This is a genomic window from Lutispora sp. QWL-02, from assembly GCF_058315355.1.
Genome location: NZ_CM177762.1, coordinates 865,073 through 1,787,818, shown reverse-complemented (window position 1 = coordinate 1,787,818; position 922,746 = coordinate 865,073). Strand labels below are relative to the sequence as shown.

At 40.2% G+C, this 922,746-nt stretch carries 824 protein-coding genes, 16 tRNA genes, 3 rRNA genes, 12 pseudogenes, 2 CRISPR repeat arrays, 6 riboswitches and 4 other annotated features (2 of these 867 only partly in view); of the genes and pseudogenes, 158 read left to right on the top strand and 697 right to left on the bottom strand.

The window, feature by feature from the left end; genetic code table 11:
- The 19 genes from AC4HCY_RS08185 to AC4HCY_RS08095 form a co-directional block, all read right to left on the bottom strand.
- Positions 1 to 733: the 5' portion of an HAAS signaling domain-containing protein gene (locus AC4HCY_RS08185; RefSeq protein WP_491095822.1), read on the bottom strand. Its footprint begins 284 nt before the window's first position; the window shows 733 of its 1,017 coding nt (coding positions 1–733); the start codon lies at positions 731 to 733; its stop codon lies off the left edge, out of view.
- A complete protein-coding gene (locus tag AC4HCY_RS08180) occupies positions 717 to 1,076 on the bottom strand; it encodes a PadR family transcriptional regulator (RefSeq protein WP_491096097.1) in 360 nt (119 codons plus the stop codon). Before AC4HCY_RS08180 ends, AC4HCY_RS08185 begins: the two co-directional genes overlap by 17 nt.
- Before the next feature lie 367 nt (positions 1,077 to 1,443).
- Positions 1,444 to 2,151, bottom strand: a complete 708-nt coding sequence (citX, locus tag AC4HCY_RS08175) for a citrate lyase holo-[acyl-carrier protein] synthase (RefSeq protein ID WP_491095821.1) — start codon at positions 2,149 to 2,151, stop codon at positions 1,444 to 1,446.
- A gap of 33 nt (positions 2,152 to 2,184) precedes the next feature.
- The gene (gene citG / locus AC4HCY_RS08170; RefSeq protein WP_491095820.1) at positions 2,185 to 3,066 is read right to left on the bottom strand and encodes a triphosphoribosyl-dephospho-CoA synthase CitG; all 882 of its coding nucleotides are present in this window, start codon (positions 3,064 to 3,066) and stop codon (positions 2,185 to 2,187) included.
- A 40-nt stretch (positions 3,067 to 3,106) separates the two neighbouring features.
- The gene (locus AC4HCY_RS08165) at positions 3,107 to 4,150 is read right to left on the bottom strand and encodes a methyl-accepting chemotaxis protein (RefSeq protein WP_491095819.1); all 1,044 of its coding nucleotides are present in this window, start codon (positions 4,148 to 4,150) and stop codon (positions 3,107 to 3,109) included.
- A gap of 179 nt (positions 4,151 to 4,329) precedes the next feature.
- Positions 4,330 to 5,829, bottom strand: coding sequence for a tripartite tricarboxylate transporter permease (locus AC4HCY_RS08160; RefSeq protein WP_491095818.1), 1,500 nt, complete (start codon positions 5,827 to 5,829; stop codon positions 4,330 to 4,332).
- Positions 5,830 to 5,847: 18 nt separating this feature from the next.
- Positions 5,848 to 6,351 carry a tripartite tricarboxylate transporter TctB family protein gene (locus AC4HCY_RS08155; RefSeq protein ID WP_323430891.1) on the bottom strand — a complete coding sequence of 168 codons (504 nt, stop codon included), beginning with the start codon at positions 6,349 to 6,351 and terminating at the stop codon, positions 5,848 to 5,850.
- 97 nt (positions 6,352 to 6,448) lie between these two features.
- Positions 6,449 to 7,444 (bottom strand): Bug family tripartite tricarboxylate transporter substrate binding protein, encoded by a 996-nt coding sequence (locus AC4HCY_RS08150; RefSeq protein ID WP_323430890.1) that lies wholly within the window; start codon positions 7,442 to 7,444, stop codon positions 6,449 to 6,451.
- 20 nt (positions 7,445 to 7,464) lie between these two features.
- Positions 7,465 to 8,730, bottom strand: a complete 1,266-nt coding sequence (locus AC4HCY_RS08145; RefSeq protein WP_323430889.1) for a lactate racemase domain-containing protein — start codon at positions 8,728 to 8,730, stop codon at positions 7,465 to 7,467.
- A 48-nt stretch (positions 8,731 to 8,778) separates the two neighbouring features.
- Positions 8,779 to 10,287: a citrate lyase subunit alpha gene (gene citF / locus AC4HCY_RS08140; RefSeq protein WP_323430888.1), complete on the bottom strand. Its 1,509-nt coding sequence runs from the start codon at positions 10,285 to 10,287 to the stop codon at positions 8,779 to 8,781.
- Positions 10,288 to 10,301: 14 nt separating this feature from the next.
- The gene (citE, locus tag AC4HCY_RS08135; RefSeq protein WP_491095817.1) at positions 10,302 to 11,198 is read right to left on the bottom strand and encodes a citrate (pro-3S)-lyase subunit beta; all 897 of its coding nucleotides are present in this window, start codon (positions 11,196 to 11,198) and stop codon (positions 10,302 to 10,304) included.
- 1 nt (position 11,199) lies between these two features.
- Positions 11,200 to 11,487 (bottom strand): citrate lyase acyl carrier protein, encoded by a 288-nt coding sequence (gene citD, locus AC4HCY_RS08130; protein ID WP_323430886.1) that lies wholly within the window; start codon positions 11,485 to 11,487, stop codon positions 11,200 to 11,202.
- 119 nt (positions 11,488 to 11,606) lie between these two features.
- The gene (locus tag AC4HCY_RS08125; protein WP_323430955.1) at positions 11,607 to 13,547 is read right to left on the bottom strand and encodes an aconitate hydratase; all 1,941 of its coding nucleotides are present in this window, start codon (positions 13,545 to 13,547) and stop codon (positions 11,607 to 11,609) included.
- A 60-nt stretch (positions 13,548 to 13,607) separates the two neighbouring features.
- Positions 13,608 to 15,908, bottom strand: a complete 2,301-nt coding sequence (locus AC4HCY_RS08120) for a hydratase (RefSeq protein ID WP_491095816.1) — start codon at positions 15,906 to 15,908, stop codon at positions 13,608 to 13,610.
- Between the two features lie 82 nt (positions 15,909 to 15,990).
- The gene (locus AC4HCY_RS08115) at positions 15,991 to 17,121 is read right to left on the bottom strand and encodes a 2-methylaconitate cis-trans isomerase PrpF family protein (RefSeq protein WP_491095815.1); all 1,131 of its coding nucleotides are present in this window, start codon (positions 17,119 to 17,121) and stop codon (positions 15,991 to 15,993) included.
- A gap of 31 nt (positions 17,122 to 17,152) precedes the next feature.
- Positions 17,153 to 18,295 (bottom strand): 2-methylaconitate cis-trans isomerase PrpF family protein, encoded by a 1,143-nt coding sequence (locus AC4HCY_RS08110; protein ID WP_491095814.1) that lies wholly within the window; start codon positions 18,293 to 18,295, stop codon positions 17,153 to 17,155.
- 10 nt (positions 18,296 to 18,305) lie between these two features.
- Positions 18,306 to 19,661 carry an MmgE/PrpD family protein gene (locus tag AC4HCY_RS08105; protein ID WP_323430882.1) on the bottom strand — a complete coding sequence of 452 codons (1,356 nt, stop codon included), beginning with the start codon at positions 19,659 to 19,661 and terminating at the stop codon, positions 18,306 to 18,308.
- A 177-nt stretch (positions 19,662 to 19,838) separates the two neighbouring features.
- Positions 19,839 to 20,765, bottom strand: a complete 927-nt coding sequence (locus AC4HCY_RS08100) for a LysR family transcriptional regulator (RefSeq protein WP_323430881.1) — start codon at positions 20,763 to 20,765, stop codon at positions 19,839 to 19,841.
- 373 nt (positions 20,766 to 21,138) lie between these two features.
- The gene (locus AC4HCY_RS08095) at positions 21,139 to 22,464 is read right to left on the bottom strand and encodes a transposase (RefSeq protein WP_491094266.1); all 1,326 of its coding nucleotides are present in this window, start codon (positions 22,462 to 22,464) and stop codon (positions 21,139 to 21,141) included.
- Positions 22,465 to 22,618: 154 nt separating this feature from the next.
- On the opposite strand from AC4HCY_RS08095, the gene AC4HCY_RS08090 reads away from it, so the two are divergent.
- From AC4HCY_RS08090 to AC4HCY_RS08055, 8 genes are all read left to right on the top strand, one after another.
- The gene (locus tag AC4HCY_RS08090) at positions 22,619 to 23,677 is read left to right on the top strand and encodes an AbrB family transcriptional regulator (RefSeq protein WP_323430880.1); all 1,059 of its coding nucleotides are present in this window, start codon (positions 22,619 to 22,621) and stop codon (positions 23,675 to 23,677) included.
- A 25-nt stretch (positions 23,678 to 23,702) separates the two neighbouring features.
- A complete protein-coding gene (gene citC / locus AC4HCY_RS08085; protein WP_491095813.1) occupies positions 23,703 to 24,710 on the top strand; it encodes a [citrate (pro-3S)-lyase] ligase in 1,008 nt (335 codons plus the stop codon).
- A gap of 132 nt (positions 24,711 to 24,842) precedes the next feature.
- Positions 24,843 to 26,240, top strand: a complete 1,398-nt coding sequence (locus AC4HCY_RS08080; protein WP_491094380.1) for an oxaloacetate decarboxylase subunit alpha — start codon at positions 24,843 to 24,845, stop codon at positions 26,238 to 26,240.
- A 178-nt stretch (positions 26,241 to 26,418) separates the two neighbouring features.
- Positions 26,419 to 26,520, top strand: a riboswitch (TPP riboswitch).
- 54 nt (positions 26,521 to 26,574) lie between these two features.
- Positions 26,575 to 27,345, top strand: a complete 771-nt coding sequence (locus tag AC4HCY_RS08075) for a TatD family hydrolase (RefSeq protein ID WP_323433694.1) — start codon at positions 26,575 to 26,577, stop codon at positions 27,343 to 27,345.
- Positions 27,326 to 27,613: a thiamine-binding protein gene (locus AC4HCY_RS08070; RefSeq protein WP_491095812.1), complete on the top strand. Its 288-nt coding sequence runs from the start codon at positions 27,326 to 27,328 to the stop codon at positions 27,611 to 27,613. Before AC4HCY_RS08075 ends, AC4HCY_RS08070 begins: the two co-directional genes overlap by 20 nt.
- Positions 27,588 to 28,340, top strand: a complete 753-nt coding sequence (locus tag AC4HCY_RS08065; RefSeq protein ID WP_323433692.1) for an ABC transporter permease — start codon at positions 27,588 to 27,590, stop codon at positions 28,338 to 28,340. The genes AC4HCY_RS08070 and AC4HCY_RS08065 overlap by 26 nt, the downstream gene beginning before the upstream one ends.
- A gap of 38 nt (positions 28,341 to 28,378) precedes the next feature.
- Positions 28,379 to 29,386 (top strand): ABC transporter substrate-binding protein, encoded by a 1,008-nt coding sequence (locus AC4HCY_RS08060; protein WP_491095811.1) that lies wholly within the window; start codon positions 28,379 to 28,381, stop codon positions 29,384 to 29,386.
- Positions 29,355 to 30,107 carry an ABC transporter ATP-binding protein gene (locus tag AC4HCY_RS08055; protein ID WP_323433697.1) on the top strand — a complete coding sequence of 251 codons (753 nt, stop codon included), beginning with the start codon at positions 29,355 to 29,357 and terminating at the stop codon, positions 30,105 to 30,107. Before AC4HCY_RS08060 ends, AC4HCY_RS08055 begins: the two co-directional genes overlap by 32 nt.
- Positions 30,108 to 30,166: 59 nt before the next feature.
- Here AC4HCY_RS08055 and AC4HCY_RS08050 read toward each other — a convergent pair whose 3' ends face one another.
- Genes AC4HCY_RS08050 through AC4HCY_RS08035 form a run of 4 tightly spaced genes read right to left on the bottom strand, consistent with a single transcriptional unit; the run spans position 30,167 to position 32,641 of the window.
- Positions 30,167 to 30,685: a nitroreductase family protein gene (locus AC4HCY_RS08050; protein WP_323433690.1), complete on the bottom strand. Its 519-nt coding sequence runs from the start codon at positions 30,683 to 30,685 to the stop codon at positions 30,167 to 30,169.
- Positions 30,686 to 30,744: 59 nt separating this feature from the next.
- Positions 30,745 to 31,404: an ABC-2 transporter permease gene (locus AC4HCY_RS08045; protein WP_491095810.1), complete on the bottom strand. Its 660-nt coding sequence runs from the start codon at positions 31,402 to 31,404 to the stop codon at positions 30,745 to 30,747.
- Positions 31,397 to 32,263 carry an ABC transporter ATP-binding protein gene (locus tag AC4HCY_RS08040; RefSeq protein WP_323433688.1) on the bottom strand — a complete coding sequence of 289 codons (867 nt, stop codon included), beginning with the start codon at positions 32,261 to 32,263 and terminating at the stop codon, positions 31,397 to 31,399. The genes AC4HCY_RS08045 and AC4HCY_RS08040 overlap by 8 nt, the downstream gene beginning before the upstream one ends.
- Positions 32,264 to 32,266: 3 nt before the next feature.
- Complete coding sequence (locus tag AC4HCY_RS08035) at positions 32,267 to 32,641, bottom strand: GntR family transcriptional regulator (RefSeq protein ID WP_323433696.1); 375 nt, start codon at positions 32,639 to 32,641, stop codon at positions 32,267 to 32,269.
- A 185-nt stretch (positions 32,642 to 32,826) separates the two neighbouring features.
- Here AC4HCY_RS08035 and AC4HCY_RS08030 point away from each other — a divergent pair, with 185 nt between their 5' ends.
- The gene (locus AC4HCY_RS08030) at positions 32,827 to 33,987 is read left to right on the top strand and encodes a PucR family transcriptional regulator (protein ID WP_491095809.1); all 1,161 of its coding nucleotides are present in this window, start codon (positions 32,827 to 32,829) and stop codon (positions 33,985 to 33,987) included.
- Here the strand turns inward: AC4HCY_RS08030 and AC4HCY_RS08025 are convergent.
- The 10 genes from AC4HCY_RS08025 to AC4HCY_RS07980 form a co-directional block, all read right to left on the bottom strand.
- Positions 33,974 to 34,813, bottom strand: coding sequence for a nitroreductase family protein (locus AC4HCY_RS08025; RefSeq protein ID WP_491095808.1), 840 nt, complete (start codon positions 34,811 to 34,813; stop codon positions 33,974 to 33,976). The two genes, AC4HCY_RS08030 and AC4HCY_RS08025, sit on opposite strands and share 14 nt — an antisense overlap.
- 72 nt (positions 34,814 to 34,885) lie before the next feature.
- Positions 34,886 to 35,611 (bottom strand): aspartate/glutamate racemase family protein, encoded by a 726-nt coding sequence (locus AC4HCY_RS08020; protein ID WP_323433685.1) that lies wholly within the window; start codon positions 35,609 to 35,611, stop codon positions 34,886 to 34,888.
- Positions 35,612 to 35,632: 21 nt separating this feature from the next.
- Entirely contained in the window at positions 35,633 to 36,730 is a 1,098-nt protein-coding gene (locus AC4HCY_RS08015; RefSeq protein WP_491095807.1) for an S-methyl thiohydantoin desulfurase family protein, read from the bottom strand.
- A gap of 16 nt (positions 36,731 to 36,746) precedes the next feature.
- The gene (locus AC4HCY_RS08010) at positions 36,747 to 37,406 is read right to left on the bottom strand and encodes an AroM family protein (RefSeq protein ID WP_491095806.1); all 660 of its coding nucleotides are present in this window, start codon (positions 37,404 to 37,406) and stop codon (positions 36,747 to 36,749) included.
- Between the two features lie 15 nt (positions 37,407 to 37,421).
- Entirely contained in the window at positions 37,422 to 39,221 is a 1,800-nt protein-coding gene (locus AC4HCY_RS08005; RefSeq protein WP_491095805.1) for a dipeptide ABC transporter ATP-binding protein, read from the bottom strand.
- A 15-nt stretch (positions 39,222 to 39,236) separates the two neighbouring features.
- A complete protein-coding gene (nikC, locus tag AC4HCY_RS08000; RefSeq protein WP_323434051.1) occupies positions 39,237 to 40,127 on the bottom strand; it encodes a nickel transporter permease in 891 nt (296 codons plus the stop codon).
- Positions 40,128 to 40,139: 12 nt separating this feature from the next.
- Positions 40,140 to 41,150, bottom strand: coding sequence for an ABC transporter permease (locus AC4HCY_RS07995; protein ID WP_323434052.1), 1,011 nt, complete (start codon positions 41,148 to 41,150; stop codon positions 40,140 to 40,142).
- A 29-nt stretch (positions 41,151 to 41,179) separates the two neighbouring features.
- A complete protein-coding gene (locus tag AC4HCY_RS07990) occupies positions 41,180 to 42,763 on the bottom strand; it encodes an ABC transporter substrate-binding protein (protein ID WP_323434053.1) in 1,584 nt (527 codons plus the stop codon).
- Between the two features lie 63 nt (positions 42,764 to 42,826).
- On the bottom strand, positions 42,827 to 44,257 hold the full coding sequence (locus tag AC4HCY_RS07985; RefSeq protein ID WP_491095804.1) for an aminoacyl-histidine dipeptidase: 1,431 nt from the start codon (positions 44,255 to 44,257) through the stop codon (positions 42,827 to 42,829).
- A 295-nt stretch (positions 44,258 to 44,552) separates the two neighbouring features.
- A complete protein-coding gene (locus AC4HCY_RS07980) occupies positions 44,553 to 46,610 on the bottom strand; it encodes a sigma-54 interaction domain-containing protein (protein ID WP_491095803.1) in 2,058 nt (685 codons plus the stop codon).
- A 215-nt stretch (positions 46,611 to 46,825) separates the two neighbouring features.
- Here AC4HCY_RS07980 and yfcC point away from each other — a divergent pair, with 215 nt between their 5' ends.
- Together yfcC and iadA are read left to right on the top strand one after the other, a co-directional pair.
- On the top strand, positions 46,826 to 48,511 hold the full coding sequence (gene yfcC / locus AC4HCY_RS07975; RefSeq protein WP_491095802.1) for a putative basic amino acid antiporter YfcC: 1,686 nt from the start codon (positions 46,826 to 46,828) through the stop codon (positions 48,509 to 48,511).
- Between the two features lie 36 nt (positions 48,512 to 48,547).
- A complete protein-coding gene (iadA, locus tag AC4HCY_RS07970; RefSeq protein ID WP_323434057.1) occupies positions 48,548 to 49,726 on the top strand; it encodes a beta-aspartyl-peptidase in 1,179 nt (392 codons plus the stop codon).
- Between the two features lie 72 nt (positions 49,727 to 49,798).
- Here iadA and AC4HCY_RS07965 read toward each other — a convergent pair whose 3' ends face one another.
- The gene (locus AC4HCY_RS07965) at positions 49,799 to 50,032 is read right to left on the bottom strand and encodes a glutaredoxin domain-containing protein (RefSeq protein ID WP_323434058.1); all 234 of its coding nucleotides are present in this window, start codon (positions 50,030 to 50,032) and stop codon (positions 49,799 to 49,801) included.
- A gap of 327 nt (positions 50,033 to 50,359) precedes the next feature.
- On the opposite strand from AC4HCY_RS07965, the gene AC4HCY_RS07960 reads away from it, so the two are divergent.
- The 3 genes from AC4HCY_RS07960 to AC4HCY_RS07950 are packed head-to-tail and all read left to right on the top strand — an operon-like array spanning position 50,360 to position 52,459.
- Positions 50,360 to 50,788 carry an ArsR/SmtB family transcription factor gene (locus tag AC4HCY_RS07960; protein WP_491095801.1) on the top strand — a complete coding sequence of 143 codons (429 nt, stop codon included), beginning with the start codon at positions 50,360 to 50,362 and terminating at the stop codon, positions 50,786 to 50,788.
- Positions 50,760 to 51,731, top strand: a complete 972-nt coding sequence (locus AC4HCY_RS07955; RefSeq protein ID WP_491095800.1) for an ABC transporter ATP-binding protein — start codon at positions 50,760 to 50,762, stop codon at positions 51,729 to 51,731. The genes AC4HCY_RS07960 and AC4HCY_RS07955 overlap by 29 nt, the downstream gene beginning before the upstream one ends.
- Positions 51,728 to 52,459 (top strand): ABC transporter permease, encoded by a 732-nt coding sequence (locus tag AC4HCY_RS07950; RefSeq protein ID WP_323434062.1) that lies wholly within the window; start codon positions 51,728 to 51,730, stop codon positions 52,457 to 52,459. The genes AC4HCY_RS07955 and AC4HCY_RS07950 overlap by 4 nt, the downstream gene beginning before the upstream one ends.
- Before the next feature lie 112 nt (positions 52,460 to 52,571).
- Here the strand turns inward: AC4HCY_RS07950 and namA are convergent, their stop codons facing one another.
- The 26 genes from namA to AC4HCY_RS07820 all read right to left on the bottom strand — a co-directional run bounded on the left by namA (position 52,572) and on the right by AC4HCY_RS07820 (position 78,780).
- The gene (gene namA / locus AC4HCY_RS07945) at positions 52,572 to 53,591 is read right to left on the bottom strand and encodes an NADPH dehydrogenase NamA (protein WP_491095799.1); all 1,020 of its coding nucleotides are present in this window, start codon (positions 53,589 to 53,591) and stop codon (positions 52,572 to 52,574) included.
- Between the two features lie 24 nt (positions 53,592 to 53,615).
- Positions 53,616 to 54,440 (bottom strand): carbon-nitrogen hydrolase family protein, encoded by an 825-nt coding sequence (locus tag AC4HCY_RS07940; RefSeq protein ID WP_323434064.1) that lies wholly within the window; start codon positions 54,438 to 54,440, stop codon positions 53,616 to 53,618.
- Positions 54,441 to 54,488: 48 nt separating this feature from the next.
- The gene (locus AC4HCY_RS07935; RefSeq protein WP_491095798.1) at positions 54,489 to 54,719 is read right to left on the bottom strand and encodes a DUF2164 domain-containing protein; all 231 of its coding nucleotides are present in this window, start codon (positions 54,717 to 54,719) and stop codon (positions 54,489 to 54,491) included.
- 104 nt (positions 54,720 to 54,823) lie between these two features.
- Positions 54,824 to 55,195, bottom strand: a complete 372-nt coding sequence (locus tag AC4HCY_RS07930; protein WP_323434066.1) for a NifB/NifX family molybdenum-iron cluster-binding protein — start codon at positions 55,193 to 55,195, stop codon at positions 54,824 to 54,826.
- 13 nt (positions 55,196 to 55,208) lie between these two features.
- Positions 55,209 to 55,574, bottom strand: coding sequence for an ArsR/SmtB family transcription factor (locus AC4HCY_RS07925; protein ID WP_491095797.1), 366 nt, complete (start codon positions 55,572 to 55,574; stop codon positions 55,209 to 55,211).
- 94 nt (positions 55,575 to 55,668) lie between these two features.
- The gene (locus AC4HCY_RS07920) at positions 55,669 to 56,715 is read right to left on the bottom strand and encodes a preprotein translocase subunit SecA (protein ID WP_491095796.1); all 1,047 of its coding nucleotides are present in this window, start codon (positions 56,713 to 56,715) and stop codon (positions 55,669 to 55,671) included.
- Complete coding sequence (locus AC4HCY_RS07915) at positions 56,669 to 57,193, bottom strand: hypothetical protein (RefSeq protein WP_491095795.1); 525 nt, start codon at positions 57,191 to 57,193, stop codon at positions 56,669 to 56,671. Before AC4HCY_RS07915 ends, AC4HCY_RS07920 begins: the two co-directional genes overlap by 47 nt.
- Before the next feature lie 413 nt (positions 57,194 to 57,606).
- Positions 57,607 to 58,131 carry an FmdE family protein gene (locus AC4HCY_RS07910; RefSeq protein WP_491095794.1) on the bottom strand — a complete coding sequence of 175 codons (525 nt, stop codon included), beginning with the start codon at positions 58,129 to 58,131 and terminating at the stop codon, positions 57,607 to 57,609.
- Positions 58,132 to 58,183: 52 nt separating this feature from the next.
- Positions 58,184 to 58,411 (bottom strand): nucleotidyltransferase domain-containing protein, encoded by a 228-nt coding sequence (locus AC4HCY_RS07905; protein ID WP_491095793.1) that lies wholly within the window; start codon positions 58,409 to 58,411, stop codon positions 58,184 to 58,186.
- Positions 58,412 to 58,496: 85 nt separating this feature from the next.
- A complete protein-coding gene (locus AC4HCY_RS07900; RefSeq protein ID WP_491095792.1) occupies positions 58,497 to 59,768 on the bottom strand; it encodes a TIGR02679 domain-containing protein in 1,272 nt (423 codons plus the stop codon).
- A gap of 39 nt (positions 59,769 to 59,807) precedes the next feature.
- Positions 59,808 to 63,869, bottom strand: a complete 4,062-nt coding sequence (locus AC4HCY_RS07895; RefSeq protein ID WP_491095791.1) for a TIGR02680 family protein — start codon at positions 63,867 to 63,869, stop codon at positions 59,808 to 59,810.
- Positions 63,862 to 64,992: a TIGR02678 family protein gene (locus tag AC4HCY_RS07890; RefSeq protein ID WP_491095790.1), complete on the bottom strand. Its 1,131-nt coding sequence runs from the start codon at positions 64,990 to 64,992 to the stop codon at positions 63,862 to 63,864. Before AC4HCY_RS07890 ends, AC4HCY_RS07895 begins: the two co-directional genes overlap by 8 nt.
- Positions 64,989 to 66,476, bottom strand: a complete 1,488-nt coding sequence (locus AC4HCY_RS07885) for a TIGR02677 family protein (RefSeq protein WP_491095789.1) — start codon at positions 66,474 to 66,476, stop codon at positions 64,989 to 64,991. The genes AC4HCY_RS07890 and AC4HCY_RS07885 overlap by 4 nt, the downstream gene beginning before the upstream one ends.
- Before the next feature lie 105 nt (positions 66,477 to 66,581).
- Entirely contained in the window at positions 66,582 to 67,562 is a 981-nt protein-coding gene (locus AC4HCY_RS07880; protein ID WP_323433887.1) for an ADP-ribosylglycohydrolase family protein, read from the bottom strand.
- A complete protein-coding gene (locus AC4HCY_RS07875; RefSeq protein WP_323433886.1) occupies positions 67,552 to 68,505 on the bottom strand; it encodes a carbohydrate kinase family protein in 954 nt (317 codons plus the stop codon). The genes AC4HCY_RS07880 and AC4HCY_RS07875 overlap by 11 nt, the downstream gene beginning before the upstream one ends.
- Positions 68,506 to 69,582 carry an ABC transporter ATP-binding protein gene (locus AC4HCY_RS07870; protein WP_491095788.1) on the bottom strand — a complete coding sequence of 359 codons (1,077 nt, stop codon included), beginning with the start codon at positions 69,580 to 69,582 and terminating at the stop codon, positions 68,506 to 68,508.
- 16 nt (positions 69,583 to 69,598) lie between these two features.
- Positions 69,599 to 70,384, bottom strand: a complete 786-nt coding sequence (locus AC4HCY_RS07865; RefSeq protein WP_491095787.1) for an ABC transporter permease — start codon at positions 70,382 to 70,384, stop codon at positions 69,599 to 69,601.
- Between the two features lies 1 nt (position 70,385).
- A complete protein-coding gene (locus tag AC4HCY_RS07860) occupies positions 70,386 to 71,207 on the bottom strand; it encodes an ABC transporter permease (RefSeq protein WP_323431547.1) in 822 nt (273 codons plus the stop codon).
- A 70-nt stretch (positions 71,208 to 71,277) separates the two neighbouring features.
- Positions 71,278 to 72,381, bottom strand: a complete 1,104-nt coding sequence (locus AC4HCY_RS07855; protein ID WP_323431548.1) for an ABC transporter substrate-binding protein — start codon at positions 72,379 to 72,381, stop codon at positions 71,278 to 71,280.
- Positions 72,382 to 72,443: 62 nt separating this feature from the next.
- Positions 72,444 to 73,163 (bottom strand): GntR family transcriptional regulator, encoded by a 720-nt coding sequence (locus AC4HCY_RS07850; RefSeq protein WP_323431549.1) that lies wholly within the window; start codon positions 73,161 to 73,163, stop codon positions 72,444 to 72,446.
- 191 nt (positions 73,164 to 73,354) lie between these two features.
- A complete protein-coding gene (locus AC4HCY_RS07845) occupies positions 73,355 to 73,690 on the bottom strand; it encodes a metal-sensitive transcriptional regulator (RefSeq protein WP_333783288.1) in 336 nt (111 codons plus the stop codon).
- A 32-nt stretch (positions 73,691 to 73,722) separates the two neighbouring features.
- Positions 73,723 to 73,935 (bottom strand): heavy-metal-associated domain-containing protein, encoded by a 213-nt coding sequence (locus AC4HCY_RS07840; protein ID WP_491095786.1) that lies wholly within the window; start codon positions 73,933 to 73,935, stop codon positions 73,723 to 73,725.
- A 209-nt stretch (positions 73,936 to 74,144) separates the two neighbouring features.
- Positions 74,145 to 76,607, bottom strand: a complete 2,463-nt coding sequence (locus AC4HCY_RS07835; protein WP_491095785.1) for a heavy metal translocating P-type ATPase — start codon at positions 76,605 to 76,607, stop codon at positions 74,145 to 74,147.
- 186 nt (positions 76,608 to 76,793) lie between these two features.
- Positions 76,794 to 77,723: a cysteine synthase A gene (gene cysK / locus AC4HCY_RS07830; RefSeq protein WP_491095784.1), complete on the bottom strand. Its 930-nt coding sequence runs from the start codon at positions 77,721 to 77,723 to the stop codon at positions 76,794 to 76,796.
- 72 nt (positions 77,724 to 77,795) lie between these two features.
- Positions 77,796 to 78,239, bottom strand: a complete 444-nt coding sequence (locus AC4HCY_RS07825) for an RrF2 family transcriptional regulator (RefSeq protein WP_491096096.1) — start codon at positions 78,237 to 78,239, stop codon at positions 77,796 to 77,798.
- Positions 78,240 to 78,306: 67 nt separating this feature from the next.
- On the bottom strand, positions 78,307 to 78,780 hold the full coding sequence (locus tag AC4HCY_RS07820) for an ECF transporter S component (RefSeq protein WP_323431552.1): 474 nt from the start codon (positions 78,778 to 78,780) through the stop codon (positions 78,307 to 78,309).
- 163 nt (positions 78,781 to 78,943) lie between these two features.
- On the opposite strand from AC4HCY_RS07820, the gene AC4HCY_RS07815 reads away from it, so the two are divergent.
- Complete coding sequence (locus AC4HCY_RS07815) at positions 78,944 to 79,096, top strand: hypothetical protein (RefSeq protein WP_323431553.1); 153 nt, start codon at positions 78,944 to 78,946, stop codon at positions 79,094 to 79,096.
- Positions 79,097 to 79,217: 121 nt separating this feature from the next.
- Here AC4HCY_RS07815 and AC4HCY_RS07810 read toward each other — a convergent pair whose 3' ends face one another.
- From AC4HCY_RS07810 to AC4HCY_RS07785, 6 genes are all read right to left on the bottom strand, one after another.
- Positions 79,218 to 80,285, bottom strand: a complete 1,068-nt coding sequence (locus AC4HCY_RS07810; protein WP_491095783.1) for an XdhC family protein — start codon at positions 80,283 to 80,285, stop codon at positions 79,218 to 79,220.
- 79 nt (positions 80,286 to 80,364) lie between these two features.
- Complete coding sequence (locus AC4HCY_RS07805) at positions 80,365 to 81,747, bottom strand: [Fe-Fe] hydrogenase large subunit C-terminal domain-containing protein (protein WP_491095782.1); 1,383 nt, start codon at positions 81,745 to 81,747, stop codon at positions 80,365 to 80,367.
- Positions 81,748 to 81,803: 56 nt separating this feature from the next.
- On the bottom strand, positions 81,804 to 82,979 hold the full coding sequence (locus AC4HCY_RS07800) for an endonuclease Q family protein (RefSeq protein WP_323431556.1): 1,176 nt from the start codon (positions 82,977 to 82,979) through the stop codon (positions 81,804 to 81,806).
- A 193-nt stretch (positions 82,980 to 83,172) separates the two neighbouring features.
- Positions 83,173 to 88,500 (bottom strand): S-layer homology domain-containing protein, encoded by a 5,328-nt coding sequence (locus AC4HCY_RS07795; RefSeq protein WP_491095781.1) that lies wholly within the window; start codon positions 88,498 to 88,500, stop codon positions 83,173 to 83,175.
- 310 nt (positions 88,501 to 88,810) lie between these two features.
- Positions 88,811 to 89,338 carry a phage tail protein gene (locus tag AC4HCY_RS07790; protein ID WP_491095780.1) on the bottom strand — a complete coding sequence of 176 codons (528 nt, stop codon included), beginning with the start codon at positions 89,336 to 89,338 and terminating at the stop codon, positions 88,811 to 88,813.
- Positions 89,339 to 89,545: 207 nt separating this feature from the next.
- Positions 89,546 to 90,724: a hypothetical protein gene (locus AC4HCY_RS07785; protein WP_491095779.1), complete on the bottom strand. Its 1,179-nt coding sequence runs from the start codon at positions 90,722 to 90,724 to the stop codon at positions 89,546 to 89,548.
- A 189-nt stretch (positions 90,725 to 90,913) separates the two neighbouring features.
- Between AC4HCY_RS07785 and AC4HCY_RS07780 the strand changes: the two genes are divergently transcribed.
- Positions 90,914 to 91,384, top strand: a complete 471-nt coding sequence (locus AC4HCY_RS07780; RefSeq protein WP_323431560.1) for a metal-dependent transcriptional regulator — start codon at positions 90,914 to 90,916, stop codon at positions 91,382 to 91,384.
- A gap of 143 nt (positions 91,385 to 91,527) precedes the next feature.
- On the opposite strand, the gene AC4HCY_RS07775 is transcribed toward AC4HCY_RS07780, so the two are convergent.
- The 5 genes from AC4HCY_RS07775 to AC4HCY_RS07755 form a co-directional block, all read right to left on the bottom strand.
- On the bottom strand, positions 91,528 to 92,451 hold the full coding sequence (locus AC4HCY_RS07775; RefSeq protein ID WP_323431561.1) for a DUF2935 domain-containing protein: 924 nt from the start codon (positions 92,449 to 92,451) through the stop codon (positions 91,528 to 91,530).
- Between the two features lie 151 nt (positions 92,452 to 92,602).
- Positions 92,603 to 93,346: an ABC transporter permease gene (locus AC4HCY_RS07770; protein ID WP_491095778.1), complete on the bottom strand. Its 744-nt coding sequence runs from the start codon at positions 93,344 to 93,346 to the stop codon at positions 92,603 to 92,605.
- On the bottom strand, positions 93,333 to 94,067 hold the full coding sequence (locus tag AC4HCY_RS07765; RefSeq protein WP_323431563.1) for an ABC transporter ATP-binding protein: 735 nt from the start codon (positions 94,065 to 94,067) through the stop codon (positions 93,333 to 93,335). Before AC4HCY_RS07765 ends, AC4HCY_RS07770 begins: the two co-directional genes overlap by 14 nt.
- Before the next feature lie 146 nt (positions 94,068 to 94,213).
- On the bottom strand, positions 94,214 to 94,975 hold the full coding sequence (locus AC4HCY_RS07760) for a MerR family transcriptional regulator (RefSeq protein WP_323431564.1): 762 nt from the start codon (positions 94,973 to 94,975) through the stop codon (positions 94,214 to 94,216).
- Between the two features lie 171 nt (positions 94,976 to 95,146).
- Entirely contained in the window at positions 95,147 to 96,718 is a 1,572-nt protein-coding gene (locus AC4HCY_RS07755; RefSeq protein WP_491095777.1) for a sigma-54 interaction domain-containing protein, read from the bottom strand.
- A gap of 313 nt (positions 96,719 to 97,031) precedes the next feature.
- On the opposite strand from AC4HCY_RS07755, the gene AC4HCY_RS07750 reads away from it, so the two are divergent.
- Both AC4HCY_RS07750 and AC4HCY_RS07745 read left to right on the top strand, forming a co-directional pair.
- A complete protein-coding gene (locus AC4HCY_RS07750) occupies positions 97,032 to 97,898 on the top strand; it encodes an isocitrate lyase/PEP mutase family protein (RefSeq protein WP_323431566.1) in 867 nt (288 codons plus the stop codon).
- Positions 97,899 to 98,091: 193 nt separating this feature from the next.
- Positions 98,092 to 99,378, top strand: a complete 1,287-nt coding sequence (locus AC4HCY_RS07745) for an SLC13 family permease (RefSeq protein WP_491095776.1) — start codon at positions 98,092 to 98,094, stop codon at positions 99,376 to 99,378.
- 176 nt (positions 99,379 to 99,554) lie between these two features.
- Here the strand turns inward: AC4HCY_RS07745 and abc-f are convergent, their stop codons facing one another.
- Entirely contained in the window at positions 99,555 to 101,177 is a 1,623-nt protein-coding gene (gene abc-f, locus AC4HCY_RS07740) for a ribosomal protection-like ABC-F family protein (RefSeq protein WP_491095775.1), read from the bottom strand.
- Positions 101,178 to 101,518: 341 nt separating this feature from the next.
- Here abc-f and AC4HCY_RS07735 point away from each other — a divergent pair, with 341 nt between their 5' ends.
- From AC4HCY_RS07735 to AC4HCY_RS07720, 4 genes are all read left to right on the top strand, one after another.
- Complete coding sequence (locus AC4HCY_RS07735) at positions 101,519 to 101,740, top strand: helix-turn-helix domain-containing protein (protein ID WP_491095774.1); 222 nt, start codon at positions 101,519 to 101,521, stop codon at positions 101,738 to 101,740.
- A 218-nt stretch (positions 101,741 to 101,958) separates the two neighbouring features.
- Positions 101,959 to 102,459, top strand: coding sequence for a GerMN domain-containing protein (locus AC4HCY_RS07730; protein ID WP_491095773.1), 501 nt, complete (start codon positions 101,959 to 101,961; stop codon positions 102,457 to 102,459).
- 120 nt (positions 102,460 to 102,579) lie between these two features.
- Positions 102,580 to 103,140: an N-acetylmuramoyl-L-alanine amidase gene (locus AC4HCY_RS07725; RefSeq protein ID WP_491095772.1), complete on the top strand. Its 561-nt coding sequence runs from the start codon at positions 102,580 to 102,582 to the stop codon at positions 103,138 to 103,140.
- Between the two features lie 152 nt (positions 103,141 to 103,292).
- The gene (locus AC4HCY_RS07720) at positions 103,293 to 103,793 is read left to right on the top strand and encodes a GerMN domain-containing protein (protein WP_491095771.1); all 501 of its coding nucleotides are present in this window, start codon (positions 103,293 to 103,295) and stop codon (positions 103,791 to 103,793) included.
- A gap of 131 nt (positions 103,794 to 103,924) precedes the next feature.
- Here the strand turns inward: AC4HCY_RS07720 and ybaK are convergent, their stop codons facing one another.
- From ybaK to AC4HCY_RS07685, 7 genes are all read right to left on the bottom strand, one after another.
- A complete protein-coding gene (gene ybaK, locus AC4HCY_RS07715) occupies positions 103,925 to 104,413 on the bottom strand; it encodes a Cys-tRNA(Pro) deacylase (RefSeq protein ID WP_491095770.1) in 489 nt (162 codons plus the stop codon).
- Positions 104,414 to 104,524: 111 nt separating this feature from the next.
- A complete protein-coding gene (locus AC4HCY_RS07710) occupies positions 104,525 to 105,190 on the bottom strand; it encodes a metal-dependent transcriptional regulator (RefSeq protein WP_491095769.1) in 666 nt (221 codons plus the stop codon).
- Between the two features lie 303 nt (positions 105,191 to 105,493).
- On the bottom strand, positions 105,494 to 105,847 hold the full coding sequence (locus AC4HCY_RS07705; protein WP_491095768.1) for an HD-GYP domain-containing protein: 354 nt from the start codon (positions 105,845 to 105,847) through the stop codon (positions 105,494 to 105,496).
- A gap of 117 nt (positions 105,848 to 105,964) precedes the next feature.
- Entirely contained in the window at positions 105,965 to 106,120 is a 156-nt protein-coding gene (locus AC4HCY_RS07700) for a FeoB-associated Cys-rich membrane protein (protein ID WP_323431577.1), read from the bottom strand.
- Between the two features lie 69 nt (positions 106,121 to 106,189).
- Positions 106,190 to 108,223, bottom strand: coding sequence for a ferrous iron transport protein B (gene feoB, locus AC4HCY_RS07695; RefSeq protein ID WP_491095767.1), 2,034 nt, complete (start codon positions 108,221 to 108,223; stop codon positions 106,190 to 106,192).
- Between the two features lie 74 nt (positions 108,224 to 108,297).
- Positions 108,298 to 108,522 carry a FeoA family protein gene (locus AC4HCY_RS07690; RefSeq protein ID WP_323431579.1) on the bottom strand — a complete coding sequence of 75 codons (225 nt, stop codon included), beginning with the start codon at positions 108,520 to 108,522 and terminating at the stop codon, positions 108,298 to 108,300.
- A gap of 26 nt (positions 108,523 to 108,548) precedes the next feature.
- Positions 108,549 to 108,770, bottom strand: a complete 222-nt coding sequence (locus AC4HCY_RS07685; RefSeq protein WP_323431580.1) for a FeoA family protein — start codon at positions 108,768 to 108,770, stop codon at positions 108,549 to 108,551.
- A 204-nt stretch (positions 108,771 to 108,974) separates the two neighbouring features.
- Here AC4HCY_RS07685 and AC4HCY_RS07680 point away from each other — a divergent pair, with 204 nt between their 5' ends.
- Together AC4HCY_RS07680 and AC4HCY_RS07675 are read left to right on the top strand one after the other, a co-directional pair.
- Positions 108,975 to 109,541 (top strand): serine/threonine-protein kinase, encoded by a 567-nt coding sequence (locus AC4HCY_RS07680; protein WP_323431581.1) that lies wholly within the window; start codon positions 108,975 to 108,977, stop codon positions 109,539 to 109,541.
- Positions 109,542 to 109,586: 45 nt separating this feature from the next.
- On the top strand, positions 109,587 to 110,285 hold the full coding sequence (locus tag AC4HCY_RS07675; RefSeq protein ID WP_323431582.1) for a PHP domain-containing protein: 699 nt from the start codon (positions 109,587 to 109,589) through the stop codon (positions 110,283 to 110,285).
- Positions 110,286 to 110,341: 56 nt separating this feature from the next.
- Here AC4HCY_RS07675 and AC4HCY_RS07670 read toward each other — a convergent pair whose 3' ends face one another.
- Both AC4HCY_RS07670 and AC4HCY_RS07665 read right to left on the bottom strand, forming a co-directional pair.
- Positions 110,342 to 111,706 carry a PhoH family protein gene (locus AC4HCY_RS07670; RefSeq protein ID WP_323431583.1) on the bottom strand — a complete coding sequence of 455 codons (1,365 nt, stop codon included), beginning with the start codon at positions 111,704 to 111,706 and terminating at the stop codon, positions 110,342 to 110,344.
- 109 nt (positions 111,707 to 111,815) lie between these two features.
- Complete coding sequence (locus AC4HCY_RS07665) at positions 111,816 to 112,394, bottom strand: 5' nucleotidase, NT5C type (protein ID WP_491095766.1); 579 nt, start codon at positions 112,392 to 112,394, stop codon at positions 111,816 to 111,818.
- Positions 112,395 to 112,544: 150 nt separating this feature from the next.
- Here AC4HCY_RS07665 and AC4HCY_RS07660 point away from each other — a divergent pair, with 150 nt between their 5' ends.
- Complete coding sequence (locus tag AC4HCY_RS07660) at positions 112,545 to 113,870, top strand: transposase (RefSeq protein ID WP_491094266.1); 1,326 nt, start codon at positions 112,545 to 112,547, stop codon at positions 113,868 to 113,870.
- Between the two features lie 256 nt (positions 113,871 to 114,126).
- Here the strand turns inward: AC4HCY_RS07660 and AC4HCY_RS07655 are convergent, their stop codons facing one another.
- The 4 genes from AC4HCY_RS07655 to AC4HCY_RS07640 form a co-directional block, all read right to left on the bottom strand.
- A complete protein-coding gene (locus AC4HCY_RS07655; protein ID WP_323431584.1) occupies positions 114,127 to 114,678 on the bottom strand; it encodes a phosphatase PAP2 family protein in 552 nt (183 codons plus the stop codon).
- A gap of 104 nt (positions 114,679 to 114,782) precedes the next feature.
- Complete coding sequence (locus AC4HCY_RS07650) at positions 114,783 to 115,922, bottom strand: glycosyltransferase family 4 protein (protein WP_491095765.1); 1,140 nt, start codon at positions 115,920 to 115,922, stop codon at positions 114,783 to 114,785.
- Between the two features lie 13 nt (positions 115,923 to 115,935).
- Entirely contained in the window at positions 115,936 to 116,598 is a 663-nt protein-coding gene (locus AC4HCY_RS07645; RefSeq protein WP_491095764.1) for a hypothetical protein, read from the bottom strand.
- Between the two features lie 11 nt (positions 116,599 to 116,609).
- A complete protein-coding gene (locus tag AC4HCY_RS07640) occupies positions 116,610 to 118,583 on the bottom strand; it encodes an SPOCS domain-containing protein (RefSeq protein ID WP_323431587.1) in 1,974 nt (657 codons plus the stop codon).
- A gap of 283 nt (positions 118,584 to 118,866) precedes the next feature.
- Between AC4HCY_RS07640 and AC4HCY_RS07635 the strand changes: the two genes are divergently transcribed.
- Both AC4HCY_RS07635 and AC4HCY_RS07630 read left to right on the top strand, forming a co-directional pair.
- Positions 118,867 to 119,337, top strand: a complete 471-nt coding sequence (locus AC4HCY_RS07635; protein WP_491095763.1) for a hypothetical protein — start codon at positions 118,867 to 118,869, stop codon at positions 119,335 to 119,337.
- A gap of 62 nt (positions 119,338 to 119,399) precedes the next feature.
- Positions 119,400 to 119,837 carry a hypothetical protein gene (locus AC4HCY_RS07630; protein ID WP_255228257.1) on the top strand — a complete coding sequence of 146 codons (438 nt, stop codon included), beginning with the start codon at positions 119,400 to 119,402 and terminating at the stop codon, positions 119,835 to 119,837.
- A 161-nt stretch (positions 119,838 to 119,998) separates the two neighbouring features.
- On the opposite strand, the gene AC4HCY_RS07625 is transcribed toward AC4HCY_RS07630, so the two are convergent.
- Positions 119,999 to 120,481, bottom strand: a complete 483-nt coding sequence (locus AC4HCY_RS07625; RefSeq protein ID WP_491095762.1) for a DUF3794 domain-containing protein — start codon at positions 120,479 to 120,481, stop codon at positions 119,999 to 120,001.
- A 245-nt stretch (positions 120,482 to 120,726) separates the two neighbouring features.
- On the opposite strand from AC4HCY_RS07625, the gene AC4HCY_RS07620 reads away from it, so the two are divergent.
- Positions 120,727 to 121,125 (top strand): carboxypeptidase regulatory-like domain-containing protein, encoded by a 399-nt coding sequence (locus AC4HCY_RS07620; protein ID WP_255228255.1) that lies wholly within the window; start codon positions 120,727 to 120,729, stop codon positions 121,123 to 121,125.
- A gap of 265 nt (positions 121,126 to 121,390) precedes the next feature.
- Positions 121,391 to 121,723, top strand: coding sequence for a hypothetical protein (locus AC4HCY_RS07615; protein WP_255228254.1), 333 nt, complete (start codon positions 121,391 to 121,393; stop codon positions 121,721 to 121,723).
- A gap of 56 nt (positions 121,724 to 121,779) precedes the next feature.
- On the opposite strand, the gene AC4HCY_RS07610 is transcribed toward AC4HCY_RS07615, so the two are convergent.
- The 6 genes from AC4HCY_RS07610 to AC4HCY_RS07585 all read right to left on the bottom strand — a co-directional run bounded on the left by AC4HCY_RS07610 (position 121,780) and on the right by AC4HCY_RS07585 (position 128,905).
- Complete coding sequence (locus AC4HCY_RS07610) at positions 121,780 to 122,742, bottom strand: ornithine cyclodeaminase family protein (RefSeq protein WP_491095761.1); 963 nt, start codon at positions 122,740 to 122,742, stop codon at positions 121,780 to 121,782.
- 296 nt (positions 122,743 to 123,038) lie between these two features.
- On the bottom strand, positions 123,039 to 124,637 hold the full coding sequence (locus AC4HCY_RS07605) for an N-acyl-D-amino-acid deacylase family protein (protein WP_491095760.1): 1,599 nt from the start codon (positions 124,635 to 124,637) through the stop codon (positions 123,039 to 123,041).
- 84 nt (positions 124,638 to 124,721) lie between these two features.
- A complete protein-coding gene (gene panF / locus AC4HCY_RS07600) occupies positions 124,722 to 126,224 on the bottom strand; it encodes a sodium/pantothenate symporter (RefSeq protein ID WP_491095759.1) in 1,503 nt (500 codons plus the stop codon).
- Positions 126,225 to 126,240: 16 nt separating this feature from the next.
- The gene (locus tag AC4HCY_RS07595) at positions 126,241 to 126,570 is read right to left on the bottom strand and encodes a YhdT family protein (RefSeq protein WP_491095758.1); all 330 of its coding nucleotides are present in this window, start codon (positions 126,568 to 126,570) and stop codon (positions 126,241 to 126,243) included.
- Between the two features lie 109 nt (positions 126,571 to 126,679).
- Entirely contained in the window at positions 126,680 to 126,856 is a 177-nt protein-coding gene (locus AC4HCY_RS07590; RefSeq protein ID WP_255228301.1) for a helix-turn-helix domain-containing protein, read from the bottom strand.
- A gap of 186 nt (positions 126,857 to 127,042) precedes the next feature.
- Positions 127,043 to 128,905 (bottom strand): IS1634 family transposase, encoded by a 1,863-nt coding sequence (locus AC4HCY_RS07585; RefSeq protein WP_491095757.1) that lies wholly within the window; start codon positions 128,903 to 128,905, stop codon positions 127,043 to 127,045.
- A gap of 315 nt (positions 128,906 to 129,220) precedes the next feature.
- On the opposite strand from AC4HCY_RS07585, the gene AC4HCY_RS07580 reads away from it, so the two are divergent.
- Positions 129,221 to 129,577, top strand: coding sequence for a helix-turn-helix domain-containing protein (locus AC4HCY_RS07580; RefSeq protein ID WP_255228249.1), 357 nt, complete (start codon positions 129,221 to 129,223; stop codon positions 129,575 to 129,577).
- A gap of 289 nt (positions 129,578 to 129,866) precedes the next feature.
- Here AC4HCY_RS07580 and AC4HCY_RS07575 read toward each other — a convergent pair whose 3' ends face one another.
- The 11 genes from AC4HCY_RS07575 to AC4HCY_RS07525 form a co-directional block, all read right to left on the bottom strand.
- Positions 129,867 to 130,340, bottom strand: a complete 474-nt coding sequence (locus AC4HCY_RS07575; RefSeq protein ID WP_491095756.1) for a (2Fe-2S)-binding protein — start codon at positions 130,338 to 130,340, stop codon at positions 129,867 to 129,869.
- The gene (locus AC4HCY_RS07570; RefSeq protein ID WP_491095755.1) at positions 130,333 to 131,175 is read right to left on the bottom strand and encodes an FAD binding domain-containing protein; all 843 of its coding nucleotides are present in this window, start codon (positions 131,173 to 131,175) and stop codon (positions 130,333 to 130,335) included. The genes AC4HCY_RS07575 and AC4HCY_RS07570 overlap by 8 nt, the downstream gene beginning before the upstream one ends.
- Entirely contained in the window at positions 131,172 to 133,508 is a 2,337-nt protein-coding gene (locus AC4HCY_RS07565; RefSeq protein WP_491095754.1) for a xanthine dehydrogenase family protein molybdopterin-binding subunit, read from the bottom strand. The genes AC4HCY_RS07570 and AC4HCY_RS07565 overlap by 4 nt, the downstream gene beginning before the upstream one ends.
- Before the next feature lie 264 nt (positions 133,509 to 133,772).
- Positions 133,773 to 134,342, bottom strand: a complete 570-nt coding sequence (locus AC4HCY_RS07560; RefSeq protein ID WP_323433574.1) for a DUF6199 family natural product biosynthesis protein — start codon at positions 134,340 to 134,342, stop codon at positions 133,773 to 133,775.
- 132 nt (positions 134,343 to 134,474) lie between these two features.
- Positions 134,475 to 134,618 (bottom strand): hypothetical protein, encoded by a 144-nt coding sequence (locus AC4HCY_RS07555; protein WP_491095753.1) that lies wholly within the window; start codon positions 134,616 to 134,618, stop codon positions 134,475 to 134,477.
- Positions 134,615 to 134,953, bottom strand: a complete 339-nt coding sequence (locus AC4HCY_RS07550; RefSeq protein WP_491095752.1) for a hypothetical protein — start codon at positions 134,951 to 134,953, stop codon at positions 134,615 to 134,617. The genes AC4HCY_RS07555 and AC4HCY_RS07550 overlap by 4 nt, the downstream gene beginning before the upstream one ends.
- Before the next feature lie 31 nt (positions 134,954 to 134,984).
- Complete coding sequence (locus AC4HCY_RS07545) at positions 134,985 to 135,515, bottom strand: hypothetical protein (protein WP_491095751.1); 531 nt, start codon at positions 135,513 to 135,515, stop codon at positions 134,985 to 134,987.
- A 548-nt stretch (positions 135,516 to 136,063) separates the two neighbouring features.
- Positions 136,064 to 136,426, bottom strand: coding sequence for a hypothetical protein (locus AC4HCY_RS07540; protein WP_323433570.1), 363 nt, complete (start codon positions 136,424 to 136,426; stop codon positions 136,064 to 136,066).
- 185 nt (positions 136,427 to 136,611) lie between these two features.
- Entirely contained in the window at positions 136,612 to 137,604 is a 993-nt protein-coding gene (gene trpS, locus AC4HCY_RS07535; protein ID WP_323433569.1) for a tryptophan--tRNA ligase, read from the bottom strand.
- Between the two features lie 1,345 nt (positions 137,605 to 138,949).
- Complete coding sequence (locus AC4HCY_RS07530) at positions 138,950 to 139,150, bottom strand: hypothetical protein (RefSeq protein WP_323431247.1); 201 nt, start codon at positions 139,148 to 139,150, stop codon at positions 138,950 to 138,952.
- A gap of 44 nt (positions 139,151 to 139,194) precedes the next feature.
- Complete coding sequence (locus AC4HCY_RS07525) at positions 139,195 to 139,920, bottom strand: LytR/AlgR family response regulator transcription factor (RefSeq protein WP_491095750.1); 726 nt, start codon at positions 139,918 to 139,920, stop codon at positions 139,195 to 139,197.
- Positions 139,921 to 140,099: 179 nt separating this feature from the next.
- Between AC4HCY_RS07525 and AC4HCY_RS07520 the strand changes: the two genes are divergently transcribed.
- The 8 genes from AC4HCY_RS07520 (at position 140,100) to AC4HCY_RS07485 (ending at position 154,432) form a co-directional block, all read left to right on the top strand.
- The gene (locus AC4HCY_RS07520; protein WP_491095749.1) at positions 140,100 to 143,042 is read left to right on the top strand and encodes a WG repeat-containing protein; all 2,943 of its coding nucleotides are present in this window, start codon (positions 140,100 to 140,102) and stop codon (positions 143,040 to 143,042) included.
- Between the two features lie 51 nt (positions 143,043 to 143,093).
- On the top strand, positions 143,094 to 144,758 hold the full coding sequence (locus tag AC4HCY_RS07515; protein WP_491095748.1) for a WG repeat-containing protein: 1,665 nt from the start codon (positions 143,094 to 143,096) through the stop codon (positions 144,756 to 144,758).
- Between the two features lie 26 nt (positions 144,759 to 144,784).
- Positions 144,785 to 145,030 (top strand): hypothetical protein, encoded by a 246-nt coding sequence (locus AC4HCY_RS07510; RefSeq protein WP_323431243.1) that lies wholly within the window; start codon positions 144,785 to 144,787, stop codon positions 145,028 to 145,030.
- Positions 145,031 to 145,140: 110 nt separating this feature from the next.
- On the top strand, positions 145,141 to 145,611 hold the full coding sequence (locus AC4HCY_RS07505) for a hypothetical protein (protein ID WP_323431242.1): 471 nt from the start codon (positions 145,141 to 145,143) through the stop codon (positions 145,609 to 145,611).
- 49 nt (positions 145,612 to 145,660) lie between these two features.
- Positions 145,661 to 145,981: a hypothetical protein gene (locus tag AC4HCY_RS07500; protein WP_323431241.1), complete on the top strand. Its 321-nt coding sequence runs from the start codon at positions 145,661 to 145,663 to the stop codon at positions 145,979 to 145,981.
- A 246-nt stretch (positions 145,982 to 146,227) separates the two neighbouring features.
- Positions 146,228 to 146,782 (top strand): LemA family protein, encoded by a 555-nt coding sequence (locus tag AC4HCY_RS07495; RefSeq protein WP_323431240.1) that lies wholly within the window; start codon positions 146,228 to 146,230, stop codon positions 146,780 to 146,782.
- A gap of 63 nt (positions 146,783 to 146,845) precedes the next feature.
- Positions 146,846 to 153,493: an S-layer homology domain-containing protein gene (locus AC4HCY_RS07490; protein WP_491095747.1), complete on the top strand. Its 6,648-nt coding sequence runs from the start codon at positions 146,846 to 146,848 to the stop codon at positions 153,491 to 153,493.
- Positions 153,494 to 153,562: 69 nt separating this feature from the next.
- Entirely contained in the window at positions 153,563 to 154,432 is an 870-nt protein-coding gene (locus AC4HCY_RS07485; protein ID WP_491095746.1) for a S8 family peptidase, read from the top strand.
- 730 nt (positions 154,433 to 155,162) lie between these two features.
- Here AC4HCY_RS07485 and AC4HCY_RS07480 read toward each other — a convergent pair.
- Positions 155,163 to 155,261, bottom strand: a pseudogene (locus AC4HCY_RS07480) (B3/B4 domain-containing protein); the annotation flags it as partial.
- 270 nt (positions 155,262 to 155,531) lie between these two features.
- On the opposite strand from AC4HCY_RS07480, the gene AC4HCY_RS07475 reads away from it, so the two are divergent.
- From AC4HCY_RS07475 to AC4HCY_RS07455, 5 genes are all read left to right on the top strand, one after another.
- A complete protein-coding gene (locus AC4HCY_RS07475; RefSeq protein ID WP_323431237.1) occupies positions 155,532 to 155,840 on the top strand; it encodes a hypothetical protein in 309 nt (102 codons plus the stop codon).
- 101 nt (positions 155,841 to 155,941) lie between these two features.
- Positions 155,942 to 156,913, top strand: a complete 972-nt coding sequence (locus AC4HCY_RS07470) for a metal ABC transporter substrate-binding protein (RefSeq protein ID WP_323431236.1) — start codon at positions 155,942 to 155,944, stop codon at positions 156,911 to 156,913.
- Position 156,914: 1 nt separating this feature from the next.
- The gene (locus tag AC4HCY_RS07465) at positions 156,915 to 157,625 is read left to right on the top strand and encodes a metal ABC transporter ATP-binding protein (protein WP_491095745.1); all 711 of its coding nucleotides are present in this window, start codon (positions 156,915 to 156,917) and stop codon (positions 157,623 to 157,625) included.
- On the top strand, positions 157,618 to 158,490 hold the full coding sequence (locus tag AC4HCY_RS07460) for a metal ABC transporter permease (protein ID WP_323431234.1): 873 nt from the start codon (positions 157,618 to 157,620) through the stop codon (positions 158,488 to 158,490). Before AC4HCY_RS07465 ends, AC4HCY_RS07460 begins: the two co-directional genes overlap by 8 nt.
- A gap of 3 nt (positions 158,491 to 158,493) precedes the next feature.
- Entirely contained in the window at positions 158,494 to 159,033 is a 540-nt protein-coding gene (locus tag AC4HCY_RS07455) for a TIGR03943 family putative permease subunit (RefSeq protein ID WP_323431233.1), read from the top strand.
- Here AC4HCY_RS07455 and AC4HCY_RS07450 read toward each other — a convergent pair.
- A complete protein-coding gene (locus AC4HCY_RS07450; RefSeq protein WP_491095744.1) occupies positions 159,027 to 159,215 on the bottom strand; it encodes a hypothetical protein in 189 nt (62 codons plus the stop codon). The two genes, AC4HCY_RS07455 and AC4HCY_RS07450, sit on opposite strands and share 7 nt — an antisense overlap.
- Before the next feature lie 570 nt (positions 159,216 to 159,785).
- On the opposite strand from AC4HCY_RS07450, the gene AC4HCY_RS07445 reads away from it, so the two are divergent.
- Positions 159,786 to 160,067, top strand: a complete 282-nt coding sequence (locus AC4HCY_RS07445) for a CD3324 family protein (RefSeq protein WP_323431231.1) — start codon at positions 159,786 to 159,788, stop codon at positions 160,065 to 160,067.
- A gap of 52 nt (positions 160,068 to 160,119) precedes the next feature.
- On the opposite strand, the gene AC4HCY_RS07440 is transcribed toward AC4HCY_RS07445, so the two are convergent.
- From AC4HCY_RS07440 to AC4HCY_RS07410, 7 genes are all read right to left on the bottom strand, one after another.
- Positions 160,120 to 163,398 carry a TIR domain-containing protein gene (locus AC4HCY_RS07440; protein ID WP_491095743.1) on the bottom strand — a complete coding sequence of 1,093 codons (3,279 nt, stop codon included), beginning with the start codon at positions 163,396 to 163,398 and terminating at the stop codon, positions 160,120 to 160,122.
- Positions 163,399 to 163,433: 35 nt separating this feature from the next.
- On the bottom strand, positions 163,434 to 163,610 hold the full coding sequence (locus tag AC4HCY_RS07435; protein WP_491095742.1) for a hypothetical protein: 177 nt from the start codon (positions 163,608 to 163,610) through the stop codon (positions 163,434 to 163,436).
- A gap of 13 nt (positions 163,611 to 163,623) precedes the next feature.
- Entirely contained in the window at positions 163,624 to 165,588 is a 1,965-nt protein-coding gene (locus tag AC4HCY_RS07430) for a potassium channel family protein (RefSeq protein ID WP_491095741.1), read from the bottom strand.
- Positions 165,589 to 165,844: 256 nt separating this feature from the next.
- On the bottom strand, positions 165,845 to 166,966 hold the full coding sequence (locus tag AC4HCY_RS07425; protein ID WP_491095740.1) for a M24 family metallopeptidase: 1,122 nt from the start codon (positions 166,964 to 166,966) through the stop codon (positions 165,845 to 165,847).
- Positions 166,967 to 167,002: 36 nt separating this feature from the next.
- Positions 167,003 to 168,277 carry a TRAP transporter large permease gene (locus AC4HCY_RS07420; protein WP_491095739.1) on the bottom strand — a complete coding sequence of 425 codons (1,275 nt, stop codon included), beginning with the start codon at positions 168,275 to 168,277 and terminating at the stop codon, positions 167,003 to 167,005.
- A gap of 7 nt (positions 168,278 to 168,284) precedes the next feature.
- Positions 168,285 to 168,761 carry a TRAP transporter small permease gene (locus AC4HCY_RS07415; protein ID WP_491095738.1) on the bottom strand — a complete coding sequence of 159 codons (477 nt, stop codon included), beginning with the start codon at positions 168,759 to 168,761 and terminating at the stop codon, positions 168,285 to 168,287.
- A gap of 23 nt (positions 168,762 to 168,784) precedes the next feature.
- Entirely contained in the window at positions 168,785 to 169,855 is a 1,071-nt protein-coding gene (locus AC4HCY_RS07410; protein WP_323431224.1) for a TRAP transporter substrate-binding protein, read from the bottom strand.
- Between the two features lie 299 nt (positions 169,856 to 170,154).
- Between AC4HCY_RS07410 and AC4HCY_RS07405 the strand changes: the two genes are divergently transcribed.
- Positions 170,155 to 170,388: a helix-turn-helix domain-containing protein gene (locus tag AC4HCY_RS07405; RefSeq protein ID WP_491095737.1), complete on the top strand. Its 234-nt coding sequence runs from the start codon at positions 170,155 to 170,157 to the stop codon at positions 170,386 to 170,388.
- A 4-nt stretch (positions 170,389 to 170,392) separates the two neighbouring features.
- Here AC4HCY_RS07405 and AC4HCY_RS07400 read toward each other — a convergent pair whose 3' ends face one another.
- The gene (locus AC4HCY_RS07400) at positions 170,393 to 170,557 is read right to left on the bottom strand and encodes a hypothetical protein (RefSeq protein WP_323431222.1); all 165 of its coding nucleotides are present in this window, start codon (positions 170,555 to 170,557) and stop codon (positions 170,393 to 170,395) included.
- A 223-nt stretch (positions 170,558 to 170,780) separates the two neighbouring features.
- Here AC4HCY_RS07400 and AC4HCY_RS07395 point away from each other — a divergent pair, with 223 nt between their 5' ends.
- Positions 170,781 to 171,620: a helix-turn-helix domain-containing protein gene (locus AC4HCY_RS07395; RefSeq protein WP_491095736.1), complete on the top strand. Its 840-nt coding sequence runs from the start codon at positions 170,781 to 170,783 to the stop codon at positions 171,618 to 171,620.
- A gap of 73 nt (positions 171,621 to 171,693) precedes the next feature.
- Positions 171,694 to 172,356 (top strand): flavin reductase family protein, encoded by a 663-nt coding sequence (locus tag AC4HCY_RS07390; RefSeq protein WP_491095735.1) that lies wholly within the window; start codon positions 171,694 to 171,696, stop codon positions 172,354 to 172,356.
- A 343-nt stretch (positions 172,357 to 172,699) separates the two neighbouring features.
- Here the strand turns inward: AC4HCY_RS07390 and AC4HCY_RS07385 are convergent, their stop codons facing one another.
- The 3 genes from AC4HCY_RS07385 to AC4HCY_RS07375 all read right to left on the bottom strand — a co-directional run bounded on the left by AC4HCY_RS07385 (position 172,700) and on the right by AC4HCY_RS07375 (position 176,417).
- Positions 172,700 to 173,683 carry a homocysteine S-methyltransferase family protein gene (locus AC4HCY_RS07385; RefSeq protein ID WP_491095734.1) on the bottom strand — a complete coding sequence of 328 codons (984 nt, stop codon included), beginning with the start codon at positions 173,681 to 173,683 and terminating at the stop codon, positions 172,700 to 172,702.
- 238 nt (positions 173,684 to 173,921) lie between these two features.
- Positions 173,922 to 175,277 (bottom strand): DHHW family protein, encoded by a 1,356-nt coding sequence (locus AC4HCY_RS07380; RefSeq protein ID WP_491095733.1) that lies wholly within the window; start codon positions 175,275 to 175,277, stop codon positions 173,922 to 173,924.
- A gap of 63 nt (positions 175,278 to 175,340) precedes the next feature.
- Positions 175,341 to 176,417: an MBOAT family O-acyltransferase gene (locus tag AC4HCY_RS07375; protein ID WP_491096095.1), complete on the bottom strand. Its 1,077-nt coding sequence runs from the start codon at positions 176,415 to 176,417 to the stop codon at positions 175,341 to 175,343.
- Here AC4HCY_RS07375 and AC4HCY_RS07370 point away from each other — a divergent pair.
- The gene (locus AC4HCY_RS07370; RefSeq protein WP_491095732.1) at positions 176,398 to 176,637 is read left to right on the top strand and encodes a hypothetical protein; all 240 of its coding nucleotides are present in this window, start codon (positions 176,398 to 176,400) and stop codon (positions 176,635 to 176,637) included. The genes AC4HCY_RS07375 and AC4HCY_RS07370 overlap by 20 nt on opposite strands.
- Positions 176,638 to 177,072: 435 nt before the next feature.
- On the opposite strand, the pseudogene AC4HCY_RS07365 reads toward AC4HCY_RS07370, so the two are convergent.
- From AC4HCY_RS07365 to AC4HCY_RS07330, 8 genes and pseudogenes are all read right to left on the bottom strand, one after another.
- Positions 177,073 to 177,174, bottom strand: a pseudogene (locus AC4HCY_RS07365) (sodium ion-translocating decarboxylase subunit beta); the annotation flags it as partial.
- Between the two features lie 1,211 nt (positions 177,175 to 178,385).
- Positions 178,386 to 179,330 carry an IS982 family transposase gene (locus AC4HCY_RS07360; protein WP_491095731.1) on the bottom strand — a complete coding sequence of 315 codons (945 nt, stop codon included), beginning with the start codon at positions 179,328 to 179,330 and terminating at the stop codon, positions 178,386 to 178,388.
- Positions 179,331 to 179,706: 376 nt separating this feature from the next.
- A complete protein-coding gene (locus AC4HCY_RS07355) occupies positions 179,707 to 180,747 on the bottom strand; it encodes a homoserine dehydrogenase (protein ID WP_323431696.1) in 1,041 nt (346 codons plus the stop codon).
- A gap of 11 nt (positions 180,748 to 180,758) precedes the next feature.
- Positions 180,759 to 181,640, bottom strand: a complete 882-nt coding sequence (gene dapA / locus AC4HCY_RS07350; protein WP_323431695.1) for a 4-hydroxy-tetrahydrodipicolinate synthase — start codon at positions 181,638 to 181,640, stop codon at positions 180,759 to 180,761.
- Positions 181,641 to 181,727: 87 nt separating this feature from the next.
- The gene (locus AC4HCY_RS07345) at positions 181,728 to 182,555 is read right to left on the bottom strand and encodes an aspartate dehydrogenase (RefSeq protein ID WP_491095730.1); all 828 of its coding nucleotides are present in this window, start codon (positions 182,553 to 182,555) and stop codon (positions 181,728 to 181,730) included.
- A 41-nt stretch (positions 182,556 to 182,596) separates the two neighbouring features.
- Entirely contained in the window at positions 182,597 to 183,592 is a 996-nt protein-coding gene (locus AC4HCY_RS07340) for a TAXI family TRAP transporter solute-binding subunit (RefSeq protein WP_491095729.1), read from the bottom strand.
- Positions 183,593 to 183,647: 55 nt separating this feature from the next.
- Positions 183,648 to 185,507 (bottom strand): TRAP transporter permease, encoded by a 1,860-nt coding sequence (locus tag AC4HCY_RS07335; protein ID WP_491095728.1) that lies wholly within the window; start codon positions 185,505 to 185,507, stop codon positions 183,648 to 183,650.
- A gap of 64 nt (positions 185,508 to 185,571) precedes the next feature.
- Positions 185,572 to 186,630, bottom strand: coding sequence for a pyridoxal-phosphate-dependent aminotransferase family protein (locus AC4HCY_RS07330; RefSeq protein ID WP_491095727.1), 1,059 nt, complete (start codon positions 186,628 to 186,630; stop codon positions 185,572 to 185,574).
- A 289-nt stretch (positions 186,631 to 186,919) separates the two neighbouring features.
- Here AC4HCY_RS07330 and AC4HCY_RS07325 point away from each other — a divergent pair, with 289 nt between their 5' ends.
- The gene (locus AC4HCY_RS07325) at positions 186,920 to 187,822 is read left to right on the top strand and encodes a LysR family transcriptional regulator (RefSeq protein WP_491095726.1); all 903 of its coding nucleotides are present in this window, start codon (positions 186,920 to 186,922) and stop codon (positions 187,820 to 187,822) included.
- 521 nt (positions 187,823 to 188,343) lie between these two features.
- Here the strand turns inward: AC4HCY_RS07325 and AC4HCY_RS07320 are convergent.
- Positions 188,344 to 188,610 (bottom strand): helix-turn-helix domain-containing protein, encoded by a 267-nt coding sequence (locus tag AC4HCY_RS07320; protein ID WP_491095725.1) that lies wholly within the window; start codon positions 188,608 to 188,610, stop codon positions 188,344 to 188,346.
- 307 nt (positions 188,611 to 188,917) lie between these two features.
- Here AC4HCY_RS07320 and AC4HCY_RS07315 point away from each other — a divergent pair, with 307 nt between their 5' ends.
- From AC4HCY_RS07315 to AC4HCY_RS07300, 4 genes and pseudogenes are all read left to right on the top strand, one after another.
- A complete protein-coding gene (locus AC4HCY_RS07315) occupies positions 188,918 to 189,157 on the top strand; it encodes a DNA-binding protein (RefSeq protein WP_491096164.1) in 240 nt (79 codons plus the stop codon).
- Positions 189,072 to 189,551, top strand: coding sequence for a sigma factor-like helix-turn-helix DNA-binding protein (locus AC4HCY_RS07310; RefSeq protein ID WP_491095724.1), 480 nt, complete (start codon positions 189,072 to 189,074; stop codon positions 189,549 to 189,551). Before AC4HCY_RS07315 ends, AC4HCY_RS07310 begins: the two co-directional genes overlap by 86 nt.
- Before the next feature lie 170 nt (positions 189,552 to 189,721).
- Positions 189,722 to 190,045, top strand: coding sequence for a hypothetical protein (locus AC4HCY_RS07305; RefSeq protein WP_491095723.1), 324 nt, complete (start codon positions 189,722 to 189,724; stop codon positions 190,043 to 190,045).
- Positions 190,021 to 190,407, top strand: a pseudogene (locus tag AC4HCY_RS07300) (amidase domain-containing protein); the annotation flags it as partial. The gene AC4HCY_RS07305 and the pseudogene AC4HCY_RS07300, both read left to right, overlap by 25 nt.
- A gap of 196 nt (positions 190,408 to 190,603) precedes the next feature.
- Here the strand turns inward: AC4HCY_RS07300 and AC4HCY_RS07295 are convergent.
- Positions 190,604 to 191,899: an IS110 family RNA-guided transposase gene (locus AC4HCY_RS07295; RefSeq protein ID WP_491094688.1), complete on the bottom strand. Its 1,296-nt coding sequence runs from the start codon at positions 191,897 to 191,899 to the stop codon at positions 190,604 to 190,606.
- 409 nt (positions 191,900 to 192,308) lie between these two features.
- Here AC4HCY_RS07295 and AC4HCY_RS07290 point away from each other — a divergent pair, with 409 nt between their 5' ends.
- Positions 192,309 to 193,202 carry an AMIN domain-containing protein gene (locus tag AC4HCY_RS07290; RefSeq protein WP_491095722.1) on the top strand — a complete coding sequence of 298 codons (894 nt, stop codon included), beginning with the start codon at positions 192,309 to 192,311 and terminating at the stop codon, positions 193,200 to 193,202.
- 538 nt (positions 193,203 to 193,740) lie between these two features.
- On the opposite strand, the gene AC4HCY_RS07285 is transcribed toward AC4HCY_RS07290, so the two are convergent.
- The 8 genes from AC4HCY_RS07285 to AC4HCY_RS07250 form a co-directional block, all read right to left on the bottom strand.
- Positions 193,741 to 193,959 carry a hypothetical protein gene (locus tag AC4HCY_RS07285; protein WP_491095721.1) on the bottom strand — a complete coding sequence of 73 codons (219 nt, stop codon included), beginning with the start codon at positions 193,957 to 193,959 and terminating at the stop codon, positions 193,741 to 193,743.
- A gap of 328 nt (positions 193,960 to 194,287) precedes the next feature.
- Complete coding sequence (locus tag AC4HCY_RS07280; protein ID WP_491095720.1) at positions 194,288 to 195,832, bottom strand: ThiF family adenylyltransferase; 1,545 nt, start codon at positions 195,830 to 195,832, stop codon at positions 194,288 to 194,290.
- A 13-nt stretch (positions 195,833 to 195,845) separates the two neighbouring features.
- Positions 195,846 to 196,325, bottom strand: coding sequence for a hypothetical protein (locus AC4HCY_RS07275; protein WP_491095719.1), 480 nt, complete (start codon positions 196,323 to 196,325; stop codon positions 195,846 to 195,848).
- Positions 196,312 to 196,767 (bottom strand): hypothetical protein, encoded by a 456-nt coding sequence (locus AC4HCY_RS07270; RefSeq protein WP_491095718.1) that lies wholly within the window; start codon positions 196,765 to 196,767, stop codon positions 196,312 to 196,314. The genes AC4HCY_RS07275 and AC4HCY_RS07270 overlap by 14 nt, the downstream gene beginning before the upstream one ends.
- A gap of 1 nt (position 196,768) precedes the next feature.
- Positions 196,769 to 197,074 carry a hypothetical protein gene (locus AC4HCY_RS07265; RefSeq protein ID WP_491095717.1) on the bottom strand — a complete coding sequence of 102 codons (306 nt, stop codon included), beginning with the start codon at positions 197,072 to 197,074 and terminating at the stop codon, positions 196,769 to 196,771.
- 119 nt (positions 197,075 to 197,193) lie between these two features.
- A complete protein-coding gene (locus AC4HCY_RS07260) occupies positions 197,194 to 198,027 on the bottom strand; it encodes an ImmA/IrrE family metallo-endopeptidase (protein ID WP_491096094.1) in 834 nt (277 codons plus the stop codon).
- Positions 198,017 to 198,376 (bottom strand): hypothetical protein, encoded by a 360-nt coding sequence (locus AC4HCY_RS07255; RefSeq protein ID WP_491095716.1) that lies wholly within the window; start codon positions 198,374 to 198,376, stop codon positions 198,017 to 198,019. The genes AC4HCY_RS07260 and AC4HCY_RS07255 overlap by 11 nt, the downstream gene beginning before the upstream one ends.
- A 56-nt stretch (positions 198,377 to 198,432) precedes the next feature.
- Complete coding sequence (locus tag AC4HCY_RS07250) at positions 198,433 to 199,035, bottom strand: RNA polymerase sigma factor (protein ID WP_491095715.1); 603 nt, start codon at positions 199,033 to 199,035, stop codon at positions 198,433 to 198,435.
- A gap of 448 nt (positions 199,036 to 199,483) precedes the next feature.
- On the opposite strand from AC4HCY_RS07250, the pseudogene AC4HCY_RS07245 reads away from it, so the two are divergent.
- The 5 genes and pseudogenes from AC4HCY_RS07245 to AC4HCY_RS07225 form a co-directional block, all read left to right on the top strand.
- A pseudogene (locus tag AC4HCY_RS07245) lies at positions 199,484 to 200,366 on the top strand (IS3 family transposase); the annotation flags it as partial.
- Positions 200,367 to 200,913: 547 nt separating this feature from the next.
- Positions 200,914 to 201,666, top strand: a complete 753-nt coding sequence (locus tag AC4HCY_RS07240) for a reverse transcriptase N-terminal domain-containing protein (protein ID WP_491095714.1) — start codon at positions 200,914 to 200,916, stop codon at positions 201,664 to 201,666.
- Entirely contained in the window at positions 201,570 to 202,100 is a 531-nt protein-coding gene (locus tag AC4HCY_RS07235) for a reverse transcriptase domain-containing protein (RefSeq protein WP_491096093.1), read from the top strand. Before AC4HCY_RS07240 ends, AC4HCY_RS07235 begins: the two co-directional genes overlap by 97 nt.
- Positions 202,054 to 202,452 (top strand): group II intron maturase-specific domain-containing protein, encoded by a 399-nt coding sequence (locus AC4HCY_RS07230; protein ID WP_491096092.1) that lies wholly within the window; start codon positions 202,054 to 202,056, stop codon positions 202,450 to 202,452. Before AC4HCY_RS07235 ends, AC4HCY_RS07230 begins: the two co-directional genes overlap by 47 nt.
- Positions 202,453 to 202,483: 31 nt before the next feature.
- Positions 202,484 to 202,777 (top strand): annotated as a pseudogene (locus tag AC4HCY_RS07225) (IS3 family transposase); the annotation flags it as partial.
- Between the two features lie 342 nt (positions 202,778 to 203,119).
- On the opposite strand, the gene AC4HCY_RS07220 reads toward AC4HCY_RS07225, so the two are convergent.
- From AC4HCY_RS07220 to AC4HCY_RS07180, 9 genes are all read right to left on the bottom strand, one after another.
- Entirely contained in the window at positions 203,120 to 203,950 is an 831-nt protein-coding gene (locus AC4HCY_RS07220; RefSeq protein ID WP_491095713.1) for an HNH endonuclease, read from the bottom strand.
- 691 nt (positions 203,951 to 204,641) lie between these two features.
- The gene (locus tag AC4HCY_RS07215; RefSeq protein WP_491095712.1) at positions 204,642 to 204,884 is read right to left on the bottom strand and encodes a hypothetical protein; all 243 of its coding nucleotides are present in this window, start codon (positions 204,882 to 204,884) and stop codon (positions 204,642 to 204,644) included.
- A 369-nt stretch (positions 204,885 to 205,253) separates the two neighbouring features.
- Positions 205,254 to 205,454, bottom strand: a complete 201-nt coding sequence (locus AC4HCY_RS07210) for a hypothetical protein (protein WP_491095711.1) — start codon at positions 205,452 to 205,454, stop codon at positions 205,254 to 205,256.
- A 4-nt stretch (positions 205,455 to 205,458) separates the two neighbouring features.
- Complete coding sequence (locus AC4HCY_RS07205) at positions 205,459 to 206,991, bottom strand: BREX system Lon protease-like protein BrxL (RefSeq protein WP_491095710.1); 1,533 nt, start codon at positions 206,989 to 206,991, stop codon at positions 205,459 to 205,461.
- A gap of 15 nt (positions 206,992 to 207,006) precedes the next feature.
- Positions 207,007 to 209,067, bottom strand: a complete 2,061-nt coding sequence (gene pglZ / locus AC4HCY_RS07200) for a BREX-4 system phosphatase PglZ (RefSeq protein WP_491095709.1) — start codon at positions 209,065 to 209,067, stop codon at positions 207,007 to 207,009.
- Complete coding sequence (locus tag AC4HCY_RS07195) at positions 209,067 to 213,239, bottom strand: hypothetical protein (RefSeq protein ID WP_491095708.1); 4,173 nt, start codon at positions 213,237 to 213,239, stop codon at positions 209,067 to 209,069. The genes pglZ and AC4HCY_RS07195 overlap by 1 nt, the downstream gene beginning before the upstream one ends.
- A gap of 3 nt (positions 213,240 to 213,242) precedes the next feature.
- Positions 213,243 to 215,627, bottom strand: coding sequence for a phosphoadenosine phosphosulfate reductase domain-containing protein (locus AC4HCY_RS07190; protein WP_491095707.1), 2,385 nt, complete (start codon positions 215,625 to 215,627; stop codon positions 213,243 to 213,245).
- A 1-nt stretch (position 215,628) separates the two neighbouring features.
- Positions 215,629 to 217,005, bottom strand: coding sequence for a hypothetical protein (locus AC4HCY_RS07185; RefSeq protein ID WP_491095706.1), 1,377 nt, complete (start codon positions 217,003 to 217,005; stop codon positions 215,629 to 215,631).
- The gene (locus AC4HCY_RS07180) at positions 216,980 to 217,204 is read right to left on the bottom strand and encodes a hypothetical protein (protein ID WP_491095705.1); all 225 of its coding nucleotides are present in this window, start codon (positions 217,202 to 217,204) and stop codon (positions 216,980 to 216,982) included. Before AC4HCY_RS07180 ends, AC4HCY_RS07185 begins: the two co-directional genes overlap by 26 nt.
- Before the next feature lie 628 nt (positions 217,205 to 217,832).
- Between AC4HCY_RS07180 and AC4HCY_RS07175 the strand changes: the two genes are divergently transcribed.
- The 7 genes from AC4HCY_RS07175 to AC4HCY_RS07145 all read left to right on the top strand — a co-directional run bounded on the left by AC4HCY_RS07175 (position 217,833) and on the right by AC4HCY_RS07145 (position 226,768).
- Positions 217,833 to 219,623, top strand: coding sequence for a TniQ family protein (locus AC4HCY_RS07175; protein WP_491095704.1), 1,791 nt, complete (start codon positions 217,833 to 217,835; stop codon positions 219,621 to 219,623).
- Between the two features lie 256 nt (positions 219,624 to 219,879).
- Positions 219,880 to 220,542, top strand: a complete 663-nt coding sequence (locus AC4HCY_RS07170; protein ID WP_491095703.1) for a TnsA endonuclease N-terminal domain-containing protein — start codon at positions 219,880 to 219,882, stop codon at positions 220,540 to 220,542.
- Between the two features lie 2 nt (positions 220,543 to 220,544).
- Positions 220,545 to 222,779, top strand: a complete 2,235-nt coding sequence (locus AC4HCY_RS07165; RefSeq protein WP_491095702.1) for a transposase — start codon at positions 220,545 to 220,547, stop codon at positions 222,777 to 222,779.
- On the top strand, positions 222,772 to 223,716 hold the full coding sequence (locus tag AC4HCY_RS07160) for a TniB family NTP-binding protein (protein ID WP_491095701.1): 945 nt from the start codon (positions 222,772 to 222,774) through the stop codon (positions 223,714 to 223,716). Before AC4HCY_RS07165 ends, AC4HCY_RS07160 begins: the two co-directional genes overlap by 8 nt.
- A 390-nt stretch (positions 223,717 to 224,106) precedes the next feature.
- Positions 224,107 to 224,577 carry a DUF6431 domain-containing protein gene (locus AC4HCY_RS07155; protein WP_352417795.1) on the top strand — a complete coding sequence of 157 codons (471 nt, stop codon included), beginning with the start codon at positions 224,107 to 224,109 and terminating at the stop codon, positions 224,575 to 224,577.
- A gap of 45 nt (positions 224,578 to 224,622) precedes the next feature.
- Positions 224,623 to 225,975 (top strand): DDE-type integrase/transposase/recombinase, encoded by a 1,353-nt coding sequence (locus AC4HCY_RS07150; protein WP_352417796.1) that lies wholly within the window; start codon positions 224,623 to 224,625, stop codon positions 225,973 to 225,975.
- On the top strand, positions 225,968 to 226,768 hold the full coding sequence (locus tag AC4HCY_RS07145; RefSeq protein WP_352417797.1) for an ExeA family protein: 801 nt from the start codon (positions 225,968 to 225,970) through the stop codon (positions 226,766 to 226,768). Before AC4HCY_RS07150 ends, AC4HCY_RS07145 begins: the two co-directional genes overlap by 8 nt.
- Positions 226,769 to 226,873: 105 nt before the next feature.
- On the opposite strand, the gene AC4HCY_RS07140 is transcribed toward AC4HCY_RS07145, so the two are convergent.
- From AC4HCY_RS07140 to AC4HCY_RS07115, 6 genes are all read right to left on the bottom strand, one after another.
- The gene (locus AC4HCY_RS07140; RefSeq protein WP_491095700.1) at positions 226,874 to 228,181 is read right to left on the bottom strand and encodes a TniQ family protein; all 1,308 of its coding nucleotides are present in this window, start codon (positions 228,179 to 228,181) and stop codon (positions 226,874 to 226,876) included.
- A 158-nt stretch (positions 228,182 to 228,339) separates the two neighbouring features.
- Positions 228,340 to 230,169 carry a glutamine--fructose-6-phosphate transaminase (isomerizing) gene (glmS, locus tag AC4HCY_RS07135; protein WP_491095699.1) on the bottom strand — a complete coding sequence of 610 codons (1,830 nt, stop codon included), beginning with the start codon at positions 230,167 to 230,169 and terminating at the stop codon, positions 228,340 to 228,342.
- A 516-nt stretch (positions 230,170 to 230,685) separates the two neighbouring features.
- On the bottom strand, positions 230,686 to 232,035 hold the full coding sequence (gene glmM, locus AC4HCY_RS07130; protein ID WP_491095698.1) for a phosphoglucosamine mutase: 1,350 nt from the start codon (positions 232,033 to 232,035) through the stop codon (positions 230,686 to 230,688).
- A 266-nt stretch (positions 232,036 to 232,301) separates the two neighbouring features.
- Positions 232,302 to 233,993, bottom strand: a complete 1,692-nt coding sequence (gene argS, locus AC4HCY_RS07125) for an arginine--tRNA ligase (RefSeq protein ID WP_491095697.1) — start codon at positions 233,991 to 233,993, stop codon at positions 232,302 to 232,304.
- 89 nt (positions 233,994 to 234,082) lie between these two features.
- Positions 234,083 to 234,265: a binding site (T-box leader), on the bottom strand.
- A 182-nt stretch (positions 234,266 to 234,447) separates the two neighbouring features.
- Positions 234,448 to 235,674: a C45 family autoproteolytic acyltransferase/hydrolase gene (locus tag AC4HCY_RS07120; protein ID WP_491095696.1), complete on the bottom strand. Its 1,227-nt coding sequence runs from the start codon at positions 235,672 to 235,674 to the stop codon at positions 234,448 to 234,450.
- A 68-nt stretch (positions 235,675 to 235,742) separates the two neighbouring features.
- The gene (locus tag AC4HCY_RS07115) at positions 235,743 to 243,971 is read right to left on the bottom strand and encodes an S-layer homology domain-containing protein (protein ID WP_491095695.1); all 8,229 of its coding nucleotides are present in this window, start codon (positions 243,969 to 243,971) and stop codon (positions 235,743 to 235,745) included.
- A gap of 515 nt (positions 243,972 to 244,486) precedes the next feature.
- On the opposite strand from AC4HCY_RS07115, the gene AC4HCY_RS07110 reads away from it, so the two are divergent.
- Positions 244,487 to 247,288 (top strand): ATP-binding protein, encoded by a 2,802-nt coding sequence (locus tag AC4HCY_RS07110; protein ID WP_323431661.1) that lies wholly within the window; start codon positions 244,487 to 244,489, stop codon positions 247,286 to 247,288.
- Positions 247,289 to 247,353: 65 nt separating this feature from the next.
- Here the strand turns inward: AC4HCY_RS07110 and AC4HCY_RS07105 are convergent, their stop codons facing one another.
- The 16 genes from AC4HCY_RS07105 to AC4HCY_RS07030 all read right to left on the bottom strand — a co-directional run bounded on the left by AC4HCY_RS07105 (position 247,354) and on the right by AC4HCY_RS07030 (position 264,734).
- Complete coding sequence (locus AC4HCY_RS07105; RefSeq protein WP_323431660.1) at positions 247,354 to 247,890, bottom strand: 2-oxoacid:ferredoxin oxidoreductase subunit gamma family protein; 537 nt, start codon at positions 247,888 to 247,890, stop codon at positions 247,354 to 247,356.
- Positions 247,891 to 248,637, bottom strand: a complete 747-nt coding sequence (locus AC4HCY_RS07100; RefSeq protein WP_323431659.1) for a thiamine pyrophosphate-dependent enzyme — start codon at positions 248,635 to 248,637, stop codon at positions 247,891 to 247,893.
- Complete coding sequence (locus tag AC4HCY_RS07095) at positions 248,637 to 249,704, bottom strand: 3-methyl-2-oxobutanoate dehydrogenase subunit VorB (protein WP_323431658.1); 1,068 nt, start codon at positions 249,702 to 249,704, stop codon at positions 248,637 to 248,639. The genes AC4HCY_RS07100 and AC4HCY_RS07095 overlap by 1 nt, the downstream gene beginning before the upstream one ends.
- Before the next feature lie 19 nt (positions 249,705 to 249,723).
- A complete protein-coding gene (locus AC4HCY_RS07090) occupies positions 249,724 to 249,936 on the bottom strand; it encodes a 4Fe-4S dicluster domain-containing protein (RefSeq protein ID WP_323431657.1) in 213 nt (70 codons plus the stop codon).
- A gap of 13 nt (positions 249,937 to 249,949) precedes the next feature.
- Complete coding sequence (locus tag AC4HCY_RS07085; RefSeq protein WP_323431656.1) at positions 249,950 to 250,627, bottom strand: ATP-binding protein; 678 nt, start codon at positions 250,625 to 250,627, stop codon at positions 249,950 to 249,952.
- A gap of 132 nt (positions 250,628 to 250,759) precedes the next feature.
- Positions 250,760 to 251,839: a butyrate kinase gene (buk, locus tag AC4HCY_RS07080; protein ID WP_323431655.1), complete on the bottom strand. Its 1,080-nt coding sequence runs from the start codon at positions 251,837 to 251,839 to the stop codon at positions 250,760 to 250,762.
- A gap of 50 nt (positions 251,840 to 251,889) precedes the next feature.
- Positions 251,890 to 252,786, bottom strand: a complete 897-nt coding sequence (ptb, locus tag AC4HCY_RS07075; protein ID WP_323431654.1) for a phosphate butyryltransferase — start codon at positions 252,784 to 252,786, stop codon at positions 251,890 to 251,892.
- A 5-nt stretch (positions 252,787 to 252,791) separates the two neighbouring features.
- Positions 252,792 to 253,874 carry a butyrate kinase gene (gene buk / locus AC4HCY_RS07070; protein ID WP_323431653.1) on the bottom strand — a complete coding sequence of 361 codons (1,083 nt, stop codon included), beginning with the start codon at positions 253,872 to 253,874 and terminating at the stop codon, positions 252,792 to 252,794.
- Positions 253,875 to 254,060: 186 nt separating this feature from the next.
- Positions 254,061 to 255,458, bottom strand: coding sequence for a sigma-54 interaction domain-containing protein (locus AC4HCY_RS07065; RefSeq protein WP_491095694.1), 1,398 nt, complete (start codon positions 255,456 to 255,458; stop codon positions 254,061 to 254,063).
- Positions 255,459 to 255,462: 4 nt separating this feature from the next.
- On the bottom strand, positions 255,463 to 257,073 hold the full coding sequence (locus AC4HCY_RS07060; protein WP_491095693.1) for an NAD(P)/FAD-dependent oxidoreductase: 1,611 nt from the start codon (positions 257,071 to 257,073) through the stop codon (positions 255,463 to 255,465).
- Between the two features lie 9 nt (positions 257,074 to 257,082).
- Complete coding sequence (locus AC4HCY_RS07055) at positions 257,083 to 258,288, bottom strand: CdaR family protein (RefSeq protein WP_323431650.1); 1,206 nt, start codon at positions 258,286 to 258,288, stop codon at positions 257,083 to 257,085.
- Positions 258,281 to 259,102 carry a diadenylate cyclase CdaA gene (cdaA, locus tag AC4HCY_RS07050; RefSeq protein ID WP_323431649.1) on the bottom strand — a complete coding sequence of 274 codons (822 nt, stop codon included), beginning with the start codon at positions 259,100 to 259,102 and terminating at the stop codon, positions 258,281 to 258,283. The genes AC4HCY_RS07055 and cdaA overlap by 8 nt, the downstream gene beginning before the upstream one ends.
- Positions 259,103 to 259,307: 205 nt before the next feature.
- The gene (locus AC4HCY_RS07045) at positions 259,308 to 259,640 is read right to left on the bottom strand and encodes a hypothetical protein (protein ID WP_323431648.1); all 333 of its coding nucleotides are present in this window, start codon (positions 259,638 to 259,640) and stop codon (positions 259,308 to 259,310) included.
- A 737-nt stretch (positions 259,641 to 260,377) separates the two neighbouring features.
- On the bottom strand, positions 260,378 to 262,468 hold the full coding sequence (locus AC4HCY_RS07040) for a CocE/NonD family hydrolase (protein ID WP_491095692.1): 2,091 nt from the start codon (positions 262,466 to 262,468) through the stop codon (positions 260,378 to 260,380).
- Between the two features lie 14 nt (positions 262,469 to 262,482).
- The gene (locus AC4HCY_RS07035) at positions 262,483 to 263,643 is read right to left on the bottom strand and encodes a DUF819 family protein (protein WP_255229065.1); all 1,161 of its coding nucleotides are present in this window, start codon (positions 263,641 to 263,643) and stop codon (positions 262,483 to 262,485) included.
- A 23-nt stretch (positions 263,644 to 263,666) separates the two neighbouring features.
- Entirely contained in the window at positions 263,667 to 264,734 is a 1,068-nt protein-coding gene (locus AC4HCY_RS07030; RefSeq protein WP_255229066.1) for a mandelate racemase/muconate lactonizing enzyme family protein, read from the bottom strand.
- Positions 264,735 to 264,942: 208 nt separating this feature from the next.
- On the opposite strand from AC4HCY_RS07030, the gene AC4HCY_RS07025 reads away from it, so the two are divergent.
- Entirely contained in the window at positions 264,943 to 265,503 is a 561-nt protein-coding gene (locus tag AC4HCY_RS07025) for a helix-turn-helix domain-containing protein (protein ID WP_255229067.1), read from the top strand.
- 171 nt (positions 265,504 to 265,674) lie between these two features.
- Here AC4HCY_RS07025 and AC4HCY_RS07020 read toward each other — a convergent pair whose 3' ends face one another.
- From AC4HCY_RS07020 to AC4HCY_RS07005, 4 genes are all read right to left on the bottom strand, one after another.
- Positions 265,675 to 266,304 carry a DUF1847 domain-containing protein gene (locus AC4HCY_RS07020; protein WP_491095691.1) on the bottom strand — a complete coding sequence of 210 codons (630 nt, stop codon included), beginning with the start codon at positions 266,302 to 266,304 and terminating at the stop codon, positions 265,675 to 265,677.
- Positions 266,305 to 266,329: 25 nt separating this feature from the next.
- Positions 266,330 to 267,133, bottom strand: coding sequence for an ABC transporter ATP-binding protein (locus AC4HCY_RS07015; RefSeq protein ID WP_323431644.1), 804 nt, complete (start codon positions 267,131 to 267,133; stop codon positions 266,330 to 266,332).
- Between the two features lie 56 nt (positions 267,134 to 267,189).
- Positions 267,190 to 268,035 carry an ABC transporter permease gene (locus AC4HCY_RS07010; RefSeq protein ID WP_323431643.1) on the bottom strand — a complete coding sequence of 282 codons (846 nt, stop codon included), beginning with the start codon at positions 268,033 to 268,035 and terminating at the stop codon, positions 267,190 to 267,192.
- Positions 268,036 to 268,124: 89 nt separating this feature from the next.
- A complete protein-coding gene (locus AC4HCY_RS07005) occupies positions 268,125 to 269,267 on the bottom strand; it encodes an ABC transporter substrate-binding protein (protein WP_491095690.1) in 1,143 nt (380 codons plus the stop codon).
- 319 nt (positions 269,268 to 269,586) lie between these two features.
- Between AC4HCY_RS07005 and AC4HCY_RS07000 the strand changes: the two genes are divergently transcribed.
- Entirely contained in the window at positions 269,587 to 270,000 is a 414-nt protein-coding gene (locus AC4HCY_RS07000; RefSeq protein WP_491095689.1) for a hypothetical protein, read from the top strand.
- Positions 270,001 to 270,002: 2 nt separating this feature from the next.
- Here AC4HCY_RS07000 and aroD read toward each other — a convergent pair whose 3' ends face one another.
- The 7 genes from aroD to AC4HCY_RS06965 form a co-directional block, all read right to left on the bottom strand.
- Positions 270,003 to 270,776, bottom strand: a complete 774-nt coding sequence (aroD, locus tag AC4HCY_RS06995) for a type I 3-dehydroquinate dehydratase (RefSeq protein ID WP_491095688.1) — start codon at positions 270,774 to 270,776, stop codon at positions 270,003 to 270,005.
- A 23-nt stretch (positions 270,777 to 270,799) separates the two neighbouring features.
- Positions 270,800 to 271,981: an NAD(P)-dependent malic enzyme gene (locus AC4HCY_RS06990; protein ID WP_491095687.1), complete on the bottom strand. Its 1,182-nt coding sequence runs from the start codon at positions 271,979 to 271,981 to the stop codon at positions 270,800 to 270,802.
- Between the two features lie 5 nt (positions 271,982 to 271,986).
- Complete coding sequence (locus AC4HCY_RS06985; RefSeq protein WP_491095686.1) at positions 271,987 to 272,544, bottom strand: Fe-S-containing hydro-lyase; 558 nt, start codon at positions 272,542 to 272,544, stop codon at positions 271,987 to 271,989.
- A gap of 22 nt (positions 272,545 to 272,566) precedes the next feature.
- Positions 272,567 to 273,412: a fumarate hydratase gene (locus AC4HCY_RS06980; RefSeq protein WP_491095685.1), complete on the bottom strand. Its 846-nt coding sequence runs from the start codon at positions 273,410 to 273,412 to the stop codon at positions 272,567 to 272,569.
- 117 nt (positions 273,413 to 273,529) lie between these two features.
- Entirely contained in the window at positions 273,530 to 274,801 is a 1,272-nt protein-coding gene (locus AC4HCY_RS06975; RefSeq protein ID WP_323431637.1) for a M14 family metallopeptidase, read from the bottom strand.
- 145 nt (positions 274,802 to 274,946) lie between these two features.
- Positions 274,947 to 276,422 (bottom strand): Na+/H+ antiporter NhaC family protein, encoded by a 1,476-nt coding sequence (locus tag AC4HCY_RS06970; RefSeq protein WP_323431636.1) that lies wholly within the window; start codon positions 276,420 to 276,422, stop codon positions 274,947 to 274,949.
- A 52-nt stretch (positions 276,423 to 276,474) separates the two neighbouring features.
- Positions 276,475 to 277,218 (bottom strand): SDR family NAD(P)-dependent oxidoreductase, encoded by a 744-nt coding sequence (locus AC4HCY_RS06965; protein WP_323431635.1) that lies wholly within the window; start codon positions 277,216 to 277,218, stop codon positions 276,475 to 276,477.
- 269 nt (positions 277,219 to 277,487) lie between these two features.
- On the opposite strand from AC4HCY_RS06965, the gene alr reads away from it, so the two are divergent.
- The 3 genes from alr (at position 277,488) to AC4HCY_RS06950 (ending at position 280,869) form a co-directional block, all read left to right on the top strand.
- Positions 277,488 to 278,567, top strand: a complete 1,080-nt coding sequence (alr, locus tag AC4HCY_RS06960; RefSeq protein ID WP_323431634.1) for an alanine racemase — start codon at positions 277,488 to 277,490, stop codon at positions 278,565 to 278,567.
- An 86-nt stretch (positions 278,568 to 278,653) separates the two neighbouring features.
- Positions 278,654 to 279,148, top strand: a complete 495-nt coding sequence (locus AC4HCY_RS06955; protein ID WP_323431633.1) for a DUF8052 family protein — start codon at positions 278,654 to 278,656, stop codon at positions 279,146 to 279,148.
- An 86-nt stretch (positions 279,149 to 279,234) separates the two neighbouring features.
- Positions 279,235 to 280,869: a carbon starvation CstA family protein gene (locus AC4HCY_RS06950; protein WP_323431632.1), complete on the top strand. Its 1,635-nt coding sequence runs from the start codon at positions 279,235 to 279,237 to the stop codon at positions 280,867 to 280,869.
- A 41-nt stretch (positions 280,870 to 280,910) separates the two neighbouring features.
- On the opposite strand, the gene AC4HCY_RS06945 is transcribed toward AC4HCY_RS06950, so the two are convergent.
- The 7 genes from AC4HCY_RS06945 to AC4HCY_RS06915 all read right to left on the bottom strand — a co-directional run bounded on the left by AC4HCY_RS06945 (position 280,911) and on the right by AC4HCY_RS06915 (position 289,120).
- The gene (locus AC4HCY_RS06945; RefSeq protein WP_491095684.1) at positions 280,911 to 282,518 is read right to left on the bottom strand and encodes a gamma-glutamyltransferase family protein; all 1,608 of its coding nucleotides are present in this window, start codon (positions 282,516 to 282,518) and stop codon (positions 280,911 to 280,913) included.
- An 80-nt stretch (positions 282,519 to 282,598) separates the two neighbouring features.
- Positions 282,599 to 283,384 (bottom strand): undecaprenyl-diphosphate phosphatase, encoded by a 786-nt coding sequence (locus AC4HCY_RS06940; protein WP_323431630.1) that lies wholly within the window; start codon positions 283,382 to 283,384, stop codon positions 282,599 to 282,601.
- Between the two features lie 158 nt (positions 283,385 to 283,542).
- The gene (locus AC4HCY_RS06935) at positions 283,543 to 285,081 is read right to left on the bottom strand and encodes an SH3 domain-containing protein (RefSeq protein WP_491095683.1); all 1,539 of its coding nucleotides are present in this window, start codon (positions 285,079 to 285,081) and stop codon (positions 283,543 to 283,545) included.
- A gap of 128 nt (positions 285,082 to 285,209) precedes the next feature.
- A complete protein-coding gene (locus tag AC4HCY_RS06930) occupies positions 285,210 to 286,160 on the bottom strand; it encodes a polyprenyl synthetase family protein (RefSeq protein WP_491095682.1) in 951 nt (316 codons plus the stop codon).
- A gap of 3 nt (positions 286,161 to 286,163) precedes the next feature.
- Positions 286,164 to 286,679, bottom strand: coding sequence for a Gx transporter family protein (locus AC4HCY_RS06925; protein ID WP_323431627.1), 516 nt, complete (start codon positions 286,677 to 286,679; stop codon positions 286,164 to 286,166).
- Positions 286,680 to 286,690: 11 nt separating this feature from the next.
- On the bottom strand, positions 286,691 to 287,080 hold the full coding sequence (locus AC4HCY_RS06920) for a NusG domain II-containing protein (protein WP_491096091.1): 390 nt from the start codon (positions 287,078 to 287,080) through the stop codon (positions 286,691 to 286,693).
- A 270-nt stretch (positions 287,081 to 287,350) separates the two neighbouring features.
- Positions 287,351 to 289,120, bottom strand: a complete 1,770-nt coding sequence (locus AC4HCY_RS06915) for an FAD-dependent oxidoreductase (protein ID WP_491095681.1) — start codon at positions 289,118 to 289,120, stop codon at positions 287,351 to 287,353.
- 417 nt (positions 289,121 to 289,537) lie between these two features.
- On the opposite strand from AC4HCY_RS06915, the gene AC4HCY_RS06910 reads away from it, so the two are divergent.
- Positions 289,538 to 290,587: an FAD:protein FMN transferase gene (locus AC4HCY_RS06910; RefSeq protein ID WP_323431624.1), complete on the top strand. Its 1,050-nt coding sequence runs from the start codon at positions 289,538 to 289,540 to the stop codon at positions 290,585 to 290,587.
- 88 nt (positions 290,588 to 290,675) lie between these two features.
- Here the strand turns inward: AC4HCY_RS06910 and spoVAE are convergent, their stop codons facing one another.
- The 10 genes from spoVAE to AC4HCY_RS06860 all read right to left on the bottom strand — a co-directional run bounded on the left by spoVAE (position 290,676) and on the right by AC4HCY_RS06860 (position 299,586).
- Complete coding sequence (gene spoVAE, locus AC4HCY_RS06905; protein WP_323431623.1) at positions 290,676 to 291,029, bottom strand: stage V sporulation protein AE; 354 nt, start codon at positions 291,027 to 291,029, stop codon at positions 290,676 to 290,678.
- 12 nt (positions 291,030 to 291,041) lie between these two features.
- Entirely contained in the window at positions 291,042 to 292,043 is a 1,002-nt protein-coding gene (spoVAD, locus tag AC4HCY_RS06900; RefSeq protein ID WP_323431622.1) for a stage V sporulation protein AD, read from the bottom strand.
- Entirely contained in the window at positions 292,044 to 292,523 is a 480-nt protein-coding gene (gene spoVAC / locus AC4HCY_RS06895; protein ID WP_323431621.1) for a stage V sporulation protein AC, read from the bottom strand.
- A 74-nt stretch (positions 292,524 to 292,597) separates the two neighbouring features.
- Entirely contained in the window at positions 292,598 to 293,746 is a 1,149-nt protein-coding gene (locus tag AC4HCY_RS06890) for an amidase domain-containing protein (protein ID WP_491095680.1), read from the bottom strand.
- A gap of 89 nt (positions 293,747 to 293,835) precedes the next feature.
- Positions 293,836 to 294,027, bottom strand: coding sequence for a hypothetical protein (locus AC4HCY_RS06885; RefSeq protein WP_323431619.1), 192 nt, complete (start codon positions 294,025 to 294,027; stop codon positions 293,836 to 293,838).
- 108 nt (positions 294,028 to 294,135) lie between these two features.
- On the bottom strand, positions 294,136 to 295,017 hold the full coding sequence (locus AC4HCY_RS06880; protein ID WP_491095679.1) for a type I phosphomannose isomerase catalytic subunit: 882 nt from the start codon (positions 295,015 to 295,017) through the stop codon (positions 294,136 to 294,138).
- A gap of 153 nt (positions 295,018 to 295,170) precedes the next feature.
- On the bottom strand, positions 295,171 to 296,187 hold the full coding sequence (gene splB, locus AC4HCY_RS06875; protein ID WP_491095678.1) for a spore photoproduct lyase: 1,017 nt from the start codon (positions 296,185 to 296,187) through the stop codon (positions 295,171 to 295,173).
- An 82-nt stretch (positions 296,188 to 296,269) separates the two neighbouring features.
- The gene (locus AC4HCY_RS06870; protein ID WP_491095677.1) at positions 296,270 to 297,139 is read right to left on the bottom strand and encodes a DegV family protein; all 870 of its coding nucleotides are present in this window, start codon (positions 297,137 to 297,139) and stop codon (positions 296,270 to 296,272) included.
- 99 nt (positions 297,140 to 297,238) lie between these two features.
- Positions 297,239 to 298,222 carry a lipoate--protein ligase gene (gene lplA, locus AC4HCY_RS06865; protein ID WP_491095676.1) on the bottom strand — a complete coding sequence of 328 codons (984 nt, stop codon included), beginning with the start codon at positions 298,220 to 298,222 and terminating at the stop codon, positions 297,239 to 297,241.
- Positions 298,223 to 298,293: 71 nt separating this feature from the next.
- Positions 298,294 to 299,586, bottom strand: coding sequence for an MFS transporter (locus AC4HCY_RS06860; protein WP_491095675.1), 1,293 nt, complete (start codon positions 299,584 to 299,586; stop codon positions 298,294 to 298,296).
- A gap of 184 nt (positions 299,587 to 299,770) precedes the next feature.
- Between AC4HCY_RS06860 and AC4HCY_RS06855 the strand changes: the two genes are divergently transcribed.
- Positions 299,771 to 301,087, top strand: a complete 1,317-nt coding sequence (locus tag AC4HCY_RS06855; RefSeq protein WP_323431614.1) for a helix-turn-helix domain-containing protein — start codon at positions 299,771 to 299,773, stop codon at positions 301,085 to 301,087.
- A gap of 21 nt (positions 301,088 to 301,108) precedes the next feature.
- Here the strand turns inward: AC4HCY_RS06855 and AC4HCY_RS06850 are convergent, their stop codons facing one another.
- Together AC4HCY_RS06850 and AC4HCY_RS06845 are read right to left on the bottom strand one after the other, a co-directional pair.
- Entirely contained in the window at positions 301,109 to 302,281 is a 1,173-nt protein-coding gene (locus tag AC4HCY_RS06850; protein WP_323431613.1) for an MFS transporter, read from the bottom strand.
- Between the two features lie 90 nt (positions 302,282 to 302,371).
- Complete coding sequence (locus AC4HCY_RS06845; RefSeq protein WP_323431612.1) at positions 302,372 to 302,854, bottom strand: hypothetical protein; 483 nt, start codon at positions 302,852 to 302,854, stop codon at positions 302,372 to 302,374.
- Positions 302,855 to 302,958: 104 nt separating this feature from the next.
- Between AC4HCY_RS06845 and AC4HCY_RS06840 the strand changes: the two genes are divergently transcribed.
- Positions 302,959 to 303,792, top strand: coding sequence for a divergent polysaccharide deacetylase family protein (locus tag AC4HCY_RS06840; protein WP_323431611.1), 834 nt, complete (start codon positions 302,959 to 302,961; stop codon positions 303,790 to 303,792).
- Positions 303,793 to 303,802: 10 nt separating this feature from the next.
- Here the strand turns inward: AC4HCY_RS06840 and AC4HCY_RS06835 are convergent, their stop codons facing one another.
- Positions 303,803 to 304,429, bottom strand: coding sequence for an HD domain-containing protein (locus AC4HCY_RS06835; RefSeq protein ID WP_323431610.1), 627 nt, complete (start codon positions 304,427 to 304,429; stop codon positions 303,803 to 303,805).
- 67 nt (positions 304,430 to 304,496) lie between these two features.
- Positions 304,497 to 306,374 carry a molecular chaperone HtpG gene (gene htpG, locus AC4HCY_RS06830; protein WP_491095674.1) on the bottom strand — a complete coding sequence of 626 codons (1,878 nt, stop codon included), beginning with the start codon at positions 306,372 to 306,374 and terminating at the stop codon, positions 304,497 to 304,499.
- A gap of 155 nt (positions 306,375 to 306,529) precedes the next feature.
- Between htpG and AC4HCY_RS06825 the strand changes: the two genes are divergently transcribed.
- Positions 306,530 to 306,676, top strand: a complete 147-nt coding sequence (locus AC4HCY_RS06825; RefSeq protein WP_323431608.1) for a hypothetical protein — start codon at positions 306,530 to 306,532, stop codon at positions 306,674 to 306,676.
- 12 nt (positions 306,677 to 306,688) lie between these two features.
- Positions 306,689 to 306,895, top strand: coding sequence for a hypothetical protein (locus AC4HCY_RS06820; RefSeq protein ID WP_323431607.1), 207 nt, complete (start codon positions 306,689 to 306,691; stop codon positions 306,893 to 306,895).
- An 83-nt stretch (positions 306,896 to 306,978) separates the two neighbouring features.
- On the opposite strand, the gene AC4HCY_RS06815 is transcribed toward AC4HCY_RS06820, so the two are convergent.
- Together AC4HCY_RS06815 and AC4HCY_RS06810 are read right to left on the bottom strand one after the other, a co-directional pair.
- The gene (locus AC4HCY_RS06815; protein WP_491095673.1) at positions 306,979 to 307,326 is read right to left on the bottom strand and encodes a hypothetical protein; all 348 of its coding nucleotides are present in this window, start codon (positions 307,324 to 307,326) and stop codon (positions 306,979 to 306,981) included.
- 123 nt (positions 307,327 to 307,449) lie between these two features.
- Positions 307,450 to 307,593 (bottom strand): hypothetical protein, encoded by a 144-nt coding sequence (locus AC4HCY_RS06810; RefSeq protein ID WP_491095672.1) that lies wholly within the window; start codon positions 307,591 to 307,593, stop codon positions 307,450 to 307,452.
- Between the two features lie 185 nt (positions 307,594 to 307,778).
- Between AC4HCY_RS06810 and AC4HCY_RS06805 the strand changes: the two genes are divergently transcribed.
- Positions 307,779 to 308,021: a hypothetical protein gene (locus tag AC4HCY_RS06805; RefSeq protein ID WP_491095671.1), complete on the top strand. Its 243-nt coding sequence runs from the start codon at positions 307,779 to 307,781 to the stop codon at positions 308,019 to 308,021.
- A gap of 420 nt (positions 308,022 to 308,441) precedes the next feature.
- Here the strand turns inward: AC4HCY_RS06805 and AC4HCY_RS06800 are convergent, their stop codons facing one another.
- The 3 genes from AC4HCY_RS06800 to AC4HCY_RS06790 all read right to left on the bottom strand — a co-directional run bounded on the left by AC4HCY_RS06800 (position 308,442) and on the right by AC4HCY_RS06790 (position 310,109).
- Positions 308,442 to 309,170: a hypothetical protein gene (locus AC4HCY_RS06800; RefSeq protein WP_491095670.1), complete on the bottom strand. Its 729-nt coding sequence runs from the start codon at positions 309,168 to 309,170 to the stop codon at positions 308,442 to 308,444.
- A gap of 108 nt (positions 309,171 to 309,278) precedes the next feature.
- Positions 309,279 to 309,704, bottom strand: coding sequence for an ankyrin repeat domain-containing protein (locus AC4HCY_RS06795; RefSeq protein ID WP_323432431.1), 426 nt, complete (start codon positions 309,702 to 309,704; stop codon positions 309,279 to 309,281).
- A gap of 81 nt (positions 309,705 to 309,785) precedes the next feature.
- Positions 309,786 to 310,109, bottom strand: a complete 324-nt coding sequence (locus tag AC4HCY_RS06790; RefSeq protein WP_491095669.1) for a S41 family peptidase — start codon at positions 310,107 to 310,109, stop codon at positions 309,786 to 309,788.
- 363 nt (positions 310,110 to 310,472) lie between these two features.
- Here AC4HCY_RS06790 and hepT point away from each other — a divergent pair, with 363 nt between their 5' ends.
- Positions 310,473 to 310,913 carry a type VII toxin-antitoxin system HepT family RNase toxin gene (hepT, locus tag AC4HCY_RS06785; protein WP_491095668.1) on the top strand — a complete coding sequence of 147 codons (441 nt, stop codon included), beginning with the start codon at positions 310,473 to 310,475 and terminating at the stop codon, positions 310,911 to 310,913.
- A 13-nt stretch (positions 310,914 to 310,926) separates the two neighbouring features.
- Entirely contained in the window at positions 310,927 to 311,394 is a 468-nt protein-coding gene (gene mntA, locus AC4HCY_RS06780; protein WP_491095667.1) for a type VII toxin-antitoxin system MntA family adenylyltransferase antitoxin, read from the top strand.
- 124 nt (positions 311,395 to 311,518) lie between these two features.
- Here the strand turns inward: mntA and AC4HCY_RS06775 are convergent, their stop codons facing one another.
- The 31 genes from AC4HCY_RS06775 to AC4HCY_RS06625 form a co-directional block, all read right to left on the bottom strand.
- A complete protein-coding gene (locus AC4HCY_RS06775; RefSeq protein WP_323432690.1) occupies positions 311,519 to 311,704 on the bottom strand; it encodes a hypothetical protein in 186 nt (61 codons plus the stop codon).
- Between the two features lie 129 nt (positions 311,705 to 311,833).
- Entirely contained in the window at positions 311,834 to 312,088 is a 255-nt protein-coding gene (locus AC4HCY_RS06770; protein ID WP_491095666.1) for a hypothetical protein, read from the bottom strand.
- A gap of 528 nt (positions 312,089 to 312,616) precedes the next feature.
- Positions 312,617 to 314,812: an ABC transporter substrate-binding protein gene (locus AC4HCY_RS06765; protein ID WP_491095665.1), complete on the bottom strand. Its 2,196-nt coding sequence runs from the start codon at positions 314,810 to 314,812 to the stop codon at positions 312,617 to 312,619.
- Between the two features lie 129 nt (positions 314,813 to 314,941).
- Positions 314,942 to 316,270 (bottom strand): lanthionine synthetase C family protein, encoded by a 1,329-nt coding sequence (locus tag AC4HCY_RS06760; protein ID WP_491095664.1) that lies wholly within the window; start codon positions 316,268 to 316,270, stop codon positions 314,942 to 314,944.
- 16 nt (positions 316,271 to 316,286) lie between these two features.
- Positions 316,287 to 317,606 (bottom strand): lanthionine synthetase C family protein, encoded by a 1,320-nt coding sequence (locus tag AC4HCY_RS06755; protein ID WP_491095663.1) that lies wholly within the window; start codon positions 317,604 to 317,606, stop codon positions 316,287 to 316,289.
- The gene (locus tag AC4HCY_RS06750) at positions 317,584 to 319,290 is read right to left on the bottom strand and encodes an ABC transporter ATP-binding protein (protein WP_491096089.1); all 1,707 of its coding nucleotides are present in this window, start codon (positions 319,288 to 319,290) and stop codon (positions 317,584 to 317,586) included. Before AC4HCY_RS06750 ends, AC4HCY_RS06755 begins: the two co-directional genes overlap by 23 nt.
- 279 nt (positions 319,291 to 319,569) lie before the next feature.
- The gene (locus AC4HCY_RS06745; RefSeq protein ID WP_491095662.1) at positions 319,570 to 320,886 is read right to left on the bottom strand and encodes a lanthionine synthetase LanC family protein; all 1,317 of its coding nucleotides are present in this window, start codon (positions 320,884 to 320,886) and stop codon (positions 319,570 to 319,572) included.
- Positions 320,887 to 320,903: 17 nt separating this feature from the next.
- Entirely contained in the window at positions 320,904 to 321,650 is a 747-nt protein-coding gene (locus AC4HCY_RS06740) for a flavodoxin family protein (protein ID WP_491095661.1), read from the bottom strand.
- Between the two features lie 72 nt (positions 321,651 to 321,722).
- Complete coding sequence (locus tag AC4HCY_RS06735) at positions 321,723 to 322,841, bottom strand: CPBP family intramembrane glutamic endopeptidase (protein WP_491095660.1); 1,119 nt, start codon at positions 322,839 to 322,841, stop codon at positions 321,723 to 321,725.
- 83 nt (positions 322,842 to 322,924) lie between these two features.
- Complete coding sequence (locus AC4HCY_RS06730; protein ID WP_491095659.1) at positions 322,925 to 323,161, bottom strand: hypothetical protein; 237 nt, start codon at positions 323,159 to 323,161, stop codon at positions 322,925 to 322,927.
- A gap of 120 nt (positions 323,162 to 323,281) precedes the next feature.
- A complete protein-coding gene (locus AC4HCY_RS06725; protein ID WP_491095658.1) occupies positions 323,282 to 326,359 on the bottom strand; it encodes a lantibiotic dehydratase in 3,078 nt (1,025 codons plus the stop codon).
- 147 nt (positions 326,360 to 326,506) lie between these two features.
- Complete coding sequence (locus AC4HCY_RS06720; protein ID WP_491095657.1) at positions 326,507 to 327,067, bottom strand: accessory gene regulator ArgB-like protein; 561 nt, start codon at positions 327,065 to 327,067, stop codon at positions 326,507 to 326,509.
- A 5-nt stretch (positions 327,068 to 327,072) separates the two neighbouring features.
- The gene (locus tag AC4HCY_RS06715) at positions 327,073 to 327,216 is read right to left on the bottom strand and encodes a cyclic lactone autoinducer peptide (RefSeq protein WP_491095656.1); all 144 of its coding nucleotides are present in this window, start codon (positions 327,214 to 327,216) and stop codon (positions 327,073 to 327,075) included.
- Positions 327,217 to 327,728: 512 nt separating this feature from the next.
- Positions 327,729 to 327,986, bottom strand: coding sequence for a hypothetical protein (locus tag AC4HCY_RS06710; RefSeq protein ID WP_323430534.1), 258 nt, complete (start codon positions 327,984 to 327,986; stop codon positions 327,729 to 327,731).
- 23 nt (positions 327,987 to 328,009) lie between these two features.
- A complete protein-coding gene (locus tag AC4HCY_RS06705) occupies positions 328,010 to 328,708 on the bottom strand; it encodes a hypothetical protein (RefSeq protein WP_323430535.1) in 699 nt (232 codons plus the stop codon).
- Between the two features lie 220 nt (positions 328,709 to 328,928).
- Complete coding sequence (locus tag AC4HCY_RS06700) at positions 328,929 to 329,075, bottom strand: cyclic lactone autoinducer peptide (RefSeq protein ID WP_323430536.1); 147 nt, start codon at positions 329,073 to 329,075, stop codon at positions 328,929 to 328,931.
- Between the two features lie 110 nt (positions 329,076 to 329,185).
- Positions 329,186 to 330,499 (bottom strand): sensor histidine kinase, encoded by a 1,314-nt coding sequence (locus AC4HCY_RS06695; RefSeq protein ID WP_491095655.1) that lies wholly within the window; start codon positions 330,497 to 330,499, stop codon positions 329,186 to 329,188.
- Positions 330,489 to 331,220 (bottom strand): LytR/AlgR family response regulator transcription factor, encoded by a 732-nt coding sequence (locus AC4HCY_RS06690; protein WP_323430538.1) that lies wholly within the window; start codon positions 331,218 to 331,220, stop codon positions 330,489 to 330,491. Before AC4HCY_RS06690 ends, AC4HCY_RS06695 begins: the two co-directional genes overlap by 11 nt.
- A 167-nt stretch (positions 331,221 to 331,387) precedes the next feature.
- Positions 331,388 to 332,488 (bottom strand): ABC transporter ATP-binding protein, encoded by a 1,101-nt coding sequence (locus AC4HCY_RS06685; RefSeq protein ID WP_491095654.1) that lies wholly within the window; start codon positions 332,486 to 332,488, stop codon positions 331,388 to 331,390.
- Positions 332,489 to 332,497: 9 nt separating this feature from the next.
- Positions 332,498 to 333,856, bottom strand: a complete 1,359-nt coding sequence (locus AC4HCY_RS06680; RefSeq protein WP_491095653.1) for an ABC transporter permease — start codon at positions 333,854 to 333,856, stop codon at positions 332,498 to 332,500.
- Positions 333,857 to 333,872: 16 nt separating this feature from the next.
- On the bottom strand, positions 333,873 to 335,147 hold the full coding sequence (locus tag AC4HCY_RS06675; protein WP_491095652.1) for an efflux RND transporter periplasmic adaptor subunit: 1,275 nt from the start codon (positions 335,145 to 335,147) through the stop codon (positions 333,873 to 333,875).
- Positions 335,134 to 336,009, bottom strand: a complete 876-nt coding sequence (locus AC4HCY_RS06670) for a carbohydrate ABC transporter permease (RefSeq protein ID WP_491095651.1) — start codon at positions 336,007 to 336,009, stop codon at positions 335,134 to 335,136. Before AC4HCY_RS06670 ends, AC4HCY_RS06675 begins: the two co-directional genes overlap by 14 nt.
- An 11-nt stretch (positions 336,010 to 336,020) precedes the next feature.
- Positions 336,021 to 336,893, bottom strand: a complete 873-nt coding sequence (locus AC4HCY_RS06665) for a carbohydrate ABC transporter permease (protein ID WP_491095650.1) — start codon at positions 336,891 to 336,893, stop codon at positions 336,021 to 336,023.
- Between the two features lie 312 nt (positions 336,894 to 337,205).
- Positions 337,206 to 339,407 carry an ABC transporter substrate-binding protein gene (locus AC4HCY_RS06660; RefSeq protein ID WP_491095649.1) on the bottom strand — a complete coding sequence of 734 codons (2,202 nt, stop codon included), beginning with the start codon at positions 339,405 to 339,407 and terminating at the stop codon, positions 337,206 to 337,208.
- Positions 339,408 to 339,611: 204 nt separating this feature from the next.
- Entirely contained in the window at positions 339,612 to 340,307 is a 696-nt protein-coding gene (locus AC4HCY_RS06655; protein ID WP_491095648.1) for a S8 family serine peptidase, read from the bottom strand.
- A 1-nt stretch (position 340,308) separates the two neighbouring features.
- Positions 340,309 to 340,572, bottom strand: coding sequence for a peptide maturation system acyl carrier-related protein (locus AC4HCY_RS06650; protein WP_491095647.1), 264 nt, complete (start codon positions 340,570 to 340,572; stop codon positions 340,309 to 340,311).
- Positions 340,573 to 340,590: 18 nt separating this feature from the next.
- On the bottom strand, positions 340,591 to 341,709 hold the full coding sequence (locus AC4HCY_RS06645) for a TIGR04066 family peptide maturation system protein (RefSeq protein ID WP_491095646.1): 1,119 nt from the start codon (positions 341,707 to 341,709) through the stop codon (positions 340,591 to 340,593).
- Complete coding sequence (gene ccpM / locus AC4HCY_RS06640; RefSeq protein WP_491095645.1) at positions 341,709 to 342,872, bottom strand: Cys-rich peptide radical SAM maturase CcpM; 1,164 nt, start codon at positions 342,870 to 342,872, stop codon at positions 341,709 to 341,711. The genes AC4HCY_RS06645 and ccpM overlap by 1 nt, the downstream gene beginning before the upstream one ends.
- Positions 342,873 to 343,157, bottom strand: coding sequence for a hypothetical protein (locus AC4HCY_RS06635; RefSeq protein ID WP_491095644.1), 285 nt, complete (start codon positions 343,155 to 343,157; stop codon positions 342,873 to 342,875). It lies immediately after the preceding gene.
- A 20-nt stretch (positions 343,158 to 343,177) separates the two neighbouring features.
- Positions 343,178 to 345,340 carry an ABC transporter substrate-binding protein gene (locus AC4HCY_RS06630; protein WP_491095643.1) on the bottom strand — a complete coding sequence of 721 codons (2,163 nt, stop codon included), beginning with the start codon at positions 345,338 to 345,340 and terminating at the stop codon, positions 343,178 to 343,180.
- Positions 345,341 to 345,407: 67 nt separating this feature from the next.
- Complete coding sequence (locus tag AC4HCY_RS06625; protein WP_491095642.1) at positions 345,408 to 347,591, bottom strand: extracellular solute-binding protein; 2,184 nt, start codon at positions 347,589 to 347,591, stop codon at positions 345,408 to 345,410.
- Positions 347,592 to 347,843: 252 nt separating this feature from the next.
- Between AC4HCY_RS06625 and AC4HCY_RS06620 the strand changes: the two genes are divergently transcribed.
- Positions 347,844 to 348,173 carry a DUF4351 domain-containing protein gene (locus tag AC4HCY_RS06620; protein ID WP_491095641.1) on the top strand — a complete coding sequence of 110 codons (330 nt, stop codon included), beginning with the start codon at positions 347,844 to 347,846 and terminating at the stop codon, positions 348,171 to 348,173.
- A gap of 28 nt (positions 348,174 to 348,201) precedes the next feature.
- On the opposite strand, the gene AC4HCY_RS06615 is transcribed toward AC4HCY_RS06620, so the two are convergent.
- The 5 genes from AC4HCY_RS06615 to AC4HCY_RS06595 form a co-directional block, all read right to left on the bottom strand.
- Positions 348,202 to 350,148: an ABC transporter substrate-binding protein gene (locus tag AC4HCY_RS06615; protein ID WP_491095640.1), complete on the bottom strand. Its 1,947-nt coding sequence runs from the start codon at positions 350,146 to 350,148 to the stop codon at positions 348,202 to 348,204.
- Complete coding sequence (locus tag AC4HCY_RS06610) at positions 350,123 to 350,347, bottom strand: hypothetical protein (RefSeq protein ID WP_491095639.1); 225 nt, start codon at positions 350,345 to 350,347, stop codon at positions 350,123 to 350,125. Before AC4HCY_RS06610 ends, AC4HCY_RS06615 begins: the two co-directional genes overlap by 26 nt.
- A 369-nt stretch (positions 350,348 to 350,716) precedes the next feature.
- Complete coding sequence (locus tag AC4HCY_RS06605; RefSeq protein WP_491095638.1) at positions 350,717 to 351,298, bottom strand: accessory gene regulator ArgB-like protein; 582 nt, start codon at positions 351,296 to 351,298, stop codon at positions 350,717 to 350,719.
- Positions 351,299 to 351,400: 102 nt separating this feature from the next.
- Positions 351,401 to 352,666 (bottom strand): sensor histidine kinase, encoded by a 1,266-nt coding sequence (locus AC4HCY_RS06600; protein WP_491095637.1) that lies wholly within the window; start codon positions 352,664 to 352,666, stop codon positions 351,401 to 351,403.
- Entirely contained in the window at positions 352,650 to 353,387 is a 738-nt protein-coding gene (locus AC4HCY_RS06595; RefSeq protein WP_491095636.1) for a LytR/AlgR family response regulator transcription factor, read from the bottom strand. The genes AC4HCY_RS06600 and AC4HCY_RS06595 overlap by 17 nt, the downstream gene beginning before the upstream one ends.
- A 225-nt stretch (positions 353,388 to 353,612) precedes the next feature.
- On the opposite strand from AC4HCY_RS06595, the gene AC4HCY_RS06590 reads away from it, so the two are divergent.
- Positions 353,613 to 354,233: a ribonuclease H1 domain-containing protein gene (locus tag AC4HCY_RS06590; protein WP_491095635.1), complete on the top strand. Its 621-nt coding sequence runs from the start codon at positions 353,613 to 353,615 to the stop codon at positions 354,231 to 354,233.
- 23 nt (positions 354,234 to 354,256) lie between these two features.
- Here AC4HCY_RS06590 and AC4HCY_RS06585 read toward each other — a convergent pair whose 3' ends face one another.
- From AC4HCY_RS06585 to AC4HCY_RS06565, 5 genes are all read right to left on the bottom strand, one after another.
- Entirely contained in the window at positions 354,257 to 354,916 is a 660-nt protein-coding gene (locus AC4HCY_RS06585; RefSeq protein WP_323430760.1) for a CoA transferase subunit B, read from the bottom strand.
- Positions 354,916 to 355,569 carry a CoA transferase subunit A gene (locus AC4HCY_RS06580; RefSeq protein WP_323430759.1) on the bottom strand — a complete coding sequence of 218 codons (654 nt, stop codon included), beginning with the start codon at positions 355,567 to 355,569 and terminating at the stop codon, positions 354,916 to 354,918. The genes AC4HCY_RS06585 and AC4HCY_RS06580 overlap by 1 nt, the downstream gene beginning before the upstream one ends.
- A 25-nt stretch (positions 355,570 to 355,594) precedes the next feature.
- Positions 355,595 to 356,773: an acetyl-CoA C-acetyltransferase gene (locus AC4HCY_RS06575; protein ID WP_491095634.1), complete on the bottom strand. Its 1,179-nt coding sequence runs from the start codon at positions 356,771 to 356,773 to the stop codon at positions 355,595 to 355,597.
- A gap of 319 nt (positions 356,774 to 357,092) precedes the next feature.
- Positions 357,093 to 358,820, bottom strand: a complete 1,728-nt coding sequence (locus AC4HCY_RS06570; RefSeq protein WP_491095633.1) for a sigma-54 interaction domain-containing protein — start codon at positions 358,818 to 358,820, stop codon at positions 357,093 to 357,095.
- Positions 358,821 to 358,948: 128 nt separating this feature from the next.
- Complete coding sequence (locus AC4HCY_RS06565; protein ID WP_323430756.1) at positions 358,949 to 359,401, bottom strand: Hsp20/alpha crystallin family protein; 453 nt, start codon at positions 359,399 to 359,401, stop codon at positions 358,949 to 358,951.
- Positions 359,402 to 359,702: 301 nt separating this feature from the next.
- Between AC4HCY_RS06565 and AC4HCY_RS06560 the strand changes: the two genes are divergently transcribed.
- Entirely contained in the window at positions 359,703 to 361,028 is a 1,326-nt protein-coding gene (locus AC4HCY_RS06560; protein WP_491095632.1) for an aminotransferase class V-fold PLP-dependent enzyme, read from the top strand.
- A 47-nt stretch (positions 361,029 to 361,075) separates the two neighbouring features.
- Entirely contained in the window at positions 361,076 to 361,552 is a 477-nt protein-coding gene (locus AC4HCY_RS06555; RefSeq protein ID WP_491095631.1) for a DsrE/DsrF/DrsH-like family protein, read from the top strand.
- 298 nt (positions 361,553 to 361,850) lie between these two features.
- Here the strand turns inward: AC4HCY_RS06555 and AC4HCY_RS06550 are convergent, their stop codons facing one another.
- From AC4HCY_RS06550 to AC4HCY_RS06530, 5 genes are all read right to left on the bottom strand, one after another.
- A complete protein-coding gene (locus AC4HCY_RS06550; RefSeq protein WP_323430753.1) occupies positions 361,851 to 362,807 on the bottom strand; it encodes an L-threonine 3-dehydrogenase in 957 nt (318 codons plus the stop codon).
- 242 nt (positions 362,808 to 363,049) lie between these two features.
- Positions 363,050 to 363,247 (bottom strand): helix-turn-helix domain-containing protein, encoded by a 198-nt coding sequence (locus AC4HCY_RS06545; protein WP_491095630.1) that lies wholly within the window; start codon positions 363,245 to 363,247, stop codon positions 363,050 to 363,052.
- Positions 363,248 to 363,454: 207 nt separating this feature from the next.
- A complete protein-coding gene (locus AC4HCY_RS06540) occupies positions 363,455 to 365,425 on the bottom strand; it encodes an oxidoreductase (protein WP_491095629.1) in 1,971 nt (656 codons plus the stop codon).
- A 30-nt stretch (positions 365,426 to 365,455) separates the two neighbouring features.
- Complete coding sequence (locus AC4HCY_RS06535; RefSeq protein WP_323430750.1) at positions 365,456 to 366,859, bottom strand: APC family permease; 1,404 nt, start codon at positions 366,857 to 366,859, stop codon at positions 365,456 to 365,458.
- A 363-nt stretch (positions 366,860 to 367,222) separates the two neighbouring features.
- Positions 367,223 to 368,668 carry a sigma-54 interaction domain-containing protein gene (locus tag AC4HCY_RS06530; RefSeq protein ID WP_323430749.1) on the bottom strand — a complete coding sequence of 482 codons (1,446 nt, stop codon included), beginning with the start codon at positions 368,666 to 368,668 and terminating at the stop codon, positions 367,223 to 367,225.
- Between the two features lie 206 nt (positions 368,669 to 368,874).
- Between AC4HCY_RS06530 and AC4HCY_RS06525 the strand changes: the two genes are divergently transcribed.
- The gene (locus tag AC4HCY_RS06525; RefSeq protein ID WP_323430748.1) at positions 368,875 to 370,119 is read left to right on the top strand and encodes an MFS transporter; all 1,245 of its coding nucleotides are present in this window, start codon (positions 368,875 to 368,877) and stop codon (positions 370,117 to 370,119) included.
- 406 nt (positions 370,120 to 370,525) lie between these two features.
- Here the strand turns inward: AC4HCY_RS06525 and AC4HCY_RS06520 are convergent.
- The 5 genes and pseudogenes from AC4HCY_RS06520 to AC4HCY_RS06500 form a co-directional block, all read right to left on the bottom strand.
- Positions 370,526 to 371,200: pseudogene (locus AC4HCY_RS06520) on the bottom strand (NAD-dependent epimerase/dehydratase family protein); the annotation flags it as partial.
- 101 nt (positions 371,201 to 371,301) lie between these two features.
- Positions 371,302 to 371,427, bottom strand: a complete 126-nt coding sequence (locus tag AC4HCY_RS06515; protein ID WP_491096088.1) for a helix-turn-helix domain-containing protein — start codon at positions 371,425 to 371,427, stop codon at positions 371,302 to 371,304.
- A gap of 52 nt (positions 371,428 to 371,479) precedes the next feature.
- Positions 371,480 to 371,833, bottom strand: a complete 354-nt coding sequence (locus AC4HCY_RS06510) for a helix-turn-helix transcriptional regulator (RefSeq protein WP_491095628.1) — start codon at positions 371,831 to 371,833, stop codon at positions 371,480 to 371,482.
- Positions 371,814 to 373,343, bottom strand: a complete 1,530-nt coding sequence (gene hutH / locus AC4HCY_RS06505; protein WP_323430745.1) for a histidine ammonia-lyase — start codon at positions 373,341 to 373,343, stop codon at positions 371,814 to 371,816. The genes AC4HCY_RS06510 and hutH overlap by 20 nt, the downstream gene beginning before the upstream one ends.
- Before the next feature lie 118 nt (positions 373,344 to 373,461).
- Entirely contained in the window at positions 373,462 to 375,543 is a 2,082-nt protein-coding gene (locus AC4HCY_RS06500) for a sigma-54 interaction domain-containing protein (protein ID WP_323430744.1), read from the bottom strand.
- Between the two features lie 295 nt (positions 375,544 to 375,838).
- Between AC4HCY_RS06500 and AC4HCY_RS06495 the strand changes: the two genes are divergently transcribed.
- Positions 375,839 to 376,639: a M55 family metallopeptidase gene (locus tag AC4HCY_RS06495; protein ID WP_491095627.1), complete on the top strand. Its 801-nt coding sequence runs from the start codon at positions 375,839 to 375,841 to the stop codon at positions 376,637 to 376,639.
- A gap of 91 nt (positions 376,640 to 376,730) precedes the next feature.
- Here AC4HCY_RS06495 and AC4HCY_RS06490 read toward each other — a convergent pair whose 3' ends face one another.
- The 13 genes from AC4HCY_RS06490 to AC4HCY_RS06430 form a co-directional block, all read right to left on the bottom strand.
- Positions 376,731 to 377,594 (bottom strand): DUF4438 domain-containing protein, encoded by an 864-nt coding sequence (locus AC4HCY_RS06490; protein WP_323430742.1) that lies wholly within the window; start codon positions 377,592 to 377,594, stop codon positions 376,731 to 376,733.
- A 53-nt stretch (positions 377,595 to 377,647) separates the two neighbouring features.
- Positions 377,648 to 378,658, bottom strand: coding sequence for a M42 family metallopeptidase (locus AC4HCY_RS06485; protein ID WP_491095626.1), 1,011 nt, complete (start codon positions 378,656 to 378,658; stop codon positions 377,648 to 377,650).
- A gap of 20 nt (positions 378,659 to 378,678) precedes the next feature.
- Positions 378,679 to 379,683, bottom strand: a complete 1,005-nt coding sequence (locus AC4HCY_RS06480) for a M42 family metallopeptidase (RefSeq protein WP_323430740.1) — start codon at positions 379,681 to 379,683, stop codon at positions 378,679 to 378,681.
- 175 nt (positions 379,684 to 379,858) lie between these two features.
- A complete protein-coding gene (locus AC4HCY_RS06475) occupies positions 379,859 to 381,667 on the bottom strand; it encodes an ABC transporter substrate-binding protein (RefSeq protein ID WP_491095625.1) in 1,809 nt (602 codons plus the stop codon).
- A gap of 94 nt (positions 381,668 to 381,761) precedes the next feature.
- Positions 381,762 to 382,727, bottom strand: a complete 966-nt coding sequence (locus tag AC4HCY_RS06470; RefSeq protein WP_323430738.1) for an ABC transporter ATP-binding protein — start codon at positions 382,725 to 382,727, stop codon at positions 381,762 to 381,764.
- 8 nt (positions 382,728 to 382,735) lie between these two features.
- Positions 382,736 to 383,695: an ABC transporter ATP-binding protein gene (locus tag AC4HCY_RS06465; RefSeq protein ID WP_323430737.1), complete on the bottom strand. Its 960-nt coding sequence runs from the start codon at positions 383,693 to 383,695 to the stop codon at positions 382,736 to 382,738.
- Between the two features lie 12 nt (positions 383,696 to 383,707).
- Positions 383,708 to 385,258: an ABC transporter permease gene (locus tag AC4HCY_RS06460; RefSeq protein WP_491095624.1), complete on the bottom strand. Its 1,551-nt coding sequence runs from the start codon at positions 385,256 to 385,258 to the stop codon at positions 383,708 to 383,710.
- Between the two features lie 15 nt (positions 385,259 to 385,273).
- On the bottom strand, positions 385,274 to 386,650 hold the full coding sequence (locus AC4HCY_RS06455; RefSeq protein ID WP_442916638.1) for an ABC transporter permease: 1,377 nt from the start codon (positions 386,648 to 386,650) through the stop codon (positions 385,274 to 385,276).
- A 219-nt stretch (positions 386,651 to 386,869) separates the two neighbouring features.
- Positions 386,870 to 387,856, bottom strand: a complete 987-nt coding sequence (locus AC4HCY_RS06450; protein WP_323430734.1) for a 1-aminocyclopropane-1-carboxylate deaminase/D-cysteine desulfhydrase — start codon at positions 387,854 to 387,856, stop codon at positions 386,870 to 386,872.
- Between the two features lie 302 nt (positions 387,857 to 388,158).
- Complete coding sequence (locus AC4HCY_RS06445) at positions 388,159 to 389,268, bottom strand: ATP-NAD kinase family protein (protein WP_491095623.1); 1,110 nt, start codon at positions 389,266 to 389,268, stop codon at positions 388,159 to 388,161.
- Positions 389,269 to 389,384: 116 nt separating this feature from the next.
- A complete protein-coding gene (gene gcvPB, locus AC4HCY_RS06440) occupies positions 389,385 to 390,950 on the bottom strand; it encodes an aminomethyl-transferring glycine dehydrogenase subunit GcvPB (protein WP_323431317.1) in 1,566 nt (521 codons plus the stop codon).
- A 27-nt stretch (positions 390,951 to 390,977) separates the two neighbouring features.
- Positions 390,978 to 392,381 carry an aminomethyl-transferring glycine dehydrogenase subunit GcvPA gene (gene gcvPA, locus AC4HCY_RS06435; RefSeq protein WP_323431316.1) on the bottom strand — a complete coding sequence of 468 codons (1,404 nt, stop codon included), beginning with the start codon at positions 392,379 to 392,381 and terminating at the stop codon, positions 390,978 to 390,980.
- A 28-nt stretch (positions 392,382 to 392,409) separates the two neighbouring features.
- The gene (locus tag AC4HCY_RS06430) at positions 392,410 to 393,189 is read right to left on the bottom strand and encodes an SDR family NAD(P)-dependent oxidoreductase (RefSeq protein WP_323431315.1); all 780 of its coding nucleotides are present in this window, start codon (positions 393,187 to 393,189) and stop codon (positions 392,410 to 392,412) included.
- Between the two features lie 243 nt (positions 393,190 to 393,432).
- Between AC4HCY_RS06430 and AC4HCY_RS06425 the strand changes: the two genes are divergently transcribed.
- Complete coding sequence (locus AC4HCY_RS06425; RefSeq protein ID WP_491095622.1) at positions 393,433 to 395,184, top strand: sigma-54 interaction domain-containing protein; 1,752 nt, start codon at positions 393,433 to 393,435, stop codon at positions 395,182 to 395,184.
- 108 nt (positions 395,185 to 395,292) lie between these two features.
- On the opposite strand, the gene AC4HCY_RS06420 is transcribed toward AC4HCY_RS06425, so the two are convergent.
- The 10 genes from AC4HCY_RS06420 to cooS all read right to left on the bottom strand — a co-directional run bounded on the left by AC4HCY_RS06420 (position 395,293) and on the right by cooS (position 406,215).
- The gene (locus AC4HCY_RS06420; RefSeq protein WP_323431313.1) at positions 395,293 to 395,820 is read right to left on the bottom strand and encodes a shikimate kinase; all 528 of its coding nucleotides are present in this window, start codon (positions 395,818 to 395,820) and stop codon (positions 395,293 to 395,295) included.
- 37 nt (positions 395,821 to 395,857) lie between these two features.
- Positions 395,858 to 397,003: a shikimate dehydrogenase gene (gene aroE / locus AC4HCY_RS06415; protein ID WP_491095621.1), complete on the bottom strand. Its 1,146-nt coding sequence runs from the start codon at positions 397,001 to 397,003 to the stop codon at positions 395,858 to 395,860.
- Positions 397,003 to 398,094, bottom strand: coding sequence for a chorismate synthase (gene aroC / locus AC4HCY_RS06410; RefSeq protein WP_491095620.1), 1,092 nt, complete (start codon positions 398,092 to 398,094; stop codon positions 397,003 to 397,005). The genes aroE and aroC overlap by 1 nt, the downstream gene beginning before the upstream one ends.
- Positions 398,075 to 399,364: a 3-phosphoshikimate 1-carboxyvinyltransferase gene (gene aroA, locus AC4HCY_RS06405; protein WP_491095619.1), complete on the bottom strand. Its 1,290-nt coding sequence runs from the start codon at positions 399,362 to 399,364 to the stop codon at positions 398,075 to 398,077. Before aroA ends, aroC begins: the two co-directional genes overlap by 20 nt.
- A gap of 31 nt (positions 399,365 to 399,395) precedes the next feature.
- Positions 399,396 to 400,484 carry a 3-dehydroquinate synthase gene (gene aroB, locus AC4HCY_RS06400; RefSeq protein WP_491095618.1) on the bottom strand — a complete coding sequence of 363 codons (1,089 nt, stop codon included), beginning with the start codon at positions 400,482 to 400,484 and terminating at the stop codon, positions 399,396 to 399,398.
- Positions 400,484 to 401,332 (bottom strand): prephenate dehydrogenase, encoded by an 849-nt coding sequence (locus AC4HCY_RS06395; protein ID WP_491095617.1) that lies wholly within the window; start codon positions 401,330 to 401,332, stop codon positions 400,484 to 400,486. Before AC4HCY_RS06395 ends, aroB begins: the two co-directional genes overlap by 1 nt.
- A 13-nt stretch (positions 401,333 to 401,345) precedes the next feature.
- Complete coding sequence (gene aroF, locus AC4HCY_RS06390) at positions 401,346 to 402,359, bottom strand: 3-deoxy-7-phosphoheptulonate synthase (RefSeq protein ID WP_491095616.1); 1,014 nt, start codon at positions 402,357 to 402,359, stop codon at positions 401,346 to 401,348.
- Positions 402,360 to 402,444: 85 nt separating this feature from the next.
- Positions 402,445 to 402,603, bottom strand: coding sequence for a hypothetical protein (locus tag AC4HCY_RS06385; protein WP_323431306.1), 159 nt, complete (start codon positions 402,601 to 402,603; stop codon positions 402,445 to 402,447).
- Positions 402,604 to 402,785: 182 nt separating this feature from the next.
- Positions 402,786 to 404,015 carry a DUF438 domain-containing protein gene (locus tag AC4HCY_RS06380; protein WP_491095615.1) on the bottom strand — a complete coding sequence of 410 codons (1,230 nt, stop codon included), beginning with the start codon at positions 404,013 to 404,015 and terminating at the stop codon, positions 402,786 to 402,788.
- Positions 404,016 to 404,301: 286 nt separating this feature from the next.
- Positions 404,302 to 406,215, bottom strand: a complete 1,914-nt coding sequence (cooS, locus tag AC4HCY_RS06375; RefSeq protein WP_323431304.1) for an anaerobic carbon-monoxide dehydrogenase catalytic subunit — start codon at positions 406,213 to 406,215, stop codon at positions 404,302 to 404,304.
- Between the two features lie 89 nt (positions 406,216 to 406,304).
- Here cooS and AC4HCY_RS06370 point away from each other — a divergent pair, with 89 nt between their 5' ends.
- The gene (locus AC4HCY_RS06370) at positions 406,305 to 406,475 is read left to right on the top strand and encodes an aspartyl-phosphate phosphatase Spo0E family protein (RefSeq protein ID WP_323431303.1); all 171 of its coding nucleotides are present in this window, start codon (positions 406,305 to 406,307) and stop codon (positions 406,473 to 406,475) included.
- 95 nt (positions 406,476 to 406,570) lie between these two features.
- Here AC4HCY_RS06370 and cheB read toward each other — a convergent pair whose 3' ends face one another.
- The 17 genes and pseudogenes from cheB to AC4HCY_RS06285 all read right to left on the bottom strand — a co-directional run bounded on the left by cheB (position 406,571) and on the right by AC4HCY_RS06285 (position 422,297).
- The gene (gene cheB / locus AC4HCY_RS06365; RefSeq protein WP_323431302.1) at positions 406,571 to 407,638 is read right to left on the bottom strand and encodes a chemotaxis-specific protein-glutamate methyltransferase CheB; all 1,068 of its coding nucleotides are present in this window, start codon (positions 407,636 to 407,638) and stop codon (positions 406,571 to 406,573) included.
- 262 nt (positions 407,639 to 407,900) lie between these two features.
- Positions 407,901 to 408,047, bottom strand: coding sequence for a hypothetical protein (locus AC4HCY_RS06360; protein ID WP_491095614.1), 147 nt, complete (start codon positions 408,045 to 408,047; stop codon positions 407,901 to 407,903).
- 121 nt (positions 408,048 to 408,168) lie between these two features.
- Positions 408,169 to 408,244 (bottom strand) — tRNA-Lys (locus AC4HCY_RS06355).
- A gap of 93 nt (positions 408,245 to 408,337) precedes the next feature.
- Entirely contained in the window at positions 408,338 to 408,964 is a 627-nt protein-coding gene (locus AC4HCY_RS06350; protein ID WP_323431301.1) for a DUF4230 domain-containing protein, read from the bottom strand.
- A 49-nt stretch (positions 408,965 to 409,013) separates the two neighbouring features.
- A complete protein-coding gene (locus tag AC4HCY_RS06345; RefSeq protein WP_323431300.1) occupies positions 409,014 to 410,639 on the bottom strand; it encodes an amidohydrolase in 1,626 nt (541 codons plus the stop codon).
- 31 nt (positions 410,640 to 410,670) lie between these two features.
- Complete coding sequence (locus AC4HCY_RS06340) at positions 410,671 to 413,355, bottom strand: bifunctional diguanylate cyclase/phosphodiesterase (protein ID WP_323431299.1); 2,685 nt, start codon at positions 413,353 to 413,355, stop codon at positions 410,671 to 410,673.
- Between the two features lie 316 nt (positions 413,356 to 413,671).
- Positions 413,672 to 414,025, bottom strand: a complete 354-nt coding sequence (locus AC4HCY_RS06335) for a hypothetical protein (protein WP_323431298.1) — start codon at positions 414,023 to 414,025, stop codon at positions 413,672 to 413,674.
- 24 nt (positions 414,026 to 414,049) lie between these two features.
- Positions 414,050 to 414,889: a pyrroline-5-carboxylate reductase gene (proC, locus tag AC4HCY_RS06330; RefSeq protein ID WP_323431297.1), complete on the bottom strand. Its 840-nt coding sequence runs from the start codon at positions 414,887 to 414,889 to the stop codon at positions 414,050 to 414,052.
- Between the two features lie 226 nt (positions 414,890 to 415,115).
- Positions 415,116 to 415,313: an asparagine synthase gene (locus AC4HCY_RS06325; RefSeq protein WP_323431296.1), complete on the bottom strand. Its 198-nt coding sequence runs from the start codon at positions 415,311 to 415,313 to the stop codon at positions 415,116 to 415,118.
- A 118-nt stretch (positions 415,314 to 415,431) separates the two neighbouring features.
- Positions 415,432 to 415,760, bottom strand: a pseudogene (locus AC4HCY_RS06320) (SPASM domain-containing protein); the annotation flags it as partial.
- 155 nt (positions 415,761 to 415,915) lie between these two features.
- Positions 415,916 to 417,142, bottom strand: a complete 1,227-nt coding sequence (gene gltS / locus AC4HCY_RS06315) for a sodium/glutamate symporter (protein WP_323431294.1) — start codon at positions 417,140 to 417,142, stop codon at positions 415,916 to 415,918.
- Between the two features lie 97 nt (positions 417,143 to 417,239).
- A complete protein-coding gene (locus AC4HCY_RS06310) occupies positions 417,240 to 418,208 on the bottom strand; it encodes an aminopeptidase (protein WP_323431293.1) in 969 nt (322 codons plus the stop codon).
- Positions 418,209 to 418,398: 190 nt separating this feature from the next.
- Positions 418,399 to 419,067 (bottom strand): GntR family transcriptional regulator, encoded by a 669-nt coding sequence (locus AC4HCY_RS06305; protein ID WP_323431292.1) that lies wholly within the window; start codon positions 419,065 to 419,067, stop codon positions 418,399 to 418,401.
- 279 nt (positions 419,068 to 419,346) lie between these two features.
- The gene (locus tag AC4HCY_RS06300; RefSeq protein ID WP_491095613.1) at positions 419,347 to 419,598 is read right to left on the bottom strand and encodes an ABC transporter substrate-binding protein; all 252 of its coding nucleotides are present in this window, start codon (positions 419,596 to 419,598) and stop codon (positions 419,347 to 419,349) included.
- 132 nt (positions 419,599 to 419,730) lie between these two features.
- Positions 419,731 to 419,958, bottom strand: coding sequence for an S-layer homology domain-containing protein (locus tag AC4HCY_RS06295; RefSeq protein WP_491095612.1), 228 nt, complete (start codon positions 419,956 to 419,958; stop codon positions 419,731 to 419,733).
- Positions 419,959 to 420,428: 470 nt separating this feature from the next.
- Positions 420,429 to 421,241 carry an alpha/beta fold hydrolase gene (locus AC4HCY_RS06290; RefSeq protein ID WP_491095611.1) on the bottom strand — a complete coding sequence of 271 codons (813 nt, stop codon included), beginning with the start codon at positions 421,239 to 421,241 and terminating at the stop codon, positions 420,429 to 420,431.
- A gap of 207 nt (positions 421,242 to 421,448) precedes the next feature.
- Positions 421,449 to 422,297, bottom strand: a complete 849-nt coding sequence (locus AC4HCY_RS06285; protein WP_491096086.1) for a prenyltransferase/squalene oxidase repeat-containing protein — start codon at positions 422,295 to 422,297, stop codon at positions 421,449 to 421,451.
- 109 nt (positions 422,298 to 422,406) lie between these two features.
- On the opposite strand from AC4HCY_RS06285, the gene AC4HCY_RS06280 reads away from it, so the two are divergent.
- Together AC4HCY_RS06280 and AC4HCY_RS06275 are read left to right on the top strand one after the other, a co-directional pair.
- Positions 422,407 to 422,592 (top strand): type II toxin-antitoxin system HicA family toxin, encoded by a 186-nt coding sequence (locus AC4HCY_RS06280; protein WP_323430576.1) that lies wholly within the window; start codon positions 422,407 to 422,409, stop codon positions 422,590 to 422,592.
- Between the two features lie 65 nt (positions 422,593 to 422,657).
- Positions 422,658 to 422,840: pseudogene (locus AC4HCY_RS06275) on the top strand (type II toxin-antitoxin system HicB family antitoxin); the annotation flags it as partial.
- Between the two features lie 115 nt (positions 422,841 to 422,955).
- Here AC4HCY_RS06275 and AC4HCY_RS06270 read toward each other — a convergent pair.
- Genes AC4HCY_RS06270 through AC4HCY_RS06260 form a run of 3 tightly spaced genes read right to left on the bottom strand, consistent with a single transcriptional unit; the run spans position 422,956 to position 425,617 of the window.
- Entirely contained in the window at positions 422,956 to 423,756 is an 801-nt protein-coding gene (locus AC4HCY_RS06270) for an ExeA family protein (protein ID WP_352417797.1), read from the bottom strand.
- Positions 423,749 to 425,101 (bottom strand): DDE-type integrase/transposase/recombinase, encoded by a 1,353-nt coding sequence (locus AC4HCY_RS06265; RefSeq protein WP_352417796.1) that lies wholly within the window; start codon positions 425,099 to 425,101, stop codon positions 423,749 to 423,751. The genes AC4HCY_RS06270 and AC4HCY_RS06265 overlap by 8 nt, the downstream gene beginning before the upstream one ends.
- Before the next feature lie 45 nt (positions 425,102 to 425,146).
- Positions 425,147 to 425,617: a DUF6431 domain-containing protein gene (locus tag AC4HCY_RS06260; RefSeq protein ID WP_352417795.1), complete on the bottom strand. Its 471-nt coding sequence runs from the start codon at positions 425,615 to 425,617 to the stop codon at positions 425,147 to 425,149.
- Positions 425,618 to 425,988: 371 nt separating this feature from the next.
- Here AC4HCY_RS06260 and AC4HCY_RS06255 point away from each other — a divergent pair, with 371 nt between their 5' ends.
- Positions 425,989 to 426,126: a hypothetical protein gene (locus tag AC4HCY_RS06255; protein WP_491095610.1), complete on the top strand. Its 138-nt coding sequence runs from the start codon at positions 425,989 to 425,991 to the stop codon at positions 426,124 to 426,126.
- Between the two features lie 537 nt (positions 426,127 to 426,663).
- Here the strand turns inward: AC4HCY_RS06255 and AC4HCY_RS06250 are convergent.
- The 32 genes from AC4HCY_RS06250 to AC4HCY_RS06095 form a co-directional block, all read right to left on the bottom strand.
- The gene (locus AC4HCY_RS06250) at positions 426,664 to 428,157 is read right to left on the bottom strand and encodes a hypothetical protein (RefSeq protein ID WP_491095609.1); all 1,494 of its coding nucleotides are present in this window, start codon (positions 428,155 to 428,157) and stop codon (positions 426,664 to 426,666) included.
- A gap of 38 nt (positions 428,158 to 428,195) precedes the next feature.
- Positions 428,196 to 429,269, bottom strand: coding sequence for a hypothetical protein (locus AC4HCY_RS06245; RefSeq protein WP_491095608.1), 1,074 nt, complete (start codon positions 429,267 to 429,269; stop codon positions 428,196 to 428,198).
- A 211-nt stretch (positions 429,270 to 429,480) separates the two neighbouring features.
- Positions 429,481 to 430,155, bottom strand: coding sequence for a hypothetical protein (locus AC4HCY_RS06240; RefSeq protein ID WP_491095607.1), 675 nt, complete (start codon positions 430,153 to 430,155; stop codon positions 429,481 to 429,483).
- 12 nt (positions 430,156 to 430,167) lie between these two features.
- Positions 430,168 to 430,497, bottom strand: a complete 330-nt coding sequence (locus tag AC4HCY_RS06235; protein WP_491095606.1) for a hypothetical protein — start codon at positions 430,495 to 430,497, stop codon at positions 430,168 to 430,170.
- Between the two features lie 28 nt (positions 430,498 to 430,525).
- Complete coding sequence (locus AC4HCY_RS06230; RefSeq protein ID WP_491095605.1) at positions 430,526 to 430,792, bottom strand: hemolysin XhlA family protein; 267 nt, start codon at positions 430,790 to 430,792, stop codon at positions 430,526 to 430,528.
- 83 nt (positions 430,793 to 430,875) lie between these two features.
- A complete protein-coding gene (locus AC4HCY_RS06225) occupies positions 430,876 to 432,855 on the bottom strand; it encodes a hypothetical protein (RefSeq protein ID WP_491095604.1) in 1,980 nt (659 codons plus the stop codon).
- Positions 432,856 to 433,025: 170 nt separating this feature from the next.
- Positions 433,026 to 433,163, bottom strand: a complete 138-nt coding sequence (locus tag AC4HCY_RS06220) for a hypothetical protein (RefSeq protein WP_491095603.1) — start codon at positions 433,161 to 433,163, stop codon at positions 433,026 to 433,028.
- An 11-nt stretch (positions 433,164 to 433,174) separates the two neighbouring features.
- Complete coding sequence (locus tag AC4HCY_RS06215) at positions 433,175 to 433,477, bottom strand: hypothetical protein (RefSeq protein ID WP_491095602.1); 303 nt, start codon at positions 433,475 to 433,477, stop codon at positions 433,175 to 433,177.
- A 19-nt stretch (positions 433,478 to 433,496) separates the two neighbouring features.
- Entirely contained in the window at positions 433,497 to 434,441 is a 945-nt protein-coding gene (locus AC4HCY_RS06210; RefSeq protein ID WP_491095601.1) for an NHL repeat-containing protein, read from the bottom strand.
- A 14-nt stretch (positions 434,442 to 434,455) separates the two neighbouring features.
- The gene (locus AC4HCY_RS06205) at positions 434,456 to 435,355 is read right to left on the bottom strand and encodes a tail fiber protein (RefSeq protein ID WP_491095600.1); all 900 of its coding nucleotides are present in this window, start codon (positions 435,353 to 435,355) and stop codon (positions 434,456 to 434,458) included.
- The gene (locus tag AC4HCY_RS06200) at positions 435,356 to 435,754 is read right to left on the bottom strand and encodes a hypothetical protein (RefSeq protein ID WP_491095599.1); all 399 of its coding nucleotides are present in this window, start codon (positions 435,752 to 435,754) and stop codon (positions 435,356 to 435,358) included.
- 1 nt (position 435,755) lies between these two features.
- Positions 435,756 to 437,384, bottom strand: a complete 1,629-nt coding sequence (locus tag AC4HCY_RS06195) for a hypothetical protein (protein WP_491095598.1) — start codon at positions 437,382 to 437,384, stop codon at positions 435,756 to 435,758.
- A gap of 8 nt (positions 437,385 to 437,392) precedes the next feature.
- Positions 437,393 to 437,740 (bottom strand): DUF6711 family protein, encoded by a 348-nt coding sequence (locus tag AC4HCY_RS06190; RefSeq protein WP_491095597.1) that lies wholly within the window; start codon positions 437,738 to 437,740, stop codon positions 437,393 to 437,395.
- A gap of 12 nt (positions 437,741 to 437,752) precedes the next feature.
- Positions 437,753 to 440,707 carry a phage tail protein gene (locus tag AC4HCY_RS06185; protein ID WP_491095596.1) on the bottom strand — a complete coding sequence of 985 codons (2,955 nt, stop codon included), beginning with the start codon at positions 440,705 to 440,707 and terminating at the stop codon, positions 437,753 to 437,755.
- Positions 440,708 to 440,819: 112 nt separating this feature from the next.
- Entirely contained in the window at positions 440,820 to 441,452 is a 633-nt protein-coding gene (locus AC4HCY_RS06180) for a stalk domain-containing protein (RefSeq protein WP_491095595.1), read from the bottom strand.
- 70 nt (positions 441,453 to 441,522) lie between these two features.
- Entirely contained in the window at positions 441,523 to 441,900 is a 378-nt protein-coding gene (locus tag AC4HCY_RS06175) for a Gp15 family bacteriophage protein (RefSeq protein ID WP_491095594.1), read from the bottom strand.
- Entirely contained in the window at positions 441,857 to 442,183 is a 327-nt protein-coding gene (locus AC4HCY_RS06170; RefSeq protein ID WP_491095593.1) for a hypothetical protein, read from the bottom strand. The genes AC4HCY_RS06175 and AC4HCY_RS06170 overlap by 44 nt, the downstream gene beginning before the upstream one ends.
- 3 nt (positions 442,184 to 442,186) lie before the next feature.
- Positions 442,187 to 442,639 carry a phage tail tube protein gene (locus AC4HCY_RS06165; RefSeq protein WP_491095592.1) on the bottom strand — a complete coding sequence of 151 codons (453 nt, stop codon included), beginning with the start codon at positions 442,637 to 442,639 and terminating at the stop codon, positions 442,187 to 442,189.
- Between the two features lie 8 nt (positions 442,640 to 442,647).
- A complete protein-coding gene (locus AC4HCY_RS06160) occupies positions 442,648 to 443,037 on the bottom strand; it encodes a phage tail terminator protein (protein ID WP_491095591.1) in 390 nt (129 codons plus the stop codon).
- The gene (locus AC4HCY_RS06155) at positions 443,034 to 443,411 is read right to left on the bottom strand and encodes a minor capsid protein (protein ID WP_491095590.1); all 378 of its coding nucleotides are present in this window, start codon (positions 443,409 to 443,411) and stop codon (positions 443,034 to 443,036) included. Before AC4HCY_RS06155 ends, AC4HCY_RS06160 begins: the two co-directional genes overlap by 4 nt.
- Positions 443,411 to 443,728: a hypothetical protein gene (locus AC4HCY_RS06150; RefSeq protein ID WP_491095589.1), complete on the bottom strand. Its 318-nt coding sequence runs from the start codon at positions 443,726 to 443,728 to the stop codon at positions 443,411 to 443,413. Before AC4HCY_RS06150 ends, AC4HCY_RS06155 begins: the two co-directional genes overlap by 1 nt.
- A 1-nt stretch (position 443,729) precedes the next feature.
- A complete protein-coding gene (locus AC4HCY_RS06145; protein ID WP_491095588.1) occupies positions 443,730 to 444,095 on the bottom strand; it encodes a head-tail connector protein in 366 nt (121 codons plus the stop codon).
- Positions 444,096 to 444,127: 32 nt separating this feature from the next.
- Positions 444,128 to 444,355 (bottom strand): hypothetical protein, encoded by a 228-nt coding sequence (locus AC4HCY_RS06140; protein ID WP_491095587.1) that lies wholly within the window; start codon positions 444,353 to 444,355, stop codon positions 444,128 to 444,130.
- Between the two features lie 11 nt (positions 444,356 to 444,366).
- Entirely contained in the window at positions 444,367 to 445,248 is an 882-nt protein-coding gene (locus tag AC4HCY_RS06135; RefSeq protein ID WP_491095586.1) for a capsid protein, read from the bottom strand.
- A gap of 20 nt (positions 445,249 to 445,268) precedes the next feature.
- The gene (locus tag AC4HCY_RS06130) at positions 445,269 to 445,859 is read right to left on the bottom strand and encodes a phage scaffolding protein (RefSeq protein ID WP_491095585.1); all 591 of its coding nucleotides are present in this window, start codon (positions 445,857 to 445,859) and stop codon (positions 445,269 to 445,271) included.
- A 130-nt stretch (positions 445,860 to 445,989) separates the two neighbouring features.
- Positions 445,990 to 446,310, bottom strand: a complete 321-nt coding sequence (locus AC4HCY_RS06125; protein WP_491095584.1) for a hypothetical protein — start codon at positions 446,308 to 446,310, stop codon at positions 445,990 to 445,992.
- A 5-nt stretch (positions 446,311 to 446,315) separates the two neighbouring features.
- Positions 446,316 to 447,935: a phage minor capsid protein gene (locus tag AC4HCY_RS06120; RefSeq protein ID WP_491095583.1), complete on the bottom strand. Its 1,620-nt coding sequence runs from the start codon at positions 447,933 to 447,935 to the stop codon at positions 446,316 to 446,318.
- Positions 447,925 to 449,406, bottom strand: coding sequence for a capsid protein (locus AC4HCY_RS06115; protein WP_491095582.1), 1,482 nt, complete (start codon positions 449,404 to 449,406; stop codon positions 447,925 to 447,927). Before AC4HCY_RS06115 ends, AC4HCY_RS06120 begins: the two co-directional genes overlap by 11 nt.
- Before the next feature lie 3 nt (positions 449,407 to 449,409).
- Entirely contained in the window at positions 449,410 to 450,786 is a 1,377-nt protein-coding gene (locus tag AC4HCY_RS06110; RefSeq protein WP_491095581.1) for a terminase, read from the bottom strand.
- Positions 450,787 to 450,790: 4 nt separating this feature from the next.
- Positions 450,791 to 451,303, bottom strand: coding sequence for a terminase small subunit (locus AC4HCY_RS06105; protein ID WP_491095580.1), 513 nt, complete (start codon positions 451,301 to 451,303; stop codon positions 450,791 to 450,793).
- Positions 451,304 to 451,418: 115 nt separating this feature from the next.
- On the bottom strand, positions 451,419 to 451,955 hold the full coding sequence (locus AC4HCY_RS06100; protein ID WP_491095579.1) for a hypothetical protein: 537 nt from the start codon (positions 451,953 to 451,955) through the stop codon (positions 451,419 to 451,421).
- Between the two features lie 203 nt (positions 451,956 to 452,158).
- Positions 452,159 to 452,581, bottom strand: a complete 423-nt coding sequence (locus AC4HCY_RS06095) for a DUF1492 domain-containing protein (RefSeq protein ID WP_491095578.1) — start codon at positions 452,579 to 452,581, stop codon at positions 452,159 to 452,161.
- Between the two features lie 268 nt (positions 452,582 to 452,849).
- Here AC4HCY_RS06095 and AC4HCY_RS06090 point away from each other — a divergent pair, with 268 nt between their 5' ends.
- Together AC4HCY_RS06090 and AC4HCY_RS06085 are read left to right on the top strand one after the other, a co-directional pair.
- Entirely contained in the window at positions 452,850 to 453,035 is a 186-nt protein-coding gene (locus AC4HCY_RS06090) for a type II toxin-antitoxin system HicA family toxin (protein ID WP_491095577.1), read from the top strand.
- Between the two features lie 57 nt (positions 453,036 to 453,092).
- Positions 453,093 to 453,509 carry a type II toxin-antitoxin system HicB family antitoxin gene (locus tag AC4HCY_RS06085; RefSeq protein WP_491095576.1) on the top strand — a complete coding sequence of 139 codons (417 nt, stop codon included), beginning with the start codon at positions 453,093 to 453,095 and terminating at the stop codon, positions 453,507 to 453,509.
- A 234-nt stretch (positions 453,510 to 453,743) separates the two neighbouring features.
- Here the strand turns inward: AC4HCY_RS06085 and AC4HCY_RS06080 are convergent, their stop codons facing one another.
- The 16 genes from AC4HCY_RS06080 to AC4HCY_RS06005 all read right to left on the bottom strand — a co-directional run bounded on the left by AC4HCY_RS06080 (position 453,744) and on the right by AC4HCY_RS06005 (position 461,894).
- On the bottom strand, positions 453,744 to 454,190 hold the full coding sequence (locus AC4HCY_RS06080; protein WP_491095575.1) for a DUF1492 domain-containing protein: 447 nt from the start codon (positions 454,188 to 454,190) through the stop codon (positions 453,744 to 453,746).
- 35 nt (positions 454,191 to 454,225) lie between these two features.
- On the bottom strand, positions 454,226 to 454,462 hold the full coding sequence (locus AC4HCY_RS06075; RefSeq protein ID WP_491095574.1) for a hypothetical protein: 237 nt from the start codon (positions 454,460 to 454,462) through the stop codon (positions 454,226 to 454,228).
- A 45-nt stretch (positions 454,463 to 454,507) separates the two neighbouring features.
- Positions 454,508 to 454,648 carry a hypothetical protein gene (locus AC4HCY_RS06070; RefSeq protein ID WP_491095573.1) on the bottom strand — a complete coding sequence of 47 codons (141 nt, stop codon included), beginning with the start codon at positions 454,646 to 454,648 and terminating at the stop codon, positions 454,508 to 454,510.
- A gap of 24 nt (positions 454,649 to 454,672) precedes the next feature.
- Positions 454,673 to 456,517 (bottom strand): DnaB-like helicase C-terminal domain-containing protein, encoded by a 1,845-nt coding sequence (locus AC4HCY_RS06065; RefSeq protein WP_491095572.1) that lies wholly within the window; start codon positions 456,515 to 456,517, stop codon positions 454,673 to 454,675.
- Entirely contained in the window at positions 456,504 to 457,304 is an 801-nt protein-coding gene (locus AC4HCY_RS06060; protein WP_491095571.1) for a replication protein, read from the bottom strand. The genes AC4HCY_RS06065 and AC4HCY_RS06060 overlap by 14 nt, the downstream gene beginning before the upstream one ends.
- A gap of 141 nt (positions 457,305 to 457,445) precedes the next feature.
- Positions 457,446 to 457,913 carry a hypothetical protein gene (locus AC4HCY_RS06055; protein WP_491095570.1) on the bottom strand — a complete coding sequence of 156 codons (468 nt, stop codon included), beginning with the start codon at positions 457,911 to 457,913 and terminating at the stop codon, positions 457,446 to 457,448.
- A 22-nt stretch (positions 457,914 to 457,935) separates the two neighbouring features.
- Positions 457,936 to 458,553, bottom strand: a complete 618-nt coding sequence (locus AC4HCY_RS06050) for a hypothetical protein (RefSeq protein ID WP_491095569.1) — start codon at positions 458,551 to 458,553, stop codon at positions 457,936 to 457,938.
- Between the two features lie 20 nt (positions 458,554 to 458,573).
- On the bottom strand, positions 458,574 to 458,792 hold the full coding sequence (locus AC4HCY_RS06045; protein WP_491095568.1) for a hypothetical protein: 219 nt from the start codon (positions 458,790 to 458,792) through the stop codon (positions 458,574 to 458,576).
- The gene (locus AC4HCY_RS06040) at positions 458,785 to 458,931 is read right to left on the bottom strand and encodes a hypothetical protein (RefSeq protein WP_491095567.1); all 147 of its coding nucleotides are present in this window, start codon (positions 458,929 to 458,931) and stop codon (positions 458,785 to 458,787) included. Before AC4HCY_RS06040 ends, AC4HCY_RS06045 begins: the two co-directional genes overlap by 8 nt.
- A gap of 16 nt (positions 458,932 to 458,947) precedes the next feature.
- Entirely contained in the window at positions 458,948 to 459,427 is a 480-nt protein-coding gene (locus AC4HCY_RS06035; protein WP_491095566.1) for a hypothetical protein, read from the bottom strand.
- A gap of 143 nt (positions 459,428 to 459,570) precedes the next feature.
- Entirely contained in the window at positions 459,571 to 459,948 is a 378-nt protein-coding gene (locus tag AC4HCY_RS06030) for a hypothetical protein (protein ID WP_491095565.1), read from the bottom strand.
- Between the two features lie 19 nt (positions 459,949 to 459,967).
- On the bottom strand, positions 459,968 to 460,708 hold the full coding sequence (locus tag AC4HCY_RS06025) for an ORF6C domain-containing protein (protein ID WP_491095564.1): 741 nt from the start codon (positions 460,706 to 460,708) through the stop codon (positions 459,968 to 459,970).
- A complete protein-coding gene (locus AC4HCY_RS06020) occupies positions 460,653 to 460,973 on the bottom strand; it encodes a Rha family transcriptional regulator (protein WP_491095563.1) in 321 nt (106 codons plus the stop codon). The genes AC4HCY_RS06025 and AC4HCY_RS06020 overlap by 56 nt, the downstream gene beginning before the upstream one ends.
- 105 nt (positions 460,974 to 461,078) lie before the next feature.
- Positions 461,079 to 461,258 carry a hypothetical protein gene (locus tag AC4HCY_RS06015; RefSeq protein ID WP_491096085.1) on the bottom strand — a complete coding sequence of 60 codons (180 nt, stop codon included), beginning with the start codon at positions 461,256 to 461,258 and terminating at the stop codon, positions 461,079 to 461,081.
- Between the two features lie 102 nt (positions 461,259 to 461,360).
- Entirely contained in the window at positions 461,361 to 461,645 is a 285-nt protein-coding gene (locus AC4HCY_RS06010) for an excisionase (RefSeq protein ID WP_491095562.1), read from the bottom strand.
- Between the two features lie 27 nt (positions 461,646 to 461,672).
- Positions 461,673 to 461,894 carry a helix-turn-helix transcriptional regulator gene (locus AC4HCY_RS06005; RefSeq protein ID WP_491095561.1) on the bottom strand — a complete coding sequence of 74 codons (222 nt, stop codon included), beginning with the start codon at positions 461,892 to 461,894 and terminating at the stop codon, positions 461,673 to 461,675.
- 187 nt (positions 461,895 to 462,081) lie between these two features.
- Between AC4HCY_RS06005 and AC4HCY_RS06000 the strand changes: the two genes are divergently transcribed.
- From AC4HCY_RS06000 to AC4HCY_RS05990, 3 genes are read left to right on the top strand one after another with little or no spacing between them, the layout of a single operon-like run.
- Positions 462,082 to 462,423 (top strand): helix-turn-helix domain-containing protein, encoded by a 342-nt coding sequence (locus AC4HCY_RS06000; RefSeq protein WP_491095560.1) that lies wholly within the window; start codon positions 462,082 to 462,084, stop codon positions 462,421 to 462,423.
- 11 nt (positions 462,424 to 462,434) lie between these two features.
- Positions 462,435 to 462,908, top strand: a complete 474-nt coding sequence (locus tag AC4HCY_RS05995; RefSeq protein ID WP_491095559.1) for an ImmA/IrrE family metallo-endopeptidase — start codon at positions 462,435 to 462,437, stop codon at positions 462,906 to 462,908.
- A 29-nt stretch (positions 462,909 to 462,937) separates the two neighbouring features.
- Positions 462,938 to 464,119, top strand: coding sequence for a tyrosine-type recombinase/integrase (locus AC4HCY_RS05990; RefSeq protein ID WP_491096084.1), 1,182 nt, complete (start codon positions 462,938 to 462,940; stop codon positions 464,117 to 464,119).
- 99 nt (positions 464,120 to 464,218) lie between these two features.
- Here AC4HCY_RS05990 and AC4HCY_RS05985 read toward each other — a convergent pair.
- The 13 genes from AC4HCY_RS05985 to AC4HCY_RS05925 form a co-directional block, all read right to left on the bottom strand.
- Positions 464,219 to 464,295: transfer RNA gene (locus AC4HCY_RS05985), tRNA-Arg, on the bottom strand.
- 45 nt (positions 464,296 to 464,340) lie between these two features.
- A tRNA-Gly gene (locus AC4HCY_RS05980) sits at positions 464,341 to 464,415 on the bottom strand.
- A 184-nt stretch (positions 464,416 to 464,599) separates the two neighbouring features.
- Positions 464,600 to 464,683 (bottom strand) — tRNA-Leu (locus AC4HCY_RS05975).
- Positions 464,684 to 464,745: 62 nt separating this feature from the next.
- A tRNA-Gln gene (locus AC4HCY_RS05970) sits at positions 464,746 to 464,821 on the bottom strand.
- An 11-nt stretch (positions 464,822 to 464,832) separates the two neighbouring features.
- Positions 464,833 to 464,909, bottom strand: a tRNA-His gene (locus tag AC4HCY_RS05965).
- An 11-nt stretch (positions 464,910 to 464,920) separates the two neighbouring features.
- Positions 464,921 to 464,997 (bottom strand) — tRNA-Arg (locus tag AC4HCY_RS05960).
- Between the two features lie 4 nt (positions 464,998 to 465,001).
- Positions 465,002 to 465,075: transfer RNA gene (locus tag AC4HCY_RS05955), tRNA-Gly, on the bottom strand.
- A gap of 217 nt (positions 465,076 to 465,292) precedes the next feature.
- The gene (locus AC4HCY_RS05950; protein ID WP_323432977.1) at positions 465,293 to 465,892 is read right to left on the bottom strand and encodes an XTP/dITP diphosphatase; all 600 of its coding nucleotides are present in this window, start codon (positions 465,890 to 465,892) and stop codon (positions 465,293 to 465,295) included.
- Positions 465,867 to 466,637 (bottom strand): ribonuclease PH, encoded by a 771-nt coding sequence (gene rph, locus AC4HCY_RS05945; protein WP_323432976.1) that lies wholly within the window; start codon positions 466,635 to 466,637, stop codon positions 465,867 to 465,869. Before rph ends, AC4HCY_RS05950 begins: the two co-directional genes overlap by 26 nt.
- Positions 466,638 to 466,719: 82 nt before the next feature.
- On the bottom strand, positions 466,720 to 467,766 hold the full coding sequence (locus AC4HCY_RS05940; RefSeq protein ID WP_491095558.1) for a GerMN domain-containing protein: 1,047 nt from the start codon (positions 467,764 to 467,766) through the stop codon (positions 466,720 to 466,722).
- Positions 467,767 to 467,836: 70 nt separating this feature from the next.
- Positions 467,837 to 468,325, bottom strand: coding sequence for a metallophosphoesterase family protein (locus AC4HCY_RS05935; protein ID WP_323433197.1), 489 nt, complete (start codon positions 468,323 to 468,325; stop codon positions 467,837 to 467,839).
- 82 nt (positions 468,326 to 468,407) lie between these two features.
- Complete coding sequence (locus tag AC4HCY_RS05930; RefSeq protein WP_491095557.1) at positions 468,408 to 469,373, bottom strand: metal ABC transporter solute-binding protein, Zn/Mn family; 966 nt, start codon at positions 469,371 to 469,373, stop codon at positions 468,408 to 468,410.
- A gap of 78 nt (positions 469,374 to 469,451) precedes the next feature.
- A complete protein-coding gene (locus AC4HCY_RS05925; RefSeq protein ID WP_491095556.1) occupies positions 469,452 to 470,627 on the bottom strand; it encodes a M20 metallopeptidase family protein in 1,176 nt (391 codons plus the stop codon).
- A 269-nt stretch (positions 470,628 to 470,896) separates the two neighbouring features.
- Here AC4HCY_RS05925 and AC4HCY_RS05920 point away from each other — a divergent pair, with 269 nt between their 5' ends.
- A complete protein-coding gene (locus AC4HCY_RS05920; protein WP_323433200.1) occupies positions 470,897 to 472,012 on the top strand; it encodes a DUF362 domain-containing protein in 1,116 nt (371 codons plus the stop codon).
- A gap of 4 nt (positions 472,013 to 472,016) precedes the next feature.
- On the opposite strand, the gene AC4HCY_RS05915 is transcribed toward AC4HCY_RS05920, so the two are convergent.
- The 7 genes from AC4HCY_RS05915 to cwlD all read right to left on the bottom strand — a co-directional run bounded on the left by AC4HCY_RS05915 (position 472,017) and on the right by cwlD (position 480,164).
- A complete protein-coding gene (locus AC4HCY_RS05915) occupies positions 472,017 to 472,181 on the bottom strand; it encodes a hypothetical protein (RefSeq protein WP_323433201.1) in 165 nt (54 codons plus the stop codon).
- Positions 472,178 to 473,443 (bottom strand): Ger(x)C family spore germination protein, encoded by a 1,266-nt coding sequence (locus AC4HCY_RS05910; RefSeq protein ID WP_323433202.1) that lies wholly within the window; start codon positions 473,441 to 473,443, stop codon positions 472,178 to 472,180. The genes AC4HCY_RS05915 and AC4HCY_RS05910 overlap by 4 nt, the downstream gene beginning before the upstream one ends.
- Positions 473,427 to 474,530 carry a GerAB/ArcD/ProY family transporter gene (locus tag AC4HCY_RS05905; protein ID WP_491095555.1) on the bottom strand — a complete coding sequence of 368 codons (1,104 nt, stop codon included), beginning with the start codon at positions 474,528 to 474,530 and terminating at the stop codon, positions 473,427 to 473,429. The genes AC4HCY_RS05910 and AC4HCY_RS05905 overlap by 17 nt, the downstream gene beginning before the upstream one ends.
- Positions 474,531 to 474,560: 30 nt before the next feature.
- A complete protein-coding gene (locus AC4HCY_RS05900) occupies positions 474,561 to 476,018 on the bottom strand; it encodes a spore germination protein (RefSeq protein ID WP_491095554.1) in 1,458 nt (485 codons plus the stop codon).
- 128 nt (positions 476,019 to 476,146) lie between these two features.
- Positions 476,147 to 477,598 carry a TrkH family potassium uptake protein gene (locus AC4HCY_RS05895; protein WP_491095553.1) on the bottom strand — a complete coding sequence of 484 codons (1,452 nt, stop codon included), beginning with the start codon at positions 477,596 to 477,598 and terminating at the stop codon, positions 476,147 to 476,149.
- A complete protein-coding gene (gene trkA, locus AC4HCY_RS05890; RefSeq protein ID WP_323433206.1) occupies positions 477,549 to 478,955 on the bottom strand; it encodes a Trk system potassium transporter TrkA in 1,407 nt (468 codons plus the stop codon). The genes AC4HCY_RS05895 and trkA overlap by 50 nt, the downstream gene beginning before the upstream one ends.
- A 486-nt stretch (positions 478,956 to 479,441) precedes the next feature.
- On the bottom strand, positions 479,442 to 480,164 hold the full coding sequence (gene cwlD, locus AC4HCY_RS05885) for an N-acetylmuramoyl-L-alanine amidase CwlD (RefSeq protein ID WP_491095552.1): 723 nt from the start codon (positions 480,162 to 480,164) through the stop codon (positions 479,442 to 479,444).
- A 115-nt stretch (positions 480,165 to 480,279) separates the two neighbouring features.
- On the opposite strand from cwlD, the gene AC4HCY_RS05880 reads away from it, so the two are divergent.
- Positions 480,280 to 481,383 (top strand): aminopeptidase, encoded by a 1,104-nt coding sequence (locus AC4HCY_RS05880; protein WP_323433208.1) that lies wholly within the window; start codon positions 480,280 to 480,282, stop codon positions 481,381 to 481,383.
- 325 nt (positions 481,384 to 481,708) lie between these two features.
- Here AC4HCY_RS05880 and AC4HCY_RS05875 read toward each other — a convergent pair whose 3' ends face one another.
- From AC4HCY_RS05875 to AC4HCY_RS05845, 7 genes are all read right to left on the bottom strand, one after another.
- The gene (locus AC4HCY_RS05875; RefSeq protein ID WP_491095551.1) at positions 481,709 to 483,235 is read right to left on the bottom strand and encodes a M56 family metallopeptidase; all 1,527 of its coding nucleotides are present in this window, start codon (positions 483,233 to 483,235) and stop codon (positions 481,709 to 481,711) included.
- Between the two features lies 1 nt (position 483,236).
- Complete coding sequence (locus tag AC4HCY_RS05870) at positions 483,237 to 483,605, bottom strand: BlaI/MecI/CopY family transcriptional regulator (RefSeq protein ID WP_491095550.1); 369 nt, start codon at positions 483,603 to 483,605, stop codon at positions 483,237 to 483,239.
- 230 nt (positions 483,606 to 483,835) lie between these two features.
- The gene (gene dpaL, locus AC4HCY_RS05865; protein ID WP_491095549.1) at positions 483,836 to 485,062 is read right to left on the bottom strand and encodes a diaminopropionate ammonia-lyase; all 1,227 of its coding nucleotides are present in this window, start codon (positions 485,060 to 485,062) and stop codon (positions 483,836 to 483,838) included.
- 46 nt (positions 485,063 to 485,108) lie between these two features.
- Entirely contained in the window at positions 485,109 to 485,684 is a 576-nt protein-coding gene (locus tag AC4HCY_RS05860; protein WP_323433210.1) for a flavodoxin family protein, read from the bottom strand.
- 79 nt (positions 485,685 to 485,763) lie between these two features.
- Positions 485,764 to 486,288, bottom strand: a complete 525-nt coding sequence (locus AC4HCY_RS05855; RefSeq protein WP_323433211.1) for a folate family ECF transporter S component — start codon at positions 486,286 to 486,288, stop codon at positions 485,764 to 485,766.
- A 62-nt stretch (positions 486,289 to 486,350) separates the two neighbouring features.
- Positions 486,351 to 486,444: riboswitch (THF riboswitch) on the bottom strand.
- A 61-nt stretch (positions 486,445 to 486,505) separates the two neighbouring features.
- Complete coding sequence (locus AC4HCY_RS05850; protein ID WP_323433212.1) at positions 486,506 to 486,823, bottom strand: MazG-like family protein; 318 nt, start codon at positions 486,821 to 486,823, stop codon at positions 486,506 to 486,508.
- Positions 486,824 to 486,851: 28 nt separating this feature from the next.
- The gene (locus AC4HCY_RS05845; protein WP_323433213.1) at positions 486,852 to 487,451 is read right to left on the bottom strand and encodes a nitroreductase family protein; all 600 of its coding nucleotides are present in this window, start codon (positions 487,449 to 487,451) and stop codon (positions 486,852 to 486,854) included.
- A gap of 435 nt (positions 487,452 to 487,886) precedes the next feature.
- Here AC4HCY_RS05845 and AC4HCY_RS05840 point away from each other — a divergent pair, with 435 nt between their 5' ends.
- The 3 genes from AC4HCY_RS05840 (at position 487,887) to AC4HCY_RS05830 (ending at position 494,932) form a co-directional block, all read left to right on the top strand.
- The gene (locus tag AC4HCY_RS05840) at positions 487,887 to 488,045 is read left to right on the top strand and encodes a CopG family transcriptional regulator (RefSeq protein ID WP_323433214.1); all 159 of its coding nucleotides are present in this window, start codon (positions 487,887 to 487,889) and stop codon (positions 488,043 to 488,045) included.
- 318 nt (positions 488,046 to 488,363) lie between these two features.
- Positions 488,364 to 489,545, top strand: coding sequence for a helix-turn-helix transcriptional regulator (locus AC4HCY_RS05835; RefSeq protein WP_323433215.1), 1,182 nt, complete (start codon positions 488,364 to 488,366; stop codon positions 489,543 to 489,545).
- A gap of 524 nt (positions 489,546 to 490,069) precedes the next feature.
- Entirely contained in the window at positions 490,070 to 494,932 is a 4,863-nt protein-coding gene (locus AC4HCY_RS05830) for an S-layer homology domain-containing protein (protein WP_491095548.1), read from the top strand.
- Positions 494,933 to 495,152: 220 nt separating this feature from the next.
- On the opposite strand, the gene rpsI is transcribed toward AC4HCY_RS05830, so the two are convergent.
- From rpsI to AC4HCY_RS05490, 68 genes are all read right to left on the bottom strand, one after another.
- A complete protein-coding gene (rpsI, locus tag AC4HCY_RS05825; protein ID WP_255228426.1) occupies positions 495,153 to 495,545 on the bottom strand; it encodes a 30S ribosomal protein S9 in 393 nt (130 codons plus the stop codon).
- A 21-nt stretch (positions 495,546 to 495,566) separates the two neighbouring features.
- Positions 495,567 to 496,001, bottom strand: coding sequence for a 50S ribosomal protein L13 (gene rplM, locus AC4HCY_RS05820; RefSeq protein ID WP_323433217.1), 435 nt, complete (start codon positions 495,999 to 496,001; stop codon positions 495,567 to 495,569).
- Between the two features lie 350 nt (positions 496,002 to 496,351).
- A complete protein-coding gene (gene truA / locus AC4HCY_RS05815; RefSeq protein ID WP_491095547.1) occupies positions 496,352 to 497,092 on the bottom strand; it encodes a tRNA pseudouridine(38-40) synthase TruA in 741 nt (246 codons plus the stop codon).
- Complete coding sequence (locus AC4HCY_RS05810; protein ID WP_323433219.1) at positions 497,089 to 497,892, bottom strand: energy-coupling factor transporter transmembrane component T family protein; 804 nt, start codon at positions 497,890 to 497,892, stop codon at positions 497,089 to 497,091. The genes truA and AC4HCY_RS05810 overlap by 4 nt, the downstream gene beginning before the upstream one ends.
- A complete protein-coding gene (locus tag AC4HCY_RS05805) occupies positions 497,885 to 498,745 on the bottom strand; it encodes an energy-coupling factor transporter ATPase (protein ID WP_323433220.1) in 861 nt (286 codons plus the stop codon). Before AC4HCY_RS05805 ends, AC4HCY_RS05810 begins: the two co-directional genes overlap by 8 nt.
- Positions 498,730 to 499,560: an energy-coupling factor transporter ATPase gene (locus AC4HCY_RS05800; protein ID WP_323433221.1), complete on the bottom strand. Its 831-nt coding sequence runs from the start codon at positions 499,558 to 499,560 to the stop codon at positions 498,730 to 498,732. The genes AC4HCY_RS05805 and AC4HCY_RS05800 overlap by 16 nt, the downstream gene beginning before the upstream one ends.
- A 343-nt stretch (positions 499,561 to 499,903) precedes the next feature.
- Positions 499,904 to 500,245: a 50S ribosomal protein L17 gene (gene rplQ, locus AC4HCY_RS05795; protein WP_323433222.1), complete on the bottom strand. Its 342-nt coding sequence runs from the start codon at positions 500,243 to 500,245 to the stop codon at positions 499,904 to 499,906.
- 19 nt (positions 500,246 to 500,264) lie between these two features.
- Positions 500,265 to 501,212 (bottom strand): DNA-directed RNA polymerase subunit alpha, encoded by a 948-nt coding sequence (locus tag AC4HCY_RS05790; protein WP_323433223.1) that lies wholly within the window; start codon positions 501,210 to 501,212, stop codon positions 500,265 to 500,267.
- A 66-nt stretch (positions 501,213 to 501,278) separates the two neighbouring features.
- Positions 501,279 to 501,905, bottom strand: coding sequence for a 30S ribosomal protein S4 (rpsD, locus tag AC4HCY_RS05785; protein ID WP_323433224.1), 627 nt, complete (start codon positions 501,903 to 501,905; stop codon positions 501,279 to 501,281).
- Positions 501,906 to 501,924: 19 nt separating this feature from the next.
- Positions 501,925 to 502,323 carry a 30S ribosomal protein S11 gene (gene rpsK, locus AC4HCY_RS05780; protein WP_255228435.1) on the bottom strand — a complete coding sequence of 133 codons (399 nt, stop codon included), beginning with the start codon at positions 502,321 to 502,323 and terminating at the stop codon, positions 501,925 to 501,927.
- Between the two features lie 32 nt (positions 502,324 to 502,355).
- The gene (gene rpsM, locus AC4HCY_RS05775; protein ID WP_323433225.1) at positions 502,356 to 502,727 is read right to left on the bottom strand and encodes a 30S ribosomal protein S13; all 372 of its coding nucleotides are present in this window, start codon (positions 502,725 to 502,727) and stop codon (positions 502,356 to 502,358) included.
- A 91-nt stretch (positions 502,728 to 502,818) separates the two neighbouring features.
- The gene (rpmJ, locus tag AC4HCY_RS05770; RefSeq protein WP_015617468.1) at positions 502,819 to 502,932 is read right to left on the bottom strand and encodes a 50S ribosomal protein L36; all 114 of its coding nucleotides are present in this window, start codon (positions 502,930 to 502,932) and stop codon (positions 502,819 to 502,821) included.
- A gap of 16 nt (positions 502,933 to 502,948) precedes the next feature.
- The gene (gene infA, locus AC4HCY_RS05765) at positions 502,949 to 503,167 is read right to left on the bottom strand and encodes a translation initiation factor IF-1 (RefSeq protein WP_323433226.1); all 219 of its coding nucleotides are present in this window, start codon (positions 503,165 to 503,167) and stop codon (positions 502,949 to 502,951) included.
- A gap of 7 nt (positions 503,168 to 503,174) precedes the next feature.
- Entirely contained in the window at positions 503,175 to 503,456 is a 282-nt protein-coding gene (locus AC4HCY_RS05760; RefSeq protein ID WP_255228438.1) for a KOW domain-containing RNA-binding protein, read from the bottom strand.
- A gap of 14 nt (positions 503,457 to 503,470) precedes the next feature.
- Entirely contained in the window at positions 503,471 to 504,214 is a 744-nt protein-coding gene (gene map / locus AC4HCY_RS05755) for a type I methionyl aminopeptidase (RefSeq protein ID WP_323433227.1), read from the bottom strand.
- 4 nt (positions 504,215 to 504,218) lie between these two features.
- Positions 504,219 to 504,860: an adenylate kinase gene (locus AC4HCY_RS05750; RefSeq protein ID WP_323433228.1), complete on the bottom strand. Its 642-nt coding sequence runs from the start codon at positions 504,858 to 504,860 to the stop codon at positions 504,219 to 504,221.
- A 24-nt stretch (positions 504,861 to 504,884) separates the two neighbouring features.
- On the bottom strand, positions 504,885 to 506,141 hold the full coding sequence (secY, locus tag AC4HCY_RS05745) for a preprotein translocase subunit SecY (protein ID WP_323433229.1): 1,257 nt from the start codon (positions 506,139 to 506,141) through the stop codon (positions 504,885 to 504,887).
- Between the two features lies 1 nt (position 506,142).
- Positions 506,143 to 506,583 (bottom strand): 50S ribosomal protein L15, encoded by a 441-nt coding sequence (rplO, locus tag AC4HCY_RS05740; RefSeq protein ID WP_323433230.1) that lies wholly within the window; start codon positions 506,581 to 506,583, stop codon positions 506,143 to 506,145.
- Positions 506,584 to 506,603: 20 nt separating this feature from the next.
- Positions 506,604 to 506,783, bottom strand: coding sequence for a 50S ribosomal protein L30 (rpmD, locus tag AC4HCY_RS05735; RefSeq protein ID WP_323433231.1), 180 nt, complete (start codon positions 506,781 to 506,783; stop codon positions 506,604 to 506,606).
- Positions 506,784 to 506,795: 12 nt separating this feature from the next.
- Positions 506,796 to 507,296, bottom strand: a complete 501-nt coding sequence (rpsE, locus tag AC4HCY_RS05730) for a 30S ribosomal protein S5 (protein ID WP_255228444.1) — start codon at positions 507,294 to 507,296, stop codon at positions 506,796 to 506,798.
- A gap of 18 nt (positions 507,297 to 507,314) precedes the next feature.
- Positions 507,315 to 507,683: a 50S ribosomal protein L18 gene (gene rplR / locus AC4HCY_RS05725; protein ID WP_323433232.1), complete on the bottom strand. Its 369-nt coding sequence runs from the start codon at positions 507,681 to 507,683 to the stop codon at positions 507,315 to 507,317.
- A 19-nt stretch (positions 507,684 to 507,702) separates the two neighbouring features.
- Entirely contained in the window at positions 507,703 to 508,245 is a 543-nt protein-coding gene (gene rplF / locus AC4HCY_RS05720; RefSeq protein ID WP_323433233.1) for a 50S ribosomal protein L6, read from the bottom strand.
- Positions 508,246 to 508,272: 27 nt separating this feature from the next.
- On the bottom strand, positions 508,273 to 508,671 hold the full coding sequence (gene rpsH / locus AC4HCY_RS05715) for a 30S ribosomal protein S8 (RefSeq protein WP_255228447.1): 399 nt from the start codon (positions 508,669 to 508,671) through the stop codon (positions 508,273 to 508,275).
- A gap of 26 nt (positions 508,672 to 508,697) precedes the next feature.
- Positions 508,698 to 508,883 (bottom strand): type Z 30S ribosomal protein S14, encoded by a 186-nt coding sequence (locus tag AC4HCY_RS05710; protein WP_323433234.1) that lies wholly within the window; start codon positions 508,881 to 508,883, stop codon positions 508,698 to 508,700.
- Positions 508,884 to 508,901: 18 nt separating this feature from the next.
- Positions 508,902 to 509,441, bottom strand: coding sequence for a 50S ribosomal protein L5 (rplE, locus tag AC4HCY_RS05705; protein WP_323433235.1), 540 nt, complete (start codon positions 509,439 to 509,441; stop codon positions 508,902 to 508,904).
- A 25-nt stretch (positions 509,442 to 509,466) separates the two neighbouring features.
- On the bottom strand, positions 509,467 to 509,796 hold the full coding sequence (gene rplX, locus AC4HCY_RS05700; protein WP_323433236.1) for a 50S ribosomal protein L24: 330 nt from the start codon (positions 509,794 to 509,796) through the stop codon (positions 509,467 to 509,469).
- A gap of 13 nt (positions 509,797 to 509,809) precedes the next feature.
- Positions 509,810 to 510,178 carry a 50S ribosomal protein L14 gene (rplN, locus tag AC4HCY_RS05695; protein ID WP_255228451.1) on the bottom strand — a complete coding sequence of 123 codons (369 nt, stop codon included), beginning with the start codon at positions 510,176 to 510,178 and terminating at the stop codon, positions 509,810 to 509,812.
- Positions 510,179 to 510,199: 21 nt separating this feature from the next.
- Entirely contained in the window at positions 510,200 to 510,454 is a 255-nt protein-coding gene (gene rpsQ, locus AC4HCY_RS05690; protein WP_255228452.1) for a 30S ribosomal protein S17, read from the bottom strand.
- 19 nt (positions 510,455 to 510,473) lie between these two features.
- The gene (rpmC, locus tag AC4HCY_RS05685; protein WP_323433237.1) at positions 510,474 to 510,680 is read right to left on the bottom strand and encodes a 50S ribosomal protein L29; all 207 of its coding nucleotides are present in this window, start codon (positions 510,678 to 510,680) and stop codon (positions 510,474 to 510,476) included.
- Positions 510,670 to 511,110, bottom strand: coding sequence for a 50S ribosomal protein L16 (rplP, locus tag AC4HCY_RS05680; protein ID WP_255228454.1), 441 nt, complete (start codon positions 511,108 to 511,110; stop codon positions 510,670 to 510,672). Before rplP ends, rpmC begins: the two co-directional genes overlap by 11 nt.
- 1 nt (position 511,111) lies before the next feature.
- Positions 511,112 to 511,780, bottom strand: coding sequence for a 30S ribosomal protein S3 (rpsC, locus tag AC4HCY_RS05675; RefSeq protein ID WP_323433238.1), 669 nt, complete (start codon positions 511,778 to 511,780; stop codon positions 511,112 to 511,114).
- A gap of 17 nt (positions 511,781 to 511,797) precedes the next feature.
- Positions 511,798 to 512,133, bottom strand: coding sequence for a 50S ribosomal protein L22 (gene rplV / locus AC4HCY_RS05670; RefSeq protein WP_255228456.1), 336 nt, complete (start codon positions 512,131 to 512,133; stop codon positions 511,798 to 511,800).
- A gap of 29 nt (positions 512,134 to 512,162) precedes the next feature.
- Complete coding sequence (gene rpsS / locus AC4HCY_RS05665; protein ID WP_255228457.1) at positions 512,163 to 512,447, bottom strand: 30S ribosomal protein S19; 285 nt, start codon at positions 512,445 to 512,447, stop codon at positions 512,163 to 512,165.
- Positions 512,448 to 512,534: 87 nt separating this feature from the next.
- A complete protein-coding gene (rplB, locus tag AC4HCY_RS05660; RefSeq protein ID WP_323433239.1) occupies positions 512,535 to 513,368 on the bottom strand; it encodes a 50S ribosomal protein L2 in 834 nt (277 codons plus the stop codon).
- Between the two features lie 122 nt (positions 513,369 to 513,490).
- Positions 513,491 to 513,778, bottom strand: a complete 288-nt coding sequence (gene rplW / locus AC4HCY_RS05655) for a 50S ribosomal protein L23 (protein ID WP_255228459.1) — start codon at positions 513,776 to 513,778, stop codon at positions 513,491 to 513,493.
- Complete coding sequence (gene rplD / locus AC4HCY_RS05650) at positions 513,778 to 514,401, bottom strand: 50S ribosomal protein L4 (RefSeq protein ID WP_323433240.1); 624 nt, start codon at positions 514,399 to 514,401, stop codon at positions 513,778 to 513,780. Before rplD ends, rplW begins: the two co-directional genes overlap by 1 nt.
- A 24-nt stretch (positions 514,402 to 514,425) precedes the next feature.
- On the bottom strand, positions 514,426 to 515,055 hold the full coding sequence (gene rplC / locus AC4HCY_RS05645) for a 50S ribosomal protein L3 (RefSeq protein WP_323433241.1): 630 nt from the start codon (positions 515,053 to 515,055) through the stop codon (positions 514,426 to 514,428).
- Between the two features lie 69 nt (positions 515,056 to 515,124).
- A complete protein-coding gene (gene rpsJ / locus AC4HCY_RS05640; RefSeq protein ID WP_323433242.1) occupies positions 515,125 to 515,433 on the bottom strand; it encodes a 30S ribosomal protein S10 in 309 nt (102 codons plus the stop codon).
- Positions 515,434 to 515,790: 357 nt separating this feature from the next.
- On the bottom strand, positions 515,791 to 516,993 hold the full coding sequence (gene tuf, locus AC4HCY_RS05635) for an elongation factor Tu (RefSeq protein WP_491095544.1): 1,203 nt from the start codon (positions 516,991 to 516,993) through the stop codon (positions 515,791 to 515,793).
- A 39-nt stretch (positions 516,994 to 517,032) separates the two neighbouring features.
- A complete protein-coding gene (gene fusA / locus AC4HCY_RS05630) occupies positions 517,033 to 519,099 on the bottom strand; it encodes an elongation factor G (protein WP_491095546.1) in 2,067 nt (688 codons plus the stop codon).
- An 81-nt stretch (positions 519,100 to 519,180) separates the two neighbouring features.
- Positions 519,181 to 519,651 (bottom strand): 30S ribosomal protein S7, encoded by a 471-nt coding sequence (gene rpsG / locus AC4HCY_RS05625; RefSeq protein ID WP_255228465.1) that lies wholly within the window; start codon positions 519,649 to 519,651, stop codon positions 519,181 to 519,183.
- Positions 519,652 to 519,772: 121 nt separating this feature from the next.
- Positions 519,773 to 520,147, bottom strand: coding sequence for a 30S ribosomal protein S12 (gene rpsL, locus AC4HCY_RS05620; protein WP_255228466.1), 375 nt, complete (start codon positions 520,145 to 520,147; stop codon positions 519,773 to 519,775).
- 160 nt (positions 520,148 to 520,307) lie between these two features.
- The gene (locus AC4HCY_RS05615) at positions 520,308 to 520,553 is read right to left on the bottom strand and encodes a ribosomal L7Ae/L30e/S12e/Gadd45 family protein (RefSeq protein WP_491095545.1); all 246 of its coding nucleotides are present in this window, start codon (positions 520,551 to 520,553) and stop codon (positions 520,308 to 520,310) included.
- Between the two features lie 88 nt (positions 520,554 to 520,641).
- Positions 520,642 to 524,202: a DNA-directed RNA polymerase subunit beta' gene (gene rpoC / locus AC4HCY_RS05610; RefSeq protein WP_323431207.1), complete on the bottom strand. Its 3,561-nt coding sequence runs from the start codon at positions 524,200 to 524,202 to the stop codon at positions 520,642 to 520,644.
- Positions 524,203 to 524,222: 20 nt separating this feature from the next.
- Positions 524,223 to 528,203: a DNA-directed RNA polymerase subunit beta gene (rpoB, locus tag AC4HCY_RS05605; protein ID WP_323431206.1), complete on the bottom strand. Its 3,981-nt coding sequence runs from the start codon at positions 528,201 to 528,203 to the stop codon at positions 524,223 to 524,225.
- A 409-nt stretch (positions 528,204 to 528,612) separates the two neighbouring features.
- Positions 528,613 to 528,993: a 50S ribosomal protein L7/L12 gene (gene rplL, locus AC4HCY_RS05600; RefSeq protein WP_323431205.1), complete on the bottom strand. Its 381-nt coding sequence runs from the start codon at positions 528,991 to 528,993 to the stop codon at positions 528,613 to 528,615.
- 20 nt (positions 528,994 to 529,013) lie between these two features.
- Positions 529,014 to 529,517 (bottom strand): 50S ribosomal protein L10, encoded by a 504-nt coding sequence (gene rplJ, locus AC4HCY_RS05595; protein WP_323431204.1) that lies wholly within the window; start codon positions 529,515 to 529,517, stop codon positions 529,014 to 529,016.
- Between the two features lie 37 nt (positions 529,518 to 529,554).
- Positions 529,555 to 529,674: a sequence feature (ribosomal protein L10 leader region), on the bottom strand.
- Between the two features lie 10 nt (positions 529,675 to 529,684).
- Positions 529,685 to 530,380, bottom strand: a complete 696-nt coding sequence (gene rplA, locus AC4HCY_RS05590; protein ID WP_323431203.1) for a 50S ribosomal protein L1 — start codon at positions 530,378 to 530,380, stop codon at positions 529,685 to 529,687.
- 50 nt (positions 530,381 to 530,430) lie between these two features.
- On the bottom strand, positions 530,431 to 530,856 hold the full coding sequence (gene rplK, locus AC4HCY_RS05585) for a 50S ribosomal protein L11 (RefSeq protein WP_255228473.1): 426 nt from the start codon (positions 530,854 to 530,856) through the stop codon (positions 530,431 to 530,433).
- A gap of 47 nt (positions 530,857 to 530,903) precedes the next feature.
- Entirely contained in the window at positions 530,904 to 531,425 is a 522-nt protein-coding gene (gene nusG / locus AC4HCY_RS05580; protein WP_255228474.1) for a transcription termination/antitermination protein NusG, read from the bottom strand.
- A gap of 46 nt (positions 531,426 to 531,471) precedes the next feature.
- Entirely contained in the window at positions 531,472 to 531,675 is a 204-nt protein-coding gene (gene secE, locus AC4HCY_RS05575) for a preprotein translocase subunit SecE (RefSeq protein ID WP_323431202.1), read from the bottom strand.
- A gap of 20 nt (positions 531,676 to 531,695) precedes the next feature.
- The gene (rpmG, locus tag AC4HCY_RS05570; protein WP_323431201.1) at positions 531,696 to 531,845 is read right to left on the bottom strand and encodes a 50S ribosomal protein L33; all 150 of its coding nucleotides are present in this window, start codon (positions 531,843 to 531,845) and stop codon (positions 531,696 to 531,698) included.
- A 247-nt stretch (positions 531,846 to 532,092) separates the two neighbouring features.
- The gene (gene tuf, locus AC4HCY_RS05565; protein ID WP_491095544.1) at positions 532,093 to 533,295 is read right to left on the bottom strand and encodes an elongation factor Tu; all 1,203 of its coding nucleotides are present in this window, start codon (positions 533,293 to 533,295) and stop codon (positions 532,093 to 532,095) included.
- Positions 533,296 to 533,379: 84 nt separating this feature from the next.
- Positions 533,380 to 533,456 (bottom strand) — tRNA-Thr (locus tag AC4HCY_RS05560).
- An 8-nt stretch (positions 533,457 to 533,464) separates the two neighbouring features.
- A tRNA-Gly gene (locus AC4HCY_RS05555) sits at positions 533,465 to 533,538 on the bottom strand.
- Between the two features lie 6 nt (positions 533,539 to 533,544).
- Positions 533,545 to 533,629, bottom strand: a tRNA-Tyr gene (locus tag AC4HCY_RS05550).
- Between the two features lie 167 nt (positions 533,630 to 533,796).
- A complete protein-coding gene (gene sigH / locus AC4HCY_RS05545) occupies positions 533,797 to 534,396 on the bottom strand; it encodes an RNA polymerase sporulation sigma factor SigH (protein ID WP_491096083.1) in 600 nt (199 codons plus the stop codon).
- Positions 534,397 to 534,534: 138 nt separating this feature from the next.
- On the bottom strand, positions 534,535 to 535,053 hold the full coding sequence (locus tag AC4HCY_RS05540; protein WP_323431768.1) for an NYN domain-containing protein: 519 nt from the start codon (positions 535,051 to 535,053) through the stop codon (positions 534,535 to 534,537).
- 179 nt (positions 535,054 to 535,232) lie between these two features.
- Complete coding sequence (gene rlmB, locus AC4HCY_RS05535; protein WP_333783297.1) at positions 535,233 to 536,162, bottom strand: 23S rRNA (guanosine(2251)-2'-O)-methyltransferase RlmB; 930 nt, start codon at positions 536,160 to 536,162, stop codon at positions 535,233 to 535,235.
- 105 nt (positions 536,163 to 536,267) lie between these two features.
- Complete coding sequence (thyX, locus tag AC4HCY_RS05530) at positions 536,268 to 537,023, bottom strand: FAD-dependent thymidylate synthase (protein ID WP_491096082.1); 756 nt, start codon at positions 537,021 to 537,023, stop codon at positions 536,268 to 536,270.
- Positions 537,024 to 537,240: 217 nt separating this feature from the next.
- On the bottom strand, positions 537,241 to 537,471 hold the full coding sequence (locus AC4HCY_RS05525) for a PF20097 family protein (RefSeq protein ID WP_491095543.1): 231 nt from the start codon (positions 537,469 to 537,471) through the stop codon (positions 537,241 to 537,243).
- 286 nt (positions 537,472 to 537,757) lie between these two features.
- Positions 537,758 to 538,243 carry a Mini-ribonuclease 3 gene (locus tag AC4HCY_RS05520; RefSeq protein ID WP_491095542.1) on the bottom strand — a complete coding sequence of 162 codons (486 nt, stop codon included), beginning with the start codon at positions 538,241 to 538,243 and terminating at the stop codon, positions 537,758 to 537,760.
- Positions 538,244 to 538,247: 4 nt separating this feature from the next.
- Positions 538,248 to 539,642 (bottom strand): cysteine--tRNA ligase, encoded by a 1,395-nt coding sequence (gene cysS / locus AC4HCY_RS05515; RefSeq protein WP_491095541.1) that lies wholly within the window; start codon positions 539,640 to 539,642, stop codon positions 538,248 to 538,250.
- Positions 539,643 to 540,125: 483 nt separating this feature from the next.
- On the bottom strand, positions 540,126 to 540,452 hold the full coding sequence (locus AC4HCY_RS05510; protein WP_323431772.1) for a hypothetical protein: 327 nt from the start codon (positions 540,450 to 540,452) through the stop codon (positions 540,126 to 540,128).
- A 6-nt stretch (positions 540,453 to 540,458) separates the two neighbouring features.
- Positions 540,459 to 540,944 (bottom strand): 2-C-methyl-D-erythritol 2,4-cyclodiphosphate synthase, encoded by a 486-nt coding sequence (gene ispF, locus AC4HCY_RS05505; RefSeq protein WP_491095540.1) that lies wholly within the window; start codon positions 540,942 to 540,944, stop codon positions 540,459 to 540,461.
- Positions 540,937 to 541,635 (bottom strand): 2-C-methyl-D-erythritol 4-phosphate cytidylyltransferase, encoded by a 699-nt coding sequence (ispD, locus tag AC4HCY_RS05500; RefSeq protein WP_323431774.1) that lies wholly within the window; start codon positions 541,633 to 541,635, stop codon positions 540,937 to 540,939. Before ispD ends, ispF begins: the two co-directional genes overlap by 8 nt.
- A 23-nt stretch (positions 541,636 to 541,658) precedes the next feature.
- On the bottom strand, positions 541,659 to 542,777 hold the full coding sequence (locus tag AC4HCY_RS05495) for a PIN/TRAM domain-containing protein (RefSeq protein WP_323431775.1): 1,119 nt from the start codon (positions 542,775 to 542,777) through the stop codon (positions 541,659 to 541,661).
- Between the two features lie 103 nt (positions 542,778 to 542,880).
- Positions 542,881 to 543,369, bottom strand: a complete 489-nt coding sequence (locus tag AC4HCY_RS05490) for a CarD family transcriptional regulator (protein WP_491095539.1) — start codon at positions 543,367 to 543,369, stop codon at positions 542,881 to 542,883.
- A gap of 179 nt (positions 543,370 to 543,548) precedes the next feature.
- Here AC4HCY_RS05490 and AC4HCY_RS05485 point away from each other — a divergent pair, with 179 nt between their 5' ends.
- A complete protein-coding gene (locus AC4HCY_RS05485) occupies positions 543,549 to 543,944 on the top strand; it encodes a nucleoside triphosphate pyrophosphohydrolase family protein (RefSeq protein ID WP_323431777.1) in 396 nt (131 codons plus the stop codon).
- Between the two features lie 30 nt (positions 543,945 to 543,974).
- Here the strand turns inward: AC4HCY_RS05485 and radA are convergent, their stop codons facing one another.
- Entirely contained in the window at positions 543,975 to 545,333 is a 1,359-nt protein-coding gene (radA, locus tag AC4HCY_RS05480; protein WP_491095538.1) for a DNA repair protein RadA, read from the bottom strand.
- A gap of 557 nt (positions 545,334 to 545,890) precedes the next feature.
- Between radA and AC4HCY_RS05475 the strand changes: the two genes are divergently transcribed.
- From AC4HCY_RS05475 to AC4HCY_RS05465, 3 genes are all read left to right on the top strand, one after another.
- Entirely contained in the window at positions 545,891 to 547,639 is a 1,749-nt protein-coding gene (locus tag AC4HCY_RS05475; protein ID WP_491095327.1) for an IS1634 family transposase, read from the top strand.
- Between the two features lie 293 nt (positions 547,640 to 547,932).
- Entirely contained in the window at positions 547,933 to 548,709 is a 777-nt protein-coding gene (locus tag AC4HCY_RS05470; protein ID WP_323431779.1) for a DeoR/GlpR family DNA-binding transcription regulator, read from the top strand.
- An 83-nt stretch (positions 548,710 to 548,792) separates the two neighbouring features.
- The gene (locus AC4HCY_RS05465) at positions 548,793 to 549,005 is read left to right on the top strand and encodes a C-GCAxxG-C-C family protein (RefSeq protein WP_323431780.1); all 213 of its coding nucleotides are present in this window, start codon (positions 548,793 to 548,795) and stop codon (positions 549,003 to 549,005) included.
- A 139-nt stretch (positions 549,006 to 549,144) separates the two neighbouring features.
- Here the strand turns inward: AC4HCY_RS05465 and AC4HCY_RS05460 are convergent, their stop codons facing one another.
- The 10 genes from AC4HCY_RS05460 to fusA (AC4HCY_RS05415) form a co-directional block, all read right to left on the bottom strand.
- On the bottom strand, positions 549,145 to 551,667 hold the full coding sequence (locus tag AC4HCY_RS05460; RefSeq protein ID WP_323431781.1) for a cation-translocating P-type ATPase: 2,523 nt from the start codon (positions 551,665 to 551,667) through the stop codon (positions 549,145 to 549,147).
- Positions 551,668 to 551,798: 131 nt separating this feature from the next.
- A riboswitch (NiCo riboswitch) is annotated at positions 551,799 to 551,899 on the bottom strand.
- A gap of 118 nt (positions 551,900 to 552,017) precedes the next feature.
- Positions 552,018 to 552,761 (bottom strand): cation transporting ATPase C-terminal domain-containing protein, encoded by a 744-nt coding sequence (locus AC4HCY_RS05455; RefSeq protein ID WP_491095537.1) that lies wholly within the window; start codon positions 552,759 to 552,761, stop codon positions 552,018 to 552,020.
- 343 nt (positions 552,762 to 553,104) lie between these two features.
- On the bottom strand, positions 553,105 to 553,263 hold the full coding sequence (locus AC4HCY_RS05450) for a hypothetical protein (RefSeq protein WP_323431782.1): 159 nt from the start codon (positions 553,261 to 553,263) through the stop codon (positions 553,105 to 553,107).
- 76 nt (positions 553,264 to 553,339) lie between these two features.
- A complete protein-coding gene (locus tag AC4HCY_RS05445; RefSeq protein WP_333783298.1) occupies positions 553,340 to 555,772 on the bottom strand; it encodes an ATP-dependent Clp protease ATP-binding subunit in 2,433 nt (810 codons plus the stop codon).
- A gap of 27 nt (positions 555,773 to 555,799) precedes the next feature.
- Positions 555,800 to 556,810 carry a protein arginine kinase gene (locus tag AC4HCY_RS05440; RefSeq protein WP_323431783.1) on the bottom strand — a complete coding sequence of 337 codons (1,011 nt, stop codon included), beginning with the start codon at positions 556,808 to 556,810 and terminating at the stop codon, positions 555,800 to 555,802.
- Complete coding sequence (locus AC4HCY_RS05435) at positions 556,810 to 557,322, bottom strand: UvrB/UvrC motif-containing protein (protein ID WP_323431784.1); 513 nt, start codon at positions 557,320 to 557,322, stop codon at positions 556,810 to 556,812. The genes AC4HCY_RS05440 and AC4HCY_RS05435 overlap by 1 nt, the downstream gene beginning before the upstream one ends.
- Positions 557,323 to 557,350: 28 nt before the next feature.
- A complete protein-coding gene (locus tag AC4HCY_RS05430; RefSeq protein ID WP_323431785.1) occupies positions 557,351 to 557,809 on the bottom strand; it encodes a CtsR family transcriptional regulator in 459 nt (152 codons plus the stop codon).
- A gap of 128 nt (positions 557,810 to 557,937) precedes the next feature.
- Positions 557,938 to 558,099 (bottom strand): hypothetical protein, encoded by a 162-nt coding sequence (locus AC4HCY_RS05425; RefSeq protein WP_323431786.1) that lies wholly within the window; start codon positions 558,097 to 558,099, stop codon positions 557,938 to 557,940.
- A 21-nt stretch (positions 558,100 to 558,120) separates the two neighbouring features.
- Complete coding sequence (locus tag AC4HCY_RS05420; RefSeq protein ID WP_323431787.1) at positions 558,121 to 558,354, bottom strand: hypothetical protein; 234 nt, start codon at positions 558,352 to 558,354, stop codon at positions 558,121 to 558,123.
- Between the two features lie 142 nt (positions 558,355 to 558,496).
- The gene (gene fusA / locus AC4HCY_RS05415; RefSeq protein WP_323431788.1) at positions 558,497 to 560,581 is read right to left on the bottom strand and encodes an elongation factor G; all 2,085 of its coding nucleotides are present in this window, start codon (positions 560,579 to 560,581) and stop codon (positions 558,497 to 558,499) included.
- A 268-nt stretch (positions 560,582 to 560,849) separates the two neighbouring features.
- Here fusA (AC4HCY_RS05415) and AC4HCY_RS05410 point away from each other — a divergent pair, with 268 nt between their 5' ends.
- The 5 genes from AC4HCY_RS05410 (at position 560,850) to AC4HCY_RS05390 (ending at position 564,364) form a co-directional block, all read left to right on the top strand.
- The gene (locus tag AC4HCY_RS05410; RefSeq protein ID WP_491095536.1) at positions 560,850 to 562,091 is read left to right on the top strand and encodes a pyridoxal phosphate-dependent aminotransferase; all 1,242 of its coding nucleotides are present in this window, start codon (positions 560,850 to 560,852) and stop codon (positions 562,089 to 562,091) included.
- 31 nt (positions 562,092 to 562,122) lie between these two features.
- A complete protein-coding gene (locus AC4HCY_RS05405; protein WP_323431790.1) occupies positions 562,123 to 562,977 on the top strand; it encodes a DegV family protein in 855 nt (284 codons plus the stop codon).
- 185 nt (positions 562,978 to 563,162) lie between these two features.
- Positions 563,163 to 563,738, top strand: a complete 576-nt coding sequence (locus tag AC4HCY_RS05400; protein WP_323431791.1) for a manganese efflux pump — start codon at positions 563,163 to 563,165, stop codon at positions 563,736 to 563,738.
- Between the two features lie 106 nt (positions 563,739 to 563,844).
- On the top strand, positions 563,845 to 564,183 hold the full coding sequence (locus tag AC4HCY_RS05395; RefSeq protein WP_491095535.1) for a 2-oxoacid:ferredoxin oxidoreductase subunit gamma family protein: 339 nt from the start codon (positions 563,845 to 563,847) through the stop codon (positions 564,181 to 564,183).
- A gap of 49 nt (positions 564,184 to 564,232) precedes the next feature.
- Positions 564,233 to 564,364: a hypothetical protein gene (locus AC4HCY_RS05390; RefSeq protein WP_491095534.1), complete on the top strand. Its 132-nt coding sequence runs from the start codon at positions 564,233 to 564,235 to the stop codon at positions 564,362 to 564,364.
- Positions 564,365 to 564,403: 39 nt separating this feature from the next.
- Here AC4HCY_RS05390 and nifJ read toward each other — a convergent pair whose 3' ends face one another.
- The 13 genes and pseudogenes from nifJ to AC4HCY_RS05325 form a co-directional block, all read right to left on the bottom strand.
- Complete coding sequence (gene nifJ, locus AC4HCY_RS05385) at positions 564,404 to 567,934, bottom strand: pyruvate:ferredoxin (flavodoxin) oxidoreductase (RefSeq protein ID WP_323431794.1); 3,531 nt, start codon at positions 567,932 to 567,934, stop codon at positions 564,404 to 564,406.
- 264 nt (positions 567,935 to 568,198) lie between these two features.
- A complete protein-coding gene (locus AC4HCY_RS05380) occupies positions 568,199 to 568,747 on the bottom strand; it encodes an NADH peroxidase (RefSeq protein WP_323431795.1) in 549 nt (182 codons plus the stop codon).
- 218 nt (positions 568,748 to 568,965) lie between these two features.
- Entirely contained in the window at positions 568,966 to 570,612 is a 1,647-nt protein-coding gene (locus AC4HCY_RS05375; RefSeq protein ID WP_323431796.1) for a DUF1266 domain-containing protein, read from the bottom strand.
- Between the two features lie 21 nt (positions 570,613 to 570,633).
- Positions 570,634 to 572,817: a right-handed parallel beta-helix repeat-containing protein gene (locus AC4HCY_RS05370; RefSeq protein ID WP_491095533.1), complete on the bottom strand. Its 2,184-nt coding sequence runs from the start codon at positions 572,815 to 572,817 to the stop codon at positions 570,634 to 570,636.
- 110 nt (positions 572,818 to 572,927) lie between these two features.
- Positions 572,928 to 573,010: riboswitch (cyclic di-GMP riboswitch) on the bottom strand.
- A gap of 234 nt (positions 573,011 to 573,244) precedes the next feature.
- Positions 573,245 to 573,397: pseudogene (locus tag AC4HCY_RS05365) on the bottom strand (DUF7737 domain-containing protein); the annotation flags it as partial.
- Positions 573,372 to 573,569, bottom strand: a complete 198-nt coding sequence (locus tag AC4HCY_RS05360; protein ID WP_491096081.1) for a DUF5724 domain-containing protein — start codon at positions 573,567 to 573,569, stop codon at positions 573,372 to 573,374. The gene AC4HCY_RS05360 and the pseudogene AC4HCY_RS05365, both read right to left, overlap by 26 nt.
- 56 nt (positions 573,570 to 573,625) lie before the next feature.
- Positions 573,626 to 573,874 (bottom strand): hypothetical protein, encoded by a 249-nt coding sequence (locus tag AC4HCY_RS05355; protein ID WP_491095532.1) that lies wholly within the window; start codon positions 573,872 to 573,874, stop codon positions 573,626 to 573,628.
- Positions 573,875 to 573,945: 71 nt separating this feature from the next.
- Positions 573,946 to 575,166, bottom strand: a complete 1,221-nt coding sequence (locus AC4HCY_RS05350; protein WP_491095531.1) for a GGDEF domain-containing protein — start codon at positions 575,164 to 575,166, stop codon at positions 573,946 to 573,948.
- Positions 575,167 to 575,350: 184 nt separating this feature from the next.
- Complete coding sequence (locus tag AC4HCY_RS05345) at positions 575,351 to 578,797, bottom strand: ribonucleotide reductase barrel domain-containing protein (RefSeq protein WP_491095530.1); 3,447 nt, start codon at positions 578,795 to 578,797, stop codon at positions 575,351 to 575,353.
- Between the two features lie 192 nt (positions 578,798 to 578,989).
- A complete protein-coding gene (locus AC4HCY_RS05340; protein ID WP_491095529.1) occupies positions 578,990 to 579,487 on the bottom strand; it encodes a thioredoxin family protein in 498 nt (165 codons plus the stop codon).
- Between the two features lie 130 nt (positions 579,488 to 579,617).
- Positions 579,618 to 579,734, bottom strand: a 5S ribosomal RNA gene (gene rrf, locus AC4HCY_RS05335).
- A 193-nt stretch (positions 579,735 to 579,927) separates the two neighbouring features.
- A 23S ribosomal RNA gene (locus tag AC4HCY_RS05330) occupies positions 579,928 to 583,256 on the bottom strand.
- A 389-nt stretch (positions 583,257 to 583,645) separates the two neighbouring features.
- Positions 583,646 to 585,168 (bottom strand): 16S ribosomal RNA (locus AC4HCY_RS05325).
- Together the 16S, 23S and 5S rRNA genes form the textbook arrangement of a ribosomal RNA operon.
- Before the next feature lie 484 nt (positions 585,169 to 585,652).
- Here AC4HCY_RS05325 and AC4HCY_RS05320 point away from each other — a divergent pair.
- Together AC4HCY_RS05320 and AC4HCY_RS05315 are read left to right on the top strand one after the other, a co-directional pair.
- Positions 585,653 to 586,273 (top strand): metallophosphoesterase, encoded by a 621-nt coding sequence (locus AC4HCY_RS05320; RefSeq protein ID WP_323433773.1) that lies wholly within the window; start codon positions 585,653 to 585,655, stop codon positions 586,271 to 586,273.
- Between the two features lie 19 nt (positions 586,274 to 586,292).
- A complete protein-coding gene (locus tag AC4HCY_RS05315) occupies positions 586,293 to 587,294 on the top strand; it encodes a hypothetical protein (protein ID WP_323433772.1) in 1,002 nt (333 codons plus the stop codon).
- A 93-nt stretch (positions 587,295 to 587,387) separates the two neighbouring features.
- Here the strand turns inward: AC4HCY_RS05315 and AC4HCY_RS05310 are convergent, their stop codons facing one another.
- Positions 587,388 to 587,561, bottom strand: a complete 174-nt coding sequence (locus AC4HCY_RS05310; RefSeq protein ID WP_491095528.1) for a DUF4368 domain-containing protein — start codon at positions 587,559 to 587,561, stop codon at positions 587,388 to 587,390.
- A 216-nt stretch (positions 587,562 to 587,777) separates the two neighbouring features.
- Here AC4HCY_RS05310 and AC4HCY_RS05305 point away from each other — a divergent pair, with 216 nt between their 5' ends.
- From AC4HCY_RS05305 to AC4HCY_RS05295, 3 genes are all read left to right on the top strand, one after another.
- Entirely contained in the window at positions 587,778 to 588,746 is a 969-nt protein-coding gene (locus AC4HCY_RS05305; protein WP_491095527.1) for a DUF4367 domain-containing protein, read from the top strand.
- 85 nt (positions 588,747 to 588,831) lie between these two features.
- Positions 588,832 to 589,260: a cell agglutination protein Mam3 gene (locus AC4HCY_RS05300; protein WP_323433769.1), complete on the top strand. Its 429-nt coding sequence runs from the start codon at positions 588,832 to 588,834 to the stop codon at positions 589,258 to 589,260.
- Between the two features lie 131 nt (positions 589,261 to 589,391).
- The gene (locus AC4HCY_RS05295) at positions 589,392 to 590,390 is read left to right on the top strand and encodes a hypothetical protein (protein ID WP_491095526.1); all 999 of its coding nucleotides are present in this window, start codon (positions 589,392 to 589,394) and stop codon (positions 590,388 to 590,390) included.
- A gap of 414 nt (positions 590,391 to 590,804) precedes the next feature.
- Here AC4HCY_RS05295 and lysS read toward each other — a convergent pair whose 3' ends face one another.
- The 50 genes from lysS to purR all read right to left on the bottom strand — a co-directional run bounded on the left by lysS (position 590,805) and on the right by purR (position 638,326).
- On the bottom strand, positions 590,805 to 592,298 hold the full coding sequence (gene lysS / locus AC4HCY_RS05290) for a lysine--tRNA ligase (protein ID WP_323433767.1): 1,494 nt from the start codon (positions 592,296 to 592,298) through the stop codon (positions 590,805 to 590,807).
- A gap of 11 nt (positions 592,299 to 592,309) precedes the next feature.
- On the bottom strand, positions 592,310 to 592,792 hold the full coding sequence (gene greA, locus AC4HCY_RS05285) for a transcription elongation factor GreA (protein ID WP_255228086.1): 483 nt from the start codon (positions 592,790 to 592,792) through the stop codon (positions 592,310 to 592,312).
- Between the two features lie 172 nt (positions 592,793 to 592,964).
- Complete coding sequence (locus AC4HCY_RS05280; protein WP_323433766.1) at positions 592,965 to 593,807, bottom strand: hypothetical protein; 843 nt, start codon at positions 593,805 to 593,807, stop codon at positions 592,965 to 592,967.
- A 172-nt stretch (positions 593,808 to 593,979) separates the two neighbouring features.
- Positions 593,980 to 594,924 (bottom strand): DUF8754 domain-containing protein, encoded by a 945-nt coding sequence (locus AC4HCY_RS05275; RefSeq protein WP_323433765.1) that lies wholly within the window; start codon positions 594,922 to 594,924, stop codon positions 593,980 to 593,982.
- 128 nt (positions 594,925 to 595,052) lie between these two features.
- Positions 595,053 to 596,018, bottom strand: coding sequence for a tRNA dihydrouridine synthase DusB (dusB, locus tag AC4HCY_RS05270; protein ID WP_491095525.1), 966 nt, complete (start codon positions 596,016 to 596,018; stop codon positions 595,053 to 595,055).
- Between the two features lie 11 nt (positions 596,019 to 596,029).
- Positions 596,030 to 596,800 carry a type III pantothenate kinase gene (locus AC4HCY_RS05265; RefSeq protein WP_323433763.1) on the bottom strand — a complete coding sequence of 257 codons (771 nt, stop codon included), beginning with the start codon at positions 596,798 to 596,800 and terminating at the stop codon, positions 596,030 to 596,032.
- A gap of 51 nt (positions 596,801 to 596,851) precedes the next feature.
- Positions 596,852 to 597,421, bottom strand: coding sequence for an ECF transporter S component (locus AC4HCY_RS05260; protein WP_323433762.1), 570 nt, complete (start codon positions 597,419 to 597,421; stop codon positions 596,852 to 596,854).
- 129 nt (positions 597,422 to 597,550) lie between these two features.
- On the bottom strand, positions 597,551 to 598,534 hold the full coding sequence (locus AC4HCY_RS05255) for a biotin--[acetyl-CoA-carboxylase] ligase (RefSeq protein ID WP_323433761.1): 984 nt from the start codon (positions 598,532 to 598,534) through the stop codon (positions 597,551 to 597,553).
- 189 nt (positions 598,535 to 598,723) lie between these two features.
- Positions 598,724 to 600,259, bottom strand: a complete 1,536-nt coding sequence (locus tag AC4HCY_RS05250) for an IS1182 family transposase (protein ID WP_491096071.1) — start codon at positions 600,257 to 600,259, stop codon at positions 598,724 to 598,726.
- Positions 600,260 to 600,455: 196 nt separating this feature from the next.
- Positions 600,456 to 601,670 carry a sodium ion-translocating decarboxylase subunit beta gene (locus AC4HCY_RS05245; protein ID WP_323433760.1) on the bottom strand — a complete coding sequence of 405 codons (1,215 nt, stop codon included), beginning with the start codon at positions 601,668 to 601,670 and terminating at the stop codon, positions 600,456 to 600,458.
- Between the two features lie 30 nt (positions 601,671 to 601,700).
- Positions 601,701 to 602,102, bottom strand: a complete 402-nt coding sequence (locus AC4HCY_RS05240) for a biotin/lipoyl-containing protein (protein WP_323433759.1) — start codon at positions 602,100 to 602,102, stop codon at positions 601,701 to 601,703.
- 13 nt (positions 602,103 to 602,115) lie between these two features.
- On the bottom strand, positions 602,116 to 602,478 hold the full coding sequence (locus tag AC4HCY_RS05235; RefSeq protein ID WP_491095524.1) for an OadG family protein: 363 nt from the start codon (positions 602,476 to 602,478) through the stop codon (positions 602,116 to 602,118).
- 12 nt (positions 602,479 to 602,490) lie between these two features.
- Complete coding sequence (locus AC4HCY_RS05230; protein WP_323433757.1) at positions 602,491 to 604,038, bottom strand: acyl-CoA carboxylase subunit beta; 1,548 nt, start codon at positions 604,036 to 604,038, stop codon at positions 602,491 to 602,493.
- 11 nt (positions 604,039 to 604,049) lie between these two features.
- Positions 604,050 to 604,454 carry a methylmalonyl-CoA epimerase gene (mce, locus tag AC4HCY_RS05225; protein ID WP_323433756.1) on the bottom strand — a complete coding sequence of 135 codons (405 nt, stop codon included), beginning with the start codon at positions 604,452 to 604,454 and terminating at the stop codon, positions 604,050 to 604,052.
- Positions 604,447 to 605,403, bottom strand: a complete 957-nt coding sequence (meaB, locus tag AC4HCY_RS05220; RefSeq protein ID WP_323433755.1) for a methylmalonyl Co-A mutase-associated GTPase MeaB — start codon at positions 605,401 to 605,403, stop codon at positions 604,447 to 604,449. The genes mce and meaB overlap by 8 nt, the downstream gene beginning before the upstream one ends.
- A gap of 11 nt (positions 605,404 to 605,414) precedes the next feature.
- Complete coding sequence (locus tag AC4HCY_RS05215; protein ID WP_323433754.1) at positions 605,415 to 605,813, bottom strand: cobalamin B12-binding domain-containing protein; 399 nt, start codon at positions 605,811 to 605,813, stop codon at positions 605,415 to 605,417.
- A 13-nt stretch (positions 605,814 to 605,826) separates the two neighbouring features.
- Positions 605,827 to 607,506 (bottom strand): acyl-CoA mutase large subunit family protein, encoded by a 1,680-nt coding sequence (locus AC4HCY_RS05210; RefSeq protein WP_323433753.1) that lies wholly within the window; start codon positions 607,504 to 607,506, stop codon positions 605,827 to 605,829.
- A gap of 385 nt (positions 607,507 to 607,891) precedes the next feature.
- On the bottom strand, positions 607,892 to 609,316 hold the full coding sequence (locus tag AC4HCY_RS05205) for an amidase family protein (protein ID WP_491096080.1): 1,425 nt from the start codon (positions 609,314 to 609,316) through the stop codon (positions 607,892 to 607,894).
- Positions 609,317 to 609,412: 96 nt separating this feature from the next.
- Complete coding sequence (locus AC4HCY_RS05200) at positions 609,413 to 611,080, bottom strand: formate--tetrahydrofolate ligase (protein WP_323433751.1); 1,668 nt, start codon at positions 611,078 to 611,080, stop codon at positions 609,413 to 609,415.
- A 54-nt stretch (positions 611,081 to 611,134) separates the two neighbouring features.
- Positions 611,135 to 612,943: an ATP-dependent zinc metalloprotease FtsH gene (gene ftsH, locus AC4HCY_RS05195; protein ID WP_491095523.1), complete on the bottom strand. Its 1,809-nt coding sequence runs from the start codon at positions 612,941 to 612,943 to the stop codon at positions 611,135 to 611,137.
- Between the two features lie 190 nt (positions 612,944 to 613,133).
- Positions 613,134 to 613,670: a hypoxanthine phosphoribosyltransferase gene (gene hpt / locus AC4HCY_RS05190; protein WP_323431396.1), complete on the bottom strand. Its 537-nt coding sequence runs from the start codon at positions 613,668 to 613,670 to the stop codon at positions 613,134 to 613,136.
- On the bottom strand, positions 613,663 to 615,066 hold the full coding sequence (gene tilS, locus AC4HCY_RS05185) for a tRNA lysidine(34) synthetase TilS (protein WP_491095522.1): 1,404 nt from the start codon (positions 615,064 to 615,066) through the stop codon (positions 613,663 to 613,665). The genes hpt and tilS overlap by 8 nt, the downstream gene beginning before the upstream one ends.
- Before the next feature lie 78 nt (positions 615,067 to 615,144).
- Positions 615,145 to 616,059 carry a protein kinase domain-containing protein gene (locus AC4HCY_RS05180; protein WP_323431394.1) on the bottom strand — a complete coding sequence of 305 codons (915 nt, stop codon included), beginning with the start codon at positions 616,057 to 616,059 and terminating at the stop codon, positions 615,145 to 615,147.
- Positions 616,028 to 616,738 carry a vWA domain-containing protein gene (locus AC4HCY_RS05175; RefSeq protein ID WP_323431393.1) on the bottom strand — a complete coding sequence of 237 codons (711 nt, stop codon included), beginning with the start codon at positions 616,736 to 616,738 and terminating at the stop codon, positions 616,028 to 616,030. Before AC4HCY_RS05175 ends, AC4HCY_RS05180 begins: the two co-directional genes overlap by 32 nt.
- Before the next feature lie 56 nt (positions 616,739 to 616,794).
- Positions 616,795 to 619,158, bottom strand: a complete 2,364-nt coding sequence (gene spoIIE / locus AC4HCY_RS05170; protein WP_323431392.1) for a stage II sporulation protein E — start codon at positions 619,156 to 619,158, stop codon at positions 616,795 to 616,797.
- A 342-nt stretch (positions 619,159 to 619,500) separates the two neighbouring features.
- Positions 619,501 to 619,725, bottom strand: a complete 225-nt coding sequence (locus AC4HCY_RS05165; RefSeq protein WP_323431391.1) for a DUF1657 domain-containing protein — start codon at positions 619,723 to 619,725, stop codon at positions 619,501 to 619,503.
- Between the two features lie 195 nt (positions 619,726 to 619,920).
- Complete coding sequence (gene bcp / locus AC4HCY_RS05160; protein ID WP_323431390.1) at positions 619,921 to 620,379, bottom strand: thioredoxin-dependent thiol peroxidase; 459 nt, start codon at positions 620,377 to 620,379, stop codon at positions 619,921 to 619,923.
- Between the two features lie 145 nt (positions 620,380 to 620,524).
- A tRNA-Thr gene (locus AC4HCY_RS05155) sits at positions 620,525 to 620,600 on the bottom strand.
- A gap of 24 nt (positions 620,601 to 620,624) precedes the next feature.
- Positions 620,625 to 620,699 (bottom strand) — tRNA-Glu (locus AC4HCY_RS05150).
- A gap of 23 nt (positions 620,700 to 620,722) precedes the next feature.
- Positions 620,723 to 620,799: transfer RNA gene (locus AC4HCY_RS05145), tRNA-Met, on the bottom strand.
- A 43-nt stretch (positions 620,800 to 620,842) separates the two neighbouring features.
- Positions 620,843 to 620,919: transfer RNA gene (locus AC4HCY_RS05140), tRNA-Met, on the bottom strand.
- A gap of 8 nt (positions 620,920 to 620,927) precedes the next feature.
- Positions 620,928 to 621,016, bottom strand: a tRNA-Leu gene (locus AC4HCY_RS05135).
- Positions 621,017 to 621,123: 107 nt separating this feature from the next.
- On the bottom strand, positions 621,124 to 622,044 hold the full coding sequence (locus AC4HCY_RS05130) for a Ppx/GppA phosphatase family protein (protein ID WP_323431389.1): 921 nt from the start codon (positions 622,042 to 622,044) through the stop codon (positions 621,124 to 621,126).
- Between the two features lie 73 nt (positions 622,045 to 622,117).
- Positions 622,118 to 622,543, bottom strand: a complete 426-nt coding sequence (locus tag AC4HCY_RS05125; protein ID WP_323431388.1) for a S1 domain-containing RNA-binding protein — start codon at positions 622,541 to 622,543, stop codon at positions 622,118 to 622,120.
- Positions 622,544 to 622,625: 82 nt separating this feature from the next.
- Positions 622,626 to 622,940, bottom strand: coding sequence for a cell division protein FtsL (gene ftsL / locus AC4HCY_RS05120; RefSeq protein WP_323431387.1), 315 nt, complete (start codon positions 622,938 to 622,940; stop codon positions 622,626 to 622,628).
- Positions 622,941 to 622,961: 21 nt separating this feature from the next.
- On the bottom strand, positions 622,962 to 623,495 hold the full coding sequence (yabQ, locus tag AC4HCY_RS05115) for a spore cortex biosynthesis protein YabQ (protein WP_323431386.1): 534 nt from the start codon (positions 623,493 to 623,495) through the stop codon (positions 622,962 to 622,964).
- A 30-nt stretch (positions 623,496 to 623,525) separates the two neighbouring features.
- Positions 623,526 to 623,813 carry a sporulation protein YabP gene (gene yabP / locus AC4HCY_RS05110; protein ID WP_255228115.1) on the bottom strand — a complete coding sequence of 96 codons (288 nt, stop codon included), beginning with the start codon at positions 623,811 to 623,813 and terminating at the stop codon, positions 623,526 to 623,528.
- 73 nt (positions 623,814 to 623,886) lie between these two features.
- Complete coding sequence (locus AC4HCY_RS05105) at positions 623,887 to 624,132, bottom strand: RNA-binding S4 domain-containing protein (RefSeq protein ID WP_255228116.1); 246 nt, start codon at positions 624,130 to 624,132, stop codon at positions 623,887 to 623,889.
- Positions 624,133 to 624,317: 185 nt separating this feature from the next.
- On the bottom strand, positions 624,318 to 624,593 hold the full coding sequence (locus tag AC4HCY_RS05100) for an HU family DNA-binding protein (RefSeq protein WP_255228117.1): 276 nt from the start codon (positions 624,591 to 624,593) through the stop codon (positions 624,318 to 624,320).
- A gap of 80 nt (positions 624,594 to 624,673) precedes the next feature.
- A complete protein-coding gene (gene yabN, locus AC4HCY_RS05095) occupies positions 624,674 to 626,152 on the bottom strand; it encodes a bifunctional methyltransferase/pyrophosphohydrolase YabN (RefSeq protein ID WP_491096079.1) in 1,479 nt (492 codons plus the stop codon).
- A 67-nt stretch (positions 626,153 to 626,219) separates the two neighbouring features.
- A complete protein-coding gene (locus AC4HCY_RS05090) occupies positions 626,220 to 627,821 on the bottom strand; it encodes a putative polysaccharide biosynthesis protein (protein ID WP_323431385.1) in 1,602 nt (533 codons plus the stop codon).
- 190 nt (positions 627,822 to 628,011) lie between these two features.
- Positions 628,012 to 628,569: a stage V sporulation protein T gene (gene spoVT, locus AC4HCY_RS05085; RefSeq protein WP_323431384.1), complete on the bottom strand. Its 558-nt coding sequence runs from the start codon at positions 628,567 to 628,569 to the stop codon at positions 628,012 to 628,014.
- A 104-nt stretch (positions 628,570 to 628,673) separates the two neighbouring features.
- Entirely contained in the window at positions 628,674 to 629,639 is a 966-nt protein-coding gene (locus AC4HCY_RS05080; RefSeq protein ID WP_491095521.1) for a peptidylprolyl isomerase, read from the bottom strand.
- A gap of 1 nt (position 629,640) precedes the next feature.
- Positions 629,641 to 633,174 (bottom strand): transcription-repair coupling factor, encoded by a 3,534-nt coding sequence (gene mfd, locus AC4HCY_RS05075; RefSeq protein WP_491095520.1) that lies wholly within the window; start codon positions 633,172 to 633,174, stop codon positions 629,641 to 629,643.
- Positions 633,167 to 633,727 (bottom strand): aminoacyl-tRNA hydrolase, encoded by a 561-nt coding sequence (pth, locus tag AC4HCY_RS05070; RefSeq protein ID WP_323431381.1) that lies wholly within the window; start codon positions 633,725 to 633,727, stop codon positions 633,167 to 633,169. The genes mfd and pth overlap by 8 nt, the downstream gene beginning before the upstream one ends.
- 198 nt (positions 633,728 to 633,925) lie before the next feature.
- On the bottom strand, positions 633,926 to 634,873 hold the full coding sequence (locus tag AC4HCY_RS05065) for a ribose-phosphate diphosphokinase (protein ID WP_323431380.1): 948 nt from the start codon (positions 634,871 to 634,873) through the stop codon (positions 633,926 to 633,928).
- Between the two features lie 20 nt (positions 634,874 to 634,893).
- Positions 634,894 to 636,258, bottom strand: coding sequence for a bifunctional UDP-N-acetylglucosamine diphosphorylase/glucosamine-1-phosphate N-acetyltransferase GlmU (gene glmU / locus AC4HCY_RS05060; protein ID WP_323431398.1), 1,365 nt, complete (start codon positions 636,256 to 636,258; stop codon positions 634,894 to 634,896).
- 364 nt (positions 636,259 to 636,622) lie between these two features.
- A complete protein-coding gene (locus tag AC4HCY_RS05055; protein WP_323431379.1) occupies positions 636,623 to 636,991 on the bottom strand; it encodes a hypothetical protein in 369 nt (122 codons plus the stop codon).
- Positions 636,992 to 637,130: 139 nt separating this feature from the next.
- On the bottom strand, positions 637,131 to 637,394 hold the full coding sequence (gene spoVG / locus AC4HCY_RS05050) for a septation regulator SpoVG (protein ID WP_255228125.1): 264 nt from the start codon (positions 637,392 to 637,394) through the stop codon (positions 637,131 to 637,133).
- A gap of 113 nt (positions 637,395 to 637,507) precedes the next feature.
- A complete protein-coding gene (gene purR / locus AC4HCY_RS05045; protein ID WP_323431378.1) occupies positions 637,508 to 638,326 on the bottom strand; it encodes a pur operon repressor in 819 nt (272 codons plus the stop codon).
- A 245-nt stretch (positions 638,327 to 638,571) separates the two neighbouring features.
- Between purR and murC the strand changes: the two genes are divergently transcribed.
- The gene (gene murC / locus AC4HCY_RS05040; RefSeq protein ID WP_323431377.1) at positions 638,572 to 639,957 is read left to right on the top strand and encodes a UDP-N-acetylmuramate--L-alanine ligase; all 1,386 of its coding nucleotides are present in this window, start codon (positions 638,572 to 638,574) and stop codon (positions 639,955 to 639,957) included.
- Positions 639,958 to 639,993: 36 nt separating this feature from the next.
- Here the strand turns inward: murC and AC4HCY_RS05035 are convergent, their stop codons facing one another.
- The 9 genes from AC4HCY_RS05035 to AC4HCY_RS04995 form a co-directional block, all read right to left on the bottom strand.
- Positions 639,994 to 640,830 carry a 4Fe-4S binding protein gene (locus AC4HCY_RS05035; RefSeq protein WP_323431376.1) on the bottom strand — a complete coding sequence of 279 codons (837 nt, stop codon included), beginning with the start codon at positions 640,828 to 640,830 and terminating at the stop codon, positions 639,994 to 639,996.
- A 24-nt stretch (positions 640,831 to 640,854) separates the two neighbouring features.
- A complete protein-coding gene (locus AC4HCY_RS05030; RefSeq protein WP_491095519.1) occupies positions 640,855 to 643,587 on the bottom strand; it encodes a VWA domain-containing protein in 2,733 nt (910 codons plus the stop codon).
- Positions 643,577 to 645,379 (bottom strand): BatA domain-containing protein, encoded by a 1,803-nt coding sequence (locus AC4HCY_RS05025; protein WP_491095518.1) that lies wholly within the window; start codon positions 645,377 to 645,379, stop codon positions 643,577 to 643,579. The genes AC4HCY_RS05030 and AC4HCY_RS05025 overlap by 11 nt, the downstream gene beginning before the upstream one ends.
- A gap of 12 nt (positions 645,380 to 645,391) precedes the next feature.
- On the bottom strand, positions 645,392 to 646,267 hold the full coding sequence (locus AC4HCY_RS05020) for a DUF58 domain-containing protein (protein WP_491095517.1): 876 nt from the start codon (positions 646,265 to 646,267) through the stop codon (positions 645,392 to 645,394).
- 2 nt (positions 646,268 to 646,269) lie between these two features.
- The gene (locus AC4HCY_RS05015; RefSeq protein ID WP_323433630.1) at positions 646,270 to 647,259 is read right to left on the bottom strand and encodes an AAA family ATPase; all 990 of its coding nucleotides are present in this window, start codon (positions 647,257 to 647,259) and stop codon (positions 646,270 to 646,272) included.
- Between the two features lie 32 nt (positions 647,260 to 647,291).
- The gene (locus AC4HCY_RS05010; RefSeq protein ID WP_323433629.1) at positions 647,292 to 648,836 is read right to left on the bottom strand and encodes a DUF8809 domain-containing protein; all 1,545 of its coding nucleotides are present in this window, start codon (positions 648,834 to 648,836) and stop codon (positions 647,292 to 647,294) included.
- A 97-nt stretch (positions 648,837 to 648,933) separates the two neighbouring features.
- Positions 648,934 to 649,824: an ABC transporter permease gene (locus tag AC4HCY_RS05005; RefSeq protein WP_323433628.1), complete on the bottom strand. Its 891-nt coding sequence runs from the start codon at positions 649,822 to 649,824 to the stop codon at positions 648,934 to 648,936.
- Positions 649,821 to 650,750 carry an ABC transporter ATP-binding protein gene (locus AC4HCY_RS05000; RefSeq protein ID WP_323433627.1) on the bottom strand — a complete coding sequence of 310 codons (930 nt, stop codon included), beginning with the start codon at positions 650,748 to 650,750 and terminating at the stop codon, positions 649,821 to 649,823. The genes AC4HCY_RS05005 and AC4HCY_RS05000 overlap by 4 nt, the downstream gene beginning before the upstream one ends.
- Positions 650,750 to 653,134, bottom strand: a complete 2,385-nt coding sequence (locus AC4HCY_RS04995) for a DUF8725 domain-containing protein (RefSeq protein ID WP_491095516.1) — start codon at positions 653,132 to 653,134, stop codon at positions 650,750 to 650,752. The genes AC4HCY_RS05000 and AC4HCY_RS04995 overlap by 1 nt, the downstream gene beginning before the upstream one ends.
- Positions 653,135 to 653,313: 179 nt before the next feature.
- Between AC4HCY_RS04995 and AC4HCY_RS04990 the strand changes: the two genes are divergently transcribed.
- The gene (locus AC4HCY_RS04990; RefSeq protein ID WP_323433625.1) at positions 653,314 to 654,483 is read left to right on the top strand and encodes a class I SAM-dependent rRNA methyltransferase; all 1,170 of its coding nucleotides are present in this window, start codon (positions 653,314 to 653,316) and stop codon (positions 654,481 to 654,483) included.
- Positions 654,484 to 654,487: 4 nt separating this feature from the next.
- Here AC4HCY_RS04990 and AC4HCY_RS04985 read toward each other — a convergent pair whose 3' ends face one another.
- Positions 654,488 to 655,039, bottom strand: coding sequence for a nuclear transport factor 2 family protein (locus tag AC4HCY_RS04985; protein WP_491095515.1), 552 nt, complete (start codon positions 655,037 to 655,039; stop codon positions 654,488 to 654,490).
- Positions 655,040 to 655,231: 192 nt separating this feature from the next.
- Here AC4HCY_RS04985 and AC4HCY_RS04980 point away from each other — a divergent pair, with 192 nt between their 5' ends.
- Entirely contained in the window at positions 655,232 to 657,808 is a 2,577-nt protein-coding gene (locus AC4HCY_RS04980) for a calcium-translocating P-type ATPase, PMCA-type (protein WP_491095514.1), read from the top strand.
- A gap of 40 nt (positions 657,809 to 657,848) precedes the next feature.
- On the opposite strand, the gene AC4HCY_RS04975 is transcribed toward AC4HCY_RS04980, so the two are convergent.
- The gene (locus tag AC4HCY_RS04975) at positions 657,849 to 658,853 is read right to left on the bottom strand and encodes a hypothetical protein (protein ID WP_323433622.1); all 1,005 of its coding nucleotides are present in this window, start codon (positions 658,851 to 658,853) and stop codon (positions 657,849 to 657,851) included.
- A 156-nt stretch (positions 658,854 to 659,009) separates the two neighbouring features.
- On the opposite strand from AC4HCY_RS04975, the gene AC4HCY_RS04970 reads away from it, so the two are divergent.
- Positions 659,010 to 659,660, top strand: coding sequence for a YigZ family protein (locus AC4HCY_RS04970; RefSeq protein ID WP_491095513.1), 651 nt, complete (start codon positions 659,010 to 659,012; stop codon positions 659,658 to 659,660).
- On the opposite strand, the gene AC4HCY_RS04965 is transcribed toward AC4HCY_RS04970, so the two are convergent.
- Complete coding sequence (locus tag AC4HCY_RS04965; RefSeq protein ID WP_323433620.1) at positions 659,657 to 660,115, bottom strand: hypothetical protein; 459 nt, start codon at positions 660,113 to 660,115, stop codon at positions 659,657 to 659,659. The two genes, AC4HCY_RS04970 and AC4HCY_RS04965, sit on opposite strands and share 4 nt — an antisense overlap.
- Positions 660,116 to 660,296: 181 nt before the next feature.
- Between AC4HCY_RS04965 and AC4HCY_RS04960 the strand changes: the two genes are divergently transcribed.
- The 8 genes from AC4HCY_RS04960 to AC4HCY_RS04925 all read left to right on the top strand — a co-directional run bounded on the left by AC4HCY_RS04960 (position 660,297) and on the right by AC4HCY_RS04925 (position 666,804).
- Positions 660,297 to 660,497 carry a hypothetical protein gene (locus tag AC4HCY_RS04960; protein WP_255228143.1) on the top strand — a complete coding sequence of 67 codons (201 nt, stop codon included), beginning with the start codon at positions 660,297 to 660,299 and terminating at the stop codon, positions 660,495 to 660,497.
- Between the two features lie 12 nt (positions 660,498 to 660,509).
- Positions 660,510 to 660,785, top strand: a complete 276-nt coding sequence (locus AC4HCY_RS04955) for a spore coat protein (RefSeq protein WP_323433619.1) — start codon at positions 660,510 to 660,512, stop codon at positions 660,783 to 660,785.
- A gap of 142 nt (positions 660,786 to 660,927) precedes the next feature.
- A complete protein-coding gene (locus AC4HCY_RS04950) occupies positions 660,928 to 661,716 on the top strand; it encodes an IclR family transcriptional regulator (protein ID WP_323433618.1) in 789 nt (262 codons plus the stop codon).
- A gap of 498 nt (positions 661,717 to 662,214) precedes the next feature.
- A complete protein-coding gene (locus AC4HCY_RS04945) occupies positions 662,215 to 662,985 on the top strand; it encodes a LamB/YcsF family protein (RefSeq protein ID WP_323433617.1) in 771 nt (256 codons plus the stop codon).
- Between the two features lie 64 nt (positions 662,986 to 663,049).
- Positions 663,050 to 664,237 (top strand): NRAMP family divalent metal transporter, encoded by a 1,188-nt coding sequence (locus AC4HCY_RS04940; protein ID WP_442916755.1) that lies wholly within the window; start codon positions 663,050 to 663,052, stop codon positions 664,235 to 664,237.
- Positions 664,238 to 664,256: 19 nt separating this feature from the next.
- The gene (gene pxpB / locus AC4HCY_RS04935) at positions 664,257 to 664,991 is read left to right on the top strand and encodes a 5-oxoprolinase subunit PxpB (protein WP_491095512.1); all 735 of its coding nucleotides are present in this window, start codon (positions 664,257 to 664,259) and stop codon (positions 664,989 to 664,991) included.
- Between the two features lie 4 nt (positions 664,992 to 664,995).
- Complete coding sequence (locus tag AC4HCY_RS04930; RefSeq protein WP_491095511.1) at positions 664,996 to 665,997, top strand: 5-oxoprolinase subunit C family protein; 1,002 nt, start codon at positions 664,996 to 664,998, stop codon at positions 665,995 to 665,997.
- A gap of 129 nt (positions 665,998 to 666,126) precedes the next feature.
- Complete coding sequence (locus AC4HCY_RS04925; RefSeq protein ID WP_323433613.1) at positions 666,127 to 666,804, top strand: HesA/MoeB/ThiF family protein; 678 nt, start codon at positions 666,127 to 666,129, stop codon at positions 666,802 to 666,804.
- Positions 666,805 to 666,956: 152 nt separating this feature from the next.
- Here AC4HCY_RS04925 and nagB read toward each other — a convergent pair whose 3' ends face one another.
- The 24 genes from nagB to AC4HCY_RS04805 form a co-directional block, all read right to left on the bottom strand.
- Positions 666,957 to 667,685 (bottom strand): glucosamine-6-phosphate deaminase, encoded by a 729-nt coding sequence (nagB, locus tag AC4HCY_RS04920; protein WP_491095510.1) that lies wholly within the window; start codon positions 667,683 to 667,685, stop codon positions 666,957 to 666,959.
- 75 nt (positions 667,686 to 667,760) lie between these two features.
- Complete coding sequence (locus tag AC4HCY_RS04915) at positions 667,761 to 668,726, bottom strand: ABC transporter ATP-binding protein (protein WP_323433611.1); 966 nt, start codon at positions 668,724 to 668,726, stop codon at positions 667,761 to 667,763.
- Entirely contained in the window at positions 668,719 to 669,705 is a 987-nt protein-coding gene (locus tag AC4HCY_RS04910) for an ABC transporter ATP-binding protein (RefSeq protein ID WP_491095509.1), read from the bottom strand. Before AC4HCY_RS04910 ends, AC4HCY_RS04915 begins: the two co-directional genes overlap by 8 nt.
- 2 nt (positions 669,706 to 669,707) lie before the next feature.
- Entirely contained in the window at positions 669,708 to 670,643 is a 936-nt protein-coding gene (gene murQ / locus AC4HCY_RS04905) for an N-acetylmuramic acid 6-phosphate etherase (RefSeq protein WP_491095508.1), read from the bottom strand.
- Between the two features lie 15 nt (positions 670,644 to 670,658).
- Entirely contained in the window at positions 670,659 to 671,498 is an 840-nt protein-coding gene (locus AC4HCY_RS04900) for an ABC transporter permease (RefSeq protein ID WP_442916752.1), read from the bottom strand.
- An 11-nt stretch (positions 671,499 to 671,509) separates the two neighbouring features.
- Positions 671,510 to 672,454: an ABC transporter permease gene (locus tag AC4HCY_RS04895; protein WP_255228156.1), complete on the bottom strand. Its 945-nt coding sequence runs from the start codon at positions 672,452 to 672,454 to the stop codon at positions 671,510 to 671,512.
- Positions 672,455 to 672,478: 24 nt separating this feature from the next.
- Positions 672,479 to 674,032, bottom strand: a complete 1,554-nt coding sequence (locus AC4HCY_RS04890; protein ID WP_323433607.1) for an ABC transporter substrate-binding protein — start codon at positions 674,030 to 674,032, stop codon at positions 672,479 to 672,481.
- A 16-nt stretch (positions 674,033 to 674,048) separates the two neighbouring features.
- Positions 674,049 to 675,116 carry a serine hydrolase domain-containing protein gene (locus tag AC4HCY_RS04885; RefSeq protein WP_491095507.1) on the bottom strand — a complete coding sequence of 356 codons (1,068 nt, stop codon included), beginning with the start codon at positions 675,114 to 675,116 and terminating at the stop codon, positions 674,049 to 674,051.
- A gap of 15 nt (positions 675,117 to 675,131) precedes the next feature.
- Positions 675,132 to 675,632 carry a GNAT family N-acetyltransferase gene (locus AC4HCY_RS04880; RefSeq protein ID WP_323433605.1) on the bottom strand — a complete coding sequence of 167 codons (501 nt, stop codon included), beginning with the start codon at positions 675,630 to 675,632 and terminating at the stop codon, positions 675,132 to 675,134.
- 25 nt (positions 675,633 to 675,657) lie between these two features.
- Positions 675,658 to 676,836: an anhydro-N-acetylmuramic acid kinase gene (locus tag AC4HCY_RS04875; protein ID WP_491095506.1), complete on the bottom strand. Its 1,179-nt coding sequence runs from the start codon at positions 676,834 to 676,836 to the stop codon at positions 675,658 to 675,660.
- 4 nt (positions 676,837 to 676,840) lie between these two features.
- Positions 676,841 to 677,701, bottom strand: coding sequence for a MurR/RpiR family transcriptional regulator (locus tag AC4HCY_RS04870; protein WP_323433603.1), 861 nt, complete (start codon positions 677,699 to 677,701; stop codon positions 676,841 to 676,843).
- Between the two features lie 96 nt (positions 677,702 to 677,797).
- Positions 677,798 to 678,928, bottom strand: coding sequence for an N-acetylglucosamine-6-phosphate deacetylase (gene nagA, locus AC4HCY_RS04865; RefSeq protein ID WP_323433602.1), 1,131 nt, complete (start codon positions 678,926 to 678,928; stop codon positions 677,798 to 677,800).
- Between the two features lie 15 nt (positions 678,929 to 678,943).
- Complete coding sequence (locus AC4HCY_RS04860) at positions 678,944 to 680,287, bottom strand: MATE family efflux transporter (RefSeq protein ID WP_323433601.1); 1,344 nt, start codon at positions 680,285 to 680,287, stop codon at positions 678,944 to 678,946.
- Between the two features lie 80 nt (positions 680,288 to 680,367).
- Entirely contained in the window at positions 680,368 to 681,456 is a 1,089-nt protein-coding gene (locus AC4HCY_RS04855; RefSeq protein ID WP_323433600.1) for a serine hydrolase, read from the bottom strand.
- Between the two features lie 105 nt (positions 681,457 to 681,561).
- Positions 681,562 to 682,029, bottom strand: coding sequence for a chemotaxis protein CheX (locus AC4HCY_RS04850; protein ID WP_323433599.1), 468 nt, complete (start codon positions 682,027 to 682,029; stop codon positions 681,562 to 681,564).
- Between the two features lie 120 nt (positions 682,030 to 682,149).
- Positions 682,150 to 682,233, bottom strand: a riboswitch (cyclic di-GMP riboswitch).
- 277 nt (positions 682,234 to 682,510) lie between these two features.
- A complete protein-coding gene (locus tag AC4HCY_RS04845; RefSeq protein ID WP_323433598.1) occupies positions 682,511 to 682,729 on the bottom strand; it encodes a hypothetical protein in 219 nt (72 codons plus the stop codon).
- A 366-nt stretch (positions 682,730 to 683,095) separates the two neighbouring features.
- Complete coding sequence (locus AC4HCY_RS04840; protein WP_323433597.1) at positions 683,096 to 684,247, bottom strand: amidohydrolase family protein; 1,152 nt, start codon at positions 684,245 to 684,247, stop codon at positions 683,096 to 683,098.
- Positions 684,238 to 685,389, bottom strand: coding sequence for an amidohydrolase family protein (locus AC4HCY_RS04835; RefSeq protein WP_491095505.1), 1,152 nt, complete (start codon positions 685,387 to 685,389; stop codon positions 684,238 to 684,240). The genes AC4HCY_RS04840 and AC4HCY_RS04835 overlap by 10 nt, the downstream gene beginning before the upstream one ends.
- A 12-nt stretch (positions 685,390 to 685,401) precedes the next feature.
- Entirely contained in the window at positions 685,402 to 686,790 is a 1,389-nt protein-coding gene (locus AC4HCY_RS04830; protein WP_491095504.1) for a M14 family zinc carboxypeptidase, read from the bottom strand.
- 77 nt (positions 686,791 to 686,867) lie between these two features.
- A complete protein-coding gene (locus AC4HCY_RS04825; RefSeq protein ID WP_491095503.1) occupies positions 686,868 to 688,457 on the bottom strand; it encodes an ABC transporter substrate-binding protein in 1,590 nt (529 codons plus the stop codon).
- Positions 688,458 to 688,472: 15 nt separating this feature from the next.
- Positions 688,473 to 689,468: an oligopeptide/dipeptide ABC transporter ATP-binding protein gene (locus tag AC4HCY_RS04820; protein WP_491095502.1), complete on the bottom strand. Its 996-nt coding sequence runs from the start codon at positions 689,466 to 689,468 to the stop codon at positions 688,473 to 688,475.
- Positions 689,469 to 690,437 (bottom strand): ABC transporter ATP-binding protein, encoded by a 969-nt coding sequence (locus AC4HCY_RS04815; protein WP_491095501.1) that lies wholly within the window; start codon positions 690,435 to 690,437, stop codon positions 689,469 to 689,471. It abuts the gene before it with no gap.
- 2 nt (positions 690,438 to 690,439) lie between these two features.
- Positions 690,440 to 691,303 carry an ABC transporter permease gene (locus tag AC4HCY_RS04810; RefSeq protein WP_323433591.1) on the bottom strand — a complete coding sequence of 288 codons (864 nt, stop codon included), beginning with the start codon at positions 691,301 to 691,303 and terminating at the stop codon, positions 690,440 to 690,442.
- A gap of 11 nt (positions 691,304 to 691,314) precedes the next feature.
- Positions 691,315 to 692,277, bottom strand: a complete 963-nt coding sequence (locus AC4HCY_RS04805; protein WP_491095500.1) for an ABC transporter permease — start codon at positions 692,275 to 692,277, stop codon at positions 691,315 to 691,317.
- A gap of 277 nt (positions 692,278 to 692,554) precedes the next feature.
- On the opposite strand from AC4HCY_RS04805, the gene AC4HCY_RS04800 reads away from it, so the two are divergent.
- The gene (locus AC4HCY_RS04800) at positions 692,555 to 693,151 is read left to right on the top strand and encodes a TetR/AcrR family transcriptional regulator (RefSeq protein ID WP_323433589.1); all 597 of its coding nucleotides are present in this window, start codon (positions 692,555 to 692,557) and stop codon (positions 693,149 to 693,151) included.
- Positions 693,152 to 693,196: 45 nt separating this feature from the next.
- Here the strand turns inward: AC4HCY_RS04800 and AC4HCY_RS04795 are convergent, their stop codons facing one another.
- The 3 genes from AC4HCY_RS04795 to AC4HCY_RS04785 are packed head-to-tail and all read right to left on the bottom strand — an operon-like array spanning position 693,197 to position 696,422.
- Complete coding sequence (locus AC4HCY_RS04795; RefSeq protein WP_323433588.1) at positions 693,197 to 694,195, bottom strand: M42 family metallopeptidase; 999 nt, start codon at positions 694,193 to 694,195, stop codon at positions 693,197 to 693,199.
- Positions 694,196 to 694,200: 5 nt separating this feature from the next.
- Positions 694,201 to 694,485 (bottom strand): 4Fe-4S dicluster domain-containing protein, encoded by a 285-nt coding sequence (locus tag AC4HCY_RS04790; protein WP_323433587.1) that lies wholly within the window; start codon positions 694,483 to 694,485, stop codon positions 694,201 to 694,203.
- Positions 694,482 to 696,422, bottom strand: a complete 1,941-nt coding sequence (locus tag AC4HCY_RS04785; protein ID WP_323433586.1) for an FAD-dependent oxidoreductase — start codon at positions 696,420 to 696,422, stop codon at positions 694,482 to 694,484. The genes AC4HCY_RS04790 and AC4HCY_RS04785 overlap by 4 nt, the downstream gene beginning before the upstream one ends.
- A 196-nt stretch (positions 696,423 to 696,618) precedes the next feature.
- On the opposite strand from AC4HCY_RS04785, the gene AC4HCY_RS04780 reads away from it, so the two are divergent.
- Positions 696,619 to 697,281: a GntR family transcriptional regulator gene (locus AC4HCY_RS04780; protein ID WP_323433585.1), complete on the top strand. Its 663-nt coding sequence runs from the start codon at positions 696,619 to 696,621 to the stop codon at positions 697,279 to 697,281.
- Positions 697,282 to 697,289: 8 nt separating this feature from the next.
- Here the strand turns inward: AC4HCY_RS04780 and AC4HCY_RS04775 are convergent, their stop codons facing one another.
- From AC4HCY_RS04775 to AC4HCY_RS04685, 19 genes are all read right to left on the bottom strand, one after another.
- Positions 697,290 to 698,381 carry a M42 family metallopeptidase gene (locus tag AC4HCY_RS04775; protein ID WP_323433584.1) on the bottom strand — a complete coding sequence of 364 codons (1,092 nt, stop codon included), beginning with the start codon at positions 698,379 to 698,381 and terminating at the stop codon, positions 697,290 to 697,292.
- A gap of 43 nt (positions 698,382 to 698,424) precedes the next feature.
- Positions 698,425 to 699,612 (bottom strand): M20 metallopeptidase family protein, encoded by a 1,188-nt coding sequence (locus AC4HCY_RS04770; RefSeq protein WP_442916753.1) that lies wholly within the window; start codon positions 699,610 to 699,612, stop codon positions 698,425 to 698,427.
- A gap of 24 nt (positions 699,613 to 699,636) precedes the next feature.
- Entirely contained in the window at positions 699,637 to 700,311 is a 675-nt protein-coding gene (locus AC4HCY_RS04765; protein ID WP_323433582.1) for a hypothetical protein, read from the bottom strand.
- 20 nt (positions 700,312 to 700,331) lie between these two features.
- On the bottom strand, positions 700,332 to 701,030 hold the full coding sequence (locus AC4HCY_RS04760) for a DUF5058 family protein (protein ID WP_491095499.1): 699 nt from the start codon (positions 701,028 to 701,030) through the stop codon (positions 700,332 to 700,334).
- A gap of 126 nt (positions 701,031 to 701,156) precedes the next feature.
- Complete coding sequence (locus AC4HCY_RS04755; RefSeq protein ID WP_323433580.1) at positions 701,157 to 702,740, bottom strand: PucR family transcriptional regulator; 1,584 nt, start codon at positions 702,738 to 702,740, stop codon at positions 701,157 to 701,159.
- Positions 702,741 to 702,790: 50 nt separating this feature from the next.
- Positions 702,791 to 703,672 carry an acetamidase/formamidase family protein gene (locus AC4HCY_RS04750; RefSeq protein ID WP_491095498.1) on the bottom strand — a complete coding sequence of 294 codons (882 nt, stop codon included), beginning with the start codon at positions 703,670 to 703,672 and terminating at the stop codon, positions 702,791 to 702,793.
- Positions 703,673 to 703,904: 232 nt separating this feature from the next.
- Positions 703,905 to 713,604: a CRISPR direct-repeat array (repeat unit 30 nt; unit sequence GTTTCAATTCCTTATAGGTACTCTAGCAAC).
- A 229-nt stretch (positions 713,605 to 713,833) separates the two neighbouring features.
- Positions 713,834 to 714,097: a CRISPR-associated endonuclease Cas2 gene (gene cas2 / locus AC4HCY_RS04745; protein WP_323434005.1), complete on the bottom strand. Its 264-nt coding sequence runs from the start codon at positions 714,095 to 714,097 to the stop codon at positions 713,834 to 713,836.
- 9 nt (positions 714,098 to 714,106) lie between these two features.
- Positions 714,107 to 715,099, bottom strand: coding sequence for a type I-B CRISPR-associated endonuclease Cas1b (gene cas1b / locus AC4HCY_RS04740; protein ID WP_323434004.1), 993 nt, complete (start codon positions 715,097 to 715,099; stop codon positions 714,107 to 714,109).
- Positions 715,100 to 715,110: 11 nt separating this feature from the next.
- A complete protein-coding gene (gene cas4 / locus AC4HCY_RS04735; protein ID WP_323434003.1) occupies positions 715,111 to 715,611 on the bottom strand; it encodes a CRISPR-associated protein Cas4 in 501 nt (166 codons plus the stop codon).
- A gap of 21 nt (positions 715,612 to 715,632) precedes the next feature.
- Positions 715,633 to 718,128 (bottom strand): CRISPR-associated helicase Cas3', encoded by a 2,496-nt coding sequence (gene cas3 / locus AC4HCY_RS04730; protein ID WP_491095497.1) that lies wholly within the window; start codon positions 718,126 to 718,128, stop codon positions 715,633 to 715,635.
- A 140-nt stretch (positions 718,129 to 718,268) separates the two neighbouring features.
- Positions 718,269 to 719,033, bottom strand: a complete 765-nt coding sequence (gene cas5 / locus AC4HCY_RS04725; protein WP_323434001.1) for a CRISPR-associated protein Cas5 — start codon at positions 719,031 to 719,033, stop codon at positions 718,269 to 718,271.
- 2 nt (positions 719,034 to 719,035) lie between these two features.
- A complete protein-coding gene (locus tag AC4HCY_RS04720) occupies positions 719,036 to 720,091 on the bottom strand; it encodes a type I CRISPR-associated protein Cas7 (RefSeq protein WP_323434000.1) in 1,056 nt (351 codons plus the stop codon).
- Positions 720,092 to 720,112: 21 nt separating this feature from the next.
- Positions 720,113 to 722,170: a TM1802 family CRISPR-associated protein gene (locus AC4HCY_RS04715; RefSeq protein WP_491095496.1), complete on the bottom strand. Its 2,058-nt coding sequence runs from the start codon at positions 722,168 to 722,170 to the stop codon at positions 720,113 to 720,115.
- Between the two features lie 254 nt (positions 722,171 to 722,424).
- A complete protein-coding gene (gene cas6, locus AC4HCY_RS04710) occupies positions 722,425 to 723,168 on the bottom strand; it encodes a CRISPR-associated endoribonuclease Cas6 (RefSeq protein WP_491095495.1) in 744 nt (247 codons plus the stop codon).
- Positions 723,169 to 723,575: 407 nt separating this feature from the next.
- Complete coding sequence (locus AC4HCY_RS04705) at positions 723,576 to 723,929, bottom strand: type II toxin-antitoxin system HicB family antitoxin (protein ID WP_442916764.1); 354 nt, start codon at positions 723,927 to 723,929, stop codon at positions 723,576 to 723,578.
- A 48-nt stretch (positions 723,930 to 723,977) separates the two neighbouring features.
- Positions 723,978 to 724,199, bottom strand: coding sequence for a type II toxin-antitoxin system HicA family toxin (locus AC4HCY_RS04700; protein ID WP_323433996.1), 222 nt, complete (start codon positions 724,197 to 724,199; stop codon positions 723,978 to 723,980).
- A gap of 549 nt (positions 724,200 to 724,748) precedes the next feature.
- On the bottom strand, positions 724,749 to 725,831 hold the full coding sequence (locus AC4HCY_RS04695) for an IS3 family transposase (RefSeq protein WP_491094696.1): 1,083 nt from the start codon (positions 725,829 to 725,831) through the stop codon (positions 724,749 to 724,751).
- The gene (locus AC4HCY_RS04690; RefSeq protein WP_491095494.1) at positions 725,828 to 726,082 is read right to left on the bottom strand and encodes a transposase; all 255 of its coding nucleotides are present in this window, start codon (positions 726,080 to 726,082) and stop codon (positions 725,828 to 725,830) included. Before AC4HCY_RS04690 ends, AC4HCY_RS04695 begins: the two co-directional genes overlap by 4 nt.
- A 201-nt stretch (positions 726,083 to 726,283) precedes the next feature.
- Positions 726,284 to 730,236: a CRISPR direct-repeat array (repeat unit 30 nt; unit sequence GTTTCAATTCCTTATAGGTACTCTAGCAAC).
- 303 nt (positions 730,237 to 730,539) lie between these two features.
- On the bottom strand, positions 730,540 to 731,532 hold the full coding sequence (locus AC4HCY_RS04685; RefSeq protein WP_491095493.1) for a helix-turn-helix transcriptional regulator: 993 nt from the start codon (positions 731,530 to 731,532) through the stop codon (positions 730,540 to 730,542).
- 270 nt (positions 731,533 to 731,802) lie between these two features.
- Here AC4HCY_RS04685 and AC4HCY_RS04680 point away from each other — a divergent pair, with 270 nt between their 5' ends.
- Positions 731,803 to 732,687 (top strand): helix-turn-helix domain-containing protein, encoded by an 885-nt coding sequence (locus tag AC4HCY_RS04680; protein ID WP_491095492.1) that lies wholly within the window; start codon positions 731,803 to 731,805, stop codon positions 732,685 to 732,687.
- A 78-nt stretch (positions 732,688 to 732,765) separates the two neighbouring features.
- Here the strand turns inward: AC4HCY_RS04680 and AC4HCY_RS04675 are convergent, their stop codons facing one another.
- Positions 732,766 to 735,999 (bottom strand): hypothetical protein, encoded by a 3,234-nt coding sequence (locus tag AC4HCY_RS04675; RefSeq protein ID WP_491095491.1) that lies wholly within the window; start codon positions 735,997 to 735,999, stop codon positions 732,766 to 732,768.
- A 199-nt stretch (positions 736,000 to 736,198) separates the two neighbouring features.
- Between AC4HCY_RS04675 and AC4HCY_RS04670 the strand changes: the two genes are divergently transcribed.
- Positions 736,199 to 737,086 (top strand): helix-turn-helix domain-containing protein, encoded by an 888-nt coding sequence (locus AC4HCY_RS04670; RefSeq protein WP_491095490.1) that lies wholly within the window; start codon positions 736,199 to 736,201, stop codon positions 737,084 to 737,086.
- 75 nt (positions 737,087 to 737,161) lie between these two features.
- Here AC4HCY_RS04670 and AC4HCY_RS04665 read toward each other — a convergent pair whose 3' ends face one another.
- Positions 737,162 to 740,530: a hypothetical protein gene (locus tag AC4HCY_RS04665; protein ID WP_491095489.1), complete on the bottom strand. Its 3,369-nt coding sequence runs from the start codon at positions 740,528 to 740,530 to the stop codon at positions 737,162 to 737,164.
- Between the two features lie 280 nt (positions 740,531 to 740,810).
- Positions 740,811 to 743,390: a winged helix-turn-helix domain-containing protein gene (locus AC4HCY_RS04660; RefSeq protein ID WP_491095488.1), complete on the bottom strand. Its 2,580-nt coding sequence runs from the start codon at positions 743,388 to 743,390 to the stop codon at positions 740,811 to 740,813.
- A gap of 214 nt (positions 743,391 to 743,604) precedes the next feature.
- Between AC4HCY_RS04660 and AC4HCY_RS04655 the strand changes: the two genes are divergently transcribed.
- Together AC4HCY_RS04655 and AC4HCY_RS04650 are read left to right on the top strand one after the other, a co-directional pair.
- A complete protein-coding gene (locus AC4HCY_RS04655; protein WP_491095487.1) occupies positions 743,605 to 744,489 on the top strand; it encodes a helix-turn-helix domain-containing protein in 885 nt (294 codons plus the stop codon).
- Positions 744,490 to 744,775: 286 nt separating this feature from the next.
- Positions 744,776 to 746,347: an S-layer homology domain-containing protein gene (locus AC4HCY_RS04650; RefSeq protein WP_323431005.1), complete on the top strand. Its 1,572-nt coding sequence runs from the start codon at positions 744,776 to 744,778 to the stop codon at positions 746,345 to 746,347.
- Between the two features lie 46 nt (positions 746,348 to 746,393).
- Here the strand turns inward: AC4HCY_RS04650 and AC4HCY_RS04645 are convergent, their stop codons facing one another.
- Positions 746,394 to 746,870 carry a hypothetical protein gene (locus AC4HCY_RS04645; protein ID WP_491095486.1) on the bottom strand — a complete coding sequence of 159 codons (477 nt, stop codon included), beginning with the start codon at positions 746,868 to 746,870 and terminating at the stop codon, positions 746,394 to 746,396.
- A 47-nt stretch (positions 746,871 to 746,917) separates the two neighbouring features.
- Entirely contained in the window at positions 746,918 to 748,405 is a 1,488-nt protein-coding gene (locus tag AC4HCY_RS04640; protein WP_491095485.1) for a putative glycoside hydrolase, read from the bottom strand.
- Between the two features lie 423 nt (positions 748,406 to 748,828).
- Here AC4HCY_RS04640 and AC4HCY_RS04635 point away from each other — a divergent pair, with 423 nt between their 5' ends.
- Complete coding sequence (locus AC4HCY_RS04635) at positions 748,829 to 749,515, top strand: DUF4397 domain-containing protein (RefSeq protein ID WP_323431008.1); 687 nt, start codon at positions 748,829 to 748,831, stop codon at positions 749,513 to 749,515.
- Positions 749,516 to 749,527: 12 nt separating this feature from the next.
- Here the strand turns inward: AC4HCY_RS04635 and AC4HCY_RS04630 are convergent, their stop codons facing one another.
- From AC4HCY_RS04630 to AC4HCY_RS04620, 3 genes are all read right to left on the bottom strand, one after another.
- Positions 749,528 to 750,187 (bottom strand): SdpI family protein, encoded by a 660-nt coding sequence (locus AC4HCY_RS04630; protein ID WP_491095484.1) that lies wholly within the window; start codon positions 750,185 to 750,187, stop codon positions 749,528 to 749,530.
- Positions 750,177 to 750,467, bottom strand: coding sequence for an autorepressor SdpR family transcription factor (locus AC4HCY_RS04625; RefSeq protein ID WP_323431010.1), 291 nt, complete (start codon positions 750,465 to 750,467; stop codon positions 750,177 to 750,179). Before AC4HCY_RS04625 ends, AC4HCY_RS04630 begins: the two co-directional genes overlap by 11 nt.
- 131 nt (positions 750,468 to 750,598) lie before the next feature.
- The gene (locus tag AC4HCY_RS04620) at positions 750,599 to 751,129 is read right to left on the bottom strand and encodes a hypothetical protein (RefSeq protein WP_323431011.1); all 531 of its coding nucleotides are present in this window, start codon (positions 751,127 to 751,129) and stop codon (positions 750,599 to 750,601) included.
- Between the two features lie 348 nt (positions 751,130 to 751,477).
- On the opposite strand from AC4HCY_RS04620, the gene AC4HCY_RS04615 reads away from it, so the two are divergent.
- From AC4HCY_RS04615 to AC4HCY_RS04600, 4 genes are all read left to right on the top strand, one after another.
- Complete coding sequence (locus AC4HCY_RS04615; RefSeq protein WP_323431012.1) at positions 751,478 to 751,807, top strand: winged helix-turn-helix domain-containing protein; 330 nt, start codon at positions 751,478 to 751,480, stop codon at positions 751,805 to 751,807.
- Between the two features lie 84 nt (positions 751,808 to 751,891).
- Positions 751,892 to 752,677, top strand: a complete 786-nt coding sequence (gene modA, locus AC4HCY_RS04610) for a molybdate ABC transporter substrate-binding protein (protein ID WP_323431013.1) — start codon at positions 751,892 to 751,894, stop codon at positions 752,675 to 752,677.
- A gap of 12 nt (positions 752,678 to 752,689) precedes the next feature.
- Entirely contained in the window at positions 752,690 to 753,358 is a 669-nt protein-coding gene (modB, locus tag AC4HCY_RS04605; protein WP_323431014.1) for a molybdate ABC transporter permease subunit, read from the top strand.
- A gap of 5 nt (positions 753,359 to 753,363) precedes the next feature.
- On the top strand, positions 753,364 to 753,999 hold the full coding sequence (locus AC4HCY_RS04600; protein ID WP_323431015.1) for an ATP-binding cassette domain-containing protein: 636 nt from the start codon (positions 753,364 to 753,366) through the stop codon (positions 753,997 to 753,999).
- Between the two features lie 119 nt (positions 754,000 to 754,118).
- On the opposite strand, the gene AC4HCY_RS04595 is transcribed toward AC4HCY_RS04600, so the two are convergent.
- The 68 genes and pseudogenes from AC4HCY_RS04595 to AC4HCY_RS04260 all read right to left on the bottom strand — a co-directional run bounded on the left by AC4HCY_RS04595 (position 754,119) and on the right by AC4HCY_RS04260 (position 831,645).
- Positions 754,119 to 755,327, bottom strand: coding sequence for an ABC transporter permease (locus AC4HCY_RS04595; RefSeq protein WP_491095483.1), 1,209 nt, complete (start codon positions 755,325 to 755,327; stop codon positions 754,119 to 754,121).
- A gap of 270 nt (positions 755,328 to 755,597) precedes the next feature.
- On the bottom strand, positions 755,598 to 756,218 hold the full coding sequence (locus AC4HCY_RS04590; protein WP_491095482.1) for a V-type ATP synthase subunit D: 621 nt from the start codon (positions 756,216 to 756,218) through the stop codon (positions 755,598 to 755,600).
- Positions 756,208 to 757,590: a V-type ATP synthase subunit B gene (locus AC4HCY_RS04585; RefSeq protein ID WP_323431018.1), complete on the bottom strand. Its 1,383-nt coding sequence runs from the start codon at positions 757,588 to 757,590 to the stop codon at positions 756,208 to 756,210. Before AC4HCY_RS04585 ends, AC4HCY_RS04590 begins: the two co-directional genes overlap by 11 nt.
- Entirely contained in the window at positions 757,571 to 759,367 is a 1,797-nt protein-coding gene (locus AC4HCY_RS04580) for a V-type ATP synthase subunit A (protein WP_491095481.1), read from the bottom strand. Before AC4HCY_RS04580 ends, AC4HCY_RS04585 begins: the two co-directional genes overlap by 20 nt.
- Positions 759,364 to 759,996, bottom strand: coding sequence for a V-type ATP synthase subunit E (locus AC4HCY_RS04575; protein WP_491095480.1), 633 nt, complete (start codon positions 759,994 to 759,996; stop codon positions 759,364 to 759,366). Before AC4HCY_RS04575 ends, AC4HCY_RS04580 begins: the two co-directional genes overlap by 4 nt.
- Before the next feature lie 13 nt (positions 759,997 to 760,009).
- Complete coding sequence (locus AC4HCY_RS04570; RefSeq protein ID WP_323431021.1) at positions 760,010 to 760,318, bottom strand: V-type ATP synthase subunit F; 309 nt, start codon at positions 760,316 to 760,318, stop codon at positions 760,010 to 760,012.
- Positions 760,319 to 760,329: 11 nt separating this feature from the next.
- On the bottom strand, positions 760,330 to 760,749 hold the full coding sequence (locus AC4HCY_RS04565; RefSeq protein ID WP_323431022.1) for an ATP synthase subunit C: 420 nt from the start codon (positions 760,747 to 760,749) through the stop codon (positions 760,330 to 760,332).
- Positions 760,750 to 760,938: 189 nt separating this feature from the next.
- Entirely contained in the window at positions 760,939 to 762,900 is a 1,962-nt protein-coding gene (locus AC4HCY_RS04560) for a V-type ATP synthase subunit I (RefSeq protein ID WP_491095479.1), read from the bottom strand.
- Position 762,901: 1 nt separating this feature from the next.
- Complete coding sequence (locus tag AC4HCY_RS04555) at positions 762,902 to 763,960, bottom strand: V-type ATPase subunit (protein WP_323431024.1); 1,059 nt, start codon at positions 763,958 to 763,960, stop codon at positions 762,902 to 762,904.
- Between the two features lie 2 nt (positions 763,961 to 763,962).
- The gene (locus tag AC4HCY_RS04550) at positions 763,963 to 764,292 is read right to left on the bottom strand and encodes a hypothetical protein (RefSeq protein ID WP_323431025.1); all 330 of its coding nucleotides are present in this window, start codon (positions 764,290 to 764,292) and stop codon (positions 763,963 to 763,965) included.
- Positions 764,293 to 764,530: 238 nt separating this feature from the next.
- Positions 764,531 to 765,034, bottom strand: a complete 504-nt coding sequence (locus AC4HCY_RS04545; RefSeq protein WP_255226743.1) for an SEC-C metal-binding domain-containing protein — start codon at positions 765,032 to 765,034, stop codon at positions 764,531 to 764,533.
- Between the two features lie 41 nt (positions 765,035 to 765,075).
- Complete coding sequence (locus AC4HCY_RS04540; protein ID WP_323431026.1) at positions 765,076 to 766,485, bottom strand: sodium:solute symporter family protein; 1,410 nt, start codon at positions 766,483 to 766,485, stop codon at positions 765,076 to 765,078.
- Positions 766,486 to 766,501: 16 nt separating this feature from the next.
- Positions 766,502 to 767,680, bottom strand: coding sequence for an aminotransferase-like domain-containing protein (locus tag AC4HCY_RS04535; RefSeq protein WP_255226745.1), 1,179 nt, complete (start codon positions 767,678 to 767,680; stop codon positions 766,502 to 766,504).
- 33 nt (positions 767,681 to 767,713) lie between these two features.
- Positions 767,714 to 768,253, bottom strand: coding sequence for a 2-oxoacid:acceptor oxidoreductase family protein (locus tag AC4HCY_RS04530; RefSeq protein WP_255226746.1), 540 nt, complete (start codon positions 768,251 to 768,253; stop codon positions 767,714 to 767,716).
- Positions 768,243 to 769,088 (bottom strand): thiamine pyrophosphate-dependent enzyme, encoded by an 846-nt coding sequence (locus tag AC4HCY_RS04525; protein ID WP_255226747.1) that lies wholly within the window; start codon positions 769,086 to 769,088, stop codon positions 768,243 to 768,245. The genes AC4HCY_RS04530 and AC4HCY_RS04525 overlap by 11 nt, the downstream gene beginning before the upstream one ends.
- Positions 769,076 to 770,227, bottom strand: coding sequence for a 2-oxoacid:acceptor oxidoreductase subunit alpha (locus AC4HCY_RS04520; RefSeq protein ID WP_255226748.1), 1,152 nt, complete (start codon positions 770,225 to 770,227; stop codon positions 769,076 to 769,078). Before AC4HCY_RS04520 ends, AC4HCY_RS04525 begins: the two co-directional genes overlap by 13 nt.
- Positions 770,214 to 770,417, bottom strand: coding sequence for a 4Fe-4S dicluster domain-containing protein (locus AC4HCY_RS04515; RefSeq protein ID WP_255226749.1), 204 nt, complete (start codon positions 770,415 to 770,417; stop codon positions 770,214 to 770,216). Before AC4HCY_RS04515 ends, AC4HCY_RS04520 begins: the two co-directional genes overlap by 14 nt.
- Positions 770,418 to 770,611: 194 nt before the next feature.
- Positions 770,612 to 772,540 (bottom strand): sigma 54-interacting transcriptional regulator, encoded by a 1,929-nt coding sequence (locus AC4HCY_RS04510; protein ID WP_255226750.1) that lies wholly within the window; start codon positions 772,538 to 772,540, stop codon positions 770,612 to 770,614.
- A 174-nt stretch (positions 772,541 to 772,714) separates the two neighbouring features.
- The gene (gene buk / locus AC4HCY_RS04505) at positions 772,715 to 773,791 is read right to left on the bottom strand and encodes a butyrate kinase (RefSeq protein WP_323431029.1); all 1,077 of its coding nucleotides are present in this window, start codon (positions 773,789 to 773,791) and stop codon (positions 772,715 to 772,717) included.
- A gap of 19 nt (positions 773,792 to 773,810) precedes the next feature.
- Positions 773,811 to 774,722, bottom strand: coding sequence for a phosphate butyryltransferase (locus AC4HCY_RS04500; protein WP_255226752.1), 912 nt, complete (start codon positions 774,720 to 774,722; stop codon positions 773,811 to 773,813).
- A 15-nt stretch (positions 774,723 to 774,737) separates the two neighbouring features.
- A complete protein-coding gene (locus AC4HCY_RS04495) occupies positions 774,738 to 775,910 on the bottom strand; it encodes a M24 family metallopeptidase (protein ID WP_255226753.1) in 1,173 nt (390 codons plus the stop codon).
- 2 nt (positions 775,911 to 775,912) lie between these two features.
- A complete protein-coding gene (locus AC4HCY_RS04490) occupies positions 775,913 to 776,899 on the bottom strand; it encodes an ABC transporter ATP-binding protein (protein ID WP_255226754.1) in 987 nt (328 codons plus the stop codon).
- 2 nt (positions 776,900 to 776,901) lie between these two features.
- Complete coding sequence (locus tag AC4HCY_RS04485) at positions 776,902 to 777,879, bottom strand: ABC transporter ATP-binding protein (RefSeq protein WP_255226755.1); 978 nt, start codon at positions 777,877 to 777,879, stop codon at positions 776,902 to 776,904.
- Between the two features lie 11 nt (positions 777,880 to 777,890).
- Positions 777,891 to 778,727, bottom strand: coding sequence for an ABC transporter permease (locus AC4HCY_RS04480; RefSeq protein WP_255226756.1), 837 nt, complete (start codon positions 778,725 to 778,727; stop codon positions 777,891 to 777,893).
- A gap of 15 nt (positions 778,728 to 778,742) precedes the next feature.
- The gene (locus tag AC4HCY_RS04475; RefSeq protein ID WP_255226757.1) at positions 778,743 to 779,663 is read right to left on the bottom strand and encodes an ABC transporter permease; all 921 of its coding nucleotides are present in this window, start codon (positions 779,661 to 779,663) and stop codon (positions 778,743 to 778,745) included.
- A 65-nt stretch (positions 779,664 to 779,728) separates the two neighbouring features.
- Positions 779,729 to 781,315, bottom strand: a complete 1,587-nt coding sequence (locus tag AC4HCY_RS04470) for an ABC transporter substrate-binding protein (RefSeq protein ID WP_323431030.1) — start codon at positions 781,313 to 781,315, stop codon at positions 779,729 to 779,731.
- Positions 781,316 to 781,420: 105 nt separating this feature from the next.
- The gene (locus AC4HCY_RS04465) at positions 781,421 to 782,449 is read right to left on the bottom strand and encodes a succinylglutamate desuccinylase/aspartoacylase family protein (protein WP_323431031.1); all 1,029 of its coding nucleotides are present in this window, start codon (positions 782,447 to 782,449) and stop codon (positions 781,421 to 781,423) included.
- Positions 782,450 to 783,265 carry a tetratricopeptide repeat protein gene (locus AC4HCY_RS04460; protein ID WP_323431032.1) on the bottom strand — a complete coding sequence of 272 codons (816 nt, stop codon included), beginning with the start codon at positions 783,263 to 783,265 and terminating at the stop codon, positions 782,450 to 782,452.
- A 19-nt stretch (positions 783,266 to 783,284) separates the two neighbouring features.
- Positions 783,285 to 784,283: a dipeptidase gene (locus tag AC4HCY_RS04455; protein ID WP_255226760.1), complete on the bottom strand. Its 999-nt coding sequence runs from the start codon at positions 784,281 to 784,283 to the stop codon at positions 783,285 to 783,287.
- 223 nt (positions 784,284 to 784,506) lie between these two features.
- Positions 784,507 to 784,704, bottom strand: coding sequence for a sulfur carrier protein ThiS (gene thiS / locus AC4HCY_RS04450; RefSeq protein WP_255226761.1), 198 nt, complete (start codon positions 784,702 to 784,704; stop codon positions 784,507 to 784,509).
- A 15-nt stretch (positions 784,705 to 784,719) separates the two neighbouring features.
- Positions 784,720 to 786,891 carry an aldehyde ferredoxin oxidoreductase family protein gene (locus AC4HCY_RS04445; protein ID WP_255226762.1) on the bottom strand — a complete coding sequence of 724 codons (2,172 nt, stop codon included), beginning with the start codon at positions 786,889 to 786,891 and terminating at the stop codon, positions 784,720 to 784,722.
- A gap of 42 nt (positions 786,892 to 786,933) precedes the next feature.
- A complete protein-coding gene (locus AC4HCY_RS04440) occupies positions 786,934 to 787,326 on the bottom strand; it encodes a 4Fe-4S binding protein (RefSeq protein ID WP_255226763.1) in 393 nt (130 codons plus the stop codon).
- A 65-nt stretch (positions 787,327 to 787,391) separates the two neighbouring features.
- Positions 787,392 to 789,230: an N-acyl-D-amino-acid deacylase family protein gene (locus AC4HCY_RS04435; protein ID WP_323431033.1), complete on the bottom strand. Its 1,839-nt coding sequence runs from the start codon at positions 789,228 to 789,230 to the stop codon at positions 787,392 to 787,394.
- A 104-nt stretch (positions 789,231 to 789,334) separates the two neighbouring features.
- On the bottom strand, positions 789,335 to 790,963 hold the full coding sequence (pruA, locus tag AC4HCY_RS04430; RefSeq protein WP_323431034.1) for an L-glutamate gamma-semialdehyde dehydrogenase: 1,629 nt from the start codon (positions 790,961 to 790,963) through the stop codon (positions 789,335 to 789,337).
- Between the two features lie 6 nt (positions 790,964 to 790,969).
- Positions 790,970 to 791,416: an Lrp/AsnC family transcriptional regulator gene (locus tag AC4HCY_RS04425; RefSeq protein WP_255226880.1), complete on the bottom strand. Its 447-nt coding sequence runs from the start codon at positions 791,414 to 791,416 to the stop codon at positions 790,970 to 790,972.
- 193 nt (positions 791,417 to 791,609) lie between these two features.
- Complete coding sequence (locus tag AC4HCY_RS04420; protein WP_491095477.1) at positions 791,610 to 793,949, bottom strand: beta-propeller domain-containing protein; 2,340 nt, start codon at positions 793,947 to 793,949, stop codon at positions 791,610 to 791,612.
- Between the two features lie 169 nt (positions 793,950 to 794,118).
- On the bottom strand, positions 794,119 to 795,492 hold the full coding sequence (locus AC4HCY_RS04415) for a tryptophanase (protein WP_491095476.1): 1,374 nt from the start codon (positions 795,490 to 795,492) through the stop codon (positions 794,119 to 794,121).
- 283 nt (positions 795,493 to 795,775) lie between these two features.
- Complete coding sequence (locus tag AC4HCY_RS04410) at positions 795,776 to 797,473, bottom strand: methyl-accepting chemotaxis protein (protein WP_491095475.1); 1,698 nt, start codon at positions 797,471 to 797,473, stop codon at positions 795,776 to 795,778.
- A 133-nt stretch (positions 797,474 to 797,606) separates the two neighbouring features.
- Positions 797,607 to 798,965, bottom strand: a complete 1,359-nt coding sequence (locus AC4HCY_RS04405) for a sigma-54 interaction domain-containing protein (protein ID WP_323431038.1) — start codon at positions 798,963 to 798,965, stop codon at positions 797,607 to 797,609.
- 174 nt (positions 798,966 to 799,139) lie between these two features.
- On the bottom strand, positions 799,140 to 800,837 hold the full coding sequence (locus AC4HCY_RS04400) for a methyl-accepting chemotaxis protein (protein ID WP_491095474.1): 1,698 nt from the start codon (positions 800,835 to 800,837) through the stop codon (positions 799,140 to 799,142).
- 11 nt (positions 800,838 to 800,848) lie between these two features.
- On the bottom strand, positions 800,849 to 801,028 hold the full coding sequence (locus tag AC4HCY_RS04395; RefSeq protein WP_491096078.1) for a hypothetical protein: 180 nt from the start codon (positions 801,026 to 801,028) through the stop codon (positions 800,849 to 800,851).
- Between the two features lie 62 nt (positions 801,029 to 801,090).
- Positions 801,091 to 801,207: pseudogene (locus AC4HCY_RS04390) on the bottom strand (sigma 54-interacting transcriptional regulator); the annotation flags it as partial.
- Between the two features lie 208 nt (positions 801,208 to 801,415).
- Positions 801,416 to 801,523, bottom strand: a pseudogene (locus AC4HCY_RS04385) (immune inhibitor A domain-containing protein); the annotation flags it as partial.
- A 58-nt stretch (positions 801,524 to 801,581) separates the two neighbouring features.
- Positions 801,582 to 803,276, bottom strand: a complete 1,695-nt coding sequence (locus AC4HCY_RS04380; RefSeq protein ID WP_323431041.1) for an amylo-alpha-1,6-glucosidase — start codon at positions 803,274 to 803,276, stop codon at positions 801,582 to 801,584.
- Between the two features lie 143 nt (positions 803,277 to 803,419).
- A complete protein-coding gene (galE, locus tag AC4HCY_RS04375) occupies positions 803,420 to 804,424 on the bottom strand; it encodes a UDP-glucose 4-epimerase GalE (protein ID WP_491095473.1) in 1,005 nt (334 codons plus the stop codon).
- An 18-nt stretch (positions 804,425 to 804,442) separates the two neighbouring features.
- Positions 804,443 to 805,606 carry a galactokinase gene (locus tag AC4HCY_RS04370; RefSeq protein WP_491095472.1) on the bottom strand — a complete coding sequence of 388 codons (1,164 nt, stop codon included), beginning with the start codon at positions 805,604 to 805,606 and terminating at the stop codon, positions 804,443 to 804,445.
- Positions 805,607 to 805,613: 7 nt separating this feature from the next.
- Entirely contained in the window at positions 805,614 to 806,600 is a 987-nt protein-coding gene (gene galT, locus AC4HCY_RS04365) for a galactose-1-phosphate uridylyltransferase (RefSeq protein ID WP_323431044.1), read from the bottom strand.
- A gap of 32 nt (positions 806,601 to 806,632) precedes the next feature.
- Positions 806,633 to 807,649, bottom strand: coding sequence for a LacI family DNA-binding transcriptional regulator (locus AC4HCY_RS04360; protein WP_323431045.1), 1,017 nt, complete (start codon positions 807,647 to 807,649; stop codon positions 806,633 to 806,635).
- 25 nt (positions 807,650 to 807,674) lie between these two features.
- On the bottom strand, positions 807,675 to 810,791 hold the full coding sequence (gene ebgA, locus AC4HCY_RS04355) for a beta-galactosidase subunit alpha (protein WP_491095471.1): 3,117 nt from the start codon (positions 810,789 to 810,791) through the stop codon (positions 807,675 to 807,677).
- 222 nt (positions 810,792 to 811,013) lie between these two features.
- Positions 811,014 to 812,741, bottom strand: a complete 1,728-nt coding sequence (locus AC4HCY_RS04350; RefSeq protein ID WP_323431047.1) for a peptide ABC transporter substrate-binding protein — start codon at positions 812,739 to 812,741, stop codon at positions 811,014 to 811,016.
- Positions 812,742 to 812,813: 72 nt separating this feature from the next.
- Positions 812,814 to 813,773, bottom strand: coding sequence for an ABC transporter ATP-binding protein (locus AC4HCY_RS04345; RefSeq protein ID WP_323431048.1), 960 nt, complete (start codon positions 813,771 to 813,773; stop codon positions 812,814 to 812,816).
- The gene (locus tag AC4HCY_RS04340; protein ID WP_323431049.1) at positions 813,760 to 814,794 is read right to left on the bottom strand and encodes an ABC transporter ATP-binding protein; all 1,035 of its coding nucleotides are present in this window, start codon (positions 814,792 to 814,794) and stop codon (positions 813,760 to 813,762) included. The genes AC4HCY_RS04345 and AC4HCY_RS04340 overlap by 14 nt, the downstream gene beginning before the upstream one ends.
- Positions 814,795 to 814,812: 18 nt before the next feature.
- On the bottom strand, positions 814,813 to 815,667 hold the full coding sequence (locus AC4HCY_RS04335) for an ABC transporter permease (RefSeq protein WP_323431198.1): 855 nt from the start codon (positions 815,665 to 815,667) through the stop codon (positions 814,813 to 814,815).
- 74 nt (positions 815,668 to 815,741) lie between these two features.
- Positions 815,742 to 816,680, bottom strand: a complete 939-nt coding sequence (locus AC4HCY_RS04330) for an ABC transporter permease (protein ID WP_323431050.1) — start codon at positions 816,678 to 816,680, stop codon at positions 815,742 to 815,744.
- Positions 816,681 to 816,882: 202 nt separating this feature from the next.
- Positions 816,883 to 817,107: an aminopeptidase P family N-terminal domain-containing protein gene (locus AC4HCY_RS04325; protein ID WP_323431051.1), complete on the bottom strand. Its 225-nt coding sequence runs from the start codon at positions 817,105 to 817,107 to the stop codon at positions 816,883 to 816,885.
- Between the two features lie 6 nt (positions 817,108 to 817,113).
- Entirely contained in the window at positions 817,114 to 817,674 is a 561-nt protein-coding gene (locus AC4HCY_RS04320) for a helix-turn-helix domain-containing protein (protein WP_323431052.1), read from the bottom strand.
- A 10-nt stretch (positions 817,675 to 817,684) separates the two neighbouring features.
- Entirely contained in the window at positions 817,685 to 818,782 is a 1,098-nt protein-coding gene (locus AC4HCY_RS04315; protein WP_323431053.1) for an aminopeptidase P family protein, read from the bottom strand.
- Between the two features lie 335 nt (positions 818,783 to 819,117).
- On the bottom strand, positions 819,118 to 821,478 hold the full coding sequence (hypD, locus tag AC4HCY_RS04310; protein ID WP_491095470.1) for a trans-4-hydroxy-L-proline dehydratase: 2,361 nt from the start codon (positions 821,476 to 821,478) through the stop codon (positions 819,118 to 819,120).
- Between the two features lie 5 nt (positions 821,479 to 821,483).
- Positions 821,484 to 822,386: a trans-4-hydroxy-L-proline dehydratase activase gene (locus AC4HCY_RS04305; RefSeq protein ID WP_323431055.1), complete on the bottom strand. Its 903-nt coding sequence runs from the start codon at positions 822,384 to 822,386 to the stop codon at positions 821,484 to 821,486.
- Positions 822,387 to 822,555: 169 nt separating this feature from the next.
- Positions 822,556 to 823,971 carry a sigma-54 interaction domain-containing protein gene (locus AC4HCY_RS04300; RefSeq protein WP_491095469.1) on the bottom strand — a complete coding sequence of 472 codons (1,416 nt, stop codon included), beginning with the start codon at positions 823,969 to 823,971 and terminating at the stop codon, positions 822,556 to 822,558.
- A gap of 212 nt (positions 823,972 to 824,183) precedes the next feature.
- Positions 824,184 to 824,927, bottom strand: a complete 744-nt coding sequence (locus AC4HCY_RS04295; RefSeq protein WP_323431057.1) for an SIMPL domain-containing protein — start codon at positions 824,925 to 824,927, stop codon at positions 824,184 to 824,186.
- A gap of 161 nt (positions 824,928 to 825,088) precedes the next feature.
- Entirely contained in the window at positions 825,089 to 825,388 is a 300-nt protein-coding gene (locus AC4HCY_RS04290) for a hypothetical protein (protein ID WP_323431058.1), read from the bottom strand.
- 98 nt (positions 825,389 to 825,486) lie between these two features.
- The gene (locus AC4HCY_RS04285) at positions 825,487 to 826,803 is read right to left on the bottom strand and encodes a histidine--tRNA ligase (RefSeq protein WP_491095468.1); all 1,317 of its coding nucleotides are present in this window, start codon (positions 826,801 to 826,803) and stop codon (positions 825,487 to 825,489) included.
- A 430-nt stretch (positions 826,804 to 827,233) separates the two neighbouring features.
- The gene (locus AC4HCY_RS04280; protein WP_491095467.1) at positions 827,234 to 828,535 is read right to left on the bottom strand and encodes a glycosyltransferase family 2 protein; all 1,302 of its coding nucleotides are present in this window, start codon (positions 828,533 to 828,535) and stop codon (positions 827,234 to 827,236) included.
- A 157-nt stretch (positions 828,536 to 828,692) separates the two neighbouring features.
- Positions 828,693 to 829,199 carry a gamma carbonic anhydrase family protein gene (locus AC4HCY_RS04275; RefSeq protein ID WP_491095466.1) on the bottom strand — a complete coding sequence of 169 codons (507 nt, stop codon included), beginning with the start codon at positions 829,197 to 829,199 and terminating at the stop codon, positions 828,693 to 828,695.
- A 131-nt stretch (positions 829,200 to 829,330) separates the two neighbouring features.
- Positions 829,331 to 830,092, bottom strand: a complete 762-nt coding sequence (locus AC4HCY_RS04270; protein WP_323431062.1) for an acyl-CoA dehydratase activase — start codon at positions 830,090 to 830,092, stop codon at positions 829,331 to 829,333.
- A 26-nt stretch (positions 830,093 to 830,118) separates the two neighbouring features.
- Positions 830,119 to 830,370, bottom strand: a complete 252-nt coding sequence (locus AC4HCY_RS04265; RefSeq protein ID WP_491095465.1) for a putative Se/S carrier protein — start codon at positions 830,368 to 830,370, stop codon at positions 830,119 to 830,121.
- A 3-nt stretch (positions 830,371 to 830,373) separates the two neighbouring features.
- Positions 830,374 to 831,645 (bottom strand): double-cubane-cluster-containing anaerobic reductase, encoded by a 1,272-nt coding sequence (locus AC4HCY_RS04260; RefSeq protein ID WP_323431064.1) that lies wholly within the window; start codon positions 831,643 to 831,645, stop codon positions 830,374 to 830,376.
- Positions 831,646 to 831,935: 290 nt separating this feature from the next.
- Here AC4HCY_RS04260 and AC4HCY_RS04255 point away from each other — a divergent pair, with 290 nt between their 5' ends.
- The 4 genes from AC4HCY_RS04255 to AC4HCY_RS04240 all read left to right on the top strand — a co-directional run bounded on the left by AC4HCY_RS04255 (position 831,936) and on the right by AC4HCY_RS04240 (position 836,883).
- On the top strand, positions 831,936 to 833,939 hold the full coding sequence (locus AC4HCY_RS04255) for a methyl-accepting chemotaxis protein (RefSeq protein ID WP_491095464.1): 2,004 nt from the start codon (positions 831,936 to 831,938) through the stop codon (positions 833,937 to 833,939).
- A gap of 140 nt (positions 833,940 to 834,079) precedes the next feature.
- On the top strand, positions 834,080 to 834,448 hold the full coding sequence (locus AC4HCY_RS04250) for a DUF2500 domain-containing protein (protein ID WP_323431066.1): 369 nt from the start codon (positions 834,080 to 834,082) through the stop codon (positions 834,446 to 834,448).
- 172 nt (positions 834,449 to 834,620) lie between these two features.
- Complete coding sequence (locus AC4HCY_RS04245) at positions 834,621 to 835,307, top strand: response regulator transcription factor (protein WP_491095463.1); 687 nt, start codon at positions 834,621 to 834,623, stop codon at positions 835,305 to 835,307.
- Positions 835,285 to 836,883, top strand: coding sequence for a sensor histidine kinase (locus AC4HCY_RS04240; protein WP_491095462.1), 1,599 nt, complete (start codon positions 835,285 to 835,287; stop codon positions 836,881 to 836,883). The genes AC4HCY_RS04245 and AC4HCY_RS04240 overlap by 23 nt, the downstream gene beginning before the upstream one ends.
- Before the next feature lie 43 nt (positions 836,884 to 836,926).
- Here the strand turns inward: AC4HCY_RS04240 and AC4HCY_RS04235 are convergent, their stop codons facing one another.
- The 30 genes and pseudogenes from AC4HCY_RS04235 to AC4HCY_RS04090 all read right to left on the bottom strand — a co-directional run bounded on the left by AC4HCY_RS04235 (position 836,927) and on the right by AC4HCY_RS04090 (position 876,800).
- Positions 836,927 to 838,402: a methyl-accepting chemotaxis protein gene (locus AC4HCY_RS04235; protein ID WP_323431069.1), complete on the bottom strand. Its 1,476-nt coding sequence runs from the start codon at positions 838,400 to 838,402 to the stop codon at positions 836,927 to 836,929.
- A 93-nt stretch (positions 838,403 to 838,495) separates the two neighbouring features.
- A complete protein-coding gene (locus AC4HCY_RS04230) occupies positions 838,496 to 839,332 on the bottom strand; it encodes a YjjW family glycine radical enzyme activase (protein WP_323431070.1) in 837 nt (278 codons plus the stop codon).
- A complete protein-coding gene (locus AC4HCY_RS04225; RefSeq protein ID WP_323431071.1) occupies positions 839,325 to 840,818 on the bottom strand; it encodes a YjjI family glycine radical enzyme in 1,494 nt (497 codons plus the stop codon). The genes AC4HCY_RS04230 and AC4HCY_RS04225 overlap by 8 nt, the downstream gene beginning before the upstream one ends.
- Positions 840,819 to 840,945: 127 nt before the next feature.
- Positions 840,946 to 841,143: a sulfur carrier protein ThiS gene (gene thiS, locus AC4HCY_RS04220; RefSeq protein ID WP_323431072.1), complete on the bottom strand. Its 198-nt coding sequence runs from the start codon at positions 841,141 to 841,143 to the stop codon at positions 840,946 to 840,948.
- Positions 841,144 to 841,155: 12 nt separating this feature from the next.
- Positions 841,156 to 843,279, bottom strand: coding sequence for an aldehyde ferredoxin oxidoreductase family protein (locus AC4HCY_RS04215; RefSeq protein ID WP_491095461.1), 2,124 nt, complete (start codon positions 843,277 to 843,279; stop codon positions 841,156 to 841,158).
- An 18-nt stretch (positions 843,280 to 843,297) separates the two neighbouring features.
- Positions 843,298 to 843,684 (bottom strand): 4Fe-4S binding protein, encoded by a 387-nt coding sequence (locus AC4HCY_RS04210; RefSeq protein ID WP_491095460.1) that lies wholly within the window; start codon positions 843,682 to 843,684, stop codon positions 843,298 to 843,300.
- Positions 843,685 to 843,978: 294 nt separating this feature from the next.
- On the bottom strand, positions 843,979 to 844,731 hold the full coding sequence (locus AC4HCY_RS04205) for a FadR/GntR family transcriptional regulator (RefSeq protein WP_491095459.1): 753 nt from the start codon (positions 844,729 to 844,731) through the stop codon (positions 843,979 to 843,981).
- Positions 844,732 to 844,862: 131 nt separating this feature from the next.
- Complete coding sequence (gene dapA, locus AC4HCY_RS04200; protein ID WP_491095458.1) at positions 844,863 to 845,747, bottom strand: 4-hydroxy-tetrahydrodipicolinate synthase; 885 nt, start codon at positions 845,745 to 845,747, stop codon at positions 844,863 to 844,865.
- 71 nt (positions 845,748 to 845,818) lie between these two features.
- A complete protein-coding gene (locus AC4HCY_RS04195) occupies positions 845,819 to 847,006 on the bottom strand; it encodes a nickel pincer cofactor-dependent isomerase, group 22 (protein WP_491095457.1) in 1,188 nt (395 codons plus the stop codon).
- Between the two features lie 41 nt (positions 847,007 to 847,047).
- A complete protein-coding gene (locus tag AC4HCY_RS04190) occupies positions 847,048 to 848,025 on the bottom strand; it encodes a hydroxyacid dehydrogenase (protein ID WP_491095456.1) in 978 nt (325 codons plus the stop codon).
- Positions 848,026 to 848,046: 21 nt separating this feature from the next.
- A complete protein-coding gene (locus tag AC4HCY_RS04185) occupies positions 848,047 to 849,339 on the bottom strand; it encodes a TRAP transporter large permease (protein ID WP_491095455.1) in 1,293 nt (430 codons plus the stop codon).
- Complete coding sequence (locus tag AC4HCY_RS04180) at positions 849,336 to 849,821, bottom strand: TRAP transporter small permease (RefSeq protein WP_491095454.1); 486 nt, start codon at positions 849,819 to 849,821, stop codon at positions 849,336 to 849,338. Before AC4HCY_RS04180 ends, AC4HCY_RS04185 begins: the two co-directional genes overlap by 4 nt.
- 85 nt (positions 849,822 to 849,906) lie before the next feature.
- Positions 849,907 to 851,043, bottom strand: a complete 1,137-nt coding sequence (locus AC4HCY_RS04175; protein ID WP_491095453.1) for a TRAP transporter substrate-binding protein — start codon at positions 851,041 to 851,043, stop codon at positions 849,907 to 849,909.
- A 407-nt stretch (positions 851,044 to 851,450) separates the two neighbouring features.
- Positions 851,451 to 852,599 carry an NAD(P)/FAD-dependent oxidoreductase gene (locus tag AC4HCY_RS04170; RefSeq protein WP_491095452.1) on the bottom strand — a complete coding sequence of 383 codons (1,149 nt, stop codon included), beginning with the start codon at positions 852,597 to 852,599 and terminating at the stop codon, positions 851,451 to 851,453.
- Positions 852,592 to 853,356 carry a (2Fe-2S)-binding protein gene (locus AC4HCY_RS04165; protein WP_491095451.1) on the bottom strand — a complete coding sequence of 255 codons (765 nt, stop codon included), beginning with the start codon at positions 853,354 to 853,356 and terminating at the stop codon, positions 852,592 to 852,594. The genes AC4HCY_RS04170 and AC4HCY_RS04165 overlap by 8 nt, the downstream gene beginning before the upstream one ends.
- Positions 853,357 to 853,368: 12 nt before the next feature.
- On the bottom strand, positions 853,369 to 854,448 hold the full coding sequence (locus AC4HCY_RS04160) for an NAD(P)/FAD-dependent oxidoreductase (RefSeq protein WP_491095450.1): 1,080 nt from the start codon (positions 854,446 to 854,448) through the stop codon (positions 853,369 to 853,371).
- On the bottom strand, positions 854,445 to 854,750 hold the full coding sequence (locus AC4HCY_RS04155) for a (2Fe-2S)-binding protein (protein ID WP_323431078.1): 306 nt from the start codon (positions 854,748 to 854,750) through the stop codon (positions 854,445 to 854,447). The genes AC4HCY_RS04160 and AC4HCY_RS04155 overlap by 4 nt, the downstream gene beginning before the upstream one ends.
- A 440-nt stretch (positions 854,751 to 855,190) precedes the next feature.
- Complete coding sequence (locus AC4HCY_RS04150) at positions 855,191 to 856,669, bottom strand: sigma-54 interaction domain-containing protein (protein ID WP_491095449.1); 1,479 nt, start codon at positions 856,667 to 856,669, stop codon at positions 855,191 to 855,193.
- Entirely contained in the window at positions 856,617 to 860,387 is a 3,771-nt protein-coding gene (addA, locus tag AC4HCY_RS04145; RefSeq protein ID WP_491095448.1) for a helicase-exonuclease AddAB subunit AddA, read from the bottom strand. The genes AC4HCY_RS04150 and addA overlap by 53 nt, the downstream gene beginning before the upstream one ends.
- On the bottom strand, positions 860,380 to 863,832 hold the full coding sequence (addB, locus tag AC4HCY_RS04140) for a helicase-exonuclease AddAB subunit AddB (RefSeq protein WP_491095447.1): 3,453 nt from the start codon (positions 863,830 to 863,832) through the stop codon (positions 860,380 to 860,382). The genes addA and addB overlap by 8 nt, the downstream gene beginning before the upstream one ends.
- A 21-nt stretch (positions 863,833 to 863,853) precedes the next feature.
- Positions 863,854 to 866,823, bottom strand: coding sequence for a type III restriction-modification system endonuclease (locus tag AC4HCY_RS04135; protein WP_323431082.1), 2,970 nt, complete (start codon positions 866,821 to 866,823; stop codon positions 863,854 to 863,856).
- A gap of 1 nt (position 866,824) precedes the next feature.
- Positions 866,825 to 868,360 carry a site-specific DNA-methyltransferase gene (locus AC4HCY_RS04130; RefSeq protein ID WP_491095446.1) on the bottom strand — a complete coding sequence of 512 codons (1,536 nt, stop codon included), beginning with the start codon at positions 868,358 to 868,360 and terminating at the stop codon, positions 866,825 to 866,827.
- A gap of 465 nt (positions 868,361 to 868,825) precedes the next feature.
- A pseudogene (locus AC4HCY_RS04125) lies at positions 868,826 to 869,511 on the bottom strand (PDDEXK nuclease domain-containing protein); the annotation flags it as partial.
- 280 nt (positions 869,512 to 869,791) lie between these two features.
- Positions 869,792 to 871,144 carry an RNA-binding domain-containing protein gene (locus AC4HCY_RS04120; RefSeq protein WP_323431084.1) on the bottom strand — a complete coding sequence of 451 codons (1,353 nt, stop codon included), beginning with the start codon at positions 871,142 to 871,144 and terminating at the stop codon, positions 869,792 to 869,794.
- A 226-nt stretch (positions 871,145 to 871,370) separates the two neighbouring features.
- On the bottom strand, positions 871,371 to 871,937 hold the full coding sequence (locus AC4HCY_RS04115; RefSeq protein ID WP_323431085.1) for a YdcF family protein: 567 nt from the start codon (positions 871,935 to 871,937) through the stop codon (positions 871,371 to 871,373).
- 8 nt (positions 871,938 to 871,945) lie between these two features.
- Positions 871,946 to 872,248 carry an LPS biosynthesis protein gene (locus AC4HCY_RS04110; RefSeq protein ID WP_323431086.1) on the bottom strand — a complete coding sequence of 101 codons (303 nt, stop codon included), beginning with the start codon at positions 872,246 to 872,248 and terminating at the stop codon, positions 871,946 to 871,948.
- A gap of 201 nt (positions 872,249 to 872,449) precedes the next feature.
- Entirely contained in the window at positions 872,450 to 872,686 is a 237-nt protein-coding gene (locus AC4HCY_RS04105; RefSeq protein WP_323431087.1) for an acyl carrier protein, read from the bottom strand.
- Positions 872,687 to 872,696: 10 nt separating this feature from the next.
- Entirely contained in the window at positions 872,697 to 875,069 is a 2,373-nt protein-coding gene (locus AC4HCY_RS04100) for a HelD family protein (RefSeq protein ID WP_323431088.1), read from the bottom strand.
- Positions 875,070 to 875,075: 6 nt separating this feature from the next.
- Positions 875,076 to 875,675 (bottom strand): TetR/AcrR family transcriptional regulator, encoded by a 600-nt coding sequence (locus AC4HCY_RS04095; protein ID WP_491095445.1) that lies wholly within the window; start codon positions 875,673 to 875,675, stop codon positions 875,076 to 875,078.
- Between the two features lie 285 nt (positions 875,676 to 875,960).
- Positions 875,961 to 876,800, bottom strand: coding sequence for an AraC family transcriptional regulator (locus AC4HCY_RS04090; RefSeq protein WP_323431090.1), 840 nt, complete (start codon positions 876,798 to 876,800; stop codon positions 875,961 to 875,963).
- Between the two features lie 311 nt (positions 876,801 to 877,111).
- On the opposite strand from AC4HCY_RS04090, the gene AC4HCY_RS04085 reads away from it, so the two are divergent.
- Together AC4HCY_RS04085 and AC4HCY_RS04080 are read left to right on the top strand one after the other, a co-directional pair.
- Positions 877,112 to 877,633, top strand: coding sequence for an ECF transporter S component (locus AC4HCY_RS04085; protein ID WP_323431091.1), 522 nt, complete (start codon positions 877,112 to 877,114; stop codon positions 877,631 to 877,633).
- 3 nt (positions 877,634 to 877,636) lie between these two features.
- The gene (locus AC4HCY_RS04080) at positions 877,637 to 878,218 is read left to right on the top strand and encodes a uridine kinase family protein (protein ID WP_323431092.1); all 582 of its coding nucleotides are present in this window, start codon (positions 877,637 to 877,639) and stop codon (positions 878,216 to 878,218) included.
- Here AC4HCY_RS04080 and AC4HCY_RS04075 read toward each other — a convergent pair.
- The 13 genes from AC4HCY_RS04075 to AC4HCY_RS04015 all read right to left on the bottom strand — a co-directional run bounded on the left by AC4HCY_RS04075 (position 878,202) and on the right by AC4HCY_RS04015 (position 894,840).
- Positions 878,202 to 878,615 (bottom strand): DUF3842 family protein, encoded by a 414-nt coding sequence (locus tag AC4HCY_RS04075; RefSeq protein WP_323431093.1) that lies wholly within the window; start codon positions 878,613 to 878,615, stop codon positions 878,202 to 878,204. The genes AC4HCY_RS04080 and AC4HCY_RS04075 overlap by 17 nt on opposite strands.
- A 105-nt stretch (positions 878,616 to 878,720) precedes the next feature.
- Entirely contained in the window at positions 878,721 to 879,536 is an 816-nt protein-coding gene (locus AC4HCY_RS04070; RefSeq protein WP_323431094.1) for a MerR family transcriptional regulator, read from the bottom strand.
- A gap of 144 nt (positions 879,537 to 879,680) precedes the next feature.
- Positions 879,681 to 880,817 carry an aldo/keto reductase gene (locus tag AC4HCY_RS04065; protein WP_491095444.1) on the bottom strand — a complete coding sequence of 379 codons (1,137 nt, stop codon included), beginning with the start codon at positions 880,815 to 880,817 and terminating at the stop codon, positions 879,681 to 879,683.
- 284 nt (positions 880,818 to 881,101) lie between these two features.
- Entirely contained in the window at positions 881,102 to 882,565 is a 1,464-nt protein-coding gene (locus AC4HCY_RS04060; protein ID WP_491096077.1) for a glycine betaine uptake BCCT transporter, read from the bottom strand.
- Between the two features lie 29 nt (positions 882,566 to 882,594).
- On the bottom strand, positions 882,595 to 883,917 hold the full coding sequence (gene grdH / locus AC4HCY_RS04055; protein ID WP_491095443.1) for a betaine reductase selenoprotein B: 1,323 nt from the start codon (positions 883,915 to 883,917) through the stop codon (positions 882,595 to 882,597).
- Positions 883,918 to 883,932: 15 nt separating this feature from the next.
- Positions 883,933 to 885,258 carry a glycine/sarcosine/betaine reductase component B subunit gene (locus tag AC4HCY_RS04050; protein WP_323431097.1) on the bottom strand — a complete coding sequence of 442 codons (1,326 nt, stop codon included), beginning with the start codon at positions 885,256 to 885,258 and terminating at the stop codon, positions 883,933 to 883,935.
- Between the two features lie 337 nt (positions 885,259 to 885,595).
- Positions 885,596 to 886,168 carry a DUF3841 domain-containing protein gene (locus tag AC4HCY_RS04045; RefSeq protein ID WP_323431098.1) on the bottom strand — a complete coding sequence of 191 codons (573 nt, stop codon included), beginning with the start codon at positions 886,166 to 886,168 and terminating at the stop codon, positions 885,596 to 885,598.
- Positions 886,169 to 886,366: 198 nt separating this feature from the next.
- Entirely contained in the window at positions 886,367 to 887,413 is a 1,047-nt protein-coding gene (locus AC4HCY_RS04040) for an SPM autocatalytic domain-containing protein (RefSeq protein WP_491095442.1), read from the bottom strand.
- Positions 887,414 to 887,534: 121 nt separating this feature from the next.
- Positions 887,535 to 888,470 (bottom strand): sensor domain-containing diguanylate cyclase, encoded by a 936-nt coding sequence (locus AC4HCY_RS04035; RefSeq protein ID WP_323431100.1) that lies wholly within the window; start codon positions 888,468 to 888,470, stop codon positions 887,535 to 887,537.
- The gene (locus AC4HCY_RS04030; RefSeq protein ID WP_323431101.1) at positions 888,463 to 889,116 is read right to left on the bottom strand and encodes a chemotaxis protein CheC; all 654 of its coding nucleotides are present in this window, start codon (positions 889,114 to 889,116) and stop codon (positions 888,463 to 888,465) included. The genes AC4HCY_RS04035 and AC4HCY_RS04030 overlap by 8 nt, the downstream gene beginning before the upstream one ends.
- Entirely contained in the window at positions 889,109 to 889,480 is a 372-nt protein-coding gene (locus AC4HCY_RS04025) for a response regulator transcription factor (protein WP_323431102.1), read from the bottom strand. The genes AC4HCY_RS04030 and AC4HCY_RS04025 overlap by 8 nt, the downstream gene beginning before the upstream one ends.
- Positions 889,481 to 889,676: 196 nt before the next feature.
- Positions 889,677 to 892,772 (bottom strand): isoleucine--tRNA ligase, encoded by a 3,096-nt coding sequence (gene ileS / locus AC4HCY_RS04020; RefSeq protein ID WP_323431103.1) that lies wholly within the window; start codon positions 892,770 to 892,772, stop codon positions 889,677 to 889,679.
- A 52-nt stretch (positions 892,773 to 892,824) separates the two neighbouring features.
- Positions 892,825 to 893,040, bottom strand: a binding site (T-box leader).
- 69 nt (positions 893,041 to 893,109) lie between these two features.
- Positions 893,110 to 894,840: a proline--tRNA ligase gene (locus AC4HCY_RS04015; protein ID WP_491095441.1), complete on the bottom strand. Its 1,731-nt coding sequence runs from the start codon at positions 894,838 to 894,840 to the stop codon at positions 893,110 to 893,112.
- 55 nt (positions 894,841 to 894,895) lie between these two features.
- Positions 894,896 to 895,145 (bottom strand) — a binding site (T-box leader).
- A gap of 292 nt (positions 895,146 to 895,437) precedes the next feature.
- Between AC4HCY_RS04015 and AC4HCY_RS04010 the strand changes: the two genes are divergently transcribed.
- The 14 genes from AC4HCY_RS04010 to AC4HCY_RS03945 all read left to right on the top strand — a co-directional run bounded on the left by AC4HCY_RS04010 (position 895,438) and on the right by AC4HCY_RS03945 (position 913,150).
- On the top strand, positions 895,438 to 896,412 hold the full coding sequence (locus tag AC4HCY_RS04010; protein WP_491095440.1) for an alkaline phosphatase family protein: 975 nt from the start codon (positions 895,438 to 895,440) through the stop codon (positions 896,410 to 896,412).
- Positions 896,409 to 896,960: an ECF transporter S component gene (locus AC4HCY_RS04005; RefSeq protein WP_491095439.1), complete on the top strand. Its 552-nt coding sequence runs from the start codon at positions 896,409 to 896,411 to the stop codon at positions 896,958 to 896,960. Before AC4HCY_RS04010 ends, AC4HCY_RS04005 begins: the two co-directional genes overlap by 4 nt.
- Positions 896,950 to 897,465, top strand: coding sequence for a molybdopterin-dependent oxidoreductase (locus tag AC4HCY_RS04000; protein ID WP_323431107.1), 516 nt, complete (start codon positions 896,950 to 896,952; stop codon positions 897,463 to 897,465). Before AC4HCY_RS04005 ends, AC4HCY_RS04000 begins: the two co-directional genes overlap by 11 nt.
- Positions 897,462 to 898,205 (top strand): energy-coupling factor ABC transporter ATP-binding protein, encoded by a 744-nt coding sequence (locus AC4HCY_RS03995; protein WP_491095438.1) that lies wholly within the window; start codon positions 897,462 to 897,464, stop codon positions 898,203 to 898,205. The genes AC4HCY_RS04000 and AC4HCY_RS03995 overlap by 4 nt, the downstream gene beginning before the upstream one ends.
- Positions 898,153 to 898,812 carry an energy-coupling factor ABC transporter ATP-binding protein gene (locus AC4HCY_RS03990; RefSeq protein ID WP_491095437.1) on the top strand — a complete coding sequence of 220 codons (660 nt, stop codon included), beginning with the start codon at positions 898,153 to 898,155 and terminating at the stop codon, positions 898,810 to 898,812. The genes AC4HCY_RS03995 and AC4HCY_RS03990 overlap by 53 nt, the downstream gene beginning before the upstream one ends.
- Complete coding sequence (locus tag AC4HCY_RS03985; protein WP_491095436.1) at positions 898,809 to 899,534, top strand: energy-coupling factor transporter transmembrane component T family protein; 726 nt, start codon at positions 898,809 to 898,811, stop codon at positions 899,532 to 899,534. Before AC4HCY_RS03990 ends, AC4HCY_RS03985 begins: the two co-directional genes overlap by 4 nt.
- Before the next feature lie 37 nt (positions 899,535 to 899,571).
- A complete protein-coding gene (gene mobB / locus AC4HCY_RS03980; protein WP_491095435.1) occupies positions 899,572 to 900,072 on the top strand; it encodes a molybdopterin-guanine dinucleotide biosynthesis protein B in 501 nt (166 codons plus the stop codon).
- Positions 900,072 to 900,725 (top strand): hypothetical protein, encoded by a 654-nt coding sequence (locus AC4HCY_RS03975; protein WP_491095434.1) that lies wholly within the window; start codon positions 900,072 to 900,074, stop codon positions 900,723 to 900,725. The genes mobB and AC4HCY_RS03975 overlap by 1 nt, the downstream gene beginning before the upstream one ends.
- Entirely contained in the window at positions 900,722 to 902,707 is a 1,986-nt protein-coding gene (locus tag AC4HCY_RS03970; RefSeq protein WP_491095433.1) for a helix-turn-helix domain-containing protein, read from the top strand. Before AC4HCY_RS03975 ends, AC4HCY_RS03970 begins: the two co-directional genes overlap by 4 nt.
- Positions 902,708 to 902,864: 157 nt before the next feature.
- Positions 902,865 to 904,208: an MATE family efflux transporter gene (locus tag AC4HCY_RS03965; RefSeq protein WP_491095432.1), complete on the top strand. Its 1,344-nt coding sequence runs from the start codon at positions 902,865 to 902,867 to the stop codon at positions 904,206 to 904,208.
- A gap of 68 nt (positions 904,209 to 904,276) precedes the next feature.
- A riboswitch (molybdenum cofactor riboswitch) is annotated at positions 904,277 to 904,400 on the top strand.
- 92 nt (positions 904,401 to 904,492) lie between these two features.
- Positions 904,493 to 909,565, top strand: a complete 5,073-nt coding sequence (locus tag AC4HCY_RS03960) for a ligand-binding sensor domain-containing protein (RefSeq protein ID WP_491095431.1) — start codon at positions 904,493 to 904,495, stop codon at positions 909,563 to 909,565.
- 56 nt (positions 909,566 to 909,621) lie between these two features.
- Positions 909,622 to 910,344 carry a molybdopterin-dependent oxidoreductase gene (locus AC4HCY_RS03955; RefSeq protein ID WP_491095429.1) on the top strand — a complete coding sequence of 241 codons (723 nt, stop codon included), beginning with the start codon at positions 909,622 to 909,624 and terminating at the stop codon, positions 910,342 to 910,344.
- A gap of 12 nt (positions 910,345 to 910,356) precedes the next feature.
- Positions 910,357 to 911,940, top strand: a complete 1,584-nt coding sequence (locus AC4HCY_RS03950) for an FMN-binding protein (protein WP_323431117.1) — start codon at positions 910,357 to 910,359, stop codon at positions 911,938 to 911,940.
- Between the two features lie 13 nt (positions 911,941 to 911,953).
- Positions 911,954 to 913,150, top strand: a complete 1,197-nt coding sequence (locus AC4HCY_RS03945) for a 4Fe-4S binding protein (protein ID WP_323431118.1) — start codon at positions 911,954 to 911,956, stop codon at positions 913,148 to 913,150.
- 139 nt (positions 913,151 to 913,289) lie between these two features.
- On the opposite strand, the gene AC4HCY_RS03940 is transcribed toward AC4HCY_RS03945, so the two are convergent.
- The 6 genes from AC4HCY_RS03940 to AC4HCY_RS03915 form a co-directional block, all read right to left on the bottom strand.
- Positions 913,290 to 914,333, bottom strand: a complete 1,044-nt coding sequence (locus AC4HCY_RS03940) for an efflux RND transporter periplasmic adaptor subunit (protein WP_491095428.1) — start codon at positions 914,331 to 914,333, stop codon at positions 913,290 to 913,292.
- Positions 914,334 to 914,383: 50 nt separating this feature from the next.
- Positions 914,384 to 914,815, bottom strand: coding sequence for a MarR family winged helix-turn-helix transcriptional regulator (locus tag AC4HCY_RS03935; RefSeq protein WP_323431120.1), 432 nt, complete (start codon positions 914,813 to 914,815; stop codon positions 914,384 to 914,386).
- Between the two features lie 141 nt (positions 914,816 to 914,956).
- Entirely contained in the window at positions 914,957 to 916,117 is a 1,161-nt protein-coding gene (locus AC4HCY_RS03930) for a MalY/PatB family protein (RefSeq protein WP_323431121.1), read from the bottom strand.
- On the bottom strand, positions 916,107 to 916,445 hold the full coding sequence (locus AC4HCY_RS03925) for a DbpA RNA binding domain-containing protein (protein ID WP_491095427.1): 339 nt from the start codon (positions 916,443 to 916,445) through the stop codon (positions 916,107 to 916,109). The genes AC4HCY_RS03930 and AC4HCY_RS03925 overlap by 11 nt, the downstream gene beginning before the upstream one ends.
- Positions 916,446 to 916,634: 189 nt before the next feature.
- Positions 916,635 to 917,537 (bottom strand): S8 family peptidase, encoded by a 903-nt coding sequence (locus AC4HCY_RS03920; protein ID WP_323431122.1) that lies wholly within the window; start codon positions 917,535 to 917,537, stop codon positions 916,635 to 916,637.
- Positions 917,538 to 917,577: 40 nt separating this feature from the next.
- Positions 917,578 to 922,746, bottom strand: partial view of an S-layer homology domain-containing protein gene (locus AC4HCY_RS03915; RefSeq protein ID WP_491095426.1) — the 3' portion only. 1,542 nt of this gene lie beyond the right edge of the window; 5,169 of the gene's 6,711 nt are visible here — the last part of the coding sequence; its start codon lies beyond the right edge, outside the window; its stop codon occupies positions 917,578 to 917,580.

Genomic DNA, 922,746 nt, shown 5'->3' with positions numbered 1-922,746 from the left:
CATTTCCTATCCAGAATATATTCAAATACGGCATATAGATCCTTAAGATATCAATGGAGAATAATGGGATAGAGACACTCTCTGCTCCTATTTTATAATATATGGCGATTATATGAGGAAATCTGTTGAAAATAATTATGCCCAATATCGTAAAGCATATAGCAGCGTATACCTCGGATACTTTTATCATCTCATAAGATACAGGCACAGGCTCCAGATCCTTAGGGCTCCATTTACTATTAGGATTCAGATCCTTTATATCTTCTTCCTTTGCAAAATACTGTATAATGGCAAATACAATGGTAACAGACCCTACAGCGCTGATACAGGCTGATATTATCTGCATCGGCAGATTATACATCAACTCTATGAAGGAGCCTTGTGTGCTCAATACGGAGACCAAAGCTGCAATACAAATTCCCAAAGCTACGGCCCCCAGTACAATGGTGAGAAGCAAGCGGTATAGATCATATAATTCAGGACCGATCAGATACCCGCTGTTAGCTTTGTACTTTGCCGCAACCTCTGCCGGAGAGCCGAATGACTCTAAAATCGATAGTACGTCCTCTTCTGTCTCTTTATAAGCTTCGCCCTTAGCCAATCTGCCACTTGCGGTTTTTTCATCCAGAGCATCCAATATCAGAGATCTCAGCTCTTTAGTTATATCTTCTCTGTGGGCTTTTGGCAGCTTTTGGCCCACCGCATATAGGTAACGATCAATCCAATTTTTCATTATTCCCATCTCCATTCTTAGTTTTGAGAAGCTTTGTAATGATATCATTCAGGTGAATCCACTCTGTCATAAGACGATTCAATACTCTTTTGCCTTTTGCATTCAACACATAGTATCTTCGTGGCCTTGCCTCATCTAAAGACCAGCTGCTATCCAACAGCTCCTGTTTTTCCAGTCTTCTCAGGAGCGGGTATAATGTGCTCTGATCAATCGCCAGTCCTCTTTCCGTCAAGCGCTGAACCAAAGAATATCCGTATTGCTCTTCTTCCAACTGACTCAAAACACTCAAAACCAGAATACCTCTTCTTAATTCCATAGCCAGACTAGATACAATTTCATCCACTTCAGACATTTTTAATCACTTCCTTGTGATTAAATTATACTGTATGGTGCATAGTATTGTCAATAATACAATACTATGCCTTTTAAATTATTAATAATATAAAAATATTGCAAAATAAAGACCTTTCTGAGATATATTGACATGTTCTGTGTCACGCCTGCATCGTCCAACTTCTTTTTAAATACCAATTCATCATTGTTTAAGTTTTCAAATACAAAAGATATGATACTTTTATGTCCAAGATCTAGGATTGCACTAAGATAAGCCTTACTATCAATTCCATATTTCATTTCTGTCACATCAGACAGACACTTCTTATCGAATCCATTTGCATGGTATTCTCTTATAGTTTACGTGAAAATCGGGCTCACATTTTAACCTGATTGTCATCTGAAATACCATCTTTCTCTTCATAGACATCCTTGATAAGTGGAAGTGGGCTCTTATTAAACTGTTCATTATTGCTTTCTATCAGCTTCTTTAATTGCATAACACACTTGGAGATTTCATTTGCCGAATGAAGTCTTCTTGATACGCAAATAGCTGCAGGGTTCTCGCAAATAAAGCATTTTCTCGGCGGCAGACCAATATCACCACGCCCAACAGGCGATCCGTCTCTGTCCATAACATCAATGTCCAATATGCGTCCTCCGATAATAGATTCTTCAGCTTCTACACATATTTTTTTAATTTCTTTGGCTTCAATTTCAGTAGATATAAAAACAGCAGGGCCATCATCTCCTTGTATGCAGTTCTCAAAACAAACTTGATGACCCTTGAAAACTAAAGTTTTATAAAAGTTATTGCATAGCTTAAGAAAAAGTATCCTAAACTCTTCATCAGTTCTATAAAGAAGCGGTACGCACAAGGTAATAGTAATCAGGCAGTTTTGCTGTTTTTCAACAATGCTTCTGCGCATTTCCCATCGTTGCTCTCTAGCCGCAAGAACTTTCAGCAACTCTTTATCCATATAGACCTCCATTCCGCCGCTGCCGCTGACGGCACAAATAGTAATGAAAAAATGGTGCGCGGTTTCCACCACTTGGTTATCATTAATTTGAAAGATGCCATCCATATTACTGCAGCCAATCCAAATGGTTGAAAGCTGTTAAAGGGAATAAGGATGATATAGAAGATTCTCTATTCTATATAGTGCAATTGTTACTGAGAGGAGGTCTGCACATCCACCAGGGCTTATGTTGCGTTTAATAAAATCTTCATCAAGCTTAAATAGTGCCCTAATACCATCCGGTGATAGGGCACCTCCCAAAGCAAGAATATTATCTGCAGAGCTTTTTACATATTCAATTGCATCAATGCCGCATCTGGCAATCACATTAGTATCCACAACTTGAGTCATCAGATGCAGCAGGACTTGTAAATATATATCATTATCACTATATTCGCCATGAAAAAATAACTCTTTCATAACTGGCAGCGCATATTTTCTCACAGAATAAAAGCCTGAAGCTGCTTCCCCTCGAATCCCCCGTATCCCGTAAGCCGTATAAATTTCCCTTCCTTTTGTCATAGGAAGACTAGCATAAGGTCTCAAAAAATCCTTTTCTGCTGCCTTGGCAATTGTACTAACTGCATGGCAAACTGTATCTGCAGAAAGATCCTGCAGCTCATTACAGCAGTAACCCGCTGCAACAGCGATTATACCTAGTGAGAAGATTGCACCTTTATGGGTATTGACTCCTTTTGTGGCATTGAACATGGCTTTCTCACATTCTAATCCCAGAGGGCGTATTTTATCTAAAGTAACTGCATCAATGCAGTCAAGATTTCTCCCTATTTCTGCAAAGTGATAAAAATAAGGAGCAATTGCATTAATACTATCTTTAAAAGTAGAAATATCCATATCTTTGTGTGCACCATTATTCAGACAATCAACTAATCCCGGTTTTGGCGTAGTATGAATCTCTGAAAGGAGGGCAGATATACAGCAGTATCCTATTTGCTCAATTGCCAGCATTATGTTCTTCATAGCTACTCCCCTTACTATTTGCAACTATAGGAAATCTATTTTAACGAATCGATTTTTTCCCTTCTTCTGAAAGCTTCTGACCAATCATTTGAATATTTTCAAGCATTTCTGCTATGCCTTGAGTAGCATTTGCCTGTTCTTGAGTAATTATGGCGCTTTGTTCAACATTCTTTCTTACGGATTCTATTGAAACTTGAAATTTATTAATAAATTCTTTTATTTTTTCTGTTGAATTCTTACTTTCTATAGCTAATTTACGAACCTCGCTGGCAACCACTGAAAATCCTCTGCCGTGTTCTCCAGCCCGAGCTGATTCAATAGCAGCATTTAAACCCAATAGATTAGTCTGTTGTGCGATATGATTGATTAGCTCTAATATTTGTGTTGTCTTGCTGACGTCTAAAAAAGCGGTCTTGGCAATATCAGCTGACTCCTTGCTTATTGCCGCAAGCTCTTGTGATGAAGCTCTCAATTCTTCTATTTCTGTAACAGCCTGTTTTATTGCAGCATAAATATCTGCAGCATATTTCTGAGTCTGAGCGGCATTCTCAGCAGCACGCAAACACTCGTTTTCCTTTGCTCGCGCAATTTTGACAGCTTCATTGATAGCTCGCTTAATGGAATTTTCACCCGAGTCCAAAAGTTCTGCAGATAACCCTCGGTTTCTAGCGATTTCACTCGGCTTCAAGCTTCCCACAATTCCTTTAATTCCCAATTCTATAAGATTGTCAATTATTTGTTCCGGTTTGACTTTTTCACGCCAAGGACACATAAAAACTTCAAAATCAGAAAAGCAAAAATGTTCCTCACTGATTAAACCTTCATGGGCAACTATACCTATTTTTTTAATTCCTTTATTATAAATTCTCTCAATTGGCTCTAGAAAGTCATTAATTGTTGAAGTAATTTCAACCACAGTCTTCCCGTACAATTTGCTGAAAGCTTCCGCAGCAGCGCCGCGACTAATAAAAACATCGATATCGGGATATTTTGAAACCAGATTTTGAGCCTCACTCATTTTACTCACTACTATCGGCAATTCAACCTTCATTTGTGCAGCGGCTTTTGCAGCAGTGTCTGCCATGGTCTGGGATACAGCGACAAAAAGTATTGATTCTATGGCAATCACCTCCTTAGAATGATCAAACTAGTCCTACGCAAGCATTTGAACACCTTTCGAAAAGCAAATTAAGTAAAGACTCCATTGTCACCTATCCAGTTATGTCACAAGTGAAGCCTTTACTAACTTAAATCAAATTATTCTTATGCTGCCACTTTTTCTTTCTTTTTTTGTATATAGGGCTTAACCATAGGATAAACGAGCATAGCTATACAAGCAATTATAAGAATAGCAGTTATTGGTTTAGTAAATACAGCCACTATACTTCCGTTTTCCAACATAACAGCTCTTCTCAAATTGGCTTCACACATCTCCCCAAGCACAAGTCCCAGTATCAGAGCAGCGGCATTAAAGCCAAATTTATTAAAAATATAACCTAATACGCCGGCAATAACCATTAACATGACATCACCTGTGCTATTTGAAAGGGCAAAGCTTCCTATTGCGGCAAGAAGAATGATGACAGTGCCAAGTACGCTGTAAGGTATGGCAAGTATTTTACTGAAGATTGTTGCAATGCCCATTGCAACAATTACCATTATAATGTTTGTAACTATCATTGAGGCAAATACGCTGGAAAGAAATTCAGGCTGACGCTTAAGGAGCATCGGACCCATCTGCACCCCCTTAAGTACCAATGCAGACATCATAATAGCCGCTGCATTGCCTCCGGGTATACCAAGAGCAAGCAAAGGGACCATAGAACCCCCCGTAGCTGCATTGTTAGCTGTTTCAGGAGCTGCTATACCTGCCGGTTCACCTTTACCATACTTTTCAGGATTCTTGGACATTTTAACTTCTGTTGTATAGGCCAGAAATGATGCTATAGTAGCGCCTGCTCCCGGGAGAATACCAATAATTGTTCCCAAAACCGCAGAACGGAAAATAGTCCATTTCATTACCCAAAGTTCTTTTATAGAAGTTAGCTTAGTTTTAACCTTAGCGGTAGTTTTGTCAAGGTTCTCCATCTTAGTGCGTTTGACAGTTTGTCTCAGTACCTCTGTTATAGCAAACATACCAATCATAACAGGGATCATTTCAATGCCTGATAAAAGTGTGGAGTTCCCCCAAGTAAACCTGGCAAATCCCATTATAGGATCCATTCCAATTGTTGCAAGCCATAAACCTATAAGACCGGATATTATGGTCTGTATAACGTTGCCGCTATCAAGGCAGGTTAAAACAGAAAGACCCAGAAAAGAAATTGCAAACAGTTCAGAGGGTCCAAATTTCAAAGCAACCTTAACTAGCTGCGGAGTCAGCAAAAACATAGCCAGGGCAGCAAATATACCACCTATAGCTGAAGACACCAGTGAAATACCCAAGGCCTTGCCGGATTCGCCTCTCATAGCCATAGGATAACCGTCGAAGGTTGTAGGTGCACTGGAAGGTGTTCCGGGAATCTTAAATAGGATAGCTGTAATACCACCACCAGTAATAGCAGCACAATATACAGCAACCAAAAATGCTATAGAAACCAGCGGAGACATTGTGTAGGTAAAGGTCATTCCAAGAACAACAGCCATTGAAGCACTAACACCCGGCATAGCTCCAAAAATTACGCCTAGAACTGTTCCTCCCACAATATATAAAAAAGTAACAGGATTCAAAACTAATTGAAAACCAGATATCAATAATTCCATTTTATTTTACCCCCCCTCTTAAATTGATTCAAGCATCAGCGCAAAATCGCGAAGCAAACCTACGCCTCTGGGCAGCATAATATTCAGACCTTTTGAGAAGAGGAAGTATAAAATTGCTACACTTAAAAAAGAGTACAGGAAAAGCTGTGAAACCCTTTTTTCGCCAAGCAGTCTTGAATAGGTCAAGCACAACAAGAATGATGATAATATAAAGCCAAGATATTCTAGTGCAAATGCATATATAAATAATATTACAATGCCAATAAATAGCTTGTTTTTGCATATATTTGCAAAATTGACTCCCGATATAGGGTTAAAATTTCTTTCTTCCTTGGGAGTTTTTTTATAGATTTTATACATATTAACAGCTAGGAAAAATACCAATAAAATAATAAGCATTTGCGGCCACTGAGCACCATCTATTGTTCCTGGCTCAGGTTCGGGAGCGATAGATCCGACATAAAAATAGCAGTAAACAAAGAATAACATCAAAGCGCCATTGAATAGTAATTGTAGAGCCACATTAATCCTCCTCGCTTTTAGATTACCATTGCTCCGGAATGGAAGATATCCCTTCCGGAGCAATGGCAGTGGTCTTTGATAAATAACTAAACCAATACTATTTCAATAATTTTTTCATAGTCTCATAATACTCTAACCAAATTTTTGTAAATTGTTCCCTATTTGCAAAACCTTCACGGTCATTCAAAGATACAGAGTTCTTCCAATCATCCCATTCTTTAGAAGCGCAAACCTTTACTGCTGCTGCTTCAAAAGCCTTTATAGCACCCTCAGGTGTACCTTTCATAGCAACTATGCCTCTCCATGGTCCGATATATGCATTATAGCCAAGCTCACCTGTACACTCGACGTCAGGAAGTGTAGAAGCTCTCTTTTCACTTAGTATAACTATAGCCTTCATATCTCCGGATTCCAGATAAGCATTAGCATCAAAGGGACTGGTCAGAACCATGTCGCAATGTCCACCGATTACGGCTGCATTTACTTCTGCACCGCTTGAGTATGGCACTAGCGGAACATCTATGTCTGCGGCATCAAACAGTTGCTTTACGGAGACAGCATCAATACCTGCTATTGACATAAGACCGATTTTAGCTTTACCGGGATTTGCTTTTGCATACTCTACGAGTTCTTTTAAATTATTGTATGGTACTTTTTTACCTGCCAGAACAATATTAGCATCCTGCACTAATCTGACTACAGGTATTGTATCATTCAAAATATCAAAGTTGCTCGTGCCATTAACAGCAGAGATTACATGGGAAGGTGTAAACATACCGAAGGTATAGCCATCAGCCGGCTGCTTTGCCAAATACTCAGCACCTTTAACTCCGGACGCACCTTCAACGTTGTTAATAACAATAGATACACCAAGCTCCTTTTCCATCATTGGAAGAAAAGCTCTTAAAGTTGTATCGGTGCCACTGCCCGGTCCGAAAGGACAAACCATTTCTATCTTTCTTTCGAACTTCCACTCTTTTTCTGCAGCAGGTTCAGCGGCTCCAGTTGGTTGCGGCGCCGGTTTTGAAGAGCATCCAGCAAACATTATTAATGATAAGATTACACATAAAGCCACCATTATTTTCTTTTTCATATTCATATCCCCCTTATTTTTTATACTACACGCGGTATTATATTTACCGCACGTGGCAACACAATAATTTTTTGCATTTTTTTGCCGCTGCAAGCTTTTTCTAATGCCCTTTGCAAATTAGGTGCCCATTCCAGCATCATCTCATTTAATTCTCTTTCCTCTACATTTTCGGTAACTATTATAACCCTTCCTTTTGTCATAGCCCTAGCATACATAAATGCCTTGTTGCTTCCCACATTGTAGCCTTCCCTTTTAAACCTTTCCACTACTTCTTCCGCTGTTTTTGCTTCAACCAGCCATTGGCGAAAAACACCTTCTCCAATGCCATCCTCGGCATTTGCAACTAAGATATAAGTACAACCTGGTTTCCCGAGGGGTTCCGCAACCGAAAGAGCTTTTTGAGCCTGATATAAATTTGAATCTCTTGGATATCCTCCAGGACTTGTGATTACTATGTCAGCCAAACCATGTATTTCAACTTCGCTGACACTCTTGCAGATTTCTACGCCCTTTGCATGAGCTTTCTCAATTTCACCTGCAACGAATGCAATATTTTGCTTATGTGGATCTTGAACCGCATTCACCATAAATCTTACATTGACTTTTTTCGCACCTTCTAATGCAGCCTCATGAAAAGGATTTCCGTATATGAAGCCCATAGCCGGTTCAAAAGGCCTTATTGGCAATGAATGATGAACTTTTAATGTTTCAAGGCCTGCTACTCCCGGTATAATACTCTTTCTGCCGCCACTATATCCGGCAGCATGATGGGGTGCTATCAATCCGGTGGTTATGACAAAGGTGTTCTCTACAACAGCTTTATTTACGTAAAGAGGAAAGCCGGATTTGGTTACGCCTAAATAAACAATGCTATTCTTGTCTGTGCAATCATGTATAATAACTTGATGCTTTTTTTTGTACTCATCGCCAATAATATTGGCAACTTCTTGATCCGTGCTTGCCCTATGGCTGCCGGAAGCGATAATAAACTTGATGTTATCATCAGAAACTCCTGCGCTTTTAAGCCTTGCCATCAATTCCTTTACAATAATTTGATTGGGACCGGGTCTTGTATGATCGTTTACTATTATGAGTACATGCTCATCTTTTCCCACCAAATTTTCTACCCTGTCGGTTCCAATAGGATTATCCATTGCCTCTTTAAGCAATTGCTCCGCCGATGTCTCCACTTTTGGGACATCTGCATCTATAACTTCCAGTTCTACATTTTCATTGATGACTGCATCTTGAGTAGTTCTTCCATAAGGAACGCTGATTTCGGACAATAGGCATCACTCCTTTTAATAGACCATCTTTTAAACGAGACTTCATTTTCAGATTTGCTTTATCACGTCTATAACAGTGCTGTCGCGATAATAAACAAGGCCTACAATCTTATCACCATATTTAATTGATTTTGGCTTTCCTACTATCTTCTCTGCAATATTTTGCAGTTCTTCAATGGTATTGAGCTTTATGCCTGCTCCCAAAAGTTTTTCTATTAAATCCTGACGGATTGGATTAACAGCTATGCCATATTCCGTAACAAGCACATCAACTGTGCTGCCTGGAGTTACAATGGTATTCACTCTATCCAGTATGGTAGGTATTCTTCCTCTCATAAGAGGAGCTGTAACAATAGTCATCTTTGCTCCCGAGGCAGTATCCGGATGGCCGCCAATGGCACCTCTTATAACACCATCTGAACCCGTTAAAACGTTCACATTAAAATTCTTGTCTATTTCTAACGCACTCAACACTACCATGTCCAAGTGATTAACAGCAGAACCCTCTGAGCCGGAACCGGCATAGTGATGGCCGCTGACAACACAATGAAAAGGATTTTCTTTAACGCTTCTTGCTGCTTCCAGGTCAAAATCCTGAACATCCAACAGCTTTTTCACAAGGCCTTCCTCATGAAGCTTTACTATTGCTCCGGTAATGCCTCCTAATGCGAAGTCTGCTTTGATATTCTTTTTTATCATCTTATCCCGAAGAAACCGTGTTACTGTTAATGATGCACCTCCAGTACCTGTTTGAAAGGAAAAACCATCTTCAAAATAACCGGAGTTTTCCATAACATCTGCCACAATCTGCGCGATCCTTAATTCCCTAGGATTTGTAGAAAACCTGGTTGCTCCACTTACAATGCCTTTTGGATCGCCTATTTCATCTACTTTAACTATGCAATCTACATCAATCTCCGGTATAGGACACGGAGTATTAGGATAAGGAACTATATTATTTGTGAGTATTATAGTTTTATCAGCATACTGAGCGTCCACCATTGCGTAGCCAAGGGAGCCGCAGTCATAGGAGCTGTCTCCGTCTCTGTTGAAGCCGTTGGCATTACCTGCACGATCACAGGTTGAAGCCCCAAGAAACGCAACATCAATTTTCAGTTCTCCGGAGGCTATAGCATAAGCCCTGCCGCCATGAGACCTAAAAATAACGGGAGTATCCATGAGCCCGGAAGATATTTCATTTGCCAGCTCTCCTCTAAGTCCACTAGTCTCAATGCGCTTTACAAGACCATTTTTTATATGTTCTATCATCGGAGCATGGCAATCTGTAAGGGAACTGGCTGCTACTACTAAATCCTTGAAGCCCATTTTTGCCAGAGTATCCAAAACCATGTTCACTATATAATCGCCATTACGAAAATGGTGATGGAAGGATATGGTCATGCCATCTTTAAGTCCTGATAACGCTATTGCCTTTTCCAGGGATTCTACTACCTTACAATCCTTTTCTGCTGAAGTCTTCAGCCCTTTGGCAAAGGCTTTCAAATCGCCTATTCCTCTTATGTACTGAGGAAACTCAACGCCTAATATATTTTCCATTAAGTATTCCCCCCTCACGCTCTTCTGTAAATGCCAGCTGCTTCTGCAAGCTCCAGTGTACGTTCAGCCCTTATTACTACAGGCTTGTCAATCATTTTGCCATTTAAGCTTACTACTCCGAGGCCTTTTGATTCTGCTTCCTTAAGAGCTGCAATTACTCTTTCTGCATACTCTATTTCTTTTTGCGTCGGAGTAAATATCTCAATAACAGGTCCAATTTGTCTTGGGTTGAGTACGGATTTTCCATCAAAACCTAAATCCTTGATTAATTGAACTTCTTTACGAAAATCCTCCTCATTATTTACATCTGAAAATACTGTGTCAATAGCTGCAATTCCTGCAGCTCTCGATGCTATGAGAAGCTGGGATCTTGCAGCAAAGAGCTCTACTCCGGAAATAGTTCTTGATGTTTTTAAATCTGCTACATAATCTTCAGCACCAAGAGCAATTCCAATAAGGCGTTTGCTTGCCGTTGCAATAGCATATGCATTTATTATGCCCAATGCGCTCTCAATAGCAGCCATCATGCCCGTGCTTCCTACCTCTATGCCATATTTCTTTTCACATTCGGTTATATAGTTATCTACTTCAATAACATCCTGCGGTGTTTCAGATTTTGGCAGCCTGATTATATTAACTCCTGCTTTTACCATAGCCTCAATATCAGCTTTGCCGAATTCAGTATTTAACGGGTTAACACGAACTACTTTCTCGACTTGGCCATAATCTATTGTAGTAAGAGCATTATAAACCAGGAATCTGGCAGAATCTTTTTCTGTTAGTTTTACAGAGTCCTCCAGATCAAACATCAAAGAATCTGCACCGTAAAGATGTGCATCTGTCATCATGCCCGGGTTATTCCCCGGAACAAACATCATGGTTCTTCTGAGCCTTGTCTTCTGATATGCCATATTACTCACCCCACTTATAGTCTGTAGACTCGGTTGCCCTGTAATAGGCAGCTAAGACTCTTGCTTTAATGGTGCAATCCAATGCACCTCTATCCATTGCAATTACCTTTATATTCTGTACCCCCAAATCTGTTAGGGTTTTTGAAATAATTTCTCTTATCTGTTGTCCAAACAGTTTGTCAACAGTACTGCTAAGGTGGATTTCTATGCCATTTTCGCCCTTTTCTAATGACACCAAAATGTCACTTGATTCTAATGTACCAGCCGAAGCAGCCTTTTTTATTTCCATGTAGCCACGACCTTTCAATCAGCTTGCTATGTTTTTATATAAATAGACTGAAAATTTATTCATTATAATAAGTATAAATAACTAATTAAAAAATGACCAATGCTTAAAAACTATAGCTCTTATGCATATTTGTTTTTATTCAGAACTAATCTTAGCTGCCCTCCTGCTATAACGAGTTCTGCTTCTCTGTCTGTAAGATCTGCTATGGTTCTGAAAGAAATGCCTTTAGTTTTGTTTATAACACTGATATCTTTGCCTGCAATCTGATTCTTTACATCCTCTATAAGCAGCTCATCACCTTCATCAATATTGTCATAATCATTGCTGTTTACAAAAAGCAGCGGCAACACACCGTGGTTTACCAGATTGCTTTTGTGAATCCTTGCCATGGACTTAACTATGACAGCTTTAACTCCCAAGTACATTGGTGCAATAGCTGCATGCTCTCTGCTTGATCCTTGTCCATAATTTTCGCCGCCTATAATAATACTTTTTCCATATTCCTTTGCACGTAAATGAAAGCCAGGATCCATACGCCCAAAGGTTATCTCACTGATTGCAGGTATATTGGAACGTAATGCGGAAAATTGTGCATTAGCGGGAATTATGTCATCAGTAGTTATATTATCTCCTCTCTTTGCCACTACTTTTGCTGCAAGCATCTCATCCATTGGTTCATTGATAGGCATCGGCTTGATATTAGGTCCTCTGATTATTTCAATATTATCAACAACCTCTTGTGGCTTAATAATCATATTATCTTCGATAATGTACTCTTTTGGATCTTCAATACCTTCAAGAAGGCTTGACTCAATGATTGTTCTTGGATCTGTTATATATCCTTTCAAGGCTGTAGCAGCTGCAACTTCTGGACTTGCAAGGTAAATATATGCATCCAAAGTGCCGCCTCTACCCTTGAAGTTCCTATTGGAGGTTCTAAGAGAGATTCCTCCTGTATTTGGTGCTTGTCCAATGCCTACACATGGCCCACAACCGCACTCCAGCACTCTTGCTCCCGAAGCAACCAGCTTGGAAATAATTCCATCCCTCAATAACATGCCGAACACTTGACGGCTCCCCGGAGCAATACAAAAACTTACATCATCATGCACAACTTTGTTTTCCATTATTTTTGCAGCTTTAGCAAAGTCTTTATATGAAGCATTGGTGCAGCTTCCGATAAAAACTTGGTTTACCTTAATATTATTTAGCTCCGAAGCCTTTACTACCTTGTCCGGCATGTCAGGCTGAGCTGCTAATGGTTCCAATGAACTTAAATCAATCTCTATTGTTTCATCATATAGAGCATTTTCATCCGGATACAGCTCCATCCAATCCTCTTCTCTTTTTTGTTTTATAAAAAACTTATGAACTTCCTCATCACTGGGAAATACTGATGTAGTAGCGCCTAATTCTGCACCCATATTGGCAATGGTGGATCTGTCAAAAACACTAAGATGCTTCAACCCTTCACCGGTATATTCAAATGCTTTACCTAGACCACCTTTTACAGTAAGTCTCCTCAGCATCTCCAAAATTACATCTTTTGGAGATACCCCTCCCTTTAATCTGCCTGTTAAATTTACGTTTACTACATATGGCATCTTTATATATATGGGCTCTCCTGCCATAGCCATAGCAACATCTAAGCCTCCCGCACCTATAGACAACATACCTATCGCCCCGCCTGTAGGAGTATGGCTGTCTGATCCAAGAAGAGTCTTTCCTGGTATGCCAAACCTTTCAAAATGGACAGTATGGCATATACCATTGCCTGCTCTCGAAAGGTATATCCCATATTTTTTTGCAATGGACTGCAAATACAAATGATCATCAGGATTTTTATTATCTATATATAAGAGATTATGATCAATATAACTTACGGATTTTTCCGTTTTTACCTTTGGAATTCCTAAGGTTTCAAAGGCGAGATAGGCTTGTGTACCTGTAACATCATGGGTAAGAGTCTGGTCAATCCTTATGGCGACCTCTTCACCCCCAATCATGCTGCCGGAAATATAATGACTTTCAATAATTTTTCTCGCAATGTTTTTTTTCATACTCTTATCCTTTCTTGGCAAGCAGCTTTTCCCCTCAAAGCTGCTTGCCATCGAAACAGACTAATTTTTTGTTTTATAGTAATTAATGAGACAACCTGCTGCAATTATTTTCTTTTCATCATCAGTCATATCTCCCACAGAAACATTAAACTCAATAATTCTATCATCACCTATTGCATAAGCTTTGATTTCCTTCTTCCCTTTAAGGATTGAATCTCTCAAATCAGGTATAAATACATATTGATCCTTTGTGAATACCGGTTCTCCATTGATGATTAACGGAACCATGCCCCAATTTATTAGGTTGGATCGATAACGTTTTGTAGCGTATTCCTTAGCTATATTTGCCCATGCACCCAAGACTCTCTGGCAGGAAGCAGCCTGTTCTCTGGCTGAGCCATCACCGGGCTTATTGGCGAATATTGTGCTGCCTATTCCTACATTTTTAGGAACAATATTCTCAAAACCCTTTATTTTTCGTATTTTATCGTAAACTCTTTTTATCTCATCTGATATCTCACTTGGATCCTTGCCCATTTTTCTTGCCAGTTCGTATTTTTGTATTTCTTTAGCCTTTCCCACATAAGCCGGATCCTTTCTGCCGAGGGTAAACTCTGCAAGCCTCAGTGGATTGGACCGGAAGGAGGAGGTTTCACCTGAAGGTATGAGCTCATCGGTAGTTGTAACAGGATCAGTAATATATGAAACAACTTTAAGAAGCAAATCTTGTGTCAAGCTAGGTATTGCTGGCCAATCTTTAATATTTGGACCAAACTTAAGTTCTTCATTTGGATTCGCTTTTCCCACTCCATTGTAAACACGTTTGTCATAAATGCTTTTATTGAAATAGTATTTCGGCTTTGTATAATCTGTCTCTATTTCAGCCGCAGCCGTAAGCTTTCCGCCATTTATTGCAGTAGCTGCAATAGAACGGGCGTCCATAAGCGCAACATAGGATATCTGACCTTCCGTTGGTTTAGAGCCTTCACGATTGGGAAAATTCCTGGTAGCATGACGAATAGAGAATTCCTGATTGGCAGGCGTGTCACCGGCACCAAAGCAAGGGCCGCAGAATGCTGATCTCACAATTACTCCTGCACCCATGAGCTTTTCGACACAACCATTCTTAACAAGCTCCATATAAATAGGCTGACTTCCCGGATAAACACTCATTTTGAAATTGCCATTGCCTATAGATTTGTTATTCATTATATCTGCTGCATCAACTATATTGTCATAGGTGCCTCCTGAACAACCTGCTACTATACCCTGTTCTACATATATTTCACCATCAATAACTTTGCTCATAAGATCAAGCTTTATATCAGGATTATCAAATTGTTTGATTCCTTCAGTCTGGACTTGATACATAATATCAAGGGCATTTGCTTTAAGCTCTTCTATAGTATATATATTGCTGGGATGGAACGGCATCGCAATTGTCGGCTTTATAGATGACAGGTCTATATAAACAAGGCCATCATAGTATGCTATGTCCTCGGGTTCAAGCTTTGCATAATCCCCTACCCTTCCATGGATTTCATAATATTCTTTGACCTTATCATCTGTACACCAGATAGATGACCAACATGTAGTCTCTGTAGTCATTACATCAATTCCATTTCTGTAGTCAACATCCAAATTGGCAATTCCATCGCCTATAAATTCCATCACCTTGTTCTTTACATAGCCATTTTTATACACATTTCCTATAATGGTAAGCGCAACATCCTGAGGCCCAACGCCCTTTTGCGGCTTTCCCGTTAAATATATACCTATTACACCAGGTCTGCTAAGGTCATAGGTTCTGCCTACCAACTGCTTTGCCAGTTCGCCGCCGCCTTCGCCTACCGCTATTGTCCCCAAAGCCCCATATCTTGTGTGGCTATCAGAACCAAGTATCATCCTGCCGCATTTGCTCATCATTTCTCTGTTATATGAGTGGATAACAGCTAAATTGGCAGGAACGTAGATGCCTCCATATTTTTGGGCAGCTGAAAGAGCAAACACATGATCGTCCTCGTTAATTGTTCCGCCTACTGCACATAGACTATTATGACAATTGGTCATAACAAGCGGAACAGGAAATTCTTCCATGCCGCTTGCTCTTGCTGTCTGAATAATGCCGACATAAGTGATATCATGAGCAGTAAGCACATCAAACTTAATTTTTAAATTGTCTTCATCACGGGAACTGTTATGGCTTTCAATTATAGAATAGGTTATTGTTCCTTTTCTTGCCTGCTCTTTAGTTACATCCTTACCGGTTTTGCTTTTAATTGCTGCTGCAGCATTTTTGTCATCAATTATAATTTCTTTTCCATGTACGAGATACACACCGGTATCATATAACTTAATCATTAACGCATCTTCCTTTCAAATTTTAATATTACATTTTTAGGGTTTTTATCTAATACACGGTAAACCATGATTAATACTTTAGTTAATCTGTTATATAAACATATCCTTCCATTATCTTCCTAGCTGTCCTTTGAGCAGCAATACCATTGAAATGAATTTCATCGTTGAGAATCTCATAATCCACAAATACATTCATAACCCCGCTTGGGTGTCCTATTCTTACAATACCCACTAAATCTTTACCTTGAAGATAGTTCTTCATTATAGAATCCTTTATAAATACAGCCCCGCCAATGGCAATTGCACCTGTCAACGGAGAAGCTTTGTGTACCGCTCCGACAGACACCACCCGGATGCATATGTCCATATCTTCTTTTTTTACAGTTTTACCTCCGATATCCGTATAATCCATAGGAGGTCCTATTATGACAAGCTTTGGCGAGCCCGGTGTGCTTGCTGCAGCATCCTGCCATTTATCCACGAGACCAATCTTTTCAGCAGCCTTACCTCTGATGCACTCTACAGTATCCAAAAAATTTTTATTACTATTGAGCTTCGCAGGCAGTTCATCACCCTTTATGCCTATATCAGTGCTGTCAACAAAGACGAAAACATTAGATATGTCTATTATTGATACTGATATATATCCCAAGCCTTCTACATGAATCTCATCCGTCACATTTCCTGTGGGAAACAGCTTGCCTGTTTTGGCTCCTGCAGGGTTTAGAAAGTTAACTTTAAGCTCTGCTCCTGTACCATCGATGCCTGCTATAACACAGTCTCCATTTTCTTCTACAATCCCGTTCCTCGCAGGAACAAACTCTTCGATTACCGTGTTAGTATTAAGATTCAACATTCGCACCCTGGTAACAGGATCCTGGGCCTGTACCAGTCCCTTGGATATTGCAAAAGGTCCCACCGCAGAAGTCATGTTGCCGCAGTTTGCAGAATAATCAACTATGGGCTTGCCTACTACTACCTGAGCAACAAGATATTCTACATCCACATCAGCCTTCTCGCTGGGAGAAACAACGAGAATTTTATTGTTTGAGGAAACAGTACCGCCCAATCCGTCAATCTGTTTTGGATCAGGTCCCCCCATAACTTTTAAAAAAATATTGTCCCATAGTTCTTTATTCACAGGCAAATCTTTTCTCTGAAATATGACACCTTTGCTTGTGCCGCCTCTCATATAGACACATGGAATTTTCACCCGTCCTCCCCCTTTCAGGATACTACTACAGCTAAACGGTTCTATAAAAAGCTGCTCCTCGCATAAGCATGCGTGCTGTCCTATATCCTATAGACCAGTTTATATTTACGTTTCCGTCCTGGCCGATTTCATATTCTACACCTGCCGGCATAATGCCGCCCGGATGCCCTATTAAAAGCTTCTCGGCATCAAAACTCTTCCTTACAAGTTGATTGACAATGGTTCCCTCAATTATTGCAGCAGATGCAGTACACATGGCACCTGTTAATGCATAATTTTTATGAGCTTTCTGCATAGACATCATCCTGCACAGGATATCATAGCTTTCAGTATCAATCTTTTTCCCATTCGCCGTCACATAGGATTTTGGAGCTGAAGCCATCGCCAGCTTTGGAACAGTAGGAGATTTTTCACTGGAATCCTTATAATCAGCAATGAAGCCTAAATTAACTGCTGCAACTCCTCTTATTTTTTCAAGCAAAGACATCAGTTTTGGATTCCTATCTATTTCATTCGGCAGTTCATCGCCCCTCATTCCAATATCTGCAGCTCTTATAAAAGCAAAAGGGTTTGAAGAATCCACATAAGAGACTTCTATTGAACCATAGTCAGGAATATCAATAATATCAACTGCATTACCAGTGGGTAAAAGCCGACCGGTTACAGAACCTGAAGGATTTTTAAAAGCCATCTTTATGCAGGCAGAATAACCGGGAACGCCTGCAATTTCAAAATCTCCTTCGTATAGTACTTTGTTGTCCTTAGTAGGGACATAGGCATGAATTATTTTATCGGTGTTTACATTATGTATCCTTACGAGTGTTAAGGGATCTGTCGCCTTTACCAATCCGGATTCAATGGCATAGGGTCCAACTGCTGAGCAAATGTTTCCGCAGTTGCCTTTAAAGGAAACAATAGGTTTATCCACAGAGACCTGAGCGAATAAATAGTCCACATCATGGCTGTCCATATCTGACTTAGAAACAATAGCTGCCTTGCTTGCTGTTGCAATGGTACCACCTAAGCCATCTACCTGCTGATTGTCCGGACTTCCCATGAGAGACAAAAGCATATGCGGCCATAAGCTCTTGTCTTCCGGAAGATCTGATTCCAGAAAGAACAATCCTTTGCTTGTGCCACCTCTGAATTGAATGCATTGTACTTCTTTAAACATCTTACACCTCTTATAGGGAAGGTATTTTTTCAGCTTTGTCAATTGCTAAAATTTCATCTGTAATGCGGCATGCGTCTTCGGGGTATAAATCCCGAATCAGGGCTATTGCCTTAGATTTTACTTGCTCATTGGTAAGGGGATTATTTACACTTCCTGATGCATCAATTACCTCTTTTATCAATACTCTTCCATCTTTGCATTTGACTCTTAGCCCACAACCCCAGTGTCCAGGGTATTGGCCGGTATATTTATCCTCAGGCACTACTTTTACTCTGCTCAGTAAATCCTTTACCTCAGGTTTACCAATGTTATCCTGCTTAAACTCATTTAGTGTCACCTCTCCAAATATAAAAGCACAGGCAACAGTAAATGGAGATGAAAATTTTGCATCAATGGGCTCCTTAGGATTTATACTGCCTTCGCTAACACCGCACTGCTTATAACCCACTAAATATGTAGCAACTTCTATGCTTTCAATATTGTCCTTGTCAACCTCGTACTCTTTTTTTATTGCTAAGGCGGCATCAATAGCACAATGGGTGCTTCTACAGCATGGATAAGGCTTATTATCCATATACATGAGTTCATACTTTTTACCCAAATCTTTAGAAACCATGCTTAAATCGTATTCTTCAGAAGTCGCGGGAAACAATCCTCCATCTTTTGCATCCAGTATATGCTCAGGTCCTGTCAGACCTGACTTTGCCAGCAATGCAGCTTCTGTACCGCTCACTGCGGCTCTTGCAGGATGCAGGATTTTGCAATTTGCACCATCAGCCAAAAATGCCCATAAACCAAAGGATTGTGTCCCTGCCATTCCTAAAGCAGAAATGGTTTTTTCCTCATCCAGCTTAAGAAGCTTTGCAGCAGCTGCTGCAGCTCCAAAGGTTCCTGCTGTAGCAGTAACATGCCATCCTTTGTTGCGATGACTGGAAACACCAAATCCCATGCCTATTCTTGACATGGTTTCATAACCGCAGATGACTGCTTCCAGAAGCTCTTTCCCACTGCATCCCAAGTATTCAGCAAGGGTCCAAGCAGCAGGCACTACTACAGTTCCTATATGTGTTTTTGAATTTGTATGTACATCATCCAATTCCAGTAAATGACCCATCATTGCATTAAGGAAAATTCCGGTAAGCAGACCTGCCTTTCTGTTTTGCCCCCAGCAGGTCACAGCCTGACTTTCTCCCCCAATATAATAATAAGTGTTTGCAATATTTTTTATGAGTTCATTATTAGCTGCTCCCAGAGCAGCTCCTATAGAGTCGAGTATACAAAGCTTAGCAGCCCCCGGTACCGTTTTGGGTATATTATCCAGGTCCAGATGATTAATAAACTTTGCCAGCTTTCTCAATTCGCTCATGTTTAACTCCCTCCAATATTACAAATTTTCTTACTTTTCACTGCTTTAATTATATAATCGTCAAACAATATATACCAATGCCTATATTTCTATATCCCATATAGCTTTTTTCTATATGCTATTCAAAAGAAAAAACCATGTTTTTGCAACATGGTTTTTTCTATGTATATGTATATGTTATTTGTATAAACCGGGTATTATTTCATTACATATTCTGATAAGCTCAACAGCTGCCTTAGAAAGCGGAATATCTTTTGAATAGCATACTACTAACTCCCAATATGGATCGAATTCATCTTCAATGAAATAGTATTTTGGTAAATAATCCTGACTGAAAACGGAGCAATAGCTATGAGGAACAAGAGTAAATCCTAAATTTTCACTTACAAGGCGTGTAGCAGTGTGTATGCTTTTTGTTATGTATTTGATTTTGGGTTTAATGTTTGCCTTTGAAAGTACGGCATTTGCTACCTGCCTTGTACGCTGCTCAGGATGTGTAAGAATATATTTTTTATTGCTTGTAAGACCTATATCCATATATCGATAACCGCTTTGATCTTTTACATAGCTTTTCTTATTAATTGGGTCATCCGGAGGCACTGCAAGGAGAAAGCGCTCTTTTGTAATTACCTTATAGTCAATAGCATTTGTAACCAATGGAGTATGAAGTATCGCCAAGTCTACTGAGCCTTTAATTATTTCATTCTCAATATCCAAAGATACGCCTTCCACAATTGAAATCTCAATATCAGGATATAAGGCAGAAAAAGCTGACAAAATTTTTGGAAGTGCAAAAGAGCCCAAATAAGTAGTTGTCCCTATAGTCAGTTTTCCAACCTTCATGTCATTGAGATAGGAAAATTTAGTGTCCAAATCCTTACAAATTCGAAGAATGCTATTAGCACTTTCCATGTAGTATTCGCCTGCTGTAGTAAGCTTTAAACCTTCTTGAGTCCGCTTAAACAACTCAACACCCAAATCTCTTTCTATTTTCTGAATACATCGGCTTAAAGAGGGTTGGGCAATAAAAAGCTTTTCTGCTGCTTTAGATATATTCCCCATTTCTGCTACTGTTTTTATATAAACCAGTTCTCTTATTGTCATAGCAAATCTCCCTCACACTTATTTATGCTCTGATATGTAATTGAAACATTTATCAAAATAGTGTAATATTATTGCATGATTTCAGATTTTTTCAATCTTCTACTATTAGTTTAAGATTTATTACGGTTTAAGTCAACACCAGAGGTTTATATCAGCAACATAGTTTAACGGCTATCGTTTTAAGTGTAGGTGTTCAGTAAAGTGAAATAAATTGGTTGCGGACACCAAAAAGTAACAGTAATTAACAGTAAAGCAATAACAAAAGGACTGATCATTGAAAATTAAAAAAGGTGCAGTTGATAGGAAGAGTTTACCATTGTAAAATGGCAGAGCTTAGCTAAACATAGGAGTAAAGGATTAAATTTCCTATGGATTAAGCGGCATTTTTCTGGTAATCTATACTCTCAAGGACTTCAGCTATGGCTTTTGCATGTTGGGTCATGCATACCAAGGCAGTCCTCACGAAGAAGTTTTTTGTACCCCGGAATAAAGGGGACTTTAATCCGTTATTGAGGACCGTATCGCCGATTACAGATTCGATGCGTGCTCTTCTTGAGTATAGGTCTTTCCAGAGTTGCGAGCCTCTAGGGACTTGTGTAAACCAGCGGATGTCATCTTCAATGTGAGTATAGACTGTCTTGCCATAGTTGGAATCACAACAAGGTTTATCACACTTAAGCTTCTTAGCTAATTTCTTTGATGCTTTCAAAGGGCATCGCCACTTGTATCTACGCTTCTTTCTATCAATTCCCCAGTAATAGTAAACATGACCGGCAGAACAAACAGGTAACCCGTATTTATTCTCTTGTGTAGGAGTTTGCGAGTTTCTTGGGTTGATCGCGATAATCGGCTTACCACCCAGCAAAGAGATCCACCAGTAAATGTAGTATGCATCATAGCCTGAATCCAGGATGACATGGTTAAAATCCACTTTCATATCGTGATAAAGGTACATTAAAAGATGTGAAGCTACTTTGGAATCATGGACATCGGCTCCTGCAACAAAAAAAGTAAGCGGTAAACATTTGGATTGATTATCAACTATAGGGGTTGCTGCAAAATGTAGTCCATAGCCTATTAAATATCGGTCAAGGTTATGGTCATATCCTTTGGTGGCTTCTGGGTCTTTACACATAGAACATTTAAAAGGCTTAATGCTATTGCTGGAGCACCTACAGTACTTTTCCGGAACATACTTCTGCTTACAGAAAGTCTTGACCTTGCAACCATCAAAAATCACTTTATCATGGGGATCAATAATACCAAGCGCAATGGATTTATTGACGAATACAAGTTCAAATATCTTCTTAAGCAACGTACCCTGAGTCATGATATCATTTATGTCAAAATCCTCTCCAAACAGGTTAGACATAAACCAAGAGAAATAGGCTTTTGAGGGCGTTTTCTCAGGGGTAAATCCGGATAGGTAAGCATACCGGGGTGTATCTTTTAGTTCTTTGACCCATTTGTTAATGGATGTAAAACCTGCAAGATACATCACTAATAGTGACCTTAAAGCATCTTGAGGAAGATAATTTGCGATACGTCCCCATGGATTGCTGGAGTAAAAACGTTTACAAAGGTCATAGACACAAGAAAGATCAATATGTGAAAGAATTTTTGCAATACTATCAGTTTGTTTAACGTTCTGATAGAGATTTAATCTATAAGCTAAATGGCTTTGATTTGGTGGTAACAAATGACCTCATCCCCCTTCCTAAACCCCTATTTTAGCAGGTTTGGAGCATGTGAGGTGAAGTTACTTGTTTCCAGTTACTATAAATCAAGTAAAATCAATGGGTTCAGCTTTGCTGAACACCGACTTTTAAGTCATAAAGAGGTGTATATAATAAATGTCAAATTTATTTCTGACCCTGCTAGTTGGACTTGCCTTTGGCTATGTTTTCATGAAGCTAAAGGTTCCTGGAGGCATGATGGTAGGAGCAATACTTGGCGTGGCAGCTTTAAATATTTCTTTTGGCATTTCATACATGCCGTCCTATGCCAAGTATGCAGCTCAAATTTTGGCAGGCGCATTCATCGGTTGCTCTATAGAAAAAAGTGACATAGAACGATTAAGGAATCTTGTAAAGCCTTCATTCGTCCTCCTTCTCGGAATGCTTACATTAAATATCACTCTGGGATTTTTGATTTATTTGGTCAGCCCTTTGGACCTGTTAACCTCTTTGATGAGCTGCATACCCGGAGGTATGAGCGATATCCCAATCATAAGCGCAGATATGGGCGCAGATGCTCCAAAGGTTGCCCTGCTGCAGTTTACCCGCATGGTAGCAGGAATAGGACTATTTCCTACCTTAATAACAATAATCGGTCATCGTAACGGCTTAAAAAATAATACTGATGAGCAGGACAAGCATGTTTCCCCTTTGAGGCCCGCAAAATCTAATAATCCGACTGCAATTGTATTTATACAAACTATAACAGTAGCTGCAGCAGGAGGAATTATTGGGAAGTTGCTGAAAATTCCCGCAGGGATATTGCTCTTTTCTATGATTGGAGTAATATGTCTAAAATTACTTTTCAATAAAGCCTATATGCCTTTTTGGGCAAAAAGGCTTGCACAAGCCCTGTCAGGATCTTATATTGGTTGCAGCATAGGCTTTAAAGACGTACTGGAAATGAGATATCTGATCCTCCCTGCAATTCTTGTAGTTTTGGGTTACTTTGCTGCTTGCTGTATTCTGGGTAAAATACTAAGCAAGCATTTCGGAATGTCACTGAAAGAAGCTATGCTTGTAGCAACACCGGCCGGCGCATCAGATATGGCACTGATATCCTCAGATTTGGGGGTGCAAAGCACAGACCTTATGGTTCTGCAGATTATACGCATGATAGTTGTTGTGTCATTATTTCCTCAGATTATCTACTTTATTGTTACATTTATCGCATAGATAATATTTTTTTGGAGGGAGTAAATTGCTTGAGGAACGTTCTTTGCCAAATATAAACCAAGTAGAAACATTGATTAAAAGCTGTGGTCTGTCCATAAATTACAGCGTTGATTATACTATGGGTATATTTTATGATGACGAACTTGTAGCAACCGGTTCTCTTTATGAAGATATGATACAGATGGTGGCAATATCTCCATATTACCAGAGAAATGACTTATCAGCTATTGTTATCACACATCTGGTGAATTATGCTTTTAATAAAGGAATAACAAATCTTCACCTTTTTACTAACCCCGATAAAGTAGGCATGTTTTTACCTATGGGCTTTAATACAGTTGCAATTGCAAAGCCCTATGCCGCCTTAATGGAATGGGGCAAACCGGGAATTGCTGAATACTGCAATATCCTCAAAGCTCAAGCAGGAGATATCAACGGAAGTGCTTCAGCAATAGTTATGAATTGCAATCCCTTTACCCTCGGCCACCGCTATTTAATTGAAACTGCAGCTTCAGAGAACTCTAAGGTATATGTTATGGTTGTACAGGAAAACCTTTCTGTATTCCCCTTCGATGTGCGTTACAAACTCATCCGTGAAGGAACATCTTATTTGCCAAATGTTACCGTAATACCTGGCGGAAGATATGTGGTTTCCTCTTTAACCTTTCCGTCTTATTTTACAAAGGATACGGAACTCGCCCATGCCCATTGTGCTGTTGATGTGGAAATATTCTTAAAGCATATTGCACCGGCGCTTGGTATTACAAGACGTTATGTAGGTACGGAACCTTATTCCCCTGTCACCGAAATATATAATGAAACAATGAAAAAACGCCTTATTCCTGCAGGAATAGAGTTAGTGGAACTGGCTAGAATAGAGAAATCAGGTGCTGCAATCAGTGCATCCCGAGTTCGACAGTTATTGGCACAGGGTAATTTGGAGGCGGTAAAAGAGTTGGTACCGGAAATCACTTTTAATTATCTCATTAGCGAGGCTGCAAAGCCGGTTTTAAGCAAAATAAGGAAGGGATAATTCATATATATTTATATGATGCCTTTCAATACCTTTTGCAGCGTTATAACATGTTTAATAATTAACTTGAAAAGTTTTACCATTTAACTAATAATATTGATAAGTATATACGTATAGGGGGAAATATTATTAATGGCAAAAATAAAAATTACTGAAACTGTATTAAGGGATGGACATCAATCGCTGATTGCTACAAGAATGAGAACTGATGAAATGCTGCCTATTTTAGAAGTAATGGATAATGTAGGTTACCATTCTCTGGAGATGTGGGGAGGCGCAACTTTTGATGCTTGTCTGAGGTTTTTGAATGAAGACCCCTGGGAAAGATTGAGGAAAATAAAAGCTAAATTAAGCAATACCAAACTTCAAATGCTTTTAAGAGGCCAAAACATTTTAGGATACAAAAACTATCCTGATGATGTTTTAGTTGAGTTTATAAAGCGATCTCTAGGAAACGGAATAGATATCATAAGAGTATTTGACGCATTGAATGATTTGCGGAATATTGAAAAGGCTATTGAGACAACCAAAAAATATGGTGGACATGCGCAAGGTACTGTGGTTTATACAATAAGTCCGGTGCATAACATTGATTTGTATATTTCACTTGCAAGAAAAATTCAGGATATGGGAGCGGATTCACTGTGCATTAAAGATATGTCAGGCATACTGACTCCATATGTTTCCTATGATTTGGTCAAGGAGCTCAAACGGCATATAGATATTCCTATCCAGCTGCATAGCCATTATACAAGCGGTATGGCTTCTATGGCATATATGAAGGCTATAGAGGCGGGCGCAGATATAATTGATACTGCTATCTCACCCTTTGGTTTAGGAACCTCTCAGCCTGCTACCGAGCCTATAGTGGCGGCATTGAAAAACACAGAATTTGATACAGGATTAGACCTTGGAAAGCTGAGTGAAATAGCAGAATATTTTAAGACGATCAAAGAAAAATATATAGCTGATGGGATCTTAAATCCTAATGTATTCAATGTAGATACAAGAGTGCTGTCTTATCAGATACCAGGTGGCATGATGAGCAATTTGCTGTCCCAGCTCGCATCTCAAAACGCAAGCAATAAATTTGAAGATGTATTGGTTGAATTGCCTCGTGTAAGAGAAGATTTGGGATATCCTCCGCTAGTAACACCTACCAGCCAAATGGTAGGAACCCAAGCTGTATTTAATGTGGTTCTTGGAGAAAGATATAAGATGATACCGTCAGAGATAAAGGCTTATGTAAAAGGCCAGTATGGCAAGCCTGTAGTTCCGATCTCCGAAGAAATCAAAAATAAAATCATAGGCGATGAGGAAGTAATCACGGTGAGGCCGGCTGACTTGCTGCCTCCTCAATTGGAGAATTATAAAGAAGAAATCAAAGAATTTTATGAGCAGGAAGAAGATGTCCTAACATATGCTCTATTCCCTCAAGTTGCATTAAAATTCTTCAGCCTAAGAAAAGCTGAGAAATACAGGATCGACGAAACCCTTGTCAACAAACAAGATATGACTCATCCCGTATAACAATAAGCCCCTGCCTGCAGGGGCTTAGCATTTGTCATGAAGAAATATCTTTATATTTTCTCCATTGCAAATTTTGACTACTTCATGTATTCATGCTTCATTCTTTTGCCATGGTATATATTCATATGATACTTGTCAATACCTTTTATCAGTGCTATAATCATAGTTGAAATTTAATACATAGTGCTGGGGGTGCCATACGGCTGAGAGAAGTTCTATACTTTAACCCTTTGAACCTGATGCGGGTAAAACCGACGGAGGAAAGCCATTAAAATATATGGATGGACGCCTTAAGCACTGTTGCAATACAGTGCTTTTTTATTTGGAGGTAATCATGTATGTCGATGCTCACAACCATATAGACTTCTATGGAGAAAAAATAGAGCAGGCTTTGAACATAATAAAGAAAGATGAGATATTAACCCTTGCCTGCTCTCAGGATGAAAAAAGCTATCTTTATGCCAAAGAAATTGCCCTCCAGACCCCCTTGATAGTGCCCTGCTTCGGGATTCATCCCTGGACAGCCCATGAAAATCATAGGGATCTGGATCTCTATGAAAGATATATCGAAGAAACTTCCATGATAGGCGAGATCGGCTTAGATTTCCACTGGGTACCGGAAAAAGAAAAATATCCTCATCAGGTAAAAGTCCTTAAATATTTTTTTCAGAAGGCAAAAACCTATGATAAAATTACCAATTTGCATACCAAAGGAGCGGAAGAAGAAATATTGAGCCTGATAAAAAAGTATAGCTTGAGGACTCCCCTAATACATTGGTATAGCGGACCTTTTCATGTGCTCAAAGAGCTTCTGGACTATGGCTGCTATTTTACTATAAGTGTAGACATAGGCTATTCTGAGACTGCAAGGAGAATTGTTGAGTACCTGCCTATGAATAGGATTCTGACAGAAACTGACGGTCCCACGGCTCTTCAATGGGTCAATGGAGATTATGGTTATCCCAACTATGTAATAGCTGTTTTAGAAGAAATATCAAAGATAAAAAAACTGCCAATAGAAGAGGCAAAAACGGCTATTTCTGATAATTTTAATAGCCTGTTAAAAATTGAAAGTAGGTGTTCTTGTGAAAAATATCAATCTTAGTCTTCAAATAATTCCCTGCGTTCCGGAAGAAAGGATATATCCGGTGGTGGACAAAGTCATAGCGTATATAGCTTCCACAGGGATTAAATACGAGGTGGAGCCTATGGAAACCACCATGGAAGGGGATTTGGATCATCTATTGGAAATCGTGAAAAAAGCTCAAGAGATTTGTGTAAAGGAAGGATGCAGCAGGGTTTTATCTCAAATAAAGATTGACTATAAAGCAGAAGGAGTAACCATGGATGAAAAAATCCACAAATATAGATAACAGGTTGTATCCAGTAGCAAGCATGATAATAATGACTCTGCTATGGCAAATAATAGTGGACTTTTATGATGTGCCGAATTATATACTGCCTTCTCCTGCAGATATTATGGCTGCTTTGGTAAGGGATCGCAGCCTCATACTTTCCCATACAAAGATCACCCTATACGAATCCTTCGTGGGATTTGGGTTTTCCATAGCATTATCCTTTATACTGGCTATTATCATGGACAGCTTTGAAGTAATAAAAAAGGCCTTATACCCTATATTGGTGATATCCCAGACCATACCGACAATAGCCATTGCACCGCTTTTCATAATATGGTTCGGCTTCGGGACATTACCGAAAATTGTTGTAGTGATCATGGTCTGCCTGTTTCCCATAGTGATAAGCCTGGTAGACGGCTTAGAGAAAATAGACAGGGACTTCCTCAGATTGTTTGAAGCTATGAAAGCCACAAAGCTCCAGACCTTTTTCCACCTCAAGCTGCCTTATGCATTGATAAACCTGTTTTCCGGCTTAAAAATTGCGGCCACCTATATGATAATGTCTGCAGTCGTGGGAGAATGGCTGGGCGGTGACAAGGGCATCGGGGTCTATATGGTAAGGGCAAAGAATGCATATGCCTTAGACAAAGTATTTGCCTCTATTTTAGTGATAGTGCTTTTGAGCATCATCACAATTTACATCATCGGCTTCATAGGCAGGAAGCTTATTCATTGGAAATAGAATAAAACGTAAAAACATGATAGGAGGAATATAAAGAAATGAAAAAAATACGAATTTTAGCATTGATAGTGATTTTAATATTCAGCATATCTTTGGTTTCAGGCTGTTCAACACAAAACACCGCTGAGAATACAAAGGAAAAGCCGGAGCCTATAAAGGTGATCCTGGACTGGACTCCTAATACAAATCACACCGGCCTTTATGCGGCATTAGAAAACGGATATTATGAGGAAGAAGGCCTGAAGGTAGAAATAATCCAGCCTACGGAAGGCACCTCTACGACTTTAGTAGCCGTAGGGCAAGGCGACTTTGCCGTAACATATCAGGAGGATGTGACCTATGCCCTGACAAGCAAGGATCCCCTGCCGGTCAAAGCCATTGCGGCCATCATCCAGAATAATACCTCCGGCTTTGCTTCACCTAAAAGCAAAAATATAGAGACTGTCAAAGACTTTGAGGGAAAGGCCTATGGAGGCTGGGGCTCCCCTTCCGAGGAAGCGGTCTTAAAAGCGGTGATGATGAAAAACAATGCGGATTATTCGAAGGTAAAAAATATAACTCTGGGCAATGATGATTTTTTTGCCGCTACCCAAAAGGAAATAGATTTTGTATGGATATTTGAAGCCTGGACGGGTATGGAAGCGAAAGTAAGAGGGGTTGAGCTCAACTATATCCCCGTCAAGGATTTAGACCCGGCATTGAATTACTATACTCCTATTTTGATCACAAATACCAAAACCATAAAGGAAAACCCGGATAAGGTGAGAAGGTTTTTAAAAGCCACGGAGAAGGGCTATAGATATGCTATAGAGAAGCCTGAAGAAAGCGGCAAGATATTATTGAAATATGCTCCGGAATTGGAAGAAGAATTAGTGATTGAAAGTCAAAAATTTTTAGCTGGTGAATATACCAAGGGCGCTCCGAAATGGGGTGTGATGAAGGAAGAGATCTGGAGGAATTATGCAGAATTCTTGTTCCAAAACGGGTTGATAGAAAAGGAGCTAAACGTTGAAGATGCATATACCAATGAATTCCTACCCGAATAATGAGGATCTTTCGCTTATCTCGGCTAAAAGCATAAAAAAAAGCTTTGGCGAGATAGAGGTTCTCAGAGACATTTCCATAAAAGTAAATACAGGTGAGCTCGTATCTCTGTTAGGGCCCAGCGGCTGCGGCAAAACCACCATATTCAATATCATCACAGGGCTTGTCCGTGAGGATGAGGGTAAAATAACCATCAGGGGAACCATAGGATATATGCAGCAAAAGGATCTGCTGCTGCCCTGGAAGACTATAATGGACAATGTAGCTCTGCCTCTGATATTAAAAGGGGTCGGCAAAAGCACATGGGAGGCTAAGGTAAAAAAATACCTCCCGGTTGTAGGCTTGGAAGGATATGAGAATAACTATCCTTCTCAGCTCTCAGGGGGCATGAGACAAAGGGCAAGCTTTTTGAGAACCTTCATGGCCTCTGAAGATATCATGCTTTTAGATGAGCCATTTGCATCTTTGGACTCCATTACAAAAGGAAATATGCAAAAATGGCTGCTGGAAATGAAAAATAAGCTGAATAATACCATACTCCTGATAACCCATGACATAGATGAGGCTATATTCCTTTCGGACAAAATATATGTATTGTCACAAAAGCCTTCTACAATAAAAAAAGAAATATCTGTGGATTTCTGCAAGGAAGATAAATTAAAAAGGCTTTTATCTCCCCAATCGCTTTTATTGAAGCAGGAAATACTGGGTTTGCTGGGATAAGCAATAGCATCCATGTATATACTATACGTGGCTATACATGGATGCTATTCCTATGATTATTAGAATTTTTCTTTATGCACTTTGTTATACAGCAAAGCATTTTCATCATGGGGTGCTTTCTCTTCATCCGGATATCCGATCGCAATCATGCATTCCACCTTGGCGCTTTCGGGCATACCCAATATATCCTTTATGTAGGACTCAGAAGTTGTGTCCTCATCGTATTGTCTTCCTCTCACCTGTACCCAGCAAGTTCCAAGTCCCAATGAATGAGCAGTGAGCTGCATGATAACGGCTGCTATGGAAGCATCCTCAATCCATACGTCATATGGCTCTCCGTCAATGGCTGCAACGATTGCCAGAGGAGCTTCCGCCAAAAGCTGAGAACCTCTATCCCTGCATTTTGACAGTTTCTCAAGCTTTTCCCCATCCTCTACGGCAATAAATTCCCATGATTTCCTGCCGTTGGACGAAGGTGACATCAGCGCGCCCTTCAATATGGCCTCAAGCTTTTCTTTTTCGACCTTTCTCTTCTGGTATTTTCTTATACTTCTCCTTGTTTTAAGCAAATCCAACATATGATATGATCACCTCTAATAGTTTTCTTTAAATATATTATATATCATTATCGAAGATTTTAAAATTCCCTATTCTTATAGAACCAGACCGACAGCATAAAGGATATGAGCAAAAATATCGATATTGAAGCTATGAAAATCGCGGCTATAGCGGCATCGCTCCTGGAACTGAAAAAGTTTACCATGCTTTGAAGCCATGCAGCATCTTGATTCTTCCGCAAGTAATCCGATATAAATGAAATACCGAAGAAGAACAAGAAAAATACTACAAAGTTGACCACCCTAAGCTTCATATACCCGTATTTAAAAAATATGGGAAACCATATTCCCGTCATCAAACTGACGCTGATCAAACCGCCTATAAAGATTTCCAATGATAAAGGATAAACCTTGAGAGGAATTTGTGCCATAATTATAATACTAGTCGACACCATATATATAATCGTGCCCATAGCAAGATAAACAATAACCGACAGGTACTTGGCGGCTACAATGCGGCTTCTTTTGACCGGCAGGCTGTTTAGCATAACATCCGATTTATTTTTATCTTCATAAGCGCAGGAAGTCATAGCAAGCATATAGGTAAAAGCCATTAATCCTGCCGAGAACATGGAAGACCCCATTCCCTGAAAGGCAACTAATACAAATGCCATATAGGCAAGGCTGAATATCATCTGCTTCTTTTGTATCAACATATCTTTTACTATAAGATTATACATTCTGACACCTCCTGGTATAATAAAGCATAATATCTTCAAGGTTAGGCTTTTCAATAATAAGCCTGTCACCATAGATTTTCTTCACATTCTTTTTATCGCTTACCAGGGCTTCAAAGCCAAACTGATTCTCCCTGATGCTTATAAAGTCCTTTCTGCTGTTATTATTCAACAATTCCTTGCTTCCTTTTACCAGCCCGTAATTATTCAATAGGTCATCCTTCTCCGTGCTCAATATGATTTCTCCCTTATCGATAAGCGTGACATAGTCTGCAATCTTATCAAGATCAGAAGTGATGTGAGTAGAGAAAAATACCGCCTTATTCTCATCTTGTATTGTTTCAGCAAGTATGTCCAAAAGCTCGCTTCTCACCAAAGGGTCCAACCCGGAGGTAGGTTCATCCATGACCAGCAAATCTGCTTTATGGGATAGGGCTATCGCCAGGGAAAACTTCATTTTCATGCCTTTGGACAGATCCTTTATTTTCTTTTTTGGCGGAAGTTCAAAATCTTTGATGTATTTTTGAAAGGCCTTTTCGTCCCAGGTTTCATAAAAAGGGGCCACTACCCATTTCATCTCTGAAATCGTCAATTCCTCATAAAAATGGTTTTCATCGAATACAAATCCGATCCTATTTTTTATTTCTTTCTCATGCTTTAGATGATCCATGCCGAAAATTTTAATTTCACCGGCATCCTTTTTGAGCAGGTTCATCATGAGTTTTATAGTAGTCGTTTTACCGGCCCCGTTTGGCCCGATAAATCCCATGATATATCCTTTTTCCATGATGATATCTATACCCTTGAGGCTGAAATCCTTAAAATCCTTTCTAAGTCCTCTTATTTCCAGAATAGGTGCCATAGTTCAATCCTCCTCATACAACAATTTTAGCATTTCCTGGAGCTCTCCATATGATATATCTATTGTCCTGGCAGCCGATACAGCCTCTGCCAGCTTTTCTTCCACAATCCGTATTCTTGCCTCTCTTAGAAGTTCTTTATTTTGCGCCCCTACAAAAGAACCTTTGCCAGGGACACTAACAATATAACCTTCTCTTTCTAATTCTTCATAGGCTCTTTTTGTAGTAATAACACTTATCTGAAGTTCCTTGGCCAAATTTCTTATAGATGGTAACAGCTCAGCTTCCGCTAATTCTCCATTTATAATAAAACTTTTTATTTGCTCGGCAATCTGATCATAAATAGGTTTATCTGACGAATTTGATATTATAATATTAATTATCCACACCTCCAATAAAGCCTATACTGTATATATAGTATATATACAGTATAGGCTTTATATTCTTTCTTGTCAATATGATTAAAACAAAAATATATACCAAACAATGTAGTTTCTTAATATTTATTGCATGCTTTAAACCAGTATTATATAATTAATAAAAATTCACATTAAGAGGTATTAATATGGCAATAAGAATATCTGATTTATTATGTATAGATTTGCTTAAGGGTGCAAAAATTGTCGCAGGCAAAAATGGACTGGATAACGAAATAAAGCGTGTAGCATTTAATGACTGCCCTTTGGACTTAGATGTAAACAGTAAAATAATAAGAAGCGGCGATTTATATATCAATAGCCTATATATTGTTAAAGACAATAAGGAGCAGCTGATTAATTTCTTCAAGTTTTACATTGAGAATAGAAGTGCAGGTATATTCATAATCGATGAATATTTCAAAGAATTTCCGCAAGAAGTCATTACAATGGCGAATACTCATAATTACCCAATAATCTTGATTGACAATAGCACACCCTATGCAGAAATAATTAATGCAGCAATTGGAATGATTCTATTCGATCAATATGATACCATAGCTGAAATGAAGATAAACAATATATTAGATCCTTATATAACCCCTGAAGAAATGGTAAAAGTTATTGAATATTTTAATATTGATTTTAAAAAACATTATTCCGCTGCTTTTATAAAAATTAACGATGGATTTTTAAAAAAAGATAGGCTTATACGAAATGAATTGGAAAACATCTATAATATTGACTCATATAAATATAGAAACGGGTTGCTTGCATTCTTCAGTTACGATGATTCAAAAAAGTATTCTGTCCTTATTTCTCAGATTTCTAGCCTGATAAACAAGCATAGTAATAGTTATAATATAGGTATAAGCAACTCTTTCAGTGATATTATGGATTTTAATCATTGTATAAATCAATGTATATGTGCATGCTATTTATGTGAAACAACTGATAAAAGCATTATATATTATAATACATTAAATATATATAAAATATTGTACCCTATTAAAGAAAAACTCTTTCTAAAAGAGTATATGGAAGAGATACTTAAACCTCTGGAAGAGTATGATAAAGTTCATAAATTAGACTTGATAAAAACAGTTGAAGCTTATATTAATAATGATGGCAATTACAAAAACACCGGTCTTGAAATTGCACAGCACGAAAATACAGTAAGATATAGAATATCAGCAGCAAAAAAAATACTTGATTTAGAAAATAATCACCTAAGCTTTATTGAACAAATTTCTATTGCGTTTAAAATCAAAAAAATATTAGACAAAAAAAGAGGGTTTAAAGCCATTTAAACCCTTGTCCTTTCATAAATTCTTTATATCCTTGCATGCTCAGGAATCCTTCTTCCTCAAGATAATAGCATCCAAACCAGTACTGATAAGTAGAAACAATCCCTTTTTCAAGTATATATTGCTTGCATTTTTCAGCATACTCTTCGCCATGATATGCCTTTGCAGTGTTATATATTTTTTCTACAAGCTTCTCAGCAGCCTTTATCTTTTGATTTCCGTCCTTTTTCTTATATGCTTCCATCAACACGTCTATATCGATATCCTTATATTCCTCTTCATGCACAAGTATGCTTTTATCATATTTCAGAGAAGTTTTTGGAATGCTTGTAGGGTATCCTATGGTAACCATTATCACAGGACAAACATATTGAGGAATATTCAAAAGCTTAGCTACTTCATCCACTGTATTTATTATATTGCCTATATATACCGTTTTTAATCCATAAGCTTCTGCAGCCAGGCATAAAGTTTGGGCACTGATCGCCGCATCAATAATCCCCATCCAAAAATTCATAAAGGTATCTGTTTCGATGCAAGGCGAAGGTTCTACTTCAATTATCCGCTTAACCCTTCTGAAATCTATACAAAACACCAGATTTACAGGTGCTTTCTCTATAACCCTTTGGTTTCTGGAAAGTTGAACTAATTGTTTCTTTTTTTCTTTTTCCGTAACTTTAATTATTGAATATGTTTGAAAACCTCCGCTTGAAGGGCTTTTGCATGCGGCATCCAAAAGCTTGTCCATTATTTCTTCCGGTATTTCTTTTTCTATAAAACTCCTGCATGTTGCCCTTTTGCTTATAATATCAAAAATATTATCGTTCATATTTTCTCCTCCTCTCCTATGGGCAAGTAAAATTAAAGCCTGTATGCCGAATAAAGCAACAGGCTCTCTATATTATATAATCCACTTAATGCCGCTAATATTTAAGTTATAGTTCAGCGAATTTGTAAAGCCAAGCTGAATTATTGTTTCCAAAAATTTTACACCCGTTGCCAAAGGTTCGATTACAGCCATATTACAGCCTTGTGCTTTAAGCTTTTCTCTTAGTTCATCCGCTATATAATACATACCAGTGCATCCAAAGCTTGCAGCTTGAATTCTATATTCCTTTTCATATCTCAAACAAATATCAATCAGCTTTTTTATAAGAATATCCCTATTTCCAAGCTCAAGCACCCCAAGCTCCACAGGTTCAATTGCAACTATTTTATCCTTTAGTCCTGCATGAGCAGCCTTTCTTTCTTCGCTTAAAATCCCATTTCTATCCGTTGTTATTATGCCGATTCTCTCCCCTAAAGATGCAGCTGTTAAAACAGATGGCAAGTATCCCCCATAAACAGGTATTTTAACCAATTCACGAATAGCAAGCACTCCAGGATCATCGAAGCAGTTTACAAATATTCCATCATATCCTTCTTGTTCAGCTTTGACAGCTTTTTTTATTATTTCTGTCGCATTAAAAATCCCGTGGGTTTCAGATTCAATTGATGGAAATCCATATTCTACATTAGAATAGTCTATTTGGGTTGTACCGCTTATATGTCTTTTCAAATATGCCTTTTGCAGCTCTTTCTTTTCATCCGAGATTCCAGTCACGGCAGTTATCAATTTTATCTTCAAATTTGTCACCTCTTATATTTTTTACACAAAAGGCTTCCAATCAATGTCATATCCGAAGCTCTTAGGTCCAAAAACTTCAAGACCTCTTTCTGTAGTCCATTCTTTTGGAGCCGGAAGTACTATTACTGAAACATTTTTCCCTTTTTCCCCATAAGGATTCAATAAGGGTTCTTTATTGTCATCATCAAATATGCATACTAAATCAGGAACTGTAGCAAAATATTCGCCATTTCTCCATGTAATAATGTTTTCATTTTTATACCATACCTTAAAGGTATCCCCGGAATAATCCTCCTTGCCCTCTACCATAAGCTCCCCAACAGTAAATCCTTTCACAGTGTCCCAAGCATTAGATTTTACTATACCTCTAAATACTACAGTACCATTGCCTGCATCTGCAACTTTTGATGCTATGTCTTTTCCGTTTTCCTTTGCAGTTCTAAAAGCCTTTCCTATTTCTAAAGCATGGGATATTGCACCTTTTATAACCGTATTCCTAAGTACTTTTACTGTTTCCACATGGTCTACAACGGCAATATTATTTTGGCTTACTACAGCCATAGCTCTTACCAAGGCTTCAGCCCTATAATCGTTTATTACTTTTGTAATAATCGCAGATTCTCCAAATTTATTTACTACGGAAATGGGATATATGCTTATTTCATTTAAAAAATATGTGGAATGCTGCAATTCAGGCACCGATCTTCCTGCCGGATCAGCATCAATTATATATTTATCTGCCATAGCCCCGCAGTATAATGCGGTAGCCGTATTCCCTCCGCCAAGTTCAGTAGAAATTACTGCTTTTATTTCTCTTCCCAAATATTTTTCCATTTCTCTTAAAGCAACAACCTGCGGTACTTCATCAAGAAGAGGCAACCCTTCGTATTTCTTTCTTTCTTCATCAGTTAAAGGTGAAATTGCTCCACAAGAATACGGTGTTGCAACAAGGTCTTCGTCTTCTAGTTCGTTAAAATCAACTAGTACAAATTCCTTATTTTGCTTCAATGCAGCATCTATTTTTTTTATTCCTTCAATTAGGCTTCCACCGCCGCCTGTACCTAGTATAGCGCAGCCTATTAATATATCAACCAAATCTTGTCTATCTAATTTCCTCATTTTTGTCCTCCTTATGTCATCGAATTAAACTTTTTATCATATTGGGTATAAATACCCTGGGTACAATAACATTTTTACCCGACGCTTTCTTAACAATTCTTCCCATTTTTTCAGTAAAACCCATACAATCTGTTAGAATTAACTCCACATCTTCTTCTTTGAATTTCTGTGCAACTGCTCTTAAATTCTCTATATCTTTATAGGGAGAGGCAGCTTTAATTACCGGATTAAAATCGCCATATTGACTCATAGAATCACATATTTGCTCTTCTTCAGGAACTATTATTCCCACCTTAGTTATGCCAAGACCACTAAGTATGCCGTAAATAATATTTTCAGGTATAACAATAAACCCTTTTGTTTTAACTCTTTCAAAATGCCCCGTGCAGAAGATAAGGAAATTTCTTACTCCGGAGTTTTCTAACTTCTCTATCTTCAGATTTACAAGATCCATAGCCTTATCTGCTGAAATCATAATATTCTTATTACCTTGCATTTTAGACACAATAAGAGATTCATCTTCTTTAGGCCATAAATTTTCCCTTATATATTCGTAGGTATACCCATCAACAATTCCACTTACATGTACTTTAATCCCATCTCCAAAAATTCTTATGACATCGCTTATTTTTTCAGCATCTCCCGAACCCATCATTATGATGCCAACTTCCTTCAACTTAAAACCCCCTTATTAGTTATGCTGTACCCCTAGATTTGAATAAAGCAAGCATGAAACATAATGGTTATCTGTCAAATAGGTAATACCAGGCTCAATATTTTTACATTCTTCCAGGCGGCATAAGCATCTTGTATGGAATCTGCACCCCGTAGGCGGATTAATAGGACTCGGGATATTCCCCTCCAATGTTGTCAAATGTTCAATGCCAACCTTTTTTATATCTGGGATTGAATTAAATAATGCTCTTGTATAAGGATGCTTAGGTTCTTTAAATACTTTTTCTGCAGGGCCGAATTCAACAACTTTACCAAGATACATTACCATTATTCTGCTTGCCATTCTATTTACAACCCCAAGGTCATGTGAAATGAGTATATTAGTAAGCTCAAATTTATTTTTCAATTGCTGAAGCAACTCCAATATCTGTGCCTGAGAAAAAACATCTATGGAAGAAGTGGGCTCATCCAAAACAACAAGCTTAGGTCTGGATGCCAAAGACCTTGCTATTGCTATCCTTTGTCTTTCACCTCCGCTGAACTCATGAGGATATTTAAATGCGGAGTTTTCATCCAATCCAACCATTTTAAGCAACTCACCGACTCTTTTCAGTTTTTCTATGCTGTTCAATTTTTCATGGACATCAATCGGCTCAGAAATTATTTCTTTAACAAGCAATCTTGGATTCAGCGACCAATAAGGGTCTTGAAATACTATTTGGATGTCTTTTCTTATCTTTCTTACATTTTCCTTGCTCTCTTTATATATATTTTTACCTTCAAAATATACATCGCCTTCTGTAGGATCAAAAAGTCTTAATATGGTGTTTACTAACGTTGATTTACCGCAGCCTGACTCGCCGACTATACCTAAGACTTCCCCCTTTTTTATATCAAAGCTCACACCGTCTACTGCTTTCAACGTGAGACCCCTTTGCTTTTTTAAGGGATCATTTATATCGAAATATTTCTTTAAGTTTTCAACTTTTAATATTATCTCTTCCTTGTTTTCTTCTTTCTTTACATCTTTTTTAACATCCGCAGCTTCTACCAGCAGCTTTGTATACTCTTGTTCTGGATTATTTATTAAACCTCCCGTGTCTCCCTGCTCAATTATTTTCCCGCCGCACAATATTCCAACTCTGTCACAAAAAGCAGATACAAGGCTCAAATTGTTTGCAATAAAGAGAACTGTCATATTGTATTTTTTCTGCAATTCTTTAAGAAGCTTAAGTATGCTTGCCTGAATAGTCACATCAAGATTTCGCGTAGGCTCGTCCGCTATTAAAAGCTCTGCACCGCATGACAATGCCAAGGCAATAATTACACGCTGTCTCTGCCCTCCGCTCAATTCATGAGGATATTTAGTCAGTACATTCTCAGGATCTGCTAATTTTACTGTTTCAAGGGTCTTTATAGCTTCTTTTATAGCGGCTTTTGCATCCATTTTTTTACTTTTCCTTATGACTTCCACCATCTGCTCGCCAACTGTAAATACCGGATTTAGTGTTGACATGGGATCCTGGAAAATCATAGCTATCTTTTTGCCTCTGACTTCATTTTGCAGGTAACTGACGCTCTTTTTTAATAGATCTACACCGTCTAAAATTATTTCCCCGCTTTCTATTTCACCGGGAGGACACTGCAAAAGCTTTAATATAGTCAGAGCAAGAACCGTTTTCCCTTGACCGCTTTCTCCTACAATTCCATAGGTAGTGCCTTTTTCTATGCTTATATCATCAATATCAAGCACACGTTTTTTTCCATCAAATGCATTATGGTTTACTTTAAGATTTTTAATTTCAAAAAAAGCCATTTCAGTCCCTCCTTTCTATTTCTTCCTTGTCTTAGGATCCAGTATCTCACGCACCCCATCGCCAAGCAAGTTAAAAGCCAATACCGTAACAAATATGGCTAAACCGGGGAATATGCTATACCACCATACATCTGGAAAATATTTTCGGCTTATGCTGATCATCAATCCCCATTCCGGCGTCGGCGGCTGTGCACCAAGCCCTAAAAAACTCAAGGAAGCAATAGTAAGAATAACGCCCCCCATATCCATAGAAGCTTGTACTATTACAGGAGATATTGTGTTGGGTATAATATGCTTGAGTATAATCTTATATTCAGGTGTCCCGATAGTCTCTGCTGCTTGAATAAATTTTCTCTCCTTAAGCGAAATAGCTTGTCCTCTTACAAGTCTTGTATACCATGGCCACCAGGATACCGCTATTGCCAAAATAGCATTGTTCAAGCTTGGCCCCAGCAATGATACAAGCACTATCGCCAAAAGAAGAGGAGGAAAGCTTAGAAATATATCGGTAATCCTCATTATCAATTCATCAATTGCTCCTCCGACAAATCCTGCTATTGCACCAAGGGGTACTCCAATTATGACTGCAAGGCCTACAGCAAGAATGCCTGTAGTTATAGACACTCTAGTTCCATAAAGGACTCGGCTGAATATATCTCTTCCAAGTTCATCTGTTCCAAAAAAATGCTCTCCGGATGGCGGCATAAATTTATTTGCAATATTAGCTTCATTTGATATATGTTCCGGATAGGGTATTATATAGGGTGAGAATATAGCAATCAGAACAATAGCTAAGATTACATATAATGCTATGGATGTAAGAGTATTTCTCCTTAATAGGTATATGGATTCTCTGAATTCTTTAATTTTCGGTTTGATTATCTCTTTCATTACACTGTAATTCATATGCTCACCTCTTTATAACCTTACTCTCGGATCTAATGCTATGATTAAATCTGCTATAAGGTTAAGTATTACGTAACATGTAGCAGAGAATATTGTTACTCCTATTATTGCAGGATAATCCAGAGTGGTTACGGATGTGGCAACATAATTTCCAAGTCCTGGCCAGCTAAAAATAGTCTCAACTAAAAATGTATTCACCAGAGTATATCCCAGTGACAATGTAAGAACAGTTGCCGTAGGTCCTAAAGTATTTTTAAGCGCATATTTCCATAATACTTTAGTTTCTGAAACTCCGTAGGATCTTATTGAGGTTATATAGTCTTCATTTAATACTTCAAGCAACGCAGATCTGGTCATTCTGGCAACAAGGCCTATAGGATATAAAGCTATAGTGATCCCCGGCAATATTATATGAACAAGAGCATCTTTAAATATCATAAAATTGCCGGTAATAAGGCTGTCAAATAAAAGCATTCCGGTAATATCAGGAACAGTATAAAATATTGTTGTTTCTACACTCAATCTTCCTCCCAAAGGAAGCAATTCTAGGTTCTTATAAAAAACGAGCTGAAAAAACAAAGCCACCCAGAATGCAGGCAGCGATACAGCGCCTATTGAAAAAAATCTGCTTACATGATCAAGCATTCTATCCTTTTTCTTAGCAGAATATATTCCCAAAGGAATACCGATGACCACCGCGAGTAAAAACCCGAACAAGACAATCTCCATTGTCGCCGGTATATATTCACCCAGTTCTTGAGTAATAGGCTGCTTAGTTCTTAAAGATCTTCCAAGATTCCCTTTTAGCAAATCTTTTATATAATTTGCATACTGCACCGGCATTGGTTTATCTAATCCAAGCTCCTTTTCCGCCAAAGCAATCTGCTCGGGGGTGGCCTTAGGGCCAACCCACTTCGCAGCTGGATCAGAGGGAATTACTCTTGCAGTTATGAAAGTAATTGTAATTACTCCCAAAAGCACAATAAGGCCGGTGAATATTCTTTTAAAAATATATTTTTTCATCGTAATTTCCCCTTAAAAGTAAATGCCATTTATTTATACAAATCAAAGTAGCGAACTACAGTAGGATATGCAGGATTTGTGCTAAATCCTTTGAGATCCTTGCTGATTGCATATGAGGCTGATTTATCATACATATGAATGAAATATGCTTGATCAACAACCTCTTTTTGCATCTCAACCATTATCTTCTCTGCTTTATCCCTATCAGTAACTGTAAGCATTGAAGCTTCCTGAATTTTTGCATCAAGGTTAGGATTTTTGATGTATGACAGGTTAAAGAATATTTTATCCTCGGAACGTACCAAACCTTCAAACCAGCTTATTGGGCTTGGATAATCCGGCCACCAAATGAATAAGAATATATCTTGTCTATCCTTGGGATTAAGATTTTTCCCTTTTTCCCACTGCGTATCCCATGCCATCTCTCTTATTTCAAGGTTGATTCCAAGCTTTTTAAGGTTTATCTGATAAAGTTGTGCAAAGTTTCTGTATTCATCATAGCCAGAGCTTATAGTCATTTCCAGAGTTAAACCATCTGTTTTAACTCCTGATTTATCTAGATATTCCTTAGCTTTATCCAAGTCACATTTATATTGCATCAAATCTTCACTATGTCCCCACAACCCTGAGGGAATAAGTCCATATGATTGTACACCTTGCCCTTCGAGTACCTTGCTGACTGTTTCTTCATAAGGGAATGCATAGCTTAATGCCCTTCTAAAATCAACATTATCCAACGGGTATTTTTCCGTATTTAGACAGCCAACTACCGTATCATATAAAGGCCTTTGAACAATCTGAACTTTATCAGATTTTTTCATTGCTTCTATATCAGTTGTGGAAAAGTTAACTGAAATTTGTGCTTCTCCTTTTTCCAGCAGTTGTCTTCTTGCACTGCTTTCCGGAACCTTTTTAATGACAACATTGGCAAACTGGTTGTCTTTCCACTCTTTCCAATAATCATCAAATTTTTCCAGCACAATTTCTTCTCCTGCAACAGCTTTCTTAATTTTATAAGGGCCTGTCCCTGCACAATTCCCTTGGTTAAACCAGTCGCTATCTTTCTCTACAGCATTAGGTGATATAATAAATGCGGCATAAGCTGCAGACGCTATCAAGTCTATAGGAGCAGGATACTTCAAATTGAACTTGACTTCGTCATTACCGATAAACTCTATATTATCAACACTATCCCAAATAAATGATGCGCCAAGACCTAATTTTATAGTTCTATCTATAGATTTTTTTACTGCTTCCGCATTTAAATCTGCACCATCATGAAATTTTACTCCTTGCTTAATCTTAAAGGCCCATGATTTTCCATCTTCACTTGTAGACCAGCTTTCTGCAAGCATAGGTTCAATTTTACCTGTTTCATAATTGTAGTAGGTTAATGTCTCATAGGTATTGTGCAATACCATTACACCGTTTGAGTTTTCTACACTTGGGTCTAAGTTAATATAGGGTGTATTTCCATTAGCTTGAAATAGTAGATTCTTTGTTTCTTTTCCTTCGCCTACACCCTGGTTTTGCGCTTTTCCTGAACAACCAGTCATCAATGAAGCTATCATAGTAATAACCAATAATAAGCTGATTAGTTTTTTGTTTTTCATTTTTCCTCCTCCTTTTATTCTTTATATTTAATTAAAACCGGAAACCGGTCTTAACTTGCTTTGTTATCTTATTTTCTTGAGCACTTCACAAAGAAGATTATAAGTTTTTTCTATAGAAGAAATAACGACATGTTCATTAGGAGTGTGTATATCATAAAGCTGAGGTCCAAAAGAAACTGCATCCAAATTACTTATCTTTTCCATTAAATATCCGCATTCAAGACCGGCGTGGATTGCTTCTGCATAAGCTTTTTCCCCTGTGACTTCCTCATAAGCTTTCATACAAAGCTCTCTGATATATGAATTTTGAGAATACTCCCATCCTGGATATGATGATCCTTCCTCATACTCAAAGCCTAAAATATCAGCTATCATTCTTATTCTTTCTGCCAGATCATCATAAATATTTGACTTTATAGAGCTTCGTATAGAGAATCTAATAACTGCTCTATCCGTTTCTGTATCTATCACTGCCATATTGCTTGATGAAATTACAAGATTGATTTTATGGTTTTTAGTGTTAACTCCATTAGGCAGCATATTAATTGCCTTTATTATTTTACACTTCGTATCTTCATTAAAAGCTTCATTTATGTTGCAACACTTCTCCAGCTTTATTACTGCATCCGGATCTGAAAACAAAAATTCTTTCTTCAGAATCTCATTCCACTTGTCTATCTTTTCCTTTAAAATATCCTCATTTTTAGAGGCTATAACTGCTTCAGCTTCCGATGGTATAACATTTTCTTTAGTTCCACCTTTTATGGAACATAGAGAAATATAGTCTTTTATATCAAGCAACAATCTTCCAAGAATCTTATTTGCATTGCCTCGTCCCTTGTCGATATCATCTCCTGAATGTCCTCCTTTAAGCCCGCAAACAATTATTCTATAACTCTGTTTATCATAGATTTTTTCCTTCCTTAAAGGTAAATGCAACGCTATCCTTAGTGCCCCTGCACACCCCGCAGTAAATACTCCTTCACCTTCACTGTCCAAATTTATGAGGATACTGCTTTTGAATTTATTTCCGTCTAGCGCTTGTACACCTTTCATGCCTTTTTCTTCTCCCGTTGTAAAAAGCACCTCAAGCGGAGGATGTTCTAATTCATCATCTTTTAGAACAGCTAAACACATAGCCATGCCTATACCGTTATCTGCGCCAAGTGTAGTGCCGTCTGCATATATAAAGTCATCTACTATATTAAGCTTTATGGGATCTTTTTGAAAATCATGCACTACCCCCGGACTTTTTTCACAAACCATATCCATATGCCCTTGTAACAAAACTACGGGTGCATTTTCATAACCTTCTGAAGCAGGCTTCTTAATCAAGACATTATAACTTTCATCCTGAAATACTTGCCAGCCTTCTGTTTTTGCCATATTTACAAGATAATTTGAAATACCTGCTTCGTTGCCCGACTCCCTAGGGATCTTTGAAATTTCTTTAAAATAATTTAAAACCTTACTGTATTTTAATACATCATCCATTTTTGCAGCTTCACTTCCCAATCATTGTTATATATAGGATTATGCATCTATTAGAATAATATTATCATAAATAATAATAAATAATAATAGCTGATTTTTGTATATTTAATAATATAAAAGCGCTGTTTTTGTAATAATTACAAAGCAATTATATTTTGTGTCTGCTCTTTTGCATTTTTCTTAATTTTTATAACTATAAATAGCTATAAAAACTTTTTTGAAGTCAACGCAAATAAAGACTGCTGACATTTATTCATGTCAACAGTCCGAATCCCCCTGCCCTTATAAAAGCTGACTAGCGTTGCAGAGCGTATATATTTTCTTCGCAAATGATCTTTCTTCCCTTATCAGTCAATACAGTTCCGTGCCTGCCTCTTTTTTTAACTATCAATCCATTTTGTTCAAGCTTATCGAGTCTGCCGCGCATTTGATATTTTGTCATCTCATATCTTGTACTTTCCGTTTCATGACTTAATATTTCCCTTCCCGCAATTCTACCCTCTCTGTTTAGCTCTTCAATTTTCTTTAGAATAAACAGTTCCTCTTCACTTATATAAATATTTGGCTTCTTCTGCTCAACTTCATGATAAAAATTATGCGTTCCATAGAAAAAACCTCTGTCCGGAATATCCTTTAGTGTCAGCATACTGCCGTCTTTAACCGCCAGCATATATACAATAATATTTTTCAATTCCCGTACATTACCAAACCAATTATATTTCAGCAATTCGTCAAGTACATCACGCGCTATTATTATATCTTCAGAGGTTGCTTCTTTAATAAAATGGTTAATGAGCTCATATATGTCCCTTTTTCTTTCTCTTAGAGGTGGTATGTGTATATATCCCATCTTCAATCTAAAATATAAATCCTCTCTGAATCTTTTCTCCCTTACCATTTGAGCCAGGTCCTTATTTGTTGCTGCTATTATTCGGACATCAACAGACCTTATCTCAGAACCGCTTATCCTCATAACTTCCTTTTCCTGCAAAACTCTCAGCAGCCTTGCCTGCACCTTAAGAGAAATATCGCCGATTTCATCTAAAAATATGGTTCCCCCGTCTGCCAGCTCAAATATTCCTGCTTTTCCTCCCTTTTTAGCCCCTGTAAAGGCTCCTTCTTCATAACCGAATAATTCACTTTCTATTAGCTCATCAGGAAGGGCACTGAAATTGACTGCTAAAAAGGGTCCTTTTTTTCTCTTAGATTCATTATGTATAGAGCTTGCAAAGAGCTCTTTCCCGGTACCGCTTTCGCCTTCAAGCAATATGGTTATATCACTATCAGCCAACTTGCATGATATCTTCTTGGCTTTTATTATGCTTTCACTGTTCCCTACAATATCTTCAAAAGTGTACTTGGCATAAAATCCTTTGTTGACTAGTTCTCTCCTTAATCTATCATTTGCTTCCATAGTCTCTTTAACATTTTTAAAAACAGCTATTATTAAGTTATCCTGATTGAGAGAAAATTTGCTTACCAATACTTCTATCCCGTCTATATTAAAAACCCTTTCCCCAAAAGCAGCTTCCATAGTTAAAAATTCTACAAGGCCGTTGTTATGGATAATTTTTTTCAAGCTTTTGGCTTTTATATTGACATTGCTTATGTTCAATATCCTCTTTAGATTTTCATTTAAAACACTTATTACCCCATGTGAATCATAAACCAACAATCCGTCGTTTAATCCATCAAGCACCAAGTTCAGATGTTTGTTGAGCTGTGAAATATCATTTGTGGATATTGCCAATCTTTTTGCTATGTTTATTATCTTTCTCAGATATTTTTCAGAAAATATACCTGCCTTTTCATCTAATAAGTCCAATTTATTCAATATCTCAGCTATGGTTTGAAAATCCATAATTCTAGCTTTAATATCAATTATTTTTTTGACAAAGGATGGCACTTTGTCAATCTCTCCAGGCGTGATGGCTATATCAGCTTTTTTAATTTTCCCCTTTATCCCAGGATAATAAGGTATATAGTTTAAATAGTTTATTCCAATCTTCTTCAACATTTTAATAGTAGAGTATGTGGGCTCTTCGGAATCATTTACCATAAGAACGTCCGTATTGGGTGGAAGAAGCACTATCTCATCGATATAATCATAGTTTATAGTACGTTTGGCCACTACTCTCTCACAGCTTGTATCCAGTAAATCCAGAGCTAGTAAATCTTGTTCAACAGATTCACTTGATAAAATGATCAAATCATCACTTATAACATGATTTATACCTCCATCCTCTGCATAGCTGGATATTAGTATATCATCAGTCAAATACTCCCTCAGCTGACTTAGAAGGGTAGCCCTTGTATGCTCTGAACCGGTTACGAGAGTAATGCTCTTCTTCATATCTTCATCACCTTATCATCAAATTTATACCGTATATTTCTATATAAAAACTATAAATCCTTTCAAATCTATTATTTTTATTGGCATTTGGCTTATAATGGCCGCCATTTAATTAAACCATTATAAACCAAATACATTAATAATCATAGTAAAAACCATGGCATGATATTTGCTCATGATATAGTGATAGATGAAAAAGAAAAGGAGGAAGGATTATGTCAACAAAGCCGGAAACAGACGCAAAACTTCAAAAGGCATGGAATATGCCGGATACTTACGTCATCATTTTTTGGGTAGTAGTTTTAGCTGCAATACTGACTTATATAGTTCCCTTAGGAAGATTTGAAATATTCTATAATGCTTATGATGCAAGCGGAAAAAAGATTGCGGCTATATCGGAGGGAGAAAAAACCGATTTCAATATTAATGGTAAAAGCTATACATTAGATGCATCAGGTGATAATACTCTCATATTGGAAGCAGGCAAAGAAGAACCCTTAGGCTCCATAAGAAAAAACAGAGCTAAATCCTTTGAGCTAAAAAATGAAAATGGTGAATTGAGCTTCAAGGTGCTGCAGGAATATGGCAAATATATCGGTACTGGTGAGAAAAAAGGAATCAAGCTTTTTGCTCCCTTTGGAGATATGGGCTTCTTGAATTTTGCTTTTGAGGGCCTTGTAAAAGGTGACAAATGGGGAACTTCCGTAGGCATAATAGCATTTATATTGGTGGTTGGCGGTGCCTTCGGCATAGTGCTTAAGACAGGTGCTGTGGAAGCAGGAATATTGAATATGATAAGTAAGACTAAAGGAACCGAAGCCTTGCTTATTCCCGTGCTTTTTGCACTCTTTGCACTTGGAGGGGCAGTATTCGGCATGGGCGAAGAAGCAATTCCCTTTACCATAATCATTGTACCTATTGTTATCGCCATGGGATATGATGCCATTGTAGGTATAATGATAACCTATGGTGCAACTCAGATAGGCTTTGCGACTTCTTGGATGAATCCCTTCAGCGTTTCCATAGCTCAGAGCATATCCGGACTTCCTATACAATCAGGCGCAGGATTCAGAATTGTAATGTATATTGTCTTTAATATTCTATGCATTGTTTTTATATGGTTTTATGCAAAAAAAATCAAAAAAGATCCTGCGATATCCGTTTCCTACGAATCCGACATTTATTTCAGAGAGGATTTCAAAGCAAACGGCTCATCAAATGTAGAATTCCAGCTTGGCCATGTATTGATACTGATCTATCTGGTACTCTCCATGGTTTGGATAATCTGGGGTGTAAAAGTACATGAATATTACTTGCCTGAAATTGCTACCATATTCTTTACTCTAGGCTTAGCTTCGGGTATCACCGCAGTGATATTCAATCTTAATAATATGACGGTCAATGATATAGCAGTATCTTTCAGAGAAGGTGCAAAGGATTTGGTTGGTGCAGCTATAGTAGTTGCCCTTGCACAAGGCATAGTATTGATATTAGGAGATACCAATCCAGGAAGCAATACGGTTCTAAATACAATACTTAGCGGTATGGCCAGAGCTTTAAGGGGACTGCCCATAGTTTTATCAGCGTGGTTCATGTATGTATTTCAATCTATCTTTAACTTCTTCGTAGTTTCGGGCTCCGGCCAGGCTGCCATAACCATGCCTTTGATGGCTCCTTTAGCCCAATTGATAGGCCTCAGCAAGCAGGTAGCAGTCCTTGCATTCCAATTGGGCGATGGCTTGACCAATCTTATTGTCCCAACTTCTGCTTGCTTGATGGGAGTATTAGGTGTTGCAAAACTTGACTGGATCAAATGGGCCAAATTTCAGATCAAATTCCAGGGAATCCTCTTTCTCACAGGCAGCATATTTGTTATATTAGGTGTATTGATAGGTTTCTAAAACTTACTAATTAATTTTGCTTTAGAGGTGAAGATTTTGATTAAAATAATTAAAAATGCTAAGGTATATACTCCAAATTATATTGGAATAAATGACGTTGCTTTAGTTGGAGATAAAATTAGTTCTATAGGAAATGACTTAACTATACCAGAAAACAATACTGTAAATATAAAGGTCATTGACGGAGAAGGAAAAATACTGGTGCCTGGATTTATTGATTCTCATGTCCATATATTGGGTGGAGGGGGAGAAGGCGGCTTCAAAACCAGGACTCCCGAAATAAAACTGACGGATATAACCACAGGTGGAGTGACAACGGTCATCGGATGCTTAGGTACAGACGGCATAACGAGGAATATGCTCTCCCTTCTGGCAAAGGCGAGAAGTCTGGAGGAGGAAGGCATAACTGCTTTTATATATTCCGGTTCCTATCGGGTGCCTGTAGTTACTATCACAGGTGATATCGCAAAGGACATTATGGCAATAGATAAGGTCATTGGCGCCGGCGAAATTGCCATTTCCGACCATCGCTCCTCTCAACCGACTGTAGATGAGATTAAAAAGCTTGCAGCAGATGCCAGGGTTTCAGGAATATTAGCTGGAAAAGCAGGAATAATAAACATTCATGTGGGTGATGGAAAAGGAATGATAAGTATTCTGAAAGATATTGTTGAGAGTACAGAAATACCTTATTCCCAATTCCTTCCAACCCATATGAATAGAAATTGCCGCCTGTTTGAAGAAGCGATTAAATACGCTAAATCAGGGGGCAATGTTGATTTTACAACCAGCTCGGATCCTTTATTTTGGGAAGGCGGAGAAATCAAAGCAAGCGAGGGCTTGAAGAAATGCTTTGAATCCGGTGTCCCCGAAGAAAGAATCACTTTATCCTCAGATGGTCAGGGAAGCCTTCCCATGTTTAATGAGAAAAAAGAATATATAGGACTTGGAGTCGGCAAGGTAACCTCCTTATACAGCGAAGTAAGAGACGCCGTAATGTTGGAAAACGTGCCGCTTGACAAGGCTTTGAAAACCATTACATCTAATCCGGCTTCAATTTTAAAGCTGAAAGGCAAGGGAAAAATACAAGCAGGCTATGATGCCGATTTAGTTTTGCTGGATGAGGGTAATTTGACTATTGATACGGTAATAGCAAAAGGCCAAATAATGATATCCGCCAAAGAAATCAAAGTATATGGAACTTTTGAAAAATAGATTAGCCGATAAATAAATGGTATGGCTTTTAGCCATACCATTTATTTAGGGTTGGAAGCTTACTTGTGTAATTTATGATCTTTTTAAAAGCATGTCTATTTTGGCTTGATCGAAGCCTATTACTATGTTTCCATCAATATCTATTACAGGCACTCCGCTTTGTCCTGATTTTCTGATCATTTCCATAGCACCCGATCTGTCGGCTGCCACATTGATGTCTTTGAATCTTACCTCTTTGAATTCTAAATAATCCTTAACTTTATGGCACCATGGACATGTGGGAGTTGAGTATACTGTAACGCTCATGAAATCACCTCCTCAAAATCTATCAATGCACCCGCAGGACATACCTTCACAGAAGGACAGGGATGATTTTGCGGGCACCTTGCTTCATTAATAGTAATAGTCATAGGAATATATACATTTTTGTCATTATACGTATACCCCCTACAGGTATATCATAGCACGGTTTATATCTCAAATCAATACCCCATGATATTATTTTATGAATTCTATATAAACCTTATTTCTTTTAGGCTGTCAATCATATTTTATTTAGTTATTTACCTAATCAAATGCCTGCGATATAATCCAATTAGGTAAACACCAAATTAGATTCCGGAGGTATCCTAAATGGATAGGACATCAGTATTAAAAGCCATTGCCGATGAAACGCGAATGAAGATTCTGACGCTGCTCTTGGAACATAATTGTTGCGTACGGGCATTGGCAAGGAACCTTGAGTTATCGGAAGCCACTATATCACAGCACTTGAAAATATTACGGGAAGCAGGATTGATTTCTGGCGAAAAGCACGGCTATTTTATGCACTATGATGTGAAACGCTCGGTATTGCGTGAGTTGGCCGAAGAGATTATAGCGTTGGCGTCTATAGAGCGCGAAACCTGCACTCCGGAAAAAGGCAGGTGCCTTTCATCTGAACAAGAAAAATGCCATGTCAAAGGTGAATGCATTGATGGCACCGAAAATCTTTGCCATGGCTCTATTCCTGATGATAAGGAGGACATGCATCATGGACATTGTAAATGTCACAAACCTTAAAAAGACTTATGGAGATTTTGCAGCAGTAAATGGAGTGGATTTTTCTATAGGCCAAGGCGAGATATTCGGATTTTTAGGCCCGAACGGTGCGGGCAAAACGTCAACCATCAATATGATGATCGGTCTGGCGAAGCCGACTGAGGGCACCATAATTATAAAAGGAATCGATGTAAGAAAGCAGGTGAAAAAAGCACAATCCATCATGGGAATTGTGCCGGATGAAAGCAATCTGTATGATGAACTGGACGGCTTTGAAAATCTTTGTTTTTGTGCTTCCCTATATGGTATGAGAAAAGAAGAGCGGGAGTCTAAAGCAAAACAACTTTTAGATGAGTTTCGTTTAACCGAAGCGGGCAAGCGCCCTTTTAAAGCATACTCAAAAGGTATGCGACGCAAGCTGGTCATTGCAGCAGGCATCATTCATTCGCCTCAAATCTTATTTCTTGATGAGCCGACAACTGGCATTGATATTGAAAGCGCACGACAAATACGTGAGTTGATCGTTGAATTGAAGAATCAAGGTACTACGGTTTTTATCACCACGCACTATATAGAAGACGCGGAGCGTATTTGTGACCGCATCGCATTTATAGTATCAGGCAAGATAATAGCTATAGGCAGCATACCCGAATTGATGGAAAGCATATCCCACGGTTATATGATACGGCTTTCGGCAGAAGAAAGCATCATGAAATATGCAGTTGATTTGCAAGCTCGTTTTGAAGGTTGCAACATCAAGGCAAGTCAAAATAATTCGCTCGTGTTGGCATCGCAAAATAGGATACCCTTGCTCCCCGTGATACAATATTTTGATGAAAAGGGAGTTTCAATTTACGAAGCAAGGCAATTGAGCCCTACGCTGGAAGATGTATTTGTAAAAGTCACTGGGATTGAGGCAGAGAAGTTGGAAAAGGAGAAGGAAAAAGGAGTTGCTGGCAAATGAAAAGCTGGATTGCATTTTGGAGCATCTTAAAAAAGGACATTCAAAATTACTATCTGAAACCGCCTAATATAAGCTGGGGCATTATTTTCCCTTTATCGTGGACCCTTATGCAATTTATCCGCTCAGGCAGCTTGAATATCATAGAGTTTTTGCCTGGCTTAATGTCCATGAGCATACTGTTCGGAACCACATCCATGCTTGCCGTGACCATCACCTTTGAACGCAAAGGACGCTCTTTCGAACGCCTTTTGTTGGCTCCCATCAGTCTGAATACGATGGTGCTGGCGAAAATTACAGGGGCTGTGCTTTTCGGAATTTTAAATGCTTTTATTCCCGCCGCGGTCGCAGCTTTTTTTGCTGATCTCACCGGAGTAAACTGGGGCGTCGTTCTTCTGGCTGTATGTTTAATCTCCATAACTTCAACGCTGCTCGGCTTGCTAATTGCAGTTTCTGCAAAAGAGGTATTCGAGGCACAGACCTTTTCAAACTTTTTCCGTTTTCCAATGCTTTTTCTTTGCGGTTTATTTATTCCAATTCATGAGTTGCCTGCATTTTTCAGGCTTCTTTCATACTGCTTGCCGCTCACCTATGGTACAGATATTCTAAACGGTGCAATCGCTCAAACAAATACCATGCCATCATTGTTATGTATTCCTGTTCTTTTAGCCTTTGCAGTATTCCTATTTGTAATTTGCCGGTACAATATTAACCGCAAATGGATTTTATAAAAAATATACGATATTTGCAAATCCAATTTATATGGGCTAAATTATTCTCTTGGTTTTTCATTAAAATTAACTTCTTTTTGTTGCTATAGCGACTTAAACAACTCCATTACTTCTAAAGTCCTCTCTCATATTGATATGGCCACGGAATTTCCTCTCTCAGCTCCTTGGCTGAGTTGAGCGGAAAATATGGATTTCTCAGCAGCTCCCGACCCATGAAGACCATATCCGCCCTTTCATTTTGCACTATCTCCTCTGCCATTGCAGCTTCAGTTATCAATCCGCCCGCTATAACACATAATCCGGTTATTCTCTTTATGGTTTCTGCGAATTTTATCTGATATCCCGGATAAACCTTCATCTTCACAGGCACCACTGCTCCGGAGCTTACATGAACAATATCAACGCCTTCCGACTTAACCATGTTAATTATTCCCGCCAGATCAGTGTCGTGATTTCCTCCTTCAGCATAATCCTCCGCAGACACCCTCACAGCCAGAGGCTTTGATGACGGCCATACCGTTCTTACTGCCTGTATGATTTCCTTAAGGAATCTTGCCCTGTTCTCAAGGCTTCCTCCATATTCGTCGGTTCTGCGATTCGATAAAGGTGACAGGAATTGGTTTATCAAATACCCATGGGCTCCATGAATTTCTATCAAATCAAACCATGCTTTATAAGCCCTGGATGCAGCTTCCTTGAACAAATCCACAGTCTCCCTTATATCTTCTTTGGTCATCTCAACAGGCGTCTTGTAGCTTTCATCAAAGGCTATGGAGCTTGGTGCTATGATCACATCCTCATCAGCTCCGCATTTTCTCCCTGCGTGATTTATCTGTATACCAATTTTAGCTCCATGCTTTTTTACTTCCTCCACTATTTTGCTCAAGCCTTCAATCTGGGAATCATTCCAAAGTCCAAGGTCCCTGTCTGATAATCTCCCTCTTGGCTCAACCGCTGTTGCTTCAATGATTACTAATCCTACGCCCCCTATGGACCTGGTGGAATAATGGATAAAATGCCATGAATTTGCCTTGCCCTCGCTATCTGAGCTATACATGCACATTGGGGGCATGACAATTCTGTTTCTCGACTCTAGATCCTTAATCTTTACGCTTGAAAAAAGCTTTGGCATAAGCAACAATCTCCTTTCATTTCTCTATTTTTTACATACCTCATATATGTCATTCCTGAGATGTTTTAACAAGGGCAGCTCTTTTCTAACCTTTTGAACCATATCCAAATCCAGCTCACCATAGAGGATGTATTCTTTTTCATCTGCTTCCTTTATTATAGCTCCCCATGGATTTGCAATACATGAATGTCCGTAAGCATGGTAAGTAAAATCTAAGTTTCTCGAGGAAGATGCTGCAATAAAATATACCTGGTTATCAAGTGCTCTGGTCCTGACTGTTATCTCCCAATGAGCAGGGCCTGTGGTCATGTTAAAGGCGGCAGGTATTACTATTATTTCGGCTCCTGCTTTGCACATAAGCCTTATCAGCTCCGGGAACCGCATATCATAGCATATGGCCACGCCTACTTTGCAATACTCGGTATCAAATACGGTTGCTTCCTGCCCGTACCCTAAAACATCTGATTCCTTGAATCTTACTCCGCCTTCAACATCAATATCAAACAGATGCATCTTCCGATGCTTTCCTATAAGCTTCCCTTCCTTGTCAAATGAATATGAAGTATTATATATGGCATCTCCATCCTTCTCCGGTATTGAGCCTCCAATTATGCATACTCCCAGTTCTTTTGCCAGATGGGACAGCATATCTGAAGTATCTCCCGGATAAGCTTCTGCAAATACAGGAAAATACTTAGTGTCATAAGGGCAGTTGAACATTTCAGGCAAAATCACAATATTGCTGCCACATCCTGCTGCTTCTCTTATCATATTTTCTGCCTTTTGAAGGTTTATATTCTTGTCTAATTCAACCTGCATCTGGCATATGCCTACTTTTACATTTCTCATAGAATACCTCCTTTATGCTGTGCTTGTAATAAAAAAAATTATAGATTGCTAGTACTTTTGAATTTCCAGTAAGTCTTCAATTCTTTCCGTAAAATATTTATATGAATCATAGACACCCTGATTATAAAATTCCGGGGCTAATTTATCTGTAAAGAAATCTAATATCAGAGTCGAAGCCAAATCGCCTAAATCCTCACCCCTCTCTTTCAGAAAGTAGTTCTTGATCAAGGATATCATGTGGTCCCTTTTCTCTTTGCTTAACTCTATTTTCTTACTCATGCTCCCCCTCCTTACATAACATTATACAATATATAAATTTATCAAAGTTTAATGAAGCCCATAGCATATACAAAACATATACGCTATGGGCTTCATTGGCTTTATTAATGCCCGCATCCTCCGTGATGGCTGCAGCAGCTGCTGACTGCAAATTCAGGCAATTGGTTTTTCTTGAAAAGATCAATATTTTCCGATACTGTTCCTTCCTTTACCTTATAGACTTTTACCCCCTGATTGTTCAGCTTTGTCAATGCCCCTGCTCCGATACCTGCTACCAGGATGGCATCTATCTTTTCTCCTCCAAGGGCCTTTAGCGGCTGGCACATCCCATGCTCATGATGCAAGTCTCCATTGTCGATCACCTTCATTTTCTGATCATTCAAATCATATACAAGGAAGAAAGGGGCTGAGCCGAAATGATTATAGGCGACACTTTCCAAGCCTTTATTTTCTTCCACAGGAATACATACCTTCATATTTATTCTCCTTTCAACGTTTATGGTTTTTACAGCATCTTGCTTTTCTTGATGAGCATAATACTTCACAGTCATCGGGAATATTCAAGTCATGATTAAAAGCTATGAATGAATTATCATCCCTCAATTGGTTTATAAATTCTATAATTTGTGATAAAACCTGCTTCTGAACATCATAATGAACAAAATATCCTGATTTTCTGCCTTCTATCAACCCTGCATCCCTAAGAATCTTCAAATGTTGAGAAACGGCTGCTTCGGAAAGATTCAAATGCCTTGCTACTCCTTTGGCACATATCCTCTTTCTTGAAAGAATTATAAGTATTTTTAGCCTGGTTTCATCCCCAAGGGCTTTAAATAACTGTAGAATAAAATCCATTGTTTCTCCTTTTGATTAAGCATTTACTTAATTAAATAATATATCCCTTAAGTGCTTTTGTCAATTCATGCAAATGATAAAATCAGAAAAATTTTTAAAAAATTGACCGCACCGAAAAAAGAGTGCCTTTGACGTAGGTAGAAGCAGCTTTGACCAAGAACGGAAGGCGGCTGAACTGATCCGGACTATCATTCATCAAATATGTCCAGGTAGATGATGGCCCTTTTAGGATTTCATCATCCAGTACAACTCCATTTTCATCCGCTTTAGCTCTGTTGAAAATATCCACTATCTCTGAATCTATCTCCATCAACATATTTTCATAGGTCTCAACAGCAATTCTCTGAAATTCATCCAAAGGATTTCTATTTCCTAAAGAAACTAAATGTATCCCTTCTTGCACATAGGATATATAGTCAAGATAATCAGCCCAGCATTTGTTTATGCAATATAGAGTTATCTGCTTTTCTGCTCTATGCAAAGCTGCTTCCCCTATATCCTCCACAAGTGAAAAGTATCTATCAGCAGCTTTAACAGACAGCAGCTCCAGGCGAACCCCATCATACAATATATCCTGCCGCCTGTTATGTATAATGCGGCGCTGCTGTTCAATTATATAAGAGTATTTCCACAGCTGCCTTCTCATATCCGAATTATAGCCCTCCACTATTCTTTGCCCTTTTTCTATGGCATGCTTTACTGAGGCATGTTCAGCAGAGTCTTTCAGCTTAACAGTATAATCATTTATATCTGTTGCCTTTATGATTCCATACTTTTTTATCAGATCATCCTCAAGGCTGATAAAGAATCTGCTTTCTCCCGGGTCACCCTGACGTCCTGCCCTGCCTCGGAGCTGATCATCAATTCTTCTGCTTTCGTGGCGATTTGTTCCAATCACATATAACCCGCCTAATACAGCGACTTCATCTCTTCGTTCTTCATTAACCCCGCCAAGCTTTATGTCTACACCCCGTCCCGCCATATTGGTAGAGACAGTTACCGCTCCAAGCTCCCCTGCTTTTGCTATTATTTTTGCTTCCATCGAGTCATTCTTTGCATTTAGTATCCGGCATATCACTCCAGCCTTGTTAAGATCATTTGCAAGGCTTTCTGATTCCTCTATGCTTGCCGTACCTATCAAAACAGGCTGCCTTTAATCCCAGAAATTCATAAACAGGTCCCATCCATTGTGCATCCCTGGATGCCAGATAATCATTAAAGGTCAATATATGAACTCCCTTGCTGCATAAGGCATTCAAATAGGCAGGTGCTACAGCCGCCAGGGTTTTGCCTTCTCCGGTCTGCATTTCTACGATCTTGCCTTTATGAAGAGCAATGCCTGCAACGATTTGGACGTCAAAAGGATATAGCCCTAGTATACGGTATGAAGCTTCCCGTACAAGGGCAAAGGCTTCTGCCAGAAGTTTATCTTCCGATTCTCCTCTTTCAGCCTGCTGCTTCAGCTTCCTTGATATACTCTTCAATTCATTGTCGCTTAAAGCATTTATTTTTATATCATTGATCTCGTTCAAAATCTTATAATAAGGCTTTAGATCATATTCAACAGGGTTATACCAATCCTTGACAAAATCATTAAAGTAGCCTAGTTTTTTGAACATTAAAAAATCCCTCCTGTAAATAACAAAATTAATCATATAGGCTATAAAACCGTACGAACTCAATATATGCTTGATTATTTTACAGAAAAGGAATCATCTAATTTTAAGGTATTATAATAGATAAGCATAAGGCTGCTGAAGAAAAAGATTATATCCAAAGAAAGCATGAAATGGTTTGAAGAGTTGAAAAAACGGCAAGCCCTTTCAATGAAAGAGTCCAGTCCTATTTTTATCAAAAAACACTGATATAAAACCTGTATATTTGCGACGAGTAAAAAAACGCATGATAATAAAGCTTCATTCCTGCATAAAGAAGCTATAAAAAATTGCTTGGCTATTAGAGCCAAGCCTGCTGCTATTACCGTCAGGAAGGCAATGGTATATATCATGCGCTTATTTCACCCCTGTTTCCATCAAAATCCTCTGCTGTATTCCTCAAAGCAATCCAGGCAAACCTTTTTTCCATCCATAAATCTTATTTTATGGTCTGATGCTCCTTCTCCGCAATTTTCGCAAATGATTGTCTGAAATATCTTTGCCTTCTGAGGCAAAGAGTAATGAGGCTTTTTATATTCAAATAAATCCTCTGCAGAAGAGTTCAGCAAGTATTCTTGCTTTTCCTTTCTGTCCATGTTTCGAACAAAGGGCTTTAAAACCAATCTTATACTTTTTCCTGTGCTTCTTTCAAAAAAGCTGTATGCGCTTTTCCCTCTGTCTCTGAATATAAGATTCCCCTTGCCGCAGGTGCAGCCTGTTATTACTTGTATTGCATCTACACCGCAGGCATCATTCTCAGTAACGCAAACTATTTCCTCATCCGGTGAAAATCCTATTCCTAATTTGGCTATTGCGGCTTCGGCGGCCTTAAATCCGATAGCTAATCCTGGGCATTCATGACCATGAAACTGCACACATTTATCCCATAATTCTTTATTCACTATAAAACCTCCATGTTATATAAGCTTAGTATATTACTTATTACCAATAATATCAATTTCCATAAAATACTATACCATAAGTATCAATGTGATCCTTTAGTTCTTCATTAACAATAGATCCATAGTGAATCACATCAAAATAATAAGGCAGCGGAAGCATCTCATCCAGTTCAATGCTTAATTTATTTACTACTTCTTCTGTAACCTTAGAACCAAAAATACACAGATCAACATCAGAGCCCCTTTTATAATTTCCCATGGCACGGCTTTCAAAGATCAATACCTTTTCTATTTCTCCCCATTTAGATAGAGCCTTTCTAATTAATTCTAAGCTTTTTTCTGGTATTCCATTTTGCTCAATCTAATCAAGCTCCCTTACATTTTAATAATATAAAATCCAATATCTCATCAATAATCTTTTCCTGATACCCTGCAAAGCCTTTTCCCTTAATCTCTTCAGCCAAAGCTTTTAGATCAGGGTGTTCTATATTGTCCAGCGCCTTTAGCCTTTTCTCATTAAGCTTTACATTTGAAAGAGATTTCTCATAATGTACAATATCCATGCAGCAAAGCTTGATATTATCAAACTTTCTCCACAGCTTATCTGCAATGAGCAGTCCCTCCGGATCCAAATCCCCCGAATAGAATATAGGGCAACCAGACTGATCCAACAGCCTTAGCACAATAAGCACCGCCAGCTTGGGTTGGCCGTTGACGCATATGCATGGTATTTTGGAATCATACTCTATAATTGCAGAAAAGACGGATGGATTCTCCACTGCTATGACATAGTTTCTTGGGCTGACGATGCTGCCAATCCTGTTAAGATTATACAAAGTCATTACCATAGGCTGTTCTTGTGCCAGGGCGGCACTCCATACTTTATCCTCCAACCCGTCTTGAAATGCTAATAGTCCATTTACTATGGCATGATTTGAAAGCTCGTCGATGAGTATGCCGCTGTCAAATAAAAGCTCCGCTCTTTCCTCTGAATTTGATGGATATGGGCATTTTTTAATAAAGGAAAGAGCCTTTATCAACAATCTGCCCGCATCATTGCTTAAATCAAAATAGTGAGGATCTGTAGTAATATTTGCTGCGAACACAGGGAGTCTTAATTTGTCTTCTTGAGGCATGTTTATTATGGCTTTGCATACACTAAGGAGTTCTTTTTTCAGTTTTTTCTTATCCTTCATTTTAGCATATATCATTTTATACTCTTGTGGCTTTTCTATAATATCCTCAATTAAATCTGTCACTATGATGCTGTTGAAAGAATCAACCAGGCCCTGAAACAGCTTTTTTCTTTCCTCTTTTTCACGATGCTCTGCTTCTTTTTGAGTCAGAGCTTTTTTATTTAATACTGCTTCAACAATATCCATGATCTCAAAATCTTCAAACTTGGTTTCCTTAAGCTTTTTCTCAAAATCCTTTATTTCAATTTTTATCCTGCCCTGCCCGGAAAAATCCTTACGAAAAAATCTTGATAACACTTCCTCCTCGTCAATTGAAGGATTATCTATATAAACATTTCCCCCCAATCGGCTTAAGGAGCAATACTTTTTATATACCTCTTCCAACACCCTCCTGAAGCCTCTTTGGCTGAAGTATTCCATGCATTCTGAATATATATCCAAGATGTGAAAAACCTCCTTCCCCCCACTGGCATTGCAATCTTAGCTTATACCTTCCATTATCCTCTGCTTGCCGTTCCATTTATATTTTACCTTAAGCACAGTCCCGCTGTTCCTGCTCCTTACCAATTCATATATTGAAAGGGCAGGGATAGTTGAATAGTCACCCCATAGAGCTTGAGAATTAATAATAAAATTAAAGTCAAGACTCTCAATTAATCTAAACATATTCTCTATGTTGTTTTCATCCACTCCTGCAAAGGCTTCATCCATAGCTATTATCTTCGGAGCATCAGGTCTTGCATTATCATACTTGGCATAAATAGCCGCAAAAAGAGGCACATACATGGACATGGCCTTCTCTCCGCCGCTGAATATGTCGTAGGCATGGTTGGATAGCTCCCTCCTGCTCTCCCCGGTCTTTTGATAGAAGAGCCTGAATTGATACCATTGTCTGTAATCCAGAATTTCCCTCATAATTACATGCAAAGCCGAATAGTTGCTGCCATCGTCTCTATACTTTCTCGCTCTGTCTATTCTGGCTTTGAAATGAAGGGTGATCTTCCGCCTTTCGTTGTCTTTTATAACCGCCGGATCTACGGATAAAAGCTTCACAAGCTCTGTGGTATTGAGCTCATCTTCGTCTTCGGCGGTTTTGGGTTCCCAGCTTATTTGGAAGGTAAGTCCGCTGGAGGTATCCATATCCTTCATTATTTTGTTCATGTTGTCTATCCATTTTCGTGCTTTTCTGATCCTGGCGATAATTTTGCTGCTGATGCTGTTGGCCAGTATATCTTCAAAAAGTCTTCTTTCTTCATCCAATATCAAAAATTCATATTCATCCATCCTTAGCTTTAGTATCTCCATCAATTGATACAAAGTCTTAATGCTTCCATCTGCCCTGAAGGATAAAACCAGCCTGGATCCAACTGTAGAGTATGGTCTAAGCTCCAGGTTAGGAAAATAATCCACCAATGCTGCCTGGTTGGCATTTAGTTGGGTGTGCAGCTTGCTGCTTATTTCTTCCTTTCTATCCAAATCTCCTTTAAAAATCTCATCATATTCTTTGACCTTTTCCTCCGAAAGACGGTCTAAATCCGCCTCCTGAAGATCTGCCAAAAACCCGAATTCCAGCTCTTCCTCCAATGCTGTGGAGGAGTCATTTGATTGAGCTATAAGGCTTTCTATATCCTGTTTTTTGTCCCACAGTTCTTTTCTGTCCCTTACATTATCACCATACTGCTTTTCTTTAGCGTCGTTCTTATCTTTCCTCTCCCTCGGGATTCTTTCCAGTCTTTCTACACACTCCGCTATTTCCTTGTCTATGCTGGCTATATCTTTATCCGTGAGCAATGCCTCTATCTGCTTGATTCGTTCTTCTTTATTTTTGATCCTATTGATTTCTTCCCTAATCTCGTAGAAAATCTCTTGTATTTCATATTCCATAGTTTCTCTGTAGTTTTCCTTATGCCGCAGAAGTTCAACTTTTCCGCTTCTTTGATGCAAATTCTTTTCCATATCATTTAAAGCATCTATATAGCTGCTGATATTATCCAGGGCTTCCAAATATATTTCTAACCTGAGGTTAAGCTCTATACCTGTAGTTAATCCGGAAATATCCTCTCGAATTTTCAACATATTTTTCCTTATCTCATTTATATCCTGCTCCAGATTGTTTATCTCCCTGATTATATCCTTCTCTTTATCTTCATATTCTTCCAAAAATTCATAGGCTGCATCCAAATCCTCAAAGTACGGAAAATTATCATATTCGGATTTCAGTGCTTTCATTTTCTCTGTGATCACTTGCTTATCATGTAAAAGAGATTCTTTTACGGCTTTCAGTTTTCCGATTTTTTCTTCGGTTTCCTTTATAAGCTGTTCTTTGTATCTCCTTCTGGACTCTATGCCGATATATCTGGGTATATAATTTACAGAAGTCCTCCCCCTTACTATGCCCATGCCATAGTTTCCATCTTCGCACAAATATGGGGTCATCTCGTCGGGATTAAGCATTATGCTGGCTATGGCATCTGCCACATCCTGAGGAGATATGCCTTCTGTATCATATCTGGCGGGCTGCAAATATGCATCCAGAGTCTGGGACATGAGCTGGGGCTTAGGCACAATAACACTATCTTTTACATCTTCCGTGAGATACTTGGTCACTTCATAATATTTCTTAGGAACTATCAGACTGTCCAATATGCCCATATCCATAAGTCCCTGCTCTATTATGGCTTTCATATAATCGTCTGCACCGTGGACAAAATCCACAGCCATATAAAAAGGAATATGAGGCACTCCCAATGCAGCAAGCCTTTCTCTGGCAAGAATACGAGAATCTTCTGTGGGATAAGGCTTTTCGCTTTGCTTTTTTATCCTTTCAATTTCTTCCTTATACTCATCTATGGAATTATTGATCTGTTCTATCTCATATTCAACCTTTTGTTCTTCTCCGGTATATTGAGACCAGATTTCATTATAACCTATATTTAAAACATCATATAAAGAATTGCGTTCATTCTTGCCCTTTATAGCATTTATTCTTTGAAAGAGGGATATGATTTTATCTCCTTCCAGCTTAAAATAATTATTTTTATTAAGATAGTCCTTTATCATTTCCTTGGCCAAGGTTTTATGTTCCTCTATCTGTAATTGAGTCTGCTCCAGTTGTCTATCATAAAAAGCTTTTTCCTTGAGCTGGTGGTCCTTGTCTTTCTCTTTTGCATCTCGCTTTTCTTCCAATTCCTCCAGCTTTGCAAGAAGATTTTTAATTTTTTCTATGGAATGCTTTAATTCTTTAGCCTCCTTCATCATGTGAGACAGACTTATAACCTCCATCCCCATGACTTTCTCCATCATCTCAACATGATGATAGAGCTTCAAATCCTTACATAATTCTGAAGCTTCCTCAATAATATCATCAATTTTCTTTTCTATTATATATATTTCATCCTTTAAGCTGCGGCTTTCATTTGTCAAATCCATGAGAGCCCTATCTTTGGCATCCTTTTTTTGTTCCAGCTTAGCTTTTTTCTGTTCTGATTCGGCCTTTTCCATTCTAATGTTTACCAAGTCTTTAGCAAGCTTATATTCTTCTTTTTCCCGAAGCTGCTCTTGTTTAATCTTCAAGGTCTCTTCTTCACTGTCCAAAGCTTCTGCTTCATTTTGAAGCTTTTCATAGACCTTTTCTCCCTCTTCCAGCTTCTTTTCAAGCTTTTTGACCTCTTTTTTCTTGTCTTCCAGAGCTCCTTTTATATCAAGATATTTCTTCATTTTTTCATAGAGCATGAACTTATTATATCTGTCATAGTCATTCTTGAGCCTGGAAGCACCTTGATAGCTCTCTTTTATCACATTGAGCTTTGTTTGCAATGAATCCAGGTTTTCTATGGTATCCGACAGCTGCCTGAGGTCATCCTCAGATAAGCCCGGCAATGAATTCTGCATTATGTCATATACAGTAGAGGGCTTCATATCCCTTGATAGCTTTGGTGTCCTGATATTTACAATCAGATCTACCATTTCCTCAAAATCCTCTATGCTGTCGTAGCCGAAGAGCAGTTTGTTAACCTCTACAGCATATTCCTTTTGACCTGTTAAAACCTTGCCCCCGCTGCCCAGCACATTTTCCAGTCTTTTTCTGGACAGGGCAATCTTCTCACCTTCTGCTTCATCATAAAGAAAAACATCTATGCCGATTCTTCTATTGTCATTTAGTATGAAGTACCAGCTGTCGGTTACGCCTACGCCTCTTTTGGCCTTGATGCCCATGCCTATAGAGGCATATATATCCTCATCTTTTTTCTTGAATTCCAAAAAGAGATATCCCAAACCGGCTTCCTTGCCGTTTATTTCGTATTCGCCAAGAAGATAATCTTCCAGCTTTCTGGCTCTTGAGTTAAAAGGGTCAAGTCTTTCTGGACTTTTCTTGCCGTCTAAGAGCAAGGGTATAAAGCTTTGCATGGTTACAGATTTGCCGGAACCATTTTGTCCTCTGATGAGCATCCTGCCATGGGAAAAATCGAAATATTCTTCGTCATAATACCAATAATCTAAAAGCCCGGCTCTATTCAGATGCCAACTATTATTACTATTCATCCTCTTTATCCTCCACAATTACATCCTGAGGGTATTCCCCTTTGAATTTCAAGGCCAAAGGGAATATCAATAATCCATCTTCTCTTGATTCTATCAATTTATTCAATGACATGTATTCTAAAACATCCTGTCTTAGGAGATTGAAGCTTTTCAATCTGTATTCCTTACTCCATAGCTCCCTATATTTTTCTATGCAAATTTGCAAAATCCCGTCAAAACAACTTCCATCTATCAATAGGGTATCATCTGCTTTTAAATCCAACTCGCCTTTTTGCACTTTCTCTGCTATGGTGCCGCATATTAAAAGGCAAATATCGGAAAGATTCTTGTCCTCCGGAAAAGCATTCCTGTATCTGTAATCATCGACAGCGACAAAAGCAGCGTTTTTATATATATGAAGGTTACCCTCCAGGTACTTTTCTATATCGCTTTGGAGTATATGCCTTTGCCTCTTGATGTATTCGAACATGCTGATATCATTGCCGTAAACCGCCACATCCAGAAACAAACTTCTATAAACCCTCATCCTTCTTATTATGCCTTTATCCTCATCGCCGAAAAGCCACTCACTGTTTAATATCTCATCATAAGTGCTGAAGTTGGTTATCTGACGGCTGAAGCTCCTTATAAAGTATCGGGATATACCTGTGTTTTCATACAATACTTCCGCATTATAATCTTCAGAAAACATGTCCAAATCGCCGTCATCTATTTTAATAAAGCTCATATTTAGGGCAAAATTAAGAACCCTTATCAAGGATTTTCTATTATGATAAACAGTCCAGTCCAGCTCACCGCTAGGATAATTTATCTGAATATGTTCCGTTATATGTGAAAGAAGAAACTGCTCATCATTGGTCTTATCCTCTAAAAAGCTTAAAAGCAAGCATAGTAAAACATAGTCCATAGGGTCGGTAAAGCTCTTTATCCCCATCCAGGCTGCCGGGTTCTCAGGCACTTTCTCCAGCTTCACAAGCTTTTGATTTGTTACAAGGTTAAAACCCAGCTTCTCCCTTATAAAATCCCTTGTGTCCCGTTCCAGATTCTTAAGCTCATAATACAGCTCCCGATCCTTGTCCTTCAATATCCAGAAATTTTCCATCAAATTAATAAAGGGTATCATAATGCTTCATTCTCCTTGAAAACTATCTCATAGGCAGGCATATCCATATCTCCATCATAGCTTGTGAGCAGGCATCTCTTGTCTTTATCGGGCAACGCGACATAGAAATCCAAACCCGTATCCGTCTTGGCATTTTTGCCTGTCAGACCTCTCTGAAGCCACATGAGGAGCCTTCTTCTCACGCGTTCATTGACCATCGGCAGTCTGTTAAAGCATATCCTTCCGTCCTTCGCCAATTCTCTTAACATTTGTTCCTCTTCTTGTTGAATTCTCTTGTATTCCTCATACTCCTTCATCTTTTGTGCAGTATTATCTTTTATAGGATTGGCTTTTGTCCTTTCCCTGTAGCTTTTTACTCTCGGCCTCATCTTTATAATAAATTGCTCATCATCCAGAATGCTAATATTGGGGTTTTCACTGGTCTTAATAAAATTACCTTTTATATGTTTTGAATTGAATACCCCGAAAACCACTGAAGAAAGCTTGGCGCAGCCATCCATATCCAGATTGTTGAATAAAGAAGCAAGGTGCTTGTATTCTTCTTTTCTATTATAGACTATATTCTTGCTCTCTATGATCCTCAAAGCATAAGAGGTAATTTTTCGTATTATTTCCGTAGTAGCATGGATCAGGGCGTCAGCCTCGCATTCTTCTTCTCCGTTTACAAACCAGTGATAAATGTTTTGCCATTTTATCCATATGTCCTCTTCAATGGTTTTTCTATCGTTTCCCAATAAATTTTTTGGGTCTTCTCCTTCAAAATCTGCAACTCTTCCCAATATTTCATCCATATAGACCTTGTCAACATTCAACAGCTGCTGTTCAATGGCGGGCTTATAGGAAAAAACCTGACTTATGAATTGATTCAAATAATTCATGAGTTTATCCTTATATATCAAAAACCCTTCCGTAGACATGAGGCTTTCCATGTTTGTTCCATATAGAGCCGAAATAAAGTCCGTGTACTCCTTGTTTACACTTTCAAAATCGCTGTTTAAATCTCTCCACCACTGTCCTAAGTCCCCTAAAGATTTAGATTTTAAAGTTTTTATCTTTTTTATGTGGCCTAAAACCTTTTCAAAAAGCTTGGGCTCCAAGGAACCCTTTATGCCGGTGGAGTTTTCCAAACGATATAAAAGCCTTTCCAGCTCTATGGAAATATCTGAAAGCTTGTATTTAAATCTTTTATTTTTAAACTCTGCTAAGGTCATAGCCTTGGAAGTATCCTGAACAGCTATTAAATTTTTCTTTTCTGTTAAAGATCTTAGATCATTTTCACAATCATCTATAGTATAGTCATCAAATATCTCATGGGCCTTCATCAGTGCAAATATATCTTCTTTCTTCATCCAATACTTCATACGTTGATGCTGAATATATAAAATACGCATTATGCCTCTATATCTTTCTACATTCTGTGCAGTCAAATAGCTTGTCTCGTCAACAGTCTTTAAAGATGCCGGGGCTAAAATATTTCTCATCATGTTTTCTCCTGTTATTTTCAAAAGATACTCATTTCAATTATAGCAAATAAAAGACAAGTATATACAAAAACATGGACCGTAATCCATGTTTTTAAAATAGTATTCCTAGTCCAGCAAAGCCCGGGCTATACCCATAAAGTCGATTTTATTTCTATGCTTGATCTCTTCTATCCACTTGCTGTTCAGGCTGCCGGCTCCGCTGAAGGCTCCGCAGATCCCGCCGGTTATAGATGCATTGGTATCTGCGTCGTTGCCTACGTTCACCGCTGCTATGATGCCTTTTTCCCCATCGCCTTCCGCAGCATAAAATATTCCCAGCGAAAGAGGTATGGATTCATAGCTTTTCATATCGGAGCCTATGTACCGGTACAGCTCATAGCAGATATGCTCGAGGCTCTTTGGCCTGTTGCTGTCGACTATATCTATAGCCAGCTGTATCCTGGCAGCTACGGAAGGAGCAGGTATATCAAAGCCTGCTTCTTCCCCTCTTTGGGCAGCATAGATCGCGGCCTCCATGATCTGCTTTGAAGTATAGCCTCCCTCTACGCCCAGGGCTACAGCCGCTGCCACAGCACAGGCGGATGCTACCCCCGGCTTGCTGCCGTGGGAAGGCAATGCAGATTGTATGGCATCCGCAACAGCATCCTCTATTCTGCCATGATTGAAGATCCCTATAGGCATTGCTCTCATGGCTCCGCCGTTGGTATCGCCTTTTTTCCCTACCTCCAAATAATCCTTGCCCTTTATTATCGCTTCCAAAAATCTGCGGGTGCTGGGCCCTATAACAGTAGAATCCAGCATTTTTTTATCTATGGCCCATCTTCTCATCTTCTCAACAAAGAGATCTGCGTCAAATCTTTTAGCCTCTATCAAGACAGAGGATATTATCAAAGATTCCTCCGTGTCATCTGTTATCTCGCCTTGCTGCAAAGAGCCGTGAGCAATCTGCTCTGCCGCAGGCTTCATAAAATCCGTAATTTTCCCGTATATTTTTTTTATCTGGTCCGGCGACATAAATGAAGCCGGCATTCCCATAGCGTCTCCAATGGCTGCCCCTATCAAGCTTCCATATGCTCTATCTATCATAAGCTTTATCCCTTCCCATATCTGTTAGATTTTTAATGTCTTCTATTCCAAATTCCCCGTGGGGTCCCTTAAAGGTTGTGGTGATTGCGCCGCAGCCGCAGGCAAAATTCACGGCTTCATAGAGAGACAGGCCCTGGGATAACCCATATATGAGGCCTGCTGCAAAGCTGTCACCTGCGCCTGCAGTATCTATGGCATCTACTTTAAAGGAAGGCATGGCAAAGCTCATATCTTTGCTCCACACCTTGACCCCTTTGCTTCCCTGTTTGAGCACCAACAGCTCTATTCCCATGTCTATAAACCAATTTTCGAGATCCATATCCAATGCAAGCATGCTTTTTATTATTTCTGCTTCAGTCTCATTGGGAGTTATTATATCGGCTTTGCACAAAATCCAAAGAAGAGTATCCTTTTTTATTAGCCGCACTAAGGGACCCGGATCAAATAAAATCTTGCTTCCTCTATCTTTCAACTTCCCAACAGTCTCTATGATATCGCCCGAATATCTTTCATCCAACAAGTAATATCCTGTTACATACACATAGGATGTTTTTCTGATCAATTCATCAGATATCATTTCCGAAGAAAAGTATGATTCGCAGCCCTTATAGGTCAGAAAGGTCCTTTCCCCGGCATCCTCCAGGATCGTGACACAGTACCCGGAGCTCTCGCCTTCAAGCCGCTTTATACAGCTTGCATCGAACCTGTTATCCTCAATATAGCTTTTTATCATATCGCCCCTGATATCTCCGCCCACTGCAGACACGATATAGGGCTTCATCCTGAGATTTTTCAAGGTTTTAGCCACATTTACGGCACAGCCTCCCACCCTTTCAAAGCTGTCATTTATAAGGACGTCCTGTCCTCTTACGGGATATTCCCTTACCATCATATAACTGTCTACAATTATGCCCCCAAATATCAAAACATTGCCTCTATCCAACTATTCCTCACCATCCCATTCTAGAACCAGGCTGTTTTCAGGCTTCCAGCTTAAATATACTTCATCTCCTATATCGTATTTTTCAGCGTTGCCTGTATTTTGGCGCTGCACAATTACCTCTTGGCCCATGGACTTGACCCTGTATATGGAGGTATCACCTACATAGGTAACAAATAGTACAGTCCCCTTAAGGCTCAGCTCCTTAGCCTGCCTGCTCACTTCTACCTTTTCCGGTCTTACTGTTATGGCAGCCAATTGGCCCGGCTCAATATTTTTCTCACACACAAAACTCATAACTCCATCGTTTTTCAGCCTTAATGCATAGCTATTGTCTTGTTTTTCTGCTATGCTGCCCTTAAAGAAGTTCGCCTGGCCCAGAAAGCTTGCTACGAAAGTATCCTTTGGCGTTTCATATATTTCTTCCGGTGTCCCTATCTGAATGATTTTTCCCGCTTTCATGACGGCGATTCTATCGGATAATGTTAGCGCTTCCTCCTGATCATGAGTAACAAATATGGTCGTTATCCCAATCTTTTTTTGTATTTGGCGGAGCTCCACCTGCATTTCGACTCTGAGCTTTTTGTCCAGCGCGCTGAGGCTCTCATCCAATAAAAGGAGATCAGGCTTTATTACCAGAGCCCTTGCCAATGCCACCCTCTGCTGCTGGCCTCCGGACAGCTGCTTGGGCCTTCTTTTTTCATAGCCGGCAAGCCTGACCATCTCAATGGCCTTGGCTACTTCTTCCTTTATATCCTTCTTGCTCATTTTCCTTTGCTCAAGACCATAGGCAATATTTTGCTCCACTGTCATGTGGGGAAAGAGAGCATAGCTTTGAAATACCATGCCGAAATTTCTGCTATAAACGGGTATATCGTTGATCATCTTGCCGTTTACCTCTATGATTCCCCCGTCACATTTTTCAAAGCCTGCCAACAGCCTTAAGGTGGTTGTCTTGCCACAGCCGGAAGGACCCAAAAGCGACAGAAAGCTTCCTTTTTCTATATCAAGGCTTATGCTGTCCAGAACAGTGTTTCCATCATATTTTTTTGTTAAATTTTTTATACTGAGAAAAGCCATTTCATCCCTCCTAAATCTATCGGAAAAAGTTCTTTAGGGAAGAACCCATTATAGCCGCAATTATGCTTATAACCAGCAATGATAAAACAAGAATTATAGTCGATATTGCATTTATCTCCGGAGTGAAGCCGAATTTAATAGATGAATATATCTCTATCGGCAAGGTAGTAGTGCCGGTAGGTATTAGAAAATACGACAATACAAAGTTATCAAAGGAAACCATAAAAGCCATAAAACCTCCTGCCAACATGGCAGGGGATATCATAGGGAAAATCACCCTTATAAAAGTTGTCCATTCATTTGCTCCAAGACTATAGGACGCCTCCTGGACAGATTTGTCCATATCCTGCATCCTGGCGCTTATCACAAGCACCGCATAGGGTAAGGAAATGATGACATGGCCTATGAGGAGCATTAAAAAATTTCTATCCAGTCCCAGGGATTTGAGAAGCAGCAGCAAGGACAGACCCATTATCAGCCACGGTATGGTAAGAGGCAGGACCACCGCAGAGTTTACAAGAGTCTTGATCTTAGCGCTGGCCTCCTGATTTCCAAGCATCAACGCCGTTGCCAATATGATGCATACAACCCCTGTGATGGCTGCCAGGTACAGGCTGTTCATGGTAGCATCAATAAGCTTTTCATTCTGCGCCAAAGCCTCAAACCATCTCATGCTGAATTTGAAGGGCAAAGCATTGTATTGGGACTCATTGAAGGACATGGCCATCAGGACTGCTATGGGAGCATACAAAAACACAAACACTGCTGCAGTATAAAACCAATTAAATATCTTCTTGCCCATATTACTTCTCCTTATTCAAAAGTATTGACATGCCTCCCATGGACAGTAATACCATGGACAGCAATATGAAAGCTATGGCCGCGCCAAAGTTCCAGCCGTATATCTCAAAAAATTGATCCTCTATAACGGTGCCTATGACCGATCCGTTGACACCGCCCAATATCCTCGGCTCCACGAAGCTGCCGAGGCAGGGGACGAAGACCAATATGGAGCCTGTTATTATGCCCGGCCTGCTCAGAGGCAGTATTATGCGCCTGAAGGTTTCTACAGGTCCGGCTCCCAAGCTTCTTGATGCATCTATTATTGAATTGTCCAGCTTCTCCAAAGCCATATAGATGGTTATGACCATATATGGGAAAAATATATGCACCAAGCCTATGATTGCAGCTTTGCTTGTAAAGAGTATGCCCAAATCCGTACTGCGTATCAGTCCCATGCTGTTCAGGAACTGTGCCAATACTCCCCCATCCCGCAAAAATACGAGCCATGAGTATGCACGCACCAGCTGACTGGTCCAGAAGGGTATTATGATGAGCAGCAGCAGCAGATTCTTGCCTTTATTTATGGCCTTGGCCATTATATAGGCCATCGGATAAGCCAGTATCATGCATATGAAGGTTACGATAAGGCTCATCTTGATGGTTTTCCAGGTAAGCTTCAGATAAAAGCCCTTGCTGAAAAACTTGGCATAGTTTTGCAGGGTCAATCGGGCCGTTTCCCCATCGCTCAAAAAGCTGTAATAAAGCATTATAAATAGTGGGACTATAGCAAAGGCAAATAATATAAACATTGCCGGGCTCATCAGGAGCACTTTCTTTTTCACCGACTTACCTCCTTGAAATATTATCCGTTTAAGCAGCAATGAGGCTGCTTAAAAGCAGCCTCCAAAATCATTACTGAGCTTTGACCTCCTGCCACAGCTCGTTCCATTCCCTTTTCACATCTTCGCCATGATATGATATGAAGAACAGCTTGTTCAAGCTTTCTTCGCTCAGGTTCATCTCTTGTATGGTTTTTTCATCAAGAGCCTTCACGGCTTCTGAGTTTACAGGAGCCGGGCCGCCCTTTTTGACCCAATCCTCTTGGAATTCCTTGCTTATCATATAATCAATAAATTTAAATGCCAAATCTTTATTGGGAGCATTTTTTACCACTCCCCAATAGTCCACCCATCCGATAGCGCCTTCATTGGGAACTACGTATTCAATAGGCTCTCCCTCCTGCTTCATGGCTGCGGCCTGGCCGCTCCACATCATTCCTACGGCTATCTGCTTGTTTGCAAAAAGCTTGGACCATTCATCCCCGGTTTTCCAATATGTCCTGTTCAGCGGCTTCTGCTCGATAAGCTTTTTCTTTATTGCTTCCAGGTCCGAAGGATTGCTGGGGTCCTGTCCCAAAGCGATAGCCGCCGTCATCACTGCGTCATTGAAGTCATCTCTGAAGGCTATCATGCCTTTGTATTTTTCATCCCACAGCACATTGACGGAATCAACCTTTTCCTTCACCAGCTCGCTGTTATAAGCAATGGCTGTAGAGCCCCAAACCCAGGGCACTGCATAGGTCTTCCCGTCCTGCTTGTTTTCCGGAAGAGTCGTAAACTTATCAAATATGTATTTATAGTTTTCCATACTGCTGCCGTCAACCTCTTCAAGAAGTCCTTCCTTTATTGCCACCGGCAATATTGATGCATTGGGCAAAATCACATCTATCTTGCCTACGCCGCCTGTTCTCAGCTTGGTCAGCAATTCTTCTTCGGAAGCCATATACTCATGGACAACCTTGCAATCATATTTTTGTTCAAAGTATTCGATGACTTTGCTGTCATCAGAGCCGTAGTCCTTCCAGTTGACCACCACGAGAGTAGGCTTGCCGCCCTCAGCAGCCTTATCTCCCTCATTGCCTCCTTCAGTCTTGCTTCCGCAGGCAGCAAGAGCCATTGCCATGCTCAATATGATGATCGCTGCTATGAAGCTTTTGATGATTCTCCTCTTTCTCATTCTTTATTCCTCCATTCATTTAAAAGATTCTCGGATACCTTTATCCTTATTTTTTTATTTGCCTAGGGTATATATGTATCCATATTGGCCACAATATTGAAATCCATCTTGGGACCATATATCACTTTTACCCTTTCAACCTCCACATTGTTCATATCATACACCTTCCCCTGGGCTGTCAGCAAAGGCATAGTTCTATCAAAGGAAAATATCTCCCTTGATAATTTATCGCTTTGTATGCAAGTCATCTTGAGTTCAGCCCTTTTAGGATATATGCCATATTTTGTGCGCATTATATTGTATAATGATTCTACGGCAAAATCGTAATTCTCGATTGCCGGAAATAAGTCCAATGGAATCATGGAAGCATCTATAGTGAGATATAAGGGTTTATCACCATCCTTCTTTACGCCTCTGGCTCTTTTGATCTCCAAATACTCCCTGTCATCCGCTGTTGTCTTGCGGATGCTTATAAGCTTCGATACCGGAGTCTCGTTCCTGCTCTTGAGATAATCGGTAAACCCTCCGAAATTCCAAACATTGTACTTCATTTGCTTAAAGCATACAAAAGTACCTTTGCCATGCACTTGATGCAGGTATCCCTCATTTACCAGAGTGGATATGCCCTTGCGTACGGTTGCCCTCGTTATCCCGAATCTTGAAGACAACTGGTTCTCGGAAGGTATCATATCGCCTTCCCCGTATTTGCCCTTCAGTATATCCTCCTTTAATATGCGCTGCAGTTGGACATATAAAGGTAAGGGATCGTTCTTATTCAGCAAGCTTTCACCCCCCTCTTGTATACATGTCTATACAAGTTTAGCTATAATATATATTAGACATAAATAAAAAAATCCCTTCTTAAAACCTCAGTAATTTTTCTTTGCTCAAAAAAAATTATAAATTGAGTCCTGTACAGAAAAACAGGCCCGGTGCTTATAATCATACCAGACCCGTTTTATTAAGTTGAACTTTATCTCATCATCTTTTCGATGGTCTTTAGAAGCTCATCGACCACTTCCATCTCTCCTGCCTGAATTCTATTTATCAGGCAGCTTTTCATATGGCTTTCCAGCAAGAGCTTGCTGACCGAATTCATTGCAGCCTGAGCTGAAGCTATCTGGTTCAGGACATCATCACAGTATGCATCCTTTTCTATCATGCCCTTTATGCCTCTTACCTGGCCTTCTATCCTGTTCAACCTTGATATCAGGGATGATTTCATCTTTTCAGGCCTGCTTGTGGTTCTGTGGCAGCATGCCTCATCCTTGCAGCTTCCGCAGTCGGCTGTTTTGCAATCATCATTCATATGCTATAACCTCCGGAATTTGATGGGGTACTCTACAGGCTCTTGATGCCGGTCACATCATATCCCGCTTCTTCGACCACTTCCTTGAGCTTGGAATCCTCAATCTCGCTGCTTGATTCTGCGATAGCATATTTCCCTTCCAGGCTTACCGTCACATTTGCTGCTCCGATTTCTTTCAGAGCCTCTTCCACATGCTTTGCGCAATGGCCGCAGCTCATACCTTCGATATTGATCTGTTTTTTCATTTTATTTTCCTCCATTCATTTTATATTAAAAATGCGAAGTATTTTTTATGGCTGCGAGGTGCGAGGTACGGGGCACGAGGATTAAGGTATTCCTTTTGGGTCAGACCCCAGAGTTCTGCTATAACACTTGAACCTCGTACCAAGACCACATAGAAGTAACCCCAGGCTACGCACCACGTACCCGATAAAAATTGTTACGCAATTTTTATTTAATGCGGTTTGAATCCTCTTAATCTAAGGGCATTGGTCAAAACTGAAACCGAGCTTAGGGACATGGCTGCTGCCGCAAATACCGGGTTTAGCAGCGGCCCGCCGAACAGGTGCAGGAGCCCGGCTGCAAGGGGTATTCCGGCTGTATTATAACCGAAAGCCCAAAACAAGTTTTGCTTTATGTTTCTTATGGTGCTCTTGCTTAACTGTATGGCAGCGGGCACATCCATAAGATCGCTTCTCATCAATACTATGTCTGCAGATTCCATTGCTACATCGGTGCCTGATCCGATGGCTATCCCGATATCTGCCTGAGCAAGGGCGGGAGCATCGTTTATGCCGTCTCCCACCATGGCAACCTTCTTATTTTCCGCCTGCAGCTTTTTGACCTCGTCAGCCTTATCCTGGGGCAGCACTTCGGCAAGGACCCTGTCAATCCCGACCTGCCTCGCTATTGCCTCGGCGGTCCTTCTGTTGTCGCCGGTTATCATAACAACTTCTATTCCCATGTCATGGAGCCTATCTATCGCCCTAGCGCTGCTGGCTTTGACTACATCGGCTACGGCAATTATGCCGGCAAGCTTATTATCCACGGCAATATACATGGGTGTTTTTCCCTCGGATGCAAGTCTGTCCGACTCGCCTTCCAGGTGCTTCAGCCCTATGTTCCTGTCGGCCATGAGCTTCCTGTTTCCAAGAAGTATATCTGAGCCTTCGATCTGAACCTCTATCCCATGACCGGGTATTGCAGCAAACTTATCAACCCTTAGCATTTCAAGTTTCTCTTTCTCTGCTCCTTTTACTATGGCTTCGCCCAGAGGATGCTCAGAGCCTTTTTCCGCTGATGCAGCTATTTGCAGCAGCTTATTTCTTCCAATCTCGCCGGACGCAATTACGTCCGTCACCTCAGGATTGCCTTCAGTTATGGTACCCGTCTTATCAAATACTATAATATTGATCTTGTGGGCAGCTTCTAAAGCTTCCCCTCCTTTTATCAGTATACCGTACTCTGCGCCTTTGCCTGTGCCTACCATAATAGCTGTGGGTGTCGCAAGCCCCAAAGCACAAGGACATGCAATGACCAATACGGATATGAATATGGTCAATGAAAAGACCGTCGATTCTCCGCTCAAGTACCAGGCTACAGACGCTATAATGGCGATGGCAAATACTATGGGCACGAAGTAGCCTGAAACTATATCGGCCATTTTGGCTATAGGAGCCTTAGAGCCTTGCGCATCTTCAACAAGCTTTATTATCTGGGCGAGAGCAGTATCACCGCCTACCTTTGTGGCTTTGAATTTGATCGAACCGTTCTTGTTGATGCTTGCGCCTATTACCTTATCCCCTACATGCTTTTCCACCGGAATGCTTTCGCCCGTAAGCATCGACTCATCTATGGAAGTATAGCCTTCCACCACTTCACCGTCCACAGGTATCTTTGCCCCCGGCTTAACCAAGATCACGTCTCCGACTTCCACCTCTTCTATGGGAAGCTCTATCTCCCTGCCATCCTGTAACACTATGGCCGTCTTTGGCGCCAGCCCCATCAGCTTCTTAATGGCTTCGGAGGTCTTGCCCTTTGACACGGCTTCAAGGGATTTGCCCAGCAAAATCAATGTTATAATAACGCCTGCCGATTCAAAATATAAATTCATTACGCTGTCATGATCACCCATGTAAATCCTGTAAGTGGAATACAGGCTGTAGATCACAGCCGCCGATGTGCCCATTGCGATCAATGAATCCATGTTTGGGCTTCTTCTTATTATGGCCCTGAAGCCTACGGTATAAAATCTATATCCCGCAATGATCACCGGAGTCACCAAAATTATCTGAACCAGTGCGAATGTCAGCGGGTCATGCATCGGATCTAAAAAAGACGGCAATGACTTATTTAAACCCGGTATCATATGCGCCATTGCATAAAATAATAATGGAGCGGTGAATATTGCCGATACAATGAATTTAGTCCATAATACTTTTATTTCTTTTTCTTTTCTTGCCTTGTCTTCGTCAACCTTATTGCTGCTTTCAATCTCCAATGCTTTATATCCGGCTTTTGAAATAGCCTGCTTTATTTCTGAAAGCCTCGTCGCTTTCGGATTATATTTTATATTTGCTTTTTCTGACGCAAAATTAACCGAAACGCTTTCTATGCCTTCAAGCTTGGACACTGCCCTTTCTATTGCTTTTGCACATGCTGCGCATGTCATCCCGGATATAGGTACGGCTATGATCTTTGTTTCCGCTTCTTCTACAGCCTCATATCCTGCTCTTTTTACCGCTTCTTTTATTTTATCTGCATCAAGCTTGCTTTCATCATATTGGACAACCATTTTTTCAGTTGCAAAATTCACATTTGCTTCAACTACGCCTTCAAGCCTCTTAACTGCTCTTTCCGAAGCTTTGGCACACGCTGCGCATGTCATTCCGATTATATTTAAAGATTCGGTCTTCATAGTATTCTCCTTTCATCGGTTCGCACTTCACTATAGGGTAGCCCCCTATCCTATATTTATATAATATATTATTCCTTAAATAGTGTCAATATATAGAATAAAAATTATACCGTTAAATGCAAAAGCTTCACCTCACCGGTGAAGCTTTTGCATGGAATGTTCAATAATGGGCCAAGCCTAATGCGATCAGACAAACAGCTCTGTTGACAAGTATCTCTCACCGGTATCCGGCAGGAGGACTACAATGGTCTTGCCTTTGTTTTCCGGCCTTTTTGACACTTCCGAGGCCGCATAAAGAGCAGCTCCTGAAGAAATGCCTGCAAGCAAGCCTTCACTCTTGGCAAGCTTTCGTGAAGCTTCAAAGGCGCTTTCATTCTCTACTCTGAAAATCTCATCAATTATTCTTAGATTAAGCACTTCAGGCACAAAACCGGCACCGATGCCCTGTATTTTGTGAGGGCCCTTCTGTCCGCCGGACAGTACCGGTGAATCATCAGGCTCAACTGCGATTATCTTTATCCCGGGATTCCTCTGCTTCAACACTTCCCCTACTCCCGTGATGGTGCCTCCGGTTCCTACGCCGGCCACGAATATATCCAACTTTCCGTCGGTATCTTTCCAAATTTCCTCTGCCGTAGTCTTTCTGTGATATTCAGGGTTGGCCGGGTTATTGAACTGCTGGGGCATAAAAGAATTTTTTATCTCGCTGACCAATGCTTCGGCTTTCTTGATGGCTCCGGGCATTCCATCCGGGCCCGGTGTAAGCACAAGCTCAGCTCCCAATGCTGCAAGAAGTTTCCTTCTCTCTATGCTGAAAGTCTCAGGCATGGTAAGTATAAGCCTGTAGCCCCTGGCTGCCGCTGTTAAGGCTAAGCCTACCCCTGTATTTCCGCTGGTTGGCTCGATTATTACGGTATCAGAGTTTATGATGCCTCTTTCTTCCGCATCCTTGATCATCGCATAGCCTATTCTATCTTTTACGCTGCCGCCCGGATTGAAATATTCGAGCTTAGCCAGCAAGGTCGCGTTAAGGCCATTTGCTTTGCCGTAGTTTACCAGTTCTAAAAGGGGCGTATTTCCGATCAGATCCGTAAGACTTTTTGCTATCTTTGACATATTCATTACCTCCATCTTATATTTTAATATTATTATATTTCCTATATGTTTAATAGGTATTTGATTAAAAAATTATATATAGTACATTTCTGCTCCTATATTTTCCATTCTCTTGTATTCGGAAACGAGATCTTCCAATGTTACCCCGTCTACTATCGAGTTTATGCTTTCGTCTATTTTTTTCCACACATGAAACTTGATACAGCTCTCAATCACATTATCCCCGTCCGGATTATTCCTATCATCAACTATTGACAAATCCCCCTCAAGCACTCTGAGTATAGCTCCTACGGTTATCTGCGAAGGTCTATCAACAAGTATATAGCCTCCCTGGGGGCCCTTGATGCTTTTTACCAATCCGGCCTTCTTGAGAGCCGAAAACACGTGCTCCAGGTATCCTTCGGATATATTTTGGCTTTCAGCTATGCTCTTCAAAGGAACATGATCCGTAACAGATTTCAGCGCCAGATCTACCATAGCTCTCAAGCCGTATCTACCCTTTGTCAACATATTTATATATTTGAGTCAAAAATAAAGGCTTCTCTTTTTCAGAAGCCTTTACTGTGATAAGAATCTTATCATTTTAAACAAGTATTTTCTTCAATCTTTTATAAAGCATTATTGCGATTATGCCTCCCATAGATGTCTGTACAAAGTCACCGGCCAATTCCAATGGTACAGCCCCTGAACCATACAGCAATCCTGCAGCCGCAGCATATCCTGCCATCATGAGCACAGCTCCCGCCGATACCGCAAAATATGGTTTATATCTTTTTGACAGCATACCCACAACAAATCCTTCTGCACCCTTGATCGCAAAAGTAATCGGCGCCCACACCGGATAGCCGCCCAGAACATCCGATAATGCAGAGCCCACGCCGCCTATAACAGCGCCTGCAGGTCCGCCGTATAAAAGAGCCACCAGGTATATAACCGCTTCACCCAGGTTGAAATAAAGATTAAATGTAGGCACAGGAAAACGAAACACCGAAGTGGCAATAACCAGCAAGGCCATAAACAGCCCCAAAAATGCAATTCTCTTTATTTTTCCGTCCATAAAAGCTTCCTCCAAATACAGCATATTTCATCATATAGCGTATTATTCATAATTTGCAGTCCTGTTGACACCGCAAACTTAATATATGATAATTGTTTAAATATACTATATATTATTGATTTTTCTCAGGAAAGTAAGTAATGCAAAATTTATTGAGAGGTGAATGATATTATGGAAAGTGTATCGCTACGCTGTACGAAATGCCATAAGCCATTCAGAGCGGATCAGGCAGTTTTTAGCTGTTCTGGAAATGCATGAGCTTGAATCGTCGGAATGCAAGCTAAAGGAGCTTGGCAATTTCATAAAAAATCTGTAGAATAATGAAGCATGAGTTATTTCTTGTTCAGGAACAGCTCATGCTTCATCTTTATTTATCACCGAACTAATATTCAGTGGGGGTTGAATCCCCCTCTGAATGAAGTCTCGTTCAAAAAAACCTAAAAAATTTCTATGAGGACATCCATCACTCCGCCGCATACCATGCCTTCAGATTCGGCAACCTCGCCCGTCATATCCACATGCTCGATCATAAAGCCCTTGTCAGGCATAATGCTCCTTGCGCTGGATATAACACCTGCCTCGCTGCAGCCTCCCCCTATGCTGCCGATGATTCTTCCATCCTGGTAAAGAACCATTTTGGCACCGGCCTTCCTGGGCGTAGAGCCTTTGGAGGATAATATGGTTATGAGGGCCCTGGGCACCGGCGATTCTTCGGATATTTTTTCTGCCACTTCCACATCGAATTCAGGAAATACGAAGTCTTTGCCAAATTTATTCAGAGCGCTTTTGTTCTTAAAGCTGATAAGCTGCGCCACTATGGAAACAGCTATTTCATCAGGGGTAACGGCACCTATGTCAATACCTATGGGGGAGTTTACCAAATTAAGCTTGTCCTTATCAAAGCCTTCGTTCAGCAGTTCCTCCATCATAGCACGGACCCTGCGTCTTGAGCCTATCATTCCTATATAGCTGAGATCATGCTTTAATACCTCACGCAGCACTATGCCGTCATGCCTGTGGCCTCTAGTCACTATTACCGCAAAATCGGTTTTTCTGAATTTTATCAATTCGAAGGATCTTTCAAAGCTTTCACAGATAACACTCTCTGCTTCGGGAAAACGGCCAATATTGGCAAAGGAAGGCCTATCATCTATAACAGTAACAGAAAAGCCTACTCTGGCTGCAAGCTCCGATACAGGCTTGGCTACATGCCCTCCCCCGTATATTATCAAACGCGGCTTGGGTATGAAGGGCTCGATCAAGACACCTTTATCCCCTTCCGTATTTATTATCTCAAGCTTTCCCATATCTAAAGAAAGCTTGAGTTTTTCATATAAATCATCGCTCAGAGGATATGATTTTCTTTCTATATCCTCATCGGTTAGGAGTATTTTTTCTTCGATAGAACCATTTTTTCCGTCAAGCATGCTCAGAAATGTTAATACAGCACATTTGCTTCCGCTATTTACTTTATCCAACAATTCTTTATACAATGCATTATACATCTTATCACCCTTTGCTTCTCATCATCCGCCCCAAACAGAAATACTGTTAATATTATACACTATTATCACGTGCAAATTATCATCTGGATAATATTTTTTTTATTTCTTCATTATTAATTATTTCCTCAATGGAATTGATACCTAAATGCTTTAATATTTTCATGACATTTAAATTATCAAAGGGTGTCATTATCAAGGAATCCTCACCAAATTCATTGACCATCATCGCAGCCTTATGTACATCAATGTTTGTCCTCGGCCCTCCTACACATCCTCCTGGGCATCCCATCCCCTCAATAAAGTTGGCATCCACTTTTTCCCCCTGATAGAGATCGTCCAATATCTCCTTGCAGTTTTTGACACCGTCTGCCTTTTTAGCTCTAAGCATGATGACCCTCCTTGGCTCCAGCCTGTTAACAACCGTTTTGACTGAAAAGCTTACCCCTCCTGTCCTCGCATATATCCTTCCCCCAAAGGAGGCCTGATCCTTATAATCCGGCTCAAGCTCGCTCAGGTTGATATTAAGAGCATTGAATATCTCCTTTAGCTCTCTGAAATTCAATACATAATCTATGGCCCCTTTGAGATCCTGCTCTATTGCCTCTGCCTTTTTCGCTATGCAGGGAGCAATAAAAACCACCCTGGCATCCTCATAGAGCTTTTTTAGTATCCTACCCGAGGCGATCATGGGCGATACAGAGGGAGACATATGCTCGAGAATGCCGGGATAATTTTTCTTTATCATATTGAACCACACCGGACAGCAGCAGCTTGTCAAAAAGAAATCTTCTTCGCTTTTTACCAGATTATCAAACTCAAAGGCTTCTTTTATGGTTAAAATATCGGCAAACAGCGCAACCTCAATCATATCCTTAAAGCCCAGCAGCTTAAAGGCGGTCCTGAGCTGACCCATACTGACATCATCCCCGAACTGTCCGGCTATAGCAGGTGCTGCAGCAGCATAGACAGGCACTTTGCTATCCTTCAGCAAATCGATGATCGGCATGAACTCTATCTTGTCGGCTATTGCTCCAAAATCACAGGAGGAAACGCAATGGCCGCAATTCAGACACTTGTCATTCACAATGACGGGGCCTTTTCTTCTATATATTGAGGTTTCGTACCTGCATATATCGCTGCATTCGCAATTTGGTTCTTCGCAATGCTCACAAGGCCCGTCAAGCTTCGCAACAATGGGATGGCTGATCTCTCCGGCATTTTTTATTATGGTCAGCTCATGGTCGAATGCCACGTTTCCCTTAGGGTCCAATCCCATTGCCAACCTTATATGGTCCTTAATAAAGGGTATTTCCGCATCACCAAAACCATATTTATCCATAATATCCCTGACCAGGTCATCTAAATCCTCTGCGCTTTTTAATCCTCCATTCCAATATCGCCTGACAAGCTCGCTAAAAATATACATCCTCTTCTCGTTAAAATTGATATACTCTTCTCTCATATACATCCTCCATGATAATCAACGATATGAAGTTGTATCGCTGCCGTACGTTGAAGCTACGCCTCTATCCTGCCGTATACTCCGCCGCCGCCTACACCGATGTCCAGTTTTCCCTCTCTGGCTAAAACTATATTCCTGGCCATATCTTCCTTGACGACCTTTGCGAGCTCCTCGAAGCTCGCCTCATGAACGACCTTCATCTCGCTGCCGAAATGATCTATCAGCTTTTCTATGGTTTTGGGCCCTACCTTGGGTAGAAACTCAAGAGGTATCTGGTAATTGTAGGTCGGCCTTCCGGTCATATCGGGCTCATCCCTGTCTTTGATGACCTCCAGCCTATCTCGGACCCCTACCACCACTCTGTGCTTATCCGATACAGGGCACTTTAATACCGGAGGCTCTCCCTCAATGACCCTATCGCATATCTCGCAATAGCTGCGATGATATTTGCCCAGTTTGGGATTCAGCCCGTAATTAGCAACGATCCTTCTTCCGTCTTTATTCCAGATAGACTTTAAAACTTCTGTATAGCTCGCATCCTCCATCTCAAATATATTGTACTCTCTTCCCATCTTGGGCAATGAGTGAGCATCAGAGTTGCTGATAAAGGTCTTGCCATCCAATTCGCTGAGCTGGCTTGCCATCATCGAATCTGCACTCAAGCCCAATTCTACCGCCGGTATCCTTCCAAAGGATCTGTCGTCAAATATTTCATGCAATGACTTGCAGCAGTTGCCGTAGAAGCTTTTGTGCGGAGTAAAGGCATGGGCCGGTATGTATACGCCCCCGAACTCATCGACGATATCGAATAGCTCCTGACCCGTCAACCGGCTCATCAGGCTGAAAGACCTGATATTCTTGATATGCTTGCTCATTTCATCCGAAAAGTCCGTGATGTGCTTCAATGTGGGGAAAAAGCATAACGAGTGGGAACTGCAGCCATGCTTCTCGTGGGTTTCGATCTCCGCTCCCAGTATAAGGTTCTGCCTTCCTCTGTACTCCATGCCTCCCTTGCTCTTTTCCACCAATTCTCCTCTTGAAACGAGGCTGTTGATATCCTCCAGTATATATGGGGATATACAGTCAACGACACCTATAACATCTATGCCTTTCCTGTAGGATTCATAAGCGATGTTCTCAAAGGTAAGGTTATTTGCCGTCGCTTTCTTTATTTCTTTCCCTCCGGACGAACGGCCTATATGTACATGCAAATCCACAAAGTATTTATTCATCCCTGCACCACCTAAAATATATAGTCATTGCCTGATAGATAATATCATAAAGCTTACCATCTATTATCCCCTATTATTGCTATTTTAAAAACAGCTTATTTATTGCTTTTGATCCTTGCCCAAATAAAGCAAGGGGTCTCCAATTTATGTATTTTAGGTCATAATCATGGATACCCCCGGATATGATATAGCTTCAGTGACTGCTATGATTGCGGGAAGATGTCATCTTGTAAGAATAAACATTGGGAAGTTCCACAAAGCGGCGCAATATGGCCGATGCTTCCCCACGGGTTGCGCTGCCGGTCGGGTCAAAGGCGTTGCTGCCCTTGCCCTGCATGATGCCTGCCTGCTGGATGGCTTTTACAGCATCCTTTGCATAAGCGGCAATCTTCACGCTATCCGAAAATGTGACTGCCGCAGCGGAAACAGGCAGCTTATAGCCGGCGGCTTTGGCGTAGTTCTGCATCATAACCGCTATGTCCTGACGGCTGATAGAAAGTGCCGGGCCAAACTTGCCGCTGCCGATACCCTGCACTATGCCATTCTTCATCGCCCACTCGATATAGTGCATAACGGGGTCGCTGCTCTTGACATCGGCAAAACTGCCGGTATTATAGCCGCTCACGTCTGCACCTGAAAGCTTGCCCAGCGCCATGAGGAAATCTCCACGGGTGATGACGGCATCGGGAGCAAAAGCAGTTGCGCTTGTGCCGGAGAGAAGTTCGTAGCTGGTGACAAAATCAATGTCGTCCTTCGCCCAGTGCTTCGCCGTGTCGGTAAAGTCCGGAGCAGGGGCTTTGTAGCCTATGCCGTAAATGGAAAGGCTGTTCCTGCCAAAAATCACCCTGCCATTATCGTAGCCGGAGTTGGCCAGCATCTGCGGCTTGCCGTCTTTTCCGACGTACACGCCGTAAAGGTTGCCGGTCTGTTCATTTCTTGCCGGTTTATATAGGATGCCCAGTGTGACCGTGCCTGTTTTGAAATCGGAAACATATTCTGTCTTGCCGTTTTTCTGATAGCTTACGGTCAGGTCGTATACAGGCCGGTTGCCGATCAGTGCCTTTGCCGCATTGGACAGCTTGGTAACAGGATCGGCCGCAATGGTGACGGTACCCGATGCCTGAGCCTTGGTTTCCTGAATGGCGATTTTGTCAAAGGAGAAGCTGACAAGCGGGGTATTCACGTCAAAGCGTTTCACGCCTTCCTTTTCCAGCAGGACCAGGGCTTTTTCATCCAGCTTCACGCTGACGCTTTTCCCATCTGCGTTAAACGCTATATTAAGTGAGACACCGATGCCATCCGCTGCTTTGCCCTTGCTCTTCGCGTCTTTTTTTCCCGCATCAATCAGCTCCTTGACCTGGGCTTCGGTTATGGTAACAATTGCAGCGCCGTTCTTATCCGCCGCAGCGGTCAAGTTCATAGATGCCATGGTTGGCTGATCGGGCTTTTTGTATATAGTGATGTTTGATACCGGAGGCGTAGAAGGTGTATCGTTGCCGCCACCATCGGAGTCGTCTTTATTGCCTCCAGTATCATCTCCGTTGCTGTCTTTCCTCCAATTAGCTCTAATCGTCAAATCGGAGGTCACATTGTTAAAGGCTTTGTCCCAGCCGGTGAAGGTGTAACCGCTGCGGCTTACTGTAGGTGCTTTGGCTGAGCCGCCGTGTATGACGGACTGTATCAGCTCGCCGCCGCCTGTGCGCGTACCGCCGTTTAAGTTGAAGGTAACGGTATAGGTTGCCGGTGCTTGTTCCAGCGTGAAGTTGATAGTATAAGTCTTTGTGTTTATCTTATCCTCGGCAATTACCTCCACGGTTGCACTGCCGGGCAGAGATGCCGCTTGTGCAATGCTTACAGCAGCTTTTGCATCATCTGCAGTTGCACCCACTGCCGCCGCCGTGCTGCCGGGATTGGTGCCGTAGGGCAGCTCCACATAATATGAGGCAACATCAGGATCAAAACCGCTTACTGTGCTGCCGCCCACTGTCAGTCCGCTCAGATTGGCGTTGCTGCTGGGGATGTAACTATCTGCAATGTCGACGGTAAGCGTGGAAGGAGCCCCTTTGTCAAAGGATATGGTAAATTCCAGCCTATCTCCTTCAGTGAAGCCCTGTGCTCCAAGATAGCTGTTCTTGATAATCAGCTCGCTTACGATAACGTAATAGTGGGCAGGCGTTGCCAAAGGCGTTGTGCCATATACCACATCCGTGACCGTACTGGCGCTGTTCCAGGTGATGGTGGTGCTTATGTCGCCGGGATTGCTAAGATCATAGCTCACGCCTGTGGGGCTGATCGTTGCATCAATCACAGGAGCCGCCCCTTCGATTATCGTCATGGTAAGGATCTTGCTGTCGTTTGCGCTGCCTTTACTAAGCTCAACGTTATACTGGCGGCCGCTGGTGTGACTGACAACCGCCGTTACACCTGATGCGTCACCGGTCAGTAGGGCGTTCACATAGCTTTGCACCGCCGCTGTTTTATCATCTTGGGTTGCGCCGTAAGCCACATTAACAGTGCCATCAGCAATAGCCGCTTTTGCAGCCGCTACCGCCTGCACATCCGTAATACCCGAAAAGGCTGTAGCCGTGATGGTTATGGTTTTCTGCACAGTGGTCTGGCTCTGTAAGCCCTTGGATACCCTGATGGTAAATACATAGCTCCCGTCTGTCCCGTTGGGGTTTGCGGAGGTTCCGGCAACCGGAACCGTATAACTGAGCTTGTTGATAGCAATCGTAACGCTGCCGTTTCCTATAGCTGTCTCTGCGGTGGATCTCAGCGCCGTTATAATGATGGATTCGCTGTTTGCCGATTCTTGGGTCATGTTGCTGTAGCTTGCACCCTCCGCCGCTGACTTTGCCGTATCCACAATGGCAATATCCGGGTCAGGTGCTTCAGTCACCGTCATGGTAAGACTCTTATTATCGGCTGCGCTGCCTTTGGAAAGTGCAACATCATACTTACCTGTGCCGCTGTTGTAAGTGACTACCGCCTGTACCCCTGCGGCATCGCCGGTCAGCAGAGCGTTCACATAGCTTTGCACTGCCGCTGTTTTATCATCCTGGGTTGCGCCGTAAGCCACATTAACAGTGCCGTCAGCAATAGCCGCTTTTGCAGCCGCTACCGCATCGGCGTTCGGAATGCCTGAAAAAGGTGCTGCGATAATTAAAATGGATTTCTGCCCGGTAATCCGGCTCTGTGCTCCCTTTGACACGGTGACGGTGAATTCATAGCTGCCGTTTGTTCCGGATGTATTATCGGCGTCCCCCGCTGTCGGTGCGTTATAGCTGACTTTGTTGATGGCGGCCGCAACGCTGGCATTGTTTACCGCTGTTTCGGCTATGCTCTTGACATAATCTCTTACGGCTTCCTCAGTGCCGCAAATTGCCTGGTTGACCGCAGGGTATGCGGCAATTTCCGCAGCCGTTTTTGCCAACTCTACTATAGCGATGTCCGGGTCGGGATTCACCGTGAGGGTAAAGGTGAGCGTACCTATCTGACTGAAGCTGTTTTCCGCTTTCAGTGTAACCGGATAGCTTCCCTGCGTGAGACCGGCGGCGACATCCAATCTTTTCGTACCGTTGTTCCATGTGATCTTTTCGTCGCCGGAAATTTTGGTTACTGTAATCGGTTCTGTGCCTGTAATAGTATATGTGCCGGTAGAGGTGGCGGCATAGCCTTCTGTCAGGGTCATGGTTTCCGGACCGGTAATGCTTGGAGCCACAGGCGAAGCACTGACCGTTACTTTGAATATGTTGGAATAAGCCCAAATGCTGCCGCCCTTGACGCTGGCTTTGCAAAAGTAATAATAACTTCCGCCTGCCGTAAGGTCTGCCGGAATGGTAAGGCTGGAGCTGGTCTGCCCGCTTAACGTATCCGGGCTTCCATAAGCAGCCGAATTCTTGAAATACCACTGATAGTCGATGGTTTCTGCTGGAGAAGCTGTTACCGCAACCGACAAGGCACCGCTGATATGTCCTTGTGTCACTGTAACCTCATCCGGTTGAACGGCAAAGGTAATGCCGTTTCTGACAACAGGCTGGTACGCAGCCTTATTGCCCGCCTCATCCTGGACCACCACATTGAAATAATAAGCGGTATCGGCTCCCGGCCACGCAGCGTTATAGCTGCCGATATCTGTCGTTCCGCCGGTATTCTGCAGCACTCCATATGCCTCGCAGCCCTCCGCCGTCAAAATGTTGTTGGAAGTGGAGCGGTAAATATAATATCTCAGATTGGAAGGGATTGATACATTATCAGTTGCCTTCGTCCAGCTTAGAGCGATTCTTGGCGTAGGAAAGAAAATGGACTCGATTTGAACCGCGCCCGCAGCCCCCGGTATGGGGTTCCCTGTATCTGTTACGGCGGATACGTTGATCCTCGCCACATTGGAGCGGACGGAGGCGGCCCCGGCGCTGACCTCGCAGAAATAGTAATAGGTTCCCTCTGTCAAGCCGGTGGGGATGATAAAGATTGCACTGGTCGCTCCTCCAATGGTTGTGCCGCCGGAATTGGATTCCGCCGTGTTTTGATACCACTGGTAGTTTAATGGACCGGATGGTGTTACGCTGGCCGTTACCGAAAGTGATCCTGAGATGCTGCCCACGATGACATTGGTAATAGGGGCTGGGTGCTGGGTGATGTTAATGATCGATGTGGGCGGTGCCGCGCCGAAAACTTTCAGTGAGGGCAGGCTTCCTACCGTAATATCCCATACACCGGTGTCCCAATTCAGGCCGGAGCTTCCCCATGTTGCGGCCGCAAGCCAATCTTCGGAGGCTTTGGGCGCCCCGTTCATATCATCTGCCGAGCCTCCCGCAACTGTGGAACCGTTCACCAGCATATTGCCGGAGGCATAATTGTTGACGATTTGTGCCGCCCCGATTTTATAGCCAAACACTCTGCCGGTTTCACCGGACAAACCGATAACCGAGCCGTTTAACGCCGCGCAGCCTGTTATCTGGGAGCTTGCTCCCGTGCCTCCCGCAATGCCGCCCGCACGGCAGTTTGTAGTTGTCTCAGCGGTAACATTGCCTGTGACATAACAGTTTTGGATTATGCCGTTTGATACTCCTGCAATCCCGCCGACATATCCTTTGCCGGAAGCAATTGCCGTGCTGATACAATTTCGGATGATTCCCGGTGAATTTCTACCTGCGATTCCTCCAACGTTGTTGTAGCCCGGCGCAGAAATTGTACCGCTGACGGAACAGTTTTCAATCGTGCCGTTTTCTCCTACACTTCCGGCAATTCCGCCTGCATATTGCCCCCTTGCAAAGACATTAATATCATCCAGCCTGAGGTTTTTGATCGTGCCTCCGTTAACATTGCCAAATAAGCCATGGATGTTTACATCCTGTACTCCTGAAATTATTAGACCCGTAATGGTTTTTCCGTTGCCGTCAAAGGTTCCCTTAAAAGCCCAATGTGTTCCGATAGGCGTCCAGCCGCTTCCGCTTTGATAGGCAGACAGATCGATGTCATGGGTCAGCTTGATGGTTTTGCCTGTAAAGCCGTCTGACACAGACGGGGCCGTATCTGTTAAAAGCAGCGCCAGCCCCGCAAGCTGGTCGGCGGTGCCGATTTCAAACGAGGAGGCGCTTGGATTCGCGGTGTACCAGCTTGTATCCGGTGTGCCTGCCGCCAGAATCCCGGGCGTCGGCAGCATTAGCGCTGTAATTTCGGCTTTCCCTTCCACCGCAAACACGGTGGAAGAGAGCAGCCCAAACGATAGTGCAATCGCCATAACAAGGGACACGGTTTTCTTGAATGCTCGTTTCATTCCTTTAATCCCTCCTGTCATATTCCTGCACAGCAGTAAGAAGTGTTTGTGTCTATGGGCGAGGCGGATAAATCCCATTGATGCAGATAATATAGTTCAGTGATAGATATGGCTGGACATTTGAATGCGGCGCATTCTGCCCGGTTGAACCTGTTGGTGACATGGCGGTATTGGCCCCTCCGGTCTTATAGATATTGTAGGCTGTCCCCATATCATCTTCTGCTTTTGCTAAAACGGCATTCCCGCCGGGTATGTTCGTCCCTGCTTGGTCTGTGCTGGCCGGAATGGAATGAGTATGGGAAGGTATCTGATTTACGGTAAGTGCAACTGTTTCCGCACCTCCGGTTTGTGCCAGCATATAGTTAGAGGTTCCGGCGCTCTCCCCGGCTCCCACAATGACTCTCCCCGAAAGATTGGGGAGCATAAATGTGGTTCTGCCGTCACCGCCGTATCTGTTTCCTATAAGGGAATAAAGAGCCTGATATTGAGCAATATTCAAAGTCTGCCCTTTGCAAAAAAGCCAGCCTTCCGGTGCAAAATCTATGGGCCATGCTATAATCGTTCCAATAAATGCTTCCATTCTTCATCTCTCCTTTATACTGATTAAAATTTACAACATAGTGAGCGCCAACGCTGCGCACAGAATCATGATGAAAATACGTTTCATTTTTTCCTCCTCTCGCCGGGACATAAAAATTCCCCATGATAATTTTTCCATTTTATCATAGAGGAAAATCCATGCTTTTGGTAGTGACTTTTTACCCTCAAAAAGTCACGTTTTTTCGGCTCACATGATGTATTTCGCAAGTTCGTTACGACCGGATATACAGAGCTTTTCATAAATCTCCAGCATGATGTTCTTGAGCCGCCCCACCGAAATATTGTACTGCTTGGCGATTTTGGCGTAAGGAACGCGGTGCGCCACAAGGATAGCGATATGGCATTCCCGCAAGGACAGGATGAATGTGATGTGGTCCTTCGTGAACTCGTTATGAAAGGCGACCCAGTTCTTAAAGGTGCGCTTCCATTGCCCGATTACGGCGTCATAATAATCAGGGAACTCCCGCTCCAGGCAACGCTCTACCAGCCCGCCCAGCAGGGCGGCGGCCTCCGCAAAAGGCGTGATAAATCCGTGAGGCAGACAGATACGCATAGCCTCAAGCAGCCAGCGTACGGCCGCATCCTCCCGCTCGAGATGATGACAGGCAATGGCGCATATCACCCTCAGATAAATACCGGTGAAGGTAATCCCTTGCTCCGGCGCGCTCAAAGTCAGAGCGGTTTGCGCCACAGCCAGCATGGCTTCATATCTGCCTACGCAAAGGAAATATTTGGATCGTAAATAGAGGGTATGCGGCTTTGCCAGTATAGGTATAGCGCTGAAATCTCCCTCCTTCAGCCAGTCGGGAACCATATTCGGGGCCGTTATGCTCACAGCGACGCTTGCAAGCGCCAGCTCCCCGATGGCGGACATATCGCTGCCTTGATTGGCTTCGATGCATCTCTTGAGATAACTGTCAATTTCTGTATAGGCGCGGTAATCCCCCAGACTGATGGCCGCCGCGACTGCCATCAAAGAGGCCCGGAGCCTGGCCGCTTCGTCCCCTTCGGTCCTATCAAAACAGCACATCGTCCGCTTAAAGTCGCCACGCAGATAGGCAAGCTCACTCTCGTATTGAAGGCGAAGCCTTTCTCCGCTCACGGTATCCAAAATCGCATCTGGGTTATCATGGGGCATTGGGATAGTGGTGAAAACCAATATATTGTGCAAATCGGAAGACAGCGATTTTTGAATCGTCCCTTCGTGGCGTCGGTTATCTGCAGGCCGCTGGGCGTCCGCTGGTATCAGCCACAGTTTCCCCTTTTTGACCGCATTGGGGATATGCCCAGCGGCCAAATGATAGTTGATCGACCGCCCGGAAATGCCCCATTTTTCTGCCGCTTCACTGGTTGTTATGTAATACATATCACCACTCCCTGTATGATTTCTATAATTCTATTATACTTCTTATATCGGAAAATTGTAAATAAAAGGGATACACAAAATTCTGCCGTAATCTATCTAAATTAGCGGCGAGCACACAAAAGTTATTTTCCCCTTGCTCCTGCATATACTGTATCAAGGCTCTATGAAACAATAAAGCGGGTGATATATATGTATAATAATAATTTTCGTACTTTCAGCGAATATATGAAAAAAGAAGACAATGCCCTTACAGCATCCATGGAGGATTACCTTGAAATGATATACAGGCTGTCCATGGATACCGGATTCACAAGAATCCATGAGTTGTCGTACGCCCTCAACGTACAGCCTCCGTCTGCAACAAAAATGGTGCAAAGGCTGGGTGAACTGGGCCTCTTAAAATATGAAAAGTATGGCGTAATAATCCTTGAGGAGGAAGGAAAAAAAGCAGGCGAGGCTTTAATCAGGCGTCACAACACCATCGAAGACCTTTTAAAGGTATTGGGCGTTGCTGAAAGGGCAATACTGGCAGAAACCGAAAAGGTTGAACATACGTTGAGCGATGAAACCATCAAATGCTTCGAGGAATATGTGGATTTCATCAAAAAAAACCCGGATGTGGCCACCAGGTTTAATGCTTTTAGAAATTCAGAAGGATGAATGATAAGTATTCTGGCATAAAAAATCCGTGAAATATTGCAGGATCTTTCCTGTATGCTTCACGGGTTTTATTTTGCCTCTCTTCCAGGTATGAGTATATACAAAGCTTTACGCCTGACTTCTCGCCATTCAGCGCCAGGCAGCTAACATCTGCTGAATATTTTCAGCAAACGCAGATAATGGTTTGCCTCTCTCAGTACATGATCTCCCAGCAGCGGCACAATAATTGACCTGATTCTGCACTCCAGCAATCCCTGTGTGCCTTGAGCCTTAAAATCACGAATAGCTAAGGTAGCTCTCAAGCTATCGCTTGTAACCTTGGATATAGGCACGGTTATGTCTATGGCTTGTTTTGCTTCGTTTGTCAGCACATCGAACTCGTTTCCGAAATTATTAGCTGTGTTGAACAATTCGTTCTCTGTCGGATCAAGCAGGCCGCGGATGAATTTTGAATGCTCTGCCATGATCCTGTTCCAAAAAGCTTCTTGTTCATATGCTTCTCTTTGTATATCAATTTCTTCTCTACTTTGAAGCCTTTGGAGCATCAGCACATAAAGCTTTGATTCCCGCATAATGTGATCGATCAAAAGTGGATAATTGAAGGTAAACATTTTGCAGGACAAGACATTTGATAGAACCAGGGTTTTAAACTCTATTAAGGACGTGGTTAATACTATTGCCCTTTGATTCAGATCACATACCTTTTGCTCGAGTATGGGACTGACCTCCACACATACTCCGCCCCTTAGCCCGGCTTCTTCCCGCGTTAGTTCGGTTGGTATATTTACTCCCGTATAAAATGTGGTAGCCCTTTCGGCGCTTAGTGTATATTGTGTGATCACTTCTCCGGATTGCAGTACTTCAGGGTCAACAACCCCATTTGATAATACAATCGCCTCTGCTAAAAGCCCATCGAATTCCATTCTCAGGGCATCTGCCCGTTGTGTAAAGCTTGCATCCCTCGGTGTGAATCCTACTTCAACGAAAAATGAATGCTCCTTCATAATCCTCAGGAAAAAAAGGTGCAAGCCCAGTGATTGACGGACAAAGTCCGCGTTTGATAACATTCTTGTTAACCTCCTATTATAAAATTATCATATTATGAAGGTATGTCCTTCCTGATACCAGTCTATTAGGCAGTTGTACAAACGTTACACTTATATAGGATTATGATATATTTTTTTTATCAAAGGCTATAGCAAGAACTATTCTGATAGGTTATTCCCATCTGAAGAAACTAATTGCTATGCTGATACAGATTACCGCCAATACAATCATCAGGACAACCGGAAGTAAAACACCATTGACAGGTAAGCCAAGGGATACTGCTTTAAGAAGTTTAATGCCCTGTGTCAAAGGCAGCAGATTTGCTGCTTTTTGAAGCGCTGAGGGCATAACCTCATAAGGCAAAGTGGCACCGGAGAAAATGAGCATTGGGAAATACAAGATACTTGCCAGAACGCTTGCTGTTCTAATATCCGGTGCTACCCCTCCTACCAGCAGCCCTATGCTGAACATGGAAAGCATGACCAGAAAGTATGCGCCTAAAAATTGAAGCCATGAGCCCCTCAATTGATAACCGAAAAAAACAGCTGCCGTTCCATAAACAAGAAGAAGTGAAAGAACGGAATAAAGGGCGTATATAGCAACATGCACTGCTAAAATGAGAGCGGGATTAATTGGCGTAACCTTGAACCGCTTTAATATTTTCTTATGCCGATAATCGGATACCACCAAAGGAAGTCCCATGACCCCGCCGGCGCATATGGCAATCGTAGCCACGGCTCCCAAGGATTGCTGCAGAAAAGTGTATCCAGCCCCTTCAAAGGCAAGCTTGTCTCCGTAAATGATGCCAAGGATAACCATGACAATGACCGGCATGCATATTGCAAAGATGAACATATCCATACCGCGCAGGGATAATTTTAATTCCGTTTTAAATAGAGTACTAAATGCTTTCATTCTCTTTTCCCTCCTCATCTGTATACCAAAGATATGTGTCCTCAAATTTTTTATAAGGGCTGGCCTCGATGGCTTCCCGCACAGTTCCGTAAAAAATGCTTTTTCCGCTTTTCAGAATCATGATTTTATCACACAGAGCTTCTACCTCATCCATAAAATGCGATGTCAGCAAAATAGTCAGGCCTTTTGCCTTTAAATCAGATAGGTATTTCCAGACATCCCGCCTTGCTCTGGCATCCAGCCCTGTGGTCAGCTCATCCAGGAACACTGCCTCGGGATTTGGGATGAGTGCGAGGACAATGAAAAGACTCTGCTTTTGCCCTCCCGAAAGCTCGCTCACCTGGCTTTTTGCTTTGTCCCAAAGCGCAAATTGTTTTAGCAAATCCTCATAATCCGAAGGGGTCTGATACAGGGATTGGGTAACCCGGCATAGCTCAGCTACAGTGATTTTGTCCTGATAATTTGCCTCCTGAAACTGTACACCCACCTTCTCAAACAGCTTTTTGCGGTCTCTTTGGGGATTAAATCCCAGAATAGAAACGGTTCCGCTATCCTGCTTTTTCGTGCCTAAAATACACTCGATGGCAGTGCTTTTCCCTGCACCGTTTGCTCCAAGCAAACCGAATACTTCACCACGGCAGACAGTAATATTGATGTTCTCAACTGCCTTGATAGTGCCATAGGACTTACACAATTGATTTACCTTAATTATTGTTTCCACGCTATAAAGTCCTCCTCTTCTTTTCTATATATAACGCATTAAATATTTTACAGCAGTAAGCTTATATTAAGTGATAAAAGCTATGTAACGTATTTATTGCAACTTATATATTTATCAAAAGAATAACACCAGAGTTAATTCTGGTGTTAAAGTGTAGGGTTTGTTTTAAATTGCTCTTTCATTTTTCTAAGGTGAATCAACATATCCCGAGCATTCATTTCGGCATATTTCAGGGATGTCAGCAGCTTATCACATACGGAAACGATGTCATCATTTTCCCTTGGTGTATCAATTGCATCCCGTATATTAGCCTCAGGGTCGTTGGACAATGCGCAGAGCATTCGCAAAATGGCTGCCAGGGAGTAATTAGCACATCTCAGAGACCGTATGATTTTCAGCCTGCGGATATCTTCATCCGTATAGACACGATAACCATTCTGCTTCCGTTTAACCATCAGCAGTCCGTTCATTTCCCAGTTTCTCAAAGCATCCATCGATATTTGCAGATGGCTTGCAGTTTCTTTTCTGGTGAAGCAGGCGCTGCTCGTTTCTGCCTGACTGCCTGACAATAGCCGCTCAGCAATTGCTATAGCTTCTTCGGCATTTTTATGTTCTTTTTTAATTTGGTACAAATAGCTCTTCGTGAGGAGAATCGCTTTATCAAAATCCCCGCCAGCAGAAGCCTTAATAATGTCAATTATCTTTTTCCGCAGACCGTTTTGCAAAACCTCAACCTGTAGAGCAGTTCTCGCAAGCTTGATTTGCTCCATATGGAAATCCGTAAAAATACGGTAACCGTTAGGTTCGCGTTCAGTCTTCGGTATCAGTCCGAGTTCCTCATAAAGCCGCACGGTATTAGGATGGATTCCGACACAGCGAGCAATTTCGGCTGTTTTATAGGTATTCATTCATCAGACCACCTCCATCTTTTACCTACTATAGCATCCGGTAAAAGTCTGGTGTTATAATGGAAGGTTTCAATTATAAATGGCTGCTGAGCTTAAAGCAGCTTTTGCAGAGAAGCTTTGCCTCCGCCACAATCCACCTCTTTTAGCTTTTATAAATGCGAATCGACAAAGTCACTCTATATTCAACATCTTCATTTTTCTCCATAGCGATGTAGTGCTTATTTTTAAATAGTCGGCCGTTTTCACTTTTGAACCATCATTGTGTTGTAAGGCAGTTATTATTATTTCTCTCTCATACTCTGCCAGCAGAGTATTTAATGACATATATGAATCACTACTGCTTAACTTCGCTTTAGAATAGCTTTTTTTAATATTTGCAGGAAGATATGCAGGTTTGATCACCCTGTCGTTGCCAATAACATTAAATATTTTTTCGATACAATTTGCAAGCTCTCTAACATTCCCAGGCCACGAATATTCCATTAAAATGCTTAGTGCTTCATCTTCAATGTATTCAACAAATTTTCCGAAATCTTTGTTCATATTAGCAATAAAATGATTTACAAGAAAAGGAATATCTTCTTTTATAAAACGCAAAGCAGGAAGCTGAATGTCCAGTATATTAAGCCTATAATAAAGGTCTTGGCGAAACTTGCTGCCCGCTATTAATTCCAGCAAATCCTTATTGGTTGCAGATATTATCCTAACATTAAGCTTAATGGTTGACTTGCTCCCAATACGCATCACTTCCTTTTCCTGCAAAATTCTAAGCAATTTAGATTGCAGATTCAAATCCATCTCCCCTATTTCGTCAAGGAAAACAGTACCTCCGTTTGCCTGTTCAAAAATGCCTAGATCGCCACCTTTCTTTGCTCCTGTAAATGTACCTTCAGCATATCCAAAAAAAATGCTCTCCGCTAGGCTTAGTGGAATAGCGGCACAGTTGATTGCAATGAAAGGTTTGTTTGCTCTGCTGCTAGCACTATGAATTGACTGGGCAAACACTTCCTTGCCTGTTCCAGATTCACCATATATCAATACATTTGAATCAGTCTTAGCCGCAATTGACGCTATATTCTTCGCTTGCATAATTGGCTCGCTATTTCCAACTATATCTTGAAATGTATACTTTGTATTGCTTCTCTTTTTTACTTCTTTAATCAATCTGGTATTTTTGCGTATGGAATCCTCATTATTAAACCCGAATAAAAAATATTTCCCAATAGGAATTCTTACTGCTGTAGCGCCTAAAACACGATTAGACTTACCTATAATAGGTTTTTGCAGCAACATTGCACTTTTGGAAGAGGCACTCACTTTACCAATCAATTTATCATTTAGCTCGCCCTTTGAGTTGACGGAAATTATTACATTTCCATCGCTGTCGCAAATAGCAGCATCCCCTCCAATTATTGAGGCTATTTGAGGGAGTATCTCTTCAATAGATTGTTCCAGTGAGTATGCAAAATTTATAGTCTCGATATTGTTGCAAGTTATCGTGTATGCATCAATCGGAAAAGACAATATAAAAGGATGTATGTTGAATTTTGACTTAAAATCATTTATTTGCTTTTTATTTAAAGCTTTCAATATTGCATCTAATTTCATTTGGCGATATTGTTCAAGTTCTACTCCTCTGCTATCAACAACACTGATGACTATACCCTTTTTATCAGAAAGAATTGCATATCCGTTAGATATTCGTGCCAAGCAAGGAAGCGCATTTAATAAAGCATTCAGCATGTCATCATCTCCGATCATTTAGTCAAATAAATTTTTTAGATATAAAAATTCAGAATTTACCCTTAATTTAGCATACCATTTATAATAAATCAATATAATCATTGCAGAATTGAAATTGCGTTTCACTTTTGCAATGTTATGTGATTATTGCTAATCGGCTATTAAAGAAGATTAGATTTAATCCATTTCAGTTTTGCAATATATACACCCTTGCATAGATAGATTTTCGGCAAAATACCTGCCTATTTAGGTTGGTATAGCTCTTGCTTATATAATAAAGTGTAATTTTTCTTTATTTGAAGGAGGCATCTATATGAAAAAAACTACTAGATTGAAAGAACTGCTGTATGCAAAAGAAATTGTTGCAGCACCAGGAGCTCATGATGTCATGACAGCAAAAATCATCGAAAAGGTCGGCTTTGACATGGCTTATATGACCGGCTATGGGACAGCGGCAAGTACATTGGGTAAGCCTGATATCGGCTTGCTATGCATGTCCGAGATGCTGGATAGGGCAAGAAAGCTTGCAACAGCAACAAATATTCCGATTGTTGCAGATGGAGATACCGGATTCGGAAATGCAGTTACCCTTATGAGAACTATAGAGGATTTTGAGGATGCAGGTGTTGCTGGAATCCAGCTGGAGGATCAAATAGCTCCAAAGCGATGTGGACATATGGCAGGTAGAAAAGTTGTAAGCATGGAAGAAATGATTGGAAAAATAGAAGCAGCTATTACAGCCAGGAAAGATCCCGACTTCGTCATAATTGCCAGAACAGATGCAAGAACCTCTCTCGGAATTGATGAAGCGATTAAAAGAGCTTTAGCATATGAAAAGGCTGGCGCAGACGCTATATTTGTTGAATCAATAGAAACCATAGAAGAAATGAAGTGGATAAACCAGGTAATTAAAGCTCCAACTATCGTAAATATTGTCGAAGGCGGCAGGACACCTCAGCTAACAGATAAAGAGCTGGAAGAGTTAGGATTTAATTTGGTCATTCATCCTGTTGCAAGCACTTATGTTATTGCAAAGGCCGTATTCGATCTTATGCATGCATTAAAAAGGGATGGGTCAACCAAAGCATTTGCTGATAAGATGATCACATTTAATGAATTTAATGAATTAATTGGCCTAGGTGAATATAGTAAGTACGAAGACCTATTCGTAAGAGATTGATCCATAAACCAAAGTTTGAAAAGCATTTTAAATAAGAAATGAAACTATAACATTGTATTCAAGTATTCAGCCTTATATTATAAGATTATAGCCGCAGCAAATGATAGTGCTAAACAAATTTTGGAGTATAAATCTATATTATTAGGTTGCATAAGCACGTTGAAAAATGTGAATAACTTAAGGAGGGAAATGCATGAATATAAGCATTTTCATTGTATTATTAATTGCAGTAGCAATTGGATTGGGCTTTTACTTTAAAATAAATATCGGTTTGTTTGGAATGTTCTTTGCTTATTTAGTAGGTGCTTTTGTGTTAGATATGAAGGTAAAGAGTATTATTAACTTGTGGCCAATAAATTTATTTTTTACGATTATGACTATTACATTTTTTTACGGATTTGCAGTGTCCAATGGGACTCTTGAGAAAGTTGCCACAAAAACAGTTTATGCAACCCGAAAAGCAACTTTTTTAATCCCGGTTGTATGTTACTTTTTAGCATTTATAATGACGGCAGTCGGACCAGGCCCCTATGCAGTCTATGTATTCTTGGCGCCAATCATAATGGCAATATCTGACGAGATAAAAATGAACAAAATACTTGCCGCTATTATTGTTGTAAGTGGTGTCGTGGCTGGCTGTTTCTCTAATTATGGCGTCGGCGGTGCTATTACGCGAGGGTATATCGAAGCTGCCGGTTATGCTGCTCTGGCAGAACAATATACTTCCAGAGTCTTCTGGAATACATTTCTAGCCGAAACAATCTTATTTATCGTCGCATACATTTTCTTTAAAGGATATAAAGTAGCAAGTACAGAAATAAAAAAACCGGAGCCTTTTACCTCAAAACAAAAAATTACATTAATTCTAATGTTCGGTGCAATAGGATTTGTTATAATACCTTCAACGCTAGCCAGCTTTATTCCCCATTCAACAATTTTGGCCTTATTGAAGGCAAAATTGGATATTTCTTTTGTTTCAATATTTGCAGCACTTTTAGCTATATTCTTTAAAGTAGGTTCGGAAAAAGAAGCACTAAAACAAGTTCCTTGGAATACAATAATACTTATCAGCGGCATCAGCATGTTGATTTCTGTTGCAGTTGAAGCAGGTTCCATCGATTTATTGGCACATTGGTTTAGCACCAGAACGTCAACCGCTTCAGCGCCTATCATACTTTCATTGGTAGCGGGAACTATGAGCTTCTTTGCCAGCACACTAGGTGTTGTTATGCCGACATTGTATCCGATTGTTGAAGGAGTTGCAAATGCGACAGGGCTTGCTCCAACAACTCTATTTTCAATTATAACAATATCAGGATCATTTGTAGGCATATCGCCTTTCTCATCAGGAGGAGCATTAACTCTTACGGGTGTGACTGATGAAGAAACAAGGGACAAGCTGTTTAAGCAGCTGTTGATCATTCCATTTGTCAGCTTAGCACTTGCCATTGTATTGCTGTTATGCGGGGTTATACGTTAACAATTATCTTTCGATAGACAAAGCTCGACATACAAAGCAAAAGTAATGAATTTGGATTTGAAAGAAGGAAAAGCAGGTATACATTTCTGATATATGTCTTTTCCTTCTTTAATTGGCACATTATAAACATTACACTAATATACAGAATCGTTTTAACGATTTCTCTGCTACTGCAATTACCTTAGCTTTTTAATGATTTCCTTGTACTCCCTGTCAAGAGCCTCAATATCGTCATTCTTAGACGGCATGCTCAATTTCCCCAGTATTTCTGCCATGCGGTGCTGAAGCACCATCTTGTCGGCTGATTTATCATTTTGCTGCATCGATTCTTCTTTTTTCCGGATGTAATCGCTGTATGTCCCGTCAAAGCATATGGTTTTCTGATTCTCAATGGCTATTATATGATCGGCGATATTGCTTACAAATCTTCTATCGTGAGAAACAAATACCACAGTTCCGTTATAGCTCAGTACCGCTTCCTCTATTGCTTCCATCGAATATATGTCCAGATAATTGGTGGGTTCATCTAAAACCAGTACATTAAAATCGCTCAGAATTATTTTTGCCAGGGCCGCTTTTACCCTTTCGCCTCCGCTCAGCAAAGAAACCTTTTTCATGACTTCTTCCTGCTTAAACAGGAGCCTGGCAAGCAGAATCCTTGCAAAGGTTTCATCATATATGCTGCTTTCCATAACATTCTCCAGCAATGTCCTGCTGCTATCTAAAATGCTCATATCCTGGCTGAAGTAGCCGATTTTGGCACCTATAGCTCTGTTTATTGCCGGATCGCCATTTATGATCATCTTGATAAGTGTGGTCTTGCCGCTCCCATTTGGACCTATTACAGCAGTTTTGCTATTGTTGAACACCTTGAATTGGGCCTCTTTGAAAACTACCTTATCCCCGAAGCTTTTATCAAGCCCGTCAGAGCTCAATATAACCTTGGAATAAAGCTGTCTGGTCTTTTGTATGTCTATATTGATTTCCTGCTGTTCCTTTGGTTTTTGCTTCACTTCAAGCTTTTCAAGCCTGGTCTTAATGGCATTAATCTGCCTGTCAAGGGTTGCTTTTGCAGCCTGATTGCCCATCTTATGAAGCCGAGCCTCTGAATTTCCCATCCTTTTAGGAGCTTTCCGCATTGTTTTTGATTCGTTCGTCTTTTGCTCTGCAGCTTCGTGCAGCCTGTTCTTTTCTGAAACATACTGATCATACTCAAATGCAGCCCGTTCTCTTTCTTTTTCTTTCAATTCCTTGTATTTAGAGTAATTGCCTTTATAAAACCGTACTTCTCCACTTTCGATCTCCAGTATCGTATTGCAAACCGTATCTAAAAACTCTCTATCGTGGGATACAATCAGTATTGCTCCGCTAAATTGCATCAGCTCCTTTTGCAGAAGCTCTATCCCTTGGTTGTCAAGATTGCTTGTGGGCTCGTCTCCAATGATCAAAGAATTCTCCTTACCTAAAGCCTTGGCTATCTTGAGCCTGGCTATTTCACCTCCGCTTAAACCTTCATTGTTCAAACCGCTTACACCAAATCTGCTGGCTGCATAATCATCTATGCCGGTTTTTTCTTCATCCCCAAGCTGGGTTATATAAGCGTAGGTTCCATAAATCGCCGATACTCCTTCATCGGGCATGACCCTATTGGTCAGAATGTTAAGGAATGTAGTCTTCCCTGAGCCATTTAAGCCTACTATACCGATCCTGTCATTTTTATATATCTTAAAATCGTCAACCTTCAGTATCAATCTATCGTTATAATACTTCTTGACTCCATTCATCTGAGCTATCAACATAAAAAATCCCCTCCATGATTGCCGGAGAGGATACACCATACTCTTGTACAAACTTTCATAATACCGCACTAGAGCCCTGCTTCAAAAAACAGGCAAACAAAAAGGCAGTATTCTTACGTCATTTCACTTTTAACGCTATTGAAAAGCAAGTATTTATTAAAGGGCATAACTATCCTATCCAGCTTAATAACAAAGTTACAAATTGTGATCATCTCTAAGCAAAGAATAGACTAGTTAATCATATCTCCTTTTATACCTTCCTTTCGAAATAATAGCAATTAGATTATATTATATCCAAAACTCTGTGTCAACGAGCTTTTCAAGATTAATCATTCGACGAAATGCGTTCTTTTCCATTAAAGGAAATACATACTAAATCATTAAAAGGAGATAAGGAAGCTCTTAAAGAGATAACGGATATATTTAGATGGCAATTGTATAAGAATAGCTATATCAACGGTCATTTTGATGAAGATTGCTTTCAGGAGCTTAATATAAAATTATTAGAAGGGATTAAGCGATTCAAGTTTGATAAAGAGTATGATATTTTCAAACATGCATAGTATTAATCTAAAGAACCAAGCAATAGAGGTTAATGCCTGTTGTAGCTTGGTTTTTTAGATGTAATAGCATTCCGAATAATTACAATATTAATTAAACTCATAGGTCTTTTAAAACCATATTCAGATTTTATCATAATAATACACATTTTTGGGCAGCATTTCTAACCATGTATTATTGTGCTATAATCGTTTTATAAACATTAAAAGGAAGTGAATTAATGTTAAAAAGAATAATCCCAATTTTATTGGTTTTGTGTTTTGTAATAAGCGGGTGCACAAATAGTAATAGCACAGCTAGTCAAAATCAAAATATTACCAATATCAAATTTATAATACCAAAGGGGCCCCTTGATGAGTGGTCTATAGATGAAAAGCCCATAAAAGACTGTACCCCTAGTATTGTGGTAAACGAACTGCTTAAATATCCTCATATATATCCCGAAGGAACTAAATTGCTTTCTTTAGAAGTCAAAGAAAAAATTGCATACGTTAATATGAGCCATGAATTTAATTCTTATAGCCTGGGCTCTACCGGTATAGAGCATATAATCTTTACCATCACTGATACCTTATGTTTAAACAAATCGCTGGGCATTGACGGAGTAAAATTTCTACTTGATGGCGAAGAAGTACCTATAATTGGAGAGGCTGAAACAGATAAAGTAATTGTTCCTAACGTTATATTAACAGGTGATAACGAGATTAAACGAATTGAGTAATAAATCTTAAAAAAACATTTTTCTGTGGTTGACTTTTAACTCTGTTTTTTCTTCTTATAAAAATGTAAGGTAAATGATTCTGCAGAACAAAAACCTAATAAATTATAAAGGAGAAAAAACATGAAAATATTTGTAAGATTTGGTCACGATATTCTTAGAAACGGAAGCTTTACTGGCGCTCCCGGTACTTTATTAAGTGAAAGAGATGTGATTGAAAGCTATGCCCCATGGGTAGCCCAAGAACTCTACTACGCAGGCCATGACGTAATGACATATTCAACGCTTAACCACCCTGACGATGCTTACGCAACTGCTAACGAAGCTTTGATAGCTGGTATACGAGAAGCAAAAAACTGGGAGGCTGAATTGTTTGTTAGCTGCCATGCTAACAGTGCTGATGATTCTTCTGCATCATATAGTTCATGCTGCCACAGAAATGACTCTTTGTCGAGAACACTCGCTACTGCAGTGAGCAAGGCAGCTGCGGACACTCTGGGAATCAGAAACACTGGGGCAGTGTTAAGAAGCGATTTAGCTGAAACAAGCAGCTCAATGAACATGAGCTCAATCATCATAGAGCCTATGTTTGTAAGTAACCCTGCTGATTGCAGAAAATTCTCAAGTGTTGGCGGCGAAGCAGTAGGGACTGCCATTGCAGAAGCCATACTCAGCAAAATTTAATCAAGTTTATAGAATCTATAAAAATAAGTCGGTGTGACAAACCGACTTATTTTTTACATAGGATATAACAAAATCTTAGCATATGATTTCTAACATTATCCTTTCATTATTGTGCTATAATCGTTTTATAAACATTAAAAGGAAGTGGATTAATGTTAAAAAGAATAATCCCAATTTTATTGGTTTTGTGTTTTGTAATAAGCGGGTGCACAAATAGTAATAGCACAGCTAGTCAAAATCAAAATATTACCAATATCAAATTTATAATACCAAAGGGTCCCCTTCTTGAGTGGTCTATAGATGAAAAGCCCATAAAAGACTGTACCCCTAGTATTGTGGTAAACGAACTGCTTAAATATCCTCATATATATCCCGAAGGAACTAAATTGCTTTCTTTAGAAGTCAAAGAAAAAATTGCATACGTTAATATGAGCCATGAATTTAATTCTTATAGCCTGGGCTCTACCGGTATAGAGCATATAATCTTTACCATCACTGATACCTTATGTTTGAATAAATCGCTGGGCATTGACGGAGTAAAATTTCTACTTGATGGCGAAGAAGTACCTATAATTGGAGATACTGAGACCGATAAAGCAATTGTTCCGGATATCACATTAACAGATGACGGCAAAATTAAATTGCTTGAATAATAAATCTTTCTAATTAAGGATAGCTTTCTATGAACGTTTATTTCTCATAGAAAGCTATCCTTTTTTAGAATACAAGTTGCATTTAATAATTTAAATTCAATTATTTGAAAAATATTTTTTCTTCTCATTCTTTATATATTTCTTGGTACAATGACACTATCCGTCTTGCAGTTGATCAGCTTTATTAGATCCTTAGGGGCTAGTTCAATTTGATGCCCTATCTTCCCTGCGCTCACGATAAAGGTATCCATGGCATCGCAGGAGCTGTCCAATACCGTCTTATATTCTTTCTTCATACCTATCGGCGAGCAACCTCCCCGGATATAGCCTGTAATCTTGTTAATATCCGCGACCTTGATCATCTCGACAGCTTTTTCATCTACCGCCCTTGCCGCCGCTTTCAGATCAAGTTCATCAGCAACGGGAATGACAAAAACATAGTACTCTCTGCTGGTCCCCTTTGTCACAAGGGTTTTATAGACCTTTTGAACAGGCTGGCCTATTTTGTCCGCAACCGTAATGCCGTCAACCAGGCCGTCGCTATGGTCATATTCATATGTGCTATATGGAATTCCTGCTTTATCAAGTATACGCATAGCATTTGTCTTTATATTTCCCAAAGCTTACCCTCCTATTATCCCATCAGGTATTATTCAGCAGCATTATACCACTTTATGCCATGTTTGTAAAACGGCTGTGATAAACAGGGTACATCAGGCATAGTCACAATTCTATAATATTAACTCGACAAGAACATTGCTTGCTTCGGCTTTCCTTATAGCGAGACTATATCCGCGGACTTTTATTTCAATGGGATCACCCATGGGAGCATATGCCTCAACCAGTATTTCCGTACCCGGCATTATGCCCATTTCCATCAACCTATGCCCCAATGCACCCTTTGAAGTAAGCTTAACCACCCTGGCCCTTGTTCCCGGCAATACGGCATCAAGCTTTTTTAATATTTTCATGCCCGATTTTGCCTTTTCTCCGCTTGGCTGCTCTTCTTCCAGAGGGTATCCCAGCTGCTGCTCTACATATGATGAAAGCTTCTCCATAGTGGCAGGGCTGATGGCATGCTCCATAAGGCAAGCATCATTTTCTGCAGTTGCAAGGTCTACTTTGAGCACATCCACCAAAAAACTCATCAGCACTTCATGCCTCTTTGATATTTCCCGGGCAAGGGCAGAGCCTCTTTCCGTAAGCTCCAATTGTCCATACTTTTCATGCTTTACAAGTCCTTGATCCTTAAGCAGCTTAACCGCCTGATTAGCACTGGATTTTGCAACGCTCAATCTCTCTGCCAAATCGGTAATCCTGGCAGCATTCCCATCCTCCTGCAGCTGCAGGATCACTTTCAGATAGTTCTCCAGCGATGGTGAAACAGATACTCTCATGCCCTTACCTTCCTTAACTTAGCCTGTTGTGCTAGTTGATAACAAGTATAAAGCTTCAAGGCTAAGACTTTGTAAGCTTGTATCGGGCTGCGTCAAAACTCGCATGCAGCGTTTGTCATTAGTGTTAAAATTCAAGCAAGTTATGAGGTTTTCCGATTTAACAGCATATAGGCTCAAACAGTTGACGCAGCTTTTCCTATACTTCGCTAACAAACTCTAAGCCTCTTCACAAAATACTCTTTTATCAGCTACCACAACAAGTTAACTTACTGTTATAATATATATTCATTATAACCATATAAGCTACAGATTTCCACTTTGCTCTCTAAGCTTATTCCAGATCTCATCTGATCTTTCCGCCGCTATAGGATCAAATTGCAGTCCTTTGTTAGTGCGGACTTCTTCCCTGCATTGTTCCCAGGTCATTGCAGACCTGTAGGGGCGGCGGGAAGTCATGGCATCTATGGAATCGGCAACTGCAATGATCCGCGAGCCAAGCGGTATCTGATCCCATTCACAAGGAAGAAGCTTTTCCTTCTTATTTAGTATATTCTCAGGAATGCTCAGCTTGCCTATATCATGCAAATGGGCCGCCATATGCACGTCCTCCAGAGCCACACCTTTAAGCCCCATGGCTTTGGCTAAATAATAGGCCATATCTGCCACCCTGGAGGAATGGCCGCTTATGTATTTTTTATTTGTGACGCTTTTATGACAATATTTCTATATAAGCACCATCCCTCTTTTGACTATTCTTCTTTAAATTCTTCTAATCTATGGATTGTCATCATGTCCGCATCCACATTTTGAATGGCATCCCGAGCAGCTTCCGCCGCATGCACAGGATTCTTTCTTAATCCTTTTAATGGTGTTGATCGATGCTAAAATCATCAAGCCAAATATGATCCCGCCTAAAATATAATTGATCATTATATACGCCACCTTTTAAATATTATTATTGAGTCATTCCTTTATATAATTTCTGCCAAAGCGGTTGACTTATCCGAGTCCAACCGCCCTGCCGATTTGAAACACCAATGTTCCCAATATCCATGCAAGCCCTGTTTGATATCCGAGGGTTATAAAGGTCCATTTCCATGAGTTGAATTCCCTTTTCATAGCACCGATGGCTGCAAAGCAAGGCGCTGCAACAAGAGTAAATATCATGAATGAAAATGCGCTCAATGCCGTAAAGCTCTGGGCAATTCCTGCAAGGAGAGTCGGGTCATCTTCTGCAACCTCGCCTATCCCATGAAGTATGCCCAAAGTAGCTACCACTACCTCTTTAGCAAGCAGCCCTGTCACTGTGGCAACAGCGGCCTTCCATTCTCCGAATCCGAGAGGAGAAAATATCGGGGCGATAGTTTTTCCTATGGAAGCCAGCATGCTGTTTTCTGCTTCCACCATTGCAAATGAAAAATCAAAGGATTGCAGCATCCAGATGATTCCGGAGGCAACAAATATTATTGTACCCGCTTTTATCATAAAGGCTTTGGCCCTGTTCCACATGTGGATGAGAACACTTTTGAGCCTTGGAATCCTATATTCGGGCAGCTCCATTACAAAGGGCGCCGCCTCTCCCTTTAGGATCGTATTTTTTAATATAATACCTGATAATATTGCTACTCCTATCCCAATTATATATAGCGAAGGGGCTATCCAGGCCTTATCGGAAAAGAAGGCTGCGATAAACATGGCAAACACCGGCCATTTTGCTCCGCAAGGTATGAAAGGGGTCAGCATGATGGTCATCTTTCTGTCCTTTTCATTTTCTATGGTTCTGGTAGCCATGATCCCCGGAACAGAGCATCCGGTTCCGATCAGCATGGGAATAAAGGATTTGCCTGAAAGGCCGAATCTCCTGAAAATCCTGTCCATGATGAAGGCAACTCTTGCCATATATCCGCTGTCTTCCAGCAGGGAGATGAAGAAGAATAAAATCATCAGCTGAGGGACAAAGGTCAATACCCCGCCGACTCCGCCTATGACGCCGTCTATGATTAGCCCGCGCAGCCACTCGGCAGCACCTGAAGCTTCAAGCCAGCCTTCCACTGTGCCGCCTATGACATCTCCCATGAGCCACTCCACTTTTCCGATGGTATAGTCCCCCAGAGTAGAAATGGAAATATGATAGACGAACCACATTATCACAAAGAATATCGGTATGGCCAGTATGCGGTTGGTGACTACTTTGTCAATTTTATCGGATAGAGTGAGGCCGCTGCCGGATTTCTTTTTTACCGTCTTGCCCACAATGCCGGAAATAAAATTATACCTGTTATCCGCAATTATGGTCTCCATGTCATTGTTATATTGCTTTTCAAGCTTTTCACGGCAATTTGCAACTATCGTCAGCAAAGATGCAGGAATATTCAGCTTCTCCTTCAGCCTTTCATCGTCCTCCAGAAGCTTCAAAGCAACCCAGCGAACATTATATTTGCTGTCCAGTTCTTTTGCTGCAATAGCCCCGATATCAGAAACGCATTTTTCTATATCGTCTTCATATATTTTTTGTGAGGATTGCCCCCCTCCGGATGCCGCTGTCTGAACCACGCTCAGCGCTTTTTCCATCAGTTCCTTGACACCCTGCCCTTTGCTGGCCGAAGTGGGAACGACGGGTATGCCCAGATGCTTTTCCAGCTTTCCAATGTCTATCTTGTCCCCTCTGGCCTCTACTGCATCCATCATGTTTAGGGCTGCAACGACAGGCACTCCCAATTCCATGAGCTGAGTGGTCAGATAGAGATTCCTTTCTATATTTGTTGCTTCGATAATATTTATGACCAGATCCGGCTTTTCATCGATTATATAATCCCTGGCTATTATTTCTTCCATTGTGTATGGAGACAGGGAATAGATTCCCGGCAAATCAACAATCCTTACATTTTCTTTGAGCTTCTTAGCCTTGCCTTCCTTCTTCTCTACAGTGACCCCCGGCCAGTTTCCGACATGCTGGGTGCTTCCTGTGATCTCATTGAACATGGTAGTCTTGCCGCAATTAGGGTTTCCCACCAATGCAAATGTATATGACATTTTATAACCCCCTTTTAATTGAAAATCATTCTCAATTGATGTTTTAAAAAAATGCTGCTTCTCCGCAGCCATAATCATTCCACAATAATATTTTCAGCTTCTTCTTTCCTGAAAGACAATTCATATCCCCTGATATTGACCTCGATGGGATCTCCGAGAGGAGCTACTTTGCGAATCATAACTTCCGCGCCTTTGGTGACGCCCATATCCATCAGCCTTCGGCTTGTTGCTCCTCCCCCCTTCACTTTGACAATGACAGCCCTTTCACCGGGCTTCAGATCCTTAAGCTTCCTTTCCATATGCTTTTCCTCCTTCCATTTATGCTTTAACTTTGAAATTCAACCGTCAGTTGTTGTGCAATGCCCCTATCAATAGCTATTCTCGTTCCTTTTATACAAATGATCAGATTCCCCTTTATCTCTGAAAGCACCGAAATAGGCGTTCCCGGTATAATTCCCAATCCCTCAAGAAACTTTTTGGTTTTACCTTTTGCCCTGCATGTGTTGACTACAGCTTTTTTGCCTACAGGAAGCATTGTTAAAGGCATAATGAACACTCCTTTTAAAGTTTACTGATAATGATAATTATTCTCATTGTTAGTTCTACCTAACATTTTAACAGTAAAATATTTCACTGTCAACAGTTTAACAACAAAATTTTCTTTGAAGCGGCGGTCAAGGGTTCCTCTGCCATGCAGTTCCCAAAATATGCTCTCTTGCATATACTTACATTGTAACGATATTTGAAATAGGTGATCGATATAAAGCTTAGTCCGGATATAGATGTGAAAAATTTGGAGCCTATCGGCAAAGGCACCCAGGGCAAGGTATACAGGATAGACTCCTACAGGTGCATAAAAATTTTTAAGAGTAAAAAAGAGTGCAAGGATGAATTAGAAACCCTGCTGATGGCCCAATCCGATGCACATTTCCCCAGGCTTTATGAATCCGGTGCGAACTACATCATAAGAGAGTACATCAAAGGCATCGAACTAGATGAATATTTGAAAAGGGGAAAAAGGCTAACGCCTCAGATCTCACGCAAGCTGATAGAGCTATATGAGACCATGGCGAAGGTCGGTTATCTGAGGCAGGACGCTGCAATATTTCATATATTCGTAACGCCTTCCGGAGAGCTTAAGCTTATCGATACTGCCAAGGCGATGAAGAAAAAATCGGCAGTTCCCAGCTTGCTCATCAGCGGCCTTGATCATCTTGGATATAAAGACATTTTTTTTGATTTTTTAAAGGTCAACAGGCCGGACCTGCATATCAAATGGATGAATTACTCAAGGAAGAAATATAGGAAAAAATACTGAAGTATTGATTTTATTGATTATTTAAGGGATAAAGGATAGTGTACTATGTTTATGAAAGCTGATCTTCACATTCATTCAACTGCATCTGACGGAGGATTTGATCCGGAGCAAGTGATAATGATAGCTAAAAGCAGGGGCATAGACACCATCGCCATTTCTGATCATAATTCAATAGATGGGCTGGATGAGGCCTTTGAAGCCGGCGAAAAATACGGCGTATCGGTGATTCCCGCTGTCGAATTATCCACAAGGTTTAACGATGAGAGCATTCATATCTTAGGGTATTTTAAAAATGATAAATTCAACAGCGCTGCTTTTAAGGATATTTTGAAGCAGGTAAAAAAGCACAGTCTCAGCAAGCTTAGAAAAGCGTCAGGGGTGTACGGCAAACATCCCCACTCCAATAAATACCTTTCCTGTTCTGAGGGTATTTACCTTCTGAAGGCCTTTGATGCAGCTGTAGTATTAGCTCACCCTGTTCGAATATCTGAGAAAAACCTTCTCAGCATACTGAGCATGCCCTTTGATGGCATAGAAGCAAAATACTGCCGCAATAGTCCTCAATATACAGATTTTTTTATTGATATAGCGATGAAGCGATTCTCTTTCTATACGGGAGGTTCAGATTTCCATAGGTGCAAACCGCGGGATTTAAAGCATTGCCTTATCGGGAATCCTTATCTTGATCCGGATGAAATAAAAAATTTTCTTGAAAGCTCCGGGGCATTGGTCAAATGCCGATGACAACAGATAGGCGCATCCGCGTTCTGTGTCAACGGCGTTTGAATCCTTATATACTCTTACATATACCTTTCCGCAATCTTGGCCAACGGGCTTCTTTCGACCTTGCTCAAGGTTACATGTCCGCTGATTTCAAACTGCTTCATCTTTTCTATGGTATAAACCAGCCCGTTTGAACGCTCGTCAACCAATACATTATCGATCTGGCTATCTGTCGGATCACCAAGAAAAACGAACTTGGAGCCGAAGCCCGCCCGTGTCAGCATCAGCTTTGCCAAGTGGGGTGTGATCTCCTGAGCTTCATCCACAATTACAAGGGAATCGCAGAGGGTCCTTCCTCTCATGTAGTTAAAGGTTTTCATATCTATTACGCCCTGCTCCCTGTATTGGTCTATAAAGCCTTCCACAGAAAAACCGGATTTAACGCTGTTATCTCCCTTTGATGATTTTTCTTTCTTCTTTGCCCTGGTGCCGAAAAGATTGTCTACCGCGTCATAGAAGGAGCCCATCCATGGCTTGAGCTTTTCCTGCTCGGTGCCCGGCAGAAAGCCTATATCATTGCCTGCAGCTACTACAGGCTTGACAAATATTATCTTTCTGAAAACGCCTTCCTCTATAACTTTCTGGAGAGCCACTGCCGTGGAAAGGATAGTTTTGCCCGAGCCTGCACCCCCCGCCAGGGATACAAAATGGATGTTATTGTCCATGAGGAGCTCAAAAGCCATCTTCTGCTCCATATTCAGCGGAGTAAGGCCCCATGCGCTGCTGTTGGCATATTTCAGCGGTACGATCTTCTTGCCGTCAAAAATTGCAAGGCCTTCATGGCTTGTATTATCAACGCTCTTGATCTGCAAAAATTGATTGGGATATAGGGGTTCTTTGATTTTTCTCGGGGGCTTCAGGCCATTGCCATAAATCTTTTCTATATCTGAACTGGAGAGCTTTACCTCCAGATATCCCTTATAAATTTCATCAACTGTCACCTTGTCGTTCTCATAATCTTCAACCCTGATGCCCAGGCTGTCGCCCTTGATGGACATATATACGTCTTTCGTGACCATGATGGTAGGTATATCCTTATCCTTCTGCTGAAGGTTCCACGTAATGGTCAGCAGCTTGTTGTCATTTTTGGAAAGATCAAGGCCGTCCGGCATTGAATCGGCATTCATATGATCCATCTCAATCCTGAGAGTTCCGCCTCCGGGAAGCTTTACTCCTTCCAGAAGGTTTCCGCTCTGGCGCAGCTTGTTGATTTCTCTTGCGGCGTTCCTGGCATGGAAGCCTAATATTCCATCCCGCTTCTTCAGGTTATCCAGTTCTTCGATGACCAATAGGGGAATGATTATATTGTTATCCGAGAAACTATATATACTCAACGGATCATGGACGAGTACATTGGTATCCAGCACATAATTCTTTAACATCCTACAGCCTCCACTTTCTGATCTGAAAATTCATAATATATTTCTTATGCTTTGGTAAAGCACGATTTTTTCTTGTTAAGCTTCTATATTTTTTAAAAACAAACTGTTATTACATTGCTTCGCTTTGTAATAACAGCCCGTCAATAATCCTATAAATCTCATTCCATTCTTTTACCCTTGTGGTATTGTCATTCAAAGGCCCCCTGTTGTAGTTGGCATCTATCAGCAGGACTTTGAAGCCTGAGGAAGATAATTGGATTGCATTTTCGTAGTTATCTTCAACAAATACGTCGCAGTCCAACTCCCTTGCTGTATCTACTTTATAGTGGCTGCCCAGAACGAATAAACCGTCATAGGGAATCCCGTTTTTTCTTAAATATTCGTGTGTGAGCATAGTAAGGCATTTATCCCTTGCTGTGACAAAGTAAATATTATGGAGCAAGCTCAGCCTTTTGATGAATGATTTGGCATCCTGTCTTATCTTTTGCTCCCAATGCAGCTTAAACTTATACCTTTCATAGAATTCAGCATAGTCCTCTTTAGAAACGCCCAGCACTTTGTGGACATAGTATTCGGTCACATCCTTTTCGCTGATGTTTTTATCGAAATATCTATTGCACATGTCGAGCCAATAGTATGCTTCAGTTATTGTGCCGTCGATATCGATGCATATGTTTAAGTCCTTCAATTTAGCACCTCCTTGTTTTTAAGCATGTCGGTGTTCAGCAAAGCTGAACCCATTGATTTTACTTGATTTATAGTAACTGGAAACAAGTAACTTCACCTCACATGCTCCAAACCTGCTAAAATAGGGGTTTAGGAAGGGGGATGAGGTCATTTGTTACCACCAAATCAAAGCCATTTAGCTTATAGATTAAATCTCTATCAGAACGTTAAACAAACTGATAGTATTGCAAAAATTCTTTCACATATTGATCTTTCTTGTGTCTATGACCTTTGTAAACGTTTTTACTCCAGCAATCCATGGGGACGTATCGCAAATTATCTTCCTCAAGATGCTTTAAGGTCACTATTAGTGATGTATCTTGCAGGTTTTACATCCATTAACAAATGGGTCAAAGAACTAAAAGATACACCCCGGTATGCTTACCTATCCGGATTTACCCCTGAGAAAACGCCCTCAAAAGCCTATTTCTCTTGGTTTATGTCTAACCTGTTTGGAGAGGATTTTGACATAAATGATATCATGACTCAGGGTACGTTGCTTAAGAAGATATTTGAACTTGTATTCGTCAATAAATCCATTGCGCTTGGTATTATTGATCCCCATGATAAAGTGATTTTTGATGGTTGCAAGGTCAAGACTTTCTGTAAGCAGAAGTATGTTCCGGAAAAGTACTGTAGGTGCTCCAGCAATAGCATTAAGCCTTTTAAATGTTCTATGTGTAAAGACCCAGAAGCCACCAAAGGATATGACCATAACCTTGACCGATATTTAATAGGCTATGGACTACATTTTGCAGCAACCCCTATAGTTGATAATCAATCCAAATGTTTACCGCTTACTTTTTTTGTTGCAGGAGCCGATGTCCATGATTCCAAAGTAGCTTCACATCTTTTAATGTACCTTTATCACGATATGAAAGTGGATTTTAACCATGTCATCCTGGATTCAGGCTATGATGCATACTACATTTACTGGTGGATCTCTTTGCTGGGTGGTAAGCCGATTATCGCGATCAACCCAAGAAACTCGCAAACTCCTACACAAGAGAATAAATACGGGTTACCTGTTTGTTCTGCCGGTCATGTTTACTATTACTGGGGAATTGATAGAAAGAAGCGTAGATACAAGTGGCGATGCCCTTTGAAAGCATCAAAGAAATTAGCTAAGAAGCTTAAGTGTGATAAACCTTGTTGTGATTCCAACTATGGCAAGACAGTCTATACTCACATTGAAGATGACATCCGCTGGTTTACACAAGTCCCTAGAGGCTCGCAACTCTGGAAAGACCTATACTCAAGAAGAGCACGCATCGAATCTGTGATCGGCGATACGGTCCTCAATAACGGATTAAAGTCCCCATTATTCCGGGGTACAAAAAACTTCTTCGTGAGGACTGCCTTGGTATGCATGACCCAACATGCAAAAGCCATAGCTGAAGTCCTTGAGAGTATAGATTACCAGAAAAATGCCGCTTAATCCATAGGAAATTTAATCCTTTACTCCTATGTTTAGCTAAGCTCTGCCATTTTACAATGGTAAACTCTTCCTATCAACTGCACCTTTTTTAATTTTCAATGATCAGTCCTTTTGTTATTGCTTTACTGTTAATTACTGTTACTTTTTGGTGTCCGCAACCAATTTATTTCACTTTACTGAACACCTACTTTAAGCATAACTGCATAAGGTTAAGAGCATATTAAATCCGTATTAAAATTATTTAAATTATTGCGTATTACAGGTAGATAATAGGCAGGAAATAATTGGTGTAAAATGCGGAGGCTGTTCCGATCAGCGCTCCTATCAAAACATCAGTAGGGTAATGAACCCCCAAGTATATCCTTGACATTCCTACCAATCCGGCCAGTACAAAGGGATATATCCCAAGCTGGGGAAAAATGAGCGAAATGGATGCCGCAATGGAAAAAGCAGCAGTGGTATGTCCGGATGGAAAAGAATAGTCGTATAATGAAATATCAAATGTATTGACCTTGGATAGAGAAATATTTGGCCGGGGCCTGTTGACAATCTTTTTGATGCAATGGATCAGCAGATGGCTAAATGCGAGCGATATGCTTATATTCCACCCGTAATTCCATCCATAATTCAATTCTCCGGTCCTGCCAAGCATCAGCGCCGCTGCCGCAAGACCTATGCTGACCACAGCACCGCCCAGATGCGTGACAGCAGGCATTATCAGATCCAAAGCCCTGCATTTTGCTCTATCATTGATCATATAAAATACAGCTATATCCCCTCTCTGGATATAACGAAATGCTTTGCCCATAGTCTCACCTCTTTCCTATCTCCGCCTTCATGCTAATTTTAGGATATCATGCTCATGTTAAATATGTATTAACATGATGTAAAACTTTATGCCTGTCACCGGAGTTAAGAAAGCAGCGATTCATATAATCTGATATGATCCTTTATCGCTCTGTTCCAATTGAATTCCTTTTTAACCCTATTGCTCTTATTTATTAAAGTTTCTGAATCGTCACCGCTGTTCAAAGCTTCCAAAATCGCGTACTTAACCTCTTTTTCCTGCTTTGCATTCACCAGCAAAGCCTTATCGCCCACCGTCTCAATAAAGGATGCCGTATTGCTGCATATGGCCGGCACTCCGCAGCTTATGGCTTCGATTGCAGTCATCGGGAATCCTTCATAGTCTGAAAGGTTCACAACGCATTTTGATGCATTATAAAAATACGGCATGTGTTTATATTCTACAGTTCCCGTAAAAATCAGCTCATTTTCTATCCCAAGGTCCTTTGCCAGGCCCTTTAATTCCAGATAATATTCCTGCCTCTTGCCGTCAACTTTGCCGGCAAGCACGAGCTTTAAACCTTTAAAGCTCATTTTTATTTCTCTGAATACCCTGAGCAAGGTTTCAAGATTTTTTCTAATATGTACGCTGCCCGCAAATAATATTATGTCACCTTGAATATGATAATTATCCTTTAAAAACTTCATGCAATGCTCTTTGTTCATAAGGCTGAACTGGCTTGAACAGCCGGGATATATGACATCTATCCTGTCATTGGGCAGAGCCAGGACATTGGCAAGCTGTTTCTTTATGGAATCTGAAACGGCAATTATTCTGTCCGCTTCTTCTGCAGCCTTTGGGAAAGTCTGCAAAAACCTGTTTAAATATTTCTCATCGACCATTTCGGGAATAGTAAATGCGATCAGATCATGGGCTGTTATAACATATTTGCACGCACTCTTTCCCTTTCCATCCGGCGGAATGCTCAAGCCATTGTTTGGGGAGTGAAACAAATTTATTTTATTGCCTGTGATATGATCCTTGATGGCTTTTAAACCATTTAACTCATCTCTCTTGCTTAGATTAAAGAAATTTATTTCCCCGGTGTTTTCCCATCCGTCTATATGGGAAGACTCGTCCCATATCAGATCATAGCTCGGCTGAGGATACATTTCAAACAGATTTTGGAGCAGCTCACATGTATAGGTGTATAAGCCTGTTCCATGCAATTTCGTTACGCCGATGCCGTCAATGCATATTCTCATCCCCTCATCCCTTTCATAGAAACTCAGAGTCTAAGCTCATATCGCAGCCGGTGATCATATCAGCCTTTGTATTTTTGCCGTATTCCTTTGCCAGGGATACCTCATCAGCGATGCTGTATTTATAATCTCCCTTATCGATTCCGTCACCTTTTATTTCGAACTCGAAAAACTCAGAATCTTTAGGAACATCCTTAGAAAAGCTTCTTATGCAGGCACCCTTTTTCCCTCTTCCGCCATCATTATATCGAGCATCGATCATATAAAGGCAATAGCTATATATATTTCTTTCATCCAGCAATTGAAAATAAGCATCGGCTATAAAAAGCTTTATATTCTCGATCCATGCGCCTTGCGGCAAATCCATAAATGTATTGAAGGGCCTTTCCAGGTTCAATATTTTGGCTTTACCTTCCCCATCCTTATCGGTATAAATTATCTTCAATTTCTTTACCCCGTCAAGAACATATATTTTACCCTGAGGGGCATTGATCAATCTTTCTGATTTCAATTCCAAATCTATCATTATCTGATATATGGATTCTATTTTTATCCTTTGTTCAGGTATAAAAATGGTTTCATGATCCGAATACTCTATTATCTCCCCGCGATTCACACCGGGCAGCTCACTCTCGGGTGTTATTCCGATGATATCAATAAAATTTCTAACTATCCCCATAAGACAATCCCTCACCTTATCCTCGGCCTGTAGCTTATTTGAATATCTGCTGCGGTGGTATTGGTCAGCTGTTTCTTGCAAAAGTCCCTTAATGATATCGAATAAATGTTGCAATACCCCAATTCATCCGAAACATAATATATTTTATTTGAATCTATTCCCCAGGCCAGGTCACTGATTTTGGTTGTGCAGAAGTTCTTTGTAATATTGATTGCACATTTGTTCTTAAATTCGTACAAGTAAACATCATCGACGTCATTTTTATTGCTCTTCGCTCCGATAAGAGCTGCATATTGATTATCCGGAGAAATCCTGATAAGCTTTTTAGCGAATATATCCAAGCCTGTAAAAATCCTTTCAGCCTCCAAGCTGTTTATATCTATCACAGACGCTTCATCCTGCTTATTCCCCTTACCCGATATGAAAACGAGCTTATCATCATCCATCCAATCAAAGTCCTTAATATAGCCGCAGGCCGTTATCTGACTGCTGTCAAGACCCTTTGCATCCGAAATCCAAATATTTAATATATTGCTTGTCGATCTGATATAAGCCATTCTCTTCCCGTCAGGCGAGCATTCGGGTCTAAAGCTTTTTATCAGTCCGTTTCCCCAGGTGATCTGCTCATATTCTGAGCCTCTGACGTCCATTGAATATATTTCCTTGCTGATGCCCTTAACGGCTGAGAATATGATCCTCCCTCCGTCAGGCGACCAGCAATAACTGCTTATTGCTTCAAAAATTCCGGCCTGGGTGAACACTCTTTTTGATGAGGTCTCGGGGTCTATAAGGCATAGCATGAATTTTCCCAAGCAATCCGACAGGCAGGCTATTTCCTGGCCTGAGGGCGACCATTTCGGCTTTATATTCTTATGATCGTCGTCATAGGTTATTTGATGAGCATGCCGGCCGTTTTCATAGGCAACAAACAAGTTGCTCCCAGAGGAGCTATGTTGATATGAGTAGCAGATCTCATAGCTTGGGATATATACAAACTCAAGGAACAGCACTATGCTCTTGAATATTTTGCGCTCATCCACCTTCCTGGCAAAGACATCTTCAACGGTTATCTTGGGCTGAAGGAGTTTATTCCTGAGCAAAGCTTCGATATCCGTCCCTTCGATCCGCTCCGGCACCACAACATAAACGCTTTGATAATGTTCCTTCTCAACTCCGTGGATGGACCGGCATATCAAGTCTGCTGCATACAGTATCTTCTGCTTTATCTTCAATTCAACAATTATCTTCTTTCCCGAAAGATTCTGCCCCTCCCGGGATCTGCCCTTTATCGTATTGATCACTTTCATCGAAAGGATCTCGGGGTCAATGATCGTAGTGACTATCTGTTCAATATCGGGTTTCGGCCTGGGTATTTCTATTTTCTCCTTTAAAACAAATTGGGTGAAACACCTTTCCTCTTTTACATTGCATTTATAGTACTTCGATATTTCATATCGGTTCGCCAAGCTTTTCTTTCTCTTTTCATCCGGTTTACCCGACCCCAAATTGAATGCAGATGAAGCTGCATTTATGAGAAGCACAATATTTTTAAATACTTTCCTTTTGCTGATGAGCTTTACATATATGTCTTCGATATAGGGAGTGACGATCACAGGGCTGCTGCAATCTATATCATCATCCAAAACGATATAATCCGAAAAAAGCTTTTCAAACTCTGCCGTATGTACAGGCTGGCCTTCCACATCAGCTGCATATTCAATTTTTTGGATAAGCTTTCCCTGCACAATTATTTTCTTCCCTAAGAGTACCTGCCCCTCATTGGACTGGGCTATGGGGGTCTCTATGATCTGTGTTCCGGTTATCTCCGCATTTACCCTTATGCTAAGTATATGCTCCGCCTCCGGCTTGTTCTCCGGAATGCTGAAGGTTTCTTGGATTTGAAGCTGCTTAAAGCTTCCGGACTGCTCGGGAATAACGTCATCTATTCCAATGATTTCAATCAAATCATCAAGAAGATTTTTCACGGCGTGCCCTCCTATAACAACTGCTAATACTCAAACAACCTATTTGACTACTAAGATTATATGATTTATTCTCGTCCATATATTCACATTCAAGCTTTATATTGCCAATAATTTATGCATTCTCTTTTACATGATGCTCCACATCACTTGGGATGTGAAGCAATTTCATGATTTTTATAATATGTCCCAATTTCAGTAACACATTTTTAGCTTTTATATATATTAGTAATGCAAAGGGACAATTATACAACCTATTAAATTTTATTAAAGAAAGGTGGACTTTATGTCAACTACTGTTTACACTCATGAATCCCGGAAAGATCCTGATTATGATTCCGTTCAGGATTGCCAGAAAGAACCATGTGAGAATGTCAAGGGAAATGCTATCGATGTCGAGCTCAGACCCAATGATTGTGAGGTAAGAGCCGATATCGTCGTCGACAGGGAAAGATGCATAAGATTATGGGGGCAAATAAAGGACTGTGAGGGAAAGCCTGTCAAAGATGCACTTGTAAAGCTTTTAAAGCCCATTTGGAAATACGGAAAGATTGAATACGTTGGAGTTGCACACACAACGACAGATTGCCTTGGTTTCTACCAGTTTAATATCTGTCCGGATGAAAACAACAACAAATTCAGAGTGATTGTAAGCAAAGCCGCCAAAGGCAATGAAAGAGTCATTTATACAGGCGGCGGCAAATGCAATCCATGCGCCGATCGTCAAGAAAAACCGGAGGAACCGTGCGGCTGCTAATCTTTGTTCTCTAAATTGTCCCAATGCCCTTCAATGTAATTTTGTTTATGGAGGAGGAGTGTATGCCCAATCTTGTAAAGGACCTTATCCAATATATCGGCATATCACTGAATACCTCTGAAAGTCTGAATTCACTCAAAAAATTGAATGTCAGAAAACGCAGACGTAAAAAAATGCGCAGGAGAAGATTAAACGAAAATGCAGCAGGACTGGAAGCAAATAAAGATAATTGGGAAAACCCCATAAAGCTTTGGGGGCAGGTAAAGGATTGTTACGGCCACGCTGTAGAGAACGCCCTTGTAAATCTTCTAAAACCTGTTCCTCAGGACGGCAGCATCGAGTATATCAGAGTTGCGCACACCACAACTGATCGCTTTGGCGTTTATGAGTTTGAGCTTAGTCCGGATAACGAAAACACCAGGCTTATAGTGATCGCAAGCAAAGCCGGCAGTGGAAACGAAAGAACTATCGAGGAAAATAGCGACTTATGCAATCCTTGATAATAATAACCTTATAGGAAAAAAGGCTCCAAGGAAATTGGGTAAGGTTCCATCTCGGCTATTCAGGATAAAATTGAATCAAGAAACCTTATCCAATTTTCAGGAGTATACCGAATAGCTAAGTGATTCAAGTCGTATGATGTAAAAGCAGCAGCCCCTTTTTATTCCGCTGTGACAAGGATCGTTATATTCTTGAAGATGCATCTCTTATTTATCTGCTTGGCAAATATGTCCTCAATATACCCTGTCACAATCAGAGGGCTTCCCGCCGCATAATCCCCCCCTAAAACAATAAAGGTGCAAAAAGGCATATTAAAATGTGCAGCATAAACAGGATGGGACGGCTCATCTGCAACATATTCTATCTTTTGCCTTACCTCTCCCTCAACGATCAGCTTCCAGCCTGTTAATCTTTGGCCCTCCAGCGATACTGCCGGGTTCTCTGCAGCACCAGGAGTCCTGATTACCCTTGTACTTGTAATTGCAAGCTCTGCCATGACCTTTATGATCTGCTCGATATTTGGTTTGGCTATCGGAAGGCACACGGTCTCCTGAACACTGAACTGTTTAAAGGCTGTCGGGTGATGCGGAAATACATCTGCTATTCCGGCATATTCAATAAGATCATTAACATGATTCACCATATAGGACTGCCCCCCATGTTTTATTATCTATAAACAATATGCTTATAAGCAATAATTTTTACCTGTTATTTATATCAATTTATTTATATTTATGGTGATATATTATCTGCCCCAAGAATATTTTATATTGATGCCGCATCTGATATGAAGCCTTGTATATGTTTTGACTTTGATTATAAATCATAAAAGATGAGCGGGCTTTCCTATATCATTTATGAGCAATAGAATTTATTAGGAGGTTAATCATGGGTTATCGTATTTCTAAGTATCAAATATGCCCCGGAGAAAATGAACAGCTCGAACTCACCGCTAAGCTTCAACGCGAGCCGAGAAGCGTAGTTCACGGTATTGTAAAGGATTGTGATGACAAGCCGGTAAAGGATGCAGTTGTCATGCTGTTTGAAATCTCAGATCCCTGCAATCCATGCTCACTAAAGCCATTAATATATACATTTTCCGATGAATGCGGCCAATTTATTTTTGGTTCCCTGATACCCCATAAAAGATATCTCATCAAGGTATGGTACGACAATGTCAAAATCGTACCTGTTATAATAAAACCCTCTGCCTATCAGGATGAACATTATGACAACCACCCTGAAGCTGTTCCAAAGGATAATTTTTTTGAAGCAGTGGAATCATGATATGCCTCAAAACTCTAAGCCTTTATGCACTCCTTTTGTTTAAGAATTTAATCACATACACTTTCTAATTTCATATTATATTGTAGGCCCATTTGTAAATTTCCTATTTACAACAGCAGCAAGGAGTGATTATTTTAAAAAGATTATTTAAAGGAACCCGCAATATAGAGCTGCCCTTTCTTTCACCTTTTATAAAAATATTTAAGTATTAAGAGTCCGCCAGTTGTAGCTTTATCCTTCGATACATAAGAAGGGTGGTGAAATTGTGGGCTGGAAACTGGAAGAATATAATTTTAAATTGACTGGAAACGAAGAAAAAGACATCTGCATTACTCTGGAGCCTGAAAAAAGGGCCGCTATCCATGGTGTTGTAAAATTCCCGAATGACACTCCGGTAAAGGGTGCTCTGGTCAAGCTGTTTATCAAAAAACCCAATAATCCCCTTGAGCTTATCCCTGTTACATTTACCTTTACCGATGAATGCGGTCAATTTTTATTCGGTGTTGAGTCAAAGGTTGACTATGTTGTCAAGGTATTCTATTACGAGCCTGAGCATCGTGTTCTTGATGAACCGGTCGCCCCTCTAGAGGAACTTTAGTTCTTGCATTGCCAAGGAAGCAGGGCTGATAGCCCTGCTCCATATCTGCCTGGTATTTATTTGATTTTCTGCCCTATCCCTTTCTCTTTCGCAGCTTCAAATATCCTCTGGGCTGCAAAGAGGTCAAACAAGGCCATGCCCACTGCTTTGAACAATACCGTATCCATGTTTTTGCCCTGCTTTGCATTTATCAGCTCTCCGAAATGAGATATCCTGTCTTTTTTGATCCATCCTTCATTGATGGGCGTGATCAGGTCTCCGGACTCATGCAAGGCATGGTATGTGTCTATATATACATGCCGGCAGATTCTAAAAAGGCTTTCCGGATATTCTCTCATACTCGGTTTGAAGGACCCTATGCCTATAAAGCATTTTCCTTTCAGCATCTCTTCATCATCGGGGATTACAGGCCTGCAGGAGTTAGTGGCAGTGATGACTGTCTCAGAATCCGCCAAGAGCTCCTCTGCACTTCCGCAGGCTTTTATGTCCACAGCATAAGGTATCTCTGTCCTAATTCTTTCTATAAAACTATCCAGGATCTCTGCCCTACTGTCGTATATGCGCAAGGCTTTTACCTTCCTTGCGCTGCAGGCAAAAACAGCCTGATAAAAGCCCTGGGTGCCTGCTCCAATGATCCCTACTGTGTTCGTTTTGCCATTTGCAAGGTATTTGACGGCAACTCCTCCCACCGCACCTGTGCGCAAAGCTGTCAAAGCTTTTGCGTCCATGATGGCTATGGGCTCTCCCGTTGCCATATCATTCAATATCATGACCCCGTCTATGGCAGGCTTGTCCGCTGCTCTATTATCCGGAAATACGGTGAGGACCTTTGTACCGAGGCCTTTGGCATTGATGCAGGGCATGAGCAGCAGCGCATTCTGCCCCATATCCTCACGAAGTCTGGAAGGCATTTTATAGTTCCCGATTTCATAGGCTTTGTAGGCATCCTCTACAGCTTTCATTATCTCTGCATATGATGCAAGGCTCTTTAGGATATCTTCTTTGTTTAGGTAAATCACATTATCCCTCCTTTCCTTATAGATTTATGGCTTCAGGCGGAAAATAAAGCATCTTACGCTTTGCTCTCCGCCGCAGCACCCTTTGGCTGAAGAAGCCGCCGTCATCCATGATCCGGCTGGCTTATCAGTAAAAAAATACATTTGAGTATTTCTCTTATATTCTCCAAAGCTTGTACAAATTCATCTTAAAATGTCATATTTTTCAATTATCCTGTCTCAAAACGGCAAAACAGATAATATAAAAGCGGGACAAAAAGGACTGCCTGTCCCCCTTGCCCCGCCTTATCGGTATCTTTTTATACTCTCCTTATTACTCTGCCTGCTGCATTGCCGCTATAAACTCCGTCGTTTATGGCTATCTTGCCGTTTACGATAACATAGTCAATTCCAACGGGATCTTTGAATGGATCTTCATAATGTGCACCATCAATTACTGTATCCGGATCAAAAACAACAATGTCAGCATCCATACCAACTTTTATAATACCCTTATTATAAATATTGAATCTGGCTGCGGGGAAGCAAGTCATCTTATTTACAGCTTCCTCTAAAGACAAAGTTTTTTCTTCTCTTACATACTTACCAAGGACCCTTGGGAAAGTCCCATTAGTGCGCGGATGACACTTCGCCCCGGGAGCTGCCGGAATAGAATCGGAAGCTATCATCGTAAATGGACTCTTCATTATATGCTTGATATCGTCCTCACATATCATATAATAGCAAGCAGTATCCGAACCTTTATTAGCAACAATAATATCACAAAGCACATCCAGAGGCTCCTTATGCATCATCCTGCTGACTTCCAGAAGCGTTTTCCCTTCATATTCGGGGGTCTCCGGTGTATATGAAATTAGCACTCCTCCCGCTCCGTTGCTATGCTGGTAGAAATTTTCCCAGTCATCGCCCGTATTGATTTCTTCAATTATTCGTGTCCTTATAGATGGTTCTTGAAGCCTTTCTATAATCTTCTCTATTCCGCCTTCATGCACCCATATGGGAAGACATGCTCTCAATGTGGTGCTGGATGCAGTATAAGGATATTGGTCAATGGTAACATCGACTCCTCTCTGCCTAGCCTCTTCGATTAATTTTACAGAATCTTTTACAATGCCCCAGTTCTTTATGCCCATGGCTTTATGATGGTGCACCTGAACAGCAATGCCGGCATTTTCTCCTACATTGATAGTCTCCTGAACAGATTTTAACAGATTGTTTGACTCGTTGCGCATATGAGAAAGGTAAACACCGTTAAATTCCTTTAAAGCTTTAGCAATCTCCTCAATCTCTTCGGGTTCTGAATACAATCCGGGAGGATAAATAAGCCCGGTGGTCAGCCCAAATGCGCCATCTATCATGGCCTGTTTTACCTGATTTCTCATCTCCTTGAGCTCTGCTCCGGTGGGCTTTCTTGAATCAAAACCCATTACATTGATCTTGACAGTACCATGACCAACATATGCCCCGATATTTGTTCCAAGCGGCAACCTATCGATCACATCTAAAAATTCGCCCAAGGACTCCCAGTTATACTTGGGCTCCACACCTGCCTTGGCAAAGCCTGTATACTTATCCAACAAGGCAGCCTTATCACTGCTTATTGGTGCTGCACTTATTCCGCAGGGGCCGATCATCTGTGTTGTTACTCCCTGTTTTAACTTAGTTGACATCTCCGGATCACGTAAAAGTACAAAATCAGAATGGGTATGGCAGTCAATAAACCCGGGAGAGATGACCTGCCCCTTTGCGTCTATAGTATCATCGGCAATATATTCTCCTGACAGCTTCCCTACAAAGGAAATTTTGCCGTCCTTTATCCCTATATCTCCCCGAAACCACGGATTCCCGGTTCCATCCACAATCTTTCCATTCATTACGAGCAAATCAAAATATAGCACAAAATCACTCCTCAATCATTTTTATCAAATGCCGGTATGTTATATACACACCAGCATTTGATAAAATCCATAATCCAATATGAATTAATCGGCAATGCTCTTTGGATATGCTTTGCCAAACCAAATCATGACCACTCCTTTAGGCGGTTTACGCGTCATCAAGCTTATAACAACTGTTAAAATACCCGATACTATTAAAGCCATAAAAATGGCATTCATGCCCATAGTTATCGGCAGGATATTGCTGGCACCAAGAATGTAGGTTATCATCCCTCCGGCCATCCCTGCCGCTGCACCATACTCATTTGTCCTTCTCCAATAAACACCCAGCAATAACGGCCAGAAAAATGATGAGCCAAGACCTCCTATTGCAAATGTTATAAAGTACTGCAAAGCGGCCGGCGGTTTAATGGCTGCCAGAAATATACCGACGCAGATTAATACTGTAGCAAAAACAGTTACCTTCTTTAATTTTTTATTATCTGCTTTTGGATTGATGAATGCTTGATAAGCATTTCTAATAAATGTTGAACTTATTACTATAACCATAGAGCCCACTGTCGACTGGATAGCCCCGGCAACACCCGCCAGAGTTAACCCTGCCAGCCATGGAGGCAAAACAGTCATAGCAATACTCGGAATTATTTGATCTGCAACCGGTATATCTGTAAATATACTGCGGCCTAAACTGCCTGTCCAAATTAACATTAAGGTCCATAATGTAACGAAAAAAACTCCGATAATAATTGCCTTATGCATTGCTTTTGTGTCTTTATAGGTTAAAGCTCCCATTGCTCCGTGAGGAAGGCCGATATATACAAGTCCGTAAACAATCCATAAGGAAAACTGATATGCAGGGCTCCAATTCCATGGAGTTACCAGCTTCGGGTCAATATTGATCAATCTCTCATAAACTATTTCCAACGGGCCTAAATGCACTAAAGTTGCTATAAATAATGTAACAACTGCTACTGTCATTACTATCCCTTGAAATGCTATGGCAATTGCCACACCTTTTACGCCGCCTAATGCTGCAGTTATAAGCACAACTACCGCAAATAGAATCAATCCGACTATATAAGGCAGCCCTGTCATAGATTCAAACAATCTTGCTCCCCCTATAAATTGGGCAACCACATAACTTCCTAAGAAAAGTATGATCGCTAAAACTCCAAAGAGAGCAATAAACTTGTTGCCGTTATAACGGGAAGAAAATAAGTCAAGATATGATTGAGCATTTATTCTGCGCGAAACTATTCCAACTTTCTTGCCGATCTCCCCCAAAACAGTGAAATTCATAAAGTTTTGAGAAAATCCAGCCATTACCCATGTCAAACCGACACTATACGCAAGCCCGGGGCCCCCAAGAAATGTGCCCGCACTGCATAAAGACGCTGCAACCATCAATGCAACAACCAATGCACCCATGCCGCGTCCTCCGGTATAGAACTCGTCAACATATTTGTCGAGGGATGTCTTATCCATTGACCGCTTAGAATATAAACCCATGCCAATCAAGACCATGGAATAAATTATAAAAGTGATGATTATAAACATACGAGCACTTGAACTGATTTCAACTGCCACTATATTCACTCCATTTCTAAATTTTAGTTTTTACCTTTTCTTCTATTGTTCCTTCATCTCCTAAGTCCATATCAACAAGTATGAACTTAGTAATATAAATTACTATCCCTAAGAAAATCAGGCTTATTGATATGACAGCAAACCACCATGCGGGCAGGCCCATGATATATGTATAATCCTCAGGATTTCCTCTGCCTAACAGGTATGCAGCCGCAACTGATAAAACTGTGAATAAAATTTGAATAATAAAAACCAGCTTCATTTCCTTTTCACAAATAATAAAGCGCTCATCCATCTCAATTTCCTTAAAATCATAATTGGTATCATAATATTCTTCCTTTTTCATTGACAAAACCCCCTTTCAAATATACAGATTAAAAAGGTAGTAAACAAAATGTCTCATGCCATGCAGTGATATGCCCTCAGATAATTCAGTTGTATTGAAGTGAAAAATTTTATGTTGATTTGCTTTGATTCATGATATCCAATGCTTGCAATATTTTGCTCTTATATTTCTTGCCTGACCTCCTTCCGTTTAAAATATCTGTCAAATAATTCTCATTAACACCTACTTTTTTAGCTAATCTTCTTTGTGTTAATTGCAATTCCACAAGCTTTTTCTTTACCTCTATTCCAAATTTTTTATTACATGTATTCCCATTAGTCTTCCCTCCTCTAAATCTGAAATAAAAACGAGAGTATAACAGTGGTACACAAAATCCGCTTTTCGACAGTTCAAAAGAAACTAAGAGGTGGTAAGCCGCATAAATGCTAGGTTTCCACCTCTTAATAGATTAAAAAAATGTTGTATGTAATTGTTAATTTAAAATTTTTCTAATTTTTTTATTCAGTTCCTTAGGCTGGTAATATTTTTTATCTAAACCTAAATCAAATACTGCATTAAGTGCAGTTAATACCTGCGAACCATTGTATGTGGAAAGATAGTACATGTCATGTACATTTGCCACTTCCATATTTTTTAATGTTTCAATTATATTCTCTGCTGTAAAGTGCGTGCCATAAGCATCCAGCTTTGCCTCAAGAAGACGATATATTAAAAGAGCCGTGTAACATATCATAAAATGTGCTATTATGCGTTCCTTGTTTTGATGATAGACTGGACGGGCTGAAAAATTTGTTTTCAATACCCTGAAGCAATCTTCAATCTTGTATCTATTTAAACTGATTTCAATAATTGACTTAGCATCATCCTCTAAATTTGTAGCTACGGCATAATAGCCATCATATTTTTCTTCATCATCAATTACACTTTGATCAAGGATATATGAATCCGTTACTTTACCACCTGATTTTGAAGACGATACCCTTTTAATAAAACGAGTTACATCATGGGGGCCTTTTCTATAGGAATCTGGATCTATGTTTTTCAGCAGATTCTTGGCTCTCTCAATCTGCCTGTTTCTAATATATCGTTGGTATTCCATCACTTTTCTTGAAAAGGTAATAATAATTTTTTGCGTGATAAGAGCCTTTGATTTCACTTTTTTTGTTTTGCCGTTCTTCAATACCTGCTCTTCATAAAGCCCAAGATCAATGGCTTTGCTCGCTTCAATAATTTTGTAAGCTTTATCCGTATATAGCGGCAGATTCACTTTATCTTTTTTATCAAAAGACTTTAACTTCTCGATTGTAACAGGTGCATCTGTAGATAGAAGACGATAATCGTAATCATTAAATACAGCTTCTTTAAGCGTATTTGAAAGCTTCTTAATAGATTGAGTCACGATAAATGATCTTCCTCCCATAGAATTAAACTTTCGGATGTTTAAAGAACCAAGTCCCGCGTCAGCACAATAGATAAATTTTTTACCATCCAACATCTGTATCATTTTTTGTTCAAGAGGTATTGCACAGGTCTGCTCATTATCTGAACCGGAATTTATACACATAGAAATTGGGATTCCATGTGCATCCATGAATAACCCCATTTCAACCAATGGATTAGGTTTATAATCTTTCGATGGCCCATATTTTCTGAGGCCTTTTATTACCTCACCGGTAACTTCATCTATATAGTCCTCGTCATCGTTTTCAATCTCAAAATAGTAATTGGTACAGTCAAAGTAACATACGGATGTATCCCTAGGTACGATGCGGTTACTGTAATTAAATAGATGGCTTATGTATTCATCATAGTTTTCTTCAAGAATATCCATGGTACGCAGTATGTGAACATAATTAAACTCAGGAAGCTCATAATATTTATGTAGATGATCATAGGTTCCAAGTTTAGAGTCAGGCTCAAGAATTCTCGCATATGTCAAAAAGCGATTTATCATATTTGGATCATAAGTTATTTTAGAATTATCGGTCACCTTTTTAAAAAATGAACCTATACCAATATCATGATAAATTTTTTGCAAAATAAAATATCCGATGTTAGGCCCATTGCTTGAAGATACTAGGTCATCACTTGATTTTATTTTCTCATTAAAATCAATTGTCACCTCCATTGTGACCTTGTTATTTTTCTTCATTTCATCGTTTAACTTTGCAATTCGCTCCCTAGCATAAGATAGTGGATCATCAGTAATTTTAAGAAGTTCTGAATGTTTCCCAATCCTTTCCACATTTTTAGTTGTAGTTTTTTTACCATTTCTAAATCCTTGCTGGGCATAGTAGATAGGGTCTTTTGCTCGTTTATCATAATATAACTTCATATAATTATTATACCATTTCATACAACGAAATACAACACATACAACAAGCTTTTTTCATTATTTGACATAAAAAAAGCCGCTATTAAGCGGTGTATAAGGTATTTATTGAGTTGGCAACTGTCGAAAACCCGTATTCCCATTAGTCTTCCCTCCTCTAAATCTGAAATAAAAACGAGAGTATAACAGTGGTACACAAAATCAAATATATGATAAAATTATAAAAAGTGGTTATATTAATATTCTAATGTCATATTGACATATTGTCAAGGTCATTTTGTCAAATTGACATATAATTTGTATTATGGGGGTATAGCAGTGGTACAGCTTGATTCTCTTGGAAAAAGAATCACTTATTTGAGAACAAAGAATAACTTGACTCAAAAAGATTTGATGGAACTTCTTAATTTTGATAACCTCAGCAGATATGAAAATGACGAACGCAAACCAAGCTTAAACATTATTATTGAATTAGCGAAACATTTTAACGTTTCTACAGACTGGTTGTTGCTAGGTGAAAGCCTTAATGAAAGTAAAAGTGATTTCTTTGATAGTAATATAAAACTTTCCGTAGAAGAACGTAATCTTCTTTGCTTATTTAACCAATTATCAGATTTGGAAAAAGGCATCATCATTGGCAGGATGGAGGAAATGATAAAAAATCATAGCAGATAACAAACAAAGTCATTTAGAAGGCTTTTATTTTTAACCCAATATGACACGATTTCTTATCTAAATTTTTTAAGCTGTTTCAAATGCTTTAAAACAGCTATGTTAGTAATCAACTTTGCAAATGAACGTTTATCTAAGCGGCATCTTTTAAAAATAGATTATTCATTTTGCATAAAGCCAAGGAGTTTTTGTTATGTCTTTAAAAGAGATTCTCAGTGAACACATCAGAACGTTACGCATAAAGAAAAATATTAAGCAGTCTGAACCGGGTAAATTTGGAAGCTTTGGCTGATTATTTTGACATTGATGATAAAACAGACTTTATTGCATTTCGAATTTCTTCATAACCAGTACATCTGCAGATATTCGACTGTAACCATTCTTCGATTACATATTCATCCGCATCCGGGTGTAGTTTTGCGAGGGAATGGCAAACCATTAAAAAGCCGGATGTACAATAACCGCACTGAAATCCCCAATTTTCAATGAAGGCTTTCTGAATAGGCTCATTGTTAAGCCCTTCAACTGTTGTTATTTTATGGCCGATAGCTTCAACAGCCAGCATAAGGCACGACTTGACGGGCCAGCCGTCAACCAACACTGTACATGCACCACAGTCACCGTTTTCACAGCTTGGCTTTGCTCCGGTTAACCCAAAATGTTCTCTGATAACATACAAAAGGATATCCGATGGTAAAACTGCAACATCCTTTTTTTGTCCGTTTATATCAAGTTCAATGATGCTCTTGCCTTCTATTTTAAGCATTGCGGCATCCCTCCAATGTTTCCAATGTACTGATCAATGTATTCATGAGCACGAATTTCCTGTAGCTGCTTGTGCCCGACAGATCATTCAAGATAGGTGAAGGAAGACACTTTATTGCATTAGCTGCTCTTACTTCCAGCGGGTCATCTTTTGCATTAAGGCATTCTTCCACCTGAGAGGATCTGAATGGGAAAGGGCAGACGCCGCTTGATGCAAATCTGATGCTATTATCTTTCTTTATTGCTGCAATAGATATTAACGGATAATCGATTTTCTCGTTTTTTGTCTTTTTTACATGAACAAAAGGTAATGTTGCATACTCTTTTCCTATTATAAATTGGACTATAAATTCACCTCTCGAGAGCAGGAGACGTTCATTGAAAACTTCGTGAATAGAAACTTGCTTTATCTTATTTCCTCCGGCTATAACAACATCACTGTCGGATAATAGCAAAGGCAATACAGACTCCCTATATATGATTGTCCCGCCAATATTGCCCCCGAGAGTTATCTTGCACTGCATAGTATGGTCAGCTATTCTCCCGCTTGACTTTCCCAGCAATGGATATAGCTTTGATTCCGATATTCTGGAAAGTGTAACGGAAGAGCCAATCACTAATTTGTCACCCTGGAATTCAAGAACATTATTCTCCGGAATCGCTTTCAGGTCAATAACGGCTCTGGTATGGATATTATGCACTCTCGCCATACTTATGATTTCTGAGCCGCCTCCATAGTAAAGAGGGTTTTTGTTTTCACGATCCAGCTGCTTAAAGATTTGAACGGCTTCATCTATTGTATCCGGTCTGTAGTAATCAAAATTATATGGGATCATACTATGCCTCCAGTCTTTGTCTTCCAGATATATTCCGGTGTGAGAGGTAATTGTTCCAGATCAACCTGTGCCGCTAAAGATAATGCATTTGCCAAAGCGGCTGGAATTCCGATAATTCCGTGTTCAGCTATTCCTCTTGCACCATAGGGAGAATCTATTTGAGGAGTTTCAATAAAATCAATTATATATTTAGGTTCTTCACCTATGTGCATCACTTTATAAGTACGCAGGCTGGTAGTTAGTACTTTCCCTTGCGCATCATAGGAAAAACTTTCACGGCTCCCAAGGCCGAGGCCCATGCACATTCCGCCGGTAACAAGGCCGCGGGCAGTTTTGGGATTCAGAACTCTTCCTGCATCGATTACTGTTGCTGCTTTCAGCAGTCTATATGTAAACTCCTTTGTATCAAACTCCACTTCTACGGCTTGAGCTCCTACAGCCCAAGCCGGTCCGGGTTTCCCCCTGCCGGTTTCCTTATCGAGCTGAGTTATGTGGCTCATAATAAAGCTGCCGCGGCCCAGAGTCTGCCCTTCTATAGCATTGCCATTCGGATATTTATATCCGTGAATTAAATCCTTAAATGCTATATATATGCCGGGGTCTTGTTTGAGAAACACTTTTTCCTCTGCGACAGCCAAATCTTCCGGAGGACACCTCATGGCTACGGCAGCTAAGCCTTTAAGCTGCCTGATCAGATCCTCTGCAGCCCTTAACGTTGCCCTTCCAGCCATAAATGTTGTCATACTGGCAACCGTCTTCCAATGCTCAGGGCTGATCTGTGTATCTACTTCCAGTTTCACATGGATCCTGCTTATATCCATTTTCATTTTTTCAGCAAGTATCTGGGCTAAAGTGGTTTTCATCCCAGGTCCGCATTCAACTACACCGCTGTTTATGTTAATACTGCCGTCGGTGTTGAATGTCAGAAACACCCCTGATACGGCATCAGTCGGAGAATCGGATGTCTTCCAGAAGCAGCTGATACCTTTTGCCCTAATTTTATTGTTTCCTAAGTCGATCCTTGCTCCTTCATTCCAATTTATTGATTCCTTTAACTTTTGAAGGCATGCTGTAAGGTTCCCGATATTGCTTAAGGTTGTTTTAACCTGAGTTGGAGTTGTCATTTGCGGAGCAATAGCATTTTTGATTCTCAATTCCAGCGGATCCATTGCAAGTTTATGTGCCAGCTTTTCTAATGACCTTTCTATACAAAATGTATAGGCGGCATGCCCGAAGCCCCTAAAAGAGGTTGAGTAAGGGTGGTTGGTATATACACAAAGTGAGTCGCACCATACGTTTTCAATATTATAAGGACCTGTACAGTCAACAGCGATAGCTTTTGCTAAACGAGGTCCTATATCGGTATAAGCACCGGTATCGACAATATATATCATTTCAGCAGCCTTTAGCAGCCCATTCTTTGATGCACCCAGCTTTATCTTTGCTTCTAGACCTAAACGGCAGGGAGAGGTGACGATATCTTCCTCCCTTGTATTAGCTACTTTAACAATTCTGCCGTCAACGGATTTTGAAGCCATATAAGCAAGCATCTCAAGCTGTACAGGAGCTTTCCCTCCAAACCCCCCGCCCACAAGAGGTGTTTTTACAGTAACTTTTCCTTCTTCTATTCCGAAATATTTGCTTATCATTTTCTTTACGGAATAAGGGGCTTGAGTTGAAGAACTGATCACAACCTGACCGTCGGCATGTATTTCTGCCCGGGCATTCCTGGTTTCCATAGCTATATGGTCTGACTTTGGAAGAGTATAACCGGCCTCAATAATGACTTCACTTTCAGCCCACCCTTTTGCCATATCGCCTTTTCTTATTTTTATACGTTGCGCAATGTTTGTATTTGGTTCTGGAGAAGCCTCAATAGCCACACGCTTATACTGATATAAGTTTTCATGAATAATGGGTGCACCAGCTTTTATTGCATCTCTAGGAGAATTTACCACCTGTAATGGTTCGTATTCCACTTTTACAAGCTTGACTGCATGCATTGCTTCGCGCTCACTGTTGGCTACTATTAGAGCAACGGGCTCACCGAAATACCGTATCTTTTCTGTTGCAAGAGGGGGGCGATCTTCAAGCTCTACTCCGCAAAGGATAGGAAAGCTGCTGCCTGTAATTACAGCTTGGACTCCAGAAGCTTTTACAGCTTCAGAAATATCAATTGATTTAATTTGGGCATGGGCAAAAGGACTTGTGACTAATTTAGCATATAAAATACCCGGCACAATGCAATCATCTGTGTATTTGGCAATTCCCGTCACCTTATCCCATGCTTCCTTCCGCTGTATGCTCTTACCGACGGCTGCAGTAGTATGCAAAGCGTCATCCTCCTTTATGTAAAGGGATTATTAGCTAAATATATAATCTCTTAATATATTTTCCGCTAATATGCAAACTTATGCTTACCATTTCCGATATGGCTATCCTAATAAAATAAGGCAATACCGCCTTCCAATAGTTAACTTACTATTTTTAAAGGTAACAGGTATTGCCCTATTTATATTTATTCTGTTTGAAGGAAATCTAAGTAAGCATTCCAGCCCATTTGGCGCAGATAATACCGCTCAATTATACATAATAGTTCAGGCAAAAAAAGATATTATCCCGCCAAACACCAGCACACATCCTCCCACGCGATATACAATCAAAGACAAATCAGAGGGTTCGGCATTCTTGAAATACCACCCTTTTGATATCCACCACGCACTTCTTGGCGCGCTGATAAACCAAATGCCAACGGCGAGAAGAAACAAAGAGAGGATAATAGGAGCGCCGTCTGTATCATTACGACCGCTGTCAGAAGCTGAGGAAATGGCCCGCGCAAGTGAAAAACCGTCTATATATCCCAATTTTTCTACGGCGCTTGCATCATAATCCGCTGGAACCGCAATTCCTCCGCCTACATCCTTTTGAGAATATATATATCCATTGGGATAGACGATAGAAAGGGTTCCATCCATGGAATAAGCGAATGTATATGTGCCATTATCAGCTTTTATTTTCCCTTCCGAGAGGCTTCCTTCGAGAAATGATATCACGGCAGCTTGACCGTCAATCGTAGTAGTATAATCAGTATTCGCAGCAGTTTCCCCGGAGCAGCCGAATAGCATAAGAACTGAGCAGGCCATGATCATTGCTATTATCCTTTTCACTTAGAACACCTCCAAAATAATCTTTTCAAAAGCTCAGATAGTCCTTTTAATACAATCTAACTATCCAATCATCACCTGATTTGCTGCGTTCATACATAAAACCGTTACTATCGCCTTTTCACACTTGCTCATTTATATATCCTCCGCATAATATCCAACCCAAGTAGGGAAAAAACCGGTTTTAAGAGCAACTGTTGTTGATGCAATATTGGGGCTCCATGTAGTGTAATACGGTAATGCGCCACGTTTTTCAATTTCATCAGCTAATGTTTTCACAAGATACGCTGCCAGTCCATTGTTTCTAAATGCAGATATCTAACATGCTCTCCGGCAAGCTTCTTACCAAATTCGCGAAGCTTTTTTTCAATGAGAAAGAGATTTTCTCCATCCATAATCTCACATGCCGGTATTGCTGAAAAATGTTTTACACACCAATCGTAAATATATATATCGGCTCTAATAACGGCATTCTTGCCAAATGTGATCATCTCAAAAAATGCACTTGTTGATTTAATAAATACATTTTTATCGTCTTTAAAAACTTTGGAATTGTATTCGCCAATAGCAGCGAGTCTTTCTTGTACTATGTTTATTTTACTTGCTTTATCCATAAATGTTCTCCTTTTGAATTATCACAATGCTCTACCATTGACCCTGGCAAAGAAGTCTTTCCAGAACCGCAACAGCTATTGTAGTAATTACATTTACAACTATAGTTATAAGCAATAGTTTTTTCTTATCATTGCTTTGATTTTTAAGCAGAAAATATACCAAAGGCACTTCAATACACAATGTTAGTATTAAATAAGCAAGTCTAATTATATAGTTAGGACCGTTGTTGAACGCTCTTTCCCATGCATAACCCCAGCCTGATCCATAAAATCTATTTAAAATACAAGTACTATAAATATATGGCGCAATAAACGAAACAATATTTGCAAAAGTAACAATAATAAAGACCTTTACTTTTTCCTTTACTTTTCCATACACGCTTACTCCCCAGGTCTCGATAGCAAGTGTTAGTATTATTGCAAGGGGTAAAACTCTCATAGGACTTACTGTTACCCAATGCCATGATGAGTTTGCCAAAACCTCTGCCGGATATATGTAAAATAACAAAACGCAGCATAGCAAAGTTCGTTTTACTAAGTTATATTTCTTGATATTTTTCATTTATACCGTCTCCTTTTTTATTGCTGCATCGCAATAAATAAAAATTGCGTAACAATTTTTATCGGGTACGTGGTGCGTAGCCTGGGGTTACTTCTATGTGGTCTTGGTACGAGGTTCAAGTGTTATAGCAGAACTCTGGGGTCTGACCTAAAAGGAATACCTTAATCCTCGTGCCCCGTACCTCGCACCTCGCAGCCATAAAAAATACTTCGCATTTTTAATATGATGCGTCTTAATTTTATTATATTCTTAACAAGTTTAAGATTTATAAGCTTTCTCCTGCAAATTTAATATTTGTCTAATCTTTTTATAGCAGATAAGATAAAGCACCCCATTGTTGCAACAGAAAAATAATGACCAATATATGGGAAATTCGAAGCTTCTCCAAACCAAAACCCTATAAACCCCATGAATACTGTTACTATAAAAGGAATAATTATATAAATGACGATTCACCCCACTTCTAATAAATTCTTCATAAGTTATAAGTAATCTTTACTTCGTATCATTCTACAGATGTGCATTATAAAGAGCATGCAAAATTATAACTATACTAAATTTCTATGTAAACGTGTTAATACTACTATGTTAAATGTTCCCATAATTATAGTAATCAAGTGAATTAAGGCAACTTTATAATATATACCAAGTATCAAAGCACCAATCATTGGAAACATTTGCATAGCACAAAGTATGCCATATAAGAATAAAAGTAGAGTATGGCTTATAGGGCATTTTTTAATTATTCTTACAGCAAAAATCAGCAGTGTAACTAATAGTATAATAATCTCGGTTATGCCGAACAATTGTACATATGCTTTCCATTGGCCGATCTCAATGTAAAAGAGTGATGTTGCAGCTATCAAAAACAAAAATAATATTTCAGTTACAATTGTTTTTTTATTAAACATCAAACCCGCACCTCCCCAATAATGTAATCACCTTACCCAGCATTTTTCTACTGAAGTGTCAATTAAAAAGTATGAAGATCAGCAATATATAATTATTGCTCATCTATTTTATTATACAGAATACTGTTACAGACTTCAAATATTTAACATATTCTTCCGTTTCTTATATCAACAAATGTCCTTATCTATTCCATATAGATATTCATAGCCTTTTTAACATTTTCAATGGTTTCATTGCCTATCCTATTTGCTTTTTTGCTGCCCTCAATTATAATATCACGTACCTTGCTTTTATGCCCTTCATAATAAACACGTTTTTCTCTAAATGGAGCAAGGAGTAAATTTATCTTTTTTGATAAAAGATCTTTACACGCTATACAGCCAATATTAGCATTTCTGCACATTTCACAAATGTTTTCATATTCGCTATGATTAATTGCCTCATGATATTTGCTTACTGTACATATATCCGGATTGCCTTTGTCTTTTATGCTTATCCTGCTTTTATCAGTAATTGCTGATTTTACTTTTTCATTGACCTCTTCAATAGTATCCGACAGATAGATTGCATTGCCAAGACTTTTACCCATTTTAGAATTTCCATCTAAGCCGATAAGCCGAGGGGTATTACTAATCAGAGCTTGCGGCTCTTTGATAATAATCTTGCCTTTGCCATATAGACTATTAAACCGCCTTACAATTTTTCTTCCCTGTTCTATGTGCGGAAGCTGGTCCCCTCCCACAGGGACTAGGTCTGCATCACAAAAAGTCATATCTGCGGCTTGACTTACAGGATAGCCCAAAAAGCCATAGCTCAAATCATCATAGCCATACTGACTGGCTTCCGTTTTTATAGTTGGATTATGTCTCAATGAATTCACCGAAACAAGCATTGAATAGAATACCGTCAGTTCTGCAATGGCACTTATTTTAGATTGTAAAAGCATAGTTATGTTATCAGGGTCTAATCCTACGGATAGATTGTCAATTGCAACATCATAGATGCTTTGGTTTATCAGTTCCGGCCGTTCAAAATGAGTTGTCAGTGCCTGGACGTCAGCTAATATAATGAAAGTATCATATTCCTTTTGCAGCTTGACCCTGTTCTGAAGGCTCCCTGCATAATGTCCTAAATGTAATTTGCCGGTTGTTCTGTCACCTGTTAAAATTCGTTTCATCTTAAAAATCTCCTTTACATTATTATTTTAGAATAAATACCACCAACCATCTTTCATAAAATCATCTCCTTAAAAATAAAAAAGCTCCTATCCCAAAAGGGACAGAAGCTTACAGCTCTGTTAAGCCACCCAAAAACAAATTATACGTACTAACATACGCTTCTATCATAACGGTTAGGATTTCCGTCAGCACCTACTTGCAAAGCTTTCGAGCTGCCCTCATAAGTCCATTCAACATAGAGCGAAATGCTATATTCTCACCATCAATAGCTCTCTGTATATTCAGATTCCCATGTTTACTACTCTTATTCAACGGTTTCATTTTTTATTTTATTATATATCTTTAAAAATTATTTTGTCAATTTAATAAAATAACCTTATTGATGCTGCACATTGTATAAAAAATACGCAGTATTTTTTATGCCTCTGGTCTTTGGCCGCTAGCCTCTAGTATTAGAGAACTCCTTTGGGGTCATAGGTTACAGGGAACACGGATTAACATGGAATCTTCCGCTGCAATAGCTATAAAATCCTGTTTTAATGTCATCCTGAAGGGGGAACGACTGAAGGATCTTTTCGTGCTGGTAAAGATTCTTCACTTACTCCCAGAATGACCGCAAGGCTAGGCTTTTACGGCATTTTATAAAAATCTCTCCGTGTTAATCCGTGAAAAATTCAGTGCCTTTTCGTGTTTGCCGTTCCCCATCACAATATTCTACTTATATGCTTCATATAGATCAGCAGATTTCTTTGCAGAATCGCCACCAAAGATTTCGATATTATTACTTCTCTCTAATGCATCCTCTGCAAAAGCCAAAAAATGATAACAATATTCCTCAGAATTCTGTCAGCGTTGCCGTGAAAATGCCCTTGCGGGATTATCTTTCTTTGCTACAACCAAGATTCCACTCTACTTATTAAAATATAAAATCAGCATGAATAGCTTCTTGATAAGATTCATTGTCATAATGCTTTAGAATAAGCAAACCTCTGTATGTATTAAATCTTCCTTTCGAGCCTGATTCAAGAGTAAAATGAATTTTGCCGAATAACTCTTTCCTCTGTTTATATAGCCTCTTTTCAAGGCAGTCTTCACTAAATTGATTGCATTCTGCATTCGATTGTCATAAGGGTATCCAATATGTACAAAATACTCTAATGCCCGAAAACAGTCATATTTCCAACGGCAGGGATAATGAAAGCTAATGATATCCGGGCGGTAATCATACCCGTTTTTTTCGTAATCTGCAAATGCCTCCAATACAGAAATGGTCGTATGTACGGAACCAACAGTGGAACGGTTATGAACCGAATCCCATGCACAATTCCAGCCGCCGTCGTCCATTTAGTGCTCTAAAATGTAATCAACAATTTCATTTGTCCTGAAATCATGGAGTCTCCCATAACAAACAAGGCTTAGTAACATTGCGGACATGCACATATCCTGATATTTGGCTTTAGAAACCTTACCGTGATTTTTCCAAAGATCATTCAGCACTTTTTTCGTACCGTCCTGATAGTAAGGATTATCAGGGTGAATCTCCATATACTTTAACTCCAATAATGTGTATGTGCTTGATATCCACTTGTTTATTCCTCCTCCATTTGATAGGCAAGATACTGCTCTTTAATCTCCTTCGCCTTGCCCTGTGCAACAGGGACAGAGGAAAGAGTCTGCAAGGTCACCTGATGATTTTCGATGGTATCCACATACTGCATATTCACAAGATAAGAGCGATGTGGTTTGATAAAACATCCATATTTCAGAAGTTTATCACAGATAGAGGAAAAAGGCTCCGTACACTCAATTACTTTGCCGGAGCGCAGGTGATACAACACATTTCTGCCTATGACCTCGGCAAAAACCAAATTGGAGATCAGTATTTTCTGTATTCCTTCATTACTCTTTACAATAATTGCATCCTCGTCTTTTTTCGCTTTGATCTGCTCCAGCATTTCGTCAAAAGTGAAGAACAGTTTTTCCTTTGATATTGGCTTTAGCACATAGTTAATTGCTTTCACCGAATAGCTTTCCAAAGCAAACTCGGGCGATGAGGTAAGGAATAAAATCGGCGCTGTTTTGTCAAACGTGCGGATTTCCTTTGCCGCATCAATGCCTGTAAAGCCCGGCATAATGATATCCAGACAGTATGTATCAAACCGCTTTCCTTTTTCTAATACTGAAACCAGCTCAAAGCCATTTGAAAATACGGCGTATTCGCAGTTTAGATTTTTTGATGTTCGGTACAGGTCTATAAGCTGTACCATATTGGACAGCTCGTCTATATTGTCGTCACAGATGGCAATCTGCAGCATAAGTACCCCTCTATTTCTCTCTTATTCTATTTCTCCAAGCTAAGTTTACCATAAAAATCGAATATTCGACACCATGTTTCATGTCGAAAAAATCATGTTTCATGCAGCGGACAGTTTTTTTAGGAAATCTTTGATAGATTTAAGGCATGAAACAAAAGTTGTGAAGGAGGAGCAATATTATGAAAAAACGCTTTATGAGCATACTGCTCATACTGTGCATGGCGCTGACCTTGCTACCAATGACTGTGGTAGCGCAGACGGCAGAAAAACCCTACAACGAAGACGATGTTACATGGATTGGCACAACGGACGAGTATAAAAAAACCCTGTCCGCGTTCTTTGACGAGAACGGTCTGCGCTTGATGCCCGTGGGAGACTTGACGGATGACGGAGACCTTATAAACATCAAATACGGACTTGTCAGGCGCGACGGCACTTGGGCGGCGCAGCCCGTTTATGAAAAGATAGAAGCGGATTATCTGGTTCCCTACAGAAGCGCATTTGATGCGTTTGAACAAAAATTTGTAGAAACAACGGACCCCGACCCCAAGCCGACGGAAAGAATTTTTCTTGACGGATATGTTCAGGCGACTCGGGGCGGAAAGATGGGACTGCTTGACACCACGGGAAAAGAAGTAATCCCCTGTAAATATGAAGCGGTAGGCTTGCCTGTGGATGGCGTGAGCCGCGTCATCGTGAAGTCGGGGGACAAATACCTCCTCGGCTACTGGGGCTTGGCGTCAGGAAAGGAAATTATCGCGCCGAAATATACTGTGAGCGGACAGGACAGTACTGCCCACGGCAGTCCTGCGGAATCTTGGGTAAAAACCGACAGGAGTGTTAAGCGGTTAAAAGCGTGGTTTGACTTTGAAGACGGATACGCGTTAGTAACTTCGGGAAAGGAAGAAACGGTAACGCATGAAGCCGGTAATAAGAGCGATAGCAGCCGAAGTACTTTTGTTTATTCTCAGATTATAGACAAGAACGGAAAGGAAGTCCTTCCCGGCGGACCTTACGCCTATGGCGGTTATCATTCAGGTCCCTATATGGTTTATAAGCAGGTGGCGAATAAAAAACTATCAGTAAGCGGTGCAAGCTTTTCCTCATACGATGTGTACGGCGTAGTCGGACCAAAGGGCATCGTGATACCCGCCCAATATCACGCCGGCATCAGAGGAAACAGCGCAACTGGCTGGTACCTCGCCGACCCGAGAATGATCGTTATTCCTGAATTTTCTTTGGTGATAACCGATAGGTGCGCTGACGGCGTTATTCCCGAAAGCGCGTCTCGCAGAGGCGCCGTTAATTTCAACAACAAAGAGATTGTTCCCTTTAAAGGGGCATACACTTCGGATAGTATTGATGTTTTTGAAACAGTATCCTATGACCCCTCGCTGAAATTAGTTTGGTCCGTCGCAGGTTGGTTCAGACCGGACGGGACAAAAGTTTCCGCGGGGAACTGGTTGTCTACTTATCAGAACGGATACTTCGTAACAGGCGAGCATGAATATCCTGACGCAAACGGAAGAGTCAATAAAATCAGCGTAAGCGGTGTTGTAAACCCAAATACAGGCACGGTGTATAGTCACAGCAATCTGCAAGGCTCCGGCTTCTCTCCTGTCAGCGCGGCCGGTACGCTTTGGATAAAAAAGGAGGGCCTTTGGGGACTTGTCAATCTGAAAGGAGAAATTCTGCTGCCCTTTGCATACGAAGATACAAGTGCGGGGGTAACCTTGAAAAGACCGGGGGAAGAAGTCGAACATTTCTTTGACAATAATTGGGTAAGAGCAAGCGGCGGATATGCTTTTGTAAAGAAAAACGGCAAATGGGGTGCGGTTGACTCAAAGGGCGCAGAGCTTTTGCCGTGTATCTACAACGATATTATCAACAATTACAAAGATAATTCTAAAGTACTGGACGGTTATCTGAATATTCAAGACAGCACAGGCAAGTGGGGCGTGTATAACTTAAATACGCGAAAAATAATAACCTCGTGCAAATTAGCAGAACAAGTAACTATGAATCAGTACCTTATCGGCAAAGGACTAGTCGCGGGTACTGCCTCTATAGGAGTCGGGGATTCACTGTATGCTCTGCTTGATGTGGATACCGGAAAAATATTAACCCCCACCTATTTTGGTATCAGCTCCGCAGGCAGTGTTAGTGGACATCCTCGCGGGTTGTTTCGTGCCGTACCATCCGACGACTATTATGGACCGGACGGAAGGATTGTGTTCCCGAGGGCAGAACTATTGACCGAAACCCGTTCCGGCTATACGGTTAACGGCAAGTATGAACAAACCAATAAGGGCGTAGGGGACGATCTTACGCTTGTGGTGAGAGACGGCAAGGTCGGATATGTTAACGCCTCCAGATTGGCGAGAGAAGGCAGGTCCCTGCCGACCAAGCCGCGCGTAATACCTAAGCCGCTGCCGTTAAAGCTCGGTATCTTTCTTGTGACAAACCCCGACAAAGATGTTTATGCCATAGGCGACGGCTTTGATACAAAAGGCATTGTTGTGCATTATCAAGATGAAAAGGGGATTCGCAGCGTTTTGGATAATTCAAAGGTCAAGTTTACTACCTCCGGGATTGAACTGACTGAAGGCCGTAAATGGACTTCCCTCGGCACTAAAGTGATTGAAGCTGAATATAACGGCATGAAATCCATATATACGTTTGCGGTCAAAGTTATTGAAGCCTTAGAGGGACAGGTTTTAGAGGAAGGCGATTACTATCTTCAAATCCTTGGCAAATACCTTTACCCTGTGAAGGCGTCGGGTTGTTATTGGATTGAGCTTTCGGACAAAAAGCCTGACAAGCCGTTTAACGTAAAGCTGATAAATGCCAGCACCAGACAGTATTCAATCGCTTATGACGGTGAATATATATATGCGCCGGCGTCTGCTCAAGGAGAGCAGCTGATATCGACGAAAAGCTCAGTGCCGCATTACTGGAGAATCATGAAATATACTGATTTCTGCACAATCAGGGATTTCAAGAACCAAGGGCAGATTGTCAACGCAAGCGGGCAAAAGAAAGCTAACGGCACAAAGGTTATTATTTGGAATCAGAAAGGCAGCACGCCTGAACACGCGAAAGTCAGCTTTATCAAGCCTTAGAACTTGGTGAAACAGAATGACACTACCCAATTTGGAAGGAGGAACAGCATTATGAAAAAGCGATTTATGAGCATACTGCTCACCCTGTGCATGGTATTGACCCTGATGCCTGCAACGGTGTTTGCCACAGAGTGGACAACAAGTAATACCATTATTGATGATTGGTATTATCTCCGCTGCATGAACAATTACCTCAATTTGACTGCCGACGGGGCCGCGGAGCTGCGCAAGCTTTCTGAAAATGAAGCCTTTTATGTGGAAAGCAAGGGCGGCAGCCAATATACCTTGAAAATGAAAGACGGCAGGTATCTGGGGCTTGATGATACCAGAAAAGACGGTGCGCGAGTAAAAGCGGTAAATAGCCCTTATATTTGGCTAATCCATTGGGAAGCCACTAATTTTAACAAAGAAAAGTCGGATATTTTCAGCTTGCGTCCCCCCGAAGCTATAAAAATGGTAGTGAATGCATCCGGTAAGAAAAATGCTGACGGAACTTCCATTATTATATGGACATATGAGAAGTTAGCTGCCCCCAATCATGCAGAATTTAGGTTTATCCCTGCAACCACGACCGCAGATCCTACCGGTAAAAGATGGATAACTTATAAAGAAAACGGTTTGGTTGGCTACAAGGACCAGAGCGGCAAAGTGGTGATCAAGGCGCAGTTTGATGACGCAGAAAAGTTTTCTCAAGGGATAGCCAGGGTTTACGACAAGGTCAAAGGTGCGGCCGCCTATATAGACACCACAGGCAAACTCATCACGCCGTTCAAATATTACTCTGCTGCAAGCGGACATATTGCTTACGATGGTTTGATGCGGGTCGCAATATACGGGGATGATGTAGTCAAGGCAATTATGAACGGAGATGGTGTCTACTCTACAGAGTCAGTAGGAAACAATACTGTTGTAGTGATGAAAAGCGGCAAGAAACTAAAATTTCACCCCAAATACGGCTTTATTGACAAAACAGGAAAAGAGGTAATACCGCTGCAATTCGATGAAGCCTACTCTTTTCAGGACGGCATGGCGACGGTGCTGAAGTTCCAAGGCCACCAATATGGCTTTTCTTATAGCAAGATTGGCTATATTAACACAACAGGAAAACTGGTAATCCCGTATAAGTACGGCGGCGACAACAACTATGACGGGAGTGCTCTCTCTTACAAAGACGGCTTGACGTGCTTCTTTGAGTACCTCGGCAAAGAGGGCTTAAGCTCCGACGGGTGGGTCAAAAATCCTCCGGGAGGTATCATGGATAAGACTGGCAAGGTTATCGTTCCGTCCAACCCTGATAGATGGTATTATTCCAACCCGTTCGGTCTCCAGTGGAAAGATGGCATCATAGTGAACTGCTACTCTACGAGAGTAAACGCAAAAGGTGTCCCCACAAAAGGCGGCGAAAAAGAGTGGACACTCACGGAGTTATACGACTATTCCGGTAAGTTAATCAAAAAACTTGATGAATATGTCTCCGCTATGCCTATGGGCGGCGGGTACACGCTGGCGCTTCACCAAGTACCCTATGGTCCAAAGGTGAAATACCTGGACACCGAAATGTATGAGGGCTATTGGACTGTCTTTGACCGCACAGGCAAGATTGTGGTTGACAATGTTCAAAAGAACAACTTCTACCTTCTTAACAGTGCTTATGGATACGCAAACGGCTACGTCTATTTTGGGGGCGAAAGCTATAAGGTCTCTGAATCGAAATAGGAAAAATAACCTAGGGAGGATTTACAATGAAACGATTGCTTTGTACATTGCTCGCGCTTTGTATGGCGCTGACGATGCTGCTGCCGACAGTGACGGCTTCAGCAGCCGCAAATTGGCCTTTTGTGCCAAGCGACAAAAATATGACCAATGGCAAAATCAAGTCTGGTTGGTATATTATCTATTCTTGGGATAACGGAACTCTCCGTGTCTCCTCCGGAGATGTAGTGCCTACGAGGCGGGCAAAAAACCCAAGCATCATGCAAAAATCGTAGCCAGCAAAACAGCTTGCAAGTGGATTGTGTATGCGAATAATGCTGGCGGATATATAGAATATGCATTTTCCCTCGATGCGAACCACGATTTTCATATTTCGACAGGAGTGGTGCGCTGCACGGATACAGAAGACAGCCAGCTATTTATATTCGAAAAAGCGAAAGTCACCCCAAGGTCAAAGTTTACAGTGCTCAGTGCCCCGGACGAACTAATTCCGCAGTGGTATAAGACGTATAAAAATGGCGGCAAAGCACCGACAGACGGTGAGATGTATGTCGTGTCATATCCCGTAATGACGAAGTACAAGGTAGGCGAGGGCTTTGATACCCACGGTATTCTCGTAAAGACTCGTATTGGCGGTAAAGAAATAGATATTTCAAACAAAGTTGCTTTTTATACATCCGGAACCGTACAGCTGCATCAGGGCCGTCCGTTTACCGCCGCAGGTACAAAGGTTGTTGAACTGCGATATGAGGAGAAAAATATAGGTAAGTTTACCATTGACGTAGCTGATGCGCCTGCAGCTTCCGCCTATTTCACAATTCATTGGCTCACAGGGACAATTCACGTTTGCTTATGACCATGGAGACGATGACGATTATTTCTACGTTGAAAATGCAAAGGGTAATATGTTAACCCTTCTTAAAGCCGCACCGTTGCTAGGCGCAGTGACACAGGATGCCGAGGGCTATTATTACGCCGTAACAGGCAAAAGGAACGGCGCGATAAATTCATCGAATGCCGATGTAAGCGGGAAATACGATACGAGTACCCAAACCGTATTTATATCTAAATACACAAGCCAAGGTATTCTGGTTAAAACAACAGGCTTTGACGGGAATTTAGGTGTTTCCAACACTCAAAATCCGTTCGCTGCCGGAAACTGCTCCGTGGCAATAAACGGAGGTGTACTGGATGTCGGAAGTGAATGGAGTGCTGCTCCGCTATGAACTGAGCTTTGACGCATTAGGTGTCGCTCCGACACCCTCACCTGCTGCTAGCATCATCGCCGCGTCGAACCCATTGGCAAACTAAGACCAAAAACCATGATTCATGTCGAAAAAGTTATGTTTCATGCAGCAAACGGATTTTTGAGAGAACTTTTGATAGATTGAATACAAGCTATAAGATTAGGCAGACTGACAAAACCGGGGTATGTCTGCCCATTAAAAAATAAACAAGGAGGACTTTATATTATGCTGCCATTTTTTATCACAATCATCGCAATTGTTGCGGTAATTGTTCTATGGGCAATCTCCACCCAACGCAAACTGGTGGTGCTGGATGAGAACATCAGCAATGCCATGAGCCAGATCGGAGTGCAGCTTTCCAGCCGCTTCGATGCGCTATCTGCCCTTTTGGACTTGACAAAGGGTTATGCCAAGCATGAAAGCGAAACGCTGATTGAAACGATCAAATCAAGAAGAAGCGTAATTACAGCAAAATCCACACCGGATGATGTGCTGCGCCAAGAAGGGGTTATTTCCGAGGCCTTGGGAAGGATCGCCATGGTGACAGAGCAATACCCTGAGTTAAAGGCAAACCAAAACTATATTAAAACCATGGACGCAGTGGAAACCTTTGAAAATATGGTGCGCACCAGCCGTCTGATTTACAACGACAGCGTGACAAAGCTGAACCGTGAAATCCGAATGTTTCCGGTCTCCATGATTGCCGGGATGTTAGGCTTCCAGCAAAAAAAATATCTGGAGGAACAGGCGGCCAAGGCTGATATGCCACAGAAGATTTAAAGTCTAGTATAGCACTATCGAAGAATAAAAAAATATCTACACAAAAAGGGAGGAGTCCATATTATGAAGCAAAGAACTAAAAGAATCATCAGCATGCTCTTGGTGTTTTGTATGGTAATGTCCATGCTTCCGCTGCAGGTACTTGCTGAAGATCTAGGAAAGCAGCCGCAAGCCGCTCAGGAAGCAGTGAATCCGTTTTCTGATGTGAGCAAAACGGATTGGTATTACGACAGCGTCATGTACGCTTATCAAAACAATCTTTTTAGCGGGACCAGCGAATCAACCTTTTCACCCAACGGCACGATGACCCGCGGGATGTTTGTCACTGTGATGGGGCGCATGGCGGAAATTGACTTAAATGCGTATAGCAAAGCGCCTGAATTTACCGACGTAGCAGCGGGCAGCTATTACGCGCCCTATGTTCAGTGGGCAATAGAAAAGGGCATCACATTCGGCATCGGAGGCGGTTTATTTGACCCTGATGGTTTTGTGACTCGTCAGCAAATGGCTGCCTTGATTGTGCGTTTTTTTAATGCTTACAAAATTCCTTATCCCAATACCATCAATACCACAACACCCAAAGATATAGACCTTGTTGACGATTGGGCAAAGGATGCCGTTTTGAAGCTTTGGTCCTGCGGATTGCTTGTCGGAGACGATAATGGGAATTTCAATCCCAAAAGCACTGCAAAACGATCTGAGGCAGCCATGCTTGCCTTCCGCACGGATCAAATCGTAGAACAATGGTTTATTGATACAGGAGTAAAGCCTGCCCCCGGCAAAGAGAAAGAAAAAAAACCTGACCCCGGAACCGGAAAGACTTCCAACAAAGGCGAGAGCGGAGATAGCGGAAACAGCGGAGGCGGCAGCGGCAGCAAAATCTACTCCGTCACTTTCCAAGATGGAGAGCGCTACATTGACAGGCTTTCTGCTGCCGAAGGCAAGGCATTGGGCGCTGTTCCTGCAGCAGGCAAAACAGCGAAGGAAAATGCAATCTTTGTGGGTTGGTTCACGGATAAAGCCTTAACAACCCCCTTTTATCAGGACAATCCCGTTACACAAAATATGACGGTTTATGCAAAATACGCCGATATGCCTGGTGAAACTTTAACACTTACCTCCTTTGCTCAACTTGACCAGGATACTGATTTAAGCTTCGAGGTGGTAAAAACAGATGCAGCAACAGCTTCCCCCGACGATGCCTTCACTCTTATTCCAAAGGACGGCTCCGACCTAATTCCGCTGAAGTGGACGACTAATGGCGATGTTTACACGATCACAGCCGAGGGAGGCTACAACAAAGGCTCATCCTATGAGCTGAACTTAGCTGACGGCTACAACTTTAAGGATAAGCCTGACAGTATCCGTACCGCTTCCTTTACCATCAAAATGGAGAAGGTTGATAATCTCCAAATGAATGATGACATTGTCTATATCAAAGATACAGCCGCTATAGACTATACCATTGCAGGTGAAACTTACGAAGTACTTACCCCAAGCCTTGTGCCTGAAAATGGCGGTAAATTTGACTATACAAATGCAGGCAACCTGCATATAAACGACATCCTCTGCTTCTACATAACAACAAGCCCTGAGAACAGAGATTATATCAATAAGAGCTATAACGACGACCCTGAGGTCTATGCCAAGGTCGAGAGTATTTCCGGCACAACCGTCACCTTCGGGGCCCTTGACGAAGATGATAGGCAAGCCCTTTATAAGGTGCCGGACAACTTTCCGATTATTGTTTCCCAGCTCCCGACAGAAGGGACAGGTACGGTCAATATCGATGCTTTAGACATTGACACGTATGCACTTATTATGGGTGCGGATGGAACACTTGATAAAGCAAAAGAAAGCGTCAATGTGGGTGACTTTATATCGCTCTATGTTTCTTCAGATAGCGTAACAGGCGAAGATGCGGTTTATTTCGGAGAAGTTACCGGCTACGACAAATTAAATGGCACGATTACCTATAAGAAGACTACGGCACAAGCAATTGAAAATTCCATGGATCTTTATATCAGCCCTGAGGTAGATGGTGATGATTTAATCACAGCTGAAGAAAAAGCCGCTATTGAATCACAGCTTCTCGCCCAAGTGCAGGCAAGCAACTTTGCTAATGATGCAGCATTTATGCTTGCAGATATGGCAACCAAAACCAATGGTTTTCGTAATATTGACAGCGTGCAGAGTGTATTTTTCAAGGATGAAAATGGAAAGCTCCTCTCCGAGGAAGAAATTGCACTGCTCAATTTAGGTGGTTCCTTTGAGCTTACCGACGATGTTAAGCTGACCGTTGAGCTTATAACTAACGGAGATCAGCTGCACTTCAAAAACGGTGTGCAGCTTGCCATTGGAATAGACGCTACCTTTGAGGTGGAAACTGTTGACGGGGGAAAGATCGTAATTGACCTCTCCGCTGTATTTGTGGAAGAAGTCGCTTTGGGCATCAATGTCAAGGGCGACCTTGTTTGGAAGAAGGTTCTAGGTTTTATTCCTATACCTATCGGCGTCACTGTAAGTGCTGCTGTGGACATCAAAAACTTCACAGCCGTGTCCTTCAATGTAAGCATCTATACCGTAGAGAAGGAAGATGAACCTTTTTGGGAAAGACTCAAAGGCTTGCTTGCTGATACCAAGGTCGGCAATATATTAGATCAAATTGAAGAGGTGCAGAACAAAATTGACCAAGCCAAGGGCACAGCCGAGCAAATCAAAGGCTATGCCAAGGATTTAGAAGCACTCTGGAAGGCTATGCCGCAAGATGGAGTCAGCAAGGAAGAGTGGGCACAGCTTGGAAAAACCTTAGGCAAAACTAGCATAACAAAAGACCTTATGGACATGATGAACCTTACCACCGAAACTAGCTTGGAGGCTGGAACCTATGCAAAGTCCATGCAGGACTTGATGGAGAAGTACAGCGAAATGCTACAAAAGGAAACTGACTGGGTCAAGCTTGTGGATAAGGAAATGTTTGGAAGGGAAATATGTTATTATGGCGTTGCCATTAAAGCCAATGTAAACTTTGTTGTCCGTACCGACATTAACATTGCGATGGGTACAAGCCTTGAATATGAAGTGGGCAAGCGCTATACCTTCTGGTTCAAGATTGGGCTGTTTAAGCCTAAGGCAGGCAGCGAAACCATGGATTTGATTGATGAACGCTTCGCTTTCCAGTTTTATGTAATGGGCAAGCTGGGCCTCAAAATGGGCGTTGCCGCAACAATTGAAGTGGGCATAGGGTCAACAGAATTTGCATCCATCGGCATTACTGCCGAGCTTGGGCCTTATGTCAAACTATATGGATTCTTCATCTATGAATATGAAAAAATGCGACCGGCAAATACCGGCAATTGGATTTACAAAGAGCGCATGGCAGGTGCACTATACCTGGAATTTGGACTTTACTTTATTCTAACCTTTGATGCACATGCAATCGGTAACCTATTTGAATACAGCCATGACTTTTTCAATATAGAAGTACCCCTGCTGAAAGCAGGTGAAAAGCGGTATAAGTATGCCTTTGCCTACAAGCCGCAGGAGGGCGAGCAGGTGCGTATTGCGGATGAAGACAGCAACAGCACCAATGGAATCACCATGAAGCTGCCCGACAGCCTTCGTGCCCTCTCTTATGTGGATTTGAATACAGGTATTTTAGGCAGCGAGCCGTATGATTACGAAAAATATAATATAACTTTTTCTAATCCTAATTTCTCTATTGACAAAAACGGCAAAGTATCAGTCAATGTACCACAGGGCGTGCAGTATATGGAGTGTGATGCTACCCTTACATGGCTATATGGCAAGCTTGCCTTTAGCAAATATGATATGACAGTTACCATTCCTCTCGTGTGGACGAATCTTAGCACAGCTGAGCTAAACGAATATTTCACAGCCAGCGTAAGAGTGGGTAATGCTAAGGACGGTTATCAAACCATTTGGAGTCAGCGCGTTAGGAAAAATCAAGAGTTTGACTTACCTACTGCAGAGGCGATTAAAAAGCTGATCAAATACGCAGATTATGATGATGGCAGCGGCAACAATATGAAGTACGCAAGCATCTCAGACTATGGAATACAAGATATGAAGAATCTTAAAATCTATGATGATACAGTATATGATATTGAAGCAACATACAAAGATTACAGTGTTACAGTCAAAGGCATAGAGCAGGCAGACGGCACAAAAATAAATAAAACCTATACCGCAAAATACGGTCAAGCCTTTAACTTCAAAGACCTTGCTAAAACAGGCACAAACAAGCCGTCTGACATGCCTGAAAACGCAGTCTTTACCAAGTTTGCAGCATTGACTGCTGAAAAAGCACAGGGAGATATAGGAAATGGTGAGCTTCCAACCTATGACCTGACAGCACCTATTGAGGGAAAATATGCCCTTGCCCTCACCGCAAACAAGGTAAATCCGACAGCAAGCTATGTGGATGATTCTGTTTTGGCAACCTTCCAATTTGACGGAATTGCCCATGCAGATGTGATACAGAAGCTGAAAAAGGGCACAGAGCCGAACCTTGCCGCAATAGAAGAAATCGTATCCGCACAAGGCTTGGCAATTAAGGACATCTCGCCTGCTTTTGGCAAGCTATTTACAAACACGATCTACAATGTTATTTGCGAAAACCTGACAGGCTCGGATGTGACAATATACTTTGATGAAAACGGCGGCAATGAGGTTTTAGATATAACAAAGATGGAGGGCAGCCTAATCGGCACACTTCCTTCACCGAATAGAAAGGGCTACAGCTTTGACGGCTGGTACTCGGATAAGGACCTTACCACAGCTTTTGCCGAAACAAAAATGCCTTCTGAAAGCATTACACTCTATGCAAAATGGACGGCTAATACCTACACCGTAACACTGGACGCAAAAGGCGGTACTTTCAGTGGAGATGTCAGCAAAAAGAACATAGATGTTACCTACGGCAGTCCTTATGGTGAGCTTGAAGCACCAACCTATAGCAGCAAGTACTTTGCTGGCTGGTTATTTGATGAAGATAAGGAAGATACAGCGGTTAAGTCTTATACAACAGTCGAAACGGCAAGTGATCACACCTTATTTGCAAATTGGAGTGATTTACAAACAGTCAGCGAAGCCGTTTACAGCTTTACACCCGTAACCACAATCTATGAAAAGGGCACTGTAGTATCTGCAGTCTACCAATCGAGCCCTGAGTATGCAGGAATCGGCGGATTCACCTTCGAATACCGCAAGCAAGGTGATCCAAATACCGTAATCACCGCACCTGTTGATGCGGGTACCTACGATGTGGTGGTTAGAAGAGAGAAAGACAGCACCTATGCAAAATTTGAGCATAGATACCTAGGCGTTGTCATAATTAACAAAGCGACCAGGACGCTGGACAGCGTACCCCTTGAAGTAAACAAAAAAGGCTACATCTTCTTGGATTTGAAGCCTGCAGAAAATGCAATTGATGATTTAAGCAACAAGGCAAAGTTTACCTTCAACGCTGTTAAGACAGTCGGAGGGTTGCTCCTTCCGGGTGAGAGCAGCAGCAGCAGCCCCGGAGAAAGCTATATTGGCGGACTCTTGCCTGCTACCGATTATTACATCACGGTAAAAGTCACAGATGATCCTAACTATGAGGATGCAGCCTCCAGTCGTGGTGTTGATATATCCACCTTGGCAGCTCCTACTTCCTCTTGGAGTGACAATACAGAGTCATTTACTGTGACGGATAATAAAGCAACCATCACTACCGCAGGCCAGCTTGCATACCTTGCGCAGCAGGTAAACAGCGGCGCAAACTATGTAGGTGTTACCATTACACTTGCAAATGACATTGATTTGACAGGACACAAATGGATACCGATTGGCAACAATCAGCAAAATTCTTTCCAAGGCACATTTGATGGCGGCAAGCATACCATCAGCGGACTTTATGCCAAGGGAGGAGATAGCAGCGGACTATTTGGCTTTGCAGTGAACGCAACCATAAAAAATGTAAGACTTGAAGAATCCTATGTTGAGGGAAATGATTTTGTAGGCGGTATTGCTGGATATTTCGTTGCTGTGACATTAGGTCAAACAAGTTTGCTTCAAAATTGTGTAAACAGTGCAACAGTTGTTGGCAATGGAGCATACATTGGAGGCATAGCAGGGTACATTGGCAGCGTTTTTGGAAGTACAAAGTTTGACAGCTGCGTAAACTACGGCAGAATCATTGGAAATGATAAAACCGGCGGAATTGCAGGTTATCAGTCAACGGGTTGGATTACGAATAGTGCAAACTTTGGCTCTGTCGTAGGTACTTCGTCAGTAGGCGGTGTGATTGGCCAAAATGAAAATAAAAATTCCCATGTTCTAAACTGCTACACCACGGGCACAGTCAAGGGTGACGGTAAATATGTGGGAGCAGTGGTCGGCAGAAATACAAAGGACGACGGTAAGATATTACAATGCTATTACCGACTCGGCTCTGCAACTTGTAACGGAGCAATACGCAATGCTACAGGAACTGAAAAAGGTTCGCTTGCTGATGGTGAGAAAGGTACACAAACTGCTTCCTTTGCCTCACAAGGATCCACTTTGAGCAGAGATTGCGGTTTCGGTACAGAAAATCTTATGAGTGCTCTTAGAAAATGGGTAAATGCAAACACCCAATACGGCTCAAGCAATTGGGTTGTCGGTACAGACGGATATCCTATACCACAGGGTTTACCGCAAAAATAAGTAAAATAATAAAAAATTAAAATAGGGTTTCCCAAAAGGGAAGCCCTAACCTTTATGTGGGAGGATCGTATGAAAAAGGTTATATTCGCCCTATTGCTGGCAATCGCAATTTTGAGTAGCTGTACTGCTGAAAAATCAAATACAAATACTTCTCCACAGGCAGACGGTATCGTCATCGCCATTTTGGATACAGGTATTTCTACTCTGGCCATTGACGAAGATCATCTTCTTGCAGGCTATAATTATGTGGATAGCTCAGACAACACCGAGGATAAGATAAATCACGGCACTGCGGCGGCAAGTGTGATTGTAGGCTCTGCGCCTGCCAAAATAGAGGGGCTTGCTAAGAATGTCTATTTGGTACCTCTCGTTGTCAGAAGCAAAACCGAAAGTGGTGAGCAAAAAGGCATTACTGTCAAAACCTTGTCACAGGTTATTATTGACTGCGTGGACAAATATGACGCAAAGATTATCAATATAAGCCTTGGTATAAAAAAGGATGCTGCAGAAGTAAAAAAAGCCATTGACTATGCTGAAAAGCATGGTGTTTTAGCGGTCGCTGCTGTGGGCAACGATGGAAAAGATAAGGACTTCTATTATCCCGCTGCTTATGAAACGGTGCTATCCGTGGGCTCTCACGATAAAGACGGCAAGCTCTCAGACTTTTCCCAAAGAAATGGTACGACGGATATTCTCGCCTCCGGTGAGGATATTTGGCTTGCTTCCAAAAACGGTAAGACTTATGGCGCTCGCGGGACCTCCTTTGCAGCTGCCTATGTCACTGCCGCAGCAGCAAATATACTTGCCAAAAATCCCGACCTTTCACCAAAAGAGGTAAGGGAAATTCTCTGCCAATCCGCCACCGATATCGGTGACGAAGGCTTCGACACAGACAGCGGCTGGGGCATCCTCAATTTGGAGGCAGCGCTTGCATATTAAGGATGATAACTCTCTTGTGGAACAGCTTGACTTGAAATATTTAGAGGTAGAGAAAGTAATTCAAACGGAAAATAAAGAAACCGTTATTGCGGCTTTGGAATAGGAGATTTTATATATATCCGAAGCCGCTTTTTGTTCGCATAAAGGAGCCGACCGTAACCTCCTTCGCGTCAATTGCATCTCTATAAGCATATTAAGATTATGCTCATTTTCTGAATCTGTTACCTGTATTTGCATATATAACCGCAAAAACAGCGACACAGAAAAACAGTACTAATCCTGTCCACAGAGGAGCCATACTGTTAAATAGGTCACTGGTTACCATAATTAAAAAACAGGCAACAAATGAAAACATTGACGCAACGACGATATGAACCACCCACATAGAACCTTCCTCCATTACTTAATCTTTGTTGCCCTTGATAATTTTCTTGTGATTAATATAAGCATTAATAAAAGAGAGAACACAACAATATTTATACTACCTGAGTCAGTATATTTAAATAGTCTGCCCCGTCTTTATAATCATAGTATATCACAAATTGAATTCATCGCTCGGCAAACCTGCAAGCTAAGCTCATAGAAAAATATAAAATTTGAACACATTAAAAGCTATGAGCTGCCATAGATCGGGGTCTGCCCATCACTTTATAGATACTTCTTTATTGTTAATATTAAGAATTGAAATAGTACATGCTCCGCCTAAATCCGCCTGTACTGTTTCTGCCAAATCTTTTAGAGCGTTATCTATCCCATGGCAGACGACAACACCAATCCTTGCATTAGGAAACAAGCTCCAAAAGTCATTTTCAATAACAAATTTTTTCATTAGAATATACCCCCTCAATAATGGATAATAAAAAAGTCATACGCCGAATGCCAGCGGGCTGCCGTTGATAAGCCGCTGCAGCATTGTGTATGTCGTTGATTTTTTCCAGGTCAGCTCCTTTTCGCAGAGCTTTCATTAGAATGCACTTCCCTTATATTGACTTTTGTAAAAGAAAGCGATAAACTAAAGACGATTTTTTAAGGGAAATGCGTGAATTGTCTTAATAAAGACGATAGCCGCATATAAATAATTTATGAGAGGAGAGAAATTATGAACAGAGAATCTAACAAGCGTTTTTTCGCCGCATTGTTCTGCATCTGTTTTGTTATATTTTCCCTCCTGACAACTGCTTTTATCATCACCCATGCCGATCATGACTGTGTCGGCCACGACTGTACCGTTTGTGCTCAAATTCATACATCGGCCAACCTGCTCAAGCAGCTTGGTACTGCCATCGCCTGCGCTGCATTTGCATTGGCATTCGCAGGCTTATTTGCCGCGTCAAATATCTTTCCGTCTGTCATTCTACATATAGCCTTTACTACTCCCGTCACGTTAAAAGTCAGAATGGATAATTGATGTACACCTCCGCAAGGGGATATCATGTCCTTTTTTAACAGGAATTTAATGTTCCCTTGTATTTTTGTACCCAAAATAAGGATAAACGGAGGTTATATCTTATGAAACGTTTCATTTCCATATTGCTCGTGCTCTTGCTTTCCGCATCTGTCTTAGCCGGCTGCGGGCAAAAAGAACAAGCAGTTTCCGGCAGCAAAATAAGCGTTGTTGCAACCATTTTTCCCCAATATGATTTTGTCAGAGAAATCGCAGGAGATCATGTTGAGCTGGCCATGCTCCTTCCTCCCGGCTCGGAAAGCCATTCCTTTGAACCTACGCCGCAGGATATTGCTAAAATCCAAAATTGCGATGTGTTCATCTATGTAGGAGGAGATTCCGACGAGTGGATCAAAGGGATTCTGGAATCCATGGATACAAGCAAAATGAAGATCATATCCCTTATGGATGCGGTAGATGTGGTTGAAGAAGAAATAGTGGAAGGCATGGAAGAAGATCATGGTCATGATGAGGACCATGAGCACGAGCATGACCATGAAGAGGAAGCTGAATATGACGAACACGTCTGGACTTCTCCTAAGAATGCAAAGCTCATAGTTCAAGCCATATCGGATGTGCTGTGCGAAGCGGATGCCGCAAACTCTTCTGCATACAAGCAGAATACGGCTTCCTATCTTGCAAAGCTGGATGGACTGGATGCGGCTTTTAAAGCGGCAGTAGATGCAGGAGCCAGAAAGACGCTGGTCTTTGGCGACCGTTTCCCCTTCCGCTATTTTGCGGACGCCTATGGTCTTGACTATTTCGCAGCTTTCCCGGGCTGCTCCACAGAAACTGAGCCCAGCGCCGCAACCGTAGCCTTCCTCATCGACAAGGTGAAAGCCGAGAATATACCGGTGGTATTCCATATTGAGCTCTCCAATGAAAAAATGGCGGATACGATCTGTGAAGCCACAAATGCAAAAAAGCTGCTGCTTCATGCCTGCCACAACATTTCAAAGAGCGATTTTGAAAAGGGCGTGAGCTATTTTGATTTGATGACGGCCAATGTGGAAGCGATAAAGGAGGCTCTTAAGTAATATGGCACTTCTCACTTGCAGGGATGCTTCCTTTGCTTACGATGGCCATACTGTGGTCAGCGGCCTGAATTTTTCCATCGACAACGGAGATTATTTATGCATTGTCGGAGAAAACGGCTCCGGTAAAAGCACTCTCATCAAGGGCTTACTGCGCCTTAAAATGCCGCAAAGCGGAAGCATTCTTATGGGTGACGGACTTAAAGCAAATGAGATAGGTTATCTGCCCCAGCAGACAGGAGTGCAGAAGGATTTCCCCGCGAGCGCATATGAGGTCGTCCTGTCGGGACGGCTGAGCAATCGAGGAATCCGACCCTTTTACTCAAAGGCAGATAAGGCGGCGGTTGAAGAGAACCTTGCCCGCCTTGGTATTGAAAAGCTCCGCAATAAATGTTACAGAGAGCTGTCCGGAGGCCAGCAGCAGCGTGTGCTGCTGGCCCGGGCGCTTTGTGCCACGCATAGGATGCTGCTCATGGATGAGCCGGCAGCCGGACTTGACCCCGTAGTGACCCAGGATTTATACCGGCAGATTTCTGAAATAAACCGTGGAATGGGCATCACCATCATTATGGTTTCTCATGACATACACAGCGCTGTAAAATACGCCGGCCTTATTCTCCATCTGAAGAATAAGCAAGTGTTTTTCGGAGCAACCGCGGACTACATCAAATCCAAAATCGGGGCCGAATTCTTGGGGGGTGATCAGCGTGATTAACATATTGACGGAAATGTTTTCATATCCATTCCTTGTTCGGGCAGTCATTGTAGGTCTGCTGGTTTCTCTCTGTGCGGCGCTGCTCGGCGTGAGCTTGGTATTGAAACGCTATTCGATGATCGGTGACGGCTTGTCCCATGTAGGATTCGGAACGCTGGCCATTGCCACAGCAATGAATGTATCGCCCTTGACCCTTTCCATACCTGTATGCGTTGCTGCCGCTTTCCTGCTGCTCCGCATCAGCGAAAACAGCAAGATCAAAGGTGACGCAGCCATAGCACTGATTTCTACAAGCTCGCTCGCCATCGGCGTTGTGTTTATATCTGTGACAACAGGCATGAATACGGATGTATGCAACTATTTGTTCGGCAGCATTTTAAGCATGAAGCATGCCGATGTCAAGCTGAGCATAGCACTTTCTGCCGTGGTGCTGACAATGTTTGCACTGCTTTATAACAAGATTTTCGCCGTGACCTTCGATGAGAATTTTGCTAAAGCCACCGGCATAAAAACCGGTATCTACAATATGCTGATTGCCTTTTTGACCGCAATTACCATTGTGCTCGGCATGCGGATGATGGGCGCGCTGCTAATTTCCAGCCTGATCATATTTCCCCCGCTCACATCCATGAGGCTTTGCAAAAGCTTCAAGACCGTGACAATATGTTCGGCCGTTATTTCGGTGACCTGCTTTTTCATAGGGATTGTCGGCTCATATGTCTACGCCACACCTACGGGAGCCAGTGTGGTTATGGTCAATATCGCGGTATTTCTGCTGTTCTGGGCCTTGAGCTTTATTAAGGCCCAGACTAATATGGTCTCCGGCGCCGGAGCCTCTAAGCCGGATAATTCAAGGAGGGACTAAACCATGAAAAAGGCTTTTATCATGATGCTTGTCTGTCTTGTACTGCTTGCCGGCTGCGGCAGGCAAAGTCCTGCCATTCCTGAAACAAATGACAAAGAAGCTCAGTCAATCGGCACTCCGGAGACTCCCGATGAGCCGGATGAAGCTCCGCCTGTGCATAATGCGCCGCCTGCCTCCGCGGATTCGGATGTGATCGAGATAAAGGAAAAAATGTTTATCGCTCAAACCAATGATATTTATATAAACGCCGAGGACTACCTGGGAAAAGCCATCAAGTACGAGGGTATTTTCAATTCATTTTATAATGATGCAAACAATACGACTTATTATTACGTCATCCGTTATGGTCCCGGCTGCTGCGGATTCGACGCCAACGCAGGCTTCGAGGTGGTCTGGTCCGGCGATTATCCGAATAACAATGATTGGGTGGAAGTCGTAGGCGTATTAGAGGAATTTGAGGAAGACGGGAATAAGTATCTCCGCCTCGACCTATCCTCATTGACCGTTTTGGATACACGGGGAGAAGAGTATGTATATCAATAATATGCTTCATCCGTATCCACGCGTTCAAATGAAATCTGCAGCTTTGCCAATGATTCATATACCATTTCTTGCAGCGAAGACTTATAACTATCCGGTGCCATTACTATGACATCGCTCACAAAAAGTATGAATAAATTATTATAATTATTCTTGATATTGATTATGAGCATAGCATAAGCCATAATATAATCAGCCGGCAATTCCGATGAAAGGAGATGGTCAATGTGATTGGAAAGTATAGGTGGTGCCTCGCTTAGCGCGAGGAACTATCAGTCGAAGGACTTAGCTTGGGGAGGCTCTACTGCCTCCCTTTATTCTATGCTTCCATGTGCCAGATTCCATACATTGACATCCAATTCAACGGGGCATATAATATTATTAATATAATTGTCAATTCCAGGTGAAAGGAGTGTTTTTTATATGAAAATTGATATAGCTTTAAGCGAGGTATTGCATCTATAACTGAATAAGGATTAGAAAAATTCTTTGATATGATCATCCGGATATTCGGATTTTTTGCATTGCATTTTTCTAGTCATAAAAAATAACCGTCACCTGAAATATCAATATAAAAGTCTTAGCTGACTTTAACAGGCATGCACGATAGGTTATCGTGTTTTTTATTGCTCATGATCCCGTGGTATGGTTATTCTTCCACGGGATTTTTATATCTTAAATTTGAGGAGGTGTAAGGATGAAAACATTATTAATAAAAGAAAGTGATATGTCATTAAAAGAGGAGGTTTTCATCATTGGTCTACAAAAATGGAAAGGATATTCTTCCCATTGAATTATTAGAAGAGGTGCAAAAATATATACAAGGAGAAATAATATATATCCCCAGGAAGAAAAATGAAAGAGCCCGCTGGGGAGAAGTCAACGGAACAAGGGAGCTTATTAAGGATAGAAATTTCGAAATTTATAGTTTATATAGAAAGGGATTCAAGATAAAAGATTTGGTAAAGCTTTATAATCTTTCTGAGGACAGCATAAGAAGGATTGTATATAGTGACAATGCAAAAACGGGAAAATAACAAAAAATCACACTACAATTTCGCTGTAGTGTGATTTATAAACACCTGAAGTTCATCGAAGCCAATATTTTTCCCGTTCCGAATCTGAAAGCCTGCGTCCGCCTAGTTTTGCAACCGCCTTTTTCATAATGGTTTCGAGGTCGTCTATATGTGTTATATAGGAAAGCTTACTGTTCATGGCCGTACCGCTCATATCCACCACAAAGCGGCTGTCCCTAGGGGACCATATAATATTATTTGCATAAGGTATTTTCTGTATCATCTCACCTGTGTCCGTAAGCCGCATGACCGCATAACGCTCGTTCATATCGCTGCTGATCATGGATATATATTTGCCGTCATATGAAGTCCTATACCATGAGCGAAGCATATGCCTTGGGCTTGCAGACTCTTCAAAAGTGGAAAGGGCTTCACCCTTTGAGACTTGCCGGACGGTGGTGAACTTTGCGGCCTCGTCAGTTGTGAGGAGCAAATCGCCATATCCAAAACACGCCCAGTCGCAATCTTTAATCGTATACAGCAGCTCCTCCGACAAAGCGCTATAGACCCTCAGTTTTCTTTCCTGAAGATTCAGTTTGAAAAAATATCTGTAATCCGGGCTCTGCTCGTAATGAATGTGACTTGGTATTTCTTCTGCCCTGCCGGTTTTCACATTTATGGTCATACCTCCCCGGTATTCATCTATATATGGTTTGTTGTATACTGCCGTTATCTTAGTGCCGTCAGGGCTCCAGTATATCGGGACATCGGCAAGCCCTATGCCCAGAGAATGGAAATACTTTGAAAACTTGCCTCCGTCCAGCAGGATCTCCGCACCGCCGGTTTTCACGTCGAAGAGGATAATTTTGCCCCAGATGTGATTTACTACGGCGAGCTTTTTCCCATCAGGCGAGAAGGACATGCCTCCCATAGGCGTGCTGTAGAAATAGTAATAGTCGTCCCGTCCTCCGTCGTAGTGGAGTGTTTTATAAGGCTTATCCCATTCTCCGACTTCATAGAGGTCTATGTGGTTCTCGGGCCGATAGACAGCCAAAGTTTTGCCATCCTGCGTTTCTTTAAACCATATTGCCTGACCGAAGTATTTGAGCTTTTCACCGGTCACAGTATCTACGGCGAATGCTGTATACGCAGGAAAATTGCGCAGATGATAAAGATACTTCCCGTTTTTAGAAAAAGTAAATTCCGTAGAATTTTGGTCTCCGAAATAGACGGATTCACCGGGTGAAGCTCCCCAGAAGCTGATTTTTCTGTGTGCTATGGCGCATATGGAGTCCGATTCATTTATAAAAAAGGCCATAGAAACGCTTTCCTCCGGGTCGAGGGTCTGCAGAAGCTGACCGCTCTTTACGGAAAAAATATAGGTTTTTCCCCTGCCCACTGCCAGTATCCTGTCACCGCTAAAGTTCCAGTCAGCCCAGGTAAGACTTACGGAGGGAACTGACAGGGTATGTATGATCTCTCCCGTTTCACAGGAATAGAGCCGCAGTCTTCCGTCCTTGGCAGGATATACTATAAGCGAACCATCCGGTGAAAAACGGCGAAGTATCTGCTGAAAATACAAGCTCTGGCTGCGGTCTATAAGTTTTTCATCCTTGCCGTAAAAGCTATGTACAAGCTGGTAGGTAGATCCATCATAGAGTTTAAGATATCCTTTATCAACGGCATAGATCATGCGCCCGTTGGCTGAAAAGCCTCCCTCCGTGCCGTTTATTTCGGCAAGCAGCGCTCCGTCGTCGGCACCATAGACATAAAGCGTCCCGTAAGCCCATAGGATGATACGGCCGCCATCGGGACACCAAGCGTAGCCGCTTATACCTTTCTTTGTCGTGATGCTGCACAGTTTAGTCATTATCTCACCATCTTTAAAACCGTCCCTGAACCGGTATATCTCCAGTGTCCTGTCGTTCTTTACAGCTACACGCAGAATGTCGCTGAACAGGTTGCCGATGCCGGAGGAGCAGATCTGGGGCGCATCCGGATATTTCACTTCGGCATAGGTTTCGTATCCATGATTGATATCGCGCACCACAAGACGCTCTGTGCCGTTGCCCATTTTCTTTATGTATGCCGCATAGTCTCCTGAGGTGGAAAAAGAATACTCCTTTCGGTCTGCCTTAGTAAGTACAGAGCTGAGCGCACCTGTTTCGATGGAATAGATCTCAATATCATCCGAATACCCACTGCTTAAAGCGATATAATTTCTCTGCATGTGATTTGTGTAGCTGTAAAACTCTATAGCCTTTCTGGTCTTTGTCTCCGACGATGAATACATAGTGTAAGTGTTGGAATCCAGCTGGGCTAAAGCTCCTCTCAATCCGATCTCCGCTTCTTTGGTGTAAGGCCGCTCCGGGTTATCCAGATTCTTCGGCAGCGCCTCCAGCGAGAGCAGCATGCCTAGCATCGGATTCCCGTTATCTGACGCGGTTTGAGCTGCATCTGCGAGGAAGCGCGACTGGGAAATAAGTGCCTCGTCGCGCTGGGCTGCAATCTGATGCTTCTTCATTTCGAGTATTTCGTTGGCTTCCACAAGATCCCTGTTTGCTTTTCCAAGAGCTGTATTGGTATCTGCAAGCTGAGTGTTTGCATTCTTCAGAGCATCGTTTGTATCCGCGAGAGCTTTGTTTTTTTCCTGAACCTCGAAATTAGCTGACAAAAGCGCGTCGTTGGTTTTTTGAAGCTCTTTGCCCTGCCGGGCAATAATCGCGGAATTGCTGTAAGCATAAGTTCCGAAAGCTACGCCGCCTATAGCCGCAAAAAGTGCTATGAGGATCAGCATTTTGAGGGAACGCTCGCGGTGACGGCGGCGCAGGTCGTCAAACCCTACACCCAGGATGGGAGCAAGCAGCCTGAGCTTTTCCACCTTTAGCTTTTTATTCCGTTCCCATGGGCTTTTTGCACGCACATCCGCTGCCAGCGGCTCTACCTCTGTTACTGTACCATCCGGATTAGGGACAAATCTTAGTTCGGGTGGAAAGCTATGGCTCGGATCGCCTTTTACAAGAATGGTCAGTATTTTCTCCCGCTTGCCCTGGGCTATAAAACTATCCACCTCCTTCATGCACCATTTAGATTGCAAGTATTCCGGCGACGATATGACAATGAGATAATCGGAGGCCTGAAGCGCTGCCTCAATACCGGAGCCTAGATCTGAGGATGTTGGCAGTTCATTATGATCGAGAAACACCTTGCCCATGCGCTTCTTTCCGCTCTGCTTTCGCAGCGAGAACGGAATGCGATAGTTTTCAAGACTGCGTGCAAGCATGGCAGCCACCTGGGCATCAGGATCAATATGGCGATAGCTGATAAAGGCATCATAATGAATTTTCTGCAAAAGATCCCCTCCTTTTTTATATCTTTGAGCCGCATTCAGGACGGAATTTCCAATCTAGGGATATATCTCCGCCGCAGCAAGCCTGAGGTTATAGTGAGGAAAACCTTGCTATCTCCATATGTATAGGCAGTGGCAAACATAGGAATATTCTTCAGATTCTCAAGGGCCGCATTATCTTCAGGGTGGATGTAATTATAAGCCGGAACCTTCATCAAAATCACCTCTTCATGTATTTTTAGTCGTTATAGCTTTGCCTCTGTCAATATATATTGTATATCCTGCCTCCCTAATGACATAAGGTATATGCAATATCTGATCCACATCGAGATACTGGTAATACTCTGGATCGTCTCTTCCAAAGGCATTGGCTACATCCCTAAGTGCATCCCAATCAACCAGGCAAGCGTGCCGCTTGTGGATGGCATCCTTAGGCTTGCTCTCCCCATCTATTTCAACAAGCTTCCATGTCCTCCAGCCCGATGCGAAGTGAAAGGCATTCCAGCGCAGATGCTCGCACATTGCAAGGTTTCTCAGACGTTTTTCCCCAAGATATTCCTTCAGCTTCTCCAGCGTCTCAATTACTTCATGACAGTCTGGAGTCATCTCCCTTTTACACATATTCAAGCCTGTGAGTTGAAGCTTCGTTCTTATATGCATGGCAGAAGCTCTGTTTGATTCTTTTGTGAAGGAGCTAAGCTTTCGCCATTCCGCAGCTTGCTGGGGATTTATATTGTTATAGTAGGTGTTTACTGCTTTTGCCATGATGTCCATGGATTCATTTATTATAATATCTTCTGTAAAAATCTTCTTTGATTGTCCAAATATCCGGATGTCCCCCCATCCCATTCCATTTTCTGCAGTATTGCAGCGCATAAGCTCCTTCTCATCCCATACATTGACCGCTATAACCGGTTGTTTGTTATGCTGCTTCGGACTTCTATCATATATGGCCTTTATACCCAATGCAGTATCAAGGTTCAGCCTGTCCTGCCCCAACGCAACAGCTATGTAATTCAATTCGCCCGCTTTTCCATTAAGCAAATCAAAAAAACGTTCCTCTCGTACGTCTGCATCAACCGTGCATATATCGTAATTGCAAATCAGCTCAGGATACCTGTTTTTGAAGGCTCCAAAAGTTTTTGAAATATTATTGTCCACTATTATAAATCTTGTCTTGTTCCCGACAAACTGACCGCAGCAGATGGCCTTTTGCAAAACCTGCCTGCCAATATCGCCAAAGCCTGCCAGCAATACAGTAAGGTCAGACTTTGCAGTTGAACTGCTATAATCAATATCAACAACCTCATGTAAGGGATGATTCTCCATCAGCTGCCTGGCTGCTATATCAGTTTCATTGAATATTCTTACATCAAAATTGGTTCTGTTTTTTTGATTCTCATCATCAAACACCCGGTCAATCTCATAGGCTTTTGTTCTTACATAGATATGAAGCTTATCCTGAACAGAAGAATCCTTTATCCCTCTCATCACTTCTAATGCAATGTTTATATTCAAAGTTTCATCCTCGGTAAAAGCGAAAAGATAAACCGGTCTTTTGTTTAACTTCCCATTGATTCCTGCATGTTTTAAGCATGAAAGCTCAAGTGGATCTGAATTTATGACAATTGCTCCTAAATCCTTGGCCTTATCCGGAAGATCCGATCCCATATCCTTTTCTATGAATACTACCCGTCTTTTTTCATCTGTTTTCAATAAGTCCTCCCCAAAGCTGCATGAATTTTCATTTAGACCGCAGATGATATAAGTTGTTTGCAAGGATGTGAATAAGAGCTTCAATCTTATCAGGATCTTTTCTCCAAACCAAGATATAGCCGCTATAGTTGTTATTAAAAGCGCTGTGACATGCACTGTACCGAAAGCCAGCAGGTACAGCTGATTGTTCTTTAATATTTCATTAATATCATTGAAGTCATTTTCAATGACAAACATACGTCCTGTACTGAAGACAGCCCTTAAAAGAGAGATTAAAGCATCTAGGAGCATTGCGTTTTGTGATTTGATTCCTGTGTCCGGCCAGTAGCCGATAAGATATACAAGCAGCCCACCGCATAGGGTGGGCACTAACAGCAATCGTGAAAGCTTTTTCATTTTATTTTCGTAGCGAGTAAAAAAGGCACTGCAAAATATTATCAGGAATAAAGCCAGCAAATATGTAGATAGCATGCTCATAGTTGATACGGACCTCCGTTTTCTTCATTTTGATTGAACAAATATATAAAGTATAGATTGCTAATAAGATAATACCATGGCATGAATATTCTACAATTTTAATCATATTCCTCCATATTTTTAAAATATTTAAACCTCCTATCGATATCTTTATAGTTTATTTAATTGGTCTGCATCTCACCGGCACAGCAGATCATATGAAAGCGGGACAAAAAGAACCATATGTCCCCTTTGTCCCGCCGTTACCGCTATCCTCCTATGAAATTACCGGTATCTCTTCGCTCATTTCCGACTCTGTAAGTATCTTAGGACCATTTTGAGTTATCTGTATCAAATCCTCTATATGATATGCATACCCGCCAAAGATGACAAGAGGCTCCACATTGAGGATCATATTCTCTTGAAGCTCTTCCTCATTTAGAGGATTTATGATTGGATGCTCGTGCAAATCCACCCCAAGTCCATGGCCTATATGAGGCATTGTAAAGGGAAGACTGTTTTTCTCAAACAGCTCCTTACATTTATTGTACACATCACAGAACCTCACACCTATCTTCATGCCCTCTATTACTTCTTTTTGAATATGGGCTAACTTCTTAAAGGTGTCAGCCTGTACCGGTGAAGGTTTCCCTATGACAGCCGTCCTAGCCAGGTCCGATTGATACCCGGAGAGTATGCCTCCAAAATCCACTCTGATAATATCTCCCGGCTCCATGGGTATATATGCGGGAGTAGGATGTGTAAGAACAGATCTTTGCCCTGTTCCCAGCACCATAAATGACCAGTCCAGTCCTTGCTTCATAATATTAGTCATAATCTCAGTGGAAAGATGCCTTTCCGTATCCCCAGGCTTAGCCGTTAGGAAAGCAGCATCAACAGCCTTCCTGCTGGCCTTTGCTGCCTGGGCAAGGAGCTCTATCTCCTGGGTTTCCTTTATCATGCGAACCTTGTCAAATATACCTCTGCACTCGTGAAATTTAGTATTTGGCAGATATCCTATCAATTCCTTATTAAATGTGCTGCTCAGATAATGAAGCTCAATGCCGACCTTCTTTCTGTCCAGGCCTTTTTCCGCCAGCACATCTGCCAGAAATTTTATCGGAGATTCCTTGAATTCCACATAGGGCCTGATATCCTCTATCCAGCTTTCATCCCTTGCCAGGCTTTCCTCAATGCCGCACACTACGAATACGGCATCTCCATCCCTGGGGATTATGCTTATTTCAAGCCTGTCCCTCAGGCTTTTCTGGGTTATAATGTATGCTCCCGTTGAATACAGCACGTTCTCGGGTGATATGGCTACCAGCACATCCATACCCTCCTGGATCATAAGATGTCTCAGACGCTCTGCTCTCTGTTTTAAAATTTTTTTATCCATTCTTCTCTCTCCTTATAATTTTTTATTTTAATAATCCTAACTTCCGAAAACAAGATGCGGAATGTACGTGACCAATGACGGAACATAGGTGATCAGGAACAAAACTGCTGCCATTACAGCCACAAAGGGCCATATGGTAACCTTGCTGATAGGCAGCTTGGCGATAGAGGATGCGATATACAACTGCAGGCCTACAGGCGGAGTGACGGTACCTATCAGTATGGTAATTATTATGACCAATGCAAAATGGATGGGGTCAAAGCCCATCTGATTCCCGATAGGGAATAGTATGGGGGAGAATACGATAATGGCTACACTGCCGTCCACAAACAATCCGATTATGAAGAGCATCAGGATTATCATGAAGTACACCACATGAGGGTTTGTCGATATGCTCATGAATATATCGATGACGGCAACGGCAAAGTTCTCACGTGCCAGTATCCATCCGAAAATGGCAGAGCAGCTTATAATGATCGACGGTACTGCGGTGCTCATGCCTGCTTTGGCCAGTATCCCGGGAATTTGCTTTATATTTATCTCTTTATATATGAAAAGCCCCACAAGCAATGCATATACAACAGCAATCACTCCCGCTTCCGTTGCGGTTATAACCCCTGATATTATCCCGAAAAGGATTATAACAGGAGCTATCAAAGCCCATATCGCATCTTTTAGTGACGATAATATTTCCGATAATGACGCCCTTTCGCTTCTTTTGAAATCATACCTTCTGGCGTAGAACCACACCAATGCCATCAAACCAAGCCCTATCAAAAGTCCGGGTATGAAGCCTCCGAGAAACATTGAGCCTATAGATACGCCTGTTATGGCGCCATACATCACCATGGTTATGCTCGGCGGTATGATGGGCCCTATACAGGATGCGGATGCGGTTAGTCCTGCCGAAAAGCCGGGAGGATATCCGTCATCCACCATGGCTGGGATCATTATGGAGCCTATGGCAACAGCATCAGCCGTTGCAGAGCCGGAAAAGCCCGCCATTATTATATTTGTCAGCACATTTACATAGGCTAATCCTCCGCGGAATTGGCGCAGCAGTGAGTCAGCAAATCTTACGATGCGCCGTGTAATGCCGCCTGTGTTCATAAGCTCCCCTGCCAGTATAAATAAAGGTATGGCCAGGAAAGGAAAGCTGTTCAATGCAAGAAACATCCTCTGGGGCACAAGCACCCAGGATACATTGCTGAGTCCAAACAGAGCCAAAGTACCTGATATAGCCATAGCAAAGGCTACAGGCATACCCAGTAAAAGCAAAAGGATAAAAGATATTATCATTAACCCTATCATTGTAATTTCACTCCTTTCCTTCCGTTTTCATATCTTCGGATATCGCACGCAGAATATTTATAATCATCAATAACGCTCCCACCGGGACGGAAGCATAGGCTATGCCCAGGCTGATGACGTTCGTGCTGTATGCCGGATTGCCCCTATTGTTCATGGTATATTGGAGACCATACTTAAACACTAGAAATAGAAATAGGACTATCACCGCATGGAAAAAAAGATTAAGGCGGAATTGTAATTTACGGGGCATCTTTTGAGTGAATACGTCTACAATCAAATGGCTTTTATTTTTAAATGCTGCAGCAGACCCCAGATAAACGATCCATATGAATGTATATCTCCCTATCTCATCGGTCCACATGATTGGGAAATTGAATAAATATCGTGATAATACCTGGGCAAAAAGGCTGATTATCAAGAAGCCCATCAGAACAGCAATTGCCTTTTCAATCCAGGAGTCATATAGTTTAAAAAACTTTTCCAAAATCATACCTCCTTTGAAAAGCTTTATTTTTTAACCTCTTCCCGCAGCATTTTGATCAATTCCACAGCCCCATGGTCTTTTCCCCATTTATCTATCACAGGCTCTATGGATGCTCTCATTATCGCCGCGTCTTCCTCGGGCAGCTCATGAAATACCATTCCCTTTTCTTTCAGGAAATCTATGGACTTCTTTTCTTCCTCCTGGGATACCTTATTGGCGTATATGCTCGCTTCTTTTCCCGAATCTATAATAATCTGCTGAATGTCTTGAGGCAGGCTTTGAAAGAATCCTTCATTGATGACAAGATTGAATGTGCCCCACATATGATTCGTCAAAAGGCAATACTTTGCCACTTCATAGAACTTCATATCCTTCATGCTCGTAGTAGGACTTTCCATACCGTCTACAACATTTGTCTGCAAGGCGGTATAGGTCTCTCCCCAGGTAATGGGTGTAGGACGGCATCCTAAGGCATTGAACATGCCGACAAATAGGTCGCTTTCCGGCGAGCGCATCTTCATTCCTTTCATCTTACTAACGGTTTTGATATCTTTGTCAGTAAAAATCATATGCCTGCCTCCTAAGGCTATCCATCCCAGTATTCTGCCGTTCTGCTTCAAGAAACGGCTTTCAAGCTCTTCTCCTACCGGGGATTCTGTAAAAACCTTCATAATGGACTCATAGCTGTCGAACATGAACGGGAGCATATCAAGACCAAAGCCCTTGATCAGGTTGTTATATGCGGTTGTACTGACGCCGCTCATCTGCTGCGTACCCATCAGTATCCCTTCTGCTGCTTCATTTTCTTGACCCAGCTGAGCTCCCGGATATACGTCCACTCTAATGCGTCCATTGCTCTTGGTGCCCGCCAACTCAGCAAACTTTTTGCAATAAAGATCAACAACCCCGTCCACATTGTGATGATGTCCCAGCTTGATAACTATCGTATCTTCTTTTTTACTCTCCTTATCAGCCGGCTCTGCTGAGTTGGCTGAATTTGCGGATTTACTGCTGCATCCTGTTGCTGCAGCACTTGTGATAAAAGCTAAAAGCAGTAAAAAACTAAGAAGTCTTTTCATACTGATTTTTTTCATATTCCAGACCCCCTTCTTTAATGACTCTCTCATTCTTTGATAATTAAGTTGTATTGAAGTGAAAAATTTGGTAAGATGTTATCATAAAGTTTGTTGGCGCAAACTTTATGATAACTTGTAAGACGATAACTGCTGATGAGTTTCCCTTGCTGTTTCATAATTTTTGAAACGGCTATGTTGTTTTTTATTTTTGTGTGCAATCGTTTATGAAAACACCACCTTTTAAAATAATTAACGCAAAACGCGTCCTTATGTAATATGATATAACGCGTTTTGCGTAAAGTCAAGGAGTTTTTTATATGTTTTCTAAAGAAACCTTTTCTGAACGTGTTAAAATGCTTCGTATATCTCGCAATCTTAGTCAAGTTGAACTTGCTAAAATCGTTGGATTTTCTTACAGCAGTGCCATTGGAGATATTGAAAGAGGTAGGAGAACAACTCCTATAGATAAGATTGTTGCACTAGCTGACTATTTTGGAGTATCCGTTGATTACCTAATAGGCAGAACTGATAATCCAAAGATTAATAAGTGATTTATTATTGTGGTAAGTAAACCCGTATCTCCCTGTTAAAGTAGGGAAATACGGGTTTCATCTTACTATTTTCAAGAGGTTTCATCCTAAACCTGGTGTTTGGCAATAGCAGCAGGGCTTTGGCTTCTTCATTTTCAAGGAATTCATCCGGAACCCGCCTAGTTGTCATATGCACCTCCTTGTTCCACTCCCGTAATTAAGTGTCGGGGAAAGCTCCCAAAAAGTAGAATGCGGCATACGAAGATGTGAACCAAGAACATTGTACAGATTAGAGTCTTTACCATCAATGGACATTAATGGTAATATGTATTTATATAAATTCGAAAAAATCTTGTTACCATGAAACTAAAAACAAGAATAATACTTGAAACGATGGAAGTATGGTGTAAAAGATGTATCTCGATAGATTCAGAATTGATGATTATGAGCAGTGGAGAAAAGTGGATTTCAAATATCCTATGATATTCAGGCCATGTCGTGCGCTTGAACCATATGTGAAATGCTACTGGCTTTCTGTTTTTACGGGTACGGAAAGCGAGGCACAGAAGCTGAGTCCAAAGCCCGTAACCTTGGTACCTGATGGTGGCTCCAGCATTATCTTTGACATCAATTACAAGCAGAACTGCCACCATGAGAGTGTCTGGGGGGTCATGGATAAACCAATGGTGGTATATAACCAGCATAGCATAAGCAAAGGAGAGATCATGACTTTTGGAGCGGATTTCAAGCCCGGAGGGCTGCGCCGCTTCCTTAATATGCCTATGTGGGAGTTCTCCAATGAATCTCCTGAGCTTGAATCTATCTCTTATTCCACTTTCCATGAGCTTGCAGAAAGAATGGTCAATGCTCGCTCCATAGGAGAACAGATTAGTATAGTCGAAGCATTCCTGCTCAACCAGCTTGATAAAGTAAATGCTATTCAGGCTACCGTTATGGAGGCTTTATATACTATAAATGAAACATCCGGTAGTATAAAGATAAGCGAACTTGCAGCCGGACTCTTTGTCAGTGAGCGAAATCTGCGCCGCCTATTTAATGAACATGTAGGGGTTTCCCCCAAGACTCTGTGCCGGATAACAAGGCTGCAAAATGTAATCAGACAATGCACGGAATATAAGCAGCTTGACTTTCTTATAGCAGCTTATGACAACGGATATTTTGATCAATCCCATTTTATAAAGGATTTTAAAGAGTTCTGCGGTTATACCCCAGGACAGTACCTGAAGCTTTAATGTCCGATTTTTACAATAAACTTGAGCTTTTAATGTATATAGTATAAATATATGATGATAAGGAGGGTTTCAGATGAAAATTGAACTGCCGGTACAAATACCCAGTTGGATTAAGGAGTCATGGGAAGGCCAGTTTGAAGTTTTCCCCTGGTATTATTTTGCTATTGACCTGCCTTCACCGATTTTTATTATTACCACATTAAAAGATAACGGACTGGCAAATGCACAGTTGAGTACATGGGGTATGATTGCTGGATCGGGAAACGAGCCTAAATTCATACTTATGGTGCATAACTATACTGAAACGAGAAAGTTGATCGAGAAAACCGGCGAATTTGTAATTAATTTTCCTGACATAAGCCTGAAGAACAAATTCAGAAACACTATCAACCCCTTTGATAGTAATACCGACGAAATCATCGCATCAGGGCTGCAGCATGATAAGCCGCTCAAAGTCAAGGCGCCCCGTGTCAAAGAGTGTTTTGCACATTTAGAATGCAAGCTGGATTGGATACGGGACATAGAAAAAGAAACGAAATCTACATCCCTCGTTCAGGGAAGCATAGTACACGCTGCCATAGATGAAAACGTACTGTCTGATGATTTGAAAACAACCTGCGAGAATCGAAAATGGGTGTTTAATGTCCATGAAATGGTCAACCCCAAAACAGGTAACCACGACACCGGGTTTCTAACCACACTGGATATGAACTCCAGGGTAAAAATTGAAGATTAAATGATAAATGCTTGATAAATATGCAATATAGGATATTTATAAGATCTGCGTAAACAAAAAGCACTAAATTCAATGCTAAATAACAGCCATGCCGGCAGTGAAGTCATAATCGGCATGGCTGTTTTGCCCTGTAACAAGTTGTTCTGTGGGGAACCGAACCTCTGTCTGAAAGCCCTCAAAGCTTTGGCAGTGACGTACCCCGCTAAATGACGCCCAATCCTATAGTGCGAGAACTATAGGTTGAACGGGCAGCACTAGGCTTCTAATGCATAATTATCGTTTGCGTTTAATTTTAGTTTTCCAGCTTTTATCGTGATTCCGAAGTCCACAGCTCACTGCTTAATTATTTTCCGAGTTTGTCATAAACAGCACGAACCCGCATGGCCAGCTGCTCCATATGGCTGTGATCCGTGCCGCAACAACCGCCCAGAACTTTTAGGCCGTAATCCCGATACAGCCGCATCATGTCGTCAGCCCAATCTTCGGCAGGGCTGGAATAAACCGCTGCGGCATTATCCAGTTCCTCCGGGCTCAGATCTGAGCCATTAGCTTCTAACCCGCGAAAACGAGTTCGGACGAGCTCGGTGCGGTTTGGGGTTTGATCCAAACATTCGATCATGTTGCGTGGATGAACGCAGTTGACCTGATAAAATAGAGGCGGCCGCTTCTCGGTCTTACTGTCGATGTATGCGATTGCATCATGCAACCAGGTGCCGTCCAAGAGCTTACCGTTTTTACGGACCAGAAAACTGACGAAATAGGGTATGGTTGTCTCGCTCAACGCGCGGGCGGCGCCGGCAGCTTCGGGCAGAGTGGGAGTAAGTCCGGTACGGGCGTGGTCGTGCTCCAACAAATCCAACACTTTTGCGGTTCGGGAGTGAAATGCGTACGCTTCCTCTTCCGGAAGCCCTGTTCCCGGCAGGTAAGGATCGCCTGAGAAGCCTAGAGTGGTGCCAATAAATATTTTTTCGCGGATGGAAGGATAACCGTCTACAATGGAACGGCAATGATTAAAGTTATCGGCCGTGATATTTCGGTCTTCATAATAGGCCCCTTTGATTATTTCACGGTCGATTATTTTGCAATAGGGATGCAGCATCATGGGCACATCATATTTCTGTGCAATTCCGGTATAATCGTTAAATGCGGCATCCAGTCCACGGTGTCCGTCTTCGGTATAATAAAGCCCGGACAGCCCCAGTGGCTTTGGAGGATTACGATGGGTGAAGTTGCGCTTAATGCGTTCTCCAACCGATCCCTGCACCATAAAAATGGGCACTTCCTCCAAGGTTTTAATAAAAAGCGCGCGCCGCTGCTGAGTTGTCATATCTTAATTCCTCCTGCGCATATGTTTTCTATCATTGTACTATAATCTTGCAAGCTTTTGCAATGCCGGCAATGTCAAAATTGGATTTAAACAAAGCAAGAACAGACCAGGAATCAAAATTCCCAGTCTGTTAATTTATATGTATATCTAGTAACTATAATTTTGATATAAATTAGCAGCTGCTTTCATTGCGTTTTCCATAAGAAACCCAATTCCTATTGTATTGAATTTAATGAATCTAACTGCCCAGAAGATTTTCTACACCTTGCATAAACTTATGCCAATTCACATCTTCCATATAAATAACGAACAATAACTCATTTATTCCTTTGTCCTCTATAAACTGCACTATATTTTTACCCGTTACGCTTTTACTATAAAACCTGGCATCTACAACATAAATTTCCTCATAGTGGGGAAGCAGGAACGGTATCAAGACATTGCCAAATGAATCCTTCACCACCATTATCTTTTTCCCGTTGTTGACATCAGTTTTAACTACGCTCCAGGTGGCTCCCCCGGTACTCATGAATGCTAAATATTTATTTTTTATATCATCGGCATATTTCATATCGATAATATCTGCTTTTTTCTCATCCGTTCCGTAATACATAAAGTACTCATTATCAGTGAAAGGCTTATAGGCTACAACATTATCCGGATTTTTTTCAAGACTCTTGTCCAATGTCTTTGTATATGAGCTTCCCAGATAGTCACCCAGATTTATTGATTCATACTGTTCCAAAGCTATAGGCTCTTCTCCCGTAGCTTTCATAAAGGAAGCATAAGCATAATATGCTCCAAGAGCTGTCCAGTGATGATCAGTCCTAAAGTATATATACTCTTCCTTATGCTCGTTAAGCGGATCATAAACATTTACAAAAGAAATATTCTTATCAAGCTTGCTTTTCAAAAAAGCAAGCGCATCATTTTGTGAATCAGTAATCCCCTTGTATCTTTTTAGTATCATAAAATTCGCCGCAGTCGGAGGTATCATTGAATATATCTTCACATCGCTTCCCAGCTTCTCACTGAATTTATTAAGAACCTGGGAATAGTATTCAAAATTTTCTTTATTGAACTTGAACAACTGAACAGCCTTACCGTCCACTACCAGCCAATAGCCGACATCCTTCCCGTCCCCGAAATCCTTATTTAATTCTTCCTCAGCTTTTGGTTCGGGAATTGATGATTCTGTTTGTGAAGGAGTGTTCTTACCATCGGATATAGATTGTGCAGTTTCGGGATGCAAGACTTCTGCTTTTTCTGCTGCACTCTTTTTATCAGGCATCTGAATATCCTCGTAGGCAGTTACCAGGGAAATATCCGAGCCTAAGAATTCTACGGCATATCGCAGGTCTCTGTTAATCTTTAACAAGTTGTCCCTTATGATAAAAGTATCGCTGTAATATTCCTCAAAATCCTTCAAATAGCTGCCTCTAAACAGTTCTGCCAATGAAAACTGGGGCTTACGCTTAAGAGCTCTGTTTTCCAGCTTGGAAATCGAAGGCTTATCAAAATTAAGCAGATTTGATATGCCCAAAATTGAAATTATTATTATAAACAGTATTGTGTCAATTTTGAACCTCTTCATATATTCTCCTCCACAAAATTATATCAATCATTCTCAAAACATCAAATAATCTAAATATATTCATTAAAACCTAAAATATAAAAATGGGTTGTATGACTGTCCCACCAAAAAAATAATAGACAGTATCAATACACATACATTAAAAATCGGCTTTATAAAGGATTCTAAAATTAGAGCACCTTTGACATTTTGGGCACATGATTTAATTCTTTGATAAAATAGCTTAAGTGCAGGTGTGCATCCAATAAAGGCAATAACAAGAAATACAGCATTGTTTCGTAAACAAATACTTACTTCCGGTGTGGTAATAGGTGCATTTTTCGCACCGAACATGATTCCAATAAAATGCACAGCCTGGCTTAAATCGGTATGATAAAAGAATACCCACCCCACCAGCACTGCGACCCAAAGATATATTGCTGAAAAAATTGCGGGTATTTTTTCAAGCAGCCTATTAAGAAATAATTTTTCGATAAATAGCAAAATAAAATAGTACAATCCCCAGATGATAAAATTCCAACTGGCTCCGTGCCATAATCCAGTTAACAGCCAAACAATAAATAGATTTCTAAGCTTATGCCTTCTATTCCCGCCTAAAGGTATGTAAAGATAATCCCTGAAAAAGCTGCTCAGTGAAATGTGCCATCTTCTCCAAAATTCAGTCACTGATCTTGATATGTAAGGATAGTTGAAATTCTCCTTATATGTAAATCCAAACATTTTGCCCAGCCCTATTGCCATATCCGAATAGCCGGAAAAATCAAAATAAATTTGAATAGCAAAAAGCAAAATGCTGAACCAAGCTCCCAATACGGAAAGTCTTGTATAGTCTGTTGCCATGAAGACTTCTGCAGTCTTTCCGGCAGTATTTGCTATGATTACCTTCTTCCCAAGACCCACTATGAAACGGCTTACACCATAATTAAACTCTGCTGCCGTCTCAACCCGATTATCAATATCTTCCGCAATGTCTTTATACCGCACAATGGGTCCCGCAATAAGCTGAGGAAACAATGAAACGTAAAGCAGCAGTTTAAAAGGAGATTTTTGTGCATCTACCTCTCCTTTATAAACATCAATTACATATGAAATAATTTGAAAGGTATAAAAGGATATCCCTATGGGAAGGCTAATTTTCATCATACGAAGGCTTGTACCCAAAATACCATTTACATTATCTATAATGAAATCTGAGTATTTGAAAAAGATCAAAATCAGGAGAGATGTGGTCACTGATATGGCAACCGATATCTTGCCCTTCCGGTTTTCCCTGTTTTTCTCTGCTGCCAGACCTATGAAACAATTCAGGAATGTCAAAAAAATCAGGATAGTGACCCATATAGGCTCACCCCATGCATAAAACAATAATGAAGTAAGAATTAATATACAATTTCGGTAGGTTCTGTTTTTTATAATATAATAAATACCCAAACAGATAGGTAAAAAAACGCAAAGAAAAAACAAGCTGGAAAATACCACCAACATTGCCCCCTGACATCCATTTTTCATCTGTTATATTTACCATTTAAGAAATTTTAAGATATAAATTTGCTTTTACTCACAAGAATATCTTCTTTAATTATACACCTTATATTACTAGACGCATAACCCTATTAATTGTTCCCTAAAAAGTATACTGCAGGATAAAACTTTCAATTCCCGTCATGGTTCAGCATGCCTTGATAATACAAAAAATCGTAATTTAAAAAAGTCCCATCCAAACATGTTATGGTTTTTATAGTTTCCTCCCTTTAACAATATATCCGACTGAAAAGCCAATCCCAAAGATTATAACCGAATACGCAATTATTGGAACTACAAGTGTTTTCAGGAGATTTCCGGCAATAAATATTGAGGTTGGTCCATCAGCACCGCCAATTATACCTATTGAAGAGCTGATTTCTTTCTCATCTACAGGTGGTTTGGATATATCTGCTCCGTCATCCGGAATAATGTCATCTGCATCCTCATCATTTCCGTCAAAAATAATACTTTCACCTGATCGTACAGTTTTGGTATCTCCATCGAATGAAAACTCGGTGATTTGTCCGTCGCTGTTCACAAAGGCTTTGATTGCTGCTGCATCCATTTGCTTCCATATGCTTGGGTTATCAGGTAAGGTTATCGATAAATTTTTATAGTCAAGGCTATCCACCTTATAAGCTCCCCAAGCATTCTTAAAACCCTTTCCGGACTTAATAACAGATATAAGCACATAATCTCCCAGTGAAGGGCTGGCTTTACTGCTATCATAATCATCATAGAACAATCCATACTTAAATGGCGATATTATTTCCGCTTCAGTCAGTTTCAACTGCTTTTTGGATTGGTTTACGTTAAGATCTTTGGCGCTTATGATATTTTTTTCTACCCGAACTTTTATACTATCTTCCTCTATACTTACTATCTCACCGATAATCAATGCATCATGATCATTGTGCATGAATCGGTATAAAGCATCAGCTGCATATACACCGGAAGCCAGCAATAAGAGCATGAGTATAATTAAGATAAACCAGCATCTTTTAGTTTTCATGAGCATCATACCTCCTGTAAATCTCCAAGTATGTCAAGATTAACTCTAATCATTTTGAAGTCCTCACTCCGATAATATTCTTTTCCCAGATATCACCTAATGTATATTCCTCCATCCACGTTTCAATGCAGCTTGGGCTGCTGCTGTAATGTGATAAGAGCTATCATACGGAGAGTCCCGTAAGATAGTTGATTTACATCACATATCATTCGAATAATTTCGTTATATCATAAAAGGTAGTGTTTATCATGCATGCTTCACGATAGATATTCTCTAATTTTCCCATAAATCCTCTATTAATTCCTAACAATATATCAAAATTGCTGATAATGTCTGTCCTCCGCTTCCCTCCGGTGTATCCCCATAATATATTAAAAAGCTCTTTCTTTTTTCTTTTCTTTCCATGCAATTAATGTACTATTTAATAAATCTATCCATGATATTATCCGCACATTGTAATGCTATTTACTAATTTAACCTCTTGTGCTAGGTAATTTGATTTCAACTAAAGGAATATTATACCAATGGATGAGGATATAAAATCCCTGATAGATAGTACCTATGTGGATTAATTATCCAAATACTAACTCTTTGATTCTTGAATATACCTCACGACCCATAAGCTTATTGATGTAGTAACAAAGATTATACGCCAACAACTTGGTTTTAATCCTTGCCTGTAACCCCCAGTATGACTTTGCAAGCACTCTTTCAATGTTGAGTTGGCAAGCAAGCTGGGATGCTGATGTTTCAATCCTTCTCCTTAGTCTAAAGATGGTTTGCCTCAATACTTTGGGGAATTGAATTTTACTGTTGCTCCTTTTTAAAGGTAAGATGTCAATGTCTCTTTCAGCCTTTAAAGCTTCTGCAAAATCATCACCCATATAGCCTTTGTCACCAAACATAGTAATTCGACTATAGCTACTCGTTAAATCCCAAGCTACTGTTCTGTCATCTATGTTTGCTGGAGTGATTACGGCATCAGTTATGAAACCATCTATAGTTGCAAGCATGTGCAGCTTATACCCCAAGTATGTTTCCTTTTTGGAGGCACATTTACCATAAGCAGCGCCAAATCCTTTAAATGTCTTATGAAAATGCGCTCTTCCAAACTTGCATACTGGGATAGGTATACTGTCGATAATTCTATATAGCTGGTAAATATGTTCTGTAAGTGAAGAAATCTCTTTTCGAATTTCTTCTATGACTGCATGAAGGTTTCTTCGGGTTCGATTGAATCTAGATCTACTGCAGAGCCTTGGAAACAAGTCTCGCATATTCTTCTGACAGAAACCAAACCAGGCATTTTCAGAATCAATAGTTAGTAACTCAGCAACAATACTTAAGGTAATTATTTCACTATCACTCATCTTAGAATTATTGATATTACAACGTTTTTTAATATGTGTTGGAGTAACACTTTGGTAAATATCGTCAATTATGACATAGGCGACAGTTACAAAGTCTTTTAAATCTCCAATTTTTTTGATAGAATAAGTTCTATCAAGCTCCAGCATATATGTGACCCCCTATCAATGGATTGGTGTTTTTTGATAGGTTAACATAATATGTTGAAGTTTTTCATTCGAAATTTTTGGTAAATTAAAACCTAGCACAACGAGTTAATTTAAATTTGACTTTCGTGCACACCATCATAAATTAAGTATGCATGAAAGCCAAATTATTCTACATCTCTAATGCCATATATTTTATTGATCCACTCAAAAAAACGCCTTCATTTTCTCATATATTTTATCATTCATATAAAATCATTCTTCCATTCCGTGAGAATAAAAAAACCCGTGAAGCTACACAAGATTTCTCTTATGTACACTCCACGGGTAAAACCAAACATTATTTTATTTGAATTAGTCCAAGCCTAATCCCCTAATCCTACACAAACTTGCATCCCATATATATGTTTATCAAATCCCTGAGTATAGAGGCTGCAGCGGGTGTTACTCCGGATGCTCCACCTATGATCGTCAGGTCGCCTAAGGTATCAGAGGTGTATCTTACTGCCTTATTCTTTCCATCCACTCCATACAAAGGATTATCAGGATTTATTTTTTCAAGCCTTACTGACATTTCCAGCTTATCTTCTTTTCTTATAGTTTTTCCCACCAGCTTATATTTTTGTCCCTTTTCAGCCGCTTCTCGAATATCGGAGACCTTTATGGAGGTGATGCCTTCCACTTCTATATCATCCAAGGTCTTCTCCTCATTCATAAGCACATTTGTCAGGATCAGAAGCTTTGTAGCAGTATCCCAGCCTTCCACATCCAGGGTGGGGTCTGTTTCAGCAATGCCTGCCTGTTGGGCCTTTTTCAAGGCTTCCTGGTATTCTGCTCCTGTGCTTTCCATCTCATTGAGGATAAAGTTAGTGGTCCCGTTTAATACACCTTCAATGGATAGGATATTTGAGCCCGCCATATCAATAATTCCGGCATTTATAGTTGGAAGTGCTCCGCCGGAGGTGCATCCTATGCCAAGCTGAACATTATTCTTTCTGGCGATTTCCTTCAGCTTTTTATACCCAAGCAAGATTGGACCCTTATTTGAGGTTACAACATGAAAGCCATTTTCCAGAGATTTTATTATATGAGTCATTCCTGGCTCTCCTGTTTCTTTATTCGTTGGGGTCATTTCGATTACAACATCTACATCCTTATTGGCAAGCATACTATCAAATGTTATTTCCGGAGAACCTCCGATAGGATATTTGGTTATATCTCTATTCTTTTCGGAAAAATCTGCGAGCTTTTCAATATCTATGCCCTCAGGATCATATATCCCTCCCATATAGTCAATGACATAGTTTACTTGAGGGTTTATTTCCTTCAGTTCATCCTTTTTATCTTTTAACAATCGGAGGAAAGCCCTTCCTACTCCTCCAAATCCAATAATAGCTATTCTCATCGCTTTTCTCCTCATATCCTATCTTCCTATAATGCGCCATAGGTCTTTAAGACTTCTTCTACAACCTTCTTGTTATCTTCAGATAGCGGCAATAGCGGTCTTCTTGGATATCCGCCTCCATAGCCAAGCAAGTCAAGAGCATATTTTAAAGCCGGTACTCCAAATCTTCCTGTTACAGTGAAATTGGGCTCAAGAAGTCTCTTTTGAAGCTCCCTGGCTTCATCCATCTTTCCTTCTTTAAACAAGGAAACCAATTTGCAGCATTCATCAGGCAAGATATTGGCCAATGCCAAAGTGGCTCCCCTGGCACCTACAGCCAATGCCGGTAATAAATATCCTGCATTTCCTGCAAAAACAGCAAAGTCATCATCAGTATCTCTTACGATTTCCGATAATTGAACTATATTGCCTGAAGTATCCTTTATGCCCACTATGTTAGGATGCTTTGACAATCTCGCTACCAGGCCGGAGCTTAGATTAATGCCGGTATTTCCCGGCATATTGTATATCATGACAGGAACTTTTACTTCATCGGCTACATTTGTATAATGCTTATATAAGACCTCTTCCTTCATGCCGCCTTTGAAATAATTCGGAGGCAGTATAAGCACTGCATCTGCTCCCAAATCCGCCATCTTATTGCTTAAGCTTATAGTTCCCCTGGTAGATTCGCAGGTGCTTCCTACAATTATTTTTTTCTCCTTAGTAAAATTCTCTATCGTAAACTTCACTAATTTTAATTTTTCATCCTCTGTCAAATAAACAAACTCACCATTGGAGCCTAATACTACTATACCGTCCAAATCAGTTTTGCCCCATTTATCCAAATTGAGTTTCATTTTGCCATAATCTATTTCTTCATTTTCATCAAAGGGTGTTACTACCGGTGTGTAGATTCCTTTAAACACTGTACATCCTCCTCTATTTTTTATTTTTAGCCAGAATTAAGAAGCTAATATTGTATAGCTTCTTAATCCTGAAGATTTGTGTTTCCTCTAAGTTCCCATATGGAATGGATTTCTTAGCTTCTGTAATGCAGCCAAAATACTTAAGCAAGCTTGATATGTTGTCTTGGGATTTGAAGCAACAGGAACATTTTCAAAGGTTATCCTATATTTCCCTGCTTTGCCCTCAACATAGATTTCATGTGTATTGTATTCTACATTGGAATCGGCAAAAATACGGATGATCGTCTTTTCAAATCCTATTCCTGCCATACTTAAGGCAGCAGCGATGTTTATATTCTGCGGGAATATCTTTACACAATCTCTTGCCGGCCCTTCATATAATAAGTATGGCTCTTTCATATTGTCTAAATCTAAGTTCATTGCATCTACATAGGGTATATTCTTCCAAGCCTCCGGAGGTTTGCGGGTTGTCATTGTAACCTTATCTACACCGAATATTACTGCAGCTTGAAGGGCGTCTAAAGAGCCGATTCCGCCTGAGGCTACATGAAGTATGCTTCCGCCTTCCGTAGCAGCGGCTATCAATCTTTCCAGCAAATCTCCGTCTACGAAGGCTCCAAGGCTAAGGGGCACCAGGTCTATGCCTGCCCTCAATATTTTCTCGCCGACGGCTTCCAAAGCCTCCTGGGAAGCCACTTCTACTACCGCATCCAGGTCATAGTTGAAAAGCTCTTCCGTATCTGTTATCCAGGGAAGTCCGTATTCAGCAACCTTATCTCTTCCCTTTGAATGCTCCGAACGGCCGCATACTACTACGATTTCGGCATTGCCAACCTTGCCTGCCATAACATTGTCCAGTACAAAGCCTCCTATAGTACCGGCGCCTATTAAGCCTACTCTTCTTTTCTTAGTCACTAGGCTTCCTCCTTTAAAATTATTCTTAGCTATATGAGAAATTAATTTGCAGGAACTTCAATTCCCTTTTCTTTATAATACTTAATTGCTCCCGGATGATAAGGAACTCCGCCTATGTTTTTAACATTGTCCAATGTAATATATTTTGCAACTGAGTGAACGTCTTTTAAGTTTTCTCCATTTTCAAATATTGCTTTGACTACATTATAAACTGCATCTTCAGAAAGATCCGGCTGGCATACCAAAGTGATCCAAACTGCAAATGTGGGTATATCTGCATCTAATGATTTATAGGCATCCTTTTCTATGACAGCTTCTACATAATATGGCTCGGCTGTAAATTTCCCGATTTCTTCAGAAGTCAATGGTATAAATTTAACCGGATGCGTTGTTTCCAGGTCTACTATCCAAGGTGCAGGTGCTGCTGTATTAACTATTGCCGCATCAATGGAACCATCTCTGAATGCATCTGTAGTCTCGCCAAATGACAGGTATTGAGGTAGTATGTCTTCCATAGATAATCCCAGAGTCTTTAATATCACTTCATTGGTTGCCAATATTCCGCTTCCCGGCGAGCCTACGGAAACCTTTTTGCCTTTCAAATCTTGAAAGCTGTTTATCGGCGAATCTTTTAATGTAACAATCTGAACAACATTGGGATACATGGGCAGAACAGCTGTTACACCAACAGGCTTATCAAATTGTTTTTGCCCGGCCAATGCATTTTGAGCTACATCAACCTGAGTTACTCCCATTTCTATTTTCTTATCACCAATCAGCTTAAGGTTTTCTACAGAGCCGCCTGTCACTTCTGCAACAGAGTTTATTCCTAATTTCTTATTGATGACATCAGAAAAACCTGCTGCCATTATATAAAATGTTCCGGATGTGCCGGCTCCTCCAATTGAAATCTGTTTAATTTCCAATTTCCCTGAATCCCCATTTGCAGGGGCTTCTGCTTTTTGAGCACAACCCATTAAACTTGCTGCTATTAAGACTAAAACCAAAGACATTAAAAGCTTCCGACGAATTTTCATAATACTCCTCCTCATAATACACTTTTGTTTGTGTGGATATTTTATTATATTTGCTTTACTGTGCCTTAAGTGTTTCCTGCGGCTTTTTCTTTCTCTGCATAATTAATACCACTGCCAGTCCGGCTAATCCCAAATAGTTTGTCAACGCAGCAGGATCGATTAACAGGAATCCCGAAGCTATCAGCAAAATTCTTTCAACTGCGTTTGCTTCTGCAAGGAACCAGCCTGATAAGCCTGAGCCCAATAAAATCGCTCCCAGCATTGCAGTAATACCTGTAACAGCTATAGTAAGCGGGCTTCCGATCCATAATAATGAAGGGTTGTATACGAACATAAAAGGCACTATGAAAGCAGATATCCCAAGAGTTAAAGCATGGAAGGCCGTCTTCCAGTAATCCGACTCCGCTATGCTTGTGGCGGCATAGACCGCCAGGGCCACAGGCGGCGTTATCATGGATATGCATCCAAAATAGAATACAAACATATGGGCCGCTAATGGTTCGACTCCGAGCCTGATCAATGCCGGTGCTCCCAATACGGCCAATATCAAATAGCATGGTGTAGTAGGCAGGCCCATTCCCATCAGTAAGCTGGCAAGCATCAACAGTAAGAGAATGAGCAAAACATTCTGTCCCGCCATGGAAAGCATCAAATTAGAGAATTTGAGACCAATACCTGTTAAATTAATCATGGCAACAATGATTCCTGCACAAGCTGTAGAAGAAATTACAACAACTGATGTTTTGGCAGCATCTTCAAAAGCAGCTATTAATTCTTTTATTCTCATGCCCGAAAACACAGCCGCTATTAATAGTGTGGCTATTACAGTATATATGGAAGCCTTCATGGCGGACATTTGTACAAAAACCAGCAGCACGATCAACAGCAGTATTGGTACCAGCAGGATTCCCTTTGATTTAATCATTTCCTTGATGCTGGGCAAATAGCTTGTATCTATACCAGTCAATCCGCTTCGCTTGGCCCTGAAATGAACCATTGCAAAGACCGAACCATAATATATCAGGGCAGGGATCAAAGCTCCAAGCGCCACTTTGTAATATGGGATTCCTAAAATTTCCGCCATTATAAAAGCAGCGGCTCCCATCATCGGCGGCATTATCTGCCCTCCGGTAGATGCTACGGCTTCTACGGCTCCTGCGAATTCCGGCTTGTAGCCGGTAGATTTCATTAATGGAATTGTTATGACTCCTGTGCCGACAACATTAGCTACGGCACTACCGGATATGCTTCCAAACAAGGAGCTTGAAACTACTGCGGCTTTGGCCGGCCCTCCCGTTCCTTTTCCAACTCCCTTAATTGCCAAATCGATATAAAACTTGCCTATATCAGTTACTGATAATATGGAGCCGAACAAAACAAATATAAATATATAGTTTGCCGATACTCCTAAGGAGACTCCAAATATTCCTTCAGTACTCAATGAAACTTGTGTGATTATACGCTCCAGGTCATATCCTCTATGCCAAAGCATTCCAGGCAAATAAGGACCAAGCATGGCATATAATAAGAATACTACTGCAATTCCCGGAAGAATACCTCCTACATTTCTCCTTGCAAACTCCAAGGTTAATAGCATCAATAGAACTCCGATGACCATATCACTGGTATTCGGCTGTGAAAATCTTTGAACAATGCCATTAAAATCCCAGATAAAAAATGCTACTGAAACTAAGCTCACTGCAGCCAGCAACATATTTATGGATTTCTTTACCTTGCCGGTAGCTTTTTCCGATTGCAGCATGAATGTAATCAACATTCCGAAGCAAAGATGTATGCTTCTTTGCCATAGTGCTGTAAGTACGCCGAACAGAGCAGTATAGATATGGAATGCAGACATCAGAATACTTACAATGATCAGTAAAGAATATTTGGACCCTTTTTGTTCTTTTTCCACTATTTTTACCTCCCTTCATCCCTTCCCTTTTTGTTCTTTTATGTCATCGTATATTGTCCTTTATTTATAGATTCAGGCTTTTAACCACATCTTTCAGCTCATGTAAAAATACCGTTACGTCATTTTTTGATACATAGCCCATGGTGCCCACCCTGAATACATCCTCTGTCAACGGAGGCATTCCTCCTCCTACAATGACATCTCTTTTTGCTAATTCACTGATAAAATATTTAGATTTTCCGGGCACATGCACTGCAGTTAAAGTGGGTGAAGCAAATTTCTCATCCTTAGCAAGTAAATTCAAGCCTGTTTCCTTTATGCCTTCCAATAGCAGTTCGGTGTTATTTTTATTCCTTATATAAATGTTTTCCAGACCCTCTTCAAAGATCATCTTTAAAGCTTCGTCAACTGCGAATAACGTATATACTCCAGGTGTTGTCAGAGTTTGGTGAATCTCATTGAATTTCCTGGCTATCTTAAAATCGAAATAGTACTTGGGAAAGCTTGAGCATTCTACTTTGCTCCAGGCCTTTTCACTAAGTGCAACAAATGCTAAGCCTGCCGGAGACATCAATGCTTTTTGAGAGCTTGTCAGCACCACATCTATATTCCATTCACCCATTCTGATTTCAAGTCCGCCCAGCCCGCTGACAGAATCTGCTACTAACAGCGCATTTGTATCCTTTAAAGCTTTTCCAAAGGCTTCTATATCATTATATATACCTGTAGAGCTTTCATTGTGAACTACAAATACGCCCTTGGTCGAGCTTGTTACTTCTTTCATCACTATTTCCACATCGGCAGTCCTGCCATATTCAAACATCACTCGTTTTACTTTCAGGCCATAAATTTCAGCCATCTGAGCATATTGCTCGCTGAACTTGCCTATGACCGGAACCACTATTTCATCTCCGGGAGAAAAACAGTTGAGAATGACTGCTTCCATCGCTCCGGTCCCGGATGAGGTCAATATCAATACTTCATTCTCTGTATTTAAAACTCTTTTTAAATTTGTTGTTACTCTTTCATGGACGGCAGAATATTCCTTGGATCGGTGAGATATGGATATATGATTCATAGCTCTCAGAACTCTGTCAGGTATAGCTGTCGGTCCAATCATCATTTGAATCGGCTTTTTAATTGATACCACTCCCTATCAATAAATTTCTTGAACATTTTATGATAATCATTTTACAAAACATAAAAACCCATTATTTATAATTAAATATTAACTTTTCTAATATATGGGTTTATTCATTACATGCTCCATCAATTTAGGCTAAATGTACATTTATAGCATGATTAAACATTGTTTGTTATTTATTTATCACTATATCATAATAGGAATTATTTGAAAAATGAATCATTTTGCTATATAATATCTATTGCATAGATATTTCCGGAGGTGGGTTATGGATATACTAAATATCAAAACATTTCTTACTATAGTTGAAACTCAGAGCTTGTCAAAGGCATCGGAAAAATTATTTGTATCACAATCCACAATAAGCGCTCGTTTAAACTCCCTGGAAAAAGAATTGAATACCACATTGTTAAAAAGGCAGCCAGGCAAGAAATTAGTGGAATTGACCCCAAAGGGGGAAGAATTCATAATGATCGCTAAGCGCTGGACGGCTTTAGAGAAGGATACTCACACATGGATAAGCAAAGAGCCTCCTCTTAGATTGAATATCGGAGCTGTAGACAGCATAAATATTTATGTATTATCAGCTCTGTTAAATCAAATGATGAGCAATGGGACGCCGCTTACAATGGATATAAGCTCTCATTCATCCATTCAGGTATTTGATTTGTTGGAATCATATGATATTGATATAGGCCTGACTTCACGCTTGATCAGAAGCAACAGCCTATTAGGCGAGCCGGTATTCAGCGAAGGAATGGTTTTAGTAAGCAGTTCTGCCAATTCACATTATAAGGATAAAGTTCACCCCCAGGATTTGGATGTAAAGAATGAAATTTTCTCAGACTGGGGGCCAAACTTTCAGGTATGGCATGATTATTGGTGGGACCCTGCAGAGCCCAAAAAAATTACTGTAGATACCGCCGGGCTTATACTTCAGTTTATAAACATACCCAACACTTGGGCAATAGTCCCGACAAACATAGCTCATGCTTTTAAGAACAGACAGCCTGTCAATATATCAGAGCTGCTGGTGCCTCCCGATGAACGCATCTATTATAAAGTAGTTCATAGGCATCCAAAGCCCAGCAGTATTAAAGCTTTAAAAATATTTCAGGAGCTTTTGGAGGAATTTATCAGAGATCATCCTTATCTAAAGGTAGCGAAATAGAACCAACCCTGCAAATGCCCTGCAGGGTTGGTGTAGAATAATTATTACCTTTCATGTATTTCTATAGCTCTTTTAAATATTTCTGTTTCTATTTTTATTTGAGTCATCTTACCTATATTTCTTTACTATATTTAATATATCTTTGCCATACTTTTGGCATTTGATCTCGCCAAAACTAATATAAGACAAGTAGCTTCATAGCACAAGCAATGTTTACTTAAAATGCAAATCACTATCTATCCAAGGTAAACATTCTCATTATACCATCCCAAATAATATGGGTCAGGAAGCTGGTCTTTCCTCTCCGGTAAAATGACCAATTTATGACCATGATAAGCATAATATTCTTTTCCATAGCGGTTTAAAGGTAAATCTTCATTGACAACTGACTGCTTAAAAGCTTGCAGTCGAAGCTTATCCTGGATCTTTTCATATAAAAATAAGCCATTGGATTCAGCAGTATCGTAAGTTTTGCCTTGTACGATATTATGGCTCCAATCTGGCTTAATCCCCTTGCTTCTCTAATAACCTTTATTTTTAATCCAATAGGAATATCTTTTGGATTGCTTCTTAGGTCGTTGCATGGAAAATCCGAGCCTGTGTACCAGATCGTATAAGCTTGCAACTGCATAGTTAACATGGAATTCACGGTTTATCCATTTTTTCAGAAGGGACATTGTCCAATTACTCTTATTAAATCCATAATCTCTCGGTGATTGTTTTAATGCCTCTGTTACCTCGAATAGTTGTTCATCGGTTAATTTACATTCAGCGCCTTTTGGACTCATTGATATTATGATAATACAGTTACGAGAATTACTCATTGGTAATAAAAAGTAATAAGCTAATTTTAATCATGTTTTATATAGTATTGAAGAATTTTTAGGAAGGTTTAGGAAAGTGCATGTGAGTATATATAAATTATGATGTCTATTTATTCGCGCATTCTACTTTTTCGGAGCTTTCCCTGGCACTTATTTTCAGATAATTCATTTTGAGTGGCTACAGCTGCTTAGAATTGTGATTATCCGTTATAACTTATATAATGATATCATAATTAATTTCTGCTTTTTAAATTGATATAGATGGGTTGTTATGGATTATATATCTGTCAAGGAAGCTGCACAAAAATGGGGTATCACTGAGCGCAGAATACAAAAGCTGTGTGTAGAAAACCTCATCAAGGGCGTAATCCGTTTAAACAAGGTATGGGCAATCCCTAAGGCAGATAAACCTAAAGCTGCCAGATTTGTATCGGGGCACACTGACTTTAAAATATGTTCAGGGATTTTCCAACAAAGAGATTGCCGGTATGCTGGGTATCAGCGAGGCTAATGTGCGAAAAAGACTGTTGGCCGGGATTGTCGCCGTTTTGATATTGCTATCTGCTACTGCTATGGCCGTACCGCCCGTACGGTCAAAAATCTTTGAATTTGTTCATGAAGTATATGAGCAATTCACTCATATTTTCTTTAACGGCTCGGAAAATACTGCAGATGATACGGCTTTTCGCCAATCCGTACCAACCTACATCCCGGAAGGATTTAAGCTCGTGGATGAGGACTTGGATGGTATTGTTTTACTTGTTTATGATAAAGGAACTGACAATATATCCTACGAGCAGATACGCATCAGGGATGTTTCCGCCCATATAAATACGGAAGGAGTAAAGCTGGAAGAACTGGAGTTTCAAGGGTTTCCTGCAAAATATTATTCCCTGTGCTGGTAGATTTTGAAAAAATTTTTTCATTTCACAAAAGTACTAGTTAATTTGTCTTAATATATAGAAAGGTAAATTATAGGGGGTGATTCCGATGACTTTTATCATTTCAAGGCAATGAAATTAATGCCAATAGTCATTATAACAAAACTAAAATTTATACCAAGGGAGGAAAAGCTATGTTAAAAAATTTATGGGTAAAGAGAGGGCTAAAAGTAATTTGCGTAATTATTGTATTAGTGGCAGTACTTCATAGTATTTCATTCGCAGGTAACGATGTTACAAATGTTAACACAGAGGATTCAATAAAACAAACTATAGAAAGCTATATAGCAGCTCAGCTTGAAAGTGTAAAATACCATGATGCTGACAAAATGAACATATTAAACGACCTTATTGATCATGAAACTGAGATGGGAAAAAAGACTGCCAGAGCTATGTTTCACAATGTTTATGGAGTGGTTTTGGAGGTACTGATACCAGTACAATCACATATCCAATGACTAATGATTGGTATTGCAATACATCGAAATCGTCTGCTAAATGGACAAGCGCAAGTGCCTTTAAATCCTATATAATAAGTAATGAAAAAAGTAGCAAATACGGAATACATGGCAAGTCGTACGCAGCACCAGACATAACCGCTATCGGAGATTATGTTTATATGCCAGGCCACGTAATGTTTATAACTAAAGTAGATGACACAAATGGAAATAATGCAACAGATTTCTCAGAAATATATATAAGTGCGCATACCAGCAACCGTTTAGACAAGAATCTAAAAGCCCTTTACTCTTGCTTTTGGAATGGCACTGATTGGAAATTATTTTTAGACTTTGACATAACCCTTCAACAAATTACATAATTATATGGAGCTATGAAGACTTATGATCAGTCTAATCCCATATGCTGAGAAACAGATCTACTTACTTCTGTGTGTTATAGACCAGCTAATTAAAGTCAACAATTATTTTTGAAAACTTTAATTCTATTTTTGGGTATGACAAAAAAATCATTAAAAAACACAAACAATGATAAGAAAGAAATACAGAAGGAGCCTGCTAAGCTACTTGCTTGTTGGCGTTCTTCAAGAACATTTCCTGGTGTATTTTAGGGTCTCTCACTTGATACTCTTGCTGGTCTCTTAAAATCGCAAATAGATATTTGATAAGCTTATGCATAATAGCAACTAAAGCAACCTTTGCTTTCTTTCCTTTGAGGTTTTCTTGGTAGTATTTAAGCAGGATTTGATTCATGGCTTCTCCATTACGTTTAGTTCTGATAGAGGCCAATGCGGCAGCGTAAAGAGCTCTTCTACCAAGCCTTGTACCACGTTTGGACATTTTGACGCTATCACCTTTAAAATTACCTGATTCATTAACAGCAGGATCAACTCCAAAGAAAGCTACAAGTTGCTTAGGAGAGACGAATTTATCGATGCTGCCAATCTCAGCTAATATCGTAATAGCTGTAATATATCCGATGCCTGGTATAGACATTAACAAGTATATATTCTTAGATAGGGCAGCAGGCATTTCGTCACTTTTGATGAAAGATTGTATCTCTATAAGAAGCTTTGCAGCTTCGGCATCAATGGCTTCAAAAAGTGATATACAAGTAGTAATGGATATTGATAACCTTGATGATGAAAGACTAACAAGCTGAGCGTTTTCAGCACAATCTATAAGCTTAGAATATCTCTTTTCAGCCCATTCAAGACCCTTTCTTGAATGAAGTAAAATATCTATGATATCTTGCTTTGGAGCTGAAAGAACTGCTTGTGGAGAAGGATACTTTTTCAATATGTTGATTGAGACATTCCCACAGATATCAGAAAATAGATTCTGGTATCCACTAAAAGATATGCACAAAGAACTATTAAGCTTTTTTTTAAAACTTGAGCGATCATCAACAAGCTTGTAGTAGTCACGTATTAATAATTTAAGAGTAAACATGTTGATATCTGAATCAGACGAAACCTTGATATCTTCATATTTGCCTAGCCTGGCGATAGATAATGCATCAAATCTATCATTTTTCACTTTCCTAATGCTCTTGTTTTTGCTAGAATTAGTAACAAGAGGATTAATAACGAGAACTTGAAACCCGTTATCCTTGAGAAAGTGGAAAAGAGTTAGATGGTACACGCCAGTGGACTCCATGAAGAATACAGGCTTCATGGCAAACTCTTCTTCCGCTTTTTTTATTTGCTCAATTAAGAAGTTGAAGCCTTCAGCAGTATGAACTATTTTAAAAGGCTTTCTATATTGACTACCATCAGGGCAAAGAACAGCGACAAAAGAGAATTCAGAAGCAACATCGATACCTACAACAAGACTATTTAAGTATTTTGGCATAACAAATATCTCCTTTTCTAAAAATTGAGATAGAGTAGAGATTCCACTTCTATCAATGAAGCTGCAACCTTGTTAGTGACACGGGTAATTCCTAAATAGGAAACCCAACCAGCTAAAACGCAGAACTCTCACTGATGGAATGATACGCTATTTAACGAGTATATGTAATTACTTACGACTCAGGAGGGAAACATCTATCTTCTCTATTCAGGAGATATTATACCATTGCGGATTAACTGGTTAACAGCTTCCGATAAACAAAATTGATAAAAACCAAATTAAGAAATGGGAAATTAAGAATTAGATTATGAGTTGTGAACATTAGATAATATATTTATTGAAATATTCGTAAATGGTTGACTGATTTATTATCAATGTTTATGACTACATTATACAAGGAGGGAACAATATGTACAAAAAAATAGTTATAGCAGCCCTATTAATCAGCTTGGCCTCGATCACACTATTTGCAGGATGCACAAATGTACCGGTACTTCCAGGTAAAAGTTCGCTTAGCCAGCAGAAAGCGGCAAATGTATCAAATACAGAAATGAAGCTGTCTGTTGAGGATATTAAGAAAAAATATGCGGGTAAGAACATTATAGCAATTACCAAATACAAGGATAACTATATTATTGTAGAAAGCAATGAGGGCATAGATGCCAGCACCTTTGAACTGTATAATCTGACCACAGGTGATAGGGATATACTTCCGACAGGTCCCAACTATGCAGAGCTTAAAGAAATTAGCAATGAAAACCATATTACTTTTATTGCAGATGGTAGGACCCATATTAATTCATTCAGGGACTTCCCCTTTGAAATCATCTGCAAAAGAGTACATGAGGTTTTGAACTATGATGGTGATTTTACTGCCGAGTACATTTCAAAATACTTCAGCTTAAGTGAAAAGACAGAGTTTGGAGATAGGGACGGAGAAATTTTATCCGATATTAGATCTACTTTAACGGGATTAGAAATTCTATTCAAACCCGCTAAAGGAAAAGAAGCTGAGTTTTTTGCCGGAGCAACTTCTGCTCCTAAAACCAGGACTTCATATAACAGCGATAATAACCAATTAGTTATAGAATTTCTTAATACAGGTTTAGAAAATATCAGTTTAGATTCAAGTAAAAATAACTATTATGTCAATTCTGTAGAGGCAAGAAAGGTTAACAGTGATACACAGGTGCTGGTTTCTCTAAAGGATACTGCCCGGTATTTTACGGCAAAATGCTGCAGAATACCGAACCCGAACAACGAACTGCCCTATATCAGATTTGAATTTTCATCAGAGAATTGAACCTCATAGGGTAGATGTCAGGTACGAGTATTTATCTGCAATCCACTCTCCAATGCTATAAAAACGGTTCATGGAAAGACATAGAAAGCTGGTCTGAATCCTCAACCTCATCGACAGCATCGATATCAGAAAAATATACAGTTTCAAAAGGAAAGTACAGAGTGGAAACATACTATTCAGTAAATGGAGCAGGCGGTACAGAATCAGGTACTATATACAGCAAAACAGTAACTTATTAAGACTACAAAGGAATCTTTCTTATGCAAATGTAAGGAAAGAGATAAACATATTATGGTACATATTAGATCACCTGATAGGTTTGTAGCAAAGTTTCAAGGATTACAAGTCCTTAAAAATAAATATTTATTGCAAGAAGCTTAAAATCATGAAAAGTACTAGTAAAAGCTTAACAGATAGATAAGCTGAGGCTATTTGGGGTGATATAAAAGAACAAATATTACATGAATATAGCGCCACTTATTCATTCGAGAATTTTCGGGGTAAGTTTGAAAATGAAAGGATAGAAGATGGCAAAACTCTAGTTGATATCAATATCTATCCCACAAGCTCTCGCTAATAAATCCATTCTTTTATCATTATACATAAAGTTAATAGAATTATCCATATAAGCTTTATCTAACTTATATTCCTTCAGAAGCCATTTTGGTAGACAATTATTATCTTTAGCCAGTCTATATATAAAACTTAACAAACTTTCGTCTTTATAAAGCAAACTCTTTCTTAATAACTTAATCATATCCTTACCCCCATTAAGTTTTGAGAGACTAACTACTATAGAGTCAGTCTCTCATTCTCAAACTTCATGAGTACTTTTTCAAACTATTTGAGAACTGACATCTGTACTGGGTTGTCAGTTCTCATAAAGTTTGAAAATATCTCCTCTCAAAATCCATTATTCCAGGGGGGTAATTCTCAAATAGTTTGAAATTAATTCTCAAAATGTATGAAAAAAACCGCCAAATTCTCAAATAGTTTGAAAATTTCTTCCATACTAAGTAATAGAACCTATTAATTACTCAACTCTCTATATTACAGTGAACTATAAAGAAATATGATATATATTCCTAGTTCACCCAAATCTCCTGAAATTTCTTTATTCTAAATGAGTTTTTACAAACGCATTTATTATCCATGTTTTTTCTCGCCCAGAATCTATAAGTATGGTTCAAAGGTACGTTTAGCATATCTACTCTATATTTATTCTCTTCCCAGCTATTCACTAATCCACACTGTTCTTTAATAAGTTCGCCCGCTAATAATGCCCCCGCCATAAGTGATACGAATGGAACAGTAATCGGCTTGTTATCACTTTTGTTCGCATTTCCATTAACTTCTACTTGTCCATAGAATCTACGCCTAACTATAGAAGATAAATCTGTCCCTATAAGCGCTTCGATACTCTCATGTGTTATTATTCCTTTTGATGCGAGGACGTCAAGGTCAGTTTTTTGTAGTAGAGACCTATTTTGTAGTAAAGTAGCTACTCTCTCTACATGTAACCCGGTAAATGCTGCTACTTGCTGATACCAATTTACGTTTGGAAGGCTTGAAATATATTCACAAGCAATACATGCCCGTCCATCTCCGAAACCATGCCTTGATATTGTTAAAGTAGTGTCACCTGTGCCAGCATTAATTGTCCTTTTAGCAAGACAATCAGCCACATCTATCCTTGCTTCTTCATTATCTAGAGCTGATATTGCCAATTTTATGCCTGCCATTGAATCCTTTCTATTTAGGTATGTTCTAACATCTCCAGATTTGCCAGAGTATGATGTAATCTGCAAGTTATTTATTCGTGTTTTGGTCTTTTCTTCTGCCCATTGTGCTTTAGAAACATTTCTAAATTTCTCAATATCAGACAATGTTAAGTACACATATCGCTGCATGTTTTCATGGTCTACTTTAACATCTCTATCGACCAAATCCAGATTACCAGATATATCTGGCATAAAACCTAAAGTATATAGCAACGCGCTACCTACTGAACCACAACCGAATAGGGTTACTTTGTCTAGTATTAAGTGGTTAACAGGAGTATTTACCCTGTTATTGTTATAAGTCAATGTATTAAACCATAAACATTCTTTTACCAAAGTAAACTCCTTTTTTATGAAGTCCTTATAAATATATTTGAAAACTTCACTAACACCCAGGCAAGCTGCAACTACAGCCCCTATTGGAGCATATGAATTTGACTTTTCTTGAATATTTGAAGGAGATGTTCCTATATAGGACAGCCAACCATCAGCATCAATATATATAGCTTTTCCATCGACCTTTTCATTCCCGAAAACAAGATATATTTCATTCTGCGGGCTTCCTTCAGTATACTCCCATTTGTAGCTTTCTTTTATAGTTTCTACTAGATAACTGCGTAAAGGTAAATTTGTTTTTAGATAGGTTGCAGGAATATCATCTACTTCAAGCCTTATATATGGAAACAATCTCGCTAACATGTTTACTGATGCTTCTAAAGATACTTGGCATGTATATTGTCTAGCATCTACCATATTTGATTTCACAACAACTGTAGTATCCCTATTAATACTATCAGCAAGACTTTCAGGTACTCCAATCTGTTCAAGAAATTTGATAACATCGTTCATAATAATTTCCTCCTCAAGAAATCTCAAAACGTACTTCAATTTCTTTTGCAGTTAATTCACGCCATCTGCCATTTTGATACTCTGATACTGAACAACTAGATAGATTATCGATACCATATCTAGCATAGTTTGGCACTACTATAGATATTGCACCCCCATGTTTCAAAGAAGGGTTTGCTTTGTCTGTATCTGACATATATGCCTTTCCTGGGTGTGAGTGCACTTTTATTGCTATATAATCACCATTTTTCAAACTTCTTGCCACTTCAAGATTAGCTGATTCAGGAACTGTTATGCTTACACCCAATATAGTTCTTCTAGGTATTTGCTTCGGTATTGCTGCTCTGTCAATCATAAGTATGTCTTTATTTTTATGCCCTATCCAGTATACCTTTCCTTCATAACACTTTAACCCTTGCTGCTGTAAAAAGCTTGTTGTTTGTGTAATAACATTTTTTGTGATTATTACTTTTTTAATATCATATCCTAACATTATAGATACCTCCTGTTGTACCCATATTAAGACTACCACTTTGTATTTTTCTCACCATTTCATCCAGGAAGTCTTTTATAGTAAAAGTATTCCTAAATTTGTCAAATACGTCTGTAAGATGTCCTAAATAAGTATGATAAGCAAGATTACCACTTCGGCATATAAACTTTGGTCCATACATTGTATGCCCGCTTACAATAGGTGAGTTGTCAGGCCACTTGGAATCTTCTAATCGCTCACCAGTTACAGGGTCAGCAAATTCAATTAATGGGGGCTCCAAATCAAAGTTATCCGCTTTTATAAGAAATACAGGCAAGTATGAACCTGCCTGTACACTTACAAGTGCCTTAAGATCGCTTAGTCTAATCACATTATACTTTGGGTCAGCCTCTAAAAATGCTATTTGGTTATGGAAGCATTTTTTTGAAAACTCCATATGCATATTAGCGACCTCCATCAGTATCCTGATTTTCTTTGGTTAACAAGTATAATTCATTCCTGTCGCTCCCAGTGTCCATAGGAGTATTCTCCAATATATCTGCATCGTTAAGGCTACAATCTATGTATTGAAGCCTTTGTGTATTAGGATTAGCATTTAGTTCAAAAAAGGATATTGCATCAAGCTTTATCTTAAGTACAGTATCCTCAGGTAAATAGTTGTGATTATATTTCTTGTCGCTACCCATATAGTTTACTTCCACTTTATAATGCTTGTTTCCATTGGGTTTTTCATTTTTCTCATTATTCATTGTTTTACCTCCATACTTTAATATTAGTTGCGTTATTGTTACTACCTTTCCTAGCTGGTATCATTTATCATAAAGCATTCCCCCTTAAATACAAAACACCTATTTTCATAGGTGTTTTGTTATTCTTCATATAAATCTTCTTCTTCCTCTGGAAGTACGATTTTGATCAATGTTAAGACTGCATTCATATTTTTAAAGTATATTGAATGTTCCTGCACATTAAGATCATCCGGAACACCCGGATCAATAATCCATGCGTAAGGATATATCTGTTCATACTTGTCAGGCAAAGGTATACCTGGATTGAATGCATCATATGCATACGAATGGCTGCTTAATTCTCTACTCCTTAGTTCATACTTAAAGCTTTTTGAGGCTTTTGTCCAAGCAATCTTATTGTTTATTGAGAATATTACTGCATATTTTTCAAGAGTAAATTCTATATATCTTATTGCAGCTGCTGATAATGATACATCAAACATCTCAGCAATTCTCTCAATAATCTCAAATGTATATGGCATATTATTAGTTGCTTTTCTAAATATCTGCTCTGGCATTAGTAATTCCGCAGCAAACAAATTTGCCTCAGTTTCAATTCTCTTATTTGCCAAGCTAAAACTCTCCATATCTGACTTACTACAATTGTACTCTTCACAATCGTGTCCCTTAATGCAGTAATGACCCAGCTCATGTGCCGCTGTAAAGTTCCTTCTACTCACATGAACAACCGAACTGTTTACTATAATTATTGCTTTATTACCATTACGCAACAAACTACCATCACAGTCAATAAGTCCTAACTCTTCTTCCCTATATCTTATTTTAAGATCAGCTATTATTTTTTTAACATCTATAGGAGGCTCAGTAATATTGAATTGATGTATTAGCTCTTGTGCATATAGTTTAGGATTTACCCTATCTTCTAAGGTACTCCGATTCATACTACACATCATCTCCAAATTCTTCATCCCATATTTTGTCAAATTTGTCTGAAAGCTTTTTCTGATCCTCTTGAGATAAACTCTTTTTTCTAAAGTTTGCAGCGTATCTCTCAGGTATCTCACTTTTTTGCATTTCTACTAGCATGTTTTCAAGTTTACTAAATAGAGAATCTGCCTTAGTTGTATTTACATAGATTGAATCTATACAAGCTTTATAAACTCCTACAGATGCAATAAGTTCTTGAAATTCAGTTAATTGGTCGATAGGACACTGTTTTAAGTATGAATCTATATCTGGTTTCTTATCTGAATTAAGCTCGTCAATATATATTGATAAAAGCTTTTCTATACTTTTCATCATATTAATTCTCCTTTCAATACCATATTGATTTTTGATACCTATTTCCGTTGCAGATATTAAAAAAAATTAATATTTTTTTTGAATTCTTCTTTAAATGCTTTTAGAGCCCTGTAAAATAATGATTCAATATTATCTTCATGCTTCCCTTGCATTGCTGCTATGTCTTTGTTTTTCATGCCCTTTATTATGCGTAAATCAAGGATTTCTCTATAATGTTCTGGCAAGGATAAAATTATTTTCTGTATCGTTTCATACTCTTCTTTTTTAATTAATATGTATTCCGGGTTAGCGAAATCCGGTAATTCACTTTCAAAATATGCCAGCTCGTTATCATAATAATCATCAATAGACTCATTATTATTCGCTTTAGTTAGTTCTCGGATTTTTTCTTTTATACAGTTACATGCAAACCCTCGAATCCATGTGTAGAAGGTTACTGAGCCATCATACTCTTTAATTTTTTTGATAGCTCTCGTAAATGCTTCTTCTACAATTTCTTCAATAACATCCTGCTTATTAGGTATTACATAACTGCATAAAGCATAATTAACGTATTTTAGTATACTTTCATATGTCTCAGAAAAAAGCTTATCTCCAGCAACTCTATTACCTTGTTTCCATGCAACAACTAATCCCATATCTCTCTTAGCATCACCCATTTATATCATCTCCCTAGCTTATGGTTAGATTATTATGAGACTCAGCATAAATGCACCGAAATACACAAAACAACTTACTTAGAAATACGTATTTTCATACTTTAATATTTCTTTTTTAACCTAACTTTTCCTCTCTCAATTATAAAAAAATCAACAAGTTTCGCACGCAAATTTCGACATTTTTAGCTAACTATGTCCGAAATAATAATAAAGACTACTTAAAGATGCAATCTACATCTTCAAATAGTCCTTTATCTAAAGATAACAAACATAGTTAAGCTATCAATTATAATGGTCCAGCTTTCTAAAAAGGTATTCAATAAACTCTAAACTCTTATTTTGCATACGAATTTATTACAATATATATACTTAAGTAGTGACCTATACCCAATTTGATAGACACACAGTTAAGTTGGTATAATAAAAGCTAAGAAAAGGGGTGTCTATCATGACTAAACCGAGGAAAAAATATACTGCAGAATTCAAGCAGGAAATAATAAAGCTAGTAACTGAGCAAGGAAAACCTGTAACAGAAGTAGCTCAATCAATTGATGTACACGAAGGTGTTATTCGCCGCTGGGTGAAGGAGTATAAAGCTGACAGCCAAAATGCCTTTCCCGGAAAAGGTAATCTAAAACCAGAAGACAAAGAACTCCGAGATTTAAAGAAGAGGCTCTATAATCTTGAAGAGGAGAATGCCATCTTAAAAAAAGCTGTAGCCATCTTCACAAAACCCACGAAGTAAAGTATCAATTCATTTATGATCACCGCTTCAAATTTCGTGTGGAGAAGATGTGCATTGTACTGGGAGTTAACCGCAGCGGTTACTACGCATGGCTTAACAGGCCAGAAAGTCAGCGTATAAAAGATAATAAGGTATTATTAAAACATATAAAGAGAATCCATAAAAAGTCCCGTGAGACTTATGGCATACTTCGCATCACTGCCCAGCTTCAGAAAGAAAATGTCACTTGTGGTAAAAACCGCGTAGCTAGAGTTATGAGGGAAAACAATATATACGCCAGGTCACGCCGAAAATATAAGGCAACAACAAATTCGAAGCATAATTACCCGGTCGCTTTAAACCTCTTAAATCAAGACTTTTCAGTGGATACGCCTAACAAGGTATGGACAGGCGATATAACCTACATTTCTACTGAGGAAGGCTGGCTGTACCTAGCCGGCGTTTTAGATCTTTTCAATCGTAAGATAGTTGGCTGTCAATGGATAAAAACATGACAACTCAGCTTTCTAAGGCTGCCTTGCAGCAAGCTATTGGTAGACGAAGACCCTCTGAAGGTCTGATATTTCATTCGGATCGTGGGGTTCAGGTGCGACAAGAAGTCGCATAATATATTGCCGAAAGGCTACCCCATCCATTCGGGGTAACTCTATTGTGACTAGCTTAGGTGGTAACGTTTGGGTTAGAAAGCTCACAAGACAATGTGGAAATCCGAGTAGCCTAAAACTGGGACAACTGCTAGGGTAAGAAAGCTATGGGGAACGTAAAGCGAATCATCGTAGGAATCGTTACGCTGGAGTAAGCGAAATAGGCTGATACGCTTCGACCAAAAGGTAAGGAGTCAAGCAAAGGGGAACTGTTAAACCAATGCGAATGGATGAAGTGCTCCCGGTTCAAAGATGGCTCCTAAGGCTTTCACAGTTATATATTGTGCGGACTTGGTAAACCCTATATACCCCTCAATAAAAGAGGTATCTGACCGCAAGGAAAAGAAACGGCATAGAGGGCAGAAGAAAAGGATAAAAAGCGAATGCTACTTTTGTAATGAAAGAAGATAGGGGTTCAAATTTTGCCCTAACCCGAAAGGGTGCTGACTTATCCTATGGTATTTCTTGGCGGAAAAGGATTGTAAACCTATGAATTTTAGTAATTCAACGACGGATAAAACCGAGAGACTAAAATACAACAATGTACTAGCTACTCAATGGGAATCCATTGACTGGATGCAAGTACAAAAGGATGTTAATAGGCTGCAAACCAGAATCGCTAAGGCAGCAGTTAAGGGAGATACGAACAAAACAAAGAGACTTCAATACTTATTAACACATTCACTAAGTGCCAAAGCTTATGCAGTAAAGAAAGTAACTTCGAATAAAGGTAAAAATACCTCAGGAGTAGACAAGAAATTGTGGTCAACATCAGCTTCAAAAATGAAAGCAGTATTGTCACTTTCAGATAGACACTATAGAGCAAAACCTTTAAGACGTGTATACATAGCGAAGAAAGGTAAAAACAAGAAACAATTAGGAATACCGACCATGTATGATAGGGTTATGCAAACACTATATGCACTAGCATTAGAACCAATAGCCGAAGTTACAGGAGATCACATATCTTTTGGCTTCCGAAAAGGAAGGAGCGCCAAAGATGCCTGCGAACAGATATTTAATATACTGGCAAGAAAGTGTTCCCCAACCTGGATATTAGAAGGAGATATCAAAGGCTACTTCAACAATATCAACCATGATTGGCTGCTACAAAACATTCCTATGGATAAAAGAGTAATGAAGCAATTCAAAAATCAGGGGTTATATATGAAGGAGAACTTTTTTCTACAGAAACAGGTTCACCACAGGGAGGAGCAATATCAAGCATATATGCAAACCTGACACTAGATGGGCTAGAAAAGCTGATTGAAAACAAATACCACAGGAATTCCAAAGGGAAAATCGAAAACCATTACAGAGCAAAGACGAAAGTCAATCTAGTGAGATATGCTGATGACTTTATCATCACCGCAAATACAAAAGAAATAGCGGAAGAACTAAAGGAAACTGTCAGTCAATTCCTAAAAGAGAGAGGATTAATTTTATCTGAGGAAAAGACAATGATTACACATATAGATGAAAGCTTTGATTTCCTAGGATGGACATTTCGAAAATACAAAGGAAAACTGATAGTACAACCCTCAAAGAGTTCAATCAAGACACTGATAAAAAAATGTTTGTTCAACCATTATTCTAAAAGAAATGAAAGCCTAAACACAATCGGAACTAATTCGGAGGCTAAACCAAATAGTCAGAGGATGGACAAACTATCATAAGCATGTTATCGCTAGCCATGCCTTCTCATATACTAACAATACACTTTACATTTTACTGCAACGTTGGGCAAAACACAGACACCCGAACAAGAATTCATGGTGGAGACTAAACAAATACTGGCACGAAAAGAATGGAAAGAGATGGTTGTTCATGACGGATGAGTATAGTCTTATTAACCTAAGGAGAATTCAAATCGTCCGACACCCCAAATTGCAGATTTCTAAGAATCCATTTATCCACAAAGAATATTATGAACATAGAAAACTGTTATTAAAGTTATTGTCTGCCGCCAGAAATGGTGAAGAAATGCTTGAGCCGTATGAGTTGGAAACTTTCACGTACGGTTCTTAGACGAAGGAAAGAGAGTAATCCATTTCATTTAGTCGATTATGCATCCTATGAGTATCAACACTGTCTAAGAGAAAATAGGATGGTGCAAAGCATGAGCTGAAAAGGAAATTGCTACGATAATTCCTGTGCAGAATCATTCTTCTCAACTTTAAAGAAGGACTTGATCCACGGTAAAAAGTTTAGAACCAGAGAAGAAGCTAAAAAGGCTATCATTGAATATATTGAAACCTTCTACAATAGCTATCGCCTCCATTCATCATTAGGGTATAAATCACCAAACGAATATGAATATGAGTACCTTAAAAATGCTGGGCGCACTGCCTAAGCGTTTATGCCGCGAAAGCCTATTGATAATGAGGCATGGGGTGTTAGGCTGGGTAGCCGGGCATCAAACTCCTTACAGAGCCCTTCTCCTTGTTCAGCAAGGGTGATGGCCGCTGATGCCAGACAACATTCCATGTAGAGGCTTGTTGTCAATAGGGCTGTGGGATAAATGCGACTATATTAACTATATTTTGGAATATACAAATTCCGGAGCTATGGTAAGAATGTAAGAGAAAACACGCTTAACTATGTGTCAATTTTACTGGGGAAAGATCAGAGTTGGACGGCATAATTATCTTGCAGAAGATACCTTAGAAGAAAGTACCAAAATAAAAGATGCTGGCTAATCATCTAATTCATTACCATAGTATTCGTATAATTTTTCTATAGATATGTTAATGCATTTTGATGCAAGCAATTCTTTTCTTAGAGTATATAATTTATTGATTAAGTCTTTCTTTTCTTCAAAAATCGCATGGTGCAGTTTTTTATGGCATACAACACATAGACTTACAATATTTTCTATTATGTCTAGTGAATAGTCAAAATCATAATAGAATTCTAGTGGCACTAGGTGATGAGCTTCTACATAGTTTTTCTTAGTTACACTAGATAAAAATAATTTGTGGCCACAATCAAACTCACACAAGTGCTGAGCATTTTTTATGGCACTTAAGCTTTTTTCATCATCTCTTGGATGCCTTTTTGTAGTAACCGTTTCCATTTGCTCAAGTCTTTTTTCTGGTTCACAGATTAATATTCCATTAGTGCCTGTTTTAATATCTTCTGTTCTTGAAGGCTCAGGTGTATGACTATCAATCATATTTATATAATTCTTTGCTATATCGTAGAGTAAGTCTATTAGGTTTTCTTCAGATGTTATATCTAAACTTTTAATGATGGCTTCAGCGCAGCCCAAATACCGAGCATACTCAATAATATCCTTCCGGGTTAGCGAATTGCAGTCATGTCTTTCAACTTTAAAGGGTGTAAAAATATTCCCCTCAAATTTGTCTCTATCTTTTTCTTTAATAAGATATCTGAGTTTTGCTTTACTAAAGGCGTTAACTATGACTTCTCCTTTTACTTTCAAATCCTCATTAGTTTTATCATCAAGGGTTGGTGAGGGTTTAAAGTAGTAATATCCTCTCCTGATATTTTTATTTCCACTCATTTTTATTCTCCTAAAAATATTATTTATATCTCATTATTATACAAAGAGCATATTCTCGTGTAGTACTACGACTTCAATTGCGTAACATTATCGTTTGAATAATATATTAACTCAAGCGGAATTCCTGTGTAATAAGCTGAAATTAGTTTTTCTATAATTTCAACTTATTACACAAGTTACTTTTATACATTTCTTTTTTTAAAGAACTTAACCATGATATTGAAATGGAATGACTAATATATATATAGTCACGTACTCTCCCAACTGAGCTACGGATACGTATTCAATTATTATCCATGTTTCCACAAAAACTTACTCCTCCGTAATCAGAAGTATTTTTTATGGTAACCTCTCATACTCCAACTAAATCCTTGCTATTACTCTATTTTTTAGTATTACCGTTCGTAATATAAATATGTCTTGGAGACTATTTGTAACTTTAGCCCCCACACAGTCTTCACTTGATTTCGAGTTATGCTAGGGCATTCTAAAGTAACTTCATTAATACTAGAATATAGCATTTGCAGCGGTTTAAGTCTTCTATTTATATCTAGCCCCTTTGAAAATAGATGAAATTACAGCATATGTCAGATAAATGTTAGAATAATTACAGATCTGATAATAAATTTATTATATATAAAAGCAAACCAGTAACTGAGAAGACTATTGAAACATATTAAGGTTATATGAATTAAAAATGCGTAATAAGTTTTGCAATCATAATTGAGCCTGTAAAATTTTTTGTGTAAAGTGAATTAAAAATATAAAGATGTGCATCTTTATCCCAGTTATTAAGTTCCTTTCTTATACGTTTTTTGCCGTCGAGTTTACTTATGTAGTAATCTTCGACTAATTCAAAAAGACATTCATATGCGCTACCAAATGGTTGTCCACTTTGCGATTTGATGTTTTCTAAATCTACGGTTGTTTTCATTTTAATTCTCCTTTACTTTCTTGATATTACATGGATAATGAGAAAATGATATGATAGAATCACAAAACAATCCTCACGAATAACATTAATTGAACCAATGTAAGTAATTTAAATATTCTATTTGCCGGTATATGGCTTGCCTATCTTTATTTATTTCAAATATATTCCCTCATTTTTGAAGATTTGGTGCCTGTCTGTCAGCTTGACAACCCGTTATTACTTGAATATATATTATATTCCACAAAAGTACAGGAGTAAACTAAAATAAAAGATAGGCAAATCCCTATCTTTTATTTATAACTTATTATTATAAGCTAAAAGCTTTGACATTATACATGAAATTTCATTAGCCATTTCCGTTATAGCCCCCTACTCAAATAGAGTACATCCCTGGATTTTGAATTCCTCTACTTTGGTAAGCAAATCCTCCACGGAAATATCAAGATGTTCTGACAGGCAGTTTAGACAAAAGAATTTTACAACCTGTCTGCCGTAGAATTTCTTATTAAGGCCAATGGTATTCTTGTCAATTTCAACCTCGCAAATATGGCATTTTATCTGCTTCTTCATACCGTCAATCACCAAACATTTCATTTTCCCGAATGATTTGCGGCTGCCTTACCTTGTATGTCGCAAAGCCTTTGTCACCAAACATACCGGGATTGATAATCTTCATTTGTTTCAGTACAGTTTCCTGCATCCGTTTTGCGGGTGTCAGACAATACCTGTCAAATTCCTGTCTGAAAGTGGAGTCCTTTATCAATGAAGAATCTGCATGAGGGAAAAACAGTTTTAGATATGCGGTGCAGAGCCGCATAATAGCATCTTGTTCTCTTCCAGAAGTATCCCCTGATTTTGCTGTTACCTCGACAAGCTCCTCTACAAGCCCACGATAGCGCATAGTTTCAGCCGGACTGCGAAGCAAGTGCATAATCTCGGTAAAATACTCAGTATTCAAAGCCCAACTGTTAATGAACATTCTGGGAGATAGCGGTGGTATGAACTGTCCCGGAATAAATCCGTGTATACGCTGTAGTAGTGCGCTGTCGCTGAAGATTTCAGGCAGGTCATGAAGCATATTCTTTGAAGAATCCATATCTTCTACGGCAATATTACCAAGAAAGATAATCCCGGCTTCTCCGTCAACCCTTGTTCCACCGACCGTGGTATAACCATCTTCCATGTATCCCTTGAGAATACCACCCATTTCTTTATCGTTAGTAAAACTGATGGATTTAACCTCATCAATTGCCACAAAATCATTAAAGGTAACGAGACCTTTCGCTCTTACACCAGAACGTCGGTCCAAGAACAACATAGTACGGCTCACGCTACCACCGCTTAAAAGCCAGCCGTATTTCCCGACTTTCCCGAAAATATATGATTTTCCGGTCTGCTGAGGTGCCAGTTCTATGAGATTAATACGTGGCTGTATGAATGGCAACAGGCGGGTTAGCATCGTGTGTTTGGCGTTCCAAATATCAGTCTCTATCCATCCCTTACGTGCAAAACCATCCGCGTCATAGTCAATAGCACCGAGAAGGATGTTAACCCACTCCTCTATTTCGAAGTGGCTTCTTGCCTCACGGAATGCGTCCAAACTTACTTCATAGGGGCAGAAGTTTTTATAATCAAGTAGAGTGAAACGACCGTTTCTCTTATTTCCTTCGGGTGGCATATAACCAAGTTTAATCAGCCCCCATCCGCCGGCTTCTCCAATTAGCTCATCCTTGATTCTGTCCCAAACGTAGTCCTCGATAATGGTATGGGCAAAAGTAAAGCCTAAACCTGGAATTTCAAAGCTGTAATAGTTGGCACTCGAATTAAAGGAAATATTCACCTTGGCCAAAAATGGCCTGGTTTCCCCGTTAGAGCGGGCTTCGTCTTCCAATCGCTCTTTTTCATTCCTTGGTGGGATGATTGAAGCAACATATTCGCTAAGAGCATCTACGTTTTCGATGCGCCCGTCAGATCCCGCCTTGCGCTTTAGTATCCAGTCGCGCAGAAAAGCTTCTATCTTTGCCGCCTTGAACATTGCCATAACGGACGGGTCTTTGTAGACCGTAGTGGAGGGGAAGTACTCCCGCAGTTTATTGACATCGTACATATTCTCTCACCATCCTTAAATATCGAATCCCATTTTGTCTACGAGTTGCTCTGTTATTCTTTTGCCAAGTTGAGCCGGTTTTTTTACTGACTTGACTCTGGAAAAAACTATAACCGGAACAAGCCGTTCTTCAAGCGAAGCGCCGCCATGCAGTTCATTAAGTTTTCCACCTTGCTTAGGCAGGCGATTGTATCCGCGAACCACCCAATAAGTTCTGCTGTCGACTTCACTATATCTTGACTCCAATTCTGGGGGTCGGCTTTCACCTTGTGGAGCACCGGTATATCGCCAATCAAGTGGAATACCATTACACGAGAGTGTCTTTCCAAAACCACTGTTGTGCGCGATAACTGCCAGACGTGACGAACCGTGATCGGAAGTTAAGACAACTCGTGAGAACTTTGTTAATCCTTCTGTTATGCGCGGTAGGATCTCAGATTGAAAAACCCGTAATGCAGCCGCTAAATTTCTTTCGGGTGGGCAATGCTCATGCTTAGCCGCACCGTTATGGGCAATGTTATCTATATCCTTAACTTCTTCAAGCGTTTTGTCGACAGCCCATTTTACCGGGTTAAATTCAGTTGAAGTTGGCAATTTCACAGAAACTACAGAGCATGAGTCGATATTCATACTGTATCTTTTTGCTATTGCGAGTAAGAGAGGATAATATTCTGCTCCCATACCATCAACAACAAGAAGTGCCATATCACTGTCTGTTGATAATTCCAATATAACCGCATCACGATTAGGAAATGCTGTAGGCAATACTATGTCAAACGCCTTTTTAACGAAATCCTCGTCGATAGCATTGCGAACCTTGAATCTGCGATATTCTTTGAAGTAAGTGGTTAAGTCTTTGCTACCGAAATCGCATTCGGTCAAATAATCACCCAATATTGGACATAACCTTTCAAAAACATCAGGTAATCCCGTAACCAAGTCGTGGGTGGCGGCTCGTCGGACAAGTTCCCGCATTTCAGCGTTTGTACCGCAATTAAGGAATTCAGCAACCGAGCTTAAATCCTGTGTTTGCTCTATGAACTCGACAATCAGAGATTCAGGAACGCTTGTTAACTGTTTAATAGCATAGGCGCGCTCTTCAGCGTAATTCTTTATATCAAGCTTATCAACTAGGGACAATGCCGCATCGACCACATACTTACGCAAAAGATCATCGCGACTTGGATTGGTATCAAGAACAATCCTCATATATGTATTGACCGGCAATTTCTTTTTGAGAAACCAGATATATGCTGGCCACGTTTTATCATCTGGCAACGCTAATAAGCGTGATAGTGCATAACGTATGTCAATGTTTTTCTTGCAAAATTCATTTTCAAGATAAGATTCCGGCGACTTGCTATTTTCAATAGCTTTCTCCAAAAGCAACTGAAGTGTATCAGGCGTCATTTCTGCAGGGATGTCATAGAAATATTCAGCGATTTGTCTGATATCAAGCATAAATAACAAGTTTTTCGTTAAGCCCGCCTGTCCTGCTTTAATATTATCCAGTCCAAGCTTATATTCACCTGTAGGAAGAAAATCCCCAAGTTGCTTAACTAACGCTTTGAAATCCTGTAGCGCAACAGAATTCGCCCATTTTTTTGGAATGACAACAACTTTTGGAGGTTCAATATCATCAGACAACCCTCCTATTCTGATAACATCCAAAGATTCCTCATATCGCGGAACCCCAAAGCACAAGTCTTTTTCTCGGCTTACCATATAAACGGCATTCAATTCACAATTATCTACTCGTCCACGTAAAGCGACAAAGAACGAAGCCACATTTTCCTCAGAAAGGAGAGATAGGTATGCGTCAATTCCAACAACCACAGAGCGCTTATTCTTTGCAACTATTTTCGAGTCAAGGATTTCCAGCAAATCATCAGGCATCGGCAGAGTTGTTATGCCGTCAGTAAGGCAATCGCTAATCGAAATAACAGCCTCACCGTTATCTTTGTGGAACTTAAGCAAATTTGCCGCCACTTGGTTGTTGGGATAAACCTCAACGCGAGTAGCCACAGGGTTGCTGAATTTCAACTGTACATACTCGTTAATTGTGTACTCCATCATCAACCCTCCCAAAAGAGTAGACCAAGTTCCTCATTTTCCTGAGCAAGTTGCAGAATTCTCTGTTTTAATTCCTCAGCTGATTTTCCACGGATCTTCTCTGCGATTTGAGGCGCAAAAGTATCCTTATACTGACGGCGAACGAATTTTGTTATGTCAGGTCGTCGCGGCCAGTAATTCGGTTGCGTTCCATGTTCTTCCCGCAAGAAATCAATAAGCGAGGAGAGGCTAATATTGAATTTTACGTATTTTTGCGGAACAGTTTCCGCAAGAAAGGCTTTTTGACAATTTTCCACATTTTGAGCGGTTACTTCTCTGAGGATATCTAGTAACTCAGAAAGTCTTTCTGATGCAAAGATTTCAGGTTGTGATATAGCTTTCAGAATGTCGTAAGTTTCAGTTAATCCACCCAAAATATACCGAGCCGGAATTTTATTATCTAACGCCCATTGGTCGGGAGTCTTTGCTCCTGATGCAATCCGTTCCCATTCTATCTTCAAATTAGAAAATACAGACTGTTTGGCGCAATCCTCTATTCGGGCGCGAATGCCGTTTAGGAATGTTGTTTCATCCAAATTAAAACCGCTTGGTATGCTATTTAGAATACTGAGCAGTTCGGGGTCGGATATTGTTGATCCGTTCAAGCGCATTTTCAATAATGCCACCGATTCTTTCTTCAAAAGATCAAAGAAAAGTTTGGTTATATTCTCCAAGTTCTGCGATAACGCTACTCTTATATCTTGTGCTGTGCCGTTATACAAAACTGCTGTAAGAAATGATGACAAAGACGGATATGCAGCTTCAATCATCACTTTTGGTAAATGATTAGTTTGTGTTACCGCATTTCGCAATGCATCAACCGCGCTCTTATAAACGACAAAATTCGGAAAACCGCACAAAGGTTTTAGCAGTTTAATAACCTCGTACTGGTGGAGCATTTCCTCTATTTCGCTGCTAATATCAGCTGGCCTCCATATCCATCCAGCAGCTTCAGCAGATTTGTCCAAAATAGCATAGCAATAGCTATGAGAATAATCTCCTATTTCAACTGCAAGATTTGCTAAATTGGGGTTTGTTCTGTCAATGTATATTTCAAATGCCTTCAAAAAGTTTTCAGATTTTATATATCCATCTATAACACTAACAATATCTGGATTGTTTAATATTTCTGTTCCTACATCCGTAACTGCATTTGAACGCTCCTCGATTTTCCCCTTGGAACTTGTCGTGAAAGCCGTGCAGACATTTCCAAGAATTGTTGATATGGTCTCAGTTTGTGCATCGTTGACCGAATTCACATATTCCGGCAAAATCCATAATGGAACACGACATGAAACAGCCTCGATACGGTTTTGAATCTGGTTTAAAACACTTTCGATAGTTGCATCGGGAAAAGGATTAATGCCGAACGCCAATGGTGCCTTTTCGATAAAGGCTTTATCTTCTTGGGAGAGTCGACAGATCAGCTTTTCTTTGCCTTTCTGATTCTCGCTTACAACATATTCAATTATTTCTGCGAGGATTTCATTTGTTAGTGGTTTTGTTTGCACAAAATCCGTCCACTGATAGTTCTTTTTCAGTATGTCACGGAGAACAAAACCCAAGACAAATGCAGAGAGAATATTGTTGCGCATTCCGTAAGGTGCCCGTTGAAGTTCAATATAAACTTTACGAATAGACAGGGGTGACCCTTTTCCTATGGTGTTGGTGATTTTCTTCTCAAACAGTGCGTGAATGTGGGCAAGCGGATGGTTCGGATTTTGCGTGAACCAATCATCCTCATCAGAGATGCCTTGCCCCTTGAAGCCTTTTACCAACTGCCCTTGTGGACCTGATACGGCATTAAATGAAATGCCGGCAAGTGCCCAACCTTTTAAACCGCTATTTCCGAATGCTGTGATTTGAGATGTAAGGTAATCAACGCAATCAAACAGCGATTTGCGGACATAATTAGATAATAGGTCTTTAAATGTGCCCCAGGTCGTGTCATTCACCTCAACGCGACTTGTAGTCGCTGAATATGCGTATACTTTAATGGTTGCACTCTGCTTTTTGATTTCATCAAACCATTCTTTTTCAATACGTTCAATCGATTTTCTGATTGGTGTCTTTGCGGCATCCGTATTTTCAAGCACAAGTTGCGCCTGCCCGCGAACATATTCATTCCATAGATTCTGATTGTTATGGCAAAACGAAAGGGCCGGGAAAGTGAACATCAAAATTCGGTGGTCACGCAATTGTGTAAGAAGGCTGCTTATCTTATCCGGGATACGCAACTGCTCGTCGCTGTTTTTGGCAATCACAAACCAAAGGCAGACCGAGCCGTCATCTTTGTTTTGGTCTTTTCCGAACTTGTCGCGTGTTGTTGTACTAATATTATTCAATGTAGTATGAACTACATCGGATGTGCGAATCTCAAAACGATTACCTGAATGCGACCCCCGGTGACTTTTTGTATGTGTTTCAAGCATTGATGTTACCTTTGACGACAAGAAGTCATGGAAACCGCCGTCAAAATCAGCGATTTTCTTTTGCAATTCCGCTCCGCCAACTGATGTGGTAAACAATTCAATATTTCCGTTGACCACAGAGAAACAATGCTTTTCTGCCAAATCTCGAACGATACCCGCCGGGTCAGCAATTGTTCCATCTCCTTTGAAAGACAATTCGATATTTTCAACGGTCGGTTTCAGCCGCTCATTACCATCAGACGCCAGCTGTTCAAGCAAGCAGAACAGAAGTACGGTTTTTAGTACCCTCAATTCAACGGCATCATCTGTTTGGTTGGAAAACTCACGGTCACGGATTTGCGTGTAGGTTAATCCGATGGATGTAATCTTGTCGTTTACACCCAAATCCTTACGCTCTATGAAATATTTCCAAAGATAATCTACGGTCAAAAACTGCTTGTTATCGACCTCTGGTCCTCCAGTAGCAATAAAGTCTTGGAATTCATGTCCATCTGCACTACCTTTCAGGTATTCAAAAAGACTGCGCTGGTTAGACTTTGCAAATTCCGATAGGAATTTCAAAAGAAAAGCGGCCATTGGATGTATGGGCAGGATGTTGTAAAACGACTCACGTTTTACATCGTCCTGGAATTTATCAACGACACCGGAAATACTCGTCCATAGATTATCCTTCTCGGTTTTCCATTCATCGGCAAGTTCTGGGTTCTCTTTCATTGCGTGTTTTGCAAGTCTGAATGCCGTATCATTTGGCATTTGAAGTTTTCTAAAGTAAAAGCGGTCGTTCGCTTTCGATGCATTTTCAGAACCCTCTGCCAAGTATGCGTTAATTTGCATATGGGTAACGGGAACAAGAAAAAACCTATTGACCCCAGGCGTTTCTGTCACATCCTCAAACGTCTTAAGCTGAGATTTGTTGGCATCGATAAACGGATGAAACTCATCGAAGATATAAACAATGCTCCTTAAATTGTTGGACTGCAGAATCGTTTGAATCCACTTCCGGAATGTCGGAACATCAATGTCAAGATAAATTTTATCCTCGTGGAAAACTTGCTGAACATCCTCAAGTAGTCGGGTGGGGGCATCGGTGTTCTTATGTTCCTTGTTAAGTTCGTCAACAAGCTGCTCGACAGTTTTAATGCCGGAATGCAGGTATGCCAACCTATTCTGAATTGTATCGCGGGTCGTAAAAAAATTAGAACCTTCACGCTTTAAGCGCTCAATAACACTGTCAAGGTTTGACTTTGCCGGGACTGTCAAGCCTCGCTCATTTTTCATAGCGGCAACGATGCTCTTTTCCAAGCGCACAAGAAAGTCCTCCGTTGGACCCACGCCAGACGCATTGTAGTCGTAAATAACCAAAGTTCTGTCGGCTCTGCGGGCAAAAAGCTTCTCTTCAAGTGACGCACTATCAGACAGTACCTTACTGTTTGCGGTAAACCAACTTCTTACACGCGGATCTTCATCCATAAAGAGTTTTTGCGCTACAAGAGCAGCATTGCTCTTGCCTGTTCCATAGTTCCCAGTAAGCCATACGGACTTATCGCCGCTCTCCAACACAGCCATGAGCGTCGAAATGAAATCCTCAAACTCAGGATGTGGATAAAAGTCAAGCCACCGATCCTGCGTTTCGTTTATCGCCTCACGGGTCATATTAGGACGGTAGTCCTGTGGTACTGTGAAATAATCCGAATAGTGTCTCATCTTTTATTCCCCCAATACAAGTTCAATAACATCATCAATGGTATGTTTTTGAGGATACACCTCAAGACCATCGTTACCATGCGTAAATGTCGTGGATAAATAATCAGGGTAGCGAGTACGCAGACCTTCACACTGCTTTTTAAAAGTATCCGGCGAAATGCTGAACGCAACAAGCGGCGAAACAAATGCAGATTCCTTATCTGCTGAAAGCAATTCACGCACTGTAAAACTACTGCGTTCGGATTTGGCAGCAATGAGATACAGCCCAAAAAGGATTGTAAACGGATGGATATTTTTAGCCTGGCGAGTTATGGTTTGTACTGTGCGTCCTTTTAGCACAGGCAACGTTACAGCGCCATCACCACCTAGTGGCGACTTGGTAATCATATCTTTCAAGGCGTTTAGCCCGCCGTCGACAGCGGATTTCCCAAGTGAGGGATTGCAACTGGATAGCAGTTCGGATAGTTGTTCGATGGTATAGGTTTTGTCAATCTCAGTTGAGGTTATAAACCACCTTATCAATGCGGCGTTGTTGCTAAGAGTTAACCAAATAATCTCCCATCCAAGTGCTGAGTCCCCTCCGAATTTTCGGAATACTTCAACAAAACGAGTCGGTTTTTTGTCATTAGCATTTATCAGCCCTGCCTGCGTAAACCAAATACGTGCAGCAGATTTAACCATGTTCTTGCCTAATGGATGGTTTTCATTCCACGGAAAGAACTTATCCCCTAATTCAACAAGTGTTGAAATCCAAAGGTTATTTCCCTTCTCACGCAATCCAAAATTTTCATAATTGGCAATACCGCGCATAACGTTGTTTTTTTCTGATTCAGGTTTGAACATAGATTTATACCTCCAACAATAATTGCTGTCCGAATTGTAACATTTTCGGCATCTCGTACACTTGGTTGAGTTTATTTTAATCCTATTATCCTTGAGGCTCATAGCACCAAATGGGCATTCAGCCTCACAACTTTGGCAAGCAACACACGATGATACTTTTTTAAAAAACTGACGCAAAACCGGAAGTAATGCAACTTGCTCATCAGCTGAACGGAAATCAAATGATACAGTGCCACCACCTGTATATGGTGCAATGTAATTAAACGGAATACCATCATCAAGAGTATCCGGCAGTTTCAACAACCGCTGTTCTGTGTCGGCTTCTTTCGAGACTGTCCCAAGTGTTTTTATCCACTCAAAAAATATATCCTTTGAGAAGTGTGGGCTTTTAAATGTCGTTCGTAAGCCCACAGTTTCCTCAAGTGGGTTGGTAATGCTCTCTTTTAAAACCAGCCCGTTCTTTCTTGCTTGCCAATATGAACTTCCGATAAATTCAATTTGTTCTTCTGCTGTTATAAAGTTCTTGTTGCTTGTTGTGATGATGATATCTCTATAGGGCTTTAATAACCGCGGATAAGCTTTTTCCACGTACCATTCATACTTTTCGGATGATTCAGGACACATAAGGCAGCCAACGCGAGTCAGACCTTTTTTATATGCGCAATTTATCAATAAGTTGTTTGCAAATATATACAGCCACAACTCATGCGCGCCCCAGTCCAATATGGGCATACGGTTGAGTTGGGATGCGTTTTTTGCACCATCTGTCGCATCCTCATAAAACGAGCGGCTGTAACTCTCATCGCCACGCACACCAACAAATGCCATAACTTTAACCGCTGACTTATGCAGTTTGCGCTTCAGTAACATAAGCGCAGGAGTGCTTTTATGAATAGAACAGCACCACCGAATCGTTCGCGACGGCGGTGCGAATATACGCCAGTTTTCAAGTGCCGATGTCTCTGCCTTGGCACACAAGAATTCACGATCAGCGTACTGGTTCTGTACCTCATCCCATATTTTATAGGTGTCAGGCAGTTCCATATCCGTGTCACTAAAGATGACAGGCACGGACAACGGTAACACACGGTGACAGATATCCAGTAAAGCAATAGAATCCTTGCCGCCGGAAAAGGCAATATACGCTATGTCACAGCGTTTGATACTTGCGTCGTATAACTCCTTTGTTCGCCGTTTCGCATCTGCGACTACAACATCCATTATTTCGGCATTAGCGGCTACCATTGCATCAATATCCACAGGTTCGAGAGGGAGTTTTCCTTCGAAAAACACTTGTATATCCAACGGCTTGCCGTATTGAGTATTATTTAGTTGTGCGACCTTTTCACCGTTTAGCAAATAGACATTTTTCTGCGCCCACAGTAGTGGGCGATTTTCACGGTGGTCATAGTCAAAGTAATTCTCCAAACCAGTAATGGATAGTTCAGGAGCAAACACCGGTCGTATTTCATTAGCGACATATTTGCCTGTCTGCGACGTCAGCAAATATCCATTAGTCTTTTTATCCCAAATATAAGAGTACATGTTAGGTCGATACCTCCAAAAATATGCCACCTTTCCATTTACGGGGAGGTTCGGCTTTATAGTAAGCGGCAATAAGCCGTTGATAAGTTGATTTGTCAGGAATATTGAATTCAGCGTTAAAATTGACACCCATTGCGAGCGAAAGCGCTGTATGTAAGGCTTCCGCCGAAGGTACGATGCCTAAGTCATCAAAACGCTCGAGCGTACTATGAAGCGTATCTGAAAAATCATCTGTCAGACCAAGTGCGTCAAACGTCTGATAAACAATTATCCCATTGATTTCTGTGCGGACTAATTCCTCGGTGGTGTTCTTTAAAATCTTAGCGAGCAAATCAACAGAAAAGGCACAAAAGCGCGAATGCAAATCATCCTCGCACACAGTACCACCGTATTCATCATGGGTCACGGCGACAATCTTAGCCGCAATTTCATTAAATATATTCCATACATTACCGTTGCTAAAGCGGGCAATTCTATTCCCGATGTAAGGGGCAGCGACACAGCGAATATTGCGAGTGTTTATGAATTCGTAGAATTTTTCGAAATCATCAGCACTACTGATAACCTTATTCTTTAGCTTGTCCTTAAAAAGCACGTAGAGTTCGGAAATTTCAAAACAACCGTATTCATCAAGTAACTGGTCGGCAATGTTAATAATCTCATTGAGTGTATCTTGGTCGGCGATTACATCAAGCAAAAAATAAATATCATCACCACGGCTAAACATTTTTTGTCTAAGTACGGCTTGGAGAGCATCATCCACTTCTATTCCGGATTTGTTTGATAACAAACGAAGTGCGGTCGTATCGAAGCGGAAACCATTTGTGTATTCGGTAGAAAGAACATCAAAAATCTCTTGTGGCACTGTAAAAACAGGGTTTCCGTTTTCATACAATAATTCCGAAAATTCTTCAGAAAGAAATTCCTTAAACAGTCTTAATGTATCCGTATATCCCTTAGCGGCAGTGGCTGCAGTACCTGTTTGGCGAGGAAATGCCGTGAAATGTTGTTCAAGCACATCGTATGCCTTTTCGAGTCCGTCAGCATCAGTCAATGCATCCTTGAGCGTTATGCCCCTTTCGTTGTTGTAAAGATACAAGGCATCTGAGCAAAGCATATTCAGAGTACTGTTTCCCCATGACGGATTCTTTTGCATCAGCCAATCCCTGAATTCATTGCGAATGAATTGTTGTGCGAAAATAGAAGATTTTCCATTTCTGTAATACACAGCTTCTGCACCTCTCTTGATAACTTCACCTTTTGATTTCTCGTGGTACTCCAAATGCCGTCTGTATGCGGAAAGCCCCACTGAAAATGCCCCGTGGGCAGAATTTCGATTAACCTCTTTAGAGTTAGGAGCAGCCAAAATATCGCTCAAAGGTAATCAAATTCAGCAATAGTCCTACTAAAAACACTTCATATTCATCATTTTGAGTAATAGGCACGTCCAGCTTTGGATGGACATCTTGTAAGTTGCTTTCGTATTGGCGGGCGATGTGAGGTAAATAAAGTGTACCATTCAAATTCATTTGCTTTGTCAGCCACTCTACAAAGCTTTCTTCTCCACCCAAAGACATATCGCATCCTCCCATCTTCAAGCAGCCTAAATATTCCGACTTATATTATGATACACCTAAACTCAAGTGAAGCCAATAGAAAATAAATTTTCACCGCATAGTTTTAGTAATAAATGATTGCTTGATTTTATTCGTTTAATCATCAAAGTCCGTCTAGTTGAGTCTCTTCCAACCTTCCGTAAAAACATACTATAACGACTCCAAGCTCCTATAGCCCTTACCTTTCATCAAGTAGAGTTTGTTGTCCAGTATCTCAGGTTCTACACCGAGTAAATAGGCAAACTGCTCGTAACTGTACTATCTATAATTTGTCAGAAAATGAATGTATGGGGTTGACTCTCGGCTTGAAATAACTTCTTTAAAATCAATACTTAACACTTTGACCTGTTTGTCATACCATTGCTCCAGAAGGGTGCTGGTGCTACTCTGTCAACTTGTCAACTTACTTTCGTTTCTTGTGCACTTTAAACTTCCCATTATAGACATAATATGACTTTATTTATTATAGATTCTATACATTTAAGTAAATACCCTCCATATTTTCTAACGTATTTCTATTTTATTATAAAAAGTTTAAAAGCATCAATAATGGCTATACTCATAAAAAAAGTATCTGGAGGGAAAGATCATGCTGTTGCTTGCTCGCTCTAATCCTATAGACGGAGAAAGCCTTTCTAGCTATATGCAAAGAATTTCAAGTTTAAACTATGTTGGCTCTCATGACCTATGGCGACTCCTAAAGCGAAATAATTCACATTACCCACAATCCTCTTTCTCAGCTGCCATAGATATTTGCCCCAATAACTTTATTTTAATGGATAAGTTGGCATCAATACTCCGTACTGATCAAAAAGTCTTAGAAAATATGACATTTTTGCCGGTATTTCAAAAACTAGGCATTAATAATAGTTCTGCTAATCATAGTAGAATTATGAGTAACATTATTGAAAAACAACGGAAATATTGCTCAAAGTGCCTTGAAGAGTTCCCTGCATATAATCTTATTTGGCAAGTTAAAGAAATCACTTTCTGTCCTGCACACAATATTAAACTCCATTCAAACTGTAATCGATGCAAAAGCAGTATTCCTATTCTGCCTAGCAACTCTAATATTGGTATATGCCCTAGCTGCGGTCTTGATTTCACTAAATCTAATATTGAAAATTTTACACCTAACTCTGAGGATTTAAGAATAATCGACGACTGGTTGTATCTTCTTAATGCTTCCACCTTAAAATTAAAACTTATAAAATCATTTTCAAACGAACAAAGCCTTGCATTGCGTCTATTATATATATCTCGGAATTTTATGAAGAAGTTGAGTAAAGAGGAGCAGTCAACATTATCTTCAGTTATGCAAATAGCAAGGAATACAAAGGCATCACAGACTTTTATACATTTGGATACTATTCTGCATTTCACACGCAAATATAATATCTCTTTGAAAGAATTCTTCACAGTAAAAGTTCCCGAAAGTCATATCAAATCAATATTCAACCCGAAACATAGAATGGTTGGTAATTACTCGTGCATTGCTCCTTGGTGTAACCATTATCATATACCTGGTTCACTTGAGAAAACTTCGACTTCAATTAAAGATTTAAAATCCGGTAAGAAAATGAAATATTACATGTTTTGCAATGATTGCGGAATTGAATATGGTATAAATGCAGAAAATAATAAATTTGTTGAAAGAAGAGACTATATTAGTTTAGCATGGAACCAGGTAAAAAATTATTTGACAAAAGACTATATTTTTACTGATTTATCAAGAAAACTTAATATTACACAAGATAGATTAAGAAGATCAATAATTTTTCTAGCAGCAAATGATTTAGTTGATCATAGTCATATTCCAATACAAGTTCCTTCTATTCATGACCCACAAGTAATATCATTTATAAAGCATTGTATAAATAAAGGAATTACTTCAAAGCAGATTAAAATAACTCTTGGCATGAAATATAATGAATTTTTATTTTATTGGCTTTCATCTGAAATTAGAAAATCATATTTGAAACATAGTAAACGAAGACCTGATAAGTGCTCCTCTCAAACAGAAAGAATTCAGAGGTTTGAAAGCGCAATAAATAATCTACTCCTAGAAAATATACCTATAACTATAGAACGAGTATGCAAAGAACTAAATATATGCCCTGAGACTCTACGTAATTGGGGCCTTTTACAAAAATGTAAAACATACAAATTAACTCAAATAAAAAAAATGGATGAAAAATATAAAGAAAATATTATTTATAAAGCAGAGCAGGAATTAGCTGCTGCAAGCTTAAACAATAAAGCTTTATCTAGTGATGAACTATATAAAGCTTTAGGAGTAAGAAGAACTGTTCTTGTTCGCAAATTCCCTGAGGTTACAAGGCATATACACTCAATGTTAATGTCTACCAATGAGAGATAAGTAAATACATATTTACTTCTTATACAATAATATAATCATTGTGAGTATATGTATTTAGATCAATCTTAGAAAAAACTAGCCATTTAATATCTACAGCAGAAAAATACAATGAATTTAACGTAAAATAATGTAAATAATATTTTTAGAGACAATTTAAACCTAATAAGGATAATTTACTACATTATTTTGTGTTTATTTAATTTTAAAATAAACTTTTAAGCCTATAATAAAATAACTTCCGTAGGATGATAACGATATGTATAAACCAGCTAGAAAAATAACAAATAGTGGTTCAAAAAAGAATACTGGTTACTTCCCCAGTATGAAAAATGAACGACCAGTAGCATTTGAATCGCTTATAGAAAGAGATTATATCTACTTAATGGAGTTTGATAGTGATGTTATTAGCTATCAAGAACAGCCAATTACAATTTCTTTTAAGATTTCTGATAGAACCTACCACTACACCCCTGACTTCTTAGTCCAACGAAAAAATAAAATACAACTCGTTGAAATAAAACCAAAGAGTAAACTAGAAAAACTATTAAATGATGAATTAACGGTTAAGCGGTATAAAGCTGCCGCACTTTACTGTAAATCAAATAATTATAATGAATTTAAGATTGTTACAGATGAAGAAATACGTTCAGGCTACATATTAGAAAATATAACAACTCTTTTCCATTACAGTAGATTACATGTTCCCGCCGTAGATAAAATGAAAATTCGAAATGAATTAATGCTCAATGGTCCACAGCAAATATCTGATATACTAGAAAAAATATATGAAAGTGAAGAATATCATATCAAATACTATTCATATATCTTTTCTCTGCTTTACCACAAAGAAATTGAAACTGATTTACACAGACCTATCAGTAAATCTAGTATAATTGATACTCAAAATCGAGGTGAATAATTATGTTTCCGGTGCATATAAAACCAGGAGTTCGATTTAAGCTTTATGATGAGATCTTTACAATTTTAAAGAGCCTACCTGGCCTAAAAATAGAAGCTGAGAATCAAAGATTTCATGAAATAAAAATATTCACTTTTATGGAGCTAATTAAGTATTTAAGTGAAGGGCAATTGAAATTTGAATGTGTTGGGAAGAACCTAGAAAATTGCCCTGCACCTGCAATAAATACATCATTCTTCATTGAAAATCTTAACGATTCAAAACATAAGGAATGTGCTGTTTTTAGATATGAAGTCATACGACCGATTATAGAAACTCCAGCGAGCCAAAGGAATTCAGCGATACATTCCAGAGTTGCGGAAGTAAATTCCTGGGCTGACACCCCCCTAAAATCAAAGGAAAATCTAAATGGCTGCATACACTACCAAACAATAAGTTACACGAGTGTATATAGATGGTTGAAAGATTACTTAGATTCGCAGAGAGATATTCGATCGCTTTTCCCATCCTATCATGCCTGTGGTGGAAAAAATAAAACAAGAATCGATCCCCTTGTGATGGGTTTTATTATGGATTCAATTAATGAAGCTTACAAAAGCAGCCAGCGGATTACTATAAAGGAGCTTTGGTATGTTATTATTAATAAAATTTCGGACTATAATAGGTTCTCTTCGAATTTATTGAAGTTTCCGCCATATTCATCAATTGCCAGATATATTTCAAAAATACCTGAATATGAACTTGTTGCAAAAAGAATTGGAAAAAGGACAGCTAATAATAGATTTGGAGAAGTGGGGGATGGTGTTAAGGCTAGTAGACCACTAGAAAGAGTGGAGATAGACCAAACCCCTATAGATGTAATCATTGTTGATGAAAATGGAACTCCATTAGGTAGACCATATCTAATCCTTGCAGTCGATAAATTTAGTAGACAGGCACTTGGTTTTAGTATTGGGATAAGCAATGGTGTTGGATGGCCTGAAGTAATGCAATGTATTAAACATATTATGAGTGATAAATCTTATGTTAAAGAAATATATCCATTCATAAAAAATGAATGGACTGGGTTTGGTTTACCCCAAAACATTGTAGTGGATAATGGATTAGAATTCAAGAACAATCCGATGAAGGATGCATCCTATCAACTAGGTTTTTTGGTTCAATTTTGCCCTCCACGCGTTCCTGAATGGAAAGGCTCAGTTGAGAGATTTTTTGGTACTACTAACACTGACCTATTCCATAATATACCTGGAACCACTCGTTCAGATCCAAAACGGCTTGGGGATGATGAGAACCCTTCAAAATCAGCTAAGTTGAACTTTTCTACCTTCATAGCTCTTATTCATAAGTGGATAATTGATGTATATTCTCAGGATGTTAATAAGGGTGCTGGTGGTATTCCCTCACTCATTTGGAAGAAGGCTATTGAAGAATATCCTATTCCATGGCCTAATAACATATCAGAGACAGCAATATTATTAGGACGGATTGCGCATAGGAGAATAACAAGACGAGGTATAGAACTATCGTCACTTCATTACAACAACAACGAGCTGAATAAAGTGCTGTTACAATTCACACGGGAAAACAAAGGTTTGGAAGAAGATTTTCTTGTGAAATATGATCCTCAAAATATAGGCGAAGTATATGTTTATGACCACTTAATAACAAAAAGATGGGTTAAAGTGCCTTGCACTAATCCAAGTTATGCTATGAACCTATCTGAATGGGAGCATAAAGAGATGAGAGCCTACGCAAGAAAGGAATTTTGTACTGTAGACGTTGAAGCATTGGCGAAAGCTAAGCATTTTATAAGGAAAATGATAGAAAATGGAATTGGATATACAGAAAAAGAAATAGCCCGGGCTAATAAAACAACTTCGGAGCAAGAAATATCAAATAGACTTGCAGAAAAAGATAAGCAGGAATCTTGCCAATCTACTTCAGCAGCTGGAAAGTTAAATATAACAAACCAAAACTCAGGTAACATCTCTGACATTGGGTTAAATATTGAAGCGCCTGAAACTATTATTCCAGAAACATTCACTCCCCAAGAAACTGCTGATGCTAATAATAAAATAATTGGTATACATTCAAACGATAGAAAAAAAGAAAGGAAAAAACAAAGTAAAAACACCATAGGAAGCGACTTAACTTCAGATAATGATTTTTCTTTTGATGATTTCACGGGTTTTGAAATAAGCTCTGGAACTGATGAGGTAATGAATAATGAATAATTCTATGGCTAGCAATAAATTGAATGAAAAGCAGCTAAATATTAAACTACCAGATAAGGAAAAGATTTGTTCTTTATCTTATAAAGCTAAGCTCAAATATACAGATGAGTTAAGAATATATTACCCAAGGCTAAACCAAATTCTTAATTTAGTTGAGGAATGTCACCAAAGTGCCTATTTATATGAAAGACCATTATGTATGAGAATTAGTGGCCCCTCAGGTTCTGGGAAAAGCGAAATAGTAAAAATCCACAGTAAAAAGTATCCTGATATAGACACCCTTGAAGGGATTGAAAAAACAGTGCTATATTCAATCATACCATGTCCCGCTTACATTGGTGGATTATCCTCGAAACTTCTGCATGATTTAGGTGACCCGTTTTATGCAAAATCAGGGAGAATAACATTACACACCCAAAGGTTATATAATCTTTTGAAAGCATGTAAAGTTAGAATAATCTTTTTAGATGAAGTACAACACCTAGTAGATAGAAACAGTCAAAAGCTTCTTAGAGACTCTTCTGACTGGTTTAAGGAATTAATTGATGAGACTAATATCCCTATCATATTTTTAGGTATGCCTGATTCTAACAAGATTTTTATTGAAAATGAACAATTATCAAATAGAGTTCGTATTGTGGAGAATATCGGCAATTTCAATTATGACGATACATTTAGGAAGTTTTTATATTTATATGATTTATATTTACCTCTGCCTGGATTATCAGGACTTGCTAATCCAGATGAAAGTAAAAGGGTTTTTTTAGCTACAAAAGGACTTATGAAGCATGTACATGATCTAATAGTTGAAAGTATAAAATATGCCCTTGATACTAGATCACAAAGAATAACTATGCCTATGTTAGCAAAAGCTTTCGATAAAATATTATCTAGTGAGGCAGATATAAACCCATTCTTACCAGGAAGTGAATTGTAGTTAATAAACTGGATCTTTCAAGATTAGTTCTACATATAGTTTTAATAACAAAAACACTACATCACTATTAATATATTTTAACTTACCTAAATCTAATTCTAAATCATAAGTTGTTTCTGCTAAGCTAAATTGGCTGCTAGTTGCTCAGTGACAATGTCCGGGAGCGGCGAGTTTTGCTCCCTTGTTTTGCCGCAGATAGTTCGTTAGAATACTAGTGAGGATAATTCCATCAACTGGTATTGAGGTGAAATAGAAAGCACCACATTGCGAACTCTCCCCAGCAAGGTAGTTGTCCGTAATGCGGTGCCCCATAAAACATGGTTATAGTAACACATTACGAAACATTTTTCAATGAGAAATTAAATATTTTTCATAAAGAGTAAAGAGCCATTGATCTGTCCTATATGCTCCGGTGAGCTAAAGGTCAGAGATACCAAGTATCGCAAGCTAATATGTACTACTGATGATATTGTTGTAAAGACATATCGATTACGACGATTGCATTGTAAAACCTGCGGCAAGCTTCATACCGAGTTGCCGGACTGCATGCAGCCGTACAAGCATTATGAAGCTGATGCTATTCAAGCTGAGATTGACAGATCTAAAGAAAATCCTAATGCCGATGAAAGTACACTGAAGCGATGGCGTGCTGAGTTTCAAAACCTTAAGGATCATATTGAGGGAACATTGCATGCCTTATGGTCCCGGCATTATGGCGTTAATTATCCTCTTTTCAAGCAGGATTCTTTACTCGATTTTATACGAAAACACGAACCCGGCTGGTTACGCTTTGTCAACAAGGCAATGATCAACAGGGAATTACCGATACACACCCAGTTTGCATTTTGTCCATGGCCATAAAGTATTATGCTCTTCATAGAAAGAAATGAAAGGAGCGGATACTTTATGAAAACACAAGATGCACAAGGTCAAGCGGCTGCCAGGATGATGATTATTATGCCGCTATTAGACGAAAATCTTGATCCCAAAAGTATTGTTGAGCTCAAGAAGAAGCTGGCGGCACAACACGAAATATCCTACCGAACCATCTCCAGATATTATGATGCATATTTAAAGGATGGTTTTGATGGACTTAAACCCAAGCAGATTGCCTCCAAGGAGCACAGCTTGCTTCCAGAGAATTTTCAAGAGATTGTCGATACTGCCATAGAGCTTAGGAGAGAATGCCCTAGCAGATCTGTCAATGATATCATCCGGATTATGGAACTTGAAAACATTGTGCCCCAAGGCAGTGTCAGCCGAAGCACACTTCAGCGGCACCTTCAAAAACGGGGCTTTGGTTCCCACCAGATGAAGATCTATACACAAAAAGGTGTATCAGCAAGACGGTTTCAAAAGTCACAGCGTTGCATGCTTTTCCAAGGAGATATCAAATATGGGCCATATCTATCCATTGGAAAGAATGGTGCAAAAAAGCAGGTGTATCTGTCCGCATTTATCGATGATGCCACCCGATTCATTGTGGCTGCAAAATTCTATGAGCATCAGCAGATTGCAATCATTGAAGATACTTTACGAACTGCCATTATGCAATATGGCAAGCCGGATGCCATCTATGTAGATAACGGCAAGCAATACCGATCAAGCTGGCTTGGGAAAGCTTGCACCCAGTTAGGGATAAAGCTTTTGTTTGCTAAGCCCTATCATCCTGAAGGAAAGGGTAAAATTGAGGCCTTTAACAGGAGAATCGATTCCTTTCTTTCAGAAGTAGCTTTAACGGATGTAAAAACACTGGATGAACTCAACAGATTATTAAAGCTCTGGATTGATGACCATTATCACAAAACACCCCATCATGGGCTTGGCGGCATAACTCCCGAGGTTGCGTTTAAGACAGATAAACGCTCTCTCAAGTTTATTGATATGCGGACTCTTACAGAAGCCTTCCTCCACAGCGAGGAACGTACTGTAGATAAAACCGGTTGCATCAGCTTTGAAGGTAAACGGTATGAAATCGGATTGCAGCTCATCGGCAGAAAAGTTGAAGCTCACTATGATCCGTCTTGGGCTAATGAAATCGAAATCCACCATCCGGATTTTGTCCCCTTCATGGCTAAGGAACAAGTGGTTGGGGAACACTGCGGTACCAGGTCAGGACTTCCTCAACGCATGACTCCGCTTAAGCCTGAGAGTTCGAGATTCCTTGACGGATTAAACAAAGCCAATATATCCGGCCGCACCCGCCAAGATGTTGCTGTTGTATTCAGAAAGAACCGTGAGGTGTCTGACCATGTATGAAGCATTTTTCGAGATGAAGCAGACACCCTTTATCAATAGTATTTCAGTGGATGGACTGTATCTGTCGCCTATGTTAGATGAAACCCTAAGCCGACTTGAGTTTGCAGCAGAAAAACGATTGTTTGCATTGGTCACAGCGGATGTTGGCTGCGGCAAATCCACCGCCATAAGGAAGTTTGCATCTATGTTGTCCAGCGATAAATACCAAGTACTCTATCTGTCTGATTCGAAATTGACACCCAGGTGGTTCTACAAAGGTTTGCTGGATCAACTGGGGGTAGAAGCAAAGTTTTACCGCGGCGATTCCAAACGCCAGCTGCACCAACAACTTGAAATCATACGAGGCGTTCAAGGGAAAAATGTCGTTACAATCGTTGATGAAGCTCATTTGCTGGACAAGGAGACTCTTGAGGAAATACGCTTCCTGATGAACTACAAAATGGACTCTCTAAATCCTATGGCGCTCATCCTTGTTGGCCAGAATGAATTATGGGATAAGCTGAAACTCCAGCGTTATGCCGCTATTCGTCAGCGCATTGATATCAAGTGCGAAATCCCTCAATACGACAGATCCCAGACAGAAGAATACATAGCCGCACATCTTAAATATGCGCAAGGTACATCGGAGATATTTACCGAAAAGGCCATTGATGAAATACATCGATATTCTGCCGGCTCAGCAAGAGCCATCAACAAGGTAGCAACCCATGCACTGATGTTTGCGGCACAGCGTGCCAAGAAGCTTATTGATGATTACATGGTTCGAACTGTTATTGCTGGAGAACTACCGTAGATCATGCCATGGCGGAAGCCATGGCATCCTTTCCGAGTTGCCGCAGCAAATTAAGAGAGCAATTTACGGCGAAAATGGGGAGCAGTTCGTGGGCAAAGGAAGAAATCAACTACAATAAGTATCAAGATATATTTCTACATATGGATTAGAATCAACTATTGTTTCATAAAGTTCTATAATACTTAAATTTCGAGCTTTATACAATTCTTCATAGAAACTAGAGTGTTTATATTCAGTAAAACATTCCTCAATAATTTCATCACAGCCATCAACTGGCATTAAGTTACTAAGCAAAACATCGTATCTATCCATTGCATAATCATATAGATAACCTTTTCTTATAATTGTTTTGCCAAAATAAACGCTTTGTATCATGTCATTGTTTTTCTTTCGCAACTTGAAGTAGATATTATTTTTGAAAATTAGTTCAATTAACCATCTTAGCATATATGGTCCGGTTTTAAACATTAAAAAATCAATGATTTCCTTATCAACTTCTTGCTTTGCAAGTCCTAAATTGCATCCATCGGCTTTAGAGTAAATAAAATATAAGCGCATAATCATACTATTCAATCGGGAAATGCCATCTTCACAGCTTAAATACAGGCTCATACAATAATAATCCAATATTATTCTTGAAAATTCATATGGCCAATATTCTATTATTTTGTTAATAATTTCATCTTTTCTTGCGCTTTCCGAGTCAAGATGTTTTACACGCTCTTCTATATCACAATTAGCCAACTCATCTACCAATTTTATTATAAACGTTATTAAACTAGTAAAATCAGATCCTCGGATGGCTATTCCACTTTTCATCTGAAGGATACTTGATTCATCAGTAAAAGCATAATGACAATATTTATGGTTATCAACTTTGGAATCATATTTTATTGCACTTATTATTTTTAATGCTAATGATTTACCACAAGAACAAACTGATGAAGCTATTATAAAGGGATTTAGTAGTTTTGAACAATAAGGGCATCTATCTGATAAATCAGTATCATGAATAACACATCTTTTAATAGGCTTTAAATACCAATAAATTCTACAATATTGTTTTTCATCTAAACAGTAGGGACAAAATACTGGTCTTTCTCTAATTAGTAATTCGATAGGTTTTCCTTTCCTCCTACCATTATATGCGTTAGGATTCCATAAGCTAGATGAATACCTATGAATTGTCATCCAATATATAACTTCGACGCTTATATTTAAAAATTTTGATAACCTACCTAACAAGTCTTCTGAATTTATATAATCAATTAAGTATAATTTGGCTTTGTTGCTATATCCTATTTCATCCAATATCCAGGTACCATTGCAAAAATTTGCTTGCCCTAATCTATATATATAACTTGAGATGCACTCATCTTGGAATGGTTGTATAAATCTTAATAATCGCATCATTTCCTCTACTCCCATTAATAAAAACAGAGACTATTTATAAATAGCCTCTGCTTTTATTAACCATTCTATTCATTTCCAAACTTTTTGAGAAGTTTTTCAGACTTTTTGAGAACATTTTCAAACTTTTTGAGAACTCACATGGGTTTCTAACTATTTTTCTACTCCACAGTTACGCTCTTAGCTAAATTCCTCGGCATATCCACATCGCAGCCCTTTTCTACTGCCATATAGTAGGCTAATAGCTGGAGGGGTATCACAGTTACAGTGGGTGAGAGCATATCTGATACTTGGGGTATATATAGGGTCTGGTCGGCAATGGTTTCTACTTCCCTGTTGCCTTCCTTGGCTATGGCGAATACATAGGCTCCTCTTGCCTTGACTTCCTTTACATTGCTGAGCATCTTCTCATACAGCTCATGCTGGGTCATGAGAGCTACTACTACGGTGCCCTCTTCTATCAAGGCTATGGGGCCGTGCTTCAGCTCTCCTGCCGCATAGGCGTCCGAGTGTATATAGGATATCTCCTTGAGCTTTAGGGAGCCTTCCAGAGCCACTGCATAGTCCAGGCCTCTTCCGATGAAAAATACGTCCTTTTCACCGGAGTTCTTGGAAGCAAACTTCTGCATTTCTTCCTTGTTTTCCAGGGCCTTCTCTATCTTTGCGGGGAGGTTCAGCATCTCATCCTTGATGGTCTTGATCTCTTCTTTTGACAAGGTTCCCTTGAGATCAGCCATATGAAGGGCTATCTCATACAGGGCAATTATCTGGGTTGTATAAGCCTTGGTGGATGCTACCGCTATCTCCGGGCCTGCCCAGGTGTACAGCACATCGTGGGATTCTCTTGCTATGGAGCTGCCCACCACGTTTACTACGCTGAGTATCCTTGCGCCCTTGTTCTTCGCTTCCTTGAGGGCTGCAAAGGTGTCCAGGGTTTCGCCGGATTGGCTTATTATTATCACCAAAGTCTTTCCGTCCACCAAAGGATTCCTATATCTGAATTCAGAGGCTATATCCACTTCCACGGGGATTTTGGCAAGATGCTCTATAAGGTATTTGCCCGCCAATCCTGCATGGTAGGCTGTGCCGCAGGCTACTATGAAAATCTTGCTGAATCTTTCCAGCTCCTCTGCAGTCAGCTTTATGTCATCCAGTCTGATGGTATCGGAGTCCTTTGCCATCCTTCCGGTCATCGTATCCTTTATTGCTTTTGGCTGCTCGTGGATCTCCTTCAGCATGAAATGCCTGTAGCCGCCTTTTTCTGCTGCGGATACGTCCCAATCCACATTGAAGACTTCTTTTTTTACCGGTTCGCCATTTTCCGAATAGAATCTGATGTCATCCTTGGTTATGACGGCCAGTTCGTTTTCTCCCATGAGGTATGTTTTCCTCGTATGCTTGAGTATGGCGGGGATGTCCGATGCGATGTAGTTTTCATCTTCGCCTATTCCCACTATCAGAGGGTTTTCCTTTCTTACGCATACTATTTTGTCCGGTTCCCTGTTTGTTATCACCGCAAAGGCATAGGAGCCCTTGATTTCCTTTATAACCTTCCTTACCGCTTCCGCCAGATCTCCTTCATAATAATAGTCGATGAAGTGAGCCAGCACCTCCGTGTCCACCTCTGATTTGAACACATAGCCCTTACTTATAAGAAAATCTTTTATCTTCAGATAGTTTTCTATTATCCCGTTATGAACTACGGCAATATCTCCTTTTTCATTTGTATGAGGGTGAGAGTTGGCATCCGAAGGCTCCCCGTGGGTAGCCCATCTGGTATGCCCTATGGCCAGATTGCCGCTCAGTTTTTCTTTATCCAAATGTTCTTCCAGAACGCTCAGTCTGCCCTTGTATTTCCTTATTTGAACTTTTCCTTCTGCATATACTGCCACACCGGCAGAGTCATATCCTCTATATTCAAGCTTTTTCAAGCCATCCATCAATACCGGAACTGCATTTTTATCTCCGATATATCCAACTATTCCACACATTAATTTTTCCCCTTTCACTAAGGAACGGGGTTACACGCCGTTGGAAATAATTTATGGGAACATGTTTCTTTCCCTAGAGTCTTTATCTCTGAGGAATGTTCCCGATAATAACCTTATGGAATGTTCCCCGACTCTACAATTTATTCAGCTCATTTCGGTTTATTTTGTACCTGCAATCGCTTGCGGTTTTGTAAAACCTCTATCGGCATTGAGCTATGCCGCAGGGCACCCGCCGAGTATTTCGATGAACCCTGTTCCTCGTCAACTTGCACAATGCAAGTCCAGGCGCTTATTTGATATCTTCAGGCTTACAGCTGCCGTTCACTTTTCCCCTCCTTTCCATATTACTTTTTCCATCACCTCCCTTCATAATACATCATACAGTTTAAACGTGAGTTTTTGCATTTTTACGGCAAAAATATTTTACATTGTTTATTATATTATCGCAAGGCCTTATTGTTGTATAGCATTGAAATATTGATGCATTTCATTGAAAAGGGCGCCCCTTGAGGCACCCTATGACAATTTCCTTTCTATCAATGCTGCCAAGTCTTCGGCCATTTTCTGTATGACGTTCTGATCCTCGCCCTCCAGCATGACCCTTACCAGGGGTTCTGTCCCCGAGGGCCTGATCACCACTCTGCCCGCATTCTTCATTTGGGCTTCGATGTTTTCTATGGCTGCTTTTATTTCCGCATCTTCCATATATTTAGTCTTATACTCATTTTTTATCCTGGCATTTACCAGTACCTGAGGCAGCTCGGTCATGATGCTTTTCAGCTCGGATAGCTTCTTCCCAGTCTCCTTTACTACGGATACCAGCTGCAGGGCCGTCAGAAGGCCGTCACCGGTGGTATTGTGATCAAGGAAGATTATGTGTCCCGATTGCTCACCGCCCAGGTTATAGCCGTTTTTCATCATTTCCTCCAGCACATACCTGTCTCCTACCTTTGTCCTGATTATATTGCATTGTTCATTCCTGCAGGCTATCTCCAGGCCCATATTGCTCATTATGGTAGCTACCACCGTATCCTTTTTGAGGTTGCCCTTTGACTTCAAGTGTTTCGCGATTATCGCCATGACATGGTCGCCGTTGACTATTTCGCCTTTATCGTCTACAGCGATGAGTCTGTCTGCATCTCCGTCGAAAGCCAGACCCAGATGGGCACCGGATTCTACAACCATCCTTTGAAGGCTTTCGGGATGGGTGGAGCCGCAGCTCTTGTTTATGTTTATTCCGTCAGGAGCGTTATTGATGACCAATATCTCGGCTCCCAGCTCTGCAAAGGCAGTGGGTGCTGTAATGTATGATGCACCATTAGCACAGTCCAGTACGATCTTCAGCCCTTTGAAATCTGCTTCTATGGTCTCTTTGAGAAAATCTACATATGTATAGACTGCATCATTTATTTCGGTTCTTTTGCCTATGCATTCACCCGTGGGGTTGGGCAAGGCTTTCATATTTTTCTCTATAATTTCTTGTATCTTGTCTTCCAATTCATCCGACAGCTTATATCCCTTGCCGTCAAAAAACTTGATCCCATTGTATTCAAAAGGATTGTGAGAAGCGGATATCACTATGCCTGCATCCAGACCCATCTGCCTGGTAAGGTAAGCTACGGCAGGGGTAGGCATCACATCCAATACCACAGCCTCTCCGCCCATGGAGCATATGCCTGCTACCAAAGCTGCTTCCAGCATGTCGCCGGAGATCCTCGTATCCTTTCCCACAGCTATCCTCGGCTTGTGCTTGTTTTCCTGGGTCAATACATAGGCCCCGGCTCTGCCAAGCTTATATGCCAGGCCGGAATCCAATTCACTGTTGGCTATTCCTCTTACGCCATCAGTTCCGAATAGTCGGCTCATATTTTGTCCCCCTTCTATTTTTAGGCTTACTTTACAATAATATCACAAAATTATATATAACGCATTAAAATATCCTACATAGCTGTTATGCTGACTGATAACGATTGCAGAGTTCCGAAGCTAAGACTTTGTAATACACTCTTATTCAGTCAGCATAACATTATTGCTGTAAAATCTTTTTTCACGCTATACATAGTAAAGTTCGCAATCAACAATTTTTCATAACCTTCATTCCTAATTCCTAACTCCTAACTCCTCATTCCCTTTTACATGCTTTCAGGTGTTTGTATCCCCAATAAGCCTAAGCCTGTGGTCAGTACGCTGCATACTGCCTTGGTCAAAGCCAGCCTGGCTTCCTTTACCTTTTCGTCGGCGGTCAATATGGGGTGGGTGTTGTAGAATTTATTGTAAGCCTTAGCAAGGTCGGTCACATACCTGGTTATTACAAAGGGCTCATACCTGTCTCCCGCTTGTTCTACGGTTTCCTTAAAGAAGCCCAGCAGCTTCACCATATTATATTCATCTTCGGTTTTCAGGTACGATAAATCCGGATTTTCTCCGATATTTCCCGCTTTTTTCAGTATGCTCTTCCCCCGGACATAGCTGTAGAGCACATAGGGCCCTGACTCGCCTTCGAAGCTGAGCATATCCTCCCAGGAGAATATTATATCCCTGTCCATATTGTTCTTCAGGAATGTATAGATTATTGCCCCCATACCTACTTTTTTGGCTACTTGTTCCTTGTCCTCCAGATTGGGATTCTTGCTGTTTATTATCTCCAGGGTCTTTTCCACAGCTTCATCCACCACTTCCTTGGCGTATATTATATTGCCCTTCCTTGTGGCAAGCTTGCTGTCTGCAAACTTTACCAGAGATGTTCCCACATGCACGCAGTCCTTTGCCCATTCAAAGCCCGCAAGCCGGAGCACGGAGAAAAACTGCTTGAAATGCAGCGCCTGGGTGTTTCCTACCACATAGAAGGATTTATAGAAATCATAGGTCCTCTTCCTGTAGATGGCCGCCGCCAGATCCCTTGTAGCATATATGGTAGCTCCGTCGGATTTCAGTATTATGCAAGGAGGCATATTGAATTGCTCCAAATCAACGATCTGAGCTCCGTTGCTTTCCTTGAGCAGATTCTTGTCCTTGAGTATCTGCACGACCTCGGGCATCTTGTCGCTGTAGAAGCTTTCCCCGGCATAGGAGTCAAATTCTATATTGAAGTCCTTATACAGCTTTCTGAATTCCGTGAGGCTCAGCTCCCTGAACTTTTCCCACAGCGCCACGGCTTCCGGTTCCCCGTCCTCAAGCTGCTTGAAATATGCCCTTGCCTCATCCTCCAGTGAAGGGTCTTTTTCGGCTTCTTCATGGAACTTTACATAAATCTTCACAAGCTCGGTTATAGGGTCCTTTTCTATCACTTCATCTACGCCCCATCGTTTATAGGCGGAGATGAGCTTGCCAAATTGGGTTCCGTAGTCCCCTAAGTGATTCAGCTTCACTGTGTTGTATCCCAAGTGCCTGAATATCTTTTCTATGGAGTTTCCCGTTATGGTGTTTACCAGATGTCCGATGTGGAAAGGCTTTGCAATGTTGGGGGATGAAAATTCCACCAGCACCGTCTTGCCTTCTCCTTCATCGGAGCTGCCGTATTTATCTCCCTGCTCTAGTATCTGGGCTATCGTATGCTTGATGAACCCTTCCTTATTTATGAAAAAGTTCAGATATCCTCCCGCAGCCTCGGCCTTCTCCAATGTATCGTCCTTTTCCACCTTTTCGGCCAGTTCCCTGGCTATCATATTGGGTGCTTTCCTCATGACCTTTGCCAGCTGAAAGCATGGAAAAGCATAGTCTCCCATGTTTGGCTGAGGCGGTATCTCCATCAGTTCCAATATTTTTTCTGTTTCCATTTCTGTCATGCTGCTGATTTTCTTTGCTATTTCTAATTTAAAATCCATATTGCTTCCTCCTTATTTTCTATGTTGTATTCCTTTGGGGTCAGTCTATGGCCGTAAAACCAATAAAAATTAAAAGTCCTCCGTCTCAATAAAGAGACGGAGGATCCGCGGTACCACTCTAATTGGCATAAATGCCCACCTTAATCCATAACGCCGGATTGCGCTTGAATCTCCTCGGCTCTTTTCTTTGACGTCTGACTGCCCGGCTTCCACTCTGTCCGAGCTCGCTTAAGTCCTTTACGTCAATTACTTTTCCGATTCATAGATGTTTTATATATTTTGATATATTATTTACTATTCTATTTAATTATATAGGAATAGTCAATATTTAATCCGCAATGTGGTGCATTTTTTCATTTCCACAGGCTGCCAACCCTATGAAAAATACCCTTTGGGTTACATATGAAACACCAACGTTTTTGAGTTTCATCTATTTATAACGAGGCTCGGATGTTTAAAACAGATTTTTTAAATCAATTTGCTGCCAGCCGGAATAATCCATGCCACGAATCCATAGAGTGAATTTCTCTGGCACAGCGATAACTTGATATACAGTGCCACCGTGAACAGCTCCTCCGTCTTTCACTTCAATATCCATGAGTTTTTTCATGCCGTTTACGTCCAGTTTACCAAAGAAATCTTTGGAGTTGGCAAGATTAATTAGGTTATTATAGCGCGGGTCAACTTCCGGTTTAAGAGGATCAACTATTTTATCTTCCCATTCTACTGGATATGGTGGAATGAAATTATTGTATGCAGCCAAAACGCCGTTTTGTCCGCTTTTTCTCACACGAGCTCCGAAGGTTGCTCTCTCCACGGATACACATTCTTTTACATCGGCAACCTGGAGAGCATATGCAAGATCAGCAGGGACATCCAGTAAATATTTTGATGCCTCATCAATAGTATTGCATTGGTTTAGAGCCGTTACTAAAACAGAAACACTATTTTCACGATCTTCTATGTATTCAGGATCAGAAAGCGACCCATTATTAAGTTCAATAAATATTCCTTTGTCATTCATGCCGGTTTCAAGATAAACATTGCCTAGCGGATGTACATTTGCAAAACTGTTTCCGGAATCAGGATTGAAAACAGCTACTGACAGGTACTTCATATATTTGACCATGGGCTCTCTTTCTATGTCCCAATTCCTGCCGAATATAAGAGTGCCGTCCGGTGTGTACTTGTCCCAAACCGCTAAACCGCTGCATGCACTAGTAAGTTCTCCGCCCATAACCAAATATGAGAGATTAAATATTCCGGCATTCAGAATCAGCACCTCATCATCGCTAAGTCCTGATGTTTCGGCAACTCCTTTTAACAGTTCATTAAGATTTGAGCTGAGAGTTGAGGCTAAACCTTTTGCATTTTCAAGCTGAGCATTATAATCCATTCCACGTGCTACAACATCTGCGGATATATCATCATAAAAACGGCGTAATTCATCCTTGACAAGCCCTCCATACTGACGTCCCATCTCTCGCCATGTGCCGTTTAAGGCGAGTACCCAATAAAAATCATCACTGGTTTTATATGCTGTACCACCTTCAAACTTTTTTATTTGTGTTAGAGAACTTTCATTTCCATGGCCGCTGCAACCGACAATAAAAACTGTTAAATAGACTAATAAAACGATAATGACAAAGATGTTTACATGATAAGACTTTTTAGGATTCATTATTGCGACCTCTCTTTCTTTTGATTATTCAAAATGCATAGGAAAGTATAAAATATAAATTTTTAATACTATTCTAAAATTATGGATAATAGAGCAGCTAGCATTTTTGCGCATTCAGCTCTGGCAGCATTTTCTTTGGGTGCGAAGATATTGTTTTCTTTACCGGATATGATACTTACACTGCTTAATTTTGCTGCTGCATCTTTTGCATAAGTGCTGATATCGGCTTCATCTGCAAATACCCTTGGTTCATTTTGACTCTCCAACTTATAATTTTTAGCTTTTATGAATCTTTCAATAATCACTGCTATCTGTTCTCTTGTAATTTTATCATTTGGTGCAAATGTAGTTTTAGATGTGCCAAGTACATATCCATTTTTTGCTGCCCATGCTACATATGGTGCATACCATACAGTTTTGTCAAAATCACTGAATTGAGTTTCAGCATCTTCTGGTATAATATCTCCTGACAAAACAGCAAGCATTTTTACAAATTCAGCTCTGGTAACGTTATTATTGGGAACAAATCTGCCATCACCAATTCCATTAATAACTCCTCTTGCGGCAAGATAGGTAATATAATCCTTGGCCCAGCCGCTTACATCCATAAACTGTACGTAGTTATAGCCAATGGCATATCTCGATAGATGATTAGTCTTAAAAGTTACAAAACCATCTTTGTATTCTCCGTTTGTGATCATATTGTATTTTCCATTTTCATCAACATGATAAACAACAATCGCGTTTTTATCCTCACCATCTTTGAGAGTATATGGTATTCTTATTGTAATACCATTGCCGCCAAAGCCGGTTATAGTATTGCTGCCTGATTTAATTTCAATATCTACAATTGGCCTGCCATCAGCACTTTCAGTTTTGTTGATACTTAAAACAATATTGCTGTCAGCTCTGGCTGCAATTTGCTCCAGCACTTCTTTAGGAAGGTATATCTCACCTTTGTTTAGTGAAATATGAATATTAATATCATTATCGATCAAAGCTTTAAGAGCATCCTTATCAATGTTTAATTTATCGCCTTCAATTACTATTTTAAGAGATTTTGGCTGCATTTCTTTATCGAGTTTGTTTAGTGCTGCAATTATATCACTTTGCCTAAGAGTAAAATTCTCTTTAATATAAATCGCAGCCTGATTACCCTCAATTATGGTTTTTATCACATTAGGTGTGTTTGTTGAAGCATTGGTTGTGGAACTATTAGGTTCCTCATCTTTGGATTTTTCACGCTCAGTATCTGCAACAGTAACAAATACAGTTTTCGATGCTGCTGCCTTATCACTGCCGATATCATCAGCAGGATTTTTTATTGAGCCATCGGCATTAAATTTTAACATGCCTCCTGCCGGATTATAAATTTTGTTGTTTTTATCTATCAGATATATATTGCCTATTGCTTCAACAAGAATTTTTGCAGTTCCTGCTTTCTTGGCTGTAATTATACCATCTGAATTAATTTCTGCAATTTCAGGATTCAAGCTCTTATACTGCAAGTCATAGCTTTCTGCTGCAGAAATAGGGAGAATACTAGCTGCCATGCTTTGGGAGGTTCCCCTTTCCATGGACATTGGTTGATTAACACTGATTGAAACCGCCATACCTGTATCTTTATAAACTATTACAGGTTTTGAACTAATTATCGTTTCTTCATCATTAATAGTTTTTTTGACCTTAATATAAAACTCAATACTATCGTCATCTCCAAAATCAGCGTCAGTTACTTTTACCATTTCATCAATTTTATATATATCTGAAGGTTTCACAGTATCAAATGAAAGCGTTTTTACAATGGCTGCCACTGCGTTATCATTAAATTTTTCAATTGAAAGCATAATATTTTCATCATCTTTATTTCCTAAGTTTAAGAGTGTTCCGGTAATTCTTATTTCGTCATTTGAGTAAAGATAGCCGCCTTGATTTTCTATAATAATATTCTCCTGAGGTGAGATTTCATATAGTTCCTCAGCAGCACTACTCTTCAGACCTTTCTCCCATGCTGTAATTTTTAGTTTTACCGGATTATCTGCGGAGAAATTATCCGGCATTGTGAAGCTTGTACTTGCAGTAACTTTACCACCTGATGACAGGTGCGAATCAAATACTATATCATCATAAATTTCAAATTTAAAGGTTACTTCTTTTGAGGGCATAAAGCCTGCATTAACAGCACTGACGGTAAGGGTTACGTTATCTCCGGCCTTGGGATATTCCGGATATATTTTTATATCAGATGGATAAATGTCCAGTGTAGATACAGGTTCAAACCGTCTTGCAACCAATGCGGATGTATCTGATTCTTTTTTATCCCATTCATCAGGGGTACTTGTATTATCCACAATTTCAAATCTGCGGTTTATAACAGTAACCGTACCATTTGAATCCACAGCGACTGTTTGCTCATTATTATACTCTCCGGGAGTTTCAGATAGCTGCTGCTTAGTGCCCCAGTTTCCCCTATAAACTGGTTCTCCGTATACACCTTCGTAAACTGTTTCGAATTTTGAATCATACATGGCTGCATATAATTGTCTTTCTTTAACAGCCACATTGTTAGTTATTGTTTGTCCTAGTTCATTCCATGCAACATAAAGGTTGCCGTCATCACCTATTGTTACAGTAAAGCTTTCTGCTGCCTCAGTATTTTTCTCATCCATTACTGTTAAAAAGCTTTCATATTCATCTTTTAATTTGGAATATGCCACACCGCCCATTGTTTCCTCCGAAAGGTTAAAATTCATAAGCGGATAAAGAGCTATATAAGATATATAGCCATTGTTATTCCAGAACAAATAGGAATCACCTTCATATTCTATTGTCTGCAGGTTTGAGTCCGGCGTTAAATCATCGGTAATCCTTATAGGTGATGTCAAGGTTCTGTTTTCAAAATCATAAACCATCATAAATAATTCTGAATCATCTCTTGTTTCAGGGTTTTGGTCGATATCAAGGATATAAATTATTTGTGCCTTGCCGTCTTGGCTTGCAGCGGCAAAATCAGTCACTTTCGGAGTATAAACATCTGCTAAATCAAAGTCCATAAACCTCTGTCCATAAAGCGAACCGGCTCCGTTCTTTTTCTCATATTCGAGATATGTTTTTTCATCTTCGTAATAGCTTGTCTGCCACTTACCATTGACATACATTCTGTAGGCAATTGTGCTGTAGGAATTATGCAAAAAATCTCCAATTTTTAATGCATTGCCATCAAATGCAACATCTTTGGTTTTATAATCTGTCTTATTATAAAGGAGCATGATATTTCCGGTTGTCTTGTCATAAGCCGCTTTTGGCGTCGCGTTCCCATAGGTTCCGTTATCAAAGGTCAATCGTTCTGTATTTCCTGCCTTATTGCCATCCAAATCAAAGAACTGTGCATAGATATCGGTACTGCTCAATAAATCAGCTATGGAAGGCTGTGTATCGCCAAAAGTTCTATTGGAGCCTGACCAGGTAACAAGAATTTTATCTCCTACAACTTTTGCATAGGGGTCGCAGTCAGCCATTCCATCGTCCTGGAGCTTAACAGGTTCACTCCATTCGCCGTCATAAATTGAATAATATAGGGCTGTACTGTCATAATCCGGTCTTTCCAGGTCGTCATTTATAAAGAATAATATTTTCTTATTGTTATTTAATGAAACTATCTTCGGTTGGGGATGTTTGTATATACCACTTTGCAGCGTTGTGACTTCAATACCTCGCAGACCTGCATTTGCACTGTCAGGTATATTATTCCAGTCCGACATATTATAAGCCCTGTCAAGCTCTGATATCCTTGATATTCCTTTCTTTTTGGCTATATTGTTTGCTGCTATCATGGCGTTCTTTTTGGTTATTTCCGGCAGCCAGTTGCTGTCTTTATAACCAGCAGTTCTGAATAATTGCAATGTGTACTTTGTAATATTGAACTTTATAGGTATTTTCCAAACATCAATATCCGCATTGAGGGCAAAGGTAAGGGTTCCGGCGCCGTTGTTCCACGGCTGATATACTATATCAATTATCATTTCTCCTTCTATTCCGCCAGATAATAATCCCCTGACACCAAGGCCTGCACCGATAGCAAATTTAGCATTAATATGGAAGAGCCCGTAAAATTCCATACCATCGTAATTGTCTGTTAAAGGGAACCAGCAAATAGTTGTCAAAATTCTTGTGTCATCACCGCCCTGTGCCATAAATAAACCTCTTACACTTGCACTTCCTTTTATCCTAAGATATACGGGGACACCGCAAATCGACGCGGTGATATCCTGCTGTGCTTTAGCTTCACAGCCCACATAAATCATCGCATAGTCAAAATAAAAATTGTTGATAGCGCCTTTCTTTTCCTTCGTCAACTGGATGTAGAATCCTATATCAAAGTCGATGGTAACGCCACCCTTGCCCGGGCCTGTTTTTGAAGAACCTTTGGAATTATTCCAGCTATCATTCAAAAGATTGCTGGAATACCTGCCATCGTTGAGATAATCAGCCAACAACTCTGTCTTTTGGGTAATATTTTTTTTGGCAAAATGATCTACGTTTTGGTCTATTATATTCTTTAAAGTTTTACCCACTCCTACTGCAACTGCATAGGTTTTGGCATTGTCACTTACCGGTTGGGGCTGCAGGCTGCGAGTTTTACCCAATTCAGTTTCAGGTTTTACCTGACCTATAGGATTTACTTCCGTACCATCACCAATGCCGGGTATATCCGGCAATATAACATCCCCGGCGGCAGGCGGTTCTTCTATGATGTATCCGGATTCTATCTCACCATGTCTTATATTTTTGTCATCGTACAATTCAACGGTTAACCTTCCGTTATTTTTGAAGCTTTCACGGAGGTTTGTACTCAAGGTCCACTCCCTGCCATCCGTTGAAGTGGCATCGAGGGTCTGCCATAAAGTTCCCAAAGCATCATAGCTTCTTAAGCGCACTTTGGTGATACTGCGGTTATCACTGGCATAAGCAATAAGGGATATCTTTGCAGTCCTGTCTTCAATTTTTAATTGTTCATTGCTTATACCGGTTATTTGCATACCCTCAACCTTGAAATTATCCATATAAGGGATTTCTAAGTACGTTGTTTTACTTCCTGTACGAATGGATTTTGTATAAATCTTGTTATCATATGCCAGCTTAATTGAATAGGGTGCACTATCTGTTCCATAAGGTGCATAAAGTTTGAAAATGCCATCTTTATCTGTGACAGTTGTTGTTTCGTATTTTTTGTTGCCTTTTATTATAGAAGTATTGCCGCTGTCCGCCACTGAAACCGATACCGAAACTCCGGGCAAACTATTGAAGGTTTTATCATTATACGGGTTAATAGGTAATGCTGTACTAACTTTGATTGTATTTTTAGATTGAACTACTCTGCCGCTAAATATAGGAGTACCGGGATTATTTACCTCGGTAAAATAATAATGCACTTTATCCAGCTCATCTGTTACCTCAAAGCTGAAGCTGCTGCCGATGTGTTTGCAGTATTTTATTGTTTCATCTTCAGTGGATATAGGTCCTTCGTCATCATCTTCTTCCTCTTCTTCGTCAATATCTTTAATCACCCAGCTTACTGTATAATCCTTATCAGGTTTGGCATAGAGGGTTACTATATCCCCAACGGATAACTTTTCAAGTGTAAAGGTACTGAAATTCTGCCTATATGCAGAGTAGTTTTCTGCAATTTTTGCTTCGTTCTGTGCAAGCTTGCTGCGGTACTCATCCAGAGCTTTTTGATATTCAGCGTCAGTTTGATAATCATCACGGTTTGGTGCTGTCACCGTGATTACATCTTTATAAAGAACACCTTTTTCTTTCAGCGGCATATTATCAGGATGATCGTGTAAAATCATACCTTTCAAATTATTTGTTTCCTTAGGCTCGCTTGTCCCTTCATCAGGCGCCCGCCATTCAATGGTTATGGTCTTACTGTTCAGATTAAAAACAGGCTCTATTTCCGTTCTCTTATTCAATACAATATTTGCATAGGGTCTTTCGTCTATATTTCCATTTGAATACTTTATTCCTTTAGCCGAATAATCCGCTTCGGGTATCAATTCTGCCTTGAGTTCATCACCGAAATAGCATCCCGATGTATCATATATTTGATTTTTATGTTTTCTTCCGTCAATTCGGAGCTCGCCTTTTTTATCATCATAATCCAGGATTTTTAAAGACCAGGCATTTATTCTTTTAAAAACAGGACGTATTGTCAATTTTTCTGACCATTTTGTAGTGCCTGCGACATAGATATTATCTGCAATGAATTCCGGTGTAATTGTTATTTTATCCGAAAATACAGTTGTTTTAAATTTATTGCCTATTTTGACTTGATATCCTATGTATTCAAGGCCTCGCTTTAACCCTTCCCGGCTCAATTTGGGGGTAAGGCTTATTGTTTCATCTCTATAGGGTTTTGAATCACTGGGTTCAACCGTACCGGGTTCAAATCTTATAGAATCTACGAGCTTGTTCCCGTTCCATACATTATAAGTAAAGTCAGTGCTTTCTGTTTCTTTTCCTTCTTTGTCGTAAGTAACCATCAAAGGTTCATCTATTACAACAGGAAACTGCTGTTTATGCAATTTAATGCTTCTTACTCCAAGACATCCGTAATGACTCCATTCCGTTTTATTTACAAAACGCATTTTTGTATTTTTTCTTGGATATTGATTGTCAGAACCTCCTATATAAGCTGTCTCGTCAAACTTACCTTTAGGATTGTAATACTCTTTATCATCTATATAGATGTATGATTTATTGGATTTTTTGTCATCATCGCCGGTATTCCGCCAATCCACAGTAATGCCGCTGATACCTAGTAAATCAACCCATTTATACATATAACCGGCTCGCCCCCAACCATCGTTAAGAGGCATTTCCATCCCACTGGGGGCAAAGAATGGAAAATTGCTTATATTCCACGTATGAAATGCATCGGAGCCGTAGGAACCCTCATAACCAAATGCGGTTCCCGGGTAGTATATATATTCTCTGCAATCATATATTGAAAGGGGATCAAAACTTTTATTGGCAGACATTAGTGTAAATCTTTTGTTTTCTTCCTCGGGCATTATGTTTACGGTTGTCCGGCTTATACCGTTTGTTGGTTTTTCATCCTCAGTAACCACTATTTCAAAGCTCAGCATTTCAGATACTTTATCAGCTAAAAGCGGTATCAGCACCTTTTTACTCGTTTCACCGGGTAAAAACATGGTATCGGTCATAACGGGAACATAATGCTCATCTGCCTTTGCGCTTCCCGATAATGTGGATATTTCTATTTTTGCATATGCATTAATATCTCCTCGGCGGGTAATAATGACCTCCGCTTTCTTTTCGGAAGGGTATGCGGAATAACATTCCTGTTCAAATCCAATGATTTGTCCTGCGCCTTCATCATTATCAATAATGTTGCAGGTTGCATTGAAAACATCTCCCAAAACAGCACCGCCGGTTGGATCAAAAAGTCCGATCATGAATTGCTTTGGTCCTTCAAATATGTTGTCATCTTTAATTCTCACCTTAAAAGCTTTATAGTTTTCGCCGTCTTCAAAAACCAAATGGCCGGCTGCCCCGGGCACAATAGTATTTAATGCATCACCGATTTTTATTTGCTCAGGATCTTCTATGTCAAAAATATTCATTTGCGAATTAACCGGCAGAGGAGCTGTACTTGTTTTTCCCATAGCCTCGTCACGCAGCTCATGAAGCGAGGATTTGTATGCAGGAGCTGCAGGTTCCATATAAACTGCTTCAGTTACCGAATAATCTTCTTTATTTGGCTCATTTGTTATAGCTATTATTGGCTGTTCTCTATATATTGCTTCTACAACTGATTCTTGATCGATTAAAGTCTTAATAAAATCCGGGTTCTCTGCAAGATATTTTGGCGAAGTAATAAAACCATTTTTGTTTTCTTCCAATGCTGATTCTAAAAGGGTGGGTGATTTTATTTCTTTTTTTAGAGTTTCGTATCCATACCACGCAGGCATAAGAATAGAAAAGTCATCACCGTACTTGGCTGTGATTTCAATAACCTTAAAATCAACCTCTACCTTGCCGGAAGTGCCGCCGCGCCTTACAACGATTACATCAAAATCATCGGCACCCTCCGTTGTATCAAATTCCACTGTTGAAAATTCTATTACTCCATTAGGATATTGTGCTGCATATTCTTCAGAAACCCGAAAAGCATCGCTTGAAATGCTTGTAATTTCACTGGCGTATACGAATGGAGCGGAAGAAAAAATTAGAGAAAACACCAAAATAATTGCAATTAATCTTCTAAACACATAAACACCCCCTAAAACATTTACAATTTTAATTTTTTATTCGCTTGACATACCCATGAAGCGAACACTCAAATATATGGGTTATTGCCAGGCTTGCCCCGTCGGGCATAGAAGTCCATATGCTGCAATGAAGACAGTTTTTCTTATAAGCATCACCTGTCAAAGAACTGCTTTTAGCGCAACATTTACATAGGCAAGGGAAAGCCTTCTCCGCTACTCCGCAGCTATCTTCGGGTTTCTTAATAATTTTATCGCCGGCCAATTGCTCTTCACCTCCAACAAAAGCCCAAGCAGTATTGTCGAGTTTACTATCGACATTATAAAACATCAATAACTAACAAAATAACTAACAAAAATACATTTTGGGATTATTCTTGACATTTTTATTCAATATTAGTTATGATTTGATATAATGTTGCTATCAGCATTATTATTAGGGGGTGTGAGGTACGGTCAATATATCAAGCGTAAGACTGGCAGCTCCCAAAGCATCTGCAGGAGAAATTTATCGTAAAATGCTTGTGGATGCTGTTATTTCCAGTTCAAAAAAATTTATTTATATAAATGCCGGAGCAGGTTATGGCAAAACAACGCTGCTTTCGCAGGCTGCCAATTTTGTGAACCATACCGTTTGGGTTACACTTGATGGCGAAAGCGATGTTTTTACCTTCCTGAATATTTTAAGCGAAGCACTCCGGCATACTTTTCCCGATTATGACTTTTCTATTTCTGAATACCTGCCCTTTGAGGAAAAAAGCAACTTTATAACGATCATCGCCAATGCATTTATCAACAGCATTGAAAAACTGGCTAAGGACTTTATGATTATCTTGGAAGATCTCCATACTATAGAAGAAAAGCAGATTAGAAAGCTTATCGCCTGTATCATTAAGTACAAGCCTGAGAATATCCGAGCCTGTCTTAGCAGTCGTGAAGCACCATGGCAGGAGCTTATATTTATGCAAGTAAGAGGCGATATTTTAGAGCTTACTCAAAAAGAGCTTGCCTTCACAAGAGACGAAGTTATTCAGGTTTTAGGTTTTGATGATGCGAATATTTATTGCATTACAGAAGGTTGGCCTTTAGCCATCGGTTCCTTTAAAGTACTTTTGGAAAACGGTGTAAGCCTTGCTGATCTCCCATCCCGGGGAAATAGGGCATTGTATTCCTACCTTTTTTTTGAATGCATCAGTCGCTTGTCTCAAGAAATAGTGGATTTTCTTAAAGCTTCTGCCTGTTTTGAGGAGTTGGATCCACAACTTTTGGATTCGGTTTTGAACATAAAAAATTCTAAGCTGCTCTTAGAAAGCCTTGTATTAAGGAATATATTTATAATTAAAACAGACAGCGTAAACTATCGTTATCACGCACTTTTCAGAGAGTATTTGTCAGAATGCACAGAAGCCTCCCAAGCTCTTTTATTGCAAAGCAAGGCCGCCGATTATTACTACGGCAAAAAGCAGTATTCCAAAGCTGCAGAATATGCAATGCGGTTAGAAAATAAAGAAATGATGGAACAAATCATTTTAATCAGCTATAAAGACTATATCAAAAACGGCCGTTTTAATGAACTTCGAATATGGTTCAGCGCACTTGAAGATATGGGTGCTGACATGAACCGTAAGCTTTTGGTTGCAAAGGGAGCCTTTTTATCCAGTATTGGGAATTTCACAGCTGCCGAAACATTCCTGGATATGGCAATACCATTATTAAAGGAAGATGAGGAAGAGCTTTATATTGAAGCAATGGTACATAAAGCCAGGGTTCTTAGAAACTTCATCTCCTTTGAAGAGTCAAACAAGCTGTTGGATGATCTCATAGCAAGACTTAAAAACCCTGCTTCCGAAATATCCTATACTGTTGTTATTGAAAAGATCTATAATTTATGCTGGAACTCACAAGTAAACGAAGCCTATGCCCTCTCTTACCATATGATAGATACTTGTGCCAAAGCCGGAAATGTTAAAGTCAAGGCCTGGTTCGAGAGATACTTAAGTGTAATACATTTCCTAGCAGGCAGGATGAGGGAGGCTGTTTACTATTATGAAAAATCTCTGGAGCTTACTGAAGATGAACTGCAGCACTTGGACATGCACAGTATTGAAATCTATATAGCCAAGGCTTATCAAATGATGGGGAAACGAGATAAAGCTGTCTCCATGATAACAGCTGAGCTTCAAAGGCTTAGGAGCACCGGAAGGTATGAAGAATTGTGGTTAGGCTACCTGTTTGCAGCAGAAATACACTACCAAAATACTTCCATTGATAGAATAAATGGGGGCAGTCAGACCTTTGAGTCCACTATGAAATACTTTACCCTTGCAGATGAGTATGCACCCCTTTATCGCAAAACCGAATTTCAACTGCAATGGGCAAAAATGCAGCGCAATATATATAGCCTCATGTTTACAAGCGATCCAAAAGAAGAAATTATTAATGAAATTTATGCAAACCTGAATCATGTTGGTGATTATTTTAAAACCATCGCTTTAGCCAGGCTTTTTAGCTATTTTGGAACTGTATCCGATTTTACCAGCGCTGTTAAATGTGCAAAGCTATCCATAGAAATCGGAGAGAGGGCCAATATGATGATGATTCCAACCATGGCCTATGGGATAATGGCCAGGGCTGTCATCGAAATAAAGGACCATGAGAAGTCCGTTAGCTCGACTAAACGTTTCTTGCAGCTTTGTTATGAAAACGGCATATATGAGTATTTCAGAATGCGAAAGGCCTATGACACTGTTCTTCAATTTGCCTATGATAATCATATAGAGCCTGATATTACAAGACAAATGATGGAATTTGCAGGCTGCAAACCAAAGAAAGCATATGTTCAAACTTTAGGTGGTTTTTCCGTTCTCTCATATGAAGACCGGCAGTTATCTTTAAAAATGCGAACAAAGAAAGAAAGGGAGCTTTTAGCCTTTCTTCTTAATGCAGGCAATGAGGGTGTTACAAAAGACCAGATAGGTAATGCCATATGGTCGGAGTCTGAATCTGAAGATGTGAAAAAGCTCATCGGCGTCAATCTCAGCCACTTAAAAAAAGACCTTGAAAGCTTTGGAGTTATAAATCCTATCATAAACCAAAATAATCGCTACAGCATTTGCAGGGATGAAATTGTTCTGGATATTGATCTTTTCGAAAAATATGCTGAGGAATTCAAGGGGCAAAACATCAGTGAAGCCGCACAAAATATATTATCTCTTTATAAGGGAGAGTATCTCACTGATTTTGAGTCTTTCTGGGCTGTCAGTAAAAGAATAAGATTTCACAGTATTTATGAAAATGCGTTGAATTTTTACAAAAAATAAAAAACCATCCCGGGACTGGAGGATGGATGACGGGAGTTTTGCCCCGGGACGGTTTATTGTTATTTTTACTTTATGCAGTCTGCGCCTCTCTTCAAGGCTTCCTTGTTCAGGGGTACTACAGAGGCTTTTTTGCCCGAGAATACCTCTGAAATATATTCCATTATCGTGTCTTCCTTGGCTGCATTAGCAACCTTAAGATAAGCGCCCAGCATCACCATGTTGGCGATCTTGCCGGAGCCCATATCATTGGCTATTTCATTTGCAGGCACATAGTATACGTTGATATCGGTTCTGGTGGCTTTCTTGTCTATCAGCGAGCTGTTGATGAACAGATTGCCTCCGGGTATTACATCCTTTTCAAATTTGTCCAAAGAGGGCCTGTTCATTACTATGGCTGCTGTGGCCTCCGTAACAGTAGGTGCCCCCACTGGCTCTTCCGAGATTATTACGCTGCAGTTGGCCGTACCTCCGCGCATTTCAGGTCCATAGGACGGCAGCCATGACACATTCTTGCCTTCCTTCAAGCCTGCCTCTGCCAGTATTTTGCCCATGGACATAACGCCTTGTCCTCCAAAGCCTGCCATTATGATCTGATGTGTCATTTATTTCACCTCCTCAGGAGTTCTGAAGTTTTGTACAGGATAATAAGGGACCATATTTTCCTTAAGCCATTTCAGTGCTTCGACAGGCGTCTTCCCCCAGTTGGTGGGGCATGTGGAAAGCACTTCTACGATGGTAAATCCCAGACCCTTCATCTGTATTTCAAAGGCCTTCTTTATGGCCTTTTTGGCTTTCAGTATATTGGGCACATCATGTACCGACACTCTCTCAACAAACACAGCCTTGGGTATGGTTGCCAGCATCTCGCTGATCCTTAAAGGCATGCCGCAATGGTTTTCATCCCTGCCCAAGGGAGCTGTTGTAGCCTTCTGGCCTACCAGAGTAGTTGGCGCCATTTGGCCGCCTGTCATGCCGTATATGGCGTTGTTGACAAATATTGTAGTGACCTTTTCGCCTCTCATGGCTGCATGTACTATTTCCGCAGCACCTATGGAAGCCAGATCGCCGTCACCTTGATAGGTGAATACTGCCGAGTCAGGATGTACTCTCTTTATTCCTGTTGCGCAAGCCGGTGCTCTGCCGTGAGCGGCTTCTTGCATATCGCAGGAGAAATAATCATAGGCGAATACAGCGCAGCCTACAGGAGCTACGCCTACCGCTTTGTCCAAAAGGCCCAATTCTTCCAGAGACTCTGCTACAAGCCTGTGGATTATTCCATGGGTGCAGCCCGGACAATAATGAGTAGGTTTTTCTGTTAAACCCTTGGTTTTTTCAAATACAACTGCCATTATTTTGCACCCCCTAATATCTTCTTGGCTTCTTCCACTATTGCTTTCGGAGTGGGAATCATGCCTCCGGTCCTGCCATAGAAGTAAACCGGCTTCTTTCCCTTTACCGACAATTCAACATCCTCTACCATCTGGCCCATGCTCATCTCTACGCTCATAAATGCTTTAACGCTTGGCATGTCGGCAGCTTTGAGGAAGTTAGCCTTCGGGAAAGGCCATAGAGTTATAGGTCTTATAAGGCCTGCTTTTATGCCTTCCTTTTCAAGGGCCTTTATAGCATTCTTGACTATCCTTGATACTGTGCCATAAGCTGCAAATACTATTTCTGCGCCTTCAAGATTGTATTCTTCCACTTTTATTTCATTCTTTTCTATCTCGGCATATTTCTTGAAAAGTCTTTGGTTATGGGTTTCACATACTGCCGGATCTATGAAAAGAGAATTTATTATATTGTGATTTTCTCTTCCTCTCAAGCCTGTTGTAGCCCATGTCTTTTCCGGAAGCTGTCTTTTGGGGACCCCCACGAATTCAACAGGCTCCATCATCTGGCCTATCATTCCGTCTCCCAGTATCATTACAGGGTTTCTGTATGCATCCGCTATGTCAAAGGCTTCCTGGACCAGGTTTACTGCCTCTTGTATAGAGTCCGGAGCCAGCACCACCAGATGATAGTCGCCGTGTCCGCCGCCCTTGGTAGCCTGGAAATAGTCTGATTGGGCAGGCTGGATTCCGCCAAGGCCCGGGCCTCCTCTGACTATGTTCACTACTACGCATGGAAGCTCTGCTCCTGCAATATAGCTGATGCCTTCCTGCTTCAAGCTTATTCCCGGGCTGGATGAGGATGTCATGACCCTGGCCCCTGCCCCTGCTGCTCCATATACCATGTTTATGGCTGCCACCTCGGATTCGGCCTGCAAAAAGCATCCGCCTTCCTGGGGAAGTCTCAAGGACATGTACTCCGGTATTTCGTTTTGCGGTGTAATGGGATAGCCGAAGAAGAATCTGCAGCCGGCCTTGATAGCGGCTTCAGCTATTGCTTCGTTTCCCTTCCATAGTTCTCTTGCCATAAATATCCCTCCTCACAAATTACAGTTTTTCAACTTTGATAACAACATCAGGGCACATTCTTGCGCATGAGCCGCAAGCTATGCATTTATCCATCTCTTTTACTGTTGCCGGATGGTATCCTTTGATATTGATCTTGTCTTTGTCCATCACCACTATCTTTACCGGACAAACTGTTGTGCAAAGTTCGCAGCCCTTGCATCTGTTTTCGTCAAACGTAACCTTTCCTGCCATTTTTAAACCTCCTTTATTCCATTTCCCAGGGTTTTTTCATAAAAATATCTATAGGAAATATTTCTCCACAGATGTCATCAGGTAGATCACCTATGAACTTTTTATGGACCACAGTATATTTTATCGGCAGGCCCAGCTCTTGCGACACTTGCAGGCAGAGCGCCTGGCCCTTCATTATATCGCCTATTTCAGTGTCTCCGCAGAGGTGAGTATTGTTCACCAGTGCCGTCACCTTCTGCCTGGAGCCTTGCTCTATGGATCTCAAGTATCTTATGGCGCTTTGCTTGTCAGCAGTCAATGGCCTGTTGGCATTGAGCACAAAGAACATATCGCATTCGTCTTTATCCAGACGGTCATGATAACGTCCTAGTGCTGTTGCTCCTGCTTTATCGCCTCCCATGTCTATAACTGCTTCGTAGCTTTTATCCTCCATCACCGTATATATTTCCGGCGACAGGGCAGGCAGGTCTCCTGCCAGCCCTTTTATTGAGGAGGATATCACCCTTATGCCTTTTTCTTCAAACAAGGGCTCTATTTGTCTGGATCTGAAATATGGATTCACTATGTCCAAATCCACTATGGCTGTCTTTTTGCCTGATTTTGCCAGGTTCAATGTATAATTGACCGCAAATTCAGTTTTGCCGCTACCGTAATGCCCTGTTATTATTCTTATCCTTCTATCTTCTATCATATAATCATCCTTATCACTGAACTAACCCATTTTTAGCAGAATGCGACAGGGAACGGAAACCACCGAAAGGCACTGAATTTTTCACGAAAAACACGGGAGGATTTTTCTGTGGAAATCCGTGTTCTCCGTCTCCTATGCTTTATACTCCCTGGCTTCTTCTTCTTTCCGGAGAATTCGGAGGCCGCCCTGGGCCAAAGCTATCATCTCATCTTCTCCGGGATATACCAATACCTTCGATATGAACTCCACCTTTTCCTTTATCCAACCGGTAAGAAGCTTATCGTACGCAAGACCTCCCGTTAGGCATATCGCATCGACCTTGCCTTCCAGAACTGCGGCACAGCTGCCTATTTCTTTGGCTACCTGATAGGCCATGGCGTAATATATAAGCTCTGCATGCTTGTCTCCCGCTTCTATTCTCTTTACTACCTCCCGGCCGTCATTGGTGCCGAGATGAGCCACCAAGCCGCCCTTGCCTACAATCTTCTTTTTCATTTCATCCAATGTATATTTGCCTGAGAAGCATAGCTTTACAAGGCTTCCCACAGGAAGGGTCCCCGCCCTCTCCGGCGACATGGGTCCCTCTCCGTCCAGAGCATTATTGACTTCAGCTATTCTTCCTTTTTTATGGGCGCCTACGGAAATCCCGCCCCCCATATGAGCCACTATGAGATTGACTTCGTCATATGCCTTGCCCAGATCCTTAGCGGCTCTTCTGGCCACTGCCTTCTGGTTTAAGGCATGGACTATGCTGACTCTGGGTATTTCGGGCATGCCGGATATCCTCGCCACATCCTCCAGCTCATCCACCACTACCGGATCTACTATATAAGCCGGGATATGAAGTGAAGATGCTATCTCATGGGCGATGATCCCTCCCAGATTGGAAGCGTGCTGCCCCATGACCCCCACCTTCAAGTCCTTGAGCATGGCTTCATTTACAACATAGGTGCCGCCCTCCATGGGCTTTAGAAGTCCGCCTCTGCCTACAACCGCACTCAGCTTGGTGATATTGATGCCTTTTGCATTCAGGGTGTCCAGTATCACATTTTTTCTGAATTCATACTGGTCATAGATTGCGGCATAGGGGGCCAGTTCATCATTAGAATGTCTCAGCGTTTCTTCGAAAACCGGCTTTTCATTATCATATATAGCTATTTTGGTAGAGGTTGAACCTGGGTTTATTATCAAAAGCCTGTATATTTCCTGCATACAAAATTCCTCCCTATAATTCTTTTTTGGGAACGGAGAACACGGAAAGACTAGGACATCAAAACGCCGATAGCTATGGAGTTCAGCTTGGCTATATCGCTGTCGGCTCTAGAGGTCAGAACTATAGGAACCTTTGCTCCCACAATTATGCCTGCATTCTGAGCCCTTGCGAAAAATACCATGGATTTGTACAGCATATTCCCTGCTTCTATCTGGGGAACCATCAGTATGTCCGCATGGCCTGCCACGGGATGGTCTATGCCCTTATGCTTTGCAGCCTCTATGGATACTGCATTATCCAATGCAAAAGGTCCTGCGATCTGGCAGCCTCGAATCTCTCCCTTTCTATTCATCTCTGTCAGCGCATCCGCATCCAGGGTTGCCTGCATCTTGGGATTAACCTTCTCCACTGCAGCCAGAACAGCTACCTTAGGCTCTTCATTGCCCATGGCATGGGCTACCTTGACCGCATTTTCTATTATCTGCTTTTTCTGCTCCAGGTTTGGAGCTATGTTCATGGCTGCATCGGTTACTATGAAAAGCCTGTCAAAGCCGTTTACCTCAAATACAGCTACGTGAGACAGCACATTGCCTGTTCTCAGACCTGCTTCTTCTGCCAGCACAGCCTTGAGTATTATAGCGGTATCGACCAGTCCCTTCATCACGATATGAGCCTTGCCTTCGGCTATCAGGCTTACAGCCTTCCTGCAGGCTTCCGTTTTATCCTTTTCATCTATTATTTCGAACTTTGCAAGCTCAACTCCGCAATTTCCTGCTGCCTTCAGGATCTCTTCCTTATCTCCTACCAGTATCGCTTCAGCAATGCCCAGATCCTTGGCCGTATTCACCGCAGTGAGCACCTCCGCATCTTGCGCTACTGCAACGGCAAGGGTTTTGGGCCCCTTCTTCTTAGCGGATTTTACGATTTCATCAAAGGCTTTTATCATAAGTTTTATTTCACCTCTTCTTCATAGATTTTTGGTTTTTCTTCTCCCGAGAGCGTCCTCGCTGCGCCTTCAGCCAGGGCCAGCATTTCATCCTCTCCGGGGTATACCATAAAGGGTGCAATGAATTTGACCCTTCTTTCTATTCTTTCGCACAGAAGTTTTGAATAGGCGAGACCTCCTGTTATCACCACGGCTTGGACATCACCGCTTAACACAGCTGCCATGGCTCCTATCTCTTTTGCTATTTGATATGTCATGGCATCATGCATCAGATCCGCTGTTTTGTCGCCATTGGCAATCATTTTTTCAACTTCTCTGCCGTCATTAGTGCCCAAATAAGCTATCAATCCGCCTTTTCCGGATATCTTTTTCTTCAATTCATCCAGCGTATACTTTCCCGAATAGCACATCCTTATGAGATCCCCCACAGGAAGGGTCCCCGTCCTGTCCGGCGACAACGGGCCTCCCTCGCTTGCATTGTTTACATCTATTATCCTGCCCTTCTTCATGGGTGCAACGGATATGCCTCCTCCCAGATGAGCTATGATCATATTTATTTCATCTATAGCTTTTCCCATGTCCTTGGCGGCCCTTCTTGCCACAGCCTTGATATTCAAAGCATGCACCAAAGACTTTCTCGGCAGCTCGGGCATGCCTGATATCCTTGCCACCGCTTCAAACTCATCTACTGCAACAGGGTCTACAATATAAGAGGGTATGCCCTGTGAGTCACCTATGCTTTTTGCAATGATGCCGCCGAGGTTGGAAGCGTGTTCGCCTTGAACACCTATCTTCAGATCCTCTATCATAGCATCTGTGACTATATATGTACCACCGGGTATGGATCTCAGAAGCCCTCCCCTGGCGACAACCGCAGCCAGGCTTTGGAGTTCAGCCCCCTCTTCTTTCAGCCAGTCCAGTATTATGTCTTTTCTGTAATCATATTGATCCGTAACTTTTGCGAATTTCTCCAGCTCTTTGTTTGGATGGGAAAGATTCTTCTGCTTTACCGGAAGGCCGTCTTTGAACAGCCCAACCTTAGTAGAAGTAGAGCCGGGATTAATGACCAGAATGTATTCCCTATTCAAGCTTGAACACCCCTTGCATATAGATTTGATAATATTCTCTCTTTATAATACATGCAATATGTATGCCAGTTTTTCATAGATAGAAAAAAACCGACATTCCAGTGTCAGTTTTTTCACAATCTTCCAGCATGCAAATTATTGCATGCAATTCTTTGCAATGCATTTTTGTGTGCAATTTCTTGCATATCACTCTATCATATATTTCTCCAGCTTATAGTAGAGATTCCTAAGGGAAATCTGCAGCAGCTTAGCTGCCTGAGTCTTGTTGTTGCCGCAAAGCCTCAGGACATGGATGATATATTCCTTCTCGATTTTTTCAGTCAATTGCTCCAAGGTCATGGCAGCTCCTTCAGAAAAATCAACCTCAGCAGGCACATTTATTTTTTCGTCGCCGAGCTCAAATTTAGGCAAATGCCTTTTTTGTATGGTTTTCTCCGTCATCTTCATATTGATTATGGCTCTGCCGATGATATTTTCCAACTCTCTCACATTGCCAGGCCATTGATATTCCGTGAGTTTTTGCAGCGCATCCTCATTTATGCCCTCTATATTTCTGCCGTATTCCTGATTGAATTTTTTTATAAAAAATCTTGCAAGACATCCTATATCTCCCTTTCTCTCCTTCAGGGGAGGTATCCTTATGGGGAACATATTGATCCTGTAATACAAGTCCTTTCTGAACTTGCCCTGCTTTACAGCATTTTCGATATCAATATTCGATGCGGCTATGACCCTGACATCAATACCTATGGGCTTTATGCCGCCTACCTTCATTATCTCCTTTTCCTGAAGGACCCGCAGCAGCTTTGCCTGGGTTTCCACATTTATCTCGCCTATTTCATCAAGAAAAATCGTGCCCCCGTTGGCTTCTTCAAAGAGTCCCTTCTTGCCGCCCTTTTTGGCTCCGGTAAAGGCCCCCTCCTCATAGCCGAAAAGTTCGGATTCCAGGAGGCTCTGGGGTATGGCCGCACAATTCACGCGGACAAATTGCCTGTATTTTCTCTCGCTGGAGTTGTGAATCGCATGGGCGAATATTTCCTTGCCCGTACCGCTCTCACCCACTAAGAGTACAGTCGCAGGCGTGTTTGCAGCTTTTTTGGCCTTCTCCACGGCATTTTGCAGCTCGGCATCATTGCCTTCTATATCATCAAAGGTATACTTGGCCTCCAGCTTCCTTATTATCTGCTTGGCTTGTCTCAGTTCTTCGGACAGCTTGTTCATCTCCGTAATATCATGAAGCACTCCTACGCTGCCGATAAGCTCTCCGTCCACGATTATCGGAGCCGCATTTACCAGCACTTCCTTCCTATTGGGGCCTACTCTGAGCAAGGCTCCCTTTACAGGCTTTTTCGTTGCCAGGACCTGCATGTGAACGCTTTCTCCTTCTGCAATATCCACTGTGGCCAGCTTGCCCAGCACATCCCCTTCAGACAGGCCGGTAATCTTTGTATAGGCAGGATTGATCATGATGCCTATGCCATCTTTGTCCACTACGGATATGGCATCTTGAGTGGCATTAAAGACCGCACCCAGCATGCTTTGGACCTCTTTGAGATTTTCAACGGTAATCACTGCATCCCGCATTTTATCACCTCATCCTTCCCGGGGGCCTGAAGCGTTTGATCACTGCCTCCGCAGCCTTTATGCCATCCACGGCCGAGCTCATTATGCCTCCGGCATAGCCGGCCCCTTCTCCTGCCGGATAGAAATTTTTCAGATTTTCACTCTCCATGCCGGGTTTCCTCACAAGGCGCACAGGTGAAGATGTTCTGGTCTCTATGGCTGTCAATACGCCCTCCGGGTTGGCAAAGCCCTTCAGCCTTTTATCAAATCCGGTGATGGCATCCTTTAATGCCGCAGCCACAAAATCCGGCAGGCAGTTCTTCAATTCTGCCATTTCCACTCCCGGTCTGTAGGTAGGCTTAACCGCACCAAAAGCCTTTGAAGATCTGTCCTGCAAAAAATCTCCTACCAGCTGAACAGGTGCTATGTATCCTCCTCCGCCCAGGTTGTACGCTTTTCCCTCCCAGCGTCTTTGAAAGCTTATTCCCGCCAGGGGATGGCAATCCCCGAAATCCTCCGGGTGAACGCTGACAACAATTGCACTGTTGGCATTATGCCCGGCTCTGTTATGATAGCTCATTCCGTTTGTAACAAGCCTTCCTTTTTCTGAAGCTGCAGGCACCACATAGCCGCCGGGGCACATGCAGAAGGTATATGCAGATCTGCCTGTGTGCTCGCTCCTGTGGGTCAGCATATAGTCCGCAGCGCCCAGTCTGGGATGGCCTGCAAGACTGCCGTATTGGGCTATGTCTATCATTTCCTGCAAATGCTCAATCCTGACTCCTATGGCGATAGGCTTGGATTCCATTGAAAGGCCTTTGCCGAACAGCATTTCATAGGTATCCCTGGCGCTGTGGCCGATGGCTCCTATTATTGCATTGGAGGCGATGCTCCCCGCACCGGCCCCATGGACACCTAAGGCCTCATCATCCTTTATCAGTATTTCATCCACAAGATGGTTGAATCTGAATTCTCCTCCCAATGACTCTATGTGCTTTCTCATATTCTTTATGACAGCTTTCAATATATCTGTGCCTATATGAGGCTTGTATTCATAAAGTATTTCTTTTGGCGCTCCAAAATCTACAAATTTTCCGAGCACCAGCTTTATTCTGGCATCCTTGATCCTGGTGGTGAGCTTTCCGTCAGAAAATGTACCGGCCCCGCCTTCTCCGAATTGAATATTTGAGCCCTCGCAAAATATTCCATGAGACATGAGGGCTTGGATATCCTTTGTACGGCTGTCCACATCCGCTCCCCTTTCCAGGATCAGGGGCATAAAGCCGCTCTCTGCCAGGATGAGGGCCGCAAAGAGGCCTGAAGGACCGGCGCCTATTATCACCGGCCTCCCCTCCAGCTTTTCTTCGCCAAAATCAGGCAGGGAATACCGGAATTCTTCATATTCCAGTATGTCCTTGTGATTTATCAATCTTTTGCAGCTTTTGCTGTCGGCAAGCTCAACAGCGGCATTGTATACAAAATATATATCCTTTTTCCTCGCATCTATGGATTTCTTCAATATCCTGTATCCTTCAATGCCCCGGGCATCTATCCTCAGTCTCTTGCTGACGGCTTTTATAAGCTCTTCTTCGTTTTCCTCTATATGGAGCTTCAAATCCTTTATTTCAAGAAGCATTAATATTATCTACTCCCTTTTCTTCAGCGTTACGCTTATCATGCTGGGGTTCAATCCCATCATTTCCACTTCGGATGGTTTGTCATAGAACACATGCATTTCATGAGTGCCCTCTCCCAGGCCCGATGCATCGATATAGAAAGCATTGTTTACATCCCAGGCATTCACTATGCTTTCGGGGCCCCTCACAAATGCCTGTATAGAGGCCTGAGGAAGTTCAGCCACAAGATCATCCGGCAGGTTCCTGACAGCAATATTATTGACCTCAATAGGAGTTTCTACTATCTTCTCAATGTTCACATTGAGCCTTACCACCTCTGATTTGTTTGCCAGTTCCACACCCGGCGGCAGCACCAATGACACTTCCTTATCTATAAAAGCCTTTACATCTGTGAGATCTATCCTCTGGGTCTTGATTGTGTCAAGGGCATCCAACAGTTCTTTTTTGCCCGCGATGTGTATTTCTTTAGGGCTGATGGAAATACCCGTCACTATATATCCGGTTGCAGGCTTAACCGCAATGTCCGGGTCCAGGAGCACAATCTTTGTATATTCTATGGGAATATCTATATCCACCGACCTTGGATTTACCTCCACATCTTCGACTGCCTTCCCGTCGGCATCAAGTATCTTTACTGCTATATTCTTCTTTATCTCGGCAGATGAGCTGCTTATATCCATCTCAACCAGAGCAGTTTTTACAAGGTTGACCAATGATTCGGCGCCTTTGATGGTGACCTCCGGCGGGGTCGCCACAGGGGTCATTGCGGCCATACCCTGCAGCGGATTGCCCGTAATCTTTATTTCTACTGGCATTGTAACTGCAATTACATTATCCAGCTTGACCCTGATTGAGACGGCGGACATGGACGTAATATCCACCCCGGCAGGGACTCCGCTTATCTGTATAGGTATCTGGAATTCGCCTTTGACTTTTTGGTCACGCAGGTCTGCCGATGCACTGATAGTAGAATTGCTGATCCTGTCCAGGGTATTCTTGTTTCCCTTCAGCTTCAAGGATACTTTATACCCGTTGTTATCTATGATGGTAATGTTATTGGCAGCTAGGCTTTCAACATTCATAAGCTTTACAGGCAGAGATATGTCTTTGTAAACTACCGGGTTCTGCTCCGTTATTACATAAAGCCACAGCATAGTAGCCAAAAGCACCGACAGTATTCTGGCTGTGATTTTTTTGTCTAAAAGGTTATTCATTTTTTGCACCCCATTTCGACCAGACGGGCTGTTTCTTGGTTTCAATTTTTATATAGTTATTTTTCAAAATTTCTTTAAGGGATTTGGTATCTAAATATCTGGAAAGCTTGCCTTCTCTGGCAAAGGATATGACTCCGGTTTCCTCGGATACTATTACTACCAAACTGTCAGATATCTCGGTGAGCCCCAGGGCAGCCCTGTGCCTGGTGCCCAGCTGCTTGCTGAGGTTTTGGCTCTCTGTGAGAGGCAGGAAACATCCTGCGGCGGCTATCCTGTTCTTCCTTATTATAACCGCACCATCATGAAGAGGTGTATTGGGTTCAAATATATTTATCAAAAGCCCGGCAGAAATCACCCCATCGATTCTCACGCCTGTCTCGATATATTCATTGAGTCCTGTGTCCTGCTCCATGGCAATTATGGCCCCGGTCCTATTTTTGGAAAGATCGCTGACCGCTACGATGATCTCTTCCAGCATGGTCTCCAATTCCTTTTCCTGAAGCTCATTCTTTGCAAAGAATTTGCCTCTTCCTATGTGTTCCAGTGCTCTCCTAAGCTCCGGCTGGAATATTATCAGTATAGCTATAGCTCCTACAGTCATGGCATTTTTAAGCAACCAGTACATGGTATGCAGCTGCATGACATCGCTCAATTTTGTAATAACGAGTAAAATTATAATTCCTTTTATCAGCTGTTCCGCTCTTGTTTCCTTTATAAGCTGCATAAGCTTATATATTATGAAAGCTACAATCCCTATATCCAGATAGGTACTCCAAAGCTTCAGATAAGGCAAAAGCTCTTTAAATTCATTCATGCCATCACTCTCCCGCCGTGCAATATTTTTCATATTAATTATACACCAAATTCAATGGTAATTTACATAGTTAATTATAAAAATATAATTTTTTTCCTATTTCTCTGGGTTTATTCCTTTATCAATGGTTTTATATAGCAAGGCTTTTTATTTGATTCGCTATATTCTCAGCTTCCCTCAGCATTTGACTCTTATACACCTATGTTTATTCATAGTCTATGTAATATATCTTTGCATCTTTATGACTGATATACACAATAACTTCATTATTGTTCTTATCTTTGCCTTTGATTACATAGAACATAGGATTCATAAACTCGCCATTTTTGTTGAAAGGAAATGTTTTCGTACTTATTTCCTTGAATTCCGTATTATCAACAGTAACAATAGGGGTATACTTTTTTGCTACTTTAATCGCATAGCTTGGACCCGGAAACCCAATTAAAATAGTTGCACTCATCATAGATAAGTATAATATGAGAAATAAGAGAGCAAATGGCCATATGGTTGAGCAAAGCCGTTTGATAATATTTTTCATAAATTATCATTCCTTTTTATTTCACTTCGCCCCAAGTTTTTTTGTCCATCAAATTCAAAGCAAAAATTACCGAAATTGATTGCATAAAGCGATATAAATAGGCATTACCTATTTTAAAAAAACCTGGCAGTATAATTAACAAAATAAAAATCAGTAAAGAAATTGGTTTCCCAAGCTTTCTAAATGAAGTTTTCTTCAAAAATTTATCATATATATAGAAAAATATAAGTAATAGGAAAGCACCCCAAATACTACTTAGATTGAAAGCATTCATCTTATTCACATCATAATAAGTTCAGAATCTAAATTACGCCTTCCCATATAGCATCAATTCATCCCTGCTATTTAATAATTACTTTCTACCTTCATTTTACAGTTTAAATCTTATTAATCAATAGCTTCGGTATGAACTTCATTATTTTAGGTATGAATTGCAACAAAAGCATGATTTATATGGAGAGGCGGTCTAGTGTATAGCTTGACCTTTTATTCACGGTCCTTTGACAGTTGTCCTTCACAAGAAATGAGTGCATGAAAAAAGCCGTAGAACCTATTGCAGAAAAACAAAAGAGACTATATAAAGCTTGTGTTTAATTTACACCAAACTTTGCATAGTCTCTAAAATATAATTTTTTCAATGAATATAAATTTATGGTAAGATCCTATTCAAATTATCAGAGATATTTTTCATCACTTTCCGGACGCTTCACTATTAATTTTATAACCAATAAGCCTTATTATCCTTCAATAGGAAGTATTATTTTAGAAGGATATTTTTCTCCATGATAGATGGTATTTTTAGCTATTACTATTTTTGTGCTATTGAAGGACTTTTTCGTGTTGCTATGAGGGAATATAAAGTTCTTAGCACTGGATGTTATAGTAAATCTGATTTTATGACCTTTTTTAAAGGTGTTTGATATCTTAGAAGTCCTTATTATAAAGTTATACACTTCATCAGCTTTCATAAACTCCGGCTTTGCAAAGCTGTTTCTATATTTTGCTGTTAGCAATCCGTCTGCTAATTTAATCGAATTGCCCTCTTCATCAACATCAAGGATTTTAACAACCCAGTCAGTATCAGGAGCAGTACTGGAAGCATAAAATTCGGCAATTATATCTCCTGTTATTGTCAAATCTGCTTCTAATTCTTCAGAAGTATAGCAAAGAATATCTTTTCTCTTTTCCTCATCCTTATAGTTGCCCGGTACTGCTACTTCGTTTTCAGAAACATCTATAAGCTGTACTGCCGGATCTTCTGGATTATAAATATAAGTATCCTTTTTATTATCTTTCGAAGCATTAAAGTTCAGTCTTCCATCACCGTAGGAGCTGTTTGCATTGCCAAAGCTTTGAAGATACATATCAACATATTTAGTATCAGGCAAAGGCCAGTTCGAAGAAGTTTTCCATTGATTGCTTCCTACTGTATAATATTCTACTGGGGCGCCTTCATTTATTCCGTTCTTTATTCCCTTCAGATGGCAATCAAACCACGCTAAATAAGAATAGTCAAGATCATAGCGCAAAGCATTATCACCAAAAGCTACACCATGCAAATCTCTTATTGAGTTGCCGCTGTGCATCCATGGACCTAATATTGCTTTTCTTTTTTCCTTGTCAAAGCTATTTATAACATCCAAGGCTTCTGTTGTTCCAGTTCCATTATCATCATACCAACCGGATAAAACCAAGATAGCTATATCCTTAATGTTGTTCTTCTTTGAATACCAATCTGTCTTTTCCCAGTACTCATCATAATCGTCTCTATTCAGCCATTGATCAATAAACTCAACAGGATATCCCAGAGCTTTTGGTACAACATCCTGTAAAGGTCTTATATTTAGAACCTCATCCCAATCATCCCTTGCCATAAGCTCCGGCATGAACTTTTTCCTTGATACAGAAAATGCCCAAGCCAGCATACCTGAAGTAAAGGCTCCTCCTTTTCTCGGCATGTCGGTAAATGGTCCTCCTGCAGTGACTATGCTGACCATAGCTTTAAGATGTGGATTCCCTGTGGATGCAAGTGCCCATTGCACATAGCCCCCATAGGAGCCTCCTATCATACCAATTTTCTGGTTTGACCAGGCTTGCTTCGCAATCCAGTTTGCCGTATCATTTCCATCATCCGCTTCATAATACATTGGCAGCCATTTGCCTTCCGATTCATTTCTGCCTCTTACATCCTGTATTACAACTGCATATCCTCTTTGTACATATTTATAATGATTTTGAGAAAAAATTTCCTTGCCATAAGGTGTTCTGACAAGAATAACAGGCAGCTTTTCATCTATTCCTTTTGGTAAAAAAACATTGGTTGAGAGCTTAACTCCATCTCTCATTTCTACCATGAATTCTCCCAGAAATTTTACAGGATGCAGCTTCTCTCCCTTTTTCTTTTCATTCCATACCTTTAGTGATGTTCTTAATTCATAGCCCTCCTCAACGAGGCAAGTACATATCTCTCTGGCAGGGCAATTAAAGCCAACTATTTTATTATCTGCAACTATGATATCCAAAGGAAATTTCTTGTTTCTTTGAACCCAAATATCATTATATTTTGAGTATATTTCCCCAAATGGCGTCTCTATTTTGTCTCCCTCTGCTTTGGTAAATATTTCCTCGTAGGCTGCTAATCTTTCATTCAACAGCATCAGATTTATTTTTGTAAAGTCATTGTAGAAAGCATGATCCTCTTTTGTAAGCTCCTTTCGCTCTTCTAATTCATTGCTGAATACATTAAGCTTTTCATGAAGCACATTATCACCATTAAAATATATAAAACCATAATTGATGCCGGATTGATATAATGCAAACTTTCTCAAATCTCCATCACTCCTTACATCCCCAATACTGCTTTAATTGCATAAGCAACAGTTATACCAACATAATTCCCCACAAGGCCTCCTATTACACCAAGTACAACTGATATGCTGACTAAGGATTTCCACTCCGCCGAAGCAGCTACCAATGCTGCTGTAGGTCCATCTGCTATAGCTGCTACAATTCCTAAAAGCACATATTGATATTTTATCTTGAATAGTCTTGTTAAGCTAAGGTGCAGAATCAAGCTTCCGCAAACAACAATAAAGCAGAACAAACTAATCATAAGAGTAGAACCGAAGAATTCCTTTAAATCTACTGCAAAGCCTATAATCGACAAGAATATTAATGCTACATACAAACCTAAATCAAGGTTTCCTTTAAGCTTTTGAACTTGTTTGAATTGAGCTACTATAACTGCTATTGTGGTTATAAGCAGTATTCTTACTGCACTCTTGTAGGCTGCAGGTGCAAAGCCTGCTAAAAATGTTGAGGCTGCAGTTATTGCAAAGCCTAGTGCAAACAACCAAGCTATGTCCTTTATGCTCCATTCCTTAGAACCCATAAGCTCTACATGATCATCTGTATCCAGTTCACTGTCAGGCACTGAATAAGGCCAAAACTTTTGAAAAGCCTTTGATTTTTTTATAATTGCCGGTGCTGCAAACAAGAATATAAGTGATGGCATTCCTATAACATAATCAGCCGCATTAGCTGCCGCTATAGTTTTACTGCTGGCTTCAAGTCCTGATGCAATGGCATTTAGATTACTGCTGCCCCCTGTATAGGTGCCAACAAACATTCCTGCTACCTTCCAGCCTTCATCAATTTTAGGTGCAAAGAAAAGTCCAGCCAAGAAAGCTACAAAGCTTACGCTGAATACTGCTATAGCGATTGATATCAACGGCTGTTTTGATATTTTCATCAATCCTCTTAAATCAACTCCGAGGATCATTATAGCAACAGAAACAGGTATAGCATAATACATAATAGTTCCATAAAGCTCTGTACTGACAGGTACTATTTTAAAGTTAGAAAGTATAATACCTAGAATGATTACTGTCAATGCAGGTCCAAGACTTTTAAAGAGCTTAACTTTCTGAAGATAAAATGCCGCTGCAACCATACAGGTTATTACTGCAAGCAAGGCGGGTGTACTTGAAAATAAAGTTGTCATAATAGATTCCTCCTTTAATATTATCACATATTTACTTCTATCCCTAATCCGGGTTTATCTAGTAATGTCAGTATATCGCAGTCCCTTTCAAATCCGCCTTTTATTAATTCTGATTCCTGACAATACATAAAAGTATCCAAATCTGCTTCTGTTATATTTCTTTTTGCTGCAACCAAGCTTGCTGCCGCTGTTATCGCAATTCTTGCTTCAAGCATGCAGCCTACCATGCAATTGATGCCTGCGGCTTCTGCAACAGCATTTATTTTTTCTGCTTTATAAAGCCCACAGCTTTTCATCAGTTTTATGTTCAGCAGATCCGCGGATTGGGTTTTAACGGCTTTCAATGCATCAACATGATCATGTATAGCTTCGTCAAGCATAACCTTTACAGAGGTTCTTTTCCTTATAATAGCTGCACCTTCTATATTCCAATAGGGCAAAGCCTGTTCTATAGCATCTACCTTGTATTCCTCAAGTGCCTGAGATACTCGTATAGCGTCATTAACATTCCAGCCTTGATTGGCATCCATTCTAAGTCTTATCTTGTATCCTACAGCTTCTCTTATAAGTCTTATAACTTCTATGTCATTTTCCGGTGATATTCCTGCCTTTATCTTTAGTATTCGAAAGCCTTCTGATACCCTTTGTTTTGCCTCTTCTGCCATTTCTTCCGGTGATGCTATTCCAATGGTCATATCTGTCTGAACCTTATTGTCAAAGCCTCCAAGTATTTTGTAAAGAGGGGCATTCATAACCTTACCTTTGATATCATGAAGAGCGATGTCTATGGCGGCTTTAGCAGCGGTATTTCCTATTATTGTCCTATCCATGATGTAATGTATTCTCTCAATAGCCAAGGGGTCTTGTCCAATCAAAAGACCTTTGAAAGTTTCCAGAGTAAATAAAACTGTATCAAGACTTTCTCCCGTAACCGGTGAAAACGGTGCCCCTTCTCCATATCCGCAATAGCCTTCGTCTGTTGAAATTTTTACTATTACTGTTTCACAATATTCTACAACTCCTAAGGCTACTACAAATGGTTTTTTCAGTTTGACTTTAATTTTTTCATACTTCAGGTCTATGATTTTCACGCTAATTCCTCCTTGTTTTTATGCACACTAAAATATATGCTAATAATTTTATTTTTAATAATATTTTAATATATACAAAATTATTAGTCAATACAATATATTTTTAGTATTTATTAAAAAATGCAAAAGAATCTGTACAATGCTATGGAAAAATTATATGATATAATGTAATCTATAAAATAAGATTTACTTTCAAAGGAGATTTTTCATGTTAGGCGAAAATATAAGAAATATAAGAAAATCAAATAATATGACAATAAGCGAACTGGCAGAATTGACCGGATTATCAGTAGGATATATCTCTCAACTGGAAAGAAATCTTATTGAACCGTCACTTTCTTCTCTAAGGAAGGTTGCAAAGGCTTTGGAGGTTCCTACTTATATTTTCATGGAAGATGACTGTAATGCTGATGTTCTAACAAAAATGAACAACAGACTTATAATGAGTTTTCCTAAAAGCCCTGTTATATACGAGCTGATTTCACCGCTTCCCACCAATACATTTAATCCTTCTATGCTGGGTATGTTTTTTGAAGTTAAACCACACAAGGCTGACACAGAAGATTTTATAACGCATACCTCTGAAGAACTAATAATAATCCTTGAAGGCGAAGCCGATATAATATTAGGCAGTGAAACCTTTAATCTGAGCCCCGGCGATTCATTATATATTCAAAAAAGCGTGCCCCATAAAATAATAAACAGCAAAAACGTACCGATAAAAGGTCTTTCCGTAGTATCTCCCCCAATGTATCCAAAGCAGAAGTAGAAATATAAATTCATATCTGATGCGGGAGATTCATCATTGATGGTAGATATAATACCACTGACATATTCCCCACTGCACTTGGCACGATATGCTTGTGCTGTGAGATTAGCGATTTCAGTCAGAGGAATCACATAGAGCAATAAAAGCTGAGAATTTCTTCTCAGCTTCATCTTATTTATCTCCATACAGCTTCTTCTTGTAATAGCCCTGAGCCATATAAATTGCTGCCAAAGGATTGTGTCCTGTTACTCTGTCTTTAACTCCAAGAGTGGTTATAGGGGCTTCAAGATATTTCATCACCAATGTATCATGACCTACACACAACCCTAATATAACATTGAGGTCTGTCTTTTGGTCATTGAGCAGAAGAGCTTGTCCGATGGGATTGCACATTATTTCGTCGCAATCTCCTTGTATTTTATCTTCATCCTTGATTCCAATGAAATCCTTTCTTAAGCCGCCATTTTTGCAAAGGACAGAAACCACTTCAAAATCATGATGCTCTAAAATGTTTTGAAATTCTCTGGTTTCCCTTGCCAAGCCTAAGCAAAAAGCCAAGCCTATCTTATGATATCCGCATTTTTTTGCAAAGAGAATGATTTCTTCTACCCTAGTCATATTCCCATATCCGTGAGCTTCTACCAAGGCAGCATTATATGCAATTTTATGATTTTCTTCCTCTAGATATAGCTTTTCAGCTTGCTCTTGAATTTGGCTGCTGTCATTAGGACAAACAGGCAGCGATTTTTCAAGCTCTCCTTTAGAACAGCCCTGCAAAACGCATTTTGCACAATTATACATAATATCACCCTTATCTTTTATAATTTTAAAAATCTTGCATCTCTATTTTATAATTGCTACCCTTATTGATCTCATCATCCAGCATATTTAATATTTCATTTGACATGGCTCCATATAGAACATTGCTGCGATCTCTTGGTCTCGGCATATCTACATCTATAACTTTTTTTATTGTCCCCGGTCTGCTGGACATAACGATGATTTTATCCGCCAAGTAAATAGCTTCATCAACACTATGGGTTACAAATAGTATAGTTTTGCGGTTATCCCTCCAAATCCGGAGCAGTTCTCTTTGCATAAGTATACGGGTGTGGGCATCCAGCGCACCAAAGGGTTCATCCATGAGCAGCACCTTCGGATCATTGGCTAAGGCTCTGGCTATTGCAACTCTTTGCTGCATGCCTCCGGATAATTCGAAAGGATAGGCATTGCGGAATTCTCCCATTCCTATGATGTTTAAAAATTTCTCTGCCGCTTCTTTTTTTATTGCATTTGATTCCTTTCTGAATTCCAATCCCAATACTATATTATCCTCCACGGTTCTCCAGGGCAATAACGAATACTGCTGGAATATCATACCAATGTCACGGGTAGGCTCCTTTAATTCCTTCCCATAAAAAAATACTTTACCGGTAGTCGCTGCTTCCAAGCCTGCAATTATCCGCAGAAGCGTAGATTTTCCGCAGCCTGATGGCCCTACGATACATACAAAATCATTTTCCTTTATATCAATTGTCGTGCTGCCCAGTGCGTGTACAACTTTGTCTTTTTCCGAAACATATTTCTTGCTCAGATTTTCTATTCTTAAACAATTGCTTGCAATATTCATATCATATTCTCCTTGAATCCCTCTATCATCCATATTTTAAAATCAACTGATATTATCTATCGGTCAATCTTTGTTTCTCTTTGCCAGATGAACCTCTTCTTCCCGGCGAGGCGGATGCTGAAATCAAGCAAAGAACCTATCAGCCCGATGCTGATCATACCGACCATAACTAAATCAATTTTGGCCAACTCATAGGCATGGGTTATGAGATAGCCTACTCCCGATATGCTTCCCGGCATCATTTCTGCGGATACAAGGCTAGTCCATGCACTGCCCAAGCCTATGCGCATCCCGTTCATAATGGTAGGTCCCGCTGCAGGTATCAAAATTTTAAAGAATATATTCGATTCTGTAGCTCCTAAAACACGAGCAGACTCTATCAATGTATTAGGCACCTGTGATATGCCGTGAATACAACTGGTTATAACCGGGAAGAAAGTACCGAGAAAAATAATAAACATCATCGACAGCTTGAAGTTGCTCAGATATATATACCAGGTCCCTTGATTTAGCCCTAAAATAGTCGCAAAGCTCGTTATCCCGAACCATGCCAATACCAGAGGTACCCATGCAATGGGCGGAATGGGCCTGAATAGTCCTATTACGGGATTTGCCAATTGGTATGCCGTCTTGCTGTATCCCATGATAATACCCAAGGGAAGAGCAATCAGCAAAGCTGCTATATATCCCAGCATGACCCGGATAAGACTGATTACGATGTTTACAGCAAGGGAGCCTAAACCTATCACGTTTTCCGTAGGTGCGAGAAAATGTTTGAGCACCGAACCAAGCTGCGGCAGGATTAAACGGTTATCTATAGCCTTTGCCCCAAACGTCCATAGCAGCAGAACTATAGCCGGACCTATAAGAGATTTCCCTGTTGATAATATAAATTTTTTCAATTATATCTCTCCATTTATAAGAAAAAATTCTGAATCAAAATATGCTCAGAACTTTTTCTGTTATTGTATAGATATTGCCTTTGATGCAGCTAATTATTTAAAAAGGTGAAATTATAAAACTCTTTTTTAACTTCTACAAAATCTCTTTCTTTTAAATCTCCGTCAAGTTTATCCAATTGCTTCAGCAAATCGTAATAAAGGTCGACTCCCTCCAGCCATTTATCAGAAACTTGAGTTGTAAAAACTATAGAGGCGGATTTGACCGCATCCTCAGATACTCCGATTATTTCTGAAAGCAAAGCCGATGTTTCTTCTTTGTTTTCTCCCATCCATTTTGCAGTGTTAGTGAACAAATCAACAAGAGCGTCAAAAACTTCAGGATGCTTGGATATCACTTCTCCCCGGGCAGCCAGCACACAGCAGGGAAAGTCATACCATTGTCCTTCGGGGGGAAATTCATTCAGCTTCAGAGCGATGGAGCCGATCCCTTCTGCTTCTGCAGCTTCCGGATAATGTGAGGGAGCCACCCATGCATCGACCAGATTGCCGGTGAAGGCGGAAAGCAGGTTTTTCGACCCTTTCAGGTCGACCAACAGCACATCGGCACTGTTATCATTGGGGTCTTCCGTGACTTTTAGATTTGCTTGTCTGAGGGATGTTTCTATTACGACTCTCGGCGCGCTTGTAGGAGAGTGGTAGCCGATTTTTACGGGATTCCCAGACTTTTTTATGTACTCAGCCACTTGATTCCAGCCCTTTATCTCACTTCCCGAAGGAAATACCAAACCTATTCCGTCTACGTGAATGGGGCATAAGACTTGGACATCCGTACCCTGATCCTTTGCCGACATCATACCTGTTACAGAGTTCACTGCACAGTCCAGCTGCTTTTGTCCCAGCATGACCGCGGATTCAGAGCTTCCTTTGGTTAATATGGTATTTATTACGGCAAGCTTTTTCCCATCTTTATAAAGCTCATATTGCTCCTTTTCAACGATAGGTTTTAACCATATTCCGGTATCTTTAAATCCCTCTCCCTTAGAAGCTGCTGTCAACATGATGCCCGCATGCAAATCAAAGCCCCAGGCCATATTTATAACCGTTGTCTCAGCTTCACCCGGTTTTTTTGTCCCTGAAGCGGCTGCTTCCTGTTTTGCATTGCTGTTGCATGCAGTAGTAAACACCAAAGATACGATTAAAACCAATAGAAACATACTCTTTCTTTTACTCATAATATTCTTCCTCCTTACTGCAGTAACTTCAACAAATGAAATTGAGCAAAAATGCTGTTTTAACATACTGCCATATACATTTAATACTATAGAAGCTGCCAAATTTAAGCAAATTGAATTTTTCTATGCTTTAAATCCTTAATATACAAATTATGAATAGCATTTTGAGTATTGTTTATCTATAAATATAAATATAAATTTCAATAATAGCTTGTTTTTTATGTAAAATTATTCCAGTATTGGATATAATGATAATATAAGGAGAAGGAATAATTATAGAGGCGTAATAATATAGAGGATTATAAGGGAGGTATTAAATATGCTCAAGCACATCCTCATTATAGTATTGAGCTTAACTTTTATTATTGCCAGCTTTGTATATATCATAAAAAATTACTTGATGGGCTTCAAAGGGAGTGACAGCGGCTTCAAAAACTTTATGGTCTATATTCCAATAGTTGCTGCTGAGATATGTTTTATCACGTCTGCGATCACCGGATACATTGCATTGAATTTATACAATCACATAAGACATGAGATCAATATTCCGGCTGAGGAATTGGAAATGCTGAAGCACTCATTGGCCCATAGAACAAATGAAGCTTCTATTATACTTATTGCAGGGTTCATATGTGTTTGCATATCAAGGTTTGCTTTTAAACACATACAAAAGGAGATTCAAAAAGAGCTGGAAAAGCCGAAGAAGCTTTGGAATTTGGATAAATATCAATGATGTTATAATCTTTTCATCAAAGCATCAATAAACTTCCTCATTTCTCCTATTGGCATTTGTCCCGGTGCTGATGCATTCACTCCCGAAGCAAAAGTCATATCGGAGCCGAACATCCATCCTGCCAATCGTGCAAGGGTGCCAGCAGGCCCCATGGATATAGCAATAACGGGGCTTGATATTTCTTTTCTTGCTTTATGGGTTGCATTGAAAAGCTGCAAAACATCTCCTTGCTCCTTAGCCATGACTGCTATTTTACCTATGTCTCCGCCTGAATCTATTTCTTCTTTTATCTTGTCTATCATAAATTCCTCGGAAGGGGTCTCTGCAAAATTATGATAGGACAGGATCAATTTTACTCCGGTCTTCACCGCCAAGGCTTTTATTGGTTCAATATTATCCTTCCCAAAAGAAAGCTCCACATCAATGACATCGATGCATCCCGATAATATTGCATTTTTATAAAGTTCCGCTCTTATTTCGTCTTCAATCCTTCTGAATCCGCCTTCGCTATGGCTTCTGCAAGTGAATATTGCAGGGATTTCTCCCGCTTTAGCCCGGAGGCACCTTAATATATTATAGACCTTAGAATGATCCATATATTTTTCGAAATAATCTGCGCGCCATTCAATCATATCGGGAGATAAGCTTATCACTTCATCGATTTCACTCATAAGGTCTGTTTCACCCACGGATGTCAAGGGTATGCAAATAAGAGGCTTATCGCCTCCCAGCACTTTATTCTTGAGCGCAATAGGCTTTAGAGCTTCTGTTCTCATGCTTATCCCTCCACTGTATAACTCTATTTGCTGGCTCTTGCAGTTCCTGTATCCCTGGCAGCCTGGGCCACTGCCTTTGCAACTGCCTGCACCACTCTCTCGTCAAAGGGCTTTGGTATTACATATTCTAAGCTAAGTTCTTCATCGGAGACAAGTCCTGCCACGGCATATGCAGCAGCCAGCTTCATCTCTTCATTTATCCCGGCTGCCCTTACATCAAAAGCACCCTTGAATATTCCGGGAAAAGCCAGGACATTATTTATCTGATTGGGATAATCCGATCTGCCGGTCCCCACTACAGTTGCACCCGCTTTTTTAGCAAGCTCCGGCTCAATTTCCGGTACCGGATTTGCCATCGCAAATATTATCGCATCCTTATTCATGGACCTTACCATCTCTTCTGTAACAATGTTTGCGGCTGATACTCCGATAAACACATCAGCTCCGGCAAGGGCATCGGCAAGGCTTCCCGATTTCCTTTCCTTATTGGTGACTTCTGCAATCTCTTCTTTTGCCCAGTTCATGCCGGTTTTTCTTCCTTTATATACTATACCGCTTCTATCACAGAGCAGCAAGTCCGCGACTCCCACATTCAGTATCATTTTAGCGATGGCAATGCCGGCAGCCCCCGTGCCGTTTATGACGACCACCAGATCCTTCATCCGCTTTTTGCTTATCCTCAGAGCGTTCATGAGGGCGGCTAATGTGACAACGGCGGTTCCATGCTGGTCATCATGGAAAACAGGGATCGACATTTTCTCCTTTAATATTCGTTCAATCTCAAAGCATCTCGGAGCTGAAATATCTTCAAGGTTTATTCCCCCGAAGGATGGTTCTATCAGCAGTATGGTGTTGACTATCTCATCAACGTCAGTAGTATTCAGGCATATGGGAAATGCATCCACACCGCCGAATTCTTTAAACAGCGCTGCTTTTCCCTCCATTACGGGGAGCGCCGCATAGGGGCCTATGTCTCCCAAGCCCAAAACAGCAGTGCCGTCGCACACTATCGCCACCATATTGCCCTTTGAGGTATATTCATAAACCTTATCCGCATCATTATTTATTTCCTTGCACGGTTCGGCCACTCCGGGAGTATACGCCAGGCTCAGAGATGACCTATCCTTTATGGGAACCTTGCTTTTTACTTCCAGCTTGCCCTTATTATCTCTATGGAGCTTCAATGCTTCTTCTCTTATCCACATATTATCTACCTGCCTTGCCTTTCATAGTTTTTTCTTCCCGATTTATATATATCTGTTCCCTCAGCATCTATTGCTACCGTAACGGGAAAGTTTTCAACCTTCAATCTATATACGGCTTCCGGCCCCAACTCGGGAAAGGCTATGACTTCGGCCTCCTTTACGGCCTCAGCCAAAAGCGCTCCGGCTCCGCCTACGGCTGCAAAATATACTGCCCTGTTACTGATAATCGAATCTATGACCTCCCGGTTCCTCTCGCCTTTCCCTATCATGCCCTTCAAGCCTCTTTCCAGCAGGGCATCGGTATGGACATCCATCCTTCCGCTTGTGGTAGGTCCGGCAGAGCCTATGACCTCATCAGGCCTGGCCGGGCACGGGCCTACGTAGTATATGACCTGGCCTTTAAGGTCCAGGGGAAGCTCTTCACCTCTATCCATCATATCGATCAATCTTTTGTGGGCCGCATCTCTGGCAGTATATATGATGCCGGTCAGCATAACCCTGTCGCCGGCCTTTAATCCATCAACCTCATCATCAGTCAAAGGGGTATTAATAAACTTGGTCATCCTTGTTACCTCCCGCATATCGCTATATCACTGCTTCTTTATGCCTTGCAGCATGGCACTGGATATTCACTGCCACAGGCAAGCTGGCTATATGGGCAGGAAAGGTTTCTATATGCACAGCCAAAGCGGTGATCCTTCCCCCAAAACCTTGAGGGCCGATCCCCAGATCGTTTATCTCCTCAAGCAGCTCCATTTCCAATTCTGCTGTCTGAGGGTGGGAGCTGTGTTCTCCTATCGTGCGCAAAAGCGCTTTCTTGGCTATCAAAGCAGCCTTTTCCATAGTTCCTCCTATGCCCACTCCCACTATTATCGGCGGGCAGGGGTTGGGACCTGCTTTATCCACCGTGTCCAGGACAAAACGCTTTATGCACCCGATTCCGTCAGAGGGCTTTAACATGGCCAGAGCGCTCATATTTTCACTGCCTCCGCCCTTTGGAGCCATTATGATCCTTACCCTATCCCCTTTTACAATGGAGGTATGGATTATTGCAGGTGTGTTGTCTCCCGTGTTTTTCCTTGATAAAAAGGGCTCATCGACACAGGATTTTCTCAGGTATCCTGCTTTGTATCCCCGCCTGACCCCCTCGTTTATGGCTTCGTTTATATCCCCGCCTGTAAGCCTCACATCCTGGCCTATTTCTATGAAAATTACCGCCAGCCCGGTATCCTGGCATATGGGAACCTGTTTGCTGCGTGCAATTTCCTGGTTTTTTAAAATGTCTTGGAGTGCTTCTCTGCCTAAAGGAGACTCCTCTTTTGCCACTGCATCCTGCAGTGCCTTCTTCACATCATCCGGAAGATAATAGTTGGAATCTATGCATAATCTTTCTACAGCATTCATAATTATTTCAACGCTTATTTCTCTCATTTGCATCTCTCACCTCAGCATATATAGCATTAACAGTTGATATCATATATCTATTATATATGATCAGAGATTTAAATTATATATAATTATACAAAAAACCGCTGGATGATCCAACGGTTATTGTATTACTGAGGCTAAAAGCAGCAAGCCTTCATTGTCGCGATAAATTGTCGGGAACTGGGAGATGGGCAGCGGGTTTATACCTCTACCTACCTCTATGGTGTATCCGGGTCTTCTATAATCCTGTATGAACCAATCCTTATAGCCTGCATAAGATGCTATGCCTGTGGTTTGATCCAGTGCATAGCCGCTGGCACTGGATAATGCCCGGCCGATCCTCAATGCTTCCGGCGGAGCCAAATTCATGAAATTCCAATAGATTACCTCACCTTGGCTATGGTATGCCAATACAAGTCTGGGGTCAATCGCTAATGTAAAGTCTCTTACCGCTCGCGTTTCCGGTTCCGAAAACGGTTCCGGGCCGGAATACCTGGTCGGTCCTGGCCCATATACCCCGTACAGTGGCTCAGCGTCCTTTGATTGCTGCCAGGCCGCATCATAGTTGTGATTCAGATCCACTCCCCTTATATTTGCCTGCCAAACCTGAGAAAAAGGCCTTCCTGTATTGTTCCATTGAAGCAATTGGTTATAATAGGGGTTATCTCTCTGCAATCCGTTCAGCACCAGATCTACTCCATCGGGATTGACCATTGGCAGGATGTATATGGTGCTCCTGTCAAACAGCCTCCTTATATCATAGCCTCTTATGGCACGGCCTTCCGCATAAGCTTTGCCATAGTTTTCAACAAACTTCATCAGCAGAGGAGTTGTGATCCATTCCAAAGCGTGGTGGGCCCCATTATAAAATACTTTATTGGGTCCGTTGCCAAGCTTTATATAGTACAGCTCCTTGCCAAGAACGCTTTGCCCTGCTGAGCCTGTCTCTATAAAGGGATATAACCGCTTTAGTCCTGTTATGTCCCTTTCAAGTATATCATAGGTATAGTCTATACGGGTGTCCACCACATCAAGCCATGGCACCAGAATTCTTCTTCCAATTTGGATGCTTTCCGGTATCAGCCCCGGATTTGCGGCCAGTATTCTGTCAACACTGGTTCCGTAGTTAAGTGCGATGCGGTATAAGGTATCGCCGGGCCTTATGGTATATACGGAATAGCCCATAAGCAAAGGCTCCATCACACGGAAGGTCATAGGGCCGACTATCCCGTCAGGTGTAAGACCGTAGGCTCTCTGGAAGGCCATTACGGCAGTTGCTGTTCCATAGCCGAATATGCCATCTATTGCGCCGGTATAGTATCCCAATCTTTGGAGCAAGGATTGAACTTCCTTCACATCTGTGCCGCGGGAACCTATTCTCAATGTTCTCAAAGTATCACCTCACAAAAACTGCATAACTATTATCAGTTTATGCAGCATGCAGCTTAATGTGATGTAATTTCTTCTCAATAAAATGCTGCATAAAATGTTATTGCCATTTTATGCAGCACGGGTAATTTATGAGATTTTATAGATATTATCCTTGAACATTCCTTGTTTTTGCAGGGGTTGATTTTCCCTTCAACCTTACCTGAGGTTCTGATGGCAGCTTGAACAAGGGTATAAACCTATCCCATCCGGTTATGGTCAATAGTAAAATAGAGAATACGGCTACAAATGCCATAAAATTATATTTCATAATATCAAAAGGAGTAAATGCATGAAGCGGATATACAGCCATACATACTGCTACATAGAATCCCATATAGCAGTGCCATGGAACCAGCTGAGAGCCGAAAACACCCATAGCATCCGAGAATGTTGAGTTTCTGAGCCTTAATTTATACATGTCCTCTTCACTTGCTTCTACATTTTCATCCGTCATTTCTTTTATTATCGGCCCTATGGTTACAATCTGTGCCATTTCGTCAGCCAGTGCAGCATTACCTATCAAGCACATGATTCCATTGTAGAACATCAGTTGCTTTACGTTTCTGGAGATTTTCAGCACGAAATTTGATATAGGTTCAAAAGCTTTAATGCTTCTCATTATACCTCCAAAAGCACCTATCCAAAGCATCATTACTACCGACCAGCTTCCTGCACTTTCAAAGCCTGCCTGCACCAATTCCAGGAAGCTGCTTATGGACTCCACAGTGCCTGCGAATAGACCAAATATCAGCGCTGATACAATACCTGTACCAAGACATATCATTGTAGGAACGCCTTTGAAGGCAACAGCAATTACAATTATCATGGGAATGACCATATAATACGGCACTCCTGATCTTACCTGCTCCAATAATGTTACAGCTGCAGGTCTTACTTCTGCCAATCTTTCAAATACATCCGGTGTTATTTGATTTATGGCTTCCGCTGCGCTGCCTACTTCCGAAGGCAGTCCCATGGTTAGGCCTACTACATAAAAGAGAATTCCGGCAATCACCAAACAAGCAGCAGACCATACTCCCTGATGTCTGACTCTGTCAGTAACATTAACTTTTTGCAATCCGGAGCTTACTACAGTTGTATCGGATATCAGTCCGATATTGTCTCCGAAGCATGAGCCGCCGGCGATTGCAGCAACTGTAAGCAATACATTGCCTCCCACTATATGATTCAGCCATAGAAATACAGGCGCACAGGATGCAAAGGTGCCCCAGGAAGTACCCGTCGCAATTGATAAGAAAGCAGTAACCATAAATCCGACAACAGCCACGGATTTAGCCGTTACTCCAAGCTTCAACGATATAATAATTATAGAGGCTCCTACTCCTGTAGCCATAAAGGTCTCTGCCACCGCATAAGCAAACATCAATATGAAAAATACCACAATCATTTCCTTTACGGCAGTAAAACCATTTTCCATTATTTCATCATATTTATGCTTTTCTGTTATAGCGGCTACAACTGCTGCATAAATTGTGGCCAATGGTGCCGCCATAACCAGGTCCATTCCTGAAATCATCAAACCTGCCAGTAGAAAAATAGGAGTAATCTTAAAAAATGCCATTTTATAACCTCCTCATTATTGATAATAATTTCGGTATCATTGCAATTACTTTTTAGGCAGTTTCTCCGCCATCAATAGGTATGTGTTGACCGGTAATATAGCTTGCTTCATCTGATGCCAGGAATACAAACAATGCCGCTACCTCTTCAGGAGTAGCATGCCTCTTCATAGGGATTCCCTGATTTACTTTCTCAAGCATTTCTTCCGTATATTCCGCCTTCTGCATAGGAGTCAGAACATATCCGGGGCATATGGAGTTTACTCTGATATAAGGCGCATATTCTAATGCCAGGGTCCTTCCCAGGAGTATGACACCTGCCTTTGAAGCATTATAATCTCCATAATAAGGATGAGCCTCCATGCCATTGGTCGATGCGGTAAACAAAACTACGCCGGATTTTTGCTTTTCCATCCTGCTGAGCGCTTCCTTGGAGCAAAGAAACATTCCGCCGAGATTGATGCCCATGACCTTTGACCACTGTTCAAAGTCTGTGTCTTTCACAAGATTTCTCACGCTTATTCCCGCATTGGATATCAGCACGTCTATGCCGCCGATGATTTCATCCACCTTTAAAAATCCTTCCTTTACGCTTGCAGGATCGCTTACATCGACTCTCACTCCTCCTGTTAAGTCCGGGTTGTCTTTCAAAACCTTTTTTAAAGCGTCTTCATTCCAATCGAATATGACAACTTTTGCTCCCTCTTTGGCAAAACGTTTGGCGGTCGCAAAGCCTATGCCGCTTGCTCCACCGGTGACTACAACCCTTTTCCCTTGAAATTCATCATACTTAGCCATTATTATCCCCCTTTCTTAACTTTATTTAGTTTAAGATGTTGCATAAAGTATGCCAAATCTATTGCATCATAATCATCAGCATTTTTAAGGCTTTGCAGGCTGTTCTTGTTGAATATTTCACAAATTCATGCCATATATGGCAAACTATTTGTCATACAATTCATAATTTATGCAATATTCCCGTCCAGTCCTTTGCTTAATGCATCTATATACGTTGGCATGATGATTGCAAAGATAATATATATTTATTGATACAGGAGGAAATAAACATGAATGATCATTCTCGCCCAACATGGATGGAAATAAATCTGGACAATCTTGCATATAACTGCAGAGAAATCAGGAAGCTGGTAAGACCCGAGACCATGATAATGGGGATAGTAAAAGGAAATGCCCAGGGACACGGAGCAGTAAAGGCAGGGGAAGCAATGCTGAAAAACGGCATTGACCGGTTTGGGGTAGCTATGTTATCGGAGGCTGTCGAGCTCAGAAAAGCATATAAGGGAGTCCCCATCCTGATACTTGGCTATACGCCGGCATACCAGGCCGGAGAAGTGATAGAAAATGAGATAGCTCAGACAATCTATTCCTACGAGTCGGCAGAAGCTTTTTCCAGGGCAGCAGCGAGTCTGGGGAAAACTGTGATATTCCACATCAAGCTTGACACCGGGATGAACAGGATCGGCATAAAGGCCGGCGAAGAAGCCATCGATGAAATAATCCGCATATCAAAGCTTCCCAATATATTCATAGAGGGCATATTTACACATTTCGCCGTTGCAGATGAAGACCGGGCCTTCACATATAAGCAGGCGGAAAGATTTGATCATGTGGTGGAAGGTTTAAAAGGAAGAGGCTTGGAAATCCCCATAAAGCATGTGTCAAATAGTGCTGCCATAATGGATATGCCTGAATTGAACTATGATATGGTAAGGGCGGGCAGAATCCTTTTAGGCTATTGCCTTGAGCATGAGGCCAAAAAAAATAATATACGATTAAAAAGGGTAATGTCTTTATATACTGAGATATGCCATGTCAAAGAAATAGAGGCAGGAGAAGGTATAAGCTACGGCTTAAAATATAAAGCCGGCGAGAGGACAAAAGTGGCTACTCTTCCCATAGGGTATGGAGACGGGTTCGCCGGAACAGGAAGGATATTGATTTTGGTAAAGGGTTATCCCGTAAAAGTGATAGGAAGGATAACCATGGATATGACTATGGTGGATGTATCGGGGATTGATGCTGCAGTCGGCGACAAGGTAGAAATATGTCCGGAGCAATGGGAGGATTTTATGACTTTGGATATATTGATGTGGATCAGCCCCAGGATACCCCGAGAATATATTTGATCATGATCATATCAATAAAAGGAGGAATTTCGAAAGAAATGGAGAAAATTTATGTAAGAGCATAATAATGTCTGGAGATGTATTAAATGGATATGATATCGTATATTGGAAATTTGTGCGAAAGGTATAGCATATATTATAATATCAGTAGAGATGTGATTGTTCTGAATGAATCTATCGATATTATGGCTAAATTCAAAGATGTGCACGGAAGGACCTTCCTTGGGGCGAAGGATGTGATAGATTCATATGAAATCAATGAAATATGCTATGTTAAGCATATAGAAAACATAGATGCCATATCCCTTTCAGATTTCACCGGCTTTCTGAAAAAAGCAGTTGAAAATTATGTTGAACCCAAAAGAGATCATATGTGTACATATATAACAGGCATTGCAGTAACACAAAGCGATATCAAGGATGAAAATATACGAGCTATTGAGAGATTTAAATACAGCAAATCTTATTTATTCTCCCTCCACGGCTGGAGTGAAATCAGACTTTTGGTTATTAACCCCGGCAAAGAGCAAATTATTACTAATAAACCTGGTAAGAAGGTAATCAAGTTCTATAGCTTTTGATTGAGGCTTGAATCAGTTTACCTGATAATATTCTCAACTCCCAATGGAGCTGGGTTTATTATAATAAAATCTTAGGGGGGTATTTTATGAACTCATTAGTACTTCTTTTATTAGGCTTGGCTTTGTTCTTCATCGCTTATGTCAGTTATGGCGCCTTCCTGGCAAAGTCCTGGGGTATCGATCCCTCCAGAAAGACACCTGCCAATGCTTTGAGGGACGATATTGACTACTGTCCTGCCAATCCTAATGTTCTTCTGGGACATCACTTTTCATCCATTGCAGGCGCAGGCCCTATAACCGGACCTATTCTTGCATCTGTATTCGGGTGGCTTCCGGTTTATCTTTGGATAGTGATCGGAAGCATATTCGTAGGCGGTGTCCATGACTGGGGTTCTCTATTTGCATCAATAAGGCACGAAGGGAAATCAATTGGTGAAATAATAAGAGTCAACCTCGGTCAAAAGGGAAAAATGCTTTTCAACATCTTTGCATGGCTGACACTCGTACTTGTAGTAGCAGCATTTACAGACATATGTGCAGGCACCTTTGCTTTCGACCCTGCCAAAGGGGATTTGACCGGAGCGAGGGCTGGTACTGCATCAGTTCTATTTATTTTTTTAGCAATGGGCTTTGGTTATTTTGTTTACAGGAAGGGTGCAAGGCTCAGTGTTTCTTCGGTTATCGGCGTAGCTCTTTTATTCTTCTGCATTTTCCTAGGCTATAGCTTCCCTGTTCTCAAGCTTTCCAAATTGGCTTGGGATGTAATCCTCATAATTTACATCTTTGCCGCATCGACATTGCCCGTATGGCTGCTCCTCCAGCCAAGAGATTATTTATGCTCCTTCTTGCTTTATGCAATGCTGATAGGGGGAGTAATAGGAGTATTTATCGTCAGACCGGAAATAGTCATAGCAGCTTCCAACGGTTTCACAATCGGCGAAGGCAGCAAGGCCCAGTATCTGTTCCCCATGCTGTTTGTAACGGTCGCTTGTGGTGCTATATCAGGCTTCCACTCCCTCGTAGGCTCGGGAACCACATCAAAACAGATAAACAATGAAAAGGATTCAAAGCTCATAGGCTATGGTGGCATGCTTATAGAAGGTCTGGTAGCCATATTGGCATTGATCTCTGTCGCTGCATTTAAGGACGTATCCGGAACACCGGCAATCATATTCTCTTCAGGGATTGCCACTTTTATGAACAGTTTCGGCCTTCCCATTGAAGTAGGAAAAGTATTTGTGATCCTTGCCTTCTCAGCCTTTGCTTTGACCAGTCTTGATACGGCAACCAGAATCGGAAGATATGTTTTCCAGGAATTCTTTGATAAGCCGGATGGAACCGCAGAGAAGGCTGCCGGCTCAAATATGTATGTTGCTACCGCCATCACAGTTGTTGCTTCATGTCTCCTTCTCCTTTACGGCTACTCCAAGATTTGGCCTATTTTCGGATCGGCAAACCAACTCCTGGCCGGGTTATCTTTGCTGGCGCTGACAGTCTGGTTTGCGAACACCGGAAAGAGTTACAAGATGACTATGATACCCATGATATTCATGTTTGCAGTCACATTGTCCGCCCTTGTAATACTCGTTAAAAACTTCTTTGCGGCAGGAAATATTATACTTGGCATCCTTGCCGTTGTCCTGTTCGTGCTGGCTGTATACTTGATCTATACTGCGGCACATACAATGAAAGAAAAAAAGTCCAAGAACTTAAGCGCATAATAAAAATCTGGGGGTTCTTCTATACCCCCAGATTTTTTATCTTACCAAGCTGCTATTGTTCCATCTGTTCTCGGCTCAGTTCCCCCGCAGAGAGTTCCGTTTTCATCTCTCCAGATGATCTGACCTCGTCCCATTAAGTGCGTATCCAGCTGCGGCACAATATCATGCCCCTTAGCTGCTAATTGTAACGCCAAGTGGTTAGGAAATCCGGGCTCAATCTCTATTTTCTTTCCTCCTACCCATTGCCAGCGATAAGCATCTAATGCATCCTGCGGATTCATATTAAAGTCTATTGTGTTCATTATTACTTGAACATGACCTTGTGGCTGCATAAACCCGCCCATTACTCCAAATGGTCCTACGGCCTTATTACCTTTTGTCAGAAACGCAGGAATTATTGTATGATACGGCTTTTTACCCGGCGCCAAAGCATTATCATGACCGGGATCTAATGTGAAGTTATGGCCTCTGTTATGCAAAGCTATTCCTGTGCCAGGTACCACAAGACCTGAGCCAAAGCCCATATAGTTGCTTTGAATCATAGAAACCATATTGCCTTCCTCATCGGCTGTTGCTAAATATACGGTTCCTCCCGATGCCGGCTCTCCCGGTACTGGCATTATTGCTTCTTCTCCGATAAGAGCCCTTCTCCCGTCTGCATATTTTTCGGACAGAAGTTGTTCTGCTGTCACAGACATCATTCTTGGATCCGCAACATATTTCTGACCGTCTACAAAAGCCAGCTTCATAGCTTCAATTTGCTTGTGCAGCGTGTCAGCATTATCCCTATCCTTAAATTCATAGCCTTTTAATATATTTAATGCCATTAAAGCTACAATTCCATGTCCATTCGGAGGTATTTCCCAAACGTTATACCCTCTGTAATTTATGCATATAGGCTCTACCCATTCCGGTTCAAATTCTTCCAAGTCTTCTTTTCTTAAATAACCATTATATTTCCGAGAGAATTCATCGATCTTGTCCGCCAATTCTCCTTTATAAAATGCTTCTGCATTAGTTTCGGCTATTAGCCCCAGTGTTTTGGCATGATCAGATGACCCCCAGGTCTCTCCAAGCTTTGGCGGCCTTCCATTTGGTACAAATGTATCAAACCAATCAGCAAACTCTCCTCCTTTTAATCCGGCTTTAAAGTTTTTATAAGCCTTATCCCACAATTTTGATACATTTGGTGTAAGGGCATATCCTTCCGATGCATATCTGATCGCCGGCGCCAAAACTCCAGCAAGAGGCAGCTTTCCAAACCGTTCTGATAATGCAGCCCACCCCGCCGGTGCTCCCGGTACTGTCACCGGGACCCAACCGTATTTCGGTATTTCCGTAATGCCTTTTTCCTTAAGCTTTTCGATGGATATAGATTTCGGTGCTTTACCGCTGGAGTTAAGTCCATATAATTTACCTTTTGTCCAAACTAAAGCAAAATTATCTCCGCCTATACCGTTGGATGTAGGCTCTACTACCGTCAGACAAGCCGCTGTTGCAATTGCTGCATCAATGGCATTGCCTCCGGCTCTCAGAATCTCCAACCCGGCTTGAGCAGCCATCGGCTGACCTGTAGCCACCATTCCTTTTTTGGCATATACAACATTCCTTCTTGACGGATAGCTATAAACTGAAGAATTAAATTTCATTAGTGTACCTCCCTGTAGTTCTTCAGATAACAAGGGTATAGCTTTAAGCCATACCCTTATTCTGCTTTACATAAAATATTTTAAAAGAATATATGTGTCAAATACTGATCTATCAATATCAATGCGCCTAATGCAAATACATAATAGGAAAAATATCTCATCTTGCCCTTCTTTAATATATTCAGCATATATCTGATGGATATGTATCCGAATATAGCTGCAAATATGAAGCCTGCACCCAGACTCATAGAATCCAGATTTCCTACACCCGCTTCCAGTACGTCCTTCATATCAAATACCGCTGCTCCAAGTATGGCAGGTATCGACAGCAGAAATGAAAATCTGGCTGCAAAATCCCTGTCCATATGCCGGAATAACGCTCCTGATATGGTAAGGCCCGATCTCGATACAGCCGGCAGTATTGCAGCTCCCTGCATAAGACCGACAAAGGCCGCATCCAGGCAGCTGGTTTCTTCCGCATCCTTATAACCGTTTCTCAAGCTATCCGCAAAATACAAGACCAATCCGGTTATAAAAAATTCAAAGCCTAATGTGCTGCCGCTGGCAAACACCTTCTCAAAAAAGTCCTTGAAGGCCACTCCAATAATAGCGGTAGGTACAGTCCCTGCAATCAGCAGCAGTGTAAGCCTTTGGAAGGGTCTTCTCAGTATTGAGACTATATCCTTCCAAAAAACTGCAAATACTGCCGCAAGAGTTCCCAGATGAACCACTATTCCGAAGGTCAGGGATGGCTCAGCCACTCCGAATATCTTTTGAAAAAGCACCAGATGGCCGGAGCTGCTGATAGGCAAAAACTCTGTAATACCTTGTATGATCCCGAGCAATATGGCTTGAATGAAAGTCATTTAGTCAACCCCTCTTCCCTATGATTTTTGTTGTGCTAACTGATAACGATTGCAGAGCTTCGAGACTAAGACTTTGTAAACTTGCATAGGGTGCGTCAAAACTAACAAACTCTAAGTCGCTTCACGATGCATTCTTATATCAGTTAAGACAACTATACCTAATTGAATTTATTGTACAAATCAATCTTTTTTAACAATACTCCTGCAATATAACCTTCTGTTTCTCCGTCCAAAAGTTTCACTTTATACCATCTGTATCCCGATGAAAGGCCTCCGTCGTCGAGTATACGGAGCCTTTCGCCCGCAGCCAGCCTGGTTATCACACCGTCGGAAGAAAGATTGGGGGAGTTCCTCAATTTGCTGCCTTCCACCTTTATAACAGCCTCATCACCTGCGCTCAACTCGTATCCGGTGGTTTGTCTGACAGAAAGCTTATCTCCTAATTCATATATCTTGCCTCTGGCGGGCAGGCCATCGCTGTCAAAGCCATGGGCTGAAATTTTATCCGCAGTAAAATATCCCTTGTTGAAGCCTTCAATATTGTTAAACACTCTTTCTTGATAAGCTCCCTTCCAGGAGGATCCGGGCATATTGACCTTGCTGTATCCGTTGTAAGCCATAACAGCAAAATACCAGTTTTCCAGCACATCCGGATTCATATCCGATACTTTGGGCAAGGCTCCGCCGAAGCTGGAAAGCCATTTATCATAAAGTATCTTAGCCCCGACACGGATATTAAATTCGGCGTCGGTTTTAATCCTTTCAATATCCTCCGGGCCGAAGGTTTCTCCCGTATATTGTATGGCTACAGAACCGTTTATAGGAGTTACCTGCATAATACCGATTCCGCCGTCAAAGGATACGACGGGTTCGCCCCAAACAAACTGCTGTCCCCGGCTTTCTATATATGCAATAGAGCTTATTATCTCATAGGGAATGCCTTCCTCTGCAGATATTTTTTTCAACAGCGTGTCGGTTTCTTCCTTGCTTATGCCATAGTATTTAAAAGGCCCCTCTGAGGCTTTATATGAGTATTTTCCGTCTTCTATAGCAAAGTAAGCCTTTGTGTAGCTTACAGCTTCTCCGGCCGCATCATATGAAACGGACTTTTTCATTATTCTTCCGTCCTCAGTTATTCTAAGCTCGCCTATGTTATAGCCTTGAAGGCCTTCACCCAATACTTCCTTAATTTTATTCTGGCTTACCTCCAATATATACCATCTGTTTATGAAGCCGCTTTCCTTTTCCTTGAAAATAGGTATCATTTCCATTATCCCGTTCTTGTTTATATCTGAATTCAATATGTAGGATATATCCAGCGATTCACCCTTCAGCGGCTTCTTCCAGGATGAAAATAAACGCATTTTTTCCTTCTCCATACCAAACAGCAGGAATTGAACCTCATCAGCATTTTTATCTAAATTTATGAGCAAAGCTTCCTTTTTCCCGTCTCCATTAAAATCCGAAATGGAGCATTGGAATAATCCTTCATATGCTTTGTCACCAATCTTTACATTGATTCCTTTTCCCTTTGCCACTTCTATCTTCAGGTCTGCCGCCCCATCATTATTTAAATCCCGTTCGGCATAAACCTCCGTCTCCTGATTCCATACCTCTGCAGTATTCTCACAAAACATGGGCGTATACAGCATTGCCGATAGTATTGCTGCAAAAGCTGCGAATTTAATTTTTTTCATTTTTACCTCCTCTATACTATCCTTTGATTCCTGCTAATGAGTATTATACCATTTTTAGACGTGTACGGCCTTATAAATGATTCAAAAATTTAAAAGGGGCAGGTGCGAGACCTGCCCATACATAAGTCCTAAAACTTTCTTTCAAGCTGCTTTACTATTATGTCCGTTATGGCATCCTTTCCAAAGCCCTCAGGCAAAGTATCCTTAAGCTTCAGCGCTCTGCTTATATACTTCATCGCAAGGCCTTTGGTCCTATCAAGGCCGCCGCTTACCTTTACACATTCCAGAAGGCTTTCGCCGCCATCTTCTTCTATGGCTTCGATGGCTTTGACGGTGGGTCCCTTATATGAGCTTTGCAAGGAGTATATTATCGGCAATGTGAATATCCCCTGCTTTGCATCGCTGAGCAATGGCTTGCCCACAGTTTTTTCATCACCCGTAAAGTCCAAAATATCATCTACGATTTGAAAGGCCATGCCGATATTGCTTCCGATTTTCGATAGCTTTGAGGTCATTTTTTTATCGCAGCCGGCCTTGTGAGCCCCTACACCGATGCTTAGCGAGAAAAGAGCTGCAGTCTTCCCGCCTATTCTCTTGAGATATTTTCTCACATCCACGGTTTGATCGAATTTTTGTTCATTTTGATCTATCTCGCTGTCGCATATAAAGGCAATCACTTTTGACAGATCCTTCATCATTTCCACCTCAGCCATATCCGCTACCAGCATAAAAGCTCTGGTAAACAGAAAATCTCCGCAATATACTGCGGTGTTTTTACCCAGAGCGGATTGCATGGTTTTAGTGCCTCTCCTTGTCTCTGCGTCATCTACTATGTCATCATGTATCAAGGTGGCCATATGCATTATTTCTATGGAGGTGGCAAGGGGTACGACCGTTTCGCTTTTATAATCGCCGAATGTAGAGCCTATTATAGTAAGAGAAGGCCTAAGCCTTTTGCCTCCGCTTTTTACAAAGTCCTTTAAGGATGCTTCCACCATCTTGCTTCTTGTCTTTAACGTTTTTAAAAGATGCTCCTCAACCTTATTGAGTTCCGTCGCCAAAAAGTCCTTGTTCCCCAAGGTCTATGCACCCCCTATCTTCAGAATCCTCTTTACAGGCTCCACGGTAAATTCAACAGTAAAGCCTATCAAAATTCCTGTTATAACTCCTGATATCAACAGCACCGGGAGATAATAAAAAAGATGAATATTTGATATAACCAGACTTGCAACTCCAATTTGACCTATATTATGAAATACTGCTCCAACGGTGCTTATAGTAGGTATGCTGAAAATATTCTTATGCTTCAGATACATATATGCCATCACAGAGCTGCTCAGAATACCGCCTGCCAAGCTGTAGAGAAAGCTTGAAAGCCCTCCTCCGAAAAGAGAGCTCAGCAATGTCCGCAATACAACTACTATAACAGCCTCCTTGAACCCAAAAAGCATTATGGTAATGAGGCTTATTATATTTGCAAGGCCAAGCTTAACACCCGGCACAGGGACAGGCACAGGTATAGCCCTCTCGATGACATGAAGAACCAAAGCCTGAGATATTAAAATGCTCAATAAAACCATTTTTCTTGTTCTGGTCAAAATAACACTTCCTATTGAGAAACACCATCTACATCGGCCTTTTCATTTCCTTCGATGAATACCTGAACTTTATTGGGCAAGCATACGATGCTCTGACCAACCCTATTGATGACACCGGTTTTCTGACATATTTTATCCGGGCATACTACATCAGATACATAGGCTCCTTTGCTGTCCGCCTTTATATCTATATATCTTCCCTCTTCCAGTTCAATGTGAATCAGCTTTTCACTGCTTAGGTTTCTCATGTCAAGCCTATCATATTCCTTGCCATTTACCGAAATCACTACTGTTTTGTTCCCGGTATCCTTATATAACAGATTCAGTCCAAAATATGATATACCTGCTATCAATACTATCAAAAGCAGCAGTATATCCCCTTTTTTCAACTTCACAATCATCACCGACCTATGTTTCTCTTTATTTAAAGCCTTATATAATTTTATTTTAATATAAGGAAAATTTCAACATTTTCTGTATATTATTCATATATTATCTGAAAAACCCCGTTACCCATTCAACACTAAACTAAACCGCCCTAAGCCCCCGCCCCTATAAGCGGCAGGTTTCAAAGGGCGGTTAAGTCCAGTATGGACTCGGCTAACATTTTGTGAGGGTTCCCATCCCCCACAAAATGAAGTCTCGTTCAAGGCAACGGGATAAAACCAATATCAGTCAAAGTACCAATAGCGTTCTCTTGCAAATTTTGTATTGATCCACCATTTCTTTATCCAGGGTATTACGTAATGATCCAGTCCGAAGGTCCTTCCGGCTCCGCCCATCAATGTTATGGCAGCAAATACATACCAAAGTATGTCATAGCCGGCCATAGCAGATAGCACAAAGTTTGCAGTCAGTCCTATGGATGCTATTGATGCAAGGAAAGTGAAAAGTCCTGCTATCAAAGCCAAACCAATCAGTATTTCCATGATCACTACGGAAGTCTGGAACAGCATTGCATTTGGCGCAACCACCGTGTCCATGAACCACTGATATATTGCCGGCGGAGCCGATAATATCGGTGACGGCCCCGCTGCTGCCTGGGAGGCCGCTGAATTCCCTGCCACTTGTATGATCTTAATATTTCCGGGCTGCAGCCATCCTTCATTGACCTTATTAATGCCTTCAATAAGCCATAGTATGCCTACATATAATCTCAGCGGGATAAGCCACAAGGATTGAGTCCTTTGTGCCAAGTGTCCGCCGACGAAGGATCTGCGGTCTTCCATATGGAAGAATTCATGTCTCAAATAATTCCAGATAAGTCTCAACCCGCCTACACCCCAGAGGTAGTGCATATTTACCAGATGCTTCATCATCATGGCGAAGAAACCGGACATCTGAACTCCCATAACCTCTGCGACACAATAATGGCTGCCTACGGAAACCATAAAGCCATGAGTATTCAGCTGGAATTTTTCTTTTTCCTTCTTTTCAATGTCTGCAATTATGTTCTTAGCTGCACATGCTCCTGTCTGAATTGCAGTCTCAACTATCTGAGGTATGGGTTTCCCGTTTATTTCGTAGTAAGCATTGTCGCCTACAGCATATACATTTTCTTTGTCGACAGTCTGCAGATAATCGTTTACTTGCACTCTGCATCTCTTGCCTTCAGTAAAGCCTGTATCTACGCAAAATGCATTGCCCTGAACACCGCAAGTCCAAATCAGCGTATCGGTTTCCATCCTGGTGCCGTCTTTAAGCTCGATGCCGTCTTCATCAGCTTTGACGATTGCCGCACCTGTAAGAACCTTAACACCCTTTTTCTCCATAAATCTCTTGGCTTTTGCCTGGAGATTCGGCTTTAAAATGGGAAGTATGTTGGGCATAGCTTCAACATTATATAAGGAAACTTCGGATTCGGGAATATCGTGCTGCGCACAGAGAAGCTTTTTCCACTCCATGAGCTCCCCTACGACTTCTACACCTGTAAATCCTGAGCCTGCAACGATTATAGTCAAAAGCTTCTTTCTCTTTTCAGGATCTTTTTCTTCCCTTGCTCTCCTGAATACCTCTTCAATATGCTGTCTGATTTTTAGCGCGTCCTTCAAAGACCAGATGGTAAAAGCATTTTCTTTTACTCCCGGAACACCGAAGAATGCAGGCTCACTGCCCACGCCCAAAACCAGGTAATCGTATTCGTAGCTTGTCCTTTCGGAAACCACCGACTGTTTTTCATGGTCAACCTTTATTACCTCTTCAGTAACCAGCTCGACCTTTGTAGCTTTAAAAACCTGATACAGGTCTACCATAACACTTTCTTTCTGTGTTCTATGTCCTGCAATCTCATGAAGCTCAGTAAGAAGAGTGTGATATGGGTTTCGATCGATCATTGTTATTTTTACGCTGCTATCATTCTTAAATCTTTTGTTTAAAACCTTAGCTGCTTCAACTCCGGCATAACCGGCGCCAAGAATAACAATTTTAGTTTTTGCTTCCATTTTACCCCTCCTAAGGTTAATTCAATAAGAGATGAGACAATCCAAACCCCAATAATTCTAAAGTTAGTATAATGTCCTGGTGCGGATATATGAGATTATAATTCCAAAATATTTTCTGTCCAAATTATATGCAGGAATTTACCATTTTCAGGTTTAAGTCTTTCTCTGTTCTCTTATTACCGGTTCTGCATGTTTGAGAATTATCTAACAACCAGAACCGCAATATCACTTGCCTACTCTACTATAGTATATAATTATTTCCGACATATTTCAATGTATATTTCTTTCAAAACAGAACTTTTTTCTATCCAAAATATATTCATAAGCAAACAAATAATATTCATTTGTCTATTAGCCCATACTATGATAAAATTCTATTGTGAAAATTTATTTTATCTCATACTTGGAGGTTTGCATATGAGACTCAAAAACCATAGCTTGGTTAAAATAATATTAATATTCTCTTTGGCAGCTTCTCTATTGGTCGGCTGCAGTCCTAAGGAGCAATCCAAAGCTCCCTTAACAAAAACTAATTACCTTTTGGGCACTTTGATCGAAATAACACTGTATGACCATCAGGATGAGAAAACTATTGATGCGGCTTTCGGTCGAATCAGGGAAATCGAAGCCAAAATGACAATAAACAGCGAAAATCCCAGCCAGATAACTAAGCTCAATGATGCTTCAGGCTCCCACGAGGTAGAACTTAGTGAAGATACTTTTTATGTGTTGGAAAAGGGCAAATATTATTCTGAAATTTCCGGAGGAAAATTCGATGTAACTATAGGCCCCATAGTCAAGCTTTGGAATATAGGTACAAAGTATGCGGCGGTGCCTGAACCTCAAATTTTGTCCGACAGCCTTAAGCTTGTAGATTACAATAAGCTTGCTCTTAATAAGGATAAGCTTACTGCAAAGCTTGAAGCAAAAGATATGAAGGTCGATCTTGGTGCCATAGCAAAGGGTTATGCAGCGGATGAGGCTGCATCAATACTCAGGGATCACGGTGTGAAGCATGCCATCATCAATTTGGGCGGAAACATCCTTACCCTGGGGAGCAATGTCAGCGGCAATCCTTGGAAAATAGGAATACAGGACCCATATCATCCCCGCAATGATTATATAGGCATAGTGAATGTGACAGATAAAACCGTTGTAACTTCGGGAATATATGAAAGGTATTTTGAACAGGACGGAAAGAGATATCATCATATACTTGAACCAAAAACAGGCTATCCTGCAGACAACGGCCTGGCAGGTGTTTCAATCATTGCTGATAAATCCATCGACGGCGACGGACTCTCCACCTCCGTATTCATACTTGGCCTGGAAAAAGGCATGGAGCTCATAGAAAGCCTGGATAATGCGGAAGCCTTGTTTATCACCACAGATAAAAAGATTTATATGACCAAAGGCTTTAAAGCAGTATTCACACAGACCAATAACGAGTATAAAGTAATGGAATAGGGAACGGAGAACACAGATTTACACTGATTTTTACACAGATTAACACGGCGCGGTTTAATCCGTGCCAATCCGTGTTCTCCTTCCCCCTTCAACCTTTTGGCTTGAATATCAGCGATGCTAAAAATCCAAATATTATTGCAGAGGATATTCCCGCGCTGGTAAGCTCAAATATGCCCGTGAGTACGCCTATAGGGCCGTTTTTTTCCAGTTCGACAAGCGCGCCCTTCAGCAAGGAGTTCCCAAAGCTGCATATAGGCACCGTAGCTCCCGCACCGGCAAATTTGATAAGAGGTTCGTACAGCCCCAGCCCGCCCAATATAGCTCCTGCAACCACAAGCGTACTCATGGTATGGGCCGGAGTCAGCTTAAACGCATCCATCATTATCTGGCCTATAACGCATATCAATCCGCCTACAATAAACGCCCAAAAAATTTTTTCCAAGTTCAAACCTCCTCACATTTCTATGGCAACCGCATGGGCAATACAGGGTATGCTTTCCTTTTGCTGATAAGATAAAGGAGAATGAAGAGCTCCTGTAGCAACCGCAAGCATTTTTCTTATTTCTCCGTTTCTCATCCTGTTGAGCAAATGTCCGTATACCACCACTGCAGAGCAAGCACAGCCGCTGCCGCCTGCAAATACCTGCTGGTCTTTGCCGTATATCATCATACCGCAATCTCCAAAGCTTTTTTCCGGAAGCCTGACACCGCTTTCAATAAGCTTATCCAGTGCTATCTTATGCCCTACAGCACCTAAATCGCCGGTGACTATAATGTCATAGTAATCCGGCTCTATGCCCATATCCCTGAAATGGGCCTCTATGGTATCCACCGCTGCCGGAGCCATGGCGGCACCCATATTAAAGGGATCGGAGATGCCCATATCAACTATCCTTCCAATGGTGGCCGCCGTAATTTTGGGGCCCTTGCCATGTGTTGACAGCAGGCATGCGCCTGCCCCGGTAACGGTCCATTGGGATGTGGGAGGCTTCTGCGCCCCATATTCGTTAGGATAGCGGAACTGCTTCTCCGCAGTCGAATTATGGCTGGAAGCCCCGGTGAGCACATATTTGACTTTCTGTCCGTCCACATAGCTTGCAGCTATGGCCAGACCTTCCATTGAGCTTGAACAAGCTCCGAATATGCCTAAGTACGGAATACCTATAGTCCGGGCTGCAAAGCTGCTGGATATGATCTGATTCATCAAATCGCCGCTTATAAACATGCCCACATCGTACTTGTTTATCCCTGCTTTCTCCAAAGCTTTTTCCGCCGCTTCCTCCAGCAGAAGTTTCTCTGCTTTTTCAAAACTGTTCTGCCCAAGCCATATATCATCATGTATTAAGTCTATATCCTTGGCCAATGGCCCCTGGCCCTCAAAGGGTCCTGCCGCTGCTGCAGAGGCCAGGATCACAGGTTTGGATTCAAAAATAAAGCTCTGATGACCTTTAAACATTTACATGCCTCCCAGATATTTAAGTAGCATTTTTATGATGGAGACCACGAAAGCCGAAAACACTCCGTATACAATGACAGGGCCCGCTATCTTGAACATATTGCCGCCTACGCCCAGCACATAGCCTTCACTCCTATGCTCTATGGCTGCAGAGGATATGGTGTTGGCAAAGCCTGTGATAGGCACTGCGGATCCTGCTCCTGCCCACTGGGCCACATCATCATAGACCCCAAAGCCTGTAAGGAGTATGGATATTATTATCAAGGTCGCAGCAGTAGGATCTCCTGCATTCTTTTCAGTAAAATGAAAGTGCTTGATATACATGAATTGCAAAATCTGCCCAAAAGCACATATACTGCCTCCCACAATAAATGCTTTCAGACAGTTCAGCAAAAGAGGCCTCTTAGGTTCTCTTTGCTGTGCAAAATCTTTATACTTTTGCTGCTCCAGATTTAATTTATCATCTTTATTGCTTGACAATCATATTACCTCCCCATCAATATCCATACTTATTGTTTGCAGCAATTCATAAAAATATTAACAGTTTAAAATAACTAGTAAGCGATATGGATCAGATGAAATTTAGTGAACTTTTCACTCCAGCCGAAGTCAAAGGGGACATGATATCGATCGCTGGTGTGGGAATTTATCATGGGATATCCTTTTGAATCCTTGGCGGTTATTATTGAAAAATGATCTATCTTGCCATTTTTTTCGTAGCACAGCAAATCTCCAACCTCGATTTTTTCCACAATTCCTATGGAATGATCTTCAATAGGCTTGGTCAATTCCTTATAGGTGCCCTTCTTTATCAATCTGCTTTTCCCGCTGTACAGGATATAATTCCAGAAAGCGTTGGCGTTTACGAAGGCCGCGCTGCCCTGCGCTTTTCCATATTTGGGATAGGTAGCAAACCAAGTCCCGTCAAAGGGTATGCCTCCTCCTTCTTCCTTATCTCCTATGCATTGTGATACATAATTGGTACAATCCCCTCCAATGCCGTTATAATCCTGATATTTAAGATTATATTTAAGATTATTGCCGCTTCCCCAGACAATGCCGCAATATTTATCGGCATACTGAATAGCTTTTTCTCTGTCATATTTGGGGCTTTGGGATTTTACCTTTGAAGCCGGAGAAGTTAACTCACAGCTTGCCCCTACGTACATCCCGCTATAGGGATGCAAGGCTTCCTGGAGAAAATCCGTATACCAATCCTTGCTCACCAGCCATTTGTCATCTTTATTGACTAATCCTACAGTATGCTTTATACCTGTACCAAAGCTATTTACCGTCTGGTTTATGTCGTCCTCGTATATATACTCAAATTTATAAGTCTCTGTGAGAAAAACAGAATACATGCCGTCTTTTTTTGTTATTTTTCCTAAATATATAGTTGATTTAATATCCGTAAACTTGATTCCCTTTGCCTCAGACCAATCCTGGATATACTTTATCCTTTTAGCTTCGTGCTCGAAGGACCACAGCGCATATTTCTTCGATGTATCATAATATTCTCTTAAATCCTTCCAATCACCGCTGATCATCGCTTTGCATCTCTCATCGTATAAGCTCTGAATGATGCTTGCGATCTGCTTTTCGTCCAATTCAGCAGTATCGCACCAGGCAGCCTTCAAAGCAACCGATGAGAATATTAATATAAAAAATATAGTTATTTTCCACTTTTCAAGTCTTGTATTCATTTTTATCAATCCCTTCAATGTAAAGTTAAATCAGATAAATATAGTCTACTCAAAAAAATAAAAAAAATAGGCTTCACAGCCTATTTTTATCAATGGTGGGTAAACCTTTTTTTTGCAATCAACTCAAAAGCTTTTTTATAAGCTCCTTTGTCGCTTAGGTATAATCTGAATTTACCTGACAGCCTTTTATTATAAACCAATCGCTTGCAATTCAATTTATTACAATCTATAAATCTTTCATTTTTTACTACCTCAGCATCATATCTGATGTCTCCAGACATACGCAACACCTCTTTCCGATACCATCTTACTCCTAAAATCAATTATGGTGATATTATTTTTAATGCTACCATAGTATAATATTACATGTCAAATTTAAGTAAGCTATGCTAAGCTTCCGGACGAAGTCTTCTAATATGCCTGCTTTCGATATATCTCAAGCCGCCGCTGCTTATTATGGAAACAAATCCGCTGGGATCTTCCGGCACAACTACTGTGTCGCCTTTTTCAATCACCGTTTTTATGTTTTTATAGCACAAAAATCCTTCTCCAAAGATTACACTGATTATTTTAGTTTCATCGCATCTTTGCATAATTGATTCTTCATTCTTCAAAGCCGCAAAAATGGCTCCGAAATACTCATATTCACCGAGGCAAACCAGTCTGCAATCCATGTAGGAATCAGCATAAACATTTAAGATTCTTCCGTCTGTTATGCATTTTTTTATGGAATACAAAGCTTTTTCAATATGAAGCTCTCTTTTTTCCCCATTTTCCGTCCTATCCCAGTCATATAATCTATAGGTCAGATCGGAAGCTTCCTGAAGCTCATATGCCAAAACTCCTTTGCCTAAAGCGTGTACGGTTCCCGATGGGATAAAGATGCAATCACCTTTTTTTACTTTTATCCTATTCAGCATATCGACTATGGAACCATTGATTGCAGCATCTTTTATTGCATTTTTTTCATAATATCCGTTAAAACCATAAAATATCTCGGAATCCTCCTCACAATCCAGTATAACCCACAGCTCATCCTTGCCCGTAAAGCCGTCGCCAAGAGCCGTAGCTGCTCTTTTGTCCGGGTGAACCTGTATGGACAAATCATCACTTGCATCTATAAGCTTTACGATCAGTGGAATGCCATCTTTCTCTCCATTATATTCTATACTCTCTCCAATTTTACCGGAGAAATCTTTATTATACTTTATTAATCTATTTCCACCCCATATTTTTTCGATCAATACCGGCTCCGTCTTATAAGGCGTCATAAAAAAACCCCCGATTCAATAGATTGAATTTCTCTACTACAATCTATTAAACGGGGCTTTTCCCTGCTACAAATCTATTTAATTTATTTTAGATTCATCTGTTTTGCTTATTGGTTGCCCTCCCGATACTGCAAACCTCAAGGCTTGCAAGGGCTAAATGATGTATAATATGTTGCTTCCGGGAAAGTATTTTTCTATGGTGCTTTGAAAGAAATCCTTCATAGCACTTATCCGCTCTTTGTCATATATATATTTGCCATAACCAAACTGGCCATATTTGAAGCTTCTTTCATCTTCACTCATAGGCAAAGCCGTCTCAGGAAAAACCTGAAGAATCCTATTTTTGGCTTTTGCTGTGAATCTGTGGGATATTATTTCAAAACTTATGTCTTGAAAATACGTATCTGGGATATTTTCTCTGAGCATCAAAAGTAAGGCACCGTATTCTTTTTCCCAGTCGCCATCCAGAAAAACAGGAGCAATGATGAAACCGGTCTGATACCCTTTCCCAATGACTTTTCTTGCTGCTTCTATCCTTTTTTGCGCCGAGGGAGTATGATGCTCGTAGGTTCTTATAACATGATCCGTATTAAGACTAAAGCGTACAGAAGTATGTCCGCCATGTTCAACATCAAGGAAATCCTCCACATTTATATATTTTGTTACAAAGCGAAAGCGTCCATTGTCCTGATGAGCAAAAAAATCAATGGACTGGGACAGCCCCTTTGTGTAGGGCTCCACCGGCAGCGGATCGGAGGTTGCAGCGCCTTCGAATATTGTTATTTCCTCTTTTCTCTCCTTTATATACTTTTCTGCTTGCCCCAGAATTTCATTTACATTCACATAGGTTCTCACATAGGGCTTATCGCCGAGCTGAGTATTCAGATAGCAATATTCACATTGTCCCATACAGCCCGTTACCAATGGGAGCTGATAGTGGGCAGAAGGCTTGCAGGTCTGGAACTTTAGGGTCTTCCTCACGCCTATAACCAGAGTTCTTTTCCCTTCTGCATATTTTTCCCCGGGATCTTTTCCGGGTATGCCTTGTACTCGGTCTGAATTAAGTTTTACGACCTCAATACCCTTGCTGCGGAAATAATCAAAAAGCTCAATTGCTTTTGCATATCTGAATGAGTCGTTTTCAAAAATTACTCTATTTGGAATAAACATAACAGCACCTCAAATAATATAGTTTAATATTATTTAAGATGCTGAATTCCTTTAATTAATATACATCTTTATAGTTAGTGCATCAATCCATATATGACTCAATTTTATCATTAAAGAAAAATACTCCTACACCGCCTATTCCCAGATGCGATCCCAATACGCTGCCTATTTTGTTGATCATGACTTTTACATCTCCCATTCTGGCTTGTATCATGGCCTGCAATTCCCGGGCCATATCAATATCGTCCGCATGGCTGATGCCCAGAACCTGATTTGGAAAGCTGCTGATTCTCTCTTCCACGATATCCAGAACCGTATTCAGCGCCTTTTTCTTGCCTCTTACCTTCTGTATCACTTCCATAATCCCATCGTTGACATCAAGTATGGGTTTGATGTTCAATATATTGCCGATCAGTCCTTCGCTTTTGTTTATCCTTCCCCCTTTTACCAGCCAATTCAAATCCGTTATAGTAAATATATGCTCTATATGTGCAATCATCTTCTTGATAGAATCCACTACGCTCTCAAAGCTTATGCCTGCGTCTAAAAGCTTGGCTGCCTGCATCGCAATCAAGCCTGTTGCCGTTGATCCGGATCTGGTATCGATCACTTCCATATTTACACCTGCACTTCGCATTTTTAGGTCCTCTACAATCCTATACATGGTTTGATATGTACCTGACAATTTTGAAGAAAATGATAAAAAAATGAAATCCTCGCCTTTGGAAATACATTCTTGAAATAGCTTATAAGCATATGCAGGACTCGGCTGAGAGGTTTTGGGACATATGCCCTTCCTCATGGCATCATAGACTTCATCAATCTTTATAGTAACCTTGTCCAGAAATTCATTCCCATTGATATCGATCTTAAGGGGTAAGAGTCCGATATTATATCTCTCCATCATCTCATCAGGCAGATCACAAGTACTATCAACTATTATCCTTGTCATGCACTTAATGCCCCCAATCTTTTTGTAGTATTTCTTCTATACATAGGATATCGCTATCTGCCAAAGATTTCAATGAAATGCTGAACAGGTTTTCAAATATTACAAAATACAGTTGACGATATCATCTATGGTTATATTTTTAAAATACTCCTCTATATTAAGTTTTGCAAGGGCTGATCTTATTTCCTCATTCTCATGGCGCTTGCCTATAAGTGCGGACTCAACTTCCTCCAGGCTTCCGCTCCCGAAGAAATCTCCATAAAACTTTATGCCCCGGATAATGCCGTCCTTTATATTCGCCAGAACTTCTATTTTTCCGCCTTCAAATCTATTTCCCTGCTTGATGTTGAACTCAGGCGACTCCCCGTAATTCCAATCCCAGCTCATATATTTTCTCTCCGTAAGCGAGTTTATTTCATTCATAGCTTCCTTTGAAAGCTCCCCTTCTCTTAATTCCGCATCCTCATCAAACATATATTTCAAAAGAAGCTCCTTAAACTCGGATACAGAGATGTCATCCTTCAAATAATCCTTTATGTTTGTGACCCTGGCTCTTACAGATTTTACACCCTTTGATCTGAATTTATCCTCAGATACCTTTAGTGCTTTTGCCAGCTCCTCCATTTGGGAATCAAAGAGCAAGGTCCCATGGTGCAAAAGCTTTCCATTCTTTACAGCCTGCGCATTTCCGGAAAATTTCCTGCCGTCTATGGTGATATCGTTCCTGCCCGAAAGCTCCGACTCCACCCCCAGCTTCTTCAGGGCCCTGATTATGGGCATTGTGAACTTTCTAAAATCAAACTCGCTCTTTTCCAGGCCTTTGATTATGAAGGTAAAATTCAGATTGCCCAAGTCATGGTAAACAGCACCTCCGCCAGTGATCCTTCTCACCACATTGATACCTTTTTCTTTAACATAATCCCTATTAATTTCTTCCGCTGTATTCTGATGCTTTCCTACAACTATGGTAGGTTCGTTTTGCCATAAAAGCACATAGCTTTGGCCGTCATTTAGATTGAACAGGTATTCCTCCATAGCCAGATTAAAGTAGGGGTTTGTGCTTTCATTTCTTATGTAGAGCATGCTTTCCACCTCCGAAAAAGTTATAACAGATATTTTTATAATTATAGCACAATCCGATTATTTGGTATACGTTACAGTTCGCTCATAGCTGTGCTTCTTTTCATCATTAATACTGTTAAAAACAATATGAATCCGGAAGCAAGTAAAGATACATAAACCGGCATCAAATCAACAATCATCCCCATTATTATCAGCCCTAAGGGCATTACTGCAGAGGCTATGGTTTGGGTCAAGGACATCATCCTTCCCATCATATGGTCCGGTGTAAGCCTTTGAATAAGTACCATAATGGGTATATTGACAATCATTAAGGATATGCTGAGTCCAAACATCATGAACATATAATAAGCCGCATAAACATTGTCCGAAAACAATTTCCCGGGGCTCAGTACAGGCAAAGCCATTAGCAGCTGTAAGGCACCGGCAAACCCCAGGCCCATCAGCAGGGCAGGAAGTTTTTTCTCCCGTTCAGGCAGTCTGGCTATTATAAGGGAAGAGATCAATGCACCCACCGAAAAGGAGCCTTCAATAATCCCGAAATAGATTTCGCTCAAGGAAAGAGTATTATTTATTATAAATGGCAATGTAACACTCATGCAGGGAGTGACAAAAAAATTGATGAGGATGGCAAACTTAAAAAGCGAAAATAATGGCTTCTGCTCTATCAGAAATGAAAAGCCTGTTTTCATATCATCGATAACACCTTTTATGTTCAGCTTGCCTGTATTTTTTTCTTCAGCCTCTTCCTTGGAAAAATTAAAATCAATAAACATTTCTGAGATAGCAGATAGTATGAAGGAAATGCCGTTCAGCGCAATAAAAAGCTTGATGGGGAGAATATGATAAAGCACTCCCCCCAGCACCGGTGAAACAATGGAGCTTACAGACTCTGCCGCCTGATTATAGGAGTTTATTTTCATTAAGCTTTCTTTTCTCACCAAGCTGGGCAAGGATGCGCTTATGGTAACGGCAAAGAATGTATTGATTATGGATAATAATAAGGTATTAGCATAAATGAACGGGATTCTCAAGCCGTATAGTGAGGACAACGGCAGAAGGGTCAATACGGTAATGCCGCTCAGCATATCCATGCCGACAACCATTTTCCTTCTATCCATCCTGTCCGCCAGAACACCCGCAATCGGCCCCAGAATGACTCGAGGCAGCGCACTCAAAAGAAGATTCAATGCAAAAGTGGTTCCCGAACCGGTTTGCTTCAGTATGTAAAGCGACATAGCAAAACTGTACATATAGGTGCCTACCAAGGATACAAATTTTCCCCATAGAAATAGATTGATGTTCTTCTTTTCATTCTTCTCTATAACCTGCTTGGCTATATTGGTCTGAGTATCCAAGGATTCCATTATCAAGCCCTCCAAAATCCAATAATATTTAACTTTAAATATATAATATGTTAATCATATTCAAAAGTCAATAAATATGTTTAATAATATTTAACTTTTGTTAGCTTTTTATAGGGTTTTATTTATTGCAGCCAGGGAAATAATATAATATAATTAAACTATAACATTTAAAGCGAGTGATATTATGGACTCCAGCTTAGGAAGTAAAATAAAAGCTTTGAGAAAAGAACTAAAAATGACGCAATCCCAGCTGGCTGAACCTGAAATGACAAAAAGCATGATCAGCCAGATAGAAAACGGACAGGCTATGCCTTCTATGAAAAATCTGCAGTTTATTGCAAAAAAATTAAATAAGTCCGCAGCCTATTTTTTAGAAGACGGCATAAGCGGCATATGTATGAATTGCAGTGACCATGCAGATGAAATAGTAACGGAGCTGAAAAATATCGATGGCCTTATAAAGGATGATAAATTCAGGGAGGCCTTAAGCCGTCTCGAAGCTCTTGAGGCTAAGAGCAATTTGAACAGCAAGCTGCTGGGTGATATAGCCTACCGCAAAGGACAATGCATGCAGAGAGTAGACCGCCTGGATGAAGGGGAAAGATTTCTAACAGAAGCCTATGAGATATATTTGGAAAGCAATAATTATACGGAAGCAGCAAAAGCTTATATTGATACTGCATTAAAATCATGGAGAAGCTTTGATTATGAGAATTGCATAGAGATATATGAAAAGGCAAAGGGCATCTATGATAAGTCTCCCAATAGAGATACCCATTTTGAAATAGAGTTGTCGAATGATCTGGCAGTATTCCACTCTGCAAAGGGGGATTTTGATAAATCCCTTGAATACTTAAAAAGCGCATTAGATATTTCAAAAACCACAGGTGTTTATTACAAGGCAGATGAAATACACAGGCTTACCGCCGCCTTATACTTTATCAAGGGTGATAATGAAAGCTATCAATTAAACATTGAAAAGGCGGAGCAGTTTGCAAGATTTTCGGATAACAAAAATATCAGCTACTATATATCAGCCATTAAGGCAGCCTTTGAAAACAGCAGAGGGGACTACAAAAAAGCCTTGAAATATCTGGAGGATATGAAAAATGCCAAGGATGAGGTTGATCATTTTTACTATAGAGAAAAGGCAAAGTCCTTATATTATATGGGAGAATACCAGGAGGCTCTGGAAAACATCAAGCTTGTTGATTATCCCGCATATTTAAAACATAGATTCGATTATTTGATGATGTGGAGCTCAAAGGTATATGAGGGCCTCATATATTCAGAACTGGGCGAGCCTGTCAAGGCCTTGGAATCCATTCTGGCAGGAATAGAAAATATGCGGAGATTTGAGAATTCAAAGCTGTTGGCCTTTGCTTTGGAATCCGCCTCCGAAATATATTATGAGACCGGCCAACCGGAGAAGGCTTATGAGTATCTTAAAGAAGCAAAGGATATGAAGGACACCATAGCAAGAAATAATATTTATTTTTAAAAAGCAGCCTATGCTGCTTTTTTATGCTGTCTTCCACTCCTTGGGTATCATGAATATTATGCAGATCATGATGATGACAGGAACTATCAAATATCTGGCAGTTGCAACCAGTCCCATAGAATCGGCGACCTTGCCGAATGCCGCTGCGCCCAGTCCTCCCAATCCCATTGGCAATCCGAATACGAGCCCTGTAGCCAGATTTGTGTTCCTGGGTATCAGGCTTTGAGTTATAAATACGGTGGGTGTATTTGAAAGACAGAATGCAAAACTCATTATCAGCCAGGGAATCAATGTGACGGGGCCTTCTGACCAAAAAGTAAGGGCAGCGGCTATACCGCCCGATATGCCCGATATCATCAGTATATTTTTATAACCGTATCTATCAGCCAGCACTCCTCCAAAAAATGTTCCTATAGGATCTACCAGTAAGAATAAGGTTATTGCCAGCCCTGCTAAATCGAGCCCTACAGATTTAAGCGTAAGATACTGTATGCCAAAAGTGATCATAGATCTAAAGACAAGGTTCCTTATGGTAGGTATCAGAACCAGCAGGGAAAGCCACTTAATTTTATATATTCCCAGCTTTGATTTCTCACCTTGTTCTTTTACAGCTTCCTGATCCACCGTAATCTTGTGAAGCCCCGAAAAAAACATGAATATTAAAGCTAAAATTCCAGGAATGAGCAAGTAAGGAAAAACATTCAACCCGAATTTTCTGGTCAAGGGCAAAACAACAGCAGGTGCTGCAGGCATTGCCAAACCGCCTATTACCAAAAATGTTGAAAGGCTTGTCCCTTTAGAACGGTTGGAAAACTTTATGGTGAGGGCTGAGCCCAAAGGGTGATAAACAGATGAACCAAATCCCCCTAAAGCTACTGCAGCCAGAAGCATATAGTAATTATTGATCATGTTTGTAAAACTCATGAACAATCCAATCCAGAGCACCGACGCCAATAACAGCCAAGCCCTGGTCCTCTTATCGGTAAAATATCCCACTATAGGCTGGAATACTGAAGCGCTGGCTATGATCAGAGCGGATACCATGCCTTGCTGTGCCAGAGTGAGAGAAAGCTTGCTGCTGAAAAGATACAAAACCGGAGGAACGATATTTGAATAAAAATCTATAAGAAAATGCCCTAAAAAAATCGACAAAAGAATCATACCGCTGCTTTTAATGCTATTGTTATTTTCCAATATATCAATCCTTTCCTAAAAGATACAACAAGCTAATTATAGCACGAAATAGCATTTGTGGAAAGTTAAGCGCGGTATAAACCGCGCTTTTTAATAACACACGAAGCTGTCTATTCTTCTCAGATCCATACCGAAATATACCCAGCGGCGTCCATTCCATCTCCAGCCCGCTATTGATCTCGGGCCTACAAATACCAGAAACGCCCAGAATCCTCGGCCTCTCTCCGGCCATATAAATACGAATCTGAAGGTACATCTCCTTATAGCGCCCGGGTCTACCGCCTTAACGCCGACTCCGCCGGGAGCCTTCTGAGGTGTGAATCCGGGAGGCGGACCTGATGGTGGTCCTGAAGCCGGTCCTTGGAAAGGAGCTCCTCCCGGTGCACTCGGTTGCGGCATCAGGAAAGGAGCACCTGACGGAGGCCCTTGAAAAGAAGGTCCAAAAGGAGGAGGAGTTATTTGATTAAAAGGAGCACCGGGGCCTTGCCTCCAAAATGGACATACAAAATCATCAAGTTCATCATCGAAATCTTCTTCAAATCTGTCCCAGTCATCATTATAATCTTCGTACATGCTATCCCACCTTACAATCATTTAGTACCATTTTATGCGGATTAACCAAAATGGTTCTTTCAGTATGCAGAAAAGAATATATATAAATAGCAGGAGGTAGAAAAATGAGTGCAAAATTTTATGTGATAAAGAAATCGAAACTATTCATAGGGCTTATGATACTGCTTATCGCTGCAACAACCATTTTGGGCAGCAGTATGATCCGTGTAAAATCCGCAGACATAGAAAAACCAAAAGGTTATATAGCCATAATAATCGATGATTTCGGCAATAACGGTAAAGGCACCAATACCATGATGAATCTCGGCATACCTATCACTGCAGCCATAATGCCCTTTCTCGACTCCAGCGTAAAAGATGCTGAAACAGCCAAAGAGAAAGGGTTGGAGATAATGCTCCATATGCCCATGGAGCCTATAAGCGGCAAGCCCAGCTGGTTAGGCCCCGGCGCGATCAAGTGTGCAATGACGGATCAGGAAATACAACTGAATATTAACGATGCTCTTGATCAGTTGAAATGGGCTGTCGGAATGAATAATCACATGGGCTCCAAGGTATGCCAGGATAGAAGGACCATGGAAGCCATACTGCTCACTGCAAAAAGCAGAGGAATTTATTTTGTAGACAGCAAAACCGCTGAAAAGTCAGTTATAGAAGAGGTTGCTAAGGAGTTAGATGTACCGTATTTTATAAGAGATGTTTTTCTGGACAGCACAAAAAATCAAAAAGAGGTCGAGGTCCAGCTTATGACACTGGCGAATATAGCCTTAAGAAAGGGATATGCCATAGGGATCGGCCATGTGGGCCCCGAAGGAGGAGAAATCACAGCGAAAGCAATAAAGAAGATGTATCCTAAGATATCGGAAAAGGGGGTCAAGTTTGTATTCGTTTCAGACATCTTCGACATAGTTGATCAAATGAAAAGTGATGGAAAATAAGCAAGGAAGGCTATGTTCGTAGCCTTCCTTCACATTTTTTGATAAACATTTCTACCGTGTCCTTTTCCTTTTGTATGCGCTCTTCCGTGAGTTCTCCCCTGCCTAGCCTGTCACAGATGCCAAGAAGCGCTATCTCCTTGTAGGAGACCTGCTTCATCATAGTTTTTAGATCGGCAAAGGGCAAATCCTTGACTGCGAAAAGGATCTGCATGTGCCAGCGCACCAGCTTTGAAACCGTGCTTATCAAGCCTCTGTCATCTGTCAAATGCTCCAAAAAATCTGCAGCCATTTTCTCTCCGATCTTATCGTGGTCATAGGCAACTATCCTTCCTTTTTTTATTCTGGTGACAGGTGCCTTTCCTATATCATGAAGCAGGGCAGCCCACATGAAAGCCCTTTTATCCTCACTCTCATCCTTCCGTTTGGCTGCCTCATCCACTACCAGCAAAGTATGGTTCCACACGTTGCCCTCGGGATGATGCTCCGGTGACTGGGGTATATCCTGCAGCTTCTTTAACATGGTAAAGGGATAGCTGAAACCTTCTCTGTCGATTTCAGCATTTAAATATTCGGATGGTTTTTCATCATTCAGCAGATGATGTTCGAAAATGTCGAATATTTCCCTGGAAATAGTCAAAAAATCAACTCCAAATATATAAAAATACGCAGTATTTTTTATGCCTCTGGCCTCTAGCCGCTAGCCTCTAATTATTTGCCAGCCGCTCCAATATCATACCACTTCTTTTTAAGAAGCCTTCCAGCTTATCTGCATCCAGGCCTCTGCTGCCCATGAGAGCCAGATCATATACATGGCTGCATATCAGTTTGAAATCATCGCTCTTGTCATCCCTTCCTTCCAAAGCCTCCAGAGCTTTGATGAGGCTGTTGGATTTATTGAGAATCAATGTTTCTTCCCCTTTGAACATTTTGCTCATATCCTCGCCGCCAAACATGGAGCTCATCTCCTGCAGCCTTCTCTCATGCTCGGGCATGAGGAGCACTGCTTGGGTCCCGTCGGTCTTCAGCCTCTCCAGCTTTATCTCCAGCTTTTCTATATTCAAAGCCTTCTTTACAGCCTCTATAAGCTTTTCTTCCTTGGCCTTATCCTCTTTCTCTCCCTCATCATCACCCTTCAGACTTTCGGCTAAGTCAGAGTCTATCCTGAAGAATTTGACATTCATCTCATACATTTCAATATAGCTGATGAAATGATTGTCAATGGCCATATCTAAAACTACAGCCTCCAGGCCTTGATCCTTGAACATCTTTATATATTGATGCTGCTGCTTTTCATCACTGGCGTAAAATACCTTGTTCTCAGCCTTTTCGTCTTCTTTTTTGCCGCCGCTTTTTTCAAAGTATTCATTTAGGGTGAGATAATTGCCATCTATAGATTTATATATCAGTATATCCTTTATCTTGTCATAGAAATTCTTATCCTTTATGGAGCCGTATTTGATAAATGGACTGATATCCTTCCAGAAGCCCTCATATTTTTCCCTTTCCTTTTCAAAAAGCTCTGTGAGCTTATCAGCAACCTTCTTGGTGATATGCTTGGAAAGCTTTATCACATTGCTGTCTCTTTGCAAAAAGCTTCTGGATACATTTAGCGGCAAATCTGCGCAATCAATGGTACCTTTGAGAAGCATAAGAAATTCGGGTATTATCTCCTTTATATTATCAGCTACAAAAACCTGATTGTTATACAGCTTTATCTGGCCTTCACTCATCTCGTATTCATGACGAAGCTTGGGAAAATACAATATTCCCTTCAGGTTAAAGGGATAATCAACGGACAGATGTATCCAAAACAGAGGGTCATTAAAATCATTGAACACCTTTTTATAAAATTCCTTGTACTCTTCATCGGTGCAATCCTTAGGATTTTTGAGCCATAGGGGCTTGGTATCGTTTAAAGGCTTCTTCTCTTCCCCTTCCTTTTTAAACTTTTCATCCTCAAGGTATATCTCGACGGGCAGGAATGAACAGTGCTTCTCAATGATTCCTCTTAACTTGTACTCATCCAAAAATTCTTCACTCTCATCGTCCATATAAAGGGTTATGGCAGTGCCTCTTGATGTTCTGTCCGACGATGCCAGTTCATATTCGGTGCCGCCCTCGCTGGCCCACTTCACAGCCTCGGCCCCCGGCTGATAAGATAATGTATCTATTTCAACCTTTTTTGATACCATGAAGGCGGAATAGAAGCCCAGGCCAAAATGACCGATTATATCTGCCTCTTCTCCTATCTTATCCTTGTACTTGGCTATAAACTCTTCTGCACCGGAAAAAGCCACCTGGTTAATATACTTTTTAACCTCCTCCGCTGTCATGCCAATGCCGTTATCAATGAATTTTATGGTTTTTTCATCCTTATTAAAGGATACCTTTACTTCATATTTCTCATCATCGGGAATCTGGGCTTCACCTATGGATGAAAGCCTTTTAAGCTTGCTTATGGCATCGGTGCCGTTGCTTATCAGCTCTCTGACAAATATATCCTTATCAGAGTATAGCCATTTCTTTATGATTGGAAAAATATTCTCCGCATGAATTGAGATGCTTCCACTTTCTTTGTTCATATGTAAATACCTCCTAAAAAAAAGTTCTCCGCATTCTTATTTTAGTATATTTTTTGATACTGTCAAGATATCCAAAAAAATGCTGCATATGGACAAGCAATCCTGCAAAAAATATATGATAGGATCTATGCATTTATTAGGAAAGAAGGGATGACATGAGCCGCAAGGATTTACCGAATGTTCTCCCTGATGGAGCTTTGAAGCCCATCAGCTATAATGATTTTGTGATTGCAAAGCTCAATAATGATGCTAAACCAAAGGTCGAAAGCTTAGATGAAAAAGCCGCTAAAAAAAATAGATAAAGAGGTGTTATCTTGAAAAATAACAATTTTGAAGATGAAATTTTAAATAAGGAGCATGACGGAGCCAAATATCCTCATTTAAAAAAATTATATAATGCAGATTTTTACACCCTGGATTTTGATCCTTATATCACAAGATACGATGATGATGTATTGGATGATGACTATGAGGATGCGAAATACAGCCCCAAGATGTGGAGAGATACACACCCCCAGTAGGATAAGATAGCTGCATCCATTTTACTCCGGCAGCCGCTGAAGCTGCTCTTCAATGACTGCCGGATTTTTAAAAGACACAGTCCTTACAACCAGTATTGTCTGCTCAACAGGAGGTTTATTAGCTTTAATTGCTCTCGGACGGTTTCCTTATCAAATTCTTCGCTTGGCATTGACTCATGACCATGTCCCCACAAGTCCCAGGAGAAGGTTTTGAAGCTGTGGAGCCTATCTTTATTTTTATCTATCTCATAAACTAAATTATTTACTTCATCATACTTGATCGGCTCATTTCTCTTCCAGTGAAAGTATAAGCTTTTATCGGCTAATGCTTTTATCGGCTGAGCTATTTTTAACCTATATTCATTTTTCTGTTCTCCCTCTTTATTAATAGCAAAAAAGGTTTTAACGCTTTCACAGAAAATCCTATACATAAAATTCACCTTTGAACCTTTTTACATTATCTGAGAATTTTTTTAAAAATATCTCACTCATATCCTGCCTCTTAAAAACGTTATCTATTAGTTCAAGAACCAGACTCTTGTCAGCAGATAACATTAACTTTTTGATGTCTTCAAAATCTTTTTCGGAATATCTACTCCAAGCAGATATATAGGCGGACATTTTTCATTTTTCATGCGAGCAAAATCTTCCATGTCTTGCAGTAGCTCTAATAAAATATCACGATTTTTAGTGTACACGGCTTTTATGCCCCCATTATGTATTTTTTCAATTAATTATAACATATAGAATATGCCTTCTCAAACTTTAAAAGCAATCATTTGTATCAATCAAGGCTCTTCATTTCTATATGATATTGACTTATATAAAACGTAAATATATAATTAAGGAAATAATTTAAAGATTTGTTAAGAGGTGGTCTTCAGTGGATAAAAAAATTAATCCCACACCGTCCATACGACCTTATATGAAATACTATATTTCTATGGCTTTTATTATACCTATCACTATTGTTCTAACTTTTATTCTTAATGCTGATATCATTTCTGTAAAAAACCAATATGCACCTCATATATTGCTGACAGCATCATCAATCATTAACATTATTCTTTATAAGAAAGGTCATGACTTGCAGCACAATAATACTAACACTAATGATAAAAACTGATACCAAATATTTGATAATGAAAATGACAGCGTGCTTTTTCCTATTATTTCTATAGCAAATTGAAAATAGAAATGGTCAAAGAAATTCATAAGCGCTAATAATGCACCAATTAAAACAGAAAGTAATACTATTGAAGCACTTACTTTCCTAAGATATAAAAAATCTCTGAGTTTTAAATCGTTATTGTTAATCCAAACTAAAATGACTATTACCATAAATGAGTGGCTATAAGGACTCACAATAAATGTCAGCGGAAGCACAATCATCAAAAGAAGATTTACATCTTTTATCTTTTATCTTTATTTTATCCATTACTATACCCCCTGAGCATATATTCGGCTTGAAAAGGTTATATGCCGAACAGCCTTTATCGGATTATTATATATTTGTCTCAATTATTAGGAATTAATGGTCGATATGCTATCTGTCAATTATTTGATTTGGAATATATTTATATAAATATTTATTAACATCTGCTTCCTGTTCAGGTTTTATCTCCAGGCAATACTCAATTTCTTTTTCTTCTTGCTCTTTATTCTTTTTCCTCAAAAGCAAATATAAAGGCTTAGAGGCCAAACGATAGTGAATTTTTAAAGTCCCGGGTTCTCTCCATTCAGCCAATGATATGTTTTCCCAGGAAAGCAACAGCAATCCGTGAATTATTCCTTTTTCTCTTATTTCCGGCTGCCGGAAAAGACGCAAACTCATCCAGAAAACAAAAAGTAACAAGACAAAAAAGAATAACGCTTTTTTTAAAATCATCAATAGAAGCATCACTTCCATCACCTCTTGAGGCAAAAGCGATTCGGTAAAAAAGCGCACATCACTATCGATTTGAATTACTGCAAGCCATATAAATCCTATCCACCCAATCTGCAAGAACCAGAAGGGATAGTTAAAGTTTTTGAGCTTCATCTTCATTATTTTTTTACCTGCCCATTGAGCAAGAAATATTTCTCTATAAGTGATGTATATTACTATAGGCAGATATAGGATAGATATGATTGTCGGATATTCAAAAAAATGTATTGGCCTTAGCTCTCCCCATGGAAGTTCAGACAGCTTAACACCAGCAATTGCATCATATCTGCATGAGGTTAAAACCAATGTCATGATTATTAAAAATACCAAATAAAATTTTTTGCGCATCAATTATCCCCCTTTATCAATCTCCAAGCCGGAAAGCTTCCTGCCCTCTTTCACAAATTCTTACAAAAGCCATGCTGTTGTGTCAGCCATAGGGGTTCTTTTCACTCTTTATTTAGCGTATTCCTTAAAAACATCCTTTAAGTGTTCGCTTCCCTCTTTCGTTGCAATATCATACACAGATTTGCCGCCGGATGTAATAACATAAGGGTCTGCTCCCGCTTCCAGCAAAATCTTCGCCATATCACAGTTATTCATCACTAATACCATCTCAATAGGATATTTCTCTTCTGAATCCTTACCGTTAATGTCAACTGACTTGCTCTCTATTATTTTGTTCACTAACTCAATATCATTTTCCAGCACAGCTTGTGTTAATTGATCGATTGTAGCCTCTATATCCTCATCATCTTGTTTTTCAAATTCATTTACTGCTTTTGGTTCTCCGGATGCAATTTTTCTCCCAAAGCCGAGAATCAAAGCAGCTGATACCAGTAAAATGCAAGCCGCAGCGATAACCAATCTTTTTTTTAACATAATGCTATCCTCCATTTCTATTATTAAGGAATTCTATGTGTCCATTAAACTGAAGCAAGGATAATGTATAGGAATCATTTTTTAGCTGCAATTATTTATCCAGTCAATAACCGGATCATTGTTCAAAATAATGTCTTGCCTGGTGTAAACTATATGTACATCGGGTTCTAAAGTATCCGAATCTAATTCCGTCTTAGGAATTTTAAAAGATTTAGTTGCAACATTAAATTTTATCTTTGAGTTAGGAAGTTCATGCTTTAATGTGTTACCGTAGCTTAATGTACCATTACCTGTAGGCTCACCAACTAATAAGCCTATGTGATTATTCTTAAAGATGCCTGCGAAGCCATGTGCTGAACTAAATGTTTCTTTTGAAGCTAATACATAAATTTCTCCGTAAAACAAATCAACTTGTTTATTCGATGAACTTCACTGATAGAAATGATATGCATATAAGAATAAAAATCACGATATACTTTCTCAATTAGCAGACTCCCTTCATGGACAAGCTCAATGCTGTTATAATATTTATTCCCTATTCATAAGCTGGCCTACCGAACATTTATATAATATTACATCCATAATCTCATTTTACAACAAAAAACCTCTTATGAGGTAAGATGGCAAAACTCATATATGTTTTTGGTAAAACTTACGGTTTTTCATTCTCTGAAAATATTTAGGTTCAACCTAAGATAATTACATTATGATTTGGAAACAATTTATGGTAAGCTATAAATAATAAAATAAGCATATGGGGGCTTGAACATGACTAAGGATGTTTATGATGTTATAATCAAAAAACTTAAAGAATTAGAAAACAATTTAATCTTTCTAAAACAAGCTTCATCTGCTATCAATAATGATAACCTTAAAAAAGACATGATTAAATATTGGGGAATTGAGAGAGGAATACAAATATGCATTGAATGTGTTATTGATATTGGAAACATTTTGATTTCTGTTTCAGACAATGATAAACCATCTACTTATAGAGAAACAATGATTGCTTTAACCCAGATAGATGTCATACCTGAAAATTTTTCAAAAAAGCTATCTAAAATGGTAGGTTTTAGAAACATACTTGTACATGATTATACAAAGATTGATGAGGATATAATTATACATATATTAAAGAATGAATTAGATGATTTTATTAAGTATATAGAATATGTAAATAAGTGGCTGAAAGATAACTATAAAATATAAGGATGCGTTATATATGCAAAAAAACATCAATGAAATAGAAAAAGCGATGAGTGAACATATGCATAATTTGATATCCCACTATGGAATAAAGCTTATCTATATATTTGGCTCTTATGCCAAAGGAGAGAACAGAGAAGATAGTGATTTGGATATAGCTATGTATTTTCATAATGAAATAGATGGATTTAGGAAATTAGATATACTAGATAAGCTGGTTGAGATATTTGATAGGGAAGATATAGATTTAGTTATTTTAAACAATGCAGATGAAGTATTGAAATTTCAGGTTATAAAATACGGAAATTTAATGTATATGGAAAATTTAGCAACCAAAGTCATATTTGAAGCCAGAGTTATGAGTGAATATATGGATATGGAGCATTTCAGAAAAGTCAGAAATGAATTTAGTCATAAAAGATTTTTAGAGGTTATGAAGGATTATAATGAACCTATAAAGCTGACACAGAAAGCCGAAGTTTAGGTTTAAACATCCGAAGCAATTGCTATAGCAATTGCAACACACCGTTGCAAGGTGAATTGCCCCACAGGGGCAAGAGAAGGTGCCCTGGGGCACAACGAGGCGGGCGATTAATACGCACCGCCTGTCAAAATAATCGGTACCCTCCACTTGCGGAGGTGGGGGACATCTTAGCCTCGTTCCCTGCTCCGTTAGGGCCGATCAAAGCTGTAACTCCTTCTTTTATATTTAGATCAAGTTTTTGTAGGGCAAATCCTTTTTCATCGCTTCCACTGCCATACTTTTTAGTCAAGTTTCTGCAGATCATATCCATCTTATTTACCCTCTTTCAAAAAAGTCTTTCGATGTTTTATCATGCTGCATTGCAGAAGTTCTTTAAATATAGCCATCAAGTTTTGTCCGGCATAGAATCTTCACTTTAATGTTATGCGTAAATGTATCCTTATTCTTTAAGCTCGCCATTCTTTGATGGTTTATAAGTTCCATTAATTGGTATAAGAACTGATTCTACATCTTCTTTGCTTGCGATTCTAAGCTTAATCCCATCTAAGGTAGCCCTTACAGGTTTAGGAGATATATAATGATAGCTAAATGCGGCATATATGAACAGTATAATTACAATCAAAATACTGATTAGCTTCCCTGCAGCTCTCAATATAGTGTACCCCCCCCCAATATTTCTTTTTACTCCATTCATCTTTTAACGCCACTCATAACCTTAAGCATTTTCCCTTGGTAATTAAGATTGTTTATTTTGAGAGCTCATGATTAATGATATTCCATATACAATGACCATAATTGTTATTAAAAAGCCCCATATAAGCGGTGTTTTTACTATACAGCCCCAGAGATCCCACGAATACCCTCGAGTTACACGCAAATTTAAATTAATCAAATATACTTGCGTTAAAATGAATATTTCCAACGAAAATGTTAAGCATCCCATTAAAGTTGCCATATAGCCTACTAACTTATTATTCATACAAATTCACCCATCATTCTAAATTTAACAATTTCACTGACCATAAAAAAGTCCCATAAGTTATTTCTGCCGAGATGACTTTATAAATAACATATTATTGAATCTCTAGTTTCATTTTACAACAAAAAACCCCTTATGTGGTAAGTTGGTGAAACTCATATATGTTTTTGGTAAAACTTACGGTTTTTCTTATCCATCTATTAAATCCAATAGCCCTTAAGAAGCAATATTCTATTACCAATATTACTCGTTCAAATACAATTCCACTTTATTTTGCAAGATTTCTGCCATCCTTTCTGCACTTATTTGCTTGTCAAAGAATGGCCTTAGTTCACTCCATAAGTATCTGTTAATGGCATCGCTGGTTCTGTTTTTGTTTAATACATTTTCGATAATGTAATCTAGCTGTTTTATATCCATTTCCGTTATTCTATGTTCGTTTTCTTTTTTACTCTGGTTTTGATATTCAATAATTTCATTTATCCCTGCTTCACTTGCTTTTTTGTTTATTACAAATGAGTTAACACTCCATTTTTTCTGCACATCTTCAGACAATAAATATTTTACAAATTGCCATGCTTCATCTTTATTTCTGGAATTGTTATTTATCGATATATTTTTCCCAGTGAACATTCTTGATGTCGTATAATTACCTTTCGGCTCAGGCATCATCTTTAAATTCCCATTAAAAATGTTTCCAAAAAACCTTATGTCAAAGTAACTGCAATATGATACAGGCATCAGTAGAATATGCTCATTACCGGCCCCTTTCGCAGATTGCCATATGGTTATCTCGTCTATATCCGGGTGCATGACCCCTTTGTCGTATATTGATTCATATGTATGCAATGCATCAATAAACTCATCTGTATCGAATCGTGCCGTTTTGCTCCCCTTATTTAAGTAATAATCCCAGTCATGGATTATCTGAGATTCTAAAAGTACCAGAGTACTTGTCAATTTAGGAAGCATATAGCACTGAATGTTTGAATCATTATTCGTAAATGTCTTAGCAATTTTATAGAAGTCTTTCCATGTCCAATTCTCATCTATAGTCAATCCTTTATCCTTTAAAAGCTTTTCATTTACAAGAAAGCCTTCAAAGGAATATGTGAGCGGAATTGCATATAAACCTTCTCCGTATTTTATACCATATAATATGGAACTGAAATAATCGTTTACGTCAAAGGTATCATCCTTTCCGATGAGCTCATTATAGTCAGCCAACAGCCCTTTTTTTGCACAATCACTCAGATCATAAAGATATGTGCAGAATATATCCGGCCCTTTACCGGCTAATAATTCTGTATTCAATTTTTTCACATAATCGGACATTGGGATGTCATTTTCGACTACTTTTATCTTTATGCTTGAGTTATCCTTCTCAAATTGTCTGGCAGCATTCGATATTATATTGCTCCTATCAAAAGTTATCTCAACTATCAGCTCTTTCTGCTCCTGCTTATTGACTGTATCTGCTTTCATCTCCTGCCGGACATATTTTTTTAGTGTTGAGGTTCCTCCGTTATGTATCAGCATATAGACATCTTCATTTTCATTCACCAAAAATAAACTAGCACCTTCAACAATCGAAATCTGTGAATAATCAAAAACCTTGCTGTTTTTATATATGTTGATTATGCTTTTACTGTTCAAACCATATAAATTTTTTGTATTCCTATTATAGTAAATATAATTAGGCGCTGCTGCTCCGTTATATTCCTCCTGCCAAATTGTCTTCCCGCTGTTTGAATCAATTTTTTCTATCCTATTCTTATTCCATTGTTTTCTGTATAGTACGATCAAATTATCATGCTCATCAATGTCAAAATCTGCATACCTGTTTTTATCATGCACATCAATGCTTTCCAATTCATTATTGAATACTTCAATATATCCGCTTAGTTTAAGAGCATATAGATTCCCTTTACTGTCTATCTTTATCTTTTCGATAATTTCATCCTTTAGCGGCATATAGCCTTCACCAATCTCTTTTGTTGTATTGTTCTGCTCTGTATACTCTCCTTGTGCTTTAAATATAATAAGCTGCCGTTTTATTTGGATTATTTTCTTATAGTCGTCGGCAATGATATCTTGACCTAAAACATATATATTCCCAGCGGTATCAAACTCAAGCTGCACATTTTCAAATGTATCCGTCCTAATATCTAAATCCGTACTGCTCACATGATTTTGACCTATAGAAACCAGTTTGTTTTCATCTTTTAAATAAGCGACCACTTCATTTTTGTTATTCATCCCTATGCATGAAACCGGGCTGCCACCAATATCGTTGCTAAGCTCTGCTTCCTTATAGAACACAGATCCCACTGTTTGCATTTCTTTCTGATTATTGCTGTCTTCAATGCTGCATCCATTGATTAATAACTGTAAAAGAAGCATCACAGTCAAAGCAAATATCCGCCTATTTATACTCATACACTTTTCTCCTTCTCATTATAGGTGTATTATATTAGCCTTACCTCTCCCCTTCCAAGGTCAGATACCTTAATAGGCATAAGCAAAAGGTCTTTTTATTTTACTGCATAGTTCCAATTGCTTGATCAGTCATTCCAATAATAAATGTTTTTGAAAATATGTATCTTTTTTAAATAAAGATATAAGTACTAGAATAATACCTGTAGTTCCTTCCAAAAAGCTGTTTTTATCAACATGTTTTGTTTTGAATGAGTTTTCTATATCTTCGTATATTATATCCCGGAATCCAAACTCTGAATTTGGAATATACATGGATAACAATACATCTGTCAGTTTAACTATTCTATTATATATAGTCGGATCATCGACATCTTTATATATATTTAAAAATATAGCTAAAGCTCCTGCATAGCCATGACATAAAATTGGCGAATTGAGTCGGTAGCTGCTTTCATCTAATCTTGCAATTCTCCGAATGTTATCTAATGCAAAGCTGCATATGTTATTATCATTTATCATCTTTGATATCGTATATAAAGCTCCGCTTATACCAATGGCCCCATAACACCAACTCTGCCTGTTGCTTTTATATACATGCACATTGTCGCTAATAAAATCTTCATATTTTAACTGCCCGGGCCATAGATATATCCCCTCTGCATTAGGAGTGCCGTATTTCGCATATATGTCTAATATTCCTTTTATGGCTTCAGCTTGTCCATCAACAATTATGTTTTTACTATAGGCTTTAGATAATGCAATTCCCATTCCGATTAATCCATGAGCAACTCCAAAATTAAAGTTTCCATTGGGAAATGTAGTTTTTTCATCTTCACGCACTAAATTTTTAGATTCAATATGCCAATTGGGTATTTGTCCGCCTTTATATTCGTGTTTCCCATTAAAAATCTGAACGATACATTCCAGCAATACTTTTAAAACCTCATCCCTTTCCTCGCTTGATTCACATTCCAATAAATACAGGACTATACCTGATAATCCGCTTATAACATCATAATATGAAGCTTTCATGCTGTTAATGTTTTCTCTGATAGAATCACAACAAATCCTTGTGTTATGATAAATCATTCTGTTTATGCTGCTCAAAAATCTGCTGTAACATCCGGTTTTTTTATTAAACAAGGTCAATGAAAATCCTATACCGCACAATCCCCCAAACAACCCCATCCCAATTATTGTCCTGCTTTGCTCCATATCTTCTTTTAAGCATTCCATTATTTTATAAGAGTTTTCCAGCCAATCATTTTTATTGTTAAAAAAATTATAGCCTTCGCCTATTGCCATTAGATACTCGGAATATAAGCTTCTATTTATCTCTTTTCTCTCAATGCAATCATTGAGATCATGAAAATATCTTGATAGAATAATATTGATTTTTTCAACAAGCTCATTATTGAGATTCAAATAATTATCGTTCATGTAAAGATCTATACTCATTGCTCATCGTCCCCTCTCAAATAATATATAACTGCCTTTCCCAAATTGTATCTCTTTTTATAGCTGATATTAAGGCCAGCACAACACCGGCCGCACCATTCAATATATCAAAGAATTCTATATATCCTGTGACTTTGATCCCGTCTTTCTCTACAGTGCCACAGTTCACAAACCCATAAGAATAATTTTCATCATAGGATTTTATTATTTCTGCTATCAACTCATGTATCTTGCTCTTTAAAATAGGATGTCCAATTTCTTTGCATAATAAATTTAAAACTACCAATATTCCAGAGTAGCCATGACATATTATTGATGATTCCAGAAGATATTTTCTATTATCCATTTTTGCTATACTCAACAAATTATTTATGGAAAATTGCAGCAGCTCATTATCCCCTATATTCTTTGATACCAAGTATAAAGCTCTTGAAATCCCAATATTCCCATAACACCAACTCGCTCGTGGTTCTCTGACCCTATCAATACATTTGTTATCAATAAAATCTTCAATTTTGAGCTGAGACGGCCAATTATAAACTCCATCTTTATCTAATATCCTGAATTTCATATATATCATGATTATTTTTTTAATAGCTTCTAATTGTCCCTCTACTATCATTCCTTTTTTATAAGCCTCAGATAAAACCAGCAGAGGGCCTAAAATACCATGAGCCAATCCAAAGTTTAGATTGCCTTGACTAAAATTCTGGCGGTCTTCTTCTCTTGTCTGGTTTTCATATTTGATATGCCATCCAGGTACAATATGACCTTGATATTGAGTATCTTGACATAAACAAACAAAATAATTGAGAATGGATTTTAACACTGCTTTTTTTCTGTCATTAACGTCTTCATCCCATAATAGGTACATGCCAACACCTGTTAACCCGCTCACCAAATCATAGTGGTAATCCTTTATATTGTTAATATTCCGTTGACATGCTTTAATATAACTTTCTGCTCTGTCAAGCATAAGATTTTCCGCTGTTTTCAAAAATCTTTCATAATATCCTGTTTTAGCGTTAAACAGTTTTACTGCAAACAAAATATCAGCAAGCCCTCCGAAAGCCCCTAAAGTCTTAACCTTCCCATATTGTATGTTTTCCTTCAATTCTTCCATTATTTTATATGAGTATTCCAGCCATTTGCTTTGTTCAGGCATTAATTCAAGCATTTCTCCAATTATGATCAGATATCCCGTGAGCCCTTCACCGGCAAGTTTATTATTTTTTATATCATCTTCCAATTTGGAAAAGAAATGTTCAATTATATTATTTAATTCAGCAGCTTCCCAATCATATAAAAAATTGCTATCCTGAAATAGACTCACCATAATTATCCCTCTCAATAATATTTCTACTGTTGGCATTATATAAGCTATATCCTTTTTGGATACTGAAAAGCTTATAGTATACTCCCTGTTCCTTCATCAGTTTTTCATGATTTCCTTCCTCGGCTATACATCCCTTATCCAATACAACAATTCTATCCGTTATTTGATTGACCTGACTGACTTTGTGGGAAACAAATATCCCAAGCCTCCCTTTAAAAACTCTTTTATATTCATTCAACAGTTTAAATTCCGCTTCTGCATCCAAAGAAGAATCCGGTTCGTCCAAAACATATAGTTCAGCATCTCTGATAAGGCCCCTGGCAATCGCAACTTTTTGCCACTCACCTATAGAAATCTGCTTATCTCCAAACCAGCTTCCTATAATAGTTTCTAAGCCTTCTTCGTTATAAATTTTTTTGTTTAGTTGGATAAAGTTGAGCATATCAATGATCTTATCGTCCTTATGGATATCGGTTATGCTTCCGAAAGATACATTCTCTCTTAACGAGGCTTCATATTTCATATAGTCCTGAAAGATGCAACCCACATATTTTTGATATTCCTTCTTATCAATTTTTTTTAAGTCAATTCCATTTATAAAAATATTTCCTTCATAATCATCATAAAATCCTAATATAATCTTTATTAATGTTGATTTTCCAGAACCATTTTTGCCAACAACAGCTAAGGTCTGGTTTTTGTCAATGGTTAATGATATATTCTTTAAAGCATAGTCTTTAGACCCTTTATATTTATAAGAAACATTATCTAGTTGAATTTTATTTATTCCATTGATTTTTACAGCATCTTCAATATTCTTATCTTCATCAGCCGCTAAATCAATGAATTTAAATAGTAATCCTATAAATAATGAGTTTTTTGCAATTGAACTGAATAAGGACAAAATAGTCTCTAAATCTCTTTTAATGGAAAAAATACATTTCGTATAAGTAATCACGTCACCGATTAATATTAGCTTCTTAACACCGCAATAAACCAGATAATAGAATATTGATCCCGAAACAATTTGATCTCCAAATGACAAAGTTGTCTGTACAATGGTTGACCTTCGTGCAATAGAAATATCTTGTTCTATTATTGTTTCCTTTAGAGCATTATATTTTTTTATAAGATATGCTTTTAATCCATATAATCTTATTTCTTTAAATGCAGTTCCCGTCATAAACAAATAATTTATATACCATATATTCCTTTCTTTATCTGTTCTTTTAACCTGGATATCGTATTGAATCTTTCCAATTTTTAGAGAATATATATATTTAAATAGAGGAATGATCAGTATGATTGCTATAAGTTTGATATTGAATCTGCTCAGAATAGCAGCAGATGATAAAATTGCAATAAATGTTCTTATAATAGATATAAAAGAATTGAAGAATGATAATATATTATCTCCGCCCTGGTTTTGCGCCCTGTTAATTATATTGTAGGTCTCGCTGTTTTCAAAATCTCTCAATGAAAGGCCTGCAGCTTTATGAAGCAATAGTGTTTTGATATGTTTATCAAAATTTGCACTGAATTTTGTATAATAAAAGCCATATAGTGCTGTCAACAGGGCAGATAACATATCAAGGAAAGTATACAACCCTATGAAAAATATGAATGTTTTAGTGCTCGAACTGCCAACTTGGAGCGTATTTATTATTGTTTGCATGGTTATCATCGATAATGCAGGAATAATTCCTTGCAGTATCGCAATAATAATAGTTATGAATATAAAAAATCTATTGTACCTGAAAATCAAAGAAATGCATTTTTTTAAGATTCCATAAATGCGGGCAATTATTTTTTCATCTTCCATAATTATTGCTTGCCTCCCTAACACAGTTCCTTTAATATATAATATATAGTGAAATTTGCTATCACATTTGGCGTATGGGTTTTAAGATTTAGACTATAAGCTTACTTTTACTGAAGTTCTTCAAATTCTTCACACGTTATTCTAGTCTATTAATAATAGTTTTCCGTACTGTATATCTTCTGACAAAATACTTAGCATAGCTAATGCAATACCCAAAGCGCCTTGTAGAAAAGATAAATCCTCAAAATACCCTTCGACAAAATTATTTTCATCCTCTAATGCTTCCTTGTGCTCATCTATATATTTATTATTATCTTCAAATACTTTAAGAATTTTTTCAATATTATCTTCAATATTATTTATATATCCATAGTCTCTATCTCTCATATAAGAAAATGTTCTTAAAGATAATATGCTTGAGTATCCATGACACACTGATGGACTGTATAAATTATATTTTTCTACTGGCTGATTTATTATATTTATTAAGTCTTTCTTATATATATCTTCTTTATCATTCCAACTCATGTTTTCAGCAACTTTCTGCAACCCTCTTGCTATACTTATATTCCCATAACACCAACTTGAGGCCAAATGATAATGTTCCTCTTTACATTTTCCTACTAAATATTCTTCAAGAGAAAGTTGACCAGGCCAAAATGGGATTTTATCTTTATAGGCCTTAAATTTTTCGTATAAAATAAATAATTCCCCTATTGATTCTTCTAATCCATCAATCACACATCCAAGTTTAAATGACTTAGATAGAGCAATAAGAGGACCCAACATTCCATGAGAAAGTCCAAAGTTCAGATTTCCATTGGTAAATCCCTCCTTTTCATCTTCTCTATACTGATTCTCTCTAGTTACATGAAAATTGATTACAGAATCACTTTTATAGTTATGATATTTTGTAAGATTAACCAAATAAAAGATCACTTCTTCTAGCTCTTTCTTTTCATTCTCTGTCCAGGGAAAATCTAACAGATAATAAAAGCTTCCTGAAAGGCCTACCATAATATCATATTGCATCATTACAGTTTCGGGATTGAGTTTGTTAAACAATTTTGCTTTATTTATCACAGATTCAAATAAATACTTATTTAAGCTATCAAAAAATCTTGTTAAATTTCCTGTTCTTTTACTGTATTGCGATACTGCAAAACATGTATATCCAAAGCCTGAAATCATTGCAGTATCATTTTCTCCAACTCCATAGCTTTCTAAATCTTGTTTAATTGCCTTACAGATATCATACCCAATCTTTTCCCATTTTTGTTTATTTTCCAACAAGCAGTACCCTTCTGAGATCAGCAATAGTATATCACTATAATAAATTGGGTTTAGAATTCCTTTATCATATTTTCTTTCAATATTACGATAAACATCATCAATAAAATTTTCCATTTTACCTTTTATATCACTATTCAAATTTATATATGATTTGTTATTTATCATGTTTCACTCAACCCTCCTTATAATATGAGTTTATCTCCATTGTTTTTAAATTTTACTGCAAACTCCTGAAAAGATTTACATTCCTTAACCCATTTTTGATTCCAATATTTCCATTCATAGGTATTAATCTCATCTATGTATAATGAATCCGCTTTTATCTGTATATATAAATTCTTCATCGAAGTAAATGCATGCTCTAAATATCTATTTGAATATCCAAAATTAAATTCCATGTCGCTTAGAAATTTCAGAGTATTTATTTCAACAAACTCCTCGATAGAATCGGCAATCTTAATATACTCGAAGTTATTTAAATTCTTTATTCCCATAGAACTTTGGAAATCTTTTAGATATAATTTTACTTTTTCTTGCCCATTACAACACGTTGTTGTTAATGTAAAACCTAGTTTCCCCGCAAAATCTAACAGATGACAAGAAACTGCTGTTCTGTCAAAAAAAGTCTTCATTATACCTGATATGTTGTGCCCGTATACTGGACTTGCAAAAAATAATATATCTGCTTTTTTTAACTCTCTTCTAATAATTCCGAAATCATCTTTTTGATCCATTGGACAAAATCCTTGTTTAAAACATGTATTGCAACCTATACAGTATTCTATATTAAAATCACTCATACAAAAAAGATCATAAAAGTAATCTTTATTTTTAGCAACAATATTTTCCAACATTCTATTCATTATAAATTTAGTAATAGAATTTTTGTTTTTACTTCCAATAATTGCGACTATCTTTTTCTCATGCATATAATCCCCCCAACATCCTACTTCATATTGTATCGACATACTTAAAATATTTATTATTCTATTCCATGCATCTTAATTCTTGCCATCAATTATATTTTTATTATAATCTGTATAAACCTTAGATAAAATAAATGGCATAAATATGACTGTACAGACAATTATATCTATAAGTACTATTTTTATATTAAGTACCCAATTATAAATTTTACCAATATATAGTACTGCGATACTATTATTCACATAATGTATAGCAGTAATGGACCATATATTTTTTGTTTTCATATATACGAATCCCAAAAACACACTGCTACAAATGCACGCAGGCAGTGAACTTATTACTGAAAGAATCGGAGTTTTCGGACTGTATAAGGTGAAATGTAATGGCAGATGCCATATTCCCCAAATCAGCCCCAAGGTAACAACACCTTTTCTTGCACCTAGCCTTTCCTGTAAAGCAGGCTGAAGAAAATATCTCCATCCATATTCTTCTCCTAAAAAAGGAACAAATGATATGATGAAAAGGAACGGTAGAGCTAAACCTCTTATTAAAGCATTGCCTTGAAATACATGTAAATCTGCTTTCAGAATAATACCAGATTTTATCTTTATTATGTCAGTAATTATTGTATTGAAAAAATATAGTAATACAAATAGCAATACATAAAGGATAGTTTTCTTCCAATTAGTTCCATATAAAAGTCCAGAATAGATTGTATTGTCTTTTCCTTTATTGACCAAACATATAGCACATAATATTATACTTGTTATCATAATCAAAATACCTAATTCTCCGTTAAAATCTTTCGCCTCTACAAATGAAAAATATAAAGCTGATAACAGAGATAAAAGAAAATTAACAAAATATACAATATAGAAGCTTTTTGCTATTTTATCTCTCTTTTCTTTATTTAGCCAAAATGCAAGCATAGCAGCAGTTGCTGGTATATACATCTGAATTACCGCATAACCCTCTATCTGCAATCCTTTTTTTCTACAATAAAACATCAAGCATCCAAGAACAAATATAAATCCAAAATTAAACAAGAAAAATATCATCAATTCGCGATTGCTGATATGTGAGTTGGCTTGTCCTTCTGTCAGGATGTCTTGGCAATTATTTTGGCTACTTTCTAAATTATTTCTCGCATTGATATATCTAGCTTTAGCACTACCTTTACTTAATTCCTTCATAATACTTACCTCTTACCTTCCTTCTTGTAATTAATTCTTGGGGCTCCATTTTACTTAATTATCCGTATATTTACATATTGCTACTAACACATAATCTGTATTGTTCCATCATTTAATGGACCATTACAAGAGTGATGTGGATAGTCTACTGAAGGAACTGGGCAGCCATTAGAACAATCTATTGTTTTACATTTATCTGAACATCCTTGGGCCCAAGATGTTATAATGGCTGTGCACACTGGTCCAAGGGTTACCGCTCTGGGTTCATTTCCATTTTTCACTTGCTTGAGATCCAGGTCAAAATCATCGTAATTTCCCATCTCAATACCTCCCTATAAAATGTTTAGAATTAAAAGGGTTAGTCTAAGCCCCAAGAACTAATTTGCAATAGTAATATCTTGTCATATTATTGAAATTAAACTGTGAACATTCGCCATATATTAAATTTTGTTTATATGCTTATTCCTCTCAATGAGTGAGTATAATGCATGTCTGATTAGTGCCATGTATTTCTCTTCATACTCTATTTTTCCGGTTAATCTGTTGCAATACATATGCATTAAAGATAAAATTATGTCCTCTCTAAAATTGGTATTTGCCTTATTATTCACAGCTTTTAATAGCTTCTCTTTGAACCTTATTAGTGCTTTTTCTCTAGACAGTATACTATTTCCCATGTTTATAAACACAGCATCAATAGGTGCAATTCCATTTACTAAAATTTTTTCTACTAAATTCATATATTTTTTCCTATTCTTATTAAACTCGCCTCTGTAAGCTTTATGGTAATTCTTCGCATCTAGCACTTCGAACGCATCTGTTTCATCTTCTGTTAAGAATTTTAGCATCATACACAATCCTGCAATATAAGATTTCTCCAACTCGCTTTCTTTTTCCATATCTATTAAGCTTAAAATGTCAACAGTAAAGGCACTATCTCTATAAAACAGATTTTCCGTTTCCTCTATTAAATCTATCCCTCCATATCTGTTTGTTTCTCTCTTATATGTGTCAAAAACCCATCTGGTAATTAGGGCTTTTTCTCGAAGTTTCTCCAACCAAACATTTAAGATTAAAACTTTTTCTACTGCTTCTTGTTGACCATTAAATTTAAACCTAATCCTCAAATGCTTTCCTTCATTATCAAAATACCTCAAATAGAAAAACATAGGATTCTCTAAGCTATCTAACACTTCATATATGTTTTTAAGCACATCATCTTCCCTATTCCCAATACCATACAGCTTTATATATACCCAGCCTTCTTTAAAAGGAGGAAACACTCGATTTTCATTTTGCAAAACTAAGTTATCTTTTACATAGCTTCCTTTATTTATATCAACTTTTTCTTTCTTATCACTATCTAATATAAGTGAGAATATCATCTCAGAAACATAACTTCTACCTTTTTTGTCCTTTACAATACTGCCACTGAACAGTCTATTCTCTAATTCACATAATTCTAACTTTCTGCTTTTTTTAACTGAAAAATATATTATCTCTATAGATTCCTCACTTTCCAAATCTAGAACTAGCCTATTATCGTAGTCACATAGGTAAACCAATTTATCTATACTATACTGATTTCTATAATTTTCAAAACCTTCCTTGAATTTTTCAAAGGTATGTAGCTCCAACATTTCTTGTGTAAATATCCATTTTCGGGGATGTATTATGACTCCTTCAAAGCTTATTCTTGGAATATAAACGTAGTTATTGCTATATAACATGTATAATCTATCAATAAACTTATCTTCATATCCGACTGAAACTTCTCTTAAAAAACTCAACATTTTACCATTTATAGCTGAATTTAGCATGTTATCTGCAACTATCTTACATATTTTATTTTTGCTCTTTGATTTAATATATAGCTTTCCATCTTGAGATAATCCGATTAGCAAATCATCTATTGTAATTTCATTTGAAGAGTATTCTTCTGTAAGCGCTATTGGAAGATAATAATTATGATTTTTAAATCTATTAGTAACATTATTAGACCTCCCTGTAACAGTCAATTCCCTTGCTTCAACTAAAAGATATCCTTCCTCTGAAAGATTTATTTCCTCTTTATAAATTTCATTATATTCTTGTAAAAGGCTTTGATTAAAAAGATTTGTGAATCTTTGAAACATACTCCCAGCCTTTGATGAGCCCATATTGGGCCCAACCACTATGTTATAATTATCCTCTAACTTGGTTATAAAGAAGTTTATATCAAAAGATTTGGAATACCTACTTTGAGGATATTCTTTTATAATATTTATAAAATCAGACTTTTTTAATACTACTTCCTCTTCATTATTCATCAATGCCGATAGAATTTTATTGTCTACAATCTTTCTAATGCTTGCCTCTTTTTTTGACATTGGTTTTGAACTGCTCTCTATCAAGGACAACCCATTAAATCCATTAGCATCAACTATTTTATTTAATGGAACTTCAATATTAAATCCGTAGTCTTCAGAAAATCTATTTATAAATTTGTCAAGCTTAGAAAATTCCTGTCTATCTACAGCAATTTCACTCATTGCGTTTACAAAGTTCTCAATCCTTACTTTTAAATCTCTTGGTAAACTATTTTCTTCTAAAACTAACCCTCTATTTATCTCTAAAAAATCTTTAGAATTATGTAATTTCTCCATAATCTCATATATATTTTCAATTATCTCTACATCGGCTACAAATTCTTTACTTCCAGTATACATATTTATTAGTCCCTTCAATTCCTTTAGATCACTTACTATATCTTTAATTCTCTCATTTGATTCCAGCATTTGAATAACATGTTTCAAGCCATCATCACAATAAGCAGGAACCCTTAAATCTGTTAATAGATATTCGTTTTCAACTAACATTCTAAGCGTTTTATCTATTACTTCTTCTGGTATTCCTTCATATTTCTCTAATATCTTAAGTTTCAAATCTCCATAACATATAAATGACTTCGAATTTTCTTTTATGAGCTCAAGTAAAAAAGAGTGCTTTATACTATTTTCTTCTACATAAATTTCATTACCATTAATATCTCCATGATTAGAAACATATGGATTTTTCATTCTGTCCCCATATTTATAGCAAATTGTGTTAAACTTCAGTCGTAATTTTGATAGAACTTCCTGATTTTTTTCTAATTCGTGTATTAGATGGCAAACCCAGTAAGTATCCACTTTTGCATCCCTGATACATTTGCTATCATCAATAATGATTTCATCTTTCTTCATTAGGTCCGAAAACTTTCCTAGTGCTACCCCTGCAAATAATCCATAAGGGGTTGGCCTTGTTGATGCTCTGGTTATATACTTTAACAAACTAAGCCTATATGCTTTTTCTTTTTTCTTGCTTTTTACATCTATATTGAGAGCTTTATGCAGAGATTTGCTTGAAACTAAAAAACTCTCATTAAGAAAATTGTGTATATCTTTGTCATTAACGAATTCTAATATATCTTTTTTTAAACTATTACATTTTGATAGCTCTAAAAACTTTTCTATTGGTAAGGTTGGTGTCCTTATCATAAAAACATTTTTACACCTGTATTGCAAAGATTTCACCTCTTAAATTTTCAATAGATTTTTTATTTAGCGATTGGAAGCTAATTCAGCTATGGTGTATTCTTATTTAAATATCAAGAATATACCTAACTTTGCAAGTTTTAAAACCACTTAACTGTTTTTTACCTTCCCTATAACCAGCATAATGCTCAGTGCAGACATTGATGCTGATATACATAACGAAACCCCATTCACTCCCAACGCCATCATCAAGAGCATAGTACATAATTCTACCGCAGAAATGACTCTTGTCCACTTTTTATATACTGCTGCTTCTGTTTCATCTAAGGGCTTGTTGGCATCCTCTACCGGTGCAAGGGCATAAATAATTATTCCTGCGGTCAATGCAAGCCCTATGACATTGAAATTCGTCCCTGGAATAAGCTTTATTGCTAAAAGCACTGATGCGGTCAGCACTATTGATAAAAAATAACATCTTGATTGTGTCTTTGCATGATAGCCTCCTGCAAATGACCGCAACGGAATATATACAACCATGAACAAAATGCTTTGCCAAACCATCTTGAATAAAAAGCCAATTGCTATTGTTGTAAGCATATTGACAATTATGAGCAAGCCTTGTTGTAAACCGTATTCATATAATTCTCTTTCTTCAGCTCTTATGGCTCCATTGACAATAAGCTTGTCTGTAATCTTATCAAGCAAGTTCATAGCAATTAAAATTTGCGAAGCTTTTCTGCACCTTTTGGCAGCTTGGGTTGATGAATCAGCCAGATACATGTTGTATTTACATTCATTGCTGTGACCATCAATGCAAGACTGGCAATCACACCGCTAAACTTTACTAATGTTTTTCTCATAACCATTACCTCCCATAAATTTTATTATTTCTTTAGCTTCATCTTATAATAAAAAATACCCCTCATGGGGTAAGTTGGTAAAACTCATATATGTTTTTGGTAAAACTTACAATTCTTCGTCCAAAAAAGTATTGACTGGGTTATACATAAGCACATCCGCATAGAACATTGTGTCCGTATGATGAATATTTATTGTTCCGTTATATTTACCAATTGCTTTTTTATAAGGATAAAAAAGTTGCAACTTACTTGAAAGCTGTATATGGCTTAGTAAATGAGGATACCATCTTAGAAAAGCTCCTTATGTCCAAGGAAAAGCAGGATAGTTATAACTTCTATGCTATATCTTTCTATCATCAAATTTACAGAGTTTACCGCCTTAAATCCCGCTCATAACAGGCGAAACGGGCAATCTAAGACTACCCGTTTCTATACAGAAATCCAATAATCGCCCGGATTGTTCCTTAGTGTTGCCCTATCTTACTCGCATCCGATATTCCTCCAATTACGCCTTATTTTTGAGATAGTTTTACATATTTATATAAAGCATATATCCAATGTCCTAAAACTGTTATACTGATTATTATAATATAATTTTTATCTTGCGGCTTTACAATTAGTAAAAATGATATGATAATCAGCATTAATAATGATGAAGCGATTAAATTGCTTTTGTATTTTTCATGTATCTTGCGAAGATATAAATCTCTTAAAACTGCAATTGCAGAAGCTATAAATGCGATTACTAATATATAATTTCTGTTTCCCATATAACCCTCCCTATAACAATAATTTATGCACCATCATACCAAGGATATATTTCAGTTATATCAGGATCAGCAGGTATATGATAAGTATAAAATGCTACTCCTTTATAATCACTTTCAACAAAAGCATCGTTTATCCAATCACTATAAAAAGTTAATGAAAGGGCAACTACAGAAGTTATAACTGAGATTGCTGTATAGCTAAATGAAGCTATAGATATTCCACTAAATATTTTGCTACCTTTATTAAGATTGTCTAACATTTTTTGTGTCTTCAATTTACCGAAATAGCTCACATATTCGAATTGATTTATTTGAACACTACCTTCTCTTCCATTATCACCTATTTGTCCCATTATAATAATATCATCATTTATATTTTTGTTGTAAACAATCACTCCTTGACTGTTTACCGTTAATCCATTACTCTTTAAATCTTGTAATAACTCTACCTTGCTTTCATATATTTTCTTTGCAAGCCCTTTTGATATATTAGCCTCTTTCGCCAATAAATCTATATTATTCAAGTCTAAATAGAGATACTTTTCTTCATCATATTTTAAATGTTTTTCTATAACCTTTTCAATAGCTATTATATTTTTAATGTAGCTTTCATAATAATTCTCATAATTTTCTTCCTTTTTTGCAGCGAATATAGGCGTGGAGACAATTGTGAAAGCAATGGTTAATATTAAAAAGCATGATAATACTTTTTTATTAGTCATTAATAATCCCTCCATTTTCACTTTCAAATTACTGTTTCTCGGCTTTAAGCATTTTATGAAATAATCCAATGCCTGTAAAAGGATCATCTCCTACTAGATGCGAATGTAGGATAGTACGTAATCTAAACCCATTTTTGCAATTCTGCTAATTCTCTTTCTTCGGCTCTTATAATTCCGTCAGCGATTAGATTATCTGTAATCTTATTAAGCAAATTTACAGTCATTTAAATTTACGAAGCTTTTCTGCGCCTTTTGGCAGCTTAGGTTGGTGGATCAACCATATACATGTTGTATTCACATTCATTGTTGTCACCATCAATGCAAGACTGGCAATCACGCCACCCAACTTTATTAATACCTTCTTCATGACCATCACCCCCTCTCCTTATATTTTATTAAATCGCTAGCTTCATCTTACAATAAAAAATACCCCTGATGGGGTAAGTTGGAAAAACTCATATATGTTTTTGGTAAAACTTACAATATTTCTTTTAAAAAAGTATTGACATGGTTATACATAAGCACATCCGCATAGAACATTGTGTCCGTATGATGAATATTTATTGTTCCGTTATATTTACCGATGGCTTTTTTCACGCTTCTCAGCCCAAATCCATGGTTTTCCTTCTCCTTATTGGTTGTTTTAAGCTTACCGGCTTTATAAAGAAGATTACCATCAAATGGGTTGGAAATGCTTATGTATAATATGTTTCTGTCTAATTCTAAAGAAGCTTTGATCACTTTTGCCTTTTCCAGCTTTGATGCTGCTTCTATAGCATTGTCAAGCAAATTGCCTAAGACAATGCTCAGATCAAAGGGATCAATATTCAGTTTTTCAGGAATGTTTAGGTTTATATCAACTTCTATACCTATTTTTTCGGCTTCATGAATTTTATAGTTCAATATGCTATCCACTTCCGTATTGCCGGATTTTATATATCCATTACCAAAATTTATAAAATCAAAAATACTTTTCATATACTTCAAAGCTTCTATACTATCATTTTTTTCTATCAGCACCTGCAATACCGACATATGATTTCTTAGGTCATGCCTGAGGATTTTAATATTCTCTTGGGATTGATTGATGATCTCCAATTGTTTGATATAAGCATTGTTCTGATGATACAGCAATTCTTTTTCCATTTTTTCATGGTAGGACTCCATCAAAGCATCATATAAGTAAAACACAAATATATTTATAATAAATAATATTAAAATTCCTACCAAAACTAATGATAAATCATATTCACTTTTTGCAACACCGAACATAATAGTAGAAAATAATGTTCCTATGGGTATTATAGCTATTGCTAACCAGTGCATAGGAGAAATTTTAACTTCATTTTTTATCATTTTAAAGTTTGAAAGAGCAAGCATCACGATATATGAAATCATTTTGCTGCTGAGCAAAGCGATGATCAATTCTATATCAGCACTATCTGTAAACCGATTTAGATTAAGGAATCTTAATCCAAATACCACTAAAGCTTCAAGGGATAAAAGTATTACATAGGTAAGAGCGGTGGCAATCAGCCTTAATTTCCATGTGGAAGAATAGTTGAAGGTCAGCAGGAAAAAAAAGATGAGATTTGCACATAGATTGACAGCAGGATTATCGAAGGTTATGTATATAGCCCCTATGACTATGTAGTACAACACATATGTAATGAATTCTACCTTCTTATTAGTCTCATGCCGTTCGAAAAAGATGCACATGAACTTAAAAATTGTGTAAGCGCCAAAAACATTGGATAGCAAATAAATGATATCATAGCTATCAAGCATCATTCTTTTCCTCCCTCTGCCTCATTTGCAGAAGCCTGTCACGAACCTGCTTTCTATTCGGCTGGCTTATAGGCAGGACAGCATGATTTGACATTCTAACCTGGTCATATTGTGACTCGATCACGTGAGCGTAGTTTATCAAATAGGATTTATGAATAGATATGAAGTCTAATTTATTAAGCTGCGTTTCAATCATTGACAGCTTTCCATAGAACTCTTGTATTCCATTTGTCAGATTGATTTCTATCTTCTTGCCATGGCTTTCAAAATACAGTATATCTTTTACCGGTATCCTATGATAAGAGCGCCCATTCTGATATTCAAAGACTTGATCATTATTCTGGATAAGCTTTAAGGCAGTCTTAAATACTTCCTCTATTTTTTCGTATTTAATAGGTTTGATCAAGAAATTCAGCGGCCTTATCTCAAAAAGCTCCATTGCATAGCTGTCTTTTCCTGATATGTAGACGATGTGGGTATCCTGGTTGTTCATTTCCTCACGGATTTTTCTTCCTACCTCTACGCCATTCATCACAATCAGTTCAATATCCAGGAAGATGATATCAAAGTATACGCCTTCATAGAGAAATTTGCACAATTCCTCCCCGGAATGGAATACCTCGATTTCCACTCTTTCCTGGATAGCTTGGCCAATTTGTTCCAATGCGTTTTTCATCTGTACACAAATTGCTCCTTCATCATCGCAAACAGCAATATGCAGCATGAAGATTCACCTTCCTATGGTTATAATATTAATCCGCACAACGATAAACAAAAATATTTCCTGTCATTTTAAAGGAGCAAAGCGACTGAAGAATCTAAAATAAGATCCTTCGGGCATAGCCCTCAGGATGACAACGAAGCTGAACTTTCATAACAATGAAGTCTCGTTCAACAGATGACCGAATCCTTTGTGTCCTTGTCAAAGACGTGGATTTTTTCAGCATCAAAGCACAGATCCATATAGCTGCCTATATAGGCTTTATGCCTTGAATCTGCCTTGACTACCAGGCTGCCGCCCATAAGCTCCAGATAAAAAAGATTCTCAGAGCCCAGTATTTCCATAAGCTCCAATCTCAATGACAGGGCTTCCCTGTTCTTTTCTTCTGCAACCCTGATATTTTCAGGCCTTATACCGATTATTACCTCTTTATCCTTATACCCGGATTTCAGCAATGCTTCTGAAGTATCAGCAGATGCTTTTACCTTAAAGTCTCCGAATTTAAAATAAGCATATCCATCTTCTGCCGACACACGAGCATCTATAAAATTCATCTGAGGGCTTCCTATGGTAGAAGCTACAAAGACATTGGCGGGCTTATCATAGATGGTCTGGGGATCGGCAACCTGCTGTATATAGCCTTCATTCATCACCACAATTTTGGTCCCCATTGTCATGGCTTCCGTCTGATCATGAGTCACATATATAAAGGTGGTGTTCAATCTATGATAGAGCTTCACGATCTCTGTCCTCATCTGGACCCTCAGCTTTGCATCAAGATTTGATAAGGGCTCATCCATGAGAAATATTTTGGGGCTCCTCACAATAGCCCTGCCCAACGCCACTCTCTGCTTCTGGCCTCCGGAGAGCTCATGGGGCTTCCTCGTGAGCATGCTGTCTATGCCAAGGGATTTGGCGGTTTCGGTTACCTTATCATATATAACCTTTTTATTTACCTTCCTCATCTTCAACCCGAAGGCCATATTGTCAAAAACGGACATGTGGGGATATAGGGCATGGTTCTGAAAGACCATGGCTATATCCCTATCCTTTGACTCCACATGGTTCATCAGCTTGTCATCCATATAGAGCTCTCCCTTTGTTATTTCCTCAAGCCCTGCTATCATTCTCAGGGTAGTGGTCTTACCGCATCCCGAAGGGCCTACCAAAACCACAAATTCCTGAGAGTCAATGGAAAGACTCAGATCCTTTACGGCATGAAAACCATTCTCATATATTTTATTAATATTTTTTAGCACAATCTTACTCATCTTTTACCCTCACAATCCCAGATTCGTATATTTATCACTGCCAACCACGGCTATAGCGAAAAAGCCTGCCCATAATAATATGATAGTTTTTACCGGCAATTCTGCGGTAAGTCCCATCATATGAATAATAAAAAAGGACAGCAAAATCGAAGCCCCGAAGCCGTAGCTCAAATACCTTACAGCTTCTGCATCGCTATGGAAATATCCGCTTATGTTCCTCATTATAAAAAGCAAAATATAGAGCTCGCAAAGCAAAGACAGCATAAAAATCAAGCTTCCCTGTTTGCTCAAAAAGCTGATGACCAGATTAGGATTGAGAATGTAGGAATTATCCGTCTTGATGAATTCCGACAGGGCATTCCTCACTGCCCCGAAAATTTCTTTCATGCTCATAGGGTCCTCCGGGAAGCTTTCCGGGGAAATATACAAATCAAAAGAGATTTCCTTCCAAATCAATATCACGGCAGTGAGAATTCCCGCTATCTTTCCGAGGGCAGTTAAAAGCTTTATGCCCATATCTTTGATCATGTTTGAAAAATAATTGTCTCTCAAATAGCTTTTCGAAAGCTCTATAAAATTTCTAAAGATTTTATAGGCAGCAATAAGCAAGCAGCATATGCAATATATTCCCATGACAAAAAACAATATATCAAACCTCTGTTTGGTCATTATTCCGAGCTCATTCCAGTCCTCTATGTAAAAATCATCAGGGTTTCTGCCTATCAAAGCTATTTTATCCTCTATCAAAGCCTTATCCAAAGAATCCTCCCAGGCCTTAAGCTCAATATTTGGAATTTTGCAGCCTTGATTCGCCTCTTCCATTATGCTCAGAGGTACATATGCATAAGGCAGATCCTTTTGTATAAGCCTCCCGGCTATAGATAAGTCATCCCCTGTAATTCCGATTATCTTAAATTTTTTATCAAACATATATATATCCAGACCTATTACATCCGCCGAACCAAAAAGTTTTTCTGCCAGCTTCTCATCTATGACCGTCACATAGTTTTCATCCGCATGATCCTTTTCATTTAAAAAGGAGCCTTTCCTTAATCTCATATTATAAAATTCGTTGTATTCTCCCTTTATACCGCAGATCAATGCTCCGGCTCTGGACCGCTCCGATGCTGCCTGCCCCTTATTGAAGGCATAATAAGTCATGAGCTCAGGAGCCAGTATCCTCTCCAATTCCTCCGCATCAGCCTTATCAAAGGCATCTTCGAGCAGCGAATCCCCCTTAAGCCTGACGGAGAAGCGCTCATACCCTACATTCCCGTATAATTCCTGAGTTTTGAAATATATTGATCTGGTAAGGAGCATTGTCAGAATAAAAATAAATATGGCTGCAAAAATACGTCCCTTTCTCATCCACCCCCACCTCACTTTATTTATCCAGTATTACGGAGCTTCCGTCATACAGGCTCTTATTGCTGTAGACTACAACCTTTTCGTTGCCCAGCAGTCCCGACAGTATGCCTATATAGCTGTTATCCGAATCGCCTACCGTCACCTTGCACCTTGAAACGCTATACTCCTTGCCAAGAGGCCCCTCTCTCTCATCCAGGACAAATACATATTCCCCGTCGCTGTCCTTTCCTATCGCTGATCTGGGCACTATTATGTCATAGGAACCTATCTTCTTTTTCAGATAGAGCTCTCCCGCTTCCCCTCCCAGCAAGTCTGCCTGTCCCAGGTCCACCGCAACAGTTTTCCTGTTGTGATCTCCCTTCTTGTCGCTTATGGCTTTTATCTCTCCGTCTATGGACATATTTCCCCTGTTCTTGATCCTTATTTGGACCTCGTCTCCCAAATTTATGTACTCGCACAATTGGCTGTTCAAATCCACCTCTATCTCAAAGCCGCCGGTCATATTATCCAGTATACATGCAGGGACAGAGTCATCAGGCATCATGCCTTTTTTGAAATTTATTTCCTTTATTATGCCGTCGGAAGGAGCAACAATGGTACAGTTGTCAATCTCTTCCCGTATATCCCTTATATCCAGCTCCTTCTTGGCTATTGCAAGCTTTGCAGACTCTACATCCCTGGAGCTGTTTTGCTGCTGCAGCTCGAAATCCTTCTGCAGGCTGTCGAGCTGAGACTTTGCCGAGTTGTATTCCCTCTCCTTGGCTTCATATGCACTTCTCGACTCGGCACCCTTCTCATACAATGCTTTATATACTAAATAATCCTGCTCCTTTAAGGCTAGATCCTCCTCCAATTCCTTGAGCTTCTTCTCATAGGAGTTCACACTGTTTATCTCTTTATCCGATATAATACCCTCATATTGGAGCTTCAGTTCTGAAAGCTCAATATCGCTTCTCTCCAGCTCCTTTTCCAATTCCCCTTTATCGATTATCATGATGACCTGGCCTTTTTTTACCTCATCCCCCGGGCTGACCTTTATATCCTTTATCCGGCCTCTCACGGATACATAATGCTCTACCCTGTCCTTTGCCTCTATTATCCCCTCACCCATTATTTCCTTGGTCAAGCTGCCGGAGCCGATGCTCTCAGCCCTGACCTTGGGCAGAGTCCAGCTATAAAAGCTCTTGGAGAAAAAGGTAAGGACTATGATGACACCAAAAAAAATTTTGGCCAGATTTGATATTTTCTTTTTTCTATCCCCTACCGGCTTTTTTACTTCAGATATATTCACCCTTTTCCACCCCTTCATCTATAACAGAATGTGAAATGCCTTCCACCAAATAGTTTTCTCCATACAAGAACATGAGCAGCATGGGAAGCATGTATATTATGCCGGCTGCAAATGCAATGCCAAGCTCCGCATTGTTTATCCTCGAAAGATATATGGACAAAGGATATTTATTGGCATCCTTCAGGAATATCAGGGGCTGCTCAACCATATTCCAATTGTCTATAAAGGATAATATGGCCAGAGACGCTATACCCCCTTTAGATAAGGGCAGTATTATTTTGAAAAATATTTGTATCAAAGAGCAGCCGTCAACCTTCGCTGCTTCTATGCATTCGTTGGGAATGGTCATCATGAACTGCCTCAGCAAAAACACTCCAAAAGCTCCAAAGACCCCGGGAAATATGATAGATGAGTATTTATCAATAAGCCCTAATTTGTCCAGGGTTATATAATTGGGCACCAGAGTGACCTGAAAGGGCATCATCATGATGATGATATATATGAAGAACAAGAAATCCCTGCCCCTAAAATTCAGCTTGGCAAAAACAAAGGCTGCCATGGAGGATATGATGACCTGCCCTGCAACAATGGGTAATACTACAAATACGGAGTTCCAGAACATCCTCAGGAATTTATGCTTGGCAATGAGAACATCATAGTACTGCCTTAGGGTTACGGAGTTTGGTATCAGCTTGATGGAGAAGAATTTTCCTTTATCCTCCTCGTCATAGCTGGTGTAATTATCGTTTATCTCCCGGCTGCTCATAAAGGAATTGGTCACGGTAAGCATCAGAGGAAACAGCATCAATAAAGCCAAAGCTATGAGAATCGCAGTGGTGATCTTTGCATTTATCCTGCCCATCCTTCTACCCCCTAATTTCCGATGGCATCATTAATTCTTTTTTGCACCTTGAACAGAATGAAAACGAATATGTAGATCACCAAGGTCATCAATATGGCCGAAGTGACCAGCTTATGATAATCCAGCTTTCTGAAGGCATTGTTCATATAGTGCTGAAGCATATATATGCTTTGATGCGGATAATCCCCTGCCAAAAGATATACCTCTCTGAATACCTTAAAGGAATTGATGATGGATATTATTATTACAAAAAATGTGGTAGGCATAAGATAGACAAGTGTGATGTGAAAGAATTTTGCTGCCGGTCCTGCTCCGTCTATGCTTGCGGCTTCGTAATATTCCTTGGGTATGCCTTGAAGCCCTGCAAGAAACAATATTATATTATAGCCTACGTTTTTCCAGATATATATTGTTATGACAGCTATCATGGCATAGGATGAATTCATCCAATCAATAGGCGCTATATTAAAAAAATCCAGTATCCGGTTTAAAAATCCCCTGTAGTCGAATAAGAGCTCGAAGAAGATTATGACAGATGCTACAGGCACTACCAGCGGCACTATAAAGGCAGTCCTGAATTCATGGGAAAAGCGTATCTTCTTATTCAAAAGCATGGATAGCAGCAATGAGAGGATGATTATAAGAGGAACGCTTATGCCCGTGAATATGGCCGTATTGGCAACAGCTTGCTTATAAGCGTTGTTGCCGAGAAGACCTATATAATTTTGGATGCCCACAAACTTCCCATTGATGGGACTGTCAAAGAAAGAATATATTATCATCCATATAAAGGGTATTATATAAAATATCAATAAGCCTATAACGCTTGGTGCAATGAGAATCAGAGCCATTATGGTTTCCTTTTTTTTAAATTTTGAAAACATAATCATCTTCCTTATTGCATTATTTTGATTATATACAGTATATTAAACACATTAAATCTCATCCGTGAGAGGAACGACCGAAGGATCTAGATTCTTCGCTTACGCTCAGAATTCTCATGCGGTATCCGCACAACGATAAACGAAAGCAGCCCCGGTCATTCTGAAGGAGCCTGCGACTGAAGAATCTCAAATTGGATCCTTCGGGCATAGCCCTCAGGATGACAACGAAGTTAGTTCTTTTATATATAGAACCATTATATCAAATTTTACCATATGGCACAACAAATGTGAGTATGTGCTCAATCTTCCATGCTACTCATTAAGATACAATTGCACCTTGTTTTGTATGCCCTTGGCTGTTTCTTCGGCACTCTTCTTATTGTCCATAAAAGATACCAGTTCTTTTTCTATGATGGAACCCAACTCATCATAGAATTGACTTCTATTAAGCGCATTATTGATAACATTCCTTATCTGCTCTATTTCACCATCTGTAATGGCATGTTTGAATTCACCGGGATGCTCCGATTGGTATTTCCTGAAGCTTTCTAGGGCAAAATCATCCGCCTTTTTATTTATTACATAATCATTTCGCTCCGCTAATTGCTTTTGCATCTCTTCAGACAGCAGATACTTTATGAACTCCCAGCATTCATCCTGGTATTTTGTGCTTTTATTTATATATATGTTTCGTCCTTGAAAAAACATCGTACCTGTATGTATGCCTTTTGGGGCGGGAATTATCTTAAAGCCATTTTTGAAAGCCTCTCCCAGCCAATCGGATGATTCATAATAAATGCCGGTCCCGCTATTTAAAAAGAATAAAATGCTGCTTGTATCTATTCTGTTTGACGACTCTATAAAGGAAACCTCATCTATATCCGGATGGAATAAACCTTGGCTTTCCATGAATCTATACATTTTCAAAATGTCCATAAATTCCTGAGTATCGAATCTTGCAATTTTTTTCTCCCGGTCTATATAATAGTCCATATCCTGAATTATCATCGTATACAGCGGCATCCAGCCATTTACGAGCTTAGGAAGCATGTAGCATTCTCTGTCAGAGGAGCTTTCCCTTATCTTCTCAGCTATATCGTAAAAATCCTTCCATGTCCAATTCTCAGGTATCTCTATCCCTTTTTCATTCAGGAGCCCTTCATTTACAACAAAGCATTCAAACATATAGGTGAGGGGGAGAGCATAGAGTCCGCCATTATGTCTTGAACCATCGATAAGGGATAAATAATAGTCATTGATATCGAATTTCTTATCCTTCTTTATCATTTCATCCATATTCACAAACAGTCCCTTATTCATGTAATCCTTGGTATAATAGCCAAAGCCGCATAGTATATCAGGGCCTTTCCCTGCCATCAGCTCTGTATTCAGCCTTTCCCTGTATTCTTCATAGGGAATACCCCTTGTATTTATCAGATTTATCTTTATATCGGAATGTTCTTTCTCAAATTCTCTAGCCGCATTTGAAAGAAAGCCCAGGTAATCCACCGCTTCAAAATTCAATTCTATCTTGTCTGCTTTTATATCGGGTTTTTCATCTGTTTTTATATATTGAAATAGCTTGCTCTCATCCTTAAAGCTCCCGCATATATAGATGACTTCATCCTTATCTACAGCTATGGCATCCACATATTCAACGGCAGAAAGCTTGCTGTAATCCAGAAGCTTGGATATATTATCCTTTTCCACATCATATTTTGAAATTATACTGCGATTTAAACCATAAAGGGTTTTTGTATCTTTGTTATAATATATCATGTAGGGCCCTTGTTCTTTTGGATATTCTTTTTGCCATATGATAGAGTATTTCTTCGTATCCATGCCTTCAAGGATTTTTTCATAGGTTTTGGTATATCTCAATGTGATCAAATTATCATTTTCATCCAGGTCCATATCCCAGTATGTATCTTTTTCAAGCTTATGCAGGTTATTCAGCTTTTCATCGAATATTTCTATAGAGCCGTTTAATTTCAAAGTGTACATATTCCCTGTGCTGTCTATTTTTATCTTCCTTATTATTTCATCTTTAATATTCTCACTGTTCCCTATTTCTTTTATTTCACTTTCATAAGCTACCTCTTTATTCTCTTGTGAGTATATATGAAGCTGTCTTTTTATTTTGATTATTTCATTATCACCATTTCTCTCATACTCTTGAGTCAACATATATATGTCATCGTTTTCAGAAAAAGCAAATAAATTTCTGCCGCCTCTGCCCAACTCTATTTTTTCTGCTTTTTCTTCATTTTTCCCCAGAATGGATAATTCCGCTTTATCATAATCATAGACGCCTATTTCATCCTTATGGCTCAAGTCTATCGAATCAAAGTTTTTGATCCCAAGCAAATCGCTCACTATTATTTCCTGGTACATAAAGGAATCTTCTGCATCTTTATCATTGCTCGCCTCTTTACCCCCTTTGCAGCCGGATAATAAGCAAATCAATACAATGACCAGGGCAATAAGCATCGCCCTGGATAGTGTTTTTTTCATGCTTTCGCCACCTCATTTCCACTTTTGTATATCCCTGCCATCATCAATTATACAGCTAATTCTTTAAGATAGAATCAATAGATGTTAAGAAAGTATTAAGATTATGAAAAGTATTTATAAAATTATCCATTTGCAGCTATTAATTATAAACATATACCTCATCATCGTACAAAACAAGCATAAGAAAAACAAATATGAGGCTGTCTATTTCACAGCCTTCTCCAAAAATATTTCTTTAATTTTTGTTAGCGGTAGATTGCCATTATGGCCTATTATGTCTGCTATAATGGCTGAAATCATGGGAACGGCATAGCTATTCCAATTTGATGTTGTTTTTTCCTCTCCCTGATAATTCACCAGCCTATGTCTGCCGCAAGCCGTTATCTCAATACCGTCGGCAGATTGAAAATTATAAGTAAACTGCCCTTCTTTCAATATATCGCTTTTATCCGACTTTATGCCTAATACATTATGGAAACAGGCGGGATAAGTTGCTATATCCTCGTTAGACTTGGCAGCGACAATGATCAGACCTTTATCAGAAGCTTTATCTGCAATTTTTTTCAATGGCTTCTTGTCTTTACTGTGTACTGTTCCTATACTCAAGTTTATTATATCTACTTCTTTATCTATGCACCATTTTATTCCATATATCAGCCTCTCTATATTCCCCTGCATATTATCATTGAGAACCTTAATGCTGCTTAATTTTGCATCGCTGCAATATTTCTTTATTATCCCTGCACATACTGTTCCGTGACTGTACTTGCATCTGTCATACCCATGCCTGTCCACTGCTTCAAGATTTTCGGTAATTATAATATTATGCTCTAAATATAAGGGACCATAGTAACCTTCGTTTACTCCATCATCAATTATTGCAACATGAATATCTCTCATTTCATATAACCTTATGGCCCTCTTGAGAAGTTATAATTGAATAGATATTATTAAAGCTTGAAAACTTGCCTTCAGCAATAGCTTCCTGGGGAATCGTTATCCCAAATTCTTTTTCAATTGCATAGAGCAAATATACCAAGTCCCTTGGCCTAAGGTCAAAGCATTGACTCAGAAGATGCTTGTCTAAATGCGATTCACTCATATTGTCAAAATCCAATTTTACAATATCTTTAAAAATTCTCTTCAGCTTCTGTATTTCTCCCATTTGAATCCCTCCTCTAGTTTATAGTACATCTTCAATTGCTTCTTCCCCGGAAAGTACATTAACAATATATCTGGCTATATTTCTTTGATCATTTTCGTTCAAAATGTTAAAAAAAGCTTTATTAGCACCCTCATATTTATTCTTTTTATTGTCTATAAAAGCTCTATCAACCATGAGATAGCTCATTTGCCTGGACTGTTCCACCTCTGCATAATCTATCTTTACATTGGATAGGTTGAAACAATCTATAGGAGTTCTAAATCTATACCTGGTCAATAATTCTATTTCCTTGAAAAAATCTGCATTATATTCTTCATAATATATGCTCAATATCGAAGCATCTGCATTTACAGCCTGGGAAACCATATAGGGAATTATACCGAAGCCCTGTGCAATATCTTTGTTTATTGCCATAATGCCTCCCGGTATCCCGATGATTATCACATCCGGCTTCTCGTTAATTTCTATTCTTTTTACCATCCTATTGAATAAAATTACTTTATCTTGTTCAGCTATGTTATTGTTAAGCATAGAATTCGGAAAAGAATGAAAGCCAAAAATATTACCGTAATTTTTACTCCCGATTTGGCTTACATTATAGCCTAGGCTTTTTAACCCTTCCCATAGCGAAAGCTGAATATTGAATTTTTGAGTTCTATCTCCAAGCCCTAAAACAAATATGACAGGCACATCTATATCCAAAATATTAGTAAACTGGGGCATGTCCGGCTTTTTCTCATCCACAAAGTGCCGAAATGAAACATTATTGTTACTGCATAACTCCTCCAAAAGTTTTAAGTGGGAAGATTCAATTCTCTTAAGGCTTATGATATCCTTACCTTTGGAAGCCAGAAGCTCTAGCTTTGGGTAAACTATTTTTTCGAAATCAAGCTCCTTAAATGAATCTACTAAAGCAACAGCATCATAATCCTTATCATTATATTCCTCAAAATCTTTGACTACTTTAAACCCAAGCTCGTCTCCCCCGTCAGCAGCTCCTGCATCCTTGCCTACCAATCCCCATCCTCTGGGGGAAACAGCTCCTATAGAGTCAAAAGCTTTGTTGAGATGATTGAATCTTATCAAAAAAGCAGATTCACTGTCATATGGATATACCAAAGCTCTTTTCCTATCCATCACAATACCTCCTCTTCCAAAGCATATGCTGCTTCATCACTGAAAGCATATCCCATTTCCCTCATCATGCAATAGTTTTTCATCCGCTCTTCAGTATTATGCCTAACTCCGGCACAATTGGAAAGCTTTTTCTCCCTAGATAGTCCCTCTATATTATCTGCAAAAGCAGCACATAAATCACAAAATCTATAGGCCCAGCAATTCCTACATATATCTTCTGTAAGCCTTCCTATATTAAGGATTTTATCCATTTTATCCAAATCAAAGCCATCATATATATTGCCGATTTTCATATGCTCCGATAATTCGCTGACTCTCTCGCAGGGATAGAATGTGCCGCTTGTATCCATGAAAAGGCGGTTCAACCCCGGAACACAAGGCCCTCCGTGATGTTCTTTATTGGATACGCTTTTATAATTCTTTCTTTCATTTATGCTTTCTATAGATCTTGCAAACTCAGTTTCATATAACTTGGAGGCATAGTTTTTATTCAGCTTTCCCAGCTTATAGAGCAGGAATTTGAATCTTTCATAATTGCTGTTAATATAAAAGCTTTCTTTCATCCTTATATCTTTATTTGAATATTGATTGCTTACTAAGGCGGTATTTATCCTAAAATCCTTGATGTCCTCATATTCACAAAAGAACTGGTTAGTACAGTTAAAGTCTGTGGTACCATCCAATACCGCATTGAAGCTTATGTTTTTCTTTACATATTCAGGATGCTTTTTCTTCAATTCGGCTATGTTTTCCATTATAACTTTAAATGTCCCTTTCCCGTTGGAAGCAAACTTACGATTTTTATCGTGTATCTCCTCGGGACCATCTAAACTTACCAATATATGAATATCATTCTCAGCCATATATTCAGCAGTCTTTCCATTAAGCAAGGTTCCGTTGGTAGTCATATTGAAAAATATATTTCGTCCCTCTGCCTGCTCCTTTGCATATTCCACGCATTGCATGATAAAATCCGGTCTCAGCAAAGGCTCGCCTCCATAAAAGCCTATGTTTATCATATTGGATTCAGATGAGTTTTCTATCAGAAAATCAATGCCCCTCTTTGCAATATCAAAACTCATACTCTTATCATCATGTATCCTATTCTTATACGAACCCGAATAAACGCAGTATTCACATCTCAAATTGCATTGCTGGGTCACCTACAATGTTATAGAACTAAGCCTATTTTTTATAAAATATGGAATCAATGGTGTAAAGGAATGCTCCATTTTTCTGACTCTCTTTGCTGATAGAAAACCTTGACTGATCATTTCCTTGATCTTCTCTTCCAGCTCTTCCTTGATTTCAGAAGATCCATTTCTTCTTTTGTTTATGTATTCATATAGATTTCTATTTATGCTTAGAATGGAATTGGTATTGACATCATATAGATAATACCCTTGCCTGGTATCAAAAGTATGTATAAAGGAATCCTTGATATCCAATTTCTCACCCTCCTTTACTATTACTCATTGAGATACAATTCCACCTTGTTTTGTATGGTCTTAGCCGTTTCTTCTGCGCTCTTGCTGCCGGAAAGGTATGCTTTGATTTCCTCCCATATGGTATTGAACAATTTATCAGGGGCTTGCAAAGCCGCATTTTTATTGAGGTTATTCTTAATTTTGTTTGTAGCCTCTATAATATTTTTGCTGTCTTTATTATAGTTTTTAAACTCTTCATATACAGCTTCCTGCCTTTTGTTATCGGCTTCTTTATTAATGACCATACTTTTTTCACTCAGATAAAACTGTATGTCCTCACTCAAAAGATATTTTATAAACAGCCAAGCTTCTTCTTTCTCGCTTGAGCCTTCCAATATGCTTGCGTTATAGCTTAAAAAAGGAATGCTATTGCTATACTCGCTTCTGGGTTCGGGTAAAACAACAATACCCTCAGGATATGAGCGGAATATAAGTATATTGTGGTATGTCACCGGCCACCCAGGATAGAACAGGGTCTCATTCTCAATAAGTTCCTTATTTCTTCCCCCACGCACGAGACTTTGCGCTTCAGGATGTATATATCTGTTACAGCTCTTTATCTCTTTCAGCAGCTTAATAGTATCCAAGAACTCTTTAGATTCAAATTTGGCCTCCTTTTTGTCCCAGTCAATAGTATAGTCGAGAATATCTCTAACTGTGTTTTGGAACCAATAGTCTTCATCTTCCATAATTTTAAGTAACCCATAGCATTTTTCTCCCTTTTCATTGGCTTTATTTATTGCTTTGTAAAAATCTATCCAGGTCCAATCAATGTCTAACTCTATATTATTTTTCCCCAATAAGGCTTTGTTGCCAACAAAGGGTTGTATTTCATATAATACGGGAATTATATATAGTTTCTCTTTATACCTCGAGGCTTCAATGATGTTGTCAATATAGTCATTTATATAAAAGTCTGCATCATTTTTCGCTGCTTCCTCCAAATCTGCCAGAAGGTTTTTTGAAATATAGTCTTTAACGTAATAATAGCCAAATAAAATATCTGCCTTGCCTGCCAATATTTCCGTATTTAGCTGGTTAATATCGTTTGTCTCTATGAGATTCACATGTATATTGGGATATGCGTTATGAAACTTATTTATTATACTCATAACCTCTTGCCTAACATGATGAGGATAAGGTGAATAAAAGTAAACATTTATTTCTTTTTTAGCCGTTGCAGTACCATCGCTCTCATCTACTTGAGTTTTGATATATTTAATAATCTTCATTGCGCTACCGCTTTTCCCCAGGGTATATATGTTTTCTTCTTCATCTATAATGAATCGGAATATATTATCCAACCCCTCTATCTTTTCTCTCTTAGCTATATTTGCTTTTATATTTCCTTTATCATCGCAGCTTGCAATGCCTTGAGAGTTCAATATAAACAGGTTCTTACTTTTTATGTTGTAATATATGGATTCCGGCACGTCGCTTTGGTTATAATTCTTCTTCCATATGGATTTATTATCCTTACCCGATACTTTCTCTATATAAGCTTCCGGACTGGTGTCATAGCATAATCCCATTATGTTGTCTTCTTCATCTATGTCTATGTCCAGAAACTTTTTCCCTTGAAGAGTGGTGACATTTTTAAGCTTTGTATCCAATACTTCTACTTCTTCGCTCACTTTCAAGCAATATATATTCCCTTTGCTGTCCGCTTCTATTCTTTCCACAAGCTCTCCCGTAAGGTATTTGCTATCCCCCTTGATTTCTACTATTCCGCTTTGGTTTTCAATAGCATCACTTTGAGCGTCGCATACCTGCAGCTTTCTTTTTAGTAATATATTCTCGTTTTTATCATTTTTCCCACGGTATTGCAGCAGCGCATAAAGCTTATTATCCTTGTCAAAGGCCAATAACCCGTCCCAGCTCTCTCCTGCTTCTATCTCTCCAGCTTTAGTGCCTTCCTTGTCAAATATGTATATCTTTTTTTCATAGTAGTTATATACAGCCAGTTCTCCGTTGCTTCCCATGGCAACAGATGAAATGCCCTTGCCTCCATTGGCTGAATATATTTCTTTGGCTTCATATATGAATTGCTCCTGCTCTTTATCGGTGCTGGTAGCAGGATTTGCCCCGCAGGCTGTAGTGAATATTATGCTTATGACCATGAAGAAGAGAGTTAATCGCTTCATTTTCACTTTCCCCCAAATCTTTTATAATCCTTTAAAGCATAAGTATAGTTTTGCGATGCTTCGCTTCCTACTCGTTTAAATATAGTTCCACCTTGTTTTGTATGACCTTGGCCGTTTCCTCTGCGCTCCCGCTGCCACAAAGGTATGCTTTGACTTCCTCCCAGATGGTATTGAACAATTCATCAGGCATTCCTAAAGCCGCATTCTTATTCAGACTATTTTTTATATCGTTTATAGCCTCGATATTATCATCACCCAGCAGATTATATTTTTCTAGTTCTTCAGCAAAAGCAGCAATCCTTCTTTCATCGGCTTTCCTATTTACAGCGAAATTGTTTTCACTTAAATAGAATTGAATATCTTCACTAAGAAGGTATTTCACAAATTCCCATGCTTCTTCTTTATTTTGAGATCTGCTGTTTATCGATACATTATAAGCATCAAAGGTTCTGGTATCTGTGTACTCTCCCCAGGGCCAGGGCAAAAGCCTCATGCCTTCGTCATAGGGATTGCTGATGTTTATCCAATGATAGCTTCCGGTTGATATGGCGGAAAATAGTATATTTTTTCTGGCGGTGTCAAGACCCTTTTCATCGCTGCCGGTATGTTCAGGATACATAAATTTATTTTTTATTGATTTTAAAAGCTTTAAAGCATCCATAAATTCTTTAGTATCAAAACTTGCCTTTTTGTCATCCCAGTCTATGTAATAATCAATATCGCATCTAATTATATTTTCAAACCAGAAGTATTCATCATAATCATATTTACGCAAAACATAATAATTCTTATTTCCGTTCTTTATCTTCTCTTTTATCTTATGTAAGTCGCCCCATCTCCAATGAATGGATGGGTTTGCTTCCAGTTCTTTCAGAAGCTTCTCATTTCCCATGTAGAAATTTACACTATAAAAAACCGGCAGAATGTAAAGATTATTCTTATATTTCGACCCTTCTATCGGAATCGCATAATAATCCTTTGTGTCAAATTTGCTGTCGTTCTCTAGCATTTCATCCAGTTCTTCCAGTATACCGCTGTCTATATACTCTCTAACAGGATAGTAACCGCATAATATATCAGGTCCTTTACCTGCCATAAGCTCAGTGTTCAAAAGTTTTATATAGGGCAAATTGCTAAGATTGTTAACATCATAAAGCTGTTCATGCGATACAAAACGGACACTAATATTGGAGCATTGTTTTTCAAATTTTTTTATTATATTTGCGATATATTTGCTGGCATTGCTGTCAAGAGGATAATAGGAATAAACCACTATTTCCTTTTTATCCTCAATGCTTTCTTCATTGTTTTCTGTTTTTATAAGCTTCAATACTTTTTGAGTGCTGCCGCTTTTCCCTCTGGCATATATATTTTCTTCTTCATCCACAATGAAACATAATATGCTATCCAGACCTTCAAGCTGCTCTCTCTTAGCTATATTTGTTTTTGCGTTTTCTTCACCATCGCAGCTTGCTATGCCTTGCGAAGTTAATTCATATAAGGTTTTATTTTTTATATTGTAGTATATGGATTCCGGTATATCACTTTGGCTATAGCTCTTCTTCCATATAGATTTATGCTCCCTGCCCGATACTTTCTCTATATAAGCTTCCGAACTGGCGTCATAACATAACCCTACTATGTTATCTTCTTCGTCTATGTCCGCATCCAGAAATTTTCTGCCTTGAATAGTGGCTACATTCTTAAGCTTTGTATCTAATACTTCTACTTCTTCACTTACCTTCAGGCAATATATATTTCCTTTGCTGTCTATAACAATCTTATCAATGGTTTCTCCTATAAGATATTTGCTGTCTCCCTTGATTTCTACTATTCCGCTTTGCTCTTTAAGTGTGTTGCTCTGAGGGTCGTATATCCTTAACTGTCTTTTAAGCAATATATTTTCTTTGTTTACGTTCTTTTCAAGGTATTGGAGAAGCACATAAAGCTTGTTGTCCTTGTCAAAAGACAATAGCCCGTCCCAGTTTTCCCCCACTTCAGTTTCTCCGGTTTTACTGCCGTCCTTGTCAAATATGTATAGCTTCTTTTCATAGTAGTTATATACAGCCAGTTCTCCGTTGCTTCCCATGGCAACGGATGATATTCCTTTGCTTCCATTGGCCGAATATATTTCTTTGGCTTCATAGGTGAATTGCTCCTGCTCCTTATTGGTGCTGGTAGCAGGATTTGTCCCGCAGGCTGTGGTGAATATTATGCTTATGACCATGAAGAAAAGAATTATACGCTTCACTTTAACTCTCTCCTTAAACTTGTAAATTGGTTTTGTTCAAGCATCATTATATGGCTTAATTAAAGTATAACTGAAAGAGGCAAAAGTTTACAGCTGCAAGAGACAAAAGGTAACTTTTTAAGGATAAAATGTATATGAAGCATGGAAATCATGATCCAGCGTTTTGTTCTACTGCTGATTTCATTTACACCTTTTGGAATTATTGATATAATATAATTAACAAACGAGAGGGGGGAGGAGCTGAGTATAGCTATGGAAATGCTGAAAAAAATAAGTGCAGATGAAGAATTGAGAGAAAAATATGCAGCCCGTGAAAAGGCCCGACTTGACGCCATATCAAGCCTTAAGTTTGCTGAGATGAAGGGCATGGAAAAAGGCAAGGCTGAAGGTAGAGCTGAAGGTAGAGCTGAAGGCAGAGCTGAATTATTGATAAGACTTCTCAGCAAAAAATTTGGCGTACTGCCTACGTCTTTACAAGATGATATACGAAATGCTGCTCTTTCTGTTTTGGATTTGCTGGCAGAAAATATATTTGAGCTCAATTCTATAGAAGAAGTCATAAATTTAATCGATAAAAAATAAGGAAGCCAAATAAAAGGCTTCCTTTTCCTTACTCATTAAGATACAACTCCACCTTGTTCTGTATGGTCTTAGCCGTTTCTTCGGCACTCTTGCCACCGGAGAGATATGTTTTGATTTCCTCCCATATGGTATTGAATAATTCATCAGGCACTCTTAATGCCTCATTTTTATTCAAGCTACCATTTATGTCCTTAAACGCCTGCAGGTTGGCATCTGCATCAAAACCGCTTTTCTTCATTGGCTCCAATTGGATTTCCAGCACTCTTTCGTTCGCTCTCTTATTCACCGGAATATCATTTTCGCCTATGTAGAATTGAATATCCTCGCTTAAAAGATACTTTATATATTTCCAGGCCTCGTCCTTATATTTTGAATTGCTGTTTATTCCCGCATTATATGCTAAAAATGATTTGCTGCCACCGTATTCAGGTTTAGGCCTTGGAAGAAGTAGAATATCTGAATATGGACTAAGAACATACGTGAATTCATAGCTTCCTGAACGAAAGTCAGGATAGAACAACGTGTTGTTCTGGATAAGCTCTAAGTTCCTTCCGTTTTTAGGGAATGGCTTAGCTTCAGGGTGTTCAAAGTTTCCGCTTCTTATGGCCATAAGAAGCTTCAAGGTTTCTATGAATTCCTTGGAGTCAAACCTGGCTTCCTTATTTTCCCAATCGATATAGTAGTCCATACCATCCTTAACCAGTCTTGATAATATAAATTCTTCCGGGTATGTGGGAGCAGCATATATGTCTCTTTGCTTAACTTTTCCCATGATTTCATATAAGTCTCTCCAGGTCCATTCCATATCTATTGTTATCTTTTTGTCCTCCAATAGCTTCTTATTGCCTATATAAAATTGCTTTGTATATATCAAAGGCATTATATATAAGCTATCCTTATATTTGGAGCCTTCTATAACCGCTTCATTATAGTCTTCTTTATTGAATTCGTTGTCTGCGTTTATCATTTGGTTTAAATCAAGAAATACACCTTTTGTGATATATCCCATGGATGGGTATATCCCGCATAGTATATCAGGCCCCTTCCCCGTCAGAATCTCTGTGTTGATTTGCTGCAGGTTGTCATGAATTTCAAATTTGATCTTTATATCCGGATGCTTCTCTTCAAATTTCCTTATCACATTTTTTATGTTTTGATGGATATGATCGTCTCCTGGATAATAGGAGTATAGCAATATTTCCTTCTTCTCCGTTTCTTCTTGTTCTTTCTTTTCGGTCTTAGCATATGCCAGCAGCTTGCTCTGACTGCTGGCCTTCCCAAAGGCATATATTTTTTCTTCTTCATCTATAATGAATCTATTTATGCTTTCCAGTCCTGATAATTGAGTGGTGTCTGCTATATACCCTTTTATATTCCCTTTGTCGTCATATTTAAATATGCCTTTTCCATTCAAACCATATAGGGCTTTGTCTGCCGCGTTGTAATATATTAATTCAGCAGCTTCATTGCTGTCATGTTCCTTCTTCCATATGGGCCTATGATCTTTGCTCGATATTTTCTCTATGTAGACTTCCGAACCGCTTTCATAACATAATCCTATTATATTGTCTTCTTCATCTATGCCTATATCCAGAAACTTTTTCCCTTGAAGAATGGTAATATTTTTGAGCTTTGTATCCAATACTTCCACTTCTCCATTTACTTTAAGGCAATATATATTTCCTTTGCTGTCTGCTTCTATTCTTTCCGCAATTTCTCCCGTAAGGTATTTGCTCTCCCCCTTGATTTCTGCTATTCCGCTTTGGTTTTCAATAGCACCACCTTGAGTGTCATATATCTGCAGCTGTCTCTTTAGCAATATATTCTCATTATTTTCATTTTTTTCACGGTATTGCAGCAGCGCATAAAGCTTGTTGTCCTTGCCAAAGGCCAATACCCCGTCCCAGTTTTCCCCCACTTCGGTTTCTCCGGTTTTACTGCCTTCCTTGTCAAATATGTATATCTTTTTTTTCATAGTAGTTGTATACCGCCAGTTCTCCGTTGCTTCCCATAGCAATGGATAAAATGCCTTTGCTTCCATTGGCTGAATATATTTCTTTGGCTTCATAGGTGAATTGCTCCTGCTCCTTATTGGTGCTGGTAGCAGGATTTGTCCCGCAGGCTGTAGTGAATATTATGCTTATGACCATGAAGAAAAGGATTATACGCTTCACTTTAAACCCTCCCCCAAACTTGCAAATTGGCTTTGTGCCTTAATCATTGTATGACTTAATTAAAGTATAACTGAAAGATACAAAAATTTACAGTCGCAACAGATAAGAAGTACACAACCTTGTATATCTTTGATTTACAATAATTGTGTACTTCTCTATACCATCGTTAACACACCCACAACAATTTAATTGAATAAAAAAATTAAAATAAAAGATCATGCTTGATGTACCTTATCTGCTTTGTCTAAACCTTATTTAATCAAAATTTCCGGCGTCTCTACCTCCTCCAATAATCCCCAAACGCATGCTAATGCAACACTCGTTTGTGCTGCCATAATAGCAAGCACTGTAAGCAACAACGCTAACATTTTACGCATATGAGCTCCGCTCCTTTCCAAATATTTTATATGTTATTGGTAATACCAACAGTGACTCAAAAAACATGCTTACCACCATAACGCCGGATATATCTTTTGGTAAAAGGCAGGATGCTGCAAAAATTATTACAACTATTAGAATTGAATCTGCTTTTAAATCTGCTTTGAGCTTATATGATTTGATCGGTTTTTTCCTTGTATCCGATGGAGAATATAATGCAATTATAATAAATGTGATTATAAACAAAACAATATTGTGGCTTCTATCCAGATAAGGAGAGAGATAAGCCGGGCTATATATTGCTAGCATAGATGATATTATACAAGCTATTCCCCGTTCTGCATGAATACCTCCGGCAAAAGTCCTCAAAGAGCCGAAGCATATATAGGCTATGACAGCATACTTGAGAATCCCCAGCATGTAACCAATAGTAAATATTATAGGAATTTTATATGCGTTTATCAAAAAAACTTTTATCCCATATCTGATGGTTTCTATTTTTATGCTGTCAATTTCTTCCATGTGAGCTACAATAAAATCTTCTATTCTTTTAGCTAAAGCATCAATTATCATACTCATCACCTGATTTAAATATAACAGAATAAAATAAAAAGTCCATAGGCATAGGACAAGAGGTAGCTTTTTAAGTACAAGATGCATTTTGTCGAAAAAGTATCAGTTGAATTTTTTAATTATCAGCTCCTGGATATAATATTTTTCCTCTATTATAGTGTTATTAAGCATCAAACCATACTTCCTTAATATGCTGTTTACTGTCCTTAATCCTATTCCGTTGCCTTTTTTGCTTTGATTGGCGTCATAGGAATTCTTGATGATGGTTATATAATATTGGTCATCTTCAAACATGCAAATCTCTATATATTTTTCCTTCGTTAATCCTGATGCTTCTATGGCATTATCTAAGAATACTCCCAGTATCTCACATAAATCCGATATATTTACTTTAACATCTTCCAAATCTGTAGTTATTTCTAGATTCAAATTCAACGATAATGCTTCTATCCTGCCTAATTTGGAGGATAAAAGGCTCTTTACCCCAGGGTGTGCTATCTTGTATAAAGATGCTATGTTGCTTTTCTCAATACCCTTTTGCCTTTCGATGATACTGCTGAAGTGCTCCTTTAATCCTTCCATATCATTTTCCTCGATAAAGGCTGATGCAGCCTGAATAATATTATATGTATTATGCCTGACCCTTCTATATTCATCAATAAGCTCATCCGCCATATTTATATATACCTTTAGCTGTTTATTCTCCTGCTCATTCACTACTAAATTGCTATAAATTCCATATACTGCCATAGTAAGTATGAAATAAGCTGAGGTTATGAATATGTTCATGAGCATCAATCTCTTACCTATCAACTCGATATATTGGTTGTAAACCAATATATTAAAAGCAGTTACTATGAAGGTCATCAACGCAAAGGCTATATAGGCTGCATTTTTATTTGTTTCATTGACTATTTTTTTCTTATATAATAGAGCTTTTATGAATATTATTTGGGCATAAGATAAGTAAGATATTACAAGATTTGTTAACAATACATATATAATATTTGTTTGAAGCATTTTCATTTCATAATCTAGCATCTTAATAAGGATAAAAGCAAGAAGCGAATCGTTTATCAAAGCAACCGTATATATTATGATTGTATAATAAGCAGATTTCAGTATGTCCTTAATCAGTATAAAATAAGTGGTCAATACGATAACAACTACCATCGCTATCATTTTTAATGGCAAGATTACATTATCATTATATCCATAGCTCTTTATCATGGCTGTTAGAAAAGCAGTACAGATGATATAAAAAACTGCTTTAATTCTATTAAATCTTATACCTGATAAACGTACTATTGATATATAAGACAAAACAGCCATTATAAAACACATAAGGAAGTTAACTGCCAAAAGCATCGATAATCTCCTTTCTATGGTTCCTGGAGAGAGGACAGCGGTCTCCATTAGACATTATGATATCCATATTATCTATGCCCTGCACTTTGTTGATGTTTATCATATAAGATTTATGGCAGTCCATTATGATATCATTCCCCATACGAGACAGCTTGTCCCGTACATCCTTCAAAGTGCAAATAAAGCTTATCTTTCCTGTTTCTGTATGGATAATTATTTTGTTCTTTATGACCTCCAAATATATTATGTCTTCTACATTTACCCTATACTGCCTGCAGCCGGATTTTATGCTTAAGGTATTATTCTTTTGATGATTGTCATCCTCAATAGCCTTCCTCTTTTTCTCAAGCTCGCAGATTGACTCCAGACATTGTCTTATATCTTCCGGTTTCAGGGGCTTCACTAAATAATCCATTACGCGCAGCTTATATTTATATGTCAAAAAAGCAAATTCCTGATGAGCTGTGATAAATACTATATAGGAGGAAGTATCTCTGTCCCTTATGAGTCTGGCTATGTCGATTCCATTTACAGATGTGTCTAATTCTATATCTATGAAATAAACTGAAGCGGTATCATTATATTTGATATAATCCAATACTCTATCGGGCTTTGTTTCTGAAAGAACAATCCTGCCTAAATTTAGCTCTTTTATCATGGGTTCAATTACAGTCCTTATGCTTTTGGCCTCCATATCATCACATATGACAAAGTTAAGCAATTATCGCACCCCACATCATTTGCCCTATAGAAATTTATTGCATATATTAGTAGATATTGGTCAAGAATAGTATACCAGAGCCAATAATACTTCTCAACTTTTTACTAATTACGACATAAAAATACATCGCCTCTAAATAGCTGAAATATATTTATACCAGTTTTTAATTGACAAACCCAGCAGCGTATAGTAGCATTTGACTGACATCATTATTGGAGGTAGTCTATGGCAAAGAAGAAGTATTATGGAGTGAGAAGTCAAGAGATCACAGGGGTATTTGAGACCTGGGAAGAATGCAAGAGCAGCATTGAAGGCGTCAAGGGTGTAAAATACAAGTCATTTCCCACCTTTGAGGAGGCTGATGCCTTTGCAAAAGGCATAGATATTTCAGAGATCCATATGAAGCTCGCTGCAGAATCAGGCTCGGTAATTGCATATGTAGACGGCAGCTATGATGACAGCTTAAAGAGATATTCCTTCGGTTGCGTCATAATAACACCTCAAGGAGATATCATTTGTGAGAGCGGCAGCAATGATGACCCGGAGGCAGTGGGGAGCAGAAATGTAGCGGGAGAGCTTATGGGCGTCATGTTCGTAATAAAATGGGCCTATGGCAAAGGCTTTGATAAGATAATAATAAGACATGATTATGAAGGAATAGCAAAATGGTTTACAGGCCAATGGAAGGCTAATTCCTATTGTGCAAAAAAATATATTGAATATATGAACAAATATAAAAGCGCTATCAATATCTCTTTTGAAAAGGTTGCAGCCCATTCCGGTGATAAGTATAATGAAATGGCTGATGAGTTGGCAAAGAAAGCATTAAAAAATGCCCCGACATAGCCGGGGCATTTTCTCGTCTAGGTCTATATTTCCATCTTTTTTAAATCCTCAGAAATAATTAATGTTGCCTCAGTTGCATTCTGAACTTCTTCAACAGTAAATTCAGGGTTTATCTCTTTTAGAACAAGCCCTTTGTCTGTAACCTCCATTACTCCCATCTCTGTTATGATAAGATCAACGCATTTCACCGCTGTCAGAGGCAATTTGCACCTTTTGAGTATCTTGTGGCTTCCCTTTGCCGTATGATTCATGGCAACGATTACTTTTTTTGCTCCCGTGACCAGATCCATGGCTCCGCCCATTCCCGGAACCATCTTGCCGGGCACCATCCAGTTTGCAAGGTTTCCCTTTTCGTCTACCTCAAGAGCTCCCAGTACCGTAACGTCTACATGTCCGCCTCTTATTATGAGGAAGGAATCCGCACTGTCAAAAAATGTTCCTCCGGGATTTATAGTTGCATATTGTGCTCCCGCATTTACCAGATCCGGATCTTCCTCTCCTTCTTTAGGTGCAGGCCCCATTCCGACAAATCCGTTTTCCGATTGAAGTGTTATTTCAATGCCTTCGGGAATAAAATTGGCAACAAGGGTGGGAAGCCCAATTCCAAGGTTTACTACATCGCCGTCCTTCAATTCTTTCGCTACTCTTTTTGCAATAAATTCCTTTTCCATGTTTTTATCCATCACTTATTACCCCCTACTACATAATCTACAAATAATCCCGGAGTCATAACATCATCCGGATCGATCCCGCCGACTTCAACTATCTCATCTGCTTCAACAATTACCAGTTCAGCGGCCGCAGCCATCAATGGATTAAAATTTCTTGTAGCTTTTCTATATCTTATATTGCCTTTTTTATCTACCTTTGCTCCAACTATAAGCGCTACATCAGCCTTAAGAGGTTTTTCCAATAAATATTCTTTTCCATCCACTTCAATTATTGTCTTTCCCTCTGCCACTACTGTCCCGAGCCCTGTCGGTGTTAATATCCCGCCCAGGCCTGCGCCGGCTGCCCTGATCCGCTCTGCTAAAGTCCCCTGGGGTACCAGTTCAACCTCCAGTTCACCTGCATTCATTTGATTTCCGGTTTCTTTATTGGTCCCGATGTGGGATGCTATCAATTTTTTGACCTGTTTATTTACAATAAGCTTTCCTATACCAATATCGGGAAAAGCAGTATCATTTGCAATCAGCGTTATATCTTTAACCCCTTTTTCAACTATCGCATCAACAATTCCAAAAGGATTTTTGCATCCTAAAAAACCGCCGACCATTATTGTCATGCCATCATGGATCATATTTACAGCATCATCTATAGAAATCAACTTATTCATTATATATACCTCCTCATATTGCTATTTATCTCTTAACTATTATTGATGTCCCTTGGCCGCCTCCAATGCATAAGGTTGCAAGGCCGGTTTTATTATCTCTCTTTATCATCTCATGGATCAATGTAACAAGTATTCTGGTTCCTGAGCATCCTATGGGATGGCCTAAAGCTATGGCTCCGCCATTCACGTTTGTTTTCTCAGGGTCTAATTCCAAATCCTTTACAACTGACAGGGATTGAGCTGCAAAAGCTTCATTAGCTTCAACCAGGTCTATATCTTTAATAGTCATTTTAGCTTTAGCCAAAGCTTTCTTTGATGCAGGTACGGGGCCATATCCCATGAGCTTGGGGTCTACGCCGGCCGAGGCAAAGGATACTATAGTTACCAATGGTTTTATACCTAATTCATCTGCCTTTTCCTTTGACATCAGCACCACTGCTGCAGCACCGTCGTTTATTCCTGATGCATTACCCGCAGTGACTGTTCCATCCTTTTTGAATGCTGGTTTAAGCTTTGATAAGCCTTCAATAGTAGAGCCAAAGCGTGGATGCTCATCTGTATCTACTACTACCGGATCGCCCTTTCGCTGGGGAATTGCTACCGGCACTATTTCATCCTTAAATCTTCCGCTCTTTATGGCTTTTTCTGTCCTTAACTGGCTCTCCAATGCAAATTTATCTTGCTCTTCTCTTGTAATATTCCATTGCTCTGCAATATTCTCTGCAGTAATTCCCATATGATAATTATTGAAAATATCCGTCAAGCCGTCATGAACCATATAGTCCACAATCGTGCCGTCACCCATTCTATGCCCCCATCTTGCTTTAGGCATGAGGTACGGCGCCATACTCATATTTTCGGTGCCGCCAGCAAGTACTACCTCTGCTTCTCCCAGCATTATTGCTTGAGCAGCTAAGCTCACTGTCTTTAAACCCGAGCCGCAGACCTTATTTATAGTCATGGATGGCACTTCTACGGGGATACCTGCCTCAATAGCTACCTGTCTTGCCACATTCTGGCCCAGACCGGCCTGAAGCACATTGCCGAATATTACCTCATCAATCATTTCAGGCTTTACATTTGCTCTGGACATAGCCTCTTTTGCAGCAACCACTCCAAGAAAAATTGGGGAAACATCCTTAAAGCTCCCGCCAAATGTTCCTATAGGCGTTCTTACAGCACTGACGATAACAACCTCTCTCATCGATTTTCCTCCTTTTATTTTATAGTGTTATTTCTTATCAGGACATTCATTTGAAACCAACAATTTCATAGAGTAAATGATGCAAATAACATACCAATTATCAGCTTATAATATGATTCTCAAACGCTTGTGTTCCCAATGGTTTGCCTATGTCATAAAAACTGGAGATAAATGAGCAGCAAAAAAAGTGTAGAAATATCTCTACACTTTTTTATTTGAACTTTATTTTTATCATACATGCTAGAGAAGCATCACGTTAAGATGGTGTAGCAAAATTTCTACACAAATACTTATTGTATATAATCAGCTACACTAATATTCAAAATCTATCGGATTTAAGAATGCTTTTAATGTTAATACCGTAATTATCCATCTTTTTATATAAGGCTGTTCTATGTATTCCCAGATACTTAGCCGCATCAGTTTTATTTCCATTTGTCAGCCTCAACGCTTCCATTATTGCATTTATCTCTGCTTCCGCTACTTTAGCCTTTAATAGACATGCCTTTTCGCTATAATCATTCTCGCTAAGTTTGTTATTTATATAGTCAGGCAAGTGTTCTGGCTTGATAACATTTCCGGAAGAAATATTTGTGGCCCGCTCTAATACATTTCTTAATTCACGCACATTTCCGGGCCAGTTATATAGCCTTAAGACCAGATTGGCTTTATCGGTAATCATTTTATAAGGGAAACCCATCTTTTGCATCAGTTCATTTAAAATATATTCGGACAATATGTATATATCATCCAATCTATTTCTTAAAGGAGGAATGTCTATTTCAACTACATTTAATCTATAAAATAGGTCCTGTCTAAATCGCCCTTCTCTTACTGCTCCCTCCAGGTTTTCATTGGTGGAGGCTATTATTCTTACATCGGCCTTTATTCTGGTGTTGCCTCCGATCCTTTCAAATTCTCGCTCTTCCAATACCCTCAACAGCTTTGACTGCATACTGTATGGCATTGAAGAAATCTCATCCAAAAGGATGGTGCCGCCATTGGCAAGCTCAAATTTGCCCAGCTTGCCTTCCTTTTTTGCCCCCGTAAAGGCACCGCCTTCATAGCCAAAAAGCTCTGATTCCAATAATTCATGTGGTATTGCGGCGCAATTTATTCTGATAAAGGGCTCGTATTTTCGCCGGCTTGCATTGTGTATAGCATGTGCAAAATATTCTTTGCCTGTCCCGCTCTCCCCTCGGATCATTATAGTAGAGTTCAACTCGGCGGCCTTTCTTGCGATCTCCTTTAGTTTAAGCATCTTCTCATTTTGTGTTATTATATCGTCAAAGGAATACCGGGCCCGGTACATCTTGCTTATTTCCCCTTTATATTTTCCCACAGTATTCTCAAGCACCTCCAGCTTTTTTGCCAAGGTCTTGACTTCTTCTATATCCCTGAACAATACAGTACCTAAGGCTCCGATGGTCTTTCCGTCCTTTACCACAGGAATCCTGCTGGCTATCATATTATGCCCTTGTATTCTTTGGACATCGCATAGTTCTTTCTTCCCGGTCTTTACAACGATATGAAGCCTTGTGTTTTCAATAACCGTCTCCACAGGCTTCCCCAATGCATCGCATTCTTTTATTCCCAGCAGTTTTTCATAATTCCATTTAAGTATGCGGCCATCTTCATCGACCAATACCATACCTTGATATGCATTATCCAGAATATCCTTCATGACATCCAGGCTATGCTTAAGTTCATTGATTTGAAAGCCGGAGCTTTCCATATTTTCTTCATCTTTAAAAATCAATATGGAGTAATCATATTGTTCAGATGCTTTCATTACCAGTTTTTCAATTTTTATTTTTCTATCTTTAATATATATGTCCTTTTTAAGATTACCACTGCTGCTTAATATTTCATCAATGCAATATCCGTCTAATTTCTGAAGAACATTGGGAACCTCTTCTTTCTTTATATTAAATATTTCCATGAATTTATTATTGGCAATTATTCTGCTTTCAGAATCAAGGATCAGGATTCCTTCAGATAAACGATCAATAAGAGTACAAATGTTGCTGTAATAATTTCTGCTCATTTGTAATCACCTGCCACTTATTTTTACATCTTTTACTTATTATTTTATCATAAAAAAATTTTTTATGTTTTATCTTTTAGCGTTAAAAATATACCGCAGTCCTTTTGACTGCGGTATATTTTTAAATGCTACTTGATCTCTATTTTGTTTTTCTTATTCACGCCGGGCTCCTTCTTGGGGAGTACCATTGACAAAACTCCATTTTCGAATTTTGCAGAGATTTGGCCTTCCAATACATTTTCAACATAAAAGCTTCTGCAGAAGCTGCCGCTTCTTCTTTCTCTTCTGATGTAATTCTCTTTTTCTTCATTGATTTCTTCATTTCTTTCCACAGATATGGTCAGCCTGTCATTATTGAGCTCCACATTGATCTCTTCCTTTTTGATCCCTGGCAAATCAGCCTCGACAATGTATTCCTTCTCATTCTCCTTCACATCTACTCTCATCTGGGTATCCCCTGTGAAAAATGCAGGCATAAAGGAATCATTGAAGAAGTTGTCAAACAAGCTGTCTATGTTGAAAACATCATTTGGCCTGTTAGCCAGACCTTTATTTCTTCTGCCATATGGAACTAAAAACATATACAACACCTCCGTGATTTATATAAATTTTGTTTTTAGTTTGACTTTGACTTTCTTTGACCTTTAATTATATTATACAATACTTTTTATATATTTCAATAGCTTAGAGCTATTTTTAGCTTCAATATATAATAATATCTACGCGATATTCAAATTTATACCTATTTTTCTCATTATTTCTCCCTATTAATAGCAATAGCTATTAATCATATCTTCTGGTTAACATTTCTTAATATTTGTAACCAAAGCACGGGATCTGAATAAAATGATTATGTATATATATTGCTTGAGGGTGATTTAGATGTTTGAAAATCGAGGAAGTCCGTTCAGAAAGCTGGTTGCCGGCGTAAATACTCAGGTGCCGATAAAAAATGGTGTCATGACTCCCTATATCAATTTTGATAATGCAGCTACCACCCCTCCCTTCATTTCTGTGGTGAACAGAATAGTTGATTTTTCACAATGGTACTCCTCAATACATAGAGGCACAGGCTATAAATCAAAAGCTTCCTCCGAGATATATGACAGTTCAAGAAATTCGGTTCTCGACTTTGTGGGAGGCTCCCCCGATAAGGATTGTGTTATCTATGTCAAAAACACTACCGAAGCCATAAACAAATTGTCTAATATGTATAAGGACATATACGGCGGAGGAGTCATATTATCAACCAGCATGGAGCACCATTCCAATGACCTGCCATGGAGGAATAAATTTCGTGTGGATTATATAGATATAAACAAAGCAGGAAGATTGAATATGGATGACCTGGAGAGAAAGTTGTCATACTATAGAAAGAATGTCCGCCTGGTAACAGTTACCGGAGCATCTAACGTGACAGGCTTTAAAAATCCCATTTACCATATCGCCCGGATGGCTCATAAATACGGGGCAAAAATCCTTGTAGACGGCGCTCAGTTAGTTCCCCACAGCTCCATAGATATGAAGCCCCATTGTTCTCCTGAGCATATCGATTATTTGGTTTTCTCAGCTCATAAGATGTATGCCCCTTTTGGTATAGGAGTTCTAATAGGGCCTAAGGAAACATTTGAAAAATGTCCTCCGGACTATAAGGGTGGAGGAACCGTAGATCTTGTTACTCATGATTATGTCAAATGGGCAAAGCTGCCGGACAAAGAAGAAGCGGGAACTCCCAATGTAATGGGAGTTGCAGCCTTGATGGAGTCTATAAATATATTGAGCTCCATCGGCATGGAGCATGTAGATGAATATGAAAGAAGGCTGACCGAATATGCAGTCAACAGCCTTTATAACATTCCTGATATTGACCTTTGCTGCACTGCTGAGAAAAGCCTGGATAAAGTATCTATCATACCCTTTAATATAAAAGGCTTGCATCATAGTCAAACGGCCCGCATCCTCTCTGATGAGGCAGGCATCGGGGTGAGAAGCGGATGCTTCTGTGCTCATCCCTATGTGCAGAGATTACTGAATGTGAGCCATAAGCAAATGGAAGAAAGAAAAAAGGGCAATTTAAAAAATTACCCCGGTTTTGTAAGGGTCAGCTTCGGCATGTATAACACTTTTGATGAGATCGATGTGCTGGCTCTGATGTTAAAAAATATTGTAAGCAACAAAGATAGGTATATTAAAGAATATCCTTTGTAATCATAGGTTAGAATAAACTAATGAAAAAGCTATAGGGAGGTATTATATTGCCTAAGAAACTTAATATCCTTATGTTCAGCGGAGAGTATGACAAGGCTTTAGCAGCATTGATATTGGCCAATACCGCAAGAGATATGGATGTAGATGTAACAATGTTTTTTGCTTTTTGGGGTCTTTGCCTATTGAGAAGCGATGAAAAGACTAATTCAGACGGCAAAAGCTTTTATGAAAAGCTTTTCTCCGTAATGACTCCAAAAGGGCCTGAAGAATTGCCCCTGTCAAAGATGAATTTCAGCGGTATCGGCAAGGCTATGATGCTGGAGATGATGGAGGATGGAGAAGCACCGAAGCTTATAGATTTTTTAAGCGGCGCCCGCAAAAATGGGGTAAAGTTTTACAGTTGCAAGCTTTCAATGGAGATTATGGGCATCGACAAGAATGAGCTGATACCTGAGGTAGAAGTTATGACTGCCCAACAGTATCTTGAGGATGGGCTGGGGGCAGATATGCAATTGTTTATATAGGTTGCGTTTTTCTTTGAACGAGACTTCATTCAGAGGGGGATTCAACCCCCACTGAATGTTAGTCGAGTCCATACAAGGTGAATTGCCCTGCAAGGGCAAGAGAAGGTGCCCTGGGGTACTGGACTTAGCCGCTCTTGGCACCCACCGCCTATAGAGGCGGGGGTCTTAGAGCGGGTTAGTTCAGTGATAAGCCCAAATAATCAGCTATATTGGCTTTGTCTGATATTACATCCCTCTCTTAAATAAACTTGCTCCACCTAATTCTATACTTTTCAGGTGGAGCAGTCAATCCGGCATACTATTTCAAGTTCAGCTTTTCTCTAAGCTTAGCCAGCATATCTACTGTCATCGAGTCCAAATCATATTCAGGCTTCCAGCTCCATTCTTCCCTGGCGGCGCTGTCATCCAGTGAATCAGGCCAGGAATCTGCAATAGCTTGCCTGGTCGGGTCCACATCATAGCTCATTTCAAATTCGGGTATATGCTTCTTGATCTCCTCAGCTATATGTTCGGGGGCAAAGCTCATAGATGCTATGTTAAAGGCATTTCTATGCTTCAGCTTTGAAGCATCAGCTTCCATAAGGGAAGCTATTGCGTGCAAAGCATCGGGCATATACATCATATCCATCAGTGTACCCTCTGCGATAAATGAGGCATACTTTTTTTTCTGCAATGCATCGTAATAAATATGGACTGCATAGTCGGTAGTGCCTCCACCCGGCAGTGTTTCATAGGATATCAAGCCCGGGAATCTCACGCCTCTGGTATCTACGCCGAATTTCTTATAGTAATAATCGCATAGAAGCTCTCCTGCTACCTTTGTAACGCCATACATGGTAGTTGGCCTTTGAAGGGTGTCTTGAGGAGTCCTTACCTTTGGTGTATCGGGGCCAAAAGCGGCTATGGAGCTGGGTGTAAATACCGAGCAACCTTTTTCTCTGGCTATTTCCAAAACGTTGAAAAGTCCGCCCATGTTTACATTCCATGCCATGGCCGGATTAGCCTCTCCTGTTGCTGAGAGCATTGCAGCTAAATGTATGATAGAATTTACACCATGTTTTGTTATTGCATCAACCATTTGTTGAGTGTTAAGCACATTCACGCTTTCAAAGGGTCCTCCCTCCAAAACCTTAGAGCCTTCGATTCTCCTTAGGTCTGAAGCGATTACATTTTCAGAGCCATAAATTTTTCTCAGATACATTGTCAGCTCAGAGCCTATCTGTCCCAATGCACCTGTAACCAGAATTTTTCTCATCCCGCACCTCCAAATATTTATAAGCTAAAAATTTATATATTTTTATTATCTTCGAGTCTTAATTTTATTATATATAAAAGAACTAAATCTATCATATTGATAAAAGTCTATTTTTTGAATATTTTGTTCAATTAGTCCGTGTATCGCTTACATTCTTCATATTTTGTAGTTTTTCGAAGGCTTGGGCATTAAAAAATCTCAGAGATAAATCTGAGATTTTTAAGCTTATTTTATCTATATTTCTACATGCTTTTACTCAAGTATCTGTATATGGTCGCTTCTGAAGCCTTCAGATGCTTGGCAACCTCTTGTACGGAGCCTTTTAGCAAAAATACTCCCTGACTTTCTAATTGCTTCACAATTTCCATTTTTTCTTCCGGTGACATTCTTTCAGGGGGTACATTTGAACTGATAACTGCCCTATTAATAATATTCATCATCTTTTGACCCGCTTCTCTAGCATAGCCTGGTTGACTTTATAACAGTTTATACAGCCCAGTCGATGTGTGGTTTACCTTTAAGAACGGGACGGAGATACGGAAATAATAGGCAAAAAAATACTCCTCGTCACTGGATTGAAATCAGTAATGGGGAGTATTTCTTTGCTATAGGGCTTATTGGACGTAAAAAACTTATGGTAGAATGCTTTATATCGTCACTGCAGCATCGTAGCCGGTGCGTATTGCTTCATAAATTCTTTTACACTCCTTACAATCACCTACTCGGACAAACTCACGAGCGGTAAAGCGCAGGGCTTCCGCTTCATCGCTTCGAGGCCGCAGCCCGGCTGCGATAACCACCGTATCAGCTTCAAAGAATACTTCTTTGCCATTAGCATCTACTGCAAATACGCCTTTATCGGTAATCTTGGTGCACTTTGTGTTAAGGCAGGATTTAACACCCAATTTCTCCATTTCCATCAGAGTAGCCCGCAGATGCAGGAACCATGCATCACGCGCCAGGGTGTCACTCATTTCCAGTATCGTCACGTCCCTGCCCTGCTCGCGGTAATGGATGCTCTCTTCGCATCCCACCAAGCCGCCGCCCACTACCACTACTTTTTGGCCGACTTCCTTACCTTTGCCAAAATCCCGGGCAGCCACGTACACACTGTCACCGTTGATGCCGGGAATATCCGGAATCAGTGCTTCGCCACCAATAGCAGCAATCAATGTGTCAGGAGCAATCTGCTCCACCAACTCCGGAGTGACAGTTGTATTCAGCAGCACCTTGATGCCAGCTTTTCCCACTTGAGTAGTGAGCGCATTCTTGTACTGCTTCATCAACTTTTTGAAAGAAATATCGTCGGCGGAATCTAGCATCCCCCCTAAACGCCCGCTTTTTTCACAGAGAATGACTTCATGTCCCCGCTGGGCAGCAGTAATAGCGGCCTGCATTCCGGCCGGACCTCCACCTGCCACCAAAACCTTTTGAGGATGCTCGGATTTTTTTGCCATAAAGCCCACTTCGTACTCGCGACCTGCCTCAGGATTCACCGTACAGCGGTGAACCCGCATGGCAAAAGGTACATGAGGTACAAAATCCATGCTCAGGCACATGTTGCACCGCAAGCAATTAATGACTTCGTCCTCTTCGCCCCGACGGATTTTGTTGACAAGGTCAAAATCCGTGATAGTACCTCTGGCAATATTTATAATATCTACCTTGCCGCTGGCTACCAACTCCTCCATATAAGCAGGATCATTACCTAGTGCGCCAACAGTAGCAACAGCAGTTTTGTGGACGTTTCGCTTTATCTGCTCCGCAAAAGTCACGTTAACGCCGTCTTTTAAGTACATGGATGGGAACATGCGGGTAGAAGTATCCGGAACATTAAACGATCCGGCAGACACATGGAATATGTCCACCATGCCATCCAGAATTTTGGCGTATTCAATCGATTCCTCTATAGTAACGCCGCCTTCATACAGGTCGGAACCGCTCATACGCCATTCAATGGGATAATTGAGACCGCAGTATTTACGTATCCGTTCAATTACCATGCGTGCAAAACGAGAGCGGTTTTCTACGCTGCCGCCGTATTTATCCTTTCTTTGGTTGGTGGCAGGAGCCATGAACTGGGAAAAAATCCAACCATGGCAGGCGTGGATGCAACAGATATCAATACCACAGAATTTTGCCATGTAGGCCGCTTTGCCAAAGCTTTCTACCGCTTCCTCAATCATGTCTTCATCCATTTCGGCGACCATTTCGCCGTAAATTCCCATATGGGCGCTAGGGCCCACCGGCCCTTTCTGGCAGTACTCCGGCCGAGCCCGACAACCGGCGTGAACCAACTCGATAGATGCCAATCCATCGTACTGGTGAATGGCATCGCTGCAATTAATCAGGGATGAAATCACTTCGATATCATCAAGAGCCAGCATACGTCCATGAGCCTTGGCTCGAACCCGATCAATAATCGCTTCACCCAGGCTAATCACTGCCAGGCCACCCTTGGCCTTGGTTTGGTAAAAAGCAATGTTCTGCGGGGTAAAGTAGCCATCCGGAGTCAGATCGCTCATTCCCTGAGGTGCAGACCAAATTCTGTTCTTTGCAATTCTATTTCCGATTGTAATAGGTTGGAACAAAGCCGGATACTTTAATATAGCAGTCATGTTACATCTTCCTTTCATACGGTTTTAATTTTATGCCTCTTCGTAACTAATTTCCATATTGACATTTCCATTCCGGTCACGCCAGAATGTGTAGGCCAAGGCAAACACCAGCGCTCCCAGGTTGCTGAGAATCATATGCCAGTTCATGTCGCCTACCATTACCAGCAATCCAATTTGCAGCAGACAGACGGTGCCACCCATAATACTAAGGCCCTTCAGCAAGCGATCTGATACATGAAATCGGGATTTTTCCCACAGATCCGGCACAACCTTTTTCACATTGGCAACAGAGAAGCAGATCATGGCAAAGCAAACGTTGGTCAGGATAATGGCCAGGTTTGCAATAGCATCCACATTTACGCCAAAAAAGATGGGCAGCAGGCATTCCAGATACAGTATGGTAAGGATGGTGACCGGTGCTTTATACCGCTTGCCGATTTTGGCCACAAAAGGCGGAAACCAGCCATCCACGGCCGCCTGTAAAATGGGCTTTGTGACCCAGCCTAAGGATGCGTTCAAGGTGGTTGTCAAGGCAAAAATTGCTCCGCCAACAATAAAGAAAACGTAAATGGGGCGGGGAAATATTTTGGCCGCTACCAGGGACAAGGGCTGACCGGCCACTTCCGCCACCGGCAATACTCCGGATGCCACAACTGCAATCAGAGAATAAAAAACAGCTATAATTACCGTCGCAAGAATTATAATAACCGGGATGTCCTTGGTGGGGTTTTTTGCCTCTGCCCCCAGGTGAACAATTACATTGGCTCCGCCTACCGCCCAGGTAAGCAGTGCGCCGGCAGCAAACAAACCTGTTAATCCACTGGGTAAAAAGTCCTCAGTAAAATAATTGGGACTTACCTGAGGAAGGCCAAATACGATAAATGCGGTCAGCCCCAGTGTCATGCAAACCATCATTGCATTTTGGAGTTTTGCCGCTCCCTGTATGCCAAACAGGTTTGCTACGTAGAAAATAGTCAGAACGGCAAAGGCGATTAACTTACCTATAATACTGACCAATTCCGGGTTAATGGTACTTCTTCCAATGAGGTCAAGCAGATATTGAGAAACGCTGATGGCATACATGGCCAATGCTGTCCATGAAATGATATGAACAATGACATAAAAGCCCGCTGCCTTTTTGTGCTGTAAAAAAGCCAGTTGTGTATAGAAGCCACCACGCAACCGAACTGTTCCGCTGACAAGCATCATGGGAATATCCATCATGATAGTGAATACCGCCGCAATCAGCATTGCCACACTTACCGACCGCCCGGTCATTCCAATTCCCACACCCACCAGCGCAAAAACACCGGAGCCAATGGTTTGCCCAATGGCAATGGATAGCAAGTCCTTTCGATCCAGTACCCGTTTGAGTTCCTTGGTCGATGTCATATGCCCGCCCGATGCATTTTTTTGCGTTGTTTGTTCTTCCATGTTAATTCCTCCTCACTTATAACTGAAATGATATGATGAAACATGTGGCCTGTCTGCGCATATCCTCCGACTGGTTGCACAGCAGCGGTCTTTTGCGCAGATATTCACTTTCTATCACAGAGCAAATTTTATGCCAACTTGCCCTTCTACAGATGTTTCTTATGAATAAACATCTGTAGAAGGGCAAGTTGGCATTTAATTAAAAAATATATGAGCATCGGGTAATCATCTTTTGCTTTTATGCCTTTATTTTTATATGTAGTAATACTCTAGGTGTCAGTTTTTTTTACAACTTAATTGTAGTATTCGTGTAAGCTAACCTATGCATTGACATAGCAGCATACGTCAGAATATTTAACACTGTTAAATATTCTGACATGAATCAATTGCGTATTTTTCTATCTTATAATAAAGCGCCGGTCTTGAAATCTGCAGGAATTGGGCGACTTTGGTCTTGTTACCATTGCAGAAGGCCAGGGCTTTTTCTATTGCTTCCTTTTCCGCACGCATACAGATTTGTTCCAGCGTGCTGCCGTCGTAATCTTCATAGGAAGCATCTCGTTGTAATATATCGGCCAGCTCCCGGAAATCCCGTTGGGAGAGAATATCGGACTTACATACCGTCATGGCACGTTCGATGATGTTACTTAACTCCCGTACATTTCCTGGCCAGCGGTATCGGTAGAAAAGCTGCATTGCCTCATCGGAAACCCCCTCCACATTCAAGTTCAGGGATTTGTTGAATCGGGCGATAAAATGCTGTACCATCTCGGGAATGTCCTCTTTCCGTTCCCGCAAGGGTGGAATGTCAAAATTAACCACATTCAGCCGATAATATAGGTCTTCTCTGAACTTGCCCTGATTCACCAGCTCCTTCAGGTTTTTATTGGTGGCCGCAATCACCCGCACATCTACAGGCACGATGCGGGAACCAATTTTGTCTATGGATTTTTCCTGCAACACCCGCAGCAGCTTGGGCTGTATATGATAAGGAAGCTGGTCTACCTCATCCAGAAATAAAGTGCTTTTGTGAGCCATCTCAAACTTTCCAGCCTTACCTCCTTTTTTAGCACCGGTGAATGCGCCGTCGGTATAGCCAAACATTTCTGATTCGAACAAACTTTCAGGTATTGCGGCACAGTTGACCTCCACCATATCCATCAGCGCCCGCCGGCTGATATCATGGATCGCATGGGCAATCAACTCCTTACCGCTGCCTGTCTCCCCTGTAATCAGTACGGTGGAATTGTAATTGGATATTGCGAAGATTTTTTCCTTAATGGCTTTCATGGCAGGTGATTTTCCAATAATGCCCGACATCTTGTACTTGATGATTTCCGGCTTGGACAACCGTTTTTTGATTTCCTCAATACTTTCAGTCAGGTCAATTTGTCCGCCGTCGGCCAGTTTTATGATTTCCAGCAAAAAGTTGCGGATCTGGTAATCATCGACAAAGAAATCGTATTCTAATGCGCCGATTCCTTGTTTTTCACCGTTTACCCGCTTGATACGGGATACAGTAGCTACTCCGGCTGTAAAGTAGTAAGTATTGGTTTCCCGTTGGCCGCTGTCTAGAAATGCGGGAATATGACAGGTGGGGTGAAGCTGCAAGACCGGCTGACCTGCAATTTGACTTTTCTTGTCTAGACCCATCCGTTTGTCCATCCGATCTAGAATCGATGGAGACATATATTTAATTTTTCCGGTTTCATTTGTAATAATGAGTCCGTCAATGTTATCCAGCACCAAGCGGCACTCTTCCAGTGTCATATCAAAATTATTGTATTTTAGGTTCGTTTGCCTTTTCATTGCTCATACTCCTTGCCCTGGTAACAATCACTCCTGTTATTAAAAACAGTATATATAAAAATTAGTTAAAATTCAAATATATATATGCAATATTTATATATAGTAATCGGCTGACACTTGTATTTATATGTTGGCATGAATATTGCTATTTTGTACCGTAGCTTCATTGTTAATGAGATAAAGTTAAGACAAGGTAGGGATGATAATTGAATGAGACGCAAGGTGTAAAAAAACCGTTCCATTTTGCGGGATGGTATATTGTTTTAATCAGTGCATTGGCCGGCTGCAGTATATCGTCTGCCTTTTCACAATTTTCCGCCACTGCGGTGGATTTGTCTTTGAAAAGCGGTCTGTCGGTTGCTCTTCTCCTGACCGCAGATACTGTAAAATCTGCCGCTATTGTAGCAGCTATGATGTGTGCTGGATCGATTTACAGACGGGTGAGGTTGCATCTGATTTTTGCATTGGCCTTTGTCTGTGCCATCGTTCCACAGCTATTTTTGCCGTCTGTTTCTTCTCCAGCAGCACTTATATTTCTTAAAATTCTGCAGGGATTGGGCGCTGTTGTTTTCCCAATTTTGATTATGATTTCGATGCAAGTAGTCCAACCATCGCAGTCAGGGTTTGCATCGGCTGTTTTTGTCGGACTATTTAACTGCGGCGGTGGAGCCGGCGGCATGATTGCGGGATTTTTAGGTCCCAAATTTGGCTGGGAATCCTCTTATTATGTTTTGGCTATGATTCAGGCTGCCATCGGCACTGTTTGGCTTATTACTGTAAAAACAAATGACTTTCGGCACACTTCCTCTTCAAGCGCCTCTCGAAGGTCTTCCTTCCGGTTGCTTCTGTCTCCACAGGTTTGGTTGTTGATTCTAGCCTTTCTTTCCACCACCTATGTATTGCAGGCAGTAACGGTTGGTATACCGCTTTTTAGCATGTGGATAGGGTATGGCGATTGGGAAACCGCCCAAATTTCATCTGCCGCACTGATGGGTACCTTGATTTCCTGTCTAGTGTCGGGCAAAATTTCGGATATGATTGCCCTGCGATCGCAGAACAGAGCAAAAGCACGTTTGACAGTGTTGATGCTAGGTTCCCTGTTGATTGCTTTAGCTTCCTGCCTTTTTATTTTTTTAGATTTGTCGTCGTTCCCAATTTTTTATCTGTGTGTGCTTCTGATTTGCTTCGCCTCATCATGGGGACTTGGTACCTTTTATGCTATCCTACCGGAGTTATATAATAACAGTGATTTGCCTCTGGTCACAGGGTTTGCAGGAGGGGTTGGAGATATAGGAATGCCGCTAGCGCAGTTCATTGTCGTCGTTATGTTTGGCACTCGGGGGCTTTGGGAATGGGGATGGGGTACCTGTGCCCTGACTGCTGCCATTAGCATCAGCGCCTGCATAGTTTTATTGCTGAAGCATGTATCACATAACAGCATAAATAGTTGAAGCTTCCGTTTGGTTATGAAGATAGAATGGAGGAAGTGCTGTGGAAGTTACCGTGGTGCTTAGCGTGCTAAACGCAAAGTATGTATATGCATTGCCTCCACCCTGGTACCTGGTGACAGGTGTCAAGGCATATGCACCCGAATTATACTGCCACGCATATCTGACTTCGTTTATGTACTATTCTATAAAAATAACCGGGCAATCCCGGCTTCTAAATTTCCACACCCCTTTTAAGTTTGCACACCCCTACGCACAGCACTGATCCTATATGGAAATGTTGATACCGGATGGTGCATCTTACCCTGAACCGACTGCATAATCAGCTTATCCATATTTGTCTTTAACATTATAACATCCCTCGTATAATGCCCCACCTCATTTTATACGTTTGAGATGGGGCATTACATTATATGATTACTTTTATATTCTTTTCTTTGAGCTTAGCCAGCATATCCGCTGTCATTGAGGCTAAGTCATATTTAGGAGCCCAGCCCCATTCCTGCCTTGCTGCGTGTCATCCAATAAGTCCAGTCAAGAATCCGCAATTGCTTGCCTTACCGGATCAACATCATAGCTTATTTCAAACTCAGGGTATATGCTTCTCTATCTCTGCAGCTATATGCTCTGGTGCGAAGCTCATAGCTGTAATATTGAATGCATTCCTATGCTTCAGCTTTGAAGCATCTGCTTCTATTAAAGCAGATATGGCATTTAGAGCATCAGGCATATACATCATATCCATCAAAGTACCTTCTGCAATATATGAAACATACTTTTTGCTCTTCAATGCATCGTAATAAATGTGTACTGCATAGTCAGTGGTTCCTCCACCCGGCAGTATCTCATAGAATATCAGTCCCGGGAAGCGTACGCCTTTGGTGTCCACATCAAATTTTTTATGATAGTAATCGCATAAAAGCTCCCCCGCTACTTTTGTAACACCATACATAGTTGTAGGCCTTTGCAAAGTGTCCTGAGGAGTTTTTTGTCTTTGGTGTATCGGACCAAATCCAGCAATCGAGCTGGGCGTAAATACTGAGCAGCCTTTTTCCCTTGCAATTTCCAAAACATTGAAGAGTCCGCCCACCGCTTGCATTCTCCATATTTTGTAGTTTTGCAATTCCCATTTTTAATTTTATTTACCCCACTTTTTATTAATATTTTATATATTCTGTTATTTTACTATATTGTTTTGTTTAAATACCTGTATATCGTCGTTTCTGATGTCTTGAGATGCTTTGCAACCTCTTGTACGGGTCCCTTTAGTAAAAATACACCCTGACTTTCCAGCTGCTTCACGATTTCCATCTTTTCTTCGGGCGACATTCTCTCAGGTGCTGCATTTGAACTGATAATGGCTTTATGTCAAATAATTATCGTAGCTTATCATATCAGTTAAATTATTATTGATGCACAGCATGCCAATGAGCTCTTGGTTCTCATCCTTAATAAAAAAGGTTGAAGATGCTAAAAGCTTGCCGTCCTTTGTTCGTCCGCTGTTAACAACATAGTCGTTTTTCATATAATACTTTTCATTCATAAGCTTTAATGCCAAATCTGTCATTGGTCCGCCGATTTTTCTCCCACTGATATGTCCATTTCTTATAGCAATTATGGATGAGTTGGGGTTTTGGATATCGTGCAGCACTATTTCATAATTATTTCCACATATGCTGTAATACCCACTGATATTGCTAAAAAGACATCTCCCCAACTGAATACTCTGCTGTTTTGATTATCTCACCGTTTATTATGAGGCTTTCACACTTGTTTATGTCCTCATATAAGGGTCTGTCTACTTTCAGCATCGGTACTGATTTTCTTATGGTGTCATATACAGGTGATGTTCCTTTACCAAGACCTTTGCTCCCTCTTAAGTCTATTGCCTGACATGCGCACATTATTTCCATGGCTATTACTCTTCTCGCATTTTCCATTATGCTTCTTGCTTTTCTTGCTGCTATGGTCCCCATAGATACATGGTCTTCCTGGTTTGCTGATGACGGTATGCTGTCTACACTTGCAGGATGTGCAAGTACTTTGTTTTCCGATACCAAGGATGCTGCTGAGTATTGTACTATCATAAATCCTGAGTTTAGTCCCCCATGTTTGACCAAAAATGCAGGCAGTCCGCTTAAAGCCGGATTTACCAGTCTTTCAAGACGTCTTTCGGATATATCTGCAAGCTCTGATAGTGCTATTCCTAAAAAGTCAAAGCTTAATGCCATTGGCTGTCCGTGAAAGTTTCCCCCTGATATTCCTTCCAATGTTTCGGGGAATATTATTGGATTGTCTGTTACTGAATTCATTTCTATTTCTACTTTTTCCTTTACATAGTTTATTGCATCCTTGCTTGCCCCATGAACTTGTGGTGAGCATCTTAGCGAGTAAGCATCCTGTACTCTTATTTCTCCTTGTTTTGTTGTATTTTTGCTTCCTTCCAGCAGTTGCAGCAATATCCTTGCAGTGTCTGATTGTCCCTTATGGGGACGTACGTCATGCACTCTATTATCAAGAGCATTAGTTACCCCATTGTGTGCTTCGAAGCTCAGCGCCGCTGCTATGTCTGAAGCCTTTGCAAGGTTTATGGCATCATATAGAGCAAGGGCTCCCACCGATGTCATTACCTGGGTGCCGTTTATCAATGCAAGCCCTTCCTTTGAGGTCAGCTCTATTACAGGTATCCCTGCCCTTTTCATGGCTTCCCCGCCGGGTAATATTTCTCCCTTGTATTCTGCCTCTCCCAGCCCTATCATAGGCAGAACCATATGAGCTAACGGAGCCAGATCTCCGCTAGCACCTAATGAGCCCTTTTCAGGTATTACCGGGTGAACCTTTTTGTTAAGCATGGATATCATCGTTTGTATAGTTTCTAATTTTGCTCCTGAATACCCTTTCGCTAGATTATTAATTCTTAATAGGATTATTCCTCTTACTATTTCTGTCTCAAATGGCTTTCCTGCTCCTACTGCATGTGTAATTATCAGATTCCTTTGCAAAAGCTTTGATTCTTCCTTAGTTATTGTTACATCGCTGAACTTTCCGAAGCCTGTAGTTATACCGTATACTACTGTTTCATTGTCTACAAAATAATCTACAACTTTTCTTGATTTTAATATTTTATCCTTTGCCACATCTGATAATTCTACCTGCTCATACATTCTGCATACTCTTATAACTTCTTCTAATGTCAACGTGTTCCCAGTAATTATTATTTTACTCATTTAAGAACCTCCATTAATTATTAAAATTAGCATTAATGTTATATTTTATTTATATAAATGCAAAATCCATGCCAACTTCATAGATAGTTTTTGGAAAACTTTATGATAAAAAGATGTGTTATTGAATATGATCATCATCTGCTTCATTATTTCTAATAGCATTAAGAGCCTTTAACCCGAAATCTGTTATTTCCGTACCTGCCCTGCCTCTAGATATCTCCACCATTTTGTATAGCTTTAAATCCGAAATTATATTTCTTATTTCCTGTTCAGTTAAATAGATATTTTTCTCCACAGCGATTTTTGATATACTTCTTCTGCCAAGGCGGCATTTGTTTATAAAGCTTTTTTCTAATTCCTCCATTATAAACAAATGTTTTGAATCATTTCCCCAAATACTCCTTCTAAAGCTTTCCAATAAACGCTTTTCAGACTCGGTCATGAATGCAACAACTGTATGTTCAGGCAGGAATGAGCTTATATCATTTGAGTCTATTCTTCCTTGTCCTATATACATTAAGCGTTCCACAAAATTTCCCAATTCTCTTACATTTCCTTCCCAATCATATTGTTGGATTCTGGCTAAAGCCTCATCTGTCAATTCAAAATCCGCATTCATTTGTTTTTTTAAATACTGAATAAGCAAATGAATATCTTCCCTTCTGTGTCGCAAAGGAGGTATATTTAACGGTAAAACATTCAATCTATAATATAAATCCTTCCTAAACTTTTTTTCCTTAACAAGTTCTTTCAAATCATTATTTGTTGCTGCTATAATTCTTACATCAACACTTATTACACTATCTCCCCCAATTCTAACTACCTCTTTCTCCTGCAGAACTCTCAAAAGCTTAGACTGGAGATTTAAAGCCAGCTCATTTATTTCATCCAGAAATAAAGTCCCTTGGTGAGCCAGCTCAAAATAGCCTAATTTGCCACCCTTTTTGGCACCGGTAAATGCTCCTTCCTCATATCCAAACAATTCACTCTCAAGTAAGTTTTCTGGAATGGCTCCGCAATTTACTGCTATAAATTGATAGTCCTTCCTTTTAGAATTGTTATGTATTGCTTGAGCAAATAGTTCTTTACCCGTTCCACTTTCGCCGTATATTAATATGGAGGAATCTGAAAGAGCCATTTTTTTTGCTGTTTCTTTAGCATAATTTATAGCAGAACTTTGTCCAATAATATCGCAGAAATTATATTTTGCTATATGCCCTTTAGCAAGTATCTGCTTTCTAAGATTGTGCTGCTGCTTTTCGGTATCTGTAAACTCCTTTATTAAAACTATAAAGCTTTTAATGCTGTCCAAATTGATAATAGGATAAATTGATAAAACTAGATAATTTCCTTTATGCTTAATCACTTTTCCTTTAATGGTTTTTTTTGTTTCCCACACTTCTTTAAATGATAAATCGTTAATAATTTCTTCAGCATATTTCCCTATAGCATTTTCCTTCATAGTTCCTATAATTTTCTCCGCCGCATCATTTAAAAAGCATATTGCTCCATTAGAATTTAACCCAATTATTCCTTCATCCAGTATTTGAAGCATCAGATCCAGTTGTTTCTCAAGCACATTTGTTTTCCCAAGAAGACTTTCTATGCCATAACTGTTTTCAACCAAGCCCTCAAAATAATTCTGGAAGGCATATGTTTGCAGCAAATAATCCAAACCTAGCTTTATTGCAATATCTACTATAGTTTTTACAGATAATACTCTATGCCCTAAATCAATTATTTTGCTGATATTCTTAGGTACAAGTTTTGCTTCCCCAGGTGTAACCGCTATATTTATATCCGGGAAATCTTCTTTTCCTGGGTAATAAGGTACAAAATCTATATGAGTAACACCATACTGATAGATTAATGCGATAGTGTCTATCGCCATTTCAGCATTCGTATTAACCAATAATGCCTTTGTATTTTCCGGTATATTCATAATCTTTTCCAGTGCATGTTTTTTCAAAGTGATATCTGCTATTAAAATATCACTGCAATTGCTGACTTGTCTTTTTACTGCTTCATATATTGAATGAGTAGATACCAAAACAATGTCCGCATTAATATTGGAAATGCTCTTATCTTCAACAGAGTAAAGCTCAATATCAACATTGTCTTTAAATAAAGCCTTTAGTTGATCGCGGTAATAACATGTGCTTTTCCGGTCATATGCTGCAATGGCAATTCTCTTATTCATATTAAAACCTCTTTTGACTTTAATGTTTTATTATTTTTAGTATGACTTGAGTTGCTGGAATGAAATCATATGATTATAATTATTATACATGCTTAAGAATTTCTATGCAAATATACTTATCTTGCTTCAAAGGGTAAAAGGGGTTCTTATACAAACAGCTTTTATCAGAGTTTTAATATTGGCATGAAATTAGCATGTAAATATGTTTATTATAGAAAAAAGGCGGTGCCTGTAAATATGATAGTATAATACTGTAAAATCTGCTTATACAAAATAAAAATTAGGAGGTATCGCAATGAAAGTATTCATAAGTGCAGATATAGAAGGCGTTACAGGTTTAACTGTTTGGGAAGATGCAAGAGCCAATGGCTCCTTATATCCTGAGCTTGTTCAACAAATGGGAAAAGAAGTTGCAGCAGCATGCCGAGGAGCTAAAAATGCAGGAGCTAAAGAAGTAATAGTAAAAGATTCACATGGAAGCGGGCGAAATATTGATCAAAACTGTCTTCCTAAATACGCCAAATTGATCAGAGGTTGGACTGGAAGTCCTTTGGCAATGGTAGGAGGCCTTGATAATACCTTTGATGCTCTATTATTTATTGGCTATCATGATGCAGCCGGCTCCCCCGGCAACCCCACAGCCCACACCATGAATTCATCCAAAATATCATATCTAAAATTTAACGGAAAATTGGCTGGTGAATTCCATATACACTCCTATGCAGCAGCATATTTGGGAGTACCAACTGTTTTTATCAGCGGAGATGAAGAAGTTTGCAAAAAAGCTAAGGAAATAAGTAAAAACATCGTAACTGTTGCAACTAAAAAGGGATTAGGAAGTTCAACTATCAGTATAAATCCTATTCTAGCAGAAGAACAAATAGAAGAAAAGGCAGCAGCAGCACTGAATAGAGATCTTAAAGGTTATACAATAATCCTACCGGAATACTTCGATGTAGAATTAGCTTATAAACAACATTTTGATGCCTATAGAAATTCTTTTTATCCCGGTGCACAGCAAATATCAGCAAATACAATAAAGTTTAAATCAAATGATTATTATGAAGTTTTAAGATTTTTATCATTTGTAATATAAAAATCTTAATTTAAAATAATTCAAGAAAACCATCCGATTTATCGGTGGTTTTCTTGTTCTATATATTTTTCTTTCTAAAAAGTACTTTTAATTATAAAAAATCTAAGTAATGACCAATATTAGCTTTTTCATTGATTAAGCTTTTTATTTTTGAGGTCTTTGAGCTCATGATTACAGTGACGCCCGGACCGTGGCCGGACTGTATGCAGTCACTGTGCACCACAACTCCTATAGACACCGCTCCGTTTAAGTACTGACGTCCATTGGTGTTGTCACAATCCCTCAAAAGGACTAAGTCCCCAAATCTCAGCTTGTCGATTCCAAACTTTTTATTTGCTTCCTTATCCCCGGTCATTATATCATAGTCGCCCATAAAGGCTGTTGAGCTTCCTATGCCCGAACCCATAAGGTACGCAGGTATCTCTGTGACAACAGGAACCTCTAAAACACCCTTATCATTTTTTACTATTCCTATTTTTTCAAACAAAGCCGGATCTATGTTCATACAAATTACATCTTCAAAGCCTTCAATTTGAAGACCCTGTCCAAAGGCCTTTACTAATATCACGTCATTTATGGCCATTTTCTCCATATCCTCATCCTTGAAATGTATCAGAACATGATCAATACCACCATGCATACCTGTAACATAGCCCTTTCCGCCCTTCCCTTCTCCGGTAATAATTCTGGCTTCATTGCCTATGCACGACAGCATCATGAGAGCATTATTTTCCTCGGGGCTCTCACTTTTTATGCTGACTCCAGGCTCCACATGATCTCCAACCCAGTTCATGCATGAATCTCCTACCTTAACATTATAGCTGATGCCACCTGTAGCCGGAAGAATTTTCCCCTGACCTTCACTACTTATTCTATAGGGATTTTTTACTATAGGACTATGAACTTTTCCTTGAACCGACTGCATTACCAATCTGTCTTTATTTATTTTTATCAATTCTGATCCTCCTCAGCGATTGTATTTTTTGTTTGCTTATTATATGGCTGGCCTCAATTATTGTATTCCTCTAAAAAAGCGCACAGAAGCTTCAATGTTTCATCTATATCTCTCTTACTGATCATTTCATTGGGGGAGTGTATATATCTGGTAGGTATGTTTATACATGTGCTTGCCGCTCCCGATCCTGTTTGCTGCATTGATGCCGCATCTGTGCCCGCGTTAAGCAGTATATCAACCTGATATTTTATATTATTTTTTTTGGCTATATTTATAATGGCCTCATTTAGGTTTTTATCAGAAATTATCTTTCCGTCTTTAATCCTTACCGAAGGTCCTGATCCCAGCTTAACAGGCAGGTCTTTGCTATATCCTTTTTCAATGGGATAGTCACCTGTAGATACAACATCAACAGCGATGCCAATATCTGGAGCTATATTGAATGCAGCAATCTTTCCTCCTCTGCAGCCTACCTCTTCTTGTACTGTAAAGGCATAGTAAACGTCAAGCTCCGTTTTAATGTTCTGCTTGAGCATTTCTATTAGAAGATAGCAGCCTATCCTATCATCAAAGTTGCGTCCTATAACAAACTTTTCATTCTCATAAAAATCCGACTTTAGTATACATACATCTCCTATGTCAATCTTTTTCTCTGTATCTTCTTTGCATGTAGTTCCTATATCTATGAATAAATCCTCAAATGTTAAATTGCCATGATTCTCAAGGCTTCTGTTCCAATGTATAACTCCCTCAGTTCCATTGGCAAAAGCAGCCCTTCCTCCCGCTAAGCTTATAGGATTATTCCAGCCCAAGGAGCATATTTTTATATAGCCCTTATCATCTATAGAGGTTACCATCATTCCTATCTCATCCATGTGTGCTGCAAGCATTACCTTTTTACCTTTACCTTTTTTATGAACTATGAGATTGCCTAACGTATCTACATATGCTTCATCAGCAAAAGCTTTAGTTTCTTCTTTTATTAGCTCCCTTACTATTTCTTCACTTCCCGATGGAGATATACAGTTAACTAATTTTTCTAACAGCTTATAATCTATGTTCATTTTTACCTCCAAATATGAAACTATATGTTCATTTTTAATATAACACACAGTAGTTTTAGTGCCTCTTTTATATCTTCCTTATATATCATTCCATTGGCGGTATGTATATATCTCATAGGCATGTTTAAGCTTGTACTAACTGCTCCGCCTCCAGATTGCTGCATACCGGAAGCATCTGTGCCTGCCCTTGCCAAAACATCTATCTGATATCTAATGTTTTCCTTTTTTGAAGCTTCAATAATAGCTTTGTTTAATGCTTTATTTGCTATAAAGCTTCCGTCTTTTACTCTCACAGAAAGCCCTCCGCCAAATTTAACAGGCAAGTCCTTATATGCTCCGTTTATTGATGGAACATCTCCAGTAGGAACTACATCTACCGCTATTCCTATATCCGGCTTAATGCTGAAAGCCGCAGTTTTTCCTCCGATGCAGCCTACTTCTTCTTGTACTGTAAATACATAGTATAAATCATGTTTTGTATCTATGCTCTTCTTTATAACCTCTATAAGAAGATAGCATCCTATCCTGTCATCTATTGATCTCCCTATTATGCAACTGTCGCTTTCATAATAGTTGGATTTTAATACGCATATATCACCTATTTTAATTTTGCTTTCTGTTTCTTCTTTTGATTCCGTACCTATATCTATGTATAAATTTTCAAAGCTTAGATCCCCATGGTTTTCCATTGCGTTCCAACGCAGTGCTCCTTCTATACCATTGGCAAATACAACCCTGTGATCTGCTACACTGATTGGATTATTGCCGCCAAGACTGCACACTTTAATATAGCCTTTGTCATCTATAGAGGTCACCATCATTCCTATTTCATCCATGTGAGCCGCAAGCATTACCTTTTTGCCTTTGCCTTTTTTGTGTACTATAAGGTTGCCTAAGGGATCCGTATAAATCTCATCGGCAAAGTCTTTTACCTCTTTTTCTATTAAAGACCTTATACTTTCTTCACTCCCTGAAGGGGATACGCATTCGATTAAGCTTTTTAACAATCCGTAGTTTTTGTCCATTTTTAGCCTCCAACCAATTCTTTCATTTTCTGCATGATAAATATATATCTGCATATCCATCTATATAGCAACAGTGCAGAAGCTATTTATAAAATTACTATCTGCACTATTGCAATTAAGGTTTATCTCTATATGAACTCATAGTTAGAAAATATCTAAAGCTAAATCCAGGTTACTATTTCTTACTTTCAAAGTATGCGTTCAAATATTCCTTTGCCTTTGCAAGATCTGCTTTATGTTCCAACCCAGTATCCATTACAGGTGTTAATGTTGAAAATGCCTTTTTAACCTGATTATTAAATACAGCAACAAACTCGTCTTGGTTTACAGAATACAGTATGGCTTTTCTTATGTTTTCATCACTGCATATACTGCTGGGGTTCATGTTGCAATCCATGTGATGAACGCTGTTTGAAGGTATCTGTATAAGCTGAAGCTTTGCTTCATTTTTTATTATATCATAGTGCTGAACCTCAAGTCTTTTTACAAAATGTACTTCTCCGCTTCTAAGCGCTGATATCGAACTATCTACATCCTTTATGATCTTACTTGAAATTTTAGCGACTTTAGGTTCAGATTCAGTGCCTCTCATATAGTTAGGATTCTTTTCAAAGAATATTTCATAGTCATTTTTATAAATGGGAATATAAGGTCCGCTGCAGTACAGATGATTATTATAAGTATCTCCTTCAACTATAACGCTTTGGTCTCCGTATGCTATATCCTTGGTCCTGTCATAAGTAGCTATGTCATAGGTGTTAATTTTTTCTATCTGCTCTTTGCATACTATGCCCGCTGATGGATGAGCCAGAGTATTAAGTATCTGGGGGAAAGGTGTTTTGGTGGTCACTTTTATTATCTGATAATTACCCTTGGCATTGTTAACATCTTTTTTGTTTTCTATAATTTTACTAATAGGTGTTTTTAATCCCTTTTCAAGCTCTTCTCTTATAGATTTGCTGCTTCCCGTTAATTTTACATTATCAAGCTCCGAAGTATCCGTCAATATTTCAGCGCTCTTTAAGGAGGCATGTACGCTATATGTTCTATGTTCTGGAACCGAATCCTTATTCATAGCTCTGTTTAAAGAGTATACTACATCCTCTCCTCCTACCATAACTCCGGAATCTACTGCATGCTTGTTTTCTACTTTAGTAAAATTAATGTCGTCTCTCAATATGAAATAAACTTCTGAATTTCCCTCAGCTATTGCATAATTGTATGATAATGTACCCACAGTTGTAGGTATATTTTCATCATCCAGATTCATCAACCTTACAAACATATTGGCATTATTCATAACCGTTGCTCCATCATTAGCTTTTATAGGATCTAAAGATGTAATAGTGTCAAATATGTCGGTTATTACCAGTACTGCGGTATCTCTTTTAGATTCATCTACAAAGTCAAATTGCTCCCATGCCGCTTCACGGCCCTTTTTAATTCTCACAGGCTTCATAACTTCCTTGTTGTATGCCCATGATTTGATCGTATTATACAAGGGAATAACATATGCATTTTCATTTACTAATTTCTCCTCAAACTCCCTATACACATCTATAGCCTTATCGCTGGTTAAGGTTGCGGCTTTGTCAATTAAACTATCTATTTCAGGATCGTTTATTCCTGTTCTGTTGCTTGAACCATCGCTTCTGAATAGAGCTCTAACTGCATAGTCTCCATTTCCTATAGTAGTTGTCCAATCTCCAATCAAAAGGTCAAAATTATTAGCTTCTGCCTGAGCGGCATAACTGCTGTAATCAGGCTGAAGATTTAGCTTTACCCTAAATCCGCTTTTTGTAAGCTGGTCTCTGACTACATTTACTGCGGTTTCATTCTTAGCTATAGAAAGTATTGTTACTTCCGGTGCTTCTCCTGCAGCAGCTCCTTCAGCTTGCTCTTGATTTTGCTGCTTGCATCCCGTCAGCATTGCAAGTACAAGCAATGCACATAGTAATAATGATACTGTTTTTCTTAATTTCATTTTTCTCCCTCCGCCTTTAATATATTGAATTCCTTTTGAATAAAATCTATTGTATTTAGTTGTACCACCTCCGTAAATAAAGATTTATCCCAGATTAAATATCATTTGCTGCTTCTTCAAATCTATGACAAGCAACAAAATGATCCTCTTCTGCCTCTACATATTTAGGGTTTGAGTTAAAGCATATGTCAGCTGCAAATTCGCATCTTTTAGCAAACCTGCACCCTTGCTTCGGATTAATGGGAGATGCAATCTCTCCTCTTAATATTTGTCTTTCCTTTTTTACATCAACATTTATTGAAGGTATAGATGATAAAAGCGCATTTGTATATGGATGAAGAGGCTTTTTAAAAATTTTTTTCTTTGAAGCTTTCTCTATTAGCTGCCCCAAATACATGACCCCTACATTATCTGAAATATGCTTAACCACAGATAAATCATGAGATATGAAGATATATGTAAGGCCCAGCTTTTTTTGCAGTTCCATCATCAAGTTAAGTATCTGTGCTTGAACAGAAACATCTAAGGCGCTTACAGGCTCATCACACACAATAAACTGAGGATTTATGGATAGTGCCCTGGCTATAACTATGCGCTGCCTCCTGCCTCCGTCGAATTCGTGGGGGTAGGAATTGTATACTCTTTTTGACAAACCTACCATTTCCATTAGCTCTTCTATTCTTTCTTTTCGCTCCCCAGAGGTTTTATACAGCTTATGAATCTTAAGGGGTTCCTCGATTATCTGAGCCACAGTGAATCTCGGATTTAAGGATGCATAAGGATCTTGGAAAATTATCTGCATATTCCTTCTCATATGAATCATTTCACTTTTGCTGAAGGTTGTTATATCCATTCCTTCATAAAGTATCCTGCCGGATGTTGGCTCATGGAGTCTTAGTATAACTCTCCCAAGAGTACTCTTACCGCAGCCTGACTCGCCCACTATGCCTAAGGTTTCTCCTTTTTTGATGGAAAAAGAAACATCGTCTACAGCATGAAGCAAACCATTAGGCACTGTAAAATATTTTTTCAAATTTTTAACTTCTAATAAATAACTCATAATGCCTCCTAGAAAAGTGAAAAATGACATTTATACAAATGATCTTCACCTTTTATCTCCGGTTCTATAGTTTTGCATATGTCTTGTTTATATTTGCACCTGGGATGAAAATGGCATCCACAAGGTAAATCTGCGGAATTGGGTATCAAGCCTTCAATAGGCACCAGTTTTTCTTCATCTATATCCAGCTTAGGTATAGAGTCAAATAACCCGCGAGTATAGGGATGTTTAGGGTATTTATATACTTCGTATACACTTCCTGTTTCCACTATCTCTCCTGCATACATAATTGCAACTCTATCGCAGGTTTCAGCAACTACTCCCAAATCATGGGTTATTAACAGCATGGACATATTATATTTATTGATCAGCTCTTTTATTATCTTGAGCACTTGAGCTTGAATAGTAACATCCAGAGCTGTAGTAGGCTCATCAGCTATCAATATTTCGGGATTGCACAAAAGCGACATAGCTATAACAACCCTTTGCTTCATTCCTCCCGAAAACTGATGGGGATAATCATTATATCTGTCACTTCTTACACCTACTGTTTCAAGAAATCCTACTGCAATCTTCTTTGCCTCATGCTTGCTTGCTTTTTTATGCTTTATCACTACTTCTTCAAGCTGCTCTCCTATTGTCATAATAGGATTTAGGGCTGTCATAGGATCCTGAAATATCATTGATATTCCATTGCCCCTCATTTCCTGATTCTCTTTATCTGTGTTGTATATTAAATTTTTGTTTTTAAATATGATTTCTCCATCCGTTATTACTCCGGGAGGATCGGGAACCAGTTGCATTATAGAAAGAGCTGTAGTAGTTTTGCCAGCACCTGTTTCTCCTACCAGACCCAAGCTTTCACCTTTTTTTAAATATAAGTCAATACCGTTTACAGCTTTTACTATCTCATTGTCAGTTATATAATGAACGTGAAGATTTTTTATTTCTAATAAATTTTCCTCCATAAACTGTCCCCCTTATTTAAGTTTTGGGTCTAGCGCATCTCTAAGACCATCACCAAAGAAATTAAAGGCCAACACTATTGTAATTATTGCTAACCCAGGGAATATTGCCAAATAGGGATTCGTTTCCAAATACATACTTCCTATCCTCAATACATTTCCCCACTCAGGTATATGAGGCTCAACACCTAGTCCCAAATAGCTCAAGCTGCTTGTGGACAATACTGCCGTACCAATCCCCATAGTAGCCCTCACTATTATGGGAGCTAACGAATTAGGTATAATATGTTTGACTATTATTAATATGTCCTTTGCGCCACAAGCTCTAGCTGCTTCTACATATTCTGAGCTGGATATTCTCATTACAGTTGCTCTTACAGTCCTTGCATACACAGCTATAGAGCCTACACTAAGCGCCATTACCAGATTAAAAGTGCTTGTCCCGAAAGAAGCTATTATAGCGATTGCTAACAAAATACTCGGAACAGCATATAATACATCCATAAACCTCATAATTGCATTATCTAATTTACCTCCATAATATCCTGACACAGCTCCAAGCATTCCCCCCATGAACATAGGCAGTACGGTTACCGCTATTCCTATAATAAGAGAAATTCGGGCTCCAAAAACTATCCTTGAGAAAGCACATCTGCCAAAGTTATCTGTTCCGAAAGGATATTTTATATTGGGTTTTTGAAGTATTGCGCTATAGTTATTTTCTACAGCTATAGAATAATCAAAGGTAAGATAACTGCATAATGATAATGAAATTAGAAACACAATTACAAAAACTCCTATTACAGACATATTATTTCTAAACAGCCTATTAACAATATCTATCCATTCCACCGCAGTTTCCTTATCTTTATGCCTATACTTGCTTATAAGCACTGAAGCCAAAAGCAAAGCAAATATATTTCCTGTAATAGAAGTAAGAATCAATATCACCACAATTGGTATAATTCTCTTATCTACATTTTTGCTATCTGAATATTTTCCTGCCATTATCATGCAAAACAGATAAAATAAAGCGTTTGCAAACAAAATACCCATTCCTATCATAAATGTGTCAGCTACATTATCCTTAAATAAATTCAGTGCGGAAACAAGCATTATGCAAATAGAAACCAAAAACATATATATTGATATGGTATACTCAATGGTTTTTTTCTTCTTAATAAGAGTAAAGCCTGCTATAGCTGAAAAAATATTGCCACTGAGTACAAACAATATCATCAGGTAACCTTTAATTCTTGTAGATTTTTTTATTTCGCTGCCTTCAATTATTTCTTTCTTCAAGGCAGCAGAAATTATAAATTGGATAATTCCTTCCGCTAAGTATATGAATGAAAATAGAAGCAGGCCTTGGTTTACTGTTTTATCGATTATATTGTAGCCATTAAAAAGCAATATAAAAAATAGTATCAGAGATGCTCCCCAAGCAAAATTAATAGTTGTATACTCTTGAAATCTATTTAATTTCCTGCTAGTAGTTCTCTTAACATATTCTTTGTTTCTTTCATGTTCATTAATGCTTTTATTTTTTTTGACCGTATTGCTCATTTACAACCACCCTCCCTAATAATTTTTCATTTTAGACTTAATGCGAGGGTCTAAAAATGCATAAAGCAAATCTACTATAAGATTAATTATGCTTATTACTATTGCTACATATACAACTCCAGCCAATACTACCGGTATATCAGGTATAAATTGCTTATCTACAATATAGCTTCCTATTCCATTTATATTAAATACCTTTTCCGTAACAGCCGCGCCTCCCATCATCCCTCCAAACTGAATACCAATAACCGTAATTATAGGAATCATAGCATTTCCTAATATATGCTTGATTATTACCCTGTTTTCGCTTAACCCTTTGGCTCTTGAAGTTAAAATATAGTCCTGAAATTTCACTTCAAGCATAGAGGAACGTGTCATTCTGGCAACAGTAGCAGACAGTCCTGTTCCAAGAACAATAGCCGGCATTATAAATGAAAGCCAATTAGAGGCTGAAAATGTTGCCGGAAGCCAATTTAGCTTAATTGAAAAGTTCAAAATCAATATCAATCCCAGCCAAAAATTTGGTATAGAAAGTCCAATAAGAGCTATTAGCATAAAAATGTAGTCAAAAGAGGAGTATTGGTTAATAGCAGAAATAATCCCCGAGGGTATTGCAATTATAATAGCTACAGCTAATGAGGCAAATGTTAGCTGTAAAGTTATAGGGAATTTTCTCATAATGGCTGTAAAAATATTTTCATTGCCTACATAGGATTTCCCTAAATCAAAGGTTATAAGACTTTTAAAGAAATTAAGCAGCTGCTCAAAATAGGATTTATCAAGGCCATAAGCTTTATTAAAGGCCATTATTTGCTCTTGAGTTGCTTCTTGCCCCAAAATATTTATGACAGGGTCCGATGGAGACATGTATAATATGGTAAATACTAAGAATGCAACACCAAATACAACAAATATCATCATAAGAAGTCTTTCGATTATATACTTTAAATATGGATTCCCATAAATAAGTATGAGCATATACATAAAAATCGAAGTTATAAAAGATATAGCAAAAAAAGCTTTGTTATCCAGAAGCTTATAGAATGTGTCATGAATTCCTGATGGATATATATTATTCTCTGATGACTGCTTATCCAATTCGTACTCAACCATTTCATTAAATCTTTTTTCTGTTATCTTTTTAACCTCATTCTCAAAAGCAGCTTCCTTCATATTTTTATTTAGGAATTCAAGCTTCTTTCTGTATGAAGAAGCAGCTTCATCATATAGCCTGTCTTTTTCACCGCAGTCCATAAGCTCCTTATATATTTTGTTTTTTAAATCACAATAAGCATTGTCTTTAGAAGTAAAAACATGTTTCATTAAAACTATCATAGCAGTAGGCAGTCCAAGTATTAGAAGTACTATAGAATAAACAGGCTTTCTAATCATCTTTTTATAATTTGTTACTATATTTTTAATAAAAGCTCCGTACAAAGCTTCTTTATTTATGTTGTTCAATTTAACACCACCTAGCATAATAATTTTTTAAAAAGTTCCATTGGATTAAACTGGATATACTTTCATGTCTGGTTTGAAGACACTAACCAGAGGTAACAGATGCCTAAATACCGTATTAGCATAGATATGTAAGTGGCGTGCATACATAAGTCAAAACTGACCAAACAATGAGCCAAAGCCACCCGTATGTATAAAGCATACACTTCCATTGACTTTAGATTTTTTTATTAAGTCAAACATCCCTACTAAAACCTTGCTTGTATATATATTCTCAATAAAAACTCCTTCTTTTTTAGGAAAATCAAAAACCATTTCCTTGCTTTCATCAGTGTTTAAGCCCCATCCCATTCCCCTATAATCATCTACAAGATTACATACATTCTTTAGATTGTAATTAAACGGTATGTCCGTTATTGCTTCTATTTCCTTAATTATTTCCATGATATTTTCATTCAATATTTTATTCTCATATTCAACACTTATAATATTGATTTTAAACGGGCTTCCAAGAAGAGCATTTCCGTATATTAGTCCCGCAGCAACTCCGCCATTTGCTCCGGGAGCAAAAATTTCTTTGATTCCTATATTTAAATCCCAACATTGCTGCTGCAGTTCTATTATGGCATTAACGTATCCCATAGCTCCGTAACCTGTTGATGCTCCATTTTTTATTATGTATGGATTTTTTCCTTCATTTTTTAGCTTCATGTTTAACTCATCTACATATTTGCTTCTGTCTTCTTCAGTTACTTTGCCTATATAATGGGCATCGGAAGATATCAATTCATCAAGAAGCATATTTCCTTTTATATCTTCGGGCTTATCTCCATTAAAAATACTGATGCAGTCAAAATTCATTTTTCTACATGCGCATGCAGCAATAGTACATAAATTTGACTGTACAGGACCGGACACAAGTATTGTATCTGCCTTCTTATCCAATGCCTCTTGGAATATATATTCCAAGCATCTTATTTTATTTCCTCCAGGTCCTACACCTGTAAGATCATCCCTTTTTATATATATTTTTTTATAATTAAGTTCTTTTTCAAAGTTTGTGATTCTATGAACCGGAGTTGGAAAACATCCTATACTTACCTTTTTTACCGAATTAAGCTTAGCTCTTATATCTTTCATATTTCACCTCATAATTATATATGTATATAAATTCTAACCTCCTTTTTATTATGTTAATAAGTCTCTATATAACTTATATGCAAAATCCATACCAGCCTTTTGATGAGAAAATATAAGTATTCTTTTGGAGCAAAAAATATTAAAGGGGCTTTAAGGGAGAATTACACTTCCTTTAAACCCCTTTAATTAAACACTTTAATTAAAAGAAAGTACCCATTGTCTTAATCATTAAGAGTCTCTAATTATTCATAAATACAAGAATCATATTAAATAAAATCCCCTGGAAATATTTCTGGGGGATTTTAAGCTTTTACTTTATATATGGTTTTTTCTCTATAGCCTGTAATTACTCCTATATATCCGCCGAGCATCTTATCGGTTTCTTCATCACCAGTATCAACCAGGAAAGGATTTCCCTTCAATTGACTAAGCTTTTCTTTGGTGGCCGCAACAATAATGTTTTCCTTTCCTACGGCTTTTAATACTTTGTAGCTTAACTGCTGGTTTCCTCTTCCAAATAGGTAGCCTTGGCCGCCTATGGGCGTGATAACCAGCTTGCATTTATTTTTGCTTGTTATATCCATAAGCTGCTTTTCTGCCACATCAAGGGCAAAGAGCTCTCTATTAAGCAATACATCCACTCCCAAAAGAGTGAAGGGCAGCTTCAAATTTTCCATAATTGGTCTTGTAGTAGTGCCAGGCCCGATAATATAGTATATTCCATCTTCCATATTATCTATTATATCGAAAGCTATAGCACTTTGTGATGCTTGTTGGCTCATCGGGGTTCCGGACTTTCTGTTTTGGACATACTTTTTCTCGTAGGGAATTTTAAGATATCCATAAAGGCTTGTGTTCACTTTTCCTGCCCTATAGGCATCCTCATCTATATCAAGGACTTCCGCTTCCTCTACTTTGGTTATCCGTCCTGAAAGGTATAGCCTTGCCAGTTCACCCGCCTTTGACGGGGTTTGCGCATATACGGGAGAGTGGATCTTTACACCTGCAGGGATGCCAATTACCACAGCTTTATCTCCTATTGCCTTGTACATATCTCGCGCTGTCCCGTCGCCTCCGGCGAAAAGTATCAAGTCCACACCTTCCGACAGCATGGCTTTGCCTGCTGCCAGTGTATCGGAACTGGAGGTACCGGAGCAGTTTTGCTCATATACCAGTCTTGCATTAAAGCCCAGCTCAAGGGCTTCTTCTTCGCCCATGCTGCCGCTGCAGGTGAGAATCTCTATTTCATCCTTTATGCCCAGCAGCTCCTCCAGAGCCTTCTTAGCCCTTTGAGGAGCTCTGGGCAATGCTCCAAGCTCGAGGGCTTTATTCAAAACTCCGTCCGTGCCCTTCAGCCCTACGCTGCCCCCCATGCCTGCTATGGGATTGATTATCAAGCCTAGCTTTTTCATCTTTTCCCTCCGTGTTAATCCGTTCAATATTCCGTGTTTTTCTGTGGTTTCCGTCCTCAGACCCCAGAGCCCAGCCCTAATCTCCTGAGCTCTGAGTTCTGAATCCTGAGTTTTAATTATTTATATTTTTTCAAATAGGTTCTCCAGGTTATGGCCCACTTAGCCGGATCATCCATGCCTGACTCATCTACCTGATGGCACACGCTTCTATGTGGTGCCGTCTTTATTATTTCAGGGTTTTCATAGGCCTCTTTGAAAATATGCTTCAGGGTATCGATGTATTCATCCAAATCTTCCTTAGAGGGTGTCTCAGTAGGCTCCAAGGTAGCCGGCTCGGGTATATAGTAGGGATGATGGCTGGTCCAATAATGCATGCCAAAATCCATCATTCTTCTTTGTATATCTCCACTTGTGATGCCTGTATCCTGAGTAAGCTTCTCCAGAGTATATCTGACCTGCTCAATTCTTTGCTTGCCTCTGATATAGGGGGCATCTACACATTCTACCTCCATAAGCTTCTTGAATAGATAGTTATTGTTTAAGACTGCGATCTTTGCTACTTCATACAGGCCTTCAGCTCCCATGGACATTATCCATGCATAAGCCTTCAGCACAACCGGAGCTACGCCATTGAAGAGCCTTACTTTGCCTATGCTGTAAGGATTGTTCATAATCTCATAATTTAAGAAATACTTCTTTCCATCATAATCTATAAGGGGTGCCGGCAGGTATTTCTCCAGTTCTTTAGTCACTCCGGTAGCACCTACAGCAGGGCCGCCGCAGCCATGAGGGGTAGAGAAGGTCTTATGAAGATTGAAGAAACACATATCGAAGCCAGCTTCCTTTGCTCTGGTAATTCCTAATAGTCCGTTGGCATTGGCCTGGTCATATCCGCAAAGGCCTCCTGCTTTATGAACAAGATCGGTAAATTCCTTTACTCTAGGATTATATACGCCCGTATCTTCAGGATTTGCTACTATGAAGCCTGCAGTGCGCTCACTTACAGCTTCCTTAAAGGCTTCAAAATCCGGATATCCTTCTTCATCGGGATGAATATATATAATCTTGTAGCCTTTTACAGCAGGTGCAGCAGCATCTGATGGGTGTGAATATATGGTTGTGATTATCTCGTCTCTCTGAACTTCTTCACCCTTTTCTCTATGATAGGCTCTAATTATTGATGCCAAGGCAAAAATAGCTTGACTTCCGCCGCTGGGCTGGAAGTTGAACCTATCCATGCCCGATATTTCTCGCATATAAATATCTGTTTTATACATTATCTCCAATATTCCCTGGACTGTATCTTCATCCTGCAAAGGGTGAAGCTCCGTCATTTCAGGCATTCTAGCTAAAGCTTCATTTATCTTCGGACTGTATTTTACCGTACAGGTCCCCTGACCGATTTCTATATTTACATCAGCGCCTAGAGTTTCTTGAGATAATCTGGTATAGTGTCTCAGAACTCTTGGTTGTGAAATTTCAGGGAGCTTCGGGGCTTCTTTTCTTTTCATTATTTCAGGCAATGCAGATACTCCATCACCAACAGTCTTTACTATTTCTTCTTCTGCTTCCGGCACCAATATGCCTCTTTCGCCTTTTTTGCTTAGTTCAAATATTATTGGCTCATCCCATTTAGCCTGATGAAAATTTCTTACTTTAAAATTTCTATTAATTCTTTTCATAAATAACCTTCCTTTCTGCCAAATCCACTAGGAACGAAGGATTTCTTCTATGGCTGTTATAAGTTTGTCTATATCTGTTTTAGTATGAATTTCAGTAACACAGTAAAGCGCAGATTGACCTAGCTCAGGAAATTCTGAGGATAAGTCCTTGCCTCCGAATATTCCCTTTTGAAGCAGCTCTTTATTTATTTCCTTTACTGTCTTTCCTGCAGCATTGAAATCCACAACAAATTCTTTAAAGTTAACAGAGTTGAATCTGGAGCCGACAACACCTTTTATTTCATTTAGCCTATTAACTGCATATTGTGACTTCTGAAGTATATTCTGCCCCAATTCTTCCATTCCCTTGGGCCCCATTGTTGCAAGATAGACCCCTGCCGTTATCCCCCACAGAGCTGATTGGGTGCCTACATACTCCTTACCGTGCTCTCTATGATGACCAAAGGAGGTTCTATCATAGGCTACATCGCCAAAGCCATATTCTCCTTCAACAACAGTTGGTGCAATACCGAAAAGTCTTGACGGGAATTCCATAACGAATTTTTCTTCATCCATAGTAGCCATGAAGCCGGATTGACCTCCTCCATAGTTCATATGGATTCCTAGCGGCTGCAAGTCTCCGCATACTATATCGGCCCCGTATTTCACCGGCGGCTCCAATACTCCGAGAGAGCTTGGATCCAAGCCTACTACGCTGAGTGCACCTGCTTCATGAGCCATATCTGATATTTCTTGCCCATTTACCTCTATGAAGCCCAAATAGGAAGGATTCTCGAAGTATACTGCCGCAGTCTTCGAGGTTAGCTTTTTCTTTAAATCTTCTAAGTTCATAAGTCCTGTATTTTTGTCATACTCTACTGGGACTAAAGCTATATCCGGATCGCAATAGTTCTTCATTGCCAGATATTTTTCCCAGCACATAGCCTTAGGAACCAGCACTTCTTTTCTACCTGTTATTCTGGATGCCATTCTTAGGGCTGTGGAAGCAGCCTGTGACCAGTCCATGGTAGGTACGTTTACAACTTCCATATCAACCAATTCTGCCACAAGGCTTTGATATTCAAACAAGCTTTGGAATCTTCCAAAGTCGTTGTAAGGCTCTCCTCCGTACGCGGTGAGGAATTCACCTCTTGAATTGATTTCATCACATATGGCTGGCACATAGTGCTGCCAGCAGCCTGCTCCAAGGAAGTTGATATTATCCTTGCAGTTTTTATTCTTTTTTAGCAATCCCTCAACATGCCTCCTGAGCTCATATTCAGATTTAAAGGCTTTAGGAAGGTTCATGTTTTTTGTCAGTTTCAATTCCTGAGGCACTTCCTCGTGAAGTTCTTCCAAACTGTTTAATCCAATTTCTCTGAGCATTTCCTGCTGTACCTCAGGAACAGAGTTGGGTATATAAGGGTGATTCTTAAAACCTTTTATTGCCATATTATTCTCCTCCAGTATATAAAAATAATTATGCTATTCCACCGCCATCGACTACCAAAGCTATTCCGGTGACCCAAGAGGATAGATCGCTTGCGAGGAATAATACTGCATTTGCTATATCCTCAGGCACTCCTAACCTTTCTAGCGGTCTTCCCTTAGCTGAGTCCTTAAGGAACGCATTTACTTCACAGCCCAATTGTCTTCCTTCATCTCTCAGCATTGCTGTATCTGTATCTCCGGGGTTTATGCTGTTTACTCTGATATTCTGAGGTCCATGATCAATAGCCATAGCACGGGTGAGATTTACTATACCGCCTTTCATGGCGCAATAAGCCGCAGCTTTATCGCCGCCTTTGAGGCCCCAGCCTGAACCGGTATTTATTATACTGCCTCCGCCAATCTCTGCCATAACAGGGATAACGAATTTTGACATGAGATATGTTCCTTTTAGCCCAACACCTATTACAAAATCCCATTCCTTTTCTTCCAAATCCACTACGGTTTTTCTTACGGTAACTCCCGCATTGTTAAAAAGTATATCTATTCTGCCAAATTTGCTTTTTATATTTTCTACGGTTTTTCTGACATCCTCCAAAGAAGTAACATCACATTTAAAAAATTCTGCTGTCCTTCCTTCTTTACGTATTCTTTCAGCCGCTTCTTCCCCTTTAGGACTTATATCTACCATTGCCACCTTTGCTCCATATGCTGAAAGGAGCTCCGCAGTTCCCAAGCCTATTCCTGAAGCAGAACCGGTTATAACTGCCACCTTTCCCTCCAAATTCAGGATATCCTTTTTTTGCAACATCTTAAGCCCTCCTCGAAAAATTATTCTTATACATATATATTTGCACATTCTGTGCCAAAACCTTTTTTATGAAGTAATATTTTTCCTCCATGATAATCATAGTCCGGATCACAGATTTTCAAGGCTTCCAGCAAAAGCCGGGGGACAAGCATTTAAATGCGGCAATATATTTATGTGTCATTTTTGTCATATCAATTGTCATTAGCGTCTATAGGATATATAATTAAAGGGAGAGGTGATAGGATGAGTTATCTAGAGAATCATAAGGATATGTTGAAAACTATTATACAAATAATAAGCGATGCACTAAATCTTGATTGTGCGGTTTTTGACACCGAAAGCAATCTAATAGCCAGTACTACTCAATACCTTAAAAGAAAGGGCAGTTCAGTCCATGCCCCCTCTATTGAGGAGGTAATTTTGAATGGCAACATATTGGTAAACAAGCCCGGTTATATGAAATCCTGCATAGGCTGCCGCTTCAGGGAACATTGTCCTGCTACAATAGAGCTCCTGAACTGCATCAAGATAGAGGAACTCCCAATAGGAGTAATAGCATTAACCTCCTTCACAAAAACCGGCCACGATAAAATAGCCCATAATATTGATTTATATACTAAAATTCTGAATGAGATCACGGTTTTGATTTCAAATATGATATACAACAAGGATAAAACACGAAAAACTCTGGCTATGGAAGAGATGCTGCAATGTGCTTTAAACATCTGCGATGACAGCATGATCATCATTGACAGCGCAGGCTCCGTCTCCTATGGAAACGATTCCGCCCTAAAGCTGTTCTCCTTCTGCAGCCTATATACTCAGACAGTGCGTCAGATATTTCCTGAGCATATGAACAGCAGGATAATGAAGGGCGAAGAGATCCAAAACGAAATAGCCAGAATAACCAGTCAATATATGTTTGTAAGCAGCATGCCTATAATCCATAACGGCGCCTTTATAGGTGCGGCTATAAGGATAAGCCAGGATAGAGAAACCAAGTACAGCAAGAAGTCCGACCACAAGGCAAACAAGGATAGGTGCCTGGAGGATATCAAAGGCGACAGCTTTGCCATAAGGGATTTGAAGAAGAAAGTAAGAAAGATAGCCAACAGCTCTTCAACTGTTTTAATTACAGGAGAGACCGGAACCGGCAAAGGGCTCTTGGCAAAAGCAATACACTTTGAGAGCAGCAGGGCAAATCAACCTTTTGTAATGGTCAATTGTACAAGCATACCCGAAAGCCTTTTCGAAAGCGAAGTGTTTGGCTACGAAGAAGGGGCTTTTACCGGAGCTAAAAAGGGAGGCAAGCCGGGAAGGTTTGAGTTGGCCCAGAAAGGCACGATTTTTCTCGATGAAATAGGCGAGATACCCATGCCCATGCAAGCCAAGCTTCTGAAGGTGCTGCAGGAATATACCATAGAAAGGGTGGGTGGAATATCATCCATACCGGTGGATATAAGAGTTATTGCTGCTACTAACAAGGACCTTGAAGCTTTGATCAAGGAAAAAAAATTCAGAGAAGATTTGTACTATCGTCTCAATGTAATACCCATCAATCTTCCCCCCTTAAAAGAAAGGAAAGAGGATGTAGGCTCCTTAGCCAAAGAATTTCTGAAAAAATATAATCACAGATTGAATAAAAAGATACCCGGCTTTTCTCAGGAGGTCATGGATTTCTTTATGGATTATTCCTGGCCGGGCAATATAAGAGAGCTGGAAAACATCGTTGAATATGCCGTCAATATGGCAGAAGGCACAATCACTATTGAGGATATACCCCATAAATATTCTCAGCTCAATAAGGAAGCAAAGGAATCCATAAAATCAAAGGTTGAAAACGTAGAGCTGGAGATGATCAAGCAGTCCCTGGACAAGCATGGCTGGGATGTAAAAGGCAAGGCCCTGGCGGCGGAAGAGCTGGGCATAGGGCTCAGGACCCTGTACAGGAAACTGAAAAATATTGAGAAATGTAAGATGGAGAACACGGATTAAAACTGAATTATTCACAGATTTGCACGGAAAGTGTATTATGTTAGTCTGTCCAAATATTTCTGCTTTAATATAATGACTTCTCCGTGTAAATCCGTGCGATAATCCGCGTTAATCCGTGTTCTCCGTTCCTCTTCCGTGTTCTTTGTCCCTGATGGCTTCTATAATCTCATCTACAACCTGATCAATCCCTTTATCATTCAAGATCTGTATATCGCAATATTTTTTGTAAAGCTCGATTCTATCCTCATATAAGATCCTTAGCTGCCCTTTGCCCTTTTTAAGGAGAGGTCTCCCGGATATATCCACATCTGATAATATATCATCAAGGTTCCTGTCAATAAAAATTATTATGCCATTTTCCCTTAAAGCCCTGATATTGCAATAATTTAGCACAACGCCGCCCCCTGTGGCTATGACTCGGGGGTGTATCTTTGATACTTCCACCACCGCCTTTTTTTCTATTTCTCTGAAATATTCCTCACCGTAATTAAAAATATCAGAAATGGTTCTTGCCTCTTTTTTTTCTATATATTCATCTATACCGCAAAATTCCATATCAAGCCTTTCTGCGAGCCTCTTGCCTATTGTTGATTTGCCGCATCCCGGCATACCAATCAACACTATATTTCCGCCCATCGTATCACCGCCTTCCCCATGACCCGTAAGGAATACCCTAGCCCCTGAGTTCTGAGTTCTGATCCCTGAGCTCTACACTCTGCCCATATATTTCATCTACCATAGATATGGGAATCTCTATACCATTCCACAGCTCCTGGGATTTCACCGCCTGGCCTGCAAGCATGTATAATCCGTTTGCTGCCGTCAAGCCCTTCTCTCTCGCATATTTTAAGAATAAAGTTTCAATGGGGTTATATATCAGGTCTATGGCATAAGAAAACTTTCCTATCATATCAGAGGGTACCGGGCACACATCTATATTGGGATGCATACCGCAAGGTGTACAGTTTATTATCATATCATGGGATCGCAGCAAATCTGCTTCTTCATAGCTGTATATATCCAAATCCTTGAATTTGCATTTTGCAGAAGCCTTATTCCTGCTTACCAAAGCTATCTCTTTTATTCCGTTGTCCTTCAAATACTGCACCACCGAATTGGCAGCACCGCCTGCCCCTAATACCACGGCCTTTTTGTGCTGTAAGCTCAAATTCATTTTATCCAGCATCATTCCAAAGCCGTAGTAATCTGTATTGAACCCGTATGCTTTGTTTTCCTTGAAGCATATTGTGTTTACCGCGCCTATTTCTTTTGCCTCCCGTGATACTTCGTCCAGATATTCCATTACTTCTATCTTATAGGGTATGGTAACATTCACACCTTTTATGTTCAAATGCTTAAGGCCGTCAAAAGCCTGCCTGAGGCTGCCCTTTTCAATCTCAAACAAATGATAGCAGCCTTTTATGTCAAGCTTTTGCATTATTATTGAATGTATAGCCGGGGAAAAGCTATGACCCAGCCTTTCTCCTATAAGCCCATATAAATTGCTCATAGGCACTTTAACACTCGATGATTCCGGGGGGTTTGACATAGGTGATATTTTCGCAGCTTGGTATTTTCTGCTTATGGTCATCAGATACTCAAAAAACTCCTTCGTCTCTTTCTCAATATTTTTATTTTTTAGCCTTGAAAGGTTCTTAGCTATAACCTCGTTTTCCCGTTCCTTGACCAGTATGGGCAGATTATGCTTCTCCTTATATTTGGCAACCTCCGCTGCGATATTCATTCTTTTTTCAAAAAGCTCTGTAAGCTGTTTGTCTATTTCATCTATATCATGTCTTAGACTTTCAATATCTCCCATTATTCCACCCTGCTTTCAAAGAGCATATAGTCCAACAGCACCAAAGCCGCAGCAGCTTCTATAACAGGCAACCCTCTGGGTACTATGCAGGGGTCATGCCTCCCCGTTATCTGTATGCTCGTATTCTTGTTTTCCTTTATATCAACTGTCCTCTGTTCTCTTCCTATAGATGGAGTCGGCTTAATTGCCGCTCTGAAAATCAGAGGCATTCCATAAGTTATTCCTCCTATGATACCCCCATTATTATTAGTATATGTCTTTACAACGCCGTCTTTAATATATAGCTGATCATTAGCTTCCGACCCTTTCATATATGCGATGTCAAAGCCTGCGCCAAATTCTACGCCCTTGACGGAGGGTATTGAAAACAGCAAATGGGACAGACTGCTTTCTACAGAGTCAAAGAATGGATCTCCAAGCCCTTCCGGTACATTGACGGCAGCGCATTCAATAATCCCTCCCAATGAGTCTGCCTGTTCCGTTGCTGATAGAACAGCCTCCTTCATTTTTTCACCTATTTTATCATTTATTACCGGAAACTCCTTGTCTTTTATAGCTTTTAAAGTTTGTGCGTCAATGTTCACGGGATCAAAAGCGTCATCTTTTATGCTTCCTATGCTTTGTATATGACTCCCTATGACTACTCCTCTTTCCTCCAATATCTGCTTTGCTATAGCCCCTGCCAATACGAGGGGAGCCGTTATCCTGCCGGAGAAATGACCGCCGCCTCTATAATCATTAAAGCCCTTATATTTCACATAACCTGTATAATCAGCATGACCGGGCCTCATTTTTGCTTGGATTTCCGAATAGTGAGCCGATATCTTGTCGGTATTTTTTATAATGGCGCATAGAGGTGTCCCCGTTGTCCTGTTATCAAAAAATCCGCTGATTATTTCAAACTCATCTTCCTCCGTTCTGGAGGTGGAAAGAATGCTTTTACCCGGCGCTCTTCTTGCCATTTCCTGCTTGATGCCCTCAATATCTATCTCAAAGCCCGGAGGCAGTCCGTCAATATTTATCCCTATTGCTTTGCCGTGAGATTCTCCGAATATAGAAAGTCTGATGTTTTTACCCCATATTCCACTCATCTGTATTGCCTCCCAAACTTTTGAAATCATCCCAGAAACCAGGATAAGACTTTTTCACTGCATGGCTGTTTGTGATTGTTGCAGCATTTTTGCATCTTGTGGAAGCAATGGCTAAGGACATAGCGATCCTGTGATCATTCCAGCTGTCTGCCACACCTCCGTCCAGGCATTCCCTTCCGTTGATAATAAGACCATCTTCCAGCTCCCTGATATCTGCTCCCAGATTGCCAAGCCCTTCACATATGGCTTTCAATCTGTCACATTCTTTTATCCTGAGTCTTTCTGCATTGACTATTTTGGTCGTGCCGCGGCTTAAAGCTCCTAATACCGCAAGTATGGGTATTATATCTGGAAATTGTGACCCATCAATTACAATACCGTGAGTATCAGCTCCATGCGTCTGTATACTATCTCCCCGGGTTTCGACTCTGCCCCCCATAGCTTGGATTATTTCTAATACGGCTTTGTCTCCCTGGAGAGAATCTATATTTAGCCCCTTACAGGTTATATTGTTTCCTAAAGCTCCGGCAACAAGGTAAAATGCTCCCTGGGAGAAGTCACCCTCTACAGCGTAATCCACAGGCCTGTATATCTGGTTGCCCTTGATATAAAACTCCCCGGATTTGTTTTGTTGTATATCTATACCAAACTTTTTTTGCATATCCATGGTTAAATCTACATATCCCTTAGACTCCATATTTGTTGTAACCACTATTTTGGAATCTCCTTCAAGCAAGGGAAGCGTCAGCAAAAGGCCGCTTATAAACTGGGAGCTTACATCTCCCCTTATTTTATATTCTCCCGGCTTCATGCTTCCTTTTACCTTGAGTTTCAACCCATCCTTCCCATATTCATAGCTTATACCATGCTTTTCAAATATCTCATAATATAAGTCCAACGGCCTCTTGCCCAAATTTCCCCTGCCTGCAAATACAACACTGTTTTCTTTTACAAGAGAAATAGGTATCAGCAACCTCAGTGTAGTTCCTGACTCATTGCAATCAATAACACTGGTGAAATCAGCATTTGCATTACCCAGAAATTTGGTGCCGTTTATGATAAAGCCCCTGCTGCTTTTCTCAATTTCTGATCCGAGAGCCTTCATGCCTTCTATTGTAGCTATCAAATCATCAGAAAGGTCAATATTAGATATACAGCTTTTACCTGCTGCAAGACCTCCGCAGATCACGGCCCTGTGCGCCATGCTTTTTGAGGGAGGTACATTTATTGTGCCTTGAAGCTTTGATGGCATTATTTTTACGCTTTTCATGGGTTCACCGCCTTTAGAATTTGAAGTTGTGCTAACTGATAATGCACTCTTTTAAATGAAATTTCTCTTCTATGAAGTCTGTACTGGTTTTTAATATTTCAGCATCGCCTATTTCCTTAAGTACAACAATATTTATATGATCTCCCGCATTTTTTTTGTCAAGCTTGATGTTCTCAAATATTTTTGAAGCATCAGCAATTTCTATGCTGTGGGGAAGCTTATATTTGCATAGTATATTCCTTATGGCCCCGGCAGTCCCGGCACTTGTTATGCCCAAATTTTCGCTGAATCTCGTCATCATATGCATGCCTATGGCTACGGCCTCACCGTGGGTATATTTCTCGTAATTAAAGTATTTTTCTACAGCATGGCCTATTGTATGCCCGAAATTCAGGAGCATCCTGGTTCCCGTATCTTTTTCGTCCTTTTCTACAAATTCTTTTTTTATAGCACAGCAGGAATGTATTATATATTCCATATTTTCATCCAATTCTTCTGATGTATTATAATCCATCAAGGCATGAAACATTTTTTTATCCCTTATGCAGCCGTATTTAATTGCTTCCGCCATACCGTCGTGCAGGAATCTTTCGTCGAGAGTTTTCAAGAGCTCCGGATCTATAAATACTGCATCCGGATGATAGAAGCTTCCAACAAGGTTTTTGCCTTGCTTAAGATCTGCGGCCACTTTGCCTCCTATGCTGCTGTCTATCTGAGCCAACAACGATGTGGGAACCTGCACATAAGATACGCCACGAAGGTATGTTGAGGCTGCAAATCCCCCTATGTCTCCTACCACGCCTCCCCCAAATGTGACTATAAGATGGCTCCTGTTGATTCCTGAGTTTATCAATGAGTCGTATATGTTTAAAAGGGTATCGAAGGACTTGCTTTTTTCTCCGGGGGGCAGCACTATACTGCTTGCCTCAAAGCCTGCAGCCTTAAGTATTGATAAAAGTCGGCTGCCATATAGATAGTTCAGGTTTTCATCAGTGATTACTGCTATTTTCGAGCCGCCGTATACCTTTTTTATCTCTGTCCCAAGCTCATTGAACAATCCCCTTTGGATATATAGCGGATATTTCTTATGAACTAAATTTATATCAAGACATCTGTTCATCAAATCGCCCCTCTTCTTCTGCCAGCTTCTATGAAATTCTCCACAAGTATATTTTTATCCTTTTTTACTATTGCATTTTTTATTATGGATAGCTTTTCCTCAAACAATTCAATTTGCTTAACCAGATTTGAATTATTCTTAAAAAACAATTCCGTCCATAGCTCTTCATTGATGCTGGCAATCCTCGTAAAATCCCTAAAACTGTCGCCTATGAAAGAGCCCGTACTGTTATCAAAGGATTCACTGTTTATCAGCGCCACAGCTATGGCGTGGGGTAGCTGGCTTGTATAGGATATTACCTCATCATGCTTCTCAGGGCTTATCCTGACCGTCCTGCTAAAGCCAATTTTCATTGCAAGCTCTTCAATCAGATTAATATTTTCAGCATGGTTTCTTTCTGTAGGGGTTATTATATAATTCGCATTCTTGAATACTTCCCTTGAAGCAAATTCTAAGCCTTTTTTTTCTCTTCCCGCCATTGGGTGCCCGAATATAAAATCCACGCTTTCGGGGATAATGCTGTTTATTTCATCTATAAGCTCAGTTTTAACACCAGCAGTATCTGTAATCACCGTCCCTTTTTTGAAATAATTAATATTCTCATATATAAAATCCCTGATTTGTCCGGGGTAGATGCATATTATGACCAAGTCGGATTTTTTTAGAGGCTCCTCTGCTTTTGTGTACCCTCTGTCGATAATTCCCATATTTTCAGCCTTTCTCAAAGTGTCCGGATTTACATCAACCCCGAATAATCCCTTTGGATTCAATTCTCTGAGAGCCATTGCATAGGAACCTCCTACCACTCCTAATCCGACTACTGTTATGTTGAACGAGCCTTCATTCATATCATTCCCTCCCTTAAATGTCCCTGCCTACTACCTTCGCTACGGGCCTTATCTTGTTTATCAGCTCGTCAAACCTGGCAGGCTTTATTGATTGATAACCATCGCATTTTGCATTCTCCGGATCATTATGCACTTCTACTATCAGCCCGTCTGCTCCCGCAGCAACAGCTGCCAATGCCAATGGTTCTACCATCCACCACATTCCGGCGGCATGGCTCGGGTCCACAATAACAGGAAGGTGGCTTAATCGCTTTATAGCAGGAATGCTGCTAATATCAAGGGTATTCCTTGTATAGGTTTCAAATGTCCGGATACCTCTTTCACAGAGTATCACATCCTGATTGCCTCCTGCTAAAATGTATTCTGCAGACATAAGCAGCTCTTCAATGGTAGCAGATAAGCCTCTCTTGAGCAGTATGGGCTTTCTTATACGGCCCAACTCCCTCAGCAGGTCATAGTTTTGCATATTTCTTGCTCCTACTTGTATTATGTCTACATCTTCAACGAATTTTTCAATCAATTGTGGAGACATTATTTCTGTAACTATGGGAAGCCCGGTCTTAGCTCTGGCAGTCTTCAAAAGCTCAAGTCCTTCTTCCTTCATGCCCTGGAAGCTGTAGGGTGATGTCCTGGGCTTGTATGCTCCGCCTCTTAAGAACCTGGCTCCCGACTCTTTAACGGCTTCTGCTATGCTGCATATCTGGTCTTCGCTTTCAACGGAGCATGGTCCCGCCATAATGGCAAGCTTCTTTCCTCCTATGATTTCATCACTGACATTGATTTGGCTATTCTCTGGGTGAAACAGCCTGTTTGCCCTTTTGAAGGGCTCCTGAACATGCATTACCCTTTTTACAATACTGGATGCTTCGAGGCTGTCCTTATCGATGATACTCGTATCTCCCACTATGCCCAGCACACAGTACCTATGTCCCATAGACCTATGTACTGTCAGCCCCATGCTTTCAATCTGTTTAATCAATTTAACGATTTCCGCTTCCGGTGTCCCGGGAATTGTAATGACAATCATTTTCATTCCTCCTTAAATAAAAATAAAAGAAGACCCATTCAATGAGTCTCCTTTTTTATGTGTTATATTACATTACAACTTATAGTTATAAAAGATAATACAGTGTATTATCAAACTCATTAGATTGGGAATGATATTCTTTTTTGCAATACAAATAGCCTGCGCTATAATAATAGCCCAAGCCGCAGCTATAATAAAAGCCGTTAAGCTGTATTACATTTCCCTTTCCAATGATGCTTTCCATTTTATTTGCCTCCAAAATGATATTTAAAGGATTCTTAGTTCAGAATAAGTTTAGGACGAAAATTAGTATTAAAAGCAATTTTAATCAGTATATACTATTTTGTCAATTATTATTTTTCTTGCTGACATTTACCATGGGGAAGCCGCTGCTACCGGGGGGGCGATGGCAGCGGCAGTATCTGTCTAGCTCAGAAGCCTCTTTTCTCCTTGTATCTCCTGAATTGGCTTGATGTTCTGGGTAACTTCCAGAGTGCCCATATAGTTGCCTTCCCTGTCCCTGACTGCAAAATATCTGATGTATACAAACAAGCTGCCCATCTTGATCCAGAAATCCTCGTGGTCTTTTATCCCTGATTTGAAATCATGCAATATCTTCTCCACTGTATGAACGCTTGCCGGCGGATGGCAGTTTTGGACTGTCCTTCCTATAACAGCTTTTGTTCTGGCGAATATCCGCTCCTTGCCTTGTGAAAAGTATTTTACTACATCATCTTTATCTATGAAGGTTATATCGAAGGGCAAAGTATTTAATAGAGGCTCAAGCTCCTCAATTTTTAGGATGCCCGTACCAAATTTTATATAGCCGGCTGCTTCTCCTGCCGCATCATTCTTATCCTTCTTCTCTATATCCACTCTTTGAGGCTTCCACACCCCTTCCGGCTCAGTGAGGCAATAGCCTATTTCCTGACTCTCCTCCATTATTGATATCCATTCATCCTCTGTGAAGCTGTCCTTGCACATGGGAAACAGTATGTTTTCTTCCTTGTAAATCATCTCAGAGACCTTTTTCATCAGGGCTTCCAGTCTTTTTACCACTTGTTCCTTGTTTCCCCTGTAGCTTTCCAGTTCCACCTTTATGCCTTTTATTTCAGCCCTTATCTCATCATCTACGCCCCACATAACCTTTGGGGGTGCTGTTATACCGTACTTTTCCAGATAGGGAAAGATAAGATTTTCTTTTCTGCTGTAGTGCTTATCGATATCCCAAAGAAGGTTCAGACTCTCTATGAGTTTGTTTATATTGTCCTTGCCGTCATCAGCCTTAAAAACATTCAATGCATCGTTGAGTTGTCCTCCTATTAATTTTTCCAGTTCTCTGTTTTCCAGTTTAAAAGTATTAAGAGGATGTCCGGGTATTTTTTCAAATTCTCGCTCATCATCCTTGTGTATCTCTTCAATGGAGCCCTTAAATACTGCGGAATGAACATCACAAAGCCTTTGAACTTCTTCCACCGGCATGCCCTCTGCGATTATAGCCGCTTCCATCTCCGATATCTCCGATGCGGATACTCCTTTAATCAGCTCCGCAAACCTCGACTTTACTTCCTCTGCGCTTTTTCCCTCATGGAGCTCAAGTATCAACTGCTTCAGCACTTTTTTTCTGTATTCTCTGTTATTGATTATTTCACTCATTTAAAACCCTCCCAAATGATTTTCATAACTATATATAACGCATTAAACACATTATATGTCATCCTGAGAGAGGGACGACCGAAGGATCTAGATTCTTCGCTCACGCTCAGAATGACAGCCATGTAGAATATTTAGTGTTTTATATATAGATGATTATATGAATTTCGATATATCGCCTGGATAATTATGCTAGGTTAATTATAAGTCTCAATTAGAACCATTTCTGTAATCAATATCACCATTTGAAAATAGACCACAAATCAAGTGGTCTATTTTCAGTAAAGCCTTATTTCAACCCAAGGGCCTTTCTCTTTTTGTTGATATGCTCTTCTATACCGTCTGCCGCTTCTCTGGGGTTGTCTCCTAAACCTACCTTTCCTCCCGTAAGCCCCTCCACATCCTCTGTCAGGAGCTTTACAAGACCTGGGGCACCTGTGATAAAAGGTACCGGAGAAAGATGAGTATATGCTCCATAAGCTATGGCAAACACACCGTCTATAGTAGCCTTCTGCTCCATCCATTCGGGTGCAGTAACGGCTATGGGCAATTGGGGCACATCAACATCCAAATGATCTGCCAAGGCTGTTACCAGCATGGATATTCTTCCGGTGTCCGTACAGGTGCCGAAGCTTAGTACGGGTGGAATCTTCAGCATGCTGCATACCTCTGCCAAGCCTTCTCCAGCCAGCTTGATGGCATCCAGATTGCATAGTCCTGCTACTTCTAAACCATGGTTGCCGCAGCCTGCACTGACCACCAGAATATTCCTTCTTATGAGTTCCTTTGTAAGATTCACAGTATTCCAGTCTTGGGGGCCATTTCTCAAGGTAGAGCAATTTGCCAGGGCTGCAACACCTTTGATCTTGCCCTCGCTTATTACCTGAACCAAAGGATCAAGGCTGTTGCCCAGTGTATTGAGCACAGCTTCGGTAGAGAAGCCGGCTATAGCCTTTTGCTTCATTTTAGGAACCTTTGGCTCTATTTTCCCATGCCTCTTTTGGAAATTCTCTATAGCAAGATTTATCAGTGAATCCGATACAGTATCAACCTCTTTTGGGTTATAGTCAAAGGCATATTTCAAGCCGGGTATTCTCACGATGTCATTGACGCTGACCATAGTGAGTCCATACTTTTCTGCGTAGTGATCTATGGCCGGAGGAGAGCAATTCTCTTCCATTGCGAACACATCAACGGTACCCGTTGCAAGCAGGGGCTCAATGGACAGCCAGTTTCCCATCAGCCCTACGAATACATCATCCATGTCAAAACGCTGCAGCAGCTCCTGTCCTGTTTCTATGGAGCCTACTATGCGGAGCCCCTTGGCTCCGGCCTTCTTTGCTCTTTCCTGAACCTCATCTGTTTTTGCTTTTTGCAAAGTTGCCACTCCGAGCCAAGGCTGGTGTCCATTAAAAACTATATTCACATAGTTCGGGTCCATTATTCCAAGATCAACTTCAACCTCATGGGGCTTTGGAGTTCCGAATAATATGTCCTGCACCATTTCAAGGCCAATCTGGGCATTGTATATGGTTGATATGCCCAGTCTAAGAGATTTTTTTGCCAAAGATACATAGTCTCCATCCACATTGGTAAGACAGCTCGCTACGCAATCCTGCTCCTCATATATAACTCCTGCAGGATATATACCCAAACTTTTCCACACTTCTTTGCGTTTTTTAGGTGCAAATACTTCGACCATTGTATTGGGTCTATCGTAATCACTATGCAATTCCTCAAGCAGAAAGTCCGCCAACTTGATGGCCATTTTGTTTATATCCTGCTCCGTATCTATATTCAGCATTTTGCACATCCATTTCAGCTTCTCTGCATCGGTTATCTTAAAGGGTGTCTCAGCTTTTGCTGTAGCCTTAAGAGTCCTGAAGGCTTGATAGGCATGATGACCATATGTGCCTGCTCCCATAATATTATGTAAAAGGAAAGTTCTCATAGCCATGGCATCAGGCCCTATACCGCATACCCCTCTGGTTTGCCCTGATTTTTCGCTTATTCTGCATGGCCCTTGAGAGCAAAGCTGACAGCTCAGCCCCTCGAGGCAAAACTTGCATCGGATTTTTTCCTGTAGTGCATAGCGGTCAAATACATTAGTCATTCCATCTTCTCTGATCCTTACCAGCATTTCCTCCACAGAATCATGATAACTGACTCTTCCTTCAGTTTTTTCCAATATAGTCTCATTCATAATGAATACTCCCTCCTTAAGTTTTCTAGAATAAGTTTTCCAATAATAGCGCATAGTTATTCTATATTTAGTAATAGGAGGATTTCATTATGAATGAGTTGGAATCGTTGTTAAACGATATAGAAAGGCTTAGAGAGAATCTAATAAACTTAATAGAGGGGAAAGGCGATTTGCAGGATTCTGAGATAATTGCTGCAAGCCAGGAGCTCAACCAAGCCATCACAAAATATAATAATCTGATAATGAAGAGGGTAAAATGAAAAAAGTACTGCAAAGCTTGCAGTACTTTTTTCATTATATGATATTCTATTGAGGTGCTGTAGCACTGAATTAAGTCTCGTTCAACTTATACTCTCTATTGGTTGCTTAAGCGTCGGATTATACCACCTGCTATGTCCTCTATATCCAGAACTTCATCGGATAAACCTGCTTCATATACGCTTTTTGGCATTCCATAGACTGCACAGGTTTTCTCACTTTGGGTTATAACATAGCATCTTCCGTTTTTCTTTAGCTCCCGCAGGCCATCCGTACCATCCTTGCCCATACCGGTCAAGACAGCGACCAGTATATTTAAATCCGGGAAATTCTCTGCTACCGATTTAAACAGCACATCCGCAGCCGGACGCACACCGTTTACCGTCGGCGTTTCTATCAATTTTATAGTCATGCCGTTTGATGCCGACTTGGTGAGCACCATATGCTTTCCGCCTTTTGCTATGTATATTTTTCCTCCTGAAGGCATATCGCCTTCTTTGGCTTCTGCTACCTCCAGCTTGCATATATTATTCAGGGATTTAGCAAAGATAGCTGTAAACTCCACAGGCATATGCTGTACTATCAGCACCGGAAGCTGCAGATTTGAAGGCAGTTTACCGCAAACATCATACAAAGCCTTCGGCCCGCCTGTTGATGATGCTATAAGAACCAGATCTATTTTGGACTTGGGTGCCTGTCTTTCAGTCTTCGGCTTCACCACTTCTGCATTTGCCGGCTTCTTAACCGGACTATAAAATTTATTGATGGCAATATGATTGAATAAAACCTTTAAATAGCTTGATATACGAAAGATATTCGCTTCGGGATTGCTGCCCCTTGGTTTCGATATAAAATCCAGAGCCCCCATTTCCAGGGCATCCACAGTAAGGGCCGTATTATCATTTCCGGCAGAGCTTATCATTATAACCTGAGTATCCTTATACTTTTCCTTTATTTCCCGTAAAACATCTATCCCGTTAATACCAGGCATATTTACATCCAACAGCACTACATCGACCTTATTTTGCTTCAGCTCATTCAGGCATGCCATACCATCAGCCACCGATGCCTGAACCACTGCAGAATTAGTCCGTTCTACCGCATCATTCAAAAATTTGCGAAATAACGCCGAATCATCTACTATAATTACACTTATTTTTCTCATATTATTTACTACTCCTACATAACGTTATCGTTTTTTTGTTTTATTTGCAGTACATAAACAAAAAACACTGCAGTCCTTGCAGCACCTTATTTTCTAAAAGTAAAATCCTTAATCCGCCCATATTTATCTGGCGTTAACAGCTGCAACGTTTAAGTCTTAATTTTTTTCAGCTTATATTCTTTATTATATGCTATTTTATAGAAATAGAAAAGGGCAGCCTTTCAACTGCCCAGGCTGAGGCTTTCCTATACTCTTCTGACTTCTAAGCGGAAGCCCAGAAAATTGAACCCTTCTCCCCCGTTCCCTTACTTTGACCGTTAAGTGCAAATATGTGATCTCTAGCATAAATCTTATTCTGCATATGATATTTTATTGCTCGCTCCAAACTTTCTATTGCTTCATCGTTCATTTTTAGCAATGAATAAGCACAAACTTTGTTATATAACGCTGACACATGATTCGGGTCTAGTGATATAGAAAAAATAAAAAAACTTGCAAAGATTTAAATCTTGCAAGCCTTATTTTTCTGATGGTGCGCCATCGGGGACTCGAACCCAGGACCCATTGATTAAGAGTCAATTGCTCTACCAACTGAGCTAATGGCGCGTTAGAATTTGAATGCTGTCGCAATCGACTTCTCCATTATACAAAATATAAAATAATATGTCAACCTATAATGAATCAATTTACCTATTTTTTTTATTGATTTTCAAAACTAATTTGTACGCTTTCATATCCTAGATTCTTCAAGAATTCTTCGAGGAAGAGCTTTATATTATTGTCTGTATCCTTAAGAAAGCCTTTTTCCTCAAGCTGGGTTTCTATCTTATCCTTTTCAGTGGAAAGCTGATTAAAAATATCATTTATGCTCAAATTATTAAACATCGAGTTTTTTTCATCATAGACATATATGCTTTTTTCATCTATGACATGATCAAGTATTTTCGAATTTTTGAGCTTCACTTCAATAGCTTTCCCTTCATTGGATAATATCTGTATATCCTGAGCATTTATACCCGCTTTCAAATATCCATCGTATTTTATCAAAAATGATTTTTCTGTAAAGGGCACTTGAAAATCCTTAATTTTCATATTATCTTTAAAAGCTACTACATTGCTGTAAAAATATTTATTGGAGGATAATTCCCACAGTCTTTCAACCCTTTCCAAAATAACGGTGGAATCTTCTACTGTTTGCTTCTCAACTATGCTGACCGGTTCTGCTGTTTTTTTATTATCGATTATTTTTGACACTGAGAGGATGATTGCCAAAATTAAAATTAGAATTACTATAGTTTTCATAGATATTATTTTTTTAAAATTCATACCACCAAGACTCCTCAAAATTTGATTCAACTGTTTCTACTAAATGATATTATAAAGAACCCCACATTATCTCTCCGTTTATAATTGTTGCTGCCACTTCTACATCCTTAATTTTATCAGGCTCTATCTCAAATATATCCTCGGACAAGACAGTGAAATCCGCAAGCTTGCCTGCCTTTACCGAACCTTTGATATTTTCTTCAAAGGATGCATAAGCCGCCCCCATAGTAAAGCCATATAGTGCTTCTTCCACCGAAATTTTCTGTTCCGGCAGCCAGCCGCCTGCCGGATAACCTCTGAGATCCTTTCTCGTCACGGCTGCATAGATGCCATGCATCACATTGCAGGGCTCAACAGGGCAATCGGAGCCGAAGGCTGTGTGCACGCCTCTATCTATAAGGCTTTTCCAATTATAAGTCCGCTTTGCCCGCTCAGCGCCTATTCTGTCTTCCACTATATGAAGGTCATAATCCAGAAAAATAGGCTGCACATGCGCGATTACGTCTGATTCCTTAAACTTGTCCAAAAGCTTTTCATCTGTTATCTGGCAATGAACTATCGAATGCCTTACATGCTTATCCGGCATATCATTCTTTGCCCTATCGATGCTGTCAAAGGCCATATACATTGCCTTATCCCCTATGCAGTGTATTGCGGCGCTCATATTTCTTTCGTGAGCATAGGCCACAAGTTCATCCAGTTCTCCTTGACTATAGATGCATATGCCGCAACTGTCGGGAGCGTCTTCATAGGGCAGGGTCATGTATGCGGTTCTGGCTCCCAGCGAGCCGTCCGTAAGAAGCTTTAAAGGCCCCAGTTTGAAGGTTCTGTCTTCCCATCCCGGATAATATCCTTTATCAAAAAAGCTCTTTAATTCCTCCATGGTTGGCAGCAAACATTGTTCATACAGCCTGATTTTCATCCTGCCTTCTGCCGCAAGCTCCTTGTATGCCTGAATTACCTCTTCAAAGCCTAAGCCAGAAGCAGATTGCAAATCATCGCTTTGCACTGAGGTTATGCCGCAGGATAAAGCTTTTTCCTGAGCCGATATGATCATCTCCTTGATGGATTCTACATCATCCTTGGGGATCGCCTCATATACCATGGAAATTGCATTTTCTCTGAAGATTCCATTGGGCTCACCTGCATCATCTAAATCTATTGCTCCGCCTTCGACTTGCTTTGTATTCCTGTCTATACCGCACAATTCCAAGGCCTTGCTGTTGACCACCACAGCATGTCCGCAGGCTCTGGTAATCATTATGGGATGGTCCTCGGATACTTCATCCAGATCATATCTGTCCGGAAATACTTTGATATCAAAATGGTCCTGATTCCAGCCACATCCTAAAGTCCATTTCCCCGGCTCAATATTATTATTTTTTATAAAATCATATATTTGAGCCTTTAATTCTGCTATGGATTCGATTCCGCTTAAGTCAATATTTTGCATGCTTGAACCCAGATTCAAAAGATGCATATGGCTGTCTATTAACCCAGGCACCATCAGCTTGCCCTTCAAATCCACAACCATAGAGTTTGGCTTTTGATGTTTCAATGCTTCTTTATTGCTTCCTGCATATACAATTTTACCCTTTGAAACGACTACTGCTTCCACCAGAGGCATATTCTTTTCCATTGTTGCAATTTTGCCATTAATAAATATCTTATACACGAAAACGACTCCTTTCGATAAACAGGACATATTACGGTATCAATTTAATTGCTTTTTCACCCGGCAAGGGTTTGCTGAAAAGATACCCTTGCACCACATCACAATTATACCACTCCAGGTATTTTAATTGTTCTTCATTTTCAACTCCTTCTGCCACTACTTCAAGTCCCAAATCATGGGCCAGTGAAATAATGGATCCTGCTAATCCGCTTTTTTCGCCAGTGGATAAAATGTTGTCTATAAAGGATTTATCTATCTTTAAAACATCTATAGGCAGCTCCCGCAAATACGTCAGGGAGGAATAACCCGTACCAAAGTCATCCAGGGATATCTTGACTCCCAGCTCCCTCAGCTCCTTTATTTTTTTCATATTCAGATCTATATTCTCAATCAATACACTTTCGGTGATTTCCAACTCCAGATACGATGGCTTGAGGCCTTTATTCTTCAGGACACCGTCTACCATTGATAAAAAATCCTCCTGCATAAGCTGTATCACTGATACATTCACGGATATGCTGATATTTTCATGTCCCATGTCAATTACATGCCTTATGAAGTCGCAGGCTTCATTGAGCACCCATTCACCCAGAGGGACTATCAGCCCCGAACTCTCAGCAATGCCTATAAAGTCTGCAGGTGATACAAACCCATGCTCAGGGCTGTTCCACCTGAGCAGAGCCTCAAATGCCCTGATCCTGTTAGATGCTATTTCATACTGGGGTTGATAGTGCAGAGAAAATTCATTATTTTCCATGGCCTTTTTCATGCTGTTTTGAATCTTCATCTTTCTGACTATACTATCATTCATGTTCTTGTCAAAGAAGACATAATTCCTTCTGCCGGCTTCTTTAGCAGCATACATGGCGATATCCGCACATTTCAGAAGCTCCTTGAAATCGCTTCCATTGTCAGGATAAAGAGCGATGCCTATGCTTGTCGATATATTTATAGATGTGTTTCCTATATGAAAATTAGGCTCAAAGTTTTTTAACAGCCTGTCTGCAAAAAGCTCAATTTCGTGCAGATCTTCATAATCGGTTATCAGAATCATAAACTCGTCTCCGCCAAGCCTAGCAGCTATATAACCCTCTTTGACCGTTTCTTTGATGTTCTCTCCTACTCTGACCAGCAGCTCATCCCCTAAAGAATGCCCAAAAGTATCATTCACAAATTTAAAATTATCCAGGTCCATATAAAGCAGTGCAGCTTTTATATCTTTGTTCAGAACACTGCTGTTAAAGCCGGCCTCCAGATTTATCCTGTTGGATAAGCCTGTCAATGGGTCATAATATGCCAGCTTATGAATGCTCTTCTCTTTTTCTGATAATTCTTCATACTGTTCTCTTAGAGTTTCCTCCGAAGCATAAAGCTCTTCATAAAGAGAAGTCAACTCCTCATGGCTTTCTATCAGATCTTTCTCAATTTTTATCCTTTCACTGATATCCATACCCACAATTTCAAAGTATTCATCTTCATAACCAGGCATTAGGTTCAAATTCCATAGAAGGTACAGGTTATCTCCGGTCTTATTCTTTAAGGACAGTTCCAGGGAGTTTAAGCTTTTTCCGTTTTTTATGTGCTCCATCAATTTATCATAAGAAGGAGCAGCATCAGGATTTATAATATCCTCCAGCTTCAACCCCCCCGCTATATCCTCTTTATTGTACCCCAGCTTTATTTCGGCATATCTGTTGAACTCAAATATTGTGCCTTCTCTGCCCATGCCTATTATTATCAAATTAGCGGCGTCAATAGCAGCAGCTGCTATGCTTTTCTCAGTTTCCAGATTTTTTCTGAGGATTCGTATATAAAACTGAGCGGCTGAAAATATGATTATTATGAGCAATAGCAAAAATCCAACAAAGAAGTATATCTGATCTATGCTCTTAAAAACCTGTGCTTTAGGTGCAGATATGCCAAAATACCAATGGGTATCGGGTATTCTCGCATACCCGGCATATGTTTTTTGACCATCAAAAATATATTGTCCTGCTCCTTTTTCATTTTTCTGCATATCGATGAAAAAATCATGTATGCTTTCATCAAAGCCTAGCTTTTCCCAATCCAAAATAATGTTGACTTTATTGCTTACCTGATCCCGTCTTTCATGAGCTATAGTTGTTCCCATGCTGTCAATTATATATGATCTTCCGCGTGGCCCCAGCTTTATTCCATCAGTTATTTTAGATAGAACTTCAACATCCTGGGTAGAGTACAAAACCCCGATAATCTCTTCACCATTTACTATAGGTACAGCAAAGGTAATGATCAGCTTTCCGTCAACTCTGCTGGTTACAGGGTCTGATATGTTTTTTATTCCCTTTATAGCAAGCTTGAAATACTCTCTGTCGCCTACATATAGCTTAATACCGTCAGTGGTAACTGCATTTCCTAATATATCAGTGATGCTTATTCTGGCAAAGCCTTTTCTCTTTGCTTCATTTATCAATGATTTAATTTTATCTTCCGGAGAAGCATTCGGATCTTTTATTAGTTCTTCGGCGGCTATGGTTTCTATAACTTCCAGGCTTCCCTTCAAGCTGCTTCCTACAGCCTTAGAGCCGAGAAGCGCGATCTCGGTCAGAGATTCAGAAATGTTTTCAACAATAGTATTAGAAGCGAAGTAGTAAATGAACGCACCTATAGCAGTGGAAAAAATCATAATTGCTATGCTGCTTATCAATATGGCTCTTGTTCTCAAATTCCTCCTCATGGAAGTACCCCCTACTTTTTATAATATATATTTCTATAAGGATTTTTCTTTTATGTATGAAATGAGGATTTATATGCAACTATTGTATAATAGTTTTGTGAGAAACATTTTCATTTTAAGGAAAGTAATACTTAGATTGTAACAAATTTCATCAGAAAAGTGAATGATATTTACAATATTCGCCATGAGAATTTCATATGAATGCCAAGTTTATGTACAAGCCTAATAGGTACAAAAAATAGCTGTCTCAAATTGAGACAGCTATAAACTCCTATTAAAACTGCTTTCTTCTTTTTACATATGCTTCAGCCGATTTCTATTCGCCGGTATTATAATATTTCAAATCCTCCCCGTCAATCTCATCTGTTTCATACAAGAACACATTACCCTTGCTGCTTTGGAAAACAATATTATCATCCGTATCTATGTATGCTCTTATGATAGTTTCATACCCGCGTTCTGATTTGTAAGGTATTCCTTCGAATAGATTTTGATATGCCGCCTTATCCTTGACCATGGTAGCCTGACCTATGCTGCCATATTCAATTTCGTCCTGCCAAAGAAGATTGATCATTTCTGTAATACCATAGCTTTCAATTTCCGACCATTTTGCTTTTATCTTTTTGTTTTTTATCAACTCGTCAATTGTGGTATCCAATTTAATAAGCAAAATACTTACCTCCTTCAACCTATGCTATTTTTCATTGCCATTATTCAAACCATTCAATGTTTTTCCTAATTTAGCGGCCTTTTCTGTACAACGCTCTATAGATTCTATTACATGGCCTCTGAAGCCTTTCTTTTCCAATGAATAAATGGCCTCTATAGCTGTACCTCCTGAAGAACATACTCTATCCTTCAGTTGTCCGGGATGATTACCGCTTTCCAACACCATTTTTGCAGCTCCCAATACCGCTTGTGAGACCATCTTATATGCTTTATCTCTTGGGAGGCCTTTGAGGACGGCTCCATCTGCAAGGGCTTCAATAAACATATATACCAGAGCAGGCGAAGATGCTGATACAGCAGTAACTACATCCATTAATTCTTCATCTAAAGTCTCAACGATGCCAAAGCTGTTAAATATCTCAAGAACCCATTTGAGTTCTTGTTCCTTTACCTGTTCATTATAACATAATCCAGTTATTGCTTCTCCTACTACAGCAGGAATATTAGGCATAGTCCTGACGATCTTATGCTTTTTCCCAAAAAGCTTTGATATAGTATCTATGCTTATTCCTGCAGCAATGGCCACTATAATGGATTCATCCTTAATATATCCTGAAATTTCTTTTATTACTGCACCATATTTATTTGGCTTTATAGCCAGTATCAAAATATCCGCAAATTCTGCAACTTCCCTATTATCTATGGCTATTTGTATGTCGTATTTTGCTTTTAGCTTATCAAGCTTATCTTTGGTCCTATTGCTTGCCATTATATTACTTCTAGCAGTAATGCCGGAACTCAGCAGGCCATCGATCATAGCTCCCGCCATATTTCCACTGCCTATAAATCCAATATTTTTGCTCATAACTATTCAGCTCCCTAATATCATGTATGTGCTTATAGCATTGAAATTTATTATATTTCTATATTTACTTGTTGTCAATTCCCAATTATTTATGTATGGTGATGTATAATATTTCAACTTTCTCCAAATTTCTGCTATAGGGCTAATGGCAATTTGAAAAGCAAAAGAGCCTGCTTCCGCAAGCTCCTCTATTTCGTGCGGAGCCTATTGAGCCCCGCACTTCAATCTAAGATCTCCTATCAGTAAAAAGGTCTATGCCTCCAAGCGCTATATGTGCCAGTCCTAAACCAATCAAGCCGGCTCCAATGGCTACTTTAGTATCCCTTTTTGTCATGCCATATCTTTGCATGTCTCTTGCCCGCATTGATATACCAGCTGCCGTAACAGCTGTACCAAGAACAGTAGGGATCAGTCCTTCGCGCATAAAATACCTCCTCATTAGAAAGATTTAGATTTGTTTAATAGTTTTTGTTTTTTTTATGATATTATGCCTTTGAAATTTTATATCGCTTGTATCATTAAAATTGCAATCGCAGAAACACTGCACCGGATTTTTCAACCATATCGCTAAGTCTGCCCGGATTGTCCAAGAGCGGACAAGGGGTCAGGTGGATTGCTAGTTAAAATGATATTGCATAAATAGGGAGGATTTATATGCTTCTAGTAGTGTTTAATTATAAATACTGGAATCAGAGTAATGATATAGATGTACAATGCTCAATGTCTCCATTTGCATTAAGCAGCATCCACCCTCTATACGCCCGCTTACATACTCTCCGTCATTCCAAAAATCCATAGTAAAAAGGGGCTTTGTACTTCGGAACTTTCTTATCTGATGATACATAAATTCGCGCTGCTCTTCTGGCGCCATATCCAAAAAATATTTAAATGACATATCATATAGAGCCATATATGGACTTAATATCATTGCTTGTTGATTCTGAATCATAGTATATCGCCGCCTGTTTTGATGCTGCTATTATATCAAAAAGAGTCTGACGATAATAGCAGCAAATAGCTTATATTTTACAATATATTAATAAATAATGTTATTAGTATTGAATTCACAAAATTGATAAATAGACTGCCTACTAATGGCACAATAAAAAATGCTTCTTTTGCAGGTCCATATTTTTCTTCCAACGTTTTCATATTTGCCATTGCAGTAGGTACAGCACCTAATCCAAATCCACAGTGTCCACTGGACATAACAGCAGCTTCATAGTCATTGCCCATAACTTTATATGTAATATAAATTGCAAATAATATCATTAAAACAGTTTGTACGAACAAAAGAATTAGCATTGGAACAGCTAAATCTACCAGCTGCCATAATTGCAATTTCATCATTGACATAGCTAAAAAAATTGACAGTGCAATATCACCCATAACCTTTATTTCAGAATATTTAATTTCGATTCTATCAGTATAGTCAGCGATGTTAGTAAAAATTGCTGATGCTAGCATTCCTCCAACTGATGCAGGAAATGTTAATCCAACTTTGGCTAAAAGTTGGGATATTATACTTCCCAATGCCATAGCCAGGAAAAGTTGATATACAGCTGAAGCCATTCTCTTTTCTGAGATGGTGCCATTTTTACTTTCAACTTCTATATTAAAATCTTTAGTTGCCAAATTTTCAGTCTCTGATATATTAAATCCTTGCAGATTAGCTGCTGCTTCCCTTTTTCTGCTTTTCTCCACTAAATATCTTCCGACCGGGCCACCTACTAAACTGCCGGCAACTAACCCGAATGTTGCTGCAGCCAATGTAATTGTAGTAGCATTTGCTAATCCGGCTTGCTCAAGAACTGGTGCAAAAGCTGCAGACGTACCATGTCCGCCAGTCATAGGTATGGAACCAGTTGCTATTCCTATCAATGGATCAACACCTATCAGTTTAGCCATAATGGCTCCTAAGCCATTTTGCAATAATACTAATACAGATGATACAATTAGAAATGTGATAACCTTAACTCCACCTTTCTTAAGGAGCTTTATACTGGCTGTAAATCCAATTCCTGAATAGAAAATTAGCATAAAAAAATCGCTGAGTACAAAATTAAATTTAAAATTGAAGCTTCCGGTCTGATGACCTATAAGAGTTAATATAGTAAATATTAAACCGCCTACTACCGGAGTAGGAATGCAATATGTCTGCAGAAAGTTAACTTTTTTTCGTACTGCACCACCCAGCATAAGGACCAAGACTGCAATTGCACAAGTATGATAAATATTTAATTCTAATAACATTTTCTTTCCTCCTTGTTACAATAAATTTTTTAAGCCTTCCATATATGCCTTTCTGTAGCTTAATTAAATTATTAGGAGAATAATCATGATGTTACAGCTATAGAACGACTTCCCCATCTTTTAATACTGTTCTGCCGTCTACGACAATGGTTGGCTGAGTCATTATTAAATCATAATGGCACGCTGCCTTTACATTTCCGCCTAATGTAATATTGGTTCCTATTCCTATATGAACTGAACCATAAACCCCTTCATCCTCTAACATGAGTCCTATGAACCTACAGCTGGGATTTAACCCTACTCCTAATTCTGCTATGTTATAAACATTTTCATCATTCTTGAATTCTAAATCTTCCCTAAGAATCTTTGCTTGCCGCCCGCCGGAGATAGAAGTTATCCGTCCATTATTTACATCCAGATATATTGGCTCATCCAACAATCCTATCCCAATATAAGGAACGCTTGCATCTGCTACAATTTTCCCGTTAGCCGTACCTTCAATTGGAGATACATTTGCTTCAACCGTAGGGGCTGTGGAGAATTCACCCTTTTCTACCATGCAGTACAATGCATTCCCCCTCCGACCTTCAGCTGAGAAACTTAAGTCTGTACCATATGGTGTTGTAAGCCTAATTTCTTTACCATTTTCTAATGCCTTTGCCATAGACATGCAAATTGGCTTTAGCTGCTTAAAATCTGCCTGCATGCCACCGTGAATCATCATATCCTCACTAAATTGAGTCATTACAATTCCTCTTGAACCATTAGCAATTGCGTTCTTGACTGCATGAGTGTGAGTAATTGATTTTCCGACCACACAAATAAAAGCATCACTGGACTTCATTGCTTCAGCTATTGGTTGCGGCGGCTCTTGCCCATCATTTTCTCTAGGAACTATGATTGAAATTATGGGCTCGGCTTTCATTTGATAAGCAATTGTCGCAATGCTCTCAGATATTAATAATTTCTCTGGCTCAGTAACTATTAATATCTTTTCACCCTCTTTTGCTCCAATACAAGCCTCAAGAATAGTACTGGATACTTTCGCCATTAGTATCTTTTTCAATTAATTGCCTCCTTATCTCTATCGCAGACTACTATTTTATATATTCTATAGAATATAGTGAGTACATGTTATCACATTGTTCTGAATTTTTCAACACAATATTATATATTCTATAGAATATATTGTTGAAAAATAAAACCAAAGTCTAAATTTTTGTTGATAGACTTTGGTTTTGTACCGCTCATATTCACTAATTATTCTTTAACTTCTTTTCAATATAATTATATCCATTTTTTATATGGTTTCTTATAGCTTCTTCAGCTCTTACTATATCTCTGCCTCTTAAAGCATTCAATAATTCAATATGCTCTTCTTCGATTTCCTTTCTTCTATTAACATCAAATGCTGATATATTCCTGTCATGAAGTAAAACATCATTAAGCAATCCAAGCAAAAAATCCAGCTTCTTGTTTCCAGATTTATTTAGTATAAAACTATGTATTTTTGTATTTATATCAACTAATTGGGAAACGCTGTCAGCTTCCCTAGATTGAACAATGTACTTATCAAGTTCCAGCAAATCTTCTTCATTAATCTTATCTACTGCTAATTGAACTGCTAAGACTTCTAATGCTTCCCTGCACTGATATACCTCTAAAACCTCATCTTGGGAAAAATTTTTAACAATAACACCTTTCCATGGGATTATTTCAACTAATCCCTCTGATGCTAACATCCTAAAAGCTTCCCTTACCGGAGTTGGACTTACATTTAACTGTTCCGCTACCTGTACCTCATTCAGCTTAGTTTCTGGGGGTAAATCACCATCCAATATAGATAGCTTTAGTGCTTCATAAACTTTTTGATTCAGAGTCTGCCGTCTTACTGTTTTTATATTAAGTTTCCCATTGTCATCCATATGTATCCTTGATAAAAGGCTCCCCTCCCGTTCTATACAGAAAATATTCTATAGAATTTCTATTATTATATCATAATCAGCCAGGTTTTAAAATAAGTAAATTTTATGCTTAGGCTGACAAAAAACAAGAGCTTTCCTTCTTTCGATGGCTCTTGTTTTGATTCTACTCTAAATAGATATAAATCACTTACTTATTGATTCATGATAATCATTTAAAAACTCTGCAGATTTTTAAAGGTCCTGTTTAGGATAGAAGCCGGCATTGAGCATTACAAGCGGCTAATCAGCTTTAAAAAGCATATCACTCTCCATTACTGAAATTACTTCGTCCTGATCAATGGCATAGAGAACTGCTTTTCTTAAATTAATATCTCTCACCTTTCTTTCGCGCTTCATATAGAAGTTTACAGAAGTAATTGCAACCGATGGAAACTCTACAACCGTTACATTAGAGTCCTCTCCACAGAGTTGAATATTCTGGCTTATAGGACTCCCTTCATCAAGTTCACCATTTCTTAATGCAGCAACCATTTTTTCAATGCTTCAGTAGATAATGCATCAATCACTGCATCTAATATCAAAAAGGTAGCTATCCCAATTTAGGATAACTACCTTTAATTTCAGCAGAAAAAGACAGGCGCCATTTTCCTTCTGCTATTTTGCTCAAAAAGCATCACTTATTAAAATACATTCATAGATTATTTTTGCTGCTTCTTCCCTTGCTATGAGATTTTTAGGCTTTAACGTATTATCTAAATATCCGTTTACCACACCTATACTTATCAAATATTCAACTTCATTTTTAGCATAAGCCGCTACGAGCATTTTCACAAACTCAGCGTTGCCCAGTCCATTAACATATACCTCGGACCATCTGCCCGGCAGTTGCACGCAATATCTTTCGCTATCTCCGCAATATGTAAAAACTGAAAATTATCGATGACAAGGTATGTCTCCTCAGTGCATCGAATAGATCTCATAGCATCCACTGCTTCGCCGATGGTGACAGCATTAGGCAGTCCGATTTTCAAAAGGCGTTCGCCGGCATGAATGTCAATCTTCCCAATCTCGCGGCAAAAGCGTTTAAAGCCTGCAGCAGGTGTTTCATCTATCGTAAAATATTTTCATCTACATATTCATGATTTTCCTTTTTGCTTATACGTCAATATTACCAATAATAGAGTATTATTACAATCATCCTTCCCATTTCACTCCTCTTTTCACCTGCTCTTTTGTTTCTAAAGAATAAATTAAGCAACTATGCAGTCTACTTGTCTTTCATTCTTACAGCTTCATTGCCTTATCTGGCAAATTTATTGGTTTCTAACATTTTTATCACAAAATTCTATCTTGTAAAAATTTTATTCCTCAATAAAATTCATCAATTCCTCATTAAACAGGTCCCGCTGGTCATAAAACGATCCGTGACCGCTATATTGAAACGGTATAAGCTTTGAATTTTTGATACCTCTCCTTTGTACTTCACCTAATTGAAATGGAACGACTTTGTCATGTATGCCATGTATAATCAATGTTGGTACGTTTATTGTTCCTAAATCATGAAATAGTTCTTCACGCAACCAGGTATTTGCAATGGCAGCAGTTGACCAGCCTGCCGCTTCCAACCCTAATTGCAGGAACCAAGAAGAGAAGGGCTCAGTTATATACTGAAAGAAAAATATATCGCCAAAATCCCTCAGCATTTTAGGGCGATCGCTATATGTTCCCTCAATGATTTTGAGTACAGCCTCCGTCTCTAAGCCATAAGGGAAATCAGGGCGTTTGATAAGACTGGGAGCCGCTGCTGCAAAAAGAGCAAGTTTAGATGCACCGTATCCATTATGTCTGGCCATATATCTAATAGCAATTGCCCCGCCTGTTGAGTGGCCTGCCAGCGTAAAATCTTGTAGATGAAGCGTCTCAACCACACATCTGACATCGTCAGCCAACCGGTTGTAATCATAGCCTCTCCAAGGCTTATCGGATTTGCCAAATCCTCTTTGATCAATTCCAATACATCTATATCCGCTTTTAGGAAGCTCATTAAACTGATATTCAAATAATTTATGGCTTCCGGGCCAACCATGCAGAAATACAATCGTCTTATGGCCTTCCGGATTAAGATCCTCTACATAAATTTTTACGTTTGACTCTACTCTAACATAATATCCCATCAAAATACCCCCAGCAATTTAATGGCTATATTGACATGTTATTCACTCAAACACGAGTTTATGAATGATTGAGTGAATTTTAAATGCTTTGCCTGCCGGCTTTCTGCGGGCAATGGCCATGACAACCCTTGTATACAGCCGTATGCCTCCATAAAGTGGCGGTAAAGTAAAAAGCTGTAGCACCAAAGACTCTACAACTTATTACTTCTATATGGTGGGTCGTACACTGCTAAGGTTTTTTAAAATTTCATGATAGCGTTTTGTTCCCAATTGGCTTGGTTTACCTTTTTTACAAAAAGAAAGCCCAGCCAGCTTTGGAACAACACGCTCAACCACGATCTGCCCATCCGACATTTTTGATTCCAGCATTTCCAAGGCCTCGTGAAAACGTTTGTCTTCCTTTGCCCGGTCGTAAAAGGATAAAACATAGACGTAAACAAAAAGATTGTAGTTGCGGAAAGGATATTCGACCTGCATAAACAATGTGCCGATTCCATAGTGGCACGGGCCGATGGGCTTCCTGATCGTCCAATGCTCCAGCAAAAAATCTACGGCCTTGTCAAGGGCCGGTTCTTTATTGAGATAGTCGCTAAAACGGAAGGCATTCAAGGCGGTAAGCGTTGAGAAGGGATTTGAATACTCCGTTTCCGGCCCCCGGCCAAAGCTGAATTTATTGCAGCGCCAGCCGCCGTCTATATACTGTATATCCAAAAAATGCCGGAAGGTTTTCTGCAGTCTGATATCGCCAGCATACCCCATGTGACAAAGCACATTGGCGGCGTGAGCGGTATGGCATGGGTAAATAGAGCCTTTCGGGTACAACTTGAAACGTCCATCCTCCTGCCAGGTGCTGAAGAGCAGTTCTGCGGCTTCTCTCAGCAAAGGGTCCGTGGGCTCCATCCCCAATTCCAACAGGAAAAGCGCGCTCTCCAGAGTTGAGAACGGTGCTCCTTTTAGCAGACGCTTATCTGGTGTTGTCCACAGGTCGGACCCATTATCGTATCTATGCGACAATATGGCTTCGACATCTGATGCATATTGCTTATCTATGGCCATCTCTTTCACCTTCATCTCATATTGTATATCCATGCTCCAATTCATTTCTATCACATAAGCCAATTACTATTATACAGGAAAATCTATCCTGCAGCAACGAAAACCGCCCTTGCATCAGCCTGGTAGTCTAGCTCTGCATTTTCAGCGTGATGGTTGGGAAATTAAAAATCAACGCGGTTCACACATTCATTTGATACACCCAATCAAAACAGCAAAAGTTCAAATCCCAAATCATAATAAAGGCTTAAAACTTGGTACACTAAATGCAATCCTAAAACAAGCAGGGCTTAAATAAAAGTCCTCTTGTGAAAGGATTATAATAAATTATATAAAAATAATAAACGGAGGTTTTAGATTTATATGGATGCTTATATCTTCCCAGCTATATTTGAACCATCACCCGATGGAGGATACTGCATAACATTTCCTGACTTATCTGGTTGTATAACCGAAGGCAATACCCTTAAAGAGGCTATATATATGGCCAAAGATGCTTTGGAACTTTATATATACAATTTAGAAGATGGCAATGAGGATATTCCAGTGTAGTTGATTTCTTCCTTTGCCCACGAACTGCTCCCCATTTTCGCCGTAAATTGCTCTCTTAATTTGCTGCGGCAACTCGGAAAGGATGCCATGGCTTCCGCCATGGCATGATCTACGGTAGTTCTCCAGCAATAACAGTTCGAACCATGTAATCATCAATAAGCTTCTTGGCACGCTGTGCCGCAAACATCAGTGCATGGGTTGCTACCTTGTTGATGGCTCTTGCTGAGCCGGCAGAATATCGATGTATTTCATCAATGGCCTTTTCGGTAAATATCTCCGATGTACCTTGCGCATATTTAAGATGTGCGGCTATGTATTCTTCTGTCTGGGATCTGTCGTATTGAGGGATTTCGCACTTGATATCAATGCGCTGACGAATAGCGGCATAACGCTGGAGTTTCAGCTTATCCCATAATTCATTCTGGCCAACAAGGATGAGCGCCATAGGATTTAGAGAGTCCATTTTGTAGTTCATCAGGAAGCGTATTTCCTCAAGAGTCTCCTTGTCCAGCAAATGAGCTTCATCAACGATTGTAACGACATTTTTCCCTTGAACGCCTCGTATGATTTCAAGTTGTTGGTGCAGCTGGCGTTTGGAATCGCCGCGGTAAAACTTTGCTTCTACCCCCAGTTGATCCAGCAAACCTTTGTAGAACCACCTGGGTGTCAATTTCGAATCAGACAGATAGAGTACTTGGTATTTATCGCTGGACAACATAGATGCAAACTTCCTTATGGCGGTGGATTTGCCGCAGCCAACATCCGCTGTGACCAATGCAAACAATCGTTTTTCTGCTGCAAACTCAAGTCGGCTTAGGGTTTCATCTAACATAGGCGACAGATACAGTCCATCCACTGAAATACTATTGATAAAGGGTGTCTGCTTCATCTCGAAAAATGCTTCATACATGGTCAGACACCTCACGGTTCTTTCTGAATACAACAGCAACATCTTGGCGGGTGCGGCCGGATATATTGGCTTTGTTTAATCCGTCAAGGAATCTCGAACTCTCAGGCTTAAGCGGAGTCATGCGTTGAGGAAGTCCTGACCTGGTACCGCAGTGTTCCCCAACCACTTGTTCCTTAGCCATGAAGGGGACAAAATCCGGATGGTGGATTTCGATTTCATTAGCCCAAGACGGATCATAGTGAGCTTCAACTTTTCTGCCGATGAGCTGCAATCCGATTTCATACCGTTTACCTTCAAAGCTGATGCAACCGGTTTTATCTACAGTACGTTCCTCGCTGTGGAGGAAGGCTTCTGTAAGAGTCCGCATATCAATAAACTTGAGAGAGCGTTTATCTGTCTTAAACGCAACCTCGGGAGTTATGCCGCCAAGCCCATGATGGGGTGTTTTGTGATAATGGTCATCAATCCAGAGCTTTAATAATCTGTTGAGTTCATCCAGTGTTTTTACATCCGTTAAAGCTACTTCTGAAAGAAAGGAATCGATTCTCCTGTTAAAGGCCTCAATTTTACCCTTTCCTTCAGGATGATAGGGCTTAGCAAACAAAAGCTTTATCCCTAACTGGGTGCAAGCTTTCCCAAGCCAGCTTGATCGGTATTGCTTGCCGTTATCTACATAGATGGCATCCGGCTTGCCATATTGCATAATGGCAGTTCGTAAAGTATCTTCAATGATTGCAATCTGCTGATGCTCATAGAATTTTGCAGCCACAATGAATCGGGTGGCATCATCGATAAATGCGGACAGATACACCTGCTTTTTTGCACCATTCTTTCCAATGGATAGATATGGCCCATATTTGATATCTCCTTGGAAAAGCATGCAACGCTGTGACTTTTGAAACCGTCTTGCTGATACACCTTTTTGTGTATAGATCTTCATCTGGTGGGAACCAAAGCCCCGTTTTTGAAGGTGCCGCTGAAGTGTGCTTCGGCTGACACTGCCTTGGGGCACAATGTTTTCAAGTTCCATAATCCGGATGATATCATTGACAGATCTGCTAGGGCATTCTCTCCTAAGCTCTATGGCAGTATCGACAATCTCTTGAAAATTCTCTGGAAGCAAGCTGTGCTCCTTGGAGGCAATCTGCTTGGGTTTAAGTCCATCAAAACCATCCTTTAAATATGCATCATAATATCTGGAGATGGTTCGGTAGGATATTTCGTGTTGTGCCGCCAGCTTCTTCTTGAGCTCAACAATACTTTTGGGATCAAGATTTTCGTCTAATAGCGGCATAATAATCATCATCCTGGCAGCCGCTTGACCTTGTGCATCTTGTGTTTTCATAAAGTATCCGCTCCTTTCATTTCTTTCTATGAAGAGCATAATACTTTATGGCCATGGACAAAATGCAAACTGGGTGTGTATCGGTAATTCCCTGTTGATCATTGCCTTGTTGACAAAGCGTAACCAGCCGGGTTCGTGTTTTCGTATAAAATCGAGTAAAGAATCCTGCTTGAAAAGAGGATAATTAACGCCATAATGCCGGGACCATAAGGCATGCAATGTTCCCTCAATATGATCCTTAAGGTTTTGAAACTCAGCACGCCATCGCTTCAGTGTACTTTCATCGGCATTAGGATTTTCTTTAGATCTGTCAATCTCAGCTTGAATAGCATCAGCTTCATAATGCTTGTACGGCTGCATGCAGTCCGGCAACTCGGTATGAAGCTTGCCGCAGGTTTTACAATGCAATCGTCGTAATCGATATGTCTTTACAACAATATCATCAGTAGTACATATTAGCTTGCGATACTTGGTATCTCTGACCTTTAGCTCACCGGAGCATATAGGACAGATCAATGGCTCTTTACTCTTTATGAAAAATATTTAATTTCTCATTGAAAAATGTTTCGTAATGTGTTACTATAACCATGTTTTATGGGGCACCGCATTACGGACAACTACCTTGCTGGGGAGAGTTCGCAATGTGGTGCTTTCTATTTCACCTCAATACCAGTTGATGGAATTATCCTCACTAGTATTCTAACGAACTATCTGCGGCAAAACAAGGGAGCAAAACTCGCCGCTCCCGGACATTGTCACTGAGCAACTAGCAGCCAATTTAGCTTAGCAGAAACATTCCAGTACCTTCTAGCCCTGAAAATGTTAAAGTTTCTGAAGGTTCTTTTGTAGTACCTATTGAAGCATATATGCCATTAATTAGAGAGGAAATGGCTAACAAAGCTATTAAAAAAACTTTAACTATTCCTTACTGGCTAAATAAATTAGCAGAATATAAAAAGGTTAATTTCTCTCAAACACTTCAAGCTGCATTGAAGGATCAGCTTGGCATAAAGGATTATAAATAACATTTTAGGTGTAGTTGCATAACTACACCTTTATTTCATAGGAAAATTAGAAATATATATAAAAATAAGCACTGCAGGAATGCAGTGTTTTCAGTCTATATGGTGCGCCCAGAGGGACTCGCTCCGGTCGCTCTGCTCCCTATCACGCCTGGGCGGGAAAATGCTTCCATAGGTCGCATTTTCGCTATCCCCCCGTTCGAGTCCCCCATTACTTACTCAATTATATAAAAAAAATCACTTTCTTAAGTGATTTAGGTTTAGATGGTGCGCCCAGAGGGACTCGAACCCCCGGCCAACTGATTCGATTTTTATAAAAATATATCTTTCTGCCATTTCCTATAAGTGTTGCAATTACTATGTTTACGCCCAGCATGTTGGTATACTAAATTGCATGTACCTAAAACTTGTGTGGGAATAGTGTGGGAATAAGATCATCCTCTTCTATATATTATTTGGAAGACTTCTTGATTTTTCCTCTTGTTCTCTAGTCCATTTGTCCAAGGCTTGTTTTGTAAACAATTTTTGCATTATAAACACTTACTCGAAAAAGTTAAAAAAGAATAATAATTTATTAGAGCCACTTAAATAATCTAAAGCTAAAAATAATAAGACTGCAAATGTAATCCATAAAGCTGAAATTTTTAGCCTATTTTTAGAAAAATTTTCTTTAGAATTTTTATATACTTCACTATTATTAATAATATTATCTATTTCCATTTCATCAATCATATATCCATAACCAACCTTGATATCTTTAATATAATCTTCAATATTTTTATTCTTATTGTTTAATTCAACAATGGAGACATAAAAATAAACTAATGAACCAAATATAATTATAGAAGTTAAGAGTGTTATTTCCTCTGTAAAAATATCTTTGAATCTACCGTTCATAAAACTATTTGATACTATCAATGTAGCTAAATATGTAAAATATGCAATGAAATTTGTTTTTAGATCGCTTGTGAATCTATATATAGCATCTGATAATTCATTACATTTATTAATTATTGACAAATATATTTCTTTCTTTTTATCTAAATAATCATCTGTATTTTGTTTCAGATAAAATGAGTAGTTAGTTTTTATAGAATCAAAAGTTTCTTTACCAATTTCTAGAATACTATGATACCTACAATGTAAACTAATCATATTTCTTGCAATAACAGCTTTATCTATTTTATTTCCATCTAAATAAATCCACTTATAAATTTTATATATGTATTCATTTATTTCTGTAAATTTGAACTCATTGAAAACTAATTTAAAAGTAGAACTTCTATACCCATTTATCTGGAATTCTATATTATCATCATTAAGCTTTGATAAGTCTGCTATATGAATCAAAGAAAGTAGTGTTTTTACTTTGTTAAACAAAATCAACAAATCTTCATTTTCATAAGAGTAAAATATAATGTTAAAATCATCCGGAATAACATTAATACTACTACCTTGCAAATTAATTATCTCATATTTTGATTTCAAAATGTATTCTCTATCGACTTTTTCTTGATTAGCCTTTATGCTTTCCTTAGTAAATTTAAATGTATTGGTGAATAATTCAATATCTTTATCGTATGAAATGAATGTTAGAGTATTTCTAGCATTATATAATTCAGAAAATAGGCCTATGATTCTATTGATATCTAAGCTTGTCATCCAATTAATAAATGTATCTGTTGAATAGATGGAAACACAGTTATCAATTATTTCTTTATTTATCTTTATATTTATATCTATCTTATCGCCATCATCTTGTAAACTTTGTATTTCAGTAATTTTGCTTTTAAACAATGGATAATTAGATAAAATTCCATCTTTATATAATATATAAGAATAGTCGTCTGTACTCAAACTCACATTTAACCTCAGGCAATCTCTTGAAGGATATTGAGATATTATATTTGTAATCTCATCCCAAGCTATATCTACTGAATCTACATTAAATTCAATATTTACTTCACTAATATTCTCGAGTATTCTTATATCGTCATAATTAAATTTACTTAGTAATAATTCAAATAAAGACATTTATTCACCCCCTTAAATGTATTTATATGGTATTTACACTACATTATATTACATTCAATCTGTTTAGAAAGAAATGTCTCGTATGCATCAATATTATTTGTTTTAATTTTAATATATTTATTTCCAAGTATATCAGATTCTGAACTAATATTATCAATAATATTAGTTGAATCCTTGATAACTAATTCTATATCCTCACTTAGCTCATAGGTTTGTTTTATTATCCTCACGTTAAGAGCCGAAGGGTCTGGTTTAAATTGAATATCAAATTTATCTTTATTAGGCAACTCTATTAAATCCTTAATCAGCTTATCTTTAGATTCATCACATAGTTCTTCACATTTATATGCTTCGAATATATCTTCAACCAAATTATGATAATCGATTAGATCCTTGCTCCTTATATAGTTAATTAAACTGTTTCTCAAAACAAAATAATCTTGCTTGCTTTCTTTGTAAATATCTTTTTTTAATATTCTCTCAACGTATGAAAACAACTGTTTTGTATTTTGCTGATCTTTTCTTAACGGCACAACTTCTAAAAAATCTTTATGCCAGTATGTAGCATTGTTATCCAGATATACTTTAATATCTCCAATTTTGAAATGACTATCTTCCTTATTAATTTGAACTAAGCATGACTTCCATAAACTTTCATTATCAATTTTAAATCCACTTTGTATACTAAACTCTGTTTCTTCCATGTATTTATTATGCTCAGTTTTAGTAATTAAGTAATTGTATTCTTCTTTTATATTATCGTAAAAAATAGTTTGTAATAGGCTCCCTCTTTTTACATTTACGCCAAGCCTTTCTACCTTTTTTTGAGCTTCAATTTCTTTCTCTAATAGCCTATTTGCTATGCTTATCACCCTATTAGGTATATTTTGCGTATTACCCTCTTCCAAATTACTGACTATAGATTTTATATTACTAATTACTTGTTTTGTTTCATCTTCAGTCTTAAAGAATTGGAGCCTATTACTGTCCTCTATCCTCTTCACTAAGTTAATAATGTATCCATTTAAGTCATCAGTTACATTTTTATGAATAATCCTATTTTCCTCATAATCTATAATATGCACATCTTTGTATAATACCATTTCAGCCATTATATAACTTCCCCCTTTTCTTTTTAAAATTCGTCAAAAGGGGCAAAAGTCCTACAATAACCGTTCAGCATTATTCGACAATTAATTTGCTATAGTTTCTTTAGAAAATAAGTCCCATTAGTTAATATTTTACTACATTAACACATTGGTTAATATAGAATAATTTATATGCTTACATTACTCATGTCGTACTACTGTAATCAATGTAATTTCATATATTTATTTTATTTAACCTATGCAACATGGTCCAAACTTCTTCTCGGGTAACAGTATCCTTGGGCCTGGTGCCATCTGATATGCCTTTTTCTCTTACCCAGGCTGCAGCTTCCTTTGCCCAGGGGCTTACTTTCTCTTCTTTTACTACCGGCTCAGGCTTAGGTGCTTCTATATATTGAATGCCTGGATATCTCAGCCAGTGAGTCCAAGCATTTGCCCCCACACCCTTCAAAGGCGTCTGTACAACGCCATATCTCGTACCCTTTGCTTCAATGACTTGCCCACCACCGATGTATATGCCTATATGTCCCTTTTTCCAAAGGCAAAGACCAGGTATCTCCGGCATAGTGTTCAAGGATCCCTTTTCTTTCGCCAAGTAGTACATATCATTTGCGTTTTTATCAGTAGTAAGGCTGTACTGTATTTTCCCTGATGATTCGTTATACCAAAGATATGATTTTATGAGCCCTACGCAATCTGTTACCCTTTTGCCAAGCCAATTAGCAGCAATAAAATTCTTAAACGGGCCTACATGATCAGGATATTGAGCAAGTTTTTCCTTGAATAGTGCCTCTGTAAGCACATAGCCAAATGTGCCCCACACATAGCCCCATTTTTGTTCTAGTGCTTTTTTTGCATACTCAACAAGGCCAATATTCGTCTTTGCCACCGCTATCACCGCCTACTCAATTTTGACTGGAGAACCATCTCTATAATTGGTCTGCAGTTCTATCAAAGGTTCAAGCTCCGGATGCTTATTTTTTGTCAAATACGTCTGCCCCATCGAATATAATCCGCCTGCCACAGCTCCCAGCGTGAGCCCATCTTTTAAGGCGGTCAGAAGCAGCATTCCACCGAAAATAAAAGCATTAAGTACATTTAGTCCACCGGCTACTAAAAACACCAAAATCGGCACCGTCAATTTTCCCCGGGGCGTGCTTAACCAAGTAAACGTTTTAATTATTTCTACCAAGGCGATTGTAAGACCTATAATAATGTAACTTTCTAACATTTTTCATACCTCCACATTTTTATATTTATTATTTGAGCAATCCCTTTTGAGCTGCATAAAAAAAGAATCCTATTATACCGCCTAATATAGGCACTACAAGGATTCCGATTAACCACCGTATCGTATTTACCAAGTCTGCAATCTGCTTACACAGATTTCCTATTGCCGTTTTATTTGTCGCATCCGATACAATCAATTGATCTAATTGTTGTGCATGCGCGTTTAGTCTAGTGTCTTGAGTATCAAGCCTTTTGTCTATACTCTTATGTCTTTCTTTACAAATCATCTCATCCATATTGCACCTCCATATTTAAATTTGAGAAATATAAAAGAGCCTACTTTCGTAAGCTCATTCATGCAAATTAGTCTTGGCTGCTTTTATGATGGATAATATTTTTTTAATTCTTCAACCTTTTGCCCATATAATTTATCGAAATATTTTCTTTCAATATCTGCTATATATTTTAATACCACGCCATATTTATTTTTAATAGTGTCAATGATTCCTAAAACACTAAAAATTGCAAGAATTACACTTACAACAATTAGCTTATAATTAGTAATAGCATAGCTATATATTAATACCAATACAGCTATAAATCCAATTATTCCAAACATGGGTTTTATCGCGCAAGTTAAATTTTTCCCTAAGTTTGAACTCTTAAGTCTTGCATCATTTTCCGCTTTCTCATAGGCTTGAGTTTTCCTTTTTTTGTATTCAAGATTTTCCTTGGCTAGTGCATCAATTTTAGCTTGATTTTCTTTATTTATTTCGCTAATAAATCGTTCTTTTACTTTCATAACTAAACCAGGGGTAATTTTATCAGGGTTGTTTTCTGTAAGCTCAACAATATCTTCCTTAATCGAGTGTTGTGTTCTCATTAGAAGTGCTTCTTCATTAGTTACTTTCCCTTCTCTCTCCAATTGAATAACTTTTTCAATGAAAGAAGCCATTACTTCTGGAGAAGGGCAACATGCAGCATAAGCATTTTCAAGTAGCTTAAGACACGGTAAATTTGTTTGTTTATCAAAACTTTTTAACCATAGTATTGAAGTCAAATCAACATCTGTTATCGCAAAGCAAATTTCCCCTTTAAAAAATCGTTCATTGTAGAGCTCATATAACGTCCGAAGTATTACAATATTAGTTGTCGCAAATATCGCTTTGCAATCCTCGATGCTATAAGAGCAAGCTTTGCCTCTAAGTCTACTTATAGCTGAAATTGATTCTATATCATTCTCAATGCTAGTATCCTTAGGAAACTTACCAATGTTACGGAAATTTAGATCCAACTTATCTTTCAGTTCTTGTAAATCTAAAAAACCTTTATCTTTTACATTATGTCCTTCAACGGTTCCATATTCTGGAGTATCAACTACTTGGATCTTATTTTTTTCAAGATTAATTACTAATGAATCACGTAATCTAATCACATCGGTTTCATCATAGCCATTTGCATTCAGATAATCAAGGCTTAAGCTATTCCTTGAATCTTTATCTTTAGCATATTTTGTTAAAATTCCTGCAACCTCATCTTTGTTATGCGTAAAAGTTTTAACTTCACCACCATTTTCATAAATAAGTCGAATGAGCTCCCTAGTAGCAAGCTTATCTTCCTCTCTATTATATCCTAGCGCATAGATCAATAAACGTGTATCAAAATACACAACCGTTTCTTTAAGTTTTGATTTAATTGCCTTTTTCTGTTCAGTGCTAAAAAAGTATATGGACTTATATACCAAGAATCCTTTAATTATCTCCAATAAATTATGAAAAACTATCGTATCATTCTTATACTCTTCCAAGATGAATCTTGCAACAAGATAATTATTTTGATCTGTATTTGTTGTAATGCATTTTAAATCTGTAACATCTTTAATAACAGAAAAACCATAATAATTCAAAAACAAAATAAATCTATTCTGTGCTTCTTCTCTAGAGATTGACTTAAATTGGGTATTGCATCTAAAGTATTCAATCATCTTGTTCAGCACATTTTCAATAAGCTCTTTCATTTTGAGGCGATTATCATCAAAATTAGTAGAGTTAAATACTTTTTTAACATAAAATTCTCCATCGGATCTGTACAGTACTCCAATTTTGCTCTTTGTAAGGCGAGAAAGTATGGATGACAGTACATTTGCAGGCATATCTTCAAAGCCATACTCTTTATTTAAATCCTCTAGTATTTTTAACTTATTAACTTTTTCATCTTGTTTTTTAGGTAGCAGTTTAAGTACAAAAGGCGCTATTATATCCAAGTATTCTTTATTTTCCTTTTTTAACAATGCTGATAACATAGCAATTGTAACAAGAGCATCAGAGTTTTTCATATTAATCAACACCCCGTTTTTCATTGTAGCATAACCACCTCCTTTTTTCTACATTTTTATCTATATTAACCTATACATGTTAAATTTAGTGTATTATATTATAGCCTCATACTAATTATTACCATAATATCAAAACGCATACAGATTATTATGGAGGGTACCTCGACCCTCCATCCATGAATCGCAATATTACTCTAAGACGAAGCTAACCTTGATTCAACCTCTGCCTTTATTCCGGCATCCTTAATATCTTCCTTAGTAAAAGGTAGATTTGTTTTATAGTTGATTACACCTTTTTCAATATAGTCAATCAATATATCTACTATTGTCATATCTATGCCTCCTAAATTATATTTTGAGCGGCCATTTGCATTTGTAGTAACAAATCTATTTTTTCGCTTTGAATCTCCAAAATTTCTTCTTGTGTAAGCGGCCTATCAAACTCTTCGTGCCATTGTTCTGCTGTCTGTGGATTGACATAGTGGATGTATGACTTTCCACGCTTCGGGGAGGGATAAGGCAATATAGATTCTACTAATATACCATTTTCTACAGATTTGTGAGCATTTTCAGGCGCTTCTAGGTTATAATATATTTCAACTGCTAATTTTTCCTCATTTATTGAAGTTCCTTTTATTAAATACATATTTTATACCTCCTTAAAATTACCATTCTGAAGTGAATACACCGATTCTTCCGCAACTAACGTCAAGTGAAGCTGGATTAAAACCAGAACCACCAAATGCAGTCGATACATATTCCCAAATAAAAGTCCCATCGGAAGAATATTTTCGTACTTTACCATATAGAGCAATATATATATATCCGTTTGAATCAACCGTAATATAAGTAACATTATTTAAACTTGATAAATCAATATTCATAACTTCTGCACCGCTTGCGTTGATTTTTTTAAATATTTTTTCTCCTGTGTACACATATACGAAGTCTTTATCAACTTCTAAGGCACCAATACTTCCGTTTTCCAAAAAACTTTTTGACCATAATTGAGCACCCGCCGAACTTAATTTCTTTACCATATTATTATAATATTCCCCATGTCTCACATATACATTTCCTTTTCCATCAGTACGTACACTATTACCACCAAGTGAATTTGTTACAGCACTTGACCAAATCAACGTACCATTGAGATTATTCTTTTTAACACTCTTATCGATGCCCAGATAAATATATCTATCTTTATCTGCATCTATCGACCTACAAAGATTACCATAAGCATCGCTGAATGATGGATAAGTTATATCCCCTGAGGGGCTGACTCTTGTAAATGTCGGCAAATTTGAACCTAGAAAATATTCATCTGCATCAAGCACACCAATATATACTAAATCATTGGAGGTTACACTAAATATCGTGTTACCGTCATCATCATATCTTATTATAGGAGATTGCTGTTTCCATTGCGAAACATATACGCCGCCTTTTGGATTTGCTGCTATTGCGCTTCCCCCGCCCAAATCTTTTTTACGCCACATATTTATTCCATCTGCATTTATTTTTTCTGCTCTGCCGTCATGACAAAATATATATATATCATCTAATGCCTTATTGCTTGCCATTATGCCAAAATTGATTAACAAGCTCATATGCAAACGCCCCCCTACACTGCTAAATTGCCAACTAAGATCCACGTATCCGTAGATATCTTCTTTATTGCTGCAGAATTATACTGCGCTTTTATTTTGCGTTTACCGCCATCACTATTTAATGTTACACCGCTTGCCGGAGATATTGATACATCACTTGTAGTTTGTCTTATTATAGCTATTTCCGTTCCTATTGGAAAAGCTACAGAAGAATTAAGCGGTATACTAATAGTTATAGCAGACGAATTATTACAACTTAAAACGGCGCCCGCATCAGATAATGCTAGGGTTCTACTACTTGGCACACCTATTAATGATGGATTTGCTGCCGCGGCACCTACATCAGACGCAGTTAAGCTAATATCTGCTGATAAGGCTTTATTATTAACCTTTCGGGTATTTGGTATTGCATTATCTGCTTTTGCGCCTTGCGCTGCTGTTGCATATGCACTGCTTTCTGTATAAGCTGCTGATTTTAAACCAAGCAGAGTCTTTACTTCTGTCAACGTCTTTTTAACCCATGCTCCAGCTCCAGAAGCAACTAAAAAATCATTCGCTGCCGTAGCAAGAGATTTCGGTATGGCGGCAGCAGCCAAATCGTATGCTGCCTTAACATTTTTGGGTGTTGCTGCAGTAGTTACTGAGGTAGATGTTACGCTATCAGTTAGTTGTACATGCCCTTTTTTAGCTGTAGATGCGTCATCTTCTGTCTTATGCACATCAATTGAATTATGAGCTGCTTCAATCCCGTCCTCCATATTATTCATGTTTACCGCAATTATAGGGGTGCCAGCTTCAACTATTTGCCCTTCTGCTGGGATGAGCGTTATGGTTCCATCCGGGTTATTTTGCATCGTAAAGGTCCTGGGCTTTTCTACTTCTCTATTCTTCCATATAGTTTTTTGATAGGCCATCTATATCACTTCCTCTCCACAGATATAAGAGCCACAATGCCTAAAGTTATCAGCATTTCCCTGATAATAAAAATGCAACAAGGCTAAATTCTTTTCTAACCTTATTGCATCTCCATAACTAAAAGGATCATTGGCTTTCCAACTAAGTTTATTCTCTATCCACCCTGCAGGCTTATATCTTTGTGCTAACAGATTTATATTACCTTCTATCCGGTTTAAGCTATCAGCAAATTCAATGTATTTCATATCTCGATTTTTAATTATTGAGATAACCGGTGCTGAACCAAATATGCTTATCATTGCTGCAATTACTTCTGTATTATTTTCGACTCTATTAAGATCCTGAAAGTTATAATCATCGTCTTTTTTCCAATCTATCTTAAGAGGTATCCACGCCATATTATACCCCTCCTTTGGTCTCGGTCCTGCCAGATAAATAACCGGTATATTCAAATTCCTGCTTGGTGATTCGAGATTGTTTCTTAGCCTGGAAGCTATCTTCAACTAATACAATATCCCCACATTCAAGACAAGGATTCTGCCTCCAGTTGATATTATATAGAGCTCTTAGGTTGTATTCTGATATAATCCATTCTGCAATCTCTTGTGCATGCTCAACTGTATTAATCAAAGGGTTATCGCATTTTAGCGCTGAGCCTTCTTTTATCCCTGGATTATAAAAAACAGTCTCTGTTTTTACCGCTCCATTTATCACCATAGTCAAAGAGTATAGCAGCTTATCAAGCTTTATCTGTGGCTCCTTGTAGACATTATCAAAGGTTATATTTTTCATGTCATAACCTTCATCCACCATAGGATATATCATCCCTGTAAACATATCAGGACCGGCAAAATAAATATATTGTGTATCTCTTTCATCCAATACTTTGAATTGTTTTATTTGCAATACGCCTTGCCTATCTTGGTATACGGCAGCTTTTCCGGCTATACCTATATGCTGCAGGGCTTTTCTAGCCGTTAGCTTTTTAGGGAATCCAGTCGTATTAATGCTTCTTAATTCTTCATCAATATAATAGTTCTCAACCCCTGCTTTAACCAATATATCTTCTGCTAAGTCATAAAGATTAGTGTTGGTTATGCTTGTATATTCTTTCTGGTCCAAGAGCTCAAATATGTCTCTGGCGACCAAAGTCGTTGTAAGGGCCCCCTCATCACTTTGCCAATCAGTTAGATAGAATTTACCCATGCCGATATATTCAAATTCATTTTCTGCAATCGCTACACCTATGGCAGCCTTTACCTCCTGGCGTTCTTTCAGGAAGCGATAAAAACCCTCCGGATTAAGGATATTGAATTCTTTGCTGCTGTTATCTATGATAAATTTTAGTTCACTACTGGGGATTTTATCGCTTATAATATTCATTTCTTCTATAATGTTAAGCTTAATTAGCTTATCACCCTTGTATTCTTTGATTACACCAAAATCCACTTCTGTTATCCTTACCCGGCGATATGGCTTAGCCCATTTTTTTATGATAATCTTTATCCTTCCGTAATTGTCTAGTCCTTTTACAAGTACATAAAGGGGAGCACTATTGTTTGCAACTATTTCCTTGTGTATTAAGGCACCATTCAATCTGTATACTTCAATATCAAAATCACTGGCATATTCATTGGCCATAGTGTCAAAGGAGATAGTCAAACCCATTGAATTATGCTCTTCTGTAAAGTTAAACTCCAGTACCTGGTAGAGATTAAATACTCCATTTTCATCACATATATCACCGCTCCACCAGCCTAGCTCACTATTGCCTTCACTGCTCTTAGGTGGAATATGAAAGCTACCATCAAGTTTGAAATAATCTCGCTCAAAGGTAGCATACTTATGTGTCATGGATCGTATTTTATTTGTTAATTGCTGCTTCCGGCTCAGGGTAGCTTCACTGGTTACAGTACTGGTATTATCCTCATATGCCGGGTTATCAAATATTTCAAAGGATACTTTAGCGCTTGTTCTTCTAGTAGGCGCATATACTGCCTGCTTATACTGTTGACTTACTTTTATCATTGTCGCACCTACCTTTCTATGAAGTTCATTTTTACATCAAGCCAATGCTCAATCCTGCCATTTTTATATTCCATTGCATTTGCTGTGGGAGTGCCTGCATAAAAGGTTCCTGTTACTGGCCTTCCGGTATCCATATCAATGAACTCTAATGAAAAAAAGTTTTTCCTTTTAACGTTCATTAGTATAGTTAACTCTTCTTGGGTTAGTTTCTTCCAGGTAACATTCAACTTGTATTTATATGCTATAACTTCTTTAATCATCATACCATTAGCATTTCTTTCAGCTTTGCTTAATTCCTCAAAATCAGGAGTATATGAAGTAGGTGTAGGCAAATCTACACCATCTACTGTTAACATGACCTACACCTCCTATATTGGTTGTATTACCGGATCGCCTATTCTGCCTTTTTCCTTATTCATGATAGGCCCTAATATCCTTCCTATTGTTACTCCATCTATTTGCAGTATGATATCTCCGCTTTCTCCTGATGTCTGACCACTATTGCTTAATTGCATAGCTCCCATTAAAGCACTAATTAATACACTTGCTAACTTATCCATCCATTCTGTATTATTCTCTAATGGAACTACTGCTTCCTTCCCTCTTTCACCAACCATTGCAAGTGTAGGCTGATCTACAATACCGCCTTTAGCCAGGTACGGTATATTCGGAATATTAAAGCCTAATGACTTTCCTCCTATCCCGGGAACCCAATCAGGAATATCTACATTCAGCTTGTTTAGACCATTGATCATAGAGTTTAATGCCCTAATCACACCATTAACCATAGCCTTAAAGAATCCTTCTATACTATCAGTTATCCCTTTAATAAAGTCTTTCATTTTGTTGAATATAGTAACTGAATTATTATATATAGTATCAAAGGATTCCTTTAAACCTGATGTTATGTCATTCCAGATAGTAGAAGTTATAGACTTTATCGTATTGAAAATATTTGAGATTATATCTTTTATGTTATTAAATATGGTAGTGGCATTAGTTTTAATTGGATTCCATATTTGCTCTATCAAAAATGTTTTAATAGCATTCCATGCTTCTTCTGTCTTGGCTTTGATATGATTCCATGTAATAACAAAGAATTCTTTAATATTGTTCCAAACTACCTCTATAGTCGTTTTAATAGCTGTCCATGTCTCTTCAAAGAAAACTTTAATAGCCGTCCATATTACTATTGCGCTTTCACTTAATCCGTTCCACAAACCTAATAAAAACTCTACAATAGCATTCCAAGCTTCGGTTAAAGTTGTAGTTATTCCTTCCCATAACAATACAAAGAATTCAGCTATGGCGTTCCATATCTCCTCTGCCTTTATTTTTATATTACTCCACGTTTCTTCAAAGAAGATTCTTAAATTATCTAATGCTATAGTGAAAAAATCCTTTATTATTCTCCATGTGCTGCTAATCCCTTGCAAAAGCCCTTCTATTAACCAAATACCTATCTCTGCAAATACTTTTGACGGGCTAGCTATACCAAATAACTTTTTAACCCAATTTATTATTGGACTTACAAGGTTATTCCATAGCCACTGGCCTATGCCAGATAAAGCTGATATGATACCATTAAACAAGCCCTTGACTAAATAAACTCCCACATTTACAAGTGCATCTAAAAAGCCATTAGAATTTGCAATCACCTCCTGTATACCGCTAATATAATCTGCTATTGCCTCAAACGCATAAGCTATTCCATCTAAAATATCTACTATAGCGCCTCCAGTCCATTCAGCTAAAGGTTTTAAAAATTTATCCCATAACCATTTACCTAGAGGCTTTAATACATCAATTACCTCATTTAATATTTTAATTGCTCCTGCTAGTATCCTTAGAAATCTCGGTACTATTTCGTTGTATACCCAAGTGCCAAGGGGCACTAATGCATTTTCCCAGAACCAAAGCAAGCCTTCACCTACATTTATAGCAAAAGGCGTTAATGCGGCCCAAAGGTTATTCAATCCATCTTTTATGGGCTGCCAATTTATTTTAGCAATTCCTTTTGTCATAGCATCTATAAGTCTTGGCAATCCTTCTCCAAAGGTCCATTGGCCAACTGGTTTTAGGAAATCATTATAAAAGTCTCTTAATCCCTGTGCCACAAAACTCTTCAGCGGTTCTAGTGCCAAACCTAGAGTTTTCAAAGAATCTATTGTAGGCTGCAACATACCTTTAAACTTTTCAAATCCGGTTAGGTTAACCGTGGAAGTATCGGGCATGGTCATTTCAAAGCCTTCATTACCATCTTCATCTTTGCTAAGGTCTAGTTGATTAATTTCATCGAACCCAGCCAAAGCTCCTTTTGCTTCCTTGCCGGCTTTTTTAGCAGCACCGCCATATCCGGCCATAGCTTTCTTTGCAGTTTCTATGCCTTTAGCAGAATCATAAGATTGTTTATATGTTTTTCCAAATAAAGCCGATATTGCAATGGCTATATATGTTGTTACTGTTGCAATTCCTTTCATCAAGGCATTCAAAGCCGGTAAAATGAAGTCATATATAGGCTGAAAAGCCACCCTAAGATTAGTCCCAATGACATTTAATGATGATGCAAACTGTTTATTTGTTTTAAGACCGGCATTCATATAATTCATCATTCCTCGGATGCTCTTAAGGATTAGGCTGTAGACAAACAACCTTCTCAGCACAGTCCTAAAGGATCTGCTTATCATTGCTGCAAATCCGCCGACTTTAGATGATGATTTATTAGCTTGATTTCCAAATAGCTTAAAACTTCTCCCGGCTTTCTTGGAGCCCTCTTCCGCATTTTTAAACCCTCTATTTGATTTGTTTGCCGCATCTCCTAAGTTTGCCATGGACTGCTCTAGTTGCTCTATTTTAAATCTAGTTCTATCAGACACAGCGCCATAACGGTTAACCTTATCCTCGGTAAGAGTTATCTGGTCCAAAAGCTTTCTACCTTTATCGCTGTCACCCATACCCATTCGACTCAGTCTATCGTATTGAGCTTGTAATTCTAATAGCTTTTGTCTATGCATTTCAGCTCTATTAGTAGCGCTCTCCATTTGATTGACTAACTGCTGCATTTTAATGCTTATATCATCTGTACTTTGTGCTATCTTCTTATTGGATTCAGAGCCTACTTGACTAAAAGATTTAAAACTATTAAGCATACCACCAATAGTGCTTTTAATAAAGCCTGTCATCTGGCCCCCGATATTTCCGAATGAGCCTTTAATGCCACTATTAAAAGCTTTGCTAAGCCCTTCCATCTCTCTGGCAATGCTGGACTTGGTTATCTCAATATCGAGCTGTATTTTGCCTATACTTGTTGCTTCATCTGTCATCTAATCTCACCTCCTATTTCTGAGCATAGAAAAAGCACCTACTAAAAAGTAAGTGCTTAAGCTTATATAATTTTTATTATTTTACTAAAAGACAATTTGGATGCCTTACAGCCTAATATTCCATATAATCATATTTTTTTAACTTATTATCATATTCTATAGATATTGTCTTTCCATCTTCCTTCGATGCTCGAATCTCTATTTTTAATATTTCAATATCGTCATATTTCCCAGAAGGTGGTGCAAACGTCTCAAATATTGGGGAGGTTTCTCCCGGCATAACGGTATCATAATTTGTTAAGTATGTTTTTTCGTTTTTGTCTTTTAACAGAACTGTTATTGATATTCCTGTTGTTGGATACTTTGATTTATTGGTATATGTCGCTTGCATATATCTAGTCCCTATGGAATTTGGTTCTAGTATTGTTATCTTATATGGAAGTTCTTCGACTTTTATAGGAATGCCTTCATTTTTTTCAGCAACCTTATCATTTATGTTTATAGTGTTAGTTTTTGAATCCCATACTACATCCTTCCCTAATGCTTCCGCTATTGCTTTAATTGGTACGTATGTGGCTTCCTTATAAAGAATATTATCCGCCTCTACTTTTTTACCATTTACGGTTAGATTAACAGAATTTAATACTACCTCTATTGTTTGCTTAACACCTCCGGCAAGAACTGTACTGATTAACAGAATTGTTACTATTAAGCCAATTGCAAAGCCTTTTAACTCTTTTTTCACAATTACTCCTCCCTTGATAGTAATATTGATTAATTTCATATTACCAAACATGTCCAAGGCATTCAATCCTTTATTTCCCAAAAGCCTTCTTCATAGCCTCCTGAAACATCTTTACTTGTTTAGCAGCCTCATCCTTATTCATTACTGCAGCCTGATATGTCCTGCTTCTCCACTCATTCCTAATTTTGTGCTGTTCTTTGGTGAAATTCTTTAGAATATCCTTATCACTCTCGGACCTGATTGACACCACTTGCCCCAATGGTGTTTCTGGCATTATGCCAGCTAAAAGGGTGCAGAATTCGCTCCAGGACATATCAGTCTCATTCCTTAGTCTAATGCCATACTGAGAGGTAAAGGAGGCTTCTATAAGCCCCCAATCCTCGTACATGTCATACCAATCTTCTTTATAGACCTGCCTCTCTGCGAAATCGGGCCTCGGCGACCTCATACTCCTCTCCGGTTACAGCGGCCATAATAGCTATCATAATAGACTGATAAGCAACTATAGGCAGGTTCATGTCGTTTATTTCCTTTGCCGCCTTTTCACCCAATACAACGCCTATCATTTCATCTATTGCATTCAAATCGTTCATATCAGAGCCTTGCATCTTTTGATTTAATAGCAATATAGTATTCTTCCTGTCATCAATCTCATATATTTTATCCTCTGCTAATTTTAACTTAGGTCTCTCATTTGTAAGCTTAGCAGATATATCAATTACTTTACTCATATATTATGCCCCTCCTCCTGCTGCTACATAATTTGGTTTACCGTCAGACTGCAGTTCCAATTCTAGCCCGGACACATTAGTTGAATCTCCACCAAATGGAGTAGTTACATTGACTATACAGTCAAATTCAAGCTTATCACCGTCCGGGAATACTATTGCAGCTTTGGACGAACATTCTAAGCCACTCTTCCATGCTAGAGCTGCTACATAATCATTGCCTGGATCGCCTACATGTCTTTTACCGTTTAAGGCTATAGTAAATCCCTTTCCAGTCATAAGTCTTCTAACCCAACCTTCTGTATCCATTGGGGTCCATTCCTCCACATTGCCATCAATGGATGGGGAGAAGGTTTCCATGTCTTTTATAACCGCCATCTCTTGTTCAGTACTTGCTCTTCCTTTAGTTCCGATTTTAAAATCCAAATCAAATACTGGATATACTCCTAAGTTCGGCATATTATTACCTACCTTTCATGTATTATTTCTAAATCGATCACATACTCATAAATTCCAGAGCTGTCTACTCCTAAATAAATAGGCTCCGGATCTCTCATCTTAAACTGGATAACTCTTTTGTTTGCTATTTTTACATTGGTTAATCCGTTTATAGAGTTATATACTTCCTGAGCTTTTAACTCACTTTCATTTACATTCTTATTCCAATGTACTAATATCCTTATGCCCTTACCCTTGTAAGAGCTATTCTGTAGCCCACCTATAGCCATAGTATTGGTAAAAGCCTTGCCATTGTAAATTACTATAGCCTTTTCATTTGTGGACCTTAGACCTCCGGCAAACCAGTTAGGGCAGCTTACTCTTGTTTTTAGCCAATCCTTGAAATCGCTTATAGTCACTTAATCACCCCGCCTGAATACATTTTTAGGAGCTTCCCAAAGGTCTTAGATAACCAATTTTTCTTTTCTCCATAAATAAAATCATCCATCCATCTGCCTTGAGCATTAGGGTTTTTATCCTGCCTAAAATTGTACTCAGGATGATAATATAATCTCCTCGCGTATGGCGTATTGTAACTAATATAGCCTACTCCATTCTCAACTCCTGTGGATGAATTATCAGATTCTAAATTACCTGTTTCTCTCGGTACTACTTCCATTCTTCCTAATTCTGCTTTCATTTCATCCATTGTGAGAGGTAAGGCTTTCACCATAGCATCTTGTATCTTTTTGATATTGGCCTGGTTAAGCTCTATATTTACTTTTACCTTCATCACATCAGATCCAATTCTGTAGAAAATATTGAACCATCGGGATTTCTTGGTTTTCTGGCCCGATAAATAGTTCTTTTGATACCGTCTAACTCAATATATCCCTTTATCTGTTTTCCAGGGTAAATATCGCCTTTGAATAGAGCTTTACCTGTCAATTCCACTACTTGTTTTTGTTCATTTAGGGTAGTCCTGGACTTCTCTGAAAAGTTACATTTACCATCAAATATTAACTTTTCTTCTACTCCATCCTCTGTGTTCTCTTCAACATAAACCTTAATATCTGTTACTAAGCACCAATCTGGAAATGGAAGCTTCATATCATAACCTCCTTGAAGAAAGCCCGGTCTGGGCCAGATAATCTAATGTCTTCTTATCGGCTACTATTCCACCGGCTCCTTGATTGTCTTTGTTGAAGGATAAAGATATATCACCGGCACTAAAACCGCTTAAAGGCATATTAAGATATTCGCCATAGGAATTTATAAAATCTGTTTGATAGCACACTGCTTTTTTAATCAGTCCCTGTTGATATTCTGTGAGATTTTCAAAGCCTTTTTTTCTTATCCGGCCATAGGTTAACCGGTCCACTTGGTCTGAGGCTTCTTCTAGAAGTTTAGTAGCCGTATCTTCATCCAGGCTGCCTTTAAATACATTGGAATAGTATTCATAGTCTACATAGGCCATAGTCCTCACTTCCTTTCAAAGAAGGAAGAGGACTATTTGCCCTCTTCCTTTTTAGATTCTTTTAAGGTTTTCAGTTCAGCTTTTAGGGCTTTATTTTCTGCCTTAAGCTTAGCGATCTCTTTTGATTCTTCTGTTTCTACTTCCTGAAAAGCCAGCTTGCCATCCTTTAATTCAGCTATCCTATAGCCCCTATCGATGAACTTCTGCTTTTCATCTTCTTCAATCTTGTATTGTCTGTTGCCCTTCATTGCATATAACATATATATCCCTCCTATGCCTCAGCATTAATGGCTATAGCATCTTTCTTGGCTTTTATAACAAATAGATCTGAGTATGATCTATTTTGATAGAGGTATCCGAAAGCAGAATCAGGAGTTTCCCCTTTGTTCCAAAGGTATATATCTGCTACCTTAACAGGGGCTAATATTGCAGTTGTATGATATAGCATCATGCTTATTTGCTTTGCGCCCACTGCAGGAACAAAACCTTCTGAGAAGTCATAAGCAGTTTTCATTCTGTCGGACGGAACTGTTACAATAGTAACTTCATCCAAGGACCTTACATTACGATTAATGCCAGTAGCCCCGCCGGATACATCGATAGTTCTTTGAATCTTTTCAGCATTCTTCAGCATAGTATAAACTGGGGGAGTAACCTTTAACATTCTTCCCGATTGAGGCACTGCTGCTTCATCCATATCCTGCATCATCTTGTCGAACACAGACAATATATTTGCTTCTGTTAAAGCGCTGGTATTTACTACTCCAGCATTAGCCTTGAATTCAGTATACAGCTTGGAATATCTGTATGCATCCAGCTCCGGTATAGCATGCTCCTGATTGAATACTGCTGTAATGTTTGCAGCTGATAATACCTGGTTAGTCTCATCAACATCCATCTCGTCTACAAAGAATTCTATATCTCTGTCATGAGTTAAGGAGAAAGATTGATAGGTATTACCTACTGTTCCTCTATTCTTAGAGCCATTTCTCGCGTGATCCTTGTATCCTGATAAAGTTACGGTTGCCACTCTGATTGTCTGTGCATCTATGAAGTTATATCTTCTGTTTGCTGCCATATCGGCAGAAGTCAATTCTCTTGCAAATTGCTGTTCTATCTGTCTTTCAAATCGTTCCGCGTAATTTATTGCCATTTATATCCCTCTTTCCATGATTATTTTTGTTCTGTTGTATTGCCAAAGGCAACCGCTATTTGATCATCAATTGCAGCAGGATTGTTTGGCTGCTCAATACCTATCTTTTTAAATCCTGGCTTGTGGTTATTGTTTGGATCTGCAGTCTCTTCCTTAAATAAGAAAGCCTTACCCTCTTTTAAAGAGCTTATTTGTTCATCCAATCCAACAATCTTACCATCATTGCCAATAATAACTTTTTCTTTGTCAATTAATTGAGATACTATATCTTCATCGTGTACCTTGCCATTTATGGCCAATTTAATGGCATTGGTAAGTTGAAGGTCTTTAAGTTCTTTTTCATATGTTTCTTTTGCTGTCTTATTCTCTCCTTGAAGTCTTTCAATCTCAGCTTGTAAACCTGCAGCATCTACCTTCTTTAAATCTTCGAGCTGTTGATCTCTTTCCTTGATGTCATTTTCTAACTTCGTCTTGGTTTCAGCTAGAGTATTGTATTGCTCCTTAGGTACTGCATGTTTAGGAAACTCTGAAGCAATTTCTTTATTAAGTGCTTCAACATCTAGTACCCCATCTTTTGTGTGTTTCTCTATTAATTTTTTTAACCAATCCATTATTCATTCCTCCAATAGCATATTTATACAGGTCGCTCCCTGTTAGGAGTACCGTTGTTCTTTATGCCCTACAACACTTAAAAAAGGGCAATATAAAAGCACCTACTATTTTTACTTAGCAAGTGCTTCGTTAATTTACATCCCAAAATCCAAAATCCTTAAATTCAACTTGTACTTTTCCCATATCATCTATTGACCATAAAGCAAACCTATAAAAAGGGATATCCCATTTATCAGGTAGATTGTTATGAGGATTTCCCTCTAGCATCCAGTAATCAGCAAACTCTTCTTTCAACTCAACTGGGACTAGCCAACCCGATATATCTTCCATTTCCATTTCATCCGTTATGTGTTCTCTTCCTTCTCCTGTGTCCATGAAGAATCTTTTATCCTGCTTTGCTGCTTCTTGCTGGATCAATTCAAAGTATTTATTAAACTTTTCACCACTCATAAATATCACCTACCTTTCTTGGATACTGCGTTTTTAACCCTTTCGTTATTTATGCCCTCTTTTAGTATGGTTACAAACTCATTCTTATTATTTACCACTATAACATCATTATCCTTGATTAAGAACCAAGCCTCGCCATCTAACTGTTTACCTGTGGCTAAGTCTTTGCCACCTAATCCTCTCCAAGTACCTTTCCTTACTTCATTATGGTTTTGAGTTATATTATTTATGATGTCATTCATCTTCGTCCTATCCTCTGCTTTAGTAACATCTAATCCATAATCTTCAGCATGTTTTCCAACTTTTTTACCAAACTGCCTAGGCTCTACCTTAATATTAACTTTCTGTTCTTCAGGTGTCAATGGCGTTTTGACTCTTAACTTTTCTCTACTGTAATTCCTTCTAAGTTGAAGGTTTTCCTTCATGTGATCTCTTTGTCTACCTTGCCACTCTTTTAATTTTTCATCATACTTTGCTTGATTATATGGACTTATTGAACCTTCTTTCAGCCTTTTATACTTTCTTATCTGTCTTTCTATATGCCTTTGTTGCTGCTCATACTCATAATTCTCTAACGCTTTATCTGAATCAGGAATCTTTGGCAGTGTAGTTATACCAGGAAAGTATGTGCTGAGATTATGCCTACAGTTCGGATGAAGAAATCCTTTTTCCATTGCTTCACTAAGTAGTGGATATGGTCCATCTTCTTTCTCTCCACCACTGTAAATATCATCGATTAAAATAAGCCCCTGCCATGGTACACACAGTTCACATGAAGTAGCATGAGCTGATACTACTACAAACGGTATGCCTATCTCTTGCCTTTTCTTCCCTTCACCCATGAGATATGCCCTGTGATTAGCTGTTCTAAGAGCCATCTCAGCATACGAGGCTATATTTACCTTCTTGCCATCTTTGTAAGTGATGGCATCTATTCCTTTGTCCAAGAAGTTCTCTGTGGCCATATCTATAGCTTTATCTAAACTAACAGCGCCTTGATTATAATAGACCTGAGATTTAAATATTGTCTGCCTATATATATCATCCATGCGCCTTAAGACTGCCGCATTAGCATTTTTAAAATCATTCTCAACGGCTTCAACTAATGCATTGAACTTTTTATCATTTCCCCTGAAGAAAACATCATCAATGGGCCTTGGAGCCTCTTCCCAAATCCTGATATTTTCTAAGGCCCTTTCCATAGTTTCTTTAATAGGCTGCAAGTCAGAGCTTCCAATGTCTTTTATAATAGGCTCTAAATCTCCAGGGAGTTTAATGAAAGCTTCGCTAATTGGCTTGCTTGTAAGTTTCTTTATAAAGATTTTAATTCTCATTATAAAGCGATTGACATTGTCTTGCGCCTTTTTATAAGTGTTTAACAGGAGTTGCTGAATAGAGTTCTTAACCCTATCATCATACTCATCTATTATCTTTCTATTTTCCCTTCTGAACCTTTCTAAATCCCTTAGCTTAGCGCTCTGCCATTGTTCAAACTTAAATCCTACTTTATGCTCTTCCTTCTCATGCCTGGATAGATTTCTCTTCATTGAAGCAATTAAATCAAGTTCCATCTGCTCATAAATCTTCCGGATATCGTAATCCGGGCTTTTGCCTTTATTCTTCATCTTCTATCACACCATCTATGTTGGCTGCAGGCTCATCTACTACACTATCGCCCTGTTTAATTCGCTGAACCTCCAGAGCCTTCTCCTCATCCGTCCAGGTATCTCCGTATAGTTCTTCAATGCATTGCTCTAAGCTCATAATGCCATAAGACTTAGCTTTTCCTACAACTTCTACAGTGCTGTCAAAATCAGGGCTTGCATATTCCCCAAATGTGACGGTGATATTTTTCTGGTACTCTCCCGGGGTCCTGCTTTTCATAGTGTCATACACCTTGAGGGTTATGTCTATCAGTAACGGTATAACTTCATTTAATACATCTAGTATCTTTCCCCTGGTGTATAGAGTAGTCTTTTCCTTTTCCCTTTGCGCCTCTGCGTTGTCTGTCTTCTTAAGGTCAATTCCTAAGGTGCTGGGTGATATAATCCCCTGCAGGCACATATCCAGAGTACTAGCATAGGATTGGACAAATGCTTCATAGTTTATTTCAGCTTGTATCTGGTCTATCTGGTCCTTAGATTCCTCTTTTAATGATGAGCCAATCTTTATAAACTGATTATCAAAAGGATTGGGCCTCATTACTGCTCCTGTATCCGGATTCTTAGGTACTAGGTCCTCAGGTATGTAATTTTTAACCCTTCCGGCCCTTATAGCATCTATCCATTGAGATATAACTTCATCCAGGGCATCAAAGTTATCTGATTTCCTTTCAAATATGGAATTGCCCCTGTTATTGAACTTAGCAGACTTAAAGAATTTCATGGATACGGCCATAATAAAATCACCTGAGAATATTATTTTACTCAGGTGACTAATTTCAGGGACTTTTGAAAGAGGTACCTCTTTATTGTTTTTATCATATAGCTTATAGTCTATATAGCCCTTGCCATATATCTCTTCAAGCCTATAGGTTTCTTTATCGTGGGTGTAGTACGCATAAAACTTAATCTCTTGGAGTCTGCCTCTTTTATAGGTGTAGTCTACATCAGATCCACTATAAAACTCTATGATGGGATATTCGGATATTTCTTCATCTATACTGAGCTTAAAAGCTCCATCTCCTTCTATGAGTGCATCTTTAATGGCATCTCCCAATAGATCATCATTGAATTTGTTTTCACTCGATATTTCAGTCCATAGGTCCTGCTCTGTTAACTCAATATTATCCAGGTCGGATATAACTATATCAGCTAATTTGTCTACAATCTCTCCAGGTAGGCCACTATGGAATTTCCTTATGCTTGAATCAGCACTGGGCACTGCAGCCCAAAACCTAGATTTACCTACATCATCCTGAGCAGTCTGTTTAAAAAACTGATCCAACTCTGAAGGATCTCCCCTGTACCATATTCTATTTCTTAATACAGTGCCGGCATGGCTTAATGGCTCCTTTATGGATATAGAATTATCTGTTGCTGGTACTATATTTAAAGCCTTCATTACCATATTCCTTATCACCTCTTTTAATCCCATGATTTAACCTCCTACTCCTATCTTAGTTCTAAACGGTATCCAGCCATATTGAGAAGCGTTTATAGTATGATCGTTTGCATCCTCAGGCTCATACTTATCTTCCTTCCAGCTATAAGCCTCTAATTCCGCTATATGGTTAATGCAATGATCTAATACAATATAATCAGCTTCTATCTTGATTTCACTAACATTAATCCAGCCAAGCTGCAGATGAATCCTATCTATTATTTCTATCTTCTTATAAGCATTTAAGAAATTATATACGCACCCATGTTGTCTTTTATATTTCTTTAGTTCCGTTATAGTTGCCTGGTCTGCATTGTCGATGAAAACATCCCTAGCAAATCCCCATTTCTTTCTATTCCTCTCTAGAAAAGCTGTAAGCCTTGGAGGAATATCAGAAGGGGCTAATGGAATCTCTAGACTAGCATTGTTGTATACCTCTTCATCTAGGATAATAAGCTGTCCTTTATCAGTTATTCCTTGATATATAAAGCTAATAGTATCAGGGCTTTCTTGTGAGTATGCTGTATCTACACCACAGCTAAAATGAACAAACTTCAAAGGATCCTTCTTGTCGGCCATTCTCTTTTTAAGCCATTCAGTGGACCGGACATTGGTCTTTCTAGTAAAGTTCGGGAATATCAATCCTGTAGCCCTACCCCTAAGCCCTTGGATCTTATTCTTATATAGCTTGGTGCCTTTAGGTACATTCATTATAATCTGCTGTTTTTTCTCTTCTGTTAGCCCTGCATTGTGAATAAAAGAAAAGAACCAATGTACCCATCCGGGCTTTGGTTCTTCATTTAGCATATTATTTATTTCAGCGGGAGCATCTTCCTTATATTCCGGCAATGGCCGGCTATGGTTAATATATTCTTTGTAAACCGGCAAATTTGGGTCATCCGGATTCAATGTTGCTAATAAATAATCACATCGCATCGAAGCTTCTCTTACATACTCCATATCGGCTATGTTGATCTCATCTATGTACAGGCATCCATATTGGCCTCCTAGAGCTTTTTTCCACCTGGTTTTATTATCATAGCCTAATACATATATAATCTTCTCTCCTGAGACTGTACGATAAAGTATATGAGGTAATGAATGCTTCCCTTTACCGCTTGCATTGTATTCGACCAATGGACCAAATATATCTAATACTCCTAGGTCTTTGTTTATAATGTTTTTCTCTATGGTTCCTAAATCCAATCCAGAAAGTATATGGATCTTCTTTGGAGATTGGGCAACCTTAAGCATGAATTTGAATATTCCTACTGTTGTTTTACCAGCTGCAGTGGTCCCTTCAAGAAATTCTATCGGGGCATTGTGTTTAAGAAAGGCTTTGTATTTCTCCGATAGCAAGAATCCTTCACTCATACTATCATTCCTTTAGCTGCTCTAATATAGAATTTAATTTATTAAGGCCAGTATCAAGCTCTCCGCTTACTTCCACTTTATCCTTGAACATTCCATTATGTTTACCTAATAATTCTAGAGCTTTTATTTTATCGTAAAATTTGACTTCCCTCTCTATAATGTCTCCATCCTCTGTAGGAATCGTTTTTACTTTCACCGATGCAATAGCTGACAGATCATCTTCCGTTGCTTCATCTTTTACTGTTGCAGAATTAAAGTTAACGACCTTATCAGGATTGAGTAGCCCTATCCTTGCAAGCTCTATTATTATCCTATCCGCGTTTATTCCAGTACGTTTTGACCTCTCTGCCATGGCTTTATCTACACGCGCGCGAATATCAGGTTTCTTCAAGTTTTCACTTCCAATAGAATAAGCCGTATCAGGACTATATCCTGCCCTAATTGCCGCTTGAGTGGCATTAAGGTCTATTAAATACTCTTCTATAAATCTTTTCTGCTTTGCTGTTAATCTGGCCACAATGCCACCTCCTTTTATGTTGTTTTGGAAAGAAAAAAGAGCCGGTTGGCTCTACAAATATATAAACAGTCTTATATGAAAAAGAATCATATCATCTTATATTATTGGCTTTTGCTTATAATTCTCCTTCTTCAATAGAACATATTATTTCATAACATAAACTATAGAACTGAATATCAAGCCCTTCTTCTAGTTTAATGAATTTTTCAAGAGCCCATGATATAATTATGAAAAGTATCACACAAGTCAATGTCACTCGAATTATGCTATAAATTGCATCGCTCCAAATCACAGGAATTGATTTTCCTAACGCTCTAGTCGCATTTTCATCTATATCAATTTTGTTAAATACGCTATTAGAAAACATAATATTTACATTTAGCAATGTTCCAAAAAAAAATATTATATATGATGACATAGCAGTTGTAATATTTGTTAAACATCTAATAGTAGGTTCTGCGTTTTTTAGTGTAGGAAGTTTACATTTTAAATATATTTTTTCTTTCGTCAGATAATTTTGGCTTTTCTCAGTTGCCAATTTAATTTGTTTTTTATACTCTTGTGCAATATTTTCTATAAATTTTTTCTTAAAATCTTTATCTGCAATATTGATGTTGGCAGTCGAATTAAAGTATTTTTTATATAGCTTCAATAACCTGTATTTTTTGTATTTAATATCTATAGCTAATACCTCCCCTCTCTTGTCTACTTCTCCAAGAAAAGAGGAAATCCTACATTAATCATCTGACTTTATTCGACAAAATAACAGCAGCCAGGGAAGGAGGAGATTCTCAATCCCGGCTGCTTGAAACTATACTTACTATCATAATACCATGTAAAAGCCCTATATTAGTCTTAGACTTTTAATAAACCTTCCTGAGCCGCTATAATCGCTGCCGACAATATAACCTCCGTCCTCCAGTTAAAATATGTTGCCCTTTCTATATGCAACTCCCTGCATATCTGTATTTCCCCTAGCTCATCAAAATATTTCTTCTGAAGCAGCCTTCCCTTGCCTGTATTATTGAATTTTGCAACGGTTCTCTCTACTACCCTAACCCACTTCTCATCCTCGATTATGTTGTCTTTGCAGAGCTTAATAGCTTTTGATGCTGTCGGATCTGAATGATAACTAATACCGCCTCCCCATTCGCCTACTGCCGGCCTTGCCTCTTCAATGATATCTTCTTTCCTATACTGCAATTCTCTCCTGATTGCATAGTAGTTGTAAAAATAATATTCTATCTTCTTATATGTCTTTCTATCTATAATCCCCATCAGGCTTCCACCTCACTTGTATTTATTCCCTTACATTCAAGCCACCCCAGTCCTTAATTTAATACCTTTTAATCTTGCCTTAACTCCAATCTTCATGTAAATCCAAACCAGACTATTATATTTCCACCATATTAAAGATTTAGTCCATGCCCTGCTGATGCCGGGTGCACTATTGGCTTTAAATATCTTTATAAAAAATTTAAATAATCTCTTTACAATACGTGTAATACGTGTTATAATATAACTAATGAAAGGAGATGAAGAAACAATGAAATTCCGGGAAATAGAAGCAATTATTAAAAAAGATGGTTGGCAATATTCTTATACTACAGGTTCTCATTACTACTACATACACCCAACCAAAACCGGAAAAGTGTCAATCCCTTTTCACACAGGCAAAGACTTGAAAATCAAAACAGTAAATTCCATTCTCAAGCAAGCGGGGTTAAAATAAGCCCCTGCTTGGGGATTATAAATAAATACTATAAAAATAAATAAGGAGGTCCTTAAAGTGAAATTAATTTATCCTGCTTGCTTTTACCCTTGCGAAGAAGGTGGATATACAGTAATTTTCCCTGACTTACCCGGCTGCGTTACTGAAGGAGATACCTTATCTGAGGCTTTGGATATGGCAACCGATGCTGCATCTGGATGGCTGTTGGATTCAGTAGAAAATAACCAACAAATCCCTCAAGCCTCTGACATTAAAAACGTTATCGCCGATGAATACGAAAGTGGTTTCGTGAGTATTGTAAGTATTGACCTTGATGAATACTCAAAAAAATACGGAAATAAAGCCGTTAAAAAAACCCTCACTATCCCGCAATGGTTAAACACAATAGCTGAAGAAAAAAATGTTAATTTCTCACAGGTACTTCAAGCTGCCCTTAAGGAACAGCTTGGAATAGCCGATATAAAAACAGACTAATAAACAATATAAATTAACACCCTTGCTGGGTGTTTTTTTCTTGTAACGCTTCAGCCCCCGCCCCTACTACACGAAGCATTATACCCCCTGCATTTCTGCGGTAACCTAAAACAAAACAGCCGGGGAAGAAGGTTTCAATCAAAAAATGATTATGGCGGAGAATTATTTTCACTCCCCGCCCTTGGCTCTATTATACCATATCTATATGCTACTACAATGACATGAAAATGACATTTATTTTATAACTCTTATACCATATAGCTGTATTGCAAGCCTTCTAATCGCTATATTCTTCATTCTAAAAATATGCCTTACAGAAATATTTAAAGCTTCAGCGATTGATTCTTTTGACCGGTTTTCTATAAACCACATCCTCAAAAGCTGTCCATGCATTTCATTTCTTTTTCCCTCGTTCAGCTCCTCCAGTATCCTATCTATCCTGGCCATACATCGTATTGTCTCTTTATAATTTCTTTCGGCTATCTGTAATTTATATAGATTATTGACAACATAATCGCTGAGTCCTGAGCCATTACTTCCATGAGGCATACCATCAAGATTTACGGATTTCTCTCCGGTATTAGCCCTCAGTTCCCGGATTTCAATTGATAAATTATCTCTTGCTTTCTCTAGATCATTGTATGATTTTAAATACTCTATTGCTTCTCTTATATAATCCAATTTACTCATCCCCTTACATTACATCTTTGTATTGCTCATTTATATAATTCTGCTTCCTGAGAGTCTACATCCATATCGCCTAATACATTTTTAAGATGTTCTTTAATCTCTGGATTTTCTATAAACTCAGTATATAGACTTATACATAATACCTTTCCTGCCTTAAGTTCTTTAGCACAGGCATTGGCATTTACACATTCTATGCAGTATCTAAAAACTTCTGCATCGTCCTTTTCAATGGTCTCATATTCTTTCGTCCAGTTAATTTTCATCTATAACCCTCCTTGTTCTTATACCAATAATCTCTTAAACTTGCTTTAAAAGCTTTGCCACCATGCGTCTTGATAAGTAAATTCGTGATCACAATCATTGCATTTAAACCAATCGTCTATAACGATATCCTTGTTTATATAGTCCACATCATCACTCGAACATTCAGGACATATTAACTTAATCATCTAAGCACCCCTTATCACAATTTATCAAAATGGGCAATCTTCTGGCGGTTCTACTTCACGCCAATCTTGCGATTCTTGTAATAGAAACTGTTTCCATTTATACTTAATCAACCTAGTATTGTCTCCCTCAATTTCCAGCAATCTTTTTGTACTGTCTTGAAATATAAGCTTAACCTCTGTATATCTGCCCTCTTCTCTATCCTTTAACAACCTTAATTTCGCATCACAATCTCTATCTTCTTTGTATTGGCGTTCCACAGCTATTATCACGTCGGCCTTGTTTGGAATATTGTTACTGCCGCTAATATCCTCTTTTTCTAATGGTTGCCCCCTGCCTTTTAACTTGTTTGGATGAGCAACAAGGATTATATGCACTCGGTAATTTTCTGCGAAATCCTTGCACTGCTGCACAAAGTTGCTTTGATCAGCATTTATACTATCAGCCATATCTTCTAATGCCGACATGAGATTGTCTATTATTAAGAGTTTGCAACCGTAACGCTTTACGGCTACAGCCATAACCTCAAACAAATCATTTATATTCTTGCGTACATTTGCTGCTGATTTATCAAATGTAAAAAATAAATTTGACGACCATCGCCTTAATGCTTGTAATGCTTCAGGCTTAATATCTGCTTTAACTTTGTATTTTGTTTCTATGAATGCAAGATATTCTTTTTCATCCCCTATAGCCTGTTTATACAACCAGTTAAGGATCCTGTTTGTGCTCATTTCCCCGGAATATAGGAATATAGGAACTTTATTATCAATGCAGTTGCAAATAATTTGCGATACAACAGTAGACTTTCCTTCACCATTGCGGCCAAATAATACCGTTAATTGCTCAGGCTGCAGGTCTCCCAATACATAGTCAAGTCTATGGAAACCAGTTGAAATCCCTTCATCAATTTTATCCTTTACGCATACATACTCTACCTGAGACATATTAAGGATACCGGCAGGAGTACGATTTATAGCATCATTTATAAGCCTTAAAACTTCTTCTTTGCCTTCAAAATACAAGACTTCATTAGCATCTTTTCTTCTATGAGTTATAATTTTTGTCCTGTACTTACCTAGTCGAACCTGCAATTCATTAGCCATCTTTAAGCCCGGGGCATCATTATCGGCCCATATAATAATCTCTTGAAGCTTTTGCAGCCAATCCCAGCAATTATCAATCCATGTCATGTTATTACTACCGCTAGGAACTGAACATACATTTTTATATCCCGCTTCCCATACCGCCATAGCATCAGGCTGCCCTTCTGTAATTACAACTGGCTTTGTAATATTGATATGCCATGTACCCCATAAAATTGGCTTCGTGTCCTTTTCACAACCACCCTTAAAACCGTCTTTCCTAGCTTCCCGGTACGATACAAACTGCAATTCATTATTCTCATCAAAATATTGAAAGACATAACACTCTTTATCATTCCATATCCTTTGCTTAACCCTCCAGTCTTTCAAAGTTTGAGCTGATATTTTCCGTTTTTCCATGTACTGAATCGCTCCATGACTCAACTCTTCGGTTTTGATATTTGGCTTTTTATATTCAACCGGCTGTCTCTGTACCGTCAATTTAACCTCACCCCCCGTAAGACTTGCTAATTCCTTTGCCGCTTCCAGAAAACTCATATGTCTGAATTCTTGCAGATACCGGTATATATCCATTGTTTCGCCGCATCCAAAGCATTTCCATTGCAGCCTTTTGGGGTCCCATTTGAATGAAGGAGTTTTCTCTCTGTGAAAAGGGCAACATGCTTCATTTTTTGCAGGCTTATACTTTTCTAGATTCAGGCCATATGCAATTAAATCTCTTGCTCTAGTCCCTAATAGTTGCTTATATTCTTTAGCTGTTTCCATTATTGAGCATCTCCTTCATCCTCAGATACTCCGGATTGGGCTTTATACCCTCCAATTGCTTCTTCTCTTTATATTCTTGCTTTAAATAGTTACTATGGCAGCTATCATCAAGAAACTTCTCTAGGCCTCTTTGCAAGAAATCTTTTAATGTCCACTTATAGCTAAAATAGTATTTGTCATCGTTAATGATATCTGAGTAATTATCTATAGCCTTATAAACCTCTTCTTTTGTGTAATCTTCCAAGGTTGTTTTAATTCTCTGCTTAAGCTTATCAGTTAGCTTCCTGTGAACAATAATCTTTTTAGAATTCCAGTAATTAAAAATGAGTATATATATGTCTTTAATATTGTCTTTATATTGTCTTTTTTGGTGGAACTGCAGTTCATCTGTTGTGCTGAACTGTGGTTCTACTGTTGTACTATGCTCTGATTCTACTGTCGAATTCTGGTTCACCTGTGGAACTATGGTTCCATACTCCCATTCATCATAATTTTTGTTAAAAGCGATTACCCTTGAAGAAGTATAACTTGCTTCTTTTATTATTTTTAATACATTGCAATCAAATAATGTTTTTAGCTCACTTGAAATATATCTCTTGCTTATTCCGGTTGCATTAGCAATGAATGACTCTGATAACGCGGCATCCTTTTTATTGAATCCATATGAATATCTCCAGCAAACTAAGATTATTTTTAAATGTGTTGCTATAAAAGGCGTTGCCATAACCTTCTCTAAAATTTCATTCGCTATAGCTGTATATCCGTTTTCTTTTTGTGGTGAGGCCATGTGCCTTGTCACCTCCCCCGGTTCTGTATTTTCTACAGGGAGATATAACCCTTGTAAATAATAACTCAAAATTTTGAGAAGATTGTATTTGGGCAAGGAATAAAGAAGAGATAAATGATCCCACCTTATCCCTTGCAAAGCTTAATAATCAAACATAAACAAGTTCCCATCAAAATCAACATTGCTCTCACATAAAAATCCTAAATATAAATCATCAATTATCCATGCAAGCCTTTTTTTATCATCCGGTAAGTACGCTTCTACTTCTTTTGCAGCCGCAATGACATTACTGTTCAGTTTAACCCAAAGGTATCTCTTTTTTAGCCATCTGAGCTTATCGACTATTTTCTTTACTTCCTCTATCTCTTTATAAAATTTTGCTTCTGAAGCATGATTGCGGCAAAAGTCGATTAACGTATCAAAATGATCCGTGCTGATATGATCAAAGTTTTCATTTGCAATATCCAGCTCTATTTCACTCACTATATGCTCTATATCCTTGAAATTTTTCGTCTTTACAATTTTGAACATCAATGGGCTCATTTCCTTTGCCTTGTCCTCGTTATTCTTTAATATTTCGCATATTACATCCATACTTAAAATACTCATAATAGAGTCCCCCTTCTTTAATTCACCTTAAGACTTTAATGTGCTTAGGCCTTGGTTTTTCAAGCTTGACCGTTTTTCCTGTTCTATTATTTAAAAGATATTCTTTACCGCTCCCATAGAAATGCTTTGTATATGTCTCTATGCCATTCATTTCACAAAATTCTTCCATCATCCCAGGCTGTCCTTGCAGCCTTCTTAGGTCGTCAACACATCCAAATAGGTTAACCAGAAAAATGTGTATCGTTGAATTCATGTATTCCCATAAGAAATTTTCAATTTCTCCTCCGATTGGCTTATCTTGTTCAAGGGTATTTATGTATTCCATCGTGCTAAAATAATCCTTGAATCCGCATTTACGGCCATCGTAAACCTTATCTATTGGAAAGATAGTCATAAATTCTTTTGGTGTAAGGCTGCCCATAAAAGCCTTTATGGATTCGGCGAATTGAAAATTGTACTCCGCTTCACCTTGTATTATTATGTTAGATTTTTCTCTTGAATTTACTGCATTAACTCCGTAATATATTAATTTTCTGATACTTGCCATCAGATCTTCATCTTGGATATGGTCGTCATTTGATGCTTTGAGAATTCTATAAAATGCCTTTTCATAAGAATCATGCAAATCATGTTTCTTCACATTATTCCCCTTCCCCGGATCTACACCGTAAATCCGTTCTCAAATTCCTCTATTGTCGGCTTAATTCCTGTTTGCTGCCATATTTCCATGCACAAAGCATTGCGCTGCTTTAAGATCAGTTCATACTCAGGAAGCCACTTATCAATCTGCTCCGGGGTTGCTTTATTCTCTAAATATTCTGTACCATCATTCCACCTTTTGAGCAATTTATTGTAATTAGCCTTTAAGACATCAGTCATATAAGCCACGCTTCTTTACTAATAAATACTCAATTACGGCTTCCTTGAGTTCCTTTGTATCCGTTTTCTCTATTACTTCAGCTACGTTATCCGGGATCCTGTTCCCTTTTAACATTTCATATATAACCCACTTATTCATTTATATATCACGCTCCCTAGCTAAGCGCTTCTTCAAAGCCATCTTTTTTACCATCTTCATAAGCCTTGCGGAGAATGAAAAGCATAAACTCAGAAATGTTTCCTGGACGATATTTGTTTATTAATTCAAGTATTGGCTTATTAGCTTCTTCTCCAGTAACATTTAGGACTTCCTTTTTATATGCATCATCAATTTCATATAAACGTTGCATTGCATCAATTGAAACCTTGTATCCTTGAAGTCTTTTAAAATCTTTAAAGAGTTGTATGCCGTCAGAAATACCGCATTTATATGTTTCTTCTTCATTTATACTTAAAACTAAGTTACTGCTGGAATCGTAATCAAATATTAGACTTGTTTTATCCTTTGGCAATGCTCCTTTAATTTTAGCAAAGAGTTTCTGTTGTTCCTCTACCGCCTGTTTATAATTGTCATTTTCAGACGGGTTTCGCTCGCTAAAATTGTCTGTAATGAATTTTCCTAATAAGTTTTCCATATTATTACCCCCCTTGAAATTACTATTGATTATTTTCCCAAAGTGGGTATAATATAAAATAATGGTATGCCCACTTTGGGTATTGCATTTATCAAACGGCTATTTTGATAAATGCTTTTTTATTTTTTTAATAGAGTGCATTTCTATATCGCCATTGCATAAAGCTTATTGATTGCATCTGTGAGATCACTAATTACATTCATTCTCTGAGCATAAAGCGAAAAGTATTTTTCGTAATTGCTAATAATGTCATAAACTTTATCAGCACCCAGAGTTTTTATTATTACATTCCATGCGATAAATTCTTCTTCATAGCCGCCTCTCAAGTCGGTTTCAAGCTTTCCAACAATCTCATCTGAGGTTAATTCCTCAAAATATGCAAAATATGTTTCATCGCTCATTTTATAAGCTGTAGCTATTGCCAGGGTATTAGATATTTCACATTCTTTAGCATGACCGCTTAAATCCTGAATAAAAATATTAATTTGCTCTTCAATGGGTAATTTTAAAAAATGTTGCACTATACACCCTTCTTTCTTTCTAATTTGCTTCTCTTTGATTTGTCGTCTCAATTTCCCTCAGGATTGCTCCCTGGGCCTTCCACCCTTTCAAGTATTCCTTAGCTCTTTCAAACTCGACTCTTGCAGTGTTTTTGTATGAATTAACTTCAAAATACTCCTTATAATCTTTCCAAACCTGTGCAAATACCTTGCTGCTTACACTCTTATCTTTATATGCATTGCTATTCTTACCACCCATGGCTTCTACTGCTACATATTTTGCTATTTGTTGTAAAACTAATTGTTGGCTGTAGTCTATTGTCATAGTGTTCTCAAGGCTCTCTATCCTCTGTCCATGTGTACTGGTTAGGTTTATAAGCTCACCTATCTCCGCATGCAGTAATGTAATTACTTTCATGCCACCGCCTTCAATTTTTTTTGCTTGGTTTTTAACTCTGAAATATGTGTCTTCTAAGGCTTCATATACTTGCCAAGCTTCATCAGTTTCGAGTATTTTAGCATGCCTAGCCGCCCCTTTTTCTGTCCAGAGGTACAAAACGCTTACAAATTTTAGGCTTTCGTCATTTAGGTGATACCCTTTAAACTCCTTTAGTTCTTCGCCTTCAAGCTTGTAGTAATGCTTTCCCTCCTGGAATCTTCCCTCATTCCTAGTAAAATTTTTACTGATATTCTTTTCATCTGTTCCAAATTGTTCCGCTAAAACCTTAGTTGTTATTATTCTTTGGTCGTGATATTCCATTGGTATTAATTCGTTCATCATATAACCTCCCTTTCGTTAGCTTGTGAGCTATGAATTCGCAACCCTTTTTAGTAACTTGGTAATTTGGTCTGGCTTCTCCCTTAGCATCCGTATAAGTGCTTTTTATGAAAAAATCTAACGGGCTGATATCTGAGCCGGTTAAAAAATCCTCATAATTTCTAATGTCGGCTAATAAATTCTTGTGCTGCTTCTCAATCATTTCAGCTACTTCCCTGCTGTCTATAAGCAGCTTTCCATCTTGATTAATAATTGTAAGTTCGTTCATAAGTACCTCCTTACATAATTTTTATGGATATCAATTCTCCTTGAACCTTCCAAGCCAAATCGTCAGTAAGAGATTTTACTAGCATAAAATAACCAGACTCTGTTATTAGGCTAGTCTCTGAATTATTGATTTGGGAACGACGAATTTCGTTGGCCTGACTTCTTCTTTGGCATCCACATAAGAACTTTCTATGAAGAAATTCTGAGAACTCAATTTTGAGTTTTCTAATATTTGGATATAGCCTTCTACATCTCTAAGTAAATTTGCATGTTGTTTACCTACCATCTCCGCTACTTCTCTAAAGTACCCAACTGATCTTTCATGCACCATGTTAATGCCTTTAAAGGCAACTACTCTTTGATTTTAAGATTTTTTATTTTGTCACCTCTACAACTGCTTTTTTTCTTCTGAAATCTTATCAAGCCACTCCAGGAATCTTTTTCTATTAATTAGGAACTTGACACCTACCCTAAAACACGGGAAACCTGAATTTTGGTTGTGGGCTAATTCCATAAGTTTATCCCTGCCTATACCGCTAAATTCTGCGCATTCAGCTATAGTTAATGTAGCCTTTGGTTCGTACGGCATAGCTTCCTTTATGGCTTCTTTAATTATGGTTTTTAAATCAACACCTTTAGCAATAGGCATATCATATCCCTTTAGATTATTCATGTTTTCACCTCCCTCATTGCCCATCCCCTACACAACCTCTTGGGTTGCTGATTCTTCATTAGAAAACAGATATTCTATTTCTAAATCTGGAAAATATTCTTTTTTTATTTTGTATGCTTCATCATAATAAAACCTGTATTTCCCATTTAATCTATCAATTATAGTTGCATATCTCACCCCCAAAAGTTCGGCTAAATCCTTACGTTTAACTCCGTGTCTAGCCATTTCAGCTTCTAAATTTCTATACATGTTATCACCTCCATGTTCTCAATTGCGTATATGTTGATTTTATTGTATTCTCAATATCGTAAGTTGTCAATACTTTTTTTGATTAACTTTACGATATTGAGAATATTTTTATTTACAATTGTAAAACTCTGTATTACAATATAGGTATCGATACGAAATTTCGTATATATGAAATGGGGGTTCTGGTATGAAAAGGTCTGAGGTGCTGAAAAGATTAATAAGCGAAACTGGATTAAGTATGAGGGCTTTTGCAGAAAAAGCAGGTATTCCAAATACTACTTTGCATTCAATGCTAGAAAGAGGTATAGGAAATGCCTCCGTTGATAATGTAATTAAAGTATGTAAAGCTTTAGACATAAAAGTTGAGCAGCTTGAAGAAATGGCTTCAAATGAAATCACACAAAAACAAAATGAAGATATACTCACGAGAGCTGCACATAAAGTAGGGCATGAAGGGCCCCTCTCTGATGAAGAAAAGGATGCTATTGAATTGGCGATCAGAATAGCTTTAGCAAAACATAAAAGGTAGCAGGTGATTTTATGAATACATATGAGAAAATGCTTGTAGAATTGAGTGAAGAATTAATTATAGATGATTCAGCCCGTTTGCCGAATGACTTAAAGGGTTATTATTGCAATGAATATGGAGAAAAAGTCATACTATTAGATAAATATATTGAAACAATAGCAGAAAAAAGATGTATGCTCGCCGAGGAGCTAGGCCATCACTATACCACGGTAGGCGATATACTAGACCAATCAAAAATCGAGAATAGGAAACAAGAAAACAAAGCCAGGCGCATGGCTGTGAAAAAATTAATTCGAGTTGAACAATTAATAGAAGCTTTTAATGCAGGTGTAAAAAATAGATTTGAATTGGCTGAATTTCTGGACATAACGGAGGAATTTCTGAACATGGCACTGGAGCATTTTAAAGGTATCTATGGATTATCGCATACAATTGGAGATTACATAATCTATTTTGAGCCCTTATATATCTATAAGCAATTATAGGACAAGGTACAAAGAAGGGAGGGAGGAAAATAGCCAGAAAAGTAAACTATACGAAAAATGGCAATGATTATTTCAGAGTCACAGCTTCTATAGGCCGGGACTCTGAAGGAAAGTTAATTAGAAAAGAATTCTATGGGAAAAGTAAAAAGGAAGCTGAAGAAAAAAGAGACCAATACCTTCTTGGTATAAAGAATGGTCTTAATGCAGATTTTCAAAACATGTCATTAGGTCAACTAATGCATTCTTGGCTTTTCGAAGTTGTAAGGGTATCTAGCAATATTAAAGCAACCACTTTTGAGCGCTATGAAGGTATTTTTAGAAACTATGTTGAAAGCAGCGAAATATATGGCTTAAAGCTCAATGATTTAAAATCCATACAGCTTCAGAGGCATTATAATAAGCTATTTGAAGGAGGCAAAAGTTCTAACATAATTAGAAATTTAAATAAGCTCCTTAAAACATTTTTCTATTATGCAATTGATGAGGGCTATATACTAAAGAATCCATGCTCTGGTAAAAGAATAGTAATACCTCAAGACCCGGATCTAGAAAAAGATGATGAAGATGAAGTAATAGAAGTCTTAACCGATGAGGAAATTGAAAAAATAAAGCAAGCTCCTCAGGATAATAATCTTAACGCAATAGTTATGCTTAACCTTGGCACTGGATTAAGGCAAGGTGAATTATTAGCTCTTAAATGGCCTGATATTGATTTTCATGATAAGTTGCTAAAAGTGGAAAGAAGGATTAAAAGAGTTAATATTATTGCTGCTGACAGGACCAAAGAATCTAAAAAGCTTATTCAAAATCCTAAAACTAAAAATTCAATTAGGACAGTACCAATACCCAGCGCATTAATACCTGTCCTAGAGGTCCATAAAGCTGCTCAGGAAGCTCAGAAGCTAAAAGCAGGGGATTCATATATTGAAAGTGATTTTGTGTTTACAACCGAATCTGGAGAGACTATAGAAGCAAGAAACCTAAGACGAGCATGGGAAAGATTGCTTAAAAGAGCCGGAGTTCCTCATAAAAAATTTCATTCACTTCGACATACATTTGCAACTAAGCTGTTTGAAGCAGGGGTCCCACTTAAAACCGTTCAAATGCTTCTTGGACACTCAGATATATCAATTACAGCTAACATATACACTCATGTCATGAAAGAAAAAAAGATAGATGCAGTAGAAGAGCTAAACCACATTTTTCAGTAGCCTTTTATTTTTTTTTACTTTCCCAATGTGGGAATAGTGTGGGAAAACTAAAAATATATAAAAATAAACACTGCAGGAATGCAGTGTTTTCAGTCTAGATGGTGCGCCCAGAGGGACTCGAACCCCCGGCCAACTGATTCGAAGTCAGCGACTCTATCCAACTGAGCTATGGGCGCATTTTTATGCTTCTACAGAAGCCTTTTCACAAAAATAAAAATAAATGGAGCGGGTGACGAGATTCGAACTCGCGACTTTCACCTTGGCAAGGTGACACTCTACCACTGAGTTACACCCGCATACTCCATTACTAGCTAGGTATTTGGTGCGGGATAAGGGACTTGCTCCGCTCGCTTTGGCTCGCTATCACGCCGGGTCGGGAAAATGCTTCCAAGGGTCGCATTTTCTTGTTCCTCCCGTTCAAGTCCTATCTACTTATCCGCTTATACAAAAAATTTCTTTTACTCATTCTTTGATTTTAGTTGGTGCGGGATAAGGGACTTGAACCCCCACGTCGTTGACACTAGATCCTAAGTCTAGCGCGTCTGCCAATTCCGCCAATCCCGCATGTTCAGTTTTCTTTGTTCATTTTCTGGTCGCTATATTTATACAGCCAACAGTCATAAATTTGGCTGGGGTGGCTGGATTCGAACCAACGGAATGCCAGAGTCAAAGTCTGGTGCCTTACCCCTTGGCTACACCCCAGGATGTCATTTTGGGGTGGATAGTCGGAGTTGAACCGACGGCCTCCAGAGCCACAATCTGGCGCTCTAACCAACTGAGCTATACCCACCATAATATAAATGGTGCGCCTGAAGGGAGTCGAACCCCTGGCACACGGATTAGAAGTCCGTTGCTCTATCCAACTGAGCTACAGGCGCAATTTGGAGCGGGTGAAGGGAATCGAACCCTCGCGATCAGCTTGGAAGGCTGACGTTCTACCATTGAACTACACCCGCATGTTATTTAATTGTTACCGACATTTATAGATTATAGCATCTGATTTAAGCTCTGTCAACAACAATTTTTAACTGTTTCCAAAGGGTTGGTTATAGCGGAAACTCATCTAAGTATAAAAGAAATTTCTTCCACAGTCAATATTTAAATTTACTCTATCATGTGATTTTCTTTGCTCTATCTTTTAGTTTCTGCGTTGTTGTTCAATTTATGCGATATTTATGCCTTCTTTTGAATCAAAATGTTCTTTAATCCTTCCAATGCATTTGCTCTATGGCTTATTTCATTCTTTTCCGTTGAAGTCAATTCAGCCATAGTCTTGTCCAATCCTGAGATTATGAAAAGCGGATCGTATCCGAATCCATTTTCTCCTTTTCCCTCAAAGCCTATACTTCCATTTATATAGCCTTCTGTTACTATTTCCTCTTCGTCTGACAAAACAAGAGCTATAGAGCTTACAAACCTGGCTTGTCTCCCATTTTTGGGGACACTTCTCATATTGTCCAGAAGCTTCTTGTTATTGGCTGCGTCTTTTTTATCGCCTTCCACACCTGCGTACCTCGCAGAGTAAACTCCCGGTTCGCCCCTTAGGGCAAATACCTCAAGGCCGGAATCATCTGCAATGCTCGGTCTGCCCGTGAGCTTCCATATGGCCCTGGCCTTTATCAAAGCATTTTCCTTAAAGGTGCTCCCATTTTCCTCTATATCTATCTTTATGCCTACCTGGTCCAAGGAAAGCACCTCATAGCCCACATCCTTCAGTATAGCCCTTATTTCTTCCAATTTATGCTGATTATTTGTTGCTGCTACTACTTCCATTACATTCATCTCCTATTATACCAGCCAGTTCTCCAAGGCTTTCCTTCTGTATCCTTATCAATTCTTTTATGCCTTGTTCCCCCAATCTTAGCATTTGTTCCATCTCTTCTTTTGTAAAGGGCTTTTCTTCGCCTGTGCCCTGTATCTCAACCAGATGGCCTTTCTCCGTCATCACTATATTCATATCTACCTGACAGGTAGAATCCTCCGCATAATTTAAATCCAGCAGGATATTGCTTTCCTTTATTCCTAGACTGACTGCAGCTACAAAGCTATCCAAAGGTATCCTTGATATTTTCCCCTGGATTTTAAGCTTATGCAAAGCATCTGCCAACGCCACAAAAGCTCCTGTTATAGAAGCCGTCCTGGTGCCTCCATCTGCTTGTATAACATCACAGTCTATAAAAACGGTAATCTCTCCTAGTGCTTCCAAATTTACCACGGATCTCAAAGCTCTGCCTATAAGCCTTTGTATTTCCATAGTTCTTCCGTCTACCTTGCCCCTGGTTGAATCTCTTGGCTTTCTGACTTCGGTAGAACGGGGAAGCATGCCGTATTCTCCGGTCACCCAACCTCTGCCTTGACCTTTCATGAAAGGCGGCACCTTTTCTTCTACACTGGCGGTGCATATCACCTTTGTATCTCCCATCTCAATGAGTACAGAGCCTTCAGCATGCTTCAGGTAATTTCGCGTAATCTTAACAGGTCTGAGCTGATTCAGTGCTCTACCATCTATTCTCTCCATTTCTTTCATCCTTTCAAACATCTTTTGGTTATTATAGTTTCAAATAAAACCCACTTGAGTTAACCCAAGTGGATATCAATTGCTATTCATAAAAGTTCACAAACACAGGTACGTCCAAATATTCATTTGAACCGATGCTTTCAGTATTTTCTACGGTTTGGCCGTTCACAAACAATCTAACTTTCTTTATAGCCGGGAATTCCCTTAGTGTGAGTGTTACAGCTTTTACTATTGCTCTTTCTTCTGCTAAGGTCGAAACATTAAGTATTTCCTCAGAAAAGTTTACATAAGCAACCCCATCATTTACTTCCACTCCCAAAAGTTTAGTCCCTACGGGGAAGGGGTTCTTGAGTCCAGTTTTGGGGTCCGGCCCTTCGAGGAGTACATTCAATGCGGCTTCAGCGCTATTCGTATATCCCGAAACCAGCTTTGTCAAAGGTGCAAAATATGAATAACGTCCGGTGCCCTTCTTTTGATAGTATACCATAACCTTCGATAATTTATCACCTAATTTTTCTGGCTTTATCAAATTGATTTCCGAGCGCTTCAGATTTCCTCCTATTTTTGTCCCGAAGGGCATTTCATCGATTTGCTTTCCGTCAATCCTTATCTGCACCGATTTAATATTGGAGAACTCAGTCAAGGTATATACCAGAGCCTTGACCCCTATTTCTTCTCCTTCCGCACTGCCAAAGCTTAAAATTTCCTTGGACATATCCAATATGGCCAAGCCATCGTCTTTTATTACTGCACCATTGATTTTAGTGCCCTGGGGCAGCGTGGGAGACAGGCCTATAGGCTTTATATCCTCAGCCAACTCCTGGCTATATATGATGCCCTTTATTGCAGCCTTTGCCAATCCCATATCGCCCTTTGGTATGTATCTCATGACAGGTACCAAAAGATTTTCAGCATCTTTATAATATAGAACGGTGGCTCTTGTATTTTCCGGCTGTTCCGATGATACCTCGCTCAAGTCGTCTGTTTCTTTAATCTCGTCTTCCGGCAGCTTTATATCTATTGCTGTTTTTTTGTTGAAAAATTCCCTCAGAGAGGCCAACGGATTGCTGCAGCCTGTCAAAGTGATACATAATAAAACAACCAATATAATATAAAGTTTTCTTCTCAATCTCTTCACCCCCTAAAAGTTCTATATTATATATATTAGGGGGCTACATGGTATATTCATTTATTTGAGACTAATCAAAATATAGTATCTCACCTTTTATCGAACTATCAACATAAAGAATGCCCAGTGAGAACTTTGGCTGAAATCTTCTGTCTGTGGGGGATCCCGGGTTGAAGAGCAATACGCCCTCCATAATTTCATTGTAAGGCACATGGCTATGCCCAAATACTATGCAGTCTACATCATCGCTTAAAAATTCCGCATAAGCATTCAAAAAGGTCTTATTATGGCCATAGCCGTGAGTGAGTCCTATTCTCTTGCCTCCCGATTCTACTATTCTCCTGTCGCCGTATTTCTCGTATATGCCGAAGCTGTCATTATTTCCTGCTACTGCATAGACAGGAGCTATGGTTTCCAAGTCTGTGACAACATCTTCAGATAGCAAATCTCCTGCATGCAAGATGAGATCTACACCATGAAAGGCTTCAAACACAAAATCAGGCAGTGCTTTGGCCCTTCTTGGTATATGGGTATCAGAAATCACACCTATTTTTATCATAAAACCCCCTGTATTTTCATTTTTCTACCATCATCACTGCACCTTTTGTGCCATTTGAAAACAATACGGTCAAAAAACTCCTTTACTTATTTCCTCCTAAAGCCTTTTCAAGATTTTTCAGATTATCATACATGATGGATACATAATCTATGCCAGACTTTTCTTCTTCCTCCGTCAAGCCGTGTGCTGCATTTAAGGTCAGCACCTCGCCTTTGATCTCTTTGGCTATGGTCTCAGAATATTTGGGGCTGACAAACTTCTCAACAAAAACATATTTGATATCTTTATCTCTGCAAAGCTTAACTATTTCAGCCAGCTTTGCCGTACTCGGCTCCTGCTGAGGTGAGATTCCCCTTATAGGGATCTGGATTAGATCATATTCTTTGGCAAAGTATCCGAAGGCCTCATGGGAGGTCACAATAGTATTGCCCTTAAAGCCTTTGGCGGCTTCTCTGATATCACTATCCAGCTTATCAAGCCTTTGTGAGAGCTTATCATAATTTTCTTTATAAAAAGCTTCGTTTTTGCTGTCCTTCTCTATTAAGGCATTCAATACATTGGCCGCTTCCTTTTTCAGATTTACAGGGCTTACCCATACATGAGGATCATTATCATTCTCGTCATGTCCGTGGGCTTCTTCTGCAGGATGTTCAAGACTAGTCCCTGCATCTTCCCCTCTTATAAGCTCTATGTCTTTGCTTGCCTCAACAACCTTTGTCCTGTTCAAATCCAGATTTTTGATCACCCGCTCAGCCCATCGCTCCATACCCGCTCCGTTATATATAAAGATATCGCTTTCCTGGAGCTGGGCCATGATCTTAAGGGTGGGCTCCCAGTCGTGAGGTTCCACTCCGGCAGGTATCATGTTTATGATTTTCGCCTTGTCCTGAGCTATTTCCTTGGCTATGAAATGCATAGGATAAAAGCTTGTAAATATCTTTAACTTCCCTGTGCCGCTGTTTTCTGCGGCGTTGGAAGCATCTTTGCAAGCTGCTGCCGAGAACGTCAATGCTAAAATCAATGATACAAATAAAATAGTTTTTCTCATACTATACCTCCTATTTGCAAGTTATTTGCATTTACATTGTATAGTATTTCCTCTTTTCTGTAAATATATAGCGTGAGATTACTTATTATTATTTAAAAAACCGTATGCCAATGCAGCTTGCAGTGCAGCACCTACAGGCAAACAATCCTCATCGATATCAAACAGGCTGTTGTGAGCAGGATGGATTATTCCCTTATCCTTGTTCCCGCAGCCGAGGAAGTAGAAAACAGAGGGCCTTGACATAGAGAAGTAGGCGAAGCTTTCCACACCGAGGCTTGGGTTGACAATATCGACAATATTGCTGACGCCTATCAGCTCTGAAGCTGTTTTACGCACGAATTCAAGCATAGGGCCGTCATTATAAAGGCATGGATAGCCATCTATCATGCTTATTTCAGCAGTTCCTCTCATAGAGGATGAAACGCCTTCCACAACCTCTTTGAACCTGACCTTCAGCCTTTCTCTATGCTCCTTGCTTAAGGTTCTCATAGTTCCTTTGATCTCCACTTCATCAGGTATAATATTCTCTGCAGTGCCTCCATGTATAGACCCGACTGTCAGCGCTGCCGCTTCAGTAGGAGAAGTTTCACGGCTTATCAATGTCTGCAGTGCATTTATCACATTGCAGCTTATAGTGATCGGGTCTATTCCCATATCTGGATGGGCTCCATGGGCGCCCTTCCCCTTTATTTTTACTGCAAAGGGATTCGAGGCAGCATGCACTACACCCGGTTTCAAACCTATAGTGCCGCTTTTCAGGCTTTCATCTACATGGAGCCCTATCACCGCATCAATATGAGGATTCTCCAGAACCCCTTCTTCTATCATGTATCTGGCCCCTCCAACAGTCTCCTCCGCAGGCTCAAACATCAGCACCACATTGCCTTTGAGCTCCTTTTCCATGCTCTTCAAGATCATAGCGGCCCCCAAAAGCACCGTCACATGGGCATCATGCCCACAGGCATGCATTTTGCCTCCTATTTGTGAGCTGTATGAGCGTTCTTTTTTGTCCTGGATGGGCAAGGCATCCATATCTGCCCTCAATGCTACAGTTTTATCTCCCTTTCCTCTTATAATAGCTTTTACTCCTGTCTTAGCAATGCTTTCATATTCGACCCCTATGCTGTCAAGAAATTTCTTGATCTTTTCAGAGGTTTTATATTCTTCAAAGCCCAATTCCGGCTCTCGATGAAGGTCCCTCCTAATATTCACCAATAACTCTTTGTATCCGAGCGCCTCTTTATAAAAATCCATCAATATACACCTCATCTCATTTTTACATATAGATTATACCAATTGGCGGGCCTGCCTTCAATATTAGGCAGCCTGTATATTTAATATTGGTGTAACAAATAGTATAATGTTGTATAGGTTACGAAAAATACGGGGAAGCGGGGAGCACGGATTTTGCCATAACCTATGACCCTAAAGGAATACCCTAAGACTAGTAGCCATTGGCTAGAGACTAGAGACATAAAAAATGCTTCGCATTTTTTATAAAACACACATACGGAGGGATATATTTGAAATCAAAGGTTTATTTTTTTAATATGAGAGCCGGAAAGCCTTCTGAAAGCATATCAAAAAAGGTGGCCAAGCTTTTTGATAAGGCAGGATTCAGCGAAATAGTCGCTCCTGAAAAGCTTACAGCCATCAAAATACACTTTGGAGAAAGAGGAAACAATGCTTTCATCAATCCCATATATGCCAGGCAAGTAGTTGACAAAATAAAGCAAAGCGGAGGCAAGCCTTTTCTAACAGATTCCAATACCTTGTACAAGGGCAGCAGGGCCAACGGGATTGATCATCTTGTGACTGCGGTAGAGAACGGTTTCGCTTATGCTGTAGTCAATGCACCTCTGGTCATATCAGACGGAATTTACAGCAAGGATTCCGTAGATGTACACATCGGCAAAAAGCATTTTGACACCGTAAAGATCTCATCTGCTGTTTATTATGCCGACTCCATGATGGTGCTGTCCCATTTCAAAGGCCATGAGACGGCAGGCTTCGGAGGGGCGATAAAAAACATGGCTATGGGTTGTGCACCGGCAGCAGGCAAGCAGCAGCAGCATTCAACAGCCAAGCCCAAAGTAGGCAAGGATTGCAAAGCATGCAGGATGTGTATTAAGAGCTGCCCTGCCGATGCTATAGTGATGGCTGACGGAGCAGCATACATACAGAATGAGAAATGCATAGGCTGCGGCGAATGTGTATCCATGTGCATCTATAATGTGATAAGGCCCCAGTGGGGAACTGCCATGGATGCATTTATTGAGAGAATGACCGAATATGCCTATGGCGCATGGGCAACAAAAAAGAATAAAATCGCTTTCATGAATTTTGTTATGAATGTAACACCGCTATGCGACTGCGTACCTTGGAGCGATGCTCCCATAGTGCCGGATATAGGTATTTTAGCTTCCTTTGATCCGGTGGCAATCGATCAGGCCAGCTATGACCTGGTCAACAAACAGCGAGGCAACGCTCATAGTGAAATCGGCGACTGCGGCTGCGGCATGGAAAGCGGCGAAGATAAGTTTAAGGCTATGCATCCTGATACAAAGGGAGAGATGCAGCTTTCCTACGGTGAAGAATTGGGCATGGGCACAATGGAATATGAGCTGATTGAGCTTTAAAGGGCTATTCGCTAAAAAACATTATTACAGCTAGTATTAAAGGCGCAGCAGCAGCTATAAAGGCACCTGCTGCTGCTTTTTTTTCACCCTTTTTCAAGCAGATATAAGCATAGCTGCCCACATAAATTGAGGGCAGCAGGAATAATAGCAAAAAATACTTCTTAATCATTTTCTGCCCCCTTTTTGCAGAACCGGTGAGCTCTTTATCATTGTTCCTGTCCTTCTTATCTTTGCATCCACCGTTACAACTGCCTTAATATCTTTAAACTTCTCAAGCCAATTATATTTTTCCCATTCTTGTATGGTTGAAAAGCATTTCACTACATGATGGCCGAAGTTAAGAAAATCTACATTTAATTCTTTAGCCTTATCTATAAGGGCGTCTGCTTGATGCTTTATAGTGGTCTCAATCAAGCCTTCCAGATATCCGATCATATCCGTTTTCTCATAGTTAATTCTGCTTTGAATGGCGAGTATAGTCCCATCCAATCTTATATTTACATAAATAACAGGCTTGCCTTCATCAAACACTACCTTCACCTTGGGCTTGCTGTGCTGGCTCAGATCAACAGCCACATCCAGATCAGGCCTGAGAGGGTCATTGTGGGAAAAAGTTCCTCTTTCAAATTCTCCCCGCAGCATCAGCATAACCCTTGTCTCATAGCCATCCAGCTTGTGGACCATCTTGTCTCCATCAAATAAAGCTGTCCCAAAAAGCTCAATATGGTTTCCTCCCTTTCGGGGCAGCTCACCCGCATATCTTTCTCCTATGAAGATCTGTTCATTGTCTCCCCCTCCGTCGTTTCTGGGCAAATGGCTGAAATCATTGATTCCAGCCATGATTGCGATAGGCTGTCTATAGGTGGACTTTAAAGAGCTGTAAAAATCGCTGAGCTTAATTTGAGGAGAGAACCCGGTTTGCTTAGAGATTTCCATGAAGCCTTCCTGCATCTTAGGCATGGACAAACCCACTACGGGCTTGAGATTATCGATAAAGCTTTCCGCAGTGCCCTGTGATACTATTACATTCACATTTCTTCGTATTTCTCTGAAGCGTATTATTGGGCCCATAACATCTCCGAACTCACCCCGTTCCGCAACCTCCTTGGATATTATCAAATATTTGGTATGTCTGAAGTTCAGCATTCTTGCCAATGATGTATTCAGTACATTTGTAGCCTTAAAGAAGGTCGGTGCATCTATTGTTAAAGCAACATATTCTGTTTTTTCTTGTTCGCCGCCGCCCTGCGTCTTGCTGCCGGATCTCATATCGCTTATTTGAAAGCTGAAGCGCCATTTATCCACTATGCCTTTGTCTATGCCTATGGTAGTGACATAAGCATAATCACCAACTTCGTGGGCATCAAAGCAGGAGGATAAGAAAACCGCTATGAAAAATAAAATAGATATGAGACTAATTTTCCTTAGCATAGGCTTGCTTCCTCCTCTTGAAAAAGAACCATATAAGCCATGCAATCAAAATAGGTGTGTAAAAACCTACCCAGCCAAGCTGTCTGAGATTAGGCACTACATAATCCAGCATTATGGATACGGTGGGTACAATAAGTGTGAGTATATAAACTATAAATGCAAAAGAAACAATAATAGGTTTTTTATCATTCATATCAAAAACATGGGTATAGCAGGCTACAGCGCCATAGAATACAGCGGTCAAACCTATTAATGTACTCAAGTTCCAGGTAAATATAAAGACTACTTCTATCCTCTGAAAGAACCTTCCATAGTCAATGAGAGAGGCCATTATATATACAGGGTCCATAAGCTCACCTGCAATAAAGTAAGGGAAGGACAGTATGGTGGAAAACAGTACGGTTGAAATAACCGCACCGGATATCAGAATGCCCCGGCGGCCTACAATTCCGAAGTCTTTGGTACTATTTAGGGCTTTTGCAAAAATGCCCAAAAGTATTATTTCACCATAGGCCGAGCTTCTTATAAGCCCGTTTTCCAACGTGGCACTTGCTCCGTAGCCTAATAAGGGATATAATCTATATGCTTGAAATCTCTTGAATGACAATAATATTACAGTGATAAAAGCAAAAATCAGAGGATAGGAAAAAAGCTTTGCCACCCGGCCAATGCTCTCAAGACCAAGAAAGCTGACAAAAACTATGGCTATGATGAATAATCCTACTATAAAGCCAGGGGGAGTCTCATTAAGAAGATATACCTTGGTAGCGTCAGTAAATTCTCTCAGTGTTATGCTTATAGATAAAAGCAAAATTAAACAAAATATAAGGTTAAGTAGCATTCCTATCTTTTTGCCCAATGCTTCATCAAATATTTCCATAATGTTCTTCCCCGGATAGGCTTTGACCAGTTGAAGCATCAGGCTAAAAACCATCAAACTCACTGCCATGGATATCAGCGTCATATACCATCCTACAGTACCTACCTTCTGCACGACTGCTGCAATGCTGGTAAAAAACGCTTTGCATGCCGTTGCATTAACAATGATGCAAAGCATCTCAATATTTCCTATTTTGCCTTCCTCCATTATAATCACCTCAAGTCCAACCGAGTATTATTAATTCTTCTTTTTCTTTTTTAGAGCATTTAGTTCATCAGGTCTGTATTTCATATATTTTATAGGTTTTGCAAGAATTATATCCGGGCTGTTTCTAAGCTTTGGAGTCACAGGCGCTAAAAATGGGACTCCGAAGGACTTCATGCTGCACATCAGCGCGAAAAACATAAACATTCCTATGGAAATACCGTAAAAGCCTGCCTGTACGGCAGCCTGCCCCAATATCAAAGCTCCTACGATACCCAGGGTCTGGTTGATAACTCCCGGCACCCTGAGTGCAGCTTCTCTGACAAGCTCAAAGGCCAATTCCATCACAACCAGCTCCACAATCGTGGGAAAGGGGACACCCTCCCTGGCAGAGGCTATCGATGCCAAAAGCTCGGAGGATATCATCTCCTGGCTGAACAATATCAGAGCGATATAAAAGCTGGACAGAAACACGGCTATCAGTATCCCTGCCATCCTTATCATGCTTATAAAGCTTCCATAATACCAGCGAAGGTTATTATCTGCGGAAGTATGATAAAGAGTAAAGAAGGTTATAGGCATTGCACAGGCAAAAGGCGAACCGTCCAGCATTACAAGGACCTTCCCTTCCAGAAGGAAGGATATGGCCCTGTCAGGTCTTTCTGTGCTGATTATCTGCGGAAAGAGCATCCATCTATTATCCTCGATATACTGCTCCAGCATCCCGCTGCTCAATATAGCTTGTGATTTTACTTTACTGATTCTCTTTTTTACTTCTTTCGGAAGCTCCGGATTCACAACTCCATCCTGATATATGACTGCGCATTTTAGGTTGCTTTCCGCTCCCACAATCATAGTTTCTACTATAAGATTTCTATTTTTAAATAACCTTCTCACAATAGAAAGATTTGTAGGCAAATCCTCTACGAAGCTTTCATGAGATCCTCTCACCACTATTTCATTTTCCGGTTTTTCTATGCCTCGCTTTTCATAGCCTTTCACTTGCAATAAGACGCACGAATCAAAGCCTTCTATAAAGAGAGCGCAAAAACCGCTTAGTATATCATTTTCAATCTTTTCAAACCGATTTTCTTTAGCAACATCATTAATATTAACAACTTTATTGATCAACATGTCAATCAAATCAGCTTCCTCAAGGTCCAAGCCCCCAGTCCCTGTCATAAGGTTCTTCAGGATTACTTCATCCAGAAGCTTTCTATTGACCAAACCATCCACGAAAATAAGGAAGGCGCCTATGCTCCCGCATATTTTGAGCTTTCTCACTGTTATATCGCTGTTTATCGGTATTTTGAAATCATTCTCAAGCCTTTCAAGATTTTTCTCAAGAGTCGAATAGATGAATGAATCCTTATCATCATTGTAATCATTCTTATCTGCACCTCTGTCATCTTCCTTGGTTTCCAGCAGCTCAAATTTATCTTTTTTAGGCTTATCCTTATATATAAATATATCCCAAAGCTTCTTCCGCATATAAAACTCACCATCCCAAAGCTTATCTCGACAAATATAGTAATAGTCTCCATAAATACGAAAAATTTATACTAAAAAATAAACCTCTCAATCATAAAGATTCAGAGGTTTATTTTTTAGTATAAAGCTTATATGCTGACCTTTTTCCAGAAGCCGGGCATAGCGAGGAGCAATATGGGATAGATCTCCAGCCTTCCTATCAGCATTGCAAAGGAAAGGGTCATTTTGCTCAGCACCGACATAGCTGAGAAGTTGCCCATAGGTCCCACAATAGCAAAGCCCGGGCCTATATTGCCCAATGTCGCCGCCACAGAGGACAAGGTAGTAACGATATCAAAATCATCAAGAGACACTATTAGCGAAGCCGCCACAAAAATAAAAATATAAGCAAAAAAGAAGCTTTTAATTTCCGACAGCGTCCTCTCATCAACAGCTCTACCGCCAATCCTCACAGGATATACTGCCCTTGGGTGGATTATTTGCATAAGCTCGGTTTTCATGGTTTTAATGAGCAATAGTATCCTTATATTCTTTATTCCTCCGCCGGTAGAGCCGGCACATCCTCCTATGAACATCAAAAAGAATAAGATCAACTTGGAGAATATGGGCCATTTATCAAAGTCTGTGGAACTGTAGCCTGTAGTAGTTATTATTGATGCTACCTGGAACGAAGAATGTCTCAGGGATTCCCCCAGGTCAGAAAAAATATTTCCATATAGATCTATAGTTATGAGTATTATTGATATAGAGACTACAGCTATATAGAACCTGAATTCCCCATCCTTGAACAAGGCCTTAAAGTTGCCCTTTATGGCCTGATAATACAGGGAAAAGTTAGCTCCGCACATAAGCATGAATACGGTTATTATAACTTCTGCAAATACGTTGTTGTAAGCACCTACGCTGATATTTTTGCTGGAAAAGCCACCGGTGCCGACAGTGCCAAAGGTGTGAATGCAAGCGTCAAACACCGGCATTCCGGCTATTACTAAAAATATTATTTGAATCACCGTTATAACAAGATATATTCCATACAATATTTTAGCAGTCTTGCCAACTCTGGGAACAAGCTTTCCCGGATTTGGTCCGGGACTTTCGGCCTTCATTATCTGAAGCGTTCCTGCACCTACCGATGGAAGTATGGCTAATGTGAATACCAGTACTCCCATTCCCCCTACCCAATGGGTAAAGCTTCTCCAGAACAAAATGCTCTTTGGAAGGCTTTCAACTTCCATGAGAATGCTTGCACCAGTGGTAGTGAAGCCTGAAACCGCCTCAAAAAAGCTATCCACCAGCGATGGTATGGATCTGCTGAGATAAAAAGGCAAAGAACCGAAAAAGGATACCAATACCCAGCCAAAACCTACGATGGCAAAGCCATCCCTTGCATATATGCTTTTGCTTTGAGGCTTCAGGTTTATCAGTACAAGCCCGACTGCTATGAGCATCAAAAGCGTATAGGCAAAAGATTTCATTGCCCCGTCATTATATATGCCTGAAACTGCAAGAGAGGGTGTTATAGCGATAGCTTCACATATTAATAATATCCCCAAGCTTTTTAATACCATTTTGAAGTTCACTTTGAATCCCTCCTATGAAGCCCCCGACAAGCTCATCCAGATCTTCTATTTTTCTATTTTTTATTATGATTATTACCCTGTCATCTTTGCATATTACATCGTCCCCGTGGGGTATGACGATTTGATTTTTCCTCACTATAGTAGCAACAATCACGTCCTTGGGAAGCTTCAGTTTTTTAAGAGGTATATTCAACATCTTGCTGCCCTGTTTTGGTATAAATTCCAATATTTCGGCTTGTCCTTCAACTATTCTGTATAGAGTTTCTATGGAGTTGCCTCTCACATATTTTAAGATCTGATTGGTGGTTGTGATTTTGGGACATATGACGCTATCTATACCCAGCTTGGTTACCACTCCCATATAATTTATTCTGCTTATTTTTGAAACAACCCACTTTGCTCCATTCTGCTTGGCAATCAAAGCCGAAATCAGATTCTCCTCATCCATTCCCGTCAAGGATATGAATACATCCATTTCTCCGATGTTTTCAGATAGGAGTACCTCCTCATCGGTGCCGTCGCCGTTTATAACAAGCGTGTTGGGAAGCAAATCCGCAAATTCATCGCATTTCTCCCTGTCTATTTCAATGATCTTAACCTTAATGCCCATTTCATGAAGCATTTTTGTCAAGTAATATGCTATTCTGCCGGCACCAACTATCATAACATTCCTTATCTTAGTATGGCTTTGGCTCCAGCCTTTGAAAAAGTTCATAATACCTGAAGGATTACCTAGAATATATATATTGTCATCCACCTGTATCTCAAAATCTCCATTTGGCACAATGACCTCGCCATTTCTGACGACTGCTCCTATCAGAATAGGATGCAAATTTTTGTTTGACAAATCCTTTAGCTTTACGCCTGCAATAGGCATATCCTCTGTAATCTTCACTTCGATCATCTTCACTCTGCCTTTTGCAAAGCTTTCCACATTTGCTGCCGAAGGAAAGGTGAGGCTTCTGGCTATCTCTTCTGCAGCAGCATGCTCGGGGTTTATCACCATGTCTATCCCTACTTCTTCCTTGAGCATGGTCAATTCACGGGCATATTCAGGGTCTCTTATCCTTGCTATAGTGCTGAATGCACCCAGTTTTTTGCCGGTCAGGCAGCAAACCATGTTTACCTCATCGCTGTCTGTTACCGCAATCAAAAGATCCGTTTCTTTGATACCGGCTTCTATCAGTATATTGGTGCTCACACCATTTCCCTTGATGCACAACACGTCCAAATTTTCTTCTGCTTTCTGCAAGGCCTCTTGATCGTTATCTACTATAGTAACGTCATGGTCCTCCTTAGAAAGATTCAAAGCAAGATTGTAGCCTACCTTTCCTGCTCCGATTATTATAATACGCATTAGGTTCCCTCCAAAGTACCCGATAATATAATTTTGGGAAATCAATAATAATAATTATAGCATTTATTTAGAACAAAGTCTTCCGTTAGCAAATTTTGATAGCTAAAGAAAATTTATACTTCCCTATGCATTTTAAAAAAACATAAATTGGCGCATAAATAATTCTACATTAATACTTCAATAACAGCAACTTCAATAGGAAGGGTGTTTTATCGCTAATTTGACCGATTTCTCATGAATTTTAATGAATATGTCTTATTAGTGCTGGAATATTTCATCTATATCGTATTTTTTAGCTTTCTCTTATAACTTGACGTCTAGTATAGGCAAATTTTCTTCTATCCTCCTCAAGTTATTTACATGTGTCTATGATAATACAATAACTGCCTGCTTACAAGCATTCTTCAAATCGCAAAAAACAAAGCTAAGAAAATAAATATTATCTTAGCTTTGCATGCTTAACTATAATTTTCTGATGGGTTAATATCAGCTTTTGCCTTCTAAATATTTCATGATGCCCATAAAAATTCCCCAGGCAATCTTCTCCTGAAACTTATCTTCCTGCAGCAGCTTCTCTTCCTGGTGATTTGAAAGAAAGCCGCATTCTACCAGAACCCCTGGCATCTTGTTATTTTTCAATATATACAGTGTATTTATCCCTTTAGCCTGTCTCGTATTTCCATTTTGAATGACATCGATCATTTCACTCTGGATAAGCTCGGCCAATTTCTTGTCTTCTTCATTGCCCGCCATATAAAAGCATTGTGCTCCGTAATATTGGGATTGGGGGAAGGAATTCAAATGTATGCTGATGAATATATCGGCTCCGGATTCATTTATCATTTTATGCCGCTCTCTGAGGTCATCATTTTTTTTATCCCTTATCCTCGTTTTGCCGTCACCATATAGACCGCTGTCATCCTCCCTGATCATCAAACCGACTCCGCCTGACTGTTCAATAAGCTTTCTGAGCTTCAAGGCTATTTGGAGGTTTATATCATCTTCCACTGCTCCTGTTATTCCTATCGCTCCCGGATCTATGCCTCCATGTCCGGGATCAATCATTATCACTTTATTCTTCATAGGAAGCCTATAGGCATTCATTGCATCGGTGTAAATAAAGGTAGAACAAAGCAAGAGCAGCATCAGTCCTAAAATTCCGGCTCCCAATTTTATCAGAAGCCTTCTATCTACTATAATAAGCTTCAATATACCACCTCCAAAAAACACTTATATAATAAGGTATAAATAATAAGTATGTCATATTCATATAAATTTCATTATGCTATAATATTTATTATATATATTCTGAGGAGGGGTTAGTTTGGGAGATATTAGAATCAGCAGATTAGCAAAATTATTGGTGCATTACAGCTTGAGGTTGAAAAAGGGAGAAACCGTAATGATTCAGTCCAAAATTATATGCGCTCCCCTGGTAAGAGAAGTCTATAAGGAAGCTCTTCTTGCCGGTGCGCATCCTATGATTTTTAACAGCCTGGAGGATGACAGAGAGATACTCCTTAAATATGGGAATGATGAGCAGTTATCCTATATAGCGCCTTATTCCGTTGAGCTTATTAAGAATGTGGATGCTTATCTGACCATATGGGGCGAGGATAATACAAAATCACTATCCAACATAGATCCGGCCAGGATGAAGCTGAGATCTCAGGCTATGACTGAATACAACAAAATCTACATGGATAGGATGGGAAGCGGCGCCTTGAGATGGTGCGGTACTCAGTATCCGACCAATGGAAGCGCCATGGATGCCGAAATGTCATTATCCGAATATGAGGATTTTGTTTATGAGGCCGGTCATATAGATTCAGATGATCCTGTTGCTCACTGGACAAAGGTCCATGAAGAGCAGGAAAGGCTTGTAAAAATACTGAATACAAAATCGGATTTTGAAATAATCGCAAAGGATACCCATTTGAAGCTCAGTACAAAGGGCAGGACCTGGGAAAACTGCGATGGCAGGGTAAACTTCCCCGATGGTGAAATATTTACTTCCCCGGTAGAGGATTCGGTAAACGGTTATATAAGGTATACATATCCTGCCATATATGGCGGAAGGGAAGTGCAGGATATAACTTTGACCTTTAAGGATGGAAAAGTAGTGGATGCAAAGGCAGCAAAAGGTGAAGATTACTTGCTCCAGATGCTGGATATAGATGAGGGTGCTAAATTTGTGGGCGAATTTGCCATAGGCACCAACTATGATATTGAAAAGTTTACCAAGAATATATTGTTTGATGAGAAGATCGGCGGTACCATACATATAGCAGTAGGAGCAGGAATGCCGGAATGCGGGAGCAAGAATGCGTCCAGCCTTCATTGGGATATGATATGCGATATGAAGGACGGCGGAGAGATTTATGCCGACGGTGGATTGATATATAAGGATGGAAAGCTTCTCATATAGCAGCTAGAAGCAACATATTATAATCTCTAAACTGACCAGTGGCTGTATCAGCCACTGGTATAATTGTCATTATATAGATCGCGCATTTCAATAGTTTTATCGGCAAGAAATTTGCCTCTTATCATAATGGGATTTGAAGTGAGAACCTTAAACTCGATTCCGTTAATCACATATGTCTGCTCTTTTGTATTCCAGTAATCAATGTACAGATTGAAATCACTGCTGCCACCCGTTTTGTGTCGTCATAACAGATAGCATAAACACAGCATTTAAACAATAATTGAATCAATACCCACATGATGTATCCCATCAATTTTTTTTATGGTTAATTGAATGTGTTAAGTTCATTTATTCTTTCGTGCTGTATCCCCTCTATAGGTGCATCGCCACCGATACCGCTGAGATAAAACCTAAAGCGGACACGCGAATCCGTATTGTTATCTACGTATTCCTTGCATCTTTTTAACATTGAGTAGATACCGTCCTCATGAATAAGTTCCTCAAAGGATGCATCATTGAAGATAGTCTTAAACGTTTTAAGGTATGATCCTATAAGATAATTTAGTTCCTGATATTCGATGCTGTCGGATAAAACATAGTCATAATCAAAAAACACCCGAGTAGCATATTCTTTGCCTGTTTCATCCTTCTGGATAATTTCAAATGGATAGCGGTAGCGAAGTTCAATAAAGGCTGTACCGTCGGGAGCTGTATCTGAATAGGCATCCCTGCTTTCCACCGACTCCGAAGGCATATTACCCATATTTGCACCCTCCGGGTATATTATATATCTATCTGAGCTGAAACCACCGAGAGCCGCACCGCTCATAATTCGCTTTTTCATAAATGTTTTGTCTATATAGTTGACAGGGGTTTCAGATATAGAAAATACCGAACTCGCTCCGAGAACAATGATTAAGAGCACACAAACCATCGCGAATCCAGTTTTCTTTTTGGTTATATCCATAATCCAAGTAATTCTCATTCGCACATTTCTTTGTCCACCTCCGAAATCTGTGGAAAATGCGGTTTGGGGTTGTATCTTTTTTAAGGAAGAAAAAATAATCTTGCTATATTGCTTACGCAGGTTGAAATCAGCATCTTTTACCACCTCCTCGTCGCAGGAAAGTTCACACAGAGCGGCGATCTCCTTAGCGACGAAAGGAAGAAATGGATTGAACCAGTGAATGCTCCTAGCAGCGATGACCAGAACCCTGTACCACAAATCTCTGCGTTTGAAATGTATCAACTCGTGCTTAAGTATGATGGTTAGTTCCTCAGGCGTATAGATGACATCCGGGAGGACAATGGACGGTCGAATAAGGCCTATCAACATGGGAGTATAAACGCAGGAACATTTTCTAATACCCACTTTCTCGCGAATGCCTACTTGTTTTTCCACATCACAAAACGCTTTAAGTGTCTGTGAGTCGGTTATTTCCTCACTCCACCGCCGAACCATTGACATAAAGCGGCAGTGCCGTGTGACATAACAGGCAAATAAGGCGATAGTACCCAAGAACCATACAACCGTGAGCATTTCCCAAACAGAAAAGCTCGAAGGCGAGCGAGTCACCGATTCCATCCAATTCCGAGCGGATGCCACAGAGGCTGGAAAACCTTCCATTGCTGCGTCTGCTACCTCCTGCGCAGGCAGTGGTATTTCCACTAAGGAACTGTTGGTATGCAACCTGAACGGGAAAATAAGACTTACAATAATAATCATCCAAGCGTAGTAACACCATTTTGCATGATAGCGCTTCAAAAGAAGCGGCGTGATAGCTATATTAAAAAGAGCAAGGAGCGTCATAGTAAAAGAACGGAGTAAGAACATGATAAGAAAGTTCTGCATGTCAACCCCTCCTATCCTTTAACCACTGAAACAAAGCATCGAATTCTTCATCCGAAATATCTTCATACCTGTATAGCGCATTAACTAGGTTTAAAAATGAGTTCTTATGGTATTGCCGCATAAAATATTCAGTTTCAAAACGCAGGTAGTCATCACGGTTTATGATTGGATAGTAAAGACGCTCCTTCCCTTGCTTCTCGCTGCTCAAAAAACCACGATCAATCAATCTCTGCATAAGTGAAACGACGGTTTGTATTTTCCAGTTTTTCACCTTTCCTATCTGCTGCATAACAAGGCTTGTGGTGACAGGAGGATCGCTTGCCCAAACGGTCTTCATAATCTCAAATTCTGCTTCCGGCAATTTCATCATGTTAGCCACCTCCTTAAATAAGTTAATTGTCTTAAATATATACTACAATTGTCTTAAATATATGTCAAGAAAATTCTCTACTTTGACATGAAAATATGGATTTCTTGAGCCCCTTCTAGTTTTTGGTTTCCTTGTGAATTTTTTTATTAAAGATAACAAAGATGGCAGACTTTATATACCCTTCGGATAGAAGTACCGCCCCAGTTATGAAAGCCTCAATTGCTTCCATTCTAATGTGCAGGGCAATATCCGTCCCATACTACTTTTCTGTAACCCTCTATATCAGTATCACCCTCGGTGCTGATGATCAGAATCCTTGAAGCTTTATCCAGCTTCAGCTTGTCTTTGAGTTCCTTATATTCGGTTTTTTGCATTATCAGGCTTATCAAGCCTGTTCCCACAGCACCGGACTCCCCGGATATTATCCTGGGATCGCTTTTTATGGGATTTGCCAATATCCTCATCCCTCTTGCAGCAACATAATCCGGACAGGATATGAACATATCCGCATAATCCCTTAATATCTTCCAGCCTATTGTATTGGGCTCACCGCATGCCAGGCCTGCCATAATGGTATCCATATGGCCTGTTACAGCATGGGGCCTTCCGTCATTTATAACCGCAGATCTATATAAGCAATCCGCCTTATCAGGCTCTACAATGGCAGATATGAGCCTGTCGTTTCCATATTTGTCTACGAAATATCCAAGCATTGCTGCGGCAAAAGATCCTACTCCGGCCTGGAGGAATACATGAGTCGGTTCTCCGTAGTCTAATGCCCTTAGCTGCTCCTCAACCTCATCTGCTATTGTTGCATAGCCTTGCATGATCCACCGGGGAATTTCCTCATAGCCCTCCCAAGCTGTATCTTGTACCATTACTCCATTATTTTTGAGGGCATATTCATTTGCCAGTCTCACGGCATCATCATAGTTGTACTCAGTTATACAAGCTTCCGCGCCTTCATTTCTAATGTTTTCGAGCCTCATCTCCGCAGAGCCCTTAGGCATGAATACTACTGATCTATATCCCATCTCTCTTGATGCCCAAGCAACTCCTCTTCCGTGATTTCCATCGGTTGCAGTGACAAAAACGGTATCTCCCAGCTTTGTTTTTGTATCTTCCGATACTAAATTGCTATATGTCAAATTCTCCAAACCCATATTGGTTTTGTCACATATATATCTGCCTATTGCGTATGATCCTCCCAGTACCTTAAAGGCATTAAGTCCGAATCTATAAGATTCATCCTTAATCCAAATATTTGACACATTCAATTCTTTCGACAGGTTTGATAAATCATGCAAGGGTGTTGCTGCATATTGAGGAAAGCTCTTGTGAAAATCTCTTACACCGGATACAACATCTCTGGATATGAAATCTACCTTCACCTTTTTCCCTTGCCTGTTTCTCGCTTCTGTGTTTTCAATCCATTTCAAGTCTGAATAGTTGCTCATTCCAAACCTCCTACCTTCTGAACTCTGAGTATTGCCGCATAATACGTTAAAATCCCTCCAATATATATCTGCCCTTATTCACCATAGCATCCAGCAATTCCTTATTATTCTTTACATGAAGCTTGTCTGTATGAGCCACCAGGGTTTTCCCTGCCAACTCTGCATTAATGCATTTGTAAAACATATCGAGGACTTTAATGGTGCAGTCAAAATCCTCATCTGCCATTGTCGAGCCTGCAGTACATATTGCATGTCCCAGCCTTTTCTTCCGGCTTATGGGGCTTTTGCCCAGTATGTATTTGCCGGACCAAATCGATTGGCACCGATCTATCAATGTTTTCAAACCGGATGATACTGTATTAAAATATATTGGAGTAGCAGTTATCACCATATCCGCTCTTTCAAAATCCTCATATATGGATTGCATATCATCCTTGATTATGCATTTTGCGTCCTTGTAGCAGTGGTCACAAGCCAGGCAAGGTCTGATATTAAGCGCTGCAACATACAACTTTTTTACGGATGTATCCTCCGCTTCCATGCCCTTAAGCAAGGCGTCCAATAGAATATCGCTATTTTGTCCTCTTCGATGACTGCCATATATAGCAAGGATATTTTTCATAGGAATCCTCCTTTTACTGTTTGGTATGCAAAGGGACAAAAAGAACCGTCCTCAGTGTCCCTTTGTCCCTCTATTGCATTTATTGTATGAACCTTACTCTTGATAGTATGAGATATAGCACGGCAACTTCTATCGGCGCCATAATCGCTCTTGCTATTATTCTGGCAGGCAGCAGCACTAAAAATCCCTTTTTCAAAAGTATCGTAAGCCATAAGGTGCCTAATCCCAAAGATACCAATAAAGATGTGATCATAATGGTCAAAACAATTTTCCAAAGGCTATAATTGGATTTGGTCCTGTAAAATATTAAGCCTGGAATCGCTCCCGTAAGCATTGCACTTAAGGTAAACCCCGGGAAGTAGGGGAAACCTCCTCCGCCAAATATGAGCATACCTGCAAGATCTGCAATTGCTCCGGTGAGCCCGCCTATGACAGGGCCTAAAAGCATACCTGCTAATAAAATGGGGATATCCCCAAAGCTTAGCCTGACAGAGCCCCCTACCAGATAAACAGCAAAGAATCTGGTGAGAATAATGCTCATGCCGGCGAGCAATCCTCCGACTGCCATGGACAATGTGCTCAGTCTTTTTTCTGCCTTATTCATAATATTACCTCCTTCTTTAGCTCGACAGGTCACACTAAAGAAGGATTCATTCTTCTCTATGTGACAGCGGACGCGATACTGTACCGCAGGTCATACCTTTCGTTTAGCGGCAACTTCCCATCCGTCTAACACTTAACGCACAGTACCTACTCTGTCAGCTATTCATAACATTATATATAATAATATGAGTGATGTAAACAAAATATATTATTCTCTGCTATTTTATATACCCCTTTCCCATAAGCTTCTCTATATGCTGTTTAAGCTTTTCATCCAGGTCGATATTGTAGTTCTCCTCCAGAACATACATCATTGAAACAGCTACTTGTGCTACGTCCAATAATTCCTCGGCAATCCTGTCAATGACAACCGATTCTTCCATTCTACATTCTTCACCGTTTAATCCTCTGTATTTGCCTATTAGCTGCGCCAGCTCCCCCGCTTCCTCCATAAGCTTTAAAGCTGTGGATTCTATACTGGGCTTTAGATTGTTGAGCCTCGGCAGGCTAACGGTTCTATATTCCGTTGACCTCATCTTATTACCCCGCTAATACTAAATTTATCTATTTGAATACTTTAACGCGATCTTCCAGCGGCATGAACTCCTTATCACCGGCAGGTGCCGTGGGCTTGCCGAAAGGCATCTGAGCGATGAGCTTCCAGTTATTCGGAATATTCCATTGCTTCTTTACCTCATCCTCAATAAGCTCGTTATAATGCTGCAATGATGCTCCTAAGCCTTCAACTTCCAATGAAGCCCAAATTATATACTGAAGCATACCGCAGGATTGCTGCGACCAAACAGGAAAGTTATCTTTATACCTGGGGAATTGCAGCTGCAGTGATTGAACTATACTGGAATCTATGAAATACAATACTGTACCATATCCGGCGCGGAATGAATTTATCTTTTCTTCCGTAGGTGCAAATCTATTCTCAGGCACAATTTTTCTCAGGGCTTCCATGGTTATATCCCATAGCTTGTTATGATTATCTCCCAGCAATAGAATAACTCTTTCACTTTGAGAGTTAAAAGCTGAAGGGCTGTGCAAGACTGCCTCCTTTATTACTTCTTTAAGCCTCTCATCAGAGATTGCCGACTCTTTACTTATTCCATATATGGTTCTTCTTTCCTTCACGGCAGTATAAAAATCTTTTGCCATGTAAATTCATCCCCTTATTTAAATAATCAGAAGTAGTATCTGTACTCGTGTAAAATTTATGAAATAAGCTTTTATTTAGGCTTATTCATCATTGTGTTAAAATTATTATTAACTCGAATGGAGTTTATAACCCTACCTGAGTCAGAATATATTATCCGGCAGCTTTGCGCTGCTTATGCAAACCCTGCCTGAATAATTATAATTCTCTTATAATTATATCATATCAACACTACCCTCCGAAAGCATATATTTCCATATATGTTATGGGTACATTTCCCTCTGTTTTTCATATCATGTGTATGCCTTCATAAGGACTGAATACGCTTTTATGAGCAGTCGTTATCTGTTTAAAAAATTAGAATTTTCAAATTGCCATTGACTTAGCGACGTCTATAAGTTATAGCATTAGTGACCCCACTAAGTGAGGTGATTGGTTTGGGGAATAAAAAAATGGGGCGTCCGACTGATAATCCCAAGGATATGACGAGGAATGAGTTCCGCTCATGGTCAAGAGCGGCGTCCAAAGCAAAGGTCGATTATCAGAGAAAACTGATAACCGGCGATGAGATGATGCGGATTGTAAAGACATATTAGTTCGCTAACAGTGTACCAAATCCATAGAAGGCGAACAATTAGGAATAAATGTAGCTGACAGCTTCAAAAACTCACGAAGCTGAACAGGAGAGTTTGACCTATCAGGCTTTATGCACGCTATTAACATTATAGCTGTACCGCGCAACCCGGCAGGACAGATTAAAAGACAAGCCGAGGTGTATCGGTTTCGCTGCGGCCTGTCTTTTTGCTTTGATTATTTTCAATTTTCGATTGTTCCTGTATATTTCTTTTATTTGCAATATGCAGATAATAGCAGTATATTGATTGTATAATTGTGGAATAAGGGGGGTAAGCTTTATGCTTTATTTGACCGTGAAGGAGGCCGCAGAGAAATGGGGGTTGGGTACTCGGATTGTAACCCTGTATTGTACAGAAAACAAAATTGAGGGAGTTATAAAAAGAGGCAATCTGTGGCTTATACCGGAGCATGCCCAGCGGCCTGCCGATAAAAGACGCCGTGAGCAGCCGGCTCCCCAGCCCTCGCTTTCGGAGGATCTTGCCCACCTTCTGGCGGCTACCGCTGGTACCATGCCGCACGACAACCCGGACACGGTCCTAGACACCGTAAACGAAGAAAGGATGCGACTTCAATACGAGGGCGAAATCGCCTACCTGCGTGGAGATTTCTCAACGACAATGGCATGCTTTCAAAGAACCCGGGGAGACAACGCGGCGCGGCTTCGCGCCTGCCCGGTGACGATTGCGGCGACCATCAGCTTAGGGGATTACCCCGCCTACACCGAGATCGAAGCTTATCTTGAAAAATGCGCGGAAGTCCACAAGGGAAGCGGAGCTGCCGCTATCGCGGAGCAAGCCCTCGCCACCGCAGCCGTGAGCATCATCGCTCCGAACATGGTCCCCGGCTGGCTGAAAGAAGGAGATTTCAGCGCCCTCGCTCCACAAGCGAGACCGAACGCCCTTTATTTGCGCGCGAAGTATTTCTACTGTTTACATAAGTATGACGCCATGTTGTCCGTGGCGCAGACCGCTCTGACCCTGTCCGCACAGCCCCAAGGTTTCACGACGACAGATATTTATCTGCGAATGACCTGCGCCGTGGCCTGCCATTGTCTCGGACGCGACGACGAGGCCCGGCACTGGCTGCTGAAAGCTATGAAGCTCGCCTTGCCCCACAGCTTTATCACGCCCTTTGCGGAGGCCGTTACCGCGCTTGGAGGTCTGATGGAGCAGTGTCTGGAACGGGAGTATCCCGCCTTCCGTGATGCGGTTCTCACACAATGGAAACGCACATGGAAAAACTGGATCTCTTTTCATAACCAATTTACCAAGGATAATATCACGCTTATGCTGACCCTACGGGAATATCACTTAGCTTTGCTTGTGGCGCAGCGCGTTCCTTACGCCAAAATTGCTGAGCAGCATTGTATTTCCGTGGGCAGGCTCAAAAACATCATGCTGGAGGTTTACGAAAAGCTATATATATCCGGCCGGGAGGAGCTTGCAAAATACATTATATGATTGAAAAAATGTGACTTTTTGAGGGTGAAAAGTCACTACCGGAAACATGAATGTACCCCTATGATAGTAATGAAAAGCTATCATAGGGGTTTCTATATCCCCGATGCGGAAAGGAGCGTGAACGGATGTGCCCTGAGCCAAAGAAAGCATATAAGGTGTATCGGGCGGGAGGCCGCAACTTTCCCGTTTACCTCGAATACGACGATCAGCTTGGCGAGAGCTACCCTGCCTACCCCGACTTTGAGGAACGCCCGGAGTATACCGGCGAGGGCCGCCCTTTCGCCACGGCGGAGCAGGAGAGCTGCCCCCATTGCAAGCCCAGTATCCCGGGGAAGCCGGCCCCCGACGACTGCGGCGGCTGCGGCTGGTTTTACCGGGAACAGACACCTTACGACCCCATCGGCGTGTGTATGTGCGACGAGCGGCGGCGTGAATCTAAATCAGCAGGAGAGGAAAGAGAATGACATGAAAGCAAAGGATGGCTTTTTCATCATAGTCTAATATGTAAAGGAGGTCTTAATAATATGAAAATGACGCAAAAATTTATTTTCGGCCTGCTGCTGGCGGCGGTAATGACCTTTGTGCTGCTGCCGGCGACGGCACAGGCCGAAGGCGGCGTAACCGAGCAGTACAACCTTACCCCCGGCGGCACCTACTATTTTGACCTATCGGGTGAGAGCCTGCCGGGCACTGTAAACGACCAACTGCCCGACACCAGTCTGGAATGGGTGCCCTTCACCTATGTGGGAACGATTAACGCCTATTCCCTGGGCGCTGCCTCCAACAACGATCCTTTGGCTTCCGCCAAGGCTGTTGCCAGCGACCGCAGCCTGTTTGTGTCGGAATACACGGTGACCACCAAGGTCAACTGGGGTGACCTGAACGGCCAGAGCCTTATCTTCGGCAGAAGCTACCAAAGCGGCGGCGTTTCCTACCTTCTCCGCTCTTTGTCCGCAGGCAGCAATTTTAACAACGGGTTTGATCCGGTGACACCGGCAAACAACGAATGGGACCAGATTCTGGCCAAGAACGCCCATTATATTAAGAACTTCATGGGCGTAAATGGTTTTTCCTGGGGACAGGATACGGTTTACCACGATCCAAACCCTAAATTTACCGTGAATCGTCCCCTGCGTGGATTTTACACGGCCGGCTTTTGGCTCAGGAATGCGGAGGACTCCGATATGTGGCAATTGTGGGCTAATTGCTCATTCCGTCCCGCCCTTGAAATCACATCCGACTCCTCTACCAATCTGAAAACCATCACCTTTGATATGGGCAGCGACGGCTGCCTGGGCAGTCAGTCCGGCGAACGGAACCCGGGTTCGCTGACCTCCGCTACGGTGGTCTATACCGGACGCATTACCCTGCCGGACTTCACAGCGGACGACAGGTTTACCCATCTGAGCGCCGGCTGGGGGAAGCTCCGCTGGTCCGACGGCACTAATCTCTATGAAATGGGAAAGGAATACGACCTGCCCGCGGGGACAGTACTGAGGCCCGGATACGAGCCCGTGGCGGAGCAGTACAACCTTAAACCCGGCGGGATCTATTATTTTGACCTGTCGGGAGAAAACATTCCGGGTGAGGTTAACTACACTGATGGCGGCACTATACCTCCCTACGGCTATTGGCCCGATACCACCCTTAAATGGGTGCCCTTCCTCTATGCGGGGACGATCAACGCCTATTCCCTGGACGCAAGCTCCAGCGGCGACGCATCGGCTTCCGCCAATGCCGCAGCCAGCGACCGCAGCCTGTTCGTATCGACCTGCGACGGGACCAGCAATGTCTCCTGGGATACCTTAAACGGAAAAGGGCTCATCTTTGGCAGAGACTACCAAAGCGGAGGCATCTCCTATAGTCTCCGCTCCATGTCTATGGGCAGCAGCTTAAATGATGGTTACCCTTTTAAATGGGGGGCGCAACGGGGACTGCCGGGCAATAACGAGTGGGACCAGCTTCTGGATAAGGATGCGATTTATCAGTTCAGAGGCTGGAACTTGGCGAATTGGATTGGGTATAAAAACTATATGGGGCAGGATACAAACGCCAAAGACTCATCCATGCGTGCGATTCGTCGGCCAATATCCTATAGGGGATTCAATCGCGATTGGACTTACTCCAGCACCGATTATGTATTTGCTAGCCATTTTTTCCGCCCCGTCCTCGAAATCAAATCCCCTGCCGGAACCGAGTTGAAAACCATTACCTTTGATTTGGGTACAGGCGGCACGCTCGGTGTAAATTCACCGTCCCCAAACCCGGGGTTCGATATCGGCCCGCTGACCTCCGCCACCGTGGTCTATACCGGCTCGCTGACCCTGCCGGAAATCACGGCCGCAAACGGTTTTAACTACACAGGCCCCGGTACGGGCACCCTGGGCTGGTACGACGGAACCACGTTTTACGCGCCGGGGACGCCGGTTACCATTGCCACCGGCACGACCCTGACGGCGGGATACGGCGCCCAGAGCGGCGCCAACGACATCACCGGCTTTACGGTAACGGGACAGACAGGAGCATCAACGATTGACACCGCCAACCACACCGTGGAGTTCCATATGCCCAGCGGCACGGATGTGACTGCGCTGGCTCCGGCCATCACGGTTTCGGACAACGCCACAATTAGCCCAGCCTCGGGAACGGCACAGAACTTCAGCAGCCCTGCAAGCTACACCGTAACAGCTCAGGACAGCATAAAGCAGGTCTGGACAGTAACCTGCGTTGTTGACCCGGCAGGAGATCTCTCCGGCTTTGATGTCCAGCTGGCAGTGCCCGGCGACAAAACCGCAGGTGTAGCCTTCGACCTGAGCATAACCAACGCCAAAGGGACGGATGGCTCTGCTTTGAGCGGAGATATAAATGTCACAGTCACGGATAGTGTCTACGGTGAAGTATATAATGCACCCATTGTCTTCAACGTAGGAACGTCAGACGTTCCTGTCACCCTGACAATGACAGGCAGCCATGCCCTGACCGTAGCCGTGAACGGCGTGACCAATCCAGAAACCGTAAATGTAACGGTCGTAGCGGCTGTTACTACAGGCAGCATCAGCGGAAAGGTTCTATATAACGACGCGGGTGGTGGCAGCGGCCCGCTTGAGGGAGCTACCGTCACTGTCAATGCAGGTGGTACCGGCTACACGGCGACAACAGCTGCGGACGGCACCTACACCATAATCAATGTGCCGATAGGATCGGGTTATACCGTCACCGCCAGTAAAACAGACTATAACAGTGAGGCAGTGAATAATGTCACAGTCACAGCAGGAAGCACGACCCCAAACGTAAATTTTCTCTTGGCTGCGCCGGTTAACGGGGTTATCGCCGGTGTAGCCAAAGATATCGGGAATAACCCCATCTCTGGCGTCACCGTGAGTCTCTCCGTCAGCGGAACGGTTTACCAAGCGACAACAGACATTAGCGGAGCATATACCATTCCCAACGTACCGGTGGGATCGAACTATGCCATCACCGCCAGCAAAGCGGGATATAAAAGCGAAACAGTAAACAATGTTATTGTCACCGCTGGAAACACCTCGACTGTGGACTTTACCCTGACTCCAGCTTCTGTTGACATTGCAATAAGCATCTCCGCCATTCCGGGAGTAACCATTCCGTTAAGGGGAGCTACGCCTGTAACCGCGATAACCGAAACGGCTCAGTACACGGGAACCGTGACCTGGAGCCCCAACCACGCTGCCTTCGCAGGGGGCACGGTCTATACGGCAACTATAACGCTGACGCCGAAAGCAGGGTATACCTTGAGCGGGGTGGGAACCAACTTCTTCACAGTAGCGGGAGCCGCATCGGTAAGCAATGCGGTTGCTTCAAAGTTAGTCACAGCGGTATTCCCGAAAACCGAAGCAGTAGCAACATACACAGTGACATTTGACTCTCAGGGCGGCAGCCCAGTAGCAAGCATAACAGGTGTAGCATCAGGTTCCACCATAGCCGAACCGTCTGCGCCAGCATGGCCAAACCACACCTTCTTGGGCTGGTATAAGCAAACATCTTGTGTAAACGCTTGGGACTTTGGTACTGATACAGTAATAGGGAACATAACCCTCTACGCTAAATGGACATACAATAGCGGCAGGGATAGCAGCGGAGACGGTAGCAGAGGCAGCGGAGGCGGCAGCAATAACAGCACTCCTGCCACACCATCATATAAAGCTACCGTTATAGGTACCAACATATCAAAAACCACCTTGCCCGTCAGTGTCAATATGAATACAGGCAGCGTCACGACAGACCTTGGAATCCTGGCAAAAGACATTTTTGACAGTTCGGGGACGGCGATTCTTACAGTGCCCTCCATCCCCGGCGTTGACACTTACACTTTCGGCATACCGGCATCGGAGTTGTCCAAGACCGGTGAAAAGGGCAAACTGACCCTCAGCACAGACAAGGGCAGTATCACCATTCCGTCGAATATGCTGGCCGGCGTTTCGGGAATCATCGGAAACAAAGCGGAAATCGCTATCAGCAAGGGAGATAAAGATCATCTGCCCGATGACATAAAAACCGCCATCGGCGATAAGCCGCTTATCCAACTCACACTGTCCATAGACGGCAAGCAGACCGACTGGAGCAATCATGACGCACCGGTAACGGTATCCATCCCCTATACCCCGACAGCGGCGGAACTCGCTAATCCGGAAAGTATCGTCGTATGGTACATCGACGGCAGCGGTAATGTAATCACCACCCCCAACGGGCGCTACGATCCGGTGACGGGCATGGTTACATTCAACACCACCCACTTCAGCAACTACGCAGTAGCATATAGCAAAATGAGCTTTAACGATGTGGCTTCCAGCGCTTGGTATTACAAGGCCGTGAGCTTCATCGCAGCAAGGCAAATCACATCAGGTACGGGAAACGATAATTACAGCCCGCATGCCAAGTTGACACGCGGCGAGTTTATCGTTCTGATGATGAGAGCTTACGGTATCGCGCCGGATGCAAACCTGACCGACAACTTCTCCGACGCGGGCAATACCTACTACACCGGTCACCTTGCGGCGGCGAAGCGGCTTGGCATATCTTCAGGTATAGGCAACAACCAATATGCACCGGATAAAGAGATTGCCCGACAGGAAATGTTCACCCTGCTGTATAATGCCCTCAAGGTCATCGGGCAACTGCCCGGGACGCATGGGCGATCAGTCAGCGAAGCTGACGACCAGCCTGGAGGCGATTCCGGAAAGACACTGTCCGACTTTACCGACGCGGAACGGATTGACGCCTGGGCAAAGGAAGCCCTGACGCTGCTGGTTAAAATCGGCACCATCGGCGGCAGCAACGAAAAGCTCACACCACAGGGCACAACCACCCGCGCCGAAATGGCACAGGTGTTATATAACCTGCTGGGAAAGTAATGCAAAAAATTAGTAAGTATAAAAAGCAGAAAGCCAGCCACAAATCGTGACTGGCTTTCTGCGGCAGAATTGCTACATTATTACATGTATTTTCATTTATATCTATGCGTAAATCGCTGCATAAAAAAACCGCCAAGGAGTGTTTCCCCCTGACGGTTGTGTGCTTGCAAAAAGCAAACTTTGTAATTGTAAACATACTTGTGTGTACGTCGACATAAAATTATCTCTTACTGAATTGTGGTGCTCTTCTGGCCTTCTTTAAGCCGTATTTCTTTCTTTCCTTCATTCTTGGGTCTCTTGTCAGGAAGCCGGCCTTCTTCAGTACAGGTCTCAATTCCTTGTCAGCTTCCAGCAAAGCTCTTGATATGCCGTGTCTTATTGCGCCGGCCTGACCGGTATAGCCTCCTCCGACAACAGTTGTGAGCACATCAAATCTTCCTACTGTATTTGTCAAAACCAATGGCTGTCTTGTTATGAGCTTAAGGGTTTCCATCCCGAAATAATTGTCAATATCTCTACCATTTATGGTTATTTTCCCATCTCCAGGTACCAGTCTTACTCTGGCAACAGCGTGTTTTCTTCTGCCTGTTCCGTAATATTGAACTTTCGCCACAACTACTTCCTCCTTCCTACATTATATATTGAGTTCGAGCACTTCAGGCTTCTGAGCCTGATGTTCATGTTCCGAACCCTTATATACTTTTAATTTGCTGAACATTTTTCTGCCCAAGCTATTATGAGGAAGCATTCCTTTTACTGCTGCTTCAATGGCCCTTTCAGGTGTGTTGGCCATTATTTTTCTATAAGGAGTCTCTTTCAAGCCTCCCGGATAAAGTGAATGCTTTCTGTACATCTTCTGGTCTAATTTATTGCCTGTAAGAACAACCTTTTCTGCATTTATTATGATTACAAAATCTCCAGTATCAACATGGGGTGTATATATAGGCTTATGCTTGCCTCTTAAAATTTTTGCAACTTCACTGGCTAATCTTCCAAGGACTTTGCCTTCTGCATCTACAACATACCATTTTCTTTGAACATCTTCGGCTTTTGCCATAAATGACTTCATCCCTATACCTCCTTGCAATAGTTTTTCCCAATCCTCGTAACCCTGTATCGTAGTTACGACTGCAAATACATTACGTTATATCTGCACTTATTGAACATATTTAAAAATTAACGTCAAGCTTCAATAAGCGTTAGTTTCGAATCCCACTTAGAAACTTAAAAGCCTTCAAAGCTTCAGTAATATCTGTCTATAATTAAATGTTGTCGATACCCAGATCCGGGGCAGTGGATCAAAATTCGCAACACTAATATTCTAATACAATGTACCAAGTGTGTCAACTTAAATTTTGCCGCTAGCTTCTAGCATCAGGGTAGGGTTCTGGGGTCTGGATCGCGGCCTGCGTTTTCCTCTTAGTAATATACTTTTTCCAAACAAAGCCCATGAGCAGGCACTGTGATTCCGGCCAGCTCTCTGCTGCCTTTTCTAATGATATCCGGAATATCTTCTGTTTTTATTTTCCCGATGCTTGCATAAAGCATGGTTCCGGTTATTATTCTTACCATATTATATAGAAATCCATTGCCATGGTAAGAAATTTTTATATAGTCGCCGTCTTCCTGCACTTCTATGCTGTAGATTGTTCTGACTGTGTTTAATACAGTGCTGCCTGCAGCCATGCATGACTTAAAATCATGGGTGCCTACAAAATGTGCCGCTGCCTTTTTCATTTCCTTCATGTTCATATGCCTGCCGCAATTCACATGGTATACATAGCTTCTCATTATGGCAGGGGGAAAGAGCCCTCTGTGTATAACATAGCTGTATATCTTGGATTTGGCATCATATCTTGAGTGAAAGCTTTCTGCTGCTTCAGCGGATTCTTTTATTACAATGTCATCTTTCAGAACTGAATTAAGGGCCCATGCAAACTTTTCAGAAGGAATTCTGCTGTTTGTGATGAAATTAGCGGTTTGCCCTCTGGCGTGAACGCCTGCATCAGTCCGGCCTGCTCCAATGAGATTCACATCTTCACCGGTTATTTTCAAAATGGCATTTTGTATCTCTTCCTGAATGGAAGGAGCATTCTTTTGCATTTGCCATCCTTTATAGTTTGTTCCATCATACTCAACAATTATTCTAATATTTCTCATCTTACCAAATATCTGCTCCAGAGTATTGCAGCAAAAAAAACTATTGTGATACATATCGCCGCAAAATCCCGGAATTCAAGGATCAGCTGTTTCATTCTGGTCCTGTTTTCTCCTCCTCTATAGCATCGGGCTTCCATAGCTAATGCCAGTTCGTCAGCTCTCCTGAAGGCGCTTATAAAAAGCGGCACCAGCAGAGGAACCATAGCTTTTGCGCGACTGATAATGTTGCCCGTTTCAAAGTCCGCACCTCTGGCCATTTGAGCCTTCATTATCTTGTCTGTTTCCTCCAAAAGCGTAGGAATAAATCTCAAGGCGATTGTCATCATCATTGCCAGTTCATGAGCAGGCACCCCGATTATCTTTAAAGGATTGAGCAGTTTTTCTATGCCGTCCGTCAAAGATATAGGGGAGGTAGTCAGAGTAAGCAGTGAAGCCCCTGTTATGAGGAATATGAGCCTTAAAGCCATAAATCCGGCTTGTATCAAGCCCTCTTTGGTAATCTTGAGCTTCCATATGCTATAAATAACTTCCCCTTCTGTCATAAAAATATTTAAAGCGACAGTCAGAAGTATTATTGCTATAAGAGGCTTGAGCCCTTTAAAGAGAAGCTTTACAGGTATCTTGGAAAGAGCTACGGACATCACCATAAACGCTAAAACAAACAGATATCCAAAAAACTTATCTATAAAAAATAGTGCGGCAATAAATGCAAAGGTTATTATGATCTTTACTCTCGGGTCCAAGTTGTGGACCGGAGTGTCTCCAGGTATGTATTGTCCTATTGTTATATCCTTAAGCATCTTTCTTACCTCTAATCACATTAATAATTGCAGTCTTGGCTTCTTCTACGGAGATGCAGTCTTCTATCGGGAAGCCTTTTTTTCTGAGCTCCTTGATAAGATTTGATACCTGGGGCACTCCGAGACCGATCCTCTCCAATGTCTCCGCTTCCTTAAATACCTTTTGGGGAGTATCCAAGAACTGAATTTTACCTTTATTCATGACCAGAATTTTATCAACCAGCTTAGCGATGTCTTCCATGCTGTGAGATACTAGTATGATGGTTATTTTTTCTTTTTGGTGAAGCAATTTTATCTCGTTCAGTATTTCGTCTCTGCCTCTTGGGTCTAAGCCTGCAGTGGGTTCGTCAAGTATCAGCACCTTAGGCCTCATAGCTAATACTCCGGCTATTGCCACCCTTCTCTTTTGTCCGCCGCTAAGATCAAAGGGCGATTTGTCCTTGACCTCATCATATTTTAAGCCGACCAAACTGAGAGAAGCTTTCACTCTCTCCTGAACTTCGTCTTCACTTAATTTCAGATTAATTGGTCCGAAAGCTACATCCTTATAAACGGTTTCTTCAAAAAGCTGATGCTCCGGATATTGAAACACCAAACCTACTTTTTGCCTTATGACCTTTAGAGATGCTTCCTTTGAATTGATATCAATATCATCAATATATATTTTGCCTGAGGTAGGTTTTAATAAACCGTTCAGATGTTGAATCAATGTAGACTTTCCTGAGCCTGTATGGCCTATGAGGCCGATAAAATCACCGTCTTCAATGGTAAAAGATACATTATCCAGAGCGATGTGCTGAAACACCGTGTCTTTCATGTATATATGCACTAAGTTTTCTACTTTAATCGGCATAATTCCACCACCATTTCCTCAACGGTTAAAATATCAGAGGGTAAATTGATCCCTTCCCCGATCAGCATATGAGCAAGCTCAGTGACTTGGGGAACATCAAGGCCTATGGCTTTTATTTCTTCAACCTTTGAAAAAACCTCCTTGGGCGTTCCTTGCATCACTACCTGGCCTTCTTCCATAACATATATTCTATCAGCATTTACGGCTTCATCCATATAGTGAGTTATCAATACTATTGTAATATTTTCTTCTTTGTTCAGTTTTTTTATGGTTTCAATAACTTCCTTGCGGCCTGATGGATCAAGCATTGCAGTAGGTTCGTCAAGTATTATGCATCGGGGTTTCATCGCAAGTATGCCCGCTATAGCAATCCTCTGCTTCTGCCCCCCTGATAAAAGGTGAGGGCTGTGCTTCCTGTATTCAAACATATCAACAGTAAGGAGAGCCTCGTCCACTCTTTTTCTTATATCCTTGGGATTTATCCCCAGGTTTTCGGGCCCGAATGCCACATCCTCTTCAACTATTGTTGCAACGATTTGATTATCAGGATTCTGAAATACCATGCCTGCAGTTTGTCTTATATTCCATAAATTTTTTTCATCTCTTGTATCCATTCCGCTTATGTATACTGATCCCTCAAAGGGCAGTAACAAAGCATTCAAATGCTTGGCAAAGGTAGATTTACCGGAGCCGTTATGGCCCAATACGGCGATAAATTCGCCTTCCTTTACCTCAATATTTATCCCCTTTAAAGCAAAAAAATCGCTGCCTTCATGATTTGAATATTTAAATGTTACATTCTCAGTTTTTATCATATTTAAGATACCCTCTTTAATATCAAACAGTACTTTTAGTTTTACTGTAATAGCCCTTTTTAGCAGTTTATGAATCTTAGTTATTCTAACTGATATAAGAGTGCAGCTAAGTCCAGTGCCCCAGGGCATCTTCTCTTGCCCTGCGGGCAATTAACCTTACATGAACTCGACTAACATTCAGTGGAGTTGAAACCCCACTAAATAAAGTCTCGCTCAATGTGAAAAGGCTTAGTTACAAATTCTTAGTCTCGGAGCTTTCGCAATCGTTATCAGTTAGAATAACAGAATACATCCATAAAAAACATGGGACTAAGCATAGACTTAATCCCCAGCCCCAATGTAATTAAACTAATTCCAACAGTACTACTTCAACACCGTCTCCACGTCTTGGAGCTACCTTTAGTATCCTGGTGTATCCGCCATTCTTTTCCTTATATTTTGGTGCAATTTCATCAAACAGTTTCTTAACTACGTCTTCTTTTGTTATATATGATAATGCTTGACGCCTAGCATGAAGATCGCCTTTTTTGCCAAGGGTTATCATCTTTTCAGCTATGCTCTGAGTTTCTTTCGCTCTTGTAGCCGTAGTCATGATTTTATCATGCTCAAGCAATGCGGTAACAAGATTTCTGAGCATTGCTTTTCTTTGATCGCTAGTACGTCCCAGCTTCCTGTATCCTGCCATGACTATACCTCCTTATCGCTTAATCGTCGCTTGGTTTTAAGCTTAAACTTAGTGCCTCAAGTTTTTGCTGAACTTCTTCGAGAGATTTCTTGCCCAAATTCCTTACCTTCATCATATCTTCTTCAGTTCTTTGGGTGAGCTCTTCTACGGTATTGATTCCGGCTCTCTTTAAGCAGTTGAAAGATCTTACGGAAAGATCCAATTCCTCGATGGTCATTTCCAATACCTTGTCACGCTTGTCTTCTTCTTTTTCCACAAGTATTTCAACATCCCCTACATGATCGGTAAGGGTAATAAAGAGGTTTAAATGCTCGCTTAGTATCTTTGCTCCTAAGCTGGCTGCTTCATCCGGACTGATTGCTCCGTTTGTCCAAATCTCAAGGGTCAGCTTGTCATAATCTGTTCTGTTGCCTACACGGGTATTTTCTACGCTGTAGTTTACCTTCCTGACCGGGGTAAAAATGGAGTCTATAGGTATCACTCCAATAGGCTGGTTAGCTTGTTTGTTCCTCTCAGCCGTAATATAACCCCTGCCCTTTTCTACGGTCATTTCCATATATAGCCTTGAGCCTTCGCCCAGTGTAGCTATATATAGATCAGGATTTATTATCTCAATATCCGGATCGGCAGTAATATCAGCAGCTGTTACTATGCCTTCCCCCTGAGCATCAATCTTTATTACCTTGCTGCTGTCTCCATGCATTTTCAATGCAAGATTTTTGATGTTAAGTATTATCTCAACAACATCTTCAGCAACACCGGGAATAGTAGAAAATTCATGCAGTACAGTATCAATCTTTACCTGTGTAACCGCGGCACCGGGAAGAGAGGAAAGAAGTATTCTCCTCAAGGAATTTCCAAGGGTAGTCCCATTCCCTCTTTCCAAAGGTTCCACCACAAATTTGCCATACTTTGAGTCTTCCGACATTTCTACGCACTCGATTTTCGGCTTTTCTATCTCTATCATCCTATTAAAACCCTCCTTATATTAACCATACTTATATTTTTGCGAGGGTAACTGATTCTAATTCCATTACTTAGAATATAACTCAACAATCAGGTGCTCTTCTATAGGCATATCTATGTCTTCCCTTACCGGAAGTGATATTACCCTTGCTTCCATCATTTCTGCGTTGACGGATAACCATTGAGGAGCTGTCTTTGCTGCAGCTGCTTCTGCAAGCTCCTTGAATTTATCTGAATTTTTGCTGCTGGCTTTTACTGCAATCAAATCATTCAACTCTATTTGATAAGACGGAATGTCAACCTTTTTGCCATTTACAGTGAAATGTCCATGTCTTACAAGCTGTCTTGCTTCATTCCTTGAATTTCCAAAGCCCATTCTGAAAACTACATTGTCAAGCCTTTGTTCGAGGAGCCTCAAAAGGTTTTCACCGGTTACTCCTTTTATTCTTTCAGCTTTTTCAAAGTATAATCTGAACTGGTTTTCTAAAATTCCATATATTCTTCTTACTTTTTGCTTCTCTCTTAATTGAAGTCCGTAGTTGGAAATCTTTTTCCTGCTCTGACCATGCTGACCCGGAGCATAATTTCTCCTGGCTATAGAGCATTTGTCAGTGTAGCATCTATCACCTTTGAGATAAAGCTTCATGCCTTCTCTTCTGCATAATCTGCATACTGCATCGGTATATCTAGCCAATCGTCACACCTCCTGTTTATTAAACTCTTCTACGTTTTGGCGGTCTGCAGCCGTTATGTGGTATGGGGGTAACATCCTTTATCATGCTTACTTCAAGTCCTGCAGCCTGCAATGACCTGATAGCTGCTTCCCTGCCTGATCCAGGTCCCTTAACATAAACTTCAATGGATTTCAATCCATGCTCCATAGCTCCTTTGGCAGCCACCTCCGCAGCCATTTGAGCAGCAAATGGCGTGCTCTTTTTCGAGCCTCTGAATCCTAAAGATCCCGCACTGGACCATGAAAGGGCGTTGCCTGTTGCATCAGTGAGGGTAACTATTGTATTGTTGAATGTTGATTGGATATGGGCTGCTCCTTTTTCAACATTTTTACGTTCTCTTCTTTTTCTTGTCCTTTTTGCCTTTGGCTTTGCAACCATTAAATTATACCTCCTTTTCTTAGGAAATCATTTTACTTTTTTCTCTTTACTCCGACTGTTCTCTTCGGGCCTTTTCTTGTTCTTGCATTCGTCTTAGTTCTTTGTCCTCTTACAGGCAAACCTTTTCTATGACGAACGCCTCTAAAGCAACCGATTTCAACAAGTCTTTTTATGGCTAGTGAAACCTCTCTCTTTAAGTCGCCTTCAACCTTATGGTTTTTATCTATTGCTTCTCTCAATCTTCCTACTTCAGCTTCAGTAAGGTCTTTAACCCTTGTTTCGGGGTTAACACCGGCTTCAGCTAAAATCTTGTTTGATGTTTTTCTACCAATTCCATATATATAAGTGAGGCCTATTTCTACTCTCTTTTCCCTCGGTAAGTCAACACCGGCGATTCTTGCCATTAATCTCTACACCTCCAACTGTATGTTAAATCTAATATATGAAAATCCGCTGAGGGCATCTAAAAGATGCAGCCGCTCCCTCAGGAGGATTTTAACCTTGTTTTTGCTTGTGCTTGGGGTTTTCGCAGATTATCATAACTCTGCCTTTTCTTTTTATTACTTTGCACTTTTCGCATATAGGTTTTACCGATGGTCTAACCTTCATTTTAAACCCTCCTCGATCATTTACCGCGCCATGTGATTCTTCCCCTGGTGAGATCATAGGGCGATAGTTCAACTGTTACTTTATCTCCGGGTAATATTCTGATAAAATTCATTCTTAATTTTCCTGATATATGAGCTAAAATTGTATGCTTATTCTCCAGTTCTACTACAAAATTCGCATTTGGCAAGGCTTCTACAACTTTGCCTTCAACTTCAATTACGTCTTGTTTTGACATAAGGTAATCAGACCTCCTGTTCCTTTTTACTTAAAAGAGCTAAATATTTTTTAATTTCGCAGTCTTCAACTTTTATATTAGAAAGTAGCTTTTCCTTTATTAAATCGGCTATAATACCGGTTGACTTAAGGTGTTTAAACTTCTTTTTCTTAGGTTTATCCACCTTTCTCAAGTCCCCATCTGAAATATAGACATAGTTGTCATCTATTATACTGAGAACGATGAATTTTCTTCCTTCATCTCTTCCTGCAGTTGAATAGACTATTTGGCCCGGCTGCATATTCTTCATTGCAATCACCCCAACTATAGCTTTGTCAATATTTCAGGCCCATTGGCAGTTATGACTATTGTGTTCTCGTAATGTGCTGAAAGACTTCCGTCTGATGTGACTACTGTCCATCCGTCAGAAAGAGTTCTCACATGAAACTTTCCTTCATTTATCATAGGTTCAATAGCCAATGTCAATCCGGCTGCTAGTCTAGGCCCTCTTTTAGGCAGACCGTAATTAGGTACTTGAGGATCCTCGTGCATATTTTTGCCGATCCCGTGGCCTACAAGGGATCTTACAACTGAAAATCCGTTGGACTCAACATGTACTTGTATAGCGTGGGATATATCCTGAAGCCTGTTGCCCTCCTGGGCATATTCTACTCCTGCAAAAAAGCTTTCTTCGGCAACTTTTATGAGTCTCTTGGCTTTTTCAGAGCAGTTTCCGACTTCAAAGGTTCTGGCGGCATCTCCGCAGTAGCCATTATAGAATGCTCCAACATCTATTCCAATAATGTCTCCGTCACGTAAAACCCTATGGCCAGGTATTCCATGCACTACCTCTTCATTAACTGAAGCGCACACACTGGCAGGATAACCATTGTATCCCAGAAAGGCGGGTATTCCTCCGCTTTTCCTAATATGCTCTTCTGCCAGCTGATCTATCTCTTTAGTAGTAATTCCAGGTTGGATTACCTCTTTCATCTTTTCAAGAACTTCGGCAACTATTCTTCCTGCCGACCTCATGATTTCGATTTCTCTATCTGACTTAATATACATAGGCTTACTCCAGAGCTTTGCATATTTCTGCAAATACGGTATCGGTATCTGCTTCGCCGTCTATGGTTTTCAGCATGCCTTTTTTCGTATAATAGTCTATGAGAGGTTGTGTCTGATTTTTGTATACTAAAAGTCTATTCTTAACAGTTTCTTCTTTATCGTCATCTCTGGTGTAAAGCTCTCCTCCACACAAATCACAGACATCTTCAACTTTTGGCTTACTAAACTTTGAGTGGTAGGTGGCTCCACACTTTCTGCAAACCAGCCTTCCGGTGAGCCTGCCTATGAGAACTTCATCTTCAACTTCAATATTGATGACCCCGTCCAGCTTTATGCCAAGCTTGCTTAATTCTGTTTCCAAAGCATCCGCCTGGTCAACGGTCCTCGGAAAACCGTCTAAAAGGAACCCTTTAGCGCAGTCCTCCTCCACCAGTCTGTCTTTCACAATGTCAACCACCAATTCATCCGGAACCAGAAGACCCTTATCCATATATTCTTTTGCTTTTAAACCTAATTCTGTTTTTTCCTTTAAGTTTTTTCTAAATATGTCGCCTGTAGATATATGGGGTATATTGTATTCTTCTACCAATTTTACAGCCTGTGTACCTTTTCCGGCTCCAGGAGGTCCCAATAATACAATTCTCATTTACATACATCTCCAATCTGCAAATTACTTCAAGAAGCCTTGATAATTTCTCATTATCATCTGAGCTTCAATTTGTTTAACAGTTTCCATGGCGACACTCACAACTATAAGCAAGGAAGTACTTCCAAAGAATATTTTTATATTGGTAAATGCCATTATGAATATGGGCAATATCGCTATTAAAGCTAAGAAAACGGCACCAACCAAAGTGATTCTGGACAATGATCTTTGTATAAAATCTGAAGTTGGTTTTCCAGGTCTGATGCCGGGTATAAAACCACCGTATTTCTTTATATTATTGGATACTTCTACGGGATTGAATGTTACTGCAGTATAGAAGTAAGTGAAACCAATAATCAGCAATGCGTATAGTATTCCATGAAGCCATGTACCCCATGCGAAATATTTGTTAAAGAAAGCATATGCTCCGCTTCCGGGGAAGAATCCTACAATCTGCTTCGGGAATTCAATTATTGACATTGCAAATATTACAGGTATAACTCCTGCCTGATTTACTTTAAGAGGAATATGTGAGCTCTGCCCACCATACATTTTCCTTCCGACTACTCTTTTTGCATATTGTACGGGTATTCTTCTCTGGCCTTCCTGTATCATGACAACACCCATGATAATGATTACAGCCAGTATTACAAAGCCTATGATCTCAAATATTGAGGCCGTTTTTGCCTTGTATAGCTGAAATATCTGGTTTGCACCAACAGGGATTCTGGATACAATACCTGCAAATATTATAAGGGATATACCGTTTCCTACTCCCTTTTCTGTTATGAGTTCTCCCAACCACATCAAGAAAGCTGTTCCAGCAGTGAGTGATAAAGCAACTAAAGTAACAGACATGAAATCTGTTTTAAGGAGATATCCCTTTAATCCTATACTTAAAGCCGTTGCCTGTATCAATGCTAATACAACAGTTCCGTATCTTGTGTATTGTGCTATTTTCTTTCTTCCCTCTTCTCCCTCTTTTGCAAGAGCTTCGAGGCTTGGTATAGCGATAGTCAACAACTGCATTATAATAGAGGCGTTAATATATGGTGATATGTTCATTGCAAATATTGCAAAATTCTTAAATGCTCCACCAGAAATCACATCAAAGAAGCCCAGCAATCCGCCTGATTCAATCAATCTGGCTAGAGCTTCCGTATTCATCCCGGGTACAGGGATAAAGCTTCCTAATCTAAATATTACAAGCATTAAAAGGGTGAATATCATCCTTTTCCTGAGATCCGGTATTTTCCATGCATTTCTAATAGTATTGAACACCTTAAATCACCTCTACCTTTCCTCCTGATGCTGTTATCTTCTCCTCTGCAGTCTTACTGAATTTATGAGCCTTAACTGTTAACTGTTTGTTTAAGTCGCCATTTCCTAATATTTTAATCCCGCTTTTTTCTGCTTTGACCAATCCAACTGCTTTTAAGTCTTCAGGAGTGACTACAGCTCCGCTCTCAAAAACATCCAGATCGCTTACATTAACTATAGCATATTCTTTTCTGAATATATTGGTAAATCCTACTTTAGGAAGTCTTCTATACAAAGGCATCTGGCCGCCTTCAAAACCTATCCTTACACCGCCGCCTGAACGAGAGCCTTGTCCTTTTTGTCCTCTGCCGCTAGTTTTTCCTTGACCGCTGGCTGTGCCTCTGCCTCTTCTTTTTCTTTCTCTCGTAGAACCTTCAGCAGGTTTTAGTTCATGTAATTTCATGGCTGTTTACACCTCCTTTACTATATTTCCTCAACTTCCAACAAGAATGATACCTTGTTTATCATTCCTCTTATCTGAGGAGTATCATCTTGTTCAACTATGCTGTTCACTTTTTTTAAGCCTAATGCTTTTACTGTGTCTATCTGGTCTTTTTTTCTGCCGATTATGCTCTTAACCAGCTTTATTCTTATTTTAGCCAAGGTACTTCCCCCCTAACCTAGTATCTCTTCAACTGTTTTCCCGCGCAGTTCAGCAACTTCTTCTGCTGTCTTGAGGGATGAGAGGCCTTCTATTGTTGCGTTGACCATATTTCTAGGGTTATTGGATCTCAAGGATTTTGTTCTTATATCCCTGATACCCGCCAATTCCAGAACCGACCTTACTGGTCCGCCTGCTATAACTCCGGTACCTTCAGCAGCAGGCATTAAAAGTACTCTTCCTGAGCCTGATTTTCCTATTACTTCATGAGGAATTGTAGTTCCTACGATAGGCACCTTTATCATATTCTTTTTAGCATCTTCTATGCCTTTTTTTATTGCATCCGGAATTTCTATCGATTTTCCAGTTCCTACGCCTACATAGCCGTTTCCGTCTCCGACTACAACAATGGCACTGAATCGAAAGTTTCTTCCGCCTTTAACAACCTTAGCAACTCTGTTTATGGCAACAACCTTTTCTTTAAGGTCTAACTTGCCGGCGTCAATTGGCTGCATTAAATTCCCTCCTTATCTTTAAAATTCAAGTCCTGCTTCTCTAGCTGCACTGGCAAGTTCCATAACTCTACCATGATAAATATAGCCGCCTCTGTCAAATACGACCTGCTTAATCCCTGCTTCAATGGCTTTTTTAGCAATCAACTCGCCTACTGCCTTTGCAGTTTCCTTATTGCCGCCATTTTCGAACTTCTCCTTAACATCTTTGTCAAGGCTTGAAGCGGCGACTAATGTAACGCCTAAATCATCGTCAATTATCTGTGCATATATATTGTTAAGACTCCTGAATACATTGAGTCTCGGTCTTTCAGCAGTTCCAAAAACCTTTGTTCTAACTCTTAAATGTCTTTTCTTTCTTAAGTCATTTTTGCTGGCTTTTGTGATCAATCTGAGTCACCTCTTTCCATTATTTCTTACCGGTTTTGCCTTCCTTACGTCTTACATGCTCATAGCTGTATTTGATACCCTTTCCAAGATATGGCTCAGGCTCTCTGACAGCCCTGATGTTTGCCGCATGTGTCCCAACTAATTCTTTATCGATGCCCTTTATGATTATTCTGTTGGGAGCAGGCACTTCTGTTGTGATGCCTTCCGGATCAACAAATTCTACGGGGTGTGAATATCCAATAGTCAAAGTCAGCTTATTTCCTTGCTTTGCTGCTCTATATCCAACTCCGTTTATTTCAAGAGTCTTTTCATAGCCCTTGCTTACTCCCTCCACCATGTTGTGGATAAGAGCTCTCGTTAAACCATGTAAAGCTCTGTGTTGTTTCTGATCTGTCGGTCTTTTTACTGTAAGAACTCCACTCTCAACTTCGATAATCATGTCTTCATTAAGCTTCTTATGAAGCTGTCCTTTGGGCCCTTTTACAGTCAATGCATTTTTTGCATCTATTTTAACTTCAACTCCCTGAGGAATTGATACAGGTAGTTTACCTATCCTAGACATTTTTCCACCTCCTGTTATGAAGATCTGCTACCATACGTAGCAAAGTACTTCTCCGCCCAAACCTTCCAGTCTGGCATTCTTATCAGTCATGATTCCCTTTGAAGTTGATATTATAGCTATGCCTAAGCCGCCTAATACCTTGGGAACTTCATCTCTCTTTGCATAAACCCTTAGCCCGGGCTTGCTTATTCTCTTGAGTCCGGTGATAACTTTGCCTTTGTTGGGGGTATATTTCAATGTGATCCTGATCATACCCTGTGCGCCATCATCAATTATCTCAAAGGATTTTATATATCCTTCTTCTAAAAGAATTTCGGCCATAGCCTTTTTTATATTTGATAAAGGAACATCGACTGTGTGATGTTTTACAGTGTTTGCGTTCCTTATTCTTGTTAGCATATCAGCAATTGGGTCGCATATAACCATATTTCTTACCTCCTTTACGATAACGCTTACCAGCTGGCTTTTTTCACTCCTGGTATCTGTCCTTTGTATGCTAATTCCCTGAAACATATACGGCAAATTCCGAATTTTCTTAAGTATCCGTGGGGTCTGCCGCAAATCTTGCATCTATTGTAAGCCCTGGTAGAGAACTTCGGAGTTCTTTGTTGCTTTAATACCATAGATTTTTTTGCCACATTTTTCCCTCCTATCCACTAAATTGCATAAGGCATTCCGAGGAGTCTCAGCAGTTCTCTTGCCTCTTCATCGGTATTTGCAGTTGTAACAAAAATTATGTCCATTCCTCTGATTTGATCCACTTTATCATATTCAATTTCCGGGAAAATAAGTTGTTCTTTTATGCCCAATGCGTAATTTCCCCTGCCGTCGAAGGATTTTGTCGATAAACCTCTGAAGTCTCTTACTCTGGGTAATGAAACGTTGAATAGTTTATCAACAAATTCAAACATTCTGTCTCCTCTTAAAGTTACCTTAGCGCCGATATTCATGCCTTTTCTAACTTTAAAAGCAGCAACTGATTTCTTAGCCTTTACTACTACCGGTCTCTGACCTGCTATCAGAGCTAATTCCGATACAGCAGCATCAAGACCCTTTGCATTGTCCTTAGTATTTCCCAAACCCATATTCAAAACAACCTTTTCAAGCTTTGGGATCTGCATCACGCTTTTATATTGAAACTTCTGCATCATAGCAGGAGCTACTTCATTCAAGTACTTTTCTTTAAGCCTAGCCAATTATTTTACCTCCTTTCAGAGCCTTTTATTTATCTAACATGTCACCGCAGCTCTTGCAGTATCTTACTTTTGTTCCATCTTGCAATATTCTCTTGCCTGCTCTTACACCTTTTTTGCACTTATCGCACCAAAGCATAACTTTGGAAGCAAATATAGGTGATTCCTGGTGTATTATGCCGCCTTGCTGAACTTTTTGAGATGGTTTCTTGTGCTTAGTGCTCATGTTTACGCCTTCCACTATAACCTTGCCGTCCTTTGGAAGTCCAACAAGCACCTTTGCCTTTTTGCCTTTATCTTTACCGGAGATTACGACTACTGTATCTCCCTTTTTTACATGCAATTTTTTAGCTTCCATAATGCCACCTCCTTTAGAGCACTTCAGGTGCTAAGGATATGATCTTCATAAAGTCTTTTTCCCTAAGCTCCCTTGCAACAGGTCCGAATATACGTGTCCCCTTTGGTTGCTTGTCATCTTTTATTATCACGGCTGCATTTTCATCAAACTTTATATAGCTGCCGTCCGGTCTTCTCAAACCCTTCTTGCTTCTTACTATTACGGCTTTTACAACCTCGCCTTTTTTAACAACACCACCTGGCGTTGCATCTTTAACAGAAGCAATTATTATATCTCCAATGTTTCCATATCTCCTCAATGAACCGCCTACTACGCGGATGCACAATAGTTCCTTTGCGCCTGAATTGTCTGCTACTCTTAAGCGCGATTCCTGTTGAATCATTCAAAACCCTCCTTTCGGAATTTACTTTGCTCTCTCAATTATCTCAACAAGTCTCCATCTTTTCTCTTTGCTTAAAGGCCTTGTTTCCATTATTGTAACTCTATCGCCAATTTTGCACTCATTGTTTTCGTCATGAGCTTTAAATTTTGTTGTTCTTTTTATAGATTTTTTATATAACGGATGTCGTACCAGCGTCTCAATGGCAACAACTATTGTTTTATCCATCTTATCGCTGACTACTTTTCCGGTCCTTGTCTTTCTGTTACCTCTTTCCACAGACTAAACCTCCTCTCGACTATTTGTTCTCTACATCTTTGAGTTCCTTTTCCCTGAGAATAGTCTTTACACGTGCAATAGACTTTTTAACATCTTTGACCTTCATAGGGTTTTCCAACTGACCGGTAGCCATTTGAAACCGTAAATTAAAAAGTTCACCTTTGAGTTCTAAAAGCTTTTGTTCTAGTTCGTTTGATGACATTTCTCGGATCTTATTAGCCTTCATTACCTTCACCCACTTCCTCAGTTTCCTGACGGGTTACGAATTTGCACTTTACGGGCAGTTTATGCATAGCCAATCTCATAGCCTCTCGTGCAACCTCCTCAGATACACCCGCAATTTCAAATAATACTCTTCCCGGTTTTACTACCGCTACCCAGTATTCTGGTGAACCCTTTCCCGAACCCATACGAGTTTCAGCAGGTTTTTCTGTAACCGGCTTGTCAGGGAATATCTTTATCCAAACCTGACCGCCTCTTTTTATATATCTTGTCATGGCAATTCTGGCAGCTTCTATCTGATTGCTTGTAATCCAAGCAGGCTCAACAGCCTTCAATCCGTATTCACCATATGTTATGGTATTGCCTCTCAAAGCTTTACCTGCCATTTTGCCTCTCATTTGCTTACGACGTTTAACTCTTTTTGGCATTAACATATTATTCTACTCCTCCTTCCTCAACTACTTTCTTAGCTTCTGGAAGTACCTCCCCTTTGTATATCCAAACCTTCACACCTATTCTTCCGTAGGTGGTGTGAGCTTCCGCAAAGCCATAATCAATGTCAGCCCTCAATGTCTGAAGTGGTATAGTACCTTCTCTGTACCATTCGCTTCTGGCAATTTCGGCTCCTCCAAGTCTTCCTGATGTCATAGCCTTTATTCCCTTAGCGCCGCTTCTCATTGTTCTTTGCATTGACTGCTTCATGGCTCTCCTGAAGGATATTCTCTTCTCTAATTGAGCAGCTATATTTTCTGCTACCAATTGAGCATCAAGCTCAGGTACTTTTATTTCTGATATGTTTATTGAAACGCTTTTATTGTTTACAAGCTTTTCAACTTCTTTCCTAAGAGCTTCAATGCCTGCTCCGCCCTTTCCTATTACCATACCCGGCTTTGCAGTACTTATATTGATCTTGACCTTATTAGCGGTTCTCTCGATCTCTATTTTTGATACGCCTGAAGCAAATAGCTTTTTCTTTAAAAATTCTCTCACTTTATTGTCTTCTATTAAAAGGTCTGAAAAATCCTTATCGTTTGCATACCATTTAGAATCCCAGTCCTTTATTATGCCCACTCTAAGTCCGTGTGGATTTACCTTTTGGCCCACTAAGAATCCCTCCTTCTTTATTCTTTTTCTGATACAACAAGTGTTATATGACTGGTCCTCTTCAATATTCTAACACCACGGCCTTTTGCACTTGCCATAAATCTTTTCAGTGTAGGTCCTTGAGTTGCGTAGGCCTCAGAAATATATAGCTTATCAACATCCATGTTGTGATTGTTCTCAGCGTTTGCAACTGCTGACTTTAACAGCTTTTCTAGTATTACAGATGCAGCTTTTGGAGTATGCTTTAATATGGCAAAAGCTTCACCCACTTTTTTCCCTCTGATCAAATCAATTACTATATTGACTTTCCTTGAGGAAATTCTTATATATTTAGCAACTGCTCTTGCTTCCACGGGATGTACCTCCTTCCGTATTAGGATTATTATTTAAGTGAAGTTGATTTTTCTGTATGATTGCCATGTCCTCTGAAGGTTCTGGTAGGCGCGAATTCCCCAAGCTTGTGTCCCACCATGTCTTCAACAATATATACCGGAACATGCTTCCTTCCATCATGAACAGCAATAGTATGGCCTACCATTTCCGGGAATATTGTGGAGCTTCTTGACCATGTTTTCAGAACAACTTTCTTGCCGGATTTATTCATTTCAACTATTCTCTTAAATAGTTTTTCTTCTACAAAAGGCCCCTTTTTAATTGATCTACTCATTAATTTGCCTCCTTCCCAACTATTTTGTTGCGACTGCGGGTTATGTAAAAACCTAACTCGCAACTCGCAACCCATGTCCTACAAGAATTATTTCTCATTTCTTCTCTTAACAATAAATTTGTTGGACAGTTTCTTTTTATTTCTTGTCTTATAACCAAGTGCAGGTTTGCCCCAAGGAGTTAACGGTCCGGGTCTTCCTACCGGTGACTTGCCTTCGCCGCCGCCATGCGGATGGTCTACAGGGTTCATTACGGAACCTCTTACTGTAGGTCTTACTCCCATGTGTCTCTTTCTTCCGGCCTTACCTATGCTTACGATTTCATGCTCAAGGTTTCCTACCTGGCCGATAGTTGCCTTGCATTCAATCCTTATCATTCTTACTTCACCGGATGGAAGTCTCAGCTGAGCATAGTTGCCTTCCTTGGCCATAAGCTGGGCTGCGTTTCCTGCTGCTCTAACCAGCTGACCACCCTTGCCGGCCTTAAGCTCAATATTGTGAACAAAAGTACCAACCGGGATGTTCTTTAGGGATAATGCATTTCCAACTTTAATATCTGCATTCTCCGAGGATATTACAGTGTCCCCTACCTTTAAACCATGGGGTGCTATTATATATCTCTTTTCACCGTCAACATAGTTTAACAAGGCTATATTTGCTGTTCTATTCGGATCATATTCTATAGCGGCAACCTTTGCAGGAATGTCCACTTTATCTCTCTTGAAATCTATTATTCTATATTTTCTTTTATGTCCTCCGCCCTGATGTCTGACTGTTATCTTTCCGTAATTATTTCTCCCTGCCTTGCTCTTGATTATTTCAACCAAGGATTTTTCCGGCTCTGTCTTTGAAATCTCTTCAAAGGTTGAAACCGTCATAAATCTTCTGGCGGGAGAAGTAGGTTTATATTTCTTTATCGCCATATTATTTCTCCTCCTGTTTTAAGCGGTAATTATCGGCGACCGCTTCCACTTTTCACTATTCACCAGCTCCAGCGCCCTATCCTGATATCCTGAGTTGTGAGCTCCGAAACCTGAGTTCTAGATTATAGCCCTTCGAAGAACTCAATTGCCTTGCTGTCCTGGGTAAGCTTAACGATGGCTTTCTTGTATCCGGGCCTTCTGCCTTCATATCTGCCCATTCTCTTCATTTTGCCCATCATTCTTATAGTATTTACCTTATCGACTTTTACTTTAAAAACTTCTTCTACGGCTTTTTTTATCTGATTTTTATTGGCATTGATATCCACTATAAAGGTGTATTTTTTATCTGCCATTTCGCCCATGCTCTTTTCTGTGATAACGGGCCTTCTTATGATATCGTAGGCATTCATTATACGTACACCTCCTCAACCTTCTCAACCGCTGATTTTGTTATGATGAATTTATCATAGTTTAAAATATCGTAAACATTTAATGTATTGACCAAGGAGGTCTTTACATTGGGAATGTTTCTTGCGGATTTTTCTACGTTCTCATTCTTTTCAGATAATACTATCAAAGTTTTTGAATCAGCATTTAAATTTTGAAGCATGGTTACAACCTGCTTTGTCTTTGGTGCATCAAAATTCAGTTCATCCAAAACTATTATATTATTATCACTTACCTTTGAGCTCAAGGCAGATTTCATTGCTATTCTTCTTATTTTCTTAGGCAATGTATATCTGTAGGATCTTGGCTTTGGAGCAAATACGATACCTCCATGAGTCCATTGAGGTGATCTGATGCTTCCGTGTCTTGCTCTTCCTGTTCCTTTTTGCCTCCAGGGCTTGATTCCGCCGCCGCGTACTTCTGCTCTTGTAAGAGCTGACTGAGTTCCTTGTCTTCTATTTGCTAAAAGCATCTTTACAACCTGATGCATAGCTTCAACATTAACATTTACACCAAATATACTGTCTTTTAATTCTATATCGCCGACCTGTTGTCCGCCTATATTATATAAAGCTACCTTAGGCATAGCACATCCTCCTTTCTCACCGTTTTATGCCTTCACCGTGTCTTTTATCATGACCAGTGAACCTCTTATTCCTGGTACTCCGCCTTTTACAAGTATATAGTTCTTTTCAGCATCTACTTTTACAACTTCAAGGTTTTGTACTGTCGTATTCTCATTACCCATTCTTCCAGGGAGCTTCTTTCCCTTAAAGGTCCTTGACGGGTCTGAAGATGCACCCATTGAACCAGGCGCTCTGTGGAATTTGGAGCCGTGTCTCATAGGTCCCCTATGGGCATTAAATCTCTTTATAGTTCCTGCTGTTCCTTTACCTTTGGAAACGCCGCTTACATCGACCTTATCTCCTTCAGCAAATACATCAGCCTTTATTTCCTGTCCTATTTCAAAGGATTCCGCATTTTCAACTCTGAGTTCTCTTAAGTATCTCTTTGTAGCAACCTTTGCTTTTGCGAAATGGCCTTTCATAGGCTTATTGACCTTTTTCTCGTCCTTATCCTGGTAACCCACCTGGATGGATGAGTAGCCATCGTTCTCCACTGTTTTCTTTTGCACAACCACGTTAGGTCCTGCTTGAATAACTGTTACTGGGATAGCCTTTCCTTCTTTGCTGAAAATCTGCGTCATCCCGATTTTTTTCCCTAAAATTGCTTTTTTCATCTTTCCACCTCCATAATTTACAGAGGACCGATAGTATCGGTCATACTAAATCATAATTGACAACCTTTATTACAGTTTGATTTCTATATCTACGCCGGCAGGTAAATCCAACCTCATCAAAGCGTCTACAGTTTTAGGTGTAGGGCTCAATATATCAATCAGCCTCTTATGAGTTCTCATCTCAAACTGCTCTCTTGCATCCTTGTACTTATGAACTGCTCTGAGTATAGTTATGATTTCTTTTTGAGTCGGCAGAGGCACTGGGCCTGACACCTTCGCTCCTGTTCTTTTTGCAGTTTCAACAATTTTCTGAGCTGATTGATCGATTAGATTGTGATCAAATGCCTTTAATCTGATTCTGATTTTTTGTTTTGCCATTTTTATTTCCCTCCTTTTCATCGCACGCGTCTATTTTACTCACGTACAACCGCTTACTGCCGTACACTAATCCGGGTGTGTTCTATTTTTTTATTTGGTGTACCCCGAAAGTACACCGGCAGTAGAGTCGCCCGAATTCTGGATTCAGACACTACTCCGCAAGAATTTCCCAAGTTGTAGTCTTGCAACCTCTTGCTTCATCGCATGCTTGTATTGACAACTATTATAGTTTAAACTATTTTGGTCACTTTGACAATAATTATTATTAGCTTTTTGCATATTTTTTTGCAAAACATTAACAAGGTTCGGGAGTCCGGCTTAAGCCGGACTCCAGGACCTTTTTATCAATACATTTTTTTATTCTATTATAGAAGCAACTGCTCCGGCTCCTACTGTCCTTCCGCCTTCTCTTATAGCGAATCTCAAGCCTTCTTCTATAGCTATCGGTGTGATAAGCTTTATTGTCATCGTTATGTGGTCACCGGGCATGCACATTTCTACTCCCTCCGGAAGTTCTATTACTCCTGTTACGTCTGTCGTCCTGAAGTAGAATTGTGGTCTGTATCCCTTGAAGAACGGAGTGTGTCTCCCGCCTTCTTCTTTTGTCAGTACGTATACTTGTGCCGTAAAGTGTGTGTGGGGCTTTATGGAGCCCGGTTTTGCCAGTACCTGGCCTCTTTCTATTTCTGTCCTTTGTACGCCTCTTAAAAGTACGCCTATGTTGTCTCCCGCTTGTGCCTGGTCAAGCAGCTTCCTGAACATTTCTACGCCTGTTACTACTGTTGTCTTCGGAGTGTCGTTCAGTCCTACTATTTCTACGTTGTCTTGTACCTTTACTGTTCCTCTTTCTACTCTTCCTGTTGCAACTGTTCCTCTGCCTGTTATGGAGAATACGTCTTCTACAGGCATCAAGAATGGTCTGTCTGTTGCTCTTTCAGGTGTAGGAATGTAGTTGTCTACTTCTGCCATCAGCTTATGGATTGCTCCGCACCATTGACAGTCTTCATTTCCGCATCCGCATTCCAATGCTTTTAATGCTGAGCCTGCAACTATCGGTGTGTCGTCTCCGGGGAATTCATATTCGTTTAACAGTTCTCTTACTTCCATTTCAACAAGCTCAATAAGCTCTGCGTCGTCTACCATGTCTACTTTGTTCAAGAATACTACTATATATGGCACTCCAACCTGTCTGGATAGGAGTATGTGCTCTCTTGTTTGAGGCATCGGTCCGTCTGCTGCCGATACTACAAGTATGGCTCCGTCCATCTGAGCTGCTCCTGTTATCATGTTCTTTACATAGTCAGCGTGACCCGGGCAGTCAACGTGGGCATAGTGTCTTGTTGCTGTCTGGTATTCAACGTGTGAGGTGTTTATTGTTATTCCTCTTTCTTTTTCTTCCGGTGCTTTGTCTATTTCATCATATTTTGTTGCTGTCGCTCCACCAAATTTTGATAATACTGTGGTTATTGCTGCTGTCAGTGTCGTCTTTCCATGGTCAACGTGTCCTATGGTTCCTATGTTTACATGGGGTTTCGTTCTTTCATATTTTGCCTTTGCCATTTTTTACTTTTCCTCCTTTATATCCGATTTAAGTATCACTTATTTTGACAATACTTTTTCTGCAATATTTTTCGGCACTTCTTCAAAGTGGCTCATTTCCATTGAATAGACTCCTCTTCCCTGAGTCCTTGATCTTAAATCCGTAGCATAGCCGAACATTTCAGCCAAGGGTACGAAGGCTCTGATAACCTGTGCTCCCATCCTGGCTTCCATGCCTTCTATTCTTCCTCTTCTGGAGTTAATATCTCCTATTACATCGCCCATATAGTCTTCAGGCACCGTAACTTCAACCTTCATTATAGGTTCCAACAAAGCGGGATCGGCTTTTTTCATACCTTCCTTGAAGCCTATGGAACCAGCTATCTTAAAGGCCATTTCTGATGAGTCCACTTCGTGGTAGGAACCATCATACAATGTCACCTTTAAGTCTATAACATTGTAACCGCCTAAGATTCCATTCTGCAGCGCATCCTCTACTCCGGCCTGAACTGCGGGAATGTATTCCTTAGGTATCACTCCGCCTACTATCTTATTGACAAATTCAAAGCCAGTGCCCGGTTCTTTCGGTTCCAGTTCAAGCCAAACATGTCCGTATTGTCCCTTACCGCCGGACTGTCTCACGAATTTGCCTTCTGCCTTAACCTTTTTCTTTATGGTCTCTTTATATGCTACCTGAGGTTTTCCTATATTGGCTTCAACCTTGTATTCCCTCAGCATTCTGTCAACTATTATCTCAAGATGCAATTCTCCCATGCCGGCTATTATCGTCTGACCCGTTTCAGTATTTGTATAGGTTCTGAATGTCGGATCTTCTTCAGCCAGCTTGGCCAAAGCTATCCCCATCTTATCCTGGCTTGCCTTAGTCTTGGGCTCTATTGCCACATTGATAACAGGCTCAGGGAACTGCATTGATTCTAATATGACAGGTGAGTCATCCAGGCAAAGAGTATCTCCTGTAGTAGTATCCTTAAGGCCGACTGCAGCTGCAATGTCACCGGTATAAACCTCTTTTACTTCTTCCCTGTGATTTGCGTGCATCAGCACTATTCTGCCCAGTCTTTCCTTTTTTCCCTTAGTTGAGTTATACAAGTAAGAGCCTGATTCTACCTTTCCTGAATATACTCTGAAGAAAGCCAGCTTTCCTACATAGGGATCAACCATGATCTTAAAGGCCAGAGCTGAGAAAGGTTCTTTATCGTCAGGATGTCTGACAATCCTTTCATCGCCTTCAATAGTAGTACCTTCGATGGCAGGAATATCCAAAGGTGAGGGCATATAGTCCACAACTGCATCCAAAACCCATTGAACCCCTTTGTTCTTGTAGGATGACCCGCAAAGAACGGGAGTCATCTTGACTGCCAATGTGCCTTTTCTTATAGCTGCCTTAATTTCTTCCTCACTTATCTCTTCGCCTTCAAGGTATTTCATCATCAGTTCTTCATCATTGTCTGATGCTGCCTCGATCATCTTATCCCTGTATTCCTTGCATATATCTTTGAGATCTTCCGGTATCTCGGTTTCTTCTATTTCCTTGCCCATGTCATCCTTATATATCTCTGCTTTCATGGTAACAAGATCGATGATACCCACAAAGGTATCTTCTTTTCCAATGGGGATCTGTATGGGTACAGCATTGGTCTTGAGCCTATCCTTCATCATTTCAACAACTCTGAAGAAATCGGCACCCATGATATCCATTTTATTTATATAAGCAAGCCTGGGTACATTATATTTATCCGCTTGACGCCAAACTGTTTCAGATTGGGGCTCAACGCCGCCTTTTGCACAGAACACCGCAACTGAACCATCGAGAACACGCAGTGACCTTTCTACTTCAACAGTAAAGTCCACGTGCCCCGGCGTATCTATAATATTTATTCTGTGGCCCTTCCACTGAGCAGTAGTCGCAGCAGAAGTGATCGTTATCCCTCTTTCCTGCTCCTGTTCCATCCAATCCATAGTAGCAGAACCTTCGTGAGTCTCCCCGACCTTGTGAGTTCTGCCTGTGTAGTACAGAATTCTTTCAGTGGTCGTGGTCTTTCCTGCATCTATGTGGGCCATTATTCCTATGTTTCTGGTTTTTTCTAACGGAAATTGCCTAGGCACTTAAATCCTCCTCCCTATAGCAAGAATCACTTATATGTTTCCCAAATATTTCAGCATTACACAATTCTCTATCAAATATAACTACCACCTGTAATGTGCAAAAGCCTTATTTGCCTCAGCCATCTTATGAGTGTCTTCTCTCTTCTTAACACTGGAGCCTACGTTATTGGCAGCATCCATTATCTCTCCTGCCAATCTTTCTTTCATGGTTCTTTCTCCTCTTTTTCTGGAGTAGTCAACCAGCCATCTCATCCCCAATGCTTGTCGTCTGTCAGCTCTGACTTCAATAGGTACCTGGTAAGTGGCTCCACCTATTCTTCGGGCTTTAACTTCTAAAACAGGCATTATATTGTTCATAGCTGTTTCAAATACTTCTAAAGGATCTTTACCTGTCTTGTTCCTTATTATTTCAAAAGCTTCATATATAATTTTTTCAGCCGCGCCTTTTTTTCCGTCAAGCATAATATTATTTATGAGCTTAGAAACTACCTTGTCATTGTACAGTGGATCAGGTAAAACGTCTCTCTTTGGAATAAATCCTTTTCTTGGCACTTTGCTTCCCTCCTTAACATTTAATTATTCATCGGTACTCGGCAATGTATAAAAACATGATGCCGTTGTGCGCAAAATATATATTTACACGGCATAGCCGTGATATAATATCCGCACAATATTATTTCTTGGGTCTTTTGGCACCGTATTTGGATCTACCTTGCTTTCTGTTGGCAACTCCGGCAGCATCCAATGTTCCCCTGACGATATGATACCTTACGCCAGGCAAATCCTTTACCCTGCCTCCTCTTATAAGCACGACAGAGTGCTCCTGCAGGTTATGACCTATACCGGGAATGTAACCTGATACTTCTATTCCGTTCGTAAGTCTTACTCTGGCAATCTTTCTTAAAGCAGAGTTAGGCTTCTTTGGAGTAGTTGTCTTAACTACAGTGCATACTCCTCTCTTCTGCGGGGACTCCTCTAGTGCCGGTGCAGTGGATTTGTAAGTTACTTGCTGTCTGCCCTTTCTAACCAACTGGTTTATGGTAGGCATCAAATACACCTCCTTAAATATTTTTTGGCCTACAGGAAAGCTAAATTCTGCAATATAGACTTTCCCGTCATGGATGTGATAAAGGCTCCTTTGTCATTAAAACGCTTCCATCGGAGGCCTTTTTATATAAAATATGCCCCTTCAATTGAAGGGGCGTATTTTAGTCATTCAATAGAGATGCGCAAGAAGCATTAACCTCTATATCGCATGCCTCTCCAAGTTTCTTCATCGTGTCAATATACACAACTTCAACTTCTTTCCCCCTGCATACTTCTAATATGCTGTTTTTTATGCTATCTTCTGCATCGTTTGCAATATAAACTGTATGTGCACTGCCATTTTTTATAGCTTTTATGGTTTGTTTCAACCCAATTATCCTTTTCTTCGAGGACTTCAACCTTTCCATATCATATCGCCTCCTCATCATTAAAAAGAATACGGCTTTTTTTAGCATACTTTTTTATTTTAGCATTATGCTTATTTTTTTGTCAATACTAAATATTTTGCTGTTCTTCGGCATTTTCTTCGGGAGCTTCCTCAGGCAAAGCTATATTGGCATCCTTATATCTCTTCATGCCTGTTCCTGCAGGTATGAGCTTACCTATTATAACATTTTCCTTAAGCCCTACCAGCGGATCTATCTTGCCCTTTATAGCCGCTTCCGTGAGCACCCTGGTGGTCTCCTGGAAGGATGCCGCAGACAAGAAGGAGTCTGTAGCCAAAGATGCTTTGGTGATACCCAGCAGCGTTCTCTTTCCTGTTGCCTTTTCTCCGCCCTGCTTTGCTATATCTTCGTTTTCTTCTTCAAACTTAAAGATGTCAAACAAGCCTCCGGGCAGCAGATCAGTATCTCCCGCATCATCAATCTTTACTTTTCTGAGCATCTGCCTTACTATTACCTCTATATGCTTATCGGCTATATCAACACCCTGCAATCTGTAAACCCTCTGAACCTCCTGAAGCAGGTAGGATTGAACCCCTGCTATTCCTTTTATCTTCAAAATATCATGGGGGTTAACGGAACCTTCGGTTATTTCATCTCCGGCTTCGATCCTGTCTCCATCATAGACTTTAAGCCTTGAACCGTAAGGTATTGCATAGGTCCTTGTATCTCCGTCATCCGCGATGACTATTACCTCTTTCTTCTTCTTGTTTGAATCATTGACCTTCACTATGCCGGGTATTTCCGATATGGTTGCCAGACCTTTAGGTCTTCTTGCCTCAAAAAGCTCCTCAACCCTGGGGAGACCTTGAGTTATGTCGTCTCCTGCAACACCGCCCGTATGGAAGGTTCTCATGGTAAGCTGAGTACCCGGCTCGCCGATGGATTGTGCGGCGATAATTCCTACAGCTTCTCCGATATTTACCGGATCTCCGGTGGCAAGATTCATGCCGTAGCATTTCGCGCAAACGCCATATCTGGAATGACAGGTCAATACCGAACGAATATAAACCTTCTTTATTCCTGTCTTGACAATTTTTGAAGCCATGTCATCAGTTATCATGACACCTTTCTTAACCAGCGCTTCACCTGTCTCCGGGTGAACAATATCTGCCATTGCAAGTCTTCCTGCAAGTCTGTCTTCCAATTTCTCAATTATCTCACTGCCGTCTTTTATTTCACTGACCCAGAGCCCTTCCTCTGTGCCACAGTCATCTTCCCTTACTATAACATCCTGACTTACATCCACAAGCCGTCTGGTCAGATATCCTGAATCCGCAGTTCTTAAAGCCGTATCCGCCAAGCCCTTTCTGGCTCCATGGGTAGAGGTAAAGAACTCCAAAACGTTAAGTCCCTCACGGAAGTTAGCTTTTATGGGGATCTCTATTATTCTTCCCGATGTATCGGCCATAAGTCCCCTCATGCCTGCCAGCTGGCTTATCTGGTTGACGCTTCCTCTGGCTCCCGAGTTTGCCATCATGTATACGGGGTTTAATCTGTCCAGGTTATCCATTAGGGCTTTAGTAACTTCTTCCTTAGTATTTTTCCAGGTTTCTATTACTTGCTCATATCTTTCTTCGTTTGATATGAGGCCCCTTCTATACATCTTTTCAATATTGTCAACCTTTGAATCTGCTTCCGAAAGCAACTTTCTCTTTGTTTCGGGTATGTCTATATCGCTTACTCCTATCGTTACCGCTCCCTTAGTTGAATAATGGAAGCCAAATGCTTTGATTTCATCAAGCACCACGGCAGTTTTAGCAGAACCATGCCTCCTATAGCATTTATCTACTATTTTGCCCAGCATTTTTTTATCTATCGGTATGAGATTGCCTTCCTTATCCTTTGGATCATATTCGAGAACAAACTCACTTCCTTCAACCGTTCTATCAACAAAGCCCACATCTTGAGGCATGGAATCATTGAATATGAAGCGGCCTACCGTATTCTCAACAAGCTTGTATTCGGTCTTTCCATCGATATTTCTGGCAAGCTTTGCTTTAACCATAGCATGAAGTCCGACTTCCCCCAATTGATATGCCATAACCATCTCGTCCAAATCGGAGAATATCTTCCCTTCTCCTTTTTCACCGGGAACATGTATTGTCAAATAGTAAATTCCCATTACCATATCCTGGGTCGGGCTCACTACAGGCCTTCCATCCTTTGGCGCCAAAATATTGTTTGCCGAAAGCATCAAAAATCTGGCTTCAGCTTGTGCTTCCACAGATAATGGAACGTGAACCGCCATCTGGTCTCCGTCAAAGTCCGCATTGTATGCCGTGCATACCAGCGGATGGAGCTTAAGCGCCCTGCCTTCAACCAGAACAGGTTCAAAGGCTTGTATTCCCAGCCTATGAAGTGTTGGTGCACGATTCAGGAGTACCGGATGCTCTTTTATTACCTCTTCGAGAACATCCCATACTTCTGTCTTGACCCTCTCAACCATACGCTTTGCGCTTTTAATATTATGAGCGAGGCCATCCTTTACAAGCTTCTTCATCACAAAGGGTTTGAAAAGCTCAAGAGCCATCTCCTTGGGAAGGCCGCACTGGTAGAGCTTCAAATGAGGTCCCACAACTATAACGGAACGTCCGGAATAGTCAACACGCTTGCCCAAAAGATTCTGTCTGAATCTTCCCTGCTTTCCCTTGAGCATATCGCTCAATGATTTAAGCGGCCTATTGCCGGGGCCGGTAACAGGTCTTCCGCGTCTGCCGTTGTCGATTAAGGCATCAACGGCCTCCTGAAGCATTCTTTTCTCATTCCTGACAATTATATCCGGTGCTCCAAGGTCCAGAAGTCTTTTCAACCTATTATTCCTGTTTATAACCCTTCTATATAGATCATTCAAATCCGAAGTAGCAAATCTGCCTCCGTCAAGCTGCACCATTGGCCTTAAATCCGGCGGGATTACAGGAATAACATCCAGAATCATCCACTCAGGCTTATTGCCGGACTTTCTGAAAGCTTCTACCACTTCAAGCCTTCTTACAGTTCTAAGCTTCTTTTGTCCCGAGCTGTCCTTTAGGTCATGTCTCAATTCTTTAGCCAGTTGGTCCAGGTCTAAAACAGCAAGAAGCTCTTTTATTGCTTCAGCACCCATTCCTGCTCTGAATCTGGAGCCATATTTTTCAATAGCTTCTCTAAATTCTTTTTCGTTTAGTATCTGCTTTACAGATAGACCCGTATCTCCCGGTTCGATCACAATATAAGAAGCAAAATACAATACCTTTTCCAGCGCTCTTGGCGACATATCCAATAACAATCCCATACGGCTGGGTATACCCTTGAAATACCAGATATGAGATACAGGAGCAGCCAGTTCGATATGGCCCATCCTTTCTCTCCTTACCTTAGCTTTGGTTACTTCAACACCGCATCTGTCGCAGATTATGCCCTTATATCTGATTCTTTTGTACTTGCCGCAGTGGCATTCCCAGTCCTTGGTAGGCCCGAATATTCTTTCACAGAATAAACCTTCCTTTTCCGGCTTCAAAGTTCTGTAGTTTATGGTTTCAGGCTTTTTTACCTCTCCTCTTGACCATTCCCTTACTTTCTCCGGGGATGCCAAACCAATCTTTAATGATTCGAAGTTGTTTAATTCCAACAAGGGCTCTTCTCTCCCTTCCTTTAATAATCTTCCTCTTCTTCTTGGGTCTCATTCTTTATCAAATCATCTATATCCAAATCTATTTCGAAATCTTCTTCTTCTGCGTCTTCATCATAGTCATCATATAAATTGTCTTTTTCCTCTTCAACTCCACCTTTGTAAGGAAGATTTGAAAGGTCGACATCTTCGCGGGTCTCCATTTCATTGCTGAGGTCTTCTAAATCATCATCAACAGATTCTTTTATTGCGATTTCCTCATTTTCTTCAGAAAGCACTTTTACATCCAGTGCAAGGCTCTGAAGCTCCTTTATCAATACCTTAAAGGATTCCGGAACTCCCGGCTCAGGTATATTTTCTCCCTTGACGATGGATTCGTAGGTCTTCACTCTGCCCACCACATCATCAGACTTCACAGTAAGAATTTCTTGCAGCGTATGAGCCGCACCATAGGCCTCCAATGCCCAAACCTCCATCTCCCCGAATCGCTGGCCTCCAAATTGGGCTTTTCCGCCTAACGGCTGCTGAGTTACAAGGGAGTATGGCCCTGTGGATCTGGCGTGAATCTTATCATCTACCAGGTGGAGGAGCTTGAGTATATACATGTAGCCTACCGTAACATCATTGTCAAAGTACTCTCCCGTTCTGCCGTCCCTCAATGTGATCTTTCCTGTCCTGTCAAGATCTACATCTACAAGAGGATTATCCTCTAGGCCCCCTAATAAATTCTCCAGATCTTTTGCATTATTTAAGTCGGCATCTTTAATCTTTCCTTTAAAATGGCTGAGCTTTTTATCCAGCTCAAATACAGGATCGCTCAAATATTCATTGATTATCTCTACATTTTCATCTATATTAAAGTCGCCTGGCTCCTCGTCTTCCGTATAGCTTATCTTGTTCTTTATGGCTTTTAGCTGTTTTTTAACTTGAATGAATTTATTGGCAGTTTCCAAGGTATCCATTATATCATTCTCATTGGCACCATCAAATACAGGCGTAGCTATCTTCCATCCCAGGGCCTTGGCAGCCAAACCGAGATGGACTTCCAGCACCTGTCCTATGTTCATACGCGATGGCACTCCAAGAGGATTTAATACGATCTCCAAAGGCGTCCCATTTGGCAGGAAAGGCATATCCTCTTCAGGAAGGATTCTGGATATAACTCCCTTATTCCCGTGTCTTCCGGCCATCTTATCTCCAACGGAGATCTTTCTCTTTTGGGCTATATAAACCCTTACCAATTGATTCACACCGGGAGGCAGCTCATCGCCGTTTTCTCTTGTAAACACTTTTACGTCAACTATTATGCCTGCTTCGCCATGGGGCACTCTCAGCGACGTATCCCTTACTTCTCTGGCTTTTTCGCCGAATATGGCCCTCAGCAGTCTTTCCTCGGCCGTAAGCTCGGTTTCACCCTTTGGGGTCACCTTGCCTACCAATATATCTCCGGTTCTCACTTCAGCGCCTATCCTGATAATGCCTCTTTCATCCAGATCCTTTAAAGCTTCTTCACCTACATTAGGTATATCCCGGGTTATTTCCTCGGGCCCCAGCTTTGTATCACGCGCTTCGGCTTCGTATTCTTCTATATGAATAGATGTAAACACATCTTCTTTAACCAGCTTTTCACTTATCAATATAGCATCCTCATAGTTATAGCCTTCCCAGGTCATAAAACCGATGAGCACATTTCTTCCAAGTCCGATTTCGCCATAATCCGTCGAGGGACCGTCGCCGATTACCTGACCCTTCTTTACTATTTCACCTTTTTTAACAAAAGGTCTCTGGTTTATGCAAGTGCCCTGGTTGGATCTCAAGAACTTAAGAAGCTTATACCTGTCTCTGCCGCCATCATCGTTTCTTATCACTATTTCATTGGAGCTTACCTTTTCCACAACGCCGCCATTCCTTGCCAGTATCACAACACCGGAATCAATGGCTGCTTTATATTCCATTCCTGTACCCACTATAGGGGATTCAGGCTTAATGAGAGGAACCGCCTGCCTTTGCATGTTTGAGCCCATGAGGGCGCGGTTGGCGTCATCATTTTCAAGGAAGGGTATCATAGCTGTAGCTACCGAAACTACCTGCTTGGGCGATACGTCCATATACTCAACCTCTGATATGGGCACAACCACTATCTCATGCCTTATCCTGGCTGTAACCTTTTTGTCTATAAATCTTCCTTCCGCATCCAGGGCTTCATTGGCCTGGGCTACGATATAATCATCTTCTTCATCAGCAGTTACATATACGATTTCATCAGTTACTATCTTTTCTCCGTTTTCATCAGTCTTAACGACCCTATAGGGTGCTTCTATAAAACCATACTCATTGATTCTGGCATAGGTACTGAGGCTTCCTATAAGCCCGATGTTAGGACCTTCGGGAGTTTCTATAGGGCACATTCTGCTGTAATGGGAGTGATGAACGTCTCTGACTTCAAAGCCGGCTCTTTCTCTGGACAGTCCTCCCGGGCCCAAAGCGGAAAGCCTTCTCTTGTGAGTCAGCTCTGCCAGCGGGTTTGTCTGATCCATGAATTGGGACAATTGGCTGCTTCCAAAAAATTCTTTGATAGAAGCGGCTACCGGTCTTATATTTATAAGCTGCTGGGGAGTTACAACATCTATATCCTGTATGGTCATTCTCTCCTTGACGACTCTTTCCATACGGGAGAGGCCGATTCTGAACTGATTCTGCAGAAGCTCTCCAACGGATCTGAGTCTTCTATTCCCCAGGTGATCGATATCATCAACATTTCCTACACTGTATATGAGATTCAGATTATAGCTTACGGAAGCCATAATATCATCAATGACTATATGCTTAGGAATAAGGTCGTGTATTCTTTTTTTAATTTCTTCCTTTATATCTGCCTCGGATTCGTATTTGCTCAATATTTCTTTCAATATGCCTAAATTTACCAGTTCCCTGATATTTAAATCGGAAACATCAAAAGGCAAATATTTATTTATATCTACAACATTGTTTCCAAGAATCTTTACCGCTCTTCCTTCAGATAATATAAAGGCTTCATTTATACCGGCGTTCTGAATTTGCTGAGCCTTTTCTCTGCTTATCTTATCCCCGGCTGCAGCTAAAATTTCTCCGGTTTTCGGATCAACAATGTCTTTTTCAAGTTTCTGACCGCTCAATCTTGATGCTAAGGAAAGTTTTTTATTAAATTTATATCTCCCTACTTTTGCCAGATCATATCTCTTGGGATCAAAAAACAAGGATTCTAATAGAGATTTGGCGCTTTCAACTGTTGGAGGCTCACCGGGTCTGAGTCTTTTGTACACTTCAATAAGGCCTTCCTCGGTATTCTTGGTAGTGTCCTTCTGCAGCGTAACCTTTATTCTTTCGTCTTCTCCAAGCACATTTTCAATCTGTTGATCGGTACCATATCCGAGAGCTTTCAAAAGCACAGTAATCGGAATTTTCCTCGTTCTGTCTATTCTCACCCATAATACATCGTTAGAGTCCATTTCGTATTCCAACCATGCTCCTCTATTAGGAATAACCGTTGCTGAGTGCAATCTCTTTCCAGACTTATCTATCTGCTCATTATAATAAACTCCGGGGGATCTAACCAACTGGCTTACTATAACTCTTTCAGCTCCATTGATTATAAAGGTTCCCTGATCTGTCATGAGAGGGAAATCTCCCATAAAGACTTCTTGTTCTTTTACCTCGTTGGTAGATTTATTGGCAAGTCTGATTTTCACCTTCAGCGGCGCAGAGTATGTAACATCTCTCTCCTTGCACTCTTCAACACTATACTTGGGCTTACCATCCAAAGAATAGTCAACGAATTCCAATACCAGGTTTCCTGTATAATCTGAAATTGGAGATACATCGTTAAATACCTCTTTCAGACCTTCTTCCAGAAACCAGTTATAGGAATTTTTCTGGACTTCAATAAGATTCGGCATATCCATGACTTCATCAATGTTTGAGTAGCTCATTCTCTGATTTTTCCCAACAGAGATTGGATGTACCATAAGTCACTCACCCCTTAATAATAAATAAAGTAAAATAGCCAAAAGCTCTCCGACCATAACTGCTTTTGGTTAACTGAAAATTTTAGCATAGCTATTTTAATATTGCCTTTTTTAGTCAATCTTATACAGCCACATGCCTAAATATAGTAATTTCTTACACCAATGCAATATATAATATTAACATACCATCTATTGTCTGTCAATAAGTCAAATCAATTACTTTTTATGAATTTTGCTGCCTTCTCTAATATATTTCAACTCTGCTGTGCTTTTTTTATTTTGTCGATATTTCCCGGGAAATATGAGTATTTGTGTCAGATCGTCTGTGTATAATGTTGTCATTTTTGAAATGATACTAAAATGGAAAAGGATAGTTGTTAAAAGAGCCGCACATTATGCGGCTCTTGATTTATTTTATTTCTACTGTAGCACCTGTTCCGTCGAATTTTGCTTTTATTTCATCTGCTTCTTGTTTGCTTACGCCTTCTTTAACTGGCTTTGGAGCTCCGTCAACAAGATCTTTTGCTTCTTTTAAGCCAAGACCGGTTATTTCTCTAACTACCTTAATAACCTTGATCTTTTCTGCACCGGCAGCTACCAATACTACATTGAATTCAGTCTGCTCTTCGGCTACCGGGCCTGCCGCTGCAGCCGGGCCTGCTGCTACTGCTACAGGAGCTGCTGCTGTTACACCAAACTCCTCCTCTATAGCCTTAACTAATTCTGCTAATTCTAATACTGTCATGTTCTTTATTTCTTCTATGAACTTTAAAGTTTTTTCACTTGCCATTTTATTTACCTCCTAATATATTAAGCTTCCGCTTCTTTTTTTTCTTTTATAGAATTCAACATGTATGCAAGGTTTCTGACTGAGCCTTGCAATGCGCCAAGCAGCATAGCGATGAGAACTTCCCTTGACGGCAGATCTCCAAGAGCCTTTACAGCGCTTGCGTCCATGAAGCTGTTCTCAACGTAACCGGCTTTAACTGTTATCGGTGTCTTTGGCTTATCCTTTTGGAATTGATTTATTGTTTTAGCAGGAGCTACAACATCATCATATCCGAATACATATCCTACAGTGCCTTCCAAGAATTCATTCAATTCTTCTATCCCTGCTTCATGGGCAGCTCTTTTAAATAATGTGTTCTTGTAAACCTTATAGTCTACGCCTGCTTCCCTAAATCTCTTTCTCAGTTCAGTTACATCTTCAACGTTTATGCCTTTATAATCGACTAACAGCACTGATTTAGATTTCTGAAGCTTTTCTTTTACTTCATTAACAACTTGCTGTTTTGCTTCTAGATTTTTTGACATATCTACACCTCCTCTGTTGGATTATTGGCCTTTTGAATTTGAAAATACAAAAGACCTCTCCGTAGACTAAGAGAGGTCATAAATAAATTTATGATCGAACCTCGGTAGGAAATTAAGCTAAAGCACCTACTGTCTACGGTAATATGTTCAATTTTAACTCTGTGCTGTTATTCAACGACACGGAGAGGATTAACTTTGATGCCAGGTCCCATAGTGCTTGTCAATGTAACGCTCTTCAGGTAGGTACCCTTTGCTGCTGCAGGTTTAGCTTTTACTACAGCTTCCATCAAAGTTTTGAAATTGTCAGCCAGTTTTTCAGTTCCAAAGGATGCTTTTCCTATAGCAACGTGAACGATACTGGTCTTGTCAACTCTGTATTCAACTTTACCGGCTTTGATATCTTCAATAGCTCTTGATATATCAAAGGTTACTGTTCCGGATTTCGGGTTAGGCATTAAACCCTTTGGTCCAAGTATTTTACCTAGTCTGCCGACTACGCCCATCATGTCCGGGGTAGCGACTACTACGTCATAATCGAACCAATTTTCAGTTTGTATCTTTGCAACCAATTCCTCAGCACCAACAAAATCAGCTCCTGCTGCTTCTGCTTCTTTAGCCTTGTCACCCTTTGCAAATACTAAAACTCTAAGAGTTTTACCTGTTCCATGAGGCAATACAACAACGCCTCTAACCTGTTGATCCGCATGTCTGGGGTCAACACCCAGCTTAATGTGAACTTCTATGGATTCGTCAAATTTTGCCTTAGCTGTCTTTTGAACCAATTCAATGGCTTCCTTTGGATCATAAAGCTTGCCTGGTTCGATAAGCTTCATGCTTTCTTGGTATTTCTTACCTCTAAACATTACTTTTCCTCCTTGTGGTAAGCGGAAATTTTATTTCCTCCCACTTATTTTTAGTCTTCTACGACTACTCCCATGCTTCTTGCTGTACCTGCTACCATGCTCATTGCAGCTTCTATGCTGCCCGCATTGAGATCAGGCATTTTAAGCTCAGCAATCTCTCTGACCTTAGCTTTGGATATCTTTGCTACCTTGTTCTTGTTCGGTACTCCAGAACCGCTTTCAATTCCGACTGCCTTTTTTATTAGAACTGCTGCAGGCGGAGTTTTTGTTATGAAAGTGAAGGATCTGTCCTGATATACAGTAATAACAACAGGTATGATCAATCCTGCTTGCTTTGCAGTCTTTTCATTGAATTCCTTGCAAAAACCCATAATATTAACACCATGCTGACCCAAAGCAGGACCGATCGGTGGAGCGGGCGTAGCTTTGCCTGCGGGAACCTGAAGCTTTACTAATGCAGAAACTTTTTTAGCCATTGTTGCACCTCCTCTCACGGAAACTTCTATATATGAACATATATAAACTACTTCAAAGTTTCAATTTGAAGGAATTCCAATTCCACTGGAGTTTCTCTTCCAAACATTGAAACCATGACCTTTACCTTTTGCTTTTCATTATTGATTTCTAATATGGTTCCTACAAAGTTTTCAAAAGGCCCGGAAATAACTTTAACGCTGTCACCAACCCTGGCATCAAGCTTAACAGGAATCTTTTCAACACCTAAAGTTTTTACTTCCATATCGGTGAGAGGCACGGGTTTAGAACCAGGTCCGACAAAACCTGTCACACCCCTTGTGTTTCTAACAACATACCATGATTCATCAGTCATTATCATCTTGACAATAACGTATCCAGGAAATATCTTTTTCTGGGTGACCTTCTTCTTTCCGTTCTTTATCTCTATTTGCTCTTCGATGGGCACCTTTACCTCAAAGATCACATCCTGCATATTTCTATTCTCAACGATTTTTTCAATATTAGCCTTTACCTTATTCTCATAGCCGGAATAAGTGTGAACCACATACCACTTGCCTCTTTCTTCCATCAGTAAGCAGACCCCGTGATGAACACGATAGTCTTTCCTCCTTTTACTATTTCATTAGGAATATATCCAATATCTTCCCAAAAGCCATGTCTACAGCCCATAATGCTACTCCTATGATAAGTATAGAAACCAAAACTACTTCCGTATGCTGTAAAACTTCTTTTCTGCTCGGCCAGCTGACCTTTTTCATCTCAGCCTTTGTTTCTTTGAAATACTTTTTCATGCTAAACTTCTTAGCTGTATCTGTCATATTTTCACTTCCTTTACAGCCTATTTTGTTTCTTTATGGGGAGTATGTTTTCTGCAGAATCTGCAGTATTTATTCATTTCCAATCTGTCAGGATCATTCTTCTTGTTCTTCATGTTGTTATAATTTCTCTGCTTGCATTCACTGCATGCAAGGGTTATCTTAACTCTCATTACAGCACCTCCCAACATTAACGCATTAATATCTTGACAATAAAACATAAACATAGCACATTTCGGGCTACCTTAAAAATCTATCACAATTTAATCCTTATGTCAATATTTTGTCCCTAACTTCCCATTATATTTATATGCAGCTCATTGCCAGCCGCATATAATGATTATTGCCAAGCTTTTTTCGTTTAATACTTTACAAAAGACCAGGTTTTCCTGGTCTTCTGTCTAATAAACAACCATTTTTTTATTCTATTATAGAAGCAACTGCTCCGGCTCCTACTGTCCTTCCGCCTTCTCTTATAGCGAATCTCAAGCCTTCTTCTATAGCTATCGGTGTGATAAGCTTTATTGTCATCGTTATGTGGTCACCGGGCATGCACATTTCTACTCCCTCCGGAAGTTCTATTACTCCTGTTACGTCTGTCGTCCTGAAGTAGAATTGTGGTCTGTATCCCTTGAAGAACGGAGTGTGTCTCCCGCCTTCTTCTTTTGTCAGTACGTATACTTGTGCCGTAAAGTGTGTGTGGGGCTTTATGGAGCCCGGTTTTGCCAGTACCTGGCCTCTTTCTATTTCTGTCCTTTGTACGCCTCTTAAAAGTACGCCTATGTTGTCTCCCGCTTGTGCCTGGTCAAGCAGCTTCCTGAACATTTCTACGCCTGTTACTACTGTTGTCTTCGGAGTGTCGTTCAGTCCTACTATTTCTACGTTGTCTTGTACCTTTACTGTTCCTCTTTCTACTCTTCCTGTTGCAACTGTTCCTCTGCCTGTTATGGAGAATACGTCTTCTACAGGCATCAAGAATGGTCTGTCTGTTGCTCTTTCAGGTGTAGGAATGTAGTTGTCTACTTCTGCCATCAGCTTATGGATTGCTCCGCACCATTGACAGTCTTCATTTCCGCATCCGCATTCCAATGCTTTTAATGCTGAGCCTGCAACTATCGGTGTGTCGTCTCCGGGGAATTCATATTCGTTTAACAGTTCTCTTACTTCCATTTCAACAAGCTCAATAAGCTCTGCGTCGTCTACCATGTCTACTTTGTTCAAGAATACTACTATATATGGCACTCCAACCTGTCTGGATAGGAGTATGTGCTCTCTTGTTTGAGGCATCGGTCCGTCTGCTGCCGATACTACAAGTATGGCTCCGTCCATCTGAGCTGCTCCTGTTATCATGTTCTTTACATAGTCAGCGTGACCCGGGCAGTCAACGTGGGCATAGTGTCTTGTTGCTGTCTGGTATTCAACGTGTGAGGTGTTTATTGTTATTCCTCTTTCTTTTTCTTCCGGTGCTTTGTCTATTTCATCATATTTTGTTGCTGTCGCTCCACCAAATTTTGATAATACTGTGGTTATTGCTGCTGTCAGTGTCGTCTTTCCATGGTCAACGTGTCCTATGGTTCCTATGTTTACATGGGGTTTCGTTCTTTCATATTTTGCCTTTGCCATTTTTTACTTTTCCTCCTTTATATGTATCAATTAAATAAAAAATTATAGTCTGGTTAATAAACTCTGCCTGGTGTATCGTAAGAATGGAGCCCACGACCGGGCTTGAACCGGCGAACCTCCGCCTTACCAAGGCGGTGCTCTACCTGCTGAGCTACATGGGCGTATTTATTGGAGCGGGCAACGGGAATCGAACCCGCACGGCCAGCTTGGGAAGCTGGAATTCTACCACTGAACTATGCCCGCGGTATATGGTGGGGAAAGGTGGATTCGAACCACCGAAGTCTGAGACAACAGATTTACAGTCTGCCCCCTTTGGCCGCTCGGGAATTTCCCCTCTTTTATTTATAACCAGAGTAACTAATTAGTTATTATAATATGGTATAGGTGTTTTGTCAATATTAACAGCACTCTTAGTTCAGAGGAAGTTTATAACTCTATCTGAACTTTATCCAGAAGCTTAACGCCGCTTATGCAAATTAGCGACGGTCAGCTGTCTGATAACTAAGCATCCTTAAACTCGAGAAACTTTTCCAACTTCCTTTTTACCCTTTGAAGAGCATTGTCGATGGATTTTACATGCCTGTCCAAATCCACTGCAATCTCTTGATAGGATTTGCCTTGAAGGTAGGACATGAGAACCTCCAATTCCAAATCACTGAGTATTTCTCCGATTTTGGACTCTATGGAGCATAATTCCTCCCTGCTTATGATCAGTTCTTCCGGATCAGTTATTTTGGTAGCGGTCAGAATGTCTAACAGGGTTCTGTCCGACTCCTCATCATAAATAGGCTTGTTCAAGGATACATACGAGTTTAGTGGAATATGCTTTTGCCTTGTCGCTGTTTTTATGGCAGTTATGATCTGCCTTGTTATGCAAAGCTCGGCAAATGCCCTAAAAGATGACAGCTTATCATTTTTAAAGTCTCTGATAGATTTGTATAAGCCTATCATTCCTTCTTGAACAATATCCTCTCTATCAGCACCGATAAGAAAATATGATCTTGCCTTCGCCCTTACAAAATTCTTGTACTTATTGATTATAAATTCCAAGGCTTCCTTATCCCCGTCTCTGGCACTCAAAACCAGTTCTTCGTCCATCATGTTATCAAAGCTAAGTACCTCATCTTTGTTTGCTTTTGCTTCCACTATATCTCCTCCAAGCTTTTAGCTTTCAACCATCTATATTATACATATATAATCGCGTTTTTTCAAGGTTAACTATACATGCAGAATAAGGAATCAATGCCGCTGTCTTCTTATACTCTCCAATTTTTCAGCAACAGCAGGATCAAGATGGTGTTCCAGCAGGTTCCTGTCATGCTTCAGCCTGTTGATATGATTTCTGTCCATCTTATTGGATGCTTCTTTTATCTGGACTTTAAGCTCCCTCGCCGATATCCTGGCAGCTCCCAATCCCAGAACAACGGTTTGCTCCAGCGAGTCAGAGGTAGCGACTCTTATTATATTCTCCTCGCTGGAGTTTTCGGCTACAAATCTCTCAATATAATTATCCGCACTTTCAAATTCTTTTGTGTATACGACCTCAACATCATTATAAAACTCATGCTTTTCCATGCTGTTCTTAACATAGTGAGCATCAAATACGACAGTCACCTTGATTCCTTTGAAGGCCTGATAGTTTGATAATATATCCAGCAATTTGCCTCTTGCGCTGTCCAGAGAGTGTTTGCTTTCTTCTTTGAGCTCTTCCCAGTGATTTATTATGTTGTAGCCGTCAACCATCAGGTATTCCTTCAATTTTCATCACCTAAATCAGTTTTATTGATGCATCTGTTGTGTTGACTGATAACGATTGCAGAGTTTCGAGACTTCATTCAGGGGGTTTCAACTCCACTGAATGTTAGTCGAGTCCATGCTGGACTCTTATATCAGTCAGCAAAACAGTTTAAAACAAAGTTCATGCAGTGGAATCAGTTTTAATGAATACTTCCGTCCTGAAGACTACCGGCAGCATTTTTCAGTGCTCTCTGTTTTTTTGCCTCAAATATGACAACCGCACAGGAGACAGCCGCATTAAGGGAGGATATTTTCCCTGCCATAGGTATTCCTACGATGAAATCGCAATTTTCTTTTATAAGCTTGCCGAGACCTTTCCCTTCGCTTCCCACCACCAAGGCCAAGGGCCCCGTCATATCCTTTTCATAGTATGGATCTCCGCTGGCATCAGCTCCTGCTATCCATAAACCTTTTTCCTTCAGATAATCCATGGTCTGATTCAGGTTTGTCACCTTGGCCACAGGCACGTATTCAACGGCTCCTGCCGATATTTTGCCTATTATGGGGGTAAGGCTTGCCGCCCTGCGCTTAGGAATTATTACCCCATGTACACCCGCCCCGTCACAGCTTCTAAGTATTGAGCCCAGGTTCTGGGGATCTGTTATTTCATCTAAAATAACTATAAAAGGATCTTCGGCTTTTGCTTTTGCAATTTCCAGTATGTCATCAACTTCATAATATTTGTACAATGCAGCGGAGGCAATAACTCCCTGATGACTTTTGGTAGCAGACATCCTGTCCAGCTTGGCCTTATCAACTTCCTTTATCAGTATTCTCTTATCCCTTGCTATAGCAATAATCTGTCTTATTGATCCTTCCAATTGACCGCTCTGGACAAACAGCTTATCTATTTCTCTCCCTGATTTTAACGCTTCTAATACAGGATTTCTTCCTTCTATCAAATTTATATAATAATCATCCCTATCTTCAGCTTCTTCAATATATTGGGGTTTGGGGTTTCCTTCGGTCTTTTTTTGTACGGGCTTATGAAATTTGGGAGTTTTATTATCCTCTCTTCCCTTTTTGCCCCATTTATCTGCTTTATTCCTTTTTTCTCCGCCAAATGGCATATACATCATCCTTTTATATTATTTTTTTCACAGTTTTATTATCCTCATTATCGATGGGCAGTATTCTCGGACAAGTTAAGCCGCTGTGCCAATTGATTAAATTTGCTATCTGAATCTTTCTCTGACCTCTGCAGATTTTCCGCAGCTCATGGCTCCTTCGGGACATGGTCCGTTAATGCATCCAGGCCCGGCATGCTTGAAGAGTATGGGAGCAACTTCCCGCACTTTCCTCAGCATTTCTGCCGCCATATCTCTTATTTCCCACTGGGCTCTTTCACAGCACCTGAGCTTGAAAAAGTTAAATAAGGCCCTCGCTGACATAGTAAATACTATTTTTGTTTCGCAGGCATTGGGGAATACATATCTTGCATCCTCTATAGATGCCTTTTCAGCCATTTGCGCTGCTTGCTTCCCGTTCCTGCCTTCTTTGATATATCTGTTATAGTTTTCTGCATATAATATTTCTACCAGCTTATCATAGGCCTCCTGGTCCTTTTTCATCGAGTCGATGAATATTTCCCGGGCTTCGCCTATTGCATCTATCTGAGGAGGTACTATGTATTCAAATTGCTCAAGCTTCACATATCTTTGAGATTGCTGGGAGTAAGAGCAGCCGATTCTGTGACGAACCAGTTGATGAGAAAGAACCCGGCTGATTCCTTCTACTCCAAAAGTAAAAGAGACATGCTCTATGGGGCTTTCATGTCCTAAATCCATCAGCATGTTCAGAAATTTCTCAGTCTTTTCTGTATCCAATCCGTCCAATATTCCATCTATGCCTATCTGAGAATAGCAAAGCTTCGCTGCGGCTGCTACCAGTTTCTCCGGCTCAGGAGTATATCGTATCAGTTCTACCTTCATCATACATATGTCCTCCATTTACATAAATTATATCTGAGCTCTAACGTAGCTTATCTATCATTTTAAGAGAATTGTCTTTATTTGTCTATATGATATTTAGGTATTCCTCTGGGGTTTTGGCTCGGGGCACGAGGTGCGATGTACGAGTTTTTGGGCAGGACTCTGGAGCTATGGAATACGGTAACCACGGAAAGACACGGAAGGGAATGCATATGTATTATATTGACGAACCATATTCAAATGTAACTATTTTGCAGTCTCCACATCTATAGGCCCGTACTTTTTTATGAATAAAACCCATACTAATGCCAACTAATGTTTCATCACCTATTGCAAAAACCTTTTTTTTATCATCATCAGCCCACATTATTTGCCGTGGCGAATAAATATAGCCACCTTCCATTTCTTTGCCGCACTTAGGACAAGTAGCGTTAATAAGTGTTCCCATTTATAATACCCCCATTTATCTATATATAACGCATTAAATATTCTACATAGCTGTTATGCTGACTGATAACGATTGCAGAGCTCCAAAGCTAAGACTTTGTAGCATGCATAGGGTTGCGTCAAAACTAACAAACTCTAAGCTCCTTCACGATGCACTCTTATATCAGTCAGGATAACATTTTTACTGTAAAATCTTTTTCACGTTATATATAATATGAAAAATAAAACTTTTTCCGTGTAAATCTGTGGTTCCCGTTTTCCTACACCCGCAAGGAATCCCCTGACTTCTATATACTTTCCTGATTTATCTCAGTGATGAGGTGCAAGAGCTCCATAAGCCTATCCATGCGGCTATTGAGATAAAGATAGCCTAAGAGGGCCTCGAAGCCGGTAGCATGTTTGTAGTCCGCTAATTCTGCATTTTTAGGCATGGAAGTAGTCTTGGCGTTTCTGCCTCTTCTTATTATGTCTTTTTCTTCTTCATTGAGGTATTCTTCCAGCTTATCTGCCATTTCTGCCTGTGCCTTAGCCTTAACAAAGGCAATGGCTTTTTTGTGGAGCTTCGAAACCTGCACACTGCCTTTGGAAACCAGCAAAGTTCTTACAAAAAGCTCGTATACAGAATCACCTATATATGCAAGGATCGCAGGGTTATACATTTGGATATCCGTTAGCTTTACCCGGCTCATAACATCACTTTCCATTACCTTGACATATCCGGCATATTCATTGTTCACCGCATCATGCTCTATAAGCCCTTCCTTTTTATCCATATACCTACGCCCTTCTCCATTTGACTCCCTGGGGAGTATCCTCAAGTATTATGCCTTTATCCTTCAGATCGTCTCTTATCTTATCCGCTAAAGTCCAATTCCTATCCTTTCTGGCCTGCTGCCTTTCTTCAATGAGCTTTTCAATCTCATCATCAAGGCTTTCCTCTTTTTTATTGAGAATGCCCAGCACCCCTGCCAATTCCATATACAGATCAAATGCAAACTTGACCAGATCCTTTGATGAGCCTTCGTTTATATTGGAATTGATGTCTCTCACCAAATCAAATATGGCGGAAACTGCATCGGCAGTATTTAAGTCGTCATCCATCGCCGCAATAAAGCTTTCTTTATGCGCCAGGAGCTTAGCCTTTAAGTCCTTATCTTCCTGGCTTTCAGGATTGTCTTCTGCGTTTTCAAGCAAATGCATGAGATTGCTTTTTGCAATATAAAGCCTTTCCAAGCTGCTTTTAATGCTGTCCAGCAAATCCTTGCTGAAATTTATAGGGCTTCTGTAATGAGAGGAGATCATAAAGAGCCTTACAACCTCTAAATCATACATCCCGCTTATATCTCTCACAGTGAAAAAGTTATTTAAAGACTTTGACATCTTTTCATTGTTTATATTTATGAAGCCATTGTGCATCCAATATCTTGCAAATGGCTTGCCTGTAGCTGCTTCGCTCTGTGCTACCTCATTCTCGTGATGAGGAAAAATCAAATCCTGCCCCCCGGAATGAATGTCTATGGTCTCTCCCAGATACTTCATGGCCATGGCAGAGCATTCTATATGCCAGCCAGGTCTTCCCAAGCCCCATGGGCTTTCCCAGGCAGGTTCCCCCGGCTTCTGGCTCTTCCATAACGCGAAATCCATAGGATTTCTTTTTACCTCTCCTACATCAACTCGTGCTCCGGCCTCCAGCTCCTCCAGGTTTTGCTTGGACAGCTTGCCGTACTCATTGAATTTTGCCGTATCAAAATATACATCCCCGTCGACCTCATAGGCAAAGCCGTTGTCTTCTATCCTTTTTACAACATTTATTATATCGGGTATCAATTCCGTAACTCTTGGGTGATGATCGGCTTTTCTGATGCCTAAGCCCTGAGCATCCTTGAAATATTCTTGTATATATTTGTCCGCAACTTCTTTCTCGGTTATGCCCTCCTCTTTAGCTTTCTTGATTATCTTATCATCAACATCGGTAAAGTTCTGTACAAAGGTAACCTTATATCCTCTATATTCCAAGTATCTTCTCAAAATATCGAATATTATAAAAGGTCTGGCATTCCCAATGTGAAAATAATTATATACGGTTGGCCCGCAGGAGTATATTTTCACCTCACCCGGCACCATAGGAACAAAGTCTTCCTTCTTTCTGCTCATGGTATTAAATATTTTCATTTTTATCCCTCCACTATTTGAATGAATTTCTAGTCAACACTGAATTCTCATGCGGTATACGAATCACGATAAATGAAAGCATTTTCTGTCATTCTGAAGGAGCGAAGCGACTGAAGAATCTAAATAAGATCCTTCAGGCAAAGCCTTCAGGATGACAACTAAGCAGGGCTTTCATAGCAATGTTACTCCAGCGTTAAATAAATAAAGCCGCCTCGCTAAGAGGCGACATATGACGCGGTTCCACTCTTTATTTGCTCACAACCTTAACGGCTCTGCCGCCCATGGCTACTCATTTCACCGCAGGTGCTAACGGGCGCACTTCAATCTGCTGTCCCCAAAAGCCCCTTTCAGCCGATGAAGGCTTATCTCTGCTGGTATTAGCAAATTTACTATTCCCGATCACAGCATCATTTATTAGCTTATATAATATTATGAGAAAAAAGCCACACTGTGTCAATAGATAATAAATATTATTTCATATTATTAGTCAGCCCGGTATTTCAAATATTCTCCCCCGCCATTATAAATATATACCTCCACAGGAACTTCCGTTCTTTTATCCTTCCGCATGATCAACACCCTGAAACCCTCTTCGCTGCCCTGCTTCCCTCTTGCAAATTTAAAAGGAGAAGCTTTTATAGTTTCTTCATATATGTACTCATGGCTTATGTACTTTATCTTTTCCGGAGGAGTCTTGATGCTGTCCAGCGGAACTGTAAGCTTCAGAAAAAAACTCATTGCCAGAATAAGGATTATTGCCAGTATTGTCACTCTATTTCCGAGAAAAATATTTCTTCTATATCTTGCCATAGATAATCACCTTTCCTCATTCGAGTATAAGCATGCGACAGCATAGGCAGCCATACCTTCACCAGTACCTGTGAAACCGAGCCCTTCAGAGGTGGTGGCCTTTATGTTGATTCTCCCTGCTTCTATATCCATAACAGCAGCTATATTGTTTTTCATGTTATCAATGAAAGGAGAAAGCTTTGGTTTTTGCGCTACGATGATGCTGTCTATATTTGACACCCTGTATCCTGACTTTTCTACTTCCTCCGCTGCTCTTTCCAACAGGATCAGGCTTGAAATATCCTTGTAAGCCGAATCCGTATCAGGGAACAGCGTCCCTATATCTCTTTCGCCGCAAGCCCCAAGCAATGCGTCAATAATGGCGTGGACCAGAACATCTGCATCCGAATGGCCCAGCAGACCTTTTTCAAAAGGGATCTCCACACCGCCCAATATCAGCTTACGGCCTTCCGCCAATTTATGAACATCATATCCGTTTCCGACTCTAAACATTTCCAACCCTCCCGGACTCCAATATTTCTTCAGCCAGCGCCATATCTTCTGGGGTCGTTATCTTTATATTATCATAGCTGCCTCTTATCATCCTGACCCTCAGTCCCATCCTCTCAACCAGCATAGCATCGTCGGTGGCAACTGCCTTATCCCTATAAGAGAGCTCGTAGGCTTGTACTATGGTATTCCGTGCAAAGGTTTGAGGAGTTTGAGCAATCCATAGCCCGGATCTGTCCGGCGTGTTTAATATAAAGCCATTTCCGCCGACTCGCTTTATGGTGTCCTTCACAGGCATCCCCACTGCCACGGCTTTATAAATCTTGGCTTCTCGTATGGATTCTTCGATCATGGCCTGTGTTACAAAAGGCCTGGCGCCATCATGTATAAGTATCAATTCAGAGCCCTGGTCCGCACTTTTAATACCGTTATATACGGAGTCCTGCCTTTCTTTTCCGCCTATAACAAGCTTCAGGGGTTTATTATTCTTCATATTGCATATGATCTTTTCCCTGCAAAGCTCGTCTTCATCCTCCCTTATGACCAAGACTATTTCATGGATAGAACTGCATGCAAAAAAAACATCAAGGGTGCGGGCAAGCAAAGGCTTGCCCTTGATGTTTAAATATAGTTTATTTATACTCATATTCATTCTGGTGCCTTTGCCGGCTGCCAAAATAACGGCTGTATTCATAAGTCTCCTCCTCGGGCTATAGCTCAGGAAACTTTATCAACGGCAGATTTAGGCTTTGCGAAAATCATCCTGCCCGCCGCAGTTTGGAGAACACTGGTCACTACAACAGTGATAGTATCACCGATAAATTTTCTTCCTCCATCAACTACGATCATGGTTCCATCATCCAGATATGCAACACCCTGGCCGGTTTCCTTCCCATCCTTGATAACCAGTACGGTCATCTCCTCACCGGGAAGAACAACTGGCTTTACCGCATTGGCAAGTTCGTTAATATTCAAAACAGGCACTCTTTGAAATTCTGCAACCTTATTAAGGTTGTAGTCATTGGTGACAACTTTGCCTCCCAATAATTGAGCTACTTTTAGAAGCTTAGTATCCACTTCGCTTACATCTTCAAAATCTTTTTCAATGATTTCGACAGGTATCTCCATGTCATTTTGGATCTTGTTTAAAATATCAAGTCCCCGTCTTCCTCTATTTCTTTTCAAGCCATCGGATGAATCCGCTATATGCCTGAGTTCTTCCAACACAAAAGCAGGTATGATCAAAGGTCCTTCAACAAATCCTGTTTTTACTATATCGGCTATTCTTCCGTCTATTATGACGCTGGTATCCAAAACCTTTGGCTGTACCTTATGTTCCTGTTTGCTTGTTTTATCCTTATCCTTTATATTGACTCTCTTTAAAAAAGAAAACGAATTTAACAAATCCTCTTTCTTTTTAGTAGCGATGCTTATTCCCAGATAGCCCAGCAAGACATACAGAATCGCTGACACTATGCTGGTCAGCCAGGATATCTGCAAAAGCTTTAAAGGGCCGCTGATCAGGTTAGCAATGACCAGCCCTATGATCAAGCCTATAGAACCTATTATGATTTCATTGGTCGGGATCTTCTGAAGCATCTTTTCTACCTTATGTGTAGATTGGCTTCCCTGATTAATAATCCATGGCGATATTAAATAAAATATTATTCCACCTATGATTCCCGATATTGCAATCGCAAGTAATCTTTTAAAATCAGTAACTTCATACCCGAAGAGATGTGTAACTCCTAAAAATTTAAGTAACAAGTAGGTCGTCTCGACGCCGAGAGCAATTCCCAGTAAAGTCAAAATCCAAACAAGTATTTTTCTTATCAATAATCTCACCTCCTTAAAAGTATATCCAAACCAGGAATATTTTAAACCATAAGAAATTAATGATAATTATAACAGACTTCTAAGGTTTTAAAAACCCTGGTTCTTAAAATTCACAGATATTTAATATTTTGTCCACATCTCTTTCCATCTCTTCATAACAAACATTTTTGATCAGTGCCAGCTCGCTTACCAGCATTTGCCTGGACTGAACAAGCATCTTCTTTTCTCCGGTGGATAGCTTCCCTTTTTTGTTCATATAGTTGAGATAGTTTACTATTTCAGCTATATCGTTTATATTCCCTTCCTTCAGCTTCGCTTCATTTTCCCTGTATCTTTTATTCCACTTCTTGTCCATTATTTTATAATTTCCTGAAAGTATCCTCATCACCTGATCATAGCCTTCCATATCGGTTATTTTTCTAATCCCTATTGCTCCGGCCTTATCAATTGGAACCATCACCTTTATCTGCCCCAATATCATCTTTATTATATAATACCTGGACCTTTTGCAAAACACTTCCCTGTCCTCAATAGACTCTATTATGCCTGCGCCATGCATAGGATACACAACTTTGTCTCCAACATGAAACATATAATCCCTCCAAAGGCAAATAGTTTTAATAATATGTAGTTTCTTGTCGGCAAAGGTTGAATAATATCACATATAATAAGGCTTGTCAATGTTTTTTTTACATTGACAACTAAATTGCATAACTCTATAATTATCTTATAGTACATTTTATGTATACATGAGCTTAGGAGTGATACATATTGAAGGATTTTATTTGCGACGATTTTCAGCAGAGCGTATCCCAGCTACTAATAAGGCACAAAAGCATATTGGATATAATAACAAAGCTTGAAGAATCCCAATCCAGAGTGAACAGGGCTGTAGTCAAAGCAGTAACAAGCTGCGGATGTATCCAGGTAAGCGCACAAAAGCAGCACATCCCTCATGATGCAGATATAAAGGATTTAAAAAGCTGCATGAGCACTCATATAGAAGGTGAGCTTTGTGAAAGCTGCAAGGATATCATCGAGAAGGAAATAGGAAATAATATATTCTATATAACATCGTTATGCAATACATTAGATATCAATCTCCATGATGTTTTAGAGAAAGAGTATGAAAAAATCAACACTTTAGGAATATACAATATGTTTTAACATAAACCCTGCTGAGAATATCTGCAGGGTTTATATTATTATGTTAAGGGCTTCCTCTACACTTTTTACACCATAAACCTTTATTTTAGGGTCATCTTTCAAATTCTTATAGTTATTATATGGTATAACACATTTAGTAAAGCCTAATTTAGCTGCTTCATTGATCCTCTTTTCTATAAAGTTAACTGCCCTCACTTCTCCTGCCAAGCCCACTTCTCCTATTATAACCGTACCGCCATCGATCTCCTTGTCTCTATAGCTGGAAGCTATTGCTGCAATTATTCCTAAATCTGAAGAAGGTTCATTGAGTTTAATTCCTCCTACCACATTTACATAGGAATCATAGTTCTGGAGCTGAAGCCCCACTCTTTTCTCAAGCACAGCCATCAGCAGAACCACCCTGTTGTAATCTGCTCCTGTGGCGGTCCTCCTCGGTACTCCAAAACTTGTGTAGCTGAGAAGTGCCTGAACCTCAACCAGCATAGGCCGAGTGCCCTCTAAAGAAGCTATAACGGAAGAACCGGACACTCCCTTCATCCTTCCGGATAAGAGCATCTGAGAAGGATTCAATACCTCCGCCAATCCTCTGTCAGCCATTTCGAATATACCTATTTCATTGGTGGAACCAAACCTGTTTTTGACCGCCCTTAGAATTCTATAGGACATATGAGAGTCTCCTTCAAAATACAAAACCGTGTCCACCATATGCTCCAATACTCTGGGGCCTGCTATTGATCCGGCTTTTGTAACATGTCCTACAATGAATACTGCTATGCCCTGCCCTTTGGCAATCCTCATCAGGTTGCCCGTAGCATCCCTTACCTGGCTGACACTGCCCGGAGCCGACAATATGCTTGAGTTATAAACCGTCTGTATGGAGTCTATTATCAGAACATCAGGGTTTATATCCTCTATTGTTTTTTGTATATAGTCCATATTGTTTTCCGACTGAAGATAAATATTGGCCGAATCTGTACTCATCCTGTGAGCCCTGATCTTTATCTGCTTTACGGATTCTTCCCCCGAAACATATAACACCTTCAAGCCCTTTTTCCCTATATTGTCCGATAGCTGAAGCAAGAGAGTAGATTTCCCTATACCAGGATCTCCTCCCACAAGTATCAGCGATCCTTTCACTATGCCGCCGCCCAGTACCCTGTCCAGCTCACCGAGACCGGTGCTAAGCCTCATTTCCTCTTCTATCGAAATGTCCTGCATTCTTTCCGGTTTAGATAAATTTGACAATGAAGGTGCAGAAGCAGGTGCGGTTTTGGTATCCACTTCTTCAACCAAAGTGTTCCACTGATTGCATTCGGGACATTTTCCCATCCATTTGGGTGACTCGCATCCGCATTCCATGCATACATATTTAGTTTTCAACTTCGCCATTAAAATCCCTCCTTTGGATTTTAGGCCTGTTGTCTCATTTTACTATGAGCTCCGACATATTTTGAATATCTTGTATATTTATTGTAGAATTTTTACATATCTTTGTCTATAGGATTTGTCTGGTATCTTTATGAGTATTGAGCTCAGAGCTCGGTATATGCCTGCGTGCCATAAGCTCCGCAGAATCGAGATATATGGTTTGTACCATATGTTTTTCCATCAGCGACAGTTATACGAAAATTTCGGATAACTGAATCCTCCTGTAACCCCGAATCATCAAATATTTTTTGATTTTAATCCCATTAGAACATTTGTTCTATATAAATTATATATCATGCCTCACTAAGAATCAAGCTTATAGTTTAAGCCGTATTGCTTTCTAATACCACTTTATCCACGATTATTCACTGTTTTTAATTCGGATCTTTGACAGTTGAATAAAGAAAAAATGCTTAAAAGCCCTGAAACAGGCTTATTTTTTTGTCAATTTTCTCATTTTATTATATCGCACTTTATAGCACTGTGTTATAATATAAGATAAGGGGGCGATATTTTAAATGAGACTTAAGGTAACCAAATCTAAAAATGCGGCTTCACTTTATGTGATTAAATCTGTTTATAATAGCAAAACTCAATCAAATTCCTCCAAGATTGTAGAGAAACTTGGAACCGAAATTGAACTCAGAGAAAAACTTAATGGTGCAGATCCATATGAGTGGGCTAAAGAATATATAAAAAGGTTAAATGAAGAAGAAAAGGAACAAACACGAAAAATACTTGTTCCTTTCGAACAGTCTAAAATTATTTCGAAAGGCGAACAACGTTCCTTCAACGGCGGGTATCTATTCCTGCAAAAAATATATCATGAACTAAAGCTTAATAAGATTTGCAAGTATATTTCCCAAAAATATAAATTTGGTTTTGACCTGGATTCAATTCTTTCCAGATTAATCTACGGCAGAGTTATCTTCCCTTCTTCAAAACTCGCAACTTATGCGCTTTCTAAAAGGTTTATTGAACAGCCGAATTTTGACTTGCATCAAATATACCGAGCTCTTGAAGTACTCGCCAAGGAGACTGATTTTATTCAATCTTGTTTATACGAAAACAGCCTGAAAGTTTCAAAAAGAAATACCGGTATACTTTACTATGATTGCACCAATTACTTTTTCGAAATTGAACAAGAGGATGGAGATAAGCAATATGGCCCTTCTAAAGATCATAAGCCTAATCCAATCATTCAGATGGGTTTATTTATGGATGGAGATGGTATTCCTCTAGCGTTTAGCATCAACAGAGGAAATATGAATGAACAGTTGACTTTGAAGCCATTGGAAAAGAAAATTATTTCTGACTTTGAGCTTTCTAAATTTATCATCTGCACCGATGCAGGACTGGCTTCTGAAGATAATCGAAAGTTTAACAGCAAGGATGATCGTGCCTTTATTACAACACAGTCTATAAAAAAATTAAAAGAACACCTAAAAAAATGGGCTCTTGACCCAGATGGCTGGAAACTCCCGGGTAGCGAAAAAACCTATGCCATTTCTAAGCTTGATGAGATGATAAATAAAGCTACTACTGAAGATAAAGCAAAAATAAAAGCTGCAGTCTTTTACAAGGAACGTTGGATCAAAGAAAATGGCTTTGAACAAAGACTGATTGTAACTTATTCTATTAGATATAGGGATTATCATCGTAAAATTCGTAGTTCTCAAATAGAACGTGCCCGAAAGGTTATAGATACAAACCCAATAAAAATCAAGAAATGCAACCCTAACGATTATAAAAGGTTTATACATAAAACAAGCTATACCCCGGATGGAGAAGTCGCAGCAAAAGAGATCTATAGCATTGATTCTTCACTCATAGAGAAAGAAGAAGCCTTCGATGGTTTTTATGGAGTTTGTACAAACCTTGAGGATGATGTATCTAAAATCATCAAAGTAAATCACAGAAGATGGGAAATTGAAGAATGCTTTAGAATTATGAAAAGTGAATTCAAAGCAAGACCTGTGTACTTAAGAAACGATGACAGGATTGAAGCTCATTTCACCACTTGCTTTATATCTTTGATTATTTACAGGTTACTTGAAAAGAAGCTCGAAGAAAAATACACATGCCATGAGATTATTAGTGGGCTAAGAGATATGGGCTTTTTGGAAGTTAAAGGCGAAGGGTATGTTCCAACCTACACTAGAACAGATTTTACCGATGCTATTCATGATGCTTTTAATTTTCGAACAGACTACCAGATTGTTACTACAAATATGATGAAAAAAATTTTTAAAGATACGAAAAAGTAAAAAAAGTACGCACTTTTTACATCAATATTAAATCCTGCAAGATTCCTTGTATCAAGGCTTTGCAGGATTTCTATTTTGTTCAACTGTCAAAGAGGGGATTATATATCATGCCTCACTAAGAATCAAGCTTATAGTTTAAGCCGTATTGCTTTCTAATACCACTTTATCCACGATTATTCACTGTTTTTAATTATTTGTATTGATATTCAGTAACAATCATGATATATTGTGAATAATCATGAATATGCATTAACCATGTCTGTTAATAAATTATTATATAGGAAGTGATTGATATGTTTATTGAGGAAAGACATCAAGAAATATTAAAAATCATCAGCGAAAACGGGAGAATATCGATAGGCGAAATTCAAGAGAAGTTTGGCGTTTCAGTGGACTCAGCAAGAAGAGATTTAAGGATACTTGAAGAAAAGAGCTTGCTCAAAAGAACTCATGGCGGGGCAATACCAATAATGCAAGTCGGCCTGCATTACCCCAGAACCTGGAATGCAGCCCAGATGGAGACCATCGATGCAAACTTAGATGCAATTGCTAAAAGAGCCGTTGAATTTATAAAACCAAATGATGCCGTATATCTCACATCTGCAAGAGTTGGATACTTAATGGTGAAATATCTTCCGACTAATATAGAATATACTATTGTGACAAACTCTATTGACAATGCTTCCATTCTGAGAAGCTATAATAATGTGCAAGTTTATGTTGCCGGGGGCAAAATGAGATCAAATGGAAGGATTGTAGATTCCTTTGCACAAGAATTTGTGAGAAATATGAGATTTGATATCAGTTTTCTAACAGGAGCCGGATTTTCTGCAAGCTTTGGCATCTCTAACGGTACAGCCGAGACTTCCGCTTTTCAAAGAGCAGTTGCTGAAAATTCGAGAAAAAACATTGCCCTATTTCCTAATCAAAAAATCGGACATAACTCATTCTTAAAAGATGTTGATGCTGCTGAATTTGACGTTTTGATAACCGATTGGGATGCAGTCGAAGATGAATTATCTAAAATTGAGGATTTAGGAGTTGAAGTCATAGTAGTCGATAAACGATAATCAGCTTTGCATATCAATAAACTTTTAGCTTTTAAACTATTTACCTGACAGTATTTATATATTGTAAATAAGGGGCTGTATTTATGAGTAAAAGAGTAGAAAAAGCACTTGAACTGTTCAGCAGTGGCTTTAATTGTTCGCAAGCCGTTGTGGGCGCCTTTTGTAAACAGTTTGGAATGGATGAGCAGCTTTCTATGAAACTTGCCTGTGGATTCGCCGGCGGTTTGCGCTGCGGGGAAGTATGCCCCGAGATAATCGAAGCAGCCGTATTGCTTCTTGAAGAAATGGGATTCTAATTACAATGCAAAAAACTCGAATTATTCATGATATTCAAGAAAAGGGGCAGACACATAGCTGTTCCCCTTTCTCTTGAATATATTCTTCACTACCTGTTAATCCGTGCAAGATTCCGCGTAAATCCGTGTTCTCCGTTTCCTATTTAAATATCAGCTTTTTGCCAAGTTTCACAAACTCATACCACAATACAGATGCAGCCGCAATGCCAAAAACTGTGAAAAATTGTCTGTCGGTAAGGGGTGCAAGCTTTAAGATTCCACACATCGGAGTATACAGTATCACCAGAATTCCTGCTATTGTTCCGACATTGACTGCCCACATTACCTTGTCTTTTGCAAGATGCTTTATAGACTGAAACACAAAGTTTCTGTCAGAGCTGTTGACCTGTACCAGGAACAAATTGGCGAGAATAATAATTGCAAGGCCTGCAGTACGAGCAAGAACAGCATTATCAGGGTTTTGCGAGAGTATTGAATAATAAGCTCCGAAGGACGATGCAAAAATCACAATGCCCTGCAGCACACTCTTAAACAAAATTCTTGCCGTCAAAAGTTTTTCTTCCGGGTTCCGAGGTTTTCTATCCATGATATCAGTTTCCGCGGGCTGACGCTCTAACACTATTGAACAAGTAGGATCAATAACCAATTCCAGCAATACTACATGGAGAGGAAGCAAAAACAAGTTTGCAGGGCTAATCCCCATTAACGGTGCCAACAGAGAAGAAAAAGCAATTGGAATATGAATAGTGAACACATAACCTACCGCTTTTCTTATATTGTCATAAATGCGCCGTCCGTCCCGAATGGTTTTAACTATGGTAGAAAAGTTGTCATCCATCAAAATCAAGTCGGCAGCTTCACGTGATACCTCCGAGCCTCTCTTGCCCATAGCAATACCGATATCTGCATATTTCAAAGCCGGCGCATCATTTACACCGTCGCCTGTCATAGCAACGATTTCCCCATTATCTTTGAATGCTTTAACTATACGCATTTTATGTTCCGGTACCACGCGGGAAAAAATACTCACTTTTTTGACATGCTCCCGCAATTCTTCATCCGTCATACTGTTAAGCTCATCACCTGTGATAATATTATCACTATTTGGCATGCCAATCTGCTTTGCAATGCTGCTTGCGGTAATACCATTGTCGCCTGTGATCATAACAACACGTACACCAGCTTTTGTACACTGCCTGATGTCTTCTTTGACAGATTCCCTTGGGGGATCAGCAAGCCCGATCAAGCCACAAAGAGTGAGCGTACAATCAGTAATTCCAGCAGGAATATCATCTTCATTTACGGGCTTCATCATTCCAACTGCAATCACTCTTAGACCTTGTTTTGACATTTCAATAACTTTTGCTTCAACTTCTTTACGTTGGGTATCGTTCATTTTACAGATAGTCAGAATTCTTTCAGGAGAACCTTTTGCTGCAATGATGATTTCATCATCATGCTTCCATACATGCCCCATCATTTTCAATTCATTAGTGAAAGCATATTCTGTAATCAATGAACCGCTAAAAAGATGTTCTTCGGCAATACCTAATTTATCACAATGGACAAGCATTGCTTTTTCCATAGGATCATATGCATCCGTTTCGCATGCAAGCCCCATAGTTTCGCATAGTTTCATATTGTCGCTATCAATTGCCCAGGTATCACGAACCGTCATTTGGTTCATCGTAATAGTTCCCGTTTTATCTACACAGAGTACCGAAACGGCACCCAAGGTCTCAACAGATGGCAAGCGGCGCACTAGAGACTTTTGTTTGGCAAGCCTCCATGCTCCCATAGAAAGGAATACAGTCAATATTACAGGAAATTCTTCTGGTATCATTGCCATGGCAAGTGTAATACCGGAGAGAATGCTCTCAATCAACCGATCACTATTCGTATGGTCAGGAATATTAAGCCAAGTAACAAATCCTACAGCTGCAAATAAAACAGCAGCGATACCAGCGCACAGCTTGACCAGGCTTCCGGTCTGTTTTTGCAGAGGTGTAGGAGATTCAGGTGCAGAAGCCACATTTGCACCAATCTTCCCGTATTCAGTAGAAGTACCGATTTTATCTACCAACACATATGCACTTCCTTGTGTTACTAATGTTCCGGCATAGCAATAATCTTTGCGCCAGTAATCAGTGGAAGGTTCTGCATTATCAATGGTGGTTTTCCAAACACCTTCAGCTTCACCCGTCAGTGAGGACTCATCAACGCACAGATCACTCGCCTTTAATATCTCACCGTCAGCAGGGATTTTTACACCCTCAGAAATCAGCATGAGATCGCCAGGAACTAAATCAGCGCTAGCAATAAAAATTTCTTTTTCATCACGAATAACTTTAATATGAGGTGCGGATAAGTCTTTTAATGCTTTTAGCGTTTTGTCGGTTTTCCATTCTTGTATAACATCAATGCTGATGACACCGACAACGAAAATTAGCATTATTGCACCGTCACGAGGTTCACCAAGTATAAAGTAGATGACTGCAGCCACAATCAGCAGTAAAAACATGGGTTCGCAAATGATGTGAAATACTTTGAGGAAAAAGTTTTCCTTTTTCTCAGAAATCAGTTCGTTTTTCCCGTACTGTTCCTGACGTTTACGGGCTTCAACACTAGTCAAGCCCTGCATGTTTGATTTGTGTTCTGTCATAAAGGTTACCTCCATTTATGCCTTCCGGCATTATTAAGATAGCTCTATGGCACTTCATAAAGTCAGCTTTGTGTAGACTTTTACAGCTAATGTTCCTTAATGTGTATAAAAAAAACATCCATGGAACATATTACTGTCCCACAGATGTTTGAGTAATCCATCTGTTGCCGTTTGTCTACGGCCCAGCCCCATGACCTTTTTATAGGTTCATCGCCTGCTCAGTTTGTACTGTAGATTTATATGCAGTGCAAAGAGATTTATTTAATTTTACCATATAACTATGATGCTTTTCAATAGTTTTATGACTATTACTATATATTAATTGGATATTGTTATTTATTCCTGCTTTGCTATTGTACCCCATACTTTTTGATGTACCACATCTTGATTACTTGAGTTAAGGCAACATAGAAAAACAGGATTAGAATCAGAAAAACCCAGTACATTGAGGGAAGTTCTACAAACCCAAAAGCACTACCAAAAGTTGAGTTAGCTAAAAAAGCTCCAAAACATACTATTAAGATTGAGGTTACCATAAGCGGCCTGCTTGCTCTGCTTTGAATAAACGGAATCCTGTTTGTCCTTATTACATGGATAATCAATGTCTGTGTAAACAAAGACTCAACAAACCATCCTGTCTGGAATAATGCAGGATTGTTCCAGGCTTTAAATACATATAGCATCAGGAAATAAGTTGCGTAGTCAAATATAGAACTAATCGGTCCAATATACAAAATAAATCTCTTAATTTCATCAACTGCCCATTTCCTTGGCCTTGCAATCCATTCTTCGTCTACCGAATCTGTAGGAATGGTAGTTTGTGATATATCATACAGCAGATTATTAGTTAAAACCTGAATAGGAAGCATCTCAGGGGTTAATCCTACTGCAACGGCAATGCCGAATAAGAATGATTCAAACCAGTTTCCTTTAGTCAAACCGTTAATTAGAAACACAAGAGGAGCCATTATGAATATAAACTTTATCATAAGCCAAGTATATTGGTTTATACCCTTGTCAAAGCTGGTCATAGATCTCTCGCCAGTCATTTTACCACTTAATTGACCAAAATAGGTCTTCTTGCCTGTAGTCAATACTACAGCTCTAGCAGTCCCACTCTAAAAAATTTTAATGCTACCCTCCCGATATAGTTATTCAGGCATCAGAAGGCATGGCAGACGTCTCTGCCAGCAGGTCTATCTTCCATACCCTTCACCTCACTTTCATAGATAGAAATTAATTATTATTGCAAGTATTATCATTTAAAAAAGGCAATGGAAAATACAAGGTTAATAAATATGTTTTTTAACCTTGCAAAAATGTTTATTTAGTTAAATTCTGAACAGGTTTAACTTGCAAATTGGATTTAACAAATGAACTGTGGGGGACAACAGAGACTTGTTGCCAAAGAAAAGTTTATAGAGAAAGAAGGATATATCATACAAACTTGATAAACTCTAATAAAAAAATAACAGAGTTTGACATAGCTGATATCCTGTTATCTCTATGCTCTGCACCTATAAATGTCAAACTAAAGGGCAGACACATAGGGCTGCCCTCTTTCTTGAAAATATTCTTCACTTCGTTCATAATCACAGGATGCGCCTCCTATTTGCCAGCCATTCCGTGCTAATCCGTGCAAGATTCCGCGTAAATCTGTGTTCTCCGTTTCCTACTTAAATATCAGCTTTTCGCCGTCGGAGTCTATAAGGACCTTGCTCCCGGCTTTCACATTGCCTGCCAGCATTTCTTCGGACAGCTTATCCTCCATCATCTTTTGAATTGCTCTTCTGAGAGGCCTTGCTCCATAAATCGGGTCATAACCTTTTTTGACCAGTAGAGCTTTGGCTGCATCCGTCACTTCTATCTCTATATTGAGTTCACCAATTCTCTTGACCAAGGATTTCAGCATCAAGTCCACAATTTTCTTCAGATGGTCCTCTTCCAGTTGATGGAATACTATTACATCATCTATTCTGTTCAAGAATTCAGGCCTGAAGGTTTTTTTCAGTTCTTCCATCACATTGTCTTTCATTCTTTCATAGGCTTCTTCTTTTTCTCCCACGGCCGAAGTAAAGCCCATGACCTTTTGCCTTCTGATAGTGCTTGCGCCCACATTGGAGGTCATTATTATCACCGTATTCTTGAAATCCACCGTCCTGCCCTTTCCGTCCGTCAATCTTCCATCCTCCAGTATCTGAAGGAGCACATTGAATACATCCGGATGAGCTTTTTCTATCTCATCCAGCAAAACTACCGAGTACGGCTTTCTCCTCACCTTTTCGGTAAGCTGCCCGCCTTCCTCGTAGCCCACATATCCCGGAGGTGAACCTATGAGCCTTGACACAGTATGCTTCTCCATATACTCAGACATATCTATCCTGATCATGGCGTTTTCGTCACCAAACAGCACATCGGCCAGAGCTCTGGATAATTCCGTCTTGCCTACGCCTGTAGGTCCGAGGAATATGAAGGACCCTACAGGCCTCTTCGGGTCCTTTAAGCCTACCCTCGCTCTTTTTATAGCCTTGGATACTGCCGAAACAGCTTCCTCCTGGCCTATGACCCTTTCGTGGAGGATATTCTCCAAGTTTAAAAGTCTCTTGGATTCTTCTTCTGCAAGCTTTGTAACAGGTATACCCGTCCATAAGGACACAATGTGTGCGATTTCCTCTTCGCCTATAACAGGCTCATTTTGATTTGCCTTGTCATTCCACTGTTTTTTTATAGCCTCGAGATTCTTTTTAGTGTCCTGCTCTTTATCCCTTATCTCTGCTGCTTTCTCAAAGTTCTGAGAATTGATCGCTTCGGCTTTTTCCTTATCCAGAGACAACAGCTCCTCCTCCAGCTTCTTTACATCCGGCGGAGCCGTAAAGGTTTTTATCCTGATCCTTGAAGCAGCTTCGTCTATAAGATCTATGGCCTTATCGGGAAGGAATCTGTCGGTTATATATCTGTCGGAAAGATCGACTGCTGCCTTTATCGATTCATCTGTTATCTTGACTTTGTGGTGGGCCTCATATTTATCCCTCAAGCCTTCCAAAATCTGAACGGTTTCTTCCTTGGTAGGCTCTCCGACCATTACAGGTTGGAACCTTCTCTCTAAAGCAGGGTCCTTTTCCACATGCTTTCTGTATTCATCCAAAGTGGTAGCACCGATAGCCTGTATCTCCCCCCTGGCCAGGGCGGGCTTTAATATATTGGAAGCATCGATAGCTCCTTCGGCCCCCCCGGCTCCTATGATGGTGTGCATTTCATCGATAAACAATATGACATTTTTATCTTCTTTTATTTCATTCATCACATTTTTGAGTCTTTCTTCGAATTCGCCTCTGTATTTTGAGCCTGCTACCATAGCAGAAAGGTCCAGCGTCACTACTCGTTTATCCTTCAATATTTCAGGCACGTTTCCTTCTGCAATTTTTTGTGCAAGGCCTTCAGCTATGGCAGTTTTTCCGACACCCGGATCGCCGATTAAGACTGGATTGTTCTTGGTTCTTCTGCTCAATATCTGTATTACCCTTTCAGTCTCCTTATCCCTGCCGATTATGGGGTCGATTTTGCCATCTCTGGCTGCTTCGGTTAAATCCTTCCCGTATTGCTGAAGGTTTGGAGTATTGGTTCTCTTTGCTCCTGAAGCGCCTGCTTTTGCAGCCGGCTTATCCTCACTTGATAGTTGTTTTATAATATCATCTTCTATGTCCTCCAGGGTTATGCCTATGCTGTCCAGTATCTGGGCTGCAACTCCTTCACCTTCTCTGAGCAGCGCCAATAAAAGATGCTCTGTACCTACATAGTTGTGTCCCAGGGCTCTCGCTTCGCTTAAGCTGCTTTCCAGTATATTTTTGGTTCTTGGTGTATAGCCTATCACCTTGGTTACAGGTTCTTGACCCATACCGATTACGGCCATGACCCTTTTTCGCAGTTCCTCCAGATCGCCGCCTCTGTTTTTTATCAATTGGGCTCCTATGCCCTCATCTTCTCTGACGAGCCCCAGCAGTATATGCTCCGTGCCGATGTAGTCATGTCTTAGCCTGATGGCTTCTTCCTGAGCATATACCATTACCCTTTGGGCTCTTTCCGTAAATTTATCAAAAATACCCATATAATCTCCTCTTTCTATCAATAAAAGTTATAATTTTCCCCTTATTATTTCTGCCCTTATTATATCCCTGGCCTCGGGGGTTAATTCTTCTCCCGCGTACTTCTGTATGCTTGCAGGCTGCGTCTCTATCATTATCTCGTTTAGTAGCGGTACGGTGAGATTTTCAATGAAATTCAAATCCATGCCCAATCTTATATCGGACAGAAGCTTCATCGCTTCCTGAGAAGTCATGACTCTGGCATTTTTAAGGATACCCCATGAGCGCCAAAACTTATCCTCCAGCTGGATTCTATTGTTGTTCAATAAAATGTTTCTGGCCTCTCTTTCCTTTTCTACGATTTGAGAGGTTACGGCATTGATATTCCCGACTATTTCTTCCTCGGACAGGCCTAAGGTTATCTGGTTGGATATCTGGAAAAGATTGCCCAAAAACTCTGTCCCTTCACCATATAAGCCCCTTATAGTCAGCCCTATCTGGGTTACCGCCTGAAGTATCTTGCTTATGTTGCCTATCATATTTAATGCAGGAAGATGTATCATGGCGGAAGCCCGCATTCCCGTGCCTACATTGGTAGGACAGCAGGTCAGATAGCCCAGCTTCTCATCATAGGTATAATCAAGAGCCTCTTCCAATACATCATCCACTTCATTTGCAATACTCCATGCCTTGTTCACCTGGAATCCCGGAAGTATTGATTGTATCCTGATGTGGTCTTCCTCATTTATCATTATACTGATCATCTCATCCCCTGATATCAAAGCAGCGCCCTTAGAACTCTTTACTAAGTCAGGGCTTATCAGGTGCTTCTCCAGCAGTATCTGCCTTTCCATCTGAGGCATTTTATCTATGGCATAAAGAGCATATTCATGGTCTTCCTTTTTTTTAGCAGCCCTATATACATTATCTATCAGCTTATTGGCTTCCTCCGTGTCCAGATATGCCGGGAAAGGAGTATATGCTATATTTCTCGCAAGCCTTACCCTGCTGCTTATCACTATCTCATTTTGTGGTCCTTCCTGCGTAATCCATCCGCTCATCATTCTTCCCTCCCATTGGCCTTATCCAGCGCCCGGATTTTATCTCTTATCTCCGCAGCCTTCTCATATTCTTCATTTTTTATTGCGTTTGAGAGCTCCGCTTTTAATGTTTCCATCTCTCTGGCAACCTTCAACCTTCCTCCGGCTCTTTGAGGAATCTTGCCCGTATGGCTTATGTTCCCGTGTATTCTTCTGAACAGGGGAGTCAGCCTGTCACCAAAGGTCTTATAGCAGCTCCCGCAGCCAAATCTGCCCGTTTCTCTGAAGCGGCTGTATTTTATGCCGCATACGGGGCAGACAGGATCATCTAAAAAATCCATCTTGATGGGCAGCGCCGCACCTGTATTCAACAGGCCTGTCAATAAATCGTTGATAGAAAATCCCGTATTGATATTTAAAGCCCCTTTGGTCAAAGCGCACTGCTCGCAAAGATGCATATCTGATTTCTTTCCATTCTCAATCTTTGTAATATGAACTGTAGCAGGCCTCTTGCCGCATTCAGTACAAATCATAATTCTCTCCTCCAATGCTAAAAAATAGCTATATCAATGCCGATACCAGCATGGCCTTCAATATGGCCGCCCTTATTACATTCCTTACGGACCTGGGTATCATAGGCATATTGCTGTCATCTACGGCAGCTTTTATTATATTGCTCTCTCTTTCTGATAAAAAACCTTCCCTTTGCATAAAATCAACAAACCCAAATGCCCGCTCCTTATTAAGATTATCCCCAATTTCTTTAGATAAAATATTCTTCAGATATTCCTGTTTATCTTTATCGATTTTGGATATCTTAATGCAGCCTCCGCCTCCTCTTCTTGATTCTATATAATATCCTCTTTCTGTAGTAAATCTTGTGGTTAAAACATAATTAATTTGGGAAGGAGCACAGTTGAAATAATCGGCCAGTTCATTCCTTCCTATTTCAACGGTTCCTTCCGCTTCGCGAATCAATTGGTTGATGAATTCTTCTATAATATCACTTATTCTTGCCATATTATCACTCTTTCTGACTTTGACTTTCTTTGACCTTATAATTAATTATAATTATTCGCTATTATGGGCGCAAATATATTTTTGCTTAAATTTTCCCATTTAAATAAGTTACGTGGCCGGCACGTAACTTATTTTGATTTTTCTTCACTTATATGCTCCAATTCCTTAACCTTGCTTTTTTGCCTTTCAGAACTAACCCAGCTATGAAAAGTCGATACAAACTCGCCATAGAGGCTTACATCCGCAATCTCATCTTCTATATTTCCAAAATCGGTTCTTCTGTCTTTCATCCTAATGCCTCCCCTACAGAATCATCTTTTTCTCGCGACTATATAATAGTCTTTTCCATCATGCCCTCCTTTAGCGGACCACCGGTAGTCTCCTGTGTCAAGTACCGAAAATATGCCTTCTGCTCTGAAAGAATCCTGGCTGCTCATTTGTATTACCAGTTCTTCCCCCTCACCAATATCTTTTATATTTTCTACCACTCTTCTTACATCGTTTAATCCCATCGGGTGATCCAGCGACATTCTTCTTTGTATCATTCAACGCCCTCCCATGACATGATGGATATTTATCAATTTACTTTATTACTAGTTTATGAAAGCACCAGATAAATATGCCGCCAAAAAAATACGGCAAACCCATAATTTGCCGTATTTTGTATTCATAATTTTTTTAAATTCTTTATTGTTCCTTTTCTTTTTCCAGATTAGCAGCTTCTATAACCTTTTGAGCTATTTGAGCGGGAACTTCTTCGTACCTCACGAATTTCATGCTGAAGCTCCCTCTTGCCTGAGTCATGGATCTCAAATCTGTCGCATATTTGAACATCTCAGACAGCGGTGCTTCTGCCGTAACTTTTTGAAGCTTTCCTGCAGGCTCCATGCCCAGAACTCTTCCCCGCTTTTTATTCAAGTCGCCTATAATATCCCCCATGTACTGATCGGGAACGGTTACTTCTACACTGTAAATAGGCTCTAATAAAACCGGTTCTGCAGCAGCCAGGCCTTTTTTGTATGCCAGGGATGCGGCAATCTTAAAGGGCATTTCCGCCGAGTCTACAGGGTGGAAGGATCCGTCATATAATGTGCATCTCAAACTAACTACCGGATAGCCCGCCAATACGCCTTCTTCAGTGCATTCCCTGAGGCCCTTTTCTACAGCGGGTATATATTGCCTCGGCACTACGCCGCCTACAATCTTATCAACAAACTCAAATTCCGTGTTGCCATCCAAAATAGGTTCAAACTCAACCCATACATGACCATACTGTCCATGTCCTCCGGACTGCTTTTTGTGTTTACCTTCCGCCTTTGCAGATTTCTTAATGGTCTCCCTATATGGTATTTTAGGGTCCTTGATCAATACATCAACGCCGAATTTATTCAACAGCTTCTTTGTAACTATCTCAAGATGCTGCTCTCCGATGCCTGATATAAGTGTCTGCCTTGTTTCGGCATTTTTCTCCACCTTTAGTGTCGGATCTTCTTCCATAAGCCTTTGGAGTCCGCTTCCTATTTTATCTTCATCGCCTTTGGACTTTGGCTCTACTGCCATGGCAATGTTGGGTTCCGGGAACTTCAAAGCATCGAACATTACGGGATTGTTAGGATCGCATAATGTATCCCCTGTAGTAGTAAACTGAAGCTTTGCAATAGCCCCGATATCTCCTGCCACAAGCTTCGTCATAGGAAGCTGCTTTTTACCCCTCAACAGGAACAGTCCGCTCAGTCTCTCTTTCTTCTCTTTATTTGAGTTGAACACTTCCGTATCTGAGCTTACGCTGCCTGACATCACCTTGAACATTGAAATCTTGCCTACAAACGGGTCTGCTACTGTCTTAAATACCTGTGCACTGAAGGGAAGATTCATATCAAGCTTTCTGCTTTCTTCTTTGTTAGCTTTTAAATCCTTTACATGATATTCTCCGGCATCTGACGGCGATGGGAAAAATCTTTCTATCGTATTCATGAGGGTCACAACGCCTATGTTCTTAACAGCAGAGCCGCAAAGGACAGGAACAACGTCTCCGCCCAAGACTCCAAGCCTTAAACCCTTTACTATTTCATCCTTGCTGAGCTCCTCGCCTCCGAAATACTTTTCCATGAGTTCTTCGTCAGTCTGAGCTGCAGCCTCAATTATCATACTTCTGAATTCTTCTATATCATCTTCATGACCTGAAGGTATCTCACTTTCAACAACCTTATGCCCGTCCATGGTCCTGGCCTTCATATCTATAAGGTCTATTACACCTTTGAAGCCGGACTCTGCACCAATGGGAAGCACAAGAGGAACCAATTTATTTCCAAAAACTTCTCTCAGTTGTCCAAAAACTTTTGAGAAGTTTGCATTTTCTCTATCCATTTTATTGATAAAAAACAAGGAAGGTATACCTTTTTCGGTCACCATATCCCAGGCTTTTTCTGCGCCTACTTCTACACCGGATACACTGTCGACAGCTATCAATGCGCCGTCGCACACTTTAAGGCTTGCAACTGCCTCTCCTACGAAATCAAAGTATCCCGGAGTGTCAATAGCATTGATTCTTATGTCTTTCCAGTCGCATGGAGCTACCGCTGCACTTATGGAAATCTTCCTTTTAACTTCTTCGGGATCAAAATCTAATGTAGTAGTACCATCGTCAACTTTGCCAAATCTGTCTAATACCCCTGTGTTATAAAGCATAGCCTCTCCGATAGAAGTTTTGCCGGCGCTGGCGTGTCCTAACAGACAAACATTTCTCAGGTTTTCGGTTTTGTATTCTTTCATAATGAATTCCCCCTTATCAGGTTATTTTATCAGATTACATACTTGACCATATATTACCCTATAAGCATATATAAAATTTACAGAATAATAAATTTTATTTGACCCGTATTTTAATTTTATCTATAACCGGTACAAATGTAAAGGAAAAAATGTAGAACTAGCGTCATTGACTAGTGTTATGTTAAAGGTTAGAATAATATTGAAATATATAAAGCTCAAACTCTTTGAGTTTTCGTAAGCTTACTATTAAATATATTGGAGTGATATTATGATTAATTCTATGGCGGCAAAACATGCGGTATGGCCTAAAGAGGATGATGCAATTTTCGGACTGGCAGCTAAAGCACAACAAGCGATCAAAAAATATGGGAAAGATAAAGTAATAGACTCTACACTAGGGGCGCTGGCAGATGATGATGGAAATTTAATATGCATGAAAGCTGTATACGATGAATTGAAATCCATGCCTAATGAAAACATAGCTGCTTATGCTCTGGTGGCCGGACAGCCTGATTATCTGGAGGCCGTTCAAGAAGCATGTTTCAAAGAATACAGGCCGGAAGCCTACATCAAGGCAGTAGCTACTCCGGGAGGGACCGGTTCGGTCAGACATACCATATACAATTACACAAACCCAGGGGATTCAGTGCTGGTATCCGACTGGTATTGGAAGCCTTATGTCACTATTTCTGAGGAGTATGGCAGAAAAGTAGACTTTTATAATTTATTTAACGACAAGAACGAATTCAACATAAAATCATTCAGAGAAAGCTTTGAAAAGCTCCTAAACAAGCAAAAAAGGCTGGTGGCAATAATCAACAGCCCTGCTCAGAACCCCACAGGCTACAGCTTATCTGATGATGAATGGAAGCAAGTAATAGATCTAATGGTGGAAAATGCGAAAGACAAAGAAAACAGGATAATACTGCTTGTTGATGCAGCATACATAGACTTTGCCGGAAAGGGAAATGAAAGAAGAAAGTTCTTCAAGCAATTCTCCAACCTTCCCGAAAACATATTGGTAGTCATAGGCTATAGCTTGTCTAAAGGCTATACTATGTACGGTATGAGGCTTGGGGCAGCTATAGGAATATCTTCAAGCGAGGATATAGCAGAGGAATTCTATTATTCCTGCGCCCATTCAAACAGGGCCAATTGGTCAAACTGCAACAGGGGTGCAATGGAAGTCATGACCAGGATATCAAATGATCCTAAGAAATCTGAAGTCTATGAAGCTGAAAAAGCCGTATACAAAACCATGCTTCAAAAAAGAGCAGAAGCATTCGTTAAGGCATCTGAGGATGCAGGATTGGAGATACTTCCTTATAGAGACGGCTTCTTTGTGAGCATACCCTGCGATAATGCAAAAGCCATAAGCGATAAGCTAATGGAGGATAATTTATTTTTGATACCCCTTAAAAAAGGATTAAGATTTGCAGTATGCGCTGTTTCAGAAGAAAAATGTAAAAAAGCCCCTAAGATGATAAAAACGGTTATGGATAATATATAAACAAAATACATATATGAAGTGAGGAATATGCATGGACAATATCAATGAAAAAATTGCCTTGATCACCGATAGCAGCTGTGATTTGCCCGAGGAAATAATAAGAAATCATTCGATCTTTACCCTCCCGCTGAGAGTAATATATCCGGACAGAGAGTATAGGGACGGCGTAGATATAACACCCCAGGAGATATACGACAGGATGCCTGACGAAATACCCAAAACTTCTATGGCATCTCCTTTAGATTGTAAAAATTTGCTTCAGTCTATAAGAGATCAAGGAATAAAAAATGTTTTGTCCATAAATATTTCAAGCGGCTTGAGCGGTACCTTTGATATGATCAAAATGATAAGCAAGGATTTTCCGGATTTGAATATTATAGCTATTGACTCAAAAAGCTTATCCATAGGCCTTGGATTTATGGTTTATGAAGCTGCTAAGATGATCTCTCAGGGTTTGAAAATCGATGAAGTCAAAGAAAAGATAATATCATTGAGAGAAAAGATCAAGATATTCTATTGCCTCCCCATACTGGAGTATCTGAAAAAAGGAGGCAGAATAAACACCGTAGCTGCAACCATAGGCGACATAATGGACATTAAGCCTATTATATCCATAAATGAAGAAGGCAAATATTATAGCCATGCCAAGGTAAGAGGCAGAAAAAAATCACTTGAGAAGCTGGTGGAAATCGCAAAGGAAATCTCCGAAGGACATATTGTAAACTTGGCTGTCATGCACGGAAATGCAGAGAAGGAAGCGGCTAAGATAAAGGAGACCCTGTCAAACCTTCCCAATGTAAAGGATATCATATTCGGCCAAATAGGTCCTGCACTAGGAGTTCATACAGGTCCCGGCCTTGTTGGAGTCTGCATCCATGTATTATAATGAGGCATGTATTGCATCGTTTGAGCATTAGAATTATTATCCATTGTTCAAATTTTCATGGAGAAAAGGGCTATAACGCAACACGGATTTGCGTTATAGCCCTTTTTGTATCTCTATAATTTTGTAACACTTCCCCTGATAGGCTAATATACTGGAATATCATGACATATAACGGAGGTCGCAAGATGAGCATATTGCCTTCATTATTGTTCGCCCTATCAGCAAACATGGATAACTTTACGGTAGGGATTGTATATGGAGTAAAAAAGATAAAGATAGGTATATTAAGCAACCTGATCATAGCAGTCATAACAGGCTTAGGGACCTTTCTATCCATGACCTTGGGCTTATTTATCAATAGGCTGATTTCACACAGCATCAGCAACATCCTCGGCTCCTCGATCCTGATAATCATGGGTTTATATTTGATGATGGATTTTTTTAAGGGAAATGGCAGGGATACCTTCCTTAAAAATCCGGAAAAAGCAGATGAGAATAATTCGGGGGATATAGATAAAAAAGAAGCGATAATACTGGCTTTGGCCTTAGGCATGAATAACATAGGCCTTGGCATAGGCGCCAGCATTACCGGATTGAACCTTCTATATACTACTTTTAGCACAACCTTGCTTAGCATAATCGCTATAATATTGGGCTTCCATATAGGCAAAAGCTATCTATCAGCTATTTTGGGAAAATATGCTCCATTGGTGTCAGCTCTGGTAATAATCCTATTGGGAATCCATGAGATGTTTATTTAGAGCTTCAGCTTTACATTCTAAGTATATTTGTCCTTTGACCTGCAACTAATATATTATATAATAAGCTTAGAAAATGTATATAATTCCAATAGGAGGAGGTATGCATGTGGAGTATAATATTCTGATAGGCGGAGAGGCAGGCCAGGGGATTGAAACTGTAAGCGATATATTTGAGAAAACATTAAATGCTATGGGATATTATGTTTATTCCAGCAAGGATTATATGTCGAGAGTGAAGGGAGACCATAATTTTACCCAGATACGCTTTGGAGATCAACCCATATATTCACATTGGCCTCATCTGGATATGATAATCGCTCTGGATCAAAAAACCGCCGAGCTCCATAACGGCAGGTTAAAGGATAAAGGCTATATATTGTGTGATACGTCTATCGGATTTTATGACCCAAGAGCAGTCAAAATTTCAATAGCGGATAAGGCTTAAAGCAGCGGAAGCCTTCAAAAAGGCATTGGAATGGGATGCCTCCATACCCTTGGGTATAATATATAGAGTCGACAAGCCCAGCTTTGGGGAATATTTGCCCCAACTGGAAAATGCCGTGCCTCTTGTAAAAAGAAAATGGGCTCCGCAGGATGCAGAGCCTTTCATGAAAGAATTCTATTAAAATAAAGAGAGCGGAAATCGATTCCGCTCTTTCTTATACTTATTTTGCTTCAGCCATTTTCTTGTAGTTTTCAAATTTTTCCTTAGCAACCTCTTCAGCTTTTGCAAATAACTCTTCTGCAACTTCTGGGAATGTAGCAGTAAGAGAAGTATATCTTACCTGGCCGTCCAAGAATTCTCTGAAGCTTGCTTTTGGTTCTTTAGAATCCAATATGAACGGATTCTTGCCTTCTTCTCTAAGGGTTGGATTATATCTGTACAAATGCCAGTATCCTGATTCAACAGCCTGCTGTGAATTAGCCTGTGTACGTCCCATACCTTCCTTGAGTCCATGATTTATGCATGGAGCATAAGCGATGACTAGTGATGGTCCATCATATTTTTCTGCTTCTATCAATGCCTTGAGCAGCTGATTCTTGTCTGCACCCATTGCAACCTGAGCTACGTATACATAGCCGTAAGTAGTAGCAATCATGCCTAAATCCTTCTTCTTAACCCTCTTGCCGGAAGCTGCGAATTTAGCAACTGCACCTATTGGTGTAGACTTAGATGATTGTCCTCCAGTATTTGAGTATACTTCAGTATCCAATACCAAAACATTTACATTCTCACCTGAAGCCAATACATGGTCTAATCCGCCGTAGCCGATGTCATAAGCCCAGCCGTCTCCTCCGAATATCCATATGGATTTCTTAACGAGATAATCCTTCTTATCGGATATTTCTGCAATAACTTCCTTAGCTCTGCTGCAGCTTATTCCTTCTGCATTGAGAAGCGGCATGATCATAGCCGCGGCCTTTTTGCTCTCTTCTGCATCATTCATGCCATCCAGCCAAGCCTTGAAAGCTTCCTTATAGTTTTCAGGTATATCTAGAGTCATAGCTTCTTTCATAAGATCCGCTAGTCTGTTTCTTATCTGTTTTGTTGCTACTGCCATACCATATCCATATTCAGCATTATCTTCAAACAATGAATTAGCCCATGCCGGACCTTTGCCCTCTGCATTTGTGCAATATGGTGTGGATGGTGCGGAAGCTCCCCAAATTGAAGAACAACCTGTAGCATTAGCTACCAGCATTCTATCTCCAAACAATTGAGTAATGAGCTTCACATATGGAGTTTCGCCGCAGCCTGCACATGCTCCTGAGAATTGAAGCAATGGTTGTGCAAACTGGCTTCCCTTAACAGTAGTCAAAGGCATCAGCTTATCCTTTACAGGAACCTTAACAGCAAATTCCCAATTAGGAATCTGAGCTTCTGTCTGAGTTTCAAGCGGCTTCATAACAAGAGCCTTTTCCTTGGCAGGGCATATATCTGCGCAATTGCCGCAGCCTGTGCAATCCAACGGGCTTACCTGGATCTTATACTGCAGGCCTGCAAGCTCTTTGCCCATAGCATTCTTTGTCTTGAAGCTTTCCGGAGCATTCTTCATCTCTTCTTCTGTCACCAGAACGGGTCTTATTGCTGCATGAGGGCATACATAAGAGCACTGGTTGCACTGTATGCACTTGTCTATCTGCCATTCAGGCACATGAACAGCAATTCCTCTCTTTTCGTAAGCAGATGTTCCCATCGGGAAGTGCCCGTCTTCTCTTCCTACAAAGGTGCTGACCGGCAATGAGTCTCCTTCTTGCCTGTTCATAGGTATGAGTACCTTTTTGATGAATTCGGGAGCTTCGGCTTCAGCGGCAGCTTCGTCTGCGGCATTCTTCCAGGATGCAGGAACTTCTACCTTGACAAGAGCATTTATTCCCTTATCAACTGCTTCATAGTTCATCTTGAGAACTTTTTCGCCTTTTTTGCCATAGCTATGGTCTATAGCCTCTTTCAGGTATTTAACAGCATCGTCTAAAGGAATAACATCAGCCAATTTGAAGAATGCAGACTGCATTATCATATTGATCCTGCTTCCTAAGCCTATCTCTTCGCCGATTGCTGTAGCATCTATGATATAGAATTTAATATCGTTTTCGGCAATATATTTTTTCATGGAACCCGGCAGCTTCTCATCCAGCTCTTCCTTGCTCCATGAGCAATTCAATACAAAGGAGCCGCCCTTTTTCAAACCGCTCAGCAGATCGTACTGATATACATAAGCTTGATTATGACATGCTACAAAATCAGCTTCATCTATCAAATATGTTGATTTTATAGGTTTTTTACCAAATCTTAAGTGAGAAATGGTAACACCGCCGGATTTTTTGGAGTCATAAGAGAAATAACCCTGTGCGTACAGATCGGTTTCATCTCCGATTATCTTTATAGCGTTCTTATTTGCGCCTACCGTTCCATCAGAGCCTAATCCCCAGAACTTGCATCTTATTGTTCCGGATGGAGCTGTATTGACATTTCCCTTGGTTTCCAATGATGTATATGTCACATCATCCACTATGCCTATAGTAAAGCCGTTCTTTGGTTTATCTGCTTTTAAGTTCTCATAAACTGCCAGTATCTGAGCAGGAGTTGTATCCTTGGAACCTAAGCCGTATCTTCCGCCTACTATTACGGGAGGATTTTCAGCTTCAAAGAACAATGTCCTGACATCCTGATATAAAGGCTCTCCTAATGCACCGGGCTCTTTGGTCCTGTCGAGAACAGCGATTCTCTTAACGGACTTAGGAAGTACATCAAAGAAATATTTAGGTGAGAATGGTCTGTAAAGATGTACCTTTACAACGCCGACTTTTTCGCCCTTGCTCATGAGATAATCGATAGTTTCTTCTATTGCTTCAGTTACAGAACCCATAGCGACGATTATGTTTTCTGCTTCCGGATGTCCATAATAAACAAAAGGCTTGTAATCTCTGCCTGTTAGCTTGCTTATCTCATCCATGTAGCCTGCAACTATATCCGGTATTCCTTCATAATATGTGTTTGATGCTTCTTTAGCCTGGAAGAATATATCCGGATTCTGAGCAGTACCTCTGGTTACCGGGTGCTCAGGATTTAATGCATTATTTCTGAAAGCATTTACTGCATCATAATCAACTAATTTCTTAAATTCGTCGTATTCTATGACCTCTATTTTCTGTATTTCATGAGAGGTTCTAAATCCGTCAAAGAAATGTAAAAACGGTACTCTGCCCTTTATGGCTGCTAAGTGAGCAATACCGGCCAAATCCATAACCTCCTGAACTGAGCCTGAAGCCAATAGAGCAAAGCCTGTCTGTCTGGTAGCCATGACGTCCGAATGATCCCCAAATATGGATAGGGCATGCCCGGCTAATGCACGAGCTGTTACGTGAAATACTCCCGGAAGAAGTTCTCCTGCAATTTTATACATATTAGGTATCATTAAAAGGAGTCCCTGAGAAGCGGTAAATGTACTAGTCAACGCTCCTGCTGCTAAGGAACCATGTACGGCACCGGCTGCGCCTCCTTCTGATTGCAGTTCAACCACCTTTACTTCTTGACCAAAGATATTCTTCTGTCCATAGGCTGCCCATTCATCTGCGTATTCCGCCATAGGTGACGACGGCGTAATTGGGAAGATGGCAGCCACATCAGTAAAGGCATATGACACATACGCAGCAGCCGTATTACCATCCATGGTCTTCATTTTTCTTGCCATTGTGAAACCCCCTAACAATAATATTTAATTTTTCACATGTCCACATTTAAGTATATAAAATATTGACTTCAATGTCAATTTGAGATATTAAAAAAAAGCCGCAAGAGCTTACATAAAAAGGAAAGGCCTGCAAGCCTTCCTCACAAATCCTTCATATGTAGCATGCTGCACGGCCGCTAAAGCAAAAATCGGAGTGAAAATCTATCAGCTCCGATTTGCGATATTTTTTATAAGTCTTTATAATACTCTATTTTAAACCATTTTTTACTTTCCAAAGTATCTATCTAATAATCCCTTGAAAGCTTGACCGTGTCTTGCTTCATCCTTGCACATTTCGTGTACTGTATCATGTATTGCATCATAGTTAAGCTGTTTTGCTCTGGTTGCAAGATCCTTCTTGCCTTTGCATGCACCGTACTCAGCTTCTACCCTCATCTGAAGATTTTTCTTTGTATCAGCAACAACTACTTCGCCCAACAGCTCTGCAAATTTAGCTGCATGTTCTGCTTCTTCAAAAGCAATTCTCTTGTATGCTTCTGCAACTTCAGGGAAGCCTTCTCTGTCTGCCTGACGGCTCATAGCTAAGTACATACCCACTTCTGTGCATTCTCCCATGAAATTCGCTCTTAGACCTTCTATAACTTCAGGATCTACATCCTTTGCAACACCTATTCTATGCTCATCAGCCCACTGCATTTTTTCTGCAGACTGCTCAACAAATTTTTCTTTAGGTGCACCGCATTGAGGGCATTTATCCGGAGCACTATCTCCCTCATGAACATATCCGCAAATTGTACAAACAAATTTTTTCATTAAAACAAACCTCCTATATGTTATTAGTATTTATAACCAAAATTGACTACATAGCTATTATACTATAATACTTATCCTGATGCTAGAATATTAAGTCTCGAAATAGCCCATACAAAGGATATACCTTGTTAATGGATAATGATTCTCCGTTTCTTTCACTATATCTTGATTTTTGAATATATTTATTCTGTTAATCCACCATAAATACTTACCCATTTCTAATCGGCTCTATCAAGATTTAAATTCCAGGGCAAGGTATTAAAAGGACTGTTTTTATCTTTTAAGATAGATTGGTTGGCCCTATTGCGGTAATATACCTCTGTGAACTCCTCATTTCTATCCTCCCCAGACCAGAATTCATAGCCTTTTATATAATGCTCGGCCATTTCCTCCCAGGATGAGTAGGTTTTTTGTATGACTCTGGATGCATCCATGCAAAGCTCATAGGCTTCTTCTATAGTTATATAACCAGCTGTGTAGCTCCAGCCTGTGATCTGCACTATGCGGCAATAATCCCAAGCGATTAAACCCTTATCCTTCAATCTCTCCCGATTATTTATATAAAGCTTATATATGAAGGGCAGCTCCTCTCCCTTATTGATCGCATCCTCTAAAAGCTTAAGGTTTTCACCGGATAGCTCTGCCTCCATTTTTCTGTAGGACTTTGTATGTCCTTCGTTCTCCAGCCATTCTATAGCCCTATATAAATCCTCTCTGCTTTCAATACCCCATCCTTCCTTCAGGGCTCTTCTTGAGGATAACACATTGCCCACAAATCTGTAATTTCCGCCTATAACATGATAAACACCGTAATTATACATATAGTTATTAACACTGGGAGCTACAGCCCATTTTTTCTGCTCTTCGGTATACTTTACTCTGCTTTCGTCTTCCCTCACTACTACGGCAGGAGCTGTATAATCCTTAAATACCTTAACCTCTTCACGGCTTACTATTTGACCTAATTCCTTCGCTACAAACTCAACAGGCACAAAAATTGACCAATCTTTGAGCACAGGGTCTATATATCTCTTCTCATCCAATATGGGAGCAACCTTGAGACTAACCTCCCTGCCGTTTACCTTTGCTGTTTTGTTACCTATTTGGAGGATAATTATTTTATCAAATTTTTTTATAGTGATTGTCTTTGCTGCTTCATCCCACTCTAAAAAAGCACCGAGGGATTCAGCTATCTCCTTATAGGGAGCCAGAGGTATTCCGTTCTTGACCCTCAAGCCCGATGACATTACTAGTCTCTTATCAATCATCAATGCCATGTCTATTAAGCTATAATACTCATCAGTGTTTTTTAAGTATGAAAAGAGAGGGTCTTTTTGAAGCCTGGCAGAATACTCCTTGTTGAATTCCCGACCCAATGCTTTTTTTATATATTCAATACCGCCTGCTTTATCCCCTTTAGCCATTTGGATTCTGCCAAGATAATAATATATCCCTGCCAATTTGTTATCCCTGATATTTTTATTCTTTTCTATCATCCTATAGCTCTTATCCTCGGCGATCTTCAGGCATGCCACCGCCTTCTCATTCTGGCCCAACTCATTTAATACCCTGCCTTTATAATAATTGGCTTGCCATAGCAAAGTGTCAGCAGGATTGGTTTTCAGTACTGCATCGCAGCTATCAATAATTTGCTTATACTTTTCCATGGCAGCTGCTTTATCATGCTTAGCTAAAAGTGAATCTGCCTCCTTAAGCAATTCTTCCAGTGTATTCCCATCAATTTTCACATTGCTTACTGTACTGCCGGCATAAGCATAATCTATAACGGAAAGGCTTAAAATCAGCATCAGAGCTAAGATCAGCGCTGTGCTTTTAGTTATCGTATGCATTTTATTACATATCATTGCTGCTCCCTCCTATCCTGTCTACCTTTGATACAGCACTTTGTTGTTTTTCATGATTATATTTGCGCTATTTCCCAGGACTATTTCCTTTGGTCTGTTTGCAAACACAGTGCTATTTTCAATCTTTCCCCTGGAGCTGAAATCAAAGGTTATGCCTGAGGCTCCGTTTTCAGCTATAGTGCTGCTGAGTATTTCCGCATAGGAACTGCCTTCTACCGCTATGCCCTGGGAATTGTTCTTAGCTGCTCTATTTCCTTCAATATATACTTGAGCAGTGTCGTTTACATATATACCGCTCATTTTATTACAGCTTATATAGTTCGAAGATATATATGCAGCAGTGCTTTGACCTGCATGTATACCATTCATCTTGTTAAACTCCAGAATGTTGCCCTTTATCGTTGCCTTTGGGGCTTCATATAGTTCAATGCCATTGCCGTTATCAAATATTCTATTGTTTACAGCTTGAAGCTCATATCCCTTTTTAACATTAATCCCAGCTAACTGATTGTTATCGATATTATTATTGATAATCGTCAGCTGCTTTGCATTGTCTGCTGTGATTCCATATTGCCCGCTCTTGCTCAAATAATTATATTTAATAATTACCTTCCCGCTGCTATTTACTTTTATTGCACTTTCTTTGCTTTGAGTGATGAAATTATGTCTAGCAACGATACCGGAATTATCAGCTGCTATAATTCCATCCATGCAATTTTTAATTATATTCCCTTCTATTTCGGGGTTTGAGTCTCCGTCAATCCTTATCCCTGCACCGGCGGGACCGTTTATTATGCAATCTGATATAATGGGGCTGCCCTTGCTTATATAAATGATCTCCCTTCTGTCCTTGCTCTTATTTCTGAATTCTATTCCACTTATCTTCACTTTGTCCGAGCTTACTGTCAAAGTATTCTCGCCTTCGGCTTCTATTATTGCTCCTGGTTTTCCATGCAGTTCTATACCATCCTTATTGACAAGAAGGCTTTCATTATATATCCCCGGCTCAATTGTTATCCTGCTGCCCGGAGCTGCCTTTGTCAGAGCTTCGGTTATTGTTGCTATTTTGCTGAGCTTACCGGATTTATCAACCACTATGCTGCTGTCAGCCATAGCAGCCTCGCCATTCTTATTTATAATATTTTGCATATATGTATCTAGGTTTTGTGATTTGGACCATTCTTTTGATATGCTTTGCCCGTTCCTTATTTCCTGAGCCAATATGTAATATCTGAGATTGAGATAATAATCATAGTCCTTTATGCCGTATATATCAGCCTTACTCTTGATGAGCTTTTCAAAATAATCACCCAGTTTATTTTGAAAAGCCTCTTCTCCTATCTTTTTCCTGTAGGCTTCATAATTTTTTGTATTAGTGATGACATTATATACTACCTTTAGTTTATTGCCGTCATAAATGCTTGAGCTTTCAAATTTCAGCTCCATATCATCAAAAGTATCCTCCACCTGAACTCCGAGGTCAGAAAGGAAGCTTACATGCTTATCTTTCATTAAGTTTTCATGCTTGGAAAATGGGATATAATAAGTATATTCATCCTCCGATACATTTGCAGATATGCCCAGCGCTTTGCCCTCCTTATCCACCAAAACCGCACCTGCAGTACCGAAGTATCCTGCGCCCTTCATGCATATATACTCTACCGCTCCAACCTTTTTTAGTCCAATATATTCTCCCGGGTCTGCTATGGGATAATCCATAGTCTGCCATGATATGGAATAAAGGGCCTCCCCGGCTTGCAAGCCTTTATAGTCTCTTATCTGCAAGCCTTTTTTATTGCTGTACGCCTTGCTTACAAGCACTGCCATATCAGCTTCAGAGCTTATATTAGCCACTACTCTGGTAAGAGAGTTGCTGACTCTGAAATCGCTCCATCCCTCCAGCAGGCTTCTATTTGTAACTGCGACCCCTTTATCCCCAATCAGAATTCCCGTGCCTGACTTGACTGCTCTGCTGACTTGACCCTCACAGGCTTCAATCTCTACGATGTTCTTTGATAATTGTTCTTTGATTTCCTTTGGAAAAACGCCCTCTTTTATATGCATCGTTCTTTTAATATTTTCAATTGTTCCATAGTCCAAAACAAAGCTGTCACGGGTGGTATCAGACAGCACAGTTACAGATGTTGAATTAACCAATATTATAACTAAAACTAAAACCTTACATAAAAACCTCTTTAATTTCATATGCGACCTCCTAATATAGTAATCTTTTTCCGCAAAGCCCCTGCTCCAAAATATTTATCACATAAAAAAACCCGCGCCGAAAAAGCGCAGGTGTATTTCTGTGCATAAATTTCGGCAGCCCGGCTATCATGGAAAGCTCTTTAGACCCGTGGCTTTGCGTCCTTATCTTTTGATAAGTTTGCTCTTTTCAAATTTATCATATATTTTAATTATATAAGTTACAATAAATACGTTACATAGCTTTTATCACTGACTGATAACGATTGCAGAGTTTCGGGACTAAGAGTTTGTAAGCTTACTGCTGTAAAATATTTAATGCGTTATATATAGAAATATTCTACATATTTTAGTTTTTCCCTTCTTTCTCATATTCTTTGAACTCGTTGGAATTGATGTCAATATGTAGTGCCATTATTGCTTTTCTGTTCTATTTATTAATCTGATTCAATATACTTGGATCTTTCAGCCTCCCATCCTCTGTCCAAAGTACAATCTTTGAGATTATCTCCGCAGTTTTTGGATCTTCATCAACAAAGGGAAGGAATATCCTGCCTCTATGCTGGGAGTGTACATGCAATATGTTCAATACTGACTATATCTATTGCCGCCAGTCTCTTATTTTCATTATTGCTGTCGATCAAGCGCTTAACACAAGCAGACAAATCCTTTGAAGACTGCTCTCCGGATTTGTATTGCAAGAGATTTTCTATCAAGGCATAATCTTCTTTATTCAAATTTAATTTATTTACTATAGCGAAAGCACTGTTTCTTACTGATGAGCTTCTATCCCCAAGCTTGTTGTATGACTCTAGAGCCTGATGTATGCCTCGCCAAAAGAAACCTTGCCTACTGCAAGCTTCTCGCCGATTTGTTCTTTTGTCAGGTAATTCAAAAGTGTGCCGCCCTTCACCTTACTGTTGAAACTCTTTATATTTTCGCTCACGATTGCAGCTATTAGCTGGCGCAAGGTGGAAGGTCGGCTGCTTATATGTATTTCTTCTTTAGAAATATAATTTTTACGGGACCCTGCTTGCTTTACGTTAACATATAGCTTCACACACATATCTCCTTACTGGTTATATAATTATATTTGAGTATATTCTAGCATATAACTTTATGAAATACCGGCTATCTGCAAACGCAATTCCTGCCTTTTTTCTTTGCGCGATATAATGCTTTATCTGCAGATTTTAAAACAGCATCCGGAATTTTGCAATTTTCGTTTTTTTGTGCTGCTCCTATGCTTACTGTTATATGAATCAGCTTTGATGCATTTGAGCTTTTGGTTCTATTTTTAGGCTTCTTTTTTGGTCTATCCTTACCACGTATTGCAAACCCTCTCTTTGCAATCTTCTCTCTCAATTCTTCTAGATGTGGCAATACATCATTTATGGCCTTGCCCGGAAAAAGAATTGTAAACTCTTCTCCACCGTATCTGAAAGATTTTCCTCCCCCACTGACATCCTTTATAATGGAAGCGACCAGCTTTAAAACCTGGTCTCCAGTATCATGCCCGTAAGCATCATTAAATTTTTTAAAAAAATCTATATCCAGCATAGCGATGGAGTAATTAACGCCCAGCTTCATCATATCTTGCTTAAGGGCTCTGCGCGATGGCAATCCTGTGAGTTCATCATAGAAAGCAATGGAATAAGAGTATTGGATTATCGAAATTATGAGAATGATTCCTGACGTTGTTAAAAATATTGGATGAAGTATTTTGTTGCCATAATCATAGAGCACAAAAAACAATGCAAATAGCACCCCTGCAAAGTAAATATCCTGTGAGGATTTATAAAAAATATGCCTGAGCACAAGTATTATAAAAGTTATGAAAAAAGCTGCAAGAGCCGGCTCAGATATTGAGGTTATAGAACTGAGTTTGGCTGGTAATATGCTTTTATTAAGCATGCCGAGGATATCTCTTCGCTCCGAATTGATCACCCAATAAGAAAACAATAATTGAGAAATAATAAAACCAATACGAATAAGCCCCCATAAAGTTAATACTCCTCTTTCTTTTAAGAAAGAGAATATCAGAATATTTATGGGAATCAATATACAAATTATTGAGTAAATATCTTTAGCCGCTGTTTTTCCGATATTTGCCTGAATATAATTAATGGCAATAAAGCACAGGGTAAGGATTATTAATGTGAAAAATTCCCGATTGCGGTTAAATTTCAAAGCTATAGCAGAGCCTATAAGAAATGTAATATAGGGAGAAAGCTTTATAATATCTAATTGCTGCTCTGTCATCGTGTCAGTCTTTGTAAAAAAAATATATGCTGAAATAATTAAAATAAAAGGCAATAAGGCAGAAAAAATTGTTTTAATTTTAAGCTTCAAAGTTGATGACTCCTTCCGGAATATTTTTATGTCCAAAAATATTATCGGTTATAATCAATCAAAGATTGAATTCTTAAAACCTATTTTCCTTTATTAATCGCTTAAAAATCCAAAAAACTACCCTTGGGCTTTACATAAGCCCAAGGGTAGTTAATATACTCAAATAGATATATTCAAACGCGTTTTAGCCGCATTTTGAGAAGCCGCAGTTCATGCAGATCATGCATCCGCCTTCATGCTGGATCTTGGAACCGCATTCGGGGCAGTGTTTGAGGTTGGACCAATCAATATTTCCCTCAATAGTGGCAGAGGTTTCGCTTGCGGCTATAGTACTGTGGCTGCATTGAACAGAGCATAAGGAGCAATTGCCTCCGCAGCCCAAGCTGCTTTCTTCTTCCACGGCTGAAGTCAATTCATCTATAGTCTCTATATCCTTTATTTCCACCTGCATGTTCAATACTTTCTCCAGAGTCCTGCCTATTGCATCCGGGCAGGATAAAACCTTGAGGCCTTTCTGGCGCAGAGTAGAGTGACATCTTATGCCTCTAAGCTGCTCTATTATTTCTTTGATGTCAACGCCTGCTCTTAAGGCGATAGATATAAGCCTGCTGGTAGCTTCTGATTGAGACGGGCATCCCCCGGCTCTTCCCAGATTTGCGAATACCTCGCAAATACCGCCTTCATCAGAGTTAACTGTAACATACAAATTACCGCAGCCTATCTTAATCTTTTCGGTTATCCCTATGGTCACATCCGGCCTTACTCTAGCCTTAAGGCTCTTTTGTTCATCGATAACATTTTCTGCTGATTTGCCGGCCTCTTTATTGACCGATCCGATATTCAGCACCTGAGAGTCCCGGCTTCCGTCTCTATATATTGTAACGCCCTTGCATCCCTGTTTATATGCAAGTATATAAGCCTTTCTTACCTCCTCTTTTGTGGCCTCGTTCCTGAAATTCACAGTTTTTGATACAGCATTATCTGTATATTGCTGGAACATAGCCTGCATCTTTATATGCCAAATCGGGTCGATATCATGAGCTGTTGCAAATACTCTTCTCACATCCTCCGGAATCTCTTCAATATGCCTTACTGAACCCAGCTTAGCAATCTTTCTCATCAAATCTACGCTATAGAAGCCTCTTTCCTTTGCAACCCTTTCAAACAGCGGGTTTACTTCGGGCAATTCATCATTATCCATAACATTTCTTATGAAGGATACCGCAAAGAGCGGCTCAATGCCGCTGGAAACTCCTGCGATTATTGATATCGTACCTGTAGGGGCAATAGTAGTTGTTGTGGCATTTCTCAGCTTCATATCCCTTTCAGCAAATATGCTCTTATCAAAGCTGGGGAATGTTCCGCGCACTTCTGCCAATTCCATTGAGGCTTGCTTGGATCTTTCATTTATAAAGCTCATCACTTTCTGGGCAGTCTTTATGCCTTCCTCCGAATCGTAAGGGATTCCAAGCTCTATAAGCATGTCGGCAAATCCCATTACCCCTAATCCGATCTTTCTTGTAGTCTTGGTCATCTCGTCAATTTTGATCAAAGGATATTTATTTACTTCTATCACATTGTCAAGAAAATGCACTGAGGTATCCACAAGATCTCCAAGCTTTTCATAATCGATATAGCTTCCTTTTTTATTTCTGCCAATGCATGCCACAAGGTTTATTGAACCTAGGTTGCATGATTCATAAGGCAGCAATGGCTGTTCGCCGCAATTATGTACGTAAATTCCATTGGCATCAAAAGCATTTATGCCGGGTACTTGAACATCATATACATCGCATGGGCCTAGTTCAGTGATTTCATTCACCGAAGCCACAAAGCGCTCTCTGTTCAAGGCACGCTTATAATTGCCTAAAGCTTCCTTTAGCCGTTTTTGCTTTTTGCTATTGTTAAATCCGATGACTTCATGGAATATATATAAATTGTCACCTGATAATACTAATTCATGTCCGCCATTTATCCCGTATTCTTTGCTTCCGCCTTTTCCATCCGGCATGAGCTTCTGTTCAGATGCTTTCCTATCAGGGTATATCTGTGAAGCAATACCTAATCTTGCAAGCATTCTTTGTACTATATGCAAAGCATCTAAGTCGTTCTGCCACAGCCTTATTGATACGCCTTTGTTTTGCGCACCCATAACTGTGCCATCAGCATCAAATAAGCCTTTTAACAATCCGCAATAAAAATCATAGCCGGCCTTTTCGACCTCGGGGTTCAGCTTCTTTTCGCCCGGCATAATGCCATATTCTGCAGCCAAGTCTCTTATTGCAGCCATTTTAACCCGATGCTCTTCTCTTTCCTCAATAACAGATTGAAAACCCCTGAAATCTGAACGATGAGGTAATGTAAAAGCTGCTTCACCAACTGCCTTTAATAGGGATTCCGCTTCTTCATCATTGCCCCAGACACTTATTATTCCTCCGTCTTTTTTTAATGTGCCATCTCCCAATAAAACACCTAAAATATATCCTTCTTCATGGCTTCCCTTGCCAATCCATTTTATCCCTCTATTGTTTGATAGGATTATTTTATCCTCCGGCTTTATTTGACCTGCCGGCTTCCATACCTCTTCAATATTAAACCGGTTCATTTTATCGACAGTACGGATCAGATGGTCCTTTGTCACAGTAATTCCATAGCCTCTATCAGTAGATATCCTGATAACATCCTTATTTCCTGTTTTAAAGAAGCCTTTGCTATCGGAATCATAATAATTTCCGTTTAAAGCCAATTTAACTTTTTGTCCCAATATATCTTTAACCTGCTTGGGCCCATCATTTGTAATGACCCATGTATCGCCTGTAACGCATGGATTGGTGCTCTCTATTTCTCCCAGCTCAGGCACTACATTATCCCTGTTCATCCTATCCAAGAAGATGATACCCGGCTCACCGTTATTCCAGGCCATATCTATTATAAGCTCAAACACTTCGCCGGCCTTGAGCTTGCCCTTGACTTCCTTCGTATTGGGCTCAATCAGCTCATATTCTTCGCCTTTTTCCACCGCTTCCATAAACTTCTCAGTTATACCGACGCTTATATTGAAGTTAGTGATCTCTTTATCATTCTTTTTGCATTGTATAAAATCAAGTATATCAGGGTGATCAACCCTCAATATGCCCATATTGGCGCCTCTTCGTACTCCTCCTTGCTTGACGGCCTCAGTAGCAGAGTTGAAAACCTTCATAAAACTTATAGGACCCGAAGCTACTCCCCCTGTTGAGTTAACGGCAGAGCCCATGCTTCTTAGACGGCTGAAGCTGAAGCCTGTGCCTCCGCCGCTTTTATGTATTATAGCGGCATACTTTATGGCATCAAATATGCCCTCCATAGAATCTTCCACCGGAAGAACAAAGCAAGCAGAAAGCTGGCCCAATTCTCTTCCTGCGTTCATTAATGTAGGTGAATTAGGTAAGAACTCCAGATTAGATATAATATCATAAAACTTTTTTTCTAATTCCTTAGTATCCTTATCCGGCTCGAAAATTTTGTCTGCACCGGCTATAAATGAAGAAACCCTTTTAAACAAATCTTCAGGGGTTTCTGTTACATTTCCTTTCTCATCTTTCGCCAAATATCGTCTTTCCAATACCTTGATCCCATTATCCGATATCATCGAAATTTCAACCTCCTAACAATCTATAGTATAAATAATTGCATTAAGCACTATATATTGTATCATAAGCAAATTATCACTACAAAATGTCTTTAGTACTAATTATATTAATTTAGCTTAGTTTCTACCTATTTTGATAAGCATACTCTGTTTATCATCATTTAGAAAAATTTAGAAAAAAATTAGCGCTGTTTAAGCGCCAGTAATAATTTTCAATAATCCTTCAGCAGTCTCAGGAATAAGCTTTCCTGCTTTATATTTCATATTGATTTTTGAGCCTTCCAGGGTTTCAATATCGGCGGTTTTTACCATTTCTATCTTTTCTATAAATGCTCCTTTAACATTAAAATCCTTATCCATTATTATAAATGTAGGAACCTTAAGCTTATCATTTTCCTTGTAATCATCCAGTTCGTTTTTCACACTGTCTCTTCCGACAAGGCGAAGATTTATTTTGTCATTCAGGCTTATCATCTTACCTAAAACCGAAAGGTTTATATGGCAATCCGGACACCAGGGCTCAACGACTCCAAGAATATTTATTTCATCCTCTAAAGACAGTATCTCGTCTTTAACCTCATCCTTTATTTCCATAGGTATGTAATACCTCATGAATTTTTGCCTGTTGTCTTCATCCACATTGAACATATAGCTTCTAAAGCTTAAACCGGAATCAAATAAATTTTTCATATTTATCACCCACATTTGCTCATATTCTAATGCTATTTTAACATAATGTCATTCCGAACACCATTGGAGAATCTTTTATCCGTGCCAATCCGTGTTCCCCGTATCCCTGTTTCTCCAAAAAATAAAAAAGACCCGGCGACGACCTACTCTCCCGGGACCCTGCGGTCCAAGTACCATCGGCACTAGAGAGCTTAACTTCTGTGTTCGGCATGGGAACAGGTGTGGCCTCTCTGTTATTGTCACCGGATAATTTGCTATGGGGTATTCCTTTTGGGTCAGCCTCTAGTCTCTGGCTTCTGGCCTCTAGATTAGGGCATTCCCTTGGGGTCTTTTTTTCTAGCTAGCAGCCAGTGGCTAGTAGCTAGCGGCTCGCAGCTTAAGGCTGCGTGCACCTTCAAAACTACACAATATCTGAGCTTTGTTTGTCTGAAGAATATTTTTAGATCAAGCCCTCGACCTATTAGTATCGGTCAGCTGCATACATTGCTGTACTTACACCTCCGACCTATCTACCACGTGGTCTACATGGGGTCTTACCAGATTACTCTGTGGGAAATCTCATCTTGAAGCCGGCTTCGCGCTTAGATGCCTTCAGCGCTTATCCGTTCCGAACTTAGCTACTCAGCTATGCCCTTGGCAGGACAACTGATACACCAGAGGTTCGTCCATCCCGGTCCTCTCGTACTAAGGACAGATCTCCTCAAATTTCCTGCGCCCGCGACGGATAGGGACCGAACTGTCTCACGACGTTCTGAACCCAGCTCGCGTGCCGCTTTAATGGGCGAACAGCCCAACCCTTGGGACCTACTCCAGCCCCAGGATGCGACGAGCCGACATCGAGGTGCCAAACCTCCCCGTCGATGTGGACTCTTGGGGGAGATAAGCCTGTTATCCCCGAGGTAGCTTTTATCCGTTGAGCGATGGCCCTTCCACTCGGTACCACCGGATCACTAAGCCCTACTTTCGTATCTGCTCGAGTTGTCTCTCTTGCAGTTAAGCTCCCTTTTGCCTTTGCACTCTGCGAATGATTTCCAACCATTCTGAGGGAACCTTTGGACGCCTCCGTTACTCTTTGGGAGGCGACCGCCCCAGTCAAACTGCCCGCCTGGCTATGTCCCATGACCAGTTATATGGCCACTGGTTAGAATTTCAGTATCTCAAGAGTGGTATCCCAACGGTGACTCCATTAAGACTGGCGTCTTAATTTCTCAGTCTCCCACCTATCCTGTACATGAAATACCGAAACCCAATGCCAAGCTACAGTAAAGCTCTACGGGGTCTTTCCGTCCAATCGCGGGTAACTAGCATCTTCACTAGTACTACAATTTCGCCGAGCGCGTTGTCGAGACAGTGCCCAAGTCGTTACGCCATTCGTGCGGGTCAGAACTTACCTGACAAGGAATTTCGCTACCTTAGGACCGTTATAGTTACGGCCGCCGTTTACTGGGGCTTAAGTTCATACCTTCGCTTGCGCTAAGCATTCCCCTTAACCTTCCAGCACCGGGCAGGCGTCAGCCCCTATACTTCATCTTTCGATTTAGCAGAGACCTGTGTTTTTGCTAAACAGTCGCTTGGGCCTTTTCACTGCGACTCTATCTCTAGAGTACCCCTTCTCCCGAAGTTACGGGGTTATTTTGCCGAGTTCCTTAACAACGCTTCTCTCGCTCGTCTTAGGATTCTCTCCTCATCTACCTGTGTCGGTTTGCGGTACGGGCACCTAGTTTCTCGTTAGCAGCTTTTCTTGACAGTGTGAAATCAGATGCTTCGTTACTTGGATTTCACTCCCCTTTACACATCAGCCTTATGACATACGGTCTTTCCTGTATGTCAGCCTTTGTGCTTGGACACGGATTACCAACACCGTGCTCATCTTATCCTCCTGCGTCACTGCTTCCTTCATGCGATTCTAGGTGGTATCGGAATGTCAACCGATTGTCCATCGGATACGCTATACGCCTCTCCTTAGGTCCCGACTTACCCTGAGCGGACGAACCTTCCTCAGGAATCCTTAGATTTTCGACGGTTAAGATTCTCACTTAACTTTCGCTACTTATACCAGCATTCTCTCTTCTATGCAGTCCACTACTCCTTTCGGTATAGCTTCAGCCTACATAGAATGCTCCCCTACCCCTTTGAGAAGTGGGAAGTCAGGTGTGAGATTTGAGATTTTTAGCCATTCTTCCATTTTTCGATCGTCGATATTATCTGCTTCCTCACTGCTATATATTGTTCGGTTATTTCTTTATGTGTACTTTCATCTATATAGCCTAAGTCTTTGCTCATATCCATCAGTACCTCTATCTCATTGCATGACCCTAATGCCATTCTTAGAAATCTCTTAAAGTCTGCAATTGATTCTTTCTTTCCATAGCCTTCTGCTATGTTTAACGGTACTGACATTGCTGATCTTCTTATCTGGCTTCCTATCTCATACTTTTCATACTCTGGGTATTTAAGTGTTAATGTGTGAACTTTTATGCTTAGTTCATAGGATTTTTGATATATTCTCATATCCTTAAAGCCTTTTATCATTCCCACTTCTCACCTCTCACTTCCCACTTCTCAAAAGCCATAGCTTCGGTACCAAACTTTAGCCCCGGACATTTTCGGCGCATGACCACTTGACCAGTGAGCTATTACGCACTCTTTCAATGAGTGGCTGCTTCTAAGCCAACATCCTGGTTGTCTGTGTAGTCACACATCCTTTTCCACTTAGTTTGGATTTGGGGACCTTAGCTGATGGTCTGGGCTCTTTCCCTTTTGACCACGGATCTTATCATTCGTAGTCTGACTCCCAATGAGCAAATCTTCGGCATTCGGAGTTTGATAGGGTTCGGTAACCTTAAAAGCCCCTAGCCCATTCAGTGCTCTACCTCCGAGATTCTCCATTGAGGCTAGCCCTAAAGCTATTTCGGGGAGAACCAGCTATCTCCGAGTTCGATTGGAATTTCTCCGCTATCCACAGCTCATCCCCCGTTTTTTCAACAACGGTGAGTTCGGGCCTCCATTGAATTTTACTTCAACTTCACCCTGTCCATGGATAGGTCACCCGGTTTCGGGTCTGCAATAGCTAACTTTACGCCCTATTAAGGCTCGCTTTCGCTTCGGCTTCAGACCAAAAGTCCTTAACCTCGCTAGCCATCGCAACTCGCTGGTCCGTTCTACAAAAAGTACGCGGTCACACTTAAATGTGCTCCCACCGATTGTAAGCATACGGTTTCAGGTTCTTTTTCACTCCCCTCCCGGGGTTCTTTTCACCTTTCCCTCACGGTACTGTGCGCTATCGGTCACCAGGTAGTATTTAGCCTTGGGAGGTGGGCCTCCCGTCTTCCCACTAGGTTTCTCGTTCCTCGTGGTACTCTGGATTCCGGCTTCCATATTTCCCTTTTCGCCTACAGGATTTTTACCTTCTGCGATTGAGCTTTCCAGCTCTATTCGGCTAAGGGTCTTATGGTTTATGCCGGTCCTAACCCCAAAGTGGTTTCCCTCTTTGGTTTGGGCTCTTCCCCGTTCGCTCGCCGCTACTTAGGGAATCGATGTTTCTTTCTTTTCCTCGGGGTACTTAGATGTTTCAGTTCCCCCGGTGTCCCTTCATACAGCTATTTTATTGACTGTATGATACCTAAGCATTACCTTAGGTGAGTTTCCTCATTCGGAGATCTGTGGGTCATGGCCTATTTGCGGCTTACCACAGCTTTTCGCAGCTTGTCACGTCCTTCTTCGGCTCCTGGTGCCAAGGCATCCACCATATGCTCTTATTAGCTTGATCAGTGTTTTTCCTCAGCTTTAGTAGTAGTACAGTATCTACATACTGTTACCTCTTCTTTTCTCAGTATTGTGCAGTTTTCAAGGTGCATGGCGAGCTTCGCTCGCAAGCTTCTGGCTTCTTGCCTCTTGCTTCTGGCATTTTGCCAGCGGCTAGTGGCTAGCGGCCAGTGGCTGAAAGTCCAATGGACTTTCAAAACTAATCAGTATCAGATATAATGTATTCTCTTGGGTAGTTATATTGGGTCAGCTTCTAGCTTCTGGCCTCTTGCTTCTGGCATTTAGGTATTCCTCTTGGGTCTGCCTTGTTTGCCAGCGGCTAGTGGCTAGCAGCCAGTGGCTAGTCCATCGACCATAGGATTATGAGAGTGTTACTTCTCATGTGCTCCTTAGAAAGGAGGTGATCCAGCCGCACCTTCCGATACGGCTACCTTGTTACGACTTCACCCCAGTCATTGGCTTCACCTTCGACGGCTCTCTCCTTGCGGTTAAGTCACCGGCTTCGGGTGCTTCCAACTCCCATGGTGTGACGGGCGGTGTGTACAAGGCCCGGGAACGTATTCACCGCGACATGCTGATTCGCGATTACTAGCAACTCCGACTTCATGTTCTCGGGTTGCAGAGAACAATCTGAACTGGGAGTATTTTTTAGGGATTTGCTTGCCATCACTGGTTTGCTTCCCGTTGTTATACCCATTGTAGCACGTGTGTAGCCCAGAACATAAGGGGCATGATGATTTGACGTCATCCCCACCTTCCTCCGAATTGTCTCCGGCAGTCTACTTAGAGTGCTCAACCAAATGTTAGCAACTAAGTATAGGGGTTGCGCTCGTTGCGGGACTTAACCCAACATCTCACGACACGAGCTGACGACAACCATGCACCACCTGTCTTCCTGTCCCGAAGGATTTCATCCCATTACGGATTATGCAGGAGATGTCAAGTTCTGGTAAGGTTCTTCGCGTTGCTTCGAATTAAACCACATGCTCCGCTGCTTGTGCGGGCCCCCGTCAATTCCTTTGAGTTTCAACCTTGCGGCCGTACTCCCCAGGCGGGATACTTATTGCGTTTACTGCGGCACGGAAGGGGTCGATACCTCCCACACCTAGTATCCATAGTTTACAGCGTGGACTACCAGGGTATCTAATCCTGTTTGCTCCCCACGCTTTCGCGCCTCAGCGTCAGTTATCGTCCAGAAAGCCGCCTTCGCCACTGGTGTTCCTCCTAATATCTACGCATTTCACCGCTACACTAGGAATTCCGCTTTCCTCTCCGACACTCGAGCCCATCAGTTTCATATGCAATCCCCAAGTTGAGCCTGGGGGTTTCACATCTGACTTAACAGGCCGCCTACGCGCCCTTTACGCCCAGTAATTCCGGACAACGCTCGCCACCTACGTATTACCGCGGCTGCTGGCACGTAGTTAGCCGTGGCTTCCTCTTTTGGTACCGTCATTATCGTCCCAAAAGACAGGAGTTTACAATCCGAAAACCTTCGTCCTCCACGCGGCGTTGCTGCATCAGAGTTTCCTCCATTGTGCAATATTCCCCACTGCTGCCTCCCGTAGGAGTCTGGACCGTGTCTCAGTTCCAGTGTGGCCGTTCATCCTCTCAGATCGGCTACTGATCGTCGCCTTGGTAGGCTTCTACCCCACCAACTAGCTAATCAGGCGCGGGCCCATCTTAAAGCGGATTTCTCCTTTGATTACAAAGTCATGCGACTTTCTAATGTTATGCGGTATTAGCACCGATTTCTCGGTGTTATCCCCCTCTTTAAGGCAGGTTGCCCACGTGTTACTCACCCGTCCGCCACTAAAATACGTCAATAGTAAACTACTTCCGCATTTCCGTTCGACTTGCATGTGTTAGGCACGCCGCCAGCGTTCGTCCTGAGCCAGGATCAAACTCTCTAATTAATATCTTAAAATCATTATTTCTAATGCTTTTATACATAAATAGTTGTTCAATCCTACTCAAAAGAATTACATTCTTCATATCTAATACTGTTTAGTTTTCAAAGTCCATTTTACCGTCGGCTCATCGTGCCGACCTTTCCTATATTATCACGCATCAAACGAGATGTCAATATGGTTTTTAGTTTTTTTCAGCGTAACGCATTGCATGCGCTTCCTTGCTGTGATTTTGTCCTGCGCTCAGGCAGGAATTATATATTATCATGAATTATTAGAGCTGTCAATATATTATTTCCTGTTTGTCTTTGGTTGTTTTCAAAAGTGTATTATAAATAATATCATAGGAATTATATTATGTAAAGGCAAATTTTAAGCTTGTTTTATTCTTTATATACTTTAATTTATGCTTTGACTCAGGTAAAATTTATTATATACAATGAATGAACAAATTATTCAAAAGCGTCCGGATTTTTGAGAGGTCGATGGAATGTATGAAAAATTTAAATTAATTTATTACAACTTAATGGGTTATGTATATGTGCCCGATAGCATAAAGAATATAAAGGAGAGAAAACTGCTTCATATATCAGATACTCCTGTGATTTTTTTCAGTGCCTTCGGGAAGCTATTGAAAGAGCTTTCGCCGGATATAATAATACATACCGGTGATATGGTCGATAACATAAAGCTTGAGATGTACAAAGAAAGGCTCCCTAAGTATGAATATCACTTAAAATCAATAATGGATATGCTTGAAAGCTCGGATGCAAAGGAATTATACATATGCGCAGGCAATCATGATAATATAGAATTGCTGCACAAATATGCAAAAAAGAGCACTATAATAGAAGAACATTCCTATATAGAGATATTCAATGCAAAGGCTGCTTTAAGCCATTATCCCTATAAAATCGTGCAAAACCCGGCAGATTATAATTTTTTCGGACATGATATTTCTATAGGGAATGATATGGTCAACAACAGAATATATCTGAACGGAATCTCCACTATAAATATACTCACTGAAAAAACCAAAAGGGTATTTTATCTTCCATACCCTTACGGCACTAATGAATCCAGGCTGATGAAAGGAAAAATCGGGCTGTAACCAGAAGGGGGAATAATAAATGATTTCATTAGTAAGAAAAAGTACAAAATACTTGATAATTGAAACCTATGATTTAACCGCCATGGAGGATTACCTTATCACAAGCTTGAAAGCATTTAAGGACAATATCTATACCGTATCAGCGAAAACAAATGAGGACTACACAGTTATATATATTACAGATGACATAAATAAACCTTCCGTAATAAGCGAAGAGAGTCCTGTATATATGCTGCCCCAGGATTTGGATCATATTTTATGCAGAATGGTCAATGAAAAAAATGATCATTTGATAAAAAGCCTTAAGCTGGCCCCCAGATTATTGATTTTCAGATACTTCGGCAATATCAGCAAAATAATATATTCCATATTGAAAGACTATGAAGGAGAAATAAGGGATCTTAAGGAAACCTTCTTTAATCTTGATTTGCCTTCCAGCGTTATTACCTTTACGGATAAGCCTTTGATCAACAATCTTGGGCTCGATGATCTGTATGAAAAATGCATAGTCATCGGGCGCCCAACCAAAGGGCTATACAGAAATTTTAAGGTAAATGCATTAAGATATCTCAATGAAGGCTTGGAAAATAAGAACTGGTATGAGGTAGAGATAAGGATATATGACATATATAATGCTTATCACCTTCATTATAGGAGACTTATGCATGTGCTTGAAAATCTGGAGCTGGGGCTTGTGCTTGGAGAAAGCTGGTCAAAGGACTATGCGGTTTTGCTGATGTCCGTAGGTGTGTACACCATAAGATTTTTTACCTTATATGAACCAAAGCACATAAAGAAAATATTGCTCGGCCTTGAAATTTCCTCAGATAATACGAGGATCTGTGATTATGATGTCTATCACGGAAGGAAAAAAATCAGCTGGATTGATTTTGCCCAAAATAGAAAAGAAGCAAGAACAGACGTAACAAAGCGATGCAGGGAAGAATTATTTAAAATGTTATCGCCTTCTTCTATTGAGTATATGGAGAATATTGAAAAAGAAATAATGAAAGCCAAATGAAAAAGCATGGCGTTTGGCGGGGCGTAATAGGAAAGTTTGTACTTCCTTAGGTCATGGCACATGATATTCCAGTATCCTGTGCCTTTTCCGTCATTACGGCATCAAATCGATAAAATTATAATAAATATCAATCTGCTGTATGGCATCCTTGCCGTGGTAAACGCTACGTTCGTGGCCTTCAACGTGTTCAATAAACTCTCGCAGAATTTTAGGGGTCAGTTTGTTGATGTCGGTATATTTCTCAATAATCCTCAAGAAATGCTCCACATTGACGGCTTTTTCGATGTGGCTGGCAATTTCCTGTTCAAGCTGCTGTACCCTTGCGGTCAGCGCAGCCTTTCGTCCTCGTAATCCTGTGACAGCATTTCAAATCGTTCATCGGTTAACCTGCTTGACATCCTGTCCGCAATGAAGAAACCGCTAAGAAACGATGTCAGCGTATCTTAAAGAAATTGCGCGCTTTATATAAAGAAGGTGAGAGAAATGTCTAGCACGTTTGATAACATCATGAGGGGTGTATGCAAACAATCGTTGCAAATTGAGCTTACTAAGTTAAGTCAACTTGATTTTGACAGTGCTTTGGTTCAGTCGCTTACTGCGGAAGAAATTCTCGCCTTGGCACAGAAAATAGAAGCCTTGCCGTTGGAGTATATGAATATCCTTTTCTTCAAATATTGCTTTAACTTTACATCATCTGATACAGACATAATGTTGAAAACGGAGAATTCTGTTGGCAAATTACGATATGTTAGAAAAATGTTATCCAACCTTATGGGGCTGACCGAGGCTTTGATTGATGACAATTCAATGAGACAAGCCTGTGAGATAGCCCTTTTGGAATATACAACTCAAGATGATTTTGATATATCGAATGCTCCCAAGTATTCCGATGCATTTAGACGAAGATTGAAAGAAATCAAAGCTGCTCAAAAAACTACAAATGTAGTAATGTTGATTATGAAACGAGTAGCAATTTTCGCACTAATTTGTGCCATTAGTTTCTCAACTGCACTTGTAGCGAATGCTGAGCTAAGAGAGCGATTCTTCAATTGGGTAGTGAAAACCTTTCCGCAGTTTAGTATTTTCATACCACAGAGTGCAGAAATTACAACAGAGCAAAATAATATTAGTTTAGCGGATTTCAATATTGTATATGTTCCGGAAGGATTTGAACTATTTCAAAAAACTGAAATGCGTTCGATGGTTACATATGAATATATCAACCCGCAGGGTAATGATATTTTGATCGTAATCGCAACCAACACAAGATTTTATAGTGACACGGAAGATGGACAGATAAGTGAAGTATCCTTTAAAAATGGTATAGCGTTTTACTGGGAAAGGAATGCTATTACACATTTGATTTGGCAGCAGGATGGTGTTTCATGTAAAATTACTGCAGCACTCGATTTAGAAGAAGTGTTTAAAGTCGCTGAAAATATAAAAAAATAAAATAATTTTAAAATATGCTGTCCCTTTTTTCCTCCTTGTGCGTTATATAGGTAAGAGACCTAAATAACAACGAGGAGGATTTTTTATGAAAGTGAAAAAAACGGTAGTAAAAATTATGTCATTAATAATAGTAATGGGAGCGTTAACATGTCCTGTGTATGCTGCTGAACAATCGTGTAAATTACTACCAGGTTCTTCCATTATAGTTGTCATGCCGCGTTGGACAAACATCAGCGATATTATCCCTGCAATTTCTGCCAGCGGCAGAACAGTTTATCCTGAGGCATATGTCAAAGCACAAAGTAGCACGGTCAAGATTACAGGTACGATGTACTTGGAAAAATATAGCTATGGAAAATGGACTAGGGTGACTTCTTGGAGCATTAGCGGCACGGGTAGTGCATCCTTATCAAAAAGTTATTCAGGTACTATTGGCACAGAATATCGTACAAGGATAGTTGTGACTGTTGGTTCTGAAAGCGCTGAGGCTACCTCGGGAAGTTGTAGTATTTAAGTGTGCTATAACTCTTTATTTAGGGGGTGATTCCGTTAGGGATATAAGTTTAAAAGTATATACTTAAAGTGGATGTATGAAAAGCAAAATTTCATTTAACTTAACAATACTCAAAATGAAGAAAGGAAAATATGATGAAAAAGAAATTAAGATTTGTTTCTCTTTTGTTAGTTATGGCTCTAACAATGCAATTAAGTGTTGCTCCGGCTTTTGCAGCACAATCAAATGTACCAGATTTTACAGTTATTTCACAAGATATCAATAAAGATTTGAAATCTGCAAAACAAATAGCTAAATGGAATAATAGCATTCTATATACCTCGGTAACTCCAGAAATGTCATACTGTTCTCAAATTACACCAGAGGGAAAAATACAGTTTTCATATGTGCGTACGAATGATGGGGTCGTTGTTGTAAGCGAGGTATATGATGTCAGCGAGATTTATAGCAGATACAATGTAGAAGCAACGTATTCAATTGATAGCTACGATGCTTTAAATTGCGTTATCATAGCAAACATTGCTTCTTTTAACGACGTAACACGTTTGAACAGAAATGTTGTTGGAAGTACTCGAGGATTCAGCACATTAAGTTCTGCAATAACTGATGCATTTGGCTCAAACTATACATCTAAACTTAAGGGGAGTGCGAACAAAAGCTATAATGGTACTATCTACTATGTCCGCTGTACTGAGTCCCAGACTACAAGCAATACCACCCCAGATTCTCACTGGTTCGCAAAGGATACTGCTATAACAGCAGTTATAGCGTGGGCGCTGACTGGTGGGTGGAGTTGGATTGGTTTGGTTAGCTCTATTGTTGTAGGTGTGGTATCTACAGTGATAGTCAATGGAGTAAATAGTGTAGCTAATGCTTTTACTGCGGACAGGTCCAATGTATCGTTAATGCATACAAGAATTGTAACTGTGAGTGGATATTCCGGTACACAGTATTGGGCTGGTTGGACCAGAAAAATGTATTTCTTCAAAGGTAATTTAGGGTGGACACATGATACGGGATACAACCATAATATCAAGCATACCGATTTCGATAATGTGTCTGGTTTGATGGAAGTGGATTTAAAAACTTTGTTAATTATGTCTTGTAGTAAAGTTAGGTTGGAAATATGATAAAGCGGAGTTTATTAAGAGCACTTTGCGTGAGTACTGGTCTAACTGCCATATCGTACTTTTTGGGATGGCTCAGATTTCCCGGTATAATATGGTTACAAATTTTGAAAATATTCCTTATCATCTTTATAGCATTTTCTGTATGCCATATTTTTCTGGAATTACTTGAACTAAAGTTGAAAAAACGAAAAAACAAATAATTCTGTACTAAGGGTACTTTCTTACTTTGACCCGCAACAAAAGCAGTAACGATACGGCATAATAGTCATATCGCTACTGCTTTTTTAAGATGGATTCATAAGGGATACCATAGATAATAAACTCTCAACCGACTTGACCGACAGCTTTGAATTTACTTTGTTTTCTGCAACTTACCTATGAAGTCCGACCTTTCTCCATGCTTTTTTTATTTATCTAATCTGCCAATGGCTTCATTGTGGGGAAAAGTATTACATCCCTTATGGAATAAGAGTCTGTAAGGAACATTATGATCCTGTCTATTCCTATTCCCATGCCTCCTGTGGGCGGCATACCTACCTCAAGAGAGTTTACAAAATCTTCGTCCATGGCATAGGCTTCGTCATCCCCATATTCTCTGTCCTTAAGCTGCTGCAGGAATCTTTCCTTCTGCACTATGGGATCATTGAGCTCCGAATAGGCATTGGCTATTTCTCTGCCAAAGATGAAGGCTTCAAACCTCTCCGTAATTGTAGGGTCGTCTTTCTTTGCTTTTGTAAGCGGTGATATTTCCACAGGATAGTCTATTACAAATGTAGGCTGTATCAAATGCTCCTCAACATAAGCTTCAAAGGCGGCATTAAGGATATCGCCCCAGGTGCAATATTTCAAATCCTTTTTCAATTCATCTTCTATGTTAAGTTTCTTTGCCATTTCTCTGGCGGCTTCATCGCCCTTGACTTCCCTGAAGTCAACTCCGGAATATTTTTTAACCGCATCTATCATAGTTATCCTGTTCCATGGAGGAGTCAAATCGATTTCAGTTCCCTGATATGTTATCTTTGTAGTTCCCAGAACCTCCTGGGCACAGTAAGCTATACATTGTTCGCAATGCTCCATCATATCGTTATAATCCGCATAGGCCTGGTACAGCTCTATCATTGTGAATTCCGGATTATGCCTGACGCTTATGCCCTCATTTCTGAAGTCTTTGCCCATCTCATATACTCTTTCGAAGCCGCCTACTATAAGCCTCTTCAAATACAGTTCGGTAGCAATTCTCAGGTATAGATCAATATCCAGGGCATTGCTGTGAGTTTTAAAGGGTCTTGCTGCAGCCCCACTGGCAATAGTAGCCAATACAGGAGTGTCAACCTCTAAAAATCCCCTGTCATCGAAGAATCTTCTTACACATTGCAGTATCTTGGTTCTCTTTATGAAGGTATCCCGTACTTCCGGATTTACGATGAGATCCACATATCTTTGCCTGTATCTTATATCTGTATCCTTTAATCCATGCCACTTCTCCGGAAGGGGCTGAAGTGATTTTGTAAGGAGAGTGACTTCCTGTGCATGAATAGATATCTCTCCCCTTTTAGTCTTGAAAACTGTACCCTTTATTCCTACGATATCTCCTATATCATAGGTTTTAAATTGCTTGTAGCTCTCTTCTCCAACATCGTCGGTTTTTATGTAAACCTGAATTTTCCCGTTCCTATCCTGAATATCGGAGAAGGATGCTTTGCCCATATCTCTCATGGACATAATTCTTCCGGCAATAGATACAAGCTGACCTTCCATAGTATCAAAATTATCTTTGATCACATCAGAATGATGTGTTACGTCATATTTCACAATATCAAAAGGATTTTTGCCGGATTCCTTGAGAGATTTCAGTTTTTCTCTCCTAACCTTAAGTATTTCATTAAGATTTAATTCTTCATTTGCCATTTTTATTCCCCCTACTTCTTGATATGCAAAATCCTATATTTAAGAATACCGTCAGGTACCTGGATTTCTACCACATCTCCCACTTTTTTGCCAATAAGGGCTTTTCCTACAGGCGATTCGTTGGAAATCTTTAAATTGATGGGATCGGCTTCAGCGGAGCCTACTATAGTATACTCCATTTCATCCTCAAAGTCTTCATCTTTCAATAAAACCTTAGCTCCGACATTTACAATATCAGTATTTATATCTTCATCATCAATAACCTTGGCTGTTTTTAATATATTTTCAAGCTGAGCAATCCTACCTTCAATAAAAGCCTGCTCATTTTTGGCTTCGTCATACTCCGAGTTCTCTGATATATCTCCAAAGGCAAGTGCTTGCTTGATTCTTTGAGCTACCTCAGCTCTTTTTGTCGCTCGTAAATACTCTAATTCCTCCTCAAGTTTGGCTAAACCTGATAAGGTTAATAAGTTTTCTTTATTGTTGTTTGACATTTATACGTCTCCCCTTCAAAAATATATAATTATGGCTTTGATGTGAATAATATATGTCCTTATTACTTTTTTATCCCGGTATTGATTGCTTAACCCCTATGTTATTAACATAGCAAGCACTGCAGGAATACCTTTCCAGTGCTTGCTTATCATGTTATTTGTTAATTATAAATTAGCACTTTTGTATTGTCAAGGCTTTATTGCTTCTTAGGAAAAGTCTTCTGATCCGCTCTTTATCTACGGGATTTCCCTGCTCATCCAGAAAGCATACAAAAGGAAAGTATGAGGCTGTTTTCCATATATCCGTGTCTGGCGCAAATTTAATTATAGCCTTTGCAATTTCATCCTCAAACCTTATCATCACACTATCCGGCTGCAGAGGACCGCTATGCTTCGGCAAAATCAAAACTCTTCTCATATCTATGCATGCTGACATCAATGCATTTTTATATCTCTCGGCAGGTATCAACCCATCCCATAATATTATCTTTGATTGATTCAGCAAAAATTCTATATCATTTACAAAAGCAATGGAAAGACCTTTCTCTTCCATTATCTTTTTGTGCAGCTCTTTCATAGAAGCATCATTGGAACCGGTCTTCAGTGCTATAATGCTGGATGCTTCCTCCGATATAGCTTCCATTAATATCGGGTTCAAGGTATCGCTTATGATTCCAAAGCTTTGGCTAAGGACATCCTCTCCCCTTATTATCCCGACTTCTCTTAAAACGCATAAAATTTTTATGCTGAGCCAAATGCTATTCAACTTTTCATCCGTTTCATCAACATGAAAAATAAACTGTATATTATTCTCTCCGCAGAATTTGTGGATTATCCTCTTTTCTTTGATTTTATGCTTAATTTCTTTTGTGTGCGGAACTTCAAATATAAATATTTCATAGGACTCTCCACCGATCTCAATGTTAAGTTTACCAATTTCACATGGTCTGCCCAAAAACCAAAACCTTATCCTCCCCGAGTTATTTCCATATACAATTATAGCAGCCCTTTTCATCCTCCCATCTCCATTTTAACAGTATTCTTGATTAAATCAGATACTTCAATTCTTTTGGAGTTCTTTTTTGCAACCACAGATTTTCATAAAGGTTTAAAACTCTTCAGTGTCTTTCAGTGGTTTCCGTCTCCCTTTGAATATTAATATTACCGGCAGGATGAATATATGCTAATTATTTGCCTTCGCCTTGAGCCTTGCAGGCCATTGTATCATTTAGATAAACCACATGAGGTTTAAAGTCTATATCCTTCAGTACATTCAAATAGTCCTGATCTTTGATATCATTAGGATTTTTATTGAGCATTGCTACCACCAATGCTTCAATTACATTGGTACCGAAAGATCTCCCCGAGAGATTTGGAGTAGAGGTTACAAGCATGCCTGCATTTCTCTCCTTAAGCCATGTCACATCTTCCTTTGTAACCGTATTTGTGACAATGAGCTTGCCCTTTGCATCATAGGGAAGATAACGCCTTATATAGTGAAAATCTCCGGCGATGATATCCGACGCTTCAAAATATTTATCATATTTCCCCGCAAAATTTTCTTCTTTGTTTTGAGCCTTGCCTGTCGGATATAACATTTCAAAAGGCAGCTTACAGGCTATAGGTGCTACTATACTGGCAATACGTTCCAGCCTTTTCAGAGAATATATAGGTATGTTAAATCCCAGAGCCGTCATGACATCACCTAAAATCAAGCTGCACCCTACTTCGTCAAAGCCTTCTGCCATGCCGTATCTGTCAACAGCAGTTAATATAAAGGCGGTCTTACCCTTAAGTGGCATTATATTATCATTGATGTATCCGGGAAGGTTTCTCTCTAGGCTTGACTTCAATCCGGAGCCATCAACCATAGGAGTGATCTTGGCTGCATTCTTTATTTGTATCGCATCTTTTATTATGTATTTTTTATTCCCTGCTCTCAGATACAGATCAATCCCGCCCATGCCAAAAGCATCAACCTTACCATCCAAGCTGCTGATTATCTCAATGGCCTTTTGCATATCTCCGTCTGTTCCTACTCTTTCAACCACTATTTTCTCGCCTTTGAAATCCAATTCAACCTTGTGATCTCTTTTTGATGAACCAATGCTCACACTGATGACATGTTTCATATTCTTTCTCCTCCGTAATAATTGTTTAGTATGTAATCATTACATATATATTTTAATACTATAGTAAAATTTATACAATTTTATATTTAAAAAATTAGCAGCATTCTATTATATATAAAAACTCCTGCTTAGACCGATGAATCTAAATAGGAGTTCAGTAAGTTCTCTATTTCTTGCTTTTGTGTCATTTTGAATATCCGGCTTTTTATAGTACAGGAGCCGGGCAGGCCTTTTAAGTACCAGGAAGCATGCTTTCTCATTTCCTTGATTCCTATATGCTCTCCCTTTTGCTGCACCAGCATGTTCATATGGTGGATGAGCATTTCCACTCTATCCTTAGGCGATGGCTCTTCAGGCAAAACTCCAGTCTCCAGATACTCTTTGGTCCTTTTAAATATCCAGGGATTGCCCTGAGCACCCCTGCCTATCAATACGGCGTCGCAGCCTGTTTCCTCCAGCATTCTCTCAGCATCCTGAGGAGTATATATGTCTCCGTTCCCTATTACAGGTATGGATAAGGCTGCTTTGACTTCTCTTATAATATTCCAATCCGCCCTGCCGGTATAAAATTGCTCCCGGGTTCTTCCATGGACAGCTACGGCTGCGGCCCCTTCCTGTTCGGCTATATGTGCAAGCTGCACAGCGTTCACAGTTTTCCCATCCCAGCCTTTTCTCATTTTCACGGTTATGGGAATCCTGACCTGTTTTACTACCGCATTTATTATTTCTCCTGCCAGCTTTGGATTCTTCATAAGGGCGGATCCATCCCCGTTATTCACTATTTTAGGGGTAGGGCAGCCCATATTTATATCTATCAGCTCTGCTCCATCCTCTTCCACCTTAGCAGCCGCATAGGCCATTATTCCAGGATCGCTGCCGAATATCTGAACTGCCGCAGGCCTTTCCCCAGGATCTACTGCTGTCAGAGCAGCAGTGTTGTCGCTTTTATAAAACATGCCCTTGGCGCTGACCATTTCAGTATAGACCAGCCCGCAGCCGAAGCCCTTGCAAATGAGTCTGAAGGCCATATCTGTAACCCCTGCCATAGGTGCAAGAAATATATTATTTTCGATTTGAATTTCGCCTATTTTCATAGAACCACCAGTCATTCTCTATTCCTTTCATATATTATTCTCAAACCTTCCAGAGTCAATAAGCCGTTTACTATGCTTATCGTTTTCGACTCTGTGGCAATCAGCTTTGCTAAGCCTCCGGTAGCGACTACTTTTGTATTTTCATCCCCCAGCTCTTTTTTCATTCTTTCTACAATGTAATCCACCTGTCCTACATATCCGAATATTATTCCTGACTGCATGCTGCTGACGGTATTCTTGCATATCGTCGTTTCCGGTTTCACCAGCTCTACCCTTGGAAGCTTTGCCGTCTTTTGAAATAATGCATCCATAGAGATCTGTATTCCCGGGGATATGGCACCGCCCAGATATTCCCCGTTTTTTGATACCGCACAATATGTAGTGGCAGTACCAAAATCTACGATGACCAGCGGTCCTCCGTAAAGCTCATATGCAGCAACCGCATTCACTATCCTATCCGCTCCTACTTCTTTCGGATTATCGTATTTGATATTTATGCCCGTCTTTACGCCAGGGCCGACAACCAAAGGTTCGCTTTTAAAGTATTTGCGTGCCATGTGCTCCAATGTATACATGGCAGTAGGAACTACGGAGGATATGACCACTTGACTTATACAGGACAGCTTATAGTTGGAAAAGCTGAAAAGCTGGTTTATCATCATCCCATATTCATCACTGGTTTTATGGATTTCAGTGCCTATTCTCCAGAATTCCAGCAGCTTTTTGTCTTCATATATGCCTAAAACTATATTGGTATTTCCGACATCTATCACAAGTATCATGTATATAACCTTCCTTGCCGTTAAATTGAAGCCAGGCATTTAGCCTGGCTTTTATGCTTTTCTTATTCTTTTCAGCGCTGCTGTGACTGCGGTGACGACTATGACAGCAACGATGACTTCGGGTATACCGTTTGTTGTTGCAATACCGAGTATGAGAGCTGCTGCTTTGCCTTGATCCTGACCCAATGCAGCTGCGAACTGGGCTCCATAAAGCATATAGATCATACCCAGCACACCCATAGTATTGGTCAAGGTACCTACGGTTGCTGAAGCAGCCGCACTTTCAGTCATCTTGTAAGTATAATAAGCCGTAAGTCCGATAAGCATTCGTGGCAGCACAGCCACAAGCGGATTCAAGAATACAAAGGATATGACCGTCGGCGCCATTATTGCCTGTATCATGCTGAATACGCCAAATATCAAACCTATGCCTACTGCTACCAAGGGGCCTTCCATAATCGCGCCGATTATTACAGGCAAATGCATTATGGTAGCTTTAGCGGGACCAATGGGTATGAAGCCTAACGGCGTACTCCCCAACAGGATGGATACTCCTGCCAGCATGCCTGTGACCACAAGCTTTCTTACTGGCATAATACTTTTTGCTCTTTCACTATACATTTTCGCACCTCCGTTCCAGTTCCAAAAGGATACCGGACGATATTATATAATAGTTTTGTTAGTCCAGCTCTTTACGATGCCGGCAAAATTATTTTATCATCATTAAATTATCAATGCAATATTTTTTCATTAAATATATTCATATATGCCACGCACAGATACTTCTCCCGAAGTTATCTCCTCAATCCGCCCGTCATTCCTTTTTATCAGAAGGTGCCCGTCGCAGCTTATATCTTCTGCAACCGCCTTGAACTCGCCGTCTTTTGTGATCACTCTGACTTCCTTACCAATATTAGCCGAGGCTCTTTTATACTCATCTATCATGAAAGATATATTTCCATTTTTTAAAAAGGCAGAATAATAATTTTCGAATGACTTCAGCACCTCTGCGATGATTTTTTTCCTGTCTGCCTGGAGGCCTGATGCAATCTTAATTGAAGTGGCTGTATTGAGATCGCCAAAATCCTTCTCATCAGAATTCACATTTATGCCTATGCCTACGCATAGATAATTGATCCTGTCTATCTCTGCTCCCAATTCCGTCAATATGCCGCAAAGCTTCCGGCCATTGTGCACCAAATCGTTAGGCCATTTTATCATTATATCCGTGTCACATATCTCTTTTATTCCCTTCATCACGGCAACAGCAGCTATTAGAGTTACTTGAGCGGCTTGCTCAGGCTTTATATCAGGTTTTAACAATATGCTCATCCAGATGCCCTTGCTCTTCGGTGAGACCCAACCTCTTCCCAATCTGCCCCGCCCCGATATTTGCTCTTCCGCAATTATAACGGTGCCGTCTATGAAGTCCTTTTCTCCTAGTCTTTTTGCATAGCTATTGGTAGAATCTACAGAATCCAGGTATATGATCTCCCGGCCGATAAATTTTGTATCCAGAAGCCCTTTTATTTCCACAGGATACAATATATCCGGGCTTTCCAATAAGGCATAACCTTTATTGGTCAAAGATTTTATTATATAGCCTTCTTCTTTAAGCTTTTTAATATACTTCCATATGGCAGTCCTGCTGACACCAAATTTTTTGCTCAAGTCCTCTCCTGATAAATAGCTTCCTCTATTCTTCTTCAATTCTTCCAGTATTTCATTTTTCATAGTTTTACTCCTCAAATATAGTTGGCAACAGTCAATATCATTATTTGCCTATTATGATACTATTATATAAGTTTCTGCAACTATATAACAAGATTAACAGCACTCATAGTTCATATTGAGTTTATAAATCCATATGAGCCGCCAAGAACCGTCCGAAACCACTGAAAAATTAATGTTTTTAGATAGGTTTTAACCAGCAATTTGAACTTTTTTAGGAAGTAACCATAATTCTTCAATTATAGCAATAAAACAAGTAGAACGAGAGGATAGTATGCTTGCTATCCTCTTTAAATTTACTACCAGCGCCGTTAGCTTTGCTTGGGTTCCCATGCTTCTAAGACCGTACCCTCTCGCACGGTCCATACCATGGAACCTTTTCATTTCTCCGTTTTTCCATTCATGACTTGCTCGCATTTTATACTTTTCTAGAAAGCCTTCTAACTTTGTAAATTTGCTGTATTCATAAAATGCTGTTGTATTTACTGTAATCTCAAGTATTTTTCTTACTTTACCTTTGTATAAACATTCCTCCCTTTTAGGACAGTTTTTACAATCCTCTTTTTTAAAGTAATAGTAGTAACTTTCTCTATCCTTTTTCTTGCTCTTTTTCTTATTGGCAGTACAATTGCCCATTTCACATGTCCATTGGTCTGAATCCTTGTTGTAACTAAATTTACTATCGTCTAGTTTATATACCGATTCGCTTACCGGAATATATGCTTTTACTTTTTCTTCTTTTAAAAAGTCCAATATGGGCTTCCTAAAATATGCCTTGTCCCCATATGCCTCCTTTATTTCAACTCCACAGTTTTTTGTTTTTTCATATAACTCTTTGAAGTCTGTTCCATCTACATAAGCCCCATCTTGTACATTTACCGCCGTTATTATTCTCTCTTCAGGTATCATTGCAAATTCAACTTTATACCCGAAGAAGCTATCTGTTTTAGATTTGCACCCTACTCTGGCATCTTTATCAACTAATGATCTGATACCCTTTTGTTCTATGAATTTGGGAGAATTCAGTATTTGTTTAGCTTCCTCAATAATTTCTACTGTTTTAGGGGCAACAGTTAAATCAACGCTTGATTCTACATTTTCAATAGTTTTTTCCAGATAGTTCTTCATAGTTTGCTTTGCTATATTATGATCTTCTATTTCCTTGTAATTAGGTATGTTTGTATCTATTTGATCTGGTACTGTCCCAATTTCTTCTCCCATGTTTTTAAATATTTTCTTAGCAAGATGTTTCATGATTCTCTCAGGAACCTTTTTTACAGTGTTAGCCTCTGTATGTGTTGCATCAATACTGATACTGCTTCCTTTAATGATGCCTTTTTCTATACATTGCCTGACTACTTCTTGAATAATATCATCCAAGGTAGTTTCCTTAAGTCTTATGGTTCTAAATTTAGCTAAAAGACTTGGATGAGGAAGTTCTTCTTCAGGATTAATTCCAAGAAACCACATATATGCAAGATTCAAAGAGGCTTCTTCAATCACCCGTTCATCTGATAAATTATATAAATACTGAAGTACTAAAAGCCTAGTCATAAGTTCGGGTTCTTTAGCTGGTCTTCCATAATACTTGCAGTAAGACTTTTCTAGTAGTTTATTAATAAAACCAAAATCCACAGCATCATTTATTAATTTTAATATATGATTTTTAGGAATTCTATTGTATAATATTGAATATAAACTTAATTGCTTAGGCTTGTTCTTAAGCATCATAAAACCCCCTTGTTTGTAATGTTTGCTTCACATTCATTATATCATACAGAGGGGGTTTTATGTTGATTCTTGTAGAATATTATTGAATATCTTACAATTTTTATTTAACGTTTTTCAGTGGTTTCGAACCGTCCCCGATGGCTCATTATAGCAAAAATACAGGCATTTCTGCCTGTATTTTTAAATTCATTCATTACATAGCGCACATTGAAAGGAGAACGCCTGCTGCAACCGCAGATCCGATAACTCCTGCAACGTTAGGTCCCATAGCATGCATCAAAAGGAAATTGGAAGGATTGGCTTCCTGGCCTACCTTTTGTGATACCCTTGCTGCCATAGGCACCGCTGATACACCAGCTGAACCTATCAGCGGGTTTACCTTTCCGCCGCTCAATTTGCACATTACTTTACCAAATATAACCCCTGCAGCTGTGCCCATGGAGAAGGCTGCAAGGCCGAGAGCAATTATTGCCAAGGTTTTAGGAGACAGGAACAAAGCGCCATTGGCTGTAGCACCAACTGTAACTCCAAGGAATATTACCACTATATTCATCAATTCGCCTTCTGCAGTCTTCATCAATCTGTGCAGAGTGCTTTGCATTGTAGCTGATTCCCTAAGCAGATTGCCAAGCATCAACATGCCGACCAAGGATGCTGCTGCCGGAAGCACCAGTGATACTACTACAGTAACCAGTATTGGGAACACTATTTTTTCTACTTTAGAAACAGGTCTTAGCTGTTCCATAACGATTTCTCTTTCTGCCTTTGTTGTCAATGCCTTCATTATAGGAGGCTGAATCAAAGGCACTAATGCCATGTAGGAATATGCCGCTACTGCTATTGGCCCCAAAAGATGAGGTGCCAGTTTGGCAGTAAGATATATGGCTGTAGGTCCGTCTGCTCCGCCTATTATACCTATGGAAGCTGCTTCCGGGATAGTAAAGGTTATTCCAGGTATAAAGTTCAGCAATAAAGCACCTATAAAGGTAGTGAATATACCGAACTGTGCAGCGGCTCCCAAAAGTATGCTCTTAGGATTAGCAATAAGAGGTCCGAAATCTGTCATAGCTCCAACGCCCAAGAATATTAATGGAGGATATATCCCTAGTTTAACACCTCTGTACAGCCAATACAGCAAGCCGCCGGCATCCACCATCTTATGAACATGCTCTCCCGTCACAGGGTCTGTAACAAGCTGATATACCGGTTCTGCATTTAATCCTGCCAAAGGCAAATTGGCAAGAAGCATACCAAAGGCTATGGGCAGCAATAATAAAGGTTCAAAGCCCTTTTTAAGAGCAAGATATATTAGAACAAAAGATACTAAAAGCATTACGCCTTCTTGCCAGGTTATGGCAGAAAAGCCCATGGTAAAATAGAAATCCCGTATAGCTTCTATCAATGACATTCAAAATTCCCCCATTCAAAGCTTTGCGTGCTATTCAAGCACAATCAAAACCTGTCCTGTATTTACTGACTCCCCTGCATTTACTGCTATTGAAGCTACTTTGCCATCCCCGGCTGCCATTATCTCATTTTCCATCTTCATGGCTTCAAGTATGCATAGCACTTGTCCTTTTTTCACTGATTCTCCAACCTTTACGTTGACGGACAATATTGTTCCTGGCATCGGAGATACAACTGTTGCTGCTCCGGCGGGTACTGCTGCAGGTGCTGCTTTAGGCGCTGCTGCAGCTGCTTTTGGTGCCTGAGCCGGTGCTGCCTTAGGTGCCGGTGCCGCTTTCGGTGCGGCGGGTGCTGCTGCAGCTGCTCCGTCTCTAACTTCTTCCACTTCTACTTCATAGCTGTTTCCATTGACATTTATTAAAAATTTTCTCATTTCTCTATTCCTCCTATAATCTATTAAACATTTGTTCCTGTCTTCCGACTCTAGCCCATACAGGAGCATTATCTTCCACTCTGTTGATAGATTTTATTACCAGGTTGCTGCTGCTTCCCATAACAGCTGCCAATGCTGCGCTGATAACGGCAATGAGCTCTCCCTCATCTTCTGCAGGTGCAGATATCACTTCTGCAGATTCTTCAGTTTTTTCTAGCTTAACAACTTCAGTTTTTTTTTCTGCCGTTCCTTTATTGGACAATAGCTTTAATGCATTAAGCATGTAGGCCAAGCCAATGAGTACTATGAATACTATGCCCATACCAACTAATGTAACTATTAGCCCATATGAAAGCTGTTCTAATTCGCTCATCATTATCCCCCTTTTCTATACAGGCAGATTGCCGTGTTTTTTGGCAGGTCTGTTTTCCCTCTTGCTCTCCAGCATTTCAAAGGCGGAAATCAGTCTCTGTCTTGTTGTTGCAGGTTCTATAACATCATCCACATAGCCTCTGCTTGCGGCTATATATGGAGTTGCGAATTTTTCTTTGTATTCCTGTATCTTTTCTTGTCTTGCCGCTGCAGGATTCTCTGCCCCTTCAATGTCTTTTCTGAAAATTATATTGGCAGCTCCTTCAGGCCCCATCACTGCGATCTCGGCTGTAGGCCAAGCATATACCTGATCTGCCCCTAATTCCTTGTTGCACATTGCTATATAGGCTCCGCCATAAGCTTTTCTTGTTATAAGGGTTACCTTAGGCACAGTTGCTTCACTGTATGCATAAAGCATTTTAGCGCCATGCCTTATTATTCCGCCGTATTCTTGATTGGTGCCTGGCAGGAATCCGGGTACATCAACGAGATTGAGCACAGGTATATTAAATGCATCGCAGGTTCTGATAAATCTTCCTGCCTTATCGGATGCATTTATATCAAGACAGCCGGCCAATACTTTAGGCTGGTTTGCAATGATACCTACAGATCTGCCGTTAAGCCTTGCAAAAGCTGTAATTATATTCATAGCATAATATGGCTGGACTTCCATGAAATCTCCATTGTCAACGATAGCAGCCATTACTTCTTTCATATCATAAGCCTTATTAGGATTGTCAGGTATGATATCGTTAAGTTTATCTTCTATCCTGTTTAAATCGTCATCACAAGCAAATTCGGGTGCATTTTCCATATTGTTTGAAGGCAAGAAGCTTAAAAGTCTCTTTATATCCTCTATGCATTGCTTCTCATCTGCACTGATGAAATGAGCAACACCGCTCACCTTATTATGTGTCATGGCACCTCCGAGATCTTCTGCAGAAACCTCTTCGCCTGTAACTGCCTTTATAACCTGAGGTCCTGTTATAAACATCTGGCTGGTTTTGTCAACCATGAATACGAAATCCGTCAGAGCCGGTGAATAAACTGCTCCGCCTGCGCAGGGTCCCATTATTACTGATATCTGCGGTACAACGCCTGATGCGATTGTATTTCTATAAAAAATATTGCCGTATCCTGAAAGCGCGTCAACACCTTCTTGTATTCTTGCTCCGCCGGAATCATTGATGCCTACGACCGGAGCTCCCATCTTCAGAGCCATATCCATGACCTTGCATATTTTCTTCGCATGCATTTCTCCCAAGGAACCGCCTACAACTGTGAAGTCTTGAGCATAGGCATAGACCAGTCTTCCCTCAACTGTGCCGTATCCTGATACGACACCTTCTCCGGGAGCATCTACCTCCTGCATGCCGAATTCTGTGCAGCGATGCTTTACAAAAGCGTCAATTTCAACAAAGCTTCCTTCATCGAATAATAAGCCTAATCTTTCCCTGGCTGTCATCTTGCCTGATTCATGCTGCTTCTTGATCTTCTTTTCTCCGCCACCCTGTAATATGGCCTCTCTCATCTTTCTAAGTTGCTGAATTCTGTCTGTTGACATTTTATCACTCCCTATCCTTTTCTCTCACATAACTCCACTAATACACCATTGGTGCTCTTTGGATGTAAGAAAGCAATCCTCGCACCGCCGGCGCCATATCTGGGTTTCTCGTCAATAAGCCTTATACCTAGTTTTTTCATCTCTTCTAATGCTTTTTCCAAATCATCGACTCTGAAAGCTATATGCTGCACTCCCTGGCCTTTATTTTCAATAAACTTTGCAATAGGGCTGTCGGGAGTTGTAGCTTCCAAAAGCTCAATTTCCGTATCTCCAACGGGCAAAAAAGCAACTTTTACTTTTTGCTCCTCTACTGTTTCAACGCCTTGGAGCTTAAGCCCCAGGATATTTTCATAGAATTTAACTGATTCCTCCAGGTTATTTACTGCAATTCCTATATGATCAACCTTTTTAACCATTCATTCTCCCCTCCTCTTGGTTTAATATATTTGATAGTTCTGATGCAGCAGAATATGGATCCATCTCTTTATTTAAAACTTTTAGTATAAGGTCTGATAAATAATCTGTGCTTTTTTGAAGCTTCATTATCCTGCCAAGCAAATTTTCTTTAAAAATCTCAAATATCTCAGTCTCAATCGCTTTTTCTCTGCGCTTGCAGAAATTCCCTGAAGATATCATATATTCATTATGCTTTTCAATAGCTTCAAATAATTCTTCTATACCCACATTATCTCTGGCTATAATATTTTTAACGGGAGGTCTGTATTCTGTCATGCCATTGAGATCAAGCATTATTTCGATTTCCGTGGCAGCTCTTTCTGCACCCTCCCTGTCGGATTTGTTGACTGCAAATATGTCTCCAATCTCCATTATACCTGCTTTTATTGCCTGGATATCATCTCCCAGCCCTGGAACCATCACCATGAGCACTGTATCCGCAACCTTCACAATATCAATTTCCGATTGACCGACACCTACTGTTTCAACAAAGATGTAATCATATCCGGCTATGTCCATCACCTTGATTGCCCCCTGTACGGCTTTGGAAAGACCTCCTAAGGCCCCTCTGGTACCCATGCTTCTGATGAATACACCCTCATCCGTATTGAGATCGGACATCCTGATTCTATCCCCTAAGATGGCGCCCCCGCTAAAAGGGCTTGTAGGATCGACAGCAATAATCGCAGCTTTTTTGCCTTTCTTTCTTACCAGCTTTGCAAGCTTGTCTGTCACAGTGCTCTTGCCTGCCCCCGGAGGTCCGGTTATGCCGATAATTCTGGCTCTGCCTGTCATATGATAGAATTCCTTTATGATTTCGATTGCCTCTTGGCTGCCGCTTTCTATCATGGTGATAAGGCGTGCAGCGGCTCTTTTGGTGCCGCTGGACAAGCCTGCTCTTATATCCATCCAAATCACCCTTAATCTCTCTTTATGTTCTGTGTTATAAAATCTATAGTAACGGCTGTCGGGGTTCCCGGAGTAAATATCTCCGCGATTCCTGACTCTTTGAGTCCGGGTATGTCTTCTTCAGGTATTACTCCGCCGCCTACTATAAGAATATCATCTCCGCCTTTTTCATTTACCAGCTGGACTACCTTCGGGAAAAGATGGTTATGAGCTCCTGATAATATGCTCAATGCTACACAGTCAACGTCTTCTTGTATAGCAGCTTCTGCAATCTGCTCAGGGGTCTGCCTGAGTCCTGTATATATTACCTCCATACCGGCATCTCTCATAGCACGGGCTACAACCTTTGCCCCTCTATCATGACCATCAAGGCCGGGTTTTGCAACTAAGACTCTAATTGGTCTATTCATCTCATTTACCTCCTTACAGAATAACAGACTGCTGGTATTCGCCGAATACTTCTCTTAAAATACCGCATATTTCGCCTAATGTAGCATATTCTTTAACCGCTTCTATTATATAGGGCATCAGATTTTCATCGCCTGATGCAGCCTTTTTAAGAGCATTCAGGCTTTGATCAACCTTAGCGTTATCCCTGCCGGCTCTCAGATCCTGCAGCTTTTTCTTCTGGAGCTCTCCTACCTGAGGATCGACTCTCAAAAGTCCCTTCGGCGCTGATTCTTCGATCTGGAATTTATTCATGCCGACTACTATTCTTTCGCCCTTTTCAATTTCCTTCTGATATTTATATGCGCTCTCCTGTATCTCCTGCTGTATAAAGCCTCTCTCGATAGCCTTTGCAGCTCCGCCCATTTCATCTATCTTGGAGATATACTCTGCTGCTTTCTTTTCAATCTCGGAAGTCAAGCTTTCTACATAATATGAACCTGCAAGAGGATCAACAGTGTCAGCTACTCCGCTCTCATAAGCTACTATCTGCTGAGTTCTGAGAGCTATTCTTACCGAGTTCTCTGTAGGAAGTGCCAAAGCTTCATCCCTTGAATTTGTATGCAAGGATTGAGTGCCGCCCAAAACTGCAGCCAAAGTCTGTATAGCAACTCTGACAACGTTATTATCGGGCTGCTGTGCAGTAAGAGTAGATCCGCCGGTTTGTGTATGGAATCTCAGCATCATTGATTTGGGTTCCTTAGCGTTGAATCTTTCCTTCATGATTTTAGCCCATAACCTTCTGGCTGCCCTGAACTTTGCAACCTCTTCCAGCAGATCGTTGTGGGAATTAAAGAAGAAAGATAATCTCGGTGCAAATTCATCTACGTCAAGGCCGGCTTTTATGGCAGCATTTACATAGGCTATACCGTCTGCCAAAGTGAATGCAACCTCCTGCACAGCTGTAGAACCAGCTTCCCTGATATGATAGCCGCTTATTGATATAGTGTTCCACTTGGGAACATATTTTGCACAGTATTCAAAAATGTTAGTTATAAGTCTCATGGACGGTTCAGTCGGGAATATATAAGTCCCTCTGGCTATATATTCCTTTAATATATCATTCTGGATAGTTCCTGATAACTTTTCTGCCGATACGCCTTGCTTTTCTGCAACGGCTATGTACATAGCAAGCAGCACTGAAGCAGGAGCGTTAATGGTCATAGAAGTGCTGACCTTGTCCAGCGGTATCCCATCAAACAGAATCTCCATATCCTTTAGTGAATCGATAGCAACGCCTACCTTGCCTACCTCACCCTCTGACAATGAATGGTCCGAATCATAACCGATCTGGGTTGGAAGGTCAAAAGCGACGCTCAAGCCGGTTTGGCCCTGCTGGAGCAAGTACTTGTACCTTTTATTTGATTCTTCTGCAGTTGCAAAGCCTGCGTACTGCCTCATAGTCCAGAATCTGCCTCTGTACATTGTGGGCTGTACGCCTCTCGTATAAGGATACTCACCGGGATAGGACAAATCTTCATTATAATCTAGATCGGCTATATCCTCCGGAGCATAAAGTCTTTTTACTTCCATTCCTGAAGTGGTCATAAATTTAGCTTTTCTTTCAGGATTCTTTGCTAATACTTTTGCAATCTTCTTGTCTTCCCAATTTTGCCTTTCTGCTTTTTGAGCATCAAGCTTTTCTTTGTTAAACATGCTTAGCCTCCCTTATATTAATAAATAATATTTGTTTTTAAAGAGTTAATATATAGGTACTATGTAAATAATACACAAACTTCAAACAATATTTCAACTTTTTTTGTAAACCTTATTGAAATTTTTGAATGATATCTTTCATTTTTGTTTAATTCTGCAAGTTTTCCTTCTTAGATTATATTATCACATTTCTAAATTAAAAGGTACTATAAATTTTGTTTAATTTTTCACAATAGTCCTTATATATTTCATTTTTCTCGCTTTTTCACACACACTATGTATTATACCCAAAATCCAAAGCTTTTTAATATTATTTAATGTATTATGCAAGGGTAAAAATAGAGCAGGAGCCTACACATCTTACAGCTCCTGCTATTATTTATTTTTACAGTTCAGGGGTGCTTTCGGGCGTTCTTCTCAGCCGAGATGCCTGCTCGAAAGCATAGGCAATCTCTATTAATACAGGCTCGCTCCATGGCCTTCCGATGATCTCCATGCCAACCGGAACACCGATAGGAGCATCAGCTGACGGTGTTGAGAATCCTGCCGGAACAGCAATGGATGGGAAGCCTGTTACTGAACAAAGAACTCCGTTGCGCTGCTGCTGGCTTCCTCCAGTCTTGCAAACCAATTGCTGCTGATGGGGATAAACGATAGCATCCAATTCGTAGTCTGCCATAAGCTTCATCACCTTTGTCTGGGTCTGGGCGCGCAATACAAGCTTTTGATTGTATTCAGGCGTCCCTACGCTTAATGCCATAGCCTTTTCCATATTTTCTTTTATTCCCGGATGATATTTTCCCGAAGCCATAACTTCCTCTACAGAATGCACCGGAGCATAATCCGGCAATGCTTTGAGGTAAATATTAAGATGATCCTTGAGGTCATCCAAATGTACGCTAACGCTTGAAGTCAGCCAGCCTGAATTTATTTCCTCAGTTATGGATATCAGCTCTGCGCCGTTTGCCTTTAGTATTTCTATGCTTTCACGAACAGGCTTATTGACTTCCTTATGCACTTCATCTTTACCGAAAAAGCTTTCCAGTATGCCTATTCTCTTGCCTTTAAGGCCATCCTTATTCAAAAATGCTTTATAGGTCTTAGGGATTTTCCCGCAGCACCATGCGGTTTCATCATCTGCCTTGTCATAGCCTGCTATAACGTCAAGCACTGCAACAGCATCGGCAACTGTACGGCATATAGGACCTGCCGTGTCCTGTGTGAATGAGTAGGGAACTATACCGTCGCGGCTGACTAAACCTATTGTCGGTCGAATGCCTACAAGGCTGTTAGCCGACGATGGCGATCTGATGGAGTTTATTGTATCAGTGCCAATTCCGGCAAGCCCGAAATTTGCAGCCATGGAAGCGCCCGTACCTCCTGATGAACCTCCGGGAGTCCTTGTAAGATCGTATGGATTAAGAGTCTGACCCAATATTGAACTGATCGTTTCGCCCCATATTGCAAATTCATGCAAATTTGACTTGGCCAATATGATTGCCCCCGCTTCTCTCAGCTTCCTGGTGATATAGGCATCATCTTCGGGAACAAATCCCTTAAGGCTCAGGGAACCTGCCGTAGTAGCCATATCATAGGTATCTACATTATCTTTAAGAATAATGGGAATACCATGCAAGGCACCTGTCAACCCTTTCTCTTTAAAAGCAGCATCCAAAGCGTCTGCTTCTTCAAGAGCCTTTGGATTTACAAGGATGATGGAATTAAGCGCCGGGCCTTTTTGGTCATAGGCTTCTATTCTCTTAAGATAGTATTCTACCAATTGGCGGCAGGTCAGCTTGCCCGCCAGCATAGCGTCATGCACTTGAGCTATTGTGGTCTCAAAACATTTAAAGCTGCCCAAAAATAAACACTTCCTTTCGTCAATATGCAAGTTGATACGATTATATTAGAATAATCCGGTAATTACACCCTTCTCATCTATGTCTATCTTTTCTGCTGAAGGAATCTTAGGCAGCCCGGGCATAACCATAATATCTCCTGTTAACGCGACTATGAAACCGGCACCTGCCGATACCCTCACCTCTTTGACCGTTATCTCGAAGCCTTCAGGCCTTCCTGCAAGATCAGGATTATCTGACAGAGAGTACTGAGTCTTGGCCATGCATATGGGATATTTGTCAAGGCCCAGCTCCTCAAGAAGCTTTATCTCCTTCTCTGCTTTCCCTGTATATTGCACACCTTTAGCCCCATAGATCTCCCTTGCGATCTTGCCGATCTTGTCCTTTATCCTTTCATCGGCATCATATAACAGCTTAAAACTGCTTTCCTTTTCACAGGCTTCAACGACCTTTGATGCCAGATCCTCTCCGCCTTCTCCGCCTTTTTCCCAAACTTCGCATATTGAAGCTTCTACGCCCTGGATTCTGCAAAGATCCGTCAGCTTGGCAAGCTCTGCCTCAGTATCGGTAATGAACTTGTTTATTGCCACAACGGCAGGCACACCGAATTTGTTTATATTCTCAATATGCTTTTTGAGGTTTTCAAAGCCCTTCTCCAGCGCGGGCACGTTTTCCTGGCCCAAATCTGTCTTCTTAACACCGCCATGCATCTTTAAGGCTCTCACTGTAGCGACTATTACGACGGCAGAGGGTGCAATTCCTGCGTATCTGCATTTTATGTCCATGAACTTTTCCGCTCCGAGATCCGCACCGAAGCCTGCTTCAGTGATCAGATAATCGACAAGCTTCAAGCCCAGCTTTGTTGCCATTATGCTGTTGCAGCCGTGAGCTATATTTGCAAAGGGTCCTCCATGTATGAAGGAAGGGGTATTTTCCAGGGTTTGCACCAGGTTTGGCTTTATCGCATCCTTGAGCAATAATGCCATTGCTCCGTGGACCTTTAAATCTCCTGCAGTGACAGGCTTATTTTCATGATTATATCCTATTATGATCCTTGAAAGCCTATTCTTAAGATCCATCATGCTGGTCGATAGACAAAGGATCGCCATTATCTCAGAAGCAACAGTTATCATAAATCCGTCCTGCCTTACAAAGCCGTTGGCTTTCCCGCCTAATCCCACTACGACTTCCCTCAGAGCCCTGTCATTCATGTCCATGACTCTCTTCCAAACTATTTGTCTCATATCTATTCCAAGAGCATTCCCCTGGGTTATATGATTATCTATGGCGGCGGAAAGAAGATTGTTGGCAGTGGTTATGGCGTGCATGTCTCCGGTGAAATGCAGATTGATATCCTCCATAGGCACCACCTGAGCATATCCTCCTCCTGCGGCTCCTCCCTTTACACCGAATACAGGCCCTAAAGAAGGCTCTCTTAGTGCTATGGCCGACTTCTTTCCTAATCTTGCCAGTGCTTGCCCTAAACCGACAGTAGTAGTCGATTTCCCTTCGCCGGCCGGTGTAGGATTTATTGCCGTGACCAAAACCAGCTTGCCGTCGGCTTTATCCTTGAGCCTATCCCAGATGCTTAAATTTACCTTTGCCTTGTACTTGCCGTAAAGCTCAACTTCTTCTTCAGCGATTCCTACATCCTGAGCGATATCCATAATGGGTTTCATCTTAGCTTCCTGAGCTATTTGTATGTCTGTTTTCATATATGTGCCTCCATTCTTCATCTTATATTAATAAGGAATGGTTTAAACCATTCCTTATGCATTCGCAAATATTTCTTCAAATTCTTCCTTGTCCAACTTTTCCCTCTCAAGCAAGGCGTTAGCAACACCATGAAGTTTATCAATATTGGCTCTGAGCATTCTTTCTGCCCTCTGATAAGCACTTTCTATGATGTATCTTATCTCCTTGTCAATGCTGGCTGCGATCTCTTCGCTGTAATTTCTGCTTCTGGCAAGGTCTCTGCCTATAAATACCTCGTCATGATCGGTGCCAAAGGTCATCGGTCCCAACTTCTCGCTCATGCCGTATTCGGTTACCATCTTTCGCGCTATGGTAGTGGCCCTCTCAAGATCATTCTTGGCTCCGGTGCTTATATCATTGAGTACCACCTTCTCAGCCACTCTGCCTCCTAAAAGAGTCACAATCTGATCCTCTAATTCTATCTTGGACATATAATATTTATCCTGCTGCGGAAGAGAAATGGTATAACCTCCGGCTCTGCCCCTGGGGACAATGGAAACCTGATGAACCGGATCTGCATTGGGAGTGAGCTTCTGCACCACTGCATGGCCTGCTTCGTGGTATGCGGTAAGCTTTCTGTCCTGTTCGCTGACCACCCTGCTCTTTTTCTCCGGTCCTGCTATCACCCTTATAGTCGCTTCTTCAAGCTCTTTCATCTCTATCTGCTTCTTGTTTCTCCTGGCCGTCAAAAGAGCAGCCTCATTCATAAGATTTTCCAGATCTGCAGGCGTAAAGCCCGGAGTGCTTTTTGCGAGTGTCTCCATGCTTATGCCTTCAGCCAGCGGTTTATTTCTGGCATGTATCTTCAATATTTCTTCTCTTGCTTTTACATCTGGTATGCCTACCATGATCTGCCTGTCGAACCTCCCTGGTCTGAGCAGTGCGGGGTCGAGTATGTCCGGCCTGTTGGTAGCAGCTATTATTATTATGCCCTCATTTATGTTGAATCCATCCATCTCAACAAGCAATTGATTTAATGTTTGCTCTCTTTCATCATGGCCTCCGCCTAAGCCTGCGCCCCTTTGCCTCCCTACGGCATCTATTTCGTCTATGAAAATTATGCAGGGAGAGCTTTTCTTTGCCTGCTCAAATAAATCCCTCACCCTTGAAGCTCCCACGCCTACAAACATCTCGACAAAATCTGAGCCGCTGATGCTGAAGAAAGGAACTCCCGCTTCCCCTGCAACTGCCTTGGCAAGATAAGTTTTGCCTGTGCCCGGAGGGCCGACCAGCAAAATACCCTTGGGAATCCTGGCGCCTAATTCTATAAAACGCCGGGGCTGCTTGAGAAAATCAACGATCTCGCCCAATTCTTCCTTCTCTTCATCTGCGCCTGCCACATCAGCAAAAGAAACTTTTTTCTTATCATCCGTCAGGAGCTTCGCCCTGCTCTTGCCAAAGGACATGACCCTGTTACCCCCGCCTTGGGTTTGCTGGGTAAATATGAAGAAAAAGACTATAAACAGCAGAATCAGCACGACCGGCGGCAAAATAGAAAGCCATACCGAAGTCTGCTGAGGCTTTTCATATATTATATTAAGTGTCCCTCTCTCTGCATAATCCTGTGCCAATTGATTGAATTGAAGAGTGGGCACTGCTGTTTCAAACTTTTTACCATCGCTAAGCTTTCCATTGATGATTGAAGTATCACCCACAACTGTCACATATATTTCTCTTATCCTTTTATTCTCAACCTCTGATATAAACTGGGTATAAGTGAGCTTGGTCTTTCCTTCACCGGTATTGCTGAATATCTGGGCAAAGAAAATGATTATTATAAAAATAAGCACGTAAAAGCTTATACCCCTCAAAAACTTTTTCAAAAATTACCCTCCTTTAAACCGTGTTAACATAGTCGAAAAGCTTTCTTATCATTCTTTTAAATCAACATGTCGTGCCAGCCTATTCTGTTTGCCGATGCTGCAGGTTAATTTGCAGCAAGCTGCCACAACAGATTAAACTATATTCTTAAGACAACAAAATAATTTTATCATATTGAACCATAATTTACAATTAAGAATATACCTCCGGTTTTAGAACGCAAACGAAGGGTAAATTCCTGTAAAGCTCTGCATAGTCCAGGCCATATCCGACGACAAACTCATCTGGTATGTGGAAGCCCACATATTCCAGATCAACCTCTGCCTTTCTCCTGTCCGGTTTTTCCAAAAGAGTGCATATCTTTACGCTGCTGGCATTCCTGGATTTGAGGTATTCAACCAGATAGCTCAATGTAAGTCCCGTATCCACAATATCCTCAATAATCAGTATATCCTTGCCTGCTATATCCTTTTCCAGATCCTTTACAATCCTTACGACACCGGAGGACTTTGTAGATGAACCATAGCTGGAAACAACCATAAAATCCATAGTAAGAGGTAAATTTATCTCTCTTATCAGATCGGATAAAAATACTACACACCCTTTGAGTATTCCTATAACCATAAGATCTTTATCCTTATAATCCTTTGTAATAAGCTGCCCTAATTCCTTTACTTTTTCTTTGATCTCGTCCTGGCTTATAAGTATCTTTAATATATCGTTATTCATCATAGGTCCCCCTCATCATATTAATCATAATTGCTTCTTTTGTATTCCCTGTGATCTTATACTTATCGCTCAATCTCTTTCCTAATATCCAAACGACTTCCTTACCGTCGGCGATGAGAAAAATATTGTCCCGCTCTTCCTTCGGTATCTTTTCATCAATAAAGTATTCCTTCAATTTTTTTGTGCCTTTCAGGCCTATAGGAGAAAAAACATCTCCCTCCAAACGGTTTCTCAAAACCAGTTCTTGCTTTATCTTGTCCTTATCGATATAGGCCTTATGCTTATTATCTTTCTTAAGATCGGTTATCTGGGAGGCATCTATACTCCTCAAGCTTATCGTAAAATCCAGAAATTCAGCAATATTGTCCGCATCGTTTTCAAGCTTCAAATAATACTTATAGCTTTCATTGTCTCTATCAAATTTCAATATCAGCTTATCATAGGATATGTAAGCTTTGATATTATTGGGCAGTATGACAGCAGCTCCGGTGCTTTTGTCGAGTAGGTCCACCACTCCTTCGATATTTTTATACTCTATGCCCTTTAGGCTTCCTAAGAGCTCTTCTATGCCTAACCTTATGACTCTGCGCATAAGGGCGGGATGAATATTTCTCAATTTGTTGATATTATATTCTATACTATTTTCACCTGTAATTGCAATCTCTAAAAATGTAATTTTAGCCTCTTTATGCAAAAAATCATTTTCTATTGCAACAATATCCGAAAGCCTGTGCAATGTGCTCATTATGCTTGCATTAAAATTCTTTTCTATATAGGGTATAAGCTCCAGCCTGATCTTATTTCTTCCATATATAGGCTCCAGATTTGTCTTGTCTATTCTGGGCTTGAGGCCTTTTTCTTCGCAATAGGCCTCAATTTCATCTCTGCTCACGTTTATAAGAGGCCTTATGATCTCTCCCCTGAATGCTTCGATCCCTTTTAATCCTTCTATACCGCTTCCTCTGAATAAATTCATAAGAACCGTTTCCGCATTATCGTTCATATTGTGGGCTACGGCTATCTTGCCGGCTTTTACTTGCTCTGCCACATCGGTGAAAAGCTTGTATCTTATTTCCCTTCCCGCTTCTTCCGAGGATAATCCCTTTTCCTTTGCATAAGCAGAAACATTAAAAACCTGGACAAAGACCTCAACATTCCATTCTTTGCATATGTCCTTCACATATTGAGCGTCATCATCCGCATCCTTGCCTCTGAATTGATGATTGAGATGTGCTGCATATATCTTTAAATCCCAGGATTCCTTAAGTCCCAAAAGCACATGAAGGAGGCACAGAGAATCCGGCCCTCCTGATAATCCGACAACAACGAAATCTCCGGGGCTCAGCATGTTATATTTCTTTATTGTTTCTTCTGCGGTCAAAGGCAAATCTCTCATGCAATATCAACTCCCTTTTTCATGGCTTTATTGATCATTTTTTAGTTTATTCTACAACAGGACAGATTATCCTCTTTTCTAGAACAGAGAAATGGGAGTCAGAGCTTTTAGATTTACAAGCACAACTCCCAACAAAAAAACTAATATGGCTATAATGGAATCTAACAAAGCATTAAGCTTAAGGTCTTTTTTCTTCACAGAAATATCCACATTCATAAGCTTTTCATAAAACAGCCTGCAATTTTTTATCTCACCCTTAAAAGCCTTCTCAATCAAATCTGCAAGCGTTTCAGGGGTATTATTCTTAGCTAAAGCTTTGCTGATGGATGATATATTGTTCTTGTCCGGCTGAAGCTTGTACCCTAGAATGAGTGTCATAAGCAAGACCGCTGCGCTGAATACCTGATAAGTCCCATCGGCAGTCCTGTCTCCCATATTCCAGGAGCATCTATCATACAAGGGGGTATATTCCTTTATAATACCCCCCGCCGGCGTTAAGCTTCCGAAATCCACGAGACGTATGAAAAGATTTCGGCTGTCCACCATTATATTCTCATGCTTTAAATCTGAATAAATCAACCCTTCCTCATTAATATCCTCAATAATTCGGAGTATTATTATAAAAATTTCTAATTTCAGCTTCAGAGGCAAATCGCTCTTCATGACTTTGGACAGGTCATATCCATCAATATATTCCATCGCAAAAAAGTGATATGCTTCGCCGCGGATCTCAAAATCATCAAGCTCATAAACCATGGGCAAATATTTCTTGCCTTCACATTTCTTCATATTATCATATTCCCTGGTGATGCTCAACATGGATCTGCTGATTTTAAGAGCAACCAATCCTCTTTTTTCATGCGCCGCAAGATATATTTCCCCGACACCTCCATTGCCTATGAGCCTGATGATTTTATAATTGCTTTTATACCAGCGGCCGGTTATCTTCTTGTTTATGATATTATACATAATGAGCTTGAGCAGGAGCTTCATCTTCCAGCATCAGTTCCAGGGCGGACAAAATGGCAGGTCCTGTAGGAGTCCCTCCGCCGGCCTTTAAAAGCTTCAGTCCTTCCTTCAGAACCGATATTTCAGATGTAAATTCACAGGCTATACCGACTGATTGGCTGTCATCTCCCGGATACGAAATCAAGGCTACCTTGCTCACGCCTTTGCGGTGGCTCAATGCCTCCATCAAATCAGTAATACAGCTTTTGGCCAGCTCCAACTTATTGGTCATGCTCTTGCTGGTATCCAGCACTATGGCATAAAGCAAATCAACTCTCTCTCCGTAGTTTTCTATGAATTCCACAACCTTCATCCTGGATTTCGGTTCTATATTCGTCATATCCTGACCTATGATAGTTTTTAGTTGCCTGCTCACAATGCATTCCAGGGTATGGTTTACGGTTTTTTGAGTCATAGCCTGAAGAGTCATGCTCAGATTCCTGGGATAGCAATAATCGCTAAGACCTCCCCCTGCTTTGGATATGGCCTCTACCTCCATCACATCCTTCTCGTCTTTTCCTTCGCCATCGATTATGCCTATTGCGCTTACCGTGATCCCTGATGCTTTGGCTTTGGCTGCCGCTTCCACCGGGTTTATGCCTATGTTTGACCTTCCGTCTGTAATGATTATCATCTGTCTTATGATTCCGCAATCTCCATCCATAATAAAACCTCCTTTTTCTGTACTTATTGCCAAAAAAGGAGGTTTATATTCACATTCTATGCGGATTTCCAGAGCTTCGCTACCAATACGGTCATATCATCGGTTCTTTGGCCCTTGGATTTCTGGAGACAATTCTCCATTATGGCATCCGCCATTTTTTTGGGATTTCTTGTATCAATATTATATATCATATCTCCCAGCCATTTTTCCTTGTCCAAATCCTTAGCGTTGGCTTCCAGCACCCCGTCTGTAATCATGACTACAAAATCCCCATCGCCGATCTTCCTCCTGTTGAACTCAACATCTATCTTATCAAGTATGCCGGCAGGCAGAGAGCTGTTCTTGATTATATCCACATGATCCTCGTACTTTATAAAGGTTGATACGGCTCCTGCCTTTAAAAACTCCACCTCTCCATTGTATTGGTTTATTATGGTCATATCGACGGTGGCGTAATTCTCATCATCGGATTTTATCAGCAGAAGCGAATTCACAGCTTCCAAGGCTGTATTCTGATCATAGCCTGCGATCAAAAACCTCTCGAGCAGATTAAGGGCCATCCCGCTTTCCATGGCCGCTCTGGGTCCGCTGCCCATTCCGTCGCTCAGTATCATAAAAAACTTTCCATCCTTAAGCTCCATCATGGAATAATTATCTCCCGATACGGAAGAAGAGTTCTTTTGCATCCTGGCAATGCCTGTGGCAATACAATACTTATGAGCTTCCCTTAATCTCAGGGTGCATGTGTCCCTCCCCGAAAGGGCACAGGCCGCATCATATTTGACAAAATGCTTGCCTGTAATATTTCTTATCTCAGGGAGAAGCTTGTTCATGCACTCCTTTTTGCCCTTGCAATTTTTGTGCCTTATATCTATTTCAGTGCTGTACTTGTCGACGACTACGGTCACATCTTCAAGGCCTATACCCAGCTTATCCATATGAACGGCAATCTCTTCCTCCAGCTCTTTATCAAACTCCAGATTTGCATTGAATTTATTGGCCAGCCCGCTGATGAGCTTTGAGGTCTCTTGCATTTGACGGCTCAATGCATGCCGGCTGCTATCCACCTTCTTTTTCCATGCAATGGTATGCCTGTATATATCGTAATGGTATTTAAGCCTGCTCCATACTTTTTCAGGAAATAAGCATTTATTTATGATCTTTATACCCTTATCTCTCTCATCATAATTGCCGCTTTCTATTTCGGATAAAGCATTGAACATTTTTTGATAGGTGCCGTAGAATTCCTTTTTCCAGCAGGTATTATACATACCGCAGCCGTGGCATACATCCCTTACCACCTTTTCCAAGATCTCCGCCGCATCCAATTGAGAGAAATATTCCTTTCCTCCGAGACCGGCACTCATGGAAACAGACAGCTCCCTGAATACTTGGGATATCTCGGACAGCCTCTCTACAGTATAGTCCTTTACTCTGCTCTCTTCTCCTTTTTTCCTTGAAGAAGCGGCAGTATATCCCCATTTATGAGAAAATAATTTTTCTATCTTCTTATCAGGGATAAGCATGAATATCAAAGCAGCAGCCAAGATTTCTTCCAGCCTTATGAGAACCTCCGTCGAACCGTTTATATAGAAGGTCATGACGGCATTCCCAAGGATAAATCCCAGCACCGACATGAACCGGCCATAAGGTTTGAAGGCGGCCGCCAAAACTCCGCAAATTCCGTATACTCCGATTGCAGAAGGATATATATCACCGGACAGGGCTTGCAAAACTCCGAAAACAGTGCCTGATGCAGCTCCGGTTCCTATATTGCCGAAATGGGACAGCAGCAGGATTATTGATATGGATATGATGTTTTTAACCGACAGCTGCCAGATATGTACTGAGGCTCCCAAAAAAGCCGAGGTTATGAGCAATGAGGCAGAGATTATCTCCTCAGCAGATATTTTAGTCCTTTTTTTTATGTTGATGAAAAAGGAGACAGACTTGTCATAAATATTTATCAATGCGCACATCATGACGGATTCTATGATTATCATGAGCATGTCATAGAGATAATAATCTTTTATATAAAAAATAAAAATTCCTGCAGTCAGATTGGCCAATGGAGCAAATATGCTGAAAAACATTTTCTTATTAAGCCTTGTCCTCTTTATGATCAAATAAAAAAACAGCAGTACAAAGATCAGGATAATGTTTTTTAGCAAAAGTTCGGGACTATTGAGGCTGAATGAACCTGCAAGGATGCTGGTGCATATGACATAGGGACTCACACCGTTTATCATGGACGCACATAATAAAGCCATTGAGAAAGGATTTAAGAAATCCAGTATAACTATCCTCCCCATAAAAAATCCGAAAAAAGCCCCGCCGGCAATCAGCATAAAACCACTGCTCTGTGCAATAGCCCTCAGCTTGGGCATCGCTTTCTTCCCGGGAGCAATCAGATCTACCAATATACCCACCACCTGTTATTTATTAAATCAAGCTTTTGTGCCAACCGCTTCAATTTTATGATTCTGCAAATACTATGAAGTCTTTATCTTTAATCCTGTAAAGTTTATATTACCAAAAGCTGGCTGAAATATTTGTCAAGTTAGGTTTGGGCGGGAAAAAATATTTGTGACAAGTTAAACAACGAAATGACATAATCTTAAAATAATGCGACAAAAGAGGAGACGGAAACCACTGAAAGACACGGAATTTTTCACGGAAAAACACGGAAGGATTTTTTGTGAAGTTTCAGTGACTTTTCGTGTTTGCCGTTCCCCATCGCATTTTAAAACTAATGCGCCGGATTACTCGAGGGGCTGTTGACTCTGCTGCTGATTCAGGCTGTTGCTGCTGTTCAGATAGTTCAGGCGGTTGTTCAGATACATCAGATGCTTATCCATATCTACCTTCATTTCCTCATATTTTTGTTTTGCGGTCTGATCTTCAGTAGACTCGGCCGCCATCGAATAAGTGCCTTTTGCAGCCTCTGCTGATGCTATGGCTTTCTTTAAATCGCTTTGCACTGTCATTTTCAATTCACCTCATTTTAAAATTGATTTCATTAGATATTCTGTTTATTTAGCGAATTAATATGTAGAACATTTTTTGATTTTTTATGAATAAAATGCATTTTATTAAAAAAAGACTTTACAGTCCTTTTAATGGGGATTTCCCATGCATAATAAAAAATATCGCAAAACTTGCGATATTTTTTATTGAATCTTCTATTTTACGAGAAATTCTAAAATTTCTGCCGCATTGGTATCAGGCTTTGCTTTCGGAAAAACCTTCATAACCTTTCCTTCTTCATCGATTATATAAGTTGAGCGCACTACGCCCATGCTTGTTTTGCCATAAATTTTTTTCTCCTGCCATACACCATATGCCTGAATTGCCTTGAGCTCCGGATCCGATAACAGGATAAAAGGCAGCTCATATTTGGTCACAAAGCTCTGGTGGGATTTTTCACTGTCCTTGCTGATGCCTATGATCACAATATCATTGTTCTTAAAGCTGTCATATAAAGCTTTAAAGGCTTGAGCCTGGCGTGAGCATCCGGGAGTATTATCCTTGGGATAAAAATACACGACCACCTTTTTGCCTCGAAAATCAGAAAGGCTTACGGCATTGCCATCCTTGTCATTCAATGTAAAATCAGGTGCTTTTTCTCCAATATGCAACATAGCTTTATCTCCCTTACTTCTTTATTAGCAATATTATGGCATTTTTTATACCATACTTCAAGATTATGGAGCAAAAGAAATCTATACTTCCCTATAAATTATAAAAAGCTTGCAAAGTTATTTGCTTTGCAAGCTTTGTTTCAAATGGAGCTGGTGGACGGAATTGAACCCCCGACCTGCTGATTACAAGTCAGCTGCTCTACCTGCTGAGCTACACCAGCGTATCTAAATTATTATAGGCTTTATGGTGACCCATGGGGGAATCGAACCCCCGTTACCGCCGTGAGAGGGCGATGTCTTGACCGCTTGACCAATGGGCCATATCTTTTGCTTCAAAAATAAATGGTAGCGGCGATTGGATTTGAACCAATGACCGTTCGGGTATGAACCGAATGCTCTAGCCAACTGAGCTACGCCGCCGTTATCTGATTGTAATGCATCATGACAATCATCTTTTAAATTTTGGTTGCGGGGGAGGGATTTGAACCCACGACCTCCGGGTTATGAGCCCGACGAGCTACCGGACTGCTCTACCCCGCGATGAATACTGGTGCCGGAGACCGGAATCGAACCGGTACGGTCTTTTGGGACCGCAGGATTTTAAGTCCTGTGCGTCTGCCAGTTCCGCCACTCCGGCCAACTGCTCGGCTATCACCGTACAGCGACAAATATAATTATATATGTTTTATCCCCAATCGTCAACAACAATTTTATGAAATATAAAAAAATCCTGAATTGGAGGCTCTAAAAGACTCCGCTGTATTTTATTACCATGCCCTCAAGATTATCATTTTCGCTTATGATGATCTCCTCAGCATTCAGCTTTTCCATAATATATTTTGTTATAAAAATACCTGCAGGTATGATATCGGCTCTTTCTTTCTGCAAGCCTTTTACAACATACCTTTCTTTAACCGACATAGCCTTCAAGTTTTCAAAAATTTTGTTTAAAAATTCTCTGGCTAATATAGTATTGTGAACTATCTCCCAATCATATACTTTCATTTGATGGAAAATCGAAGCCGCAGTTGTCGCGGTACCGCCAATAGCCACTATTCTGCCTATTTTCTTATTTTTCAAAAAAGATAAAGCGTCCCTAAACAAAAGATCCAGATTTTTTTCCAGGGCATTTATATCTGATTGATGGATCGGATTTGTTTTGATAAACTTTTCCGTCATCCTGACGGCTCCTGCATTAATACTGGCAGAATAAAGGATATTCTCACCTTCGCTCAACACCAATTCAGTGCTTCCGCCTCCAACATCTATAACAAGAAGGTTTTCACTCTTCCCGAGGCCATAGGATGCTCCAAACATGCCTATCGCTGCTTCCTCTTCTCCATCTAAAACTTTTATGGTCAAACCGGTTTCATTTTTCACCTTTTCCAGGAAATCTTCTCTGTTGCCTGCATCTCTTATAGCGCTGGTAGCAGCTATTGTAATCCTTTCCGCTCCAAAGTCTTCCGCTTTTTTCATAAAATATTTGATCGCTTCAATGTTTTTCTGCATCGCTTTTTCGGTAAGCAAGCTTGAATGTCCCATATCTTTGCCTATCCTGGTCGTAATAACTTCTTTAGTCTTTCGCTTGAAATTACCTCCTACAACCTCACATAACATCAATCTTATAGAATTAGTTCCCAAATCTATTGCGGCAATTTTACTCATACGAATCTCCTTTATGTTAGTTTTTAAAAACAATACTGTCAGCATAACTGACAGTATCATTGATTATATAATTTTATCTCTGGGCAATGTCTCCCTTGCGGCTATAACCGCCGCTTCTCTTTGACTCTCTATTCTTCATAAATTCCTGAAGCCTTTCCTCGCTCTCCTTCATGAATTTCGAAAGCCTATCCTCAAAGCTTCCGTTCTGGGTCTTCTTAAATTCTTGCTGCCAGTCTATTTCAACAGGCTTTGTGGACTTTTTAATCGTCTGGGCCTGCTTGATCGACAGATTTATCTTTCCGTCTCGGTCTATGTTCAATACCTTCACTCTGACCGATTGTTTTTCTTTTAGATAGCTGTTTATATCTTTTATATACGTATCAGCAATCTCTGAAATGTGGACCAGTCCGGTTTTCCCCCCCGATAGTTGAACAAAAGCACCAAATTTGGTTATATTGGCTACAACTCCATCAACTATCATACCTTCCTCTATAGGCATACTGAAAAAATTCCTCCTTTAATTTGCAATGGGTGATAATTAAAAATAATTTCCAGAAGATATTAGAAAAAAATTACTATAACTAATTACCCCCTTCTTGCAAATTGACATCAGACGAGGACTGATCAACATATACTCTCTCATCGGGCTTAACCAATCCAAGCTGCTCCCGGGCTGCTTTCTCGATATACTCCTTGGTTGAAGTATCCTTAAGCATGTCCTGCAGCTTTTGATTCTCTTTTTTGGCTGTTTGAATTTTCCCGGATATCTCCTGCTGTGATTTTTTCAGCCTGTATATGGTGACTTGCTGGCTGGCAATGGTGAAGGCAGCATAAAGAATAAATATAAACGCAAAAAAATTAGTCCATATTATTTTCTTTTTTCTTTTACTCTTCATAATGCCTATCCTCCCAAATTTCTATAGCCGTTGTTCATCCTCTTTATGATTATCCCTTTTAATTATCAGTTTATAATATTTCTTCGCATCTCTCAATAGTTTTTTAGGCAATAATGCTTTTTTCTTAGTTTTTATTATTTTTGTTTTCAAATATTCCCTTATCTTGGAAAAAGGGCGTACAATAAAATACCATAAAAACCTTAAAGGCAAAATTATCAAACGGCTCCCTCTTTTTACTGCAGCTCTTATGGATTGAAGTATATAGGAAAATAACGCTGCTGCTATTTTGCTGATTATTTTTTCATATAAAAAGAAGCCGACGACGAAGCCTATAAAAACATAAATCCTCAAATCACCATAATTGCTGGAGAATATGGCCCATACTGCTATCATAAGGGTCATCAGCAAAAACAATATATCCCAGAGGGAAGTGATCATCCCTTTTGTTCTGTGGACACCCTTGATCACCCTGTACATATCATACGCTAGTCCGATTATTATCCCGCCATATACAGTAATAGAAAAAACGTAAACTTGAAAATGTACTGTCTCCATAGGAAAACCTCCATTACTGCAGCGTACTTTTTATTTGAAGAGACTCTTAAAAAACCCTCTTTCGTTCTTGTATGCTCCCTTTGATTCATATGCTATCGAGTGTACAAGGCCTTTGATCGACACATTTCCATCATTGACATCCAGGCTGCTGATGCGCAAATCCTCGCCTTTTATCACAAGCTCTCCCATTTGTGTGCTCACAATCACATTGCTTTCATCAAAGCTGCCTACATCCGTAACTCCGCTTATATTAAGCTTTTCCCGGCTTTCAAGAGTGATATTATGGTGTTTGGCTTTTATGCCTTTAATATCTTCCATATATAGACCTCCTGCACCTGCTAAAATAGAGAACTTTATTCATTTATATGCGGGATCAACCATAATATGTGTCTTAACCTTCCAAAATCCTGTACATTTCCTTGGCTTCATCCTTGGCTGCCTTTTCGTTTATGCTCAGGACTTCTGCTCTTATCCTCCTGTCCCCGAATACAATCTCAATTATATCCCCTATCTTTACCTCCGCTCCGGGCTTTGATATCTTTCCGTTGAGATATATCTTATCCCCCTCGCAGGCTTCCTTGGCGACAGTCCTTCTCTTTATCAATCTTGATACTTTAAGGAATTTATCCAATCTCATATATTTTCCTCCTTAGAATAGAACTCAGAACTCAGAGCTCAGGGTGAATGTATTCCTCTTGGGTCTTATCAGTCAACACAATAGATGCATCAATGAGTTATTGCAGTAAAGCAAAGTCAAGTCTCATTCTACAAAAAAATCAGGTCATAGACCTGATTTTGCTCTGCGTATGTAATTAAGCGCTTTTACTTGTTGACAGAATCTTTAAGATCCTTGCCTGGTTTGAATAATGGAGCTTTTGAAGCCGGTATCTTTATTTCTTCTTTTGTTCTTGGGTTTCTGCCTACTCTGGCAGCTCTTTGCTTAACTTCGAATGTACCAAAACCCACCAACTGCACTTTGTCACCTTTTGCAAGTGATTCCTGTACAGTATCCATGAATGCTTTTAGAGCCTTTTCAGTATCCTTTTTTGTCAATTCGCATTTTTCAGCCATGCTGGCGATAAGTTCAGCTTTGTTCATTAAATAACCCTCCTATTATTTTGTTCATGAGTACTATAAGCATATTCTCTATTTCTGGCAAAAATCCTTCTTTTTTATGATTAGTTTTTATCAGTTTTAGTAAAATTATGTGTTTTTGCCTTATTCCACAACAAATCCATCTCTTCCAACGTCATTTCTTCCATTTTTTTACCTTGAGCCATAGCAATTTCTTCGATATAGCTGAATCTGAGAATGAATTTATTTATGGTCTTTGTTAAAGCGAGCTCAGGTTGCATTTTAAGAAATCTTGCCACATTTACCACTGCAAAAAGTAAATCACCAATTTCTTCTTCTATTTTGTCTTTTTTTGCAGTTTTATATACCTCTTTTAATTCCAAAATTTCTTCATCAACCTTTGCCATTGCTCCATCCACATCAGGCCAGTCAAATCCTGTCAGGGCAGCTTTTTCCTGGACCTTCCAGCTTCTGGTCAAAGAAGGCATTGCCTTTGGAATAGCTTTCAGAGTATCAGTATAGTTATCCATGCCTTTTTCGTTTCTTTTTGCTGCTTCCCAGTTCTCTAAGGCACCGCTTTCATCATTGGCCTCGACCTGACCAAATACATGAGGATGTCTTGAAATCAGTTTGTCTGCTAAAAACGTGATGACATCATGGATGTGGAACTCACCAGCCTCCTTCCCAATCTGACAATGAAACACTACTTGGAGAAGCACGTCCCCTAGCTCTTCAATCAATTGGTCTATATCGCCGATTTCTATCGCATCGATAACTTCATAGCATTCTTCCAAAAGGTAAGGCTTCAGGCTGTTATGGTTTTGTTTTCTGTCCCAGGGGCAGCCTTCGTCACCCCTTAGGTATTCCATGAGATTTACCAAATCATCCATGCTTTTAAACCTTTTATTTTCTTCCGCAGGGGGTATGTAGATGCTTGTAAGATAATCCACCCATTCTATGGAATCTAATTGATGGAGTTCAATCCATTCCATTATTTGCTGCTCTTCGACACCTGCTGCTTTTATTATACATACTTTTTGCTCATCTTTATAATGGTCCATTAGTATCAATTTTACTTCCGAGCAGACTAATTTGCTGTAAACCTGAGTGATAATATTGCCGCAATTTATATCCGGCTTCTGTTTATCCAGTCCCAAGGCATCAATAATCTTTAAGCCTGAGGAAATATCTATCTTCAATGCGGCAGTCACCGCATCTATAAAGCTCATGGCGCTTTCTACGACTACCTCTGCCTTTCCCTTTGCTTCGGCAAGGATCATCTCTACACTTTTTTCTGCAGCCAAAGGATGTCCCGGCACTGCATATACTACATTATTGCCTTCTAATGCAATATTTATAACCCTGTTGCATATGGTTTCATACACTTCCTCAAAAGTATCCGCCGAATCATAAATATCATCGCAGGTAGAAAACTTTATTCCCATACCGGATATCTTATCTACCAAAGGATGCTTTTCCGTTCTCAGTATCAGTATCTCTGCATTTTTTATTATATTCTCCGCCTTAAGGGTGAGGCTCTCATAGTCTCCAGGCCCAAGGCCTATTATTGTTATTTTTCCTATAGTAATCGCCTCCTAATTCAGATAACAAAAGCTAGGGTATTCCCCACTCCTCATTCCTAACTCATATTTATAGCAGCCCTTTTTTCTTCAGCATCCTGGCAAGTTTTTTGCCTCCCGGGGCTGTATCAAGCTCTTCTTCAGTGATCCCCCTGATGACTACCAGCACTATCACATATGCCAATGCCGCCAGGGATATGCTGACCAAGGTTGGAACATACTTGCTCTCTATAGAGGCATGCAGCAGCTTATAGCTGAAATATGCGACAAGGGTCATCGCTATGGATGCAACAGCGGGCTTTGCGGTTATCGATATAATTCCCAAACCTTTTTTTTGATACTGTCTCAAGGCCTTCAGATTCAACACTGTTGCCACAGCATATCCCAATACCGTGCCAATGGCGGCCCCGTTTATATTCAAAGCAGGCATAGAAGTGAGCACATAGCTTACTACGGCCTTTACCGAAGCCCCTGCCACCATGTTGGTGACAGGTATTTTTTCCTTTCCCATTCCCTGCAGTATGCCTGTCATGGTCTGCACCAAAGTAAGGAAAATTACTGCAGGCGATACATACATCAGTGCTATACCAAGGCTCGCACCTTCATTGGGATAAAACATCCTCATTATAGGCCCTGCCAGTATAAAAAGCCCCATTGCAGCAGGCAATCCTAAAATCAAGCTCATCTTTAAAGCCAGCCTGGATTTTCGCCTTACCGAGTCCATATCGTTCCTAGCCATGGACTCTGATATGGATGGTACAAGACTTGCCGCCAATGATATGGTAAATACCTGGGGAAGGTTTATGAAGGAGGTTGCCATGCCCTTGAGCTGCCCAAAAAGCTTTGTAGCCACTATCTGATCAAAGCCGGCAGCCTGCAATCTATCCATTACAATAAAAGTATCGAGAAGGCTCATTATGGGCATGATGCTTCCGCCGATCATGATAGGCAAAGAAAATTTAATTATCCTGTTGATTATGCTGCCGATAGATTCGGTTCCTCTGCCTTTGAAGCGTACCAGATCTGCCTTTATTGCCCTTTTCTTTTTTGCATATATTATATAAAGAGTAAAAAAGCTTACCAGTCCCCCAATAGTAGTTCCAAAGATAGCACCGGCTGCCGATGCCATATAACCCCTGGGGAGAAGCATATAGGCCAATAAGAAGCCTACCAGCACCCTGCTTATCTGCTCCGTTACTTGGGATACGGCGCTGGGTCCCATGTTCTGCATGCCTTGAAAGTACCCTCTGAAGGCACCGCTTATAGAAACCGTAAATATGGCCGGCGAAACTGCAAGAACCGCCAGATAGGAACCTGGATTTTTAAAAGCTTGTGAGAAAGCTTCTGCGCTGAAAAACAATATGACGGATAGAGCAAGCCCAATGACGGCCAGAAGCGCCATAGCCACTCTGAATATCTTATGGGCCTCATCATTTCTCCCCACTTCCAGCCTTTCGGATACCAGCTTGGATATGGCTGTAGGTATGGCGTAAGAGGAAAAAGTGAGCATGAGAATATAAAGATCATAGGCTGTCTGATGATAAGCCAGACCTTCTGAGGTAATTATCTGCCCCAGCGGAATCCTATATATGGCTCCTAATACTTTAGATATAATTCCTGCTATGGTAAGTATTAATGCGCCCTTTACAAAAGAGTGTTTGTTATTTTCCATGATTGACCCCCAAGTCTGCAATTTAACAGTATTATTAGCTCAGCAGCACTTATATATGTCAGCCGCGAGCTGCCGGACAAATACATTTTATCACATCTATTAGTTAAAATATACATTAAATAACCTTATTAGAACCCTTTGCTCTAACAAAAGAAAAAATGATGGCAGCCTCTTTTGCTGCCATCTTGATCTATTGTTCCATTTGTTTTCCTAAGAAACTAGCTGCGGTCTCAGCAATCTTTTTCTCCAAATCGCTCATCTTTACATTTGACTCCTTGCTGAGCAGTATAACCGAACCAATTGGATCTCCTTCTGCTACGATAGGTACTATAACACCTGAAGTATATTTGGGCGGGCCCTCTTCTTCTGCTGTTATATTTATCATTTTATTGTTATTTGCACCATCCAGCATTATTGCCATCTTGTCTTCGATAATTTTATCCACAGATTGGCTTATTTTTTTCTCAAAAAGTTCTTTCTTGGAGGCTCCTGCTACCGCTATTATTGTATCACGGTCGCTTATACACGCAATATGGTCCAATGAGCTATGTAGCGATTCTGCATATTCTTTCGCAAAATCACTCAGTTCCCCTATTGGAGAGTACTTCTTCAGGATGACTTCTCCCTCTCGGTCTGTGAAAATCTCAAGAGGGTCGCCTTCCCTAATGCGAAGGGTTCTTCTTATTTCCTTAGGTATGACGACTCTTCCAAGATCATCTATACGCCTTACAATTCCAGTTGCTTTCACGCTTTCCCCTCCTTTTGCGATTTTTTTTGACAACTGTGTCTGTAATCCTTAGTATTTTACGGAGGTTAAGCTTTTATACACATATTTGCAAATTTGCCCATATCCTACAGGTTTTTCGGAAATTTTTCTATTTTGGCCTTGCTCTTCATTTCCTCTAAGGAAGTGCTGTAATTTTGGTTTTTCTTATCGGTTATCAGGGTATTCTTCAATTCGTCCTTGACATCCTCAAATTTATCTATGGTTTTATCTTCAACCTTTATTATATGATAGCCATAATCGCTCTTTACCAAGTCGCTGACTTCACCCGGTTTTAGTGCAAAAGCCGCCTGCTCAAAGGGCTCTACCATCTCTCCATGTCTGAAATAGCCCAAACTGCCGCTGTTTTCCTTGGCACTCGGATCTGTTGAGAATTCCTTGGCCAATGCATTGAAATCCTCGCCGGCCTTGACCCTTTCCAGTATCTTCTTGGCTTCTTCTTCAGTATCCAGCAGTATGTGGCTTGCCTTAACCTTATAGAACAGGTTCATATGGCTGTTGTAATAGTCTGCCAGCTCAGTATCAGTAATCTCTACGCTCTGAGTGAGCTTTTCCTTCATCTTGTTTATCATCAGATCTTTTTTAAGATTATCCTTAAAATAAGCTTCTTCCATTTTCAATGTGGTTAAAAACTCAATATACTTCTCATCAGAGTTGAAAAGCTTCTTCCATTTATCCACTTCCGCATTAACTTCTTCATCAGATACGGCTATGCCCAATTCGTTGGCCTTGCGAAGCTGTACCCGGTCGCCTATCATCTGGTCCAGCACCTGTTCCTTGGCCAGATCGATATATTTCTTCCCTTCATACTCTTTATCCCATATGCTTGAGTCCTGATTCAGCTCTACCTGGGTCTTGAATATTTCAAATATCTTATCAAATTCCGCCTTGGTGATATTCTCTCCGTCCACCACAGCCACAATAATTTTGTCCGCATCCTGGGGCTTTACCTTTACTATGCCGCAGCCTGAAGCTGCAAATACCATAAATGCAACAATTACAGCCGTGGCTCCCAACAGTTTTTTGTGGTTCATATCAATTTACTCTCCTCTCAAGTTCGGTATTGTTCTCATTATATGCAGCTAAATTCTCCAAAAAGTCGGAAATAGATTTCAAGTGCTTATCAACATTGCCTTTTCCCAATTTTAAAGTAAAATAGGGCTGCTCACTAGCCATAAAAGACAGCTTGTTTCCGTACTCATTCATAAGCTTAACGGCAGCCTCAGCTTTAATGTATTTGTCGCTCTTGAACTTTAACAGCACGCCTTCCGGCTTCTGTGATACAAAGATTATTCCCAGCTTAGAAGCCAAGAACTTTATAAAGGATATCCTCATCAGATTTCTCACGGAATCCGGTATATCTCCGAATCTATCTTCTATTTCCTCCTCAATATCATATAAGGAGTCTACCCCGTTGATGGAAGCAATCTTCTGATAGATTTCAATCTTTTGATTCTCATCCTCTATATAGGATAAGGGTATATAGGCCTCTATATCAAATTCAACAGTTGTCTCAATCGTCTCCCTAAGCGGCCTTCCGGTAAGTGCTCTCACCGTATCCTCGAGGAGCTTGGTATAGAGGTCATAGCCTATGGATTCCATATGTCCATGCTGTTCTCTTCCCAAAAGATTTCCTGCACCCCTTATCTCCAGATCCCTCATGGCAATTTTGAAGCCGGAGCCGAATTCGGTAAACTCCTTTATAGCCTGAAGCCTCTTTTCTGCTACTTCCGTCAGCACCTTATCCCTTTGATAGGTAAGGTATGCATATGCCAATCTGTTGGATCTCCCCACTCTTCCTCTCAACTGATATAATTGGGACAATCCCATCTTGTCTGCATCATATACGATGATGGTATTTACATTGGGTATATCGAGACCTGTTTCGATTATGGTAGTACATAAAAGCAGGTCATACTCTCCATTATAAAAGTCCAGCATAGTATTTTCAAGAAGTCTTTCATCCATCTGTCCGTGTGCTGCCGCTATCCTGGCTTCAGGAACCAATGCTCTCAGCCTTTCAGCCATTCTGCCGATAGTCCTCACCCTGTTGTATAAAAAGTAGATCTGTCCTCCCCGGTTTATCTCTCTTAGAATGGCATCCCTCACTATTTCATCATTGTATTCCATGACATAGGTTTGCACCGGATACCTCTCCTCCGGAGGCTCTTCTATAACGCTTATATCTCTGATGCCGATCAAAGACATGTGAAGGGTCCTGGGTATCGGTGTGGCAGTAAGAGTTAATACGTCCACATTCTGGCGCATCTGCTTGATCTTTTCCTTATGAACGACTCCGAATCTCTGCTCTTCATCCACTATCAGAAGCCCCAGGTCCTTGAAGACTATATCTTCCTGCAGCAGCCTATGGGTCCCTATGACAAGATCCACAGCCCCGATCCTCAGGGCCTCAAGGGTCTGCTTCTGCTCTTTTAGGCCTCTGAATCTGGATAGCATATCCACACGTATGGGAAAGCTGCCAAACCTTTGATTGCATGTATTAAAATGCTGCTGTGCCAATATGGTGGTAGGCACCAGGATAGCAACCTGCTTCCCATCCATGATGCATTTGAAAGCTGCCCTTAGGGCCACCTCCGTCTTGCCATAGCCCACATCCCCGCATAAAAGCCTATCCATGGCTTTATCGGTTTCCATATCCCTTTTTATTTCCTCTATACAGCTCAGCTGATCAGGGGTCTCCTGATAAGGAAAAGCATCTTCAAATTCTTTTTGCCATTTCCCGTCCCTGGAAAAGGTAAAGCCTTTCATCTGCTGCCTCTCCGCATAGAGCTTCAGCAGTTCGTCAGCCATGCCCTCTATGGCTTTCTTGGCTCTTGCCTTCGTTTTGGCCCATTCCGCTCCGGAGAGCCTATTTATCTTGGGAGCTTTATCTCCTCCGATATATTTCTGTATGAGATCAAATTGGTCTGTCGGTATATAAAGCTTATCATTGCCGTAATACCTTATATGCAGGTAATCTCTTATCACATTGTTGACTTTGAGCCTCTCTATGCCCATATATTGTCCTATGCCATGGCTTTCATGAACCACATAATCACCGACCTTCAGGTCGCTGAAGAACTTTACGGCGCTTCCCTTTTTCTTGAGGATTTTTCTCTTTCCTCCTCCGAAAACCTCCATATCAGTGATCACTGCATACTTTATGGAAGGAAACTCAAAGCCTCCGCTGAGATTTCCCGGAATAACGACGATATGTCCCTCCTGCAGCTCAAAGCCCAGGCTATCCTGATACAAAGCCTCTATGCCATCATCTCTCAGGGTCTCTACTATCCTCTCTCCCCTGTCTTTGTTTCCCGATAGAATAAGTATTTTGTATTTCCTGCTCCTGAGCAGCTTTATTTCATCTATGAGCAGGTTTATTTTCCCGTGAAAGGGCTGCATGGATCGGCAAAGAAAGCTGATGGTCCTCTGGGGTTTAAAATCCGCTGTGCTTTTCAGCAAGGCATTAAAGCACAATACCTGCTTATTATTTATTTTGAGCAGAATATCATCGTAGGTCAGCAATGCATTGAGCTGTGCCGGCAGCAGTTCTCCTTCTTCCAGGAGACTCTTGAAATGTTCTTCATATTCAAGCCTTATATTGTCGAACCTCTGTCTCACCCGGTTAGGCTCATCCACCACAACCATGAAATCCGACAGATAATCGGTGATGCATAAATCTTTTTCATAAAAGAATGCAGAGTACCTGTCTATGCCCCGAAAGTATATATTATTTCTGATTTTCTCTATATCTTCTGTTATTTTATCCTTAAGCTTTTCTCCCAGCGCTTTCTTCTTGGCTGAAGCCTCATAAAGCTTCAGTCTCTTGTTCAATTCCTTCTCTATCATTTCTGAGGCTCTGGCAAAATCCCCGGCTTTCAATAACATTTCCCTCATAGGCGATAATTGAACAGAATCCAGCTTCTTTACGGATCGCTGAGTTCCTGTATCAAAATATCTTATAGAGTCAATTTCATCATCAAAAAGTTCAATTCTCACAGGATAGTCTTCTGTGGGACCATAAAAATCGATAATTCCGCCTCTTACGGAAAACTGTCCCCGGCCTTCTATCATATCCACTCTTTCATAGCCGGAAGCTGCAAAAAAATCAGTGAAATCCTCTACAGGCATTTGCTCTCCCACTTTTACCCGCACAAATTTAGAGTAGAAATAATCCGGCTCTGGCATTTTGTTCAGCAAGGCTTCCACAGACGCGCACAATACCACTCTTTCTCCCTTGCCCAGCTTATTCAGGGCTTTGAGCCTGTTTATGGCAATTTCATTGCTCCTGGCGTCTATCTTATGAAAGATCATCTCCGCAGTGGGCAGCAGCACCGCCGCATCCTGATCAAAGAAAGAAATATCCTCATAAATCTTTCTGGCCAAAATATCATTATGCGTTATGACCAGAATCGATCTGTCAAAGGCCTTGCTCACCAAAGCAGCCATCATCGATTTTTGGGCATCAGAAATCCCGTGAACTTCAACGGTTTTAGCATTTTCACGAAGGGATTGGATCAAATATTTATATTCTTCCAGCGATTGTAAAGGTGATAAAACATTATCCATTGAATTTGTTCATTGCTGCCGCAATGCCTTTCAAAACTATTTCTTGTGCTGCATCCGCCGCCTTTTCCACTGCCTCTGTCATAATAGGTATCTCTTCCTTTGAGAACTTTCCCGTCACATAATCAGCCAGATCCATATACTCGGGCTGTTTTCCTATACCTATTCTTATCCTTGGAAAGTCATCTCTATTCAATAAATATATAATTGATTTCATGCCATTATGCGAGCCGGAGCTTCCCTTGGGCCTTATACGCAAAACTCCCGGCGAGAGATCTACGTCATCATAGATGACAATAAGATTCTCACTTGGCAGCTTGTAGAAGCCAACCACATCCATGATGCTTTCGCCGCTTAAATTCATATAGGTCTGGGGTTTTATAAGCACGACCTTTTCAGTTCCTATATAACCTTCGCCCACCAAAGCCTTATGCCTTATCTTATTAATATTTATATTCAATTGGCGGGACAAATAATCTACAGCAATAAAGCCTATATTGTGCCTTGTATCCGCATATCTTGCCCCCGGATTGCCTAATCCTGCTATTACAAACATATTACCCTCCAAAAATTGAACGAAACTTCATTCAGCGGGGGTCGGAAATCCTCTCTGAATGTTAGTTGAGTCCATACTGGACTTAACCCGCCCTTTGATACCAGCATCTTAATAGAAGCGGTATATTTAGGGCGGGTTAGTCTAGTGCTCAAGGCAACAGACATCATGTTGTGCCCATTGCCTATGAGTTGTCCATCTTTAATCAAAAAGCTTGCTTACTGAAAGTCCTTCGTAAATTCTGTGAATTGCTTCTGCAAACAAAGGTGCAACCGACAGAACCTTTATCTTGTCGCCGGATTTGTCAGAAGGAAGGGGAATAGTATCAGTGACGATCAATTCCTTGATGACAGAATCATTTATTCTCTCAAAAGCAGGTCCCGACAGCACCGGATGAGTGCAAGCCACATAGACTTCTTTAGCGCCCATATCCGTCAAAACCTTGGCGGCGTTGGAAATAGAGCCTCCGGTATCCACCATATCGTCTATCATAATGCAATTTTTGCCGTTTATATCTCCTATGACATTCATTACCTCGGCCACATTTGCCCTGGGTCTTCTCTTATCAACTATTGCCAAAGGAGCATTGAGTCTGGAAGCAAGGCCCCTGGCCCTTGTAACCCCGCCTACATCAGGGGATACGACCACGACGTCCTGCAAATTTTTATCCAAAAAGTAATTGGCGATTATAGGCATAGCATAAAGATTATCCACTGGAATGTTGAAAAATCCCTGTATCTGAGGAGCGTGCAAATCCATAGTAAGCACCCTGTCTGCCCCGGCAGTAGTTATCAGGTCGGCTACCAGCTTAGCGGTGATAGGCTCTCTTGGCTTTGATTTTCTATCCTGCCTCGCATAAGCATAAAATGGGATTACCGCTGTGATCCTGCCTGCCGATGCTCTCTTCAAAGCATCGATCATGATCAAAAGCTCCATCAGATTATTATTAACAGGAGCACTGGTTGATTGAACAACAAATACATCTGCCCCTCTCACAGATTCATTGATGTTCACAGATATTTCGCCGTTGCTGAAGGTCCCTACCTGGGAATCACCTACAGGAACGCCTACTATATCTGCAATTTGTTTTGTAAGCTCCTTATTAGCATTACAGTGGAAAATTTTTATACACTCACCATGTGCTATCATTTTATTAAAACCCTCCTAGTTTATTCTTCCTCTTTTATGAGGCCTTTTCTTCTGACCCAGCCTTCTATATTTTCCTGTCTTGCTCTGCCAATGGCAAGGCTTTCTTCCGGTACGCTCCTGGTCACGGTTGTACCTGCCGCTATATATGAGTTTTTACCCACGACTACAGGCGCCACCAAGTTTACATTGCAGCCTACAAAGCTGTTGTCTTCAACCTTAGTTCTGTGTTTTTTCTTCCCATCATAATTTACAAAGACTACTCCGCATCCTAAATTCACTCCGCTGCCTACATCTCCGTCACCAACATAGGTAAGATGAGATGCCTTTGAATGATCTCCGAAGTTGGAATTTTTCATTTCAACAAAGTCGCCGATCTTGGCATGCCTGCCTATCACATTTCCCGGCCTCAGATAAGCAAAAGGACCTACTGTAGTACCTTCTCCTATGCGGCTCTCCAGCACCACGGAATTTTGTATATGGGCTCCTTTGCCTACATGGCTGTCCGATATGGTGGTATAAGGACCTATTATTGCATCTTCTTCTACATATGCAGACCCTTTTAATATGCATCCCGGCAATATGGTCACATCTCTTTCGATCTTTACCCCCGCCTCAATATAAGTATTGGCAGGATCAGTGATCGTTACTCCGCTGAGCATATGTTTTTCCAGAATTCTTTTTGTCATAATAGAAACTGCCTGGGATAACTGTAATCTATTGTTAACACCCATTATCTCTTCCGAATTTTCAATTTTAAAAGCCCTTACATTAAGGTTTTTCTCATTTAAAATCTTTATTGCATCCGTAAGATAGTACTCCTTCTGATCATTGTCATTTTTGAGCCCTTTCAAAGCTTCTTTGAGAGAAGGGCCGTCAAACAAGTATATACCTGAATTGATCTCCCTTATCTTCTTTTGCTCAGAATCGGCATCCCTCTCCTCGACAATGGCAGCAACATTTCCCTCGGCGTCCCGTATGATCCTCCCGTAATTATAAGGGTCCTCGAAGTCAGCAGTTAAAACCGTAGCATGGCAGTTTCCCTGCTTATGAGCCTTATACATCTTGCTTATGGTTTCCGAAGTCAAAAGGGGAGTATCTCCATATAGAACCAAAACATCCCCGGATGTGATAAAGCTTTCTGCCTGCATCACAGCATGGCCTGTGCCCAATTGCTGCTCCTGATATACAAATTTAACCCCGGCCAGCTTATCCCGGACTTCCGCAGCTCCATGGCCTACTACGACTACCGTCTCAGATGCCCCTGCTTCCCTGGCGCAACCGACAACATGCTCAACCATAGCTTTGCCGCAAAGCTCATGCAAAACCTTGGGCCTCTTCGAATACATCCTTTTACCCTCTCCTGCCGCCAGTATGACTGCCAGCATATAGGATGTGCTACTCAAATTACCACCCTCTATTATACAATTTTTTTCATTATTTTCACTCTATATTCTAGCATAATATTTTTAGTATTAACAGTAATATAATCATTCCCTTTTCTTGCTAAAAAAATACCGTAATACCAATAGCATCCATGTATAGCTGAGTATAGTATATAAAAATTGATGACACTAATTCGCTGGGCCTAAGAAAATCCTACACTTTTCTAAGGCTCAACTCATAAGTGTCATTGACAATTTTTATATAAGCATACTTAATCCATACACGGATGCTATTTTACTGTGGTAAATCCGTGTTCTCCGTACTTCAGGACCCAAAAGGAATACCCAAAAACCTGAGTTCTGAGTCCTAAGGCCTCTTGTAATATGGGTGCGGACACCATCCGCAGCTTCCCTTTTTCTTCTTTTTATCGTAGTAATCTTCATTATCGTCGCTGCTGTCATCGCTGTCATCATCTTCATACCAATCTTTCATATCCCAATCGACCTGATGCCCCATATGCTTCATTTTTGGTTCTTCCATATACATGGGTTCTTCCATTTGCATAGGCTCTTCCATCATATGCATCATGGGACACATCATCATTGCCTGGCTGATCATAGGGCACTGCATCATGGGACATTGCATCATGTGCATATTCATTGGGTGCATTTTCATATAGTCCATATCCATATCCGGAATGTAATCTTCCGGATCGTAATATTTTTTATCTGACATCATATTACCTCCCAATATATTAATACCAATATTATATATATATTCATCGGAAGTAAAATATGATACAAAAGGCGTTTACAAATGCAAAAAGTCCCTCCCATGTAAATGGAATAGGACTTTAATGGCAAGCACTGATTGATCATTCCGCATCCTTGACTTTTTCATATTCCTCAAGTATTGCAGATTGTATTTTTTCTCTGGTCGAAGAATTTATGGGATGCGCTATATCCTTAAACTCTCCATCCGGCGTTTTTCTGCTTGGCATAGCTATGAAAAGACCTTCCTGACCCTCTATAACCTTAATATCATGAACTACAAATTCGTTGTCGAAGGTAACAGATACGACCGCTTTCATCTTGCCTTCAGCATTCACCTTTCTTATTCTTACGTCAGTTATGTTCATACTGCTCACCACCTTCCCGTCCAAATGCTTTGTCAGCTGATAGATAATTTATTCGCCATGTTTTTGATTTTTCCTTCTTTTTGCTTGGAATTTTCTGAAAATAAGTATAATTCTTAACTAAATAGCATATCTTTATAGATATTTATTAATCCTTGGTGCTCATCGACCTCTCCCACCTCCAGAAGAGAAATATAATCCTGAACCATCTTCTCCTTTGGTTCAATGGTCTTCATCAAAACTCCTATTCCGTATACTTCCGCTTTTATTTCTTTCATCAAATCCACAATTCCTTTGGCAGTTCCGCCGGCTTTCATGAAATCATCTATTATCAATACCTTTTTCCCTTCAGGGATGGCTCTTTTAGATACAAACATGGTTTGAATCCTCTTGGTGGAGCCTGATACATAGTTTATGCTGACGGTAGAGCCCTCCGTAACCCGGTTTTCTCTTCTCAGAATCACTAAAGGTATATTTAATGCCCTGGCAGTCATATTAGCCAATGTGATGCCCTTTGTCTCAATTGTTACTACATATTCGGCCCCGCTGTTCATAAAATGTGTGGCGAATATCTCTCCGACCTTTGCAGAGACTCTCGGATCATAGATCACATCAGACATATATATATAGTTTCCGGGAATGATGCGCTTCGGGTCTCTTAGCTTTTCACACAACTCATCCAAAAATCCTATTGCATCGCCATTCTCCACGTATGGCCTGTACTTAACTCCACCGGCTGCACCCGAGATAGTCTCTATCTGCCCTAAGGATATTTGCTCAACAATTTTTTTTGCTGCTGCGATATCCTCACTGATGGTGGATTTTGCCGCAGTGAACAATTCACTGAAGTAATTCAAGGAAAATAAATTGTTGGGGTTATCGCTCAGTATCTTTATAAGACCTGCAACTCTCTCATTCCTTTTGAACTTTTCCATGTGCTTCCTCCCCTAAAATACGAATATTATTACCAGTATCGCATTTTTTATTCACTTCTATTTTTTTTGCAGAAATCCTTCTTTAATCGCAAATAATTGTTGAACCCAACATATGATAATCATAATATGCTATAATTTTTATGATATATTTTTATATACAAGCAAATTATAAAGGCTATAATAGTAATATAATAAATAGATGTTTTATAGAGTACCGACATACTAATTTTAGGGAGTGTAAGACCATGTTTTTATCGGATAATATTAAGACCGTACATTTCATCGGCATAGGCGGAATAAGCATGAGCGGCCTGGCAGAGATCCTGCTGGATAGGGGCTATAAGGTTCAAGGATCGGATATTCAAGACAGTCCCATCATCGGAAAATTAAAAAGAGACGGAGCATCCGTAAGCATCCCTCATAATGCAGAGAATGTCATAGGAGCAGATCTGGCAGTCTATACCTCTGCAGTGAAGAATGACAATCCCGAAATAATGAAGGCGAAGGAGCTGGGTATTCCCCTTATGGACAGGGCCGCCTTTCTGGGAAAAATAATGATGGAATATTCCTATGGAGTGGCTATTGCAGGCTGCCATGGAAAAACTACCAGCACCTCTATGGTATCAATAATTTTTAAGAATGCGGAATTGGATCCTACCGTGCTGTTAGGCGGTGAGCTGGACGCAATCGGAGGCAATGTGAGAATCGGCAAGAGCCCATATTTCATCACGGAAGCCTGTGAATATATGGAGAACTTTTTAAAGTTCTATCCCTTCTATGGGGTGATTTTAAACATAGATGAAGATCATCTTGACTATTTTAAGGATCTTCATCATATAAAGGATACCTTTATAAAATTTGCGAGGCTTATCCCTAAGGAAGGCTGCCTGGCTGTCTGCGCTGACAACAGCAATGCAATGGATGTGCTGCCTCATGCAAATTGCAGGGTTGTGACCTTCGGCATAGATAATAAAGCGGATTATATGGCTGAGGATATAGAATTTGATGAATATGGTCATCCTTCCTTCAGAATCATAAAGGGTAACGAAGATATGGGTATTTATAAATTAAGAATACCGGGTGTTCATAATGTGCTGAATTCACTATCGGCCTTTGCGGTTTCCGATTTTTTCGGCATATCGAAAGAGATAGTAAGAGACAGTCTGCTGGAGTTCTCAGGAACTCACAGGCGATTTGATATATTGGGAACAGTAAATGGCATTACTGTAATAGATGATTATGCCCATCATCCTACAGCAATAAAGGTAACCCTGGATGCAGCAAAGAAATTCCCTCACAACAAGCTCTGGTGCATATTCCAGCCCCACACCTACACAAGAACCAAGCTTTTGCTCAAGGAATTTGCAGGCTCTTTTTATGACGCTGACCATGTTATAATCACTGATATATATGCTGCAAGGGAAAAGGATACGGGAGAGATCCATTCTAAGGATCTGGCCAATGAGATCGGCAAGATAAGCTGCAACACAATATACATGAAGGAATTTGCCGATATATCAGATTATGTAGCCAAGAATGCAAGGCCTGGAGATATGATCATGACGGTGGGAGCCGGAAGCATAACCAATCTTGGGCCTATGATAATGGAGAAACTGAAAGGCCTTGAATAAATCATTCAAGGCCTTTTATTGCGCTTATATTGCTTATCAATGTTTTTTCTTTGGAATTCTGCATTCACAGGGGACATTTATCTGGCATTTACCGCATCCATATCTGGGCTTATATTTTTCGGCGGTTTTATCCAAAAACTCAGAGCATGCAACATGATCCTTGCCTTTTTTTATCGAGATGGCATTGACCGGGCAATTTTTCACACAAGCACCGCACATTGAGCAATTCTCATAAATATTAATATATTCTTTATTGGCGGGAGGTAAATACAGCTCCGTTACGATGCTGCCAAGCCTCCCGGCTGCACCTTTCTTGGTTATAAGGCTCTTGGAAAGCCCGAATGTTCCGAGCCCGCATACAAATGCCACATGCCTTTCAGACCAATTGCTTGAAAATGATATTTCATCATGGGGAGAGCTGCTGCTAAGGCTGCCCTTAGACCAGAATCTTTCATCCAAGGATGGCACGATGCTGTTATAGCCTGCACTTATCAGCTCAGATTTCAAATATATACATAGATTATTCAAAAAAGTTTGGCCTTCAATACGCCCATGAAGCCATTCTTCCGAAGGCCATGACATATCCCTTTTATTGCCTTTTCTCACGGCCTCACTAAAAGGCAGAAAAAAGGATATCACTGTTTTTGCCTGTGGCAGCCATTCCCCGGGAAGCAAGAAGTGCTTGCCTATTGCCGGCGCTTCTTTCAGCGATTTAAAGCCTTCGTCGTCTGCAGAGCCGAAGGAGAAGACCGGCTCATCATAAATTTTCATTCCCACTACATTTTCAGAAATAGCGGCTTCCTTTGTTATATAATTGTCTTCCGAGTTTTCAACAAAGCAAGCTGCAGCTTTTATCATATCCTGCTCATCCATATGTTTTATCACCCCTTAATATGATCATCTTTTCTTTCTTTTCAACAGTGCAGCCGTATCCAAGGTTTTACTTGCAGCTTTGTTTTCCTCAGGCTTGGCTTCCTTAGCCTTTTTTTCTTCAGGAATGACATCAGGCTTTTCCCTTACATCTTCCGCTCTTTGTTCTTTTTTATCTATCTTTATCTTCTTTGCAATCAACCCGCCCAATCTCGCGATCTCATCCATGGGCAGTTTCAATCTTCTTATGGCTATATCTGTTAAAAATGCAATCAACGCCAATACCAGCATCGGCAAGGTCAGATCCAATCTGCCTTGCACAGGAGCTATGGGCCCTTTAAACACTTCTCCGGCATCCTCTATATATTGTCCTCCCGACTCCATAACAAGCCGGTCCAGCTTATCACTATTTGCATCCATGGAGTATTCGGGTGAATATTGTACGGAGAGGCCGGTGCTTATGGTGCTTTTTATTTCTCCGCCCTTGCTCTGGACGATTTTGATGAGATAGGCTCCTGTATCTTCTATCCTGAAGCGCCCCATATATTGTCCGGGGGCTTCTTCATCCAGCTTTATTTCTATGCTTTCCACAGAGGGAGCGGTTATTACGGCCTTTGTATCCATGGTTTCTTTATTGCTCTTCTGCTTGAGCCTGATTTCCCCATAGCCGTCCTGTATCCGAGTCTCCGCCTCAACATCGTCACTGCTGTAATTTTCTATAGTCCAATTGATCAAGTTGTTCCAGAGAACGGGATTGCTGTCCCAATTCACATAGTTGCCGCTCCAGACGCCTTTCATATCCGAATTCCATGCTGCGGTCTTGCCCAAGCCGTATTGCCAAAGAGTAAGTATAGGGTCCCCTTCATCGCTTTCCAGAAGCACGCTGGCTGCATCCTTGGGACTTGAGGCGATATAGCCCTTAAGGCTCGGTATCCCTTTCCTCACTACCTCATCCAGCACCGGATGCAGGTTTGCCACTCGGGGCGTAAATTCCCTGTTATTCAGATATGCTTTCGCAGCCATAAAGGTTTCCTTGGCAAAGATTGTAGGTATATTGGAATATTCATTGGTCACATAAGACCTGCCGCCGGCTTTGTTGGATATATGCTCCAGAAGCTGCACATCTGCGTCATGGCCTGCCGCCACTGTTGAGATGGTTATGCCCGATTGCCGGGCATCCTCCAGGAGCTTGTCATACCCGGTCTTTTCCGCCTGGCCATCCGTCAAGAGAATTATGTGCTTTATCTTGCTGCTCTGACTTTTCATGGTTTTTACCGCTTCTTCCAAAGCGGGCAGGATGCTCGTGCCTCCGCCTTGTCTTATGGTGCCGATATCGCTTCTCAAGGCTTCTCTGTCTCCCGGCTTCTGGGGTTTTACCACCCAGTATTGGGCGCCGTCAAAGGCGAGGACGCCGATATTATCATTATCTCTCAATGAATCCAGCACTCTGGCGGCTGCCTCCTTGGCCAGATCCAGCTTGGTTATGCCTCCGCTGGCTTCCGACATGCTGCCGGATTTATCTATGACCATGATGATGGACATGTCGGGTATGGCTTTTTTGCCTTTGAGCTCCATGTTCACGGGAAGCACCTTTTCCAGAGAGGTCTTGTAATATCCTCCCAGAGCAAAGGAATCATCTCCTCCGGAAGCTATGAGGCCCCCTCCGAAATCCCGCACATAGGACTCCAGGGCTTTTAAAAAGCCATCGCTCAGGTTCTCGGCAGAAACATTGGCCAATAGGATGGTCTTGTATTGGGCCATGGATTGCAAGTCCGCCGGAGCAGAGCGGGCATTTATCCTTTTGAAGGACGCCTTTGCTCCCTCCAGTATTTTTGCTATTTCATCTCCTTCCCCTTCCTTGTCCTCGATGAGCAATATCATAGGCTCATCCAGCACATTGATAAAGGAAGAAACTTCATTATTCCTCATTTCCGTATCCGAATCGGCTTCTATGACAGCCCTGTAGGTTTTAAAGCCCCTTGCATCTGCCCTGTCCTTGAATACGAATCTATTGTCTCCTTTTGTTATTTCTACTCTTTCCTCGGCCGCCTTTTTGCTGCCGTCAAAGAGCAGAAGCCTACCTGAGGTATTCACATTGCTTTTTATATTGACTCCTATGTTGAATTCTTCTCCCATGTTCAAGGTTTGGGGAACCGTAAGGCTTACGGCGGACACCTCACTGCCCTTTTCCCTGTCCATCTTAAGGACCTTGAGGTCCACGCCCTTGTTCTTTACAGCGCCTGCTATATTGCTGCTGCTGCCGTCATTCTCCTCTCCGTCGGTTATCAATACTATCCTCTTCCGGCTCTTGTCCGGCAGCACGGATAATGCGGCATTCAATGCCTTTTCTATATTGGTGTACTTGCCTTTCCGATCGCTGCTCATGGAGTCAAATGTCGGATTCTTTGAAAGAAAGTTTTCCATGATAGGTTCTTCACTGAAGGAAATTATTCCTGCTTCATCCTTATCCGTCATTTCTTTCAAAGCACTTCTGACGAAGCTCTCGCTTTCTTTTATATGCTCGGACATACTGTCCGACCCATCCATCAAAAATATGGTGGCAGTATCTTCCACAGTCCATGTGATCCCCAAGCCGGCCAAAGAAAGTACCAAAAATGTGAAGGTGATAAATCTGGCCGTCAATATGAATGCCTTCTTAGACCTCGCTCTGCCGCTTATGGCCTTGGATGTGGCGATGAGCAGCCCTGATACGGCAACCAGCAGAATCAGCCATATGGGTTTTGCAAAATCAATTACCACGAATATACACCATCCATTCTCCGGCCAGCAAAAGCAGCACAAAAATTATGATAAGGCTGCGCAAGTTCAGCCCTGAGAGTAAATTACCCCCTGCATCACCGAGCTTCTTATCGCCTTCCCAGGACTCTTTAAAGGCATTGGCCGCTTCTTCCCCGGGAAAATTCACTGCAAATATTTTATCTCCGCTGTCTTCGCCCTTATTATATGACAGCTTATAAATTCCAGTATCCCTTGTGTCATCATAGCCGTAGGAGAGCAAGCCCTTGTTCAGGCTTGCCTTTAAGCCTCGCGGGTTTTCCATTGCCGCCTCTTCAGCTCCTCCGGCGGAATCCAGAGGTATGGTTTCACCGCTGCAATAGTAAGGCTTTCCCTGCTGCTCCATATCCGTCAGATAGGCTGCCATATTGTACATGAATATAGGGAAAGCAGTGTTTAACGCAAAATCGCTGTCATGTATATCAAAGGCTGTATAGCCTATTCTTCTCCCTTCAAAAATACCGGCTCCCGCAGCCGTATTCTGCCCTGCTTTGATCAAGGCATCAGCCCAATAGGGCTTCTCTATATCCCTCATTTTTCCTATATAAAAGCTGTAGCCATCGGCATGCTGATTCAAGCCATGGCTCAATATTTCGGCCCTGCCTCCCGCCGTCGTCTCCCCTGCTTTAAAATATGGGTTATTCCCGCCGGGATTTATGAAAAACAGCGAGCCCTTCTGAGGGAGCGAGGATGGCATCATGCCATCAAATATATAAAGATCATAATCATCATCAGATACATTTATGTCATCTGTCTTGTAGACTTCCAAGCCTTCTATGGAGCTTAACGCCTTCTCTATAAATATATTTCCTTCAGAAAATAGAAGCACTTTTTTGGATTCTTCGCTCTGAAGCACCAGATAAGCTCTGTTATCCTCAAGCAAGGCATCCTCTTCAGTGAGCTCTGCCCATAAATACTTATAGCCCGTATCTATACCTTCAAACATAATATTGCGGGATTCGCCGGACTCCAGGACTATCTCCGTCAGCCCAAGAAGGCTGTTCTCTTCATACAGCGCCAATTCTCTTTCGGCAGCAGCCTCGCCGTTGTTCCCTACCCTTACCAAAACAGTATACTTCTCACCGTCACGACTGTAGGATATATGGGTTATGCCTGCATTTTCAGCTTTGCCGCCCAATGCAATGATCTCGCCTGCCATATCTTCCAGCGGTACGGCTTCATCCGTATAAATCAGAACATGAGCCGACGGGAACTGCTTATACATAGCTTTTATCAAGGACAGGTCATCCTTAAGACTGCCCTGCACGCCCGTCTTCTCTATGCCGCGTATGGCTTTTACCGCTGCTTCTTTATCGCCGGTTCCGCTTATCTCCACCTTAGCCCCTTTGTCCACGGAAACCACAGTAAAAACCGAAGATGAGCCGGCTTCTCTGACAGCCTTCTCCGCCATTGCTTTTGCGGTATCGAGACGGCTTTTTTCTCCGTATAGGGCATTCATGCTGCCGCTTCTGTCTATAGCAATTATTATGTTGCCCCCCAGCATCTTGCCTTTGGTGAGATAAGGGCCGGATAATGCCATAATCATCATAAAGGCGGCTAAAAGCTGCATGAGCATCAGTATATTATTTTTCAACCTTTGCCAGGGTTTTTTTACCTCCGATGACCCCATTGCCTTTTCCCAAAGATACAGGCTGGATATTTCCATTTCCTCATGCTGCTGCTTGAGCATATACATGAGCACTATAAGGCCTAAAAGAGGCAGCGACCATAAGGCGTAGGCATTATTAAAGCCCATAATGAAACACTCCTATTTGACTATTTGCGCTGCGATCATATCTTCAAACAATATTTTTTCCAAACTGTCGGCAGAGCTTATGTTGACATAGGCCCCTCCATATTTTTTTGAGGATTCCTTCAAAGCTGATATGAAGCTGTTCAAGGTTCTTTCATAATTATCCATTACAGATGGAGTCAAATCCACATCCAGCATTTCATCGGTCTCGCTGTCCTTCAGCCTGATCTGTCCCTGAAGCTTTGGGGTCAGCTCCTCGGCTGACAAAATATGCAAGAGGACGATATCCTGCTTATGGTAGAGCAGGTACTTAAGAAAATCCTCCGGCTTATCCTGAGTAAAAAAGTCGGATATGATCAAGGACAGGCCCCTTCCTCCAAACTTTTTCTGCTTTATGGCTTTCTCCATATCTGCCATGCCTTTAAACTCAATGTTATCCAAAAAGGCTGCGCAGCCTTCAAATTGACCTCTTCCCCCGAATATTCCGGAACTTCTCAAGCTTCCATGCTGTATAAGATTTATACACAGCCTGTCCATATTATTTAGTGCCAGGAAGGCTATCGCTCCTGCAAGCTGAACTTCCGCCAGCGATTTCTTGGGCTCGCCGAAATCCATGGACCTGCTGCAGTCTAAAAATATATTTACCATGGCTTCTCTTTCTTCCATAAAAAGCTTTACAAAAAGCCTGCCGGATCTTCCGTAAGCGTTCCAGTCCACTCTTCGCAGATCATCGCCATAGGCATACTCCCTGTAATCAGAAAACTCTACGGAGCTGCCCTTGGCTTTTGACTTCCTCAATCCTCCGCTTCCCGAAGCCATAAGCTTTTCCATATTCAGCGATAACCTTTCAAGCCTTTTCAAGAATTGGGAATCAAATGCTCCATACTGCATGGTCATGCCTGCTCCTCTGCTTTTTTTAGAATTTCTTCTATGAGCTCATCGATGCTCAGGCCTTCCGCTATACCTTCATAATTCATAAAAACTCTATGCCTGAGAGACGGGCAGGCCACGTATTTTATATCCTCAAAGGATACATTGTATCTTCCTTCCAGCAAGGCCCTCACTTTGGCGGAGTTTATGATGGCCTGGGCGGCTCTGGGACTGGCCCCGAACCGTATATATTTTTTAGTCCTGTCCGGTGAAGCTTCATTGTCCGGATGGGTATACATCACCGCTCTCAAAGCATAATCCAAAACAGGCTGAGCCATAGGAATTTCTCTTATTGCCTTCCTTATCTCGATTATCTTGCCCCCATCCGCCATTTTATTGATATGGATATCAGAATTGGAGGTAGTGATATCCACTATTCCCCTGAGCTCCGACAGGCTTGGAAATTTAACCTCTACCTTGAAAAGGAACCTGTCGAGCTGTGCCTCCGGCAAGGGATATGTGCCCTCCATCTCTATGGGGTTTTGTGTGGCCATCACCATAAAGGGCTTTGGAAGCTCATAGGTGCTCTTAAAGGCGGTTACCGTGCCTTCCTGCATGGCCTCCAAAAGGGCAGACTGGGTTTTGGGCGTTGCCCTGTTTATTTCATCGGCTAATACCAGGTTTGAGAAAACGGGCCCTTTATGGAACTCAAAAGAACTATGCCCATCTTCGCCCTTGACCAGGATATTTGTTCCAATCACATCGGCCGGCATCAGGTCAGGAGTAAACTGTACCCTGGAAAAGCTGAGATCCAGAACTCTAGCCAGGGTCTTCACCAATTGGGTCTTCCCCAGCCCCGGAGCTCCTTCCAGAAGTATGTGGCCTCCCGACAGCAGTCCTATGATCACCTGCCTTATCACTTCCTTCTGGCCTATGATAGCTTTCCCTATTTCTTCTTCCATGTTTGTCACAGCTTCCCAAGCCGCTTTAATATCCTTCTCTTCTATATTCATCTGCAACTCTCCCTATTAAAATATAATGCTTTTTAATCCTCCAATGAAGAAAAGTAATCCTTGACAATGTCCTGCATACCTTGAGGTATTTGCCTGCCTTCGATGCTCTGGAAGGCCTTTTCCTTATACTCCCCTATTATCTGATCATAGGGCTTCATTTCTCCCCTTATTCCCATGCCGTTGTCAACCATATACTCCTTTGTCTGCCCTTCATTGCCCTTGCTGCCTTTAAGCTGGGATTTATCCCCTTCGCCGCCCACAAGGCTGGGAGTAAAAATCTTCTCATACTCCCGCACGTCTCCCGGTGAAGGCTGTTTATTGCCTAGTCCCTGACCTTGGCCTTGCCGGCTTTGGGCTTCGCTGTCTCCTCCTGTGCCGGTGCCTGCACCGGCTCCCGGATTTCCGTTTCCCTGACCCTGGCTTTGGCCCTGCCCCGTACCTTGTCCCTGATTATTCCCGCTGCCTGCAGCATTTCCCTGAGCCGATGAATTTTTCAGAGCCTCCATTACCTCTTCCATGGCTCTGTTGAATTCATCATTCTCCATCAATTGAGCTATTTGCTCCTCCAGGCCGCTCAGTTCATCTTGCATATCCCCCAGCTCTCCCGCCGCCATCTTTTGTGAAAGCTCGTAGAAAGCTTTAGCAAGCTCAGGATTCTCACTAAGGTTTTTGGCCAGCTCCGAAAGGTTTTGTGATAATTCCCCGATTTGCTGGCTGTTAAGTTTTTTCAAGCCTTCTACTGTCCTTCCCAGCTCTTTTTTAAGCTTTGATGTGTCACCTTTTTTTAAGGTTTCCGCCAGGCTCTTCATCGCCTCATTTTTAGAAAATGCTTCTATAATATTATCCAGATCCTTATCTGTATATTTTTGTTTCAACATATCTATCTTGTTTTCCGTTCTTTGCAACGCCTTTTCCGCTTCCCTGGCATTTTTCGCATTTTTAAGCTCCTTCTTAAGCTCGGACAAAGCCTCCATAGCTTCCTTCCTTTGCTCCATAGTGAGCTTATTGTTATTCTCAACCCTCGACAGGACCTTATCTATTTCTTTTTGCTGCTTTACTGCCTCCCTTTTCAGCTGGTGAAGCTCCGCAGCCCTCTCATCCATGGGATTAGGTATAAATCCGGACACCAAAATCATCAATGCCAGAAGGATGGAAATCAAGGAAAGCTTTTTGGGAATCCTCATTTTGATCTCTTTATTGATATTCATTTTTTCCAGGTGCTCCAGGGCATCCTCCCGCTGAAGCTTTGCAATGCTTGAACTGTCGTTTATAAGCTCATATGCCGTTAAAGTCCTCTCACATAGGCCTTTTGAATCCAGCAGCATTGCTGCTGCCCTATCCCTGGGCGTCATAAAAAGCGATACGAGAAAGCCTATGCCGGCCAAGGCACCAGTCAGAACCGCTCCTTTGGCATAAGCGTCATAAACAGGCACAAAGCGCGCTAAAAATACCAGCGCCAGGTATAAGCCCAAGGCTATGGTCAAGGCTTTTGCCGTAAATTTCAGCATAAATTCCATATGCATCCTGTCCCTGGCTTTTCTTATATATCTTAAAATATCTCTGTTGGAAGCCTCCACAATCTATCACATCCTTTTCTTAGCCTCTGGCTTCTAGCCGCTAGCCTCTGGCATTCGGGTATTCCTTTTGGGCTGTGTTCTCCGTGCCCCTATTAGCCTATTTGCCCGTCTGCTTATCTGCTCCGTTAATCCTGCCCTTCGGTTTAAATTTGCTTTTCAGAGGATTTATCTTATTGGCCGATAACAACAGCAGCGATATAGACAATACGATATTGAAAATCAGGTTGATCAACCATGGACTTAAATAGTTGCCTGAGCCCTGGCTGCCTATGCTGAATCCCGGAATGAAATTCGTGCTGCCTCCTCTGAACTGGCTCCACAAAAGAGAAGTAAAGCCTATGATAGGATTTGAATATAAAAGAGGAAAGACTCCCTTATAATCAAAATCTTGTACTGCACTCAGATACATTAGGGTAAGAAATATAGTGCCGAAGTACAGAAAGGCTATGGTGCCGTATGCCAGAACATTAGCGGCAGTGGTTCTTTTGAAATAGCAGGAGTAAAAGATTCCTATGCTGCCGAAGGTTATAGCGATTATAATAAAGAATCCAAAGAGCTCCAAAAGCTCCTTGAAGGATATCCCCCCGAATAGGAATACAATAGAAAATATGGGGAGGGATGCGACTATCAATAATATTATCTGGCTTATGGATGCAAAAAGCTTGCCTATCACTATAGAGAAAGGCGTCATTCTGGTGCAAAGCAAAAGATCCAGCGTCTGCTTTTCCCTCTCACCCGATATTGCTCCGGTAGTAAGCGCCGGTGCAATAAAGGATATCAAGACGAACTGCATAACGGCAAGCCCGATATAACTTCCCATAGCTAATTCAGAGTCTAGTGTAGATCTATAATAATCCTGCCTGGCTATTATCATGACAAAGGAAGCAGTCAAAGCCAGGAATATCAGGTATACGCCTATCATTCCGGCGGCCCGCCAGCCTCTCATGCGTATCTTCATTTCCTTTTGCAGCACTGGATTTATCTTCATCGCGCTTCCTCTCCCTTCGTTACTCTCATAAACACATCTTCAAGATTGCCATCCATCTGGGCAAAGCTTATGACAGGGATATCTCTTTTTATAAGTTCCTTAAGAATCAGGCTCATATCCTCATCATTTCCTTCGAAGCCGGCCTCTATGAAGTCCCCGCCTTCTCTGGTGCTTGTGATCAGCGGAAACTCGAGGAGTACCCTTTGCGCTTCCGCTGCTTTGCCGCTCAGCCTGATCTTTATATATTTCTTGCTGTATATTTGCTGCATTATATCCGATACCGTACCGCTTATGACAATCTTGCCCCTATCGATTATGCCTATGGAGGTGCAAAGCTCAGAAAGCTCAGGCAGTATGTGAGAGCTTATCACTATGGTCTTGCCCAGCTCCCTGAGAGTGCGGAGGATCTCCTTCATCTCGACCCTTGCCCTTGGGTCCATACCTGATGCCGGCTCATCCAGAATCAGAAGCCTGGGATTATGCACCAGACTTCTGGCAAGGCAGAGCCTCTGCTTCATGCCTCTGGATAAGCTGTCCACATAGGCATCTCTTTTATCATTAAGATCTACCAGTTCCAGCAGATCATTACAAATATTCTTTCTCTCGCCGGCATTCATACTGTATATGGATGCATAAAAATCCAGATACTCGGTTACCTTCAAATCGTCATATACACCGAAAAAATCCGGCATATATCCTATTACCTCTTTTGCTTTTCTGCCGTTCCTTACCACATCTATGCCTTCCACAAGAACACTTCCGCCGTCTGCTGCCATAAGCCCGCATATTATCTTCATGGTGGTGGTCTTTCCTGCACCGTTAGGCCCTACAAATCCGAATATCTCACCCTCAGGCACGCTGAGATCCAGTTCGTCAACAGCAGTAAACCTTCCGTATTTCTTTACAAGTCCGTTTATCTTCAACATTACTTCACACTTCCCTTCACTGAGATCTGCGGAAGTCGAAATTCACCGCCGTTTATCTGAAACATTAGCCTGATGGCCTTCCCTTGGCCTAAATATTTTTCCATATTTGCTCCTTCAATGTCAAAGCTGCTGAAATCTCCGGCCTCCCAACCTTCTATCACTTCATTCCATATATACTGCTTTACATTTGGTCCCGGCTTGTCATAGCTTATGCTTATTGCTTTTGGTTCTATATTTTCATCTATTTTAAAAGAAACCTCTAATGTGCCGTTGCCGTAATACATATTGTTATAAGAATCATAATTACCCTTTACCATGTCCCCTTCTATTGCAGGCTTTATATATCCAAAGGGCAGCTCTACTTCTTCTCCGGGCTGCATAGCCATCTTCAAATCTATTATAGCCACGGATTTCTCATAGCTTTTTATATCTTTCCCGTTTACCTTTACCTGGCCGCCTATGGAAGCTTTTGTCCAGCCTATCAGCTTTATGCCCTCTATCCCGGAATTTCCATCGTAAAAGCAGTATTCCAGTATATCCCTTTTTTGATTATCTTTTCGGAGCTGAGCTATATCACTATCCGTCAGCTTCTGCCCGCTGTTTCTCACATTACGTGTATTATATAAGGCCTCCATGAGATCATATCTGTTGCCGTAGTATTTTTCTGCCGCTCCGCCTACTTCCTTCTTCTCGCCGCTTTTTATGTCGCCGATATGCATATACTGGTAGGAAGATATTATATAGCAGTCTTCCAGATCGAAGCCAGCTGAATTTTCAATGGATCCGGTAAACCCTGAATCTGCATAGCTTATTTCGCTCTTTATGCTGCCCTCCATATCCTCAGCATTATCCAGGGCTAAAGTCTTCGTGCTCCATACCCCTATGTCATAGAATTCCACGCTTGCTTTCGGGGCCACGGTGATCTTTGTTTCAACCCTTTTATCCTCCCAATTTGTATAGGACCTGCCGGAATAACCCTGGCTCATCAGCGGTCTTATCTTGGTCCCTCCTGCGCCTTCCACCTTCAGATCCATTTTGTTCGGTGTAAACACTCCGCCGAAGGATCTTGACGTTAATTCTCCTGTGCCGTCACCGTATATGACGGATATTTTATTGAATATAGGTCCGGTAAGCCTGGTGCCGAAGCCTACAAAGTATATGAAAACTGTGAATACTATAGATAATGCGGGTACCACTGCCCACACCAGCTCTCTTTTGTCCCTCTTTTTCAATATAATATAGCTCACGGGAGCAGCGAGTAAAATATATATTGCAAATAATATAATGATCGTCTTATATCCGGGGAGCGGAATCTCAGGGATATTCCTCAGGGCTCTGTCTATCCTGTGTTCGTAGCCTCGTTCCATGGCCATGTACTTTTCAAAGTATTCTCCTGAGTAAATTGGCGGAGCTGCTCTCTGAACCAGGGCTTCCATAAAGTACCTGTTGAGCTTCCAGGAAGATATGGGTTCAAGGCCCATATCAAAGGATAATAAGAGTATCCTCCCTTTGCCTTTGCCTATCTGCTGCACTATGTTTATTCCATTCTCGGAGATCAAAGCTTCTCCGCCCTTCGCCTTTATATCCAGCACCTCAATGGTTTCTGCAAATCCGTCTCCTGCTAATGCGCCCATCCCCTTTGCAGATACCTTGATCAAGCTTCCCTTTTCTCCGGTCATAAAATCATCCTTGAAGACCGATAGAGTCTTTCCTCCATTGGGGCCCGTTCCCAGGATTAAAATTCCGCCCTGGTTTACCCACCTTTTTAAGGTTTTATACTGCTCCTCATCCAGCTTTGAAGAATCGTAATCATTTATTATTATTGCGTTAAAGCCGTTCAGCACTTCAAGATCCTCAGGAAAGGATTCCTCACTCAGATCAGCCATTTTCATGCTGTTGCTTCCTTGAAGAGCTTTAAAGGTAAAACCATTCATATAGCTCAAATTTGCGGGATTATCGCTTAGCACACCTGCAAGCATCACATTTTCTGCTATTCCCATATCTATTCTCATATAGTGCTCATGCAGAATCTTTTTCCCTTCTACTATCCTCAGCTTTGTAGTAAGCAAGGATGCAGGTATCGGTATATTCATGGTGTATTTTTTTGTAGTATTTTTGGGGTGATTTATATTTATAGAATAGATATTGACCGTCTCCACGCCCATAGGGCCTGCCGAGCTGGGAATCTCGATTTGAATCTCCCCGTCAATATCCTTTTTATTATTTTCCAGCGTTATAGTTACAGGAGTCGTAAAGCCTGTCCTGTAAACTTTATTGAAGCCTATTTCCGTACTGACCTTAATGCTTCCGTCATCTCCATATATAGGCATTATGCTTGTGAGCATCAATATTCCCACCAATAAAACCGCAATAATCTTCTTCATCATCATACCTCCAAAATTTAAGTCCCGAATGCATCATTAATTAAGACGCAACACTATCTAAAAAGTTACAAGCTTACATATATTAATACTATTGTATAATACTTTTGGGCAATGTAATATTATTAATATTAAGTCTCAAGCTCTGAGTTCTGAATTTTAAGGAGGATAAGATAGAAAATATGATAAAGCTTCAGCTGCAAAAGGGAAAAGATAAAAGAATCGTTGAAGGCCATCCATGGGTATATGACAATGAAATCGATAAGGTCCATGGAAGCTATGAGAATGGCGATATTGTCGATATATATGATTGGAAGGATAAATTCATCGGAAGAGGCTACATAAATGATAATTCAAAGATAAGAGTAAGGATACTGACCAGAAAGCAAGAGGATATAAACAGGGAATTCTTAAGGAAAAGAATAAATGATGCCTGGGAATACAGAAAAAAAATGGTTGACACAAGAAGCTGCAGGGTTGTGTTCGGCGAAGCCGACTTCATTCCCGGACTTATAGTCGATAAATTTGAGGATTATTTGAGCATTCAGACCCTATCCCTCGGCATAGAAAAATACAAGGATATGATTGTGGAAATCCTAGACGAGATACTGAACCCTAAAGGCATATATGAAAGAAATGATGTGCAGATCAGAGAATTGGAAGGTATGGAGCAAAAGAAGGGATTTTTGAAGGGCCCTTTTGACACCAAGGTTGAAATTGTAGAAAACGAAGTCAAAATGCTTGTAGATATTGAAAACGGCCAGAAAACCGGCTATTTTCTGGACCAAAGGGAAAATCGGGCCGCTCTCAAGCCCCTTGTAGGCAATGCAAGGGTACTGGACACCTTTACCCATACAGGAGGCTTCGCTCTCCATGCCGCTCATTATGGAGCCAGAGAGGTCATCGCAGTAGATATATCAGACCATGCAGCAGGATATGTAGCTGCTAATGCGGCTCTGAACGGTCTGCAGGGAAAGGTCCATGTAGTTTTGGCCAATGTATTCGATATATTGAAGGAATATCAGCAAAATGGAGAAAAATTTGATGTGGTCATTTTAGACCCTCCTGCTTTTTGCAAGTCAAAATCAGCGCTAAAGGGAGCTTATAGAGGTTATAAGGAAATAAACCTGAGAGCGATGAAAATAATAAATCCCGGCGGCTTCTTGATCAGCTGCTCATGCTCCCACTACATGTATCCCGAAATATTTCAAAAAATGCTCCTCGAGGCTGCCAAAGACGCGAAAAAAACACTGCGCATCATAGAGTCACGAGTCCAGGCAAAGGACCATCCCATAATATCGGCCTATAATGAATCCCTTTACCTAAAGTGCGTCATAATGCAGGTATTGTAGGTCCCTACTCATTTTCCAGCATAAAAAGCTTCCACTGACCGTTTTCCTTTTTATAGTGGAGATACCATACAACAGGCTTGTTATTGCCTTCAAGTGTTATCTCCACACCGGCCATGGCTGTCTCACCCTCCGTATAGCACCAGCGCTGCCTGTAATCCGCCAGGCTTCTGTCAGTAGCCATATAGCCCTCTATCAGCTGACCGCCTCCTGTATATCTTATAAAGGATGAACCGTCGGGAGACTTGATATAGGCTGCATCTTTAGAAAGCAAGTCGTTAATAATATATTCATCTCTTGCAAAACAGCTTGCAACAAAGCTTTGCGACATCTTTTCGATAGTCTCATCAATGATATCTTTCTCTGATTTTCCCATGGATATATCTGATTCCGGATTTTTTCCCGGATCAGCGTTTTCCTCAATCTTGGGCTTTTTTATATTAGTAAATAACTGCCCGAAATACCCTTTATCAGCAAAAAAGAAGGCGGCTAAAAACGCCAAAAGCCCTGCTGTTACAATAAAAGAAAGTATTCCGTATCTTTTTTTATTAAAATTCAATCTTATCCCTCCCAAAGCTTTTACTTATAGCATTTCCTGCCATGTATTTTTTATCCGAACTGAGGATACTGTTAATTTCTTTGTACATAATGTGCCTGTCTGATAACATATTATCCCCTTTTCAAGAATAATAATTGAACGAGACTTCATTCGGTGTTAAAAGGAAAAGCATAGGGAAAAGAGGGGACTAATATGGAAAACATAAATATCAACTGGGGAAAAGGGCCGCTGACTAAAGGGCTAAGTGAAAAAGAGGCTCTGGAGAAACTAAAAAAACACGGGTTCAATGAGCTGATAAAAAAGAATAAAAAAGGTCCTATAACTATTTTCGCTGAACAGTTTAAAAATCTCATGACATTAGTGCTGATAGGAGCCGCCCTGATATCCTGGTTTTTTGGTGAGAGAGCAGATGCAATAACCATACTGGCAATAATAGTATTGAACTCCATACTCGGCTTTATCCAGGAGTTCAAGGCAGAGCGCTCCATAGAAGCATTGATGGAGCTTTCTGCACCGGGGGCCAAAGTCGTAAGGGAAGGCAAGCTGTCTCATATCAGTGCCAAATATGTGGTTCCGGGGGATCTGCTGCTCATAGAGGCAGGCGATAGAATACCTGCAGATGGAATAGTCCTTGAATGCACAGGTCTTATGGTAGACGAGTCCCTGCTTACCGGAGAATCAGTCCCCGTAGAGAAAAAACCCAGGGGCTCTGACAGGGTGTTCATGGGAACCATATCCACGTCAGGAAAGGCAAAGGTCGTCACATATTCTACGGGTATGAATACGGAAATGGGTAAAATAGCCAACATGCTGCAGGAAATACCTGATGAATATACGCCGCTGCAAAGAAGGTTGGCTCAGTTAGGCAAATACATAGTAGCCATATGCCTTATCATATGCGCTATAGTTTCAATAACCGGGATAATGAGAGGAGAAGAACCCTATAATATGCTCCTCACGGGCATAAGCCTTGCAGTTGCAGCTATACCTGAAGGACTGCCTGCCATCGTCACTGTGGCGCTGGCTATAGGTGTCCAACGGATGTATAAGAGAAATGCGCTGGTAAGAAAGCTGCCTGCAGTAGAGACGCTGGGAAGCACAACTGTAATATGCTCCGACAAGACCGGTACCCTGACCCAGAACAAAATGACGGTAAAAAAGCTGTATATAGGAGACAAGTTTATAGAGCCCCAAAAGGATAGATTCCCTTCTTCAGATGCTGTAAAGCTTTTTTTCACAGCTTCCGCAGTATGCAATGATGCTTTTTATGAAGAAAAGCTGATGTCGGAGCCGGAGAGCTCGGGAGACCCTACGGAACTGGCAATACTCAAAGCGGCATGGACAGCAGGCATAAAGAAACCAAATCTGGATAAGGAATATAAGCGTGTTCATGAAATACCCTTTGATTCTGACAGAAAAAGAATGACAGTGGCAGCGAAAAGGAAGAACGGTGAATCCTATGTGTTCGTAAAGGGTGCAGTAGACATTATCTTAGGCTTATGCTCCAAATATTATGGGCCTAAAGGGGAGCAGCCCATGACCTATCTGGATATGAAGAACATATTATCTGCAAATGAGAGGATGGCATCATCAGCCTTGAGAGTTCTGGGTGCAGCCTACAAAAAGCTTGATGGCTCAATAGACAAAAACTCATTGGAAAAGGATCTTGTATTTCTTGGTATGACCGGCATGATAGATCCTCCAAGGCCGGAGGCTGCAAAAGCAGTTGAAACCTGTATCATGTCAGGCATCAGGCCCGTCATGATAACAGGGGATCACAAAATGACAGCGGCTGCAATCGGGAAAGAATTAGGAATCTTAACTTCAGAAAGCCAGATACTGGCCGGGAGTGAGCTTGATAAACTGAGCGACAAACAGCTTGAAAAGGCATCAGGCCGCATAGCAGTATATGCCAGAGTATCTCCGAAGCATAAGCTCAGAATAGTGAAGGCGTTGAAGGCCTCAGGCCATACAGTTGCCATGACCGGGGACGGGGTTAATGACGCACCTGCAATAAAAGAGGCAGATATAGGCATCTCTATGGGCATAACCGGAACCGATGTAACCAAGGAAGCATCTTCAATGGTGCTTTTGGATGATAATTTTTCCACCATCGTAGCCGCGGTTGAAGAAGGCAGGATCATTTATGACAACATAAGAAAATTCATCCGTTACTTGCTATCCTGCAATATTGGGGAAGTATTGACCATGTTTCTAGCTTCTCTTTTGTATATGCCTGTGCCGCTGATACCAATCCAGATATTGTGGGTAAATTTAGTCACCGACGGACTTCCTGCCATGGCATTAGGGATAGACCCGCCTGATAATGATATAATGCTGAGAAGGCCTCGAAGCAAAAAAGAAGGCATCTTTTCAGAAGGTCTGGGTTTAAAGATATTGATGAGAGGGATCGCCATCGGCTTAGGCACTTTGTCGGTATATGCACTTATGCTTTATCTGACATACAACGATATACAGAGAGCAAGGACCTGCGCCTTCGCTTCCCTTGTGCTCTCTCAGCTGTCCTTCGTATTTGAATGCAGGTCGGAGCATAGATCAATACTTAAAATCAACCCTCTGACCAATATATGGCTGATACTTGCTGTCTTGTGTTCCTTGGGGCTTTTGCTCATGGTCATCTATGTACCCTTCTTCCACACCATATTTGATACGGTTGCGCTTCGAGGAATCGAATGGACCATAGTAGTTTCCATGTCCTTGATATGGACGATAGTATCTGTATTTACTACCAAGAAAAAGCGCAGGTAGGAGAACGGAGAACGTGTTCTCCGCCTCCCCATTTCCATATTCATCTGAATAGTTGATAGTACAGCTTCCCCAGATTCATCATATAGCCTACCAAGGCTTCGTTTCGTATAACACGTGAGCAAGGCTCCGGCTTCAGAGGCTTTGCATTTTTCATCCTGCTTAAAAACTCTTCCAGCCTGGCCTTATTATTCATGATGCCGTCCAAGCTGAACAGTGAAAAGTCCTCCACACCGCATTCCTTCAAAATGCCTATATCCTTCTCAAAATCATCCATGCACTCGTAATAGGGCTCGTTTCCCAGCTTTCCTATATTTGTGACCCCGACGGATACGGCCAGCTTGTCATTGAGAATTCTCTTCAAATAAGAAACCTGATGATATATCAAATAATCCACATTGACCTTCTTATATTTTTTCATCTCATTTCTTATCATCGTGGCATAATACATAAGATTGTATTTATCCCAGGGCACCTTAAAGACCGGTATTTCCAGAGCATTCTGCATCAGCTCACTGCCGAATCTGAGATCATAATAGCTATGGCGTATGCAGGTTGCATATCCTTCCAGACCTTTTTCCCTTATATAGCAGGCCGCATCGGTAAAAATATCCGTTGATTTTTTAAACCGACTCTTGTTGAGGTTGGAAGTAAGCATTCTCCCATAGGCTATTATGGGCTCAAGCTTGTTTCTGGGCGATCCGATACGCCTTATATCCTCCAGCGGAGATTCCATATCAATACACAATCCTTTGATCTTTAAGCCCTTGCTCTCAATCCTGCTCAGCAAAGCCTTTATATAATCAAAAAAATTTTGGGCATTTTGCTCGTTTACCCAATATCCCATATCGTCGGATAAGGTTGCCCAGATAGACACCGGAATTCCACTTTTATTGTATATCTCCAGCATTTTATAGAACTCGGAGCTATCCTCTCCATAATCAAGCCTATAATTTAACGTTACATCATGTTTTTTAAAAATGTCCAATATATGATCAGAGCAAACCTCCAGAGGCTTAGCAAACTCACACCAAATTCTTGTATCCATATGATCCTCCAAGTAAATTGATAAGAATATTATTAACACAATGGAAGGATATTAACAAGGATATTGACTATAAATACTATGTAATATTTTGAAACTGGCAAATATGTGTGCTTTATTGTATAATATGTGCTGAAAATACTTTTTTACAGGTGTGCTATGGAAAAATCATACAAAACGTTAAAGGAATACGGAGAGGCTTCTTTTATTGAGAGGAAGTCCCGGTTTATATCCTATTCAATGCCGGCAACCACTGAGGAGCAAGCAATAGAATTTTTGAATTCTATTAAAAAAAAGCATTATGATGCTACTCATAACTGCTATGCGTACATTTTAGGAGAAAGTGCCTCTATACAACGTTCCAGTGATGACGGTGAGCCTTCCGGCACAGCCGGAATGCCTATTTTAGAAATTTTACGAAAAGAAGGCCTCACTAATACAATTGTCGTCGTTACCCGCTATTTCGGCGGCATTCTCCTTGGTGCCGGAGGCCTCATAAGGGCTTACGCCGAAGGTGCAAAGCTTGCAGTCTCGGCAGCTGGAATTATCGAAGTGAGAGCCTTTTCATTTTATTCAGTCCATATTGATTACAGCCAGCTGGGCAAAATCCAACGCGAATCTATGAAAAAGGAATATTTAATAAAGGATATTCTTTATACGGACATGGTTGAAATGACCTTCCTCATACCGCCTGAGCAAAAGGATGCTCTCATAGGGGACATCAATAACTGGACCAATGGCAATGCTGTCATTGAGCATATAAAAAATGATATGATGAAGGTAGACCTTCAAACCGGCCGGCCGCTTTAGTAGTACCAATCATTATTGTAATAGTCGTAATTTCTTCTCCTGCGCCTTCTCCTTCTGCCAAGAAGTTCTCCTAAAAGCAAAACTCCTACCAAGTCCCTAAGGAATCTTCTGCGGCCGAACTGCCTTCCTTCCCACTGTTCCTCCATCTCAGGCATATCTGCCACTGCTTTGTCATATATCCTGTCCCCCATGCGCTCAAGCAGTTCTCTATCCGGATATTCTTCATACAACGGACTTTCTTCTGTTTCCATCCTATCCAGTTCTTTATTTATATAAGGCATGATCTTTTTGCAGCTTTCAGGGTGCATATCCTTAAAGTATTCTTCGTCTCTATCATCTTCAGCATAAATATCTTCCATATCAGGCTCCATACCGTATTCCATACCCTGATACATCTGAGGTGCCATTGCCCAATTCATATTATTCATCATAGGGCAAGTCATCGTTTTATTCACAAATCTACCTCCTAAATCATACTTATTCTAATATATGCATGGTAAAAATTTACGTGCATGTTCAAACCTATCTATGAGAAGGCTTGTCCATATATAGATTTTGTTTCCACTAATAATTTTTTCATAATATATATAAAATATATGTGAAAATATTGAAATGAAATGAATGGAGGAAATGTACATGAACAATCCCCAGATAGAAGCAAAAAACCTTACAGTATTAGAAGATCAATTAAATTATGAAGCTCTGGCTGTAAAAAAATATCGGCAGGCTGCGCAGCAATGCACTAATGGAGAGCTTACAAATATTTGCAATGATGCGGCCGCAAAACACAAGGCCCACTTCGACCAGCTGCTCAATTATTTAAATTCTCACAAATAGGAGGAACTATAGATGAATAATAATGCACAGTTTAATGATCAAGATATAATGGATGATCTGCTCACTATGGAAAAACAAATAATATCTGCTTACAACACGGGAATAACAGAGTCTTCCTGTCAGAACTTAAGGCAGACGCTCACAAGCAACCTGCTGGAAACTCATCAGTTGCAATATACTATATTTGATACAATGAAGAAAAAAGGCTGGTATCAAACAAAGGATGCTCAAGATCAGGATGTAAATAATGCTAAAAATAAATATTCCAATATAAAAAATCAATTGTAAGAGCCGGTCAACGGTCATGCGCAGATAAAAATCCTATGCATGACCGTTATTTTTTTTTATGATATGATATAATAAGAAAAGTATTTAAGGCCAAATGCCTATTAAATAACTACAGTGCTTAGATTTGAGTGGGGAGATTGCCATGCAAGAAAAAGAAAAAAAGGACTCAAAAAATAACAGCCTGGATAAGGCACTATATCTTCTGAGCTATTTTAATTATGACAGGGATACCATCGGTTTAAGCGAATTATCCCGAATATCAGACATACCAAAGGCTACCGTATATAGAACACTGTCTACTCTGGAAAGCAGAGGATACCTGCAGAAGGTGGACGTGATGGGTAAAGAAAGCCAATATAAGCTAGGGCTTAAATTTCTTGAGCTTGGCAATATCGTCAGCAATAATATCGAGCTTAAGGCTATAGCCAGACCCTATATGGAAAGGCTTAGAAGTGCGATAAACGAATGCTCCCAGCTTGTGGTCCAAAGCAGCGATGAAGCCATATATATAGAAAAACTGGAATGCTCAAGGCCTGTAAAGGCTTATACAAGGGTGGGACGAAGAGCGCCTCTCTACGCAGGAGCCTGCCCCAGGGCAATATTTTCTTTTCTTCCTGATGAAGAAATTGACAAGATATTGAGCAAGGTTGAGCTTATAAAATATACAAAGAATACAGTTATAGATAAAGATGAGATCTGGAAAACAATCAAGGAAACAAGAAAGCTGGGCTATACCATAAGCTACAGCGAGCTGGCTGAAGAAACTTATGCCATAGGCGCTCCCATCATGGATTATACAGGAAATGTAGCAGGATCGCTAAGCATAGTGGGACCGGAAAACCGCCTTAATGATGATACCATCGACCTCTATGTGTCCGAAGTCTTGAAAGCCACTCGCGGAATATCCCGGGCATTAGGTTACAGAGGATAAGTAACTTAATTATATCTTCATAAGCAATAGCATCCATGTATAGCCATGTATAGTGTATAAAAGCCTTACACTGGGGTTATTGCTATGAAAGTCCAGCGACCTTGTCATCCTGAGGGCTATGCCCGAAGGATCTAATTTGAGGCTCTTCAGTCCCTTTGCTCCTTCAGAATGACAAGCTTGACTATAGCTTTTTTGTTACCTATTTCGTGTTTTTCAGTGCAAATTTTCGTGCCTTTCAGTGGTTTCCGTCCCCCGGCCTGCTCAGATATACATACCATTCTTCTTATAGCTGATGTATCAGCAGCCTTGAAAGATATGCTATTTCTTATGCATGTCTTTTTATTTTGAAATAATATTAGCCTGAAGTGAATATAATATATAAATAATCTGAACATAGACAATCATTTAACAATGAAGGATTTTTCAGACTATTTGTAGAATCAAATTGTTATAATTAAATCGGTGGTTCATATTATGAACCATTAAAGGAGGAATTTTATGTCCAAATTCGTTGATCTAAACAGTGATGTAGGAGAAAGCTTTGGCAGCTATAAACTTGGCCTTGACCAAGAAGTGCTTAAGCATGTAAGCTCGGTAAACATTGCCTGCGGATGGCATGCAGGAGACCCTCTGATCATGGATGACACAGTAAGAATGGCCGCTGCAAATGGATTAGGAATTGGCGCACATCCCGGTTATCCGGACCTTATGGGTTTTGGCAGGCGAAATATGGACATCACGCCAAAGGAAGCAAGGGTATACATGCTATATCAGCTGGGTGCTCTTCACGCTTTTGTCCAGGCCTCGGGCGCAAAGCTTCAGCATGTTAAGCTTCATGGAGCCTTCTACAACACAACCTCCGTAAAGCCGGATCTTGCTGAAGAAATAATAAATGGAATCTTAGAATTTGATAAGAACGTAATATTATTGGCACTGTCTGGAAGTTATATCGCAAAGAGAGCCTTGGAAAAAGGTTTAAGGGTTGCCCAGGAGGTATTTGCAGACAGAGCCTACAACTCAGATGGAACCTTGGTATCCCGCAAGCTGCCCGGTTCAGTGATCCATGATAAAAAGGAGGCTATCGAGAGAGTCAAAAAAATGGTATTGACAGGCAAGGTCACTGCCATCGACGGTAAAGAGATATCTATAGCAGCCGATTCCATATGTGTCCATGGAGACAATCCGGAGGCTGTAAACTTTGTAAACACGATAAGAAAAAGTCTGGAAGCAGAAGGTGTTGGGTTAAAGCCCCTAAGCAGCGCATTTTAAATCTCAAGCGAAGTTATAATATACGTCTTAACCAAGAATATTGCTAATTTAGAGAGGAGTCGTCATTATGAAGAATAAAAATTTCTCAGTTCTATTGGGTGCAGCATTTTTGATGGCTACATCAGCCATAGGGCCCGGCTTTCTCACCCAGACAGCAGTTTTCACGCAACAACTGAAGGCTGACTTTGGCTTTGTAATCTTAGCATCGATCATATTATCCTTCATAGCACAGATAAACGTTTGGAGGGTGATAGGCATATCCGGCATGAGAGGCCAGGATATTGCAAATACCGTACTCCCCGGGCTAGGTTATTTCATAGCATTTTTGGTAGCTTTAGGCGGTCTGGCATTCAACATAGGCAACGTCGGCGGAGCAGCCATGGGCTTGGAAGTGGTCTTAGGATTAGATCTGAAGATAGGTGCGGCAATTTCTGCTGCAATAGCCATCGCCATATTCCTATCAAAAGAAGCAGGCAAAGCAATGGACTTTTTCACAAAAGTTCTTGGAGCGCTTATGATAGTTTTGGTAGGCTATGTTGCTTTAACAACTCAACCTCCTGTAGGTGAAGCAATAGCAAGAACCTTTGTGCCTACGCAAATGCCGATGCTGGCAATAATCACCTTAGTAGGCGGAACCGTCGGCGGCTATATTACCTTCTCAGGCGGACATAGACTGTTAGATGCCGGAATCAGCGGAAAAGAAAACCTTGATGAAATCACAAACTCCTCAATAATGGGGATTTCCATTGCACTTATAATGAGAGTACTCTTATTCTTAGCTATATTAGGTGTGGTTTCCAAAGGCATGCAGTTAGATCCTGCCAATCCTCCGGCATCAGCTTTTCAGCTTGCGGCAGGAGTTATCGGCTATAAATTCTTCGGTGTAGTTATTGCTGCAGCAGCTTTGACCTCTATAGTAGGTGCAGCATATACTTCAGTATCTTTCTTAAAGAGCTTCTCTAAAATTATAGATGAGCACTACAACAAATGGATAATAGCTTTTATCGCAGTGTCCACCCTGATATTCATAACCATAGGCAGGCCGGTTACACTATTGGTAATCGCCGGTTCCTTGAATGGCCTTATCCTTCCTATAACATTAGGTACAATACTCGTGGCTTCAGTAAACAAAAAAGTCGTTGGGGATTATAAACATCCTAAATGGATGCTTATACTTGGGGTCCTCGTGGTTCTGATCACGCTCTACCTCGGACTTCAGTCCTTAACAGGAATCAAAGCATTATTTAAATAGACTAAATGGTGGTGAGACTATGTATGAAAGCGCAAGGTTTTTGCCCTCCGGAGACAAATCCCTCATCATAGAGTTTGGTGACAGCATTAGTCCGGAGATAAATAAGAAAATAAGAAATATGTACCTTGCTATAGAAAAGTCAGGTCTGGAAGGAATACTTGAGATGGTTCCCACATACAGATCTCTGCTTCTTTCCTATAACCCGGTGAAAATCCGCTACAGCGAGCTTTGCAGCAAATTGAGAGAATGGGAGGAAAACCTCGGTGATACCGATTCAGAGCCGGCAAAGGTAGTGGAAATTCCTACCGTATACGGCGGAGAATATGGCGCTGATATAAAATTTGTGGCTCAGCATAACAATCTGTCAATGGATGAAGTTATTAAAATTCACAGCTCCAGAGACTATTTGATCTATATGCTCGGTTTTACGCCCGGATTTCCATACCTTGGGGGTATGTCGGAAAAGATCGAAACCCCCAGGCTAAAAACTCCGAGAACCAAAATTCCCGGGGGCTCTGTAGGAATCGCTGGGAAGCAAACCGGCATTTATCCTATCGACAGCCCCGGAGGCTGGCAGTTGATAGGCAGAACTCCCGTAAAGCTTTATGATCCTTTCGGTGACCCTCCTGTTTTATTGAATGCAGGAGACTATGTAAGATTTGTACCTGTAGATGAAAAGGAATACAAATCTATATTGAAGCTGGTTGAAGAAAAGAAATACAAAGTAAATATTGCTTTGCTTGATAAGGAGTAATGTTATGGGTATGATAAAAATATTGAAACCAGGACTTTTTACAACTGTTCAAGATAGCGGGAGAACGGGCCTTCAAAGATACGGAATACCCGTAGCGGGAGCAATGGATGACTTTTCCTTCAGAATTGCCAATATTCTTGTAGGAAATGATGAAAATACGGCGGTTTTGGAAACCACCTTCATGGGACCCAGCATCCAGATGGAATTTGACGGATATATAGCTATAACCGGCGCCAATATGGAGCCAAGACTGAACGGCAATAAAGTTCATATGTGGAGAAGCATTGAGGTAAGCAAAGGTGACAGCCTCACCTTCTCCGGATCCTCAGAGGGCCTCAGATCCTATATAGCCTTTGGCGGAGGCATTGGCATCCCTGCAATACTGGGGAGCAGATCTACTTATGTAAGAGGTTCCCTTGGAGGCTATAACGGAAGAAAGCTTATGGAAGGCGATGAAGTTCCCATAGATTCAGCAAGCTCAAAGGCGGAAGCGGGAAAATATATTTCTCCCGGGTATATACCGAGATTCCACAAAAATAATATTGCAAGAGTTATATTGGGTCCTCAGGATGATCATTTTTCTTCTGAAATGATAGAGATCTTCTTGAATTCCGAATATAAAATTACTGCGGAAGCAGACCGAATGGGTTACAGACTGGAAGGGCCCACCCTTACTCACGTCAAGGGCCCCGATATAATATCCGACGGAATAGCATTCGGATCAGTCCAGGTGCCGGGACACGGCTCTCCTATTATCATGATGGCAGACAGGCAAACCACCGGGGGCTATACAAAGATTGCCACTGTTATTTGGGCAGATTTGCCGCTGCTTGCGCAAATGGGACCCGGAGATGCAATACATTTTCAGGCAGTCACTATAGAAGAGGGTCAGGACATCTTCACCCAATATGAAGAAAACATCAAGAATATAAAATTCAGAGTAGAGAACAGCCATATCATCCAGGAGGAAGCTAGAACCTACAGTGTTACAATAAATAGGAAATGACAAAGGTAACGGAAACCACGAATTTTCACGGAGGGTGTCTTTCAGTGGTTTCCGTTCTCCTATTTGCCCATTTTTTATATATCCCGGATTATGGTATAATGTATTCAAAACTGCATTGGAGGTGCACCAGTGGGTAGATATGACAGAAATATGATGTGTATATCAGAAGAAGAAAATAACTTATTGAGACATAAAACAGTAGCCGTAGCAGGCTGCGGAGGCTTGGGCGGCCACATAATAGAAATGCTGGGAAGATTGGGTGTAGGTAAGATAATAGCCATAGACGGCGATGTTTTTGAAGACAGCAATCTTAACAGGCAGATACTTTCTCATACGCAAAATCTGGGCAAGCCCAAGGCATTGGCGGCTTTGGAGAGGATGAAGCTGGTCAATCCGGATGTAGAGCTTCTGCCTGTAATGAATATAATAGATGAAAATAATGCCGGGATCATGCTAAAAAAAGCCGAAGTGGTCATCGATGCTCTGGATAATGTGAGCGGCAGAATGATATTGCAGCAATCCTGCGAGGATCTTGGAGTGCCCTTGGTTCATGGCGCCATATCGGGCTGGTATGCGCAGGTTGCTACCATAATGCCCGGAGACAGGACCCTGGATAAAATATACTCAGGGCTTAACGATGCAGAAATAAAAAACCCCCTTGGAAATCCGTCCTTCACGCCTGCTCTGACGGCATCCATTGAGGTTTCTGAAGCCTTAAAGCTCCTTATCGGAAGAGGAGAGCTTTTAAGAAACAAAATGCTTTTTATAAACCTTTTGGATAATAATTATGAAATCATCGAGATGTAAAGGGAACGGTAACCACTGAAAGACACGGAATTTTTCACGAAAAAACACAAAGAGATTTTTTATTTCATAAATTTCACATAAGTTTAATATTATCAACCCTTCAGTGATTTTTTGTGAAGCTTCAGTGACTTGACCTGGTTTCCGTCTCCCAATTACTTCAGTAAAGAACCTGCTTCCTCATCCACTATTACTGTCAAGTCCCTGTGAAGCTGCAGCACAGAAGCAGGAAGCTCAGGAGTTATAGACCCTTCCAGGGCTTTTTTTATTGCACCGGCCTTTGCTTTGCCGCTGGCCAGAATCATTATGCTTCTGCAGTGCATAATGCTCTTGATTCCCATGGTGACAGCATATTTGGGCACCTTTTCAACAGAGCCGAAGAACCTGGCGTTTGCCTCTATGGTGTTTTGGTGAAGCTTCACCCTATGAGTTATTCCGGCGTAGTATGATGCCGGCTCATTAAAGCCTATGTGCCCGTTATTGCCTATTCCCAGGACCATCAAATCAATCCCGCCGGCTTTTTCAATCCTTCTTTCGTAATCTCTGCATTCTTCCTCCACGTCGCAGGACATTCCATCAGGAATATTGGTCCTTCCTTTGTCTATATCTATGTGGCTGAAGAAATTATCCCTCATAAACCTGTAATAGCTGTTCTCATCTTCCTTGGGAATGCCCTCATATTCATCAAGATTAAAGGTAGTGACATCCTTAAAGGATAGCTTGCCTTCTTTGTACATCGATATAAGCTCTCTATACATGCCCAAGGGAGTGCTGCCGGTAGGCAGTCCCAAAACCGCACCGGGCTTTGATCTCATTGTATCAGCGACCTTGGCTGCCGCCAGGCGGCTTAATTCATCATAGTCACGTGCAAAAATTATATTCATATACGCATCTCCTATTTTATCCCCTTATTTTACTATATTAGAATAACATAAAGCTGACTAAAGATAAATGCTTTTTTAGTATAAATGGCACGCTACATGATGCCCGGTCTCTACTTCCTTAAGCTCCGGTCTTGAGCTGCTGCAAGGCTCGAAAATCTTATCGCATCTTAGATGAAAGGGGCAGCCCTTAGGAGGATTAACAGGACTGGGCACATCACCCTGAAGGATTATCCTTTTTTTCTTATTCAGCGGATCCTTGGAAGGCACTGCAGATAATAAAGCTTTGGTGTAAGGATGCAGAGGCCTTTCATACAGATTCTCCGTTTCCCCTTTTTCTACAATCTGCCCCAGATACATTACCCCCACATTGCTGCTTATATGCCGGACGACGTTCAGATCATGGGATATGAATACATATGTCAGGTTCATATCTCGCTGGAGCTTCATCAGAAGATTCAGTATCTGTGATTGTATAGATACATCTAAAGCCGAAACAGGCTCATCAGCTACCACAAAACGAGGCTCCGTGATAAGGGCTCTGGCAATGCTTATTCTCTGTCTCTGTCCTCCGCTGAACTGATGAGGGTATCTGTCCAGGTGCTCTCTGGCAAGTCCCACTTCCTCCAGCATCCAGACTACTTTATCTTGAACCTCTTTTGAAGATAAGTTAAAATGGGTCTCCAAGGGCTCGGAAAGCAGCATTCTTACAGTCATTCGAGGATTTAGCGAACTATAAGGGTTCTGGAATATCAACTGCATATCCTTTCGCTTTTTTCTCATTTGCTCCGTAGAGCAGCTAAGAATATCTTCTCCGTCAAATATCACCTTGCCTTCGGTGGGCTCCAAAATTCTCAGTATGCTTCTCCCTGTTGTGGATTTTCCGCACCCGCTTTCTCCCACCAAAGCAAAGGTCTCCCGCTCAGAAACAGATAAGCTCACATCATCCACAGCATGAACAAAGCCTACAGTTCTTTTGAAGATGCCGGATTTCACAGGAAAATATTTCTTCAGGCCTTCTACCTCAAGCAATGTTTTAGCCATTGCGGTACCCCCTTTCATGAAGCCAGCATCTGCATTTGTGCCCTTCTTCTATCTCAATCAACTTTGGAGCAGTATCCATACATATATCCTGTCTCTTGCCGCATCTTTCCGAGAACCTGCAGCCATTGGGCATTTTATCCGCAGAGGGTACGACACCGGGTATGGAATACAGGCCTTTATTCTTGTCGCCTAAAGAAGTCACCGCTCTTAAAAGTCCAAAAGTATAAGGATGAGCGGTATTATGAAATAAAGTTACTACATCCGCCTCTTCCACTACCTGGCCGCCATAGAATACTGCTACCCGATCGCAGGTCTCCGCTATAACACCTAAGTCATGGGTTATCATTATCACGGAAGTATCATAGGAGTTTTTCAGTTCGTTCATGAGGTCCAAAATTTGTGCCTGTATGGTGACATCCAATGCGGTCGTAGGCTCGTCAGCTATGAGAAGCTTTGGGTTGCATATGAGAGCCGTGGCTATCATTATCCTCTGAAGCATGCCGCCTGAAAGCTGATGGGGATATTCCTTCATTATCGACTCTGCCCTCGGTATTCCAACCTTTTTCAGCATTTCCAGGGCAGTCTCCTTCATTTCATTTTCACTCAAATTTGAGTGAAACCTCAATACTTCTACAATTTGGCTTTCTATATTAAAAAGGGGGTCCAATGCAGTCATAGGCTCTTGAAATATCATGGATATTTCCTTTCCCCTAATTTTTCTCATTTCCTCTCCGGTAAGCTTAAGCAAATCACAGCGCCCGTCAAATATCATTTCTCCTCTTCCTACCCTTAGGGGCGGATTTGATAAAAGCCCCATTATGGACATGGCTGTCAGGCTCTTGCCGCAGCCCGATTCTCCAACGATACCGTAGGTTTGCTTCCTTCCTATTTCTATGTTTATGTCTTCAACCACTTTATAAGCGGATTTTTGAGTTCTCAATTCTATATCAAGGTTCTTTATTTGAAGCAAGGCACTCATGGTCATACCACCCCGCCTGAAGAAATTTGATTCTCAGCCATTTCAATAGCTTTGGAAACCCTTCCCCCAGAGTTCTTCAAGTATTGCTTGGCCTTTTTTGCAGGAAGTTTTGTTTTCTCCATAACAATGGCCTCCTTAACACTCCATCCTGTATGTTCCAATAATCGAAGAGCCTCACCTTCGTCTTTGACAGAGGTAACCTTTTTTAGTATGTTCAGGGCTCTGTTTCGTAATTTAACATTTGAAGCCTGCAAATCCACCATTAAATTCATGTAGGTCTTGCCCAGCTGCACCATAGTTATGGTGCTTATCATATTCAACACCATTTTCTGGGCCGTACCTGCTTTAAGCCTCGTAGATCCCGATATGATCTCAGGCCCCACTATGACTTCTATCATGACATCAGATAAATCGGCCATTGGAGATTCCGGATTGCAGGCAATGCCCACAGTGGATGCGCCAATTATCCTGCTGTATTTTAGTGCCCCAAGCACATAAGGAGTGCTGCCGCTGGCGCTTATACCTATAAGTACATCGGAATTACTCAATCTTTCCTGTTTAAGGTATGAGACTGCCTCTTCCTCGTTATCCTCCACCCCTTCCAAAGCTTTCCTCAACGCGGTGTCTCCTCCGGCAATTATCCCCTTGACCATTTCCGGATCCGTATTAAAAGTGGGAGGGCATTCAGAAGCATCCAATACGCCGAGTCTGCCGCTGGTCCCGGAACCGATATATATGAGTCTTCCTCCCCTATTTATGGCTGAGACCGTCAATTCTATAGCCTTAGCTATTTGAGGCAGTGCTTTTTCAACAGCAAAAGCAACTTTTTTGTCCTCCTCATTCATCAGATGGAGGGCTCCTTCTATGCTGATTTTATCTATATCTATACTGTTCTCATTTATGCTTTCTGTTATCATGTTTAATCTATCTTCTACCATTTCTATTCTCCCATATCATAATTTCAGTTTTGGATCCAGAATATCCCTCAAACTATCCCCAAGTATATTAAATGACAGTATGGTGCAAATGATAAATATAGCAGGGAATATAGCTGTCCAAGGAGCCAGCTCCATATAGCTCCGGCTTGCATTGAGCATGGATCCCCAAGAAGGGTTGGGCGGTTGTATGCCTAAGCCTAAGAAGCTCATTGATGCCTCTGTCAATATGGCACCTGATAGGGCCAGAGTTACTTGCACCATAAATGGAGCCATAATATTAGGCGAAATATGCTTCATTATTATATCAAGGGGCTTCAATCCTATAGCTTTTGCACTTGTAATATACTCCATAGATTTTACAGAAATTACAGATGCCCTGACAGTCCTTGTAAATACAGGTGTAGACACTATACCTATGGCAATCATGGTATTAGAAAGGTTCGGACCTAACACAGACACTATTGCCAGTGCTAAAAGTATCGACGGGAATGCAAAGAGCACATCCATAAGCCTCATTATGACATTATCTACATTGCCCTCAAAGTATCCTGCAATAAGACCCAGTATATATCCGGAAGTGGCTGCTATGCCTACAGATATTATGCCTACTATGAGGGATACCCTCGCTCCGAATATCACACGGCTGAATATGTCCCTCCCGAATTCATCAGTACCGAAAATAAATTTGCTTCCCGGAGGATTTAAAATGTTTTTGGAAAACATATCCGTAGGCTCATAAGGAGCTATAACAGGAGCCAAAAGGCTCAATACAACTACAACCAGTACACCCAGCAGTCCTATCCTGCCTAGGCGGTCCTTCATCAAATTCTTCAATAAAACATGCAAACTTTTCACCTCCTGCCATGCTACTTATAGGATATTCTCGGATCTATATAGGTATAAAGTATATCTACTATCAGATTAACTATTACATATATGAAGGCTATGAACATTATACAGGCTTGGACAACAGGGTAATCTCTCTGGTTGATAGCAGTAAGGACCATTTGTCCCAAACCCGGCAGAGAAAAAATCTGTTCCGTAACAACAGTGCCGCCCAGCAGGGAGCCTATCTGCATACCTATGAGGGTGATTATTGGTATCATTCCATTTTTCAGTGCATGCACAAATATCACTATCTTTTCACTTGCTCCTTTAGCCCTTACAGCCTTGATAAAATCCTGCCTCAGAACCTCAAGTATGGAGGATCTGGTCATTCTCATTACAGAACCCGACATTATAGCCCCCAGCACAAAGGCAGGCAAAATCATTATCTGCAAATTGACAGCCGGATTCTCAATAAAGCTCTCATATCCTACCGGAGGATAATAAGAAAAACCTAGGGACAAAACTAATATAAGCAGTGTCGCCAATGCAAAATTCGGTACGGATACTCCGATTAAGGACATAACCCTTACAACTCCGTCTACCCATGTATTTCTCTTTAAAGCAGAGATAATACCCAAAGGTATTGCTATTATCCAAGATATAGCAGCTGCCAAAAGAGTAAGCTCAAAGGTTAGCTTGAATCTGCTCAGCATCTCGGGAAGTATAGGCTTGTCAGTTCTCAGTGAATTGCCGAAATCTCCCTGCAGAACTCTCGATATCCAATTCCAATATTGCTTGTACCAGGGAAGATCTAAACCAAATTGCTCCTCAAGCCTTTGCCTCGCCTCAGGGGTTTCCTCTATACCAAGCATGCTTGATATGGCATCTCCCGGCAGCATATGCATTATCAGAAAAATGCATAGGGTTATACCTATTAAGACAGGAATGAGCATAAGTATCCTTCTGATGATATAATCCTTCAATTTCTCACATCCTAATGTAATAACTCATTTTGATAATAATGCGATGACTACATTTTCAAAGTCTTCAGTATTGAATGTATCCGGGTTAAATCCCTTTAACTCGGTTCTGGTGAAATAATAATCCATCGGCGATATTATAAACAAATTTGGTGAGTCATCAATAAGTATCTCCTGAGCTTTTTTATAAAGCTCCAATCTCTTTGTCTCATCCACTGTTATCTTTGCTTCTTCTGTCAACGCGTCAAACTCAGGATTGGAATATCCCCAAACGTTTGCGGAGCCTTTGGTAGAGAAGAAGAATCCCAATGCCCTGTCCGGGTCGGAGCCGGAGCCGTTTCTGCCGGCCATCATCTGATGATTCTTATTTTTCCAGGCATCTACATATTGGCCTGATTCCAGGTTTTGTATAGTGGCTTTTATGCCGATGGCTTCAAGCTGCTTCTGAAGCAATTGGGCCGTATCCCTTATATCATCATATAAGCCTGCAGTTATCACTGTTTCAAAGCCATTTGGATATCCTGCTTCAGCCAAAAGCTGCTTGGCTTTTTCAATATTATATTGATACATTTCAGTGCTTTCCGCGTCTATGGACCATTTCTTGAGTGACGGAGGCACAGGTCCTGATACTACAGCGTTTCCTCCATATATGGTCTGCGCTATTTCCGGGCGGTTGACTGCAAGGCTTATAGCTTGTCTGACCTTCTTATTATTAAAGGGCTCTATAGTCATATTGAATCCTAAATAGCTGTATTCATTTGATTGATAGCTTATAATATTTATATCCTTATTATCCTTTACCAAGGGTATGCTCTGAGGCGAGAGCTTTGTAATATGAACCTTGCCTGTCCTAAGCGCTGCCAATCGAGAGGACTCGTCAGGCATTATGTGGAATACTATGCCGTCGAGCTTCGGCTGACCATCCATGAAATAGCTTGGATTTTTAACCAGAGTTACATGATTGTCAGGTATCCATTCCTTAAGCATGAATGGTCCGGTGCCGCAAGCTGTCTGCATCAAATTCCCTTTTTCTTCTACCACTTCTTTAGGCACTATGGAAGCATATACGCTTGTCATGTAAGCCATGAAGGGTGCATAAGGGTCTGATAAGCTGAACTTTACAGTATATTTGTCTACTGCTTCTACACTTTGGACCTTTGAGAAATATGATCTTCCTACTGCTGCCGTATCGGGATTCAGTATTCTTTCGAAGCTGTATTTTACATCGTCGGCGGTCATTTCTCTTCCGTTATGAAACTTTACGCCTTGTTTCAGCTTGAAAATATAAGTGACATCATCGGGCTGCTTCCATGACTCTGACAGCTCAGGCTGGAATTCTCCATTCTCATCCATATCCACAAGGCTATTATATATCTTGCCGTATATCCTGATGGATGCAGCTGCCGGGACCTTGTGAGGGTCTAAGCCTGCAGGTTCTCCATCAGTAGCATATTGCAGGATTTGTTCCTTTGCAGGCCCATTGCTTTCTCCCGCCGATTGAGCGGGCTGCTTTTGTCCGCAAGCTGTAAATAAAACAGCAAATGCCAATAGAAGTGCAATAATTGATAATTTTCTCTTCAACTCAATTTCCCCCTTATTATTTTAATTGATTTAAGATTGCTTCGTGAAGCTCCTGCCTGAACGGCTGCAAATTTCTGGGCTGCCTTGTATGAAGCCTGTTGGTCAAAGTCACAGCAGCAATATCCATTTCCGGGCACAGCCATAGGGATGTCCCTGTAAAGCCTGAATGCCCGCACCCCTGAGGAAAAATTTCAGAAATTTGCCAGCCTAGTCCTCTGCCATCCTTTTGCTCCTTCATGGCTTCTTTTACAAGCCTCTCTTCAATAAGTCTTTTAGATTTCCACTCCCCACCCGTCAAGTATAGTTGGCATATATTTGTGAAGCCGTCTGCATCTGAAAAAATTCCTGCATGGCCTGACATGCCTCCGAAATAATAGAATGCATTTCCATCATTGACCTCACCGCAAATAGGCAAATTCTCTGTTCTCCATCCGTCAAAGCTTATATTTCTATCCTTGCACATGCTCTTTTCTATCCTGTTGCCAAACTCAGTACAAGCAATATTCAGTTTATCCTTTGGACAATAATTCATATTATCTATACCTAAAGGTATCCTTATATACTGCTCCAATGCTTCATCCAGTCCCATGCCGGTAATCCTTTTGATCATCTCTCCCAACAGCATGAAGTTTAAATCGCTATACAATACACCCTTTACTTTTTCGGTCCTCCCGGTAATCTCATTGAGGACCTGAAGAAAATCTCCCTTTTCGCTATAAAAAGGATACCAATCTATCAAGCCTGAACTGTGTGTGAGAAGATTCTCGACTGTTACATCCTTCAATCGTTCCGTCAATGCAGGATAGTCCGCAGCCTCAGCGAAATAATTTAGTACAGGGTCTTCAAGCTTCATTTTATTATCTGTGATCAACATCAAAGCTACCGTAGAAGTAACGATCTTTGTCAATGAGGCTGCATCAAAAACCATCTTTTCGTTTGCAGGGACCAAAACCGGTTCAAGACTGCCATAGCCAAAAGACTTCTCATAAATCATTTCTCCCCTGACGGATACCTTGCATACGGCACCGGGAAAATAACCTGCCACCATATACTTTTTAATAATGCTGTCAATCGCATTCCACATGTATGGTTTACCCCCCTATATGAGCTTTGACATGTATATATCGTCTATGTACTCTCCATCGACGTAAAGAGAATGCTTTTTTATACCTTCGATCTCAAAGCCCATTTTTCTATACAATGCCTTGCCGGCCTCATTATTCTCCATTACAGTGAGCTCTAACCTATGTATGCCATTTTCTTTGGCCCAACTTTCAAGCTCCGTAAACAGCCTTGTGCCTATGCCCTTGCCTGCATGGCTCTGCAATATGCCTATGCTTATATGCACCATATGGGCGATACGCTTGATTTCTCTGCCTGCAGCCATCAGGTAGCCTAAAAGCTCCCCTTTTTCTTCTGCCACTAAAAGAAGCGATTTCTTATTGTTCATTATTTGCCTTATGTTTTCCCTTTGCTGCTCCGATGTGATAACTCTTTCACCCGGTTCATAAAGCCTGAAAATAGTTTCTTCATCCAGCATATTGAATAGGTTCATGTACTTTTCGGCATCTTCAAGCCTTATGGGCCTTATATCAACCATATAGGCACTCCTCCCTGTTTATTAATCATCTGCTTGGTAAAGCTAATTTCCCCATGATTACTTTTTTTGCCGCACCTGTAGCACCAGGCAAATTATTGGTGCGTCCTGACAAAAACTCATTTCCCAATATAGCAAAAGCTACCGCTTCCTTAGCATCAACAGAGAAATCCAATTCCTCCGCCGATTTCACTTCTGCCTTGATTATTCTTTTCAACTCCTGCATCAAAGCCTTGTTATGGACACCTCCGCCGCTGACAAAGACTTCATCCACCTTGCATTTTGGCTCTACGAATCTACGAAGCTGAGATTCCACAGCATGGGCAGTATAGCAGGTTATTGTAGCCAGAATATCATTAAAGCTTAAACCCATGCCTATACCGTAGGTATAGAGCTTTCCGGCATAATCCAATGTATAATATTCTCTTCCCGTGCTTTTAGGCGGTTTTTTATCAAGATATGAATCTTCTGCCAGTATCTTAGAAAGCCAATCCAGGCATGTCCTCCCCGATAATGCCATAACACCTCCCAGGTCATAGTTCATTCGGCCATTTGTCCCTATCTTCATCACGGCATCTATCAAAACATTCCCGGGACCGGTGTCAAAGGCCCATACGTCATCCTCATTGCCGTCAGCCTTCAAAACCGTAATATTGCTCATGCCTCCGATGTTGAGCAGAACCCTGCTCTTGTCCGTATGGGAAAAAAGCAAGTAGTCCACATAGGGCACCAATGGAGCCCCCTGCCCTCCGTAAGCCATGTCGCTGGGACGGAAATCTCCTACGGTAACCGCTTCAGTTACCGCTGCAATAACGGCAAGCTCTCCGATCTGAAATGTGCTGTTCTTCTCCGGCATATGATAAATCGTCTGACCGTGGGAGCTTATGAAATCTATCTCCTTCAGGCTCATGCCGGCCTTCTGCGCAACTTTCACAGCAGCCTGGCCCATCTTATTGCCCAAATATACATTCATCTCGCATATATCATCGATCTTTGAAGTGCTAGGACTGCACAGCTTTAGTATGAATTCTCTCTCGACCTGCGAATACGGCAGCATCAAAAACTCCAGAAGCCTTACTTTTGTATCCTTATAATTGCCCTCTATTTCAACCAGCGCAGCATCTATGCCATCCATAGAAGTGCCCGACATAAGGCCTATACAAAGCTTCTTATCCTTTTCCATTATATTATTTAAAATATCTATCATGATGCTACCTTCCTTCTCTGAATATGTCCGTTGCTTTTCTTGTCTGATCCAGATATTTGATGGTGTCATCGTACTGTCTCGTGGCAACACACATGAATAAAATATCCATGACGTGGAGCTGGGCCATTCGTGACGAAGTAGCAGCACTTCTGAAAGGCACCTCTATGCAGGATGAAGTGAAGAGATTGATATCGGCAATCTCCGATAGAGAAGTTTTGCCGTACTTGGTTAGGCTTATTGTGGTGATGCCATTGTCCTTGGCGAATTTGAGGAGCTTGATAACCTCCAAGGTCTCGCCGGAATAAGATATGCCCATCATCACATCCTTGCATTTCATATTTCCAATAACTGTAGCAGTCAAATGCTGGTCTTCAAAGCATTGGCTGTTTTTGTTTATTCTTATAAATTTTTGCTGGGCATCCTTAGCAACTACCCCGGATGCTCCTATGCCGAAGAAGCAGACCGTCTGAGCCGCAAGCATAGAATCAACAGCCGCAGACAATGCCTGAAAGTTCATTATTTCTGAAGTTTCCATTATAGACTTGATATTGTTGTTTGTGATCTTCTGAACCACGGACTCCTGGCTCTCATCGGCCTTTATGTCCCTATAGGCTATGCTGTCGTTCTTTTTCATATCTCCGTGAATTCTCATCTTCAAGTCCTGAAGCCCTTTAAGCCCCAGGGATTTGCATAAACGAATCACTGCCGCACTGCTTGTCCCGCTGTATTTGCCTATCTCTGCCGCAGTGAGATTGATGACCTCTTGAGGCTTTTCCAGAATATATTCAGCTACCTTCTTTTCTGATAAAGGCAAGTCATTTGACATATCCCGCAGCATAGTCAATGCTCCCTGTTTATGAGTCATTAGCTGCCACCCCTTATTAAAATATTATTTCACTTTTATTATATGTTTATTGAAATATTATTACAACCATAAAAATAAAAAGATGTGTGATATATATCACACATCTACTCTTTTTCCTGATTTCAATACCATATCTATATTTATATTCTCGTCGAATATTACCAGATCCGCCATGCATCCCTTTTCGATCCTGCCCCTGTCTTTCAGCCCCAGAAGCATTGCAGGATTCCGGGTTGCCATAAGCACGGCCTTGGGAACGCTTATATCCAGGATGGATAAAATATTTCTGACAGCTCTGTCCATGCTGAGGGTGCTGCCTGCCAATTGGCCTTCCTCAAGCCTTGCTATGCCATCCTTCACATAGACCTTCTGTCCTCCAAGGGCATATTCTCCGTCCTCCATGCCTCCTGCCATCATGCAATCGGTCACCAGAATAATTTTGTCCGGGCCCTTTTGCCTTGCCAGTATCCTTAATGCTCCTCCGTGAACATGCACTCCATCGGCTATGCATTCTGCAGCGATATCTGAATCCAGCACTGCGCCCGAGGCTCCGGGCTCCCTGTGATCAAAGCCCTTCATCCCGTTGAAGGTATGGGTACTGCTTTTTATTCCCCATTCTATTCCTGCCTTGGCTTCCTCATAGCTGGCCCCCGTATGCCCCATCGAAGGTATTATCCCTTTTCCGTCCAGGTATCTTATAAGTTCCTCGGCTCCTGCCAGCTCAGGAGATAAGGTCACAAGCTTTACAAAATCTTCATCATCACCGCAGATTTCCTTAAAATCCTTTATGGACGGCTCCAATATATAACGCTCTCCCTGAGCACCTTTATATTTGCCGGATATGAAAGGCCCTTCCATATGTATCCCCAGCAGGTCTGCTCCGGCGGCAGCATATGAAGCCCTTTTGGCTTCCTTTATGGCTTCCCTTATCTTCGGTATGCTCTCTGTCATTGTGGCGCCTAAAAATCCGGCAACGCCTGTCTTCAATAGATATTGAGACATGGTCATAACCGCTTCATAGGTATCTTCCATTATATCGAAGCCTTTGCAGCCATGAATATGAATATCGATAAAACCGGGGGATACATATCGGCCTTTGGCATCTATAACCTCAGCCTTATCCGGAACCTTAGGGCATACATCCAGTATCCTTTCACCTTCCAGCAAAATCGCTTTATCCTCGATAGAATCACCAACTATAACCCTGCCGTTTATAATGGCTAACAAAGCTATCACCTCTCATCATCTTATATCGATCCTTCTCCAATGCCCTTTGCTGTATCTTATGACCATAAGAATTGCCTCCACTCCGTATTGCAAGGCAGTAGCAGCCCAAACATAGCTGATACTTCCGTTTATCAAAAATACGATTGCAAAGATCAAAGGAAGTCTGAACAGGAAATTCGTTACCAGAGATATCCTAAAGGGACCTTTAGTATCCCCGGCTCCTTTGAGAGCACCCGACATAACCATTCCGACAGCTATGGGCACCTGCTCAAAAGCCCCTATCCTGATAGCCTTTGAAGCCTCCGCAACCGAAGCCAGATCTGTGCTGAAAACCCTCATTATGCTGTAAGGGAAAAAGAAAAACGCAAGCCCCACGGCTCCCATAAGCAAAGATGCATATGCTACAGATCTTTTGGCTATTCTTTCAGCCGTATCCCGATCGCCTGCTCCAAGACTCTGGCCTACCAAGGCCGCTGCTGCAACGGCGAATCCGTTGCCGGGCATAAAGGATAAAGACTCAGCCGCCACAGCCAGGGAATTAGCTGCAAAAGCTATGGTGCCCAATTGGGCTATCCAGAATGAGGATAAAAGCCTGCTGCCCTCATTCATAAAGGTCTCCATACCTGCAGGCATGCTGAGATTTATCAATGTATTAAGAGATTCCTTCTTGAAGTTGAACATATTTTTTCTCCTGAGCTTGATGCCATTGGTGCCCTTTACAAGAAAAGCAAAGCATATGAAAAAACCTATGGCCTGTGAAGCTGCAGTGGCTATAGCTGCGCCATCAGCTCCCAAAGCTGGAAAGCCCAGCTTGCCGAATATCAATACATAATCTCCTACTATGTTTATCGCATTGGCTATCATGGCAGAAATCATCGGTACCACCGTATTGCCCGCAGCCCGTAAAATAGAGCTTGATATGATCAAAGGTATTACAAAAAACGTGCCTGTAAAGACGATCCTTGAATAAGCACTGCCTATCCTGATCACTTCAGGATCTTTGACTATGGCAGTGAATATTGACCTGGCAAAAATAATGCCTAAAGTACCCAGTATCAGCGCCACTATTATTCCCAGGCTTATAGCAAGCCCTGCTATGTATTCCGCCCTTTCATTATCCTTTGCCCCTATATTTCTGGCTACAAGTGCTGTAGCGCCTATGCCTATAGCTCCCATGACATTGCCCAGGGTAAACATGATCTGTACCCCTAAGTTTACACCTGCAATATCCGCTGCCGTAAGCCTTCCTACCATTGCGGTATCAGCTGTCCAGACAAGCGTATGAGCCATCATCTCTGCGATTGCAGGCAATGCCAAAGCAAAGATTCTGCTGTCCATTCTTTTATCTATCAAAGCCATATGATCCTCCAAATAATCTTTTTCGCAATATATATTGTACCAAACACTGATAAATACTCCAATAAAAATTTAAGGCTCCTTCAATTTAAAGGAGCCTGTGAATGATTCTCAACAGCTGTTCGCTTTGCCATATAATTGTATATTTCTTTTGCCAGAGCCCTATATGCAGCCTGCACCGATGTTTGGCTGCCTAAGCTCATAACAACCATAATATATGGATTATCCTTCAAATATATTATGCCTGCATCATTATATACGCCGCTGTCATTGGTTCCCGTCTTATGGGCTACCGGAGATTTATATCCGATGCCCTGGGGCAGCCTGTTGCTGTAAATATTGTTTCTCAGGGATTCATCAAAATATTTGCTGTTAGCCTCCCCGAAGGTCTTGCCCTCATAAAGCAGATCCAAGATATGCCCCAGATCCCTTGGCGTGGTCCTGGGTCCTTTGCTGGCGCCGTACCTTTTGATGTTTTCATTATATGACATAGCCGGAGCAGGGCCTATCTCACTATATACATAGGTATTCTTCAGCCCCAGCTCTAAAAAAACTTCATTGAGCTTAACGTTGCCGAAATGCCTCAGCAATGTATTAAAATATCCGTTAACGGAATGAGTTATCATCTTATAGGTGAGCTGCTTCATGTTATACTTGCTTCCTGTAATTTCATCCGTATACTCTTTATCGATATCCAACTCTCCCAAATTATTTAAATAATATACCACTGCCGCCGCTGCCAGCTTGCAGGTTGACGCCGTCTGGAAAAAGCCCTCGCCTTCAAACTTGTCGGATAGCTTGCTGCCGTTGTAATCATATTCATAGCCTGTTTTTAATTCCTTTATATATATGCCTATGGTACCTTTTCCGCCGTTTTTCGCAAAGCTATTCACTTGTTTCTTTACCATGGCATCAATATCATCATAGAAGCGCTTTTCCGCCTCTGCCATCCTTTGCTCTTCTATCTCTGAGTCCTGCCCGTCCTCCTGCCAATCCGGATCACTTATCAACCCCTCGAAGGGCAGCCTATTTTTCTGCACCGCGTCTCCTGTTGTCTCGTCTTGCTGAGCTGATGCATTGGGCTCTGTAAGCCCTTCGCAGCATGGCAAAATAACAGAGGTAAAAGTAAATGATAAAATAAGAATGAAAGTCAAGATTCTTTTATTATTCACGAAACCACCCAGCCTTCCAGAAATTAAGAAGCAACAAAAGTTCTCCTGAATTTTAGATATGCTGTAGGACGGGTGGATATTACATCAAATTGACTGTTTTACCTATCAGTTTTCTACATATGATATATCCAGTTCTATTTTAGCGTTATCGTCTAATATTAAGGGTATGCACACAACCGTTGATTTAGCTGCACTTAATTGCATGTTATCTCCGGTTAAGACTGTGGGAGGCGTTATATCCACATGAATATTTTTTTTCGAAAAAATTGTTGCCGTATTCCCTAATATCATATTGCACAGCTCTGCAATGGCGCTTTTGGACATTTCATCGAGGGTCTGTATAGGCATTCCGCCCATCATTGCAGAAACGATCTTATAAGCTGTTTCATAATCAAAAGATACTACTACATTTCCGCGAATTTTACCTGCCAGGCCTATTATAATCATAACTTTGTCGCCGGTATATGGTGTGGCTTTAACATATAGCTCTCCAATGGCAGGCTCAAATCCAGTGGTTTGCCTTATCACGCTTCGACTTGCTGTGATGAATGGATTTATATATTCAACGTTCATTTACTGGCTCTCCTTTTATATGTAATTTTTGCTGCTTTAAACGGGATATACACCAATCCCGCTTACAAATCAAAAAAACCATAGTACAAATTTACCACGGTTTGAATAAGACAGTACTCCTATTGCAGCCCGACTATCGTAGTGTCCCACATTAGACTCGTAGCTTTGCGTCCCTGACTTTCGACAGGTTTGCCCATTATTGATTATACAAATTATTTTTATATTACCATCTGAAAATTGATATGTCAATATTTATCTTCTTTTCGGCATGCTGCATAACAGGCTATATCGTGAAGTTAGGTTGTCAATCCTTGAGTCGTTTACCTTTACAGGAGAGCTTTATTGAAGAAATGACATAATCCACCAGAGGTTATGGACAGGTCTTTTAAAAAAGTATATAGGTATTTTGAGATGAAGAAACTGTGCCATGAGGAGGAACCTGAGCGTTATATGGATGTCAGGCATGTATGCAAATGTGGTTCTATGCTGTCTTAGCTTTGGTTTCTACCAGTTCTATATCAGCTATGTGAAAATCGGCTCTGTTTGTTACGATCCAATCGAAATACTGATAATAAACCTTGAAACAGCTTCCTTTCTTATAAGGAAATCCATGCTTCTGATACCAATCCGTCTTCAATCTTACCTTGTCCCCATAATTATAGCTGCTGCACTCATATTCTTCGCATTGATCCGGTTTCATTTGATAATCCGCTCCTTTAAAATTATTTTATAACGTGCAAGCTCCAAACCTCATAATATAAAGAAAATAAAGACCTCCTAATCCATAGAAAGATATAGGAGGTTAAGAAACTCTGTATCTAAATGTTTAATATAGTGTCACTGCTCAAAATTAAGGTAATCTGTAAACAGGCATCATAAAATACAGTTTACATAATTGCCCCCTAATCTTAACTCAATTATAGTTTTCACACCCTTCAATGTCAAATGCTTCACCTCAGATGGTAGCAACTGTGAGACTATATAGAAGGCATGAATCGATTTAGATGTGTATCTTTAAGAATACTTCCATTTCTCTCCTTCTACATAGCTTGAACTATATTCATCTTTATTTTTTATATACTACTTCACCATTAATAATTGTATAGGCAACAGTTGCATTCGTATCTACCGCAGGCATCCCCTTAAAAATAACTATGTCTGCATCCTTACCTTCCTCAATAGAACCTACTCTGTCTTCAATGCCCAATATCTTGGCAGGATTGATTGTCAGCATATTGAGCACTCTCTCTATATCTCCGCCAAAACGAATTACTTCACCGGCTTGTATAATGATTACCTCCGGGTTTAATATGGGACCGTCAGTCATTATCGCACAGTTTACTCCTTTTTTGTCCAATTCCACCAGGACTCCTATGTCGATTTTGCCGCACTCCCCCGGCAGTAAAGGTACACCAATAGGTCCATAAATAACTCCTCTGCAGCCCGAGTCGACTATATCATCAATAAAATCACCGGCTCCCCAAGCATGATCAAGGGTAAACTCCACATTAAATTCCTTTGCTATCCTAATAGTTGTAAGCATATCAAACTGCTCGCAATGGACCTTGATGGGTATTTCCCTTCTAAGCACTCTGCAGACATTTTCCAACCCTGTATCATAAGGCACCATGGATGATCCATCATCCTTAGCTCCTGCCCTTTTATCCATGTATTCCTTTCCCTTAATAAGGGTCTCTCTCATAACTTGCGCGATTCCCATTCTGGTCATAGGCACTTGGTTGCGCTTACCATAGACTCCCTTTGGATTACCGCCTAAGGCCATTTTTAAAGCTACAGGGTTTTTTATGCACATATCCTCAATACTGTTGCCATAGGATTTTACTGCACATACTAAGCCGCCCACCACATTGCCGCTTCCCGGAGCAATTGCAGAGGTTGTTATTCCGGCTCTCCTGACTCTCTCAAACATTTTTGAACCGGTATCGATAGAATATATTGATTGGACCTCCGGAGTAGCATTTTTTGTCATCTCATTCAAATCCTGATCGCTCATATCGGTGCCAAAACCACCTATATGGCTGTGGGCATCAATAATTCCCGGTATTACAACCATGCCTTCCGCATCAATCACATTATTGCAGCTGCATTTTAAATTTACACCAACCTCTTTTATCTTTCCATAAGAAATAAGGATATCTCCTTTTTCAATAACTTTTCCGGAACAAGTATATATTTTAGCATTTTTAATCACCAGCATGAAGCAACCCTCCTGGAATTTAGGATATTCTCACCATTTATATAGACTGCTTCAGCCCTCGCGGCATATGTCTCAATAGGATTAGCAGACCATATAGATAAATCAGCATCTTTGCCTATTTCAACAGAACCGATCCTATTATCAACACCCAATATTTTAGAAGGTATTGAGGTAATCATTTTGAGTACGTCTTCACTGTCCAGGCCATTCTTGTAATATAATATGGCATTCCATAACAGAGATTCTTTGCCTGACGCTGCATTATCTCCGCAAGAACTGATGGCAATATCCATATCTTCTTCTACCAATCTTTTTATTGCAAAAAAGTCTACTATAGAGTTTTTATACGACATGGCACAGGTCAAATCTCCAAGAACTATGCCTGCCCTCCTGCCGAGTATCTTGGTGACATCCTTATGAATGCCGAAGGCGCCTATAAATACTACATCTATATCGAAATCCTTCAAAGCCATTTCTGCTGCATCCATATCGGCCTTTGTGCTGCAGTTTATGAAAAGAGGCATTTCTTTGTCCAAGACCTTCAATAAGGCTTCATAATCCCCATTATAGTCCTTCTCTTTTTTCCCTTTGTATTCTAAAGCTTTCCTCAGGGCTTCCGTCAGAAGAGAGAAAGCTCCCATCTTGGTCATAGGGGTGAGGTTTTTTGAGCCATATAATTTTTTTGTTTCTGCTGTTATAGAGGATATCATTGCTGCCTTTTCCTTCACCAGCATTTTATATGGATGATCGCCATAAGTCTTAAATACCGCCGCATTGCCTCCTATAACATTTTTCGTTGATGGAGTTATACCTGCACTTGTTACACCGTATTCAAAAACTCTTTGGAACATCATGCTGTCCTGATCAAAGGAATAAACCACATCCATAGCCGGAGTGACCGGGTTGGAGTGCTCGTTCAAATCATTATCATCCCATCCGGGCCCCATGCATCCCCAGATATTAAGAGAATCAATGAGGCCGGGCAATATGACCTTATCCTTTGCATCTACCACTTCTGTAAGGCCAGAGACTTTCAGATCATATCCAATATCTTTTATCCGGGTATTTTCTATGAGAATATCTGCACCGTCCAATATACGGCCATTCCCATCATGCAAAATACCCTTCTTTATCAGAATCATGATCAGCCCCCCTTAATTGTTTTTCAAGTAATCTGCCATAAGCAGTCCGCATTCTAATTGAATGGCTACCAGCTTCTTAATGGGCACCACTTCATAATGTATTTTCTCTTCCAATTCCACACTCAGTGCCTTTAACCTGTCTTCTGCAAGCTTAAAAGCTCTCGTCAAGGCTTCTTTCTTTTCCTTGTCGTCTTCATTTGAAGCAGCCATATTTTCCAGCTCAGATTCATTGGCTCTGACCAATAATCCGTAAGACAACATTTTGTAAAATTTAGTTACCAGTAAATTATCGAATTCTTCAGCTACTGTAGCTTTTTTGGCAAAATCCGGATTTCCCTTTACCATCTTTCGTTCAGCTTCATTTCTTTCGGCATTGTCTGTAAAAGCTTCCAAAGCAAGTCTGAAAGGATTGTTCTTTTTCATATACTTTATCGAAATATCGAGGGTAGATTTTATGAACTTATCTGCCTCTTCGCTGTTATCCAGGCTTATTAGCACTGCATCCCTTCGGGTTATGCCGGCTTCAGATAAATCATTTATCCTTTTGTCGTAAAAATATGGCAATTCAGTCAGAAGTGTAAATGATCCGCATAGATCCTGAGCATAATCAGAGCTGCAGGTTCCGGCCTTTATGCTGTCTTCCGGATGCTCCACACCGTATTTTTCTAAATAATCATAGTTTTGTTCAATGCCCAGATTCTGATAAATTGCAGGAGAATATGCTACACAATAGGGCGCTTCGGGTTCGCCCAAATTCAAGGGCACTCCCTGCTTTTTAGCAGCTTCTCTCATAGCATCATAGATTTCCTTCGTTTCTTCGGTTATATACCAGTAGACTCCTCCAAAACCCGCATTATGCAATGAGTATATAAATTTTGGCCTGATGCGTTCTATAAGGCCCATCATAGCTTTTGTCTCAGGAATCGTATCATGGAAATGAAGATTTTTATAATCTATCGGGAAGGTCCAGTCTACCTGCTGATGCCCTGCTGGTCTGAAGAAATTTCTCGAATAATTATAAAGAGTATATGGGCCTTTGAACCACTTTTCATTTAATTTAGTGCCGTCTGCATCCCAGGCTTTAACTATATACCAAGTATAGTCAAGCTTATCTCTCAGCTCCTTATTTTGTGCCAGCTCTTTGGAGAAGTATTCCAGCATCATCGTCCCGATAGGTTCATTTGGGTGAGGGCAGCCAAACATCAAAGCATTTTGGGAACCATTCCCTATTTTTAAGCAGTATAACGGATGATTTTCTCTTGATCTTCCCATTTCAAATAATTCTACGCAGTCAGGAAATTCTTGCGCTAATTTTTTACTGCTATTATCCATCTCTTCTACAGTCAGAAATTCCTTGTAGTCAGGAATACCATCTATAAGCCTTTGAAATATTTCTTTCATGTCATGTCCTCCTATAAGAGCTAATTGCATATCCACTTAAAACAGATATGCAATTAGTCATTTTATTGAATATTAAGTTATTTTGCAGCTAAATCTGTATATGTGAATTCTGCCCAGCCCCATTTACCTGTTCCATCAATGGGCAGATTGATATAATCGGATCTATTGGCATCATAGCCTGCAAAAGTAACTATCGGAACATAAGGCAAATCCTTTGCTAATAATGCTTGAGCTTTTTTGTAATATTCAGCCCTCTTGCCTTGATCTCCTGTAGCAGCTCCCTGTTCACATAATGAATCAAATTCTGCACTGCTGTATGCTGCATAATTGCTTGCTTGTCCAGTACCAAATCTTTTTGCTAAGGCAGCAGGATCCGGCCCCATGAATCCACCCTGCATTTCAAGTATGAAATCCCTCTTGGTTCCTACTTTTTCAGACCAGGCATTATACTCATGAACTTGTACTTCAACATCTATTCCGGCTTGAGCCAAGGTAGCTTCGATCAATTTCGCAGCTTCCGGATAACCGCCACCTTCAAATACGTCCAAAGTCAAGCCTGCTACATAGAATCCATTTGCATCCTTCTTGTAGCCCGCATCTTCCAGTACCTTCTTGGCTTCCTCTATATTGAAGTGCGGAGATGTTTCCTCACTGTTTGATGCCCATTTTATCAAAGAAGGATACATATTGTATTCAGGTTTTTGCACTCCTGCATATATCTTTTGAGATATTTCTTCCTTATTTATGGCAACAGCTATAGCTTTTCTTAAGTTTACATCTTGTACTGCTTTATCCTTTAAGTTGAATATGATTCTCATGGGAGACGGGTATTCATTCAAAGCTAATCTTATATTCCCGGCTGCTTTTAGCTCCTCAACATTTCCTGCAGGCACATTTTCAAACATATCGATATCTCCATTGATAAGAGCCTGCACCGCAGTTGCATCATCCGGAATTATTGAGAATATAAGCTTGTCCAGCTTTGGCGACCCTTCATGGTAATCCTTATTCGGAACAAGAGTGATGCTTTCACCCTGTTTAAATTCAGAGAGCTTAAATGGTCCTGAGCCTACAGGGTTTTTTGAAGCAGGATTGTCTTCCCATTTTTCTCCGTTATTATAAAGGTGCTCAGGCAAAATGAAAGTCCCATACCAGCCTAAATCCGCAATGAAAGAAACATCTGCTTTATTCATTTTGAAAACTACAGTATAGTCATCCGGAGTTTCAATAGAATCAACAATTCCAAGTCTTGTGCTCATATAATATGTTTCATTGGCTTTAATTGTATCAAAAGTGTATTTTACGTCTTTGCTTGTAACTTTATTGCCGTCATGCCATTTGGCATCTTCTCTCAAAAAGAATGTGATATTCTTGCCATCTTCACTGACTTCCCACTTGCTGGCCAAATCAGGTATGATTTGCTTTGATGCGTCTAATTTAACAAGCCTGTTGAAGATATTTTGAACAATCGGATAATTATTGTCATCAGGCAGAGTATCCGGGTTAAAAGACATTGGATCCCCAATAGCCCTTACAATCAGTACCTTTTCCTCCGCAGGTGTCTGCGCAGCTGCAGGTTCGGATGCGTTCCGGGAAGTTGAGCATCCGGTTGCCATAATAGACAGTATTAACACTGCTACGGTTATCAACGACATTTTTTTCTTCATAAAAATCCTCCTCATCTATTCATTATTCAATCTATCGCAAGCTGCATAATGACCATTCCCCAAGTCACAGGCAGCAGGATATTTGATAAGACACTCTTTATTCGCCTTAAAACATCTGGGAGCAAAATAGCAGCCTGGTCCAGGATTGATCGGAGTAGGGGGCTCTCCGGCAATACTGATTCTGTCCATAATTTCATCAGGATCAATAGACCCGCAATTTGAAATCAGTGCTTGGGTATATGGATGCTTCGGATTTCTTATAACCTCATCGCTTTCTCCGTATTCCACTATCCTTCCCAAATACATAACTGCTATTTTGTCTGATATGTATCTTGTCAATGAAATATCATGGCTGATAAATATAATTGCAGCATTCTTTTCCTTGCTCAGATTCAAAAGCATGTTGATGATATCTGCTCTAACAGACACATCGAGCATAGAAACCGGCTCATCTGCAATGATAAACTTAGGATTTAAAAGCATGGCCCGTAATATGGAAATTCTCTGCAGCTGACCTCCAGACAATTCATGAGGGTACCTTTTTATAATGTCTTCACCGGGATGAAGTCCGCCGGATTCTAAGGCTTCTATACAAATTCGCTTCTTCTCCTCATCCGAGCCGCCAATAGAATGTATCTTCAGAGGCCTCATCAATATATTTTCGATAGTATCTCTGGGAGTAAAAGAATCGTAGGGATTTTGAAATACTATCTGAACTAATCTTCGAAACTTTTTTGAGTTTCTTTTCATCAACTCTCCTGTAGATACATTGTCAATATATACATCTCCATCTGTCGGATTCTCAAGCCTGGCAAGGATCCTTCCCAAGGTGGATTTCCCGCAGCCGCTCTCTCCTATGACACCCAATACTTCGCCTTTTCCCATCTCTAGAGAAACTTTGTCCACTGCCTTAACCCATTGTTTTTCCTTTGCAAACAGCTTAACACCACTCTTAACCGGGTACCACATGGAAACATTATCTATCTTTATATAGTCTTTATTGCTTTCCATTTATTCTTCACCTCCATACAGGTGACAATTCAGCAAGAATCCTTCATCCGTCTCCAATTTTTTAGGCTTGACTTTAAAACATTTATCCATAGCATATTGGCATCTGGGAGCAAAAATACACCCATCATACAGCTTGGACAAATCCGTTAAAAAGCCATTTATAGCTTCCAGCTTTGACTTTTCTCCTTTAAGAGAAGGAAAAGACGAAAGCAAACCTTTGGTATATGGATGCTTTGGGTTTTTTAAAACATCCTTAACGTACCCTATTTCCATAAACTCTCCCGCATACATAATAGCTACCTTATTACATGAGGTTGATACCACAGACATATCATGGGTTATCATAATTCTTGTCATATCCAATTCTTTTTCCATCTTTAGTATTTCATCCAATATCTGCCCTTGTGTGACAACGTCAAGAGCTGTAGTAGCTTCATCGAGAATCAGCAGTTTAGGGTTATGTATAAGGCTTACGGCAATAGAAACTCTTTGCAGCATGCCTCCCGACAGTTCATGAGGATAAAGATTGTAGACCCTTTCTGAGAGATTTACCAACTGCAAAAGGTATTCTACCCTTTTAAAAATTTCTTCCCTTGAAGCTTCAGGGTAATGAACTCTATAAATATCCTCGATCTGAGTTCCTATACGGTGAACCGGGCTTAATGAGTTCATAGATTTCTGAAACACAACGGCCAATTCTCTCCATCTCATTTTTTGCAATTCTGGCTTACTTAGCTTTGTAATATCTTTACCTATAAAATTAGCCACTCCGGATATCTCTGTACTTTTCTCGGGGAGAAGTCTCAATAATGCCATAGCCATTGTGGATTTACCAGAGCCTGACTCTCCTACTATTCCCAGGGAGTCTCCTTTATTGATTTTAAGATTTGCATTTTTTACTGCATAGACTTTTTTATACTTATTCACATAAGTAACATTAAAATTTTCTAATTCCAAAACTCTTTCCATTACTAGACTCCCCCTCTGCTGATATGCTTAGGGTTAAGCACATGATTTAAGCCATCGCCTAATAAATAAAATATTATGACCGTGATAACAATGGCCAAACCGGCAAAAGTTGATATCCACCATGCACTGGTGATATACGCCTTACCTGCATAAATCATCTGCCCCCAGCTTATGACATTAGGGTCACCGAGGCCTAAAAAACTGAGGCCGGCTTCTGTCAGTATGGCGTTGGACATACCCACTGTTGTATTCGCAATTACAGGAAATATGCCGTTGGGAATGATATACTTAAAAAGTATCTGCAGCCTGCTTTCTCCCATAGCAGAGCCTGCTTTTACAAAGGTTCTTTCTCTAAGGGATAAAGCTTGGGCCCTCATCAATTTGGCATTGCTTGGCCAGGTGGTCAAGCCTATTACTATCATCACATTTACAATGCTGTTCCCAAACAGGGCAATTATAAGCAGAATGAGAAAGAAAGTAGGCAGCATCATAAAGATATTAATTATTTCTGATACAAACTGATCTACATTTTTTCCGAAATACCCTGCAATGCCTCCTATTAGAGTTCCAATCGCAGCAGATATAAGGGCTGAGATAACAGCAACCTTAAGTGAGGTACGTGTGCCGTAAATAATCATGCTGTAAATATCTTGTCCCATATTATTGGTTCCCAACAGGTGTCCATTCTGCCTTATTTTATTCAGTATATCCGGACCAAAATCATATGGATTATGGCTTGCTAAACCCGGTGCGAATATTACGACTAATAAAAGCAAAATAATTCCGTAAAAACCGCACCTCAATTGCATATCTTTGCTAATAACTTCTTTGGCTTTTTTAAAAGTACTTTTTACATTTAGCTTCATGAAGACCCTCCTTAATACCTTATCCTTGGATCAAACACTGCATATACAATATCTACAATCATCATCACCACCGCAATCGATACCGACATAACAAGATATATCCCCATTAAAGTAGGATAATCTCTCTGAGTGATGGCGGTGAGAACCAAACGCCCCGTCCCCGGCCAGGCAAATACTATCTCTATAAGTGCTACTCCTGTAATCAAGTAGGCTAGTGATATGCCGAAGATAGTTATGGTTGGCAGTATTGCATTTCTAAATATATACTTGTTGAATATTTTCCTCTCATTCATTCCTGTAGCTCTGAAAGTAACAATAAAATCTTCATTAGCGACCTGCAAAACAGATGATTTTGCAATTCTGAAATAAATCGGTATTTCTATCAATAGGAGTGTCCCTACAGGCAAGATCATATGTACAATTACATCCAATATATATTTCATGCCGGTATAGTTCGCTCTGGCATTAGTCATCCCGTATGTAGGAAGCAGGTTTAACCTGGATGAAAAAACTATAATAAGCATAAGTCCCAACCAAAATGAAGGCATTGAATTCAAGATATATGAAATCCCTGAGAAAACAGCATCTATAAATGAACCCTCCTGCCGGGCCGCCATTATGCCCATCAATGTTCCAATAAATAAAGAAAGTATTGCTGCAGTGAGCACCAATAATACAGTTGCTCCTAACTTTTCGCCTATCATATCCGTGACCGGTCTGTTGTATATTATTGAAGTTCCTAAATCTCCTGTAAGAGCTGTCTTTAAATACATTACAAACTGGGTAGGCAAAGGCTTATCCAGACCATATTTATGCTCTAATGCAGCTTTCAAGACCAGATCATCAGTTTCTTTACCCATTAGAGTCTTTATAGGATCACCCGGTGCTAATCTGATAATGATGAAGTTGATAGAAAAAACAATGATTATAGTAAGAAGACCTGTTAATAATCTTTTGCCGATGTACCTTTTCACTCAATCCCCTCCAAAGTTAAATTTCAACCTGCACTTGAAAGCAATAACACTATATCACTGCAAACATGATATAATAATTGTAAGCCTGTAGTGAACATGTTCACTTTTTTTATTTATTATACTAGCACTATTAAAATCCTGTGTCAATGAATTTATCATTTTATTCTTACTATTCTGCAAAAATATAAATTTATTGACTTTACAGTTTATTTATATTTACTAAATTCCCTAATCTTTGGTACAATGAAAACAATTAAGTGATTCTTAGGAGGTAAACATGCCCAAAAAAACATTTTTCAACTTGCCGCCTGATAAGAAACAAAGAATAATAGATGCAGCATATGATATATTTATTGAAGAAGAATACGAGAAGGTAAGCATCAGAGCTATCACAAAAAAAGCAGGCATATCATTAGGCAGCTTTTATAAATATTTTGATGACAAAGATGAATTGTATCTATATTTGTTAACCTCTATCGGAAAAAAAATATATGATAAGGAAAAGGAGTATGAGGGTATATTTTTGTTGAGAAAAGGTTATATACCGCTTGAAAAAATATGCTCTGAAAAGGAAATTGAATTTGATAAAACTTGGTATAAGGCTCCTGTAGAAGTTATGAGAAAATTCTATTTTGGGGAATACAGCAAAGAATTGAACAGCATTTTTAGGGATGAATTACTAGAGCTTAAAAACTCAGGTAAATTAAAGGATTCTGTTGATGTTGACTTTGTCTTCTACTTATTTGTAACATCAATGTTTAACATATTGATGTATTTCAGGGAATATGATATTGAAGATCAAGATATGAAGCTTAAGATAAAAAATGACTACTATACTAATTTATTTTTAACTGGCATACTAAAGGCTGAATAGGCATACTGCCCAGCCTTTAGTATTACCGCTGCTCTCAAAAAGGCCTTATTCAAAGGAGAAATTTCTGTTTACATACATACTAAGCAACTTTGCGGAGGCCTCTATATCCTCCATATTGGACATGCTGTTAGGCCCATGAGGATATCTTGTCACTATTGTTATGCCGCTGGCCCTTACTCCATAATTAGAAAGATTGATGGAGCTTGCGTCAGTGCCGCCTTTATCGATTACGTCATACTGATATTTGATATTGTTTTCTTCACAGCATTTGACCATCTCGCTTATGAGATATTCATCACATATGACCGATGGGTCTGATACTTTTATTCCCGCACCGGCTCCCAAGGCATTGCTGCCCTCCAGATCACATGGATAATCATGGGCTGGAGTGATATCTACCGCAATGCCTATATCAGGCTGAATTCTCTGTGAGGCAACCTTTGCCCCTCTGCAGCCCAGCTCCTCCTGGACGGTGAAGACCAGATATACATCATTTGCCGGAGTGCCCATATCCATCAAGGCCTTCATCATCACATAACAGCCTGACCTGTTATCCAAAGCCTTAGCGGTGATATTTCCGCCCTTCAGCTCCGCATATTCACCGATATAATTGGCCACATCACCTACTTTTACATACTCCATGGCTTCTTCTTTGCTCCTGGCTCCGATATCCACACAAAGCTTAGTAAAATCTCCCTTGACATCCTCCATCTTGGTAGTGCTGGTCACTATGCCGGTTATGCCGTTTCTGAACCTTACCCTGCTCATATAAGTGGTATCGGCCCACAAGAATCCCAAAGTCTTAACCTTTATCAGGCCGCTGGGCTCGATCTTGGTGACCTGGAGCCCAATCTCGTCCATATGAGCTGCTGCCATAATCTTTTTCTTATCCTTGGCTGATCCCTTTTTATAGACGATCAAATTCCCCAGTGCATCGACCATAACCTCATCTGCGTAATCCTGCACCGCATCCTTTATCATATCTCTTACTTCCTTCTCATAGCCGCTGACCCCGAAGGCCTGGGTCAAATCCTTCAACAACATTTTATTCACCTCTCCAATCCGGCTTTTTCCTTTCCAGTCAAAGCCTTTTTCTTTACCCAATGCACTTGATTCATAAGCGGGTGGCGCAGCTTTATGGCACCATCTTTGGGACACTCCATGACACAGCAGCCGCAATACCAGCATTCCCCCGGATAGGCAACTATCGGAGGCTTTCCCTTCTCGGCATTGGGAATCAGGATATCTACCTGGCATATTTCAACGCATCTATTGCAGCCTATGCATTTATCCGGGTTGTAAATAATAGGGTTTGCGGCAGGCATCTCTCTCATTCCTTATCCCCCCTTATATAATCTTGATTATGCTTTTCATAATTTTCCTTCACATCGCCGAAATAGTCAACAGGTACTTCTCTTTTTTCCGTTTTTCCATCAAGCTGCTTTATTATGATAAGCTTCTTGCTCATGCCTTCATCTTCTATGCTGTCTCCCCTGTCAAAGCACAAGGGCTTTGAGCTGGTTCTTCTGATTAATGACGCTTCCATGATCATCTGAGCTACTGTAAGTATGTCAAAAACCTCAAGAAGTCTTACCAATTCATGAGGATTATAGGCAAAGGTCTGAGGTACCACGTTCTCCTCATATTCCTTCAATCTGGCCAAGCCTACCTTCAGCAGCTCTTGATATTTGACCTCTCCGCAGTAGTTTTGCATGGTCTTGGCTATGCCCATATTCAGCTCTTTCCATCCTATGCTCACAGACGGGTCATTCTTCAGGGGTGCGTATACTCTGGCTTTTTCTCTTTCTATTTGCTTTATATTCCATGCTGCAGATTCATTGGCATCAGCAAATTTAGCGGCATGCCTGCCTGCGTAGTAGCCCGTAGTGGCAGCATGGCCATAGCAATTTGAAGCATAAAGAGCGTCTCCCGCCGAGTATAAGCCTTCCAGATTGGTGCTTAGGGACCAATCGTTGAAAAAGCCGCCGGGCAAGCCAAACAGCTGCCGCTCCTGGGGAAGAAAGCTTGCGGAGGTCCAACCGGTACCATAGCATTGAAGGACATGCTCCTCAGGGTCAAAGCCCGCTTCTGTGTAATTCTTGTATATAGGAACCTTGGTCTTGCCTTCTTCTCCTACCATCATGCCCCAGATCACCCGTCTCTCATCGCCGGGCAAAGCCGATAAATCGGCATAAAAAGGCAGCTTATAGCCTTTCTCTATCATCTTCGAAAAAGAAAGGGTCTCCGGCCCCTCAATACCATACTTAGGATAATCTACGCTTCCCCCCTTGAGGAAAAACTTCTGATCTCTGGCAGGCTTGAACCTGTCGCCGACACTTTCCAGTATATTTCCGTCCCTGTCTGCATAAGGTATTTCTTTGCCTCTCGAATCTATTATTGAAGCAGCATACCAGGTATTATGATTGTTGCCGGCACCATATGGAGGATAGCTCCTTCCTGAAGCAGAAAATTCTGCCGGTACGGATTTTTCCATCATGGCAAACTCAGCACCGGCCCTCCAGCCCATGGCATGTCCATCTCCGATGCATTGTGTGGGCCTGAATTCGCATAAGCCGGGAAGCTCAGCAGAAAAAAGCCATACCCTGGCCGGTCGGGACATGCATATTATACTGGATTTGGCACTGAAAATATAAAATTTGCCTGTCCTCGTGTGCATGCCTGTTGCACCTATGCATCTGGTCTCCTGCAGGCCCCCTTCTGTCAGTAAGGATGTAACCATTACCCTGTCTACAATCTGTACATCTAATCTTCGCAGTTCCTTATACATAGCAGGCTTAAATGTGGAACCCCAGATCCTCAAAGTAAATTTATTTTCATAATCATATGCAAACATGAGCTTTGTTTCATCATCACGAAACTCCGCTCCCGCAAATTCATCGCCTGTGTCCCTTATTTTGCCTCCCATTTTTTCAATATCTAAAAGCCTGTCATATCCCTCCCTGCACTCTATATAGTGAGATATTCCATTGTTGAAGCCATCATTGTCATCCAGCATAGCTTGCACCAACTCCTCAGGAGTAACCTTAGAACAAGGATTGGCAGCCGCAGACTCCCAATGGTCGCAGCCGGAGCCGCCTGCTCCGCTTCTCCTGGTCGCGCCTTTCTCTACCAGCACAACCTTCTGGCCTGCCCTGGCAGCAGCAATGGCAGCCATACAGCCGGCGATGCCTCCTCCAAGCACCAGAACATCTGCGTATACGATCTCTTCCTTGTCATACTCCAGGGGGTAAGGCCATTCATAATTATGCATAATAACCCTCCCAAAATGTTTAAATATTTTCACAATGATGTTAACACAATATCGTATATCTTGCAATATATATATTGCATTTTGCAAAATGTTAAATGCCATTGCCTTGTATATCTTTTTATGTTAAAATATGCGGTGAAAACAAGGCGCATAAAATGCCGCCGAATAAATAATAGGAAAGTCAGGGAGCATAGCCATGATAGATATTATTAAAGCTACATTGGGAGATCAAATTTATGCCGTTTTGAGAGATGACATCATATGCCAGAGGATAAAGTGCGGTGAAAAGCTCACATTAAAAGCCCTGCAGGAAAGATTCGATATCAGTTCCACCCCGATAAGGGAAGCTATTAAGAGATTAAGCCAGGAAGGTTTGGTTGAACATGTCACCAATGTAGGTGCAAAAGTGATCAATATAGATGAAAAGGACATCAAGGAAATTTATGATTTCTGTTCTGTTTTGGATGTTGCTGCTCTCAAATTTGCAACCAACAGCGATAGATTTAATGAAATGCTCCAGGAGATGGAAAATTGTATAAAGTCTCAAGAAATCTGCTTGAATAATGGAAATATGGAGCGCTTCAAGCTGCATTCGGACAATTTCCACGACATATTATATAAGTATGCGGATAATTCACGGCTCTATGATGCTGCCAAAAATATCAGAAGCCAGTTTACCATACTGACCACCAAATATCAAACCTTTTTAAATGCAGGAGCATGGATCTTAACCGGACACAAGGAAATTTTTGAAGCAATAAGATCAAAGGATATAGAAAATGCCTCATCACTTATGACAAGGCATTTTGAACACAGCAAGAATTATTTGCTGAAAAGCATTCGAGAACAGAATAACTAAAACTTTGACTATATCATGGTGAGATCTATATTCCTCTTCAAGAAATCCTCTGTAATCTTCAATGCAGCAGCCGCATCGTTAAGATTGCATACTTCAACCGGCGAATGGGAATATCTCCTGGGGATAGCCAATGACACAATGGCCATACCATTGCCCGCATAGATACATCTCGCTCCATCAGTGACATAAGCTGCATTGATGAAGGCGAATTCCTGATATTTGACTCCGGTAGAAGCTGCAGAATCCCGGAGTGCCTCAACCAATTTTGGATGGCTGACCGCATAGGCCATCACTCCGGCATAGGCCTGAGAAAGGATGATCACCGGTCCCTTACCCAGGCCTACGGGAAGTTCCTTCAAATAATCACTATCAGGAACATCACCTGCAGGAACGGTATCTATAAACAGGCCGTAATCAGGATTCAAATAATTTACAGCCGAAGAAACAGCACTGACAGTGCTCTCTTCCAGGATGCCAAATACCGCGAATACTTCTCCATGGATGTCCTCGGCTTTAAGATTTTTCATGGATTCTATAAGAATAGCGCAGCCAACTCGGTCATCTATGGCACGCCCTGATAAATAATCTGTATCAAGCATTTCAACGCAGGGCGAATCAGGAATGATCTGAGAGCCTGTTCGTATGCCCAACGCTTCCGCTTCTTCTCTGGAGCTGACACATATATCCACATATGATTGTTTCACCGTTTGGGGTCTCGCCATTTCCTCGGGGGTCAGCAAATGGGCTGAACGTGTCCCGATTATTCCGGGCACTATTCCCTTATCTCCTTTTATCAGCACTCTTCTGCCGGGAAGGCATGCCTCAGAAGCCAGGCCCACCTTTGAGAAATACAGAAACCCGTCAGGGGATATTGTTTTTACCGCATATCCAACTTCATCCATATGGGCACTGATCAGGACCCTTGGCCCCGGCTTTTTGCCCTTTTTTGCAGCCACCAGCATTCCGTTTTTCATGACCTCAATGGAATCTGCATATCCTTCCAATTCTTTTTTTACATATCTGGCAACATCCCATTCGTAACCGCTTAAGCCGATTATTGAAGTTAGTTCTTTCAATCTTTTTCTTATAGCTTCCTTCACTTTATCTCCCCTATCTTAATTTATTCGCAGCAAAGCATCTCTTTTATTTATTATTTTCAAGCCAGTCAAAAGCTCCTTGAGCTAAAAGGGCAGTACCTTTCCAGAAAACATCTTCATCTACTATGAACTTTGAATTATGATGGGGATATACCGGCCCCTTCTCAGGATTAGCTCCTCCCAGGAAAAAGAATGTTCCCGGCACCTCTGACAGGTAATAGGCCATATCCTCTCCACCCATTGTAGGCTCTGTGATTTCCAGGATGTTCTCTTCACCAATGACCTTTTTAGCTGTTTCATAAAAGCCCTTGGTAAACTCCGCATCGTTTACTACAGGCGGAGCACCCCAGGTGATGTCGTATTCGTAAGATCCTCTCATAGCCTTTGTAACACCCTGGGCTATTTCTTCTATCCTCTTTGCGATCATTTCTCTCTCTTCATTGTCTATAGCCCTGAAGGTTCCTTCTATCTCAACCTCATCGGGTATGATGTTATAGGCTGTTCCGCCGTGGACCTTGCCTATAGTGACAACTGCAGGATGTGTGGGCTTCATCTCTCTGCTCACTATTGTCTGAAGGGCAACAATCACGTGACTGACCATGACAACTGGGTCAATACCCATATTGGGCATCGCTCCATGGCATCCGTGCCCTTTGATTTTTAAGCTGAACTTATCAAAGGACGCCATTGCCTTTCCGTAGCTTATGGCTATCTGACCGGGTTCTGTTTCCTTAAAGATACTTCCTATATGAAGCCCCAGTACGGCGTCCAGCTTGGGGTTTTCCAATACGCCATCCTTTATCATAGCTTTGGCGCCATGGCTGCCTTCTTCATCCGGTTGAAAAATAAGCTTGATAGTTCCGTGTATTTTATCCCTATTCTCATGCAGTATCTTTGCCGCTCCCAAAAGCATTGCGGTATGAGTATCGTGACCGCAGGCATGCATATTGCCATTGGCTGCGATAAAGGGTACGTCCGCCTCCTCCTTTATTGCAAGAGCATCCATATCTGCCCTAAGGCCTATAACCTTTCCGGGTTTCTCACCTTTGATGATTCCCACTATTCCGGATACTCCTACACCTGTTTTATATTCAATTCCTATTTCCTTTAATCTTTCTGCCACATAAGCGGCTGTCTTCGGGAGCTCAAGGCCTACCTCCGGAATTTGATGAAGGTATCTTCTCCAGCACACGATATCGGGTTGAAGCTTTTTCGCTTCATTTACAATATCAATCAATTTGAATCCTCCTTTCATAGGCTAGCTTTTTACGGATTTATGTTCCATATTGTAAAATAATCTGGCTATTATAATTGTTCCAAATACAGAAGCAATTATGAGTACCCAAGCAGGAAGTGTCGTCGTAAATCGAAGTATTACGGGGATTCCTATTCCCACTACTGCCAGCTTTGGATATTTGATGGCAAATTGTCCGAAAACCGCTCCGAAGATTGCAGGGACTGTATAATTTGTGAATGCGCTTGCAATAACCGGAGGCAGTACCTTAATAAGAGCCGCCCCTACGAAAGCCGCAAGGGTAGTGCCGATAAGGTTTGTTATAATTGACCCTGTAATTCCGAGAGTGGATATCACTTCAGCTTCTTTGGTCGCCGGCTCGGTATCTGTTACTTCAAGAGCCATTGCCGCGCATGGAAGCCTCAGGTTTGAAATATTTCCCGACAGGAATGAGAGATAAGTACCTGACATACCAAGCACTGAGTAATATGATATAGGCTCAACCACATAAAATGCACCAAACAGTGCTGCAATCATACCCCAGGATTTCATAGCCACCTCAAAAGGAGGAAACACGCCATATTTCATATAAAGGAAAATCACCGGAAAGAAGCTTAAAGCTGCCGCTAGCAATAATGTTACCATTCCAACCCTTATAACCGGTTTGAACCATAGCTCCTCAAATCTTTTATTATCCATAAATTCCACCTCCCTGTTTATTATCCAAATATTACTGCTGCGAGCATGCCAACGAGCATAGCAATACCCAGAGCATATTCTTTAATCTTCGGAAGCTTCTCAGTCAGCTTAATGACTACGACCATGGAAATAGCCCCTGCTATGACTGCTATAAGCCCGCCGCCACCTTTTTTAATGTCTCCCGAGTTCAAATAGCCGAATACCCCAAGCATTGCAGCAGAGCTTAATACGGCAAGCCACTTGACATCCCCGCCGCCGACTTTATTTCTTATGCCTTCCAGCTTATGGGTAAAAAGTCCGGCAAAGACGAGCCAGCCAGCACCATTAGCAGCCATAGTCCACCATCCTGTAGCAAGAGCATTTAAGTCGTAATCTGGTCCTCCAAAGCTGACACCAAGAGCATCCGCACCTGTTTTGGCAGCCGTGAGCTCTGTCGGTGCCGAACCGATTATAGATAATCTTAACCAGCTTATAGGGCCGCCGATAACAGACATCATGCCTACCATTACTATGAAAATGGCAATTACAGGCCCGATAGCAGTTAAAAGACCGGTCTTAAAAGCTCTGTCACACTTTTCATCAGGAATATTCAATTCCTTGGCAGTTTTTCTTGCAAGCCTGGTGTAAATAATGGCTTGAATAGCCGTAAGGATTACTACAGGAGCTGCTGCCAACCAGACCCCTATTTCGTTAGCTACTCTTAAAATTTCTTGATTCATAAATACACCTCCATAATTTGTTTATAATTTCACAACCTCTCCTAATTGATCTTACAATACTTAGCTTGAATTAGCTTTGTCTTTATAGTATAAAAAGATAATAAAAAAAATATACCTGTCAGACAATTACTGACAGAGTATATTATATATCCTCACGGAAACCGTGTATTTCATCCTTTGCTCAAAGCTGTCGAAGTTCACGCCTAATACCTCGCAAAGCCTTCTATACCTGTATTTAATGGTATTATAATGTATAAACATGTTCTTGGCGGTTTCCTTCAAGCTCCATTCGTTTTCCACCAGATGATTCAATGTATCAAAGAGGTATGTTTTATTGATTTTATCATATTCAATGATCTTATCGAGGCTCTCCCTGCAAAATTCCTTTCCATAACCAGTGGATGATATATCATAATACAGCCTATACAGACCTGCTTCATCATAAAATTTATAGCTGTTTGTCATTTTTGAAAGCCTGTCTATTTGAACGACCCGGAAGGCTTCGGTATAGCTTTCCTTTGCCTGCATGATATCGGCTTTAATGCCTCCTATTCCAATGCTCAATGTAAATCCTGTCTCGTTTTTAACCTTGAGCAGCAGCTCGCCGCAGGTTTTTGAAAGCTTGTTTTTTATTTTATCAGGGTTATTCACATTCAAGATAAAGGTTATACTGTCGCTCAATGTTGTATACGCCGACTGAGAAAAATCCCGCTTAACGCTTTCTGTGATTGTTTTGAATATCTTTTCCCTGGTCATCTCAAGATCTAAATTGTCTTTTTTATGGCTCATCTTAAAATACTCGGATTTATAATTATCTATATCAAACATCGTTACGACAATTTTGCCTTTAAATTCCCATCCAAAGATTTTAGATCTCTTTTTTACCTCTTCAATAGATCTTATGTTTTTTGTTATCAGGTCCCTCACAAACTCGTCTCTATATCTCATCTCTATCTGATTATTGGATATTTTGCGCTGTATATAAAGCTTCAACACAGTGCATGTGTGTTCAACGGCTATCTCTTCAAGCTGATCCAGCTCTTTTTTTGTATTTAGGACAAGATATCCGTATATCCTGTTCTCATAGGATATTTCATAAATCTTGTACTCTTGAAAGTCAGAAAACTTCATATTCTCTATGTCACTTATAAAGCTCGGATCCACTGAATCATAAACAACGGTGTTGAAGTAAAAGTCCACATAGGCGGATTCAAACTCAATTATTCTCTTTAGGTTTGCCAATATATCATTTATATTGCCGCCGTCAATAACCAATTGAGTAAAGGATTTGTGAATTATCTCTGATTTCTTTAATCTATCGGCTTGATCGTTTATTATTTTAGCCAGAACCGGATTGATGATTTCAATAAATGCATAGCGGCTGGGAATATCAATGATCGGAACATTTAACTCATTAGCTCTGTTAATGACATTACTTGGTAAGTTATGCAAGAACCTTTCTGTTTTTATTCCTATCCCAGCCATTCCTCTGGTCTTAATGTTTTCAATGACTTCTTCAAAAAGCTCCGGAGTATCCTTAAGACAGTAACCCGTAGTGATTATAAACTCTCCGCCTTTTGACCAGCGGAATGCATCGGGTGCATCAAAAACTGTAACAGAGCTTACCTCGTTATCGAGACCCTTTCCTCCCGCTAACACTTTTAAATCGTTTAAGCCACATTTTTCAATCATTTCCTTTACTGTAAACAATGCGTCACCTCAAAATCATATATATCTCATTTGTATCATGAACTCCAGCTTTATTTAAAAACCCACTTGGGCATTGAAAACCTTGCTGTCATTTTGGGATCTACTACTTGACATATCTCCGTATTCCCAATGGCGCTCAAAAGCATGCCCGCTTCATTAATATCCATATGAAGTTTTCGTATAACCCTGTAAAGCATGTCTTCGGCTGAGGTTTTTACAGCCTGGAACAAATCCTCATGAGAGGCTATAGTGTACACTTTATCCTCATATTCCAATATGGGATTCCTTATTTCATGATTTTTCAATAAATCTATTTTTACCTTTACCTTGCCTGCAATCTCTATGCCGGTAACCATAACCTCACCGTCCCCCATAGCAGCATGAAGATCTCCCATGGCCAGCAGTGCACCTGCATGGAAAACCGGAAGATATAAGACAGCACCTTCGGCAATTTTGCTATTATCCATATTGCCGCCATGAGATCCAGGCTCTCCGTTAGGTATAGCATCTTCGCCCGGAGCTACGCCTATAACTCCTATCATAGGCTTGCACGGGATGTATATGCTATCATTAAATATTGCTTTACCTTCTATTATCGGCAATATCTTTATGCTTGATTCCCCAATATTGCCGCCAAAAATACCAGCACCTGGAATAGCTGCCATCACACCGTAATCATTGATATCTATCTTTAGTATTTCTATTCTTAATGTATCGCCCTTCTCAGCACCTTTTACATATAAAGGTCCCGTAGCAGGATTGATCTTCTTCCAGTCAAGCTTTTCTATAGACTGCTCAGAGCTGCTGATCTGGTTTTGAAAACAATCACAAGTCTCAAACACAACTGTGCTGCCTGGCTCAACTTCCAAAGCAGGCTTATTTTCACTGCTCATGCTATAGATAAGTCTGTCGCTTTTTATTAGATTGGTCATGTGATTTCCTCCTTTTCAATGGGATAATTTTGTTTGTTTATTATTATAAATTATATATGATTATACGGAAAAAGTAATGAAAATGTATCACCAAGGCTTTCAGTTTCTTGCAGATGCTTCAGTAAAGCGAGGCCTCTTGGCCCCGAACCAAGAAGCCCTATTGATTGTTTGGGTTCCTTGTAGGTAGTTTAGTAGCTACCAATATATTGTACGGCAAAGTGCCCGAAAGAATGTTTCAATTCCTTATAGGTACTCTAGCAACTTCTTTCGCTGCCAGGTCTCAAATAGATGATATTGAGTTTCAATTCCTTATAGGTACTCTAGCAACACTTGTCACCGTTTAACCTGTTATGGTTAAGTTGCATGTTTCAATTCCTTATAGGTACTCTAGCAACCCAAAAGCCTGGAATCGAGACCGACTGCCGTCTCTTTAGTTTCAATTCCTTATAGGTACTCTAGCAACTGGTCAGATATCAGAGTTGCCTTATATGCTAGAGAATTGTTTCAATTCCTTATAGGTACTCTAGCAACGATTGGTGGCTGAAAAATGGACCTTTGGGTCGTGAGAAGTTTCAATTCCTTATAGGTACTCTAGCAACATGGAACTTTTTTTTTCAGACTCATAGGCATTTGGGATAGTTTCAATTCCTTATAGGTACTCTAGCAACACTGCTTAGCTGTTTATTATACCACAAATTTACAAAAGTTTCAATTCCTTATAGGTACTCTAGCAACTTTCTTTGGCTGCTTTGGCAGCTCTTTTTTTATTCAGTTTCAATTCCTTATAGGTACTCTAGCAACCAATCGCCACCCCATTCAAGGCCCAGCTTCTTGCCCTCTTCTCCAAGTTTCAATTCCTTATAGGTACTCTAGCAACGCAGTGCCTATTTCAAATTCCTTTGTTATCGCTAATGTGTTTCAATTCCTTATAGGTACTCTAGCAACTATTTTCATCCGCTCCGGGGAATTCTTGTTTTAGCCTGTGTTTCAATTCCTTATAGGTACTCTAGCAACTTTGAGGAAGGTATTGAAATCGAGGTATATTCAAAGTTTCAATTCCTTATAGGTACTCTAGCAACTTTACTGCATAGCCTTACTGATTTTTCATTTGTCTGTTTCAATTCCTTATAGGTACTCTAGCAACAGGTCATTAGACTTTCTTAATTCGATATGGGTTTCTGTGTTTCAATTCCTTATAGGTACTCTAGCAACTTTACAATAATAGGAGGTCGTATTATGAAAATAACAAGTTTCAATTCCTTATAGGTACTCTAGCAACTATATGTATTGTGCATTTACTTCCATTTCTTCTTGCGAGTTTCAATTCCTTATAGGTACTCTAGCAACCGAAATGCGCATTGCGCAAGACCAGTTTATGACTGAAAAGTTTCAATTCCTTATAGGTACTCTAGCAACTACTACATATTGGAAAGAGAAAAAGAAGGTTATGACTAGTTTCAATTCCTTATAGGTACTCTAGCAACCCTCCACAAATCCTTTTAGCCGTGAATAAATCATCGTTTCAATTCCTTATAGGTACTCTAGCAACCCGACATCTATTCCTTTTTTCTTAGCCTTATAAATGTTTCAATTCCTTATAGGTACTCTAGCAACTTTGAAGATATAACTCTTTTAAATCAAAAAATTTCTTGTTTCAATTCCTTATAGGTACTCTAGCAACAAAAATTCAAAATTTACTTGATGATGTATTAAAAAGTTTCAATTCCTTATAGGTACTCTAGCAACAAGAAGCTCAAACAAAGATTTGACTGTATCTATAGGTTGTTTCAATTCCTTATAGGTACTCTAGCAACTATAGCAGCTTTTTTATTTTGCGTTGGCGGTGGTAAGTTTCAATTCCTTATAGGTACTCTAGCAACTATGGCCCAGCAAGAATAACCATCAGTTCGGATGAAAGTTTCAATTCCTTATAGGTACTCTAGCAACCGGGAGTACTACTTTAAGAAAAGAAATCAAATGACTGTTTCAATTCCTTATAGGTACTCTAGCAACGAGCTTCTGAGATCGGACTTATACATGTTCAAGATTTGTTTCAATTCCTTATAGGTACTCTAGCAACCCAGCAAGCATGGCACAAAAAGCTTGCGATTATATATGTTTCAATTCCTTATAGGTACTCTAGCAACATATGGTGACATAGTATTAGACATGGACGCACTATGGGTTTCAATTCCTTATAGGTACTCTAGCAACTATTTTCATCCGCTCCGGGGAATTCTTGTTTTAGCCTGTGTTTCAATTCCTTATAGGTACTCTAGCAACTTTTGAAATGTGCATTAGCCCTTCTTGTAGTCACAGGGTTTCAATTCCTTATAGGTACTCTAGCAACGGTTGAAATCACTGACGGCATACCAAAAGAATTTGCTTGTTTCAATTCCTTATAGGTACTCTAGCAACATAAGCAGAATGTACATATAGTCTATGGTAGTCCATGTTTCAATTCCTTATAGGTACTCTAGCAACTTGTGAAGTTGTTTAATAAAGCGGCTGATTCGGGAACCGGTTTCAATTCCTTATAGGTACTCTAGCAACCTTCATCCCATGCAACAACCAAAGGCTTGGGATAGTCCTGTTTCAATTCCTTATAGGTACTCTAGCAACCGTCCCCAGCGGCCAAAGATTGTATTACATTGACCGCAGTTTCAATTCCTTATAGGTACTCTAGCAACGACTATATCACAGCAAGCAAAATGGCAGAAACCGGGGTTTCAATTCCTTATAGGTACTCTAGCAACTTCGCCCTCAACTGCTTCAAGATTCCACTTTCCAGCCTGTTTCAATTCCTTATAGGTACTCTAGCAACAAACATAAGTGCATACCTTTAGAAAATGATGAAGAAACGTTTCAATTCCTTATAGGTACTCTAGCAACCACTGTAGTCCCATTGTGCTATAGATCTGTTTGTGGTTTCAATTCCTTATAGGTACTCTAGCAACATGAGATTTCCTGAGCTCTCAGGGGGATGGCAGATATTGTTTCAATTCCTTATAGGTACTCTAGCAACCTAAAGAGTACAGAGTTAATGTTTATGCTGATGAATGTTGTTTCAATTCCTTATAGGTACTCTAGCAACTGAGGTCATTCAAACTTAGGGGTGAGACATGTCACCACAGTTTCAATTCCTTATAGGTACTCTAGCAACGAAAAAAGCCAATCTAGAATTTTATCAATCATCATTGTTTCAATTCCTTATAGGTACTCTAGCAACAATAACCAACATCTCCAAGGCTTCCACCATTTTCACGAGTTTCAATTCCTTATAGGTACTCTAGCAACCCGGTGCTGCTGGTGCAGCCTGTCCGTCAAATGCTCGTTTCAATTCCTTATAGGTACTCTAGCAACGAAGAGAAGGAGAGGAGTAAAGGTGTCAATGCAGAGTTTCAATTCCTTATAGGTACTCTAGCAACCTTTTAGCGCCTTGCGGGCTTCTTTCAACCTTTCGTCGTTTCAATTCCTTATAGGTACTCTAGCAACGACAATTGCATGCTCGCAATCGGAACATTTGTAAGAATGTTTCAATTCCTTATAGGTACTCTAGCAACTATTATTTCTGAGCCGGAGGCTTTGGATTTGATACTGTTTCAATTCCTTATAGGTACTCTAGCAACCTTTAGCCCACTTTAGTATCCATCTTGTGGGGTTCATAGTTTCAATTCCTTATAGGTACTCTAGCAACTCGTTTGTCTCGATCTCTGCATTGTTGCCTAGGCCCGAGTTTCAATTCCTTATAGGTACTCTAGCAACTTAGAAAGAAAAAATTTGATATAAAAACATATTTAATGTTTCAATTCCTTATAGGTACTCTAGCAACACGGCACACCTTTTGACCTTATAGGCTGCAGTGATGGGTTTCAATTCCTTATAGGTACTCTAGCAACAAAGCCTAGCAGCTGGACTATACTTTTAGAACAAGTGTTTCAATTCCTTATAGGTACTCTAGCAACTTAGCCCAGGTAGTGGAAGGTTAGCATTTTTTAAGTTTCAATTCCTTATAGGTACTCTAGCAACTTAGTATGCTCTATTTGGGAAGTAATTATGCATGAAATGTTTCAATTCCTTATAGGTACTCTAGCAACTGATAAGGAAAGAATAGTTCCTGTTGGCTTGTACACGTTTCAATTCCTTATAGGTACTCTAGCAACTCTTATTGCATTTGCAGCTGCTTTGACTGCATATGGTAGTTTCAATTCCTTATAGGTACTCTAGCAACGCAGCAGCTTGCAGATGATCAAGCGTCGCATACGGCAGAGTTTCAATTCCTTATAGGTACTCTAGCAACTATATTATTGGCAAAATATGAGTCTTCTACTTTCTTTTGTTTCAATTCCTTATAGGTACTCTAGCAACCACCAAATTTATTATTGCTTACTCCAAAATGTATCTGGTTTCAATTCCTTATAGGTACTCTAGCAACTGCCGGATTCAGCCAGCTCAGCTACAATATTGCTCAGTTTCAATTCCTTATAGGTACTCTAGCAACCTATTCATTTTGATACATTATATCATGAACATTTAGTTTCAATTCCTTATAGGTACTCTAGCAACCGTCAATGATCCTCTGTGCCATATATGCCGACATTAGTTTCAATTCCTTATAGGTACTCTAGCAACTTATAGAGTGGCTATACAAAAAAATACCTGGAATCAATGTTTCAATTCCTTATAGGTACTCTAGCAACTTGCCAAGTCAATGCCCATTATATATGGCTTTCCATGTTTCAATTCCTTATAGGTACTCTAGCAACTTTTTTCAATATATCCCATCTGCCATAGCCGCCATCTTGTTTCAATTCCTTATAGGTACTCTAGCAACCTGCAAATCCATACCACCGCTTCATCTTGACGCCCCCTGTTTCAATTCCTTATAGGTACTCTAGCAACTTGGCCATCTATTTCACCTCCTGATATTCATAGCTTGTTTCAATTCCTTATAGGTACTCTAGCAACCAGTCCAAGCAATATCCTTCATTTCTGAGCCATTCTAGTTTCAATTCCTTATAGGTACTCTAGCAACGATGAAGTAGAAGTTTTCTCTTCGCACTTGCAGCGTAGTTTCAATTCCTTATAGGTACTCTAGCAACTATCTGGTCTGCTATTAGTTCAGCTTCTACTTCAGGTGGTTTCAATTCCTTATAGGTACTCTAGCAACTAATGGACAATCTGCAACTTATCGATATGAAGATTTTATGTTTCAATTCCTTATAGGTACTCTAGCAACCAATTAATGAAATAGCAGGCATCAGCCCTATGGATTAGTTTCAATTCCTTATAGGTACTCTAGCAACTAGCGACAATATAAATGAAATGAATGAAGCTATACTGTTTCAATTCCTTATAGGTACTCTAGCAACAAAAATGGCAAGAGATAATAATGAACATTCCCCTAAGTTTCAATTCCTTATAGGTACTCTAGCAACAGTCCCTGCGATGGGACGAAACGGGAAAAAAAGGAGGAAGTTTCAATTCCTTATAGGTACTCTAGCAACGTATTTTCTAGTTATGAAGGAAAAGATATTCCTTACATGTTTCAATTCCTTATAGGTACTCTAGCAACAGTATCAAATCCAAAGCCTCAGACTCGGAAATAATAGTTTCAATTCCTTATAGGTACTCTAGCAACTTTGATTTCACAGACATATCTGAAAGTGAAAAAAAAGTTTCAATTCCTTATAGGTACTCTAGCAACCACTTTATAAATGGTGTAGGAATCGCTATAGATGGGTTTCAATTCCTTATAGGTACTCTAGCAACCATTGAGCTTGATGGCTATGATGTAGTGTATGGAGGTTTCAATTCCTTATAGGTACTCTAGCAACCATTGAGCTTGATGGCTATGATGTAGTGTATGGAGGTTTCAATTCCTTATAGGTACTCTAGCAACTCAACTGTTGATGAGGACACAGCATGCTTTTTACAGGAGTTTCAATTCCTTATAGGTACTCTAGCAACTGTCGAAAACGTAAGGCCTAGGAAGCCTTTTATCCCGTTTCAATTCCTTATAGGTACTCTAGCAACCTCTGTGATAAAAGAAGCTATGCAGATGATTAGTGAGGGTTTCAATTCCTTATAGGTACTCTAGCAACGGATAACTATGGTCAACTCAGAGACAGCGAAGATGTTTTGTTTCAATTCCTTATAGGTACTCTAGCAACAGAGATAGTTACAATTCTTATGCTATGCTTGAAAGTGGTTTCAATTCCTTATAGGTACTCTAGCAACTGAAACTTCATAAATGCTATGCCTATAGATAGCATGAGTTTCAATTCCTTATAGGTACTCTAGCAACTTTCTAAAAAACTGTTTAACAAGGCTACAAAGAAAGTGTTTCAATTCCTTATAGGTACTCTAGCAACAGTTGATGAACATGACATTGGGAAGACTTTCAGCCCGTTTCAATTCCTTATAGGTACTCTAGCAACGTCGCATAACAACGATTATAAGTCGTGCAATGAAAAGTTTCAATTCCTTATAGGTACTCTAGCAACATAATTTAGGCAATGTAGATGTAGATGTAAAGGTGAGTTTCAATTCCTTATAGGTACTCTAGCAACTTGGATGTCCTTTAACATAATTTCACCTTCTTTATGTTTCAATTCCTTATAGGTACTCTAGCAACCTGCTTACGACTGGTATGCCCTTCTTTTCTGTTACCCCAGTTTCAATTCCTTATAGGTACTCTAGCAACGAATAATGCTAGAGGATACAGGCTTCCCTGTAGAAGTTTCAATTCCTTATAGGTACTCTAGCAACCTTGATTTTAGAACGGAAAAGGTGTTCATTGGGTTTGAGTTTCAATTCCTTATAGGTACTCTAGCAACTCCTCTTTTATTTTTTCCTTTAGACTTTTTATATTTCGTTTCAATTCCTTATAGGTACTCTAGCAACATCTTAAGGAGTCTTTGTTCATTTTCTTAGATTCAAGGTTTCAATTCCTTATAGGTACTCTAGCAACTCTTTATCTTCCTTACGTTTAACTGTACCCTGCTTTATGTTTCAATTCCTTATAGGTACTCTAGCAACTTAAGGCTGATGATATCGAATCTTTTGATCAGGCTAGTTTCAATTCCTTATAGGTACTCTAGCAACGAAAAAACTGTATACCCAAACTATGGAGAAAATCAGTTTCAATTCCTTATAGGTACTCTAGCAACAGCGCTGCCGTATCTAAGCAGATCCGGAGGACAAAAAGGTTTCAATTCCTTATAGGTACTCTAGCAACCCGGCATGCAGCTCCAAGCAAAGGTTCTTAATACTGAGTTTCAATTCCTTATAGGTACTCTAGCAACTCTTCCACCTCCATCACTAGGCACACCAAATACAGGAAGTTTCAATTCCTTATAGGTACTCTAGCAACAATCCATCCCTTAATTCTTTTGCTTTTTCCTTGCTAAGTTTCAATTCCTTATAGGTACTCTAGCAACAGCACGATATATGAAGAAGGTAATGGGCAATTGGTATGTTTCAATTCCTTATAGGTACTCTAGCAACTGTGGAAGCATATTGCGGAGCTCTGGAAGTCATTCACAAGTTTCAATTCCTTATAGGTACTCTAGCAACTAAGCTGACGGGAGAAAGGAGCAGATAGGAGTGGATAAGTTTCAATTCCTTATAGGTACTCTAGCGACGTCTAGAAGTTGAAAAGAACCAGTTGAATCAGAGCAGTTTCAATTCCTTATAGGTACTCTAGCAACCAGCAAGGCTTTTGGACAGCACATTTCCAGATATAGAGAGTTTCAATTCCTTATAGGTACTCTAGCAACTCCGATGTATATAGATAAGTCGGTTATACTGGAGACTAGTTTCAATTCCTTATAGGTACTCTAGCAACTATAGTGCTGTATCCCTGCAGTATGTTTTGAATTTGAAGTTTCAATTCCTTATAGGTACTCTAGCAACCAAGCACACACATGATGCAATGTCCGGAGTCTGAAATAGTTTCAATTCCTTATAGGTACTCTAGCAACGCGCATTAACGGCCTTGAGGCCGCCCATCTGCAATTTAGTTTCAATTCCTTATAGGTACTCTAGCAACTTTATACCGGATATCAAAAGGACGAGAACGGCGAGCAGTTTCAATTCCTTATAGGTACTCTAGCAACTGTTTTATGGTATAGCCGTATTGGATTGTTGTCAATGGAGTTTCAATTCCTTATAGGTACTCTAGCAACTACACATTGTACTGGAATTTGAATATCCCATATAACTCGTTTCAATTCCTTATAGGTACTCTAGCAACTAATTCGTTTAATCGTACACTACCCATTTCGCCACGCTTGTTTCAATTCCTTATAGGTACTCTAGCAACTTCAGTATTAATTCCATGTTCATTTTTCTACCTCCGTTTCAATTCCTTATAGGTACTCTAGCAACTGAAGTTGAGCTTATGCAGTATACAGGGCTCGAAGAGTTTCAATTCCTTATAGGTACTCTAGCAACTTACCCACAACATTCCAAACCCTTTGCAAACTCCAGTTTCAATTCCTTATAGGTACTCTAGCAACCCTTGTTGGTAATGTATTGCGGTATTTTTTTCACAGTAGTTTCAATTCCTTATAGGTACTCTAGCAACATATGCAATACTTTTTTTATTATTCGTTCGACACAAGTTTCAATTCCTTATAGGTACTCTAGCAACTTTTCTTTGAAGGACAATACAAAGAGGATTTTCTGTAGTTTCAATTCCTTATAGGTACTCTAGCAACTTTCACACTAGCAACGGTAAAATTGTAAATTATTTTAAGTTTCAATTCCTTATAGGTACTCTAGCAACTTTTATCCCGAAGCATAGGACAAGCCCACAACTCAAGTTTCAATTCCTTATAGGTACTCTAGCAACCCGCCCATGAAGTCAGGCATTTTCACTTTTAACTTATGTTTCAATTCCTTATAGGTACTCTAGCAACTTATTAAACTTCGGTAGCTTGTCTCTATACAAAAGGTTTCAATTCCTTATAGGTACTCTAGCAACAAATGAACATTTATTTAAGTCCATCTATACAAGAACAGTTTCAATTCCTTATAGGTACTCTAGCAACATTACGCGGGTGTTCTTTATAGACATCTTGAACCTTGTTTCAATTCCTTATAGGTACTCTAGCAACATTGAAACCGATGTAAACATAAAAATTGAAGAACTTAGTTTCAATTCCTTATAGGTACTCTAGCAACTTTTTCTAGAAATGAAATGGAGAGACTCTTGGAAGATGCGTTTCAATTCCTTATAGGTACTCTAGCAACGAATGTCTTTACTCCTGCTTTCTTTTCAGAGGCATGCAGTTTCAATTCCTTATAGGTACTCTAGCAACGTTGTATTACCGGATACTTATGGAGCAGGATTAGGCTTGTTTCAATTCCTTATAGGTACTCTAGCAACTTCCTTGACAACGACGGGCGGGGCGTTTAGTGCTGGTTTCAATTCCTTATAGGTACTCTAGCAACCTCTTTTATGTTGAATGTGGGAATAGAAGGGGGGTGGAGTTTCAATTCCTTATAGGTACTCTAGCAACTTTTGGCCTTGTTCAATGGACACCTGCAACAAAATATCTGTTTCAATTCCTTATAGGTACTCTAGCAACTTTGACGTAAATAGTCTTTATCCGTCAGTTATGCATGAGTTTCAATTCCTTATAGGTACTCTAGCAACATTCTTTACATATGCGCCCTTCTAATTGCTTTATTCTTGTTTCAATTCCTTATAGGTACTCTAGCAACGCATCAATCTCAACTTGCTTCAGTGCCACTTCTTCAGGTTTCAATTCCTTATAGGTACTCTAGCAACATAAATTGGTCAATATAGGGTTTGGTACAGTATTTGAGTTTCAATTCCTTATAGGTACTCTAGCAACAGATTAAAAATTAATTCACATCACAAAGAAATCACGGTTTCAATTCCTTATAGGTACTCTAGCAACCCATCATACACCTTGATATTACTATAATCTCTGCCTTTCTGTCAAATATATAAATGCTTTAATTTCAGGCTACAAATTATTCTAATAATTGCCTCTAATACTTGGTATCAAATGCTTACTGTATAAAAAATAAATTGTCGTCGATCTCCATAAGTTTTTGCATTATCTATGGTCGACGACAATTTATTTCATCAGTTTATTACATATTTATTTTTTCATGCTTCTATCGTTACAAAAAATTGTCCTGTCCCCCTTTCTTGACTCCCATTATCTCTACAGCAGAATATTTTGTTGTCCTAAAGCTATATATGATAACAGAATCTTCTTCGACATTTATCTTTTTACTCAATTCTGTCTTTAACTTCACCAGATTTGCCGGGGTAATTTCTCCTTCAAATACAGAATTTTGTACCCAATAAAGATATTTTCTGCATGTCTTCAATATTTTAGAAACTCTTTTCTCACCTATATCATAAACAAGTATAATAAACATACGATTAAATCACCACCTAGAAATATATGGGCTATAATCTTTTTCTCCCATCAAGTGCTTTTCTATTTTATATAATTCCATACGTATCAATCTCCTGTAAGAAACTTGCCTGCCTAATTCTCTATGTTGTATAGTAGTCCCAAGTTTATCATCAAACTCCTGAACAAATAGCTTTCTGCCCTTTTCTTTCAAAAGTATGCCGCCCATATCTTTTTCAAAATCGTTTTCACTGATCATTTTTTTAGATATTAGAGTGAAAATTATCCTATCAATTATAATCGGCTTAAATATCTCCGCAATATCGAGATTCAAAGTAAATCTTCTGAAATTTGTTGTATGCAAATATCCAATTCTAGGGTCCAGATGTGTCTTATAAATCTCAGATAACACCAAAACATATAATATGGAATTTCCAAAGCTAATCAAGGTATTCAGATAATTTTGGGGCGGGCGCCTCGTCCTCTGCTCAAATGTAAATTTGTCATTTTCTATTATCTTATCAAATCCTTTATAATAAGTATCCCTGATATTTCCTTCTATGCCCATCAGTTCTTCCGTGTTTTTACACGTGCCTATCTTCTCCTGCAGAGATAATATAGCTCCTTCTAAATCTTCCAAATCCTTTCCCCGGTTTTTATAATATCTCAGGACATTCAGAATGTTTTTGCTGCTCCCCTCAACAAAGCTTGATGCCAAAACCATTCTTTTAGCCTCATCTATGTAATTCTCCGCTTGTTTTAATATCATATAACCGGAGTTCAAATGCTCTCTCGGATAATAAGTCCCTACATAATACCCATAATAGTTAAAGAAATGCAGCAATATTTCCTTTTGGGATATGTATTCCAATAAACTCTTGTTAATTGTCACCTCCCCAAAAACAAATATATCGTTTACATCCTCGATAGGTATATATCTCTTACCGGTCTCGCTCTCAAAGCATAAAGTGTTATCCTTTCTCTTTATTTCTCCGTCATTAAATATATAAATAGTTTTTTTCATTTCTCCACCTCCTAAGACCAGCAAAATTCATTATAGGCACAGTTTTTGCAAAAATTGATTTTTTTAGGTTCTCTTGGAACAGGCTCGTAGCAAATCGCAAGAATGTGCTTTTCTATGCTTTCTAATCTTTCAATCAGGTCATCAGTCAATTTTACTTCTTCCCTCTTTTTCTCCTTGGGAATCATAAGCACTCCTACGCTTTCTATACCGAGCCTTTTTAATTCCAATAAATAATAGGCTAATTGCATTTTAGCGCTTTCGTCATACTTTGAACTTTTTTTGATTTCTCCTAATATTAAATATCCTTCTTTTTTGTCAACTATATCTATCTTTATATTGCCCACAGAAATTTCCTTTTTCTCTCTACCATAGGAGTTCTCATGCACAAACCTGCCTATATCTATATTTGTATCCTCTTGATCAGGTGTAACATTGTGCGCCATAAGCCATACTTCTCTTTCACAAATAAAGTAATACCAAACAAGAGTACCGTTTACGCTGATTTCACCCATACCATCACCGCCATAGCTTTTTTAATAAACATGAGCCTTACCGCTTTTATCTATGAATCCAGTATCTTCATCATAGTAGTATTCTAGTTCTTGAAAAGGCACCCAGTATAATGAGCATTGAGCATCTCCCCTAGCGCTAAATTCTATCGGTTTATTTCCTTGCAGCTTCGATCTTCTTATCTGTACAATGTAATCGCTCATTCTGCCTTCTATTAATTTTAATAACGCCCTTGCCTCAAATACCCCAAGCTTTCCTCTATACTTATCTTTATAATCTTCGCCTAACGCATGGGACAAATCATAATGAAAATCGGATTTTCCATCATAGGAGAAGACCTTTTCAAAAGCGTCTGCTAAAGCACTGGCATCTTCATCTATTTCTACGAAAACATCACAAACCTCTTCAATATTTTCTATAAGCTTGAACGCCTTAATATCATCAAAATTGAGTTTTATCATGGCTTCCCATATATTTTTTGATTTATCATCTACACCTTCTTCTAAAGCCAAATCATAGTAATCTTCCGCCAGCTTGCCATAATCACATTCATATATTTCATCTTTATCTTTTAATAGCCGCTCCGTATGTTTTCTATGAGATAGACCGTATACATACTGATTGTCCTTGCCTAATTCAACTATATAGACTGGCAAATGGCATCCTTTTTTCCCTGATCTGTTAACCCTCCCCGCTGTTTGTATCAGCGAGTCCAAGGGAGCAAAATCCCTAAAGGCCATGTCAAAGTCCATATCCACTCCAGCTTCAATGGTCTGAGTTGAAACTAAAACAACAGGCTCATCATTATCCAGTAAATCTCTTACCTTTTTTATTACTTGCCTTCTTATAACGGGTAATATGTTGGTTGAAAGGTAGTATACCGGAATGTTTAATTCTTCTTCTTCAATTTTTTTCTTTATATCTTTATAAAGTTCTATGCTTCTTTTAATTGTGTTAACAACGATCAAACACGATTTATTAAAAGGCCACTTTTCAAAGAGCAATTCAATAAACCCATCATTATCCAAATTTTCTTCCAAAATTGGTACAAATTTTGTCCTGTGCAATCCCTCAAAGTAAAATTTGTGATCAGGAAGCAGCTGAATTTCTTTTCTCCCATCCGTTTCATAATCGCCACGATTGAGCAGGAGATTGCCAAACTCAAGTATCTTGGGCTGTGTAGCCGTCATCAGTACAAATCTCGTACCATAATATTTTGCTATCATCCGCAGTGTTGCTCCGATCAAAGGCATATACTCCTGGGGAATTGATTGGACTTCATCCAGTATGACTATGCTTCCCGCAAGTTTATTGATTTTCTTTAGGAGTCTGTTTTCCCCCGTAAAAATTGATTGAAAAAGCTGTACAAAGGTAGTTAATATTACATCGCCCTCCCAAGCTTCGGTACGTAATAGCGCTTTATCTATCGGAATCTCTTCTAACGAACTCCCAACCGATGAAAAATCGGCTAATCTATGGTGTACAACCATCTTTATCTCTTCACCAAATACATGCTCATATTCCATCTTATTTTGTTCGATTATATTAATAAAGGGAATGGCGACTATTATCTTCGGTGTATAATTCTCTGTATCTTTTATCCTCTTTTGCAAATGGAGAACACTTTGCAGGGAAGAAAGAGTTTTACCAATGCCTGTTGGAGCTGTAAGAGTGAAAAAATGCACGTTTTTAATATCTTCGTCAACCATACTGTCTATGGCTTGTACCATGCTTTTCCTTGCTCTTTCTCTTCTTTCAACCAAATTGGACTTAGTATCACTACCATGCTTTTTCCTTAAATAATCTGTGACCCTATCGGGAGTAATATTTTTGGTCGTTTCAATTTTTATTAAAGCAGAATCCAGCTTGTCCATATCTATAAGAAGCGAGAATATGTAAATGAGAAGAAAATACCACTTGATATCATTTATTTTTCCGTTTCCAAATTTACTTGGCATATATTCAAAATATGCTTTGTTTTTTTCTAATAAATCAACACGGAAATAGTTGCTAAACTCCTCAAAGCTCATATCTTCTTCTAACTGCAAATCCCTAAGTATATCCTTTGCTTTTTCAGTCAAGTGCTTCTCCAAAGCCCTTACTTCATCCAACATGCTATTAGAAAATAGTGCAGCTTCCACTATTAACGAATCATGGTGCCTTCTAGAGCATAGATAATAGAGAAAGACTATAATTCGCATATCTTTGTCATCCATTTCAAATGAGTGTACTTTTTTCCACAAAAAGTTATACAAAAAACACGCAGAAATATGAGAATGATTTTTTAAGCGGCTGCTCTTTTCATTTTTTAAATACTCTTGAAAATAATCGCTATACTTGCCGATGTCATGGATATACCCCATATAATAGCTAAATTTCTTAATAATATTGTTGTCTATATTATCAAAACCTACCGTAGGTGGTATTTGCATACTTATAAGGTTGCCTACGGATTCTAAATGGTCTTTTAAAAATTGTTTATAGCCTTTCTCTTTATCCAGATGAGCTAAATACTCCATCTATCTGCTTCACTCCTTTATCACTAAACCAACCCGCTCTAAGGCCCCTGCTTCTGTAGGCGGCGGGTGCCTAAGGGTGTTTAAGTATCGTTCAATTAAAGGCATTGGAACCGTTTAGATCATAGCTCCAATGCCTTTAATTATTCCATCCACACTATGTTTTGTCCATTCTCCAGAGATACAAAAGAATCTATAACAGCAGCAATGCCTTTACCATCAATATTGACCAAAATATCTTTAAGTCCTCTTCCTGTGATGCGTCTTTCCTCATCAAATTCCAAGGGCAATTCTTCTTTTGTTATCCTATGTCTATTTCCAATCATACTTTCCGTTCTTATTTCTTTCACTCTTTCTACAGGAATAGATGAAGAAATCAGCTTCTCTGATTCTAAATCAACTTCTTTGCCCTCAAGCACGCCTTCAATTTCAATCCATCCCAAATTAAAGGCGGTACCCAATGCCATGCAAGCTCCTGCGCTTTTATAATAGGCTTCTCCTTTGCAGTATAATATGTCTTCCAGTTCTGCCATAAGTTTCTCATTTTTATGGGTCATCCATATTTTATAGTCAATGCAGCCTTCTCTAATATTTTGCGGAATTATCAGCTCCATGGGGGTTTGGCTGTGGTTCTCCTGAGATCCATTCAGATCATTGGGAGATTTTATCATAAGATAATTCATCTTTTGCATTGTTTTCTTTATAGGCTTTTGACAAGCTACGGCAACTTTAAATTTATCGATGGAAAATTCATTATAATACTTATCTCTTTCAAGTCCCAGAAGTCCTGCAGCTATGCCGCATATAGTGGTTCTTGGCGGTATAAAGTAGGAGAGTGCAGATGAGTTTGAGTAAAATTTTCTGAAATGAGCCATCTTTCCCCTAAGATGCAATGAAATAATTTTCATTTTTACCCCTCCATTTTAATTGGAGCCCATAAATCCATTTCTTCATATTCCGGCATATTTATTAAATGCTCTTCTTTGGCAAAAGGATGTTTCCATCCCACGATTTTTTCAATATAGCCCTTTCCGTTCATTTCCTTCACAGTTTCCCTTAACCTGTCAAAATCTACTGTTATATCATTTATGCTTCTTATAGCTTCTTCTTTATGAGGCTTAGCATCTATAAACCTTCTCAAATCCCCTAGATACCCATCAAAATCCGGTTTATATACTATTTCTAAGTATAATAATGGTTCCTGCCCTTGCTTGCTGTCCGTCTGATTAGCCATTATAGACTGCACTATAGCCTTTCGGAATAGGTCCCTGTCTTCTTTGGACATGCCCGTTTGTCTGGCACTATACTTATTGATGGTACCATAATGAGCTATCAAGGCATAATGAAGCTTATATTTCTTTCCAAAAGTGGAGCTATCCTCATTCATTATGGAGGTTATGGTGCTAGATTTAACAAAATCCACCGGATGCAAGGAATATCCCCAGTTGATTTGAACAGGACCCGTAAAGGTTTTGCTGACTCCGCCGACGGCCATAGCACTTCCGAATAGGCGTATATCGATCAGTTCTCTTTTTATGATTTCTGTTAAAAATTCATTATTGAATTTGGTAAAATCTTTATTTTTTTTCAGCTGTTCCTCTTTCTTGAGATACGCATCCTTATAGTTTTCATCTTTACCAAAGAGCTTTTCCCATTGCTCCTTTAATTGAGGATTATCCGAAAATAACACATTCATCTTTCCCTTATCATCCAGCCAAGCATCTCTTATGAAGTAAAACATTTTATCCATAGGCACCTTCTGATCTGCCAATGTGTCAACAAAAATTTTGAAGCCTTTATTTTTTAGGTAGTCTCTTATATCCCTTTTTCTTCTGCCATCGCTTACCAGTATAGTAGAGGTTTCATAATCCATCCTCGGTTTATTTTCCTGATCAGGATCTCCATTTGGATTTGATAAAGTAGATTGAAACAAATACAAAAAGTCACTGTTTTGATTTAACATCATAATCATTCGTCCTCCCCTTTATTATTCTGTTTTTTCTTCATCCATGGAAAACTCTTTTTGTGCATCTTCTTCGCCTTTGGTGATATCCAAAGGCTTTGTACCTACTAAGTATGAATAACCAGCCATAATGTAAAATACATTTTCGTGTTCACTTAATTTCCAAGAATTATGTGATAAGCCATAATAATAGTTAAATCTGTTCATTAAAGCTTCCGTAAACATTGACATTTTTTCATATTGAATTAATTTTTCTAAAACATCATTATAGAGCCATATTACTTCCTTTTCTGACATGCCTTGCATTTGTATTTTCTTCAAAATAGGCTTTGTTTTATGTTTCTTTTCCACTTGAGCCAAAGCCACACGGTTTATTAAAGTTCCTAAAAAAAACATGGCTCTTTGAGATTCACCAAAGCCCTGCTTGTCTAAAAATGATTCAAGCCTATCAACCCAAGCATTAACTTTTTCTGAGCTTGTATTGAAGTTATCCATAATATCCTCCTTTTCTAATCCAATTAAAGTCTCTTTATCCATCAGATTTAAATCCTGACAAGTTTTTATCAAAACGATATAAGACATCATAAGCCTTTTTATGAAAAAATCTTCATATCCGTTGGCATAATTGACCAAACCAAGATTAAAATAATTATCTATCCTCGCTTTGCCCAATTGCTTAAGTCCTTTATCCAAAGCTTCACATGCATATTCGAACAATATCTTATGCCTGATTTTTTCACCTGACATGACAGCTTTATAAAAGGACAAAACTCTTCCAATATCCAGCTGCTCACCTTTATTGTTTACTCTTACAGGGATTAACCTGTAGATATAGCCGAGAGATACATTATATGTTTTATAATCCAATAAAATACTATTGCTTTCTAACGATTTTGCTATTAAATCCAACCTCAGCATAGGGACATCTTCTATGGTTTCCATAATGGTTACAGAATTTCCGTCAGTTCTATATATGATGAAGTTAACGCAATACTGTTTAATATCATTATCCAACACTTCCGAATCTATCTCTGTAACCCATGCAGCAGTGTCTTTGCTGCTAAATGATAAATCTACAAATTTCTTTAAATAATTTAGGTATTTGTAATCAAAATTCGATAACATTGCTTCAGGAATTATAAAGGCGTCTTCTCCGGCTATTTTGCTTCTAAATTGCTCTGCAACTACTTTTTCTCCGGATTTTAACTTTTGATAGCATTTGCTGCATATTGAATAGTTGTGATCATAATTGAAATTTCTTAAGTATTGAGATGTGTTTATTGTCGTCGTTGTGAATATCTTATTTATACCTGTCCTATCAAATTTTTTTGAATAGCTGCTGCTTACGTCAACACTGCTTTTTTTACAAATATAGCAGATCTTTTCTTCTCCTTGATTGTCTCCTTCGATTTCTCCCAGCTTATTTTCTATCTTAACTAACTCTAAATAATCCTTATGCCTAGGTAATATCACTTCTTCTCCATTTTCTGATATAATCTTAGGCACAATCAGCACAAACTTATTAGATTTATTTTCGTCTTTAATAAAGAGCCTTATAAATGAATCCGCACTATACTTTTTATCCCCTATTTCTATATCTCCTTTTCCGTCCAGCTTGATGCTCTCAATCTCGCCATTAGTCAATATAGATAGTTTGCTGAGATTTACGCTTCCGCCTCCTTTTTTATCGGATATTTTTATCATTCCCCTGCCTTCCATATTTTTGATGATATGTCCTAGCTCCCCATCCTCTAGATTGTTCTTCTTGAGGGTATTACCTAAGTCGCTGAATGTGCTTGACAAAAGATACTTTAACGAGTTAGCTTCCCTGGTCAGATAATACTGGGATGCTGCTGCCGAATTATTCCCAAAATAGTAGTAATCATAGATAGCCTCTTCATTGAATTTTTTGTCTAACTCAAAATAAATGCTGTCCATACATAGATGAAATACTAGAAAAACTACATATGGTTCCTCTTTTTCTTTTACTTTTTTGATGTTTTTTATTATTGAGTCAAATTCTCCTTTGCTCCCGTCATTGATTTGCTCCGCTAATAGAGTTGTCAATCTCGGTAGACTCACAACTATCACCACCTTTAATATGATTTTGATTTATAATGTACATAAACGTCGTATCTATTATAACTATAATAGACAAATAAATTCAATAAGTCAATATATTCTGAACTTTTCTTTTTTTATTTTTTTGTATATAATAAAAATACCTTGAATAATTCATACCTATACTGCCTCAAAGGACTTGAAATATATGTTTTTGGTTTATCAAGGTTCATAGACTACCTATTAGGGTTATTAGAGAAGGTGTCCTGCCTTCTCTAATTCTTTATCAACTCGATGCAACCGAATCCCTGGCTATTTTTGCTTCCCAGCCCGCTGTCCACTGCCATTTGCAGAAGCGGCATGGGTCCCGTCAAAGCATATCTGCCCGAATATCCCTTAATGATTGTTTGTTTATAATTAATTACAGAAAGCTTGGGTTTATGCAACGCCTTAACCATAATGCCACCTTCGGGCGCATCTTCTTTATAAAATGCTTCGTATTTTTTCCTTAGATTATTTTCTATTAATTCATTATAATAGCTTTCACCAGGCTCAAAATAACAAGTATACTTTCTGCCATCAGGCCTTAAAAAGGTGCTGTAAGCCACTATAGGAGATAAAGTCTGTATCCTTATTTCTTCATCCTTTACGATTTCTTTCTCCATTATGGATTGGACTACTTCTAACTCTGTATCCCCTAATCGTATACTTTTTTTCACCAGCAATCCCGTTGCAAGAGAACTGCAAAATTCTTCATAAGGAGATGATATCACTAAGCTCAAAGCATCATTAAATATGATCTTTTCTTTATTTTTGTCTATTGTGTAGTTCCCCATAAGTCTTGAAAAGGTAAACATCTTAAAGGATCTTTTCTCATTAGAAAACCCCTTTCCGTGCAAAAAATCGGCTAATTCAGCTTTTAAAGAATCGTATATCATTCCTTGAATCATGTGATTATACTGTATCGGCAATACTAGAAAATCTCTATTTATTGGTTTGAAATATATCTGCTGCTTCAAGTATCATCGCCTCCCATCTGCTTTTCATACTGTTTTGCATGTCCTTGTCTGATCCTATTATAGGCTTCTTATTCCTCTGATTTTGTCCCTATCGCTGTATAGAATTACATCTTTAATTCTCGCAGAGAAGGATACTAAAATAGAATAAAATATTTTTTATTCTATTTTATAATAGCCTATAGTTGGGTCAGGGTATGGGTATTTAAAATAAATTTTCATGATTTATTTTAGAATATTTGACATATTTCTGGATAATCCTTCAAATTTTTGAAAAGAACTTAATAATTTATGAGCCTTCAGAAATGCTTATAGGAAAGAGATAGATGTTTACAAAGCTTTTACCTCGGATATCCTCCACACTTCCGCTCTGCTATGTCGTTTTGGAAAGAAAAAAGAGCCTTTCGGCTCTATTTGCTCAATTTATACATTGCATATTGATTTAATGAGACTCCTTCTTGCTGTGCTTCAATCGCTAATCTTTTATGCAAGCTCTTTGGAATTCTAAGAATAAATTTACCGCTGTAATCTTCATCTCCCGCAGGATCAGGAATAGGATCTCCATATTCAATTTTTACTTCAAGCCAGCTTCTCATCGCCTCTCGTAAGCTTGAATAAGCTTCTTCAAAGGTTTCTCCTGTGCTTTGACAGCCATCTAATTCTAATACCCTGCCATAATAATAACTGCCGCTTTCATCTGTAACCGGCTGTATCAAATGATTGTATGGTAAACTCATGTAATAGTCAATATTCTTTTTATCCATTTCAGAAAGGTGGGAGTTAATTGTATCGTGAAGAATCAAGGGAATTTTTTATCTCCCTATTCTCCTAAGTACATCTTTTATATATACAGCCTTCAGAGGATTCTCTTCTTTTATGGTTATAACTTCTCCTCGCTCATTCCTAAATTGTCTATGTGAACCTGCGCATCTTACTAATTCATATCCACAAGCATTTAATACTTTAGCAATCTCATTGAATTTTATTCCGTTAGGCTGTTTCTTCATCTTACTTATTGTTTTGTCAACTCCCACCTTTTAGTCACCTCCTTCTTCATTGATATAGTATCATATATAGTACCACAAATCAATTGTATCTTAACCTTTTCTTTATAAAAATATTTTAATCATAATAAAGGCAGCATAACATGGACAGCCGGTGAAGTTCTGATTTATATACAGGTTTCAATTCCTTATAGGTACTCTAGCAACTAGATTAGGGGGTTTAGTATGAAGTTGAGGGAAAGGAGTTTCAATTCCTTATAGGTACTCTAGCAACGCGCTGACATTAGCTTTGCTTGTGTATGATATGATAGTTTCAATTCCTTATAGGTACTCTAGCAACGACCACGCCAAGTTCAGATGAAGGCATGAGCGGAGCTTGTCAAGTAAGTTGTCGCATTAATTTTTATAGTACGTATTTTAAAGCCCGTGGCTATAATGTCATTAGCCGATTTGACATTGACATGGAGCCTCTACCTATATGGTTGTAGTGCTTAGGGGCGTACTATATAGTAAGCCCTGCCCTTTAAATTGAGGCTACCATATAGGCTTCTCCATATCAATGGTTCGCAAGCCAAATCTCTACGCTCCTGATTCTCCACATTGATGTTCTTTCATTTCAAAATCTTGATATTCAATCTCTTTTACAGGGTTTAATGCTACATATTTAGGCAAAGACCAATCTCTAATATTTTTAACCCATCTCTCAGGGTGTCTTGCCCTTGCTGCTTCATATACCTTTATTCTATTCTCCATTATTCTATCACCTAATCCATAGTGCCTTTGATAAGGTGTTATAAAATTTATACCACTGTGTAAATGGCTGTAGTTGTACCAGTCCACAAACTTTGCTACCCATTTTCTCGCTTCCTCTAAGCTTCCAAAGCCATTCGATGGATACTGTGGCCTATACTTCATTGTTTTAAATAGCGATTCTGAATAAGGGTTGTCATTGCTTACTCTTGGCCTTGAGAAGGAGCTTTGTACACCTAGCTTTTCTAAAGTTGCAAGAAATGTTGCTCCTTTCATGGGGCTTCCATTGTCTGAATGTAATACCAAGGGTCTCCCAGCTATATTTTGTGACAGCAAGGCTTTCCTTACTAAGGCTTCTGAGTACTCTGCATTTTCCGTTTCCCATACTTCATAAGCTACTATGAATCTGCTAAACATATCTATTATTAAATAAAGTTTGTAGTACATTCCTTTGATAGATGCATTAAGCCAGGTGATATCCCATGTCCACACTTTATTAGGGGCTATAGCTATATGTGTTGGTATTTCTCTTTTTACAGGTGCCTGAGTTTTGCTTCTTTTTGTATCCATCTCCTCTCGTTTTAATATCCTGTGTATAGTGGATTCTGAGGCTAAATACACCCCATCATCCGCAAGCTTGGGCACTATCTGCGATGGCACTAAATCAGCATATTCCGGCTTATTTATTGTTTTTAATAATTCCTCCCGTTCTTCCTTTGTCAGTTTATTTTTAGGTAAAGGCCTTTCTGCTATAGGACGTTGATCTTCTTTAACATTTCCTTCCTGAGTCCATCTTTGGTATGTACGTTCGCTTATGTGAAGTATTTTACATGTCGGCTTTAATCTAGCTCCAGCTTTTCTTGCTTCATCGATCAGTTCTACTGCAATTGCGCGATCTGAGGAACTGATCATTCTTCCTCGGGGTCCCCCCAAATCGCTTGTGCTTTTTTTCTTAATACCAATAAAGCAGCAGTTTCTGCCAAAGCCTTTTCTTTAACTCTTAATTCTTTCTCTAAGACTTTTATTTTCTGTTTTTCTGCTTTAAGTTCTTCTTCTAATTTTTCAGGATCTTTACTATCTTTTATATTTGCATCTATGCATTGCCTTGTCCACTCTTTTACTTCTTCTACATATAGACCTTTTCTTCGGCAATAGGCTGCCAATCCTTCTTCCGTGAGAGTAGAGGTTTCTAAAACAACATGAAATTTATCTTTAGAGCTCCATTTTTTAGGAACCTTATTTGTATTTACAACTTCATCTTTATTTTCTTTACATGTTTTTATCCATTGATATATAGTAGTCTTAGGGATGCTTAATTCTTTAGCAATTTGGCTGCTGAATGTTCAAAGCGGTACCATAAACCTGTTTCAATTCCTTATAGGTAGTCTAGCAACTGATGCTGGTGACGGTATTGGGAATAAGACGCTCCCTCGGTTTCAATTCCTTATAGGTAGTCTAGCAACATTGTTCGATAATAGCTCTAATACTGCAAATAGAGCGTGTTTCAATTCCTTATAGGTAGTCTAGCAACCTGAGACTTATAGCCGAGCAAAGACCTTGGACTGGGTTTCAATTCCTTATAGGTAGTCTAGCAACCTGTGGATATTATGTATGAAGAGAGAGGGAAGTATTACATGTTTCAATTCCTTATAGGTAGTCTAGCAACATTGTTCGATAATAGCTCTAATACTGCAAATAGAGCGTGTTTCAATTCCTTATAGGTAGTCTAGCAACCTGTGGATATTATGTATGAAGAGAGAGGGAAGTATTACATGTTTCAATTCCTTATAGGTAGTCTAGCAACTCCATTTTCTTCTCATAACCATACCTCTGCAATTCGCAGTTTCAATTCCTTATAGGTACTCTAGCAACACGGCAACAACATCAACCCTGTCAACTATCTTGGTGTTTCAATTCCTTATAGGTACTCTAGCAACTATTTGCTGGAGACTAAAAATATCGCCACCATTCATGTTTCAATTCCTTATAGGTACTCTAGCAACTATACATTTTCTTTGCAGGCAAGGTTGCACAATTACTGTTTCAATTCCTTATAGGTACTCTAGCAACCTTTAGATTCGTAAATCAATCCTTCTTTTACTAGAGCTGGTTTCAATTCCTTATAGGTACTCTAGCAACTGAGCCGGACAAGTTTCTAGGCGGTATTGAAAGATGTTTCAATTCCTTATAGGTACTCTAGCAACTAAGAAAAGCATATGTTCATGTGGGCTCTGAGGTAAAAGAGTTTCAATTCCTTATAGGTACTCTAGCAACTTCATCAATAGAATAAGTTTTTTCATGGTCTCCTCTAAGTTTCAATTCCTTATAGGTACTCTAGCAACACCAACGCAGTCCTTAACCGCCTATTATCACGTTCGTTTCAATTCCTTATAGGTACTCTAGCAACTAGAGCATATACGTGGATCAAAGAATGTTGAAGCCCTGTTTCAATTCCTTATAGGTACTCTAGCAACCAAAAGGGTTTATCGAAGGAGGTTTTGATTTATGCAAAGTTTCAATTCCTTATAGGTACTCTAGCAACTAGATACCGACATTATCAAAGCATGTCAAGAATGGCTGTTTCAATTCCTTATAGGTACTCTAGCAACAGTGTACAGCATGAATATATTCATGATTGCTATATTGTGGTTTCAATTCCTTATAGGTACTCTAGCAACTATATATCCTTCACCTTGCATCCACTTCAAGAATACCCTGTTTCAATTCCTTATAGGTACTCTAGTAACTGTGAAAATGGTATAGATAGTTGTAGCATCATCAGAAAATTTCAATTCCTTATAGGTACTCTAGTAACGTTGTGAAAGAAGTGATTAGATACCAATGCCAATTTTGATTTCAATTCCTTATAGGTACTCTAGTAACTTTAAAACCATTGTACCCGAACACTTAGGGCATTTACATTTCAATTCCTTATAGGTACTCTAGTAACTCAAGGGTGGTTGAATTATCATCTTGACGATATCATAATTTCAATTCCTTATAGGTACTCTAGTAACTATGTATAGAGTTTTAAGATGAATGTTAGGTTGAGCATTTCAATTCCTTATAGGTACTCTAGTAACCTATAAATGAGGTGGTGATATGGCTAAGGGATTGACGGATTTCAATTCCTTATAGGTACTCTAGTAACTACTTCAGATACACAAAGAAGGATATAGGTCCTCTGATAATTTCAATTCCTTATAGGTACTCTAGTAACCCATCTGCTCCGCTTATAGAAAAATGATGAGGATTTGTATTTCAATTCCTTATAGGTACTCTAGTAACCGGAGTTACTGGAGGTGTAGGCGTGAATAGTGGTTTTTAATTTCAATTCCTTATAGGTACTCTAGTAACTTTAAAATTGAAAGGAGAATTATATGTGGATTAGAAGTATTTCAATTCCTTATAGGTACTCTAGTAACTTGAATGGGGCATCAAATGCACTGCCGATAGCAAAAACCTATTTCAATTCCTTATAGGTACTCTAGTAACCTCTTCAACTTTTACTATTTTCTCATGCCAAGCCACATTTCAATTCCTTATAGGTACTCTAGTAACGTATAACTGGCATTGCAAAGTCAAACGGCAATTGTAAGCATTTCAATTCCTTATAGGTACTCTAGTAACTTAAATTGCCTTGCCGGGCGTCCCATGAAAGCCCTGATTTCAATTCCTTATAGGTACTCTAGTAACTAGAGACAATGACACCGAACGAGCAAAGAGAAATGAATTTCAATTCCTTATAGGTACTCTAGTAACCGGAGTTGGAGAAAATTGAGGACATTACCCTTAGAAACAATTTCAATTCCTTATAGGTACTCTAGTAACTATTGCCTGCCGGAAGCGTATTTGCTGGCATGTCAAAAATTTCAATTCCTTATAGGTACTCTAGTAACAAGCATCAATCAGGAGAGCCATTATGGGTAGTGCTAGAATTTCAATTCCTTATAGGTACTCTAGTAACCTGCGTCAGTCAATCTTCTCACCTCTTGATTTTGCCAAATTTCAATTCCTTATAGGTACTCTAGTAACTGGTCTGTTGATGGTCTGCTTGTGGTTTGCGTATCTTGGATTTCAATTCCTTATAGGTACTCTAGTAACGGCTGTAGTCAGGATAGATATTTTCTATTTCTTTTGAATTTCAATTCCTTATAGGTACTCTAGTAACAGCCCAATGCTTTTGCAATGTCTGAGGCCACAAAAATTTCAATTCCTTATAGGTACTCTAGTAACGTCTGCTTCATGAAGAAGCATTTCGCAATCATCCGCATTTCAATTCCTTATAGGTACTCTAGTAACGCGAACTGTGGGAAGGCATAACCAACACAGGATCAGACATATTTCAATTCCTTATAGGTACTCTAGTAACGGAGGAATATATCTAAAATATCATACTGAAAGAAAATTTCAATTCCTTATAGGTACTCTAGTAACGAACCTAAGACCATATCGCCATACAAGGAAAGCACCCAATTTCAATTCCTTATAGGTACTCTAGTAACTTTTTTCTTTAGCCTGAATAATTTCCACAATGGCAGCGATTTCAATTCCTTATAGGTACTCTAGTAACCCCGAAAAGTACAGCAGGCATAGCATAGACAACTTGTTGACGATTTCAATTCCTTATAGGTACTCTAGTAACTACAAAACAAGGAATATCCAGTGGTAGGAGGCAGATATTTCAATTCCTTATAGGTACTCTAGTAACCCCCAGCTAAACTACCAAATATAACACATATTCATTCATATTTCAATTCCTTATAGGTACTCTAGTAACATGATGAATAGCATCATCACTTCTATGTATTCGGGTGAATTTCAATTCCTTATAGGTACTCTAGTAACGCTTTTATATGATGACTACCATCAGCAGATTTAAACATATTTCAATTCCTTATAGGTACTCTAGTAACCAACAGATTTGAGAACATGGAGAGCCTTTAACACAGATTTCAATTCCTTATAGGTACTCTAGTAACGAAAAGCCTGTTATACAAACAGAAGTAGTAGAAAAGAATTTCAATTCCTTATAGGTACTCTAGTAACGAACCCTCTGTATTGCCTATCTTGTCCTTCAATTGATATTTCAATTCCTTATAGGTACTCTAGTAACCTTTTCTGACCTCCTTTAATGCTTTATCCTCAGCGAATTTCAATTCCTTATAGGTACTCTAGTAACGGACAAAAAAAGAAATGGAAGAAGTAGTATCTTCCAATTTCAATTCCTTATAGGTACTCTAGTAACATGCAATTGGCAGAGCATACCGAAATCACTTTGACTGCGATTTCAATTCCTTATAGGTACTCTAGTAACCCATTTCACAGCCTCATACTACTACATTTCATATTTCTTTGTCAAATCAATATATTTTTCTAAACAAAAGATATATTATCGTAAACAGGTTGATATACCATAACTATAGTTAATTTCTATACAAAAAAAATTGTCGTCGATCTCCAGGTATTTTTACGCTATTAGAGAGCGACGACAATTTATAAAGACTTATGATTATAATATATAGTTCTATTGATAACTTTGTTTTTGCTGAAATTGAAAATCGTGGGCAAGTATATTTAAATTTTTGCCGGCAACCTTGCCTTTCCCTTCTTTCCCTCCCTACTCCCCATACCTCTCCATCATCCTTCTCACCTCATCTACAACCTCTTCCCTTAGCTTATCCGGTTCCAGCACCATCACGTCACTGCCGAAGCTCAACACCCACTTGATGATTTCCGGCGTCATAGTAGTGGTTTTTTGAAACAAAATGCTGCTGTCTTGCTCTTCTACCAAAAGATCAGCTTTTGAACTTTCATACTCCTTCACATATCGTGCAGATTCTCCTTTGAATTTCAGCACTAATTTTATTTGCTCTTCTCCTACAAGCTTTCCAAATCTGCCTCTTTTATAGTTCTCATAGAATTTCTTTGGTCTTTGGAAGGACTCGTCCAAAAGCCGGGCATCCTGTATTCGTGATATCCTCAGATCTCTGATTGAATTCCTTAGATGGCAATACCCTACAAGGTGATAGCAGCCCTCATATATTTCAATTATGTATGGATCAAATTGTCTCTCTGTGGTCTCATTGCTGTTGAAAGAATGATATTTCACCAGAAGTCTTTTGTTAAACTCAATGCCCTTTCTCACAGTGCTTACGATTTCCTCATTGAGATGCTTTTCCAGCCCAATATAGGATTCTCTGACTTTAAGCAACTCACTCAATGTTTCTATATAGGCTTTATCCGGTTGGGGCAGATTGTTTATTATCCTGTCTATAAGATGCCTGGCTGTATTACCGATATCAAGCATGGAATAGGATTTAAGCAGTTCTTTGATAAAGTGCAAAGATATGAGTTCGGATGCGGTGAAAGTTATATTCTCTATGCCAAATTTGTTTGCTACATAATACGTACTCTTGCCTCTTTTTTCTTCCATGACGAAAAAGCTGCCGGTAGATATAAAGTCAATGTCTCTTTCTACGGTTTTTTTGCTCACATCAATCCCCACCATATCAAGATTTTTATGAAGCTCATCTACTGTATAGCCTTTTTTACTATCAGATAGCAGTGATAGTATGTATAGCTGTCTTTCGATTTGAGAAACATCGTTCATAAGATTCCTCCCGCTTCTCTTATTTTTAATATACCTCATAGTCCGGACAGAATATGGGCGTTTTATAAAATTTTAAACATTTAATTGTATTATTTGACACAAATATGGTTAATCCTTCAAAAAATAATAGAAGCAGTGCTTTTTGTAATACTGAATTATTAGAAAATTTATACTTACTAACATAATATACCTGATATAATATATAGAGAGCCTAGCCGCGTGTTAAGCTTCATCTTAGCCAAGATATCATTAATTGGGGGAAATAAGCTTATGTCAGTCGATATGGAAAAAGTCATGAACCTGGCAGGTCCCATTCCTTTCACAAACATTAGGGACTCAAAAATTATCGTCGAAAATTTTTGCAGCAACGACATGGCTATAATCAACACCAATAAGACTACAAATATCAGCAAGGGAACTCATGCCCATAATAGCTACGAATTTGATGTCTGCCGTGTTCCTATGCCTTCAGTCACTATAGACAATAAAGTGCATGATAAGCCTTCTAACTCTCTGTTTGCCATCAATCCTATGCAGGAGCACGGATTGCTGACTGCTATAGAAGGCTTCAGCCTTTGTGGAATACATGTGGATAAATGCACTATGCAAAGCGTTGCCGATGATATATATGGTTCGCCTAATATAGTTTTTTCCAATGATTCTTTTATAGCAAACCATGATATAATCCTTCTTGTTAATCTATTTTTAGAAGAACTGAAATACAAACAGGTCGGACATGAATTCTTGATAGAAAATCTTGCTCTGCTTCTCGTTGGTAATTTCGTAAGGCATATAAAGCATAATCTTCCGGCTAAGCCTCATAACAAGCCTAACAATTTCAAAGAAAGCATCAAAAAAGCAATAGACTATATGAATGAGAATTATGCTGCCGGTGTTTCATGCACCGGGTTGGCTCAGCTTATAAGAATGGACAAATACAGCTTTATAAGGATCTTTAAAAACCAGACAAACAAAACCCCCTATGAATATTTGATTGAACTTAAAATTGAAAAAGCAAAGAAGATGCTAAGGTCAAGCAAATCCACTATCACCGAAATAAGCATGGCATGCGGTTTTTCCAGCCACAGTCATTTCACATCAACTTTTAAGAAAAAAACAGGCCTTTCTCCTACAGAATATAGGTTAAGTTTGTAGGACAAAGCGAAGCAATATTTTACCCCCTTTAGCCGTAGCTTGTGGCAAAAGGGGGTAAATTTTATTGCTTATTCATCTCTATTGTTTTATAGCCTTTGTTCCGTTTAAGCCTTTTAGCTTCGTATTCATGCCAAAGCTTTTGAAGTTGATACTCCTGCCATCACTGGACATATCCATTTCAAAGGATGTTATATCACCGAATATGCTGGATTCCGAAGGGAGCAGTATGCTTCCTCTGAATACCCCGTTTGATATTGAGCCCTCTATAGCATATTCTTTGCCATTTTGAATGATAGTCCCGTTTATAAAGTTGCCTTCCTGCTTCAGCTGCATTGCTCCGATATTTGTAATCCAAGAGCCTTGCCATTTATTCAGCGAACTATCTGCCGGGTTTATTATTGCATCCTTTTTATCCTCTGTTATTATGGTTATGTCTTTTTGCAACGGTTGACGAGCAAATTCATCTATGTTTTGTAACGTTCGTTCGTAATGGAATACAAATGGGTTATACCGCACTGTCTTGGTCAGTCCTTCATACTCAATCTCTATTTCATAAGCCAAAACCTCAGGCTTATCAAATTCGAACAAGGCAGCGGATGTTGCCTCACCCTCCATTATTATCCTTTTTGCCTGAGTTACAGCTGTCCATCCCGGGGTATTCACTATGGGATCAGTCAAATTGGAACGGTCCTTTTTGTTTATAATATCCAGCATAGCAGATTTTATAGGCAAGGATGTTATCTTTACGCTGCCTGTATATGGTTCTACTGAAGTGTTGCTTATTCTAGAATCTCTTATATAATCGCCTCCCTGGACAAGTGCGGATCCCATTTCTCCACTATTTGTTATGGTCCCAAATACTTTTGTCGGTCTTATTACCTTATTGCCTGCATCATCTTTATCTATATTTGCTATTATCGAACCCTGCTGCTTGCTAGGAGGCCTCATCCCTGGAATATTTAGTGTTGGAATATTTAATTCTACGTCTATTTCCGCTCTATTTATATTGCTTTCTATCTGCGTATAATCATTATAGAAATGTATTTCCAATGCACCCAAGTTTGGTTCTCTGCATACACCTTTATTATCGGGGAATATAAAACCATCACAGTTTATCTCAGCCCATACATTCCAAGTATTTTGGTCTATAGGCACTTTCAGCGAGAATATCCCATCCACTACAGCTGTCTTATATTTCTTTTCACTAAAATTCTTATTTACCACTTTTATATCAATGGGTCCGCTGAATTGACCGTATTTACCCGTAACAGTACCTGTAATAAGATCATTGACTGTATCTACATTAAAGTCTATTTTTGTAAATGGAACACTTGCTTTAACATCCTTGCTCTTGATTTCTGTCAGCTCATATACCTTATCACCGACTTTAAAGTATTTCTCTGCAGAGTCATCTATATATATATCAAATTGCTCTATATCAATAACAACTCTATCGGTTGGTAAAAGGTTATATGAATAACCTCTCGAATTTATATTGAATTTTCCCTCTGCATCTGTATATCCGGGGATAGTAGTTTTTAATTCTTTCAGGCTTGAATTCCATATTTCTATTTGATAATCTCTATTGGCAAATGGCAGTTTATCCTCGCCAAAGACTATTTGCCCTTCTATAGTATCGTAATAGGCATCGGCTTTTACAAGGAAACTAGGAGTCACCGCAATAGTCACAATTCCATCTCCCCCTGCAGCGTTTACCTTTTCACCGACAACCCACTCTCCGCTATATAATGGAAATTCTAACTTAAAGATTTCATATTCCTTGTCAAATAAAATACCCAAGAGCTTTGCAAAACCGCTGGCCTCCAAAGAAGCATGGCTAGCTAAGGAAGTATCCGTAGTAGAACCACCCCCTCCACTGATGCCAAACTTTGCATCAGCTTTATATCCTACCCAGATTTGGAGTGCACCTATATTATGCCCCCAAATTATTACACCTACTTGGGGAACGCATGCCATTACCAAATGAAGCTCTCCATCGATTTGAAAGTCTGCATCAAAACCGGTAGGTTTATATCTGCAATAAGGTCCTACTTTATAAGGAAGAAGTCCAAAGCCCAATGCCTTATATTCGTATCCGGCTCTTGCGCTGCCCGTAGTGGTAGTTCTCACCTCCACATGGACTTTTCCATTAGCGCCCATGACTAAAAATATTCCTACAAAGGCTCTGTTGCCGTCTCCCTCCCCGCCTATTGAGCCTAAGTTTATGTCATACCCGAATATACAAGCTTCCATGCTTTTATCAATAGATAAATCCCCTACAAAGGTAACGTCTGCTTTAGTCTTGGATTCAAAGTAAAAATCAGCCTTCATCCAGCTGGTCCAGTGAAAGTCGAAATCCGCATGAAAAACGGGGTCTTCTATTACTATTTGCCCTTTTTTTATAGCTACCTCTACGCTCAATTCATCTTTGCCTTCAAAGCCCTTTAAATCAGTGCCCTTTTCTTTATCCCACCAAGCACCTTCAAATTTCTCCTTCTCAGCTTTTTCCTTTTCCTCTTTTGTCTTTTGCTTGTCTTCTTTAGAAGGGTATTGGAATATTATTTTGTTTGCTGTCAGGTTTAAAATGTGCTTATTTCCTTCTTTTTTATAGCCTGAGATGTAGCCATTATCCCCTGCTGCTGCATAATAATCTTTGGTCATGCCGCTTGCAGGGTCTAATTCTACACCCGGTGCCATATAAGCTATGTTTCCTGTAGTTAGTTTGATGTCTTGTGCAGGTATTTTGTAGGATTCAAAAATTTCTGTCAGGTTTGGATTATCTACTACATATTGGCTATTGCCATTGGAATCAGTTTTCCCTTCCTCCAATACTCTATAAGCTAATCCTTCATTTTCATTTATATATATTTTATTTTTCTGCAATTTTGAGGCTGAAGATAATTCCTTTGGTAATACCAAAAATTTTGAGCCTGGTCTGTATTTGATGCCATTAACTTTTCCTAGGTCTTTGGTTTGGTCCTGTGTACTTGTATCAAAGGATGCAAACTCATCAATTTTTATTTGCTCCAAATTATAGTCCATGTCTGATGGCAGCCTTTCCACCCCTTCTTTGAGCTTGTAGCTGACTCCTTTAGCCTGTGCAGGTGCCTCAGTGTTTGTCAATTTTAGAGGGCGTGAACGGATTGGATTAGGAGCCTCAATAGTAGGTGGTGTTTTTTTATTTGGTATAACAGTAGCAGGAGATCTTTTGATTGGCGCGCTTGCATGAACAACAGAAAAAGATGATACCACAATAGAAAAAATCATCACTAATGAAATCAGAGATGCTATGAATTTACTGTGTTTATACATTTCTTCACTCCTCTTGGCTTATAAAAATAAGGAATTACTGCTAGTATGGATACTCTTATTACTATCATAAGGAATAATTTACAATAAAGCTTTCAGCTTATTGCATATTCTTGCTTGAAAGTTACAAAAACAAATAATCTCTAAGGATAAAAGGTCTGTTATAATATAATCAAGTAATTTATCATACTGGATGTGAATTATGATGTCAGTCGACTTAGAAAAGGATGCAAAGCTAGCGGCCCTAATTCCTATTAATAATATTTATAATGCTCATAAGTCTATGGAAAGCTTTTATAGCGAAAAGATAACTGTTTGCCTCACTACCAAAGCTGCAAATATTATTCGGGGTACCCATTTCCATGATGGTTATGAGTTTGTAATTACTTATGCTGATATGCCCTCAGCCATAATCGACAATAGGCTATGGGATCGCAAAAAAAATAGGCTCTTTGCTATAAATCCAATGCAAGAGCATGGCATGGCCGTAGATTATAAGGGGTTCAGTCTTTGTGGTATACATATTGAAAATAGTCTTATTAACGAAATTGCCAGAGGACTGTATAATTCCTCTAATATTACCTTCTCAAATGAGTCCTTCGTTGTAAGCCATGATATGAGCATGCTAACTCGCTTGTTTTTAGAGGAACTAAAGTATAAACAGATAGGTTATGAATTCATTGTAGAAAATCTAAGTTCACTGATTGCTGCTTATCTAATAAGACAAATAAAACACAATCTGCCTTCTAAACCTCACAATGTAAATTTTAGTCTTAAGGAAAATATTAAAAAGGTTATAGATTATATGAATGAGAATTATACTGTAGGTATTTCCAATGACGAATTGTCCGGTCTTATAAATATGGACAAATATAGTTTTATAAGAAATTTCAAAGCTCAGACAAGCAAAACTCCTTACGAGTATCTTCTGGATCTGAAAATTGAAAAAGCAAAAAAGATGCTGAAGTCAAACAAATACACTATCACCGAGATAAGCATGGCATGCGGTTTTTCCAGCCACAGTCATTTTACATCGACTTTTAAGAGAAAAACAGGCCTGTCTCCTACAGAGTATAGGTTAAGCTTGTAGGAGAGAGCAAAGCAATATTTTACCCCCTTTCGCCATATATTAGGGCGAAAGGGGGTAAGTTTCATCTTTTAAGGATTACTGCTTTATAGCTTTTGTTCCATTAAGGTTTTTTAGTTTTGCCCCGGCACCAATGCTTTTAAAGCTAATGCTCTTGCCATCCGCTGATATATCCATTTCAAAGGATACTATGTCACCAAAACCGCCGGTTGCTGATGGAACCAAGTAGCTTCCTTTGAATACCCCATTTGAGATTGTACCTTCTACTGTATAAACTGCATTGTCTTGAATTATGCTGCCTGTTATCGAAGCTCCCTTTTGTGTGAGCTCCATCTTGCCCATCTGTGTCATCCATGCTCCTTGCCACTCATTCATAACGTCTGCAGGATTCACTATCGAATCGATTTTTTCTTCTGTTACTAGGGTTATTGCTTCTTTCAGCGGCCCTATAAAGTCCTCTATAGATTGCTGATTGTTATTATAGTGGTACGCATAAGGGTTATAGGTTTTGGTCAATTTTAATCCTTCATGTTCAACTTCTATCACATAAGCCACAACATCAGGTTTATCAAATTCAAATTGTGATGCTGATGTAGGTATCTGCTCTATTCTATAGCCCATAGGGCTGCTGGAATCTTTCACAGGTTTTAACCTCATTGCCTGTTGTGCTTGTGTTGCAGCAGTCCATGGCACCCAACCTGATTCCGGTTTTGGCAGCCAGTTATCATGTGGTCCTTTCATATCCTCCAGCATAGCTTCCAAAGCGGATTGAACCTGTATAGATGTAATTTTTATATTGCCGCTATAATGCTTTAAAGCACTGTTGCTTGTGCCTGGTCTTACATATTCATCTCCCTGGTTTTGTATCCAACCCATATCTCCTTTATTAGTTATGCTGCCGAATACCTTTGTGGGTTTGATAAATTTGTTGCCTTCTATATCTTGACCTGTCAAATCCTGGGTAGGCAGTTCACCAAGTCTGTCCAGTCTGCCCTGAGCATTGGTTATGCTGCTTGGCAAAGATATATTGCTGTCAATAGATCTTCCTAATGTAGTTTTTCTTTCTTTTGTGTCGGCCGCTGCGTTAGATCCTTCCACAGGTTTAAAATCATTATATATATTGATGGTTAACGAGTCTATGTTCCTCTCTCTGATCACACCCTGATTATCAGGGAATTTTGAGCCTTCAAAATTAATTAATGCATTTACGTTATATATGTTTTCATCTATAGGATAAGCATAAGTGAATATACCGTTCACTGCATTGACATTGAGGATTGTAGGTTTAAAGTTCGTATCCTGTATTGTCAGCTGCACAGGTCCTGTGTAGTTGCCGGAAACTCTGCCTGTAATTATATCGTTAAAAGAATCTACATTAAAGTCTAATTTGCTGAAGGGAACTGTAGCTTTGATATCTCTGCTGTTGCCAACAACTTTGTACTTTTTCTGATCTACGTCAAATATAGGGCTGTTCTCAATCTTAACAATTACCTTATCAGTGGGTACTATGCTATATCTTGCAGAATCTTGAATTTTAAAATTGCCCTCTGCATCTGTCAGCCCGGGAATTGTATACTTTAATTTGCTATATTCCCAGACTTCTACCTCATATCGTCCATTGGCATAGGGTCTTTTTGCAGATTCTATATCCGCATTATCACCTGCATATCCTGTTCTTGGTCCACTGCTAATGTCGAAAAGTATTTTGCCCTCTATAGTGTTTGTATAGGCATCTGCCAATACAATCATTTGAGGGGCAACCTCCCGTACCATATCTCCACCGCTTCCGGAAGTCTCCTCCCCAACGCTCCACTCACCTTTATAGAGAGGATAATCTATATAAAAGATTGAGTATCTGTCACCCAGCAAATATCCAACCAGTTCTCCAAAGGCATCCAAGGATATAGAGCCGCTGGCCTTGAAATCTTGAGCTCCGCCGGAGCCTCCGCCTCCCGAGGCACTAAAGGTTGCTTTGGATTTAAAGCCTACCCATATTTGCAATGCTCCCAGCTCTTTTCCCCAGATTATTACTCCTACCTGCGGAACGCAAGCCAGGGTTGTATTTATCTCACCATCCACTGTGAAGCTCATATCAAAGCTGGCAGGTCTAAAGGTGGCATAAGGGCCTGCAAAATATGGTATACTGCCATAGCCAAATGCTTTATACGCAAAGCCGGCTCTGGCATCGCCGGTGGTAATAGTTCTTACTTCTACATGTATCTTGCCTTCTACGCCAATGACCAGGAATATTCCTACGAAAGCTTTGTTTCCTTTCTCATCTCCCAGTACTTTCCCTAAATCTATATCATAGCCATATACGCATTTTTCTATGGTTTTATTGAAAGTTACATCTCCTTCAAGAGTTACATCTGCTGTTGCCTTTGAATCAAAGTAAAAATCTGCTTCCACATGAGTGGTCAAGGGATTAAGGTCAAAATAGGCGTGAAACTTAGGATCTTCAATGGTTATTGTGCCTCCCTTTAATTTTACATTGACACTTAAGGAGCTTTCATTCTCCACGCCTCTCAAATCCCCGTACTGATCCTTTTCCCACCAGTCACCTTTAAATTTCTCTTTTTTTGCCTTTTCCTTAGCCTCTTTGTCTTCTTTTTGCTCTTCCTTCGATGGATATTCAAATATTGTTACTCCCGGTTTTAGTGTCAGAATATGCTTGTTCCCTTCTTTCTTGAAGCTTACGTAATCACTTACCCCAGCTGCTGCAATGTAGTTCTTTGGCATTCCGCTGTCGGGACTCAGCTCAAACTCGGGAGCTATATAGGCAATATTGCCTGTTGTCAGATCTACAGTTTGCTCCGGAATAGTATAGGACTTAAACACATCTGTCAGTTCCGGAGTCTCTACTACATATTGAGGATTTCCCTCTGAATCTGTATTCTCAGTATCTAAAACTCTGAAGGCCGTGCCCATTTTTTCATCGATATATATGTCATTGACATTTGGTTTAAAGGATGATGCAGCACTTTGAGGAATGTCCAAAATTTTTGAGCCTGCAGGATATCTGATACCGTTTATTTTGTCTAAGGATATTTCTTTTTCACCTTCTGCTGCAGAGGCAGGTTGGGCAGCTGCTCCTCCAGGTAAGCTTATATTAGGCAAAGTAATCCCTGTACCTGCAGATGGTACTTGTGCTTTCAAATCAAAGGATGCAAATTTGTCCAGGCTCAAGGGTTTAAAGTCATATTCCATTGAAGCAGGAATTCTCTTTACCTCATCCTTAAACTCATATTGAACCCCTTGCACCCTGGCAGGGGTTTCAAGTCTTCTTAAAGGAGCTTTTATTGTCGGTGTTTTAATCGTCGGTGTGTTTATTGCGGGCGGTTTTATTGTTGGTACGCTTGCATATACATCAGAAAAAGGCGACAGTACGATTGAAAAAATCAATACTAGTGAAATTAACAATGCCATGCTTCTATTATGCTTGTTCATTGCATCACTCCTCTCCATATATTTAAATAAAAATTATTATAAATTTCATTATATGAGCAATTTAAGAAAAAAGCTTTTAGATTATTGCAAAGGATTATGAAAAGTTGCATTACTCCCAGTCTCACTTCCTTTAAAAATACTATTTGCATTCTGTTCCTATATACCATATTACTTACTTATGATAATAAGTAAATTACACAAAGGTATAAAATTATTAGTTTTGATGACAATTTACACTTTCTTGCGCAATAAAAAACAGCCTGATAATGGCTGTTTTATCTTAATCGGTCATCCTGTTATCAATAGCAAATTTCACTGCTCCGGCTCTTGAGCTGACTCCAATCTTTCTATATATTTTAGAGGTTATAACCTTTACATTATTGATAGTGACAAAAAGTTTCTTAGCTATATCTTCTCCGGTATAGCCCTTTGCTATGAGATATAGTATCTCCCTTTCTCTCTTTGTCAGCTTGACAGGCTTCTCTGCCCTGTCCGGATTCATAGCGTTATACCCTGCCTTAAATTTTTGCAGAGCCTTTTGAAATTCCTTCTGTTTTTTTATTACTGCATCAACCCACTCCTTTGGTAAAGCAAGCTCAAAGGAATCATAATTTTTTGAAAGCTGTTTGAATATAGGCAGCAAAAACTCTCCATACTCAAGATAAGGTATGATTATCCTGTCGGCATTGGTTATGTTATAGGCTGCATTTAAAGCTTCGATAGTCGTTTCTATTCCATAAAGATTAAAATTAACAATGGCTTTCAAAATGTAAGTCCTCATTATTCCATATTGATAGGTGAAAGGAGCAAAGGTTTCAAACATTTTAGGTATTATGCTTTCTATTTTTAAATAATTCCCCTTAAACAGCAGCACAGCAGTATAGATAAGGTATTCGAAGCCAAAGGCCGTCATAGATACGGAGCTTTTATCAAGTTCCCCGCTGTAAAGCCATTTGGGTATGCGCTCCAAATCTCCAGTTATGACGTTGAAAAAGCCTATGCACATGTCCAGAGTTGTAGAGTAAACAAGGGCTTTCCTCAGATTGACTATATTACGGATATCTTGCAGTATCACAGCTGCTTTTCCATAGTTGCCTTCCACCATACATAGTTTGATGAGAAGCAGTTTAGCTGCAATAATAATCGAGTTTTGCTCCTTTTGCTCAGCTTTATATATGGTACGGTACGCATCCTGCTCCGCTTCTTCATATTCGCATCGTTCGAATTCCGACTCCGCTTTTATGAGGATATCGGCGCCATAGCCGCAAGGGGTTATCTTTTCCCACCAATAGAATTCCTCTGTGAAGCCCTTTACTATATTGTCAAGATTGCCTGCTTTGTTGTAATAAAGGTACAGCATCGATGGACTCCCAAAAGTAAATGAAATGTTTTTGCTCAAGAGCTCAGAGCCTTGGGGCAGAAATTTGCAGGCTTCCATGTGATAAGGAAGCATAGCAAATACATCATTAAAGGCCATCATGGACTTTACTACTGCTGCTTCACCTAGTAGTTTGTTTTTCATAGCTTCAGGTATTTGAGAATTATTGCATATATGCTTCACTTTCTTAATGAGCTCAATTGCTTTTTCCGGATGCTTGCTCCTGGTCATCAAAAAAGCAGAAATAACCAAAAGCATCGGATATTTAATATAATATTCCTGAGGAAGCTTTTGCAGATATGACACAATTGTTTCCAGCTGCTGCAAGCTGAAAGTATCTGAAAACTTATCTTTAAGCAGCATTTCCGCAATCCCTTCGTAATTGCTTGCCGCATCAAAATGTGACAGTGCAATTACGACATCGCCTTTAAAAGCATAATATTCGCCGGCTTGGTTATTAAGATCATTTATATTAAACTCTTTACTCGTTTGCAAGCGTTCATATAAAAAATCACGAAAAAGCCGGTGCATTTCATAATGCTGTCTATCTTCGCTTATCTTAATAAGTGAATTGTTGGCAAAGATATTCGATAGGAGTTTTTGAGTATGATTTGTTCCTGCAATGTAATTACAAATGTCTATATCAAAACGTTCTAATATTGAGAGCTTTAACAAAAGCTCCTGAGTTTTTTTACTATAATTATTAAATATGGTAGTTTCGATAAGATTATTAATATCCAGTGCCGCAGCATCGAGATTCATATCAGCTATGTTGTCTTTTTTTATATAAAGGCTTGAGAGGAATATTGCACTTGCCCAGCCGTCTGTAAAGCTTTCTATGTTTTGTGCAGAGGCTTTTTCAATATTTATATCAAGCATTTTATAATATTCCATAAGCTCATTTATGTCGAAACGAAGCTCTTCCTTGGTTATTTCCATAGCAATTCTTTTAATTCTCAAATCAAGCATGAAATTTTGGAGACACACCCTTGATAAAATATAGATATGTAAATTTTTTATTCTAAGGCGTGCGATTTTTTCTAGAAGTTTATCAATTTCCGGATTTCCCAAAAGATGATAATCATCAATGATCAAAAGCCTTTTATTTCGAGAGATCATATTTTGACTGACTATATCATATTGCTGTTCAAATTGGGCCGAGGAAAAGGGAAAACCGATTTGAGCCATAGCATCACCTATATCCTGATTTATCTTCCTATATAGATCGGACATATGTGCCCAAAAGCGCTGCGGATTTCTGTCCAATTCGCTTAACGACATAAAAATAACTTCACAATCCGAATTTTTGGCAAATTGCATGGCAGCAGTGGTCTTTCCATATCCGGCTGGTGCCCAAATCAACGTCATAGGATATGATAATCCTTTCTCAAGCAAAGCATTCATGCGCGGACGATAAAGCATTTTCTCCAGATCCATATCAAAATCATAGGCAGATTTTGATTTGGAAATTTTAGCTGCCATAATCTCATCTCCTATATTACTTAAATATTAATAAAAGATAAAGCATCTGTATCAAAACATTTTTATTTATATATTATATTAAGAATCCGGAATGAACAAGTTTTCCTATAGGAAAATTAATTTGCTTTTTATACTTTAGTGTAATTTATTTTGTGTTTAAATTTGATATCATTATAATATATTGTATAAGCAAATAAAAACAGGAAGTGATCATATGTCCGTTGATCTGCATGGAGTAATTGATTTAACAGGTGCTATTCCTTTTGACAATATAGAGGATGCAAAAGTAGTGATTGAGAACTTCTGTTGTAATAATATTGCTGTAATCGTAACCAATAAAGTCACGAATATTGCTCATGGCACTCATCATCACGACAGCTATGAGTTTGTCATACCTTATGCAAAATTACCTTCTGCTGTCATAGACGATAAGGTTTATGACAGACGAAGCAATTCATTATTTGCCATCAATCCCATGCAGGAGCATGGTGTGTCAATAAATATAAAAGGCTTTACTCTTTGTGGAATACACATAGGTAAGAGCTTGATCCAAGAGATCTCCGAAGAAATGTACGGCTCCGGAAACATTGTTTTCTCCAATGACTCAAATGTTTTGAATCATGATATAAGCATGCTTATTCGCCTTTTTTTAGAAGAATTGCGTTTTAAACAGACAGGCTACGAATTCATGACAAATAATCTCAGCTTGCTTATAGCAGGAAATCTTATCAGACAACTGAGACATAACCTTCCTCCCAGGCCTCATAATGTACCCAAGGGCACCAAAGAAAACATAAAAAAAGCAATAGACTATATGAATGAGAATTATGCTTCCGGTGTTTCATGCACCGAATTAGCTCAGCTTATAAAAATGGACCAATACAGCTTTATAAGAAGCTTTAAAGCACAAACAAGCAAGACCCCTTATGAATACCTTATTGATCTCAAAATTGAAAAAGCAAAAAAAATGTTACAGAGCTGTAAATATTCGATAACAGAAATAAGTCTTATGTGTGGATTTTCCAGCCATAGTCATTTTACTTCGACATTTAAGAAAAAAACAGGCATATCTCCGACAGAGTACAGAATTAACCCCTAACAATTCAGGGGTATTTTTTTATGCAATTTTTTGAAAGCCTTTGTCAATATTATGGAAGAATTACTGAAGTGTTGATGCTACAATATTTATACCTATAAATTATTTTGGGGATGTATTCAGAAGCTTACAGTATTCTGAGGTTCGTACGGAACTTAGAATGCCACCTGAACTTTAGAATATGTTATCCGATAGCTTAGCGCCGCTTATACAAATTAGCGGCGGTCAACTATCGGATAAATGCATTTCCTATAATGATAATTTTAAAATTATTGGGAGGGAAATATTTATGAAGAAAAGAACTCTTTGTCTGTTTATGTCTTTATGCTTACTCATAACAATGCTTTGGAGTGTACCTGTTTTTGCAGCCGGCAATATAACGCTGGACAAAACCCAATTCACAGCTGGCGAAAAAGGTAAAGCCACTGTATCCGGATTGACTGATGAACAAATTGAGTATGACGCAGCCATTTGGCTTGGTAAAAAAGGTGAAAAACTAGATAATTTTAATTTAGAAGAATATGTGAGCAATCTTCCTGAATCCAATGTCTGGGAATTCAATGCACCTACTTCTCTGGGCACTTATGAAATAGCATTGATTGGCGGCGATGAGAATCTAATAGCAAAGGTAGAGTTCACTGTAGGCGCCCCTAAGGCTAAGGCTGGAGATATAAAGCTGCCTAAAACTGAAGTAAAGCTCAACGAACCTATGTCGGTTACTATTAACGGCCTTACTGATGAAATGCTGGAAAACGATGCATGGATAGGAATTGTAGGGGCAAGCGAAAAAATTCAAAATACTGATCTCGCAGTCTATATATCGAATCTGCCTGCTGACAACACATATCAGTTTAAGGCTCCCTACAAGTTCGGCAAATATGAAATCAGAGTATTCTCTGATGGTGTTACGGATAATAAAGAATCGGTATTGTTTGGCACAGTATCTTTCGATGTTGTATCCAGCAAGGCAAAACCCGGGGATATAGTATTATCCAAGACCAATGTTCAGCCTGAAGAAAAGATGAGCATTACGGTTAACGGACTTACCCCCGGTGAAATTGAGCAAGATGCATTCTTCGGCATTACACTGGCAAATGAGAAGATTGAAAATACAGATGTATCTGCATATATTAATGATTTCAAAATAGGCAATGTATATGAGTTCAAAGCACCCTCTAATCCCGGCAATTATGAGGTAAGAGTCATTTGCTCAGGAACTTTAGATAAAGAGCTATATTCTTATGCTTTATTCGGCACAGTTCCATTTACAGTAAGCGGAGCGCCTGTTGATGAAATAACTGCAGGAACAGAAGGCCTGTCTACTTGGGCTGCCGGAGAGGTAAATCAGGCAGTAGATGAAAAGCTGGTTACAGATAAGGTTCTCTCTCAATTTCCTAAGAATATAACTCGTGAGGAGTTCTGTGAATTAGCTGTTCTATTATATGAAAAATTGACAGGACTTAAAGCAGAACCAGGAGCAGACAACTTTACAGACACTGATAATCCTGAAGTACTAAAAGCATTCAAGCTTGGCATAGTTAATGGAACAAATCCGGAGAAGACCTTATTCTCACCAAACTTAGAAATAACAAGAGAGCAAATATCTGCTATGCTGCTCAGGACGCTTCAAGCCGCAATGCCTAACCTGCAGCCCACCGGCGAATTCAAAGCAAATTTCCTGGATGCCAATAGGATAGCACCTTGGGCATTATCAGCAGTTAAGTTTATGAACGCAAACGATATAATAAAGGGTAGTACAACGTCAGACGGTTCAGCATACTTCCTGCCACAGGGCAATACAACCAGAGAAATGGCTATAATGCTTGTTCTTCGTGCATTCAACCAATTTAGCAAATTCTAAAGATGAAAAATCTCTCCCCCTTTTAGGGGAGAGATTTTTCATCCCATTATTCCATTTCTACCAACAGTTCGCCTTCTTTGCCATATATGCCTTCTTCATCTATCTGCACATAGCCGTCGGTGGCATCAGCCAGAAAATCCAAAAGCACTTCAAGGAATTCCCAGCCTTCTTCCGTTATATCTTCATCTACGTCCAGAGCATATATTTGCACCATATTCTTGACGATATCAACTGCTTTTTTCTGCTCCTTGCTGTAAGGAAGCTCCTGAAGCACATCGAGAAATTCCTGCCGTTCCTCTTCAAATATCGGGTCTACCCCTTTTATGTTTCTTTCCAATCTTATGGGTTCATGGTTGGGATCATACTCCAGCATCAAGTATTTCCAATCTTTTTCGTCAAAATCCTCATCAAATTTCCCGGGAAAAGTAGAAAATTCGTATTCTGCTTCCAAAAGCTCATCACATATGGCAAATCTCGACGGATAATCCTCCGCCATTGAAAAAACCCGCGCATAAAAGCTCATCTTAGCACCTCCTATAATAAGGTATACGGAACGGTCAAGACCGTTCCCTACTTAGCGACTGCTCCTTCTGAGTACTTATTACCTGCATTCCACAGCAGAAACTCATCTATTCCGTTCTCCTCCAAAGCTTTAATCTGCTCTATGACCTGCTTGTCGCCATATTTAATATAACCCTTTACCCATGGAGCTGTAAAGTCTTGTATCCATGGTCTTATTATGGCAGGAGTCGTCATGTTTTTATTCCTTATAGCAGAATCTTTAGCAGAATTATATACTGTTTTGTATGGATCAGCATCCGGTACGGGTACGCCGTAGGTATTATTTGCATAATGGCTGGGATACATCATCGGGCATATATAGTCCACAATATTGCTCACCGCTTCCCAATATTGTCCTAAAGACATATCATCTTCTACAGAGCCTACAAGCCCATAGACATCTGCAGATATATATACTTTCTTGGGCGACAGCTGCTCCCTGGCATATTTTAAGTAATTCTGTATTGTGCCCGGCTTTGATTCTCCGCTTTCGTTTCTGTAATCAAGATGCTTGTCCAGCTTTCCTCCGTCAGAAGCCGGAAACCTCACATAGTCAAATTGAATCTCGTTGAAGCCTGCATCGGCAGCCTCCTTCGATACTTCCAGGTTATATTCCCAAAGAATCCTGTCATGAGGAGAAGCCCATATAAGCCCGTCCTTATTCATAAAAGGCTTTCCGGTATCCTTATATATTATTGCTTTGTCGGGGTTTTGGGTCGTATAGGTAGGGTCCTTGAAGGATACTATTCTGGCAATGGCATATATATTGTTGTCCTTCAGCTTTTTCATCAAGGCTTGTATATCCTTTACCGTTGCCTTTTCATTAGCCTTGGGACTGAACTTTTCCGCTGCCTTTGTAGGGAAGAGCATATATCCCTTATCATCCTTCACATCTATGACGAATGCATTTATATTTGTTCTTTTAGCCATTTCAATCAGGGAATCGATCCTTGCGTTTGAAGCAGAATATATGGTCACATACAATCCGCGGACCTTTACCCTGGGATTATTCTCGTATTCCTTTATCTTCTTTTGGGGAGTATAGTCCATATCCCGGAATTTCTCCCCTATAAGGCCTGTCCATTCTCTGGCTGCATTTTTAGAGCTTATCCAGCCGGTTACTTCTTTCCCTGATTCATCTTCATAAGTGACTTTATACCATGTTTCTTCCTTTTCATCCTTCTTTTCTTCAAGAAAGACCACCTGACTCCCTTTGGAAAGGCTGCCCAGGATTTTAGCATCTTTCACAATGTCCTCTCTGACATTGATCTTTCTTCCTGTGATAAATAGAGTGTTTTCTGCAAAGGTCATTGCGGCAATTTCTTCTTCAATAAATTCCGGTTCTTTGATTTCTTGGGGAGCTTGATTAGGGTTTTCTGAACCATTTTCTGATACGGCTGGCAGATTTTCTGGTTTTGTTCCTTCAGAGCAGCCGGTGATAGAGCCTACCAATAATAAAACAACGATTAGAAGAGATATTACTTTTTTCAATTCCATAGGGCACCTCTCATATTATATTATGCTAATTCATTATATCACATAATTCGACTGCTTTTGATGCTATTTTGTTTCAATTTATTTGTGAATTAATGACAGTAAAAAATCATATATATATAATGCGCTATAGAGCTATTCTCTGTGGTCTGGGCGTTGAAGCAAGGAATGGAAACCACTAAAAGACACTAAACTTACACGAAATGACACAGAAAGATTTTTTATAGGCAATATTATTGCAGGGATCACCATCTATTGGCTGTTTTACCACCCTTCAGTGTGAATCTGTGAAAGGTTCCGTGAAAATTCGTGTTCTCCGTAACCTATGACCCCAAAGGAATCCGCTAATACTAGAGACTAGCGGCTAGAGACCAGAGACATAAAAAATACTGCGTATTTTTTATATTTTGAGAAGGAGGTATCAATATGGCTTATTGCCCGCTGCGTCCATATATGGAATGCCCCATTACAATAAGAAGCAATAGCTTGAATGAAGCTGAAGCTATAGAAGAAAGGCAGGGGGGGTTTTCTTTCATAAGATTCCTCCATGCGTCTCCGAACACGCCCGCTGTTGACATTTACATCGACAACAAAAAGGCAGTGTCAAACCTATCATACGCAAGCATGGCAGGTTATGCAGCACTTCCTTCGACATATCATAAGATTGATGCCTATCCTATAGGGCAAAAGGGAGAGCCCCTGCTGCGATTTACTATAAGCCCTGTTAAGGGTAATTATCGTACTTTTGTGCTTGCAGGCTTATCTCCAAATATTCAGCACAGGACCTACATTGATTCGGGTGAAATTATACCCGGCAATGAAAGCCTCTTGCGCTTCGTTCACATATCGCCCAATGCTCCTGCGGCGGATGTGACTTTAGAGAAGGGAGAGGCATTATTCAGCGGGTTAACCTTTGGCAGAACAGAAAAGTATATAAGAATGGAGCCCGGCATATACAGCTTAAGAGTGCGGGCCGTAGGAACATCAAACGTAATATTGGGGTTATCCAGTGTTGCCTTATCAGGAGGCAGGGCATACACAATGTATGCCATAGGCACGCCGGGAGGCTCTCCGCCTCTTTCAGCAGTTATATTGTCGGATGGGAGAAGATAAAAACAGGCAGCATCATGGCTGCCTGTTTTTTAACCTGTTGAATATTATATAGGAATAAACCACCGGTATCAAAGAAGGAAGTATCAATATAATCAGAAATATCCAGCCCGGATTGAAATTCAACGCTGCCAGTACAGCTCCGATAAGTCCTCCGGCCGTCCACAGCTTTGCAGCCAGTCTGTGAGTTTTCGTCCATACTTCTTCATTAGCCAGTGTCCATGGGGTTTTTACTCCTACAAAGTAGTTGTGCTTAAGCCTTCCCATAACATTCCCCATAAGCATGAACAATAGCGATACACCCAGCATTACCAGCCTTCCTGTGTCAATCATGTATCCTAATGCAGCTGCAATTATCATTATATGCATACAAATAAAGAAGATATGAAAAAGATATCTGAAATATATATAGGTGCTTTCAAACAATTTATAATTCTCTTTTTTCGGGTCCAGCGCAGGAAGAAAAAGAAACATCACATACATGACCAGGTTAATAATAGGCATTATAAGAATGCCTGAGAGTTTGTTCGAATAACCGTCGATCTCCCCTCTGAAGTTCCAGTGTGTAGGTATCCTTTCAGGCAATTGGGGATAAAAGTAAAAGCTTATGGCAAAAGTTATGATGATCATTATTAAAAGCGGAAGCTCTCTTTTGATACTAAATTTATTCTTCATCTTTAAAACCTCCCTTTGCATCGGCTATATTAAAAAACCAATTAATGACCTCCTGAAAAACAGTGGTATTAAGGGAATAATATATATTTTGCCCTTTTCTTTCGTCTATTACAAGATGAGCTTGCTTTAAGATATTCAGATGATGTGATATGCTGGGTTTTGTCATATCAAACTGATCGGCTATCTCACCTGCAGTCATATCCCTTTCTTTAAGCATCTGTATTATCTTGCGTCTCGTCGGATCAGACAAGGCTTTAAAAGGCATATTGAGCAAAGACATTGACCACGCCTCCTCAAAGGGTTATATTAGACATTTATCTAAATATCTAATATAACTATATGCTTTAATTGCTGAATATGCAATAAAAACATGGAGTTTATTGCTGAACTCATACAGTGTGTTTCATATGCTTAATCATAGACTGCTTTGCAGTGGTGGGCATCTATGCTGTTCAGTATTCTTTCCTTAAGCTCTTCCCCGTTCTCAACCATGGATACAGGCACCTTTACGGCTTTATTGAAATTTACTTTTAAATCCTGTACCCTTCCTCCCTTTGATAATGCTTCCATTACCTCCTCATAGGACATTTTGGACTTTATGCCTCTTATCCTATGCCCGCCTCCCCACTTTTGCCTTATAAATATAAAGAGCAGTGACTTGCCCTCTCCTATATCGTGAACGGCGCAAAAAGCAGCTTGTGCAAGCTTGATCGTCTTCTGATTCAATGGTCTTCTGACAACCACTTTTTCATCATCTATTGATATACTCAGAATCATGCCCTGATAGGTCGGTATGCACATAAGAAGTAGACTTACCATAAAGAACCAGGGCAGAAATCCTCTGCTTGTAAAAAAGTATATTATTAAAATAAGTCCTATGAAGCTAAGCAGCGTTATTCCGGCCCATTTTAAAGTGCTTTTATATCCTTTGTATACTGTCATCCCAATCCACCTTTCACTCGTTTATGTAAGAAATTGCGAAGCAATTTTTTTCGGGTACGAGGTGCGTAGCCTAGGGGCACTTCTATGTGGTCTTGGTACGAGGTTCGAGTGTTATAGCAGAGCTCTGGGGTCTGACCCAAAAGGAATACCCTAACCCTCGTACCCCTTACCCCGTGCCTCGCAGCCATAAAAAATACTGCGTATTTTTTATTATACATGTATTAACAGAATTTTAACACTACTTTTATCCTATGTATAGAATTTTCATATTGATGGCCTTTTATCATGATATTTGCTATAATAATAAAGATTCTATTGAAAAATATACCTATGGTTTGGAGATTTTTTATGTATAATTTGAAATACAAGATATGGCTGGACAATGATGGAAAGGTTTTTGGCCAAGGTCCTTACGAGCTCCTTGTAAGGGTAAAGGAAAAGGGCTCCTTGTCGGAAGCTGCAAAATCGATGGACATGTCCTATAACAAAGCCTTTAACCTGATAAAGAATATTGAAGGCCGTCTGGGCTTCTCATTGATCAAGAGCAAAACAGGAGGCGTCGGAGGGGGATTTTCCCTGCTGACGGATGATGCCGAAAACCTTCTCCAAACCTATGCAAAATTTTATAAAGAATGCGAAGAAGCCTTGAATAATATTTTTAATAAATACTTCACTTAACATCGAGTAAATCTAGAGCTTTACTTTTTTCTTCATCTTCGTTATACTCGAATTAGTATTACGGTTAGTAAGGGAGCTGATTTTATGAAAAAAACTATTGTTTGGATTTTGACTATTATCTCTTTATTCAGTTTTACTGCTTGCAGCAAGCCTGCCGAGCCTGTGAAGCCCTCCGAGCCGATAGAGCTTAATATTTCTGCCGCAGCAAGCCTTAAGGATGCACTGATGGAAATGCAGCCTGAATATGAAAAAAGCAATAATATTAAGCTTATATTGAATTTTGCGGCTTCGGGAACTCTTCAAAAGCAGATAGAGGAAGGCGCTCCTTCGGATGTATTCATATCCGCCGGTAAAAAACAGGTGGATGCTTTGGAGGAAAAGGGACTCATAGTAAAAGAAAGCCGGAAGGATCTTCTCGGCAATAGTTTGGTTCTCATCGTCGCTGAAGAAGCAAAGGATAAAATACTTAAAATCGAGGATATTGGTAAAGCAGAGACAGGCAAGATAAGTATAGGCGCTCCGGAAAGCGTGCCTGCAGGAAGCTATGCCAAAGAAAGCCTGGAGAGCCTAAACATGTGGAAAGACATTGAACCCAAGCTTGTGCTTGCAAAAGATGTAAGACAGGTGCTTACATATGTTGAAACCGGTGAAGTCGATGCGGGCATCGTTTATTCCTCTGATGCTGCATTATTAAAAAAGGGAGCTATCGTTGGAGCATTCCCTGCTGATTCCCATAAGCCCATCGTATATCCCGCAGCATTGATAAATGAAAGCAAGCAAAAAGAAGCTGCAAAGAATTTTTTAGACTTCTTGTCCAGCGACAAAGCTGCTGAGACCTTCAGCAAATACGGCTTCGAAGTTTTAAAATAATAAGGTGAAGATATGATACTAAAGCCTATGCTTCTTTCTCTCAAGATAGCATCAATAGCGACAATATTCTCTCTGATTATAGGAGTATATCTGGCAAAGGTTATGACGAAGAAGGACTTCCCCGGCAAGAATGCGGCGGAAGTCCTCATAACTCTTCCTATGGTCTTGCCTCCCTCTGTCACAGGATATATACTTCTCATTTTGTTTGGCCGCAGGGGCATAATAGGAAGCTGGCTCTACTCTATGGGCATCTCTCTGGTTTTTTCATGGACAGGGGCTGTCATGGCTGCCTGTATAGTATCTCTGCCTCTCATGTATCAAAGCGTCAAGGCCTCCCTTATCAATGTTGATCCCGTCTTTCAAAAAGCAGCGAGAACTTTGGGGGCTTCCGAGAGCAGGATATTTTGGACTGTCACCCTGCCTCTTGCCTGGCCTGGAATCGTCAGCGGCGTAGCCTTGACTTTTGCTCGCTCTCTGGGTGAGTTTGGGGCCACTCTTATGATAGCAGGCAATATACCGGGCAAGACCCAAACCATACCTCTGGCCATATATTTTGCCTCAGACTCAGGAGATATGGTCACTGCCAATATATTGGTCGGAATAATGACAGCTTTCAGCTTTATTTTGATTTACTCCCTGAATAGCTGGCTGAAGAAGAAAAACTTTCATAGCATAGGGTGATGGATATGGTCGATATTAAAATTTATAAGAAAATGGATTATTTCACTATTGATATAGATATAAGCTTTGAAGGAGGCATTTTAGTCATTCAAGGCGAATCCGGAGCAGGAAAGACCACTTTGCTGGATTGCATCGCAGGACTCAAAAGCCCCGATATGGGAAGCATATCTATAGGAGACAGGATTTTATATTCATCAGAGAAGAGCATAAATCTTCCGGTCAAGGATAGAAATATAGGTTATCTATTTCAGAGCTATGCGCTCTTTCCTCATATGAGCGTAATGGATAATGTGCTCTACGGCTTAAAAAGCAGAAAAATCAAAGATTTTTCTTACGCTGAGAAAGTTCTTGATTCATTCGGAATACATCATATTAAAGACAAGCTTCCCTCTAATATCTCAGGAGGGGAAAAGCAAAGAACTGCCTTAGCCAGGGCCATAGCAACCAGGCCCGCACTTTTGCTCCTGGATGAGCCGTTTTCAGCTTTGGATAGGGATACAAAAGCTTCGGTCTATGAGGAATTTGTGAGCTTCAAAGAAAACTTCCATATGGATACAATATTGATAACCCACGATGAAAAGGAAGCAAAGCTCTTAGGCGACAGGATAATCCATCTCAAAGACGGCAAAGTAATAGGCTAGAAACAATGGCGTTTCCTGTCATTCTCAAGGCGCAAAGCGCCTGAAGCATCTTAAACAAGATCCTTCAGGCAAAGCCTTCAGGATGACAACTAAGCTCATGTAAGTTACATATAGTTTTTTTATTCATATCTGAGTGCTTCTATGGGATCAAGCTTTGCTGCTTTTTTCGCCGGGTATATTCCGAAGAATATTCCCACTGCCGAGGAGAATCCGAAGGCAGCAAGTATCACCGACGGCGAAACACCTATGGATACATTTATAAGCTTGCCCGCAATGATTCCGGCACTGATGCCGAGGCTCATTCCCAGGGTGCCTCCGATCAGACATAATATGAGGGACTCGGTGAGAAACTGAAGCATAATATCTTTATTTTTAGCGCCTAAGGCTTTCCTTATCCCTATCTCCCTGGTCCTTTCCGTTACCGATACAAGCATGATGTTCATAACCCCTATGCCTCCTACCAGCAGAGATATTCCTGCTATAGCCCCTATTACACCAGTAAATATATTCATTACATTGTTCACCATGTCAATCTCCTTGAAGCCCTCTTCTGCCATATATTTATCTTTATTGCGATGGAGCTGCTCCAGGAGTCTTATGATTTTTGCAGATATTTCCTTGGATTTTGACATATCTGTCACCATTGCCGCCAGCATTGTTATATCAGTGTTTGTGAATATCTTATCGGCAATAGTGACCGGTAGGTATCCTATACCCGGATAGTTGTCGCCGAACATGGTAGCCAGGTTGCCTGCAGGATTCTTGCACACTCCTATTATCACTGGGCTTATATCCTTGTCCATGTTTGTTATCCTCAGCTTTTCTCCGATGACATCCAACTTTCCGAAGAATTTTATGGCAGTAAGATCGTCGATGACTATTACGCTTCTATTGGTCTCTACATCCCTCTCGTTAATAAAGCGGCCTTCCAGCATTTCCAGATTTGACAGCTTTATATAGCTTTCATCTACCGCCCCAAGACCCGCTTCCTTTTTTATCTTATCTGTTCTGAAGTATCCAAAGCCTTCTATGCCCACTATGACATCGGTTACTTCAGGTATCTTTTCCTCTATGGCACTTTTGTCTTTGAGGGTAAAGTAGTCTCTGCTTTCAATATCATTATCTTTGGGCTTTATCTTTATGTTTATCATATTCATACCGATTTTCTCAAATTGCCCGGTTATGGCCTTTTTCCCTCCTTCACCCAAGGATACTATCGTGATTACAGAGGATATGCCTATTATTATACCGAGCATAGTCAGAAAGGATCTCATCTTATTGGCCTTGACGCTATATAGAGCTGATTTGAAGCTCTCCATAAAGTTCATCTTGCAGCAACCCCTTTACGAAATATAAGAATTATGCTACATAGTCCAAGGTTACGGAGAACACGGATTCTTTCACAGATTCACACTGAAGGGATTTTTATAAAATGATGGCAACGAAGCCGCATTTTATAGCCATTACAGTTGGGAATGGCTTTTATCACGTTATATATAATATGCTTCGCATGATTGAACCCATTCCGTGTCTTTCAGTGGTTTCCGTTCCCTATTCTCTTATGTCGCAATCTATATATTATACTACATAAAGCTTCATTAAGTCTGATCCTTCTTCTTTTTTACCACCTTCAGCCGGAAAAATTCTTCTCTTTCCTTTTCTTCCAGCACCTCGGATATCACCTTTACTATTTCCTTGTATTTAGGTATCTGGATGTTCTGAAGTGCATTGGCCCTTTTGGTAGTTCGCTTCACTTCCATAGCCAGCTTATATACGGAGTCCTCCACCTCAGAAAGCTCATATATGAGGTATTTCAATTCCTGAAACTTCTTTAACGCCACATCCAGGGCGGAGTTGGTGTGATAAAAGCTGTAGAAGTGATTCAGGCTTTTTCTTTCAAATTTTACTTCCGGTATTTCAACACCCATTATGCTTCTGGTTATAATATCAAAGCCTGCGGTCTCAGGTATGGATTGGGCGATTTCCCCTATGCTGCTTATACCCATGGTTATATTGGCAACCTGCAATGCTTCGTAGGCTTCCTTAAATATTTCGCCCATTTTTTGCTGAATTCCCTCAGCCCTGTCTATGAAGCCCATCATGTTCATAACCAGAACATTTCTCTTTTTATCCAGCAGCTCGAACCCCTTTAAAGATAATTCAAGGGAGTATTGGGCTGCCATCAGGTTACTCTTGGTAAAAGCAATATTACTTTCCATTGCGAGCCTCCATATATTTATCTATATACTCAGGCTTTACCCTGTTGAGCTCAGATTTGGGAAGTATTTTTAAAAGCTCCCACATGAGATCCAGAGTTCTTTCAAGATTTCTGTTTTCGTCATAGCCTTGCTTTACAAACCGTCTTTCAAACTGTTTGCCGAATTCCAGGTATTTTTTGTCCGTATCCGAAAGCTCTTCTTCTCCTATTACCTGAGCCAGCGACCTTATATCCTGCACCCTGGAATAGGCTGAAAATACCTGATTCGCCACATCAGGATGGTCCTCTCTGGTGTAGCCTTCGCCTATTCCGTCCTTCATAAGCCTCGAAAGGCTGGGAAGCACGTTTACAGGAGGATAGATATCCCTTTGGTACAAGTCTCTTGAGAGTATTATCTGGCCTTCCGTGATGTAGCCTGTCAAATCCGGTACAGGATGGGTTATATCATCATTGGGCATGGTAAGAATGGGTATCTGGGTTATGCTGCCTTTTTTGCCCTTCATCATGCCAGCTCGTTCATATAGTGTAGCCAGGTCCGAATAAAGATAGCCCGGATAGCCCTTTCTGGAAGGAACCTCTTCCCTTGATGCGGATATTTCCCTCAAGGCTTCGCAGTAGCTTGTGATATTGGTCATTATGACCAAAACATGCATATTTTCTTCAAAGGCCAGGTATTCTGCTGCGGTCAAAGCGCATCTGGGCGTGGTAATCCTCTCTATTATAGGGTCATCTGCCAGGTTTGCATACATGACCACTTTTTTAAGAACTCCCGATTGCTGGAAGCTTTTTCTGAAAAATTCTGCTTCCCCATGCTTAATGCCCATGGCAGCAAATACTACTGCAAAATTATCCTCCTGGCTTTCGGTTATCTTTGCCTGCCTTACGATTTGTGCCGCCAGTTCGTTATGAGGCAAACCATCCCCCGAAAATATAGGCAGCTTCTGACCTCTTATGAGAGTTGTCAGTCCGTCTATCGTAGATATTCCGGTTTGGATAAAGTTTCTGGGATAAAATCTGGCAACGGGATTCATCGGGCGCCCGTGTATATCATACTTCTTCCCCAAGTACAGAGGAGCACCGTCTGTGGGCTCTCCGATCCCATTGAATGTTCTTCCCAATACCTCTTTGGATAGGGATATCTCAAGGGGCTTTCCTGCAAAAGATACTTTGGTATTATTCAAGGATACTCCTGTAGTGCCCTCGAATACCTGGATTATTACTTTATCTCTGTTTATTTGAACCACTTTGCCCTTTTTAGGACTTTGTCCTTCTACTTCTATTTCCACCATTTCATCATATGCCGCATCCCTAACCCCTTCTAAAATTATGAGAGGGCCTTCCACTTTGCTTATCTTAAGATATTTCATTTTCATGTTTTTTCCCTCCCTTGTCATACTGGGAAATCAGCAGACTGAAATAGGAGTCTATCTGCTTTATATAATTGCCGAATACTTCCTCATCACCTTCAGGAGTATTGTATTTCATGGATACTATGTCATAAAAAAGCTTTTCGTCTTTGACCTTGCTTATAGGAATGCCCGCTTTCACTGCTGCCAGAGCTTTTTCATAGAGGCGGTCTATGACCTTAAGCATATCGTATTGCTTTTTCAAGGATACATTGGCATCTTCCTTGTGATAGGCATTTTGCTGCAGATATCCTGTCTTGATGACCTTGGAGATTTCCAGTATGAGCCTCTGATCATCGGGAAGTATGTCTTCCCCCACCAGCTTTACTATCTCCATCAGCTTATGCTCCTCCCTGAGCAAGCCCAGCATCTTGGCCCTAAGCTCCAGCATTTCGTCAGAGACATTATCCCTGTACCAATCCCGTAGGTCTGCAATATAGCCCGTATAGGAATTGATCCAGTTGATGGCAGGATAATGCCTTGAATAAGCCAATGCTTTATCCAAAGCCAGAAAGGTTCCTACTACCCTCTTGGTGTTTTGAGTCACCGGCTCGGAAAAGTCTCCCCCTGCAGGCGATACTGCTCCTATTATGGTTATGGAGCCCTCCTGTCCGGATAAGGCTTTCACATCTCCGGCCCTTTCATAAAACTGGGCAAGCCTGGATGGAAGGTATGCCGGATAGCCTTCCTCTGCAGGCATCTCCTCAAGCCTTCCGGATATTTCTCTCAAGGCCTCCGCCCATCTGGAGGTAGAATCCGCCATGATGGCTATATTATAGCCCATGTCCCTGTAATATTCTGCAATGGTTATGCCTGTATATATGGAGGCTTCACGAGCCGCCACAGGCATGTTGGAGGTATTGGCTATGAGTACAGTCCTATTCATCAAAGGCTCACCGCTGCGGGGGTCGCTGAGCTTGGGAAAATCCTCCAAAACCTCTGTCATCTCGTTTCCTCTTTCACCGCAGCCGATGTATACGATGATATCCGCATCGCTCCATTTTGCCAACTGATGCTGAGTTATGGTCTTCCCTGTGCCGAATCCGCCCGGTATAGCTGCCGTACCGCCCTTGGCAAGAGGGAAAAATGTATCGATAACCCTTTGCCCCGTCACCAGCAGTTTCTCTATGGGGTTTCTTTTGAATACCGGTCTTGGCTCTCTTACCGGCCATTCCTGATACATTTTGACCTCATGCTTATTGACTCCGTCATCCAACATCAAAAGTACATGCTCTAAATCATATTCGCCGTCTTTTTCGACAAAGGCTGCTGTCCCTTCCATATTCGGAGGCACCATAAGCTTATGGGTCACTGTAGTGCTCTCCTGCACCTCTCCGAATATAGTTCCCGGCTTCAACTTGTCTCCGGCAGCCACGGTAATTTTAACCTTCCATATCTTATCCAGGCTGATGGAGGCCAATCCCAAGCCTTCGGGTATGTAGTTCGTTCCTTTGTCATATATGTCCAAAAGGGGCCTTTCTATGCCGTCAAAAATATTGCCGATTATACCCGGCCCCAGTTTTACCGAAAGAGGCTTCCCTGTGGAATATACAGCTTCTCCCGCCTTCAATCCGGCAGTCTCCTCATAAACCTGTATGGTTGCATTTCCGCTATCTATGGATATGATCTCCCCTATAAGCTTTTTCTCTCCTGCCAGAACCATTTCCCTCATCTTGAAGCTTTCCATGTTCTCTGCCTTGACCACGGGTCCGTTGACTAATGTTATACTCCCCACGCTGCTCATGCTTTCAACACCTCATCCAGTTTTTCATAGAGCATCCTGCCCATATATTCCTTGCCTTCGTCTATTAGCGTTTTGATGCTGAAATCCGCTAAAACACCGCTCTTCTTATCCTCCAATGTAAATCCGCCGATTATATCCGTGCTGCTTTCGATAAGCTCAATACTTTTGTTATTCCTCAATCTTTCTATATTTTCTTTGATAAAGGAGCCAAGCTCATCCATATCTCTTTTTGAGAAGCTGAATAATAGCTCTTTCCCGTCCATCATGTGGAAAGCCTTCTCTATGTTATTGCTCAAAAAAGTCTTATATCCATCTGTTTTTATGAATTCCCTGCTCCAATCCCTTAAGGAGCTTAGCAAATCGCTTAGCAAAGCCTCTCTTTTCCTCATTATTTGGTAATCCGCTTCGCTTTGAACCTGTGCTATGATGGATTTTCTCTTAGCCTCAGCTCTGCTTTCCCCGTCTTCAACAATGGCTCTTTTTCGCTCTTCAAATTCATTTTTCTTTTCTTCTTTCTTTTCTTCCATGGCTTCAATCAGTTTACTTCTTTTCTCGGACCAGTCCTCTTCTATATGTTCAAACAATATTTTTTTAAACAGTTCCAATTTTCCTTCTACGGTTACTGCCATAATATCAGACTCCTCAAATCTTTAATCCTATAGATTCTTTTATGCTTCGGGTTATATAATCCTTTTCCCTCCTAAAGCCATGCCGATCCGGTATCACAGTGACTATGGGCATCTTGGGATCGAGCTTTATATCTTTAATCTCCGGTCCCATCTTTTCCATCAAAGATTCTGTAACCAATATTATACCTATGTCAGGATCATCGCAGGCTTTCTTCAGTTCCTCCAGTGCTTCGTCCCTTTCATGAGCTACTGTGCCTTTTATCCCGGCCAGTCTGAAACCCGTCAAGGTATCCGCATTATCACTGATAAGATGCATTTTCATAAAAACACCTTCTATATCCTGCCGAGTATCATGATGGACACTATGAGTCCGTATATAGCTATACCTTCTGCCAAGCCCACGAATATCAGAGTTTTACCCAGTATCCCCGGATCTTCGGATACTGCGCCCAGAGCTGAAGAGCCTACGGCACCTACCGCATATCCGGCTCCGATGGTGGCCAGGCCCGTTGATACAGCGGCAGCTATGAAACCAAGGCCTGACGCCGAGCCGTCTGATGCGGCAGCAAATGCTACCCTGGGGGCTAATACGAACAGAAACAAAGCGATCAAAGATATATAAGAGCCCAAACTGAACTTGAGTATTTTCTTAATCTTTCCTCCATCGGCATTTTCCTTTGATTTCAAAAGGATAACACCGCATCCGATAGTCATCAGCACGATGAAAAGAGCTATAGCAACAATAGTATACATGATTCATCCTCCTTATTATTAGAGCTCAGGTTTTAGAGCTCAGATCTCAGGGTAGACGGACAGAGGTCTAACTTCCTTATTTTTTATTCTCCATTTTTTCACTGCTAATCCGTTCCCTTCAGTGTTAATCCGTGTAAGGCTCCGTGTAAATCCGTGGTTTCCGTAATCCTTACCCCAGCGCCCTACTCATCAGCTTAACTTTATAGGAGCATATTCTACTCCTTCTCCCGAATAATATCTGGAAAACAGTTCGTAATATTCAAGCCTTAAGCCCTGAATAAATACTATTAGCCCTTCAAGGCCTATTATGACTGCATTGCCCAGGATGAGTATCAGGATGCCGCCAATGCCGGAATTGACCATCTCAGCCATGGTCTCAAAGGCCAAATATAAGCCTGCGTGGTTTAAGGCAAAGGCTCCAACCCTTATGAAGGATATCGTATTCGATAAAAACGAGAGCAAGGTCTCCACTACTCCGAAGCCTGCTTCCGTATAGTAATCAACAACGCTTTCATCATAAAGCTTCTTTGAACCCTTGAGCATATTGGCGATAGGCTGCTTGAATACATTCAGAAGCAAAAGCACCGCCATAATAATGATGAAAATCTTAAGGGATACAGCCACAAAGCCAAGCTGGCTGTTGGCCACGGCAGTGATCAGTGTCCAGAAAAACAGGAATCCCACCAGTCCTTCGCGCCCCAGCAAGCCCTCCTCAAGATTATGTCTTTTCCAATTATTTATAAAGCTGTATATGAAGCTTACGGTCATGAGCACCACACCTAATGCAACAGCCCAGATAAGTATCATATTTATATTGGCCATAGGCCTTATGAGCAATGCAGGTATCAGATCTTCCTTACCGAATACACTGCCGTAAAGTGCGCCGAATATGATAGAGCTGACGCCTAATCTGGACAGCACGCCTCCTAAATTGACCCTGCGCTTTTTATACCTCAGGTATAATCCTGCCAGCAAAATTATCAGGCCCTGTCCCATATCTCCGAACATAGCGCCGAAGAGCAGCATATAGGTCAGCCCAAAGAATGCGGTAGGGTCCACCTCATCATAGGAAGGAAGCCCGTACATTCTTATAAGAGCTTCAAAGGGCCTGATGAGCCAGTTGTTTTTAAATTTGGTCGGCGGCGCCTTAGCTGTTTCGTGGGATGCTGCATCATCTACCACCAGTATTATATTGCTGCCGAAATTATCCCACAGCTCCTTTTGAAGGCCTTTTACCTTGCTCTTAGGCACATAGCCGAAGAGGAAAAAAAGCTTTTTGCCTATAGCGCTTTCCCTCTTAACCTTTTCTACCTTCTTCTCCAACTCCATGGCACCGTAGGCATTCTTTATGACGGTGCCTATATTCCCTTTGCGCTTTTGCACCGAAGCCTTCAATTGTTTTATTTCGTCAAAGATCGCCTTGATCTCAGATTGTATCTTTTCGATTATTTCCTGAGCTGTACCCGAATATCCGGAGGGCAGCTTCAATTCCTGATAGTTAAGGGATATGAAAAGTCTCTCTATTTCCTCATCAAAGGATTTTGGTGCGGCTGAAGCCACTATTACATTGTCGTCTACAGTCACCAGCCTCAATATTAAAGAGGCTATGTTTTCATAGTTCCCCTTGAGCCTGCCGTAATTTTCTCTTGATACTATAAGAAGGCGGAACCTCAAATAACTAAGGTTTATCAGCTTGCCTATATCCATATTCAAATCTTTCATATAGTTTAAGTTTCTTATATAGCTTTTCTTTTCTTCTACCAGCTTCCTTTTAGCCTCTACTTCATCCCATAATTCTTTGATAAAATGATATTCTTTTTCTATTTCCTGCAGCAGCTTGCCGTAATCGTGATCTATCCCAATTGAACTCGCATTTATAACAGGCTTAAAATCAAAAATGCCATACAGGGATTTTATCATCTCTTCATCCTTTGCAAAATCTCTGCCGGCAGTGTAAGGCACAAGCTGAGCCGATTCTTCTATTGCTTCTAAATTTTCTTCAGAGGCGCTGAGCTTGAAATAGTTGGAGTTTATCTCCGTAAGGGCATTGAGCATGTGCATGCTGCCGTTTAATACGATGGCCCTGCATATCTTATCCATATCTGCAATCCTGCCCACTATGCCCACTGTTTTCATCTTCTCTACTGCCACGCTATATCGCCCCCTTACTCAATTTTTTTATCAGATACTTTTTGCCTTGATCCTCAGGCACCTGATATCTGATTATTTCTATGATGGAAATTATATCCCTGACCTCAAATTCAAGAAGCAGTATATACGCTACCGCATTGATTATATTCATGCTTGTATTTTTGCCCAGGCTTTTAAGCTTGAAATACAAGTATCTATACATTCTCCTGTCCATAAATATATCTGTAGTTTCATCTTCTTTGAACAAAAATCCATAATCGGTCTCTCTGGCCTTATCCAAAAAATCTGAGAGCCGTTCTTCATAGCATAGCTCTTTTATCTGCTTAAAGCTCAGTCTGTAATAAAGCTTGATGGTATAGTTCAAAAGTATCTCCGGCTTGATGCCGTAGAACTTTTTCCCTCTGTATATCCACTGTATATTGAGTATATCTCCAAATATACCAAAGGCATACTTGATGGTCTCCTGGTCTGCAGTAGCCAGCCTATCCCATTCCTGACACAGTATGCTGTAATAGGCCATATCCAAAGCCATCTCAAATCTGAAAAGATTTTCCCCCTTGTTTTCGTCCAGCAAGGGACATAGATATTTAGAAAATGCAGTATGGCTCAAAGCCTGTATTATATCCCTGGCTGATTTTGCTTCAAAAACTTTGCGGGGCTCTACCTTGCTGAATTTACCGATGAAAACATTATCCTCATAATTTTTGATTTCCTTCTTATTATATACTTCTCTGGCCAGGTCCTTCAGATCTTCTATCTCATATTTGGCATAGAAGGTTCTGATAAAATCCCTGTAGCTGCCACTGTAATAATGCATTATTCTATCCATATTTTCAATTATCCTTTGCTTGATCAAGCCCTCCAAAGCCCCTCTATGGATAGTATGGACTTCTGCTTCTGCCAGAACCTTGCTGTAGCTTGTATTTTCCTTCAGATACCGGGCACATTCGGTTACAGTTTTCATCCTAAGCAAGCTTATATAATCCTCGTTGGTAAGGAACCGGCCTTCCAAAGCCTTGATCTTTGCAGTAACCGCTGCATGCCTTCTTATGCGATCCATGTTTAACCCATCTCCATGTCAAATAATTTATTAACTGCCTGGTTAAGTATTTCTTCCTTGATTTGAACATATTTTCTCTCCAGGGCTTCTATGGAATAATGGGATCTGTTCTCTATGGCCTTTGCCTCTTCCTCAGCCTTCAATACTGCTTGCTCCAATTGTTTTTTCATTGCTGCTTTTTCTTCATCCAGCTGCCTGTCCAAAGCTTCAATTTCAGCCGCATACTTTTCTTCAATACTCGCAAGCTCTGCATGTCTCTTTTCATTCACATCCGACGCAATGTTGTCGATGTAAACCAAATCCTTTAGTATTCCTTCCATATTGTTTTGCATAAAACCACCTGCTTCTATCTAATGAATTACAACTTATAATAGGGAATGATTTCAATTATGTAATCATTCATTTAAAAAGTCAAAGCCGGCTAAATTCGATGTATTATTAAATTACCTTAATTTCCATTGTATTCATTAATTAAAGTGCCCAATATCATGCTATATATGCCAGGGTCTTTGCTGCTACCATACCTATTTAGGATAAAAAATAAAGCCTCCTTATTATGGAGGCCGCTAATTATTTATTTGCACCGCAGCACTTCTTATATTTCTTGCCGCTGCCGCAGGGACATGGATCGTTTCTTCCCACAGTTTCTTCTTTTATTACAGTGCCGGATAATCTCTGCTTCTTGGTTATTTCTTTCCTTTTATCATCGCTTAATATGCTATCCCACTGGGGCAGACTGTACAGCCATTTTGCCTTGGCAGCCAGCATATTATAGTAGAGCTTTTCTACATCTATATCCAATTCAACCTGTGAGTCTTCTTCAAGCTCTTCAAGCTTGTTGGGTTCCTTTAAGCTGGTGTTTATACCGTCCAAAAAGCCTATAAAATGAAGCACATCTGTGCCGTAGCCTTCAGCCAGCTCTTTTGCCGAGCCCTTCACCACCTCATCAGGCTTGTTCAGGATTTTCTCATATATACCCTTTTCGATGTCAAAGTATTCTTCCCAAAACTTCTTTTGTATTTTCGGATCCTCTTCTTTATATGCGGTTTCTCTCCAAGTTTCAAATAAGCTCATATTACAACTCCCTTGCTTTGTAAATTTACCCTAATATTATATTACAAAGAGGATTTGTTTTCAAATATTTGATGATTTTCAGAGTCAAACATACCCAAAATGGTGATCAGTATGCTTGTAGTCACACCAAGAAACAATGGATCAAAGCTTTGGGGAAGGAAGATCTTGCCCAGCATTACCGATATTGGGCTTATGACCATCGAACAAATAGCATAACTGCTTTTCACCTTGCCTTTCATGAACAAAGCCGCACATAGAGGCATGAAGACTGTGGCTCCTCTCAAGCCCATGGACATGAAGCTCCATTTTAGAATCAGAGACTTGGCATTCCCTGTTGTAAATAACAGAGCCAGGACAAGGCATACCACTATAACCCATCTCGATACCTTGAGGAGTCTATCATCATCAGCGTTTTTATTTATATAATTTTTATATATATCCTTTGTAAATATAGTGCTTATTCCAAGGGCAAGACCTGCTCCCGTACCCACCACCGCAACCAGCAGTGTTGCCAGCACTATACCACCCAGCCAGGGGCTCATATATTCCAGTACGAACCGGGGAAAAGCCGAGGCTGCATTCATATTAGGATGATTCATCTTCATAAAGAGACCTATGAATATGCCTGCTATGCCTATGGGGGGTATCATAAATGCGCTTATAAGCGACCCGGTTCTGGCATCCCTCAAGGTTTTGCCGGATAATACGGCCTGTATATAGGTTTGCGTGGACAAAACTCCCAATACTAATGAAAAGCCTGCTGCTCCATCTATCCATACTCCTCGGCCGAACAAGCTGAAATATGGAAAGCTGGGGAAAGTATTAACAAAATGGCCTATACCCCCTCCATATGTAACAGCAATGATGCCTCCCGCGATAACAGATATATATAGAAGAATAAGCTTGGCCACTCCAACCAATCCTGTCCCCCATACTCCGCCGAAGATTACATAAGCGGACATAAGCATTATTGATATAACAGAAGCTGCAATGGGGCTGATTTTAAACATCGAAGTCAATAAAGCTACCGCAGAAAGTATTTGTGCTATTATGTTCAAGAAGGTTCCCAAGGATACGAATATGCTTGAGATAGGCCTTGCCAATCCTCCGAATTCTTCAGCCAGTATCTGGGGTACAGTTTCCTTATCGCTCCTGTGTAGAGGACCTGAGAAAAACAATGCAAGAATTAGGCATCCAATTCCTGCTCCTAAGGTAAACCACCAGGCTGAGAATCCATATAGAAAGGCCAGTTGTGCAGTACCTATTGTAGACGCCCCTCCAACCAATGTGCCCATAATAGTCCCGGTAATGATTCCCGCACCGGCTTTTTTGCCTCCCACAGAGAAATCCGACGAATTTTTTACCATTCTGCCGGAGTAAGCTCCTACCAGAGTAATCAGAAACAGCGTAAATACTATCCCTATTATGTGCTGATATGTTAATGTCAACATTATATTATCACCCTATCTATAAAGCTCTAAGGACTTTCCCCAATCGCTTAATCCCTTCCGCTATTAAATCCTCGCTCATTGTGCCGTAATTCAATCTGAAATGGTTCTCATTTCCTCCGTTAGGATAAAAGGATGACCCCGGCACAAAGGCTACCTTGCATTCCAAGGATTTTTTCAATATATCTGCCGCATCTATTCCTTTGGGAAGCTCAACCCAGGTAAACATGCCGCCATCAGGGTAAGTATATTTTATGCTTGCAGGAAATTCTTCCTTCATGGCATTTAACATAGCATCCCTTCTATTTCTGTATATGTTTCTGACCCTTTCCACATGTTCATCAAAATCATACAATTCGATAAACTTAGCCAATTCTATTTGAGACATGGTATTTGTTTGAAGATCTGCCCCCTGCTTTGCGAGAACATACTTCCTTACAATGTCCGGAGAAGCTGCTACCCAACCTATTCTTAGCCCAGGACAAAATGTCTTGGAAAAGGTTCCTAAATATATCACTATGCCTGCTGTATCAAAATGCTTAACAGGCGGTATTTCTTCATCCCCAAATTTCAGTTCTCCATAGGGATTATCCTCAATTATCGGAACATTATATTCACAAGCCAGCTGGATAAGCTGTTTTCTTCTTTCTATGCTCATGGTTCTTCCGGTAGGGTTTTGGAAAGTAGGCACTACATATATGAATTTTGTTTTCGGGTTTTCAATCAGCGCCTTTTCCAAATCATCTATTTTCATGCCTTCATCATCCATTGGAACTTCCACAAACTTAGGCATATAAGCTCTGAAAGCATTTAATGCTCCTACATAGCTGGGGCTTTCACAAATGACTACATCTCCTTCATTTATGAACAGCTTGCCGCTGAAATCCAATCCCTGTTGAGATCCGTTTGTGATCAATATTTGATCCGACTTTATATCAATACCGGATTTATTCATTCTTTTTGCAATGAATTCTCTCAAAGGCTGATATCCTTCTGTGGTACTGTATTGCAGAGCCGATCTCCCTTGCTCTTCCAATACCTTGACGCTTATCCGCTTCATTTCTTCTATAGGAAAGGATTCAGGAGCCGGCAGCCCGCCTGCAAAGGATATGACTCCAGGTTGCTGTGTGAGCTTTAGGAGTTCTCTTATAGCTGACGGCTTTATGCTGTCAACTCTATCTGCATATTTTATCTCCATAATTCTAACCCTCCAATTATTGAAACTCTGCTGCTATTGAGCAATCTCTACGCCCTTTTTAAAGGCTTTGATATTCAATTCCATAACTTTAGGCTTTTCCTTATACGCGTCTTCTATAGCATTTAGCAGGGATTCCTCTGTCAAAATGCCCGTAAGCTTTATTATGGTTCCGAGGGCTATTACATTTGCTACAGTAGTATTTCCCAATTCTCTTGCAAGGTCAGTAAAGGGGAAGCCATATTGTTTTGCCTTCGATTCCTTTGGCTCTGCGATCAGGCTATTATCATACACTAAGCAGGCATCAGAATCAACTTTAGATACATATCTATCATAGGCTACCTGAGCCAAAGATAATACTATATCTTCTTTCATTACCTCCGGATAGTATATTTCTTTATTGCTTATTATAACATCTGACTTAGTAAAGGTTCCTCTTGTCTCCACTCCATAAGAAGATGACAGTGTGGCATATTTACTTTCATATAAAATAGCAGCCTCAGCTATAAGCCCTCCGCAGGCGATAAGTCCCTGGCCTCCGACGCCGCTTAATATCAATTGCCATTTATATTTCATTATTTATGCCTCCTCCAGCTTCGGCTGTACAGCTTTCTATTATGCTTTGATATTTTTGGCTGTAATCCGGTATATCCTTATCTGTAAATTTGCCCATTATAAACTTCTTTTCTCTATCTTCCCGGCTTAACTTCTCCGCACCGCTTATTGCGACTGAATTTTCCTTTATCCATTTCAGCATCTGAGGAGCAGTCCTCATTCCATTGAGGCGGCCAAAATGAGTAGGGCAGGGTGAAATTGCCTCAATAAAGGAAAATCCTTTTTTTTCAATTCCATCTCTAATCAGTTTCTCCAATTGTACAACATTATAAGCAGATCCTCTTGCCACATAAGGGGCACCGGCGGCTTCTACCAGCTTGCATAAATCAAAGCCCGGCTCTATATGCCCATACCTGGAGGTAGCTGTATATGAGTCTTCAGGAGTAGTACCCGAATACTGTCCTCCTGTCATTCCATAATTGAAATTATTGACTACGATTGCTGTAATATCTACATTTCTTCTCGCCGTATGTATAAGATGATTTCCCCCGATAGTGGCGCCGTCACCATCACCCATCAAGGCTATGACTTTAAGCTTTGGATTAGCCAGCTTGATTCCGGTAGCAAAGGATAGCGCTCTGCCGTGGGTTCCATGAAAGGTGTTGGTGCTGATATAATCATCTGCCTTTCCCCAGCATCCGATCCCGGTAACCACTACCGTATTTTTTTTATCTAATTCCAATGTGGCAAAAGCTCTAAGAATTGCTCCCAGCACTGTTCCGTTTCCGCAGCCTGAGCACCAGAATAAAGGAAGTTTTTCTTTAATTAAATAGTCATCATATTTTATTTTTGACATTTTTCCATCTCCCCTACCTTTTCAATTATTTCATAAGGGCTGATAGACAGACTGTTCACCTTATTGACCCCTACTACGGGAATGGGATAGCTGTTTACCCTATCTACCTCTCTAATCAATTGACCCAAATTAAGCTCAGGCACTACTATACCTTTGACCCTAGCACATATCTCATCTATTTCCTCATCAGGAAAGGGCCATAGCGTAACCAACTGCAATACACCAACCTTTTTGCCTTCTTTGCGCATCACATCCATAGCCTCTAGGGCGGAGCGCGTAGTACATCCGAAGGTGATTATAGCGTAGTCTGCATCTTCCAGGTTATATTTTCTTATGATTGTAATATCTTTTTTGTTCTTTTCAATTTTGTCTGTATAGTGCCTGATAAACTTATCGGCATTTTCAGGCCTGCTGTCAGGAAAGCCTGCATCATTATGTGTTGAGCCTGATAATCTCACTATATATTCGCTGCCGTAGGAGGCTAAAGGTGCTATACCATCCTCTTCCCTCTCAAAAGGCTTATAATCCTTAGGATCACATTTTGGAAACTTTCTGTTTATTATCTCTTCGGGATTTATTTCCCTTATGACAGCTTTTTCCCTCATATGCCCTATTATTTCATCAGCTAAAAAAACTACAGGAGTACGATACTTCTCTGACAGATTGAATGCTTTAACCATCAGATAATAGCAATCCTCCACAGTTGACGGAGAAATAACGATTATACCGTGGTCTCCATGAGTTCCCCACCGGCTCTGCATAAAGTCTCCTTGAGCAGGCTTGGTTGCAAGGCCTGTGCTTGGGCCAGAACGTTGAACATTAATAATCACACATGGCACTTCAGCCATAACAGCTACTCCTAAATTCTCCTGCATAAGGGAGAAACCGGGACCGCTGGTAGCGGTAAAGGATTTCTTTCCGGCCGCAGAAGCTCCTATGATTGCAGCCATGCTGCCTATTTCATCCTCCATCTGGACGTAAAGACCGCCTAACTGCGGAAGCCTCCTTGAAGCTATTTCTGCTACCTCCGAAGAAGGAGTGATAGGATAGCCGGCATAAAATCTTGCTCCAGCTGCAAAAGCTCCTTCTGCAATAGCTTCATTCCCTTGCATGAATCTAAGGCTTTTATTTTGACTCATCTTCCGTCACCTCCACTTTGATTGCAAAATCCGGGCATCTCAATTCACAGAGCCTGCAAACCGTGCATTTATCTTGATTTTGTGGTACCGGAGTGCCATCTGCTTCTTGAGCAAATACTTTTACAGGACAAAATTCTATGCAGATTCCGCATCTTTTGCACCAATCTTTCCTAATACTTATCATGCTCATATTTTTGACCTCACTCTCTATGTATGAATAAACTCTATCACATTATATGTATAGCAAATAGTATACCAATTCAGCAATATGGCTCTCCCAACCGTTCATAGGCTGAGAGAGCCATATTGATATAAATTGTATGTCAAATATGAACAAATTTATAAACTTTGTTGAATTTTGAAACAAGAGCTTGAGCAGCAATGTCATTGTTCCATATCTTCGATTTCCTTGAGCCTCTTCCATAGGGTCGTTCTGCTCATACCCAGCTTTTCTGCCAATAATATTTTGTCTCCTTTAAAAACTTTACTGGCTTCTTTAATTATTTGGAGCTCAATATCCTTTAGGTTGCCTATATCTAAGGTAATAGTATCACCTTGCTTCTCTTTTTCTGCCTTCGGCGCCTTCTTTTGATACAAGCCGTTGCCCAGCAGCTGCTCTATCAAAGACTCATTTATTATTGGAGCATTTGATAGAATACACATTTTTTCGGTAAAATTCTCCAATTGCCTTATATTGCCCGGCCAATTGTATTCTTTTAGAAGCTCCATTCCGGATTCTTCAATATCTTTAATTTTTGTATCATGCTTTGCATTCATCTCTCTTATAAAGTTCCTCAGGAGCAGGGGTATATCTTCTTTCCTTTCTCTAAGTGCCGGCAGCCTCAAGTCTAATATATTCAATCTGAAGTATAGATCCTCCCTGAATTTTCCTTCCTTCACTCTTTCATATAGATTGAGGTTAGTGGCAGCTATTACTCTTATATCTACATTGAGTATATAATCCCCTCCAACTCGCAGCACCTCCCTCTCCTGTAAGACTCTCAGGAGCCTTCCCTGAAGGCTTAAGGGCATTTCTCCAACTTCGTCGAGAAAAATAGTTCCTCCGTGGGCAAGCTCAAACAAGCCTATTTTTCCTCCTTTTTTCGCTCCTGTAAACGCACCTTCCTCATATCCGAAAAGCTCACTTTCCAATAGGTTTTCTGGCAAGGCCGCACAGTTTATTGCGACAAAAGGGCCATCCTTCCTTGGGCTGATACTATGAATGCTTTGAGCAAAGAGTTCCTTGCCTGTACCTGTTTCTCCAGCTATTAGTATGGTAGTGGAAGTTTTTCCTATCTTTTTTGCCTGGCTGATAGTATTTTTTATAATTTGACTTTCTCCTATGATATCGTCAAAGCTATATTTTGACACCAATCCTTTTCTATACAGCTCTGTTCTGACTTTTTGTTCCAGCTTTTGAAGCTTGGAGATTTCCTGAAAGGTCATGACCATGCCCCGCCGTTCTTTCCCGATTATTATAGGCAGGCGGTTCAATACTATCTGCTTGTTATTTACTCTTACCAGTTTATTTAGCTGATGACTTCCATCTCCATATATCTGTCCCAAATACTTTCTATTCATATTATTGTTTATAGATCTGTCCAGTACCTGATCCGCACTAAGCTCGAATATTTTTTCCGCTGCAGGATTGAATATTATAATTACACCATTTCTATCAAGAGCAATTATGCCGTCTCCCGAATGATCCAATATTGTTTTGAATCTTTCAGCCTTTTCTTTTTCTCTCAAGCCAAGGCTGCAAATGTTTTTAGCAGCTATAACAGCTTCCTTCACTTGTTTTTCTCCGGTTTGGATAACTACTGCGTTAAGGTTTCTTACCTTAGCGGTTTCCATGATACAATCGCCCATTCCTACCAAAGTCAGCTTTCCCAAAGCTGTGGCGTCATCTACCTGCTTTTTTAACTCTTCCTTGGTTCTATAGGGAAAAACCTTAAAATCTATATCAAGGATGGTCTTTATCCTTTCAAGGTCTTTTATATCTTCCGACATATATGTTACCAAGCCTATTCTGTCCCCATATTGCTTTGCCTTATATATGGCATCCAAAAAGTCTATAAACCTGATTTCAACAGATACCACAGGAATATCTACTATATTTTTTACCGCTTCTGCAGTACCCCCCTGGCTTATAATCACATCAAAGTTTTTCTCATTTTCTTTTGCATATATATGTCCATCCTTCATTATGCCGCCTTCATAAATATGCATATCTATTTTTAATTCTTTGGATAGCTTTCTGGCTAATTCTGCCAACTCATTGTAAGTAGATATGAAAAGTATACGATTCTGCATAATATATAGCCCCCTCATAGATGTTTAAATATTCATACAATACGTATATTCTCGGTATAATTACAATACTCCTCTTATTTTGTTTAACTAATTTATTTGTGTTCATATTTTAAACAAAATGCAAAGTAAGTCTTCCTGCTAAATACAAAGCCGAAGACTTACCTGTAATATTTCCTATGAATATATTTTTACACTTTCCACACCATTCATTACTCTAAGCACTCCTTGGACTAATGCAACCATTTCAAACTCTCCCGGATAAACCATTACCGGTGCTATAAAGCCTACTCTTTCTTTGATCCAAGCTGTAAACTCATCATCATAGGCCACACCTCCAGTCAACAATATGGCATCTACCTCACCCCTGAGGACTGAAGCTCCCGCTCCTATTTCTTTCGAAATTTGATATGCCATCGCTTCATAAATAAGCTTTGCATATTCATCTCCGGCTTTTATCCTTTTTTGAATTTCTCTGCCGTCATTAGTTCCTAAATATGCCGTCAATCCTCCATTGCCCACTATTTTTTTCATTATTTCCTGTTTTGTGTATTCCCCTGAAAAACACATGTCTACTAATGAACCAACCGGAAGTCCTCCTGATCGTTCAGGAGAAAAGGGTCCATCTCCGTCCAGCGCATTATTCACATCAATTATTCTGCCTTTTTTGTGAACTCCTATGGAAATGCCTCCGCCAAGATGAGCTATAAGAAAGTTATATTCTTCATATTTTCCTCCAAGCTCAGCGGCCGCTTTCCTGCCTACCGCCTTTTGATTTAATGGATGATCCTTGGACTTCCTGGGGATTTCCGGCATCCCGGATATCCTTGCTAAATCTTCAAGCTCATCAACAACTACAGGGTCAACCACATATGCCGGTATATTGAGGAGATTAGCAATCTCCCACGCTATTATGCCGCCGAGATTTGAGGCATGCTGTCCCATAACTCCAACCTTTAAGTCTTCAATCATTTTTTCATTGATGCCATAGGTTCCGCCTTTTACAGGCTTCATGTTACCTCCTCTGCCTACAACTCCATCCAAGCTGTTTAAATCTACTCCCTGCTCTTTAAGAGTGTTGACCACCATCTCTTTTCTGAAGTTGTACTGATCATGGATTTTGCTGAACTGACCTATGATCTCGGAAGAATGGAATATGGTTTTTGTAAATATAGAATCTTCATTATCATATACTGCTATCTTTGTAGAAGTTGATCCCGGGTTTATTGCCAATATCCTGTATATCTGGTTCATTGCTTAATCCTCCTAAAATTTAATCCATTACAGAGCCCCTGGAGATCAGCACTGCAAGTGCAATGGAATTTAGCTTTGCAGATACAGAGCTGGCTCTAGAGGTCAGAACAATAGGGGATTTAGCCCCCATAATTACTCCTGCCTTTTCTACATTTGAAAAATATTCTATAGCTTTATTAAGTATATTGCCTGCCTCCAAATTGGGCGTTATCAAAACGTCCGCTTGCCCTGCTACAGGATTAACTATACCTTTATGCTTTGCTGCTTCCTGTGATACCGCATTGTCTAAAGCAAATGGGCCTCCTACAATGCAGCCTTTTATTATGCCTTCATTGTTCATCCTGACCAATTCAGCTGCATGAACAGTAGAGAGTATCTTCTGATTAACTTTTTCCACCGGGCATAAAACCGCTACCTTAGGGCTTTTATTGCCTAAGGCATGGGCAACCTTTACAGCATTATTTATTATGCTTACTTTATCTTCCAAGCTGGGTGAAATATTCATTGCCGAATCACTTATAATAAAGAACCTATCATATTTATCGGTCTTTAGGACACCTACATGGCTCAGCAAGCCATCAATATTTAAGCCTGTTTCCTTATCAAGTATGGCTTTTAATATTACTGAAGTATCTACAAAGCCTTTCATGATCAGGGAAGCCTTGCCTGCTTTAACAAGCTGCACAGCCTTGCGGCATGCTTCTATTTTATCCTTTTCATCTACAATTTCATATCCTTTATTAAGATTGTTTTCCTCAACTATTTCTTGTATTTTTCCCTTATCCCCTATCAGGATTGCATCGGCAATGCCTTCTTCACATGCATGTTCAACGGATTTCAAGACATCTTCATCTTCAGCCGCCGCCACTGCTATGGTTTTGGGTCCAATATTTTTAGCGTATTCAATTATTTGTTCAAAAGTATCTATCATAACCATTATCCTTTACTACAGTATCATCAGCTCACTGTTTGACGGAGTCAGAATCTCACATCCGGTTTCCGTAACAAGTATGTTTTCTTCTATCCCAAGACTTCCTACTCCATATTCATATATATATGGTTCTATGGCAAAGGTCATGCCCGGTTGAAGTATTGTATCGGTCTTGCTGTCCAGCATAGGGAATTCATGAACTCCAACTCCTATGCTATGACCGCACCAATTCTTATATACGTTTATTTCTGAAAATTTACTATTATCCATAAAGTCATCAACAACTTTGACAACTTCCTTAATAGGCACACCGGGTTTTATAGCCTCTATTCCTTTATAGCAGGCCTCCCTTGCCACATTAAACATTTCAAGCTGATAGTCTGTGGGCTTGCCTATTACAGCCTCTCTGATTATATCCGAATAATATCCTCTATAAACCGGACCTCCGTCTATCAATATAATATCACCCTTGCCTATAGGCCTGTCTGATGGAGGGCAGTTGCTTTGAGAATATCTCTCAACTCCCGCTCTTACTCCAAGAGGCAAAGTCCTTTGAGCACCAAGCCTAAAATATTCCTGAGCTATAGTCCTATACAGCTCATCCTCAGTCATGCCTTCATAAAGGCTATCCAGACCTTTTTGTATTCCTCTTATATTTATGCTGCAGCATTCTCTGATCTTTTCAATCTCAAGAGGAGATTTTATAGATCTTAGGTTCCATATGATCTCCGCTGCATCAACTATTTCTGCATCCTTCAATTCATTAAAAAGATCCTGTGATGCATTATAATTTAAGTGCATCTTATGGCCTTCCCCTAATTCCAAACCGACTCTTCCCCTGATGACTCCCTTGTCCCTGAGCAAAGAGGTTATAGCCTTTGCATAGGTTGGATATTCATCCTTGCCGTATGCCCTTATATCTTCCGCACAGGATGTAACTCTTGCCGTTTCAGCTCCTCCTTTTGTAGTAGCCAAAGCCATGGATCCATCCTTGGTTATTATTACTACCCCGGGAGTAGAAACCTTGCTGTCCCATACTATGCTGTTAAAACCAGAAAAGTAAAAAGTGTTTTCATCACTTGTAAGTATTATTGCATCTATGCCCTTTGATTCCATTTGGCTTGTAATCTTTTGAAGTCTTCTTTCATACTCCTCCACCGGAAATCCTAACATCAGAGATTGTCTCATTTTCAATCCTCCTTATTATCGTATAAATGACATGCTACAATATGATCTTCCCCCATATTTAAGTCTTTGGGTTCTTGCTTCTTGCATATATCCATTACATTTTTGCATCTTGTATGGAAACGACAGCCCGATGGGGGATCTACCGGGCTGGGTACGTCTCCTTCCAACATTTCCTGTTCTACTATAATCTCAGGGTCAGGAATGGGTATGGCACTTAGCAAAGCTTGTGTATATGGATGCTTTGGATTATCAAATAAGTCCTTTTTATTTGCTATCTCTACAATCTTACCCAAGTACATAACAGCAATCCTATCGCAAATATGCTTGACCACACTTAAGTTGTGGGAAATGAACAGGTAAGTCAAATGATATTTTGCTTGCAACTCCTGCATTAAATTCAGTATCTGAGCCTGGATTGATACATCCAAGGCAGATACAGGTTCATCACAAACGATCAAGGAAGGATTTAAGGCCAAAGCTCTGGCTACCCCTATTCTCTGCCTCTGACCTCCGCTGAATTCATGAGGGTAACGATCAAAATATTCTCCCATCAATCCTACGTCGTTCATCAGCTTTATAGCTCTTTCCTTTCTTGTCTTCTCATCCCCTATTTTATGAACCACCAGCGGCTCACTTATTGTCCTGCCTACTGTAAAACGCGGATCCAGAGATGAGTAAGGGTCTTGAAAAATAATCTGAACTTCTTTACGCAAAAGCTTTGACTCTTCCCCTTGAGTTTTGAACACATCTTTGCCTCTGAACCTTATACTGCCTTCAGTTGGTTCAAGGAGCTTGACTATCATTTTACCTGTGGTAGATTTCCCGCAGCCGCTCTCTCCTACAAGACCCAAGGTTTCTCCTTCATGTATGCTGAAGCTTACTCCATCTACAGCCTTCACGTATTTTTTTTCACTAATGAAGCTCTTTGTTTTTATTTTAATCGGAAAATGCATCTTCAAATCTTTTACTTCTAAAATAACATTATTCAATCCTACTCATCTCCTTTATACTTCCAGCATCTTACCCTTCTGCTATCACCTACATTTATAAGCTCAGGCTCTTTGTCAAAGCACGCGCTTTCTGCTTCATCACATCTGGGACTGAACCTGCAGCCTTTGGGATAGTTTCTTGGACTGGGTACATTGCCTTCAATATTGTATAGCTTCTCTTGCTCGCTATTAATTTTTGGTATTGAATTAAGCAAGCCTCTTGTATATGGATGCAAAGGATTTTTAAATAAGGATTTTACATCTGAATATTCAACGGCTTTACCCGCATACATAACCATAACATTTTCCGCAATTTGCGCTACAACTCCCAAATCATGGGTAATCAAAATTATAGAAGTGTCTGTCTTTGCCTTCAAGTCACACATCAATCTCAAAATTTGTGCCTGTATAGTCACGTCCAATGCGGTTGTAGGCTCATCAGCTATGAGTATCTTCGGACTGCAAGCCAAAGCCATAGCTATCATAACTCTTTGGCGCATACCTCCGCTAAGCTGATGAGGATAGTTGTCCACACGCCTTTCAGGAAGGGGTATCCCTACCAGCTTCAGCATTTCTATGGCTCTTTCCCTGGCTTGGCTTTTATTCATTTTCTGATGAATCATAAGTGATTCCATTATTTGCTTTCCTACAGTAAAAACAGGATTTAAGGAAGTCATAGGCTCCTGAAAAATCATAGATATATCGTTGCCTCTTATGCCCCTCATTTCTCTTTCACTGAGCTTTAACAGGTCTTTGCCCTTATATAATATTTCCCCTTCTACTATCTTGCCTGGAGGGTTTGGTATGAGCCTTAGTATAGACAAGGAGGTTACACTCTTGCCGCAGCCCGATTCACCGACTATTGCCAAGGTCTCTCCCTTGTTGACTTCTATGTCCACCCCATCTACCCCGGGCAAGACTCCTTCTTCAGTATAGAAATATGTTTTCAGATTATTAACTTTAAGTATATTTTCTTTCATATTCTCACCCACTAGCTATTCTTTAACTTAGGATCCAACGCATCTCTCAAACCATCTCCAACCAAACTGAAGCTCAAGACTACCATGGTTATTGCAGTTCCCGGAGCTAAGGCCGCTAGAGGCGTACTTCTCAATACTTCTCTGGCTTGGCTCAGCATGGCTCCCCATTCTGGATTGGGCGGCTGTACTCCGAGACCGAGAAAGGACAGGGAGGAAGCCGTAAGTATTGCAGAGCCTAAGCTTAAAGTAACATCTATTATTATTTGCCCCATTGTATTTGGTATTATATGGAAAACAATTATTCTAAAATCAGATGCCCCTATCACTTTGCAGGCTTGTATAAATTCTGTATGCTTTAAAGATATTACAAGTCCTCTCACAAGTCTTGCTACATAAGGTATGGAATAAAATGCAATAGCTGCCATGGTATTCATTATTCCGCTTCCTAAAACTGCCACAACAGCAATGGCCAAAAGCAATCCGGGGAAGGCTAAGATCAAGTCAATAAGTCTTGATATAAGGGCATCGATCCAACCTCCGTAATAACCTGCCAGTACACCAAAAATAATGCCTATAAACGAACCTATAAACACGCTTACTACGCTCATCATCAATGATACTCTGGCTCCATATACCAATCTGGTAAGAGTATCTCTTCCCAAATTGTCCGTTCCAAGCCAGTGCTTTATACTGGGACTTTGATATTTATTGGGCAAATCGATGGCAGTAGGATCATATTTGCAAAGGCTTGGTCCAATCAAAGCAGTTATTACAAAAATCAAGATTATTATTCCGCCGATTACTGATGATTTTCTCTTCTTAAATCGCTTAAATACCTGTGAATTCAATCAGCTTCCCCCCCATCAATCATACTTAACTCTAGGGTCAACTACTGCATACAATAAATCGGTTATAAGATTCATTATTACAAAGGTTGCAGATATGACCAAAATAGTACCTTGCACAACAGGGTAATCCCTCTTTAAGACTCCATCAACCATCAGCCGTCCGATACCCGGTATTGCAAATACGGTTTCAACCAGTGCAGAGCCGGCCAATAATCCTCCAAATCTCAAGCCGATTACTGTAACTACAGGAATCAACGCATTTTTAAAAGCGTGGAGATAAATTATTATTCTTTCCGGTACGCCTCGTGATCTTGAGGTCCTGATATAATCCTGCTTCAATACTTCTAGCATGGCAGATCTTGTGGTCCTCGCCATGATACCTACAGATTGAGTGCCTAAAGTTATTATAGGCAGCACATAGTGAGCCGGAGACCTCATGCCTATGCTGGGAAACCAACCCAAATACAGGGAAAAAACCAGCATAAGAAGTAAAGCCAAGAAGAATGAAGGAGTTGAAACGGAAAGCAAGGACAATACCATAATAAAATTGTCCATAAACTTATTATGATTTACCGCAGCAATGATACCAAAAATTACTCCCAGTATTGTTGCCACGATTGTACCTCCTATAGCAAGCTTTAATGTATAAGGATATTTATTCAATATCTCTTCCAAAACAGGCTTTCTCGTGTGTATAGAAACACCCAGATCGCCATTGAAAACACCTTTTACAAACCCAATATATTGCTTATATAGGGGCTGATCAAGACCCAGCTTGATTCTTGTGGCCTCCACTACCTCTTCAGGTGCATTTATACCCAGCATATTCTTAACCGGATCTCCCGGTATCATATGGAGCATCAAAAACACCACCAATGATATTACAAAGAGAACAGGGATTATTTGCAGTATTCTTTTAAATGTATATCCCAGCATTTAAAAACCTCCCATATTATGAAAGCAGTTAAAACTGCTTTCATAATATATTAAAATTTACTTATTTATTTCTCTATCGTTGCCTTTTCAAAAGTTATCGTGCTTATAGGACTTACTGTTACATCCTTTAATTTGCTTGAATGTGCAAGGTTTGTAAGCTGATCGAACAGCCAAATTCCAGCAGGATCTTCAAGATAAAGTATCTCTTGTGCTCTCTTGTATAATTCTTTTCTCTTTTCCGGATCTGTTTCTTTCATTCCTGCATCTATAAGCTCGTCAACTTCTTTGTTGGAATAGAAGCCATAGTTTCTATCATTTTTACCGGTTAATGTTGTTGTGTATAGTCCTCTCAGCCCACCGTCAGCATCCATCATAGAGGGACCTGCACCCATTATGAACAATGGTGCATCAAACTCTTTTGCGGTTATTCCATCGATGGTCTGTAAAAAAGCACTCCATTCCATTACTTGTATCTCGGCCTCTACGCCTACCTCTTTAAGCTGAGAAGCAATAATTTCAGCCAGTTCTACACCCTTAGCATATCTTTCTGTAGTAACAATCTTTGTTTTGAATCCATTTGGATAGCCCGCTTCCGCCAATAGCTGTTTTGCCTTTTCTTTATCTTGCTTTATCTCCCCCAAGTTAGCATAACCCCAAGTTACAGGTGCCAAAGGAGCTGTTGAGGGATAAGATAGTCCCGGGAACAAAGAGTCTATTATAGCCTGTCTGTCCACAGCATAAACCAAAGCTTGTCTTACCTTTGTATTGCCCACGATTGAATCGTTGCAGCCAAATCTGAATAATCTCTGTCCTATGGATTTTGCTTTGTATACGCTTAAGCCATCAATGCTCTCGAGCCTCGGTACTTCATTTGCAGGTACACCCTGAATAGCATCTACCTCTCCTGTTTCAAGAGCTATAACCCTTGCTGCAGCTTCAGGTATTGGTCTGTATACTACCTTCTTAGTCAAAGCTTTATCTCCATAGTAATCATCATGGCTTTCTAAAACCAATTCCTCATCTCTTGTCCATGAAACTACCTTGTATGGGCCTGTACCATTGATGGATTCAGCATTGGAGCCAAGGTCCATTCCATATTTCTCAATATAAGCAGGATCCATTATCGCCAAGGACATATTGCACATCAATGCCATCATAGCCCCGTAAGGCTCTTTTGTTGTAATGCTTACTTTATATTTGTCAACCACTTCTACCTTTTCAAACATCTTAACAATCTCGCCTACTACTAAGCCGTTTGAAGGATCCATTGCTCTATCATAAGTACCTTTTACAGACTCTGCAGTCATTTCTGTTCCATTGTGGAATTTTACGCCTTCTTTTAGTTTAAAAGTCCAAGTTTTCTGATCTTCGGACACTTCCCAAGAATCGGCCAAATCGCCTGTTATTTCTCCATTAGGGCCAAACTTCAAAAGTGTATTGTAAAGCATCTTTACTACTTGCTCAGAGGTTGTATCATTTTGTACATGAGGATCTAAAGAAGCAGCATCTGTATTGGGAGCAAATACTATAGTGTCTTTAAATCCTTTTTCTTCTTGAGGAGTTTCCGGCACAGCAGCAGGTGCCGGCTTGGCACATGCTGCCAAAGATAAAGTCATCGTTAATACCAGCATGAATGCTAAAAATTTCTTCATTAAGATTTCCCCCTTATATTTTTATAATCTATTGTAGAACCCATACTTATGTATATTTTGACATCCCCTCCTTTTCTGGCTATCAAGTTTACACTATGATGAGCTTTATTTAGATGCCCAATAGCTGTTATCATCTTCTAAGCATGCTATCCCATATGCCCAACCTCCGGGCCTCGTCATATAGGAGCGACATGTATAGAAAATTGCTCCTTCACCTGGAGATCTCAGCTCTTCTAGTACTTCAAAAGTCTCAGGGTCAATTACTCTGGCCAGCAGTTCCCCTTTTTCCACTCTTGTAAATTGTCTGTCCAAGCCTATAACAGGCTCCAAATATCCTCCGTTTTTAGGGGATACTCTCCAATAGTCACCAACAAATAAATATTTGTCGCAGTAATCCGGTTCTCCATCTATCATGCCTAAATACTTAAGATTCCCCATTATTCCGCGAATATTGTCTTCAAGCCATGCCTTCTCAATGTTTTCCCCAAATCCTAAGCCGCCGATTTCCGGAACTATAGCAGGAATAGAATGGTGGAGTGCTGCCCTGCCCATAGATGTTCTTTTACTGTGAGTTCCTTTGTTTAGCTTCATCTGATGTATAACAGGGAATTGATAGGCCAAAGCCATTTCTCTGCTTATCTCTGAGAGCTTGGGGTCAGGGTAGTCTGCTCCATAGCCTATATCCGCCATAGTACAGCCCCAGGTGCCAACATGATAATCGATCATATAGTCTGATTTGCTCATAAACTCTTCATCAATAACTCTGGTTATCTGATTGGTTAGCCATTGGTATTCTCCTCCAAAGGCTCTATTGGCATCGGGTTCATCAGAATTATCCATTACGCATCTGGTGCCTGTGTTAAATGCAGATGTATTAGCAACGGGTATAGCAATAATGTTTCCTCTTAGCTCATTTAAGTCGATTATCCTGACCAACTCTCTAAGAATCAGCATCGAAAACCACTCTTCACCATGAAGCATTGATAGAAGGAGAAAAGTTGGCCCTTCATGTCTCCCGGCTAAAATATGCGCTTTTATATTTATTTCAACGCCTAGATCCTTTGTAACAGGCACTGAAACTATTTCTTTGGTTCCCCGGTGTATTGCTTTGCCTCCTATAGTCAAAAGACTCATTTAAATTCCTCCCCGCGCTTCATAATCCACTACGGCTGCTTGATAGCCGAATGCAGACCAAAAGGCATCCTTTTGAAGAATTTCTTCTAAAATCTTATTGGATTTTTCCAATTCGCCTTTAAGATAATAATAGTTTGCAAGCCCGTAGCCTTGAGTGGCCATTTCTAAATCCGGGAATTCCGCTCCTTCAAAGTCGATAAGCTCATCCGGCTTTATTAATCCTTTATACATTAAAACTCTACGCTTGTAGGATAGATTTTCTCCCGGATCCGTATCCTCTGTAACCAGATACAAAAGTTCGTCTGCTTCCTCTTGCTTTCCCAATCTCATAAGCGTCATCCAATACCAATCTACTATAGCTACTATCAATTCATCAGAATGAGTCATTTCAAGGCATTTCTTATATGCGGCTTCAGCTCTCTCAAAGTCTCGTATCAGGTAATAGGCGAGACCCAAATGATACCATGTATCCCAGTTGGTTGGGTCAAGCCTTGAAGACAGCTCCAGATCAGCTGCAGCCTCATGAAACATCCTGACGGATATGAATCTGTGTCCTCTGTGCCTTAGTGTCAGCGCATGAAAAGGATTAATGCTAAGTGCCATGGAATAAGCTTCTATTGCCTCTCTGAAAAGCATTTGTTTTGACAAAGCTAAGCCTTTTTGCATCCAAAGCTCTACGCTTTTGGGATCTTCCTTAATTTTTCCTTCCATCTCCAATACTTCGGCGGAGAGGGGCAAATCAGATCTTTTCAGTAAAATCTGGGTTTCCTTGTCTGCTCTATCCTTTGTCACTGACAAATGTGCAAACTTCGCCATTTCAAATTCCTCCTAAGCTTTATTTCCAAACGCTTTGTATTACCCTTCTAAAGTTTCCTCCCAGGAATTTTTCTATATCGCTTTCTTTATAGCCCCTTACCTTCATAGCTTCTACCACATTTTTAACCTCACCGGCTCCTTTAAACCCGATTGCATGTCTTACTGAAGGGTGAACTCCTACCTTCGCATTGTATTCTCCTACTACGGCAGGATAAAGAGTAGCCTGCTCAGTGGTGCCTGAAGCATCTTCTCCGTCATCTATGGTACAATCTCCTCCGAAACCTACATGATCGATTCCCACAAGCTTAACGGCATAGTCTACATGATCTAAATAATCATCCATTGAAGGCTGCTTCCCCTTTTCCTTCTTCCAGCATAGAGGACCCCAAGGAGACAAACCAATAACTCCGCCCTTTTTCGCAAGCAGGATTATTTCTTCATCTGTTCTGTTTCTCGGAGATTCGGTCATGCTTCTGATGCATGCATGCGAAAAAACTACCGGCTGCTTGCTTGCCTCTATGGCAGCTAAGGCTGTCAATTTGCTGCAATGAGATAAGTCCACAATCATCCCTAGCTTGTTCATTTCCTCAATAAGCCTTGCTCCAAAATCTGTCAGGCCTCTATCTATAGTTTCCGTGCATCCGGTACCGATGTAATTCGCTTTGTTGTATGTAAGCTGTACCACTCTTACACCTAATTCATATAATGCCCTAAGATTATCTAGAGAGTTTTCAATAGGATGAGGATCTTGGAAGGCTAATATTATTGATCTTTTACCTGCTTCAGCTCCCTCCTCAATATCCCTAAGAGTTCTTGCAACTTGTATTTTTTTCTCCTCAATATCCGTAAGATTATAAATATTGCCTATAGCTTTTATTGTCTCGGTAAAGCCTTCACCTGACTTAGGCAAGGTAAGAAAGAAAGCATCCAAGCCTGAATCGGCTACTTTTGAGGAGCAGCCTTTAAAATCACCTTCAACAAAAGCACAGCCATCGATAACCAAACAATTATTTATCATTTCATTACACTCCCCTTTTATATTTACAAGCTTTTATATGTAATTAAGCAATTAACATGCCAACATTCTAAATTTTTAGAATTTGTGGCTATTTACAATATTGAGACAACTCTTTTTATATTTTTATACTCCTATAAATCAGTTGTATTATGTCGATGCTTATGTCAAATTTGTAAACATGCGTTGCATATGTAAACGACATAGCTCGACATAATACGCTATTTTATCCCCCTGCTATAGGGTGAATTATGTTAATATCATCGCCATCTCTAATTCGTGTTTCTTCGTATTTTTCCTTGGGTACCAGCTCACCGTTAACCTTTACCATCAAGGTAGGAAAGCTGTATTTCAAATCCTTTATGAGGCTCTTAAGAGTCATGCCTTCATAAAAATCCATATTTCTATGGTTGACCCTTATCATTTATACCACTCCAAATTAATGCTTCTCGATAAGCCTGATAACTTCAGGAAAATCCATCCCAAGCTTTTCCATTAATTCTACAGAAGGAATTCCCTTTTCCGTCCATCCCCTTCGCTTATATACAGCATCAACAAGCTTTTCATACTGTTCATATTTATATTTCCTCAATGCTTCTATTTTTTCCGCTGTACTCATCTCTTCAGGTTTTAGCCCCAAAATATTTTCCAACTGCTTGTCATACCTTTCTTCCCTGGATAGATATTCTTCCTCTGTAACAGGTCCCATGGAACGATACGGAGGTATATCGTGTTCTCTGGTTCCAAATCCCATCTTAAGGTTAAATACCCTTTGGAAATTATACACACGTTCTGATTGCAGGAGCATCTCTTCTTTATCTATGTTTTTTCCCGTAACGCTATTAAAAAGTTGAACATAATTTTCAACATGCTCAGGAACCTTTGCCGGCTCATCGGTCATGTGATTGTCGGCAGGCTCCACATCATTCCAAGGCAGCTTGCATAGGCCGTTCAAGCCAAACCAAGTTCTGAATATAGGAAAATAGTGAAGAGCTTCAGCCTTATCCTCAAAGGTAGGTATCTGATTGTTGACCATATCCATGAATATAAGCCAGGCTTCATCATGCTGAGGACCTTTATTGGCTAATGCATACCCTCCCTGCTGTGCCAATGATTCTTTAGACACATATTGAGAATATTCCAAGCCCTTCACTTCCATGCCTATATCGTTTAAAAATTTCGGATCGGCTCCGTAGCTCTCAGTTAAAAGCTTCTTAATACGCCTGATTCCTTGACCTGCAATCTTACCAAAGCCCTTACCCTTTGCCATTTGATGAAGAACTTCCATGGCAGCATCTCCATTGCCGAAATTTAATTCAATACCTCCGGTTATATCTTTGTTTATTATGTTGTTTTCATAGCACTCCATCAAAAATGCCATAGTAGTGCCAAAAGATATAGTGTCAATACCATAAGTGTCACAATAGAAATTACACTCCATAATATAATCCGGATCAAATATTCCGCAATTGCTTCCTACTCCTCCTACTGTCTCATATTCCGGTCCGTCAACTACAACCTTGTGGCCTTTATAGGGTCCTGTCTTTAGTTCATAATCTTGAGCTGCCTTGGCACAAGCCATAGAACATCCGTGCCAGCAGCCGTCCGGGGAGCCTTGTACCACTTTTTTCACCAAGACCTTGGAATCTATTTTCCGGGAATCTTTATGGGAGCCGTATTTAAAATTATGAACAGGCAGAAGATCATAATCATCCATTATCTCTACCAAGTGGGCAGTGCCTATTTCTCTCATCCTGCACTGATCCTTGTCAAGCTCCTTTATTTCCCTGTGAAGCTTCAGGCCCAGTTCTTTTATCTTTTCGACATCTGCAGGATTGTTGCTGTCGCCCTTCACCCCTTTGTATCTCACTACAACTGCCTTGATTTTTTTATTTCTGAATACCGTTCCTATTCCGCCTCTGCCTGCTTGTTTAAGTCTTTGGACTTTTTTTCTTTTGTCATAAAAGCTGAAATTCAATACTCCCAGCAAGGTATGCTCTGCTGCTTCCCCTGCGCTTACTATAGATATGTTCCTCTTATCCTCTTCAGATTCTGCAAATATTTCTGTCAGTTCTTCTGCAAGTATATGACTGTTCAGCGACTCCAAAGGAGCTTCGTAAATTTCAACGACCCCCTTGTTTCCATCTATAAGAATAACAATATCCTTTTCAGCCTTGCCTTGAATCTCAAGAGCATCCCAGCCTGAAAACTTCATAAGAGGTCCAAAATGCCCTCCCACATTGCTGTCTATAACTGAGCCTGTTGTGGGGGAGAGACTGACTACCAGAGACTTTCCCGCACCCGGATATTGGGTAATGCCGCCTATAGGACCCGGTGATATTACTATTTCATTTTCCGGATCATCCCATTTGGTAGTGCTTTTTACTGCATTCCACAGATACCAAAGCCCGAAGCCCTTGCCTCCAATAAATTTCTCTTTTATTTCTTCGGGAACTTCTTTAGCCTCTATAATATTGTCCGATACATTGATATATAAGGTTTTATTTGCGTAGCCTCTTTGTATCTCTCCAGGGGTGTATTCATATCTTTTTAACAGCTTGTGAGCCTCTTTAATTTTTTCAACGTTGTCTTTTACACCTGTTACATTCATCCTCTAACCTTCCTCCTGTTCATAATTCATAAATATATTTTCCTAATCTATATTTTTCAATTCGATTGCCTTTGTGGGACATTGCTTGGCGCATTGACCACAAGCAATGCATTTGAAAGGCTCTAAAAACTCCTTATGTATTCTCATGGAGAGGGTAGGACAGAATCCGACACACATAAGGCAGCCTACGCACTTTTCCTTGTCAATCATTACAACACCATTCTTCGCCCTGTATATGGCCAGTTCGGGGCATATTCCTATACATTCCCCGCATTGACTGCATACATTTATTACTTCGCCCTTTTCTCCCGGCTCATCATATATTTTTATTGAGGATTTTTCTCTGTCACCGGATTTAAAAAAGGTTTGGGCACAAGTTTCCTCGCATATGTGGCATTGTATGCATAACGTTTCATCTTTTTGTAGAAATTTCATAACATTCACCTCATCATTAATTTGTTTATGACTTTAAGCTGTTAAGCAGCAATGGGCTCCCTTTTTTATTGCTTTTTTAAAACTTTTCCTGCTCTGATTCCTGTACAGCCTTTCTTATCAAGGACTAGCTGACCATTAACTACTACATACTCTATTCCTTCCGGATATACTCTTGGCTCTATATAATTTTCATTGGTTTTTAAACTATCCATATCTAAAACAACTAAATCAGCATAATTGTTTTCTAATACTTTACCTCTCCCCTCTATATTCATAAAATCAGCGGGAAAGCCTGTTATCTTCCATATGGTCTCCTCAATAGTATCCATACCGTATTGAAGTATATATTTGGGAAAAGCACAGTAGGTATGTGGGTGAGGCAATAGTTCTGCTATCTCTGCATCATTCCCGTAAAGCCCGACCAGATCAAAGGCATATGTGTCAGTGCACACACTTGCTCTGTCATGCTTCAGAAGAGTCTTAAATTCTTCCTCAGATTTTCCATTTCTTCTTATCATGATGAATGGCTCCTCCAATAGCAATTGCATAACGGCTTCGACAGGCTCCATATTCTTTTCAATGGCTATATCGTTGATGCTTTTCCCTATATAACACTCCGATTCGCTCTTCGTAATAAAAATTTTGTTCTGCCACCATGGATCTGATTTGCCGCTTAGAGGATACCATTCTCCATCCCTTAAAAGTTTTACCAGCTTATTTCTGTAGTCCTTTGCCTTCAAGTTTGTAATGAATTGGTCCAATGAACCTGATTGTTTTATCCAAGGGGTAAAATATGATGCAAGATAGGGATTTATACAAATGCCGCCGCTGACACCGGGTATTACATCGAAGGCAACGTCAGCTCCTTTTTCTACATAGCTGTCTATAACCTCCAATGTAATTTCTGATGCATGCCTGTCCATCTCTGGATTCTCCGGATATATTTCAAAGCCTGAGGTCAGGTGTGATATCTCAGTCTTAACCCCTGTTTCAAGGGCTATCTCAAGAGCTTCAACAATGCCTTCAAGCTTATTTGGCCTTGCCGATCCAGCTATCCTCAAGCCGGTTCTTCTCCAATGGGTGAAGTAATATCCGCCAAGCTCTTTTATATGATTGACCAATTCAATGATCTCCTCTTTATCCGCGGATGCACTAGGCGGATAGTCTCTGCCTGTCGACATACCCCAAGCCCCGCTTTCCATAGCCTCCGTGAGATGCTCCTTCATTTTAGCCATTTCTTCTCTTGTAGGCTTTCTCATATAATCAAGCCCCATGACATCAGCTCTTATTTGGCTATGACCTGCCAAAGTGATCATGTTGCAGGCCATGCCTTTTTTCTCAACCAGCTTTATGTATTCACCAAAAGACTTCCATTCTACGGCCTGTCCTGTCTTATCCTTGACCACAGGCAGCACTTTATCTACCGGCTGAACTGTCTGAGGAGAGTATATAAAAGGGTCAATATAATTCCACATATCATATTCCCAATATTTTCTCATCCAGTAATTATTTATAGGAGCATTAGAATCACCGCACTGGCCTCCAATAAAAGTCGTAATTCCTTGTCTTATATAGCTTTCACAGTCAGGATATAAGAAGGCTGAACAATCTGCATGTGAATGAGTGTCTATAAAGCCGGGTGTAACATACCTGCCCTCTATATCTATGACATTCTCCTTCTGGTCAATTTCCCCTATTTTTACTATTCTGGAATCTATGATGCCTATATCTGCCTTATATGCTTTTTTCTTTGTTCCATCAATTATAGTTCCATTTTTTAAGACTAGGGTAAACATCCAACACATCCCTTTCTTATATATTTGTTTCAATGAAATAATATTGTCTTTATCATCAGCAAGCTTAATGCCAATTTTATAATTAATCACGAACCCTTCTGCTTCCATAGCCTGAATGCTCCTCAAAAAAAGCTTAGACAAAAAAACGAATAAGAAATGTTTACTTCTTAAACATTTCTTATTCGCTTATGTCCATATATTTTACTAAAGCATTATTCTATATTATCCGAATATCTGTAATCATTAACCTGATTAAAATTATCCTTTATGACTCTGGGGCTTATCCACCTCATCATATTGAATATGCTTCCTACCTTATCATTGGTGCCTGATGCTCTGGCACCGCCAAAGGGCTGGAGACCTACCGATGCGCCGGCAGTCTTATCATTTATATAGAAGTTGCCTGCCGTATGCATCAATTTATCCTCCACCTCAGCTATAACATATCTGTCCTTGGCGAATATAGAACCTGTCAAGCCATATTTCGTTGTGCTCTCGCATAAATCTACCGCATAGTCGAATCTTTCATCCTCATAGACATATGCAGTCAGCACAGGTCCGAATATTTCCTCTTTTAAGGTCCTAAAATCAGGATTGTTGGTTAGTATGAAGGTCGGCTCTATAAAATAGCCTTTTGAATCATCACACTTGCCGCCGGCTAATATCTCTGCATCGTGAGAATTTTTAGCATAATCTATATAGCTCTTTATTTTATCAAAGGAAGCTTGATCTATTACTGCTCCTATAAAATTGCTGAAATCCTCTACATCACCAACTTTTATTGTTGATATTTCTCTGATCATTTTTTCCTTTACCTCAGGCCATAGGCTCTTTGGTATATAGCATCTGGAAGTAGCAGAGCATTTTTGTCCCTGCAATTCATAGGCACCCCTTATCAATGCAGCCACAAGAGTATCTACATCAGCAGAGGCATGAGCTAATACATAATTTTTGCCTCCTGTTTCTCCTACAAGCTTTGGAAAGCTTCTATAGTTTTGTATATTATCTCCCACAGCTTTCCACATTTCCTGGAAGGTATCTGTAGAGCCTGTAAAATGTATCCCTGCAAGATTTGGATCTTTGAGCACCACATTTCCTATTTCGCTGCCGCTTCCGGGAAGAAAATTGATCACTCCATCGGGAAGTCCGGCTTCTTTGAACAGCTGGTATACTATATAAGAAGAATAAACTACATTGGAAGCAGGCTTCCATATAACCGTATTTCCCGCCATAGCCGGCGCTGCGCTTAAATTGCATCCTATTGCCGTAAAATTAAAGGGCGTAACGGCAAATACAAAGCCGTCCAAGGGTCTGTATTGTGTCCTGTTCCAGCTGTCTCTGGTTGATATAGGCTGCTCGCTGTATATTTTATACAAGGAGCTTGCATTGCTCTTTAGAAAATCTACAGACTCACAAGCTGCATCTATTTCTGCTTGGAAATATGTCTTGCTCTGAGTAAGCATTGTAGCAGCATTTAATCTGGCTCTCCAAGGGCCCGCTGCCAACTCTGCAGCTCTGAGAAATATGCCCACCCTATGCTCCCAGGATAATTTCTCCCATTTCTTTTTTGCCGAAAGCGCAGCATCAATGGCCATCTCAGCTTCTTTCTTTCCCGCTTTATGATAAATTCCTATAACTTTTTTATTATCATGAGGTACTATGCATTTTCCCGTATTACCGGTTCTTATCTCTTTTCCTCCAATAACTATAGGAATATCAAGCATTTGCTCTCTCATTTCCTTCAACGTCTTCTTAAGCTCAGCTCTTTCCTTGCTTCCCACAGCATATTCCCGCACCTTTTCATTCTCAAAGCCAATTTCTTTAATAACGCCATTGTTCATCTTTCTCTATTCTCCCTTCGATTTTACTATATGATCCATTTTTGATAGTATTAACATGGTAAGGGTTTCAGTGACTCCGTCCATTTTTAATATTTCATCGTGCAAGGCAGTAATATTTTCTGTGTTGTGGGCCCTAATCTTTATCAGGAGACACCATTGTCCGGTTATTCGGTAGCACTCTTCTATGGTAAGTCCATCCACCCTTATATTCATAATTTTCTTCATCAGGGACTCAAAATCAGAGGTTTTGGCATTTATAAATATTAAAGCATTCAGCACCTGGCCCGCTTTGCACCAATCGATATAAGCCTTATAGCCCCTGATAATTCCGCTCTGCTCAAGCTTATTGACTCTCTGATGTATCGCCGGTCTCGAAATGTTAAGTATCTTACCTAGTTCCTCATGAGTCATCCTTCCATTCTTCTCTAATTCTTTTAGAATTTTAAGATCCATATCATCCACGCCGACACCTCCCGTTACTATATTGTGCTAATTATATATTTATTTAATCATTTAGTCAATTATATAGCTAAAATAACTACTATTCGTAATTAATTTCAGTTTACTTAAAGTAATTTTAATAAACAAAATACAACACTCTTTGCAAGTGTTGTATTTTGTTTATTAACTCTATTCTTATTTATCCCTAAGGTATCAAAATCTCCCCTTTTTGCTTCAGAGTGTTTATATCATTGGCCTTTATCATTTCCTTTGATACCGTATACAGATCATCTTTAATATAAAGTATTCTATCTATATTCTTGCTGCTGTCATACCAGCCGCCTCCGGATTTCAAGTATTCTTCATCGCTTATATGGCTTATTTTGCCTTTCAACTTCAATCCGTCCACCAGATCTATATTATATATATAAGCTCCCTGGAAGGCGAAGCTGCCATATGCAGGCATTTTATTTTTCCCTATACCCTTGTCTCCATCTTCCACTTCCATTACTGTCACTGGAAATGCCATAAGGTTTTTCTCCTTTGAGAACAGCAGTGCCTTATGATTATTCAAAAGCTCGGAGCTTGTGCCCCTATCTCCTATTTTTTCTGTAAACATTTCTTTAGGATTATTAACGTCGGTTACATCAAATATGGCTATCTTCATTCCCAGATAATATGCCGTCCTTCCGGTTTCATTGCCTTTGCTATCTTTATGCACCACTTCTACAGAGTCCTTGCCGAAGCCTATTATGTGATTCTCGTCATAGGGATGGAGATAGTCGCTGTACCCCGGAATTTTCAGCGCTCCTAATATCTTTGGAGCCTTGGGGTCCTTCAAATCTATCACAAACAGGGGGTCAACAGTTTTGAAGGTTACCATGTAGGCTCTGTCGCCCATAAATCTTACGGAATATATTTTCTCACCGGGAGCTATATCTTCAATGCTCCCCACAGTTTTCATGCCGCCGTCCAATACATAGAGATTGTTCTTTGAGGTGCCCTCGTCATCTCTCCATATGTCACCTTTGGTAGTAGCTATTCTGAAATAACCATTATCTTCATCCATGGAAAATTGGTTGAGAATATTTCCCGGCACGCTGCCTTTCCCTGTATAGACCAGTTTGCCTTCATTTAAAGCAAACCTGTGTACCAAGGTTTCTCTATCATCATAATCAGGCACAAATTTCGTCGGATTGGCTGAGTCATATATCACGGGATTTTTAGGCTCAGCAACATGCTTTGTCAAAGCCACATACAAATTTCCCGTAGATGCATATATGTTTTCTCCGCCGCCAAGATAGGTGGATACATTTGCCCCTTCCTTCGGCCTCCCCAGATCCAATCCCGCAACTATGAGATAATTGGATGCCACACAGTCCGGGAAGTATGAGATTTTATCATAAGGAATATTTACAAACTCCTGTCCTATTGCACTATCTTTATAGGAAGGTGTGTCATTTTCCTGTCCCGAATTCATTATGCGATAATAGTTAAAATGCTTGTTGGATACAATGTACAGCTTATCTTCCATTTTTCTTGAAGAAAGATAACTGCCTTCCAATTCTATTTCTCTTGATTTAGCGATGCTGCTTTTATCTTTTATGTTATATTCAATAAGCTTCACCGTATTGTAGGAATATCGCGAAGGGTATATAGCGTTCTTTTTTTCCATAGGCCTGGCTATCGGTATGTTGTTAGTGGAGCCGCCTATTACTATCAAGCGCTCTTTGTCTACATAGAGCTCCATGGGATATAAATTTTCTTCTCCCATTTTTAAGGTTTTAATGATTTTCATTTCATTTGAAGGATATATCCTGGCGATGACTATTCTATCACTGTTCACCTGATAGAGATATTCCCCGTCAGTTTTCACTACATCGGCTTCATCCACACCCTGGACCTGAACATTCGTACCCGAAAAATCCGAAGACTCGGATTTTGATTTCTCCGTCTTATTAGAAACAGCTTTTCCTGCTGCTCCCGCAGCCTGCGGCTCAGCACCGACCGCCTGTACAGCCGTATCATTTACGGCTCCCCTTATTATACCTTCGTTTTCCGCCGCATAATCATAATTCCCGACTCCGGCCTCCTCCAAAAGCTTCTTAAGGTTTTCCACGCTTCCTACCACCGGCAGCTTTTCCGGCACCGCTTTCATCACTGCAAAATTCATTTTTAAAGCTTCACCTATAGATTTTCCGCTGCTGTACCTTACATTTTTGCTTATGTAAAGAGTATAGGTTTCGCCTCTTTTATACTCTGTCAGTGGCTTTATCTTTATAGTCTTGCTATCCTCATCCAAGGCTCTGTCTATTGGCAGCTTTGTGCCATTGGAGTCCTTTACCCATATATTTGCCCTGATCAAAGTGTTTGCCGCCAGAGGAGCGTCAAAGGGTACCTTCAGCACCTCATCAACTGCGACGCCTTTCATCTCCGGCAATTCCCTGCATGCCTCTTCTTTCGCAAAGGCTATGATTGTCACCGTCATAGAGATTATTATCAGCATTATCAAAGAATTTCTCATGAATTTCTCATTGCCGCACATATTATAACACCATCCTTTATTTGGTATTCTTTATAGATTAGACGGATTTCATGCATTATAGTTCCTGCTATGCAACTATATACTAGCTAAAAAAGACTCAAAAAAATAAATAGGGCATTGGGAAAATTTCCAATACCCTATTCCATATAAATACGCGTTTAAGTCTTTTTTATTTTACCGGTCTAAGCCTTGCTGTGAAGTGTCTGAGAACCTTGGGCTCGTATTCTATCTCAAGGCCCTTCACCTCCGATGCCTTATCCTTCAAAGCGATGAGACAATCAGCGATGTAGTCCATATGATTATCGGTATATACTCTTCTCGGAATCGTCAATCTCAAAAGCTCCATATCCGCTTCTCTCTGCTCTCCCGTCTCAGGATCACGGCCTAGCAGGAATGAGCCTATCTCCACTCCTCTTATTCCGCCCTCTATATAAAGAGCATTTGCCAGTGCCTGAGCAGGGAACTGATAGTAAGGAATATGGGGAAGCATCTTCTTAGCATCTACAAATATAGCATGGCCTCCCGGAGGTGTCTGAATGGGTATGCCTCCTTCCATAAGCCTTTTCCCCAAATACTCCATTTGGCCTATTCTATATTCCAGATAAGCTTCATCTATTCCTTCATAAAGGCCCACAGCAAGGGCTTCTATATCTCTTCCGGACAATCCGCCATAGGTTGGGAAGCCTTCATAAGGAACCGTTATGGATCTTGTGCTTATATAAAGCTCTTCGTCATTCTTTATTCCTACAAGTCCGCCCATATTTACTATGGCATCCTTTTTGGCGCTCATAGAGAAGCCTTCCGCATAGGAGAACATCTCCTTTACTATTTCCTTGATGGACTTGTTTCCATAGCCCTCTTCCCTGGTCTTTATGAAATAAGCATTCTCGGCAAATCTTGCTGCATCAATAAATACTCTTATCCCATACTTGCAGCATATCTCGCTTACGGCTCTCATATTAGCCATTGATACGGGCTGACCACCTGCACTGTTGCAGGTGATGGTCATGATCAGAAAAGCTATGTTATCTACTCCTCTGGTCTTTATATAATTTTCTAGCTTTTCTAAATCGAAATCACCCTTAAAAGCATAGGGAGTTGTAGTGTCAAAGGCTCTCTCATGGATCAGGTTTACTGCATGGCCTCCTGCCAATTCTATGTGAGCCATGGTAGTGTCAAAGTGCATGTTGCCCAGAACATCCTGCCCTTTTTTTATCATCTGTGGGAATAGCACCTGCTCTGCGCCTCTTCCTTGATGAGTTGGTATTATATATTTGTAGCCGAAAATATCCTGCGCTGCTGCTTCCAGTCTATAAAAGCTCCTGCTTCCTGCATAGGATTCGTCTCCCATCATCAGGCCTGCCCATTGCCTGTCACTCATGGCGCCTGTACCGCTGTCAGTAAGTATGTCTATGAAAATCTCCTCAGCTTTCAGGGAGAAAGGATTGTAGCCGGCGCTTTCCAGCGCCTTTATTCTTTCTTCCTTGGTAATAAGGTTTATAGGTTCTACCATCTTAATCTTGAAAGGTTCCGGTTTTCTCATTTTTTTACCTCCTCATTTTTTAAAATTCATAGGAAAGTCTTAATTTCATACTATATACTCGCAAGGCTTATGCCAGATCTTAATCTTATCTATGCTAATACATTCCCTTTATTTTCAATGGTTTACCGTTGCAGAAGCACGGGAGTATTCAATTAATATAGCTCTAATTTTGTCCCAAAAGTACACATCCCTAATCATCTTTTGTATCATAAATATACAATATAATTAAGGGTTTCCGTATTGTGTATACTTATGATACAAAATACTGAAACCCTTAATTACTTTATATCTTGAATTTATGTATCAGTTCTTTTAAGCCCTTGGCAATTTTTACTTGATTTCTAGCAGACTCTACTACTTCCTCTATAGCTTTTACGCTCTCGCCTACCGTAGCCGAAATTTCTTCATTACCTGCTGCAGACTGCTGAGCAATGGCTGATACTCCCTGTATAGATGTGCTGACTTGCTCTATGGAGCTTGACATTACGTCCGACGCCGATGCTATTTCTTCAGACATTTTTTTAATAAATTGAGCATCTGTCTCATACTGTTTCCCTGTATCTGATAGCAGTTGGTAATTAGGTTTCATTTCATTCACCATAAAATCTAATACTTCTTGTGCTCCCATAGACAAATTATTAAACGCATCATGAACCTTTTTAACCATTTCATGTATGCTTGATACTGTTTCCGAAGATTGCTCTGCCAGCTTTCTTACTTCGTCAGCTACAACTGCAAAGCCTTTGCCCTGTTCTCCAACTCTGGCTGCCTCAATAGCTGCATTTAAAGCGAGGAGATTGGTTTGAGCGGCAATGCTTCCGATAGATTCGGCCATTACCCTCACTTCATCTACAACCTTGCCTTCGTCTATAGCCTTTATTATGTTGTCATATTTTTCTTTATATATTACATTGCTTCTTTCAATGGCTTTTGCAGATTTTGCTTTTATGTCTATAGCTCTTTCCTGTATTTCCTTTGCAGAAATATTTGCATCATCGGCCCTAACCCTAAGCTGGTCTGAAGCTGATGCAATTTCCTCTGTAGAAGCATTGACTTCCTGTGTAGTTGCGCTTAATTCTTCTGCTCCGGCAGTCATATCTTCTACAGATTGGTTTATGCCATTTATATTCTCTGAGACTTCTATAATTATCTTTTCAAATTTATTGCTTTCAGTCTCTACAATATCTGTGGTGTTATTTACTTCTATAATCAAATTTCTTAAATTGCCGATCATCTTATTAAATGCTGCAGCGATTTGCCCTACTTCATCCTTGCTCTTAATGTTCAGGTGGGAGGTTAAATCGCCTTCATTTTTTGAAAGCTCTGTCATCTTATCAGATATCTCGCCCAATTTGCCAATCTTTTTATATAGCACAACAAAAGTAAATATAATACAAACGGATAAAGTCGCCAGGGTAATTATTATTATTGCAAGCTGAATATTGGTTTGATCCATTATTTGCGATGTATCTGCTCGTGCTTCTTCATTTATAGCGTCTTGAAATTGCACAAGGAAATCATTTACGATTTTTCTGTTGCTTTCGTAACCCGAGTTGTATACCAGCAAACGTGCTTTCTCATGGTCGCCTTTTTTATAAGCCTCAATAGCATTGTCTTCTACTATTTCTAAACCGCTGGATACTGCATCGGCACTTTTTATAAACCTGTAGGGCTCCTCAGAAAGATTCAGCTCCTCCAGCCTGGCAAGCACTCTTTCGTAAGTTTTTGTCTCATTAATTTCTCTCATATAATTGTCATAATGTTCTTCCAAGCCATACTGCACATATGAGCGTACCTCGATTATTCTGTAGTCCGAAGCTTTTGTGAGTTCATTGGATAATTTCATTATCTCTGTTTGTCTGTTTACAGCCTCTCTTTCATTCCTAAAGCCCTTGTTAAAAAAATAAATATTGCTGCCAACCAATACCAATAGTATGATAAATACTGCACCCATGATTTTTAGAAACTTTGATATTTTCATTGCGTCACTCCTTATAAATATTAGCCAAATTCATTGTTAAACTTTAACAAACAGCCTGCATTATCCATATTGTTCAACATTGTTTTACAAAATCCTCCTTTTTATGCATAATTTCTTTATTTTATTTGTCATATCAGTTGATATTATATTTCTCCATCTTCCTGTACAGACTGGCTCTCGATATATTTAGCACATCGGCAACCTTTGACTTGTTTTTATATTTTCCCATGGCTTTTTTTATGGCATCGGCTTCGATTTCCTCCATTGTAGGGAAATGATCATTATATTGAAGATTTAGCTGGCTGCTGCTTTTTATATCATGCTCCGCTATATATAAAGGCAGATCCTTCTTGGTGATTATTCCGTCTTCATCCATCACCACAGCCCTCTCGATTATGTTTTCCAGTTCTCTTATATTCCCCGGATAATCATAGTTGTTCAGTATTTTAAAGGCATCCTCTCCGAGGCTGATCTTTCTCCCGGTTTTTTTCCTCATTTTGCCCAGCATATTGTCGATGTAATATATTATGTCTTCCTTTCTTTCCCGCAGGGGAGGAAGGGAAATCCTGATGACCTCCAATCTGTAAAACAGGTCTCCTCTGAATTTGCCTGAAGCCACCAGTGTCCTCAGGTCCTTGTGAGTAGCTGCAACTATGCGCACGTCTATAGGTATGAGCCTGCTGCCTCCCACCTTCATTATTTCTTTATTTTGAATCACCCTAAGTATTTTTGATTGAAGAGCGATATCCATATCTGCTATTTCATCCAATAGCAGAGTACCGCCCGATGCCATCTCAAAATATCCGGGATGCCCTCCTTTTTTTGCTCCGGTAAAGGCTCCTTCTTCGTAGCCAAATAACTCGCTTTCCAGCAGATTAAAGGATATAGAAGCGCAATTTATCGCCAAAAATGGCTTATCCTTGCGGGGGCTGTTTTTGTGAACAAATCTTGCAAGAACCTCTTTGCCAGTGCCGCTTTCGCCTTCTATGAGCAGGTTTGAATCTACCATACCGGCCTTGAGCGCATATTTCAGCGCCTCCTTCATCGACTGGCTTTTGCCTGCCACAAAGTCGCTCATATCTTCATTTATCTTATGAAGCTTGCCATAAAGCTGCTTTATAGTGGTATTTGCATATTCCAGCTTGTCTGTAAGCTGCTTTATTTCCGTGATGTCCCTGAATATAGAAATGACGCCTATAATCCGTCCACCATCCATTATAGGAACTATATTGGAGATGACATTGGCGTCAAATACATGGGTTGTAATGTCTATTAGTCTTTGCCCTGTTTCCAATACCCCGAGCATGCCCGAATCAGGAACTATATCCTGCACATACTTGCCCAGAAAGTAGCTCTTCTCCTTCTTAGTTATTCTTGTATTGGAGTTATTGACATAAACGACAATGCCTCTGTGGTCTATGATGGAAATACCATCATGTAGGCTTTCGAAAATAAATTCCTTGTCTTTAATAATCCTTTCCAACTCTCTCATACCATCACCTGACCTGATCTTTATTAATTTTAGTATAATATATCCCGGGAAGATAAGCGACAGCTAATGTATAGAATCTTTGTTTATATTTGCAATTGTAAACTATCTCCGTGAATTAAGGGTTTCAATATTGTGTATACTCATGATACAAAATACTGAAACCCCATTATTGCTTTATATCTTGAATCTATGCACTAATTCTTTTAAGCCTTCCGCCATCTTTGCCTGGCTTCGAGCGGATTCTACCAGTTCTTCTATAGCCTCCACACTTTCGCCGACAGTAGCAGAGATTTCTTCCGTGCCCGCCGCAGACTGCTGGGCTATGGAGGATACATTTTGTATGGATGCACTTACTTGGTCTATAGAGCTTGACATCGTCTTAACTGCTGATGAAATTTCTTCGGACATCCTGTTAACGAATTCAGCATCTTTCCTATACTGCTCCCCGGTGCTTATCAATAATTCATAGCTTGGCTTCATTTCATCCGACATATAGTCGAGCACTTCCTGAGCACCTTTAGATAGGTTTTCAAAAGCATAGTGAACCTTTTCGACCATATTATGTATGTTAGCTACTGCTTCACCGGACTGCTCAGCCAGCTTTCTTACCTCATCCGCCACCACGGCAAAGCCCTTTCCTGCCTCTCCTACCCTTGCAGCTTCAATAGCTGCATTTAACGCCAGAAGGTTGGTCTGAGAAGCAATGCTTCCTATGGAGTCCGCCATGACTCTCACTTCTTCAACTACACGTCCTTCTTCTATAGCCTTTTTTATGTTTGCATACTTTTCTTCATAAATAGCGCTGCCTCTCTCAATGGCTTGTCCTGATTTATCCTTAATAACAAGAGCCCTCTCCCGTATCTCTCTGGCAGAGCCTTTGGCTTCTTCTGCTTTGCTCTGAAGCTGAACAGCAGCGGCACTTATTTCCTCCGTAAATGCATTGACCTCTTGAGTGGTTGCACTCAATTCCTCTGCTCCTCCCGTGATTTCTTCCACGGATTGGTTTATTCCTTTCATTCTTCCGGAAGCCTCAGCAATGGTTTCTTCAAATTTCAGAGTTTCGCTCGCTACAACACCGGTAGTATTGTTTACTTCTATGATAAGACTTCTCAGATTGGCAATCATTTTATTATAGGCGGTGCCGATCTTTCCTACCTCATCATTGCTCTTTATGGCCAATTGAGATGTCAGATCACCTTCATTGCCTGACAGCTCAGTCATTTTAACGGATATCCCGGTAAGCCTTGAAATTTTTTTGTTCATCATGATAAAAGTAAAGAGTATGAATGCTACTAATAAAATCGAGGTGATTATAATAACCTTAAAAAGAAAATTGGTTTGAACCATTATTTCTGCAGTATAGGCCTCAGCCTCTTCATTAATCTTTTTTTGGAATAATTCGAGATAGCTCATCATTGCCCTGATATTTTCCTGATAGCTGGAGTTATTCACCATAAACTTAGCTGTTTCTATATCCCCCTCTTTATAGAGGTCTAAGGTCTTCATTTCCATATTTAACAGATTCTTAGATATGGACAATGCGTTTTGCAGATGATCCATGCTTTCTTCTGAAATATTCAGTTCGGTGAGCCTGTCAAAAATCTTCTCCTGAGTTTTGGTTTCATTGACTTCTGTCATATAGTTAGTGTAGCTTGACTCTAATCCGTACTCCACATAAGCTCGTATCTTGTCCGTCTTATAATTCGTAGCCGTAATCAGATCAGCTGCCAATCTCAGCATTTCAGTTTGCCTGCTTACAGCATTCCTCTCATTTGCAATGCCGTTATTAAAGAAATAAATACTGCCTCCTACCAATACAGACAAAATGATAAATACCGCGCTTGTTATTTTCAAGAATTTTGATATGTTCATTATGTCACCCCTTACAAAAATTTGCTAAGTTTATTGTTAATAGTTAACAAAGCAGTTATATTCTCATATACTTCAACGCGATATGACAAAATCCTCCTTTTTATGAATAATTTCTTTAATTTATTTGTCATATCAGTTGATATTATATTTTCCAGTTTCCTTATATTACCCGGATAATCATAGTTGTTCAGTATTTTAAAGGCATCCTCTCCGGAGCTGACCTTTATCCCGGTTTTTTCCCCATTTTTCCCGGCAGATTAAAGGGTATAGAAGCGCAATTTATCGCCAAAAATGGCTTATCCTTGCGGGGGCTGTTTTTGTGAACAAATCTTGCAAGAACCTCTTTGCCGGTGCCGCTTTTGCCTGCCATAAAGCTGCTCTATAGTGGTATTTGCATATTCCAGCTTGTCTGTAAGCTGCTTTATTTCCGTGATGTCCCTGAATATAGAAATGACGCCTATAATCCGTCCACCATCCATTATAGGAACTATATCCTGCACATACTTGCCCAGGAAGCAGCTCTTCTGAAGCTCTTCCCTGCAATATGCCCCCAGGCCGTTAGTTGCTGAACCTATAATCCTTCCGTTATATGAGCCGCCTGACATTATTGTCCAGTTTTGAATCGGTTCTTCACTTCCATATAAATCTGGAAGCTCAAGTTTATGACCAAACTCGTGAGCAACCATACCCAAGGGAGCATCTTGTTCAACTATAATAAAGTCTTCAGCTTTAATAATTGTTATTTCAGCAATATTCATTGCCCAAGATAAGGAATATACTTGATGTCCATGTGAATGCTTCATCCCTGAGGCCTTCGCCGGTTAGTGCATTAAAATTTTCAGCCATACCGCTTTTTTGAGCCATCTTGCAAAACCTTTGAGCAATTTCTTTCGAAAATTCTTTTTCACCTGCCTCTAGCAGTCCATCGGTTATTAGAATGGTGGAAGGTGCCCATATAGGTCCTCTCCAATATCCATCCGGAATATAATGCTCACTGGAAACACTTTCTGTAGATAAGCCATGTTCAGTTAAAAACTTTGATTCATCCTTTAATCCTTTTATCAAGCTTTCCAGAATATGTTCAGGCAGCTTTTTACCTAATATTATAGGTATATATAGCAAGAGACTTTGTGATTTAACAATTTCATGATTGCCTGATAGCAATGCACAGAAGTCATCGTCACACCAAAAATGCTGTATCATTTTCTCAAGAAGCTCATCGCTTTTAAGCTTCCACATTTTATGCTCATCATATTTCCCCAGCTTTTCAGCCATATATGCAAGAACATCCATTTGAATTATTAAGTATGCTGAAAGATCGGGGCTTTCTACAGGTATGCCTTTATTAAATACAGTGCTGTTGTCCCATCCACAGTCATTGCCATGATTATATTGGGGTACTCCGTCCATATCGTCATCCCGGTATTCAAACCACCAATTTGTCCAACGGCATAAGGGCTCATATATTTCTTGAATTCTTTCCATTGTAAAGACATTTGTTCTTTTCATCATCCATAAAAATATCCATCCCTGAATTGGCGGCTTGCAGCAGCTCCATCCCATAAACTTGTCATTTATAAAATCAGGGAATACTCCGCTTTCGTCTTGGTTGTCTACAAACAGCATTATTTGATCCCAGGCTAATTCAGGCTGATTTTTTATCAGCGCCATGGCATTGAAGCAATTATCCCAGCTCCAGATATTAGTCATCCAATTTTTAGACATATACATTGCATGCCGTGTGATCAGTCCTTTAGGCGGTACAACACAAGACCATGTTATGTATGATGCCAATTCCCGCCCTTCTAAAAATTCATTTTTCACTGTCAGGGTTTTATCCAACCAGTTACAATAATGCTTTTCTATATCTTTCTTACAGTCTTCAAAGATTCGGCCATAATTTCGCTTTTTCCAAACTGTCATATATTCTTCAAGAGCGCATTCAAAGCCGTTTGTTTTTTCATCGGTCAGAAAGTCTGCTATAACATACTTGCTTCTGTATTTGTCCCATGGTGCATCTACCTTAAGACTTCCTGCAAGAGGCACAAGTCTGAACTTGGTTTCTTCTGAATAACAATTAATCTCCCAATTTCCTTCTGCAACAGGGAGTGCATTGTCATAAGATCTTTCCTCCATTGATAAACGTAAGCCTACCCCATGTCCCACAGCACGAATAAGATGCTTTTCACAAATACATATATCAACATAGCCCTCCAAGGCTTTAAGCCTTATATTTACAGGAGACGCAACTGCTTCAAAAGGAACCGTCTTGCCCGAATAAGTGACTTCAATAAAAAATAAGTGGCTTATGTCGTTATCTCCGCCCCTTACACTGCGAATATATAGCCCCTCTTTTATATGCTCTGCTTTATTGATGTATGAAATTGTCAGATATGATCCGTATCTGCTGAAAGGTATTTTAGATAAATCAAATTCCATTTATTATCTCCCATTTGCAAATTTCGTTTTGTTTATTAATGAACTAAATTGTTTTCGAGTTATAGAAAGCGTTTTCTATAACCGGATACTTTAATTTTAAAATAGAAGCTATCAAATTTGAATACACTGAGTATGGTAAATATTTATATTAGATAAATATATTTATCATTATAGCCTTTAGCATTATTGCTATGCCAGCGCCACGCATCCCTGATAATGCGTTCAATACTTTCGTGCTCGGGCTGCCAATTCAATTCCTTTTTTGCTTTTTCTGAAGAAGCAATGAGCACAGCAGCATCTCCTGCTCTTCGTCCTCCTGACTCGACAGATACATTTATCCCAGTTACCCTTTCTACGGTCTTTACTATTTGCTTTACAGAGTAACCTTTGCCGCTTCCAAGATTATATATGCCGCTTTTCCCTGTATTTCTAAGTCTATTAAGAGCAAGAATATGAGCTTTTGACAAATCCATTACATGAACATAGTCTCTTATGCAGGTGCCATCTTCAGTATCATAATCCTCCCCATATATGACAACTTTTTCTCTTTGCCCCATAGCCGCCATCAGTATTATGGGTATCAGATGGGATTCAACTTCATGATCCTCCCCGATTTGGCCACTGTCATGGGCACCTGCAGCATTAAAATATCTTAAGGATATATAATTTATATCATTGCTGACGCTTGCCCATTTCAGCATGCGCTCTACCACAAGCTTGGATTCACCATAGGGATTAACGGGATTTGTAACTGCAGTTTCCCTAATGGGCACCTCGTTAGTTTGCCCGTATACTGCCGCCGTAGAAGAAAAAACCAAACTTTTAACTCCATAGTCTTTCATAGCTTCCAACAAATTAATAGTAGTTTTTACATTATTTATATAATATTTTATTGGCTGTTCCGAACTTTCTTCTACTTGAGAATAGGCTGCCAGATGCATTACCGACTCTATATCATTTTCTGCAAAAACCTTCCGTATAAAGGTTTTGTCAGCCAGATCTCCGACATATAGTATACCGCCCTTTACCGCTTTTTTGTGACCTCTGCTGAGATTATCTATTATGACTACATCTTCGCCTTTCTCCAAAAGGCTAAGAACAATGTGGCTTCCTATATATCCTGCGCCGCCCGTTACCAGCACTGCCATTAAATCAGCCTCCATAGATCAAAATATCTCAAATGCCCCTTCTCCTGAGCCTGTAAGATAAAAATTAGCATAATACCCTATTTCCGTTCTGTATTTTCTCCCTATTTTTTCAATAAAATCATTAACCCGGTCTTTTAAAACTATAGCTATGGCGCAGCCGCCAAATCCCGCCCCTGTCATTTTAGCGCCTATACAGCTTTCAAACGCTAGTGCCTCCTCTACAATTGTATCAAGTTCTTTACCGGTAACTTCATAAAGATTCTTTAAAGATTCATGGGATTCTATCAGTAACTTACTAAATTCTTCAATTTTATCATTTCTTATATATTCATATGCTCTTTTGACTCTATCATTTTCATATACCACATGCTTCGCTCTTTTTCTAATACCTTCATCCTTAATTAAGCTTTCAAGCTCTTCATAATTTTCGATAGTCAAATTGCATAAGCTGCCAATGTTTTTATTCCTTTTAATTATTTTTAATGCTTCACCGCATTCTTCTCTTCTCTCATTATACTTTGATTTATTTAAATTTCTCTGCTTATTCGTATTCATTATAACAAGGCTATAATCCCCTAAAAGAAACTTTGCATATTCATGTTTTAAACTGCCGCAATGGAGAAGTATTGCACTATTTTTTTTGCCCATGCATACTGCAAACTGATCCATTATTCCACAGTTAACCCCTACATATTCACCTTCAGCTCTATGGGCTGCTTTTATTAAAGTAAACTTGTCAATTTTTCCTTCATTAAACAGATTACTTATTATTAATGCCATAAGAATTTCTAAAGAGGCAGAAGAAGAGAGTCCTGCACCGTTAGGCAGGTTGCCGCTTATTAATATATCCATACCATTCAAGGCATACCCTTCCTTTTTAAGCATGTACATAACTCCTTTCGGATAATTAGCCCAGTCATCCTCTTTATTAAATTCTAAATTTCTTAAATCTATACATGCCTTTTCATCAATATTTGTGGAAATAATATTTATCTTTGTATCATTTCTTTTTCTTACACAGGCATAGGTCCCCAAATCAATAGCATAGGGAAAAACATATCCTCCGTTATAATCTAAATGCTCCCCTATTAAATTCACCCTGCCTGGAGAAAAGAAGAATCTAATATCTCCCCCATTACCGTAACTTTGAATAAATCTATCTGCTAAATTTTTTATATGCATTATCCACTTATCCTTTTTTTATTTTGCTAAATTTTTTATATGCTTCTCTTAGTTCCATAGCCGTTTCTTCAACAGATTTCGGATTGCATGCAGCCCAAGCTCCCATCTCTGACGAAGCATAGTACTTGATTCTATGGTCGGACCAAAGGGGAGGATAAAACTCGATGTGAAAGTGATAATACTTTCCGGAATCGCCATAGCCCGGCGAATTTACAGGTTCCTGATGCATACACATCATGTAGGGAAATGGCCTGTCATATAGCATATCAAATGTGCCCACAGTCTTTATAAGCATATTGGCAAGGCTGTCTTTTTCACCTTCTGTAAAATCAGTTATCTTGCCTTTATGAGCTTTAGATACAATAAATAATCCATAGGGGTAATCTGTAAAGAACGGTAAATAGCACAAAAAATCTTTATTCTCAAATATTATTCTTCCATTAAACTGTTTTTCTTCCATATTCATTCTGCATATCAAGCATTCACCGGTTTCCTCATAATGGCATCTGCAGGAATTTAATTCAGTCTGTATTTTTAAAGGCATTTGCGAATAGGCGTATATTTGCCCGTGAGGATGAGGCATCGTTACTCCTACTTCCTCTCCACGGTTTTCAAATATGTAGATGTACTTAATCCTCTCATCCTTTGAGATCTCAATAAATCTTTCGCACCAAAGATCCACAAGCTTTCTCACATGTTCTCTTGTAAGTTCCCATAAATTTACGTCATGCTTTGGAGAATACAATATCACTTCACATTTACCATAGGCTTCCTCTGCTTTGTAAAAGCTGCTCCCAACATTATCAGGTATTGGAGGCTCCTGACTCAGTGCGGGAAAATCGTTATCATACTTATGCACTTCATAGTTCTGAGGAACTTTGCCCGAATCCGTACAAAAAGGGCACCAGTTCTGTGGCATATAAGGTCTGTTTTGTCTGTTTGAAGCTACAATAGTCCAATCATTTAAAAGGGGATTCCACCTAAGTTCAGCCATAACTTTCCTCCTGTTCTAATGCTGAGCATGAATTATAGAGGCCTTGAACAGCTTTCCTTTATAATAAGCTTTGTATCCAATACTGTTTTTTTTCTGCAGCTTATCCCCCTTGATATTATGCTAACCAATTCTAAGGCTGCAATTCTGCCGATTTCTTTCATATTCAGATCCACCGTTGTAATCTTAGGGTGAGAAACATCTGACAAAAGAGTATTGTCAAACCCTATTACCGATATATCCTCCGGTACACAAAGCCCTGCTTTATTGCATGCATTTATCACTCCCAGAGCCATAAGATCATTACAGCAAAAAACAGATGTAGGCCTCTCTTGCGTGTCTAAAAGTTTTTTAAAAGATGTTTCGGTTTTATTTACAACTTCAATGCTATTGCCCATGCCTACATTGATGATTTTCTGATACTTCAATTCTTTTTCTTTAATAATTCTTTTGTACATTTTTTCTTTGAGGTTGTAGGAATAGCTTTTGTCTCCTCTTATAAATGCAATACGGCTATGACCAAGTTTGAAAAGGTAATCAAATGCTTCAACCGTGCCTGCTTCTTCATCATAGGAAACAAAGTTGCATTTATATTCTTCTGAATTCGCGTTTATGATTATGGTGGGAATTATTTTATTTATTTTTTCATAATAGCCGTTTTGTATATTTTCAAAAGAAGGGTCTATTGCTATTATTCCATCCATACCCCTTAAAATAATATTTTCTACCAAGTCTACTTCTGTTTTGCAGTCTCCCCTTGTATTGCACAAAGATAAGCTATATCCCTTAGTCCTTAGTATATTGTCTATCTCTTCTACTATAATAGGGAAGAACATATTGGTAATACCCGGTATGATTACACCTATCATGGAAGTTTTCTTAAGAACAAGACTTCTTGCTACAATATTAGGCTTATAGTTTAAGCGCTCTACCGCTTTTTCAATCTTTTCTCTTGCCTCCTTGCTGACAGGATAATTGTTATTCAGAGCTCTTGAGACAGTAGTTATAGAAACGCCCGCCTCCCTTGCAACATCATTTATAGTAGCTGACATATTATTCCTTTCTCCCTTTTCTGATTTATAAATAGCATAGCATTTTCTTTCCTAAGCGGGAAGGTGAAATATTAGTAGTCGAATAGGGTGTAATTAAAAGCTCAAATTCAAATTTGGATAGTGCTAATGTATGCTGCGGCAGCGGCCTAGGACCACAGCTATTACTTCCGAGGCCGTTTTGCTTATAATCAATATTTAAGATCACATTATCCTTCTTTATGAGATCACATGTATGCTTAGCCTTCTCAAAATCTTCCACTTTATAGTGATGTGCGCTGAAATTAAATTTTTCCGAACCCTTTACTAAAAATCCCGTTCCTCTTAGGTCTGAAATAGAAACCCAATAAACATCTGTTCTATTCCCGTTTTCTTGAGGCTTTATATATGGTGTATAAAGTTCATCAACCATAGCCCTATAAATTCCAAATAAATTTGCCGATTTACTATCGGAATAACATTCTCCCGGACCCCTTCCATACCATATTACTTCCTGAAAATCTTTATAGAGCTCTATTTGCAGACCTATCCTCGGAATGATTCCCGGATAATCTCCTCTGGGTTCTCCTTTAATTCTGAGAATTATATCTCCATTTCCGTAAAAGCTATAAATACACTGGCAATTTATTCCCCAGTCCAATGTGGGCGGTGCAGTATATGTCCACACCTTAACCTCAATCATATCTTGGTTTGCAACTTCTAGTTCCAGTCTATCCAACCTATGCTGAAGCATGTGGATATACTTTCCTTTCCAATCGTTTACAATATACATATCGTTATCGATGGGGGCTCGCCAAAAGTTTAGCGTTGGCCCTTTACTGATAATACTAGTTCCTTCATAATTCCACTCATTCATTTTGCCTTTGATTTTATCTAAAACAATGCTGAAATTGGTCCCCTTTATAGAAATTATATTGCTTGACTCACTATATCTCATAGGAGGCATAACCTCACGCCTCTGTGACACAGGGCGATTTACTGCTACTGCCTTTATAGGCAGCTTGAACTGATCCCATGCGACTTTATGGCCTCGATGGCCCCACATATTGTCATAGGCTAAAGAAAAGCTTATATTTAGCCAATAATCTGTGTTTTCCATAATTTTTTCAGGAATTGTCAACGGTATTTTTACTGTCTTCTTTTCTTTTGCTTTTATGCCCTTTACAGATATTGTACCACTCTGAAGAATAATCTCATCTGCCATAACATTCCATGAAAGCTCCAAATGATCTAGTGAAATAAAATCATATAGATTTTCAATCATTATTTCGCCTTTCATTAAATCTACTTCTTTTACCTTAACAGGCTCAATAATCTTTTTGTACTCTATAAGACCGGGCGTAGGAATGCGCGTAGGCTGAACCAATCCATCACAGCAAAAATTAGAGTTGTTTGGCTCGTCTCCAAAATCACCTCCATAGGCAAAATATTCTTTGCCATCTTCCGTGTATTGCCGTATTCCATGATCCATCCATTCCCATACAAAGCCTCCTTGAAGTCTTTTATGAGAATAAAATGCATCCTGGTATTCCTTTAAACCCCCCGGGCCATTGCCCATTGCATGAGCATATTCGCAAAGAATGTGTGGCTTGCTTATGTTTTCTATTTCACCCAAGTCTATTAATTTTTCTACAGATGTGTACATAGTGCTAAAAACATCTGCCGCCTTTGCTTCAATATCTCCTTCATAATGAACCAATCTGCTGCTGTCAAATTTATGGCACCAATTATACATGGCTTCAAAGTTACATCCAAAACCTGATTCATTGCCTAAAGACCAAAATATTATGCTTGGATGATTTTTATCTCTATGTACCATCCTCTGTATTCTGTCTAAATAAACTTTCTCCCATGCAGGATCATTGCTTATTCTATTTGCGTCTCCGGCCAGTTCAAAGCCGTGGCATTCAAGATCTGCTTCATCCATAACATATAGACCGTATCTATCACATAAATCATAAAACCTAGGATCATTAGGATAATGGGAGGTTCTTACAGCATTTATATTATGCCTTTTCATCAAAAGTATGTCTTCCTTCATCCATTCTATTGGAACAGCCCTTCCTAAACATGGATGATGTTCATGCCTGTTGACCCCTTTTAGCATTATAGGCACTCCGTTTACCAGAAAATTTCCGCCTTTTAGCTCGACTTGTCTAAATCCAACCTTGATAGGAACAATTTCAATAATATCTCCCTCACTGTTTTTTAAGGTAACAAGGAGATTGTATAGGTTAGGGGCTTCAGCCGACCACTTATGCGGACACTTTACTTCCAGTTTTGAATTTAATAAGCTTCTGCTTTTAGACGATATATTAATATTATTGATAATATGGCTTTGTATAGAAGACAATTTATGCTCCTCAAGAAGACTGCACTCGATTTGATAATCTGCTGCATGATTTTGAGAGCTGTTTTCTAAAATAACCTCTAATTGTAAAATGCCGTCTTTATATGCTTTATCAAGTTCTGCTTTTGCAAATATATCATTTATATGTATACCAGGCCTTGCTATAAGGCATACATCTCTGAATATTCCGCTCAACCACCACATATCCTGATCCTCCAGATAGCTTCCGTCAGACCATTGATAAACCCTCACAGCTATGTTATTCATACCAAATTGTATATAAGGAGTAATATCAAATTCTGCAGGAAGGCGGCTGCCTTTGCTAAAGCCAACTTCTCTGCCATTTATCCATACATAAAATGCACTGTCCACTCCTTCAAACCTCAACAATATCTGCAGGCCTTCCCAATCCTTTCCAATATAGAATTCTCTTTTATAGGATCCTGTAGGATTTTGAGAAGGAACATAAGGAGGGTCTATTGGAAAGGGGTATATCAGATCCGTATAATGCGGCTTACCATAGCCTTGCATTTGCCAATTTCCAGGCACTTTTATATCAGCCCATACACTTATATCATAATAATCTACATAAAAGTCAGATGAAGCCTCTATGGGTGAAGATGAGTAATCAAACTTCCATGTGCCGTTAAGAAGCTTAAAGCGGCTTGATTCGCCTCTCTCAAAGCTAAGAGCAGAATCGATATCTTCGTATGGTATAAAATATGCTCGGCTGCACAAACGATTGCGATGCAATAAGTCAATATTTTCCCAATCTTTTGCAAGAACCCTATCCATATATATTCCTCCTTGTATATGGCAGTTTATCTTCAATACGCATTTTACATGTTTTATCCTATCTATCATACCAAAAACTTTTAAGAAAACGTTTTCTATCAAAGTAGTTTTTCATGTTTATATAATAACATATTATATTGCTTTGTACAAACCTTATTTAAAAGTATTGACATAACAAAATCAAGGCAAATAATACTATCTGCCTTGACCCTTATACCTAGTCTATTTTGTACCTCTCCCTAATGTATAAACACCTTTATAATCTGGATCACCAAGGCTCGGCTGTACTAATCCTTTAATAAAGTTACGTGTGTAATACAAATCAATAGCGGAATATAGTGGTATTATAACACACTTGTCCTTTATTAAGATTTCTTCTGCACGCTTGAACAGTTGTGTTCTTTCATCATTGTTTGTGGAAAGACGAGCTTTTTTTATCAACTCATTATACTCTGCATCGTTAAAGCCGTCAGCATAGTAGCCGCCTTCAGCATAGCAGTCTAAGAAGGTGCTGGGATCATTATAATCAGCATTCCATCCATTATTGAACAATTGGAATTCCCCTTTATCAACCTTGTCATAGGCTACGTTCCATTCCATCATCTCTATTTTTAGATTGAAGCCTATTTTTTCTCTGAAAACCTGCTGATACCATTCTGCTTCTTGCTTGGTCCTCTCATCGCTGCCTCTCATAGTAATGGAAATTTCAGCTTTTGCTGGATCCGGATTCAATCCAAGTTCTTTTAGTCCTTCTATGAATAATGCTCGAGGATCTGATACTTGACTAATAAGTTGCTTTGCAAATTGTGGATTTCCAGCTTTGTTTTGGTATTTTTCGTCACCAATCTTGTTTACTGGAGGAACATAATGGTAGCCAGGTATGGATTCTGATTTTACTATATCGCTTATATAAGCTTCTCTATCGATACATGCAGACAATGCCTGTCTTATCTTGGTATTCTTTAAATATTTATCTTTTAAATTAATCTGAAGGAAATCAATTCCTTGAGCTTCAAGCTTCTGTACATCAAAGTAACCTGTTTCGTCAAATTTCTTTTTCCAATCTGCATCAGATACTCCACTGACATCGTAATCGCCTGTTAGTAGTGCTTGCATTCTTGCACTTGATTCATCAAGCATATTCCACACCATTTTATCAAGATAAACATTATCCTTATCCCAATAATTTGGATTCTTCTCATATACTAGCTTGCTATCATGTACCCACTCTTTTAATATGAAAGGTCCATTGAAAACAAGCTGTTCAGCTTCTGTACCATATTTATCGCCGTATTTCTCAATAATGTCTTTTCTCTGGGGTTTAAGGCAAGTAAAGTAGGCCATTTGTTCAAAATAGGGAATAGGATTCTTTAATTTAATGACCAGTGTTTTTTCATCTGTAGCTTTTACCCCAACCTGATCAATTGTAGCCTTGCCAGTATTGAATTCCTCGCCATTTAAAATAAACATGTTGAGGAACCAGGCGTACTTACTTGCAGTTTTTGGATCAAGACATCTTTTGATGGCGTATTCAAAATCCTCAGCTTTTACTGGAACGCCATCGCTCCAAAGTGCATTGTTTCTTAAATGGAATGTCCATTCTGTACCATCGGCATTGCTTTCCCATTTTTCAGCTACGCCTGGTTCAATTTTATCACCATCAGGTGTTCCTTGAACTCTGGCTAAGCCTTCGAAAATTGGTGCCATGCAACGGAATGTACTATTGTAGCTTGTTTTTGCGGAGTCAAATGTCTCAACCTCTGTGCCACGTCTATATAAGACTTGTTCTTTGTCCATGGTAATACCATTTACCACTTTAGTGTTTTCAGCAGCAACCGGTGTGTCACCACCTGCCGGTTGAGCCGGCTCCTTTTTACCGCATCCGGTAAGAATTAACGAAAGAATAAGTACAAGTGCCAGCAACGATGCAAATACCCTTTTACTCTTCATTTTGCAACCCCCTAAATTTTATTTTTATTCAGCATGCAGCTGAAAATTTAAACTTAATAATATTTATTGTATTTAGAACAGATGACATGCTACAAAATGTTCCGGTTGGATTTCCTGAAGCTGTGGCGTTATTTCGCCGCATATAGGCTTCGCATAACGACACCTCTGCATAAATCGGCAGCCAGGCTTCGGATTTATTGGGCTCGGTATCTCCCCTTCAAGCTTAATCCTCTTCTTATTGCGTGATAACCTGGGATCCGCTATAGGTATTGATGAAAGTAACGCTTGTGTATAGGGATGCTGAGGATTGTCATATAGATTACTGCTAGTTGTAAGCTCTACCATTTGCCCCAGATACATTACACCAACCTTATCCGATATATGTCTGACCATGGAAAGATCATGAGCAATAAATAAATAGGTCAACCCTAAATCTCTTTGCAAATCAATCAGTAAGTTTACAATTTGCGCTTGTATGGAAACATCTAGGGCTGAAATAGGTTCATCACAAACGATAAACTGTGGCTCAATAGCCAGCGCCCTTGCTATTCCTATTCTTTGCCTTTGCCCGCCGGAAAACTCATGGGGGAACCTAGAGGCATGCTCCTTATTCAATCCGACTAGTCGCAAGAGCTCATATATTTTGTCCATCCTTTCCTGTTTAACATACATCTTATGTATATCAATGCCCGAAGCAACGATATCTCCTACGGTCATCCTAGGATTCAAGGATGCATACGGATCCTGAAATATGATTTGGGCTTTTTTGCTCAATTCCTTTTTGTCTTTACCCTTCAGATTATTAATATGTTTGTCTTCAAAGTAAATATCGCCGCCGGTAGCATTATAAAGGCCTATTATAGTGCGGCCGCAGGTTGTCTTCCCACAGCCCGACTCCCCGACTAATCCCAGGGTCTCTCCTCTATTGATGTTAAAGCTCACATCATCTACTGCTTTTAAAATAGAATTGCGACCAATTGTGAAATATTTTTTTAGACTTTTTACTTGTACTAATGGCTTATCTTGTGGCATTTGCTTCACCACCCGTCTCAAATATTGATGGTGCACTAACCTTTGGCGCATCCTGATGTTTGAGCCAACAAGCGACCTCTTGCGTATCGCTTAACTTGGTTACCACAGGCATTTCTTCCAAGCAAATCCTCATACAATATTCGCATCTTGCTGAGAAGGGGCATCCTATTGGAGGCTGTATAAGATCAGGAGGCGTCCCTTTCAATGAGCATAATCTCTCTTTGCTTTGCAAACCTATCCTGGGAATAGATCTTAGTAAAGCCCAAGTATATGGATGCTCCGGCGAGTAAAATATTTCATCCACAGTACCTCTTTCTACAATAGTTCCGGCATACATTACCTGAACCCTATGAGCTACATCTGCAACAACGCCCAAATCATGAGTAACTAATATAACCGCCGTTTTGAATTCTTCCTGCAAATTCGCAATTAAATCCATGATTTGTGCTTGTATGGTCACATCAAGAGCTGTTGTAGGCTCATCAGCAATAAGAATGCTTGGATTGCAAGCAAGTGCAATTGCTATCATAGCACGCTGCCTCATTCCTCCGGAAAATTCATGAGGATACTGCTTTATTCTGCTTTCTGCATTAGGTATATTAACGACTTTTAACATGTTTAGGGCTTCATCAAGGGCATCCTTTTTTTTCATACCCTTGTGAATAATGAGATTTTCTGCAATTTGTTCGCCTATTTTTGCAGTAGGATTTAAAGAAGTCATGGGATCTTGAAATATCATAGAAATTTCAGAGCCTCTAATAGCTCTTAGTTCCCTTTCCTTCATTTTTAAAACACTATTACCTTTGTAACGTATTTCAGAACCTTTTTTTATTTTGGCTTGAGGCGGCAAAAGTCGTAGAATAGATTTTGAAGTAACAGTTTTGCCGCAGCCTGATTCACCAACAATTGCCAGGGTTTCACCCTTATTAAGGCCAAAACTTACTCCTCTAACAGCTTGCACTTCTCCAGCATAAGTTTGAAAAGATACATTCAAGTTATTTACTTCTAATATTTTTTCCATTCTCTCGCCCTCCCATCACTACTGCCTCAGCTTAGGATCTAACGCATCGGTCAGTCCGTCACCCATAAGGGTAAAGGCTAGCATAGTCAAGCTAATAAAGAGGCAAGGATAAAATAGCATATAAGGATAAAACATAAGTTTTTGTTGCGCTGCAGCTGCTAATGCGCCCCAGCTGGTGTCAGGCGGAACAACCCCCAAGCCAATATAGCTTAAAAAAGCTTCAGTAAATATAAACCCTGGTACAGACAATGTTGCACGAACAATTATAATACCAAGAACATTGGGCAACATATGCTTGATAATAATTCTAGAAGGACCGGAACCCAAAGCGCGCTCTGCATGAATAAATTCCATTTCCTTAAGCTGCATAACTTGTCCTCTGACTAAGCGTGCCGTATTATCCCAAGCAATAACAGTCATCGCAAAAACCAAGGCAAATACGCTTTTGCCCATTATAAGCGAAATCAATATTACTACGACAAGATATGGTATACTGCCAATAATTTCAACAATGCGCATCATAATGTCATCGACAATGCCGCCGAAGTAACCTGATATTCCTCCATATAGTGTTCCTACTAAAACTTGAACCATCGTGCAGCAAATACCGATGATAATAGATATCCTGCCGCCTATAGCAACCCTAACAAACAAGTCTCTTCCCAGTTCATCCGTACCAAACCAATACTTGGCGCTGGGAGATAGATTCTTATCAACTGTATTAATTTTTGCAAAATCATTTGGACTAATCATAGGTACAACAAGAGTAAATATTCCTATAGCTATGAGCAGTATTGCTGCTATCACAGCCACCTTATTCTTTTTAAAACGACGCCATGAATCCTGCCAGAAAGTAATGCTTGGTCTTAGCATAGCTTCAGCTTTACTATCATCGCAGCCTATAATATCAAATCTATTTTGTAAATTAGTTCCTGCCTCTGACACTTCTATTCCCTCCCGCCTTTAGCAACTCTTATTCTTGGATCTACTAATCCATAAATGATGTCAACAAATATAAGAGATATTATATATAGTACTGCAACAAATATTGTCAGCCCCATAATCATCGAGTAGTCATTCAAGTTAACAGAATTGACGAAATAAGCACCTATGCCGGGAACAGCAAACATCCTTTCCACTACAAAAGCTCCTGTGAAAATAAATAAAATATTTGGAGCTATTAAAGTTACCATAGGAATCATTGCATTTCTAAGAATATGTTTGAAAATTAAACGAAATGTTGAAACGCCCTTTGCTCTCGCAGTTACTATATAGTCCTCATTGACTACACTTAAGGTGCTATTTCTCATATATTTACTATATGAAGCTATTCCTCCCAATGCTAAAGCAATACTTGGCATAATAGTATGTTTGAATTCTCCCCAGCCAAACAAGGGAAGAATGTTGTGCTTAACAGCACAAAAATATTGAAGAAGTGATGCGAATACGAAGCTTGGAACACAAACACCCAGAATAACCAGAAACATAACAAACTGATCAACCCATTTACCTCTTTTCAATGCAGCAACAATTCCAAGAAGCAATCCAAATACAATTTCTATCACTGCGGCTTGAGCACCGATAACAGCGGAAGTAGGCGCATAATTAATGATTGTGTCATTGACGGTTCTTCCGGTATAGATGAGAGATTCGCCGAGATCTCCCTTGGTGATCAGTCCTTTTAAATAGTATATATACTGTATATGCATAGGTTGGTCTAAATGATATTTGGCCCTGAAATTAGCATATGCTTCCTTTGGCAAATGCTTTTCACCTTGCGCCATGGGATCTCCCGGTATAGCATGAATCAGAAAAAAAGTAATTGTGATAATTACAAAAATTGTAAAAATACCATAAAAGGATCGCTTGATTATAAATTTAACCATGATATTCTCCTTTCAATGTTATTATTATGTATATAGAAAAGGTTTTCTATTATAATATTATTAATTATATTCTATATATATTAAAAATATCCTTCATATTTTTTGCAAATACCATAATCTCTAGATATTTTTAAATATTAGTAAAACACCGGGTGTAAAAATACATATCCTTTGTTTTCTGTGATATAAAGCAAAGTCTTCCCTATACGATTATAAAGATATTATTATAATTATAGTAAACCTTTTCTGTTTGTTCTGTATATCTTGAATCAGTTATTATAGCCCTGCTGCTGAAATTCAATAGCAAATATGAATCTGAATTGGTAAAGCCGCTAAGATATATGATATTTGCGTCTTTTTGAAGGAATATGCCATCCAGATTCTTGCATTGGAGTATCTCAATAATTTTTTCTATTCTCTTTCCCAAGAATTATCATTCATTAAATATTCTCGGAGTATTAACAGATAATAGCTTCACTAGCTTATTAGTTCTGTTTCTCCAAGTATGAGGTTCTGTTGCTTCGTAATGAGCACTATCACCGGGGTATAAAACATATTCTTCATCCTTATAGTATAAAGTTAAAATCCCTTCCAGCACATATATAAATTCTTCTCCTTCATGTGGTGCCTTAGCCGGAGATCCTTCTTCGTCACAAGGCAAAAGAGTTACCATCATCATTTCCAAATTCCTGTCAGGTATTTCTCCTGATAACTTGGAATATATAAAAGAAACCTTATCATGTTGAAAGTATTCCTGTTCATAGCTCTTAAGAACTATGGGGCGGCCTTTTTTAGGGGGGCTGAAGAATACTGACAAATCTACCTCCAAAGCTTCTGCTATGTTTTTAAGAGACAATATGGCAATAGAGGTAAGCCCTCTTTCTACTTGAGATAAAAAGCCTACGGATAAATCCGTCTTTTCGCTTAGATCCTTTAAGGTCATGTTTTTTTCATTTCTTATTTGATTTATTTTCTGGCCTATTTCCTCTTTCATTCCTGCACCCCTATACTATAATCATATTTCTGTTTGAATTGTTAAATACTCTTGCACTATCTCCATCCACCATCACTATGTCTTCTATTCTCATACCGAATTTACCGGGAATATATATGCCTGGTTCAATGCTGAAGCACATGCCTGTTTTTAATATCTGCTTATTCCCGCCTTTTATATAAGGGGCTTCATGAACTGCTAATCCAATGCCATGTCCTGTTCTGTTTATGAAGTATTGACCATAGCCTTCTTTAGTGATTATATCTCTGGCGACTTTATCCACTTCTTCTGCTGTTATTCCTTCCCTCACGGCTTTCTTGGCTTCAGTGGTGGCCCTCAGACATATCTCATAAACCTTCTTTTGCTCCTCTGTGGGTTCCCCTACAAATACTGTTCTGGAAGTATCGGAGCAATAGCCCTTATATCTGCAGCCAAAATCCAGCACAACCAAATCTCGCTCCTCTATTATTCTCCTGTCGCCGTTATAGTGGGGCTTGGAGCTGTTTGGACCCGAAGCAACTATTGGATCGAAGGAAAGCTCTTCTCCGCCTAGTTCTATCAACAATTCTTTTATCTTATTAGCGATCTCTCTTTCTGATGCACCAGGCTTGATAAACTTTATAATTTCTTCAAAGGCTTTGTCCGCTATTTCTCCGGCTTTGGTCATATATCCAGCTTCTGCATCATCTTTTCTCAGCCTTAATTCTTCAAATATTATAGCTTTGTTTACATATTCAGCCTTTATTAAGCTTCTCATATCGATGAGATCAATAGCTCTTATTCCATCATTTACTGCTATTACTTTTTCACTAAGTACATAATCTAATTCCGCCCTTTCAAAGGCACCCATGACTCCTCCGCCATCAGACCATTTGTAGATATGAGCCTCTTCTCCTAAAGCTTCCCTCACTTCTTCATAATATAATTCAGGACATATGAAGAACCATCTTCCGTCAGACAAAAGAAAAAAACCCCTGAATCTTTCATCTGCAAAAGGCTTGATTCCGGCTAGATATTCTACATCATGACCGGGTCCCATCAGACATCCGTCTACCCCATAGTTTTTCAATAATCCTATCAAATGATTCAATTTTGTTTTACTAAGCACAATCATCATCTCCCTAAAATACAGTTTTCTTAAAATATATTCTATATATATTAAATTTATCCTGCAGCATTTACGTATTACTTAATTTTTATAATTTAATAGTATTTTGAAGTAGATGGAGCTTAGCGCCGTTTATCCCCCGCAATAAAGAAATAGTAGTATTGGCAGTTTGACTATCAGGTAAATAAGTTAAAATACTAACTTTATATTAATCTTATAGAGCGAATTAATTCTTTACTGCAAAATAAGATAAACATAGATTTGTTTATCTATATTAAAATTACTCCCCAAACATAAACAGCTATATTTAGGGGTTTTAACTTAGTTAATCAGTTTTAAAATCCCTTATGCTCCGTTCTTTCTATTATTTCATTCTGCAAGGCTTCTCCCAGATCATTGAAGTAATCGCTGTAGCCTGCAACACGGACTATCAGGTCCTTATAGTTCTCCGGGTTCTTCTGTGCATCTCTCAAAGTTTTAGCATCTATAACGTTGAACTGTATGTGATGGCCGTCCATCCTGAAATATGCCCTGACGAGCTGAGCCCATTTCTCCAGGCTTTCCTCGCTGCCGACTACACTCGGGGAGAATTTCTGATTGAGGAGAGTACCTCCGGTTCTCAAATGATCCATCTTTCCGGCAGATTTGATAACACCGGTTGGGCCTAGCCTATCTGTACCTTGAACCGGGGAAATGCCCTCGGATTGAGGCATGCCCGCTTTTCTTCCGTCTGGTGTTGCTCCTGTAACCTCTCCAAAGTAAACATGGCAGGTCGTAGGAAGCATATCTATCCTATAGGTGCCGCCGCAAACTGTTGGTCTCCCGTTTACTTCATCATAATAGGCATTGAAAACCTCCTTCATTATATCATCAGCATAGTCGTCATCATTGCCATACTTTGGTGTTCTGTTGAGGAATAGCTGTCGTATTTCTTCCCTGCCTTCAAAGTTTTTGTCTAAAACATCCAGCATTTCAGCCATAGTTAGCCTCTTGTCATCAAACACATGCTTTTTTATAGAGGATAAGCTGTCCGTTATGGTTCCTATGCCCACACCCTGCAGGTATCTGGTATTGTACCTGGCACCGCCTGCATTATAATTTTTAGCCTTCTTTATGCAGTCATCGGTTATTATAGATAAGAAGGGGCAGGGCATATTGTCGATGTAGAGCTTTTCCATGACATTGTTGCCCCTGATCTTTATTTCTATGAAATGGTGAAGCTGCTTTTTAAAGGCTTCAAACAATTCATCATAGGATTCAAAGCTTCTCGGATCGCCTGTCTCTATGCCGATCTTCTTGCCTGTCCTTGGGTCCAAGCCGTTATGCAGTGTTATTTCCATTACCTTTACCAGGTTGAAATATCCCGTGAGGATGTAAGCCTCTTTGCCGAAGGCCCCTGTCTCGACACAGCCACTGGTGCCGCCGCATCTTGCGTCCTCAATGGATTTTCCCGCTCTCAGCATTTCCTCTATTACGGAATCCGCATTGAAGATCGAAGGCTGGCCAAAGCCGGTTTCTAATATTTTCAAGGCCCTCTTCAAGAATTTATCCGGATTCTTCTTGCTGAGCTGAATGTTGGAGCTTGGCTGCAGCAGCCTCATCTCCTGTATGACATCCAGAACCATATAGGTCACATCATTTACTCCGTCTGATCCATCGATAGTAAGACCGCCGTTGTTTATATTTGCAAAATCGGTGTAGGTTCCGCTTTCCTTCAATGTAACTCCAACCTTTGGAGGAGCAGGCTGATTATTAAACTTAATCCAGAACAATTGAAGCAGTTCTTTTGCCTTATCATCCGTAAGAGTGCCTTCCTCAATGCCTTTTTTGTAAAAAGGATAGAGATGTTGATCCAATCTGCCCGGGGAGAAAGCATCCCATGTATTGAGCTCAGTAATTACGCTGAGGTGAACAAACCAATACATCTGAAGGGCTTCCCAGAAATTTCCCGGAGCATTGGCAGGTACATTTGTACAAACTTCTGCGATCTGCAGCAGTTCTTTTTTTCTTTTTTCATCCTTTTCTGCCGCTGCCAGCTCAAGAGCTTTATCTGCGTGTCTTTTGCCAAAGGTTATTATTGCATCGCAGCAAATGGTCATGGCTTTTAATTCTTCATGCTTCGAAAAGGCTTCAGGATCATTTAGAAAATCAAGCTTAGCAATTTCTTCTTTTATATCCTTTTTGAAATCCAAAAACCCTTTTTGATACATTTTTCCGTCAGCTACTGTATGTCCCGGAGATCTTTGCTCCATGAACTCGGTGAAAATTCCGGCACTATAGCATTCCTTCCACTCTTCGGTCATATTGTTCAGGAGAAGATCTCTCATGGCTTTGCCTTCCCAATACGGTATTATCTCTTCCCTCTGAACCTTTTTAGACTCTTCCGAAACCTTAAAAAATACCTTATCCCTTTTATCCATTACTTCAAAGTCTTCTATAGTGTGGCAGCAAAGCTCGGGATAAGTAGGAGTAGCCTTAGGCGCCGGACCTCTCTCCCCGACTATGAGCTCATTATCATTTATGCATATGGACTTGTCCTGGCACAGTTCTTTGAAAACCATGGCGCGAAGAACAGGGATAGAAACCTTACCTTGATATTTCTTGTATGCATTTGTAACGATCTGAGCTCTTTCGATGGACATAGTGGGTACTGCGTCAAGGCTTTTCTGTCTTAAATCTCTGACTCTTTCATTCATAAACTCTAACCCCCAATTTTTACTTTAAATCCAAATGCTTTTAGCTTTTGAGCTATCTCATCCATTCTGTCATCGGACGGAGTCTTTATATCAGCAAGGCTGTATTCTGAGCCCAGCCTTTTATACTTTTCCATTGCTATATTATGATATGGCAGAAGATTTATCTGCTCAATGCCGTTTAATGCGGACAGAAACTTTCCTGTCTCCTCCAAATTGGCATCGTCATCATTGATTCCCGGAATAATAGGAATCCGTATAAAAATCCTCTTTCCAAGCTTGGTCAATTCTTTCAAATTATTAAGCATCAGTTCATTTGAAACCCCTGTATATTTTTTATGCTTGGCCTCATCCATCATCTTCAGATCATACAAAAAGAGATCTATGAATCCGCTATGCTCTCCGAGGATATCTTTTTTTACAAAGCCGCAGGTATCAACCGCTGTGTGTATGCCCTTTTTCTTGCAGCTTTTAAGCATTTCCAAAAGAAATTCAGGCTGCATAAAAGGCTCGCCGCCCGAAAAGGTAACTCCACCGACCGATTCCTCATAGAATATATTGTCCTTCTCTACTTCTTTTATCACTTCTGCTGCTGTCATAGCTTTGCCGGCCATCTCCACGGCTCCGGCATAGCAAACCTCTGCACAGCTGCCGCAGCTGATGCATTTTTTAATATCGACTTTCATCCTTTTATCTTCTATCGCTATGGCCCCGGTAGTACAAACCTCTGCACATTTACCGCAACCAATACATCTGTCGGGAAACCTTACCATCTGCCGCTTAACCTGCTGGCTCTCCGGATTATGGCACCACCAGCATGTCAAGGGACAGCCCTTCATGAAAACAGTTGTCCTTATTCCCGGGCCGTCATGTATAGAATATTTCATTATGTTAAATACACAGCCTTCCACGCTATCACCTCATCTATATTTTATTGCAAATAATGTGCCAATCTTCGCATCTTGCGGGAATAGGCTGATTTAGTTATTTTAATATTTAGAAAAATATAAAAAAGGCACAAGAGTACGCTTTTTAGTACTACAGGTGCCTTTATTTACATTTCTGGTACGGTTTTTGGTACTATTCACTTTCTTCACCGCAGCTTTTAATACCTAGTCTCTTAAGTTTGCCATGGAGAGTCTGTTTTGGTATTTTAAGCATCCTGGCAGCTTTTGCGCAATTTCCGCCCGCTTCATCTATGGCGGATATGATTACAGATTTCTCATACTCTTCTACAGCGTTTTTCAGCCCCACGCCTCTAGGTATCTCCGGCTTTTCTTTTTCTTTAAACACCGGAGTCTGACCAAATATGCTGTAATATTGCAAATCTGTGAGATCTATATGATCTCCATCGGTAAAGTTCATGGCGCTCTCTATCATGTTTTCCAGCTCTCTCACGTTGCCTGACCAATCACTATTGAGAAACCTATCATGAACTTCTCTGGTCACACCTTTAATATTCTTATTCATTTTTTGATTAAAAACCTTAATAAAATGATTTGTAAGTATGGGTATATCCTCTTTCCGTTCTCTGAGAGAAGGAACATATAGGTATATCACATTGAGCCTGTAAAACAAATCCGGCCTGATTATATTATGCTCCAGCATCATATTAGGCTCCATGTTGGAAGCGGCAATTATACGTACATTCACCTCTTTGGTATCTGAGCCTCCGATCCTTCTTATGACCCCATCCTGAATAACTCGCAGAAGCTTTGATTGAAGCTCAAGATTCATAGAGTTTATTTCGTCCAAAAAAAGGGTACCTCCATCTGCCAGTTCAAAAAGCCCCGGTCTATCCTTTGCTCCCGTAAAGCTTCCCTGAGCAGTTCCGAATAATATGCTCTCAAGAAGGTTTTCCGGCAAAGCTGCACAGTTCTGTGCAATAAAAGGCTTGCTGCGCCTGCTGCTGAGATTGTGCATGGCCTGAACGACGAGCTCCTTGCCTGTACCCGTCTCCCCATATACAAATACCGAAGAATTGCTGTTTGCCACCTTTTTTGCTTTGTTTTTCAACTCCAGTAAAACTGTACTCTCTCCTACGATGTCGGAAATGGTGTATTGAGTACCGTTGAGTGCTTTATGTCCATCACGTTTTGTGTAAAGCTCGTTTTGGAGCATTAGAACTTTTTCCGACAGCTCCCTCACAGTTGTGAGATCCTTAAATATTTCAAAGGCCCCTACAAGCTCCCCATTATCAAATACCGGTATGGTAGTGCTCAAGATAGAAACGCTTTTTCCTTTATAATTGACATAGTTTTGCACCTGATCGATCACAGGCTTTCCGGTGGTCAAAGCTTTATAGAAGGTGCTATGGTTCTTATCCAGATGGGGAAATACTTTAAATAAATTTTCTCCCACCGCCTCATCAGGATCAAAACCCGTTATCTCTGTTGAAGCTGCTTTGTAAAAAGTGATGGTAAGGTCTGCATCCAGCACTATTATGCCTTCCTCCAACCTGTCCAATATAAGTTGTTTTATCTTGCTTTGATCCATGACTAAGCCTCCTTATGAATTGTTATGGTCAGCTCTGCGCTAAGAGCAATGTGCTGCAGGAATATGCTACCCATATAATAACATATTATAAAGCTAATCGGTCAAAACAAAGCATCTGAGAAATAGTTAAGCAAAAAAATCACCCTGCTGGTCTGCAGAGTGATAGGAAATACTTATATCAATAGGTGATCGTATTTTGCGGGCTGACTTTATCACTCTATCTCAAAATTGCATGTTACTACTGCTGTAATCTCTTTATCTATGGTTGAAGTATCATTGATACCATAGTCCGAAACTTCGGTAGAATACAAAGGAGTGATCTGAAAAACTCCCACCCTGGCCGAACGCAATGTGCCTATTTTGCTGCCGGTGCCATCGGCGATTTGCATTGCCCTGTTCTTTGCATCTGCTGTGGCTTCCCCCAACATATCGACTTTCAAATCAGCAATCTTTGTATAGTAATATTCAGGCGGATAGGATTGGAATTCTACTCCTTCATTGATCAGGTCGGTAGCCTCTCTGGATATTGCAGTTATCTTCTCCACATCGCTGGATGTGATTTCCACCCTCTGCTCCAGCCTGTAGCTCGCGATTTCATTGCTGTACATGCCGTTTGGCAATACCACGTAATAAGGATTGGTAGATATGGATGATATGATTATATCCTTCTCATCTATCCCCTTGCTTACGAGATGCTTCTTTACCTTTTCCAAATCCAGCTTCAGCTTGGCATAGGCATCAGCAGTTTGTGCCGACTGAGCCGAAAAGCTTCCACGCCATGTGACCAAATCCGATTTTATCTGTTTCTTTGCCGAGCCGGTAACAGTTATGGTTTTATCTCCTGCCTTCATCTTTATGATACCATTTGTTACGATTGTTGAAGATAGGATTATCCCCAATGCCAGGATAACTGCTATTAATGACCACACCAGATTGTTTTTGTTTTCTCCGTTCATAATGATACACCCCCTATTTTATTATCAATGTTGAAATGCTTTATCCTGCTCCCATATGTCATTATTATTAGACACAAAAAGTTTAAATAGAGTTCCCAATTTAAGCAGCAAATAATATATAATATTTAGTACTAAAAAGAAAAACCGACACAACGTATCGGTTATACTGGCCTGCGCCTAAGTGTCCTAATAGAAACCTCATGTTCTCCAAGCAGTTCATGAATTGATTTGTTGTCTTCTATCATGGCATCCAATTTTGCATTAACTTCTGTTCTAAACTCCATCAGACTAGCAGTATGATTTTTTATTCCTGCTACTTCTTTTTTGAGATCTGCTACTTCAGTTTTTATGCCTGCTACTTCAGTTTTTAGATCTAACGCTTCAGCCTTTACGTCTTTTACCTCGGACTCAATTTTACCAAGCTTTTCTACTACAAATTTTTGGAATTCTTCGTTTGTCATCTTTTCAACTCCTCTTTGTAGTATTTTTCTCATTTAAAGTATAGCATACATTTTCTGGTTTATCCAATAGTAAAATATTAGATGCATTATTAGATCTCTTATGATCTGTTTTCCCCAATTATTCTAGCTTCTAGATACTGAATTAACTCTCCAAGGGGAATATTCTTCTCCTCGGCCTTCATCATATCCTTCAGCTTCACAGTCTGTGACTTCAGCTCCTCTTCTCCCATTATGATGACATAGGGAATTTTTTCTTTGTTGGCATAGTCAAGGCTCTTCTTCAGCTTTCTGCCGGTCATTTCTATATCAACATAGAATCCATTGCGCCTGAGCTCTTGGGCCAGCTTCATTGACTCCACCTCTGTACCCATGGGAATTATATAGAATTCTACGGGTGATCTGAAGCCATCTTTATTTTGTATGGACAATGCAGTATAAATCACATCAAGACCGAAGGATATGCCTACTGCAGGATATTCTATTCCGTTATCCAAAAAGCCTCCGATGATGCGGTCATATCTCCCCCCTCCTCCAATGCTGGAGGTAATACTGCCGTCACAAAGGAATATTTCATAAACTGTACCTGTATATATATCAAGACCTCTCGCCAGAAAAGGATTGAGCCTTGCTTTGGATCCAATACCCATAGCATCGAGATAAGCCCCCAATTCTCCCAATTCCTTTACACCCTCGGCAATCATGGGATTGCTGCTATTGTTTCTGAAATACTCCAGCGGGTCACCCTGTGAGTATTTCAAAGTTGAAAGCAAGCTTGAGATGATCTCATCTTCTATGCCTTTTTCCATGAGTTCCTGACGCACTCCCTCTTCGCCTACCTTTTCTATCTTATCCAAAGACAGTATGACTTCATTTATGCTTTCTTCCTTTACATTGGCACTGGTGATGATCCCCGATAGAAGCTTGCGGTTGTTATATGACACATAGGCATCAAGCTCCAGCTTCTCAAATACCTCCACAGCCATGGCCATGAATTCGGCTTCTGCAATGACCGACTTTACTCCCACCATGTCCACGTCGCACTGGATGAATTCACGGTTTCTCCCTGTTTTTACCGGGCCGTCTCTGAATACCTTGCCTATTTCATACCTTTTAAAGGGAAGTCTCAGGTTCGGATTCATGCCTACTACTTTTGCAAAGGGAACGGTCAGGTCATATCTTAGAGCGATATCACGGTCTCCCTGATCCTTCAGCCTATATACCTCTTTTAAAATCTCTGCACCGCCTGCATACTTGGAGGCCATTACATCATAGTAGTTGAGAATAGGAGTCTCTAGGGGCAGATATCCATATTTCTCAAAGGTATCTTCCAATGTTTTTCTAATCTTGTTTCTGATATATTGCTCTTCCGGCAAATAGTCTTTCGTACCCTTCAAATTGCGAAGCTTTAATTCCATTATAAATTCCTCCTTAAAGATTATCATAGTCAATTTTTTACTGGGAAACCCTACGGTTCATAAAGTTGAGCCTTACATTTCCACTGTTTTGGAAGCTATACTTTCTTGCCTGTTAAAAAAATAAAGAGCTATGCAGAGTTTATACCTGCACGGCTCTTTATGATATCAACACCATCGCAGGCACAAGCACAATCAGTGCCTGCACCTACGGATTATTTCCTAGCTGCAAGCACGCTTCCTATGATGGTGGATATGATTATTCAGTTTTGAAATAATAGTGCAAATCATAGTGCGCTTCTCCTTTATCGCTTTTAATAGATAATACCATTGCGGTCCCAAAACTTCAAGCTGCCCAAGGATATATGCTCCAGTAGGAAAAGAATATATAATATGGCTTGAAACAAAGAATAAGGGAGGGGGATTCTACTTTCTATTTCCAAACCCGATCCAGTTTGAAGAATTCCTGGAAATAACCTAACATTGACATGGGGCTCATAAGTATTTGGTAAAACAGGACATAAAAAATAAATCCCAGTTTATTTTTGCGTATTCTTAAATTCAAAGACCTAAATACGCCTTTTTGATAGCTATATAAAACGTAATTTTGCACCAAGCAAAGCGGAAGCACAAAGAGAGTATAGGGGCCTACTACCCAATACTTTCCGAAAAAAGCTAAAATAAGTCCGGGTATCCAGCAAAAAGTATAAATAAAATCGAGATATGGCATTATCAAATTTATGCCGGTCATATATAGCACATACCCCATAGGCTGCTTCCATGGCTTCACTAAACTTAAGGCCTCTATCATTCCCCGAGCCCAACGGCTTCTTTGTCTTAACAAATGTTTCAGACTGTCAGGTACCTCTGTAAAAGCCACGGCAAGAGGTTCAAAATAGACCATACAGTTATTTTTTAGAAAGCTCCATGTTAAGACTATATCCTCTCCTATTGCATCAGGCCAGCCACCAACTTCCTTTATCACCCTTGTCTTGTATAAAGAAAAAGCACCTTGGGCTACAAGAGTTCCCTGATATAACCCCTGCAGCCTTTTGATACTGGCTATGCCAAGAAAGTAATCCCACTCTTGTATCCTTGCTATAAGATTCTCCCGGCTGTTTTTTGCCAGAACAGCGCCTGCAACAGCGCATACTTTCTTTGGAGCAGATTTCATTCTTGCTACTAAGTTTCTTATGGCAGATTTATGAAGCAAAGTATCTGCGTCCAAGGTTACCAAATAACCCGTAGCTACATTATTTAATGCATTATTCAATGCATTGTTCTTGCCCGGCTTCGGCTCATGCAGAACATGTACAGGCAGCGACAATTCCTCCGCTGCTTCTATAGCCTTTTCAGCAGTTCTGTCAGTTGAATTATTATCCACGACTATGGTATTTATTTCACCTCTATAATCCTGTCCCTTGATATACCTGAGGGTATCAGCGATATTTTTCTCCTCATTGCGGCAGGCGATTATAATAGTTATTGATTCATCAGGATCCGAGGTCTTAAAGGGAGGCTGCCTGTCCAAAAGCAAGCTGACTACCATAAAAGCATTAATATAGCCCGGCAGATAACCTATCCCTGCAATTATGATTACAGCAATAGGAAGTGAAACTATTTTGCCTAAATCTGAGACCCAGGGCAATGACAGAATTATTGAAAAAATAGTCCAGGCAGCTGCCGCTGCATGTCCAATCCAAAACTTCATTTTTACAGCGATGTATTTTTTCATATAATCTCCTAAAATAGCTGCAATAATTTAGCAATAATAATTATTATTAAATATCGTCTATCGCATGCTTATTTTATCATTATGCTGCAATGAGGTAAAGGAGAATATGATGAAATTTTTCGGTTTCTGTCATGTAAGTATTCACTCTAATGACTTTTTATCCCTTTTTATGCTTATTTGACAATTCTACATAGTGCTGCGCCGTTGCTCTCAGCGATAACACCTCTTCCTCCGCAAGTTCTCTTGTTATTTTTCCCGGAGAGCCTATAACCATTACATTTGAAGGTATCTTCTTGCCGGGAGGTATGACGGAGCCGGCAGCTATGATTGCATTGTCCCCTATCTCAGCGCCATCCAATATTATGGAGCCCATGCCTATCAATACATTATTTCCGATGGTGCAGGCATGAATAATGGCGCCATGGCCTACAGTCACGCCATCGCCGATTATCGTAGGACAATAGCGATTGATATGAATGGTACAGTTATCCTGTATGTTTGTGTCTTCTCCTATTGAAATATAGTTATCATCACCGCGTATCACGGTTCCATACCATATGCTTGCATTCTTTTTAAGCTTTACATTTCCAATAACAGCGGCATTATCCGCTATGAAACAGCTGGAGTGAATTTCAGGCACATTCCCTTGATATTCAATGATCATCTTCCATCCTCCTGTGTGATCTTCTTCTGCATACATTAAAGCATCATAAGCTTTGTTGCTTGCAGCTTGATTATATCATAACAAATAAGAGGGTAGTACCGTAAGCACTATCCTCTTAAGGCAATTGCCGTTTACGCCCTGTAACCGATCAATGCAGCTCCGATAGCTCCTGCATATTGGGAATCCCCATGGGAATAGATGCTGCAATTCATTTTTTTCTGAAGTATAGTCCTGATTTGGTCATTCTTCGAAACTCCGCCGGTAAAAAGCACTAAATCCCTTATTTTTATCCTATTGGCTATATGTGCAATTTTATTGGATATGGAATGAAGTATGCCGGAAGCTATGGAAGCTTTGGTAGCCCCCGACGCCAGAAGGCTTATAACCTCGCTTTCCGCAAATACGGCGCACATGCTGTTTATGTCCCTCGGCGCCGATTGAGCCGCCAGTTCCTCAAGCTCATCTACTTCTGCCTCAAGTATATGGGACATCACCTGAAGGAACCTTCCCGTACCTGCGGCACATTTGTCATTCATTATGAAATCCAATACATTGCCCTTCTCATCTATGGATATGGCCTTGCTGTCCTGGCCGCCCACATCTATTATTGTCCTGGCCTGCGGGTTCAGGTATATGGCGCCTCTTGCATGGCAGGTTATCTCGGTCACCCTCTTTGTTGCAAAGGGTATGGATACCCTGCCGTAACCGGTGCCGATTATTGCAGCTACATCGCTTTCCTGCCCTCCGCTTTTGTCCAGCACCTTCCTGTACAGTTCTTCTCCCGCTTCTCTCAGATTCCATCCTGTAGGCCGCATCAGCATGTACATATTTTCCCCGTCATAGGCAGCGGCTTTTGCGCATACAGACCCAATATCAATCCCTATAGTTATCATGTTTTTCTCCTTGGAAATACTCAAAGCTAAATAAATCTAATCTCTGTATTTTTTCTCTCGAGAGAGTGAAATCCTAATATATTTATACCGTATCTGCCAACTATTTCTTTTATGGCTTTCTCATCTTCACGGTCATATTTTATTGCTATGCCGCAGCATTTGCTGAGCTGCCTGGGAGTAGGAGTTATGGTATATTTTATATTGTTCTCCTTCAGCCTTTTTTCCAGCAGCAAGCCATCAGTATGAGTATTGAACAGTATATAATAATCCAGCTCCACGATTTACCCTATCATCTCGAGGAAGGCTTCCACTCGTGTTTGAATCTGACCCACATCATCATTGCTGTAATCGCTTTCAATAAAGAGCACAGGTATGCCGGCGGCTTTTAGGGCCTTCTCTACGTTAGCATACTCAATATTGTAGGTATGGCAGAACTGCAAGCTGTTATATATTACACCATCTGCTTTGAATTCCTTTGCCAATCTGATGATATCATCTTCTCTTCCTTTGTTCGGCGTAAAGCAGGCGCAGTTGATCTTGAGATATCTGTCTGCCAAAGCATTGATCATTTCATCCATTGTTGCGGCACTCTCATCTACAAGATTTTCAAAATACCTTGTACCTGTGCAGGTCTCTTCAGCAACAACTATGGCTCCGCTGGTCTCAAGTATATGATGTATTTTCCAGTTTGGAACAGCCATGGGAGTTCCGCTTATCAATATTCTCTTGTCATCTTTTTTGCTTACGGATACTTCATTTTTTATTCTTTCTTCCAGCTCTTCGCATAGCTTATTGGTCATTTCTATAAAGCGTTCAGGATTGTCATAAAAAGCGATCTGAGATATGAGCAGTGCGTCTTTACCGCTGATCGGCACATTTAATGCCTTTCTGGCAGAGTATAGCCTCAGCAGGGCCAGTCTTTTTCTGTTGCAAAGCTTAATGGCCTCGGCAAGCTTTGCCTCTGTTATTTCATTGCCTGTAAGCTTTTCTAACTTTGCCTTGAGGTCATATATTTCTTCCGACCACTTCTTGTAGTCTTTGTCTCTCTTCATCTGGGGAAGGTCCATTACATAGGTATCCACATAATCATCAAGCACTTCCCAGGCTTTCTTTTTTGCATCGCAGGTCGTTTCTCCAACTATCATGTCGCAGGATTGGAAATATGGGCAGGTACCGCCTACCTTGGCTCCTGTAAAAGCCTTTACCAACGGACATATATTCCTCGGCAGGACCTTCTCCCCATCTTCTATCCAGAACTGTGAGCCCGCACAAAGTCCGACACCGGCTGCACCGGCTGCAAGGATGAGTTCATCAGGAACAAACACGCAAAAAGTGCCTACTACCTTGCCGCCCTGCTTTTTATGATCGTCCAGCTCTTTGATCCTCAGTCCGTGGACTTCCGATACTACAAAATTATAGTAGTTCATACCTTCGGGTCTGTTTTCCTGGCCTAGATAAACTCCGCCATATAACTGTGGAAGGACCTCGCACAACACATCATGCTTTTCCAAGTCCATTCCGAGTCTTCCCCATAATTCTCTGTAATCTGCCATTCTTTATACCCCCATGATATTACTTTACTAATATGATATCATGTCCGCATTTTATTCATGATTGTTTATTTCTATTCCGGTTTTGTATTGCATTGATAATGTCTATAGAAGCAGCAGAATTCAGGTCAGCATCCATATGAGTTAGACAATTTTCGACAATAAAACTGTTATATTGACATGTAATGCCGGATAATATATAATTTCATAGATATACTTGTACTTTTTGCCAAAATAATTACCATTTATAACTATAAAGTATAATGAAAAGCTAAAAAAATGGAGGAGATTGCGTGAAATTAAGCCTATCGAGACGAATTGCCCTGATGACAGCCTGCCTGATGCTGGCAGTATCATTAGGTATAGGTTACACTGCCATAAAGCTTAGCTCTGATGTCATATCGGAGCATACAAAAGATGCCCTGTCCATGTCTGCCGAAGATGGGGTAAAGGTTATTGAAGGAGTTATTTCTAAAGATTTAAACATTTTAACAGAGTTAGCTAATCGTGCAAGAACTCAAACCATGGATTGGCAAATCCAGCGCGAATCTTTGGCACAGGATGTTTCAAGATTGGGCTATTTGGATATGGGTATAGTGACTCCTGACGGCATAGCCCATTATGTGACAAGCGGAGATACGGCGGATCTCGGAGACAGAAACTATATCAAAGAAGCTTTTCAAGGAGAAGCAAATATTTCAGACGTGATTATAAGCAAAGTCACCAATCAAGCTGTCATAATGCTGGCAGCACCCATCAAAGTGAATGATAGTGTTGCAGGCGTTCTTATCGCGAGAAAGGACAGTTCATCATTAAATGAAATAACGAATCAAATGGGCTTCGGTGTAAATGGATATGCTTTTATTCTAGGAAAAGACGGCACTCTATACACTCATAAGAACAAGGATTTTGTAATGGAGCAGAGGAATATAATGTCTGATATAGAAACCGGCGGTGATATGAAAGCCGTTGGATTAGCATTTAAAGAGTTAGGTCTTGGCAATAAAGGCACTACATCTTATGAGTTTTTAGGGGAAAAAAGGTATATGGGCGTAGAGCCTATCCCAAGCACCGGCTGGATTCTAGCTATAGGAACCTATGAAAGCGAAGTCCTTGGAAGACTGAATAATTTAAAGACGGCAATATTTACCGGTGCAATCATATTTATAGTATTAGGCATAGCTTTTTCCTTCATCATTGGCAGTTCTATATCAAAACCCATTGCAGAATATTCAAAGATAATAGAAAGATTGTCAAATTATGATCTGAAATTTGACGAGAAAAGCAAAGCATTAAAATATTTGAGAAGAAAAGATGAAATAGGCGCTATCGGCAATTCTCTGGCTGCCATGCAGAGGAATCTTATAGATTTAATCAGGCAAATATCTGATGTATCACAGCATGTTGCTTCATCTTCGGAAGAATTGACTGCCACCAGCCAGCAGTCCTCTACAGCTGCAGATGAGGTTGCCAGAGCTATAGAGGATATAGCAAAAGGTGCCAATGACCAGGCAAAGGATACGGAAAGCGGAGCCATCAGCATTGAAGAATTGGGCAGTCTGATAGAAAGAAACAAACAGGATGTAAGCAATTTGAAAGCTGCCGCAGATAAGATAAAGGGATTAAAGGATGAGGGCCTGGAGATCATAGAAGACCTTGTCATCAAAACGAGCTCCAGCAATGAAGCTGCAAAAGAAATATACCAGATAATTTCAAATACCAATAATAGTGCTGAAAAAATAAAAAGCGCCAGCGGGATGATCAAAAACATAGCAGAGCAGACTAATCTGCTGGCTCTCAATGCTGCCATTGAGGCAGCCAGAGCCGGAGAAGCCGGCAGGGGTTTTTCAGTTGTAGCCCAGGAAATAAGAAAGCTGGCGGAAGAATCCAATAAGTTTACAGAAGAAATCACCGCAATAATTGAGGAGCTATCTGAAAAAATAGGAAATGCCGTCAAAACCATGAAAGAAGTCGGCATGATAGTACAATCTCAAGCCAAAAGTGTAGACCTCACCAATACTAAATTTGAAGGAATTGCTAATTCAATTGAAGATATGGAGCTATTGATCACTGCTGTCAATCAGTCGGAACAATTGATGGAGGTTAAAAAAGATGAAGTCATCGGTATAATCCAAAACCTATCAGCAATATCCGAAGAAAATGCAGCAGGTACGGAGGAAGCGTCTGCATCCGTCGAAGAGCAGACCGCATCCATAGCTGAGATAGCACATGCCAGTGAGTCATTGGCTCAGCTGGCCAATGAAATGCAGGAGAGCATTATAAGGTTCAGCTATTAGAAGATATATAAAAATAGGCAAGCTTTAGAAATCGGGTTCTTTTGAATCCGATTTTTTAATATAAATTATAGAGGGTTTTTCAGCTACATATAGAAATATTGAATAAGTATTTTATACATTATTACAGGAGGAAGCTCATTATGTTTTTTTCACCGCTTGAAAATTTTATGTTCGATGCAATGCCCATAATTGTGATAGTGTTTTTTATTATCATAACCGGTGCAATACTATTCTCTGTTGGGGGTGCCGTTAAAGAGCATTTCAGGAATAATTCCATGGAGGAAATTACTATTCCGGCAAGGATTATGTCCAAGAGGACCCATGTATGGGGAGGAAGCGGAAACTCCAGTGCTCACACAAGTTATTATATGACCTTTGAGGATGAAAGCGGAGGACGTACGGAATTTTCTGTGAGCAGCAGCATATACAGCATGCACGCTGAAGGAGACACAGGGATGCTGACACATCAGGGCACCAGACTCATCCATTTTGAAAGGGATAGATTCTAAGCGGCTTTACAGCCGCTATTTTTTATGTAAAGCTTTTCTGGAAATATCCATCTAATATCGTGTCTTACACTTATTTAATAAATTCTTAAGAATTATGGCAGTAGAATCTTAGAAAGTCTGTGTTATCATATCTATTAGAGATATCTCAGAGAAATCAGGGGTGAATACATATATGTACAATATTCTTATTGTGGAAGATGAAAAAGAAATAGCGGCCGCTATAGAGGTTTACCTGAAAAACCAGAACTATAATGTGTTTAAGGCCTATAATGGCGTAGAAGGACTGGAAATATTCGAAAAGCAGGAAATACATCTGATACTTATGGATATCATGATGCCGGTAATGGACGGCATACAAGCCACGATGAAAATCAGAGAGAGCAGCAACGTGCCTGTAATATTCCTCTCAGCAAAGTCCGAAGACATGGACAAAATACTGGGGCTCAACATCGGTGCCGACGATTACATCACCAAGCCCTTTAATCCGCTGGAATTGCTGGCAAGGGTCAATTCATGCCTCAGACGATATACCAGTTATTCTAGCGCTCCGGCAGTTTCGGATAATGTGATAAAAATAGGAGGCATAGAGCTCAACGATGCAAGCAAAGAAGTCTTGGCAGATGGTGAAGCCGTGAAAATTACTCCCCTCGAGTATAAGATCCTTCATCTGCTTATGAGGAATCCAAACCGGGTATTTTCTATAGAAGAGATATATGAAAAGGTCTGGAATGAACCGGCTTACAACCCTGATACGGTGACAGTCCATATACGAAGGATTCGGGAAAAAATCGAAATCAACCCGAAGGAGCCAAAATATTTGAAGGTGGTGTGGGGTATTGGATACAAATTTGAAAAATGAAGATATAAAAAGAAACTTATTAACGTCCTCAACATTAGGCATATTCTTGATGATGCTGATTTTAACGGTTATGTCAGTATTCATATATGAACCCTTGAAAAACTATATATTGCCAAGTTTTGCCGGTATTCCTTCCTTTGATAGATTAGAATCCTGTATTGTATTGATTCTTGCAATAGGAGGTATAAGCATCCTTTTGTTGATCATAATAGCTTTTTCTATACCATATTCTTCTCAAAGCAAAGCAAGTATTGTAAAGCTTTTTAATAATATGTATTTGGAGTTTAAACTATTAACTTGGATTATATTCTTCATACCATTCTTTTTAGGCATAAATGTGATTGGATATAATCAAAATTATATCACGGGCTTTAACTTTGTAGAAATAATTAATGAGGCAAATTGGTATTTCTACCTCATCGGAATACCCGTAACTTTTGTATTATATAATTTGATCTACTTGAGCATATGCCATATAAAACACATCTATCATAAAGGCTTCGTTAATGGCTTTATAAAAAACAGCATATTGGGGAAAATCTTTTTCTATATTATAGACAGCATTAAGAAAATTGCAAATGGAATTCTGGAGTTTGATACCACTGATGATTCTCATAAAAAGCTGCTTGGACTATTGGGAATCAACCTGATAGCCTTAGGGCTTATTTCTCTCACTTTTCCCTTTGGAATCATTTTAGCTTTGGTCTATACAGGAGTATTATTCAGCTATATAGCAAAGATGGTGGATAAGGCAAGGGTCCTGAACGAGGCCAGCAGCCGGCTGGCTAAAGGCAATTTTGATGCTGTCCTCCCTGAGGACATGGGGATACTCAGCCCCTATGCCAGAAATCTGAATAACATCAAAGAGGGCTTCAAGGTAGCCGTAGAGAAAGAGGTGAAAAGCCAAAATATGAAGGCGGAGCTTATTTCCAATGTTTCTCACGATCTTAAAACACCTCTTACCTCCATCATAACCTATGTGGATTTGCTGAAAAATGAAGAGACAAATGAAGAGAGCAGAAAAGAATATATAGATATACTGGATAAGAAATCCAAGAGATTGAAGGTTTTGATAGATGATTTGTTTGAGGCAAGCAGGGCAAGCAGCGGCAACATTGAAATGCATCCGGAAAAGCTGGATGTTGTAGCCCTTTTGAGGCAAACTCTAGGGGAGCTGGAGGAAAAGATAAGTGAAAGCAGCCTGCAGATGAAAGTAAGCCTGCCGGAAAACAAAGTGATCTGCGAGCTTGACGGCAGGAGGACCTATAGGATATTCGACAATGTGATAAGCAATATACTCAAATATGCAATGCCTAACACCCGTGTTTATATCGATACGGAAGAAAATGAAAAGGATATCAGCTTTATTTTCAAGAACATATCTTCCTATGAGATGAATTTCGATGCTTCCGAGATAACGGAGCGCTTTACCAGGGGAGATAGATCGAGGAACACCGAAGGCTCAGGCTTGGGACTTGCAATAACCAAAAGCCTTGTAGCGCTCCAGGGAGGCAGCCTGCATATCAATATTGACGGTGATTTGTTCAAACTTATCATTGCTTTTCCCAAAGCTTGAAAAACCGGGATAACTGATCCTCGAAATCAGCTATCCCGGTTTCTTAGCTTTCCTTTAATATATGTACTCCCTTTTTATCAAGACCTTCTATCAGTCCCAGCACCTTTTCAAGCTTATTCAGCACATTCTTCGAAAGCTCTTCAGCCTCTGCAAAATATTGGTTTGCCTTTGTGATGTCTCCTTCTTTCACTGCTTCGATGACCTTATGCCCGAAGGCATGCAGGTCGGAATGAACACTGTCAATGGATTCCCAATCCTTCTTTATTTCAGGATGGTTGACTTTTATTGAGTGGTAAAAATGTCCGAAGGCGCATTTCGATCCGTTGACCTGCAGCGGATAGACCTTCATCTCGTCTATAACCTGCCTCAGCACCTTCATCCAGTTTTTATGGGCATCCCTTGCCTGGTTGATGTTCTTGATAAGCTCTTCGTTGTTTATGGCATTTATACTCCCTTGCAATGCATTTATCATGTTCTTGACAACATCGGACAGGGAATCGTCTATCTGTGAAATCTGCTTTGCAAATTCTGCACTGCTGGCTGCATCATCTGCTATGGACTTTGTCATGCCGCTTAACCTTTCCGCATCTGCGCTTGAAGCCTCCATAGCTTGATTTATCTCATTGGTTGCAACTTTTATCCCATCCATGGATTTATTGATCTCCATAACATTGTCAATGGTCGTTTTCAGCATATCAACATTCTTGCCTATTGTCTCCGTTACTTCATCAAGCTTCTTGCTCATTTCAACAGTAGACTTTAAAGTATTGTCCATGCTCTTTTTCCCGTCCTGGGCAGCCTGGTGTATATTCATAACAAATGAATTCATGCCTTCTAAGCTTTTTTTGGTATCATCAGCCAGCTTCCTTATCTCCTGGGCTACCACGGCGAAGCCTCTCCCGTGCTCTCCGGCCCTTGCCGCTTCGATGGAAGCGTTCAAGGCCAATAGATTGGTCTGATCCGCTATGGCTTTTACGCTGTTTACTATGTAATTCACATTATTGGCCATTTCAACAAGCTGATGTATCTGCTCATTCATAATATTTGCGTCATCCATCACATTATCCTTGAGAGAATTTATTTCAGATATCTGTGACAGCGACGAATTGTTTCTGGACATCAGGGTCTGGGATGCTTCAGCCAGATTTTCCAATGTATTTGAAGTATCACTTACTGTCTCATTCACCTCGCTCATGCTGGCTGTGGTTTGCTCCACGATAGCCAGATTTGATTCACTGAGCAAGGCCATCTCATTGGCAAAATCCATTAAGCCATATGATATATGGGACATATTGACATCGAAATTGCTCAGCGAGGCTGCAATGGATAATATCTCTTTAGCTGCTTGGCCCATTTGCTTTTCATTGTTGAACAGCTTTTCAAAGGAGTCCAGCATTCTGCCGTGTACATGATATTCAGCACAGGGCTTCTCTTCCTGCTTTCCTTCCATTCTATTTTCCACATATCCCAGTATACATATCGCTTCATCGCAAGGTCTTTTATATTTTTTGTTGAACATAGTATGCCCCCCTGTTTTATATTGCTGTATAAGCTTGTACATAAAAAGAATAGCATATTGCTATCCTTTGCTCAAGGAATAATAATCCAAAAATCATACTGTCACTACCTCTTTGCAGCCGTTATGCTTTGCAATGCTGCTCAATTTTCCCATGAACTCATCTGTTGGAACGCTGCTTTTTATCATGTAGGTGCGGACTCCTACAGGCCTATATTTTATAAGCTTATATCTTATATGAGGATTGACGGCCGCCAGCATTTTGCTTATGAGATCCACATTTCTTTCATTGTCCAGAATGTCAGGCACTACCACGGTCCTTATCTCATAAAGCTTGTCTATTGATGCAAGATACCCCATATTTTTAAACACAATCTCATTTTCCTGGCCCGTGAGCATTTTGTGCTCTTCCTTGTCATAGGATTTTACATCCAGCATCACCATATCTATGGCTTTTATCAGCCTATCATTTTCATAAAAGGGTACAGATCCGTTGCTGTCTATGAAGGATGTGAGCCCCAGTTTTTTGACCTCTTCACAAAGCTCTATTACAAAATCCGCCTGGAGCATACATTCCCCCCCGGATATCGTTATGCCTGATATAAAAGGCTTGAAAGCCGATATAGCCTCCAGCACTTCTTTAACGCTCATAATCTTTGCCTTTGGCGAGCTGCAATTATTGCAGGCCCGCAGACAGCTGTCGCACTCCTTGCAGGCTGCTTCGTCCCAATAAATTGCGCCGTTTTTCATTGCAAGGCACTTGGCCGGGCAATCATCGATGCATGCTCCGCAATTGCTGCAAACATTTATTGTTTCCGGGTTGTGGCAATACAAGCAGTTGAAATTGCATCCCTGCAAAAATATGGCGGTCCTGTTTCCGGGACCGTCGACGGAGCTGAAGGGCAAAATTTTATTTACAAGGCCTTTAACCATTTTTTCTCTCTTTTCTTTCCAGCACATGCTGATTTTTTACCGCACCAAGCCCTAATACAGCAGCGCCGTTTAATACCTGCTCCCCTCTTTCCAGCTTCTCCATATCGGACCTCTTTACCAGATAGCCTGTGATCCTTACCACGTCGCTGTCAGAGGTATAGAAGGAAATATATCTCATACCAACCCTCATGGCACCCTTTAAAATATCCAGCACATATTTGGTATTGTTTTTTACGGTGCTGTCAAATCTGAATATATCACCTATGCCGGATGGGAAAAATTTATGAAAAAGTGACGAATGCATTATATGATCGAATGTTTCCGGTTCTTCCCCTATGGGTATTCGGCATCCCGGGCTTATGCTCATATCTGTATCGATTCCTACCTGGGCATGGAGAAGGAATTTGCCGCCTGAGAACCTGCAGTATGGGTTATGATGCTTGTTCACTTCTTCCTCCAGCCTGGATATTATCCTTACTCCCAGATCATTGGCTTCCTTTGAATGTCCGTACCTGTCCTTTTTCTCCTTGGCACCCAAAAGCTGGTTCACAGCTTCGGCAAGCCCTACCATCCCAAACATGGCAGTAAACCTGTCATTCGCTATGAGCCCCTCCTTTACGAGGAAGCTGCTCTGGAAGTAACCGCTCTCTTCCACCAGGAACCTTATCCTTTCATCCATATACGAAGCCATTTTGCTTACCGCATCGGTCAGGAGATTATTTATGAAATCCTCTGCATCTTTGGCCTTTGGAGCAAGCTTGGCCATATTCATCCTCACCAAAGTATAGCTGCCTCCGCCTATGGGCAAACCGTTATAGCAGCTGGCTATGGCATAGTCCTCACCAAACTCTCCTATAAACATGCCGTGATTTGCAAAGCTTGGTTTAGCTGTTGAGAGGGTGGTGCTTATAGCATCCAGTGCGAATTCGTCAGAAGTCTTGTCGCTGTATTTTAAAGTGATATTGGGTATGGATGCATTCAGTTCTCTGGATGCTTTCAATATGAGCCTTCCTGCTCTTGTATCCTCCGGACCTATATTGGCATGACAAAAGGAGTCGGTAATAGTCCTGTCTATATGAAGCAGGAAGAGCTTGATGGCCTGATATGCTTCATCCTCATCCTTTATGAATCTCTCCAGTAGGGTATCGATATTCCCTAAATAAACAGGGAAAGAGGTGATGGAAGGCACATTTTTGTATAGGATCAGCAAGCTATTTACAGCCTCCCAAATGTTTTGCGGAGGCTCCAGGCCCAAGAATTTGCTTCCTTTTTTTAAGAAAGCCTCATAATCCGGCACAATATACCTCGGCCTGTATGGAGCATTTCCTTCAAATAAGTCGCATATGACGCCTTCCTGCCTGTAACGCTCAGTTTCTTCATCGATATTTAATACTTTTATGCTGTTCTCTGCAGCTTTGGCAAGAGTCAAAACCTTCTGCTGATAGGTCAAAGATGTATCCTTGATTATATTTTTGATATCGTCCATAATCCATAACTCCTTTGAAACTACTCTTGTACGGCATTATACTTACTCCATGCCGCTATGCCTATATTATAAAGCATTTTCCCCATATGATAAAGCAATAATTCCTAGGAGATAACAATTATTTTCTTCATCCTCCTGCCATGAGATGGATGCACTGTACATCATCGCCGTCATGGATGACTGTTGTATCAAAATTTTCATCCCGGACGAATTGACCGTTAATCTTTATCATGATTCTGGGATAGGCATATTTCTTTAGCTCTAAAAGCCTTCTCACCGTCATGCCCTCTTCCCAGGAAAACTCTTTTCCATTAACCCTTATCATAAAATCACCCTTTTATAAATGTTTTTGTACTACTTCCAGCAGTTCCGGCAGATCCATACCGATTGCCTTCAGCTTATCGGGAGTGGGTACTCCGTCCATTGTCCAGCCTCTTCTCTGATAAACTGCGTCTGTCAGCTTCTCATACTGATCTTCTCTGTATTTCCTGAGAGCCGCCATCTTTTCCTGAGTGGTCTTTCCTTCCGGTTCAAAGCCCACTATTTCTTTGAGCTGCTTATCATATCTCTCCTGCCGGGACAGATATTCTTCTTCCGTAACAGGCCCCATGGATCGATAAGGGGTCTTATCATGGATTCTCTTGCCATAGCCCATTCTGATGTTGAATATCCTTTGGAAATTGTAAACTCTCTCGGATTGAACTATAAGCTCATGCTTATCGATATTCTTTCCTGTAACTCCATTGAATATATCCACATAGTTTTGCACATGCTCCGGTATCTTTGCCGGCTCATCGGTATATTTATTGTCGGCGGGTGCAATATCATTCCAAGGGAGCTTGCAAAGACCGTTAAGTCCAAACCAGGTCCTAAACATTGGAAAGTAGTGAAGAGCCTCTGCCTTATCTTCAAAGGTTGGTATCTGGTTGTTTACCATATCCATAAATATGAGCCAGGCTTCGTCATGCTGAGGGCCTTTATTGGTGAGGCCATATCCGCCTTGCTGAGCCAGGGATTCCTTGCTCAGATATTCTGAGTATTCCAGGCCTTTCTGCTCCATGCCTATATCCTGGAGAAAAGCTGGATCTGCGCCGTATTCCTCTGCAAATATCTGCTTCATCCTTCTTATGCCCAAACCTGCAATCTTGCCGAAGCCTTCGCCCCTGGACATTTGATGCATCAGCTCCAATGCCGCTTCCTTATTTCCGAAGTAAAGCTCCAAGCCCCCGGTTCTCTCTTTGTTTAAAATGCCGTTTTCATAACATTCCATCACAAAGGCTGTAAGGGTCCCGTAGGATATTGTGTCAATACCGTAGGTATCGCAATAGAAGTTGAGCTCCAATACTCCGTCTCTGTCAAATACGCCGATATTCGAGCCAAGACCGGCGGCGTTTTCGTATTCGGGTCCGTCTACTATAACCTTTTGTCCTTTATAGGGTCCTGTCTCAGGTATAAAATCATCCGCCGCCTTGGCACAGGACATGCTGCATCCGTACCAGCAGCCATCGGGCATTCCCTGGGTCACCCTGGCAATGAATTTATCCGAAGCTATTTTATAGGTATCTTTATGGCTTCCGAATTTATAGTTGTGAGTCGGAAGCAGGTCATATTTATCCATTACTTCTATAATATTGGCCGTTCCTATTTTTCTCATGTTGTTTTGCTTTTCGTCCAGATAGCACATTTCTTTGTGGAACTTTATCCCTGTTCTGTTCAGCTTGCTTTGGTCGGCAGGATTGTTGAGATTTCCCTTTGTTCCCTGGAACTTAACCACCACTGCTTTTATTCTCTTATCCCTGAACACCGTGCCTATGCCGCCTCTTCCTGCCTGCTTGAGCCTTGTGCCTTTTCGCCTCACATCATAAAAGCTGAAGTTTAAGAGCCCTATCAAAGTATGATCCGCAGCGCTTCCTGTAGATACTACGGAAATATTCCTCTTATCTTCTTCGTTATCAGCAAATTTGTCCGTAAGTATCTCAGAAAGCAAGTGGCTGTCCTTCTCTTCAACATCGCTTTCCATTATTTGAACTATACCCTTGTTTCCATCTATAAATATTATTACATCCTTGTCTGCTTTTCCCTGAAGCTCAATAGCATCAAAGCCGGAAAACTTAAGATATGGTCCGAAGTAGCCTCCCACGTTGCTGTCCATGGGCATGCCGGTTAATGGAGACAGGGTCACTACCAAAGACTTCCCTGCACCGGCGTATTGAGTTATACCCGCTACAGGTCCATGGGCTATGACTATTTCATTTTCCGAATCGTTCCATTTGGTTTCAGGGGTCACTGCATTCCAAAGGTGCCAGAGTCCGAAGCCCTTGCCTCCGACAAATTTATCCTTCATGAACTGGGTCACTTCTTTTTCCTTTATGCTGTTATCTCCCAGGTTTATATATAAGGATCTGTTATTATAGCCTCTTTCGATTTTCCCTAATTCATACCTGTATTCCTTTAAGATCATCCCTTTTCACCTCCTGTGTTATTCTTCGCTTAGATAAATGGCACCCGTGGGGCAAGCCTTGACACATTGGCCGCAGGATACACATTTATAGGGCTCTATATAATCGTCATGCATAAACATCGCAAGCTCAAGGCAGAAGCCTACGCACATAAAGCAGCCTACGCATTTCTTCTTATCTATTCTTACTATTCCGTTTTTGTCTCTTTTTATAGCCTCCACCGGACATATGTCTACACATCCCCCGCATTGAGTGCAAGTGATAATTTCAGACTTTAAATCGATTTGGTTGATTCTAAGACAAGCTTTTTCCGGATTTTCTTCTTTGAAGTAAAGCTTTGAACATGTATTCTCGCAAGCATGACATGCTATACATAGTTCAGGTTTTTTTCTCAGTACCTTCATCATTACACCTCCAAAAATATTGGACTTATATTTAATTATATAAAAAAATACATTTGTTGAACAATTATAAATTCATTGAAATTCTTTAGTCATTATCCATGATGATAAATCTCTGCAGTGTATCTTATGAACAAGAATGCAAAAATCATGCCATTTTTACATATCTTTTTAGGAACTGTTAAGTCATTAAAATGCCTTAATTATTACTTTTGCTTTCAAAGAAAGTGAGAATAGCGTACTAAAAATGGTACGCTATTTGCTTTATATTTTAGACTTCCGCAACAGATTTATTTAGTTCTATTTATATTCAGATGCCAGATGCCTTTTTTCAAATTCTTCCCTAAGCCTTGCTTCAGTTATCGATAAATGAGTAGTCATTGCCTCAAAAGCTTTTTGAGGATCTCTATTCCTAATTGCTTGTACAACTTGTTCATGCTCTCTCATAGCTTTTTCCAGTGAACCGGGGTTTTCTCTAAATGATTCTATTATGGTAGATTTCAAAATATCAGTCATGTTTGACAAAAATCTATACAAAAATCTATTTTTAGTGCAATAAGCAAGAGTCATATGAAAATTTAAATCTGCTAATGCCATTTCCTCTATATTATTGCCACATGTGATAAGAGCTAAATAACTCTTTTCTATTAATTTCATGTCCTCTTCGCTTCTCTTCGTAGCCGTGATTCTTGCTACCTCTACTTCAAAAATTCTTCTTACTTCAATAACTTCTAGTATAGATTCCAAATCCGCATTTATAAATAAAGGATGTGGTTTTACTAATGAATTAGTAAAATCCAATACAATATTGCCATGCCCCTGTCTAGTTTCTACCATGCCTATAGCAGTTAATCCTGCTATAGCCTCTCTTACCACTGCCCTACTTACATTCATTATATCGCACAATTCTGCCTCAGTAGGCATCCTATCCCCAGGCTTCAGCTTCAATTCTCCAATCATTCTTGAAATATTTTTCATGACTTCTTGTACCAGGTTACTCTTTCTACTTGCCTTAACCTCGTATGATCCTGTCAATTCCTCATAGTTACCCATGTTAACACCACCCTATATAAAACACTTAATACTATATAATAGATTATTATAGTATACTAGATATAAGTGTAATATACAATTAATAGAAAATCAAAGACATCTATATAATTTTAATTATTTTTTTCTTTTATTTACTTAAGGAGTCTCATGGCCCTCATCGCTTGTTTTAATGCCTCTAATGTATCGGCATTTGGTGCCGTTAGCGGAGTGCTTAGATATCCTGCAGGAAGCCCGGCCATTTTTAAAGCTTCCTTCAATGGTCCTGGATTAGTCTCTTTAAATATAGCCTTGAATAATGGATAATATTCAATATTCATGTTAACGGCCTCTTCAATTTTCCCTTCATTGACAAGATTCCACATTTTAACCCAGACATCAGGAATTAGATTAGCAGTTGCCATTATTGCACCTTTTGCACCGTATATAAATTCAGTTACGGCTAAGAATTCATCACCGCTAAGTACCGTTATTTTATCTCCTACACGTCGGATTAAATCGGTAAATTGGTTAAAACTTGGTTCACATTCCTTAATGCCGATGATATTCGGTATCTCTTCAACCAACTTTTCAACAGTTTCCGGTAATGCATTGACACCAGTTCTATAGGGTATGTTGTATATCAACATGGGCATATCAACAGCTTTATCCAATTTTTTATAATAATCTATAATGCCTTGCTGATTAGGTATTACATAATAGGGCGTTACTACTAGGATTGCTTCTGCCCCGGCAGCCTTTGCGTATTGGCCAATCTCTATTGCATCGCCTAAGCCTGTTGATAATATTCCTACAGCAACCGGGATCTTCTTGTTAGTTTCATTTACTACTATGTCTATAGCTCTTTTTCTTTCATCATTACTTAAAGCAGCATACTCACCGGTTCCACCCAAAACCAGCAAGCTGTTCACTTGATTATTAATCTGCAACCTTACCAATTCTCTAAGCTGCTGTTCATCAACTCGGTCATCCTCATGTAATGGTGTAATTAAAGCAGTCATAATACCTTCAAATTTCATTTGTTCTTTCCTCCTTGTCATACTTAATTAATATTAATCTATTTTAAAATTAATAGATTCTAAAATTTGACTTATCCTATAATTTGAATCTTCTCATTATACTTTATTGCGTCAATTAGACTTTCAGAAATATAGATATAATCTAATGATAATGTATCCTTTATTCTTACTATTTTTGCCCTGTTCATATCTACATGCTGACACGATTTTACTGCCATTGCCAATGCTTCTTCCTCATTTTCAGCTATTATTGGTATTTGTGCAGACTTGGGATTATAACATGCTATACTATTTTTATAAGTGGCATCAAAATCTATTTTATTAAAAAGTTTTCTTGTTATATAATCGGCACAACTTATCCCACACGCATTTCCATGACTTTCATCTGTTAAATCCAGAACCGCAATTCTTTTAATATCAGGGCCTTCGAAGCCTTCGTCATTTCCAATGCTTGTCCTTCCTGTAATATTAGGATCCATCCCCGCTCCGCTTATGTTTTTACCAAATTCTTCAACAACTAACACATCAATTTGAGGTATCATTATTTTAGGCAACATTTCCTTTGAAATCTTTAATAATGCTATTTCTTCCTCATAAATTTTAGAGGCAGGAATTGCTTTTATTATTGCAGTCTTGTCATAGGAATCTTCAACTATAGCTACTCCGAATCCAACTTTAGCGTTTTCTATGATATATTTCCCGGTTTCAGGAATAATACGAGAAAAATTTATCGTTCCATGTTCATGCAAAGCCGTGCATCCCTTCTGATTTCCCAAGCCAATTGCAAGCATCTTGCATAATCCGCTTTCTATTGCTCCTTTGTAATCCGTATGGGCCTTAACCCTGTTTATTGGAACTATCATATCTGCTTCATAAGCCGCTTTATCAATAAATATAGTTATGCCACTCTCAGTAACGCCTAATTCAACGGTATCCATGGACGAAACAATAGGAACTCCCATGGATATTTCATTTATCCTGTATGTATTCAATATTTCTTTTTGGCCTTCTGCGGTGGAATTTCCATGACTACCCATAGCTGGTACAATAAAAGGATACACACCCTTTCCCTTTAGAAATTGAACCGTCTCTTTTACAATAATATCAAGGTTATCTATTCCTCTGCTGCCAACTCCAATTGCTATTCTTTGTCCAGGAATTATCGTATCGAATATTTCTTTAGAATTAAGCTGCTCCTTTATAGTTTCTTGAACTTTTAATAGCTTTGAACTTTTAAAAATCTGCTTTATTTTTATCATATTACCACCTATTAAAGCCAATTCCAGTTGATTATTCGGTTTTAATTATTGTACTTCAATTCATTCTTGTTAAAGCAATTATATGTTTTTTTACCCTTTAGTGCTTTTATAACCGTATCAGCAATTATATATGCACATCTCCTCTTAGCCTCTATCGTATCTCCCCCAAAATGAGGAGTTGATATTAGATTTTCAAACTCAAATAATGGATTTGTTGAATTTGGAGGTTCTTTTTCAAAAACATCTAAGCCCGCCCCCGCTATCTTATTATTGCTTAATGCATCGTATAATGCCGTCTCATCGATAACAGGCCCTCTTCCCATATTTATAATATAAGCAGTGGTTTTCATGGCTTCAAATTCTTTATAAGATATCATCCCTCTCGTCACCTCCGTCAGAGGTGTATGAACGCTGACAAAATCTGCATCTTTCAATCCATCGATAAGCAAATCTACTTTTTTAACTCCTATTAAATTCATGTCTTCTTCTTTTACATAGGAATCATATGCCATGACATTCATATCCAAGGCTTTTGCTTTTTTGGCCACATCTTTGCCAATTCTGCCTAAGCCTAATATCAGAAGATTTTTATCTGAAACTTCCATTGGAATATTTGTTTCTCTAAATTTCCAGTTACCTTTCTTTACATTTTTATCTGCCATTATTAAACTTCTGCTTAAACCCAAGATGAACATGATGGTGTGCTCTGCGACAGAAATATAATTAGCGTCAGGTACATTCAATACCATAACCCCGCTTTCCGTGGCGGCCTCAACATCTATATTATCCAGTCCAACTCCATTCTGTCCTATTACTTTTAACGATTTACAGCTTTCAATTACTTTTCTAGTAACTTTTTCAACTCTTGTAATAATTGCATCTATGTTGTTTTTATTTATATGTTCTATTAAAGTCCTTTCCTCTCCATCAGGAGCCATAAATACTTTGCATTCTTTTTTTAGTAAATTTACTCCTATAGGTTGTATAGTAGGATTAACAAGTAATACATTCTTCTCCATTTCTTTTCTCCTTTCAGAAAGCTATATAAGTCCCAATACCTTTGGCAAGAAAAGAACTATGCCGGGAAAATACGTTATAATAAACAGCACTAATATGCTTACAGACGTAAAAGGCAAGGATTCTCTAACTATATCGCCCAACTTAGACTTGCTGATCGAAGCTGCGAGATATAAAGCTGTACCATAAGGTGGAGTAAGCATTCCAATCATGACATTGACAACCATAACCACACCAAAATGTACAGGATGGATTCCCATTGATACAAATAACGGCGTAAATAGTGGTGCAAAAAGTAATAATTGTACTGTATCCGATATCCACATCCCATTAAAAAGAAAGAATATATTAGCTAAAAATAATAATGTATAAACTGAAAAATTATTATTACAAACTAAAGCCGTTAGCATATCAGGTACTCTTTCCATAGCCATAATCCAACCAATTATTGATGTAAATGCTATTATTAAGTAAATCGAAGCAGTCGTTTTTATTGTATTTATTAAAATCTGTCTAAGTAGCTTTAGGTTCATATTCTTGTATACAAAAGTAGCTATAATAAAAGCATAAACAACTGATACCGCAGCAGCTTCCGTCGCTGTAAATATACCGCTCAAAATTCCACCTAGGATAATGACTGGCATAAGCAAAGCATAGATAGCCGATTTTGTAATCTTTATAACTTCTTTAAAAGTAAGTTTTTCATCATGTTTAGGAAAATGCCTTTTTTTCGCTAAAAATGCTATAACTAACATTTGTGCTGAGCCTATCAAAATTCCCGGTACTGCCCCTCCTAAAAACAAAGCTCCAACAGAAGCGTTTGTTAAGCTTGAAAAAATAACCATAGGAATACTAGGTGGTATTATTGGACCTTGTACGGCAGAAGTAGCGACTAAAGCAGCAGAAAATTCTGTTTCATAACCATCTTCTTGCATCATGGATAGTTCAATAGGACCAAGAGCTGATATATCAGCTAGGCAAGAACCAGATATTCCGGCAAATAACATACTTCCCAATACGTTAACATATGCTAACCCACCTCTTAATCTGCCTACTAGCATTTGCGAAAATTTAACCAAGTGTAACATCATACCGCTGCTGCCCATAAGTTCACCCGAAAGCATAAATAATGGTATACTTAAGAAAATAAAGCTATCCATCCCTGTAAAAAATTTATGTGCATATATAGAAAGTGAGCCTAACATGTCAGGTTTTAGGAAGAAATATGAGAACCCAGCAGTCCCTATGGCAAAGATTACAGGCGCCCCAATAATTAATAAAAGCATCATAATAAGTATTACAATAGCTAAAATCATTTACACTCTTCCCCCTTACTAAAAATAAGCAGTAATCTATATGTGTACTGATATAACATTAGAGAGGCGCCTATAGGAATCGATAAATATGCCCAAAACCATGGAAGCTTCAATCCAGGTATTGTACTTTTAATACCATCTACTGCATTTTCCCAACCTTTAAACATTAAAAGCAACAGAATAAATAAAAGAATGGCTTGATATATAGCATCTCTTATTTTTATAAACCTTCTAGGCCATAAGGCGTCAAGGAAATCGACCTTTATTAAGTCATCTTCTTTAATCAATACATTTGCAATTAACATAACAGCCCATATTATTGAAAATCTAGCATATTGATCTGACCAGTAGATTCCAGTATTAAATATGAACCTAAGTACTACTTGTATAAATACTACTAATGCCATAGAGCCTAATATTAGAGCAGCCAATATTTCTGATATATACGCTGCTAATTTACTAATTTTGTCCAGCACTTTCATAACAAGCACCTCCTGAGATTAATTCGTACACTCTGGAAAACCTAAGGTTTCCCAGAGTGAAAACAGCTTTTTGGTTTATACTGTTCTAATATTTTAAAGAATCTAGTTCTTTTTCTGCTTTTTTTACTTCTTTTAACATTTCAGATATAATTGCTTCATCCATTTCTAACTTTAGCATGTCAATAACGGACTTCTGAGTTGCTTCTTTAAATCCCTCTAATTCTTCTGGTGTTGGTTGATATATCTCTACTCCTGCTGCTGCTATTTTGGCTAAGTCTTGGACTTCCTTTGCTTTTATTACGCCTAACATAGCTTGCTGCGCTGCTCTAGCTGAACTCAATATTATTCTTTGATCCTCTTTAGATAATGATTGGAAAAACTTTTCATTTATTGAAACCGCATTAGAATTAAGAATATGACCATCTAATGTATAGTAATCAGCTACTTCTTCGAGCTTATTCATCAATACTGTATAAGGAGCTTGTTCATGGCCATCAACTACCCCTGTTTGCATGGCTGTATATAATTCCGCAAAAGATATTACGGTGGGGTTAGCCCCCAGCGACTCCATCATCTTTATATGTATAGGCACTTCCATTGTTCTTATTTTTAAGCCTTTTACATCGGCTGCCACCCTAATTTGCTTCTTGTTGGTAATAAAATTTCTAAATGAAGTAGGTAAATATGATATTATTCTTATTCCAGCTTTTTCAATCAGCTCTTGACTTAATTTTGCTCCAAGTTCACCATTCAGAACTTTTAATGCCACCTCTGTATCTCTAAATACATACGGGATATCCAAAGCCTGTATATTAGGGGCATATGTGGCAAATAATCCTGTATTTTGACCTGCTGTCATTTGTATAGTTCCTTTAACTGCTTGATCTAACATTGAAGGCAAATCACCTAATTGATTGTTTGGAAATGTCTGCACTGCTATTCTTCCGCCTGATTTGTTTTCAACCATTTGCTTAAATACCTGAATATATGAATAGTACGAGCTTTCCAGTATTCCTATCATAGAATCATTAAAGGCAAATTTTATTACTATTTCAGCATCCTTTGGCAATTCTGAAGGCTTTGCTTCCGATGTAGGAGATGCAGGTGCAGGTGTTGCTGGGGCGGTTGATGTCGGTTCTGTCGGCTGTATGCATCCAGATAAAGAAACTAACATTGATAATATCAATAAAATACAAAAAAAGATCTTAATTTTTTTATTCATTTTTTACCCCTCCAATGCTTATATTTTTATCCTAGTGCATGCTCTTACCTAAATATATTTTTAGCTGGTTTTCATTAGATAACTAAATGTTTCCAATACTTTCATTGTGTATGTGCACCTCCTTATAGATTTTCTTTTCAGTAAGAACCACGTATTATTTATAATACGTAATACGTAATACATCTTATATCTTAATATACTACATTTTTCTGAAAATTCCTGCTTATATTAAAAAATATTTTTTAGACTATTTTAAAAGTAAATTTCGGCTTATAAAATTATATTTTCTATAAGATAAAAAACTGAATCCGGTTCAGTACCGGATTCAGCCTTAGAAGCCGCCTAATTAAACTGTCCACCATTTGAAGTTCAGTTCAGCAAAGCATATACATGCAATTTTCAAACATCTATACCACCGATGGCTCGAATATCAATTCGCCTCTTGCAAATCTATCCCTGTCAAGATTGTCAATGGGTATTGTGGTGGGCTCTCCCAAAATAGTCTCTGCCATCAAAAGTCCTGTAGCAGGCCCCAGCATAAAGCCATGACCACTGAAGCCGCAGGCCAGATAGAAGCCTTCCAGCTCTTTTACACCACCGTATATGGGGTGGGCATCCGCGGTCATAGTGTAAAGCCCAGCCCATTGCCTTACTATTCTAAGCTTGCTCAAAAGCGGGAGCAGCTCGCAGCAGGTTTTGGCCATTTCCTCCATGAACTCCCAGCTTGAGGTTATCCTCAAGTCCGTGGGCTCATTATCGTCGCCTCTGCCCATTATAAAGCTGCCATGAGGACTTTGCTGGCAATATATATTCAATGCAAAACCCATATACATGGGGCCTTGCAGCGGTTCTACCGCTTCTGTCACCAATATCTGATGGCGCTGGGCATATACAGGAACCTCTACTCCTGCCATTTGCCCTATTATTTTGGAATAGCCGCCGGCTGCATTCACCACTATAGGCGTGGAGATATATCCTTTGTCCGTCTGAACTCCCGTTACTCTTCCATTTTCGGTGGTTATGCCCGTTACCGTTGTATAGGTCATAAATTCTACCCCCAGCCTTTTTGCCGCATGGGCAAAGGCTTCCGTAGTATGGAAGGGATTCAAGTGCCCGTCCCTGGGGCAGAAGGTGGCGCCCAATATTTTGGTCTCATCCATATGGGGTATGATTTCCTTGGCTTCCTTTGGAGAAAGATATACAGACTGTATGCCCAGACTATTCTGAAGCACCACATTCTTTTTGAACTGCTCCACTTCCTTCTCAGTAGCTGCGACTATAAGATATCCTCCCTGCTTGAATTCGATGTCATGGTCGGCACCCAGCTCTTCATTGGCATTTTCGAAAAATTCCACAGCCATTTTAGAAAGCAGACAGTTCCTCTCCGTTCCCCACTGCATTCTGATGCCGGCACCGCATCTTCCCGTTGAGCCGCTGGTAAGATACTGCTTTTCTATCACCACTATGTCCTTAACGCCCTTTTTAGCCAGGTTATAGGCGATTGAACATCCCGATATGCCTCCTCCGATGATCACCATATTTGCAGTTTTATTCATCCTTGCCACCTCCCAATAATGCTCCCAGCTTGATGGTCTTTACAGGGGGCCTGAAGGTAGTCATGGGCATATCCTTTATTTCCTGACCAGTGGCCTTAGCCAGCTCCTGCATGATGAGCTGTCTGCAGGTCCTTCCCTGGCAGGGGCCCATACCGGCTCTGCTTATTCTCTTTATTTCATCCACGGTTCTATAACCCATCCTTATAAGTTCTCTCAGCTCTCCCATGGTCAATTCTTCACAGCGGCATACATATGTATTATCGCTGTAACAATCTTCTATGTTGAAAAATCTTACTTCCATAGAGTATTCCTTGGGAACTGCCAGGGTTACAACCGGAGTCCTATCCTGGTGCTTTGCGTTCTGAACTTTTACTACTCTGGCTCTGCAAACCGGTGCACCCTCTCTGTTTAGCGCGGTTACAAAGTTGCCTTCTTCAGGAAGAGGTAAAAATTCATAGGGCATCTTTATCAGTGCTTCCTCATCCGAATATGATTCATCTATTATAAATATAGAAAGTCCGGGACAGTTTACTATGCATTGTCCGCAGCCTGTACATTTGTCGAAATCCAGCTCCGGCCTGTCATTTATATCTTCAAATTCCTTTATTGCTCCAAACCTGCAGGATGTATAGCAAGGATTGCAGGGTATCCTCTGGTAGCACTCGATGACAGCAACGGGGCCCCTTCCTCTTCTTTCAGCAGAAGGAGTTACCCCGGCTATATCTTCCTTTGTCGGTATACCTGTCTTTTCTAACATCTATATCCCTCCTTATGCAGTAGCCTTTGCAAGGCCTTTCAATATTTTTTCTCCCACAGGGCCGGATCTTAGTGAGTCCAATTGCTCCAGGCAATCCTTCCTGAGTTCTTCATAGTTCCCGGCTTTATAGCCCAGGCTAAAAGCAGCGCAAAGCCCTGCCAGCCTTCCTTCCACCATAGCGCTGCTGGCCTCTTCTATGCCTGCAACATCGCCTGCTATATATATACCCTCAAGGCTCGTTTCCATATTTTCATTTCTTAGAGGAACATGGCCGCCAAGCTCAGGGACGAAGTCCATCTTGCAGCCTATCTGCCAAAGCAGCTCTGCCAACGGGGACAGCCCGACGGATATGCACATGACATCAGCCTCTATATCCTGATCTGTGCCGGGTATTGGCTGAAACTTATCATCCAGCTTGCATATAGTCACCTTTTCCAATGAATCTTTGCCATGAGCATACTTAACTGTATGAGAAGTAAGTATGGGTATGCCCATTCTCCTTATTTTGGAGGCATGTACCAGATATCCTCCGATTCTGGGAGCTGCGTCTATTATCGCCCTTACATTTACTCCGGCCTGCATAAGCTGATAGCTTACTATTAGCCCTATGTTGCCTGCGCCTACCATCAGCACATTATTCCCCGGCTTTACTCCATAAACATTCATCAGAGTCTGCACTGCACCTGCGCCGTATATACCGGGCAAATCATTGTTGGGGAAGGTAAGAAACTTCTCTGAAGCCCCTGTTGCAACTATTACCTTCTGAGGTTTCAGCTTCATATATTTCTCATTTTGCTCTATTGTAAGCACTCCGTCTTCATAAAAACCGATGACCGTAGCATCCGTCAATACTTCAACCCTATCTTTATACTGTGCCAACTGATTTTGGAGAATATCCCCGATATCTATCCCCCTGGTGGAGGCATATTGCTTTTTTGAACCAAAGAACATATGGGTCTGCTTTTTGAGCTGCCCTCCCAGGTGATCATCTCTCTCTATCAAAGTCACTCTGGCTCCTGAAGCTGCTGCGCTTACTGCAGCAGAAAGGCCGGCAGGTCCTCCGCCGATTATTGCGATTTCCGTCGTCTTCATCTCAATACCCCCTTGCCTTTCTGAGTCTCCACCACCATGCCGCTTCTCAGCCTCTCGATGCATACTCTCACATTGGGCTCTCCATCTACCGTCATCAGGCAGGAAGAGCAATTTCCTATGGCACAGTAAAAGCCTCTCGGCCTGCCATGATTGTGGCTGTGGCCCAAAATCTTTACTCCGGCGGCGTGAAGAGCAGAAGCTATAGTATCTCCTTCAAAGCCCTCATACTGCTTTCCGTCAAAATAGAATTTTATTTTTTCTCCTCTTTTAAAAGACAAAATCGGGTGTTCCCCTATCCTCATAAAAATACCCCCTATTTGAAAGTTAATATATCTTATTTATTCAAGTGCAAATGTTATGCCAACTTCCGGATGCCTTGTCACGCAATATTTTCAGAATATTTTGCAATATAAAGAGGAGTGCCGGTGTCAATATATCGACATTTAAATTGTTCATCTTTGCATATCATATAACAATGATCGCCAGTTAAAAAACGCCTATATGAACCACTCTTTGCATATATGTCTCATACTGCCCCTATAATTCAGTGCTTCATTTGTCAATAAAAAAACAAAAAACACATGTCCATTTATAGACATGTGTGTCAATCCATCGTCACTCATCTTTGCAGCGCTCTCAATCCTAACCAAAAAATATTGTTTAGGTCCTATATATAACATGAAAATGATTTTACAGTAATCGTTATCAGTCAGCCTGACAGCTATATAGAATATTTAATGCGTTATATATAACCATCAGATAAGCCGTATTTCTGCAGTTTAAAATACAAAGTGCTTCTCGGTATGTTCAATATTTTTGCAGCTGCGGACTTGTTATTTTCAGCCATTATCATGGCATTTACCACTGCATCCCTTTCTGCATTGGCAAGTATATAATTTAAATCGTAGGGGTTGAGGTTTTCGTCCCCTGCATCTTTATAGCTCTTCTTTTTTACATTTATATTTTCCGGCAGCGTATTGGCATCCAGGCTGCTCAATTTATTGTTTTTTGCAATTACAACCATTCTTTCTATGATATTGGCAAGCTCTCTCACGTTGCCCTCCCAATCATGCTGTATGAAAGCGTCCATTACCTGGGGGGATATATTCAGTATATTCAGTCCGTATTCCATGCAATAGTTCTGAACAAACCTGTTTGCCAGAAGAGGAATATCATCCTTTCTCTCCCTTAACGGCGGAAGGTTGATAAGCACGGAATTCAACCTATAGTATAAGTCCTTTCTGAAGGTTCCCTTCTCTACCATTTCGTTCAGATTTCTATTGGTGGCTGCGATTATCCTGATATTTACTTTGATGCTTTTTTCGCTGCCTACCTTGGTCACTTCCCCATCCTCCAATACCCTGAGTATCTTGGGCTGCATATGAAGGGGCATATCTCCTATTTCATCCAGGAAAAGAGTTCCCTTATGAGCCAGCTCAATCTTGCCTGTTCTTCCTTCCTTGAGGGCTCCCGTAAAAGCTCCTGCCGCATACCCGAATAATTCGCTTTCGATGAGCTCATTGGGCATGGCGCTGCAGTTTATAGGCACATAAAGGCCTTCCCTTCCGCTCTCCATATGTATGGCTCTGGCAAAAAGCTCCTTGCCGGTGCCGCTTTCACCGCATATCAGCACATTTATATTGGAGCGTGCTACATCTCTGGCCAGATTTACCGCTTCTCGAAATTTACTGCTGTTGCCTAAAATCATGGAAAAGGAAGAGTGATTTTTATTTATAGCGGTGATCTCCTGCTGCAGGACATCCAGATTGGACCTGGCCTTGCTCAGAAGCTCCGCAGTCCTTATATGATCGGTAATGTCCCGGTCCAGGCTCAGGCCCCCCACCAGTTCCCCTTTGCAATACAGGGGCGAGGCGCTTATGATGTTGAAGCTGCTTTCTCTGGGGCTGTTATATATGTTCTCATAGGATTTTTCCTCCTTTATTATTCGAGGCAGCAACGAAGAAGGGAAAAACTCTCTGATATGCTTTCCCACTATATCTTTGCGGCTTATGCCGTACATCTTCTCTGCAGCTTTGTTCCAGTATTTTGTGATGCAGTCTTTATCCACTATGGTGATGGCATCCTTTATGCTGTCCAGTATGACTTCCAGCTCCTTATCCTGCTCATCAAATATTTTAAAAATAATAATCAGCCCCTTTCCCGATGGCTCACACTCTAACTGCTTCGCCTGTATGGAATAGATATATATACTTTTCGTCAACAGCTCTCTTCAGTGCAATTTGGAGAGCCTTCTCATAGTAGCTTATCTGGGTCTTATAGCGGGATATCACTTCATCTATATTATTTTTGTCCACATAGTCCGTCTTATAATCCAGAAGCACTAATCTGTCCTCTTCCTCAAAATACAGGTCTATTATGCCCTGTATCAGTATCTTTTCTTCGGAGTCATCCATATCTCCATCGACGAATACTTCATTGGGGCTCGCTTCAATATTGAAGGGCATCTCTCTATAAACCTTTTTAGAGTTCTTAATCCTCCGGCCCAGGGGCGAAGAAAAAAAACTGTATATCCTTTTTATATCTGCGGCTCTTGCCCATTCCTCAGTTATGTATTCCTCTTCATAAAGCCTTTGCACCTGGGCGCCGATAGCCTCCATGCTGCCGGTATCGGATAAATCCAGATGCTGCATTATGTAGTGCATCATACTTCCGCGCTCCGCGGAAGCCAGAGCCTTCTTGCCCTCAAGAAATCTCGGTTTCTTTAAATACTCTGATTTGAACAGGCTTTTTGCTCCTTCATCTTCATCCGTTCCTGCAATGATCCTTTTCAGCTCAGTGACAGACAGCTTGGCAGGAAGCCCGGCAGAGCCCTGATAGGGATATATCCATTCCAGCCTCTTTACCACAGCTTCATCCAGCTTTCTGCTTTCCTTCTCCGCTTCCAGTTCCTCCAGCACATCCATTACATCTTCGGCTTCCTCTTCCTCAGCCTTTTCTCTCACAAAGCTTTCCTTTTTCCAGGCTTTTATATCCCACATGGATTCATCTCCATGAATCTTCAGCGCCTCGCTGCCGTCTATTCCGTACTCCATAAGCAGGCTGCCGAAATCTTCATGGCGTATCAGGGCCAAACCTATCCAATCCAGATACCTGCTTCCCCTTGCTACCATATCCGCCTTTAGCTTTTCCTCCCGTGAATCCAGGGCTGCTGCCCATCTGCCTACTGATCTCTCCAGATTTTTATCACATCCGGTGATGATAAGCTTTTCCTTAGCCCTGGTCAAGGCTACATAGAGCACCCTCATCTCCTCTGAAAGGCTCTCCAGCTTTATCCTCTGCTGTATAGCCAGCTTGGGCACAGTGGAATATGCTATCCTGGCCCGAGGATCCACCAGGTCTATGCCAAAGCCCAGCTCTTCGTGAAGCAGCATGGTCTTTCTGGCATCCTGCAAATTGAACTGCTTTCCCGCGCCCCCTATTATGACCACGGGAAATTCAAGGCCCTTGCTCTTATGTATGCTCATTATTCTTACCACATCATCCTTTTCTCCCAGGATCTTGGCATTTCCCATATCTCCGCTGCTCAGCTTAAGCTTGTTTATGAAATTTATAAAGTTGAACAGTCCCTTGAAGCTTGTTTCCTCATACTGCTTGGCCCTTTCAAACAAAACCTTCAGATTGGCCTGCCTCTGATGCCCCTGGGGCATTGCTCCTACAAAGCTGAAATAACCCGTATCCCGCATGAGATACCATAGGAGCTCGTCGGTGGGCAGATGAACAGATCTTCCTCTCCAGCCATCCAGCCTTTCCAAAAAGCTCTTTGCCTTGTTCCCCAGATCATCGCCCCGGCCGGAAATCTTTTTTAATGCTTCATAAAAGCTGACTTCTTTGTCTTCCAGCCTTATATCCATAAGCTCTTCGGAGGAGAAGCCCGCTATAGCGGATTTCAATACGGCTATCAAAGGTATATCCTGCATCGGATTATCGATTATCTGAAGCAAGGACATGACTATCTGGACTTCAGACCTTTTGAAAAAGCCGGTTCCCGTATCTGCAAAGGTTGGTATGCCCATGCCCTCCAGTTCCTCCATAAAAACCTCCGACCAACCCTTTACCGTCCTCAGCAATATGACAATATCCCTATACTCCAGATTTCTATAGCCGCCCAAATCTTTGTCATAAACTCTGAAAGGCTGAGAGCTCCTCAGACCCATCAGGCTCAGTATCCTTTCTCCGATGAGCCTGGCCTCAACCTGTATGGAATCCAGATCTTCTATGTCTTCAGCGGCGCCGCCTTCCCGGCTTACTTGATCTTCCCGCTCATCCTCCGCCTTGGACTCATCCTTTTTCATATCTATTATGTGCAGCTCTATGGAATGGCCGTATTCATCCTTTCCTGCCTCATCATCAGGAAAAACGGCTCCAGGGTTTAAGAATTCTCCTTCATCATAGTTTATCTCTCCCAGATATAAGGACATGAGCTGGCGAAAGAGGAAGTTCACCCCATCCAAAACCTCTTTTCTGCTTCTGAAGTTCTTAAAGAGCTTTATCTTTCTTTCCTTTGAGCCTCCCTCATGCGATGAGCCTCCCTCATGCGATGAGCCGCCCGTCTCCGAGTACCTCTTGTATTTATCCAGAAACAGCTCCGGCTTTGCCTGTCTGAACCTATAGATGCTCTGCTTCACATCTCCCACCATGAACATGTTGGGATTGCCTTCATCCCTCTTGGATATGGCAGAAAGGATGGCTTCCTGCACCAGATTGCTGTCTTGATATTCGTCTACCAGTATCTCCTTGAATCGATCCCTGATGCTCAGAGCGGCAGGAGAAGGAATAACCATTCCCTCTTCATCCCTCCGGGTCAGAATATTGAGGCAAAAATGCTCCAGATCATTAAAGTCTATTATGGCCTTTTCTTTTTTCCTCTCCAGATACATTTCCCCGAAGGAAGAAACCAGGCTGCATAATGTGGCTATGATGGGATGGAGGGCATCCAGATCTCCCTTTATATCCTCTGAGCTGCAGTTGAACAGCCCGTCGCCGAGTACCGTGATCCTTTCCTTAGCATCCTTCCTCAAGTCCTTCAATTCATCATAATCCGTTTTATCGGCAGTCTTGTCCGGACCCTGCTGCCTGGAGAAATTTATGCCGCCATAGGCATTATAAAGATCATCCCAGGAACCCCCGGCAGCCTTGAAAAGCTGCCTGACCATATTTGTATCATCTGCCAGCTGGGCCGCACATTTCTCATAGCCTGAGTTTCTATGAGCTATTCTCTCAGCCTTTAACAGCTGGTTTAATGCTCCCTCTATCTCAAGTTTAGCATGTTCCATTATGATCTTTGCCCAGAGAGTCTGGGAAAAATCCCATTCCCCGGCGGTATCATATGCTTTGCACATCTTATTCAGCCACTCTTCCGGCCATGGGCTGCTCTGCACAAATTCGAATATATCCAAAACCATGTCCTGGAGCTTTTTATCGTCCTTATTTCCCCCGTAGCGGTCAAGGAGATAGATAAAGTCCTGGTCCTCCGCTTCATATTTCTCTTCAAAAAGATCCTCAATGGTTTCCAGCTTTAAAAGTACGCTTTCCGTTTCATCCGCAATTCTAAAATCCGGGTCCAGATCCAGCATGTGAAAATTATTTTTAACCACATCCATGCAAAAAGAATGTATGGTGGTGATGCTGGCTTTGTTGAGGAGAAGCATCTGTCTTTGAAGCATCAAAGATTCGGGCTTTCTCTCAAGCTCCTTGCCCAGGGCCTCTCCAATCCTCTCCCTCATTTCCGAGGCAGCAGCGTTAGTGAAGGTCACAATGAGCATATTGTCGATGTCCATAGGGCTGTCTTCATTTATTATTTTTCTGATAATCCTCTCTACAAGCACAGCAGTCTTGCCCGCTCCGGCTGCCGCCGCAACCAGCAGGTCACAGCCGCTGACTTCAATAGCAGATTTCTGCTCACAGGTCCAATCAGCCAATTTCCATACCCTCCTTCTTTGCTTCCTTTTTGCCCAGAAGTGACCACACTTCCTCGTCTTTCATATCACCGATGAGCCGGTAGCCGTTGGTTTCCCCTTCAAATTTGCATACGGAGGAATAGGGGCAATAGGTGCAGGAAATATACTTCTTCCTTTTATAGGGAGATATGGATATATTGCCGGTGAACATCTCAGCCGACAGCTTTACAAGGGTTTCCTTCACATGATTCCTCAGCCTTTCAAACTGCTCTACCGTTGCGGCAGAGGACCGGCTGCTCAAGCTTCCGTCCTTGGTTATGCCCGCAGGTATTATCAAGGAATCCCCTTTTATATCCCGATCCATTTCGGTGATTATTTCCTTGTCCGCCAGTACCAGGCCCTTCATCCTCATAGCTTTCTTCAGCTTATCCTCAATATTCTCAGGAGGCTTTCTGCCATCTATCCGCAATACCGGATCATCCAGTTTAAAGTAAAGGATGCCGGCAGGCATATATGTGCCATCCCCGCTCTTAAGGCCCTTTTCCCAAATGGCGCTGAGATAGGTTATGAGCTGAAGTTCAATGCCATTATATACATCGGACAGCTTAAATTCTTTGGCGCCGGATTTATAGTCTATCACCCTCACATAGGTGCCTTTTTGCGTCTTCAATATGTCTATCCTGTCAATTCTGCCTTTTAAAGCTATCTTTTCTCCCGTAGGAAGCTCCAGTGTGATGGCTGGGAGGCCGTCTGCCTCCCCAAAGGCCATCTCATAGGCTACCGGTTCAAAGCCGCTCTTTTTGACATGCTCTGCTATAAGCCATATGGAGCGGGTCACCACCTTTTTCAGCCTTTCCTTAAGATATATGTAGCGCTTTGACCTTCTGAAAGGAAGCCCGGGAATGCTTTCTAATATTTCCTCAATGATTTCATTTATCTCTTCCTGACACCAGGCTTCGTCCACATGCTTCCAGCTCAGATTGTTCCTTTTCAAGCCTTCGGAAAATCTGCTGATGATAAGGTGCAAAAAACTGCCTATATCGGGTGCTTCCAGCTTCAGCACCTTTCTTTCCTTGGCCCTGAGGCCGTATTGTACATAATATGAGAAGGGGCAGGAGGCATACCGCTCAAGGCGGGACACGCTGGAATTATATGTACTGCCGTAGAGCTTATTTACCTTCTCCTTTGCCAGGGGTCTTTCATCATTGGTATATCGAAGTCCCGCAGCTACATGCCTCAGCTTATCCTGCCACTCTTTCCTCTGCAAAAACCATAAATATACATCCTTCCAGAGGTCTGCATCTTTATCATTATTTGCGAGGTTCCTCAAAAAACCTATGAGATAATTAAAGGAAGGCAGGGGAGGCCCTATGAGGTCCATAGCTTCTCCATCTCCCAATATGGTGCTCATGCTCTCCAGGTTGGGAAAAATCCTCTTCAATTTTCCGATGACATAGGACGGTCTCAGAGCCTTCCCCTCATGGTCCGCCGCAGGATAGCTTATCCTGAGGTATCTGCCTGCCTTGGTGAGAGTGGTATACAGCAGGTATTGCTCCTGAAAAGCCTTGGTCTTGGTATCCAACGCCAGCTCCAGCCCCAAAGACTTCAACATCTCTCTGTCCTTGTCCGACAGCATGCCCTCATCCCTGACTGCCGAAGGGAATACCCCGTCATTCACCCCAAGTATAAACAAAGCCTCTATCTCATGGCTTCTCCACCTGTCTATGCTGCCCACCAAAAGCTGATCGCCGGAATGGGGGATAAGCCCCATATCATATTGGGAAAAGCCAATGTTCAAAAATCCGGATAAGCGTTCAAGAGTCATGTTTTCATCTCCGCTTACCTCAACTATCTGATCAAGGACCTGGATTATCACATCCCATATCTGCTTATATTCCTCTGCTGCTTCAAGCTGTTTTTGCTCTCTGTATTTTTCAGCCAGCTCTTCCACCCTGTCAGGAATGCCTATATGGCATAAAAACTCATATAAGCATAGACAAGCATCAGGAGCCAACTTGGCTTCCTTCAATCCTTTTTTGAGCTCCAGCAAAGGCTCCGCCACCTTGTGCCTTATATGGTTCACTTTCTCTATTATAGCTTTCTCATTTTCCCCGGCGTCCTCATCCCCAAAGGAATAATTGAGCCTGTAGCTCCATTCGCCCTCGCTGTACCACTGACTTCCTCTTATGCCGTTGGCCAGTACATAGTTCTCCAAAAGGTCCACCTCTTCCGTCCCTATGCCGGAAAGGCCTGTTTTAAGATATCTGAAAACAGTTTCATATGCAAAATTCTTTTGTATTATGGCCAGAGCCGAGAGCACCAGCATTGCCAGAGGATGGTCGGAGACCGCTCTTTTTTTGTCTATAAAAAAAGGTATCTTATATTCCTCGAATATGATCCTGACCAGCTTTTCATAGCTGTCCAGATCCTTGGTCACCACCGCCATATCCCTGTACCTTAAGCCTTTATCCCTGCAAAGATGTATGATCTGCCGTGCTGCAGCCTCAACCTCGCTGTAGGGATTAGCCGCAGACAGTATGCCTAAGCTGCCGGTCTTTTCCCTGTATACCTGGTAAGGATAAGAAAAAAAGTTTCTCTCAAGATGGGCTATGGCTTTATTACGTGTGAACCTATAGGGTATATCCCCCTGCATGCTGACAGGCCTCTCCACATCTATTCCCATTTCCTTTGCAAGCTCAGCAAGGCGGCTGCCTGTATATTTAGTGGGAGAAAAAACATCCACGTCCTGAATCTTCTCATCACCGGCAAGGCAGTCCGTGCAGAGGCAAATATTTACCCTGGAGCACAGCAACAAAAGCTTTTTTATTATTTCATATTCCTGGGGTGTAAAGCCGGAAAATTCATCTATCCATATCTCAGCTCCCGCCAGCTTATCGCTCTTTTCCATGCGGCGGGCCAGAATTGTCAGATCGTCATCCGTATCTATGTACCTGCTGTGGACTATTTCATCATAACTTTTATATATGAGCAGCAAGTCCTCCAGCTTGTCTTTCAAAAATCTGTCATCTATCAAATTCTTGGTTTCGTCAAGCAAATCAGGGGTTATGTTATACCGCTTAAACTCGCTGAGCATGCCAGCCATCCTATCCACGAAGCCCCGCTGGCCTGCAGACCTGCCGAAGGCCTTGAAGCTGCTCTTGCTTTTCTCCAGTATGCTGTGGATTATCATGGCCTTGCCGGCAGAGTTGACATGCTGCCTGGCCCCGCCGCCCACTTCATCCAATATGCGGCGGGCAAGCCTCTTAAAGCTCAGCACCTCGGCCTCTCCGATGCCCGAAGCTCCCAATGCCCTTACCAGGTTCTTCTCCCCCTGAAGGGTAAACTGCTCCGGCACCATGAGGATGAGGATCTTATCCGGATTCTCTCTCTTGCTGCTTTTTATGTCCTCTATGCAAAAACGGCTCTTGCCGGAACCCGCTCTGCCATATATTATACGAAGGCTCATCTCATCACCGCCTTAGTCTTTTTAATATATCAGCTTTTTTATCAACTTAACTATATCATCATTTTTCATTTGCTTTTCAAAAGTCACATTAAGGCCGTCTGCCTTCATTGCCTTAAAAAATGCCCTTGCTGATTCTATACGCATATTTTCGTCATCTCTGAGTCCGCTTTTCTTCTGAATATCTTTCGTCTCCACAATAAAGTTGATTACACAATCTCCATCTTTTTTCTTAAGCAGATACATAAAATCCGGACTCGTTGTCCCTCCATAATAGAGAGGAACTTGTATGCTTCGCCTTGGTATCTTACCAAATACCACGACTTCATCTATATCACTTCTGCTAATATTTTCGCGTTCCTTTGGCGAATCATATACAAAACTATCAAAGAGAAATCTTTTGGGTACTACAGCTCCTTCATCTTTCATAATGCCTAAACTGCCCTGAACAATTGAATCTTTAACTCTTCCGTTAATGTCTGTCAACGCCGTTTCTTTAGGCTCAATACCCATATTTCTATAGCTGAATCGTTTTAGTAATGCAGTTTCCAGCCATTCCTGAAATTTGTCAATCAAATTTTGAAGAGTAACTCTATTAAAGAAATCTTTTTGTAGTTCATGGGATTTTGAATACAGAGTAATGGCTTTATGAAGGATTATTATGGACATCCCCGTACTTTTGCCGGCCCTGGTCAAGAATTCATTATATGGCATTAAATCTTCTACGGCATGATAACCTGCAATTTCTTCTTTAAGAGTCACTCCAACATTACGTTTAGCCGTTCTCCTCTCAGTAACATATACTATTTGCTTGTCATAAATCCCCGATTCAAGAATTTTTAGAATAGCTTGCTGCAGTTCTTCTTCTGATATTTCATCTAGTTTTAAATAATATTTTTGATTGATCTTATTCCATAGTTCTTTAATCTCACTAAATCGTTCCGAACGAATCTTAACTTTGACATTCTTGCCTTTGCTTATATCAATTATTTTGTCTTCTTTAACACCTGTATTAAACTCAGGATATTTTTCTATCAACTCATCTCTTTTTTGGGGAATAATGTTCATTTCCATATCTACAAGGCCTGCCATTAAAAGCTCTCCAAATAGCTTGCTCTCTTCCGTATTTCTACTCTTGGCAACCTCACTGATTAAGCCTTTCAAGCTATTTATAGCTTTCCCATCTTTGTTGATTTCTGAAACCAAGCTATCTGCAAAGGATTTTTCTGAATGATCTACCAAATATGTTAGGTAAAACTGCTCTCTTTCCATACGATGACCATGTTCATCTACCGGTAATCGCAAACCTCTCCCAACTTCTTGAAGCTTGCTGATTTCACTGCCACTGGAGCGAAGCTTTGCAATTTGGAATACATTAGGATTGTCCCAGCCTTCTCTGAGGGTCCATTTAGAGAAAATAAATCTCATAGTATTCCATTTTCCCCATTCATTTTTGAAGGAAAGCAATGACTCTTTATCTCTCAATATCTTATCTACTTCATACTGAACATCCTCATCTTTAGTAGAGTTATCCTCCGCAAAATAACCACCATTAGTCTTTTTTATATCAACCAGAGATGCTTCAAGATATTCCTTGTATTCCGTTAATCTAAAATTTTCTGAGCCTTCTGTTTCAATATTTTTAATTTCCTCTTGGATTTTCTCTATTAATAATTCTTCAAACTTCAATCTCAATGCACCATCATTCTCATCACCCCGATAAGAATAGATACTGTCAATAAAAAATAATGACAAAGTTTTTATCTTGTTTCCTCTCAAAAAATTTTCTTTTTCCTGTTTAAAGTGATTATCAACAGCTTGCTTCAACATTAGTTCTTGATAGGTTGCCCCATAGACTGAAGAATATATTATGTCGCCTTTTTGCAAAATCAGGCCATTGGATAGGGTGACACCTCTTGATATATTTGGATCATCAGTCTGCCAAATAGAAGCTATAGATATGCCTCCAAATTTATCATCAATGATACTGAGAAAATCTCCAACTTCCATGGTAAAATTCTGCTTTGTTGTTTCATCTCTAAAAACGCAGGAGCGTGGTTTATAGGTCATGTTCATTAGTTTAATTTTGCAGTCATCTGTATCTGCATTCTCTAAAGTCTGGACAGCTACTCCTTTAACCAAAGTTTCATTAAAAGCTTCGCAAGCTCCCAGATTATAGACCAAATTATTATAATCCTTTTCTTCTGAATTTGGAATATCAGGAAAAGTAGCTCCAAATCGAATAATACACTGAGGCTTTAATTGTTCTTCAATGCATTTATAGGCCTTGTTTTCCCTTTTAAAACGATGAGGCTCATCTATGATTACAATAGGCCTGGTCTCTTCCAAAGCTTTATAGGGTTGGGTAAAAGTACCGAATATAGTCTGATCATAATCATCCTTTTCCATGGTTCTCTTAGAAAGCAACATACTATCGGACATCAAAAGTGCATTGATTCTATTTCTTTCCAGTCTACTGCCCCTTGCAAATTCAGATATGCAAGATGGAAACATCTTTCTACCAGAATTGCTTGATTTTTGGGCATTTAAAACTTCCAGTTTTAAAGTGGCTAAGGGATAAAGGTCGGCGAAATGCTTTTTGGAATAATCCGCCTCAATAAAATTCCTTGTGCCTTCCTTTATGGGTGTGGATGGCACCAGTATGATAAATTTATTGAATCCATACTGTTTATGAAGCTCATACATCAATCTAGTGTAGATATAGGTCTTCCCTGTACCGGTCTCAAGCTTTGCATCAATGCCTAATATTTTATGTTCTAATCTTCTTCTCATGGACTTTGGAATTGGTTTTAATTCCAAATCTTCTCCATCCCATATCCTATCTATATTTTCTTGAAGCTTCTCATCCTCTAAATCAATAATAGGGTTTTGGTAAATAGGATTGTTGCTTGTAATACGAACATCCCCAAAAACAGAGGTGATAGCTTTTAGGCATTCTATCTGGTGAGGCAATATCTTTAATTGAATATCCATATCAATACCTCTCGACTACAACGATATTTCTATTATTCCGCAGATTTGCTATATTCTTCTTAAGCTCATGCAGCACATTAAAGATAATGGAATAAGGATATAGAACAATCCTTGATATATTAAGGCTTCCATCTTCAACTTTTTTTATCATTTCCATTACATCATCTGTAGCTAGTCCTGGGTCAATTATATATAAAGAATCATAAATAACATATGCTTCGTATTGATGCAAGCGTATTTTACCTGCTTTTGAAGTCAGACCGTATCCATCCATATTCATCCAAGTAGTAAGTATGGTATATCTTCCAGGTACATCACCAAATTCAAAGCTTTGAGTCATATCTTCCAGGATTAATATCTCATGGGGATCGAACGCTACAATTTTATCGAGAGTCTTATCCGATGGTTGGCTTAATCGATATAATTTATACCCATAGTCAATGTCTGCCCCTGTTTCTTCTTTTATCTTCAAAGCAGCTTTGTCTATACGAGCACGTCCTATTTCGTCGATGGTGTAATATCCTTCTTTATATGCGGGTTTGTCTTTTTCAATGGTTTCGGGCAACTGCACCATAATATATTTTCGCTTGCCTCTGTTTTTTTCAATATTCGCATCGTTTGCATTAAGCTCCATTACTGCATGTGCAGCAGTAGCGGAACCGGAGAAAAAGTCGAGTACATAAAAATCATCGGTTATGCTACTTAGGTTTACTACCCCTTTTAAAAGCTCTACTGGTTTAGGGTTGCTAAAAGCATTCTTAAAACCGAATAATTCTGTTATACAATTATTTGCACCTTGATTATGCCCAAAAATGTCATGTGCCCACCAATTAGTCGCACATTGTCCTTCTTCTAAACGTTCTTTTTTATAGTATTTTTTCCTTGGCATTCCATCACCATCATTTGGAAAATAAATACGCCCTTCTTTTAAGAACGTATTATAACTATCTTCATCCCCCATCCACTCCTCATCAAGAATCTTACCTGTGGGTGTTATTATTATATATCTGCTTCCAGATTGATCTGAACCTACTTTCCATGGTTTGGAAGCCCAATCCCCTTTTGGATCATTATCCGGATTACTAAAGTCTCCAGTTAGCTCTACTTTGCCAACTCCGATTTTCTTTAAAAAGGTACTATCTTTAGCATAAACAATAATATGTTCAGCAACCAATCCAATCATTTTTGTCTTATCATTCGGTTGATTATGCCGTCTTCGCCAGTGAATATGCCCTTCAAAATTCCCCTCACCAAAGATGTCATCACAAATCAGCTTTAAATTTGCCTGTTCATTATCATCAATACTGATAAAAATTACTCCGTCATCAGAAAGTAAATCCCTTGCCAGCATAAGTCTGGGATACATAAAAGTCAGCCATGCAGAATGGGTACTTTTACCCGCCATTCCAAGAATCCTTTCCGCTTCATCTTCTTCAATTCCTATGGCATCTGCCAGTGACTCCTTGGTAAATTTGAAGTTGTCAGGATATACAAAACCATCTGAACCTGTATTATAGGAGGATCTATGTAAATACATTTTATTTCCCCACTATAGGATTTTAGCAAATGCTTTATAGCATCTAGATTATCCCCAACTATATAAATATTCTCGCTATCTTTATTCTCAGGTTTATTATTATGTTCTAAATCAGGTGTTATAACTGTTGTTGTTGCAGTAGATGTAAGATATTTGGCATAGCTCTTTCCCAAGAATCGCAGTTCATAGCCTTCTCTTTCTACGTCTACATCTTCTTGGGATAACATTTCCTTAAACCTATCTATTAGAAAATTTCCGTCCTTATCAAAATATTGAGGAAATTCCTTTTTTAATCTCTGGATCTATCTGCTATTAGGTTTTGCATTATGATTGTACTGAATTTCTTCTTTGAACATCTATTAACCTCCTATTTTTCTCTTCTGACTTCAATAGATACCAGTTTCAAAGGTTTAAAACCTAATTACCTTCTTCATGCCATTCTTCAAGAACAGCTTCCACCTCATCAGTTAATCTCTGTTGAGTCCCCACAAACACGAAGCCTCTGCCTAGTTCTAATAGAAATTTTCTATATGTTTAACTAAAGCTTCCTCTAAATCACTTTCCATCATTGGTTTATTTTCAGGCATACCAAGAAATTCAAATACATAAGGATCCTTCATAAGATCTTCTGCCTTAGAAACCTTGATACCTTTTTGGGATAATGCTAAAACTGTTTCTTTATTTATTTTTCCTTCCGATAGTAAAATACGTTCAAAAAGTGAAGTATTTATTTGTCTTTTTAATTCACGAACAGACCATTTAGAATTAACAGCTTCCTTTTCAGAGAACGATCTTTTTTGTAAACCTGAAATGCTTAAAAGTTCGCAGTAATGAGACCAGCTCAATTTAACAGACAGTGTCTGCTGAATTGGATACTCTTGATAAAATCGCCTCATAAATTGTAAATTTGAAACAGAAAACCCTTTGCCAAATTCTTTTGTTAATTCTTTAGATAGTTTACTTAACAATCTTTTGCCATAAGCTGCACGTTCTTCCGAATCCTGTTCGTGTTCAACTATTATCCTTCCTATCTGCCAATAAGCATTAAGCAATTCAGTGTTTACCTTTTGGGCTACATTTTTTCTAGCTTCCAACATTACTTTTCTTATTTCTGTGAAAATTTGAGTGCCATGTTGTGAAACCCTATCCATTATTTTTCCCCCAAACTGTACATCAAATCTAAAAAATACTTTTTAAATATTCTCCATAGAATAAGACTTATCTCTTGATGATTTACCTTCCTCATATTTTTCAATTTCATTCTTAGCAGCCTCATGAAAAATCTATCCACTTTAATAATTATATCATAATAGCTGTCCAAATGCTGACAGTGAAATAAGAAAGGCCTTTAACGGAAAGTGTAGATTAAGGAAATTTAAACTTTCCTATGCATTATAAAAAAACCGGTATAACCCGGTAAAATAATATGAATCAGCGCTTCTGTTCAAGATGATATTTTGTCTTTTTGCCGCTTCCTATTGTTTTGATATATCCGGCATCCGCCATTTCATTTAAAATTGCTAACGCTCTTGTTTGTCCCACATTCAAGAGATCTTGAACATCCTTTCGGGCTATGCTCCCATTGCTTTCAATAAATTCCATGACTTTCTTATATTGCTGCTTCAGCTCGCTTTTTTTAGGAATTGCATATTTGTTATTATCAGAAGCAGTTTCATGCATTTCATATGCTTCATGATTATAGTTAATGTTTGGAAGCACCACCTGGAAAGCTCCGTCAGCGGCTTTGATGGCAGGCATAAGGCCAGCATCCCGATAGCTGGAAATCATCTTTCCTATCCCTGTGCCATATGCTTCAATCAACCTCAAACGATAAAACAAATTAGCCAGCCTCTCATTTCTTGATTGAGATACTCCCAGCATAACCGCATCTAAAGATAATCCGGAAACCAAACCACCCAATGAAACAAGCTCCATACGATCTTCATATATGTTGATCAAAGTGCTTCCGCTGAAAGAATAATCTCTATGTACTATAGCATTTAGCAAAGCCTCGCGTATTGCTTCCGGCGGATAATCCCTCTTGTCAACCCGATTCAGCCCTAAAAACATGGCTTTTGTTTTATTTAGTAAATCTATGTATTGATAAGCTGATGCTAATTGCTCTAAAAGAGAGCCGCAGAATTCTTTGCGATCCATAAAGATACTTTTTTCAGTTCCTTGAAAATATGCGGCTTTTATTGAGTGGACACACTGATCAGACAGCAGCAATCCCAAATTGGTATAAAGCCCGTCATCTCCAATAATTCCTAATGTTTTTTGCTGCACTTCTCCAAACGCCATACCTCGCTTTGCCATTTCATCTATAGTATATTTAAATGTCAGCTCCTGATCGAGCGAGCGAGCCTTTTCATAAGTATCTCCGTCTGTTTCCTTTATCATTTGGCGGATTGCATCTTCTGAGGCAGGAACACTTGAGCTTCCCTGACGGACATATACCCCCGAAGGTCTTAAGCCTTTGTCCGATAAATAATAAGGACGGCTGACACCTCGCTGTACAGAGATTTTAATGACTTGCTTACCTTCAATTTCTTCTATCATACAATCGGTAAACATCGTAATATCAGGCTTGATGGAATCGCGAAAGGCATTGGTGACTTGCAGCAGCACATCATTTGGCATTTTTACGCCGACAATATTTCCATCATCAGCGATACCGATATAAATTATACCTCCATGGGTATTGGCAAATGCAATTGCCTCTTTTTTTATATCATCGGTAAATGTCTCTTTTAGCTCCATATTTATATTTTCTGTAAAATCCATTATATCACCTACCTGTCTTGCTATCACCAATTTTATCACTATATACCAGTGATAGCAAGTAGGTATCTGTCGTCAAATTATTACATATTCTTTACATTATACTGTTTTCAATACTTTAGTCATCTCTCTTGCTACCAGCTTTACTGCCCATTAATATCAGTGTCAGCAAGTGAGAATACTGTTTTAAGATAAGCATTGGTCATCAAGCTATTATAAGCTCATTGCTTCATATTTTCATAAATAAATATTTATAGTATCCAAAGAATTCCCTTATCAAGGAATAAATATCTTTTATCTGGAAAAAGCTGGAATGGCCCGCATATACCTTTTCAAAGCCGACCCTTCTAAAAGCCAGCTTACATCTCGTTATATGATAAAACTGAGAAATGACCATTACTGAACTGAAATCACTCTTTGTCATGATCTCTTTAGAATTCTTCGCCGTCATAAACGTATTATTGCCTTTGCTGTCTACAATGATGCTATCTCCGGGAATTCCCATGCCCACCAGGTAATCCTTCATCACTTTAGCCTCGTCATAACCTTCCTTGCCTATACCTCCACTCACAATAATATATTTAAAGTATTTCTTCTCATACAATTCTACTGCTTTATCCAACCTATTCTTTAACCGTACTGAAGGCTCACCATTTAGTTCCACCTTGTTCCCCAGCACGACGGCTGCATCTGCGTATCCCAGTTCATCATTCAATCCATCTATAACGATAACTGCAATATGCCCAATAAACCACAGCATCATCAGCATTATCAGGAATAAGATTTTTTTCTTCATTTTATCCATTATTTTTCTATTTGCTCTAAAGCAGTGTGTTCCGTCAGCTCAGAAAGTTTTTCAATCCTTTCATTGACCATACTTCTAAAGCAATTGGGGAGATGCTCTCTGTGGGCCCTGTGTATGGCAACACATTCTATGCATTTTCCATGATATTTACATGCTTTTTGACATGAGCAATGATCTGTTTTCCCTAAGCTTGCTCTTAATTCTTCTACAAATTCATCTTGAATCTTATGCCCAAGGGAGCGGTCGCCTTTATAAAAGGCCTTCATAGCTTCCTTTTCTTTCGGGTTATTATCGATGATCATTTTATCTCCTCCGCATGATATAAGTTTTCAGTTATAATCCTTGAATCTATTTTACATCATCCTTATATCAATCTCAAACAAATGATTGTTTTGCTATATATAACGCATTAAATATTCTACATAGCAGCTATTGCTGTAAAATCTTCTTCACGTTATATATAGTAAAGTTACACTGGCGCACTCCCTTTTTAATATTGTTACTTAATAGATTTCACGAACTTTATCTATATGCCTTACCACATCGCCCACATTTTGAAAGCCTGCGGCCTCATCATCATGTATTGTGATACCGAATTTCTTTTCAACGGCTATGATCAGCTTTGCGACATCAATAGGTTCGATGCCGTATTCCTCTGTAAATTCTGTCTGTTCCGTTATATCTTCTTCATCTTCTCCCAGGATTTCAGCAAGAATATATGCTACTTTTTCAATCGTCATGGTCATCCTCCTATTCACTCTCAATCAAAAATCGACTTTGCTTGCCCATATAAAACAGGGCCAGCCTATGCAATGCTCTTGTGGATGCGATATAGAGCAATTTTTTATCATCGGCAGATCGATAATGGGTATCGTCAACATCATAAACAAGGACAGCATCGAACTCTAATCCCTTGGCCATATAAATGGGGATAATAAACGTGCCGGATAGCTCCGTGATAAAGGTGTCATCCATTAAAACCACATCCGTCGAATTCTTTATTCTGCTGTACAATGCGGCTGATTCTTTCAAGCTCTTACATAAGATGCAGATAGACTTATAACCTTGCTCTTTCATGCTTTCTATAAACTCTTTTAATCCCTCGTCCAGATCCGCTCGATTGGCACCGTATATAATTTCGGGCAGAACTCCATCCCGGCTGAAACATTCCTGTTTTACTGGCTTATCATTGAACGAGACTTCATTCAGCGGGGGATTCAACCCTCCACTGAATGTTAGCCGAGTCCATACTGGACTTAACCGCCCTTGACACCCGCCGCCTATAGAGGCGGGGGTCTTAGGGCGGGTTAGTTCAGTGATAAATTTTGTGCTGAAAGCGATAATTTGATTGGTACAACGGAAGCTCTTTGATAATGTAAGCAATGCAGATGATTTTTTATCTAAAATTCGCTCTACATCCTCATAGAAGGTCAATGCAGTTTGTTTTTCAATGGTCTGATTGACATCGCCCAAAACCGTATATTTGGCTTTAGGAAATAACAAACTCAAGATTTCAAAATGAATCGGATAATAGTCCTGCACCTCATCTATGACGACCTGCTTTATATTTTTATAGGAATCACAGCCGGCCAATTTTATCTTCAAAAATGCAATAGCCAAAGCATCCTCATATTGGGGACTTTTGAGCGATAACAATTCATCTGTCTGCAGTCTGATCTCTTCCATATTTTCCGGCAGTTCTAATCCCTTTGCCAGAGCATAAAACAGGTTTTTATCATGGAACATTTTGCGGTAAAGAGCTTCGTAATCAATTTCCGTAAATTTGCGGATACATGCAAGCAAGATTCTGTTTTCTCTGATGGAAAGCATTCTTGCAAACGCCTGGGATTCATAGATATGGTCCGGATATTTATCTATAAACCATTCCAGCTCTGCAAGGCGGAATTTGCTTTCTTTCCGGATTTCCTGCAGAATCATCGTTTCTATTTGCTTTAGCCTTAAGGCAATTGGTGTCCGGGCATCCCCATTGAGCAGTTTTGCTTTTAATAAATGCCTGTCAAAAAGCTGTTGATGGTTATAGGCAACATCACCGAAGGGAATTAATTTGCGTTCATAGTAAGTAACAAGTCTCTTCAACATGGTGACAAACGTATTGGAAGCCTTGAACTCCATGCTGGATTTCATAAAATCTTTTTGTGTGCCGATAGTACAGGTAATAAGCTGTTCAAAAAACTGGTTTCTTGTTTGAGCCATTTGGAAACCCTTTCCAAATACCTGATTGCAAATTTCCTCAAAAGTCAAGGTTTCAACATTATCCTCCCCAAGCTCCGGCAGGACATTTGAGATATATTTTGCAAACAGGGCGTTTGGAGAAAGGATTGCAATGTTATTTGATGATAGCTTTGATGACAGCCCTTGATACATCAAATATGCTACACGGTGCAGAGCTACCGATGTTTTGCCGCTTCCTGCCACCCCCTGAACCATTAAAAGCTCATTTTTAGAATCACGGATAATAATGTCCTGATCTTTCTGTATGGTTTCTACGATGCTGGTCATCCTGGACGAAGCGTTTTTTGACAACATCTTCCTTAGAAATTCATCAACAATTTGTACATTGGCATCAAAGAAGTATTCAAACTTTCCCCGCTTTATCTCGTATTGACGTTTTAGTGAAACATTGCCGCGTATAATGCCCCCAGGCGCTTGATACTGCACCTGACCAAGCTCATAACGATAGAAAATGCCGGCGATAGGTGAGCGCCAGTCAAATACATACATGTTATGCGTGTCATCATCAATTAAAGAGTAACGGCCAATATATATTTTCTCTTTTTCTTGCGTATCGGCTTCCCTAAAATCAACCCGGGCAAAGTAAGGGGAATCCTGCATCTTCTCCAGCTTTTGTATTTCATTAGTTCCGGCAAGATAAGATGCTGTTTTCATATTCAGTTCTTCTAAATATTGGGATATTTCTACTACATTGTCAAAATCGTCCGATGAATGCGCGGCTTCATCCCACATTTCTTTTCTGGACGAGAGAAGATTGCCCCTGCTGCGCTCACTGGTTTCAAGCTTTTTTTCCAGCTGTGTTTTTACCAGTGCAATCGTTTTTTGAAAATACTCCAGTTCATTAGCTAGCTCCCGTTCATAATATTGCATAGGAAGTTACTCCTCCTTTAAAGCCAGAGTAAAAAAGATTACGGCAGTTTCTGCGATATGCCTTTTGAGCATTTCGCTATCTTGTATTAACCCTCTGCCGTTTATGAAGTTTGACACTTCACCGACTATATAGCAATGCACATCATGCAGAACGCTGTGTATGCGTTCCCGGGCAGGAGCGTTAGGATAAATACCAAGCCAGATGCTTTCCAGTATTTCAACCATCGTTTTTACTGCTTTTTCTGTAGTAATTTTATCCTGCTCCGGCCGCGCATCATCAATATAATCAAGCCATGCAAGACGGAACCAGCCCTTGTGATCTAAATAAAGCTCCGATAAAGAAAAATAGAACTGATAAAACTTGAGCTTATCATCCTGTACGCTTTCAAGCTCTAAGGCTATTTTCTTGATAAACTGATTCTCTATTTCCATATGCGCTTCCCATAGCAAATCGTTAAAGGAGGGAAAATAATTATATAAATTCGTGTGAGCGCATCCAAGAACACGCGCAATTTCCCGCAGATTTACGCTCCTGATATCGCTTTTGTCTTTGAGCAAATCCAGTGCGGTTTCAATAATTTGTTCTTTTGTTATACTTTTTTTCATGGCAAACACCTCTCTAATTACCATCGGTAATTACCAATGGTAATTAGAGTTTACATCCGTTTTGGGCAAATGTCAATAGCACTGTTTTCCTATGCTAATTTGATTTTTTGTCTTCGTATCTCAATAAAAAATAAGGCACCATTCGGCTTGAACGATACCTTGTTTATAGACATCTTGCTTGGCATTGCCCATATAGCATTTTGTTTTATACTGTCCTATGGAGGACTGCCCTAACCGGATTTTTATCTCACTGCATAATTATATAGGCTGTATTTTAATCTTCTATTATCTCTTTTTTACCGGTATCCAGATCTCGCTGATATAATCTTCACTCTGGTTATCTCCATCGCTATATAACTCGATATCATAATCCGGGATCAACTCATATTCTGATTGGGGAAGCCATTCGCTGTATATTCTTTTCCATGTATTCTGAATGGTACGGGGCATTGGTCCGACACATTTAAAAACCGCCCATGTATATGCCGGAATAATCAGCTTTTCAAAGCCTTCCGGCACTTGGTCATCATCACCGCATTCGCAGCCTATACCATAACGAAACTCTTTAGTACCCGTCTTTTGTTGTTCACAAATCCCAAGCATAGCGCATACAGTTTCATGCAAACCATTTGCAAAATATTCAGACCAGAACTTAGGAATTTCTTGCTGGCTGTTTTCTGAAGTGAAATATCTTGTTTTAGCAATAACAGTGTATTCCTCTCTTTTAACAATCTTATAGTCCATAATACTACCACCCTCCAATTCAATTTTAATGATAAGACGATTAAAGGATTTTAGATTAGAGCCTTCCCTTTTTGCTTGAATCGGGGTTATTCCATGGAATCTGCTGAATGCTTTTGTGAAGCTTTCAGGCGTATCATATCCGTACTTCAAAGCGATATCGATAACCCTTGCCTTTGACATTATCAGCTCCTGCCCGGCCAGAGAAAGGCGCCTGTTTCTTATATACTCTCCGACTGTCATTTGAGTCAGCAAACTAAACACCCTCTGAAAGTGAAAGCTCGATGAATAGATATGCTCCGCTATGTCTTCACAGCTTAAATCCGTAAGCAAATTATCTTCTATATAACCTATTGCTCTATTAAGGCTTCGTATCCAATCCATTCGATCATCTCCTCACAAATATACAATACCAATTTTGGGGGCAGTTTTCCTGTCATAGAATGCTTTGATTTGTCTTACATGATATAATCAGCCGTTATTTATCATGACTCTGACGACACCCTGTAATTAAAGTAAAAGTGACGTGCCTTCTTGACATTTGCATACCTCATGCTATACTAATGATAATTGTTAACTGTAGTTAGCGTACTTATAGAATTAAACTCATAATCAGTAAAACTATACCACGAAGGTATATGCTTTCTCAAGGGAAGCATTTGCTTTGTGGTATTTTTATTTTGGAGGGAATTACAATGAAAAAATCATCGACTCAAAGACTCGTTCTTGCAGGACTCCTTACAGCTGTAGGAATTGCTCTCCCTGTTGCATTTCATGCCCTATCCCTATCCGGCTCCATATTTCTGCCCATGCATATTCCCGTCTTATTATGCGGGCTTATATGCGGCTGGAAATACGGATTGGCCGCAGGAGCTGTTGTACCGTTATTGTCAAGCATTCTGACTGGAATGCCTCCCCTTTATCCCGTAGCCACAGCCATGGCCCTCGAGCTTGCAACTTACGGAGCTGTCATAGGATTGGCATCAAAGAAGACCAATACCTTTGTCGCCCTTATAATAGCAATGCTCTCCGGCAGGGCGGTATTGGGAGTTTCCAACGTAGTTTTGCTCAGCCTGTCGGGAAAATCATATGCCTGGTCGGCATTTATCTCAGGCGCCTTTGTAACGGCTCTCCCCGGAATCATCATACAGCTCATATTGATTCCCTTAATATATGCCGCTGTCCAGAAAAACAGGCACCTGGAAAGGATGATGTAAGCTTTGATACAAGGGGAAATATATCCTGAGGCTATTTTCGCCATTGATGAGCTGCTGAAAGAAGGCAAAGAGGTAATAGTAGCCATCGACGGCAATAGCGGCAGCGGCAAAAGCACATTTGCCGCCCGCTTAGGCAGCCTTTATGATTGCAACATCTTCCATATGGATGATTTTTTCCTGCGCCCCGAGCAAAGAACGGAGGAAAGGATGAAGGAAACCGGAGGAAATGTTGATTATGTCCGTTTTAAATATGAGGTTTTAGATAAGATTAGAAAAAATCGTAAATTCCGATATCAAATATATGACTGCTCCTTGGGGAGCCTAGCGGACTACATCGATGTATGCCCTAAAAAGCTCAGCATTGTGGAGGGTGTTTACAGTATGCATCCCACCCTCCATGGCGCCTATGCTTTAAAGATTTTTTTAGGAGTTGACCCGGAAACACAAAAACGCAGAATCCTTGAGCGCAGCGGAGAGCATATGCTGCGCCGCTTTATTGATGAATGGATACCTCTTGAGAATAAATATTTTTCAGAAATGAATATAGCCCAAAACTGCGATTTAGTATTTACATCTCTTTGCTAATGCTCTCAACAAGCTCTACTGCCAGCTTTATATATTCGGATAGAGGCAGTTCCCGTGAACCCACTACATGGTTGTTGCATTTATTTACAGGAATCAATATTTTTTCAGCCTTGCTCTGCCCTATTGCCTTTGCCATTGCCGGCGTGACCTCCCCCAGCATGGAATCGGCAATTACGATGCCGATGGGGCCTATTATGATATCCGCATCGGAGCTGACAACTACTGCGGGGTTTTCGCCTGTTGCTCCGTGATCTGCTCCTGCCTTCATCATTGCAGCAGTCGCTATGCTGTTTGTACCTATAGCTATAAGCTCAAGGGAGGGCAAGCTTTTCTTCAATTGCTCCACAAGCATTTTACCCATTTTCCCGCCTTGGCCGTCTATTATTACTGTTTTCATATTATCCCCACTTTCCCTTTATAGTCTTGCTTAGCTGTGAAAGCTGCAATGTATAAAAAACGCATTCAATGCATTTACTGAAAGGAAAGCCGGAGTTCACTTGCTTTACGCTTTCCTCACTGGAAACTGTATTTCAGTGATGTATTCATTTTGGTCCGATGTTATCCATTCCCCCTTTAGATACAATTCTCTCTGGGGTCCGACTATTTCATATCCATTCTCTTCAATCCACTTGGTAATCGCACTATATGGCATATTCAATGTTTGGTATGGACCTTTATGGACTACACAGGCCATTTCGTCAACACCTTCCAGTTCCTTTACTTTAATGCGGTGAGTATCTGGAAGCCTGCCTTCTATAGGCTCAATCACCTCTGCATCGACAGTTTCTTCCTTGTACCCTATATCATGATAAATAACCATACATGGAGGAACTATCCTTGCCCCGTGTTTCTGTATATGTTCTGCCAACTCATTCCACAAATGTTCCTGCTCGCTGTAGTTTGGTATTGTGCCCCTTAGGGAAGCTACCCTAATAGGTTCTATCTTCTTTAACACGATATCATATTTCATACTATACTCCTCCTGTTTACACATTTTAATGAGTGTTTCTATACGGGTCAATCTTGCTTGCTCATCCTTCAATCTGTTAAATACTTCTGAGCGCTTTAATTCCAAAAGGATCTGTATCTGCTCCGAATCCATATTCTTATTAAGGATTACAGAAATCTCATCCAGAGAAAATCCGATATCCTTTAGCGAAAGAATCTTATTGAGCCTCGGCATCTGATCTGCCGAATAGTATCGATATCCCGTATTGTGGTCAATCTTTTCAGGCTGCAGCAGGCCAAGATTGTCATAATACCTTAATGTCTTGACTGTCACCCTGTTTATTCTTGCAAAGTCTCCGATTTTAAACATATTAACCCACCCATGTGCACATTTTTTGAGGCCTCAATAGTATGATAAACCCTTCCCCGGGAGGAGAGTCAATACTAATTTTTATTTATTCCATAAAGCTTTTGATTTGAAAAATAGGCTTTCTCCAATAAATTCTGAATCCAGTTACTTGCCCAATATGACGTCTACCTTCTTCAGAGTTTCCATAATAGACAGGCCCTGGGGACATGCAGTCTCACACTTGCCGCATTCAACGCAGGCCGATGCTGCCTGATTTCCGGTCTTTAGCCTCCTGTACATATCAGTCGAATATCTATCGGTTTCATACATATAAAAATCATTATATATTTCAAAATTATAAGGGATCCACACTTTATTGGGGCATGGCATACAGTATCCGCAGCCGGTACAGTCCACCTTTATCCTTGAGCGGTACTTTTCCGATACTTTCTTTATCATATCCAGTTCCTCTTGTTCTAGGGAACCGGGAAGTGCTGTCTCAGCTGTTTTGATGTTCTCTTCCACCTGCTTTGCGGTGTTCATTCCGCTTAGAACCACCGCTACCTGCTTATGGTTTAAAACCCATCTCAAGCCCCACTCGGCAGGCGTTCTCTTTATTGCCGCCTTATCCCATATATCCTTTATTTCTTTTGGCGGCCTTTTAGCCAGTTTTCCTCCTAAAAGAGGCTCCATTATCATCACCGGAATATTCTTTGAGCCTGCATATTCTAAACCCTCGGTGCCTGCCTGGAAATTCTCGTTCATATAGTTGTATTGCATCTGACAGAAATCCCAATCGTATGAATCAATTATTGTTTTGAATAAGCTTACATCATCATGAAACGAGAAGCCTATATGCTTGATCCTGCCATCTTGCAGAGCCCTGTCCACAAAATCAAGGACATTGATGCTTCTCAGCTTGGTCCAGTATTTCTTGTTTAAGTTATGCAATAAATAAAAATCAATATAGTCTGTATCCAGCTTCTGAAGCTGCTCGTCAAGATACTTATCAAAATCCTCATATGCATTTGTCAGCCATACCGGCATCTTGGTGGCAAGCTTAACCTTATCCCTATAGCCATCCTTCAGAGCCTTTCCCACTATCATCTCGCTTTTGCCTTTATGATAATTATAGGCAGTATCAATATAGTTGACTCCATTGTCTATGGCATACCTTATCAGTCTTATGCTTTCTTTTTCCTTGATATTGCCGGGATCATCACCATTCAGCGGCAGCCTCATGGCGCCAAACCCAAGAACCGAAAGCTTGTCCCCCAGTTTGTTAAATTCTCTGTATTGCATACTTTAACCCCCTCCATAATAGATTGAACTGCACGCTTTGAGCATGCTGCCTCCGTGCTGCTTCTTGCACCAGCCACAGTTCTTTATTCCAACAAGTAAATATTACCATACATCTCTGGCAATTTGTACATCTTCTTGCTGTAAAATGTGGCAATTCCAAGTGCAAAGCATATAAAAAGATTATCGGGATACCATTGATATGCACATAGGAGACATCAATAGTTAATATAGAATTAAATAGAAAAGGGATCGCCTGAATTTCCATCCATAGCGTCCCTTTGTATCTACTCCTCTTCTTTCAAAGCTTTCGTAAGCGCTGCACATGCCAGTATCATTACAACAGCAAATGGAAAGGCTGCCGCGATGGACGCTGTCTGGAGAGCCTTCAGGCCTCCTCCCAGCAGCAATGCGAACGCAAGCAATGCTTGCACCAAGCCCCAGATAATTTTCTTCTGGTTTGTCGGATTTAAGTCCCCTTCCTGTGACATCATTCCAAGGACGAAAGTTGCTGAATTCGCTGAGGTAATGAAAAAGGTCCCAAGCAAGAATACAGCGATCAGAGAAATTATATACCCCAAAGGATACTTATTCATAACTATGAAAAACGCTGTTTCTGTTACTTTTATAGCCTCCGCCCCTACCTTGGCACCAAGATTTATACCTAATGATCCGAATACTGCAAACCATATAAAGGACGCAAGAGATGGGGCCAATATAACTCCAATAACGAATTCTTTTATAGTCCTGCCCTTTGATATTCTTGCGATGAACGTGCCGACAAATGGTGCCCACGCTATCCACCAGGCCCAGTAGAATATTGTCCAGCTTCCTATCCAGCTATTGTCACCGAAGGCTTCTATATGGAAGCTGTCATACACAAACTTATCAAGATACATTCCTATACCGTTTGTGAGAGAATTTATCATAGCCAACTTGGGCCCTATAATTATAGACAGCGCCAGTATAGCAAATGCCAAGATCAAGTTCCAGTCGGATAAAAGCTTTATTCCTTTATCAATGCCGCTTACCGCTGTCCATATATATATGATGGTTATTACCGCGATTATTGATAATTGGACCATTGTCGTAGTAGGAAGCCCGAACATATAACTAAGTCCGCTGTTGATCTGAAGCGTCCCTATACCGAGGGAAGTAGCCACACCTGCAACAGTAGCGAATATGGCCAGTATATCTATAGCTTTTCCTATCGGCCCTCTCACACCCTTTTCTCCGATGAGAGGCAAGAAAATGCTGCTTATGAGACCGGGTGCATTTTTACGGAATTGAAAATATGCCAGTGCCAGGCCTATGACCGCATAATTTGCCCATGGGTGAAAGCCCCAATGGAAAAAAGACTGCTTTATAGCAAAATTAGCCGCCTCGGCTGTAGCACCTTCAAGCCCCGGAGGGTTGAGGAAATGATTTAATGGCTCGGCTATGCCCCAGAATACAAGGCCTATTCCCATCCCGGAACCAAAAAGCATACCGAACCAGGAAATCGTGCTGAATTCCGGTTCTGAATCATCAGGGCCCAGCTTTATATTGCCGTATTTTGAAAAGCCAAGTATGACACAAAATGCTACAAACAAAAACATTGAAATAAGATATAGCCAGCTGAAATTATCTACCAGATAGCTATACAATCCGCTTGCAGCATTGCCAAAGCTGGATGGAGCCAATAGGCCCCATGCAACAATGGCAAATACCACTACCAAGGAAATAATAAATACTGTATTATTTTTTCCCATTTCCTTCATATGGCAATCCCCTCAATCCACTATATTTTTACTTTAAATACAGTTTGCTCTTTTATGTCTGTTGTAAGCGCATCTAGAGCCACACCCACTCTGTGGTAGCGAAGCTTGAACTGGGCTTCCTTTGGTGTGCTTGGGTCTCCCAGGGGATATGGTATCGATATGGTCGGAACCATTCTGTTGGCACCGACCGTCTTGGCAACAGGTATAAGATTAGCCATCTGTACTATAGTGATGCCCGCCTTTTCGATTTCTTTGGTCATCGTTGCGCCGCAACGCGTACAAGTACCTCAGGTGGATGTTAGTATAACTGCCTTAACACCATCGGCTAAGAGCTCTGCTGCTATCTCCTTCCCCATTCGGGCAGCTTCCGCCTGCGTTGTACCAGTACCAACAGTAGCATAAAAGTACTTGTAGACTCCGCCTATCTTGCCTTCTTTTTCATAAGCGCGGAGAGCATCCAAAGGAAGGACAACATCAGGGTCGGCATTAGCCGCTGCAGGGTCATAACCGGCATGGATCGTCATAAACTCTCCCTCTGCCAGGTCATAAAGCTCCGATACATCATATTTGCCCCATTTAGTAGCCGAAGCGGACTGGATTCTATCAGGATTTCCGACAGGCACAATACCGCCTGAAGTAACTAAAGCGATCTCGAGCTTGCTCAGCTCCTCCGGAGAAATAGCCGGTGCTATAGATACCAAATCTGATGGAGGTATGGGAAGCTCGCTTTCGTATTTTTCACCCTTTACCTTTTTCAGAAGCATGTCTATTACTCTATCTGCAGCATTTACGGGAGGATTCAGGTATACCTGCTTTCTGATGCCTCTGCCGAAGTAGCCTTCCTCAGAAGCTGAAAGAAGTTCTTCTCCATTCATCAGTTTTTTTCCAAAATTAGCCATAACGGATACATCTTTTCTCATGGCTGCTGCACTGGCTCCGCCCTCAAATATATACATTTCTTTTCTGAACATATCAACACCTGGGTTTTCTTCATTCATAGAAGTTATAACAGGGACGCTGAGCTTTTCTTTTACGGCTTTGCATATATTTCCGCAGGCACTGCCGTATCTTCCTGCTCTGAATGCAGGTCCTGCAAAGAATATATCAAGCTCCTTGCCTTCTAAAAAGCCTAATATTGTATTTATCGCTTCTTCCTGCCTTGAACCCATAAAGTTATCACCGCAGATGATCGTATGTGTGACATGATATTCGTCACCAAGCTGTTTTTGAAGCTCCATTGCCGGGCCTATCTGGCCTTCCCTTATTTCCGGCGCATGATCAGCCATTTCTTCCCCGCCTATTTGTCCAAAGAACTGATTTATATACAAAATAGCTTTTTTCATCTAAAATACACCTCCTTAAAACTCTTTCATAGTCTTTGTTGACCAGCCTACTACCATGTCTCCGCAGAACATTGCATTGTTTTCCATTATTATCGAGCCGTCCGCTCTAACCGATGGACCCAATATTGCATCGTTGCTCCAGCCGCCGGAAAGCCCATCCCTTGCCAAGGATTCCAGTTCTCCTATCACTGTTTCCATTGCGGGAAGCTCGATCATCTCAGAAACATTGCCGCAAGATACTATGGCGTTTGCCTTTTCATCCAAAGCGACCAAAGGCTGTGAAGCACCGTCTCTTCCTGTGCATTCATTTGTCAATCCGACAGTCTTAACTCCGGCATCTTCCAGCGCAACTATACATGCGATAAAATCGGCATCAGGATTTCCGTAACCTTCTTCAGCTACAATAGCTGAAGAAGCACCCAGAGATTTTGCGATCTGTGCCACATAAAGAGCCGCTCTTTGCTTCTGCTCGAGAGCAACATTCAGGTTTGACATTATAACACCTAGGAAGTTCAGTGTTTTACCGTGCTCCTGATATAATCTTTTTATCATTGGGAAGTTCTGAAAATCATATGTTGACCATTTTGAAGAGCAGGGCATAAAGGATCCGGAGATCATAGCTCCATCCAGTACTTCATTGGGATGCATAAAGGTCGGAAGCATTCTGTTGCAGTCCCACCCATAGGCTAAGTCATTATATCCCAGCTCTTCCATCTGTGATTGAGGCTGAAGCACAAGAACTACACTTGGAAGCTCATTAACCTCTGCCGATCTCTTTGTAACTGCCTCCAATTCATAAACCTCGACTTCCTCCGGCTCCATTTTTTCAACGCTCTTTCCTACATATTCAGCAAGTCTCATACCGGCCCATCTTAGTGCATGGTTTTTCTTTTGCTGTTCATTCTTCTCGAAATCTTCGTCAGTATCTCCAACCAAAACTAAATTCTTTAATTTCGAATAATACGTATATTTTGCGCCTTCCCCGCCCATGTCAATGAGTCCGTCCTGGAAGCCTCCCCAATGTCTGCCTACTACAAGTATGCTTGAATCCTTAAGAGCGTGGATTTTCCCCTCTCCGGCTTGCATAAGCTCTCCGGTCACTCCTGGGAATACCGGGCCTCCGCCTACACGGCATCTTGCCTCGATAGCTTCTTTAACAGGAACCAGACGAACCATATCTCCGGGCTTAACAACCAGGAGATCCGCTTCTGTAATATGTTCATCTTCAAAAACAACATCGAGGGCTTCTTTTTTGTTGATAGTCAAAATGCCATCCTTGTATTCTGTTTCAGCTCCAAACACGATGTCCTTTACATAGAAATTACCTATTTCCAGTTTCATTGCTACACTCCTCTCATCACTATTCCATATGGTTTGTAATGTAAACTTGTTTGCTTTTAGTGAAGCAATATTTCTATATAGAAATAATCAATAGCTTCAATATTTATTATTAACATATGGGCATGTTATAATAAGAGGAAAATATATTTTTTTAGTAGGAGTACATAATAAAGAATAATGATTGGATATTTTATTGATTTGAAATGTTATATGAAGAGTGCTCATACACCGGTAGAAAGTTCCTTTAAGGTATGGGAGTGCTTTTGCCATCATGATTATACTATGCTAAAGATTTTCAATGAAATATTTTTTGGAGTTGAGATTTAGTTTATACTACTTATATGGTTATGTCAGTAACCCATTCTTTTCTTATTTCCCATAGGGTAGCCTGGGTAGTGGGGGTTATCTCCTCCACTCCTTCAAAAAGCCTCTCCCAGCTTCTGATTATCTTGCTTCTAAGGTGGGGATAGAAGTTGCCTTTGTGGCCCCTGTATAATTCAGATTCATCTCCTATACCCATCCTTTTCAGCTCATCGTTGAATTTTTCTTCATCGCTATTGTCAATGGGCAGATACCAATAATTCATAACATAGCCCCATTTTTCGGAGTCGGTGAGAACCACTTTGTCCATAGGTGCTTCAAGTTCAATTATGACGTTATTTTCCACAGGCTGAAGCATCATATCCGATGTGACAGAGAGCCATATTGGGAACTCCGCCCCTTTCGGCCTCGCTACTATCCTTTCGGCTTTTTCTACATACCATCTGTAAACATCTGAATAATATTCCCAGATGGAATCGAATTTCTGCTCCAAGAACTCCTTTTTAGGCCTATATATGCCAAAAGCTTCAATGCTTTTTAATACATTTTCATGCTGTCTGGTCCAAAGCTTTATCTTATGCAATGCCACGCTGTAGCCCCCTCACTTGCTTCAGGTATAAGCAGGTGTTTTTATTACACATCTTTACAGTTCATAATTCAACAAGTAAATATTACCATGCATTTTTAGTAATTTATACATATTCTTGCTGCTTTATTCTGTGTTTATACATACATTTTCATACATATTAGCATTGACGTCATAATTTAGGAGACATGAAAATATGCATTATATTGCAATATCAACATGCTGCACTGTCCCGGCAGATCCGTTTTCTTTCAGATATATGCCTGTTCTTTTTATCTGGCCGTTCGTGCTATTGTCCGAATTTTTCAAGCTGAAATCCGCGGCCACATTACCCAGATAAATGGCCCTCACGCCCTTTTGCCCCAGTGCAAGCAGCTGATCATTGCCCTTGTCGTCCTTAATCCATATGCGAAGCTTTTCATATATAGGGTCGTTTTCATCTATCCAGCCGTTATTATCTTCATCAAAAACCGAAAGCTCTTTGAAGCCGTCTCCTGTCCTGGTCCCAAACAACTCACTGCCATCATTGATAATGCCGTCATTGTTGATGTCTAAAGCAATAAAGCCGCTTCCCTGGGATAAGAAAGATATTGGCTCAGTTTTGCCGTCTGCATCCAAGTCAAATTGAAACTTTCCTTCGGTGAGCCCTGCCGAAGAAGTCCCAAAATTGATGACCAGGGGGTCTACCATCACTGCATCGCCTGCTCTGAAGCTTATATTGCTGCTGTATGCAAAGGATCTGCTTACGTTCAAGCTCAGCTCCAGGGATATCGTCCGGCCGTCTGAGGTGTGTATTGTGCCCTTAGCCGCAAAGCTCATGCTCTCTTGTTCTATATGGGATTCTCTGGATTCATAAACAATACCCCAGCCTTGCTTTGCTTGCACGCTGTTCTGGCCGCTTCCGTTGACAGCATTATTGGGATTGTCCAGCTTCAATTTTTTAGGGAGATAGAACTTGATCTTTTTACCCGTCAGATATTCTATCATCCTTTGGATCAGAAGAAGCTTTTGTTTGTCACCGTCGCTGATTTCCAATTCTATTTCTTCTGCTTCTCCGATTTTAGAGGCTTTTGCCTCCATTGCCTTAGCCTCTTCCGAGATTTCTAATATGATACTTTTTTGATCCATTGCATTGCCGGGCAGCCTTCCGTCTTTATCTACCCATGCTCTGAGCGACTCTTCCTTTGAGTAAACCTCTATGCGTCTTGATTCTCCAGCCATGGCTACAGAAGAATTTTGTATTCTCATGATCTTCGCCTCCTTGCGTTATTTTTAAATAAGACATCTATCCGGTTATCTCCTTACAATCCGGAACAGATGAATTTAATTATTATATCGGCATATAAAGCGATTTGATTTACTTATTCCGCTATGCAAGATAATGCTTGCAGCCATCCCCGCCCGCATTTTTTACACAATACATAGCCTTGTCCGCTTTTGATACAAGCTCATCAATACTGCATCCATCTCGTGGGTAAAAGCTGACTCCTATGCTTAGGGATATTTCTATTTTATTTCCTTCAAAAACAAAAACTTTATTGCTTTTGCATGCAATTTTGGAGGCAATTTTTTTATAATTGCGATACTCGTTAATACCGGGAAGTAATATTAAAAATTCATCCCCGCCATATCTTGCCACAATATCTGTCTTTCTTGTAGTTTTCTTCAGTATATTGGCAACTTCCGCTAGAACTTTATCCCCAGCTTCATGCCCAAACTTATCATTTATACACTTAAAATTATCAACATCAATGAACATCAATCCTAATATGGTATTATTTCTCTTTGCAAATTCAATAAATTCTTCAGCAATTTTATAAAAAAGCGTTCTATTGGCCAATCCCGTAAGATCATCATAGTAGGCTAGCTTTTTTATCATTTTTTCTTTCTGTTTCAACTTCTTGTTCAAGGTGCAAAGCTCATTCATATATTCTTTAAGTTGATTAATTCGGGTAAATTGATTTGTAACATCTATGCATTCAATAATCAAAAGCTTTGATTCATCCTGTTCATATCTGCTTATTCTCAAGTTTAATTCCAATTTTTCATTTATCAATCCTTTATGTATAGCAGCAGAAAAAAAAGATTTATAGCCTCTAGCCATAGCATCTTCTAAAGATTTCTTGATATAATTTTTATCTAATCCGGGCAATACTTTATAGAGGTTTTCCGATATGACATTCTCCCGTTTAAAGCCGGTAATATGTTCCATATAGTTATTCCAAAACAAAACCTCCAATTTGCCATTCAGTACAATAACTCCTTCATTTAGATTTTCAAGAATACCAAATATTGCATTATTCATAGAGATCCTCTTCCATTTTATCTATTATTCTTAATAATTCATTTAACGAATTCAATGTAAGATTTATGATAATTGCCCCTCGTACTTCAGTACCATCAATAGTGAATGATATATACAACATTATTATGCATGACCATCCAGTGTTTTCAATTCCCGATTTAAAACTTTTCCTATCGAAAATTTCAACCTGGGGCAAAGAATAATTTAAACTTACGTCCAAAAAATTACCTATTTCCCCCATTATAGAATTCAATACAATATTCCCAATCTCTTTAATGACATCAAAATCAATGTCGGTGAAATTAATTTCGCCTCCACAATTATCTATCTCTTGATTCATACAAAGGTTTATGAATGTTCTCATTTTATTAGTTGGAAAAATAAGATTAGCTTTACCGGTAATTTTTTCTTCAAATTCAATTGATGAAACCATCAAAGCTCCATCTGAAATCTTTGAAAGAATTGCTTCCAGTTTTTCATTCTTATCTTTATTGCATAAGATTTCGATTTTAGACACATCTAGCAATATCTTCCTGCCAATTATCTCCGAAAGCAGACTGGCAGATTTGCCAACACCTATGTTGAACATCTCCGCCAGCATATCATACTTTAGCGATTTATTCTTTATTGAAGGCTTATCATTCATTTAAATCATCCTTTATAATATTAAAAACATATTTGCCTTTGTCCTCATTAAATGGCTTACTGATGAATGCTTTGATATCAAGAGCCTCAGTCTCTTCCTTTATGCTTTTTTGTACATCTGCAGTAATAACAAAGATTTTAGCATCTTTGTCACATTCTTTAATCTTCTTTATCAATTCTATCCCATTTAACTTAGGCATCAGTAAATCTACAAATATATAATCGGGCTTAGCCTCTTTATATTTCTCAAGTCCTTCAAATCCGTCCCTTGCAGTGATAATATCTCCATTCGGAAAAAATTTTTTCAGTAGATTTGATGTCATAATTTGTGTAAAACTAGAATCATCAACAACTAAGAATTTCATATTAAAAATATCCCCCTAAAGCTTATAAAATACTAAACTGTTTATTTCCAGAGAATAGTCTACCATATTGTGCACTATATGTCATATATATTTATAAAAATCAGCATGGCAGCTTATCATATGCATTTGCTTTGCCATCCGGATATGAATAAAAGCCATCGAAGGTCAGGTTATTGCTGTCCTTGATGGCCTTTTCCTATAGTTTTTCCAGTTTCATTCCTGTGTCATGACCGTTCAGGTCCTGCTTCTCAAAGCTGTCATCCCCGGTGCGTTCTAAAGCATCAGCCAAAGTCTCTTTCATTATATAATCCATATAGATATTGACAGCTTTGGCTATCTCATCATCACCATCATAGAATATCTTTATCCTGTCCATCATCTCATAGCCGTTGTTCTTTCTCATCTGCTGCACCTTGGAGATAAATTCCCTTGCATAGCCCTCATCCAAGAGCTCCTGGGTGAGAGTAGTCTCCAGTATCACAAACAGATTATTCTCCATGGCTACAGTGAAGCCTTCTTTTGCGGATATGGTGATCAATACATAATCCTTTACTACATCCAGGATTTCCCCATCTACCGCAAGCTTCAATGTTTCTCCCGCTTCCAGCTTCTTAACTGCTTCTGCGCCGTCAACTGCTGCCAATGCTTTGCCCAGCAGCTTTATCCTTGAGCCCAATACAGGCCCTGCTATCTTGAAGTTTGGCTTTAGGTTGAATTGCATATATTCATCAAGATGCTTTGCAAATACAACCTCTTTTACGTTGAGCTCCTCCTGGATCAAAGGCACCAGATCCAATATGAGTTCTTCATATTTGCCGTCTATCAGCACCTCTGAAATAGGCTGCCTAACCTTTATCCTTACCTGCTCTCTAGCAGACCTGCCCAGGCTTACCAGGTCTCTCACCAGATCCATCCTTTCTTCTATGTGAGGCTCCAGCAAATATCTGTCGGCAACAGGATAGTCGGCTAAATGAACCGATAATTCGCCTGTCAGATCCTTATACATCTCGTCTGCCATGAATGGTGAGAATGGAGCTATGAGCTTTGTCAATCCGACAAGTATTTCATAGGTAGTATTGTAAACCGCTTTTTTGTCGTCTGTAAGCTCTGTTTCCCAGAATCTCCTCCTAGAACGTCTTATATACCAGTTGGAGAGGTCTTCGTTGACGAAGTCCTGAATCTTTCTCACTGACTTTGTCAGGTCGTATATAGACATCTCATATTCCACCTGAGCCAGCAGATTATTGTATTTTGAGAGTATCCATCTGTCCAGCTCCGGTCTTTCCTTGTATTCTATGAAGAATTCCCTCGGATCTATATTGTCCGTATTTGCATACAAAGTGAAGAAGGAATATACATTTCTCAAAGTACCGAAGAATTTGCTCAAAACTTCCTTGAGGCCGTCTTCATCAAATCTGGTGGGCGTCCATGCCGGAGATACATACAGCAGATACCATCTCAAAGCATCGGCACCGTATTTGTCAAACATTTCAAAGGGATCTACAGTGTTGCCCTTGGATTTTGACATCTTGCGGCCTTCCTTATCCAATATCAGATCATTGACCAGAACTCTCTTGTATGGAGAGGTTCCCATTATAAAGGTTGATATTGCCATGAGGGAGTAAAACCATCCTCTTGTCTGGTCTATACCCTCGCATATGAAATCCGCAGGGAATAATTCATGGAAATTTTCCTTGTTCTCAAAAGGATAATGATGCTGGGCAAAAGGCATTGCACCGCTGTCAAACCAGCAGTCTATAACCTCTGTGACCCTGGTCATGGTTCCGCCGCATTTATCGCATTTGAGGTGGACATTATCCACATATGGCCTGTGAAGCTCTATGCTCTCATCTATTTCTTCCACAGCTCTCTCTGCAAGCTCTTTTCTGGAGCCTACGGAAGCAGTGTGGCCGCACTCGCATCTCCATATATTTAGAGGCGTTCCCCAATATCTGTTCCTTGACAAAGCCCAGTCATTGACATTTTCCAGCCAGTTGCCAAAGCGCTTTTCTCCCACATAGTCCGGATACCATTCTACCTTATTGTTGTTTTCTACCAATTGATCCCTCAGCTTTGTCATCTCTATATACCAGCCGGGCTTTGCATAATAGAGAAGCGGAGTCTGACAACGCCAGCAGTGAGGGTAATTATGCTCCATCTTTTCTTTCTTGAAAAGCTTTCCTTCGTGGGCCAGCCATTTTATTATATCCAAATCAGCATCCATTACGAATGTGCCTTCCCATGGTGTGGCAGTAAATTTACCCGTTTCATCAACAGGCTGGAATACAGGCAGATCGTATCTCCTGCCGGTGTTATAGTCATCTTCGCCAAAAGCAGGCGCAGTGTGAACTATGCCGGTGCCGTCCTCGGTAGTTACATAATCTGCAACGGTAACGAAGAAGGCTTTCTTATCGGCCTTGACAAAAGGCATCAGCTGTTCGTATTCCATATACTCCAGGTCCTTGCCTGAAAGCTCCTCTAAAACTTCGAAATTATCCCCAAGGACTTTCCCGGATAAATTTTTTTCAACGTAATATACAGTATCCTCCTGTTTTACCTTCAGATAGGTCTCATTAGGGTTTACAGTCAATGCTACGTTGGAGGGCAAGGTCCAGGGTGTTGTTGTCCATACCAGGAAGTATTCCTCCGCATCTTTTCTTTTGAACTTGACTATTACAGTGTTCGTCTTTACTTCCTTATAGCCCTGGGCTACTTCATGGGAAGCCAGGCCTGTACCGCAGCGGCTGCAGTAGGGCAGTATCTTGTGCCCTTCATACATCAAGCCTTCTTTAAAAAATTTGTCCAGTATCCACCATTCGCTCTCTATATAATCATTGTTCAAGGTTATATAGGGATTATCCAAGTCTATGGAATAACCCATCCTTTCGGTCATTTCCCTCCACTGTCTTTCGTAGGTGAATACGGATTCACGGCATTTTTCATTGAATTCTGCTATGCCGTAATCCTCTATTTCCTGCTTGTTGGAAAGCTTCAGCTGCTTTTCAACTTCAATTTCAACGGGCAGTCCGTGAGTATCCCAGCCGGCCTTTCTCTTTACTTCGTGGCCTTTCATGCTCTGATAGCGGCACACGGAATCTTTAAGGGTCCTGGCGATGACGTGATGTATGCCGGGCCTGCCGTTGGCTGTTGGAGGTCCCTCATAGAATATATAGGGCTTTGCTCCTTTTCTGTTAGCAACTACTTTGTCGAGAATATCAATCTCATCCCAAAATCGGGCTATCTGATTTTCCCTCTCTGCTACAGGCTTTTCCGAAAGAGGTTTAAATTTCATTTTCGCTCATCTCCTCGTATACTTTGTATAATAAAAAACCCTATGGTAAAACCATAGGGACGTTTGGACACGCGATACCACCCTCATTACAGCCCTAAAAAGAGCTGTCACTCGGTCAATTTAACGCATGACTGCGGAATTCCTTACTCCGGTTCGGGAATCCGGCTCCAAGGTGATATTCATCAAGAGCTTTGCAAATAATCTTCCACCAGCCGATTATCTCTCTGAATGCTCATTCTCCTGCTACTGTCCTCTTCATAGCCATTATTGGCAATAATATATTATTATACGTCATAGAAGCAGGTTTTGTCAATAGCAGGTTTTAAACTGAAATCCTTCATTTTGCTGAACAAGCCTCGTTCATCAGCTCACTTACCAGGCTTGTAATAGCTTCAACAGCCTTATCGAGTGATACTTTCATAGAAATCTTTTTATCTCTTGTTGTTATCTCAAGACAGTTTTCCTTCATGTTGCGGGGACTGACTATGACTCTGACGGGAACACCCAGCAAATCTGCGTCCGAAAACATGACGCCTGTGCTGACGCTTCTGTCGTCATAGATCACTTCAATATTTAAGCTTTGCAATTTTTCATACAGCTCATCTGCCGATTTCTTTGCTTCCGGATTATCTGAGCGGATGCAGCAAATATGAACCTGCCACGGTGCTATCGACATAGGCCAGATCGGCCCATACGCATCATGACGCGCTTCGCAAACAGCTGCCGCCAGGCGGCCGATACCTATTCCATAGCAGCCTATGACAGGATATTGAGAACTGCCTTCCTTATCCAGGTACTGCATATTCATTGCTTGAGAGTATTTCGCTCCAAGCTGAAGAATATTGCCTACCTCTATTCCCTGCAAAATGGCTATGGTGTGTTTGCCGCATTTTGGGCAGATGCCTCCATCCTTGATTTTGGCAAAATCGTGATATTCAATCATGCCGCAATCACGCTCAAGCTGCAAGCCTGTGTAGTGATGGTCAGGGATATTCCCGCCGCAGGAAAGATTATTCGTGCCTTTAAGTGATTTATCAAAAAGAACTATAAAATCGCCTTTCAAATTATAGGGTCCGATAAATCCGGCATTCAACCCGCACTCTTCTGTGATATCAGCGGGACGAATATCTTCACCAAGATAATTTTTCAGCTTGGTTTCATTTGCATCCAGATCCCCTCGAATAAATAAGACAACATACTCATCTGTTGAGTTTTTCTGATATACAACAGCTTTGCAGGACTTCTCTTTCGGCATATTCAAGAAAGCAGACAAATCTTCAATGGTATGAGTATCGGGAGTATGTACGAGTGCTATCTTTTCGGAAGCTTCACTTGTTTCATTTCGTACAACGCTTTCTGCCGCTTCCATATTGGCCCGGTAATCGCAGTGGGAGCAGACAGCAATTGAATCTTCTCCCACATCAGTCTGCAGGATAAACTCATGAGAAATATTGCCGCCCATCATGCCCGAATCCGAGGCAACCGACATTACTTCCGGAATGCCTGCCCTGGCAAATATTCTTTCATAAGCGCGCAGGCATCTATAATAGTACTGCTCAAGATCTTCCTGTGATGTATGGAATGAATATGCATCCTTCATCATAAATTCCCGAGCCCGGATAAGGCCGCCGCGGGGACGAGCTTCATCCCTGAATTTTGTCTGGATTTGATAAACCATAAAAGGATACTTTGCATAGCTCTGTCCATATTCACGCACAAGCTGCACTGCGGCTTCCTCGTGTGCCATTCCAAGAACAAGCGGGTTGCTGTTCCTATCCTTGAAACACAGCAGCTCACTTCCGACGCTTGTGTATCTCCCCGATTCCTCCCGCAGGGATGCCGGTAAAACAACGGGAAACAAAACTTCTTGTCCGTCGATTGCATCCATTTCCTCACGGATGATTTGTTCGATTTTTCTTGTGATGCGACGAAGAGGAGTATATAAAGAATAAATACCGTTAGCAACGTATCTCATATACCCGCCTCTAAGCATTAAAGCGTGGCTGTCGATTTCGCAATCAGCCGGTCTTTCTTTGAACCTATCTCCTACAAGCTTTGCAACTTTCATTCTTAAACCTCCAATATATTTATTTGAAGCAAAAAGCCCTAAGTCGATAATATCAACTTAGGGCGAGCTGTACTAATCGCGGTACCACCTAAATTCAGAAGAAATCTTCTGCACTCAAAAATACAAAATGCTATAACACCTTATACTCTTTCCTTATAACGGAGGAAACCCGATGAAGCTTACTGGAATAATCGTTCGGTTCATAGCTCTAAGAGGGGTTCGGCATTTTTTCATTAAAGATTCGCATCAACCATCTTCTCTCTGATAAATCCAAAATGCTTACTGCTTCTTTTCATAGCTTTTAGTATTTATTTTGTAAAACTATAGCAGAAAAAATATGAAATGTCAACAATAAAACCCTTCCTTCAGCGGGTAGGAGTTGCAATGAACAGACAGGCAAAGCTCTAGTCCGTGCCGAAGCCACAGCTGAAAGCCGATAGAGCTTGACTGCCTTCATACAAAGAAAATTGCGCTTTATGAAGGAAAATATGAATATATATAGAATGTATCTTAAAACGATAAATGCGTCTGAGCTATCCCGCCTAAATTTAACAAGTATGGCAGATAACCGTCAGTGCATAAACGAGGGGAACGCTTATGTCTAGAAAAAACTCTTATATTATAGCTGTAATCTTATCGGTCCTTCTGTCATGCATTGTTATCTTTCAAAGACTGGAACCGTCAGAGCTGCCGGTAATAAAATCAGAAGAGGGCCATCTCTCTGGATTTGCTGTATATACAGCAGATGGTGACATACTCTATGCCAATAGGATTGAAAATATAAAGAAATCCTTATTCAAAGGAGCTATTATCAAAACTGATAATTTTACAGTGGAGAATCCCATAGGCATAATCCAAAGCCCTCCTCTTGAAAGCATAACGAATATATCCGATAAGGCACTAAAATCTATAGACATGGGAAACAAGGTCCTGATCATATATATCGACGGCTTAGGCTACGACCAATACGAAAAAGCCTTAAATGAGGGCTGGATACCCTTTATGAAGTCCTTGGGCAAGGGTACCATGGCTCTCACAGTATATCCCCCTATCACCGATGTGGCCTTTGCATCCATGGTGACGGGAGAGACACCAAAATATACGGGCATACACAGCAGGGAGAAAAAGCCTTTAATGGTGCCTGACATATTTGACAGAGCTTCTGAAAAAGGCAAGACCTCAAAGGTCATAGAAGGAAATATAAAAATACTTACGGCAGAGGTTGAGACCGTTTTAAACATAGATGAAAACGGCAATGGAACCATCGATGATGAAATATATGAAAGCGCTATGAAGGAGATTCAAAATCCTCCCCATATTCTGCTGGTTCATTTCCACTCCTTCGACGATTTTGGCCATGAGTACGGGCCAAGCTCCCAAGAGGCTTTGGAGCAGCTCAAGGTCTTAGATTCTTATATAGAAGATATGATAAAGGATTATAGGGGAGATATCATAATAACCTCAGACCATGGCATGCATGATGAAGAAGGCGGCGGCAATCACGGCATTTTCTGCGAAGCAGATTTATTTATACCCATTATACAGATTAAATTGCAATCAGGTGGCCTATGAATAAATTTTTAAAAAGATTTTCCATGTTCGACCTTGCGGTCATTTCACTCACCGCCGCTTTGGGAGTAGGCATAAAACCGATAATAGTGCCTTTGGTGCATATAATAACAGGTCCTCTTTATATACCCGGAGGCGCTGCCGCCGGCGGCTTTTATATGCTTTGGATAGTTTTTGGCCTGGGCATGACAAAGAAAATAGGCACGGGGACTCTCATAGGCCTTGTGCAGGCTCTTTTAGTCATGATCACCGGAGTATACGGAACCCACGGAGCCATAAGCATAATCACCTATACCGTACCGGGGCTTTTAGCCGATATGGCCGCTAAACTCCTGAAGAATAAATTTATGAGCCCGGCAGGATTTTTTATCCTTGGCCTTCTGGCCAATGTTTCAGGGACTTTTTTGTCCTCTGTAATGTTTTTCCGGCTTCCTATGATTCCCATGCTCCTTTCCCTTAGTGCGGCATCGCTGTCAGGAGGCCTGGGGGGGCTCATCGCATTTAGAATAATTAAGGCTATAAATAAACAGGGTGATGCAAATGAAAAATAAAAAGCTTATAGCGATAATTGCAATTTTGACGGTTTTAACACTCTCATTGGGCTACATCAATATGAAGTCTGTTAATAAGGCTTCAGGTGAAGAAGGAATGATCGGCTTTGTCTCCGGTGAGGGCTCGGCAAGGCTTAGTTTTGATGAGATTACCGGCCTGGGCTCAAAGGAATTCAAGGCTGTAGAAGATACTTCCGCCTCGGGTCCCGCTTCCCGAAAATTCAAGGGAGTGCTGCTTAAAGATGTATTGAACAAGATCTCCATAAGCGATGAGACGATAAAGTCTTCTTCGAAAATAATAGTAAAAGGATCGGACGGCTATGTAATAGCATTATCGCCCGATGAAGTTTTGGCTGACAACGGCGTTTATCTGGCTTACGAGAAAAACGGCAAGCCTCTTGGAAATATGAAAAACGGAGGAAGCGGACCCTTCCAGCTTATAGCCGTATCGGATTCCTTCAGCCAGCGCTGGTGCAAATATGTTGTTGAGGTAGTCTTAGAATGAATACCATATTAGAAGTCCAAAGCCTATACTTCAGATATGCAAAAGCCGGTCCTATGATACTAGATTCAATCAATATGGAGGTTGAAAAGGGCAGCATCACTGCGGTTGCAGGCTTAAGCGGCTGCGGGAAAACCACTTTGGCTTTCTGCCTGTGCGGAGCCATACCCAAAAGCCTGCCGGGCATCATGGAAGGCGATATATTGTTGGAAGGCAGAAGCATAAGAGAACTCAGCCTGCCGTCATTGTCCAGAAAAATCGGCATTGTCTTCCAGGATGTGGACAATCAGATATTTCTGCCTACCGTAGAGGCTGAAATAGCCTTCGCTGCGGAAAACCTGTGTCTCTCCTATGAGGAAATAGAAGAGACAATTGAAAGAGTCTTAAAAACTCTCGGCATAGAGCATCTAAGAAGCAAAAATCCATCTCTGCTTTCCGGCGGCGAGAAGCATCTTGCTGCCATGGCTTCCATTTTGAGCCTTGATCCTGAGATCATCATACTTGACGAAGCCCTATCACAGCTGGATAGGGATAGCAGGGATCTCATCATTGACAGGATCAAGCTGCTTCAAAGGAAAGGCAAGACCATTATAGCCATTGACCATGACCTTGAAAACCTTATGATGGCCGATAATATCCTGCTCATGAAAGACGGCAGGATAGAACAAAGAATCAAGGCAGGTGAGAACCGTGAGCTTCTATACAGCAAACTCACTGACTTTTTCCTATACCAGAGTAAATAAGCTTTTTGAGGATATAAGCTTTGAAATAGAGAAAGATCAACGTGTAGGACTTATGGGGCCAAACGGCTGCGGAAAAACCACTTTGATCAAGCTTATGCTCGGGCTTCTCAAGCCTCAGCAAGGCGAAATATATCTCGAAGGCAAGAATATAAATAATATTTCCTTATCCCATATAGGCAAAAAAGTAGGCTATGTCTTTCAGAACCCTGACAAGCAGCTGTTTTGCCCTACGGTTTGGGAGCAGATGAGCTTCAGCTTCATATATGGGAATACAGATTGCAAGGATGATGCGGACTATAAGCTCAAGCATTATCTTGAAATGTTTGATCTTGCCAGGTATAGAGATTCCTCTCCTCTGGAGCTGAGCCGGGGGGAAAAACAAAGGCTGGCTCTGGCCTCTGTGCTGTCACGGAATGTGGAATTCGTCATACTGGATGAGCCCACTACAGGCTTGGATATATTGCGCAGAAAGCAGCTGGATAAATGCCTCGAAGCATTGAAGGAAGAAGGCAAAGGCTATATGATAGTAAGCCATGACACAGAGTTATTGATGGGCCATGCGGATATGATCTTTAGGCTTAACCCAAAAGGAGTTGACATCCTATGATAAAGCCGGACCCCAGAACCAGGATCATTATCCTGTTTATCATTTCCTCAGCTGCGGTATTGATAAGGAAGATAGGGCCGCTTTTCTGGCTGTTTTTGATGACCTTGATCTTATGCAGGCTTTTTTCAATTTCCTTATCCGCATCGGTAAAAAGGCTAAAAAAACTCTGGTATTTTTTCCTGGTATTGGCTTTGGTGCAGAGCATATTTACTTCAGGAGGAGAAACCATATTTAGTATAGGAAATATAAGTATACTGACTGCCATGGGTCTGGAGAGCGGCATATCCATAATGTTGAGAATGTCCATAGTCATATTCTCTGCCCTGATAGTTGCATCCGCACCTCCTCTGGAGATAGTATACGGCCTTACGAAAATGAAGCTGCCCTATGAAATTGCCTTTATGGTTCTTCTGGCGATGAAATTTCTGCCTTTGTTTAGAGAAGAGTTTTCAGACTCAATTGCTGCAGTACAGCTGGCAGGAGCGGATCTGCATAAGATACCGCTGAGGCAGAAGCTTTCATTGTATGCCTGCATATTGACACCCTCTGTAGCTAAAGCCTTAAGCAGGGCCAGGTACATCTCCCTTTCCATGGAATGCAGAGCCTTCAGAGTATACCCATGCAGAACCGACTATTGCATATTGAAGATGAAGGGAACAGATTATACTGTCATACTGGCAACTTTAACAATGACCATCATAATTTTTATCTGCCTGCCATAATAGAACAGCAAAGCAATTTACTAAGGAGGCCGTCGAAATGAAAGTCATATCGGTTTACGGATATTCAAAATCGGGCAAGACCACAACAGTAGAACGCATAATAAAGGAGCTCATCAAACGCAATTATACTGTAGGTTCAGTAAAAGAGATACATTATGAAGAGTTCGCCATAGACATGGAAGGCTCCAATACGGACAGGCATAGAAAAGCAGGAGCCGGACCGGTTACCGCTCGGGGCCTTTATGAAACGGATATTTTGTTTAAGAAAAGATTGCCTATGCCTGAGATATTAAAATTTTATGATCAGGATTTTGTAATACTGGAAGGAGTAACGGATTTTGGGGTCCCCAAGATTTTATGCGCCTCCTCCATCGAAGATGTAATGGAGCGCATACATCCCAGCGTATTTGTACTAAGCGGCGTGATAAGCAACAAAATATCCCGCTTTAAAAGCCTTTCCGTCATCAATGCCGTTACTGATATAGAGAGGCTTACGGATCTGGTGGAAAGCACCGCCATGGATTGGGAGTCTGTATAATGGATATAGAGATAGTGGAAAAGTTCAGCAGCAAGCGAAATCATGTATATAAGGTAAAAATACATACTTCCTCTTCTGCTGTTTTAGCGGTGATGAAGAAGTATGAAAAGGAAAATACCCGCTTATTGGCCGTAGAGTATAATAACTTGAATATGCTCCGCCGGTCCGGTCTGTCTGTACCCGAAGTGATATATAAAGATGAAGGCAGCTTGTTCTTACAGCATATTGAAGGAATCCTGGTGAACGATTTGGCGGAAAGCCTTGATATGGGAGATTGGATTGATGACTTGGCCTTATGGATGAGCAAGCTGCATCAAATATCCGCCGGAGCCTTCAGCATGCTGAAGGGTGACGTGAATCTGAAGAACTTTATATACGGCAGTAATAAGATATATGGGCTTGATTTTGAGGAAATGAAGCACGGCGACGGGCGCATGGACTTGGCTGACCTATGCTTTTTCATACTCACGAATGCTCCTTCCTTCACAAAAGAAAAGCATCTCATAATGAGAAAGCTTTTGAAGAGCTATGAAAAATACTCCGGTTCGCAGCTCAAGGATATGGCCGGGTACTTGCTTCTGAGCAAAGCAGAGGCAAAGATAAGAAGGAGCGGAAATATACAAAATAAACTTAATAGCGAGGAGCCGATATGATGAGAAGGGAGTTTATAGAGTTTGCGCCTAATTTGCCTGTCAATGTACATTATCATAGCTGTAAGCATTATCCCATCCATTGGCATAAGGCCATGGAGATAATCTATGTAGTAGAAGGCAAAATCAGCGTCAATATAGAAACGGAAACTCATATTCTAAAGGAAGGCCAGATAGAAATAATCAATAGCGACGAAGCCCACAGCATATCCGGCAGAAGCGGCAATAACAAGGCTTTAATATTTAATATCGATACCGGATTTTTAAATAAATATTACGATATAGAGAATATGTTTTTTTATACTGAAACCTCCGATACGGATGTGCAGAAATCCGAAAAATATGAAAAATTGCGGGAGCACCTGGCTATACTGCTGTGCGAGCTGTTTCAGCGAAGCGAGGATTTTGAAGAATTTATAGAAGATACTTTGGTGGAATTGCTGTATCATCTCATCAATAATTTTCATTATCTCATCTACGATGAAGAAAGCCTGAAGGATAATGAGGTTCAGTTTGAGAGATATGACAGGATAATAAAGTATATATATTCCAACTATCATAACAGGATAAGCCTCCAGGACATTGCCAGAAGAGAATATCTCAGCTCTCATTATCTATCCTACGGCATAAAAAATAATGTAGGGCACAGCTTCAATGATTTTCTTAATCTTACCAGAGTAGAAGAAGCCATAAAGCTTCTGCTGGATAGCAATAAGACTATATCGGAAATATCAGAGGAATTAGGATTTTCACACACAAGATATTTCAATAAGCATTTTAAGAAGCATTATAGATGCACTCCGATGCAATATAGAAAAAAGCATGACTTGTCTGCCGAAGAATATGAGGCTATGAAAAAGTATGACACTCTTCCTATTAATACCGCTCTGGAGCATATTGCAAATTATCTTGAAGATTATCCCAGATTTCATTCTGAAAACAGGATAATAAAGCTGGATATCGACCTGATCGGCAATGCCCATGGGGATTCATGGACAACAGGAATTGAGTCCGTGTATTTAGGCTGCTGCAGAGAGCTGTATTCCCAAAGGAAAATGGCATATATAGCTCAAGCGAAGAAGGATTTAAACTTCAAATACGGGATAATAAGCAATGTTTTTTTGAAAAAAAGCCATACCTTTAACCAGATAGCATACTGGGAAGAAATGAGGGAGATATTTTGCTCCTTGATGAAGCTGGATATAATACCTCAGATCATATTGGATGATGAGGATACAGATATAGAGCCTTTCATGAACTATTACAAAGGGTTTTTCGGTGAAGATGCGATGAAGGAGTGGTCCCTATGCAACTTCAAGGATATGGAGCGGAAGCCTGACTTAAGCCTTGATCCTCTATATGACACTGCTTATATGATACCGCTGATCATCGATGCTTATATAAACCAAAAGGAGGATATGCCGTGCCCGGCACTGTTTGACGAATTGAGTGATGAGGAAATTGATAATTCCGTTTTCTTCGGCGGAAAGGGTCTCATAAATAAATATGGTATGAAAAAACCTTCATACTATGCCTACAGTTTTTTATCCCTACTGGGAGAAAATATGATCGATAAAGGAGACGGATATATAATAACCCAAAGGGATGGAAACTATCAGATACTGCTCTACCTATATGACGATAAGCTGAAAAGCCCTGGGATCAAAGATAGAGCCCTCAAAAAATCCGGAATGAGAACCATGCTGAAGCGAAAGTATTCCATCAACTTATCTTCCCTCCCCGATGATTTCAGGGTCATATCTTACAATATAAATGAAAAAAACGGATCAACCTACGATAATTGGATTTCCATCGGGGCCCCAAAAGCTTTGACTGGTGAAGAACTAAAGCTGCTTGACACTGCATCCGGACCTTCTGTAAAATTCTATAACGCAGGCAAGAGCCCTGTCTTTAACATAATATCAGCCTTAGAAGGCTATGGAGCCAACTTGATTCAGCTTCAAAAAGTACAAAAGCACCTATAACATGGTGCTTTTTATTTATTCGACGACTTACGAAAAACTTCAGGTGCTTAAACTTATACCTTTTAACGGTTACCTTGGTGAATGAAAAAAATTACAAATATGTATATACTTTTTATTGAGGATGATGTCTGTCCGTTTACGAAAGGTTGTGATCGACATGAAAATCAATAGAAATATATTCAAATCAGAAAACACAGATAAGCTTCTCATTAAATTTGCAGTGCCTACCATCATAGCTCTATTAGTCATAGAGCTATATAACATGGTGGATACCATATATGTAGGTCGGTATCTGGGAAGCACAGCCATAGGAGCATTGGCAATAGCCTTCCCTGTTCAGCGCCTTATTTCCGCCTTGGGCCTTTTGATAGCCGTGGGTTCCTATACCGCGGCATCAAGATATCTGGGAGAAAAAAATTATGATGATCTGAAAGCTGTAATAAAAAATTCTCTGGTCCTTACCATACTGATAATGTCTGCAATTACATCTCTCCTGTATTTCTTTTTGGATCCCATAATAATAGGGCTGGGTGCAAGCCAAAGCATATTGCCTTATTCCAAGGATTATATAGGCATTGTGATATTCGGAGGCGTATTTCAATCTTTAGCTATAGTGATGTGCTATATCATAACTGCTCTGGGAAACCCTAGAATAACCCTTAAGGCCACAGGCTTAGGAGCTGTTTTAAATATAATACTGGATTATGTATTGGTGGCCTATTATCCTTTAGGCGTGAAAGGAGCAGCAATTTCAACAGTTTTATCTCAGTTCATATCCTTCTTATATGCATGGCACAAATTCAGCTATGTGAAAAAGGATTTGAATTTAGGCTGGAAGCTCAGGCTTAATCATGGTATTTCTTCAGAGATCCTCTTGATAGGCTTCTCCACCTTTGTGATAGAAATATCCGACGCAGTAGTAGCTGTGCTATTGAACAACCTTCTCCTGTCCTACGGAGGGGATAAGGCATTGATAATAATAGGTGTTACCACAAGGATCTCAATGTTCCTGTTTATTACCGTGATCGGCATAAGCTCTTCCATGCAGCCCATAGCGGCATTTAATTACGGAGCTGATAATTATGATAAGGTAAAAGATGTGGTAAAAAAATCAATCGATTATGCGACCGTGTCATCAGCTATTGTGTGGCTGTTGATGATGGTCTTCCCTCAATATATTATAGGCTTCTTTATGGCTGATTCCGAACTGCTTATAGATACCATAAGAATCCTGAGAACCATAATATCCATTTTCCCCGTTGTAGGCGTATACTATGTTGCAATATACTTTTACCAGGCAATGGGGGAAGGCAGGGGTTCCTTCCTCTTGTCCATTTACAGGCAAATTGTAGTGTTCATTCCTCTTATGTTTATAATGGCCAAATCCATGGGCTTACCGGGAATCTGGCTGTCCTTTCCCATATCGGACATGATCTCTTGCTTAACCGGCATCTATTATATAAAGCGCGCTTTTGATATAGTGGAAGAGCCGGAATACTAAACAGGCGATTAGCCTTGCATTGACAACTGTTTAACGTTATAATATAGATATAATTTCCATAAGCTCAATAAACAGAAATACTCCGATTTTATGCATCTAAACGAATTATACGCGCAAGATGCATAAAACGAAAGGGTATTGCAGGAAACTGCAGTGCCTTCCAGTGCGAAAAGGAGTAATAAACCGGCTTTTTAAAACTTCTTTTTGCTATAAAAGAAGTTTTTTTATTACTCATTTCCATTACGAGTAAACTGTGTCAAAATTTTAAATAGGAGGAGAGCATTATGAGCTATTCAAACACTAAGAAATCCTTGAAGGTACTGGCACTATTAACAGCTTTTACCCTTATATTTTCATCCCTTGGCCTTATAGCTCCGGATGTATTAGGAAGTTCTGTATACGCAGAAGCATGGACTCCTAAAACGGAGCAGCCTATTGTTGTGGTTACGGGCCAGGGTATAGGATTCACCGATGAAAAATCGTATACTCTAAGCGAACTCATATCAATGCAGCATGTTACAAATCTTTACTCCACAATAAACACCACTCCCACCAAGAGCATATATCTTGGGAAGGGAGTAAAAGTCGATGATCTCCTGAGCAAATCAGGCTTCACCAAAGACAAATATGATCTATTCAAGATAGCTTTTGCAGCCAAGGATGGTTACAAGGTCACCTTCGACCCTTCTCACAAAGGAGATTCTACCACTTCCAAGGTATTGACCACCCCATCCTACGGTATGGAAAGATATTATTTCCCCAAACTGGGCAGCGGACAAGCCGACGGCAAAATCCCCGTGGATACCATACTGGCCTTCGGAAGAGCCGGCGATAGGGGTAAACCTGAGATAATACCCCAAAGCAGTTCTATAGAAGCTTTGACTGATAAGGATGCACCCCTCTTGATGGTAGGCCAGCAGCATGTGGAAGAACAAAATAATCCCTTGTTTAATAAAACCATACAAAAAATACTTGTTGGCGAAGAACTGCCTGCAGTTCTGAAAATAGGTAATAAGGATTATACAAGAGCTGAAATACTCCTCATGCCTAAAATGGCAGGCAATTGGACCTATACTAAAAAAACAGGCCCGGTGGCTGACTACTGTGTGGGAGTTCCTTTGAGCGAACTTCTCAATGGCTATGACGATAAGGACAAAGTAGAATTTATATCTGCCGACGGCTATGCAAATGATCCTGTTACCGTAGGAGATATAAAAGATTCCTCCAAGCAGTACATACTGGCCTATGAAGCAGGCACCGGCTCCGGTGACTCCAAAGCAGTCTGTGACACTGCAAAGGATAACCCGGCTATAGTCGGTTATTTCAGGATATACAGCCAAAACGGCTCCTTAATAAAGCTGGTCAACGAGATCAAGGTCACTCCGTCCGGCGGAACAGACTATTCCAAGAGTCCTTACAAGCACATTACAAACGGCGGAGTTGCCGGCGATGCACCTTACAATATAGATGCAATAACAGGAGCAACATTGACCTTTGAAGGTCCCGGCCTTGCGGCCAGCATACCTCTCTCCATCAGAGAAATGGAGAACCAAAATGCAGGTGCCTTCCGCGGAGATTATAAGGATATTCGAAGCGGAAAAGAGACTGTACTTAAATATGAAGGAATCCGTCTTGAATACCTATTGAAGAATATGACCTCCGGCACAACCGGTATAAAGCTCACCGATTCCGCCTATAAGGTGCTCTTAAAAAACAGAGTGAGACAGACCATAGCAGAATTTACCTTAGAGCAAATTGCCCAGGCTGAAGCACAGGGCAAGCCCATAATCATATCCTATGGAACCTCAAACCGGGACGGCTCCAATCCGAGGCCATTTGTCTATGATGCAGGAGCAGGTGCCGATGCGTCCTTGGGCAATGAGGATGGCTGTATAAAGCTTGTTTATGATAAATCAGCCTTCCGCTTTGATCCGAACCCCAGCTATACCAAGTTCGGAAACATTGCATACATCTATGTGGCAGAGAATGATTCCCCGGGCTATAAGCATGATAAAGCCCCTTACGACAAAGCAGAGAATTCTCAGTACATAATAACCGTTACGGGAGATAAGATCGGAAGAGAAGTAAACTATACAGTAAAGCAAATAGAAGATATGGTCAAGTATGAAGACAGCAAGCCCGCTATAAGCGGCATGGGCTATAGAGCCGAATACAGCCTCTCCAACTCAACCTACTGGTATGTCAATGAATATGAAGGGGTTAAGCTGTGGGAGCTTCTGAAGAAATCCGGAGTCCCCGAAGCCATGGCCAAGGGCGAAGGCTCCAAGACCGTGGTGCAATTTGCCGCTACAGACGGCTATAAGGATTTTGACAAGTTCACTCTGGCTCAGATAGCAGATCCCGGTCTATTCGGATACTATGAAAAGAACCCCGCCGATTTGAACGACGGAAAATACGCTTCCAAGGATGAAGATGATTTAAGATCCACCGGTTATCCCGTTTTAGTAGCCTATGGGGTCAACGGATATCCATATGTTATAAAAAATATTCTGGACGGCTATAAGAGCGGCCTTGGCAATGATGGAGGCCCCTTGCGCATCATATCCGGCAAAACAGAATACCACCATGCCAACGGCTCAAAGCAGGCCAAGCTGCTGGATAAGATAATCGTGGGCAATGAAGTCAACTACAGCACCCACAGCGGGAATCCGGACGAAAATTATAAATCTCTCGCTTCTCAAAAGATAGATGTAAAAGTGATAGGCATGGATGGAAGCACTCTCAAGAATCTAAGCTACACAATAGCAGATATAGAAAGCATGATTTACGGAGCCGATATCTCCAATACTGAAAAGGTTAAGGCTAAAGTAAAGGATTTCTACAAGGTCAAAAAAGGCGATAAAGCTTACATCGATTTGTATGAGGGTATAGATCTTAGCTATTTCCTGAAGGAGAAGGCTCAGATACCCGGGATCAAAGGCACAGTGATCCTTACAGGCTCTAAGGGAGAATCCTTGACCGTATCCCTGGACGATATATTCTATAACAGCAAAAAATCCATCCTGGCTTTTGCTAAAAACGGCACCCCCATGGTACCGGATAAAGACTCTAAGGGTTATGTCAGCTCCTATACGGACGGAACAGGCGAGAAGATCAATGTGAAGAACGACGGCGGGCCTCTTATGATGATCATGCCCCAGGAAAAATCCATAAATGCGGTTGCTTCAATTGCAATAAATCTTCAGCCCGATAAATATGCCCATATAGAATCCCCTTATAACCAACTGAAAAACAGCACCATAACTATTGAAGGCCCGGGAACTAAGCTCAGCTCACCTAAGACCTTCAAGGTTTCGGACATAGAAGACAAGCAGACCCTCGCAATCACAGCCGATTATAACGTGAAGAAGACTGCTTCGGAACAGCAGATCCGCTACAGAGGGATAGATCTCTACAGCTTCTTACGATCTGCGGATGTAGGACTCCAATCCAATGCCAGCGAAGCAGTCTTTACCGCTGCAGACGGAAAGAGCCTGACCTTCTCATTATCGGAGGTCATGAAAACTGATTATCTCAACGGTGCAACCAAAGCAGCGGATTTGAAGATGATATTGGCCTATGGCTCAAGCCCAATAACTCACAGCAATCCCGAGAACGGCAAGCCTCTTGTACCGGATAAGGACTCTAAGGGTTATGATCCCAACTATAACAATTCGGGAGGCCCTCTTTGCCTAATGGTAGGCCAGAAGTCCGCAGAAGACATCAATTCCTCCAATATACTAAAAAATGTTGTGAGGATATCCGTCAAAGCTTCTGAAGCCACCAGCTGGAAACATGACATGAGCCCTGCCTACAGCCAGTATCTGGACAAAAGCTATCTGGAGCTTACCGGGACTGCTTTGGCAAACCAGAATAAATATACTCTCCGCGAGCTTGAAGCCATGGATGACATAATACTGAGAGATTCCTATACCTATATCGGGGAGCATCAGCATGAAGGCCTTGACCTGTGGAAGCTCATCACTCAAAAGGCAGAGCTCAAGCCCGGAACAGACATCACCTCTGTGAAAGTTATCGCATCGGATGGATTCTCACGGGATGTCCTGTCTGTATTCGGAAAGGATGCCCTGGAAAAAGGAATCGCAGACGGCCTGGACAGAAAGATAATCATGCTTTCCTATGCTGCAGACGGAAATCCGCTGGTTACAGATACCAACAGCGACGGATACACAAGCGGCAATGAAGGCGGACCCATAAGGATGATCACTCACTTGAATCAGGGAGCATGCCTGAAGAATGTAGTCAAGGTAGTAGTAGACGGAAACACCGATCATGCCCCTTCATCGAAGCCTGCTGAAAAAGTATTTACCTCCTATCTGGGCGGGGATAAGGGCGGATTACCTGTGGCAGGAGTGAGGACCGTCGTCCCCGATGATAAAGGCGGCCTTTGGATAGGCACCTATGGAGGCGGAGCGGCTTATCTGGATGCAGCAGGAAAGATAAATGCCCTGACCTTGCCGGGAAGCTATGTAAACGATATAGCCATAGATAAAGCAGGCGGCGTATGGTTTACCCTCGGAGGCATGGAGCCTCAAAATCAAAAAGGGGCCGCTTATCTCAAAGACGGAAAAGTGGCCCATTATACAAAGGAAAGCACCAAGGGCAATCTCATATCGGATTTTGTGCAGAGCGTGGAAATAGACAGAAGCGGCAAAGTGTGGTTCGCCACCGCTTCAGGCTTGGTCTGCTTTGACCCTGCAAATAACAGCTGGAAGAGCTGGACCAAGGAAAACGGCCTGCCCGCCCAATCAATCTGCGCACTGACGGCGGATGCTAAAGGCGGCATCTGGATAGGATGCTACCCTGATACAGCAGATGCAGAAAAGAATATATACAGCGGCGGATATGCATATATGACCAAGGAAGGAGCTATAAAGGCATATACAGACACCAAAAATACTAATTTTGCCGACCAATGGGTGAGAAGCATTTCCATAGACCCCCAGGGCGGAGCATGGATAGTAAAGTCCGGTTCTTACTCTACCATGGAAAATGCAGGAGGCAGGATTAATTATGTAAACCCTAAGGGAGAGATTGAAGCCCAATATACAGGACAGGAGCTGCTCCCCGGGGAATTGAAGGATAACGCGGAAATACGAACTATTGCTGTGGATTACAAAGGCAGTTTGTGGATCGGAACCAGCTCCAAAGGAATATTCTTCTGCAAGAAGCCAAAAACAGTGAGCAAGAAATTTAACAGAACCAACGGAGATTGGCAGGACATCAGCAGCTTAGACTCGATATTCTCCATAGCCGTAACAGAAGGTACTCTGTGGGCAGGAAGCAATGGCGGCGTAGTCCATGCTTTGACGGATAATATATTCATGAAAAAATAAGTATCAGGAGCAGGCAGGCACACTGCTTGCTCCTGATTTTACTGCGGAGGTAAACTATGAAAATCAGGAATAACGTATTTTCAATTTTATTGTTCCTTTTGCTATCCTTATCCCTATTGACTGCATGCCAGGCAAAAGTCCCTTCCGCTCCGGCTGCGGATTTGGCAGAAGCCGCTGATGAAACGAAAGCCAAGGAGCAGCCCGTGGAAATACAAAAGAAAGCCGAAGAAGCAGCCCCCCAGGAGCAGCCTTCAGAAGATGCCCTTAAAGCAGCACCTGCAGAAACTCCGGCAGAGCCGCAAAAAAAGGAATCTTCTAAATCGGATGATAAAGCCTGCTTTCAGATCGAAGGTACAGGCATAGAAAAATCTATTCTGCTTTCTCTGGATGAAATGAAAGCCATGAATGACGCTTGTTTTGAGGATGACTTCTTTTCTCTCAATAGCTATGGAACAAAAAAGTATTTTCATTTTAAAGGTATAAAAATAAAGGCTATTTTAGATAAAGCCGAATTAAAAGATAACGCTAAAAATATAAAATTCGTTGCAACAGACGGTTATACCCAAGAGCTGACTATTGACCAAGCTTTAAGGGAGGACTATATTGATGAACAGGATCCAAGCAAGAAATATCCTGTTATAATCGCATGGCATGAAGATGGTAAGGATTATGATGCTGAGAAAGGTCCACCCTTCCGCCTTGTAATAGGTCAAGAAGAACCTGACGACATGAATAAGGTTAAATGGGTAATGAATATCACTAAAATAATTGTAAATTAGAGGTAAGAACATATGAAGAAAAATAGAATTTATATTGTGCTGCTCCTCATAATTGCCCTTGGGGTCTCCGGCGCCCTATGGTATGTGAATGATACCAGGAAAGAAACGTCAATGATAAAGGAGATACTGCCCAAAGCAGGCAAAATAAAAGTCATAGATGGGGCTTTAGATAATCCAATAATTAAGGAAAGCTTCCCTGCTATTGAAAAAGTCTATAGTATCGATAATAAGCCTGCAGCCTTTATAACCTCATCAACAGGGTATGAGGGTATAATAAAAATGCTTGTAGTGATAGACAATGAGGAAGAAAAAATAGCCGGTGTTCGGGTTTTAATTCAGGGGGATACTCCCCTATATGCAGGCGGCATAGAAGAAACATGGTTTACTGATAGATTTAAAGGATTGGGACTATTAGAATACCTCAATCGAGTAGTCTTAGACCCACAAAAGCCTACAGATATTGTTCAAGTTACCGGTGCCAGTTTAACCAGTCAGGTTGCTATAAACAATGTAAACTCTGCCCTGGGGGCATGGAATTATTTAGTTGCTAATAAAACAAAGGATCCAGTGGATAATTTCATATCTCAGGAAATGTGGCAAAAAGATGAAAATAGCTTTGAGTTAGCTTGGCCTGAAGATAAATCCATAAGAATTACAGTAGATGACTTAAAAGAATTCTCACAGGTTTCAACGGAGACTATATTAGCAAAGACCAATGGCGTAAGAGAGGATATAAAAGCATCAGGGGTATTGCTTGCAGACATTCTCAAGAAAAACAATATAGATATAAATGCCTATGAAGCCTTAGGTATAACAGGCAGGGACAATTACTATTCCATGATAAGCAAGGATATAATGGAAAACAGAGATATTATATTAGCAACCATAGTAGACGGTGAGGAAATACCCCGGGAGGAAAAGCCTGTTAGAATTGTCATACCGGATGAAATGGGACCCTATTGGGTAAAATGTGCAAACAAAATTGAACTATATACTCATATTTCCCCAAAGAATATTAAAAATGTATATATATTTAAAGCATTGGTAAAGGACATAGAGCCTTACTACTATGAATACTACGGCAGCCAAGATGAGTCATATTTAGTTGGTAAAATTCTTACAAAGTTCGGTGAGGTAGACCAAAATGGTTTCTTCACTATGGTTGCCTCTGACGGATTGATAAAGAATGAGACCATCAGCATGGTCAGAGATAGGTATTATATAAAAACCGTTGGGGATAACGCTCCAATGAACATAAGCCCCGGCTTTAAGCTCGGTTATAACGTAAAAGAAATGACATCCTTTTCCACAACTATAGATGCAGCCGTTTTCCCTGAGATAATGGCAAAGGTTATTGGGGAAAAAAGCTTGCCCCAAGGAAAAGCTATCAAGCTCAAAAGAATATTAGAGGAAGCCTTAATGGATTTGGAAGGAGTCAAAAAACTGTCAATAAATGATATCAATGATAAAGAATCTATCATTGATATAAATCAATTGGAAAATTCCTATTTAATACCTAGGGATAATGGTGCCGATATATTGGTAGATAGCATTTTAATAGAAAACGTACTAAAAATAAGCAAAACCCAAAATTAAGGAAAGCTATACTATGAAAAAGAGTGAGTCAAAATCATTGAGACAAAGAGTTCAATTATTCCTAGCCCTTGCTTTAATAATCATAATCATCCTTTACAATCTTTATATTAATGAGATATTGGACTTTAAGATTCTAAGCATAGCTGATTTAAACCCTTACGGCGGTTGGAATGCCCTAAGAGAATATGTAACAGATAGCAGCTATGAATTTGAAGGTATAAATAAGAGCATTGCCCTGACTATAGCAATACTCGCTATATCTGTACTAGGGGGCAGATTCTTTTGCGGATGGCTTTGCCCACTAGGAGCTATACAAGACCTTGGGGCTTGGCTCAGCAGCAAAATAAAAATATCGAAGCATGTGAAAATAAATAAAAAAGGCCATAACCCTTTTTTTATAAAATACCCCATACTTTTATCACTTTTGCTCATATCAATATTAGGGTATGGTGCAGTGATTGCAGAATTATCTCCTTGGCGAGCATTGCTTAACCTTCCGAGACTTTTTTCTGCTTGGGCTGAAATGAAAATAGGATTCATAATACTGGCATTTGTCTTTTTGGCTTCTATGCTTCTCCCTCGGTTTTTTTGCCGATACCTATGTCCCCTAGGTGCGGCTCAATCACTATTTAGCTCATTATCCTTAACATCATTGAAACACAGTAAAACCTGCCATAGTTGTAATAAATGTTTGGAAGAATGTCCCGCAGGTTTAAAATTCCTCAAAGAAAGTGACAGCATTTCTCCTGAATGTATAAGATGTCTGAACTGTGTGGAGCAATGCAAAATTAGAAATGAAAGCAGGGCTTACTTAAGTCTATTTAATAAAAAAGTATCCAAAATAAGTTATTTTGCACTAATGTCAATACTCTTTGTTGTCCTATGGATTGGTATGCCAAAGCTATGGGTCAGAAACTCTTACGACGGCAACATTATTTTGGGTACTTTAAAGGACGGAGCTTACCAAGGAGAGGCTAAAGGCTTTGCAGGAAAAATCATCACAGAGATCATAGTAGAGGATGGTAAAATCATAGAAATAGAGATTATTGATCATCATGAGAGCAAAGGCTGGTATGATGAAGCCTTTATGGTAATTCCAAAAGAAATAATAAAAAAGCAAAGGCTCCAAGTAGATGCTGTAAGCGGAGCCACAAAGACCAGCAAAGGCTTGCTGAAGAGTGTGGAGAGCGCCTTGAAAAAAGCAAAGTAATTAGATCCATGTACAATACTCCAATGTAATGTTTTAATTATTTAAATAGACCTCTGAAACTAGATTATTTTGTCTGCTCTCAGAGGTCTATATGCTTAATATTTTTGAACGCCAGCTCCAAGTCAATCTATTTTATTCATCAATTGGTGTTTACCCCCGGCTGCTTCTTAGACTTTTTCCTTCCATGTTTAATACTGATTGACAAATCATCAAGCAAGCAATAGATTACCGGTACTATAAGCAAGGTCAATAAAGTCGATGTGGTCAATCCAAATATAACCACAATGGCCATGGGAGCCATTGCTTCCGCTCCTTCCCCAAGCCCCAAGGCCAATGGAATCATAGCGAGTATAGTGGTCAATGTAGTCATTAGAATAGGTCGCAGCCTGGTGGGGCCCGCCTTAATGATTGCAGCTTCCTTATCCAAACCTCTTTCTCTTAAGGTGTTGATATAGTCCACTAAAACTATGGCATTATTTACAACTATTCCGGCCAACATTATGACTCCGACATATGCCGGCACACTCAAAGGATTATTGGTAATTGCAAGACCTATTATAGAACCGGAATATGCAACAGGCACAGAAAACATAATGGTCAAAGGATGTACTAAAGATTCAAACTGTATTGCCATAACCATATAAACTAAAAACACCGACAATATCAATGCCAATTTAAGGCTTGAGAAGGCTTCAACCATCTGTTGGTCTTCACCTGTAAACTTGATAGAATAGCCCTCCGGCAAATTATAATTTGCCTTAGCGGTCTCATACTGCTGCTTTGCAAGCTTAAACCGGGATTGAGCCCTATCATAATTAAACTTAGATTCGGCTCCTGCTTCATACAATGTTTTGATAGTCTCGTAATTGATTTTTGCATCATTATAGTTTATTTCTGCAGAAACCATAGCTGCTTTTACTCTTTGGCCTAAATCAAAATTTATCTTTGAAACCTTGCCAGGCTGCTTCGGCGTAACCATTATTTCCTGAGCCGGCTTCACCCTGCCGCTATAGCTTACCATGGATTCAATCTGTCCCTCTGCCGCCTTGGCAACTTCTACTGTTATGGGCTGTTCTTCAATAATATCAGAATTCACATTTGCCTCTTGTGAGCTGCATCCGGTGCTAAAACATATACTGATAATGATTAGAGCAATCAAAACCTTCTTTTTTTCATATTGCATATCCTCCAAACAAACTTTTTACAGTACATTTTATATTAACTTCAATTCTTTTATGAATTGAGAATTTTCATGATGATTTTCTCCATCATACCATTAAGATATATTATTTCTTCTCCATCCATGTCTTTTAAATAATAATCAAAAATTTCTTTTCGCCTTATATCTATTTTTCCTAACAATTCCTCTCCTGCTTCGCTCAACTTTATTATGACTAATCGCCTATCTGCTTCACTTCTGAACCTGTTTACCAAACCAAAGTCACGCAACCTGTCTACCAAGCTTGTAACCGCACCTAAGGTAACGCCAAGATAATTTGCTATATCAGTTACCATACACTCACCCTTGGTTCTTATGTAATATAGCATATATATTTGGGTGCTTGTAATAGGGATTTCAATACCTGCAGTAATCTTAGCAAAAAGCTTTTTATGCAGTTCATATGCAATCTTGTCTAGCTCTTTCATATCATAACTTATTTTCATTTATTCACCATCCATATTATTTAATAGTTAAACCATTTAATATCTAAACTACTTAATAGCTTAATATAAAGCTTGTTATCGTTCAACGCATTTTTATTCTATTTTTGCATTGCTTCTTCCCTGGTTACCCAACGAGTCTTCCTATAGTGCATTTTTGATTCTGTTTAATGCCTCAATGAGTATAGACCTTGGGCAGCCTAAATTTATTCTTACAAAGCCTTCTCCGCTTTTGCCGAAGGTTATACCGCTGTTCAGCGCTACTTTGGCCTTGTCTATTAAAAAAACATCCAGGTCTTTTGAACTCGGGAAAATCTTTCTAAAGTCCAGCCAGCCTAAATATGTGGCTTCCGGCTTCCTGTATTTGACTTCAGGCATGTTTTCTTCTATAAAGCCTTCCATATAATCGGAATTCTTCTCTATATACTTTAAAGCTTCCTCCAGCCACTCTTCTCCATATTTATAAGCTGCTTCCATGGCAGTGAGCCCGAATATGTTAAGCCCTCCTATTGCGACGCCTTCACTGATTTTTTCATACCTCTTCCTCATATCCTCACCGGGTATCAGAACTATGGAGGATGAAAGCCCGGCTATATTGAAGGTTTTGCTTGGTGCCACGGCCGCTGCCGTTATGCTTCTGTATTTTTCATCCAATGATAATATAGAGGTAAATTTATTTCCCGGAAATATTAAGTCTGAATGTATCTCATCGGAGAATATTTTCACATCATGCTTCAAGCAGATGTCTGCCATTTTTTCCAGTTCTTCTTTGCTCCAGACTCTGCCTATGGGGTTATGAGGGTTGCATAGTATGAAAAGCTTGACATTGTCATGCTTTATCTTTTTTTCAAAGTCTTCAAAATCTATGGTGTAGTATCCATCCCTCTCCATAAGCTCATTTTCTATAAGCACCCTGCCATTGTTCTTTACGCCGGAATGGAATGGAGGATACACGGGAGTTTGTATCATCACCTTTTCTCCTTCTTTTGTATAGGCAAGTATTCCAAGGCAAAATGCCGTCACTATTCCCGGACATGTCAGTATCCATTCCTCATCTATATGAAGGCTGTTTCTTCTTCTATTCCATTCTATAAAGGGCTGGAAAATCTTCATCGAGTCCAGGGGATATCCAAAGACTCCATGTTCTGCCCGATCTATTATTGCCTCAATTATCTTCGGGCTTGATTTGAAATCCATGTCAGCAATCCAAAGAGGCAAGATATCATCCCGGCCATAAATGTCTTTCAGTCCATCCCATTTGACACAATCAGTATTCCTTCTATCCACCAAAACATCAAAATCCATTAGTTCTCCTCCTTATTCTTTTTACTGCTTTTTGTGCTCTGACTGGCTTTAATTTCATATTCATGGTTTTCAACCCCTCCAATATAATGTCGCATTTTCCATTCAATATGTCAATATAAGAGATATGATCCAGTATGTCTATTATTCCTATGGCTTCAGCTTTGGCTCCCGGGATATTTGTAATGGCTCTTATACTTCTTAGGCTTTGGGCACGTCCTGTTCTTCCAGTTCTATGGACATAACTTTCCTTCCCCAAGGGTATGTCATAATTTATTATGTGAGTAATGCTCCCTACATCAATACCTCCATGAAGCCCCTTGCAAGACAAACCATCAGACTGCAGTTTTGCCGCTTCCTATCTGAGATTTTACAATTTCTTCGCTTATACCATAGCTTTCAAAACTGTTATTCATAATAATTCACCCTCGTCTTATCTTTTGTAATAATATACCCTGATAATATAGGTTATAGCCTCTATAAGATGTTGAAACCCTTATAGAGGCTACACATTTTAACCTTATTTATTCCGCAGCGGCTCCTGCTTTAATGTACCCGTAACCTCCATGTCCACAAGTCCCCAGCCGGTAACGGTATCATAACCGGGTGCCCCTAGATCCCGGCATGAAAGGCTGATAATCTGCCTGAAGTCTGATGGTTTCATACAGGGATAAAGAGCTTTTAACCGTGCTGCAAGCCCCGCCACCTGTGCCGCAGCATATGAGGTGCCGCTGACAGTCTCAAAATCCTCGCCGCTTCCTATGGAAGGCACAATCAGGTTTTCTCCCGGAGCCAAGAGTAATACACCTGCATTGCGCTGAGAAAAGTCTGCAGCCCCCGTCAGATCAGCATTTGCAGCTCCAACTCCAACCACGGTCTCATAGGCTGCCGGATAATAGATGCAATCCTTGTTGGTGAGATTATCATTGCCCATTGCTGATATGACGATAATACCTTTTTTTTCTGCATAGCATATAGCTTCGTAAAGCCTGTCATCCGGCTCCGTCACACCTGAACTTATATTTATTACCTGACAATCATAACTATCTACTGCATCGTAAATAGCATGACAGATAGCTTCCACGCCTCCATTCTTGGGCACAGCGGAGGGGTATCTGCTGTAATAAACCAGCGGGACTAAGACAGTATCGGGAGCTGTGCCTTTAATTGTGCCGTCGGTACTGCCCAAAATAAGCCCGGCAATCCTGGTTCCATGTCCCACCAGATCGTCAGTATCATCTTCCGGAAAAGCATAATTTTCCCCCTGTTCGATATTTTCTCCATTAAGCATGGTATGGTTCTTTCGGATGCCCGTATCTATTATGGCTATTCGGACGGGTGTTTCTTCAGCAGCCGCAGCAGCGGGACTATAAAGTAAAGTTATAAGCATAATGAGAGACAATAAAAGTATTTTTCTTTTCATGCTTATTTCCTCCCAAAAATTTATCGTATTGTGCGGGGCCTTAGATTTTACCCAAAAGAACCAGCTTTATAAAGCGCATAAGCATCGTGGATGCCTCGGCCCTTGTGGCGTTTCCCCCCGGGTTTAATAAACCGGCGCTGCCCTGTATGATTCCGGTACCTGCTGCCCATTCCATAGCCTCCCCGGCCCACGAAGAAACCTTGTCTGAATCCTTGAAGGAGGATATGTTTCCGTAAGCACTGTTATCTTTACCGATCATGGACTTGTATCTATATAGTATTACAGCCAGCTGCTCCCGTGTTATTTCATCAAGAGGTCCGAATTTTTTACTGTTATAGCCTTTCACCAGCCCATTATGTGAAGCCCAGGCAACTGCATCGGTGTACCAGGTTCCCTTGGCTACATCGCTGAAGTTGGTTCCCAAAGAGGCAGGCTCTCCTGCAAGCCGATACAGGACAGTAACCAGCATAGCACGATTCAATTTCCCTTCGGGATTGAATTTTTCATTCCCAACACCCATAAACAGTCCTCTGGCCCCGGCAAACAGTATGGCCTTTTCACCCCAGTGCCCTTTAGTATCACTAAAGCTGCAATCCTTTTTCTTGATGAGATATATGGCATTTACCGGTGCGATAAAGATGATTTTGCCGTTCTCTGATATTGAGAAAGGAACTGGAACCTCATTGCCGTCGGAATCTATATAATATGGAATATAAAGATCCGGATTGTCACCTTTGGCAAGATCCGGCAATACCATGGTCACTACTTCTCCTGCCGCAGCATACTTCTTCACAGAAATTGCAGCCTGGGGCGTTTTATTTGCCGAACCTCCATATGTATCAGAACTTGAGTCTGAGCCTGAATCTGTGCCGGGATCAGAAACATGAGCAAATTCTGCAGTAACAGTGACATTATTAAAGGGCATCATGAAGGTGGTGGTGGCACCGTTACCCGCAAGGGATGCACCTTTTACGATCCAGCCCTTGAATATATAATCCGGATGCGGTATAGCCTTAATGGTTACCATATCACCCGTTTTATAATAGCCCCCTCCCATGACAGTTCCTCCTACTGTGCTGCCTACCACTACAGAAAATGTGCTGTTATAGCTTTCCGCGCCAAAGGTTGCAGCTGCAGTCATGGAGCCCAGTGCAGCTACCTTAAGCCCTCCGGTAACATAGCCCATACTGGCGGTGCCGGCTGTAAGGATTCCATTGGAATCAATAAATGCTTCCCCATTAACAGCCATAGCATTCCAGTCTACCATCGAGGCATCCTCAATAATAATCTGCCTTCCATTCTTAGTATTGGCAACGAGGAAGAACTGAGCGATAGTTTGGTCACTGAGGCTTATGGGTAGATTTTTATTGGAATAGCGAACAGGCGATGATGCGCCATCAGACATATAGAGGTCAACACTTTCTATATTTGCAAGACCTTTATTCTTCACAGTAACCTCATGCTGCATGAAGTTTCCCACTTTGTCTTTCGCAAGGAGCAAAATCCTGTGTGAGGATTTCCCTGGATCTAAATTTAAATCAAAGCTGAAAACTCCGTCAGAGTCAATGGTACCGCCAAGCTCGGCAATAGTTTTGTCCCGATGCTCCGGCTTTGACGCTTTGCCATCTATAATGATGCTGAATTGCGCATCACGATCGGTGACGCCGGAAATATTGAGAGCGCCGGCCTCAGTATAATATCCGCCGTTTAAAGGCGAGGTAATCAAAAGCTTGGGTGGCTGCGTGTCGATGGTAAAGACTTTTTGCACCCTAAAGCTGTCCCCATCTGCATCCGTGCCCCACACCGTTAGCGTATGGTCACCGTCCGGCACATTTTTCAGGCTTATTTCAATGGAGGCCGTATCTGAAAAGGCGCCGCTGCGTCCGCTTGAAGCGGTATCATAATTGTTATTATAATCTCCGTCAATATCCCAGTTTCCCGTCACTAAAACATCGGAGCCGGCTTTGAAAATCACTTCATCTGCATTTAAGGTATCATAGCAGCGTGTGATCCGGCTGCCTCCCTTGCCCCATTCACTGCGGTCAACCGAGATGAAAGGGGAAGTATTTTGTATTGTAATAACCGGAGGCGTTGGCACTGACAGAACTATTTCCGGCGAAAGGATCTCCTGACTCGATACAGAATAGAGGTGATTGCCCGACGCATCCGTAATACTCCTAACAGCCGTTACGCCCACTTTGTAGCATTTTCCTCCGGTGAGTCCATAAGCAGTAGGAGCTCCATTCTGGTCAAAACCGCTATAGCTTCCGCCAATGGACATATCAGTGACAGGAAGCATTACGCCGGTAGCATTCCCGTATTCATCTACCTGCTCCTGCTTTTTATTAATCATCCCATTTACATCGCTCAAAACCCAGTCTCCGTCTTTTTTCTCGTATACATTGAGAACATAAGCGTCATAGTCCATATTAGTATTATTACCTACCGATACCTTTAGGGTGCTGTCTCCGCCATTGCCCACGATGACTCCGGCAGGAGCTTCAGGCTGCATGGCATTAGTATAATGAATAAACCCGGTGCTTGTTTTGCTGCCGTTGACCGCACCCTCCTTAGTGAATATGGCTTTTAAATAATAGTCTCCGGTCTGTAGAGTTCCGGGCAAGGCAAACGTTGCAGTATTTCCAGCTGCACCTATAATCTCATTATTGTCAAGGCTGCCGATTAATGTACCCATATCTTTTATCTCATCGTCGGTTCCGTCATCGGTGGTCAGATAGAAATCCAAACGATCCAGCTTATCCAATTGGGTTCCCGCCCAATTGACTGTAGCGGAAGATCCTAAAATGGCCTGTGAAACGTCAGTAATCTCCGGCATAGGTGAAACACCAAAAAGTACTATGTCGGCAGGAACAACCGTATTGATGCTCCATTTCTTGTTGTATTGCGACGGCTCTGTAGCGGAAACAGCAAAGGTTCCTTTCCCTTTCGCCGGGTCAAAGGTTATGTTTGCATTAGTACCAAGCACTATTCCGTAATCGTTTACACCGTCTTTTATGGTCATGGCAGTTGCTTTGGTCTTCGCATCTTCAAGGTCTGAAGCATCATAGGTAATTGTGAAGACTTCACCGCTGGGGGCATATGCTCCCAGGTTCAGTTCATGAGTCTTTTTATCGGCTGCCGATTTCAGAGTTGCCCCGGTGCCCAAAAGCTTGGGAGCTGAATCAAGATTTCCTCCAATCTCAGGCATAGCAAGAACATTAAGATTGGTGCCAATTGCCATATAAAGTGTCTCTCCGCTTTCAGCATCATGATAAACAGGCACACTCTCGTAACCCAAAAGCTCAGGGAAGGTTGGCGAAGTAGAACCGGCGCCTGTGCCCCAGTCAAAATCTCCGTCCCAATAATATACAACACCAAATTTGATTCCTATTATTCTGGCCACACCCCACAGTTTTTCCTTGTTGATCCCAAGATCTACGCCACCTACATCAAAGCCGCCTACAATGGGTATATAAGATGGAACAGAGATCCCAGCCCTTACAAAGAATTCAAAAAACTTATCATATAAGGCATTATCGATAACTACAATATATCCGGCACCATTTATAATCCCTAACAAGCTCATCTTTATAGAGGCTTGGAAATACCAATCAGGATACCAATCAAACTGTAAGCCTGCCTTTTCCAAAGCCATGATATCTGTAAATTTTATTTTGATGTTGCTGGCTGACAGCGAAAGCCCCCTAAGGCCTAAGCTCATATCGACCCTGCCCGAAAGAATCTTCACAATATCAAAGCTTACGGACAGCAGAATTTTTAAGGGTGGAAGCTTGCTGCTTACAAAGATGGTATCATATAGATTGTCGAAGCCACCACCACCTCCCGTGATCCACAAGACTCCCGAACCATCCACATTGATTCCCGGCTCGAAGCCGTTAATGATAAAAATGAGTTTATCCGGCACCGGGATGTTATTTTTGCTCTTTATACCAATTTCTAACTCAACCTCTATGGTAGTAAATTTACAAGAACCCTCTACTTCAAAATCCCAATCTCCTATGGTATTGATCTTTAGCTTGCAGTTCATAGTCGGCATGGATTCCGTATAAGAAGGCAGCTTGACGCCGACTTCGCATTTGAAGCCCACAAAGCCCACGCCGCAGCCAAACAAGATGTTATCTACCATTACGCTGGCCTGCCCCGCCCCTTCCTTCATGTCCTCCTGTTCTTTCTCAGAGGGCTCTTCCACAAAGCGCTCATAGCGGGTGCGAAGTCCATAGTAATCGTTATTAATATTGAAGGCATCCTTTATACGATTCCATTTGGTGTCACAGCCTTTTGACGCAGCGCCGGAAGGAACCAGAAAGCTCAGATCCATATTGCCTGAGAATGAGAGTACCCTTCCCAATTCAATAATATTTGGCGCATAGGTTTGGGTGTCGAACATGGCACCCAACTTTCCGTAGGTCATGTTAAATACCATGCCCGATAAGGTTTGGGCCATGCTCAGGGCACATGGCCAGACAAGGGTAATGGTTTCGTCTGCAAAGGTTTTCAAAACAGCGCCATCCTCATCATAGGGCACAAGAGAGAAATCCTTCCCGTTGGTGATGGCCGTCAGGGCAGCTTTTCCCTTCCAAATGCTTGTTCGTGCATCAGATGTATACAAATCTCCGTCAAAGTCCACTAAGATGCTGCCGCTGCTTAAGTTATTTCCGTCATAATGCAGCGTCAGGGTTCCGTTTTCAAAATCAATACAGTTATTTAAAGTCACTATAGTGTTTTGGTTGACCCTGCCGTTTACAAGGGAAGATTTGCCCACGGCTGCAGTCCAGCTGACAGGGTTTCCCTTTTCATCCTTTGTATCAACCTCGAAGGCACCGCGCAAAATAATCAATATTTCCTTATAGTTTGACGCAGCTGACTTAAATTTTTGAAACTCAGCCTCATTTCTAAAGCTTTTAATCTCATAGGCTGAGGTATGTCCCCAGGTTCCCGGCTTTTGATATACGATGACAACTCCGTAGGTGTCGTTTTTATAGAATGGGTCGTCGCTCATGGTAACCTTTAAGGCCGGAGCCGTCATGACTTTATTTTCTGCTTCCACAATACCTTTTTTAACAGCAGCATCCTCCCAGTAAAAAACCAACTGATAGTCCCCTACCGGCACATTCTGTTTCAATATTACATCAAGAATATTTCCTTCGGGGTTTTCAGGGAAAGTGATATTTTCCGGTTCTACTAAATA

Bases quoted from the DNA above. Each gene is read 5' to 3' on its own strand.
- AC4HCY_RS04990 (WP_323433625.1), top strand. From the start codon at position 653,314: ATGATAAAGCTTCAGCTGCAAAAGGGAAAAGATAAAAGAATCGTTGAA.
- AC4HCY_RS06840 (WP_323431611.1), top strand. From the start codon at position 302,959: ATGAGTGCAAAATTTTATGTGATAAAGAAATCGAAACTATTCATAGGG.
- AC4HCY_RS05100 (WP_255228117.1), bottom strand. From the start codon at position 624,593: ATGAACAAAGCTGAACTTATCGCCAGCATGGCTGAAAAATGCGAATTG.
- AC4HCY_RS04670 (WP_491095490.1), top strand. From the start codon at position 736,199: ATGATGTCAGTCGACTTAGAAAAGGATGCAAAGCTAGCGGCCCTAATT.
- meaB (WP_323433755.1), bottom strand. From the start codon at position 605,403: ATGGATATAAGAGCAGGCTTGTCCAGCGGCACCAAAAGAGCCGCTGCA.
- AC4HCY_RS06980 (WP_491095685.1), bottom strand. From the start codon at position 273,412: ATGAGAGAAATAAGCGTTGAAATAATTATGAATGCTGTAGAAAGATTA.
- addB (WP_491095447.1), bottom strand. From the start codon at position 863,832: ATGAGCCTTCGTATAATATATGGCAGAGCGGGTTCCGGCAAGAGCCGT.
- AC4HCY_RS04750 (WP_491095498.1), bottom strand. From the start codon at position 703,672: ATGACCAATCTAATAAAAAGCGACAGACTTATCTATAGCATGAGCAGT.
- AC4HCY_RS07895 (WP_491095791.1), bottom strand. From the start codon at position 63,869: ATGAATAGTAATAATAGTTGGCATCTGAATAGAGCCGGGCTTTTAGAT.
- AC4HCY_RS04850 (WP_323433599.1), bottom strand. From the start codon at position 682,029: ATGAACGTTGAATATATAAATCCATTCATCACAGCAAGTCGAAGCGTG.
- thyX (WP_491096082.1), bottom strand. From the start codon at position 537,023: ATGAAGGTAGAACTGATACGATATACTCCTGAGCCGGAGAAACTGGTA.
- tilS (WP_491095522.1), bottom strand. From the start codon at position 615,066: ATGAGAGATTTGCCTTTGACCGCAGAAGAAACAATAAAGAAATATAAC.
- AC4HCY_RS05165 (WP_323431391.1), bottom strand. From the start codon at position 619,725: ATGACAGTGCAAAGCGATTTAAAGAAAGCCATAGCATCAGCAGAGGCT.
- AC4HCY_RS04260 (WP_323431064.1), bottom strand. From the start codon at position 831,645: ATGGCAGATTACAGAGAATTATGGGGAAGACTCGGAATGGACTTGGAA.
- spoVG (WP_255228125.1), bottom strand. From the start codon at position 637,394: ATGAACATAACTGACGTAAGAATAAGAAAGGTGAATGCTGAAGGCAAG.
- AC4HCY_RS08120 (WP_491095816.1), bottom strand. From the start codon at position 15,908: ATGATTAAGTTATATGATACCGGTGTGTATCTCGTACATGGAAAAGAA.
- AC4HCY_RS07290 (WP_491095722.1), top strand. From the start codon at position 192,309: ATGTACAAAAAAATAGTTATAGCAGCCCTATTAATCAGCTTGGCCTCG.
- AC4HCY_RS04695 (WP_491094696.1), bottom strand. From the start codon at position 725,831: ATGATCAGTTCCTCAGATCGCGCAATTGCAGTAGAACTGATCGATGAA.
- AC4HCY_RS04445 (WP_255226762.1), bottom strand. From the start codon at position 786,891: ATGAATGTAACAGGTGTAAAAGACAACGTTGAAAAAATTAAAGAGGCT.
- AC4HCY_RS05425 (WP_323431786.1), bottom strand. From the start codon at position 558,099: ATGAAAGACAGAAGAACCGATTTTGGAAATATAGAAGATGAGATTGCG.
- AC4HCY_RS04175 (WP_491095453.1), bottom strand. From the start codon at position 851,043: ATGAATAAAAAAATTAAGATCTTTTTTTGTATTTTATTGATATTATCA.
- rph (WP_323432976.1), bottom strand. From the start codon at position 466,637: ATGGAGAGAATAGATGGTAGAGCACTGAATCAGCTCAGACCTGTTAAG.
- AC4HCY_RS06550 (WP_323430753.1), bottom strand. From the start codon at position 362,807: ATGAGAAAAATTCTGGTTACAGGTGCATTGGGACAGATAGGCTCTGAG.
- AC4HCY_RS05440 (WP_323431783.1), bottom strand. From the start codon at position 556,810: ATGAGCGGATGGATTACGCAGGAAGGACCACAAAATGAGATAGTGATA.
- AC4HCY_RS04250 (WP_323431066.1), top strand. From the start codon at position 834,080: ATGTTTTTTTCACCGCTTGAAAATTTTATGTTCGATGCAATGCCCATA.
- AC4HCY_RS06825 (WP_323431608.1), top strand. From the start codon at position 306,530: ATGAGCCGCAAGGATTTACCGAATGTTCTCCCTGATGGAGCTTTGAAG.
- AC4HCY_RS04950 (WP_323433618.1), top strand. From the start codon at position 660,928: ATGCAAGAAAAAGAAAAAAAGGACTCAAAAAATAACAGCCTGGATAAG.
- AC4HCY_RS06615 (WP_491095640.1), bottom strand. From the start codon at position 350,148: ATGAAAAAAAAGATATACATATTTGACAAGGAAGGCAGTAAAACCGGA.
- AC4HCY_RS08065 (WP_323433692.1), top strand. From the start codon at position 27,588: ATGAAAAAATCCACAAATATAGATAACAGGTTGTATCCAGTAGCAAGC.
- AC4HCY_RS07410 (WP_323431224.1), bottom strand. From the start codon at position 169,855: ATGAAAAAAATCAGTATGAAAAGACTTCTTAGTTTTTTACTGCTTTTA.
- AC4HCY_RS07855 (WP_323431548.1), bottom strand. From the start codon at position 72,381: ATGAGAAAGAGGAGAATCATCAAAAGCTTCATAGCAGCGATCATCATA.
- radA (WP_491095538.1), bottom strand. From the start codon at position 545,333: ATGGCGAAGTTGAAAACTAAATATGTATGCATGGAATGCGGATGCGAG.
- AC4HCY_RS06005 (WP_491095561.1), bottom strand. From the start codon at position 461,894: ATGTATAGAAATTTAGAAGCTGAAATGGCTAGACACGGAGTTAAACGT.
- AC4HCY_RS05295 (WP_491095526.1), top strand. From the start codon at position 589,392: ATGATGAAAAAGAAATTAAGATTTGTTTCTCTTTTGTTAGTTATGGCT.
- AC4HCY_RS05370 (WP_491095533.1), bottom strand. From the start codon at position 572,817: ATGAAATTAAAGAGGTTTTTATGTAAGGTTTTAGTTTTAGTTATAATA.
- AC4HCY_RS06795 (WP_323432431.1), bottom strand. From the start codon at position 309,704: ATGTTAAAAAAAAGATTGGTTATCGCTGCGGCTTGCATTTTACTGGTA.
- AC4HCY_RS07105 (WP_323431660.1), bottom strand. From the start codon at position 247,890: ATGACACATCAGATCATAATGGCAGGCTTTGGAGGACAAGGCGTTATG.
- AC4HCY_RS07710 (WP_491095769.1), bottom strand. From the start codon at position 105,190: ATGAGAGTATCTGTTTCACCATCGCTGGAGAACTATCTGAAAGTGATC.
- AC4HCY_RS06265 (WP_352417796.1), bottom strand. From the start codon at position 425,101: ATGAAAACACAAGATGCACAAGGTCAAGCGGCTGCCAGGATGATGATT.
- AC4HCY_RS06630 (WP_491095643.1), bottom strand. From the start codon at position 345,340: ATGAAGCGATTAACTCTCTTCTTCATGGTCATAAGCATAATATTCACT.
- AC4HCY_RS04205 (WP_491095459.1), bottom strand. From the start codon at position 844,731: ATGGGTAACTATGAGGAATTGACAGGATCATACGAGGTTAAGGCAAGT.
- AC4HCY_RS04540 (WP_323431026.1), bottom strand. From the start codon at position 766,485: ATGTTGACATTAACATATCAGCACATAATAGGGATAGTATTTACGCTG.
- AC4HCY_RS04455 (WP_255226760.1), bottom strand. From the start codon at position 784,283: ATGATAAATAATTGTTTGGTTATCGATGGCTGTGCTTTTGTTGAAGGT.
- AC4HCY_RS04100 (WP_323431088.1), bottom strand. From the start codon at position 875,069: ATGCAATATTATGAACGGGAGCTAGCTAATGAACTGGAGTATTTTCAA.
- AC4HCY_RS04165 (WP_491095451.1), bottom strand. From the start codon at position 853,356: ATGTTAGAAAAGACAGGTATACCGACAAAGGAAGATATAGCCGGGGTA.
- rplM (WP_323433217.1), bottom strand. From the start codon at position 496,001: ATGAAGTCATTTATGGCAAAAGCCGAAGATGTTCAAAGAAAATGGTAT.
- AC4HCY_RS07495 (WP_323431240.1), top strand. From the start codon at position 146,228: ATGCTGCCATTTTTTATCACAATCATCGCAATTGTTGCGGTAATTGTT.
- AC4HCY_RS04615 (WP_323431012.1), top strand. From the start codon at position 751,478: ATGTATAATTTGAAATACAAGATATGGCTGGACAATGATGGAAAGGTT.
- AC4HCY_RS04640 (WP_491095485.1), bottom strand. From the start codon at position 748,405: ATGGAATTGAAAAAAGTAATATCTCTTCTAATCGTTGTTTTATTATTG.
- AC4HCY_RS05410 (WP_491095536.1), top strand. From the start codon at position 560,850: ATGATTAATTCTATGGCGGCAAAACATGCGGTATGGCCTAAAGAGGAT.
- AC4HCY_RS07435 (WP_491095742.1), bottom strand. From the start codon at position 163,610: ATGAAGGTTCCGGCTTATAATTACATCCACCCTGAAGATAATGCGGCC.
- dusB (WP_491095525.1), bottom strand. From the start codon at position 596,018: ATGAAAATAGGCGAAATTCAAATCGAAAATAATATATTTCTTGCACCT.
- AC4HCY_RS05265 (WP_323433763.1), bottom strand. From the start codon at position 596,800: ATGATACTTGTGATAGATGTCGGAAATACCAATATAGTTTTAGGCATA.
- AC4HCY_RS06910 (WP_323431624.1), top strand. From the start codon at position 289,538: ATGAGACTCAAAAACCATAGCTTGGTTAAAATAATATTAATATTCTCT.
- AC4HCY_RS05130 (WP_323431389.1), bottom strand. From the start codon at position 622,044: ATGAGTAAAATTGCCGCAATAGATTTGGGAACTAATTCTATAAGATTG.
- htpG (WP_491095674.1), bottom strand. From the start codon at position 306,374: ATGAACAAAGAAAGTGGAAGCATCTCAATTCATGCGGAGAATATTTTT.
- AC4HCY_RS05420 (WP_323431787.1), bottom strand. From the start codon at position 558,354: ATGATACAAAGAAGAATGTCGCTGGATCACCCGATGGGATTAAACGAT.
- AC4HCY_RS07020 (WP_491095691.1), bottom strand. From the start codon at position 266,304: ATGTATAATTGTGCAAAATGCGTTTTGCAGGGCTGTTCTAAAGGAGAG.
- AC4HCY_RS04510 (WP_255226750.1), bottom strand. From the start codon at position 772,540: ATGCAGAATCGTATACTTTTCATATCTACTTACAATGAGTTGGCAGAA.
- AC4HCY_RS07570 (WP_491095755.1), bottom strand. From the start codon at position 131,175: ATGATCCCATATAATTTTGATTACTACAGACCGGATACAATAGATGAA.
- AC4HCY_RS05125 (WP_323431388.1), bottom strand. From the start codon at position 622,543: ATGCCTATAGAGGAAGGTATGATAGTTGATGGAGTTGTAGCCAATATA.
- AC4HCY_RS07380 (WP_491095733.1), bottom strand. From the start codon at position 175,277: ATGAAGAGGTTCAAAATTGACACAATACTGTTTATAATAATAATTTCA.
- AC4HCY_RS06150 (WP_491095589.1), bottom strand. From the start codon at position 443,728: ATGAAGCTTCCATTTCCAGATTGGTGCTTAGTAACAGATATTAAGGTT.
- AC4HCY_RS05810 (WP_323433219.1), bottom strand. From the start codon at position 497,892: ATGCTTAAGGATATAACAATAGGACAATACATACCTGGAGACACTCCG.
- AC4HCY_RS04090 (WP_323431090.1), bottom strand. From the start codon at position 876,800: ATGGATTGGATACGAAGCCTTAATAGAGCAATAGGTTATATAGAAGAT.
- AC4HCY_RS04195 (WP_491095457.1), bottom strand. From the start codon at position 847,006: ATGATAAAAATAAAGCAGATTTTTAAAAGTTCAAAGCTATTAAAAGTT.
- AC4HCY_RS06650 (WP_491095647.1), bottom strand. From the start codon at position 340,572: ATGGGAGAAATACAGAAGCTGAAGAGAATTTTTAAAGATATTGTAAAA.
- AC4HCY_RS06270 (WP_352417797.1), bottom strand. From the start codon at position 423,756: ATGTATGAAGCATTTTTCGAGATGAAGCAGACACCCTTTATCAATAGT.
- AC4HCY_RS04515 (WP_255226749.1), bottom strand. From the start codon at position 770,417: ATGAGCATGATAAGTATTAGGAAAGATTGGTGCAAAAGATGCGGAATC.
- AC4HCY_RS05380 (WP_323431795.1), bottom strand. From the start codon at position 568,747: ATGAAAAAATTTGTTTGTACAATTTGCGGATATGTTCATGAGGGAGAT.
- AC4HCY_RS04595 (WP_491095483.1), bottom strand. From the start codon at position 755,327: ATGAACTTTATGGAGAGCTTCAAATCAGCTCTATATAGCGTCAAGGCC.
- AC4HCY_RS06290 (WP_491095611.1), bottom strand. From the start codon at position 421,241: ATGGGATATTATGTTAGAGTAGAGTCAAACGTAAAAATTTATGTAGAG.
- ileS (WP_323431103.1), bottom strand. From the start codon at position 892,772: ATGAAATTTAAACCTCTTTCGGAAAAGCCTGTAGCAGAGAGGGAAAAT.
- AC4HCY_RS05280 (WP_323433766.1), bottom strand. From the start codon at position 593,807: ATGAAAAGGGCTGCTATAATTGTATATGGAAATAACTCGGGGAGGATA.
- AC4HCY_RS06500 (WP_323430744.1), bottom strand. From the start codon at position 375,543: ATGAATAAGAGAATTGCCATTGCAGCATATGACCGGAAAAGCACATGT.
- sigH (WP_491096083.1), bottom strand. From the start codon at position 534,396: ATGATGGACGAAGAACTGGTTTTGAGTGCCAGAGACGGGGATAAGGAA.
- AC4HCY_RS03995 (WP_491095438.1), top strand. From the start codon at position 897,462: ATGAATACCATATTAGAAGTCCAAAGCCTATACTTCAGATATGCAAAA.
- AC4HCY_RS07240 (WP_491095714.1), top strand. From the start codon at position 200,914: ATGAATTTTAGTAATTCAACGACGGATAAAACCGAGAGACTAAAATAC.
- AC4HCY_RS06480 (WP_323430740.1), bottom strand. From the start codon at position 379,683: ATGGACAAAAACTACGGATTGTTAAAAAGCTTAATCGAATGCGTATCC.
- glmM (WP_491095698.1), bottom strand. From the start codon at position 232,035: ATGAGCCGACTATTCGGAACTGATGGCGTAAGAGGAATAGCCAACAGT.
- AC4HCY_RS05845 (WP_323433213.1), bottom strand. From the start codon at position 487,451: ATGGCAAAAGATTTTTATACTGCCGTGAAGGAAAGAAGAACCATATAT.
- AC4HCY_RS05870 (WP_491095550.1), bottom strand. From the start codon at position 483,605: ATGATGAAATTGCCGGAAGCAGAATTTGAGATTATGAAGACCGTTTGG.
- AC4HCY_RS06195 (WP_491095598.1), bottom strand. From the start codon at position 437,384: ATGATAAAAGTAAGTCAACAGTATAAGCAGGCAGTATATGCGCCTACT.
- AC4HCY_RS06045 (WP_491095568.1), bottom strand. From the start codon at position 458,792: ATGACTGATGTCTTAAAGGCTAATTACAATAAATTGCTCAAAAGGTGG.
- AC4HCY_RS06210 (WP_491095601.1), bottom strand. From the start codon at position 434,441: ATGAGCTTGTTAATCAATTTTGGCATAATGGCAAGCAATAAGGCATTA.
- AC4HCY_RS07735 (WP_491095774.1), top strand. From the start codon at position 101,519: ATGCGTTCTTTTCCATTAAAGGAAATACATACTAAATCATTAAAAGGA.
- AC4HCY_RS05400 (WP_323431791.1), top strand. From the start codon at position 563,163: ATGAGCATATTGCCTTCATTATTGTTCGCCCTATCAGCAAACATGGAT.
- AC4HCY_RS05525 (WP_491095543.1), bottom strand. From the start codon at position 537,471: ATGGGAACACTTATTAACGCTACTTGTCCTAAGTGCGGCAAAGAAATG.
- AC4HCY_RS06165 (WP_491095592.1), bottom strand. From the start codon at position 442,639: ATGCCGAACTTAGGAGTATATCCAGTATTTGATTTGGATTTTAAAATC.
- AC4HCY_RS07260 (WP_491096094.1), bottom strand. From the start codon at position 198,027: ATGATGTGTAGTATGAATCGGAGTACCTTAGAAGATAGGGTAAATCCT.
- AC4HCY_RS06130 (WP_491095585.1), bottom strand. From the start codon at position 445,859: ATGGATTGGTTAAAAAAATTAATAGAGAAACACACAAAAGATGGGGTA.
- AC4HCY_RS07025 (WP_255229067.1), top strand. From the start codon at position 264,943: ATGTTAGGCGAAAATATAAGAAATATAAGAAAATCAAATAATATGACA.
- AC4HCY_RS04995 (WP_491095516.1), bottom strand. From the start codon at position 653,134: ATGAAGAAGATTATTGCGGTTTTATTGGTGGGAATATTGATGCTCACA.
- AC4HCY_RS04300 (WP_491095469.1), bottom strand. From the start codon at position 823,971: ATGGATCAAAGCAAGATAAAACAACTTATATTGGACAGGTTGGAGGAA.
- AC4HCY_RS07305 (WP_491095723.1), top strand. From the start codon at position 189,722: ATGTTAAAAAATTTATGGGTAAAGAGAGGGCTAAAAGTAATTTGCGTA.
- AC4HCY_RS07790 (WP_491095780.1), bottom strand. From the start codon at position 89,338: ATGGAAGCATTTATTGGAACGATTATAGCATGGCCCATAGATTTTGCA.
- AC4HCY_RS04160 (WP_491095450.1), bottom strand. From the start codon at position 854,448: ATGAAGACGACGGAAATCGCAATAATCGGCGGAGGACCTGCCGGCCTT.
- AC4HCY_RS04350 (WP_323431047.1), bottom strand. From the start codon at position 812,741: ATGAAGAGTAAAAGGGTATTTGCATCGTTGCTGGCACTTGTACTTATT.
- AC4HCY_RS05300 (WP_323433769.1), top strand. From the start codon at position 588,832: ATGAAAGTGAAAAAAACGGTAGTAAAAATTATGTCATTAATAATAGTA.
- buk (WP_323431029.1), bottom strand. From the start codon at position 773,791: ATGAACCAGATATACAGGATATTGGCAATAAACCCGGGATCAACTTCT.
- AC4HCY_RS07845 (WP_333783288.1), bottom strand. From the start codon at position 73,690: ATGAATGATGATTGCAAAACAGCCGACTGCGGAAGCTGCAAGGATGAG.
- AC4HCY_RS08080 (WP_491094380.1), top strand. From the start codon at position 24,843: ATGGCAAAAATAAAAATTACTGAAACTGTATTAAGGGATGGACATCAA.
- AC4HCY_RS06775 (WP_323432690.1), bottom strand. From the start codon at position 311,704: ATGGATATGATCTGCAGAAACTTGACTAAAAAGTATGGCAGTGGAAGC.
- AC4HCY_RS06235 (WP_491095606.1), bottom strand. From the start codon at position 430,497: ATGTTAGAAAGTTACATTATTATAGGTCTTACAATCGCCTTGGTAGAA.
- AC4HCY_RS07145 (WP_352417797.1), top strand. From the start codon at position 225,968: ATGTATGAAGCATTTTTCGAGATGAAGCAGACACCCTTTATCAATAGT.
- AC4HCY_RS04190 (WP_491095456.1), bottom strand. From the start codon at position 848,025: ATGGAGAAGAATGTATTACTTGTTAATCCTACTATACAACCTATAGGA.
- AC4HCY_RS04500 (WP_255226752.1), bottom strand. From the start codon at position 774,722: ATGATAGATACTTTTGAACAAATAATTGAATACGCTAAAAATATTGGA.
- AC4HCY_RS04130 (WP_491095446.1), bottom strand. From the start codon at position 868,360: ATGTATTTACATAGATCCTCCTATAATACAGGTTCAGATGGTTTTGTA.
- AC4HCY_RS07520 (WP_491095749.1), top strand. From the start codon at position 140,100: ATGAAAAAACGCTTTATGAGCATACTGCTCATACTGTGCATGGCGCTG.
- AC4HCY_RS06020 (WP_491095563.1), bottom strand. From the start codon at position 460,973: ATGAACGAACTTACAATTATTAATCAAGATGGAAAGCTGCTTATAGAC.
- AC4HCY_RS04825 (WP_491095503.1), bottom strand. From the start codon at position 688,457: ATGAAGAAAAAAATGTCGTTGATAACCGTAGCAGTGTTAATACTGTCT.
- AC4HCY_RS04705 (WP_442916764.1), bottom strand. From the start codon at position 723,929: ATGGATAAAAAGAATATTGACTATTACATGAGTTTACCATACAATCAT.
- trpS (WP_323433569.1), bottom strand. From the start codon at position 137,604: ATGAAACGAATTTTAACAGGTGACAGAACAACCGGCAAATTACATTTA.
- purR (WP_323431378.1), bottom strand. From the start codon at position 638,326: ATGGAAAAGTTCAAAAGGAATGAGAGAGTTGCAGGTCTTATAAAGATA.
- AC4HCY_RS06685 (WP_491095654.1), bottom strand. From the start codon at position 332,488: ATGAGTAAGATTGTGCTAAAAAATATTAATAAAATATATGAGAATGGT.
- AC4HCY_RS04580 (WP_491095481.1), bottom strand. From the start codon at position 759,367: ATGAGCAGCGTGGGGAGTATAACATTAGTCAACGGACCCGTGGTCAAG.
- AC4HCY_RS07355 (WP_323431696.1), bottom strand. From the start codon at position 180,747: ATGAGGAGAAAAGCGATGAGAATAGCTATTATTGGATTTGGAGGAGTA.
- AC4HCY_RS04795 (WP_323433588.1), bottom strand. From the start codon at position 694,195: ATGTTGTTGAAGGATTTGACCCAGGCCTTCGGGGTCAGCGGCTATGAG.
- AC4HCY_RS05200 (WP_323433751.1), bottom strand. From the start codon at position 611,080: ATGAAAACAGACATACAAATAGCTCAGGAAGCTAAGATGAAACCCATT.
- ptb (WP_323431654.1), bottom strand. From the start codon at position 252,786: ATGATAAAAGCCTTTGATGAAATCGTAAAATCCGCTAAGAAGAAGGGG.
- AC4HCY_RS06420 (WP_323431313.1), bottom strand. From the start codon at position 395,820: ATGGGCGGAAATATAGTGTTGATTGGTATGCCGGGATGCGGCAAATCA.
- AC4HCY_RS05875 (WP_491095551.1), bottom strand. From the start codon at position 483,235: ATGCAGAACTTTCTTATCATGTTCTTACTCCGTTCTTTTACTATGACG.
- AC4HCY_RS07915 (WP_491095795.1), bottom strand. From the start codon at position 57,193: ATGTTCAAAAAACTAGGCTACTTTAATGATTTTGTCAAGGATTGGTAT.
- AC4HCY_RS06155 (WP_491095590.1), bottom strand. From the start codon at position 443,411: ATGAAGGTAAAAGTAAATATAGAGCTTAACCAGGCCAATATCAAAAAG.
- AC4HCY_RS05235 (WP_491095524.1), bottom strand. From the start codon at position 602,478: ATGATGAGCGAATTAGAACAGCTTTCATATGGGCTAATAGTTACATTA.
- AC4HCY_RS06545 (WP_491095630.1), bottom strand. From the start codon at position 363,247: ATGATGAATATTATTAATAGGGCAGTTATCAGTTCAAATGTACCCCCT.
- AC4HCY_RS08105 (WP_323430882.1), bottom strand. From the start codon at position 19,661: ATGAGCGAATTGAGAAAGCTGGCAAAGTTTATTAATCATCTGGACCTG.
- AC4HCY_RS07165 (WP_491095702.1), top strand. From the start codon at position 220,545: ATGTTTCCGGTGCATATAAAACCAGGAGTTCGATTTAAGCTTTATGAT.
- AC4HCY_RS04620 (WP_323431011.1), bottom strand. From the start codon at position 751,129: ATGACAGTATACAAAGGATATAAAAGCACTTTAAAATGGGCCGGAATA.
- rpoB (WP_323431206.1), bottom strand. From the start codon at position 528,203: ATGGTACATCCAATCTCTGTTGGGAAAAATCAGAGAATGAGCTACTCA.
- AC4HCY_RS06690 (WP_323430538.1), bottom strand. From the start codon at position 331,220: ATGCTGCATATTGCTGTTTGCGATGATGAAGGAGCAATTTGTGTACAG.
- AC4HCY_RS06305 (WP_323431292.1), bottom strand. From the start codon at position 419,067: ATGGATGACAATGGGAAACTTAATATAAAAACAGTAAGACGGCAGACT.
- AC4HCY_RS04550 (WP_323431025.1), bottom strand. From the start codon at position 764,292: ATGCAAAACAATATGGAAGGAATACTAAAGGATTTGGTTTACATCGAC.
- AC4HCY_RS07760 (WP_323431564.1), bottom strand. From the start codon at position 94,975: ATGAATACCTATAAAACAGCCGAAATTGCTCGCTGTGTCGGAATCCAT.
- AC4HCY_RS07980 (WP_491095803.1), bottom strand. From the start codon at position 46,610: ATGAAGAAGAGCATTACTCTCGTAACCGGTTCAGAGCATACAAGGGCT.
- AC4HCY_RS06465 (WP_323430737.1), bottom strand. From the start codon at position 383,695: ATGGAGGAAAATTTATTAGAAATAAAAAATCTTCACGTTCATTATATA.
- rplJ (WP_323431204.1), bottom strand. From the start codon at position 529,517: ATGTCAAAAAATCTAGAAGCAAAACAGCAAGTTGTTAATGAAGTAAAA.
- AC4HCY_RS04235 (WP_323431069.1), bottom strand. From the start codon at position 838,402: ATGTTCAACAAAAAATATAAAAGACCTTGCGATGAAGCGATATGTATA.
- mobB (WP_491095435.1), top strand. From the start codon at position 899,572: ATGAAAGTCATATCGGTTTACGGATATTCAAAATCGGGCAAGACCACA.
- AC4HCY_RS04155 (WP_323431078.1), bottom strand. From the start codon at position 854,750: ATGAGGATAGGGGAACACCCGATTTTGTCTTTTAAAAGAGGAGAAAAA.
- AC4HCY_RS06090 (WP_491095577.1), top strand. From the start codon at position 452,850: ATGAAATTCCGGGAAATAGAAGCAATTATTAAAAAAGATGGTTGGCAA.
- aroB (WP_491095618.1), bottom strand. From the start codon at position 400,484: ATGAACAGATGTCTTGATATAAATTTAGTTCATAAGAAATATCCGCTA.
- AC4HCY_RS04675 (WP_491095491.1), bottom strand. From the start codon at position 735,999: ATGTATAAACACAGTAAATTCATAGCATCTCTGATTTCATTAGTGATG.
- nagB (WP_491095510.1), bottom strand. From the start codon at position 667,685: ATGAATATAATTTTTGCACGTGACTATGATGAATTAAGCCGCCTGGCG.
- AC4HCY_RS05995 (WP_491095559.1), top strand. From the start codon at position 462,435: ATGAATACATATGAGAAAATGCTTGTAGAATTGAGTGAAGAATTAATT.
- AC4HCY_RS07320 (WP_491095725.1), bottom strand. From the start codon at position 188,610: ATGAGTCCAAAAGGCGCTGAATGTAAATTAACCGATGAACAACTATTC.
- AC4HCY_RS06170 (WP_491095593.1), bottom strand. From the start codon at position 442,183: ATGAGTAAAGTAATTGATATATCTGCTAAGCTTACAAATGAGAGACCT.
- AC4HCY_RS05915 (WP_323433201.1), bottom strand. From the start codon at position 472,181: ATGATTAAGAAGTATTTTTTGCTATTATTCCTGCTGCCCTCAATTTAT.
- AC4HCY_RS06725 (WP_491095658.1), bottom strand. From the start codon at position 326,359: ATGATAAGGACACCAACCTTACCAATAGAAAAGTTTTTAGAGCTATCA.
- nifJ (WP_323431794.1), bottom strand. From the start codon at position 567,934: ATGGCAAGAAAAATGAAGACCATGGATGGTAATACGGCTGCTGCGTAT.
- AC4HCY_RS04555 (WP_323431024.1), bottom strand. From the start codon at position 763,960: ATGGATCGCATAAGAAGGCATGCAGCGGTTACTGCAAAGATCAAGGCT.
- AC4HCY_RS07770 (WP_491095778.1), bottom strand. From the start codon at position 93,346: ATGAAAGCATTTAGTACTCTATTTAAAACGGAATTAAAATTATCCCTG.
- AC4HCY_RS07215 (WP_491095712.1), bottom strand. From the start codon at position 204,884: ATGAAAACAACCGTAGATTTAGAAAACATCAAATCGCAAAGTGGACAA.
- AC4HCY_RS04185 (WP_491095455.1), bottom strand. From the start codon at position 849,339: ATGATTTTAGCTATTGTAATACTTATTATGATGCTTTTATTAATTATT.
- AC4HCY_RS05240 (WP_323433759.1), bottom strand. From the start codon at position 602,102: ATGAGAAAATTTTTAATAAATGTCAATGGAAACAGCTATGAAGTAGAA.
- AC4HCY_RS07995 (WP_323434052.1), bottom strand. From the start codon at position 41,150: ATGAAAAAATATATTTTTAAAAGAATATTCACCGGCCTTATTGTGCTT.
- AC4HCY_RS05275 (WP_323433765.1), bottom strand. From the start codon at position 594,924: ATGAAACATGTCATCAGTGTGAGCATTGGTTCATCAAAAAGAGATCAC.
- AC4HCY_RS06845 (WP_323431612.1), bottom strand. From the start codon at position 302,854: ATGTACGAAGATTATAATGATGACTGGGACAGATTTGAAGAAGATTTC.
- AC4HCY_RS07880 (WP_323433887.1), bottom strand. From the start codon at position 67,562: ATGATAGATAGAGCATATGGAAGCTTGATAGGGGCAGCCATTGGAGAC.
- AC4HCY_RS07450 (WP_491095744.1), bottom strand. From the start codon at position 159,215: ATGGCTTATGCTATGCTCATAATCAATATCAAGAATAATTATAATAAT.
- AC4HCY_RS04535 (WP_255226745.1), bottom strand. From the start codon at position 767,680: ATGGAGATAAAATATGCAGATAGAGTTGACAGCATAAAGCCGTCAGCT.
- AC4HCY_RS05305 (WP_491095527.1), top strand. From the start codon at position 587,778: ATGTCTAGCACGTTTGATAACATCATGAGGGGTGTATGCAAACAATCG.
- AC4HCY_RS08160 (WP_491095818.1), bottom strand. From the start codon at position 5,829: ATGGAATTATTGATATCTGGTTTTCAATTAGTTTTGAATCCTGTTACT.
- tuf (WP_491095544.1), bottom strand. From the start codon at position 533,295: ATGGCAAAGGCAAAATATGAAAGAACGAAACCCCATGTAAACATAGGA.
- cas5 (WP_323434001.1), bottom strand. From the start codon at position 719,033: ATGAAAATTATTTCATTGCATCTTAGGGGAAAGATGGCTCATTTCAGA.
- AC4HCY_RS06065 (WP_491095572.1), bottom strand. From the start codon at position 456,517: ATGGAAACAGCTAAAGAATATAAGCAACTATTAGGGACTAGAGCAAGA.
- AC4HCY_RS06460 (WP_491095624.1), bottom strand. From the start codon at position 385,258: ATGAGCAATACGGTCAAAAAAAATAAAAGCATTAATGAACATGAAAGA.
- AC4HCY_RS05930 (WP_491095557.1), bottom strand. From the start codon at position 469,373: ATGAGAAAAACTATTTTATTTGTATCATTGATTTTAGCATTGACGTTC.
- AC4HCY_RS04245 (WP_491095463.1), top strand. From the start codon at position 834,621: ATGTACAATATTCTTATTGTGGAAGATGAAAAAGAAATAGCGGCCGCT.
- AC4HCY_RS06325 (WP_323431296.1), bottom strand. From the start codon at position 415,313: ATGCGCGAAGGACTGATCCCTACTGTTCTTGGTACAGCTGTTACGGCA.
- fusA (WP_323431788.1), bottom strand. From the start codon at position 560,581: ATGAAAGAATACAAAACCGAAAACCTGAGAAATGTTTGTCTGTTAGGA.
- AC4HCY_RS07370 (WP_491095732.1), top strand. From the start codon at position 176,398: ATGGGAAGGCTAATTTTCATCATACGAAGGCTTGTACCCAAAATACCA.
- AC4HCY_RS04280 (WP_491095467.1), bottom strand. From the start codon at position 828,535: ATGAAAAAATACATCGCTGTAAAAATGAAGTTTTGGATTGGACATGCA.
- AC4HCY_RS04270 (WP_323431062.1), bottom strand. From the start codon at position 830,092: ATGATAACTATAGGGATTGATATTGGGTCTGTATGCGCAAAAGCCGCT.
- AC4HCY_RS05090 (WP_323431385.1), bottom strand. From the start codon at position 627,821: ATGGAAAATAACAAACACTCTTTTGTAAAGGGCGCATTAATACTTACC.
- AC4HCY_RS04815 (WP_491095501.1), bottom strand. From the start codon at position 690,437: ATGGAAAGAGTTTTGGAATTAGAAAATTTTAATGTTACTTATGTGAAT.
- AC4HCY_RS04295 (WP_323431057.1), bottom strand. From the start codon at position 824,927: ATGAACGGAGAAAACAAAAACAATCTGGTGTGGTCATTAATAGCAGTT.
- AC4HCY_RS04585 (WP_323431018.1), bottom strand. From the start codon at position 757,590: ATGAAAATGAAATATCTTAAGATAAGCAAAGTGGAAGGCCCTCTCATA.
- AC4HCY_RS04845 (WP_323433598.1), bottom strand. From the start codon at position 682,729: ATGAAACCGGATCAATGCGAAGAATATGAGTGCAGCAGCTATAATTAT.
- aroE (WP_491095621.1), bottom strand. From the start codon at position 397,003: ATGGGAGATATTGAAAGTCTAAGACATGATATAGATGAAATAGACAAA.
- AC4HCY_RS07270 (WP_491095718.1), bottom strand. From the start codon at position 196,767: ATGCATATGGAGTTTTCAAAAAAATGCTTCCATAACCAAATAGCATTT.
- AC4HCY_RS05065 (WP_323431380.1), bottom strand. From the start codon at position 634,873: ATGATAGCACATGGTGAGTGTATAAAAATTTTCCACTGTAATGCTAAT.
- rplP (WP_255228454.1), bottom strand. From the start codon at position 511,110: ATGTTAATGCCAAAAAGAGTTAAACGTCGTAAGCAAATGAGAGGCAAA.
- AC4HCY_RS04980 (WP_491095514.1), top strand. From the start codon at position 655,232: ATGGAAAACATAAATATCAACTGGGGAAAAGGGCCGCTGACTAAAGGG.
- aroC (WP_491095620.1), bottom strand. From the start codon at position 398,094: ATGAGTGGAATATGGGGTAAAAACATCAGACTTTCTATATTCGGAGAA.
- AC4HCY_RS03965 (WP_491095432.1), top strand. From the start codon at position 902,865: ATGAAAATCAATAGAAATATATTCAAATCAGAAAACACAGATAAGCTT.
- AC4HCY_RS04410 (WP_491095475.1), bottom strand. From the start codon at position 797,473: ATGAAAATATCAAAGTTTCTAAAAATCATGGGTGCAGTATTTATCATA.
- AC4HCY_RS07780 (WP_323431560.1), top strand. From the start codon at position 90,914: ATGTATAATAATAATTTTCGTACTTTCAGCGAATATATGAAAAAAGAA.
- cooS (WP_323431304.1), bottom strand. From the start codon at position 406,215: ATGAATGAGACTATATTGGAAAAAACTGAAGGAAGAGTCAGTTATCAT.
- AC4HCY_RS05615 (WP_491095545.1), bottom strand. From the start codon at position 520,553: ATGGAAAGGTTGAAGTCCTCGAAGAAAAGGATAATTGGGTTGAAACAA.
- AC4HCY_RS07815 (WP_323431553.1), top strand. From the start codon at position 78,944: ATGATATTATGGAAAGTGTATCGCTACGCTGTACGAAATGCCATAAGC.
- AC4HCY_RS06860 (WP_491095675.1), bottom strand. From the start codon at position 299,586: ATGGAATCCTTGGATACTCAGACCAATATAGCCAAGCAGGTTATAGAG.
- greA (WP_255228086.1), bottom strand. From the start codon at position 592,792: ATGTCAAACAACAATAAAGAAAACTTATTAACCTTATCAGGTTTAGCC.
- AC4HCY_RS06495 (WP_491095627.1), top strand. From the start codon at position 375,839: ATGAAAGTATTCATAAGTGCAGATATAGAAGGCGTTACAGGTTTAACT.
- AC4HCY_RS08060 (WP_491095811.1), top strand. From the start codon at position 28,379: ATGAAAAAAATACGAATTTTAGCATTGATAGTGATTTTAATATTCAGC.
- AC4HCY_RS08090 (WP_323430880.1), top strand. From the start codon at position 22,619: ATGTCAAATTTATTTCTGACCCTGCTAGTTGGACTTGCCTTTGGCTAT.
- AC4HCY_RS06660 (WP_491095649.1), bottom strand. From the start codon at position 339,407: ATGAAAAAAACACTATCCAGGGCGATGCTTATTGCCCTGGTCATTGTA.
- AC4HCY_RS06120 (WP_491095583.1), bottom strand. From the start codon at position 447,935: ATGAAGAATAAAGGCAAAAGCCCGGATTACGATATCCGGAAGATTTAT.
- AC4HCY_RS06880 (WP_491095679.1), bottom strand. From the start codon at position 295,017: ATGACGCCTTATAAGACGGAGCCGGTATTGATCGAAAAAATATGGGGT.
- AC4HCY_RS07775 (WP_323431561.1), bottom strand. From the start codon at position 92,451: ATGTTATCAAACGCGGACTTTGTCCGTCAATCACTGGGCTTGCACCTT.
- AC4HCY_RS04955 (WP_323433619.1), top strand. From the start codon at position 660,510: ATGAATAATAATGCACAGTTTAATGATCAAGATATAATGGATGATCTG.
- murQ (WP_491095508.1), bottom strand. From the start codon at position 670,643: ATGGTAGAAGATAGATTAAACATGATAACAGAAAGCATAAATGAGAAC.
- AC4HCY_RS06985 (WP_491095686.1), bottom strand. From the start codon at position 272,544: ATGACCAAGTTTATTAATACCCCTTTGACTGATGATGAGGTTGATGGA.
- trkA (WP_323433206.1), bottom strand. From the start codon at position 478,955: ATGCGTATTATAATAATCGGAGCAGGAAAGGTAGGCTACAATCTTGCT.
- map (WP_323433227.1), bottom strand. From the start codon at position 504,214: ATGTATATTAAGTCAGATAGAGAAATCGAAATCATGAGGTCGGCAGGA.
- cas4 (WP_323434003.1), bottom strand. From the start codon at position 715,611: ATGGGTGAAATCAGCGTAAACGGTACTCTTGTTTGGTATTACTTTATT.
- AC4HCY_RS07525 (WP_491095750.1), bottom strand. From the start codon at position 139,920: ATGCTGCAGATTGCCATCTGTGACGACAATATAGACGAGCTGTCCAAT.
- AC4HCY_RS04575 (WP_491095480.1), bottom strand. From the start codon at position 759,996: ATGGCAGTAACCGTAGAAGGAAAATTGGAACTGTTTAAAAAAATATTG.
- AC4HCY_RS07510 (WP_323431243.1), top strand. From the start codon at position 144,785: ATGAAACGATTGCTTTGTACATTGCTCGCGCTTTGTATGGCGCTGACG.
- AC4HCY_RS07705 (WP_491095768.1), bottom strand. From the start codon at position 105,847: ATGGCCTATTATTTAGCCAAAGCCATGGGGCTTAAAGGTGTGGCTCTG.
- AC4HCY_RS07960 (WP_491095801.1), top strand. From the start codon at position 50,360: ATGGATAGGACATCAGTATTAAAAGCCATTGCCGATGAAACGCGAATG.
- cas2 (WP_323434005.1), bottom strand. From the start codon at position 714,097: ATGTTTATTATACTTGTTTATGATATAGGTGAGAAAAGAGTTTCTAAA.
- infA (WP_323433226.1), bottom strand. From the start codon at position 503,167: ATGTCAAAACAAGACGTAATTGAAGTTGAAGGCAAAGTTGTAGAAGCC.
- AC4HCY_RS06475 (WP_491095625.1), bottom strand. From the start codon at position 381,667: ATGAAATTAAGAAAAACAGTATCATTATTACTATGTGCATTGCTTGTA.
- AC4HCY_RS04005 (WP_491095439.1), top strand. From the start codon at position 896,409: ATGAATAAATTTTTAAAAAGATTTTCCATGTTCGACCTTGCGGTCATT.
- AC4HCY_RS05205 (WP_491096080.1), bottom strand. From the start codon at position 609,316: ATGCTGGCGGGCAAGCTGACCTGCCGCCAATTGGTAGAATACTATCTT.
- AC4HCY_RS06950 (WP_323431632.1), top strand. From the start codon at position 279,235: ATGAACTCATTAGTACTTCTTTTATTAGGCTTGGCTTTGTTCTTCATC.
- AC4HCY_RS07720 (WP_491095771.1), top strand. From the start codon at position 103,293: ATGTTAAAAAGAATAATCCCAATTTTATTGGTTTTGTGTTTTGTAATA.
- AC4HCY_RS05020 (WP_491095517.1), bottom strand. From the start codon at position 646,267: ATGCAGTATGGAGCATTTGATTCCCAATTCTTGAAAAGGCTTGAAAGG.
- AC4HCY_RS04415 (WP_491095476.1), bottom strand. From the start codon at position 795,492: ATGAGAAAACCGGAACCTTTCAAGATTAAGATGGTAGAACCTATAAAC.
- AC4HCY_RS04420 (WP_491095477.1), bottom strand. From the start codon at position 793,949: ATGTGCGGCAATGAGAAATTCATGAGAAATTCTTTGATAATGCTGATA.
- dpaL (WP_491095549.1), bottom strand. From the start codon at position 485,062: ATGAGCAACTATTCAGACTTGAAATGGATTGAAAACACAGAAGCGAGA.
- AC4HCY_RS06965 (WP_323431635.1), bottom strand. From the start codon at position 277,218: ATGGCTAAGTATGATGAATTTCAAGGGAAAAGGGTTGTAGTCACCGGT.
- AC4HCY_RS06800 (WP_491095670.1), bottom strand. From the start codon at position 309,170: ATGCGCAAAAAATTTTATTTGGTATTTTTAATAATCATGACATTGGTT.
- AC4HCY_RS06060 (WP_491095571.1), bottom strand. From the start codon at position 457,304: ATGGCCTCACCACAAAAAGAAAACGGATATACAGCTATAGCGAATGAA.
- AC4HCY_RS06735 (WP_491095660.1), bottom strand. From the start codon at position 322,841: ATGAAGGAATTAAGTAAAGGTAGTGCTAAAGCTAGATATATCAATGCG.
- AC4HCY_RS04635 (WP_323431008.1), top strand. From the start codon at position 748,829: ATGGCTTATTGCCCGCTGCGTCCATATATGGAATGCCCCATTACAATA.
- AC4HCY_RS06185 (WP_491095596.1), bottom strand. From the start codon at position 440,707: ATGACAGATGAAGCAACAAGTATAGGCAAAATACAGCTCGATATTGAG.
- AC4HCY_RS08125 (WP_323430955.1), bottom strand. From the start codon at position 13,547: ATGAAAAAAAACATTGCGAGAAAAATTATTGAAAGTCATTATATTTCC.
- AC4HCY_RS06285 (WP_491096086.1), bottom strand. From the start codon at position 422,297: ATGGCCATAGATAAGCAATATGCATCAGATGTCGAAGCCATATTGTCG.
- AC4HCY_RS04015 (WP_491095441.1), bottom strand. From the start codon at position 894,840: ATGAAAGTTGCAAAGCTTGTAGGAGATAGGTTCAAAGAAAGACCGGCT.
- AC4HCY_RS07285 (WP_491095721.1), bottom strand. From the start codon at position 193,959: ATGATTAAGTTATTAAGAAAGAGTTTGCTTTATAAAGACGAAAGTTTG.
- AC4HCY_RS06890 (WP_491095680.1), bottom strand. From the start codon at position 293,746: ATGAATACAAGACTTGAAAAGTGGAAAATAACTATATTTTTTATATTA.
- AC4HCY_RS06250 (WP_491095609.1), bottom strand. From the start codon at position 428,157: ATGTCTTTATTTGAATTATTACTAAGTAAATTTAATTATGACGATATA.
- AC4HCY_RS04870 (WP_323433603.1), bottom strand. From the start codon at position 677,701: ATGACTCATAAACAGGGAGCATTGACTATGCTGCGGGATATGTCAAAT.
- AC4HCY_RS05245 (WP_323433760.1), bottom strand. From the start codon at position 601,670: ATGTCATTGATAGAAGCTATACGGGATTTCTATTTTACCATGGGCTTT.
- AC4HCY_RS06935 (WP_491095683.1), bottom strand. From the start codon at position 285,081: ATGAAAAAAATTAAATTCGCAGCTTTTGCAGCAATACTATCGGCAATG.
- glmU (WP_323431398.1), bottom strand. From the start codon at position 636,258: ATGCTGGCAGTCATACTGGCGGCAGGAGAGGGTAAAAGGATGTATTCG.
- AC4HCY_RS06015 (WP_491096085.1), bottom strand. From the start codon at position 461,258: ATGGTAGGTAAACAACATGCAAATTTACTTAGAGATGTAGAAGGCTAT.
- AC4HCY_RS06955 (WP_323431633.1), top strand. From the start codon at position 278,654: ATGGATATGATATCGTATATTGGAAATTTGTGCGAAAGGTATAGCATA.
- AC4HCY_RS05470 (WP_323431779.1), top strand. From the start codon at position 547,933: ATGTTTATTGAGGAAAGACATCAAGAAATATTAAAAATCATCAGCGAA.
- AC4HCY_RS07635 (WP_491095763.1), top strand. From the start codon at position 118,867: ATGTCAACTACTGTTTACACTCATGAATCCCGGAAAGATCCTGATTAT.
- AC4HCY_RS04170 (WP_491095452.1), bottom strand. From the start codon at position 852,599: ATGAATAAAACTGCAAATATGGTGATCATCGGAGGAGGCATATCGGGA.
- modB (WP_323431014.1), top strand. From the start codon at position 752,690: ATGATACTAAAGCCTATGCTTCTTTCTCTCAAGATAGCATCAATAGCG.
- AC4HCY_RS06205 (WP_491095600.1), bottom strand. From the start codon at position 435,355: ATGGCCTATCAAAAAACTATATGGAAGAATAGAGAAGTAGAAAAGCCC.
- AC4HCY_RS07465 (WP_491095745.1), top strand. From the start codon at position 156,915: ATGGCACTTCTCACTTGCAGGGATGCTTCCTTTGCTTACGATGGCCAT.
- AC4HCY_RS03950 (WP_323431117.1), top strand. From the start codon at position 910,357: ATGAAGAAAAATAGAATTTATATTGTGCTGCTCCTCATAATTGCCCTT.
- AC4HCY_RS06730 (WP_491095659.1), bottom strand. From the start codon at position 323,161: ATGGGAAATTACGATGATTTTGACCTGGATCTCAAGCAAGTGAAAAAT.
- yfcC (WP_491095802.1), top strand. From the start codon at position 46,826: ATGTCAACAAAGCCGGAAACAGACGCAAAACTTCAAAAGGCATGGAAT.
- AC4HCY_RS06760 (WP_491095664.1), bottom strand. From the start codon at position 316,270: ATGAGTATAGATCTTTACATGAACGATAATTATTTGAATCTCAATAAT.
- AC4HCY_RS06740 (WP_491095661.1), bottom strand. From the start codon at position 321,650: ATGCATGAGAAAAAGATAGTCGCAATTATTGGAAGTAAAAACAAAAAT.
- AC4HCY_RS05005 (WP_323433628.1), bottom strand. From the start codon at position 649,824: ATGAAGATAAATCCAGTGCTGCAAAAGGAAATGAAGATACGCATGAGA.
- AC4HCY_RS06455 (WP_442916638.1), bottom strand. From the start codon at position 386,650: ATGATTAGAAAGCCTGTTTATTCTATAGTACTTCTAATACTTGGACTG.
- AC4HCY_RS06025 (WP_491095564.1), bottom strand. From the start codon at position 460,708: ATGATGAACGAATTAATACCAATGGAATATCACGACCAAAGAATAATA.
- AC4HCY_RS04070 (WP_323431094.1), bottom strand. From the start codon at position 879,536: ATGTTTAAAATCGGAGACTTTGCAAGAATAAACAGGGTGACAGTCAAG.
- rpsE (WP_255228444.1), bottom strand. From the start codon at position 507,296: ATGCAGCCAATTGACGCCGGCAAGTTAGACCTTAAAGAAAAGGTTGTT.
- AC4HCY_RS05230 (WP_323433757.1), bottom strand. From the start codon at position 604,038: ATGTCAACAGACAGAATTCAGCAACTTAGAAAGATGAGAGAGGCCATA.
- AC4HCY_RS06215 (WP_491095602.1), bottom strand. From the start codon at position 433,477: ATGTATTTAATAAAAGGAACTTCAATAAATGAGGAAAAATTAGCAGTT.
- AC4HCY_RS04460 (WP_323431032.1), bottom strand. From the start codon at position 783,265: ATGGCGAAGTTTGCACATTTGTCAGTGACAAAGGATAGAGCAGACAAG.
- rplB (WP_323433239.1), bottom strand. From the start codon at position 513,368: ATGGCGATAAAGAAATATAAACCTACTTCTCCCGCCAGAAGATTTATG.
- rplC (WP_323433241.1), bottom strand. From the start codon at position 515,055: ATGAAAAAAGCAATTTTAGGGAAAAAAATCGGGATGACGCAGATTTTC.
- thiS (WP_323431072.1), bottom strand. From the start codon at position 841,143: ATGATAAGGGTTAATGGAAAAGAGTTTTCCTGGGAAGAGGGCATGACG.
- AC4HCY_RS04290 (WP_323431058.1), bottom strand. From the start codon at position 825,388: ATGACAAACGAAGAATTCCAAAAATTTGTAGTAGAAAAGCTTGGTAAA.
- AC4HCY_RS04120 (WP_323431084.1), bottom strand. From the start codon at position 871,144: ATGGATTTTACAGAAAATATAAATATGGAGCTAAAAGAGACATTTACC.
- ispD (WP_323431774.1), bottom strand. From the start codon at position 541,635: ATGAATACAGCCGTTATTTTGGCAGCCGGCAAAGGCACCAGAATGAAT.
- AC4HCY_RS07750 (WP_323431566.1), top strand. From the start codon at position 97,032: ATGAAAAAAACTACTAGATTGAAAGAACTGCTGTATGCAAAAGAAATT.
- AC4HCY_RS06585 (WP_323430760.1), bottom strand. From the start codon at position 354,916: ATGGATAAAAACATGGAAAAGGAATTTATTGCAAAAAGAGTAGCGAAA.
- AC4HCY_RS06385 (WP_323431306.1), bottom strand. From the start codon at position 402,603: ATGGAAAGCATCATTGGAAAGGGAAATGTAATACAGCTTAACGGCTTT.
- AC4HCY_RS04285 (WP_491095468.1), bottom strand. From the start codon at position 826,803: ATGGAATTAAAGCTTCGCAATTTGAAGGGTACGAAAGACTATTTGCCG.
- AC4HCY_RS07485 (WP_491095746.1), top strand. From the start codon at position 153,563: ATGAAAAAGGTTATATTCGCCCTATTGCTGGCAATCGCAATTTTGAGT.
- AC4HCY_RS04210 (WP_491095460.1), bottom strand. From the start codon at position 843,684: ATGATGAAGGTACTGAGAAAAAAACCTGAACTATGTATAGCATGTCAT.
- ebgA (WP_491095471.1), bottom strand. From the start codon at position 810,791: ATGGATAGGGTTCTTGCAAAAGATTGGGAAAATATTGACTTATTGCAT.
- AC4HCY_RS06430 (WP_323431315.1), bottom strand. From the start codon at position 393,189: ATGTTGCAAAAAAAGGATATCCTGAATTTGGAGGGAAAGGTGGCAGTT.
- AC4HCY_RS04830 (WP_491095504.1), bottom strand. From the start codon at position 686,790: ATGAAAGAAATATTTCAAAGGCTTATAGATGGTATTCCTGACTACAAG.
- rplF (WP_323433233.1), bottom strand. From the start codon at position 508,245: ATGTCTAGGATAGGTAAACTACCTGTATCAATTCCTCAGGGAGTTGAA.
- AC4HCY_RS04880 (WP_323433605.1), bottom strand. From the start codon at position 675,632: ATGGTTGATATAAGGCCCATAAGGCTTGAAGATGCCGAAAAGTACATG.
- mce (WP_323433756.1), bottom strand. From the start codon at position 604,454: ATGGTTAAAAAGGTTGATCATATAGGAATTGCAGTAAATAACCTGGAG.
- rplL (WP_323431205.1), bottom strand. From the start codon at position 528,993: ATGGCAAGTGAAAAAACTTTAAAGTTCATAGAAGAAATAAAGAACATG.
- AC4HCY_RS04360 (WP_323431045.1), bottom strand. From the start codon at position 807,649: ATGTCAGCTACTATAAATGATGTTGCAAGGGAGGCGGGCGTTTCTATA.
- AC4HCY_RS07315 (WP_491096164.1), top strand. From the start codon at position 188,918: ATGGATTATATATCTGTCAAGGAAGCTGCACAAAAATGGGGTATCACT.
- AC4HCY_RS04930 (WP_491095511.1), top strand. From the start codon at position 664,996: ATGGGTATGATAAAAATATTGAAACCAGGACTTTTTACAACTGTTCAA.
- AC4HCY_RS07295 (WP_491094688.1), bottom strand. From the start codon at position 191,899: ATGCCAAAATACTTAAATAGTCTTGTTGTAGGTATCGATGTTGCTTCT.
- AC4HCY_RS07935 (WP_491095798.1), bottom strand. From the start codon at position 54,719: ATGAGTAAGAAAATAGAGTTAAGCAAAGAGAAAAGGGACCACATGATA.
- AC4HCY_RS06220 (WP_491095603.1), bottom strand. From the start codon at position 433,163: ATGACAATAGTAGATATATTGATTGACTATATTGAAAAAGGTGTAATC.
- AC4HCY_RS04785 (WP_323433586.1), bottom strand. From the start codon at position 696,422: ATGCATAATTATGAATGGCCTTACCCCCTGGAGTATGACAAGGAAGAG.
- AC4HCY_RS04590 (WP_491095482.1), bottom strand. From the start codon at position 756,218: ATGGAAAGTAATATTGCTTTTACCAAGAGTAACCTGATGGCAGCCCAA.
- AC4HCY_RS04495 (WP_255226753.1), bottom strand. From the start codon at position 775,910: ATGAGACAATCTCTGATGTTAGGATTTCCGGTGGAGGAGTATGAAAGA.
- AC4HCY_RS05015 (WP_323433630.1), bottom strand. From the start codon at position 647,259: ATGAATATAGAAGAGAAGGATATTAAAGCGGCTTGGGAAGCTGTGACA.
- AC4HCY_RS06570 (WP_491095633.1), bottom strand. From the start codon at position 358,820: ATGAGCAGAAATTATTACAGCAACATTTGTACTCTTATTGATCGTTTA.
- AC4HCY_RS08040 (WP_323433688.1), bottom strand. From the start codon at position 32,263: ATGGCACCTATTCTGGAAATAAGAGGACTTAGAAAGGATTTTAAGGAT.
- AC4HCY_RS05180 (WP_323431394.1), bottom strand. From the start codon at position 616,059: ATGAAGCTCCTGCTCAAGCTCATTATGTATAATATCATAAACAAGAAG.
- rplX (WP_323433236.1), bottom strand. From the start codon at position 509,796: ATGGAAGCTAAAAAATTGCATGTAAAAAAGGGAGATACAGTAGTCGTA.
- AC4HCY_RS04025 (WP_323431102.1), bottom strand. From the start codon at position 889,480: ATGAAATTCTTAGTTGTTGATGATTCTAGTTTTACACAAATTATGACA.
- AC4HCY_RS07060 (WP_491095693.1), bottom strand. From the start codon at position 257,073: ATGCTTCTTGAAATAAAGGATTTGAAGCTCCATATAGAGGAAAACGAA.
- galE (WP_491095473.1), bottom strand. From the start codon at position 804,424: ATGGCAGTGCTGGTAACGGGCGGCGCAGGATATATAGGAAGCCACATT.
- AC4HCY_RS04135 (WP_323431082.1), bottom strand. From the start codon at position 866,823: ATGGATATTCAATTAAAGATATTGCCTCACCAGATAGAATGCCTAAAA.
- AC4HCY_RS04435 (WP_323431033.1), bottom strand. From the start codon at position 789,230: ATGGAAGCAGAAGGGTTCGTGATTAATTATAAAATTGGCATTAAGCTT.
- AC4HCY_RS06590 (WP_491095635.1), top strand. From the start codon at position 353,613: ATGGCAAAGAAGAAGTATTATGGAGTGAGAAGTCAAGAGATCACAGGG.
- AC4HCY_RS06885 (WP_323431619.1), bottom strand. From the start codon at position 294,027: ATGTCTGGAGACATCAGATATGATGCTGAGGTAGTAAAAAATGAAAGA.
- AC4HCY_RS04345 (WP_323431048.1), bottom strand. From the start codon at position 813,773: ATGCCACAAGATAAGCCATTAGTACAAGTAAAAAGTCTAAAAAAATAT.
- AC4HCY_RS06970 (WP_323431636.1), bottom strand. From the start codon at position 276,422: ATGGCATTTTTTAAGATTACTCCTATTTTTCTACTGGCAGGTTTGATG.
- lysS (WP_323433767.1), bottom strand. From the start codon at position 592,298: ATGGCAAATGAAGAATTAAATCTTAATGAAATACTTAAGGTTAGGAGA.
- pxpB (WP_491095512.1), top strand. From the start codon at position 664,257: ATGTATGAAAGCGCAAGGTTTTTGCCCTCCGGAGACAAATCCCTCATC.
- AC4HCY_RS06940 (WP_323431630.1), bottom strand. From the start codon at position 283,384: ATGACTTTCATTCAAGCCATATTGCTCGGGATCATACAAGGTATTACA.
- AC4HCY_RS07110 (WP_323431661.1), top strand. From the start codon at position 244,487: ATGCTTGTGGATGCTGTTATTTCCAGTTCAAAAAAATTTATTTATATA.
- AC4HCY_RS04565 (WP_323431022.1), bottom strand. From the start codon at position 760,749: ATGTATACTATTGTTGCTATAGCTCTTTTCATCGTGCTGATGACTATC.
- AC4HCY_RS04840 (WP_323433597.1), bottom strand. From the start codon at position 684,247: ATGCTGGTGATTAAAAATGCTAAAATATATACTTGTTCCGGAAAAGTT.
- AC4HCY_RS07390 (WP_491095735.1), top strand. From the start codon at position 171,694: ATGAAAATTGAACTGCCGGTACAAATACCCAGTTGGATTAAGGAGTCA.
- AC4HCY_RS08075 (WP_323433694.1), top strand. From the start codon at position 26,575: ATGTATGTCGATGCTCACAACCATATAGACTTCTATGGAGAAAAAATA.
- AC4HCY_RS07725 (WP_491095772.1), top strand. From the start codon at position 102,580: ATGAAAATATTTGTAAGATTTGGTCACGATATTCTTAGAAACGGAAGC.
- AC4HCY_RS05760 (WP_255228438.1), bottom strand. From the start codon at position 503,456: ATGAAGAATATGCAGCCGGGCCAAATAGTCTATTCAACTGCAGGAAGA.
- AC4HCY_RS06855 (WP_323431614.1), top strand. From the start codon at position 299,771: ATGGACTCCAGCTTAGGAAGTAAAATAAAAGCTTTGAGAAAAGAACTA.
- AC4HCY_RS07035 (WP_255229065.1), bottom strand. From the start codon at position 263,643: ATGACAACTTTATTTTCAAGTACACCCGCCTTGCTTGCAGTAATAACC.
- AC4HCY_RS07395 (WP_491095736.1), top strand. From the start codon at position 170,781: ATGTATCTCGATAGATTCAGAATTGATGATTATGAGCAGTGGAGAAAA.
- AC4HCY_RS07220 (WP_491095713.1), bottom strand. From the start codon at position 203,950: ATGAGTGGAAATAAAAATATCAGGAGAGGATATTACTACTTTAAACCC.
- AC4HCY_RS07500 (WP_323431241.1), top strand. From the start codon at position 145,661: ATGTTAACCCTTCTTAAAGCCGCACCGTTGCTAGGCGCAGTGACACAG.
- AC4HCY_RS07840 (WP_491095786.1), bottom strand. From the start codon at position 73,935: ATGAAAAAACAGATCAATATCGAAGGTATGAGCTGCGGCCATTGCGCA.
- AC4HCY_RS07575 (WP_491095756.1), bottom strand. From the start codon at position 130,340: ATGCTTAAAATAGAAGGCAAGAGCATCATTGAACTTGATATAAACGGA.
- AC4HCY_RS04400 (WP_491095474.1), bottom strand. From the start codon at position 800,837: ATGAACATATCAAAATTCTTGAAAATAACAAGCGCGGTATTTATCATT.
- rpsL (WP_255228466.1), bottom strand. From the start codon at position 520,147: ATGCCTACCATAAACCAGTTGGTTAGAAAGGGCAGACAGCAAGTAACT.
- AC4HCY_RS04335 (WP_323431198.1), bottom strand. From the start codon at position 815,667: ATGCTAAGACCAAGCATTACTTTCTGGCAGGATTCATGGCGTCGTTTT.
- rplQ (WP_323433222.1), bottom strand. From the start codon at position 500,245: ATGGCAGGATACAGGAAGCTGGGACGTACTAGCGATCAAAGAAAAGCA.
- hypD (WP_491095470.1), bottom strand. From the start codon at position 821,478: ATGAATGAAAGAGTCAGAGATTTAAGACAGAAAAGCCTTGACGCAGTA.
- AC4HCY_RS04790 (WP_323433587.1), bottom strand. From the start codon at position 694,485: ATGAGAGAGATGCCTGCCGCAAACCCTATTATTTACAACCCGGATAAA.
- rpmC (WP_323433237.1), bottom strand. From the start codon at position 510,680: ATGAAGGCTAATAAGATCCGAGAAATGTCATCAAACGAACTAGAACAA.
- rplD (WP_323433240.1), bottom strand. From the start codon at position 514,401: ATGCCTAAGGTAGCTTTATATAATATAGGCGGACAACAGGTCGGCGAT.
- AC4HCY_RS07250 (WP_491095715.1), bottom strand. From the start codon at position 199,035: ATGGGTGATGCTAAGAGAGATATGGGATTAGTTGTTGCATGGAAACAA.
- AC4HCY_RS04665 (WP_491095489.1), bottom strand. From the start codon at position 740,530: ATGAACAAGCATAATAGAAGCATGGCATTGTTAATTTCACTAGTATTG.
- AC4HCY_RS05105 (WP_255228116.1), bottom strand. From the start codon at position 624,132: ATGAGATTGGATAAATTCCTTAAAGTATCAAGATTGATAAAGAGAAGG.
- AC4HCY_RS07015 (WP_323431644.1), bottom strand. From the start codon at position 267,133: ATGAATATTGCAAGCAATTGTTTAAGAATAGAAAATCTGAGCAAGAAA.
- AC4HCY_RS05445 (WP_333783298.1), bottom strand. From the start codon at position 555,772: ATGGGTATTTTTGATAAATTTACGGAAAGAGCCCAAAGGGTAATGGTA.
- AC4HCY_RS06040 (WP_491095567.1), bottom strand. From the start codon at position 458,931: ATGAATAAGTGGGTTATATATGAAATGTTAAAAGGGAACAGGATCCCG.
- AC4HCY_RS06255 (WP_491095610.1), top strand. From the start codon at position 425,989: ATGGCTAACAAAGCTATTAAAAAAACTTTAACTATTCCTTACTGGCTA.
- AC4HCY_RS04600 (WP_323431015.1), top strand. From the start codon at position 753,364: ATGGTCGATATTAAAATTTATAAGAAAATGGATTATTTCACTATTGAT.
- AC4HCY_RS04530 (WP_255226746.1), bottom strand. From the start codon at position 768,253: ATGAAATATAAATGGCAATTGATATTAAGCGGCGTCGGAGGCCAGGGA.
- alr (WP_323431634.1), top strand. From the start codon at position 277,488: ATGAATGATCATTCTCGCCCAACATGGATGGAAATAAATCTGGACAAT.
- AC4HCY_RS04230 (WP_323431070.1), bottom strand. From the start codon at position 839,332: ATGGTTAAAGGCCTTGTAAATAAAATTTTGCCCTTCAGCTCCGTCGAC.
- AC4HCY_RS07275 (WP_491095719.1), bottom strand. From the start codon at position 196,325: ATGTTAGGATATGATATTAAAAAAGTAATAATCACAAAAAATGTTATT.
- AC4HCY_RS08005 (WP_491095805.1), bottom strand. From the start codon at position 39,221: ATGGCTTTTTTTGAAATTAAAAATCTTAAAGTAAACCATAATGCATTT.
- AC4HCY_RS04115 (WP_323431085.1), bottom strand. From the start codon at position 871,937: ATGAAGAAAAAAATCTTATTCCTGATAATGCTGATGATGCTGTGGTTT.
- AC4HCY_RS06915 (WP_491095681.1), bottom strand. From the start codon at position 289,120: ATGGAAGCAAAAACTAAAATTGTTATTCTTGGCGCCGGTTATGCCGGA.
- rpsJ (WP_323433242.1), bottom strand. From the start codon at position 515,433: ATGGCAAAACAAAAAATCAGAATCAGATTAAAGGCATTTGATCACAAT.
- AC4HCY_RS07360 (WP_491095731.1), bottom strand. From the start codon at position 179,330: ATGCTGGAGCTTGATAGAACTTATTCTATCAAAAAAATTGGAGATTTA.
- AC4HCY_RS06665 (WP_491095650.1), bottom strand. From the start codon at position 336,893: ATGTTTTCAAAATTTAAAAAAAAGGAAACCATAATGGCTCTGATTCTC.
- AC4HCY_RS06075 (WP_491095574.1), bottom strand. From the start codon at position 454,462: ATGAAAATTAACTGGACGAAAGAATATGAGACCATTGAAAAGGACGAT.
- AC4HCY_RS04655 (WP_491095487.1), top strand. From the start codon at position 743,605: ATGTCCGTTGATCTGCATGGAGTAATTGATTTAACAGGTGCTATTCCT.
- AC4HCY_RS07675 (WP_323431582.1), top strand. From the start codon at position 109,587: ATGTTTATGAAAGCTGATCTTCACATTCATTCAACTGCATCTGACGGA.
- mntA (WP_491095667.1), top strand. From the start codon at position 310,927: ATGCAAAAAAACATCAATGAAATAGAAAAAGCGATGAGTGAACATATG.
- AC4HCY_RS07890 (WP_491095790.1), bottom strand. From the start codon at position 64,992: ATGATACCCTTTATTAATTTGATGGAAAATTTCTGGATATTGAAGGAC.
- hpt (WP_323431396.1), bottom strand. From the start codon at position 613,670: ATGAATAACGATATATTAAAGATACTTATAAGCCAGGACGAGATCAAA.
- glmS (WP_491095699.1), bottom strand. From the start codon at position 230,169: ATGTGTGGAATAGTTGGATATATCGGAGATAAAAATGCAGTTCCGGTA.
- AC4HCY_RS07540 (WP_323433570.1), bottom strand. From the start codon at position 136,426: ATGTTTAATAAAAAAACAATTGTAACTGAAATATTATTTTTGTTTTTG.
- AC4HCY_RS07670 (WP_323431583.1), bottom strand. From the start codon at position 111,706: ATGTTAAAGAATTATGTGCTGGATACCAATGTACTCGTCCATGATCCG.
- AC4HCY_RS07940 (WP_323434064.1), bottom strand. From the start codon at position 54,440: ATGAGAAATGTAAAAGTAGGCATATGCCAGATGCAGGTTGAATTAGAC.
- AC4HCY_RS07925 (WP_491095797.1), bottom strand. From the start codon at position 55,574: ATGGATTTTATTCTACAGTTATTTAAAGCCCTTGGGGATGAAACCAGG.
- AC4HCY_RS04970 (WP_491095513.1), top strand. From the start codon at position 659,010: ATGGAAAAATCATACAAAACGTTAAAGGAATACGGAGAGGCTTCTTTT.
- AC4HCY_RS04470 (WP_323431030.1), bottom strand. From the start codon at position 781,315: ATGAAGAAATTTTTAGCATTCATGCTGGTATTAACGATGACTTTATCT.
- AC4HCY_RS04050 (WP_323431097.1), bottom strand. From the start codon at position 885,258: ATGAAACTGGAAATAGGTAATTTCTATGTAAAGGACATCGTGTTTGGA.
- AC4HCY_RS07420 (WP_491095739.1), bottom strand. From the start codon at position 168,277: ATGATAGGGTTAATGATAATATCTTTTATCCTTTTGCTTTTACTGGGT.
- AC4HCY_RS06770 (WP_491095666.1), bottom strand. From the start codon at position 312,088: ATGAATGGAGTAAAAAGAAATATTGGGGGGGGGTACACTATATTGAGA.
- gltS (WP_323431294.1), bottom strand. From the start codon at position 417,142: ATGTTATTAGAATTAAATATTTATCATACTTGTGCAATTGCAGTCTTG.
- AC4HCY_RS04835 (WP_491095505.1), bottom strand. From the start codon at position 685,389: ATGATTCTGATAAAGAAGGGTATTTTGCATGATGGGAATGGCCGTATA.
- AC4HCY_RS05835 (WP_323433215.1), top strand. From the start codon at position 488,364: ATGCTTTATTTGACCGTGAAGGAGGCCGCAGAGAAATGGGGGTTGGGT.
- AC4HCY_RS06010 (WP_491095562.1), bottom strand. From the start codon at position 461,645: ATGAATAATCTAAAGGGATATGATATGCCTATTGCTAAAGGTGTTGAT.
- AC4HCY_RS07340 (WP_491095729.1), bottom strand. From the start codon at position 183,592: ATGAAAATTCGTCGGAAGCTTTTAATGTCTTTGGTTTTAGTCTTAATA.
- AC4HCY_RS07620 (WP_255228255.1), top strand. From the start codon at position 120,727: ATGGGTTATCGTATTTCTAAGTATCAAATATGCCCCGGAGAAAATGAA.
- AC4HCY_RS06515 (WP_491096088.1), bottom strand. From the start codon at position 371,427: ATGGAAATCGTGAAGCAGCTGGAAAGTCAGGGTGTATTTTTACTAAAG.
- AC4HCY_RS05430 (WP_323431785.1), bottom strand. From the start codon at position 557,809: ATGGCAAGAATAAGTGATATTATAGAAGAATTCATCAACCAATTGATT.
- AC4HCY_RS04440 (WP_255226763.1), bottom strand. From the start codon at position 787,326: ATGAAATTTCTACAAAAAGATGAAACGTTATGCATACAATGCCACATA.
- dapA (WP_491095458.1), bottom strand. From the start codon at position 845,747: ATGAAATTTGAAGGTATTATGACTGCTTTAATTACACCATTACATGAG.
- AC4HCY_RS07090 (WP_323431657.1), bottom strand. From the start codon at position 249,936: ATGGCAGGAAAGGTTACGTTTGACGAAAACAGATGCAAGGGCTGCGAA.
- aroD (WP_491095688.1), bottom strand. From the start codon at position 270,776: ATGAGAACAGAAGCTCTAAAGCCTATTGCGCTCAAGAATAAAGTGCTG.
- aroA (WP_491095619.1), bottom strand. From the start codon at position 399,364: ATGAAAAGCGTAAAAATAATGCCATCAAAGCTTCAAGGCACAATAAAT.
- cysS (WP_491095541.1), bottom strand. From the start codon at position 539,642: ATGAAAATATTTAATACCATGAGCAGAAAGAAGGAAGACTTTGTTCCT.
- AC4HCY_RS06560 (WP_491095632.1), top strand. From the start codon at position 359,703: ATGTTTGAAAATCGAGGAAGTCCGTTCAGAAAGCTGGTTGCCGGCGTA.
- AC4HCY_RS05490 (WP_491095539.1), bottom strand. From the start codon at position 543,369: ATGTTTCATGTTGGAGACAAAGTTGTGTATCCTATGCATGGCGCAGGC.
- AC4HCY_RS07630 (WP_255228257.1), top strand. From the start codon at position 119,400: ATGCCCAATCTTGTAAAGGACCTTATCCAATATATCGGCATATCACTG.
- AC4HCY_RS04095 (WP_491095445.1), bottom strand. From the start codon at position 875,675: ATGAAAAAAAGTATAACAAAAGAACAAATTATTGAAACCGCACTGGAT.
- AC4HCY_RS05175 (WP_323431393.1), bottom strand. From the start codon at position 616,738: ATGGATGGAGATTGCGGAATCATAAGACAGATGATAATCATTACAGAC.
- AC4HCY_RS04630 (WP_491095484.1), bottom strand. From the start codon at position 750,187: ATGAAGAATAAATTTAGTATCAAAAGAGAGCTTCCGCTTTTAATAATG.
- AC4HCY_RS05345 (WP_491095530.1), bottom strand. From the start codon at position 578,797: ATGATATCGGATAATGGGATCAAGGTATTGGAAAGACGATATTTGGCG.
- feoB (WP_491095767.1), bottom strand. From the start codon at position 108,223: ATGTCATATACATTTGCATTGGTGGGAAACCCTAATTGCGGCAAGACT.
- AC4HCY_RS05035 (WP_323431376.1), bottom strand. From the start codon at position 640,830: ATGGATGAGCAGGATATGATAAAAGCTGCAGCTTGCTTTGTTGAAAAC.
- AC4HCY_RS03945 (WP_323431118.1), top strand. From the start codon at position 911,954: ATGAAAAAGAGTGAGTCAAAATCATTGAGACAAAGAGTTCAATTATTC.
- AC4HCY_RS04370 (WP_491095472.1), bottom strand. From the start codon at position 805,606: ATGCATATAAAAAATTTAGCAGATAGATTTATTCAAAGTTACGGTAAT.
- AC4HCY_RS06815 (WP_491095673.1), bottom strand. From the start codon at position 307,326: ATGTATAGGATTTTCTGTGAAAGCGTTAAAACCTTTTTTGCTATTAAT.
- AC4HCY_RS06990 (WP_491095687.1), bottom strand. From the start codon at position 271,981: ATGTGGATAAGAGAAGAAGCATTGAAGCTCCATAGAGATAATAAGGGC.
- AC4HCY_RS05520 (WP_491095542.1), bottom strand. From the start codon at position 538,243: ATGGATAAAAAGGAAGGGCTTATAGAGCATGATGCGGTGAACAATGAA.
- AC4HCY_RS06445 (WP_491095623.1), bottom strand. From the start codon at position 389,268: ATGAAAAAGCTAGGCTTGATAATCAATCCCATAGCAGGCATGGGGGGC.
- AC4HCY_RS05750 (WP_323433228.1), bottom strand. From the start codon at position 504,860: ATGAGAATTGTATTATTGGGACCTCCTGGAGCCGGAAAAGGTACACAG.
- AC4HCY_RS05055 (WP_323431379.1), bottom strand. From the start codon at position 636,991: ATGTCAGATAAAAAATATTACGATCCGGAAGATTACATTCCGGATATG.
- hutH (WP_323430745.1), bottom strand. From the start codon at position 373,343: ATGAGTAAAATAATAATTACTGGGAACACGTTGACATTAGAAGAAGTT.
- AC4HCY_RS06705 (WP_323430535.1), bottom strand. From the start codon at position 328,708: ATGACTAATAAAAAAGTATTATCATGCTTTTTAATATTAACCATTGCT.
- AC4HCY_RS04225 (WP_323431071.1), bottom strand. From the start codon at position 840,818: ATGGACGATATCAAAAATATAATCAAGGATACATCTTTGACCTATCAG.
- AC4HCY_RS07820 (WP_323431552.1), bottom strand. From the start codon at position 78,780: ATGGACGGAAAAATAAAGAGAATTGCATTTTTGGGGCTGTTTATGGCC.
- rplA (WP_323431203.1), bottom strand. From the start codon at position 530,380: ATGTTTAGAGGTAAGAAATACCAAGAAAGCATGAAGCTTATCGAACCA.
- AC4HCY_RS08150 (WP_323430890.1), bottom strand. From the start codon at position 7,444: ATGAAAAAGAAAATAATGGTGGCTTTATGTGTAATCTTATCATTAATA.
- AC4HCY_RS06670 (WP_491095651.1), bottom strand. From the start codon at position 336,009: ATGGGCAGGATAAATGCAAAGATCACCACTGCGATTCTCATAGCTTTG.
- modA (WP_323431013.1), top strand. From the start codon at position 751,892: ATGAAAAAAACTATTGTTTGGATTTTGACTATTATCTCTTTATTCAGT.
- AC4HCY_RS06530 (WP_323430749.1), bottom strand. From the start codon at position 368,668: ATGAAAAGGCAAACGAACCTAAAATACAATAATTTTGATATGACACTG.
- rplN (WP_255228451.1), bottom strand. From the start codon at position 510,178: ATGATTCAACAGGAATCGCGCTTAAGAGTAGCAGACAATTCAGGCGCA.
- AC4HCY_RS07745 (WP_491095776.1), top strand. From the start codon at position 98,092: ATGAATATAAGCATTTTCATTGTATTATTAATTGCAGTAGCAATTGGA.
- yabP (WP_255228115.1), bottom strand. From the start codon at position 623,813: ATGGAAGATATTAAAGGCATAAAAGCCAAACACCATAATATCACTCTT.
- AC4HCY_RS07140 (WP_491095700.1), bottom strand. From the start codon at position 228,181: ATGATGCGATTATTAAGATTTATACAACCATTCCAAGATGAGTGCATC.
- secE (WP_323431202.1), bottom strand. From the start codon at position 531,675: ATGACAGATACAGCTAAGAAGTTTAGCATGAAAAAGTATTTCAAAGAA.
- AC4HCY_RS07545 (WP_491095751.1), bottom strand. From the start codon at position 135,515: ATGAAAAATATCAAGAAATATAACTTAGTAAAACGAACTTTGCTATGC.
- AC4HCY_RS04910 (WP_491095509.1), bottom strand. From the start codon at position 669,705: ATGAGTGCCTTGCTTCAAATAAAGAACCTTGATATAGAATTGAGAACT.
- AC4HCY_RS07170 (WP_491095703.1), top strand. From the start codon at position 219,880: ATGTATAAACCAGCTAGAAAAATAACAAATAGTGGTTCAAAAAAGAAT.
- AC4HCY_RS06745 (WP_491095662.1), bottom strand. From the start codon at position 320,886: ATGATAAATAACAAATCATATATAAATTTGAATAGTGATATAAAAGGT.
- AC4HCY_RS04060 (WP_491096077.1), bottom strand. From the start codon at position 882,565: ATGGGAAAAAATAATACAGTATTTATTATTTCCTTGGTAGTGGTATTT.
- AC4HCY_RS08050 (WP_323433690.1), bottom strand. From the start codon at position 30,685: ATGTTGGATTTGCTTAAAACAAGGAGAAGTATAAGAAAATACCAGAAG.
- AC4HCY_RS03975 (WP_491095434.1), top strand. From the start codon at position 900,072: ATGGATATAGAGATAGTGGAAAAGTTCAGCAGCAAGCGAAATCATGTA.
- AC4HCY_RS07175 (WP_491095704.1), top strand. From the start codon at position 217,833: ATGCTGTTGCTTGCTCGCTCTAATCCTATAGACGGAGAAAGCCTTTCT.
- AC4HCY_RS05000 (WP_323433627.1), bottom strand. From the start codon at position 650,750: ATGTTGAAGATAAACGGACTTGTAAAGAAATACGGAAGGTTTACTGCT.
- AC4HCY_RS05925 (WP_491095556.1), bottom strand. From the start codon at position 470,627: ATGGATTTTTATAAAGAGGCGCTCGGATACAAAGAGTTATTGGTGAAT.
- AC4HCY_RS03935 (WP_323431120.1), bottom strand. From the start codon at position 914,815: ATGAAAATAAGTTATGATATGAAAGAGCTAGACAAGATTGCATATGAA.
- AC4HCY_RS03930 (WP_323431121.1), bottom strand. From the start codon at position 916,117: ATGGATTTTGATGTTTTGGTGGATAGAAGGAATACTGATTGTGTCAAA.
- AC4HCY_RS07000 (WP_491095689.1), top strand. From the start codon at position 269,587: ATGCTCAAGCACATCCTCATTATAGTATTGAGCTTAACTTTTATTATT.
- AC4HCY_RS06095 (WP_491095578.1), bottom strand. From the start codon at position 452,581: ATGGGGATTATAGATAGAAAGACATATAAGAAGATAGAATATTATTTT.
- hepT (WP_491095668.1), top strand. From the start codon at position 310,473: ATGACTAAGGATGTTTATGATGTTATAATCAAAAAACTTAAAGAATTA.
- cysK (WP_491095784.1), bottom strand. From the start codon at position 77,723: ATGTCAAAGATAGCAAAAAGTCTTACGGATCTGATCGGAAATACGCCC.
- AC4HCY_RS05905 (WP_491095555.1), bottom strand. From the start codon at position 474,530: ATGGAGGAAGGCAAAATAGGAAATATTGAGATGCTTTGCATCATTGTT.
- AC4HCY_RS04030 (WP_323431101.1), bottom strand. From the start codon at position 889,116: ATGAATGATAAGCCTTCAATAAAGAATAAATCGCTAAAGTATGATATG.
- AC4HCY_RS07650 (WP_491095765.1), bottom strand. From the start codon at position 115,922: ATGAGAATATGCATTGACGGCATCGGCGTAACGAAATTGCATGGAACA.
- AC4HCY_RS06035 (WP_491095566.1), bottom strand. From the start codon at position 459,427: ATGGAAAACTTATTAGGAAAATTCATTACAGACAATTTTAGCGAGCGA.
- splB (WP_491095678.1), bottom strand. From the start codon at position 296,187: ATGTTTATTCCAAATAGAGTAATTTTTGAAAACGACTCATTCAGATAT.
- AC4HCY_RS06245 (WP_491095608.1), bottom strand. From the start codon at position 429,269: ATGGCTGAAATGGTATTATACAAAGATGTGCATATTATAGATTATGAG.
- AC4HCY_RS07990 (WP_323434053.1), bottom strand. From the start codon at position 42,763: ATGAAAAACAAAAAACTAATCAGCTTATTATTGGTTATTACTATGATA.
- AC4HCY_RS06575 (WP_491095634.1), bottom strand. From the start codon at position 356,773: ATGAGAGAGGTTGTTATCGTCAGTGCTGTAAGAACGCCTATAGGAACA.
- AC4HCY_RS04380 (WP_323431041.1), bottom strand. From the start codon at position 803,276: ATGGAATTTGATTTATCTAAAATACCTTTCAGCAGATACGGATCATAT.
- AC4HCY_RS06945 (WP_491095684.1), bottom strand. From the start codon at position 282,518: ATGAAATTTAATTCTTCAGTTTATAGCTATCCGTCAAGAAGGAATGTT.
- gcvPB (WP_323431317.1), bottom strand. From the start codon at position 390,950: ATGAAAAGAATTAATAGAAATTTTAAAGTAAGAAATTTTCATCAGGCT.
- AC4HCY_RS06580 (WP_323430759.1), bottom strand. From the start codon at position 355,569: ATGAATAAGTTGATTTCTATAGATGATGCTGTAAATATGATCCATGAT.
- rplW (WP_255228459.1), bottom strand. From the start codon at position 513,778: ATGAATGCCTACGATATCATAAGAAGGCCCGTTATCACAGAAAAGAGC.
- AC4HCY_RS06140 (WP_491095587.1), bottom strand. From the start codon at position 444,355: ATGTTATATGCAATGAAGGGCAACAGACAATACAAGATTGAAGAAGAT.
- AC4HCY_RS06110 (WP_491095581.1), bottom strand. From the start codon at position 450,786: ATGAGTGAAGGATTCTTGCTATCGGAGAAATACAAAGCCTTTCTTAAA.
- AC4HCY_RS07455 (WP_323431233.1), top strand. From the start codon at position 158,494: ATGAAAAAGGCTTTTATCATGATGCTTGTCTGTCTTGTACTGCTTGCC.
- AC4HCY_RS05950 (WP_323432977.1), bottom strand. From the start codon at position 465,892: ATGGAAGTAGTAGCAGCAACAAATAATCAGCATAAATTGGAAGAAATA.
- AC4HCY_RS07470 (WP_323431236.1), top strand. From the start codon at position 155,942: ATGAAACGTTTCATTTCCATATTGCTCGTGCTCTTGCTTTCCGCATCT.
- argS (WP_491095697.1), bottom strand. From the start codon at position 233,993: ATGGATTTTAAATTAGAAATAGCAAAGAAAATCAGCAGCATGACAGAA.
- AC4HCY_RS06700 (WP_323430536.1), bottom strand. From the start codon at position 329,075: ATGAAGAAGGTATTAATAAAGTTGGGTGGCGTGATTGCCAGTCTTGCA.
- AC4HCY_RS07865 (WP_491095787.1), bottom strand. From the start codon at position 70,384: ATGGGCAAGAAGATATTTAATTGGTTTTATACTGCAGCAGTGTTTGTG.
- AC4HCY_RS03985 (WP_491095436.1), top strand. From the start codon at position 898,809: ATGATAAAGCCGGACCCCAGAACCAGGATCATTATCCTGTTTATCATT.
- AC4HCY_RS04800 (WP_323433589.1), top strand. From the start codon at position 692,555: ATGCCCAAAAAAACATTTTTCAACTTGCCGCCTGATAAGAAACAAAGA.
- AC4HCY_RS04810 (WP_323433591.1), bottom strand. From the start codon at position 691,303: ATGAAGCTAAATGTAAAAAGTACTTTTAAAAAAGCCAAAGAAGTTATT.
- bcp (WP_323431390.1), bottom strand. From the start codon at position 620,379: ATGTTGCATATTGGAGAAAAAGCACCTGATTTTACATTGAATGACAAG.
- AC4HCY_RS06715 (WP_491095656.1), bottom strand. From the start codon at position 327,216: ATGAGAAAAACATTAGTAAAGTTTAGCGGTGTGATTGCCAGTCTTGCA.
- AC4HCY_RS07595 (WP_491095758.1), bottom strand. From the start codon at position 126,570: ATGAAAAAGGAAGAATATTATGATACCAATTATGATTTTAAGGAAATT.
- AC4HCY_RS07730 (WP_491095773.1), top strand. From the start codon at position 101,959: ATGTTAAAAAGAATAATCCCAATTTTATTGGTTTTGTGTTTTGTAATA.
- AC4HCY_RS06070 (WP_491095573.1), bottom strand. From the start codon at position 454,648: ATGATTAAGTTAATATGTCCTGAATGTTCGAGTGATGATGTGGACTAT.
- AC4HCY_RS04340 (WP_323431049.1), bottom strand. From the start codon at position 814,794: ATGGAAAAAATATTAGAAGTAAATAACTTGAATGTATCTTTTCAAACT.
- AC4HCY_RS07885 (WP_491095789.1), bottom strand. From the start codon at position 66,476: ATGATGAGAAATATTTTAGCCCCGGCATCTTTAAAGACTGTTGACGAG.
- AC4HCY_RS05935 (WP_323433197.1), bottom strand. From the start codon at position 468,325: ATGATAAAAATAGGTGTGATTTCTGATACCCATATACCAAGAAGGGCC.
- AC4HCY_RS06370 (WP_323431303.1), top strand. From the start codon at position 406,305: ATGAATGAGTTGGAATCGTTGTTAAACGATATAGAAAGGCTTAGAGAG.
- AC4HCY_RS07265 (WP_491095717.1), bottom strand. From the start codon at position 197,074: ATGAATAATGAGAAAAATGAAAAACCCAATGGAAACAAGCATTATAAA.
- AC4HCY_RS06135 (WP_491095586.1), bottom strand. From the start codon at position 445,248: ATGGCAATAAATTACGCGGAACGATTTGAAAGACAGATAGAACAGCAA.
- AC4HCY_RS07325 (WP_491095726.1), top strand. From the start codon at position 186,920: ATGGATATACTAAATATCAAAACATTTCTTACTATAGTTGAAACTCAG.
- pth (WP_323431381.1), bottom strand. From the start codon at position 633,727: ATGTTTGTAATAGCAGGATTAGGCAATCCGGGGGCAAGATATGCGGAT.
- AC4HCY_RS06655 (WP_491095648.1), bottom strand. From the start codon at position 340,307: ATGAGAGATATTCATGTTGCAATAATTGATGATGGAGTAAACGAAGGT.
- AC4HCY_RS06470 (WP_323430738.1), bottom strand. From the start codon at position 382,727: ATGAGTTATTTATTAGAAGTTAAAAATTTGAAAAAATATTTTACAGTG.
- AC4HCY_RS04960 (WP_255228143.1), top strand. From the start codon at position 660,297: ATGAACAATCCCCAGATAGAAGCAAAAAACCTTACAGTATTAGAAGAT.
- AC4HCY_RS05910 (WP_323433202.1), bottom strand. From the start codon at position 473,443: ATGCTAAGGAAAATTAGTCTCATATCTATTTTATTTTTCATAGCGGTT.
- AC4HCY_RS06225 (WP_491095604.1), bottom strand. From the start codon at position 432,855: ATGAAAAACGGGGTGTTGATTAATATGAAAAACTCTGATGCTCTTGTT.
- AC4HCY_RS04915 (WP_323433611.1), bottom strand. From the start codon at position 668,726: ATGGCTAAAACATTGCTTGAGGTAGAAGGCCTGAAGAAATATTTTCCT.
- AC4HCY_RS05435 (WP_323431784.1), bottom strand. From the start codon at position 557,322: ATGATTTGTACTGAATGCGGCAAGAGGCCTGCTACAGTTCATATTACA.
- AC4HCY_RS08110 (WP_491095814.1), bottom strand. From the start codon at position 18,295: ATGTTTAAAGAAGTACAATGCATTCAATTCAGAGGTGGCACAAGCAAA.
- AC4HCY_RS06000 (WP_491095560.1), top strand. From the start codon at position 462,082: ATGAAAAGGTCTGAGGTGCTGAAAAGATTAATAAGCGAAACTGGATTA.
- AC4HCY_RS04570 (WP_323431021.1), bottom strand. From the start codon at position 760,318: ATGAAAATGCATCTTATCAGTGATAATGCGGATACCTTGACGGGTTTC.
- AC4HCY_RS04215 (WP_491095461.1), bottom strand. From the start codon at position 843,279: ATGATCTTAAAGGAATACAGGTATGAATTAGGGAAAATCGAAAGAGGC.
- ftsL (WP_323431387.1), bottom strand. From the start codon at position 622,940: ATGAAGAGTAAAAGAAAAAAGAAAATAATATGGACTAATTTTTTTGCG.
- AC4HCY_RS04465 (WP_323431031.1), bottom strand. From the start codon at position 782,449: ATGAGTCTTTTGACTATAGGAGGCAAAGCAATACACCGGGGAACCAAA.
- AC4HCY_RS08015 (WP_491095807.1), bottom strand. From the start codon at position 36,730: ATGAGGAAATTAGATAGACAAGATTTGGTTGATATATTAATAGGCTGC.
- AC4HCY_RS03970 (WP_491095433.1), top strand. From the start codon at position 900,722: ATGATGAGAAGGGAGTTTATAGAGTTTGCGCCTAATTTGCCTGTCAAT.
- AC4HCY_RS06300 (WP_491095613.1), bottom strand. From the start codon at position 419,598: ATGGTTGCTGCATTAAGAAATGGTGAACTTGATGAAGGGAGTCCTATA.
- AC4HCY_RS07785 (WP_491095779.1), bottom strand. From the start codon at position 90,724: ATGTATTACATAACAACCAGTGAAGCGGCAGAAAAATGGGGCATTTCC.
- AC4HCY_RS05255 (WP_323433761.1), bottom strand. From the start codon at position 598,534: ATGAAAAATGAAATACTGGAAGAATTGAAGAAGAATAGAGGAAGCTAT.
- AC4HCY_RS06200 (WP_491095599.1), bottom strand. From the start codon at position 435,754: ATGGCGTGGATACCTCTTAAGATAGATTGGAAAAAAGACGATGATTAT.
- murC (WP_323431377.1), top strand. From the start codon at position 638,572: ATGTTTTTATCGGATAATATTAAGACCGTACATTTCATCGGCATAGGC.
- AC4HCY_RS06350 (WP_323431301.1), bottom strand. From the start codon at position 408,964: ATGAATTTTAAAAAAATAATATCTATGAAAACTATAGTAATTCTAATT.
- AC4HCY_RS05805 (WP_323433220.1), bottom strand. From the start codon at position 498,745: ATGCCGATTAAAGTAGAAAACTTAGTGCATATATACATGAAAGACACG.
- AC4HCY_RS06755 (WP_491095663.1), bottom strand. From the start codon at position 317,606: ATGGTGAGTCTATTTCAGGATAGCAATTTTTTATATGATTGGGAAGCT.
- AC4HCY_RS07965 (WP_323434058.1), bottom strand. From the start codon at position 50,032: ATGAGCGTTACAGTATACTCAACTCCCACATGTCCATGGTGCCATAAA.
- AC4HCY_RS05405 (WP_323431790.1), top strand. From the start codon at position 562,123: ATGGACAATATCAATGAAAAAATTGCCTTGATCACCGATAGCAGCTGT.
- AC4HCY_RS04975 (WP_323433622.1), bottom strand. From the start codon at position 658,853: ATGGATACAAGAATTTGGTGTGAGTTTGCTAAGCCTCTGGAGGTTTGC.
- AC4HCY_RS05465 (WP_323431780.1), top strand. From the start codon at position 548,793: ATGAGTAAAAGAGTAGAAAAAGCACTTGAACTGTTCAGCAGTGGCTTT.
- AC4HCY_RS07985 (WP_491095804.1), bottom strand. From the start codon at position 44,257: ATGGATGATGTATTAAAATACAGTAAGGTTTTAAATTATTTTAAAGAA.
- AC4HCY_RS06230 (WP_491095605.1), bottom strand. From the start codon at position 430,792: ATGGATGAGATGATTTGTAAAGAAAGACATAAGAGTATAGACAAAAGG.
- AC4HCY_RS07955 (WP_491095800.1), top strand. From the start codon at position 50,760: ATGGACATTGTAAATGTCACAAACCTTAAAAAGACTTATGGAGATTTT.
- AC4HCY_RS07120 (WP_491095696.1), bottom strand. From the start codon at position 235,674: ATGAATCCTAAAAAGTCTTATCATGTAAACATCTTTGTCATTATCGTT.
- AC4HCY_RS04180 (WP_491095454.1), bottom strand. From the start codon at position 849,821: ATGAAAGTGCTGGACAAAATTAGTAAATTAGCAGCGTATATATCAGAA.
- AC4HCY_RS07095 (WP_323431658.1), bottom strand. From the start codon at position 249,704: ATGGCAAGAGAACTATGGAAGGGAAACGAAGCAATAGCTGAAGCCGCT.
- rpsH (WP_255228447.1), bottom strand. From the start codon at position 508,671: ATGGTTATATGCGACCCAATTGCTGATATGCTAACAAGAATAAGGAAC.
- rpsS (WP_255228457.1), bottom strand. From the start codon at position 512,447: ATGAGTAGATCAATTAAAAAGGGGCCTTTTGTAGAAGAAAAACTATTT.
- AC4HCY_RS04525 (WP_255226747.1), bottom strand. From the start codon at position 769,088: ATGTCAAAAATAAAATATGATGACTATTTAATTAAAGAAAAACTTCCT.
- AC4HCY_RS03920 (WP_323431122.1), bottom strand. From the start codon at position 917,537: ATGAAAAGAAAAATACTTTTATTGTCTCTCATTATGCTTATAACTTTA.
- AC4HCY_RS07585 (WP_491095757.1), bottom strand. From the start codon at position 128,905: ATGAAGTTATATTATGATAAACGAGCAAAAGACCCTATCTACTATGCC.
- pglZ (WP_491095709.1), bottom strand. From the start codon at position 209,067: ATGATGGAGTACACAATTAACGAGTATGTACAGTTGAAATTCAGCAAC.
- rpmG (WP_323431201.1), bottom strand. From the start codon at position 531,845: ATGAGAGTTAAGATAACCCTTGCATGCAGTGAATGCAAGCAGAGAAAT.
- AC4HCY_RS05460 (WP_323431781.1), bottom strand. From the start codon at position 551,667: ATGACAGAACACAAATCAAACATGCAGGGCTTGACTAGTGTTGAAGCC.
- AC4HCY_RS07690 (WP_323431579.1), bottom strand. From the start codon at position 108,522: ATGGAAAGGAAGCTTAAGGATCTGAAGCCCGGTGAAAGGGCTGTCATT.
- AC4HCY_RS04545 (WP_255226743.1), bottom strand. From the start codon at position 765,034: ATGAGCTTATTTGAAACTTGGAGAGAAACCGCATATAAAGAAGAGGAT.
- AC4HCY_RS07210 (WP_491095711.1), bottom strand. From the start codon at position 205,454: ATGAAGAAGCAGATAAAATGCCATATTTGCGAGGTTGAAATTGACAAG.
- aroF (WP_491095616.1), bottom strand. From the start codon at position 402,359: ATGATTGTCATTACAATTCCCGGGACACCGGAAGCGGAAATCGTTAAA.
- AC4HCY_RS06360 (WP_491095614.1), bottom strand. From the start codon at position 408,047: ATGAACGATGAAGCAATAGAAAGTTTGGAGCGAGCAATAAAATATCAT.
- AC4HCY_RS04860 (WP_323433601.1), bottom strand. From the start codon at position 680,287: ATGGCTTTGATAGATAAAAGAATGGACAGCAGAATCTTTGCTTTGGCA.
- AC4HCY_RS06340 (WP_323431299.1), bottom strand. From the start codon at position 413,355: ATGAGGAGGAATTTGAGAACAAGAGCCATATTGATAAGCAGCATAGCA.
- AC4HCY_RS07280 (WP_491095720.1), bottom strand. From the start codon at position 195,832: ATGAACGATGTTATCAAATTTCTTGAACAGATTGGAGTACCTGAAAGT.
- AC4HCY_RS06765 (WP_491095665.1), bottom strand. From the start codon at position 314,812: ATGAGTATAAATAGGCGGATATTTGCTTTGACTGTGATGCTTCTTTTA.
- AC4HCY_RS05900 (WP_491095554.1), bottom strand. From the start codon at position 476,018: ATGCGGAAGAAGCTTTGGGATATATTTATATATAAGGATAAGCCTAAA.
- AC4HCY_RS07530 (WP_323431247.1), bottom strand. From the start codon at position 139,150: ATGGAGATTCACCCTGATAATCCTTACTATCAGGACGGTACGAAAAAA.
- AC4HCY_RS04780 (WP_323433585.1), top strand. From the start codon at position 696,619: ATGATAGATATTATTAAAGCTACATTGGGAGATCAAATTTATGCCGTT.
- rpmJ (WP_015617468.1), bottom strand. From the start codon at position 502,932: ATGAAGGTTAGACCATCGGTAAAACCTATATGCGAAAAGTGCAAAGTA.
- rlmB (WP_333783297.1), bottom strand. From the start codon at position 536,162: ATGCCATTTGGCGGAGAAAAAAGGAATAAAGCAGATAAATGGGGCAAA.
- AC4HCY_RS07625 (WP_491095762.1), bottom strand. From the start codon at position 120,481: ATGGTGAATCATGTTAATGATCTTATTGAATATGCCGGAATAGCAGAT.
- AC4HCY_RS07700 (WP_323431577.1), bottom strand. From the start codon at position 106,120: ATGATCAATTATATTTTAGGCGGGATCATATTTGGCTTGATGATTTTA.
- AC4HCY_RS06920 (WP_491096091.1), bottom strand. From the start codon at position 287,080: ATGATTGTGAAGTTGAAAAAAGGGGATATACTGCTGCTTTTGATAGTA.
- citE (WP_491095817.1), bottom strand. From the start codon at position 11,198: ATGGCATATCAGAAGACAAGGCTCAGAAGAACCATGATGTTTGTTCCG.
- AC4HCY_RS06145 (WP_491095588.1), bottom strand. From the start codon at position 444,095: ATGGCCTATGTAGACTATGAATACTATTCCAATGTATTTAAAGGCAGC.
- AC4HCY_RS06450 (WP_323430734.1), bottom strand. From the start codon at position 387,856: ATGAAAGATATAAGAGCTAAGCTTAATTCGGTAAAAAAGGTAAGTATA.
- AC4HCY_RS08100 (WP_323430881.1), bottom strand. From the start codon at position 20,765: ATGACAATAAGAGAACTGGTTTATATAAAAACAGTAGCAGAAATGGGG.
- AC4HCY_RS08055 (WP_323433697.1), top strand. From the start codon at position 29,355: ATGCATATACCAATGAATTCCTACCCGAATAATGAGGATCTTTCGCTT.
- cas3 (WP_491095497.1), bottom strand. From the start codon at position 718,128: ATGGAGTATTTAGCTCATCTGGATAAAGAGAAAGGCTATAAACAATTT.
- AC4HCY_RS05855 (WP_323433211.1), bottom strand. From the start codon at position 486,288: ATGAATAAGGCAGAAAAAAGACTGAGCACATTGTCCATGGCAGTCGGA.
- AC4HCY_RS07645 (WP_491095764.1), bottom strand. From the start codon at position 116,598: ATGGGGATAGTTAGAAATTTTATTGATATCATCGGAATAACACCCGAG.
- AC4HCY_RS07870 (WP_491095788.1), bottom strand. From the start codon at position 69,582: ATGGCTTTTCTCAGTATAAAAAATTTAACAAAAAAATATGATGGAAAC.
- AC4HCY_RS06540 (WP_491095629.1), bottom strand. From the start codon at position 365,425: ATGACTGCTATATTAAAGTATCCGGCTTTGTTCCAACCTATTACAATC.
- AC4HCY_RS06565 (WP_323430756.1), bottom strand. From the start codon at position 359,401: ATGTTTTTAGTTCCATATGGCAGAAGAAATAAAGGTCTGGCTAACAGG.
- thiS (WP_255226761.1), bottom strand. From the start codon at position 784,704: ATGATAAGGGTCAACCATAGAAATATGGATTTTTATGAAGGCATGACT.
- AC4HCY_RS06605 (WP_491095638.1), bottom strand. From the start codon at position 351,298: ATGATAATTGATGCTTTAGCTAAAAGAATAGAAGATTTTATTGTAGCT.
- AC4HCY_RS07515 (WP_491095748.1), top strand. From the start codon at position 143,094: ATGAAAAAGCGATTTATGAGCATACTGCTCACCCTGTGCATGGTATTG.
- abc-f (WP_491095775.1), bottom strand. From the start codon at position 101,177: ATGTTGATAGCTCAGATGAATGGAGTCAAGAAGTATTATAACGATAGA.
- AC4HCY_RS05800 (WP_323433221.1), bottom strand. From the start codon at position 499,560: ATGATAAAAACTGAGAATGTAACATTTAAATATTCAAATCATGAAGGC.
- AC4HCY_RS07490 (WP_491095747.1), top strand. From the start codon at position 146,846: ATGAAGCAAAGAACTAAAAGAATCATCAGCATGCTCTTGGTGTTTTGT.
- AC4HCY_RS05080 (WP_491095521.1), bottom strand. From the start codon at position 629,639: ATGAACCACAAAAAACTGTTGGGAGCCACGGCTGTAATTGTTGCATTT.
- AC4HCY_RS04475 (WP_255226757.1), bottom strand. From the start codon at position 779,663: ATGCTGGGATATACATTTAAAAGAATACTGCAAATAATCCCTGTTCTC.
- AC4HCY_RS04660 (WP_491095488.1), bottom strand. From the start codon at position 743,390: ATGGCAGCTAAAATTTCCAAATCAAAATCTGCCTATGATTTTGATATG.
- AC4HCY_RS05790 (WP_323433223.1), bottom strand. From the start codon at position 501,212: ATGATAGAGATAGAAAAGCCGAAAATCGAGTGCGTAGAAATGTCGGAA.
- AC4HCY_RS06125 (WP_491095584.1), bottom strand. From the start codon at position 446,310: ATGAGTGGTGAAAAGTTTAATAAATACTTTGAATTGATCCAGCAAGAA.
- nikC (WP_323434051.1), bottom strand. From the start codon at position 40,127: ATGAATTACAGTGTAATGAAAGAGATAATCAAACCGAAAATTAAAGAA.
- galT (WP_323431044.1), bottom strand. From the start codon at position 806,600: ATGGCTGAACTTAGGTGGAATCCCCTTTTAAATGATTGGACTATTGTA.
- gcvPA (WP_323431316.1), bottom strand. From the start codon at position 392,381: ATGGCAATAAAAGGTTTTAAGAATCACCCTTATATACCCAACTCTGTT.
- AC4HCY_RS04110 (WP_323431086.1), bottom strand. From the start codon at position 872,248: ATGATCATCGATAATAACCCGAAAGAAAAGGAAGCTATGAAGGCCTTT.
- spoVAD (WP_323431622.1), bottom strand. From the start codon at position 292,043: ATGTTTAAAGGTCATCAGAGCTTTATTTTTGAATCCAAACCTGTGATC.
- AC4HCY_RS04885 (WP_491095507.1), bottom strand. From the start codon at position 675,116: ATGTGGAATGCGATTGACAGCATTATTAAAAAGTATATGGTGGCAGGT.
- mfd (WP_491095520.1), bottom strand. From the start codon at position 633,174: ATGGATAATGTTTTATCACCTTTACAATCGCTGGAAGAATATAAATAT.
- AC4HCY_RS07375 (WP_491096095.1), bottom strand. From the start codon at position 176,417: ATGAAAATTAGCCTTCCCATAGGGATATCCTTTTATACCTTTCAAATT.
- AC4HCY_RS08045 (WP_491095810.1), bottom strand. From the start codon at position 31,404: ATGTATAATCTTATAGTAAAAGATATGTTGATACAAAAGAAGCAGATG.
- AC4HCY_RS03960 (WP_491095431.1), top strand. From the start codon at position 904,493: ATGAGCTATTCAAACACTAAGAAATCCTTGAAGGTACTGGCACTATTA.
- citX (WP_491095821.1), bottom strand. From the start codon at position 2,151: ATGGATGGCATCTTTCAAATTAATGATAACCAAGTGGTGGAAACCGCG.
- AC4HCY_RS06395 (WP_491095617.1), bottom strand. From the start codon at position 401,332: ATGAATGAAGGCTCGTTCAACATAACAGTAGTCGGATTAGGAGTGGTA.
- buk (WP_323431655.1), bottom strand. From the start codon at position 251,839: ATGCAGGAAATATACAGGCTTTTGATAATAAACCCAGGTTCAACCTCT.
- AC4HCY_RS05320 (WP_323433773.1), top strand. From the start codon at position 585,653: ATGTATGAAAAATTTAAATTAATTTATTACAACTTAATGGGTTATGTA.
- AC4HCY_RS07655 (WP_323431584.1), bottom strand. From the start codon at position 114,678: ATGGGCAAAGCATTTCGTTATATCCAGAGAGGGGATATAGCTGTATTT.
- AC4HCY_RS04625 (WP_323431010.1), bottom strand. From the start codon at position 750,467: ATGTCTTTGCTCAATATGCCTTTTAAAGCCTTGTCTGATCCGACGAGA.
- AC4HCY_RS05210 (WP_323433753.1), bottom strand. From the start codon at position 607,506: ATGTTTAACAAAGAAAAGCTTGATGCTCAAAAAGCAGAAAGGCAAAAT.
- AC4HCY_RS04645 (WP_491095486.1), bottom strand. From the start codon at position 746,870: ATGAGCTTTTATGCGCGGGTTTTTTCAATGGCGGAGGATTATCCGTCG.
- AC4HCY_RS07550 (WP_491095752.1), bottom strand. From the start codon at position 134,953: ATGGATAAAGCAAGTAAAATAAACATAGTACAAGAAAGACTCGCTGCT.
- AC4HCY_RS08165 (WP_491095819.1), bottom strand. From the start codon at position 4,150: ATGGCAGACACTGCTGCAAAAGCCGCTGCACAAATGAAGGTTGAATTG.
- AC4HCY_RS04945 (WP_323433617.1), top strand. From the start codon at position 662,215: ATGTCCAAATTCGTTGATCTAAACAGTGATGTAGGAGAAAGCTTTGGC.
- AC4HCY_RS08025 (WP_491095808.1), bottom strand. From the start codon at position 34,813: ATGAACGATAATATTTTTGATATTATAAGCAAAAGGGCAACATGCAGG.
- AC4HCY_RS06710 (WP_323430534.1), bottom strand. From the start codon at position 327,986: ATGGGAAACAGAAATTATATATTAGTAATCGCATTTATAGCTTCTGCA.
- AC4HCY_RS08030 (WP_491095809.1), top strand. From the start codon at position 32,827: ATGGCAATAAGAATATCTGATTTATTATGTATAGATTTGCTTAAGGGT.
- AC4HCY_RS06485 (WP_491095626.1), bottom strand. From the start codon at position 378,658: ATGAACATAGATTATAAGCTGTTAGAAAAATTAGTTAACTGTATATCT.
- AC4HCY_RS06695 (WP_491095655.1), bottom strand. From the start codon at position 330,499: ATGATGCTTGATAGCTATGATATCATTTATTTGCTATCCAATGTTTTT.
- AC4HCY_RS04035 (WP_323431100.1), bottom strand. From the start codon at position 888,470: ATGAATAATGCAATATTTGGTATTCTTGAAAATCTAAATGAAGGAGTT.
- AC4HCY_RS05215 (WP_323433754.1), bottom strand. From the start codon at position 605,813: ATGAATAGACCAATTAGAGTCTTAGTTGCAAAACCCGGCCTTGATGGT.
- AC4HCY_RS06750 (WP_491096089.1), bottom strand. From the start codon at position 319,290: ATGATAACCATGCAAACAATAATAAATACGCTCCAAGTTGGCAGTTCG.
- AC4HCY_RS04820 (WP_491095502.1), bottom strand. From the start codon at position 689,468: ATGGAAAGCAATAAAGACTATATAAAGATAGATAATGTTTCCATGTGG.
- AC4HCY_RS05510 (WP_323431772.1), bottom strand. From the start codon at position 540,452: ATGGCAAGATATAGAAGAAATATTTTTCTCGGAAATAGAGTGACAATA.
- AC4HCY_RS05315 (WP_323433772.1), top strand. From the start codon at position 586,293: ATGATTTCATTAGTAAGAAAAAGTACAAAATACTTGATAATTGAAACC.
- AC4HCY_RS05250 (WP_491096071.1), bottom strand. From the start codon at position 600,259: ATGCTTAAGAACAAGCCTAAGCAATTAAGTTTATATTCAATATTATAC.
- AC4HCY_RS05860 (WP_323433210.1), bottom strand. From the start codon at position 485,684: ATGAAAAATATCCTTGCTATATATGGCAGTCATCGAAGAGGACAAAAT.
- AC4HCY_RS06175 (WP_491095594.1), bottom strand. From the start codon at position 441,900: ATGAGGTCGCCGAGGCCCGATTTCGCAGAGAGGCAGGTCTATAAAGAA.
- AC4HCY_RS04685 (WP_491095493.1), bottom strand. From the start codon at position 731,532: ATGAACGATGTTTCTCAAATCGAAAGACAGCTATACATACTATCACTG.
- ispF (WP_491095540.1), bottom strand. From the start codon at position 540,944: ATGTTTAGAGTCGGAAACGGATATGATGTTCATAAATTGGCGGAAGGC.
- AC4HCY_RS04275 (WP_491095466.1), bottom strand. From the start codon at position 829,199: ATGATCATTGAATATCAAGGGAATGTGCCTGAAATTCACTCCAGCTGT.
- AC4HCY_RS05830 (WP_491095548.1), top strand. From the start codon at position 490,070: ATGAAAATGACGCAAAAATTTATTTTCGGCCTGCTGCTGGCGGCGGTA.
- AC4HCY_RS07805 (WP_491095782.1), bottom strand. From the start codon at position 81,747: ATGAGAGAAGAGTATATCAATTTTAACGAGAAGAGGATGTATATTTTT.
- cheB (WP_323431302.1), bottom strand. From the start codon at position 407,638: ATGAGAAAAATAAGTGTAATTATAGTAGATGATTCGGCGTTATTTCGC.
- AC4HCY_RS07755 (WP_491095777.1), bottom strand. From the start codon at position 96,718: ATGCTGAATGCTTTATTAAATGCGCTTCCTTGCTTGGCACGAATATCT.
- AC4HCY_RS04760 (WP_491095499.1), bottom strand. From the start codon at position 701,030: ATGAATCAAGAAATTTTAAGAGTAGCTAACGAAATAGGGGTCTGGTTG.
- AC4HCY_RS06190 (WP_491095597.1), bottom strand. From the start codon at position 437,740: ATGTTAACAGTAGATGGTGTAGATTTGCCTACACCTACTTCATATACT.
- citG (WP_491095820.1), bottom strand. From the start codon at position 3,066: ATGAAGAACATAATGCTGGCAATTGAGCAAATAGGATACTGCTGTATA.
- AC4HCY_RS06425 (WP_491095622.1), top strand. From the start codon at position 393,433: ATGAGTTATCTAGAGAATCATAAGGATATGTTGAAAACTATTATACAA.
- AC4HCY_RS04720 (WP_323434000.1), bottom strand. From the start codon at position 720,091: ATGATGTTAAATCAAAACAGTGACTTTTTGTATTTGTTTCAATCTACT.
- rplO (WP_323433230.1), bottom strand. From the start codon at position 506,583: ATGAAATTACATGAACTAAAACCTGCTGAAGGTTCTACGAGAGAAAGA.
- AC4HCY_RS05375 (WP_323431796.1), bottom strand. From the start codon at position 570,612: ATGATATGTAATAAAATGCATACGATAACTAAAAGCACAGCGCTGATC.
- AC4HCY_RS07430 (WP_491095741.1), bottom strand. From the start codon at position 165,588: ATGAGCATGCTATCTACATATTTGCTGGCTTTATTCCTGATAATATTT.
- cdaA (WP_323431649.1), bottom strand. From the start codon at position 259,102: ATGAATGAATTTAAAGAGCTTTTGCCTTATCTGAAGCTTTGGAGTACC.
- AC4HCY_RS04330 (WP_323431050.1), bottom strand. From the start codon at position 816,680: ATGGTTAAATTTATAATCAAGCGATCCTTTTATGGTATTTTTACAATT.
- AC4HCY_RS05475 (WP_491095327.1), top strand. From the start codon at position 545,891: ATGAGACTTAAGGTAACCAAATCTAAAAATGCGGCTTCACTTTATGTG.
- AC4HCY_RS07005 (WP_491095690.1), bottom strand. From the start codon at position 269,267: ATGAGTAAAAGAAAGAGTATGTTTCTATTGGTTTTAATCGTATCTTTG.
- AC4HCY_RS06620 (WP_491095641.1), top strand. From the start codon at position 347,844: ATGGAAATGCTGAAAAAAATAAGTGCAGATGAAGAATTGAGAGAAAAA.
- proC (WP_323431297.1), bottom strand. From the start codon at position 414,889: ATGAGCAAAAATATTGGATTTATAGGCAGTGGAAATATGGCGGGAGCT.
- AC4HCY_RS07405 (WP_491095737.1), top strand. From the start codon at position 170,155: ATGTTTTCTAAAGAAACCTTTTCTGAACGTGTTAAAATGCTTCGTATA.
- AC4HCY_RS07085 (WP_323431656.1), bottom strand. From the start codon at position 250,627: ATGATAGAAGATAGAAGGATAAGAATAATAACAGGGCATTACGGTAGC.
- AC4HCY_RS07475 (WP_323431237.1), top strand. From the start codon at position 155,532: ATGAACAGAGAATCTAACAAGCGTTTTTTCGCCGCATTGTTCTGCATC.
- AC4HCY_RS04000 (WP_323431107.1), top strand. From the start codon at position 896,950: ATGAAAAATAAAAAGCTTATAGCGATAATTGCAATTTTGACGGTTTTA.
- AC4HCY_RS07045 (WP_323431648.1), bottom strand. From the start codon at position 259,640: ATGAAAAATATTATCAAACGGCTTTGCTCAACCATATGGCCATTTGCT.
- AC4HCY_RS04065 (WP_491095444.1), bottom strand. From the start codon at position 880,817: ATGCAATACAGAGAATTTAACAAACTGGGGGACAAGCTTTCGGTTCTT.
- AC4HCY_RS07065 (WP_491095694.1), bottom strand. From the start codon at position 255,458: ATGCGGGATGCAGTGATTACCGTTGAAAATCTCAAAGAGGTCCAAAGC.
- AC4HCY_RS07950 (WP_323434062.1), top strand. From the start codon at position 51,728: ATGAAAAGCTGGATTGCATTTTGGAGCATCTTAAAAAAGGACATTCAA.
- AC4HCY_RS05340 (WP_491095529.1), bottom strand. From the start codon at position 579,487: ATGAAAAATTTATTTGATTCCGGTTTAAGCTTTAGAAGCTATATGTTC.
- citD (WP_323430886.1), bottom strand. From the start codon at position 11,487: ATGGAAATAAAAAAGGCTGCTTCGGCTGGTACATTAGAATCAAGTGAC.
- AC4HCY_RS06055 (WP_491095570.1), bottom strand. From the start codon at position 457,913: ATGAGTATTTTAAGTATGGATGTAATATGCGAAATATTAAAGAATAAC.
- AC4HCY_RS06870 (WP_491095677.1), bottom strand. From the start codon at position 297,139: ATGACAAGGATAATAGTTGATAGTACTTGTGATCTGCCTGATGAGATG.
- AC4HCY_RS07255 (WP_491095716.1), bottom strand. From the start codon at position 198,376: ATGATGAAAAGTATAGAAAAGCTTTTATCAATATATATTGACGAGCTT.
- pruA (WP_323431034.1), bottom strand. From the start codon at position 790,963: ATGAACAATGGCGTTATTAAAGAAATTGGCTTTGAGAATGAAAAGGTG.
- AC4HCY_RS04485 (WP_255226755.1), bottom strand. From the start codon at position 777,879: ATGAAAGAAAATATACTTAAAGTTAATAATCTGAAAACATATTTCTAT.
- AC4HCY_RS04105 (WP_323431087.1), bottom strand. From the start codon at position 872,686: ATGACGATTGAAAAAGTAGCATATATTCTTGCTGAAATCCTGGGAGAA.
- AC4HCY_RS06535 (WP_323430750.1), bottom strand. From the start codon at position 366,859: ATGGAAGAACAAACAACGCAAAAAAATGCATCGGGCGGGCATATGACA.
- AC4HCY_RS07180 (WP_491095705.1), bottom strand. From the start codon at position 217,204: ATGTCTTTGGGTGGAGAAGAAAGCTTTGTAGAGTGGCTGACAAAGCAA.
- AC4HCY_RS04075 (WP_323431093.1), bottom strand. From the start codon at position 878,615: ATGAAAACAGTAATAATAGACGGCCAAGGCGGGAAAATGGGTAAAATG.
- namA (WP_491095799.1), bottom strand. From the start codon at position 53,591: ATGCCAAAGCTTTTTTCAAGCGTAAAGATTAAGGATCTAGAGTCGAGA.
- AC4HCY_RS06115 (WP_491095582.1), bottom strand. From the start codon at position 449,406: ATGGGATTAAAAGAGGTGATAAGGAATATGGTAATGAAGGCTTTAAAT.
- AC4HCY_RS07330 (WP_491095727.1), bottom strand. From the start codon at position 186,630: ATGATGATTGGACCGACAGCTATACCTGACAGAGTTCTGAGAGCTATG.
- AC4HCY_RS06720 (WP_491095657.1), bottom strand. From the start codon at position 327,067: ATGAACTTGCTTGATAAGATTACAGACAAGCTTATTGTCAATGGAGCC.
- AC4HCY_RS07190 (WP_491095707.1), bottom strand. From the start codon at position 215,627: ATGTACTCTTATATTTGGGATAAAAAGACTAATGGATATTTGCTGACG.
- AC4HCY_RS04405 (WP_323431038.1), bottom strand. From the start codon at position 798,965: ATGAGAGAGTTGGAAAGGATTATTAAAGACAAGGAATTTATTTTCGAA.
- AC4HCY_RS04010 (WP_491095440.1), top strand. From the start codon at position 895,438: ATGTCTAGAAAAAACTCTTATATTATAGCTGTAATCTTATCGGTCCTT.
- lplA (WP_491095676.1), bottom strand. From the start codon at position 298,222: ATGCTCTACATAAGAAATGAAAGCACAAACCCCTACTTTAATCTGGCT.
- AC4HCY_RS03955 (WP_491095429.1), top strand. From the start codon at position 909,622: ATGAAAATCAGGAATAACGTATTTTCAATTTTATTGTTCCTTTTGCTA.
- yabQ (WP_323431386.1), bottom strand. From the start codon at position 623,495: ATGGAGACAGTACATTTTCAAGTTTACGTTTTTTCTATTACTGTATAT.
- AC4HCY_RS07055 (WP_323431650.1), bottom strand. From the start codon at position 258,288: ATGAATAACCTTTTAGACAAAAAAATCACAGCCAGAATACTGTCGGTG.
- AC4HCY_RS06600 (WP_491095637.1), bottom strand. From the start codon at position 352,666: ATGCTTTTGGCAGTTAACTTCCTTATGTGTTTTATAATGGCTGTTTTG.
- AC4HCY_RS05260 (WP_323433762.1), bottom strand. From the start codon at position 597,421: ATGTATAGTGAAAGAGCAAAAAGTATTATGCCAGTAAGAAAGCTTGTG.
- AC4HCY_RS07160 (WP_491095701.1), top strand. From the start codon at position 222,772: ATGAATAATTCTATGGCTAGCAATAAATTGAATGAAAAGCAGCTAAAT.
- rpsM (WP_323433225.1), bottom strand. From the start codon at position 502,727: ATGGCAAGAATCGCCGGTGTTGACTTACCGAGGGAAAAGAGAGTAGAA.
- rplK (WP_255228473.1), bottom strand. From the start codon at position 530,856: ATGGCTAAAAAAGTTTCTGCATTAGTAAAGCTTCAGGTTCCCGCAGGC.
- AC4HCY_RS04085 (WP_323431091.1), top strand. From the start codon at position 877,112: ATGAAAAAATCATCGACTCAAAGACTCGTTCTTGCAGGACTCCTTACA.
- AC4HCY_RS07930 (WP_323434066.1), bottom strand. From the start codon at position 55,195: ATGAAGGTATGTATTCCTGTGGAAGAAAATAAAGGCTTGGAAAGTGTC.
- AC4HCY_RS07150 (WP_352417796.1), top strand. From the start codon at position 224,623: ATGAAAACACAAGATGCACAAGGTCAAGCGGCTGCCAGGATGATGATT.
- AC4HCY_RS04650 (WP_323431005.1), top strand. From the start codon at position 744,776: ATGAAGAAAAGAACTCTTTGTCTGTTTATGTCTTTATGCTTACTCATA.
- AC4HCY_RS07800 (WP_323431556.1), bottom strand. From the start codon at position 82,979: ATGAATAAATACTTTGTGGATTTGCATGTACATATAGGCCGTTCGTCC.
- AC4HCY_RS07685 (WP_323431580.1), bottom strand. From the start codon at position 108,770: ATGCCTTTAACAATGCTTCCTGTAGGCAAAAAAGCTGTAGTCAACACA.
- AC4HCY_RS07425 (WP_491095740.1), bottom strand. From the start codon at position 166,966: ATGGATAAAAAAATTTTAAAACAGAGAGCAGAGCGTCTGAGACATCTT.
- nusG (WP_255228474.1), bottom strand. From the start codon at position 531,425: ATGGAAGAAAGAGGCAAGTGGTATGTGGTTCACACTTATTCCGGCTAT.
- AC4HCY_RS04765 (WP_323433582.1), bottom strand. From the start codon at position 700,311: ATGGATAATAAAAGATTTGAGGAGCTATGGTTCAAACCGGTTATAAGG.
- tuf (WP_491095544.1), bottom strand. From the start codon at position 516,993: ATGGCAAAGGCAAAATATGAAAGAACGAAACCCCATGTAAACATAGGA.
- AC4HCY_RS05850 (WP_323433212.1), bottom strand. From the start codon at position 486,823: ATGAGGTCAACGGAATATAGAACCGTTAGCCTGCCGAGGCTCAACAAT.
- AC4HCY_RS06680 (WP_491095653.1), bottom strand. From the start codon at position 333,856: ATGAGAAAGGGACGTATTTTTGCAGCCATATTTATTTTTATTCTGACA.
- cas1b (WP_323434004.1), bottom strand. From the start codon at position 715,099: ATGAAAAAAACTATTTATATATTTAATGACGGAGAAATAAAGAGAAAG.
- AC4HCY_RS04875 (WP_491095506.1), bottom strand. From the start codon at position 676,836: ATGATAGATATTTTAAATAATATAATGGAAAAGGATAAGAAGCTTTGT.
- AC4HCY_RS07810 (WP_491095783.1), bottom strand. From the start codon at position 80,285: ATGTATAATGCATTGTATAAAGAATTGTTGGATAAAGTAAATAGCGGA.
- AC4HCY_RS05025 (WP_491095518.1), bottom strand. From the start codon at position 645,379: ATGGGCTTTAATAATGCCTACGCCTTATGGTCGCTGCCTCTTTTAGGC.
- AC4HCY_RS07400 (WP_323431222.1), bottom strand. From the start codon at position 170,557: ATGACAACTAGGCGGGTTCCGGATGAATTCCTTGAAAATGAAGAAGCC.
- AC4HCY_RS07100 (WP_323431659.1), bottom strand. From the start codon at position 248,637: ATGGCAGTTGTATTTGAAAAAACCAAGGGTTTAACAGAAAAACCTACT.
- truA (WP_491095547.1), bottom strand. From the start codon at position 497,092: ATGAGAAATATTAGAATAATTGTTGAGTATGATGGAACAAACTATAAA.
- AC4HCY_RS06380 (WP_491095615.1), bottom strand. From the start codon at position 404,015: ATGAGTGAAATAATCAATAACAGAGAATACAGAAAAAAAGTGCTGAAG.
- AC4HCY_RS06645 (WP_491095646.1), bottom strand. From the start codon at position 341,709: ATGGATAGGAAAAGAGCTTTGGTATATCCATATGACAGTGAATCTGCT.
- citF (WP_323430888.1), bottom strand. From the start codon at position 10,287: ATGGAAAATATATTAGGCGTTGAGTTTCCTCAGTACATAAGAGGAATA.
- rpsK (WP_255228435.1), bottom strand. From the start codon at position 502,323: ATGGTTGCAAAGCCAAAGGCAAAAAGGACAAGAAAAAGAAGAGAACGT.
- AC4HCY_RS07385 (WP_491095734.1), bottom strand. From the start codon at position 173,683: ATGACAACTCAGCAGCGGCGCGCGCTTTTTATTAAAACCTTGGAGGAA.
- AC4HCY_RS07205 (WP_491095710.1), bottom strand. From the start codon at position 206,991: ATGTACGATGTCAATAAACTGCGGGAGTACTTCCCCTCCACTACGGTC.
- AC4HCY_RS04520 (WP_255226748.1), bottom strand. From the start codon at position 770,227: ATGAGTCAAAATAAAAGCCTTAGATTCATGCAAGGGAATGAAGCTATT.
- AC4HCY_RS04040 (WP_491095442.1), bottom strand. From the start codon at position 887,413: ATGAGAATACAAAATTCTTCTGTAGCCATGGCTGGAGAATCAAGACGC.
- AC4HCY_RS04425 (WP_255226880.1), bottom strand. From the start codon at position 791,416: ATGGATCTTAAAATTCTAAAAGAATTAGAGAAGAATGGAAGGATGACT.
- AC4HCY_RS03940 (WP_491095428.1), bottom strand. From the start codon at position 914,333: ATGCAATATGAAAAAAAGAAGGTTTTGATTGCTCTAATCATTATCAGT.
- AC4HCY_RS04320 (WP_323431052.1), bottom strand. From the start codon at position 817,674: ATGAAAGAGGAAATAGGCCAGAAAATAAATCAAATAAGAAATGAAAAA.
- AC4HCY_RS07195 (WP_491095708.1), bottom strand. From the start codon at position 213,239: ATGAGACACTATTCGGATTATTTCACAGTACCACAGGACTACCGTCCT.
- AC4HCY_RS04680 (WP_491095492.1), top strand. From the start codon at position 731,803: ATGTCAGTCGATATGGAAAAAGTCATGAACCTGGCAGGTCCCATTCCT.
- AC4HCY_RS07835 (WP_491095785.1), bottom strand. From the start codon at position 76,607: ATGAAGACCGAATCTTTAAATATAATCGGAATGACATGCGCAGCGTGT.